Raw genomic sequence first — 807,705 nt, 5'->3', positions numbered from 1 at the left:
CCATTTTCATTGGTAATAGTGATGTTTCCGTCAATTTCTTTGGTAAGCCCCTTCAGTAGTTTCATGCCCAGAGAATTGGTTTCTTTATTGATGATTTCCGGGTCAATTTTAAAATTTACATTTGTTTTCTTCTCATTTTCATTATTCTCCCTATATTCGAGTTACCGTTAGCGGTAGTAGTTAATAAATCGATTATATGTCAAGACGAAAGTTAATCGCTTCAGGTTTTTGTAACTGGAGCGGATTTAAGTAGACTCGTGATTTTTACATAGAGTTTTTAGAATAATTAGAATATTTCAACGCCTTACAGCATAGGAAGTAAAAAGTTTGTTTAAATATGATAGCAAGAATTTTATTAAAAAGGGTCTTTTTATGTGTAATAAGTTTTCCTATGTTGACAATTTTGGCTCAGAAAAAATTCGCTTTAACAATTACTTTTCCCAATGAACTTAGGGCGGAAAATTTGGAGGTGTATGTAGATAACGGAAAGACTCTTGAAAAGATAAAGGTTCAACTACAATCAGGAAATAAAGCATTTCTAAGTGGGGATTACTATTCAATTTATGCGGCAATAAATCTCCAATATAAAAAAGATACTACCTCGGCAGCAAAGGTTTTTGGGAGTTGGTTATTTTTAAAAGAAAAGCCAGCAAAAATAAAATTTCTTCCGACTGATGCTATGGATTCTCCGATAGAAAACTATTCCCTTCGAAATGTTCAAGATTTCAAACGTGAACAACAAGAAATGGCAAATTATGATTCGGCCAATGGAAGACAAGTTCAGGAATATGAAGATAAAAACTGGGATAAAATATTTTCCGGAAATGATAATGAAGTTAAGCATTACTATTTTAATGTTCTGCGAAAAGCTCGGGCGAGAAAAAAACTTGAGTATATTACAAAGTATCCAAATTCCTACTATTCGTTTTATAGCTTCAGATCCGACATTGCCAAATCCGGGATACCTTCGGATTCATTGTTAAAGATTTTCACCGATATTTTTCCAGATAGTTTTAAATATAGTGATGAAGGGAACTTTGTTAAAGATTTTCTTTATGCAAGGATACCCAATCAAAGGGAAGAACATTTTATTGATTTTACTGCTAAAGATATAAGTGGTAATACCGTAGTACTTTCACAATTTTTAGGCAAAAAAAATGTTCTGTTACACTTCTGGGCCACATGGTGCTCACCATGTATGGAGGAACTCCCCATACTTAAGGATCTTATTACTCGATTTAATCAAGAAGATCTACAAATAATCTCCATTGCTTCCAAATCAGCAAATCAAAATGACTTTGTCAAAGCAACAAAGAAATATGACATGAATTGGATCAATATTTACAACAATATAGACTTAGTGAATAAATATGGGAGTTACCCAGTTCCGCGAATTTGTGTTATTAATAAAGAGGGCAAAACAGTTTATGACAGCTATATACTTCAGCACAATGACGCTCAGCTAACCCAGCTAGCGCAAACATTAAATAGTTTGACCAAGTAACTGCCAGTTCTGCCGCTTTCACCGGAGGGATACTTTGTGGGTTTATTTCCTAACCATTTCAGGAAATGGCGCTGAGCTCATTCAATGGATCGGCATCAAAGCCAATCGTGATCGTGGTGCCATTTTCATTGGTAATAGTGATGTTTCCGTCAATTTCTTTGGTAAGCCCCTTCAGTAGTTTCATGCCCAGAGAATTGGTTTCTTTATTGATGATTTCCGGGTCTATCCCTATGCCGTCATCTGCAATGACCAGGGTGATCCTGTCATCAGTTTGGTGCAGGTTGATATTGATATTGCCAGACCGCTCATGGGGAAAAGCATATTTGATGGCGTTCGTAACACTTTCATTGACGATCAGTGCAATGGGTATAGCCTGTGAAATTCCCAATTGAACAGGCGAAATGTTATGATAAAAAAGGATTCTTCTTTCTGTGCCAAAGCTTTCCCGGAGATGTTCAAGCAGCTCAGCAAGGAAAACACTCATACGAATGCTTTTTACATTTTCATTTCTGTACAATTGCTGGTGAATGAGCGACATGGCATAGATCCGGTTCTTACTAATCTGATTGGCTTCCAGTGCGTTATCCTGGAGGTAAAGGGCTTGCGATTGCATAAGGTTGATGATCGTGTGCAGGTTGTTTTTTACACGGTGGTGCACTTCTTTCAAAAGCCATTCTTTTTCGGTGACCAGCCGTTCAAGCAATGCGTTCTTCTGACTGATAACGGCGTTGGCTGCTTTCTTTTGCTGGTAGTTCCTGTAAAACAGCAAACTGACTATAATCATAACCAAGATCCCTGCAATGGTGAAATTTCTTTCCAGCGTGGTTTTTTCCATTTGCGCCTGCCGCGCCGCGCCCTGGCTCTGGAGGGTCATAATGGATTGTTCCTTTTGCGCAGTTTCATATTGTATGTTCAGTTCTGCCAGCTGTTTGTCTTTATCCGCGGTAAAAAGAGAATCCTGTATTTTGACCTGGTGCTCCAGGTTTTTTACTGCAGCAGCATGATCGCCGGTGGCAACATCGTATTTGTACAGATGTCCGTAATACTCCGCCAGCAGGGCCGGGTCAATGGACGTTTTTGAGGTTTTAAAGATAAAAGCAGCGTTACGAAGGTATGTTTCAGCCTTTGCCGGCTCATTTGCTTTCAAGTAAGCTTCTGCGATGCCATTGTTGCACTTGACATACCAGGTGATGTCCTCGTATTCACCATAAAAAGTGTTGTCAATAATTCCTTTTGCCTTCAGGTAATGCCGGATGGCCTTGTCCGGATTTTTTATAGCTTTATAATAAAGAGCCAGTGTCCAGTTCAGGGCCAGACTGTCTACATAGAATTGTTTACTTTGTTCAGTGCTTACATCGTTCAGTGTCAGCCTTGCTTCCTCTATCCGGTTTAAGGCCAGGAGATTTTGGGCCACCAGCAATTTCAATGTGGTGTATGATGGATTGACAATGGATGCCTTTCGCAGCCACGTAATAGCCTCATCATATTTTTTGACAGCAGTATTACATTCTGCAACAAGCATGTAATATGCGGGACCTTGTAACGAATCTCCATCCACGCTCATGTTTTTGATCGCTTCCATAAGGTAAGCCGCTGCGCGGTAATAGTTGCCTTTGTTGTTGTGCAGCTCATACAGGTATCGAAACGTTAGTTGCAACTTATTGTAACCGGATGCCTTGAATTGGTTCAATACCTGCTGCAATTCTTTTTCAGCCACATCAAACTGTTTGAAAAATATCCGCCGGTGAGCAATTTCAGCCAATTCGTTGGCTGCTTCTATCGGCTGATTAATTTGTAGGTATATTGAACGGGCTCGCTGAAAATAACTGATCGTTTCGTTTAGATATTGGCTGTCTTCATAATGGCCATATCGTTCGGCTAATTGATGCCACATCCTCGCCTCATGCGCAAATTGACGGGACTGATGATACCAGGCTATTAACTGATTGAAAGTTTGGCGGGTGCGAGCCGAATCGCGGGCACGGAAAAAGCGGTGGGCTACCTGCTCCAGTACTTTATATTCTAAGCCGGGGTGCTGCAGTTTGATGCTTAGCTGACGCGCTTGTTCGTGAAAGAAGGCGGCGCTGTCTAAAAATTGGGGTGTTGGATTTGTATTCATGTAATATCCAGCTATCCTCAATTGGATGGCTACCCTGTCGGTGTCCGCTTTGCTGTGGGCAAGCTCCTGCATCATCATCGTAATCCTCCTTATGTTTTGCGATTGGCTGGATAAACCGGCGACAACAAGCAGCAGGGAAAAAATATACTTTTTCATATCTCCCGATATTTCAAATCAGAATGTAAGTATAAAGTAGCAGAAAAACCGGATCTGTCAGCACCTTGCTGCGATGCCGGTCCCCCAAACGAAAAAAGCCTCAACTTTCGTTGAGGCTTTTTCAGCGTGCCCAGGACTGGAATCCTAAGCAAATGATTTATACGCCGTTAGGTCAAATTTGTGTCTTTTGTGTGGCACCATTATCAATAGTTTATGAAAACGTGCCACTATCGTTCACTTTTATGTGCTTTCGCACACATTAACATGTTAAAGGTAATAAAATATTTATATGCTATTGCTTGTTTATTTGAAATAGCTGGCAATTGTCATCCTCTTTCGGCCTGCAGCAGCCGCTCAGGCAGGCGTCGACACTTGATCTGAGCAGTGACTTAATGGCCTGCAGTTCCTGAATCTTGGCCTCTATGGTAGCTATCTTTTCATCTGCCGCTTTGCTCACCCTTTCGCAGGACGCCAGGTTAGCCTCGATCAGAGCAACGATCTCTGCCGATTCATTTAGGGTAAAGCCGTAGGACTTGATCTTCTTCAGCAGCATCAGCCGCCTTAACACACTATCCGGATATTCCTTATAGTTGTTGACCCGGCGTTCTCTTCGTCCCAGGGTAATCAAGCCCTGCTTCTCGTAAAACCGGATGGTGTCCCGCGTTAATCCGCTTTTCCTGGATAATTCTCCGATCAGCATACTTCAAAAGTTATGTTACAGCAAATATACACCGTGGACTATACTCCAGGGTTTACATTTGTGTCTGATTATTAACCGGGTAAATTGATGAAAATGGTGATTCTGAAGACAGTATTGGTATTTCTTCTGGCTGGCATATGTGAAATTGGTGGCGGGTACATGGTATGGCTATGGCTGCGGGAAAACAAACCCTGGTGGATTGGAGCTGTTGGCTTGATATTCCTGGCCTTGTATGGGATTATTGCCACCCTGCAGCCTGCTAATTTTGGCCGCGTCTATGCTGCGTATGGCGGTATATTCATCATTATGGCCGTGTGGTGGGGATGGAAGGTAGATAAGATAAGACCAGACACCTATGACATCATAGGCGCAGTGATTTGCCTTCTTGGGGCTTATCTGATATTTTTTGCTCCCCGGAAATAGGCTGCCGGACATCTTGCCAAAATAAAGTAGCCATTTTCCAGCCACCGTGGCCTATACTCCACGGTCTACTTTTGGATAAACAAGACTTCTTATCAATGAAAAGACTACTTTATTTGGCACTTTGCCTGACGCCTTATGTTGGCTGTTGCCAGTCACCAACCACAAAAGTCATGAATAGTACCCCTCAGAAAGACGGATGCGGTGATGCATGCAAGAAAAAAGAAATGACCTGCAAGCTCACCAGCCTGGAACTCCGGCAAAGAAAGGCCACTGTCATCGCCAGCCTCAAAAAGCAAATAGTGGAACGCAAAGAGTTGTCCAATGGCTTCTCGTACAAGTTCAAGGGTACAGACAGTGTGATCGACGAATTGACCATGTTTATTAAAACCGAAAGGCAGTGCTGTGATTTCTTCGAGTTTGGCCTGTCGGTCAAGGGGGACGGTTCTACAGCGTGGCTTACCATTACTGGTGAGCAAGGCGTCAAAGACTTCATCACAACAGAGCTGGATATGTAGCGCTGGTTCAGAAGGGTTCTTTTAAGCCGGGGGCAGCCAGTGGGTCGGTTTTAAAGTATTCTATGTTATATTTGCAGCAATGAAGGTGCTCGTTTTCCTGTTTTCCGTATACATTCTTGTCTTGTCCGGTGTGGCTTGTAGCGCCGAAGATGATTGCTGTATGGAGGAAATAGCGCAGTCGCAAAACAAACACTCCCAGGATGCAGACCATAAACCAGCCTGCCCCTGCTCCCCATTTTTTGCCTGTGGTGCCTGCCATGCGGTTGTTATGCCTTCAACAACCATCCCAATAGTAAAAGCCGTTCAGCCAATAGTCAAGTTGCAATTCTGTTATACTATACAGTCTACTGCCGACTATCCTACTTCAGTATGGCAGCCTCCCAAATCAGCCTAATACCTTAACATTCTTTCTATTACACTACACTACAGGTATCTTTAGTGTCCATTTTGTCATCATTATTCAAGGAAATGAGAAAAGTTTTAGGCTTACTGGTATTGCTATGCCTTGCAAAATTCAGCGTAGCTCAACATAGTTTGATAGCAATCATTAAAGATGCAGATTCTAAAGAGCCGCTGACGGGTGCATCTGTGCAGTTGGCAGGTTCCAAAGCAGGCGTTGCTTCTAATGTTAATGGCATTGCCATTTTAGACAATATCCCTACCGGTGAAGCAAAGATTGTATTCAGCCATACAGGTTATGAAGAGCATACTGAAACAATTAAGTTCCCCCGGCCTGTCGACACGCTGATCGTTTTATTAGAACACGAAGGGGAAGAAATGGAAGAAGTCGTGGTACAGTCTACCCGTAGCACCAGGACGATTCAGAATATTCCTACACGGGTCGAATTGATTGGAGGTGAGGAGCTTGAAGAAAAGGGCAATATGAAACCAGGTGACATCCGGATGATGCTGAATGAAAGCACCGGCATCCAGACACAGCAGGTTTCCGCGACTTCCGCCAATTCCAGTATCAGAATACAGGGATTGGACGGACGATATACGCAGATACTGAAAGACGGCTTTCCATTATATGCCGGTTTTTCTGGTGGTTTAGGGTTGCTGCAAACGCCTCCCCTTGATCTTAAACAGGTGGAGGTAATCAAGGGCTCAGGCTCTACTTTATATGGAGGTGGTGCTATCGCCGGACTGGTCAATCTGATCTCCCTGAAACCTACAGAGGATAGAGACCTGCGTTTCCTGGTGAATGGTACATCTGCCGGGGGCCTCGATGTGAATGGGTTCTATGGTCAAAAGTTCAAGAAAGTAGGTGTAACCTTGTTTGCCTCGCGTAACAGCAGCAAGCCATACGATCCATCCAATACAGGGTTTACAGCCATACCTAAGACCGAGCGTTACGTATTTAACCCAAAGCTATTTTTTTACTTTACACCCAAAACAACAATGAATATCGGCGTAAACACAGTTTGGGAAAACCGTACTGGTGGTGATATTCAATATATCAAGGGCAAAGAGGACAATGTTCACAGCTATTTTGAAAAAAACAAGAGTAACCGGGTGTCTACACAGTTCAGTCTTGACCATCAATTCAACGAAAACAGCAGTATTACGGTCAAGAACTCTGTCAATAATTTTAACCGGGTTATTACTATTCCCGGTTATGTATTTGATGGTAAACAATGGTCGACCTATTCGGAAATAGCCTACAACAAAAACGGTAATAAGATGGATTGGGTGGGTGGTATAAACTACTATTCTGATGCTTTCACCGAGTATCCAAAAGACAACTTCTCCAAGCGCAATTACACACAGAATACGATCGGTGGTTTTGTACAGAACACCTGGCAGGCTGCAAAATGGCTACAAACGGAAGCCGGTCTGCGTGGCGACTACATCGTAGACTACGGCTTTGTATTGTTGCCGAGGGTGTCTGCCCTATTTAAGATCACTCCAAAGTTCAGCTCACGTATAGGCGGTGGACTGGGTTATAAAACCCCGACTATCTTCACTGAGGAGACTGAGCGTATCCAGTTCAGGTCAGTGCTGCCAATCAATGCCGACCTGAATGAACTGGAAAAATCCTATGGCGTTAACCTTGACTTCAACTACCGCATAAAACTGTTTGACGCGGTAGGTGTAAGCGTTAACCAGCTTTTTTTCTATACTCGCATCAACAACCCGTTGTTGTTGCAGAATGCAGGCGTCAATACCTATCAGCTCGTAAATGGTGATGGACTTGTTGATACGAAAGGATGGGAGACCAACCTGAAGCTGACCTACGGTGATTTTAAGCTATTTGTGGGTTATACGTTCACAGATGCACGACTTGAACAGGGCGGCATAAAGAAAACGAATCCATTGACTGCTAAACATCGCCTGAACAATGTGCTGATGTATGAGCTGGAAGATAGCTGGAAAATTGGTCTGGAAGGGTATTACTATAGCAAACAGACGCTGAACGACAGCAAAACTGGCAAGTCATACTGGACCTGTGGCTTTATGGCAGAGAAAATATGGGAACATTTTTCCCTATTTGTGAATTTTGAAAACTTCACAGACACCAGGCAGACGAGGTTCGATACCATCTATACAGGAACAGTTACCAATCCGGTATTCCGGGATATATATGCTCCCCTGGATGGCTTTGTCGTGAATGGTGGTATAAAGCTGAAACTTTAAACAGTGCAAAGTGGCAACGCAAACAGCATTGCCACTTTGTTTACTTATGAAAACAACTGATGTATAATATCATTGCAGGCAGTATCCTGATCAGTTTATTACACGCTGTGATTCCTAATCACTGGTTACCTATTCTCGCTATCGGCAGAAAGGAAGGCTGGGATTTTGCAGAAACGAGCAGGGTCACACTGTTGGCCGGGATGGCGCATGTGATTAGCACTGTAATTATTGGGATTCTATTAGGTCTTATCGGAAAGGAACTCTCTGTACATATTGAGCACTATACTCGAATCATAGCCCCCTCGATACTGATTTTGATGGGCCTGTATTTCATAAGGCAGCACTACACCCATCATCACTTCCATTTACATACAAAAGAAATTAAAAAGAAAACGAAACCCTCCATTATTCTTGCTTTGGTAGTCGCAATGTTCTTATCTCCATGCCTGGAGATAGAAGCATACTTTTTACTGGCAGGCTCGAAAAGCTGGTGGATATTGGCAGGCGTAGCTGCTATGTATTCCGTTATTTCCATTGCAGGGATGCTTATATGGATACGAATTGCATACAAAGGGTTATTGAAATTAAACTGGCATAAATGGGAACACAATGCTGGCATCATTACAGGATTGATATTGATTTCAACTGGAATCATATCATTCTTTATTTCATAAAACTTATTATATGGCAAAAGAATGCTGTAATACTGACGAACAACAACCATTAAAGCAGACCGCAAACGATAGTATAGCTCCAGGACATGATCATCAGGAAGAAGAAGCCCATGATCATGAGCAAGGTGATTCTGATAGTTGGCAATCACACTGGCCTTTACTTTCTTCGCTGGCTATATTATTGGTCATGCTGGTGCTGGAATATGGCTTTTCCTATAAGCCAGGTTTTCCTTTTGATCTGATCATCTATGCCGCAGCCTACCTTCTGGCAGGATACAATGTATTGAATCTGGCATTTCGTAAGGCAAAAAGACTGGATTTTTTCAACGAGTTCTTTTTGATGAGTGTTGCTACTATTGGCGCTTTTTGCATTGGCTCCTATAGCGAAGGCGTTGCGGTAATGGTATTTTATTCGATTGGCGAATGGTTCCAGGATACTGCCGTTAACAAAGCGAAGCGGAGCATAAAGGCCCTTCTGGATATACGTCCTGATGAAGTGACGGTGTTGCGAAATGGGGTTGCATCCGTCATTCACCCCACCAAAATACAGAAGGATGAAATCATACAGGTAAAGGCAGGGGAAAAAGTAGCCCTGGACGGTGAATTACAATCGGACAAGGCCACCTTCAACACGGCGGCGCTGACCGGAGAAAGTAAGCCTGATACCAAACGAAAGGGCGAGCAGGTATTGGCCGGCATGATAAACCTCGACACAGTTTCAGAAATTAAGGTGAAAGCTCTTTTTAAAGACAGTAAACTGAGCAAGATATTGGAAATGGTGCAGGATGCAACTGCCCGTAAATCGCAAACTCAGTTATTCATCAGCCGATTTGCGAGGATCTATACTCCTATAGTCTTTGCTTTGGCTGTAGCCGTTTGCTTGATCCCTTATTTCTTTGTGGATGCCTACGATTTCAATGTTTGGTTTTACCGCGCATTGGTATTTCTTGTCATTAGTTGTCCCTGCGCATTGGTGGTATCTATTCCTCTCGGATATTTTGGAGGCATAGGGCTGGCTTCCAGAAATGGTATTCTGTTTAAAGGTTCTAACTTCCTGGATGTGATCACCAAAGTGAATGCCGTCGTAATGGACAAGACCGGCACACTTACCAAAGGAGTTTTTAAAGTTCAGGAAGTGGTGACAAATGGTGTTGAAAAAGATGAGCTGCTGAAGATCACAGCGGCCATTGAAAGCAATTCCACCCACCCTATTGCGAAAGCGGTAGTAGAATATGCAGGCGTCGCTGCCGGAAATACAAGAGTGGAGAATGTAGAAGAAATAGCCGGGCATGGCCTGAAGGGGATGATTGATAATAAAAATGTGCTGGCCGGGAATACAAAGCTGCTGAAAAAGTTCAATATTCCATATCCGGTTGAGCTGGATAAACTGGTAGATACGGTAGTAGTTGTAGCGGTAGAGGATACCTACAGAGGCTACATTACTATAGCTGATGAAATAAAAGAAGATGCAAAGAATACTATAGAAGAATTGCATCAGCTGGGTATTCTGACAGTGATGTTATCAGGAGACAAACAAGCTGTTGTCTCGAAAGTAGCTGACGAACTCGGCATTGACAATGCCTACGGAGATCTTTTGCCAGAAAATAAGGTGGAGCAGGTACAGTCCTTAAAAAACAAGGGAAAGCATATTGCCTTTGTAGGTGATGGTGTAAATGACGCACCAGTTGTTGCACTCGCAGATGCGGGAATTGCAATGGGTGGCCTGGGTAGTGATGCCACTATTGAAACCGCAGATATTGTTATCCAAAATGACCAGCCTTCCAAAATTGTTGCAGCCATTAAGGCGGGAAAAATAACGAGAAGTATCGTTTGGCAAAACATAACATTGGCTATGACGGTAAAGGTAATTGTGTTGATTTTAGGTGCTGGTGGTGTTGCCAGCTTATGGGAAGCGGTCATTGCAGATGTCGGCGTTGCTTTATTAGCTATCCTTAATGCAGTTAGGGTTCAGCAGATGAAACTGGCGAAATAGAATGTAATACTATGATTTATAGACTATTCAGTAGTTGGATCGTTCAAATTATGTAAATTTTATCCTGAATTATGTAACCTGCCTGCGACAATGAGTTATATCTTTGTAAAGGATGAAAAAGGTATGCCTCATATTACTGCTAACTATTTACACTGTTGCCACATTAGGTATCAGCATCAGGCAGTTCTATTGCTGTGGCAAGCTGAAATCAACGTCCCTCGTCCTATCCGACAATGCACCAAAGAAATGTGCAAAGGGTGGAGAGAAAGACGGATGTTGCAAAACCAAGTATCAAAGCATCAAGGTTAAGGACAGTCACTTTGTGTCAGATGAAATAACGACGCCAGCAAAACACTTCACTGAGGCTTCGTCTCCTGGCTTTTCAATAGACATACCACCATTGCTGATAGCGGCTGAATTTAACGCTAATACCCCGCATGCCCCACCTCCGGATCAACTTATTGCGCTTTTTATCCTGCACTGCGTTTACCGAATCTGATCCCATCTTCTAATTCAGGAATACCAGCCTGACATACTGCTTTTACATAAGCAGCAGAAACAAATCACCTATTTACTACAAAGATTATTACAATGAAAACAATAAATAAATTGTTTGCATTGCTGTGCGCTGTCATTGCAATGCAAACCGTAAGTGCTCAAAGTGGAAAAGAAAACATCAATAGCCGTGTTCAAACTCAAACCCTTAAAGTATATGGGGAGTGCGGAATGTGTAAAAGCCGTATTGAAAAAGCAGCATTGTTGGTCAAAGGAGTACAAACAGCAAGCTGGAATATAGACAGCAAAGTGTTAACGATCAAGTATGATCAATTTAAGAAGGAAACCGTAGAAAGTGTAGGAAAGAAACTCGCAGCAGTGGGACATGACACAGATAAATATAAAGCTGAGGACGTTGCCTATAGTAATTTGCCGGACTGTTGCCATTACAGTAGAAAGCAATAATATCAATCAAAAATACCATTGGGAGGCACTATGACTTCCCAATGGTGTCTTCATAATCATTTACAACATGAAGCCCAATTATATTTATTTTCTTACACTGTTATTGTTTTTTGCCGGATTGGATAGTATAGCCCAGTCGACGGAAGGAATGATGAAAGATAGCATTATTACATTCAAGGTATTGGGAGCCTGTGACCAATGCAAAAATAGAATTGAAAACGCTGCAAAAGGTAAAGGCGTGCATTCAGCAACCTGGGATATTGAATCTAAATTATTAACCTTGACATTTTTGCCGGGAAAGACCTCTGTTGAGAAAGTACAGAACCGAATTGTGGCAGTTGGCCATGATCTTGAAACAAGAAAGGCAAAAGATGTCGCGTATAATCAACTACCTAAGTGTTGCTATTACCGCGAAATGCCAAATATGGAAGGAAATTTGGCTAACGACACATTGAATCAGACCATGACAGATACATTAATAAACGGGAGTTCTTCAGTTATCAAAGGGGTCGTACTCGAAACAGATAAAACAGGCATCTTTCGGCCTTTGCCTGGGGCCACGGTCTCATGGATAGGGACTGTAGGAGGCTCAATGACTGATACTAACGGCGTATTTCGCATTGTACGTTCCAGGAGAAATTCCCGTCTCGCAGTTAGTTATTCCGGTTTTAACCCGGATACGCTCACGGTAATTGATAATAAAGAACTTAAAATTGTACTGGCTTCTTCCAGGCAATTAAAAGAAGTGGTAGTTACTTCCAAACAACGTTCTACCTACTTGTCTGCATTGAATCCTATACGCACACAAGTAATGACGGAAAAAGAACTGTTTAAGGCGGCCTGCTGTAACCTGAGCGAGAGCTTTGAAACAAACCCGTCGGTCGATGTATCTTATACTGATGCAGTTACTGGTTCTAAACAGATTCAACTGCTTGGTTTAAGTGGCAATTATACTCAGCTTACTGTTGAGAACTTACCAGGCCCCAGGGGCATTGCCACGCCTTTGGGACTAAACTCTATTGCTGGCCCGTGGATTGAATCAATACAACTTACCAAAGGCATAGGCTCAGTAGCCAATGGCTATGAAAGCATAGCGGGCCAGATCAATGTAGAGTTGAAAAAACCAGAGAATAGTGAGCAGCTTTATGCTAATGCTTATGTCAATGACTTTGGAAAAACAGACCTGAATCTAAACCTCTCAAAAAAAATTGGAAAGAAGTGGTCAACAGGATTGTTACTACACAATGATTTCTGGACTAATAAGCGAATAGATTTTAATAATGATGGATTTCGGGATCTACCGACAGGCAATCTGTTCAGCGCCATCAGTCGTTGGAAATATGATGATGGTAAAGGCTTTTTGACACAATTCGGTATAAAGGCTATGATAGATAACAAGACAGGCGGGGCAATATCTTATGATCCGTCTACAGATAAATTTACTACCAATCATTATGGGATTGGCATTAACACGCAACGATATGAGGCTTTTGCTAAGATCGGATATGTGTTTCCACAAAAGGTTTACAAAAGTATTGGCCTACAGGTATCGGCTTTCGGTCATCATCAGGATTCATATTTTGGTTTGACTGGCTACAATGCCAGTCAACAAAGTTTGTATGCAAACCTTATCTATCAGTCGATTATTAGCAGTACAATACATAAATTCAGAACGGGTATCAGCTTTCAATACGATAAGTATAAGGAAGACTTCAGGAAGGCTCCTTATGAACGCCGTGAAGTCGTTCCTGGTGCTTTTTTTGAATATACCTATACACCCTCAGAAAAGTTTAGTACTGTGGCGGGCTTTCGGGTCGATCACAACAACCTGTTCGGCCTATTTGTAACACCCAGGCTGCATGTGCGATATGAGCCTGTTACCGGTACTACCATACGGGTGAGTGCTGGAAGAGGGCAACGAACTGCGAATATTTTTGCAGAAAACAGCAGTGTTTTTGTTAGTTCGAGGCAAGTTAATATTCTTAATGGTCAACCAGGGAAAGCCTACGGCCTGAATCCAGAAATAGCATGGAATAAAGGCATCACGATTGATCAAAAACTAAGGCTTTTTGATCGGGAGGCTACCGCAAGCCTTGACTATTATCGGAACGATTTTACTGATCAGGTCGTAGTTGATCTTGAAGATGTTCGGCAGGTAAAGTTCTACAATTTGAAAGGCAAGTCTTATTCAAATAGTTTTCAGGCTGAACTAAACTTCGAGCCGATCAAAAAGGTAGATGTAAGATTGGCTTATCGGTATTATGACGTTAAGACCACATATAGCAATAAGCTGCTTCAGAGACCATTCATAGCTCCAGACAGGGCTTTTGCCAACCTGGCTTATTCGATTAATGGATGGAAGCTGGATTATACCATCAATTACAATGGCAGAAAAAGGCTACCAGTTACAGATGCTAATCCTTTCCCTTATCAGAAGCAGCAATACTCTCCGGATTATATACTCATGAATACACAAGTAAGCAAGACGGTTGGCAAAAAACACCCGATGGATTTTTACATAGGTGCGGAAAATTTGACTAATTATTTTCAAAAAGATCCGATTATAGCCGCTGACCAGCCATTCAGCCCTTACTTTGATGCATCATTAGTATGGGCTCCCATTACAGGTAGAATGTTTTATGCCGGATGGAGATTCAAATTAAAGTAACCTTTGTTATAAAGTATAAAACCTATGACAGAACTAAAAAATATTCGATATTTCAAATTAGTTAATTAGATCCTTTTTCATAACAATGGCGCTTACTGGGCAAACGTGAGAGAACTCTGATGATTTAGTTATCGGTTGAGGTACTGATTTCCGGTCAATCACTTCAAAGCCCTTTTTCTGAAAGTAACCGGATGCGGTTTCTGTAAGCAGGTATAATTCAGCGATTCCCGACTTAGCCGCTTTCTTCTCCAGTCTGGAAACCAATGTTGATGCAATATTATTACGTCTATATTCAGGATGGACAACCATTGACCGTAAAAGACCATATTGACCGTACGTTTCCATGCCAATAACGCCTACCGGCGCATCCTGGTCAATAGCCACGAAAAAGTTATCCAACACTTCTGGTAAGTCATCCACTGGAAGATGATCACCTTGCAAAAGGGACACTATCTGTTGTCGCATATCCTGAGTTGCATCAGTAATTCGCATAATATGAAATTTGCTTACTTCTAATATAGCAAAAAACACCGGTAGTTGACCGGTGCTTCATGACTATCTTGGTAGTTATTTTGATGCTTTATTTTTGGACAGATTACTGGTTTCGGTTGTTATAATCTGCCTCAAACAGCAGGTTGCCTAACTGTGCCATATCCAGCAATTCCACCTTTATTAACCAGCCATCTGAAAATGGCGCAGTATTAACAAGAGTTGGCTCATTTTTCAATACTCCATTAATCTCTACTACTTTTCCAGACACGGGCGTAAAAAGATCACTAACCGTTTTAAGAGCTTCTATACTGCCGAACACCGTATTTTGCTGGAACGTTAATCCTACCATTGGTAAGTCTATATAAACAATCTCTCCCAATTCGCTTTGAGCAAATTCCGATATGCCTATAGTTCCCATGTTGCCATTGACCTCAATCCAGGTATGTTCAGGGGAATATTTACGTTGTATCGTTTCCATAAACAGTTAATTTAGTATCCTTTCCTAAGCATGTCAGCAAACTCGTTTGATAACGGGCTATCTTCAATTGCCTTTGCGGCCTTTTCTACGTCATACTCGAAGTGGATCAGCTCGACTTGCAGGCTGTCTGCATCATTGACTGATGTATTCTCAGTTATAGTAATGACAGCAAAGCAACCATTCGGTGTGCCGTCTTTGGGCTTGCCAATAGAGCCAATATTGATAGCATGTTTGTACCTGGTCTGTCCTTCTGCCTGATCTGTCAATACTCTGTGGTAGGGTTTATGGGAATGACCAAAGCAGAGTATATTCGCATTGGATTTCCGGAAAACTTCTAAAAAGGCAGTCTCATCCTTATCCTGCAATAGATACTCATCATTGCTGTCTGGACTGCCATGCACCCCCAACAGTGTCAGCAAATCATTGTTCAATTGATACTCTACCCGGATATGAGCAGGAAGAGTGGCGAGATACTTTTTTTCATCAGTTCCAATGAGGCTGTACGCATAGTTTTTACCCGGTTCCGCCAGTTGCGCATCTGATAGCTTTTTTACCTTTGCATCATGATTGCCTGCAATAGTAGGTATACCTCTTTTACGTATTTCGTTGATCACCTCATTGGGCCAGACATGGTAACCCACCAGGTCTCCCAGGCAATAAATGGCGTCAGGCTGTAGTTGATCAATCAGGTTCAATGCCTTTTCAAAAGCAGGCAGATTGGCATGTATGTCTGAGAATAATACAATCTTCATGTTGGTGGTTTATACTCCTTTTCTTAAACTTTCAGCATACGCATTCGGTAACAGACTATCCTCTACGGCTTTAGCGGCCTTTTCAACATGATAAGTAAATCTGACAAATTCTACTTTGATCGAATCCTTTTGCAGAATAGAGCTGGTTTCGTCGATATGCAGCAAAACATATCCTCCGCGCTGATCGCCATCTTTCGGCTTACCAACTGAGCCTATATTGATAGCATGGCGGTAACGATTATGGTTGGATTCGTCAATTTCCAATACCCGGTGGTATGGCTTATGGGTATGGCCAAAACACATAATATCAGCATCTGCATCCTGCATAATACGCAGCAGGCTCTTTTCCTCGCGGTCTTCAAACAGGTATTCATTAATCTTCCGGGGGCTACCATGTACCAGCAATAGATTGAGCTTATCACTATTCAGTTGGAACTCAACTTTTATATGAGCTGGCAGGCTACGCAGGTATTTCCTTTCATCGTCCTTTACAAGTTGGTTGGTAAACGATATGGAAACAGCCCCGTTGGCTTTTTCATCGTCTGTTTTATAAGCACAACCACAATCATCACTTGTCCTGCCGATACCAAAATCGTAGTTACCAGCAATGGTAGGAATACCTCTCTGCCTGATGGCGTTTATCACTTCATTGGGCCAGATGTTATAGCCTACGAGATCACCCAGGCAGTACACTGCATCAGGCTTTTTAGTGTCGAGATCTGCAAAGAAGGCTTCCAGCGCGGGCAGGTTGGCATGAATGTCTGAGAATAGTGCAATTTTCATATTGAGTAGTTAGGCTATTTGTGTGTTGGGATAGTATTTTTTGCGTAGCCAAAATGCAACGTTGACCAATGCTATTAGGGCCGGAACTTCCACCAATGGGCCGATCACTCCGGCAAAAGCCTGCCCGCTGTTGATGCCAAAGACGCCGATGGCTACAGCGATGGCCAGTTCAAAGTTGTTGCCTGCTGCCGTAAAAGCAATGGACGCATTTTTGGAATAATCTGCACCCAATGCTTTGCCTAGGAAGAAACTAACCAGGAACATGATTGCGAAATAAATCACCAACGGTATTGCTATCCTGATAACATCCATTGGTATTTGGACAATGAGCTTTCCCTTCAGGCTAAACATAACAACAATTGTAAAAAGCAGGGCTATCAGAGTGATGGGAGAAATCAAGGGAATAAACTTCGTTTGGTACCATTGATCTCCTTTGGCCTTTATCAAAATGATCCTAGATAGCACGCCTGCAGCAAAGGGAATTCCCAGGTATATGGCAACGCTTTCGGCAATTTGCCCGATAGTGATATCTACCTCTAATCCTCGAAGACCAAAAAGCGGCGGCAAAACGGTGATAAAGACATAGGCATATACACTAAAGAAAGTTACCTGAAAAATGCTATTGATGGCAACCAACCCAGCAGCATATTCCCTATTGCCTTCGGCCAGTTCATTCCAGACAATAACCATAGCGATACACCTTGCCAGGCCAATCAAAATAAGACCGATCATATACTCGGGGGATCCTTTTAAGAACAAAATGGCCAGCAGGAACATCAGGATAGGGCCGATCACCCAATTCAACAAAAGAGAAGTACCCAGGATCTTGGTATTCTTAAATACTTCCCCAAGTTGCTCGTACCTCACTTTCGCCAACGGTGGATACATCATGAGGATCAATCCGATTGCCAGGGGAATGTTGGTGGTGCCACTGGAATAAGAATTAATTACACCAGGCACAGCGGGAACAAAATACCCCAAGCCAATCCCGACTGCCATAGCCAGAAAAATCCACAAGGTTAGATAACGATCAAGAAAATTTAACTTCTTCCTTTCTGTTGCTGGATTGCAGTTGCTTGCGCTCATTTTTGGCTCATTATTGTTAATAGATGATGTTAGTTGCAGCAGCCAGGAGCGCAGCAAGCGGTTTTTTCATTTGGTTTCTCTGCATATACGGTGATGCTATATATACCGGTTGAGCCATTCCTGAATTGGACAATTTCTTCTTTTGAAAGATAGCCTGACAGAATATCGTCCGGGATGTGGATTGCTTTCTCCTTTTGAATGGTAACATTAGTGAAGCCGTTTGTCTCGATCAGTTCCAGGTAGACCTGCTTTTGTATAGCACCTGAGACACAACCGGCATACATTTCTGCGGCCTGTTGAATAGAGGCAGGCAATTTGCCCTCCAGCACAATATCAGATATGCTGAAATGTGCGCCTGGCTTCAATACCCGGTAAATATCTTTGACAACGCCGTCTTTATTGGGAACAAGGTTAAGTACGCAATTGCTGACGATCACATCAGCCACGTTCGCTGACACAGGCATGTTCTCAATATCCCCTTGGCGAAACTCTACATTGTGGTAGCCCAGTTTCTCAGCATTCGTCCGGGCTTTCTCGATCATGGCCGGAGTAAAGTCAATACCGATCACCTTACCAGTATCACCAGTTTCTGCACGGGCAACAAATGCATCATTGCCAGCTCCTGATCCCAAGTCGATTACTACGTCCCCTTTTTTGATCTTGGCAAATTGGGTGGGAAGTCCGCAACCCAAGCCTAAATCCGCATCCGGATTGTAGCCTTCCAGGTTGGAATAATCGTCTGTCATGATATTTGCAGTCTCGATGGAGCAGCAGCTTGATCCACAGCAGGATGCGGTGTTATCTGTTTTATCCTGTAGGGCGATTTCGCTGTACTTCTGCTTTACCAAGTCTTTAAGTTGTTCATTCGTTTGCATGACTTAAATTATTATTGGTTTATTGCAATATTGCGATAGAGTGTTGCAAAAAAAAGGATCAGCAACAGCTATCCTTATTATCGAAGGACACAAAAAAAGCATCAAACGCCACTTTGTATTGGTTCCATGCTTTAGGGCTGATACAATAACAAACACTGGTTCCATCAATGGTCCCCTGTATCAAACCAGCATTCTTTAGTTCCTTCAGGTGCTGGCTTATGGTGGCCTGAGCCAGTCCTAATTCCTCTACCAGATCACCACAAATACAAGCTTGGGTCTTGACCAAATGCTGAATGATGGCAATCCGGGCCGGGTGGGCTAAAGCCTTCATCATTTGAGCCAGTTTGTTCTGCTTCTCTGTGAATATCTCTGATTTTGTAAGTCCCATCTATTATATCGCAATATTACGATAGTATGAAACTTCCGCCAAACTTTTCTTTCCATAACGAATGATTGTATCAGATAATTGAAACAAATCATGGATGAACTTTAAACTGATCAAATGATAAAAGGATCTTGAATAAAAGGTAAGCTAATCCAAATTTAGTATGATGTTTTCTTCAAAATGCTTTTTTTTGACGAAATGTATACAATTGATCTCGATCTGCATTATTGGAAACTAAAACTGAATGAAACGCCAGCTCCTGATACAAAGGGAAGGTTGGAAAAGGTATTTTGGGACACAAAGCCGAAGGATAGCATTAAATACTACCTCCGCTATCTTTTGTATCATGTTGCCGGGAGAATTTTTCCTTAAAACGTTTCCAAAATGGCAGATCATGTACGACAAGTGTAATAAATATAATAACAGCGGTCAGTATTCCCAATATATACATGCCAAATGCTATGGCCAATGCCATGGCTGCTGTACTCCATATAGTAGCAGCTGTAGTGAGCCCCGATACCCGGCTATTCTCCTTAAAAATGATACCAGCTCCCAAGAAGCCGATACCCGTCACTACCGTAGAGGCGATCCGGGTATCTACAACAGGTCCTACATGCTGGGAAATGAGCCCGAAGGTGCAAGATCCGAGTGCTACAGCAGCATAAGTTCGGATACCGGCTTCCTTTCCATGAAATTCGCGCTCGATACCGATGGCCGCTCCCAGTAAGCAGGACAGCAAAGTTCGGAAGATCAAGATCAGTTCTGTATTCCAGTCCATGTATATGTTTTAGTGGTTAGACAATACAAACTCTCCCTTTTATAATTGATAATAGGTTTGCGAAGGTGTTTTTTCAAACGGTCGTTTATCCCCTGTCATTTTCCTGATGTTCATTTCAATAGTCTCAGACAAAGCTGTCATTGGCGTATCCAGCGGTTTATTCTCAAAAGGATCCTGCATGAGGATAGATGTTCTTTCAATGGCGACAAAAACAACCGGGATGACAATTGTTAAGCCAATCTCTACGGCCAGGTTTTCGTCGCTGAGCCCAAATGGTAGCAAGGTTGCAAATACGTAGATGATGAAGTGGATTAGTAAGCTATAAGACTTAGGGAAGACGGTATTTTTTATGCGTTCGCATTTACCCATAGCATCGGTAAGTCTCGATACAGTAGTGTCCAGCTGAATCTGCTGAAAGCTATTGATATGGTCGTTCTGGTAGGCTTCGGCTATCTGCTGACTGTGGGCAGATAACAGTGCATTGGGGATATTGTCGCTATCCACTTGTTTCGCCTGCAGGTATGCCGATACTTTATCTGTGAACGGAAGTCGCCTCAAACTTTCACCCAATGCATAGCACCACACAATCTGTCGTTCGGCCATGTCTTTCACTAAATTGTCCGGTGCTGCTTTAGAAGAGAAAGATTGAACCTGCCTGATTAATGTACGTGAATCATTGACGATAGCACCCCAAATTAACCTGGCTTCCCACCACCGCTCGTAGGACTGATTTGTCCGAAAGGCCAACAGAAGTACCACAGCAGTTCCCAACGCGGAGGTAATAGGTATAGGCACATTAATTTTGGTCAAGATCGAAGCCTCATCTGCCATACCTATTACTATCGCATAGATCGTAATAATGATCAGATCAGTCTTGATCGTATTTACAAAATCCAAGATCGATATTCTCTTGTTCAGCAGCATAGTTTATTTTTTTCCATATATACCATTTTTATGGCAAAAATCCTTTGCTTTCAATGTTTTTATGGTATTCGATCTTTTTGGACGTTTTCAGGTGTCTTTTATACAACCCGATTGCTGCAGCTATGGCTGACAGGATGATGAGGCACGATAAAAATATGCCGGTTACCATTGCCATGTCCCTGGCCATGCTATAAGGTACTTCCGGTGGCAACTTCTTACGCATGGGAGGAGTTGGACCATTTTTCTTTTTAATTCTCTTTCTTGACTTCATGGTAGAAGCATACTGGTCTGTACCTAATCATTTTTCCAGCGACCAGACTTTTTCAGGTACCGGATAGATAAGTAATAAATGAGTAACAAGGGAAGTATGATTGCCAACCATAGATTCCGTTTTTCGTCATCAAAGCCGGTCAATTGCGGATATTCCAACAGCAGAAGACAGGCAATGCCGGAAAGCCAGATATACTGGGTATTGTATTCTTTGATCAGCCATCGTTTCCATTTAAACCGCATGGAAGCGAAAGTTGCTTTGATACCTGTTAAAGAGGGTAGCCATCGGTTGACGGCTTTACAATACATTACAAAAGAGTAGCCGAATTTTTTTAACAGGAAGTTTTCCTCTGCCAACACAATGGTCTGGTAAATAAAAAAGAAAACCGGCATTACGACCAGAACATATATCAAAGAATTAGAAAGTACTCCCACTCCAAAAAGCATCAGCACATTTCCTACATAGAGTGGATTGCGGCAATGCCGGAAAAGACCTGTCGTTACAAGGTCTTCAGCATATACTTTCCCATTTTTTCCACCCCGAATAATGTAGGCCAGGCCGATCGTGGCCCCACGGATGATTTGACCAGCTACCGTTATCAATAACCCCGTGATAATAGGCCAAAGATGATACTGAGGGCCAAATACCTGTTCGGGAAACAGGTCAGGGGAGGGAATGAACAATAGCAGATACAAAAAGATAAACAATACATTCCTGTACTTAAAGAAAAAATTTCCAATACTTATCATGGTGTTTTTTTTGCGATGATTCCGGAAAAATTATACCAGCGGAAGAATACTTCGACTTCACTAAAACCTGCTTCTTTGAGCATGGTGATGTTTTCACTGGTTTTGTAGGGTATCAATACATTCTCCAATGCTTCCCTTTTTTGAGAAATTTCAAGTTCGCTGTAATTGTTACGACGCTTGAAATCATAGTAATAGTCTATGTATTCCCGGTTGAATGATTTTTCCTCTGTGAGTATCTTTTCAACAATGATCAGAACACCATTTTCAGTGAGCCCGTCGTATATGCCCTTGATCAGCTTCAGGCGGTGCATTGGGCGGATGAATTGAAGAACGAGTACCATCGTAACTACCGAGGCATTTTCAACAGGCACTATTTGTGCGAGATCTGCCACTTCAAGGTCAATCTTTCGACGCAGGTTGAAGCTATTGAGTTTTTCCCGGCATTTATGGATCATACCTTCTGAATCATCCACCCCTATAAATGATACGTGCTCATCGACCAGCTTATCCATTAATATCATGGTGGTGCCTGTTGAGCATCCCAGGTCAAACAGGTTAGTTCCCGACTGGGCATGGTTGGCGGCTAATTCGGCGGTCATGCGTTGCATTTCGATGTAGAAAGGAACGGACCTGCTAACCATGTCATCAAAGACATTGGCTACCTCATTGCTGAATGTAAAATCATTTATGGCTGACAGCTCTTGCTGAAAGAAATTATCCTTTTCCATTGCATGTTTCTTACTGTTGAAAAATGTGTTACCCTGCTGCAGGTGCCTGTTTGTTCTTGTACGCCAACAGGCGGAGCGCGTTAGCCACTACGACCAGTGTTGAGCCCTCATGGGCTGCTACAGCCGGCCCGATCGTGGCAATGTCCAGTATGGTGAGCGGAATTAGTACTGCTACCACACCTAAGCTAATCACCAGATTCTGGGTGATGATCCTTTTTGATTGCCTGCTCAATCCTATGGCAAATGGCAATAGGAGCAGCTTATCGCCCATCAGTGCGATATCGGCTGTTTCGAGTGCAACATCACTGCCTGCGGCTCCCATGGCGATGCCAACTGTGCTTTTAGCCATGGCCGGTGCGTCGTTGACTCCATCGCCGACCATTGCCACCTTTCCTTCCTGCTGCGCCAGTTTTTGAATGGCCTCGACTTTCTGCTCCGGCAGCAAGCTGCCCATGGGGTCCGTGATGCCTATTTCACCAGCAATAGCTTCAGCTACTTTTTGATTGTCGCCAGTAAGCATGACCATTTTTCGGATACCAATCTGTTTGAGTTGGGCGAGTGTCTCTTTGGCTTCCTGGCGGGGAGTATCCATTACGGCAAGAATGCCGATATACTCTTTGTTCTTTCTGAAGAGCATGGTAGTGTGGCCTTCTGCTTCCGCCTTTTTCACTGCTTGTGTAATATCATCGGAAGGTTTGGCCTCATCGAGCGATTCAAAAAGGGTAAGGTTGCCTGCAAAGATCTGATTGTCACCAAGCGCTGCTTTGATTCCTTTGCCGAGCACTGCTTCCATATCATGTGCTTGCGGAATTTCCTCATTACCAAGTTTTTCCTTTCCATCCCGCACAATGGCTTTGGCTATCGGGTGATCACTCAGGCCCTCTACTGCCACGGCGATCTTCAGCAATTGTATCTCGGTAAGAGTGCCAAAGGGCTGGATCTTTGTCAACTTGGGTTTACCTTCTGTTAATGTTCCTGTTTTGTCAAATGCCAGCGCGGTAAGCGTGCCCAGGTCTTCCAATGGTCGTCCGCCTTTGATCAGCACGCCAGCCCTGGCTGCACGGGCAACCCCGCTCAGTACTGCACTGGGCGTAGAGATGGCAAGCGCACAGGGACTGGCTGCGACGAGGACAGACATGGCCCGGTAGAAACTCTTACTAAATGGCTCATCGATTACAAGGAATGAAAAACAGAGCAGTGTTACCAGGATAAGTACCGCTGGTACAAATACCCGTTCTATCTTATCGGTGAACTGTTGCGTAGGTGATTTTTGGGTTTGGGCTTCGTTGACCATTTTTACCAGTCTGGATAAGGTGGAATCCGTAGCTTCCTTGATCACCTTTATCTCCAAGAGATCATTCCCATTGATCGTGCCCGCAAAAACGCGGTGTTTGGCATCGAGTTTTGTTGCTTCTTTCGGGTCAACATCGGGATTGTCAATAGCTGTTTTGTCAACAGGTATACTTTCGCCGGTGATCGGTGCCTGGTTGACACTGCTGGAACCCTTTACAACAATACCATCAGATGATATTTTTGTATTAGGCTTGACCACTACAATGTCTCCAATTTTTAGTTGCTCGATTTTCACCTCTTTTGTTTGGCCCTCTACTTTCAGCAATGCCGTTTTAGGCGCCAGTTCCGTGAGCGCTGCTATGGACTTGCGGGCCTTTTCCATGGCATAGTGTTCCAGTGCATGGCCGAGACTGAACAGGAACAACAATAGTGCTCCTTCCTGCCAACTGCCGAGGATCGCTGCACCAATCGCTGCCACGAGCATCAGGAAGTCGATTTCAAAGCCACCCTTGGCTACCGTTTGCACAGCCTCTTTGGCTGTAAAGTAACCGCCAAAGAAATAGGCTACGATGTACAGGATCTTGGGAATGAGCGGAGGTAGGGTCTCTATAAATGAGAGACCCCAACCTATGCCGATGAGGGCGCCGCAGGCAAGACTAAATACCAGTTCTGTGTTCTTGCCAAAAATCCCACCATGGGCGTGATCATGTTCATGGTCTTCACCCTCCTTATGCTCATGCTTTTCATGGGTACTTTTTTTGGGTGGTTCCGCTATCGGAACCACCTTTGGGAGAGCAGGCTTGTGTTTGTTCAAAATCTGAAGGTCTTGCTTTTCAAGCAGGACGTATATTTTGTCAAGTGATATATTGTGTGTATCGTATTCTACCGCAATGGTGCCGGCAGCAGAAGCTGAGATCGCCAGTATGCCTTTTTCATTTTGCAAAACCGTTTCAATGAGTTTGGTCTGTCGCTGATGTCGGATACCGTTCACTTCAGCTACCCAATGCCTGTATCGTTTGGTGATCTTGGCACCAGCCTGTTGCGCTATTTCAGTTACTTTCTCCACAGAAATAATGGAGGGGTCATAGTGGAAACAGAACTGGGCTTTGGCATGAGATTGCTCAGGGACGATGTGCATGCCTTCGATCCCATGTACATCCTTCAATTCCGACATTATTCGGTTAACACAAGCGTCTTTCTCATTAGGAACATCGGGTAGCAATATGTCCAGATTGATTTTTATCTTGTTCATACAGAATTATAAATATGGGTGAATGGATGGTGATGCGATTTGTTTTGCGGCAAATTACGATGTAGCGATCAGTGACCATGTTCACCTTCGCCTGAATTGGTAATCTTTGCTAATACAAAGAATGCTCCTTTAGTGACAATCTTTGCGTTGTCAGGGGCAGGCTTGAGCAGCGTGATCTGTGTGTAACCCACTTCCGAAGTGCCTTTAGCAACAGGGATCCGCTCAAATGTTACGCCCGTCTCTGCAGGCTTTGCAGCTTCCGCGTGATCATGAGGCTCTTTCTCGTCATGAGGCTTGCTGTCCTTACCTTCCTGGTGGTGTTCTGTTTCGGCATGTTGATCAGTTACCATGAAAATATAATCCTGCCCCTGGTAATTCACGATGGCATCATTGGGAACTGCCGGGGTGGTTACCTTATCCAGGCTGATCAGGGCGGTAATGTTCATACCATCGATGAGCCCGGTTTTGTCGCCCTTTACCTGCGCGTGGACACTGACTGCTTTACTTTCATCCTCAAAGGTGGATCCAAGGGAATAGATCTGTGCGTCGTATTCCCTGCCTGGATTGTTGGTTAATGTAAAATGTATATTCTGGTTGTTTTTTAACCTGGGAAGATCTTTTTCATAGACGAATAGATCAAGGTGCAGCTGGCTATTGTCTACTACCTCAGCGACGGGTGTACTTACGTCAATGTAGCTCCCGATCTTACTGGATACGCTGCTAACGATTCCGCCGATGGGGGTGCGTAAAGAAAGTACGGAGATCAATTCACCGTTTGCCAGGTGTTGTGGATTGATACCCATCAGTTGTATCTGTTGTTCCAGTGCTGCCTTGCGGGTATTGTTGGCACGAAGGTCCGATTCGGCAGCTTGCAGGTTTTTCAGGGCACCGGCATTACCGGTGTTTAATTCCTTCTGCCTGGTCAATTCCTGTTCGGCTAAAACGATCTTAGGACCAATAGCCAGGTATTCCTCCTGCATGCGAATAAAATCGGGATTAGCGACGGTTGCAATCACCTGTCCTTTTTTGACGATATCGCCGGGCTGTATTGTCAACGTTTTGATAATACCACTATACAATGAATTGATCAATGCTTTGTTCTGGTTAGGAACCCGCAATGCGCCATTGGCACGAATAGATGCAGTGAGCTGCTTCTGTTCAATAGATCCTATTTCGATGCCAATGCTTTTAATCTGATCGTTGGTGAAAGTGGCTGTATTCTCATTCTCATGTTCATCGGAATGTTCTTCGGCTGGTGCTGCCACGGCTGTCGTTCCTTCAGCTTTTTTATCTTTGCTTTTGCAGGATACCTGTGTGATTGCCAAAGCTGCAGCGGGTATAATCCAAAATACTTTTTTCATCTCCAATATTTTTATGTGCTATTGATTGTTGTAGTAATAGTATTGTATCACCGATTTGTTGTATGCGTTCAGGTTTTCCAGGTAGTTGCGTTGGATATCGATAGCCTGTGTCAGGTACTGCGATAATTCCGTGAACCCGATTTCACCTGCTCTGTAAGCGAGTGTGGAGGCGTTGATGATCTCGGCTGCCTGTTTCAAGCCTGTGGTTTCATAGAACGACAGCATGGTGTTGTTTTTCTGAACTTCTTTTTCCGCCTGCAGTCGCTCAGTGGTCATTACCTGCTGGGCATAGTCTAATTGTTTTTGCTGCAGATCAGCTTCCGCCTGTGCTACTTTGACTTTGTTGCGGGTAGCTCCTGCGCTCAACAGCGGGAATGCAACCGTAACGGAGAAGCCGGAAAAAGGATCCTTTAGCCCGTACAACCTTTGGGTAAAGAAGCGGCCTGAGAATTCTGGTCGGTTTTCATTGCGTACTACGCCGATGCCTGCATTGGCGATACTAATCTGTTGCTGTTGTAAAGCCAGTATCGGATGCGGGGCAGTAGCCACCGGTATGGATACCGGTAATTTAGCCAGTGCGATATCTTCTGGCAAATACGCTGAATCCGTATTCAATAGTTGCATCAGTGCTTGCTGTTGAACCTGAACATCATTGGCGGCTTGTTTCACCTGGGCTTGCAATTCCCGCAGTCGGACGTTCGCAGCGATGCTGTCCAGTCCTGGACTGTCGCCAGTTTTCACCTTCAGGGTGGTTGCCTCGCTCAGGTTCCTGTAAATGCTGTCTAAGCGACGATACAATTTCATTTTGTCCTGTAAGTACCACAACTGGTAATAAACACCTCTTACATTGCGTTTCAGTTCGGCGTCAATTACAGTTTTGTTGACCTGATAGTAGTTCAGTTGTTCTCCGTATAGCTTCTTTTGCGCACTGTACAGGCCCGGCCACGAGACACTTTGAGAAAGGCCGATTTTGAGTATTCCTTTGCCGTCGCTTGGTCTCAAATCTTCATTTTCAGCAAAGACGCCTGTTTTGGGCAGCATGGTGGCAGTCTTGATCTGCGTTTTGCCTTTTATCACTTGCTGTTCATTGATCCTGTATTGGAGGTTGCCCGCTGCTGCCTCGATCGCCCTGTTAACAGTGATACGGTTGCCAATGGGATCCTGTGCTTTCACGGAACTGACCGAAAGCAACAATATCGCCACTGTTGCTACTACGGGTGCTTTAATGGTTCCTCCTTTATTTTTCTTCGAGAAAATGATGTAAAGCATGGGAAGAACAAATAATGTTAAGAATGTAGCGCTCGCCAGTCCGCCAATCACTACGGTAGCCAGTGGCTTTTGAACTTCGGCTCCGGCGCCGGTCGAAAGTGCCATCGGTATAAACCCTAGAGATGCCACTGTTGCGGTCATTAATACCGGCCTGAGCCTGGTGTATGTACCCTGGAATACGCGTTCAAGCACGTCGGTGACCCCTTCCTTTTCCAACTGATTGAACGTGCTGATCAGTACGATGCCGTTCAGCACGGCAACTCCAAACAAGGCAATAAAGCCCACCCCGGCAGAAATACTGAAAGGCATACCTCGTAGCATCAACGCAAACACCCCGCCGATGGCGCTCATTGGAATGGCAGTGTAGATCAGCAGTGATTCTTTAAAGGATCCAAACGTGAAATAGAGTAGCAGGAAGATCAACGCCAGCGCGATGGGCACTGCAATCTGCAGCCTGGCTGAAGCCTTCTGAAGGTTTTCAAAGGTGCCGCCATAGGTATAATAGTATCCAGCCGGAAGTAGTTTGGCTTGTTCGAGTTTTTGCTGAATCTCTTCAACGACACTTTGAACGTCTCTGCCGGTAACGTTGAAGCCGACAACGATACGTCGCTTACCGTCTTCCCGGCTGATCTGTGCGGGCCCCTCTTTAAATTGCACAGATGCGACCTGCGAAAGAGGAATCTGCAGACCGGTAGGTGTCGCCAGGAACAGGTTGCTAACGTCATCGATGGAAGATCTGTTGGTACTGTCCAGGCGGACTACCAGGTCAAACTTCCTTTCATTTTCATATACCACACCCGCTGCCTGTCCTGCGAAGGCCGTACTGACAGTCTGGTTGATGTCTTCAATATTCAAGCCATAGGCGGCAATCCTTGCCCTGTCATACTGAATAGTGATCTGTGGCAGCCCGGTTGTACGTTCTACCTGCGGAGCGGTAGAGCCCTGTACTGATTGCACGACTTTTGACACTTTATTGGCAAGTGACGCCAGGGTATCGATATTTTCACCGAAGATCTTAACAGCTACATCCTGACGAATGCCTGTCATGAGTTCATTGAAGCGCATTTGTATCGGCTGGTTCGCTTCAAAGAATACACCAGGTATCACCGATAACTTTTCCTTCATCATTTGAGCGAGCTCACTGTAATCTTTGGTAGTAGTCCACTCTTTCTCTGGCTTCAATACCACCATCAGGTCGGTTGCTTCAGGAGGCATAGGATCGGTAGGGACCTCAGCCGATCCTGTTTTGCCTACCACCATTTTTACCTCGGGGAAAGATTTGAGGATACGGCTGGCCTGCATCGAGGTTTCGATGCTTTGAGACAAGGAGGTTCCCTGCGGAAGTATACAATGGAATGCGTAATCACCTTCCCGTAACTGGGGAATGAATTCGCCGCCCAGCCTGCCGAAGAAAAAGATGGCGATGCCAAAGATGGCTACTGTGATCAATACGATTGCTGTACGGACCTTGATCGCTTTTTTAAGCAATGGAGAATAGATCCTGTGCAGGAAATCCATCATTCGGTCGGAGATCGTTTTTTTATTGAGCAGCTTCTTAGGCAGGATCAAAGCAGACATCATGGGGATGTAAGTCAGGGAAAGAATCAGCGCGCCCAGAATTGCAAAGCTCACCGTTTGGGCCATTGGGCGGAACATTTTGCCTTCGATGCCGACCAGTGAAAGGATCGGAATGTAGACAATGAGGATAATGATCTCCCCAAAGGCGGCGCTGCTTCGTATTTTAGAAGCTGATTCAAAGACTTCTGCATCCATCTGTGCCTGCGTAAGTTTGCCCCCTGTTCTTCTTTTGGCAAGGTGGTGCAAGGTGGCCTCCACAACAATAACGGCTCCATCCACGATCAAACCAAAATCGATGGCACCGAGGCTCATCAGGTTGGCGCTGACACCAAAAGCATTCATCATGCCAAGGGCAAACAGCATGGATAGCGGAATGGCGGAGGCTACAATAAGACCGGCACGAAGATTACCAAGAAACAATACCAATACCAGGATCACAATCAGGGCTCCTTCGATAAGGTTTGTTTTTACGGTATTGACCGCCCTGTCAACAAGAGTGGTCCTATCTAGGAAAGGTTCTACCACTATATCATCCGGCAGGGACTTTTGAATGGTTTTCATTTTCTCTTTTACCCTGGTGACCACTGCTGCACTATTAGACCCTTTGAGCATCATCACGATGCCGCCAACAACCTCTTTTTCGCCATTATAGGTGACAGATCCGTATCTGATGGCATTGCCCAACTGAACCTTTGCTACATCTTTGATGAGCACGGGAATACCACTCACCGTTTTGATAACGATATTTCTGATATCCTCCTGGGTGCCAACCAAACCGATGCCCCGGATAAAGTAGGCGTTCGGCTTCTTATCTATGTAAGCACCACCAGTATTTGCATTGTTCTTTTCCAGGGCTGTGAAGATCTCCGGCATTGTTACGTTCATGCCTTTTAGCCGGTCAGGGATCACTGATACTTCATACTGTTTTAGCAGACCGCCAAAGCTGTTTACTTCTGCTATACCGGGTGTGCCATACAATTGACGGGCAACTATCCAGTCCTGCATGGTGCGAAGATCCATGGCAGTATACTTGTCTTCGGATCCCTTCTTAGGGTGAATAACATATTGGTAGATCTCACCAAGACCAGTACTGACCGGGGCGAGTTCAGGCGTTCCGATCCCTTTGGGGATGTTTTCCTCCGCTTGTTTGAGTTTTTCGGTAATTAACTGTCTTGCAAAATAGATATCAACGTCATCGTCAAAGACAACGGTGATTACAGAAAGTCCAAACCGGGATATAGAACGCAGCTCAACGAGGTCGGGCAGGTTCGCAATGCTTTGTTCTATGGGATAGGTAACCAGTTGTTCTGTTTCCTGCGCTGCCAGGGTTGGTGTCAGGGTGATAATCTGAACCTGATTATTAGTGATGTCGGGTACTGCATCTACCGGAAGTTTGCTGGCGCTCCATACACCCCACACGATCAGTGCCAGCGTAAATATCCCGATGATGAGTTTATTCTTGATCGAGAAATCTATGATTTTATTAAGCATAGCCTATCTATGATTTGAAATAAGATGGTAGTATTTATAGACATGTCCCACAATCGCAAGTACGAGTAGAATAGATAGCACAATCATGGTTACCAGCCTAAGCACGCGCATCCATTTGGGGCGGTTAGGGGCCTTGATTTTGCTACTTACATTGCTCTTGCGGGTCATAGCCTTTTTTTTAGCCATAACCTACAGATTGAGGAATGATCCAATAAGAATTGCGGAAATGATCAATCGCATACGGTTGTGCATCTGAAAATGCACACGTAGCCATTGGATATGATTAAGCCAGTAACTGAGGGGGTTGCCAGATTGGCAAAGAAATAGAAATCAACGCGCCGCTATAAGAAGCGATGTGGCGCAATGCTATGTTTGGGAGGTGACCTGAAGCGATGATGAAAGACTGAGGGTTGGAGTGAGCCGAACAGCAGGCGCAGGTGCAGAGAGGGGAACAATCGTCGCCCTTTTCTTCGTGGTCATGCCCGGCTGCAACGGTAAGCGACGTTTGACCTTTTTTCACTTTCATGGTCAATGGCGAATCCTTGCACGGTGTGCAGCTCATGATCATGATGATGATCGCCATTACGAAAGCAAAAATTTTCATCGAAGACAAAGGTATATGATTTCCTTATTATTCAAAAATAATCCACCCTGTTGCACTTGGCCTTTCAGCCTCATTAAAGATAAGGGGATTCTTTGTAAATCAAAGTAATAGGATTTTGTCGTGGGGGCAAGGTGGTGAATGTTAATTCTTTTTAAGAATTGAATTAGAATAAATATTTTTCAGATATCCATAAATATTCGTTAGCCTTGTATAAATAATATTTTAGACAAGACTAAATTATGCGTTCACAATATTGGATGCTTTTTACGCTATGTTCCATGATCATAGCGTGCAGCAAGTTATTGCCTGCTGCTCCCGCCGAGGATCAAATCTTAGACGGGCCAGTTGAAGGACTGTCAGCCGAGCAGTCGATTATTTTTCTGCGAGGCGATGCAGCCTTTAACAATGATGTATTCACTCAGCAGACGGGCCTCGGGCCATTGTTTGTCGCTACTTCCTGCGGTAGCTGCCATGCTGGTGACGGCAAGGGGCATCCCTTCAGTACACTGGTAAGGTTTGGCCAGAGAGACACAACAGGCAATACTTTTTTGGGTGCCGGTGGCCCGCAGTTACAACATCGGGCATTACCAGGATATGTCCCCGAGTTAATTCCTTCAGGGGCCAGTTTTTCCACTTTTATGCCTCCTGCCAATACGGGGCTTGGATATCTTGATGCAGTAAGTGATGCGTTCATCCTTTCCCTGGCTGATCCGGAAGACAAAGACGGTGATGGCATATCCGGCCGGCCCAACTACATCGTGCCGGCATCCTACAGTCAACTGCGTGCAGGCAGTATAGTTGCCAACGGAAAATACATTGGGAGGTTTGGAAAAAAAGCGGCTGTGTATGATCTGCTGCAGCAAACTGCCGGTGCTTATAACCAGGATATGGGTATATCGTCTGTATTTGAAGGGGTCGATACTTATTCTGGATTGCTGGTTGATCAGGAAGTGAGCACCGCCACCATACATGATGTTGTATTTTATCTCAAAACATTAAAGGCGCCTATTGAACGCAATACCGGTGATCCAGTTGCGAAGGCTGGGAAAGTGCTGTTCAACAGCATAGGGTGTGCGAAATGCCACTTGCCGGATATGCAAACAGGCATATCGTCCATTGAATCACTGTCAAATAAAAGGTTTCACCCTTATACTGATTTGCTGTTGCATGATATGGGCAGCGGTTTGGATGATGGCTATACCGAAGGAACGGCCCTTACCGCTGAGTGGAGGACACCGCCGCTTTGGGGACTGGGCCTTGCAAAAAAATCACAAGGAGGGCGATATTTCCTGTTGCATGATGGTAGAGCAAAAAGTATCGAAGACGCGATTACCTGGCATGATGGGGAAGCCAAGAAAAGTAAAGAGCGATATGATCAATTGAATGTCGAAGACAAAAACAGGCTTTTAAAATTCTTAGAAAGTCTATAATATATGGATCGAAAAACATTTATACGCAATTGCGGGAAGACCTGTTTAGGCATGATCACTATATCCACCACTTTGCAGGGATGCAGTTGGTCGCAGCAGCTTACCATGCCCATCAACGGGAACAATGTGATGCACGTTCCGGTGAGCGCATTCCTGTATTTGGATGATAAGAAAAAAGAGGCATACAAACGATTTATAGTTGTAAGGAATGAACGGCTTAACTATCCCATAGTAATATACCGTAATAGTGTAGGTGAATTTAATGCACTCCTGCTGCGTTGCAGCCACCAGTACAATGAATTGTCAGTAAGTGGAGAACTGCTGACCTGTCCCGCACATGGCAGCGAGTTCAATAGTTCAGGCGAAGTAGTCAATGGCCCTGCAGAAGATAAACTTCGCACTTTGCTGGTTACCATTGAATCAAAGCACCTCCTTATACATTTATCATGAAAAAGATATTGCTGATAATATTTACTTTAATGGTGTGCAGTGTTACATTAGCGCAACGTGATTCCTCTTTGTTTAAGCGGATAGCTGTTGATACTGCAGGGCTACTGATGAATATGGATGCGGTGTACAGTAGGCCCGCTGTTCAGATAGGTAAGATACCGGTAAATGTAGGCGGATATGTTGAGCTAAATTCCGCCTATGTTAGTAGAGACGGTATTGCGGAAGGATTATCATTTCAGATCCCTCGATTGACCCTGTTCATTTCATCTTCGATTCGCGATCGGATAAAATTTTTGACAGAAATAGAATTTGAAGAAGGGGGCAAGGAGATTAGTATTGAATTTGCATCGGTGGATATTGAACTGCATCCACTGCTCAATATCCGAGGTGGTATTGTGATGAATCCTATTGGATCCTTCAACCAGAATCATGATGGGCCTAAATGGGAGTTTATCGATAGGCCGCTTTCGGCTACGACGATAATACCGGCTACGTGGAGCAACGTTGGTGCGGGGATCTACGGTAAACTGGCAAAGGGTGACTGGGTTTGGGCTTATGAGCTGTATGCCACCAATGGGTTTGATGATAAGATAATTAATAATAGCCAGAACAGAACCTGGATGCCAGCTTCCAAAGATAACAGAGAGCGGTTTACAGAAAGTTTTAACGGCGTTCCGCTGATCACCGGGAAGACGGCTATTCGGAATGTAGGACTTGGTGAACTTGGTATCTCCTGGATGGGGGGCGTTTACAACATGTTCCGGTCAGAAGGCATAAAGCTGGACAAAAAAAGAAGCGTGGATTTTGTTGCACTGGACTACAATACAAAAATTCCATTTATAAAAACCTATATCAACGCAGAATGGGTTTGGGCTTTTGTTGACATTCCCGATACCTATACCGAGCAGTTCGGTAACCGGCAACAGGGTGGATTTATCGACATTGTACAACCGCTTGTCAAAAAGCGCCTATTGGGTTGGAATGGTGCCAGTATCAACCTGGCAGTAAGAGCTGAATACGCTGATTACAACGTGGGTTACTTCCGCCAGGCAGGGGGCAGGATATACGATGAGGTGGTGGCTGTTGTACCCGGCATTAGCTTCAGACCTTCAGGGCAGACTGTTTTTCGGATTAATTATCGCAGGGAATGGCAAAGGGATCTGTTGGGTAATCCCCCGGCTAAACTGGCAGCGATTCAGATTGGGCTATCGACGTATTTTTGATTTCGTACGGGTAACCTATGGGAAACTCCATCCAATTGGACCCCGAATTGCTGCATTTACAGATTGTTACCACTTCGTTATAGATAGGCAAACGAACAAAAATCCGGCTCGTAAAAAAATATTTTTCAAAAAGATGCTCCAAATGTAATTTTTTGACAAACGTGCAATATTTAATTATAAAGCGGCATGGCAAACATTGCTCGCTATTTTTTAAATAAATCAACGGTAATGTCAAAAAAATCAAAAAGAATGGTATTTACAGAAGAACGGGAGACACAGGTTTTGTACATCATGGTCGATCCTGCACAATTTTCAACAGAGGAAAAAGCAAAAGAAGCATTGGAATTAGCCGTAACAAGGCACCAATTGACCACTGATCGTGCGTATAACATATGTAATGACAGAAATAACCCTTATGTGGCCGTCGTTGTGTACGCCGAAAAGATTTAGTGGCAAGGGCTGGAAGGGCGCAAGCTATACTGGTTGCGCCTTTTTCATCCTGGCTGTTGATCTGCTGCGGACATTTTTTCCACTCTTTTGCCATCCATCCAGCCAAAGACGGCATTGCATATGCAGTTGCAAATTTCAATCATGCCTGCTGTAGCCTCGATTCTGGATAAATTGGTAACATCAAAGTCCATTTTCCCTACATATGTGTAAAGGGTCATTTCATCTTTGCCAGTAGTTGTGGTGCTCGCAATGTGTTTTTGGCTGAAATGGATAAACCCGGATGTTTCATTGTAGACATCTTTGATCCATGGGTAAGTTTCTGCTGCTTGGTCACGCAGATAGCTATCGCTCATCTTTTTCTGATGGCGGTCTTTCAAAGTGTTCAGTGCCGTTCCGGACCATACTTGTGATGCTATTTCATTGGGATTATCAACAAGCCACAAAGCAGATAGCCTTAAATAGTTGTCAAGATGGGGCCGAACGAGGTGTGCAGCGGACATGAAATTCTTTGATCTTATCAAAGTTTCAAATCCGTATATTAAAGAAAGGCTTCTGCTTATGGTTCCTGATATGTAGTAGTCAATGGGATATAAGCCATTACCGGATTTAATCATAGCTGTGGCTAACACCTGGAATTTTGTTTCGTAGTAAAACAGCTTTTTAAGTAAGCTGAATAATATAACTTCCAGTTCTTCTTCTATGAAGTTACTGGGCACAATTATGTTTTTTTCGAGCAGTGGTATCCAATAAGGGCGCGCATGAATATGCAAAATGTTGCAATCATCCGTGCAAAGCCATCCAGCCATTCCATTTTCCTCAACTATTACCAGGCGCCCTACTCCAGTTAGCATAGAATTGTCTTCCCCCAGTTTGGCAACAAGTACCGGGTAGTTTGGTAGAGGTAATTCAATATCTATACGATTCCAATCCGATATTAGTTCCATGCTATTGCTTTTCAGCTTTATTAAATTGGATCAATGGATAATTTTATGTTATTGTCTTGGTTCAACTTCCTGGCGGCAATAGTCAACAATAAAAAGCCACAATACTGCTTCAATAGTAATATATCTGTCAGCTTGATCGGGTACGCTTGATAAGATGCATCATCTTCGAGTTTGGCAGCCATGGTGATAACCCTGGCAAATTCCTGCTTGTCCTTTATCATTCCGTCCAAGTGGTTGTAAGCTACATCCACGAAGTTGTCAGATGAGTTCATGGGTAGGGAGTGTATTGCGCAGGTTCTGAATGCTGTAGAAAGGTCACGTAGGATTAGTGCTTCAAAGTGCGAGTGTACGTCAGATTTTGCGATCAACGCAAGGGCTGAACCATAAAGGGAAATAGCTTGTGAAATGACCTGATCTTGGTTTTGCAGTAAATAGGTGAACATGAATTCGGTTGTATCAAGGTGGCTTTCAGTAAGGCGTATTGAAGCCTTTTCCCAATTTATATTCAGGGTTGGTGGAGGGGACACTTTAATACGGCTGTTTGTTTGCAGATCATGGAGACCTTCGTAGTAGGTTGTTTTATCTGTAATTGCATTCCAATAAAAGAATCCTCCTGCTGAAATATTTATCGCTGCTACAAATAGTTTTGATATATGCCACCCATAATGCCAAAGATCTTTTGCGGGAACGTTATCACCGAAGGTGAATTCAATCAACAAAAAATGAGTGTCTGCACCAGCATATAGTTTAAGATGAGGGTTCCGCTTATTGAATTGTTCCAGTGTACTTTGTCTTATGTCATGAGAAGGCGTAATAATTTTTATACGCATCTTCCATTTTGCAGTAATCTGATTTAAGTCTGTTTGAGCGATTCGTTTTAACTCCGCTTCTGCTAATAAGGTCAGGTGATCTTTTTCGTTCTGATAATATTCCTGCAACCAATGTATCCATTTAGAGAAATCGCCATCGAATTCCTCCAACTGATGTTGAGACGTTTCTCCAAGTATAAAGTGGCGCCGGTCTGGATCGTCAAGCTGAATGGAAAGCCAGTCTACTTCGGGATTAACAACATCTTCCTCTTTTTTTTCTCCTTCCAGTTTTGCCAATTCCAAGCGGTCTTCTGTATATGATATTAATGCTTTGATTTCATCAGCAGCAATCTTTTCTTTCCCTGGTAAGCTGTCGTCGATGGCTGTATATAAAGTTGCCAGCCTATTTTCATGCAGCTGCCTTGCCATTTGCTTATTGCTTTCCCAATCCTGGCGTGTTATTGTCTTACTACCAAAAGATGGCCCCCAAATAGCCCAAAATAATTTTTTTACGTGGTCATCAAAACCAAAGTTGACACTTGGTTTCCCCCATTTTTCTGTCCGTGTTATGATGGTGTATCCGACGAAGACTTTTCCTATCTCTTCCAATGCGAGTACCAACAGGTGGTAAGCAATATGATTTACACCCTTCCCTGCTAAATGTATGGCTGACTGAAATGCTTCCTCCGCGTTTTTAAGACAATTCGTACGAAAGCGCATGTATTGTTCGATCTTTTCCTTTTCCGTCATTTTTTTCATCAAAGAAATTGAGTGTATAGATTAAGGTACGAAAAAAGGGATGCAGTTGCATGCTATTTTTTTACGATCAAACTCTCCTTAGCCGGATCATTTAAAATATCTTCCAATACCGCATCGATGATATCCTGCGCACTTTGTTTGATGGCAAGGAAATTTTTGTAGACGATTTCCCTGGTCCCTTTTCCAACCACTGGCAGCGGCTCATAGCCTTCTTTTTCTTTTTTAATGGCTGCATGATTATTGATGATCCGTGAATGGAAGGATTTGTATCGGATGGGCTGGTCTGGATTGTCGGCCATGACCCCCACAAATTCCCCGCTCGACAGGTTGGATATCGTGCTGGGGGGTACTGATTGCTCTAGCTGTTTGGACCGGGATATGGAAGTGTCGCCGCTGTTGATGGAAATGCTTTCGCGGTCCTGGAATGTTTTGGCAAATCGTTCACTGAGCAACCTGGCTGTTTCGCCGCTAACCTGTCCGCTGATTATATTACCGGCAATATTGAAGATCGTTTCCGCTTCCTCCCGGGAATAGATGGTCTTCAGCATGCTATAATCTTGCACGGCAATAATGGTAGTAATGTTATTGCTCCTGCCGGTCTGGATTGTGCTCATTACACTGGTTGCCCTGATGCTGCCGAACTCATCTATTACTTGTCCCAGGTCATACTGGTTAGGTCGGTTGACGATCTTGTTGATCCGGTCAATGTACAGGGACATGATCGGGGCCAGCGCTTCATGGATCTGCGGGTTGTTGCCCAGGCATAGCACGGTGGGGTGATCCGGGTGGTTGAGGTGAAGGGAGAAATCATCTCCCGATAGGATATAATACAGCTCAGGCGACGATATACGGCCAAGTGGTATTTTGACGGAAGCCATCTGAGAGTTGAGGGTTTCCAGTTCACCGTCTTCGTATGCCTGGACGAAGGGATTGATCAGGGTCCTGATCTCCGTTTCTGTCTGCAGTATCGTAAAGAGCTTATCGTATGGCTGATGGATCAATTCTATGGCGTGGGGTAAGGTGCAGTAGAGGCCATCTTCAAACCGGCGCAAAAAGCCGATCACAGCAGCCAATAGATTAACTGGTGACTCGACAAAAAATTCACCCTGACGGCCTGGCCAGGTCTTGTTCATAGAGAAAAGCAACGATTTACTGGCATCTATGGCACTGGACAGGTCTGGAAGCGTTGCCGGGTTGATCGGGTTGCAGCGGTAGGAAAGTTCAAGTTGGGAAAAGTTGATGCAGCGGAAAGTAGTGCCGGGAGGGTAATCTTTTTGATGGCGGAGAAAGTGGTTATAGGTAAGCAGTGAAAGCTCCGGAAATTTCTGATCGAATACCAGCATAGCCTGCTTTTTAGCTATCAGCTGGCGTATGAGATTTTCTACGACAAAATAGCTCTTGCCACTTCCGGCCGAGCCCATACAAAGTATGCTTCTCCTGGCATTGAGAAAAGAAATGTATGAATTTCTTTCCCGGCCTTTATAGGTATAGATAGCAGGCAGGTTGAGCGAGTAGCGATCCGTTAGCAGCCTTTCTTCCTGTGGAAACCCTTCATCGGCAAAGACCTGGTTACGCAGCCGCTGTTTGATGCTGCGGGAAATCGTAGTGCCTCCGGTGATCACCAAAAGCAGTCCTGTTATGCTGATGGCGATATAGGTGATGGCAAGCCAGTCGGGCGCCATGGGGGGCCACCAGAACAGGAAGCCGGAAGCGTAATACACGACCAGCCCAGAGATCAGGTACGCGATACCCGTGCGGTGATTGGCTTTTTCATTTTTGCGACCGCGTACGCCCAGTAATGACAGCAGCAGACACAGCAGTGCCAGGGTCTTGGAATAATTGAATCCGTTGAGTAGCCCCGTGGTAGCCACCTTAGCCAGCAATTGATCTCCCAGCGGAGCAGTGAAACCCCATTGCCGGAAGGCCGTGTAGCAATAATAATAGTAATGAATAAACAGGATAGCCAGCGCAATCCAACGGGTAAGGTCTGTTACTTTTTTCAGCCCATGTTCGTTCTCTCCGGTGCGTAACATATATCATGGATTTAGTGTTTCAATTTTTTTCTTTTTCGTTTGCGTGGATCAGTGCGCAGTTCTGCTGGCAGGCTGCCCTGGTCGGTGGCAGGTTGCTTGTCGGTGGAATGGGTGTAATCGGTGGAGGTGGGTGGCTGAGTGATGTGCTGGGTGGGTAGCTGGTAAGCAGTTCGTTGTTGCGTTGGTAGCTTGGGAGTTTGAGCAGGGGGCTGTTGGAGGGTGTACTGTTCTGATTGGCGCTCCCTTACCTGGCAGCGCTGCTGGATCCGGTTGGCGCTATATTCTTTGCCAAGATCGCTGCCGTTGAATACACACTTTTTCTGGTGATCGATGTAGGTGGCGCCATAGATGACGCCCTGATCGTTCTGGCGCATCATGAGTTGGATGCCCTCTTTTTGCAAACGTTCCTGCAGCTGTTGTATGGAGGGAGTGGGTTGTTTGAGCAATGCCAGATCGATGGCGTTTTTCACGCGGCGTTTGAAGGGCTGGCGTTCCAGCTCGTTGACCGAAAATAGCTGTTGCAGATGCGCCATGGTAGGCTTGTTATAAAAATCGCTGGCAGGTATGGGTACCCCAGCCGGTTTGCCGTCTTGCCCCAATACCTGGTAGTAGAGGCCATTGCGCTGAAAGGTTCGTGAGCCTTTACCTCCCTGATGAGCAACTACATTGTAGTTTTTAAGAACAGCATTCAGTTCGGGAAGCGAAGTGAACCGGTATTGCGGTAATACCTGGTCGAGTACATTGGTAATGGCCCGTTTGGTACCTGTTTCAGGGGACTTACCATACAGCAATCTGGTGACGTTGACCGGCTTGATGTCGAAAGCCTGTTTGCGCTGGTGATCATCGGCTTTGACCAGGCCAAACTGATGCTCTACGGCACGACGCGCTTTTTCTGATTTATCGCGCCCGATATTGTGCAGCTTGATGCGCTTTCCATTGTAACGTATATTGGTGGTGACGATATGCAGGTGAGGATGGGAACTGTCATGGTGCTGGTAAACCAGGTAGGGCTGATCACCAAAGCCAAGTTTTTGCATGTAGGTTTCAGTGATGGCGCGTAGCTGGTCTTGCGGTAGATCCTTTTCCGAGGGATGGAAGTTGAGGCTTATATGTATGCTGTTTACTTTGGTCCGTTCGTTGAGCTCGGTGAGCTTTTGCAGGGTACCAAGTTTGTCAGTAAAACTGAGCCGGTCGGTGTCCTGGGCATAACCGGAAGAATGGATAAGTACCGCAGCGCGGGTTTGCTTATCAGGATCCACAACGATCTTGGTTTTATGCTCGTTGTAATTGAGAATTTTGCTCAGGGACCTGCCTGGTTTTACGATTGCAACCATGTCGTAGATATTTGAGCAATGAGTGTCTTGATGGCATCGGCTTTCAAAGCCATGATTCGGATGGCATTTTCATGCTGCGGTATCCAGTTTTTGAGATCTGGTACATTTTGCAGAACATGTAGTTTTCGCACTACCTGGTTATAATTATTGGCGATGGCGTTGAGGTCATTTTTCAGTTCAATGAGCTGGGACATCAACTCATCGAGAGACTGGTTGCGATGGAGTATTTTGATTGGCTTTTGCAGCAGCATTTTACGGGCATATTCGCTGAGGTTTCTGCAAGTGGTATTCGCTGTTCTTTCCAGTAACTTTTGGTGCTCTTCACCGGTGAAGCGGACATTGATCCGCCTGTTCATCAATACTTTGTCTGGTTTCATACGCACTATTTCATTTACACGATTCAAAATCAATTCATTAGCTGCTTTTTAAAACCGCCCCCGACTTCGGAGGGGTGGCGGCCAGATTCCGTTGGCGTCAGACAACGGTACATCTGGCCGGGCGAGGCGCAGCAGTCGGCCTCTATGTTTTGGTGATCATCCTGGCCCTGCCCCATTGGGCCCTGATCAGCAAGACTGGCAGCAGAAGCCCCGATGATCATAGCGGGGCTGGCGAAGGGAGATCATGGCTTATGCTGCATCTTGAAAGTCTTTCCCTGATGCTGGCACCAGGCATTGAGGTCATTGTACTGGGCGTATAGTTGGCGCTCATCTTTGAATTTGTGTGGATCCATCTGCAGGGCGCGTGCGGTGATCTTGTTACCGGTGTTGTCGTTGTCCAGGAAAAGATGAACCTGCTCGTATTGCTGCATGCGGGGGAATTGCTGCTCGAAAAAGGAAGCAGAATTCAGGATGAGAAAATTGGTAGTTGCGTTTTGCCCGGGATCTGTAATGGCTTTGTAGGAAAGGAAGTCAAAAAAGCCCTCGAAAACCGACAGCCGGGAAGCGCCCTGATCAATGAAGGTGCTGGCTTTGGGGGAACTGGCTGCTTTTACATATTGGTTACGCAGCTCATAACCACCCTGGTCATTGCGGAAGCCGAGGGCATAATAGTTTTTGTTGTGCAGGGAGTAATGGACCTCCTGCAAGTGTTGATGAGCCAGGGACTGGGGTATCCTGCGTTCGCGCAGGTATTTGATCAGGGGCAGCGCTTGGATAGGCTTTACCGTATTGACCTTGATGCTATCTGCACCTGTCTGCGTATTGTTGAGTGGCGCCTGGTGTTGGTGGATGGTTTTGTGGCCGGGGCCGTCCAGCGAGTGGAGGAATTCACTGACGGAGCATTTATGATAAGCTACGCCGAAATCGATCAGATTGCCCCCTTTTCCTTCTGCAAAATCATACCACCGGTTCATCGAGCGGTTCACTTTAAAAGAGGCTGTTTTTTCATCATGCAACGGAGAATGATACCACACCTGGTGGCCGGAGATCCTTTGGGGTTTGTAGCCCAGCCTGGTGAGGTAATCAACGAGGTCTAATTGTTTTGCTTCCCGGATATTCATACTACACAGTTTCAAATCAACAATTGGGTGCTGGTACGAAGCTATGAAAGCGGCCAGGGTCGGGGGCTGCCTGTCCCAATAAGGATACAGGTGAAATAACCGGCGAGTGCGGGCGACCTGTATTTTTACTGCATAATTATTTTATCACAATCAAAGAAAGTGTGTATGCTTAATCAGAAAGATGTTGCGATGGTGTATGAAATGATGCTGGCTTCTCCGGGGATGAGTGAGCATGTAAAGATTGGTTTAAACCTACCTCGAAAAGCGGTACTGGTGCTGACAAGAATTATTGAAGCTGGGATGGCTGCTAAAGGGGAAGGCGATAAAACCGGTTTGCTGGCAATGGTAGATGATCAGTTGTTGCATGATCTGGCGGAAGTCAATGGGGAACTGTTGCAGAAAGCGGGGCTAAAAGAAATGAGCGAACGGATCAATTCACTGCTTTCCAAACAGCCGTCGTGACGCCTAGTGTATTGACCTGGAAGCAGGCGAAGGAAAAAGGATACCTGCCCCGGCAGTATGACTACCTGCCGGGACAGCTTCCGGGTGGATGGCTGGTTGCCGTCCTTGATTTTAAGATGTGGGCGGACAAGGTACTGGCGATAAACGGGTATTTCACGCTTACAGTGACAGGCAAGCAGATCCAGCTGTCGGTATACCTGTCCGCAACCGGGAGTTACCGCGTTGGTAGGGGTACTGTTGATTTCTTCCGCTGCCCGGTGGGCTGCAGCTATCGTTTACTGACGGGGTTGACTGCAAGGGGCAAACTGGCCTTAAAAGACATTACGGAGATCTAGTAAGGCGGTTGTGTTTTGCCGACCAACTTCAACAGGTAGGTTTGGTACTGTTCCTTGCCGGGCGTCTCTCCCAGATAATCTGTCATCAAGCGCAGCAGCCACATGTAAATGCTATTGGTTGGCTCATCAATGTACTCGCCGATGCGATCCCTGGCAATGTTAAAGGTTTTGATCACAATCTGAAAGGCTTCCGGGAAACTGTTGGTGGCGGGCAACAGGATAAAGATGAGGGGACAGATATAACAGCCCTGCAAGTAGTTGATGGCGGTAGCATCGTGGTTGCGCAAATCAGTAATAAACTGCTGGTGGTATGCTGGTACGGGATCCTGAGACTTTTCCATGGCACATGTTTGAGTAATTAGTAGATAGCGTTGGGGATCGGATAGGCTGTTTTGATCCATCCGGTTCGATCGATCACGACCCTGATGATGGAGCTCTCCTGTCCCTGCTGGTCGCGTCCGATAATACGGCCCGTATCCAGGGTACGTTCATAGCTGGCGACCTTAACAATAGGCTGCGCGGGCTCCTGGTATGCCTGTCGGAGCAGTGCAGTAATTTCTAATAGCGGGATGGTGAATTTACTGGTCGCAACCGATCGATCAAAGGGAGCATAGTGTCGCTTCAGGATGTGTTCGAGTGCATAGGCCGTCAGGTGGTAACCGGAGGGAAAAGTCCAGGGACCTGCGGCGCTTGGTAATTGATAAATGAGGTTGCGGGAAATGTCATTGAGGCCATTACGGATCTTGGCAAAAGACATCACAGCATCGATGTACATTCTTTCGTTGAAATGCCCCGATGCAAGGGGAGGACTGATGGAGTTGTTCATGTAAAGAAGGTTTCAATTAAAAAATAAAATTGAACCCGGTTATGAACAACAGGGAAGACAGCGGATGCAGACAAAGATCATTATGATCTGCATGTAGCTAAAAGCAGGCTGGATTCCTTGTTGACAATGCCTGGCTTTCTCACGCCCAGATACTGTCAGGAATCGTCCTGCAATATAGGTTATTTCCAGCTTTGCTGTGGTTCTCGCATCCATTAACGGCCATTCGCTGATCGCAAGCTGCCGCCCCCTGAAGGGCGGCAGCTTTTTTACCCGACTTCAGAACAAAGCCAGCTGGTGGGGCTGGCCCGGTTCGGGCTGCACTTCCTCTGCGACAACTACCAATGCCTGCAGGGCAATGCGTGGCAAGTAGGTTTGCAGTGCATCGGCGGGAAATACCACATGTGTTTCGGGGATGCGTTCGGTTGGCTCCCGCAGGGGCAGCGATAACAGGGCAGCGATAAAAACAGCATCTTTCTGCAGGGCGATGTAGGCGCCTGGCTGACCGATCAGTACCAGCGCTCCGGGATAGCTGGTTTTCATCTGCTGTTGGCATCTGTGAAGAACGGCGGCGATATCATTGGTGGGCATGGTGCAAAAAAGTAGTGTGAAAGAATAAGGAGCCGGGCGGATATTCCCGGCTCAATGAATGATCAGAAAGTGTTCAGCAGGTGGGTGGCAATGCGGACCGCTTCAGGTGACAGGTGGCGTTGCCAGGCGCCTTGTGTTGGGCTCCATTTAAACGAATTTTTGCGTAACTGCTGGCGGATCTGTTCAGAAGGCTTACCGGGAAAGATCAGTTGGATACGGTTGGCGTCCTTGTTAGTCAGAAGCCGGATATCGTTGACGGTAATATCCAGTACGGGCATGGTGAACTGGTCCTGCAGGAAGGCAATTTGTCGTTGCTGGCGTTTGATCTCGGCGTTGTTATACTGAAGTTTGTAGCGGGGATAACCACAGCCATGTACCCGGTCGGGCTTGGTAAGCTCGTTCCACTGCTGTTCTGTAGCGCTGGGCAGCTGCAGGAAGGCTGTTTTATCTTTCTTGCGGATGCAACTGTTGGCATCTTTCATGAACTGCTGCCATGCCTGCAGCTCAGCCAGTTTTTGCAGCCGCTGTTCAAGGGCGGTGGGATCATCACTATAGATAGCGCTATTGTTCTGGATGGTGGTTGCTTTGTCGCTGTAATACTGTGCGGCGTCCCTTACTTTGAAAGCCTTGCCGTATTTGTTCTGTATTTTCTTTCGGTAGTTGCGGTCTCTTTGCTCCGAATGATGACCGACCATTATAGGTTGCCCCATGGGAATGTAGGACTGCATGTTGTTGGCCTGCTTGTGCAGGCTGTCGGACAACTTATTGTTTTTGTCGGCTTGGCGCTTGGCATTATCGATGCGGTGTTGTTTATGCTTTTCAAAATTGTGTCTCATAAAAAAATGTTTATTGATTGGTGAGCAGTGAATACGCCGCGATGATCTTTTTACTCATGTGCTCGGCTTCCTCGATGCGGTGCTGATTCTTGTCCGGGTGCCACTGGTTGATGAGTTCACGGAAAGCCTTTTTGATCTCGGTCTTGGTGGCAGTAGCTGCGATGCCAAGGATGGAGTAAGGGGTATCCTGCTCCTTGTTCAGTATCTGGCGGGCATCTTCGGTGCTCATGCGCTGACGGAAAGCGCTTTTCCATTTGCCGGGATGGCCGTGGCCGCCGGTGGTATCGTAGGTTTTGTAACCGTCCAAAAATCCTTTAGCCATGGTATCAGGTTTTAATCAGGTTGACTTCAAATGGTTGTTCGTTGCCCGGTAGTCCAAGGGCCTGCAGGTGTTTGCATTTCCGGTATCGTTTCCAGCCGGGGCAGCTGCAGCCCCAATGGCGGTGCTTGATGTTTTGGGATATGATGTACAGCCTGTTGGAGGTTTCGCTTTCCACGTAGAACCGGTATTGCCATTGGTTATCATCCGGCAGCGTCATGCTGCCCGAGATATAGAGTTGTAGTGTCATGATGCGGGTGTTGAATGGTTAGTAAAAAAGAAGGGTGGCCGCTTGCCGGAACTTGTTATCGGCGGGCAGTGTAGCGCTGTATTCATTGATGCAGTGCGCCGTGAACAGGGCCAGTAAGCCATCGAAAAGCTGATCGGCAAACAGGGCGCTTTTTGCAGGCATTTGCTGACGGTGTTTGCCCAGTGCTTCCTGTACCTCTTCAGCCATGGCAATCCAGTCACCGGCTCCGAGAATCGGATTGGGGTTTTGCTCAAAGGAGGCGCGCACAGCTTGGGGGTCCCTGGTGATCTGGCTGGCGTAAGTTTGAAGGGCTTCCAGAAAAGCGGGTATCTCTTCTGGGATGAGACTGCACAGCAGTTTAGCGCGCTGTACATTGTGCATGTTGCTAAGTGGTTGCATAACGTGTTTTTTAAATGGTGATGAAAAAGGGAGCGGGAGGCTTCCCGCTCCTGGGAGTTATTGAATGAATCCTTGCTGTTGGAGATTGGTAAACCAGATATCCAGGAATGCAGCCTGATCCTGTTGGAGGCTGGGGTATTCGCTTACGATGTGATGATTGTTTATAATGGCTGACTGCCGGTAGATGCCGCAATAATCCATGGCAAACAGCTGTGGAATGATGTGCAGGTTGTCTACATCATCCGGGGTGGCGCGATTGTCCACGACGATGAACGCCATGCCGGGATCGCGGAACATCATTTCACCCTGCTGGAACCAGTGGCATACATAGTAGTGTATACCGGTGCCCCATGCGGTTTGTATATCCCTTTGCGCAATGTCAATGCAAAATGGCATGACTTCAGGAGCTTCAAGGGTGAGGTGGATACCGGATCCGATCTTGTCGATCAGGTAAGCGAATACGTGTTTGGTGTTTTTCTTTATGCGTACCATAGTGGTGTTTTTTAGCGGTGCGGTAAAGTGGTGGGAAGCAGGAGTAACGGGGTTACTCCTGATCGAGCGTTTTGCGGTGGTGTGTGTGTATTGCGTGGCTGCCGTATTTGGCGCGGATCTGATCGAGCGAACCGCCTTTGCCGTAGCTTTTGAAGGCTTCGTTACGGTAGAACCATGCCTTTTTCTGGAAGGCGAACGAGTAGCCTGCTTCCTTCAGGTTATCTTTTACGGGCTTAGTCTCACCGGTTACCCATATCCAGTTGCCAACCAGTTCGATGATGATGCCGGGCAGGTGTATAATTTTATCGATCTGCTGGCGGTACTCTTCGGACAGTTTCAGTTCCTGATCAACCTGTTCATCTGTCATGCCTTTTCCTTTAGCGATAAAGGCGATGGCAAATGCGTATTCGGTGTTGATCTCCTGCATGGTGGCGGTGTCGCCTCCCCGGTCGGGGTGATGTTCTAATGCGAGTTGCTTGTAGTGTTTCTTAACTTCTTCGAGTGTGGTACATGCTGAAAAGTATTTCATAACAAAGCGCCCTGCCAACCCGGGGCGCGCGGGTGGTTTATGCGCTATGAATGAAAAAGGGAAAGTTTGCGGTTGTCGTTCTGCGGTACGGTCCGGTTAGTACCGTGCTTGCGTACGAGGTAGTGAATGGTGATATCTGCGTTGTTGATGATGGCCCACGCAGCTGTCAGGGCTTTAGACCTGTTGTTGTGCCGTTTGCGCTGGATCTCCCATGACAGGTACATGAGGCGGGATAGATGGTGTGGTTGCATAGCCAAAAAGTTTGTGGTGAGTAAATGGCGGCATCAGCGCCGCGTTCTTTCTTTTTGGCACGCAAAGCGTTTCATTGCATTACGCAGGCCGTAAGAACGGCCCGCCAGAAAAAAATACTACTGCGTCAGCGGTGGAGATTTTTTTCCAGGGATGTTCGTGGCTCGGAGTAATGCAATACGATATCTGTGAAGTTGTACAGGTGGGAGAGGTTGGAAAAGGCGTACAAGAGTGCGACGCAAGGAACGGCTAATCAGGGCCCGGACGCTGGCTACCACCATGTCTTACCCATACCGGTCTCAGGCATGAGACCATTTTTTATGAATACGGAAATCCGTAAACTTGCAGCCAGTTTTTCAGTTCGTGTACGCAGTGTTGTCAGTAACTGGGAAATATATTCCGGTGGATGGAAAAACTTTCAGCAGGAATGTGCAGGTTTTTGCTGGAAAATTCTTTAAAAGCCGCATTGCCAGCGTTTTAGCAGACATTTTAGCTATTTCCAGGCGATTGGTACGAATACTGTTATATTTTTGCATGCCAAAGCACCAGGCCATCCTGTCCAATATTGCAACTATACCATGCGATTGGAAGATAAATGATCAGTGCCGGTGCCAATAGTCCTTTAAATCTGCTGTCGTTGACCCAACCTTTGATGTCTTCAGATCCTATGTAAATCCACCCTCGGAAAGTCGTCTGTAATGCCCGACGGCCAGTAAAAACTGGTTGTGGAATAACTATGCTGTGCGCGCTGCTGATCGCATCAATGATCAGCCAGCCCGTGAGTAATATGCCTATGAAGTAAACCGGAACAGTGAAAAGGAATAGTAAAACCAAAAGGAGGTTCTGATATGAAGAAAAAGAGATTGTATGTGATCGGGAACGGTTTCGATATCCACCATGGTATCCGCTCCCGGTATGCGGATTTTGAGCAGTACCTGAAGGAAAACGATTCATGGCTGCGTCATAAGTTAGAGAAGTACCTACCAGTAGAACATCTGTGGAGTGACTTTGAAAGTGCCTTAGAGTGTTTGGACCCTGACGATGTGTTATGGGGGAACATCAACAGTTTACCCAGTTACGGTGCAGCAGACTGGAAAGATTCAGGTTACTGGGACTACCAACTGTCTGTTTCACAAGATTACGATCTGCTGACAAAAGAAATGAAAAAGCGTTTCACGGAGTGGATTCTCCAAGTAAGGCAGTTCCCAACCTGTGTACATGACCGGATGGTAAATATCGCGCGTGATGCGCAGTACCTGAATTTTAACTATACAGATACCCTGGAACGGGTATATGGTATCAAAGAAGAGAGAATAGTATACATACATGGTAAAGCCGTCGATACCAATTCCAGTCTGGTGCTGGGACATGCAAGGGATCCGAAAACCATCCCGCCCAGGAAAAAGAAAGCGCCCAAAGATGAGGATGACGATACAGGAGACTGGCGGGTTGATGAGGCCGAACGGGTCATTGATGATTATTGGAAGGAAAACTACAAACCTACCAGAAAGATCTTACAGGAACATGCGGCATTTTTTACCGGTCTAAAGGACGTAGAAGAAGTCCATGTATTGGGGCATTCCATGTCACCGGTTGATATGCCGTATTTCCGGGCTATCTCCGAATACATCAATCGGGATGTTGTACAGTGGTATGTGAGTTACTACAATTTTAATGAGCTTCAACCCAAACGGATGGCTTTCAAAGATATACGCGTAAGCCTGTCATTGGTAACCTTTGACAAGCTCCCAGCCTTATACAGCCCGCAATTGTTGCTTTTTAATGAGGTTGCTACCAGAATGGTCCTTCAGCCGGAAGAAGCCACTATTGTTTAACCCATCAACTTACAACCCATCATGAGTACAATTATCACACCCGAGCAGGTTGAGGCCCTGCTTACTACCACGCGGATGCTGATGAATCATGTTTATTACGTTCAGCAGCCATTTAACCTAATTCCTGCCAAGGATCACTACGGAGCGTGTATCAATTACAGCGATCTGATGGAATCCCGTATGGAGTTCTGCGAAGAACTGCTGAATACCATCAATGAGTGGGTCTATAGTGAACAAAGGGCCCAGGAGATCATCAATAGTTTCCTTAGTGAGGATCGATCACAACGCAATGCCTGGAACAAGTTTACGCAATATGCAATGAAGAAGTTCAGGCCGCGTGACGGCCGGGATATCACACTGCAGGGGCAGTTTGGGGAACTACTGTTGTTTAATTTCATCCAGCACTTCTTCAGAGCTGTTCCGCTACTGCGTAAAATGCCTATTGCCCTGACACCGGCAATGGAAAGATTGGGTGCGGATGCCATCCATTACAAGCAGCAAGCCGAGAAGCACCTGTTTTTCCTGGGTGAGGCGAAGACCTATACGGCCGAATACCGGTTTGCTGCAGCGTTTGAAGATGCATTGCAAAGTATCCTGAAAACATACTATAAACATCGCACTGAACTGGGTAGCTACCTGTACGATGATTTTATAGATCCGGCACTGCAGGAAGTGGCCAGGGGATACATCAATAACACTATAGCCGAAAAGGAGGTACACCTGGTATCGATCATTGTGTACCACGAGACCAAGCAGATTACTAAGAATAGTGAGGCGGAGATCAAACAGCAGATCATGCAGGTGATTGAAGAGCGCGGTCAGCGGCTGGAACGTGAACTGTTCAACAAAATCCCTGAAGGCATGCACCCGCGGTTTCATTACATCATACTGCCGGTGTGGGATTTGGACGATTTGCTAAAAACACACTTTGAACCCAAAATAGGCAGGCAATGATTGCAAATGAAATACTAGCCAGGTTATTACAATTTGAGTTGAAGATACAGGCCATCCGGTTGCAGTTCCTTGAAGGTGACGTTCAGGAAAAACTGGATGAGGACTTTCTGATGGAAATCCTGGTGGTGATAAATGAACTTTCGTTGAAGAAAGATGAGCCTTCGCAACGTCTGCTGATTGGCATTGCAGCCCTGTTGTGGAATTATAAAGATCCTGCCTGGGATGGGCTCAGGGACCATCTGTTATTACTGCTGTCGCGGGCTGGTTTTGGGCCTTCTACCATCATGCTGGACAGAGAATATAGCCGGCAAGAGAAAACTTATTCCTTTGGCACCGGCCTGATGAACAGCTATGCGGTAGGGCTGGCACAAGCAAGAAACGAGATATTCGTTGGAGGGGTGCGCTTCATGCTGACGGATTTTCAGAAGGAGTTGTGGGATTCACTGCGTGACGGACGGCTGGTGGGTATATCAGCTCCCACGTCTGCAGGTAAGTCATTCCTGATTCTACTCAAAGCTATCGAGCAGATCCTGGAAGATTATGGGACGGTAGTATACATTGTGCCAACGTTGTCCCTTGTCAATCAGGTGGTGGGAGATTTTCGTAAGATGTTGAATCAATTTGGTTTACAGGATTACTCAATAGAAACATCCTACAATCCTGCCCACCATACCTTAAAGACAATTTACGTCCTTACCCAAGAGAGAGCCATTGCGGCATTTTCACTACCGGAGGTACCATTCGGAGAAGTACGCATGCTGGTGGTTGATGAGATCCAGAATGTGGAGCGGGTGGGTAACCCCGATGAATTGCGTGCAAAGGTGCTTTATGATATGATGGTAGAATTCCGCAACCGTGTGGAAGTAGACCTGATCATCGTCTCAGGTCCGCGTATTGTTAAAATAGATGAACTCAGTACAAACATCTTCGGAAAGAATGCTGTCAAGAAGGAAACCAAGGCGTCACCAGTACTCAACCTTACTTACAGCGTTCACCGCAAGGGTGAGCAATATTACTTTAAAGTTTTCTGTGATTTACTTAAAGCACCCCTGGAAGTGAAGATTGCAGAAACTGAAAGGATTAAAGGGTACGGCCAGGTGCAATACCGGGATGGATACCTGAACTATCTTAAAGGTTTTGCTGAGAACCTGGATGATGAATGTGTATTGATCTTCTCTCCAACACCTGATACTTGTATTACGATCACCGACCACCTGAAGCAGTCTGCACCGGACCAGGATAAAGAATACCTCAATGGCCTGGCTGCGTATATAGCAGATACCGTTCACCCGGATTATGGCTTACCCGAGGTGATCAGGAAAGGGATTACCTACCATCACGCCCGATTACCGTCTCATGTCAGGCGGGTAGTTGAGCATGCAGTAAAAGAGGGCGCGATAAAGGTGGTGGTAGCGACTACCACGCTGTTGCAAGGGGTGAATCTGCCGGTACAGAACATCATCATACGTAATCCCAACCTGAACCAGAAGAAGAAAAATCAACAAAGTTCGCGGTTGTCAAATTACGAGCTGGCTAATCTTAGAGGAAGGGCTGGCAGGCTGCTGCAGGATTTCATCGGGCGTACCTTTATTATGGATGAAGAAAGTTTCCAGGAAAGCAAAGCACAGCAGTTGGATTTGTTCAAGGATACGGAAAAAGAGTTGCAGGTAGGATATGGGAAAAAGTACAACGAATTCAAAAGGGATATCACCAGTGACCTGAAAGCTGGCAGAGGTCTTACTGAAGAAAATGCCGAGTACAGCTACGTTACTACCTATATCCGTCAAACGGTGCTGAAGCACGGCCTGAGAGCCCAGGTACCTCTTAATAGTGTGGGCATTCAACTGACAGATAGAGAACTCAATGATATTATTGCCGGATTGAATAGTATAGAATTGGACCGTGATCTGTGTGCGCGTAACCGCTATTGGGATCCGCTGGACCTTGAAAGGATGCGTACTTTAAGGTTGCCAGTAACACTACCTACCAAGCCGGGCGACTTCGACAATGCGGCGAGGCTGAAAGCGTTGCTACAGTTTATGGAGCAGTATTTTCCTGCCTATTATAAGAGACATTTTAAGGTGGAACAATCCGGCGAAAGAGATATTCTGATTTCAATCTGTATCCTGGCGGATAAATGGGCAAACGAAAAGCAGATCAGGGAGATCCTGGCCACCTCATTTTATAGCGGTAACACGAAAAGGATCAATGCCGCGATCAAGCACATGGAGAAAAATATTGCACAAGGGATGGCCTTGCTGTTTAAACCGCTTTATGATGTAAAAGCAGGCGACAGCATGTATCCTCGATTTTTGGAAGTAGGTGCCTATAAGCCGCTGACCCGGCGATTGATCGACTTGAACATTCCCCGGGAAACGGCTATTTACCTGGGATCCTTGCTACGTAATATCAACAATGACACCTCTCGCAATGAGCTAATAAAAGAGATACGCCGTATCCGAAAGGAGTTGCCATATTGGTACCAGGTTCAGTTGGATAACATTTAGGCTACCGGCAATACCATCAGCCATTGAAGGGAGATTCAACAGTCAAACAAAAAAAGGTGATTTCACCCTTCATGGCTGATGCCGGTACCATTAATATTGTAGCAGCACAAGTCATTTTGCATACCATTACTGACAATAAAGCCTTATTATGAAAATCAAGCACCTGCTATTCCTTCTGCTGTTACCTGCGACTACCTTTTGCCAGGATATTTCAGTTGGCGTAACACCCAATCCCCTTGTGGGCCGTAAATATGCGGGCGAAAAATTGATCGTTCAAATTGATGTAGAATTAAAACTGACGCCTAATTCGGTGCCATCGAATGGAGGGTTGACTATTCCATTTTCTGCTTCACTTGCCTATCGGGACGTTCCAACTAATCTCCAGCTTGTTAATGATTCTGCGCGAATCGTGTTACAATGGACACCGGCAGCAGTCACGTTCGATTCTGGCGTTGCTTCAAAGTCGGCCCGTGTGAGTATCATCATTCCTGCCGGCGTGGTTATCGATGTAAATAAGGCCATGACGTTACAGATTTATTTAAGTAACAGCTTGGTAGCACAAAAGATGATAAATATAGAGCCCGCAAATGATGTGATATATTCAGCTGATCAATACGTGAACAGCCCTACTGTTGTGCTAGATGAGGTGGTCAAGGTTGAATCAACCAATAACCTGCTGACTATTTCGGGATTTCGGAACGGAGGCTTTACCAAGCGCCAGGTATTGTTGAGAAAAAATCAGGTGTTGGCTATTCATGATTGGAGTTACATGTTTGGCTCAGGGTATCTTAGTAGTAGCCCCCTGTCGCTGGTTACTGTTCCCTTTAAAATCAGGCCAAGGGCCGAGGTTACCCTTAATAAAAACAGTGCGCCCGTGGATACGACATTTTCTGCTTCTGCGATGTCTGGTATTACCAATATTGGTGTCAATATAGATATCTTTAAATGGACTTTGGATCGCTACTTTTCCAGCGGTAAAAAGTCAACCCACAAATTTGGTGGAGGCGTGATCATAACACCAGGCGTTGAAGAGCTTGGTGCAACCGTTGTAAAAGATAACTCGTTAACAGGGGATAAAAAATCAAAGCAATTTTATGTTTCCATTGGCCTTTCTGGCTTTTATTCGTATAACGGTATAACGTTCTTTATTGTCCCGGCAGCGATTGATTGGGCACCCAGTTCCATCGGCAAACAATGGATCTACAATAAGAAGTATTGGTGGGGATTCGGGATTGGCATAAACCCTACCACCATTAGCCAGCTGTTCAACAAACCGTGATGGGCTAGATCAAATACAATTCCGTATTGCTGATACCGGTTATCATCAACTACCGGGCGTGCATTTTCCGCCACGCAGGATGCGGATGGAAACAATATTACGAGCGGTAAAAACTGAAATGGTATGATAACCAGTATCATGCAGCAAGGATCGATTTCATTAATAAAAAAATATTTTGCCCGCCACCGCTTAGGTGTGTACCTTAAAGGATAGCAAGTTTAGGGCAATCCTCTCCATTCCATGAATTTACTCAGTTGTTATGTAAAATCTCAGCAAAGGGAACACCTGGTTGACCTGGTACAGCGGTATTCAGGTTGTGGTTCGGTGATCCACAATGCCGCGGTACCAGCTGCACCAGAGACTGTACTGGCTGCTGTCAACAGCCCGCCGTCCAGCTATACCATTAATCGCTATGCAGAGTGGACAGTCATCGAAGTAAATAGCTTCATGCACCTGCATGATCTGGGAAAGCTACTATCTAAGCAATTGCAAACAATATTTTTGCAAGCCTTCTATTGTGTAGTTGTGGAATATGCCTACCTCTTACTGTATGAAAATGGCACGCTGATCCGTGAGATCGAGGCGAAGGGTTGTAAGGAGATTCCGGATAGGAATTTCGGGCAATGCCTGCCCTTTGAACAAGGAGAAGGAATGGCCTTTTTTGACCTGGACATGATCGCGGACTACTGCCAGCAATTGGGCATTGATATCAGTAATCAGTTTGCTGAACGTACGTGTACGGTAGTGCAGGACACGCTACCTGCTGCTACAAGCCGGTTGGATCATGAAAAAGACATGCTGCATCTAATATACCCAGTTAGGTGATCCCTCATTGCAGCTGAGCAAGTAATACTTGGTGTTCCCCTTTTATATGAAATGTTAAAACTTGCTGGCTACCATGTCAGGATTAAAATTCCCTTAATTCAATTATGTATAACCGATTGTCTTTCTTTTAGAAAGCCCTGACCTCGTAATATGTTCCTTTGATCAGGATGATGGAAATGCAGCGATAGTTAATTAAATTCGGTTACAGAAAGACGAAACCTTGATCATACCCCCTGAAGATGATTCGACTATAGAAGGATCGAGCAATCATCCATTACAATAACCCAAGCCTATGATAAGAGTATTATCGTCTGAAGGTGTTATTCACTTCAGGGAACATGATCAGACTACTGCCCCAATAAGGCCGGATTCCTATATCCCAGGCGCCATCGCATACGATGCGGATCTGCCAGGTGGACAATATTTTTACCAAACGTATGTACATAAGCATTATACAATATTCAAGAGTACCTTGATGCCTGCGCGGGATACCACGTTGCGTGTCGAGTATCCAGCGCCATTTTTGGGTTTCCGGATAATGGTAGAAAATAATCTGCGCTACCGGCTCAATGAGAAGCAATATTACCTGATGCAAGGCCAGGTGAATTTTATAGTGGCACCCAATGTAGAGAGCGAACTGTACTTGTCGAAGGGGCAGGTATATCAGGTATTCGATTTGCAAATCGATGCACAACTATTGCAACGACTGAGCAATAATGATGAGATCAACCAGCTACTTAACAAGGTAGGTGATTCACAAACCTGGTCCTTGCAGGATGGTCCTGGTTTCGCCAGTGCCAGGGCGTTGGACTGTATGACAGATCTGGTAGATAATCCCGGCAATGAAACGTACGCCATAGATCTCATAGAACAAGTCATTGAGGCAAGGACAATGAAACGGCAGCACCGTCAGGTCACAGAACGCCAGGTTGAAAGCCTGTTCAGGGTAAGAGCGCTGATCAAGGAACAAATTGTGCTTAAACAGCACCTGCGTGACTGGGCCCGGATAGCTGGCATGAATATCACCTATTTTAAAGAAATGTTCAAAGCGGTATTTGGTATCACACCCTACCATTATCTCCTGTACGAGCGGATCCGCGAAGCCAAACGAGTAATGAAGTTTTACCCGCACCTGACACTCTCCGAGGTGGCGACGGCCTGTGGTTTTTCTAATTACAACAACATGAGGCGCGCTTTTGTGGTCATGGAAACGATGACACTTTCCAAGTGGCAACGGTTGTCTGACATTACAGGCATTGTAATGTTGTTAGAATTATTCCAGTAGCAAATAAGAAATAAAAAGCAGCAATTAAGCAATTATACCCTGGTATTGAGACATGATTGTGGGCGTTCACCTATATTTGCTTCGATGGAATTGCCATAAAGTAGAAGTATAAAGATTCCGCGAGTTCAGCGAGGCAACAATCGACATTCCAGTTTTCCTCTCAAAAGATTTTCCAAAGGAACAAAATGGGCCTGGGGCCTTTAACATCACAAAACAGGTGTTGCTATGACAGTGACTAAGCAGCTGCTGCATGATGGCATGCAGGTAATACTGGTAGGGTTCTTCGGGTATGAAGCTATGGATAAGCTGTTGAGCTATGCAGCGTTTGCGTCGTGGTGCAGGGTATTGCCTTACATCGGTCGTTGGGCGCCATTAACTGCTTTTTGCGTGGTAGTGGTGGAGATCCTGATCATCCTGCTGGTTTTGTTGGGCAGATCACGGTTGGGTATATTACTGGCGCTGTTCAGTATCCTGCTCTTTACCAGTTATCAATGTGTCGCGTTGCTGAATAACTGGTTTTACCTGCCCTTCCATCCTTACTGGGAAGGAATGACCTGGCTCAGCAAGGTGCTGCTGGTGCTCGGCTTGGGCTGGGGTTGCTGGTGGTGGATCAACATGAGCTATGCTGGCCAAAGTAAAAATCATGATAAACCGCATTAGGCCGGTGGACCTGCGACCGGTCTGATAAGCAGGCAGGGGAATGCTGATGCCCCTTCATTACAAGTAGGCATAAAAAACCAAGTGAACATGAAACGTAAATTAGGATGGTTGACGGCTGTTGCCCTCGTGGCTGCAACAACCACTGCCCTGGCCGGGCACAAAAAGTTTGTGAACAGCAATGTGTATGCTGATATCAGTGGCACTAAGGTGCTGGTTGCAAACTCCACCTCGATGCCAGGATTGAAAACCACGGGCACCAATCAGACAAGGATCGTATCGAGCATTAACGGTACGACCAACTACAACCTGTTTACCCATGATGGGTCAACTTACATCCCGGTGTATACCAACGGATTCTAAGTAACTACAGGTTTTAACATGGGACCAGCCTCTCCCAAAGGGAGGCTGGTTTTTTAGATCATGGAAACAAATGGGATCCAGGTGCATTGCTAAGGACCCGGATGATTTGCACATCGTTTCGGCAGGTATAAAGGGTGTTTAAACGGGAAGTAACAAAGCGGTAAGAGCGTATTTTGTAAAGTATCGATAAAACATCCTGGCTATGATATTTTTAAAAAGAGCGTTGATTCCAAGTGTGCTCATTTGCGTATCACTTGTGTCCTTTGCGCAAACGCCTGTAAAGTACCTTAGTTTTAATAAGTTGGACTTGATGCTATATGCTTGGCATGGTAATAAGGTGGCTATCCTGTCCAGGAAACAAGATCTCGATAAAAATACAATGGGAAAGTGGCTGAAGGTGATGGATAGTGTCTATAGTTTTTACCAACGATGCACTGGCAAAACGCCCTCGATAATTCCCCAGTATTATATCAACGGTCACTCGACCATTGCGGATGTTTCCAATACCTGCGGTGCGGGATGTGGTTATCTCGGCTTTACAGGAATCGAATTACTCAATTCTTTTTTTGACGATTATTATAATGCAATACACCACAATAACGAATATAGACAAGAACTGTTTTATGAGTTCGGCCGTAACTTTTGGTTTTACACAGATCAGATAGCGTATAAAAAGGATGATCCCGTTACAACAGGGTATGCCGTATTTATGCGTTTCCTGGCAATGGAATCTACAGGAGTTAATGGTGCTCCCTTTGGCAATTGGACATTCAAGGTGTTTCAGGAGAAAGTGGTAGGTCTTATAGACAAGTATATGAAGTCCCCTGCGCTTACGTGGCAAAATACGCTTGGAATAAATAAGGGTGTACCTGATTCTGAACTCGGAGCAACGGATCTATTTGCATCCTTCTGTTTTAGGCTACGGCGTGATTATGGCGGCAATACCTTTGTTACTAAACTATGGAAAAGTGTAAGCAAAAGGCCGGTTGCAAAGTCCACTCAGGATGCAGTTGATAATTTCTTTCTGGCTTCTTGCGAAGCAACCAATAGAAATCTGTCAAGGGTATTTCAATCCTGGAAATGGCCGCTTTCCAAAACTGCCCTCGCTGAATCCTCAAAATTCAAAGGAGCGGCCCATTGAAAAAGGTCAACTGTGGAATCCGTCTACATGAACCCTTTGGGGCCATGCCTGGTTGGTAGTACACTTCAAAAGGGCTCATTGGATGACACTTGCTTTCCTGCCAATTGCGTAGGGATTTAGAATGAACCTTGTTTCATCAGGTTAAAGAGTTGCGACGCAACCAGCATAGCTTTTCGGTATTTGCTTTTTACTTTCATCAGGAAACCTTTTCCCTTTGCCATTGCGCACAGCGGTATTGAACTCATCTTGCGGAACAACAATGCGCGCCTGCAGGCATATCGTTACCCGTAGTTTATATCCATCGGCCACCGGCAGGTGTTTCCGCAATATCGTATAGGTTTTTTCCATCCGGCCATAGTTCTCAAAGTCTTCAGTGGTAAATAGATGGCTGTTGCCGTGAAAAACGTCAATATATAAACTCATATTTAAAATTGGTTGTTGTGTAAAGCCGGTTGTGTGATAGCAGTTTTGTACTTGCCATACAGTGAGCAGCTATAGTAATGGGACCATATCTTGCGGAAAGAAACAGTCTCTGCCAATATCCACCAGGTGAAAAGCTGCCAAGAGGAAGTGGTGCTCCTTTTGGACATAACCCCGAATGTGGTGCAATCCGGAATTGGCAGCTAAACTAAGGGTCGCTGCCTGGTCTTCTGCGCTGTAGTAGTCAGTCGCTGCAATAAGTTTGCAGGTAAATTCCGTGGCATATATTTCAATTGGAATAGTGCCGAAGTGGTAACAGACAATATCAGGTTGAAGTTTGTTGTATATGTCCTGATACGGGTCAAGGCAGGAGACATAACCACATATATCAATGCCTGCATGTTGCAGGTAGCATTCATGTGTCTTAAAAATGGCCTCGGGATTGAAGGCAAAGAACATTACTTTGATGGGCATGGTAGATTGGTTGAATTGGTGGAATGCCGCTGCGGTTTATTGAATTATGCCTGGCTACTTCCTGCCACTGCTTGCAAAGCGCGAGCACATGTAGGCAGCTATTTGAAATGAATGTCCTAGTAGATATTGGAAGATGTTTTGTGAATTAACTTCAGGTGCGATTTCGTTTCGGGGATTTGGAGTGACTGTATCCCTGTCGTTCGAGTAGTTCGATGTCTGTTTTCAGTGCATGTAGTTCAGCCCGCATGGCTTGCAGTTCAGCCAGGCACTCCCGAATGAGGCAATGCAGAAACCTGTTGAAGGCAACATCACGCCCTCTAATGCGCGTTCCCCGAATGTGTAACGAATCTTTAGTTATCACCAGATTCTTGCGACGATTTTTCTGTTGGTGTGGCATCATTATTGGTTGGCAGTACGGGGTGTTTTATGGATTCATGGCGCACGAAGATCAAGTGGCATGCTGCGATCATTTTTCCAAGTAACCTTAGTAGCTTATACAGGTTAACGTCGCAGGTAGATATCTCGCCACGGTACCTGCTCATAACATGATGCAAGATCATGTTGAGTTTCTCTTTCCATTCAGACAGTGCATAGGCTTTAAATAATTTGGGGAATACCAAATACGGCTTTAGGAATTCATCGCCTGACAGGTATCGGGGAAAAAAGTCAAATGCGTAGCTGGCCTGATGTGGCAGGGCAAACAGCTTGGGATTCATCATGGCCTGCTGGTCGGTGCTCTCTATCGTAATGTTGGCCGAACTGCCTTCGTTATCCTGCTGGGCAATGATCCAGGAGATCTCAATTAATTGAGTAATATTTTCGTAGAAGAAGATCATATCACAAGCTCTATCGGGCAGGTTCTTTTCTTTACCACATTTTCCGGCCATCTTAATCATATTCTGCAAATACCAGTCTGCATCTGTATAGTGGTAGTTGTCAAAGAAAGTAGTTATCACCTCCAATGGGCGAGAGATCTTCAGCAGGTTGATCGAAAGGTTGATAATTGCTGGATCGGACGGGGATGTTTTCATAATTGATAGGTGTTAATTGGGTTCTTATAGTGGGTTGATTGGCATAGGATGCCTGTTGTGCAAGCGGCTAAACGTTTCGGAGGCCATTCCTAAATAGCAGGCTATATATTTATGAGGTACCATATTGATCAGATCGCCGTAATGCTCTGCAAAGTATTTGTACCTCCGCTTGACATGCCAGCGAAGCAGTACGCTCTGGTCAATGTATTTCGCACGCATGAGCGTGGCAAAGGATTGCACAGTTTCATTGCCTTTGTAGCTGCCGGTGAACAGATCATATATGTCGTTCAAATGAATAACATCAACGATGCTATCCGCGGCGGCTTGTAGAGTGCAGTTTGTTGGTTGACAAAAATAGAAATCCATAAAGTTCGGCGTGGTATTGGTTTCACCAATCAACATAGTGGTGTATTGTATTTTGTCAGCCGTGATGTATTCGCGCAGCGCTCCATTTCTGAGATAAAAAAAGCAATCGGTGACCTCTCCTTGTTTTATAAGTATTTCCCGCTTCTTGACGATAAGAGGATAGGATCTTTCTCGGAGAAATTTTTGGGCACGCCTGGATAGTTGTGGCAGGTGAAAGACAAATTCCGTCTTTTTGGCCGCTTCGACATTGCTGGCGTAGGATCTTAATGATCTCATGGCTGTTTTGGTGTTGGTTATTACCTGCCGGAGAGGGGAACCTTGTATACCTCCACCTTATTCGCTGGGGTCGTAGGTTCTGGCTGAAGCTCCTGGAAGAGAAAAAAGGTTCCACCAGTCTCCGGGCAGGATATGTTTAGTATCCGGTATTTTGATCGAGATTCGGATTACTCATCAGTTCATTCGCTGGGATCGGAAACAGTAATGCGTTACGTGATACAGGGGCGCTTTTATTAATCGACAATATAGTTTCTGCCACTCCCCATCTGTTCAGGTCCACCCAACGATGGCCCCATTCACAGAATAGTTCTATACGGCGTTCCTGTTGCACTGCACGGAGGGTCTCGGCTTCCTGCAGGTCCGTAGGCAATGGTTTTAGGGTGGCCCGTTGCCGGATCAGGTTGAGATCATCAATGGCTCCTGAAATGTCGTCCAGGCGAAATCGGGCTTCAGCCCGCAATAGAACGATTTCCGCCAGCCGCAACACCATATAACCTTCCTGTATCTGCCCACCGGGCTCAGCCTGTGAAGGGCCTACTTTGTATTTGGCAGGATAATGAAGCAACCTGCTATCGATTTCCCTGCTCTGTGTCCAGTCTGTGAAACGCTGGTCGCCCGATTCAAAATCAAGGAGTAGTTTTTGTGGGAGGTAGGCAAATGGCGGAAAGGGAAAGAGGCCATCGATGGGCAGCAGGAACATCCCTTCGCGGGTGGCATTGAATGAATAAGTGGTATTGTCTTGCTTCAGCTGCAGGATAGCTTCGGGGCTGTTGAGGTGGAATACACCTGCAGGCGTTGCGGCAAGGGCGTAATCGCCACTATTCATGATCTTGTCGCAGGCTGTCAGTACGCCTTGCCAGTTACCGGTAATTGCGTGGAGCCTCGCCAGTAGCGCTGTTGCCGCCCACTTATTGAAGGAAGTTTTACCACCGGTAATAAGATTATAAGAGGCAGGTAGCCTTTGCTCTGCTTCCTTCAAATCAGCTATAAGCTGGCTATATACACGCTCAACAGGTTCTCTTTTCCTTATTGTTGTAGTCCGCCAATCCGTTATAGTGATATAAGGCACTGCCCCGAACAATGTGGTTAACTGGTAATATATAAAGGCACGTCCCACCATTGCCTGAGCGGCAATCTGTTCTTGGATGGCTGGTGTCAGTGTATGGTTGGAATGCACACCTTCAAGGATAGCATTGAACTGGTAGATAAGCTGGTAAGAATTCTCCCATAGGTATGCTATAAAGGGGTTATTGGCTTGCAGGTTATTTTGATAATACTGCAGGTATGCAGTATTACTTTTGTCAAATACAACGAGTTCATCGCTGGCAAGGGCTGAATAGATTGTCATACCGCCATTGATCAGGGTTGGTGTGTTGCTATTAACCATTCTGTAGTAGGTGCCAGCCAGCGCGCTGATGGCTTCCTGATCAGTAGTAAAAACCATGGACTGGGGAATACTGGTAGCAGGTAAAGGAACCTCTACGATTTTTTCGCAACCAGCAAGTCCCCCGATCAGGCTGGTCAGCAGTCCGGCGACCAGCAGACGGTTGCGGCATTGGAACCGTACAAGTATTGGGGCACACAAGGTGAGTTTATTGGTCATAAGAATTTTTTTCATTTGTTAGCATTATAGTTTACAGGAAAGGCCGGCAGTGATAATCGCGGGGCGCGGCATGGCGCCCAATTGCTGTACTTCCGGATCGTTGCCTTTGTACCTGGTAATGAGTAGCAGGTTTTCTCCCTGCAAGAACAGCCGTAGACTACCCAGGTGTAGCTTCTGCAACGTGCGATCGGGGAAGTTCCAGTATAGCGAGAGGTTTTGCAGGCGAATGAAGGAGGCGTCTGAGATCCGCGCATCGGAATAATAGGCATAATTGGTGCCGCTGGTGGTGGGGTACACGGTGGGTTTGCCTGTCGTTGTCCGATCACCCTCTTTTTGCCAGTAATTCATGACAGCTGTGGGCTGATTGGTGCGGGCTCCTGGCTGTTCTGCGCTGACAAGCGCATTGAATCCCTTTTGCTGCCTGCAATAGAACAGCACACTGAGAGACCACTGCCTGTAAGATAGCTCGGTCGTGATACCGCCCTCCCACCTGGGAGCCAGAATCACTGGTGCCCGATCATCGACAGTATTACCGGTTAAATCGATACTAATCTGACCATCGCCGTTGCGATCAGCAAAGTTGTATTCACCGGTTGCCGGATCGATGCCAGTAAACTGCAGGTATTTCTGAATGTTGAGTGGCTTGCCGATCTCGTATCTTCCTTTATAGGGCGACTGTTCAAAATTGGGGTACGACAGTAGCTTGTTGCGATTGACGGAGAGGTTTAGCCTGGTGGTGAGTTGCCAGTTGGTTTGCCGGATGGCATGTACGGTAGCAAGGATTTCAAGACCCGTATTTTGGACATTGGCGGGAGCATTGGTGATCACGTTGGCGAAGCCACCCTGAGTAGCTACCGGCAGGCTGATCAGTTGGTTATTGCACCGGTTACGATAATAGGCTACTTCCAGGTTGATTCGATCTTTGAACAGTCCCAGTTGGAGTGCTCCTTCGAGCTTGCGGTTTTGCTCCCAATGCAGCAGTGTGTCAGCAAACCGGGTCGGGAACAGCGGCGAATGATCGCCATAGCGACCGCCTGTACCGAACACCCACAAGGACAGGTAGGCGTAGTCTCCAATTTGGTCGGAACCTGTTACGCCATAGCTTCCTCGCAGCTTGCCAAAGCTGACAAAGGGCAGTCCCTTCATGAATCTTTCAGCCGAAAAGATCCACGCTGTCCCGATTGAGCCAAAATTGCCAAAGCGCTTACCTGCACCGAAGCGGGAGGACCCATCACGGCGGCCGTTGAGGTTAATGACGTATTTATCGAATAGGTTATAGGAAAGGCGGAGGAAGCCACCTGTGTATTTATACTGCGCATCGTTTTCCACTACCACTTTGGTGGGAGCCGCATTGATCGAGCCAAGCAGTAAGTCGCTGGTATAGTTCGAGCCAGCATTAAGCAGTCCATTGGTCTTGTTGGATTGGTAGGTACCGCCACCCAATGCACTCAATTTGCCAGGACCTACAAAGCCGGTGTATTCAATTTGGGGCTCAGTGATCAGGTTATGAAAGAAGGTGCGGCCGAAGGTGAGTGATCCCCTCGGATTAAGGTCCGGGTTAAGGGAGGTAATGGGAATGGTATGCGATTGTCTGCTGAAGGAGTTGTTATAGCCCAGGTTTACACGGGCTGTCCATCCCCTGGCTAGGTTGTATGTCAGGACCAGGTTACTATTGAGCAGACTGGTGGATGCCTCGTAAGGCTGTAGTAGCGAACCGAACATAAAACTGTTAACCAATGGGGTCCATCCAGAATAGTTCAATTTACCCTGGCGATCGAAAACTGCCGGGGCATTGGGCGGCAGCAAGGCTGTAGTTCCATTATAGATCAGGTTGCTGCTGGTGATGCTATATTGAGTCGACAGGTCAATGATGAGTTTCTGCCGGGGTGTTTTATGTTGCAAAGCCAAAGACAGGGAGCCGCGCTGATTTCCGCCGCTGATCGCTGCGATGTCTCGCTGGTAGTTGTACCCTGCACCCAACCGGAAATTGGTCTGCGTGGTGCCGCCGGTAAGACTAAGTTGTGCATTGACCACCCGGCCCGATCCACCAAAAGCATAGCGCTGCCAATCGGTATAGCGGGTGGTATCCCAGGCAACCAGGTCTGGGGCCGAGAACAAGTCAAGGGGAAGGCCATCGTTCAGCAGTGCGGCTTTGCGTAACTGCACATACTGGGCAGTATTGAGCAGCGGAAAAAAACGGGTCACCTTACTGAAGCCCGTATACACATTCAGATCGGTGACCGTTTTGCCAGCCTTACCTTTTTTCATGGTTATAAGAATAACGCCATTCGCGGCCCTGGATCCATAGATAGCCGTTGCATCCGCATCTTTAAGTACTTCTATGCTTTCTACATCGGCGGCATTTATATTAAAGAAGGGGCTTTGTCCTCCTGCAGGCGATGCCATGCCTGACTGAATGGTGCCTTGTGATATGGTAGTGCCACCCACCGTAGTCTGCACTGGGGAGAGGTTGAGCGGCGTCAGGGGAACTCCATCAACGATGTACAGCGGTTCCCGGATCACGGAGGGTTCGATTCCTGTCAGGCCGCGGACCACGATGGATAGTGATGCACTGACGGCGCCGCTCACATTGGTAATAGAGGTGCCTGCTGATCGTCCCTGCAGTATCTGCATGACGTTGATCACCGGTTGTTTTTCGATCTCTTCCGCCGTCACCCTGGAAATATTGCCGGTACCGGTACGGCGGTTGGTGATTCCATATCCCTGCACTACCACTTCATCAAGATGGTTGCTGGTGGGCTGAAGAGTAATGACCAGGTTATTCCTGCTGCCGACCACAATACGTTGTTCGGCATAGCCTACAAAGGATATGTGTAATATATCGGATGGCTGAAGGTGGGCGAAGGTAAACTGGCCCTGTGCATCGGTTACGGTGCCGCTGCCGTTGCGCAGGGTAATACTTACTCGTGCCAGTGGTTCACCGCGATGATTGATAACCTTTCCGGATACCTGGTGACGGGTATTGGCAGCGGAAGTGGTCGGGGGAGGGGGCTGTTGTGCCTGAGTAAAAAGAATAGATAATATAAGCAGGATGGAAATAACGAGTTTCATAACGAAGTGGAGGTAAAGGTGAATAATGGTATAAAAATGCGGAGCAGCGGACCTTGCGACATGCCCGCTCTCCGCGGTTTTCATGGAATACTTAAACGGGCACTGGTTCTTTCAGCCAGCCGGACCATTTCACGAGGGAAACAATAAATGAACATGCAGAATGGATACACCAGTAACGGGTGGGTGTATGGATCGAATGTTGAGTAGCGGGATAAAAAAATAAGGCAGGGTTCCGATTACCAGTAACGGGGCGTGAGAAAATGCTCCTGTTAAGGCAAAAGAAATGAACCCTGCACTTAATGCAGTTATATGTTTTTTCCTTCATCAGCATACCTGGTGTTTCTCACGCACCCCGATAACTGGATAAAGGAACAATTACTATCTATACGAATGTAGATAAATTAATTTATTCGACAAATTATTACGTAGATAATATATAATGATTATTAAATGTCCAGTCAATTTGGACGGTGAAGAAATTTCATAACGAAAAGGAAACCAAAAAGGTAGGTGCTAAAATTGAACAGCTCAGAAGGGCTGCCGGATATAATATTGCCGATATATCAGACATGACTGGATTCTCATATCAAGCTCTTTCTCGGATAGAGAAAGGTGCCGAAACTACAGTTAGCTATATAATTGAGATAGCAAAGGCAATAGGTGTTGCTCCAAAAGATTTGTTTGACGTTAAATTCGACAAACAACCACGATATAAACTTAGTCCACAACGAAAGGAAAAACTAAAGCCAACCCAATTACTTGAAGAGTTATTTGAAAGTTCGGATTTTTTTATCACACCCAGATTTGTGAGAGACGTAACTGCATATTTTAAAGAAGCTAATAATATCGAATTAACTTCAGGTAGCGTTTCACTTGCTTTAAGCCGAATGGTAAAAAAAGGACTGCTAAAATATAATTTGGTAGGAAGACAAAAGCAATTTTCTAAGAGAAAAAAATAATATCATTCAAAGCTCCGCGATGCGTAATTTACATATTTTTTCAGCTATTGGTAGCATCTGTGTAACCCTATCGATTAATGTCGAAATATCTGGTTGTGAAATGATGAATTTTGGATCATAACGAGCCTCTATATATCCCTGTTTCAATAACTCGAAAAGCCGTTTGTCGTTCTTGTCTGTTTCTGCATGAAAAAGCAAAAATAACTCTTCAGAGTATGGCTTTACCTTCTTTCGCAGTCTCCACAAATTATGAATTTTGGGTTTGTAGTCAGTAAATACTAAAAGAATTGCATAATATAGTGATTCGACCGTTTGTTGCAGCATGAAGTCTGCCGTCTTATAATTACCTCTTTCAAAAAAGTGATGGCTCCCGCTTAAAAACTCTAAGGATTGAGGGAACCATAAATCGAAGTAGTCTTGCGTTTTCTTTCTTCTTTCTTCCGTGGATAGTTCCCTGGGTTCCGTAAACTTAACTGTTTTCTTATCATAAAGAATAATCCCTTCTTCAACGATATCTACCCAAAAGTAATGGCCCCACTCCAGTCCTTTATTGATAAACTCCACACCGTGGATTTCCAGGTTTACTGGTGGTTCAAATTCCTCAGCCAGTTGTAAGACTTTATGCTCTTGCTCATACGTTTCGCCAGGATTATCTTTGGTTACTACAAGGAAGTCATAATCGCTGATGTATTCGTTGAGTATCCCATCAGAATAATAGCGGTGCTCCACGAACTTATTCTTCGCGTAACTGCCAAACAGAATTACCATTTCCGGATCAATTACCTGCTTAATGAATTCCACGATCATGCGGATCTCATGCTGTTTCTTTTCAGGTAATAGATCAAAGGAAGGTTTCATGTCTGTTTGGTCTACTGGTATAATAATGAAAATTGCGACCAACAAATATACCTCAATCTATTGAATTATTCTGTCTAATCGAGTTCATATCGCGCATTTCAACTTAAGGTTTTATTGTTGATGCAGATTTATCCGTAAGAGTTTGTGTTTAGAGTTTTTGGGTGTTTTAACGGGTGCGACGGACACTGCCTTCTTTTATATTTAGGCGATCCTTACAATAAATATATTATATGAGTGTAGAACAAGAATTGGAAGAAACCAAAAAAAAATTGGAGCAATGCGAAAAAAGAAGAAAGGGGATGAGAAGCAAAGCCGTTTTAGCGGCATTGGAAATTATCATGGAGGAGATTGACTATTCGGGTAATACTGATACAGATCAGAGTACGATAACTTTTACCACTCCAGATGAATCTTTTGAAATTACTTTCAAACGCAAAAAAACAGAAGGCTAGAAAGTATGGACAAGTTTGCAACACGGTTTGAAAAAGATGCCGATTACGGCGTTGTCTTTTCAGGAGGTGGGGCTTTCGGCGCTTGGGAAGTTGGAGCGTATGCCGCAATACGAGAATGGCATGGAAAGGACCCTGTTGTGGTTTCGGGGGCATCGGCTGGAGCGCTGAATGCAGCCGCAATTTTTGCTGGCAAAGATGTTAATGCCCTTAAAAAAATTTGGATAGGTTTGAAGAATCGAGCGGTGTACAAGAAGAAGTTCGGGTTGATAATAAAGCTATATTTCTTTGTAGTGCTGTTGCCCATACTTCTTTTACTAAAAGCAATACGCATCCCCGCGCTGAAGTGGAGTATCCGATTTTTGAATAATTCGATAAGTGTTCTTAATAATGTACCCCTCCGGAAAAAGATTGAAGAGGTTCTGGCGAAAGCAGAAGATCAGTTAAAGAAACCTCCCATGAACTTAGCGGTAACCTTGTCAGATATAGCCGGTGTGGCCCCCGTGCGTGTGGCATACTACTGCGCAATGGACAGCCAATTTTCTCCTGGCAATAGTAGCACCAAAAAATGGATGCAAATTGCGGATAAAGGCAATCTGGTGGACGCCCTTATGTGTACTTCCGCTATTCCAATGGCCTTCCCTCCTCAAATTGTCGCGCCTTTCACTGAACCTATGGTGGATGGGGGTGTGCTAAGAAATGATCCGCTATACCCGATGTTAGAACCAAAATTTGGCACTTCAAATATTTATATGGTCATGGCAAGTGTAGTAGAGAATGGTAGTGCAAACGGTGTTATCGATATTCTAGAATCTATGATGAATTCATTTCTTTCCGTTAGTTTTCATTCACAGCTTGACCTACTTGACATCCTGAATATTGGCAGTGCTCCTGAGGATGGAGAGCCGATTTACAATGTCTGCATTATTCGACCAGAAAAGAATTTGGGTATTTCATTTAACACGACGATACTGTCCTTTGGTGGAAAGAAGGCAATAGCACTTATTGATGACGGATATAAGCAAGCAAAAAAAATGTTCTGACATTCATCGACGAGTTTGGTGTCGAGATCAATAGCTACTATACTACCTTTCATCAGCTTGTTAACAGATTGTAATATTTTTGTGTTGCTGAAAGAAAAAAATGCATTCGTTCGTTTTTTAGGACATGTATTGGAATAAAAATCATAGTTATGTTTACCTTATGCATGAAATAAATCCGTATTGCTTAAAAGTTGCAAATTGGTGCCACATCCGTCATCTTTACTCGGTTAGTAAAGCTAATCCCTAAAAAATGTTTTTCCCTGCACAACCTATTCGCTTGTCTCTAAAAGTTCTTACTTAGGATCCAACATAGAATGGTTACGTTTCTCCATTATTATTATCTCTTAAACCAAGATACTAGGCTATGATAAAGAAAGTCCTGACTCCCACATTAGACAAAATAAATTCGCTTTTTTCTCGCAAAGACTTAATACTGGATGTTGATCACTATCTGCTGAAAGACTACCCAATTGTAGTTGAGAAGGAGAAATCTGAGTTTTCAATCAAGCTAAACTACAAGCCTTACAAAGGGTTTAATTCGAGTCAACTTCATACTATTGAGCTTCCGCAACCTATTAGACTTTATAACGATACGGAGACCTATTTTATACCGGATAATTCTATCCGTCTTAATCAACAATATTTCGACTTCGATGAATCTCATTCCACAGTTAGGATTAGTGGTAGCTTAACAAGGCTAAGCACATCGGAGTTGAAAGCGTCCTGGGAGCAGAAATACTTACGGTTTATTATTCCCCTTACAAGAGCAGTGCCCGAGATGCGCAATATTCGTGGTTTTACCTTTGATGCTGATATGTTACTGAAAGGCAAACAATTGATAAAGCTCAAGATCAATGATTGTAATATACATTTTATTACATTCACCATTGATGGTGATTCATATATTGCAATTGACACTGTTGAACGATATAGTCAGCCTGATTTTGATAAAATTTGTCACGCTATTGTAATAGGGTTTGGCTTTTTATACGGTAACGTTTATTTAGACGAAGGGTGTATTCTTTCATCCAATGACGAAAATTTTGAGGTTGTTGAGAATATTCGGTATTCAACATATCGCGAGTCAATTGTGACTGGATATAGAATTCATACAACTAATCCATATTCTGTCATGAATTTAACCGGAGTTACAGAAGAGGAAATAGATAGGCGTCAACAAGAAGCCCAAGGTTGGACTAACGAGATTATTGAAATTGAGTCCGAATTCTTTAGCAAGCTATGCGAGTATCTTGCCAATAATGAACCTATTTCCCGCGCGGCCTTAATTACACTTCAAGGAAATATGCTATCACTTGAGTTAAAGGGTTCTGCGTATAGTACTGCACTTGAAGCCATGACAGACGTGATTATGGAGGAATTCAAAGTTAATCGACCAAAGCCGATTTCTAAAGCGGACTTCAAAAAACTTAGAGATGAATTAATTAAAATTCTAGATCAATATTTACCTGCTACCAGTGAAAACGAAACAGCAAGAAAAATCTTTACAATTAGGATTAATGATCTGAATAGTCCTACTAATACTAGTAAACTTCAGAAAGCATTTGAATTAGTTGGGTATACTTTGAATTCATACGAAATGGATTGCCTGAACGCAAGAAATAAATTCCAGCATGGGCTTCTACCAATCTCCGATTCAAGCGATGATGCGGCGTTTAAGGAAATATACTTCATTTGCATAGTTATGCATCGACTTATTTATACCCTTATTTTACATAAAATCGGATTCAAAGGGTATATAATTAACTACCCACAAATACACAATGGAATAACCAAGCGCGATTTGAATGAAAAAGAATTCTATGGAATTAATAAATGAGTAGCTATGTTATTCAATTAAGATTATTTGCAGGGTTATAATGTGAATTTGGGTATGTTAACTCAATAAAGGGGGCTGCATAGCCGCCATCATACAGTCGAATTTCTGATTGACTGTTGAATCTTTTTGAGCTATTCCTCTACAAATGGTTCCTGGCTGTAATTAGATACGCTTCAATAAGACAGGGACGAATGAAAAATTTCTTTTTTGCTGTATCCGGTTATTGACACTCAATCCACATGCTGCGGGTAGGCATGCAAGTTTTCGTGAAGGTTATTCGTAAATTTGTTTTGAATGGAATTGTGGCTGAAGAGCAGTAGTAGGTAGGCGGGCTTTGTTACCTGGACGGGATTTTTCTGATTCTGTAACAAACATACAAACCGCATATGAAACATGCTACCATCTTATCCTATGTTGCGATGATGCTGATCGCAACTTGTTCAATGCTGTCAGCCGCTACAGCCCAGGATTCTACGAGTGTAAAAGACACATCTGTCGTTGTACCTTTCAAAGACCTTCCAGTAAGAAACATTAATGCAATCGGTAATAAGAAAACCGGGTTGCTAACGATCTCTATGGAGTTTGTAAATAACTGGAAGGATATGGTTGAAGCGACAATAAGATGTACCGAGTGGGCAGATTTTGGTATTACAACAGATAAAGATCAAAAGTACAAGGTCCCTACCAGTTCGAGCACCTATGACCAGGAGAAAGAAAATAAAGGCTACAAACCGGTAATGGATATACAATATGGAACAGTTAAACTGGAAAGGGTACCTATTCTTATGCAATACCTCAAATCAGGTGTGGTAAGTCCGCTGACCATTAGAATACCCGGATATGATAAGACCAGTAAAGTAATCAAAGAGATACATATCCGTTTCAGTTATAGCCAATTTGGTGCAGGTGGTTTTTGGTCAGAAGGAGTATATCAGATCAACCAGCTTGCTATTGACTGGAAATAATTGGCGGGGCATCTGTATAGCTATTTGCCAGCCATGATTGGTAACAGTAATGCGGCCAGTTGTTCAGCTTTCGTCCAACGTTCGATTTCATCACAAATTGCTTCAAAGCGGGAATGGTTCTTCAACAACTGCAGGCTGGTGGCGCCAGGCTCTACCTGTATCGCATTCAGCTTCTGTGTGAATTTTTGGGGCAGCTGGCTTCCCGGATCCTGGTGCGCTAGCCGGAACTGGGAAAAGTTATCGTACGGGTTCAGGGGTACGTGGAATATGTTGGATAGTTGTTCGGCCAGGTGATCGCAAACGTGTTCGTACGATTGGTGGTTATCACGATGGATGATGCAATAGAAGTCTGCCATGATCAGGACGATATCGACAAAATGCACCTTGGTACAATACTCTGTCTGCGAGTTGTTTTTTTCTCCATCATCGATGTTGCACATATAGCATTGTTTGGTACAGGTAATTTATAGCAAAATTTGTGTCAGGTCTGTATTTTACCCTGTTGGTGCAAAAATATTTACCGGCTGGGTTGCCATAAATCAAATTGGCTTTTTTGCTGTTTTTATTTTCCTTTTTGCTGCAAGGAGTTGCCTTTTTTGACGTATCTCCCCGTTTACTTAGCATAAACTTTGATGTTTAATATAGTGGGTAAGATCTTGTTAAATGCCTTGCAATGAAAAGGGAAACAGTAAAGGATAAGGCAATGTTTTATGAAACCATCCTGAAGTCCATTGAAAAGCAGGAACGGCAGGCTGAATCGGCCGGCAAAGACATGTTAAGGCTGGCCGAATTGATGCTGTCTAATCTGAAAGACACCCTAAAAGAGCTCCGTAAGTTCGTTAGCGATAATAAGTTCCTGGATGAAGAGGAAGAGATCGATTTCTATAAGCGTCATTTGCCAGGCATGCTTCAGTATTTTTTTTACTATATCAAGATTTACTCATTGGAACTGCGTCTGCTTACCCTTGATGATACCGGAAGAAAAAAACTGATGAAGAGTGAAAGAAAAGAAATCGACAAGTGGACACGTAAGAATGAAGGGTTTTTCCGCTACTATAAAAGTGGTGCTATTGAGCTGGATAACGATTACTACAGGAAGGATAGCAGAAATGCCAACCTGATTACCGATCCAGGCCAGTGGTTGTTCGATGATGAGTTCATTACGGTTCCTGCCTACCTGACCGGAGAACTGTTGGCATTTGAACGATACCGTTCTTTCCTGGGTAATGAACTGAAGTTTTTTGATCAAAAGCAAAAGCTCAATAATGGTACCGAAGAGAATGATGATCTTGTGTGGACAGCCACGCGTATGGCCGCTATTGAGATACTTTACGGTCTGTATTCAGCAGGTGCTTTTAACAATGGAAATGCACAGTTGCGTCAGATCGCTAAACGGGTGGAGAAGCTGACAGGTATTGATCTTGGTAATTTCTATCGTTACAATATTGATCGGAATATTAGGAAGGTACGCAATCAATTTCTGAAGCAAATGATCGAATCCTCCGACAAACGGGCGGAGGAACAAGACGAGAAATCCCGCTATGAGTAGTTGGTACTATACTCGCCTCCGAACTTATCCGTGAATAAGGTGGTCAGGCGTCCGAAACGATGAATAAAGATGGCGCCATCTTCCGGGGATACGAAGGTGGCATAGGCTGCCGGTTCAATCAGCCCCGCTACAGGTAAATTATTGTTGGCTAGAAATTCACTATATATCTTCAGGTCTGCTACGGGTGCCCAAATAACGGGTGTCAGGTAAAACTGTTCAGTTGTAGCCTTGCTCAGGATCTTCTTACTGAATTTTGTGGTAAGAAAAGTGGCTATTTTTTCAGGGTGGTTCTCTATCTTATTGCTCTTAGGATGCATGTTGACAACCTCTACCAATAGATTTCCACCTGTCGTTTTATTACTAAATGCAAAGTCAATGGTATTGTCGCTATCGCTCAGTTTATACTCCACGGCTGTCAGGTTGTAGAGACCGGTTTTCATGATGTTGTTTAGTACTGCGATCTCCCCAAAGAAATTCAGGTACTGATGATCCATACTGATCAGTATGTCTTTTATCGTCTTACGGATTCGTTCTCGTTCCGCTTCCGGCAAATACATCGTGATTTCTTCCAGCAATCGTTGGAAGAAGTTGAGCATCCTGATTGCCTGCTGGTCTCCCAGTTGCACCTTGCGGATAATATAATACAGATTGGCTTCAACTTCAACCGTGCTGTCACCAGCTTCCTGGTATCTTTTCTCAACCTCTGCTTTAAAAAGTTTATTGGCAATTCCCCAGGTCCGGTCTGTTTCGGGCATAAACTCAAACAATATGGGCAATTCATTTTGTACCACCTCCCGCAGGTCGGGAACAACTGGTTTTGGTGTATCGTTGGAATGGTCGTTTTGCATGTTACCTAAGTTAGCATTTTTTACACTTTCGACCGGTGTGTGCGTCCCTGATATTACTTTTTCCCTAATCCGTAGTGTGTCCATGTTGTGAAAAGGGTCCATTACCTGTATTTACTGAGCGCTGCAATTAGCCTGGCCATTATTGGTTTGTTCCATGCGCGCAATGTATCCCGTATACGCCATTCATTGTAGGCGTCATAATTCTCTACCAGCCTGTTGATCATTTTGAATACGCAACGCGCTAGACCCATTCGTGGTTAGATTTCGTATGGTTGCAGCGGACCTTCCTACCTGTTTTTCTCCCGTTGTTTTTTCAGAAAAAGTTTCCCCGTAGTGTGTTGACAGTGTGAAATCAGCCTTTCATTTCACAGCACTTTTGTTGAAACGAATCGATATGGTTTCATGGTCAACATACCTCTCGGCAGTCAGTGTTTTTCTGGTAGGTTATTACGGTTTGGTGGTGCTGGTCTATTTCCGAAAGGAGATTTTCAGAAAGATCAGGACCTCCCCCGTAAATGCGCCAACGGTAGTTTCTCCCTTGCTGGCAAAAACACCGGTAGAGGATTCTTTGTCAACAGGCTTTCAACCGGTGTCGTTGCTTGATGAGATCCATGCCTATATGAATCAGGCAGCCGAGGATTTACCGACAGCACAGGATGCATTGGTGGCGGGTGTTCAATCGATCCTGCAAAAATATCCTCCCATCGAAGATTCTTTTTTCCGGCTCAGTATAAATGATCTGGTAGTATCCCTGGCTGAAAGCAAGTGCAATGTTGAGATCAGCCCGGATGTGCTACGCCGGTTATGGAGCTAAGCAGTAAGCATGACCACCTGTGCCCGAGCAGGAGAAACAAGTGCGCAGGAAGGCATGGGTGGTCTTTATAAGTTTTTTGTGCGCGTAGTTGAGGGGTTGGTTATAGCGCCGCCATGGTACAAGTGAGTGGGTTAATGTGGAAGGTGAATGTACCGGCGGCGCTTCTTTATGCTGAGGTTTTATCAATCATCAATATAAAGCAAGTGTGTTATGAAAATGTGTGGAGTGAATTGCTTTTCAAGCAAAGTGGCGCTGCTATGCGCTTTGTGTATCCTTTTCTCTTTTAGTATGTATGCGCAAGCTATACCTGGCGACGGCGCTGCAGGCATTAACGAGGCCAACACCAAGGTGAGGGGCTACTTCGGGATCGCCTGCAACCTCATGTATGCGGTGGGTGGCATTCTTGGTCTGATCGGTGCAATCAGGGTATACCAGAAATGGTCGGGCGGGCACCCTGATACTGGTTCCGTCGCAGCTGCCTGGTTCGGATCCTGTGTGTTTCTGGTAGTGGTGGCAACAGTCATCAAATCATTCTTTGCAATCGCATAAGACTAAAGCAAGATGGCTGGAAGTATCTACAAGATCAATAAGGGTGTCAATCGGAGCATTGAGTTTAAGGGGCTGAAGGCACAATATATATGGTATCTCGGCGGCGGATTGCTTGGTTGCCTGATACTGTATGTCGTGCTGTATATCGTTGGGGTAAATTCTTATATATGCCTGTCTGTTGTTGGAGTGTCTGCAACTGCTGTGTTTGTGTACGTTTTCAAGCTCAGCAAACAGTACGGTGAGCACGGCATGATGAAGAGTATGGCCCGTCGTAGTGTTCCGCGTATTGTGCGATGCAAGTCGAGACGGTGTTTTTTAAAAGTGTAACGAGCTAAAACAGTGAAGATGGAAAAGTGGCTGAGTGATATGCTTCCGATTTTGGAAGTGGAGCATGATTCAATTATCAGTAAGCAAGGCGATGTAACGATTGGATTTCGGGTGATTCTGCCGGAGATATTTACCTCTTCGTCTGAAGACCTGGAAGTCATTCACCAAGCCTTTATCAAAGCGGTCAAACTGCTCCCTAAAGATACTGTCTTTCATAAACAGGATTGGTTCACCACTGACCACTACCGGGCAGAACAAGGTGACAGCAAGGGATTTTTGCAGACGAGTGCCGACCGACACTTTGCTGGCCGCCGGTACCTTCGTCACCAGTGTAACCTGTATCTTACCCGGAAGGCTCCTGGCAGAAAAACTTCTACGTCTTTGTTCAGCAACCTGATCCGGCCCAACCTGTTTGCCGACCAGGTATTGAACAGGGGCACGATCAGGGAGTTTGAAGATATTGCCGGGCAGTTTCAGCGTGTCCTGGCAGATTGCGGTATCGAGCTGCGGAGGTTAAAACAGGCAGACCTGCTGAGTACCGGTAAGAAGATGGGGCTAATCGAACAATACCTGTTCCTGGCCGAGCAGCCAGACATCCCCCTTGTTAAGGATATTCAGTTTAGGGATGAGTTGAAAATTGGCGAGAAATATTGTCAGATCTATTCCCTTGGTAATAGTGATGACTTACCGCACCTGTGTGGTTCCCGTATCACCTATGACAAGTTTTCGACAGACCGTACCAAATTCAGTATTGGTTTCGCCACGCCGCTCGGTCTGCTGTTGGATTGCAACCATATCTACAATCAATACATCGTCGTCGGCGACGCCCAGGTTACCATGAAGAAGATGGAGGGCAAACGCCTACGCCTGCAATCGCTGGCTCAATACAGCCGGGAGAATGCGCTTTCCAAGGAGGCCACCGATGATTTTTTGAATGAAGCTATTACCCACCAGCGGTTACCTGTAAAAGCCCATTTCAATATCATTACCTGGTCCGATAACAGGGACGAGTTGCAAGATGCACGTAACCAGGTAACCGCAGCATTAGCACAGATCGATGCGACAGCCAAATTGGAAACCATTGGGGCTCCACAGATATTCTGGTCAGGTATTCCGGGTAATGCGGCAGACTTCCCCATCAATGATGCGTTTACGACATTTGCAGAGCAGGCTTGTTGTTTCCTAAATGTTGAAAGTAACTATCAGAGTGATCCCCCGGCGTCCAGTATCAGGTTCTGCGACCGCCTCACCAACCTGCCGGTGTTCATCGACCTGTTTACCCTGCCGCGTATGAAAGGTATATCCAGCAATATGGGCATGCTTATCTGCGGGACCTCGGGAGGGGGTAAGTCTATGACGGCTAACCATATTCTGCATACCCTGTACAACCAGGGTGCCCATTGTGTGATCTGTGATATCGGTGGGAGCTATCGAGGTTTGTGTGAACTCGTTGGCGGCTACTATTTCCAATATCAAGAGGACGACCCCATCAAGTTCAATCCTTTTTACCTGCCCGCTGGACAACGTTTAGATACCGAAAAGAAAGAAAGCCTGAAAGCCTTGCTGGTAGCGCTTTGGAAGCAGGAGAATGAACATTTTCAGCGATCTGAATATGTGGCATTGAGTAACGCCCTGCAGGGATATTATCGCAAACTGGAAGGCAACCGGGATCTGGCGCCCTGCTTCAACACTTTCTATGAATTCTTGCAGCATGAGTATGCTACTGAGCTGCAGGAGTACAATGTAAAGGATCGGGATTTTGATATTGACAGCTTTCTGTATGTCTTGCGTCCTTATTATCGGGGTGGCGAATATGATTACCTGCTCAATGCCGATGGGAAACAGGACTTGCTAAACCAGCCTTTTGTCGTGGTAGAATTGGACAATTTAAAAGATCACCCTATCCTCTTCGGTGTTTGTACGCTATTGGTGATGGAGCTGGTGATCTCTAAAATGCGCCAGGTCAAAGGTCGAAAGTGCTTTTTGATCGATGAGGCATGGAAGGCAATTGCCCACAGCGGGATGGCAGAGTTTGTTCGCTATGCTTTTAAAACCATGCGGAAGTTTGATGGAATACCAGCTGTTGTTACACAGGAGCTCGACGATCTTATTAGTTCGGCCATCATCAAGGATGCTATTATTAATAATTGCGATATCAAGATCCTGATGGATATGCGCAAGTTCATGAACAAGTTCGATCAACTGCAATCGGTACTGGGAATGTCGGAGAAAGGAAAAGAGATACTGCTGAGTGTCAACAGGGACAACAGAGAAATCTATATCGAGATAGGCGGTAAGATCATGAAAGTGTTCCGCAATGAATTATGCAGGCAGGAGTATTTCGCTTACACAACAGAAGGCAGGGAACGTGTGAAGGTATTGGAATATGCCGAGCGGTTCGGCAGCATGGAGAAAGGTATCGCGGCCCTGGTTGACGACGTGGCTGCCTAGTGATTTGTTCATCATGAAAATCGTGAAGTATGAAAAAGGGAATATGCGTATTCCTCTTGTGTGTGGTGGTGACGATCTATCCAACGCAAAAGAGCCACGCGATTATATGGGAGGCTGTCAGGAAAGCCCTGATTGCCGCAATCAAAGCCGCCGACCTGGCTGTACAGCGACTTCAAAACAAAACGATCTGGCTACAGAACGCTCAGAAGACATTGGAAAATACTTTGTCAAAGGTGAAGCTCGATGAAATATCTTCCTGGATAGAGAAGCACAAAGATCAGTATGCCCAGTACTATGACGAGCTAAGGAAAGTAAAGCAGGCCATATCAGGCTATACAAAAGTGAAGGCTGTCATGCAACAGCAGCTTGCCATAGTGGATGAATACAAGGCAGCACTGCGTTTATTCCGGCAGGACCAACACTTCACAAAGGAAGAGATCGACTTTATGGTTCAGGTATATTCCGGCATCCTGGATCATAGTGTGAAGAATCTGGATCAGCTATTTCTGGTTGTTAATTCCTTCAATACTGAAATGACGGACGGTAAGCGGTTGACCATTATCAACTCGGTTAGCGCTGCCATTGGACAGAACCTGGCTGATCTTAGAATGTTCAATGCGGAAAATGCACAGCTTTCCCTGCAGCGCGCCAAAGACGAAATAGAGGCCAAACGTATAAAAGAGATTTATGGCATACGGTAACCCAGTCAGCTGGAAAGGCCGTATGCTGGCGGCTGTACTTTTTTGCTGCGTAGGATCAACACACGCACAGAACAGGCAGATAAAAATGTATCTGGAACATATCGCCGCGGGAAAGGTCTATATCGAGTACTTACAAAAGGGCTACAGTATTGTACGGCAGGGTTTGGGGGTGATCAGTAACATTAAGAACGGGCACCTGACACTTGATCAGTTATTCTTTAACGGACTGGTGGCGATCAACCCGCGCATCCGGCAATATCCACATGTGGCAGATATTCTGACGATGGCGGTTAAGATTACTCGCGCGTGTGCAGCGAATAAGAAGCTGCTGATGACTGAGGGAGGGCTGTCGCCAGAAATGAAGGCTTATACTGATCGGGTTACGGTCGGCCTATCGGCTGGTTGTCTCTCGTTGCTGTCTGACCTGGCGGATCTGCTTATGGCGAATCACCTGCAGCTTTCGGATGATGAACGGATCCGACGTATTGATGAGGTTTATGACGAAATGAAGGACCGGTATAGTTTTATCGAGACCTGGTCAGCTGAAACCTCCGTGATGATCCTGCAAATGAAAAAGGAACGCATGGAGGTGGAACGAATGAAAAATGTGAATGATTTAAAGTGACTGTATGGGAAAATTCATTCTAGTGGCAGTATTCATCTTTTGTCTTCTAGCTACCATCCGCGCTACCGCGCAAGTGCAGGAGTTACAGCAGTTGGCGCTCAATATAGAAAAGCTGGCGCAATTCCGGCAGATGCTGGCGGACATGAAAAAAGGGTATGAGATCCTGACCAATGGCTACAATACGGTCCGCAACATCAGTCAGGGTAATTTCCAGTTGCATAAGGTCTTCCTCGATGGCCTGATGGCGGTTAGTCCGGCAGTACGCCAATACAGGAGGGTGGCGGATATTATTGACTACCAGGTGCAATTAGTTAGGGAGTATAAAGCTGCATTTGGGCGATTTCGGGGTTCCGCGCTATTTCAGCCGGATGAGATCAGCTACCTCGGTGGTGTATATACCCGGCTTTTCAATGCTTCGCTGGGAAACCTGGAAGACCTGCTGACGGTGATCACTGCCAATCGGCTCAGGATGTCTGATGAAGAGCGTCTACAGGAGATCGACAAGATTTTCCTGGACATGGAAGACAAACTGGTGTTTCTGCGTGATTTCAATAACACAACCGGCCTGCTGCTATTGCAGCGACAGAAAGAAAAGATAGAAGTACAGCGGATGAGAGATATAGAAGGTCTGAAGTAGTCCGCTGGGAGAGAAACCATATTGTGATCGTGAGTGTGAAAATCGTGGTGTATGAAAAAGCAAATCACTTTATTGGTGATCGTGTTACTTGTTGCGCCGGTAGTGGCGTCGGCCCAATTTACCAATACCATTTCCGGCAAGCTGGACAGCTTGCATTCGGTATTGGAGAAACTGTACGATCAATTGATGCCTCTTTGTAAAGAACTCAGTGGCATTGCTATGGGGATTGCAGGCTTTGCTACCCTGTTTTATATAGCATACCGGGTGTGGGGGCACCTGGCGAGGGCTGAGCAGATCGACTTCTATCCCTTGTTCCGGCCATTTGTGTTGGGATTTTGTATTGCCAATTTCCCTTTGGTGATCGGTGTTATCAATGGAGTAATGAAGCCGACCGTTACCGGAACCCGTAAGATTGTCAATAATTCTAATGTCGTCATTGCTACGCTGCTTCAGCAGAAAGATTCTGCAGTTAAAACCACCGATGTGTACCAAATGTATGTGGGACCGACGGGTGATGGTGACAGGGCAAAGTGGTATAAATATACCTACGACCAGGAAATGCCTGCCAGTGAGGGCTGGCTTACTTCTATCCGGACAGATCTAAAGTTCGCGTTCGCTAAAGCGGGCTATGCGTTCCGCAATGCGATCAAGGAAGTGATCGCGGAAGTTTTGCAAATGCTCTTTGCTGCTGTTTCGCTTTGCATCAATACCCTACGCACTTTCAACCTTGTGGTATTATCACTGTTGGGACCGTTGGTGTTCGGGCTCAGCACCTTCGATGGCTTCCACCATACGGTCCGTCATTGGCTGGCACGCTATATCAATGTATTTATGTGGTTGCCTGTCGCCAACATCTTCGGAATGGTGATCGCCGAAATTCAGATCAACATGTTGAAATTGGATTTGTCCCAAATCGCTCAGAACGGCGATACTTATTTCAGCAGGACGGATATGGGATACTTAGTGTTTCTGGTCATCGGTATCTACGGCTATACGACGGTACCTGCCATTGCCAATCAGATTATGCAGGTGGCAGGCGCTGATGCACTAACCGGCAAATTCGCCCACGATGCAAAAAGTGTGGCTACTACTGCGGTAACAGGCCCGGGTGGCTATGCTATCCAAAAGTTATCTGGCAGTTAGTCTATGTGATTATGGTCCGAGCATATCGGATGAATTGTGAAGAAAGAAAAATGTGTGTGATATGTTTCCAAAGGTTAAAAGTATTGAAAGGTCCTTTCAGTATATCCGGTTCTTTACGCTGGTGGTAATAGTTGCTTCCTTGTCGCTCTGCGGATTTAGTTTGTACAAGTCTTTTTCCCTTGCTGACACTACGCAAAACCGGATCTATGTGCTTGTCAATGGTAAAGCGATGGAGGCTGTTTCCTCCGATAAAAAAGATAATATTCCAGTGGAGGCGAGGGATCATGTAAAGATGTTCCATTTCTACTTCTTTACGTTGGATCCTGATGAAGAGATCATTATGACCAATATCACTAATGCACTGTACCTGGCTGATGGCAGTGCTCGACAGCAGTATGTGAATCTGAAAGAACAGGGTTACTATGGCAATATCATATCAGCCAATATCAGCCAGGAGATTCAGGTAGATAGTATAATAGTAAACACAAAGGACTATCCGTACTATTTCCGTTGTTATGGAAGTCAACGGATCATACGATCTACCTCCATTGCCACCCGTTCGCTGGTAACAGAAGGGTATCTGCGCAATACCGGCAGGAGCGATCATAACTCACACGGTTTTTTAATTGAACGTTGGGCAATTATTGAAAACCGGGACATTAATATCTCAAATCGGTAGTGCTATGTTCAGACTATTCAAAAAGAGACAACAGCCTTCTGCTGTTAGCGCGATCTGGATGAGAACCGGTCAGTGGATAGAAGTACGGATTCGCCGGTTGGCGGATAAGTTGAATAGAAGAGCCGAAACCTGGTCCCGCAGATCGATAATTATCGGTCTCATTATTTTCTGTTCGTTGTTCAGCAGCTTATTTATATACAACCTAACCCAAAGTACCCATACTGGTCCTCGCATTGATCCGATTATTATACCGGCTCATACCCCGTTGCCAGCTGACAATGCGGTGCGGGAAGATGGACCGTTTTTGGGCAAAGAGGCATTGAGGCGTTTAGTACGATTCAAACAGTTTTTGGATAGTTTACAACAGAGCCCTACAGGTGTTCAGGAGTATGACCGTATTACCAAGGAACATCCTGGTATCCGGGACAGCATAGAGTATATCATATCACTTTATATGGGTAAAGACAAAAATGTTGAGTATGGAAAAGAAAAATGAAATCAATCATTCGCAAAAATTTCTGCGGCACCGCAAGTTCATGCTGCTGCTGCCATTACTGGTCCTGCCTTTCCTCACGTTCGTGGCATATTCGGCAGGAATCATCGGTAAAAACGATGCTGCCACCAAGACCGAAGAGCGGGGCTACAATATGCGTCTGCCTGATGCAGCACCGGCCGGAGATAGCAATTGGAATAAGTTGGCGTTCTATGAGAAAGCTGACAAAGATTCTGTCCTGCGGCGCTCAATTGAGAGAGCTGACCCTTATCGGGTGGAAGGTCGGCAGCCATTCTCAGGAGGCGATACAGGCGGTAGTAGCGTATCGAGATTCAAGTATGACCCTGTTGGTGAAAAGGTGCCACCGACCAAGGGCACAGCCCCCACCGATGTAAATGAGCAACGTGTTTATAAGAAACTTGCTGAATTGGACCGGGAGTTGAACCGGCAACAGACTACGGCAGTTTCGGTAGATCCTTCACCTGGTGTTTCCGCTAATTCCGATGTGGAAAGGTTGGAAAGAATGATGGCCTCAGTTAGTGATGACAATGGCAGTGATGAGTTTTCACAGATAAATAATGTATTGGAGAAAATTCTCGATGTGCAGCATCCTGCCCGGGTAAGGGAAAAGATCAAGGAACGATCTGTGCAACAGAAAACAAGCGTTTTTCCTGTCAGTGTGTTGCCGGATGAAGCTGCGGTATCGTTAATGTCTGGTCGTATCCGGCTTGATACAGCGGGGCTACAGCAAAGGGTAGTGAATCGTTTCTATGGATTAGAGGATGCAGTTGATCAATCTTCCTTACAGCGCTCCATCCGGGCAGTGATTCCGGAACATCAAACGCTTGTCCATGGCGCCACTGTTAAGCTGATGCTTATGGATGATGTCTATATCAGGGGAGAACTGATTCCGCGTCATACAGCCATTTATGGTATTTCAAACATCGGTGGTGAACGGATCCTGATCAATGTAACTTCTTTGCGGCACAATGGCAATATTTACCCGGTTTCATTGGAAGTATATGATATGGATGGATTGGAAGGAATTTTTGTACCTGGCTCCATAAGCCGGGATGTAAGCAAACAGTCCACTGATCAAGCCATCCAAAGTTTGGGTATCGCTTCTTTGGATCCTTCTCTTGGCGCGCAGGCTGCCAGCGCTGGTCTGCAAGCTGCTAAAACCCTGATCGGTAAAAAGACCAGGCTGATCCGGGCAAATATTCCTGGTAACTACTCTGTATTACTGCGGGATGCTAATAATCAGGAGTAGTAACATAATTATAATAAAAAAAGCTAAGTGATGAAACGAATTGTGTTGTTGTTAGCAATTGCAGTGGGTGTTCGGTCGTGGGTTGTGGCGCAGGCTTCTTTGCCCGTCGATTACAAAATGAAAACGATCAGCCCAATCAAAATGGATATATCTATGGATATGACCACCAATATCATTTTTCCCTTTCAAATCAAAAGTGTAGATCGTGGCAGTGCCGATATCCTTGCTCAGAAAGCCAGGGGAGCGGATAATGTATTGCAAGTAAAAGCTGCAAAAGAGCAATTCAGACAAAGCAATTTGTCTGTGATAACTTCTGATGGTCAACTTTATTCTTTTTTATTGGACTATGCCCCTACGCCTAGCTTCCTTAACCTTTCTTTCTATAGAGATTCTTCTGCAGCTCCGGTACAACTAGCAGGAGTAGATATTACTGCGGATGTGATCGAAAAGACGGCCCAGGAGGCATGCGCGAGGGAATTCTTCATGTGGCGCAGGACCAAAGACCAGAAGATGAACCTGCGGTTGGGCACCCTCTATTATGACAAGGCATACCTGTGGTTTTGTTTTAGTATCCGTAACAGTTCAATGGTTGCCTATGAGCCTGAGTATTTGAAATTCTTCATCAAGGATCGTAAGCAGGCGCGCCGTACGGCAGTACAGCTAAAAGAACTTATTCCGGTATACTGTTTAACGCCTGGTTCTGTGACCAGTGATCAGCCTGCAAAGGTGGTGGTAGGCATCCCCGCATTTACGTTATCGAAGAAGCAGGAGTTACGGATCCTTTTGAAGGAGAAGAATGGGGGTCGTGATTTGGAATTGGTAATCAGACATGGAACATTGCTTAGGGCGAGGCTTTTGTAGTAATTAAAACAAAATGTTATGGAAGTCGTTCGCAAAGACTTAGGAGCAATTTGGGGCCAGCTTTCCAACCATTACCAGAATGGTGCCGGTAGTACCGTTTTAAATTCAAATGGGTCTGTGGTCAGTAAAGACAGCCTGGTATTTGATGATCCTTTTGCTTCCCAAAAAATAATAGCTGCCAGGACCGAGGATAGGCCCGGTGTGCAGGCTTTTGACACTTCTTCTTTGTTTCATATCCTGGACGCAGTAATCAGAATGATGCAGTCAATGTTACTCGGCGACGGGAAGAATATAAAAATTGACCCATGGGTTAATCATTGGAAAGAATTAGGTGATATACCAGGCCGTATGAAGCGGGCAGATTGGAGTTATCAATACAGTGATGATGCTGGCGTGTGGGATCGAGGTGGGAAGGAGATTAGGCAATTACTTGTCGATATGGAGAAACATAAAGATCCTGAGAGAAGAGCGATTCTGGACAGTCTTTGGCGAACCCATGTCCCGGAATACACCGTGAGAAAGCCTGATTTTTTAAGTTTTAATCCAAGTATTATGAACAGTGAAGATTTTGAATTCAATCAGCGTCAGTTCAAGGCAACTGGTATGCTGGATCATTTTACTGCCGACGTGGTTAAGCAAATGGGTGAGGGGCAGCCTCAGATTCGTAAGGATATTACTCCCGTCATTGATGGGGAACAGGTAAAAGGAACCATCCACCTGAATAAGGTTAAAGAGGGCGACCGTTACTTTCTCAATAAGTTCGACATGGAGAAAGTCCGGCCCAATGGCACGAGCGTAAAACAGACCTTTTACAATAATAACCGCCCAAAAGCCGGGGATGAAGGTAGCACACGGCGACCCCCTCAGCAGTGGACGCAAAAACGTGCTTTCAATTTTCTTTCTGGACGGCCTGTATACGACAAAAACAATGACGAGTGGAATAAAATTAACTATAACCAGAAGTTGAAAAACGGCAATTATGCAACCCAGCGATTTGATAAGAGCTATGGGTTTGACATACATAAAACTATGCAAGGATACTCCTACGCTGACGCAGGAGATCAAAGAAAGATGGATCAGATGGTAGAGAGCTATGAGCGGGGAAACATGGTTAAAGCAAAGATGGTAGACAATGAGGGTAAAAAAGAAGACTACCATACTTCTTTATCGATCCGTACATCCTCGATGCGGCTATTTGATAAGGATAAAAAGGAAGTGCCATTGGAAGAACAGGTGCAGAAAGGTTTGATTACAAAAGAACAAGCCGAAACCTTAAAGGAGATTTACGGTAAAAGGCAAAAGCAGGACGCTGAGAACAAAATTGATCCAGCCGCCCAGTCTCAGGGAAAGTCGCAAAAGGAAGAGGAGAAACAGCAGCAGGGGCAGTCTCAAAAGGAAAATGGTAAGCTTGGTAATAGCCTGGATGGAAAGGATAAGGAAGCCACCTCCAAACAACGACATAGCCCAAAGCATTGATTGATGGATGATGGTTTTTCAATATTGACATTTCTGGAATTGGCTGGGGAGGATCCACGGATGGGACCCTCCCACATCAGCTTGTTTGCAGCATTGTTGTACCTCCGCCAAAAGGAGGGTAATCCAGTTTTGGCCTACGCGGCGGAATTGCGGCGATTGTCGAAGGTCACATCAAAAAGGATGTATTTTCAGATTATGCGTGATTTGAAAGATGGCAATTATATCCGGATAAAACCTTCCTATAATCCGGCAGTAAGAAGTGAGATCTATCTGCGTCGTTTGGACAAGTAGTTTAGATAATGAGGTATATGGATATTGGTAAAAACATACTATCAGTTCTGGACGGTTTCCTACTGGCAATCCGACAAGATGCGCGTATCAGCCCCGCACATATCAGCTTATACTTGTCTATTCTGCAATATTGCAAGGGGCAGGGTAGTATGCTGGTACGGGTCAGGCGGGAGCAGCTTGCCTGGCAAGCGAAAATATCCACCACCACGTACCACAGGTGCATCAATCAGCTCCATGAGTACGGATACATCCACTACTTGCCATCTTTTGACCCGAAAAAGGCCAGTGAAGTGGATGTCCTTGTGAAATCAAAAAATGAAAAAAAATGATCATGAAGGATGAACTTCTCGTAATGAAAGCGATTGCATTGTGCTTTAAACCTTATCTGAAGCCTGAAGAGGCGCTTATATATTGCAACCTGGGTAAGACCCAGTTTTTGAAAAAGTGCGAAGAAGTCGGGGTGAAGAAGAATGAGGGTGGTTATTTCATGAAAGAGGACCTGGATCGGATTTGCACAAGGGATATGAGTAATTTTCTACATACTATCAGGAGTGGAAGATCCAGAAGTGGTCGGCGGCCATGACGGCAGGTGTATTAAATGAACTGTTCGCGGAATAGTCCAGTCATCCGTTGGTCGTGGAAGTGTATCTGTTTGCAGATATCAGCCAGTGTAAATTGACTGTTTCTTAAACTCATGTATGGCGGACTAGAGACAGAAACAATGAGTGATTTGCCAAAAAACACGATGTCGCTGCATTGTAGAGTAAATGCTCTATTCTCGCAGTCGCAAACGCTATCCATCTTAGAAAACAAGCCGTCTTTGTTAGGGAATTCAGTGATCCAGTCCAAGGGAGCTCCCAATATATGGGATATTGTTTCTTGATACCCACCAAAGAACAGTGAATCGTAAAGTATCAGTGAAACCTTGTATTGTTCTGGTTCAATAAGGATTGCTTTCATTTTATGTGCGTTGGCGAATCTAAAATATAATTATAGTTCAAGAGTGGCATTGATTAATACCTGCATTTGTATTACTTTTTTACATACTTCCGGAATGCACTAATGAACTGAAATATAAGATACGAGGCAATGAAGCGATAGATGACATCAATAAAATAAGCAAGGTTTGAAGCACTTTGATCCTTTCCCTGATCATCATAGATAGCGTTAAATTTCCTGACCGGGTTCAGCGATTCAAAGAACAGGGCTATATGCTTAAATATCTGCGTTGCATCTTTTTCGGTTTTACCAAGCACAAAATAGTTTATTGAAAAGTAGGATAACCATGTAAGAACTAATAGCCAAAGACCTGCTCTTTCCCAGGAAAGTCCATGTGCATTAGATATCCCATTGCTCCAAATGATAAATCGGTCGAAACGGTTGCCTCGATTGAATCGCATAGCAAGCAACAAAGCGTTCATTTCCTGCCTATGGTAGGCGAGTTCCTGAACCTTATCATTCTGGCGGATCATAATGTTTTTAAGCTGTCGATAATTTTCCCGCAAATGAGCTTGCGCATCTATTCCTATTAAGGCTGATCTAACATTCCTGCACCAAGTGATATTCGTAGTGATTATGTCTTGGATGTTGGTATTGTCAATTGTTATCTGCCTAAATAAAGCGAAGTTTACATCGTAAATTTCACACTTTCCCAAGTTTGATCTGTGGCATTGTATGGTGCCTGTGAAGGGATCGGGTTCAATGTTTGCAAATGATAATATGCCTGTATTTGTAAACTGGCCGATATTGACAAGTCCAACAAGAAGTTGCTGAAATGTGATTCTGCCGGAGGTGTTATGTCCATGCAGGGATAATGTTCCTAATTTAAGCCCTGCTACCAATACGCTTCCCTTAAATTGACTGTCCGCTACGTAGGTAAATCCAGTATTAGATTCGTTTCTTTTAAGTGCATTCACGTCAGCTTCATACGCGGAGAAAATGTATTCAGAATTGTCCCGGGCTTCAGATAGTATGATGTTTTTGTATTCTGGTTTTACAATTTTAAATTTGGCGTTGTCGGACTTAGCGCCATAGATACAAAGTTTTTCACCGCTGATCTCTTCAGTATCGATCCCTTTCTTAAAGGTGTTATCTTTTAAGGTGAAGTGACCTATAGTAGACTTTATAACAGTAAAAGTTGAGTTGAATGTGCAATTCACGAAATGCACCTCTTTGAATTGACAATCCTGGTATATGTTAACCAGCCCTTCAAAAGTGCAATTAACAAATCGAATGAGGTGTTTAGATTTGCAACCTTTAAATCTAATGTATTGTTTGAATGATACATTTTCAACCACGATATCGACATCAAGATCAACAGGAAAGTCAATTCCCTTTATTACAATACCATCTTTGGTAGGGCGGTTATTGCGGCTATTATTAAGTATATCACTACTTAGATAAGTGTTGTTCATTTTGTTTAGGAATAGGTCTTCTAATTTAAGCAATTACTACTGCAAAAGTGTTGATGAATGCCACAAATAAAAAAGCCCACACGTTGTGAACATGTGGGCAATATGCTATTGAATTTATGCTATTTATTCTTTTGAAAACTTTTCGGTAACCCGACCCTTTCAATGAGCTGTTTAGCTTCTTCCAATTTCTTTATAAAATAGGGATCTTTACTGTAGTCTCTCATTTTTTTAACTACAGTATATTGGTTGCCGAAAATGGTGGTTTTGATTTTTTCAGACATACAACCTCCTTTTGATAGTATTCAAATTTACAATATTTATTTCTTTTTTACCAGAAATGCCTGGTAGTTGACGTTCTTTTTATGGAGCTCCCATTTTTCATTCAATAGCCCCTCTATAACCAACAATCGGGAGATCTCGGGCCAATATTTATTAATTCCTGACTGGTAAAGTCTGGTTCTTGAAGGTGTACTACCGGTGGCGATTACCATTGCACCCTTATAGTGATCAATGAAAAGGGCAACCGTGGATGCCACGGTTGCAATTACCTTATCCCGGTCATTATTGTTTGTACGAGAAAGATCATCAAGCCTTTGTCGTGTCTCATCCCAGTCGCCGAACGCCAGGTTATAGAGATTGCCCTGGAACTGTTGGAAAAGTACCACTTTCTTAATTGTTCCTTGCGGGCCCTGGCTCAGGAACTCAAATCGTAGATAATCCTGAGAGGCAATAAATGGATAAGTCTCAAGCTGCATTTATGATCGAGTTTGAAATTGTTTAATATATATGCTCTTCAGGTGGCCAAAAAGCCGCCTTTCAGAATTAGAACATTTCCTGTAACATGGATGGTAGCCTGGTCAGCCAGTCGATTTGCTTTGATATTTGTTTTTTGATTTAGATGGAAGCAATTCCATAATTGGAACCTGCTCCGCGTAGCCAGTGACTTTCCCCGGCTGCAGGGTTTTGAGCTCAACCAGGGAAGTGTGACAGGTATTCTGGACAGGGTGCGGAAGTTTGTTGATAACCGCAGTCTGGTCTTTGGGCCGGTGACGCTTATAAACCCGATCAACATATTTAGGACTGGTAAGCCCCATTAATGCTGCTACTGTAGCATTGTCGGTATTCTTATCCTGCAGGAGGATCGAGAAACTAAGTCGGGCGCAATGCCAGGTAATATGCTTATGAATACCAGCATCATCACACCACCGTTGTAAGATTGTCCCTGCTTTGTAATGGTTTGGCAGTCGGAAAACCAGTGTGCTGCTCAGGCCGGGAGCATAGGCAGCTTTCCTTTTTTCGAGGATGGCCTTTGCTACCGGGTGAAGGGTGATCCAAACAGGCTGTTTGGTTTTTGCCTGCAACAGTCGCGTACGCAATTGATCGCCTTGTATGTCCTTGTCCCATTCCAGTGGGTTCACGTCACACCATCTTAGACCCGCATAACAACTGAGTAGGAAAGCCTCTTTGACCTCAATATTTGAGCAGCGTGTTTCCAGCAGCTTCAGGTAGTCCTCTACTTCAAGGTTGTCTTTGACCTTGATGGAAGGATTGGATTTTGCCTTTACATCTTCGGACGGATTGATACGGAAGTATCCATCTTTGGAAGCTGCGCGTATCATTTTTTTGAATTTGGAGAAGTAGTTGGCCGGTGTATCTCCCGTATACTTTTCTAAAAGATAGTTGCGGAAACCGGTGGAAAGCTCTTCCGTCATTTCTATGGGAGTTAAAAAGTCTTTGCCCAGGAAAAGTTTAAACTGAGTAAGTCCGCATTTTAAATGCCTGTTTCCCTTTCTGGTCTGCTTTTTTACATACTCTTCATAGTAATCAAGGAAGTTCTCTTTGAAACGGTGTGTAGGAATGTACCCCGTTCCGACAGCCTGCTGATCAAGAATGCTTTCAGCTTTTTTGACAGCCAGCTGTTTTAAAGTCTCTTCGTTGTGCTTTTTCTCTAATTGATTTTTGGGGTGGATGTAGGTAAAGATATTGAGGCTTGCGCGGTCGCCCTTTCCGCGTCCCCATTCTTCGTAATAGAAGATCTTCGTGTTGCTCCTGTTGGGCCGTTCCGCGATATTCATGCTGCACAGTTTCCCAGGTTCAAAAATAGGGTACCTGTCAGCTGTGGGAAAGACCTTTGCCAATTTGGAGAAGGTGTATTACCGCAGGAAAATGGCCGAAAAGCAACTGAGCGTTTACGTTGCAAATGTGAAGTTGCCAGCAGTGAGGGAAATTGAATAATGCTGGTAGAGAAAACATACTCATCAGGTGAGTATTCTGTGGGTGTGCTGGTAGCGTTCCACCGTTTTTTGTGTGTCATGATCGCGCGTCATTTGTGTGTCAGAAATGGCGTGCGAAAGCGTACAAAAGTGAATAAAATTGACACATTTAAAAAGCGAAAAAGCCTGCAAGTCAATGACTTACAGGCTTTTTTCAGTGCCCAGGACTGGATTCGAACCAGCACACCCTTGCGAGCGCTGCGACCTGAACACAGTGCGTCTACCAATTTCGCCACCTGGGCAGGTAATCCATCAGGTCTTGTTTCTTTCGATTTCAGACCGTCTGTCTTTGTGTTCGGGGGTGCAAATATAGCAATATTTCAATTCGAACAAAAAAAACAAACAATTATTTTACGGCACCTTCTCTTTTCCAGCCAATTAGCAATACACCGATCACCACCAACACCGTACCCACCACCTGTTCCATGAAGATGCCCTCACCCAAAATAAAATGTGCCTGCAGGATCGTCGACACCGGACCAATACTGGAAATGATCGCCACATTGTTCGACCCAATCTTTTTCATGCCCAGCGATATCAGGAAGGAGGGGATCACCGTGGCAAAAATGGCCAGCATCAACCCATACAGCCACAGGCCCGCACCTTGTTGCAAAGCACTGACTTTTCCTGCAAAGCCAAAATGAATAAAGATGCCGGCTGTTGCCGCCAGCATCGCATAAGCGGTGAATCGCGTAGCTCCCACTTTGGGTATGATATAACCGCTGCCGGCAATATAGATCGAGTAGGTGATGGCACACAAAAAGATCAGCAGGCTACCGTACAAGAAGTTGGGGTTGTCAGTATCCACCCGCAACTCGCCATAATAAGCGAGCCCAATGCCGAGATAGGTCAGTGCCAGCGCAATCTTCTGCATCCGGTGTATCGGTTGCCGGAATACAAAGGCATTGATCAATACGGCAAAAGTAGGGTAGAGAAAAAGGATCAGCCGCTCCAGTCCGGCAGAGATGTATTGTAGGCCTACAAAGTCAAACAGGCTGCTGAGGTAATAACCAAAGATCCCCAATACCAACACCCATCCCCATTCCTGCCTGGTCAGCGGCACCGTATCTGCCTTACGGTTCACTGCCCAGGCTGCGCCCACATAAAAGGGTAAGGAGAAGATCATCCGCAACGTCAACAAAGTCAAAGCATCCACGGCCACATCCTTGAACGCGAGTTTGACGATGATCGCCTTCGTCGAAAAGAGGACAGCACCCAGGAAGGTGATCCCAAATCCTGCCAGCGTTACCGTGTTGTTTCTGGTTGCATGCATAATCATCACTGCGACCGGCCAGGCCGGTCTTTATAAACAGGTATGTGGCAGTCTTATCGTTGAGCGGCTTTGCGACAAAGCAGGTTCACCTGGATATCGTCGCGAATGATCCTGTCGATGTCGGGTACTGTGATACCCTCCGGATCGATCTGTTGCAACTCGAAGCCGGCTTCGCGGATCAGCCGGATATAATCCATCGGATCCTGGCCTACCTGCTTCATCAGGTCGGGGGTGAATTCAGTCAACAGGTTTTCGCAGCGCAATAAGGCTTGCCGCGCCCCCTGCATAGCCATAAACTCGTACCCCTCAATATCGATCTTCAACAACTTGATCGGCCGCTCCTGCATACCCTCCCGGGCCAGCAGGTCATCGAGCCGAACAATAGGTACTTCCACCGATCGTACCGAATTGTGCTGCTTGATCAGTGAGTGGCGGCCCATATTGTACTTCTTGTATAAATACAGGGTTTGCGTACCCGTTTCGTTGCTAAGCGCCAAGCCGTGCACCTGAATGCCGGTCAGGTTATTGAGCGCTATATTCTCCTGCAATAACGAACGGTTAAAGGGGTCGGGCTCAAATGCCAGCACAGTCGGCTGGCAGGCCTTTGACAAGGTCAGGGTATGCCAGCCGATATTGGCGCCCACATCGATCAACAGGTCGTTGCGGGTAATATTAAGATGGTTGAGCAGGTAGGTCGTAATATAATCCTCACCATATACGCCGTACTTGTAGTAGATGTCTTTACCGGTACCGTCCCTGATGTGGAAACGGAAAAACAGATCGTATTTCTCGCAATAGCTGGTCAGCACCTTCTTATTGGTGAAAACCCGGTAGAGTATGTGTTTGATCTGGTTGAGCCAGAGTATTTGTTTAGTTTTGGTCAATGTTGCTTATGGGGGGTAAATCAGAAAAAAGAAAAACTAAACGCTCACGTTGAAATCACGCAGTGCGTCATTCAGGCTGGTCTTCAGATCGGTGCTGGCTTTACGCTGACCGATGATCAGGGCACAACCCACCTGGTAGTCGCCTGCCGGGAATTTCTTGGTATAAGAACCGGGTATCACCACACTACGGGCTGGTACACGACCTTTGTATTCTACCGGCTCGGGACCGCTTACGTCGATGATCTTCGTGCTCTTGGTCAGCACCACATTGGCGCCCAGTACCGCTTCTTTTTCCACGATCACTCCTTCCACCACGATACAACGGCTACCGATGAAGCAACCATCTTCGATGATCACGGGAGACGCCTGCAGGGGTTCCAGCACACCACCGATACCTACACCGCCGCTTAGGTGCACACCCTTGCCGATCTGTGCACAGCTACCTACGGTAGCCCAGGTATCCACCATAGTGCCTTCGTCCACATAAGCGCCTATGTTTACATAAGAGGGCATCAATACCACGTTGCGGGCAATGAAAGCGCCATGACGGGCAATGGCATGCGGTACCGCACGTACGCCCAGATCCTTGTAATTGCTTTTCAGCAACATCTTATCGTAAAACTCAAACGGACCTACCGTCCAGGTTTGCATTTGTTGAATACCGAAATATAGCAGGATCGCCTGTTTTACCCACTCGTTCACCGTCCAGCCATCGGGGCCGGGCTGTGCCACACGCAACAAACCTTTATCCACCTCTGCGATCACCGATCTTACGGCGTCGCTGTATTTATTTTCCTTTAAAAGCTCCCGGTTGGCCCAGGCCTCATTGATCAGTTGTTTTAATTCCATTATCCCTATTTTTTGCAAACTTAACAAATTGTTCGCCTTTAAAGTGCGGCTGTGGGAAACAGCCAGCAGGTGCCCGGCAATCGTGGCCCAACCTGCCAGGATAAAAAAGAACGCAACCGGATCGTCGATTCAGGTGGTTAGCAACTACATTTGCAGCATGGATTTTAATACCGATGTGGAAAATAGCCTGTCCGTATTACAGGCAGGCGGGTTGATCCTGTATCCCACCGATACCATCTGGGGTATTGGTTGCGATGCCACCAATCCCGAGGCAGTACGAAAGATCTATGAGCTGAAGAAGCGACCCGAAACGAAGAGTATGATCGTACTGCTGGCCGATGAGCGCGACCTGCTGCAATATGTCGCCAATCCCGATCTCGCCGTATTCGACTACCTCGATAGCGTCACCAGGCCCACCACGGTCATTTATGAACATGCCCTTGGACTGGCCGATAACCTCGTCAATGAAGATGGCTCCATCGCAATCCGAATCGTACAGGAAACTTACTGCAAACACCTGATCAAAAGGTTCCGCAAGCCCATCGTGTCCACCTCCGCCAATATCAGCGGAGAACCCTCACCCCGTACCTATGGCGAAGTACCGGCGGTGATCAAAGACCAGGTAGATTACATCGTTCACTACCGCCGCGATGACACCACCATTGCTGCGCCCTCCTCCATCGTTCGGTGGGAGCGTGGACAGGTATCAGTCATCAGGCCCTAATATAAAACAGTCCGTCAACGTGCAATTCCTCATCATACAAACCGCTTTCATAGGTGATGTCGTGCTGGCTACCGGCATCCTCGAAAAAATACACCGGCAATACCCCGATGCGCAGATCGATTTCATGCTGCGCAAAGGCAATGAAGGACTGTTGAAAGACCATCCCTTTATCCGGAAGGTATTGGTTTGGCACAAGAGCGGGGCGCAGAAATACAAGAGCCTGCTGGCCCTCCTCAAAGAAGTACGCGCACAACGCTACGACAAGATCATCAACGTACAGCGTTTCGCCGCGACGGGCTTGCTGACGGCATTTTCCGGCGCCCGCGAAACCATTGGCTTCGATAAAAATCCTTTTAGCCGTTTCTTCACGTCCCGCATCAAACACGTCATCAGCGATGGACAGCATACCCTGCATGAGATCGAACGGAATGACGAACTGATCAAGGCCTTTACCACAGGCGCCCCGGAAAAACCGCGGCTCTATCCCTCTGCATCCGATGCCGAAAAAGTAAAACCCTACCAGGATAAACCCTATATCACCATATCACCTGCCTCCGTGTGGTTTACCAAACAGTACCCCACCGAAAAGTGGATAAAATTTCTACAGGCATTCGACAAGCCTTTTGCCGTGTACCTGCTGGGTGGGCCGGGTGATGCCGCCCTGGGCGATGCCATTCAGCAGCAGGTACCGCAGCACACGATCGTCAACCTGTGCGGAAAGCTCAACTTCCTGCAGTCTACGGCACTCATGACAAAGGCAGTAATGAATTACGTCAACGATTCGGCGCCCATGCATTTCGCTTCTTCCGTCAACGCACCCGTTACTGCCATCTATTGCTCTACCTTGCCCTCCTTCGGTTTCGGACCACTGTCGGATAAACGTTTTGTGGTGGAGATAGAAGAGCCCTTGCCCTGCCGTCCCTGCGGCCTGCATGGACGAAAAGCCTGTCCCCTCGGCCATTTCAAATGCGCGCACCATATCAAAGAGGGCCAGTTGCTGGCCAGTCTGCCATAAAAAGCAGCGTTCTTCAATAGAAACTATTTTCAGCATCTTGCTTACATTTGCCGAATGGATATCCGGTGTACCGAAAAGGAATTGTTTGTGTTTAATAAGATTGCGCACGCCGCTACCGACCTGGGCATAGAGGCCTGGATCATCGGTGGTTTTGTGCGCGATAAGATCATCGGGCGTACTACCAAAGATGCAGACATCGTCTGCGTGGGCGATGGTATCGAACTGGCCCACCGGGTGGCCGATCGGTTCAACCCACGTCCGCATGTAGCCTTCTTTAAAACATACGGCACTGCACAGATCAAGCTGAAAGATTTTTATAAGAAAGATGAAGAAGCGAACGATGCAGAGAGTTCCCTGCCAGATGCGGTAGAGACGACGCAGGTGGAGGAGCCCCCTGTTGAGAACATGCCGGCCGTTAAGGAAGAAGGTGCATTTGAGATCGAGTTCGTAGGTGCCCGCAAAGAAAGTTACCGTTACCATAGCCGTAACCCCGAAGTGATGCCCGGCACCATCAAAGACGATCAGGATCGCCGCGACTTCACCATCAATGCCATGGCGATCAGTCTCAACAAAGACGATTATGGCAAGCTGATAGACCCCTTCGATGGTATGCAGGACCTGGAGAATAAACTGATCCGCACACCGCTCGATCCGCTCACTACTTTCAGCGACGATCCACTGCGCATGATGCGGGCCATCCGCTTTGCGGCGCAGTTGGGTTTTACCATACACCCGCCCGTTTTCCAGGCGATCAAAGACAATGCAGAACGCATTCGCATCATCACCCAGGAAAGGATCACCGACGAGCTGAACAAGATCATGCTCAGTCCCAAACCTTCCGTAGGGCTCGACCTGCTATACCAAAGCGGATTGCTGCACATCGTGTTACCGCAGATGGTAGACCTTGCCGGCGCGGAATATGTCGACGGAATGGGGCACAAGGACAATTTTTACCACACCCTGCAAGTCATCGATAACATCAGCCGCCATACCAATGACCTGTGGCTGCGCTGGGCAGCATTATTGCATGATATCGGCAAGCCACCCACCAAGAAGTTTGAGCCGGGACATGGCTGGACCTTCCACGGGCATGAAGTAGTCGGTGGCCGCATGGTGCCCCGTATATTTCAAAAACTCAAGCTGCCGCAGCATGAAAAGATGCGGTTTGTGCGCAAGCTGGTAGAACTGCACCTGCGCCCCATCAGCCTCACCAAAGAAGACATCACCGATTCGGCCATTCGCCGGCTGCTGTTCGATGCGGGCGACGATATCGATGCACTCATGTTGCTGTGCAGCGCCGATATCACGTCCAAGAATAAGCAAAAGGTGAAACGCTTTCTCGAAAACTTCGAATTGGTGAAAGAAAGGTTACGGGAAGTGGAGGAAAAGGACCGTATCCGCAACTGGCAGCCACCCATCACCGGCGAAATGGTCATGGAAATATTTGGCCTTTCGCCCTGTAAGCAGGTGGGCGATATCAAGAATGCGATCCGTGAAGCCATCCTCGATGGAAAGATCGACAACAATTACGATGCTGCCTACGATTTTATGATGGAAACGGCAGCAGGCATGGGGTTGAAGCCCGTCGTATAATTACCATGCCCGATTTGACTGGCTGGTATGATAGTTGTGCGAAAAAAAGAGTTTAGTGGAATTATATTATTTTTGGAGCAAATAGGAGCTGTTGGCAGTCTTCCCTTGACTGATCCGAAGCCAAAAACCAGAAACATAACTTTACTATGGCTGTACTGAAATTCAGGATATATTTTGAAGAAGACGATAGCATCTATCGGGATGTAGCAGTAAAACACACCCAAACGTTTTTACAGCTGCACCAGATTATCCTAAAAGCCTACGAGTTCGACAGTAAACACCAGGCTACCTTCTTCCGCAGCAACGACAACTGGCAGCGCGGCAGAGAGATCTCCCTGGCCAAATACGACAAGACCTACAAGGTGGCGCCACTCCTCATGGAGGAAACGACCATCGGTTCAGAGATCCGTGATCCCAACCAAAAGTTTATCTATAATTACGATTTCGTCAAAGGCTGGAGCTTCCTCGTTGAGTTGATCAACGTATCCAAAGAAGAAAATGCCAAGATTGATTACCCGGCACTCGTAAAATCGGAAGGCATTGCACCTTCGCAATACGGCACCAAGGGGCTGGTAGGCGATAAGCTCACCGAGGTAGAAGAGAAATACGACCTCAAAGCCGGCGCAGAAGGGTACGGTACCGAAGGTGATGGCGACGACGATGATGGCATGGGCCTGGGTGAAGAAGCCGAAGACGAAGGCGGCAAAGAAGAAGATATCTAAAGTAAATACCGCAGTAGTGGCAGGAGGTGATGTCCAGTAAGCGGAAATCACCTCTTTTTTTTGTCCAATTCCAATTCATGCAGCCAGTTTGTATAGTCATAGTGGGTCCTACCGCCGTCGGTAAAACAGCCCTCGCCATACGTGTGGCGCAGCAGTTCGGTACATCGATCATATCAGCCGATTCCAGGCAGTGTTTCCGCGAAATGACCATCGGCGTGGCCAAGCCATCCCCCGAAGAACTGGCAGCTGTTCCCCATTATTTCATCAACTCCCATTCTATTCATGAGGACGTGAATGCAGCCGTATTTGAACAATATGCGCTGCAGGCCGTTAAAAAAATAACCAGCACCCATCCGGTGGTGGTGATGACGGGTGGCACGGGATTATATGTAAAAGCATTTTGTGAGGGCCTGGACGATATACCCGCCGTGTTGCCCACAGTACGGGAGGAGATAGCCCAGCAGTACGAATTGGACGGAATAAGCTGGTTGCAGCAACAGGTGGCGGCAGAAGATCCGCTCTACTACAGTACCGGTGAGATCCATAACCCCCAGCGGCTCATACGGGCCCTGGAAGTGAAAAGAAGTACCGGGCAGTCGATTCGCCATTTCCAGCAGGGTAAAAAGGCCGCGCGTGACTTCCGGATTGTTAAAATTGGGCTCGAATTGCCCCGTCCCGAATTGTACCGCAACATCAACCAGCGGGTCGAAAACATGGTGCAGGCGGGGCAGGTAGAAGAAGCGCGATCGTTGTTGCCCTGGCGCTCCCTGAATGCGCTTCAAACCGTGGGATACAATGAGTTGTTTGATTATTTCGAGGGTGCCGGCACACTGGCAACAGCCGTAGAAGCGATCAAAACCAATACCCGGCATTATGCCAAACGGCAGCTGACCTGGTTCCGGAAAGACCCTGCAATCCAATGGTTTTCACCCGAAAATGCGGTAGACGTATTACAATATGCACAGGCGTCGACGCAGGAGGGTAATTGAGAAGTTGCGTCAATAGCTGGATTATTGCCCCTGGTAAGGTGTAACACCTACGAAAAGGTAAATTTTGTTAATATTATGACGTTAAGTCTATTTGGATGCTAAATTATTCTAATAAGATATCCGACTTTTGTAATGCCAAACAACCAGCCGGGTGGAGTCCCGGCTAATCCGTAGAGATCCCCTATGAGGGCTTTTAAAGTGAAGGGTTAAGGTTTTAAAAGAACCTTGAAAACAAACCCCGCCTTTTCAGGCGGGGTTTTATAATTTATACCAGTAATAGAATGTGCAGTAATAGCGAGGGGAATTACAGCTTGATACCGAAGGTCAGCATCACATTGCTGGTCTGGTCTTTAATAGAAGCGTAGGTATTCGCACGGGGCGCATCCACCCGATAGGGGAAATCGGAATCTTTGCCCAGGGCACGAACATAAGTAAGATCGATCCAGAAGCCATGGTCACGGTAGCCAAGACCACCACTCACATTCATACGGTTTGCTTTCAGCTCACTGTCTTTATACGGATTGGTGTAGTAGCTAAATCCACCGCGCGCCATGATGGTATTGAACTTGAGCTCACCACCTATCCTGAAATTGAGTGCGCCTTTGTACAGTTGTTTCACGGCATCGCTTACCTGCTTGTAATACTCGCCTTCACCATTGTCCTCCGCTTCTTTGAACTTTGAACTACCATAAGTGACATATTCAATATCAGCCGTGATAAAGCCCTTCTGACGGCTCACATCAGCCACCTCATTCAGTGCATAAGAACCACTCAGAATAAACTTCCAGGGAGATACCAGGTCGTACTTGAATTCGGGGTCGCGGTTGTTAGGCTCCAGTTGATAACTGGAGATACTGTCTACGGGCCAGTTGGGGTCGAAAGAAGTTTCCAGGTCAGTCACCATCTTACTGGTGGTCTTTTCCTTCAGCGCATACAGGCTGGGCGTATGAATGGCCAGGCCAAGGCGCAATCTTTCCACCGGTTTGAAGATCAGACCCAGTTTGGCATTGAAGCCTACCCCTTTGTTGGTATATTCTTCTTCATAGCGCGAATACGAGAAGTCATTCAGCGCAGCCGTAGGATCCGATTCGGTATAGGTAGTATGACGTACATAATTCACAATGGGAATACCGATGCCAAGGCCCAGAAACAGCTTATCGTCCATATTGGAAGCAAAGCCCAGGGCAATCTCCGTAATGCCCCCTTTTGTATTGACGGTTTTTTCCTGGTTTACGATGCCCAGGTCTTCCGCCCGCGAGAACACGGTGCCGGTCGTGGTATCGATATCGAGCAGGTAAGTATACAGGCCCATCCGCGTCTTCACCGATAAAGCAGGATCGTACACGGCGTCAGCGACGATTTGCTTGTCGGAGCGGCCAGGGTATTGATCTCTTATACGGGAATAGTAGCTGAACAATTCATTGGCCAGGGGCTCGGAGAAAGAGCTATAATCATTGGTGCCTTTGTAATAGGTGCTGCCGGCAAAATTGGCGACCCTGTTTACGCCAAAACTGAATGCCTTGCTGCTCCAGCGGCTACCAGGGTCGTTGTAGCCAAACACAAAACCCGATGCGCCCAGGTTGAAGCGGGTCAGGTTGTCCGACTTCGCATCAGTGCCCCGGAAACTGCCCTTGGCGCTCGCCAGCGTAAGGCCGGGACTCAATACCAGCTCGCTTGTTTTGTAAAAGCCAAGGCCCGCTGGGTTCACCCACAGGTTCGTGATCTCACCACCCAAAGCACCCATCGCACCACCAACGGCCATGCTGCGGGCCGTGCCGGAAGGTACATTCCAACTCATACGCAAGGCATCTTCCGGCAGCTGAGCTATAGCTTGCTGACCTGCCAGTAATGTTGCAATCAGGTAAATCTTCTTATTCATGTGTTACAATTCAAGTTGATCGGGGAAGTATAAAAAAAAGAGGAATCAAAATTCAAGACATCTTAAATCCTGTTTCCTCTCGTAGTCATTTTTTCAGGTATTAACGGCCACCACGTGCTGGTCTGCCACCGCCACCACCACCAGCGCCGCCGCTGCTGCCGCCACTGCTACCACCCGAAGAGCCACCAGAATTGGAAGGCGCAGGCGTATAGCTGCGGGTTGAGTTATTGCTTTCGCTGGGGGTATAGGTACGTACCGGGCGATCATTGCTGGAGCCTGGTTTGTAATAAGTATTGCGTTGACGGCCACCACCGCTGTTGCTTTCTCCGTTGGAGAATACTTTGCGGATGCTGTTGCCCAAGCTCTGGTTGGTAGAGCGGGTATTGCCGTTGTTGTAATTGCCGCTGCGCAGGTAATTCGCTTTGGAAGTGACACTCAGCGGACGATTACCATTGTTGTAGGCATTGTTGGTATAACGGCTGAGGTTGAATTCGCGTACTTTGTTATACACCGGTACATTCCCCTTGGGATTCACGATGATGATACCGGGGCTGTAGGGGTTGTACCAACTGTTCCAGCTATAGTAGTTGCTGAAGTAGCGATTGAAATTGTTGTAGTAAAACGGATTGTAGCCAAAACCTACACCCAGGTTACTGCCATAACCAAAGTTGTTATAACCCCAGGGCATGTAGCGGTAATCATTCCAATCGTAATCATCGAAAGCACTCCAGCGGTAGCGATCACGCACCCGCATCCGCAGCCAGTAGTCATCATAACCATACGAGTTATCGTAGTAGTCGTTGCTCCGGCTGTTGTTGCGGTAACCATCGCGTGGGCGGTCCGTCTCTACATAAGCTGCACCACCGCCGCCGCGGGCAGGCGAATAATACACATCATCCGGCGTATCCGTCCGATCGCCAGTCCGGTACACCGAACAACTGGTGAAGGCTGTTACTGCAAAGGCAGTTATAAGTAGAAGTCGGGACATGATGAAAGTGATTTTAATGATTTACGATGTGAAGTGCTACTTTTGCGTTCTTTCGGAATAAAATTACTAAAAAATGGCGGCCGGTGCCATTAAAATATACTGCGGGATTGTTAAAGTTGACCGTGAAAATCAGCGATAAAGCGGCTTTCACGACCGACCAACAGCAACTCCCGACCGACCGGGCAAAAAACCGCCAGGACCATAACATCGACAACATGAGCAAAGAGATCACCAGCAGAAGTGCCGACTATTCCCAATGGTACAATGACCTCGTCATCAAGGGCGGATTGGCCGATTATTCGGCAGTTCGCGGTTGTATGGTAATAAAACCATATGGATACACCCTGTGGGAAAATATGCGCGACGCCCTCGACAAAATGTTCAAGGACACCGGTCACGTCAATGCCTACTTCCCACTATTTGTACCGAAAAGTCTCTTTGAAGCCGAAGAAAAGAATGCGGAAGGTTTTGCCAAAGAGTGCGCTATTGTCACCCACTATCGCCTCAAAGCCGATCCCAATAAAAAAGGCGCCCTGATGGTCGATCCGGAAGCCAAACTGGAAGAAGAACTCATCGTTCGCCCTACCAGCGAAGCCATCATCTGGAATACCTATAAGAACTGGATCCAATCCTACCGCGACCTGCCTATCCTCATCAACCAGTGGGCCAATGTAGTGCGTTGGGAAATGCGTACCCGCCTGTTCCTCCGTACGGCCGAATTCCTCTGGCAGGAAGGGCATACCGCCCATGCTACGTCGCAGGAGGCCATTGCAGAAGCAGAACAAATGCTGCATGTGTATGCCGACTTCGTCGAAAACTGGATGGCTTTGCCCGTCGTAAAAGGCATCAAATCCGAAAGCGAGCGTTTTGCCGGTGCGGTGGAAACCTATTGCATCGAAGCGCTCATGCAGGATGGTAAAGCCCTGCAGGCAGGTACTTCACACTTCCTCGGACAGAACTTCGCCAAAGCCTTCGACGTAAAGTTTTCCGATAGCCAGAATAAACTGGAATATGTATGGGCGACCAGCTGGGGCGTTAGCACCCGTCTGATCGGTGCCCTCGTCATGGCGCACAGCGACGACGAAGGACTCATCCTGCCGCCTAAGATCGCCCCCTTCCAGGTAGTGATCGTGCCTATTTACAAGGGCGAAGAAAGCAAAGCCGCCATCGACGCGAAAGCGACTGCCCTGATGGCCGAACTGAAAGCCGCTGGTGTCCGCGTGAAATACGACAACAACGACCACACGCGTCCGGGTTGGAAATTCGCCGAGCACGAAATGAAAGGCGTGCCCGTTCGCGTGGCCCTCGGCGCCCGCGACCTCGAGAACAATGTGGTAGAGCTGGCCCGTCGCGATACCCGCGAAAAGAAAACCGTATCCCTCGATGGATTGGGTAACCACATCGTCAACCTGCTCACCGAGATCCAGCAGGCCATCTTCGAGAAGGCGCTCAAATTCCGTAACGACAACATCACGAAAGTGAACAGTTGGGAAGAGTTTCAGCAAGTGCTCAACGACAAGGGAGGTTTCATTTCCGCCCATTGGGATGGCACCGCCGAAACCGAAGAGAAGATCAAGGATGCTACCAAAGCGACCATACGCTGTATCCCCCTCGAAGGCGACAAGGAAGAAGGCGTGTGCGTGTTCAGCGGTAAGCCGAGCAAGCAACGTGTGTTCTTCGCACAGGCGTATTAAGAATCGTATAAGAAATAATTGACCGGTATCGGTCAATAAATGAATACACTGGTTCATGGAAACCCCGATGGGGCCCATGGACCAGTTTTAGTTTGCGGTAAACAATAAAATAGACAGTACTGGATTCCCCAACCGAACCCAAATATTCCTTACCTTGAAAGAACAAACAATGGGTATGACGATCGGAATTTTAAAAGAATCATCAGCCGAAACACGCGTATCCCTGCTGCCCGAAGCGGTAGCCACGCTCACCAAAAAAGGCATTACAGTTTGGGTAGAGCAGGGGGCAGGGGAAAAAGCCTGGAGCAACGATCACGAGTATACCAAAGCAGGGGCCGATATCAAATCGCGCCAGGAGGTATTGAATGCTTCCGATATCCTGCTCTCCATTCACCAGGTGCCCGAAACGGAAACACTCTCCAACAAGATACTACTGGGCGTTTACCAGCCACTCTTTCATCCCGGCCTCATGCAGGATTGGGCCCGGCAGCAGCTTACGACCTTCAGTCTCGATATGTTGCCGCGTACCACCCGCGCACAAAGTATGGACGTACTGAGCTCGCAGGCCAATATTGCCGGTTACAAGGCCGTATTGCTGGCTGCCAACAATTATGGGCGTTACTTCCCCATGTTCATGACAGCAGCCGGAAGTATCGCGCCCGCCAAGATACTCATACTTGGTGCCGGTGTAGCTGGCCTGCAGGCCATTGCCACTGCCCGCCGCCTCGGTGCGGTGGTAGAGGTATTCGATACCCGCCCCGCCGTGAAAGAAGAGGTCATGAGCCTTGGGGCGAAGTTTGTAGAAGTGGAGGGCGCCGCCGATGCTTCCAAAGCCGGCGGCTACGCCGTTGAACAAACAGACGAGTACAAGCAAAAACAACAACAGAAGATCGCAGAAAGTGCGGCCAAAGCAGATATCATCGTGACCACGGCACAGATACCCGGCAAAAAAGCGCCGATCCTGTTATCGGAAGAGATGATACAGGCGATGCGCAATGGTTCGGTGATCATCGACCTGGCCGCGGCCACGGGTGGCAATACGCCGTTTACAAAGAACAATGAAACGGTCACGGTGAATGGCGTACGCATCATCGGCGACAGCAACCTGCCCGCCAGCATGCCGGCAGATGCCAGTAAGCTGTATGGTAAAAACGTGCTCAATTTCCTGCAACTGATCATCAACAAAGAAGGAGGCATTCACCTGAATTGGGAAGATGACCTCGTGAAGGGATCCTGCATCACCCATGGTGGCGCGGTGGTACACGAGCGGTTGAAGGGATAGGAGAAGAACACCAGGAATCGCAATCGTTCAACATATCAAATTCTCAAAAGAAGCATATATGGAAGCAGCATTGAAGTGGCTATCCGACAACCAGCAGATCATCTATATCGTGATCCTGATGATCTTTGTAGGTATTGAAGTGATCGGCCGGGTGCCCAGTGTATTGCATACACCGCTCATGAGTGGTGCCAATGCCATACACGGCGTCGTCATCATCGGCGCGATCATCGTGATGGGCAAGGCCGAAGGCGACAATTACCCGGCCCTCATCCTGGGTTTCCTGGCCGTGGTGCTGGGCACCCTCAACGTCGTCGGCGGGTTCGTCGTCACCGACCGGATGCTGGAAATGTTCAAGTCGAAGAAAAAGTAATGTAGGCGCCGCTGGCCGGCGTGTATTCACGGGCATTAACGAATTAAGCAGCTATGGAATTCAGTATACTCACGCTCATCTACCTCATCGGATCGGTTACGTTTATCATCGGCCTCAAAATGCTGTCGAACCCGGCCAGCGCCCGCAAAGGCAACTGGCTGGCCGCCGCCGGTATGACGCTCGCCATCTTTGGCACCATCTTCCTGTACCGGGATGACGAATCCGGCGAGAAGCTTCATAACTACGGTTGGATCTTTGGTGGACTGTTGATCGGCGCGGTCGTCGGCATGCTGGCCGCCAAAAAAGTGAAGATGACCGCCATGCCCGAAATGGTGAGTCTTTTCAACGGCATGGGTGGCGCTTGTGCGGCGCTCATATCGCTCATCGAATTCAACCACTATGCCCACGAAGGCTTCAAGAATTCCATCACCGAGGCCTACGAAGCCGGAGAGCAGATCGACAATGCCGTACTGGAGCTGGGGGTGCAAACCGGTGTACTGATCACCATCTTTGCCGGGCTCATCATCGGCTCTGTGTCCTTTGCCGGCAGCATGATCGCCTGGGGCAAACTCAATGGCAAGATCAAAGACTACGCTTTCAAAGGACAACACATCGTGAACCAGATCATGCTGGCAGCCATCCTTGGTCTGTCGGTTTTTGTGATCTACAAGATCAAGATGGCCGTAGGGTCTACCGACGATGCCCCCGATCTTCCACTCGATACCGCGTACATTACCGCACTATTCTATACCGTACTCGGACTATCACTGGTCTACGGCATCATGTTCGTGATGCCCATCGGCGGTGCGGATATGCCGGTGGTGATCTCTTTGCTCAACTCGTTTACCGGGGTGGCCGCTGCCTGCGGCGGTTTCCTGTATGATAATAAAGTAATGCTCACTGGCGGTATCCTGGTAGGAGCTGCAGGTACCTTGCTCACGATCCTGATGTGTAAGGCCATGAACCGTTCGCTACTCAATGTATTGATCGGTTCCTTTGGTGGTGGCAACACTGGTGGCGGTGGAGGTGGCTCCAAAGAGCAGGGCGCGTACAAAGAAATTTCCCTCAGCGATACAGCGGTGATCATGACCTATGCGCACAAAGTGATGATCGTGCCGGGTTATGGACTGGCGGTGGCACAGGCACAGCATGCCTGCCACGAGTTGGAAAAATTATTGGAGAGCAAAGGGGTGGAAGTGAAGTATGCGATCCATCCGGTGGCGGGCCGTATGCCGGGGCATATGAACGTATTGCTGGCGGAGGCGGATGTAAGTTATGAGAAGCTGCAGGAGATGGAGCAGGCCAATGAAGAGTTCCCCACTACGGATGTCGTGCTTGTATTGGGCGCCAACGACGTAGTGAACCCAGCTGCTAAAACGGACCCGGCTTCGCCCATCTATGGCATGCCGATCCTCGATGTGGAGCTGGCCAAAAATGTGATCGTCAACAAGCGCAGTATGAAACCCGGTTATGCCGGTATTGAAAATGATCTCTTCTTCCAGCCCAAGACCTCGATGCTGTTTGGCGATGCCAAAAAAGTATTGCAGGACCTGATCGCCGAGATCAAGAATTTGTAAGCATACTATAGCTGATTATTATCCCGACTTGAAACGAAAACCTTATACTACACCCGTGTGGTGGCTGTCGATCATCTTGTTCCTGAAATCGGCCTTGACGGCCGTTGTGATAGTAGCGTTCTGGCAAATGAGTCGTACGGATAGATTGAATACCGGAGCTAGTCAGCAATTGATCAGGGCACAATGGATATCGTTAGGCGGGTACTTCATCATATTATTCTCTGAAGTGATCATTTATTGGAGGCTTCGTTATTACCAATTGAACCGAAGACTGATATGGGGGCATCTCACCGGATGGATCATTGCTATTATTGGTATGCCCCTGTTGTATGCGATCGCGACAATTTGGGTATCAAGTCAGTTTCCAGCTGAAAAAGTGCAGAGCGGTTTAGCCACATTGACATCAATACAGGTAGGAGTCATGTGGGGCGTACTCATCATCGGCCACCTCTGCTTCGTTCTGGTGCTGGTAGACGCGTACAAAAAGAAAAACCATCCCGAGCAAAACACAGATGATGATGCCGAGAACTTCCTGAACGACTACAACGCCTAAAAACGTCCCCTTGTCCAAGACGAAACAATTTACCGCCCCCATCTACCTGTTGGTGCCGTTGATATTGGTGCAGGCATTTGCCATCTATTTCTTTGTAACAATGGCTTCAACCAGTCTCGCCAGTGAGAGAGCGTATGAGCAGGAACATGCGGCCGAACTTGATCGATACCCAGGGCCACAGACCAGTCATCGTTTTGTACGGGGAGCTGTCTGGGCAGGCATTACGGTGGTGGTGCTGATTGCCGAAAGCATACTGCTTTGGCGTCTCCGAAAGAAACGATACAACCGCTTCCTGGCCGCAGGGTACATCCTTCCACTTGCTTTCGTACTCGTATTTTTACCCATCGTGGCGATACGCATGAACATATTATTTGATTGGCTCGTACCCAATCCTTTATTATATTGGACCGGCATCGGCATCGCCCATGTGTTTTTAATGGTTATGATCTGTCAGGCGCAACGAAAGAAGCGTCCTACAACAATCGATCCCGCCAACATACTGGACGAATTTGCTGAGCACAGTTAACATGAACAACCAGGTAAATTCTAAAAAATCGTTCCTCGCGCCGTTTTGGTGCATGTTGCTGATCCTGCTGTTTCAGGCAACGATCGCCGTTGATTATTTGATGACCTGGTATCGTTTCTATGCTATAGAGGTCGAAGTAGATGGTGCCGCCAGCCAATATTCCGGGGAAGCCTTGCGGGCCAATTACTGGTTCAGGTTCGACCTGATCGTACTGACAGGTTTGTTGATAGAAACAATCCTCTATTACCACTGGCGGAAACGCATACTCAACAGATCCGCCGCCTTGATTCATGTAGCTTGCCTGTTTCTGAACTTTTTTGTCTGGCCAGCCCTGGGTATGCTCACCAGCGACGTGACAATGCTCCAGGAAGAAATTCCGACCAGTGAAAGAACCATAGCCATCATGGTAGAGATCGGCTTGATCACCGTAGCGCACATCGCCTTCTTTTATTTATGGCTACGCGGATTGGACAAGCCTGCAGCCAGTGCCCACAACAGCAAATCCTCCAAAGAATCCGCCGATGGCGACGGGGTAGAGGAGTTGCACGACCTCGTCGACTAAAGACTGGTCGCCCGCCCAACTCCGCGTAAACCCAATGCGCTCGCCCCACTACCACATATCCCGTTTCAAGCGTACATTTGCCCGATTAATCGTCGACAATTGATCATACCTAAAGAACTATTGGATTCGCTGGAAGGTGTGCCGGGATACGACCGCGCCAGCTTCGAAGCTGTGCACCAGTCGGGCGAGCAGGTCACCTCTATCCGGCTCAATCCACTACGACTGGCCCACCTGGATGATGACCCGCAAAAGGCGGCACAAAAGGCGTTGCAACTCATCACGGCTGAAACAGGCATCACCGCCACCCCGATTCCCTGGACCAGCCAGGGGTATTACTTGTCGGCCAGGCCTTCCTTCACCTTCGATCCTGCTTTTCACGGCGGCCTGTATTATGTACAGGAAGCCAGCAGCATGTTTGTAGAGCAGGCCGTCAAACAAACCACCGATTGTTCCAAAGATATCCGGGTACTGGACCTCTGCGCCGCTCCGGGCGGTAAGTCGACCCTGTTGCAATCACTCATCACGCCCACCAGCCTGCTGGTCAGCAACGATGTGATCAAGACCCGCGCCGCCATCCTGGAGGAAAACCTCACCAAATGGGGCGCCGCCAATACCATCGTGACCAACAACGACCCGGCACATTTTGCACGCCTCGAAAACTTCTTCGACCTGCTGGTGATCGATGCGCCCTGCAGCGGCAGTGGCCTCTTCCGCCGCGATGAAGAAGCCATCAAAGAATGGAGCGAACACAATGTGCAGCTCTGCACCCAACGGCAGCAACGTATCCTGGCCGATAGCTTTGTTTGCCTTAAAGAAGATGGTGTATTGGTGTATTCGACCTGTTCTTATTCTACGGCAGAAGATGAAGCCATCCTCGATTGGTTGATGAATGAATTTGAGGTAGAAAGTTTGCCACTCCACATCGATCCGTCCTGGGGTATCGTATCTACTACCAGTGCGCAACACCAGGCAACAGGCTATCGCTTCTTTCCCGATAAAGTGAAAGGAGAAGGATTCTTCCTCGCCTGCTTCCGCAAAAAACAAGGTAGTGGCAATACAGTGCGTGCCCCGAAAAAGGGCAAATGGCAAAAAGTTTCCAAAGCGGAAGCGGCCACGCTGCAACCCTGGCTACAGGATGATCAGTCTATACAATGTTACAAGCAGGGTGATATGATCATTGCACTGCCGGCATCGTTGGAGGAGTCGCTGCAGATCGTATCCGAGCACCTCTACCTGCGAAAAGCCGGTATAATAATTGGTAAACTGGCCGGCAACGGACTGGTACCCGATCATCCCCTGGCATTGAGTAATATACTCGCCAGCGGCACTGTTGCGATAACGTTAAAAAAGGAAACAGCCCTGCAATATTTACGCAGGGAAGAAGTTAGCGTTACGGGCGCCAAAACCGGTTGGACGCTGGTACAGTATGAAGGCATCGCCATCGGTTGGATGAAAGTATTGCCCAATCGCATCAACAATTATTATCCCTCCGGCTGGAGGATATTGAAAAGTGGAAACAATTAAAATATGCTGCATCTTTGCACGGTTATGAAATTCAAGACTATGTTGAAAATCAATGTATTAATTGTTGTGTTGGTATTGACGGCCGGTATGGCGCGTGCGCAGCAGCTGAAAGTGCAGGGCACGGCCCCCGCGCAGTACCTGACGCATACCGTAGTGGCCAAGGAAAACTGGTATAGTATCGGAAGATTGTACAACATCAGCCCCAAAGAAATTGCCCCGTTCAACAGCCTTTCTATGGACAAGCCCTTGTCGATCGGGCAAAGCATTAAAGTTCCCCTCACCACCAATGTGTCGTACGACGGAACCAAAGCAGCCGACGAAGTATTTGTACCCCTGTACCACACCGTACAGGATAAAGAATGGCTCTACCGCATCAGCCAAAGCCATAATAAAGTGCCCGTGGCCAACCTGGAAAAATGGAACAACATCACCAACGACCAGGTAAAACCCGGCATGAACCTCATCGTGGGTTATTTGAAAGTTAAGACCGGACAAAGCGCCCTGGCCGCCAATGGTACCAACAAGATAGTGGCCGTCACCGCTGAACCACCGGTAGCGAAAACAGAGCCGGCGCCAGCAACTACCACGCCCGCCACCACAACACCACCGGCTACCACCACACCACCTGTCACGACTACGCCCAAGGAAACAACCCCTGCTGTGGTGAAGACCGAAGAGCCCAAGCCAACCACACCGGTTGAAAAGCCCGTCGAGAAGCCCGTGGAGAAACCCGTAACGACTACGCCGCCTCCACCACCGCCGCCAACTACAACACCGGCTACCACCACACCAACAACTACGGCACCCGTCAATAACAATCCGGCTCCTGGACCCATCAGCCCAACCGGTAGCAATGCCAGCTATAAAGGCGGTTATTTCCGCAGCCAGTATTCCGAGTCTGGTAAGAACAGCACCGGCAATGCCGGTATCTTCCGCAGCACCAGTGGTTGGAAGGATGGAAAGTATTACGCCCTCATGAACAACGTACCCACTGGTACCATCGTGAAGATCACATTCTCTTCCACCAATAAATCAGTCTACGCTAAAGTGCTGGGCCAACTGCCCGACATGAAAGAAAGCGTAGGCCTCGCCATCCGCCTCAGTGATGCCGCTGCTTCCGAGCTCGGCGCCGAGAATGGTAAGTTCTATGTGGATGTGAAATATTAACACTAGCAGTTAACGCAGTAAAAGATATCTGAGCTGGCTACAAGGGTAGCCAGCTTTTTTTATGTTCTTATGGCCGCCTACAGTATACTGAATGGCCCAATATAGCGGAGAAGGTCGCACTGGATAGTACTGCAGGTCGCACTCCACTGGCCTAAACAGTGCTACCTGCCCTATAGGGAGGTGGTAGCAGGCAGGCAGTTGCAGGCTGTACCTCAGCTATTTACAGGCATTTTACATACCCTGTTGTAAACATTCCAGTGCGACCTTGGCTGTTTTTAGCGCGCCTCCAGGGGGCAATATGCCCCCTTTCGCTAATGAACAGCTCCCGGAGTGTACGGCGCGTGTATGCGAATAGCTCGGCGAATCGTCTGCAATAGGTCTACGCATTGCACTGTATAGCTCTACGCATAGCACTGAAATGGGCCTCCAGTGCAATGCGCCGTATATATTGGTGGCATGCGTAGAGCTATACCAGGCTTATTGTCAAGCATATACCGTGCTATCCGCATGCAAAGGCCCCGCAGCTCAGTGCAATGCGGGGCCTTGAAATGTATGATAATTATATGACAGTGAACGGGTTGTTGCGGATAGAGAGGTTAAAAAACACCCTATATAGTAAGATAATATATAATATCAGTCTCGTTCTTGCCTAAAACCGAAAACCCCGGAGGAAGTCGTCGATCAGCATCCTTTTCTTTCCCTCCAGTTGCAGATCGAGTACATGGATGTATCCATCCGGACAGGCAAACTTCAGGTAGGTTTTGCCATTCGTATCGGCCGTACCTACGGGAATGGAAGGCGGCGTGATCTCCTTGGCCGACCGGAATATCTTGAGGGTTTTGTCTTGCAGGTATGTAAACGCACCGGGGTAAGGCGATAATCCACGGATCAAGTTATGGATCTCATACACCGATTTATTCCAATCGATCTTTGCCGTTTCTGTAAAGATCTTGGGGGCGTGTTTCAGCTCCACGGCTTGCGCTCCGGCATTGGTGGCCGTCGCTACGGCGCCACTCACGCCCGCATCGGCCGTACCGGCGATAATCGCTTCCTGCGGCTTCTCGTCGATAGTGCCTGCGGCTAACCCTTCCAGAGTTTTCACCAGCAATTTGGCGCCCACTTCCTTCATATAGTCATGCACGATACCGGCATTGTCGTCATCACCGATGGGGAAACTATCCTGCAGCAGGATATGGCCCGTATCGATCTCTTGCTGCAATTTGAACGTCGTAACACCCGTCACCTTTTCGCCATTGATCACTGCCCAGTTGATGGGGGCAGCACCACGGTATTGGGGCAACAATGAGCCATGCACATTGAGCGTACCCATCGGCGGCATATTCCACACGGCTTCCGGCAGCATCCGGAAGGCCACCACCACCTGCAAGTCGGCACGAAGGGCACGAAGTGCTTCCTGGAACTCGGCATCTTTCAATTTTACCGGCTGCAACACGGGCAGTCCATGCTCTACCGCATATTTCTTTACCGCACTTTCCGTCAGCTTCATGCCGCGACCAGCTGGTTTATCCGGTGCGGTGACTACGCCTACGACCTGTGCACCCGCTTTTACCAGGGCATCGAGCGAGGCCACGGCAAACTCAGGCGTACCCATAAAGACGATCCGTATATCGTTCAACTGTCTGCTCATAATTCAAGAATTGATCAACTGCCTGTTTGGCGGCCGGTGCTGTAATTACACTTCAGCCGGGCAATCGTTTATTGAAAATCTGTATAAATAAGATACTTCTTGCGGATCGCTTTAAACCGACCCAGGGCAGGTTCCCAACTCTTGCGTATCTCCGCTTCCGCGACGCCGCCTTTCATTTGCCGGATGAGTTCATCATTGCCCACCAGCTTATTGAAAAAGTTGCCTTTGTTCAGGAAGAAAGAGTCTTTATTGGGAAACAGGCGGTACGCTTCCAGCAGGTAGCCGATCTGTACCTGGTTGTGGACCCTGTCCAATACCTGCGCAGGTGTGCCGCTCAGGTCCCAGCCATAACACAGCTGGTCCATCAGTTTGGGTTTGGTAGCCCCTGGCATACTGCGTGGGGTAAACGACTTCAGGGAGGAAGGCAGTGTAGGATGGCCAAATAGCTGGAAGGGTTTTGTGGTGCCACGTCCCTCGCTCAATACCGTACCCTCGAAATAACACGTGGAAGCATACCAATAAATAGATTGGATATCGGGCAGGTTGGGAGAAGGTTTTACCGGCAACACGTATTTGTCGTTGTGCGTATAGTGCGCGCATGGAATGATGGTGAGCGAATAAGCTTTCGGATCAGTGGGTGCCGTGCGTTTTTGCATCGCAGCCCGCTCGGGTGACGAAGGGATATGTATAGTCGCTGTGATCTTGTGTTGCAACCATTGCTCGCCGGCCAGCATATAGGCATATTCGCCGATCGTCATACCATATACCACCGGTACGGGTTGCATCCCGACGAATGAGCGGAAAGCCGTGTCGAGCACGGGACCATCTACATAAAACCCATTGGGATTGGGACGGTCGAGGATGATCAGCGGTTTGTTGTGCTCGATCGCCGCTTCCATATACTCCTGCAACGAAGAGATATACGTATAGAAGCGGGTGCCTACGTCTTGTATATCGAACAGGAGCACATCCACATTTTTAAGGTCGTCTGCCGAAGGGCGGTGTTTGCTGCCATATAGCGATACGACCGGAATGCCCGTTTGTTTATCTACGTAATTGCCAATCTTGGCGCCGGCATCGGCCGTGCCGCGGAAACCATGTTCGGGTCCGAAGATCACCGAGATGGTTACCCCTTTTTTCTTCAGCACATCTACGATATTGTCTTTTCCGATGGTCGACGTGTGGTTGGCAAACACGGCCACCCGTTTGCCCTTGATCAGCGGCAGGTAGAGGTCGAGGCGTTCCGCACCCGGTTGAATGCGATTGGCTGATGACGGGGCATTTTCACCCCCGCGACCAACTGCCAGAGAACCTGGTTGTGCGGATTCCCATGCCGGGAATTTACCGGTGTTCAACGAGGTTGTAGTACTGCTTTCGGCGGGCTTCAACGCGGCACAAAAAGCAGCAGAAAACGATATGATAATAAGCCACAATTTATTCATAAGGCATTGATATATATGACCCAACAGGTTAATTGCCTGAAATTCAAAGATAACCTTAAAAACTACGGGTGTCTGGTTTTTTTCCCTTTACTTTGTTTCCGGTAACCGGACTTTTTTCTTGTCGACGCTGATTAGAAAACAAGGTGGTGACTGCCTTTTATAACATTTTAAATACATTTCAGATGCAACAAGCAAAAGCTGGTGATACCGTAAAAGTACACTACCATGGCCGTTTGACAGATGGTACTACTTTCGATTCCTCAGAAGGTCGCGATCCGCTCGAATTTGAAGTTGGCAGCGGTGCAGTGATTCCCGGATTCGACAACGGCATTACCGGCATGACAGTAGGAGAGAAGAAGACCATCAATATCCCGGTTGATCAGGCATACGGACCCAAAGATCCAGGTATGCTGGTAGAGTTCCCCAAAACAAATTTCCCTCCCGATATGGTGCCCGAGATCGGTATGCGTCTTAACATGACCAACGGTTCCGGACAAGTAATTCCTGTAGTTATTACCGACGTACAGCCAGAAACCGTCATTCTCGATGCCAACCATCCGCTGGCAGGTGAAGACCTGATCTTCGAGATCGAGCTGGTATCGATCGGTGGTGGTGCTTCCCGCATTATTATGCCTTAATTTCCTATGCAGGATACTGCATTTTTTCATAGTAAAAGCCCGGTATGAACATACCGGGCTTTTTTATATTTTGGCCCAAAGAATATACCCTATGAAACGAATCTACACCACTATCTTAGTATCCGTATTGGCATGCAGTGCGCTCGTTACCAAGGCGCAGGACAATGATTCTACCATGGCCGCCAACAACGCCCTGAAGAGTGCCGAAGCCCTGGTAAAGGCCTGGTTCTTCCAGGAATGGAAAACCTACGCCGACCTCACCACGCCCTCCGTGGTGAAGTATTATGGAGGCCCCCAACAGTTTAAGGAACACCTGGTCACCATCTACTTCCGTTTGGAACCCAAGCAGGAAGAAAAACCCGAGATCTTACGGTTGCTCGAATTGCGCAACGATACCGACCAATGGCAGGCGGTGATCGAGAAGGTGCGCTACACGTTTATCGATGGTAAACGTGCCATCATCACCAGCCACCTGGTGGGGCAGTCGACCGATGCCGGTGCTACCTGGAAATTTGTGGATGTGAGCCACAACTCGCTCGAAAATCTGGCCTTCATCTTCCCAACGATCTTTACCGATCTCTCGATTCCCCTGGGCAAAACCGTCATCCCCAGTGAGGTGATCGAACAGCAAACCGCCGTACAGGAGCCCGCTCCCAAGGCTACTGCTAAAAAGAAAGCCACCCCTAAAAAGTAAACGAAGACTTTAAATAGTAGTTAGTAAGTTAGATGGTCGGGACCGCCGGGAGGCGGTCCTTTTTTGTGCAGTGCTGCAGCCCGTCACCGCTTCCACCAGGACCTTTGCCATACCAACCCGATGGCCAGTGCCAGCAGCAAGGTTGCAATGATCGATCCTTCAAAGCCAAAGGCGCCACCGGTCAGCAGTACGCCGCCCTGGCGTTCCATATGCCACAGGCTTTGCAGGCCCAATCCGCTTACCTCATAACCCAGTATCGGACCCTGGAAGAAGTTCCAGCTGAGGTGAAAACAAATGGAGAACCATAGGTTGCGGGTATACACATAATTCAATCCCAGCAACAGGCCACCGGCTACCAGGTTCAGAAACGCGACGGGGTTCAGGTTGGCATTGCCAAGGTGTATCAGCGCAAACAGCAAGGTGCTGACGGCCAGGGCCACCCACTTGTTTTGCTGCTGTAGCAAATTATTGAGGATATAACCTCGAAAGGCGATCTCTTCACTGAAGGCCGTCAGGGTAAACAGCAACAGGCCGGTACCCAGGGCGCGGGCGTCAAAAACAGTATCCAGCCAGTCCAGGTGGCCGGTGGCATAGAGGATCAGCGAACCGGCACCAGGCAATATCAGTCCGAGTAAAACGCCGGCAGCGGCTTCGTGGCCATGGCCCTTCCAGGCAAAACCCATACTGACGATCGATTGCCGGTCTACCAGTTTACGGAACAGCAGGGCCACCCCGATCAATGAAATACTGCTGCACAGCAGTACCGCCATTGTTAGGGTAGGGTCATTCAGCAGTTTGTTGGCATTGGCCAACCCGTGGCGCAATGCCCAAACAATACCGACAGCCGCACCGCTGGCGAAATAAACACCGACATAAGCAATAAAAAAGAGTAGGGCACGAACCCAGGCCTGTTTGATCAACATAAAAATTTATCTTGCCAAAAATACAACGGCATGTTCGATAATTATAGCTACACCGTCCAGGAAAAATTTATGCGCTATGTGCAGATCGATACGCAGAGTGATCCGCAGTCCAATACCTTCCCGTCTACCGAGAAGCAAAAGAACCTCGGCAGGGTACTAGTACAGGAATTGCTGGCCCTGGGATTGTCGGATGCCCACCTCGACGACCACGGCTATGTATACGCTACCATCCCGTCCAACACCGATAAGCAGGTGCCGGTCATTTGTTATTGCGCCCATATGGATACAGCGTCCGATTGTTCCGGCACCGATGTAAAGCCCATCGTGCATACCAACTACGACGGCAGCGATATCGTATTGCCCGACGATCCTACCCAGGTCATCACCACCGCCGAGCATCCTTACCTGCGCAAGCGCATTGGCGACGACATCATCACGGCATCCGGCACCACCTTGCTGGGGGCCGATGACAAGGCCGGTGTAGCCATCATCATGGACCTGGCCAATTACCTGACTACCCATCCCGACGTCAAACACGGAACCATCAAAATACTGTTTACCCCCGATGAAGAGATTGGTCGTGGGGTAGACCGCATCGACCTCAAGAAGCTGGGGGCCGATTATGCCTATACACTCGATGGGGGCGAACGTGGTTCCTTCGAAGCAGAGACCTTCTCGGCCGATGCGTTGACCATCACCATTCATGGCGTGAGCGCGCATCCTGGTTATGCGAAAGACAAACTGGTGAATGCACTCAAGGTCGGTGCTTATTTCATCGACCAGTTGCCCAAAGATGGCTGGTCGCCCGAAACGACCGAAGATCGCTACGGATTTGTACACCCCGTACATTTTGAAGGTACCGTCGAGAAATGTACCATCCAGTTCATCATCCGCGATTTCTGGACCAAGAAACTGGCTCCATATGAAAACGTATTGAAAGAAGAGCTGCAACTGGCGTTGAATAAGTTTCCGGGCTCCCGCGGCGAATTCCAGGTGAAAGAGCAATACCGCAACATGAAAGAAATACTCGACCAGCACCCGCAGGTATGTGACAATGCCAAAGAGGCCATTGCCCGGGCTGGGGTAGAAGTACATGAAATGAGTGCACGCGGTGGTACCGATGGCTCCAGGCTGTCGTTTATGGGGCTGCCCTGTCCCAACCTGTTTACCGGCGAAATGGCCTTCCATGGCAAACATGAATACGTGAGTGTGCAGGATATGCAAAAAAGCGTGCAGACCATTGTACACCTGGCCATGATCTGGGAAGAAAAAGCATAAGCGCCCAACCTATCCGGTGGTGGCTTCGTCAACGATATAAGGCCTGTTCGCGGAATGAACGTACCTTCCGGGAACAGGCCTTTTTATTACGTACCGATGCGTCACCTTTTATTGATCATACTCAGCCTGCTGGCCTTCGAGGCCGGTGCACAAAACCTGCTGGTCAATGGCGGTTTTGAAGACGAGAACATTTGCACCGAATACAAGCACAATTGCGCCCCCGAGGCCTGGATCGCCAATTCTTTCTACGCCAATTATTACTACTATACCCCCGGCCAGGCCTACAAGGGCACCCATTTCGTGGGGCTTGCTTCCGGCACGGCCTATCAAAAAGGGGTACACAATTTCATCCGCACCAAATTATTGAGTGGCCTGCAACCCGGCCATCAATACGAGATTCAATTCTTCGTACGCTCCCGCCACGATATACTCGATAGTGTAGGCGTCTATTTCACCACCACCGATTTTCTGTACGAGAAGCGCCGCCACAACGAGCTATCGCCCCAGCTATGGGCGACCGATGCCCTGGATACTTTGTATGAAGACCCCAGCCTATGGCAGAAGGTAAGGCTGCATTATACGGCCACGGGCAACGAACAGTACATTACGATCGGCTGCTTCAACCGGCGTGAATACCGGTTCCGGGGCATGCCCGATTTCAACCGTGACTACTATTTCTTTCTCGATGAGGTGACGATGAAGCCACTCGATCCCGCTGAACAATTAAGTGCACAGGCCGATAGCGTAAAGGCAGAGATCTACAACGAAAATGAACGGCATGAATACCTGCGCCGCCAGATCTATGTGCGCAGCAAAACTCCGCCGCCCCCCACCATACTGCCCATAACAGTTATGCGGATAGGGCTGCCCCCTGCGCCACTTCAGCGTATCGATACGCTGGTTATTCCGGATATCTTTTTTGCGACTGCGAGTTACCAGCTCACCGATCGTAGCCATAGTACGTTGGATAGTTTTGTCAATCAATTACAGGGGTATACCATCGATTCCATCGTGGTGGAGGGGCATACAGACAGTGTGGGCAAACTGGCCTACAACGAAGCGCTGTCGCGCAACCGGGCTGGGGCGGTTAAAGACCGGCTTGCAGCAGGACTGGCACCCAAACAACTGCCCTTTGTTGCCCGGGGTTATGCCTACCTGAAACCTATTGCTTCCAATCGCACCCCGGCGGGCCGCCAGCAAAACAGAAGAGTGGAGATCTACGTGTACCGGAAAGAAGAGTGACGGGCAGGCATACCGGTCACGTCGCCGCACGCCGTAGCGGGCGACGGGAATACTGATCCGGCGAAGCTGCTTATCCCCGCTTCGCTATAATCGCCTGGATGATCTTTTCCGCGTGAATGCGGGAGTTCTCAATAAACCACAAGTGCGTGTTCATCCCACCCACCACCACGCCTGCCAGGTATACATTGGGCAGGTTGGATTCCATGGTGTCGGTATTATACGTTGGTTGCAGTACGGCGTCGTTGGAAAGCTGCACGCCGATGCGCCGCAGGAAATCGAAATTGGGTTGATAGCCCGTCAGTGCAATCACATAATCATTGGCGATGGTCTCGATACCATACGGTGTTTCGATATCTACTTCCCGCTCACGGATGTTACGTACGTGTGAGTTGAAGTATACTTTGATGCTGCCTTCTTTGATGCGGTTTTCCATATCGGGTTTTACCCAATACTTCACGCGGTCACCGATCTTGTCTTTGCGCACCACCATGGTTACATCGGCGCCTTTACGCCAGGTTTCGAGGGCTGCATCGACAGACGAGTTGCTCGCACCTACCACGATCACTTTTTGCATGGCGTAGAAATGCGCTTCTTTGTAATAATGCACCACCTTGGGCAGCTCTTCGCCGGGTACGCCCAGGTAAATCGGGATATCATAGAAGCCGGTGGCTACGATGATGTTGGTGGCGGTATAGGTATGCCGGTTGCTCCTGAGCCGGTAGTGAGCATCTTCGCGGTCTACGGTCAACACTTCTTCCTGCAGGCGAATGTTCAGTTCGTTGGATAGCGTTACCCGCCGATAGTACTCCAGTGCTTCCGGTCGGGTAGACTTTACATTGTTCGATACGAAGGGGATGCCGCCGATCTCCAACCTTTCGGAGGTAGAGAAAAACGTCATATTCATCGGATAGTTATACAATGAATTGGTAAGACAGCCTTTTTCCAGTATCAGGTAGTCGATACCGGCATGCTTCGCTGCCAGCGCACAGGCCAGGCCGATGGGGCCCCCACCAATAATGAGTAAAGAATAGTGTTGAAACATAGTAATATAAAAGATAACAGCAGCAAGTCGTGGACGAAATTACGAATACTATCGTAACAGGTTGATTACATACCGATATATAGAATACAATAATATTTATAAATAGAGGGGGAAAAAATTTTTTTTATGCAGCACGTCTGTTAGATTTGAAGTCTTGTAGTCGTTAACATTTCAATAACGAACCTGGCAACTAATGCGCACATGAGAAAAGGTACATAGGTACTGACCGGAAGTACATTTACTATTACACGCTTCTTAACCGGCAGTGATTCCCACCTTTCTCTTCTATATAATGACCAGCCCCATTAGGGCAAAATTCCTGTATAGCCAAAAAACACCGATCGTATCAGACGGCATTTCCAGCGTACGTATGCTACTGCCGTCCATGGTTTTAGTCATGATTTACAGGTATGAAGTATGCTGCCGACAGGCGGCATGAGGATGTTTTGCCTTGCCATAACGAAAGCTCAATCTCTTACCCGAACCCCGTTTACAGCGCATACTGCTGCCCCAAAGGGGCAGGTGATGGTGTCATGTCGGTCCGTTACTAACGGATGACCTTATATGATTTTGTCTATTACCAATACTAAATAAACACATCACATGAGCATGAGAAAAACACTGACATTGATCTTTGGCATGTTGCTGCTCACCGGTACGATGCTGGCCCAGACGAAGGCCATCTCCGGTAAAGTAACGGATGCCCAGGGTGCCCCCATTCCCAATGCCTCCGTGCTGGTAAAAGGTGCCAATACTGGTACCACCACCGATGCAACCGGTAGCTTTTCTTTTACCGCCCCGGCCAGTGCCAAAGCGCTGGTCATTTCTGCGGTGGGCTATGGCAGCACCGAAATTTCCGTGGGTAACAAAACGGTATTCGACATTTCACTGAAATCTTCCGACAAAGAGCTGCAGGAAGTGGTGGTGGTAGGTTATGGTACGCAGAAGAAGTCTTCTGTGACTGCCAATATTACCACCGTAAAAGGCGCTGTACTGGCCGATAAGCCCGCACCGAGCTTCGATGCCTCGCTCGGTGGCCGTGCTGCCGGTGTACAGATCACCGTTCCTAACGGGGTGGTCAACAACCCGCCTGTATTCCGCATCCGCGGTACCAACTCGATCAACCTCAGTTCCTATCCCCTCATCGTGATCGACGGTATCCCCACGTTTACCGGCGACGTGAGTGGTTCGCTGGCAGCATCGAATGCACTGGCCAGTATCAATCCTGCCGATATCGAGAGCATGGACATCCTGAAAGATGCTGCCGCCACTGCCATCTATGGTAGCCGTGGTGCCAACGGTGTGGTGCTGATCACCACGAAAAAAGGTAAAAGAGGCAAGGCTAAAGTTACCTATGATGGCTGGGCCGGCTGGACCAAGCCCACCCGCCTCTGGGATATGATGAATGCCGAAGAGTATATGACGGTAAAGAACGAAGGCCTGGCCAACCTGGCCATACCCGCTGCCCCCAGGTACCTGCCAACACCCGGTCCTGATGGACAAACCATCAATACCGACTGGTACGACTATGCATACCGTACCGGTTTCTCCCACAGTCATAATGTAGCGATCTCGGGCGGTAGCGAGGCAACGACCTTTTATTTCTCGGCCGGTTATACCGATCAGCAGGGCATGATCCTTAAAAACTCCTTCAACCGCAAGAACATTCGTTTCAATGTAGACCACAAGATCAACAAGATCCTGTCGGGCGGCATGAATGCCAATTACTCCAATGAGTTGAACAAGGCGGCAGCCAACTCAGGTTCACTGCCTGGTGCTTCTTTTGCTTCCGCGGGTCTGGCCCGTCTGGCACTCACCCTGCCACCCAACGTGTCTCCGTACAAGAACGATGGGACTTACAATACCAGTGGTAATGCCATCGGTAGAATGAACAATACCGAGAACATCAGCTTCTGGAATCCGGTACCTATCATCGACAACAACTATTCCAATGCGGAGAACGATCACATCCAGGGAAATGTGTATTTGCAATTGAAGCCTATTCCCGATGTGACGCTTCGTACCAACTATGGTATCGACTACCTCAACGTTGATAACCGTCAGTTTGCTACGCCTATCATCGGCGATGGATTCCCGACAGGTGCTTCCTTTGGCAACCTGCAAAAGAACAAACGCTGGGTGTGGACCACCACAGCGCAATACGATCATACCTTCTTCGAGAAACATGCGCTGTCGGTATTGGTCGGTACAGAGCAACAACGTACCACCAATGAAGGATACGGCCTTTCCCGCAGCCAGTTGAGCGATCCGTTTTATACCAACTTGCAGGGCGGCTGGTTGCTGAACAATACCTCCGGTCTGGCATTGGGGGAGAACTATCTCTGGAGCGGTTTCTCACGCCTTAATTATGACTTCGACCGTAAATATTTCCTGTCGGGTACTTTCCGTCGCGATGGTTACTCAGCATTTGCTGATGGTCTGGAGTACGGTAACTTCTACAGCTTCTCCGGTGGTTGGGATGTTGCGCAGGAGAAATTCTTTGCCAACAGCGCCATTGGTCGTGTAGTCAACAGTCTGCGCCTCCGCGGTAGCTATGGTACTACGGGTAATATCTCCGGCATCGGCAACTTCGCTTCCAATTCGTTCTATAGCGCAGGTACTTACAACGGACAGGCTACGCTGGCCTTCTCACAGGCGGGTAACCCCGACCTGACCTGGGAAACCAGTAAAAAAACGGATATCGGCTTTACCTTTGGTTTGTTCAATGACAAGATCACCGGTGAAATTGCCTATTATAAAAACGATGTGGATGGTCTGTTGCTGAACGTGCCGATGGCTCCTTCTACCGGTATGCCCAACAACCCGCTCACCAACATCGGTGCGATGTATAATAAAGGGATCGAAGTAACCCTTAGTGCTACACCGATCTCCAGCAAGGATTTCCGCTGGAGCACTTCCTTCAACTATACCTACAACGACAACAAGGTAACGACACTGGCGCCTGGTGTACCTTTCATTACGTCGGCCACCAGTTTGGAAACGGTCAACATCACCATGCCCAATTATCCCATCAGTTACCTCTATGTGATCCCTACGGCAGGGGTAAATCCACAAACCGGTCAGCGTATTTTCGTCAATGCCAAGGGAGAGAAAGTACAGTATAATCATGCTGCAGCAGCGGGTTCCCGGTATACCTACCTCGACGGTACACTGGCACCTGCCATCGACGCAGGTAAAGACCAGGTTCCTTTATACAACAGTATTCCCCGTTTTTATGGCGGGTTCGACAACAACTTCAGCTATAGGAATTTCGACCTCAATGTACTCCTGACCTATCAGGGCGGTTTCTATGTGTACAATGGTACGCAGGCGTCAATCCGCGACCAACGTTTCTGGAACAGCGAAAAGGCCGTATTGCGTCGCTGGCAGAAAGTGGGTGATGTAACCGATATTCCCCGGGTGGTATATGGCGACAACGTATCGAATGGTTCTGCCAATCCCATCTCCGAAAACGTGCAGAAGGGTGATTTCATCAAGTTGCGCAACGTAGCCCTGGGGTATACCCTGCCAGCCAAAGCCAGCCAGAAACTGGGTATCGCCAGTGCGCGCTTCTATGTGAGTGGTCAAAACCTGGGTATCATCACCAAGTACAAAGGACCCGATCCGGAAGTTTCTTCCAATGGAAACGGCAACGGCAACCAGGGTGTTGATCGTAATACGGTGGGTAATGCCATCACAGGTACTATCGGTTTAACAGTAGGGTTTTAATTATCCAACAACACATTAAAAAGAACACAATGAAAAAATATATGTTGAAGCTGGCCTTGTTGAGCGGAGTGACGATGGTGTTGTTTTCCTGCCAGAAAAGCACTTTGAATCCAACTTCTACCACCGCGCTGGACGATAAAACGGCTTTTGCTACACTCGATCGTATCGATGGTCAGGTAAAGGGTATTTATGCAGCCATTAAATCCGGTCAGGTGCTGGGTGGTCGTTATTTCCTCTACAACGATGCACGTGCAGAGAACCTGGTGTCGGAAGATCCCAACCGCGTTACAGTGCGTGCGCCCTGGGAGTTTTCCGTGGGTAGTAGTGATGATGAACCTCGTAATTTGTGGTCGAATGCTTACAGCACGATCAACCGGGCCAATCTCTTCCTGGATGGTATGGAGGCTGGTGGCAATGCGGTAGCAGGCGCGAAAGCCACCGAGTTTCAGGGAGAAGCACGTTTCCTGCGTGGCCTGAGTTATTATATCCTGGTCACCACCTTCGCCCGCCCATACTGGGATGGCAATGGTAGCAAGCGTGGTTTACCGTTGCGTCTCAAAGGCATCAAGGGGCCTGGATTCAACGAGCTGGCACCCGTAACGGTAGCTGAGGTGTACACGCAGATCCTGCAGGATCTCGATTTTGCAGAAACCAACCTGGCGGCCACGGTGGCAGATGCAACGGCCCGCACAACGCGCGCCCACAAGAATACTGCCATCGCACTGAAGACCAGGGTTTATCTGTCAATGAGAGATTATCCCAAGGTGATCACAGAAGCCAATAAGATCGTTTCCACCACAGCTCCCTTCAAGGCGCCATCCGGTGTGGCGAATGCTCTGGCTGCCAATATTACCAACCTGTTTACCGGCACCAGCACCGACCTGGAGAACATTTTTTCCATGCCATTTACGGTAAATGATGCGCCAGGCACACAAAACCAGTTGGGGCATTATTACCGCCCATCCAGCGCAGGTGGGCAGGGTATTTTCTCCCTCAATGCCAATGGCGTGATTGGCGATACCAAGTGGACCAAAGCCGATGATCGTCGTAAACTCATCGATACGGCCAGCAGCAAGTCTTACCTGAAGAAATTCAACAGCGGTTCACCCTGGCTCGATTTTGCGCCGGTGATCCGTTATTCCGAAGTAATGCTCAACCTGGCCGAAGCGCTGGCCCGCGGCAATGCCGGTGTCGACGCGAGGGCCGTTGAATTGCTGAATGCGGTACGCAACCGGTCCGACAAAACGACCACGTACACCACAGCCAGTTTCGCCAACCAGGCCGAACTCCTGGTGGCGATCCTGCAGGAACGCAACATCGAGTTCCTGGGTGAAGGCATCCGCAGCCTGGATATCTGGCGCCTGGGGCTCGACTTCCCGACCAAATCCAGTGGTGGATTTATCGTGACGGCCATTCCCAGCACGAGCCCGGCCTATATATTCCCGATCTCGTCTGATGAAACCAGGCTCAATCCCCTGATCTCCAACTAACAGGCATGACCCCATTAACTGTTTGAGAAAATGCACTACCCCGGGACGCGTGATCCCGGGGTATCTTTTTATATTCGGGTGCAACGGCTTTTTACACGCCTCAATCATTCATGTATGCATACACGTACACTACTCCAACTCCTGCTGCTGTCCATAGCCTGCTCCACCCAGGCACAACTGAGCGATCTGGGATCCAATCCTTTCATGGCAGATGCTACCGGCCGCCCTTTATACCTGCAAACCAATTACCGGTCGGAAGGTAGTCCGTATTACTACGATGCCTATCTGCCCGCCACGGTGACAGCATTAACCGGGAAGGTGTATACCAACATCAGGGTCAAACTCAATGTACAAACGAATGAACTGCTGTATATGGCCGACAATGGGGCCGAGATGATCGCCGCCATGCCGGTACGCCGCATCCATTTTGGGAGTGTGGCCGACAAGGAGGCTACCACAACGAAGGTGCTGGAGAGTGTCGGTACAGAACCGCTAAACGCCCCTAATGCGGCCATCTATGAAGTGGCCGATACCGGGCGGATAGCCGTATTGAAACAGATCAAGGTCACTTATACAGACGACAAGGCCTTCAACCAGGCGTCGGTCGTGCGCATCTTCAAGCGCAAGGAAACCTGGCACCTCCGCCTGGCCAATGGGCAGGTGGCCCGGCTCGAAACGAGCAAAGAGGCGGTGTTAACCCTGCTGGCCGATCAGCAAGCAGCGGTGACGGCCTATATCGACCAGGAAAAGCTCAAATGCCGTACGGTAGATGATGTCCGCAAAGTGATCCGGTACTACAATACCCTGCATTGATACCACGTGCGGGTACCCCAACCCGGCCACGCCAGTAAAAAACGCCACCGATCAATTTAAAAAATGTACTTTTCGGAATAAAATAAACTGATCGTATGGAACTCCTCTCCTCCTACTGGTGGGTCATCGTGGTTGTACTGATCCTCTTTGCAGGCCTTAAAACCATCAACCAGGGCTATGTCGGTGTGATCACCATGTTTGGTAAATACCAGCGTGTAGTGCGCCCCGGTCTTAATTTCCTCATTCCTTTTCTTGAACAGATCTATCGCAAGGTCAGCGTACAGAACCGCTCCGTCGAAATGGAGTTTCAGGCTGTTACTGCCGACCAGGCCAATGTATACTTCAAGAGTATGCTGTTGTATTCGGTGCAGAATGCCGACGAAGAAACCGTCAAGAAAGTAGCGTTCAAATTTCTGAGTGAGCGTGATTTTATGCAGGCGCTGACCCGCACCATCGAGGGTACCATCCGTTCTTTTGTGGCGACCAAGCGCCAGGCCGAGATCCTCGCCCTGCGCAAAGATCTGGTAGAATATGTGAAAGAACAGATCGATACACTGCTCGAAACCTGGGGATACCACCTGCTCGACTTGCAGATCAACGACATCACATTCGATAAGCAGATCATGGATTCCATGAGTCGTGTGGTAGCGAGTAACAACCTGAAGGCGGCTGCGGAAAATGAAGGCCAGGCCCTGCTGATCACCAAGACCAAATCGGCCGAGGCAGAGGGTAATGCCATCAAGATTGCGGCAGAGGCGGAGCGTACGGCTGCGCAGCTGCGTGGTCAGGGTGTGGCACTGTTCCGCGAAGAGGTGGCCAAAGGTATGAGCCATGCGGCCGAGCAGATGAAGCAGGCCAACCTCGATACCAATGTTATCCTGTTCTCCATGTGGACAGAAGCTGTCAAGAACTTTGCAGAAGCTGGTAAGGGCAACGTGATCTTCCTGGATGGTAGTCCCGAGGGGATGGAACATACCATGAAGCAGATACAGGCCATGATGATGAAACCAAGCGGTACCTAGAGCCGGTCAGGCCATATCAAGAATAAATTAGATGCTGCCCCGGCCCGCGCCGGGGCATGCTTTTAAAAGCGTATATAACAAACTTTTAAGAAATATAAACGGCTAAAAAACGTTTTGGGCATACATTTGATACTTTTACACCACTAAAACAACACTGGATGAATTGGTTTTTCTTGCAGGTCACCAACCCGGCAACATCGGCAGTAGATTCGTTAAAGCAGGTCGTGCAGGGAAGTGGTACTGCGCCTTCTATGAACGTAATGGAAATGCTGGCCCATGGTGGTCCACTGATGATCCCCCTGGGTATATTGCTGGTACTGGCCGTTTTCTTCTTTTTCGAGCGATTGATCGCTATCCGCAAGGCCAGCAACATCGATCCCAATTTTATGAACATCATCCGCGACAACGTGTTCAGCGGGAATGTATCTGCCGCCCGTTCGCTGGCGAAGAATACGCCCAACCCGGTTGGTCGTATGATCGATAAAGGGTTGCAGCGTATCGGCAAGCCCATCGATGCCATCGAGAAAAGCATGGAAAATGTCGGCAAACTCGAGATCTATAAGATGGAAAAGAACCTGTCGATGCTGTCGCTGGTGTATGGTATCGCACCGATGTTCGGGTTTCTCGGTACTATCTTCGGGATGTTGCAACTGTTTTACAACATCAATGCGTCGGGCGACTTTACCCCTGCACAGATTGCGGGTGGTATCTATACCAAGATGATCACGTCGGCAAGCGGTCTCATCATTGGCCTGCTGGCGTATGTAGGGTACAACTTTCTCAATGCCCAGATCGACAAGAACGTGAACCGGATGGAAGTGGCGAGCGCCGAATTCATCGACATTTTACAGGAACCCACCAGGTAATAAACAGCAAAAGCACCAGGCATGAATTTAAGAAACAGGTTAAGGTCACACCCGGAGTTGCATGCAGGAGCGCTGAACGATATCCTGTTCATCCTGCTGTTCTTCTTCCTGATCGTGTCTACCATCGCCAATCCCAATATCGTGAAGGTGAACAATCCGAGCGGTAAGAAGGATACGAAGGCGAAGCAGCACATCACGGTGTCGATCGATAACAACCAGCAATATTTTATCGGTACCAAAAAGGCCGATCCTGCTTTGTTCGATACTTTGCTGAAAGCAGAGATCTACAAGTTCAAGCAGACGATCGATACGCCTGTGGTGGTGATCAATGCGGATACCGTGGCGTATTGGGGAGAGATCTTCCGTATTATGCGCGTGTCCAAAGCCACCGGCGCCAAAGTGGTCGCCAACGTGAAGTAGTAGTCGATACAACAACAAATAGGAACGCACTGTAGCTGATAGCCGCAGTGCGTTTTTTTTATGCCTCCAGCTCCAGCCGCCTCCCAATATTCGAATTGAACTTATTCTGCGGATCGTATTTGCGTTTTACATTGAGCCAGTCTCCCACCTGCGGGTACATAGAGCGGAACATGGATGCTTCCAGGCAGGCATCCTTACCCAGGTACAGGCGGCCACCCGCTGCCAGCACCTTGGCATCCAGCTTAGGTGTAAACTCGAATAGCTGTTTAGTGACCGGGAAGTCGATCGCCAGTGTATAGCCTTTGAAAGGGAAGGAGAGTACGCCCTGGCCGTCGCCCATGCGCTTGAACACATTGAGGAACGGCGTACAACCGCTTTGCGCGATCATCTGTAAGATCTCGGCCAGGTTGGCGCGGCCATTCTCTTCGGGTATCACAAACTGGTATTGAATAAAACCGCGCTTGCCATAACCCCGGTTCCAGTTGTTGATGGCATCCAGCGGGAAGAAGAATTTCTCATAATGAATAAACTCCTTGGGTGAGTTCTGCACAAAAGCGATCACCCGGTTCAGCACCTTTACCGTCAGGTTGTTCAGCGTAAAAGAGGGGAGAAAGAACGGCACCGACAATTTACTCAGCTTGTGCGTCTTCAATGGATCGGCTTTCAGTTTGGCCGGTAAGTCTTCCAGCTTCGCCGCATTGCCCAGCGTCAACACCCCGCTACCCATCTTATCGCCCTTCGCGAGTGCATCGATCCAGGCTACCGAGTAATTGTATTCATGGTCGTATTGTTCCAGCGCCTCGAGCATATGGTCGAGGTTTTTGATCTTGATGGAGCGTTGCTTGAAATAGCAGGATTCTATCTTACGTAGTTTGATGCGGGCTGTCAGGATCACGCCAAGCAGACCCAGTCCGCCGAAATTGGCCCAGAACAGGTCGGCATTTTCTTCCCGCGAAGCGGTCAGCACACGACCGTCGGCTACCAGAATGGTAAATGACAATACGCAGTTCACAAACGACCCGTCGATATGGTGAGCCTTGCCATGAATATCGTTGGCAATAGCGCCTCCGATGGTCACGAACTTGGTGCCCGGACAGATCATCGGCAACCACCCCCGGGGCGCAAAGGTCGAGATGATCTCTTCCAGGCTGGCGCCGGCTTCACATTCCAACACACTGGCTTCCGGGTCCCAGCCCAGGAAACGGTTCAGTTTGGTGCAGTCGCCTACAAACTGGCTGTCATTGATGGCCTGGTCGCCATAGCTACGGCCGAGTCCGCGCGGCACCAGGTTACCCTGCTGCAGCGAATCCAGCACATCCTGGTTGTTGCGTACGTGAACGAGGTACGATGCTGCGACCGGGTAATTGCCCCAGCCTGCTATATTTTCCTTCCTGTTTAAAGACATGTAATAGGTTTACGGCGACTAAATATACAGCGAAAAGACAAACCCAGGTAGCGGGCAACTACGCTTTACGGGCATGCACCATCCGGTCTTTGCCCTGCAGGTCCTGGCGCAGCACGATATCGGTGAGCCCGTGTTGGGTAAACAGCTGCACCGTGGCGGGCCCCAGGTCTTCGTGGATCTCCACATAGATACGTCCGCCTGCGGCCATTTGTTCCTGCGCGAATAATGCGATATGCCTGTAAAAGAGGAGGGGATCGTCGTTTTCTACAAAGAGGGCCAGGTGGGGTTCGTATTGCAATACATTGGCCTGCATGGAAGATTTGTCGCTTACCGGTATATACGGCGGATTGCTCACCAGCACATCGATGGGGGGCAGCGAAGGCCAGCCGGCAGCCTGCAGAAAATTGTTGCGCAGCCATTGCACATCGGCGCCCAGCGACTGTCCATTGCGTTTGGCGACTTCCAGCGCTCCTTCGCTCACATCACAGCCGTACACGGTAGCCGCCGGCAGTTTTTTCTTTAAGGCGATCGGGATACAACCGCTGCCGGTACCCACATCGAGGATGGACAAAGCTTGCGGCGATACAGCCCCATTACCCCCTGCACGCTGGTCGTCGACGATCCATTCCACCAATTCTTCGGTTTCGGGGCGGGGGATCAATACATTTTCGTCGACGTAAAAGCGCAGGCCGGCAAACCAGGCTTCCCCCAGCACGTATTGCACGGGCCGGTGTTTCAATAATTGCTCCAGGTGGCGGCGCAACCATTCTTCCTGCGTAGCCGTCAGCGGTTGGTCGCGGTGAATGAGCCTGTCCGTTCGGGGCATGCCCGTCAGGTGCTCCAACACCCATTGGGCGATATTCGATGCCTCGCGGGCGTCATATACGCCCGAAAGCTGTTGGTTCAGTTGCAATTGTGCCTCCTGGATCGTCATGGCGCGAAGGTAGGCCCGAATCCGTTATCTTTGCGCCGCACCCACGATTCCCCCGACTTTGACGATGCACGAAACATACCTTCATCGCTGCCTGGAACTTGCCAGGCAGGCAGCCGGCTACACCGCCCCCAATCCTATGGTTGGCGCCGTACTGGTACATGAAGGGCGCATTATCGGCGAGGGATGGCACCGGCAATATGGCGGTCCGCATGCCGAGCCCAATTGCATCCATTCCGTGGCGGAGGTCGATCAACACCTGATTCCACAGTCCACCCTATATGTATCGCTCGAGCCTTGCGCGCATTTCGGCAAAACACCGCCCTGCGCCGATCTCCTCGTACACCACCGTATTCCACGGGTAGTGATCGGTTGCCGCGATCCCTTCGTGCAGGTCGACGGCAAAGGCATCGATAAGCTGAAAGCCGCCGGCGTCGAGGTGACCCTGGGGGTGCTGGAAACGGAATCGGAGCAACTCAACAAACGCTTTTTTACGTTTCACCGTCAGCGCCGGCCCTATATCGTGCTGAAATGGGCGCAAACGGCCAATGGATTTATCGGAAATGAAGATCATTCGAGGCTGTTGATCAGCAACGAGCTCACTAACCGGCTCGTGCACCAATGGCGCAGTGAAGAAGCGGCCATACTGGTAGGCACGAATACGGCGCTCCACGACAATCCGCAGTTGAATACGCGGCATTGGAGCGGACCGAATCCCATCCGCCTCGTGGTGGATAAGGACCTGCGCCTGCCCACTTCGCTTAAATTATTCGACGGCAGCACACGTACCATTGTCTTCAATACCCGGCAGCATTCGGAAGAAGGTGCCGTGCAATATTACCAGCTAACACAAGCTACCAACCTCAACCTGGTGCACCAGATCGCTCAAGCCTGTTACCAGCTCAACATACTGAGTGTGCTGGTGGAGGGAGGTGCCCGCCTGTTACAATCCTTTATCGATGAAAACCTTTGGGATGAAGCCCGCATCATCACCAACGAGCAACTGCGGGTAAACACCGGCGTACGCGCCCCCTTACTGGGTGCCGCTACTTTGCTGGAGACACAAACACTGGAAACGGATACGATAAGGATCTTGAAAAAAGCAGACGGATGACACCAAACCCCACTACCACTACCATGGCCGAGCAGGAAATTTATTATACAGTCGACAAACCAGGTATCGCGGAGTTCAAAGACCGGGGTAGCAAGTTTATCGCTTACGCTTTTCCGATCACCAAGGTAGAAGAGTTCAAAGCGCGGCTGGACGAAGTGAAGAAAGAACACCCCAAGGCATCGCACCATTGCTTTGCCTATCGTATCGGTACCGATAAGAATACCTTCCGGGTATCCGATGATGGCGAACCTTCCGGTACGGCCGGCAAGCCCATCCTGGGACAGATCGATAGCAAAGAGCTGACCAATATACTCATCGTGGTAGTGCGTTATTTTGGCGGCACCTTACTGGGCGTACCCGGGCTCATCAATGCCTACAAGATGTCTGCTTCGATGGTGTTGCAGATGATCCCCGCTACACAACGATTCATTGAAGTACCTTACATCGTGCACTTCGATCACTCGCAGATCAACGACATCATGATGGTGGTGAAGCAAACCAACAGCACGGTCATCGAGCAGGAGCTTGGCTTGTTTTGCCACATGAAGATCGGCATCTCTAAAGCCCGACTGCAGGAAGCGCTGTATCGCCTCAACGATATCCGCAATGTGGAAGTAAGGAAATTGTAATCAATGCCACGTCGGTTCCATAGAACCTGTAACTACTCATTGGATCAACGCTTTTGAAGTGCTGCGCCAAATTGCCTTCACGGCAAAAAGGTCAAATGGTTATTTCGTCGGGTCGATGATTTTCCAGGCGTCTGTTAGTGCGTTATCCGATTCGAAGTACCTTTGAATGAGCCCATTTGTCATCTTCTCATCATTCACCGCCGTGCCTAATGTCTTTATCAAAAAGGCATAATCTGTATAGGAAGTCTGGGACTGAAGCAACAACCGTAGCCAACGAAAGAATTTGTCTTTACCTATTTCTTTTTCGATAGCCGTCAGCAATACCGGCACGTAGTGGTACAGATAGGTTTGCCGCTGTGATAATCCTTGCGTGTTGGTCAGGCGGGCAAGTGGAGTTGCCTTGAAGCCTCGCAATTGTACCCGCTTGTCCTGAACCGTTTTGAGATAGGTACTGTCTGGCTCCAGCGCCCGTGTAGCCTCCATGGCCAGTAATTCGGCAAACGACTCATCGATAACACCGCTGAAGGTTGAGTTCGGTACGCGGTAATGACCAAAATAGTAATGGGCCAGTTCGTGTGCCAGATAAAACTTAAAAGCACCTGCCTGGGCAGGGTCAAACAAGCGGCCAAGCCCCCTGCCAGGTTCCGTAACCATTATGATAGAAGGGAACGATACAAAGAGGAAGCCATAACCCCAGGCAACCGGCATGGTGCGAATAAAGCTAAGCGGTTCCTTATAGGGGATTTTCAAAACCTGTTCATAAAAGCGCCGGTATTGGTTGACTTTTTGCCCGAATACGGCCTGCTGCCGGACGTCAATATCCGGGTTCAGGATATAAGTCCTTTCAAATTGTTGGTAAGCATAATTGCCGCAGAACATAGTTAGCTGCCGTGGGACATCACTTCGAAACTGCGCCACCGGTCCTGGTGCTGGCGCACTGCCGTTCACAAACAGGCTACTGCAATCATCACAACGTACTTCGACGTCATACAATACCTTTTCATAAACGATATCGAGCTTACGGTCGTACAAAACCGGATACCAGGCACTTTGCCGGCCATCCACCCGCAGGGTACTGCCATTTAAAGCAACATTACCCCGCCAGTCGCTCACCATGGGTTGCAAACTGTCGGTAACCGGGTACATGCCCATATAACGAAACTGGATACACTTGGGGAGTATTCGCGAGCCGCGGCTTTTTCCCGGGAAGTAGTAGGCAATACTCTCTTCAGAAGATCGGTTGTCCTCATGGTCCTGCTCGTAATTCAGCATTTGCCCGTTGCTGTTATCCCTGATGTAATGAATGTTCATGCCGGTATTGAGTCGTATTACATAATCTTCGATGTTGGGAATATTGGAAAGGACAAAGTCACAGCTAATAGTTCCTGTTTTTATGGATAGATGCACCTTGCCCTTTAAAGTGGGGACACTATCCTGGCTACAGGCAAACAGGGGAAAGCTTAGTAGCAACATGGCCTTGAGCTGGGTGAGGAATGATTTCCTGTACTGCCTGCTAAGAGTTTTCATTGCTATTGTTTATGCAGTTTGTTAATAATTTAAAGTCAGCCGGATTTTTTTTAGGATACATAACCTAACACATACACGAAAATAATGAGAAAATAAAAATTTCTGTTTTTAAACTTGAATACTTTTCTTTGATACAGTAATTATTAACGGTTAATCCGTCGTTCACATGAGAAAACCTTGTCTTATCCTGGCCCTGTTGCCATTACTGCTTACTATGCCCGTGTGAAGTGAAGGCAGGTATGACTGCCAGGCTTTCGTTGGAAAGTTTCCCCGTGCAACGTTACGGCCGGATAAAGTGGCAACTCGATAGTGTGTCGGAAAAGGCGGGTAAACAATACCTTTCGCTGCAAACAGAAAATACGGACCTGATCACCGATCAAGGGCTGGAGGTGCTCCTCGTCAAGAACATGATTGGTAATGTTGAAATTACTGTATCACATATCACCCTGTTTGGAATGATTCAACGGGCCTATTACATAAAATGATATGATAAAGGAAGGTTATGCGAACCGCCTACTCACCACGGCCTCCTTACTGCCCGGCGTATACTTGTAAAATCCTTCTCCGCTCTTGGCGCCGAGATAACCAGCCGTCACCATATTGGTCAGGAGCGGACAGGGCGCATATTTCGGATTGCCAAAGCCGTCATGCAATACGTGCAGGATCGATAGGCATACATCCAGCCCAATAAAATCTGCCAACTGTAAAGGACCCATTGGGTGCGCCATGCCCAGTTTCATGACTGTGTCGATAGACTCCACGCCTGCTACGCCTTCGTACAGGCTATAAATGGCCTCGTTGATCATGGGCATCAGAATACGGTTGGCAATAAAGCCGGGATAGTCATTCACCACACAAGGCACTTTGCCCAGTTGTGTGCTCAGCGCCACGATGGTATCCGTCACCGATTTATCGGTCGCATAGCCATTGATGATCTCCACCAGCTTCATGACCGGCACGGGATTCATGAAGTGCATGCCGATCACTTTGTCGGCCCGTTTGGTCACCGCAGCGATCTTCGTAATAGAGATAGAAGAGGTATTGGTAGCCAAGATGCAGCCGGCGGGGGCGGCCTCATCGAGCTGGCGGAATATCTTGAGTTTAAGGTCGGTATTCTCCGTCGCAGCTTCCACCACGAGCTGGGCATTTTGTACCCCTACAGCCATATCGGTATGGGTGGTGATATTGGCGAGCGCGATGCTTTTTTGTCCTTCGGTGAGCGTACCCTTGCTTACCTGGCGGTCGAGGTTTTTACCGATGGTCTGCAGGGCTTTTTCCAGTTGTCCGGCATTTACATCGACCAGGTTTACTTTGAAACCGCTTTGGGCAAATACGTGGGCGATGCCATTGCCCATGGTGCCGGCGCCGATAACTGCTATCTGTTGTAACGACATGGATAGTTGATTTTGCAGCGTCGACCCTACCTTGCAGCCGGTGCCAACGCGTTGATAAATATGAACAAGCGGGGCAAATGTAATAAAAACTTACAGTCATTAGTTAAAATGGACGGCCCGGTCACCCCTAAGTAAAATAAGCCGGTGGGCTGACGCAGATCATGCCCCTGGGCTCCATCACACCTTAATTTTGTGCTATATTATGAAGAACACACCCATCTATGTCACTGCCGAGCAGGCCGTATCCGACATACAATCCGGCCAGCGCGTTTTTATCCATGGTAGTGCCGCCACGCCGGTTACCCTGGTAAAAGCGCTCCTGAACAGGCATGCCCAATTGAACAATGTAGAGTTGGTGAGCATCACCACCCTGGGAGATATTGCGTTCAACGACCCGGCGGTTCGCGGCAGTTTCTTCTTCAATTCACTGTTTGTATCGGCCGCAGTGCGGGAAGTGGTAAACAGTGAAGATGGCGACTATGTACCTATTTTTCTCAGTCAGATACCACAGCTGTTCCGTAAAAATGTATTGCCCATCGATGTGGCGCTGGTCACCGTATCGCCGCCCGATAAACATGGTTATTGCTCGCTGGGTACATCCGTAGATATTGCCCGCGCGGCGGTTGATACGGCCCGTGTGGTGATCGCACAGATCAACCCACGTATGCCGCGTACCCACGGTGAAGGCTATGTACACATTAGCCGCTTCCGGTATGTGGTAGAGTCGGCGGTGGAACTGCCCGAACTCAACTACGCCGCTGCCGGCAATGCAGCGACCGAGAAGATCGGTCAGCTGGTAGCTTCCCTGGTAGAAGACGGCGCCACTTTGCAATTGGGCATTGGTGCTATCCCCGACCAGGTATTGAAGAACCTGGAAGGACACCGCGACCTGGGTCTGCACACCGAAATGTTTTCCGACGGCATCATACCCCTCATAGAAAAAGGCGTCATCAACAACCGGCTCAAAAAGCTGAATGCCGGCCGATCCGTAACCGGCTTCATGGCGGGCACCCGTCGCCTCTATGATTTTGTAGACGATAATCCCACGATCCGCGTGATGGACATCGCTTATGTCAATGATACGAGCATCATCCGGCAGAACCCCAAGGCTACGGCCATCAACAGCGCTATCGAGATCGATCTCACCGGACAGGTATGTGCCGATTCGATCGGTACCTATCAGTTCTCAGGTATCGGCGGACAAATGGATTTCATTCGTGGCGCCTCCCTTTCCGAAGGTGGTAAGCCGATCATCGCCTTGCCTTCTGTTACCGGCAAGGGCTATACCCGCATCGTGCCTTATCTCAAAGAAGGGGCGGGCGTGGTCACCACCCGTGGGCATGTACATTGGGTGGTGACGGAATATGGTATCGTCGACCTGTTTGGGATGAACCTGAAGCAACGGGCGAAGGCGCTCATCAGCATCGCGCATCCTGATCAACGTGAAAGTTTGGAGCGGGCCTACGCGGAGCGATTCTTGAAAAACAAGATCACCCAATAATTGATTGTCCAATTCGAACGCGGCCCTGTTACTACTGGTAACGGGGCCGTTTTCATGAGTTGATCATTATAAGGAGGCGACCTGACGCTGGTCATGCCCGGCGCAGCGTTGGCAAGGTAATTTTGTGCCATGCTGCACATCGATCCTGCATTATTGGAGCGGTACAACCGTCCCGTGCCCCGCTATACCAGTTACCCCACCGTACCGGTATGGGAACCCGAAATAGGCGTTGAACGCTGGCGCGATGCGTTTGTCGCTGCGTATCAACGGGAGAACACTACCCGGGGTATTTCCCTGTACCTGCACCTGCCATTCTGCGAATCACTCTGTACGTACTGCGGGTGCAACAAAAAGATCACCACCAACCATCGTGTAGAAGAGGAGTATATGGAGGCAATCCTCGCAGAATGGCAACTGTACCGCCAACAGATGACGGGCAGGCCATTGGTGCGCGAACTGCACCTGGGAGGTGGCACGCCGACGTTTTTTAATGCGGCCAATTTGCACAAGCTGATCACCACGCTGCTGGAGGGTTGCGATATCCATCCCGATCATGCTTTCTCCGTCGAAGGGCATCCCAACAATACTACCCGGGAGCATTTGCAAACGTTGGCGGAGCTCGGCTTTCGTCGCATCAGTTATGGCGTGCAGGACAATGACCCCACGGTGCAGCTCATCATCAACCGCGTGCAGCCGCTGGAGAATGTATACCGCGCTACACGGGAAGCGCGGGAATTGGGGTATAGCTCTGTTAATTTCGATCTCATCTATGGATTGCCTCTACAGACCCTCGCGAGCATGGAACGTACCATCCAGGAAGTGATCGCCTTGCGGCCCGACCGCATCGCGTTTTACAGTTATGCCCATGTGCCGTGGACAAGCCGCGCACAGCGCCTGTTTCATGAGGGGCATCTGCCCGATGCAGCGCTTAAATTGGCCTTGTATCAGCTGGGACGTGAATTACTTACACAGGCAGGATATGCCGATATCGGTATGGATCATTTTGCACTACCTTCCGATGAACTGTACCAGGCCTGGCAGGCAGGTACGCTACACCGCAATTTTATGGGCTATACTACACAGCATACTGGTTTGTTGGTCGGATTGGGAGTGTCGTCGATCAGTGATGCGGGGGATGCGTTTGCCCAGAATGAAAAGACCCTGCATGATTATTATACACGGGTACAGGCGGGTGAGTTGCCGGTAAGGAAAGGGTATATTTTGAATGAGGAAGAAGTGGCGGTGCGTCGTTATATACTGGATATCAGTTGTAAGGGGCAAACGCGGATCAGGGCGGTGGATGTGCCCGCGCTGGCGGAGTATTGTTTTTTCCGCCTGGAAGCGCTTGAAGCGGATGGCTTAATCGTCTCGAAGGGTAAGCATATCCGCCTCACAGAGCTAGGCCACTATTTCCTGCGCCATGTCTGCGCGGCCTTCGACGCGCACTTAACTGATGGTGTGCAGGTGTTTAGCAAGGCGATTTGAGGAAACCTGCGCTACGTCATCCCACCCTGATCAAGATCATCCCGGCAGACAACCGTAGTCAACTTTCAGGAACTGTACGCGAGCGATCTTTGAGTTGTAAAAAACGAACCGTTATGGCAACAACAATTCATCCTTCCGTTCAAACTTCTTATACCGCACAACATACTGGCCTCTGGACACGCTTCATCGATTGGGCCAAAGGCCAGGAAGAAAACAGGTTTATGTGGCTCGCCATCGCCCTCGGTGGTTTCGGCTGTGCCATTACCCCTATCACCATCTTATTCGTATCGCTTGCCGGTATGAACCTCGTCCTTTTCATGGCAGCCCTGTTTGCGATGGCTATCTCGCTCATCGTAAACCTGGCGGCTATGCCTACCAGGATCACCATACCCGTCTTCTTTTTCAGTGTGTTGATCGACCTCGTGGTAGTTGCGGCAGCACTTGCCAGTATTTGAACAATTGGTCTATCATAGTTAGCAGCCGGTCGGTACCCTGAATGCCGTCCGGCTTTTTTGTGCCCTGTAAAAGTTCATCGATGATCATGTTGCCGGTACCGGGCAAATGATCGGCGAAGACGACACCAACAAAAAAGGTGACAGGATGCCTGCATGCATACCTGCCACCTTAGGGGGAATTGCGAAACGAAATTTATGCGTGGTTCACCGCAAGCGCTTCCTCTTGCAGTGCTGCCAATTCTTTAAAGAAGTTTAGTTTATCCAGCCCACTTTTCAGTGTTTGCTTTTGCGCAGCCGTCAGCGGTGTCAGCGGCAAGCGGCAATCACCCAGCTCATAGCCCAGCAACTCCATGATCGCCCGCTGTGCAGGGATCGGCGGGAACTGCGCAAACCAGCGGATCATCTCCACGGCCAGCAGCTGCCAGCGACGTGCCTCATCCGCCTGGTTGTTGAAATAACATTCCATCACCTTGCGATACAGCGGCGTAGCAAAAGTATACGTGCTGCCAATCGCGCCACGGGCACCCACGGCCAGCGCAGGCAACAACAGCTCATCGTACCCAAACAGGATATCGTATTTTCCTTGCTTGTAGTTGAGGCAGGATTGGTATTCATGAATGGTCGCCGCAGTATACTTGATACCCGCCAGGTTGGGAATGCGTTCTTCCGCCAGCGCCAGGAAGGCGGTCATGTCGATCACGATGCCCGTCAGCACCGGAATATGGTAGTAGTAGAAGGGCAGGGAAGGGGCTGCTGCCGCAATCTCCGCCATACAAGCTACCAGGTTTTCTACGCTGGTCGGTTTGAAATAGAACGCGGCGACTGAGGAAATGGCATCGGCGCCGATGGATGCTGCATGGGCGGCCAGCTTCTTCGATTCGGCAATGGCTGTATGGCCAACATGTACAAACACGAGTACACGACCGCGCACCGCTTTGATATACGCTTCTGCAATTTGTTTACGCTCTTCGATGGTCAGGTTTGGACCTTCCCCATTCGTGCCACAAATAAAAATTCCCTTTACGCCATCGGCGATCAGTTTTTCTACGAGTACGGGAATTACCTCCAGGTTGATACTGCCATCGGCACGGAAGCCGCAAAACGTAGCGGCAATGAGTCCTTCAATCTTTTTCATAGTTACTTGTTCTTCTGTTCAATAATTTCTTGCATGCTGACTTGTTGAAATACCAGGTGTGCCTGGCTGCTTTCATACAGTAAGCCAATCGTGTTGTTGTCGACCGACGTGATGCAGCTATAACCACGGCCATTCAGCTCATCCAGCAGGATGTGGTGGGCCGCCGGCCAGGTCTTGCCATCGTCGAAACTCGCCTGCAGCGTGATCCTATTGCGCTGGGTGGTCGAGTGCGGATTGAGAAAAAGGAGTACGGATTCCTGTTTTCCAGCTCGGGTATAGTTGTGTTTGAAAATACTTGCCATACAAACCGGCTCGGGCAAAGCCTTACGCGAAGTTGGATGCTCGATCCAGGTTTTGCCCAGGTCCTTTGTCACTGATACCGTACGCCCGTTGCCTGCACCCGTCAATCCTTTATTGGCATTGGTGCGCATGTTCAGCATCACCGAGCCATCGTTTAGTTGCACGGCCATGCATTCGGTGGTTTGTCCTTCCACGGCCGGGTTGCTGGTGGCCCAGGTCTTGCCACCGTCCTTGCTATAGGTGATATTCGAGAAGGGTTTACCCGTTTCATCGCGGCCCTGTGTAGGCAACACGAGGGTGCCATCGGTGAGTACGATGCCCGATCCTGGCGCAGGTGCCCACAGCCACCACTCGGGCCGCTTGCACATCGCGGTCAGGTTCACGGGTTCACTCCAGGTTTTACCATTATCGGTACTCTTCGTCAGCAGGAACTGGGATGTTTGTTTTGGATCAAAACCTGGCTGGGATCCCTTGGAGCGCCACTGGTGGTTCCAGATCTTGCTGGTATCCGTGAGGTCATCGATCCATTTACCGGTTTCGGGGTCCAATACGCCGTACATCCACAAGCCGGCGATATAAATGGTGCCGGTCTTTTTATCGACCACGATACAGGGGTCAGATACGCCGTTGAACTTCTCGGGCAGGTTGCCCCAGGTGCCTTTGTCCAGTACCACTTGCAGCGGCTGCCAGGTGGCGCCTTTGTCGGTACTGCGGTTGAGGGCGATATCGATATCGCCTTGCAGGTCGCGACCCAGTTCATAACGCGCATCGTAGATCGCCAGCAGGTCACCATTGTTGGCCGTGGCGATGCCGGGAATGCGGGAGGTGTGCACATTGTCCTGCATCCCCTTGCGGACTGCCGTGCCCACGCGATGGGTTACAGGAGCTGCGGTAGGCAGCGAAACCCGCTGCCCGTTGATCTGCAGTCCCGACACCTGCACCGCGACTTTGTGCAGGAGTGGAATCGTGGGTTTCACCGACAGTGCCACCCACAAGTAGTTCGTGCCTTTGTTCAGCCGCAGGTTGCCCGTCAAGGTCAACGTGTTGGCTGCAGGCGTTGCCGTATAGCGGGCAAACAAGGCTGCCGTTGTAGTCTTCTCCGGTGTCAGGTAAGTGGTATCGCCGTTGGCGGAATAGACGCGTACCCCGGTTAACTGGTTCAGCTGTGTAGTACCTGTGAAGGACAGTTGCACCTGTTGTAGCCAGGCTGCTTTGCCGTCGGCCGGTATGTTCACAGCCACCCTTTCCAGGGCGGTCGCGTCGTTTTCTTTCAATACCGGTACTTCATATTGCCGGCTAACGGGCGCGATGGTTTGTGCGGCGGCGGGCAGGGCCACACCTGCCTGCAACAGCAGGCAGGTGGCCATCCACCGTGTATGTTTAAGTAGATTTCTATTTGCTTTGATCATAGTTACGTTTTCAGTCTTCAAATGTCTACATTTTCAATTTGCCTTCAGGCCTGTATTTCCTCGTTGCCTCGTTGCCTCGTTGCCTTGGTGCCTCTTTGCCTTTTAAAGCCCATACAACGCCGTAATCTCCGCTTCGGTCAGCGCTTTCCTGTAGATCATCAGGTCGTCGATCTGTCCGTTGAAGAAATTGCTGTTGCTGCTGGCGCCTTGCTGCAGGCCGATCTTAAACGGTTGGTTACCGGTTACGTTGCGTGGGGTGGCTGGTTTGCTGGCCAGTTCGCCGGCCTTCACGCCATTGATGTATACCAGCATTTCCACACCACGACGTACGGCCACGATATGTTTCCAGGTACCATCATTCACCTTACCGGGCGTGCCGATGCTGAGGATGCTCGAGCCACCGGGTTGCTCCGTATTGAAGCGCAGGAACTGCGTAGTCGCATTGTCGTTGATGCGCACCCATGATTGGTTGTCACCCGAACCATTCTTACCGCTTTCCTGCCATACCATCATCCTGGCCGTGCTGCTGGTCTTGATCCAGGCAGATACGGAGTAGTCACCGGTACCCAGGTTTAGCAGGGTAGCGCTTTCCAGCATTACACCCGAAGCGCCGTCAAAGGTTACTGCATTGCCTGTGCCATTCAGCCGGTCATCCTGTGCAAAGGCGGGAGTTCCCACGATGGTAGTTGGAATGGCCAGCGGGCCAGCATCCACCGCCCCGCCGTTGAAGGGCAGAAAGGCCAGCAATTGATCGCCGGGCACTACGAGTATGAATTTGTCGATCTCTTTGTCCGAGCTGAGGTAGGGGTTGGATACGGTCAGCTTCACTTTGTAGCGGCCCGGTGCAGCATAAGCGACCGTTGGCCTGGCTTCGGAAGAAGTTGCGGGGTTGCCACCCTCAAAGGTCCAGGTACGTGTTTCCACATTACCCAGCGAGATATCTTCAAATACCACATTGGCGCCGGTATAGGTAGCCGTGGTACTCACTTTCAGGTCGGCCGATACGAAGGTCTTGTCGATCACTTCGATCATCTTCTCCACCGTCTTGGTGCCGGTAGAACCCGGGTTGGTAGCTGTCAGTTTTACGCTGTATTTACCCGCTACCACAAAGCTGATCACGGGGTTCTTTTGTGTACTGCTGTACAGCTTGCCATTCGTTTCGTGAATGAATTCCCAGCTCCAGGTTTCGGGAATGCCTGTCGTCTGGTCGGTAAAGGTTACTGCTTCATCCTGCATCACGACCGTTTTGTCGGCGGTGAAATTCACGTTGATCGTGTTGTAGCCTACCGTTACAAACTGCTCTTTGGTAATGGTGCTCGATTGGCTGGCATTGCTCACCACCAATGTTACTTTGTACTTACCCGCTTTATCATATTTAACAGTAGGCGAAGAGAGCTCAGAGGTTTCGGGTGTGCCGCCTTCAAAGGTCCACTTCCAATGCGATGCCTGCCCTTGCGACACATCCTTGAAGTCGATGCTGTTGCCGGCGAGTATCTCGAATTGCTCGCCTTCGATGGCCGCTACCAACGGTGCACGGTCCTCGTCCTTTTTACAGGCACCCACTGCGACCATCATCAGCAGCAACAGTCCTGGAAGCCATCTTTTCATATAGTAAGTCATTGTCGGTTATTTAAATTGGTTGACGGAAACGGTTTTGAAAGAAATACCGGTATAGGGAGATGCCTTGCCAGCTTCATACAGGATACCTACCTCGGTACCGGAAACCTGGATAAGGTCCGAATAAGCGGTAGGACCGCTGTACACCAGGTTTTGTTTCGTCCAGGTCTTGCCGTCGTCTTCACTCAGCTTGATGGTCATTTTCTCGCGGCGCGTACTGGCCGGGTTGCTGAAGAACAGGGTATGCTTGCTGTTCACTTTAAAGGATAGCAGGCTGCCCTGGCATACCGGTTCTACCAACGATTGGTCGGTCTTCATATTCTTCCAGGTAAGACCGTCATCGTCGCTGGTCGCCACGTATCGGAAACCACCACTGTGTCGCATGTTCAGCATCAGCTGTCCGCTGGATAAAGTAGCCACGGTCGATTCGTTGGCCTTGTCGAGCGGAGAGATGCCACCGATCTGCCAGGTGGCGCCATGATCATCGGAATAGATGACATGCGAGTAAGAGCGACCGCCCGAACCCTTCTCAATATAATCGCAGGGAATAACGAGCCGGCCGGCCTTGGGACCTTCTGTTAGTTGAATACCGTGACAGGGTCCAGTAGCATACCAACCCCATTCAGGCCTTTTTACGCTGCTGGTGATCTCCTTCGGAGCACTCCAGCTGGCACCGTTGTCGGTCGATTTGCACACGTATACGCGGCGGGTATCCTTGCCGGTGCCTTTGTTGATATCGCTGATGTCGTCGGTGCCGATGTTCCAGGTCAGCAGCAGGTGCAGCTCGCCGGTGGTTTCATCCAATACGGGAGCGGGGTTGCCGCAGGTATTGGCGCCGTCATCCCAGATCTTTTCCAAAGGACCCCAGGTCTTGCCGTTGTCTTTGGATCGTTTCATCACCATATCGATATCGCCAATGTCGCTGCAACTGAAACGTCTGGCCTCTGCAAAAGCGATCAGGGTACCATCCTTGGCACGGATCAGTGCCGGAATGCGGTAGCAGGCATAGCCCTCATACCGCTGGCGGAAGATATAGTTGAAGGTGGAATCGCCTTCATTGAGGTCGAGCACAGGTTCTTCGTTCTTGACACTCAGGTCCCATTCCCGTTTGCCTTTGTTGCAGGCCAGTGCCAGCAATACCAGGGCAGGAAGCGCTACTGCGCACAAACCCTTTATTGAAAACTTCTTTATAAGCATATGGCTGATTGAGTCAGGTTTGAATTAGTTGTATCCTTCGGTTTGCGTGAGTTTGTCGTTGATGTCCCTTTGGGCTCGAGGGATAGGGAAAAACAGTGGAACCGTCTTGCCCACCAGGTTCGGCACTTCCTTATAGATATCGATGGTGCCGTAGTAATGCGCACGCACCAGGTCGTGCCAGCGGGTAAACTCGAAATACAGTTCACGGAAACGCTCTTTCAGGATTTCCTTCTCCACTGTAGCCGGAACATTGCTGCCAGTATAGTCGCCGATATTGGCGCGCTTGCGCACTTTGTTCAGCTCGGTAATGGCTTCCGGTGCACGGTTCAACGCTGCCAGGATCTCTGCTTTGGTCAGCAGCAAACCACCGTGGCGGTAGATGATGATGTCATTGTCGTAGTAGCGGTCTTCGAACATGGTGCCGCGAAACTTGTTGTCGAAGATGCCGATGGTACCACCGGTGGCGTTCACGGCACGGATGATGGAAGCAGCCTTACGTTTGTCTGCGGGGTTCTCGGCAAAAGCGGCTTCGATCTTCGGACTGGGTTGGTATACACTGCGTGAACCGTTGATGGAATAAGCCACATCGGCTTTGTTCACCGCGGGGTTCAGAAACAGGTCGCGAGGTTTCATACGGCTACCATAATGATCGCTTTTCTCATCGCGCATGAAACGCATGCCCAGCACGATCTCACTGTTCAGTTTATTGGTCGTGCTGAAGATCAGGGCAAAACTGTCCACGAGGGCCGTTACACCCAACGGTTGGTTCACCGCCGTAAGGGCCGCTTCCAGGTCGGCATTGGTACCTTTTTGTACTTTGAATTTCCACAGCAAGGCATCTGCTTTCAGGGCATTGGCGAAAGGCTTCGATACCCGGTTCTTATTCACGAAACCATCTTCGGGATACAGGCTGATGGCCTGGTCCAGGTCCTTGATGATCTGTGTCATCACTTCACCTGGTGTATTACGGGCAGGCATTTCGTAGTTGTCGCTTTCAATCGCGTCCAGTACAATGGGTACATTGTTCCAGGATTTGGTGAGTAGAAAGTATACATACGCCCTTACCGTCAGTGCCTCGGCCATCAGGCGGTTTTTCTTAGCTTCCTGCACGAAGGTGATACCGGGGGTATGCTTCAGCAACAGGTTACAATGGAAAGCCAGGTTGTAATAATTGACCCAGTTCGGTGCATTCTGGTCGTTCAGGTTTTGTTCCCAGGCCGTAGAAGCAGGGCCTTCAATGCCGGGAATAAACACATCGCCACGATCTTCAAAATGAAAAGAGTTGTTCATCAGTTCGCGCAGGTCATCGTAAATGCCGATCATATAGCCTTCTACATCACCTTCCGCTTTCCAGTAGCTGGACGAGTCGATGGTCGACACCGTATCGATGTCGAGCATTTTTTTACAGCTGGCCAGTAGCAATACGGCCCCCAGCAGGTAACATAATTTTTTGGGTATCCTTTTCATATGGGAATAGTTATTTAAAAGTCAGTTTAGCGCCAATATTGTACATGCGTGGACGGGCATAAGAGCCCTGGTCATTACCGGTATAGATCTCCGGCATCAGACCTTTGTAGGATGTGAGGTAACCAAGGTTAAACACACCGGCAAAGAGGTTGAGGCCCTGTACATGCGCATTCTTTAGCATGGCAGGCAGCGGCACCTGGTAGGTCACCGATACTTCACGGAAGGCGAGGAAATCACCTTTCTCGTAGTACAGCGAATTGTTGGTGGTATAACCCGAGCCAGAACCCAACCCGTTGGGGTTGCGCAGGTGGTTGCGGTAGCGATAGTCTGCATCGCTCATCACGGTGTATTTGGGGATAGAAGCGATGTCCCCCTGCTCTTTCCAGATATCATCGCCGAGCACATCGGTCAGCGTCATATTGTTGTTGCGTGCACTGGCGATGGAACGGCCGCGGAACGAGTTGTCGATCACATGCCCTACGGCAAAGTCGGTAACAAAACGTACCGAGAATTGCTTATAGCCAAAGGTGGTAGAGAAACCGCCGGTTTTGTCGGGGCGGATATAACCCATGAACACCATGTCGCGGTTGTCGATAATACCATTGCCATCCACATCTTCAAAAATGGCATCACCACCTTGTTTTACACGGGTAGGTGTTTCAGAATCGATGGGGGCGCCGGCTGCTTCTTCGTCGGTAGCATACACACCGATCAGGTGGTAAGCCCAGCGCTCGCCGTAACGTTCGCCTTCGGCAAAGCCCCCTACGCGCTCGTATTGCTTGGTTGCTTTGTTATATACTTCGTTGCCGCCGGTACGGTTCTTCAATTGCTTGTTGGCAGGCAGTTCTTTTACAATGCCGGCATTGAACGCGAAGTTGAAATTCACTTCCCAGTTGATGTTTTTGGTGCGGACAGGAGTGGCAGACAGTTCCACTTCAAAACCCTGGTTCAGCAGGCTGCCAAAGTTGCTGCGGATGGAAGAGAAACCGGACGTAGCATCGAGAGGCTTGGCAAACAGGCGGTCTGTCGTTGTTTTGCTGTAATAGTCTACGAGGAGGTTCACGCGGTTGTTGAGCAAACCGATGTCGAGACCAATGTCAAACGAAGAGGTCGTCTCCCACAGCAGGGTACGGTTGGGCAGGGTGGTGTTGAGGATACCGGCCTGACCAGCATAGTTGTTGCCGGTGGTATAAGCGCCCCGTGTGTCGCTGGCCGATAATTCGTTGTTACCTGTCTGGCCCCAGCTGGAGCGCAGTTTCAGGGTGTTTACATAGTCACCGATGCCCAGGTTGCGGAAGAAAGATTCACTGTGGATGTTCCAGCCGGCAGATACACCGGGGAAATAACCAAACAGTTTGTCTTCGGCAAATTTCGACGATCCATCACGACGCAGGCTGACGGCTACCATGTACTTGCGACGGAAATTGTAGTCGATACGGCCAAACAAACTGGTGATCTTATCAAATGCTTTCGTAGTCGATATGCGCTTGGTCGAGTCTACGGCGGCATTCAACGTAGTGATGTAGTCGGTAGGAGCGCCACGGCCACTGCCACTCATACGGTAGGCATAAGTTTCAATGAAGCTGCCACCCAGTACGGCGTTGATATGATGGTTTTTGCCAAATGATTTGTCGTAGTTGAATACGCCGTCAAACTGGCTCTGGCGGTCAAAATTGTGCTCGGCCGACATGTTGCGGTTCCTGTTCACTTCATTGTAGGCTTCGAAATAATTCTCAACGCCTTCCGTGGTGAAATAATAGAAGGCCGGCTTGAAGGTGAGGCCAGGCAGCACGTTCCATTCCAGGCCCAGGTTGACCGTGGTACGGTATACATTGATGTCGTTGTAATTCTCTTTGTAATATACTTCGTGGTTACGGTTGCGGAAGGAGGCAACGCCTTCACCAGGCGCGGGCAGACCGTCCTCATAATTCAGGCGGTAGGTGAAAGGCATCGTCACCGAACGGCTGAGTACGTTCTGGTAGTTCCAGGCGCCGCTCGAGCTGCGGTATTGGTAGCTGACGTTCGTGTTCAGGCTCAGTACCTCGCTCAGTTTGAAGTTGGTGTTGAGCAACGCGCTCAATTGTTTGTATCCCGTACCCAGTACAATTCCTTCCTGGTTCAGGCTGCCCAGGCCAGCGTAGTAAGTGATCTTATCGGTACCACCGGATATGTTGAGGTCATATTCGGTTTTGTTGGCATCGCGGAAGGTTACATCCTGGTAGTTGGTTTCTTTGAAGATGAGTTTCTTGCCGGTGACCGGATCTTCCATGGTTTCCCAGCCCTGCTTGTCGATGAGGTCCGATACATAGTCGGCACCGTAGTTGGCGATATAGGTATCGAGAAACTCGAGGGTGTTTTTGCTGTTGCGTGGATTGCCGGTGCTCATACCATACGTGCCACCGGAGAGAAAGGTCTGCGGATTGGTGGTGTTGAATTGCGCAATGTTCTTGCGACTCACAGCAATATAATCACGGGCGCTGGTGAAGTTGTACTTTTTTCCCAGCTGATCGAGTCCGCGGGTTACCTTAAAGGTTACTACCGGTTTACCCACTTTGCCCGAACGGGTCTTCACAATGATCACACCATTGGCGGCACGGGCACCGTAAATAGCGGTAGAGGCCGCATCTTTCAACACCTGTACCGATTCAATATCGTCGGGGTTGAGGTCGCTGATATTGCGCATCTGGCCTACCACGCCGTCTACGACCAATAAAGGCGCATCGCCTTCGGGTGAGGTGGAGCTACCGCCGCGAATGAAGATCTGGGGCGAAGCGCCGGGCTGGCCGTCGCTGATCTGCAGCGACAAGCCTGCTACCTTGCCTTGCAGGGCAACGAGCGGGTTGGCGCCTTGCGTATTTTCCAGCTCCTTGGTGTTGACAGAAGAAATAGAGCTGGTAACGGTGGCGCGGCTTTGTTTGCCATAACCAATGACCACTACTTCATCCATGCCCTTGCTGGAAGGGTCGAGGTTCAGTGCTACCACACGCTGACCTTTCAGGGCTAGTTCTTTTTCAGAAAACCCTGCAAAGGAGATGATCAAGGTGGCGGTGGCGGGATCTTTTACTTCGATGGAAAATTTACCAGCTGCGTCGGTAGCGGTGAAGAGTTGAGTGCCCTTTACCTGAACGGTAGCCCCTTCGATGGGGGTGGCGGTTTTGGCATCATTGACCACACCCGTGATTTTGGTGCCGGTCGTTTGGGCGAGACCTGCCCCCTGGCCTACAAGCAGACACAATAGGGTCAGCCAGGGTAGCGCGCAGCGAATCGTTAGTCGCATAAACAGTAATTTAAGATTTAGAGAAGTAGTACTTTTGTAATTATGTAGTACATAACGAAGGTAGGGGATAATTGCATTCAACAAATACCCACTATTTTTTTGAGACCGGGTGTCCGGTGGTGGACAGTGAAAGGAGGGCAGCGGTGGCGGCGACCACCTACAAGTCCAGCACTCCGGTAAAATTCAGTAAATGATTGACTCGTAGAATATTAAAGTTGAGAAATAATACAAGGGTAACCTGTGTCGGGGTAGAGGCCCGCAGCCTGCAGAGGGACCTTATTATTATTTCCTTATTTGTAGAACAATAAATTAATTTAGCATTAATATGCCAGCTATGTCGATTTTGAGCGCCACACACGACCTTGAACCTATCCTGAACAAAACGATGGCCGACATCGTAGAAGCCCGTCTGCGCGAGTTTATCCGCAACAAGAACTACAAACCTGGTGATTCCCTGCCCACTGAAATGGAGCTGGCAGAGGGGTTGGGTGTCAGCCGTAACGTAGTAAGGGAGGCGTTGAGCCGCCTGCGGATGCTGGGCATTATCGAAACCCGTAAGAAGCGGGGCATGGTGATTACGCAACCGGATATCCTGGGTTCTTTCGAGAAGGTGCTGGACCCCATCATGATCGATGAAACCACCATGCGCGATATTTTCGAGCTGCGCCTGGTGTTGGAAATGGGGCTACCCGATCTGCTGTTTCCCCGGTTGACAGACGCCCATGTGGCTGAGCTGGAGAAGATTGCCCGGGAAGAGCAGGCTACCGATAACTTCCGGATACAGAATGAAATAGCCTTCCACGGCAAGTTGTACGAGATCACTGGCAACAATACCCTCAAGCGGTTCCAGTCGCTGTTGTTGCCCATCTTCGCCTATGTGATTACGCTCGAAGAAAAGCCCACACGCGGCAAGATCTCCCACAGTGGACTGGTTGAGTTGCTCAAAACCGGCAACAAAGAAGCCTTCCGTCAGGGCATGCTGGAGCACCTGCGCCCCCATTTCGACCGGCTGGAGCATCCGGCACCGGGGGAAACCGCTTAGATTTTTTGTCGTCATCCCAAAATAAGCCTTACATTTGGCGATATGTAGTACATAAAGACAGCATATCGCATCAACCCGCCATGCCTAAACACTTAACAAACATGCGGACGACAACGTTATTTGCCATCATTATTACAATCCTGCTCATGAATCTGCACTGTACCGATGGTACCAAACCATCCTGCCCCGACAACGCTTTTACCTGGGATAGCTTGCCACCCATACCCGATAATACCGGATTTGCTGGCTCCTTTGCTGGCATCAGCAATGGTGTAATGATCGTTGCCGGTGGGGCCAATTTTCCCAATGGCGGCGCACCCTGGAAGCCCGGCTCCGTCAAAACCTGGTATAATAAAGTATTTGTATTGGAAAAATTTGGGCGCAACTGGTGCGAAGCAGGCCAACTGCCTATGCCACTGGGATATGGTGTATCAGCCTCTGTACCCGACGGACTCATCATTGCAGGTGGCAGCAACGAACACGGGCATACCGATAAAGTATACAAGCTTCGCTGGCAAGGGGGAGCGCTGCAAATCGATTCTCTTCCCTCGCTACCATTCACCCTGGCAAATACCAGTGGTGCGGTGGCCGGTCATTACCTATATATAGCAGGTGGCTTGCAGTCAGCTGATTCCACCGCTACATCATTGGCCTTCTTACAACTGGACCTGAACGCTCTCGGCGATGGCTGGCGGCAATTGCCACACTGGCCCGGCCCTTCGCGGATGCTGGCGGTAGCTGGTGCTGTGGATGATCGTTTCTATTTGTTCAGCGGTACACAACTCGTAGACGGTAAACGTCAATACCTGACGGATGCCTATGTATACAGCACGGCAGAAGGTTGGAAAATATTACCGCCATTGCCGCATTCCGTAGTAGCTGCGCCTTCACCGGCCTATACAACCCCGAATGGTCAGTTGCTGATCGTGGGTGGCGATGATGGGGTGCTGGCACCGAAGGCGGGAGAACTGAAAGAGCAGCATCCCGGTTTTAGTGATGCCGTCCTGGTCTATAATACAAAAGAGAATCGCTGGCATACAGGGGGTAAAATAATGACGCGCAAAGAAACTGATGCCGTAGAGCATCCCAACAACAGTGTGTGGGCACCCGTTACAACAACCTTGGTGCAGTGGGAGGGAAGGTTGGTATTGCCCGGTGGCGAAGTACGACCCGCTACCCGCACGCCAAGGGTGCTGGTCGGGGTGCCATGCGGGCAGTAATTTCCGGGACGTGTCCGCGGGAAAATTTCCTGTCCGCGAACCTCGTTGCCTGGTTGCCTTTATGCCTAGTTGCCTTTTATATTGCTTCACCATAAATGAAACACGTTTTGCGCCAAGAAAATAAAACCTACCCCTGGATCGTCGTTGGCTTGCTGTGGGTCGTGGCCCTGCTCAATTACATGGACCGGCAAATGCTGAGTACCATGCGACCATCCATGCAGATCGATATCAGCGAACTACAAAGTGCTACCAATTTCGGGCGGCTCATGGCCATCTTTCTCTGGATATATGCCTTCATGAGCCCGGTGGCGGGCATCATTGCCGATAAGGTCAATCGCAAATGGCTCATCGTGGCCAGCCTGTTCATCTGGTCGGGCGTTACGTTTGCGATGGGATATGCTACTACCTTCGATCAGTTGTACTGGCTGCGCGCCATCATGGGTGTCAGTGAGGCGGTGTACATACCGGCCGGATTGGCCATGATTGCCGACTACCATACCTCCCGCACGCGTTCACTGGCTATAGGTATACACATGACGGGACTGTACATGGGGCAGGCACTGGGTGGCTTTGGTGCTACCATTGCCGGTACCTTCTCCTGGCAACATGCGTTTCTTTCCTTTGGGTTAATTGGCATGGTGTATTCGGTCGTGTTGTTGTTATTCCTGCGGGATAAGCCACGGCTAACGGAGCCGGCACCCGCTTTGCAGGATGCAACGCCACGTCCCGGCCTATTTAAGGGACTGGCTACCTTACTCGGCAATCCTTCCTTCTGGATCATTCTTTTTTACTTCGCCGTGCCGAGTATACCGGGGTGGGGCGTGAAGAACTGGTTGCCTACCTTATTTGCGAACAAGCTCAACATCGATATGGCCACAGCGGGTCCGCTGGCGACCATTACCATTGCCGCCTCTTCTTTCCTGGGTGTGATTACTGGTGGGGTATTGTCAGACCGTTGGGTGCAACGGCTCCTCAAGGGGCGTATCTATACCAGTGCGATTGGCTTGGGGCTTACGATACCGGCGCTTTTGCTAGTCGGCTTCGGTGCCTCTTTGTTTAGTATCATAGCCGCCGCCTTCTGTTTTGGTTTTGGGTTTGGTATGTTCGATGCCAACAATATGCCGATCCTTTGCCAGTTTGTGGCGCCCCGTTATAGGGCAACGGCTTATGGGCTCATGAATATGATGGGGGTATGTTCCGGCGCTTTCATTACAGACTGGCTGGGCAAGTCGACCGATGCCGGCAACCTGGGGCGTGACTTTGCTATGCTGTCCGTGATCGTGCTGGCGGTATTGTTGGTGCAGCTACTCTTCCTGCGGCCGAAGCATATCGATTACGAGGGATAATCCCACGCTTCCGCCCCGCATTTACTACGCTTCCGTCAAAAAGTGGTGCTAATCCATTGGGCAACACGGTTTACCTCCTATTTTTAGTGGTCTGAAAACCCTGTAAAGTACTGATGCCCAGAATGCCATTCATCGCCTGCGTGCTCCTTTTCCTGCTCTTCCTGGGCAAGGACGCTCGTGCGCAACGGGTGGAGCGCAAGATCACCGAGTATACCGAGTCCGACGGACTCAGCAGTCGCCTCATCCAATGCCTGCTACAGGATAGCCGCGGCGTACTCTGGTTCGGCACCCCCGATGGGCTTCATTACTACGACAGCTACAATTTCAACGTCCTTCGCAAAAGCAGTACCGATACCAATTCTATTAGCTCCAACTATGTCACCAAACTCGCCGAAGATAAAACCGTCGATATCTGGATCGGCTACCTCTATGGCGGCGTAAGCCGCTATAACATCGCCACCGGTCGCTTTCGGCATTTTCCGCTCAAGCGCGATACCACCAGTGACCGCCAGGGAGAGATTACCATGCTCTTCATCGATCACCTCAATCAGGTATGGATCGGTGTACAACACGAGGGGCTCTACCTGCTCGATAAAGCCACCGGCAAATACCGCAACTACCCACTTACTGGCAGCGACGGTCAACCGTTGGCCGCCACGCTCGGCGCTGGATACAACACCGTCTATGCAGCTCGGGAAGGAAGCAATGGATTGCTCTGGCTTGCCACCCGCGCAGGTCTTTACCAGTTCAATACCGCCAATGGGCAAATGACGACGGTAAGACGCCAACCCCTTACCGCTACAGCCGGTAACGACGAATGGTTTCAAACCGTCGCGCGCGATCAGCAAACCCTGTGGCTGGGCTCCCGCTCCGGTGGCCTTCTGTCTTACAACATCGACACGCATCAGTGGGGGCAATACAATATGATACAAACCGGCGACGCCAATACGCACCGCATCGTCGACCTCAACCTGCAGGGTAACGATACTATCTGGGTGCTCACCGATAACAAAGGTCCAGCCGTATTTCAACGCTCAACCGGCAAGTTCAGTTTCCTGGAAGCAGCAGATCAACGTACCGGGCAGTACAAAGACATCATCCGCGATAAGGCCAACAATGTGTGGGTCGCCAGTGATCGTGGGTTGCTGCGCATCTGGAACCTGGCACGCCGCTTTTCCTACATCCCGGTGCCTATAGCCAGGGCCCCCGGGCGCGAGCAATATGCTGTCAGCAAGGTATTTGTAAATGCCCGCTACCAGCTCACTGGTCTGCACAATGGCGATGGCCTGCACCTGTTGGATAAACGAACGAAGCAGCGCACCACCCTACCCTTTCACAACCTGCCTGCCGAAGACAATGACCTGCAGGTGACCGATATACACGAAGACCGCCAGGGCAGAATATGGGTACTCACCCGCGACTACCTGCACCGCCTCGATCCGCAACGCAAAACACTGACCATCGTACAGCCTGGGTTGGGCGCTTTGTCCAATGGGCTCAGTACCCACCTGCAATTGCTGCGCGAAGATGCGCAGGGGCGACTCTGGATCGGCACGCGGTACAGCGGTTGTTATGTGTATGATGCCGATAATGACCAGGTATTGGCACACTACGCACCCGATGCAACGGGCGGGCGGCATCTGCCCGTGGCCGATATCCGGGCCATTCAGCCCGATGCATACGGCGGTATATGGATAGGGGGCAGTCAGGGGTACCTGGGGCGGCTGGCCCGCGGCGATCGAAGCTTTACTACCATCAATACGGGCTTGGGTATGTCCGTGCATGTCGTTACCGGTATTGTGGCCGGCAGAGACGGCAGCACCTGGGTAGGCACCGATGGCGGATTGTTGCAATACAAGACCATAGATCATAAGCCCGTCTTTCAAAAAGTGTATACCGCCGAAAATGGCATCCTCTCCGATATGGTCCAAAGTGTAGTGGCCGGTATCGACGGACAAATCTGGTGTATCACGCAAACCGCCCTCTGTCGCCTCGATCCCCGCACTGGTATCGTTGTCAATTATGGCACCGGCGAAGGGCTGGAGAATCCGTATATCGGCAGTCGCATCGATACCACCAAAACGGGCGATATGATCATTACGAGCACGGGTGGCTACTACGAGTTTTGGCCCAGCGAACTGGATATCGCCCTCTACAATACACAACTACTCATCACGTCATTTACCGTCAACGGGCAACAGCGATACTATGGCAATGACCTGGGCAGCTTTAGTCAGATCAGGCTCAAGCCATCCGAAAATCAGTTCACCTTCGAGTTTGCCAGCATCGATTTCAACCGCGTGGGCAGCCAGCGCTATGCTTATATGCTGGAAGGGGTTGATAAAAATTGGATCTACACCCGTACCCGCTATGCGGGTTATTCCAACCTGCCGGCGGGCAACTATACCTTCCGCGTAAAAGCAGTAGGCGGCTCTGGGCAGGAGGAAGGCAGTGTAGAATCGGTCTCCATCTATGTAGCAGGCTATTTCTATAAAACATGGTGGTTTGCTGCCAGCGTGTTTGCGCTGTTTTGTGCTGTGATTTATATCGTCTATCGAATCCGGCTGCGCAACCAACGGTTGTTTTACGAACTCCAAACCAAGGCCAGCCTGCTCGAGAAAGAAAAGGCTATGGTCATGTACGAGAGTCTCAAGCAGCAGTTGAACCCCCACTTCCTGTTCAATTCGCTGACTTCCCTCAGTAGCCTCATTCGTATCGACGCCAACATGGCCGGCGAATTCCTCGATGGGCTCAGCCGTACCTACCGGTACATCCTGCAAAACCGCGATAAAGAGTTGGTGCCGTTGGGCGATGAAGTGCAGTTTTCCGAAAACTACCTCCGCCTGCAGCAGATCCGTTTTGAAGAAGCCTTGCAGGTACGCATCAGGGTAGAGGAGCAATACCATCATTTGCGCATAGCACCGGTCACCCTGCAAAACCTGTTGGAAAACGCCATCAAGCACAACATCGTTACGGTCGATGAACCCCTGGTGATGGATGTTTTTGTAGAGCAGGAAACACTCATCGTAAAGAATGTGCTGAATAAAAAGAGTTTTGTGGAAACCAGCAACCGCCAGGGATTGGCGCAGCTCCAGTCCCTCTACCAGTTCCTGTCGCAGCGACCGGTGGAGATCATCGAAACGGCGGAACACTTCATGGTGAAAGTGCCGCTCCTATAATAGTAAAGCGTAAAAACAACCATATATGAAAGCAGTGATCATCGAAGACGAAAGCCTGGTAGCCCGCGAGCTGGAAACCAAGATAGCCGCCGTGGCGCCGGATGTAGAGATCGTGGCCAAACTGGCTACCTTGAAAATCGCCAAACGCTGGTTCCTGGAGAATGCAGAGCCCGATGTGCTGTTCATGGATATACAATTGGGTGATGGTGTCAGCTTCAACCTGCTGGAAGAATTTACGCTTAAATGCCCCGTCGTTTTCACGACCGCGTACAATGAGTATGCGATCAAGGCATTCAAAGTCAATGGGGTCGATTACCTGTTGAAACCGGTATCAGTAGATGAGCTCAGGCGCGCCATCGACAAGTGCCGGCAGTTGGTGGCGCGTGCTGCTGCGCAGTTACCGATCAATGTGCAGCAACTGCTGGATATATTCGCCAGTGGCGGCCAACAGAAACCCATATACAAGGAAAAATTCATCATCAATATCCGGCAACAGTGGACGCCCGTCAACACCGCCGATGTAGCCTGCCTGGTCAAAGAGGCAGTCGTTTATCTCTATACCTTCTCTGGCGAAAAGCATATCCTCGATTATACCTCGATGGAAGAGATTGAAGAGCTATTGGACCCCAACAGGTTTTACCGGGCCAACCGACAATACATTGTCAACATAGATGCCATTAAGAGCATAAAATTATTGGATAACCAGAAGCTGACCCTGAAGATGATTGCACCGCTCAATACAGAAACCGATGTGAGCCGCGAAAAGGCGCCTGCCTTTAAAAAATGGTTCGACAGGTAGCTGCTATTTCACCCTCACAAACTTCGCGAGTCGCAATGCCAGCCCACGGTGCTCGCAGGTGTCGGCGATCAGCTCAAAGCTGAGGGTATCGCTCCCTACCTGTATACGGTATTTGCCGGTATCCGTGTAGTTGCACACGGGTAGGGGAAGATCGATGGAGTCTTTTACCAGGAAAATATTGTCTTGCACGGCATACCAGCCATAATTGGTGTGTTCCTGTCCGGTCCTTTGCAGCGTGGTCTTGAAACTGTTTTTACCATCAAAATGAATTTGCAGCTTCATGTCTTCTTTCCAGAGCGATTGCCAGGTGCCGGCCAGTTGGTGGTTAGCGGCAGGGGCACCACAAGATGATGCTAAGCAAGAAATAAAGGCGATCAGTGTGAGGGTTTTGGTAATGTTCATATGCCAGTCTATAAAAGGATACGCTAAAATACAAAATAACGGCCAACGCCTGCGGCCCAAATTTCCCCGCTTCCCGGTAGCGAACGACCCCGTTCGGTAAGCAGCGTTTCCCGGCGCTGTACAGGCAGGTTAGGTTTGCATCCTCAGTAAATACATAGCCATGCAAATCAAAAGTAGCTTAATCATCCCCCGTTGGTGGATGCGGGTAAACCCAGTACGCCACCTTTGGCCACAAAGACAAGTATGGCGAGCTGGACAGTATCCATGTGATAATTGTCAAAGAGCCGGGGTCTGATGAGTGGCTGGCGCAGGCGACCTACGTGCTTACGGGCGCTTTCGGTTGTGCCATGGGCGTAGGTGGTATTGCGATGGGTGGTCCGGTCGCCGCGCTATGGGCAGGTTACAATACCTACCAGAATTGTAAGTCGACGGCCGATGCCATCGGCAACCTGATGAAGGGCGAGCCGGCCTTTGGTTGCATCAGTACGGCCGATAACCTCAATGCCATCTCTGGATTTGCCGAGACCTATTCCAATGGTATCGACTTCGAAAGTTTTGCCATGAGCATTATGCCGGCAGCCATGAACTACGGGGCACAGTCGAAGGGGGCAGGTAGTTGCAAAGACGAGCCCCAGGAAGGTGATGGAGAAGGGGGCGGACATGGAGATCCGCACTTGTTTACGCCCGATGGATATTTCTACGACTTCCAGGGATACGGCGAGTTCATCGGAGTGAAGTCGACGACAGATAATTTTGAAGTACAGGTAAGGCAGGAGGCTGTTGTTGGTTCCTTGCAGGCCACTTTTACAACAGGTGTCGCTGTGCATACGGGCACAGATATCATCAGTGTTTCGGCCGGACCGCAAAACCTGTACATCAACAATGTGCAGCGGGCCATCGATTTTCAGACCCTTGCCTTGCAGGGTGGCGCCAGCCTGTCGCTCGGTATGGAAAAGAACTTTCCGGTGCTGGTGATCAAGTCCAGCAAGGGCGATCGGGTAAAGGTGCGTCTTACTAAGGGCTACCTGGGTACGCACGTAGATTATACGGTAAAGCTCGCAACAGGCCGTGCCGGAAAAGTGATTGGACTGTTGGGCAACAATGATGGTAACCCGGCCAATGACCTGGTGATGCCGGGGGGACAGTCGGTACCGCTCACTTTTGCAGGATTGTATCCTACCTATGCCGATGGTTGGCGTATCGAGCAGGCTAAGTCATTGTTCTATTATCCCTCCGGTAAAACGACGACCAGCTATACCAAAAAGAATTTCCCCAGTACGGTGGTAGACATCAAGCCCGATCGGAAAGCATGGGCAAAAGGCGTGTGTGAAGCCGCAGGTGTAAAAGGGGAGCCTGCATTGAGTGGTTGCATATTCGATGTGGCGGCCACCAACAACGAGCAACTGGCCACCGAAGCGGCCTGGGAAATGAAGAACTGGCCGGCAGGGCAGGCGCCTTTCCCGATGGACAATATCGAGCTGCAGGGCGATGCTACATTGACCGATAACGTGATCCGGCTTACCAAGGCCAAGGTATTCCTGGCGGGCCAGGCATTCTGGACCACGCCGATGACGGCGGGTTTTGAAACGGAGTTCAGTTTTCGCATTCCCTATTCAGCCAATGGCGGTGCAGATGGTATCACGCTGTTAATCGCCAAAGCAAAACCAACGCTGGTAGACAATGCTTATCCCGGCAACAAGGGTAAGCTGGGGTATGAGGGCGTGCCCAATTCATTGGCCATCGAGTTCGATACGCAGAGTGAGGTGGGAGAGAACAGCAATCACCTGGCGATACATACCAAAGGTACAGAGCCCAACAGTACACATTATACGGCGCGGGTGGCTACGAAAGATAACCTGCCCGAGTTTCAGGATGGGGTGCCGCATGTGGTGAAGATCAGGTATACGGCGGGTAAGATCACCGTGTATTTCGATGGTGCATTGGCGCTGGAGTATGCGGTGGACCTGACGGCTACGCTCGGGCTGAGTGGTCAGTACTATATTGGACTTACGTCATCCACCAGTGGATCGTATCAGCAACATGATATTCTTAAATGGTCAGTAAAGCCGCTATAGCAACTGCGGCATTCTTCACTACGCTTCGCGGAGATAGATGCCCCGCTTCGGTCACAAGCGTTTGAAGTCGGGGAGCGTCTCGGGTAGCTTTGCACTATCAAAATAAACAAACAAAAGTATAGTCATGAAAACAAGAAACATTGCATCATTCGTTCTGGCACTGGGCCTCGCTATCGTATTTGTAAGTTGTAAGAAGGAAAAGGATGAACCGAAGACGCCTACAGGCACCTTGCTCAACTACACCAGCATGAAGACCACGGTATTTGACCGCATCGATATCCTGGTTGATGGTAAGGTGGCGGGGTCAATCACCAAGCCTTATGGTATCGTGAAGCCCAAGTGCGGTGCTGCCAATTCCGATTATGCGGCGGCGATTGTGTTGCCGGTAGGTACGCACAAGGTAAGTGCGCTGCAGTTCAAAGATGGCAAGCAGGTGGATAAATGGTCCGAGCGTACGGAGACTATCACGGCTGACCAATGTACACCTGCCAATTGGGTCGACTAACAGCGGAGACGATAACTAGGAAATAGGTAAAGCAAAATGGGTGTGCTACGATGCCCAACAAAAAGAAGACAGCAGGAGAGCCGGCAGGTTCTCCTGTTTTGTTTTATATTCATGGGTACAATGACGACGATACAGTACTGTTCAGACCTGCATTTGGAGATGCCGGAAAATGCGAAGTGGCTGCGGGCGAATCCGCTGATCCCGAAAGCGGAGCTGTTGGTGCTGGCAGGTGATATCATTCCTTTTGCAGAACTTGATTTGGCACAGGAATTTTTTAGCCTGGTAAGCGATCAGTTCAAGACGGTGTATTGGCTGCCGGGCAACCACGAGTATTTTGGCAGCGATATTACGGAGCGTATTGGGTCTTTCCGGGAGTCGATCCGGAGTAACGTCATTCTGCTCAATAACCAGGTAGAGCAGTTGGACGGTCTGGCGCTTATCTTTTCGACTTTATGGTCGCATGTGTCGCCGGCGGCCGAGTGGGAGGTTTCCCGCGCCGTGACCGACTACCGGAACATTCAATATGGTGCTGACCGCTTTCGGCCATTGCACAGCAACCAGCTGCACCGGGATTGCCGGAACTTCATTGCCCAGGCGGTGGGGGAAGCTACGGGTTCCCGTATTGTTGTTACGCACCATGTCCCTACCTTCATGCATTACCCGAAACAGTTCATGGGTTCGCCGGTCAATGAGGCCTTTGCCACAGAAATGAGCGATTTCATCGCCGCTTCTCCCATCGATGCCTGGATCTATGGGCATCACCACCAGAATTCGCCGGAATTTTTGATTGGGAATACCCGGATGTTGACCAACCAATTGGGGTATGTCAGGAGGAGGGAGTATTATGGGTTTAGAAAGGAGGGGGTGTTTACAGCGTAAGTAATCTATTATTGGGTTCACTTGTACCATATCTTCAATTGATGACTATACGTAGTAATACGTAAATGTCAAAAGGTTGATCTAAGTCATTCGCCCATTATTTCCGCGTAATTGAAAATACAATATCTTCCACTTCTATTAGAATCTTGTAACCAAAATTGGATTTAAACCTCTAGGCCGTATGGAACGTTTGAATTATTTCAATCCCTATCAATCAAAAGAAGGATACCACGAGGATCAATTGACCAGGGCGCACCTTGTTGTACTGAAACATTCTTTTCATGCTTTTTCTATCTTTGTTGACTATTGTAAAAGTAAGTTGACCCTTGATCTTTCGAAGGAAGAGAAATCTTTCGCACTTTGTGAATTAGTAGAGCATGGTTGGCAAATTGAAACGCAAAAATCTAATCCAGTTATTGAATCCGACTGGCTCGCCTCGGTTTTGATTACAGATCTTCCTATAAAGACAACTGTTAGTGGTTTAGCGGTCAGCGACCGGTATGCCCGGTATGATGGCCTTATTACTTTTGGCGATCAATTAACATTCATCATTGAAAATAAACCCAACTCAGCTAACGTCTGGTTTGGTCAGGTTGAGCCTTCCAGAGAGGGGCTTTCTTCAGAAACCAAGGTCTACCAAAATCCGATAATACTCGAATGGAAGGAGATTGTTAGGCAGTTAAGTCATTTACTTAAACTTCCTTCTGTTGCTGGATATGAGAAGATGATGATTGAGGATTTTCTTGCCTTTATTGATCACCGTTTTCCTTTTCTAAATCCTTACGACGCTTTTCACTTATGTAAGGGGAATCAGCAACTCATTTATCGCAGAATACAGAATCTGCTTAAATCAATTGTAATTAATGAGGACTCTGTAAAATACCACTATGGTTGGGGGTTTTACATTGAAACTCCATACCCCGAGATTAGGCAGATAGGATTAATCTATGGGGTAAAAGAAAACGAATGGTGGCTCGATTTGTCACTCTTTTTTGGAGATACGCAAACTCAAGCCAAAGCCTTTTATGCCGCAAGTCCTAAAGTTGACCATCTTTCGGAAGATTGGGAAGTTAGTGCAAATTTCCATGTTGCTTTTCGATCAAGCAATTTAGTGTGGTTCGAGGATGTTCCTGATCCTAAGAAGTATGTTTCGTTCTGGACGGAAAATTCACATGAAATATATCAACAGAAAAAAGAGACTGTTCGAGAATATTTCGATTGGCTAAAAGAAGAAGGTGTTATTATTGTTGGGGCCGAGGATGAAAGAAAACTCCAGGATAAGTTTTACCGAACAGCAATGCAAGCATTAAATATTTGTCCTGGATTTGGGGCTATTTACACTGTAACGGGCAAAGAAGCGGAAGAGTTTGATAGTAAGAACGAGCTGGGGAATTTGTTGCTTCGATCAATTGGTGAAGGATTAAGAATAATAGGAAAGGATGGAAGGGAATTTCTTCGTATGTCCAATTGATAAAGAAGATCTGTAGCCAATTATTCAATTTCTGGTAAATTAATAGGATTAAACAATGTATGTAGTTGATAAGGTAAATAATACAATTCTTCCCTTATTAAGGAAAACTTTCTCTCAATCAGGTTTTTCGGAACGTGCTCATCTTCAGGAATGGATAGTTAGTCATCCGGAAGTGTTTGGCGAGAAGCTGCTAATTATTCAGAAAGAGTTTAACGAATTTCAGGATACGTATGAGCGTCCGGATTTACTAGCTTTAGATAAGGCAGGGAATTTGGTCGTCATAGAAAATAAACTGGATGATTCGGGACGAGATGTTACCTGGCAGGCATTAAAGTACGCTAGCTATGGAAGTACTTTGACCAAAGAAAATATTCGAGATATTTTTCAAAAGTATCTGGATAGCAACGCTGAAGGTAAAACTGCAACAGATATATTGGAAGAATTTTTCGATGAAAAGGAATACTCTGAATTGGTTTTGAATCAAAGAATGTCTCAGCGAATTATTTTGGTGGCAGCGAATTTTAGAAAGGAAGTTACTTCCACTGCGCTGTGGTTGATGAATTTTAACATTCATTTGCAGTGTTTCAAAACTACTCCGTATGAATTGAATGGACAGTATTTTCTCACCTTCGATCAGATTATTCCAATAAAAGATGCGCAGGAATACATTATTTCGATGAACAACAAGGTGCAGGAGGAAGTTTCAACCGATGAGTCTAATAAAACAAGAAGTAAAATAAGGCTTAGGTTTTGGAGTGAATTTTTGAAGGCGATAAAAACTAAATCACCACTATACCAGAATTCTAATCCCACGAAGGATAATGCGCTTTTAGCTGGAGTGGGTGTGACACATGTAACCTACCAGGTTGTCATTAGTAGTGATAAATCATACGTTAAAGTGAACTTTGGGCGAGCATCACAGGAGGAGAATAAGGTTTTATTTGATGCCTTATATAGGTACAAAGAAGCGATCGACAAGGAGTTTGGTGATAACCTCTCCTGGGAGCGTAGTGAAGGTATAATTAGGTCCTCAGTGGCCTTCTATGCACCGGCGCAGAATTATTATAATGAAGTTGAGTGGCCAGCCATAATTTCTTTTCTTGTTGAGCACATCAACAGGCTAGAAAAAGCTATTAGGCCTTTTATAGGGGACTTGAAAACAGCCCTACGCAATATTGCTGATGAGGGACTAGAGGTTTTGGAGCCGGAGCAATAACTAATAAAATGAATGTTTAATGGTGAATGATTTTGATGACCTGATAGCGTTAGAAGCAGCAGGTTTCACAGGCTTCAAAACCTATCAAGAATTATTTTTTGATAGTAGTTGCATTTCCCGTAAAAAGGGTGTATACCTTATAGTTGGAAGGGGAAATAAGATGAGTTTTTTGCCGAAAGGAACAGGTGGATTCTTTAAAGGGAAGGATCCCAATGTAGCACTGCCTTTCCTGCACGAGAAATGGGTTGAAGGTGCCAAGGTTCTTTATATAGGCAAAGCAGGCAGTTCTACTGGGAAAGCTACGCTGCATTCCAGATTAAATCAATATTTTAAATTTGGTCAAGGAAGAAACGTTGGCCATTGGGGAGGCCGCCTGGTATGGCAAATTGAAGGCGCTCGGGAACTGGTAGTATGTTGGAAAACATTATCTGATTTGGAGCCCAGAAAAGTAGAACAAGATTTAATAAAGGCTTTTGTCAGGCAATTTGACAAAAGACCATTTGCTAACTTGGCTGACTGAATAGGTTATTTGTACACTAGTACCGTTTTAACTCAGCAGTTTTATGGTCATAGTAATAATCGCCTACTGTTCCATCTTTAATTTTTTCAACCATTTGATCTATAATAAATAATGGGACCAAAAACCATTCCTTGGATTTAACTCGCTTTCCGAAACGGTCTTTAACCTCAACCTCTAGTTTTGTTGCGCCTAGAAATTTGTGAATAACATTTTCAAGCTTTATTCGATTGATGTTTGCTAACCGGTAAGTTGCGATGATTTCTACATCAGCCATAAGAAAAGTTGGATCAAATTTAGCATTTGCCAGCCTTTTTTTTACATCGCCTCCAGTCACACCTATTTTATGGACAATGTTCCTGTTTTCTTTAACAAGTGGGTGGTCTGAATGGCTTCGAAGTACGTAGATCGTTCCTGCATCTATGTCGTTTTCGTCAGACTCACCAGAGAAAAGCGGGCCATTGTTATTTTCAGTGACAAATCTACTTGTATCGTCCTTGTACATCCCTCTGATGAGCGACCTTAGCAGAATATTGCTTTCAGTGCCGTTGGCGTAGATAACTCTTAATCTAGCATCGTCTTCGCCATTTGGGGCTTTAAAAGATTCACCTACTTCTGAAATGTAGGATAGAAGGCCGCCGACGATGATGAATTGCCCATTTTTCAAAGTTGTTTTGGTAAAGCCTGCGTCTTTTCTAAAACGAACAGTTACTCTTTGACCTGTGTCAATATCTTTTTTTACCGCCTCAAATAGGGGTTTGAATTGCTCAAAATCTTCACAACGAGTCCGGTTGGCTATTTCCTCAGCCGCTTTTCTTTCTGCGCGGGATTTGACGTGCTTAAGGTTGGTTATAGAATTGTCCTCGTCTTCGTCGAGACCAAGTTGTGCTAACAATTCATCGTCTTTCAAGTCATCCGGAATGTTAAACGGTTTAATATTGTCGATGTCTAAAAGGTTTTGAAAATCCATTGCTTTAAGAAGAGTCTTGCATTCATTCTGTTTGCGGATTTGGTCAAGCCTAACGGCGTACATCCTTTCAAATATATCTTTGTCTTCTCCGTGTTCGGGTAAACGGCCTTGCTCTTCCACGAATTTTTGAATTTCTTCAAACCCGGCTATAATCCGCTCTTCGCGTGCAGTATAAGCACCCGCTTTCTTGGCCTCTATTTCAATGCCAAGTTCTGCCAAAAGCTCATTGTCTTCTTCTGTAAGTTTCTTCTTCTTAGCCATTTCTTTCTTCTGCTTTTAGCCTTGCAAGATAAGCAATACCTTGCGCCATTCGTTGTTCCCATGGATCAGCAGAATTAATTTCTGGTAATCTGCCTCTTTCCTTTCTGAATTTTATTGCCCGTTTCGCCAGTTCCCGTGCTTCTTCTAACGAAATGTTAGGTTTCTTGGCGGATATTACCTCAGCCATCGCTTTTAGGCTATGCTCATTCATTGCCTTGGACAAAATGGCGTAAGCTTCGTTAAATGGATTAATACTATCAATCCAATCTACATCAAGATCTCGGACATCCATTGCAAATTTACGTACGCCGTCAATGAGTGCTGTGTTTCCCCGGCTGCTGAGTTCCTCATCGTTATTGAGGGTCTCTTTGGCTTTTTGTGTAAGATTTAGTGCGGCTATTGCATGTTGTCGCACTGCCTCGATATCATCTTCAGTCAATTCAGGATATCGGTCTTTGATGATTTTTCCAAACCGGATTTGCGTTAGTTCTTGTGGGATGATCTCTTTATCAAAAAGACCACGTTCAATCGTTTGCTTATCTTGGGCAAACGCTGCAATTACTTCATTGAGATCTTCTCTGCAAATACGTTGTGCATCTTCACTCTTGGGCATGGAAAGCCCCTTTATTTCAATTTGAAACTGACCAGTCTGTTCATTAAATCCAATGTTTTCTTTGTTGGGATTATAGCCTTCTTCTCCGTAGTCAAATCCGTCAACAGGACCGCTTTGAGGTCGCTTAGGTGTGAAATTAAACCTCGGAGCCAGTACCTGTTCCATCAATAAACTTGCAGAAATGGCCTTGAGTGTATCATTCACGGCATCTGTAACAGCCCCTTCTGTGGCATCAAGCTCAGCAATCAAGTTTGAAAAACGGGCATGAGTTTTATTAGGAGCATCGCGAGTAGTTCGGCCAATAATTTGTACAATTTCTGTTAAACTCGAGCGATAGCCAACGGTTAGGGCATGCTCACACCAAATCCAATCAAAGCCTTCCTTTGCCATACCAAGCGCAATAATAATGTCCACATGATCACGGTTGCTTTTAGCTTCTGGTAGTTTTAATGAAGCAGAAACCTTATTGCGTTTTGTCGGCTCGTCATCTACGAGGTCTGCGACTTTTAAAACTTTACCACCCTCTGTTTTTATCAAATGAAAGCCAGTATTTGTGTCTGCTCCCAACCATTCGCCCAACTCATGCATGATATGCTCAACCTCTTTGATTTTATCCCCCATGCTTTCCCTGGAGTTAACGTTTGGTATGTGTATGATAGTTTTTTCGTTGGGATTTAAAATGCTCAAAATCTCATCCACGTATGCATTTCCATAAAAAAAGTAACCAATATTAAGGGTTTTTAGGTACTCATATCCGTTAAGCTGTTCGTAATATGTATAAGTTACTGTATCGAATTTAGCTTCGTCCTCTGGCATTAGAACTGGGTTGGCATCCCCGCGAAAATATGAACCGGTCATTGCCACAATATGAACCTTATCGCGTGTTACCAGCTGCTTTAATTGAGAACCAAGTACGTTGCCCTCATCGACGCTCACGTGATGGAATTCATCAATGGCAATCAGACGCTCATCGAAAATTTCTACGCCAAACCGTTCTACTGCAAATCGAAAAGTTGAATGCGTACAAACGAGTACCTTATCAGTGCTTTCAAGAAATGCCTTCACGGACTTTACCTTGCTTCCTTCCTCTCCAGGTGAATTACAAAGGTTCCATCTTGGCTCTACCTGCCAGTCGTAGTAGAAGCCGAAATTTGTAAGTGGTTCATTATGAAAACTAGAGCCAATGGATTTCTCAGGTACGGTGATAATCGCTTGTTTAATGCCTTGATTGTTTAATTTGTCCAAAGCAATAAACATTAAAGCACGGCTTTTTCCAGAAGCTGGGGGGGACTTAATCAACAAATATTGTTCTCCACGTTTATTATACACACGTTCCTGCATCTGCCGCATTCCAAGCTCATTAGACTGAGTTGAACTTCCTGTGCTTTTATAATTGACAGTTATTGATGGGAAGAACTTTTTATTATCCATGTGGAAAAAATCATTTTGTGGTCATCGAACTATAAAGGTCAAATAATTTCTGAAGGCGTTCTGTGTCATTCTTAAAACGCCGGCCTATGTAGATACGTTCCAAAACTTCATCATTCCAATCATGTGCGATACGCAAATCTTTAGGCATTTTTTCAGGGTCATATAAGTCAGCGATATTGGCAGGAAAATGCTTTTCTCGAGCAAGTAGGATGTTTTCAGCGGCAGAGGTTAAATCTTTTTTATTATTTGAAGTTAAAGTTGGTAGAGGAAATGTATTCCAGCCGAGTGTATTTGAATATGAAAACCGCATCTCTAATCTACCACATACTGCCCCTATCCAAGCAATATGCATGCTAGAGGCAATTATTGACATATTCCATAAGGGAGCATCATATAAAGCGAAAGCTTTGTTGTGCACTACAGCATCGGCGTCTACCACGCCGACTGGAAGATACTGTCTACTTTCAGAACTTACTATTGGTACGACAATTAAATGATTTATTGCTTCATATTGATCACGGAATCTATAAGGGGTCGATACAAGCTTTTGTGCCTGAACATCGTTTTTAACTTGTTTTCTCGTAGCAGCTACGATATTAATTCTTGCTGAAATTTCAGATATACTTTCCGCTTCTTGCAGAGTGTCTTCTTTTATCCATAGACACATTCTTGGTGTGCCGGAAATAAGTTCTGCAGATCCGTATAGGGGTCGGACGAATTTTCGTGCCGTTGAATTCTGTCTTATTATTGATCGAGCGTCGTCTGGCTTTAGCATTAGTTCATTGGCATAGTATGGATGATTGCCAAATTGCATAGGCGTCCGATCGTCGGGCGCTTTACTTTTTTGGGATACAAAGACGTTGGATGCGGCAACCAGGTAGGCATTAATATTATCAACCTCTTTAACTATGGTTTCATTAGCATTATCGACCGTAAATATTCTTCTGAAAGGCTCTTTTTTTGATAGTCCTATAATAGAAACGGTGACGCCTGCATTGTGACTAGCAAGGTTCGACCACTTAAATGATTGGTATGCAAATGAGATGAATACACCTTGCTTGAAAATGACGGGCCACATGGCTGAAACCTGAATTCCTTGGCAAATGGAATTAGTAGTAACAAAAGCTGCTTTTGATTCTGCTTGTAGTATAAAATCAGCTGCTTTAATGAACCAACCTGATACATAGTCCAACGAGAGTGTATCTTTTGTTCTCCCGGAGAAAACGTTTTTAAGATCATTTTTTTGCTCGTCTGACTGATATTTTCGGCCTAAATACGGCGGATTGCCGCAGATATAAATTTGCCCACCTCCATTTACGAAATCAACTTGGGATTGATCTGTGGGCGTTGAGAATAGGTCATGGCCATTTAGCTTTACACCGGTTCCTCTCACATCCATCAGTGAAATCCAATCTATTCGAAGCGCATTTTCGCAAATAATCCAGTTTTCAGCATCCAATGGTAAAAACTCGGCAAGTGCTAATTTCTGCCCGCGATAAAGTGTATCACATTGATACTCGGCAATAATAAGCGCCAATCGTGCAATTTCCGCTGAGAAATCACGCAATTCTATCCCTCTAAAGTTAGTCAATGGAATTTCTGTTGGTTTGTTATTTTCCCCGCGGCGTTTGTTAATTTCAAATTCAATTTCTCGCAACTGTTTGTAGGCGATTACGAGGAAGTTACCTGATCCACATGCTGGATCAAAAACACGTATTCGTGAAATCCGTTTCCGCAGGTTTAATAATTTGCGGGCATTGTCACCGGCTTCATATAACTGTGCCCTCAAATCATCAAGAAACAGCGGATTTAGAACTTTCAGAATATTTGGTACAGATGTATAGTGCATGCCTAATAAACTGCGTTCGCCTTCGTCCGCTACAGCCTGAATCATCGAACCAAATATATCGGGATTGATTTTTTTCCAATCAAGATTGCCTACATGAAGAAGGTAAGATCTGGCAATTTTTGTAAATTTTGGTGTTTCGGTCGATCCTGAAAATAGTTCCCCATTGACATACTGGAATTTTCTTGCCCAATTCTTTACCTTCTTCTCGGCTCGCTCCTCATGTTTAATATCCATTGACCGAAATATTTCACTTATAACTTCATGAGTATCTGAAGCATCAGGTGCGCTCATTTTTTGTACGGTATCAGTGAAAAGCCGGGCCTCTACAAATATATCGGTATCCTCCGCAAAGAAACAAAAAATTAGACGCGCTAAAAAGTGATTCATATCATGGCGGCGTTCTGCCGTTGCCCATTCCGGATTGTGGCGTAGCAGTTCGATATATAGCTTATTTAGGCGGCTTGTCGCTTTAATATCAAAGGCGTTTTCCCGGATTTGTTTAACAGTGCTGATTCCTGCGAGCGGTAGAAAAAAGCCGAAATGATCGTGAAAGGATGTATATGTACAAACTATCGTTTCGCCACTGTTTAGTTCTTCGGCCTGAAATTCTTTACCATCAGTAGTAAGTATATACTTTACTTTGCCTTTACTTGTTGCAGTGCTTTCTCGTAATTTCGTTAACGTGTTTTCTGTTTCTCCCTCTTCACAAACCGCTATATGAATATTATTTTGTTGTAATACTCCTCCATCTACATCTGATTTATTATTATTCCCTGTTCTAAGACGTTTTATTGTGGTAGCTTTATTACCGAACGCCTCTAGAAAGGAATAAGGAAATTCCTGTGGGTCGAACGGTTGTTCGGCTAATAGCGAAATAGCTTCTTCTATCTCAACTGCATTCATTAATTATCTTGGTATTATTCAATTGAATGGCCATAAATTCCAATAAGGAGGCGAAATCCTAATAGATCTCAAAGTATTTTAGCTTCACTTTATGGAATTTGGACGGTTTAGGGCAACATTAGCAAATTTAGGCGAATCTGGAAAAAGGTATTTTGGTTTTTTAATTTTCTGATGGTCAAAGTTTTAAGTGGATTTTATGGCCGTGAAACTTACTTAGAGTAGCTGTAGCCATCCCTGACATTTCAACTTTATGAAGTTTAATTCAAATGCTACCACCAGAGCATATACTAGTGAGTGAATATATTTGCCTGGTTCGACAAGTGATTTAGATAATTCGCAAATCTTTTTGCAGGCTAGTGACTACATGTATGCAGGAGGGAATTGCTTCATGTATGTTGGGGAATGTGTTTTATCAACTAGCTGTCGTTATTCTATTTGGTGAGATCGATTATTACAGCTGAAGTTAAGCTGCATGAGTGACTTTAAAGATTGGATTGTGATTTTGCCGAGACTTTACCATCAATGAATATTATGCTTATACTTTTGGAATGATCTAGAGCCTTCCAAATAAAAGCTTGCTGACTGACAGTTTTCCCTTCTAATTTAGTCGATCCGTTAGTGGTCTCTTTTCCCTCTTCTCCAAGAATTTTGATCACCTCCTCATAACTCATGCCAATAATAATTTTTTTGTAACAGTCATAATTTATGCCTGCGTTTGTAGCAACTTCGTTAGTATTAGAAAACGAAACTTGCAAATAGTCGTTTAGGTTTCTCGCTAAAATTTTAAGGTAGTTATAGTATTCAATTTTTACTGATGACCATTCTTTCTTACTCATTTTTAAAAGTAATGAGTTATTATAGGCATCTTTTGGTCCTTTTTCCTCTTCGAATTTGCCATAGTGCTGCATGTCATGGCTGTATTCTAGGTTTACAAAATCATAAACTATGAGCGACCTGGTTAAGTAGTATGACAGTGAAAATTTTACAGCGCCAAATGTCACAACAGGTGTAAATGCTACTTTTTTAGTTTTGGTATAAACTAAAGTTCCGTTTGAGACAAATTTATTGTTGCCTTGCTCATGAGTCAGAATCGATCCTAGAGGGAGATTAATGGACACACTTTCTGTCTGTTTAGAATTATTTAGATTATATACCCTGCTTATATGGGCTTGATCAAGTAGTGAATGCGCCCATTTTGACATAATGCTTTTGACTTCTTGCAACGACTTTCCATTTGTTTTGATTGAATCGCCGATGTATACAAAACCGGCGGAGTTAAGCGGTAAATCTTGTGATGAAGCCACAAAACAAATTGATAGCAAGATTAAAGTTGCCGAGACCAATTTCATAAATACTTTTTTAACTTGATTAACTGTGGAGTAATTAAACGGGAAGCTATTTTAGACAAATGTATGTTCACTATAAACGGCCAAACGTTGAACGTATACGCTATGCGAAATATTATGCCGACGGCTAATTAAGGACAAATGCACATAAAAAATAGAAGAAGGCTTCGGCAAAGGGCAAAAGCCCCGCGTGAAAACGCAGGGCGTCGCTAGTCAATTTCGTTAACCATTAAACCTTATCCTTTCTATTATAACAACATAACTGCCTGATGGTACTAAGCGGCCAATAGATTTATTTTGTAAGTAGAAAAAATCTGATAAAATTCGGGATTTGAATTGATTTAAATCAAGCCTTTAAGCACATCTATGCTCGAATCAGGTCTTCTAGAGTACTATTTTACTATGCAAAAATCCCCAGCATCTGGTGCCAAGAATCTCAAACGATATGCTACGATATCGGCTACAAAGCAACCACCACCTTCCCAAAGGCCTCCCCCGACTTATAACGATACAAAGCGGCTTTTACCTGGTCAAACGGGTATACGCCATCAACCACCGGTTGCAGGTTATTGACCTCGATGGCTTTGACGAAATCTCCCAGCTCCTGGGCATTGCCTACCGAGTAGGCCTGTAGGCGTACGTAGTTGCTGATGAGCGGGATAAAGTTCATCGTCAGGTCCAGGCCGGTCAGCAGGCCGATCAGCCCTACAAAGCCATGTTCCTTCACAGATAGCGTACTTTGGGCAATGGTGTCCGTGCCAGCAATGTCGAGGGTTACATCCACGCCTATGCCGCCGTTTGCCTTCCTGACTTCCTCGCTCCAATTCGGGTATTCCTTGTAACTGATAACCGTTTCGGCACCCAGCTCCCGCAGGCGTTCAGCCTTTTCGGGGCTACTGGTGGTGGCGATCACGCGTAGTCCACAAAGCCGCGCTATCTGCAAGGCGTACAGGGATACGCCGCCGCTGCCCTGCACCAGTATCGTTTGCCCGGGGCGGATGCGTGCCTTTTCTATCAGCACGGTCCACGCCGTCAGGCCACATACGGGCAGCGAGGCAGCGGCCTCATCCGTCAGGTTAGCCGGCGTGCGCACCAGCGTATGTTCGGGTTGTACAGTGTACTCGGCCAGCAGGCCAGGGCGGGTAAACCCCGTCCGCCAGGCATTGTTATAGGGCGTATTCCTGCCCGCTTCCCACCGGCCAATAAAGGGTATCATCACCCGGTCACCTTTTTGCCAGCGCGTCACCCGGCTGCCTACCGCCTCCACAATACCCACCCCCTCGCTCACCGGTATATGCGGTAACGGGATACCAAACGGTAACCTGTTTTCGATCACCAGCAGGTCATGGTATTCCAGCGCCACCGCAGTGGTACGTACCAGCACTTCATCATCCGTAAAGGTGGGGGTGGGTAGGTCCACGGCCCGCAGGTGGTCGATGCCAAATTGCGCCAGGTGAATTGCTTTCATGCTAATGGTAGTTTGTTATCCAAAGCTACCAATCTCGCATTGCCGGGCCGGTGGGCGGTTAGACTTTCAGGTGGGGCTTTTTAGACAGCGTCATCTGCACAGCGATCACGTACGCTGCCGTTGCCAGGTCCACCAGTCTTTCATACAAGGTCATCATTCGCTTGCGCCGCTGTTTCGATAACTGGGGCCACTCGGGTCCGAAAGCCCCTTCAAACAGCATCCACAGGTCGTTGCGGGTTACGTGTGGCTCGCTCTGGCTACAGCAATATTGAATAATATCCTCCGGGGTCACCCGTTCGTGCGCCCACGCCGGGTAAAATCCCGCTTCGGGTGGACGCTCATTCACATCGATGCCTTTATCCCTCGCCATAAAGTACAGCGCTTCAATGGTAATGAGCAGTTGTTCGTAGGTACGCGTTAATCGCGCAATGACGCTTTCGGGCAAATAGGTTTGTAGATGGCTGGTAGCGGTATCATACATAACGTAAAAGTCTGTTGACATTTGGTCAACATCATACATGCTGAAGGCGTGACCAATGGCCTTCCAGGCATCGTAGTTTTCTACTACCCGGTAATGGTATAGACAGCCAGTTGTATGCTTTAGTAGATGGGTGAGCATGGTATCGGATTTTTTGGTTAGGAAATTTGGTTCTCGGTCTTAGTGCCCCAAAGCACCGCATATTTGGAGGGTACTGACTCCCGCTCGATCTCCAACTTCGTTTTCTTTCGTTTCCGCCAGATACTCGGATGTCCCTCCCACGACTGCCTGGCTTCGGGGCAGGGTGGTGGCCCTTGCGGTACCAGGATGATCATACCATCATAGGCGTATAGGAAAAAACGATCCATTTGGGTGAAACCTGCATCGTGCATCCATTTGCCGGAAAGGCGTATATCCGGCACTTCCGTTCTTTTAAGACCTTGCGGGTTCAGCATCTTACCGTACAACTTGAGGTTACGAGCGCGAAGCACAGGGGCCTGCAATAACTGTAATTGCTGAAACACGGCATCACGTAGTGGATGCGGAAGGGGATGAGGCAATTGAGCAGCAGTTGGCTGCACAATGGGTCCGTCGGTCGGTGGCGTAAAGAGGCTCATCGGGATCTCGAAGCCCTTTTGCCGCTTTACGGACGTTGTAGATTGTCTTTTCATAGTGTGGCCAATTACTTTTTATGAAGTTGATGGATGGCTTGCAGGGTGTACCACACCTGTTCGCAAAACAGGATGGCATTACCACGTTCCTGCGGTGTGTGGAATAAGGTATTGCTTTCGGTGAGGGCGCACAGCAATAACCGGTTGAGGTAATGATGTACGTCTTGCGGGTGAAAGTCACGGAAGAAGGCTTTGATGATCTTCTTTGGGTCATCCGCATAGCTCTCCTCCTGGCCGATGTACAGCCGTTCAAATGTCTTGGGCATTTGTCAATAGTTTAAAGATGAAGAATGCGGGCGGGGAGGCCCGGGAAATACTGATTGCGTAAAGAATGAAGCAGATGGCGGGAAATGCCGGTAGTGCGTGCGCGCTTACGCAAAAACGACAGTGCGGGCCTCTGCTTATCTGGTTATGAGGCCGTAGGAAGCCTATCCACAGACAAGAGAGAACCCGCACTGCTTATGGAGCGGTATTCTTCACTTCTCTTCTCGTGGATTGAAATTTCCTACGTTTCATAACCGAGAATCAAAGCGAATGCCTTCAAATATTATTGAAGTAGTTCGCAGTATGTTAGTACTGCATGGGGCCCTTGCCCGAATGCGTGAAGATATACGATTTACAGATTGGCTTTGGATTTAAAATATGCTAATTTATTTTGGCCCGAAAACCTGTCATAAACAATCGGTTATGCGCGAAAAACAGGATCAATAAATGCGCTGTTTTTAGGCGGAAAGGTCACTATTCTTGGCGGGCATATTGGTGATTGTTTTGAAGGCGTACACGACAAAGGCGACCTGTACCAATGCGAAGGCGAGGCCGATTAGGTTCGGCCCCATAAATAGCCAGAGTGCGTCTTTCATGGCGCTTTCCGGCAACCAGATCGTACTGGAAATCAGCAGTTGGGGGTACTGTACAGGAATGAGTAGGGCAATAGTGAGTAAAAGGTGTAGTATATATAGCCTCAACCGTATCACTACCCTCCTGCGATACAGAAGCCTGTAAAGAATGATCACCAGCAACAGCCAGGGACATACCAACACCACGTAGGGAGGCGGGGTGGAGAAGATGGTGGTATGCCAGCCGGGGATTACCGATACGGCCCAATCTCCGAAAAGCAAAGGGAGTAGCGAAAAGATGAATACCAGGATGAAAGGGATATGAGGAAATTTCATGACTAGGTTGGAGGGGGTTGGGTTGCTTCCAAAGATCGGGAAACCGGGGCAGTATGGCAAAAGCGTATTGCCTGAAACGGTGAATCATCTGGTCCTAATCGGGCATAAAAAACTACCCCCGCCGCAAAAGAGGCAGGGGGGCGTAGTGATAAAAAAACAGAATTATGGAATCGATTACAAGAAACGCGCATGAGGTATTCTCACCATTTTCCGGTCGCCACAGTTGGTTAGTCTTGATTAATAGAACGTTAGCCAGTAGAAAAAAGAAAACCCCGCGTGGAAACGCAGGGCGTCGCTAATCAAATTCGTTAACCATTAAACCTTATCCTTTCTTATATAACAACAAAGTGGCGATGTGGTACTAAAGGAAATCAGGATTTTTTTAGAAAATTATTGCTGTCCAGGAGTGCCTGTATCAGATCGTTCAAGCAGGTCTTATGTAGAGTTTGGCATTTTCTATCGGTGCTTATCAACTGACTGTCCGAATCCATCCGGACATTTCGGACATTTCGGACAAAACAACCACTTTCGGACAAGCCTCATTTGGAAGCCATCCAGTGGCAATAGTATCTTTGCATATCTAGCAATCAGTAACAGAGAAGCAGCAATTAATAAAATACGAAAAGGGTAGGATAGAGTATGGATATTCCATCGATAAAGCATAGATGTCCCATAGATAGTGTATCAAAACTCCGTACTGAACCAAAAACGTCGGTTTATGCGAAAATAAACCTGATAGCTGATGCCCATGCTCCAGAAGGATCACTTCTTCGCATTGCACGATACTAGTCATCTTTTCCTGACTAATTGCCCGGTATCGTCAATTCCTGCAATTTTGCACTGCGGCAAAATCCCCTACACCCCATGGAGCGAACCATCAGCATCCTCATTTACATTCACGCCTTCTTTGGCGGTATTGGCCTCATCACAGGCATCATCAGCATTGCCGTAAAAAAAGGAGGCGTCAACCACCGGCGCACCGGCATCCTGTTCTCTTATGCCATGGTCATCAGCTCACTCATATCCCTGTTCATTGCACGTATGCCCCGCCACGAAAACCTGTTCCTCTTCCTCATAGGTATCTTCACCATCTATCTGGTGCTCGCCGGCAACCGGGCACTCACCCTCAAAAGCAAGAGCAAAACAACTGCCGAATGGAAGGATAAAGCCATCTCCGGCGCCATGATGATCGTATCCGTCATCATGTTGGTGGTAGGCACCATCGGTATGGTGCACAGTGCTGGCAACAGCATCCTCTACATCTTCTTTGGCGCCTTCGGCGCTTTTATGACGGCCAAAGATTTCCAGACCTTCAAGATCTTCACCCAGCAAAAGAATGCGTGGCTCATCAGCCACCTGGGCCGCATGGTCGGCGCATTGATCGCTTCCGTTACTGCCTTCCTGGTCGCCGGGCTCAACATTGGTACCGTCATCATCTGGATGGCGCCCACCTTCATCGGCACCATCTACATCATTTACTGGAATAGAAAGCTGAAAGCCAAAGCAGGTCAGGTACCCCATTTGCGCAACCCCTTATAGTAGTTGGCGCCAAATACGATCTGCGCCACAAAGAACAACAGCAATACCACCAGGCTGAATATGCATTGCAGGCTCGTCGCGTTCAGGGGCCATTCCCCCGGCGCATAGAAAAAGTAATAGAAAAGACCGGGAAACCAGAAGGGGATCACCGTCGCCACTGTAAGCACCAGGTGCAGCAGGTAGAACCTCACCCGGAATCGTACTGGCGTGTGCGCGATACGCCAGTACCCTGCCACGACCAGCAGCAATACTACGATGACTACCAGGCTAAACGCAAAATGCACGGGTAGCACCGTCAAATGAATGCCTGGCAATACCAGTAGGTTAAAATCAACAGGCACGAAGAAGGTGGCCGTTAGGAACAGCCAGAACAATAAAAAGGGCAAAAAGCGCCATTTCATAAGCGTCAGTACTAGGGTGATTGAATGGTAAGCACAGGCCAATGGCCCCGGGGTGGGAGTATAAGTACGTGACTGGTTGGTTGGGCGTTGGGAGCACCAATAATATAACGGAACAATAGGCCCCGGCAACCATACTTTGCCGAAACAATCCTTCCTTTCAGGTACTTTAAACAAGACAATAAGTGTTTTTACTTGCGCAAGGGGGGCAGCCATTGTCCGTCAAGCTGCACCAGCCATCACTGCCATTTTTTCCGTCCATGCTGCTGGCATTTTGGTTGATAAGTTGAATAGGCACCCAAGCTGAAATTTTGACAAGCGGTTCCCCCAATCCTAATGTCAGATTTTCGCCCACGCTGACATTTTGAAAGGCTATTGAATCAGCAGCAGTCATTGGCATACCGGTTGATGACCCATTTTTAAGGCTGTAACAGCCAATCTGTTTAAACCTAATTTGATTTATAGTAACCAATTCAAAATTCATCAAGTATGGCAGACAATGTAAAGGCAACTCCATTACACGATCGTGTTATCGTTAAGCCTGCCAAAGCGGAAGAGAAAACCGCCGGCGGCATCATCATTCCCGACACCGCAAAAGAAAAACCACTCACTGGCATCGTGGTAGCGGCAGGCCCTGGAAAAAAAGACGAGCCGGTAACCGTCAAGAGCGGCGACAAAGTACTGTTTGGCAAATACGCAGGTACTGAGTTCCGTTATGAAAACCAGGAACTGTTGATCATGCGCGAAAGCGATATCCTCGCGATCCTGTAATGTAAGATCCTTTTGTAAGCTATTAACCTAATTACCTATTGAATCACTATCAAATTAAAGTGTATGGCAAAACAACTTTTTTTTGACCTCAACGCCCGCAATAAAATGAAAGCAGGCGTTGATACCCTGGCGAATGCCGTAAAAGTAACCCTTGGTCCAAAAGGCCGCAATGTTGTATTGGAAAAGAAATTTGGCGCACCAGCCATAACGAAGGACGGCGTTAGTGTTGCCAAAGAAATTGAATTGGAAGATCCCATTGAAAACATGGGCGCGCAGATGGTGAAAGAGGTGGCCTCTAAAACAGCCGACATTGCCGGCGATGGTACCACCACCGCAACCGTACTGGCTCAGTCGATCATTGGCGAAGGCCTGAAGAACGTTGCTGCAGGAGCTAATCCGATGGATCTCAAACGTGGTATTGACAAAGCCGTGCAGGCAGTGGTCGACAACCTGCAGCAACAGGCACAAACGGTAGGTACCGATGCTGCAAAGATCAGGCAGGTAGCTACCATTTCCGCCAACAATGATGAAACCATTGGCGCCCTGATTGCAGAAGCGTTTGGCAAAGTGGGCAACGACGGCGTGATTACCGTAGAAGAAGCCAAAGGAACCGATACTACCGTCGAGGTGGTGAAGGGTATGCAATTTGACCGCGGCTATATTTCGCCCTATTTTGTTACCAATACAGCCAAGATGCAGGCAGAGTTGGATAATCCTTACATCCTGCTTTGCGACCGAAAGATTTCATCGATGAAAGATATGATCGGTTTGCTGGAAAAAACAGCGCAAACCGGACGACCCCTGTTGATCATTGCCGAAGATTTGGAAGGGGAAGCACTGGCTACCCTGGTGGTCAACAAAATACGCGGTACGTTGAAAGTGGCTGCGGTTAAGGCGCCTGGCTTTGGCGACCGGCGCAAAGAGATGTTGCAGGATATGGCCATGCTCACGGGTGGTACCGTGATCAGTGAAGAGCAAGGCTATAAACTGGAGAATGCTGACCTCAGTCACCTGGGCACAGCCGAATCCATTACCATCGACAAAGACAATACCGTAATAGTCGGTGGAAAGGGCGAAAAGGAAAGCATTGCATCACGGATAGCGCAGATCCGGGCGCAGCTGGAAAATACCTCGTCCGACTATGACCGCGAGAAGCTCCAGGAGCGCCTGGCCAAATTGAGCGGTGGCGTGGCCGTCTTATATGTAGGGGCAGCCACAGAGGTGGAAATGAAGGAGAAGAAGGATCGGGTGGATGATGCACTCCACGCAACGCGTGCTGCCATCCAGGAGGGCATCGTGCCAGGAGGTGGCATCGCCTACATCAGGGCAGCTGGCGCTCTTACTGCTGTACACGCAGCCAATGAAGACGAAAATACCGGCGTAGCCATTGTACGGCGGGCCTTGGAAGAACCCTTGCGCCAGATCGTTCACAATAGTGGACAGGAAGGAAGCATCGTAGTGCAAAAAGTAAAAGAGGGGGAGAAGGACTTTGGCTACAATGCCCGGACGGACAGCTATGGGTCGCTGTTTGAGGCAGGAGTCATCGATCCCACCAAAGTGTCACGTATTGCCATCGAAAATGCGGCTTCTATTGCTGGCTTGCTGCTGACGACCGAGTGTGTTGTATGTGATAGGCCAAAAAAAGAATTGGCCCCGGCACCCGCCACCGCACCGATGGGCATGGATTATTAAGTAGTTTGTTGTGTTACCTAAAGTCAGGTCCATACGGTTTGTATGGGCCTTTTTTTATGTAGCAGACTCTTACAGCCAACCGGTATAGCAAAAAGGAGGCGCATAGACATGCGCCTCCGTGAAATCCACGTATCCTATGAAAAACCACATATGTCGACACCTTTCGGCGATATCGGCGAACCAATGGCATGAGCACATCGATAGTCAGCAGCTGCAGCACAGCGGTAGGCTGATGCGCAATGCAAACCTTGGGTGGGTCGGTCGGCCACACCTAACTAAAAAAAACACAAAAATGTATTGGAAAGTGAATGGTCTGGTTGGGCTACTTTCCGTTAGAAAGGTATAAGGAACGCGTAACGAATTGTATAAATAACAGCCATGGATACACAAGAAAATTGGATGGATAGTGGAGTTTTACAAGAAGTTGGATCTGGGTTGCTACGGTTCATTGAATCCAGGAGGCTGCGAAGGTAAAGCTATTTACCACATAGCAAAATTTATGAGCTAAAAACTGTAAACTATCACTAACGAACAGGGATAACGCAATAGGAATTATGAGGAACCGCCCACCGCAGCTTAGACAATGCTCCTATCGGGTCATTGCTTGCGGGGCTAAAGAGGGGCTGTCTCACTGGTCGCCCATCGGTTCGTAAAGCCAACAGCAATTTTAATCAGGCGTCGCGTATGGAATCCAGGGGCATCTATCACCCTACACGTGTACCGGCAATAACCAGCCAAATGATTGCCCGACAAGTGGGGGAGGGTCACCTTACAAACCTATAATCGCCCAGACGCTGGGCAGCCCTTCCGGTCCCGGCCTTAATCCACCGGGCATAAAAGCGTCCCGCACAAGGGCGCTTTTTGTCGTAGGGCACGAAAAAAGCGCCTGGAAAGGCGCTTTCACAAATATATCAATGGCACTAAAGCTAGTTCTTGTTCTTGAAGTCTCCCCGTTTCCAGGCTTTGATGAATTCGCCCCACGCAAAGGGGTTGAAGATATTCTGGGGAGGGGCCTGACCGCGGTAATAATAACTGCGGCTGGTATTGTTCAGCATCATATTGCTGTTTTCCTGGCCATCCCGCGGTAAGGTCCGCGCAATCACCCGGCGTTTCGTCTCGTCATTGTTCTTCCGGGCCGTTTCCAGGTCGTCGTCGGGTACCGGTACATTCACAAAATCCCGCTCAAACTGCTCCTTGGTAGGCCTGGGTTTAATGATAGTTACCGGCAGAAACTGGGCGTCCATCACCATCAGCTGGATCAGGCTATAGTGGTTTCCCTCCAGGTCGCGGGGAATTTCAGCGATTTTAGGCTTGTAACCGATGATGGTAAACTCTACTTTGTCGCCTTTTTGCACAACGATAGAAAACACACCCTGCTCGTTCGTCTGGGTACCACGGCCGTCACTTTTCACCACCACACTCACCGAAGGCAACGCTTTCAGGCTATCGGCGGTCATCACCACACCATATAATTGAATAACGGAATCCTTCAGCTTCTCGAATTGGGCATTGGCCAGGAACGGAAAAGCTACTGCAAATAAAACGGCAAGTAGTAAATGTCTCTTCATGCGGTTCAAATATACAGGATAACCTCAAATACGGTCAACAAAATCACCATGTTATTGGTTAATTTTGCAGCAAACAGAATCATTTTAACAAAACAATTAGATGATGACCCCCGACAAAGTTTTAGAGGCTTTGAGTAATGTGCAGGAACCAGATCTTGGAAAAGACATTGTGACACTTAACATGGTCAAAGACATAGTGATAGAAGGCAATTTCGTATCCTTTACGGTTGTCTTGACTACACCTGCCTGCCCCATGAAAGACCATATCCGCAATGCCTGCGTGAATGCCGTTAAGTTGCTGGTCAATAAAGAAGCCACGGTCGTCGTCAACTTCACGTCCAACACTACTTCCAACCGTCGCGATACCCGTGCCGTATTGCCTACTGTTAATAATATTATCGCCGTCGTTTCTGGTAAAGGCGGTGTAGGGAAAAGCACCGTTGCTGCCAACCTGGCACTCGCTTTCGCGAAAAAAGGTGCCCGCGTGGGGCTGATGGATGCCGACATTTACGGTCCCTCCGTACCCATTATGTTTGGCGTACGCGGCGAGCGGCCCATGATGAAATCTGTGGAAGGGTCTGATAAAGGCATGATCGTGCCCCTGGAGCGCTACGGCATCAAACTGATGTCGATCGGTCTGCTGGTCGATGAAAAGAATGCGGTGGTCTGGCGCGGCCCCATGGCTTCTTCCGCCATCAAACAATTTGTGACAGATGTGTACTGGGATGAGCTCGATTACCTGTTTATCGACATGCCTCCCGGTACCGGCGATATCCACCTCACCCTCATGCAAACCGCGCCCGTTACCGGGGTGGTGGTGGTTACCACGCCACAGGATGTGGCCCTGGCCGACGCCAAAAAGGCGATCGCCATGTTTGGACAGGCTCAATTGAAAGTGCCCCTGATCGGGCTGGTGGAGAACATGAGCTATTTCGTACCAGCCGAATTACCCAATAATAAATATTACATCTTCGGAAAAGAGGGCGGTAAAAAGCTGGCCGACGAGTACGAAATACCGTTCCTGGGTCAGATTCCGCTGGTACAGTCCATCCGCGAAGGTGGCGACCAGGGTATTCCCGCGATGGTCGGCGACGATGCCGTCACTAAGGCAGCATTTGAAGAGTTTGCCGATAATACCATCCGCAGCATTTCGATGCGCAATGCCAACCTCGGTAGCCGAAAAGTAGCAGAAGTGATTGAATAATAACTATATATTGCTGAGATACTAGCCGGCAGGGGAGCGATCCTTTACCGGCTTTTTTTATGCCCGGCCCGTTATTTGCTTACACTGCACCCAAATCGACAACACATGAAAACCCTGCTTAGCCTCTTCGCCGCCGTCACCATATTAGTGGCACCTGCCTGTTCCAGTAAAGGACTGATTTCCGGCAGCAGGTCAAAACCATTGCCACCCGGTCAGGCCAAAAAAGTTACTGGCTCTAAATCGGCCAAGCCCTACGCCCCAGGTCAACAGAAGAAACACTAAGTCATTGCCCTTTGTCCCAGCGTTGCCGGGACTGCTGCTGAACCCGGCTGCCTGGTGTCTTGTTGCCTTTGTAGGTGACCGCCTCGCTGCCTTTGTGCCTGGTTGCCTCGATGCCTTTTACTGCCTGTTTTCCCCATTCCCCACTTTTACGTCTAAAATTGTCTTAGATCAAGTATTTTCGCGCCCGCAACCCTTCACACATGTACCATTTGCCTTATTTCAAGGAGAACAACTTTGAGGAGGTGCTTTCATTTATGAAGGCCAATCCTTTCATCGTCCTCACAGGCGTGGATGCTGCCCATAAGCCGGTAGCCACCCAGGTACCCGTACTCATCCGCCAGCAAGATGACCAGCTTACCCTCCGCGGTCACATCATGCGCAATACCGACCACCACAAAGCGTTGCAGCAAAATCCCAATGTCCTCGCTATTTTCACCGGCCCGCATACTTATGTAAGCGCCAGTTGGTATACCAATCCGCACCAGGGCTCCACCTGGAACTACATCACCGTACAGGCCCAGGGTACCGTTCGCTTCCTCGATGAGGCCGAACTGCGAAACACCCTGCGCGATGCTACCACCCACTTTGAAGGCAGCCCACATACACCGGGTGCCTATGATGCTTTACCCGAAGAATACATTCAGAAGCTCATCAAAGCCATTGTCGCCATCGAGATCAACGTAACACAGGTCGACAATGTCTTTAAGCTTAGCCAGAATCGTGACGAAGCAAGCTTCGACAACATCACGAACGAATTGAAAGCAGGTCCTGCCGATGCCCAAACGATTGCCGAAGAAATGGAAAGAAGAAGATCACAATTATTTAAAGGCTAGTACAACATCTCCCTTCGGAAGATGCTGTAATCTTGAACAATGAAACGAATGAGAGACGTATTAGAACTGGCATTGATCGTATTATTGGTAGTCAGCTGTCACGCAACGCGTAAAAGCACAGATTCCCTGACCAAAACCTCCGACCTTCCTGCATTTGACAAAGAAGGGCACCGCGGTTGCCGTGGCCTCATGCCCGAAAATACCGTGGCTGCCATGTACAAAGCCATCGATATCGGCGTCAATACACTGGAGATGGATGCGGTGATTACCAAAGATGGAGAAGTGATCCTCTCACACGAGCCATTCTTTTCTGCTTCCATCGCTACCAAACCTGATGGCAGCCGAGTTACATCGACAGAAGAGCGCAGCTTGAATATATTTGGCATGACCTACGAAGAAACGCAGCGGTATGACGTAGGTCTCGCAGTGAATCCCGGGTTCAAAGACCAGCAGAAAATGGCTGCCACCAAACCCCGCCTGGCCGATGTGATCGATTCAGTTGAAACGTATATCAAGAAGAAAGGATTGAAGCCCGTCTTCTACAACATAGAAACAAAATGCAGCCCTAAGACGGATGGACAATATCATCCTGCACCCGATGAGTTTGTTACGAAGCTGATGGAAGTGATCAACAAAAAAGGCATTGGTGCCCGCGTGATCATACAGTCATTCGACTTCCGCACGCTGCAGGTGATCAACAGCAAATATCCGAGCATGATAACAGCTGCCCTCGTAGCTGATGCCAAAGGTATTGCAGAACACATCAAATTGCTCGGGTTCAAACCCGATATCTATAGTCCGCTGTATACTCTCGTAAAGCCGGAAATGGTGAAGGAATGCCACGACCAACAGGTGCGCATCCTGCCCTGGACGGTCAACGACAAACCCACCATTGAAAAGCTCAAAGCCATGGGCGTCGACGGCATCATTAGCGATTATCCCAACTTGTTCTAGATCGTACACTTATCAACACGCAGCGTCCGGGCCCATGTCGGACGCTTTTTTATTGCCACCCCGCCTCCCCTCGTTGCCTTTCCACTACCTTTGCCCCTGCAAATCATCCCGCTTATGAACACATCCTTACAGGGAAAAACGGCCGTCATCGGTGGTAGTACACAGGGTATCGGAAAGGCCATTGCAGAAGAGCTGGCCCAGCTCGGTGCTACCTGCATCCTGCTCGCCCGCAACGAACAAGCCCTGCAACAGGTGGTGGCTGGCCTGGCTACTCCTCACCAGCAGCCACACAGCTACAAACTGGCCGACTTCTCACAGCCCACCCAGGTGCAACAGGCGATTGACGAAATCGTCGCCCATCAGCCCGTTCATATTTTGGTTAACAATACGGGTGGTCCGCCACCAGGGCCTATCACGGAGGCTACATCCGAAGCCCTGCTCGCCGCCTTCAGCCAGCACATCATATGCAACCAGCTCTTAGTACAGGGAGTATTACCCGGCATGAAAGAAGCTGGCTATGGCCGCATCATCAATATCGTCTCCACCTCCGTACGCATTCCCATTGCTAATCTCGGCGTTAGCAATACCATCCGGGGAGCAACTGCCTCCTGGGCTAAAACGCTTGCGAATGAAGTAGGTCAGTTCGGGACCACCGTTAATAATATCTTACCAGGGCTGACAAAAACGCAACGACTCACCAGCCTCATCGAGGGAACGGCCAGGCGGCTCAACAAGAGTAGCGAGGAAGTCGAAGAAAGCATGCTCAATGAAATTCCCGCCCGTAGATTCGGTGAAGCAGAGGAGCTGGCAGCGGTCGCTGCCTTCCTCGCCAGTCCCGCCGCCGGATACGTCAACGGCGTCAGCATACCGGTAGATGGCGGCAAAACAGGATCTATCTAAACGAACATTCCTACATGACATTCAGCAATACCATCACTCAGGCCCTGGCACTCGATCAGGCAGATCCACTGGCCCATTTTCGCCGGGAGTTTATCATACCGCCACACGATGGGGGCGAGCAGATCTATTTGCTCGGCAATTCACTGGGCCTGCAGCCTTATCGTACCAAAGCAAGGTTACAGGAAGTGCTCGATTCTTGGGGCCAGTATGGCGTAGAAGGCTGGTTCATGGGCGATCAACCCTGGCTGAAATACCACGATACGCTGACTGCACCATTGGCCAAAGTAGTAGGTGCCCTGCCTCACGAGGTAGTGGTGATGAACCAGCTCACCGTCAACCTGCATTTGTTGATGGTTAGCTTCTATAGGCCCGAAGCAAAGCGACGCAAAATTCTCTGCGAAGCAAAAGCCTTCCCCAGTGATCAATACATGTTCGAAACGCACATCAGGCACCTCGGGCTCGATCCCAACGAAGTGTTGGTAGAACTCGCGCCACGAGCCGGTGAGCACACCTTTCGGCAAGAAGATATCCTGGCGGCCATCGAACAACACAAAGATGAGCTCGCCCTCGTACTCTGGGGAGGCATCAACTATTATACAGGACAGTTGTTCGATATGGCGGCCATTACCAAGGCAGCGCAGGCCGTGGGAGCCAAGGTCGGTTTCGACCTGGCGCATGTGGCCGGAAACGTCGTTATTCAATTGCACAACTGTAACGTCGATTTTGCTGCCTGGTGCAGTTACAAATACCTGAACAGTGGGCCCGGTGGCATTGGTGGGGTATACATCCACGAACGTTACCACAACGACGCATCCGTCCATCGCTTTGCAGGCTGGTGGGGATACGACAAAGAAACCCGCTTCCGGATGGAGAAAGGCTTTGTGCCGGTCGCAACCGCGGAAGGATGGAACCTCAGTACGCCCTCCATGCTGTTGTACGCTGCTCATAAGGCAGCACTTGATATAGTGGAAGAAGCAGGCTGGGAAGCCATCCAGCAAAAGCGACAGCAACTCAATAGTTGGTTGTGGTTCCTGCTCGAACAATTGGAAGCAACCATACCCGCCGGCGCTATGGAGATCATTACGCCCCGTACGGCGGAGAGTCGCGGTAGTCAGGTATCTTTGCTCATGCACCGCGACGGACGCACCTGTTTCGATGCACTGACAGCTGCCGGCATCATCGTCGACTGGCGCGAGCCCAACGTCATTCGCCTGGCACCCGTGGCCCTGTACAATACGTACGAAGAAGTATGGCGATTTGTAGAAGTACTGAGGGGCATATTGAATAAATAAAAATAATACATGACACGCGCACAATTAGTAGAGCAGATCAGAACAAAGAAGAGTTACCTCTGCGTAGGCCTCGATACCGATATCACCAAGATACCCCGGCACCTGTTGTCGTCGCCCGAGCCGGTGTTTGAATTCAACAAGCGCATCATCGATGCCACCAAAGATTACTGTGTTAGCTATAAGATCAATACCGCGTTTTATGAAGCACTGGGCCTGGTAGGCTGGGAGGCTATGGAGCGCACCGTCGATTATATACCCGATACGCATTTCAAGATTGCCGATGCCAAGCGCGGCGACATTGGCAACACTTCCTCGCAATATGCCAAGGCATTCTTCGAAACCATGAATTTCGATGCCATCACAGTAGCGCCTTACATGGGAGCCGATAGCGTGAAGCCATTCCTGGAGTACAAAGACAAGTGGACCATCCTGCTCGGACTCACGTCCAACAGTGGCGCTGCCGATTTTGAACTGCAACCCGCCGGCGACGGACAGCTCTATGAAAAAGTGTTGACCACCGCCGCGCAATGGGGTACACCCGATAACCTGATGTACGTGATCGGTGCTACACAAAGCGACTGGTTCACGAATATCCGCAAACTCACGCCCGACCATTTCTACCTCGTACCGGGTGTAGGAGCGCAGGGAGGAAGCCTGAAAGAGATCTCCGAAAAAGCGATGAACAAGGAGGTAGGGATCCTCGTGAATGCGAGCCGTGCAATTATCTATGCGTCTACCGGCGAAGACTTTGCCGTAGCCGCCACCAAAGTGGCGAAGGAATACCAGCAGGAAATGGCTGGCTACCTGCAATAACAACCAATAAAAAGCGGCCGCAGCCGCTTCAGTGATTATATTGGCCCGTCTCGCCTTACAGCTGGACGGGCTTTAATATTTTAATACCCTCTTGGCCTTGCTGCCCCTTTACCACTGTCTTTCCACCGGCAAATGCCAGGATTGCCTTGCTGCCTCGATGCCTTTTTACAACCCCAACTCCTTCCGCTTCTTCGCCGGCAGTTTGGAAGTGATCAATTGGTACGACTGCCCGATATAATACGTCCACTCCTTCTTGCTCAGCACTTTGATATCGTTTATCCGCACCCATTTGTGCTTGGCCAAAAAGGGAGAGGGCACGATACCTTCCCGGTTGATCAGCTCTTCATACTCCTCTTCAGTGGCTTTGAAGGAAGCCCTTTGTGGCACTTCATCCGGCACGGTGATCAAAAACATTTTATCACACACGCAGAAGGCCAGGCGATCCTCCCACTTGATGTCTTCCGTGGCACCGGGAAAACCCATACAGATGGCTTGAATGGCTTCAATGGTCATACGATTAATATTTCTTCTCAGGTATACCTGCTACAAAACTACCAATAGGAGCGGTGTACCAGGGCGTAACGGTAAATGCCAGGCGACCGGAAGCAACGGCCTTATCAGTTTGCAGTAGGCGCTCCACTTCTTCCCGGGTAGGGCAGTCGAAGATAAATACACCCTGCCAGCCCTGATCGTTCTTGCCAAAGGGGCCGGCCACTTTGATCTTGCCTTCGTTGTACAGCTTGTTGATATTGTCTATATGCGCCTTTTGGATGGCCATCGCGGTAGCAGAATCCTGCGTACGCGTTGGTCCCTTGGTTAGCATAACAAACCAATATTGACGGATCTGTTCTTCCGGCTTTTGGGTGGTAGTCGCAGAAGACGAGTTTTGTGCGAAAGAAGCCGTTCCCAGGGCCAGCAGGCCCGCAAGCAGTAGTTGTTTCATGGCGTTGTTTTAGGTAGTTAAAGTTAACTATATCCGCCGATCTGTACAATATCGTTACTGCCTTTCCCTACGTTGTCCCGCTGCATGGCGGGATTGCCTCAAAAAAAAACGGGACACACCCGTTTCCGGGGCGTCCCGCGTAGAAGAGTCTTTTCGACTCTGCTGACTGCTCGTTTCATCTGTTAACGTACTAAATATCTTTCGCTTTCTTCTTGTCGTCGGAGTTGACGTCGAAAGTTTGGTTATGACCGATCGATACATCTTTGAATTCGGACTTGATCTTGATATTCGCGCTGCCACTACCGGAACTACCGTTGTAGCGGTGGTCAAACTTAGGCCCGCGATCATCTTCACCTTCCTCGGGGATTGAGAACGAAGTATTGTTTTTCAACTTGCTGAAGCTGGTACGTACATCATACCGCGCAGAGAAGTTGGTAGGCACATCCACATACAGCGGAGAAAACGCATTCCGTACATCGATCGACTTCAGGTCATTGTTCAGCTTGATCTTGATACCATTGCAATGCTCGAAAGAAGCCCTGATATCGCCCGACATACCGCCGATGATGGCACGGGAAAACTTGATCGTTATATTGCCACCATTGTTGATCGACTCGATATTGGCCTTGCCAAATTCCACGTTGACCATCGGATTATTCAGTTTGCCTGCTGTGAAGCTGCCAAATCTGTTCGTGAAGTCTCCCTTGCCATTGAAGTCGCCGATCGACATGGGCCCAAATTCATTGGTAGCATCCAGGTTGGCATTGTCGGGCAGAAACACGGTATAATTGATCCTGAAACTTTGTTTCTCGCCTTTGCCGCGCTTATTGGAGCTGCTGTTATCACCCACCTTGGTTTTAAAGTAGATCCGGTTGCCGGATTTACCATCGTTGACGCTGATGGCATCCAATAATTCCTGGGCACGTTCTTCGGTGCCTGCTTCCGTAGTGATCACAATATCGACCTTCACTTCGTTTTTATTCCAGGTGCTGATCTTCATCTCGCCAAACGAGTTGCTGAGATCGATCTGGTCCGATGAGCTGACAGGATAGGTTTTAGAGATCGTTTTTGTTTTTTCTACCAGCGGGTCGTTCGCTGCCAGTACAGGTTGGCCAAGGGTTATGGCAGATACTAAAAGAAGTGCACTATGAAATTTTACTATTGCTTTCATCGCTATCCGAATTTTTAGATTGATTGATTTGTTGAATGATCTGAAGCTGTTGATTCAGTAACTCGGTCTGCAGCCGCAAATTCTGGATCATCGCTTCTAACAATTGTTCCCGGTTGGCATTGGTAGGCAGTTCGCTCTTGAGTACATTGTACGAACTGTCCAGCTTGGTGATGTCGCCGAGGAACTTTTTATAGAGATCGGGGTTGTCTTTTTCAATTTTCTTCAGCTCATTTTGCTTCAGTTCAATAAGCTGCGTGAAATGGTATACCTCTTTAGCATACGTGGGGTTGATGTCCTTCAGCAATACATCGCCTTCGTTCTTCACAATAGTCGGTTGTACAGCTCCACCGTTGCCGGCATTGAACAAATGAAACACACCCATACCAGCCAGCACGAGGATCGCTGCGGCAACGCTCCAGCGTAAAATGGTCATGGAAAACACCTTGCCTTTGTTCTTCTTCGGCATCAGTTCCTGTTCGAGCTTGCTCCACACCTGTGGTGCTGGTACTTCGCTATCGAATTCGTCCCGGTGCTCACGCATGTATTGTTCTAATCTGCTACTCATAGCTTAAACTCCTTGTTTGATAATGTTCAGTAATTTTTGTTTCGCTCTTACATACTGGGTCCGCACCGTGTTGTGCGAGATCCCTAATATGCCTGCTATCTCTTCCTGGTCGTACCCCTCCAGCAGGTAGAGGCTCACTACGGCGCGGTAACCATCTGGCAACCGTTGAATGCCCCGCTTCACTTCATCTACCCGATACTGGATCTCTGCTTCGTCGATCGGGTCTTCCTGGACAATGGCGTTGACGCCATCTTCCCGTTCTTCGTCGATCTCTACGGTATAACCGCGTCGCTTGCGCAGCGTATTGATCGACTTGTTGATGACGATCTTCTTCAACCAGGCCCCGAAGGTCGACCGGTAATGAAAATCGTGCAGCGACCGGAAGGCATCCAGGAACGCTTCCTGGAGAACATCTTCCGCGTCTGCCGTATTGTTCACAATACGCAGACTCGTGTTATACATGGCTTTGGAATAACGTTGATACAACAATTGATAACCCAGGCTATCGCCCGCCTTACATCGTTCTACCAATTCATCCCGGACGGTGTTTGCAGTCAGCTCCACAGATGAATGATTTAGTGTTTGTTCATAGAAAGAGACAGCGCCATCAAAAGGATGTTGCATATCCAATATAACTTTTTTCGCATTAGCCTTTTTAGTTGGGCCTCAACCCTTCGCAGATATTGCCCGCATTTTAGACTTTATCGCTCTTAAATACCCTAAAATGGGCTCAACTTACTACTTATCAATGTCTTGCCTTTTCCCTTCGATGCCTAGGTGCCTTGCTGCCTTTAGGCCTTTATTCGTACATTAGCACCACATTGACAAAAACGAGGAAACATGGCCGCTAAAACAGACCATTTCACCAGTCCCGATTACTTCGCCATCGATGAATTGCTAACAGAAGAACACAAGCTCATCCGCGAAACCGTCCGCAACTACGTAAAAAAAGAGATCAGCCCAATCATAGAAGATTATGCGCAACGGGCCGAATTTCCGCAGCACATCGTTAAGCAGCTCGGCGAGCTCGGCTGCTTCGGTCCCACCATACCTGCCGAATACGGTGGGGGAGGGCTGGATTATGTCAGCTATGGCCTCATGATGCAGGAGCTGGAACGCGGTGACAGTGGCGTACGCTCTACGGCCTCCGTACAGGGTTCGCTCGTCATGTTTCCTATCTATGAGTTTGGCAGCGAAGAACAACGCCGCAAATACCTGCCCAAACTGGGTAGCGGAGAATGGCTGGGTTGCTTCGGATTGACGGAGCCCGACCACGGCTCCAATCCTGCCGGCATGCTCACCAACATCAAAGACGCAGGCGATCATGTCATCCTCAACGGTACCAAGATGTGGATCAGCAACGCTCCCTTTGCACAGGTGGCGGTGGTTTGGGCTAAAGACGAAGCCGGCGATATCCGGGGCGTCATACTGGAGCGTGGGATGGAAGGATTCTCCACCCCCACCACCCACGGTAAATGGAGCCTGCGCGCATCCGCTACCGGCGAGCTGGTCTTCGACAATGTCAAAGTGCCCAAAGAAAACATACTGCCCAATGTCAAGGGGCTGAAAGGCCCCCTGAGCTGCCTCACCCGCGCCCGTTATGGCATCGCCTGGGGTAGCGTGGGCGCCGCCATGGATTGCTACGATACCGCCCTGCGCTATTCGCTCGAGCGCGTACAGTTCGACCGTCCCATTGGTGGCTTCCAGCTACAGCAAAAGAAACTGGCAGAAATGATCACCGAGATCACCAAAGCCCAATTGCTCAATTGGCGGCTGGGCGTTTTGATGGACGCGCACAAGGCCACACCCCAACAGGTGTCCATGGCCAAGCGCAACGGCTGCGAGATCGCTGCCAGTATAGCCCGCGATGCCCGGCAAATGCTGGGTGGCATGGGTATTACCGGCGAGTATTCCGTCATGCGCCATATGATGAATATTGAAAGCGTGATCACCTACGAAGGTACTCACGATATCCACCTGCTCATCACCGGCATGGATGTTACCGGGCTCAATGCTTTTAAATAATGGGATTGGCAGCAACAACGGCGTCCGCAAATTGTTATACAGGCCAGTCGATCACCAAATCCGCTGACCAGCGCCCTCAAACGAGGGCATGTAACAGCAGAAAAGAAACGAAGCGAATGCAGATCATAGAACACAGCAAGCCCTACGAAGACCAGACCATCCACCTCATCGTAGGCATACAGGCAGGCGAATTTGGCGTACCCATTACCGCCGCCGACCAGCCCGACCTGCGCTCAGTACCCACCTTTTACCAGCATGGCAACGGCAATTTCTGGCTGGCCATCGAAGAAAATACAGTCGTAGGGACGATCGCACTGATCGATATCGGCCACAACGAAGTAGCTTTGCGCAAAATGTTCGTTCACCCCGATTTCAGGGGGCGCGACAAAGGCGTGGCACAACAACTGATGGACGTCGTATTTGCCTGGTGCAAGCGGCAACACGTACAAGCCATACACCTCGGCACCATCGAGCCTTTCAAGGCGGCCCACCGGTTTTATGAACGCAATGGATTTCACCGCGTGGCAAAAGAAGAACTGCCGGCCACCTTTCCGGCCATGCCGCTTGATACGATCTTTTATACGTACACATTCGACAAACCACAACCGATGAGGATTATATTGATAGGATTCATGGGGTCCGGAAAAACACACTGGGGCAAACAGGTTGCGCACCGCCTGCAACTTCCTTTCTTCGATCTCGATGAAGAAGTCGTGAAGGCAGAAGGCAAAACTGTGACGGAGATCTTTGCCGATGCGGGCGAAGAATACTTCCGTCAGCTGGAAAAACATACGCTGGAAGCCCTTGTCGAAGGCCACGAATCGTTGGTGCTTTCTTGCGGAGGAGGCACGCCCTGCTTCTTCAACAACATCGAATACATGAAGCGGGTTGGGATCGTGGTATGGCTCAATACCCAGGTCGATGTGTTGCTGCAGCGTTTGCTGAAAGAAAAGGCCAAACGGCCACTCATTAAAGATATTACAGATGAAGACCTTCGTGCCTATATCCTGCGCAAGCTGAACGAACGCAGAATGTACTATGAGCAGGCCGATGTGATCCTCGACCAGGAAGATGCCATCTCCATGAATGAATTCATACAAACCGTTCTACATGCATAAAGGATTTTTGCAAACAGCCGCCCTGCTGGGCGCACTCTCTGTGGCGCTTGGTGCTTTTGGAGCCCATGGATTGAAGAAGATCGTGCCCCCAGAAACCGTCGGCACTTTTGAAACAGGCGTGCGGTACCAGTTTTACCATGTCTTTGCGCTCATCGCCGTAGCGATGTTGTACGATAAGCTGAATGCCGATTGGCTGCGCTATGCCGGTATCTTTTTCATCATCGGCATCGTACTGTTCTCTGGTTCCTTGTATGTGCTGACGGCCCTCAAAGCTACCAATACGGTCGGATTGAGTGGCATCGGTGCCATCACCCCTTTCGGCGGACTCTTCTTCATCGCCGGCTGGATCGCCCTCTTTGTAGCAATATTGAAAAGTAAATCGATATAAAAGAAAACAGGCAGCGACTAGATCGGCGCCTCAAACGTCAGCACACATTGCCCGTCGCACTCGATATTGAAAGCGCCACCAATACTTTCCATGCGTCGGCGCATATTACTGAGCCCGTTGCCAAAGCGGCGTAGTTGCTCGGTATCGATACCCACACCATTGTCTACGATCCGGATGATCAACAGATTCTCTTGCGTGGCGATATCGATCCAGATCTGGTTGGCCTGCGAGTGTTTCATGGCATTGTTGAGCGCTTCCTTCACACTGAGGAAAATATTCCGGCGTTTCTCGCCACTGATGTCCGCTTGTGGGATCACGGCCGGCAGCCTCACCGTAGCATCGATCGGCGTATTGTCGAAGTACTCGATGGCATGAGCGCGTATGTAGGCAATCAGGCTTTCCACCGTATCGTTGCTGCTCTTCATGGTCCAGATGATGGTATTCATCTTACCCAGCAAGTCATTGGCATTGTTAGAGATCTTTTCCAGCTCGGGTATCTCCTGGTGCTTCATCTTCGTTTTCAGGATCTCACTCATCAGGCGGATGGCCGTCACCCCCGATCCCAGTTCATCGTGCATATCCGCTGATATACGGTCTCTTTCGCCTTGCATCGCCGTTACTACCGCCATCTGCTTTTCAAATTCCTTCCGTTCGTTCTCGAGTTTCAGCCTTTCCCGTTCTTTTACCCTTTCCACGATATCGCGGCGGTTCTTCCAAGCCAATCCGCTTAGGAAGAACGACAACTCCAGCACCAGCCCGATCTCGTAGTAAAAGATCGACCGGTTGAAGATGCTCCATTGGGAATCGTTGTTGGCCGGCCAGATCCGGAACAACAACATCGCCAGCGAGATCATGGAGAATACCACCAACGCCAGGTTGCCCAGCGCCAGGTAATTCAGCAACGTATCTTTCTTCTTGATGCTATACACAATGAACGTAAAGCCAACGACGAAGAAGATCAGTTTCATCACCAGATTTTCCATCACCCCCAGTACAATGTACTTGTTGGTGAAGAAATACAGGAAGGAGAATACCAGGCTGAATACCACCATCACCAGTTTGCTCCAGCGCATGAAGCGATCCAACCGTGGATGCTGTTCTTTCGTATTCAGGAACTGACGCACAAAGTACAGGTAGGTAAATACACTGGCCGTCATCAACATGAAATCCAGGTATTCCTCATAGAAATAATGAAAATGGGTGCCGCTCAGGTTGAGGTACGATTTGAGAAACAGCAGGAATGCCGTACAAAAAGTATACAGGGCATAGAAGATGAATTCCCGGTTCTTATTTTGCAGGTATACCGCCAGCGAATAAAAGATCATCATCAGCAGGATACCGCAGGCCACATAGGTCACCACATCCAGCAGGTAATCGCGGTCGCGGATAGATGATTTCCATTGCCGGAAATAGTCCTTTTCCACCAGGCGGGGAATAATATTGTTGACGTTGGTTCGTACAAAATTGAACTTGCAGTAGTAGGTCGCGGTTTCGTGTGGGGCCAGTCTGACCAGAATAGCGCCCAACATGCGCCTCCGCTGAATAGTATCGGGCACTGCTATGAATGTACCGGCTGAATCACGGAACAATTCGATATTCCGGCAATAAAAGCCCGGCAAAAAGAGCATCGACCGGGCAGAGTCGCCGCTATTCGTGAGGGTGAACCGCTCGTATACGTCCTGTTCGATGTACCGCGGGGGCAACAGGCGTTGGAGTGGCTGATAGGGGAGATCACGAATGCCCGCTGATTTATTCCAGTCGGCCGACATGGGTAAGGTCGCCACGGCAAATCCTTCCACATCCGACCGGTTAAAGCGGATGCGGGCTATATCGATGGCCCCGGATGGGGTCAAGGTCGAAAGGGTATCAGCAGCGGGAGCAGCAGGCTCCGGAATCGGGGAAACCGTTTCACGGCCATCGGAATTGGTATGGGAAGAGTCGGACTGGCCGTAACCGGGAAGGCTGGCCACCAACAAGGCGAAGAAGAAAACCGCCGCGACCACCGTAGCCATACAGGAACGGCGGATCGGGTTATGATCCGAAGAGACAGGTAGGTGCGCCCGGAGTTTCATGTTGATAGACCTTGTAAAATACAATATTTAGTACCAACGCAACGCTTTTATTTGAATATGGGGCAGTTTTGATCAACTACTTATCTTTGTAACCATGGCCAATCGCTTAAAATCGGGGAAAAGCAAAGCTTCTGAATCTGATAAACTGAAACCTGAGAAAGAAGTACAGGTTTCGGTGAAGCAGATAGTGAAAGATGAGCGTACCCACAAGATCGCCGGCACCGTATCCTTACTGGTAAGCCTTTTTCTGTTCATTGCCTTTACGTCCTATTTATTTACCTGGGCCGAAGACCAGGATAAGGTGTTTAAGGGAGCCTCTATCCTCTGGCCCTCCGCCGGGGTAAAGACCCTTAATTTGTTGGGGAATATCGGCGCGTATATCTCGCATCAGTTTTTCTACAATGGGTTTGGACTCGCGTCCTTCCTGTTTTGCACCCTCTTTTTCGTCATGGGCGCCAATGCCCTGTTTGGAAAAAAGATCTTTTCCATCTGGCGCAATGTCCGCTACCTGATCGTCGGCGTGGTGTTCTTCAGTGTCGGCTTTGCCTTCTTTGCAGGCAAAAGCCAGTTTGCCTGGGGAGGCGCCTTCGGCACCATGATCAGCGACTGGCTCGAAAGCCTGCTCGGTAAGGTAGGGACCGCCTGCGTACTGATCGTCGGCGGACTGGCTTATTTCATCTGGCGCTTTAATCCGGTATTCAATGTACCCAGCCTGCCCAAGAAAAAGCCTGCCGAAGAATTGTTGGAAGGAGCCGTATTGCCGGTCAATGAAGAAGAACAGGAGCCACAGCCTAAACCCAAGCGCAGCAATAAACTGAAGAAAGGCGACACGGCAGCCCCGCTGCTGGCGCCCAAGCTCGAAATAGACGAGGAGCTGCTCGAAGACATGGAGCTCATCGAAAGGCCCGAAGAGGAAGAAGAAGAGGAGTTGGAAGAAGAAGACCTACCACCATTCGAGCTCACCGAAAAAGAAGAACCCCTCGAAATACCGCCCCCGGTAATACAGCAGCCTGTTGCCCTGCCGCCCCGGGTTACTAAAGCCGAGAAAGCCAAGCAGGCCGCCGCCAACCTCGAGCTCGAGATCAAGTCCATGCCCGAATATCCAGAGGTGGATGACGTGGCCGCAGAAGGAGAGGAGCCGGTAGTAGAAGAACGCAAGCCCAACCTGAACATACCGTACGAGCCCACCCTCGACCTGAAGGATTACCAATATCCTTCGCTCGAATTGCTGGAGCAGCATGGTAGTGAAAAGATCTTCCAGGACCCGGCCGAACTGGAGACCAACAAAAACCAGATCATCACTACCCTCAAGAACTACGACATCGATATCCAGAAGATCAGCGCTACCGTGGGTCCTACGGTGACGCTCTACGAGATCGTACCGGCGGCTGGTGTACGTATTTCGCGGATCAAGAACCTGGAAGACGATATCGCCCTGTCGCTCGCGGCCCTGGGTATCCGTATCATTGCGCCCATTCCGGGTAAAGGAACCATCGGTATCGAGGTGCCGAATGTAAAGAAGACCGTGGTGAGTATGAAGACCCTCCTGGCATCGGAGAAATTCCAGGCCAATACTTTCAGTTTACCGGTGGCGATTGGTAAAAAGATCGACAACGAAAACTTCATCGTCGACCTTGCCACCATGCCGCACTTGCTGATGGCCGGTGCTACCGGTCAGGGAAAATCGGTTGGTCTCAATGCCATCCTCGTGTCGCTGCTCTACAAGAAACACCCGTCACAGTTGAAGCTGGTACTGGTGGATCCCAAGAAAGTGGAATTGACGCTTTACCGCACCATCGAAAACCACTTCCTGGCCAAGTTGCCCGGCGAAGAAGAGGCCATCATTACCGATACCAAGAAAGTGATCCACACCCTCAATGCCCTCTGTATTGAGATGGACAACCGGTACGACCTGCTCAAAGAGGCCGGTACCCGCAATATCAAAGAATACAACGAGAAGTTTGTCAAGCGACGCCTCAACCCCGAGAAGGGCCACCAGTTCCTGCCCTTCATCGTGTTGGTGGTGGATGAGTTTGCCGACCTGATTATGACGGCTGGTAAAGAGGTAGAAATGCCGATTGCGCGACTGGCCCAGCTGGCCCGTGCCGTTGGTATTCACCTGATCATTGCTACGCAACGTCCTTCTGTAAATATCATCACCGGTACGATCAAGGCCAACTTCCCGGCCCGTATCGCCTTCAAAGTATCGTCCAAGATCGACTCCCGTACCATCCTCGATACGGGTGGTGCTGAGCAGCTCATCGGTAAGGGGGATATGTTGATCTCGTACAATGGTGAGCTCACGCGTTTGCAGTGTGCGTTTGTAGATACCCCCGAAGTAGAAAGCGTGTGTGATAACATTGGCGCCCAGAATGGTTATCCCCAGGCCTTCATGTTGCCTGAATACGTGGATGAGAAGGAGTTGGAAGGCAAAGATTTTGACCTCAGCGACCGCGACTCCCTGTTTGAAGATGCGGCACGTATGATCGTGACCAGTCAGATCGGTTCAACCTCACTGCTGCAGCGTCGTATGAAGCTCGGGTACAACCGGGCGGGCCGACTGATGGACCAGCTCGAAGCGGCCGGGATTGTAGGTCCCAGCCAGGGTTCCAAAGCCCGCGATGTACTCATCAAAACGGAGATGGACCTCGAGCAGCACTTGGCTAACTTTATATAAGTGAATAGGATAGGGGACTTCGGTCCCTTTTTATTGCCCTGCCCGCTTTTCCCGCCGTGGCACAAAAACTGTTAATTAATTCATAACGACTAAACGGTCGGCCACGAAACGGCGTCTAAGTTTTTGACGCAAACCAATATCTTTGCGGCTTTTACCGACACATTCAATCACAAATACCTATAAATGAAATCTGTTTTATTTGTTGTTAGCTGCATACTGGCCGGATTTACAGGGTTTTCCCAGGCGAAGGTGGGCGATCAACCCGTGACCAGCGATCCAGCAGCTAAGAAAATTCTCGACGAGGTAAGTGCAAAGTTCAAGACCTACAAAGCAGTACAGGCAGCTTTTGCCCTTAAAAATGAAGATGGTAAGGGCAAGGTACTCGACAATAAGAAAGGAACCGTTTCCATGAAAGGCTCCAAATACCGCGTCAGCCTGGCTGGTGGTACCGAGATCTTCTGCGATGGCTCCAATATCTGGACATACGACAAAAGTGCCAACGAGGTGACTATTACCAAGCTTGATGGCTCTGGCAGCATGATTACTCCCCAGAAATTGTTTACCAATTTCTACGACAAGGATTTTCTCTACAAGCTGAATGGCGAGAAGAAAGAAGCCGGCAAAACCCTGGTGGAGATCGAAATGACACCCGTGGATAAAACCAAGGCTTTTCACAAGGTATTCCTGCTGGTAGACAAAGCCTCCAAGAGCATTTACAGCACCCGTATCCTCGACAAGAGTGGCACCAAGATCAGCTACACCGTTAGCTCGCTGAATGGTAAAGCCCCCCTCACCGATGCGATGTTCGTATTCGACAAGAGCAAATACCCCGGCGTAGAAGAAGTAGATCTTCGCTGATAACTCCGGGCACAAATAACTAAAAAAGGCTGATGATCACCATCAGCCTTTTTTAATGTCTTATCGTATCCTTAACTAGGACCCCCACCGGAACGTGGAAATATCCAATCCTGCCAGGTCCAGCACCCGGTCGGCTACTGTAGCGGCCACTTCTTCGATCGTGGTAGGTTTGCTGTAGAAAGAAGGCGAGGCGGGGCAAATAATACCTCCAGCCAGGGTAACCGTTTCCATGTTCCGGATATGGATCAGGTTGTAGGGGGTATCGCGGATCATGCAGATCAGTTTGCGCCGCTCTTTGAGGACTACGTCGGCAGCCCGGGTAATCAAGTCGGAGGATACGCCCGTAGCAATACGTCCCAGCGTACCCATCGAGCAGGGGGCGATGATCACCGTGTTGAAGCGACCGGAACCAGAAGCAAAGGGGGCATTGAAGTCCATAGTGCCGTACACCTTCACTTTATCGGTATCCTGCAGCAGTTGTTTATATTCATCGTTGCCCAATTCAGTTTCCCATACCTGCCGGGCATTGGTGGTCATCACCACGCCCAACTCATTCCACTGATCCGGAATGGTCAGCAGCTTTTGCAACAACAACTTGGGGTAGATCGATCCACTGGCCCCGGTGATGGCAAGCACAATTTTATGCATGAGAATTCAGTTAACTTTAAACAACAAAATAACGTTATAGAAGAACAGCGTGCAGGGAAACCATCCTGCCGTTGCCATCCACTAACAAAAATAAGTATGCAAACCCTCAAAGTGGCGCTTTTGTTCGGCTGGATCGCCGTTTTTTCCTGTGCACAAAGGCCAGTCGCCGGCAATGATAAATTACGCTGGCTGACGCTCGCTCAGGTGGAGGACAGCCTGAAGGTCAGTAAAAAGCCAGTGCTCATCGACCTGTATACAGGCTGGTGTGGCTGGTGCAAGGTGATGGATAAAAAGACCTACGCCAACAAAAACGTAGCAGCTTACCTGCAGCAAAAATTCTATCCTTTAAAGATCGACGCTGAAACACGCGAGGTCCTCAATTGGCGGGGCAAGAGCTACGCCTATAACGCTGACTACAAGACCAACGAGCTGGCACTGGCCCTTACCCGGGGGCAGTTATCTTATCCCACCACGGTCATTATTCCCGTTAATGGAGAACCGCAGGCCATACCTGGATATCTTACCCCCCCTGAACTGGAATTACTCGTCAAATACTTCGGCGAAGGGCATGATGGAAAGAAAGACTTTGGTGAGTTTCAACGAAGCTTCAAAGCCAGTTGGTAGATAGTTGAATCCGGGAGGTAGACAGTGAAATGTTAAAATATGTTAATAGAGGGCTAATAACGGTTAATAACTGGGAGCACGATAAGAATAACGTTTTAGCTGCGACGGGTAGGCTATTAGCTGCTCTAGCCTTTACGGTTACTGCATCCAGTTGAATGCCGGTGGTATCATCCCCTATTCAGCGTTTGACCGGGATCAATTACATAAAAAAAATACTGGCGTGCAACCATTGATTTACGGCAGACATCTTATATTTGAATTTTCATAGGATAAGGTTTAATGGTTAATGGTATTTGATTAGTGCAGTCCTGCCGCAAGGCGGGACTCTTTTTTTGCACCTACCAGTATCGTACGCAGCTATGCACTTACCGCTTGTAAATGACAAATGGTAGCGGGTGTCAAGCTGTCTGCAAAAGGCATACTCCACGACGATAGATTACATTTTTTGATCGAGGATCTTCAATTTGCTGGGATCGATGGGTTCTACGGGGATCACGGCAAGGCCTGGTGTAAAGGTGCCGCTCTTCTTGACGCGGTAGCTGAAAACGTTATTATGGCGCTTGTTGACGTAGGTGAGTTCGGTAAACCGCTCGCGGTTGACGCCCATACAGGCGATTTCGATATAGTATCGGGCTGCTGGCACTTTGGGGATGACGATCACATTGTTGACCGGTCGGTAAATGCCGTAAATAATCCCGGCACCAGTTTGGTCGTAACGATCGAAAATGACCATCACCGAATCACTCACCGGCATACGGCCAGGTGGTTTGAGGCGGATGGTGACGTCGACACTGTCATTGGAATGCTTCTTCTGGGCCATACAGGATATGCCCCAGAAAAAACTAGATGCCAGTAACAGCAGGACTGCCTTCATTAAACCACGGTTTGATCAAACTGCCTTATCCGAGGCATAAACGGAGGTTTGGGGTAAAAATTACATATTAACTTCGGCTAAAGCGATCGTTCTTCCATTTAAACGACAAAATCACCAAATATTACGCTGACTAGCCCATATAAACCGCTAAACAGACCCTGGGGTTCTGTCATTTACTTGCTCTGAATCAATAATTTAATAAAAAAGCCGGCTGGTAAGCCCCTCATGCTGCAAGCCTTACCACCCTGTCGTTCCCCAGGCACGTATAAAAATAGCCGGCACAGGGCCGGCTATCGTATTAATAAGTTTTGAATAACTTATTGGGCTTCCGCCATGTCAGGAATAGCTTCTACTTTGTACTCACCTGCATCCAGCTTCTTCTTAGTCTCCTCAAAAGCGATCAGCGTCAAACGAATATCCTCATCGGTATGAGCAGCCGTGGGGATCAGGCGGTAAATGATATGACCCTTAGGAATAACGGGATACACTACAATAGAACAGAAAATACCGTAGTTCTCACGCAGGTCCATCACCATGGCCGTAGCTTCTTCTACGCCACCCTTCATGTATACGGGGGTAACCACAGAGTCGGTCTTGCCGATATCGAAACCTTTTTCCTTCAGCCCCTTCTGCAGTTTCATAGCATTCTCCCAAAGCTTTTCTTTCAGCTCGGGACGGGTGCGCAGCAGTTCCAGGCGCTTCAGGTTACCCAGTACGAGCGGCATGGGTAAGCTCTTGGCGAAGATCTGGCTACGGATATTGTAACGGATATAGTCGATGATAGACTTCGGACCGGCCACAAATGCGCCGATGGATGCCATCGATTTCGCAAAAGTAGAGAAGTACAGGTCGATGCCATCCTGAGCACCTTGTGCTTCACCAGCGCCGGCACCTTTTTCACCCAGTGTACCGAAGCCATGCGCATCATCGACCAGCAGGCGGAAATCATATTTTTCTTTCAGCTCAACGATCTCTTTCACCTTACCCTGGTCGCCGGCCATACCGAATACGCCTTCCGTGATCACCAGAATACCACCAGCTTTTTGTTTTTCGATCAGGGCAGTAGCACGTTGCAATTGTTTTTCGAAATCTTCGAGGTCATTGTGCTTGTATACATAGCGGTGACCGGGATGCAGGCGCAGACCGTCGATGATACAGGCATGGCTTTCGGCATCGTACACGATCACGTCGTGACGGCCACACAGCACGTCGATGATGCTCACCATACCCTGGTATCCAAAGTTAAGCAGGATAGCGTCTTCCTTGCTTTCAAACTCAGCCAGTTGTTGTTCCAGAAGTTCGTGGAAGTTGGTGTTACCGCTCATCATACGCGCGCCCATGGGAGAGGCGAGACCAAACTGCGCAGCGCCATCTGCATCAGCTTTACGGATTTCAGGGTGATTGGCCAGGCCGAGGTAGTTGTTGAGGCTCCAGACCACCATTTCCTTGCCCCGGAACTTCATCCGGCTACCGATTTCACCTTCAAGCTTGGGGAAGGCGAAATACCCATGCGCACGTTCACGGTGCTGCCCGATCGGGCCATAGTTTTTCAACAGTCTTTCGAAAATGTCTGCCATATAATGGATATGTTAAAGGTTTGGTTATGATAACCTAAGCGGCAAAAATAACGTATTTGGGCCAATGGCTCGTATGCGAATTGGTGACAAAACCGCTAAAAACCGGTGCCTGCGTTGATTTTAACTGCAATCGTTGAAAGAATGTTAAAATGTTGGCTCGCGGCTGACTTGCGGTTTCAAAGCCTTTCCCAGTAAGTGCTCACGATAACTATCTACCCTATTGATACTTCCCTCGTTGTTTGTGCCTCTATGCCTGTTTGCCTGGCTCCTATCCCCGACATGTTCCCCGCTGCCTTCCTGTATTTCCCTCGTTGCCTTGCTGCCTCTATGCCTCAATGCCTGTCTTCCGCCTTGCTGCCTATGCCTCGGTGCCTTTCAATCCATTGTTGATCAAATTTTAATACGCCAATTTATCCCTCCGGTTATCTTTGCCGGAAATTTATAGCTCCATGCGGAAACTACTCCTGTTCTCCGGCCTCACCGCGCTTGCCCTGAATACTGTTGCACAAGCACGCAAGCCTGTTGCTGCCGCGCCCACTACCAATGTTAACAATCCCGTTCGTCCCAAACTCGTCGTGGGTATGGTCGTAGACCAGATGCGCTGGGATTATCTCTATCGCTATTACGACCGTTATAAAGCAGACGGCGGTTTCAAACGCCTCCTGCTGCAAGGCTTTACGGCCGATAATTGCCTCATTCCCTATACGCCCACCATTACTGCCTGTGGTCACACCGCCGTGTACACCGGTAGTGTACCCGCCATCCATGGCATTACCGGTAATAACTGGTATGATAAATACGAACAACGCAGTGTTTATTGCACAGAAGATAAAACCGTCAAATCGGTAGGTACTACCGGGGCCAATGGTGAAATGAGTCCCCGCAACATGCTCGCCAATACGATCTGCGACGAGTTGCGCCTCGCCACCAATTTCCGCAGCAAGGTGATCGGCATCGCGCTCAAAGACCGCGGTGGTATTCTCCCCGCCGGCCATTCGGCCAACGCCGCTTATTGGTACGATAGTAAGACCGGTGACTGGATTACTTCTACCTATTACATGAATGACCTTCCTCAATGGGTAAAAGACTATAACGCCCAGAAGAACGTCGATAAATACTACGGGCTCGATTGGAATACCATGTATCCCAAAGAGACCTATGTACAAAGCACGGCTGACGAACAACCCTGGGAAGGAAAATCATTCGGAGCCGATCAGAAAGGATTTCCCTATGACCTGAAACGCTTCATCGGTAAGAACTATGGCGCAATCTCCAGCACCCCCTATGGCAACGCCATGACAGCCGAGATCGCCAAGGCCGCGGTCATCAATGAGCAACTCGGTGCGGATGATATCACCGACTTCCTCGCGGTAAGTTTCTCCTCTACCGATTATGTGGGCCACGCATTCGGTCCCAACTCGATCGAGCAGGAAGATGATTTCCTCCGCCTCGATACCACCTTCGGCAATTTCTTCAAGTTCCTCGATGAGAAAGTAGGAAAAGGACAATACACTGTATTCCTGACGGCCGACCACGGCGTAGCACATGTGCCCGGATTCAACAAAGCCAACAAACTGCCTGGTGGCACCATTGAAGATGATCGCTGGAACAAAGAACTGGCCGCAGGTCTCAAAGAAAAGTTCGGTGCCGATAAACTCATCGCTGGCAGCTATAACTATCAGATCCACCTCAACCAGCATAAGATTGATTCGCTCAACCTCGATAAGAAAGCCGTGAAGCAATATATTGTTGATTACCTGAGCAAACAGCCGGGCATATCACGTGCTTTTGACCTGTCCGAGATCATGAACATACCTTTCACTGCGACGCAACGTGAAATGATGTCCAATGGCTGGTACCCCAGCCGCAGCGGCGATATCCAGATCGTGACCCAGCCAGGTTGGTTCGATGGTAGCGCGACCGGTACTACCCATGGTGCCTGGAACCCCTACGATGCACATATCCCCATGGTGTTCTATGGATGGGGCATCAAACAGGGCCGCACCAACCGCGAAACCTATATGACCGATTTTGCACCGACCATCGCAGCCCTGCTGCACATCCAGATGCCCAATGGCACCGTGGGTAAAGTGGTAGAAGAAGCATTCAAATAATCAGACATAAGTGATAATCAAAGGAGTGGGTCGGTAACCGGCCCACTTTTTTTATGCCTTCCCGCTACCGTTATCATAATCAGGCCGTAAATGGGTAAATAAGCGGATTTTATCCCCTTTTATACAAAAGGCAGTATTTTGTACACCCGTACGGATAATTTTGTACGGACTAAAAAAATACATGATCATGAACAAACCCTTCGCTGCCTGTACAAAATGGCTGCTGCTCCTGGTCGTTGCGATCACGGCTGCACCGGCATTCGCACAAAATGGCACGGTAGACCTGTCCACCAAACTGCCCATCGATCCCAAAGTGAAGATTGGCAAACTCGACAACGGACTGACTTTTTACATCCGCCAAAACAAAAAGCCCGAGCAAAAAGTAGAACTGCGCCTCGTGCTCAACGCAGGCTCCATCAATGAAGACGACGATCAGCAAGGCCTTGCCCACATGGCTGAGCACATGGCCTTCAATGGTACTACGCATTTCAAGAAAAACGATATCGTATCCTTTCTCCAGGATATCGGCGTTGGATTCGGCAACGACCTCAATGCCTACACGAGTTTTGATGAAACCGTGTACATCCTGCCCATCCCTACCGATAAACCCGGCAACCTCGAAAAAGGATTCCAGGTGCTGGAAGACTGGGCCCACAACGTCACCTATCTCGATGATGACATCCAGAGCGAAAGGCCCATCATCCTCGAAGAAAGCCGCCTCGGCAAAGGTGCGCAGGACCGCATGTTCAAAAAGATCTATCCCAAACTCTTCGAAGGTTCCAAATACGCCAAACGCATCCCCATCGGTATCGACAGCATCATCCGCAACTTCAAGCCAGATGCCATCCGCCGGTTCTACAAAGACTGGTACCGTCCCAACCTGATGGCCGTGATCGTAGTAGGCGATATCGAACCCGCCAAAGCAGAGGCGCTGATCCGTAAGCACTTTGCCGGAATGACCAATCCCGCTACACCCCGCACACGCGAATATGCCGACGTGCCCGCTTACAACGACAACGAGGCCATGGTCGTAACTGATAAGGAAGCCACGAATTATACCGTCTCGATCAACTACCCCGCTTTCAAAGACAAGCCTTCCTCCACCGTGGGCGACTACCGCGACTTCCTCGTCAAGCAAATGTTCACCTCCCTCATCAACCAGCGCCTGCAGGAGTTGACGCAGAAAGAGAACGCACCGTTCCTCTATGGTTCCGTCAGCTTCGGGTCTTATGCCCGTGGTTATGACGCCTTCGGCGGATTTGCTGCTGCTGGTACCGGTGATGTGAACAAAGCACTCAACGCCCTGGTAGAAGAAATTGAACGCGTAAAACGCTTTGGCTTCACTGCCTCAGAACTGGATCGCGCGAAGAAGTCCATGCTCGCCAATTACGAGCGCATGTACAACAACCGCGACAAGACCGAGAGCGATAACTACGTAGAAGAATATGCCAACAATTTCCTGCAACAGGAGCCCATTCCTGGCATGGACAAAGAATTTGAATATGCCAAAACCCTGCTGCCCGGCATCACCCTCGAAGATGTAAACGCAGTATCGAAGAAATTCAAAGACGATAAGAACCGTTTCGTGTATGTAACCGGCCCCGAAGCCAAACCAGGTGCAGCCTTGCCCGAAGGCAAAGACCTGCTGGCTACCATCGATGCGGCAGAAAAGGCCAACATCAAACCTTACGAAGAAAAAGCAGTAGCGACCACCCTGCTGGCCACTACGCCCAAAGCAGGTAAAGTAGTATCGAAGACGAAGAATGCAGTGCTCGGCACCACCGAACTGAAATTGTCCAATGGTATTACGGTGACCCTGAAGTCGACCGATTTCAAGAACGACCAGATCATGATGGGTGCTACCCGCCCCGGAGGAAAGAACAACTACGGACTGGCCGATAAATACAATGCGGAATATGCAGTACAATTGGTCGGCACCATGGGCGTCGGCGAATTCAGTCCTACAGACCTGCGCAAAGCACTGGCAGGTAAAACTGCCAGCGTGAGCCCCAACTTCTCTGCGATCTCGGAAGGCGTAAGGGGTAACTCGTCCGTAAAAGACCTGGAAACGATGTTCCAGCTTACCCATCTCTACTTCACCGCTCCGCGGAAAGATACCGCGCTGTTCCGCGCCTGGGTGCAACGCAACAAATCGCAGTTTGCCAACATCAGCGCCAACCCGCAGGCGGTATTTGTCGACACCCTGTACAAGACCATGTACAACAACAACCCGCTGGCGCCGGTAACAGTGCCCAATTCCAGCTTCTTCGATCAGGTGAACCTCGATCGCTCACTGGCTATCTACAAAGAGCGCTTTGGTGATGCCAGCGGTATGAACTTCGTATTTGTAGGAAGCTTCAAAGAAGAAGAGATCATCCCCCACATCGAGAAATACATCGCCAGTCTGCCCGCTACCGGCAAAAAGTTCTCTTTCGTAGACAACAAAGTGCGTCCGGTAACCGGCAATAAAGAACTGGTGGTCAACAAAGGAAAAGAAGAAAAGAGCCTGATCCTCGCCTTCTATAGTGGCGATGCGCCCTATAGTGAAGACCTCGACCTCAAGGTGCAGGCGATGAGCGAAGTGCTCAATATTCGTATCATCGAAGAACTGCGGGAGAAGGTACAGGGCATCTATGGTGGCGGTACGCAGGGTGGCCTGGAGAAATACCCGTACACCAACTACTCATTCCTGTTGCAATTGCCTTGCGGCCCCGAAAAGGTAGACACGTTGCTGAAGGCAGTCAGAAAAGAGTTTGCCGATATCGTGAGCAAAGGCCCCGATACCAGCTACCTGAATAAGGTAAAGATCCAGTGGCTGGAGCAGAACAAAGTACAGATGAAAGAAAATGGTACCTGGCTCGAGGGACTGATCAGCATGAAATTCAAAGGCGACGATCCGGATCGTTTCCTGCATGCAGACAAGTACATCAACAAGCTTACGCCTAAAGATATACAGCAGGCTGCTAAGCTGATCCTCGATGGCAAGAGCTCCTTTTATGCGATCCAGATGCCGGAAAATTATACTGGTAAATCCCCTGCTGGTAGCCAGCCTAAAAAAGGTTTCTAACAGGAACAGATAATACAGACCCGTAAGAGGTCATGTGAATTACATCGATACAGGCCCTGACAATATTAAATAATTGTCAGGGTTTTTTATTGGTAGCAAGGGTGTGTAAAGGATAACCTTTGAGGCTCAATGCCACACCCGTGCTGCAATCGGTAATATGGATGATTTTGGTAATATCTCTGCAACAGGGTTGCTATAATAATATTTTAACATGTCTTTTAATGCTATAACTTTCTAGTATAGTCGTGCAATTCTCCAGGTTTCCCCTAACGTTCCTGATTTTTTGGTAGCAAAGCTCTCCCCACAACACTGTGTGTAGTAATTCTGCATACCTGTCATTCTATTTTGTTTAACCAAAAAAGCAAAAACGCATGAGAAATGTTCTAAAAGTGGCAGCATTATTTGGTCTGCTCACCGTTGTCTTTTTTTCCTGTAAGAAAGATGCCAAGGAAGAGGCCGTCCAACAGGATGTGATCGCACAAGACGTATTGGACAAGATCTATCAGTTAGGTTTTGGCAATAAGAACGTGACTGTCCATCCTGAAGGTTACCTGGTAGAAGGCGATATCGTCATCACCAATGACGACCTTAACGCTACGCCCGATCGTAAATTGATCAGGGTAGGCGATGAGGAGCAATACCGCACTACCAACACCGTTACAGGTCTTCCCCGCAACATCACGATCCGTGTCAATTCATCACTGCCGGCTCGTTATATCACTGCAGTAGATGGTGCCATCTCGCGCTACAACGCGCTGGGGCTGCGGCTGACGTTTTCACGCGTAACGTCGGGCGGCAACATCGTGATCAATCCTGCCCCATCAGGAGCAGGTTACCTGGCATCTGCCGGTTTCCCCACCTCCAGTGGTAATCCTTATGGCTCCGTGCTCGTTAACAGAAGCTATCTTGACACCTGGAACATCAACACGGTCATTTCCATCATTGCTCATGAAGTAGGACATTGCATCGGCTATCGCCACACCGACTATGCCAACCGCGCTTACAGCTGCGGCGGCTCGGCGGTCAACGAAGGTCAGGCAGGAGTTGGTGCTATTCATATTCCCGGCACACCGACTACCAACGCCGTCTCCGGCTCCTGGATGCTTGCCTGTATCGGCAATGGTGTAAACCGTCCGTTTATCAGCAGCGATGTCACTGCCCTGAATTACGTTTATTAATCGATTCCCCCGGCAGCGATTACTACACTACTACGGCCGGCGCCATGGCGCCGGCCTTTTTATGTTTCCTTATTGAGCCGCTCCCACGATTTTAGTATAGAAAAAGTTAAAGGCAAATGCCCGCCAGCGGCGTAACTGTTAAGGAAAATCGTATTAACAAATCACCAGTAAATTAAGGACCACGTTTTGGGTCTGATACTACAGAACCAAATCTTTAAAGTGTATGAAACGAATAGCGATCGCCTTGTTGCTGGTATCAGGACTTACTTCTGCCTCCCAGCTTGCCAATGCCCAGGTAAGTGTCAGTGTGAATATCGGTACACAACCCCAGTGGGGACCCGTTGGATACGATAGAGCAGACTATTATTACCTGCCCGATGTAGAAGCCTATTATTATGTACCCCAACGACAGTTTATTTACCTGGATGCAGGACGTTGGATGTTTGCCGCCAACCTGCCCGGCAGGTACCGCAATTACGATCTGTACAGTGGTTACAAAGTAGTGATCAATTCGCCCCGGCCTTACGAGCAATTCTCCTACCACCGCAGCCAGTACAACCGCTATCGTGGATGGGGTGGACGCCAGGTGTGCATCCGCGATGATCGCCGCCGCTACGACGACCGCCGTCGCTATGATGACCGTCGCGACCGCTACGATCGCCATGACCGTCACGACCACGATCGTGGAAGAGGACGTGGCCGCGGACACGACCGCGATCGCTGGTAACAACGTTTTTCAGGATCAAAGGGATATATACAGCTCAACGAGGGCCTTGCATAGCAGGGCCCTTTTTTATTTTCGTATCCGTATCAATACATTTTGACCCGGTGGATATTCATTGACGATGTCATAACGCAAGCCCAGCTTTTCAAGACACTGCAACGTTACGGCATGACCAGATACGACGTAGTCGCTTTGCCGCAGTATCCTGATCAGGGCAGTGTCCGTGACCTTCGCGCCTTCATCGGGCAGGTACACAGGAGCAGGTTGGTAGGACGCGGGTAGCTGCGAATAGTAATTAATATAAGAACCCATTAAAGAATAACCAAGCGCTGGCTGCCGCGGCTGCCGGGCATACAGATCTTGCAATGCCTGCTTCGAGTTGGCCTGTAAGGGCCATTCATAACACCATTGCCGGTTAACTTGTTTCATGAACTGACCCACGAATACAAAGGCAACCACACCCGCAATCACCGTTCCGGTCCATTGAATGGCGGCCAGCTCTGGCTTCCAATCGCTCGCTGCATAACAGATCAGCAGCATGCCTGGTACGTACCATTGCAAAGCAGTGCGGAACAACAGGAAAGGATTCTCCAGGGCTACATGAAAAAGGAGATTCAGGAGTACAAGACTGATCAACGGTACAGCCAGGAGTAAACCGGTTAATGGCTTCTTTTGTCGGATGTATAGCCACAGGTACCAACCCGAAATACCCACAATCAGCAATAAAGAAAGATAAGCGAGGTAGGTGCTCAGCGTCCCATTAACCACCCGGTAAAGGCTGCCTTTCCAGACGGAACCAAACAGCGATTGTACAAATTGCTCATTGCCACCGTACGAAAGGTCTTTTCCATAAAATTTAATAAACAGCAGGTCTGCACCTGTTAGCAGCAGTAATAAGGAATAAAGGGATAAGAGCCTGGTGAAGCCACGGTTGGCAGCACGCTGCTCGGCGAGTGTAGTGGTTGATAACCAGCCGGCAAATCCAGCCATGCCCACCACCGTATAAAAGTAGGATAAGTTGGCGGCAATGGCCAGTGTATTGAAGAGCAGTACCCACCTCCAGGATCGCCAGCTAAAAGACATACTGGCTGCCCGGATAAACCACACGATACTCCAGGCCTGAAAGGTCATCGCCAATCCATAACCGCGTGCCAGCGAAAAGAAATCAAGTACATAAGGATTGAACAGGACCAACGCATAAAAGGCAATCCTGCCCATAGCGCCGTCAATATGTTTACCCAATAAAAATACTGCCCAGGCAAAGAAAGGAAAAGCCAGCACCGAATGAAGACGCAATAGCCCTGGTGCATCCCCCAACAGGGAGTGCCAGATCAGCATAAAAAAGCTATTCAGCCAATGGGTATTGGCACTGCCCGGCATAGCCCGGAAGTAATTGGTCTTGACCAGGTAGAAAGAGTAGGCTTCATCATGGGTCATGTCCATGCCCCAGGCATGTGACCAGATAAACCCCCAGACGCCCAGCGTCGCTAGGGTAAATACGGCAGCAAATTGACGATCTGGATCGTTGAATAAACGGAGCAGTGGCATAGAGGGCGAAAATTAATTAAAAAAGCCTTTGCGAATACAAAGGCTTTGTAAAATGTATGGCTGAGGCAGCTTACGCAATCGTAACGCCCGCATCGAGGTATACATCCTGGATAGCATGCAGCATGTCGACTCCCTCATTAAATGGACGTTGAAAAGCTTTGCGTCCAAGGATCAGGCCCATACCACCTGCCCGTTTGTTGATCACGGCAGTATAGACGGCATCGCGCAGGTCGCTGTCGCCCTTGCTTTCGCCACCACTATTGATGAGGCCTACACGACCGCTGTAACAATTCAATACCTGGTAACGGCAAAGATCGATCGGGTGATCGGAGGTTAGTTTGGAATAGACCAATGGTGAGGTTTTACCATGTTTGGTAGCCAGGTAACCACCATTGTTGGTAGGCAGCTTTTGCTTGATGATGTCTGCCTGAATGGTCACGCCCAGGTGATTGGCCTGCCCGGTAAAATCAGCAGCAGTATGATAATCTACCCCATCTACTTTAAAACCGGCATTGCGGGTATAACACCATAAAATGGTGCACATACCTAACTCATGCGCCAACTCAAAAGCCTCCGCGATCTCCTTTAATTGTCGGGTGCTTTCCTCCGATCCCCAATAGATGGTGGCGCCTACGGCTACGGCCCCCATATTCCAGGCGCTGCGCACCGTGCCAAACAAAGTCTGGTCATACCGGTTTGGCAAGCTCAGAAACTCATTGTGGTTGATCTTAACGATGAAGGGGATGCGGTGCGCGTACTTACGACTCATGATACCCAACACCCCAAAGGTAGAGGCAACACCATTGCAGCCGCCTTCAATGGCCAGCTTCACGATATTCTCCGGATCGAAGTACATCGGGTTGGGGGCGAAGGCGGAACCGCCGCTGTGCTCAATGCCCTGGTCTACGGGAAAGATGCTGCAATACCCGGTGTTGGCGAGGCGGCCATGGCCGAGCAGTTGCTGCAAGCTGCGCAGGGTTTGGTTGTTGCGGTTGCTGTTGATCCAGCTTTGCTCGATATGGTCGGGGGAGGGGAGGTGCAGCGTCGATTGGTCGACGGTCTTGCTGACATGCTCCAGTAAATAAGCGGCTTTATCGCCCAACAGATCTGTGATTTTTGTAGATGCCATGACAAATATTTATAGATGGTAGTAATCGGGTGGCATACCGTTGCCGGTAAAAAACTACGGATAGGCAGCAAACTACAGGCCTGGTGTGAAGGGGGATTGATTAAACAAGTCAAAACAGGATAGGGACCACCGGCAAAGCAGGAAAATGATAAAGTCGTGTGCAATAAATATAAAGAAAAAGTCCCGTCTGCTTGATAGCGGGACGGGACTTTTCAACGATGTAACACAATGTGAACGAACAACCACACAACGTCGTTCCACAAGGTGATGTATAGATTACCGAATTGCCGGCGCGATTACGCGTTGCGGTTGATACAGTTCAGGTCTTCAAAAGCAACTTCCAGGCGCTTAATGAAAGACTCTTCACCCTTGCGCAACCATACGCGGGGATCGTAGTGCTTTTTATTGGGCTTGTCGGCACCATCGGGGTTACCGAGCTGGCCTTGCAGGAAAGCTTCGTTCTTCTTGTAGTTGCCCAGGATACCTTCCCAGAACGCCCACTGCAGATCGGTGTCGATGTTCATCTTGATCGCACCATAGCCGATAGCTTCGCGGATCTGGTGTTGAGGAGAACCGCTACCGCCGTGGAATACGAAATAAACGGGCTTGGGACCAGTCTTCAGGGTCTTTTCAATATAGTCCTGGCTGTTCTTCAGGATCTCAGGGCGCAGCTCCACGTTGCCTGGGCTGTATACACCGTGTACGTTACCAAAGGCAGCAGCCACACTGAAGAGACGTCCAACCTTGCTCAGTTCGGTATAAGAGTAAGCCACGTGTTCGGGCTGTGTGTACAATTTATCGTTTTCGATACCGCTGTTGTCAACGCCATCTTCTTCACCACCGGTTACGCCGAGTTCGATCTCGATCGCCATACCCAGGGGTTGCATGCGTTTGAAGAATTCAACAGAAGTATGGATATTCTCTTCAATGGGCTCTTCAGACAGATCGAGCATGTGCGAGCTGAACAGGGGCTGGCCCTTTTCTTTGTAGAATTGTTCACCAGCATCGATCAGGCCGCTTACCCAGGGCAACCACTTCTTGGCAGCGTGGTCTGTGTGAAGTATAACCGGTACACCGTAGTACTTAGCTACGTTGTGGATGTGCAGCGCGCCGGAGATGCCACCAGCGATATTCGCCTGCAGTTTATCATTGGGCATGCCTTTACCAGCGATGAACTGGGCGCCGCCGTTGGAGAACTGAACGATTACAGGAGAGTTTACTTTGGCAGCAGCTTCCAGGGTAGCATTGATCGTGTTGGTACCGATGGTGTTCACTGCAGGCAGGGCAAACTGATTGTCTTTCGCATCTTTGTACAGGGCTTCCAATTCTTCTCCGAAGAGGACGCCGGCTTTATATTTTCCCATGATTCTGGTGTTTTTACCGTTGTTTAATTAATAAGATGAACTGGTTGTTGACGATTATTCAAGAAAAGGGGTTAATTCCTGATAATGCGCCGCGAAGATAAGGAAAGAAGCTGGCAACTCCCACCCCCGGGGCAGGATACGGCAGGATGCGGCGAAAATTGATAAAAGATCAGCAAGCCTTGAGACAGGGAGGCGCCAGCAAAGGCCTTTAGAATTAACCGGCAACCGGGGCCAGTACTTGCCAATTACCCTCAAAATGAATAATTTGGCACCCTATGACCCTTAGATCGTTGATAATGGCAATTGCAGCCATGATGTACCTCATGGCATGTGATCCACCGGCTGCCCACCCCGCCGCTGCTCCTACCCGGGCAGATTCCCTGATGGCCTTGAAGACAAAGTTCAAGCACGAGGACCTGCGGGAATTCTCCGTCAACACATCAGAGCTCGAATATTACGAAACCGTCGATAGCAATACTTATAACCTAATCTTCCAGGAAGGAGATCGAACCTATGACCGTAACGGCAGCCGGATCGACTATTACCATTCCTGGCAAAACCGGGATACTAATTTCATCGAGTTTACGATGATCACGTTCGATGAGGGAAGCTATTGCACCATTATTCGTTATTATGTCTTCGACAAGCAGGGCAAGTTCATTAGTAAGTTTGACCTGGCAGCCAGCTGCGGCGATGGTGGCTGGTCATTTTACCAAACTGGGCGACAAATCGACAAGACCCACTTTTCCACCGAGTCGGTAGAATCGGAATCTGACCTCGGTGAAACCATAGAAAAAGTAGAAGGGGATACGACGAGGCATACCATTCAATTGCTACCCACCGGCCTTTTCTCGCAAAAGCAAATTGCCAAAAAGCATTTTGTGCGGGAAGAACGGCCGGTGGCACCAACCATTTCAGACACTACAGTCACTACTTCAACACCCACCGACACTACGCCCCATGAGCCATAGAAGAATATTACCGGGTTGGCTGATCCTCATAGCAGCAATAGCCTGCAAGGACCCTGCACCAACCACTCAGCAACAATCAACTGCCGGCCAGTCCGTGAAGACTGCCTATCCCTGCGCGCCCCTGGCCAACAAAGACACCTTGTTTGCCATCGGCAACAGGATACTCGAAACTGGCGCACAGGAACATATCTGGAACCTGACGGAGCTCGATACGAGCCACTACTTTAACGTGGCCGATTATTTCGTCAGTGCCGATCGTAAAGACCAGCTTGTCTGGATCGAAGGACAGGCAGGTGGATCAGCCGGAACTGCCAGGAACCTCCTGTTATTGTTGCGCTGTGCCGATAGTCTGCAGGTGATCGGCGCGGAGCAGGTGGGCGATGTTTCGCTGGCAGACATTAAGGACCTCAATGGGGACGGGATCAAAGAAATTATCAGTCAATCCAGTTTTAGCTGGATGGGCGAGTGTGGCAATAGCTACCAGATCATCAATTACAAAGGTGGCGTGAGAAACGAACTGTTGCACCTCCAGGGAATGTCAATACTCGATTGCGGGCTCGACAGCGTGTACAGTCACATACAGGAAGGTGACACCCTGGAAACACGACTGGACATAAAACTCTTACCCCGGGAATCTGCACGCTTTGCCGTACAGCAGGTACGTACCGTTAAGATTCACCAGGGAGGTGCAAACGATGCTGACATTAAATCCAACCTGCTGGTCCGGGTGGATACCACCATTATACCACTGAAATAACATGATCATGGAATTACGCCTCATCGTCATAAGAACTCCCAATCCGCAGCAGTTGGCAGACTTTTATACGCAGCTGGGCTTAGTATTTGACTATCACCAGCATGGCAATTCTCCCTATCATTATGGCGCTTCGATCGGCCAAACACTCATCGAAATATATCCATTAACCAAAAGCCAGACAGAGGCCGATAAAAACCTGCGCCTTGGTTTTGCAATGGAGCAATTCGATGATCGAATAGCGGTATTAAAAGAAAAGCTAGTGCCATTTGCCACGGAACCCGTGCAAACCGAATTCGGCTATATGGCCGTGGTCATCGATCCCGATGGCCGCAAAGTGGAGCTTTACAAGGACTGAATGTAATAACAAGGCATGTTGGCCCAATCAACACTCAATCAAATTATACACTCCATGGCCTACATTATGGTCGATATAGAAAGTGACGGCCCCATCCCCGGCGATTATTCCATGATCTGCTTCGGCGCCGTTATCGTGCAGGAAGGGTTGGACAAAACCTTTTATGGTCAATTGAAACCCATAGCCGACAAATTTATTCCGGAAGCACTCGCCGTCTCAGGTTTTACCCGGGAAGAGACCATGGCTTTCGATGACCCCAAAACGGTCATGGAGAATTTTGCAACCTGGCTGAAAGCCCATGTCAAAGATCGGTCGGTATTCATCAGCGACAACAACGGGTTCGACTGGATGTTCATCTGCTGGTACTTTCACCACTTTACCGGCAGCAATCCCTTTGGTTTTAGCTCCTATAATCTTGGCAGCCTGTACAAAGGATTGGTTAAAGACACCTTCCAAAACTTCAAACACCTGCGTAAAACACGGCACACACACCACCCGGTCGATGACGCCAGGGGTAATGGAGAAGCCTTATTGCACCTGAAAAAAGAGCTGGGTCTGAAGATCAAGTTGTAATTTAGTACTCCAACCCCAACCTAAACAAGTAACATGAGTCAAAGCGCCACCCTGTACAGGATTGGTGCGACTGATTTCGAGTCAGTCGTACAAGACCCGGCATATGCCCGCTTTAGGGCACTGAGCAAGGAGTTCGTTAGTTTGCAGGGAACTCACGAAGGGTTTCGGTTTCTGTTGTCAATCGGACGGTCGGCAGCGGAAAAGGAGCTTGTTACCCAGCTCTTTTATCCGGCAGAATCGCTGGAAGATGCACACGAAGGAGAAGATTTGAGTGGCGACGCCATACATTACAACAACCCAGATAAAGTATTTGCCCTGGCCTCCTTACTAGCCGGCGTTGATGATACCACCCTTACAAGGCTTTATGATGCCAATGAGTTGAATGAAAACGATGTGTATCCCGGCGCATGGAGTGTTACCACCTCGGCCGATATTGCCTTTAATGTCACACATATTTTGCAGGAGTGGCCGCTGTTGAAAGGGCTATACACCCGGGCAGCTTCCGATGGAGATGTGGTGATTAGCTTTGTTGGGTAAGCTGCTTATTTATTTCTCCGACTTATCCGGGGAAATAATACCTGATACTACAAAGTGTATTCCCTTACCGGAAAATGACACTAACATCAAATTATGAGTAATCAACTAGTTTTCTATGTCCGGTCATCCGCTTTTGATAGAGCGCGGGCTTTGACATTTGAAGACGACATGATTCGGTTCGACGACAAGGACCGGATAGGTCAAACAGAGCCCAGCATTGCATGGAAGGATTTTGATGGTGTACGGATGGGGGTGAAATGGGTCAAAGGGTATGTTTTCGTGATCGGCAGAATTTATTGTATCGACATTCGGTCATCAAAAGGAGAAAAGATAAAGATCCGGTTGAAATCTATCTACGGCATAAACAAGGACAGAATCGATGGGAAATTTAAGGATATTGTCAATGCCCTGTATGATCGGATACTCGATGAAGTCATCACTCACCAGGTACAGTTGGTAGAGAAGGATGGATGTGCTGAAATAGCAGGCGTGCAGGTGACTAGCAAAGGAGTACGCTGGAACAAGGGAATGGTAGTAAGCTGGAACGACCTCGAGATAAAAGCCTTCACTAACTATTTTGCTATTTTCCAAAAGTCGATACCCGGTAATTACAAGGCGCTGGAATATGTAGACGAATGGAATTGCCACGTGCTGTACAGCGTGATCACCCTGCTATTACAGCATAAAGCCTGTTGATTCAGGCAGATTCGTAGCCTTAATTGGCGAATCAATCCTCAAACTTCCCCAGGTTCTTTTGGATCAATGCCAGGTTTTTCTGTAGCGTTTGTTTCAACTGACGTTTGACCAGCTTTCCCATTGAGTCGCTTTTGAAGAAGGCCGGGCTGTTGAAGTATTGGCCCAGCTCGTGTTTCAGCTGCCACAACTTATCGGCTGTGGAGATGCGGTCGCGGGCCATGATGTTGAGCAATTCCATCAGCCGGAACCTGGTCGACGCCACCCTGAATGCCATCATCGTTCTTTCTTCTGCCTGGTACTGCTCGATCGATTCGCGGTTGAGGTAGCGGCTGCACAAATTCACTAACTCGAGATTCTCCTTGAAGAACTGAGGCAGGTACAGGTTCTTACGTCCCTCATACGACTGCTGGTCGAAGTCGATAGCCCGGATACGGTATTGATAGTCTTCGATATCGGGCGTTATGTCCACCACAAAATTGTACGACCGCATATCACCCAACAACCGAACAAAACAGCGCTCGTTGAATTTCACAAACTCCTTCGCCAGCCTGATCTTGTTGGTAGCGCTATCGTTCAGGTGTGTTTTGACAAATACATCGCCCGGTATACCAGGAATATGCTCTTCTACCAGCGTATTTTTATGCGTGAGATAGGTGATACGATTGGGCGATAGCAGGTGTTCCAGCTCCAGCCCATAGATGCGCGAGGCATCGTTGATCTTGATATAAAAGTGATCGTAGTTGTCGTTAAACTTATTGATGATCCGGATACGGAACGGATGGCTGTTACCAAAACTGCAATAGTCGATCCGTGCCACATCGAGATGCGCTGTAAAGGTCAGGTCGCCTTCCGTTTTCAGAAAGGCATACATCTTCACCAACCCCTCGCGGATATACTCCCAGTCGCGCATATCGTACAGTACTTTTTCCCAATGCGTGTCGATGCCGTTCTTATCCTTCAGCGGGATGGAATACGTATACCGCAGCAGGTCGTTGTACGACACCGGCAATTTCACCTCGCGGCCATGAACCTTCAGGTATTGGCGCAGTTGGTCCTGCACAGGAAACATCGGCTTCTTGCGCGACGGCTTGTTGTTCTCTTCAGGCGTAAAATCGTACGTCAATGGTATGTCCTCGGTGGTTGGTGAAAAAAGGCCAGCTATACAGGATGGCTGAAACGGGAAATTACTGAATCTGTCCGACTTGCACTTGCTGTAGTAAGGATTGGAAATACGCGGGTGCCCCCAGTAACCGGCTACCATACCAGCTGAAGTATTCGCCATCCACCAGCAGGATGCGCGTATGCGGCAGATAGGCCTGCAGCTCCGCAATATGTTGCTCTTTGAAAGGGTAGGGTTCGGAAGACAGTAGCAATAGCTGGCAATCGGCGGCCTGCAAAGCTTCTACGGAAGTAGCGGGGTACCGTGCCTGGTTGCCAAATACATTCAGGAGACCGCAATGAGTGAGCATGTCATGAACAAAAGTATCATGGCCTACCGTCATGTAAGGATCACGCCAGATGAGGTAAGCAGTCCGCAGCGGCTTTGATAAGGGAATCAGTGAAGCAAAACCGGTTTCGATCTGTAGTGCAAGGTCTACCGCCAGGGTAGCTCTGTCGGTGATCATACCAAGCGCGCGGATCATGGCCTGCGAGTCGGCCAGGGTATTGACATCACTGATCCAGACCGGGTACTGGTGAGCCAATGCTTCGACCTGCTCGCGCACGTTTTCTTCTTTATTGGCAATGATCAGGTCAGGCTGCAGGGCAGCCACCAGTTCGGGTTTTACAGTTTTGGTGCCGCCTACACGTCGTTTGTGGCGAAACCAGCTGTCGGGATGTACGCAGAATTTGGTAATACCCACCACTTCCGTTTCCAGTCCCAGGCTAAACAACAGTTCTGTTTGCGAAGGCACCAGCGAAATGATCCGCTGTGGTGACGACGGTAACGAGATGCTGCGCTGAAGCTGGTCGGTATACGTGGGCATACGACAAAGCTACTACGTGAGCAGGAATAAACAGGAAAGCAGTAAAGGAACGATCAACAAGCAATGAAGGTGAAAATCATGGCTATACCGGAAAAGTACGCGTGGCAAGTAATCTGGGAATGAAAATAACGTTGTACTGGATGAAATTGACCAGTGAAAGAAAGTTGGTCAGGTGAAGTGTTCCGCTAACTGTTGGCGGGAGACCGCTGCTGCCTCCTGCTAAATAGAATAAGGGTCAATCTAGCAGGAGGGTATTGGATTGCAGGCGGTTCTTAACACACAGGAATTGGAACTCGTTGGTTTTCCTTTCGGACGTTGGATCTTACACTTGGTTTTTCAAGGATACGATCAACTTGGTTTCTTTTCGGACAATTGGACTTCTGGACGGTTTGACTTGGACTTAGGACATTGGTTTTTTCAATAGGACTGGACAATCGTTAGTTGGACTTGGACATTGGACTTGGACTATTGGACATTTGGATTCGAGACAAAATAAAAGAAGTTGATTGATACTGGATTTCTGGATTTTCCTGGATATTGGATGCGTTACTTTGGTTTCTCCCGGATATTGGAATGATTGATAAGCTATCAATCAACTTCGAATACAAAGATATATCCACAAGGATATGTTAACAAGAGCAATACTTCTCGATTTAAAAATTCGGTATTTACTGCAGAAATCGTAAGACTTTCAGGGAAGAACTAGTAGAGTAACGAGGGAGATCTAGGAATAATACGAAAAACATCTGTCAAAGGCTTGCTTTCGTTGATTGCTGTCAAAAACTGCATAAGAAAGATACGAGTTATCCACATAGGTAGAGCTATATTAAAAACATTTAATCTGTCGGCTCCGCCCCAAATAGCTCCTCTATGAATCGGGGTCACTCGGCGTCGATTGCCACCCATTGACCGAATAAACTTTCAAACCGCCTCATTCCGGGCCATCTTTACATCGGTTTACAAGAGGAACCCTTTTTAACCCCCTAAACATTCGGGTGCTCTTAATCGAACATTCATGGAAACAGGTTTTACCGCCTGAAACGCATTGTCTCTGATTAAAAGATTTTCCCCCGTTGGGCTGATTAGCAATAATCAGCCCAATTTTTTTGCTGCTGCGCGATGATTAGTCGTTTTCTAGTTAAGCTATGGAAACAACCTGCCAGATAGTATGGAAAAATAACCCCTGGGCATCCCATTGTTAAGCCCCCGATGTTATGATAAAACCTTTTGTCATTGCCATGCTAGCTTTCACGGCGTTATCAGCCTGCCGCGAAAACAGTCTCCCCTACTACAGCATCACGGATTTCGACAAGCGTTGGCAGCCATATCTCGTTACCACCCTCAATCATGGATATGTAAAATCCGACACCGCCTATTCTTACCTGGAGAAGCACCTGCCCGATATTGAATTGAAAAAACTGCAGCGATCAGAACACCCATTACTAAGGGCGATGGCTTATAGCATCATGATGTACCGGCCCTCCATCGATCATTTTAACCTGATCATGGACAACCTCGACGATACAGCGATCATAGCCGATGATGGGGGAGAGTGGGGAATACAATTTTGCACGGTATCAGACTTTCTTTTGCTACATGGGCGATGGAAGGATAGTGTGGCAAAGGCAAAGACCATCCACCAGGTGCTGCTGCACCATAACCAATTAAAATCGGCCTACACCGTGCTTGGTCAAGTACCTCCGGTGGAAACTTACTACGAAGCCATCCGGGAAATGGCAGCGCGTTCTTTTGGTCGGAAAGATGGTCTTGGACAACCAAGCTTGTATCAGCAGGAAAACGCCTGGATGGCGCTTGCCAGGTACCGGAAAAAAGAAGACATCGAACTGATCAGTTCTCAGATAGAGACTCAAATGGGGCTGATCAGCGAAAAAGCCTTTGAGATCATACAAGCTTATCCCGATGAGGTTTACTTCAAGATCCTACAGGACTTCCAGGAATGGAAGTTTAAGCGCGTTTTTTGCCAGAAAGACCCATATGATATTGCTGACGATTATATCCAGGCGGTAGCGGTTCATAAGACAGCCGCCAGCAGTGATCTCCTTCAAGCGATTCTCAAAACCCAACTTTCCCGACGCTGCCGGGGTAGCAGCGAAGAGTTGAAAAAACTGGTATATGACGCGGTATGGGACAATCCCTGTCCTGCTTACGCGGGACTGCTGAAGCAGGCCAAGGTCTTTCGTGCCGCCCGGCCGGATTGGTATCGCCCGCAACTCCCTACCGATCCGGATTCCCCGGTGCCTGAAGATCCCCGGCTGCCCGATCCGGAGCCGGTGCGCTGGTGGTATTGAAAAATAATCCTTGTTATTCGCTGTTATTCAATTAATTACAAAGGTCTATTGCACTTGGTTATTCGTTGAGTGTATCAGGGAAGCACGCTAATAGCATGAGTACCAGTCTGCTATAGGCCTAGGGATAACACCGAAATATACTGTGTATGCGCTAAAGCGATATTTGGGTGATTAGTTACCCAAAGCCTGGATCACGTCGTACTTGGTCACGATATGCAGGCTGCCGGCCTCGTCTTTGCTCAGTACGGCACCATTGTCCTTATTAATGAGTGTACGCAGCTTCTCGAGCGGTGTATTGAATTCTACGATCGGGAAAGCAGGCTCCATCACACTTTCTACCGTGGCCGTTTTAATATCGGGATTGGAAAATACTTTCTGGAATAAACCACCTTCACTAATGGCGCCAATAGGGCCATTGCCATTTACCACAGGAATATGCTCGATATCGTGTTTGCGCATCAATTCCACCGCGTCGGATACGGTATGCTTGGGGTCGATGGTCACCAGCTTCTGGCGCGCGGGGCGGCCATTCACGATGTCGCGGAAAGTCTTCACATCGAGGAAGCCCCTTTCCATCATCCATTGGTCATTGTAGATCTTGCCCACATAGCGACTGCCATGATCGTGGAAGATAGCCACGACTACATCTTCCGGCTTCAGTTTGTCTTTCAGTTGCATCAGGCCCTGCAGACAGCTACCCGCACTATAACCACAAAACAGTCCTTCTTCTTTCGCGATGCGGCGGGCCATCACCGCACCATCCTTATCCGTTACCTGTTCGAAATGATCGATTACGCTCATATCATAGTTCTCCGGCACAAAATCTTCACCAAAGCCTTCGGAGATATAAGGATGCACTTCGCCCATATCGATCTCACCGGTATTGAAATATTTCGTGAGCAGCGAGCCATACACGTCGATGGCCCATATCTGGATATTCGGGTTCTTTTCTTTCAGGTACATGGCTGTACCGGTTACCGTACCGCCAGTGCCGGCAGTGCACACAAGGTGCGTGATCTTACCGTCAGTTTGTTCCCACAGTTCAGGGCCTGTAGTTTCGTAATGCGCCAGTCTATTGGCCAGGTTATCATATTGATTGCAATGGAAAGAATTGGGGATTTCCTTGGCAAGCCGGCGGGCGATGGAATAATAGGAGCGGGGATCATCGGGCTCCACATTCGTAGGGCATACGATCACCTCAGCGCCTACGGCCTTCAGAATATCCATTTTTTCTTTCGATTGCTTATCGGTGGTCGTGAAAATACATTTGTAGCCCTTTACACAAGCGGCGAGCGCCAGGCCCATACCCGTATTGCCACTGGTACATTCGATGATGGTGCCGCCGGGCTTCAGTTTGCCTTCCTTTTCTGCTACCTCTACCATCTTCAATGCCATACGGTCTTTGATGCTGTTGCCGGGATTGAAATAATCAACCTTCGCCAGTATCGTGCCGGGTAAATCGCGGGTAATCTTGTTCAACCTGATCAATGGCGTATTGCCAATCGTTTCCAGTATGTTGTTCTTGATGTTCATAGCCTGGTATTTGTGCCCACGAAGGTACGGAAATAGGAGGGGGTGGCAATGCTGGCTCCCAATAGCAACAAAATGTTAAAAGGCATTTTACGACTATGATGGCGGTATATTTGTCATTAATTTTCGGGACCCAACCATTTTGCAGTGAAAGCTTATTTTATCAGTGGCATGGCAGCCGATGAACGGGTGTTTAAATACATTCAGCTGCCAGGCGGTTACGAGATCGTTCATCTTACCTGGATTGCACCGTTGGCGCACGAATCCCTGCCTGCCTATGCCGCCCGCCTTGCACAAAGGATCGATACCAACGAACCATTCGCATTAGTAGGCCTCTCATTTGGGGGTATGCTGGTAACGGAAATCGCCAAAGTATTACCACCCGCCAGGGTCATACTGATTTCCAGTATTCCGCTCTCGGCACACCTGCCCCGCTATTTCAGGCTCGCGGCCGCGTTTCGGCTGCACAAGATCGTACCCATCAGTATGATCAAAACGGCTGCCCGGTGGAAACGCTATATCTCCGGCGAAAATGCAGCCGATAAAAAACTGCTCTGGGAGATAATTGATAGCAGCGACCCGGCTTTTATCCGGTGGTCGATGGAGGCGGTACTAACCTGGAAAAATGAGGTGCTGCCACAGCCCCTGATCCATATTCATGGCGGCTACGATATCGTACTGCCCCAACGGTATACCCATCCAACGCATGTGATTCCCAAAGCGGGGCACCTGATGGTCATGGCACAGCATGCTGAACTCAATGCATTGCTGCAAAAATTGCTCGCATAATCCTGAACACCTTAAAACCCCAACAAAGGCGCATTTCGCCTCTACTACAGCTTTTTGGCCATCGGAAAACCCAATTACCAGTATGGCTGGAGCGATAGCAGGATCTGCGAAAGCAATACCGGCGACTGCTTTTAATAATGCGGTCGGCGGCAGGCCAATTTGTTGATAAAAACAAAGTTTTTTCTTTGAATCCTTCGCTTACATTTGCTCCCCCGATTTAACGCCGGGCAAGGCGAAAAATGTTGCAATTTTGCAGCTGAAAACCGCTTCCGGCGCAAGATCTACGCTGAACGATTAACAGTATCAGACCATGGAATTAAAGTACACACAAAAGATCGCAGAAAAGCTCAGTCTTACCCTGAAACAGATTACCAGTGTTCACGATCTGCAGGCAGAAGGTGCTACCATCCCCTTTATGGCACGTTACCGTAAAGAGGCTACCAATAACCTCGATGAAGTCGCCATCGGTAACATCGTAGAGCAAATCGCTTATTACACCGAGCTCGACAAACGCAAAGAAACCGTGATCAAGACCATCGACGGCCTGGGCAAACTGACGCCCGAGCTGAAAGAGCGTATTGAAAACTGTTATGATGCTACCGAACTGGAAGATATTTACCTGCCTTACAAACCCAAGCGCAAGACCAGGGCAACCCAGGCCATTGAAAAAGGACTGGAGCCTTTGGCAAAATTGCTCTTCGAACAAGGCGCAGAAGATCCCGGCGCTGAAGCCAATAAATTCATTACCGACCAGGTAAAAGATACCAAAGAAGCCCTACAGGGTGCCCGCGATATCATTGCTGAATGGGTGGCAGAGCACGAACAGGCCCGTAACAAGGTACGCCAGTTGTTTACCGAAACAGCCCAGTTCTCCGCCAAAGTTCTCAGCAGCAAAAAAGACGAAGAAGAAGCGCAGAAATACCGCGATTACTTCGAGTTCAACGAGCCACTGTCCGAAAGCCCTTCGCACCGGGTATTGGCCATCCGCCGAGGCGAAAAAGAAGGTTACCTGGTGATGGACATCAACATCGATAAGCAAACAGCGGTCGATGAACTGGACCGTATCTTCATTAAGGCCTCCAACCCCAACAGCGCGGAAGTCAGGAAAGCCATCGACGACAGCTTCGATCGTTTGTTGAAGTCTTCGATCGAAAACGAATTCCGCCTCGTGAGCAAGAACAAAGCCGATGAGGATGCGATCAACGTATTCGCCGAAAACCTGCGTCAGTTGTTGCTGGCATCCCCCCTCGGGTCCAAGCGCGTTTTGGCACTCGACCCCGGCTTCCGTACCGGTTGTAAAGTGATCTGTCTCGATGCACAAGGCAACCTGGTGTACAACGGCGTGATCTATCCCCACCCGCCACAAAACGAATGGAGCAAGAGTGAAAGCGAGATCAAACACCTCGTCAATAAATATGAGATCGAAGCGATCGGTGTTGGTAACGGTACCGCCGGCCGCGAAACAGAACAACTGGTACGTGGCATCGACTTCGGTCGCCCCGTGAGTGTGTTCCAGGTCAACGAAAGCGGCGCCTCTATCTACTCTGCGTCGGAAGTAGCCCGCGAAGAATTCCCCGATCAGGATGTAACCGTACGTGGTGCGGTCAGCATCGGTCGCCGCCTCCTCGATCCGCTCAGCGAACTGGTAAAGATCGACCCCAAATCGATCGGTGTGGGTCAGTACCAGCACGACGTCAACCAGACCAAGCTAAAAGACGCGCTCGACAGAGTCGTTGAAAGTGCGGTGAACTTTGTGGGTGTTGATGTCAACACAGCCTCCAAGCACCTGTTGCTCTATGTATCTGGTCTCAGCAATACCCTCGCAAAGAACATTGTGGAATACCGTGCCAAGAACGGCGCCTTCAAGACCCGCGAAGAACTGAAGAAAGTACCGATGATGGGGCCCAAGACCTTTGAACAGTGTGCGGGCTTCTTACGTATCCCCGGTGCTGCCAACCCCCTCGATAATTCTTCGGTACACCCCGAAAGTTATTTTGTGGTAGAGCAGATGGCGAAAGACCTGCAGGCTTCCCTAGAAGACCTGATCAAAAATGCCGAACTACGCAAGAAAGTCAACAAGAAACAATACATCAGCGAAACGATCGGTGAATTCACCATCAACGATATCCTGAAGGAACTGGAAAAGCCCGGTCGTGACCCCCGTGCACAGATCGAAGAGTTCCGTTTCGATGATACGATCAAGTCGATTGAAGATGTGAAGCCCGGTATGACCGTGCCCGGTGTCGTGACTAATATCACCAACTTTGGTGCCTTTGTAGACATTGGTGTCAAGCAGGATGGCCTCGTGCACATCTCTCAGTTGAGCAACACGTATGTGTCTGACCCCAACTCCGTCGTTAAACTGAACCAGAAGGTGACCGTGACGGTGACGGAAGTAGATGTGGCCCGTAAGCGCATTGCCCTTTCCATGCGCGACCAGCAGAAAAGCAGTGTCGGTGGTGGACAACAACGCTCCCAGGGTGGCGGCAACCGGCAAGACAATCGTTCCGGTGGTGGTAACAAAGGTGGCCAGCCGGCAAAGAACGAGCCGCTGAACCCCTTCCAGGCAAAACTGGCGGAACTGAAGAAGAAGTTCAAAGACTAGTCACTCACTCGGCGGTGCGGCTGAACACTGCCGGACAAATACAACAACAAGGCCGTTTCCTCCGGGAGACGGCCTTTTGTTAGTGTAGTGGTGGATGAGCGTGCACCCGGCACGCGGGCAGCCCATCAGCAAAGAACCGCCAGGTTGAAAATGCTCCGGGCCGGGATAAAAGTTATAGAGGACTTATAGAGCACATATAGAGGGGTTATAGAGGTTTGCGCCCGGGGTTGCCCGTACCGTAAGCGGAGGGTAAGCACAGGGCAGGCAACGGGATATAATACCACTCCCAGCTGCGACACAGCTCTCTATGAATTACCTGCCCCTTCAGCAACACAGCACCGAAAAGGCTACCCGACCCACAATACAGCGCTCCAAAGGGGGACCCGCCCCCAGCAGCGACACCACTCACCATAGAGGCCCCTCGGTAGCAACACAACTCCCCCAAGCCTGTAGGCAGACATCAACAAAAAATGGGTGAACCTGCCGACAGGTCCACCCATTTTTTATGGCCAACGTGAAGGGTTATGGCTTATAACCGGATCGTATTGAGTTGTTGATCCACCAGCAATATATCTGTAGGATGCAAGTCGATCGAAACGGACCGTTTTGCTTTCAATTGGATGATGAACAATTCTTTTGTTCCTTTCAGCGGTGCTCCATCACAACGGTTGATAAAAGTAGGATACAATACTTTTTTACCATTGTTGTGCAGTCGGTCGTTGGTCAGGTTTTGCAATTGCTGAACGCCGACAGGCACGATACCGGCAAACTCAAAGTCCTGTTGATCGTACGGTAAGGCAAAGCTCAGGGCGTTCACAGATCGCAGGTCGATACCTTTCACAGTGATGGTTACAATCTCGCCGGGAGCGGCCAATGTTTTGTTGGCGGTGATGTCCAGCTTGCCGGTCAGGCTATCGGGTTGGCCGGTGGACTCACAATCATCGAGTCGGGTCGTGACATGAGCAATATCAAACGCGTCGATGAGCCCATTTTTGTTGATATCGCCCTTGCTGACATAACCCTCAAAGTCATTGTCTCCTTTGCGCAGGCCGGTATAGTTGATATACGACGTCAGGTCATTGTTGTCAACCTTGCCATCATTGTTGATGTCGCCTGGAATGATGCTGGCAGTGCCAGGTACTTTGAAGACGTACAGTTCGCGGCCCGATCCAAAGTCGCCCACCGCTTCTGTAACGGATAGCTGGAGGTACCTGGCTGTTGGGTGGTTGGGGAAGGTCACTTCTTTGGTATCCCCGTTCCTGGTCCAGGTAAAGGCAGTGGGAGCAGACCAGTTCGTTTTGTCTTCACTGTAAGCAATCGTTCCTTTCAATAAGATACCATTGCCCCGGCTGCGTGGCAGGTATTGCAGCTTTTCCAACTGATTGAACGATTGCAGGTCGATCGTAACGGTGAAAGGAACTGCTTTTTTACCCCAGGCGGTATGCCACATACTGTTCTCGTCAAAGTCAAACAGCATCGCTAATTCAGCGCCATCCTGGTCGGGCACCGTCGAAGTGGCTTTGATGTGCTTAATGGCAAATTCCAACGGGTTGACTTTCGTTTTGCCCGTGAAGGAAGTCCACGCAGAAACGCCTGTTTTATTGACTGCTCGTACCTTAAATGGATACACCGATTGCGGCGTCAACGCTTCAAACTGGAAAGCGGTATCGGAGATCGTACTGTACAGTTGACCGTCGAATTCGATCTCGTAATAGTCGGCCCTGGTGACCTTGTTCCAGGTGGGCTTCAACGTATAGGCAGTAGCATTAGAATCTATTATCTGCGGAAGCACGGGGGCAGTCAGCATACCGGTTGAGTGGCGCAAATGGTCTTTCGGCGCAAACCGGAATCCGGCGATGGTCAGCACCACTGCTTGTTGAGTGATGTCTGTTGCCGCCACCTTCACCAGCACCTGCGGGTTTTTGGTCATCGCTACTTTTTCAAAAGCACTGTTCCTGGTAGCAAACCGGTTGAGGTTGGGAGTTGCCTCATAGTAGTACATATTGCTGCCCGTTGTAAATTGTTCGAAGCTGGCTGCTTTGGTCAGCGCAATCAATTTACCACCTACTGCTACTTTAACGGCGGTGGGGGTTTGTGTTACATTGATATGGAATTCGGTGACCTTCTTTTTATCAAAACCATCAAAGCTACCTTTCGTTGGGTGTACTGTGATCGTCGCTACGCCATTTGCTTCGCTGGAAGTGATCAGTGTATGGGCACCTTGGCCGGTACGGTAGGCCTCGGTGAGGCCATCATCGTCATAGGCGAGAAAGGAACTTTTACCTGCGGGGTACACTTCATATAGGCGGAGGTTGTTGTTGATGGCGGTCACCTGGTTGTGGGGCGCCGTCATCGGGATGATCGCGCCGGCTTTTACAAATACCGGCAGCTTCCAGATCGGCACGGGAAAATGATTGATGATCCGGTTGCCTTCGTACCGTTCACCGGAAAAGTAATCGATCCACGATCCTTTGGGGAGATAAATGCCGTGGCGAATATCGTTGCCAGCAGCATCTGCTTTGGTTTCTTTGTATACGGGCGCTATGAGGAAATTAGGCCCGTACAGGTATTCGTATTGAGTCGCTTTTCCCAGCGTATAGCTGTTGGGATATTGTAAAAACAGGGCGCGGATCATCGGTAATCCATCCACCGATTCCTTGGCAATACTGTACGCATAGGGGAGAAGGGCAGATTTTAGCTTGAGGTACGTGCGATTGATCGAAGTAGCCGGCTCACCCAGCGCCTGCGGATATTTTTCATTGGATCCCCAGCCGTCCATATTCAGTTGCATGGGCGTAAAGGTCTTCCACTGAAAGTCGCGGATGTTGACGGCTGCGTTTTTCCCACCAAATATGCCGTCCATATCTGACGTGATATTGGGCTGTCCGGATAGACTGCTTCCAATATAAGTGGGAATATGAAAGCGAATGTATTCCCATACGCCGCCCGTTTGGTCGCCGGTCCAAATGGTGGCATAGCGTTGTGTACCTGCCCAACCATCCAGTGAGATGATAAAGGGGCGGGCATTGTTGCTTTCCTGCCGCATGATCTGTGCCGCGTCTGCCACGCCATTCAGGCCAAACGAATAGCCCCTGCCTACCCAGGCGACATCGGTCTTGAGCACTCGCACACCAGCAGTACCCACTTCTTTTACGATATCGCGTTGCAACAGGGCGCTGATGCCTTCTTTGGGATGCAGGTCCGATTGGGTCCACAAGCCGATCTGTACACCTTGCTGCCGGGCATAATCACCAAAGGATTTCAGGTTGAGGATATTGCTGTCCAGTGTGCCGGTCTGTCCGTATCCTGCTCCATAACCATCGTTGGGCAGTATCCAGCCAAAAGGCATGTCCTGCGCTTTGTAGCGGTCGATCACCGCCCGGGCAGAAAACTGATAGTTGTTCTTCTCTCCGTTCAGCGACTCTTTGGTGCCGCCATTGTCTTTCTGGTTTTCCTTATACCGTTGGCCATCCTCAAACACAATACCGGTGGTGTCGGCCTTCCAGTAATCGCGGTTGTAAGCATTGAGGTGACCTTCGTAGAAGCCGAATTTGGGTATCAATACAGGATGGCCGGTGAGTTGGTAAAAATCATTGAGCAGCGCTACGGGTTGGGCGTCGATCATAAAGAATACGTCGAGATAGTCCGTTTCGTGCGACAGCTGTACGATACCTTTTTCCTGGGCACCAAAATCGTACTTGCCTTTCTTAAAAGTATACCACATGAAACCATAGCCATTGGTCGACCAATAGAATGGGGTGGGAGAGGCAACACCTCCATCGGTCCAGCTGTTCTGATTTTCGATAGCAATGGACTTTCCTTTATGAGAGAAGCGGCCGTTTTGAACACCGCCCCCATAAAAATATTCCTGTGGGGATTCCTGGAGCCGGAGTATCGACTGCTTTTTGGTAAACTCGTACAGGTTGGTGACCGCTACCACCTTTTTGTGGTGGCTGTTGAACACGTCGAGCCGCAGGGCCATTTTGGGCAGCTCGATCGTTAGCTGACCTGTCCTGATGATCCAGGCGGTTCCTTTGTCATGGATAGTCAGCGCCGCCACTTTTTTACGGGGCTGCTCTACCAGGATATTGGCCGCAGGCGTCGCAGCCGGATCCCTGAAATCCCTGTCCGTGCTGTCGTACAGCAAACGGAATAGGTTGTCGCCATAAAAGTCGATCAATACATGCTTCTGGTTGGCGTACCTGATGTCGACCGTTGTGGCGTTGATCTTTGTAGCGCTGAGCATCTGGACAGTAGCTGCAGGCGTGCTACCGGTTATTTGGGTGGGTACCTGCCCTGTTGCTGGTTGATGGAAGGTTGCCAGGAGGGTAGTGGCCAATAAAGACGAAAGTGATAGCCGGAATAGTTGTGTCATGGGCGCAGTAAATTGCTTTATATCGATTACGGTAAAAATACTGACTAATCGAAAGCGGGGCGGCAACTGTGCTATCGATTGCATCAATATGTGAGCGGTAGGTTCGCTTCCCTGACTGGGTCCTTTTCTGGCCTGGAAAATGGCTGCCGATGAACATAAGGGCCGGTTGAACCGGATCGTATTGCTAACGAGGTAGGGCACTTGCTAAATCATCCTGCGTTGGATCGAGCGGGCAGAAAAGCAATCTGAGCAAACGGCGATCGATCAATTCCTGCAGCAGGTCGATAGCCGTCAGTTATAAATCCCACTATAGAACAAAGAAGCCCCTCCGAAGAATCGGCGGGGCATACCGGAACATAGTGATAACAGATCACCATGTAGCAGGGCATTTGCTGCCCGGCTGCATCGTAGTATCGTAAATAGATTTGTGAGCGTAGGTGAAGGATACTAAATGCCCAATGTTATCGTAGGAGCGGCCATCGTGTCAAAAGCTACAGTTGCTCCCGCAGTTGCTTTTTTTTCCTGCCCAAGTACATATCGAGCAATACCAGTCCGAGGATAGCATTGATCACGAGGAATACGTTGGTGGAGGTACTGTTTAGTACATTGCCCACATTGAGTTTGTTTGGATCGATGTTGAAAGGGAGTGCATTGGTGCCTCCACCAGTGGCAGCGGGTGCGGTGAGCATCTGCCCAAATACAAAGACGAGGAAACCGACGATCGTTATCAGAAAGAATGCCCCGATACCCCAGATCACACGTTTGTTGATATAATTCTTGGCAGCAGGAGCGATCTGGTATTTCGCAATGTCTTCCATTACGTTTTGTGTGAAACGCATGGAGGGTTCATCCAGCTCAAGGCTGTTGCTCATCAGCTGGTGCACTTCCAGCAATTCGTGGTATTGTCGCCGCCATTCGATATTGCTTTCGATCAACTGCTCGATGGCCGACTTTTCTTCAGGTGAAGAAAGTCCGTCGATATAATCCCACAAACGCGTTTCAATAGATGGTTGCGTGTTCATACTCCTGCTTTTTTAGATCAATTCATAATGTCTTTTACTTCCTGCACAAAATGGGTCTCCATTTTGTCCTTCAGGCGTTGCCTGGCCCGGTGTAGCCGCACTTTGACGGTATTGGGTTCCAGGCCCATGATCTGTCCGATCTCATCCAGGCTCTGTTCGCCCTGGTAAAACAAGGAGATCAGTTTAGCATCATCGGGGCTGAGCAGCTTGATGGCTTTGTTGACCATCTGGATCTTTGATTTCTGCTCGACCTGGTTGGCCCGGAAACCGGAATCTACACTGTCGGCCACCTCAAATACCTTTTCATTGTCAAGCGAATGCGTTTCCAGCTTCTTTTTTCGCAGAAAGGTGATACAGGTAGTGGTCACGATGGTATATAGCCAGGTACTGAACCGGGATTCTCCGCGGAAATCGGCCAGGCTACGATACGCCTTGACAAATACGTCCTGGGCGATCTCTTCGGCGTCTTCCCGGCTGTTGGTGTACCGTAGCGTAATGGTGAAAACGAAATTCTGGTATCGTTTCACCAGGTCGGCATACAGTGAATGCTCACCACGCAGCACTCTGCTAATGATCTCATTATCATTCGTTCCGGTATTCATTGCTGGTAGTAAGACTACAGAAGGTTGGGTTTGGTTACAGGGGCAAGGTAAGAAATTTAAGGGCGGCGTTACACCATATATAGGTGTAAGAACCAGACAAAAGAAATCGCCAACATTTTTCCGGTTGCCTGTAACCTGCACGAGCCCGGGGTGGTCCTATATTCAGTAACAAGCGCTGCAAAAAAAAACTTTCTAAAAGCTGTAACCCGGGTAGAAAAGCAGTAGTCTGATATGGAAAGAAACAAGCAAATAACTTTTAAAACAATAAAATAGTAAGTCATGGACGAAGGACATTTAGCGATACTCTGGTTGATCCTCAGTAGTTTAGCTTTTTTTGCAACGATATTCGGCATCCGCTACATGCGCACCCGCGAGAATATGGCAATGATCGAAAAGGGCCTGGATCCCAAACTCAACCGAAACCGCCCTGCGCCTTTTGTAAACCTGAAATGGGGGTTGTTGATGGTAGGTGCCGGTATCGGGCTGGCAGTAGCCTTTATCCTCGGAGAGTATGTGTTGAACGCAACCAACAAATGGGGAGAGCGCATGGATGACGGTAGGATCACCTTCCTCTACTTTGCCCTCATTGCCATCGGTGGCGGTATCGGCCTCATCTTCTCGTACAAGATTGAAAAGAAAGAGCTGCTCGACAAGCCTGAACTGTACAAATAAGGCAACAAGGCAAATATGCATTGAGGCAACAAGCAGAGCCAGGAGAACAACAAGTATAATAGAGGATCAAAGTCGCCAGAAAGACAACTAGTATAGCCAACAGCACCAAGGAAGGCAACGCAGCAACAAGCCAAGTCCTTAAAACAGACAAAGTATAGCCAAGTAACAAGCCAGGAAAGTATAGCCATCAGTTCAAATCCCCTGACCCTCGCAACCAGCAACCAGCAGTATAGCCAGCTGCAAAAACAGCAAAGCCGCACATCGTACGACGTGCGGCTTTTGTTATATAGAACTATGTCTTTGTAGCTGAATGTAGATGGCGTGCGCTTTTCTTTTTAAAAGGCTTGTGATGTTCCTTGCAACCTCGGTGCCTTTCTTCTCTCGTTGCTTATGTGCCTTGCTGCCCGGTTGCCTCGCTGTCTTTCCTAACTCGGTGCCTTTCTTCTCTCGTTGCCTATGTGCCTCGTTGCCTGTATTCCTACTTCTTCAATTCTTCGATCGCCCTTTTCACCATGGTATCATTGAGGTTGTTTACTTCAAAATAACCCGGCATCCGCCAGATCTGGCGGGCCAGCCAGGTGGAGATGCGACGTTCCACTTCTGCTTTGTCGTGGCTGGTCAGTGAGCCAAGCTGAATGGAATCCTTCGCCGCAAAATTTACCAGGTTACTCCAGGCATCGCCGGTCTTGTCAAAGCGCTGGGCAAAGTCTTTGGGATTCTTGAACTGGTCAAAGTAATTGCGGTGCTGTATGTAGTAAGCATAAATGAAGCGGCTGAAAGTTTGTTTGCTAAACAGTTGGTATACTGGTCTCGAATACCCGGTGGTATCATACGGAATGAAGATATCCGGTGTGATACCTCCACCGCCATAAACGGTGCGTCCCTTGGGTGTTTTGTAAGAAGGTCCTACATGGTTGGTGCTGGTGTCGCCCGTCATCATTTCTCCATTGTGGAAACGTTCGGCCACCTCGTCGTTATAGGCTTCGCGGCCCTTGTTGTAAGGCTTTTGGATATTGCGGCCCAGCGGCGAATAATAGCGCGCCACGGTGAGACGCAGGGCGGCGCCATTGCTCAGGTCGTATTGCTCCTGCACCAATCCTTTACCGAAGGTGCGGCGGCCGATCAGCGTCGCCCGGTCCCAATCCTGCAGGGCGCCGGCGACTACTTCGCTCGCGGATGCCGAATTCTCATCGACCAGCAAAACGACCTTTCCTTTTTCCAGTAAGCCCGGACGCTTGCAGCGAAAATCCTGCCTGGGTTGTTTGTCGCCCTGTGTATATACGATTAGTTTGTTGTCGTCGAGAAATTCATCGACAATGTCTACAGCTTCTCCGAGAATACCGCCACCGTTGTCGCGTATATCGAAGATGAGTTGTTTCATGCCCTGGCCTTGCAGCTTTTCCGTAGCCTGCATAAATTCTTCATAGGTAGTGCCGGAGAATTTATTCAGGTGAATATAGCCGGTGGTTGCATCCACCATATAGGCCGCATCGACCGAATACAAAGGAATGGTGCCGCGGGTGATGGTGGTGCTGAAGGGCTTGTTGTTGCGCAATACCATTACCGCTACCTGGCTGCCGCCCGGACCGCGCAGTAATTTTTTGATGCGTTCACCATCGATCTTGCCGGCAACGGTAGAGTCACCTACTTTCACAAACTGGTCACCTACCTTCAGACCTGCTTTATCGCTGGGACCATCGGCCAGTACATTGGTCACGTTGACCGTATCATTGATGATAAAGAATTCTACACCGATACCTTCAAAGTTACCTTGCAGATCGGCATTCACTTCATCGAGATACTTGGCCGGTATAAAAATAGAATGTGGATCGAGGTGAGTCAGCATCGCCTGGATAGCATCTTCGGCCAGCGAGTCAGAACTTACTTTGTCCACGTAACGGGCATTCACCAGGTCGATGACTTCCTGCACGGAAGATCGTTGAGCCGATTGGAAAAGGCCTCGCGAGTTAGGTATATTGTTGCGCAACCGGAAGCCGATCCACATACCTGCAATTAAGACCAATGCAAATAATAAGGGAAGCCATACCTGTAGTTTCTTCATCGGGAAATAATATTTTTTGAAGGTCGGATGTCATAATCTGTTGCATTTTCTCCAGGAAACCTGGCATTAATGCGTTTTTATGCCGCTTTTTCGTGGAATCAGCGATCAGACAGATTACTTCATGCGGGGTCGCTCAATTTTAAAATTTAGGGGCGAAGTTCATAATTAATTCTCAATTCCACGCTTTACCTTCGTTAAATGGTTGCTGCTGAGTATGAAAGCTTAAACGGATATATCTATGGCCATTTTGATTGCGGACAGCGGGGCTACCAAATGTGAATGGAGCCTGGCAGAAACAAGGAAGAAGAGTAAGACAGTTTTTACCCAGGGCATCAGTCCTTACTTTCTGAATACTCCCCAGATCGAAACTATAATCCGTAATGAGCTGCTACCGGGATTGAAGAAACCGGTCGTAGATGCAGTTTATTACTATGGTACTGGCTGCAGCAACCCTGCTAATGCCAAGATCGTCAAGAAGGCGATCGCCAACATTTTCCCCGGCGTGGAGGTAGAAGTAACGCATGACCTGTTTGGTGCCGCTCGCGCACTCTGTGGGCATGAAAAAGGCATCGCCTGTATCCTGGGCACGGGCAGCAATTCAGCCTATTACAACGGCAGCAAGATTGTTAAAAATAGCCCTGGATTGGGTTATGTACTAGGCGATGAAGGCAGCGGTGCCTATCTCGGCAAAAAAGTACTTCAATATTACCTGTACAATACCTATGACGACGAGCTGCGTTGGAAATTTGAAGCAAAGTATAAGGGAATTAATGCGGTAGAGATACTGGAAAATATATATAAGAAACCCTTCCCCAACCGCTACCTGGCCACTTTTACCCTCTTTCTGGCAGAGAATCGCGGGCATTTCATGATCGAGAATATCATCGAGGATGGCATAAATGACTTTTTCTTTAACCATCTTTGCAAATATGGCGAGAGCTGGAAGCTACCCATTCATTTTACAGGAGGCGTATCGTATGCTTTCCGGGATGTGGTAACGGACTTGTGTCATTCCTATGAGTTTGAGCTGGGACAGATCCTGAAGAACCCGATGGAGGGCCTGATCAAATACCACCTTGATAAATAAACACGCCGAACGATTGCCAGGTTCATGCAGACCGGCCAACTGGTATTAATAATCAGCAGATTGTGGTGCAGCAGGCCATTCGGCTACACCTACTAACAGAAAGAATAAGCATACATGTCATTCAACAAAGTAACAGAGCAGCAGAGCAATTACAGGCATTTGGAAAAAATGAGCGTCCGCGAGCTGCTGACCAGTATTAATGAGGAAGATAAGATCGTGCCCCTGGCGGTCGAAAAAGCAATACCCCAGATCGAAGCGCTGGTAACAGCGATCTCCGATAAAATGCTGGCCGGTGGCCGTTTGTTCTATATGGGGGCAGGTACCAGTGGCAGGCTCGGTATTCTCGATGCCTCCGAAATTCCGCCCACCTATGGTATGCCGCAAGGGCTCGTGATTGGCTTGATTGCCGGTGGAGAGATCGCGATCCAACGCCCGGTAGAGCAGGCAGAAGACAGCTGGGACCAGGGATGGCTCGATCTTGGGCAACACGATGTATCCGATAGCGATGTCGTGATCGGCATTGCCGCCAGCGGTACTACACCCTATGTGATCGGTGCCCTGAACGAAGCACGCAAACGCGGTATTATTACAGGCTGCGTTACCTGTAACCAGGGATCCCCGCTGGCAGAAGCGGCCGAGTTTCCGGTAGAAGTGGTGGTGGGCCCCGAATTTGTAACCGGCAGCACCCGTATGAAAAGTGGCACCGCACAAAAGCTGGTACTCAATATGATCTCTACTTCCGTCATGATACAGATCGGCCGGGTAGAAGACAATAAGATGGTGAATATGCAGTTGACCAACAGTAAGTTGGTAGACCGTGGCACCAAGATGGTGATGGAGAAAACCGGTATCAACGATTATGAAAAAGCCAAGGCTTTGCTGCTGCAATACGGCAGTGTGAAGAAAGCTGTCGATTCACTCGGATAGTCAAATCAGCTAATACAAAGAACTGAAGGCCGCCCTAACAGGGCGGCTTTTCTGTTGTAAGGCTTAACCGACCGGAAAACGGCAGGCAAGCGTGACCGGTAACAAGGGCATGTCTACCTATGCCAACAGTACAGTCATGCCGCGCCAGTTTACAATTCCGTGCCCCTTCCCCAAACATTAATTAGGTATATCTACGAAATGTTCGTATCTTCCTTATATCTACCATCATTAATAACCGGTCTATGAATCACAAAATTCTACTCGCTACTATTACATCGTTTTCATTGGTGGCTGCCACTGCACAGCAGACAAGCCGCCAGGCCTATGCGATCACTGCGGCCACCAAAGGTTCATTCGTATGGACAGAAGTGAAACTGATCGATCTTGGCAGTGGTGAAGTTGTTCGTTCGGTGTACGACAACAACAAGCCGACCAGTTTCCAATTGACCAATGCCCGCACCGGCAAACCCATTGCCATCAAAGATCCACAGGGCAATGTGGCCAACGTGAACCAACTTCCCTTCAATACCTTTTCAGCGGCCTGTGCCTACGATAAAGTACACAACCAGCTCTTCTATACACCTATGGGGATTAACGAACTTCGGGTGATCAAGCTGGGCGAAAAAGAAGCCACCATCGCTTATTTCGAAGGCGAAGCCTTTGGATTGGCGAAAGACCTGAAAGATGAGGCCAACCACATTACACGGATGGCTATTGCGGTCGACGGACAAGGGTATGCACTCAGCAACGATGGTCGGCATTTGCTGAAGTTTACTACAGGGCGCAAACCTGTCATCACCGATCTGGGATCATTGATCGATGATCCGGCCAATGGTGATGTATCCATACATACCAAGCCTGCCAGCTGGGGAGGAGACATGATTGCCGATGCCCTTGGTAACCTCTACGTGATCTCTTCCAGTCACTATGTATTCAAAGTGGACATCAGTACGCGGCAGGCCACCTTTGTAAAAAAGATCAATGGCATACCCGCAGCATTCACGACCAACGGAGCAGCCGTGGTAGGGGATGATAAGCTGATTGTCAGCAGCGCCAATTCGGTAGAAGGCTATTATGAAGTGGATATGAACGAATGGAATGCCAAATTGCTGCCCAATAATGGTAATGTCTACAATGCATCCGACCTGGCCAATAGCCAGCTTGCTTTCGAAAGCAAACGCAATACGACGGTACCGGCATTCATCGCCCGTCAGCGTATCGGCAATGATAAGATCGCACTGTTCCCCAATCCAGCCACCAGGAACATGTTTCGCGTCAGCTTCAATACGGAGCCTGGTCGTTACGATGTTCAGTTGGTAGACCTGCAAGGCCGGTTGATCCAGCAGAAGACCGTCAACGTAAGTTATGAAGGACAAGTGGCTGAAATGCCATTGTCTTACAAAACCACCAAAGGCATCTACCTGGTGAAGATTGTTGACAATACCAGGAAGACCGTTTACGCAGATCAGTTGCTGGTGGCGGCTGATTAACAGTACTACACTAATAGTTAATGATACTTTTGCAGGCTAGATCCCCCGTCGCTTCGACGGGGGATCGTTGTTTTAGTCTGGTCCATTCGCTGCTTGTTGGGGTCTTTAGTGATAAACACTTCTCTGAAATGCCCGTTGCCCTGCTTTCCGTTAGGCCTCGTTGACTCGTTACCTTGTCGCCCTGTCGCCTCGAAGGACTTGGTGCCTCTATGCCTCGCTGCCTTTTCCCACTTCATCCATCCTTTTGTCGATTCGTAGAGCCGATTATTCAGTTCAATGCACAACAGATTGCGCAGGAAATACCAGCGTATAGTTTTGCATCTTCATCACCCGTTACCACCAGCTGGCTGCAACCAGCCATAGCTGGTATATCATTCCACTTCCTGATAAACCTTCCCTTGTCTGCCGGCACAGGTCACGGCCGAATGGACCTGTATTTACCAAACCATAAAGTATTTATGAAACGATTTATTACTCTATTCCTGCTTACAGTATTTGTGCAACAATGGACAATGGCCGCAGCTGCGCCGACCGTGCCAACCAGCAATCTTACCTGGAAAGACCATGATGGATCACGCCTCAACGGTAGCTTTACTGCCGGAAATGGTCGGGGCCGTATCGTGGTGATGAAAGAAGGCAGCCCAGTGACAGGTCTGCCTGTCAATGGTGTCGATTATCAGTCCCATTTTAATTTTGGAACTGCCGGTACTGCTTTTACGGGGCCCGGTGAATTCGTGATCTCCAAAACATCTTTTACGACCTTCAATGCCGATAAGCTGAAGCCCGGCACCACTTACTACGTAGCTATCTTCGAATATGACGGTACAGGTGCTGGTATTACCTACCTGATGTTGCCGCTGGAAGGTAACCAGGCTACCGTAGTGGCGCCTGCCACGCCCACAACCAGTGTGGTAAAAACAACATCCACAGGTAATACGATGATACTCTCCTGGACAAAAGGAAATGGTTCGGGAAGGATCGTGTTCGCCCGCAAAGGCGCTGCTGTGAACCTGGCGCCCACTGACCTTACTAATTACGGCGCAGAAGCTGATTTCGGAGCCGGATCAAAGATCGGTGCCGATCACTACGTCGTATACAAAGGAACCGCAGCGGGTTGTACGATCAAGAACCTGGAGCCCAATACAACCTATCACTTCTCGGTGTTTGAATACAATGGTGTTTCCTTCCCGGTATACCTGAACCCTGGCACAGCTGGTAGCGGTGTCACCAACCAGGGGCCCAATACGGCTCCAACCGGCATTGGGTTCAGTTATGTGGAAGGCGATGAATACCGCGTATCGGTCAGCGTGGGCAATGGTAACCGCCGCCTGTTCATTGCTAAGAAAGAGAGTGCCGTAACAGCGGTACCGGTTAATGGTGTCGTGTATTCATCCAACAATACATTTGGCAACGGAACGGAGATCGCGCCCGGCGAATTCGTATTTGGGTCCACCAGCAATAATTACGCAGACCTGATTGGTTTGGAACCCAACACGACGTATCATATCCGGGTGTATGAGTATGATGTCGATGCAGCCGGTACCCCGTATTACCTCACCAGCAGCTCAGCTATTCGTAGCGGTAGTACGGCTACTACACCCACCAAAGTTTGCTCCAATATCAAGCTGAACAGCTTGTCGGGTGGTACAGCCTCTATTGGGTTTACCAATGGCGACGGAGCTTACCGCGTGGTGATCATGAAAGCGGGCAGTGCCGTGGATGCTGTTCCGGCTAACCTAACCCGGTACACCGGCAACGCCAACTTTGGATCCGGTGCCCAGGTGGCGCCCGGCAACTATGTGATACACGGTGGTATGAATGGTAGTTCCTTTACAGTCAATAACCTGTTACCCGGGGTTACTTATCATCTCGCTATCTACGAATTCAATGGCAACAACCATGCGGTCTATTCATCTACCGGCGCAACGTTTAATTTCGTCGTGCCTGCTCAACCAGCTAATCCTTCCACCGCACCCACGGTGTTGTGGAATGAAGGTAAGACCTTCCGTTTGGGCTGGACCAATGGTGGTGGATCACACCGGCTGGTGATTGCTAAAAAGGGAAGTGCCGTTACCGCGAAGCCGGTGGATGGTGCAGCCTATACTGCCAACAATAAATTTAGTCTGGGACAGGAGCTGGCAACTGGCGAATATGTTGTATTTAACGGTACTGCCAATTATGTGGAGCTCGATGCGCTCGAGATGGCTAGTACCTATCATTTTGCTGTATTCGATTATAACCTGGCAGCTGATGGTACACCAGACTACCTGGTATCTTCTTTCCTGACACACAACGGGTCTACTGTTACCTGGCCGACCACACCAGCTGTGATCACCAGCGTATCGGGTATACAAGCTACCACTGCCAATATCAATATCACCAAAGGCAATGGCGCTTATCGTCTGGTCGTGATGAAGAAAGGAGCAGCAGTCAATGTGTTGCCCCAGGATCTCATTAAGTATACTTACAGTACCACCTTCGGTGCTGCAGCCGCCTTGATGAGTGATGGTAACTATGCGATCTATATTCCCAGCGGCAGCGGTGTGGTGAATGTATACGGGCTCGAAGCCAATACCACCTATCATGTCGCTTGTTTTGAGATGAACGGTTATGAGTCGCCGGCTTACCTGCGCGCGTCACCCGGTACCTATAGTTTTACGACGACCGATGTGCCTGGCGCTACGGTGCCCACTGCACCCGCTTCCAATGCAGTTGTTGAATCGCGGGACGGAAACAAGTTTGGATTCAAATGGACGGCCGGTGATGGGGAAAAGCGGATCGTGGTGATGAAGCAGGGGAGTGCAGTCACCTTTGTTCCAAGCCCTGGTGTGAGCTATGCTGCCAATACCGTGTTCGGTGCAGGCACAGATCTGGGTGGTGGTCAGTACATCGTGCACAGCAGTGCGTTGAATACGGTAGAAGTGACTGGTCTGCAACCTGCGGCTACTTACCATTATACCATCTTCGAATTCAACGGAACGGGTACATTGATCCGCTACCTGACATCGTCCGTACTAAACGGTACTATAGCAACTGTTGCTGCACCGGCTACACCGCCGGCAACACCGATCACTACACCTGGAGCCACCAGTATGGCCCTGAACTGGACCAATGGCAATGGAGCAGGCCGCCTCGTGATCATGAAAGAGGGTGGGGTAGTGACCGCAACACCGGCAATGCTCAGTGTATATCCTGCCAATGCCGCTTTCAAAAGCGGTTCACAGGTGGCTGCCGGCGAATATGTGGTATATGCAGGAACTGGCAACACGGTACTGGTTACAGGATTACAGGCCAATAAGACCTATCACTACAGCATTTTTGAATACAATGGTTCAGCGGCACCTGTATACAACCCTACGGCCGTGCAGGGCTTCGCCACCCTATCGGGTACTTTGCCCGTCAGCCTGTTGTTCTTCAAAGCACAGGAAACGAATGGAGATGTACTGTTGACCTGGGCTACCGCGCAGGAATCGAACAATGCAACTTTTACAATAGAGAAGAGCACAGACGGCAATACCTTTACCACCGTAACTACCCTGGCGGGTGCCGGCAATAGCGATCACCGTATCGATTACAACTATACCGAGCAGCGTGGTGCTACCGTCAAGACCTGGTACCGGCTGAAACAAACAGACCTCGATGGTCGCATTACCTGGTCCAACCTGGTGGTGGTACAGCCATCTGTTGCCAGCCGCGGCATCAATCTTTATCCCAATCCGGTACAGGGGGCGTTGCGTGTAGAGTGGCCGGTATCAGCACAACAGGCTAGGGCAGTGGTATACAATGCTGCCGGGATGGTCGTATTGCAGGAGAAACTGGCGATAGGCCGCACCCTTTCCTGCGCGGGACTAAAACCCGGTACTTATTACCTGACACTGCAGGCGGGTGGTCAGCAATTCCGCAGCAGCTTCATCAAACAATAAGGAGCGCTGATCAATTCATAGCAAGGGCTGCCCCTTTGTGGAGGCAGCCCTTGCCATTGGAGCCAGGAAGAATGTGGATCAGGCACCAATGCCTGGAGCGGCAGAGCAGGCTGGCACATTAATTTTGGGGACAGTATTTTTAATAAAACGGGATCAGGTAGGCAAAAAATCGTGAAAGTGGTTATAAATATTTGGAAACGGCCTGCCGATACCTGTAAATTGTACCCATGCACGATATAGAACCATTTTATAATTGGCGCCATATATATACCAGTGAGCAGGATGAGCGTTCTCCCTTTTTTGGAAGGGTGTATTCGGAGTTTACCTTTACCCAGGCGATCTACAATCACCTCATCCATCCGCAGTGGGATGATTTCGGATCACGGACGTTGTACCTGAAAGTGCTGATGGCCGATTACGAAGAGAAGTATGTGATCATCGAGCTGTTTGGCGAATGGAATGATGCGATCGAAAACGATATCATGGAGTTGAAACGGGAGGTAGCCGATCCATTCTTCTCGATGGGTATCACCAAGTTTATTTTCATTGGCGAAAATGTATTGAACTTCCACAGTGGCGATAAAGACTACTACCAGGAGTGGTTTGAAGAAGTGACGGATGAGAATGGGTGGGTCGTTATATTAAATATGCCCGAACAGACACAGCACGACTTCCGCCGGGCAAAATTATACCGGTATGTAGAGCTGATGCAACTCGAGAACTGGCGTACCTACAAACCTTTTCATTTGTTCAAAAAGATTGACGGAGAGATACAAAAGCGCCTGGAATAGCGACTGGTAGTGGGTTTGGATAACAAAACAAGAGTTTGGCCGTCGTAATTGGGGCTTAAAAAAAGAATTTTGTTTTTCGCGATTACTGATTATTTTTGATTCATGTTAATGACAAGAGCATACGGTTTCTTTTACTTTTATTTTTACTTCTACTTTACAAGTAGGCCGGGTATGCTTTTGTTGAAAGTAAAATAGAAAAGATAAAATCAACATAAGGATCCCGGCCAAAAGGCCGGGATTTTTTTTGCCAATAGAGTACTGTCTATCAGTATGGTAGGCTTTAAAAACAACCGATGGAACATCAGCTACAAATGGACCCTTTGAACAGTAGTTCAGCACCCGGTAACAACGGGAAAGATATTCGAGTATCGATTCAAGGCTATGAAGGTAGTTTTCACCAGGTAGCTGCCCGCCAGTTCTTTGGTAAAGATGTAGAAGTGATTCCATGCGCCACTTTTCGCGAAGTCGTGAAAATCGCCGCCAACCGGAAGGAAAGTGAGGGAGGCGTCATGGCGATTGAGAATTCCATTGCCGGCAGCATCCTGCCTAATTACACCCTGCTGCAAAAAAGCAACCTCACCATTGTAGGAGAGATCTACCTGCCAATCAAACAACAACTGTTAGTTAACCCCGGCGTCAAGCTCGAAGATATCCGTGAAGTACACTCGCATCATATGGCGATCCTGCAATGCCAGGATTATCTGGATAAATACGACTGGAAACTGGTGGAGACTGAAGATACCGCGCTTAGCGCCAAGCACCTGCAGCAACACCGCAGCAAACATATTGCCGCGATCGCCAGCAAGCTGGCAGGCGACCTTTTTGGCCTTGAGATCGCTGCTCCCAATATCCACACCATGAAGAACAACTATACGCGCTTCCTGGTATTACAACCCGACGGCAAGGCCGTACCAGTGGAGGGAGCCAACAAGGCATCGGTCAACTTCAATACCGATCACTCGCGCGGCAGCCTGGCACGTGTGCTCGGCAAGATTGCAGACGGGGGCATCAACCTCAGCAAGCTGCAAAGCTTTCCGATACCCGGTACCGAATTTCAGTACAGCTTCCATGCGGATATGGAATTCGATACGATCGAACAGTTCAATGAAGTGATCGAAGCAATCAGGCCGATCATTGCCGAGTTGAAGATATATGGTGTATACAAAAATGGTAAATAAACGTCCGGGCCAGTAGTGCCGGCATTTGAATAAAACAGCATCCCAGCTATTATGACTATCGCTACAGCAAAAAGGTTGGAAGGTATCGGTGAATACTATTTCTCGCAAAAGCTGCGGGAGATCGATGACCTGAACAAACAGGGCAAGCAGATCATCAACCTCGGCATCGGAAGCCCCGATCTGCCGCCACATCCGGAAGTGATCAAAACCTTGCAGGAAGAAAGTGCGAAGCACAATGTGCATGCCTATCAAAACTACAAGGGATCACCAGTACTGCGCAAGGCAGTAGCCGACTGGTATGCTACCTGGTATGGCGTTACCCTCAATCCCGATACGGAGGTACTACCACTGATCGGTAGCAAGGAAGGGATCATGCACATCTGCATGACCTACCTCAATGAAGGCGACAAAGTACTGGTACCCAACCCCGGTTATCCTACTTACCGCAGTGCGGTTAAGCTGGCCGGTGGTACCTGTGTGGATTACGAACTGACAGAAGCCAATAACTGGTATCCCGATTTTGAAGCGCTGGACGCACTTGTAGCACAGGGTGGTTTCAAGCTGATGTGGGTCAACTATCCGCAGATGCCAACGGGCAAACTGCCGGAGAAGGCGGTATTCGAAAAGTTGGTGGCCTTCGGTAAAAAGCATAACATTCTTATCTGCCACGACAATCCCTATAGCTTCATCCTGAATGAGGCCCCTATGAGCCTGCTCAGCATCGTCGGAGCAAAAGAAGTGGTGATCGAACTGAACTCACTCAGCAAGTCGCAGAATATGGCTGGCTGGCGTATCGGTACGCTCAGCGGTGCCAAAGAACGCATCGATGAAGTGCTGCGCTTCAAGAGCAATATGGACAGCGGTATGTTCCTGCCGGTGCAGCTGGCGGCTGCCAAAGCCCTTGGGCTTGGTAAAGACTGGTACGATAGCGTGAACAAACAATACGCAGCCCGCCGCACCAAAGTGTTTGAGCTGCTCGATCTGCTCCACTGCGTGTATGATAAAAGCCAGGCTGGTATGTTCGTATGGGCAAAGATCCCGTCAGGCTATCAAAGTGGCTTTGCCTTGAGTGATGAGATCCTCTACAATGCGAATGTATTCATCACCCCAGGCGGTATTTTCGGTAGCGCCGGTGACGGTTATATCCGCGTGAGTCTTTGCAGCCCGGAAGAGAAGCTGACCGACAGCATCCAACGGGTAAAAGCACACCAGGCAACGCAGGTCGTACGATAAGCACAACCAATAACAGGTAAAAGACACAAGACAAATGTTCAATACGGTTACCATCGTGGGAGTCGGTTTGATCAGCGGATCTTTCAGTATTGCGCTGAAACAAAAGGGGCTGGCCAAAAAAGTAATTGGGGTAAGTCGCACGGAAGCCAGCGCACAGAAAGCCCTGGAGCTGGGCTTGATCGACGAAGCCCTTCCGCTCGAAGAAGCGGTGAAGCAAAGTGACCTGATCTATGTGGCCATCCCAGTAGATGCTACCATTCCCGTGATGCGGCAGGTGATGGACCTGGTCACCGATCAGCAGATCGTGGCCGATGCCGGTTCAACGAAGAATGCTCTTTGTGCGGCATTGAGCGACCATCCCATGCGTAGTCGCTTCGTGGCGACCCACCCGATGTGGGGTACGGAGTACAGTGGCCCGGAGGCGGCCGTGAAAGATGCCTTTATCGGCCGGGCTTGCGTGATCTGCGAAAAAGAGAAGAGTGATCCGGTTGCGGTGGAAAAGATCGAACAGGTATACCGGCTGCTCGGCATGCACATGACCTATATGGGAGCCAACGAGCATGACATGCACGCAGCCTATATTAGCCATATTTCACATATCACCTCTTTTGCCCTTGCCAATACCGTTTTGGAGAAGGAAAAGGAAGAAGATGCCATTTTCGAGCTGGCGGGTGGCGGATTCGAAAGCACGGTGCGCCTGGCCAAGAGCAATCCGGCCATGTGGGTCCCGATCTTTATGCAAAACCGTGATAATGTGTTGGATGTGTTGAATGAACACATCAGCCAGCTGCGGAAGTTCAAAAGTTGCCTGGAAAAGGAAAATTATGAATACCTGCAAGAGCTCATTGAAAACGCCAATAAGATCCGTCGGATCCTCAAATAAGGGCTGACGAAACCCGGTGGGAGTGGGCCCAAAAGACCTGTTAAGGGTAGGTTATTTGGGCATCATAATGAATGGATTAGGCTAAGGCGGGCATTATTTGTACCTTTGCGCAAATTTTAATTGTTATGATGACTTTCGCAGAGTTGGGTTTGGATGCGAAGCTGGTACAGGCTACCGACGCTCTAGGCTATGTAAACCCAACCCCCATACAGGAAAAGGCTATTCCTGTTCTTTTGAGTGGTACAAAGGACCTGGTCGGTTTGGCACAGACAGGTACTGGTAAAACAGCTGCATTCGGACTCCCTCTGCTGCACTTGGTTGATGAAGGACAGAAGTATCCCCAGGCATTGGTGGTTTGCCCCACCAGAGAATTGTGCCTGCAGATCGTGAATGAATTGGAAGGATTTAAGAAGTTCCAGACGGGCATGCATGTAGTTGCTGTGTATGGAGGTACTTCCATCGGACAGCAGATCCGTGACCTGAAAAGAGGTGTGCAGATCGTAGTAGCTACGCCCGGACGTTTGATTGATCTTATTGAACGCAAAGCGATCAATTTAGAACAAATAAAATATGTAGTTCTTGACGAGGCGGATGAAATGCTGAACATGGGATTCAAGGAGGATATCGAATTCATTCTCCAGAATACGCCCAAACGTGAGAGCACCTGGTTATTCAGTGCGACAATGCCACCGGAAATTCGCCGGATCAGCAAGAAGTACCTGAAGGAGCCAGTAGAGATCACAGTAGGTAAAACGAATACGGCCAATAAGAACATCGACCACCAATACTTTGTGACCAGTGCACAGTACAGGTACCAGGCATTGAAGCGGTTGATCGATTTTAACCCGGGTATCTATGGTATCATCTTTACCCGTACCAAAGCCGACGCCCAGGAGATCGCCGAAAAACTGACCCGCGAGGGATATGATATCGACGCACTCCATGGCGACCTCACCCAACAACAGCGGGATAAGGTAATGGGTGAATTCAGGGATAAAACCCTACAGCTCTTAATAGCAACGGATGTAGCAGCACGTGGTATCGACGTACAGGGTATTACCCACGTCATCAACTACGAACTGCCCGATGATGTGGAAGTGTACACGCACCGTAGTGGTCGTACCGGCCGCGCTGGTAACACCGGTGTTTGTATGTCGATCATTCACATGCGTGAGATGGGTAAGATGCGGCATATCCAGGGTATCGTGCAGGTGCCTTTCCACAAGATGGACATCCCTGCCGGAAAAGATGTTTGCCGCAAACAGTTCTTCCACTTCATGGACAAACTGCTGCAAACCGATATCAGCCATGGCGATTACGAAAGCTATGTACCGATGCTGGAAGAGAAGTTTGCCGATGTAAGCAAGGAAGAAGTCCTGAAACGTGTAGCGGCGATGGAATTCGACAGGTTCCTGAAGTATTATGAAAATGCCGAAGACCTGAACGTATACGACCAACGCAGAGAGCGTTTCGACCGGAACTCCGGTGACCGGAGAGGCAACGATCGCGGTGACCGTGGTGATAGCCGCGGCGAAAGAGGTGGCAGACAACAATTCAGTGGCGGTGGTGATGTAGCCCGCCTGTTTGTGAACCTCGGTACCAAAGACGGATTCTATAAAGCGAGTTTCCTGCAGTTTATCCTCGATATGAGTGATTTGCGCAAAGAAGTGTTGGGTAGGATCGACATGAAGGAAATGAACAGCTGGATCGAGATCGATAAAAGAGCGGCCAAGCAAATGATCGCTGCCATTGATGGTAAGAACTACAAGGGCAGAAGGATCAGGATGAACGACGCAGACAGCCGCCGGTAGTTGGCAAGTTGAAAAGTTGACAGGTAGTTACTATACCTCCTGCATTTTCAGCCGCCTGTCAACCGGAAGCAAAAATCAACTTGTTAACATATCAATCACTATATTATGCAAGCGATCGACACTAACAGTATGAAGGAACTTGTGCTCAGCAAGTGGAACAGCAAACGTCCCCTGATCATTTCAGGTCCTTGCTCCGCAGAAACGGAAGAGCAGGTCATTGAAACAGCACAGCGCCTCGCCAAAACCGGTAAGGTAGACCTGCTCCGCGCAGGTATCTGGAAACCTCGTACCCGCCCCGGCAGCTTTGAAGGGATCGGCACCAAAGGATTGCCCTGGATGCAACAAGCCCGGAAGATCACTGGTTTGCCCGTTACGGTAGAAGTAGCTACTGGCAAACAGGTGGAAGATGCCCTGCACTTTGGTGTGGATGTACTCTGGATTGGCGCACGGACCACCGTGAATCCATTCAGCGTGCAGGATGTAGCCGACGCCCTCCGTGGTGTGGATGTTCCCGTTTTGATCAAGAACCCCATCAACCCCGACTTGGAACTCTGGATCGGCGCTGTTGAGCGGGTAGCAAAAGCCGGTATCAAGAACATTGGCCTGATCCACCGTGGTTTCAGCGCTTATGGCAATACCGAATACCGCAATGCCCCCATGTGGCACCTCGCTATCGAAATGAAGCGTCGTAACCCCGGTATGATCATGATCAACGATCCTTCCCATATCTGTGGTCGTCGCGATATACTCCAGGATGTAGCTCAAAAGGCGATTGACCTCGATATGGACGGTCTCATCATCGAAAGCCATATCGATCCGGATAATGCCTGGAGCGATGCCAAACAACAGATCACACCCGAAAGACTCGCAGAAATGCTGGGTGACATCACCTGGCGTAAAGAAGACAGCGGATCGGAAGAATTCCACGTTGCCCTCGAGAAACTGCGCCAGCAGATCAATCACCTCGATGACGAACTGATGCAGATCCTTGGTCAGCGTATGAAGATCGCTGAAAAGATCGGTGAGTATAAGAAGAACAACGACATCACGATCCTGCAAACCAACCGTTGGAACGAGATCCTCGAACGTGCCTTCAAACAAGGTGACAAACTGGGACTTTCCAAAGAATTCATCACCAAGTATTTCGACGCGGTGCACATGGAAAGTATCAACCACCAGAACAAGATCATGAACGCATAGTGATAATATGCCCGCGGCCTGCCGCCTCCAGCGATCGCCTGCGAAGACGATGGCGGCAGGCCCGCGAAGGCATAGAGGTGCTGCACACCCCTCATTTGAAATAACCTGGCTATCCGGTGCTGCCAACCGGCCACCGGCCTTCGCTCAGCAATAACGATACGTATGACTGATAACCAGAATAGAATTTATCTGTTTGTCCATATTATCTGGAGCGTTCACAACCGTGAGCCGTTACTTTCAAAGCCCATCCGTGCACTACTGTTCCCCCACATTCAGAAACGGGCCGCCGAAAAAGGCATACAGGTCATCGCCATCAATGGCGTGGAAGACCATGTGCATACCCTGATACAACTGCATCCGGCACAAAACCTGACGCAGGTGGTCAGAAGTATCCGCACGGATGCCATGGAATGGGTCAATGAGATCCGGATGGTCAACACCCATTTTCAATGGGAGGAACATTACGCCGCGCTATCGGTCAACCCGAGTACGCTCAAGCAGGTGACCGATTACATAGGCCGGCAAGAAGAATATCACAAGACGAAGACGCTGGAGAGTGAATTGGAGGTGTTTGATAAAATACAGCAATAGGCATGCAAAAGAAAACGTATCAGTTCACTGCCAAGAAGGTAGACTATTATTTCGACGCCGACTTCACTTATCTCACCAAACTGATCGATAAGGACCATACGGTGCTCATCACCGATGACAACATTTTTCGTGCACAACCCAAAAAGTTCAAAGGCTGGAAAAGCATTGTGATTCCCGCCGGTGAGCAGCATAAGATACAAGCAACCGCCAACTCGGTGATCGAACAACTCATTGCCCTCGGTGCTGATCGCAAGACGGTACTCGTAGGCGTAGGTGGTGGAGTGATCACCGACCTGACCGGTTATGTGGCCGCAGTATACATGCGTGGTCTGAAAGTAGGTTTCGTGCCTACTACGGTGCTGGCCATGGTAGATGCCTCTATTGGTGGCAAGAACGGTATCGATGTAGGTGTTTACAAAAACCTGGTGGGTACCATCCGTCAGCCCGATTTTCTACTGTACGATTACAGCATCCTGAAAACATTGCCCGAAACCGAATGGATCAACGGCTTTGCGGAGATCATTAAGCACAGCTGCATCAAAGAGGCAGCCCTGTTCCGCGAACTGGAGAAGAATAAACTGAAGTACTACCAGAAAGATAAAGCCGCCTTGGCCAAACTGATCCGCCGCAATGCGGTGATCAAGTCTACGGTGGTGGAAAAAGATGAGTTTGAAACAGGAGAGCGGCGCCTGCTCAATTTTGGGCATACCCTCGGACATGCCATCGAGAACATGTACGCCTTGTCGCACGGACAGGCCATCTCCATCGGTATGGTGGTTGCCTGTAACATCTCTGCACAACTGGCAAAGTTCAAAGAAAGCGAAAGGGTAGTGAAGGTGCTGGCGCAATACGGATTGCCCGTACACACCGACTACGACCGCCAGAAAGCATTCGATATATTGAAAATGGATAAAAAGCGCGAACGTGCAGCCATGAACTATGTGCTGCTGGAAAAGATCGGCAAAGGCATCGTCAAGTCCATACCGATGACACAACTGGAACAAATTATTTTACAAGGTTAAGGGCAGCCAGCCGCATAGGCTGGCAGGTACCTGACAAACGATACGATAAATTATGATCGCAACAATACAGCCGTCTGCCATACAGGGCGCCATCCAGGCACCCACTTCCAAAAGCTCCATGCAAAGAGCCTGTGCAGCGGCCCTGCTAACGAATGGTGTAACTGTCATTAAGAATCCCGGCAACTCCAACGATGACCGTGCAGCCCTTGGTGTGATCCGTGGCCTGGGTGCGTATGTGGAGCAACTGACCGACGGATCGCTGAAGATCACCAGCAAGGGCGTCAATCCCGATGCCGGCGCCGTGAATTGCGGCGAAAGTGGTCTGGGTATCCGCATGTTTACCCCGCTGGTAGCCTTGAGCAACAAAAACATTACCATCAATGGCGAAGGCAGTCTGCTGACCCGTCCGATGGATTTCTTCGATACGGTATTGCCCCAGCTGGGCGTAGAGATCGTTTCCAATGGCGGTAAGTTGCCATTGCAGGTTAAAGGACCGCTGAAGCCTGCTGCGATTGAAGTAGACGGCTCGCTCAGCTCACAATTCCTCACCGGCCTGTTGTTTGCCTATGCAGCATCGGGTGCCAGTGATGTGGCCCTCACCGTAAAAGACCTCAAGAGCAAGCCCTATATCGATCTTACGCTGCAGGTAATGAAGCACTTTGGGTGGGAGGTCGAGAACAGGAACTATGAACAGTTCTATTTTGCCGAGGCGGTTACGAAACAACCGACTACGGAATCTATTCAATACACGGTAGAAGGCGACTGGAGCGGTGGTGCCTTCCTGCTGGTGGCGGGTGCCATTGCAGGGGATATCACGGTGAAAGGACTGGATGTATACTCTACCCAGGCCGACAAGGCTATTCTGCAGGCATTGATGAGCAGTGGTGCGAAAATGTCTGTACAAACAGAACAGATCGAAATAGGACCAGCTCCTTTGAAAGCATTCCATTTCAATGCCACTGAATGTCCCGATCTGTTTCCTCCGCTCGTAGCCCTGGCCTCCTATTGCGAAGGCAAGACGGTGATCGAAGGGGCCAACCGCCTTACCCACAAAGAGAGCAACCGGGCGTTGACACTGCAGGAAGAGTTTGGAAAGATGGGCATCCAGATTGATCTGCAGGATGACCTGATGATCGTACACGGAGGTACCGGCGTAAACGGTGCAGCCACCAATTCGCACCACGATCACCGAATCGCCATGGCTTGTGCGGTAGCTGGTTTGAAAGCTACCAGTGCCACGACCATTGCCGACGCCCAGGCGATCAATAAATCTTATCCCGACTTCTACCAGCACATTCAACAGCTGGGAGCATCGGTAAAGATTGCCCAGTAATGAATGCAGTGTAAGCGCTGACGAAGTTTGTAACACAACACAACCTAACAACATGAACAGTTTTGGCAGAATATTTAAGGTAACCATCTTCGGCGAATCGCATGGCGAGAGCGTTGGTATCAATATCGATGGCTGCCCGGCAGGACTTCCCCTCACCGTAGCCGATTTTATGCCAGATATAGAGCGCCGCAAGGGCGGACAGCAAAAAGGAACTACACCCCGTAAGGAAGATGATATTCCGATCTTCAAATCGGGCATATTCAATGATAAAACAACCGGTGCGCCGCTCACCATCCTCTTCGAAAACAAGAACACCCGTTCCGGCGACTATGAGAAGCAACGGTCGGTGCCGCGTCCCGGTCATGCGGACTTCGTGGCCCATCAAAAGTTTGGTGGCTTTGAAGATTTCCGTGGCGGCGGGCATTTCAGCGGTCGCCTCACCGTATGCCTGGTAGCTGCCGGAGTCATAGCAAAGAAACTGCTGGCTACGCAGCAAAGCGAAGTAGCCGCCACGATACTGGAAATTGGTGGAGAAAGCGATCTCGAAAAAGGATTGCAGAAAGCCATCGATGCAAAAGATACCATTGGTGGTGTCGTCGAGTGCCGGGTCAATGGTTTGCCGATCGGCCTGGGTGAGCCTTTCTTTGATTCTGTAGAGTCGGTATTGAGCCACGCTGTATTTGCCATCCCCGCGGTAAGAGGGGTCGAGTTTGGTACTGGCTTCGCTGCTGCACGTATGTTTGGCAGCGCGCACAACGATGCTATCGAAGACAATACCGGTAAAACACGCACGAACCATGCAGGTGGTATCGTAGGCGGTATCACCAACAACAACGAGCTGGTATTCCGTATTGCCATCAAGCCCACCTCCTCTACACCCAAAGAGCAAACGACGCTCAACTGGGAAACTGGTGAGCAGGAGATCTTCTCCGTAAAAGGCCGCCATGATCTGTGTATCGCCCTGCGTGTACCCGTTGTGCTGGAAGCGGTGACGGCCATGGTCATGGCAGATTTCTATATGCTACAGCAACACATTAAAAGGATTATATAATCTCTATGGCGATCATCTATCACGTAACCACACAGGCAGAATGGGCAACGGCCCGTTCGACCGGCACCTACGAAGCACCTTCATTCAAGGAGGAGGGCTTTATCCATTGTTCCCTGGCAACGCAGGTACCGAGTGTACTGGAGCGTTATTTTAAAGGGAAGACCGACCTGGTGAAACTCGTGATAGATACCGAAAAGCTGACTAGTCAACTAGTGTATGAATGGTCGCCTTCTACCGCCGATACCTTCCCCCACATTTATGGGACCATTAATACAGACGCAGTAACTGCTGTAGAACCGATTGCTACGGCAGATACTGCAGGCTGATGGCGCCTATCATTTACCTGCCTGCTTCAATGCGGCAAAGGGAATATCCAATACCTCATAATTCCGATCGTTGGGCCAATAATAATGCCACCATTCCGTTTCAAGAAGGGTGAAGCCATGTTTGCGCATGGTGGAGCTCAGCATTTGACGATTGGCAAGCACCTGCTGGGGCAGGGCTGCAAAGCTTTGGTGGGCAGAGTCGGAGAAATTATCGAATCCTGTGCCCATATCGAGTTCCCTGCCGGATGAAAGTTCGATGATCGTAAGGTCTACCGCCAGTCCCCGGTTGTGCCCCGATCCCTTCGCAGGATTGGCCACATAACGTTCATCTTTCACCAGTTCCCAGAAACTTACCGTAACGGAATAGGGCCGGTACGCGTCGAAGATTTTGAGCCCGTAACCGTTTTCAGCCAGTTCCTGCTGAACCAGCTGTAAGGCGCGCGCGGCAGGTGTCCGGAGAAACGTGAAGTGGGGTGGGGGCGTATACATACGCCGGTGCATGAAATTGTTGGTAGTAGCATACCGAAGGTCGTATTGCAGGGTGGGCGCCAATAACTGAAGTTCTACCATCTTTTTGAGCGAGTCGGACTGTACCTGTCGTTGGTAATCTGCCAGGTTGGCTGTAATCAGCACCCCATAAGGACTCGTGTTTATTTCCTGTGCCAGCCCCTTATGCTGGTGGAAAAAAATTAATAGGAAGCATAGTGAAATATTACGGTGAAGTGCTATTTTGTATAACATTGCAACTGATTGGTACTGAAATCCATCTCTTTTGAAAGATACAAAACTTTTGCCCCGATCAATTAACACAAACAATGAAAAAGAGCACGTATGCAGGCACGGTGGGAGGTTTACTATCATTCTGCATTATTTTTCTCGTGGCCTGCGGTGGCTCGCCTACAGTGAAGCCCCCGGAAAAAGACATCGTTGAAGTACGGGAGAAGTTTGAAGTGCGTGTAAGCGATAACCTCAAAAAGGCCATTGCATTTATCAACAGCAACAAGGGACGTCTCAACGATACCGTTGTCCTGATAAATGATTCGCTGCTCTCCGGTTTATATGAAAAAGAAAACTACCAGCCGCTCTGGAGCGCGCAGGAAAACTGGTCTCCGCTGGGCGATTCCCTCTATGCTTTCATAGAGCATTCCCGGGAATATGGTTTATTCCCCTCCGATTATCATTACCGTGCGTTGTCGGGTATCCGGCAGAAGATGGCCGGCGATTCCCTCGCCCGTAAAGATGCCGCCCTCTGGTCCAGGGCCGACCTCATGCTGACCGATGCCTTCTTTCAAACGGCCCGCCACCTCAAGCAAGGCCGCATCGGCAGAGATAGCCTGACCAACCGCAATGATTCAGCCATCAACAACGAATTCTACCTCGATATTTTTCACCTGGCACGCCATACCGGCAATATATCCGCCACCTTGCACGACCTGGAGCCCAAACATGCGGGCTACGACTCCCTGAAGCAGGGCCTCAAGTTTTTCCTGGATTCCATACAGACATTTAAACGCTACACCTTCGTAGCTTATCCCAATAAAGACTCGGTAGCCTTGCACAATGCCTTGCAGCGCCGCCTGTTCGAAGAAGACATTGTTGCTTCTCCCACAGAACTCATAGATACCGCCACCTGGCGCCAGTCGATCATGCGGTACCAGCAATCCAAAGGATTGAAAACAACCGGCAGGATCAATGAGAACACAGCGAACAGCCTCAATTTTACAAACTGGGAAAAGTTCAAACGCGTAGCCATCACCCTCGACCGGTACAAATTATTGCCCGATACCATGCCGCTTTCTTATATCTGGGTCAATCTGCCATCCTATTACATGCAGGTGATCAGCATGGATACCCTTGCGTTGGAATCACGCGTGATTATCGGACAGCCTAAGACCAGAACACCCCTACTGACGTCGAATGTATCGAACTTCATCATCTACCCGCAATGGACAGTTCCTTATAGTATCATATTTAAGGAAATGCTGCCCAAGATCCAGAAGAACGTAGATTACTTACGCAAAGAAAACCTGATGGTGGTCGATAAAAACGACAGCATCATCGATCCCCATACCATCGATTGGAGCAAGCTGAGCAAAAATCATTTCCCCTATCTACTCAAGCAGCGGCAGGGGGATGACAATTCGCTGGGTGTACTCAAGTTCAACTTTGCCAACAAATACAGCGTATACCTGCACGATACCAATGTGCGCTGGCTTTTTAGCCGTGCCAACCGGGCCCTGAGCCATGGTTGTGTACGCGTGAAGGAGTTTTTGAAGCTGGCCGATTTTTTGGTACGCGACGACACACTCAAATACCACCCTGATACGTTAAGGAGCTGGATTGCGCGGCAGGAGAAACACATCGTTTCCGGATTTCACCGGGTTCCGATTTATATTCGTTATTTTTCCTGTGAAGGAAAGAACGGTAAACTGCGGATCTACGAGGATATTTATGCAGAAGACAAGGTGCTGAGAGAACGTTACTTTGCCGACAAGCCGATCCTGTGATAATCCATTTGTTATTCTATGAAGAAATATGTTCTGTATGCTTTATTGCTTGCCGGACTACCGGTTGCGGCTGCTGCTCAGGAGCATAAGGATAGTATTGTACTTACCAAAAGCAAAAATGTTGGGCGACTGCAGTATGGTGTCGCCAGTTTCTACGACAATAAGTTTGAAGGGCGCAAAACGGCCAATGGAGAGATCTTCAGCCAGAAAAATATGACGGCGGCCAGCAATACACATCCCCTCAATTGCTGGGTACGGGTTACCAATAGCCGAAATAAGAAAAGTGTGATCGTACGCATTACCGATCGTATGCATCCCAAAAATCCCCGCTTGATCGACCTGAGCAAAACGGCGGCCGCTAAATTAGGCTACACCGGTAGAGGGCTTACCCGGGTAAAAGTCGAATACCTGGGCCGTCAGAAACCCGCTGCCACAGGCGATTCGGAAGAGAATAAATAATTTCCACAATTACTGGCTACCCGCTACATTTGCTTCATATCTGCACTAAACTGCAAGGTTTATGAAGAAAATCCCGGGCCTTGTGCTGGCCTTCATACTTTTGCGCACAAATGCTCATAGCCAGGATGATGACTACATACAAAATCCCACGTTTGGTGTTCACTTTATTTTCAATGACTTCAAATCTGCGCAGGTTATTCGGGCTACTTCACTAGGCTCAGCCATTCGCAACAAACAATTTGGCAAGATCAAGGAAATGGCGCCGGGATTGGCGCTTAATTATCTCCAGGGACTTTCACCCTACTTCGACTTCAGTTCTACCATAACCGGCTCTTTTCTGGAATATCCGAGGAAAGATGGTATTTCAACAGGCAAAGACAACCTGTTGTTGGAGATCGACGCCTCACTGCGTGGAAAGATGTTGAGTAATAAATATGTGTTGTCACCTTACCTGGAGATTGGGGTAGGGGCCTCCAAATACAAAGGGTATTATGGGGCCATCATTCCTGCCGGAATGGGCCTCCAGGTAAATATTTTCGATGAGGCCTTTCTGTTGATCAATGCCCAATACCGCATCGGTATTACCAGCACTACCAGCAATCATTTTATGTATGGGATCGGGCTTGCCGGTGTCATCGGCCGGCGCAGGACCACCCGGCCCGGTGGCCTGCCTGCATTAAACTAAGCTACATCCCTCATTGCCTTACCTCAGTGCCTTCTTGCTTTTCCTCCATTGCCTCTGTGCCTAGTTGCCTTTATACCTCATTACCTTCCTCACACCAACTGCCGCTTATACAGCTGTATCGTATTCTCATAACCGAGATACAGCGCATCGGCAATCAGCGCATGACCGATCGATACTTCCAGCAAACCCGGAACGTTCTTGGCAAAAAAAGCAAGGTTCTTCAGGTCGAGGTCGTGGCCGGCATTGATGCCCAGTCCCAGTTCATTGGCCCGGATCGCCGCCGCTTTATAAGGAGCTATTGCTTTTTCTTTGTCGATAAGGTATTCCCGGGCAAAACCTTCTGTATACAATTCTATCCGGTCTGTGCCTGTTTTGGCCGCACCCTCTACCATCTCGATCACCGGATCCACAAAGATGGATACACGTATACCCGCCGATTGAAAGGTCTTGATCATATCCCGCAGGTAATCGGCGTTGGTAATGGTATCCCAGCCGTGGTCGGAAGTTAGCTGCCCATCAGCATCCGGCACCAGTGTTACCTGGTGGGGCTTCACTTCCAGTACCAGGTCGATGAACTTCTGCTCACGGCAATTGCCTTCGATATTGAATTCGGTGGTGATGATCTGCTTGATGTCCCGGGCGTCTTGGTAGCGGATATGGCGCTCATCGGGCCGTGGATGTACCGTTACGCCATCTGCCCCAAACAACTGGGCATCGATTGCCGCCTTCACTACATCAGGATTATTACCGCCCCGGCTGTTGCGCAGGGTCGCAAACTTATTGATGTTTACACTTAACTTGGTCATACCCAAAATTAGAAAGAATTGATAATACAGCGATAACCATAAAAAAAAGGGCCATCCCCTGAAAAGAGGACGGCCGATTTATTCGGAGCGCGCAATAACCTACCGCGCTAAGTTTTCCTTGGTTACGTTCGTACTGTATAATATTTTTCCTTCGTTGTCGATCATGTCGAGGTGATACGTGCCTGCATTGAGCAGGTTCACCTCCTGGATGCTGGTAACATTCGTTCCTTTTACGAGGTACCAGCTAAACATCTTCACGATATGCCCTTCTGTGTCATACATCCGCACGATCGTGTGTCTGCTTTGCTCGCTCGCCACATCCAGGGTAATGGCGGTGAAAAATGGATTGGGGCGAACCTTTACTTGAGTGATCACAATATTAGTTTTTTCGGGTTGTGGGGTAGCCGGGTCCGATGCATTGGCGGCAGCAGGCTGAATAAGACGGCTAAGTGTTCTTTGAATGGCTGTCTGTGGCGCTGCTTTGTCGTTCTTACCGCTGTTGTTGATATTGTGGTTCACTGGAAAAGGATTTGCGCATACATTGCGAATCCAATGCCGGAATTGTTAAAGGCTGATTTATAGTTAATTATGAAATTGGCACACTTCAATACTGTCCCGCTGCGGGAATGAAAATCGTTGTTTTGGGAATTTTTAGACCCTGGGGTGGCGATGTAAGGGCTAAAACCGGGCAACCAGTTTCAGGTTCAGCAGCCGCGGCGTAAGCCGGTTGGGCATGGCGAAGGTGCTGTTGGAGAAATCTTTAATGAGGAGATAAGAGATGGTATTGTCGCGGTCGATCAAGTTAAACACCTCCAGCGTTGCCCAGATATTCTCGAAGTTTTTGAAGGGGCTATGACTACGGCGTTTGCTCCGGTCGCTGTCGAGCAGTAAGGCGCTGAAGCCAATATCGATGCGCATATACGGCTCGATGACGAGCGCATTGCGGTATTTAACGCTATTGGGGATATTATAGGGCAGGTTGCTGCCATACAGGAAATTGAGGTAAACCTTGAAGTTCTTGTTGGTCGACAGGTAGTCCTGCAGGAACATCCCAAACGTAAACAACCGGTCGGTAGGCCGGCGAAACCAGCCACCCTGCGTTTGCACACTGTCGATCGGATTGTTGAGGGAGTCGAGGGTATAACTGTAGTAAAAATCGTTCTCCAGGTTTTCCCGCGAACGCATAAAGCCCAGACTGATCCAGCTTTCCGCATCCTTCACCAGCTCACCAAACAGGCGCAGCTCCAGTCCCGTAGCATAAGCCTTGGCGCTGTTCTCTCCAAAATAACGCAGGCGCACATTGTCGATATCATACGGCACCACATCCCACATGTTTTTGTAGTAGGCCTCGGCTGTAAGGCGGAAAGGACGGTCCAGTCCCTGGAAATTGTAGTCGAACCCAGCCGTCACCTGCCAGCTTTTCTGCGCTTTCAGGTCCTTGTTGATGGTGCCATCATACCGGCGCAATTCCCGGTAAAAAGGAGGCTGGTTGTAAATACCGGCTGCCCCCCTGAATACCATATCGCTTTTCCAGTGAGCAGGCTTCCACGAAAAACCAACCCGGGGCGATAGCAGAAACTCATTGTTGAGGCTGTTGTAGTTGTATCGTACACCAGCCTGCAGGGTAAAGCCCGTAGAGTCGTTGAAACTGATATTGTCCTGGATATAACCGCTGAGCCGGGTAATTTCGAGGTTCGCCTTCGACTTGATCACCTTGCTCAGGCTAAACTGGTTGGGGTTATAAGGCAGGTTATACCCGGCCGAGTCCTGGTATTCCCATTCATGCAGTTTGTCGTCGATCGTTTGTTGCTCGACGGTCTGTCCCCATTGCAGGTAATGCCGTCCCAGGTCAATCGAGCCTTTGTGCGAGGCATTCCAAACACCGATATTGAGTTTGTTGCGGGCAAAAGTTTGTGACAGACCAGCCCCCAGCGGATTGACGATCAGGCCATACTCCGGCTTGCCCTTGTCGAAAGAGCGTTCGCCAAAAAGATAAGCACCGGTAATATCGAGCGATTCCCGTTCGTCGTTTTCGAAATGACTCACCATCCATTTCAGGCGCAGGTTTTTGCGCAACTGCTGGATCCAGGAAAGACCAAACATATTCGTACGGTACTGATCCTGTTCCCGACCATCGAAATAAATGTCCAGTCCCAGGTTGGCGCTGAAGAAAGGAGAAAAGACAGAGGTCGTCAGCTGACTGAATTCGGGCACCAGCGTAAACCGCGTTTGCGACAGGTTGCCCAGCAGCTCGAGTGAGTTGCGGTTATTGATTTGATAGGTCAGCAAGGCCTGCAGATCGGAAGAAGAAGGCACATAATTGCCCTTGGTTTCCTGGCTGCTCAGCAGGTTGCGGTTGCTGCGGTTGCGCACGCCCACCAGGAAGCTGAAGCGGTTGTTGCGGCTGGTGCCTTCCAGGTGAAGGCCTTGCTCCAGCAATCCGATATAGGCCGAACCGCCGAAAGACTTGGGCTTTTTATACTGGATATCCAGCACCGACGACATCTTATCGCCATACCGTGCCTGGAAGCCACCATTGTAAAAGTTCACATTGCGGGCCATCTCGGGATTGATGAAGCTCAATCCTTCCTGTTGGCCGCTACGCACCAGGTAGGGACGAAATACCTCAAAGTCGTTGACGTAAATGAGGTTCTCGTCATAGTTACCGCCACGTACCGAATATTGGGAAGTGAGCTCGTTGTTGGAGCCTACGAACACTTTGATCAGACTTTCTATCCCGCCCGTAGGAGAGGGGATGTTGATGGCATTTTTGGGGTTCAATACGATCAACCCTGCTTCACGCCGTTGCCGTTGGTCGGTAACGACCACCGAATCGAGTTGGCGGGCGCCCCGCTCCAGGCGGATAACGATGAATTCTTCTTCCCCTTCACTCAGGAGAAAATTACGCTGTTCCGTATTGAAGCCGGCTGAAGTAAAAACGATGGCGAAAGCTTTGTCGACCGGTGCCTGGAGCCTGAAAGTACCCGAATCGGTCGTTGCCGTACCCGTACGACGGCCCAGGATCATGACCGATGCCCGGCTCACGGGCTGCTCATTCTCGTCGACGACCCTGCCGCTTACATAAGCTGGTTTCTTCTGGGCAACAACAGGCAGCGCGATACAGGCGAGGAGGCAGCCAATAAGTAAGGGTATAAATCTCAACCGGTCAATTTTAATGCTGTCGAAATTAGTTGAATTTGTGCTCACACTAAAACAGAAAAATCCATTATTTATTATATTTTGGCGGCCACACCTGGCGCCTGACCGATACGGGTAAACCACCAGGTAATTCCCTTATGTCGACAACCCCGATCGTACGCCTGTTGCTGCTTGCCGGAATGCTTACGTTCATCCATTGTGGTGATGGCAAATCACCCACTAAACATGCTGCCCGGGATCCCTATATCCTGAAAGAGACCATTGCCCAGGGGGCCGATACCCTGATGACGCGGCTGGCGGGTATCAAACAGGTGAATGAGTGGGGCCCTCTTTGTCAGCATTGGGAGGTGGCAAAAACCGAAGGGGCTACTTCCCGCGAGCTGTTGCGCGACCCCGATGGCAACGAGTTTACGCCAGGCATCGATCTCTTTGCGGATAGTACCTACCTGTTGAATCCCAGAGGCCCCATGACAACGGGCACCTGGCGGGTGGTCAAAGCAGGCAATACCCGCACTTTGATCCTCACCGACCGTACCGGCTGGCAGCTGCCCTGGCAGATCAATGAGCTGAGCTCGCAGGCCCTCCGCCTGCAGATAACCAACGAATCCGGAAAAACGGTTTACTTCAACCTGGCCGCAGATGGGCAGGTGCATCAAAACAAACGCAACGATCCCTTTCATCCGATCAATAATTGGTGGAGGATACCACCCACAGCTCCTGAATCCGACAGTGCCATTAAAGCCAGAGCAAAGGGCATTGTAAAATTCTATGCTCTTTTTTACCGCGACAACATCCTGCGAAAGAAAGACAAGATCAACTTTGCCGGACTACCCGATATCTTCGACTGGTACAGTCGCGGCATCGGCATGCCCGACTGGGAAGACATCCGCGATTCGTATGTGGATTGCTTTTACAACAAAGAGCAGGCAGAAAAAGGCTACCAGGTATTAAGACGCCTGATCATCGACCATGAATTCAAATGGCCCAAAGGAGCGCCCGATTGGCGCATGGAAACGCACAGCGTATTGGAGCAGATGTACCACAAGATGAAGTAGACCGAGAGGAGGCCGCCAGTCCAGGCCAATTGGGTTTTTGCATGGATGGATCGCGCCAGGTAATCGGGAAGGGAGCACTACCTCCCTACAGCGGCCAGCGAATGGCCCTTCTTTCCTGCGAAGAACGATAGATGGCATTGAACAGCTCCACGGTTTTACGACCTTCCAATCCTGTTACCAACGGAGTGCGTTGGTCGATAATGGCACGAAAGAAATCCTGCTGTTGTAGTCGTATGAAATATTCTGCCGCATTGATGGAGTTGAACAAGGCGGTATCTTCCTGCTGCCACTGGGCAAGCAAGCCTTCTTCGCCGGGCACCGTCCACAGGTCGTTGATCGGTGGTTCCAGTACTGCCGAGCGGCCGGGCAGGAACATGGCACCGCCATCGGTTTGCACACCAGCGGTAGCGCCATTGGAACCATGGATATGTACCTTGCTGTAAATGCCGGGTTTTTGCGCATTGCTGACCATGATATTGGCCAGTGCCCCATTCTTAAAACGGACCACTGCCACCGCGGTATCCTCCACTTCGATATAAGGATGATTGATATTGCTCCAGGCGCCATACACATCCTCCACCTCACTGCCCATATACCATTGCAACAGGTCGAGCTGATGCGGCGCCTGGTTCACCAGTACACCGCCGCCCTCTGCGGCCCAACTGCCGCGCCAGGGATCGCTGCTGTAATAAGTCTCATCACGCCAACCATACATCACCACAAATCCCAGCATGGGCGTACCCAGCTTGCCCGCATCGATGGCCTGGCGGATACGCAGGGCCGCCGGAATAAAACGCCGCTGACTGATCATTCCCAATTGTCTGCCGGCTGCCTCACCAGCAGCGATCATCGCATCACTATCTTCGAGGGAAATGGCCAGCGGTTTCTCCACCAGAACATGGGCGCCTGCGACAAAAGCAGCCAGGGTAGCGTCTTTATGGGCAGGGTGCGGGGTACAGATCACGACCACCTCTACCTGCTCCCGGCGGATCATCTCGCCGATATCGGTATAGGCTGCTGCGCCATAGTGGGCTGCAAAGGCAGTTGCCTTGTCGAGGCTGCGGCTTTGAACGGCCACCAGTTCAGTGTCTTCGATTTGCGTCAATGCCTGCGCATGTACCTGCGCCATTTTACCACAGCCGATAATAGCCGAGCGGAGTTTTTTCATACCCGTCAAAACTATATTTTTTTGCCGAGTCATACTCCCTCCTGCCAAAATAAGCTAACACCCGGTTATTCGTACCGCAAAGCTTCGATCGGGTCGAGGCGGGAAGCATTCCTGGCCGGATAGTAACCAAAGAAGACGCCCGTAATGGCACATACGAGGAACGACAGGATGATCGAGGATTCCGATATCAGGGTAGGCCAGGAGAACACCGCCGTTACGATCTTGGCAGCCGCGATCCCCAGCAATACGCCGATGATGCCACCGGTGATGCTGATAAAGATCGCTTCCACCAGAAACTGCAGAAGGATATCGATTCCCCTGGCCCCGATCGACATACGCAAACCGATCTCCTTCGTCCGTTCTGTAACGGAAACATACATGATGTTCATGATGCCGATACCACCCACGATCAGTGAGATACCGGCAATGGCGGTCAGCAATACGGTCAATAACTCACTGGTAGAACTGATCGTACTGATCAGTTCCGCCTGTGTACGCACCGTGAAATCATCAGCTTCACCGGCTTTCAGTTTGTGTTGCTTGCGCAGGATGTCGCTGATGCTGCCCACTGCCAGGTCCGAGCTTTGCTCGTCGACGGCAGAGGCATAAATGGTTTGCACATACGTGATGGCCATCAACCTTTTTTGTACAGTGGTATAAGGCGCCAGGATGATATCGTCCTGGTCCTGCCCAAAAGCATTCTCGCCTTTTTCTTCCAGCACGCCAATCACTTTGAAGGGAATTTTTTTGAAGCGTACATACTTGCCGATCGGGTCTTCGCCATTGCTGAAAATACTCTCTACGATCGTTTGTCCGATCAGGCACACTTTATTGGCCGTGCGTACGTCCTCATCGGTAAAATTGGTCCCGTGCTGCAGTTTCCATTGCCGGATATCGAGGTAGCCCGGTGATACGCCCTGCATCTGGGTGGGCCAGTTGAGGGCTGCATTGATCACCTGCCCCGAGGTACTCACGGCCGGTGATACATTGGTGATGTATTGTGCTTTGGCTTCAATGGCTCTTACATCTTCCACGGTAAGGGTTTGCAGCGAGGAGGCACCCAGGCGCGCACCGCCGCCTACCGTTGCATTGCTGCTGGGCCGCAGGGTGATCATATTCGATCCCATCGTCGTCAGCTGGTCGCGGATACTTTGCTTGGAGCCCTGGCCAATGGCCACCATCGTGATCACAGACGCCACACCGATGATGATGCCCAGCATCGTGAGGAAGGCCCGTAGCTTGTTGCGAAGCAGCGCCCGGGCGGCAATGCTGAATATGTTGATGATATTCATGTCGATGATACTTTAATAGTCATCCTGCGCTGGCAGGGCGGCGAGCGCCGCGGCAGCAGATGCTATATTGGTGTTTTTTACATCTTTGATCACGCGGCCATCTTTCAGCGTAATGGTGCGCGAGCTGAAGGCGGCGATGTCTGGTTCATGCGTCACGAAGACGATCGTTTTACCTTGCTTGTTCAGCTCCTGCATCAGCGCCATGATCTCGTACGAGGTACGGGTATCGAGGTTGCCCGTGGCCTCATCGGCGAGTATCATGACCGGCTGGTTCACCAATGCCCGTGCAATGGCTACCCGCTGCTGCTGACCGCCCGACAACTGGTTAGGCAGATGACCCAACCGGTCGGCCAGTTTCACCGCTTCCAGTGATTGTACAGCGCGTTCATGCCGCTCACGGGCACCAATGGCTTTGTTGTACAACAAAGGTAGCTCTACATTCTCCAGCGCCGAGGTACGGGCCAGCAGGTTGTACGACTGAAAGACGAAGCCGATCTTCTGGTTGCGGATGCGGGCCAGTTCATTGCGGGAGAGGTCGCCGATGCTGACACCGTCCAGTAGGAATTTGCCTTCGCTGGGTTTGTCGAGACAGCCAAGGATATTGAGCAAGGTGGTTTTGCCCGAACCACTTTTGCCCATGATGGTCACGAATTCGCCCTGCTCCACTTCAAAGGATACCCCCTTCAGCGCCCGCACCGTTTCGCTGCCCATTGTAAACTCCCGCTTCAGTTCATATATGTCGAGGATCTTGTTTGCCATAATCGATTGTTGAGTGCCTACTAACGGAGTTGGTTAACTATTGCGGAGGACGATTGCCGCCTCCACCACCACCGCCGCCAGTACTCCGGTTGCCGCCCCGGCGTTGCGGCATGAACGGACTGGTCACTTTCGGTTTCTCTTTACCCTTCAGGGCTTCATAGCCCAGTACCACGATATCGTTGGTCGTTAAGCCGGATAATACTTCCCGCTCCGTCTCGGTATCCATACTGGTTACTACGCGTTTGCGTACCAGCGTGGTATCCTGCTTGACCCATACATGGGCCGTTATGGTTTTCTTTCGGACGCTCGAATCAGGCGATGGTGGCCCATCGCTGTCACTATCGGGCTCGCCGCCGCGAGGCCCTCCACCGCGCCCGCCCCCCGTTCGTTCTCCGCTTTCACGTCCCCCACTGGCTGAACGGTCGATCTTATAGATCTTCTTCAGCACGGTGTCGGGCTCAAACTGGAAGGCGCTCGCCGATACCAGCAAGGCATGCTGCACTTCTTCGGTGTATACAAAAATGCTGGCCGTCATACCCGGTTTCAATCTTTTGTCCTGGTTGGGGGCGTCGATGATCGTGGTATAGGATACCACATTGGCCGAGGTACTGGGTTGCAGGCGAATCTCCTTCACCCGGCCGGCAAACGTATCTTCCGGAAAAGCATCTACCGTAAACGACACGCGCTGGCCTTTTACCACACTGCCGATATCTGCTTCATCTACCGAAGCCTGCACCTGCATATTGGTCAGGTCCTTGGCAATGCTGAAGAGGGTAGGCGTATTGAAGCTCGATGCCACCGTTTGTCCTTCACTCACCGAGCGCGATAGCACCGTACCGTCGATGGGAGAGTAGATCTCGGTAAACTGAAGATTACGCCGGGCCGAAGTAAGTTGCGCCGCTACGCTGTTGACATTGTCTTTGGCAGCGTTGTATTGGTACAAGGCTGTTTCCAGTTCAGCTTTAGCAATAGCGCCTACTTTATACAGGTTATTCTGCCGGTCATAATTACTTTGCTGGTAAACCAGGTTCGACTTTGCCTGTTGCAGGTTGGCGTTGATCTGATCTACCTGTGCCTGCAACAGCGATTTATCGAGTTGTGCCAGCAGCTGCCCTTTCTTTACCGTGCTGTTGAAATCGACATATACTTTTACGATCGTGCCCGATACCTGGGCGCCCACGGCTACCGTATCTACCGGTTGCAGGGTGCCGGTGGCTGTTACTGTAGTGGCGATGGTGCCATAAGTAGGTTGCTCGGTATTGAGGTAGATGGTGATCTTGTCCTCCTTGAATTTCCAGAACCAGATGCCCACGCCCGCGGCGACCAGTACCAGTGTCCAGATGAGCCATTTCATTTTTTTCATGATACATCCATTTATATCCGGTATAACAATAGGGTTAGAAGGTGATGGGAAGGCCTGCGTAGAAGTCATAGATCTTGCCATACAGGATAGAGCTGTATTTGGCCTGAACATAATTCTGCGTGGCTTGTACAAACGTGTTCTTCTGTTGCAACAGCTCCACCATATTCACGGCTCCGTATTGCAGTTGCTCATTGGTAATGTTGTACGTTTCCTCACTGGTTTTTAGCTGCACATCGGCTGCTTTGAATTGCGACAGCGCGTTTTGCCAGTTGATGTACACTTGCTCGATCTGCTGGTTCAGGTTGTTTTTAATATCCAGCTCCGAGAGTCGTGCCTGCTCGATGAGTATCTGGTTTTTGGCGATATTGGTTTTATTGATGCGCTTATTATAGATCGGGATGGACATGCTGACACCCAACTGCTGGTAGAAGTTGCCATTGAGCTGTTTGAAGTAGGCCTCGGTATTGTTGTCGGAATAGCCGGTCGAGAGATTGCCGCCGAGGCTGATCGTCGGACGGGTACCGGCCCTTACTTTCGCCAGGTTGGCTTCGGCGATCTGTACCGATACCTGGCCGTTTTCCACTTCAGGCCGGGTTCGCTGGGCCGTCTCCTGCGTTTCTATCAGGCCCTGTCCTTCATTATCCACTTTTACTGTGTCGGGCACCGATACGGCAAAATCATAACTGGTAGGCAACAACAACAGCTGCTTCAACGCCAGGTTGTTTTGCCGGTACGTGTTTTGGGCATTGACCAGGTTGTACTGGTCGTTGGCCACCTGTGATTCGAATTGCAGGTAATCTTTGCGGGAGATGCTGCCTGCGTCGAACAGGTCTTTGCCCTGTTTCAACTGGGCTTTGGAAGTGGCCAGCAGCTCTTCCATATAGGTAATGTTCTCCCGGGCCAGCAGGATGTTGAGAAAAGCCTGTGTAATGCTGAGGGTAATATCGTTCTCCGTTTCAGCAACACTCAGGTAGGCCGACCGCAGTGTCAGTTCCTTGGCTTTGATATCGTTTTTCAGAAAGCCACCATTGTACAACACGATGGAGGTGTTGAGTGAATAGTTGCTATTGAAATTTGCCTGTGTTTGAAAACCGCCTACAATGGGGTCGGTATTGGTACTGTTCACCAGCGATTGTGAGGTAGAGCCTGACACCGAGGGAAAACGGGCCGCCCGGGCGGCCAGTACGTCCTCATTGGCCGACCGGCCCGTGAGCTTTTGGGTATTCACCGCAATACTGTTTTGCCGCGCGTATTGGATTGCATTTTCCAAAGTCCACGCTGGAGGCACGTGTTGAAGCAATGTATCCTGCGCCTGCGCGCAGACATAACTCCCTCCTGTGAGCATGAAATAGATCAAAAGTTGTTTCATATCCCGAAAAATTAGAGTAGTCAGGTTTGGGGGGTGGAAAGGTCAGGCCTGTGATATTGGGTATTCCCCCGGTGAGTGCAAAAGATATACCCGGGGTGTCGTTACTGTAAAGAGGCACTAAACCGGTACCCTAGTATGCGAAATAAACACGTATTGATACTACTTGTTTGCTACGGGGTAGCCGTTGCCTGTCAGGTGTCGACCGGTAAGGAGAATGGCTCGACGAAAATGTTGAAGATAGGAGCATGAAAAAGGCCGGCAGCATACACGGGGTATATTGCCGGCCTGAATACGGTCAAGGTACTAGGCAATATGTTTCAACTGACGGATCGTCTCCTTGGGGTCTTTTGATTTGAAAACCGTGCTGCCGGCCACCAGTACATCGGCGCCTGCACGCACTACACTGGCGGCATTCTCCAGCGTGATACCACCATCCACTTCAATCTTTGTATTGAGCGCCCGCTCATCGATCAGACGGCGCAATTGCCGGATCTTTTCAATAGTGTGCAGAATAAACGACTGCCCGCCAAAGCCGGGGTTCACACTCATGATCAGCACCATGTCAATATCATCCAGCACATCTTTCAGCAAGTCTACCGGAGTGTGTGGGTTCAACGATACACCCGCCTGCATGCCCAACGATTTGATCTGCTGAATATTCCGGTGCAGGTGAGGGCAGGCTTCATAATGCACGGTCAGGATATCGGCACCAGCCTTCTTAAAGGCTTCGGCATAACGCTCGGGTTGTACGATCATCAGATGTACATCACATATTTTTTTCGTGGCCGTGCGGATCTGTTCGATCACGGGCAGGCCGTAGCTGATATTAGGTACGAACACCCCGTCCATCACATCTAGGTGAAAGTACTCGGCTTCGCTGTCATTGAGCATCTGGCATTCCTCCTGCAGCTTCAGGAAGTTGGCCGCTAAGAGAGAAGGTGCTACGATCGGCATGTCTGTAGAAATTGATGAATGAAATAATGGGTTGGTACAAAAAGGGTTTGTGCTTCGGCTTATCCTTTCAGCCTCCGGAGACCGTCACGTGCCTCTGCAAATCCACGGTCCAGCGAGAGCGCCCGCTGGTAGTTCTCAATGGCTTTTGCCGGCTGGTGCATCGCTTCATAACAACGTCCCTGCCAGAAGTAGGCATCGGCATTGGTATTGGAGACCGTAGCAGCCATAGTGAAAGTTTTCAGCGCATTGTCGTATTGCTTCAGATCATACTGGATGATGCCCTTTTCGATATAGGCATCGGTAAACTTCCAGTTTTGTTGAATGCACAACTCGAATTGTGCGAGGGCAGCATCAAATTGTTTGGTGTCCGAATAATAAGCGCCTTTCAGAAACGTAGCCTCATTGGCGAAGGTCGAATCCCGGGCGATCAGCGCATCGCAGAGGGCGATCGTATTCGGATTGCGGGTAGACGCATACAGGTTGGCGAGAGACAGCCCCGTAAAATTCACCGGCTGCAGGCTGTACGATCTTTCCATAGCCTGCACCGCCGCATTGGTATCCTTCAGCTGCAGCAGCAGGGAACCTTTCTCATACCAGCTTTCGAAATCGAGCGAGTCTTTGGCCAGCAGGGCATTGTACTCCTCCAGCGCCGCTTCCGTTTCGCCCACCTGGGCATATACTTCGCTCAGCCTGCGACGGAAGGAAGGATTGTTGGGATATTTTTTAATACAGTCTTTCAGCAATCCAACCGCTTCTACCGGCCGGTCAACCAACATCAGGTTGGAAATAAACTGCATCGCCGTATTTTCACTGGGCGTCAGGTTCCAGGCAGTTTCATAGTCGGCGCTCGCCAGCTCGTGCAGGTTGTTCTGCGACAGCCGGGTACCCCGGATGAGGTATAGCTCCGCATCTTTGGGTGCAGCGGCGATGCTATCGGTGATGCTGGCATAGGGCGGTTTGCTCAGCAGGGCTTTCGATCGGTCTGCCTCCGTTTCCTTACAGCCGGCGATCAGCAGGCCCAGCAGGCAATATCCTATAAATCTGGATCTCATAATCATCCTTCAAAACTAACCGTTTTTGTGCATCCTGTTTATGATAAAATTCTTGTATAAAAGCAAAAACACTGAAATACCTTTGCGGCCAACTCCTAAAACAGGTACTAAAAAATACATACCATGAGAAGTTCCCTCGTCATCTTACTGGGCGGCCTTTCAGTCACTGCCCTGATCACTGCCTTCAAAACCGTTTCCAGCCCGGTAGCCCCCGTTAGGCAGACATCCGATACCCTCCATTACCCCGAGGAAACGCATTTCAGGAACCTGCAGCAGCTCACCTTTGGGGGCGACAATGCCGAAGCTTATTTCAGCTATGATGGCAAATACCTCATCTTTCAACGTACCAGCGCCAAAGATGGAATCCCCTGCGACCAGATGTTTGTAGGAAAAGTACCCGCGCCGGGCGAAAAATTCGACTACAAACGTGTCAGTACCGGCAAAGGTCGTACCACCTGTGGTTTTTTTACCAAAGATGGCAAACACATCATCTATGCCTCTACCCACCTCGGCGGTGAAGCCTGTCCGCCCGTGCCGGATCGCTCCAAATACGGCAACAAATACATCTGGCCGTTGTATGCCAGCTTCGATATCTTCATGGCCGACCTCGATGGTAAGATCGTGAAGCAACTGACCACCTCTTCCGGTTACGATGCCGAGGCCACCCTGTCGCCCGACGGTAAGAAGATGATCTACACCAGCGTGAAGGATGGCGATATCGAACTCTACATCATGGACCTCAAAACCGGCAAAGAACAACGCATCACCCATACCCTCGGCTATGATGGTGGTGCCTGGTTTAGCCCCGATGGTAAAAAGATCATCTGGCGCGCCTCACGCCCCAAAACTGATGCCGAGGTCAAAGAATACAAGGACCTGCTCGCTGAAAACCTCGTAGCGCCAACCAATATGGAAGTATGGGTGGCCAACGCCGATGGCAGCAACGCCCGCCAGGTTACCGCCTACGGACAGGCCAACTGGGCGCCGGCCTATATGCCCGATAGCAAACGCATCATCTTCGCATCGAACCACGAATACAAAAGAGGATTCCCCTTCAACCTGTATACGATCAACGAAGATGGTACCAACCTGCACAAGATCAGCCGCGATAAAGGGTTCGATGCCTTCCCCATGTTCAGCCCCAATGGTAAGAAGATCGTCTTCTGCAGCAACCGCAACAATGGCGGCACACGCGATACCAATATCTTCCTGGCCGATTGGGTCGAGTAGGGAAAATCCGGTTTTGCGTTGTAGCTTTGGCCCGGTTTCGATTCATACACTTCAAAAGCTGAAATTATTATGGAAACAGGTATGCTTCATTTACACAATTTTCTCCGGTGGGTAATTCTGATATTATTAATAGTGGCCTTGTTCCGTCACCTCAGTGGCAAGAACAACAAGAGACCGGTGAATGCCGGGGATAAGAAAATAGACCTGTTCCTGATGATCTCTGCACACCTGAATTTCGTAGTGGGATTGTACCTGTATTTCACCCGGCCCATGGGCTTCAAACTGTTCCAGACAGTAGGCAGCAGCGTCATGTCAAATTCCGTACTGCGCTTCTTTGCAGTAGAGCATATGTTGGGTATGCTGATCGCTATCGTACTCATCACCATTGGACGTGGTAAAGTAAAACGCGCCACTGATTATACCGCCCATAATAAGGCATTCTGGTTTTTCCTGATCGCGCTGATCATCATCCTGGCTTCAGTTCCCTGGCCTTTCCGCATGGAAGGTATCGCCAGACCCTGGTTCCCAGGTATGACCACTAATTAACAAACCTCCTTATAAAAACAATAGCTACCAGGCTGTCCGTCATCGAAAGACGAATTCCTGGTAGCTATTTTTGTTGGTGCCTGGTCTACTGGTAGCATGTTTACTACGCAGCGCCAACTTCTGTTCATGGCTATACTTTTGTGACGATATAAAACATTTTCCCCATCGGGATCACCCGCTTGATCACCCTGCCGGTACGCTTCTCGATCCACGCCAGCCCATCCGGTGCGTTGCCCGCATTGCCGGTTTTGGCCACATGACACTGTATCCAATGGCCGTCTGGCGTATAGATCATATCCTCTCCCACATATTCCACCTGCCAGGGATCCATACCTTGCTTTTCAAAAGTATAAGCGTTGAGTGTGGCTGTAAATCCCTTTTTATACGGCAGCAAACCATAGAGGTACTCCAGCAGGTTGGAGTCGAAATAACCGGCCTCCATCCTGTGCAGCGTATCCGTTTTCTTACCGCCTTTGTTGGCCACGGCATGCACGGCCTGTTGCTGGAAATCCAGGTCCATTTGCATAAAGGAGGGCGTAGTCACCATGCGCATCCGCACCGGGGCCAGGGTTTTTCCATCCGCAATGGTCGAGTCGAGCAGGATGCGACCGTCAGGCAGGTGAAGCTGCTGCACCAGGATCACCCAACCTTTTGCGGCATTCAGCGACACCGTTTGCCGGCAGGTAAATTCGGTCAGAACCTTGCCTGCAGAATCGGTGGTAGCGATCTTGTAGATCGATGCCCCCGGTTTGATCAGCTCATAGCGGATCGCCGGATCACCCGCTTTGATGACCTGTTGACAGCGGGCTATGTGCGTCAGTACGAGCAGCATGATGAGGAGCAGTATCTTGTCCATAATGGTTGTTTTAGATCCCAAAATTGCGGTAGCCACGGGGGGGCGGCAAACCCATTCAATTGACAGCCCACACTTTTCAATGCTTCCGGGTTCGTCTTAAACCGTTTTACCCATTGAAAAAACGGCGTCATTCGTTGAATTCGGGATGGCTATCTCCGGCCGATCCCTACATTTGGGGTATGACTAAACCGGCCGGCAAAGGCATCAACATATTATGGGCGCAGGTCTTCAGCTGGACCTTCCTGGCACTGATCATCTTCCTGCTGTTCTTTCACGAAGGGGTGACGATTGTGCAGAGTATTGTAAGGACCATCTGTTATACCTGCTTCTTTGCCATGATTGTATACATCAATACCCTTGTGCTGGTGCCCCACGTGTATCGCCGTCGTAGCAAATGGTTATATGTACTGCTTGTGGTGGTGCTGCTGGTCGCTGTTACCTGGTCTTACATCGGTGTCGACCTGTTGCTGGAGTGGTATGTCTTTCGTACGGAGGATAAACCCATGAAAGTTCCTCCCCTGCGTGTATACATGGGACTCTTCTTTCTCAATACCATCATATACCTGTTTAGTCTGCCCGTACGGCTGGCATTTGACTACGTCGTGATGCGGGGACAGCAAGAACAATTGCAGCGCCGTACGGCCGAGGCCGAGCTCAACCTGCTCAAAGCACAGGTGCAACCCCATTTCCTTTTCAATACGCTCAATAACATCTATTTCGTAGCCCAGCGCGAATCGCCCAATACAGCCATGTTGCTCGAACGCCTGTCCAATATCATGCGGTATTTTGTCGATGAAGGGCCCAAGGAGCGTATTCCCTTGACACGGGAGATCGATTTTATCAATGACTATATACACCTCGAGAAACTGCGCATGCGTCATCCTATGCAGACAGATTTTCAAATCTCCGGCGAGGTGAACCAGGTAACCATCCCGCCGATGTTGTTGATCCCCCTGGTTGAAAATGTCTTTAAGCATGGCGTCAACAAACGCAGCGAAAGCAATACCCTGGCAATGAAAATGGTACTCGATCAGGTTCAGCTCGAGCTGACGGTAGTGAACCCGCTATTCGAAGACCAGGAGCCCTTGCAACGTGACGGAAATGGACTCACCAACCTGCAGAACCGGCTGCAGCTATTATACGGACAAAACTTTACCTTGCGTACAGAGAAGAAAGACGGCCAGTTTATCGCCTACTTAAAAATTCCTTTGTCGTGAACAGCATAACCTGCCTGATCGTGGATGATGAACCCAATGCAGTACAACTGCTGGAAGATCACGTCCGTAAGCTGCCCTTCCTGGAATTGAAAGCCACCTGCTTCGATGCGTTTGAAGTGTTGGAGTTCCTGAAAAAAGACACGGTGCAGCTTATTTTCATGGATATCAATATGCCGCAGATTTCCGGGATGGACCTCGCCGCCTTATTGCCCCGTGATCAGCACATTATTTTCAGTACGGCCTATGCAGAGCATGCGCTGGAGGGATATGAATACAATGCGATCGACTACCTCCTGAAACCGGTTACCTTTAAACGGTTTTTACAGGCCGTAACCAAGGCGCAGGCGGTATTGACGCAACAAGCCACCAACACCACGCCAGTTCAGGAGAACGCTCCCTCGACCAAATACATCTTCGTGAAGTCGGGCAAGCAATTGGTAAAAGTGGAATACGATAAGATACTGTACCTCGAAGCATTGAAGGAATATGTGAATATTATCACTCCCGACAGCAAGATGCTGATCTACAAACGGATGAAGGAACTCGAAGAACAACTACCCGCCAACTTTATCCGCATCCACAATTCGCACATCGTCAACATCGATCATGTACAGCATATCGCCGACAACCAGGTTGTGATCGGCAGCGCCAAACTCGCCGTCAGCGCTTCGTACAAAGAAGCTTTTTTACGACGGATCAATCAGCGGTTATTGTAACAGGCGGCCCCGCCGAATGGATCGCTGCGGGTAATGGCCCACCGTCTTCCATCACGTCTCCAAACTTGGCCGCTACCTGCTTTGTCGTGTGGGTGGCAGGCTTTTAAAATCTGCCGGTAGTTCCGCAACCCGCCCGGCAGATCTCATCATGGCTATACCGCTATCGTTAGGATTGACGGGAGAAGATCTTGCTCACGATCTTCCACGCGCCATTGATCTTGAGCAGGTTCATGTAGTCGTTGAGGACCACGGTGCCGCTTTCAATGCGTATCTTGGCCTGTGCTGCCGTACCTTCGATATTCAGGCTTACAATGCTGATCTTTCGCTCACTTTTTTTAGTATTGGCCTTGGCACGGGCAATGAAGTCGGCAATCGGCACGTCTTTAAATTCCCCCGATTGATAGTCGATGTATTTCATGGTGGCTGTTGGATGAAAAGCCAGCTCCATCCGGTTGCCATCTCCACTCATATAGTTTTCCAGGCAGGCACGTACACCCGTTTCTTCGGGATTCGTTTGAGCGGCACCGGCAATGGGCCGGGCAAAAAGACCAATAACAAGTAGGAGAATCGATGCGATCTGTTTCATGGTGTTTGATGTTTTAAGTAGTAAAGTGTTGTTGCAGTACTTGCGTAAAGGATACCATCTCGGCCTGGGTGCCAATGGTGAGGCGGGCCCAACGCGCTTTTTCTTCCACGAACTTCCCCACACGGATCTGGTGATCCGCCAGCTTTTGCAGGAAATTACCCTGGTCGCTTTGCAGCGAGTAGTACAAGAAGTTGACGTTGGAAGGGATGAAGGGAAGACCTGCTTTTTTCAGGGCTGCCTCCGTGAAGGCCCGGGCACTGGCGTTCTGCTGGCGAGAGCTGCTGACAAAGCCGCTGTCTTCCAGCGATGCGATAGCCCCGGCTACGGAAACGGCACTGGGGCCTGCATTGATCCAGGGTTGCAGCCGACCCAGCTGCTGCGTCAGTTCGGGATGTGCCAGCGCATAACCGATGCGGGCACCTGCCAGTCCATAGATCTTGGAGAAGGTCTTCACGATGATCAGCCGTTTGTTGTTGAGTAGCAGGGGAGCCAGCGAAGGTTCATCCGTATACTCGAGATAAGCCTCGTCAACCAACACGAGCGCTTGCTGCGAAGCGGCCGTTACGAAGCGGGTGAGTGCCGCATGGTCTACGATCGTCCCCGTCGGGTTGTTGGGATTGCAGACATACACCAGGCGGGTGTTGGTGTTGACCTGCTGTACCATCGCCGGCAGATCATGTACCTTCTCAGCCGTAAGTGGTACTTCGGCGACTTGTAAACCCTGCTGTTGAGCGGCCGTCCACCAGAGGTTGAAGGTAGGAGTTGCGCATACCATATTGCCGGGCTTGAGTGCCGCAAAACTGGCGATCAGGCCCAATAACTCCGAAGAGCCGGCGCCCATCAATACCGCGTCTTGGGTAAGGCCGTAACGCGCCGCGATCTTTTCCCGCAATACCGTTGTCTGGTCCCAGGGATAGCGGTTGGAAGCTGTTATCGCAGCGGCCATGGCGGCGCGGGCCTGCGGCGAAGGACCATAAGGGTTTTCGTTGGCATGGAGCCGGATCGGCCCGGCTGGTGGTGGTGTACGACTTTCTCCGTTAAACAGCGAGGGGATAAAGCCGGTAGAAGCGGCCAGCGCCAGGGAGGTTTGCTTCAGCCAGTCACGGCGTGCAATGACTTGTTTCATACTGACAGGTTTTGGAGCCACAATATTACCACGGTGACCAGGTGGCCTGAAACGGGTTCGGCTACAGGCTGGTATTATTCGACCCTTCGGCAGGCGCGGAAAACGTCGAAAAAGGAGCCCGATCGGTCGAAGGCCGCTGTCTCCTGCTACAGGAATGCGGCAATTTGCGTACTTTGAACAGCCATGACCGTGCCACCGATCGATATCGCCTTACGCAGAAAGCTGTTGCGCATGCAGGCCGCAGTGTGGATCTTCTTTTATGTATTCATGGTGTTGTATGCCATACAGAAATGGGAGCGGCCTTCTTATGGGGTATGGTCTGTGACCATCGCGACCATTACTTACCTGGTGGCTGTGTATGGCAATACGGCCTGGTTGATACCACGGTTTTACCGCACCAACCGGCTTACCGCCTATTTCCTGCTCAGCAGTGTGTTAATTGGTATTCTGGTAGCTGGTCGCATGTATGCCGAACAGCAGGTGTTGTTGAAAAGCCATAGCACGTTCTACAATCTGGGATTGCCGCATTTCTCCTACGCGTTCATCACGATCATCCTGGCTTTTATGTTTGGCGCCTTGCTACACATCACGATCGACCACATGCACCTGCTACGCAAGCAGGAGGAAATGCGTCACCAGCAGCTGGCTGCCGAGCTGAACCTGCTCAAAGCACAAGTGCAGCCCCATTTTCTGTTCAATACCCTTAACAACATCTATTACCTGGCGTATACGAAGAATGACAAGACGGCCGAAGTAGTGGCGAAGCTTTCTGATATCATGCGCTATTTTGTCGATGAAGCTCCCCTCGAGCGGGTGCCGCTTCGCACAGAAGTAGAATTCCTCCAGAACTACATCGAGCTGGAGCAGATCCGGATGCTGCACCAGGCATCCCTGACATTCGATTACGAAGGCATCAATGATGCTCAGCTGATACCGCCCATGCTGATGATCACCCTGGTAGAGAACATCTTTAAACATGGTATCGATAAGTCGGTACCCCAAAACAAGGTAGTCATCAGCTTGCAACAGGACGGAGGATACCTGGTGTTCAGCACCCGCAACAGCCATTATAACCTGGAGCACAATGGTAAAGGAGGAGTAGGACTCACCAACCTGCGCAAACGCTTGCAACTCTTGTTTGGAAATGACTTTACGTTGACAACAGAAAAGAACGAACAGTGCTATACTGCCACGCTTAAATTTCCGGTAGCATGACGATCAATTGCCTGGTCATAGACGACGAACCATTTGCAGTCAACCTGCTGGAAGAATACATCGGCCAGGTGCCCTACCTGCATTTGCAGCACAAATGCTACAATGCGATCGAAGCCTTGAGTTACCTCAAAACAGCCCGGCCCGACCTCATCTTTCTCGACATCAACATGCCACACCTGTCGGGTATGCAACTGGTAGCGCTGTTACCACCCGATCAACCTTTCATTTTTACCACCGCCTATTCGGAATTTGCCGTAGACAGCTACGAAAAAAATGCCGTAGACTACCTGCTCAAGCCCATCACCTTCGAACGCTTTCTGCTGGCGGTCAATAAAGTAGTAAAGTTGAACCCGGCAACACCTGCTGCGGCTACCACGACGGGCGGACAAAAACTATTTCTCAAAACTGGTAAGGCCATCGTGCAACTGGAATACAATGATGTATTATTGGTAGAAGGGTTGAAAGATTATGTCGTGTTTCATACCAGTGAAACCAAACATGTGGTGTACAAACGCATGAAAGACCTCGAGGAAACCCTGCCGGCACAGTTTTCCCGGGTACACCTGTCCTACATCATAAATAGGCACCATATCCGGCGTATCGAAGACAACCATGTGCATATTGGCATCGAGCGCATTCCCATCAGCGAAAAATACCGGGAGGCATTTCACGCGCGCATCAGTAAAGGTCTTCTGTAGACGTTGTGGCCACATTCAGCCACCTATGACGGTGGCCTGGCTACATTAACAAGCCGGCTACTACGGCACGATTGTTTATTGGGGTAAATTCATGCCAAAACAACTACCATGCGCTTACCAATCACCATGCTGCTGACGCTGAGCCTGTACACCAGCTGCATGCAGCAATCGACCATTGTGACACCCGCGGCGGAAAACATTACACAGGAGGAAGTACAGGCTTTTGTGGCGCATTACGACAGTGCCTGGAACAGTAAACAGGTATCCGAAATGGATAGTCTTTATGGCCGCGCTTATGTGTATTTCACCTCCATAGGAGGCATGACCAATCGCGAGGCCAACCTCGAAGTGCTGGGGGCTGATTATTACAACGTGTTGCAGGCCAGTCGTACGGAACTTGATATCCGCATCGATGGCAACACGGCCATCGTGGGCTCTCGTTGGCAAGGCAACGGCTTGTGGAAAGGCACACCGTTCAAAGACAACCAACGTTGCGGGCTGGTCATCCAAAAGCAGCAGGGTAAATTAAAGCTCCTCACCGAACATTGTGTCGAGATCAAGGCCGATACGGCTACCGCGGCAGAGTAGGGGAGAAAACATACGCTTCACAATGCTGCACCTGTGGCTCAAACTCCAGCAGGTACTTTTTATCATCTTCATAGTAGCGGGCTTTTTCGACATCATCACCGGCAAAATCGCGGATGTGCTCAAAACTATCCCACCAGGAGATGGTCCAGATATGGGTGACGTCGCCTTCTTCCCGTTGCCAGATCTCAGCACCTCGGTTGCCGGGCGTGGCGAGGTAATCGGGAATGCCGGTATCGACAACATATTGACGGTATACGGCGGCATCTTCCGTACGCGTGCGTCCATGCCAGATGCGGGAGATCATAGGCTGTATTGTTTACCGTAAGTTCGTACATGTTGCCGGTATTGGTGGTAGAAAATAGTCGATACTTGTCGAGAGAAAGAAAAAGATTGCCTGCTAATGGTGATTGGGGCGGTACTCATCGCACGAGTGTCACGGTGCCGCGTTGTAGGTATACCGCACCCGTGTAGTCGATGGCTTTCACGGCCCATACATACAGGCCGGGCGCCTGCTCTTTGCCGCCTACCTTGCCGTCCCAGCTATTGATGGATGAAGGGCTGCTGTATACCAACTGCCCCCAGCGGTTATAGACGTTGAAATACTCCACGCGTTCCATGCCGGCAGCTATAAACCGGAACACATCATTGTTGCGATCGCCATTGGGTGAGAAAGCAGTAGGTACAAAGATGGAAGGTTTGGTCTTGAATACTTTTACCTGCACAAAGGCGGAATCTACACAATCCGCTTCGTTGTAGACGAGCACCTTGTATTTGTAACCAGTCGATTCCGTAAAATGGGTCACCACCGGGTTGGGGATATCTGTGGCCGACAAACCTTCTCCCGGCGACCAGCGGTAACGAACGCCCCCGGTAGCCTTCAATTGCAAAGGTTGGCCCACCACAGCGGCCGTATCCCTGCCGGCAGAAGCAAGTATATCCGGTAATACGGTCACCAATACCGTATCGAGTCCTGCTTTGGGGCAACCCTTCGTATCATAGGCTGCTAAAATATAGGGCGTGCTGCCCTTGGGCCTGGCCATCGGTTCCAGAATGGCGGCATTATTCAGGGTGGCGGCCGGTGTCCAGACAACCGTTTTGCCATCGGTACTGCCATGCAGCTGTACGGCTGCATCGAAGCAGATCATGACGTCGGGGCCGGCATTGGCAACCGGGTAGGGCACCGTATTGACCCGCACGTCGCCGGTAGCCGAGCAGCTGCCAATATGGGCCGTAACGCCATACAGGGTAGTGGTTGGCGTGGTTGCCAGGGGAAATGCCGCTCTGGGGTCGATGAGTTGCTGGGCAGGCGTCCAGGCATATTGCAACCCGTCGGAAGTAAGATGCAGGCGAATGGGATCACCAGCACAGATGAGTGTATCATCCATCACCTGAAGCGTTACGTGGTCCACCACGCGTACCTGCACCGAGTCGCGGTTGAGGCAACCATTGTCATCGAGGTCCACATAGTATTTGGTGGTGGTAGTGGGTGATACGGTGGGGGTAGGTGTATTGGCGTTGGTCATATGGACGGTGGGCGTCCAGCTGAACACGCCACCCCCGCCGGCATTCAGTTGTACGGCATCGGGTATGCAGATCAGGGTATCGCGGAAAGCCAGAACGATCGGCGGCTTGTCGACGATCGATACCAGTTTGGAGACCGTATCGATACATCCCTTGCTATCGCTGGCAATGAGTCGCACTGTGCGCGGGCCAAGTGAGGGAAAGGTATAGGTGGGATGTTGTTGCTGGGAACTGGCAGTTGGATCACTGCGTTCCGCAAAATCCCACGACCAGCCACTGACGCGACCATACACCGAGGTGCTGATATCACGAAACCGGGTCGGCTTGTTGACACAGATACCCACGAAGCTGAAGTCCGGTTCGAAGCCAGGATATACGAGGGCAATCGCGTTGGCCGAATCGGCACATTGACCATTGCGGTTGATCACCAGTTTGATGCGGTACGTGCCGGTGTCGGCGAAAGTATAGCCGGCAGTAGCAGTTGTAGCGGCGAACAATGGGTTGCCACTACTCGTGGAGATCTCCCAATTATAACTACTGATCAGCGGGCTCACCGATAGATTATTGAGTCCGATGGTTTGCGTATTGCCACACAACATATAGGCAGCTGGGATCGTAGCCGCGGCGATATTGCAGGAGGTGATTTTGATCTGCAGGTCTTTTCGCTGGGTAGCGATCACCTTATTGTCGCGTATCTCCTGTACGCACACGGTTACCACGTAGGTGCCTTCATCCGGTGCAATGCCGGTAATGAGACCAGTAGATGGGTTGATCTGTACAGTAGCGCCGAGGGGCACACTGCCATTGAAATTGTTACCATAGGGAACGGAGTAGTAGGGAGGTTGGTTGGGAGGCGTGGCATTGCCGCCACCACCAACGGAGCCACCGGTATAGGCTTCACAAAATGAATACGCCAGCTCGTCGGTGGCATCGGGATCGCGGGCAGCAAAGCTATAGGAGAAAGCATTGTTGGCGCATACCACTACCATATCGCTGCCGGTGAAATGAGCGCTGTTGTTGCGGGGACCATCAGTGTGAGAGGCGGTGCCGGGAATTTCGCCCACATACGTAGCGCCGATATTGCTGTAGCCCGATACCAGGTTGCTGATGCCGTTGATGCGGTAGTTGACCTGCGTGGCCAGCACATAGCCTTCTACCGAACCGGGTAAGGAGATGTCGAAATCGTAGTAGCCTACCCGGTAGCATACTGCTGGAGGGTTGGAGATGCAGGGGCCGGCATTGGTAAGGTTCAGTGTTTCCTGCATGGCGAGGGGGACCGTCACATCCTCTACGCGGGCGTAATTGCCTTTGTTGAAAATACCGATGATGCCAGGGTTACTGAATTGCCGGTTGCTGAAGCAATCCATAAAAAGCTTGACTGTAACGCGGTAATGAAATTGACCGTTGCTGCTGCCGATGAGGGTATAATAAGTTTCGCCGCCGGTGATGTGATCTGCGCGGGCGGAAAGGCACGCCATGAGGAAGAAAAGGGCAAGGCCACCTGTCCTCATGCGAAGGTATCCATTGGTATGTACAATGGCAGCAATGACTATGTGATTTGGTGGGTTAAATCGTGTCTGAAACTTCTATCCATAATTTACGAATTTTTGGAGAGAAGGTTGGCCGTGGGGGATTAATCTTTTCAGGGCTTAGGCGGTTCGGGCCAGCAGCCATACCAGCAGCAGTAAGGCTATGAGCAGTCCGTAGGTAGCGGGGCGGGCGAAGTTGAACGTGAAGCCCAGTCCGCGTTGTTGTTTGGGCACTATGATCCTGTTGTCTTCCCGGTTGAAATAGAACGTGTTCCATATGTACCGACCGTTATCGTCTACCGGATCTTGCATCAGGCAAAATTACGAAACCTACCGTTATCGCTTGCCGAGCTCGATCACGTTGCAGTCGCGCATGTTGTTGCCGTCGATGACGAAAGTGATGAGGGTGCGCACTTTATGCCATCCTTCCCGCCCTGCTGCGCCGGGATTCATATGCAGGCAGCTGAGCTTTTCATCATATATCACTTTCAGGATATGTGAGTGGCCGTCGATGAACAGTTGCGGTGGACGGGCCGTCAGCTCCCTTTTCACGATCGGGTTGTACTTGGGGGGATAGCCACCGATATGCGTCATGTACACTTCCACTTCCTCACAATGCCAGCGCAGGGTTTCGGGAAATGCCTGCCGGATATCATTGCCATCGATATTGCCGAAAACGCCTTTCAGCGGTTTGAAATCTTTCAGTTGGTTGGCGAGCTCCAGGGTGCCGAAATCGCCGGCATGCCAGATCTCATCGCACTGGTCAAAATGCTTGAAAACCGCTGGGTCGAGATAGCTATGGGTGTCTGATATCAATCCGATTCGCGTCATGCAGAAAAAATAAGGCGCAAAGATAACAAGATTGCCCACTGCCATATAGCACAAAAAGAATCAATCGTGCCCGCTCGGCCAAATGTAAGATGCCCGGAATGCTAAATCTTGGCGCAGGTACTTGCGGCACCCGCCAGATTGAGTATTTTGGCAGTCAAAATAACCCCGTCTCATGAGCGACACCGTAGACCGGCAGATGATAGAGGCTACCTATCGTCGGAAGTCGGATGAAGAATTGATCGTTTTGCTGACAAACAATGCTGCGGGCCTCACGGCAGGGGCCAGTGAGCCGACCAGCTACCTGAAAACATTTGTTAGGGAACGCTGCGGAGAAATAGAAGCCAATAAGACGGATGCAGAAGCATTGCGCGGGATATTGCTGAAGTAGTATGAAACAGCTATAACAAACTTCCCCGTACCTAAAACTGATGTTGAACCATGCGCACATTTGAAGAGCTACTCGATGAAAAGGACCCCGCCTGGCCGCAGATCCTCCAATGGAAAGAGGCAGCAGTCAACAATGTAGAACTGCTGCCGGCCGATGAAACAAAAGCCCGCGAGGCACTATATAGTATTCAGGTAACAACCCGGTCGCTCTTGGGGGCTGTTGCCTACCATTCAGGCGGCATCTTGATCGATGACGGGTGGATCAGGATATTGGGATCGGGCCATCCGCGCTTGCCCCGCAACCTGCCCGACTGGAACCTGGGTAAAACATTTCAGGAATACGGTATGCGCCCTGCCTGGTGGTTGGTCGCCGACGACGCCATAGGTGGGTTCTTTGCAGTCAATGGAGGCTATTTTGGGACCGATACATTGGGTGCCGTTTATTACTTTGGTCCCGATACGCTGGAGTGGGAGAACCTCGACATGACCTATACCAGTTTTGTGATGTTTTGTTTTCAGGGTGATGTGGCTGGCTTTTATGAAGGGTATCGCTGGGAGGGCTGGCAGGCCGATGTCGTGGCTTTGCCGGGTGATCAAACGTTTATGATGCTTCCTCCACTGTGGACAAAGGAAGGGAAGAATATACAAACGAATCAAAGGACTGCTATTCCCGTCGAAGAGATGTATGGCGTGAGTATGGATTTTAGCCGTCAAGCCACTCGCTAACACGAGGCCTTAATCGATCAACCCATCCCGTTGTAGCTGATCCAGGATCATAACAGCCCCGGGTGCCTGATTCACCTCCTGTTGATAAAGCGCCGGGGTAAACCAACCGAGCTTACCGATTTCCGCGGAAGCTACCGGCGCTACCGCTTTGTGTACCAGGAAACATTCCTGCTCCATGATCACGCCGGTCTTTTCACCATAGGCTGGCGCCGTGGTATGGGTGTAGAAGGTGAGATCGGCAGGCGTAAGATGAATGTTCAACTCTTCTTCAATTTCACGGCAAAGAGCTGCTTCCGGCGTTTCGCCGGCATCGATCTTGCCGCCCGGCAGGTAAAAGCATTGTTTGTTGTTGCTGAATGCCAGCAGCAGCTTCCGCTCGCGGATAATGAGCAGGCCGACAGTGTGCAGGGAGACCGTTCCGGGAGATTGTTCCATTATTTCTTATCTTTAGAGCAACGATTGAAATTATGCCATTCCACCGCAATTTCACTTATTGGATCGATAAACGCCGCTGGAAATATTATTTCCTGATGGTGTCCCTCGAAGCTTCGCGATAGACCGCTGCGTTCGCATGATCGTACAGCGAACCTCTACCTCTCCTGCAGGCCGGATGGCTGCTTTTCTTGTCAGGCAACTATTACTGAACATCAAACATTTATTGCTATGCCTTATTATCATAAACTGGGACAGATCCCCCATAAACGTCATACCCAATTCCGCAAGCCCGATGGCGGCCTGTATGCGGAGCAGTTGTTTTCTACGGAAGGCTTTTCCAATGATTATTCGCTGCTTTATCATTGTCATCCGCCAACGGCCATCATTCATACCGATGAACCGGTCAATGTGGCGCCGACCGTGGCGGAAGAGAAGATGCTGAAGCACCGCAGCTTTGACGGGTTTAAGATCAAGCCGCAAAAAGACTACCTGCAAAGCCGCAAGCCGGTGTTGGTGAACAATGATTGTCACGTGGTGCTGGCCGCGCCGCAAGAGAGTATGCACGATTACTTTTTCAAGAATGCCGATGCAGATGAGATGATCTTTGTGCACGAAGGCAAAGGCGTTTTGCGGACGATGTATGGCGAGTTGCCGTTTGAATACGGCGATTACCTGGTGATACCCCGTGGCACCATCTACCAGATGCATTTCGCCGATGCGCATAACCGATTGTTTATCGTTGAATCATTCAGCCCGATACGTTTTCCCAAGAGATACCTCAGCAAGTATGGACAGTTACTGGAGCATTCACCGTATTGCGAACGTGATATCCGAGCACCGGAAAACCTGCCGACGATTGATGAGAAGGGTGACTTCCTGATCAAAACGAAGAAGCGGGGTATGTTGTACGGCATTCATTATGGCCATCATCCTTTCGATGTGGTGGGGTGGGATGGATGTTGTTATCCATTTGCGTTCAGTATACACGATTTTGAACCCATCACCGGCCGCGTGCACCAGCCACCACCGGTACACCAGACTTTTGAGGGCAACAATTATGTGGTTTGTTCCTTCTGTCCGCGTTTGTTCGACTATCATCCCCAGGCGGTGCCTGCGCCGTATAACCACAGCAATATCGACAGCGACGAGTTGTTGTATTATGTGGATGGAGATTTTATGAGTCGCAAGAACGTGACCCGCGGTATGATCACTTTGCATCCGGGCGGAATTCCCCACGGGCCACATCCCGGTGCCGTCGAAAAAAGCCTGGGCGCCAAAGAGACCAAAGAGCTGGCCGTGATGGTCGATACATTCCATCCATTGCAATTGACCGTCGAAGCCCTCGATATTGAAAATGATAACTACACCATGAGTTGGGCAGAGTAGTGAAATAATATAAAAAGCCACTCTCTTTGGGAGTGGCTTTCTTATACAATGTGCAATTTAACTACACGTAGACAGGGATTACATCAGATTCAGTGATGAAGTAGCAGCCTGTATATGCTCAAATAAGTTCAAGTGGAAGTAGTCGTTGTAGCCCCTAATTTGGCGCAATCCCCTTACAAACGACACCGGAGTATCGTGCTAACTGCGCTTCCATATCCCTCCCATGGCCGTCGGGAAGCCACCGCTGGTCAACGCCAGGTTAACCCCAGGTCAACTCCATGTCAAGCCCATGTCGGAGTGGGTCAAATGCAGGCCGGAAGCGGATTGATGATGTGTTGGATCGGCATAGCCGCGCCCAGAGCGGGTTTGATCGAAATGCCGTTGATAAGATTCGTGGTCATCATGCCTTTTTAGCCAGGATAGTTTTAGCTTTATGCAATATACAAAACCGGGGTACCGGTCTCCAAATAGTTTATGCACTGCACCACCACCAAAACAAGTCTCTCAGTCATAGAGCCCCTGCGGGCGCTGTTCCTGCATGAATTCAATGGTCAGTATGTACACAACAAATGCCACCTCTATGGCTGGGCAGATGCCTGGTTGCTGCAGCTCAACGGTCAGCCAGTAGGGTATGGATCTGTCTGGGGCAAAGAACAGCGGGCCGACAGGGATTCCATCTTCGAATTCTATGTGCTGCCCGATTATCGTCGATGGGCACGCGAATGCTTTGGTGCCCTGCGGGAGGCCGCTCAGACGCCGTTTATCGAATGTCAGTCCAACGATTTCCTCCTCACCGCTATGCTCTACGAACACGCGCGTAGCATATACGCAGAAGCCATTCTTTTTGAAGATCAATATGCCACCCATTTCCCTATGGGCAACCGACAATGGCAGGCTGCCAGCAGCGATAATCCCAACGATGTCCCTTTCATACTGACCGAAGCGGGCGAAACCATCGCCAGCGGTGGCCTCATGCTCAATTACAACAAGCCTTACGCCGACCTGTATTATGAAGTGGTGGAAAGCCGTCGTCGCCAGGGTATCGGCGCCCTGATGGTCCAACAACTCAAAAAGGCTGCCTACGACCTGCACCGCATTCCCGCCGCCCGTTGCAATATTAAGAACGCCATCTCCAAAGCCACGCTGCTCAAAGGAGGCTTCGGCGTATGCGGTTACATCCTCCAGGGCGAACTGTAATAGCCCATTCATCGGGCACCTAGGTCTGATCACTGCTTCATAGTCAATAAGCCCACAGCCGCGCCGAAACACTATCCAGCACAAGCCCACTTCCCGGCTACCAACTAAATATCCTCCCGAATGCGCCATTCGGCTCACCGCGCCAGAAGACCTGCCGGCTAGCCAAGCAACGGGGATGAATAACTTTTCAATCCCCCGTTCAGCCCGCCCGGAATGTCCCGCGAAAAGGCCCTTTTGGCGAGCAAACTTACCTCCCCAAGGACTTTTCGTATACCCAAAAATGTCTCATCCTGCACCCTGGCGGGTTAAATGCGGTTTGATCTACCATATTGATAAACAGTGCTATAATAGAAAGTCGAAAAGTTTCTGCCGCTTTGCTTGGCAGTATGAACAGCTTGTTTATACCTTTGGTTTAACTATTTGGTTAAACTGTATGGTTGACGAGTTGAATAAGGATCAAAGTACCGAACAAAAGATACTGACCGCAGCTAAAGCCGTGTTCATCGAGCAGGGACTGGCCGGCGCCCGCATGCAGGACATCGCCGACAAGGCCGGCATCAACAAAGCGCTCCTGCATTACTATTTCCGCAATAAGGAAAAACTATTCGACATGGTGTTTGCCGAGGCTGCCGCCAAATTCATGCCCCGCATCAGCATGCTCTTCGAAGCCGATGTACCCCTGTTTGACAAGATCAGGTTGTTTGTCGACAACTACATGAATCTGCTGACAGAAAACCCCTTCATCCCCATCTTTGTCCTCAACGAAGTACACAAGAATCCCGAAGAAGTCATCATGAAAATATGGGGTGGTCGCATGCCCCCGATCAACGAGTTTGCCGCCCAGATACACCGGGAAGTAGCAGCCGGTACCATCAAGCCCATCAAGCCCATTCACCTCATGCTGAACATGATCTCGATGTGCATATTTCCCTTTGTAGGCCGCCCCATCATCACGACGGTCTTCAACCTGGGTGAACATGGCTTCAATGCCATGATAGAAGAAAGAAAACAACAGGTGGCAGATTTTGTCATCGATGCATTAAGACCATAAAATTTTTTTATGTACACATTAACCAATTGGTTAAAGAGAAAGATGAAACACGGCCTGGCAGTTCTTGCACTAGGAGGCGCTTTGCCAGCCTTCGCGCAAGACAGTACCCTGCTTACACTCGAACAGGCCTACGACCTGTCACGCGAAAACTATCCGCTCATCCGGCAAAAAGGATTGGTGAAGCAAACAGCCGACCTCACCATCGACAACCTCAGTAAGAGTTACCTGCCGCAAGTCACAGTGTCGGGACAGGCCAGCTACCAGTCTACCGTAACCAGCATCCCCATTCGCGTAGCGGGCCTCGATATTCCCACACTCTCCAAAGACCAATACCGCATTCAGGCCGAAGCTACGCAGTTGCTCTACGATGGTGGTGCAACAGCTGCACAGAAGAACCTGCAGGGAGTCAACGCACTGGTCGAAGACCAGCGGGCCGAAGTCGATCTCTACAAGGTCAAGGAACGCATCAACCAGTTTTACCTTGGTATCCTCCTGCTCGACGAGCAACTCAAGCAAACCGAACTCGTCAAAAAAGATATACAGCTGGGCATCAAACGCGTCACTGCACAGGTCAACAACGGCACCGCCTTCCGCTCCAACCAACTGGTACTGGAAGCCGAACTGCTCAAAGCACAACAACGTACCATCGAGCTGCGCGCCACCCGCAAAGGATGGCTGGAAGTGCTGTCGCTGTTTCTTAACAAGCAACTACCGGAAAACACCGCCCTGCAACTGCCGGTGACCCGCACCTATATCATGGACCCCGGTGTCAACCGGCCCGAGTTGAAATTATTCACCTACCAGGATAGCTTGTTCAAATCACAGAACCAGTTGATCAGCGCAAAGAACCGACCACGCACCAGTCTGTTTGTACAGGGCGGTTACGCCAGGCCGGGCCTGGACATGCTCAAAAACGAATTCGATTGGTTTTACATCGCCGGCATTCGCCTCAACTGGTCGCTGGGCAACCTGTATACCACCAAAAAAGAGCGACAACTGCTTACGGTCAATCAACGCATGGTGGAAGTACAGAAAGACCTGTTCCTGCTGAATACGAATACACAATTGCGCCAGCAACAGTCTGAACAGAGAAAACTGGAAGAACTGATGTCATCAGACGATGAGATCATTGTGCTCCGTGCGAAAGTGAAAGAAGCAGCCAATGCACAACTGGAAAATGGCGTCATCACCGCCAACGACTACCTGCGGGAAGTCAATGCCGAAGACCAGGCCAGGCAATCATTGATCACCCACAAACTGCAATGGTTGCAAGCCAAGATCAGTTATGAGACCATTGCCGGCAACCAGTAAACCATCTACCACAACAGCAACAGGATTAAAATACACCAGTATGAAAAATTTGATGACGGGCCTCTTCGCAGCAGCAGCAACCCTGCTAGCCGCCTGCAACAGCAACAAGACCACCCACGACGCAACCGGCTCCTTCGAAGTCGACGAAGTGATCGTATCGTCCGAACTTACCGGTAAACTACTCCGCTTTGAATTGTCGGAAGGCGATTCCCTGTCCAAAGGAAAAGTGATCGGCACCGTCGATGCCGAAAATATCTCCCTGCAGAAAGACCAGGTGCAGGCCAGCATCGAATCATTGAAAGAAAAGACAGCCGATCTCTCGCCTCAGGTAAAGCTGCTGCAAGACCAGTTGATCGTACAGCAATCACAACTCGATCGCCTGCTGCGTGAAAAACAACGTACCGAAAACCTGTTGAAGCAGGATGCAGCCACCGGCAAACAGCTCGATGATATGAATGCGGAGATCGACGTGGTGAAGAAACAGATGGAGGTCACCAAACAACAGATCAACGTACAGCGCAGCAATATCGGTACGCAGAATCGTGGTATCCTCAGCGAAGGCAAGCCCCTCGAAAAGCGGGTGGCCCAGCTGGACGATCAGCTGAAACGCGCCGATATCGTCAATCCGATCAATGGTACCGTCATCACCAAATACGCCGAAGCCGGCGAAATGACCGCTACCGGCAAAGCCCTGTACAAGATCGCCGACCTGTCGGTCATGACCTTACGCGCCTACGTATCGGGCAGCCAGCTGTCACAGATTAAACTCAATCAACCCGTGAAAGTATTGATCGACCAGGGGGCAAAAGACTACAAGGAATATGCCGGCACCATCACCTGGATAGCCGATAAAGCAGAGTTTACACCCAAGACCATCCAGACCAAAGAGGAGCGCGCCAACCTGGTGTATGCCATCAAGGTAAAAGTGAAGAACGACGGCTACCTCAAGATCGGTATGTACGGAGAAGTGAAGTTTTGATCCACCACAACAACATGATCATGCCAGCAGTCATCGCTGAAAATATTGTGAAACGTTACGGGAAGAAAAAAGACACCGTAGAGGCACTCAAAGGTATTTCCTTCGAAGCCGCCGAAGGGGAGTTGTTTGGGATTATCGGTCCGGATGGTGCCGGTAAAACCTCCCTCTTCCGGATTCTCACCACCTTGTTGCTACCCGATGCAGGCAAAGCCACTGTCGATGGACTCGATGTGGTCAAGGATTACAAAGAGATCCGCAACCGGGTAGGGTACATGCCGGGCCGATTCTCCCTGTACCAGGACCTCACCGTAGCAGAGAACATGGAGTTCTTCGCCACCATCTTCAACACGTCCATCGAAGAGAACTACAACCTCGTGAAGGATATCTATTCGCAAATAGAACCCTTCAAAGACAGGCGGGCAGGCAAGCTCTCTGGTGGTATGAAACAAAAGCTCGCCCTCAGCTGTGCCCTCATACACCGCCCCTCCGTACTGTTCCTCGATGAACCAACGACCGGGGTGGATGCCGTATCACGCAAAGAGTTTTGGGAGATGCTGCGCAAGCTGAAACAGCAAGGTATCACCATCCTTGTCTCCACACCTTACATGGATGAAGCCAGTCTTTGCGACCGGGTAGCCCTGGTGCAAAGCGGACAGTTGCTGTCGGTCGATACGCCCGCCGGTGTACGGGGGGCCTTTGGTAAACCCTTGCTGGCGATACGGGCTACGAAAATGTTGCCCTTGCTCGACAATCTCAAAAAGGCGGAGCCCGTGATCGATGCTTATCCTTTTGGAGAGTTTTACCACGCGGTGATGCAACCAGGGTATGATGAGGCCGCTTTACGAAACTACCTCGGGCAAAAAGGGCACGAAGACATAGAGATCCATTCGATAGAACCCGATATCGAAGATTGTTTTATGGACCTGATGAAAAACTAAACCATGGCACAACCAATAGCGATCAAGGCAACAGGATTAACCAAACGGTTTGGCGACTTTACCGCCGTCGATGGCATCTCCTTCGAAGTATACCAAGGAGAGATCTTTGGTTTTCTCGGCGCCAACGGCGCCGGCAAAACGACCGCCATGCGTATGTTGTGTGGCTTGTCGATCCCCACTGGCGGCACTGCCACTGTAGCTGGTTTCGATGTATACGAACAAACCGAACAGATCAAACGCAGCATCGGCTATATGAGTCAGAAGTTTTCCTTGTACGAAGACCTGACGGTAAAAGAAAACATCCGTTTCTATGCAGGTATCTATGGTAAGAGCGATGCGTTCATCAAAGAGAAGACAGCCTTTCTGCTCAAGGAACTGCACATGGAAGCCGAAGGCAATAAGCTGGTGCGCTCCCTGCCCCTGGGCTGGAAACAAAAGCTGGCCTTCTCGGTAGCCATCTTCCACGAGCCCGGCATTGTATTCCTCGATGAGCCAACGGGTGGGGTAGACCCCGTCACCCGCCGCGAATTCTGGAACATGATCTACCAGGCAGCAGCCAGGGGCATCACAGTATTTGTTACCACCCACTACATGGATGAGGCCGAATACTGCAACCGCGTGTCCATCATGGTCGACGGGCGTATCGATGCGCTCGATACACCCAGAGAGCTCAAGCGTTCACTACAGGCAGCCTCGATGGACGAGGTATTCCTGAAACTGGCCCGCAAGGCCACCCGCAATGCCGACTAGCAGCGCGGTGCCATCACACAAGCGTGTAACAATATGAAACAGTTTCTGTCTTTCGTCAAAAAAGAGTTTCACCACATCGCGCGCGACAAGCGAACCTTGTTTATCCTGCTGGGTATGCCCATTATGCAGATCATCATATTCGGGTTTGCCCTCACCAATGAAGTGAAGAACTCGAAGATCGCCATCCTCGACAATGCACAGGACGTGGCCTCCGCAGCAATTCGCGCCCAGCTCGACGCCAGCCGGTACTTCGATGTGGTGCGTGACCTGCACAGCTACGGGGAAATAGAAGCCGAGTTCCGCAAAGGAGCGGTCAAGCTGGTAGTAGTGATCCCCCAGCAGTTCAATACCGATCTGCAGCATTTCAATACAGCCCAGATACAGCTGATTGCCGATGCCTCCGATCCCAATGTCGCCACCACGCTGACCAACTATGCTACCGCGGTCATCATGGACTACCAGGACCGTATCACACAAGGGCGTAAACTACCGTACACCATCAAAGCGGAGTACCGTATGTTGTACAACCCCCAGCTAAAGGGCGCTTACAGCTTTGTGCCCGGCGTGATGGCGATGGTGTTGATGCTGGTGTGTACCATGATGACAGCCATCACCATCGTCAAGGAAAAAGAAACAGGGACCATGGAGATCATGCTGGTGTCGCCGGTAAGGCCGATGAAGATCGTTACCGCCAAGGCGATACCTTACTTGTTGCTCTCGATGGTCAATATAGCGAGCATCCTCCTGCTCAGCGTATTTGTGCTCGATGTGCCCATCAATGGCAGCCTGCTGTTGCTGATCGCAGAAAGTATCCTGTTCATCATCACGTCACTGGCCCTGGGACTGCTCATCTCGTCTTCCACCGGATCACAGCAAACCGCCATGTTCATTTCGCTGGTAGGTCTGTTCCTGCCCACGGTGATGTTGAGTGGGTTCATGTTTCCCATCGAAAACATGCCACTGCCATTGCGCATTATTTCGAATGCCGTGCCCTCCAAATGGTATTATGATATCGTACGCTCCGTCATGATCAAAGGACTTGGCTTTAGCGCCGTATGGAAAGAAACATTGATCCTCACCGGCATGACCCTGTTCCTGCTGACCCTCGCCATTAAGAAATTCAAAATCAGATTGGCATGAGAACCCTGAAATTTTTATTGCAGAAAGAGTTCCGGCAGATCTTCCGCGATCCCGCCATCATACGCATCCTGTTCCTGATGCCACTGATACAATTGATGATCCTACCCCGGGCGGCCGATTATGAGGTCAAGAATATCCGGTTGAGCGTGGTGGACCATGATCACTCCGATTATTCCCGGCAGCTGATTTCCAAGGTAACCGCCTCTGGTTATTTTCAATTGGACAATTACAGCAACTCCTACGCCTTGGGTATGGATGCGGTGGAGAAAGACAAGGCAGACCTGATACTGGAGATACCCGCCAATTTTGAGAAAACGCTGGTGAAAGAAGACCAGGCCACCTTGTTCATGGCGATCAATGCCATCAATGGGGTGAAGGCCAACCTGGGTGGCGCCTATTTGCGCACCATAATACAGGACTTCAACCAGGAGGTCAGGATGGAGTGGATACAATTTCCGCGGTTTAGTCCTGAGCTCAAAATAGCCATCACTTCCTCCAATTGGTACAACCCTTCCATGAACTACCGCCTGTTTATGGTGCCGGGTATCCTCGTGGTACTGGTCACCATGGTAGGTTCTTTCCTGACTTCGCTCAATATTGTCAAAGAAAAGGAGATTGGCACCATCGAGCAGATCAATGTAACACCTATTCGTAAGTATCATTTCATACTGGGTAAGCTCATTCCCTTTTGGGTACTGGGCATCGTAGTACTGACCCTTGGACTGCTGCTCGCGCGCTTTGCCTACAACGTGATCCCACAGGCAAGCCTGCTGACCATCTATGTGTTCTCTGCAGTATACCTGCTCGCCGTATTGGGACTGGGCTTATTGCTCTCCACCTACACGGCCAATCAACAGCAGGCCATGTTATTGTCCTTCTTCATCATGATGGTCTTTATCCTGTTGGGTGGTTTGTATACGTCGATCGACAGTATGCCGGCCTGGGCGCAGTGGCTGACAAAGATCAATCCCGTGGCTTATTTCGTAGAGGTGATGCGCATGGTGATCCTCAAAGGTAGTACCCTATCCGACATCAAACCGCAGCTGGCAGTCGTATCCGCCATAGCCCTGGTGCTCAATGGATGGGCTATTTTGAGCTATAAGAAGCGGGCCTGATGAGGCCCGCCCTTATTTGCGGCAAAGGTGCAGCCTGCCATACTCCCCTTTGAGACGGCGAGGCACTTTTGCTGGTCGTTAAGCTACTGGTGTATCTTGCCATACACCCTGAGCAATTGCTTTTTGTAGATATACAGAGAAGTCAGTTGCCTTTCGGCACAGTGCTTTCTCTACGCCATCAGTGATATGTTCGTTGCGACCGTCCAATACAACAGTAAACAGGTAGGTCAGCATCGAAATATAATCGACAGGTACCTGGTATTCCCGCAGCATGTCTGCATATTCATCGATGGTCACCGATTCGAAGAGGATCCGCTTGCCGTTGGCCATACCTATCTCTTCAATGACTTCCTGGAACGAGAGTAGGCGAGGGCCGGTTACATCGTATAGCTGATCATTGTGGTGCTCAGTGGTCAAAGCCTGAACGGCTATTTCCGCGATATCATCGATGTCGATAAATGGTTCGCGAATGGACCCTACCGGCAACGCTACATGACCTGCCTGTATCGAGTCCAGCAGAAAACCTTCGCTGAAGTTCTGGGCAAACCAGCTGGCACGGATGATGGTCCAGTCTACCCCCGAATTGATGATCACCTTTTCGCATTCCTGTGCTTCCGGCTCGCCACGGCCCGACAACAACACCAACTTACGGACACCGTTTTGAACCGCCAGCCGGGTAAACTCGGTAATGGCGATAAGAGCAGCGGGTATGGCGATGTCTGGTTGGTAGGAGATGTACACGGCATCGATGTGTTGCAGCACCGGCGCCCAGGTGGCGGTGTTGTCCCAGTCGAAGGGTAGGGGCGCCTTCCGCGAGCCGGCGCGTACCGGCAAGCCCAGGTTGGATAAGGTTTGGTAGATACGGCCACCGGTTTTACCGGTGCTGCCAAGTACGAGTATGCGATTAGCGGTTGTTGTTGCTTGCATGGCTGATAATTTTATCCAAAACTACCAGGTAGCCCCCGCCTGAAATAGAACAAAACCGACAGGGATGTTCATCATGATGACCTGGACAAAAGATTGTCTCCATGACTCATTTAGCAAATATTAACCTGGTCTGACGTCCCTTCGTCCTACTTTTGCTGCCATAAAACAGCACTTATGGAATACAGACAACTCGGAGAAACAGACCTGCAATTATCAGCCATCACCTTTGGTGCCTGGGCCATTGGTGGATGGATGTGGGGTGGGGCAGACAGAAAGGAAGCAGTGAAGGCGATCCAGGCATCTTATGCAGCAGGCGTCACCTCGATCGATACGGCCCCTGCTTATGGCCAGGGGTTGAGTGAGGAGATTGTCGCTGAAGCCATTCAGGGCATTCCCCGTGATAAGGTACAATTGCTGACCAAGTTTGGCCTTCGCTGGGATGTGCAGGAAGGAGAATTTTTCTTCAAGAGCAAGGACAATGCGGGCAATGATTTCGATATGTACAAGCTGGCCTCCAAAGCCGGTGTGATCAAAGAGTGCGAAGACTGTTTGCGCCGCCTGAAAACCGATTACATCGATCTGTTCCAGATTCATTGGGCGGATGGCACCACGCCCATCTCCGAAACGATGGAAGCACTGGCGCTGTTGCAACAGCAGGGAAAGATACGGGCTGCCGGCGTCTGTAACTATTCGTTGGCGCAAATGAAGGAAGCGGCACAAACGATCAGCCTCGCCTCCGACCAGGTGCCCTATAGCATGGTGCTGCGTGATGTCGAAAAGGAGCTGGTGCCTTATATGCTGGAGGAAAAGAAATCCATCATTGCTTACAGTCCGCTGCAAAGGGGTTTGCTGACCGGTAAGATCAAGCCGGGTTATCAGTTTGGCGAAGGTGATACCCGCGAGGGCAATCGTTTCTATACTGAAGAAAGCATCGTAAAAGTCAATACCTTCCTCGATACCTTGAAACCATTGGCAGCTTCCAAGCAAGCCTCCCTGTCGCAGCTCGTCATCCGCTGGACGATCGAGCAGCGAGGCATCACCGTGGCACTGGTGGGCGCCCGCAATGCTGAGCAGGCCATACAGAACGCCCAAGCAATCGATGTTAAGCTCAGCAAAGAAGAAATCGCCTTCATCAATCAGCAGATCGCGACTTTGCTGTAATTCGAACCGTGGCATCGAATAGTCGATCTTTACAGACTACCATCATGCTACCAGGCCGTTACGGGATTGACTACGCAATAAAACTCAGCTCCCGACTGCATCAGTTTTATACGGGCAAACCGTCTCCCCAACGCATAAACGCTATGCGATCGGGGAGACGGTTTGTTGTTTGTTGTAATATGAGGTACGAGTGGCGAAGTTCTCACTACTTCGTTTGCGGATACCAGTTTTTTATACTACCTTTTCTTTCCCCTTAGTCTTCCTTCCGGCAGGTTATCTAACTGCCTGCGGTACCCTCTGTGCGTCGTTATAATAAACACTAAATACTTATCTTATGTCATTGTCTCATCAACAGGGCGCTGTTACCATTGCGGGTAATCGTACATGGCCTTTTAAACGTATCAATTACTGGTTGGCTGCCATCGTGCTTGGCGCCGTCATAGGACTGGTGGTGTTGAATGCCTTCTTTAGCCTGGACAAAGATTCTTTTGGAAGGGATATTGGCGTGGCGCTGCTGCAGGTAGTGGCGGTAGGGGTAGCCGGTGGTGTGGTATCCAAGCTGCTGGAACAATACGTAACCGGCCGTCAACGATTGCTGTCCGAGCTGCAGCAGCACCAAGCGCAGTTACTGCAGAAGCAGGAGCAGGAGAAAGCGGAGCAGGCGGGGAGGGAGCAACAGCAACGCTGGCAGGTAGAGCAGGAGCGCGATGCCCAACGTATCGTGGTACGCAACAAGAATGAGCTCAAGAAAGACCTGATCCGTCGCATCAGTCATATCTACAACGAAGCCAAGGCGGCCCGGCGTATGCTACGGGCGAAAGCCCTATCCACGGCGTACAATGACAGGAATGTGGTCAATGCCAATCTATACATCAAACCTTATGCGCAATACCTGGAAGTATTGAATGACCTGCAACTGGAGCTGGAGAACATCAAAGAAGAAGTACGTTTCAACAAAACGTCTGTTACGTTTTATACCAAAGAGGCAGCCATCTATGCCGGGTTACAGGCCATGGAAGATTACCTCGGGGAGGTGATCGCCGAATACGAGAACTCCCGCACCAAATTTCTGGATAAGGCCTATGCACCGTACATGGATTTCGACAAGCTAAAGGACCTGCTCAGTACGGCGCGGGTGGGTAGCACCACCGCCTTTCGCACCCGGTTTATCGAAGCCTATAGACAAGTGATCGCCGACCTGCTGGAAGACCTCGTCAATCCGGCGCAGCCGTAGCGCCCGGAATGGTCTTTGAGAGCATGTGGGGTGGGAGTAGTATGTAAGGGGATAGGTCTGGATATGCTCTACACATTGCACTGAATAGGCCTACGCATAGCACTGAAGTGGGCCTCCAGTGCTATGCGTAGTGTATTGTCATGTTATACGGAGGGCTATAGTAGGCAGGTAGTCATACAGTTACCGTGCTTATGTGATACAAGCACCCAACTATTCAGTGCATGATCATAGCTTTAAGACACGCTTAAGTGATATAAATAAATCTATTAGATGCTGATTTTAGTTAGTATAACTTTATTTAGATTATAATATATTATATATGTGATGGCCAAAAATGCCCGGTAAATTCCTGCCTGGTTACTGGCTTGTTAATGGCCGCTGACACTCCTATAAGTAAATGAACATTCACTTATCTTCGTGCTATCAATGAGAACCAGGGATACCGATAAAGAAGCGCTCGTACGGCAGAAAGCCATAGAGATGATAGTGCATGAAGGTCTTGAGGGGTTTAGTATGCAGAAGTTGGCGCGTGCTGCTCAAATTTCTCCAGCCACCTTATATATCTACTACAATGACCGGGAAGACCTGCTCGTCAAGATCGGGCTGGAAGTAGCCGAGGACCTGCTGGCCACCAGCTTGAAAGATTTTCACCCCGAACTGCCTTTTGCCGAAGGAATGGCGATTCAGTGGCGCAACCGGATGGCCTATTTTCTGCAACATCCATTAGAGACCGAGTTTATGGAGCAGGTACGGTATTCGCCGATGTATGCCAAAGTGCAGGTAAGCATCACCAGCAAGTTTGGGAGCGTATTAGGCCCCTTCGTGCACAAAGCCATTGCCAATGGCGAATTGCAGCGGCTCCCTTTCGAGGTATACTGGTCGATCGCTTTTGCTCCTTTATACCAACTCATGAAGTTTCATCACCAGGGCCGCACCCCGGATAATAACCCTTTTACACTGACCGATGTGATGGTGCAACAGACCCTTACATTGGTGCTGAAAGCCCTGAAACCCTGATCGCTGGATCTCGTTACAATATTACCGGGTCTGGTTCGTCAACCCGGAACAACAGTCTAAAAACAACAAGTATAGCCATGAATCAAGCCCTTCCTACAACAGACAAGCCCCGGTTCACCCCGTACCAAAAGCTGGTGGTGACCGTGCTGGCCTTGCTCCAGTTTACCATTATCCTCGACTTTATGGTGCTGTCGCCTTTGGGCACCATCCTGATCAAAGAATTGAGTATCACACCTGCCCGCTTCGGGTTGGTGGTCTCCGCTTACGCCTTCAGTGCCGGTATCTCTGGCGTGCTGGCGGCGGGTTTTGCCGATAAATACGACCGCAAGAAGCTCCTGATGGTCTTTTACACCGGTTTCCTGGTGGGCACGGCGATGTGCGCCATGGCCACCGATTTTCATTCCCTGCTTATCGCCCGGATCGTGACCGGCTTGTTTGCCGGCGTGGTCGGATCGGCGAGCATGGCCATTGTGACAGACCTCTTCCCGATCCAGATGCGGGGTAGGGTTATGGGATTTATCCAGATGGCCTTCGGCGGCAGCCAGGTATTGGGTATTCCCATCGGCCTGCTGCTGGCTACCCGCTGGGGCTGGCATTCTACCTTCTGGATGATCGTGGTGTTTGGTATTTTACTGGGTGCCCTCATCCTGCTGCAAATGAAGCCGGTCACTGAGCACCTGAAATTGAAAAGTGATAAAAATCCGCTCGAGCATTTTGTACATACCATCAGTCACAAGAATTACTTGCTGGGTTTCTTGGGTACCATGTTGCTGGCTACGGGTGGTTTTATGATCATGCCTTTCGCCAGTACCTTCACCACCAATAACTTAGGTATTCACCAGGATCAGTTGCCACAACTGTACCTGATCACGGGTATCTGTTCACTGGTATTGATGCCACTGATTGGCCGCGTCAGTGACAAGGTCGATAAGTACCTGATATTCTGTATCGGTACGGCCCTCAGTATGCTGATGATCGGCATTTACACCAACCTGGTGCATACCTCCTTCCTGGTGCTGACGGTGATCAACATCATCATGTTTACGGGCATCATGTCGCGGATGATACCGGCCGGGGCTATCACCAGTGCCATACCGCAGCCGCAGGACCGGGGTGCGTTTATGAGTATCAACTCGTCGGTGCAGCAGGTGTCGGGAGGTATTGCGGCTACTATTTCGGGGATGATCATTGTGGAGAATCCGGATAAGTCACTGGGGCATTTCGATACGGTGGGGTATGTGACGATCGCAGCCATGCTGGTCGCTGCGGTGATCATGTATTTTGTGGCGCGGCAGGTGCAGCACAAATTAGGCAGGCCCTTGAGTAGCAAACCGGTAGGGGAGGCGCTGGCGACGTAAGTACCCCTTTGGGGGATTACGCCCGCTGTTTGTCGCCAGGAGGATGGGCGGGTAGCGGGACGAGTAGGTGCAGGTTGATACTGCCCTCCTTATGATTCCGGGCAGGGTTAACGAGTGGATAACCCGCTTTTATTTTTTTGATTACCAGGCTTTCGGTAAATTAGGATATCAATGTGCCGTGGAGAGTGCAAAGTCGCTGCTGACAGGAATGAATACTGATCACTGCGTTTTTGCTGCGCTCCACGGTTCTTTTTTTACCATAAAAATTGCTTGTAGTATGCTTAAATTCTCAGATCTGAAGCCCGGAGACATTGTACTGGCCAACAATGAAGGTCAACTGATTGAAGGAACGGTTACCGACCTGAACAGGGAGGATAAGGAAGTATGCGTGGAAACGACTGTGCAGGAATTCTGGTTCAAACCGGATGATCTGTACCCCATTCCGCTGACCGAAGAGCGACTGTTAAAGCTTGGTTTTGAGAAGGTTGAGAATGACGACGGGTCTGTCAAGTACAAAAAGGACTCGTTCCGGGTGCTGACCCCCACAAAAGGCAATTTTAACGACTTCGAGATCTGGTGGCGCGAAGACCGCCGGCACCTGCGGCAGCCCATCGCGGTGCATGAATTACAGAACCATTATTACCAAATGACAAAAGTTGAGCTGAATCCAGCCTGATTTTCAATTAATTTATCCTTACTTTTGCCGCCCTGGAGGCCAAATCACGGAAGACGGGAAAATTTTAGTGTATTATTTCATATTTCCGTGTGATAATCCTATCTTTGCGCCTCCTTAAACGAATATGGGAAAACAACCGCTGATTAAACAAGATGGAGTAATTCTGGAAGCCTTGTCGAATGCAATGTTCAGGGTGAAGTTGGAAAACGGTCATGAGATATTGGCCACCATCTCTGGAAAAATGCGGATGAATTATATCCGGATTTTGCCGGGTGATAAAGTGGGCGTGGAAATGAGTCCCTACGATTTGTCAAGGGGAAGAATAATTTTCAGGTACAAATAAGTAAAAAGAAATATCATGAAAGTTCGTGCATCCATTAAGAAGCGCAGCGCCGATTGCAAGATCGTGAGGAGAAAGGGCAGGCTGTATGTGATCAATAAAAAGAATCCCCGCTACAAGCAGAGACAAGGGTAAATCGTCGCAGGCAGCAGTCGCGGGTGACGGATATTTACCTCCAACTCTCTACTGTAATGCTGCGTTGAGTTACAACAAACTAAAAACAATAAACTAATAAGTAAATGGCTCGTATTGCCGGTGTAGACTTACCAAAAAATAAAAGAGGCGAGATTGGCCTTACCTATATCTTTGGTATCGGTCGTTCTACTGCCCAGTATATTTTGGGTAAAGCAGGTATCGATTTCAGTAAGAAGGTGAATACCTGGAATGATGATGAACTGAACGCTATCCGTAACATCATTACCAATGAGTTTAAGGTAGAAGGTCAGTTGCGTTCTGAAGTTCAGATGAGCATCAAACGTTTGCTCGATATCGCTTGCTACCGCGGCTTGCGTCACCGTAAAGGCCTGCCGGTTCGTGGTCAACGTACCCGTACCAACAGCCGCACACGTAAAGGTAAACGTAAGACAGTTGCTGGTAAGAAGAAAGCAGCTAAGAAATAATGTTACAGAGACACTGTTTGTCAGTGTCTCTGTTTTAATATTTTGCCTGGTACAAATTCTTGTAGCGGGCAGAAAGAGGCGCAACTTGTTGCGTCTCTACGAATTTGGGTCAATGCCGGATCGCTTTACCGCAGGAGGATTGAACCCGTCCCGGATAACTTCGGGATTATTTTTAAACGCATAGATTACCTGTTAACAACATGGCAAAAGCACAACAGAACAGCGCGAAAGCCGCTGCGAAGAAAAGAGTAGTCAAGGTTGACTCTTATGGCGACGCACACATCGTAGCCAGCTTCAACAACCTGATCATCAGCATCACCAACAAGAACGGCCAGGTTATTTCCTGGAGCAGTGCCGGTAAAATGGGCTTCAAGGGTTCTAAGAAGAACACTCCTTATGCTGCTCAGATGGCTTCTGCAGACGCCGCTAAAACTGCTTCAGATGCAGGTGTTAAGAAAGTAGACGTTTACGTGAAAGGTCCTGGTGCCGGTCGCGAAAGCTCTATCCGTGGTCTCGCACAAAACGGTATCGAAGTAGTGCAGATCAAGGACGTTACTCCGCTTCCTCACAATGGTTGCCGTCCTCCCAAGAAGAGAAGAGTATAGTTTGTGGTACGAAGCGACAAACGGTACCCACCCGTTGGATTACCACGCTTCGACGACAGCTTGAAACATATTTTAAACAGGATGCCCGATTTATTTTTACGATTTTTATTGATCAGGCATCGACACCAAAAAATCACTTAAACAATTATGGCACGTTATACAGGCCCAAAAACAAGAATCTGCCGCATTTTCGGTGAGCCTATCTTAGGCAATGGTAAATACCTGAGCAAGAACAGCAATCCTCCCGGTCAGCACGGTGGTAACAAGAAACGTAAAGCACCCGGTGAGTATGCTATTCAGTTGAAAGAAAAGCAAAAAGCTAAATACACTTACGGCGTTCTGGAAAAACAATTCCGTAAGACTTTTGAAGAAGCTAACCGTATCAAGGGTGTTACCGGTGAGAACCTGATCAAGCTGCTCGAAGCTCGTCTGGACAACACCGTATACCGTCTTGGTCTGGCTGCCAGCCGTCCCGGTGCACGTCAGTTAGTATCTCACAAGCACATCACTGTAAATGGTGAAGTGGTAAACATTCCTTCTTTCCAACTGAAGCCAGGTGATATCATCAGCGTTAAGGAGAAAGACAAGGCAAACACTTCTATCACCAGCCAATTCCGTGGCAAGAACCAAAAGTTCTCCTGGATCGACTGGAACGAGACTGAAATGCAAGGTACTTTCGTAGCTTATCCTGAGCGTGAAAGCGTGCCTGAGAACATTAAGGAGCAGTTGATTGTTGAGTTGTATTCTAAGTAATCGTGAGTATGTGGCTATTGACAGCCGCCTGATCCGTTACTCTGTACTACAGCAATCCCAAATGTTCATCGTTTAAGGCGGCCCCGGCCGGCCTTCGAACAAGTAAAAAACAGAAATCTAAAATATGGCCATTTTAAATTTCCAAAAGCCAGACAAGATCGTTTTACAGAAAGCAACGGAATTTGAAGCTCAATTCGAGTTTCGCCCGTTGGAACCCGGTTTTGGTGTAACCATTGGTAACGCCTTGCGCAGGGTGCTGCTGAGCTCACTGGAAGGGTATGCCATCGTTGGTATCCGTATTGAAGGTGTAGACCACGAGTTTGCTACCATCAAGGGTATCACGGAAGACGTACTCGAGATCATCCTGAACCTCAAGCAAGTTCGCTTCAAAAAGAAAGTGGACCATGATGTAGCCCAGGAGAAGATCACCCTCAGCATCAAGAACAAAGCTGAATTTACAGCGGGTATGATCGGCGAAGCCACACAAAGCTTCGACATCATGAACCCCGATCTGCTGATCTGTATTTTGGATACTTCAGCCAAACTGGACATCGAACTGTCTATCGCTAAAGGTCGTGGATACGTACCTGCAGAAGATAACAAGGTAAAAGATGCTCCGTTCGGTTATATTCCCACCGATGCGATCTTCACACCGATCAAGAATGTGAAGTACGCTATCGAGAACACGCGTGTGGAACAACGCACCGACTATGAGAAGCTGATCATGGACGTTACTACCGATGGTACCATCCATCCGGAAGAGGCGGTGAAACAAGCCAGCCGTATCCTGATCCAGCACCTCATGATCATCACCGACGAAAACATCACTTTCGACAACAAGGAAGACAAGAAAGAAGATGTGGTGGATGAGCAAATGCTGCAACTGCGCAAGATCCTGAAAACACCGTTGGAAGATCTCGATCTGTCCGTACGTGCTTTCAACTGCTTGAAAGCAGCCAAGATCAACTCTTTGAGCGAACTGGTTCAATACGAACAGGAAGACCTGATGAAGTTCCGCAACTTCGGTCAGAAGTCACTGGCCGAGATCGAACAGGTACTCGCAGAAAGAGGCTTGCACTTCGGTATGGACCTCAGCAAGCTGGGATTGGATAAAGAAGAGCTCTAGTAAAAATTATAACCGGTAGCAAGAGCCGGGGTATCCCCCGGCTTCTTCTTACCATATTTTCAAACGTAGACTGTAATTCCTGACACGGTACAGTCGGTAAATTGTAAACGTCATGCGTCACGGAGACAAGAACAACAATCTGGGCAGAACCGCCTCCCACAGGAAAGCGTTGCTGAGCAACCTGACCTGCGAACTGATCGCTCACAAAAGAATCGTTACTACCCTCGCCAAGGCCAAAGCGTTGCGTAAGTACATCGAGCCACTGATCACCAAGGGTAAAGACAATACCACACACCAACGTCGTGTAGTATTCAGCTACCTGCAGGATAAAGAGGCTGTAACTGAACTGTTTGGACCTATCGCTGAGAAGATCGGTGGTCGCCCCGGTGGTTACACCCGCATCATTAAGCTCGGCATCCGTCAGGGTGATAACGCCGAAATGGGGCTGATCGAACTCGTAGACTTCAACGAGATCTACGGTAAAGGTAAAACAGAGGTTAAAGAGCCTGCTAAGAAAACACGTCGTAGCAGAACCAGCAAAAAAGCCGGTGAAGCAAAGGGCGAAGAAGGCACTACCGAAGAAAAAGCCGCTGAATAAGCATGATTTGAATTCTTTTGATATCAAAAAGCCCCGCCTTTTCAGTGCGGGGCTTTTTTTAGGCCGATTTGGGAACATTATGCCACTGGCATGCAATTAGTTACCCTATATATCGGAACAACCTGTGAACAATTTTAACTTCAAATACATACAATAATTCTTTTCTTTGCAAAATTTTTCACTACACATGTCCACATCACAACAACCTGCTGTTCTGTTATTGGCGGATGGTACCGTACACTATGGTAAAGCATTTGGAAAGATCGGTACTACTGCCGGGGAAATTTGTTTCAATACCGGTATGACCGGATACCAGGAAGTGTTCACTGATCCTAGCTACTATGGCCAGATCATTATCATGAACAATGTGCATGTTGGTAATTATGGTACCAAAAACACAGATGTAGAGTCCAACAGCGTGAAGATCCGCGGCATGATTGGCCGTAACCTCGAAGAGCTGTATTCCCGCAAACTGGCCGACAACTCGCTCGACAAATACCTTCAGGACAACAACATCGTTTGTATCGAAGGCGTCGACACCCGTTCTCTGGTAACGCATGTACGCGAAAAAGGTGCCATGAACTGCATCATCTCTTCCGAGATCCTCGACGTAGAAGAACTGAAGAAGAAGCTGGCCGAAGTACCCAGCATGGACGGACTGGAGCTCGCCAGCTTCGTATCTACCGAATCCACCTATACCATGGGTGACGAGGCTACTGCGGCTGTAAAAGTGGCTGTCATGGACTATGGCACCAAGCGCAATATCCTCCAGTGTATGGTCGACAGAGGCGCTTTCGTGAAAGTGTTCCCGGCTAAGACTTCTGTAAAAGAACTGAAAGCTTTCAATCCCGATGGCTACTTCATCTCTAACGGCCCTGGCGACCCGGCTGCGATGGATTACGCCGTAGAGACAGTAAAGGAGATCCTGAACGAAAACAAGCCCACATTCGGTATCTGTTTGGGCCACCAGCTGTTGGCACTGGCCAACAACATCGACACCTATAAGCTGCACCACGGTCACCGCGGCCTCAACCACCCGGTCAAGAACCTGCTCACCGGCAAATGTGAAGTGACTACCCAAAACCACGGTTTTGGTGTAGATCCCGAATCTGTGAAGAAAGCGAAGAACGTAGAAGTGACGCACGTCAACCTCAACGACAATTCGATCGAAGGTATCCGCCTCACCGACAAACCCGCGTTCTCCGTGCAGTATCACCCGGAATCGACACCCGGACCGCACGACAGCCGCTACCTGTTTGATGACTTCATCAACCTGGTAAAGGAAAAAAAGCAGTAAATTAGTTATAGCGTATAGTTGCACAACCCCCGCGTTGTGCAACTTTCTTTTATAACCATTCAACCCAACTGCCTTGAGGAATCAATACCTGCTGCTGCTGTCCCTTGTCTTCGTCGTTGTAGCCTGTCAGAAGGAAGTCAATGACTTCGATGCGACCCCTCCTCCGGGCGATTGCCTGCTGACCCGCATTGTGCAGGGAACAGGGATCGATGATAGCGTCTTCATCATCAAATACGATGCACAAAAGCGGATAGCCGTTTTGATCGATAGTTCCTACTCGGACACCCTTACGCCAACCTACTCGGGCAATAATAAGTATCCAGATTTTTATGGCTTTTTATCGGGCGGGGGATTCGGTTTCAAATACAACCCGGTGGGCAAAGTGATCGAAGTAGAAGGGCTGGGAAACAAAACCACCATGCAATATGCGGCTGGCGACCAATTGTCGGTTGCCGCCAGTTTTTACCTCAATATCAATACCTGGGAACCCACCTGGAACTATACCTTCGCCCACGACGCGGCGGGCAACCTGACGAAGTTTGAAGAATTCAATCCCAGTAATGCCTCGCAGGGCGTATGGCAAATCACGTACACGGATATTCCCAATCCATTCGGTGACCTGGCATATTACAACTACGGTAATTTCCTGGGCATGGATGATATATTCCCGGCTTATATGTTCATACACCAATCGAAGTTGTTACCTAAAACGATCCAAAACGGTGGCCTGAGCTACGAGATCAGCTATGGGCTCAATACGCAGGGAAAGGTAGTAACGTCTATCGCCCGCCTCCGGAATATGACCAACAACAACATTGAATTCACTGCTACCCGCCACTATTATTACAGCTGCCCCTAAGCGGTAATCCCTGCATTATTGTATTTTTGGCACAACAGCACAACGCATGAAAATAGCCATCATCAACGGACCAAATCTGAACTTATTGGGCAAACGTGAACCTGGCATCTACGGCAGCCAGTCTTTCGAAGCCTTTTTCGAAGCCCTGAAAGCACAATACCCCCAGGTCGAGTTGCACTATTTTCAAAGCAACATAGAAGGGGAGCTGGTCAATGAACTGCAGCGAGTAGGATTTGATTACGATGGCATCATCATGAATCCCGCTGCCTATACCCATACCTCAGTAGCGATCGGCGACGCTATCGCTGCCATCAAAACGCGCGTAGTAGAAGTACATATCTCCAATGTACACGCGCGGGAAGAGTTCCGTAAATTATCCCATGTATCTGCCAAGGCTGCCGGAAGTATTATCGGCCTGGGGCTGAAAGGCTATGAATTGGCTTTGCAGTTTCTGCTGACCCGGCAGTAGGTTATTGCGCGGGCTGCTATTTGAATGCTCCCACGCCCTTAGCCAGGCTGTCAAGTCGTTGCAAGGCTGAGTCATTGGTGCCGGGAACTGCCTTGTTAGAAGCCTTGATGGATTCATTAACTTCTTTAAATGCTTTCATAATACTGTCGCTTTTTTGGCGCCTTTCTTCGGCATCCTTTATAAGATGTGGTACGGTGGTAGTCGCTTCCTGGCAGGAAGCCATTCCGAAACAGCCCATGATTAGCAGCTTTTTCATACTGGTTGATGGTAGCTGGGGTGATTATAAAAAAATGCGCAGCATCAGCGCAGAACCAATGTCCTGTTTGGGATCGTCGAGCTTGCGGATGATGTGAACGCCATTGGCAGTCCATACTTTGAACAGATCTCCTTTCTTCCGCCGGGCCAGTTCCTGCTCGATCTGCGGCATCATGTAACCCACGGCCACCCAACCCAGATCACCTTTGGTGATCGCTTCGCCCCCCATCGAATAGGTTTGTGCCATCGTTTCGAAACTGGCTGCTCCGCTTCGTACACGTTGTATGATATTGTCTGACAGCGAATCCGCAAACCTTTTGGAAAACACCGAGGTGTCGAGGAAGATCTGTCCCGGGTGATTAAACGTGGCATTGGCCTTGGCCAGTATCTGCACCAGCGTTTTTCCATTGTGGTACGGGCCATATACCTTGCCTACCTTGCCATGATAGGCCAGGCTGTCGGGCAGGCCAAAAAAAGACTGTGGGCTACGCACCAGGATGGTGTCGATCACAAACCGTTTTTTCAGCACCTCCTTGACATACAAGGGGCCGTTGGTCGCCTTCTCGAGCTCCGCCTTGATCTGCGCTACCGATTTTCGCTGCGCGAAGAGTACAGGAGCCAAAGCCAGTAAGAGGAGCAGCACAATGATCGGTTTCATAGGGTAAAGGTACTAAAAGACAAAGACCTGTCAGGTCCCTTCCCTGGTAGGGGAATTGCCTGACGGGTCTTCTATTACGTGGAGTACTGCGGTTACAAGGACTCCTTGATATCCTGCATCAAACGCAACGCGATGTTGTTGGCGGTCGTTTCAAAATTACTTTCTGCATAGATCCGGATGATTGGCTCCGTATTGGACGTGCGGAGGTGTACCCAATCGCTGTCGAATTCAATCTTCAAACCGTCTTCCGTGTTTACCGGCTGGTTCTTGTATTTTTTCTGTATACGTTCGAAGATGGCTTTTACGTCGATGCCATTTTCCAGCTCGATCTTGTTCTTGGAAATGAAATAATCCGGATAACGGTTCCTGAATGATTTCATGCCATTCTTGTGCGTAGCGAGCGAACTCAGGAACAATCCGATACCGATCAGGGCATCACGGCCATAATGGAAATCGGGCACAATGATACCGCCATTGCCTTCACCACCGATCACTGCGTTCACTTCTTTCATCCTCGTCACGACATTGACCTCGCCCACGGCAGAAGGGTGGTATTCTCCACCATGCTTGATCGTTACTTCTTTCAGCGCCTTGGTGCTGCTCATATTGCTGACCGTATTACCCTTCCGTTGGCTGAGTATGTAATCTGCCACAGCCACCAGTGTATATTCTTCACCAAACATGCTGCCGTCTTCACAAACGAAACACAGGCGGTCTACATCCGGGTCTACAGCAATACCGATATCGGCTTTGTGCTTACGCACGGCGTTGCTCAGTTCGGTAAGGTTTTCGGGAAGCGGTTCGGGATTGTGGGCAAACTTGCCGTTCAGTTCTCCATTCAGCAGGATCACTTCTGCTACTCCGAGCGCTTTTAACAAGGGGGGTACGAAGAGGGCGCCGGTAGAATTGATCACATCTACCACGACCTTGAAGTTCTTTTTACGGATATCTTCTACGTGTACCAGCGGATATTCCAGGATCGCGTCAATATGTTGCTGTAAAGTGGAATCACTAACAGTATAAGTACCGAGCTTGTCTACACCCACAAAGGCAAAATCTTCTTTGCTGGCCTTTTCCAGTACGATCGCGCCGTCGGCAGCACTGATGAACTCGCCCTTTTCATTCAGGAGCTTGAGGGCATTCCATTCTTTGGGATTGTGACTGGCGGTGATGATGATACCTCCCGCTGCTTTTTCCCAAACAACGGCCAATTCAACAGTAGGAGTGGTAGACAGTCCCACATCGACCACGTCGATGCCGAGGCCGATCAATGTGTTGACAACAAGTTGTTGTACCATGGATCCGCTGATACGGCCATCGCGACCAATCACTACTTTACGGTTGGTCCCTTTGCCCAATAACCAGCTGCCATAAGCTGCTGAAAACTTTACAACGTCGAGAGGAGTTAAATTATCACCAGATTTTCCGCCAATTGTACCGCGAATGCCTGATATGCTTTTGATCAATGCCACAGTGCCATGAGTTTTTATCAGTTACAAAAATAGGGTGTTTGCTACCACGCAGAAATACCACTTATGGGTATTTTAGGATGAGACAGACAAGCATCGAGCCGGGAAATTAGTCAATTATAAAGACTTCACGTGCAGTTGTGGATAAGCAAGGGCAAACGGTTGTTCATATTACGGGGCCATTAAATGCCCCCAAACAGGGGTGCTTACCGGCAATTGTCAATTGCGCGTGATATTATCTTAATGTTTCTTTTTATTATTCAACAACAGGTACTTCGCCGTTTCATGCAGGGCTTCCGTCAGTTGACCCAATTCGCGACGGGCAGCAGCTGCGGTATCCCCAACAGGAGTCTCGTTGTTGATAATGGAAAACAGTTCTCCCTGGCCGGTTTTCTGCTGACGGTAAAAGTAATTGCCCTTCACGATACCAGAGAGATTGTTATCGGGATCGAAAATAAAGGCAAAGGCCTGACTGGTCGTATCCAGAAGATTTTTACCCAGCGTTGTATTGGTATAGCCGATATTGGAAAGGCCGGCGATGGTAGGCAATACATCCAATTGCGAACATATAACACGGGAACGACGTGGCTGCACGAGCCCCGGGCTATAGAACAGCAAGGGAACGTGCATGGAGGTAAGCCTTTGTTCCGTCCACGCCTGCGGAAACATGTCACCCGCATTGCCGGGAATACCATGATCGCCGATGAATACAAAGATGGTATTGTTGAAATACTTTTCTTTTCGTGCTGCTTCGATGAATTTCCGGTAGCTGAAATCGGTGTACCGGAAGGCATTCAGCTCTTCGATATTCTCAAATCCAAAGCGGCGCAGGGAATCCGACGACACATTTACTTTGTTGAATTCCTGCCGGTCTTCTTCGGGGATCGTATAGGGCCGGTGGTTGTCTGCCGTTTGTATCACAGCGAAGAAAGGTTTATCCTGTTGGCCTAACACTTTGTTGGCTTCCAGGAAGAGATTCTTATCACTAATGCCCCACACGTCGACGCGGGGTGATTGATAATCTTCGCCTTCATACAGTTTCAGTCCATTGATATTATTGGTGAGCAGGCCACGTATATTGGCCCAACTGGCACTGCCTCCTAAGAAATAAAACTTCTCATAACCAGTAAAGTCGTTGATGATGCTATGCTGATCTACAGCGCCCGGATTGCGGCTGGCCGTTTTCGGGGTTTCTACATCCGGTGTACCGGTAATCGTTGCCCACACGCCACGTGCCGTACCATAAGTAGGCGTGAAGCAATGATCGAAAAACAAACCGGCGCGGCTCATGCTATCGAAGAAAGGGGTGGTATTAAGCGGATTGCCCCACATCGAACTTTTATAAGCACTAAAAGACTCGCAGATCACCAATACGATATTGGGCTTGGTGCTGATGCCGTTGGCATTGGGCTGCTCGGTCCGGGTATAGTTCAAAGGCGCTTCAGAAGGGGGGAGGTTGTAATATTTTGCGATCGTTGGGTACAGTGTTTTTACTTTCTTCTCATCGTACTTGTTGCGGAACTTGAATGAGTTAAAGAAAGATTCGAAAGGATTCAGTGCCAGGTTAGCTTTATAATCGCTACCCAGTGCGAACGCATCGCTCCATCGTAAAGGGTACTGATCGAAGCGGCCAAAGATGAAAAAGCCGAGGACCAGGAACAAGACTACAGCGCTGATGATCCGTGAGCGCTTCGTGGCAGCGGAAGGACGGTTGCGTACGCGACGGTAAGCCCGGCGGATAAACCACATGACCATCCAGGTCGTGATCACCAGGCCCAATACCAGTCTGATCACGGGATACGATTGCCAAACCATGTTCATCGAAATACCAGCATCTTCCAGATAATTCAGCACGCTGGCATTCAGTCTTTGTACCAGATAAGCGTAGTGTGCAAAATCCACTACAAATAAGAACAGCACCAGGAATACGATGATGTATAGGAAGATGGTCCAGAATTTCCGGCCATACTTACTTTTGAAAGGATGCAGCCAGGGCAGGCTACCGAGCAACAGCATCACCAGGAGTATGATGGAAATGGTGCGTAGGTCGAAACGCAGGCCCAGGAAGAAGCTGCTGGAAAGGTCTGCAAACGTATTTCCCTGTCTATTAAAGAATAAATAAAGCCCCCACCGCATCAGCGTGAACAGTATCAGCAACGTAAGTCCCGTCCAGCATATCCACCGAACAATCGCAGGCAGCTTCATAATTCGTTTCATTACAATGAAATAAGGCGTTAAAATTAAGGGAATCCTTGCTTTTCTTTATTTTTGTTGCCATGATAATTGATCCTGCCTCGGGACTATTAACCATCTGGCAACAGATACAACCCTTTGATACCTGGCTCATTACGCACATAAACCAGGATTGGAGCAGCTCGACGCTGGACGCTGTTTTACCTTTTATGAGGGAAACATTGTTCTGGATTCCGCTATACTTGTTCCTTATTTTATATACGATCATGAATTTTGGCATGCGGGGAGTATGGTGGGTGCTGGGCGTGGTCCTTACCGCTGCACTGGCAGATATCATCAGTAGCCAGATCATCAAACAGATCGTTATGCGCGACCGTCCCTGCCAGGATCCGGCGGTGGCGCCGTTGCTGCGCTTTTTTATCAATTACTGTCCCAGGAGCTCCAGTTTTACCTCTTCACATGCCTGTAGCCATTTTGCGCAGGCCATGTTTTTTTACCTGACCCTGCGGAGTGTTTGGGGGCGTTGGGCAGCCCTCTTTTTCGGCTGGGCTTTTGTGATCGCCTACACGCAGGTATATGTGGGGGTTCATTATCCAGTCGACGTAATCTGTGGCTCCCTGATAGGCTGTGGAATTGGATTGTTCACCGGCAAATTATTTAATAACAAGATCGGAATACTTAGATTAGCTTCGACAAATCAACAGCCCACATGACTGAGATTTTTATAATACTTGGACTTATACTTCTGAACGGATTATTCTCAATGGCCGAAATTGCGCTGGTATCCTCCCGGAGGGCCAGGCTGGAAGCGCAGGCCAACAAAGGCGATAAGCGGGCTAAAGAGGCTTTGAAGCTGGCCAATCATCCCGACCACTTCCTGTCTACTGTGCAGATCGGTATCACGCTGATCGGTATTTTGACAGGTGTGTATTCGGGCGAGCAGTTGAAGACGGACCTGGTGGAATATTTCAATGGGTTCGACTCGCTCCGGCAATACAGCAGTGGCCTGGCAACTACGGTACTGGTTATCCTGATCACCTATTTTTCGTTGGTATTGGGTGAACTGGTACCTAAACGCATTGGTCTCTCCAAACCTGAGGCTATTGCGAAAGCAGTAGCTGGCCCCATGCGAATCGTCAGCATCATCACGTATCCTTTTATCTGGTTGCTGACCAAATCGACCCAGCTTATCGTAAGCCTGTTGCGCATCAAAGCAAAAGACAACCAGGTAACGGAAGAAGAAATCAAGGCCATCATCAGCGAAGGAACCGAACAGGGTACGATCGAAGAGGCAGAGCAGGAGATCATCGAGCGGGTATTTCACCTGGGCGACCGCAACATCACCTCGCTGATGACACACCGCAGCGATATTATCTGGTTCGATGTCAACGACAACGAGCAATCCATAAAAGATAAGATCGTGCTGGAGCCCCACTCGGTATACCCAATCTGCGAGGACGACCTGGATAATATTAAAGGCATGATATCCCTCAAGGATATGTATGTCACCAATGACCTCACCTTATTTAAACAGATCATGAAGCCGGCACTTTTCGTACCGGAAAATGTCACGGCCTATAATGTACTGGAGAAATTCAAAGCTACCCGCAACCATGCCTGTTTCATTGTGGATGAATATGGTAGCGTGCAGGGCATGATCACGCTCAATGATATCCTCGAGGCCATCGTAGGTGGTATGCCGGAGATCAATGACCAGGATTATGAGATCGTGGAAAGACAGGACGGCTCTTACCTCATCGACGCACAGATCCCCTTTTACGACTTCCTCGCGCGGTTTGGTAAAACGGAATACATGCACGAAGGCGAGCAGGAATTCGATACGCTCGCAGGCTTTATTCTACACAAACTGGAGCGCATACCACATACGGGCGATACCCTGGATTGGAAAGGCTTCCGGGTGGAGATCGTCGATATGGATGCACAACGTATCGATAAGGTGCTGATCAATATATCCGATGCCATCAAGGAGGAAATGGAAGAAGATTAAGGATAATACCCCGCCGGGTACACGATATAACGGGTAATGTCACGCAAGGGCATTACCCGTTTTCTTTTGATATATCGCAAGCAGTGATCGCTTTGATGATTGTCAAAAGGCAGAGTGACCTGAAATTCAATACAGTGGCCGCTTAGCGCGGTTTTGTGGCTGGTAATGTTCCGGCTGCTCCCGTATAAATACGGTTTTAACATTTCGATCACTTCTACGCTTGACCGGCGATCAAAATGGCACCATCTTTGACTCATCCGATCCGTTACATCAATCAACGTCTAAACTTATGAAAAACGCGATCAAATTCCTGCTGATACTGTTGGTGCCCATCGTAACAGCCACCTCCTGTAAAAAAGATTCTGGTACTCCCATCGAAGAGACACCAGAGAAACCGGCCACCGGTAACCCCGGTACCAAGCCTCCGCCGGTAGAGAACAAGTATAACAATGTGGTAGAGACGAAATTGCCCAATCAGAAGGCATTATCGGAGAACGTAAACAAAAACATAGGAGGCTTTCACGCTGCTCTGCCTTACTTGTATGACAGTACCACTAAGCGTTATCCCTTACTGGTATTCGTACATGGCATAGGCGAATTGGGCAATGGTACAACTGACCTCGCCAATGCGGGCAATGTGGGCCCTGCCGGCATGATCAAACACAAAGTGTGGCCGCCCAATTTCAAGGTCAACAACCAGAATTTCTCTTTTATTGTGATCACACCGCAGATCAAGAAGTGGGACTATAGCACCACGGCCAATGATATCAATGACATGATCTCCTATGCCATCAAAAAATACCGGGTCGATACTACCCGTATGTATGTGAGTGGGATGAGCATGGGCGGTGGTTATACCTGGGATTATGGTGGTAAATATGGTGCCCGTATTGCGGCGATCGTACCTATTTGTGGTGCCTCGGGACCGAATGATGCAAAGGCCAAGGTGATGGCCAGCACAGGCCTGGCAGTATGGGCCTTTCACCGCTCCGACGATGGCACGGTGCCCGCCAGCAATTCAACCGGCTATGTCAATAAGATCAATGCGCTCAATCCTCCGATCAAGGCTAAGCTGACGCTTTGGGCTACCGGCGGTCATGATGCCTGGAGCCAGGCGTTGAATGTGAATACAAAAGAGAATAATATGAATATGTACGAGTGGATGTTGCAGTATAAACGAGGTAAGTAGTCTCCCTAACCATTTAATCAATACGAGAATTAATCATAACCTATTGGCAAACGCCCGGTGCAGCGCAAAGATAGCTGGTCAAGGCTCTGATTAGAATCGCTAAGCGCTGCACCATTTTTTTTTAGAACTCCAGGCGGGCTTCTTTATCCGGATAATTCAGCCGGGTGCTTTTCCGCACACCACCCACCGTAACGTGCATCAGGTTGAGTTGCTTGTCGTATAACTCGTATAGTATGCTATTCGTAATCTCTACTTTCTTCGGTACCAGGGGTGCCGGCGCCTGAAAATAGCTCCAGATAACATCATTGTCACGCTCAAAGCCTACAAATTCCAGGCTCACTTCCTTCCCATCCAGTTTTACCACAAACCGCTTGCGGACGTATTCAGCGATCTGCTTGTCGGTTTCAGCCTTATCCTTGGGGTTGATCAGGTCTACATTCTTTTTATACAAGGCCGTCAAGGTCTTCTCGAAATCGTCGGTAAAGATCTTACAGCCTATTTCCAGGTTTTTGTCGGTGGCATTGTGATTGACTTCCGTTACACTTACATAGAGGGGGTGAACGACCGCCGGGGTAGGGGAGGCATGGGTAGGCTCACTGGCACTCGGTAGCAGGTTGGTACACAACAATAACCACTTATAGAGAGGTATCACCATTAACATCTTAAATTTTTCTGTTACAAATCTCTTAATTATTTTGGTACCCTTTTGGTACCATGCAAGATTTTACATTTTATTTTCAACTGGGCGTAGAGCACATCCTTACCCTGGAAGCCATGGATCACATCCTGTTTGTGATGGCACTGTGCCTGCGCTACCTGTGGCAGGACTGGAAAAAAGTAGTGATCCTGGTTACGGCATTCACCATCGGGCATTCTATTACCCTGGCGCTGAGTGCCCTGAACTACGTTAACTTTTCTACCGACTGGATCGAATTCCTGATTCCGCTGACGATTGCGGCTACCTGTATCAATAATATTACGCAGCCGGCAGCACCGCAGCAGCAAAAGTTGCCCCTGATCTACTTTTTCGCCCTGTTCTTTGGATTGATCCATGGATTGGCTTTCGCCGGTCAATTCCTGAGTCTCGAGGGCAAAGAAGGGTTGGTGTCGCACCTGCTGGCCTTCAATCTCGGTATCGAGTTGGCACAGTTGCTGGTGGTCGTGCTGATCCTGTTCCTGTCGTGGATCGTGGTGCAGCTGTTGAAACTATCGAGAACCGGATGGTTACGGTTTGCTTCGGCCATTATCCTGGTATTCTCCCTGATTTGGGCATTTCAACGATTTCCTACTAATAAAAACACACATGATGAGAAAGTCTCTGTTCGTGGCAACGGCAGTCGCGGGACTGTTTAGTGTGGCGTATGGTCAAAACATACAAAACAACCCCGGCTCCAACCACGGTAACAAATTTGAACAACTGGGCATTATGCTTCCCACGCCCAATGAGTACCGCACAGCCAGTGGCGCACCAGGCCCTAAGTACTGGCAGCAGCGTGCTGATTACGACATCAAGTGCGAATTGGATGAAGCCAACCTCAAGCTGACGGGCAGTGAGAAGATCACTTATTTCAACAATTCGCCCAATACGCTGACCTACCTCTGGTTGCAACTGGACGAGAACGAGCACAGCACCGTCAACAATGCCAACTACCAGAACAGCCGTACCATGTCGTCTCAATTGAACGTGGCAGCTATCGAACAACTCGAAGCTGATCGTGCCGACAACGGCTATGGTATCAACATCGTGAAGATGACCGATGCCCTCGGCAAGCAACTGAAACACACGGTTAATAAGACGATGATGCGGGTTGAACTGCCCACCGCGCTGAAGCCCGGCCAGCAGTTTATCTTCACCATCGACTGGAATTATAAGATCTCCGATCGCATGAAGTTTGGCGGTCGCGGCGGTTACGAATTCTTCCCCGAAGATGGCAACCATCTGTTCACGATGGCTCAGTGGTATCCCCGCCTTTGCGTATACAGTGACGCTGTGGGTTGGCAAAATCACCAGTTCACAGGCCGTGGCGAGTTTGCCCTCACGTTCGGCAACTTCAAAGTACAGATGACCGTACCTGCCGACCACGTGGTAGGTGGTACCGGTGAATGTACCAACTATGCCCAGTTGCTGACACCTGCTCAATTGGGTCGCTGGACAAAAGCGCAGGCTTCCAAAGAACCGGTGGAAGTAGTAACCCTCGAAGAAGCTAAAAAGGCAGAAGGACAAAAGAGCAGTGCCAAGAAGACCTGGATTTTCAAAGCCAATGATGTTCGTGACTTCGCCTGGACCTCTTCCCGCAAATTCGTTTGGGATGCCATGCCTGCTTTTGTAGAAGGCAAGAAGGTGATGTGTATGAGCTTCTATGGTAAGGAAGCTTACGGTCTGTACCGGAAGTTCTCTACCAAGGCCGTGGCACATACCATTAAGAGCTACTCCAAGTTCACCATTCCCTATCCTTACCCCGTTGCGCAGAGTGTAGAAGCTGCCAATGGCATGGAATATCCCATGATCTGCTTCAACTATGGCCGTACCGAAAAGGATGGCAGCTATACAGAAGCCAGCAAATATGGTATGCTCGGTGTGATCATTCACGAAGTAGGTCACAACTTCTTCCCGATGATCATCAACAGCGATGAGCGTCAGTGGAGCTGGATGGATGAGGGCCTGAACTCCTTCGTCGAGTACCTGACCGAAGAGCTGTATGACGAGAAATTCCCTGTACGTGGTAAAGGACCAGCCTGGGCGATCGTAGACTATATGCGTTTGCCTAAGAACCAACTGGAGCCTATCATGTCCAACTCTGAAAACATCATCGGTTTTGGTCCGAATGCGTATACCAAACCCGCAACCGGTTTGAACATGCTGCGCGAAACCATCATGGGCCGCGATCTGTTCGACTACGCTTTCAAAGAATATGCACGCCGCTGGGCATTCAAACATCCCGAGCCTGCTGATCTCTTTCGTACGCTGGAAGATGCTTCCGGTGAAGACCTCGACTGGTTCTGGAGAGGTTGGTTCTTCGGTACCGATGCCTGCGATATCGCCCTGGATACGGTAAAATATTTCAAAGCAGATCTTTCTTACAATCCTCCTGCACAAAAAGAAGGAGCTACTGCCAACCGCAAGCTGGACAAGCCGATGGTATCTGCTTACGAAACAGATATCTCCAAACAACGCAACCTGGCAGATAAGAACATCCAATACCTGACCAACCAGGATACTGCCCTGCGTGATTTCTACTGGCGTTATGCCCGCGGTCTGGAGGCTTATGACTCTACGACCTACACGGTGCCTGTGAATTCGTTCATCGAAGGTGCTGATGAAGCCGGTAAGCAAAAAGCGGCCAGCAAACATTTCTATGAAGTAACACTGAGCAACAAGGGTGGTCTGGTAATGCCGATCATCATCGAGTGGACTTATAAAGATGGCAGCAAAGAGATCGACCGCATCCCTGCACAGATCTGGCGCCTCAACGAGCAGAAAGTGGTGAAGACCTTTATGAAAGACAAAGAGGTAGAATCCATCAAGCTCGACCCATTGCGTGAAACGGCCGACATCAACGAAGGCAACAATACCTGGGGTACTATTGCGGCACCGTCGAAATTTACGGTGTTCAAGTCAAAACAAGGTACCACGCGTGGACAGTCTACCGGCATCAATCCGATGCAGAAGGCTGAAGAGAAGAAGAAAGGGTTCTAATCAACGATTGAATGATTTTTTCAAGAGGCTGTCTCCCAGGAGCAGCCTCTTTTTTTATTCAGTTGGTTGGTGGCCGCAGGTGCTCCTAGTTTCATACGGCCAACCTGCCTAGCTGGCATGATCCCAAAGCCCTTCTTGCCACTCGTCCACTTTGGCGCATAAAAAAAGCCGGGTCTGGACCCGGCTGAGAAAATGCTTTTATGTTGTTTAGTGGCAGGCTTTGGCCAGTAATCCGACCAGGGCAACGACCACAGGTACCCAAAAGAAAAGGAAAGTTTTGTTCATGGCGTGGGTTTTATTAGTAGTTAATGGTGATGTAAAGATACGACAACAGCGACAGTTCCGGGTACCGTTGGTCAAGGATACCACTAAAAGGGTATTAACCTTCCGGTCCGTCGGCTGGTGGCTGGTTATCAACCTTTTTCTTTCGGCCGCTCTCCTTCAGCGCTTGATCGATGATCCATTCCAGCTGACCATTCACACTTCTAAACTCATCCGCGGCCCATTTCTCCAGGGTCTTGAACGTTTCTTCGTCGATCCGCAGTACAAAGTTTTTCTTACTACTACTCACTACAAGTGGATTTAATGCATTCAACCATCATTTTCTATTGACCTTTACCGGTTTCATCTGCTCGAGCGCATGTTGCAGGGCGGTTAATTTCTGCGTGCCAATATAGACCCTTTTCCCGTTTACCAGCTCAAACTGCACGCCCTTGTTACCATCGATATTATGCACTTTTCCAAATTCGCGATTGGTATGATAGCCGTACTTCAGGTTAGGGTAACGACGTACGGTGACCGCGTCGATCTCCTGCCAGTTGAGCATTGTATACTTACTGAAATAAGGTCTCCAACGGTAAAACAGCCCTTCATCGGTTACGACCGTTTCCAGTTTGGTAACCCAAAAGATGACGAAATTGATGCCCGGTACTACAATACCAATTGCCATGATGCCCATCGATTGCAGGGCAGACACTTTAGGATCGCGCCAGGCAAAGACACTAGTCAGCACCAGTGGCAACAAGGTACCCGAGATCAGTAAGGCCCAAAGCCAAAGCTGCCGAAACTGCTGGGCTTCCTGGAATAGTATTTTGCCGGTGGGTTTAGCAACTTTCATGGCCGCCATTTTATTGATACAGTGTACCGGTGTTCAGGATGGGTTGGGCTCCTTTTTCGCCACACAACACTACCATTAGGTTGCTTACCATAGCTGCTTTCTTTTCTTCATCGAGCGTTACGATCTGCTTGCGCGATAATTGCTCCAGGGCCATCTCTACCATGCCTACTGCACCTTCCACGATCTTGGTACGGGCGGCTACGATGGCAGTGGCTTGCTGGCGCTGCAACATCGCCCCGGCGATCTCTGCCGCATAGGCCAGGTGACTGATACGTGCTTCGCGTACGAGGATGCCCGCAGGAGCCAGCCGATTGTTGAGCTCCTGTTCGAGCATTTCATTTACCTTGTCGCCACCATCGCGCAGGGTAATGGCGGCATGCTCATCTTCCATATGATCGTAGGCGTAAGTGGTGGCGAGGTGACGTATGGCCGCTTCGCTTTGGATCTTCACATAGTGGTCGTAGTCTTCGACTTCAAAAGCTGCTTTATACGTATCGTCTACCTGCCACACGATCACAGCGGCGATCTCGATGGGGTTGCCCATCTTGTCGTTTACTTTCAGCTTGCTGCTTTCGAGGTTTTCCGCCCGCAGCGATATCTTTTGCTTCTTATACAAGGGGTTTACAAACAACAACCCGTTTTCCTTAACGGTACCTACATATTTACCAAAGAAGGTCAACACCCGGGAGTGGTTGGGGCTGATCACGATGATACCTCCCGAAAGGTACAGGCTGGCAATGAAGGCCAGTACGCCCAGTAACCCAAAACTGCTGGTGTTTTTCACGTTCGCAAAAAAGTAAATGGAGGCTAGAAAGAGGAGTACGGACAACAACAAGGCCAGGAAGCCCGACATGGGTTTAATGATCTTTTGCATAAGCGGTGGAGTTTATTATGATATCAATATGATATCAAATATACATCAGCCTTCCGATAAACCAAGGTCAATAGGATGAGCGGTAACGGGTAGAGGCTGCCGGATAAAAGCGAAAGAGGAGGCAACAAAAAAGCCGGCGAGTGCCGGCTTTATAATATAGTTATCTGAAAGTCAGTAGTTTAATTGCCTGTGCTGCCATCCCGGACCTTGATCTTCTTTTTCCCGGCATTCTTTCTTTCGAAGTCCTGCACTTCCTTGGGCTTCTCAATTTCCTTTTTAGCCGTGGCAGGCGCCTGCCTTTTTTCCTTTTGTAGTTCACCCAACACGTAATTCTCGGTCTTTGCGACGGCTCCGGTTTCCGGGTCATAATATTTCCAGAGGCCATGGCGGAGGGAAGCACCCTCGTTTTTCACGATCACCGTGCGGTAAGTATCGAATTTGTCGGGGTCTTCGATCTGCAGGGTATCGTACAACTTATCGGGGTTAACGGCTTTCCAGCGCTGTTCCAGCCGGATCTCTCCGTGTTTGCTGTAGTACTTGCACACGCTGTCTTTCAAGCCCCATTTGTAGAATTCTACGCCCACCAGGTCGCCCTGGAGACTGAAAAGACGCCATTCGCCGTCTTTACGGTTGTGTACATACCAGCCTTCTTCTTCATACCCAGGTTCGCCCCGTGCGGATTCGTTGCGCACCACCCAGGGGCCCTGCTTCCGGTTGATGATGTCGATCCGGTTCAGGGTATCGCCCTGCGCGTTGAGTTTGTAATCCTTCCACGGGAATTGTTGCGAGAAAGCCTCCCCCGATATCAACAACATAATGATAACCAACCAGCGCATGATGAATATTTTAACAAATATGAATGCAGTAAAGTGCGACAATAATAACGCCAAAGTTCTGCCATTCATTGTAAACAAAACGATAAAGCTGGCGTCGGTTGCCACGGCATGCAGGAACGCGCCCAATGCTCATAACCCATTGAACTACTGGACAAAAGGCTGATTGTTGTTATTCGGTTAAACAGGCGTTTTTTTGAATAATGTTCAGGATCGCCGTATAATCATTGAACATCGATCAGGAAATCTGCCCTTATGATGACGAATTTGCAAACCACCTGGGATGGCTCTTTCGATTCATTTATTTCGGAAATTTGCGGCCCATGAGCCACAATACACGTATCTATTTCGACAATGCGGCGACAACCGCCCTCGACCCCCAGGTGCTGGAAGTAATGATGCCCTACCTGACCGAAAAGTTTGGTAACCCATCTTCCATTTATTCTTATGGACGCGAGACCCGCCTGGCGATCGAGACGGCCCGCAAGTCGGTGGCTAAAATACTCAATGCACATCCTGCAGAGATCTTCTTTACTTCCGGCGGTACCGAAAGTTCCAACACGGCCATCAATGCCGCTGTACATGACCTGGGCTGCCGGCATATCATCACCTCGGCTATTGAACACCATGCTACCCTGCATACGGTGGAGAACCTTTTTCACCGTGGTGAAGTAGCGCTGAGCTATGTAAAACTGCTGCCCGATGGCCACATCGATCTCGAAGACCTCGAGCAACTGATCGCCAGCACGGAAGACAAAACGCTCGTCACCCTGATGCACGCCAACAACGAGATCGGAACGATCCTCAACATACATGCTGTAGGAGAGATCTGTAAGAAGTATGGCGCCATCTTCCATTCAGATACGGTTCAAACGGTGGGTCACTTTCCCTTCGACCTGCGCAATACCCCCGTACACTTCATCAATGGTGCCGGGCATAAGTTTCATGGCCCCAAGGGCGTGGGTATTCTCTACGTGAACGAGAACGTAAAGATCAAGCCCCATATCCATGGCGGTTCACAGGAGCGCAATATGCGCGCCGGTACCGAAAACCTGTATGGGATCGTTGGCTTTGCCAAAGCCCTCGAACTGGCTACTGCCAACTACGAACAGGATAGTGCCTACATCAAAGGCCTGAAGGTGTACATGATGGAGCAGCTGAAAAAGCAGATCCAGGGTGTTGGCTTCAACGGCGATCCGCTTGGCAAAAGCCTCTATACCGTACTCAGCGTTTCATTCCCGAAAACCGAAAAGTCGGAGATGATGCTTTTCAACCTCGACATCAACAATATCTGCGCCAGCGGCGGCAGTGCCTGCACCAGTGGTGCCGACCAGGGCTCGCACGTGATCCGCGCTATCAACAACAATCCCAATCAGATCACCGTTCGCTTCTCCTTCAGCAAGCACAACACCAAAGAAGAGATCGACCAGGTGATTAGCAAGTTGAAAGAGATTATGTAAGTATGTAAAGTGATCGCCTAAAATCACTTAACTTCCTTCCTTAAATAAGATCGAATGAAACAGGTGTCCCTGAGATGCTTGATAGGCTGCTGTCTGCTCATTCTGCTGGCAACTGCCTGCAAGCTCATGCCCAAGGAAGCAGATAAGAAGCCCGCAGATTATAAGGAAGATACGGCTGTAATCGCTGGTCCGGATTGGATCCGGCAGTCGAACATCTACGAAGTCAACATACGTCAGTATACACCCGAAGGTACTTTCCAGGCTTTTGCTGCTTCCTTACCCCGCCTAAAACAGATGGGGGTGGACATTCTCTGGTTCATGCCGGTTACGCCCATCAGCAAAACCGATCGCAAAGGCACACTGGGTAGTTATTATGCCGTGGCCGATTACAAGGCCATCAACCCCGAGTTTGGTACCCTGGCCGACTTCAAACAACTGGTGCAGCAGGCACACGACAACGGCTTCAAGGTCATTGTAGATTGGGTAGCCAACCATACGGGTGCCGATCATCCCTGGCTCACTGCTCATCCTGATTTTTACAACCGCGATAGTACCGGCAAAGCCAAATATGCTTTCGACTGGAGTGATACCCGCGACCTCAACTACGATAACCACGCAATGCGTGACAGCATGATCGCATCGATGAAATTCTGGCTCGATGAAATGGGTATCGATGGTTTCCGCTGTGATGTGGCAGGAGAGGTGCCCACCGATTTTTGGAAAGATTGTATCCGTTCACTGCGCAAAGACAAAAAAGTATTTATGCTGGCCGAAGCCGAGAAGCCGGAAATGTACGGGGCAGGCTTCGACGCTATGTATGACTGGGATATGTTTCACCGTATGAACGACGTGGCTGCGGGTACCCGTAATGCCCTCTCGCTCGATTCTGTATCGATGCGGAAGGACAGTAGTTTCCCTGCCAATGCCGCTCGCTTGTATTTTACCAGCAACCACGATGAAAACAGCTGGAACAAGGCCGATTACGGTACATTGCCAGGGCCCAAACATGCACCCTTCGCGGTACTTACGCAAACGATGAAAGCTTCGCTACCCTTGATCTACAGTGGTCAGGAAGAGCCCGTATTACGGGCCATTCCTTTTTTCGAGAAAGACAATATGGGGTTTGCCCAATATGCCCGCGCACCCATGTACAAAACCCTGCTGCAATTGCGCCATCGCAATGCTGCCCTGGCAACCGACGCCGGGTTCCGCAAAGTATCTGTGGGAGATGACAAAGCATTGTATGCTTATGTACGGGAGAAAGGGACAGATAAAGTACTGGTGATCCTGAACCTGAGTAATAAAGAACAGGTCATTACCATCAAAGATGCCAGCCTGGTAGGAGAGCCAATGAATCTTTTCCTCGGTACCAAAGAACCTTTTACGCTCAATTATTCCTTCCATATAGAACCCTGGGGATATATTGTTTGTGAGTACTAAGCAAGCCACATACCTGATCGGGGTAGACATCGGTACTACCAATACCAAGGCCATTGCTTTTGATGGTGCTGGTAATCCCCTGGCGCAAGCCAATATCACCTATTCTCCCTTGCCAACCGCAGCCGGAACGCATGAGTTGGATCCGGAAACTTTATTTGATGCTGTTGTAACGAGTATACGCGGGGTAGTGGATGCCATGACTACTGGGTCCTTGCTGGGCATCTCCTTTAGCAGTGCCATGCACAGTTTACTGGCGGTAGATAAGGCGGGCAAGCCATTGACCAACCTCATTACCTGGGCCGATCTGCGCAGCAGTGCGCAGGCTGCGGCGTTAAGAGATACGGCGGCAGGACAACATATCTACCAGCATACGGGCACCCCCATTCACCCCATGTCACCCTTATGCAAGCTGCGTTGGATGCAGGAACAGGAACCTGCTTTATTTGAACGTGCCCAAAAATTCATCGGGATCAAGGAACTTGTTTTCTTTCGTTTTTTCAACCAATACCTCATCGATTATGGGGTGGCCTCTGCCACCGGTCTTTTTGATATTTATGCGAAGACCTGGTATCCCGAAGCGCTGGCCTATGCCGGCATCGGCGTAGAGCGACTATCAACCCCTGTTAGTCCTACAGCCATCATCCGGGGAATGGATCCTGCTATGGCAAGCCAATTGGGTATCGACGCCCAAACGCCCTTGGTACCCGGCGGCAGTGATGGTTGCCTGGCACAGATCGGCAGTGGTGCTTTGCGTACTGGTGACCTGTCACTGACCATTGGCACCAGCGGTGCAGTACGGATGCTTTCGCAACAACCCCGGCACGATCCACAGGCACGGATATTCAATTATGTGCTTACCGAAGAGTGGTTTGTATCGGGTGGCCCGGTCAACAATGGGGGTGTGTTGCTCAAATGGTATGCTGCGCAGTTTTTGGAGCGCAGCTTTACACATAGCGAAGACTTCGATTGGTTCCTGCAACGGGCAGCGCAGGTGCCGGCAGGAGCGGAGGGGCTGATCTTTCTGCCTTATGTGCAGGGAGAGCGGGCACCCGTATGGGATGCGGCTGCAAAAGGCGTCTTCTTTGGTTTGCAGGCAACGCATGGGCAAGCACACGCGATGCGGGCGGTGGTGGAAGGGATCAACTTTTCGTTGTACGAGGTCGCGCAATCCATTGAAGAGACCATTGCCCCGATCGATCATGTTTATGCCAGTGGCGGTTTCACCAAAAGCACGGCCTGGTTGCAATGGCTGACCGACCTGTTTGACAAGCCGGTAACCGTTTCCTCAACGGCCGATGCTTCCGCAACAGGAGCTGCCATATTGGGTTACCAGGCGCTGGGTTTGATGGACACACTTGCCTTTGCCGGTGCGTCACCCGCAGCAGCTACGACCTATTATCCACAGGAAACAAGCCGGATCGCTTATCTGCGTAACTATGAAAAATACCGCGAACTGTACCATCGGTTGAAAGACCTTTTTCTTCCTGCTCCCTGAAAACAATAGTACCCGGTCACCAGTTTTGGTGGTGCTATGATACTGGCCTTTGACAGATCATTGCAGCTACTATGGCATCGACTATCTATAACCTTTAATACAACAGCCATGAACCAAACCCCAGGTACCCGTAGCAGGGTAGAGTCTATCGATGTATTGCGGGGCATCGTGATGATCATTATGGCCCTCGACCATGTGCGCGATTTCTTTCACATTGGGGCCTTCCAGGCCGATCCGCTCGATCCGGCTACTACGACGCCGATGTTGTATTTCACCCGCTGGATCACCCATCTTTGTGCGCCTACCTTTGTTTTTCTGGCCGGTACCTCATCATACCTCCTTGGCGGTCGTAAGACCAAGGCTGAGCTGAGTATGTTTCTGCTCAAGCGCGGTTTGTGGCTGATCCTGGCCGAGGTGCTGCTCGTTACGCTCGCACTAACCTTCAATCCTTTGTACAACCTGGTCATCTTTCAGGTCATTTGGGCTATTGGCATCACTATGGTCATTTTGGGTGTTGTGGTGCGATTGCCCTACGCGGTAATATTTGTGGTGGGACTGGCGATTGTGCTGGGGCACAACCTACTCGATCAACCCGAGGCGGCCCGTTTGGCGGCCAAACAACCCCTGGGGTTCTGGTGGGACCTGGTGCATGGATCCCGTTATGCCTTCTATCCCTGGGCACCCAATCATTTTTTATTGATCGTATATCCCTTCCTGCCCTGGACAGGCCTGATGTTGATGGGCTATTGTGCGGGCAAGTGGTTCACCGCTGGTTATCCTTCCAGGCAGCGTAAAAGAGAACTGCTGCTGACGGGTGTGGCACTTATCGCTTTGTTTGTGGTGCTACGCTTTGTCAACGTTTATGGTGATCCTGTGCCCTGGACAAAGCAGGGAAGCCTGTTAAAGAATGCCTATGCTTTTTTCAACGTCAACAAATATCCTCCCTCGCTGATGTATATGTGTATCACGATCGGGATCTCCCTGATCGCCCTGCGATGCCTGGAGGATATAAGAACGCCGGTCACGGAGTTTGCCCGGGTATTTGGCCGGGTACCCTTCTTTTACTACGTGCTGCATTTCTTTCTCATACACACGATTACGGTCATCGTTTTCTTCCTGTCGGGATTTGGGGTCAAGGACATCGTATCCAATCAAACTCCCTTCCTGTTCAGGCCGGTCAGTTTTGGATTTCCGTTATGGGCTGTCTACATTATCTGGATTGGCGTGATCCTGCTGCTGTATCCCTTGTGCAGGCGGTACAACAACTACAAAAGCAAGCATCAGCGTTGGTGGCTCAGCTACCTGTAGACCCCGGGGTCATAAGGCAGATAGCGCTTATACCACATTGATCTTCTTTTTGTAGATCACATCAGTGCCCTGCAACAGTTGCAAGAGATAGGTGCCTGGTGCCAGACCGTCTGTCTCCAACGGAAAGCTGACCATCTGCCCTGGCTGGAGGATACCCGTTTTCTGTTCATACATGGGGCGTCCCGTCAATGTTTGGAGGCGGATGCTGGTGTTGTCAAGGCGCCTGTTGGCTTGTACAAACAGCCAGTTCATTTTGTCGATAATCGTGGGATAGATCCTTATTGGCAAAATCTCATGTTTTAGCATTCACGAAAAGCAGGGGCAATAGCCATGGGTATGCCGATAAACATCAGCAGGCTGCCTTTCACAAATGGATTTGGTTTAGGAAAAAAACATGGGGTACGAAGGGGTACTTAGAACAAGGTGTTTGTGTGTTATAGGATCATTAAAACGGGTACATATTAGACATTATTGTATCGTACCCTTAGTCGACTGTTTTTCTTGATAATTGTTAAATGCCTAGATCCCGGGGTCTATTCAAGGTGACAACGTAGATGATGCAATCAGCAGGCAACCTGCAACGTGAGTAGGCCAATAGCACGATCGTCACCTGTGAAGCAGGTGACGATCGTGCTAGTTATATTTTCGAATAGCTATAAACGGTTAGCGGATCTTACTCTTGATCTCCTGCAGCTTTAGCAATGCTTCTACCGGCGTAAGACGATTGATGTCGATACCTTCCAGCGTCTTGCGGATATCGTCGAAGGTTTCGCTGTGGGCATCGAAGATCGACAGCTGAAACTTTTGGGAAGAAATGTTCTTGACAGCTTCACCAATGTTGCTGCTTTGATGCGTGCCTGCGCCATTCTCTTCTACATGCTTTTCTTCCAGTTGGTGCAGGATCTCGTTGGCACGCTGCAATAGGGCAGGTGGCATACCGGCCATTTTGGCTACGTGAATACCAAAGCTGTGGGTGCTGCCACCGGGCGCCAGCTTACGCAGGAAAATGATCTTGTTTGCTACTTCTTTATTGGTGACATGGAAGTTGCGAACACGTGCCAGTTTATTTTCCAGTTCATTCAGCTCGTGGTAGTGGGTAGCGAACAAAGTCTTGGGAGCAAAGTCGGCATTGTGCAGGTATTCAGCGATACTCCAGGCGATCGAGATACCATCGTAGGTAGAGGTACCGCGACCGATCTCATCCAGCAGGATGAGGCTACGCGTCGTGAAGTTGTTGATGATGCTGGCCGTTTCATTCATCTCCACCATAAAGGTCGATTCACCACCACTCAGGTTGTCGGAAGCGCCAACACGGGTAAAGATCTTGTCGGTCAGGGGCACTTTGGCACTGTCTGCCGGCACAAAACTGCCCATATGGGTCATCAGGGTGATCAGCGCCGCCTGTCGCAGGATGGCGCTCTTACCACTCATGTTGGGGCCCGTCAGGATGATGATCTGTTGGGTAGACTGATCCAGGAAGATATCGTTGGCGATATAGGGTTCACCTGGCGGCAGATTACGTTCGATAACGGGGTGACGGCTTTCTTTAAACTCCAGCTCGTGTCCCTCATGCAGGTGTGGCTTCTTGTAATTGTTGCGCAAGGCATTGTCTGCAAAACATACCAGGCAGTCGAGAATGGCGAGGATATGTCCATTGGCCTGCATAGGGCCGATGAACTCCTGTAACTGTACCAATAGCCGGTCGTACAGTTCCATTTCGATGGCCATGATCTTGTCTTCGGCGCCCATGATCTTCTCTTCGTATTCCTTCAGCTCGGGGGTGATGTAGCGCTCGGCATTGGCCAGCGTCTGCTTCCTGATCCAGGTGGCAGGCACTTTATTCTTGTGTACATTGGTCACTTCGAGGTAGTAACCAAATACGTTGTTGAATCCGATCTTAAGGGAAGAGATGCCGGTAGCTTCTGCTTCCTTCACCTGTAGTTCTACCAGGTATTCTTTACCACCACTGGATATCTTGCGCAGCTGGTCCAGCTCTTCATGAATGCCATCGGCAATAACGCCCCCTTTGGCAGCTACTGCCGGTGGGTTTTCGCAGATGGTTTGCACGATGGCCTGGCGGATGGTGGTGCAGGTATCCAATGCGGTGGTGAGCTGACCCAGGTATTTGTCGGTGACGGAGCTGGTCAGTTCTTTGATCGCATCCACTTCCTGCAGGCCTTTGGCGATCTGCAGTACTTCCCGTGGATTGATCTTCTTGACCGGTATCTTACTCACCAGTCGCTCTACATCGCCGCATTGCTTGATGTGGTGGCTGATCTTGTTGCGCAGTTCTACTTCTTTGATGAAATACTCCACGAGATCGAGCCGCTCGGTGATCTTTGCCGGATCTTTCAACGGCAACAGTATCCATCTTTTCAGCAGACGGGCACCCATGGGCGATACGGTATTGTCCAGCACCTTGTGTAAGGTGTTGCCCGGTTCGCCACTGCCGGTACTGATCAACTCGAGGTTGCGGATCGTAAAGCGATCCATCCAGAGATAATCTTCCCGGTCGATACGTTGTATCGAGGTGATGTGCTGCAGGTTGGGGTGCTCGGTATCTTTCAGGTAATGGAGCACGGCGCCGGCAGCTACAACTGCCTGGGGCATGTCTTCCACCCCAAACCCTTTCAGTGATTTGGTATCGAAATGCTTGAGCAGACTTTCCGTGGTATAAGCCAGATCGAAGATCCAGCTTTCCATGGTGTAGGTATAAAACTTACTGCCGTAGTTCTCCTTGAAATGTTTTTGGTAGGCCCGTTGGAAGATGACCTCCGCAGGCCGCATGGTTTGCAGCAGCTTGTCGATGTATTCCTGGTTGCCTTCGGCCACGAAGAATTCACCGGTGGAAATGTCAAGGAAAGCAATGCCGGCTTTGTCGTCGGTAAAATGAATACCGGCCAGGAAATTATTGCTGTTGTGCTCCAGCAGTTTGTCGTTGGTGGCTACACCCGGCGTCACCATTTCGGTTACCCCACGTTTCACAATACCTTTTGCTTGCTTGGGATCTTCCAGTTGGTCGCAGATTGCCACCCGGTAACCGGCTTTCACCAGCTTGTGCAGGTAGGTGTCCATGGCATGGTGTGGAAAACCCGCCAGCTCGGACGCGCCTGAGGCGGCGCCATTGTTACGCTTGGTCAGCGTAATGCCCAATACCTGGGCGGCGACGATGGCGTCGCTGCCAAAGGTTTCATAGAAATCGCCTACGCGGAACAACAGGATCGCATCAGGATATCGTTGCTTGATGGCCTTATGCTGCTGCATTAACGGAGTATCTTCACCTGATTTTGCCATGGGGGGCAAATATAAACGCTTTGGTTCCCACAATGAAAAACGACCCCTCCAATGTGGAGAAGTCGTTAATTATTTGGCACTTAGCCTGATTTTGTGGCCCTTTTAGGCTGCGGACGCGCCAAAGTGCTCTCTTGTGGGGCAACCCATCTCAGGTCGCCATTTATTCCGCGCGGGAAAAGCCTGATCAGGCCATCCGGGCATTATTTCAGCGCAAATACCACACTCACTTCAAAACGCAATTTGATCTTTTTGAAGTCGACAGTAGCACCACCGTTACTGTCCAAAGCTTCCATTGTAGCGGCGTTCGATCTCATCTGCGACAGCATATAGGGTTGCACGATCATGTCGCCGGGTTCATTGATGGTGACTGCAGCGCCTACCTGCTCATCGATGGCAGCTGCGAGGTAACCCGCTTTTTCCTTGGCTGCTTTCACAGCCTGGATCTTCAGCTGCTTGCGGAACTCAAGGATCTTGCTGTGCGACGTTCTGTCGATACGGAAATTCTGGGTCGCTTCATCATCCAGCTTGTCTACCAGTTCATCCATTTTCTTGCTGCTCGAGAACTTTACCTGGTAAGTGATGGAGGCCATCATTTGTTCGGTCTTCTTTGATTTCTTACGCACCCAGGGATTGCCGTTGCTGCCATCGTAAGAAGCAATCGTGATCACCGAATCGGGTAAGCCTATGCTTTTGCAATAGCTCAGAAAATCGCTCTTGATCTTGTCGAGTGTGATCTTGGTGCCTTTCTTTTCATACTCCTTCAGATCGACCAGCACATAGATCTCATCGGGTATTACTTCCATTTCGGCACTGCCATTGACGGTAATGGTCTTCGGATACGGATTGGCAATAGTGGTTTGTGCAAATCCTTTCCCAACTAACAACATAACTACGAGCACAGTAATAATTCTTTTCATAACATCGATTTTTAGATAGATGACTGATCAAAAGCAATTACATAACGTTGCAGCCGTTATCAATAAACATAGTTGTTTATTAACATTTCCTTAATTTCGATACACCGAAAACACAATTACCCGTCCATGAGTTCCATTCGCGAAAGACTTAAACATGTACAGATCGTGCGCAAGTTTATCTATGCCCTCGTGGGCGTGTTTTCCTATCCCGGGCTGGTACTCTTCAATAAACTCAAGATCACCGGTACAGAACACATCAAAGATCTTCCGCGCAAGAATGTACTGTTTGTCAGCAACCACCAGACCTATTTCGCAGATGTGATCACCTTTCTGCACATATTCTGCGCCGTGAAATGGCGCAAGCAAAACAGGTTGGGAATACCTTATTACCTGATCAATCCATTTACGAATGTGTATTATGTAGCGGCCGAGGAAACGATGCGCGCTACCTGGATCAGCCGGTTGTTTACCATGGCGGGTGCCATCACCGTAAAACGTACCTGGCGTCCGGAAGGCACCGAAACGCGCAAAGGGCTTGATCCGTCCGATACACGCAAGATCGCACGGGCATTGGAGAACAACTGGATCATTACTTTTCCGCAGGGTACTACCAAACCCTTTGCCCCCGGTCGCAAAGGCACAGCCCTCATCATCAAAATGGGCAAGCCTACCGTAGTACCGGTTGTCATCAACGGCTTCTGGAGAGCTTTTGATAAGAAAGGGTTGCGTTTTAAGAAGAAAGGAACTTTACTCACCGTGCGTTTTAAACCGCCCATCGATATCGACTACGAAGCCCCTACAGAAGTGATCCTCGATCAATTGATGGATGCCATCGAACAAAGCAAACCTTATATGCTGAAAGGGCCGCAGCATCGCAAACCCGCCGTATGATCGCGGAAGGTATTATTGCTTAACAACGCTGCGGCAAGATACCACTGGTAGAATTCACTCGTCCTTACGAGATGTTCAACAGTTTCGCCATTCACCTTGCAAGCTATCGACCAGTTGCCTGCTACTGTTGTATAAAACCACTGTCCCTATTCTGCTAGGCCGCTTGCTGCGCGGCCGCTTGCCGCTTTAACAGCCAGGAAGGAGGCAACAATAACAGGATGCCAGCCAGTAGCATGGTACCGATCGTAATGCCCCGGTAGCGCACCAGCAGCGATAGCAGATCAGTTCCTTCCGTAGAACGGCCCCGCACATTCAGCAACAGGATCACCAATAGCAGCAACACAGCCACCCATAAAAAGCGCGACTGTTCGCGCAGGAACTGCTTGTTGAGGTTGTAAGAAGCCAGCAGGTAATAGAAAACATAGGCGAGTGCCGGCATCAGGTACACATTCGCATATTTATTCTGGTGCGGAAAAAGCAGTACGGTTGCCAGCAACAGGTAGGCGATCTCTCTACCTTGGGAAAGCGGGTTGCGGGCATCTTTGAACATCGGTAGTTGCAGGTAGGCCAGCGTAAGGACTACGAAGAATAACCTGACCAGCGTCAGCGTAAGCTGGTAGCTTTCGAAGGAGGTGGTCAGTTCACCGGCAGCAGTAGTAAAGAAGGCTGCTACAAAGGCTGGCAGATCGAAGTAGTGCGGATGAACCTCTACCGAGTGTTTGTCACTGATGGGGTTGATCGCTGTCCACCATTCCTGTAACAAGGTATTGCCGTAGTCACTACCCAGGAACAGGTGGGGGAGGAGGGTGAACACCAGGATAAATGCCAGCGTCAAAAAGCCACCTTTCCATTTTCCCCGGTAAAAGAGATAGGGAAGGAAGAGGATGGGCATTATTTTGATATTGATGGCGAGACCCAGCAACAGAGCACCGCGGAAAGTTTTGCCGGTGGAGATGAGGTGCACAGCCTCGAGCGAAGCCCAGATCATAAAGAAAGTGACCTGCACCATGTGGAAGTTGTCGATGTAGAAGCCCGCGAGGATGGCATGGGATACAATGATCCACCACACCTTTTGTGTTGAAGTGAGGGCGGCTACGGGGTAGTAAGCCTGTACCAGCTTCCAGATGCGGTAAATGCAATAAACGGAAAATAGCAGCCAGGCCAGTTTTACCACAAAAGCTGGCAGGAAGGTAAAAGGGGCCAGCACCAAAGCAAAGAAGGAACTGTAGAAATAAGGAACCGTCAGCGTATTCGCTGCATCGTAAGGGTTGCCGCCGGCCAGCAGGGTTTTTGCCGCAGCCAGGTACACGTCGAAATCGGAGCCCTTGCGTGCGCGGTCGATACAGAATACAAGCACCAACAGGCAGAGCAGGTACTGCAACCATTGCAGGCCAGTTTTGCCGGCATAGAGTTTTTTCATAAGAGCGTTTTGTTAGGGTATCTGTCGGCAATGGCCAGCGTTGCTTACGACTTAAAGAACAAGGCTTTTAGCTCCGTAGCATCGTCTGGTTTCATCTTACCCCCGAGTATCAAACGGATCTGTCTTCTGCGCAGGGCGCTTTCAAACAGTTCCTGCTCTTCTTCGGTCTCCGGTACCAACTGGGGTACGTGACGCGAACGGCCATTGGGATCGAGCGCCACGAATGTATAATAAGCTTCATTGCTTTTGTAACGGTATTGCTGGATGGCGTCTTCGCCCCAGACTTTCATGTGTACTTCCATCGAAGAATTGAAGGCGCGGGATACCTTGGCTTCGATGTGCACGACATTCCCCAGTTTAATGGGGTTTTCGAAAGAGATATTGTCGACAGACGCCGTCACGACGGGTGCGGCACAGTGCTTCATGGCAGCCAGCGCTGCTGCAATATCCATCCAGTACATCAGTCGTCCCCCCATCAGGTTACCAAAGGTGTTGGTATCGTTAGGCAGAACCAGTTCGGTCATCACTACATACGATTCTTTCGCAGTCTTCGCTTTTGGACTCATGGCGCAAATTTGCGCAAAGATAATCGGGAAAGGCAAAAAGCAAGGCGTAAAGTAAAACTGGCCACCTTACACCGTCACCCGCTCCAGAGTCTGCAGGAAGGCCTCGTCTGCATCTGCCCCGATGCCGGGTGTTTCTGGTACTTCCACCACAAATCCGTTGTACCGGACGCCGCCCGTCACGGGATCGGCCTGGTGGCCCAGCATGCAGGTATCCATATCATAGAACTGAACATTGGGGTGAGCCTGGGCAAAATGGGCAAACGCTGTGAGGGCTATCCGGCTTTCGAGCATGCCGCCCATCATACAGGGAATGCCCTGTGCGGCACACACCTCATTGATGCGGATCGCCTCGGCAATACCGCCCGATTTGGCAAACTTGATGTTCACATAATCACAACTGCCGGCAGCAATGACCCTGGCGGCATCGTGGTGATCGTATACGCTTTCATCCGCCATCAGTTTGATGGGGGAAAGCTGGCGCAGGGCGGGCAGGTGGTGATCGTTCCAGTACCGCATGGGTTGCTCGCAGAATTCTATATCGTAAGCACCCAGGGCCACCAGCGCATATTGCGCATCCTCATAACTCCATCCCTGGTTGGCATCGATGCGGAGCGTAATATCAGGGCCTACTGCAGCCCGTATCTGCCGGATGCGCTCCACATCTTCCACCGCATGTTTGCCCAGTTTTATTTTGATGATCCGAACACCACGGGCTACAAAGTCGACGGCGGTGGCCGCCATGTTGGAAGGGTGGTCGATACCGATCGTCAGGTCCGTTTCCAATACCCGTGGCCCCTGGCCGCCCAGGTAGCGATATAGGGGTACGCCGGCCTGTTTGGCAGCCAGGTCATACAAAGCCATATCAAACGCGCTTTTAATGGTGCTGTTGAAGGCGGTAAAAGCATCCAGTTCGGCCAGGCGGTCGGCAATAGCACCTGCCTCCTTACCTTTCCACAAACCCGCAAAATCCTTCGCCATTTCGAAACAGGTGGCCTGCGTTTCACCCACGATCATGGGAAACGCCGAGCATTCGCCCACGCCATACATACCGGCGTCGGTGTGCACGCGGATAAAGGTATTCTGGGCAAAATGCATGGTACCCGTTGCAATGGTAAAAGGGTGCATGGGGATGCTGAACTTGTAGATATCGGTATGGAGGATCTTCATAAGGCCGGGAAGGTAACAACAATTTTGGAGCGGGGATACAGGCGAGGGTTGGAAATATGGCCGGGTAACTAACTAATTATAACTCGGTTGCGGGAAGTTGCAGGACCGGGGGCAAGGCGATGGCTACCTGGCACATATCCGTGCAGAACACCATGATTAGCTGTAAAGGATCAGACAATTTATGATGCGCTTAATTATCAAAACTTGGCCTAATTTTGCGCCTAACATTTGTTAGTAAACTATGGATAATCCTCACCCGGTCATTTCATTCGATAATACAGAGTACGCGTTCGCTTACAAAACAGATCAGGAACTCAAGAAAGCTAATTTTCTATTCTCCAGCATGGGCAACCAGTTGCTCGTTAACCTGGGCACCCGCTTCACCCCCTGGGCCATCAAAGCCGGCCTGCCCATCAAAGGACTTATCCGCAACACCATTTTCAAGCAATTCGTCGGTGGCGAAACCCTTGATGAAACAGTCCGCGTAGCCAATAAGCTCGAGCAGTTTGGGGTGGATGTGATCCTCGATTATGGCGTAGAAGGTAAAGAAGGAGAAGACAATTTCGATCACGCTACGGAAGAGTTCATCCGGGTGATCAACTTTGCCGGTACACAGCACAATATCCCTTTCATGAGCATCAAGGTAACCGGCTTTGCCCGTTTTGCTTTGCTCGAAAAGCTAGATGCTGCCGCTACGGATAAAAGTGGTTATGAAGGCACCGTGCACACGGAAGTGTTGACGGAGACGGAGAAGGCTGAGTGGCAGCGAGTAGTTGCGCGGATGCACAAGATCATCAGTGCTGCTGCGGCAAAAAATGTAGGGGTATTGGTAGATGCAGAGGAAACCTGGGTCCAGGACCCGGTGGATGCATTGACCATGCAAATGATGGAACTGTACAACCTCGACAAGGTAGTCGTATACAATACCATCCAGCTATACCGCCATGACCGGCTCGCTTTTCTGAAAGATAGTTACCGGCAGGCCGAAGCCAGGCGCTTTATTCTCGGTGCTAAACTCGTACGTGGCGCCTATATGGAAAAAGAACGGAGGCGGGCGGAAGAACAAAACTATCCGTCACCCATCCAGCCCAGCAAGGAAGCCAGCGACCGCGACTACAATGCCGGTGTTGAGTTCTGTATTGAACACCTCGACCGCATCGGGCTCATCGTAGCTTCGCACAACGAACAAAGCAGCCTGCAGGCGGTAGCGCTGCTGGATAAAAAGGGATTACCCCATGATCACAAGCATATCCATTTTTCACAGCTGTATGGCATGAGCGACAACATTACCTTCAACCTGGCTAAGGCAGGGTTGTCTGTCAGCAAATACCTGCCCTTTGGGCCCATTCATGACGTGATTCCTTACCTGATGCGCCGGGCGCAGGAAAACTCTTCTGTATCCGGACAAACAGGCCGCGAACTGGGGTTGATCAAGAAGGAGATGCAAAGACGCAAAATATAGTTCGACCAGAAATAATAGAAAAAGGGGCATTACGCCCCTTTTTCTATTACGTGTTGTTGTATACCGTTACTATTGCTTGCCGGAGGTGTCCGGCGTTACGACAGTAGAGTCGACATGGGTTGTGCCGGTGGTGATTTCGGCTCTGGCGGGCGCACCTTCCAGCGCCTCTTTGTACCGCTTCAATGCCGTCACGATATTCTCTACGATCTCGGCTTGTCCCTGCTCACTATTGAGGTATTTCTCTTCTTCTTCATTGGTGATGAAGCCGGTCTCCACCAGAATGCTGGGCATACCCGTAGCCTGCAGTACCCAGATCTGCTCCCAGTTACGTTGCTTCACGCCTCCGCTCAGGCGGCCGGCTTTGGCAAATTCTTCTTCCACCATATTGCCGAGCGTCAAACTCTTACCAAAGAATTTCTTCTCATAGAGCTGAGCGCGGATGCGGGCTTCGGGCGAATTGAGGTCTGGGGCTACATAGGCCGTTCCGCTGTCTTCTGTGAATTCGGCGCTTTCTTCGGGTTTGATGAAGGTGCTTTTAACACCGCTGCGGTCTGCTGCCCAGATATAGGTTTCGGTGCCATGGCGTTCGTTCTTTACCCAGTAGTTTTCGTAAATGGGCACTCTTACCGTCTTCTTCTTTTTCTTGGCGCCCTTGCCCACGGTAACCGTTTTGGTGGTATGACCCACTACGCGTTTGGCATACCAGCCACCGGCTTTTTGCGGGGTGGCATTACAGTGAATACTGAGGAACAGGTCTCCTTTTACTTCATTGGCGAGTTCGGCACGCATGCGGTTGGCAGTACGGGCGTCTACATTCACCCCGAAGACCGTGTCGGAGGTACGGGTATACACGACCCTTGTATCCGGGAATACTTCCTGGATGCGTTGACCTAGTTTCAGGGAAATAGCCAGGGCCACATCTGCTTCATACGAAATGAGGCCTTTGGCCCCTCGTGCAGGGCCGCCATGGCCTGCATCGACCACGATCGTGGCCAACACTGATTTAGGGCGACCGGGATCGCCGGGCGGCGTTTTACCTGTAAAGGATAAAAGGCCTGCCAGTCCGGCCACAAACAGTAATAGAGTTACGGGTTTTCGCATCATCACCTGGTTCAGTTTTAATCGGTTCTATAATCCTGACACCATCTCACCACAGGCATTCTGTAGCTTTCGGCTGTTCGATTTAACGGTAAAAAACAAATTACAATATGTAATGTTTCACTTTTTTTCGGCGCTAAGTGAAATCTATCAGCTGGGTACCCAGCTATTTGCATCGCTTTTTCCTTACAATAATAAGACAGATTTTCAATGCCGGAGGTTGTCCGCGACAGCGCAAACTTCCGATCGTCACCTTCCGTCGGCGTTACCTGCCAGTGGCAGGCATGCTCACGCTTGCCAGCGGGAAGCAAAGACTGCCTATTTCAGGCGTTCACCAAACAGCTTGAGGGTGCGTTCCCAGGCCAGTTTGGCGGCGGCTTCATTGTACCGGGTAGGCGCGGTGTCGTTGTTGAAGGCGTGGTTGGCACCTTCGTAAACGTACAGCTCGTAAGGTATTCCGGCGCTCTTCAGGGCGGCTTCATAGGCCGGGATGCCGGCATTGACGCGCTCATCGAGACCGCCATAATGCAGTTGTACGGCCGCTTTGATCTTAGGTACATCGGCTGCCTCGGGCTGGCGGCCATAATAGGCTACGGCGGCTTTGAGGTCAGGCACGTTCACAGCCAGTTGGTTGGCCATGGCGCCGCCCCAGCAAAAGCCTACGCAGCCGGTTTTGCCGTTGCAATCGGGACGCGCTTTGAGGTAGTCGAAAGCTTTCATGAAGTTGGTCAGGTTCTTTTTAGCATCCAGCTGGCCAAACAGCCCCCGTGCTTTTTCCTCGTCTTTGGGTGTGCCTCCAAAGGGGGAAAGCGCGTCTACGCCGAGGGCAAGGTACCCTGCGAGCGCCACCCGCCGGGTGACGTCTTCTATATGCGGGTTGAGGCCCCTGTTTTCGTGGATCACTACCACAGCGCCGAATTTGCCTTCCTTTTTGGGTTTGGCAAAATAACCTTTCATGGTTACCCCTTCATCGGAAGGGTAGGTGATGTATTCGGTGGTGATGCGGTCATCCTGGGGGGCGATGGTCACGGCATGGTCGTACTTTACTTCCAGTTGTGCCAGGGCAGCGGTAGCAGCGGCTAAGCTGCCAGTTAGCAGCACCAGGCGTTTGATAAAAACTTCCCGCTTGAGTGGTTGGTGCGTGTATTCATCAAACAGGTTGATGATCTGCTGGTTCATATCAGGAATTTGTGTGATAAAAAGGATAAGTTTTAAAGTTAACGAATCCCATCGTAGGCCGCGTGGCCTTCCCATAAATATTTATGGCCTAACTGTATCTAATTGGAAACGATCATGTAAATTGCACCCCCACGGATTGTTAGCTCAGTTGGTTAGAGCACCGTCTCGACAAGGCGGGGGTCGTCAGTTCGAGTCTGACACGATCCACTTCACGGCACTCAGGCGAGTGCCGTTTTTGTTTGGTACGCTACCTGGGCGCCATGGGATCAGGGATCTTTTCGAACGGGTGGTGGGGGATAGGCAAACATAGCTTTGCCTCTTTTCAGGTAGTCTTGCATAATCGGGTAGAAGGCACTCTTGTAATCTCCTTTCTGCAGACCATCGGCAGTAGCCTTCAGAAATTTACTTAGCATGGAAGTGTCCAATCGCTGATGAAGCCGGGTTGCGAACTTCGCTTCCCACTGGAAATACTTAATCTCCCGTTCACTGGCAGATGAATGCTTGACAGCCGCCCCCGCCACAATAAAATAAGAACTGTACAACATAAACACCTGTTCAGCGACATGGGTATCGTGCCGTGTTGTCAGGATATAATGTTTCCGTTTTTTAATCGAGCGTTTATAATAAGATTCAGCCAATAAGGAAGAGAAAAGCCCTTTCTCTTTATTGTCGTAGTATTCGCCAATTGACCAGGCTATGTCCGCAGGACTGGGAACTTCTACATCCAGGGTATCAAACAGCTTTGGGTCGATCTTATCGCCGATGCGGGACAGGTCGATCAGTTTTTCATATTTCTTTTTTTCCTTTACCTGCTCGTCGGCAACCAACTCCATGGTATTAAGCAACACGGCAATATTCCGGAGATTGTTTTGGTCGGCAATTATTTTATTCGAGTCGGCGATGATACCGGATGCATATAGGTTAAACTTCTCAGCATTGGCGAGTGGATTAGGTTCTCCAGTTAATGTTTTGGATCGGTACAGCTGCGCGTACTGATAGTTGGTGTGTAGTATTTCGTGATGGTCCCGGGGGCCAACTTCCAGCATCGATCTCCGTACATTCAGGTAGGGTAGACACTGCTCATTTTTTCCCCTTTTCAGTAAATAACCGATATAGGTCTTAAGTGCCAGTGGCTGGTTTTCCATATTGGACATTTCGACCGCTTTGGAGTAGATCTTGTCCACGGAACTCCAGTCTTCCCTGGCAGCTTTCGTTTCCGCATAGATAAGCCAATGATCAATCAATGACCGGTTATCTATACTGTTCCTGGTGGCTGCTTCAGTCAGAAAATTGTTATGTTCATAATAGTAGGCACAGGAGTCCAGCTTACCTTGCAGATAACATTGAAAGGCTTTGTAAAGTGGGTTTTCGGGATCAGAGAATTCAGTTCGGGCAAAATGCTCTGCGTATTTTTTTGTTCTGTCCAGCTGCTCATGAAAAGCTTCTGCGAGTCTTCTGCTGGAATCCCGGAAGATTTCCGATTTCGTATCAAGTGTCTCTTTAAGCCGGGCAATATGCGCCTCGTAAGGCGCTGAGATGCGCTTTCTGACAGTTTCATAATACTCCGCCGTCAATTGCTTGAGCCGGGCTTTACTACACATGAGGATATAAATACCTGGTGCATTGATGTCGGACGTTGGAACAACCTTTTTTAATGGACCGTTGTCAAGGATCTCATAGTCCTGGTAAGTAACGTTCACCTGTAGCAAGGGAAGCGCTTCCTTCATTTCCACGAAGAAGTCTCCATTGAGTTTGGAGGTAGTGCTGTACTGTACGGCCTGGCCATTGTATACTTTGATATTGGCCATCACGAGCGGCCTGCTTTGATGCAATTGTCCTGCATGTAATTCCTTGACCTCCCCTTTGATATAGTAGGTGGGCTGTGCCCACACTTCCATACCAGTCATAAAGACGAGGCCGCAAAGGACCACAGACCAGAAACGGTTACTGCTGAAAATTCGTTTCATACTCGTTGTTTCCCATATTGATTTCCAGCGGAGGAAGTATGAGCTGGTTTTTAACAACATTGAACTTCACCCGGACACGGGGTTCATCGTCAGGATAGATAAACCTGAACTTTCCAAAAGCATCGGTCGTATCGGCGTGATGGGGATGGTCACTGTCGATGATGACCGCTCCGGCAAGTGGAGCATTCCGGTAATAGAGGGCGCCCCCGATTGACAGGTAGGCGGCAGGCCGTTTAAAGTAAACGTCGATGCTTTCGTGCTCCAGTTTAATGCGCTGGCTCTTCAAACCGTTGCCAAATACCCAATCCCCCGCTGACAGGAATAACCGAATAGAATCTCCGTAATATTCATTGGGTACGTCGTTGAATTTGATGGTCTGCTCGGAGGTGACAACGCCTTCCAGAAAGCCCTGGGTAAGCTGCAACTTAAGGGTAGTGTTGCCCAGACTGATAGATTCCTCCGCAGGAGTCTTGGGGAAGATCGTCAACCCAAATTTCTTTTTCGGAGGGTCGAGGCTGAATATCAGTACAAAAACCACGATGGCGCCAGAGGCAGCAATAGCACCTTTGTATTGTAGTTTGGTAATGCCTGGAATGGTGGCCGCGATACCGGCACAGCCGAGTGCAAAGAGTATCTTAAAGTAGAATTGCTGATCGGGAGATAGGCTCTCCTTAAATAAAAGCGTGATAACGATAAACAACACGCTGATGCAGCCGAACACAAAGTAGATTTTCAGGTCTGGTCGTTTAGGGGTAGTTTGTTTACTGCTGCGCGTTTTAGGCTTAGTATTTTCTTCCATGTTGATAGGGTATAAAGGGTTCAGCTGTCGGCTGGCTTATAAAAATAAGGCATTTATGCACAGCCCAAAAAGCTTTTCGCCCTTCTACCCTGGTGGGGACCCTGTCAGGGAATATCGGTCTTCGCAAGGGTAGGCAATCCGGGTGATGGTGCCCTGGACATGTCGCTGGCTGCTGGTTGGAACAACCTGGTCCGCGCTATCCCCGCCTTCTGCAAAAAATACTGACAGCTCACCCGCAGTACGCCCAAGCCATATTTTACACTTCGTGCGAAGCTGATGGAAGAAGCTTCCGCAAAATATTTGGTGGGACAGGTGATCTCAGCGATCTCATAGCCTTTGAAAAAGATCTGTGCCAGCAGCTCATTGTCGAAAATGAAGTCATCGGAATTGTGTTCGAAAGGGACCGACAACAACACGTCTTTGTGGTAAGCCCGGTAGCCGGTATGGTATTCGGACAGCTTTTGCCGCATGAGGATATTTTGTATCAGCGTAAGCAGGCGGTTGGCTACATATTTATAGCGCGGCATGCCACCCTTCAAAGCGCCCCTCCCCAGTATGCGCGACCCCAGCACCACCGGGTATACGCCATTGGCGATCAGGTGCACCATGGGTCCGGTCAGCGCCGGCGTGTATTGATAGTCGGGATGAAGAATGACAATGATATCGCCACCTAATGCGAGGGCTTTCCGGTAGCAGGATTTTTGATTACCACCATAGCCTGTGTTGCGCTCATGGAGAATGATGTGGCGGATGCCGATGCGACGCGCTACCTCGATGGTATTGTCCTGGCTGGCGTCATCCACCAGGATCACCTCGTCGACGATCGACCGGTCGATCTCCCGATAGGTTTGCTCCAGCGTACGTGCCGCATTGTAAGCCGGAAGAACGACCACCACTTTTTGCCCTTTGACCATGACGCGTAACGTGTTAATGGAGGATGACCATTCACCATACGCAAGGTTGGGTCAGCTGGTTGCCAGCGTGACTAAAACCCTTCTTTCCACTTCTGGGCGATCTTAACGGCTGTTTCGATCATGGCCGCATCCCATTGTTCGACGTGCCAGGCCGTACCAGCCAGGGAGGAAGTCAGCAACAGGTGGCGGGCGGCGTCAAAAGAACCGGCGGATTCGAGGATATTGGCCAGTTCACGCTGTTGCTGGTAGAGCGTTTCATCTTCCAGGGGCTGGCCCAGGTACAGCTGCTCTGCAGGCAGGAAAGCATGTGTTGCCCCTGCTTCCCGCTGTTGGTTGGCGGTGTCGACGATCGATGCCATGGTTACAAAATCGGCATAGAACTGTTGTTTGCTTTTATGGCTGGTGAGCCCATTGCCGAGTTGTTCCATGACCACATATTTCAGGTGCGGGCATCGAGGGATCGTTTGCCGGAACAGGTCGAATACGGCCGCAGGTACAGCATCGTCGTGTGTATCGCGGCGGATGCGACGGCCGGTTTCGAGCAGTGAATCGTCCCAGCTACCTCCGGAGATGTGGATCTCACGGACACGGTCGAGCGGATACAGGTGGATCAGTTGCTCGTAGGGGATCGAGAAATTGTGCAACTGGCACCACAGGTTGTGCAGGTCGAGAATGATAAAGCCATTGATGGGATGTAGCAGCTCATCCAGAAAGCTGCCTTGCCGTTGTACATCATCGATACTATACGCAAAGGCCAGGTTTTCGAGACCTACCGGGCAGGCACAGGCCTCGTAGATCCTTTTGAGGCGATCCTGCCCGATGGCCAGGGTGCTGGCGGTATAGGGAATATTGAGTGGCGCCCCCTGGTGGAAATCGGTGCCTGTCATGAATCCGAAATGCTCGGTGATATGATCGAAGTGAAAAGTGGCACAGCAGGTGCGCAGGTGTTGTAGCCATACGTCCTGTTCGGGCAGCCACCTGCCCGAGAAAAGGGAGAAGAAAACCCCATGACCTATGAGTCGCTCCTCCTTGCTGAATGCAGTCAGCAGGTCATGGAACCAGGCTGGGGTTTCCGCTGTTTGGTACAGTACATCGAAAGACCATTCCAGCGCTTCCACCCGTGCTTCTTCCAATAAAGGAAGACAAGCTTCCAGCATGTGACGATCGAGGTTGCAAGCAACTGATGATAAAATTCGGGGCACTGGGTGAAATTAATCAGTACGGGAATAGGTGATAATTATTAACCCATGCCGCAGGCAGGGCAATAGTAGGGCGGTTTTTTAGAAGCCTCTTCCTTGGCTTCCTGCTTTTCCTTATCGGTGGGTTCATCCTTCTCCTTTTTACAGGAGGTAGTTGTTTGAACGGCAATGCCGATCAGGATCGCACTGAGTAGTGTACCTGGCAATTTCATGATTGTGTTTTTTTAGTGAGCAATCAGGAGTTATGACATCGGGATGTTACAAAACGTGGCATGAGGTGCCAGACAAATGCATAATGCCGTTTCTAGCACAGCTTACCCGGGAGGTCGGCTATTGTTGATGAGCCCCGTTGAGGGGCATTTTCCGCCAAAGCTTGCCAGTGGCAGGAGTGCGGTTACTTTTTACCGAATTGTTTGCTTTTCTTGAATTGATTATTGACCAGCAGGTTGATGGCGTCATACGGCACATCGATGAGCTGGCTGATGCGGTCCAGCTCGCCCAGGGTAAATTCCTGCACATTGTTGATGAGCCGCGTCATGCGGTTATTGTTGGTGCCAAGGTCTCCCGCCAGTACCGTCTTGGGAAGAAATGTGAAGATCTGCTTGAATTCAGTAATGTGTCCCGATTCAATCAGTTGTTTTACGCCCAGGTATCTTTCGTCCTTAGTCATGCCTCAAAGAAAAAAACAAATGATAAATAAATTAGCATAAAGTACAGATTGTTGTTTTATAGTTACGATCCGCTGCACTTTAGTGATAAAGGATCATTTTTTTTGTGATCCGTTCTATTGGTAACCGTTATAGAGGCTGAAAATAAGTACCAGACAGAATCCTGCGCATTGATCAGTCGATCAGTGTATACGGAAGATAGTGCGCCGCAGTGGCAACAAGGGGAGATTTTGCGTCGGTAAAAGTACTAAATATATTAGTATTTTGGACGAGTGTGAATAAAAAAGGATAACAGCGTGGGCAAATAGTGCGTTCGGAAGCATCCGGTTTGATGCCCCCTGTATCCGCTATCACACACGTTGTTGTGTTATCTTATTGACATTTTTGGTACTATTCTTGTGTCTTTTTATCCCACCCGATCCCCCCGCATCCTACTGCCGTACAGAATTGATCCGAAGTCCTATTTCACCATGAGCCAAGTAAAATGAATGAGGAGAATTGTACGTAAAATTTTTTCATGATGCCGTCAATGTTGCTTGTGTCCCTCTACGAGTTCACACAATTTCTTCAAATCGTATTGTGGATAGCTGTGCCTGCCACCGTCATTGCTATCGGATTGACCATATTCTTTCATTACCGTCGCAAAAAAAGACAAACCACCCTGGGCCTTGCTTTTCAGGAAGATAAGTCCTGGGGGGAGCCACTGGCGCACAACCCCGCCGCTGCCATTCAAATACATTCTACGGTGCATGAACAGCCCGAAGTCATGCCCGACTGGCTCGCCAGCACCAATCCGGACAATACGCCCCTGCTGAAGAAATATGAGCATGAAGTAAGACGATATCGCGAAAACTACGCGCTCCTCGAGCAGGATTTCAGGGAGCTCGAAGAAAAATATACCGACCTCCGCAACAAAGCCTATCATACTGATAAGACGACCGATACCACACTGGTGGCGCAGCTGCAACAGGATATCAAAGCGTACCAGGAAAAGGTCAGCCATCTGCAGCAGGCTGCGATACAGCAAGGTGCACCGGATGAACAAACGCAGGCTACCCTGCAGCACCTCCGGCACGACCTGCAACAGCGTGAAGCAGAAAACAATCGCCTCCAGCAATTGCTGATCGCCAACCAGGCGGCCGGCGATGAAGGCAGGCCACTCGATGATCGCCTGCAGGCATTGCAACAATTACTGGAACAAGCGGAAACGGAACGCAAGGCTTTACGCGAAAAGTTGGAGGAGCAGGACTATCTGCCCGACGTGTTGAACGAAAAGAAAACAGAGATCACCTTTCTGCAGCAACAACTGGAACAACGCATCAAAAACTATCATACCCTCGAGCACCAGGCCAACGCCTCCACGGCACAGGTCAGCGAGTTGAAGCAAACCATTACCGGTCTCGAGCAACAGGCACAAACGCTTCATAGGGAGCTGGAGGCCACGCAGGCACAGGGAACTGCCTGGCGCGAAGCGCTGGAGGAAAGCCGCCAACATACCCAGGAACAACAGCAGCGCCTGGAGGCCGGCAGCCAGCAGGTGGGCCAGCTGGAGCAGGAACTTAGTCAGCTAAAAAGCAGCCAACAAGTATTACAAGAAACATTGACCGAAAAACAGGCGCTGGTGAACGCCCTGCAGCAGGAGGTGGCCCAGGAAAAGCAGCAGGCGCAAGACCTCAGTAGCCGCCTGGATATCAGCAGTCAGCTACTGATGCGTATCTACAGCGAACTCTCGCGCTCCATCGATCCCCACCAATTGGAATTGACGGAAAAGCAGTCGGCGATTCCCGTGGCGGCCCCGGCGGAAGCCCTATTGGGATAACTTTAACACAACCACGTACGGGATGCTGCATGGCGAATCGTTATAGTTTCGTTAACTTACGGAAAATTGCTCCGTATGAGAAAGTACGCCCCAGCCAACAACTTCATCCTGACGTTGCTGCTCCTCATCGTGGTGACAGCCTTCCAACCACCCGTCAGTACACTATCGCTCAACGGCGCCTGGCACACCCAGGACAATAGCCGCGAAGAGACCCTGACCTTTGTCGACGGTTACTTCGTACACGCCGTATACGACAAAGCAGGCAAGCAATTTTATTACACCTGGGGAGGTCCCTATATTGTCAAAGACGATAAGGTGGAAGTGACCGTACAATTCAATACCAAAGACAAACAGCAAGTGGGGCAGCAGGTCGTGTTTGCCTGGTCGGATAAGAACGAGCAATTGATCGCAAACATCGACAACGGAGAGAAGACCTGGAAGCAACTGGACAAGGGAATGTCCGACCTCGCCGGTGTTTGGCGCATTGCCGGACGCAAGAACGGCAACCAGCCTACTACGATGCCGCTGGGCCCCCGACGTACGCTCAAAATACTCTCCGCTACCCGCTTTCAATGGGTGGCGATCAATATCGACACCAAAGATTTCTCCGGTACCGGCGGCGGTACCTATACCTTCAAGAACGGCAAATACACCGAAAACATTGAGTTCTTCAGCCGTGATAGCAGCCGTGTTGGCGCTTCCCTCACCTTCAATGGCAAAGTGAAAGGCCACGAATGGGACCACTCCGGCCTCAGTTCCAAAGGCGACCCCATCGATGAGATGTGGAGAAAGCTGAATACGGAATAAATTGTCCATCCACAAGTTATACACCACCCGGCAGGCAACCTGATGCCTCCGGCAGGGTTTTTCGTACCTTGCAGCCATGCAACAATACCTGGACCTGTTACAGCATATTTTTGACAAAGGGGTAACCAAGACCGACCGGACCGGTACCGGCACCACAAGCTATTTTGGTTACCAGATGCGGTTCGACCTGCAGCAGGGCTTTCCGCTGGTGACGACCAAAAAGCTGCACCTCAAAAGTATCATCTACGAATTGCTCTGGTTTCTGCAGGGCGACACGAATATCAAATACCTGAAAGATCACGGCGTCAGTATCTGGGACGAATGGGCCAATGAGCAAGGTGACCTGGGACCCGTTTACGGCAAACAGTGGCGCAGCTGGGCAGGTGCCGATGGAAAAACCATCGACCAGATTGCCGATGCCTTGAAGCAGATCAAACACAATCCCGATAGCCGCCGCATTATCGTAAGTGCCTGGAACGTTGGCGAGTTGCCTGACATGGCGCTTATGCCTTGTCACGCCCTGTTTCAGTTCTACGTGGCACCGGGTGTAGACGGCGGAAAAGGCAAACTCTCCTGCCAGCTCTATCAACGCTCTGCCGATGTATTCCTGGGCGTGCCTTTCAATATTGCTTCCTATGCACTGCTCACCATGATGATGGCGCAGGTATGCGACCTGGAGCCAGGTGATTTTGTACATACGTTTGGTGATGTGCACCTGTACAGCAACCACGTAGAACAAGCGAAACTGCAATTGACGCGGACACCCTTTGACGCGCCGGTCATGAAACTCAATCCAGCCGTAAAAGACCTTTTTGCCTTCCAATTCGAAGACTTCACGTTGGAAAATTACCAGTCGCACCCTGCCATCAAGGCGCCGGTTGCTGTATAAGAAACACATTATGCAAATAGCTTTAGTCGTTGCTGCTGCAGAGAACAATGTTATTGGTAAAGACAACCAGTTGCTGTGGCGACTGCCCAATGACATGAAGTTCTTTAAGAATACTACCTGGGGATTGCCGGTGATCATGGGGCGTAAGACCTTCGAGTCGCTGGGCAAGCCACTGGCGGGCCGTACCAATATCGTGATCACCCGTCAATCCGAGTGGCAGGCTCCCGGAGCGATCGTGGTGAACAGCCTGGAGAAAGCACTCGAAGCGGCGGCCGGCACGGATGCCAAAGAGGCCAGTGTGATCGGCGGCGGAGAGATATATGCACAGGCATTGCCCATTGCACAACGGATCTATCTTACCCGTGTACACACGTCGCTGGAAGGTGACACCTGGTTTCCGGAGTTTAGTGAAAAGGAATGGGAGTTGCTGTCTAATCTCGACTTTCCGGCCGACGAAAAACATGCCTACGCATACAGCTTCCAGGTTTGGGGCAGGCGATAAGTTATAACAGCAACCGATACACCATCCAATCAGCCATACATGTTCTCACGCTGGCAGTTAGCGAAGAAATATATCCACTATTATTGTACCGCCGAAAACGGTAAGGGGCATGGTGTGCATTCACCTTTTGTATTTGACTTTATCATTCATGTACTGAACGATCAGCAACCATACCCGGCCTACCAGCGGGTAGAAACATTGCGTCAACAACTGAAGGGTAATGAAACGTTGCTTACCGTAGAAGATTTTGGCGCGGGTTCTGCCTTGGGTAATACCCGTCAGCGTAGCATTGCCAGCATCGCACGCAATGCCGCGAAATCGAAAAAGCTCGCACAGCTACTGTACCGTATCGTACAGTACTATAAACCAGCGACAGTGTTGGAGTTGGGTACTTCCCTGGGTGTGTCGGCAGCCTATCTGGCGTTGGCGAATGCGGACGGTCAGGTCGTGACGGGGGAGGGGAGTTCAGCTGTGGCGCACCAGGCCCGGGCTAATTTCGAACAACTCGGTATATCCAACATTCAGCTGGTATCCGGAAATTTTGATGAAACCTTGCCCGTCATGTTGCAGCAATTGCCGACGCTGGGACTGGCATTCCTCGATGGCAATCACCGGCTGGAACCCACTGTCCGGTATTTCGAACAGTTGCTGCCACACCTCACCGATCAAAGCATCGTGATCCTGGATGACATACACTGGAGCGCAGAGATGGAACAGGCCTGGGAGCAGGTAAAAGAACACCCGGCAGTCACTATGACGATCGACCTGTTCTTTGTGGGGCTTGTGCTCTTCCGCAAAGACTTTAAAGTGAAGCAACATTTTACGATACGGTTTTAACCGCGTGCGCGCAGTGTCTCGATCGTAAAATAGATTATATTAGTATCCGCAATTATAAAACAAACGTAATCAAATGGATCAGCAACCTTCCGAAGAACGTCCCTTACTGGGCCTCGAAGTCGATTTCGACTCCGGTAGTAAATTCAATGAAGCTGCCAGGTGGGCTAAATTTATTGCTATTGTCATCTTCATTGGCATCGGCCTGGTACTGGTGTCGATGTTGGTAGCCGGACCTAACGGACTGGAAAGTACTTTCCGGGAAGCGATGCCGCAATATGCTGGGCAAGGCGATAAGATATACTATGCGGTGTTGATCGTGATGGCGATCTATACGTACATTACCATTTTGCTGTACCGGTTTGCTACCCTTACCCGGCAAGCGATCCAGACACAAAACCAGGGTTTGCTGACAGAAGGCATTCGCCACCTCAAACGCTATTTCCTGATACATGGCGTGTTTGCGATCCTGAGTATCGTGTACAATATTTTTGGCCTTATCACTACCTCATTCTAAAAGCTAATATCGTTTTACATGGAAAATAATAGAAACGAAGAAAGTGGCCTGTTCAACCTGGCGATTGAAGGAGAAGCCAAGCAGCTGTTGCATACTGCCGCCAGTTGGGCCCGCATCGTTGCCATTATAGGATTTATCAGCGCCGGCATCACTTTGCTCAGTACGATCTTGTCCGGTGCCAAAGCAGGTGGTTTTGCCCTGGCGGGTAGTTTGCTTTTTGTTACGTTGTTCCTGGTCATTGGGGTGGTACTGAATATTTTTCTGTATCGCTTTGCTACCAATACGCTCGCCAGCCTGGAAAATATGAGCCAGGTACAGTTCAATGAAGGGGCCAACAACCTGAAGACCTACTTCAAGCTGATGGCTATATTGATCATTATAGCGATGGCGCTGTTCTTTATTGTATTCCTCGCCTTTGCCCTGGGCGCCTCCATGATGGGTAGGTGATCCGGTTGTAACATAATACTGAACGAGGGAGTATCAGCGACGATACTCCCTCGTTTTTTGAATACTGCTGTAACAAAGAAAATGCCCGCTGTGATCGCAGCGGGCATTTTCGTATTCAAATAGGTGAAATCAATTGGTCGAGTAGTAGTTGTAATCTTTCAGCAGGGTATGCAGAAATTCGATCGAGTCCTGGTCACTTTCCATCTTCAGCTTCGATTTGATGCGGTCACCGATCTTCATGGCCAGCGCATAGTCGTTTTTACGGCGTACGCTTTCAATGATGCTTTTCAGGGTATTGATATCACGGTCGCTCAATTGCATTACCTGGGGATAGCGGGGCTTGTAGGTCGATTCTACCTCGGTAAAGACCGTGTCTTCCCAGGAGGTCTGGTTTTTCAGGTCGATCAGGATCGTACCGGCCAGCAGATCGCCGATCCGCTGCGATTTAGGGGTGAAGATCACGCTGGCCAGGCCGATGAAGATCAGGGGCATCGTCCAGGCAGGGATCACATCGTTGAGTACGGCAAACAGCAGCCACCACGGAAAGTCGACCATCCTGAACAACCAGCGGATCAGGTACTGGCCAATGGTGGGTTGTCCGCCTTCATCGGTGATCACCTTGATGCGCATGGCCATCTTACCGATGGTTTGCCCATTGAGGGGGATCTCCAGCAAGGGAAAATACAGTAGCAACGGTATCACCACCAGGATCTCCAGCCAGCTAACGTCGTAGGCCTTGATGTTCGTCAGGCTACTCATCAACTGCAGGTACAACCAACAGATGAACAGATCGATCAGCCAGGCGAATAAACGCTTGTGGAAAGGGGAGATCGGAAACTCCACTTCGATATTGAAACCCGTATCTAACTTAACCTGCAGCATATTGCAACAATAGTAGGATAAATTCGTTTTGCATACTGTAAACGCTCTTAAAATTAATTAATTATGTAAGAAATCCGGTTGTTGCCGAATTTCTGCCGCCTTGAATTAATTAAATTTACAAGGATCGCCCGCAGGCCCTTGAAAAAGACAATAACCCCTGGTTATCAGCCTTTGTTCAATGGACTTTTTCGTGTAGGTTTGAATACATAAAACATCTTTCGGTGAGAGAAGGCCTATTTCTGAAGAAAAACATAGAGAAATGGAAGCAGTACCAGTACGAGTCGGCATCCAATCCCGACGAGATGGCGAAGCAGTTTACCGAGCTCGTCAATGACCTGGGCTATGCAAAGACGTTTTACCCGCACAGTAAGGTCACTACCTACCTCAATGGCCTGGCCTCCCGGATCTACCTGGGCATTTACCGCAACAAAAGAGAAGAAAGCTCCCGGTTTGCCCGCTTCTGGAAAACCGAACTGCCACTCACGGTACGTAAATACCACCGCGAACTGCTCTATGCCTTCCTGATCTTCACCACCCTGGCTGTCATGGCCGCCTTTTCCGCCGCCCACGATGCCACCTTTGTGCGGGGTATCCTCGGTGACGGTTATGTGGAAATGACGGAAGACAATATTGCCAAAGGTGACCCTTTTGGTGTGTACAAAGACGAAAACAAGATCGTCATGTTCCTGCGCATAGCGCTCAACAATATCCGGGTATCCCTGATGGTATTCGTGGCCGGCCTGTTCCTGTCGGTAGGAACCGCCTGGTTTCTCTTCCAGAACGGCATGATGCTCGGGGCCTTTCAGTATATGTTCTTCGCCAAAGGACTCGGCTGGCCTTCGGTGTTGGTGATCTGGATACATGGCACCCTTGAGATCTCGGCCATCATCATTGCCGGTGGCGCTGGTTTCATCCTCGGCAACAGCCTCCTCTTCCCGGGTACGCGCAAGCGCATCGATTCGCTCAAGCGGGGCGCCAAGGATGGCCTCAAACTCATGATCGGCCTCGTGCCGGTATTCATTGTGGCAGCCTTCCTCGAAGGATACGTAACCCGTTATTCGTCCATGCCACAATGGCTCAGTATTTCCATTCTGGCTGCATCGTTTAGTTTTATACTTTGGTACTTTGTACTCTATCCCATCAGGCTGGGGAAAAAGCACCCGGCAACAAAATCACTGGAATAAACCCTGTAATGATCGCTCCCTTTTCAAATACGTTGATCCACCGCCTTGGTAAGCGCCTGCTGTACCTGGCCCTGATCGTATTGCCGGCTGTAACCTCGGCACAGGTCGACGATGAACCTGTGGTGGATACCACGGTCGTGACGACGGACGAACAGTGGCAGGCCGATTCTGCAGCTCCCGTTGTCGAAGCACCCGATGAAGCGCAGGAGCCACCCGCGGCCCCCGAATTACGTGCCGTGCCCGCTTCCACCGTCGATACGCTGAAAGCCGACAAGGATTTCGCCTATGCCAACGACCCGGAATTCTGGAATAAACCCGAGATCAAAGAAAAAGAGCGGCAATCCAATTATACCCAGGAGCCGGATAGCTTTTTCTCGGGCGATGGCATCCGTATCTTCATCTATGTATTGATCGCTATCGTGCTGCTTTGGATCATTTACCGGATCGTGATCGTCAACAACCTGTTTGTAACGCGGGCCTCCAAAGCCCGCCACGTCGAAGCCGAAGAGGAAGAAGAAGTGCTCGACAACAGCAGCCTCGATGCCCGCATCAAAGCCGCAATGGCGCAAGGCAATTACCGGGCCGCCGTTCGTTTTCTCTTCCTGAAAACCCTCAACGGCTTACAGAACAAGGGATGGATCCGCTACCACGCCCAGGCTACCAATCACGAGTACCTCAGCCAGGTAACCCCCTACGGTGTCGGTAAAGAGTTCAGGTTCCTGACCCATGTGTACGAATACGTGTGGTACGGAGAGTTTGCCCTCAACGAAGAGCAATTCAAACAGGTACACCAGCATTTTCAACAATTCCACAATTCTGCCAAACTGTGATCCGCTTTAGTCTATATATCATGCTTTGCAGCGTAGGGCTGGTCTTGCTCGTCACCGGATGTACGAAAGGGAAGACCGTGGATGAGCGGATGACCCTCTGGCGCAACGATAAGATCCCCTATGGTACCTGGTACGCTTACAACCAATTGGGCCAGCTATTCCCCCAGGCGAGTATCTCTACCAACCGCCATACCACCGATCCGGCTGAAACGACCGAGAAAGAAAGGTTGTTCAGTCCCTACGATTCAGAGCACCTCAATGCCGCCTTCATCACGGTGGCCTTCAGTTTCCGTCCCGATCAAAAAGAGATGGAAGGGCTGATGGGTTTCGTGGGTCGCGGCGGTCACGTCTTTATATCGGCGGCACAGGTGGCCCAGCGTTTTCTTGACACCCTGCAACTGCAATCCTCGCAGAGCAACTATTTTCTGTTTGACCACGACACCCTGCGGGTAAAGGTATACGACCCGGTATCCTGGGAAGAGAAGACCTATACTTATCCGGGCAAAGCCTTCGATAACTATTTCACCCATGTCGATTCTGCCATTACCACGGTACTCGGTAAAAACGCCAATGGGAAAGCCAATTTTGTAAAGATCGCTTACGAAAGTGGTGGGGCTATTTACCTGCACCTGGCTCCGCTGGCCTTCACCAACTTTTTCCTGCTGCACAAAGACAACAAAACATATTATGACAAGGTCTTGTCCTGGTTGCCCAAAAAGATCGACGACGTACGGTGGGACGACTATTTCCGCAACAGCCAGGACGGAGAAGGAAAAGGCCAGGAAGGGGGTAAAGGAGCCAGCGAAGCACTGACCTGGATGCGTAAGCAACCAGCGTTTGCCGCCGCACTAGGCCTGATGCTGCTCCTGTTACTTTTCATCTACGTGTTTGAGTCGAAACGCAAACAACGGGTGATACCGGCCATTGCCCCGCTGCGCAATACCTCGCTCGATTTCGTGAAGACCATCGGACGTATGTATTTTCAGCGGAAAGACAACAAAGACCTGGTACATAAAATGATCGTACATTTCATGAGCCACGTGCGTAGCCGCTACCAGATCAGGGCTACCACGCTGGATGATGACTTTGTACAACGGCTCGCCTTTAAAAGCGGGTACGATCCGCAGGCTGTCCAAACGCTGGTGTATGCCTTGCGCTATGCGCAGGACTCACCACAGGTAACCGACGACAACCTGCTGGAGCTGAACCATAAACTGGAAACCTTTTACAAGAAAGCATAACTATTCAAATTTCAATTGCCTGATACATGGAAGAAACTTTTTTTGAACTCCGTACCGACCTCAGCGCCCTGCAGGAAGCGGTAGAAACCTTAAAAGGGGAAATTGGTAAAGTGGTAGTAGGGCAGGAGCAAATGGTAGAACTGCTGCTGACGGCTGTACTCGCCGATGGCCATGTGATCATCGAGGGCGTGCCCGGTGTGGCAAAAACACTAACGGCTAAACTGCTGAGCAAAAGCATCTCTGTTGGCTTCTCGCGCCTGCAGTTTACCCCCGACCTCATGCCCAGTGATGTGATCGGTACCTCGATCTTCAACCCGCGAGAGCAGTCCTTCCAGTTCAAACAAGGACCCATCTTCAGCAATATCGTATTGATCGATGAGATCAACCGCGCCCCGGCGAAAACCCAGGCAGCCTTGTTTGAGGTCATGGAAGAGCGCCAGGTAACCGTTGATGGCATCACCTATGGACTCGACGCACCCTTCATCGTGGTGGCCACCCAAAACCCCATCGAGCAGGAAGGAACCTACCACCTGCCCGAAGCACAGCTCGATCGTTTCCTGTTCAAGATCAATGTCACGTATCCCACACTCGAACAGGAATTCAGGATCTTGTCCAATCACCACCATGCGACCTTGTCGACCATGCTGGAAGAGGTGAAGGCAGTCATCACGGCCGGACAGATCGATGCCTTGCGCAAGCAGGTTCGTGGCATTCACGTGGAAGAAAAGCTGATCAGCTATATCACGACCGTGGTAGCCAATACCCGCAACCATAAATCGATTTACCTCGGTGCTTCACCCCGTGCCTCTATCGGTATCCTCAATGGTGCCAAAGCGCTGGCTGCCATCCGGGGGCGTGATTTTGTGACGCCGGAAGATATCGTGTACATCATTCCCTCCGTACTGCGTCATCGCATCGTATTGACGCCAGAGAAGGAAATGGAAGGGGCTACCACCGATGATGTGATCACCCAGGTGATACAAAGCATCGATCTACCCCGCTAATCCCACTTACTCTATAAACCGGGCACACAACCTTGAAAGCGATCTTCAACAAATACCTGCAACCGCTGTTTTTCGGCCGCCGCTTCTATTGGGCACTGGTGGTCGTGATCGGTGTTTTCATGTTATCCTATACCTCTACCTTCCTGTACAGGATCGGTCAGCTGTTGCTGCTGTTTCTCGCCGTTATGGTGCTGATCGACTATGCTATTCTCTTTTTCAACCGGAAAAGTATTACGGCCGTACGCCACCTGGCGGAGCGGTTCAGCAATGGTGACGAGAACAAGGTAGAACTGGAGATCCAAAGCCACTATCATTTCAGGGTATGGCTCCGGATCATCGATGAAATACCGGTACAGTTTCAGCGCAGGGACTTTTTATTGAAGACCTCCCTCGCAGGCAATGCCGGGGAGCGACTGGTCTACAAACTGCGTCCGGTGGAGCGGGGTGAATATATCTTTCATGACATCAATGTATTTGTAAAAAGCCCCCTGGGCCTCGTGGTGCGTCGTATATTGACGCCCCAGGAGCAACTCATCAAAGTATATCCTTCTTTCTTTGCGCTGCGTCAGTTCGAGATCAAGGCCTGGTCCAACAACCTGTCGGAAGCCGGCAGCCGTAAGATCCGGAAGATTGGCCATAGCCTGGAGTTCGAGCAGATCAAAGAATACGTGACCGGTGATGATATCCGCAGCATCAACTGGAAGGCGACAGCCCGTAAAGGAGGCCAGATCATGGTCAATAATTTTATGGACGAGCGCAGCCAGCAGATCTATTGTGTGATCGATAAGGGGCGCGTGATGAAGATGCCCTTCGAAGGCATGTCCTTGCTCGATTATGCCATCAACGCTACCCTGATCCTTACGCGCGTGGCCCTGATCAAACAGGATAAGGCCGGACTGATCACTTTTGCCGACCAGATCGGTCAGTTCCTGCCTGCCGACCGCAAGGCCGCACAGATGGGTAATGTATTGGAAACGCTCTACAACCAGCAGACCAAATACCTCGAAACAGACTTCGAGAAATTATATGCGCTCATCCGCGGACGCATCAACCAACGCAGCCTCATCGTGTTGTTTACCAACTTCGAGTCGATGGATGGTCTGCAGCGTCAACTACCATATATCCGCAGCATTGCCCGCAATCACCTGGTGCTGGTCGTATTTTTCGAGAATACCGAATTGCGGCAGCTCACGGCCACCGATGCCAATGATGTAGAATCGATCTATGTAAAGACGATCGCCGAAAAGTTCATGCATGAAAAGAAGCAAATTGTAAAAGAACTGCAGCAGCACGGCATCATCTCCATCCTGACGGCACCCGAAGACCTCACCATCAATACGGTCAATAAATACCTGGAGCTCAAGGCACGCCAGGCGATCTGATCGGACCGTCATCTTTAATGGTACCTGGTGATCATGCCCGCCAGTCCTCCTCCCCAACGGGCAGCACCGTCCGCCCCTTTTCCTTTATCTTCGCGGCATGGACCAGGGAATCAATAATAAATTCAGTGAAGGACAGGTATTGCTCATCGACAAACCGCTGGAGTGGACCTCCTTCGATGTCGTGCGCAAGCTCCGGGCACAAATGAAGATCAAGAAAGTAGGCCATGCGGGCACCCTCGATCCGCTGGCGACCGGGTTACTCATACTCTGCACCGGTAAATTCACCAAGCGCATCAACGAATACATGGCCCAGGAGAAAGAATACACCGGCACCATTACCCTGGGCGCCATTACGCCGACATACGATCTTGAAAGCGAACCACAGGACTTCAAAGACTATACAACCGTTACCCCTGTACAGCTCGAAGGCGTAGTAAAAATGTTCACTGGCGAGATCATGCAGGTGCCTCCCATACACTCCGCTATCAAGAAAGATGGCAAACGCGTATACGAACTGGCGCGCCGTGGCGAGCATGTAGAGCTCGATGCCCGCAAGATCACCATCAAAGAATTTGAGATCACCCGCTTTGCCTTACCCGAAGTAGATTTCAGGGTCGTGTGCACCACCGGTACCTATATCCGCAGCCTGGCCAATGATGTAGGCGCAGCTCTCGGCTGTGGTGGTTACCTCAGCAAACTTTGTCGTACCAGGATCGGGGAATTTACCATCGATCAGTCGATGAGTGTGGAAGCAGCGCAGGCCATGATCAAAGAAGCATTAACTCCTCTTCAGTAAATTAGAAAGGATAACCAATACCCAGTTGTAGCTGACCATCGGTGATGTTGAATTGCTGTATCCAGCCACCTTTGATCTTGGCATTGTGGGGATCTTTGATCTTATACGCCCAGTCGAGGCGGATCATGAAGAACTCGAAGTCGAGCCGTAAGCTGGTACCAGCACCTACGGCCAGGTCTTTGTACAGGCGACTCAGCTTGAAGGATGCTTCGGGTACCGGTTCATTGTTGCGGTACTCCTTACTCCAGATATTGCCGATATCGACAAATAGGGCACTGTTGATCTTGATGCCGGCAATGGTAGTGAGGTTGAAGCGGTATTCGGCGTTGAACTCCAGCTGCATATTACCAAAGCGATCAATACGCGTGCTGTCGTAATCATCATAAATGGTAGAGGAGCCTGGACCCAACCGGCGTACCTGCCAGGCGCGCATACTGTAGGGGCCGCCGGCAAAGAAGGCTTTGAAGAAGGGGAGATTGTTCTCTTTGACGACCTGGCTTACGCCAGGGATGGCCGAGGTATCGGTTTTACCATAAATGAGGGCAAAGCCGCCAAAGGCACGGAAAGCCCAGGAAGAACGCTTACGGTTGATATAATGCTTGATCTCACCGTCGAACTTGACGAAGCGGCGCAGGTCGCCCAACTCCAGCTTTTTGATAAGCCCAAACAAACCGCCACTTTCTTCCACCCGGCCACGTATCAGGATCAGCTTCTTGTCGCCATCGTATTGACGACCGGCAGTAGCGCTGAAGATAGTACTGATGATCATCCCGTCGTTGAAAGCGAAACGGTAAGCAGGTATCTGCTGCTCCAGCTTGATCAGGCTATCGGTTTTACGCAAATTGGTAAACTCGAAGTTGGCGGGTGTCAGTACATAACTCTTGGTCCACCGGTTGGTTACATTGTCCGGGTCGGAGGCCCGTGTGCGGCGGCGTGACCATTCATAGCTCCAGGCGCTGTTGAAAGAAGGTGCCCGGAAGAAATCGCGGCGATCGGTATAAGCGCCCGTCATGCTAAACACGGTACGGCGGGCAATGGTACGTTCGTTGCCATCCGTTTTGCGTGGAAACCAGTCCAGCAAAAACTGGGGCAGAATGACCCTCGGGAAATAGATATTGTGCGATAAACTCGCCTGCACGGTTTGCACCAGTTGCGTACCGATCTCGATACCAAAGCGGGCATTGGTACTCGTTTGGATCGCTTCCCGGTAAGCATTGCGGTTCAGCAGACGGAAGTTGAGACCGAGGCCGAAAAAGGTTCCCTGCGACAGGAAGTCGCTCACGTTGCGGCTCGTTTCAAAATCTACGTTCAGGCTATGTTTCATAGCCGGGTAGAGCCGCAGCACCCCATCGAGCAGGGGTACGGTATCGTATCGTTCGCGCAGGTTGAAATCGACGTTTTGCCAGGCGCCCAGTTGATTGAAGGTGTTGATGACCCGGTAGTAGCGGCGCTGTGAATACAGCGAGCCGGGCTTGAGGCGGATATTGCTGGCGATGAAAGGTAGTTTGAACCGGTTCGATCGGGTAAAGAAAGTGTAATCCTGGATCTTTGTACTGTCGAAACGTAACTCCACCGAATCTTCCAGCAGCGACAGATCCGTATATACTTTGATGTCGCCGAAATGATATTGCAGCAGGTGTGTACTGTCTTTAACAGGCCGCTGGCGGATGGTGACATTGATCGTCGGGTTCTCTCTTTTCCGTTTCAGGGAGTCCAGTAATTGCAATTGCTCAAACGGGTCGAGGGTAGGATCGATCAACGCGGCTACCACCGTATCCCGTTCGGCATAGAGGCTTTCTTTCGAGAACTTATAATATCCACTGTCGCGGAAAAGCCCCAGCAAACGGTCCAGTTCGGCATTCACCGATTGGTCTGAGTAGGCACCTCCTTTCTTCAACAGCGATTCTTTTTTGGTCTTGAGGGCCATGGCCTGCAGCTGGGGAGAGATCAGGGAATAGTCGACGGAATCCAGGTGCATCACTTTGCCGGGTATCACCATGAAATTGGTGAATACCCGTTTTTGTTCACCAAACTTGTCATTGGGAACCGTATCCACATAAAAAGTATCCTTGATCACGGGGTTGAAATACCCCATCGAGTGCAGCAGATTGGCCAGGAAAATGCGCGAGCGCCCGATGTTGAGCGAGTCGAATACCGGCGGATTTTTCAAGGTGCGAAATAAGATCCAGGACGTGATCAGCCGGGTTTTCAGGCTATCGTCTACCTGTTCCTGCAACCGGGTCTGCAGGTCCGTGCGGTCGTAGTCGGGCGTTTTGCCCGCCAGGGTTACCGTAGTGCGATAGGGGAATGGCTTGGCCGAATTGTAGTTGCGTACCTTGTCCGTCACGGAACAGGCGGTAGCCAGCAACAGACAGAGCAGACCACAGAAAGACCACTTATAAAATGTAAAAAAAGTAACTTGCCGGCCAGACGTCATATAACTTTAAACGAGGTGCAATGTTGGTTAAATCGCAGGTCAAATATATTCAAAGTTTAAGCCAGAAAAAATCAAGAGATGAGGAAGGGGTGTTTATTGCCGAAGGGCCTAAGATTATTAACGAACTCTTAAGCACGTCCAACCTCGGCCTGGTGCAGTTGTACGCCACCGCCCAATGGACCGGCCAATCGCCCCAAACGCAGGCCGGTACAGTGATAGAGGTGAGTGAGCAGGAGCTGGAACGTATCTCTTTATTGCAGACACCCAACCAGGTGCTGGGCATCTTTCGTAAGCCTGTATTTCCCAAAATCACCAGTTACCACAGCCGGCTGACCCTCGTACTCGATACCATCCAGGACCCCGGCAACCTGGGTACCATCCTCCGCTGCGCCGATTGGTTTGGCGTGCAGACCGTGGTGTGCAGCCGCGAAAGTGCCGATGTGTTCAGTGCCAAAGTAGTTCAGTCGACCATGGGCAGCATCACCCGGGTACAGGTATTGTACGAAGACCTGGCTGCTTTCATGCAGCAACAGTCGGATATTCCGGCCTACGCGGCCACTTTACACGGCACCGATCTATACACCATGCAACCGGTAAAAGAAGGATTGTTGCTGATCGGTAATGAGTCAAAAGGCCTTCGGGACGAGTTGATCCAGCTCTGTAAGAACAGGATTACGATACCGCGCATCGGGCAGGCAGAATCACTCAATGCCGCCGTGGCGACAGGCATCATCCTTTCGCACATCGCCCGGTAGCAACCGGCCCGTTAGCTGAAGCGGATCGCCTTGACGGGTCTTACATTGCGCACGATCACCGTAGGGATCAGTAATACGAGGAAACAGATCAGGAAAGTGCATACGTCTACCAGCAGGATCTGCCACCACACTACATCGGCTACGGCCTTCGACATCCAGTAAGCATCTTCCGGTAGCGGAATGAAACCATATTTTTGCTGCAGCCAGCAGATCAGCAGGCCGATCACATTACCGGCCAGCAGGCCCATGAAGGTGATGTAGGAGCCATGGTAGAGGAAGATCTGTTGCACCGTGCTGTTGCGGGCACCCAGGGCTTTCAGCACACCGATCATACGGGTGCGCTCCAGTACCAGGATGAGCAGGCAGGTGATGAGGTTGAGTGTAGCGATCACGATCATGATGATCAGTACGATGTAGATGGTCTTGTTTTGCAGCGCCAGCCAGTCGAAGATATTGGGGTAAATATTCTTAATGGTCGTGCTCTTGACGCCGATGGGTAACTGGGTAACGATATTGTCGCTGACGGCATCCGCCTGGTTGAAATCGTGCAGGAAGATTTCATAGCCGCCCACCTCAGTACTGTCCCAATCATTCATACGCTGTATCAGCTTGAGATCGCCGAGGGCAATATGTTTGTCGTAATCTTCGATACCCGTTTTGAAAATACCCGCAACTTTCAGTTTGCGGGGGCGGGGAGGGGCCCCGCGGGGAATGAAATAGATCAGCACCTGGTCGTTCACTTTCAGGTTGAGCTGACCAGCGGTATAGGACGAGAGGTTGATCTCATTACTGTACCCGCTATCGGCAAACTGTACCCAGCGTCCTTCTACCAGGAAGTTTTGCAGGTTGCTGAAGTCGTATCCTTTTTCTACGCCCTTGAGCAGTACGGCTTCGATGGTAGCCGGTGTTTTGAGAATGGCGTTCTTGGTGGCAAAAGGCTGTACCGATTTAATGGCCGGATCGTAGGCCTTCAACCGCAGAACGGAATCATTTTTGTGTATAGGATACTCCTCTGCGATCGACACGGAAGAGGCGTCATAACTTTGGATGCGGACATGCCCCCAAAAACTGAACACCTTTTGGGCAATGGTTTTCTGAAAACCACTGGCAAAAGCGAGGGTCAGGATCATCACGGTTACGCTGATGACCGTAGCACCGATCGACAGACGGATAACAAAACGGGAAAAAGACCGTTGTTGGTTAAAGGCAATGCGGCGGGCTATGAAAGAGGCGATATTCAATCGGCATCATTTTTTCGGGGGTAAAAATAGCTGAAAGCAACCATACCCGTTCAAAAAGCTGTCTTTAGGAGGATTTGTATACCTTCAGCACAGCAAAAAGTACACAAAACGAACAGCTTGTCAATAAGAATCTATTAAAATTACGCCGGATGAGATACCTGTTGCTTACGATACTGTTACTCAATGTGGCCGCCACACAGGCTCAGATACCGGATGCAGTCTATTCTCCCCGCATACAAACAGTGATGCTGTACCGGACCGGCAACCAGCTGAGCCCGCCCATCATGCCGATAGGCGCTGCGGGTGCCCTGGAGCTCCATTTCGACGACCTCGATGCCGGCGCTAAGAATTATTCGTATACGTTCCAGCTCTGCAATGCCGACTGGACGCCCGCGATACTCAGCACCTTCGATTACATCCGCGGTTTTCCCAACCAGCGCATTACCAACTACCGGATTGCTTCGGTATCCCTTACCCGCTACACGCATTATTCCGCGCAACTGCCCGACCGCAATTGTATGCCTTCGCGCTCCGGCAACTATATCCTGAAAGTATTTGCCAACAACGATACGTCGAAAACGATCTTTACCAAACGCATGATGGTGGTGGATGAGCAATCGGCCATCACGGCGCAGGTGCAGCAGCCCTTCAACGGACAGATCTTTAAAACACACCAGAAGATACAGTTTAAGGTAGCCCTCAATGAAAAACTGAATGTGGTGAACCAGTTTCAGCAGATCAATGTGGTCATCATGCAAAACTACCGCTGGGATAATGCCGTAACGAATATCAAGCCTTCCTTCTTCGGGAGGAATGTGCTGGAGTACAATACGGAGAACGATGCCGTATTCCCAGCCGGCAAAGAGTGGCGCTGGCTCGATATGCGCAGCATCCGTTTTCAGAGCGACCGCATCGACAAGGTCAATTACCGCAATGCCAATGCTACGCCGGATGTATTCGTGAAGCCGGATGCCGACCGCAGTGTACAACGCTTCAATTTCTTCCGCGACAACAACGGGATGTTCACCATCGAGACCACCGAAAGTGTGAATCCTTTCTGGCAGGCCGATTATGCGTTTGTACACTTTAGCTATGTACCGGCCAACAATGCCCCCTTTCCTGACAAGGACCTGTTCATCGTGGGCGAACTCACCGACTACAACCTCAACGACTCCGCCAAAATGGTGTTCAATGCCGAGAAAGGGGTATACGAAAGAATGATCATGCTCAAGACGGGGTATTATGATTATTGTTACGCGACCATCGATCGCGGAGATCCCAAACGCAAAACCTCCTTCAACTTTACCGAAGGCAATTACTGGGAAACAGAAAACCTCTACACCATACTCGTGTACTATCGTCCGCTGGGTGGTCGTGCCGATGAGCTGGTAGGCATTACTACACTCAACTCGCGCACCGATCGACCCGGATTTTAACGGAGGGGGTTGGTCTTTTCTTCTCAAATCATCACACCGTCCACAATTACGCAGATGGTTTTGTCGGCTGTGTCGATGCGCTACACCAGCCGTCCGTAAAGGGTTTGGGGCAGGTGGAAGGAGACCCGGAAAATAAAATCTACATCGATAGTGATAAGAAAGACAAGAAATTATGTTCAATAATTTAAGTTGGTTGAAAGTAATTCACGGTTTTGGTGTATATTTGCACCCGGCAGGTCTTACACGACCAGCTCCTGCTGAATCCCCCCAGGGCCGGAAGGCAGCAAGGGTAGGTGGTTGAGCGGTGCGATGTAAGTAATCTGCCTTTTTTTTTTCTTATTCCTAAGAGATTGGCCAATGGCAACCTGCACACAATCTTACACTCCTGAAAAGATCGCTCCCGCTCAAAGGCCATCCGCTTATACTACATACAACATTTCAAAACTTTAGAATTATGAAATTTTTCATTGATACAGCCAACCTGGCGCAGATCAAAGAAGCTCATGAGTTGGGTATCCTCGATGGAGTAACGACCAATCCTTCCCTGATGGCCAAAGAAGGCATCAAGGGTGAAGAAGCGATCATGAAACACTACCTCACTATTTGTGAAATGGTAGATGGCGATATCAGCGCCGAAGTGATCTCTACTGAATTCAAAGCGATCGTAGAAGAAGGCAAGAAACTGGCCGCGATCCACCCCAACATCATCGTGAAAGTACCGATGATCAAGGACGGTATCAAAGCGATCAAGTATTTCACCGACAATGGTATCAAAACCAATTGTACCCTGGTATTCTCTGCTGGTCAGGCGATCCTGGCTGCTAAAGCAGGCGCTACCTACCTGTCGCCCTTCATCGGTCGTATCGATGACAGCAACTGGGATGGTATCGAACTGATCGAGCAGATCTCACACATCTACAACACACAAGGTTATAAGACAGAAATCCTCGCAGCTTCTATCCGCAGCCCGCTCCACATCGTAAAATGTGCTGAAGCCGGTGCAGACGTGGTGACCAGCCCGCTGGAACCAATCCTGGGCCTGTTGAAACACCCCCTGACCGATATCGGTCTGGCGAAGTTCCTGGAAGACGCCAAGAAAATGTCGTAATTCCCGCGTTCCATAAAATGCTGAAAACGCCTCCGTCAGGGGGCGTTTTTGCTTTCCGGACCTGCCTGCAACAGGTCGGGACAGCCGCTCCGACTTGTCCCCAATTTTATAGATGTTCCGTAGATATCCCGTAGATGTCTCGTATATATCCCGTAGATATCTCGTCTCTATATAGATACGGAACATCTACGGGATATGAGTAAGATATGATTGAGAGATGTAGGAGACATCTTAGCATACGGAGACATGCGGAAACGCACCCGTCGTGCCTGTGATGCGCCCTAATATGGGCTAAAAGAACCAGCAGTAAAATGTAGGTGATTGATTGTCAACGAAGTGCTGAAAGGACGACTGGCTGATCGACTTGACGTGTTTGCCGATGGTTATCCCCGGCGCCCGCGCCTGGGTTGACGGGCAGGTCCCTGACCGCCTTTGAGGATCTCGTCAACCGTTGGCAGTCGCTCGGCGGTGTCCACGGTCTTCAGGTAGATCGTGACTTCCCGCCAGATCTTCGGATCGGCCTTTAGCACGGCTTTTACGTCTACTTTTTCTCCTTTGAAGGCAGAGTCGAGGATCAGACTGTTGCCGTCCCAGCGGCCCGCTGTGGCGGTAAATTGGATGTCTTTGTGGGTCATAGGCATCCAACGGCCGTTGGATAGCTTGCCATCGACATTGATGTAATTGTGCACCCCTTTTTTCAGGCTGTCGGTGTACAGGTGAAAATAGATACTGTCTACCTGCTGGGCCGCAGCGGGGCGGCCGGCCAGTAATAACAAGGGTAAAATGATATAAACGAACGACTTCAAGCGTAAAGGTTTGTACAATGGGTAAAGATCGATTTTACTGCCCAACAGTTGTACCGGCAGCGTGTTAAATATAGCAAGAAACAGGTTGAGCTGCCCGGTATTTGGCGCGAAATTGCCTACATTAACAACAATTCCTTATGCTATCAGAGAAAATAATAAACTATGAACCTGTGGCAGCCAATGCCTATCAATACCAACAAATAGCCCGGGCCATCGATTATCTCTACGAGCACTTCCGTGATCAGCCCAGCCTGGAAGAAGTAGCTGCACAGGTCAATATGAGTGCTTTTCATTTTCAGCGCATGTTTACCGAATGGGCGGGTATCAGTCCCAAGCGGTTTCTGCAGTTCCTGACCACCGATTACCTGAAGCACAAGATCACCGGTTTCGATAACCTGCTGGATGCAGCCGATGCGGCGGGGCTCTCGAGCCAGTCCAGGGTGTACGACCTGTTTGTAAACCTCGAAGCAGTGACGCCGCAGGAATACAAAGAGAAGGGCAGCGGTATCCAGATCGACTATGGCTTTCACAACACGCCTTTTGGTGAATGCATCATCGGGGTAACGGGGCGTGGCATTTGTCACCTGTCATTCCTGCAGGAAGACAACCGCAGTGTGGCCATTGAAGAAATGGAGAAAGCCTGGGAGAAAGCGTCTATCCGGGAAAACAGCCGCAATACAGAAATGATGGCCAGTGCTATCTTTCACCGCAAACCCGGCGCCCAGGAAAAACTCAGCGTACTTGTGAAAGGCACCAATTTTCAGGTTAAGGTTTGGAATGCCTTGCTCGAAGTACCTTATGGGGCCGTCAGTACCTATCAATCACTCGCGCAGCACATCGATCAACCCAAAGCGTTGCAAGCCGTGGGATCGGCAGTAGGGGCCAATCCCATCGCCTACCTCATTCCCTGTCACCGGATCATCCGCAAAAACCTCATCATTGGCGAATACCATTGGGGCACCGAACGGAAAAAGGCCATGCTGGGTTGGGAGCTATCGAAGACGGCGAGTTAGCCTATTTTTTGCGGCTTCAGGACATCAGTCGCCGGCATACAAAAAATGTTTCTATACGCAGCTCAGAAAAAGGCAGACGGACCGGTCTGTTGCGTGCTATATAGCCATGAAACCGTCAATCAAAATAAGCAGCAACATCCCCGTTGACTGCTTTTTTGTATAGCAGTTCGATCTGCGAGGCAAGAATACGGTCGGTGGACAGTTCCGGCAATTGATCGAGGGGGAAGAAGGCAACATCGAGTATGTCGAAACCTTTTTGTAGTTGCAACGGTCCGGTCAATGTGCACAGCAGGGCAAACTTATATACGTAAAAAGCTTGTGGCGGATGGGGGTGACAACGCTTGTCGAAGACGGCCAGGAGGCGCGTGGCGGTAACTGACAGTCCGGTTTCTTCTTTGAATTCTTTCTCGATCACCTGTGCCGGTGAATACCCGATATCTGCCCAGCCACCGGGCAAAGTCCATTTGCCGTCGGCCATTTCACGGGCCAGCAAAATTTCTCCCTGTTCATTCAGCAGCAGTCCCCGCACATCGACTTTTGGGGTGGGGTAGTCTTTGTTGGGGACGTAGAAGTTTTTGATCGTTTCAATGGGCTTACCGATCAGCAGGCTGGTCAATGCGTGGCTGATCTCCAACAGTTCGGTATAGCGTTCACGATCGTAGTCGTTGGCGGTATAGAGCAAACCGGTATCGGCGAGTGACTTGATGCGTTTGGCGATGGTCAGGATAGGATCGGACACGGTCAATGATTTGATTCGAAGATAGTACTACAACGAAGAAGGGGCTGCTATGTTTTCAGGTGCGTATGATTTTGTTGCTGACTGCCTTGCCGGATACCGTCGAGATGAACTTGCTTGAATAACATACGTTACATTTTAATCATTCAGATTCGAGCTGTACCAGCTTTTTGCCGGTTCCTGTTGCAACTAAGGAAGACAGCATTTACTAGCAACTGCTTTTTACCTGTTCGCCATAGCAACCAAGGAACCCTACCTGTTTTTTATTCAGCTTCCAGTTGTACCAACTTTTTACCCGTTCGCCGCAACAACCAGGGGATGAACTCCTTTTCCTCGGGCCGCGGCGATAATCCCTCGCTGCGGAAATTCCAGTTGCGCTCGTCCGTAAAGAGCAGCACTGCATGCGGATCGTACACCACCGTGCCGGTAAAGCTGGTAAACGTTTCTACCTGCCTGATCTCCTCGAGCTGATCGTACGTATAGCGGTGCACACGTGGCGAGAAAGTGGACTTCACCACTATACTATCGGTGGTAAACGCGATGAAATGATCGGTGGCGGCCAGGCTCGCGGCGCCTGCGAGCAGTCCCAGTACGATCACCGATACCTTGAGCGGGGCAGGGGAGAGTCCTTTGTATCGAAGGCTTTGGTACACGAGGTACTCGGCCCATTTGTCTTTCAGCCGTCGTTTGCCCCAGTACAGGGCTACCAGGGTACCGATGTACAGTCCGAGAAAAATAGCGGCGGTACGGAAGGCGCCGGCTGCCGGCCGAAAAGTATATTCTTTTTGAGGGATGTATGACAGCCGCAGGTCGCAGATGGCCGGCAATAGCAGGTAACTGCCCAATCCCGCTACGGCGCCCGCGAGCAACCCTACCCCCACGAGCCGGTAATGTACGGACTGGTGCTGCAGGTGTAGTTCGTACAAAGGTTTGTACACCGCCTGCCCGTTGCGCGGAAGCCGAAACAACCTGAACAGCAGGACCACCGACACCGCAAAAACGGCGAAAATGACAAAAGACATGACAGCTACGGTTTGGTTGGTAAAAATTACTGCATTTACCTGGCTTTTCAACAGCCGTAAAAGCCATACACGCGTCGGGCCTGCTTTCAAACCCTTCACGACCAGTGAAATATGACCGGGTTGCGGGAGTATGGCCGCTATGACTTATTCACCATTGCCTGCTATTTTATCCACATTGGGTCGAGGATATCCACATGGTGCAGTGTTTGTGTATAATTCCATGTGCGTAATCCTGTGGGTAACTATACCCCTATGTATTTTGTACCCCTATTCTTCTATATTTGCTGTCCTTAAAAAAATAAGAACACTGTGCGATTAAAGAGTTTAGAAATTAAAGGTTTCAAAAGTTTTGCCGACAAGACCGTACTCAACTTCGATGAGGGTATTACTGGCGTTATCGGGCCCAATGGCTGCGGTAAAAGTAATATCATCGATAGTATCCGTTGGGTAATTGGCGAGCAAAAGATCAGTCACCTGCGTAGCGAGAACCTGGAAAGCCTGGTGTTTAACGGATCGAAGACCCGCTCGGCCAGTGGTCTGGCGGAGGTAAGCCTTACCTTCGAGAATACCCGCAACCTCTTGCCCACGGAGTTCAACACGGTGACCGTAACCCGTAAGTTCTACAAGAGCGGTGAGAGCGAATACCGCCTCAACGACGTACAGTGCCGCCTGAAAGATATCCAGAACCTCTTCATGGATACCGGTGTCTCTACCGACAGCTACGCCATCATCGAGCTGGGTATGGTGGATGAAATCATCAAAGACAAAGAAAACAGCCGCCGCCGCATGCTGGAACAGGCTGCCGGTATTACGATCTATAAAACGCGTAAAAAAGAAGCCAAACAAAAACTCGATGCCACCGAGCAGGATCTTGCCCGTATCGAAGACCTTTTGTTTGAGATCAACAACCAGCTCAAGAGCCTCGAAAACCAGGCCAAGAAGGCGGAGAAGTATTACGAGATCAAGAAGGAATACCGTGAACTGAGCATCGAGCTGGCCAAGGCATCGCTGGAGGGCTTCAACCTCACCTGGCGCGACCTCAACCAGCAATCCGAAACGGAAACGGACAAAAAGATCCGCCTCGAAGCCGAGATCGCCAATGAAGAAGCGGTGATCGAGCAGGAGAAGGTGGGCTTCATCGAAAAGGAACGCGCGTTGCAAAGCATGCAGCACGAGTTCAACGACCTCGTACAGAAATTACGGACCAAAGAGAATGATAAGAACCTGGCTTCGCAGCGCCTCAACTTCCTGAAGGAACGCGAGAACAGCTTGCAGGAGTTCCTCAATAAAAGCGAAGGTCAGCTGAAAGGCATCGAAGAAAGCATCGAATTCACCACCCTGCAGGTCGGTGAAGAAGAAGGCAAACTCGAAAGCCTGCAAAACCAACTGGAAGACCTGAAGGATGCCAGCGAAGAAAAACGCAAGGTGTTCGACGAAAAGCGCGTGACGGTCGACAGCCTCCGTTCGGAAAACCTCAGCATGCAGCGCAACCAGTTCGACGCGGAAAAGAAAGTGGCAATCGCCGACAACTCGATCCGCAACCTCGAGCAGGGTATTACCCGCCTCGAAGAAGAGCAGGAAGCACGTAACAGCCAGTTGAAACAACTGGAAGAAGAACGTGTAACCAAAGAAGAAGAACTGGAAGGCCGCCAACGTGATCTGCAAAACCTGCAAGAGCACCAGGAGCGTACCAAAGAGCAGATCCTGCAGGCACAGGGGCAGATGGAAAAGCTCCGCCAGGAACTGGCCGAGGAAAGCCGTAAGCTCGATGCCCGTAAAAACGAACATGACCTGCTCAAGAGCCTCATCGACTCGATGGAAGGTTACCCCGAAAGCATCAAGTTCCTGCACAAGAATCCCAACTGGAATCATACAGCGCCCATCTTATCGGATATCATTTATGTAAAGGAAGAGTTTCGTGCTGCGGTAGAAAACGTGCTGGAACCCTACCTGAACTATTATGTGGTGAACGACCTGCAGGAAGGTCTGCAAGCCGTACACCTGCTCGATGCCAACAAGAAGGGTAAAGCGAATTTCTTCCTGCTCGATAAGCTGAATGGCAGTACAGAAGCCGCGGCCCACCAGCCTGCCGGTACCATTGCCGCCATGGACGTGATCGAGGTAGACGCCAAATACCGCCAGCTGGCCGAGCACTTGTTGTCTTCCGTCTTCATCGCCGAAAACGAAGACGCCCTCACCAATAGCAACGGCGCCATCGTACTGGAAAAGACCGGTAAATATGTGAAGGGTAAGTACTCCCTCACCGGTGGTAGCGTAGGGATGTTTGAAGGTAAAAAGATCGGTCGTGCCAAGAATCTCGAAAAACTGGCCGAGCAGATCCAGACCCTCGAAACATCGGTGAAAGGATTGAAAGAAGCGATCCAGGACAAGCAAAACGAAGTGATGTCCTACAATGAGCAGTTGAAAGATACTGCCATCAAGCAGGCACAAAACGATATCAATCACCTCACCAACCTGGTATTCTCCCTGCAGAACAAGATCGAGAACCTGCATGGCATGAAGAGTACTTCTCAAAACAGGTTGGAAGAACTGCAGATCCAATTGGAGAATGTGAATTCTTCGATCTCCGGTACGCGCGAAGAGTGGCAGGTCCTGGTCGCCCAGCTCAACGAAGTACGGGAGAAACTGCAGGCAGCAGAAAGTGATTACAAATCGGCCGAAAGCCAATACCATAGTGCGCTGGCTACCTACAACGAGTTTAACCTGCAGGTAACCCGTCAGCACAGTAAGATCAATGCCCTGACCACCGAGCTGGAGTTCAAACGCAACCAGCTGACGGGCCTTCGTGGTCAGATCGAGACCAATGCTTCTCAGTTGAAACAAACGGCCGAGAACATCCTCGAAAGCGAAGAGGCCCTGGGCACTGCCGAAAACGGGTTGGTAGACCTGATGCGCAAGAAGGAAGAGTCGGAGAAGATCCTCAACGAAACCGATCAGGCTTATTACAACCAACGTAATTCACTGGGTGAAAAAGAAAGTGAATTGCGCGCGAAGAACAAAGAGCGTGAAATACTTGAGCACCTACTCACCGAAATCAAGGATAAGCTCAATGAGCTGAAGCTGCAACTGGCCGGTATGAAGGAAAGGCTGAATGTGGAATTCCGCATCAACCTCGATGATATCATCGACCAGCCCCGCATAGGGGATGTGGCCACCGAAGAGCTCCAGGAGAAATGTGACCGGATGAAGAAACGCCTGGAAAACCTCGGAGAGGTGAACCCCACGGCGATAGAAGCCTTCACGGAAATGAAGAAGCGTTATGAGTTCATCCTCGAGCAAAAGAATGACCTGGTTACAGCGAAAGACAGCCTGTTGCAAACCATTCAGGAAGTAGAGGCCACTGCCAACCAGCAATTCCTCGAAACCTTCAACCGGGTGCGGGAGAATTTCCAGCGCGTATTCAAGGCGCTCTTCACGGAAGACGATACGGCAGATATGATCCTGGAGAATCCCGAGAACCTCGCGGAAACCAGCATCGATATCATTGCGAAGCCCAAGGGTAAACGTCCTTCTTCGATCACGCAGCTGAGTGGTGGTGAGAAGACGCTGACCGCCACGGCCCTGCTGTTCGCGATCTACCTAATCAAACCCGCGCCGTTCTGTATCCTCGATGAGGTGGACGCGCCGCTGGATGATGCCAACGTAGGTAAGTTCACCAATATGATCCGTAAGTTCTCGGAAGAGAGCCAGTTCATCATCGTCACGCACAACAAGCAAACGATGAGTTCGGTAGACGTGATCTACGGGGTGACGATGCAGGAGCCAGGGGTGAGTAAACTGGTGCCGGTAGACTTTAGAAGTCTCAACTAAGACATTTCATTAGGTCAATAGGAAAAAGAAAAATCCCGCCTCGAGCGGGATTTTTTATTGTAGTTACTCCAGGCGGGAATAGACCCGGCGAAATACCGTATAAACACCTTTGCCCGGGCTGGTGTGCAGAACTACTTTTATGGAAGCTGAATGCGGGGTATTGTAATCATTCAATCTTATTGACCATGGAAAGATCAACCACGTCTAAAAAGGTGACACAGCCAGCACGTCGCGACAGAAAGCCGGTGGCAAAGAAGGATAAAAAGGCCTCGGAGAAAGAAGCGGTCGTTAGTGATAAGAAGCGCTTAAAAAAGAAAGCGGCGAAGAAGGTGCGTGCGAAAAGGGGCCGAAAGGTGGCTGCAAAGAAAGATACTGAACAAGGAAAAATTAAAAAGGCAGTCAAAAAGAGAAAGGTTGTCAAAAAGGTCGCATCAAGACCCTCGGGGAAGAAGGTGTTGAAGAAGAAAAAGGTGATAAGGCAGCCTGCAACAAAGAAGCAGGCTGTGAAGAAAGCAGCTGTCAAGAAAGTCTCTGCTACTAAGCTGCCGGCAGGGCTGAATGCTGCCAGGAAAAGAGTAGCTAAAAAGGCTGCGCCGAGGGGCCGCAAAAACGGTTCGCGGGTAAGCGCCTTCGAAACAGCGGAACTGGCTGTCGGTAATCGGCCGCCTGTCTCCATTGAGAACAGCAACTGGCGGGCAGTCATGCATTATAATCTCGATGATGAACCTGCTGTTACCTCCTTTAATTGTTCCATGGTGGTGCCCGATCCTCCTTCTAAGGTAGGCGTACAAAATATCATGATCTTTATCGGACTTCAGGATAAGGAACGGATACTACAGCCCATCCTGCAATGGGGGAGGTCTCAAATGGGTGGTGACCGTGAATGGACCATTGGCTGTTGCCTGGCGGAAGGATCCGTTAACCTGCCACTCAAATCTTCCACGCTGGTAACCGTACAATCGGGTGATCATCTGACCGCTACCATCCGGATGGTAGGGAGAAGCGGCAACAAATTCCGGTATCAATGTTTTTTTGAGGAACATGAGTCAGCAACTTTCATCGATACGGCCAGTATAGGCAATATCGAAGAGCTATACAACTGCTGCGGAACATTGGAGGTAAAACGACATAGCGAACGACTTCATTATCCCCCGGAACCTTCTGTTCTGCTAAGCGACATTTCTATTATGGGAGGAAGTCAACCCATCCATCCCAACTGGGAGAAGGATGGATTTCCCCGGCTTCACGAATCCGCACAGATTGTAAACGGTGCAGGCGGGCGGCAGGCTATTGAATTGATTTTTTAAAGCCATGCGGCCTCATTCTTACACGCTAAAAATTAAAATATGAAATGTGTTTTTTTTATTCCGGTGCTCTTTTGTTGGGCGGTAAGCTGGGGACAGAAGACCTGGACTATACAAGTTGACAAGGCTGGAAAAATAGGTCCCGTATTGCCGGAACGATTGGGACGTACTGATAACATTCAATTGAACCTAAACGACCCCGAGGAATCTTTCGACAAATACAAGAATGCTTACGTCAACCAGTTGAAAAGAGCCGAATCGCTCATTGCTGAAATGAGGAAAGATGCCGACAAGATGAAAGTACTATCCACTTTATTTGGTATTAGCAATGGGGACATCAATCTCGTCGTCAATGAAATTAAACAGGCAATCGCTAATCCTCTGTCGGGGGCTTCATTCAACTATATCCCGTCTTTCAGCGCTGCGCAACAAAAGTATTACAAAGTTGTACTAAAGAATACTGCCAGCATAATAAACGATGCGTTTGGGCCCAATCAGACCGGCAATGCGTTGTTGGTGACACCTAAAGGGTCGGAATCGCGGATTGGATTTGAAATCAGGAAAACAGATGCCTACCGGAAACTGGTATTTGAATGGTTTACCAAAACCAATGGTCTCTATGCACAATTGATCGATGCCAGTGTATTGCCGAAGTTTCAGCAGGAGATCAAATCGTTGGTGCCGCGGGTAGAGCTGTTTGCTGATTCCTGCAAAAAGATCATTGCGGATCTTTTGAAGGAGCGAAAGGCCGGCCTACACGATGATAAATTATTGATCAAATACAAAGTATTATTGGAAACGATCATCAGTAGAGGGGCTGAGTTGAATAAAGAGATTGATCAGATGCTGGCTTTGTATGTGCCGAAAGTTGTCGCAACTTCCAACAAAGACTGGGTGTTGAAATGGCTATGGTATCAGACTACGGTGATGCCGGCTACCAATCCATTCGGATTTGGCGAAGGTCTTGCAAAGCGCCCTGATACGAGCGCGCTGGGGTCGCTGCGGATCAAACTACAGACCAGGGAATCCTTTTTAAAGAGCAACCTGGATAGGCTAAAAGACAAACAATTAGATTCCTTACTGGATGTAATCGAGTCTTATAAAAAACAGCTGCAGTCCATCGAGCAGACGGTTGCAGCGTACGTGCAACAGGAAAAAGTGAGCAATACCAATAAAGAGGTATTTTGTACGACCACTTTTGCACTTAACAACGGTGTTTTGTTTGTTGATGGCACAGATAATAATTACTATTGGATGCGGCATCATGATGCGGCAACCAATTATGAAATCATAAATGACCGGTTAACTGACGAGTACCTGGAAACTGATCCTGTGATCATCCTGGCGCATAACCTTCAGCCGAACCAAAAAGCTTCCCTGAACCTGACTTTCAAAGAAATTGAAAATGATCAATCACTGTTATCGGATATACTTATCCCTCAGATAAAGGCATTGAAGGCATCACAGACAGGCACAGGCAGTGGTGCTGCTGTAAGGGTTGATCAGTTGCTGGCAGCATCGGATTCGGTTATTGACGAATTGACCAACAGATTGCAGGATATACGGATATACAACAAGGCCATCGACTATCTGATGGGGCAATCCAACCCACCCCTTCAATTGGAGGAACAAACCGACAAATCGAAGGCTTATCATTCAGAAGTTACCAACCCCGTCAAGAAGGTAAAAGGACCACGAAAGGCTACTTACTACCTCAATACCGTCGTATTGAATGCACAGGGGGGCGATTCCCTCAAGCTGGACAAAGTACCTACAGATACGTTCAGCTATCGCATCAACAAGTTATACCGCTTATTCCCCATGGCGGGCATCGCCTGGGTACCACAACGGCTTGCCTCGGTCAACCGGGACTCGGCCGGCAATTTCTCCATCGACCAGGAAGCTACCGTGAAGTTTGTGGTAGGACTTAAAGTATACCTCCGCAAAACAGATATTCGTAGCCCGCAGTTCATTACCGGAAAAGATCGGGATGGGAAACCGTTACTGCTTTCCAGAACCAGCATTACAGTAGCCTTTGATGTCAAAAAACCGATGGACAATATCTATACGGGTGTGGGGTTCGATCTGTGGCCGGGTTTCTGTTTCAATGTGGGTGGTATGTTTAATAAATACCACTACAAGTCTTATAAAGATGGTAAGGTTTTCCAGGATAAAAAGCCATACCGCGCTGCCTTTTTCATGGGGCTGTCTACCGACCTTACTTTATTTGCAGAACTCGGTAAATTCCTGAACTTTTAACCAATCCAAAACCTCCGTTATGAAATCAATACCAGTCTATATTATTATGGCCATATGTCTGCTCCTGGCAGCATGTGACAAATACGACTCATTTGGAAGTGAGGCTACCCTCACCGGTTACGCTTACCTGACAGGATCCTCTTCGGAAGTGTTGAAAACGCCACTGGCCGATCAAACCATCTATTTAAATACGGGCAATGATACCAGCTCCTACGTTTTTGCCACTAAAACCGACAAGTCGGGGTACTTCTCCTTCAACTTTGTCTGCGAAAAAAAGCCATACATCGTATTTACTCGTTACCTGAAGGACAATATAGAATACATAGGTGCCAAAAGGATCGAAAGTGGCGAGTTCAACGACAATAAAGTGGTGCGTACGACGCTCGACATTGCGCCTGCTTACCTGAATGGAATGTACGTACAGTTTACCGATACCCTGGGTGGTCTGTTGCCCAACCTGCCCATCAGGATTTACCGAAGCAAGGTGGCAGCCGTAGCCGATTCCGTAAAATATGCTGCTTACAATATCAATACCCAATCCAACGGGGTCATCGCTTTGTACAATATCAATCTGGGCAAGTATTATTTTGTAGGAAAAGATACGATCCAGGGAAAGGCTTTACGGGTGTTTGACTCCGTCGATGTAAAAGAATCGGGCATCGAAAGGCTGACTGCCAAACTGCGGTAACAGCGATTGCGATACTAAAAAGGGCCCCACGACAATCGTGAGGCCCTTTTACTATAGTAATGCTGATAGCAATTAATGCCCGTGGCCCCCTTTACTGCCACCACCGCTGCCGCCGTGTGGGTTCAATACACCCAGGTCGCGGTCAAACAGGTACATGCCGCCCTTGTCTTCACCGATCAGTTTCAGCTTGTCGAGTACCTGACGCGCCAGGCTTTCTTCTTCGATCTGCTCGGTTACGTACCACTGGAGGAAGTTATGCGTGGTATAGTCTTTCTCCTGTATACACAGTTCTACCAGGGCGTTGATCTCGTTGGATACTTTTACTTCATGCGACAATACGATCTCGAAGATCTCCTGGATATTCTTGAAGTCCTTTTGCGGTGCTGCAAACGGGGGAACGATCGCATGGCCGCCACGGTCATTGATGTAATGGAACAGCTTCAGCATGTGCAGGCGCTCTTCATCGGAATGATGATAGAGAAACTTCGCTACACCGTTGTATCCTTTAACTTCTGCCCAGGAGCCCATCGCCAGGTAGTACATGGAAGAAAAACCTTCCAGGTCGATCTGCCGGTTGAGGGCTTCGTCAATTTTGCTGGATATCATATGTTAGAGTTTTGTGGTCAAGATACGAAATTCTAATTTCGACAGTTAGATACACTTGAAAAATAACAAGCTATGCGCACCATTATTTTACTATTACTTTCTAACATATTCATGACGTTTGCCTGGTACGGCCACCTCAAGCAGGAAAATGTTCCGCTGTGGAAAGCCATTCTGGTGAGCTGGGGCATCGCCTTTTTTGAATATTGCCTGATGGTACCTGCCAACCGGCTGGGGTATGCCAACGGATTCAATGGGTTTCAACTCAAGATGACCCAGGAAGTGATCACCCTCATCGTGTTTTCCGTGTTTGCCGTGCTGTACCTCAAGGAGCCTTTTCACTGGAAGTACCTGGTGAGCTTTGGCTTCCTGCTGGGCGCCGTGTACTTCATGTTCAAGAAGTAAAGGCTACACGCCTGCACAAGCGGAGCCCCAAGTAGGTGCTATCAAGCGCGCCAATTGTGTGGCGGCTACCCAGCACTGACGGGTGTAGTTGCTCAATACACCAGCTTAGCAATACGTCCATTGCCACCGGCGAGGAATACCGCTTTCCCTTTCTTTGCCTTCTGGCAAACGTTATACGAGTCGGGTGCAATGAATTGCCAGTGTTGGCCCGCGTCGCGGGTAATATCGATGCCGGCAGTACCACAGGTAACATAGGTTTGCTGATCGATCTGCGCTACGCAGCTGCGATAGCCCCTGGGGCGCTTCACCGGTGCCTGCCAGGTCTTCATGTTATCGTGCGAATAGATGCAATTGTTGGTGGTGTCTTTGTTGTTTTCATAGTCTCCCGCTACCACAATGGCGATGTTGCCGCTGCGCACGATGGAGTTGGCGCCTGTCATCTCTCTGCCCTGAATGATGCCCGGCATGATGCTGGCACCAGCAGGGGTGAGCAACCTCGATTCTTTACCTCCCGATACGGCTGTGAAATCACCGTTTTTCTGGTACACGACATTGGTACCGCTGGCGGCAAAGAACCCATCACCGGCTGGTGCGGGGATCACCGGTTGCAACATCTTGGTCCAGCTCCTGCCGCCATCGCTGGTGGTGGCGATATAGGTGTTGCCGTCGATGGGGTCGCCCACCACGATACCTTTCTTTTGGTCGGCAAAGGCCATGGCATCGAGGAACATGCCTTTGGTCGTATCGGTGAATACGGTGGTCCAGGTTTTACCCCCATCGGTGGTGCGGAGTATATTGGCGGGTTCGGCGATGGCGATAATCACCGCTGTCTGGTCATCGAACGCTTCAATATCCCGGAAATCACGTTTCTCAAAGCCCGGCACGGTCGTCCATAGCCAGGTGGCCCCACCGTCTGTAGAGCGGCCTATTTTTCCCTTACTGCCGCTTACCCATACAATCTTGTCATTCACGACACTGAGGCCGCGGATGCTGACGTCGGTGCCGCTGGTGAGCAGCTGTACTTTCGGCGAGTCGCCGGCAACTACAGCCGGGCTAGCGGCCGGGTAGGTGGCAGCTGGTGTGTCGAGGGCAAGGGCAGTACTGAGCAGCAATAATGGGGCTATCCTATTGAGTTGGTTGATCATAGCTGTTAAGGTAAGGAAAATCAAAAAGCCACCAGGTGGTTTTGCCGGGCTTCCTGTAAAATCATTTACAAAGTGGATGGTGGCCGGCGGGGAGTGAAAATCAAAAAGCCATCCTCCTTGGGAGCGATGGCTTTTTGAATGTCTTAATCTTTTCAGTCGAATCGAAAGGTAAACTTAGAACGTCTTCACTGGAATTGGATAATACTGGTTTTGAGCTGTTCTTGTTTGGAAAGGTTTTTAGGATATCGACTGGGTTTTCAGGACCTGCTGGATCATGGAATTTCTTTCAGGAATTGGAATCTATTATGTGGTCTTTCAGGATGTGTCTAAAACCTTGTTGCTACTATCAGAACACTACGGTTTCAGTGGATTTTGATCTTTCAAGCTGATATTGGATGTGTTGGATATTGGTTCGGTCTTCGGTGCGGATATCAGATCAGCTGTTACAAAGGTAATTTTAACACTTAATCTGACATAGCGCAGAACCGCCTCATTTTTCTGCTTCGGATTCTGCCACTAATATCGTAAATAACACTGATATGACGCGTGGTATTACCGAAATATTTATAGTGTTTTTGCCAGAAACCACCTGTTTTAGGTATAAGTACGCCTGTTAATATCGTGTTTTTACTAAAATTATCTATTGCGCAAATCGCTGGTCAAACTTCGGTATTTGCGGTATTGACCTGATAAGTGTATTTCTGCCTGATGCGGGTATGTGCAGGCAGGATGGGTGTTTGACGGAAATAGAGAGTTCCATCAGGCAGGGCACAAAAAAGGCCGGCGTGTTGCCGGCCTGGTCTAAGTCAATATCGTTGCTGGAACCTATTAGAAGCCTTTCTTGCCCGATTGCAGTTTGGGGAGGGTAAACTGGTCGAGCGGACTTTTCTCTGCCACTGTCTTCTCTATATCGCTTGCCTTGCGGGGGGCTGCCCAGGACAGCAGTTCATAATCCTTCTCTTTGATCAGCAGATCGTCTTCGATGCGCACAGCAATCGTCCACCATTTTTTGTCACAAGGACTGTTCTCGGGGATATAGATGCCTGGCTCGATGGTAATGACCATCCCTTTCTTCAGGGTGCCGGAGGCGGAGCGGTCATGCACATCGAGGCCGATATGATGGCCCAATCCGTGGGGATAGTATTTGTTGACGTCTTCTTTCTTCGTGATGATACCCAGTTTGATCAGTCCATCGGCTACCACGCCACGTGATACGCGGTCCAGTTCCTGCCAGCTGGTGCCTTCCTTACACAGCTTGAAAGCTGCTTCCTGGGCTTCATACACGATCTCATAGATCGCTTTTTGTTCTGCGGTGAACTTGCCGTTGGCAGGTACCGTACGGGTTACATCGGCGGTATAGCCGTGGTACTCGGCGCCTACATCCATCAGTACCATCTTGTTTTCTACATGCAGTTTTTCATTTTCCGTATAGTGCAGTACACAACCATTGTTGCCGGCACCAACGATAGAAGGATAACCAACATATTCAGCGCCGTATTTCTTGTGTACGTATTCGTGTAATCCCTGTACTTCACGTTCCGACATATCCGGCTTGACCGCTTTCATCACTTCGGCCTGGCCATGGCAGGATATCTCTACCGCCTTGCGCAGCAATACCACTTCCTCTTCGGTCTTGATCTCCCGCAGCTGCCCGGTGTACTGGCGAAACAGTCCGGTGCCAAAGCGTTTGTCCTGCTGGTAATTGTCGGGTATCTGGGCTTTCTCTTTCAATTGCTTCAGCAGGTCATACAGGTCGGCATTGTCACCACGTGCGTCGGCCACATCGGTTGGCAGGCGGTCGATGATGATCTTATCGAACTTGGAGAAATCAACGGCGAAGTTTTTAAACTCTTCTCCATTGTATACGGTGGCAAGTCCGAGTTTTTCTTTGGCACCCTCTACGCCCATGCGTTTACCGGTCCACTGTTCGGCCTGTGCATTCCGTTTTTGAACGAAGAGTACTTCTTTGAAGGTGCTGCCATTGGCCGCGGTTTGCGGTTCTTTGAAGATCAGCATCAGTGAATGCGGCTCTTTATACCCCGAGAAATAATACAGATCGGGGTTTTGATGGTAAACATAGTCCACGTCGTTCGAAAAGTTGCGCGTAGGAAAGGCCAATACTACGGTGACGGAATTGGCGGGCATCAGCTGGCGCAGGGAATCACGGCGTCCGGCATGAAAGGCTGGCGTCAGGTAGTCGTCGGCCAGGTCATGCAGCGGTGCTGGTTGGGCAAAGACAGGGGAACTGGCCAGCAGGGCAAGTCCTATAACGAAATGGCGTAAGCGCATAGAGGGTGTTTTAATGCAGGTATAAAGTTAAATGTAGTACAAGTTCTGCAATGGCCTGTCGGGATTGCGGTGAATGGCAAAGGAGTCTGGCCGAATGGCAAGGGTGGCTGGCGTTACCGGCAGAAACTTACACGGTAAAGGCGGCAATACTACCGGGATTTTTAGCCAGACCCGGTAGGGGCAAACGGGCAGAAATGACCTGGGATCAGGGTGTTTGGGTATATGTAAAACGGCCTGCCAGTGGAATTTACGCGGGCTTGGTCCAAAGCTGCGGATACCTATCGTATTTTATGCAGGGAATTGCGGGGGTAGTAATACTGAAAAACCCTCAACAGGCAATATTTTGCTGTTTTCGAGCGATTTTAAGGGGTAATGCCAGCTTAGTGAAAAGTCAATTTTACGATGTCATATCTGTCTTAACGGTCATCCTGTCTTTCGTTCCAGCGGTGATCGTATTGCTCAAAAAACTTTGGCAGGCTGTTCCCTTTAACTTCTTTGCAGCGTACTGGGTTGTCAATGGGTTGATCAACGCGATGCTGCTGATCAAGGACCTCAACAAAAAATTCCTGGAGGTAGCGATTGTGATCTACAATGCCATCGATATTCCGATGATGGTGGGGGTGATCTATCTCGCTGCATTTTCGGACCGGTTGAAGCGCTTTATCCGCATCAGTCTGGTGCTCTTTATTGTATTTGAGATCGCCTGTCTTATTCATGGTGGTTTCGACTATGACTCCCTGAAATATGCCCTGGGTGTGGGGTTGCTTTTCATCCTGACCATCATCATCTGGCAGATCTCGCTTTTTCTGCAGCAGATAGAGCATGCCAGCCGCGAGAAAGCCCTGCTGCTCATACATGGTGCCTTGTTGTTTCAGTATGGCACCTATATCGTCGTCTATATTTTTGACTATTACCTCATCGATTTCGCCGATACGGTCGATAAATTCCTCATCTATTACATCTCTACCATTATTTCTATTGCGATCGGTAGTTCCGGCCTGCTGCTAAAAGGCTTGCGCCGGATACCGGCCACCGCGGCGATCAAAAGATCTTTCTGGGACGAATCGCGGGATAGGTCTGCCAGATAGCGATTACAAACAGTACGTTCTTCCCGATATTGCATACTGCATGTAGTATCCAGTTCTGCTCCCATTGTTTGCCCACGGCAATGAAAAAAAAGAAATGGCCGGAGAGGTACAGGAGGCACCCCAGCGTGATCCAGAAGGCAGGTTTCTTGTGGATGAGCTCCATCGGGTTATCCGTTAACCATTCGTGGTACAGCAGCAGGCTGTAGCCAATGATCAGGATCACGGTCATGCCTGCATTGAACCGGCTGTAATACACCACCCCAAATTTCTGTAATTCCAGTACGGCAATGCCGGCAAAGAGGAGGGAACCGCCCAGTACGACGCGGCGGAGACTTTTTCGTTGCAGAAAGTGGAGATAGAAAAGGGTAAATACCGTGTATTCGAAAATGGTAAACGCAAAGGAGAGAATCCGGCTAAAGGTAGGCGTAGCAAGCACCAGGCCCGGCAAACAGTCACACAAAAAAGCAATAAGGGAATAGACTAACAGCAGCTTTACCGGAAATTCCATACGGTGGGGACGTTGGATGAGTAGGGCGGCCGGTATAGCCATAAAGGAATAAGTCGATATAATGGCTGCAAGGGGTGCTACAGTCATGCGTGCATCGAATGTTGCTAAATATAGCACATATCATCGAATAGTCCATGCTGTAGACTGAATATAGGAGGTAAGAATTTTAATTGATTGTCATAAATCAATAATGGCGTAGGCCTTTTCACTGAGGTAAGGACCACCGGGATGTTTGGCGGTGTAATCGAGGTTGATCCAATATTGTCCGTTTTGTTCGTGGTAGTAGATATTGTCGATCTGGCGATCGCTGAACAGGTAGATGATCGCCTGCTGCAAACGGTCGAATGATTTCTTGTCGCCGGCGTAGAGCTCGGGATACAGGTGTCCTTCAGAAAGCACCATGCGACAGTGAGCACCGATCGATTTCAGGGTCGAAACCATGAGAATAGTATGATCGTCGCAATCTCCGCCCAAACCGTTGTCGATCGTTTCGCGGCCCGTGGCGAAGTATTCGTCACGCTCCGAGTCGGACACATATTTGAAATTGGTGTTGATGTATTTAAACAGGGAGAGGTGCCGTACGATGGGGCCATACTTGGTATGGTACTCGTCGAAGAAATCGAGTGAGTGGCGCACGGCAAAATTGCGCACGACAGAATCTTTCGAATCGACCTTCGATTGCAGCACTTTGATCGTTTTTGTCAGCGGTCCATCGAAGATGCCCGGCGTGAGGATCAGGTCGGTTTCCTTTTGCCCATTCCTGCCCCAGTTGTTCTCGACCATGGTGCGGTAATCGGTCACCATATGGCTGAAGCCGTATCCGTTGGTCAGCTGGTTGTACAGCAATACCAGTATACAAAGCCCTACGGCGGGGATCAGCAGAAAACGAAAAATGCGCAATACCAGCCAGGTAGCAAGGCTCGCCAGTACGACGGATAAAGTCAGGTCCATGTTCCAATCGCCGATCATCAAAGGCGGAATGTACCGGTTGATGAGTGGGGCCAGGGGTAATATGGTTAGTATGCTGACGATGATCAGCAATACTTTGCGAATATGATTATATTTTTCGTCGTTGAAATTCATACCTGTAGCATCCATTAGATCCTGGAAAAATTGTACCCGTTTGTACGTTTGTGCTGTGCAGGGTGATATGGCTCGGCAGATCGTTTGGGCTAAAAGGTGTCAGGGTTACAGCACAGCCTAATTTATACAATTTTATGTTAACCAGAATATAATAATAGACGACATCCGTCAAAAACAAGTGCGGAGCTCCAGGGGAAATAAGTAGAATGTAGTAGGAGATGCTATTGCACGCAGTGCCCGGCAGGAGAATTTTACGGAGCGGTGACGGACATACTATCGGCGGGGATAAACAGAAAAAACCGCTCCCGGCTGCTACAAGGGGCCGGGAGCTGGTTTATTGCATTAGTCATCATCTTCTTCGTAATAGGCATCCTGATTGTCGTTGTAAACGGACTCCCATTCTTTCACTTTGTCCTCACTCAGCAGCTCGAGAATATCGAAAATGGGATCGGACTTCTTCTTCCAGTTCAGTTCCGGTCCTTCTGCATAATTAGTGACATAAAGACAATAATCTGTTTCTACCGTTACTTTGATCAATGATACCTGGCTATCTTCTTTTTCCTGGATCAGGTAATAATTACCAGCCTCTAACAATGCATACTGATACATACAATCTCCTCCACCGTTTTAGTTAATTGTTTTAATTCAGAACCTAATCGGGTTAGTAAACAATCATCCGTTCACACAGGTCCGTCTTTTTCAAACGGCAGTGCTCGTGGTAGAATTTAATGGATGTAGCGGGGGTTGGTTTGGTAGAATTCTAATAGGTTGGTAGGGTCAAATGTAGGACAATCCTGTTATTCCGGGGACGGCTAAAAGGACCTCCCGGCAAATTTTTACAGAGGCTTAATAATCGGTCCAAAGAGGGCTTGATTATTACCGGCTTACAAATTACCTGGAATTTTATGAATGCCGGATTCAGCGATCCGGCTAACCCGTTTCGGGTGCAAAACTGCCCCTTCCGGTCGTTTTTGGCCAATCTGCCCGCCGCCGTTGCCTGCCAAAACAGGGCGGTAATCCCCAAAAAAGGCGGGTTTATCCACCGTCTGGTGGTCGGCAAGGCATCGACCGGCAGTCGGCGGCGCTATGGTACGTTCGCCAAAAACAGGCGGTGTGCCGGTGCCGGAATGCCCGGCCAGCACCTGGACTTTGTCACCAGCAACGGGGAGCCTAAAATCCCTGGATTGTTGCGATATTTGCCCTCTTTTTAAAATCAAGCACACATGCGTATAGCGATCAATGGAATGGGACGGATCGGCCGGTTGCTCTTCAGGCGGCTTGTCGGCAGGACAGACCTGGAACTGGTAGCGATCAATGATATCATGGAGCCGGCCAACCTGGCCTATCTACTCAAGTATGATTCGGTGTACGGTACTTTTCCCGGTGAGATGGCCATGCAGGGCGCAGAGACACTCGTGGTCAACGGGCAGTCCATCGCCATTCTGCAACAGGCAGATCCGAACAAGCTGCCCTGGGCTTCCCTGGGTGTCGATGTGGTACTGGAATGCTCTGGCAAATTCACCAGCCGGGCCGGGGCCTCTACGCACCTGGCGGTGGGTGCCAAGAAAGTATTGCTCTCTACCACGGGCGCTCCGGAGATCCCCCTGATGATCTACGGGTTCAACCAACATCTCCTGACGCCTGAAACGGATATCATCTCTCCCGGTGGTTGCATGACCAACTGCTCTACCCATATCCTGTATTTGCTCAACTCGATTGGCATACAGTCGGTCCATATCAATGTGCTGCATTCCTATACGTCCCGGCAGGGGATCGTTGATGGGCCGCACAAACAATTCCGCCGCGGCCGTGCTGCCGCCGAATCGATCATCCCTGTTGAGATCGATCTGGCGCATTCGCTGGAAAACCTGTTTCCTGTATTACAGGGAAGGATCGCCACGGTATCTACCCGGGTGCCGGTGGCCAATGGAGCGCTCGGCGATTTCACCCTTCAACTGAAAGAAGAAGTATCGGCCGAAACGATCAACAACCTCTTCCGTACGGCAGCCGCCAACGAGTACAAAGGCATCGTCGATTATACCGAAGAAGAACTGGTGTCGCTCGATATCAAAGGCAATACCCATTCCTGTATCGTAGATGGTACTCTTACTTCGGTCGTGGGCAACCACGTGAAGCTGATCACCTGGTTTGATAACGAGTACGGCTATACCAGCCGCATGCTCGATTGGCTGCATTACTGGAAAAAAGTATTGGGTTAATACGCCTGTCTGTTCGTAATAATATCGCCCTGCTGTAGTACTTGTACGTTACAGCAGGGCGATTTTTTATTAGTACCTATCCCATTCCGTTAGGTGGTTGAAAAATAAATGATACAGCGCCCACAATTTTTTACAATAATACCGTTAATTGGATGCGTTGATATCCTGTGGAAAACTCAACACAATAAATCCTACATCTAACCCAATGAAGAAGTTAACCAATCTGCTGTTGACCTGTATGGTCATGTCCGCAACTGCAAAGGCACAATTTGGCCATTTGAAAGATCAAAACCCTGGTTTCATCAAGGCGGTGGAAACCATTCTCAGCGACTTTCCTTACAATTACAAACACATTACCGGCCAACTGGTAGAAGCCCATGGCGACTGGCATCAGTATGCTTCGACGGTAACATTACCCGGGGCCGATTTTTGCGTGGTAGGCCTGTATCATTCCGAGCTGGATACCACGGCCAGCTGGCAGGCGCGTATGTTCCATCACGAAGACTTTAAAAAAGCCAAGGCGGCTTACAAAGAGCTGTACCGGCAGCTGAATCAATGCCGGCTGCGGATGGTTGATGGCTCGCTGTATTACCTCGATGGCGATTATGAAGAGGCCACGGAAGAACTGGATTTTGTCACCAGTGCTTTCAAGATCCAGACAGCCGATGAAAGGTTCCGGGAGTTTCATGTAGAACTCGAACTGCTGTACACCCTCGATGAATGGGTGATCAATGTCAACATGGTCAGCAAGAAAAAAGACAATGAGGTGCGTCCTGATTGGATGACCGGTAAATAAACGCTGTGTGGTTCTTTACAATGAAAAATGCCGCTCCTCCGGGAGCGGCATTACTGTTTTATGTGGATAGTCAGTTAAAGGCGATAATCTTCCCGCACGGGCGAAAAAGCATCGAGCACCCGCACGTCGGTCAGCGCGATGGCGCTGTGGGGCGTGTTGCCCGGTATTACATGCACCATGCCGGGCGTCAATACCATTTTCTCTCCGCCGATGATCATTTCCAGTTCGCCCTCCAGGATGAAGGTGACCTGCTCGTGCGGATGCTGGTGCTCGGGCAAGGGATGCCCTTGCTTGATGTCTACAAACGACAGGGTGATCTTGTCGCCATGTACAAAGCGCCCGAAATAGCCCGGCACGATCTCTTTTCCTTTGATGTCGTCGAGGTGTTGCATGCAGTAAAGTTAACGCTATTGCTCAAAAAAGGCGACGCTGCCGCCAACCCATTCTTTGTTCTTGTTGTAATCCACGCCGATCATCTTCCCTTTGCTGAGGCGCGCCAGGTTGATGGCCGGCCTGGGCCTTTGCCATCCATCCTGCCACAGGTACATGATGCGGATCTCTACCTTGGCGGGTACATCGGGGGTAGGGATCACGTCGGCGTATTTTACCTTGCGTTGCAGGATCCAGTTTTCCGGGTCTGTCAGGTTCACAATGTCTTCCTGTGTTACATCGATCTTGACGCCTTGCCCCGCAAAGGAGAACAGCGGCTTCAACACATAATTCTCCAGGTCGCCGGGTACCTGCTTCAACTCATTCACAAACCAGGTTTCCGGCACATACACATGGCGGATAAAGGGGATGGTGAACTTGCTGATGCGGTAAAACCAGTTGGGGTGGGGGATCCATTGCACATCGAGATCCTGGGTGATATCGACATGGCTGCCCAAGGTATCCTTTTTGGCTTTGAGCTCATCGAAGATCACCCGGTTGTAGATGCGCTTTACTTGCGTTTTAACGCCATCGCGCAGGTAGTATAGTTTTTTACCTTCCTGGATCAGTTCGGTAATGCAAACGATGGCAATGCCCAGGTAGTCGTGGGTGGTATAGAAGTCGATCCTTGTTTTTTGGTCATGCGGTTTGATCTCCAGCAGGATCACATTTTCTACGGGTGTATTGCCGACGATCACTTCCTTCAACTGCCTGAGGTAGCTGTCGTGGTTCAGCCCGTTGAGGTATTGGGAATAGTTGTCGGGCACCGGGAAGTATTTACGGAGCAGGTCGGGGAAGTGAACCTGGAACCCGAACAGGGTAGGGAAGCCCTGCATCTCGATGAGCTGAGGTACCAGGCCACCCTGTCCATCTTCACACACGCCAAAGTCGAAGGCGATCATATGAGCATGGTCATTTTCATTGGGTACCCTTTCTCCGGGCGGCATCGAGCGGTCGGTGAGGTCTTTGAACGAGGGGTCGGTGATCACGTCGATGATGCTTTCACAGGCCTCGAAAAGTTTTTGGGCAAATTCCTTGCTCACAAATACTGGCGTCTCCGCCAGGCGAAACTCGATGGCGCCGGGATAATGGCTGTCCAGGTCGGTCAGGAATTGTTGGAATCGCTCAACGGTAAAGACTTCGTTGTACACTTTGCGCAGGCTTGGTACCATGACGGCTTGATTTGGTGGGAAGATACGAATTTACACCAACGTATATACGTGCGGGGCGCGAAGTATTGACGGCATTGCGCAACAGGTATGCCGATGGAATCAGTGCGCCTGGCTACATATGGAAGACTTGTGGTAAAGGCAACTACACGGTTATTATGCTTCTACGGCGATGAGGTCGTTGATGGCCTGCTTCAAAAAATTGGGAATGATGTGCGAATACGTATACAGGATCTTGTCGGGATCGTTGAGCTGTTCGATCATCGACTGCCATTTTTCAAAGCCATGGTTCTCGATCACGGTTTGCTTGCGGTCTTCCCGTTGCAGGTACAGGCTCATACCAGTGGCATCGGCCTCCGGATGAAATTGGGTGCCGATCATATAGGGATTGAAGCGCATGGCCATGATCGCCCTTTCCAGCGGTACATGCGGGCGTTCTTTTTCAATGGCCAGGATGGAGGCGCCCAGCTTACGCATTTGTTTGCTATCAGGCTTGATGACCTGGTAATCGCGGCTGTCTACGGCATAAAAGGGATCTTGCAGCCCGGTAAATACTGGCTCTTCCAGTCCACATTCCAGCATGTGCACCGGAAACACGCCAAATGCCGTGGAGCGGCGCCTCGCCACCTTTGCTACCTGGAAGTAGCGACAGGCCAGCTGAAAAGAGTGGCAGATAAACAACACCTGTTTTTTGATGGTATTTTGCTCATTGGCATTGTAGGCGGCTACAGACCGGAGCCAGTCGAAGTAGCGGTTTTCCCAATCGCTGCCCTCGCTGTCGAGGGGCGAGCCGGGCCCACCACTGGAAATATACAGGTCGTAGGAAAGATCGGGTAGTTCTTGTTTGAGGCGTACATCAAACTCATCCCAGCTGATCCGGAGCTCCTGCTCCACGCCAAACTGGGTCAGCAATTCCCGGATACAGCGCATGCCCTGGTTGGCCTGCCCTTCATAGAGGTCGAGGATTGCGATACGTATGTGTTTTTGTTCACTCATATACCTGCGTGCAAACTTAAGGATTTTTAGCTTTTTGCCTGTTCGCATCACAACATGATAACAGGTTATGGCGTCAATTGGTTGCCTGAAAATATCATCTGCGCCAGCGAAAAGGTCAAATTGTCAACGACAAACTACCTGCCACTATTGTAGCGACCATATAACCAATTACTTCAGTAAAACGCAAAAAAAAGCTGCGCCATCATGGCGCAGCTGTATCAGTTGTCGGAATGATCGCAAGAGGTGCGATCGTGGCCGCTCCGTTTATTTATACAGGGCTTTCAGCATTTGCTCCGCCACCAGTTGGTTGCCTTTGTCGTTGAGGTGAACGCCATCGGTGGTGAGGATTTCCTTGGCTTTGTTCTCAGGATTGTTGGCCAGGTTGTACTCGAGGAATGCCTTGCGCAGATCGATCAGCTCCACATTGTTGTTTTTGGCGATCTGGCGAATGATGACGGCATATCGGTTGAGGTCGCCATCCAGTTCATTGGTGAAGTCGGTCTTTTCACCAATCGCCGCTGGTGTACAGATCAATACTTTGATATTCTTTGCCTGCAATTTCTTGATGAGGGCATTGTAGAATTTTTCAAACTTGTCGGCGTCTGTACCGGTGCCGGAGGTCTTTTTGTGCCAAACGTCATTGACGCCGACCCAAACTACCACCGTCGTTGGATTTTTAGCCAGCACATCGTCTTCCATACGCAGGTACAGATCGTATACTTTGTTGCCGCCGATGCCAGCGCCAATCAATTCATCCTGGATGTTTTTCTTTTTCAGCAGGTCGCCCAATACGGTGATATAACCACCTGGCTTTACACCCGCCTGGGTAATGGAGTCGCCAAAGAAAACGATACGCTGTTTTTGCGGAGCGAGGGTAAACGCCATCAGGCTGGCGATGAGTGCAGTAAGGACAAGTACTTTTTTCATATGCTTATTTGGAGTTGGGTGGTCAAAACTAATGGATTTGACCGGAAAAAGAAAGCTGCCCATTTGCCGCCCATAGACTTACTTTGTCGGTTATTGAAGAACCAATACCAGGCCTATGTTTTTCCGACACATCACAGGGTATACCCTATGCTGTCTTTTGCTGACAGTGGTGGCCGTGCAGGCACAGCCAAATGATACCGCGCAGCACATCGTGGCAGGCGGGTACAACAGCTCCGCGCAGCAGGCAAAGCCCTATGTGATCCTGATCTCCATCGATGGGTTCCGGCACGACTATGCGACGAAGTACCACGCTGACAACCTGCTGCGTCTAAGCCGCCAGGGCGTGCGGGCCTCCTCGATGACGCCCTCTTTTCCCTCCTTTACCTTTCCCAATCACTATACCATCGTCACCGGCCTATATCCGGCGCACCACGGACTGGTGGGCAATACTTTTTATGATCGTGCCCGTAAAGTAAGCTACCTGCGCTCCGATACCTCCATTGCCGGCGATCCCTATTACTATGGCGGCAAGCCCTTGTGGGTATTGGCCGAGCAGCAGCAACTGATCTCGGCTGTTTATTATTGGGTGGGTAGTGAAGTGGCGATCGATGGCGTGCACCCCACCTATTACTACGACTATAGTGAAAAAGTACCACTCGAAGCGCGGCTGGGTGTGGTGAAGCAATGGTTGCAACTACCTGCAGCAACACGTCCGCACCTGATCCATTTTTACATCTCCGAGGTCGACAGTGCCGGCCATCATTTCGGGCCAGATCATCCACTCACCATACAAGCCATCCATAAGGTGGACCGGGCCATTGGTCAACTGACGAGCATGCTCGATTCGTTGCACCTGCCCATCAACTATGTAATGGTTTCCGATCATGGCATGACTGGTGTGGATACGACCCAGGTGTTGACGCCACCTACTTCGGATATGACGAGGTGGATGATGGTGGCCAGCGATGTGATGGTGCAGTATTATGCCAAAGACAGCAACGCCATTCCTGCTTTTTACCAGCAGCTAAAGCGGGACGCCAATGGATATGATGTATACCTGCGCAACGAAACACCAGCGCATTGGCACTACGGTGAGCGGGATGACCGGTATAATCGCATCGGCGACATTTTACTGATAGCCCGCTATCCGCAGATCTTTTCCTGGACCAACCGCCGCGTGTACCCCGGCCGCCACGGGTACGATCCACGACTGGTGAAAGACATGCAGGCCAGCTTTATGGCCTGGGGACCTGCTATTAAAAAACAAAAGAAGCCATTGGCTTCTTTTGAAAACATTCACGTGTATACCTTGATCACCCAGCTGCTGGGCTTGACCGTTGATCATCCCGTCGACAGCGAGCCGGGCGTATTACGAAAGATCTTACGCTAATTATTTCCCAAATACTTTCTCTCCCTGCAGGTAAGTAGCGAGCACCTTGATCTGCAACAATTCGGCAGGGGCCGCCTTCAGCAGGTCTTTATCAGTGATGATGAAGTCGGCGAACTTGCCGGCTTCCAGACTTCCTTTCTCCAGCTCTTCAAAATTGGATTTGGCGGCCCAGATCGTCATGCCACGCAGCGCCTCTTCACGGGATAGCGCATTCTCCATTTGGTAACCTTGCGCTGGCCATCCCTTTGCATCTTTCCGTACGACGGCGGCATAGAAGGTCTTAAAGGGAGAAATATCTTCCACCGGAAAATCGGTGCCCAGGGGAATCCAGCCATTCTGCTTCAACAGGTCGTTGAAAGCATAGGCTCCTTTCACGCGGTGCTCACCCAGCCGGTCACCCGCCCAGTACATATCACTAGTGGCATGCGTCGGTTGTACAGAAGGAATCACGCTGTATTGGCCAAACAGTTTGAAATCATTTTCATTCACTACCTGGGCATGCTCGATGCGCCAGCGGCGATCGTTTTGGCCAGCGAGGTATTTGCCATAGATGTTGAGGATGGTGCGATTGCCTGAGTCGCCAATGGCATGGGTGCACATCTGGTAATCTTTGCTGTAGAGTAGGTTGGCCACCGAATCAAAATGGGCGGGATCGCTCAGCAAAAAGCCTTTCCAGTCTTTGCGGTCGCTATAAGGCTCCAGCAGGCAGGCACCGCGTGAACCCAGCGCGCCATCCGCATATACTTTGAAGGCGCGAACGTTCAGCCGGTCGGTTTTGATCTTGCCTTTGGCAAAGGCAAATTCGTAGTTCTTGCGGGCATCGCTCAGCATGGCATACAACCGCATTTTGAGCTGTCCCGTTTTTTGCAGGCTATCGATGAAGGTCACGGCTTCATGGTCGAGGCCACAATCGTCGACGGTGGTAAGGCCCATGGCAAAGCAGTTCTGCTGGGCAGCCAGCAAGCCCTTGCTCACCTGGTCGGGTGTGGGTGTTGGTATTTTCGCCGCTACCAGGTCTACGGCATTGTCGACGAGCAGACCGGTCAGCCGACCATCCTTTACCTCTACGGTACCTCCGGTCAGCGTAAAACCGGGTTTTACACCGGCCAGGTCCAGCGCGGTTTGGTTGGCCACGGCGGCATGCCCATCCACCCGGGTCAGCAATACCGGTCGGCCGGGAAACAACTCGTTCAGCTTGTCGTTGCTGGGGAATTCTTTATTGATCCAATCGTTCTGGTCCCAACCGCGGCCAATGATCCATCCTTCGGGATTGGCAGCAGCAAAGGTTTGTAATTGTTGCAGGATTTGCTCCCAGCTATCGGTGCCTACCAGGTTGGCGGTTTGCAAGCTCATACCATATTGCAGAAAATGGGCATGCGCATCGATCAGGCCGGGGTAGATGAATTTGCCCTGGGCATCGTTTTTGGTGGTGGCATCGTATTGCGCCAGCAGATCGGCGGTGGTACCGGTGGCAATGATCTTACCATCTTTTACAGCAACAGCCTCAGCAGTACTGAACGACGAGTCGATCGTATAAACGGTGGCATTGTATACCAGGAGGTCTGCTTGCTTTTTACCTGCGCAGGAGCAGAGCGCAGACAGCAGGAATAATCCGTAGAGTTTTCTCATTTTGTAGATCGGTGATTTATTGGTTGGACGTCAAATCTACCATTACCGGGTGAATTTTGCCGGATGTTTGGTATGGAAGGAAGTAGCCTCCTGGTAGGCCTTGGCCACGGCCAGTATCGTTGCTTCGTCGTACAGGTTACCCAATAAGGTGATACTCGTCGGCATACCGTTCGCGCTGAAGCCAACCGGCAATACCACCACGGGATGACCGGTGAGGTTGGTCATGGCCAGCTGGTTGCCGCCATAGGTAGGCACGATGATCACGTCGTATTGACGCGTGAAGGCATGGAGCTGTTCGATGAGGCGGGCGCGGTGGCGGTTGGCATTGATGTATTCCACCGCCGGCACAAAACGGGATACCCGGAAACTGTTGGGCCAAAAGTTTTTGTCCTGCCGGCTAATGAGGTCGTCCTGGTTGCTGCGGGTGAGCTCATCAAAGGCCGCTGCTGATTCGGAACTGATCACCACATCCATGATGTTGAAGGGATAGATCGTCGAGTCGGGGAATTCCACTTCTTTGATGATGGCGCCTCCGTTGCGCAGGGTTTCCAGTACAGCCCATTGCGGTGCATTGGCAGGCAGGTTCCTGAAGTAATTGCCGGCATAAGCGATGCGCAGTTGGGTGAGGTTTACTTTGCCGGTATAATTGAAGGCGCGCTCTACGGCACTGGCATCCTTGCCATCGGATCCTTTCAGGTAGTGAAATACAATGGCTGCATCTTCTGCACTGCGGCAAATGGGGCCTGCCTTGTCGAGGCTCCAGCTCAGCACCATCGCACCACTGCGACTCACCGAGCCAAAGGTGGGGCGCAAGCCGGTGGCGCCACAGGTATGCGAAGGAGATACGATAGAGCCCCAGGTTTCTGTGCCAATGGCGAAAGGCAGCAAGCCTGCTACCGTGGCAGCGGCCGAACCGGCGGAGGAGCCGCTGGATCCTGTGGCGAGGTTCCAGGGATTGCGGGTGCGGCCACCAAACCATCGATCGGCGTAGGCCAGTTCGCCCAGGGTCAGCTTGGCACATAAGACAGCGCCGGCAGCTTTTAACTGGGTATAGACAAAAGCATCCTGGTCGATCACCTGGTCTTTGTACGGCACCGATCCCCAGGTCGTTTTATAACCTTTTACGGCAAACAGGTCTTTCAACCCGTATGGTATACCATGCAGCAGTCCTTTGTATTGCCCTTTGCGCAGGGCTTCATCGGCGGCTGCGGCTTCTTGTAACGCCAGCTCGGGTGTAAGGGTGATCACACACTCGAGCGTGTCGCCCCATTTACGCAACCGGTCGAGGAAGAAGGTTGTGAGTGCTACGGAGCTGATCTTTCTGTACCGTATGAGGGAAGCCAATTGGATCAATGAATAGAAAGCCAGGTCTTCTTTGTTACGTGGCATCGATACATTGGAGGGGATATACCAATGTACAGCGTTTTGCTTTACCGGTATGGCAGTCCCTGGCGGGCCGGGATGAAACGCAAAAGGATAAGCCAGGTCATTGGGAATGGCCAGCTGGTGCATTTTGCGATAATGCGTGAGGTTGTCGTACAGTCCATCGGTCATGGAATCTTTTTCGGGGGCTGTCAGCGACAGGTCTATCAGGTAAGCTGCCCGGGAGATGGCCGCGGTATCGATCTTTTGCTGCGCCTGCAGCGAACCCCCTAACAAACAAAGTAAGACGGGTAAACATAACTTCATGGTGTCGACGTGTTTTGGTGTGCGCGGGCAGGGTTATTAAAGGTATCGGAAAAATGTATAGAAACGACAGTGCCGATCCGGGTGTGGATCGGCACTGTATAAAAATAATATTGTCCTTAAATGCCTGCCAGAAACTGGTCTTTGATGTAGTCCACGACGCTGGTCAGACTTTGTGTTTGCTCAAACACTTTCAGCTGGCGGTCGGCGCCGGTGCCTTCCTCCATCATGCGGGCCACATAGTTCACCGCATGGCGGCTGCCCAGTGGGTCTACCACATCATCGATGAAGTCGAGCAACTCATAGATCAGTACGCGGGCATTGACCTCTTCTTCTTTACCAAAATCGATGAGGCGGCCATCAATGCCGTACCGGCTGGCGCGCCACTTGTTCTCATTGATCAGGGCACGCGAATACTGAATGAAGTTGAGGTTCTGGTTGCGCAGCTTGTATATCTTGGCGCACACGCCCTGGAAGAGCGCTGCAATGGCGATGGTTTCCGATACGGTCATCGGTACATCGCAGATCCTGAACTCGACAGTGTTGAAGAAAGGATGTACGCGCAGGTCCCACCAGATCTTCTTCGCATTGTCGATACAGTTGGTTTTGACGAGCAGTTTGATGTAGTTGTCGTACGCCTCGATCGATTCGAAGGTTTCCGGAATACCGGTGCGGGGAAACTTGTCGAACACCTTTGTGCGGAACGACTTGTACCCGGTTTGCCGGCCTTCCCAGAAGGGCGAGTTGGTACTCAGTGCATAGATATGCGGTAGAAAATAACGGGTGCTGTTGGCAATGTGATTGGCCATCTCCCGGCTTTCCATACCCACGTGCACGTGCAAGCCGAATATGAGGTTGCTGCGGGCAGCTTCCTGTAGTTCGTTCACGATCTCATTGTACCGGACATGATCGGTGATGAGCTGGCTCTCCCAGTGGCTGAAGGGGTGGGTGCCGGCGGCGCCCATGGCAAAGCCCAGTTCACCGGCAATGCCGCCAATGGTTTTGCGCAGGGTGGCTACATCGTGGTACGCCTCGTCTACATTCTGACAGATATCTGTTCCTACCTCCACAACGGCCTGGTGCATTTCTGCCTTGACCTTGTCTTTGATCACTTTCTGCCCTTCGGAAACAATACGTTGTTCGTGACTTTTCAGTTCACGGGTGTTGGGATCCAGCACCATGTATTCTTCTTCGATGCCCAGTGTGAATTGTTTGTAATTCGTATTTCCCATTGATTAGATTGAATGTTTGGTGGGAGCGTATTATCACACAAGGGGTGTTTTGGCCGCGCTGTGTTTAATGTATTCGCCCCAGGTCAGGTTATCACGGCCGGGCTGCTGTGTCAGTGCCCTTTCGATGGCATAGTTGGCGGCCGTTTCCACCACCCAGTTGAAATTGTCTTCTCCTACACTCGGCAGGTCGGCATCCGGCGCCGGATTGCAGAAGTCGATCGCGTAGGGGATGCCGTCCCGTATGGCCAGCTCTACGGTATTGAAATCGTAGCCCAGGTACTGGTTGATGCGCAAGACGATGTCTTCCATCTGTTGCAGCCTTTCGGGCGTGGGGTGGAAATCGCTGGTGTAGCGCAGGTGATGTGGGTTGCGTGGCTCATAGGGCATGATGCGTACATGCTTGCCCCCAATGCAATAGCAACGGTAATATTCGGTGAAGATGATCTCTTCCTGCAGCAACATGACCAGCTGACCGGTTTCTGTATGCCGTTGGTAAAACTCATCCATGTTGTGCAGCTTGTACACGTTCTTCCAGCCACCTCCTGCGAAGGGTTTCATGTATGCGGGAAATCCGACGTAGTTGAAGATCGATTCCCAATCGAGCGGGTAATTCAGGTTGCTGAACGACTGGTCGGTGGTATCGGGTGGTAGTTCAAAAGAGGGGAGGATGACGGTTTTAGGAACAGGCACCCCGATCTTCACGGCGAGGCAGTTGTTGAAAAATTTCTCATCGGCACTCCACCAGAAGGGGTTGTTGATGACGGCGGTACCACAGATGGCGGCATTTTTCAGAAAAGCCCGGTAAAAAGGCACATCCTGCGAAATGCGGTCTACGATGACGGCATATTCATCGGCGGCTCCCTGGATCACTTTGTCGATGTGTACCGGTTCGGCGACGATATCGTTGATCCCCTTGCTGTTGATCCTTTCCACAAAAGCCATGGGGAAGGACCTTTCCTTACCGAAAAGAATGCCGATCTTTTTCATGCTGTCCTGAGTTTTTTATGATTAAATGAGCGATAATGACTGCTGGCGGACGCCAAATTGACCTTCAGAACGTTGTGCCCGGGCTATCATATGCGCTCGTTTTTAATGATCTAGGAGGATTGTGAGAGTTGCAACCAAATTTATCTGAATGCCGGGGAAATACCAAATTTGTGAAAATCCCTACTTTTGCGGCCATATGCACATTGAGACTAGTACCGGCATCTTGGTTGAGACCGTTGCCTTGCCATCTGATTTGCTGGGACGTACCGTAACCGTGAATTTGTATCGAACCCACCCCGCCACCCGACCTGAGGAAACCAGTTTGTTGCTCGTCAACGACGGACAGGACCTGGAGGCCATGGGATTTGATAAGATGCTTGGTTACCTGTCCGAAACCAGCCAAATAACCCCTTTGCTCGTCGCCGGCATTCATTGCGGTGAAGACCGCCTGCATGAATACGGCATGGCCATTGGTCCCGATTATATGGGCCGTGGCGCCAAAGGAGCTGCCTATCAGCGCTTTGTATTGGAAGAACTGTTGCCTTTTATTTATGGACATGTCAACGCTACCGCTTTCCGCGACAGGGCCTACGCAGGCTTTTCGCTGGGTGGACTGAGTGCCATGGATATGGTGTGGAACCATCCGGAGGTGTTTACTAAGGTAGGCGTGTTCTCCGGGTCGCTGTGGTGGCGCTCCAAAGACAAGGATGCCCGGGATTACAATGGCAATAAACACCGCATGATGCACGTGCAGGTGCGGGAAGGGGATTATCACCCTGGACAGAAATTCTTCTTTCAGTGTGGATTACTCGATGAGACGGAAGACCGCAACCGCAATGGCGTCATTGATTCTATCGACGATACCATCGACCTGATGCGCGAATTGCTGCTGAAGGGATACAAAGACCTGCGGGACATGTATTACCTGCAATTGCCCAAGGGCAAGCATGATGTACCTACCTGGGCCAAGGCTTTGCCGACTTTCCTGAAATGGGGATGGAGAGGACCGGGGGAGGAGTAAGAACAACAATATTTTCTGATAGAAGGGCTGGCCGTTGGCCGGCCCTTAGTGTTTAGCACCCTGCTATCAAAACAAAAGGCCGCCTTCGATCGAAGACGGCCTTTTGAGTTATATAGCGATTGCTATTAGTTGAAGATATAACGCAGACCCAGTTGGATACCCCATGTGCTGGCGGTAGTGTAAGCGGGCTGGTAACCTTGTGAAGGTGCAGTGTCGGGATTAAGTGTGTACACTGGATTTTCTTTTGTCCAGGTTGACCCCTTTCCGAGAATACCCATATCCTGGAATGTACCAGTGGTATATTGGTAGCGATAACCCCAATCGTTGTTGATTAGGTTCAGCGCGTTGATGATATCAACGCTGAACTGAAGGGTGTGCTTTTTGCCACCGGCGTTCAGGATGAAATCTTGCAATACGCGCACATCCAGACCATGTACCCATGGTAATACGGGGCCATATTTCTCGATGTATTCGCCTTTGTGTTTGCTCAGGTATTTGTCGTTGTTCACCAACCTGAAGAAGGCGTCACTTTGCTGTTGTGCAGTGTAAACCTTGGTTACACCACCTGAAGTAACAGAGTAACCTTCCTGGAACTTGATCTGAGTGCCATCCTTGGGAATAAACCAGGCATCGTTTGATTGACCATCACCGTTCAGGTCAAATCCATAACGGTAAGTGTAACGTTCTTGTGGTTGTGCACTGTAGAACAGGCCAACAGTGGTTGCCGTTCTGCCACCCCAATAGTTGAAGCGCTTAGACAGGTTTGCCACGATGCGATGTGGGATCGCATAGTTAGACTGACCAAGGTCAGGCCTATTGGGATTGAAAATGATGTTGTTCGTGTTGAAACCACTCGCGCTTTGGTCGCTGCTTCCAATGGCTACTTCCTTAGCTGCTGTGTAGGTATAAGCCAGACCAGCTTCCCAGTTGTTGGAGAAAGACTTCTGGATCTGGGCAGTCAGCGATAAGCTGTACCCCTTGCTGGTATTGTCCAACACGATCATCTGGTTGATGTTGTTGTTCAGGTATTGAGCATATACAGGGCGGGTATCTGCACCAGACAGGTTGCCTGTAGTGGCTCCCAGGTTGGCGTTGCGGAAGTAAGCATTGTTGATCTGCTTGGTATAGATGGCTTCTACCGTAGCTACGAAGTTGCCGGCGAAGCGTTTATCTACAGCCAGGTTGCTTCTCCATACCTGTGGCATTTTGAAATCTTTGTCAACAGCAGAGTAAGAAGGACGACCGGAAGGTATGGTTTGTCCTACTGGCGGAACAGGGTTGGGGATATAAGTTGTTCTGTCGGTATTGTAACGGATATTAGCCAGTTCAGCAGTCGTAGCGGTGTAAGCTGCACGGATCACGCCATTGTCACCCACCTGGTTAACCAACCAGATGAAAGGAATGCGACCAGTGAAGAGGCCGGTACCACCACGAACGATCAGGGATTTGTCGCCTTTCACATCGAAGGTGAAACCAACACGGGGAGAGAACAACGGACGTTGTTTGGGCCATTTGCTCACGTCGAAGTTTTCGTTGTTACCGTTTTCATCTTTAAAGGTAACGGCTTCCAGTGCGGGGTTGCGCGGAGGATCGTAGGGATAGAAAGGAAGGTCCACACGCAGACCATAGGTCAGCTTGAGTTTCTCGATAGGAGAAAAGACATCTTGTGCATAAATGCCCAACTGGTTAAATTTAGCTTCAGGAACTTTTATGCCCAGACGATTGGTAGGGTCATAAGCCACAGTAAATTGAACAGGTGCTTTATTGGTCATAAAGTCGTTCAATGAAGCGTAACGGTAGTAGCTGGGACCTGCACCGCTCGTAAAGGAGTTAGCGAAAGAAAGGGCTTCGAAGCTGGCACCAGCTGTTACAGTGTGTTTGCCGAGATTCAGTGTTACGTTGTCGGCAATGTTGAAGGCCTTATCACTAATGTTGTTCAGATATGAGAACAGATCGGTACCTAACGAAATATACACGTTGTCGGCATCACGCATGATGTCTACAAAAGCGGCAGTACTATTGGGATCGCGCTTGATTTGGTTATCAGTGTAAGAAGCGATCAATTGATTAGATACCTTAGTGCTAAAAGTAGAGTTCAGTTCCAATACACCAGACTTAACTTGGGTGTTGTTCTTGAAGTTGGAACCCGTGTAGGCCATGCCACCGGTAGCGCGGCCGCCACGGCGGCTATTGCTATTGATACGGTTGATAGGACCGCTGGAGGCATTGATCTGATCATCGTCATCTGTAGTTGACTGAGTATAGCGCAAGCTCAAGCGGTGTTTGGAGCTAATATTCCAATCGATACGACCCAGGAACTTCTTGTTCTCTGTTTCGAAATCATACCCCTGATAGCCACCTGGATCATATTTATAGGTATTGATCAGGTAAGTGCGCAGGTTGTCGAGGTCGCTTTTCAGTACACCAGTTACATTTGGGCCAGTGCTGCCGGCATCATCCTTTGCAACGAAAGTCTGGCCAGGCTGTGTTCTTTTCTCCTGCTCGTAGTTCACGAAGAAGAACAGTTTATCCTTGATGATGGGGCCGCCGATGCTGGCACCATAGATCTTGGTAGACCTATCGGGGTTGGCAAACTCAACTCCTTTTACTTTTTTACCATTAAACGACTGGTCGCGGTAGTAACCGTACACTGTACCATACCAGTTGTTGGTACCACGGCGGGTCACGGCGTTGATACCGCCACCGACGAAACCAGACTGCCGTACATCATACGGAGCGATGTTTACCTGTACCTGGTCAACCGCATCGATGGAGATGGCGGAAGAAGCGCCACCGGGGATCATACCGTCGCCACTACGGCCAAAGTTGTTGTTGAACAAAGAACCGTCGATGGTGATATTGTTGTAACGGTTGTTCATACCGGCAAAGCTGTTACCGTTCGCCTGGGGCGTGATACGCGTCAGGTTGGTTAGGCTACGGCTTACGTTGGGCAGATTCTGTACCAGCCGGTTGCTGATATTGGTAGAAGCACCAGTCTTCACCGTTGTACTTCTGCGGCCTGCGCTGATCGTAACAGATTGCAGCTCAGTACCTGTTGCACTGATGGTAGCTTCCAGGTCATAACGCTCACCCAGGGGGATGTTTATGTCACTTTTTGTAAAGTCGGAATAGCCGACATAAGAAACTTTTACGGAATAAGGACCACCGGGAGGAATATTAGCAACATCGAAGCGGCCACCGGCTCTGGTAACAACCGTGAATACAGATCCTGTCGGTTCGTGTTTGAGGGTTACAGTAGCACCTACCAGCGGTTCACCCTTGTCGGTTTTGATAACGCCGGTTATACTACTGGTGGTGACCTGGGCCACCACGTTCATACAGCTGACAATTGCCAGCAAAAGAAAGAAAATGATCTTAGTTGATCTTCTCATATATGCGTGTTTATGTTTATCGGGCGCAAAGAAACAATGAACTCGTTCGCTGACTGGTAAGGGTAATATTATCAAATAATTAATTCCCCCTTGAAACACTGCAACAGTCAGGGGTTTCTGGGTAAAAAACCTTTTATTATGTCCCTCATATGGCCATAAGGAATCGGTGGAGAGTTATCAGGGATCCAGGTTAGTCGCTCATTAAGTTGCGGCAAATGTAGCAGAAAATCGAAGGAAACGTTAAAATTGGATACACAGGTTATTCACAGCGATGATCTGTACAAGACTACCCAAACTCCATGGCGATCGACCTTTGATTCATTCGGTTGCACCTATAAGGGCAACATCATTTTCAAAAGTGCTGCTTCGTCACAATCCGATAATATTATCTCCCCGTTATTGGTCAGCAACCTTTTGTAGTTGACCGACGTTATATTACCCAGACGGACGGCAACAGGTGCACCGGACGTCAACTGTTGCAGGGAGATACGTGCCGTTTACAGCCATTTGCTGGCAGGCCAGGGTGATGATGTGATTTGTACTTGCTATGAATCAATTGTTTAGCTTTCGCTGCTCCTCAACACAGTCCTTGTATCTTGTACCTTAATTAGTAACTTTGCGTCAAATATTTGCTTCATGCTCGATTCTATTGAAAGTGCGATAGAGGATATCAAAAACGGGAAAATGGTCATTGTGGTAGACGATGAAGACCGTGAGAATGAGGGTGATTTTGTGGCTGCTGCGAGAAATGTAACCCCCGAGGTCATCAATTTCATGAGCAAACATGGTCGCGGCCTGATCTGTGCACCGCTTCCCGAAGAGCGCTGCGAAGAACTGAAACTGGGCCTCATGGTCAACAACAATACCGCCCTGCACGAAACTGCCTTCACCGTCTCCATCGATTTGCTAGGCCACGGGTGCACCACCGGTATCTCGGCCCATGACCGGGCCAAAACCATTCAGGCACTCATCGATCCCAATACAAAACCCGAAGATCTTGGCCGTCCCGGCCATATTTTCCCGCTGCGCGCCAAGTCTGGTGGCGTATTGCGCCGTGCCGGACACACCGAAGCGACCATCGACCTGGCCCAATTGGCCGGATTTGAGCCTGCTGGTGTGCTCGTCGAGATCATGAATGAAGACGGCTCCATGGCACGCCTGCCCGAACTGCAGGAGATCGCCAAGAAATTTGACCTTAAGCTTATTTCTATAAAGGACCTGATCGAATATCGCCTCAAGCAAGACAGTCTTATCGAGGAAGTGGTACGGGTTGACATGCCTACCCAGTGGGGCCATTTTAAACTGGTCGCTTTTCGCGAAAAGCTGACCGGCGTGGAACACCTGGCCCTCATCAAGGGCGAATGGAAATCCGATGAACCCATCCTGGTGCGGGTGCACTCTTCCTGCTTTACCGGTGATATACTGGGTTCCATGCGCTGCGACTGTGGCGATCAGCTACACACGGCCATGGAAATGGTAGAAAAAGAGGGCAAAGGCGCTATTATCTATATGAATCAGGAGGGAAGAGGCATTGGATTGGTAAATAAGCTCAAAGCCTACAAACTACAGGAAAATGGCTACGATACCGTAGAGGCTAACCTGCACCTCGGTTTCCCGATGGATAAAAGAGATTATGGTATCGGCGCCCAGATCATGCGTGCCCTGGACATTACCAAGCTGCGCCTGATGAGTAACAACCCACGCAAACGGGCTGGCTTACTGGGTTATGGTTTGGAGATCGTAGAAGCCGTGCCCATCGAGATCTGTCCCAACCCGCACAACGAAAAATACCTGACTACCAAACGTGATAAGCTCGGTCATGAGATCCTGAAAAGATAGAGGAGCAGCTTGCGTCAACATACCCGGAGGTTACATCGAAAGATGTAGCCTCTTTTTGTTTATTTTTTGCCCACTGAGTCTTGTTGTGTACTATCGGCCTTTGCACTGGAGTCGCGTGCCGCCCTTTCTTCGCGGGCACGCTCTTCGGCTTTTTCCCGCCGTTTTCTTTCACTGCGGAAAATATCGCCCAGCCGGTCGAAGTCGTGGCGGTAACTGATACTGGCGCCAGACCGGTTTTGTCTGGCTCCCACACCCGTTGTGTAGTTGTAAGAATCCCGGTAGAAGAACGTGAGTACTACTTTACCATCTGCCCGCACTTTCCATTCTGCGGTGATATCTGGCAGGAATTGCAGGTTTTGCGTGGCAGCCACCTGTTGCGAACTCAAACCAAAGTCAAGAGCGCTACCGAAGGTAAAGGTCAGCCGCTCGTCGAGGAAGCTTTTACCGATGTTGAGGTTCACATTGGTTCGGTCGATATTCAACCCGCTGCGTCGTACATTGTCCAGTACATTTGTACCACTGTACATCTGCGCGTTGACGTTGACCTTGATGCTCTTATCATTGAATATCTTCTGGAAGATATTGGAGAACTGTTTGCTGAGTGTATTGGACAGCACCCCCGAAATGCTGTTGATCACCACCCCTTCGAAAGCGAGGTTGGCCAACGCGCCCTGGTTGTTGGAAGTAGAGAGCGGACCAAACCCGTTGAACACGATGAGGAAGGCCACCTGCTTGTTGAGCTCATTGGGATCATTCTGGATACGCTGGATGATGGCGAGCGCATCAGCATCGTTCTTCAGGGTGCTGTTTTGCGGCATCTCGATCTGGAAACTGATATCGGGCTGCATCAGTCTGTTCTTTAGGGTAGCCACCACGATCACCTCACCCCGGTATTTGCGTACGTTGTTGTTGATGCCGGAGTTGGCATCGCTGCCGGAGGCCAGCGAAAAGGCATCGAGTCCCAGGTCACTGAAACGAACATTCTCCGCGAGGTATTCTGCATCGATCTTGATCGTAGCGCCATAAGGATCACCTTGCCATTGTATATAGTTGCCGGTATTCTGGCGCAGGGTAAATGGTTTGCGCAGGAACGACTGGAAGTTGAAATTGTAATAACCACGGTCGATATCGTAACGGCCGTTGATGGTAAATTCGCCATCGGTGCGGGCCGTCAGTTTCAGGTTGCCATGACCTGTAGCTTCAATGATGTCCCCGGTGAGCTCATCGAGGATCACAAACATCTTGAGGTAGTTGTTGGCAGCCACGTCGAAGTTTATCCGCAGGTTTGTTTCCTGGAACGATTTGTCCTGCTTCATCTCGCGACCGTAAACCTTCCACACAATATTGCTGGTTTCGCCCGCCTGGCTCGATCCGCCCGAGCGGATGTACAGTTTGGAGCTGTCGGCAGGTTCTCCCTTGATGTCCATCTTCATATCCTCCAGCCGGTCTTTCAAAGTCATGTTGACTTTGGCAAACACCGTTCCGAAGAAAGGGTCTTTGCTGGTGCCATCGGTGGCCAGTACCAGCAGTTTATTGCTGGTGAGCGCAAAATCGAAGTCGAGATCATCAAATCCACGATGTTTCAGGATGCCGCGGCTGATAGTGCCGGTATTGCCAAACTCATCTTTGATCGCAAAGGAGCCGAAATTGATATGGTCGTCTTTGAACTCGAACGTGGCATTGGGAATCTTATACAACACATTCGTATAGTTGACCCGCATCTGGGCATTGCGTACCTGCACCTTACCCAGGTATTTGAGGTCGTTGGTAGGACCCGTTACCCGCAGCTGACCAGTTGCCAGGCCATCCATGTCTTTGAATACGCCCGACAGGTATTTTTCCAGCACATGCACCTTGGTGTCTTTGAAATTACCGGTCAGGTCTAGCGGTACGATTGAGTTGGTGCTGTCAAACAACTGGTAGTATCCCTTGACGTCGAAGATATAATCCTTGTTGTCGGAGAGAGCGGCAAAATTGATGGTGCCGCTGCGCTGACTATAATTGGCATTGAGCTGTACGCGACCCAGTGAGTCGTTGTCAAGCCTGAATTGATCGGCATCGCCATTCAGTTCTACGTGCATCTTGCCAAAGGGGTCCATGATGTCGATGTTCGCATTCAGCAACCCTTCAAAGCGGGTTGTTTGCGTGATGTAAGGCGAGAAGTCATGGATATTCACCTTCTTCATCTCCACCTTGATGTCATTGGTGTTGCCGATGTCTGAGGGGTGGGTCGTAACAATGATCTCCTGGTCGGCATTGTGAATGATGACGCCATCGGCGGTTACGAGCTGCTTACTCAACACGAGTTCCCCATTCTTGTCGATCACCCAGTTCTTGCCATTGATATCGAAGTTCGATTCGTTGAATACGATGCGTACGCCTTGCGGCATGGTTTGTACACGGGCCGCCAGGTTGGCAGAATTCAACGTCTGGCTCGCGCTGGTGTTGAGCCGGATATCAGAAATGTCATTGGCCGAGCGGATACTGATCGTCGAGCCGGGGAAGTGCAGGCTATCGTTGATGTATACATCGGCAATGGAATTCTCGAGCGACAGGCTGTCGAGGTCGCCCACCCCTTTCAGTGCTACATTGTAAAAGGCGATGTTGCGGTAGCCAAACTGGGGAACCTCCACGTTGAGGTCGAGCATGTTCTCTTTCGTATTGATGCGTCCGGTTACCGTACTGTAGTTAAACCCGCTGAGGTTCTTATCGAAGAAGTCGATGTACTCATCCACTTTCTTCGTCGTGAAGACGAAGCTGAAGTTTTCATCCGATTGGATGGTCTTGGCTTCGCCGATATAGCTGGGGTAGTATTTGTGCAGGAAGGTGCTGAAGGAAGAAGGCAGATCGCGGATCGAGAACTGACCAACCAGGGCAGCATCAAACTCATTGCTGAGCACGGTGATGACCTTGTTGGTACCCATGGTCTTCGATTCTACATTGAGCGAGTCGAAGGAAATGCGCTTGCCTTTTTTAAGGATCGAGGCTTCGTACACGCGGGCGGTACCGAGGAAGTTGTCGATGTTGTTGCCGCTGAAGTTAAAGCGGAACTTACCAGTTACCTCTACACTGTCCTTCAGTAGTTTGATGTTCCGGAGGTCGGCGCGGGTGATGTTGGCGTCGAAGTTGAACTCTGGTACGGCCTTACCCAGGTCGACCAACCCATTAAGCTGGAATTGCAGGTTGGGATCGTCGGCTGTGAGCTCCCCGTTAAACAGGCGTTTGGCGACGGTTCCTTTTACTTTGATATCGCGGTAGGTATAGCCACGTACTTCCAGCGCTTTGATATCCCCGTCGATCTGGGCGTTGAGTACATTCGCCTGCATACCGATGCCGTATACACCACCGGCAAAACTGATCTTGCCGATCTGGTCTACGTCTACAAAAGTACCCAGGTGAAAGCTATCGGTACGCAGTTTGCCCGAGTAGGAAGGAGCACCCCGTTCGGGAAATTTCATATTGAGGTCACTGACGATGGTGCCCAGGTTGGTACGGATGGAACCATAGGTCACGAAGTCGTTGATGAAGCCGGTAAAGTTGCCGCGGAATTGCAGAAAAGCCAGTTTGTCAATACGCGGTTGTTGCACATCTTTCAACTGTGGTACGATGACCACCGCATCGGAATAGGTCGTGCGGAAATCATTGGCGACAAAGTCGATGAAGGTATTGTTGATCGACGGCAGTCCGCGAATGCTGATATCCCCGTTGAGGTAGGTATTCTTCCCGGCTTCGATGATCAGTTTGCGGGCGGTCAGGTTTTCGACGGGGCCTTTGATCTTACCACTCAGGCGAATCTTCTTTTTCCAATCGCGCATGGCGGGTGCAAAGAAGGCAATATCGTCGCTGTCGAGATCGGCATCGTTGAAGTCGGCTTCCATCCGCACCTTCGTCACAAAATCGCTCATATCCTCGATGGAATTGTAGCGCATGGCGAAGAAGTTGTGCAGGTGACTGCGGTTGGTTTCCAGGTCAAGCTGGTGAAATTCCATGCCCTCCGGGTGGAATTTGAGATTGGCGTTTAGCTTCTTGACCAGTAAGCCACCACGTTCCTTCGTCGAAAGGCGCATGGAGGTCTTGATCGAATCCTGCCGGAATACAATATTGCTGAAGGTGGCGTTGATGTCGGCGAACTTGATATGGTTTTCGTCGAACCAGGTGGCCAGCGGTTCATCGCTTTCCCGGTCGCTGCGGAAAATGCCTTTTACCATTTTCATTTCCTTCACAGCAATGTCCCATTTGCCGGGATTCCAGCGCAGGTTATTAGGATCGTTGATGTATACGGTATCGATATCCCTGGGCCGCAGGGAGTCGGGGCGGTTGCCCTTGTAATTGGAGATTGTGTACACCGGCTGGTCGATGTTGATCTGGTTGATGCGGATGGTGCGTTCCTGCAGGTCCAGTTTGTCGGCGTCGAGCCGCAGGCTACCCAGTTGCAGGTGCATGTCCTCACCGCGCCAGGCATCCCGTTGTAGCAGGGCGACATTGTCAAACTCCACTTTTTTCAGATCAAGATTGAGGCTGCTTTTTTTAGTCAGCGTATCGCGGGTGCCACCGCCGAAATAGTCGGCAATAAAGCGGTAGTTCCAGACGGCATCTTTCCGTTGCAGGTGAATGACGGCATCCTGCAGCCCGATGTATTTGAGTTCGATCTGGTCTTTGAAGAAGAACCAGTCGGTGATATTCACTTTTACCGCACCGGCATACAGCAGCGTATCCTTTTGCCGGTCTTCTACCAGCATCCCTTCCAGCGTCATTTTATTGAACAGGGCGAAATCGACATGCTTGATCTGTACAGTGGTATTGAGGTCTTTGGAGAGGCGTTTCGTTACCTGGTGTACGAGCCAGTTTTGTACGGGAGTAGTTTGGATAGCCATCCATGCCAGGAGGATCAGGGCGATCAGCACCAGCAGCACGGTCCGGGATATTTTCCAAAACTTTCTCAGGAAGCTATGTATTCGGGTGTAAAAGTAGGTATTCCCTGTTGCTGAGCAAATTCAGTACCAACGAATTGAAATGTTTTGATAAATAATGGGATTAAGACGTCATTAACGGCACGCGCCCAACCGAAGCAGGCCAGGCGGGCGTACAAGGGTGGTTGATGCCGTACTGATCAAGGTCGCTGGGTAGCGTCAGCGGCGATTGAAACGAGTAGCTTCCCGTCATGGGAAAATTATGGCTTACTGGGTAGGGCATTCGCCGGATCCTTGATGCCTTCGCCTGCATTGTAGGCGGCCGATTGGCCCGGTTCTATGGAGAGGCTTTGCCAGCCGTTGTCTTTGATCATCCGGCCGATGTACACGATCTGCCCTAGATGGTAAGGATAGTGTGACAGCTGGCGCTGAATGGCGTCGATGACGATCAGCGGTTCGTGGCGAATGGTGATGGTCTTGAGCAGATCGGCTTCGGTCAGCGCTTCCAGAGCGCCCAGCAAACAGGCCCAGCCTGCTTCCCATTGGTCCATCAGTTCCGCTTTGGTAAAAGGGTGAACACCAAATTCCGCGTCCCGTTGCCGCCATTCTTTTTCTCCGTCTTCGGTGAGGAAGTTGGTCCAGCGGCTCAGCATGTTGCCGTGCAGGTGTTGAATGATGATGGCAATACTGTTGGAGGCCGCATTGGGCTGTACGAGAAAGGCTGCATCATCGAGTTGGGAAAAGGTGCGGTCGCCCAGCGTTTTGTAATAACGCAGGCGCTTGATGGTGCTGGATAAGAAAACGGATCCTACGGTATCGCTCATGGTGGCAAGATTTGGTACAAAAATAAACAACAACGGCGAGTGCTGTTACCAACACCCGCCGTTGCACTAGGGAGATCCGCTCCGGGGCCCGGGAAAGCCAGGCCAGGAGCCAGGATTAAAGGTCTATTAAGGTTGCTTCACTACCTGTTGAAAGCTACCTTTTAGTAGCCCGCCGCATGGTCGTCACCACGCTTATCGCCCACGGCTTCGAAGCTGCCATCTGCTTTGATCAGGATCACTTCCGTACGGCCAATGGCATTGCGAACGGTAATCTTATACCCCATCTTCTGCAGGGATTCCCGTACATCCTGGGGGAAATCCTTCTCTACCGCCACTTCATCGGGCAGCCACTGGTGGTGGAATTTGGGCTTGTTGACGGCATCGTCGGCATTCATGCCAAATTCCAGGATATTGACCAGGGTCTGGAATACAGACGTGGTGATCGTGGTGCCCCCGGGCGTACCGGCGACGATATAGGGTTTGCCATCTTTCAGCACGATGGTCGGCGTCATGGAACTCAACATGCGTTTGCCGGGTACAATGGCGTTGGCGTCGCCGCCCACAGCGCCATACATATTGGGTACGCCGGGTTTTACGCTGAAGTCATCCATCTCATTGTTGAGCAAAAAGCCAGCGCCGCCTACCACGGTCTTGCTGCCATAACCGCCATTGAGCGTGGTGGTTACCGACACAGCGTTGCCGGCATTGTCATATACACTCAGGTGGGTGGTCTCCTCACTTTCGGGCAGCACACCAGCCTGTACATCGCGGCTGGTACCGGCTTTATTGGGGTCGTAATCTTTCATGCGTTCTTTCACATAGGCATCGCTGGTGAGCCTGGCTACCGGCACTTTGAAAAAGTCGACATCCCCCAACCATTTAGCCCGGTCGGCATAGGCCCGGCGTTCTACCTCCGTCATCAACTGAACCGACTGGGCGGTCTGAAAACCATAACTTTTGATGGGCTTGTCTTCGATCATTTTCATCATCTGTGGCAACAGAATGCCGCCACTGCTGGGCAGGGGCATGGTCACCACGGTATAGCCCTTATAGTTAAATACGGAAGGTTGCCGTTCTTTGGCGGTATAGGCTTTCAGGTCTTCATAACTGATGATGCCTTTGCCGCGCTCCATTTCTGCTACGATGAGCCTGGCCGTCTCGCCTTCGTAAAAACCAGCCTGCCCCTTGTCGCGGATGCGTTTCAGGGTATTGGCCAGGTCGGTCTGCACCAGCGTGTCGCCGGCTTTCCAGGGAGTTGCTTTCACAAAAGCAGGCGTTACTGTATTATACTTGATAAACGATTCGCGGCTGCGGTTGAGTGCCGACGCTTCGTCCTGCGTGATCACATAACCTTTTTCTGCCAGGTCGATAGCAGGCTGTATCAGTTTCTTAAAGGGCAGTTTGCCGTATTTCGCCGACGCAAACAAGCCGGCCACCGTACCGGGAATACCGGCAGCGAGATGGCCATTGAGGCTGAGCGACGTGATGGCATTACCGTCTTTGTCGAGGTACATGTCGCGGTGGGCTTTCGCCGGTGCCTTCTCCCGGTAGTCGAGGGTTACCTGCTGTCCACTGGCCAGGTGGGCTACCAGGAATCCACCGCCACCGAGGTTGCCGGCTTCCGGATACACTACGGCCAGCGCAAGTTGTGTGGTAATGGCTGCATCGATGGCATTGCCGCCCTGGCGGATGATGCCGAGACCAGCTTCACTGGCGAGGGGATGGGCCGATACGACGGCCGCTTTCGTGCCGGTTACTTTCTTCTGAACCGAATACTGATAGGGATTGAGTTGGGGACTACCGGTCACCGCACGATGCCCTGAACAGGCATAGAGTGACAGGGAGGCGATCAGCAATACGTAAGCGTTTCTTTTCATCATAAGTCTGTTTGGGTTGGGACTACTAAAAGCAACAAAGCTAAGTGAATATTTGAAGGAAGGAGGACCGTTCAACCGAATAAGACCATGGGGGCCGCGTGGATTAAAATATTTTAAGACTTGAAAAAGTTGAGTATATTCACCACGTCGACCTGGCAGCGAAGAACCCCTACACCAGTATCCTTCCACATCACCCTTGCAGGGGCTCCTGTCACCATCTATTATTACAGATCCAATACAGTATAAACTTGTTTCAGCCATAACATCGATCAGTCACATGAGGTTTGCCTCAGGGGCATCCCGCACAATTTGGGGATGCCTTTTTGTTTTTTCTTCCTTATTTTCATGGTTTATACCGACGTATGATGAAGAAAACCCTGGCCTTATGGCTCCTCGTGCTGGTTGCCTCCCTGGCCCATGCACAGATCAAATCGCCCGAACAATTCCTTGGTTACAAACTCGGCGCCCGTTACACCCCACACTTCAATGTGGTCAATTATTTCAAAGACATCGCGGCGGCGGCACCCAATATGGTGAAGCTGGAAGAATATGGCCGCACCAATGAAGGCAGGCCCCTGCTACTGGCGGCCATCGCCCTGCCTGAAAACCTGTCCAGGCTGGAGCAGATACGGCAAAACAACCTGCGGCTGGCAGGTTTCCTTAAAGACAATACAGCCGGTTCCGAACAAACGCCCGCCATCGTATGGCTCAGCTACAATGTGCACGGCAATGAAACTTCTTCCTCAGAAGCAGCCATGCTCACGATCTATGAGCTGGTGAATCCCAATAATGCAAAGACCAAAGAGTGGTTGAAAAATACGGTGGTGCTCATCGACCCTTGTATCAACCCGGACGGTCGTGATCGCTATGTAAACTGGTTCAACAGCGTAGTTGGATCGCAGCCCAACCCGCAGCCTTTTTCCCGCGAGCACAGCGAGCCCTGGCCGGGCGGACGCTCCAACCACTACTATTTTGACCTCAACCGCGACTGGGCCTGGCAAACGCAGGTAGAAACACGCCAGCGCCTGGCGAAATACAATCAGTGGCTACCACAGATCCATGTCGACTACCACGAGCAGGGATACAATAACCCGTATTATTTTGCCCCGGCCGCTGAACCTTTTCACGAAGTGATCACTCCCTGGCAACGTGAGTTTCAGGTAGCCATCGGTCGCAACAATGCCAAATACTTTGACCAGAACGGTTGGCTCTTCTTCACCAAAGAGCGTTTCGATCTTTTTTATCCCAGCTATGGCGATACCTATCCCATCTATAAAGGGGCTATTGGTATGACCTACGAGCAGGGCGGCCATAGCCGTGGCGGCGCTGCCGTGATCAACAATGATGGCGATACACTTACCCTCTGGGATCGTTTATACCATCATTTCACCACCGGCATGGCGACCATCGAGGTCAGTTCACAAAATGCCGGCAAACTGGTGCAGGAGTTTAAAAAGTATTACGATAAAGCGAAGACTACACCGCCGGGCGAATTCAAAGCCTATGTGATCAAAGCAGATGAAGGCGATCGTTTGGTGCGTCTGCGTCAACTGCTCGACCGCAACGCCATCGAATGGAGCTTTGTGAAAGCAGGTTCCCTGTCGGGCTACAACTATTTCACCGGCAAGCAGGAAAATTTCAAAACCGCGCAGGCTGATATCGTCATCAACGCCAATCAGCCCAATGGCAACCTGGTCGACGTGTTGTTTGAAAAAGCTTCCAAGCTGACCGATTCCAACACCTACGATATTACCGCCTGGTCCATGCCATTTGTATATGGCTTACAAACCTATGGCCTCAATACTTTCGTGACCAATACCACCAAAGATCAACCGGCAGCGCCTGCGGTACTGGGCGGCATCAGTCATGCCTATGCCATCCGTTGGAATGGCGTCAGCAGCGCCCACTTTCTGACCGAACTGCTGAAGCAAAAAGTGAAAGTGCGTTTTGCTGAACAGCCTTTTATGGCCAACGGACAGGAGTTTGACAAAGGAACCTTGCTCGTACTGCGTACCAGTAACCAGCAATCGGCAGATAAACTACACCAACTCGTGCGGGAAGCGGCAGATAGCGCCCATGTGCAGGCATTCGGCCTGGGATCGGGGTTTGTAGACAAAGGCTTCGATTTCGGTTCAGACAAAGTGCACATGCTGCATGCACCCAAAGTGACACTGGTGGCAGGAGAGGGTGTTTCTTCACTCGGTATGGGAGAGATCTGGCATTTCCTCGACAAAGAACTGGGGTACCCCGTCAATGTCGTATGGTCGAATGAAGTGAATGGAAATGTGCTCAAGAATTCCGATGTACTGATCCTGCCTGATGGTAACTACCGTTTCCTGAGCGACAAGAATATGAATGAGAACCTGAAAGACTGGGTCAATAACGGCGGTAAGATCATTGCGGTTGAAAACGCGGTGGCCCAGCTGGCACGGGCCGAGTGGGGCATTAAAGTAAAGGAAGACAAGAAGGATGATAAAAAAGACGATAAGAAGGATGATTATACCATGCTGAAGCGCTACGAGAACAGGGAGCGTGATTACCTGCCTGGTTTCAATCCGGGTTCCATCTTCAAGGTAGAGCTCGACAACTCGCATCCATTGGCATTTGGTTATGACAACTTCTACTATACGCTCAAACAGGATGACAACCTCTATGAGTTCTTCAAAGACGGCAGCTGGAATGTGGGCGTTGTGCGCAAAGACAACCAGGTAGCCGGATTTGTTGGTTCAAAACTGAAGGAAAAGCTGAAAGATGGCGTCCTATTTGGCGTACAGGAACAAGGCAGGGGGACTGTAGTCTACCTCGCCGACAATCCGCTGTTCAGGAACTTCTGGGAAAATGGCAAATTACTGTTCTGTAATGCGCTGTTCCTGGTAGGTCAATAAAGAGATAGCCATTTCAAATCGTTAAAATTGGACCAGCGGGGCAGTAACCTGCCCCGCTTTTACTTATTTTGCCCATGATGAGTATTTTTTACGCGAAACGTACATTGTATTCCTTATTGCTCTTGCTCCAGGTGTCGACGCTCACCGCGCAAACACCGGCTACTTATTCCTCCGCGGATATTTACCTGCAGATCAGGAAACTGAAAGTGCTGGGGTCAGTATTATATATTGCCGCGCATCCCGATGACGAAAATACCAGGCTGCTCGCCTGGCTGGCCAAAGACCGTTTGTACCGGACTGGTTACCTGTCATTGACAAGAGGCGATGGCGGGCAAAACCTGATAGGTGACGAGCAAGGCATCGACCTTGGTCTCATCCGTACACAAGAGCTGCTGGCAGCCCGCCGCATCGATGGTGCCGAACAGTTCTTCAGCCGCGCCTTCGACTTCGGTTTCAGCAAAAGCACCGACGAAGCCCTGGCCACCTGGGGTAAAGACAAGATATTGTCGGACGTCGTATGGGTGATCCGCAAGTTTCAACCCGATATCATCATTACCCGCTTTCCGCCCGATGCAAGGGCAGGGCATGGCCACCACTCCGGATCGGCCGTGCTGGCACACGAAGCCTTCAAGGCCGCTGCCGATCCCAATATGTTTCCCGAACAGTTGAAGCTGGGCGTAAAGCCCTGGAAGGCGAAACGCATTATGTGGAATACCTTCAACTTCGGAGGCAACAACACGACTTCCAATGATCAGCTTAAAATAGATGTAGGCGCCTACAACCCGGTGTTGGGTAAAGGGTATGGCGAGATTGCTGCCGAAAGCAGAAGCCAGCACAAGAGCCAGGGCTTTGGCGTACCAGCCAGCCGCGGCGTTGCTTTCGAGTTCTTTACACCGGTAGATGGAGAGGCCGCAAAAGCCGATATCATGGATGACATCAATGCCGGATGGTCGCGCGTGGACAATGCGGCTGCCATCGATGCAAAGATTGACGTTGTGCTCAACAATTTTTCACTCGCACAACCTGCCCGTTCCGTACCCGCGTTGGTAGACCTTTATAAAACCATCAGCGCACTACCCGACAGCTACTGGCGCTCACAGAAATTACAAGAGGTACAGCAACTGGTAGAGCGCTGCAGCGGATTGTTTCTCGAAGCCACAGCCGCTACCGAGTTTGTGGTACAGGGTGATTCCATGCGGGTGAATGTAGCGGTCAACAACCGCACAGGCGTCAGCACACAGTTGAACAAACTGACCCTGGAGACTTTCGATTCTACCTTCAACAAAGCGCTTGCTGTCAATACCAACCTGTCGTTCTCCAAGAACTATTATATCCTCGCCAATAAACTGGTGACACAGCCCTATTGGCTTCAGCAAAAAATGACCGAAGGATCTTTTACCGTCAACGACCAGTTACTGATCGGCCGGCCGGAAAGCATCCCTTCTTACCAGGTGAGCTTCGAGGTGACGATCGAAGGCGTTCCCTTCACATTTGTAAAACCTGTACAGTATAAGTTTACAGATCCCGTAAAAGGAGAGTTGTACAGGCCGCTGGTAGTAGTACCCCCTGCTACCGTGACGACAGACCCGGGTATTGTGATCTTCCGCAAAAATGAAAAAGCGTCACAAGCCGTCACGTTGCGGGTAATGGCCAACAAGACCTTCGATCACTATACTGCCAAAGTTTCCAAACGCCTGAAATACGACAACTCCACCATCGCCGATACGAACTTCAGCCTGGTGCGTGGACTCAATAAACCTTACTACTTTACCATCAACAATGGAATGCTGAAGGGCCTTGACCAGGACAATGTGCAAGCCTTTGTGGAGCTGAAGAATGGAAAAGAAGAGCAGCCTGCCTGGCTCAATATGACGAGTATCAGTTATGATCATATTCCCCCCATTCACTATTTCTACCAGGATGCTGTGAAGGTGCTCAACATCGATCTTAAAACCGTCGGCAAGCGTATCGGTTATATTGAAGGGGCGGGCGACAAGGTTCCCGCTGCGCTGGAAGAAATGGGGTACGAGGTGGTGATCCTGAAAGAGAAAGATATCGTACCAGGGGTGTTGAAGCAACTGGATGCGGTGATCACCGGCGTACGGGCATACAACGTGCACGATTTCCTGTTTGCCAAATACGATATACTGATGGAGTACGTGCAACAGGGCGGTAACCTGATCGTGCAGTACAACACCAATAACCTGATCAGTACGGTGAAGAGCAAGATCGGGCCCTATCCGTTCACCGTATCACGCAACCGGATCACGGACGAAAAAGCCAAGGTTAGTTTCCTGGCGCCAGCGCATCCGGTGTTGAACTATCCCAACAAGATCACCGAAAAAGATTTTGATGGTTGGATACAGGAGCGTGGTATTTATTTTCCGGAGAACCTCGACTCGGCCTACAAGCCGATCCTGGCGATGGCCGATCCGGGCGAGCAACCCTTGAACAACAGCCTCATTGTGGCGGATTTTGGCAAGGGAAAGTTTGTCTATACCGGCCTGGTTTTCTTCCGGGAGTTGCCGGCTGGTATACCCGGAGCGTACCGCCTGTTGGCCAATATCATAGCATTGAATAAAAAGAAAGGATTTTAAATGAGTGCACCGTCGAGAGCGAAGGGACAGATTGCGTTGGTGGTCGCCATCCTGGTGGGATTGATCATCGGAAAGCTGATTAAGAAAGCCACGGTAGGTATTGCCATAGGAGCCATCATCGGATTGATGGTACTCATGATACTTTCTAAGAAAAAACGTTAACGATTGCCGGATAATATGTCTGTACAAGAAGAAGAAAAGGTGCCCGTATTCGGGAAGTGGAACCGGTGGTACTGGTTCGTGGTCGTATTATTGGTCTTGCAGATCGTATTGTTCTATTTGTTTACCAAACATTTCGCATGAATTTTTCCCGGTTAGACTGGATCGTATTGGTAGCGACCCTGCTGTGCATCATCTTGTACGGCGTGTACAGAAGCCGCTCTTCGAAAACAGTAGAAGGGTACTTCTTAAGCAACCGGCAAATGCCCTGGTGGATGGTGATGCTGAGCATCATGGGAACGCAAGCCAGTGCGGTGACTTTCCTCACGGCGCCGGGCCAGGCCTATACCGACGGGATGCGGTTCGTGCAATATTATTTTGGGTTGCCGCTGGCGATGGTGGTCGTGTGTATTGCCTTCGTGCCCATTTTCCGCCGGCTTAAAGTATACACCGCGTACGAATACCTCGAACAGCGGTTTGATGTGAAGACACGCATGATCACTTCGTTGTTGTTCATGTTGTCGCGTAGCCTAAGTACCGGTATCTCCATCATTGCACCAGCCCTCGTGTTGCACAGTATGCTGGGCTGGAATATAACAGTTACCAACCTTTTCATGGGTGGCCTGCTGTTGATCTACACCACGAGTGGTGGGTCAAGGGCAGTGGCGTATACACAGCAGCTACAGTTCATTGTCATCTATGCGGCGATGTTTGCAGCCGGTTGGTGGGCGATCAGTGCATTGCCTGATGGGGTAGGTATTAGTGAAGCACTGCACATCAGTGGTAAATCGGGCAAAATGAATGTGATCACTACTGGGTTTAGCGAAAAAGGCTTTGACTGGAAGGATCGCTTCAATATCCTGAGTGGAGTGATCGGTGGCTTCTTTTTGACCCTGAGCTATTTCGGTACCGATCAAAGCCAGGTAGGGCGTTACCTTACTGCGCGTTCTGACAAGGAGAGCAAACTAGGTCTGTTGCTGAATGGGGTGGTGAAGGTGCCTTTGCAATTCGGCATACTCCTGATCGGCATATTCATTTTCTCTTATTATCAGTTCAATAAGGCGCCGGCTTATTTCAACCTGGCGGAAGTAGAGAATACACGTCACAGCGCCTACAAAAATCTATATGCGGAGGCGGAGCAACAATACCAGCAATTGCAGGAGCAGAAAACGGCGGTGATCAGCGGACTGGCAACGGCTTTGAAGGCCAACGACGAAACGGCCATCGATCGTTACCGCGAGCAGTTGGACCTGCATGAAAAAGCAGCGCAGCACCAACGTGATTCTGTGAAGTCGATCATCAAACTGGCCAATCCTGGTAGCGATGGCAACGATACCAATTATATCTTCATGCGGTTTGTAGGTGATACGTTACCCAATGGATTGGTAGGGTTGGTCATTGCGGTGTTGTTCCTGGCAGCCTGGGGGAGTATAGCTCCGGCGCTCAATGCGCTGGCTTCCTGTACCATGATGGATTTTCATAGAAAGCTGTCGCGCCAGCCGATGACGCCTTTGCTGGAGTACAAATGGTCCAAACGGTATACGGTACTATGGGGTATCGTGTGTATCATCATGGCGCAGTTTGCCTATAACCTGGGTAATAGCCTGATAGAAGCGGTGAATATCCTGGGCTCACTTTTCTATGGTCCCATTCTCGGTATCTTCCTCGTGGCTTTTTGGATGAAGCGGGTAGGGGGAAATGCGGTGTTCATAGCGGCCGCGCTGGCGGAAGTGGTAGTGTTGACGGTTCACTTCTCGAAGATCGTTTCTTTCCTCTGGCTGAATGTGATCGGTGCAGCGGCCGTCGTACTTTTTGCCTTATTGGTACAGCCATTTTGCCCGCGACGGGAAACGGCATCACCAAAATCATAAGTTTGGTTAGAACAAAAGGCATATGTTTCCTATCTTACCCGAACAAAGCCCTCTTATGCTCTTAAAAGTGCTGCGCAAAGCGCTGGCCGTAGTCCTCATGCTGGTGATATTCACCAAATACGATCAAAAAATGCTGTTGGAATACGTGACGTCCAATGCCTATTTACAAGTGATCCTGGGCGCAATCATTTTTGTGGTTGCCTGGGAGTTGGGCAAGAGCAGATCAAGCGCAGACCTTTCTCCCTACGTCTATCGCTTCCTGGTCCGTGTATTCGGTGATCCCAAACAACGAACAGGTAAGCCCCGCTAATTGAATACCTGGCGAATCACACTTTCTCCGCCACAATAAACAGTTCGCTCCCCGCCCTCGGCGGAATAGAGTTGTTGCAGGGAGCCAATACTTTCAATTGGAAGTTTTCTTTAAACAGCTGTTCATACTCAGCGCGGTGACCACCAAAGGGTGGGCCACCTTCAAAGTCCCGGTCAAACAGTACACCTGCCAGCCGCCCGCCTGGCTTTAGTAAACGGTGCACCTGGTGCACATAATCCTCGCGACGCACCGGGGGCAAGGCGCAGAAAAAAGTTTGTTCCAGTATGATATCGTATTGCCCAACCGTCGTAAAAAAGTCGCTCGTGATGATAGAAAGTGTTTTGCCGACCCATTCCCGCAATTTCTCTTCCAGCCTGGCAGTCAGCACAGGCGAAATATCGATGGCCGTTACGTTGGTAAAACCTTGTTGCAACAGGTAGGCTACTTCATAACCATTGCCGCAGCCAGGCACCAGAATGGCTGCATTTTTATCGGTCAGTTGATCGATGTAGGTTTTCAGCGGGGTGGAAGGGTAACCAATGTCCCAGGCCGTCTGCCGGCTATTGTACAGGTTGTCCCAGTATTCGTGGCTCGCAGTTTCGTCGTTCATCTACTAAATGTACGCATTGTTGCTGGTTGAAAGCGGCAATCAGCGGGAGAACGAACCCCGGGAATTTCAATAAAAAGGCCCCCGTTCCCACGGAGGCCAACCTTTAACATAAAACATCCATAATCAAACGTTGTGAACGGGCGGGCTACCTGGGTAGCCCATGGCAAACAGCCGTTCTGCCGGTATAGCACCAGTTAAACTATATTTTCAAGATATTTGTATCCCGATCCGGTATTCAGCAGCAGAATTTTCTCCTCATGGCCAATAAGCCCCTGGCTCAGCAACTCCCGTAAGGCGACCAGCAAAGCACCGCCTTCCGGCGCGATCAGCAGGCCTTCCAGCCGGGCGATCACTTTCACCGCATCGATCATGTCTGCATCGGGCACTGCAATCGGAAGACCCTGTGAATCCCGTAACACCTGTAGGATCATCCGTTCTGCAAAAGGATTGGGCACCGCCAGCCCATTGGCAATAGAGGGCCGGCCCACATAATTACGGCAATTGGGTTGAGCGCCATGCCAGGTATGAACGATGGGCTGACAGGTGGCTGCCTGCACCGCGATCATCCTGGGCCGATGGCTGCCGACCCACCCCATACGCTCCATCTCGTCAAAGGCTTTCCACATACCGATCAATCCCGTACCGCCGCCGGTGGGGTAGAGGATCACATCGGGCAGTTCCCAATTCAATTGTTCGGCAATCTCATACCCCATGGTCTTCTTGCCCTCGAGGCGCCACGGTTCTTTCAGCGTCGATATATCAAAGCAATCGATGGTTTGCTTCAGCTCAGCTACCTTCTTCGCACAATCGCTGATCAACCCGTCTACCAGCACCAGGTCGGCTCCATACAAACGGCATTCGTCTTTAAACACTTGCGGCGTATGACGTGGCATCACGACGATCGCTTTCATACCTGCTGCAGCACAGTAGGCTGCCAGGGCACCGCCGGCATTACCGGCCGTAGGTACAATACAGGTATGCGCACCAGCTTCTTTGGCTTTCGATACGGCAGCACTCAACCCGCGTGCTTTGAAGGAGCCCGTAGGATTACCGGATTCATCTTTGATCAGCAAGCCGGGCAATGCATATTTAGCCCGAAGGTGATGAGGTGTCAGGATTGGTGTCATGCCCTCACCAAGACTTACAATATTGACAGGGTCCCTCACCGGCAACACTTCGCGGTAACGCCACATCGTGGCCTCGCGGCCACGAAGCATTTGCTTGCTGAAACTGTTGGGAAGGTCGTATTGTGCAACGAGTGGTTGGTTACAACAAGGTGCAAACGTGTGCACTTCAAAGCTACTATACTGTTGGCCGCACTGTGAGCAGGCGAGGTGTGATAGTGACGTGAATTGTTGTGCTGTTTGCATTGGTACCGGGTTTAGACAGTACAAATGTATTCCACACCAGCTATGGCGGTGATACCGATTGCTTATACGCTATAACCAAAAGTTATGACCTTTCAATCGGTAGCCGGGGTTGTAGGTTGTAAGCTTGTTCAGACCTCTTGTATGATCATTTGTGTTTGTGCTCTCCGCGGCCCGCGGTTTTGTTGTAGTGGGCAGTGGCCAGTTTGATGAACTGCTGGTTGATGCGATCGGCTTCGGAGCCACGCCTTTGTACAAAGTAGAAGGGACGTTGAATGGAGATGCCGGGAATGTTAAGACGAACCAGTTCGCCATTCTTCAATTGTTTGGCTACCGATCGCAGCGGCAGAAAACCAAGACAGGTATCATCCAGTAAAAAGTTTTTCAACGCTTCTGTACCTCCCAGTACGATGCGTCGCTTGATATCGCCGATACTGAGCCGGCATTTCTGCAGCGCTTCTGTGACGGCCGACAGCGTGCCCGAACCACGTTCCCGCAAGGCTACCGGGATATTCTTCAATTCTTCGGGTTGTATCAGTTTCCTTTTGGCCAGCGTACTGCGGGCACTGCATACCGGGATCACCTCATCGGTGAGAAAGTATTGGTATTTGACCGTATTGATATTATTCTTACCCTGGGTGATGGCCAGGTCGATCTCATGATCGAGCAATGCTTTGAGTATACTCTCCGAATTCCTGTTCACCAGCGTAAGGTCGATGTTGGGGTATTGCTGGTGAAAAGCCGAAAATACCGGAGGGATCACGTACAGTGAGATGGTCGTACTGGTGCCCAGCGTCAGCGACCCTTTGGCAATATGCAGGTCCGTTTGCCGCGTGATGTCGAACTCCAGCTGGCGTTGTAACTCCCGGCCTTGCACGACGTAGGTAAACAGGATCTTCCCTTCGGCAGTCAGCGACACGGAATTGCCCTTGCGCTCGAAAAGGCTCACCTTGTATTGCTTTTCCAGTGTCTGGATATGCTTGGTGATGGCCGGCTGGCTAATGAACAATACCTCGGCGGCCTTCGAAAAGCTGAGTTGGTTGGCCACTTCGTAAAAAACCAGGTGTCCGAAGTTGAGCATGGTGCGATCGGTTGATGGCAACCAAGTTACAGCAGTTCAGGGCAAATAAAAAGCGTTCCGTGGTATGCGGAACGCCTTTACGTGTATTTTAATCTCCTTATTCGTGGATGGCGATGATGGGGACATGGCTATGATAAGCCAGCTTCTTGGTATGGCTGGTCTTGAACAGGCCACTGATAAAGCTATCCTTTTTTGGGATGATGATCACCAGGTCGATGTTCTTGTCTTGCGTATACTGGCTGATCGCATCATAGAAATCATATTGGCGGATAAAGAAGAATTCGGGTTTGTATTCTTCCAGCATGCTGCCGAGAATATCGACCTCTGCTTTGTATTCGTCGGTCACGGCTACATAATGCTCCGCATCGACATTCACCACATGCAGGGTAGGCTTGAAGATATCGAGCACGGAACGGATCGCTGCCACAGGAGTAGTTGTCGCTACATCCTTCAGGTCACTGGCCAGTACCACGTTCTTAATTTGCTTAAAGCTGGCATCGGGCGGCACGATCAGTACCGGAACGATCGCCGTATTCACCATATCGAGTGTGTTGCTGCCGATAAAGATCTGTTCCAGGCGGGTGGCACCGGTAATACCCATGATCACCATATCGATGTCGTAATGCCGTACATAGCGTTCCATGGTCTCTACCAGCGAAGAGCCATACTCCAGTACGGTTTCGATCTTCGTAGCGCCGGCAAAGGGAGCAATTTCGTCTCTCAATTGTGCCAGGGCAGCACCAAGAATGAGGGCCCGGTCACCATCGGTTTCCACGAGGGGGGTACCATCGCTGCCAGCCGCAATCTTATCAGACACATTGTAGAGAATGATCTTCGCATCCAGCACACCGGCTACAGCCTGGGCGGCATATTTGGCTGCATTTTTAGAAGTATCGGAAAAGTCAGTGGGGACGAGAAATTTTTTCATGTGTGCGCTAGTTTTTTTGAAAGATACGGCAATACGACCAATCGAACAGCCGGAATAAAAGGAAAAGTTTTATTGTGCCGCCCCTTGCCAGCGGAGCTATTTTAATCTGCGTCAATCGATTGCCCTTGCATGGAGCTGCCTCTACTATATCGTTTCTGCAATAATTGCCCTATTTTAGCCACCTAATCGAGTCGTATAAACACTGCAATATGAAAAAGGGTTCTCTGTTAATCATTAGTTCCATGATGGCATTATCCATGTATGCACAGGAGGTGGCGCCCATTGCGATCATTCCTGAGCCGGTATCGCTGGAGAAGCGGGATGGCAAATTCCTCTTCACGGCACAAACCCGTATCGAAGCGGCCGACCGCAACCCCGATGTTCAACGTGTAGCCAGTTTCTTCGCCAGCCAGGTCAGGAAAGCCACCGGCTATCAGGCTGCCATACAATCTGCTACCGCTGCTACCCGCACCAACGTCGTCAGTTTCGTATTGAATAAGGGGGTAGAAGCCGAGCTGGGTACTGAAGGCTATCGCCTGGAAGTGGCACCCACCCAGGTGGTGGTAAAAGCCAACCACCCCGCCGGATTGTTCTATGGTATGCAATCCTTGCTGCAACTGTTTCCCAAGGAAATTGAAAGCAACACCGCCATAGCCCGCAAAAGCTGGGCACTGCCCGCTGTACGCATTACCGACCAGCCACGATTTGGCTGGAGAGGATTGATGTTCGACGTATCGCGTCACTTCTTTACCAAAGACCAGGTGAAGCAATTCATCGACGATATGGTGAAGTACAAATACAACCTGCTGCACCTGCATCTCACCGATGACCAGGGATGGCGTATCGAGATCAAGAGCCTGCCCAAACTGACCGAGGTAGGGGCCTGGCGTCCGGAGAAGACCGGCACCTTCGGTACCTTCTCGGCACCCACTGCCGACGAGCCTAAAACATACGGGGGCTTCTATACCCATGAAGACATCCGTGAACTCGTGAAATATGCGGCCGACAGGTTTGTCAACATCCTGCCCGAGATCGATATTCCCGGCCATAGCATGGCAGCCGTTGCTGCTTATCCGGAACTATCACCCACCCCTGGTACCTATCGGGTGAGTGCCGGTGACAAGTTTATGCAGTGGAATGGCAATGGTACTTTCTATGCCCTCGTCGACAATACCCTGAACCCCGCCAGCGAACAGGTATACAGCTTCATGGACAAAGTATTTACCGAAGTAGCGCAACTGTTTCCCTTTGGTTATATCCACATGGGTGGCGACGAATGCGCCAAGAACTTCTGGGAGCAAAGCGATGCCATCAAACAACTGATGCAGAAAGAGAACCTGAAAGACATGCACGAAGTACAGAGCTATTTCGTGAAGCGCATCGGCAAGATCATCGAATCCAAAGGCAAAAAGATGATGGGCTGGGATGAGATACTGGAAGGTGGCCTGGCACCCGGCGCTGCCGTCATGAGCTGGCGCGGTATCAAAGGTGGCAAGGAAGCTGCTGCTGCCGGGCACGAGGTGGTAATGAGCCCCAACAGCAACGTATACATCGATCTCATGCAGGGAGATCCTGCCATCGAGCCGCCGGTATACAGTACTGTATTGCTCAAGAGCTCTTACAATTTCGAACCGGTTCCCGAGGGCGTCAATCCAAAAATGATCAAGGGCGGACAGGCAAATCTCTGGACCGAGCAGATCTACAATACCCGCCATCAACAGTACATGACCTGGCCCCGCGCTTTTGCCGTGTCAGAATCCGTTTGGTCGCCCAAAGACAAAAAGGACTGGAACAAATTCATTGCTAAAGTAGAACAGCATTTCGAGCGGTATGACGTGGCAGAAAAGAAATATGCCACCAGTATGTACGAGCCATTGATCAGTGCCTCCTGGGCCGCCGACAGTACGGTAAAAGTTACCCTGAACGCACAGATCGAAGGAGTCGATTTCCACTATAGCTTCGATAATTCCTTTCCGGATAACTTTTATCCCCAATACAAGGGCGCACTGAGCATGCCCAAAGATGCCGCTACCCTGCGGGTCGTCACCTACAAAGGCAAAATGCCAGTAGGTCGTACGGTCACCATCACTGCAACGGAATTGAAGAACCGCGCCAACAAAAACAAGAAATAGGCACTGACCTGCCAGATAAAGAAAAAGGGAAACATCTTGCGATGCTTCCCTTTTTTGTTTTTACATGGCTGATGCGGTTCGGGCGGTTAAGCCCGAACGCTTTTATGATTGATTCCGTAACGTTTTGACAGGGTTGCTGAGCGCCGCTTTGATCGATTGGAAGCTGATGGTGATCAGCGCGATCAGGATGGCCATAGTGCCGGCCAGGAGGAACACCGTCCAGCCGATATCATTTTTATAGGCAAAATCCTGCAGCCAGTTATTCATCGTGTACCAGGCAATGGGTACGGCGATCAGTATACCGATCACCACCAGCACGATGAAATCGCGTGCGAGCAACCGGATGATGCCCGGAATACTGGAGCCCAATACCTTGCGGATGGCGATCTCCCGGGTGCGCACCTGGGCCGTATAGGTAGCAAGACCAAGCAGCCCCAGGCAGCAGATGATGATTGCGATCCCGGCAAAGATGTTGAAGATGGTACCGGTACGGGTTTCCGATTGATAGAGGTTGTTGAAGACCTCATCCAGGAAGGTGTACCGGAAGGGCAATTCGGGGTTGTATTCCTTCCATATCTTTTCGGCGGCCGCGATGGCTTTGGGGGCATCCTGGCCAGTGGTCTTGATATAGATCAGCGCATTCGCATATTTCTTGGCATAAAAGATCGCAGGCTCAATCTTATTGCGCATGGAGGCAAAATGGAAATCCTTCACGACGCCTACAATGGTGCCGGTCGTTTCCCACAATTTGAAGGTCTTCCCGATGGGGTCTTTGATCCCTGCCTGTTGAATAGCCGTCTCGTTAAGGATGAAAGAGGCAGAATCAGAAGGGGTATTGGTAAAGTTCTTACCCTGGGTCAACTGCATGTTGAAGAAGGGGATAAGCTCGGCGCTGATACCCAGGGGACGCATCATCATCGTTTGATCGGCGCCTTTACCTTGCCACCAGTTACTGCCGGTTTGGTTGGTGATGTTGGCCAGGTTGCCGTCGGCACAGGCTACATCGAGAACACCGGGCTGACTGAGCAAGGTAGATCGGATCGTGGTAAAATCTTTACCACCTTTTTTGATCCACATGGACAATACATTCTCTTTATCATAACCCAGGTTGCGCGAGCGGATATACGACAATTGGTTGCCGATGATCAGCGTGCCGATGATCAGGGCCACGGAGCAGGTAAACTGTACCACGACCAGGCTCTTCCTGAAGAAGGCATCACTGATGAGGGCATTCATCTTACCCTTCAATACTTTCAATGGCTCGAAGGAAGACAGCAACAGGGCAGGGTAGATGCTGGACACGATGAGCGATCCGAAGATGGTAGCCAGCAGCAAAGACCACAGGTGCATGTCCATCAGGTCGAGCGCCAGCTGCTTGCCCGATAATTCGTTGAAGAAAGGCAGTAATACCTTGATCACGCCCAGTGCCAGTGCGGAGGCGATAATAAACAGGAAAGATGTTTCTACCATGAACTGGAGGAACAACTGCCAGCGCGCTGCACCCACGATCTTGCGCATGCTCACTTCGCGGGCGCGCAGCATAGAACGGGCCGTACTGAGGTTCACATAATTGATGCAGGCGATCACCAGGATGATCAACGCTACCCACGCAAACATACGCACGGTTTCCATGCCGGCCTCTTTGCCATCAGATTGGTAGAGGTGCATACGTGGCGCCTGGAGAAACTGGTATTTGATATCCGTATCGTCGGCTTTATTGCGCAGGTGGATATCACGGATCGCCGTAGCTAATTTATTGAGATCGGTGCCTGGTTGCAGACGCAGGTAGGTATTGATGCTGAACTGGTGAAAGTCGTTGTCGATATTCCGGCCGTCGGTGCGATTCTCGTACTGCAGTTTTGCGTAGAGGGTCATTGGCATGACCAGGTCAAATTTGATCGAAGAGTTCTTCGGTACATCTTTCACCACGCCCGTTACTTTTAAACTGGCCTTGCTATCACCAACAATGGTCTTGCCGATCGGGTCTTCGTTGCCAAAGTATTTATTGGCTACGGATTCGGTAAGTACAATGCTGTAGGGGTCGGGAAAGGGATTCACCTTGTCGCCTTTGATCAGGGGAAAATTGAGCATAGTGAACAGCGAGGGGTCGGCCATGATGGAATGGTCGACATCGAGCCGTTTGTCACCATAAGTGAGGGTCAGGAAGAATCCGCCTTCACAGGTACGCACCATATCTTTCACCGCCGGCAGTTGCTGTTGAACCATCTTACCGATCGGCGCCACGTTGGTGGTCCAGATCTGGATGCTCGCACCCGTGCCTACCTGATTTTCCAGCTTATAAATATTGTCTGCATCCTGGTGAAAGCGGTCGAAGCTGAGCTCGTCCTGCACCCACAGGAGGATGAGGATGCCAACAGCCAAACCAGCCGTGAGGCCGGCAATATTGATGGCAGAATAGAACTTGTTCTTTTTGAGGTTGCGCCAGGCAGTCTTTAGATGATTTCTGAACATGATCGGGATGGTTTTAAAGCTATCTGAGCCCGAACAAGACAGGTAAAAAGGGTGCCAGAACTGCAAGTTGTTGATAACTAGACGATTATTGCTTGATGGTGGGCGGCTGGTGTTCGGTTTTATTACAGCCGCTGTTCGCTTGTGCCGGTCAATCCCGGCAATTCGACAATGGCACTATAAAAATATTTGCCAGCTGCAACGGTTGGTACCCTTGCTGTGTCAAATATATACAGCCAGTTGATGGCTGCACTTTTAGTAAGATTAGTCAGACGGGTTTAGGGGGTTAAATCAGTCTATTCTAACAGGTCTTCCGCTCACGCGCGAAGACCTTTTTTTATGTCTCCTCTCTTTGCCCAGGTCATGACATTTTGCCTAAAACTTGGAATCGCCCTGTCCGTGACCGTACATTTGTTCCGTTTTGACCGTTTTGAGTAGGTGCCGTACCCGAGGCGTTCCCGTACCCATCCCGTACCGTTCCCGTACCGATCCCGTATAAATAGCTCAAGGTTCAAAACGAGGCCATTTTCACTAAAAATGGAAGGGGCCGATGTGCCTGGCAGTGACCAAAGCCTTTCCTCGTTGCCTTTGTGCCTCTATGCCTTCGTGCCTTGTTGCCTGGGTGCCTTCCCTCAATTCTGCTCCAACTGATCCCGGTTGGGCAACTTGGGAAAGCTCGCATGTGGCTCCAGTTGGTACCAGAACACCACCGAGCTGATATCGGATTGTTGCTGCAGGTAGCGGCCACCGCTTTTCCAGCCCAGGTCCTGCATAGTGATCTTTAAGTCTTTTTCAAAACGTATGGGGTCGGTCAGGTGCCACCGGTACATACCAAAGCGTTGCTGCGAGGTATACAACCCATCGGGCCTGATTACCTGGTGCAGGCCGGCGTAAGCCGTGCTGAACTCCGTGTACTTACCCTTCACATCGAAATTGTACGATCCGCAGAAATAATCTTCCGTACCCGTGCCATTGATCGTAGGAAACTGCGTATCGCCATCCATAAAGAATTTGATCTCCCCTTCGCCCCACCAGCCATTGTTGTGTACACCATAAGCCATATACGTGCCTACATAATGACCCTTGCCCTTGATGTTGTCGATCATGGTGTACAAACCACCCTGCGTGGGATTGTTGCGGCGAAACTGGGCATGAAAATAGGCTGCATCCTCCGGTACTTCTGTAAGCGTATAATCGATCTGGTAATAGATGCGCATGTCTTCTGCGGCAATGTTCTCGAGTGTGATGCGGCATTTCTTGCGGAAAGGCATCGGCCAGTAGCTGTTGAACGCACTTCCCGGATTGACCGTTACCGCCAGTGAATTGAGCGGGGCATAACTGCCCCATCCCATACCAAAGAAGTCACCCACCGGTACTTCCACCGAAGGCTCCTTTTCATCATCCCAGTAAAAGCGCAGGATAGAGAACCGCCAATTACCCGTCGGCGTCATCCAGATATGCTGGATAGCACCCGAACCGGTAATCTCCCCCAAGGTAAACGTAGTCCCTTTCTTGACGACCACATAAGGGCTCACTTTCCAGCCTTGCCCCAGTTCACGCGCCTCGTTTTTGGCCGAGCCATTCTCCAAAGTAGCCATGCCACCTTTGCCGGGTTCACCGGTAAAATTCTCCGGACTGATGGAACGGGACTTGGCAGCAGATACCCGGTAGATATTGCCCAGGTTTACATCGAGGCCATTGAAAGAGTTATTTTTCTGTGCGTTAGCGCTGTTGATGACAATTAATACAAGCGTCGTTAGCAGGCAAATTGATCTCATGGATGCAGGTATTTTAGGTAACAGGAAGATACTAAGATTTTTGCTTTTGCATTTCTTTAACAGGGATTGGCAAGAAAGGCACGATAAATGATTATACGTGTATAGAACAATAAATCATACAGTGATTTCCTGAATCATATTTACAACTGTGTTGATTGGTTGTTTTTGGTTGTAGAGTAGAAGGCCCTCTCAAGTCGCACAACAATTGAGAAGGCCTTCTTTTTTAGTACCCTTAAAAGCAAAAGGCGACACCGGAGTATCGCCTTTGCAAAATAGGTCAGTTGACAGCGTTAAAAACCTTTCTTGTTGGTTCCGCCGCTGGTAGTATTCTTGTTGGCATTCTTCACATACTTTTCCAGCCACGCATTTTGCTCATACAGCAGGTGCAATAAATTCTCCTTACCGCGATAACCATGCGCTTCATAAGGCAGTTGCACAAAACGTACAGTACCACCATGTCCTTTCACCGCATTGAAGAGACGTTCGCTCTGAATGGGGAAGGTGCCGGGGTTGTCGTCCATTTCACCATGTACCAGCAGCAAAGGAGTTTTGATCTTATCCGCATAGCTGAAGGGGCTCATCGCGCTGTACAGTTCAGGTGCCTGCCAGTAGGTACGATCTTCATTCTGAAAACCAAAAGGCGTCAGTGAACGATTGTAAGCGCCACTGCGGGCAATGCCTGCCTTGAACAGGTTGGTATGCGCCAGCAGGTTGGCCGTCATGAACGCGCCATAACTATGACCACCCACCGCTACGCGGTTGCGATCGCCAACACCCAGGTCGGCCAGTTTATTGATCGCTGCTTCCGCGTTCATCCGCAACTGATCTACAAAATTGTCATTGGGCTTCTTCTCGGCATTTGTAGCTACGATCGGGAACTCGGCATTGTCGAGAACCGCATAACCTTGCGTTACCCAAAATACCGGCCCACCATAGCTTACCATGGTAAAGCGGTTTTGCGAACCACGCACCTGGGCGGCATCGGCTGCCGAGTTGAACTCACGGGGATAAGCCCACATCAGTACAGGCAGGGGGCCATCTTTCTTCGGGTCGTAGTTCTTGGGCAAATAAAGATCACCTGTGAGGTCTACGCCATCTTCACGTTTGTAAGATACCTTCTGTTTGCTGATGCCTTCCAGCGAAGGATAAGGATTGCTGAAGCTGGTGATCGGTTTATCGGCCACCCGCAGCACCAGGTTTTTGATATAGTAGTTGGGCATGTCCTTCTGCGACTCACGACGGGTCAGCAGTACCAGTTTGTCCGCGTCCAGTACTTCGGTAACACTTTCGTAGGTTCCTTCGGAACAACGCCAGATGATCTCGTTTTGCTTCGTCTTCAGGTCAAACTTAGCCAGGAAAGGCAGGTCACCCTTGGGAGAGCTGCCCACCGGGTTGTTGAGCAATAGTTTGGTACCGTTATCGATTGTTTTGATCACAGTACGACCGTACTTGTTTTTGGTCGATACCGGGCTGCCGGGGTTGCCGTAAGCATCCGTCATATTGCGCTCCTGCAGGGTCTCCAGGCTGCCGGTGGATGGATTGTACAGGCTCAGGCGTACACTTTGCTTGCTTTGCAGGCGCTCGCTCACGAGGGCCAGCTTCTCATCGCCCCAGCTGATGCCGCCATAACGCCAGGTTGTTTTGATCAGTTCTTTCGGGCTGCTGGTGAAAGGAGCGCTTAAAGAATAAACGACATCATGGAAGTCGGTTTTCTTTTTGTAGATACCGCTGTCGAGAGGCTCGGCCCATACAATGGTAGCTGCTTCATCATCGCGCCAGTCGAAACCACGCGGAGCATTCAGCACATTGTCGTAGCCAGAAGGCGAGAGCTCGGATGAAGGCAGTTCGGCCAGCACCTTCACGACCTTACCAGTAGGATCGGTAATGCTGACGGTCGAGTTGAAACCGTTGGCAGCTACCAGGTACGAGAAAGGTTTTTTAATGGAGCGGGTGAGCATGTATTTTTTATCCGGCGAAATAGAAAGGGTCGTATAGATACCGGGAGCGCCGATCTTCGTTTCTACGCCATTTACGTTCTTCACGAGTTGGGCGGTAGCATAAAAGTCAAACAGTTGTTCGTCATACGGGGTCTTGATCAGATCCTGGTAAGTGCGGCTGGGGGCCACCTTGCCAAGGTTCTGTTGTACGGTAGGTCCCGAAGGCATCAGCGACTTGGCCGGTGCAGCGGTAGCGGGCTTGAGGGTAGCTTTGTACAGGAGGGCATTGTCGTCCATCCAGATAAAGTCCTGGCCCAGGATCACGTTGAGTGGTTGCTTGTTGACCTTGGTGGCTTTACGGGTAGTTACGTCGATCACATACAGGTCAACACTTTTATTGGTGGTGTTGGTAAAAGCGATCTTCTTGTCGTTGGGGCTCCAGCTTACGTTGCCAGCCAGCAAACCGGCAGGCAGTCCGGCTACGGGATATTCTTTACCGCTTTTGATGTCCTTGAGGGTAAAGTTATTGATGAAGTTCTGACGGCTGGGAGCAAAGTTGTTGGGGTTGATGCGCAGACCCGCAATCCGGAGTTCGGGTTGTGCCAGTTCTTCTACCGAGGGGTAACTGTTGCGGTCCATCAGCAGCATCCAGCTGGCATCACCGTCGATGCTGACGCCGGGCGTGGGTTTTGCGAGCAGTAGGTCGGCGATTTCTTTGGGCGGGGTTTTATACCCCTCGTCCTGCGCGTCAGCGTGGGTGGCTGCAAACAGGCAAACGAGCAATAGAAGTCTTCTCATGAATGTTTAGTTTATTGAATAGTGAGCGTTTACGTATACTATGATCCTGTAGACTTAGACGGTCGCAGACCGTAAATCCTGTGTGGCCGGGCCGGTAAGTTAGGCCCGGAAAAAGGCGCCAGCCCGGTTGATTGTGACGGAAGGCTGTATGGCTACAAGAGTTGTGGCTGGCAGTTGCTTGATAAACATGTTCTTATTAAAACCCTATGAAATAGTAGGGTTTCCCAAAAATATTTTTTGCCAACAAACTGGAAGTCCTATTTTTGCGACTCGAAAATGAACATATTTACACATATCCATCACCATCATCATACTTACCTCCAAGGGTAGGCCGGTGGTGCTTTGTGTAGTGCCATATAATTATAAAGGGCTTACCACTGGTAAGCCCTTTTTGTTTTTCGCTGGTTTGAACTTTTAAAAATATACCAAACTGTCCGGCAAGGGCAGGCAAACAACACACTATGTTACGAATAGCCATTCAGAAGTCGGGACGACTGTACGAAGATTCTGTTCAATTGCTGAAGGAATGCGGTATCGATCTGCGCAATGTAAAAGACCGGCTGCGTACGGAAGCCGATAACTTCCCCCTTGAAGTATTCTTCTTGCGCGATGACGATATTCCCCAGTACGTAGAAGACGGTGTGGCTGATATCGGTATCGTAGGGGAGAACGTATTGTTTGAAAAGAACAAGCAGGCCGAAATAGTGGAAAAGCTGGGTTTTGGTAAATGCCGCCTGGCAGTAGCCATCCCCCGTGGCCTGGAATATGGTGGCGTTACTTCCCTGCAGGGTAAACGCATTGCCACCAGCTACCCCTTCCTGGTCAATGAATTCCTAAAGAAGAACAACGTCGAAGCGGAGATCCACGAGATCAGTGGCTCGGTAGAAATTGCGCCGGGTATTGGCCTGGCCGATGTGGTAGCCGACCTCGTGAGCAGCGGATCGACACTCTTCATGAATGGCCTCAAGGAAGTAGAGACCATCCTGCAATCGCAATCGGTGCTCATCAAGAACAACCAGCTCGATGCTGCACAACAGCAACTGCTCGACAAACTCCTGTTCCGCATCCGCGCGGTGAAGAAGGCCAAACGCACCAAATATGTGTTGTTAAATGCCCCCAACGAGAAGTTGAAAGAGATCATTGCATTACTGCCCGGCATGAAGAGCCCTACGGTACTGCCGTTGGCCGAGCAGGGATGGAGCAGCGTACACAGCGTATTGAGTGAAGATACCTTCTGGGATATCATCGAACAGCTGAAAGCGGCGGGCGCCCAGGGCATACTGGTAGTGCCGATCGAAAAGATGATCATCTAAGGGAATCCGGACAAGGCATTGAACAACATTCCAGGCAAAATAATACCACGCGTTTATGAAAGTATTTGAGAACCCGGCCCGCAGCGAATGGAACAGTTTGCTGCAAAGGCCGGTGGCGGAGGCAGCGAAGTTGGAAGCCATCGTGGGTGATATCCTGCAACAGGTGAAAGCCCGCGGTGATGAAGCAGTGAAAGAACTGACCCTGCGTTTTGACAAAGCAGCCATCACGGAGTTGCAGGTATCCGAAGCAGAGATCAGGGAGGCAAGCGCTTCGCTCGACGAAGCCCTCAAAACAGCCATCCTGACGGCGAAGGCCAATATCGAGACCTTCCACCGTAAGCAGATCACCCAAACGGAAATGGTAGAGACCATGCCCGGTGTACATTGCTGGCGGCGGTCAGTAGCCATCGAAAAAGTAGGGTTGTATATCCCTGGTGGTACGGCACCTTTATTCTCTACCATCCTCATGCTGGGCGTACCGGCCAGGCTGGCAGGCTGTAAAGAGATCGTGTTGTGCTCACCGCCCGATAAAGCAGGTAAGCTGCATCCCGCCATCCTGTTTGCCGCCGAAGCGGTAGGCGTCACAAAAGTGTTCAAAGCAGGCGGTGTACAGGCCATCGGGGCCATGGCCTATGGTACGGAGTCGATACCGCAGGTATCCAAGATATTTGGCCCCGGCAATCAGTATGTGACCTGTGCCAAGCAACTGGTACAGCAGCAGGGTATCGCCATCGATATGCCGGCTGGTCCCAGCGAAGTAGCGGTGTATGCCGATGCAACCGCCCACCCGGCCTTTGTAGCCGCCGACCTGCTGAGCCAGGCCGAGCATGGCAGCGATAGCCAGGTGATCCTGGTGGTACGGGAAAAGGCATTGGTGGAGCAGGTGCAGAAAGAGCTGGAAACACAGTTGGCGGCCTTGCCCCGTAAAGACCTGGCCGCAAAAGCCCTCGACAACAGTAAGATCTTTGTCATAGATGATGAATCGACAGCCATGGAACTCCTCAACGAGTATGCAGCTGAACACCTGATCCTCGCCTGCGACAATGCCGGCGAACTGGCCCGCCAGGTGATCAATGCAGGTTCTGTATTCCTGGGTCACTATTCACCCGAAAGTGTGGGCGACTACGCCAGCGGCACCAACCATACCCTGCCGACCAACGGCTACGCCAAAGCATACAGCGGTGTGAGCGTAGATAGTTTCGTGAAGAAGATTACCTTCCAGCAACTGACCCGTCAGGGGCTGCAGATGATCGGTCGCACTGTAGAACTGATGGCAGAAGCAGAAGGCCTGGAGGCCCATGCCAACGCTGTACGGGTTCGTACGATCAAATAGGCAGGGTGGCTGCCCGACAAGGATACAGACAATGCAAACAAAAAATTAGAACCATGAGCTTCGACCTCAATAATATACTGAGAGAAAATATCAAGAAACTGGTGCCCTATTCCTCCGCCAGGGATGAGTTTAAAGGAGAGGCCAGTATCTACCTCGATGCCAACGAAAACAGCCTGGGATCGCCCCTGCGCAAATGGTACAACCGCTATCCGGATCCCCTGCAATGGAAGGTGAAGGAAAAGCTGAGTGAGATAAAAGGAGTACGGCCCGAAAACATGTTCATCGGCAACGGAAGCGACGAATGTATCGATGTATTGATGCGGGCTTTCTGCGATCCCGGAAAAGACAATATCATCATTTGCCCGCCCACCTACGGCATGTACGAGGTAAGCGCGAACATCAATGATGTGGCCATCAAGAAAGTGCCACTCACCAAGGCATATCAACTCGACCTGCCGGCGATCGAGCAGGCTGTAGATGACAACACCAAACTGATCTTCATCTGCTCGCCCAACAACCCGACAGGTAACTCGCTCGACCGGGATGATGTAGAAGTGTTGTTGAACAACTATTTCGGTTTGGTGGTGATCGATGAAGCCTATATAAATTTCTCACGCTTCCGCTCCTTCACCCAGGAACTGCAGGACTATCCCAACCTGTTTGTGATGCAAACGCTGTCCAAAGCCTGGGGCCTGGCAGCCTTACGGGTTGGGTTGGGTTTCGCTTCGGCAGAGATCATCAACGTCATGAACAAGGTAAAGCCACCCTACAACATCAACCAGGCTTCACAAGACCTCGTGCTGCAGGCGTTGGAAGAAGTAGGGCAGGTCAACGATATGATCAAAGAGATCGTGCACCAAAGAGGGGAGATGGAAAAGGTATTGCCGGGTATTCCGGTAGTACAAAAGGTTTATCCTTCCGATGCCAATTTCCTGCTGGTGCAGGTAACCGATCCCAAAGGCATCTACAATTACCTGTTGGAGAAAGGGATCGTGGTGCGCGACCGCAGCAAAGTGCTGTTGTGTGAAGGTTGCCTTCGGATTACGGTAGGCACCGAGCAGGAAAACCGGGCCCTCTATGAAGCCCTGAAAAGCTTCGGTACCAACTAGCACCAACTACTTATATTCGTAACGGTTTAGGAACCTAAAAACTAATTCATGAAGCGCGTTCTGTTTATTGACCGGGATGGTACTTTGATCAACGAAGCTCCACCTACTTATCAGTTAGACTCCTACGAAAAGCTCACCTTTTATCCGGGCATGTTCGAATACATGGGCAGGATTGCCCGTGAGTTCGATTACGAACTGGTGATCGTGACCAACCAGGATGGATTGGGTACCCCTGCTTTTCCCGAAGATACCTTCTGGCCACTGCACAACCTGGTGATGAAGAGCCTGGAAGGGGAGGGCATCCATTTCGTGGCGACCTACATCGATCGTAGTTTCCCGGCCGATAATGCACCAACCCGCAAACCAGGTACGGGTATGCTGACCCAGTACATCAACAACCCGGCTTATGATCTGGCCAATTCATTTGTGATCGGTGACCGTATCACCGACGTACAGCTGGCCAAGAACCTGGGTTGTAAAGCCATCTGGCTCAACAACGACGCCAACCTGGGGGCAGGAGAGATCAGCGATAAGGTCGCCGAACTGCGCCCCGTCATCGCCCTCGAAACTACCCAGTGGAGCGATATCTATAAGTTCCTGAAACTGGGCCTGCGCCAGGTGATCCATGAACGCAACACCAGCGAAACGCAGATCAAGATAGAACTGAACGTAGACGGTAGCGGCAAGGCACAAGTCTTCACCGGACTGGGTTTCTTCGACCATATGCTCGACCAGATCGCCCGGCATGGTAAGATGGACCTCACCATCCGTAGTAACGGCGACCTGCACATCGACGAGCACCATACCATCGAAGATACCGGCATCGCACTCGGCGAAGCATTCGCCCAGGCCCTGGCCGACAAAAGAGGCATGGAGCGCTACGGGTTTGCCCTGCCCATGGATGAAGCCGATGCCAAAGTCCTGATCGATTTCGGTGGTCGTAACTGGATCGTCTGGAATGCGGAGTTCAAACGCGAATTTGTGGGCGATATGCCTACAGAAATGTTCTTCCATTTCTTCAAGTCATTCTCCGATGCCGCCAAATGCAACCTCAATATCGAGTGCCATGGCGACAACGAGCACCACAAGATCGAAGCCATTTTCAAGGCGTTTGCCAAGGCCATCCGTATGGCGGTAAAACGCGACCCGCTCAGCAACTACCTGCCGAGTACCAAAGGGGTATTGTAGTAGATCGCTTTTGATAAAAGTCAACCCCGGTAGGATCATTTTTGGCGGGTGGTACTTTTCCTCTATATTCGTTTTACGGTTCCGGTTACCCGCCGGAACCGTTCTTGTTTAATCCCATATTCTGCGACATACCCTCTCCACTATCCGCAGCAACTTTCACCTCCTTTTAATTTTTGTATGCCTGTAAAGATCTTCTTGCACCGGGTGGCTTGTATGCTTCTCGTAACCCTATTCACTGCAACAGCTTTTGCCCAGGATGGTATTGTACGTGGACGTGACCATTCCGTCGCGGTTAGCAATGCTTTCGATGATTTGATACCCGCCAGAGATGGAGGGTATGTGGCTTACGGGGACATTGGAGACGGTAGCGGTACCAAACTGATTGCCGTACGGTATGATGCGCAGCTCAATGTCGTTTGGGAGAAGTCCGGAACAAAGTCGCTCAGGAAAATGGAAGAGACACCCGATGGAGGGCTGGTGGCAGTTACCGATGGCTACCGCTCGCTGCACCCGGTGGGGAGTGAATTACAGGTGATCAAATTTGACCGGAACCTGAACGTCGTCTGGATAAAGGACTTTGGGGGAAATGGTGCCGAAACGCCAGGTACAGTAATCGTTCGACCCAATGGACAGCTGATCATCTTCGGCAATACGGCGTCTACCGATGGGGACGTGGTCGGAAAAACCAATACACAAACAGATCTGTGGATGTTGCAGCTGGATGCCAGTGGCAACCTGCTCAGCCAGAAAGTATTTGAACATGCCTACCAAAGTTCTTCCATCACAGCAGCGAACACGACAGATGGAGGGCTGGTATTTACTATTTCAACCAGCGCTTTACCGGGTAGTATGGCCAGCAACGACGTGTGGGTCGTTAAAATGGATGCAACATTCAATATACAGTGGCAGAAGAATATTGCGGGCAGCAACAATGAAGCAGCCAGCTGCATCTTGCCGTTATCGGATGGGGGATATGCAGTGGGAGGTATTACCTGGTCCACCGATGGACAATTTGCGGGGGCCGGCGGTAGTCAATATGGCGAAGGCTTTGTTTCCCGCCTGGATGCTGGTGGCAACATACAGTGGACGAGGATAGTTGTCCGCTCCAATACATCGCAGGTAAATAATGTGATTGAATTGCCGGGAGGTGTTTTGATGGCCTCAGCCTCCGGTAACCTCATAGAGGCGCGTGACATTACCCTGGGGTTTGGCCACCAGTATGTCGAAGGGATACTCGTTAAGTACGACGTCAATGGAAATACACTACTCAAACGCGCAATAGGGGCCGAATGCAACGAAACCGTAAAAGATGTCGTACTGATGCCCAACGGAAATTTCCTGACCTGTGGAATGCGGATGTATTGCTCCGAAGGCGGAGACTATGTGAACATCAGCAAAACGCCGGTAGGAGGAGAAACCAAAGCCGTTGTTTTGGAAGTCAGGGACCTTAGTACGATTACTGGTAAGGTTTGGTTCGATACCAATAACAACAAGATACTGGATGCAGGTGAAGAGCTGCTGAAGTCGGGAAGTGTGCGAACGACCAAGGGAGCGATTGGCTTCGATGCAGATCTAACCTTTGCAGAGCAGTATATCACCTCTACTGATACCGGTACCTATGTAACTCAACTGGCTCAGTTAAATGCTTATATACCCTTTCTGTTGGACACGGTAGCATTTGCCAGAAGCCCCAAAAAGAAATATACCACCTTCACGGGGCCCGGTCAGGTCGACGCTTTCGATATAAGGATCGTAGCAGCTGACCAGGTATCAGATATGGAACTGTCACTGCGACCACTGGCCGATGTTTTTGCCAATAATTCGGTAAAGTTCCGCCTGTGGTACCGCAATGTTGGAGGTAAAACCGCTACCGGCAACACGCTCAAGCTGGCCATCGATAGCCGCTATACCCTGCAATCGTCCACCCGCCCCCTGACCCTGGTGAACGATACCCTGCAATTGCCTTTGTCGGCTTTCATTGCCCGTGCACAGGATTCCGTAGATGTCGTGTTGGTACCCAAATCTCCCGCGGTAGTAGCCGGTGATTCACTGCGTTTTGGAGCTGTTATAGCACCGCTCGAAGCAGACTTTGATCCGTTGGATAATGTGGCCAACTGGCAGGTTGCGGCAAAAAAACAGTCAGATGCAGTGAAGGGGCTCGACCTGCAGATAAGAACGAATGTAGAAGCCCGGTTGACGCGGACGGTACCCTATACCCTGACGTACAAATTCATCAGCCTGCTCGACTCTACCCGGTGCAGGGTGGTGGTTGTAAAAGACGAGAAGACCAGCTTGGCAGCTGCTACTCCCGCGCCGACACGTATCAACGGCGATTCACTGATCTGGGAGATTACCAGCCGTCGAATGAACACGGGCGACTCCATTCGATTGAATATGCAGGTAGCGGATGCACCGGTGGCCGCCATGGGCGATAGCCTGCAGTTTCAGACGAGGTTGCAGGTATTTACACAGGATTCCACGATCACGGTGACGGGCCGGTTTGCCCAACGCATCGTGGGTAACTATGTAGCGCCGGATATGACCACCACGACGCTGCACCCGCCACAGGGAGTGGTATGGAAACGTACCGTTGGTGGACCGTTAGGTGATTTTGCGAGTGATGTGGTGGCCTTACCCGATAACAATTTCATCACAGTGGGGTCAGAAGGCCTGGCTGGTGGTGGTCCCTTGCAAGCCGTTATTACACGGTATGACGATGACGGCCATGTGATTTGGACAAAAGGATTGGGTGGAGAATCAGAGGAAAGCCTTTCCACGGTCAGAAAGCTGAATGACAGTATTTTCTGGGCCTGTGGTGTTGCCCGGCGCCCCCACGCACCTGGAAACCCGGTGGAGGATGAAATACTGGTTGTAAAGTTCAATGCCCGCGGCGACGTACTGTTGAAGAAATACTATGGCGGTAGCCTGACGGATTATGCACATGGCATAGCGCCAACGGCTGACGGTGGTTTTATCATCAATGCCACCACCCGCTCCAATGATGGCGATATAGCAGGCTATGTCAAGCCCGACTTTTATTATATGAACATGTGGGTGGCTAAGATGGATGCGTCGGGTGTCATTGAATGGTCGAAGTGTTTCAATCATCCTGCCCGCGAAGCGGAATACATTGGCACCGACATAAGAACTTCTGCCGATGGAGGATATTATTTGGGGGGGTACGCCACCTACGGACCCTACTTCGATCCAAATGCTTCTAGCGGTTTGGTATTCAAAATTGACGGTGCCGGTAATAAGATTTGGGAAAGAGAATTTCACGTCAAAGATTACAAGTACGAGATCAATTCAATCGTGGTGAATCAGCAGAACGAAGTAGTATTTGCTGGCCTTGCGGGCGATGCTACCGGTGCCGATACGGCCTACCTCGGTGACCATGGCGTCACAGATGTGTGGACCGGTAAGCTGGATAAAGACGGTAACCTGCTTTGGCAAAACCACTTTGGCGGCAGTAAGAATGATTTTGCGGAAAGGATCAATAGCACCCATGACGGTGGTTACCTCATCGCGGCAGGTGTTCGTTCGGATGACGGCAACGTAACAGACTACGTAGGACCCGATGATGGTTGGGTGCTGAAGATCGACAACAATGGTAAATTGATATGGCAAAAGGTCATTGGCAGTAAGTATATCGATTATGTGAAAACCGTTACAGAGTTGCCCAATGGAAATGTGATCGTGGCGGGTTCTTTGACCGCAGGCTGGAACGTACCTGGCGAAGATATTCAAGGCCCTTCCGATGTGCTCCTCGCCAAAATAGGACAGGCTAATTACGTCATCGGTAAAGTCTACATCGATTACAACAACAACCAGGTGTTCGATGCCAATGATGTGCTGTTCAACAAAGGCGTGGTCAGCTTTACCAGGGATTCCCTCCGTACTTCCGCTACAGTTACCAATGGCGCCTACGCCGTATTGCTGGGTACCGGCAGCTACCGGGCCAAACTGAGCCTGGCCGATTCGGCCTTGTATACCATCTCTCCGGCCAACGCAATACTTACTTTCAATGAGTTGCTGATGACAGATACCCTCGATTTTGCCCTGGTACCAAAATCTACGGCGAAGGACCTGCGGGTAGACTTGCTGCCCATCGGTAGGGCGAGGGCAGGCTTCGAGACGCAATACCAGCTGCGGTATGAGAACAACAGCCCATACCCGATCAACAATGTCGAGCTGAAAATGGTGCCAGACCACCGCAGCAGTTTTGTATCCGCTTCGCTGGCATTGTCTGCCAACCGGGGCGATACCCTGGTGTGGGCATTCAGCCAGCTAGCCCCCTTCCAGTCGGGCACCATCGAAGTGAATATAAAGGTGCAGCCACCGCCGGCACTCATGCCAGGGGATAGCCTGCGCGTGCGGGCCGAGATCTATCCGATCTCCGGTGACCTTAAGCCGCTCGACAACATTACTGCCTTTAATCAGTTCGTGGGCGTTTCCTACGATCCCAACGATAAAACAGAAGTACAGCAAGGCAGCAACTTCAATACCCGCAATGTGTCGGATGGTGACTACCTGAAATACCTCATTCGTTTCCAGAATACAGGCAACGACACCGCCTTTACGGTATATGTGCACGATACCCTGAGTGATAAGGTCGATTGGAATACCCTGGAGATGATCGGGACCAGCCATACCTACTCCCTGCACATATTGGATGGCAACAAGCTGGAATGGCGCTTCAACAACATTAAGCTCGTCGACAGCTTCACCAACGAACCCGGTAGCCATGGTTTCATCGCTTACCGCATCAAACCGAAAAACAACCTCCTTGCAGGGGATACGGTGAAGAACTCGGCGTCGATCTATTTTGATTTCAATCCGCCCATTCTTACCAATGAAGCACATTCCGTGGTAATGGCCCTGACAGCCTTGCCGGCAGACCTGATGCGCCTCGATGCACAATGGGCTGCCACCGGCGCCGCGCAGATCAGTTGGACGGTAGAGCAGGAGATCGATGTGGCCTATTACCTCGTGCAGCGTTCGGCTGATGGTCAGCCATTCGAGACGATCGGTAAAGTAGCGGCATCCAATATTTGGTGGAGACATGATTATACGTATACCGACAAGGCGCCATTCGGCGATAAGATCTACTACCGGATCGTGCGCGTAGACCTCAACCTTTCCCAGGAATTCTCCAAAGCAGCCTTGCTACGCCGGGCAGCGGGTACTAACGGTCAAATGCAGCTATACCCGAACCCCGCCATCAACAGCGTTACCCTCACCATGCAGACCACTGCCGCAGGTATTGCCACGGTATCGATCGTCGATGGCAAAGGCAGTGTGGTGCAGACAAATAGTCTGGGCAACCTGCGGGCAGGATGGCATAGCAGGGCCATCAACGTAAGCACCTTACCGGCAGGCCAGTACTACCTGCAATGCCGGGTAGGAGACCAGGTCTTCAGCAGTAAGTTGATCAAACAATAACCATAAAAAAAACGGGATGTGGCTACCACATCCCGTTTTGCTTAGTAGGCTACAGTATTTTAAACCAGTACATCCTGCCACTCCTTCATGCGGTCAAGCACTGATTTGGCAAAAGGACACAGGGGGATGATCTTCCAGTGGTGCTCGCGGGCATACTCCACACCGGCATGCACCAGTTGCTTGCCCACGCCCTGACCACCCAGCGACTCATCCACTTCCGTGTGCTCGATGAGCATCTGGTCGGGGTTAGGTTTGGAATAGACCATTTCGGCAACGATCTTACCATCTTGTTCCAGGTAGAACATACTCTTCGTTTTTCCTTCCTTGTGTTGTATCAGCATATGAAAAGATTGTAGTATGCAATCTACCACAATTGTTCCAACTGCCAACCCGGGCACTGGTTACCGGCAGGATACCGCCGCAAATAGATAAAACGACTGTATTATTCTTTAAAGGTTAAGCCCATGGGGGCTTTTAGTTCAGCCGCATCGTACATATTGATGTACAGGAAATAAGGCGTGCTGTTATTCTCCCAGGTGACCTCGTAACGATCCAGCAGCCCGCCACCCATCATACCGTTGGGGGTATTGAAGGCGCAGCAACTGCCTTTCCGCACATAAGTGATCGTCTCCCCATTGGGGCCTTTCAAAGCACGCATATACCGGTGTTCATTGGCGGCGCCTTGCAGAAAGCCACCGCCCACATGAATAGGGTTTTGCTGCGTGTACCCATAGGTCGAATCGGTGGAGGCGGAGCTGAGTTTGAAGGTGTAATCGTCCAGCATCTCGTAGTCGAAACTGGCCTTAAGACCAGGGTAGGTAGCTGTACGGGACGACTGGCCGCTGCTGGCTTTGCGGTTCCTTTTTGTGGAAGTGTCGGACCTTTTTACGGGATGGCAGCCGATCGATAGTACGCCAAAGACAATGGCGAGGAGAAAGACAGGAATTTTCATATTTGAGGGTTTATAATTACCCGGATGCGGTATTCCACTGGTTTACATATGGGCAGGCGCCCTTTAACAATTCCTTTTAGTCTACGGAAATGGTATTTTTTTTGGAATAATGGAATTGCTACCCCATATTTGCAATATGTTATTAAACAAACAAAATAATCAGTGGTGGTGGCATGCAAACTCTAACCGGGGCTTGTAGCGCTGCTATTGTTGTTTATGACACTATATTCAGAGCCCCGATGTTTCATCGGGGCTTTTTCTTTTTAATCACGATCATTTAAACATTTCTTTCGAGGGACCAGGCATGAAAAAAATAGCTATTCAGACGAACTGTAAGAAGATGCTGGCCGATGTGTTCACTCCCGTAGGCATCTACCTGCGCGTAAGGGACCGTTTCCGCGATACCGTACTCCTGGAGAGTACCGACCACCATGCGGCCGACAACAGTTATTCCTTCATCTGTATCAATGCCATCGCCGGTATGGAGATCACTTCTACCCGCAGCATCGAATTCAAGTGGCCGGGCGAAAGTCCCGAGCGCATACCGGTGAAAGACGTACAACAGGTACCGCAGCTGCTCTGGGACTTTATGCAGCGCTTTGAAGTGTCCGGCACCGCCTTGAAAGAAACCCGCTTTGCACAGGGACTCTACGGCTATACCACTTTCGATGCCGTACAGTTCTTCGACACCATCCAATTGAAGTCGGGCACAGCCACACCGGATATTCCCCTGATGAGGTACCGCCTCTACCAGTATGTGATCGTTATCAACCACTACAAAGACGAGCTCTATATCTGTGAGAACGTGATCAAGGGCCTGGAAAGCGATATCTCGGTGGTAGAATCACTGATCCGCAGCAAAGATGTACCGGTATATCCTTTCAAAGCGCAAGGTGAAGAGGTCTCCAATATGACCGATGAAGCCTACCGCGACATGGTGACCAAAGGTATCCAGAGCTGTTACCGGGGCGATGTATTCCAGATCGTACTCAGCCGCCGCTTCCAGCAGTCCTTCCGGGGCGATGAGTTCAACGTATACCGGGCCCTGCGCAGCATCAACCCTTCCCCGTATCTCTTCTTCTTCGATTACGGCGATTATAAATTACTCGGCTCTTCGCCCGAATCTCAAATACTGATACAGCAAGGCAAAGCTGTGGTGCATCCCATTGCCGGCACCTTCAAGCGCACCGGCGACGATGAGACCGACAAGCAGGAAGCCGACCGCCTCCTGAAGGATGCCAAGGAAAACGCCGAGCATGTGATGCTGGTAGACCTGGCCCGCAATGATCTTAGCCGCGTAACTGATGAAGTAGTGGTAGAGCACTACCGCGAAGTACAATACTACAGCCACGTGATCCACCTGGTGAGTGAAGTGACCGGCAAAGTACGTCCCAATGCCAATCCCTTCGAGTTGATGGCAAAAACCTTCCCTGCCGGTACCCTCAGTGGTGCGCCTAAATTCAGGGCCATGGAACTGATCGATGCTTACGAGCCCACCACCCGCAGTTATTACGGCGGCGCCATCGGGTTCATGGGCTTCGACGGTACCTGTGTACACGCCATCATGATCCGCACCTTCCTGAGCCGGCAAAACACCCTCTACTACCAGGCAGGAGCAGGTGTAGTAGCGGCCAGTAAGCCCGAAAGCGAACTGCAGGAAGTCAACAACAAACTGGGCGCTTTGAAGAAAGCCATTGTATTTGCCGAGGAGATTGCCAACTAACACCTTAAAAACAGACACATTGACCCGGATATTAGTATTTGACAACTACGATTCATTTACCTACAACCTGGTGCACCTGGTTGAAAAGATCCTGCACCAGAAAGTGGAAGTATTCCGCAATGACCAGATCGCATTGGAGAAGGTAAAAGATTACGACAAGATCATCCTGTCACCTGGTCCCGGTATTCCCGAAGAAGCAGGTTTGCTGCTGCCCCTGCTCAAAGAATATGCGCCCACCAAATCCATCCTGGGTGTGTGCCTTGGTCACCAGGCCATCGGGCAATCGTTTGGTGGCAAGCTGGTCAACCTCAGCACCGTGTACCACGGGGTAGCCACGCCCTGCCAGATCATCGATGCCAAAGCGCCCCTCTTTCAGGGACTGCCGGCCGAGATCGAAGTAGGCCGCTACCATAGCTGGGTAGTCAGTGAAGAAGGGTTCCCCAAAGACCTGGAGATCACGGCCCGCGATGCCAACAATTTCATCATGGCGCTGCAACATAAAAAGTACGATGTACAGGGTGTGCAGTTTCACCCCGAAAGTGTACTGACCCCCGTAGGCGAGACGATATTACGTAACTGGTTGAAAAACTAAGTATGAAAAAGATATTACAACTATTGTTCGAACACAAGACCCTGAGCAGGGCCACTGCCAAGGAAGTGCTGGTGAATATTGGCAAAGGTGTTTACAACGAGCATGAAGTGACCTCCTTCATGACCGTATACCTGATGCGCAGCATCACCATCGAAGAGCTGCAGGGGTTCCAGGATGCCCTGCTCGAACTCTGTGTGCCCGTCGACCTCAACGGTCATGCCACCATCGATATCGTAGGCACCGGCGGCGACGGCAAGAACACCTTCAACATCTCCACCCTGGCCTGCTTCATCGTGGCCGGTACCGGCCAGAAGGTGTCCAAGCACGGTAATTACGGCGCTACATCTATCAGCGGCGCCTCCAATGTGATGGAGCAATTGGGCTATAAATTTAAGAACGACCCGGCACAACTGAAGCGCGAAGTGGAAGAAGCCAATATCTGCTTTCTCCATGCCCCGCTCTTCCACCCTGCCCTCAAGTCGGTAGGCTCCATCCGCAAGAACCTGGGCGTACGTACCTTCTTCAATATGCTGGGGCCCATGGTGAATCCCGCCAATCCTGCTTTTCAGCTGGTAGGCGTGTACAACCTGGAGATGGCGCGTGTGTACAACTACCTGTTGCAGCAAACCGACCGGGCTTTCACCATCATTCATGGCCTCGATGGCTACGATGAGATATCGCTGACCAACGATACCAAGGTCATCACCAATGCCGGCGAGCGCGTGATGACACCTGAACAACTGGGCAAACGCATGGTTTCCGCCACCGATATCCTCGGCGGCAATACCGTAGAGGAGTCGGCAAAGATCTTTGTCAGGATCCTTGATGGCAAAGGCACCTGGGCGCAGAACGCCGTAGTACTGGCCAATGCCGCCATGGCACTGCATTGTACGGGCAACTACAAAAAGTATGAAGATGCCTACGCCGCAGCTGTCGAAAGCCTCGAAAGCGGCCGGGCAAAAGCAGGACTGGAAAAACTGGTTTCCCTGCAGTAATGTTCCGACCTTTGCGGCGCTGCCCGGCAGGGCAGCCAGTCGTAAAACCGTAAGATTGACCTAAATCAGGATACAAGTACATGAACATTCTCGACAAGATCATAGCGTACAAAAGAACGGAAGTAGTAGAGCGCAAAGCGAAGACAAGCGTTGCGGAGCTGGAAAAAAGCGCTGCCTTTACCCGCCCCGTCCTGTCACTGCAACAATCCCTGCTCGATGATACGAAGACAGGCATCATTGCCGAGTTCAAACGTAAGTCGCCCTCCAAAGGCATCATCAACGACAAAGCGGATGTCGTAGCAGTGACCAGTGCCTACACCCGCTTCGGCGCCTCGGGCCTGTCGGTACTCACCGATACGGAGTCCTTTGGTGGCAGCACGGAAGATGTGCTGGCGGCCAGGGTCAACCAGATACCCATTCTGAGAAAAGAATTTATCGTAGACGAATACCAGATCGTAGAAGCAAGGGCCATGGGAGCCGATGCCATCCTGCTGATCGCAGCCTGCCTGACACCAGCTGACGTGAAGCGCCTCGCCACCTTTGCCCAAAGCCTGCAACTCGAAGTGCTGCTCGAACTGCACGACGAAGAAGAGTTGGAGCATATTTGCGACGAAACGGTACTGGTAGGCATCAACAACCGCAACCTGAAGACCTTCGCCGTCGATATCCAGCGAAGCCTCGCCATGGCAGCGCGCATACCTGCCAGCAAAGTGAAGATCGCCGAAAGCGGCATCTCATCGGTAGCCAATATCCGCCTGTTCCGCGACAACGGCTTCCGGGGATTCCTGATCGGAGAGAACTTCATGAAGGAAGCTGATCCGGCCCGCGCCTTCGAGCAGTTTGTCCAGGCGCTCAACGGATAGGTACACGGTTGTTTGCCAGTAGACACCAACACTTAAAATCGAACGACACATGAGAGTAAAAGTTTGCGGAATGACGCAACCCGAACAGGTAGATCAACTGGCTACTGCGGGGGCAACATTTGCCGGCTTTATTTTTTATCCGAAAAGCCCGAGGTATGTGTTCAAGCACATGACCATGACACAAATCCGCAAAGTCAATAACATCAATAAAGTAGGCGTATTCGTCAATGCCTCGATAGAAGAGGTATTGCATATTGTAGATGAATGCCGCCTGCACATGGTACAGCTCCACGGTGATGAGCCACCCAAATATTGCGAAAAGATCGCCGACTATGTGTCCGTGGTAAAAGCTTTCCGCCTCAGTGACAACGACAGTGTGGAATGGATGATAAAACCCTATATGGATGTCTGCGACATGTTCATGTTCGATACCATGGGGGCAGGATACGGCGGCACCGGTAAAAAGTTCGACTGGAGTGTGTTGAAAGGAAGTTCCATCGGCAAGCCATTCTTTTTGAGTGGTGGCATCGATCCCGGCGATGAAGAGGAGCTGAAGCGATTTGCACAGGAGCCCGTGGCCAAAGCACTCTTTGCGGTTGATATCAACAGCAAGTTTGAAGTAAGTCCTGGTGTAAAAGATATGGACAAGGTAATCTCATTTATAGACCACATGAAAGGATAAGGCAACCAGCTGTTGGCTGCTAGCCCTGAAAGAACGCGACCAAAAAACCGATGCAATGATTACGATACGGATAGCGGAAGAACAGGATCTTCCCCAAATGCTGGAGATATACAATGAAGTGATTGTCAATACCACGGCAGTATATGATTACAAACCTCATACGCCAGCCATGCGCAAGCAGTGGTGGGATACGAAAAAACAGCAGGGGTTTCCGGTATTCGTAGCGGTAGACGGCGAACGGGTGGTTGGCTTCAGCTCTATCGGTCCCTTCCGGGCCTGGGCGGCCTACAAATATTCGGTAGAGAATTCGATCTATGTAGCCGCCGATCAGCGTGGCAAAGGAGTAGGTAAATTACTGCTGCCCCCCTTGATCGAAGCCGCCCGCCAATTGAATATGCATACCATCCTGGCAGGGATCGATGCCAGCAATGAAGGCAGCGTGAAGTTGCACGAGCTGTTTGGGTTCAAAGAGATCGCCGTGATGAAAGAGGTCGGTTACAAATTTGGCCGATGGCTTGACCTGAAGTTCATGCAATTGATACTCGATACTCCGGCACAACCGGAAGAGTACTAAATCAACTTAGATAACGAGCGCGCGTACGGGTACAAGACACCCGCTACGCAACACCATAAACAGTCAGCACCATGATCAATCGGAAAGTCCCCCTCGGACAATACAAAGGAACCTATCAGCAACCCAATATCTTCGGTTATTACGGCGATTTTGGGGGAGCGTATATCCCCGAAATGTTGCACAGGAATGTAGAAGAGCTGAAAAGCCGCTACCTGTCTATCATGTACGAAGCATCCTTCCAACAGGAGTTTCAGCAACTGCTGCGTGATTATGTAGGAAGGCCCACACCGCTCTATTTTGCACAACGCTTAAGCGAGCAGTTCAAAACCAAGATCTACCTCAAGCGCGAAGACCTTTGCCATACCGGCGCGCATAAGATCAACAATACCATCGGACAGATCCTCCTGGCCCAGCGCCTCGGTAAGAAGCGTATCATTGCCGAGACCGGCGCCGGCCAGCACGGCGTGGCCACGGCCACCGTATGTGCCCTCAAAGGCATTCAGTGCATCGTATACATGGGCGAGAAGGACATCGAGCGTCAGGCACCCAACGTAGCCCGTATGAAGATGCTGGGCGCTACGGTCATCCCGGCTACCAGCGGTAGTAAGACCCTCAAAGATGCCACCAACGAAGCCATCCGCGACTGGATCAACAATCCGGAAGACACGCACTATATTATCGGCAGCGTGGTAGGCCCGCATCCTTACCCGGATATGGTGGCCCGCTTCCAGAGCGTGATCAGTGAAGAGATCCGCAAACAACTCAAAGAAGAGACAGGCAATGAATTGCCCGGTTATGTACTGGCCTGTGTAGGTGGTGGCAGCAACGCCGCCGGTGCCTTCTACCATTTCCTCGAAGAGTTTTCCGTGCAGCTGGTGGCCGTAGAAGCTGCTGGTCATGGGGTAAACAGCGGCTTCAGTGCAGCCACTACACAGCTCGGTAAGCCAGGGGTATTACACGGTAGCAAAAGCCTCGTGATGCAAACCGCCGACGGACAGGTCGTAGAGCCCCACAGTATTTCTGCCGGCCTCGACTATCCCGGTATCGGCCCCTTGCATGCCCACCTGTTCGAAACAGGTCGCGCCAGCTTCCTGAGTGCCACCGATGAAGAAGCCCTGGAAGCAGCCTTCAACCTGGCTAAGCTCGAAGGCATCATCCCGGCCCTCGAATCGGCCCACGCCCTCTCGGCCCTGAAACAAATGCAATTCAAGCCCAGCGATGTCGTAGTACTCTGCCTGTCGGGCAGGGGCGACAAAGACCTCGCTACCTACATGAAGGCAATGGAAGAGCGCGGAACGTTATAATCACCAACAAACAATTTGCACAAGCATATACCATGAGCCGGATACAGGAGTTATTCAACAGGAAAAAAGACCATGTGCTCAATATCTACTGCACAGCAGGATACCCTAAGCTGGACAGTACCTTACAAGTCATGCAGGCCCTGCAGGCAAACGGTGCCGACCTCATCGAGCTCGGCATGCCCTACAGTGATCCGCTGGCCGATGGCCCGGTGATCCAGGCCAGCAGTTCGATCGCCCTGGCAAATGGCATGACGATACAAGCCTTGTTTGCCCAACTCAAGGGCATGCGCACCAACGCCACCAATGGCGGTGCCGCGATCACCGTGCCCGTGATCCTGATGGGCTACATGAACCCGGTACTGCAGTATGGGTTTGAGAAGTTCTGCGCCGATGCAGCCGCAGCCGGTGTGGATGGATTGATCTTACCCGACCTGCCCGAATATGAGTTTGAGACCGAATTCGGCGCCATTATCAAAAAGCACGGCCTCGATTTCATCTTCCTCGTAACGCCCGAAACATCCGAAGAACGCATCAAGCGACTCGATGCGTTGAGCACAGGTTTCCTCTATGCCGTATCCTCTTCTTCCACCACCGGTAAAGACAAGGACATGGGCCATGTCAGCGGCTACCTGCAAAAACTGCAAAGCCTGCAGCTGAAGAACCCGGTACTGGTCGGTTTTGGTATCAAAGACAAACCCAGTTTTGAAGCGGCTTGCGCACATGCGCGGGGCGCCATCATCGGCACAGCCTTTATCAAGGCCCTCGAAGGGCAGGAAGATATCAACGGTACGGTACAGCAATTCTTGAACAAGGTTTTACAATAACAGCTATGAGCTTAGTAATCGTTAAATACAATGCGGGCAATATCCAATCGGTACTGTATGCCCTCGAGCGGATCGGAGTGGAAGCCGTCGTGACCGACGACCACGAACAGATCCGCCAGGCGAGCAAAGTGATCTTCCCGGGTGTGGGAGAGGCCAGCAGTGCCATGCGCTACCTGAAAGAGCGCGGGCTGGATGAGGTATTGAAGAACCTGCAACAACCGGTATTGGGCATCTGCCTGGGTATGCAGCTGATGTGTGCTTACAGCGAAGAGAACGATACCACCTGCCTCGGCATTTTCCCAGAGCATGTCAAGCAGTTCAAGCCGGCAGCCGGCAGCCACCTCAAGGTACCGCAGATCGGATGGAACTCCATCTATGACCTGAAGACCGATCTCACCAAAGGCGTAGCCGAAAACAGCTACTGTTATTTTGTACATGGATATTATGCCGCCCTGGGAGATGATACCATTGCAACCGCCGATTATGTACAGCCGTACAGCGCCGGTTTGCACCGCGGTAATTTCTACGGGTTGCAGTTTCACCCTGAGAAGAGTGCACAGGTAGGGGAGCAATTATTAAAGAACTTCCTCAGCCTGTAATATGCAGATCAGTACAGCAGCCCTGCCCGATGTGTGGCACCTACGCCAAACGGTCATGTATCCCGCCGAGTCGATCGACTTTGTGAAGCTCGAGCAGGATGAATGGGGATTGCATTGGGGTATCTATGAGCGGCGTGAGCTGGTGTCGGTCATTTCCGTATTCGTAGCAGGAAAAGAAGTACAGTTTCGCAAGTTCGCCACCTGTACCGACCGCCAGGGCAGGGGATATGGAACGGCCCTGTTGCAGTACGTGATGGCCTGGGCAAAGCAACATGGTATGCAAACCATCTGGTGTAATGCCCGCTTGTCGGCCACTGCCATCTATCGCAAATTTGGTATGAAGCCGGCTGGCGCCACCTGGCACAAGTATGGCTTCGAATTCATTAAAATGGAAAAACAACTACAGACCACTATGCAGATCATTCCTGCGATCGATATTATAGATGGGAAGTGTGTGCGCCTCACGCAGGGCGACTACGACCAAAAGAAAATATACAACGAACATCCGCTGGAGGTCGCCCTCGAATTTCAGGATGCCGGCCTGCAACGCCTGCACCTCGTAGACCTCGACGGTGCCAAAGCAGGTGCCGTCAGGAACTGGAAGGTATTGGAAACCCTCGCTGCAAAGACCAATATGGTCATCGACTTTGGCGGTGGTATCAAAACCGAGAAGGACGTACAGATCGTATTCGACTCAGGCGCTGCGCTCGCCACCGTCGGCAGCATCGCCGTCAAGAATGAAGAAGAGTTTGTAAAATGGCTGCTCATCTGGGGCGCGGAGAAATTCCTGCTAGGCGCCGATGTGAAAGACGAGAAGATCGCTGTAGGTGGTTGGTTGGAAACTACCGGCATCTGGATCTATGACTTCATCGAAAAATACTGGCAACATGGCGTACGCCAGTTGTTCTGTACCGACGTCAGCAAAGACGGACTGTTGCAAGGCCCCTCCACCGAACTGTATAAGAACATCATTGCCAAATTTCCGGAACTGCATTTCATCGCCAGCGGTGGCGTCAGCAATATGCAGGACGTACTGCAACTGAAAGAGATCGGTTGTGGCGGCGTCATCATTGGTAAAGCGATCTATGAAGGTCGTATCACCATCAAGGAACTGGCAGCTTTATAGACCATACAACGAATACCATGTTAACAAAACGCATTATACCCTGCCTCGATATCAAAGACGGTCGCACCGTAAAGGGAACCAATTTTGTGAACCTGCGCGATGCAGGCGATCCGGTAGAACTGGGTGCCCTGTATGCCAAACAGGGAGCCGATGAACTGGTGTTCCTCGATATCACAGCGACAAATGAGCGGCGCAAAACATTGAGTGAACTCGTGAACCGGATTGCGCACCACATCAATATCCCCTTCACCGTAGGCGGCGGTATCAGCAGTGTAGAAGACGTGCAGGTATTGTTGCAGAACGGTGCCGATAAGATATCCGTCAATACGGCTGCCTTCAAACGGCCCGGGCTCATTCGCGAACTAGCCAACGAGTTTGGCAGTCAGTGTGTGGTGCTCGCCATCGATACCCGGCTCGAGGCCGATGGAGAATGGTATGTATACCTCAACGGAGGCCGCGTGAAGACGGACACCAAATGTTTCGATTGGGCTAAGCAGGGCGTTGAACTGGGCGCTGGTGAAATATTGCTTACTTCCATGAACCATGATGGTACCAAGCAGGGCTTTGCACTCGATATCACACGCCGCCTGGCAGAATCCCTCCCCGTACCCGTGATCGCCAGTGGCGGCGGTGGCACCATGGAGCATTTTGTAGACGTGTTTGGCCAGGGCAAGGCCGATGCCGCGCTCGCCGCCAGCATCTTCCACTTCAAGGAGATCAGTATTCCGGAATTAAAGGGATATTTGCAGGAACAACAAATAGCGATCCGGCCGGTATGATCTTATTGGGACGCTTCAGAAAATAAAACCGATCATGAAAGTTGATTTTAAGAAATACGCCGACGGCCTCGTGCCCGCCATTGTGCAGGACTTCAAAACCCACAAAGTATTGATGCTGGGTTTTATGAACGAGGAAGCGGTGAAGAAGACAATGTCCGAAGGCAAAGTCACCTTCTACAGTCGTAGCAAAAAAAGGCTTTGGACAAAAGGCGAGGAGAGTGGCAACCACCTGCTGGTAAAAGAAATTCTGTCCGACTGCGACGATGATACGATCCTCATCAAAGCCCAGCCGCTGGGGCCTACCTGTCACACGGGTGCCGATACCTGCTGGAGCGAACGCAACCATTCCGACGATTTTCTCTACTATTTAGAAGACATCATCGAGCTGCGCAAAAAGAGCACCGATGGTAAGTCGTATGTTAAATCATTGTTCGACAAGGGCATCAATAAGATTGCCCAAAAGGTTGGGGAAGAAGCCATTGAAGTCGTCATCGAAGCAAAAGACAGCAACGATGACCTGTTCCTCAACGAAGCAGCCGACCTGCTTTTCCATTATTTGATTTTACTTAACGCAAAAGGTCATAATTTACAGTCCGTTGTAAATATCCTACAGCAAAGACATTCAAATAAATAGTTCTACATGAAGCAGTTATTGACATGTTTGTTACTGGTTCCGATGAGCCTGCTCGCCCAAAAAGAATTCGTGATCAAAGGTAAAGTGGCGGGCCTGCCCGAAGCTTCTGTGGTAAGCCTGACAGACGTCAATATACCAACTGATACCATCTCCCGGGCGAAAGTGGTCAAGGGTAGTTTTGAACTCAAAGGCTCCCTGCGCGAACCCAACCTGCACCAACTCAATTTCGAGGGAGCCCAGAAAAAAACGGTCCTCTTCCTGGGTTACGACAATGTAATCGTAGAAGGTAATATGGAAGCTTTTTCGGAACTGGCGGTAAAAGGGTCTCCGACACATGCCGACTTCCTGGCCTTTCAGGACACCTTTACGCCCTACTTCCGCAAGCTCACCGAGATGAACCAGCAACTGTCTGCGCGCCCGAATGTGCAGCCTGGTGATTCGATTATGGTCGCTTACATGAATCTGGTGGAGCAGACAAAAGCAGCCGTCACGAAATTCGCGACCGAGAAATCAGCCTCACCCGTAGCACCTTTCATGTTGTTGGTAACAGCCGAACTGGAGCAGGATGTCACGGTATTGGAAAAGAACTTCAACCTGGTGGCGGCCAGCGGTCAGCAAAACTTCTATGGTAAATTACTGAAGCAAAAGATAGATGATGCCAAGGTGGGTGCGATAGGTACCCAGGCCTTGGAGTTCACGCAAAACGATACTACCGGTACACCGGTTACACTGGCTTCCTTTCGCGGTAAATATGTGCTGGTCGATTTCTGGGCCAGTTGGTGCCGCCCCTGCCGCATGGAAAACCCCAATGTGGTAGCTGCCTTCCAAAAGTTCAAGGACAAGAACTTCACGGTACTGGGCGTATCGCTCGATCGCGAGAAGCAACCCTGGTTGCAGGCGATCAAGGATGACAACCTGGTGTGGACACAGGTGAGCGACCTCAAGTTCTGGAGCAACGAAGTGGCGCGTTTGTATCGCGTGGAAGGCATTCCGCAAAACTTCCTCATCGATCCCTCCGGAAAGATCATTGGCAAAAACCTGCGTGGCGAAGGTTTGCAGTCCAAGCTCTGCGAACTGCTCGGTTGCAACTGATCCCCCTCAATTCACATCCTTCCCTTCCTGCAACAATTTCAGCATCCGCTCTACATTGTCTTTGTTCACTTTATCGGGCGCTTGGGGCAGGGCTTTCTGGGCATACTCGGCTGCCTTCTTGTAATTGTTGAGTGCTGAATAGCCCCGCATCATGCCCACGTTGGTGGTAAAGGTGTTGGGCGTTTTATCGTAGTTCAGTTTGAACGCGTCAAACGCATCTTTCATTTTCTTCTGTTGTAACAATTGCCGGGCGTATGCATGGATCTGCGGAGCAGTGCCCAGGGGTAAAGCTTCTTTCATGAGTACGTCTGCTTCGGCGTCCCGGTGCAGCAAGGCCAGCAATTGCGCTTTGGTAGAAAGGGTCTGGAAGTTTTTGTTGCCAATAAATACCCCATTGATGGATTGATCGGCCCAGCCCAAAGCTTCCTGCAGGTTGGTGTTGTGAACGATGCAGTAATTGGCGGCCTGGTTCCAGCTTTGCCAGCCAGGTTGAAAGCTTTTCTCGCTGCGCAGCTCGCGACGGAAAGAGGCTAGTTGCAGGTTTACCGCATCGGTGGCAATATGAAACGGTAGGGAGAGCTTCTCCCACGATAACACGACGGTAGCAGAAGAGTCGGTCTCTTCCATGAATTCAAACTTCAGCCACTCCACACTCTTGTCGAGTGCTACCGGCTTAAGGGTAGCCCGCAGGGCATCTTCCTTGTCATCGTAAAAGAAACTGCCCCAGGAGGTGGCGTTTTTCGATAAGATCAGGGTAGGGGATACCGGATCATAGGCAATGAACAAACCATACCTGCCGGCGGGAACCGGTTTCCCTTCTACCAATACCGGTGTCGTAAATTCAATGACGGTGTTTTCGTTCGCACCTGCTCGCCAGGGAGCCGATTTGCTGGTGCCAAAACCCTGGTCGATGAATCCGGTGTGCACCAGTTGCCCCCATATCTTCCCTTCACGTCCTTTTACACCAGGGCGTCCGTATTCGATCGATACATCGGTGATGCCGATGTTTTCACGCACACTGGCTTTGCGGTTGCCGCCATCCGGGGCGGTCGTCAGTTGGGCGGTCAGGCTGCTGCACAGCAGCAGCGACAGAACAGGCAGCATATACTTCATGCAGGTTGTTTTTGGTGTCTTTAAAGCTATGACAGGAATCAACGGAAGGAAAGCAAAATGGGACCTGCCGTCGAAACAGCCGTATGAACTGACGTTATACCTGACCTGAGGTAAAGCGTGATAAGCAAGCTGTGATTAATGTATAGAACATTGAATAGCAGTGTAAATGGTGGCCTGTTGGTCGCTTGCTGTCATTCATGGGGAGCAGCCTTGCGCTCGTATACGATTCCCGCCTTCTTAGCCTTGATACCTTTCCTCCATTGCCTTCCTGCCTTTCCCACTAGGCCTCGTTGCCTTTCTTCCCCTTTCACCCTCACTTTGCTACCATTTATTCAAAATTTACGGTGCTTCGCTCAAAGCCATTACGCCGCCAGGGAAGCGCACCTTTACTTTGCTGCACATCATTAGTCAATGAAATTCAAAAAGCTGGTAACAGCCTTACTATTCATGCCTGCGTGGACCATGCGGGCGCAAACAACCTTATCTATGACAGGAGAGTATTATTTGCGGGGAATGACAGAGGTGGCCTCCGGATTCAAACTGAACAACGATTCCACCTTCCAATTCTTTTTTTCGTACGGCGCCCTCGATCGATTCGGCACCGGCAGCTGGCAGGTCAACAACGGTAAACTGGTACTCAACAGCCGGCCCCAGCCCGAAAAGGATTTTGCCATCGTCACCAGTAAAGCCGTACCCGGTAACCAAACCACCATCCGCATTATCGACAACAACACGTTTTTGCTACCCTACATCCACGTGAAGCTGACACCCGGCAGCGACCAGTCTATCATGACCGATAACAAGGGGATGATCGTAATGCCCAGACAATCATTGGATAGTATCGCACTCTTGTTTGAGTTCTGTCCCGAGCGGTATTCTACCTTTTCCATTGCGGACCCTACGCATAATTTTTTTGAATTCCGCTTCGAACCCTGGCTTATGGAGGTGTTTTTCAAGGACTTCAACCTGGGTGTGGATAATAAAAGTTTGTACGGAAAGCACCCTTTACTGCAAGGAACGGAATTTCGGTATAATAAATGATATATATAATCCGTTAAGCAGCCTCATACCTTTTAACTAACCTCATTATAACTGTTTTATGTGGCCATCTTTTATTCTATACATGATCGTCTCCATAGGTTTGATGGTATTTCTGCTAAAGCGGAATAGCGCCAAACACTAATGTAAAGCTCCCTGGAGCCTCCAAACATATAGAGCTCTTTTAGAGTCCTTATAGAGCTGTTATAGAGGTTTATCGCCAGGGAAAGCCATACCGCAGCCGAAGGCTAAAGTAGGGGCAGGCATCAGCCGATAATACACCGCCCGGATACTCGGGCGAAGACATAAAAAATGGGCTGACCAATTCAATTGGTCAGCCCATTTTGATTTATGATCATACATTAATTGTCTTTCTTCTTACCGCCGAAGATGCGACGGAGAATCCCTTTTTTTTTAGCTTCTGGCTGCACATCTTCCTTGGGCTCATCCTTTTTGGCGGGCACCTGGTTCTTGGGCTTCACAGCTTCTTCCAATACCTTCTGCTCTTCCATCGCCTGCTTGCTTTCAATCGGAATATTCTGCGTGTCGGGCTTACTCAGGTAGCCATCCACATCGCCATTGCCTACATCAGACCCTTCAGCGCCCGGATCGGGAGCACCGCCGCCAATATAGCCGTTATCATACAACGCATCGTTGCGCATATTCTCCGGTTGTACAAACCGGGCAGCTTTGTCAAGGCCCAGCGTTTTATCGGCCAGCACTTTCTGGAAGAAGTATTCCCAGATGGGCCTGGCCGCACGGCCACCTTCACCCAATCCACCATCGAGACGGATAAAGCGGTCGTCACAACCGATCCATGCACCGGCCATTAGCTGCGGCGTGAAACCAAAGAACCACGCATCCGAGTTGTCGTTGGTTGTACCCGTCTTACCACCGAGCTCCGCTACACCGATGCGGGCACGCAGCCCCGCCGCAGTACCATACTCCACGGGACCTTGCATCATCCGCGCCATGGTATAGGCTGTCGTTTGACTGATCACTTCCTTGCGCTCGGCATTGAACTGGGCCAGCACATTACCGTTCTTGTCTTCAATGCGGGTAATGTAGATAGGTTTGGTGCTGAAACCGCCGGAAGGGAACATGGTATAGCCCCACATCATTTCAAACATCGACAGGTCGCAGCTACCGAGACTGATCGACGGATAGGGATCTACCTTGGTAGGAATATTGATCTGCTTCAGGAAGTCGGCAAATCGCTTCGGCGTAGTTTGTTTGATGATATAGGCAGCTACCTCATTTACCGACCAGGCCAGGCCACTCGCCATGGTACGTGTGCCGGTACGGCCCCTGTCTTTGGCAGGTACATAACCCTGACCAGGAAAATATTGCTGCGTGTTTTCACACTGCGTTTCGGGTGTAAAACCATACTCTTCTACCGCGAGGGCATAGAGGAAAGGTTTGATCGATGAACCAACTTGCCGCTTGGTACGGAGGTTCACGTGGTCATACTTGTAGTTCTTGAAGTCGATACCACCCACCCAGGCCTTCACCTGGCCACTCAGTGGGTCCATCACCATAAAGGACGACTGCACCATCTCCCGGTTGTACTTGATGGAGTCCATCGGTGTCATCACCGTATCCTTGCTGCGCTGGGGATTCCAGGCAAATACTTTCATCGGCGTTTTCTCGTAGAAGGTCTTCTTGATCTCTGCATCGCTGAGGCCTTCCTCTTTCAGGTTCTTCCAGCGCTGGCTAGCCTTCATCTGTGCTTCCAGCACGTTTTCATGACCTTTCCACACCGCATCGTTTTTGATACCGCGCTGTGCAGAGAGGGCACGTTGCAATACGGGTAAATGTTTGGCCACCGCTTCTTCCGCATATAGCTGCATCCGTGGATTGATGGTGGTATAGATATGCAGACCATCGGCATAAATATCGTACTCATCGCCATTGGGCTTCTTGTTTTCCTTCGCCCATTTCTTCAGTTCTTCGCGGATCACATCGAGGAAATAAGGCGCGATACCATTGTTCTCATCCATCTTCTTATAGTTAAGGCGGATGGGATCCTTTTGCAGCTTGGCTGACTCTGCTTCCGAAATAACGCCATTTTTCGCCATGAGCGAGATCACCGTATTCCGTCGATCGAAAGAGGCTTTAATGTTCGTTCTGGGATTATAAGTGCCGGTTGCTTTTTGCATACCTATCAATACGGCTGCCTCCTGGATGGTCAGGCGATCGGGTTCTTTGGAAAAGAAGGTGCGTGAGGCATTGCGGATGCCGTATACGTTGTCACTGAAAGAAACGGTATTGAGGTAGAGGGCAATGATCTCCTGCTTGGTAAAATTGCGCTCCAGTTTGATGGCAATGATATTCTCCTTCAGCTTCTGGATCACCCGCTTGAAAATGTTCGTGGCACGTTCGTCAAACATGTTCAGGGCCAGCTGCTGGGTAATGGTACTCGCACCACCGTCGCGGCCCAGGGTCATGATCGCTTTCGACAACCGGATACCGTCGATACCCGAGTGGTCATAAAAACGCTTGTCTTCGGTCGATACCAGGGCGTCGATGACGTGCTTGGAAATATCGCTGTATTTAACGTAGCTGCGGTTGCCGCGTTCCCGGTAGTATTTGCCCATCGGGGTACCATCGTCCCCAAAAACCTCCGAAGCGAGGGTGATATCCGGGTTCTCCAGTTCGCCGATAGAAGGCATCTTGCCGAATACGCCCCAGTTGATGAGGAGGAGAAACAATACGACGGTGAGAAAGCCATATATAAAAATGCGCCAAAAGATCTTTACAGGACGGGTCATATGAGTTATTGTCTTATTAGTAAGGGTGCTGAACTACAGCAAAAATCGTACTTAAAGCGTTACCTGCCAATGGGTCAGCAATTCCTTAATTTATAAGTCGTTGCCAATCAGATGGCCGGTTGCTTGCACGAACTGTTAAAAACGGGGCCCCCATCAGAATTTTCCGGGCCACATCTGCTGCAGGAATAGTTTGTACGTGTCCAGATCCCTGGTACTCACAATGGTACCCAGGTTGGCATCGGTAATGATCACAAAGCTGTATTTCGCCACCGGCAACCAGGGAATCAGGTCGGCAGGCGCCGATTTCTTCGCCTTTTCCATATACTCGATCGCGGCATCGGCATTGGCAAAACTGTTGATCGTCATCAGGCGCACCTCGTCAGATACAGCCACATTGCCGATCTGGAAGGTTTGACCGGCGAATCTCTCCCGGTTATAGCGGTTGAAGGCATTGCGCGCCTCCGTGATGTATACAGGATCTACTTTGTTCATGATCACCGCCACCATATGGGTAGCGTTGGGGTCATACAGGAACGACGGTTTGCCGGGTATCACGGTGATCTCCCGCGCACGTACAGGCTCCTTCGTGGCCACAACAGGCGGAGGTGCCACGACACTATCTTTCTTCGCGATCACAGGCTGCGCAACCACGGGTGTATCCCTCCGGGCCACGATCGGCGGCGTAACAGGAGGTGTAATCGTAACGCTGTCCTTTTTCGGGACCACCGGAGCGGTCACAGGCGGAGCAACAGTCGTTACACTGTCTTTGGTAACCGGCTGTTGTGGTACAGGCGTTGTATTCACCACCAGGGCATCGCGTTTCAGCTTGTCGGTAGCAATACCGGGTTTACCGGCTTTATCGTCGACGCCTTTCTTGACAGCCGAAGATTTGGTATCGGTTTCAATGATCCGCGCTTGCTCTTCTTCTACAGGAGGCACCACGGGTGGTTTCACTACCGCCAACTGGTCGTCGATGACCGTGGCGCTGTCTTCCTTCGGACGTTCTATCTGCAGTTTGGTCAAATAATCTTCGATCTGTGCCCGGCGGCTCAATACATCGATCAGTCGGGCAGCTTTTTCCGCCATCGGTGTGCCGGGGTAGGTCGAAGTAATATTGGTCAGCGCTACCTTGGCCGAATCATCCAGGCGTTCTTTGATGAAATAAACAGATTGAATATACAGCAATTGCGGTGTCCAGTAGTTTTTGCCATACAGGCTGTCAGCAATGCGCTTCTGTACAAGTGCTTCGGCAAAACTACCCTCGATGAACAGGTTGTATACATGCTCATACTGTTTGGTCATGGCCGTTTTCTCCGCATTTTCTGCAGCACTGCCCTTGGGGTTGGTGATCTTTTTGGTAAACTCGGTATCGGCGTATTTGGCCTGCAATTCACTTTTTACTCTTTCGGCACTCGCCGTCAGTCCCATCTTCATATAGCAATAGTAAAGATGGTACAGGGCTTCCGGACGTTGGTTGCTGTAACCAAAGCGGTCGAGGAATCCTTCCAGCGCCGTAATGGCCGCAGCATATTCTTCCAGCCCTTCGATATAGGCGATCCCCAACTTCAGCTGCGCGTTCTCGATGGAGTCGTTGGAATAAGACAATTGTTTATCGGTCAGGGGCAGGTTCTTCATCAGCCCATCAAAGCTGATATCGCTGGGGTTGGTGCCAGCTGCTCCGGCCGCACCACCCTCTACACCGGGTACATTGTTGGCCAATGGATCGGTACCGGCTGTTTGAATACCGTTCTGACGAACAGCCGATATCCGGCGCCAATTGTCGACATTGGGTCGGTTGCCCCATTTATTGCGGTAGTCGGTAAAACCTTTTGATTTGAGACCGGCATTGTTGAAATACCAATCCCCTTTTGAATCGCTGGTGCCAAACAGGTCAGGTGGGGGAGCATTGAGGTTGCGGGTAAGATCGCTGTTGTCGGTAGCCGAGCCCCCCGTCAGTTCATCCTCTTTCACGTCCTTCAACCCTTGTTGTTTACGCAATTGCTTCGCCAGTTTTTTCACGAAAGCTGTGCGTTCTGCTTCAGGCATGGCGGCAATGCGTTGCAGGCTATCCTGTCTGTCCATGATCTGCATTTCCTTCACCACCCTGGCCAGTCCCGATTTACGGGAATCGAACAGTTGCTGGCTAAGCATGGCGGTGTCGAGCACGGTAACGCTGTCGTAATAGTTTTTTGAATCGGCAAACCGCTTCTCGTCGTAGGTCAGGTTACCCAACATGATAAAGGCCTTCGACTTGTTGCTCATGTCGCCGGACTGGTTAACGGAGCGGGTCGCTTTCAGCAGCAGTTCTTTGGCGCCGGCAATATTGTTGCGCTCGAGCTCCATCTGCGCCGCTGCGAAATAAATGATATCGCGGTAATTGATGTATTTGTCGCGGCGGGCCATCTTCACCAGTGCGTCGATATTAGCCTGGATGGCTTTTTCATCACCCTTGTTCTGACGAATGCTGTTGAGACGGGCATATACTTCCAGCACGGGATTGAACGTGTGTACGATGGCGCGCTCGTAAAACTCTTTGGCTTCCGTATGGTTGCGAGCGCGTTCGTACAATTGAGCGATCAGGTATTCCCAGCGGGCTTTTTCACTGCTGTTTTCGGCATTCGGCAAAGCTCTCTCCAGGTAGATGGCGGCACTGTCGTACGCCTGCTGCTTGTAGAAATACAAGGATTGCATTTCGTACAGATCGGTCTTCAACCGTTGCGGAAAATTGGGATCGTATTTGAGCGTCTCGATCAGGCCAGCTGCTTCGGGCATTTCATCATTGGCCAAAAAGGTCCTGATCTGCCAGATGAAAGATTCATTGCGGCTGGGGGGGCTGCTCCATACCTTGTGCAGCACATCCGTCTTTTCTTTCGTTGAAATAGAGAAGGCATTGCCTCCTTCGGTAGCATTACTGCCGATGGGAATATCGTAGCCGTCTTTTTCGCGGGGTGAATAGATGTAATTGATATACTGAAACGTGAGGTAGGCGGTATCCAGGATGTTTTTGTAGTAGTAGGCCTGGCCCATCAGCATGTACAGGTTATCGGTCCACGTAGTGCGCAGGTCATGGATAAGAATACCGGTATTGGCCTTATAAATGACAGAATCGAGTTCACGATCCTGGGCGGTCTGCCGTAAAGTATAGTTGTAAAAGGTGAGTAACTGCGTGTAATCGTCTTTGTGGCCAGCCTTGGCGCGGGCAACGATCTCTTCGAGACGGGCATTGGCATTGAAGTGCCAGTTGAACTTCGTAACACCATTCTGGGTGAAGGTGCGGGGGAATTTCCATTTCTTATCGCCCGTTTTTTCAGAGCGTAATTTCTTGTCTTCGTATTTCTTGGGTTTGCCCTTGAGGTCAAAGGAAAGCAAGGGCTGCTGAGCGGATGATTCCGGCAACCAAACGAAGGAAACGAAGAGTAATAAGATGAACTGTTTCAAGACCGTCATTGAACCGCAAACTAAACCCTTCATAACTGAATTTCAATCAAAATATTGTCGAATGTAGCGTTTATTTTTTTGTTTCCACAGGTGAGTGGTTTTCAGCCTATCTTGCTACCTTTAAAGGCTTGAAATCCTCTGTATGGCCAAATTCGATGCCAATTCCACGTTAAAAAGATTACAAAATCGCTACCGCCTGGTAGTGATGAATGACGATACGTACGAAGAAGTAGTTACGTTTAAACTTTCACGCCTCAGCGTTTACGTGGTTCTTAGCACCATTTTTGTGTTGTTGACTGGCCTTACCGTCGCACTGATCGTGTTCACCCCCCTCAGGATGTACATTCCGGGTTATGGTGATGTCAATGCTACCCGTGAACTCAGAGAGTTGAAGATCAGGACCGATTCATTGGAAAACGTCATGCACCAACGTGGTCAATACCTGGAAAGTGTCAAAAGTGTGTTACAGGGTAATGTAGCCGTAAAGCTCGATACCACGGCGCTGGATATACCCAAGCCTGAAACGATCGATGAATAACTTTTTTCGGGCATGTGCATAATTCCTGGTCTTTGGTGGCAATGCAGCTACTACCTTATCCGTTACAGGTAATACAGTTCGTGTCGATTTACCGATATATCCAAACTCATTTAAAACCAGCTCTATGTCAATGTTCAACCAAAAGTCCAAGTCCGAGACTTACACGGAAACACCCACGCCCAGCGGCGCCAGCATCATCGCTTCCGGCACCACCCTCAAAGGAGATATCAGCAGTAGCGGAGATATCCGGATCGACGGCGTATTGCAAGGCAATATCAACTGTACAGCCAAGGTAGTCATCGGCTCCAACGGTGTCGTCAACGGTGATATCAACGGTCAGCAAGCCGATATCATGGGCAAAGTGACCGGAACGATCAAGGTAAAGGAGTTGCTTCAACTGAAAGGTGGCAGCAATGTCAATGGCAACCTCCACGCCGGCAAACTGCAGATCGAACCAAGTGCCAACTTCAACGGACAGTGTCACATGAGTGGTGGCGATATCGACGTGAAGCCCGCCTCCAACGGACAGGCCGACAAACGTACCGAGAAAGCCATACTGGCCAACGCCTGATCCCTTATATCGACAACGGATCTTTTTACCGCTCATTTTCAATAAAATGGAGGGAATGGGATATTATTTTCCGGTTCCAATACGCTCGGCTACCTTTGCAGCCGTGTGGGCGGCATAAGAGGCTGCCCCGGCAGTCGCGCTGCCGGGCTCCCGGTCGGCCCCCGACAATCTATTTATCACAGCACATGGACACTAAGACAGCAGCAAAGGCCTTTTTACCGATTACCGTTATCTTCATTTTAACCAGCATTTTCTTCCTGGCAGGACGTTCACTGCTCACCCAATGGGGCGTCAACACCGATGTACTCATCATCGGCAATATCCTGCTCATCGTGCTCACCGCCTTTTCGTTTTACCAGCATACCCGCGCCCTGCGCAACAAGAATATTCATGCCTTTCTGCGCATGATCAAGGGCAGCATGCTGATCAAGATGGGCGTATGCGGTGTAGCAGCCCTGGTCTATATCATGGCCTCCGGCAAAAAGGTCAATTCAGGTGGCGTATTGGGCTTTATGTTCCTGTACTTCGTGTATACCCTCACGGAGGCCGCCATAGTCATGAAACTCAGCAAGCAGAACAAAAATGCCTAAACAGGAAGCCCCACTGGATTACCTGCGTCGCTTCATTCCCGAAGCGGCGGTACATAAGGTACTGGACTACCTCAACCAATACAAAGTACACCTGACCATTACCCAGGAACGAAAATCCGTGTTGGGCGACTATCGCCACGCTACCCACGACAAAACCCACCGCATCAGCGTCAACGGCACCCTCAACCCATACGCCTTCCTCATAACACTGGTACACGAACTGGCGCACCTGGTCACCTTTCTGCAACACGGCAACCGGGTGCAGTCGCATGGCAAAGAGTGGAAAGGCCTGTATGCCCTGCTGCTCGCCGAGTTCCTCAAAGAAGGCATCTTTCCCGCCGATATACAACAGGCCATTGGCCGCTCCCTGCACGACCTCCCGGCCAGCAGTTGTGCCGATGAAAACCTCATGCGGGTGTTGAAGCGATACGATAAACAAAATGGAATGATCCTCGTGGAAGATGTGCCCGAAGGCCATCTGTTCGACATCGGGGAGGGGAGGATCTTCAAAAAAGGAAAGAAGTTGCGCAAACGCTACCAGTGCCAGGAAGTCAAGACCGGTAAAATGTACCTGTTCAGCCCCATCTACGAGGTAAAGTTGAGTGCGTAGCGAAAGACTGTGGAGTTACCAGTTGCCGCTCTTCCTCATTGCATTTCCCCTTGATGCCTCGGCGCCTTGTTGCCTTCTTGCCTTTCAAAGGCTTCGCAGCATCCAGATATCGCAGCCGAAATGGCCGGTATTACCGAGTGGTCCGTCGAGATATTGAAAGCCAAACTTTTCATACACTCTCACCGCCTTCCTCAGTTCGGGCATGGTTTCAAGATATACCTGCTGGTAACCAGCCTGCCGGGCCCATTCCAGTGCCCGATCGATCAGGAGTTTACCCAACCCAAGTCCCCGTGCCTGCGGCAACAGGTACATCTTCACGAGTTCACAGGTGCCTGCGGGTAAACCGTCCGAAGGGAAAATGCCCGCGCCACCAAGCAGTTGGTCATCCTGCGTGGCTACAAAATAAATACTGCCGGGTGTTTGGAATAATTCGTACAGGGCATCAGTCGTACTGTCGTAGAAAACAGTGCCGGGATGGTTGGCGCCAAATTCCGTGAGGGTTTGGCGAATGATCACGGCAAGTGCCGCATTATCAGGTTGCTCGATGGTTCTGATCTGCAGGGAAGGCATACGGCGAAGATACATCCTCACCGCTTAACCCCACGTTGATTTAGCTGATCAGGGCCATAATGCCGTAGAGCAGCACGTAGCTGATCACCAGCACCCCAAAAAAGATCTTAACAGGGCTCTTCATGTTGTTGGTTATTGATGTGGTTAAAGTGTTATAGAAAGCCATAACGAAAATTTTGTGCCAGCTATTTTGTCCATGTTGCAATAATTGCCCAAAAAGCTGTTAAAGCGGTTTAAAGCCCCTCGCCAGCACCACGATAAGCTGGCAAAACCACTTATACAGCCTGCGTTACGGCTGGAATATATTTCTGAAAAAGATCAATTGTTTTTCTACCTTGTACGAGCATGCGTTACCTGATGATCATCTGTTGTTTGTTGACCGGCATTGGCACCAATGCACAGCTACCGCGCAACGGAGCTGATCAGTATGAATACGCCCAACAGATCTCCCTCAACGTACCCGATACGCTGCTCGCACAACGCTCCAAAGCATTTTTTCTGACGCCATTTATCGTGCATTGGGATTCAATCGCTTTTGTTGAAGGCGTGCATACCGCCCGCGGTCATATCGTCGTACGCCTGGTGCAGGGGCTCAAGGGATTCAATGTGCCCGTGTACCTGACCCTCGAAATGGCGCTCACCAATACTGGCTACCGGTATTCCATCCGCCACCTGGAAGCGGATAAAAAGGACAGCCAGTTTGTATTCCCGCTCGAACAAAGACCGGCAGCCGTCAAAGCCTCCGTCTATGAACAGCTATTGGCACGTACCCATTCTTATATGGGCTCCGTCATCAGCTTGCTCAAACGGCATATGGGAGGAGACCTGTAGGGGCAAAAAAAGGTCGCCGGTTGCCCGACGACCCTTCCATATTATTTACCGGATAAATTAAGCAACTGCTTTGTTCACCAGTGCTGCTGCTTCGCTGAGCAGGATCGCAGACTGCACTTTCAAACCGCTTTCTTCGATCAGCTTCTTGGCTTCTGCGGCGTTGGTTCCTTGCAGACGCACGATGATGGGCACTTCGATGTTGCCGATGGATTTGTACGCATCGATCACACCTTGAGCAACCCGGTCGCAACGAACGATACCACCAAAGATGTTGATGAGGATCGCTTTTACCTTGGGGTCTTTCAGGATGATGCGGAAACCAGCTTCTACCGTTGTAGCGTTGGCAGTACCACCTACGTCCAGGAAGTTGGCAGGCTCACCACCGCTCAGCTTGATCATATCCATGGTAGCCATGGCCAAACCAGCACCATTTACCATACAACCTACGTTGCCATCCAGCTTCACGAAGTTGAGGTTGAATTTACCAGCTTCTACTTCGGTAGGATCTTCTTCACTCACGTCACGCATAGCAGCCAGGTCGGGATGACGCATCAGGGCGTTGTCGTCCAGGTTCATCTTACAATCCACGGCAATGATCTTCTCGTCGGAAGTCTTGAACAGCGGGTTGATCTCCAGCATGGCACAATCCAGCCCTACGTAGGCATTGTATAAATTGGTAACGAACTTTACACAGTTCTTGAACGCTTCGCCTTTCAGACCGAGGTTGAAAGCGATCTTACGCGCCTGGAAACCTTGCAGGCCACCACCGGGGTGAACCCACTCTTTGAAGATTTTATCTGGGGTATTGTGAGCTACTTCTTCGATGTCCATACCACCTTCGGTGCTGTACATAACCACATTCTGGCCACGGCCACGATCGAGGAGGATCGACAGGTAGAATTCTTTTACTTCATTGGGGCCAGGATAATAAACGTCTTGTGCAACCAATACTTTGTTCACGAGTTTACCGGCAGGGCCCGTCTGGATGGTCACCAGCGTACCGCCCAGGATATTGGTAGCGATCTGCTTGATATCTTCTGCACTCTTACCAACAGCTACACCGCGTTGCTCGGTTCCCTGGATCTTACCTTTACCACGCCCACCGGCATGGATCTGGGCTTTCACCACAGCGAAATTATTGCCAAACTGTACCTTGAGGTTTCTATAGGCTTCTTCAGCCGCATCCGCTCTATCGACCGGGAAACCTTCCTGGACGGGAACATTGTACTTCTTCAGTAGCTCTTTTGCCTGGTATTCGTGGAGATTCATGCAGAAAAAATTTTGGCGAAATTAGGTCAGAATAGGGGAATATAAAAATCACAGCTGCCCTTAATTCCAGACGGTTCAATTCTTTCTATTGCGCTGATATTCCGATATTAGAGTGGCATTAGAACCTGCTTTCCATACATATGAACAAATTAATAATTAGTACCTGCCTTTTAATAGCCGCGTGTCGCCCTGCACAGCCCCTCGCCCTGCCGGCCAGGTCCGCACACGCCATCACCGGTAGCACTTTCTATCAACAGGTAATACCCGTCAGCCGGGAAGAAAGGGAAACCCTGGCAGTACAGGAACTGCTATCCGGCAACCTGCCCGCCTTCCTGCGCAAATTGGTTCCCATACATACCGACTGGCGTGATACGACCGGCCAGGCTCATACCGCCGTGTATTATGTCACACCCGACTACCTCGCCATCGGTAGCAACGATAATTTTGCCCGCATCCCCCTCACGCCGATGGCTGCCCAACGCATCGCCGACTCCCTGCACTGCTTTCTGCCGACCCGTAAAATGGTGGACGATATCTACCGGCATTGTGATGTGCAACTGGAACCCGTTCCGTTATTGGCCTACCGCGACAGTGCCCTCAGTTTCTGGCACCACCACCTCATCATCGAAGGACAACGGCAGGGGCGCAAAGGCCTCATCGGCGGCATCAAAAAAGACGTCGTGATCTCGGGCAAAGTAGCACGCGATCCCAGGCCGCACCGCGTAGCCATCTACGGATGGCACCAGCTCACCGGCAAGGCCATTCAACCCCTCTATACAGGCCATGTAGACTGGTATGTCGATTATAGCCACGGCATCCGCCTGGTATACCGCAAGATCCGCGTCGACGGGCACTGGATGGATTACCGCGATGTGCTGGCCAATCCCCTCCTGCAGGGGCTTCTGTGCGACGAAGCCTTTTGTGACTTTTATAGGTATGAATAGCCCGGGAATCATAGAATTCGGACTATCTTCGCGCCCATTATGGCTGATATTATCCAACATTTGCGGGAAACGACGGCATTCATTCAACAGCAATATCCACATACACCAGAAGCAGGTATTGTATTGGGCAGTGGATTGGGCAATTTTGCCAGCGAGATCAAAGTAGAGAAAGAGATCCCTTACGGCGACATACCGCATTTTCCGGTATCGACCGTAGAAGGACATTCGGGGAGGTTGATCTTTGGTGAGCTGGGCGGCCGTCGCATCGTGGCCATGGCAGGTCGTTTCCACTTTTATGAAGGATACAGCGCAGAGCAGGTGACCTATCCCATCCGCGTGATGAAAATGCTGGGCATACAAAACCTCCTGTTGTCCAACGCAGCCGGTGGCGTCAACCCCCATTTCAAAGTAGGTGACCTGATGTTGATCACCGATCACATCAGCTTTTCGATCGTCAATCCCTTATTGGGAAAGAACCAAAGTGAACTTGGTCCGCGTTTTCCCGATATGAGTGAGCCTTACAGCAAGTCCTTGCAGCTGAAAGTAAAGGACATCGCGGCAAAGCTTGGTATCACCCTGCGCCAGGGTGTGTACTATGGCGTTACCGGCCCCACTTTCGAAACCCGCGCCGAATACAAGATGATCCATGCGCTGGGAGGCGATGCAGTAGGGATGAGCACCGTACAGGAAGTGATCGTCGCTGCGCACATGAGCCTGCCGGTTACAGCGATCAGCATCATCACCGACCTCGGCATCCGGGAAGAAGAGAATGTGATCACACACGAAGAAGTGCTGGAAGCTGCCGCTGCTGCAGAGCCGAAACTGTCGGCGATATTTAAGGAATTGTTGGCGGCGTTGTAAACAGGGTTTAACGTTTTCGAAACCTATAGGCCGGTATTAATCAGTAATTTGATCCCCAAATTTTAAGGCACCAGTGTTGCGGATTTATTATATACTTTTTGGAATAGCCCTTTTATCGACAGGCATTATCAATACTGCGCACGCGCAGGGTGGCGCATTTAACCGCATCAGGGGTATGGGCGCCGGCATGTCCGGCGGCGGCGGCAAAGCCGACAGCGTGATTCACCGTACCGGTCTGGAAGATTCGCTGACGATCCATTTCAGGTTCCTCGATTCTACCCGCATGCGTGGATTCGATTCCACCATTTATGACTTTACCCGCAAAGTACCCTTACCCTGGACGGGTGTACACCTGGGCAATTTCGGCAACGCTTCCCGCAGCCTGCTGTTTACCCCCCTGATGCAATCGGGATGGGACCATGGCTTCCACGCGTACGACAACTACAATTTCACGGTGGCCGAAACACGGTTCTACAATACTACCCGCCCGTATACGGAATTGAACTATTTGCTGGGCAGTCGCGCCGAACAAATGATCAACCTGGTACACACGCAAAATATTAGTCCCACCTGGAACATAGGCGTTCAATACCGGCTGATCACCTCACCCGGGCTGTTTCAGAATCTCAACGTCAACCACAACAATTACCGGGTTACCTCCTGGTACCAATCGAAGAACAAGCGTTACCAGAATTTCTTCCTGCTCGTGGGCAACAAGCTCCAGTCCGGAGAAAATGGAGGTATCAAGCGGGACCAGGACTACCTCAATGGAACGGGGTATGAAGAGCGCTCCAATATACCCACCAAACTGGGCCGCGAATCGGTCAACAGCCGCAACTTTTTCAGTACCTCCATACCGACCGGTACATTCTTTACGAACGCTACATACCTGTTTCGCCAGCAATATGACCTGGGGCAAAAGGACTCTATCGTGACCGACAGTACGGTGATCCCGCTGTTCTACCCACGCCTGCGGTTGGAGCATACCATCAGCTACAGTACCTATAAATACCGTTTCAAGGACCAGGGCGTCAATGATACCACCTATTACAGTGGCAACTATGGTATCCATATTTCACCGGGCGATACCTTCTTCATCCAGGACTATTGGAAAGAACTGGTCAACGACTTCTCGATCTACCAGTTTCCCGATGCCAAGAACTCGCAGCAGTTCGTGAAAGTCGGTGCCTCCTTGCAAATGCTGACCGGCAACCTCGACTCGGGCAGAAATACGCCTAAGGAACAAAACCTATTCCTGCATGGTGAGTACCGTAACCGTACCCGCAATAAGAAATGGGATATCCTGGCCAGCGGCCGTTTCTATGTCAACGGTTACAATGCCGGCGACTACGACGCCATGGGAAGTCTTGAGCGTTTCCTCGGTAAATCCATCGGATACCTGCGCGTAGGGGCACAGAATACCAGTCGTACGCCTTCCTACCTATTCAATCAGTCCAGCAGCTTTTACCTCGACAGCGCCGATAAGCGGACCTTCAATAAAGAGAACATTACCCACCTGTTTGCGACACTCGATCAACCACAACACCGGTTGAGGTTCTCAGGTAGCTATTACCTGGTGACCAACCTGTCGTATTTCTCTTCCTTCTTTCAGCCCGCCCAATCGTCTTCGCTGTTCAACCTGCTGCGCATAACCGGCGAAAAGCAATTCCTGCTCGGCAAGCGCGGCTGGAACTGGCGCACCTGGGTAATCCTGCAACAACGGGCAGGAGACGGTCCGGTGAATGTTCCCCTCGTCACCATGCGCAATATGATCGGGTACGATGGCCACCTCGGCTTCAAGAACCTCAACATTGCCTTCGGATTGGAATCGAGGTATTTCACGCCATACAAAGCACCCAACTATTCACCATTGACCGGCCAGTATTTTTACCAGGATACGGCAACCGTCAAACTACGATTTCCCGAAGCCAGTATCTACATGCACTTCCGCATCAAGAGTTTCAACGCCTATGTACGGGCAGAAAACCTCCATACGTTTGATGCTGCTGCCGGTGGATTTACCAAAAACAACATTCCTACCATCGATTACCCTTACCCTGGATTACAGATCAGGGTAGGTATATTCTGGAGTTTCGTAAACTAAATTCAGCCATTGAACGTTGAAGAGGCCGGTAAGTCAGGATGGGCGGCACGCATAATCATTCCTGTTCGTGCATTAAGTATTCACTGCCTGCATAACGATGGGGTGCGGGGCAACAGGTTGCTGCCAGTACCTGTTTTCCAGCTCTTGCAAAATGCCTTTCCTGCGCGCACGTTTCGCACGGCGCAGCAACCAGGGCAGTATCCAGGCAAAGAAACCAGTGAGGCGGGTGTTGGACAAATCAAGGATGACCGCGAGGTGATCCAGCTTTTTGGGGATACCACTTTTACTCGTGAGGCCGTCACTGGCCAGACCATAAGCAATGGCAATGCTCTTTTCAAATTCGGTAGACCCGGGCGTGAGCCTGACGTGAAAGCGGATCGGGTGGGGACTGGCATTGTAAAAGCGGTGCAGCTGGTTGATGCGGGCAATCGCTTTTTCGCCGGGCTTCAGCTGCAGTTGTCTTTTTTTGAGACCAATACTCAGCACGCCATCGATCGCGGTGAATTCTTCATCAAAATGGGTGTGATAATGAAGCGAATTGCCACCACCAGGTTCCAGTTCTACCTCAACCAGCGTATAGGCACCATTCGTTTCGGCACTCGTTTGCAGAAAATGTACCCTGTCTTTGATATCCGGGTTTTCAAATACTCGTTTTTCCATGGCATATAAATTGGAGACGAATGTACCGGTTGCGCAAAGCGGGAAAAAGCCATACAGGTACAACCTGCCGTATTGACGACATGGATCGTACAAAGGCTGGGGTGGATCAGGCTCCTTTTTTCAGCCATCGACCGCCTGCTCCAGGCAATTGGAGCACTATTTGCTAATAAGACAAATACATCACTTACGAAAAATGATCAATATGAAAAACAAAGGCATTCTGGCCGTTACAGCGTTCTCTTTCATTGTTTTGTTATTCAGCGCCTGCTCTACGAGCAAGGTGGCCAATCCCGAAGGCAAGGGCAAGATCAAGATCAACGGCACCTGGACGGTACAGAACATCGACTTCGAAGGCATCTCCGGCAAAGGGTTCAAAGTCACGGTTTTCGATGACGCTCCCTATACCTGTTTCGTAGGCAGTCAGTGGAACCTGATCGCCAGCGGCAATGGTTCTTATACACTGCCTTCCGGCCAGGATTGTGTACCTGGTGAAAGACCCATCTTCTGGGGTGTTGCCACAGAAAATGGTGTTCCTACATTCTCCTTCAAGAAAATGCCTGGTGGCGTAAAACCTGCCAAGATCACCGACGGCTACAAAATGACCGTAAAATCCGTGACCGACAATTCACTGGTATTGCAGGATGATATTTACTTCGAAGGAAAGACCATTTACATCAATTATCACCTGACCAAATAGGGCCATACTTTCGCCCAATGGATAAAAGCAGGGCTGGTGCCAAGGTATCGTATTTAATATAACACCCGGAAGATGTGGTATTTATGTTAAAGCGGTATTTTAGCAGCAGCCCTGTTCGCTTTTTAAGAAATACGGGTTATTTTTGTAGCTGCATGAAAAAGGCCATCATAGCCATATTAGCAATTCTGTATGTCACTGTTGCCAGTGGGGTAGTGGTGAATGTACACTATTGCATGGGTAAGATAGCATCTGTGGACTATGGTTACGATAACCATGACAAGTGTGGAAAATGCGGTATGTCGGGCAAGAAAAAAGGCTGTTGCCATACCGAATACAAGTTGGTGAAGCTGGATGATGAGCATCGCCTGGCAGAAGCCCAAATGGCTTTCCTGGCTGCGCCTGCCCTGTTGCCGGCAACCAACAGCGAGTTTCCCGAACCACCGGCTGGCGAGCAAACCTATCTCGCCCGTCAATACCATTCACCGCCCGATACGCGGTCGAATGCCGTCTATCTCCGCAATTGCGTTTTCAGGATTTGATACCATTCCCGGTCTTACATGAGCCATCCCAGGCTCCCTGTTTTATTGTGCTGCCACTCCGGTAGCTGATCCTATTATCAAATCATCAAACTGATCAATCATGAAAACGACATCCGTTTTATTATCCTTCCTGTTTATCATACTCGCCTCCCTGTCTGCCAAGGCCCAGAAGAAAACTGGCACCGTCAAAGAAAGTTTCAAAGTATGGGGTGAATGCGGCATGTGCAAAAAGACCATCGAGAAAGCAGCCAAAGATTCCGGCGCTACCACAGCCAGCTGGAATGAAGAGACCAAGCAATTGACCGTATCGTACAAAGCCGCGAAGACCAGCAATGAAAAGATCCAGCAGGCCATCGCTGCCGCTGGTTACGATACCCGCGATCTCACGGCTAATAATGCCGCCTATGAAAAGTTGCACGAGTGCTGCCACTACGAGCGCAAAGACGCGGCTGCCAAGCCAGCCCAGCAGGAAGAGAAGAAAGAATCCGGTCACCACTAATCACCTTATAAATACTACAGTATGAAAAAGATCATCGTGTTGCTGATGGTGGTGCTGGTGGGTATCACTTCGCAGGCGCAATTCAAACAAGCCAGTTTACAGGCAGCGGGATTGACCTGTGCCATGTGTACCAAGGCCATCAACAAAGCCCTTGAGCAGGTAGCTTTTGTACAAGGCGTAAAGGTCGACATCAAGACCTCCACTTTCCTGGTCGACTTCAAAGAGGGGGTGCCCGTTGAGTTCGATGCCGTTAAAAAGGCGGTAGAAGATGCTGGGTTTTCGGTGGCCAAGCTGACCGTGACCGGCGTATTCAATAACGTCGATGTGCAGAACGATGCGCATATCAAGATCGATGGTAAGACCTTCCACTTCCTAAAAGTGAACAAGCAAACCCTGCAGGGCGAGCAGGCCATTACGCTGGTAGATAAAGATTTTGTGACCGCCAAAGAATACAAGAAATACAGCGCGGCTACCGCCATGGCTTGTGTGAAAACCGGCCGTGCGCAAAACTGCTGCACCAAAGATGGTGTGGCTGCCGACAGCCGTATCTACCATGTAACTATTTAATCAACCTTCCTGTTCCGCGTCATCCGCGGATAGTGCGTAAGATTTCTGTGCCGTAGGGCCTGGGCTGGGGGCGATCGCTGCATCGGTTGCCCCCGGCGAAAGGCCGGGCTTGGCAGGTTACGCTGTCACCGGGTGCCTGTCGATTAAGTATGCCTGATAAGGCACGCTGAATGGCCACCAGCCGGTATAAAAGATGTCTAGCTCACTGATCGTTGCGGCGAAACAGGATTAATGTATTCCTCCATGAAACAATTGGCCATCATTTGTATGTTGTTGGGCGCAGCTACTCTGGCTGTGGCACAACCGAAGATAGGGCAGGCTGCCCCCGAGATAGCCGTGCCCAATGCACAGGGTAAAACCGTCAAGCTGTCTGACTTCAAGGGCAAGCTGGTATTGATCGATTTCTGGGCCTCCTGGTGTGGGCCCTGCCGTAAGGCGATGCCGGGCCTGCGTAAAGCGTATACAGCCTACCAGGCGAAGGGATTCGAGATTTATGGCATTAGTCTCGATGAAGACAAGGCCGACTGGAAGAAGGCAGTCACTGCCGACAAAATCACCTGGACACAGGTCAACGAGCCCGGCGGTTGGGAAAGCCGTACAGCCAAAGCCTGGAACATCGAAGCGTTGCCTTCTGCCTTTTTGTTGGATAAGCAAGGTAAAGTGATCGCAATAGATCCTACTGAAGCCGAATTGAATGACTTACTGAAAAAACACCTCTAACACCCGCAGCTTATGAAGATCAAGATGATGGTACTGGCGCTGCTGGTATCGATGGTGGGCTATGCCCAGGAATTGTATGTATTCACCGATCCTGCCTCCAACGTACCGGCCAAGTCGATCAGCGCAAAATGGAGCACAAAGGTGTTGAAGAGTCTGCACACCGACCGGGTCGAGCAGCGACACATGCCTGAAGTGATGCTGGGCCTCAGCAAGCAATGGATGGTCAAGGCATCGGGCACCTTCTCCGATATGTATTCTTCCAATATCAGGTGGGAGAGTGCACGTCTGTATACCAAGTTCCGCTTTCTCTCGGTCGACGATGTACACCAGCATTTCCGGGTCGCGGTGTTTGGTGAAGTGGCCCATAGCGTGAACCCCGCTTATTTTGAAGAAGTATCCCTCGATGGTGATCAAAGCGGGGTGATGGGGGGCGTTGTGCTCACGCAGCTATGGAAGAAACTGGCAGTGTCGGGTACGGCCAGCTATACGCAGGTCACCACGAAGAAACCCAAGTTTATTGAAGATGCCTATCCCTGGCAGGCGTTGAATTATAGTTTGTCGGCGGGCCTCCTCGTTTTGCCTGTCGAATACACCAGTTATAATCAAACGAACCTGAACCTCTATGTGGAGTTGCTGGGTCAGCAAACCCTCGACCGCAAACAGCATTACCTCGACCTGGCGCCGGCTGCACAGTTAATCTTCAACAGTACTGCCAAGTTGAACCTGGGCTACCGCTTCCAGCTCAATGGCGATATGCACCGGATGGCGGAGAAGAGCTGGCTGGTTAGTTTTGAATACCTGTTTCTGAATGCCCTGAGCAAGAAGAAGTAAAAAGCTGGTAAATAAGAATATCCCTCATGGGTTGAATAGCCCTCACTTTTTCGGTGAGGGCTATTCTTTTTTACCTGCACCTCGACAACCTCCCGGCAGCCACCGCTATCAGCATCATATATTATGATTTATCACTATGGCATGTGCCTGATTTTCCTTTATTAGTTACTACATATCACTGGTAATTAAATTGTTAGAGTGTAATTTTTGAAAATAGGAAGCACTGACTGATTTGATGGATCGATCCCAAATGCGTGGTAAGTCTGTCATTACCTGTCTGTTACTGCTCCGCGCTAGGCATTTAATATTATTACGCATAGCACTGGAAGGCCATTGCAGTGCAATGCTACGTATAACGCAGTGCAAAGTTCCAAGCATATGTAGGCCATCCGTCAGCCAGTCAGGCTGCTTTTTATGTCCAGTCTGGAGCAACCCCAGGACCATCCTTTTCGCGCATTGCGCGCCAACCGGCACGCCTGCCCTGTTGTGTGTAACGGCCGAAATGCCCAGGTCGCACTGGAATTGGTGTTGTAAGTAAGCTATTGGCTATGCTAACTGCTTGACATATTGCCTATTACTGCTAGTTTGGTATCAGCGGTAGATAGGCCAGGTAGCACTGTTTAGGCCAGTGGAGTGCGACCTTCAGTTCTATCCAGTGCGACCTTTTCCCTTATTGCAGGGAGGATGCAGCGTCATCAGCTGGTGTTGACAAACTTCTATTGAACTCCAGCATTTGCCAGGAAGTTCATGGATTGCCCTTATTACGAGGGTTCTTATCCCCAAGTTTGGTTTTGTGTATTCTAATAATATTATTACATTTGACTAAACATAAATTTAGGCAAGACTAAAAATAGTTTTAGTTGAGTATAGCAATCAACAAGTATAGGCATGAAAAAATGGTTCTACACATCAGTTCTTGTATCAGTAGTTTGTCCGGCCCTGGCGCAGAGCACCAGGTTGCAGGGCGTCATTCGCGATCGCAGCAATGGGGAGCCGCTACCGGGGGCCACCATTGCGGCAGGTGTGCACAAAACCACCACAAAAGCGGATGGACGATTTTCCGTATTGGCCGATTCGCTGCCGGTGCCGGTCATCATCTCGATGATCGGCTACCGGCCAGACACGATCCTGGTACGGGATGCCAGTCAATCCCTGGCCGTGTCATTGATCGCCCAATCGGGTATGATGTCAGACGTAGTGGTGACTGGTACCATGAAGGCGGTGAGCAAGATGGCCAGCCCCGTGCCGGTGGAAGTGTATACGCCACAGTTCTTCCGGCGCAACCCAACCCCTTCCATCTTCGATGCTTTGCAGCAGGTGAATGGAGTACGACCGCAGTTGAACTGTAATATTTGTAATACGGGCGACATCCACATCAACGGCCTGGAAGGTCCTTATACCATGGTACTCATCGATGGTATGCCCATTGTGAGCAGCTTGTCGTCGGTATATGGCTTGTCGGGGATTCCCAATTCGTTGGTAGAGCGCATCGAAGTGGTGAAAGGCCCGGCTTCATCCCTGTATGGATCAGAAGCAATTGGAGGGCTCATCAATGTGATCACCAAAAATCCGCTGAAGGCGCCCCTGGTAGCCGTCGATGTTTCGGGTACCACCTGGGGAGAATACAATGTCGATGCAGCGGTAAAGTTCAAACCAGGACGGAAAGTTACCTCGCTATTAGGGGTCAATTATTTCAACTTCACCAACCGCGTCGATAAGAACGATGATGGCTTTACCGACGTGACGTTGCAAAACAGGATCTCCCTGTTTAATAAATACAGTTTTCAGCGAAAGGAGGGGCGGGCCGCCAATATTGCCGTGCGGTATGTGTATGAAGACCGCTGGGGAGGTGATATGCGCTGGACCAAATTCTTCCGCGGCGGTGACAGCCTCTATGCCGAAAGCATTTACACGTCGCGGGTGGAGGTGATCGGTAATTACCAACTGCCGGTAAAAGAGAAGCTATTATTTTCTTATTCCTTCAATAGGCATACGCAACGTTCGGTGTATGGCACTACAGCCTTCAACGCCAATCAGAAAGTAGGCTTTGGCCAGCTGACCTGGGATAAAACCCTGGGCGCGCATGATCTGCTGGCCGGCGCCGTGCTGCGATATACTTATTATGATGATAATACCGTGGCTACGGAGGATTCGCTGGCCAATCGCAATAAACCTGAACGCACGGCGCTGCCGGGTATCCTCGTACAGGATGAGATCAAACTGGACACGCGCAGTAACCTGTTGCTCGGCGCGCGGTGGGATTATCACCCGGTGCATGGACATATCTTCACCCCGCGCGCCGCGTGGAAATATTCGGCGACGCCCAATGATGTGATTCGCGTGAATGCGGGAACGGGCTTCCGGGTGGTCAACCTGTTTACCGAAGACCATGCGGCACTGACCGGTGCCCGCAAAGTAGTGGTAGATGGAGAACTGAAACCGGAGCGTAGCTACAATGTCAACGTAAACTATGTAAAGAAAATGGCGGTAGGCAGTGGCTGGGTGAATGTCGATGCTTCGGTATGGTACACGTACTTTACCAATAGAATCCTCCCCAGTTACAAACCGGATACGATCGAGTACCACAATCTTACGGGTTATTCGGTATCACAAGGGGCGAGTGTTAATGTGGAATTTGCTTTTACGAATTCATTACGTGGACATATTGGGGCAACCTGGCAGGATGTGATCATCGCTAATAAAGATTCATTGGGTGTAAAGACACGTACGCAACAAATACTTACTGAAAAATGGAGTGGCAACTGGTCATTGTCGTATACATTGCCAAGGGCTGGTTGGGTAATCGACTACACAGGTAATATCTACGGTCCCATGGGATTACCATTAACGTCCGACAAAGATCCACGACCCGATCGTTCACCGGTGTGGAGCATTCAGAACATTCAGCTCACCAAAAAGCTGGGACATGGGATGGAAATCTACGGTGGCATCAAGAACCTGCTCAACTGGACACCCGCGAAGAACGTGCCTTTCCTGATTGCGCGGGCTAATGATCCCTTCGATAAACGCCCGGATGTAGACAACCCTTATAACCTGACCTTCGATCCTAATTACGTATATGCGCCCAACCAGGGAATGCGCGGCTTCCTTGGCTTCAGGCTCACGATGAACTAAACCGGATGGCCCTCTGTTGCTGAAAACCCGCAGGGGCTTGCTTTTACCGGTAGGGCAACGGCGTCGTTTACAGCCTGCCGGTATAGTCTGTTGATAGCTTGTACGGGCCTGTTGTTAGCAGGTATAGGCGTGGTTGATAGCCGGCTTTTGCGTACCGGTAGTAGTTTGTTTGCATCGTTTCAAGTTGAACTGATAGGGTGTACCCGTTGTTGGCAGCCGTAGTAGGGGGATAAACGGTACTGGCAGGCCATATGGCCTGCATAGTGTGATAGCCAGGTTGTTTATAAAACTTCCAGGTCGGAGAACGAAATGGGCTTGATCAGCACCTCGTATGAAAAGCCGGGAATATCGGGAAAGGTAGGCGGGTAGCCGCTCATCAGGAAAAGCCGCAGGGCAGGGTTGACGTGTAAAAAGCTTTCTACCTTGCTCCAGCCAATGCCATCGGGCAGGTTATTGTCGAGAAACAATATATCCGGCTGTACCTTTTGCATCTGCTGGATCCCTTCCTGCAGGCTCGATGCGCTGTGCACTTCATAATTCTTCTTCACGAAGTAAGACGTCATCAAGAGGCAAAGATCCTGTTCGTCATCTATGATCAATATCTTCTTTTTGTTAGCCAAGACCCAAGTTATTGTTTTGTTTAGTAACGTATTGTATTGAAAAAAAGTGCCGGGAAGTTGTGTGGATTATTTTCCCCGGTCATCCGGTAGGCAACGGGCGGCATTCTTTTTACTAATATAAACATCATTCGATCATCTAAAACTATATAAAATGACTACAACAACAAAAGTATTATTGGGTATCGTAGGTGCCGCCGCTGCAGGCGTAGTAATTGGAATGCTCGTAGCTCCTGAAAAAGGTGCCGATCTGCGCAAGAAGATCAAGAGCAATTGCAACGATTGGGCAAGCAGCCTGAGTGATCTGCTCCATACCGGTAAAGAAAAAGCAGAAGACCTTGCCGCTGAAGCCAGCAACAAATATAACAGGGTAAAGGAAAATCTTGGGTAGGCCTAACCCCTGCAAGATTTTAATGAATTAAAAAAGACCAGCTATGCGTCAGAAAACGGAGGATATACAATTTGCCGAGGTAAAGAACACTGAAGCCAGCGATAACCTGGCCGACAACGTCGTGGATTTCTTAGAAACTTATTATAAGCTTACGCTGGTGAACATCACTGATAAGGCATCGGGTGTTGCTTCTTCAGTAGTTGCTTTCATGGCCATGTTTATCATCGGCATTTTTGTACTCCTCTTTATTGCCCTGGGCCTGGGCACCTGGCTGGGCGAATTGCTCAACAGCCCTATGGCCGGGTATTTCCTGGTAGCTGGTCTTTTTTTACTCTTCATGTTCATTATCTGGTTATGCCGGAAAAAGCTAACGATAGGATTCAGGAACTTTATTATCCGCAAAGTGTATGAGTAAGCCAGTGATCAAAAACTACGACGATCTTTTGAAGGAGCAGGAGCGCCTGCGCGGCCAGCTCCAGGCAAAGAAGACGGAACTCAACGGCCGGATCAGGGAGGTCAAGGAAAAGCTGGCCCCGGTAGGAACGATTATTTCGGCCATCGGCGGTATTACCGCGCTGGGAGCCAAAAATCCCGCCATTAAGACCGGTGTTGGCTTGGTGGTAGATCTGCTCCTGAAAAAGAAATTATTCAAAGGAACTGGCCTTGTAGGCGGTCTGGTGAGCAGTTTCCTACTCCGCAATGTGGTAGGAAAGGTGGCTGCCGGTGCAGCAGGTGTTGTGCTGGGCGGACTGGTCAAAAAGTTTGCTTCGAAAAAGTCAGGGAAATCGCCGGCTCCTACGCCGGGATAGAGGCGGTATTCAACCAATAGCCCCTGATCTCGCGGATTACCCGTACCAGGGCATCAAAACTGACCGGTTTTACCACATAGGTATTGGCGCCCAATTCGTAACAACGCCTGATCTCATGTTCATTTTTGGTAGTGGTAAATATAATGACAGGGATCTTTTTCAGCTCCGGGTGTTGCTTAATCTCCTTTAATACTTCACGCCCGTCCTTCTTGGGCATATTCAAATCGAGCAATATAAATCCGGGGAATTGAACGTCCAGCGTCTTTTTATGCAGTATGTTGGACAGGTATTCGATCAGTTCGATCCCATTCTCCACAAATTCCAGTGAATCGGTAAAGCCATTTTCCTCAAAGGCTGTTTGTAGTAAAAAACGATCGTCTGCATCATCTTCTGCGATGAGGATAAATAGTTTCTGCATAGCGTTGGTGATACAATTTAGGCAAATGTAGAGAACTGTGCCAGAAAGCCTCTAAAAATCAACAAATTCCTGCTCGAAATTTTATGGCTAACTGGCCCGTTTTCGGAAAATACGGCGCCCAGGCCGGCCCGTATGCCGGCAATGATGCGTGTAGAAGAGCGGCCCCGGTTTAATGTACCCCAGTGCAGGCTGGGTAACAATGGGGCTTGCTGGGGAATGTTTTCCCGGCGACCGCGGCACCGCTAACCGGTATGGTTTTTTAACCTCAAATAGGGTGAGCAAGAATCAATAATGTTTCATCATAAACAATTTTTTATGAGTACGCATCATCCAACAACAAGCAAGAAACACGATAAACACGCCGAGCAGGCAGACAAGAAAGTAAGTGTGAATGATCCTGGCGTGACCAACAATGCCAATCCAAAAACAGGTACGGCGAATAGCGGTTACGATGAGAAGAACCCTAAACATCCTGGTGGCAAGCAACAGCAGGATCCCAAGGTGACCAACCAGGAAAATGACATCACCAATACGGATAAACAGCATAAATGGGACAGTGAGGCAAATGATCATCCAGATGGTAACTCGAAAGAACGTACCGATCCGGAGATTGATTCACCGATTCCTGATACGGAGACCACAGAGAAGAAAATTCCAAGAGCCTAGTGCTCCCGATTGCTGTCATGAATATTTTTCGCGGCGGACGTTGATTTGGTTGTTTTAGACCCGGTAGCAGAGCTGCCGGGTTTTTTATTTGATTGACAGGAGCGGCAAGGCAAAAAAAAGTGCAACACCCGGCTGCACTTTTTTTGATCTTGTTAAAAATTTTTTATTTGACTCTTTCCGGCCTCTTTCCGAACATGGATAAAAAGAAGAGAACAATAAAGATAGAGTAAAGTGGCCTTGCTAGTGAAGAAGCTGCTGGCTCCAACCCGTCAAATCCCAGAAAAGCTGAGACTACTGCAACAATAAAGAAGATCACTGTCCAGCGATGCATACGCGTTGATTTTTGATGTTTTACAATGGATCAAAATCCCTTGCTTTGTACCTAGGTTCCATGAATAATGGCAACTTTCTGGTTTCTGGTCCGTCTATAGTCGCCGCAGTATTAATAGTCCCTGCAAGTTCTAACTGATCCTTTTCTTGCCTATTTTTTCTTGCGGTATTAAAATGTCTATTGACAATTTGTCCTATTGTAGGCCGTTGCCGCGCGTGAATGACACTTTTGGTTCTCATTGGTAATTAACTATAACTACCAACGGCATAAAACTAATGCCTGTTCGTTTTACCGGGTCAGGCAAGTAGTCTGTGTACGGCCATCCCCATAGCGGTTTGTAATTGGTTAACGATGTTGTACTATTAAACAGCAAAGCACGCTATTTGTTAAGATATTGCTGGATAAGTGCTGCCCCTTCTTCCAATATCCATACTGACACGGTGGCGGCATTGACGTGGAACTCTGCTTTGCCATGCTCATCGGTGGTGAGCTTTTCTGTTCTGTTACCGGTGATGTCGATAAAGTCTTTGTGTGCGAAACGATTTCCGAGCTCCATGACCTTATTTCCATCGCTACCGTTGCTTAGGATAACCGCACAACCTGAAAATTCTTGTTCATCAGTTCCTTTTCTTACCCATCCGACAGTATTCGGGTGGTCAAAATAATCGTACTCTTCACCTACAGCGAGCAATTGACGTACCAAAATCATTTTATCCAGCGCTGGGACCGGTACTATTTCTATAGGCATCTTTTGGCCCTCTCTATCAATCTCATAGGAAGCTCCGTACAAATGGGGGTAAAAGACGCAGGGAAATCCTTTAACCCTGAGTAAGATAAGGGCATAAGCAAGAGGTTGGAACCAATAATCTACATAGGATTCAAGTGATTGCCCTGGCTGGCTGTCGTGGTTATCGACAAATGTAAAGCTGCACTCGGGCAGTTCCTTGGTGATCGTGTTGTCGAAGATGCTGCGCAGGTCGAAGTCGTTCTTTTTTTGTGCCGCTTCGTAGAAGTTGAAATGAAGGGGAACATCGTACATCAGTGATTGCTTGCCCAATGCGTTGCAATAATTGATGATCGCTTCGGTCTTGTTGCTCCAGTATTCGGCTATACAGAAAAAGTCTTTCTGAAAAGTGTCTTTCAGGTAATGCAGCCATTCCTGAAAAAAGCGGTAGTTGATGTGCTTGACCGCATCCAGCCGGAAACCATCGATGTTGGTGGTCTCCACATACCATTTGCCCCATTTCTTGACCTCATCCCTGACGAATGGATTGCGGTAGTCGATGTCGGCGCCCATGAGGTAATCGAAGTTGCCCATTTCATCGTCCAGCATCTGGTCCCAGTTATCACCCATATTGTGCTGGATGAGAAAGATCTTTTCCTGGCCGTCAAACATCTCGCTCACGCCGGTAAATGATTCTTTGTCCCAGACATAGTTGGAGTACTGGCCCTTTCGACCAGGAAAGTAAAACTTGGTATGGGCTTCGATCTCGACAACCTCGTCAGACATTTCCTGCCTGTTGGCCGTGTTGACCTCACGCGCGCCCATCTTTTCGGTTTCATCGCCGCCATGTTTATGGTTCAACACGATGTCTGCTATCACCTGTATCTGCTGTTCGTGCAAGGCCTTGATGCAATCCAGGTATTGCTGCTTATCTCCATGACGGGTACGTACGGTATTTTGCTGGTCAAACTCGCCCAGGTCAAACAGGTCATACACGGCATAGCCAGGCTCCCAGGTGCCGCGGGCCGATTTGTAAGCTGGTGGCAACCAGATATGGGTGATACCTAGTTTGGCGAGCCAGGCTGCCTGCTCTTTACAATGATTCCATAAGTTGCCATCATCGGGCGTATACCAATGAAAGAACTGAAACATGATGGGGTTACTCATGGGGTAGAGTTTATTTTTTTGTCGGCCGGGTAGATAATGCCTGTTTGGTGCCGGATGGCGTCGAGTGTGGACACCAGGTCGAGGCTGAAGGAGTGGCAAAAATGCTCACTATAAAGCTGATTGGCGCGTACGCAGCGGCAGACCTCTTCTGCTTCAAATTGGAGGCCATGACCTTTCCATGCGCAGGGAAAGACCTGCTCATCGCCTTCATAATGCGTCAGCACGATGCGGGATGGTTTTTCATTCCATTGCGTATCGATCAGTATCCTGCCTTTTTCTCCATAAATACTGGCGGTGTTGGCGGTTTGAATGACCAGGGACGACTCGATGGTGGCGTAAGCTTCGTTACTATATTCGAGGATCGCTACACAGGCCTCATCGATCTGCTGGCTGGTGAGTTGTGCATATGCGCGGATGCCGGTTGGTTTGCCCAGCAGCAGGTGCGCGAGGAACACGGGATAGATGCCCAGGTCGAGCAGGGAGCCTCCTCCTTTTTCAGGATCGAAGTAGCGGCTGTCTGGTTCTTCCGGTGCCTTAAAGCTCAGATCGGCCCTCACCGACAGCACTTTTCCGATAGCGCCTTCATCGACCAGTTCCAACACCTTCCGGATGCTGGGCAGGAAACGGACCCACATACCCTCCAGCAGGAAGGTCTGGTGTCGTGCTGCTGCATCAATCATTTCCTGCACCTGCCGCTGGTTCATGCCCATCGGCTTTTCGCACAAAACGGGCAACCGGTTTTGCAGGCATTGCAGGGTGGCTTCATAGTGCAGGGGGTGCGGTGTAGCGATGTATACGGCATCTACTTTCGCATCCTGTACAAATAATTCAAGGTTGTCGAAATAGCGGGGTGCGTCTTCTTTATCTGCAAAGTCGGCCGCCTTCTCCAGGCTGTGTGATAGTACTGCACCGATGCGGTGCCTGACCGGATGTATATGTGCGAGATCGTCGGCAAACGTGCTGGCAATATTGCCTGGACCAATGACTCCCCAGGTAAACGTATTGTCGGACATGGCTGTAGTTGCTTTTCTTGCTGTGTAAGGTAAAAGGCAACACTTATACCATTGACTGGCTGGGGACAATGGTCTACAGCGACGATGGGTTAGGGTTCAACCGGAAAGTAAAGGGTGAATATGGCGGCTTCGCCGGCAATACCGGTAGCCGTTACAGTACCGCCGTGGTTGATCATGATGCGCTGCACCATCGGCAGTCCGATGCCTTTGCTTTGATACAGGCCTTGAGGAGATTCCAGTTGCTGGAAGAGGTAGAACATCTTGTCCACATATTTATTGTCAAACCCCATCCCGTTGTCGGCGATGGTAATCTTGTAATAGGTGGTGCCGCCCAGTACAGACTTGATCTTGTCACTGATCTTTTGGCCAGCCAGTATTTCGTTGGTGACGGTAATGACGGGCGCGATGTCTTTACGGGCAAATTTGATGGAGTTGTCGATGAGTTGCTCAAAGAGAATAACCAGTTGCGTAGGTATACCCCTGATCACCGGGAGGGTATTGGCCACAACCAGCTTTCCCTGCCGCAGCGTAAGCTTTTCATCCATATGCTCGGCGGCCTTCATCAGTACATAATTGAGGTCGGTCTGCATCAGGGTTTCCTGGGTATTGATGAGGCTCGAATATCGTACCATATCGCGGGTAAGGCCATGCATGTGTTTGGCCGCCAGGTCCATCTTGCCCAGTAGCATTTTTACTTCCTCCGGCAGGTCCTTATGCCGCGAAATGATCTGGTTGCCGAAGGTCTGGATCTTGCGCAGCGGCTCCTGCAGGTGATGCGATGCGATATTGGTGAGTTGCTCCAATTCGGCATTGGCCCGGTTGAGACTGCCCAGTTGTTGTTGTAACTGGTGTTGGTATTCCAGTCTTTTGGTGAGCTCCCGGATAATGAACACAAAAGAGATGACGAGCACTATGGCCGAGAAGATAAACGTGGCGTAGAGGAAATTCGGGGTATTCCGTTGCCCGGACTCTTTCTGCGAGTCCCTTTGCGTTTTGATCAATGTTTCTTTCGACAGCATTTGATCATACAGTGGCTGGTAGTCGGCCATCAGCACCCTGGCCTCCAGCAGCCGTTGGTGCAGGCTTTCCTGCGCCATGTTCCGCATGGCTTTGCCCATATTGTTTTTCACCATCGACAGGCGGGTGGTCACCAGCCGTTCGAGGCGGATGAAATTGACTTCCTGGTTGCCGGTCTGAATAATGAGCCGGTGAATGGTATCCAGCAGGGGTTTGATGCGGTGGGCGTTGGTCAGGGCCGTGGCCAGGTGGGTGCTGTCGCCAGTCAGCAACAGCTCGCTTTCGGCGTTGATGACATCCTTTAGATAGGAGTCGACCTGGCTAAGCAGGTACATCGTCTGGTAATTGTGTTCTACCTGGTTGGAAACGGTATTGGATTCCTGGAGGCGCTTGTAAAACTGGAAAGCGAGCACGGTAAGGATGCCAAACGACAAAATGAACAATCCGTAAATGTATTGAAACCTGAATTTCATGAGATGATTCTCCCCAAATTGTGTAATTTGTTCTACAGTTGGTCAGCTTGTTGAACCAATGATCGGCGTTGAAAATCAGTCAGGGTGCAGTAAAATTCAGTATTTACGGCGTTTTTGGCAAAAAAGTATTTTTTGGAAAGATGCTTGTTATACTACCCTCACAATCTTTTTGACATGATCCATCAACACCTTACACAGAAACAACAGGTACGCATCCTGCCACAGCAGATTCAGCTGTTGAATTTGTTTCATCTGAATACTTTGGAGCTGGAACATCGTATTGAACAGGAAATTGAAGAGAATCCATTGTTGGAGGAAACTAAGAATGATGAAAATGTTCTGAAGGACGAGAAGGAAGCCGTGCAGGACTTTGCCGATTGGGAAGAATTTGGCTACGATGATATTCCCGATTACAAGGTTGAATATGCCAATTATTTTTCCGGTGAAGACATTCCGGAGCGGCCCCTGGTGCAAACGGCTGATTTCCGGGCGCAATTGAAAGAGCAGTGCCGGCTATTGCTGCTCGGCGAGCAGGATTTCAGCAGGGCCTGCTATATCATCGACTCGTTGAACGAGAGTGGCATGCTGGAGCAAAGTTTATCGACGCTCGCAGAAGACATGTCGTTCAAATTTGGTGAATGGATTGAAGGTGCCGATCTGGAAGGCGTATTGAAAACGATACAAAGTCTGGATCCTCCCGGCGTAGGTGCCAGGGATATACGCGAGTGCCTGCAGTTACAACTGGAGCGCATGAACACCGCTCAACCTGATGTGGCAGCTGCGCTGAAGTTGATCCGCGATCATTATACCGATCTGAAGAACCGGCAGTTGGAAAAAGTAAGGGAGTGTCTGAAGCTGGATGAAGACGAGTTCAGGATCATCCTGGAATTGATCGCCTCGCTGCAATTGCAGCCTATCAATGTACGCCTGGAAGAGCCTGTGGCCAAGAACTATATCATCCCCGATTTTATCATTACGGTAGAAGGGGATAATATCGAAGTATCCCTGGCGCGTCAGCGTTCGGCATCCCTGCACATCAACCATTCTTGGATGGAAACCGTGAAGAACCAGTGTGCCAAAAAAGACAAGGCTGCCGAGCAATACATGAAGAGTAAACTGCAGGCGGCTGAGTGGTTCGTATCGGCTATTCAGCAGCGCGAAAGCACCATGCTGAAGATTATGAAGACCATTGTGAAATGGCAGTATGAATATTTCAAGGAGGGCGATCCATTGTTGTTGCGCCCCATGATCCTCAAGAATATTGCGCAGGAGATCGGTGTCGATATTTCGACGGTATCCCGTATTACCAGCAACAAATATGCGGCTACTCCTTTTGGCAATATCCTGTTGAAGGACCTCTTCTCCGAAGGTATGGCCAATGTAGAGGGCGAAGTGATCAGCAACCGGATCATACAATTTGCCCTGGAAGAAGCGATTGCTGCAGAAGACAAGAAAACGCCGTTTACCGATCACCAGTTGGTGGTGGTGCTGGCTCGCAAAGGATTCAAGATTGCCCGCCGTACCGTGGCCAAATACCGGGAGCTACTGCGTATCCCCACGGCTCAGATGCGTGCTTTGTGGAGGTAATTCGGGAAAAAGAACCCCTTGGCTTCAAATTTTATAGGAACTAAAATGCTAAACATTAATTAATACCAAATTAACCCACTTAATATGCCTAAAATATTAGTGATTGATGACGATCGTGACATATGCTTCTTAATGAATAAGTTCCTTACCAAGCATGGATACGAGACCCATGAATCATATACTGCTAAAAAGGCCCTGGAACTGTTGGATGAGAACACGGATTTTGACCTGGTATTGTGTGACTATCGCCTGGAAGGCGTAGATGGCAAAACGATGCTGCTGAAGATCAAAGAAAAGTATCCCGCCTTGCCGGTGATCATCATTACTGGCTACAACGACCTCAAAACGGCTGTTGATGTGATGAAGATGGGTGCGTATGATTATGTGACGAAACCATTGTTCCCGGAAGAAATATTAAATACCATTCAGTCGGCCCTCAAATCCTCCTCAGTTGCTGCCGTGCCGGCACCCAGTAATAATGGTAATATATCGATTGAAGATCATCATCCTGATAAGAAAAAAGGCTTTACCGGTAATACCGACTATATTTTTGGTACCAGTGCTGTATTTCAGCAGATCATGGACCAGATTATCCTGGTGGGGCCTACAGACTATAGCGTGATCATTTACGGCGAAAGCGGTAGTGGTAAAGAAGCCATTGCGCAAGAGATCCATAAGCGCAGCAAACGGGCTGCTTATCCATTCGTAGCCATCGATTGCGGTGCCCTGTCGAAAGAATTGGCGGGCAGTGAATTGTTTGGCCATGAAAAAGGTGCCTTTACGGGCGCCATCAACCAGAAGGCTGGCAGTTTTGAACTGGCCAACGGAGGTACCATCTTCCTCGATGAGATCGCCAACCTGTCTTACGAAATACAAGTATCCCTGCTGCGTGTGATCCAGGAGCGAAAAATGCGCCGCGTAGGGGGGACCAAAGATATTTCCCTCGATGTGCGCATCATCATTGCGAGTAACGAACGGTTGTGGGATGCCGCCCAGAAAGGCAAATTCCGGGAAGACCTTTTCCACCGCTTCAACGAATTTACCATCGACGTACCACCTTTGCGGCAGCGTAAAGAAGACATTATGGTGTTTGCCCGTCACTTCCTGCAAAAAGCGAATGAAAGTCTGGGCAAACGTATTCGCGGTTTCTCGCCCGAAGTGGAAGACATCTTCCGTAATTATGTATGGCATGGTAACCTGCGTGAACTGAAAAACGTGGTAAAGCGTGCCGCGTTGCTCTCCGACGGGGACTTCGTGGAAGACCGCAGCCTGCCTTTCGAGATTAGTAATTACCGCAAACTGTTATTCGATCATAACAATGATAGCGTGGCCGAGTCGCCCATGGTGGCAATGCCCATCCGCGATACGGTTGCTACGGCTCCCGTTCGCAACAAGCCCTTCAACGAGAATAGCTTGAAGGAAGCTTCCATCGATCTGGAATACGAAATGATCCTGAAAGCGTTGAAAGAAACGAATTTCAATAAGAGCAAAGCTGCCCGCCTCCTGAATATCGACCGTAAGACCCTGTACAATAAGATCAAGTTGTACCAGGAGTTGAATAATCGCTAAACCAATATCATGACCGTTGAAGAAACGAGCCATATTAATAAGCTGAGGGAGTTGATGAATGATACGGAGGAGTTGCTTCAATTTGGAACCTGGCAATGGGATGTGGCTTCAGATAAAATGTCCTGGTCGGAAGGGATGTACCGTATCATGGGATACGACCGCCAGTCGGCCCCGCAACTGTCTGATGAATTTTACCTCAGCCATGTGCATCCGCAGGATGCCGAAGAATTCCGTCATATCCGTAGTAATGCCATTGCTACCAGGACCCCGTTTGAGTATACTTACAGGCTTACCACCCACCAGCAGGAACAAAGGATCATCAATATCAAGATGAAGTTTGTACTGGATGGGCAGGGGGAGGTCGTGAAAGGTGTAGCCATCAACCGGGATGTTACGGAGAAGACACAGATGTTACACGACCTCATGCACTATAAACGGATTGTAGGACAGAAGGAAGAATTCCTGAACGTCGGCAACTGGGAACTTGATATGGCCACCAATCGCATGACCTGGTCGGATGGTATGTACCAGCTACTCGGCTATAGGCCTGAAGACCGTAAGGAGGAGATGGACCTCGTTGAATTTTACCGCCTGCACATGCAGCCCGACGAGCAGCGGAAAGCAAACAATGCCATTCAGGAGATCATCAATAACGGAGAGACCTATGTTCGCCAGTCCATGCTGATCACGAAAGACGGCACGGTGAAAGCCGTGGAGGTATTTGGTAAAGTGCTGAAAGACCAGCAGGGCAATGCTTCCCGGGTACTTGGCACGGTGCGCGATATTACACGTCTGAAAGAGTATGAGCAGGAATTGGAAGTCAAGGTGCAGGAGCTCAACCGCTCGAACCATGACCTGGAAGAGTTTGCCTATGTGGCTTCTCATGACCTGCAGGAGCCGTTGCGTAAGCTGACTACTTTTGGGGAGCGGCTTAAAAATAAATGTGCCGACCAACTCACAGACGAGGGCAGTCTGTACCTGAACCGTATGATGGCTTCGGCCGAGAATATGCGGATCCTGATCGAGAACCTGCTTGAGTTTTCACGCGTTACCCGTAACCAGGTGTCTTTTGAAAAGAAAGACCTGGGCGTGGTTATTCAAGAAGTGTTGAATGACCAGGACCTGGAAGTGGAGGAGGGTAAAGTGGAGGTGCAGGTGGGAGGGATGCCGACCGTCGAAGCGGTGACCACCCAGATGCGACAATTATTTGGCAACCTGCTCAACAATGCCATCAAGTTCCGTCGGAAAGGGGTGTTGCCGATGATCAGGATCAGCAGCGAGCACCTCACGCGCAAAGAAAAAGATAAACTGAAACTACGCAGCAATCAGCCTTATTACCGCATTGAATTCGCTGATAACGGTATTGGGTTCGAGGAAGCTTACTCCGAAAAGATATTCCAGTTATTCCAGCGCTTACATGGTAAAGCCGAGTACCCGGGATCGGGTATGGGGTTGGCCATCTGCCGCAAGATCACGGATAATCACAAGGGGTTGATCATGGCCTCCAGTATTCCCGGCCAGGGATCGACGTTCTCCATCATATTGCCTGAAATGCAAGTCCCTTAAACTATACCTTATGTTTATCTCTGCCGACCCGCTACGTATACTGGTTGTTGATGACGATGAAGATGATTTCTTTCTGACCAACAGTATTATCAAAGACATCAATGGCGGTAACTTCATCGTCGACTGGTGTTTCCGGTACCAGGAAGCACTGGATCATATCTGTCACAAACGGTACGATATTTACTTTATAGATTATTTCCTGGGGGCTAAAACAGGTCTCGATCTGCTGCGGGAAGCGGTAGAACGTGACTGCGAAGCGCCGATGATCCTGCTGACCGGTAAAGGCAACCAAGCGGTGGATATTGAAGCCATGCGGGTGGGGGCTGCCGATTACCTCGTTAAATCGGAACTGACCACGGAAAAGATGGAGCGCTGTATTCGCTATACCATGGAGAAAGCGCGCTCCCTGAAAGCCCTGCGTGACAACGAACTAAAATACAGAAGCATCTTCGAACGGTCGAAGGATGCGATCTTCCTGGCCGATACCAACCTGCAGTTTATTTCTGTTAATGCTGCTACGGCCTCCCTGTTGGGATATACTTCGGAACAACTATCGGATATGAGCTTTTACGATCTCATGATCGAATCGCAGGAGGCAGACAACCTGAGGCTGTTGATGCAAACGGGTGAAGTAGATGATGTGGAGATAGATCTGCTTAACAAAGATCGGGAAGAACGTAATTGTATCTTTTCCGCCACCCTGATCGAACGTCCGGATGGGTCACGTTATGTGCAGGGGATCTTGCATGATATCACTGGCCTGCGAAAAGCGGAGAAGACGGTGCTGATGGCTGAAAAGCTGGCGGCCACCGGACGATTGGCGCGAACGCTGGCGCATGAGATCAGAAACCCGCTGACCAATATTCACCTGTCGCTCGATCACCTGCGGGCCAATGAGGTGAATGAAGCGCAGGATAGTTATTTTGGCATCATTCAACGCAATGCCAAGCGCATCGGTGCCATCATCTCTGAACTGCTGGATACGGCAAGGCCTACAGAGATGATCCTGCAGCCTACTTCCCTGCAGGATATCCTCGACGAAAGTATCACCTCGGCGATGGATCGCATCGTACTGAAGAACATCAAACTTCAGATACGGTATCCGGATGATATCCTGCAGATCCCGGCCGACAAAGAGAAGCTGAAGATCGCCTTTCTCAATATCATCATCAATGCCGTAGAGGCGATGGAAGAGGAGACTGGCAAGCTGGAGGTGGCTATGACTAAATATGGCAGTGTCTGCGAAGTGCGGATCACCGACAATGGGTCGGGTATATCGGAAGATAACCTACAGCGCCTGTTTGAGCCCTATTTTACTTCCAAACGCAATGGGCTGGGCCTTGGCCTTGCTGCTACGCTGAACATTATTCAGGCGCATAATGCGGAGGTCGATGTTCAATCGGTCATCGGCAGCGGAACTACTTTTGTGGTGACCTTCCGTATGTAGATTTTTTTTTCGGCAACTATAATGCAAAAATGGCCCGACGGATATTCCATCGGGCCATTTTGTTGTGGAAACTAACTAGTTGCTTAGAATCCTATGCCAATGTAGAAAGTGAAGGCGCTGTTCTTGGAGTTCTTGGTGGCCTGGCCGGCAATGCCGCCATCGCCAATTTCGTTAAGGCCGTAATTGTATCGGGCACCGATGGTAAAGTTTTCGATGTCAAATCCTACGCCACCTACGAGGCCATAATCAAAGCGTTTGAAGTTATCAGCTTTGAGGTCTGCAATATCATCCACTTCACCGCTCTCATTATCCAATCTTTTGATGTTGGCTGAAGTAAGGTAGCTTACATAGGGGCCAGCATGAATGTTGAAGTTTTCGCCCAGGTTCACGACTGCCAGTACGGGTAGGTCAATGTAGTTGAGGTTGAACCGGTACTCGCCATCGCCGAAGATATTGTCATAAGTGATCTTAGCACCTTTGCTACTATAAGCCAACTCTGGTTGTATAGAGAACCCTTTGGTCAGTGGGAACTTGGCAAATACACCCACGTTCAGACCAACCTTCATATTCTCATCTTGTACATCGTCAACATACAGGTTGGAGAGGTTTACGCCACCCCTGATACCAAACTTAGGTTGAAGGCTATTTTCGCCGGTTGTTTGTTGTTGTTGAGCCATTGCAGCAGATAAAGACCCGGTGAAGGCTGCTAACAGTAATACTCTTTTCCATTTGCTCGTTGCGTTTCTCATTGTTTTCATTTTTCGGTGTTTTCAATTCATGGTTTCTTTTCTTGCACAGTGCAGACAACCTGAGACGTAGTGGTTTCTTCATCCCGTTTAACTTTCAGGTGGTCATGAAAGGCTAATCAATTCACATTCCTTGTACCATAGCTGGGGAATTGTGTTGATTTCATGGCTCGTCTGTGTAGTCAAATCTACAGAGCGCCATTTATTTACGAATTTTTGATGCAAAAGGATGGAGCGAGTGAGGAGGTGCGGCAGCATTTTTATATAGTAAAGATAAAATCATCCTTTATGCGTGCAATATGGAGTGGCGCCATCGGCTTTGGCCTCGTAAACATACCCATCAAACTATTCAGTGCAACCCAGGAAAGTGATCTTGACCTGGATATGTTGGATAAGAAGGATCATTCGAACATCAAGTTTCAACGGATCAATGAGAAAACCGGTAAAGTAGTTCAATGGGCGAATATTGTGAAGGGCTATAACCTGGACGGACACTATGTGGTATTGAGCGATGAAGATTTTCAGAAGGCTATGCCCGAGAAAACGAAGAATATCGATATCATGGCATTCGTGCTCGAGTCGGAAATAGATCCCCTGTTGTATGAAACGCCTTATTACATACAACCCGATAAGTCGGGAGCACGGGCTTACGCGCTTTTGTGGAGTGCGCTGCACAAAACGGGTAAGGCCGGACTGGGCAGTTTTGTGTTGCGCAACAAAGAGAGCCTGTGCGTGATACGCGCCGCTAAAGATGTATTGGTTGTGCAGAAGATCAAGTTTGACGAGGAGATTCGCGACACCAAAGAGCTCACGCTACCCAAGCTGACCAGCAAGCCGGGTGAATTGAAGATGGCCCTTAGTCTGATCGATCAGCTGTCGGAAAAATTTGATATTTCCGCGTACAAGGATACTTACCACGATAAACTCATGAAATTGATCAAGGCGAAAGCGAAAGGTAAAAAGGTGGCAGCACCGCACATGAAGGTGGTGCACTCGAGGGCGAAAGACCTGATGTCGCAATTGAAGGCGAGCCTGGATACGAAAAAGAAAAAAGCTTCGTAGAAGCTATTGTTCCCCGGCAACGGTAATGCTAAGTTGATTTACTGATAAAATGTACCATCTTATGGCTGTAAAAGAAAGTGTCGCAAAAGACACTCTTGTCACCATCAATCGTCGGTCGCTGAAGTTGACGAATTTGTCGAAGGTGTATTTCCCGGATGAAGGGATTACAAAAGGAGACGTGATCGCTTATTACAATACCATGGCCGACCATATCCTTCCTTACCTCAAAGACCGGCCAATGTCGTTGAAGCGCAATCCGAATGGCATTAAGGACAAGGGGTTTTACCATAAGGATGCAGCTGAAGAAGGCCCCACCTGGATTAAGTCTTATGACGAGTTTGCGGAATCTTCTCAAAAGGTGGTCAATTATATTGTGTGTAACGATAAGGCAACACTCCTGTACCTGGCCAACCTGGGTTGCATCGAGATGAACCCGTGGAACTCTACCACCCGAGCGCCGGAAAAGCCTACCTACCTGATGATCGATATAGATCCTTCTGACAAAAACACCTTTGACCAAGTGGTTACAGTCGCCCAGGCGGTGCAGGAAGTGCTGAACCGGGCCGGTGCTATTAGTTACTGCAAAACATCTGGTGCTACAGGGCTGCATGTGTATGTTCCCCTGAATGCCCGCTACTCGTATGAAGTAGCCAGGGAGTTTGCGCATATTGTGGCCACGCTGGTGCAGGAGCAGTTACCCGATCTCACTTCGCTCGAGCGATCGCTGAAGAAAAGAGGCAATAAGATCTATATCGATTACCTGCAGAATTCAAAAGGGCAAACACTGGCATCGACCTATAGTCTTCGGCCGGTGCCCGGCGCTTCGGTGTCTACGCCCTTGGCGTGGAAGGAAGTGAAAACCGGGTTACATCCGTCACAGTTTACGATCTTCAATATAGAGAAGCGTGTACAAAAGTTAGGAGACCTGTTTTATATGGTCCTGAAGAAAGGCAATAACCTGCGGGGCTGTTTGAAGAACCTGGGTTATTAGTTGGAGAGCGGATGGTTTGGTTGGTTAGGTGATGATCCGGTTTCTTATGCCACCCCGGCTCCCCGCCGGTCGAAGGAGAATAACTTCCCGTTAGCATTATTTTTACCTGATAATAAATCGCTAATAATCTGAGCGGCCAACAGGCTGAAGGTGATGCCATTGCCGCCAAATCCCAGGGCAAACAGGGTATTAGGACGTTCGGGTATGCTGCCGATAAAGGGTAACCCATCTTTGGTGCTGGCAAAGGTGCCTGCCCAGGCAAAGTCAGTTCGCAGCGGTATATGCGGAAACAGTTTGTGAAAGGAGTTTTCCAATTGTCGGGTTTTGCGCGCAATATTGGCATCCCTACGGGTGGGGTTGTAAAATGCATCGTCCTTTCCCCCGATGAGTATGCGATTGTCGGATGATGGGCGCATATACAGATAGGGATTCGCTGTTTCCCAAATGAGGGCGTTTTCGTGCCAGAAATCCTTGCCGAAGAAAGGTTCACTGATGAGGGCGTAGGTAGAATGGAGGCGTTCGATCTTTTTGGGGAGGTAATGGTGCGATTCGTACCCGCAGGCAATGATCAGCTTTTTGGCGGTCACCTTGTGACCCCATTCTGTTTGCAATACAACGTTGTTGTAGTCATAATCGATGTGGGTGACGGCTGTATTGTCATAGACGATGGCGCCTTTATCCTGCGCATGTTTCAGCAAGGCATGGGTAAATGGATACGCGTCTATAATGCCGCCGTCGGCAGACAGTAAGCCTCCGCCTTTTTGGAAGCCAAACAGGTTTTTGACATCGTTGGCGGTGAGCAACTGCAGGTTGATGCCAGCTCGTTTGCGTAGCAGGTATTCTTTCTCCAAGTCTTTGACGTGCGAATTGTAGGAAGCGTATTGGAAACTGGGCCTCAGTTCGAATGCGGGCTTCTCTGGCAGCTTTTTAGCGATCTCGTGCAGGTCGTAGATTGCCTGGCGGCAAAGCAGGTAACTCAATACAGCGTTCTTTTCGCCGACCTGCCTGATTAGCTTGTGCAGGGGCGTATCGATCTCGTATTGCAGCAGCGAGGTGCTGGCAGCGGTGCTGCCCATACCGGCATGGCGGCGGTCCAGGATCACCGGCTGTATACCTTTTTGTATAAGGTGCCATGCTACCAGTGCCCCGGTGATACCGGCGCCCATGATGGCAACGTCTGCTTTGATGTGCTTGCGGATGGATGGGTACACATAACCCAATCCATGCCGTAATAATGCATATGGCTTGTCTGACCGAAGGTCCATGTTGTTCAATTGGTTTACGTATCGAGGTAGGAGGGGGGTATTTCCCTGGCTTCCTGCTTCACTATAAATACGGCATTGTCCTTTGGCCGGATGCCCTTGCCGGCTTCCACTGCATGCACCTTGGTGTACTCTGCCCCCAGGTATAATATCACGGATGAATAGTATACCCACAGTAGCACAATGACGATGGTGGAAGCTGCGCCGTAGGTGACCCCCACATTCGATTTACTGATGTAAAAGCTGATCAGGAACTTTCCGATCATGAATAAGACGGCAGTAAACAGGGCTCCTTTGATCACATCCCGCCAGTGTATATTGGCATCTGGCAATACTTTAAAGATGATGGCAAATAGGATGGTGATGACGGCCAGTACGATGGCGAGGTTGACGATGTAGAATACGATGATGATGTCTTCGCTGAAGAAACGTTGCAGGAAGCCGCTCAGTGCATCGAGCAGGGTACTGACGAGCAAGGATACCAGCATGATAAAGCCCATCCCTACGACCAGGGAGAAGGATAGCAGGCGGTTGACGATAAACTTCAGCCAGCCTTTCTGAGGTTTGGCTTTAATAGACCAGATGCGGTTGACGGAATCCTGTATTTCGGTAAATACCCCGCTGGCGCCAAACAACAGTAAAACCAGCCCTATGACAAGCCCGGTTGTCTTGAATTGCGAGTACTCAATATTTTTGATGATCTCCTGCAGCTGTAACGCGGCATTGCTGCCGATAAATCCCTTTATCTGCCCGTAGACCTCTCCCTGCACGGCTTCGCGGCCCAGGAAGATGCCCACCAGGGAAATAATGATGATGATGATGGGGCCGATAGAAAAGATAGTATAATAAGAAAGCGACGCGCTGAGTTTGAAGCCATTGTCTTCTATAAACGCCAGTACTGCCTTCTTAAGAATGGTGAAAAACTTTTTGATCCGCGCCATATATCTATGCGAATAAGAAGTGTGCCGTAAAGTTCTTTAGGGGTGGAACTGGCTATTTCATCAACAAGTTGCCATGGCTGGGGAGATGCGTCTACAGATTAGTGACGGAGTGGCAAGTTGGCTGAAGGGCGTGAGATTTTTATAGTCGTTGTTAAACATTATAACATGAGAAGCATATTATATCTTATTGCCGTGATACTCGTAATAGGCTGGATCCTGGGATTCTTTGTATACAGCGCCTCGGGTCTGATCCATATTCTGATCGTTCTCGCAGTTATTTCTTTGCTGCTTGGTTTGATCAGGGCGTCGTAGCAACGTCGTCAATTGCGCTACAGGGTAACACAAACACATTGTATTAAAATGAGGTCGATATCAGACCGGTACTTTAGCCGGTAACTGATTCGACCTCATTTTTTTGATCTCTGTGAATGATCCTGGTTGGGATCCACTTTAGTGTTTGGCAATGAAATCTTTTAGTAGGATACCGTGTTGGCGTTGACAAGCGTGCCTTTAACGCCGTCATTGGTTTCGATCATGTACATGACCGCCTGTGCGCCAGGATGGGAGATGGCTTCGAATTGAAAAGTATTGATGATTTTATAGGCGCCTGGTGGGTACACTATGTTGTTGTGTATTGCCTGTAAGCCTTCCGCCACTTTATTAAAGATGACTGTATAGCCAGCCGTACGGATCTTGTTCAGGCAGTTTGCCAGGCTTTTCAAATAGGGTAACTGATCGGGTAACATGATTGCCTTTTCTATAAGTATATCAAATTTTATTGCCATCTGAATCCAGCATCCGGGAGGGGAGGAAAGTCAACAGAAAGCCGCGTAACCAGGGGATTGTTGCAGGATGTGGTGGGAGATGGGCATCCGGTGTTTTTCGAAGAGTGTATACAAAAAGGAAGGGCTGGTAGAAACCAGCCCTTGTAAAGTCCAATGTGCCTTATGAAAAACTATTTTTTTAGCGATGATTCGATCGCCTTCAGTTTGTCGTGATGGGAACGGATGGAGGGTAATACCTTGGTGATCCAGGCTTTCAGGTCTTCGTCTTTCAGGTCGTTCAGCGCTTTTTCATAATCGCTGATCGTCTTTTCATGTTTGTCTATCAATGCCTTTACCCAATTCTTGTCAAAATCTGCTGGCTTGTCATCGCTCAGGTCTGTGATCAATTCCTTGGTCTTATCGGGCTCATCCGTTGGCAGGGTGATGCCTTTTACGGAAGCGATGGATTTAAGATCACCCAGCGCTGTTGTGTGATCGGTTTCGAGCATCGTCGCAATGTCCTTCACTTCTTTGTTAGAAGATTTCTGAATGGCCAACTTGGCGAGTTTGATCTCGGCCAGGTTGCCGGATGCGGCATCTACTGCAAAAGCCGATTTTTCCTCGGATGAGTCTGCATCAAATTTCTGTTCATTTTGTTCTTTGGCTACTTCCTTGCTTTCTTCAGGTTTCGATTCATCCTGACAAGCTACCATCAAACTACCTGCCAGCATTAAGCCGACGGTCCATTTACTTAGGTGTTTTTTCATGTGTGGTTTTTTATACTAATTAATTGATCTGATGTGGGTATGTGTTTGATCTATTTATTGGCGATTTGCATATCGCGGTGTCGCTTGATGAGGTCATGCGATTCACGCAATGATGCTTTCTGTTTGGTGATCAGCTGCCGGATATCCACATCCATGGTCTCTTCTGACTCGAGTGCTTCATTATAGGCCTTTTGTGCGGCATCTTCTCCAAACTCGCAAGCTGCCAGTACCGATTTGCGGTCTTTGCCGGAGAAGGTGGCTTTCACACTCATCCAGGCGCGGTAGATCTTACCGGAATTGGTAGTGCTGTTGGTATCCGCTCCGCCACCCTTCTTACCGATCTCCTGGATCAGTTCAGCCTTGGCTTGCCTGCTTTGGTCGGCCATACGGCGGAACAGTGTGCGTAAGTCTGCGTCTATATCCTTGGTTTCGCTGATGGCTTTTTCATAACCTTCTATGCGATCGTTGTTGATACGGATCAGGTCATTCAGCACTTCTATCACTTCTTCGTTGTGTTGCATAACAATCATTTTAATGGTTTACAGATGACTACCTAAGCGAAAAAACAATACCCTTTGCTGCGACAGGTAGTTTTGTGGAAGGTCTTCCTCGAAGGGGGCGTTAGGGCTGTTCAATTGAGGGCGATAACTCACCAAATTGGTTGAACAATATGGCACAAGAATTTAGTTGACTATGTCATAGGAGGGTATTTTATGAACGCAGCAAGTTTATCGCGGATAGAAGATCACGCACTTGTCCGCACGTTTTGCGGGTGCTTTTCCGACATGGATCGTTTGCACTCCGAATTACATGGCGATAAGATCCTGGCTGGATGCCCGGCCATCAATATTGCGGAGACGGCATCAGGTTATCTCATGGAGATGGCCCTGCCCGGGTACAGGAAGCAGGACCTGTTGCTGGCGATCGAAGATGATGTATTGATCGTACAGGGTTGCTCGTCGTGCGTGCCTGCTCAATATGAGGAAGTGCAGCGTTTTTATAAAAAGGAGTTTGGTATCGAGTCTTTCTGCCGGAGCTTTTTGCTACCGGAAGATGTAGAGAATGTCAAGGCGACTTATGAGGGTGGCATCCTGGCGATCCAATTACAAAAAGGAGCAATACACAAGTGTGTAGTGGACGGCGTATGTGAGCGTGTAACGATCCCTATTCAATAAAATAGCTAGTTATGGCCAAATATTCAAAAGGCGCACAAAAATCGGTGGAAAGCGCCATGCATCGTAAGAAGAAAGGTACTCTGAAGTCGGGTAAAGGCGGAAAAGGAGGCACTGTAAAGAGCCGGGCGCAGGCTATTGCGATCGGGTTGTCGGAGGCGCGGGAAAAGGGGGCCAAAGTGCCCGTGAAAAAGAAGGGCGCCAGCAAGAAGGCCGCGAAGAAAGCTGCTCCCACCAAAAAGAAAGTGGCCAAAAAGAAAGTGGCCAAAAAGAAAGCAGCGCCCAGGAAGAAGGCCGCCAAGAAGAAAGCTGCCAGAAAGAATACGCCACGCAAGAGATAGGAGCGATGCTCAGGCACGGGTTTTTATTGATCACTATGAACATTGCTATGATATGGAACATTCCCTCGAACTTATTATTGATGGTGCTCCGCAGAGCGTACTATTAAGCGAGATGCAACATCCTATTCATTCTATGGTTCACGCTTCTTTTGAAGACGGCTACGAGAACATCTTTTTTGTAGATGTGGAGAGTGGTAATTGGGTGGAGCAGGACATCGGCTTTACCAGCCTGGCTGCCCTGGTGGGTAAGAAGGTGGAGCACCTGTATTATTTCGATTGGGGTAAAAAGGATATCACCTGGTGTGAAGAAGAAGCCAATGGTAAATACCTCCATTTTGGATTCCATGCCGATCATACCGCCGGCTATATGGTTTACGAAATATTTGCTGCCAACAGGCGATATATGTTTACCCTCGTGAGGTTGCAAAACCATGTATGGCAATTGTTCAAGATACCCGGCAGTGGCTGGGATTACGATGAGGCCTATATTCAAAAGATCCCTTTCATTCTCGATGAGATCATCACCTAACGAATAGTTATGAATCGTCTATACCTTATTATACAGTTGCTGCTGCCATTAAGCTGGTGGTCGTGTGGCGACGGATCGCCCAACGCCAGTGAGCGCCCGGTTGATTCGCAAATGGTGGCCGAGCACGTCGATCCCAGCACTAAATTTCCCCAACAGGTCATAGAAGTAGATAGCCTGCAGCGCGATCCGGACTTTGTCACCAATGCCAGGAATCGGGCCGAAGAAACGTTGGCATTGGCCCGGCTGGGTGCCGAAAAGGCATCAGATACAGCGGTCAAGGCCATTGCCCAACGCATCGCCAACGATCAGGAGACCCTGCACCAATCGTGGAAGGGGCTGTCGAAATCGGAAGGACCTGGCGATAGTACCGTCCGCTATACGGATGGAAGCCGTGAAGAACTGAAGAAGCTGACCGGTAAGGCCTTCGACCGGCAATGGGTTGAAAAAATGGTTACCTGGAATGCTGCCGACATCAGCCGTTACGCTGCTGAGTCGGAGGCTGCGAAAGACAAAACCGTCAAACGTATTGCAGGAGAAGCCCTGCCCAGGTTAAAAGCTCATCAGCAACAATTGGAATCTTGCAGAAGCAAATTTCCATAAATACTATCGAAGTTTGTGAAGACGGCCGGGAGGCCGTCTTTTTTATGCCTTCTGACTAACGAGGAGCAGGTGACATGATCCATTTTTGTTGGCGCCAATGCTCAATTTGAGGCATGTTGGTTCAAACTGGTATCCACTTTTCGGATTAGGTGGCTATCGGTGATATGGCATTAAGTTTTTGAAGGGTGATTTATAGCTATTCTTTATACCTCACTTAAAACCAACAGTTATGCAACGAGATGGGGCCTGTGTAAGTATCTGGCAAGCCTCCGCCAGTGATTATCAACCGCAGTCCAGCTTTATTCCGATGGGTGTGCAGGATGTAGTGATCGTAGGGGGCGGAATAACAGGGATCACCACCGGGCTACTGCTGCAGCAGGCCGGAAAACGATGCGTGGTGGTCGAAGCGCATTCCATTGGCTTCGGCACTACCGGAGGTACTACAGCACACCTCAACACTTTTATGGACGCTTCGTACGCGCAGCTCATCAAAAACTTTTCATTGGAAGATGCCCGCCTGATTGCAAAGGGCGCCCGACAGTCGATCGAACTGATCAGGCGGCATATCGAGCAGTTTAGCATTGCCTGTAAGTATAAAGAGTTGCCGGGGTTTCTTTTTTCTACCAACGACCAGGAAACGAAGGAGCTGGAGGAGATTGTAAATGCTTCGAAAAAAGTGGGTGTGCCGGTAGACTTCGTGAATGATGGTGTGTTGCCGATCCCCTACCAAAAGCTGGCTGTATTCGAGCAGCAGGCGCAGTTTCACCCAATGGTCTATTTACAGGGCATTGCCCGGGCTTTTGAAGCCGCCGGCGGTGTATTGTTGCAGGATTGCCGAATGCTGCATGCCGAGGACAACGAAACGGTAGAAGTCATCACGACGAAAGGCAATATCAAATGCCGGCAACTGATCTACGCTACGCATATTCCGCCCGGCGTTAATCTCTTGCATTTCCGGTGTGCGCCTTACCGCAGTTATGCGCTGGCGGTAAAGCTGAAGAACGACGCTTATCCCGATGCGTTGGCGTACGATATGCAGGATCCGTATCACTATTACCGTACCCAGGAGGTGGATGGCGAACGCTACCTGATCGTGGGTGGCGAAGATCATAAAACGGGACACGAGGAAAACACCGAAGCTTGTTTTCGCCGGCTCGAGAGCCATGTGCGTAATTACTTTGAGGTGCAGGAAATCAGCTATCGCTGGTCTTCGCAATATTTCGACCCTACGGATGGTTTGCCTTATATCGGGCACCTGCCCGGACATCCAGAGAATATCTATGTGGCTACGGGATTTGGGGGCAATGGGATGATCTACGGCACCCTGTCGGCTATCCTGTTGCGTGACCTGCTGGTGCAGGGAAAGAGCGAATTGGAGGAATTGCTGGATCCCAACCGGATCAAGCCGGTGGCGGGTTTTGCGAACTTCGTGAAGGAGGCGGCCGATGTGGTGGGGAAGCTGGTAGGTGGGTTGTTCCCGAAGGAAAAATTGCCGATGCTGGCCGATTTAGCAACTGGTGAAGCACGCATCGTTGAGTTTGACGGAAAGAAAATGGGTATCTATAAAGACGATCGCGGAGGGGTGCATGCCATCGATCCGGGCTGTACGCACATCAAATGCACGGTGCAATGGAACAATGCGGAGCGGTCCTGGGATTGCCCCTGTCATGGTTCGCGATTCTCCTTCACGGGCGAAGTATTGACGGGCCCTGCCCGGAAAAATCTGGCGGTGTATGATGTGCAGACCGGTAAGACGGTCACCAGAACGCATTAGCGCCGCTTATGTGGCATTTATAGCTGACATCCGAATGTAGGTGTATGATAAAGTAAAAGCCCCGTAATGGGGCTTTGCTGCTTTTGATGCGGCGCTTGAATTAAATGCCCTTGGCTGCCTTGCGGGTGGCCAGGAATGCTTCAAACTGCGGTAGGGTATAACTCGACAGGTTGCAGTCGGCGGTAAGACCGCCCTTTTGAGCAGCGAGTACCCCATAGCGGCAGTCGTCATATCCTTCGATGGAGTGGGCATCGGGATCGATGGATAACAATACATTTTTCTCCATGGCATAGTCGATCCAGCGCCAGTCGATATCGAGGCGGCGGGGGTGGGCATTCAGCTCTACCACGACCTGGTTATCGGCGCAGGCGTCTATGATGGCCTTGTGATCGAGCGGATAACCGGGGCGGCTCAATAGCAGACGGCCGGTCATATGCCCGAGGATGGTGGTATAAGGATTTTGTACGGCCGCCAGCACACGCGACATGGCTTTTTCCTGGGTCATCTTGAGGTTGGAGTGTACGGAGGCAATAACGAGGTCGAAGGTGCCGAGTATGTTGTTGGAGTAATCGAGTGATCCATCGTTGAGGATATCGCACTCGATGCTTTTGAATATTTTGAAGGGTGCATACTTTTTATTGAGCTCTTCGATATAGTAGTGCTGTTCTTTGATGCGTTCTTCGGAAAGCCCTTTGGCATAGAAGGCGCTTTTGCTATGGTCGCTGATGACGAGGTATTCATACCCTTTGGCGATGGCTGCCTGCGCCATTTGTTCAACCGTGTTGGCGCCATCGCTCCAATCGCTGTGGCTGTGGATGATGGCCTTGATATCGCCGGGCTGGATAAGGGTAGCCGGGATGCGGCCACTGGACAATATACTACCGGTTTCGCGCATGGCTGGTGCGATGTAGGGGATATTGGTGTGGGTGAAGATCGCCTCTTCCGAATCGAAGAAGGCATCTGTATTCCAACCGGGTAATGCCTGCCAGGCCTGGGCAAACTCATCGCTGCACGATGTAGTGAATAATGTTTTATAGTATTGAGGTTGCGGTGCGTGGTAAAATTTGAGGGGCAGGTTTTCGGATCCGCGTACCGTTAATGTGGCATCACTGGTATCTTTAGTGGTGAAGTTATTGGCTTCGAGAAAAGATTGCAGTTCGCCGATGGTGGAAGTGGTGACCCAGGCGAGCTGGTTGATAATCTCCTGCTGGCGGCGGTATTCGCCGGTGGGGGAGAAGTGCTGGGCGGGGAATTGCTCGATCAAAGTCTTCTCTATCGCCAATGCATAGCTTTCTATTTCTGCATAGAGGTGGCTGCCCTGGCTGCGCATATAGAACTCAATGGACTCCTGTACATTCTTCTGTGTTTTCTCCCCAAAGCCTTTGTACAACATGAGGCGGTTTTCGTTGCAGGCATAGAGCAGTTCACCGATGGTTTCCACATTCATCTCCTTCCAGATGGTAGCAATCTTTTTGGGGCCGATGCCTTTGATGCGCAGCATTTCGATCACACCTGGTGGTGTGTTCTGTATATATTCTTCGAGCACGGCGAGGCGGCCGCCGTTATCGATCATCTCGATGATCTTTTTGCCGACTGAGTCGCCGATACCCTTGATGGTAAAAAGTTGGGTCGCTGGCAGGGAGGCCAGGTTGTCGGTCATCTTTTCGATGTTGAAGGCCGCGGAAGAATAGGTCTTAGATTTAAAACTGTTTTCTCCGTGGATATCCATGAGTTTGGACAGCAGGTCAAATTGTGCTGCCAGGTAATCGTTGTCGATGGTCATGGGGCAAAAGTAGGGAAAAGGTACAAAGGCAACGAGGCTAGGAGGCAACGAGGGGAAGAAGGCAACTAGGCATCGAGGCAAAAAGGCGAGGGAAAAGGGGGTTAGATGTTGCAAAGAGACTGCAGGGAAGGAGGTCGTTGGCTGAAATTGGGGCGGGGGTTGATTTTGCTGCGAAGGGCTGGCAAGAACTGGTGGAGATGAGGGCAATAAAAAAGTCCCGGAGATGATCCGGGACTTGGTATTTTCGGTTGATCCGAAGAAACTACTTTGCAGCTTTCTTAGGAGCAGCTTTCTTTGCAGCTTTCTTAGCGGCTTTTTTAGGAGCAGCTTTCTTTGCGGCTTTCTTTGCAGCTTTCTTAGGAGCAGCTTTCTTTGCAGCTTTCTTAGCGGCTTTTTTCTTAGTTGCCATTGTTTCTGAATTTAAAAATGGTTAGTAAAAGAATTACAACCATAAAAATAGAAACTAATTTGAAACCGCCAAAACTTTTTTTACAATTTGTAAAAAAAAATGGTTATGCTACTGGCAGTACGCTTACAACAGTTTTATCATTCTTGGTCTTGCGGAACTCAACAACACCATCGTTTAAGGCGAACAGTGTGAAGTCTCTTCCTACTCCTACGTTCTGACCAGGATGATAAGAAGTACCACGTTGACGTACGATGATATTACCGGAAATAGCAGGTTGGCCTCCGTAGATCTTAACGCCAAGGCGTTTGCTTTGAGAGTCGCGGCCGTTCTTTACACTGCCTTCCCCTTTTTTATGTGCCATGATTACTTAGTTTGAAATTTAATAGAATTTGAGAATTCGTCTTTGAGCTTACACCCATGACAAACTAACGAATTATGCGATGTCAGTTACCTTGATCTTAGTGTAATGTGTACGGTGACCGTGTTTCTTACGGAAACCTTTCCTTCTCTTCATTTTGAAGGCAATTACTTTATCACCTTGAACCTGGCCAACGATTTCCGCTTTAACGGTTGCCTTCACTGTGCTGCCTACAGACAGATTTCCATCAGCACTTACCAGCAGAACTTCTGCAAACTCCACTTTGTCACCGGCGTTGCCGTCAACATGGGGAACATATAAAGTTTGGTCCTTCTGAACCTTGAATTGCTGACCGGCTATTTTAACTATTGCTAACATAACTTTCCAAAAATTAGGAGTGCAAAGGTAATAGGTTTATCGCAGATTCCACGGGCTTTCCAGCATTTTTTTTCAACATCTGTTGATTAATTCCGGCCGGGTTCCTGCGAGGGCTGCAAATATACATATAATATATATCCCGCCGCCGGTAAAGTAGACTGCTTTTGCATCGCCACCAGCCTGTCTGTATAGAGCTCCCATTACCACTATGTGGTATTTTAGTGTATGTGTTATGTACACAAAGTCAACTGATTAACCACAAAATGGTATTGTTGGCGGTTCGTCAGGATCGTACCTTGCCCCTGCATTTCGATTGAAACCATCTCTTAAAAACCAACATGTATGAAATTGCGTAACAATGCTTACCCCTGGCTGCTGGCTGTGGCAGCCATGCTCGCGATGTCCGGTTGCTGTAAGCCGGAGAAGATCAAGGTCCTCGGTGTACCGCTCCATCCCCAGGAAACGGGTATGTGGTGCTGGGCTGCCTCCGGGCAGATGTGTATGGACTTTCTGGGTGATAGTCCCAACCAGTGTACACAGGCCAATAACCGGCTTGGGCGCACCGATTGCTGCAATAATCCGGTCACGGGCGATTGCGTAAAGGGCGGCTGGCCCGAATTCACCAAATATGGCTTTACCAGTAAGAATACCAGTAATGCTGCCTTGGATTGGGAGACGATCCGTAAGGAACTGTCTTGCCGCAACCGGCCTATTTGTTTTACCTGGCATTGGCCGGCAGGCAGCGGGCATATGACGGTGCTGAGCGGTTACAAGACCATCGAATCGGGCAATCACCTGCTGGTGACCAACCCGGGTGGCGGCGGTGATGTATACTGGATCACCTACGATTACTATATCGATGGTGGTGGCGACCGGCCGCACTGGGACGACTTCTATGAAATTCGCAAGAACTAATTCCTCTACCACAACTCAAACTTAGTAATATGAAGCAATATTTTTTGGGGAGTGTTTCACTCCTGGTTTTGATACTCGCTGCGGTATTGATCATGGGGCAGCAACAGGACGATCAGCAGAAGAACCGGCAGGAGGCTGCCAATACAGGCCTGAAGAATTTGCTGGCATTGTATGACGATGAGACTGCCCGGACCACGGGTGTACCGGTGGATCGTATCCGCAATGCGCGCCTGGGCCGCCCGCTCACCCTGCAGTACATCAATGCAAGGGAGGTATTGAAGGCCGCGACCTTCACGGGTATCGGCGGCTTGCTGATGCCGAATACCGAGTATTATTTTCCGGTGGAAGCGGATGGCGCTGTCATCGCCTCGATAGAGGTCGTAAAAAACAAAGAAGGCCGCTGGGTGCCCGGACAGATGGGCGGCTTCAAGCTGGCCGATGGGGTGAACAATATCGTCAACAAGATCCTGAAGAACGATAGCGCCGTGGCGATCGACCGGTTGCGCATGTATCACTCCGGGCCGCATGGCGTGCTGCTGATCGGCTTCGATAAAGGCGGTGTGCAATACCTGACGCCTGTACAAAGCCGTCCGGATGTGAACCTGCGGGCTGGGCAGGTACTGACTGAAGTGGAGGCGCTGGAGCGTTTACGCGATATCTACAAACAGGTAGATATGAACCTGCCTGACTGATGGTCTTTCTGCTATAATTGGTGTTAAAATTTAATGGTACTCCAGGGCATATCTCCCCGGCGGCAATGGATTGCCGTACCGGGGAGATTTACTTTTGCGGGAACTGATATTAACCCTAATTTCGTGTGATTGCGCCATAGACTAAACTTATGCAAATCAAATCTTTACTGGCAAAACCATTTGCCAATTATGTATACAAGGGTGTGCGGAAAGGGATGGCCACGGCGGTAGCAGATCAGGAGAATATACTGAAGGAGCTATTGAAAGTGGGCAAACTGACCGAGTTTGGAAAGGAGCACCAGCTGCAGAACGTATCCGTGTATGAGGAATACCTACAGGCTGTTCCCATTCGCGATTACGAGCAGTACAAAGGATATATCGAGAAGATCAAAGAAGGCCGTCACAATATTTTGTGGAAGGGTAAACCTATTTACCTGGCCAAGACTTCCGGTACGACCAGTGGTGTAAAGTACATCCCCATCTCGAAAGAATCGATCTCCAATCATATCAACAGTGCGCGCAATGCGCTGCTTTGTTACATTGCGGAGACAGGCAATAGTCAATTTACCAATGGTAAAATGATCTTTTTATCCGGCAGTCCCGAACTGGACCGGGTAGGGGGCATCCCTACCGGCCGTTTGAGCGGTATCGTGAACCACCATATTCCCAATTACCTGCGCAGGAACCAGCTTCCTTCTTACGAAACCAATTGTATCGAGGATTGGGAGACCAAGCTGGACAGGATCGTTGCGGAGACGATTGACCAGGATATGTCACTGATCAGTGGTATTCCACCATGGATGCAGATGTACTTTGACCGGCTGCACCAAAAGACCGGTAAAAGGATCAAAGATATTTTCCCGCATTTCTCGGTATTGGTACATGGTGGTGTAAACTTCGAACCCTACCGCAACAAACTGTTTGAGACCATCGGTGCGCCCATTCATTCCATCGAAACCTTCCCGGCTTCGGAAGGCTTTATGGCTTTCCAGGATTCACAAAATGCCGAAGGGTTGTTGCTGAATACCAATAGTGGCATTTTCTTTGAGTTTATTCCTGCCGGCGAGATCTTTTCGAATTCACCTACGCGGTTGAGCCTGAAAGATGTGAAGGTGGGTGAGAACTATGCGTTGATCGTTAACAACAATGCAGGGCTGTGGGGGTACAATATCGGCGATACGGTGAAGTTTGTTTCCACGGATCCTTACCGGGTGGTAGTTACAGGGCGTATCAAGCATTTTATCTCTGCCTTTGGGGAACACGTGATCGGTGAGGAAGTGGAGTATAGTCTGATCAAGGCTGCAGAAGAAGAGGGCGTGCACATTACGGAGTTTACCGTGGCGCCGATGATCACGCAGGGCGAGGGCAAGTCGTACCACGAGTGGTTTATCGAGTTCGAGAACAAGCCGGCCGATATGCAGCGATTTGCGCACAAGGTGGACAATCATCTTCGCAACAAAAATATCTATTACGACGACCTGATAACCGGTAATATCTTGTTGCCTTTGCACATTCGTCCGGTAAAAAAGAATGGCTTCATCGACTACATGAAGTCGATCGGCAAGCTTGGCGGGCAGAATAAGGTGCCCCGTTTGAGCAATGACCGTAAGATTGCGGTGGCGCTGGAGCCATTTGTGGAGTAGTGTCGTGTAGGGGGCAACTGCGCTCCCTGGTATTATTTAGTATGTAAACAGCTTATAACAAAACCGGTTCATGTCAAATAGTTTTCCGCAGAAACGCATCGCTTTGTTTGGATCTACGGGATCGATCGGCACCCAGACCCTGGATGTGATCGCCCAGCATCCTGATAAATTTACCGCAGAAGTATTGACGGCCCACAGCAATGATGAGTTGCTGGTGGAGCAAGCCTTGCGTTTCAAGCCCAATATCGTGGTGATAGGGGATGAGCGTAAGTACCAGCATGTAAAGGCGGCGCTGGCGAAAACCGATACCAAGGTATTTGCCGGAGAGCAGGCCCTGGAGGAAGTAGCTTCGATGGATGTGTATGATGTGATGCTGGCGGCGATCGTAGGGTTTGCGGGCTTGCGGCCTACGCTGCGCGCAGTAGAGCAGGGCAAGGCGATTGCGCTGGCCAACAAGGAAACGCTGGTGGTGGCCGGCGATATCGTGATGCAGAAGGCGGTGGAGCACCGTGCTCCCATCATTCCGGTGGATTCCGAGCATTCGGCGATCTTCCAGTGCCTGGTGGGGGAAACGCGCAATAAGATTGAGAAAGTGATCCTGACGGCCTCGGGTGGTCCTTTCCTGGGCAAAAAGCCCAATTACCTGGTGAATGTGAAGCGGGATCATGCCTTGCAGCATCCCAACTGGAACATGGGCGCGAAGATCACGATCGACTCGGCTACGTTGATGAACAAGGGCCTGGAAATGATCGAGGCACGCTGGCTGTTTAACCTGCAACCCGACCAGGTGTCGGTACAGGTGCATCCACAAAGCATCATACATAGTCTGGTACAATTTGAAGACGGCAGTATCAAGGCGCAGATGGGCCTTCCGGACATGAAATTGCCGATTCAGTACGCTTTGACCTTCCCGCACAGACTACCCAACAGTTTTCCGCGTTATAACTTCCGTAAGCCTGCCATACTTACGTTTGAAGAGCCCGATACGAAGACGTTCCGCAACCTGATACTGGCTACGGATGCGCTTTTCAAAGGCGGTAACCTGCCTTGTGTGCTGAATGCGGCGAACGAGATCGCTGTATTCGCCTTTTTACGTAACCGGATCGGATTCCTGGACATGACGGACCTGATCGAACGTACGATGCACCAGGTACCCTTTATTGAAAAGCCTACCCTGGAAGAGTATTTTGAAAGCGATGCTGAGGCCCGGAATTTCGCTGCCTCTGTAATTAAGCTTTGATTTTCAAGCCCGTTTGCATCAAACGGGGTACTTATTTTTCCGTTAATAATGAGCGAATTTGGTTGAGCGGCGCGGATATCTCATTTAATATAGGATATTTGGGATTATGGATTGCGGCAACAAATACCCGGTGGGGATGTTATGTTCGTAATTCCGGTATTGCATAATTATAAAAAACTCAAAAGCAAGGGCAGGAGTGAAGATGGCTTGTAACGAGGTTTACAGCGATCTATCATGATTCACGACTGACGATTCACGATTATGATCACATTTTTAGCCATTGACTGGGCTGTTGTCGGTATCAAGGCATTGCAATTAATCCTTTCTCTCTCCATATTGGTGATCCTGCATGAGATGGGGCACTTTCTTCCTGCCAAATGGTTCAAGTGCCGGGTAGAGAAGTTTTACCTGTTCTTCGATCCCTGGTTTTCGCTGTTCAAGAAAAAGATCGGTGAAACGGTCTATGGTATTGGCTGGCTGCCCCTGGGTGGTTATGTCAAGATCAGCGGTATGATCGACGAAAGCATGGACAAGGAGCAGATGAAGCAGGCTCCCAAAGATTATGAATTCCGCAGCAAGCCAGCCTGGCAGCGCCTGATCATCATGATCGGTGGTGTTACGGTGAACCTGTTGCTGGGTTTCTTCCTGTTTGCGATGATCCTGTGGGTGTGGGGTGAAAACCGCCTGCCGATGCAGAACCTGAAAGACGGTGTGATGGTGAACCCGATCAGTGAGAAAGTGGGTTTGAAGAATGGCGACAAGATCGTGAGCGTCGACAATAGACCGGTAGATGATTATTATTCACTGACCCGCGATATCATCCTCGATGAGGGCAAAACGGTACAGGTAAACCGCAATGGCCAGGTGATCAACCTGGAATTGCCCAAGGGGACCATCCGTAGCCTGATCAAGCAGAAAGCTTCGTTTGTAAAGCCCCGTGTGGCGCCGATTGTCGATACGGTGTTTTCGGGTGTCGGTAAATTTACCCAGGATTCGTTGCTGAAGGGTGACCAGGTGATTGCGCTGAACAATACACCGATCACGTTCTATGATCAGTACCTGGCGGAGATGCCCAAATACAAGAACCAGGAGATCACGCTGACGGTATTGCGCAATGCGGATACGGTGCTGGTGAAAGCCAAGTCGGATACGGCGGGTCGTGTAGGGTTCTTCGTATGGCCCGAGAAGCTGGCTGGTACTTACAAAGAAAAATATGATTTCTTCCCTGCAATCCCTGCTGGTATCAGCAAGGGTTGGGAAAACCTGGTGATGAATATCAAGAATTTCAAATTGCTGTTTACCTCCGACGAGGTGAAGGCCAGCGAATCGCTGGGTAGCTTTTTGAGTATTGGAAATATGTTTGGCGCCGAGTGGGACTGGGAGTTGTTCTGGAGCATGACGGCGCTGCTGAGCATTGTGCTGGCGTTTATGAATATGCTGCCGATCCCGGCGCTGGATGGTGGTCACGTATTGTTTACGTTGTACGAGATCATTACCGGCCGTAAGCCTGGCGACAAGTTCATGGAGTATGCCCAGATGGTCGGTATGGTACTGTTGCTGGGTCTGATGGCGTATGCGATCGGTCTCGACTTCTGGCGTGCGTTTTTCAAGTAGCAGGTACTTCACAAAAATAATAGCTGCGGGCTGTTCGTCGATAGGCGGATAGCCCGTTGTCGTTTGGGGACGATTGGATGATCGGCGGGAAACAGCACAAAGGTGGGGAACTAAAATACTACTAAGTGGGTATTGCGTGGTATGGTCGGGGGATGCAGGCTGGGGGCGGGTTTGGCGTGGTGGGCGGGGGCGTTTCCCGTCTATCGGCGATTTACTACATTTTACTAACCTAAACAGGCATTTCGTCCAAAAGCGCTTTTCAGGCGGCGGATCGTGGCGTTACTTTGTGTCATCAACGGATCGCCTTAAAGTACTTACTAAGTTTTACATAGAGTTTTCTCATAGCAGTTAGTTTTGGTTAACCCCCTGGTAGTCTTACCGGGGGTCTTTTTTTGGGGGGTGGGGGAGTGCTGCGAGGACGATTTTCTTAGGACTGTCTTAGGATCATCTTAGGACTATTGTAACAGCATGATACGACATCTATGCCTGTTGGATGAGGCGGGCGTACCTGGTGGGTATGGAATATGTTGGTGGCGGTCCTGGAAGTAGGGGAGGGCGATGACCGGAAAAGACCGAACAAGACCGAAACTGTCAGAAATGTCCGAATTGTCCGGACAATTCGGACATTTCGGACAATACGGCCATAAACGGACAGGGGTGTTTGGGTGAGGCCTTTGTGCGTGTGTAACTTTGTGAAAATATCCGACCTATGGCAAAAGCTTTTGGTATCATCAAGGTGCGTGGAGCGATCGATGACCTGTCTTTCCGGCAAACGGAATTTGGCAATGAGGTGGGCCGGAAACCCGGACCTACGCGGGAGCGGGTACTGCACCATGAACGGTTTCACAATACGCGGCTCAACCTGGAGGAATTTAAGCGGTCTATGGAAGGCAGCAAGTTGCTGCGGAAGGCGTTGGCGCCGTTGTTGGCGGGGCGCAAGGGATCGGCACTGAATGGCAGGATGAATGGCTTGCTGTACCGGATGGCGATGGGTGATTCCTTGAATCGTTTCGGCGAACGTGGACCTGCTACCGGTGATGCGACGCTGTTGAATGGGTTTGAGTTTAATAAAGCGCTGGGGTTGGATATGGCGGTGAATGTGCCGGTGGTCCATGCTATGGATGTGGATAGCGGAGTAGGGAAGGCTGTGGTGCCGTCTTTCGTGGCCCGCAAGCGTGCTGGCTTTCCGGTGGGGGCCACCCATTTCAGGGCGGTGTCGGGTCTGGTGGCTATCGATTTTGCGAGAAAGAGCTGCCGGCAGGATTTTCAATATTCGGAGATGATGCCGTTGCGGATGAAGACGGCCGATGCGATGACGTTTGACCAGCAGGTAAAGGTATTGCCTGGTGAAGTGTTGGTGCAGGTATTGGGAATGGAGTTTTATAGGCAGGAAGGGGAGGAGTGGGTGTTATTGAAGGGAACGATATTGCGGATCGTGGAGGCGGTGAGAAAGGAAATGATGGTTGATGAGGTGGCTGTTCCGGTGGTGGCGCCGGTGTGTGAGGTTTGTGTGGTGGATGGGTTGTGGCAGCGGGTGTTGGAAATCGGGGCTGCTGCCAGGAAGGAGCGGGTAGAAAAGGATTTCGTCCGTCGCGCCATGCCGGTTGTGCTGGTGGAGTAGCCTGACAGTGAGATATTCAATAATTTTTAGTATTTTTGCAGACTACCTTTAGCTGAAAAGCTGAACGAACTGATGGGGGCGTTTTGGTTTTGACAGCATAGATCTTTGAGAGTGTAAGCATGTCGTGCGTTGGATAATTAGCACGTTAATCTGAATATTCAAACTTCAAATGGCAATACTCAGTATGCCATGGCTGCCTAATCAGTGATTAGATAGTCATTAGGGCCGCCGGGCAGGTTGATCTGTTACCAAGCCCCGCCGCCGACTCAAAACAAATACAGGTTGCTGCTATCGAAGGCTGTGCCGATGGCTTAAGACCATTCAGCTAAGGATCAGGTTGGTTTGTTGGTTTCCTGCCTGTTCCCGACAATTAATAATCAAATAAGCATGTAGAAAGCTTTTGGAGAATGTGTTTGGACAGGGGTTCGAGTCCCCTCGCTTCCACGAAATTAAAGCCTTGCAAATGGATCATTTGCGAGGCTTTTTTGTTGCAACTCATCTAACTTTCAGGGGTGCATATAGGAGGCTGTAGTATGGACGGCCTTTTGTTGCAGGCAGGTATAAACGCCTTCACTGTCGCTTTGCTAGTTGCATACTATTGTTCTTTAATTCTCATAAAGTCAATTTCACTTCCTTTTCTGTATTTTCCATTTTCTCGTTGGTAGTATTCCCACTTATAATGATCGTTATTGATAAACATAAAAAGGAAGTGATCCTGTATTGTTATGCCAGGTACGGGCGAATATTCTGAATCGAACGTGATAGTTCTCCTGGTGGAATCGTAGGTTCCTTCAGATACTATAATACCGCTATTGAGGTGGTTACCGATGGAGGTCCTAATAAATTTCATTTTGACATTGTCATATCCTTCAATGTCGACTCCCTGAAATTTTGTTTCCAGCATATTTCCATCCTGTATGGGCATTTCGAGCGTTCCGTCTGAGACTATGTTTACTACAAAGTAGCGCCCGTGCGCAAAAGACGCTCTGTTAATGGATCCGCTAAACTCCAGTGAAATGGTGCTCGAAACAGCATCCACCCAGTTAAAATGTCTTCCCTTAAACGTCCATTTGCCGACAAGATCAGCCAGTAACTGATGATATTGGCCGGGCCTGGAATAATCAAGCATTTGTTTATAGGCAACTTCACCTGCCGCATAAACGTTGGTAAGGCTGTCGCTGTTCTTTTGTGCAAAAGATGTGGCGACAACGATGATTGTTAGAATAGCGCATACAGTTTTTTTCATGGTCAATGTTTTTAAAAGTCATTAACAGACAGCGTAATTGTTTTTCACAAATGCTAAACCCGCAGGATATGGGTTTTACTGTTTGTATTGCTACATAAAATTATTCCAGGATTTATTACCCCGCCATCATCTAAATAGATGATTTATGGGTTACAGTTATAAATATTGTTTACCTTACTGTAACACCTTTCGTTACTGTATGCATCTAAAAGACACGTTTACTGTCAATTATTGTTATTGGCTGGTATTATGTATGTGTTATACCAATGATGCATTTGCGCAACCAATCTGGACTGATTCAACAAAAGACGCAGTGCATGCACAAAAGGAAGACACCAACAAAGTGTTCGCCTTACTGACGCTAAGTGAATATTATAAATTAAGCTATCCTGATTCTGCCCTTATTTACGCTCGTCAGGCACTTAACCTGGCAAATAAGTTGCGTTTTGAAAGCGGTAAATTCTGGGCAAATACTGCCTGCAGCAATATCCTGATGATATTAGGTGATTATCCACAAGAGCTTACACATGTATTTGAATCCTTTTCGCAGGCAAAAAAGTTAAATACTCCGCGGCCATTGGCTGTCGCCAATGCTATGATGAGCGGATATTATTATGCCCTCGGAGAATACGGCAGCAGTTTAAGATATTGGAATGAGGTTAGGCGCATCACTGAGCGTTGGTTTGCCGATGAAATGTGGGGCATCTGGCTTAATCTCTCCAACATTTATGCAGGCCTCCATAAACCAGATTCTGCTATGCTTTTTGCACGAAATGCTTACGCTGAAATAGTGTCCAATCAACGACTTTATAGAAAAGACTACGAAAGTCAAAAGGAAACAAGCGCTACGTTTATTTTGTTAGGAAACCGGTTCGCCGATAACCGACAATTCGATTCGGCGCTCTATTACTTTAGAAGGAGCTTCCCTGATTCAATCAATCACCAGCTTTCCATCAATACCATGTTGGGATACAATGGTCTTGCAAAAGTCTTTTACGCCACCGGTAGGGTCGACTCTGCCATTTTTTTCTCCGGAAAAGTTTTGGAATCGAGGATTGCCAGGTCTTACCCGATAAGTTTATGGGAGACCTCAATTTTACTGGCGTCTATCTACGAACAGCAAAAAAAGCCTGATAGCACCTTGAAATATGAGAGGCTGGGATATGCCTGGAAAGACAGTCTATTTAATAGGGAGCGGATGTTAAATATCCGTGATATCACTTATCGCGAGCAGGAAAAAAGGCAGCAAGATGAAACGACTAAAGTTAATGTGTATAATAGGTACAGGATTTATTTGTTAATTGGATTATCCATCGTTGCACTGCTTGCTGCAGCTATGCTGCTAAAGATCAGAAAAGACAGACAGCATCAAAACATGCGAAACAGCATTGCTGATGACCTTCATGATGATATTGGGTCAACACTCAGTAGTATTCGGATCATGACTGAACTCTCAAAAAGTAAACCATCAGAAATGCGGGCGGTGCTGGATTCAATAGAGGAGCATGCATGCCTCATGCAGGATAAATTGACGGATATAGTTTGGTCTGTGAATCCAAAAAATGATCGTTTTGAGAATATTATCCTTCGCATGAACACGTTCGCTTCTGAGTTGGCGGAAGCAAAAAGTATTGATCTCAATTTTTGTAGTAACGTTCGTACTTCAACCAGGTTGTCCATGGTGCAGCGAAAAAGCCTGTTTCTTTTCTTTAAGGAAGCAGTCAATAATTGGGCAAAACATTCATCTGCTTCATCGGTGTGCATCAAGGTATCTCAAAAGGGGAGCTACATCGAATTGGCAATCCGGGATAACGGGATTGGATTTGATCGCACGAATACAACACAGGGAAATGGCATGGATACGCTGAAGAGCCGTGCGCAGGATCTTCGGGCTGATTTTAGCATAGTATCTCAAGTAAGTAAAGGGACAGCCGTTTACCTGCGTTTTAAGATCAATTGAACAGATGATGAGTGAAAAAGCATTCTCTTATTAAATAATCTGATTACATATGGACATCAAAGTGGCCATTTTCGAGGATAATAGATCACTTCGCAACAGTCTAGTGCAACTGATCAACCATGAGGAGGGAATGATCTGTACAGGGGAATTTGCTGATGCCAATACAGTTGTTCGAAGCATGCAGCTGGCTAATCCGGATGTGGTTATTATGGATATTAAAATGCCCGGTTTGTCAGGAATAGAGGCGGTCGGACCGATCAAGAGCAGATACCCGGCAGTACACATCATTATTCAGACTGTATTTGAGGATAATGATAAAATATTTGCGGCAATTTGTGCCGGCGCCAGCGGTTACCTGATAAAAAAGACAGCTCCTAGAAATATCATTGAAGCCATCAAAGAAACACTGCTGGGTGGGGCGCCGATGACAGGTTCTGTGGCGGTCCTTGTTTTACAAATGCTCCGGCAATCATCGACTAGCGATAAACACGAGTTTATTGCCTTATCGGAAAGAGAACAGGAAATTCTTGCCTTGCTGGTAAAAGGAAAGACCTATAAGATGATAGCATCGGAATGTTTTATTTCTGTAGCAACGGTCAGCACACATGTAGCCCATATTTATGACAAACTTCAGGTACACTCGAAATCTGAAGCTGTTTCGAAAGCGATTAAACAAAAGCTAGTTTAGATAAGCTGGGCAGCTTGCATTGTTTAGAAACGGACCAACAACGCATCTATCTGTGATGAAAGCTGGTGGCGGGATGCAATAATGACAACTGCATAGATCTCGTCTTGCAACGTACGAGGTAATCGATCGCAGATTCCGTTGGCCTGTGGATGCTAATCATTTCATCAAATACGGCAGGTAAATAATCAGGGCGCATATCACCGCCACAAAGCCAATGATCAACACGGCTCCTGCAGCCAGGTCTTTTGCCTGCCTGATGAGTGGGTCCTGTTCTTTGGTAACCCGGTCGGCCAATTTTTCCAGCGCTGTATTGAAGATCTCCGCCATCCAGGCCAGGCCGATCAGAAGCAGGGTGATCAACCACTCGGTTTTGCTGATTTTCAACAAGGTATTGACCACGATCACGGCAATGGCTGCTGCCAGGTGAAAGAGCATGTTGTTTTCGTAACGGAATGCTTCATAAATACCTCGTAGCGCATACTTATAGCTGATCAGATGTGACTTAAATTTATTCATACTGAATTTAGTTTATTACCCTGTTGACATGTGCCAAATAGACGATACTATAGCTGGCCAAACAGATAAGTGTCTTTAAGCCTGGCCGGGTAAAAATCTCCTGCTTCTCCTGAAGGTCTTTCCAGCCGAAATTTCCCAATAGCCAGAAGAGGGCAGATACCAGAATGTCCATATAGTCGAACCGGCCATTGGTAATATGGGCTAGCTGCAATAACTCCAGGGAGATACAAAGTATCAATGGGAAAAATGCAACCTCGAATCGCCAGTTGTTCAGACTGATGTAATAGGGCTTTGAAGTGAGCGTGATGCAAAATATCCAAAGCCCTTCGGGTAGGGAATATATGATGAGGTTGTTCAATGGCAGCGCCTCGGTGATAGCTGCCTTTATATGGCTGTATAGGTTGGGTGAGGTGAGCCGGATGAATATTTCGTTGACGACGGTATCGCTTGTTCTGTAGAACAAGTAGATAAACAAACTTACAAGCAACGATATAGCCACTATGGTATACTTCTTTATCAATTCTTTTGGTAGGTTAATATTTTGAAATAGGAGGCCGGGCCTAGTTTGATCTCTTTTACCAGTGTTACCTGTTTAACCGCAGCAATTTCTTCGATATGGAAAAGGGATTTAAAGTGAAGTGTCCTGGCGACAGCTGCACCAGCCCGATCGATGTACTTTAGCCAGTTGTCTGGCGTGAAATGGTTAAGGATGAATATTTGTCCGTGCGGTTTTAAAACCCGGAGAGCCTCTTTCATGAGTTGTTCAGGATTGTCAACTACCGCAATAACGTGTGATAAAACGACATAGTCAAATTTTTGATCCTCAAATTGGAGCGATTCGCCGTTCATGTTAAGGAGCGTGATTCTTTCGTGGGAGTTTTTGCGGGCAACGGTCAGCATTGCCTCCGAGGTGTCGATACCAGTTACCCGGTGTTTTTGATATCCTGTTAAATGAGAACCGTTTCCCACACCTATCTCCAGCAGGTTGCCGGCGGGCATCGCGTTGACCTCGTTCAGTAAAACCTTTTTCTGCGGTTGGAGGAACACGTCAACCAGTGGATACAGGAAAGAGAACCTATTGTAAAAAAGATCGGTTTGTTTACTCATCCAAAATATATTGACTACGTTGGTAATGGCTTCGGTAAGTCGAAGGTATTAAACATTAAAAGAACGTCTTCCAGCAATGATATCGATTTTTATGGCCATTGGCAAAGTGACTGCCAGGCAAAAAAATCAGTTTTGGCGTAGTTTGTCAGTTATATGATGCCAAAACCGGGGTAAACGGAGCTTATTGGAGATTTGTGCGCTGCATTTGCCCATGGCATTGAGGTTAATTAGAGTGATTCAGGAAACAATCAGACTGATCGTGCCATTGGAGTTTACCAGGAAGCTTCTAAATCTACCAATAACCTTGGCGATCACGTTGCATTCGTATCTGCACCGTACGCGGGAAGATTTTAAAGAACTAATAAAAATGCCCGGCAGGATCCGAATCGTGAAAGGCGCTTTTGCCACAGCGGTTGGATTGAGTATGCCCAGGGGAAGAGAATTGGATGAGGTATATTTAAGCTATGTGAATGAATTGCTGCAAGCCGGTCATAAGTGCTCGATAGCGACGCATCACTACGAAATTCAGCAGGAGGCCAAGAAACTGGTGGACTTGTACAAGCCTTCACAGGCAGATTATGAGTTTGAAAGTCTTTACGGTATCCAGGAAGAGAACCTTTGGGCACTCAAAGCAGAAGGCTATATGACCAAGTTGTATTTTGTTTATGGTACGGAGTGGTACCTGTACCTCTGCAACCGGCTGGCGGAGTATCCGTTGAATTTGTTCCGGGCGCTGACGGATGTAGTAGGGGAGTGATTTACTAGTTATTGGTCACATAAATAAACAAGAGCCGTCTCGGTGGAGGCGGCCCTTGTCTGTTAGATAGATTTAAGCTTCTTCTTTGCTGGTGAGTTTGGGGAGAATGTAGTAGTCTGCGAGAATGAGAAATGCAATGAATAAGTTGTATAAGCCAAAGTTGAGCCAATATAGCAATTTGTCATTCATGCAATAGCAGAAGATGGCATGGGCGGCTATGACCAAATTATACCATCCTGTTAGTTGATAGATGAAAGCTTGTTGAATATTCCTAAAGCCCAAGCGTGCACAAAAAATGACTATGCCAAAGTATAGCAAAATAACTCGAAAATAGAACAGTTCTAATGTAACAAATGTTCTTTCAGCTGGATATGTTTCAATATTGAGGGTGAATGCTATTACCACAAGGCAGAAAGCGGCTGTATAAATGAGTGAGTAAAGACTACGTTGCCCTTCTTTCATATGGACGATTTTTTTTAGGTATAGTATAGTGTTTCATCCGTACGAGAAAAACGGCCCATCTGGAAAGATGGACCGTTGCGGGTATGGATACGAGATTCGATTATTCACGATTTATTAGCTTACCATATTCATCATCGAGCATTTCCAGCCAGGTTCCCTGATTTTCTATCGGAATGCCATAGAACTTGCGTTGCCGACCAATATAAATATAGTGACCTGCTCCGCAGGCTAAGACTTTTACCATCTTGCCCTTTTCATCTTCGTAACTTAATAGGTAGGCCGTCATCACGTAAACTATACTGTCTGTTTTGATAGGTCCTAGGCTTTTGAGTTCACGTTTAAAGTCAGAGGATAGAAGGCGTGAGGCAATAAATGGAAGACTGTCTTCATGAGTACTAAGCGCATCCCCGTCAACTGGAGTATGAATTCGCCAGTTTTTCAACGAATCGAGTTTTTGTGCATTAACTCGATTTGGCATGAAGCTTAAAAGTATTCCAAAGGCAAGGAGAATAAGCTTGTATTTCATATTATAGATTTATTGACAAAACCCTTTGTTAGGGTGCGGGGCTATTGAGTTACTCGGCTTCATGGTTGTGGTAGGTGTCATTCCCCTTATATCTTCTCCGAGATATCCAGGGTTATATCCTTGGCCGCCTGGCCATGTTCCAACCGTAGTATAGACGTTTATGCCAGCATAAGCTAAAGCGTTTAGGGCAAAATTCGTACAATTATAGTTGTTGATGTTGTACTGAGAAAATTCGTTTTGGGTAATATAATCCATAACAGTCATGAACTGATCCCCGGTCATCGTAATGTTTAGTCTTATATTGAATTTTTTGTACTGGTCATTATTCAAAACGCCGGGAGATATTGGCGACCTTGGCGTTGAAAGACTTTTCGGGTAGAAGCCAACATTTCGGACGATTGCGCCGTTTGGACCAGTTTGACTCAAAATTAGAAATGTGTGTCCTACATTAACTACACGCAAATCATCTACACTAGGTACTACGAAGGTCCAAGTTTCTCGCGTACCGGGTATAGGTTGGGCGACAGCTATAGAAACTTGGTACTGATTGGTATTTCCTGGTAGATTGCTAAAACAATTCAGATAGGCTTTGGCATTTGGAATTGGATGAGTTCCGGATAATACGACTACAGCCGACGACGCCCCAAACGTAGGTTTACCCACACCTCCTCCTCCAGGATTGAGCGGATCTACTACCTTATCATATTGTATTGGTTGACTGACATATGGATCCGGTACAAAGTAACAACCTATGAGTTCCGTATAATAATATCCCTCCGGATCATCCTCCGAATAGTTATGCCCGTAAAAGTATACGCATTCCATTCTCGTATTGGATGTCTGGTCTTTTTCGGGTGTTGATACAAGCAATTCGCCCGATGGCAGCTTTTGGTAGACTACCCGTTTCGGGCCATTCCAGTCTTCGACGACAACGAGTCCGGAATAGGCCTCACCTTTTTCTATGTAATCGTCGTCGGGCAGGTAGGTGATCTTAGCCGCCTGAAGCCCTTTCTCCTTTGTCTTATAAATGTACAGTTTCGTAATGCTGTCCAGCGGGAAATAGTACTTCGATGACCTGCTAAAGACATATGACCCCACCTTATGCCTGACGGGAACAATGATGGCCGTTCCGCTCTCAGATTGCCGGGTTTCCGCCAACGTCCAGTCTGGCGATAACAACTGTGATGATCTTGAATTGGATAATGCTGAAGGAACAGGCTCTCCATATTCCTGTTCAAAGTATTGCCGTGCTTCTGAAGTGGTAAATAGCTCCCGGGCATCTGGTTGTCTAAGTTCCTTCTTACAACCCTGGAAAACGAAACTGAATGCGAGCAACAAGGCTACGCCAGCCAAACGAAGATTTCTCATTTGTTCTTGATGTTAGTAATGGTTTATTAAGCTTTGTAATGATTCTTCGGTTAGGCGAATCATAGGGGCTCAGCGCTGTATGGTCCATGGACGGAATTAACCTACGTAGACTGTAAAAGGTTAGATTTACGATTGTGGGAATAAGTCATTGTTTTTTAAGGAAATAGCGCGCGAAAATAGCTCGCGGGAATAACAATTTGCGCAAATGGACACTAAATTGGATAAGTGCGCATATCCGCTCCTTGAGTGCCGATCGTTGTGCAGGAATGACAGACGTTGTGCTTTATCCACCCACCCACCAGGTTGCTCCATCTCACATAATCTATGGACGTGCAGTCAGTATAACTATTAATGGCTGTGCTTCTGTCCGCTGCGTTGTATCGAATCCGTACACTGGACTCGGCTCGCAGAAAGGGAAATCCGTTGATTCATAACTGCTTATTCGACTGGCACCGGCTTTGCCTTTTTATGGGTATGCTAAGAAACTATCTGAAAGTAGCCTTTCGGAATATTTTCCGAACCAAGACATTCTCCTTCATCAATATCGCAGGCCTGATGATGGGTATTGCCAGTGCCATGCTGATTTGCCTGTGGATCTACCATGAGGTAGGGTACGACCAGTTTCACAAAAACAAGGACCGCCTGTACCAGGCCTATAACCGCGGTATGAGTGACAACTCCCTGCAATGCTGGTCATCCGTTCCGCAACCTGTGTCAGCTGCCCTGAAAGACGATTACTCCAGCATCGAAAATACCTGCCGGGTGGATATGCGCTGGTTTGTCACCGCAGTCGACGATAAAAAGATGTCGACCAAGGCCCTCGTGACCGACCCTTCTTTTTTATCTATGTTCTCCTTCCCCTTGCTGCAAGGGAATGTCTCCGACGCCTTGAAAGACGTGTATTCCATCGTAATCACGGAAACCTTTGCCCGAAAGATGTTTGGTAACACAAATGTGGTGGGTAAGAATATTCGTATCGACAAGGATATATTTCAGGTGAGTGGTGTTTTACAGGATATCCCCACCAACAGCCTGTTTAGTTTTGAATACATCCTTCCCTGGGCCTACTATCAAAAAATAGGCACGGATGAATTTAACTGGTTCAATAACTCGGTGTGGGTCTTTGTACTGGCGCGCCCCGGTACCACTGAAGCCGCGATCAATGCGCAGGTCAAAAACGTTACCCGCCGGCACACCGACAACAAAGCTGAAGGGGATATCTTCCTGCATCCGTTAGACAAATGGCGCTTGTACACCGAGTTTGAAAATGGACAGGTTTCGGGTGGCCGCATTACCATGGTCACCATGTTTGGCGTCATTGCCGGATTCCTGCTGCTCATTGCCTGCATCAACTTTATGAACCTGAGTACTGCGCGGAGTGAAAAACGTGCCAAGGAAGTAGGTATCCGAAAAGTAACAGGAGCATTACGAACGTCCCTTATTATGCAGTTTCTGCTGGAATCTGTATTGCTGGCCACCTTCGCCGGATTGCTGGCGATCATCCTGGTGCTGACGGTATTGCCTGGTTTCAATCTGTTGATGGGGAAGGAGTTTGTGCTGCCCTACACGAGAATCGATTTTTGGCTGGCCTTTGCCGGCTTCATCCTGATGACAGGTATTTTGGCGGGCAGTTATCCCGCTTTCTTTTTATCATCCTTTAACCCGATCGGTGCGCTGAAAGGCCATTTCAAGAAGACCGGTACCCTGGTTACTCCCCGGAAGGTGTTGGTTGTTTTCCAATTCGGTATTGCCATCGTACTGATCATTTCCACCATTATCGTTACCCAGCAGATCCGTTTTGCACAACAACGAAATGCCGGTTATGCAGGCAACTCGTTGGGGTATCATTGGATCACTCCCGAACTCAGCAAGAATTACGAGTTGTTGAAGCGTGATCTGCTGGCATCGGGTCAGGTGGGCTCCATTACCCGAACAGCCTCTCAACTTACGTCTGAATTCAGTTCCACCACCGCCATTCAATGGAACGGTAAAGACCCCCAGGATAATACCGAGGTTCAACGCGGTGCCCAGGACGAAGGGCTGATCCAGACTGCCGGCTTAACGCTGGTGGAAGGCCGCGACCTGGATCTTGTCCAGTATCCCACCGATTCAACAGGCATACTGATCAATGAATCGGCTGCCAAACATATGGGCTTTGCCAACCCGATCGGCCAGTTGATCCGCGAGGGAGATATGGAATACCATGTGGTCGGTATTTTCAAAGACTATATTTTCGATTCTCCCTACGAAAGAACCACCCCATTGGTGATCTTTGGACCGAAGGGCATGCGCTTCAATATCATTCACATGCGCCTGCAACCCACCAATAATGTGGCAGAGCAGGTCGCGGCAATTGGTAAGATCTTCAAGCAATACGCACCTTCTTACCCCTTCGAATATCATTTTGTAGACCAGGACTATGCCCTGAAATTCGTCGACATGGAGTTGACCAGTCGGCTGACGGGCATTTTTGCCGGCCTTACCATCCTCATTTCCTGCCTCGGGCTTTTCGGCCTCGCCAGTTATATGGCCGAAACCCGCATCAAGGAGATTGGCATCCGCAAAGTGCTTGGCGCTTCCGGCTTCAGTATTACCACGCTCCTTTCCAAAGATTTTATCGTGCTCATCGGCATCGCCCTATTGATCGGATGTCCCATCGCCTGGTATGCCATGCATAGGTGGTTAAATGGATACAGTTACCGCATTTCTATCGAGTGGTGGGTGTTTGCCATCACGGCGTTCTTTGCCCTCCTGATCACCATCGGTACGGTAAGCTTTCATGCGATCAAGGCCATCCTGGCCAACCCTGTCAGGAGTTTGCGCACTGAATAAATGTTCAGCATATATAAACAACAATGGGAAACCATCGCCTGATGATTTCCCGTTGTTGTTATTGTTCAGCTTGTGCTACTTCAGTTCGGATATCCATTGGTCGGTCGTTCCCCAGCTTTTGTTGGGTTGTGCGCCGGCTACGATCACCAGGGTGCCTCCTTTGGCGATCTCTGCGTGTGTAAGCCAGTTGCGCATCAGCGGTTTTCCATTGAGTGTAACTGATTGGATATATCGGTTGGTGCGGCTGTTGTTCTTTGTCTGGATGGTGAACGGCTTGTTGTTGCTTCCCAATGTGACCTGGTCAAACAGTGGTACGTTGAGGTAATACACCGGCCAGCCCACACAGGCAGGCATGAGCCCACTGGCGGCAAATACATACCAGGCCGACATAGCGCCCGAATCGTCATCCATAGTACGTACGTAAGTATCTGGTTTGTTCTGGTAGATTACACCCACAAACGGATCGATACCGCGGCTATTGTCGTTGAAGTAGTACTGCACGACTGTGTCGGCTGCGTACTTACGTACCAGATCCTGCGATCTCCAGGGTTCACTGGTGAAGTTGTACATGATGGGCGCCTGGATATCCGTTTCATTGGCGTGATTGTAGTAGTCCTTGTTGAAAAACTCGTTCAGTTGTTGCAGGTAGGCTTCTTCACCACCGGCCTGGGCCACAAGTCCCTTCAAGTCGAAGGGGACCAGCCAGCGGTATTGCCAGATCGTACCCTGGTACATGCCACGCGCGCCTACCCGGTCGATATCGTTTTTGGTCAGGTCCTTGAAGTCCTTATCCCAGTATTGTTTCCATTGTGCTGCTTTGGCTTTGTAGCGTTCACTGCCGGTAAGGTCACCGGTAATGGCGAGTATCTGTGACAAGGCCCAGGTATCATAGCTGCTCTCGAGCGCTTTATCAGGCGTCTTCCAGTCCAGTTTATCTACTTCGGCAGTCAATGAATCCAGGATGGATTTGAAGTCTACGGTAAAGCCTTTGCGATGGGCGTCGAGCAGTACTACGATGGCGTGTTCGGTACGCACGGTGTTGGAGGGCTCTTTTTGTGTCGCATAGTCCTTTTTTCCAAACTTATACAGGCCGACGAGGGAGTTGATGATCGATTGGTAGCGATCATGGTCCATCAGCGCCAGTAAAGGAAGTTGGGTTCGGTAATTGTCCCAGATGGCCCAGCCATTGTACATAGGCGTACTGCTTTGCTGCAGGCTGCCATCAGTACCCCGGTAGCTGCCATCTTTCTCTGAAATCAGAAAAGGCGACTGCATGGTGCGGTACAGGAAGGAATATAAGATCTTTTCCTCTTCGGGATTTCCCTTTACAGTGATCTTATTTAATTCGCGGCTCCAGTCTGCCTTGCTTTTTTGAACATAGCTGATGCTGGTGCCCTCCAGTATATTGCCTTTGGCGTGCGCGATATCCACCGATGAAAAAGCGATCCTCAATTGCGCGGCATTCAACTTGTTGACAAGGGCAACGGCCAGTTTGTGGTCTCCGGCAGCAGTGATCTCCGCGGGTTGATCGAACACCATGTAGTAGTACACACGATAAGTACCGGCATTGCAGGTGGTACGGGCGTCGATCCATCCGCTGATGCTGTTGTTGCCAATCGTATGCTCCTCGGCCACAAAACGGTTGGCGAGGGTATGGCTCAGATCGATGGTAAATCCTTTCGGTTTCGCGGCAGGGAACGCGTAGTTTTCGATCCCGCCATTGCCATTCACTACAAAGGAAGCGCTGATGCCATTGGTAAAGGAAGCCCCATAGTAACCAGGAAAAGCTTTTTCCGTGGTCTTGGTGAGCACAGATGACTCGGGCGTGCCAGTAAAAGGAGTGATCAGGATATTGCCACCACTGCCCTGGCAACCCACGCCTTCTACCCGGTTATGTGTGAAACCCAGGAAGGTCCTGGCCTTGTTTTCATAGCCCATGTGCAGGTGCGGGTAAGTTTGCGGCGCGATACTCATCAGCCCAAAAGGGTAGGAGGCTGCCGGTGACAGCTGCCCATGATCTCCCGAAGAGCCGACTAATACGTTGACCTTATCGGCCGTGGTTTGGGCAAAGGCGGTTTGTGCGGCCACCACCATGGACAGCAGTAATGTATGTTTCAAGCGAAATAAGTACATGTTCAGGTATAGTTTTTGACGCGCAAAGGTCATCGGACGAGCCGATTGGGAGCATCATGAAGCATTATGTTTGTGTTATGCCCAGTTGGCCGTCTATTATTGCGATTGTTATTTGGCGGTCAGTGCCTGGCCTTCGAAGGCGATGCCTGCCCAGCCATGTTGCATAAACTGGCGGATATTCTGGTGGTCGGTGCCATCGGGTGTGTTCAATACGGCTTGATGATGTTCTGCAAACAGCAGGAGGGTATCAGCTTGTGTGAGCTTGTTGAGTTGGGCAAAGGAAAAGACCTTGGCACTGCCCTGGTTTTGGCTTGCTTCGTTGTAGGCTGCCCCATTCTTGAAGGCAGTGGGTTGGTGCTGGTAGCGGGCTTCGATGTATTCAATTACTTCCTTAAAGGAGACCGTATTGGTTTTCAGCTTGTCGAGCAGGGTAGTGAGTGTTTGTTCCATGGCCGCAAATGTAAATTTTTATCGACAAATACGCCGGATGGTCCGGGAACGGGTTTTGCACGTGTACATTGAAAAAGCAGCTATGAATGATAATACCGTTCGTGATGTAGCAAGAGTCCTGCTGGGAGCGGGATTGATATTTGCCGGGATCAGTCACCTGACCGTTGCCCGGCGTGCGTTCCAGGCACAGGTGCCCGATTGGGTGCCGCTGAAAAAGGATGATACAGTGGTGTATTCCGGCGTGGCGGAAATAGCCCTCGGCACTGCACTGGCAGTTAGCCCCCCCCAAACACCGGAACCTCGTCGGTAATATCGCGGCGGCTTTCTTTGTGGCAGTATTTCCGGGTAATATCGCCCAGTTCCGTAACCGCAGAAATGCGTTTGGGCTGGATACGGACGCCAAAAGGGGTATTCGCCTGCTGTTTCAACCTGCGTTGGTGTATTGGGCACTGAAGAGTACCCGACGGTCAACAAAGGGTATTCAGTCTTTAAAATAGCCTGTTGCCTGCTTTAGTTGGCTGATCCGTCGAACCCACAAACGGATCAATAGCAGCAGTTGCCCGGCGCACACTACGATGGCGCCTACCAGTAACCAGGTTTTGACTGGCGTAAGTTGTATGATGGTAGTAAAGAATACCAGGAGGCAGGTGGCGGTGACTGCACGGCTGGCGATGGAGCCAATGGCGTAGTTGCGCCATTTTGTTATGGCGGCGGTCAGCGATTGTTGCAGGTTGTTACCTCTGACCTGTTGCCTGGAAAACCGGTAGCCAATGATATTGTGCAGTATCGCTACCAGTAAAGCGGCCACTAGCAGTATGTTGGCAAACAACGGTTTTTCGTGACCATCGAATATGTTGTAATAAACGGCCAGCAAGCCGGTAAATGCCAGGGTTTCTATGATCAGCTGCTTCCTGATTGCCTGCTGCACGGGATGATTGTTTGCTATCATCATCTTCCTGATGTTTTCCTGGTTGGTGGGTGGGGGGGGCGTTCCTTGCCAGGCGGCCTTAAGGTCTTTGTCTTCCATCATGGTTTATTTAATAGTTGCTGAATTTTGGTTTTGATCCGTTTTAGTTTCACACCTACGTAGTTCTCTGAGATGCCGGTAATGGCCGCCATCTCTGCGTAGCTAATATCCTCGAGGTATAAAGTGATCAATGCCTTTTCTGCGTCGCTCAATTGCCGCAGGGCCCGCATCAATTGTTCCTGCTGCTCGTGTCCGTCTGCCACCGGCTCTTTCCGGTCGGGCAACTCTGCCGGGTACACCAATTGCGGCTTTTTCTTACGCAGGCTGCTGATGGCCGTCGTAAGGGCCACCCGGTACATCCAGGTACTGAATTTAGCCTCGCCCCGGAAACTTCCGATCGACCGCCATAGCTGCAAAACAATCTCCTGGAAAAGATCTTCCCGGTCTTCGCGGGAATCGCGGTACAGGCGGCTGATCTTGTGAATAATAGCCTGGTGCTCATCAATAAGGGCTACAAATTGGGCATCCGTCATGTCTTTGTTTTATTCGCTGTGCAGGTGTTTTTTATATTGCTTCCTGACACATTCTATTGGATGCGGGAAAATAGAAAAACTTACAGTGGAGGCGCATTATTTTTAGTACTGTGCTAATAGACTGGCTACCAGGGGGTGGTTATTGTGCTTCCAGCTCTTTCAATCGGTTTCTGGCTTCTTCATAGCCAGGATAAATGGCCAGCGCTTTTTTGTAGTAGCGGATGGCATCTTCTTTACGATTCAGTTTTCCATAGATGTTCCCCATGGTGACCATCACCAGGTCTTTGTCGGGAAAAGCTACCGCATTGTTCTCTGCCATGATCCTGGCTTCGTCGTAGCGTTTGAGTGTGAGTAACTGTTCTGCCAGAAAATTCATGGATATCCATTCTACGTAATAGTTGGCGGTATCAGGGCTTAACTTCTGATAGGCATCTACGGCGGCGAGTGCGCCTTTTGTTCCGATCAATGTTTCCATCACCTTGTGTACCGGATGTTTGACCTTCACTGGTTTGTTGTAGAGGGTAGCGACCAGGTTGCGGGTAATGCCAAAGAAATCGGTGGGCGAACTGTTACATAAGATCACTACCATGCTGTTGGTGGAAGGAATGCGCAGCAGGAAAGAGATAAACCCATCTGTCATACCCAGGTGGAAGTTGGCGGCCACACTGTCGGTAGCAGTATATTTAAACTGCTTGTTAAACCAACCGAATCCATAGTCGGCTGGTTTCATGCCCGGTGTGAACATGAGCCTGGTCAGTGAATCGTTGATGAGTTGATGATTGGAAAGCGCCAGGTGGAATTTAAACAGGTCTTCTACGGTCGAATAGATATCTCCTGTGCCCATGGTGTTGGATTGGTCTCTGAAGTCGGCACTAGTATATCCGCCGGGGATATAGTCGTAACCGGTAGCCCGGTTGGGGACAATCTGTGTATGGAAATAGGACCCGGAGTTTTTCATGCCGAGTTGGTCATACAGGTCTTCCTGTATCAGTTGTGCATATGATCTACCACTGACTTTTTCCAGTATATGCCCCAGGGTAAAATAGCCCCAGCTGCTGTAGTTGTATTTAGTGCCGGGCGTGAAGGCCAATGCTAAATCGGCATATATTTTCAGGTAGTCTTCCCGTTCGAAATACTGGCGGCTGATGCGTGGGAAGAAGTCTTTAACGATATCATAATTGGGTATTCCTGAGGTATGACTGAGTAATTGACGGATGGTTACCACGCCAGCCGGTTTGCCGGCAAAGTAGGGCAGGTAATCGGCGACTGTCTTGTCCAGTTCAAGCAAGCCCTTCTGTACCTGTATGAGGGTAAGGGCGGCGGTCAAGGGTTTGGACACCGAGCCGATCATGAATTTAGTCTGGGTACTGTTGGGAATGTTCCATTCGCGGTTAGCCAGCCCGAAGGCTCCCTGATAGACGATCTTACCATGTTCGGCTACCAATACTGCACCGTCAAACAAATTGTAGTCGTGGTAGGTGCGCATGATGGTCGCCAGCTTTTGTTGTTTGCTTTGGCCGGCTGCCGTCAATACTCCAAAGAACATCACCAGGGCGAGTAGCAGTTTGGGTTGCATATCGGCTGTGTTTTGGTATGTTCAAATATACCACTATAAGCGGCTGCAGCAATAACCTTATGCGGCACCTGATGCTGTCGGTCGTGCGTCTTGCCATTTGTCTCCATTGTTCTTCATTTTAAGTCAATCAACCGGTTGCGTGTTGGTCGTAGGGATTTTTGCTTTATGTTTGGCGGATGAGTCAAGTCCCCCCTGCTGCCAGCCTGCTTCGTACCAGGCAGCATTTTGAGATCCTGGATGGATTGCGCGGTATTGCCGCCATCGCTGTGGTCGTGTTCCATTTCATGGAGATCGCTATTCCCAATGTCGAGGAAAGTCTCGTTACGCATACCTACCTCGCGGTAGATTTTTTCTTTTGCCTGTCTGGTTTCGTTATTGCCTATGCTTACGATGGCCGGCTTCCACAGATCGGCGTTGGTACCTTTTTGAAATTAAGGCTGATCCGCCTGCACCCGCTGGTGATCATCGGTACGGTGCTCGGGCTACTTGTCTTCATATTGGATCCATTCAGCCAATTGTGGCTGAAATATGCGGATAAACTGTTGCTCATGTTCTTGGCGGGTTGCCTGATGATTCCCTATCCCCTGGTACAGGAGCGATTCTTCAACCTGTTTCACCTCAACGCGCCGGTCTGGTCACTTTTTTGGGAGTATATCGCCAATATCGTTTACGCGGTTGTGCTGGTACGTATGGCCAAAAAATGGCTGTGGGTATTGGCCCTGATCAGTGCGGTCGCCCTCTTTTATGAGGCCCAGCGCTCGGGTCATCTCAGTATCGGATGGGGTGGTGACAATATTCGCGGTGGTGGATTCCGGGTGGCCTGGTCCTTTCTGGCCGGTATGCTGGTATACCGGATGAACTGGATCATTCGCAACAAGATGGGCTTTGGTATGATGGCCGTTCTGCTGGCTATTGTTTTCTTCATTCCTTTCACCAAAGAAACCGCCCCTTGGGTAGATCCCGTGTTATCCGTCTTCTATTTACCCCTCCTGGTGGCCCTGGGTGCTGGTGCTTCCCTGAGCGACAAGACGGTGGCGATCTGCCGTTTCTCGGGTAATATTTCCTATCCGCTTTATATGGTCCATTATCCCTTCATCTGGGTATATTTCAGTTACCTGGAACAGGCCAAGCCCAGTCAGTCGACCATGTTCCTGATCGCAGGTATTGGCACCCTGTTGCTCATCGGATTGGCTTACCTGGTGTTGAAGTATGTCGACGCCCCTATCCGGCGTTACCTGACACAGCGGATGGTGGCGAAGACATCCAGGCCGGCAGGTGTTACCGGATAACACCTCCACCCGGTAATGCAACTGTCAGCTGCTGCGCATGCTGCAGTGCATCCATAAAGCGCCCGTACTCCCTGGCGCTTTCTGCTATCCTTTTCGGTATAGTCGGGCTTGATATTTGCAACTACCTGGTTCTGTGCGATCGGTTTGTGTGTGTTTAGGTGTATCAAAACATATCACCATGCTTACCCGTCTCCTGCTGGCTGTGCTGCTGCTGTTTTCGAATGGTCTTTTGTCAGGTCAAACTGTTGCAGCTAAACAACCGGCCACCGCTGCGCAAACGATCGCTACTTCTTTCGATGTCATACAGCGGGTGATGAGCGGAAAGATGCCTGCTGTCACGATTGTTACCATCCCTACGCACCAGGGGCTCGACACTTTCTCCGTTACTGCCAGACAGGACAGGTTAACCATTGCAGGCAGCAGTGTATCGGCCATCTGCTATGGCTTTCATCAATACCTGAAGCAATATTGCAACCTGATGTATACCTGGAGTAGCGGGCGCCTCACGGCACCGTCCTCCTGGCCGAATTGCAATGGTCTTCGTGGTGGATCGCCCTATCCCTACCGGTATTACCTGAATGTGGTCACCTTTGGATATACTACCCCCTATTGGGATTGGAAACGTTGGGAGCAGGAGCTGGACTGGATGGCTTTACATGGGGTCAACATGCCCCTGGCCACGGTTGGCAGTGAAGCGATTGCAGCGCATGTATGGCGCAAACTGGGATTGAACCAGGCTGCGCTGGATGATTTCTATACCGGCCCTGCACACCTGCCCTGGCATCGGATGGGTAACCTAAATAAATGGGATGGCCCCCTACCTGCCGGATGGCAGGAAAGCCAATTGGCCTTGCAACACAAGATCATGGACCGGATGCATGCCATGGGGTTTGCACCCATCACACCTGCCTTTGCGGGATTTGTACCGGCTGCCTTTGCCGGGCTCCATCCTGAATTGCATTTGCAACCGCTAAAATGGGGTGGGTTTCCGCCGGAATACAATGGGTATGTATTGACGCCCGGCACGGAGTGGTTTGACAAGATCGGCAAACTGTTTATTGAAGAATGGGAGCGTGAGTTTGGTAAGAATAAATTTTACCTCGCCGATTGCTTCAATGAAATGGATGTGCCTGTCGATAGTACCAATCCCCAGAAGAAATACGACTATCTCGCCAATTACGGCAAGTCTGTTTACCAGTCGATCACTGCTGCGAACCCCGGAGCAGTATGGGTTACGCAGGGTTGGACGTTTGGGTACCAGCATAAATTCTGGGACAAGCCTACTCTTCAATCATTACTATCGAAGGTGCCGGATAGCGGCATGATGATCCTCGATCTCGGCAATGATTACCCTCCGTATGTATGGCATATCGATCCGGTATGGCGAACCCATGAAGGCTTTTATGGTAAACAATGGGTATACAGTTATGTGCCGAATTTTGGCGGCAAGACGCCGTATACGGGTGTGGTACCTTTCTACGCCAACTCCGTCATAGAGGCATTACAATCACCCTATTCGAAGCGTATGGTAGGCTTTGGCTCCGCTCCCGAAGGAATAGAAAATAATGAACTGATCTATGAATTGATCGGCGATATGGGGTGGCGCCGGGAGGCGATCGATCCTGTCAGTTGGGGTAAGGCCTATTGCACTACGCGGTATGGTAGCTGTCCACCCGGGTTGTGGAAGGCTTATGAAGGCCTATTTGCCTCCTGTTATAATTCTTTTGGATCTTATCCGCGCTTTGTATGGCAAACGGTACAGTATGATACACGCCGTAAAGGGAGTATCAATAACGATCCCGCTTTCTTTAAGGCGGTGGAGGATTATCTATCCGTAGCCAGCGAACTACGTGGTAATCGTTTTTATCAATATGATGCGCTGGAGCTGGCTTCCTTCTATGTGGGGCTGAAAGCCGATGCGTTGTATCAACAGGCGTTGCGGGCCGATTCTGTCGGAAATACAACGTTGAAAGAACAACTGGGGCGGAAAGCGGTGCTGTTGTTAAAGCAGGCAGATTCTCTGCTGGAATCGCATCCCCTGCACCGCCTGCAGTCATGGGTCAACTATGCGCGCCTGCACAGTAAGTCGGTGAAGCAACAGGATTATTATGAAAACAATGCGCGGCGGTTGATTACTACCTGGGGAGGTGTACAGGACGATTATGCAGCCAGGATCTGGAGTGGATTGATCAGGGACTATTATGTGCCGCGGGTTGAGCAAACATTATTCAATAAGGACTTTGACCGGAAACGTTGGGAAGAAGAATGGGTGAAGTCTACTGGTGTCAGTAAGATCAGACCGTATGCTGATCCATTGCAGCGGGCTATTCAACTTGTGACTACTTACGCAGATTAATTTATTGTAAACAACGACCTGTGATAAAGGCGCAACTCAACGTTGCGCCTTTATTTATTTGCAGGTTTTTGCATGTGATGTTGTTTCCTGGCAGGCTTGAATAATCGTTTCATGCACGATCTCTCTAACTGCGTTTTTACGCAAACGTTTGAGTGCTGAACTGCATTTTTTCTTTCAGTATATTAAGTATGGAGATCACTGTTATCAAATTATTACCCCAACGTTGGCGATAGCTTAGCATTGTAATATTGCGCCCGGAAATTGCCTTGCCGTAGATCAATTACAGATCGAATCAATCCATCACTTAATACTTATTACATGACCAGAACATTTACCCGGCTTCTGACACTCTTGTGTTTGTTGGGCGGCTTATTGCTCAACGAAAGTATGCAGGCTCAACAAGCTGCTGCGGCGAGGGGCGTGGTGCGCGATGAGAAAAATGATCCTGTTGCCGGTGCCTCGGTAACAGTAGAAGACAAGAACGCCAATTTTACCGCTACAGCGCAAACTGATGCGGAAGGTATCTTCTCATTTGCAACACTGACGCCCGGTGGCGCTTACACCTTTATTGTTACGCACCTTGGCTTTGAGCCGAAGACACTGAAAGGTTATCGTTACGAAGGTGGTCAAACCATTTCATTATCGGTACAGTTGACCAGCACCAGTTCACAGCTGAGCGATGTGGTGGTAGTTGGTTATGGCACACAAAAGAAAGCCAATTTGACTGGTGCCGTTGCACAAGTAGATGCACGGGCTATCAAGGATCGACCTGTTGCCAATGCCTCACAGGCTTTGCAGGGTAAGGTGCCCGGATTGAATATTACGTTCAGCGACGGTCACCCGGGATCGGGTGGAAATTTGAATGTGCGCGGTTTTGCCACCGTAACCGGTGGTACCGGTTCTCCACTCGTACTGGTGGATGGTGTGCCTGGTAATATCAATATGATAAATCCCCGGGATATCGAGAATATTTCCGTGTTGAAAGATGCATCTGCTGCCGCTATTTATGGTGCCCGTGCGGCCTTTGGTGTGATCCTGGTAACTACAAAGACTGCCAAGAAAGGAAAAACGACTATTAATTACAGCAATAATTTCAGCTGGCAAACACCCACGGTCAGTACGGATTTCATGACGGATGGCTATGATGTAGCCAAGATGATGGACGAGGCGTTTCTGCGCAGCACTGGTAATACCTACACGCGCTATACTGATAAGGACTACGAGGAGTTGAAGAAAAGACAGACCGACAAGTCTTTGCCTTCCGTGGTAGTAGACAACCGTGCCGGAAAGGATATGTATATCTATTATGGCAACACGGATTGGTGGAGCACCATGTTTCGTGATGTGACGCCTGCCATGCAGCATACGCTGAGCGTATCAGGTAGCAGCGATAAAATGGATTACTACCTGTCGGGCCGCTTCCAAAAGCAAAAAGGAATGATGCAGGTCAACCAGGATGAGTACAATGCGTACAACTTCCGGGGTAAAATCAATGCCAAGGTGACCCCCTGGCTGACCCTTTATACCAATACCCAGTTGAGCATCGATAAGTACAGCTATCCAGGTTGGGGCTACAACAGCAATTTCGTGTCAATTACAGTACACGCTTTGCCTTCTTATGTACCCATCAATCCAGATGGTTCGGCCACGTATCGTACAGAGCTCAACAACTACACTATTGGTGACGGCATCTTCGCCGATCTGCTGTACGGTAAATCGAAAGGGGAGAACCGCAACTACAATGCCTCCAATACCGTGGGTGGTATCTTTAAAGTTGCCAAAGGGTTTGATATCACAGCCAACTATACCTACGAGTTGAACCCGGTGACGCCCAATGTGAATACGCATGAGATCTCCAGAAGAACCAAAGCGCCCTGGTCTATTTTCCCTGGCGTGATCAGCTATGTGGGTAATGACCGTTTTTATGAGATCCTGCGCCTCGATCAACAGCATGTGATCAACGCTTATGGTACGTATGAAAAAAGCATCCAACGTCATTCGTTCAAGGCGATGGCGGGTTACAACCAGGAAATGCGTACCTATAAAACACTTCGCGGCGAACGCTCAGACCTGTTGTCTGAAGACCTGAATGAGCTGGACCTGGGTACCGGTACCAACCTGGCAACGGGCAACTCGAGCGAATATGCCCTGATGGGTTTCTTTGGTCGTTTGAACTATGACTTCGACGGTAAATATCTGTTGGAGCTGAATGGTCGCTACGACGGTACTTCCCGCTTCCCCAAAGGTCGCCGGTTTGGTTTCTTCCCGTCCGTGTCTGCAGGATGGCGTATCAGCAACGAAGCATTCTTCGAGCCTGCCAAGGATGTGGTATCCGACCTGAAACTGAGAGGCTCTTATGGTACCTTGGGTAACCAGTTGACGAGCAGCAACTACCCCGCTACGGAAGTAATGGGAGCTGGCCAAAGCAGCTGGCTGATCGATGGCAACCGCGCGCAGGTATTGACGAATCCTACACCATTGAGCGCCGATATCACCTGGGAGAAAACCAATTCACTTAACCTCGGCCTGGATATTGGTTTGCTGCGCAACCGGCTCGTTGGTTCATTCGATATTTACCAACGCAAAACCGTGGGTATGCTCACACCCGGTCCAACTTTACCGGCTGTCTTTGGAGCGTCCTCCCCGGCACTTAATACCGGCGACTTGTTGACGAAGGGTTTTGAACTGTCGTTGACCTGGCAGCAATCGAACCGGGTGGCTGGTAAAGACCTGAACTGGAGCTTCGGTGGTGTGTTGTCTGACTATACTGCCGAGATCAAGAGTTTTAACAATCCCACAAACCGTTTGAGCGATCATTATACAGGTAAGAAAATGGGTGAGATCTGGGGGTATATCACCGATGGTTATTTTCAGACTGACGCAGAAGCAGCCAAATGGCCACAGGATAAAGTCAGCCAAAGCCTGGTGTATCGTCAGATCAGGGGTTCTGCCGGTGAATGGAACCGTCTTCGTGCCGGTGATATGAAGTTCAAGGACCTGAATGGAGACTCTATTATCAATAATGGCCTCAATACGCTGGATAATCCAGGTGATATGCGGGTGATCGGTAACTCTTTACCAAGATATTCCTTTGGTATTACCGGTAGCGCTGCCTGGAATGGCTTTGATCTGTCATTCTTCTTCCAGGGTATTGGCAAGCAGAACTGGTATCCCGGCAATAACGCCGATAAGTTCTGGGGACCTTATTCCCGCTCGTATTATTCCTTTACGCCGACCGATTTTCCGGGTAAGATCTGGAGTCCTGAGAATCCCAATGCTTACTTCCCCTTGTTGAGAAGTTATGAGGCGTTGAATGACGGTGGTACCATGCGTCAACCTACTGATAAGTATATGCAGGACCTGGCGTATATCCGCCTGAAGAACCTGAGTATTGGTTATACACTGCCTTCTTCCATCATGAAAAAGCTAGGCCTCAGCAATTGCCGTTTCTATGTAACAGGTGAAAACCTGTTCACACTTACGAAGTTCGATACGAAATACATCGATCCTGAACAAGCTAGTGCTGAAGTGAACGGACGGGTATATCCTTTCATGAAATCGTACGCTTTTGGCCTGGACCTTTCTTTCTAAGTTCTTTAAATCGTCAATTATGAACAAGCAATTCTTATCTATAACATTGTCCTTCCTGCTGCTGGTCATTGCGTCCAGTTGCAAGAAGGATTTTCTGGACCGGCAACCTTTGTCTCAAATTTCTCCTACGACGGCTTTCCGCTCGGAAACCGAGTTGAGCCTGTACGTGCGCTCTTTTTATGACAGGATGCTTCCCAATGCCGATAACGATGATCGCGGTTTTAGCCTGTACAATGAGGGCATCGACAATATCGTGAAAAACTCCCTCCCTGTAGAGCTTACAGGTAACCGCACCATTCCGGTGAGCGGCGGCGGCTGGAGCTGGGGCGAACTGCGCAACGTGAATTATTTTATTCAGAATCATACACGTGGCGGCCTCGACCCTGCTATCACCCGTAAATACCTGGCAGTGGCAAGATTTTTCCGCGCCTATTTCTATTTCAATATGGTGGCACGTTTCGGTGATGTGCCCTGGTATGGCAAGGTCATCAATCCTGATGACAGCGTAAGTTTGCAGAAGCCCCGTGATCCACGTACACTGGTGATGGATTCTGTGTTGGCTGATCTCGATTTTGCCATCGCCAATGCAGACACGAAGAAGAAGACGGCGGAAGTGACCAAGTGGACAGCACTCGCTCTAAAATCGCGTGTGTGCCTGTTTGAAGGCACCTGGAGAAAGTATCATACGGAGTTCAGCTTGCCTGATGCAGACCGTTTCCTGAACGAATGTGTGAAAGCTTCTGAAGAACTGATCGCCAATGGGGGGTATTTGCTGTACAAGGGTTCGACGCAGCCTTACCGTGACCTGTTCGCTTCTTATGCGGTAAACGATGGTGAAGTATTGCTGGCACGTCAGTATAGCAGCAGCCTGCAGATCTTCCACAATGTGAATTATTATACCATTACTTCGTCTTATGGTAAGCCAGGTTTGGAAAAGAAACTGGTGAACAGTTACCTGATGGCCGACGGTAGCCGTTTTACCGATATCGAACGGTATGATACATTACCGTTTGCCAAGGAAAGTGTAAACCGTGATGCCCGCCTGGCGCAAACCATCCGTACGCCTGGGTATATGCGGATCGGCAGCACCGTTAAACGTTTCCCTGATTTCGGTGCCACCATGACCGGCTATCACCTGACCAAATACGTGACCGGTGAAGTGGATGACAGTTTTACCAAGTCTTATAATCCCCTGATCATCCTTCGCCTTGCAGAGATACTGCTCAACCTGGCAGAAGCCAAAGCGGAACTTGGTACCTTGCTGCAAAGTGATATTGACAAAACCATCAAGCTGACCCGTGAGCGTGTGGGCATGCCTAACTTGAATATGGCTACGGCAAATGCCAATCCCGATGCTTACCTGGCTGCGCAGTATAAAAATGTGTCTGGCGCCAATAAAGGTGTTATCCTCGAGATACGCCGTGAAAGAAGGATCGAGATGGTGATGGAGAACCTGCGCTGGAATGACCTGATGCGTTGGAAGGAAGGTCACCTGATTGCACAGCCCTTCAAAGGGATGTATTTTCCCGGTCCTGGTAAATACGACCTGGATGCAGATGGTAAATTCGATATCTGGATCTATACCGGTACCAAGCCGACTGAGCCTGGTTATGCTTACCTGAAACTGGGCAGCGAGATCGAACTGGAGAATGGTGAACAAGGTGGTAATGTGGTGATCAATAAGAACATCACCAAGAAGTTTGACGAAAACAAGGATTACCTGTATCCCGTGCCTTCCGGCGAAATTCAATTGAATCCTGCTTTGAAGCAGAATCTGAACTGGAAATAATCCTGTCCCTGGCGTTATATTTAAATGAGGGAGCCGTTCATCACCGGCTCCCTCATTTTTTTTGAGTATTATTTGCTGGCCGGTGCGCTGAAATGGTAGCTGCCGGAGCCTAGCCGTACAACTACAAATCCCTTCTCCGTACCGGTTACCTGCAGGTCTTTGTTGGCCGAAAGATTATTGCCGTTTTCGGTGATTCCGTTGGCATCTGCCGCTGGAATGTATACCGTGGCTGTTGTGTTGGCCGGTATTTCCACATCGAGCGACAGCTTTCCGTTCTCCAGTTTCCAGCCGGAAGCCAGTTTGCCGTAGCGGGTGTTGTAGCTGGCGGATGCGTGCTGGAATTTATTACTGACATGCGGTTTGATGGTGATCTTCTTATAACCGGGAGCATCTTCTTCCGTATCGAGGCCCACCATTACCCGGTACATCCAATCGCCGATAGCACCATACGCATAGTGGTTGAAGGAGTTCATCGATGCTGTCTGGAAGCTGCTGTCCGGCTTCATGCCGTCCCAGCGTTCCCAGATGGTGGTAGCGCCCATTTTAACGGGGTATAACCATGATGGGTAGGTTTCCTGCAGCAGCAGTCCGTAGGCAGCCTCATCGTGCCCAAATCGGCTAAGTACATGACAAAGATAAGGCGTGCCCAGGAAGCCGGTAGACAGGTGGTTGCCATATTGCTTAATATTTTGAACCAACCTGTCAGCTGCCTGTTGCCGCATGGGTTCGGGGAGCATGTCAAATTGCAGGGCTAGTACATAAGAGGTCTGCGTATTGCTTGTGGTGCCACCATTGGGGGTGACGTATTCTTTGAAGAAGGCCTCTTTGATGTTGGCGAGTAAGGTCGTGTATTTCTTCACATCGTCCGTATTGCCCAGTAGGGTAGCGGCTTTGATCAACAGTTGGGTAGAGTGGGCATAAAAGCATTGTGCGATGTAAAACTTGCTGGTTATAGCTGAATGCCCGTCGCGATCGTCGTTGACGCTGTAAAACAACCAGTCACCGTAGTGGCGGCCTTTGTTCCATAGGTAATTGGTGCTTTGGCTGCCAATGTATTCAACCCAAGCCTTCATGGAGGGGTATTGTTGTGCAAGTATTTGTTTGTCGCCATAGGCGAGGTACATGCCCCAGGGAATAATGGTGGATACATCTGCCCAGCCCGAGCTGCCGGCATTGTTGCCGAGTACATTTGGGATCACGTGTGGTACACAACCGTTGGGCAATTGATCGGCGGCCACGTCTTTCATCCATTTGTCGAAGAAATTATTGACGTTGTAGAGGAAGGATGCAGTACGGAAGAACACTTGTGCGTCGCCGGTCCAGCCGAGTCGTTCATCACGCTGGGGGCAATCGGTGGGCACGTCGAGGAAATTACCGCGCAGTCCCCATTCGATGTTTTGCTGGAGTTTATTGACCAACGCATTGGAGCTTGTGAATTGGCCGGTGGGGCGCATATCGGAGTACAATGCTACAGCTTCTACGTTCTCCGGCTCTATGTCTCCTGGATATCCTTCAATTTTCACATACCGGAAACCGTGCCAGGTGAAATGTGGCTCGAAGGTTTCCATTGCACCACCTTTGAGGATGTAATTGTTTTGAGATTTGGCTTCCCGCAAGTTGGTGATATAGAAGTTACCTGCCTTGTCCAATGTTTCTGCATGGGATATCCTGATCTTGTGACCAGCAGGTCCGTTGACTTTGAGCACCACCCAGCCTACGAGGTTTTGTCCATAGTCGATGACCTGTTCGCCCAACGGCGTCTTGAAGATGCGAATGGGTTTAAAGGTTTCCTGTTTTTTGACGGGCTCATTGTAGGTAGCGATCAGTACGTCTTTGGAGAAATTGGCGGTGGCAGCGTTGGTCCAGCTTTTATCATCGAAGGCGGCGGTAGTCCAACCGATTTGTTCTGCACGGGCATCGATGGTTTCACCATGGTAGATTTCCGAATACCGTATAGCGCCGGTGGATGTTTTCCAGGAATTATCGGTGACGATGGTCTGGGTAGTACCATCTGTGTAAACGATCTCTAGCTGTGCCAGGAGTGCAATGTCCTTTCCAAAAATGCCGTTGTGATTGGTCCAGGCGAGGTTGCCGCGGTACCAGCCACTGCCGAGGGTGACCCCGATGGCGTTGGCGCCCGGTTTCAGCAGTTGGGTAATATCGTAAGTTTGGTATTGGAGTCGTTTGTTGTAGCTGGTCCAGCCGGGCGTGAGGTAAGCATCGCCTACACGTTGCCCATTGATCTCTGCTTCGTATAAGCCATGGGCCGTGATATAGGCGGTGGCGGTCCGGATCTTTTTAGTCGCCTGGAATGTTTTGCGAAAAAGGGGTGAAGCCCTTAGTGAGTCTTCTTTGAAACCCGGGGTGATCCAGCTGGCTTTCCAGTCGGAAGGAGTTAGCAAGGCCGATTGCCAGTAGGCGGGCGCTGTCCAGGGGGAGGCATTGCCCTGGTTGTCCCACACCCTTACCTGCCAGTAGTATCGGGTGCCGGAAGTGAGGGCCGCTCCTGCATAAGGTATGTCGAGCGATTGCGCCGTATTGACCTTCCCGGTGGTCCACTGGGTTTTGCCATTGGGTGCATTGGTCACTTTCAATTCGTAGGCGGTTTGTAAGACATTCCGTTTGGGGGAACTGAGCTGCCAGCTGAAGCGGGGGCGGGCGACATCGAGGCCAATGGGGTTTACGAGGTTCTCGGTAACAGGATGCTGTACCTGCAATTGCGCGAAAGCCATGACGGGCAGGGCCGTCAACAGGACAAGTGTTCTCTTCATATAGCGGGCGTTAATAGTTTATCAAGCACCCGAATATACATGGGTATGGGCTAATTCCATCCTGTGGTATCCTGTGTGGCGGAAATAGCAAAGCCACCGGGGTGCCGGTGGCTTTGCAGGGTTATGGTGTGCGGACCTTAGTTGGTAGCCGCTGCGATCGTCGATTCGTCGGGAGAGGTGCCTGTCAACTTGAACTGGTAAGCCCATTGTTCTTCGGGAGTGGGCTTGGGGGCTTCACCGCCATTGTTGCGGTTGCCACCGGGGCGGCCCATCGACACGGCCCAATGTTCCGTAGGAGCGCCCATCACCACCAGCCAGAGGTATTCCGTGTTTTTGGGTACTTTAAAGCTGGTGTTGCCATCGGCGGTCTTTTGCATCTTGCCGTATTCGCGGGTGCCATCTTTCTTGTAGGCTACAAAGCCGTAGCGCCAGCCTGCTTTGTCTATTTTAGTTTGGCTGTATCCTTCTGCACCCGCAATGCCTTTGAAATCCAGCTTTACTTTAGTTCCTGCTGCCGGCACTTTCAGTTTGATACCGTTGTAGCCATAATTCTGCGGACAGCGGGCGGGTGCAATCTTGTACCAGCCATCTGCTGCTGTATTGAGTGCCGTGGTGTGCTGGTTGGCATACCGGTTGGCCACTTTTTCTATGCGAGGCATGTCCCAGGTGATGAAATGACTGACGGCGTCATACATTTCGTCGTTGAACTGCTCCTGGTTTTGGTTCGTGATCCTTTTGTAAGTTGCTACGGGATCTTCTCCTTGCTGGGTAGCGCGGCACAGGTTGCCAAAGAATTCGATGCCTCTCTTGTTGGACCAATATTCAAACACATAGGGGGAGTGGTACATATTGGTGGGGTGCAGGAAGGCGAAGTGTGTTTTCTTCATGAAGTCGTTGAGGTGGTAATTCTCGAAGGTCATCCACTCGGGATATACCTGCCACAGCATGTACTGGGCCGACATTTCCATGATGGCGCCACGGGGGCCGCCGCCATTGTCGGTAGAAGCCAGGAACTGGAACGAGTGACCGAGTTCATGAGCTAGGGCTCCATAAGGAGCTTTATTCATGCGCTTGGCGGGCGTCCAAAGACCTCCTACTTTGTTTTCAATACCACCACCAAAGGCTGTGCCTTCGTTGCCGCCAATCACATAGAGCAGTACCTTGTATTTGTCAGAAATGGATTTGCCTTTTTGTACCAGCTTCAGGTCGTTGACGTAAAAGCTGTAAAAACGTTCGAGTTCTTTGATCGCATAATTGGGGTCGAAGCGCTTGGTAGAATCGGCATTGGACGTGGGATTGTCGCCAAATTCTTTGGCCCAGAAGATAGCGATGTTGTCGGATTGGATCATCCGCTTGTAGCTGTATTCGCTTTCGTTGTTGTTGTAGTCGTTGTTTTCGGGTATTCGATAGATCTTGGCAGGTACATACAGTTCTTTACCTGTGCTGTCATTGGCCGGAGCAGGTGGTGTGGGTACATAGCTGTTGCCAGACCAGGCAGCCAATGTCAGCGACAAGCCGGCTGTGGCGGCGAGGAGAATGTTAGTGCGTGTCATGGAAGGGTTGTTTGTTTTAACCGGTTCAAATTAGGAAGTTTCGCAGGAGCTTGCAGTACCGCCGGTCTGTTTTGGTAATATCGACAAAGCAATGGTCAAGAATGGGCAAAATGATCAATATATGATATCTTGGGGCCATGATACGCCCAACCTTACTAACGATCTGCTGCCTGTGTATCGCTACAGCTGCTGTTTTTGCTCAATCACCGCTTAAGTTATGGTATGATAAACCTGCCCGCGTATGGACGGAGGCATTGCCGGTGGGTAATGGCCGACTGGGCGCCATGGTTTTTGGCGGTGGACAGGAAGACCTGCTGCAATTGAATGAAGCCACCTTGTGGAATGGAGGGCCGGTACGTACCAATGTGAATCCCGGGGCCTATGGTTACCTGCAGCAGGTGCGGGAGGCGCTGTTCAAGGAAGAAAACTACCAGAAGGCCTGGGAACTGTCGAAGCAAATGCAGGGCTATTATTCTGAATCGTACCTGCCGATGGGTGATCTGCGTATCCGGCAATCTTTTCGCGATACCACCATCACCGGTTACTACCGCGACCTGAATATCAATAATGCTATGGCCACTACGCGCTTTACCGCAGATGGCATATCCTATACGCGTGAATACATCAGTTCGGCCCCGGACCAGGTGATCGTGGTCCGGTTAACTGCCAGCAAAGCCAATAGCATCAATGTAGTGCTGTCTGCCAATTCTCCCGTCAAACACCAGCTTGGGGTGGTTGGCAATGCCGAGTTGGTTGTGAAAGGTAAAGCGGCTTCCCATATCGATCCCAATTATGTACGGTCGGACAATCCGATCACGCAGGATGATCCAACTGGTTGCCGGGGTATGCGGTTCGACTATCGTATCAAAGCCGTTACTAAAGGCGGTACGGTACGGGCAGACACCAATGGCATCGTGGTGTCGAATGCCTCTGAAGTGTTGGTGTATGTATCGGCTGCTACCAGTTTCAACGGTTTCAACAAATGCCCTGATTCGGAGGGTAAAGATGAGAGGGCCCTTTCAACCGGTTATTTACAAAAAGCCGTGCAGAAGAACTGGAGCAGTTTATTGAACCGGCATCAAACCGACTACCATCACTACTTCGATCGTGTAAAACTGGATATTGCTCCGGTGGATAAGAACAATGCTGCCTTGCCGACCATCGATCGGCTGATCGGCTATGCCCAGGGCCGGCAGGATCCGGGCCTGGATGTTTTGTATTTTCACTATGCCCGTTACCTGCTGATCAGCAGTTCCCGTACACCAGGTGTGCCTGCCAACCTGCAGGGGATCTGGAACAAGGAAATGCGACCACCATGGAGCTCAAACTATACAACGAACATCAACACACAAATGAATTATTGGCCTGCCGAGGTGTTGAACCTGTCGGAGCTGCACCAGCCCCTGATCCAGTTTATCGGGAACGTTGCCGTGACCGGTGCAGTCACCGCCAAGGAGTTTTACCATGCGGGTGGTTGGACCTTGCACCACAACAGTGATATATGGGGACTCACGAATCCCGTGGGTGACCTGGGTAAGGGGGATCCGATGTGGGCCAACTGGACCATGGGGGCGCCCTGGATGTCGCAGCACCTGTGGTGGCATTACGAGTTTACCAGAAACAAAACTTATTTAAAAGATACGGCTTATCCCCTGATGAAGGGCGCAGCGCAGTTTTGCCTGGATTTCCTCGTGGAAGACAAAGACGGCTACCTGGTGACGGCTCCATCGCTGTCGCCGGAGAACCGCTTTTTCGATGATAAGGGCAAGCCCGGCAGTGTGTCGGTTGCTACCACGATGGATATGTCGATCATCTGGGACCTGTTTACCAACCTGATCGAAGCTTCGCAGGCATTGGGTATCGATGCTGACTACCGCGCCATGATCATGGCAAAACGAGATAAATTGTATCCTTTGCACATTGGCAAAAAGGGAAACCTGCAGGAGTGGTTCAAAGATTGGGAAGATCCGGAGCCACACCACCGGCATGTATCGCATTTGTTTGGTCTGCATCCCGGTCGGCAGATTGCGCCCTTGAAAAATCCCGATTTCGCGAAGGCAGCCCGTACGACTCTCGAATTGCGGGGCGACGAAGGCACCGGCTGGAGTCTGGCCTGGAAGATCAATTTCTGGGCGCGGCTGTTGGATGGGGACCGTGCGGGTAAACTGATCAAAGACCTGTTGCGGCTTACCGGGCAGGAGGGTACGGATTATGCCAAGGGTGGTGGTGCCTATGCGAACCTGTTCGATGCACATCCACCGTTTCAGATCGATGGTAATTTCGGCGGCGCTGCCGGTATGGCGGAACTGTTGTTGCAAAGCCACCTGGGCGAATTGCACCTGCTACCTGCGTTACCCAGCCGATGGGCAACCGGCACAGTCAGTGGCCTGAAGGCGCGGGGAAATTTTGAGGTGAGTATTTCCTGGCAGGAGGGAGCGCTGCAAAAAGCGACGATCTATTCTGTCGCCGGCAGTGATTGTATCGTACGGACATCGGCTGCTGCAACGGTAAAAGGTGCGAAGGCTGCCTATTCCCGTGATGGGAACTATTATATCGCAAAATTCTCTACTGTAAAGGGATGTAAATATGACATTGTTGCCACTCAACGGTAACGATCAGCCAAAAATGACAGGGAAGGTTGTCTAACGCTGATGGGCATTTTTCGGCTGTTGAAATTTATGTTAATACAGGAGCCTGTATTGGGAGTGCCATAAAAAGGGTTTACTTTACGGGTCCTGTTTATGAAAAAAGCAACCCTCTACCTAGTCCTGTGCTGCCTGTTCATGGCCTGCACCAAAGATGAAATTGTTGAAATTGTGCCTTCTCCCCGTGATGGCCTGAATTTTCGTATTGAAAGAGTCATTAATGATTCAACCATTGAGTTGAGATGGAACCCGTTTCCCGGCAAAGACTTCCGAAAATATATGCTGGTTCGACAAGCCACCTACCTGAACAAAGGGAAGATGGAAACTATCAGTACACCGGTTGATTCCAGTAAAGACGTTACGCATACCAGTTTCACGGAAACAAAAATGCCATTTGCCCGGGATATCTACTACTCTCTCTACGTATACCAGGATTCTATGCCGCGTAACCCCGTTTGGGGCAGCGTGTATTATCAACGTCTCAATACGTTTCTCCAGGCCACGCCCACCGATGTACTGATCGACCTGCAGCGAAAGTGGGTATATATTACAGAATCACAAAAGGTTCATATCGTCGATTATGCGAATAGCAAGGTCCTGTTGTCGAAATCGTTTCCTTCGGCCATTGGTTATTGCAGTTTGGGTGAGTTGAATGGTGCGAAGGAGTTCTATGTACCTACTGCTGACGGCTGGCTGCAGATACATGATGCGGCTACCCTGGAGCTGAAGGACAGGATCTATGTGGCCGGTTACGGGATCGGCTCTGTGGCGGCGAAGAAAGGGAAGCTGTTTGTGGGGTCGTCTGAGAAGAGCGCCGGTGGGTATTCCAACTGTATCAAGGTATATGACCGTGTCACGAAGGAGCTGGTGGGACGTACCGGTTACTGGGATCGTACGCGCGTTGTGCCATTGGAATCGAACGGCAATACGATCGAGATGATCGATGTAACGCTCAACATCATTCCGGTGAGCCTTGGTTATTACTCTTTCAATGCCGATGGTGTTCCCCTGGAAAAACGGGAAGATGATTTTCATGGCGATTTCAGGGTAGACCCTTCCATTGTACGGTCTTTCCCTGACGGAAGTCGGCTTATCACCTCTTCCTATGGCACGGTGCTCAATAAGTCGTTGGGATTCGACCGCTACCTGAAGGAATATGGCAGTTACTCCGATTTTGCTTTCAATGAGACCGGTTCTATTATCTATGCAGCCAGTGCGACGGCTAAGAAGATCGACGTCATTACTTACCCGGGCACTACCAATACCGGTAATTATCCGACCAGTAATTATCCCTATAAAATTTTCCGCGATGGCCAGTCGCTGGTTGCAGTCGGCAAGCTGACACTGAATTCCCAGAATACCTATTTGTTTATTGAAAAAATAGACCTCTAGTCCCTATGAAGCAAGCACCTTCCCTGACGAAGTTACTGTGTGGTATCCTGCTCATATTGGGCATGGCTGGCTGTACCAAAGAACATACGGTGTATATCGATGCACCCTATGCCTGCTTTACCGTGCAGACCTACGATCCTTATGGATCTTTCCTGATCAACAATCAATCGACCTTTGTCGACTCTTCCTTTTATTTCCGGAATTGCTCAGACAGTAGCGCTGATATTTCCTATAAATGGGATTTTGGAGACGGGACAACTTCCGAACTCAAACACCCGAAGCACCGCTATACTAAGCGTGGACAATATAAAGTGTCGCTGTTTGTTTCGAATGCCGGCAAGGCTTTCGATACGGTGTCTGTAACACTGTTTGCCCGGATGGGGCAGCAGCTCATTAACCAGGGTGAAAAGGTCAATTTGTCTCCGGTAGCCGTGGTGGAGAATCCGGATCTCGGCTTTACAGTATTGGCTTCAAAAGATTATAATACAGGCCAGTTCCTGTATCACCTGGATAGCCTGATGAAGCAGGTATCGATGAAAACATTGCCTTCCGGCTACCGCCTCAATGCCATGACCCGCTCGGCCGATGGTAACTACGTGTTTACCGGGAACACCAACGGCAGCGATCAACAAAACCAGTTGATCAAGTTAAGTCCGGATGGCACATTGCTTTGGTCAAAGCAAACAGGTGCCGCTGAAAACTATTTATCCGCCATTTCCACACTAGCCGATGGAGGCTATGGTATTGTAGGAACCAGGCCAGTGCCGGCCGGTAACGGCAATTTTAATTACCATACGCTGCTGCGGAAAACTGACGGAGATGGCAATGTGCAATGGGAGAAATTGTTGGACCGGGAAGGGATGCTGTTTTCAGGAAACGCCGTTTTTGAACAAGATGGAGCGGTGGTGGCCGGTGTGAAGCGGGCTGTGAACGGTTGCCTCGATTGTGATTCCCTGTTGATCGTGAAGGTGAACAACAGCGGTCAGGTGGTATGGCAAAATACTGTATTCTGGGGACTGAACTGGAACAACTGGTTGGATACCAAGATTACCAAAATCGCCAATGGAAACTATGCAGTGGCCAATGGCTCTTTCAGGGGCCTCTATTATTTCTCACCAGGCGGCGTCTTCCTGGATCGCCGGCTGGCGGTCAACCGTGTACATGCCATGGCAGGACTGGGGGATAGCAAGATCGTGGTCATGGAAGAGGAGCCAGGCAATGGTTTCCGCATGATCGTCAATCAATATGACCTGCAGGGTGTGCAGGGCTGGACGGTAAGGCCGGACGGCCGTTTAAAGATAGGAAATGGCTATAGCTGTTGTTCAAGTAGCTGGCCCCGTTCTTTACTACCGTTGAGAAAGGGAGGATACCTGGCAACGGCGGAAATGATACGTAACAATTATTCTACCGGAAGTTACTATTCGGAAATGCTTTTGCTGCAGGTAGATGAATCTGGCAATATCAAATAAGTCCCGGCTGTTATGAAAAAGAATACGAACGCTGTTATCCTGGTTGGTTTGCTGCTGTCTTTTGTACTTGTACGGTGCGGCAAAGACAAAGAAGATCCGGTTGTTCCGGATCCTCCTGCGCCTGGTATGGTGACAGGAAAGGTTTTAAACGAGTACGGTCAGTTGTTGCCAGGTTCGGTGGTTACGCTGCAAGGCAACACAGTAAATACGCAGCAGCCTGCGGTGGATGGAGAATACCTGTTCAAATCGCTAGCCGAGGGTTCTTACAACCTGGTCGTTAAAAAAGAAGGGTATATTGAAACCACACAAGCTATACCAGTTACCAGCGGAGATACGTTGGTGAAGGACATCGTGCTGAAAGCGGGGACGGCCTTTTTTAATTATTTATCGGATACCGTGCTGATGGCACATGGGTTTGCTGCCAGTTATACCTTGAAAGTGTCGAGTAATACAGGATGGGTAGTGACGTCTGCCAACGATTGGATCGTGCCGCTCAAGACCGGGTACCAGGGATCTGATTCTGCCATCGTGAAGATCGCGGCTTCTACCTTGGATACGGTGCGGCAAGGTTTGATTACTTTGCGGGCAGGCAGCGTGGTAAAGCAGATCGTCGTGAAGCAAGTTCCGGAGATCCGGTTATTGGGCACGCGTCCCTTACCCGGCAATCTGGCCCGGTCGATCCGGGATTCGATCGAGCTTCAGTTCAATACACCTGTTAAGATCACACGTATGTTTGCCGGGTTGACTACCTGTCAGTCCGATATGGGAATCACCTATTCGGGCAATAAGGCGGTTTTCAGCTATGCCTGTGCTGCCCTGGGTGGCGATTATTCATTTACGATCGTGACCACCAATAGTATGGGTGATCAGTATACTTTCACTACCACGACAGGTTTTTACAATAATGTTCAAAAGATTCAGGGGCATATTGTGGCTCATCAGGTCAATGATGCGGATCATTCCTATTGGATAGCCACCAGCCACCCGAATGCGCTGTATAAGATCGATATGTACAGTTTCGACATATTGAAGCGAATAGATCTGCCCAACGAAGAGAACCGCGAAACGATCCTGTTCACGATCAACCCTTACAACAACAAGCTGTATGTTGCTTTCAGTTACACCTCTAAGTTGTACATATTGAACCAGGCGGGTGCAACAGAGCAAGTGATGGATATGGTGGCTGACCCGGCCAGACCTAGCTACCTGTACAACGGGCCGTATATTTATCCGTCCAAGCTGGTGTTTACCAAAAGTGGAAAAGGCATGTTATGGCTCGGCGACATATCCTCCTATAATAGCGCGCTCCATTGGTTTATCGATGCGGCCGACAATCACCGGATCTGGTATGAATCGTTGCCTGGTGAAGCGTCTTACTCCTATAACCGGGGGCAACTCAATTTCGATCAATCGAAGATCTTACTGACCCAGGAATCCGAAAGCGCGATCAGTACTTACGACCCGTCATTGAGGTTGTTTACGGTATATAAACCATCGAATGGGCAATACAACCGGTCTATTACCCCAAGTCGTACCAATACCGATGTATTTGCCTGTCAAAATTATCAACAGCTGATCGTAAATCCTGTAACCGGCCAACAGTCCCGCATCATGAGTTTTGCGGAGATCAATACGGTGAATGCGATGGATTTTTACTATTTGCCCGGCAAGCAGCAAACGATCTTTTACGCGAATACCAATAAGCTGGATATGGTCGATTTTGCCACCGGCACCATCCCGGTGAGCTATGATGCTATGTATTACATTACAGGTACCACGGCAACATTGGATGGTCGCTTTATCATTCTATACCGCAATGACGGCAATTACAATGGCAGATTGATACAGTTGCCGATGGGCTGGTTTGTACCATAAGTTTTCCCGGACAATAATACGCTGGCATTTGACGTTGCCGGCTGTTGCTGGGTTGCATTTTGTGAATTCCGCCAAAACAGTATTTTTGGCAACTATGAAGATTGCCAAGTCCAAGCACAAGAATATATTCTGTATCGAAGGAAACTGGACCAATGACCTGCGCGACCGCCGGAGTATCAAGACGGCCCTTGAGTTCCTGGAACACAATTCTTATAGCAAAAAGCCTGTACTGCATACCCATCGTCAATGTTCTTCCAAACAGGAGTTTGAAAACCTCATCAGGGAGTCGACCTTGAAACGGTACCAGCATTACTCTATTCTTTACCTGGCCTTCCATGGCAATGCAGGCAGGCTGCATGTGGGTAAGCGGGTCACCATGCGGCTGGAAGAAATTGCCGAGATGCTGGAAGGAAAGGCCGCCAACAAGATCATCCACTTCGGTAGTTGCGAAACGATGTATGTGATGCGCCGGGAGCTCAATACCTTCATGCGGCGTACCGGTGCGCTGGCCATTTCGGGTTATGAAAACACCATCGATTTTATGCCGAGCACTTTTCTCGATCTGCTCTATTTTCAATTCTGCCAGCAATACCAGAAAATGTACCTCGTAGAGCGTGATGTGAAATTGTATTATGGTAAGATGGCGCGGGAGCTGGGTTTTAAAATGATCTACGAGAAATAAATACCCTGGCGTCTAGGCTCCGCCACTGGCATATTCGCTAGGGGTGACGCCATATATTTTCTTGAATTCCCGGCTGAAGTATTTCCGGTCATTATACCCGACAGCCTGCGACACCTCAAATACATTGTGATCTTTGCCCCGTAGCAGTTCTGCTGCTTTTTTTAGCCGGATCGATTTGATAAAGTCGTTGACCGACATATTGCTCACCGCCTTTATCTTCTTGTAAAGGATTGGGGCACTCATGGCCACTTTCCGCGAAAGCATATCAACGCCAAAGTGCTGGTTGTCGAGGTTGTCTTCTACAATACTGATCACCTGCTTCAAAAATTCCTGCTCAACAGTATTGACGATGGGTTCCTGTACTGCCGGGTCCATGGGCGGTGGGGCAGGGTCGAACCGATATTGAAAGAGACGCTGCCAGCTATCGCGGGCTTGTAGCAGGTTGCGTACATTGAGCTCCAATACTTTTGTGCTGAAGGGTTTGGTGATGTACAGGTTGGCCCCTGTTTCCAGTCCGCTGACCTGGTCCGTTTGTGTGCTGCGCGCCGTGAGCAGGATAACGGGTATATGACTGGTGCGCGGATCGGTTTTTAACCGGCGACACAGTTCAAAACCATCCATCTGCGGCATCATCACGTCACTGATGATGATGTCTGGAATTTCTGCAATGGCAGTCTCCCATCCGGCAAGACCATCAGTTGCTTCAAGTATCGTGAATTGTGCTGCAAACTTTTCGCGGATGATATGCCTTAGTTCGATATTGTCTTCCACGATCAACAGGGTGGCAGGTTGCAGCGTGGCTGGGCGGGAAAGCTGTGCATGGGGATCGTTGCTGGCTGTTGGTACCAGGGGGGCAGGTGACCCCGCGTCGTTGGCAACCACCTGGCTGCCGTAGTGTTGGTAGCCTTTCAGCAGCCTTACAATGAACGTGGTACTGCCAGGTTGATCACCCGTGGCCGGTATACTCTCTGCCGTAATGCTTCCTTTGTGCATGGAAACGATATTCTTAGCCAGTGCCAGTCCGATGCCATAGCCGGTATTTTGCAGGCCGTGGTCATCTACCTGGAAGAAATTGGTAAATACCTTGTCGAGGTGTTCTGCGGAGATGCCCCGGCCGTTATCGATCACCTGCACGATGGCTTCTGTAGGTGTTTCTATTACCTGCAGGATGATGTTGCCATTGGCGGGCGTAAACCGGACTGCGTTGGTGAGCAGGTTGAAGAATACTTTTTCCAGTTGCTCTTTATCGAACCATAAGGGCAGTTGCTGCCCGTCGAAAATGAAGGAGGTGCTGATGTTCTTCTGGATCGATATATCGCGAAAGCTATTGTAAATGTCTTCCAGGAAGCTGATGTAATCGTTTTGTGCAACCTGTAGTTTTAAATGTCCTGTTTCTGCCTTACGGAAATCCATGAGTTCACTGACGAGCTTCAGCAGCCTGTTGGCATTTTTGCGAATGGAATCCAGTTGCTGCCGTGCAAAACTCCCCGTCTCTTCCGAGTCCTGCATTTTCTCCACCGGGGCCATGATAAGCGTCAGGTGGGTTCTGATCTCATGCGATACGTTGGTGAAGAAGTTCAGTTTCACCTGGTGCAGTTCGTCTTCTTTTTTGAATAACTCGCGGAGGAAGATGTACCGACTGAACAGGAAGATGATCCCTGCCGCCAGCAATGTGTACAGGATCCAGGCCCACCAGGTGTTCCAGAAAGGTGGCAATACTTCGATGCTGAGTGTCAGCGGCTCACTCCACACGCCATCGTTGTTGGCGCCCTTGACCAGGAAGTCGTAATCGCCGGAGGGGAGGTTGACATAACTGGCCAGCGGGGTGGTGGTATACACCCAGTCTTTGTCATATCCTTTCAGTTTATACGCATAGTTGTTCTTGTTGCTTTTGATATAATTGATCAGGGCAAACTCGAGGTTGATCACGTTCTGGTTGTGCCGGAGCGTGAGCTGGCGAAGAGAGGTAATGCTTTCTTTCAGCAACCCGGTGGAGTCCAGTGGTTGTACCGGATTGTTGAAGAGTTTCAGTCCTGTCAGCACGATATTGCCTGCGGTGGGATTGACGACGATCTTATCCGGCGAAAACCAGGTGATGCCGTTGAAGCCACCGAAGTAGAAATCTCCTTTGCTGTCTTTGAAGTAGGAATTGAAGTTGAAGGCATTGCCGGCCAACCCGTCACTGACAGTAAATAGTTGTAGTTGGTTTTGCCGGGGATGGTATTTCAACAGTCCATTGTCACTGCTGAGCCAAAGGTTTTGCTGGTTGTCTTCCAGTATGCCAAATATGTTGCGGCTGCCTATCTTTTCGGGTTGGTTGTGGTATTCGAGTTGCCGGCTCTTTTCCTCATACCGGGCCAGCCCGTTTTGCTGCAACCCCAGCCACACCTGGCCGGCTTTATCCTGTAGGATGCAGTTGGTGATATTGTCGGTGACCTTCCTGACGGAGTCGTTCACGATGAGGTACAACCCTGAGTAGGTGCTGACCCACATCCGGTTCTTATCGTCTTCCAGGAAGTATTTGGCTGTTTGCTTAAACAAGGGATGTTGTGACAGGGGCGTTTGCGCCTGGACCAATCCCTGCGGTGTTTTGTCGTACAGCTTTAACCCCATAGTAGAGCCTACCCACAGATGACCCCGGCTGTCTTCATAGAGGCCGACGATCTCCGCGTTCAGGTACAACGGATTGTTGGCTTCGTATAAATAGCGGGTAAAGGTTCGTTTGATGGGATCCAGCAGGTTGAGGCCACCACCATGGGTGCCGCACCAGATCTGTCCCTGCCAGTCGCGGTATACTACTTTTATGAGATTGGATCCGATGCTGTGCGGATCGTTGGGGTTGTGCCGGTAACTGGTAAAGTATCCACTGTTGCGATCATAGTAGTTGAGCCCGCCTCCCTCGGTACCGATCCAGAGGTTTTTCTTTTCGTCTTCTGTTATGCTGCTGATGACGTTGTTGTTGAGGTGTCCCGGTTTGTCTTTTTTGTGCAGGATATTGAAACGCGTGTTGACGGCGTAGGTATAATTGATGCCACCAAACCAGGTGCCGATCCAGATATTGTCCGATTTGTCCTGGAACAGGTGGTGCACACTGTTGTGGCTGAGGCTGGCTGGGTCCATGTCGTTTTGCTGGTAGGATTGCAGGTGCCGGCCGGTTTCGTCCAGTATACTCAGCCCTTCCTGTGTGCCGATCCACAGTTGACCTTGTTTGTCGATCAGTACTTTTCGAATGGTGTTGCTGATGATGGAAGGGGTATTGGTGTGCAGGAACCGGGTGAAGGACCCCGTATTGCCATCAAAGGCGTTCAGTCCATGGCTGTGGGTACCGACCCACAATTTGCCATAGCGGTCTTCTGCGAGGGTGGTGACGAAGTCGGCGCTGATGCTGGCAGGGTTGCCGGGCTCGTGTCTGTAGTGCATGATGCCGGCGACGATGCCGGGCTGGCTCATTTGCAGCAGTCCCGTGGTGGTCCCTACCCAGAGCCTGCCTTTTCTATCCTGCAAAAGGGCCCGCACATTCCATTGCTGATCGATCTGCTGTTGACCGGGTAACAGTACAGGCTGTAAGTGCTGTGGTTGAGCAGGATCAACATAAAAGAGGCCATGATCCGTGCCGGCCCAGATCCTGCCCTGCATGTCTTCATATAAGGCATAAAATGCAACTGACTTTTGGATGGGTAATTTGACCCTGAAAAAGCGATCGAGCCGCTCATCATAGCGATTCAAGCCATCAAAGCAGCCGATCCATAGTTGCTTCCGGCTGTCGTGGAGGATCGACAGCACACTGCTCGTCGATAGGGTGGTACTGTCTGCCGGGCGTGACTGAAATTGGCGGATGCGGTATCCATCGTAGCGGTTGAGTCCATTGGGCGTACCCATCCACATAAACCCATGACTGTCCTGGCTAATGGCGATCACGGCATTTTGTGACAATCCATTTTCTACCGTAATATGGCGGAAGGCGGTTTGCTGTGCATTCGCTGTTGACGCCTGGGGCAGCAGGGCAATGAGGAGTAATAGGTACGGCAATACCGGGCAGTAAATCTTCTTCATAATGGCAACCTCTTTCCTTTAAGTCCGGAGTAAGTGGTGTTATTATAAATTTACGGCTGATAACCAGTATAATGAGTCAGTTTTAGAATAATCCCCCCATTTTTTTAAGATCGTCACCCTCAATATGACGATGAGTGTGGTACATTCGACCGAGCGGTGATTGCAATTTTATCGTCTCATTAAAGACGCCATACTGAAAATGAAACTCCGACTGAATAAAGGGATCTTACTTGCTGTCTGTCTGGCCCTGGTGATCTACCTGATCACTCAATTGGGTATGGGTGGGAAACTGAATATACCGCCGGATGTTCAGGCGGCCATGAATGTACTGCCCGATGAGCTCGACTACAATGTCCATGTAAAGAAAATATTATCCGATAAGTGTTTTAGTTGTCATGGGCCAGATGCGGCCAAGCAGAAGGGCGATTTGCGACTGGATATTGCCAACTTTGCCTATGACAAGGAGGCGGAAAGCGGCAGAACGGCCATTAAGCCGGGCAGCTTGTCCCGCAGCGAGGTGGCACACCGCATCCTCAGTGAGGACAAGGATTACCAAATGCCCACCCCGGCCTCGCACCTGACGCTTACTGTCGACGAAAAAGCGGTGTTGCTCAAATGGATCGACCAGGGCGCCCGCTATGCACCGCACTGGGCTTTTGTAGCGCCCAAGCAGGCGGACTTGCCCAAGGTCAAATCGGAGGCATGGATCAGGAATGAGATCGATCGTTTTGTATTGAGCCGGTTGGAGCAGGAAGGCATTACCCCGTCGGCGGAAGCTGATAAGGAAACGCTCATACGTCGCGTGAGCTTTGACCTCACCGGCTTGCCGCCAACGATCGGGGAGATCGATGCGTATCTCAAAGATCAACGCCCGGATGCCTACGAACGCATGGTGGATCATTTTTTACAGTCACCCCGGTATGGTGAACGTATGGCCGCCTACTGGCTCGATGTAGCCCGGTTTGCCGACAGCCATGGTTATCTCGACGACAAACACCGCGATGCATCTCCCTGGCGCGATTGGGTGATCGAGGCGTATAATAATAACCTGCCTTATGATCAGTTCATCACCTGGCAACTGGCAGGCGACCTGTTGCCGAAAGCTACCCGCGAACAGATCCTGGCTACCGGGTTCAACCGCAACCACAAACAGAATTCCGAAGCAGGGATCATTCCGGAAGAGTTTCGCGTGGAGTATGTGGTTGATCGTACCAATACGCTGGGTAGCTCGATGATGGGGTTGACGGTGAGCTGCGCCAAATGTCATGATCATAAATATGACCCCATCAGTCAGAAGGACTATTTCTCGCTTTTTGCCTTCTTCAATAGCACATTTGAATTGGGTAGCTCCAATTATGGGGCTGACAACAATATTGTTCCAGGACCTACGCTGCTCCTGCTCGACAAAGAAAAAGACCAGCAACTGGCTTCTTTACAGTCCATGATCGGCCAACTGGAAGCCAGGCAGCCGGTGGTCAACGAATCGCCCGAGCGTTCCCTACAACATAAGGTGTTGGCATCTCTTGCCTTTGACAAAACCGAAAAGCTTACAACCTATACCGGCAAACAGCAGGAACTGACCAACGCCCTGCGTAATACGGTGCAGCCTTTGTATTCAGCCAAAGTGAGTGAGGAGAAATATGTAGCTGGTGTTGCCGGGCAGGCTATGCTGCTGGAAGAGAATACACTGGCGTACCTGCCGCCTTACAAGACCGGCTATTTTGAGCGGTATGATCCTTTCTCTTTTAGTATCTGGGTGAATGTACCCAAGCGGTATGAAGAGGTGGCCATTCTGCACCACAGTGATCCGCGCCGATACGGTTTTCAGGGATATGACCTGGTATTGAAAAATAATCACCTCAATGTTCGCCTGATGCACGCCTTCCCGCATGACGCCATCAGTGTCGTGACGAGCGAAACACTCGACAGCAATCGCTGGTACCACGTGGCGGTAAGTTATGATGGCAGCAGCCGGGCCAACGGCGTAAAAGTCTATGTGAATGGCAGGTCGGCGAGCCTGCAAACGGAGTATGATCACCTGAAAAAGAATATTGCTCCCTTCCCCAACGTGCACAAGGTGGTAGCTTTTCATGGGTTGGCGTTTGGCGCCCGTGAACTGGAGCGTACGATGAAAGGAGGAATGCTGGATCAGTTCTACCTGTTTGATGGAACCCTCAGTGCACAGGAAGCGGCGTACCTGTATCAACAAAAAGTGGTGCCTTTTGTGCCACGCGACCCGGTGGTGCGTAAACCTGTTGATAGCTTGCTGGTGTTACGCAAAAGAGCAGCGATGATCTACGATTCTACGCAGGAGGTGATGGTCATGGGCGATCTGCCCACACCCCGCACCTCCCATGTATTATTGCGCGGCGTATACGATAGTTATGGAGATGAAGTAGAACCCGGCACGCCGGCCGCGATCCTGCCATTTTCCAAAGACCTGCCGAAAAACAGGTTGGGACTGGCGCGTTGGTTGTTCCTGCCCCAGCACCCGTTGACTGCCCGTATTGCGGTGAACCGCATCTGGGAAATGTATTTCGGGCGGGGATTGGTCAAGACCTCCGACGATTTTGGCAACCAGGGAGAGATGCCTACCCATCCGGCTTTGCTGGATTACCTGGCCATCCGGTTGCGTGAACATGGCTGGGATGTAAAGGCCTTGCAAAAATATATTCTACTGAGCGCCACTTACCGGCAGCAGTCTGTCGTACGACCGGAACTGTTGCAACGTGATCCTGAGAATAAACTACTGGCGCGTAGCAGCCGCTTCAAGATGCCGGCCGAAATGATCCGTGACCAGGCATTGTCCATTGGCGGCTTGTTGTCGGGTAAGATCGGCGGACCCAGTGTGTATCCGTATCAACCACCAGGTTTATGGGAAGCGTTGAGTGATAAGAGCTGGAAATATGTGTACAAGGAATCGGAGGGTGAAGACCTTTTCCGCAGAAGCATTTATACAGTCGTGAAGCGATCGAGTCCGCCGCCCTTTCAATTGATCTTCGACGCGCCGGATCGTAATTTCTGTACGGTGAAGCGAACGGTATCTAGTTCACCCTTGCAGGCTTTGGCCCTGTTGAACGACCCTACTTTTATCGAGGCCGCTAAATATATAGCCGGGCGAATGATGCAGGAAGGCGGAGCCACGGTAAGCGACCAACTTTTATATGGTTTCCGGTTGGTGACCGGCCGGCGACCGGCTCCGCAGGAGCTGACCCTGTTATCGAATATGTATACGACGGAGCTGGCATTGTTTGACAAACAACCTGACAAGGCGGTGAAGCTATTGTCGGTGGGCCATGCGCAGGTGCCGTTACATACCGGTGGGCTGACACAAACGGCCGCGTTGGTAAATGTGGTGATGGCGCTGGTCAATACAGATGAATTCATCACCCGACATTAATTATCAATCTTTCTAAATGGCTATCTATGGATGATATCCGGAAAGCATTACAGGAAAAAAGCAGGCGTGATTTTTTGCGTGGTTCTGCGTTGGGATTGGGCAGCATCGCCCTGGGTACATTGCTGGGCTGCAATGCCGATGAACAGCAGGTTAAAAAAGTGGTAGCTGCTGCTAATAAAGCAGGCGCGATCAGCGATGAGAACCAGCCCCTGGTGAATCCGCATTTCGTGCCCCGGGCCAAACGGGTGATCTATCTCTTCCAGAGTGGTGGTCCTTCGCAAATGGAGTTGTTCGATTACAAACCTGAGTTGTACAAGCTGCATGGCCAGGATATTCCGCCCAGTGTGTTGGGTACGGGGCGTGTATCGGGCATGGTATCGAATCAGAATCGCTTCCCGCTGGCCAGGCCGGCTACCGAATTCAAACAGTACGGTTCCAATGGTGCGTATTTCAGCGACCTGATCCCTTATACCGCTGGTATTGCCGACGATATCTGCGTGGTGAAAAGCATGTTTACCGAGCAGATCAACCATGAGCCTGCCGTGATCTTCACACAAACAGGCAATCAACTGAGCGGCAGACCGAGTATCGGTTCCTGGATCAGTTATGGGTTGGGCAGCCTCAACCAAAACCTGCCATCCTTTATCGTGATGGTATCGAAGGGTGGCGGTGACCAGCCGATCAGTAACCTCGCCTGGAGCAATGGTTTTCTGCCTTCGCATCACCAGGGGGTGCAGTTCATGTCGGGGAAGGATCCGGTATTGTATCTCTCCTCACCCGATGGTGTGGAGAAGATGGATCGCCGGCGTGCATTGGATTTTATCCGTTCTTTCAACGTATTGCAAAAAGATAAATGGCAGGACCCGGAGATCGACAGCCGGCTCAACCAATATGAAATGGCTTACCGCATGCAAATGGCGGTACCCGAGATCACCGACCTCAGCAATGAGCCGCAACATATTCTCGATATGTATGGCCCGGATGTAAAAATACCTGGCAGCTATGCCTACAATTGCCTGATGGCACGGCGGCTGGCCGAAAAGGATGTTCGGTTTATTCAATTGTATCACCTGGGCTGGGACCATCACGGTGCTTTGCACAAAGGTATCCGGAAGGCTACCAAACAAACAGACCAGGCTTCTGCCGCCCTGGTGAAAGACCTGAAGCAACGGGGCTTGCTGGATGATACGCTGGTGGTATGGGGCGGCGAATTTGGCCGTACCAGTTTTTGCCAGGGTACGCTCACCGAAGAGGCTTTCGGGCGCGACCACCATCCTACGGCGTACAGCATCTGGATGGCAGGTGGTGGTACAAAGCCCGGCCTGGTGTATGGGGCTACCGATGATTTTGCCCACAATATTGTCAAGGATAAAGTGCATGTACACGATTTTCAGGCTACGTTGTTACACCTGATGGGCATCGACCATGAGCAATTCGTATACAAGACCCAGGGCCGCCGCTACCGGCTGACGGATGTGGCCGGTGAAGTGGTCAAGGGCATCATTGCGTAACCAAGTCCTCACTACCTTATGAGCAGAAGAACTTTTCTGAAAGACACCCTGGCGCTGGGTGTTACAGGCGCCTTTTCTTCGCCCTTTGCGATCCTTAGATCATTATCACCCGATACCGACATCATCGGTCATGGTGATTTCAAATACCGCGTGCACCGGTCCTGGGGACAGCTGGATGCCGGCCGCTACCCCGTCAAAGATTGCCATGAAATGGTGATGGACAAGCGTAAGCGGCTTATCATGCTCACCAACGAAACAAAGAACAATATCCTGATCTACGACCGGTCGGGCAAATTACTCGATAGCTGGGGTAATCGTTTTCCCGGTGGTCATGGACTTACGCTGCACAACGAAGGCGGAGAAGAGTTTCTGTATATCACCGATTACGACCTGAAAGAAATCTACAAGACGACGCTCGATGGCCGGGTGCTGTTGACGATCAAACATCCGAAGTTTATTGGGGAGTACAATGATTGCGATCGATTCGGTCCTACTGAAACCTGCATTGGCCCCAATGGCGATATCTATGTAGCCGATGGCTACGGTTCCCAATACATATTGCAGTATACCGCCAAAGGAGAGTTCATCCGCAAGTTTGGTGGCGACAGTTTTATCAAAGACGATAAATTCAAGCAGGTGCATGGTATTGCACTCGATACGCGTGACCCTGCCCGTCCCTTGTTGATGTGCACCGAACGGATCAAGAATTGTTTCAAACGTTTTACACTGGATGGGCAATACATCGATTCCATCTACCTGCCCGGTGTATATATGAGCCGACCCGTATTTGATGGCGATATGCTGTACTCGGGCGTGTGTTATTCTGCTTTGAAGCATCATATGCTGACCCTGAATTCGGGTTTTGTGACCATATTAAATAAGGACAATAAAGTGGTGTCGAACCCCGGTGGTACGGCGCCCATCTATAAAGGAGAAGAACCTGAACCGATGGTGCAGGACAAACCGATCTTCAAACATTGTCACGACGTATGTGTAGACGATGACAAAAACCTCTATGTCTGCCAATGGATGGCGGATGGTACTTATCCTGTGAAGCTCGAAAGAATTTAGTGCTGCTTAAACCCCCAATTCCATGTTGCTGGCTTCCCTCAACGAATGGTTCAGTTATTTTGGTCATTTTCATCCGGTAGTGGTACACCTGCCCATCGGTATGCTGGTGGTAGCTTTTATCATGGAGCTGCTGGTATGGCGCAATCCGGCTTTGTCGGTATTGCATCCGGCGATCGCTGTGTGTTTACTGGCTGGTTGTATCAGTGCGGTGTTGTCTTGTGTGGTAGGTTGGTTCCTGAGCCAGGAAGGTGGTTATGCAGCAAGTACTTTGGCTTTTCACCAATGGTTGGGTATCGGTGTAGCTCTTTTGTCGGGCCTGTGCTGGTGGATGAAAAGGCGCAGCGTGCTACGGCCGGCGCTGGTAAGATGGTTTCGCAAGGCGCTGTGTGGGTTGCTGGTGGTATTGACAATTGCTGGCCACCTCGGCGGTAATATGACGCATGGAGAAGATTACCTCACGGCAGGATTGCCACAGCCCGTGGCTGGTTGGCTGGGCATTGATCTTCAAAAAGGCGATACGGCCGCTATAATCAGAAAGCCTATTGACAATATCGATCAGGCTGTGGTATACACGGACCTGGTAACACCTGTCTTCCAGGAGAAATGTTATAGCTGCCACAGCGCCCAGAAAGTAAAAGGTGGTTTGAGAATGGATGGTGTGGAGCTGCTGATGAAAGGCGGTAAGCACGGTGCCATCATCCTGCCCGGCAATACCGACGGTAGTGAATTGATCAGGCGCCTGTTGTTGCCGAAGGACAACGACAAACGTATGCCGCCCAAAGACCAGCCGCAACTATCAGAACAAGAATTGGCGATGCTGCGGTGGTGGGTGCAATCGGGTGCGGATACGAAAAAGACAGTCAGCGAAGCAAAACCCGATAGCGCAATGCTCGCGGCTTTGCGGTCATTCCAGGAGGGAGGACAGGGCAATGATACCGGAACGGTCACGGCGCTATCACCCGTATTCGCGCTCTCGGTGGGGGCTCCGGACCAGGCGGCGATCAAGGCGCTGCAGCAACTGGGTGTTTTGGTAGCGCCGGTGGCGCGTAACCAGCATTTACTGGAAGTGAGTTGTATCAATGCGCCTGGCTTTGGTGATGAGCAGGTGGCTTTGCTGACCAGGCTGGCGGACCATATCGTATGGTTAAAGCTCGATCACACACAGGTGACCGATGCTGCCCTGGCTTCGGTGGGGCAGTTAAAACACCTGGTTCGGCTCGATCTGTCGGGCACGCGCGTTGGGCCGGCCGGCATGCCTGCACTTAAAAACCTTAGCTATCTCGAATACCTGAACCTGACGGCTACCAAAATAGATGATGCCGGACTACGTGCGCTGGTATCCTTGCCGGCCTTGCAGCATATTTACTGCTGGCAGTCGTCGGTCTCGGCCAAAGGCATCGTTTCTTTTCTGCAACAAAAGCCCGCTACACGTATTGTAGGTGCGGCTGATCAGTTACAGCAGGGTAGAGGAATGTAAAATGTTTATTGAAAATCAATAGTCTACAAGACGTTTAAAATATTCCCCTGATCCATTTAAGATTCTCCCCCCGGTAAAAGCCATAGCCGGTGTTATTTGTGTCAGGTAACTAAAACATAAACGCTCAGGTGATCAGCAACGCTCCTGATCTTTTTTTCATTTTAAAAACCAACTGCTATATGACGCGATTGCAGCATGCCCATGGTAGCAAAGTATGTAAACCCCTGGCCTTACTATTGGCTTTTTTTGCTTCCACGCTGTTACTATCGGCCCAGGTGCAGACAAGATCGGGCAAAGTAACAGATGAAAATGGCCAACCCATTCCCAATGTTTCTGTAACGGTGCGAAATGCCCAGGGTGGTACCACCACCAACGATCAGGGCGCTTTCACCATCAACGCTGCTGCGGGCAGCGTGCTTATTTTCTCCAATGTCAATTTTGAGGTCAAAGAAGTGCCGGTTGGATCCGGTAGCACGATCGACGTTAGTCTGCGCGCCAAAAGTGGCGCCATGAACGAAGTCGTCGTGGTAGGTTATGGCGCGCAGAAAAAGGTAAACCTTACCGGCGCTATCGCTACGGTCGACAACAAAAAGATCGAGAACAGGCCCGTGACCAATGCGATTGCCGCCCTCCAGGGCCTCGCCGCTGGTGTTACCGTCACGCGCACCACCGGTGAACCCGGTCGCGAAGGGTACGACCTGCAGATACGTGGCGCTTCTTCCGTCAATGGTAGCGCTGCCCTCGTGTTGATCGACGGGGTGCCTGGTAGCCTCGGTGGCCTGAACCCGAACGATATCGAAAACATCAGTGTACTGAAAGATGCGGCCGCTGCTTCTATCTATGGAGCACGTGCGGCAGGTGGTGTTGTACTGGTGACCACCAAACGTGGCAAGTCGGGCAAACTGGTGGTGAGCTACAATGGTAAATATGCCAGCCAGAAACCGGCCAATGTGCCCGGTAAACTGCATTCCTGGGAAGAAGCGGAGATGCTGAATATCTCCCGCATCAATGCCGGACAATCTGCCGGATATACTGATGAGCAGATAGGCTGGATGAAAGACCCCAACGTGAACTATGTAGTGAATCCCAGCAATGTGAACGACTACCTGTATTTCTATGACCTGGACCAGCGTCCGCTGGTGCTGAGAGACAATAGTCCGCTGTGGGACCACAACGTATCGTTGCGTGGTGGTGGCCAAAAGGATAATTTCTTCCTGTCCCTGGGTTATTTCGATCAGCAGGGTGTATTCAAACTCGGTCCCGATAACACAAACCGTGTCAATGCCCGTTTTAACTATTCGACCAAGTTCTCGGAGATGTTCAGCCTCGATGCCCGGCTGGCCTATCGCCAATCGAATATCCTATCGCCCAGCGTGGGCAACGCGCGCATCTTCTCCAACCTGTATACGACACGGTCGCTGTATCCTACTTTCTTCCCGGGCACCACCGATCGTTATATCAACGATAACAGCGGCAACTTTGCCTATGCCTTGCTGAAGGAAGCCGGCGCCAATGATACACGGGTAGACGATGCCAGCGCTCAGTTTGTGCTGAAAGCGAAAGATGTGGTAAAAGGTCTGACTCTTTCTGCGGCCTATAGTCCACGTATGGTCGTAGAGGCCCAGGAGATCAACGTACGTACGATTCCCCGCTATAACCTGGTTGGTATCGGCAGTTACATGAACAATCCCAACTCGTTTACGAAGAACAATTTCAAGCAGTTCTCCAACAACGTGCAGTTGCTGGCTGATTTTACCCGCAACTGGGGTGATCACGATTTTCATGTACTCGGTGGATACGCTTACGAGGATCAGCGCAATGACAATACCACGGCCATTGCCCGTAACCTGGCTTCCAATGATTTCTTTACCCTGAACATTGGCGATCCGGTGCAGGCTTCCAATACAGAAGATATTCAACAATGGGGGCTCGAATCCTACTTTGCCCGGGTGAACTATGTCTTCAAGAACAGGTACCTGTTTGAAGTGAACCTGCGGTATGATGGTAGCTCCAAACTCGCTGCTACTAATCGCTGGCATGCGTTCCCCTCCTTGTCAGTAGGCTGGCGCCTCAACCAGGAAGACTGGTTCAGCAATGCGCTGCCTTTCTTCGACGAGTTCAAGCTGCGTGGCAGCTGGGGCCGGTTGGGCAATTCCGACGGGGTGATTGGCAACTATGATCATATTGCCTTGCTCGCAGCGGGTAGTGCTTATCCGTTCAACAACGTCAGAAGCCGTTCCTATTACCAGGCTGTACTGGCTTCGCCCAACAAGACCTGGGAGACCATCGAGACCTCCAACGTCGGCCTCGATATGGCCTTGCTGAAGAACAGGTTGACGGTAACCGCCGACTATTTTGTAAAGCGCAATGATGATATGCTGGCGCCTAAACAATTGTCGTCTATCATTGGTGTAGCCACTTCCACTTATAACCTGGCAAGCCTCAAAACCTGGGGTTGGGAACTGTCGGCCGGCTGGCGCGATAACATCGGTAAGTTCGCTTACTGGATCAATGCCAATATCGGCGACAACCAGAATAAGATCCTGAACTATAATGGCCAAACCGCCATATCGCCTGGTATCAACCAGATCATTCAAGGGTATTCCATCAATACCATCTTTGGATACGATGCCATGGGCTATTTCCAGACCGCAGACGAGGTTAGCAAGTATCCCACGTTTAGTACAGCGGTGGGTGCCGGTGATCTCAAATACCGAGATGTAAATGGCGATGGAAAGATCAATGCTGGCCTGGGCCGTGCATCGGACCATGGTGACCTGGTCAACCTCGGTAATACCAATCCCCGTTACACGTATGGATTCGACTTTGGATTCAGCTTTAAAGGCATCGATTTCTCGGCCATGTTCCAGGGTGTTGGTGAGCGTAAATTGTTTGTTGATCCTACTACTTTGTACCCTTATACTTCCAGCTGGATCATGCCCATGGACTACAACAAGGATTACTGGACGCCGCAAAATCCAAACGCCCAATTCCCGCGGTTGTTTATTGGTGGCGCGCAGAACACCGTGCGTTCTTCTCATTGGTTGATGAACGGTGCTTACCTGCGGTTGAAGAATGTACAGTTGGGATACAACCTGCCTACGGAGTGGATCGCCAAAGCAAAGCTATCGGCGGCCAAGATCTATGTGGGCGGACAGGACCTGTGGGAGATCAACAAGATGTGGATCAAGTCGGCTTTTGATCCCGAGACGCCCAACAATGCTACCTGGCAATATCCTTTCTTCCGCACCGTCATGGTGGGTGTAAACCTCACTTTCTAACGAGCAAATCCTGAAACATGAAACGCTTCATTCGTAATATACTTAGCCTTTCTGCCCTGTCGGCGGTGGCCCTGAGTGCCTGCAATAAAAAGCTGGACCTGATCCCTGAAACGCAGGTGGCAGATGCCAATTTCTGGAAGTCGACCAATGACCTGATGCTAGCCTGCAATGAACTGTATATTTCTTTACCGGTGATCACCAATAACGTCAATGCCATCTGGGCAGACGATGGGTATGCGCAGGCGCCCAACCCGATCAGCGATGGTACACGCACGATCCCCGTTACCGATAATGCTTTCTCCATTCCGTATTCTTTGATCCGCAAAAGCAACAATATCCTGGAGAAGTCTGTTCGGGTAAGCGGTGATGCGGTCGTTATTCGTCGTTACAAGGCGGAAGCCTACTTCTTCCGGGCATTCGCGTACAGCGAGCTGGTAAAGCGGTATGGCGATGTACCCCTCATCCTGCGCACTTTCGATGTAGACGATACGTTGACAGTAGCCCATCGTTCTCCGCGCGAGCGTATCCTGGATTCTTTGTACAAAGACCTCGATTCTGCCGTGGCAGGTCTGCCGACGGCGGCTGCGCTGGCTGCTGCTGAATACGGTCGTATTACCCGCAATGCTGCCCTGGCGATGAAATCAAGGGTGGGCCTGTTTGAAGGCACGCGGAATAAATACCATGCCCTGGGCGATGCCAACAAGCACCTCAATATTGCGCTGACGGCTACAGAAACCCTGATGACCATGGGTCACGATGTGTACAAACATCCTACCGTACCCGATAGCAGTTACTTTTACCAGTTCCAGTATGCCGGTAATGGCCGGGCCAACAAAGAGAACATCCTGGCACGGATATATGGTCAGAATGCCACCAATAGTATTTCGGAACACAACTATACCCGTCAGTTCCTGGATGCCGGTGGTGTGAACCCCACACGCTCCTTCATGGATGCGTATCTCTATAAGGATGGATTGCCGCTGGGCAAGTCTCCGATGGAACAGCCACAAACCACTACATTGTCCGAGTTCACCAACCGTGATCCACGCATTGGTATGACCGTCTTTTCGAAAGTGGTGCCGGGCTTTTCGTTAACACCTTATGTGCCGACGTTTGCCTTTACGCCGACTGGATATAAGGTGAGGAAATATGCCACAGTAGAAGACTGGGCATCTCAGCAGAGTTTTAATCACCACAATATTATCCGGTACGGTGAGATATTGCTCAACTATGCGGAGTTGAAATTTGAACTGGGAGGCGGCGCCATCTCCGATGCCGACCTCGACAAGTCCATCAACCTGTTGCGCGCCAGGGCTACCATGCCCAAACTGACCAATGCCTTTGTCAGCAGCAATGGACTCAATATGCAGGAGGAGCTGCGCCGTGAAAGACGTATCGAGCTGGCTTTTGAAGGGGAATTTCGTTACTGGGATCTGATTCGCTGGAAGACGGCTGAAGTAGAGTTGGTAAAAGCAGTCAAGGGGTCTAAAAAATTCCCGGCCGAGCAGGTCAACGTGATCACCGCACCGGTAGATGCCAATGGTTTTGTGATCGTACAGGATGTTTCCAAAAGAACTTTTAATACAGCCAGGGATTATTGGTGGCCTTTCCCATCCAATGAAACAGGCCTGAATCCCAATATGGGCCAGAATCCCAAATGGTAAGTTGTTTGTCAGTACCTGTACTTTGGTTACATTGTACAGGTACATCTTTTTTACTATGCGACTTTATTATGTGTTAATGATAGCGGTATTCCTGACGCCTGCCCGGATATTCGGGCAGGCTGAAAGGAATATGCTGACCGGTAGATTTGACAGTACAGCTTTGGCTACGGCGTATAGCCCTGATGCGATCAGGCAGGCATGGCCTGCTTACAGCGATAGGGCACGGTGGGCCAGCCTCGATGGGGCACAACGACTAAAGCTGATTGAAGCAGGCGAAACGGCTTTGCCATATGTCTGGAAGACGGTGCCGGCCACCACCTATCTCGAGTTTGTGAAGACGGGCAACCGGTACATCATGGAGGATATTTACAACCAGAATGTAACGGCACTGAAGCAGCTGGTATTTGCTGAGCTGGCAGAAGGAAAGGAACGGTTTCTGCCGCAGATCATTAATGGTGTGTGGGCGCTCTGTGAGGTGTCGAGCTGGTCGATCTCCGCCAGCATCGGTCTGCAACGAAAAGGGCCTGGATTGCCGGATATCAATGAACCCATTGTGGAATTGGGAGCGGGCATCACAGCCAATGTGATGGCCTGGACTTATTTTCTGTTCAGGAACAGTTTTGACAAGCAAAGTCCACTGATCGCGCAACGGATAAAGCAGGAGATCGACCGTCGGATCCTGCAGCCTTATTATACGCGCAGTGACTTCTGGTGGATGGCGCTCGACGGTAAACAACGAATGGTCAACAACTGGAATGTATGGCTCAATTACAATGTACTGACCTGTCTGTTGCTGGTCGAAGACGATCCGGCAAAGCGGCTGGCTGGGATGTACAAAACAATGCGTTCTGTTGACAAATTCATCAACTATTACAAGGAGGATGGGGCCTGTGAAGAAGGTCCTGCTTACTGGTCGCACGCGGGAGGTATGTTGTACAATTACCTCTCCCTGTTGCAGCAGGCGACCGGTGGCAAGATCGATCTCTTCCACGAACCCCTGATCAAAAATATTGGTTCGTATATCGGTAAGGCTTTTATCGATAGCAACTATTACCTGAATTATGCAGATGCCGCTGCCCGGCTAACGGTAGATGCGGGATTGGTGTATTTGTATGGCAAGGCCACCGGCGACGAACAGCTTACCGGTTTTGGATCGTACCTCGCTCATCAGCAGGGATGGCAACGGGCAGTGCCCGTGGAAACTTTGTACGGTGGTTTGCGCAACCTGTTCATGACCCGTGAGGTGTTGCAGGTAACGCCCCATGCGCCTTATATGGCTGCTGCCTGGATGCCGCAAACTGGTATCGCGCTGGCCAGGGATCATGCTGGTAGTGCGGAGGGTTTTTATTTCTCGGCGCTGGCCGGGCACAATGAGGAAAGTCACAACCACAATGATGTAGGTACCTGCGTATTGTTTTACAATGGCCGACCTGTACTGATCGATATTGGTAGCGGTACTTACACGGGGCAAACTTTTGGACCGGATCGTTATTCGATCTGGACGATGCGTTCCGCTTTCCACAATGTGCCCCTGATCAACGGGATGGAGCAAAAAGAAGGGCGCACCTACGAAGCACGGATGGTGCAGTTCAAAGACCGCGGACCCATGGTCAGCTTCAGCGTGGATATAGCTGCTGCCTATCCGGTGGCGGCAGGTGTACGCAGCTGGACGCGTGCCTATTCCCTGCAAAGAGGCAGGTCCTTTACCATCAGCGACGATTGGAAGCTGGAAGCGGATAAGGGCGGTACTGCCTTGCATTTTATGACAAGTGCGTCTGTTGAGGTGATACGGGAAGGCTTGTTGCGATTGATCACGGGCAATGACCGGCTGGAGCTGTCGTATGATCCGAAAAAGTTTAGCTATAGTATAGCATCTATTACGGTCGACGACAAAAAGTTATTGGTGAGCTGGCCACCGGTTGTGTACCGGTTGGTGTTTACTAAACGCGATGACCAGCTGCAGGGGCAGCATCGTATCGTGATCCGTAAAGCATATTAAACCTTTAAAGTATATCTGATGAAGAAATTTTTGTTTGCAGGTCTGTTGTGCGTAGGTGGTGCATTGGCTGCGTTTGCGCCGTCTGATGAAGGTCAGTTCATTAGCCGGAATCTCGATCTCGCAAAGGCCCAGGTGAAGCTGATGGTGCAGGCCATGGAGCGTAAGGAGGGATTTCCCCGGACCATCAACCCGCAGGGTGAGATGGTATCCACCAATATGTACGACTGGACGCCGGGCTTTTTTCCGGGCAGCCTTTGGTATGCTTATGAGTTTTCCAATGACACTGCGATCCGTTCGGGGGCTATCCGGTGGACGGAAAGGCTCGAGCCGCTCAAGTTCTTTACCGAGCACCATGACCTGGGTTTCATGATGTATTGCAGTTATGGCAACGCGTACCGGCTAACCGGCAATCCCAAATACAAAGATGACCTGGTGCAGGCGGCACGTTCGCTGAGTACACGCTTCGATCCCAAAGTGGGTTGCATCAAATCCTGGAACAATTTCCGTTCCTGGCATGGCAATAAAGTGTATCAATACCCGGTGATCATCGACAACCTGATGAACCTGGAGTTGCTATTCTTCGCTACCAAAATGACGGGCGATAGCTCTTTCTATCAAACAGCTATTACGCATGCCGACAATACCCTGAAGCATCAATTCAGAAAAGATTATAGCTCTTACCATGTGGTGTGCTACAACAAAGAAACGGGTGCCGTAGAAGGCAGGGAAACCGCACAGGGCCTATCGGATAATTCTACCTGGGCGCGGGGACAAGCCTGGGCTATCTATGGGTACACGATGATCTACCGCGAAACCGGCGATGTACGTTACCTGAAGGCTGCGCGAGGTATGGCCGATTTTTACCTTCAGCACAAGAACCTGCCCGCAGACAAAGTGCCTTACTGGGATTTCAATATTGGACAAACAGGTTACCAGCCTGGTGTAAATTCCTACGCGTTGAAGGATACCCGGCATTACCGCGACGCGTCTGCTGCGGCCATCACGGCTGCTGCCCTGATAGAGTTGAGTACCTACGTCGGAAAAGCAGAGAAGCGGTACCGCGAGCCAGCCATCACCATGTTGAAGTCACTGGCGAGCCCCGCCTACCGGTCGGAGCCAGGTACCAATGGTGATTTCCTGATCAAACATTGCGTGGGCAGTATCCCACACCAGACGGAGATCGATGTACCATTGGTTTATGCCGACTATTATTTTATTGAAGCATTACAACGTTATAAGACCTTGCTGAAGGGTGAGAAATTGTTTCCGGCCGAAACGAAAGGAGGGGTAGCGCATGTCAGGTAAGCCTATTCGTTCCAACTATGATAAGTTTCCGGTTACGGTTATTGAAGATGCCACCATCCAAACTGCAACAGGCTGGGAAGCGGTATGCCAGGTAATTGGTGCCGGCATCGATGCAACAGCAACTAAGCAGGTAGTCGTGTTGGATTGCTACCACGGCGTGCGGGAAGAGGAGCTGGTAGCATACCTGACCCGGTACCTGCCAGGCACTTATTATCGTACGAAAGATTGCCTGTTGACGGCCAATGCCATCCAGGCACTGATCTATCCGGATGTGACCGATGATGAGGTGTTTGGTTACCTTACCCGGTTGCAGATGATCGATCTCTTTGATCCGGTAAAGCTCGATAAATCACGTACTGCCATCAATGCCATTGCTGCAGGTAACGTATATGTGTTGGGGCCGGGCGCTGCTTTGTTGGCGCCGGAGGCTGACCTGGTCGTTTATTTTGATATGCCGCGCTGGGAGATCCAGCAACGTTTCCGTCGCAATGAGATCAGCAACCTGGGTGTGCAGAATGCCTCGCTTAAATCAGCTCTTCAATATAAACAGGCATTTTTTGTTGACTGGCGGATCTGTGATCGCCACAAGAAACAACTGATGCCCCGTTGGGACCTCGTGGTCGATACCACCATCGGCGGTAAGCCGAAGCTGGTGTCCGGCCCCGGTTTAAACAAGGCGTACCAGCAACTGACCACGCAACCGTTCAGGCTGGTACCTTTTTTTGATCCTGGTCCCTGGGGTGGTCAATGGATGAAGGAGGTGTGTGACCTCGATCGAAGTGCCGCCAACTATGCGTGGTCGTTTGATGGCGTGCCTGAAGAGAATAGCCTCCTGTTCCGGTTCAATGGGGTGGAGTTTGAAACACCGGCTATCAACCTGGTATTGGCTGCCTCCAAGGCCTTGCTGGGCGAAGCGGTACAGGCGCGCTTCGGGGATGAATTTCCCATTCGGTTTGATTTTCTCGATACCATGGGAGGCGGCAACCTGAGCTTACAGGTACACCCGACCACAGAATATATACAGGAGCATTTTGGCATGCACTATACGCAGGATGAGAGTTATTATATCCTCGATGCGGAGCCGGATGCGGTGGTGTATCTCGGCGTGAAGGAGGATATTGATCCTGCTGCGATGATCGATGACCTGCGCCTGGCGCAACAGGGAGCCACAGCTTTCGATGCGGATCAGTATGCGGCCCGATGGCCTGTCAAGAAACACGACCATTTCCTCATCCCTGCCGGTACCTTGCATTGCTCCGGCAAGAACAGTATGGTGCTCGAGATCAGTGCAACCCCTTTCATCTTCACCTTCAAATTGTGGGATTGGGGCCGTATGGGCCTCGATGGCAAACCCAGGCCTATCAATATCGAGCACGGTAAACAGGTGCTCGACTGGTCGCGTACGCCTGCCTTTACGCAAGCACAGCTCATCAATGCCGTGTCCCTGATCGGCGAAGGGGAGGGGTGGAAGGAAGAGAAGACCGGGTTGCACGAACGGGAGTTTATTGAAACCCGGCGGCATTGGTTCAGCCGGCCAGTCCTGCACCACACGGGCGCCAGTGTAAATGTGTTGAACCTGGTACAGGGCAGGGAGGCAATCGTAGAAAGTCCGACCGGTGCTTTCGAGCCTTTTGTCGTGCATTATGCCGAAACCTTTATCATTCCCCAGCAAGTGGGTGCCTATACGATAACGCCGCATGGCGAAGGTGCAGGAACCGAGTGTGCCACCATCAAGGCTTTTGTAAGGATCTAAAACGATTGTATGAGTATAAGTGGATTTCGCCAGCAGGCGGTATGCCTCATTGTGGCCCTGGGTGGTCTCTTGTTTGGATTTGATACGGCCGTTATTTCCGGCGCGCTCTCGCCTTTGAAGTTGCAGTTTGACCTCGACGCGGTGATGGAAGGCTGGCTGGTCAGCAGCGGGCTCATCGGTTGTATTGTAGGTGTATTGGTGACTGGTTTTCTCAGCGACCGGATTGGCCGTAAGAAGACAATCATCATCGCTGCCTGGATGTTCCTGTTGTCGGCTATTGGTTGTGCCTTTGCACCTTCGGTTTTTATATTGGTACTCAGCCGCATGATCGGCGGAGTGGGCGTGGGGATGGCATCGGTGATCTCTCCCATGTATATCACGGAATTTGCCCCGGCCAGCAAACGCGGCCAGATGGTGGCTTATTATCAGCTGGCTATTACGGTGGGTATCGTGCTGGCTTATGCTTCCAACGCCTGGCTGGATGGTATCGATCTGTCGTGGTTCAGCCGCGCCGAGATCTGGCGGCCCATGTTCCTGGTGATGGCGATCCCTTCTATTGTATTCCTGGTCATGCTGGCCAAGGTGCCCGAAAGTCCGCGCTGGTTGGTGAGCAATGGAAAAGCCGACCAGGCAGCGAAAGTGATGCAGGTGATCCGTGATCCCGAGGAAGTAGAAAAAGAGTTATACGATATAGCCCATGCAGCCATGAAGGCCAATGGTAAATCAGGCTCTTTATGGGCCAAAAATATCCGGTTGCCGTTGTTGATCGGTGTGGTGCTGGCCATCTTACAACAGTTCTCGGGTATCAATGCCATTATCTATTATGGTCCTTCCATCTTTGAGGCCGCTGGTTTCGATAGCAGCAATGCCTTGCTGCTGCAAGTGATCATCGGTGCAGTGAATGTGCTGGCTACTTTTATCGCCATCAGGCTGGTGGATCGTTATGGCCGGAAATCACTGTTGAAAGCCGGGTTAGCCGGCATTGTGGTATCGCTGGTGTTGTGCGGGCTGTTGTTCTATACCGGCCAAACGAAGACACCCTTGTTGCTGGTGCTGATGTTGTTTTACATTGCCTGCTTTGCCTTCTCGCTCGGGCCCATTACCTGGATCATCATCAACGAAATATTCCCGACGGAAGTGCGTGTCAAGGCGGTGGCTTTCTGTACGCTCATGTTATGGGTGGCGGTATGGGCCGTGGGGCAGTTTGTGCCCTGGATACTTGCTCATGCCGGGCCGGCGATGTTGTTCTGGATCTTTGCCGTGTGCAGTACCACCAATTTTATCTTCAGTTGGAAGGTTGTAAAAGAAACCAAGGGGCGCTCCCTCGAAGAAATGGAAGAGTTGTTTGTCGCTCCGCATTGACCCTGCAATTATATCCCCATTAATATGTCTACACGTAGAAAATTCATACAACGCTCTTTATTAGGTTCAGCCGGCATGCTCTCGCTGGGGAATGTACTGGCTGAAGGCACTCCCAATATCGATGAGGCTGCCGGCAATACAGGGGCAACGCAATCAACTACACCGCCCATTGTTGTATCCACCTGGAAGATGGGATTGGCGGCCAATCAGGCTGCCTGGGAAATATTGGGCAACGGTGGTTATGCACTGGATGCCGTGGAGGTGGGTGTACGCGTGCCCGAAGGTGATCCCAAAGGCAATAGTGTAGGGTATGGTGGCCTGCCCGACCGGGACGGCCGCGTGACACTCGATGCCTGTATCATGGATGAACGCTACAACTGTGGTTCGGTGATGTGCATCGAGCAGATCATGCATCCCATTTCGGTAGCCAGGCTCGTGATGGAGAAAACACCACATATCGTGCTGGTAGGAGAAGGTGCCCAGCGCTTTGCGTTGGCCAACGGGTTTAAAAAAGAAAACCTGCTGACGCCGGAAAGTGAGAAAGCCTGGAAGGAATGGCTGAAGACGGCTCAATACAAACCGATCATCAATATCGAGAACCAGGGCTATGGCTATCTCTACAACAAAGAAACAGATCCCATGCCAGGCGGTGTCGATAACCACGATACCATCGGCATGCTGGCCATCGACAGCCAGGCACGCATGAGTGGTGCCTGCACCACCAGCGGACTGGCGTTTAAGATGCAGGGTAGGGTGGGCGATTCGCCGATCATTGGGGCCGGGTTGTATGTAGATCCAGAAGTGGGTGCTGCCACTGCTACGGGCGTGGGGGAAGAAGTGATCCGCATGGTGGGTGCCCACCTGATCGTTGAACTGATGCGCCAGGGCCATCAACCAGAGCAGGCCTGCAAGCTGGCAATAGAAAGACTCATTAAGCGCAACCCGGTTCACGCCAAAGATATCCAGGTAGGCTTTCTTGCGTTGAACAAAGCGGGACAAGCGGGCGCTTATGCCCTGCAGCCAGGTTTTACGTATGCTGTTAAGAGCGGGCAGGAAGAAAAGTTGTATACTGCGAAAAGTATTTACTAAAACTCATCACTTAGTTACGATAAACTATGGCTACCAAAGCACGTTTCGAACTCTGTTCTTTTAATATTCAATCCAGCCTGTTGGCAGAAAAGCTGGGCGCTTATCGCGTGGAGTTATGCGACAATCCCGTGGAAGGTGGAACGACTCCCTCTTACGGCGTCATTAGGCGTACCCGTGAAAAACTGGGCATTAAATTGTACCCCATCCTGCGTCCGCGCTGCGGCAATTACTATTACGATGAAGATGAGCTCGCGATGCTGAAGGCTGATATCGCGGTATGCAAAGACCTGGGCTGCGATGGTATTTCCATCGGCGTACAGAAGATCAATGGCGAGATCGATGTCGATAAACTCAAGCAGTTTGTGGAATGGGCTTACCCCATGGGGGTGACCTGCAACCGGGCTTTCGATGCCACGCCCGACCCATTGCAGGCTTTGGAAGATATCATTGCGGCGGGTTGTGAACGAATCCTGACCTCCGGACAAAAAAGCGGCGCGCCGGAGGGCATACCGTTGCTGAAACAACTGGTGCAGCAGGCTGGTGATCGCATCAGCATCATGCCGGGTGCGGGTATTACGGCCGATAATATTCAGGCACTGCGGGAGCAAACAGGTGCCTGGGAGTTTCATGGTAGTCTGCGGAAACCAACCGTCAACCCGATGACCTTCTCCAATCCGTTGGTGCTGGACTTTGGCAATGTATACCTGCCCGATGAAGTGGCTTTGAAGGCCTTGATCGCGCAATTGCAATAGCTGCTATCGTACCAAGGTGACCGCTCCTTTCCTGTTGAATAGTTCTCCTTTGGGGCATTGCAGCTCCATGTAATAGACATACGTGCCGACCGGTTGTGGGATGCCATTCATATTGCCGTCCCACAGCCGGTTTTTGTTGTTGGTGGGTATGTCATATCCTTCGAATACTTTATTGCCCCATCGATTATAAATGATCATGTGTTTGATCACCGATACGCCCAGTACGACGAAGTGGTCGTTGTTGCCATCGTTGTTGGGGCTAAAGGCATTGGGTATCCTGACCCGCGACTCGTCACACAACAGTTTGACGACTACTTCGTCTGATGCAGAACAGTTGTATTGATTGGTAGCCGTGACTTTGTAGATCATTTCTGCCTGCGGTGTACTGATGGGGTTATTGCAATTGGTACAACTGAGGTAGTTGGCGGGTGTCCAGGCCCACTTGAGTTGATCACCCGTGGCAGTGGCAGTGAGGTAAGCTTTATCTCCCGGCTGAACGGCCGTATCCTTGCTGGCCTGTACCTGTGGCCGGGGATGCACCGTTGCGTGTACAGTCGCCGTATCCGTAAAGCAACCCACGCGATCATAACCTACAAGGGTGTAGCTGGTAGTTACTGATGGGTTAATGGTGGGTGTGGGGGATACGATATTGTCGATGCCATTGGTGCTGTTGATCCAGCTATACCGGTCGGCCCCGGTTGCCCGTAAGGTTGTTTTATCGCCTTCACACAGGGTTGCTTCCGGAGCTATCTGCAAGGTGAAGGGCTGGTGGACTGTCAGCGTGTAGGCGGTTGTATTTTTGCATCCATGCTGATCTGTTCCTTCTACGGTATACGTAGTAGTTTGAGCAGGTGTGGCGATGGGCTGCGTAGCCTGGGCATTGTCGAGACCTGAGGCAGGCAACCATTGGTAGGTTGTTGCACCACTGGCGGTTAAGGTGATCGGTTGGCCAAGGCAGGCCGTTCCCGCTACGGGTGATATCCGGATGGTGGGGTTGGGGTGTATGGTCACTTTGTCGCTGATGCTGACAGCGGTAATACACCCGTTTACATCTTTCATCAGCAGGGTGGGAGCATAACTTCCGGGTAGCGGATAGTTATGGGTGATGGATCCTGATTGTGCCGTGCTGGTATTGCCATCGCCAAAGTCCCAGGTATATCCCTGTGTATTGATCCCGGTGAGATCCCACGTTACCGTTTGTCCGGGGCAGCCTTCCCACTGGTCGGCCCGGAAGGTAGTTTGTGGCTCGAGGATGATCACGGAGTCGAGCTTCTGCAGCGTTGTATGCGGACCATACGAAGTAAGGGTAATGTAATATTTGCCGGGCTGGTTATAAATATGCGTGGGAGCGGGCGTGTTGCCTGCTCGGGTACCATCTCCAAAGTCCCAGCTAACACTATCGATGCCGACGGTATTGGACGAGAACCTGACCAGCAGGGGCAAACAATTGCTTTTTCCTACATAGACTTTATTGAAGGCAAAATCGGCCGTAGCCGGGCCTACGAGCACTGACCGGCTATCGATACTCGTACACCCTGTAACCGGATCGGTAGCCGTGAGGGTAATGGTGTAGGGGCCCGGTACCGTGTACCTGATCGTGGTGCTGGCCTCGGTCGCATAGGTGCCGTTGCCAAAGTCCCAACGGTAAGTGGCGCGGTTATAACTGAAGTCGTTGCTTTTGTTGGTCAACTGGATGGTACCATTCAGAGGTATGTTGGCAGCACTGGCATCAAATGCTGCCTGGGGACCGTTGATACGGGCCGATTGTGTGGTTTGCTGAACGGTGGTAGAGGTGCAACCGGCATTGTCGGAAACCTTCAGGGTGATATGGTAGGTGCCGGGATGAGCATACTGATGGGATACGATGCCGCCCTGTGTAGCTGCTTGGCGCTGACCATCTCCAAAGTCCCAGTCCCATCGTTGGATCTGTGTGCCCGGGCTGGAAGTAGAGACGTCTTTGATCTGCAGGGGGGCGTTGAAGCAGACGTCATTGTTGAGCAGGGTGTAATCGGCCAGTGAGCCTTTGATGTTGTAAGTAATATAATTGCTGGTGTCGAGGCATCCATTATTCGCTTCTTTCAGGATCACCCGGATCCTGCTTTGAGCGGCATCGAGCCCGGTTAATTGGGTTTTAAACGCCAGGGGATATACCTGGTTGTTGACAGCATTGTTACTGCCGGTAAAGGTGGTGCCGTCACTGTATTCCCATTTATCCATATAATAGTGGAACCACTGGGCAGGGTTAGGCGAAGCGGTCAGGTTAGTGAAGGTAACGGGCAGTGGTTGACCGGGACAAAGGTTGGCGAATTGCGCAGGGTCGACGGCGATGGTCGGGGTCGATTTTCGCCGTATATAAACCATTATCGAGTCCTTTACTTCACATTGCGCGGTAATAGCGGTGACCAACACTTTGTAGGCGCCGTCCTGGGCATAGGTATGTTCGATCTCTGGTTCGTTGGTCGTCATCGTGGCGCTTTGGCCGTCGCCGAAATTCCATACATACGTGTCTACCTCTTTCGAGGTCTGTGCAATCTTTACGGTCAGCCTGTCTTCGCAGGTCTGCGTATGTCCGGTAATCCTGACAAACCCCGGCTTTACGGTGATATACGCCGTCTTGGTGATACTGTCGACGCACCCGGTATTGCTGGAGATCATTTTGATGGTGTAGGGGCCGGATTCGGTGAAAGTATGTATGTAATAACCGTAGATGCCTATCTGGGGTTGGGGCATTACGCCATTGATGACATAAAGCTCCGAATTAAAAACATCCTTGTCTTGCGACTTACTGACAAATCTGACCGGCGTATTGCCACAAACGGTCGTTCCGCTGGCGGATTCAAAATCCGGTTTCGGTATTCTAAACATAAGTACCGATTGGTTTTCTACGAAACCCTTGCATCCCTTGTCTGTTTCATAATCGAGTCTGATGGAATGTGATCCGGGGGTGGCCAGGAAGATAGCAGGTTCCGGATCGGTTGAAACGACCTTGCCATCCAGCGACCATTGGTATTTTACCAGGTGTTGGCTGTTGGTGGCCTTGGGGTAAGCGTGGTTGGGGCCGCAGCTGACATTTCCATAATAAAGTGCCGGCTTTTCAAACCTGATGTTGATATCGATATTGGCTGGTATTACAGAGATATCTTTGATGATTTCGGCGGTGCAGCCTCCTGCATCGAATATCTTCAGTCGCACCGGCCAGGTGTTCGCATTCTGGAAGGTATACGAGGCTTCGCGTGTCGTGGCCATCGTTTTATTGGCCTCCCAATACCGATATTGGAAATCCCACTCCCATCTAACGGCACCCGGGGTATTGTCTTTGAAGGTTACAGCGCCAAATTGAAAGCAATCCGGATCGGTGGTGTAATTGATGTCCGTCAATGGTGGTAATCCGTTTACGGTATGTGATGCTGTCGCTTCCTGAATGCAGTTGCCGAAGGTGGCGATGAGCTTGATGGTGTAGGTGCCGGGAGTCAGGAAGGGAACTTTTAAACTGTCATCGTGTTTGGTTTGCGGCACGCCATCTATTTCCCAGTCGATCTTGTCGGGCAGAGGTGTGCACACAGCTTTAAAAGTCGCAGCGTCTTTTGTACAGCCGGACGGCGGCATCTGAATGGTGGCTGCGTAATTGGCTACGTTCAGGTAGTTGGAGGCTGTTTTGGTGGCGGTACATCCTTCGGAGCTATTGACCGTCAGTTTTACGGTATATGATCCGCGGGTATTGAAGGTAGGTGAGGGGTCTGGCGCGCCGGAGGTTTGACCATTGCCAAAATCCCACAGGTAGGTCAGTGTACCGGGCCCTTTGCTTTTGTTGGTAAACCGGACGGGGTCATTGACCTGGCACAGGACTTTGTTGTCCGAAACGAAATCTGCCAGCAGAAGCGGGCGTACATCGATCAGGTCTTTTTGGGTTACGGTGCTGTGGCAACCCGCATCGTTTTTTACGGTAAGGCTTACTGCAGTCGATTGCTTTACCTGGTAAATATGTTGCACGGAGGCCGCCGTTTTTTCCTCCGTAAATCCATCGCCAAAATCCCAATAATAGGAACTGATCGATCCGGTTCCGGGCTGTGTAGCCGTTGCAGTAAACTGTACGGGTAAGGGTATGCAGCCGCTGCTTTTGTCGGCCACGAAGCTGACCACCGGATTTGCCCGTACGGTAATATTGACTGAATACGTAGCTGATTGTCCGCCACTGGTAATGGTTAGCTTGACAGGATAGACGTTTGGGGTTGTGAAGATGGCTCCCGGATTGACCAGGCTAGAGGTATTCCCATTGCCAAAATCCCAGCTGTATTGCGTACTGGCACTTGTTCCGGTGCTGGTATTGGTGAAGGCAACGGACAGTGGGGAACATCCTGCGGTGACATCACTCGTAAATTGCGCACGTAGTTGCGCCTGCGTCTGGTAACAAAGCAGCAGGAACAGGCAGCAGGTCAGTTGTCTCGCCAGGAAAACAAGGACTGGGGGTGTATTTCTCATGGGTGGTCAGGGATAGGCAACAGCCGTTGCCTGACCACAAAATAGGCATTCGCCGATAAAAATCATAACTGTATAGGCTATCCCTTAGAATAAAAAAGGCACCCGACAATGGCTGCGATGGCGCTCAACAGGTTGGCGATGGTGCGGATATTGTGGTACCTGGTCCAGGCTGGCTCAAATGCCTGCCGGTGTTGCCCCAGTTCTGCCGGTGTGGAAGCCGCGATGTTGATCCTGTCCAACGCTTCATTGAGCGGTACATTGCCGGCGATCGTCACCCCAAATACTCCAATGAGGTACAGGATGGCCGCCGCCATAAACCACCAGGTGGTATCGGTAGGGTGCGGGCGCCAGGTGAAGTATACGGCAAGGGGCAATAAGATAGCGGCACCTATAAAGCTGAGGAAGAATACCGGGTTGAGGATGGCCCTGTTGATGGATTGCATGGCTTCCAGGTAAGCCGTATCGCTCAGCCGGCTCAGGCCCGGATTGACAGAACAGGTATAGGCATAAAAAAGGCCGGCTGCCAGTGAAGTAGCCAGGGTAGCGGCTACGAGCAGGATCATGGTCATACGTGTAGGTTTCATGGTGATGGTGGCGTTGTAGGGGTTATTTTCGAAGGCTTTTGGCATAGGTGGCTACGAGTACCAGCTCGGCGGTATCCAGTTTCCTGTCCCAGGCGGGCATGATCTTACGCCCTTTCGCAATAGTCGCATACAGGGCGGGATCTTCGAGTCGGCTGGTTTGCAGGTTGGCCGCGCCAAACAAACCGCGGGTACCATCTTTACCATGGCATTGTTTGCAATGTCGCTCAAATAGTTCCTGACCGGTGCGTGGGGTAGCAGTCTGTTGGGCTGCCGGGCCAGTCATCGACTGCAGCAGTAGCAGCAGGCTGCACAACAGGGACCCGGTGAATAATTTCTTCATGGCTATTATTTGAATCCAAAACTACAGCAGCGCCTGCCGGCGAAATAGAACAAAACCGACACAAAAAAAGACCGCGGCCCTAGGGCCGCGGTCTGCATCTTATATATCAGGTGACAGCTTATTCCGCTACACCGATCAGTTGGTTGAACAGCAGCTTGAAAGTGCCATGCGTTTGTGACCGGAAGGTAATCTCCGGACCAAAAGCATATAGCTTACCGCTGCCTACTTTCGCTTCAAACGCGGTAACGCCGCCTTGCAGGTAGGCTTGTCCCCAGGCCCAGCCGCTGCGCAGGGGCTTGTCGTTGGGGAACCACAACAGGGGTTTCACCGTGCCTTTGGCGATAGCGTCGGGCGCCAGGGTAAACACCGGACTGGCATCGAAGTAAATATCGCAATTGGCAGGCAGGCCGTAAGTTGCAGACTGCGTAGAATCGAGGCTCGCTTGCAGTACGCTGCCGGGTATATAATATTTCTCATTCGGCAGGCGCTGCTCTTCGCCATTCACCATTTCTACCAGGGCATTGCGCACCGGCAATTGCAGGTGATAAGCGAGGCTGGTGCTGGAACCAATGGTGACCACACGGCCACCCGCTTCGAGGAACTTCTTCAGCTCGGGAATGGATTTCTCCGGCGTGATACGGCCACGGCGTCCACGGAACTCATCCGGGATGCTGTCATTGGCGCCGCCGCCAAATCCACCGCCACCAAACCGGCCACCACCTTCTGCCGAGAAAGCGGGAATGGCGCCACCTACAAATACGATCACATCATATTTGGAACGCAGGTTACCCGAGTCGACCGTTGGAGGATAGATAACATCTGCCTCGAAATGAAACTGCTCGAAAATATACCGGAGCCAGCCGGAAGGCATGGAACCGCCATACGTATCCCACAGGGCTATCCGTAATTTGCTGACAGGCTTCAGCGAGCCGGGGCGTTTGGCCGGGAGGGCTACTACGCCTTGCTCCACCGCTGCTTTCTCGACAATGCCTTTGGCTTTGCCACCGGCAGGAACAAAGAAAGAGCCGGCTGCCATGCCATTCACGGCGTCTTTGGTACGGAATACCGGTGCGCCCGCTTTCAGCAATTCGTTCACCACGGTAAAGGAGTTGTTGGCAGCGCTGTTGAGTACATAACCAGCAGCTGCTTTGCCCGCAGGTGCCTGCGGTTGTTGCAATTCGCCATAAGGAATGCGCTGGAAAGGCCCATTGAAGTCTTCCAGCAGACGGTCGAATTGAACGCCCATCAGGTAGGCCAATGTCCATCCTGCCGCATCATACGGCGCGATGGGAGGGCCACCCGGGTAACGGAAATCGTTGGGGTGATCTTGGGGATCAAACATATCGAGCACGTGTGGACGGAAAGCCTGGTTGGTTTTGATGATAAAGGATCCAGCGGGGTATTTTTTACCATTGACGGTAAATTCTTCCGTGGCTTTGTGTACGAGTACACCGGTGCGGATAAGCGCATTGACGAATTTGGCAGCAGTCGGGAAATCTGCCTGGTCGGCGGGCAGGATAAAGCCGCGGGGATCGCGGGTAGTCTTGTCCTTCATCACCGAATCATAATACTTGACCGGCATGCCGCCCATGCGGAAACCGCCACCGGCACCTTCTGCAGCCGCAGCGGGCCTGCCGCCGCTGGTACGCTTCTGGTCATTCTGGTAAGCCGTGTTGATGGCCGCCACACGACGGGGCGCCAGTCCCCAGTAGTCCTGGCTGCCGCGCTCGATGGAGTTGCGGCCCATCTTGTAGATATTGTACAACAACTCATCGCGGTAACGGGTAGCGTAGTTCAGTACCGCATAATTGAGCGAAATGGAATAGTCGATAGACTGACGGAACAACCATTTGCGGGGTGTTACCGGATTGGGCGTAGCCCCGTTGGGCAACAAACGCTGGGGTACCAGGGGTACCTCTGCGGGGGTAGGGCTGCCGATGATCTCCGTAAGCAGGCCAATGATGTTGTGGAAATAGGTGGTGGTGCGCAGACCGCCATTGTACCAGGTAGAAAACGACGAACCATCCCGTTGTGTATAGCCAGGTTTGCCTTCTACATTGAGGCGGTTAACCATGGCTGCCCCCACCGCATCGATGCTCGTCATCAGCAAGGGGTCAAACACGTAGTTGAACGGATCGCGGTAGGGCGCGCCGGCAACGATCGAGCCGGCAGGGCCTGCCTGGTGGTGGTTGTACATGATCTGTGGCAACCATTCGATGTACAGCTGGCGGTTCATGTTCTGCGTTTCGCGCAGGTTGGCCATGAAGAAGTCGCGGTTGTTGTCGTGTCCGGCATATTTTTCATAGAGGCGGGGCAGGGAAGACAACGAGCGCTTTTCCGGCTTGGCTTCGCGCATGTACCAGTTGGTCACCAGCTCCTGTCCGTCGGGATTGGCATGCACCAGCAAGATGATGGTATTGTCGAGGATGCGCATGGTCTCGGCATCTTTACGGCTGGTAAGCTGGTAAGCGGTTTCGATCAGTTGGTGGGCACCCACGGTTTCTGTGGCGTGCAGACCGCCGTCGATCCAGACCACGGCTTTGCCTTCGGCAGCGAGGGCACGGGCCTGCTCTTCGGTCAGGTCTTCGGCATGCGCCAGTTGCTGCGATATTTTTTTGTATTGGTCGAGCTTGGCCAGGTTGGCGGGGGAAGAAACGATCAGCATCCATTGGGTGCGTCCTTCTTCCGTTTTGCCCATCTCCACCAGTTTGGTACGGTCAGAGGAGGCTGCCAGCTTTTTGAAATAGGCCTCGGTTTGTGTGTACGTGGCCAGTTGGTAGTTGTCGCCGATATTGAACCCGAAATGCTCTTTGGGCGCCGGAACAGATTGCGCCCTGGTGAGACCGGTGCTCAACAACAGCGCCAGCGAAATACTTAAGCAGTGTCTTGAACGGATCATGTAGCGATTAGAATTGATGAATAATTGGTTTTCTCATGTGCAGCCGGCCAGGCCGGTTGGTCCATCAGACGATGGGAGGGCCGGTTTCCTTTTGCGCAAGGTTCTGAAGTTATTAACACTTTTTCAATAAAAAAATCCCGGCTCGCAACAGGGCGGCCGGGACCTTTCTTTTCGTAGCTGGTTTTTTATTTATTCCTGCTGGCAGCATCACGCACTTTCTGCACCGCAGGCAGCAACAGGCCGACGGTGAAGTCGTCATTGCTCTTGAGGTCGGTGGCCTTGCAGATACACATGCCAATACTTTGGTTGTTGGGGATCGAATAGCAGGCATCGGGAATAGGCCATTTGCAGGCTGGTGTGGGCGCTACGCTGGCACCGGGTCTGGCCGGGCTCAGGCGCGTACTTTTGCCCGCCGCATCGGTATACACCACATCGGAGAATTTATCGCCGCGTTTCACCAACTGGATCGTACCGCCTTCATCGGGAATACGAATGGTGTTTTTGCCATCGCTCAGTTTTACGTCGATGTTGTGGTTGACCGTTTTGTTTTGTTGTGCCAGCACCGTAGTCGTTGTGGAGAGGGCGAGCATCGCTAAGAGGAAAGATACTTTTTTCATAAATCGGTTTGTTGTAATGAAAGATAGATTCTTGTTTATTGAATGAACAGTACAAAGTTGCAGTTCAAAAATGGCGGGGTCACCAGTCGCTTAATGAATGAGTGCTCCGGCTTAACGGATCAATAATACTGATAGGCAGGTTTCACTTTCTTCAGCATGGCTGGTTGTTGCCGGCTGCCACGCAGCAGCTGGTGGTAATCGGCCGGGTTGATGGGTTTCAGGTAAGCCTTTAATCCACGGCCTGTCTTCACGGGTAAGCCCATATCGGTCATCAGTTGATCGAGGTGCATATAATTGAACGGCGCAATACAGGTGCCACCGAATTCGGCAGCGATAGGCCTGCTTTGCGTGCGCCAGGCATCCATAAAAGCCATGTCTTCCTGCATGGCGGCCGCATCTGGCAGGTGCAGGCTTTGCTCCATATACCGCAGCAGCCAGCTGGCGGCCACTTCGGAAGTAAGGGTAGTAAAGAGACTGGAATTGAATCCTACAAAACCCAGTTGAGGCACCAGGGGATGAACGATGTTGCGGAAGAGATGGTAGCGCTTGTCATCGCCTACGATCAGGTGGCGGTATTTTTCATCGAGAAAAGGCAGCTCCTGGGTGAAGCCCGTACCGCATACCAATACATCCGTATGGATGGTTTGTCCGTTCGCCAGCACCAGTTGTTTGCCATCGATGCGGGCGATCTCGGATTGGTGCGCCTTGATCTTTTGTTGATGTACGAGCTCATAGAACCCCTCCGGCGCGACCCCCAGGCTGCAACTGATCTGGTCTTCGATGCGGTGGGTAGGTAGCATGCCACACGCCTTCAGCTTGAATTGCCATTTGAGCAAGGCTTCCAGTCCCCGCCATTGCGCCCACACCAAGGGACGTCCTACTGAATGAAGCAATCTTTGCGCAAAGGACTTGCGCGGCGCGTTGAAGAAAGCCTCCGATAAACGGGAGAAGAGCAGGAAGCGCATATTGATCTTGTTGCCGAAATAACGCGGCACCTTCCACTGTGCGGTTCGGTACAGCAGGGTAGTACTGCTGGCGAGGCCAGCCGATAAGGTGGCTATATCAGTGGCTGATTTGGCAAAGCCTACCACGGTCACGGCTTTGTTGTGCAGCAGCCGATCGCTCTTTACCTCACTGCTGTGCAGCAATTGTCCACCGGCCGCCACAAAGCTGTCGATTCCGGCAAAGGCGGGTACATGGGGCTGATGAAAAGTACCTGTACAGATCACCACGAAATCGAAAGACAGTTGGTGGGTGGTCTGCTGCCGGAGGTCGGTAATATGGGCCTCCCATTTCGATTGATCGAATAATAGCCGGTCAACACGGGTATTGAACCAGATATGTGGCCATATATGTTTGCTGACGGCATAGCTGCGGAGATAAGCCTGCACCTGCTCGCCGGAAGGCCATAGCGGGTAAGCGGCCGGCATGGGAAAATCGGAGAAGGCGTACTCGTCGCGGGTAGTTTGCGTAGCCACCCCCAGGTAAGACCGGCTTTTCTCCCATACGCCGCCCAGGTCGGCTGTCTTTTCCAGTACCGTCACCCGGTAGCCTTTTTCCAGGAATGTTTTGGCCGTGGTCAGTCCGCTGATGCCTGCGCCTATAATGCCTACATGTTTCATGTTGATGGGTTTTAATAGTGTGTACAGCGAATGTAGCTTTGCACGGCAGCCAGTAACGGGCACAGTTAACAAATGACCGGATTCACTTAACAGATAGTCCGAAACCCGTTCCGGCGATCTGGCTGGTGTATGCGCTGGCCAGGCAGTGGTTCGTGCTAGACGTTTGCGGGTATTTTGAGGCCGGTAACAGGCAGCCGACTCTCCACCTGGTTCAGGACCCCGCCATACCCACTCAAGGCAGGCCTCCATCCGTTAAGTCAAAACCGCCATTCGTTAAGTAAAGCGGCAGTTTGGTCGTTCTTTTGTGATCTTTGTTAAAAGAACCAAAACCATGAGGAGCCGGGCAACGGTAAAGCGATCAGTAGTGACGGTAGTGCTCCTTTTGACGGTGACATGGGTACAGGCGCAGCCCACACCGCGGAAGGGCGACAGCTGGCAGGAAGTATTCAGGAACAAGAAAGGCACCGTGACGGCGCTATGGGACGATATCGAACCCTTTATTTACCTGAATAAAGACGACCGGCTGGAAGGGGTGGAGTATGAGATCATGGAGTCGATGAAGTCCTGGCTGCAATTGAAATACGGCATCGAGCTCACCATCGTGTGGGAAAGGGTGGGCGCCTTCGACAGCATCTACCACAAAGTGCGCAACAGTCCGCAACCCGGTGTCTTTGGCTGGTCCTATTTCTCCATTACCCCCGCCCGCCGCAAAGAAGTACAGTTTACCTTACCCTATATGCCCGACCTGAACGTGCTGGTCACCAATAACCTGGAGCCCATGTACGCCAGTTCGCAGGAGTTCACCGGCCGCCTGCGCGAAATGCGCGCGTATACTATGGCCGGTACCACCATGACAGAAGATGTGTTGTCGCTGCGTACGAATTTTTACGCCCGGCTGCCGGTCATTTACAAAGAGGAAGACTACGAGGTGATGCGTACCATTGCCAGCGACAGCAAGGGGTTTGGATACATCCCCCTCTCCGTCTACATCGTAGCGCTGCAAAAAGGCATCAAGGTGAAAAGGCAAAATGTGCTCTCCAGCCGACGCGATGGTTTTGCGGCGATCATGCCGCAGCAGTCCGACTGGAAGCCCATCATGGATGAGTATTTTACCTCCGAACTATTTCGCATGAAAGCAGGCGCCATCATCACCCGGCACCTCGGGTCGGAAGTGAGAGACCTGGTCTTTGAAAATGTACAGGAAAGTGCACCGGCGCTCGACCTCGTGTCGCTCGAAAAAGAGATCGTGACCAAGCGGCTGATGGATACCGCCGTGGAAGTGCAACGTCACCGATCGTTTAGAAATATCGTACTGGTACTACTGGGCTCTGCCATCCTGCTGGCGCTGGCCTTGTACAACCGGTACAAGACCAAACAGAAATTACATGCCGAACTGCGGGATAAGAACGAGCAGATAGAACGCATGAATCAGCTGCTGAAACTGAAGATCCTGCAGGCGCGCATGAACCCGCATTTTCTGTTCAACTCCCTCAATGCGATCCAGTATTTCATTACCGGCGACGATAAAAAAGCATCGCTGCAGTATATCAATCGTTTTTCCCTGTTCCTGCGTAAGGTGATCAACTATGGCGATGAATTATCGATCAGTGTCAAAGATGAGGCCGAGCTGGTGGGTGAGTATCTCTGGTTGGAGCATTGCCGCTTCCACGATAAATTTGACTATGAGATCAACGTAGAGCCCGGTATGCAGGGCGCCATGATATTACCGATGTTGACCCATAGCCTGGTAGAAGAAGCCCTGTACCGGGGCGTATTGAACCTGCACAACGGGCACCGCGGTAAATTGAGCGTGGCCTTCCGGAAAGAAAACGATCAGTTGATTGTAGAAGTGAATGATAACGGGAGCTCCCGCGTACAGGCCGCTGCCATGGACCGCAAAAAGGGATTGATCAATGCCGACGAAACCATGCTGGAGCGTCGGATCGGATTGTTCAATGCCCGCGGGGGTAAGCAGATCGCCCACTCGCGGTCGGTGCAACAGGAGGGAGAAGTATCGCTGAACAACGCAACGCTCGAAATACCACAACCCTTGTTCGACAAGGCGTAAACCTTTACTACAGTAAACTTTTGCTATGAAATACAATGGGGTCATCGTCGAAGACGAATCCATGAACAGCGATTTTTTGCAACACCTGCTGAAAGAGTTTTGTCCGGATATCCAGGTCGTGGCCGTAGCGCCTACCCTGGAAACTGCCGTAGCAGCCATTGACAAACACTTGCCTGCCATCGTTTTCTTGGACATCGAATTACAAACGGCTACCGGTTTCGAAGTCCTGCAACAGGTCAGGCACCGCGACTTCGAAGTCATCTTCACCACCGCCTATGATCACTATGCTATACAGGCGATCAAGGTCAGTGCCATCGACTATCTCCTGAAGCCGATCGCGTTCGAGGACTTGCAGACCGCGGTGGCCAAGGCCATCGACCGGCTGGGCGCCAAAGAGAAAGAAAATAAACTGGAACTGCTGCTGAAGAACGTACGCCGCCCTTCGGGTGAAGATTTTTCCATCAGTCTTTCTACTTCCGAAGGGGTAGAGTTTGTTCCACTCAGTCAAATCATACGCCTGGAAGCCAAAGGACCCTATACCACGTTTTTTATGAAAAATGGCAGCCACCTCATGGTCTGCAAAAACCTGAAAGAATACGAACTGTTGCTCAGCGACCACGGTTTCTTCCGCCTGCACAATTCGTATATGGTCAATATGAAAGAAGTGAAGAAGATGGTAAAGGCCGATGGCGGGTATGCCGTCATGAACGATGAAGCCATGATTGCCATCTCTCCCAAGAAGAAAGACGAGTTCCTGGCCCTGATGGCGCAGCGACTCGTATAGCAGTACCAACGCAGGCGGCACAAACGCCGCTCATACCTTCGTTAGCGATTACAATTCCACTTCCTTCAGGTCTTTCACGGCCTGTTTACACACCGCACTTACTTTGTTGACCAGCGCACCGATCCGGTGCACTTCTTCGCCGCCAATGGCCAATTGCTCGATGGTGAGCAGCTCGTTGCCAATGGCAGGCGTCAGTCCAAAAAAGCCAATGGTATTGCGCAGGGAGTGAGCTGTTTTGTACACGGCTTTGTAATCTGCTTTTTCCAGTGAACTATGGAGCTTGGCTACTTCGCGTGGGTTTTGTTTCAGGAACACCGCGATCATCTCGCGGATAAACGCTTTGTTGTTGCGTGTTTGCTGCGTGAGGAACGAGAGGTCGATGCGCGGCAGGGTTGGTGGCTCCATAGATGCGCCCTGTTGGCTGTGTTGTTCACGGGCCCACGAAGCGATCTTGTCGAGCAGGTCCGGTTCGCGGAAAGGCTTGGCCAGGTAATCGTTCATGCCGGCCTGCAGGCATTTGTCGCGTTCGCCCGAAAGGGCATGGGCGGTCATGGCGATGATGGGGGTGGTGAGCCGAAGTTCCTGGCGGATGAGTTGCGTAGTCTTATAGCCATCCATTACAGGCATTTGTATATCCATCAGGATCAGGTCGGCGGGGTGCTCGCGCAGGTAGTCGACGGCCTTTCTGCCATTGCGCGCCACCATCACTTCAAAACCCTGGTTACGCAGGATGATGGACGTCAGTTTCTGATTCATCAGGTTGTCTTCAACGATCAGTATTTTTTTCAGCTCATAATAAGCCCTTTGTTCGCTGGTCTCCCGCACCGTGGGTTGGTGTTGTTCGTGAGCCTTGCGGTAGGGCAGGGTAAACTGGCATTCGGTTCCTACACCTATGCGGCTGGTGATGGTGATCTGCCCGCCGAGTAATTCCACCAGTTGTTTGGTGATGGAAAGGCCCAGCCCTGTGCCGCCGTATTGACGCGTAATGCGGGAGTCGACCTGGGTAAACCGGTCGAAGATATGATCGATCTTATCGGCCGGAATACCAATGCCGGTATCCCGAACAGTAAAAGACAGTTCGGCCGTTTCTTCCGTTTCACGGTGGATCAGGCAGTTGACGTACACGCCACCAGCCTCGGTAAACTTGACGGCATTGCCCATCAGGTTCACCAGTACCTGCGTGAGGCGCATGGGATCGCCCAATACCGGAAAGCTGATGCCCATGTCTACACTGCAACTGAGGCGCAGGTCCTTGCTGCCTGCTTTGGCGGCAAACATCACCTGCAGGGAATGCATCAGTTCGGGTATGCTGAAGGGAATGATCTCCGTCTGAAATTTGCCGGCATCCAGCTTGGAAAGATCCAATATATCGTTGATGATGGCCAGCAGGCTCTTACCAGAAGTGTGAATCGCGTCGATATAATCCTGTTGTTCGTTGTTCAGTGGGGTTTTGTGCAGCAGGTCGGTAAAACCCAGGATGGCGCCGAGTGGTGTGCGCAGCTCGTGGCTCATATTGGCGACGAAGTCCGATTTGGCTCTTGCCGATTCTTCGGCGAGCTGCCGGGAACGTTCCATTTCTTCTTCTACTTTCTTCCGTTCGAAGAAGGTAGGGATAGCATGGTGGGTGCTGGCCGCGAAAGGTTTTTCCTGGCTGGCATTGAAGCGGGCCAGCTGTTCGGGCATTTTATGCGGAGGCGCCATGATAAAGGTACAGCGGTCATCGCCGCGGGCAGTACAGCTTACTTCTACCGCCGTCAACTCGATGCCAAAACTTTGCTCACACCAGCCGGAAGAGTAACCGGCATTCATTACACACACCGGTTCCTTCGATAATTTACCAGCACGCTTCCACGATTCGGCTTCAAATGAATAAGGGTGATCGTAAATAAGACAGAAGTTTTCATCGGGCGTGGGTGTACTATCAGGGGAGATATCGACAAAGGCCCAGCCCGACCAGGCAAAATGAATAGGCCCGGCAGAAAGTTTAGCGATGGGGTCGGTCACGTGCATGCGTTCGTGAAAGTCGCGGGCATCATGCAGTCCGATCACATGGGCATAATCGAACAGGAAATTACGGCCGATGGCAAAGGCTTCCGTTTCTCCTTTGTCGGCATAAAGCCGTTGTATCGTTTCCAGAAAGCCTTTGGAGAAAGCGGATGCACGTACCAGCACATAACGCTGGTCGTTGATCTCGATGGTGCCCTTGGTGGGGTCCATCTTGAAGCCTTTGAAGTATTCGCGTACGGTAGCTTCGGCATGATCGAACAGTGGCTGCATGGGGGCCGGTACGGTAACCGATCGTTGTTGGTTGGTAGCCTGCAGTTTGGCCTTCAGCCGAGCGAGTTCGGCCTCGAGCTGGTCGATCTGTTGTTGCAAATCGTTAGATGCTGTTATCGTAGATGGCATACAGGTTAGTTGTGGCGCCGGCGATCAGGGATCGACGGCAGGTAGCAATAACCTACAAGGTACGTGACCGGCGTGGGATGCAAAAGAAGATTTAATGGATGGTCGGTTTTGTTTAACCGCTGACACATTCAGCAGGGTAAGTTGCAAACCGGCAACAAAACTGGTATTGCTGGCATGATCTTTAACGGGTATATGTAAAGCGATCCGGCCGGATTTAGGTAAATTGCAAGTCGTGATATAAAGTATTGCCATGCAGAAACAGATTCTTGATTATGCGGGTCCTTCCTGGACAGACCGTGGTTTATCCTGCTCCCTGTCGTTTGCCCCCTTCCTCGACTGGTTGCGGCGGCGGGTGGTGGACGAGCCTACCGTACGGAAGCTTTTTTACCAGCAGGCGCTCGATCGTTTCTCCGCGTTCTCGACGCTGCCCGATTGTATCCCTGTAGAGGATATCTACCGGTATGAGGAATTGCTGGAATGGGTGTATGCCTGCATCGCACCGGCGCAGTCGGAAAACGCGCTGTTGTGGTCCCTGTGGGTGCCCGTAAGGCCACTGCTTTTTTACGGGACGGATGCTTTTTATGAACTGATCCAATCACATAAGATCGATCTGGCCCATAGCTCTCCCGATGATTTCCGGCGTGAGCAATTGCAGATGGTCTACTCCTATGTGCTCGAGAAACTGTACCATTTTCAATCGCGGCAGAACGAATACTTTCACGCCTACCTCAATCCCAAAACCGATTTACTACAATACTATACCATTCACATCAATGCCGACCTGCTGGAGGTAGTGCCGAAAGGCGACCTGCCCGCACTTGACCTGGTAAAGCTGCAGCATTTGCTGCAGGAAGGCGCTGGTTACGATGCCCTCGAAAATCTGCTGCCGCTGGAGTTGTTTGAGTTTAGGGGCCTGTCGGTGGCAACGATCACGGATGTAACGGAAGAACATGCGCTCAATAACCTGCGACAGGTGAAGTTATCGCGCGACGCAGTCGAGCAGGAGGCGGGCTACCGGCACATCATCCGCTCCCTCAAAACCCTGGTGCGTAACAAGAACATCGAATTCGACCTGTTTCCCATGGTGATGGTGAATGGCCGATATGTATACGGCTATACGGTAGGCGGTACCGGTATGTTGTACCGCGTATGGGGCGATCAAAGTCTTTCGCCGGAAGAGTTTGCCAGGCAGGCAGCAGGTTTCGCATCAAGTCCCAAATCGTTCTTTACGCAGGATGTGCAGCAGGAAGACCTCACGGGCCGTAAATTCCTGCAGCATTTTATCGATGCGGGGGTGCGGTCGATGGCGACCATGCCGGTATTCAATAGTGGCAAAATGGTAGGCGCTTTCTGTATGTATACGGTAGGCGATGAACAGTTTGACGGCAGACCGATCGCGATGCTGGAAACGGCCCTGCCTGCCATTGGTCAGATCCTGCAGGTATTCATCGATGAGTTTAACCTCGAGATAGAAGATATCGTGCGGGAGCAGTACACGTCTATACAGCCCGCCGTACAATGGAAGTTCAAGGAGGCTGCCTGGCAGTTCCTGTACCAAAAGAAAAAACAACAGCCACCCGCCCCGCATCCGATCCTGTTCAGCGACCTGCATCCGCTATACGGAGCGGTCGATATCAGGAACTCGAGCGTGGAGCGCAACAATGCCATCCGGGCCGACCTGGGGGTACACCTGCAATTGCTGCAATCGACCTTGACAGCTTTACAAGCAGTACATGGTTCGCCCCTGATGGAACAGGTATTCTTCAAAGTAAAACAATGGCAACAGTTGCTGACGAATGAGATACTGGATACGTCGGACGAAGCGAACCTCAATCATTACCTGGGCGTAGAGGTGGAGTCCTGGCTCGATCACCTGTTGACGGAGCATCCGGGCGTAGCCCCTATCATACGGACCTACCGCAGTGCCATCACGGCGGCGGATAGTGGCGTCAACCTGCACCGGCTCAACCTGGAGCGGTCGATGCAGCAGATCAATAGCGTGGTGGGTGATTTTCTCGATGCCGAGAATACCAACCTGCAGCAACTGTATCCCTGTTTCTTCGAAAAGTTCCGGACAGATGGGGTAGAGTACGACCTGTACATCGGGCAGTCGATTGAGCCCGATAAACCTTTCGATGATTACCATTTGAAAGGCGTGCGGCTGTGGCAGCTCTCGTCGATGGCGAAGATCGCGCAGCTCACCCGTGCCTTGTTGCCGCATATGGCCGTAGCCTTGCGCACCACCCAACTCATTTTTGTACATGACCATACCATCGATATCAGCTTCCGCAACGATGAGCGACGTTTCGATGTAGAAGGGGCGTACAACATCCGGTACCAGATGATCAAGAAGCGGATCGATAAAGTGCATGTACGGCAAACCGGTGAACGGCTCACGCAGCCCGATAAATTGGCGGTGATCTATTTCAACCGCAGTGACCTCAACGATTACATTACCTATATCGAATACTTGCAGGAGATAGGTGTATTGCTGAAAGACCTGGAAGAGCTGGAGCTGGAAGAACTGCAGGGCGTCAGCGGGCTGCGGGCTTTGCGGATCGGGATTGCGTAGTAATGCCGATCATCACCCCAAAATATCCATCGGTCTGCAATATGTTTTGTGCTGGCAGCCAGGTGCGCGATACGAAGCCGTCAAGGTACAGGGCATGCGTACAACCCTGTTGTTGGAAATACTTCGCAAAATCATAGAAGTTGATGCCGCCCCGGGACATGGCGAACAACAGCTTATTGCCGGGCAACAGGCCCACGCCATTGCGGACGTTATAGTTGATGGAACCTTCCTTAAAAGCGCTATTGATCTTTCCATCAACTACCAGCATAGGCCCAGATTGTGTGGCGTAGTCAATGGTGGGGCTGCTCTTGAAATCCGCCGTTGTACAGAGGGAGGCTTTCTTATCGGTCGTGATATAGAACACCCCATTGGGCTGCATATAGAAATTTCCTTCCGCTTTCGCTTTGTTGATGCCCCGTATCGACTTTTGTCGTTGAATGAACAGGCCAACCGGCCTGCGGTCCTCCATATACATGCCGCCGTTGGTGGCAAATACCAGTTGTTGTTGTTTGCCTACCAGGTAGTGGTTGAGTCGCTCGAAATTGCCGATCAGCTGGCTGCTGTCATCCTTCCAGTATAGTTGTATGTCCTGCTTTTGCGGGTCGGCGATGTAAGCGATGATGGCTTCGTCGGGCCGTTGCGCCAACGGTACAGTGCCACCACTCACGAGCGTGCAGGCAATGAACAACAGGTATAGCAGTCGAAGGGCAGGCATGGATTATTCCTGGTTAAGGTTTTCGCATTGTATGCCCAATTGGATAGGTTGGTAGTTCAGGCACAGGTCTACGACTTCTTCCACATTGGGTTGGTAGGTAGACAGGTCATCGTCCTCCTTATAATCGGGTGGGAAATAAAACAGGCTGCTGCCACTGGGATAAGGCACGTGGTTGTCGAACAGTTCACTGATGTCGATCAGTTCTTCTTCGGTTCCCTCCAGGTTGACGATGCGCTCACCCAGGCGGATCAATTCTTCCCGCGTCAGTGGTATTTTGCCGGGCAGTTCCGATAGGGCCAGTTTGAAACGCATAGACTGGAACAAGTTGATGATATCGGTGAAGCGCGGGTCTTTTTTGTTGCGGTGAATCAGGGCCTGCGCAAGATAATGACGTGTTTCATAGTCCATGTCCTGGATCCGGCTGTCGATGTCTTCGATGATAGATACCGGTAACTTCCCTTCCAGGTACCAGCGGCACAATACTTCCAAGGCTATTGACTGTGTCCAATCATATTCACCGAAGGCTGCCTCCCGAACGAATGCTTCCGTATCCGGATAGAAATGATAGGCCAATTCGAAAACGGCATACTGACAAGCGACCTGCCACTCGGAACCGCCTGCGTCAGGCTGACTTACCCCTTCTGGAACGGGTGGTGGGTTGTGCAGCAGGTGGTACATTTCCTTGAGTTGCGGCAATGTCATATTGCCGGCTTGTTCGCGGGCAGCTGCCTCGAAAGCATCCTGGTCTTTGACGGCAATGGCCGCCAGTGTAGCAATAATATCCGGTCCGAAAAATTGATCGTTTGGCATAAATAACTGATTCGTTCCCGAAAGTACGTCGTTCCGGGGCAATTATCCAGTATCATGTGGTGGGATCCTAGCCAGGTAGGTACGAGGGTCGGTGCAGGTAGGTATGGAGCAGGCGGCTTTCATTGACAAAACAGCGGGCAGGTAGGGGCAAACCATCGGTCAACCATCGCTCAAAGACCGCTCATCCATTAGTAAACTACCGCTTTTGAGCGATGGATCACCGATGGATGAGCGATGGTTGACCGGTGGATGGGACCGGCAATAAGGTTTCGTTAAAAACAACTGTTATTTGCACTCGACGGGCGAAAGCCGGATCTGACTATCAAATTTCAGCGAAGACAGGTCTTTGAACGTTTCCTTGTCGTTTTGTACAACGCGTTCACCATAACCTTCTACCAGGCTGCCTTGGTCCAGTTTGAAAACCACCTGCCTTTCGGAGGTCATACCCTCCGACATAAACGAATAATTGGCGACGAGCAGGCTGTCGCGCATATTCCCCTGGAGGGTGCCCTTGTTGGCATCTTTGCCATCGAGGTGATAAACCAGTATGCCGGAAATGGATTCGCCCGTATGGATCAGGCGCAAGGTAACCGTATCGGCCTGGTTGATGTATTCGTAGCAATTGATGCCTTGCTCAGCCGCAGCAGGCTTGGCTGCGTCAGCGGCAGGTTCTTTTTTAGCAGCTTCATCCTGACAGGAAAATAACAGGCTGACCAACGCCAGCGTACTCAGTGTTTTATAGGACATACAGAAGTCGATTTTAGCGATAAAGATACTATAAATTGATGCCAGCCGTAGAGCCACCGCGCCAGGCGGCATTTTGTGGCAACCTTGACGTACCAATAGGTGTAAATACGCCCATTCCTGGTTAAAATGCTATTAATCGCTTTTCGCCCTTCGGCGTAAATTGGCGGCTCATAAAAACAGTTACATGCCAACCATCCGCCGCTGCCGACCAGGTAAATTAACCGTCCTGCTCGTTGCCTTACTCTGCCAAACCATGGCCGTCCTAGCCTCAGACCATGAACTGACTTCCCCCGATGGCCGTATCGTGGTGAAAATAGCAGCCGGCAGCACAATACAATGGAGCGTCAGCTTCAACGGCGAAACCCTGCTGCAGCCCTCGGCGATTGGTATTACCATCAATGGGGAGCGCTTTCCCGGTCCCAAAACTAAAGTGCAGAAACAGATCGCTACCACCCACAACGATTCTATTTTCTCTGTGGTACCAGTCAAGAACAGTTGGATACCTGATGTGTACAAAGAACTGAAGCTGACCTTTGCCGGCGGTGTGGCGCTCGTGTTTCGCGCGTACAACAATGGGGTGGCTTACCGCTTTGTGCTCGATAAAAAACTGCCTTCCCTGAAAGTGGATGCGGAAGACGTGAACTTCCAACTGAATGAAGCCAACCTGGCCTGGTGGCCGCAGGAGAACGATAAGGAATTTATCTCCCACTACGAAGCGTTGTTCGATAAAGTGCGCATCGATACACTGCCCAAACAGAAATACGCTTACCTGCCCCTCTACCAAACCACGCCCCAGGGCACCAAACTGGTAATCACCGAATCTGACCTGTACGATTACCCCAATCTCTTCCTGTTTCCGCAGGGTGGTGGCAAACTGAATGGTCAGTTCCCGCCACATGTGCTGAAAAGTCATATCGCGCCCCGTACCGACCGTCGCGAAGTGTTGGCCGAGAAGGCAAGTTATATTGCCGATACCAAAGGCAGCCGCTCCTTGCCCTGGCGCCTGATTATGATCGCGCCCGACGATGTATCATTGCTCTCCAATGAACTCGTATTCCAACTGGCTAGACCCGCTGCGAAAGCTGATTATAGCTGGCTGAAGCCGGGTAAAGTGGCCTGGGACTGGTACAATGCCAACAACCTGTTTGGTGTGCCCTTCGAATCGGGCATCAACAACACTACTTACAAATACTATATTGATTTCGCAGCACGCTTTGGCCTGGAATATGTGATCCTCGATGAAGGCTGGTCGCGTACCACCACCGACGTAAGCGCTCCCCGCAAAGAGATCGATGTAAAAGAACTGACGCAGTACGGCGCTTCGAAAGGAGTAGGTATCATCCTGTGGACGCTCTGGCGCCCCATGGATGAAAAGATGGATTCACTGCTCGACCTCTTTGTACAATGGGGGGTGAAGGGCATCAAGGTCGACTTTATCCAACGCGCCGATCAGTACACGGTTAACTTTTACGAGCGCCTGGCCAAAGCCTGCATGGACCGGAAAATGCTGGTAGACTACCATGGTGCCTACAAACCCGTTGGCCTCAACCGCCAGTATCCCAATGTCATCAACTACGAAGGGGTAAAAGGTTTGGAGAACAACAAATGGGCCGACTACATCACCCCCGAGCACAACCTCACCCTGCCCTTCACCCGCATGACAGCGGGTCCGCTCGACTATACCCCCGGCGCCATGCGCAATTCCAGCAAAAAGCTGTTTGCCGTCAACTTCACCGAGCCCATGAGCCGCGGTACCCGCGCCCACCAGGCTGCGATGTATGTGATGTACGAAGCGCCCCTGCAGATGCTGGCGGAAACGCCTTCGATGTATTTACAGGATACGGTCTTCACCCGCTTTATTGCCAGCATTCCCACTACCTGGAATAAGACCGTACCGCTCACAGGTAAGATCGGCACCTATGCAGCTATTGCCCGTCGGCACGACAAGAAATGGTATATCGGTGCCATGACCGATTGGGAGCCGCGTACGCTCGAAGCCAAACTCGATTTCCTGCCAGAAGGCAATTACCGCATCGATATATTGACCGATGGTATCAATGCGGCTAAATACCCGGTGGATTACAAGATAGAAAGCAAACAAGTGAAGAAAGGCGATGTCATCCCCATGAAGATGGCGGGTGGTGGCGGCTGGCTCGCCGTATTGACGCCCGTGCAATAAGGACCAGCAATCCCCTCTCAGATTAAAAACAGGGGCTGTTTTGGCAGTTCCCCCAAATGCACTTAATTTGCCTACCAGGCAGGTGGACTACAAGCCACCTGCCTGTTTTGCTGTTACAGACGCTTCTACGTAACTGTGCCAGACCAGGCCGATGCAATAAGGCATGATTAATTACCAGTTCATCCTTTCACGACATTATTAAAATTGCGTTCAGGTATGCAATTATTGGATACCTTAGGCTCATTTCATTTTCAGATCGCATAAAAAAATAACATGTCGAACGGGAACACGCCTGCCATGGCTAATCAGAATGTTCAAATCCTGCCGCCCGCCGAGGAAAAGAAGTCTTTTTTCGCCACCCTCACCGAAGATTGGTGGGCCGTATTGATCGGTGGCGTCATTATCCTGGCAGCCCTCACCATCGTAGCGGTGGCAGAAGGATTCAAGTTTACTGTACCAGATTATAAATGGGCCACGACCGATGACCTGTTTGCCAAAGTGCTGACGGGGCCTAACCTGACCCTTATTGCCGGCATCGGCGTATTGTTTGCCGTATTGTCATCTATTGCCATTGGGTTATCCGGGGGTAGTATCAAACGATACCTCGCGGGTTTCACCCTCGTATTTGTAGTGGGTATAGCGGCGCTCATCATTGGGGGTAACAAAACGATCAATTATTATGGTATCGAATACGTGGTGTTTGCCCTGGTCATGGGTTTGCTGATCGGCAACCTGACAACGATCCCCGACTGGCTGCGCGAAGCGGCACGGTCTGAGTTCTTCATCAAGACCGGCCTCGTGATCCTCGGCACCAGTGTATTGTTTACCGATATCGTGAAGGCAGGTTTGCCCGGTATACTGCAAGCCGTGCTCGTGGTGAGTGTCGTGTGGTTCTTTGCCTTGTGGCTGAGCCGCAAGCTGAAAGTGGATGATGAGTTTGGGGTGATCCTCGCTTCGGCCGTGGCCATCTGCGGCGTATCGGCAGCCATCGTAGCCGCCGGTGCTATCAAAGGTGATAAGAAGAAACTGTCGTATGTCACCACCCTGGTATTGTTGGTGGCCATCCCGATGATGATCCTGCAGCCCTGGCTGGTGAAAGAATTAGGTATCCCTGAAATTGTCGGTGGTGCCTGGTTGGGCGGTACACTGGATACCACTGCCTCCGTAACGGCGGCTGCCGAACTAGTAGGCCCAGCCGCACTTAAAGCGGGCGTGATCATCAAGTTCTCGCAAAATGTACTGATCGGTGTAGCCGCTTTCTTCATTGCCATCTGGTGGACCTATCGCCGGAGTGGTAATACAGCGGAACGCGCAGCAGCCGGTGCCGAGAAACCAGGCTTCGGCGTAGTCTGGGAGCGATTCCCCAAGTTTGTACTGGGTTTTATCGTTGCTTCACTCATCTTCTCTTTCTGGATACCAACTGCTACCGGCAAATCGGTTGGCGGTATCCTCAATAGCCTGCGTACGGTATGGTTTGCGCTGGCCTTTGTAGCGATCGGACTGGAAGCACGTTTCTCCGACCTGGTCAAGATACAGGGCGGACGGCCTGCGCTGGCCTTTATCGGCGCCCAGATCTTTAATATTCTCTGGACCCTGCTATGGGCCTTCCTGCTTTTTGGCGGTATCTTGCTGGCAACCCCTGATATCAAATAAGTTATGCCGTTATAGTACGTAAATGCAAACTGGCCTTGTAAGCAACTACAAGGCCAGTTTGTTTGGTAGGATACGGATAAACCCTATTGCAGTTACTGCGCTCTCTCTTTCACATCGTCGGCAGTGTTGTCATTGTAGCGGCGCTTGCGCGAGAAGCTTTCTTTACCGAAACTATAACTGAAAGAGAGACCTACGCGGCGGCTATCGTTTTTGCTGGAGCGTACAATGCTGGCTTGCTTCAGACCCTTGGTCTCTTCTTCCCAACGCAAGGTGTAGAACATGTCTTCCACATTCAGTTTCAGTGATCCCTTGCCTTTCATAATCTTCTTCTGTATGGCGACATTGGCCCAGTACCGGGCTTGCACAGTACGCTGAAAATTGATGTTGGGTGCATTGTAGGCGGCAAACAATTCACCACTCCAGTCATTTTTAAAACGGAACTGGTTCATGATCGTAGTGCGCCAGGTAAGTTGGTGCAGGTCGAGTTTGTCATCATACAATTGCCCCTTGCTGCTGAAGCGGGCTCCGGCAAGCTGGTAATTCACATTCCACCATTTGGTAAGGTTGAAGGTATAGTAGGTCAGCAGGGCGATCATCTGGCGGGAACCCAGGTTTTCTGACCGGTTGATCAGGATATTATCTTCAACGCGGGAAGCTCCGAATACGGCATCGGTTTGACGCTCGAAGTTGAAGATGAAGTTCAGCAACTGCTTGTACCGGTAGTTGACCTGCACGGAGTTGCCGTAGGTAGGGCGTAACGTCGGGTTACCCGTATTCAGCGAGTACTGATCTACAAAGAACAGGAAAGGATTCAGTTGCTGATAACCAGGCCGGTTGATGCGGCGTGAGTAGTTGCCGGCGAGGGTGTGCTTGCCCAGACTATCCAGTTTATACGAGATGAAAAGGGTAGGGAAGAGGCTCGTATAATCGTTGATAAACGTGGAGCCAGCGACCATCGCATTGCCCAACTGTTCCCCTTTGGTATGCGTTTGTTCTACGCGGAGGCCGGCTTGTATACCAATACGTTTCCAGTCCTTGCGGCCATTGATGTAAGCCGCATTGATATTCTCCCGGTAGATGAAATGGTTGGAGCGGCCATAGTCGGGCATTTCCTGGCTGCCATCGAGGGCTGCATAATCCGATAGGTTGTCGTTCTCCACCAGGCTCGATTTCCAGCCACCGGATATACTGGCTTTGTTTTTCAGCGGATGGCTATAGTCGGCCCGTGCTGTATAAATATCGATGTCGGAGGGCAGGCGATACACGAAGTCGCGGCTGTTGATCAACGAGCCGTCGGGCAGGGTAACGTCATTGGCGAGCTGCTGATTGCCTGTACTGTGGTAATTGATATAGTTGATATCGGCGGTCAGTTCACGGCCGTTTTCATTGAAGCGGTGGGTGAAATTGAGGTTGGCACCCAGCGGCCGCCAGGTACTGCGGTTGTCGGTAGTACCATGGCCTATGGAATCGGGTTCCAGTCCGGTGCTGTAATTGTAGTTGTTGTATTCAAATGCCTCTTTGCGTTTGCGGTAGCCGCTGTTGACGATCACGCCGATGACGGTTTTAGGCGATAACGTATAGTCCATGCCCAGGCGGCCCGTCCATTCGTTGGAGCCGGACGTATTATACGTGTTCATACTGATACCGCCGTTCTTCTGTGCCGAACCATTGAAAAACGAGCGGTTGGTGCTGGCATCTTCGAAATCGGCATACCGGCCTGCCCCTACATTGGCAAACAGGTTTACTTTACGGTTCACATAATTCAGGTTGAGTGAATTGTAGCTACGCGCCAGCTTGCCCTGGTTGTAATTGAGGTTTACACTGCCCACGTAACCATGGGTACGTTTGCGCTTGAGTTTGATGTTGATGATGGCGGCGCCATTGGCATCGTATTTTGCTGGGGGATTGCTCATCAATTCGATCTTGTCGAGCATGCCGCCGGGCAGGGAGCGCAGGTAGGCGGCCAGGTCACGGCCAGTCATGTAAGTGGGGCGTCCGTCGATGAGCACATTCACGCCATTGGCGCCGTTGAGGCTGATCTCGCCATTGATATCGACCGTAATGCCGGGTGTTTTTTCCAGTACTTCAAGGGTATTGCTGGTAGAGGCACTGACCATCGATTCTACATTGACGATGGTCTTGTCGATGTCTTGCTCGATCAGTGGTTTTTTGGCGGTCACGGTAACTGCCTGCAAAGTCGTTTTCTTATTGGGGGTAAGGATGATGGCCGGCAGGGCTACGGTGCTGCGTTGGTCGCTGAGGGTGAGCGGCGCACTGGTATAGGGTTTCATACCCGTCATGGTGACGGATAAGAGGTAGGCACCGTTGTTCAGGTTGGTAAACTCGAAGCGGCCATTGCTTTTGCTCATCTTGCTTTGTACCACAGAAGAGTCGGTGGCCAGGAGCAAGCGGATGCTGGCATTTGGTGCCGGTTCATTTTGTATATCTTTGACCATACCGCTGATGGTCTTGCCCGGTGCCTGGCCGTTGGCTACGGCCGATAAGAGGGTGAGGCAAAGGGTGAATAAGCGGGTAAAACTGGATTTCATGGCGTCTATGATTGTGATAAAGTAAGGAATGGAGCAAAATTGCGCCCCTTTGGCAGGCAGCAGAAATAATCATGTCGTATGCAGCAGGTTGGCGGACGGAAGGCCGGTTTTGGCTGATCAAAATTTCGTCCCGCCAGGTATGTTGTCCGGCCCCGGTGACGGGAGGTTCGTCATGACAGTTTGGGCGATCGATGCCGGCTGATCATTTTTGTACCCTACAATCAGCCGAAAAAAGAGAACATGAAGCTTAGTAACACGATCAGTAAGACAAAAAAGACAACGTATAACCTGTTGCTGCACGTAGCGATCGGCCTGCCGATCCTGATGTGTGCACACATGTATGCCGAGGCAGCACATATCCGCGAAGATGAAGCCGTAGCTTTCTTTACCACCCTGTACGTTTTTGGAGGAGCGTATATCGGAAGGTATATGTCGCAATTGTGGACGGACGGCAGACGGCCTATAATTTCCAAGACTTTTATTTTGTTAGGCGTCTTCCTCCTTGCCAGTTTGTTGGGGTTGATGCTCTTCAGCAGCATCTCCATTAATACCCGTTTTTTTATGCCTTATTTCCTGGCGGCAGTATGCTTGCTCGTTGCCTCAGTTACGGCCGGGATTATCATTACCCTGGTGAGGCACAGCGTAGCCGGGCAGATCCGTGAAGCAAGGGTGAGTGCAGAACAAAGCAATAGTGAGCTGAAATTGTTGCAAAGTCAGTTGAGTCCCCACTTTCTATTCAATACACTCAACAATATCTATGGTATTTCGCTCAACCGGTCCGAGAAAGTACCTGCCCTGCTGTTGAAGCTCTCCGACCTGTTGCGCTATTCGGTATACGAAGCACGCGAAGAATTTGTGCCCCTGCAGAGCGAAATGGAGTATGTCTACAATTACATCGATTTCGAGAAGATCCGCATTGGGGAGAAACTGGTGCTGACGACAGAGTTTGAGTACCGCGTCGATCCGGGGATTAAGATTGCGCCGTTGTTGCTGATCGTATTTATCGAGAATGCCTTCAAGCATGCGAAGAATACGACGCAGCAGGAGATCTATATAGATATCAAGTTGAAGATATGGGGCAACTCGGTGTTGTTCGCGATCAAGAACAGCAACAAACGCGACAATGGCGAGCGGGGTATCCTGAATGTACACAGCGGATTTGGTTTGGATAATGTACGCAAACGCCTGGAGTTGCTGTATCCCAACCGCTACGCGCTGGACATTGAAGAAAATGAAGAAACCTATAACGTGATGCTGCAATTGCGGCTAAAGAAATAACTAACGTGTATGACAAGATACAGGTGCGTGATTGCCGATGATGAGCCCATTGCCCGCGAGATCATAGAGGGATATTGCAAACACCTGCCACAGCTGGAGGTAGTTGCTTCCTGTGCCAATGCGCTCGAAGCCAAAGCGGTGCTGGAAAAGGAGGAGGTCGATATATTGTTTTTGGACATCAATATGCCGGTACTGGATGGTATCGCCTTTCTGAAAACGGTGAAGGAGCCACCGCAGGTGATCTTTACGACGGCGTACAAGGAGTATGCGGTCAACGCCTTCGACCTGGCGGCCTGCGATTACCTGCTGAAGCCTTTTTCGCTGGAGCGGTTTATTGTAGCTGTCGATAAAGCGATCAGCATCTTATCCCGCCCACCGGCCGTGCCGGGCTCTGCCGCTATTGCCGATATCAAAGAAGGTGATTATACGTTTGTTCGCATCGATAGTAAGATCTTCAAGGTGCAGTACGATGATATCCTGTATGCAGAAGCGAGTGGCAACTATACAAAGATCGTGATGATGCAACAAACCTTGTTGCCCGCGATGACCTTCACTGCGGTAGAACAACAGTTGCCCACCAACCGGTTCATCCGCGTGCACCGCTCCTTTATCATCAACAAAGCAGCCATCTCCCACATTGAAGGCAACCGCATCTTCATCGGCCGCACGGAGATACCCATTGGCAGCAATTACAAGGAAACGTTTTTGAAGGAGTTGGGATTGTAGCGCTCTGGCCTTTCCTTCCCTGGCACGAAGTTTTAAGCAGTTTCTCCTAAAACGACCTATGGACAAGCACGAGAAGAAAGAGCCGGAACAACCTGTTCCCCAGCAGTTGCCGCCAGAAGAACCGCCCACCAAGATGGATGCGATCAAGAAGAATCCCAATCCACGGGCCAATGAGAACCTGCCCGAGGATATACAGGAAGGGGAGAAGGATTTTGAGCGGGAAGGACCCGGTACGGAAGTGACGGATGGGGAGGATGGATAGCTACGCCTAAAGCATCGCCGGGCGCCAAACTGGCCGTAGGCATCTTTGGTGCTGCCATCCTGCTCATCATCTTACCGCTAGGTAAACCAATTACACTAAAGGGGGCTCACAGTCGGTAGTATAGCTGTCTTATAGCTGCGCCGTAGTTGCTTAGTAGTTGATCCGTATCAGCCGGTAGTCAACGCCAGGTTAACCCCAGGTCAACTCCATGTGAACCCCATGTCGGGAGCCCTCAAATGCAGGCTGGAAGCGGTTTTATATGCTGTTGGATCGGCATAGCCGCGCCCATGGCGGGTTTGATCGTTTTGGAGAATGGTAGATCGATGGGCATGAGTATATAAATTGGCATTGAACGCCAGCCATTTAACCCGCCAAAACAGTGCCGGATTTGGCAAAATGTCAGTCAATATTACCGGATCTGCCCCTTCCCCCGGATCACCCATTTTTCGGTCACCAACTTTTCCAGGGCAAAAGGTCCCCGGGCATGCAGCTTCTGGGTAGAGATGCCGATCTCCGCACCCAGACCAAATTCTTCTCCATCGGTAAACCGGGTAGAGGCATTGCTGTAGACAGCCGCCGCATCCACCTCACGAATAAAGCGCTCACAGACGGCCTTATCGGCAGATACAATCGCCTCGGAATGTTTGGTGGAATGCGCCGCAATATGCGCCAGCGCTTCCTCAATATTGTCCACCACCTTCACCGCACATTTCAGACTGAGGTATTCGCGGCCATAATCGGCCGGTGTCGCCTTGTGTAAATGCGGGTATTGTTTCAATATCGCTTGCGCCGGGGCATCGGCAAATACCTCCACGCCCTGCTTTTCAAAGGTAGGTCTGATCCGCTTTAATACATTCGCGGCAATACTTTTATCGATCAATAATGTGTCCATCGCATTGCACACCGATGGTCGCGAGGTCTTGGCATTGATCACGATCTCCGCTGCCATTTGTACATCGGCCTTTTTATGTACATACACATGGCATACGCCGGCTCCCGTTTCTATCACCGGTACCAGGCTGTTCTTGCGTACAAACTGTATCAGGCTATCGGAACCACGGGGTATCAATACATCGATATACCTGGTGGCTGTCAACAATTGTTCTACCACTTCGCGCGCCGGTGGCAACAGCGTCACCACATCCGGATCGATGCCTTGTTCTGTCAGCACTTTTTTAATGAGCTTCACACCGGCCGTATTGGTGTCGGCCGCTTCGCTGCTGCCTTTCAATACACAGGCATTGCGGCTGCGCAAACAGAGTGCTGCGATATCGAACGTAACATTGGGCCTGGATTCATAAATAGCACCCACAACGCCCAATGGCACACTCAGCTTTTGTAGTTGCAGCCCGTTGGGCAATGTTCGTTTGGCCAGCACCTGGCCGGTAGGGTCGGGTAGACCCGCCACTTTTTTGATGCTATTGGCAATATTGCGTATGCGGTCGGCCGTCAGCAGCAACCGGTCGTTGCGCGGATTACCGGCATCCTGCCGGGCTATGTCTTTTGCATTGGCTTTGAGTAGCGTATCGGTGTGGGCCACCAGCTGGTCGGCGAGGGCACGTAGAGTGGTTTGCAATTGTTTGCCGGTCAGCGACTGTAAACTGGTAGCTGCTTTGTGTGTTTTGGCAAGCAGTGGTTGTATCGATTTCATGGCGTTGCTTAATAAAAGAGAACAATATCGTCGGCATGGGCCGCGATCACATTTTTAACGGTCAGTTGGTTATTGATGGATCTTACATCGGCCCGGGTTTTCGCTACCCCGAGAATAGTGCCTTCCTCATCGACCAACTGCACCACTTCTCCCACACCAAACTTTCCTTTGGCCTGGGTGATGCCAACTGTCAGCAGGCTCTTGCGCGCTTGTAAGGCCTTGGCCGCGCCCTTGTCGACATGAATGGTGCCCAAGGTGACCGATCCGCTGGCCAGCCACTTTTGGCGGGCGCCCAACGTCGATTCCTGGGGTTCGAAATAAGAGCCGCTACGACCTTCCAGGGCGCCTGATAAGGGTTTGTCGCCCTTCAGCCCGCAAATGACCACCTGGATGCCCAGCGAGGTCGCCAGGCGGGTGAAGGTGAGCTTGGAGATCATACCACCCAATCCAAGGCCACTCTTTTCCGTGCTCACATATTTCATGACCGACGCTACTTTGTCGATACGCGGTATCACCTGTTTCTGATCGTCGAGCAGGCCGCCAGACGAGGTGCAGAGCAACAGGGCCGAAGCATCGAAGCCGATAGCGATCAGGGTAGCCAGTTCATCGTTGTCGGAGAATTTGATCTCTACATTGCTGATTAGGTCATTCTCATTCACTACAGGAATGATCCCGTTCTCCCAGAACGTGACGAAGGTTTCTTTCAGTTGCAGAAATTGCTTGCGGTTGGAGAAATGTACCCGTTCGCAGAGCGCCTGCGCCACCGGGATACCGTGTGGTTTGAAATGCTGCGCGTATAATTGGATCAGTACCGGGTTGCCGACAGCCGCCGCCGCCTTGCGTTCGGACAAGGTGCCTTTGTAGTCCCGCAGAAACTTCTTTCCGCTACCCACAGCGCCGCTGCTCACCAATACCACGCGGTATTTTTTGCTCAGGGTGGCGATCTCATCGGCCACCTTTTTGATGACACCGGTATCGATATTCCCTTCCTGGTTGGTGATCACGGCCGTTCCTAACTTGACAACCAATACTTTTCCAGACATTTCTATACTGCTTTAATAGAGTAATGGCTGTAAAAGTAATGAATAACCAGCGAATGCACCGTCCTGCACCACCCATACGGGAATATGGAGCTTACTGAAATGCCAATAGAAGGTAGCAATGGTTCAAAAACAATGATTAACTTTCCTTGAATGCTTTGTCCGCTATCTCTCCCGGACGCAGCAGCGCACCAGGTTTCTCCAAGTGATTTGCAAACGAAACGCCCGCCCGGGCGAAGCCAGGCCCGTGTACAACACGTATGGTCTTGTCTCAATTATATTTTATCCAATTAAATGAAGAAAAATGCAAATCAAAACCAGAACACACCATGTAACGGCTGCATGCCTTATTTGCCTATGCCTGTCTATTATTTCCTGTCAGAAACAAACCGCTCCCGAATTACTGGTGGAAGAGCCTGCCAAGGCTACCCCGGAAGAAGTAGAAGTGAATGCCATCAACAGTTCCTTCTCCGAAAACTGGGATAGCTATACGCATGGTACGCAGTATACCTCCGGCCAGGCGGGTGCCGACTTTGGTAATATCAGTGGCTGGAACCAGGGACGTTCTATGATCTCTAATGGTACCCTGCGTGTAACGCTGGAGCCCAACGCGCTGTCGGGTGCCGGTGGCATCGTGAGCAATATCGATGTGTCTGACGGTTCTGCCTATGAGCTCGATTATGATATCCGTTTTCACAGCGCCTTCGACTGGAGCCGTGGTGGCAAACTAGGCTTTGGTTTCTCGATCGGCGAAGGTAATGCTGGTGGCGATCCTGCCTGGGATGGCAATGGCGGCACCTTCCGTCTTATGTGGTACAACAACAACGGAAGGATCTACTTCCATCCCTACGTATACCACAGAGACCAGGCTGGTCAGTATGGCGACAACTTTGGTAAGTCGTACCCCTCTTCGGGTAGCCTCGTGAAGGGCACCACCTACCATGTGCACATGTATATCAAGAGCAATACAGGCAGTAACACCAACGGTCGTGCGCAGATCATCATCAATGGTACTACGCTGCTGGATATTCCTATCCGGTGGACCACCAATGACGCACAGCGCCTGATCAAGCAGGTCACCTTTCATACCTTCCGCGGTGGCAGCCAGGATTACTGGAAGTCATCGACCGTCGGGTATATTTATTACGACAACCTGGTCGTGAATAAGATCAGTTAACAACAACCGATCGCATCGCAGGGAAGGATAGAATAACTAATTGCTGCAAAAGGCAAGACCATAGTAAGCCCTGGCGGACCCACCTGCCGGGGCTTTTTGTATGCCCGATGCTATTCGGCCGACCGCGTTTGCAAGGACCTGTTGACGCCCAGGTGCAGAATGGCATTGAGGATAAACCGGCTTTCGATCTCGTTGGCGAACGTGTAGGAGAGGGTTTTATTCGTTTTGCCTTCGTAGTCGATATCGTTGTGCCCCATGTTCATGTACAGCATCCGGTATTTCTTGTTGGTCCAGGCTACTGGGAAATAACCGCTGTGCCAGATCTCGTGAGGCTTGGGGCCTGTGCCCAGTGGGAAACTGGAAGGGTCGATCGATAACAGGATCTTGATATCCGCATTCTCCCGCAGATCGTTTTGCCAGCAATACCATTCATTGGGGGCTGTCGTAAACGTAGCTGGCAGGCGACGGGTAAAAGGATTTCTCCGGTCCTCCACTTTCACTACGGCAGACGTGGGGCGCCAGGTATTGCTCTTGTACTGACCAGCGCCAATAAACTGGTTATGGTACCAATCCCAGTTCTGCGGAACGGCAGAGGGCGTCAGGGCAAAAGCTGCGAAGTGGAAGCCTATCCAGGCGCCACCATTTTCCATGTATTGCTGAAAGGCTTTGCGCTGGTCTTCTTTTTCCGGGCGTGTATCGAGAAAAAGCACCACCTGGTATTGTTGCAGGTAGCCGGTATGGAGGTTGCTCCAATTGGAGGTAGAGTCGTAGGTGAAATTGTTTTCTTTGGCCACCCTGTACAACCATTCATGCGCTTCCTTTACAAAACTGATATGTGCCTGGTCGGCTTTGCCGGTAAAAAAGCCAACAACGCGAAATGCAGGCTGTTGCGCTTGCACGGCGATGATCGAGGCAAAGAAAATGCTGATGAAGGTAATAAAGCGGGCAGGCAAATGGTTCATGAATGAAGGGGCTGTTTGTTCCGAAGATAAACAAATTCCTGCGCTATGCCACGGCCGTTTCCGAAAACGTTTGAGACGCAACGACCATCTGTCGATTAAATAGCAGCCTCAGGAATAAACCCATGCCCTATAAGCTCATTGGTACCCACGAGTCTCCAGTAGAGCCCCCAATGTATAAGGGTGTACCGTACCCGATACACCCTTACCCCGATATTTTTACCAAAGAGCTGGTTGGCTAATAGACTTCAAAGTTCGAGATCACCGGACAGGCTTTTGCTGAAGTGATGTTGACCCTGATCTTGCTGGCATTGATAGGGGTTACTTTCAAAATGCGCTTGTAACCAATCGTCGTGCCTTCTGTGATCTTGTTCCAGCTGCCATTGACCAACGCTTCTACGGTGAAGTGTTGTACCCGCTGACCGAGCTTGATGTATTCCTGTAATACGATGTATTGAACAGTGGGGCTGCCTTTGAGGCTTACCTCAAACTGTCCCGTGGTTTGATCATCGTCAGTAGCCCAATACGTTTCTTTGTTGCCGTCGGTCAGCTGGCGTGGTGCAAAAGCTGCCTGTTTACCGCGGTAGCTATCAGCGGTAACGGTAGCTTTGGCGGCAAGGTTGTTGGCAAAGGTCTTCTTTAACAAGGCAGAAAAGTCTTTCAGTGACTGTACATCGATCTCGTGAAAGAGGCCACGGCGGTCGGGCGGAATATTGAGCAACAGGGTCGATCCACGACCTACGGAGGTGAGGTAGATGTCGAACAACTGCTGCGGTGTCTTCACCTTGCTGTCTTCAGCAGCATGGTAAAACCAGCCTGGCCGGATGGATACGTCTACCTCGGCAGGTACCCATTGTTTGCCGTCGGGTGAGCCGGTGTTGAGCAGTGCTTCGATATTGGGCTTGCCGGCATGCAGGGTATCGGTACTGATGGTGTTCCAGTTCGTTTCACCCGCCACGCCGCGTTCATTGCCCACCCAGCGTACACCAGGTCCTGCATCGCTAAAGAAGATCACGTTAGGTTCCATTTTGCGCACCATATCGAGGGTGCCCGGCCAATCGTAATAGGTAGCTCCGTTGATGCGGCGTTTCTCACGGGCACCACCGTAATAGCCATCGCCACCATTGGCCCCATCGAACCACATCTCAAAGACTGGTCCATAACCGGTAAACAGTTCTTTCAGTTGGTTGCGATAGTATTCTACATAAGAAGGTTGTCCATAGTCGGCCCGGTTGCGATCCCAGGGCGACAGGTACACGCCAAACTGCAAGCCGTATTTTTTAGCCGCATCACGCGCATCGCGCACGATATCGCCTTTGCCGTTTTTATAGGGGCTGTTCTTGACCGAATGTTCGGTGTACTTACTGGGCCACAGGCAAAAACCATCATGGTGTTTACAGGTGAGGATCATGGTCTTGAAGCCGGTCTCTTTCAACGTTCTGGCCCATTGGCCCGCATCGACCTGGGTAGGATTGAAGACCGAAGGTTGTTCATCACCATACCCCCATTCCTTATCGGTAAAAGTATTGGTGGTGAAATGCACAAAGGCATTCATCTCCATTTCGTGCCATGTCAATTGGGCAGCAGAAGGTATGGGGAGTACAGGCGCAGGCGCCTTGCTATTGTTTTGTGCCAGCAATGCCAGTGGTAACAAGCCGGCAACCAGCAGACTGTATTTGTTCAATGATTGGTACATCGTAAGCAGGGTATGATGGTTGGTGAGTAAAGCATGATTATTCAATGCCCCTGACCAGCATGGGCAATACATATACAGCTGTAGAAGCGGTAATGAACAGTTGATCTCTTTTCTTGCCACCAAAGCAAAGGTTGGCCGTCCACTTCTCCGGAACAGGTATATGCAGGATCTTTTCTCCTTTGGGATTATACACAGTAACTCCATTGCCGGCAGCATACAGGTTGCCCTTGCTGTCGAGCGTGATGCCATCGGCGGATTGGCTGGCAAACAGCATACGGTTGCTCAGTGAGGCGTCGGCATTGACCTGGTAACGATAGATCTTCGAGGCACCGATATCTGCGACGTACAAGGTCTTGCCGTCTTTGGAACCAACGATGCCATTGGGCCGGTTGAGGCTATCGGCCACCACCACGGGTGTTGTAAGCCCTGGTGCGAGATAGTAGACGTGCATCTTTGGCAGCTCGGGCTGTTTGCGCGTCCAATAGTCCCGCTGATAGTAGGGGTCGGTAAAATAAATGCCATCCCGTTTGTCGATCCAGAGATCGTTGGGGCCATTCATCTTTTTCCCTTCATAATTATCCATAAGGGTCTTGACTGTTCGGTCGGGGTAAATAGCCCACAATTCGTTTTTGGCATCAGCGCAGGCGATGAGGTGCCCTTCCTTGTTGAAATAAAGGCCATTCGAACGGCCTGTTTTATCGAGAAATAGGCTCAGCTTCCCCTCGGTATCGTATTTCCAGATCTTATCATTGGGCTGATCGGTAAAAAACACATTGCCGGCTTTGTCGACGGCAGGTCCTTCGGTAAAGCTGAACTGTTTTGATACAAGTGTTGGTTGAGTGCCGGGCGCCACCAGGCTGTCGGAGCTACTGCTATTGTGTGTGGTGTGACAGGCCCATAGCAGCAAGGGGAGCATGGCCAGGGAAGCAAGTCGCAAAAAGGATCGGTCGATCATATGGTGCCAGTTTATGGTGCAATGCTACACAATTCGTGGCGAATATAAAGGCGTGGATGGCTATTGTCTGCAACTATTTTAGCGATCATCGTACAGGCCAGCTGTGCAGACGGTTTGCGCGGTGCTTTACAGGTTTTGCAACCTGGCGTAGTCCTCCGGCGTATCGATGTCGAAAGCGCCACGGGGGAAATCGACCGTAGCTACCGCATCCGGATGCTCCTGCAGTATCTTTTTGGCACCTTGTTGACCACTCAATGCCTGCAAGGCGGGGAAATATTGCTGGTCGAATAGTACAGGTGTACCGATCGTATCCTCGTAAGCACAGGCAATGATGCCTTTGCTGGTGTGGGCCTGCTGGTCGATCAGTTGCTGCAACAGCGCATGATCAATAAAAGGTTGGTCGCACACCGTGATGAGGATATTGCTGGGTTGTAGTTTCGTATTCAGTATGCTGGTAACACCCACCGCGATAGATGAGCCGATACCGGCTTCCCAGCCGGTATGATGAATAACGCGCACGGGATCATCGCGCAGTTCGATGGCAATCTCCCAGGCCAGGGCGCCGGCTACTACAAAACAATGGGGGCTGGTGGCCGTAGCGGCTTGTACTGCATGTTGTAGTAAACTACTTCCCTGATAAGTTAGGAACATCTTGGGCTGGCCCATGCGTGACGACGCACCGGCTGCTAACAACAATATGGCTGTACTCATACTACGGGTGGATTGTTGAATGATTCGGTAATCGCACAGGTGAGGGGGGAAGTATTGTCGTTGGGTCGGTCATGTCTCACTACCTGTTTGGTGGTGATGGGATCATGAATGGAACCCGGCTTGTCGCGCAGTGACAGCCCGTTCTTGCCCGATAGCACCATCTTGATCTCCGCAGTGACAGACAGCGCGATCTCTTCGGCCGTTTCGGCACCGATATCGACACCGGTGGGGCCGTAAATGTTTTGCCGGGCTATGGCATCGATCGTGTCGCCGGATGCGGCTTCCAGTTCTGTGATCATGCGTTCCAGCTTACGCGATGGTCCCAGCACACCGATATAACCTACAGGCAGCCGCAGCAGTCCCTGCAGGATGGCTTTGTCGTAGTTGTAGTTGTGGGTCATCAATACTACTGCTGTTTGCGCTCCCAGGGTAATTTGTGCCAGCAGGGCATCTGGTTTGGCTGTGATCACCTGCCGCACGGTAGGAAAGCGTTGACGGTTGGCATGGGAAGGGCGCCCGTCGGCGACCGTGATATGCCAGCCCAGTACCTGGGCGATCTGTACGAGGGGAAACGCATCGTTGCCGGCCCCCACGATCACCAGTGATACGGGTGGTGCCAGCCATTCTACCAGGGCGGTGATCACCTGGTGGTCGAAGGTATATTGATGCAGGTAAGAAGTATGATGATCGAGGGTCGCCTGAACATCGGGCAGGAGGGCTGCCATCAGGGCCGGATCGGTAATGCGGCTATTGATCAGGCCACTGGCTTGTGCTACGGAAGTGCCTGGTTGAATACCATCGTAGGTGGCCAGCGAAAACAAGGTCACGATAACGGCTGCCTGGCCCGACAGGGAGGCTTTCTCCAGCAGCTCAATGGGGTGATGGCTGGCCGCAGGATCGATCGGCTCAAACAGGATGTGCACAATGCCATTACAGCCCAGTTGTACACCAAATTGCAGGTCGTCTTCATCCGTCGTATCGTAGGTAACCAGTTTATTCTTTTGTTGCGAAATAGCCAGCAAAGCCTTGCGCAGCGCATCGCCTTCCAGGCAGCCGCCACTGATGGCGCCGGTCAGTTCGCCATCCTCCGTTACCAGCATACGGGCTCCGGGACGTCGGTACGAGGATCCCTCCACGTGGACCACCGTGGCCAGCGCCGTGCGTTTGCCAGCCGCAACAGCGCTTTTATAAGCGACTATGATGTCTTCAATCTCTTTCATTCCTGCTGTAAATTACAAAATCAGTCTTGTTGGGACAGTCTTTGCGCCAATTCTTCCAGTAGCGGTTGCTGCCGCTCATTTATTTTCCTGGTGGCGGTATCGATGGTAAACCAGGCTGCCCGCGCTATTTCCGGAAAAGATTGACGCTTGCCCGAGCGGGGTGGCCATTCCAGTTCGAAAGTGTTGCTGACGATCGAATCGGCATCCAGGTCACCGGCGACTGCCCAGCAATGTACAATTTTGCCACCTTTTTGTTTGATAGGGGTGAGGGAAATAAATGTTCCGGTCGGTTGATACCCTGTTTCTTCCACCATTTCCCGGATGGCGGCGTGTAAAGGAGCTTCTTCCTCCGTAAATTCACCTTTGGGGATGGTCCAGCTTCCGGCATCCTTGCCCGCGAAATAGGGCCCGCCGGGCAGCACCAGCAGTACTTCGGGTTGCTTGTGGAGTTTTCTATACAGCAATATACCGGCGCTTTGTTTGGGCATGTGACGAACTGATCCGGCCGGTTAAAAATGGTGGCCGGGATACAAAGTTAAAATTTTACCCCGCTACGCAACCCATTCTTGTTTTTCCCTATCTTTAGTATCTACAGCTCACCAAAGAAAAGGAGGTATTCATGAAATCTACAGATCATTCATGGGCACTCCAGGTTGGTCTCGTCTAACCGGGGTATGTTCCATCAAAATATCTGCTGACCGTAAGCCGGTCAGGAAGCCATCCGCAACTATTGCAGGATGGCTTTTTTTATGCGGATAGCCTACCGGCTTCTAGTTACTGGCTGGTCCCGCTCTACGATGAAAAGCCCGGCTGTCTGTCGGTGCTTCCTGCCGTTCCTGCATCCCGTAATCACGTACTACCGCAGCAATTCGGATGGAGTAATCTTCAAAGACATGACTGCGGCCTTCCTGTTGTGCTACGCGATGCTCCGCCAGGTTACGCCATTGGGCTACAGCGGCCTCATCACGCCAATAGGAAAGAGAAAGGTATTTACGGGGCTCGCTGAGGCTTTGAAAGCGCTCCACCGATATGAAGCCCTCTATCGTAGATAAAAAAGGCTTTATGCTTTCAGCAATAGCAAGGTATTGGGGCAGTTGGTCTGCTTTTGGAATGACTTCAAAAATAACGGCAATCATAATGGTAGGTTTTAAAAGAAACAAGCGTGCAATAGTAGATATCTTTATGCACGAATATTTCATGCAATAATGAACTATGGAATCTGTCGAACGGTTTACGGCCATCACGGCATTGATAGGAGAAGCAGCCCGGGCTACCATGTTGTGGAGTCTGCTCGATGGCAGGGCTTATACAGCTGGTGAACTGGCATTGTCGGCCGGCATATCCCCGCAGTCTGCCAGTAACCACCTCAACAAACTGGTGGAAGGCGGTTTACTGCGGGTGGAAAAACAGGGCAAGCACCGCTACTATTGTTTTGCCCGTCATGAAGTAGCCTACGCCATCGAAGGGCTGGCCAGCTTGGTTCCCGAAAAGCGTACAATGATGCCAGCCGCCAGGTTGCAAAACGGGGATGTTCGTTATGCCCGCACCTGTTATGATCACCTGGCAGGTAACCTGGCGGTAAATATCACACAAGGCCTGGTGCGCAAGCGGCTATTGCAGGTGAAAGACGATACATACCTTGTTTCCCAAAAAGGTATTGCGTGGTTTGCCGAGCTGAGCATCGATGTACACGCGTTGCAACAGCAGAAGCGGGCTTTTGCCCAACCCTGCCTCGACTGGTCGGAACGCAGGCACCACCTGGCCGGTGCATTGGGTGCAGCGCTGCTCGATCAACTGGTTGCGCGGCATTGGGTACGCAGAAAGATCAATGAACGTACCGTGATCCTCACCGCCAAAGGGCAGCAGGTCCTGGAGCGATTGGGGTTGATCGATTCGGCCGTTGGTAATCAATAGCGTTATAAGATTGTTTGCCAGCAATGATGCGAAGCGCATACAGGTTCCCGGGAACGATTGCGTAAATAAACCATCTACGTTTTACCCTTCAGGATAGCTTTCTGTCTAACTTAATAGGGCTTTTTAGTGTCTGCCGACTCGTCTGGTCATCAGGTGTAGGTGACCGGAACAGCCGGTAGACACGCTCGCAACTCTCCTCCGTTATAAATATAAGCCTCGTGGCGATTGCTTGTCCATGCTTCACCGGAAGCAGGATAGACCCCGCTGTTTTTTACCCTCTTCGCTATCAAGGCAAATTTTTACTGGCATTGAAATACCAAGCAGCAAAACTGTTTTGCAGAACATTTTGCCCTCGTATGCTCATGCAGACAGGCTGCCTGTTATAGGTATGTATTCTTATTTAATCATTAAAACAGCTTGTCGCATGAAAAGAAATCTATGTCTTCTGTTGAGCATGCTGTTTGCCTGTATGGGCACCTTTGCCCGGCAAACACTCTATGTTTCTCCTACCGGAAGCGCTTCCAACAGCGGAACTTCCATTGCATCCCCCACTACTTTACAAAATGCTATTGCCACCGTGGGGACCGGTGGTGCCATATACCTGCGCGGCGGTACCTACAACATCACCGCCACCATCCTCATTGCTGAATCGAACAGTGGTGCATCCGGCGCCACCAAAAAACTCTTTGCCTACAACAGCGAAGTGCCCGTGCTCAGTTTTGCCGGTATGGCAGTGTCTACTTCCAACCGAGGCATTGTACTCGATGGCAGTTACTGGCACCTGCGCGGACTGATCGTTGAAAGTGCCGGTGATAATGGTTTGTTGTTGTCCGGCGACAACAACACCATCGAAAACTGCATCTTTCGCAAGAACAACGACAGCGGTTTGCAGTTAAGCCGGTACAACACGAGCTACAATTCCATCAGTCAATGGCCTTCCAACAACCTCATCCTGAATTGCGAGGCCTACGACAACAAAGATCCTGACAATGAAGATGCCGACGGCTTTGCGGCCAAACTCACCAGTGGCAATGGTAACGTATTCCGCAATTGCGTATCGCACCACAACATCGATGACGGGTGGGATCTGTACACCAAATCCGATACGGGACCGATTGGTGCGGTCACACTGGAAAACTGTATCGCGCATTCCAATGGTCGCCTCACCGATGGTTCTACCTCGGGCAATGGCGACAAGAATGGCTTTAAGCTGGGCGGAGAAGATATCTCCGTCAACCACATCGTACGGCGTTGTGTAGCGTTCAACAACGGCAAACACGGTTTTACCTACAACCGCAACCTGGGTACTATCGAGATGACCAACAACACCGGTTATCAGAATACAGAGCGCAACTTCAATTTCGATGGTGGTACCAGTGTATTCAAAAACAACCTCTCTTACCTCAGCGGTTCCAATGACCGCATCATCGGTACGGCCACGGCACCCAATTCATTTCAGGGAGCCGCTGGTGGCTTCACCGTAAATGCAGCCGACTTTGTAAGCCTGAGTCCGGGGGCAAATGCCAATCCCACCAGCGGTGGCTTTCTGAACCTCGCCAGCGGCAGCGACCTCATCAATGCGGGCGTTGCCTCCACGGGTATCAGTTACAACGGCTCAGCGCCCGACCTGGGCGCCATCGAGTCGGGGGCTACCACCACCAACTACACGCTGACTACCAGTGCCTCGCCAACGGCGGGTGGTAGTGTAAGCCGCAGTCCCAATGCTACGACCTACGCTGCCGGAACGCTAGTTACCCTGACGGCAACTGCGGCCAGTGGTTATACCTTTACCGGTTGGAGTGGCGACGCTTCGGGTACTGCCACATCGGTCACCGTGACGATGAACAGCAACAAGACCGTAACGGCCAACTTCACCAATAGTACAGGTGGTACGTACACGCTCACCACCACGGCATCACCCACAGCAGGCGGCAGCATCACCCGTAGTCCCAATGCGACTACTTATGCTGCAGGTACAGTCGTAACTTTGACGGCTACACCTGCCAGCGGTTATGCCTTCAGTAGCTGGAGCGGTGGCGCCAGTGGCACGGGCACTACGACCACGGTGACGATGAATGCCAATACCAGTGTCACGGCCAATTTTACCACCAGCGGTGGTGGCGGCAGCACCTTGCGCATCGATGATAAATCGGGAACGGGTACGGGTTATTGCAGTGCCGATGGTTCCCGGCAAAACAGCTATACCGGTGCCGATGGGGGCTATTATGTGAACCTCAGCAATTCGAGTGGCAAGGGTATCACCTGGGCCGTGCGGGCAGGGGCTGCGGGATCTTATACCCTGCGCTGGAGGTATTCCAATGCGGGTTCGCAAAGCGCTACTACGGCGCGCGTGCTCGTAAATGGAACGCAGGCCCTGGCCAGTGTATCCTTCCCGAAAACAAGTACCTGGAGTACCTGGGCTACTACGGGCAATGTGACCGTCAACCTGGTGGCTGGTGCCAACAAGATCAGGCTGGAAACAACGGCAGCTGCTGAGTTTGCGGTGATCGACTGGATCGAGATTGTGGGTACCAATCCCACCGAAGCTTCCTGCAGTGATGCGGTAGGTACAAGGGTTGCTTCCACAGACCCTGCGCAAGCGGTCGTCGCCTTGGCTGCCGATGCCTGTGCACCGGTAGGTTGGGCCACCCAGAATGGCGGCACCACAGGAGGTGGCAGCGCTACACCGGTGACGGTTACCTCCCTGTCTGATCTTACCACGCGCGCCAACGGTTCCGGTTCCCGGGTGATCTATGTGAGCGGCAATTTGGGATCGGGCGTGGGTACCCGCGTCCGCGTGGCTGCCAATACGACCATTATTGGATTGCCGGGGGCAACCCTTTATGGAGGCTTCGATGTGCGTGGCAACAATGTGATCATCCGCAATATGATCGTGCGTGGTCCCGGTGCCGTGGATGTGGATGGAGTAGATTGTATCAGCATCGATGGATCGGGTGTCACCAATGTATGGGTCGATCATTGCGATATCTATGATGGGCAGGATGGTAATATGGATATTACGAATGGTGCCAATTACATCAGCGTAACCTGGACGAAATTCCGCTACACCAGTGCCTCCAGCAATCACCAGTTCGTGAACCTGATCGGTAACTCCGATAGCAAGACCAGCGACCGGGGTAAACTGAAAGTAACCATGATGTACAACCATTGGACGGCAGGTTGCCGCGAGCGCATGCCGCGGGTGCGGTTTGGTCAGGTGCATGTGGTCAACAACCTGTTTGATAGTCCGCAGGCCAACCATTGCGTGCGGGCAGGGGTCGAAGCCAATTTGCTGGTAGAGGGCAACTACTTTGATGGAGTAAATACACCCATCGACCTGTATGAGAATAATTTCACGGCGGTGACTTCCCGCAATAATGTGTACAATGGTACATCGGGCAATACCGCGGGCAGCGGCACGGCCTTTACACCTCCTTATTCGTTGAGCCTGTCGGCGGCGGCCGATGTGAAAGCGCTGGTCACGGCATCTTGCGGCGCCGGGGCCACCTTGCCATCACCCACCTCCTGTGGTTGTGGTACCACTCCGACTAATTACAGCCTCTCGACAAGTGCTTCACCGTCAGCAGGAGGGTCTGTTACCCGTAGCCCGAATGCTTCATCGTATGCGGCGGGCACCGTAGTGACCCTGACAGCTGTCCCAGCAAGTGGTTATACGTTCGTGAACTGGAGTGGGGGAGCCAGTGGTACCAATACCACTACCAGCGTAACGATGAATGCCAATACTTCTGTAACGGCCAACTTCACCAATAGCACAGGCGGCACGTACACGCTGACCACCTCGGCCAGCCCCGCTGGTGGAGGCACGATCACCCGCAGTCCGAATGCTACTACCTATGCAGCAGGTACAGTCGTTACCCTGACGGCTACCCCTGCCAGCGGATATACCTTCAGCAACTGGAGCGGCGGAGCCAGCGGCACGGGAACTACAACCACCGTGACAATGAATGCCAACACCAGTGTGACAGCCAACTTCACCAGCAGCGGTGGTGGCGGCAGCACCTTGCGCATCGATGATAAATCGGGTACGGGTACGGGCTATTGCAGCATCGATGGGTCGAGGCAGAATACCTATACCGGCGCCGATGGTGGTTATTATGTGAACCTCAGTAATTCCAGTGGCCGTGGCATTACCTGGGCTGTGCGGGCCGGGGCTGCGGGCAGTTATACCTTGCGCTGGCGTTATTCGAATGCAGGTTCGCAAAGCGCTACGACGGCCCGCGTACTGGTGAATGGTACGCAGGCACTGGCCAGTGTGTCGTTCCCGAAAACAAGTACCTGGAGTACCTGGACGACCACCGGCAATGTAACGGTGAACCTGGTAGCCGGTACCAACTTTATCCGGTTGGAAACAACAGTGGCAGCGGAGTTTGCGGTGATCGACTGGATCGAGATCGTGGGCAATACGCCAACGGAAGCAACGTGCAGCGGATCGGTGGGTAGCAGGGTGGCCGGAACCTCTTCAACGGTGCCTGCTGTGGAAGCAGCACCACTGATCTTCCCGAATCCCACGACGGGCCAGTCAACATTGAAGTTGACGGTGGTTACTGAACAACGGATACAGGTCAGTTTGTTTGCGGCTGATGGCCGGCTGGTGCAGCGGGTGGCGAACCGTGTGTTTGCGCCGGGTGTGCATTATGTGACGGTGTCGGTGAAGGGCTTGCAGACAGGTGTCTATTTCATCGGGGTAAACAATGGCAAGGATAAGCAAGCGATCCAGCCATTGGTGGTGCAGTAAGAGCGTCTGTCGATAAGTGATAAAAGTTGCGGGGTTAGCTGGCATTCGCCGGCTAACCCTTTTTTACTCACGGCAGCTTCGCCACCAGGCTTTCTGGTAACAGCCGCAGGATATTGTAAATGATCTTCCATTTGAAGCCAGGCACGATCACGAAACGCCGCGGCGCCTGGACAATTGCATTGGCAATATAAGCCGGCTCCAGTAGTAGTGATTCGGGCAGGTCGAGATGCGCTGTCATCTTACTGCGGATATAGCCGGCCACAATGGCATTGATGGTGATCTTGCGGGGAGCAAGGTATTGCCGCAGTCCGGCCAGGTAGGTGGTGAACGCAGCTTTGGTACTGCCATACACAAAATTGCTTTTGCGGCCACGCACACCCGATAGCGAACTCAATCCAACGATACGCTCCAGGTGCTGGTTGCTGACATCCATGGCAATGATATTGAGTATCGACACGGCACCGCTATAATGCACCTTCATCATCTGCAAGGTTCCATTCCAGTTAACGAGGGCTTCGTCATTCGTCACCTGGAAGCCAGCGGCATACACCACAATGTGTGGTTTGGCAGGCAGCTCATTATAAAATTCCTGGTGCGTGTCGAAGGCGACAGCATCGAAATAGCGCACGTCTACCTGCTCTGGTACAGGAATCTGTGTCGCTACGAATGTTGCTAATTCACCGGTGCTGCGGGAGGCCGCAATGACATGATGCCCTTGCGCCACATACAATTTGATGGCTTCTTTGGCTACATCCGAATTGGCGCCCAGGATCAATACCTGCTTGCCCGTGTTCTTATACATGGGCGCAAAGATAATATTCCAGTTTGCTGATGCCAGCGTGGGGAAAAATAATCTGTACTGGCTTCTTCTTGTTATTTTTAACGCCAATTGAATCATCTCGTATGGACAAGATCATTCGCTGGGGCATTTTGGGCTGTGGACATATTGCCAGCAAATTTGCGACCGACCTGCTGCTCATCCAGGATGCCAAACTGGTAGCCGTTGGTTCGAGAAACCAGGAGAAAGCCGATGCATTCGGCGCTGAATATGGAGCAGAGCACCGCCATGGCAGCTATGAAGCACTTGCCGCCGATCCATCGGTAGATGTGATCTACATTGCTACCCCGCACAACCTGCACCAGGAAGCCACCCTGCTTTGTTTACAGCATGGCAAGGCCGTGTTGTGCGAAAAACCTTTCGCGCTCAACGCCCGTCAGGCCAAAGCGATGATCGCTGTAGCCCGGGAGAAAAAGATCTTCCTGATGGAAGCCCTTTGGTCCAAATTCCTGCCCCAATACGATAAGTTGCAGGAATTGATCAGGGAAGGCAAACTAGGCACCATCAAAAGTGTGCTCGTTAATTTCGGATTTCGGCCCTTGCAACCCGTGAATCCACGCCTGTACGATCCGGCCCTGGGTGGCGGCACCATCATGGACATCGGCATTTACAATGCCTTCCTGGCCCTGAGCGTACTCGGCAAGCCCCAGGTGATCCAGGCCACCATGACACCCGCCGGTACCGGGGTCGACGAACAATGCGCCGTTCTTTTCCAATACCCCGATGGAGCGATGGCCCAGCTGTTTTCCAGCTTCACCACCGACCTGGCCACGGAGGCCGATATCTGCGGCACTGCCGGCCGCCTGCGGCTCACCACCCGTTTCTTCGATACCCAGGCAAGCCTGGAATGGTTTCCAGGACGCATGGATACCCGGGAACTGATAGAAGTACTGGCATCTGAAGGATTTGGTTATCACTACGAAGCCCGCCATGTCAACGATTGCCTGCGGAAAGGCCTGACAGAGAGCCCCATAATGAGTTTTGCCGACACCCTGCTGCTCATAGAGACCCTCGACGCCATCCGGAAAGCAGCCGGAATACAATACCCCGCTGACGAATAAAGGTTACCTTTGCCGCCAAATCATTCTAAAGCAAGGATAATCAATATGATCAGGGTAGGTGAATACAATACATTGAAAGTAGTTCGCACGGTAGAATTTGGCGTATACCTCGAAGACGGTGCCAGCGGCATCCTGTTGCCCAAACGCTTCGTGCCAAAAGGCGTCAAAGAAGGAGAGGAGTTGAACGTATTCATCTACCACGATTCGGATGGAAGGATCATTGCCACCACCCAAAAACCTTTTGGCGTAGTGGGTGATATCGTGATGCTGGAAGCCGTGTCTGTTACCCCACAAGGCGCCTTCCTGAACTGGGGCCTGATGAAAGACATCTTTGTACCCAAGTCGAAGCAGTTGATGGGCATGCGTCCCGGCGGTCGCTACCTCGTCAAGATCTTTATCGATGAGCAAACCGGCCGCGTAGCCGCCACCGAAAAACTGGAACCCTTCCTGAGCAACGATAACCTCACTGTAAAGGAAATGGACCTGGTAGACCTCACGGTATGGCGTCGTACCGACATCGGCTACGTCATGATCATCAACCACAAGCATACCGGTGTGCTGCATTTCAATGAGATTTACCGCCACCTCTCCGAAGGATATGTGTTCAAAGGATATATCAAGCACATCAGTCCCGACAACCTCATCGATGTGGTGCTCGGCAAACCCGGCTACCAGCGTGTGGAAGACGAAGCTGGTAAGGTGCTACGCCTGCTGCAGGAGAACAATGGTTTCCTGCCGTACAACGACAAATCCTCTCCCGATGAGATCTATAGCTTCTTTGGCATGAGTAAGAAGACTTTCAAGATGACCACAGGTGGCCTGTACAAACAGCGCAAGATCGAGTTTACCGACGGCGGTATCAAGGCCACCGAAACCTAAGGGTCAGACAACGCTCATCAATAAGAAAGCCGCACCGGCCTGTTCGCAGAACACCGGTGCGGCTTTTATCTTGGATAGATCTGTTAGGCAAACTTCTTGAATACCACGATGCCATTGTGGCCGCCGAAACCAAACGTATTGCTCATGGCTACGTCTACGTTCTTTTCGATGGTCTGTCCCTTCACGATATCGAGCGAAGCAGGGATCGCCGGGTCGATATCGGTGAGGTTGATGGTAGGTGGCACTTTCGATTCACGGATACTCAGGATGGCAGCGATGGCTTCGATCGCGCCCGCGCCACCCAGCAGGTGGCCTGTCATCGACTTGGTAGCGCTGACCGACAGATTCGGCTGTCCATTGAATAACTTGTAGATGGCGGCAGTTTCGCTCAGGTCGCCCACCGGGGTAGAGGTAGCGTGTGCATTGAGGTAGTCGACATCTTCCACATTCAGTCCGGCATCTTCCAGGGCGAATTTCATGCCCATAAAAGCACCCAACCCTTCGGGGTGGGTAGCCGTCATATGATATGCGTCGGCGGTCATCGCAGCGCCGGCGAGCTCGGCATAGATGGTAGCACCCCGTTGTTTGGCATGCTCATATTCTTCCAGCACCAAAGCACCTGCTCCTTCACCCATTACAAATCCATCGCGGTTCACATCAAACGGACGCGAAGCGGCAGTAGGATCGTCATTGCGGGTAGAGAGGGCTTTCATCGAACTGAAACCACCAATAGAAGCTTCCGTCACCGGGGCTTCCGAGCCACCAGTGATCATCACCTTGGCTTTACCCCAGCGAATATAGTTGAAGGCGTCCATGATGGCAGTATTGGAAGTAGCACACGCAGATACGGTAGCATAGTTGATGCCCATCAATCCATATTTCATGGAGATAAGACCAGCAGCAATATTCACGATGATCTTAGGGCAGAAAAAGGGGCTGAATCGGGGATTGAAGTTGCCGATAGCATACTCCTTGACCTGATCCTCAAAAGTCGCCATACCTCCATTGCCGGATCCCCAGATAACGCCGGTGGCGAAGGGGTCCATTTTACTGAAGTCGAGGCCCGAATCTTTCACAGCCTGGTCGGCAGCTACCAGCGCATATTGGGTAAAGGGATCTGTTCTGCGGATATCGCCTTTGTCCAGGTGGTCAGCGGCATTGAAGTCTTTCAGTTCACAGGCAAAGCGCGTTTTGAACAAGGTGGCATCGAAACGGGTAATCGGGCCGGCACCGCTTTTACCGGCAAAAAGGTTTTGGCCAAAGGTGGTTACATCGTTGCCCAGGGGGGATAACGCTCCCAGGCCGGTGATTACGACTCTTTTCATACAATATTTTCACCTGATTTTGCAGGCGATGCGCAAATGTAAGGAATAACTGCTTTACTTTTGCAAGTAGTTTAAAGCTGGTAGCCTATGCGGTCCGACTGTCCCCTGAATTATGGTTTGGAGATCTTTGGTGATAAATGGTCCCTGTTGATCATTCGTGACCTCATGTTCTTCGGCAAGCGCCATTACAGTGAATTCCTCGAGTCGCAGGAAGGTATCTCCACCAATATACTGGCCGACCGGCTCGCCTGGCTCGAAAAACAGCAGATCATTGTCAAAAAGAAAAGCAAGGAACATAAACAAAAGCTGATCTACAGCCTTACACCCAAAGGTATCGACCTGCTGCCCGTCATCATAGCCGTCGGCCTGTGGTCCGATCAGTATGCCGATAAACTCAATCCCAATCGCGATATCATCATCGGTGCTGCCAAAAAGAACTATACCCGGGGCATCAAAAAGGAAAAGCAACGGCTGGAAGCCGAGCACCTGGGGTAAATCAGCCAGTGCTCGACAAACAGTGCAAGTAAGTCGACCCGTGCTTTACGGCTTAGTGGTTGTGAACCACCCGCCAGTTCAAGCGTCAGTGCCAGTTTGCCATCCACCCCTGGGCATCAGCGCCAATAAACCAGCCCATACGCCCAAGATCAAAATTAATTGGCTTTCTGGCGGCGGCTGGCTAAATTAGCCTTGTAAACTTTGTTCCCGATAACCCCACCCAAATCCCGGCCATGAACGCTGCTTATCGCTTTGTAGCAATTGCCCTGTTATTGTCTGCTTCCACTACCACCCGTGCGCAACGTATCAGCGAAGATTTTACAGTAACGCTTCCCGAAGAAAAAGTTCCCAATAGCCTTTACAATACGTTACAGGTTATCGATGGCAGACGCGATACCTCCGAAATGGGTATTGTTCAACTGGGTGCCTTCAACAGAAAAGCCTGGGTGCGGCCAGAGGTCCCCATCACGACACAACTGCAATCAGTGTTCAATGCCCTGATCGATCCTGCTGCCCAAAATGGTAAACTGGTGCTGCTGCTGCGCAACCTCCGGTTTGCGGAGATCACCAAGGCGATGAGTGAAAGCGGTTACTGTTACCTGCGGGCCGACATGTTTTCCGAGGCCGATGGCATTTACAAGCCCCTGGGGAAGATCGATACCATGATACTGGTGAAGTCGATGGACGTAACCCGCGCCCTTTTCCGGCGGGGTAGCAAGACTGTCGTTGATTTTATGGCGCAACAGCTCAGCAGTCAGCCGACGACCGGTGATTCCTATACCCTGAACGATGTCTTAGCCTATAATACTGTACAGAAGCGGAAGTTGCCACTTTACAAGGCCAGTGTGCTGCAGAATGGTGTATACAGAAGCTTTACCGCATTTCTGCAACAGCAACCCGATACCGACAATGCCCAGGTAACGTTTGATAAGACAAATTCCATCAAGAAGGTCAATATTGCCGGAGCCGATGGCAAGCCCGTAAAAGTAAAGGCATCGGAGATGTATGCCCTGGTGCACGATGGCAAACCCTATATTGCCACCAAATATGGTTATTATCCCCTGGAGAAACGCGGCGACGACTTTTTCTTTACCGGCAAAGCAGAAGTTACGGCCAATACCGGTGATGTGGTAGTGGCTAGCCTGTTCTTCGGCATCATCGGCGGACTCATCGCGTCCGATGCCAGCGCCCAATTCGAAATGAAGATCGATCATATCAACGGCGGCTTTGAACGCATCAAGCAATTGCCCAGCGCTTCCCAGTAAGTCTACCATACAAACGCCCCGCGCTTTTATATAAATCATTGAGTTTTATCGCCTGATACGACGCTGGTAGTAAAATATTCCATCATTTCAGTAAGACCTGACATTGGCGGCCCCCCGGCACGCTGCTAACTTCATTGCCTGGAATAAACAGGCTTTGAAAGGGCGTCGATACCCGTCTACAGGCGCTCAGCGCAGTAAGGGTTCACTCCCTTGTATCCAGGCAGCCAGGATCGCAGCCAACATGGACGATCTTACTGCCAGCAGTCACAAAGCCCCGGGATGATACAACTAAACGATTGCGACCATGATGAAACATTGCACGTATGAGGACCCACTGTCTGAACCAACTGCCTGCCTGCACAGGCCATCGATAGCCAACTCCCACCTGGCTGGTCATTACTGATCCGGTGCATTGTAAAACAAACCTTATCGATATACCACCTATTATGTTCCTGAAGAAATATTTTGAAGCGTTTGAGATCGGCGAATTACGTACCACGATGGGCAGAACCATTACCGAAACGGATATCGTGTTGCATGCCGGCCAGTCGGGCGATTTCTTTCCGCACCACATGGATGAGGAATGGTGCAAAACACAACCATTCAAACAACGGATCGCCCATGGTACACTCATTTTTACGGTCGCCGTGGGATTGACCGCCCAGGTGATCAACGAGGTATCCATGACTTACGGCTACGAACGGCTGCGTTTTACACGACCCGTATTTATTGGCGATACCATCTCGGTACAAGTTACTATTGCCAACAAAGCCGATCATAAGAAGCCGCAATATGGCATCGTGACGGAAAAGGTGGAGGTCTTCAACCAACACCAGGAGCTGGTGATGGTCTGTGAACATTTATTACTCGTAGAAAAACAAGCAAACTAGCAGCCATGGCAACTATTACGCTTAAAGGCATTACGTGGGCGCATAGCAGGGGCATCACCCCCTTGCTGGCTGCTGCGCAACGATTCAATGAACTCTATCCCCATACCGAGATCGTATGGGAGAAAAGAAGCCTGCAGCATTTCGCTGATTATCCGCTGGAGAAACTGACAGATCACTACGATCTGCTGATCATCGATCATCCCTGGGTGGGCTGTGCGGCCGCTACCGGCTGCGTGTTACCCCTCGATCAGTACCTGCCGGCCGCTTATCTCGATGAGCAGGCTACCAGTTCCGTCGGTCAATCGCACCGCAGTTACCAATACAAAGGACACCAGTGGGCATTGGCTATCGATGCCGCGACCCCGGTGGCAAGCTACCGGCCCGATCTGCTGGCGGCCAACAATACGGCCGTGCCACAAAGCTGGCAGGAAGTGATAGCGCTCGCCGCTAAAGGAAAGGTCGCCGTGCCGGCGATACCCATCGACCTGCTGATGAATTTTTATACCTTCTGCATCGCCTGTGGACAGGAGCCTTTCCAATCGACCGAGGTGGTGATCGATACTGCTACTGGCTTGCAGGCCCTGGCCGTGATGCGCCAGCTCTATGCCAACATCGATCCCATTTTCTTTACCTATAATCCGATCGCCGTGGCAGAAAGGATGAGCCGCACCAATGATTATTGGTATTGCCCATTCGCTTACGGCTATTCCAACTACAGCCGACTGGGATATGGTCAACACCTGTTGCAATACGAAGACGTGGTGAACTTTGGCCTGGGCCAAAAGCTGCTGACCACCATCGGTGGTACCGGGCTGGCCGTATCGGCCGCCAGTGCACACAAAGAGGTTGCTATCCGCTTTGCAGAACTGGTAGTATCACCAGCCTGGCAAGCGGGCATCTATGTGCAGAATGGTGGCCAGCCAGGTCATTTGAGTGCGTGGACCAATGAGGAAGCCAACCGGATCACCCACCGCTATTTTCACCATGTACTGCCGGCGATGGAGCGGGGTTATATGCGACCAAGGTACAATGGGTACCTATACTTCCAGGACCATGCCGGCGATCCGCTGCACCAGTACCTCCGTGAGGGGGGAAGTCCCGGTGCTGTGCTGGAGGCGATGAACAAACTTTACAGGCAAAGCCTGGTTAAAAAAGAAACTGTGGCTATATGAAATTGTTACCCCTCGAGGGATTGATCGTACTGGAATTCAGCCAATATTTATCCGGTCCGTCTGCCGGCCTGCGACTCGCTGATCTGGGAGCACGGGTCATCAAAATAGAACGCCCCCAGGTAGGAGATGCAGGCCGCAAATTGTCGATCAAGAACCTGTGGGCCGATGACAGCTCCATGCTTTTTCATACGATCAATCGCAACAAAGAAAGCTTTACCGCCGACCTCCGCAACCCGGAAGAGCTGGAAGTGGTGAAGCGACTGATCGCTAAGGCAGATGTGGTAACGCATAACTTCCGCCCCGGTGTGATGAAACGGCAGGGGCTCGATTATGCTTCTGTGCAAAAGATCAACCCGCGAATCGTATATGGAGAAATATCCGGTTATGGCAGTACAGGTCCCTGGAAAGATAAACCAGGGCAAGATCTGCTGGTACAATCCATGGCCGGCCTGATGTATACAACCGGTAACGACGGGAGCGATCCCGTACCCTTTGGATTGTCCATCGCCGATAGTCTCTGCGGTGCACAGCTCGTACAGGGTATCCTGGCGGGGTTGATCAGGCGGCACAAGACGGGCCAGGGCGCTCTGATCGAGATCAGCCTGCTGGAATCCCTGCTCGATTTTCAATTCGAATTATTGACTACCTATCACAATGGCGGGTCGCTGCCCCGGCGCAGCAGCATCAACAACGGGCATCCCTTATTGAGTGCACCATACGGCCTCTACGCCACCGCCAATGGCTATATCGCCATCGCGATGTGCGACTTGTCGACCCTGGCTACCGCCCTGCATTGTACAGCGCTGGATCGGTACACCGCCGAGCATGCTTTTGTCAGCCGCGATGAGATCAAGCAGCTCATCTCTGCCCACCTGCAGCAACACAGTTCGCAGGTATGGCTGGCCAAGCTGCACGAACACCACCTGTGGGCCATGGAAGTACTGGATTGGAAAAAGCTGACGGCCCATGCCGGATACGAACACCTGCGGATGGAGCAAACCATTTATGCTGCCAACCACCAGGAGATCCGCACCACCCGTTGCCCCATCCGTATTAATGGACGAATACTCACCTCCGGCAAAGCAGCGCCCGGGCTGGGTGCCAACAATGAGGACATTACCCAACAATTACTCAACGAAAACTGAGCCATGCAATTATTGCAGGATATAATAGTACTTGATTTCAGCCAGTTCCTCTCGGGACCTTCCGCTGCATTGCGGCTGGCCGATATGGGAGCGCAAGTCATCAAGATCGAGAAGCCGGAGACCGGCGATATCTGTCGATACCTGTATGTATCGGATGTGATGATCGAAGGCGAGTCGACGATCTTTCATGCCATCAACCGCAATAAGCAGAGTTATGCAGCCGACCTGAAGCAACCGGAAGACCTGGAGAAGATCAAGCGGTTGATAGCGCGGGCCGATGTGATGATGCACAATTTCAGACCAGGGGTGATGGAAAGACTGGGGCTCGATTATAATACGGTGAAGCGCATCAATCCATCGATCGTGTATGCCGAAGTGAGTGGGTATGGTACGGAAGGACCGTGGAATCACCTGCCCGGGCAAGACCTGCTGTTGCAGGCCGTCTCCGGACTCACGTGGCTCAGCAACAACGAACAGGAGGGCCCTACACCGATGGGCGTGGCCGTGGTCGATATCTTTGCCGGTACACATGTTGCCCAGGGTATCCTGGCCTGTTTGTACCGCCGCACCATCAGTGGCGAAGGCGCCCTGGTGCAGGTAAGTATGCTGGAAAGTATATTGGACTTTCAGTTTGAAGTGCTGACGGCTTATTTCAATGACGGTGGCCAGTTGCCGGTACGCAGTGCCGTGAATGCGGCGCACGCCTACATCGCAGCTCCCTATGGGGTGTATAAAACGGCCGACGGTTACCTGTCGTTGGCCATGGGTAATATTCTTACACTAGCCAGCTTGTTGGGTTGTCGGCCGTTGGAAGCTTTCCCGCAGCCCGCCGATTGGTTCACCCGCCGCGATGAGATCAAAACGATTCTGGCGGCGCATCTCGCCGGTCAGTCTACGGCATATTGGTTGTCTATACTGGAGCCGGCGGATATCTGGTGTGCGCGGGTATTGAATTACGACGAGCTGATGCAGGAAGAAGGATACAAAATACTCAATATGGAAATGGTGGTAAAAACGAGCAATGGGTTGAATATTACCACCACCCGTTGCCCTATCCGCGTAGATGGGCACCTGCTGGTGTCCAAAACAGGGGCACCGGTATTGGGTGAGCACAATGAAGTGATCGAACGCCAGTTTGGTCTGGTGTCTGTCAACAGTGCCGTCGGTATATAATGCGCTTTCATTTCCGGCAAACGATTGTCCATCAACTGCTACTCGCTTTATTCCTTATATTGCCATATGAATGTCATCGATACACATATTCATAGTTGGAACTTTTCCAGGGCACGTTATACGTGGCTGGAAGGAAATACGTCATTGCTCAACCGCGATTATGAAATAGCGGAGTTGGAACAAGCCCGCACCGCAGCTGGTGTTACGGGAGGTGTATTGGTGCAGGCGGCAAATAACCTGGAAGATACGGACTACATGCTCGATACGGCTGCCGCTACTCCCTGGTTGAAGGGTGTAGTGGGCTGGTTACCGCTTACTGATCCGGTTCTTACCGAAAATTTATTGCGTAGTACCTATGCCGCTAATCCTTATTTCAAAGGCGTGCGCCACCTCATACACGATGAGGCCGATCCACGCTGGCTGTTACAGCCTGCGGTGATCGAAAGCCTTCGGATACTGGCGCAATATCAACTCAGTTATGATCTGGTAGGCGTACAGCCAGAGCATATTGAAACGGCAATGGCCGTGGCACAACAAGTGCCTACGCTGCAGATGATCTTCGATCATTGCAACCAGCCACCCATCGCTCAGGCCGCCTTGTATGGACGTTGGGGTGAACTGATGAAAGCCGCAGCTATGCTTCCACAACTGCACGTGAAGATATCGGGCCTGGGTGTTACCGCACAAAAAGGCGATCGATGGACGGCTATCGATATCATGCCTTATGTATCATTTTTATTGGAGCACTTTGGGGTAGACCGTGCTTGTTGTGGTGGAGATTGGCCGGTGTGTTTGCTGGCCGGCAGTTATGAACATGCCTGGCGGAATTATAAGGAGGTTTTAACCTCTTTATTGGACGCAGGCGCTTTGGAAAAAGTATTTTACACCAATGCTGTTGCCTTCTACAGGCTCTCAGTTTAGTATGTCTATAAACCCCCGATAAGAATCATGGAAGTAATTGCCGGTGTCATGTATCATGCTGTAGGAGCCTCCAGTGCAGCCTTGTGTTATACACCACAAAAAAAGGCTTTGGGCTGGTCCTGGCAAACCTATTGGTTGGCACAGGCTGCAGTCTGCTGGCTGCTGTTGCCGGTGATCGTTGCCTGGTTGACCATTCCACAATTAGGAGAGGTGCTTCGGGAAGCGCCCACCGCCGTGATGGGGAGCACCTTTCTGCTGGGCATGGCCTACGGTGTAGGGGGTACAGCCTTTGGTATGGCGATCCGGTATGTTGGCTTTTCGCTCACTTATGCTATTTCTGTCGGCATCTCCTGCGTGTTGGGTACATTGATACCACCCTTGGTAAGGGGCGAATTGGGCAGTGTGTTTGACAAGACTGGCGCTGGCTGGGTGATGACGGGCATCGCACTCGGTGCGCTTGGTATCGCGGTGTGTGGTGTCGCCGGCCGCAGCAAGGAAAAAGACCTGGAACGCAACGATGCTGTTAATAGCAGTTTCTCGCTGCGTAAAGGATTGCCGCTTTGTTTGCTGGCGGGGGTGCTGTCGGCCGTATACGGCTTTTCGCTCGATCAGGGCAAACCCATTGCCGATATTGCTGCCCGCTATGGCGCCGGCAGTTTTCAGGGCAATGTGGTGTATATTTTCTCCAATTCAGGCGCCTTCGTCACCACCTTGCTGTATTGCCTGTACCTACATAAGAAACAAGGTACTTTCGGAGAATATAGCAGGGTGCCGGCCGGAGAGAAGGCGACCGGGCTGCCCCTTAACTTTGCCATGGCAGCGCTCACAGGCTTATTATGGTACGGGCAGTTCTTCTTTTACGGACTGGGCCATGTGCGCATGGGTAATTACAAGTTCAGTAGTTGGGCCATTCATATGATCATGCTGGTATTGTTTAGCACCGTAGCAGGCATCCTGTTGCGGGAATGGAGTACCAGCAGCAAAGCCACCAAACTGAAACTGGGCCTTGCCCTGGCTGTGCTGACGATTGCCGTGATCGTATTGACCTATGGCAACTACCTGGGCGGAGAAGCGGGCACGCATTAAAAACGCAGACATGGATAAGCGAGATCCTTCTATATACATCATTGGCGCCGGTGGCATTGTAAACGATGCGCACCTGCCGGCTTATCGGCTGGCAGGTTATACGGTGGCCGGTATCTTTGATATTGATGCCGCCAAAGCGCAGGCAACTGCTGAAAAATTTGGTATCTGCGCAGTGTACGGCACACTCGCTGACCTGATTGCCACCGCACGACCACAGGATATTTTTGATATCGCCGTACCGGCCAACCACCTGCCCGCTGTATTGCGGGTGTTGCCGGAAAAGGCGTATGTGTTGATGCAAAAACCCATGGGCATGGATTATGAGCAGGCCCGGGAAATACTGACGATCACGCGCGACCAACAGCTGGTAGCAGCTGTCAATTTTCAACTGCGCTATGCACCTTTTATTGAAGCGGCCCGTCAGCTCATGGCGGCAGGGGCCATTGGCGATTTGTGCGATATAGAGATCAATGTAAACGTACATACGCCCTGGAACCTCTGGAAATTCCTGTACGAATCGCCGCGCGTAGAGATCCTGTACCACAGTATACATTATATCGACCTCATCCGGCAGCTGGCCGGCAATCCCCGGGCGGTGTTTGCCAAAACGGTGAAGCATCCGCTGATGAAAGAACTGGCCTCTGTACGCAGTAATATCGTCCTGGATTATGGAGACTGGCTACGGGCCAATATTCTCACCAATCATTGCCATATCTACGGACAGGGGCACCAGCATTCTTTCATCAAACTGGAAGGAACCCTTGGTGCCATCCGTATCCACCTGGGCGTGCTGATGGACTATCCCCATGGCCAAACCGATAAGCTGGAATATGTAACCCTGCAGGAGGGGCAGCCAGCACAGTGGCAAACCGTGCCGCTGGAAGGTACCTGGTTCCCGCATGCCTTTATCGGTAGCATGCAGCAGCTGATGGAGGTGGTAGCCGGCAAGCGCCCGCACCCGGATAATACCGTAGAAGATGCCATTCTTACCATGGCCTGCGTAGAAGCGGCATACCGGTCGGGTGGACAACAAAGTATTTCCTTTTCAGACATTCAATAATGGATCGCATGAAGAAGTGTAGTATTGCCAGCTTATTGATCAGCTGCTGCTTATTGTTGTGGGTAATGCCGGGCAGTGCACAATTGAGATCCACCATTTCTATCATCCGGGATGGTTCGGTGCCACGTATTTTTTACGGGGGCCAACAGGTGGGTAAGGCCCTGACGGAGACGGTGGGTGGTTATGGTGTTCGCACTGCTCCCCGGTCCAAACCGGTGATGCCGGAGATCATTGTCGGCACTTTTCATTATCCCTTTGTCCGTCACCTGATCGGCACCATGAAGATCGATACGGCCGGGGTGGGCAAAGAAGGCTTTGTGATCAAACGCCAGGGCAAACGGATCGTCGTTGCCGGACGTGATGCTTCCGGCGTATTGTATGGATGCCTGGAACTGGCACTGCGCATCCGGCAGGAGAAAGCCTTGCCAGCGCACATCGATTTGCGCGACCAGCCACAGATGGTGTTGCGCGGCACCTGTATCGGTATTCAGAAACCTTATTACCTGCCGGGCCGTACTGTGTACGAGTATCCCTATACACCCGAAAACTTCCCCTGGTTTTATGATAAGGACTTGTGGATCCAATACCTCGATTCTTTAGCGGCCAACCGCTACAATTCATTGTACCTCTGGAATGGCCATCCCTTTGCTTCGCTGGTGCGGCTGAAAGATTATCCTTATGCCGTAGAAGTTGACGACGATACTTTCAAAAAGAATGAGGCCATGTACGCCTGGCTGACAGAGCAGGCCGACCGGCGGGGTATCTGGGTGATACAAATGTTTTACAACATCATCGTGTCGAAACCATTTGCAGAAAAGCACGGTATCAAAACACAAGAACGTGAACGTCCCATCACCCCGTTGCTGGCTGATTACACGCGCAAGTCGATCGCCGCTTTCGTTGAGAAGTATCCAAACGTAGGGTTATTGGTTTGTTTGGGGGAGGCCATGGAAGGCGTGGGGCAGGACGACATCGATTGGTTTACGAAGACCATTATTCCCGGCGTACGTGATGGACTCAAAGCGCTCGGGCGTACCGATGAGCCGCCGATCGTATTGCGGGCACACGATACAGATGCGCCGGCCGTCATGAAAGAAGCATTACCCCTGTACAAAAACCTGTATACGGAAGCCAAGTTCAATGGGGAAGCATTGACGACCTATACGCCCCGTGGCCCATGGGCTGATCTGCACCGTACCCTTAGCCGCATTGGAACCGTACAGATCGAGAATGTACATATCCTGGCCAACCTGGAGCCGTTCCGGTATGGCTCGCCCGACTTTATACAAAAGTCTATCCAGGCCATGCACAACGTTTACGAAGCGAATGGTCTTCACTTATATCCGCAAGCCTCTTACTGGGATTGGCCCTATGCGGCCGACAGCATGGCAGGTGGTAAGAAGCTGTTGCAAATAGAACGTGACTGGATGTGGTATGCCACCTGGGCCCGCTATGCCTGGAATGGTAACCGCAATCGGCAGCAGGAAATAAACTACTGGACTGCGCAACTGGCCAGCTATTATGGCTGTAGCAGCGAAGACGGCAAAAAGATACTCGAAGCGTATGAAGAGTCCGGCGAGATTGCCCCGAAATTATTGCGCCGCTTTGGTATTACCGACGGCAACCGGCAAACCTTGACGCTGGGTATGACCATGCCGCAATTGGTAAACCCCAACCGGTTTGGCCTATTTACGTTGTTGTATAACTCCGAAGGACCGGAAGGAGAGATGCTGATCGAATATGCCGCTAAAGCCTGGGAAGGGCAACCCCATATCGGCGAAACGCCGGTACAAGTGATCGAGGAAGTGAAAGTGCATGGTGCGAAGGCCGTGGCAGCTATCGATGCTGTTATGACCGGTGTTACGCGCAATAAATCAGCGTTCATGCGCCTGCGCAATGATATGCTAAGCTACCAGGCGCTGGCCAATCACTATGCTTACAAAGCGCAGGCAGCCTTGCAGGCGCTCCGGTACAAATACAGTCATCAGTTGACCGATCTGCAGCAGGTCGCATCACCCCTGGCCACCAGTATACAATGGTACCGCACGCTGACCGATCTCACCAAAGCGACTTACCGGTATGCCAACAGTATGCAGACGTCGCAACGGAAGATCCCTTATCGCGGTGTCGATGCCACGTACAAGAACTGGTGGGAGGTGTTGCCAGCGTTTGAGAAAGAACTACAGCAATTACACAAGCGGATCGATTCATTGGGGAAGGCAGGCAATACAATGACCGCGACGAATGCGGTGTTGCCGGCAGCGACGGTGCGTCTCACCAATCCTGCTGCTACAAGCTACCGCCCCCTGGTGGGCGCCCGTCCGTTTACGGATAGCAATTACACGATCACGCGTATCATCCCCGAGTTGCAACAGCTGTCTGCTATTCCTGTCAGCTTTACGCAACAAATGCGGGAAGGAGCCGTCGTGCAATTCACCACCCAGCAACCACTAAAACTGCTGGTAGGATTTTTTGCCGGCAAACAACCTGGCCTATTACCCGCACCGGAATTGGAAACCAATGCGGCGGCCAATGATTATGGTCAGGCCGATGTGAAAGTGGCGAACGCAGTTTATCTGGAGGGATTGCCCCCAGTCAACATACATACCTACACTTTCAAAGCAGGTACCCACACGCTTCGCCTGGCAAAAGGTGCTTGCCTTTTACTCGGTTTCACGCCAGGCAATTCGCCGCTGAAGACCTATGATGCCGGTTTGCAATCAAATGGCGGAAAAAAAGAAGTTGACTGGATTTTTGAGTGAAATTGTCTTGTTAATTGATTGTTAACCATTAAGGTATTACTGGTCTAATTATCTGATTGAGCGGTTATTAGAATTTCCTAAGAATTCTGGCAGACCTGTTTTTACTTGGCAGGATTGTGATATATTTACTGAATCACATGTAATTTATATCCCTGACCTTATCTATTGAACTTCAGTCTGTGCTTGTCTCTGTAATATTATTTTATTTCTATATTCTTATTGAATTGCCTCTTTTATTAGTATAGCCAATTCGAACCAAATCATTTGCCTGCTGCTGCTTGCAGGTAATCTTAGTATATACGTACGATGAAAATTACTGACGATTGTTCTGCCAGGAAAAGTGCATCGACTTATTACTAACAATCAAAACTAACTGTCACATGCGAAAATGCTATGGGCTCACCATTGTATTGTCATTGCTATTCCTGCAGTTCTCCTTCGCCCAATCCCAAAAGGTTTCCGGAAGGGTTACCGACAACAAAACCGGCGCTCCGATTCCCGGGGCAACTGTCACCACGGAAGATGCCAAAGTAGCAACCCGCACCGATGAAAGCGGCAACTTCTCCATCGACGTTCCTTCAACTATTAAACGATTGGTCATTAGTACCATCGGTTACAAACAGAACACTGTGCCTGTGCGTGGTAATACGCTGACCGTGCAGATGGAAATAGAAAGCTCACTCATTGAAGAGGTGGTGGTAACGGGATATTCTACCGTATCGCGTAAAAAGTTTGCCGGCGCCTCCTCCGTGGTGGATCCGGTATCGGTACGTCGTCAACCCATGGCGTCCTTCGACCAGGCCCTGCAAGGGGCAGCGGCCGGCGTATCGGTCGTGGCCAATAGTGGTCAGCCAGGATCCAACGCAGTCGTTCGTATACGTGGCGTCGGCTCAGTGAATGGGGCCAACGTTCCTTTATATATTATGGATGGTGTAGAGATCACAGCCGCCGATTTTGCCTCGATCAACCAGGGTGATTTTGAAAGAGTAGAAGTGTTGAAAGATGCTGTGGCTACTTCGCTCTATGGATCGCGCGGTGCCAATGGTGTGATCGTGATCAATACCCGTCGTGGTAAAGCCGGTCAATTGCAACTAAATTATGACGGACAGGTAGGTTGGAGCAAGATGCCCAAAGACCGCCTGATCGTGATGAACAGTGCCCAGAAAATAGATTATGAATTGCAGCGTGGCAATCCGTACAGTTGGACCCCTGCCCAGGCAGATAGTTTACGTGCCGTGAACTTCAGCTGGCAAGATGCCCTGTTTCAAACCGGTATGACACAGCAGCACCAGGTCAGTGCCAGTGGTGGTAACCAGGCCAGCCGTTTTTACGGATCACTGGCTTATCTCGACCAGGAAGGTATCGTACAAACGACCGGCCTTAAGCGTTACACGGTGCGCGTGAATGTCGACAACAATGTCAAGAACTGGCGTTTTGGTATTGGTGTACAAGGCGGATATTCCAAACGCAACAATACCGGCGAGGCCAATACATCGATCTCTACACCGCTGAATGCGATACGCTGGAGTAATCCTTACGAGCGTGACATCAACCCCCGCACCGGCGAATACCAGGAAACCGGTGGTGCCAATACCGGTCAGCTTACATCCGGCCAGCCCAATGGAGCGATGGAGTTGTTCCTGAATCATAACAACAGTTTACAGTTGAAAGGGATCGGTACTACCTACCTCGAATACCATGCACCATTCCTGCCTGGTTTGTTTGCCCGTACCAACTGGGGTATCGATTATTCCCAAACAGAAGGTGAAGCCTTTACCAGCCCACGTGTATCGGCCGGTCGAGCCCGCAATGGAGCTTTGAACAGGACTTTCTCCCGTTCGCTGCGTTATACAGGAACCACGTCGCTGAACTATCGCAAAGAATTTGGCGTACATGAGATCGAAGCGGGCGCCTTCTTCGAGCTCGTGAAGAACAATGGCCGCAATTTTGGCTTTACCGGCTATGGCTTTACCAATGGATTTGAAAATGAGACCGGTATTACCGCCGGTAGTGTTACCAATCCCAACTACATCCCGGTGGTAACGGGCAATGGTGGTGAGAGTGGCCTGCAATCTTACTTCTTCATGGGTAGCTATGGTTACGACAATAAATATTATGTCAACGTAGTAGGCCGTCGTGATGGATCTTCCCGTTTCGGTTTCAACAACCGGTTTGCCAATTTTGGCTCCGTAGGGTTAACCTGGAATGCGACCAATGAAGACTTCATCAAGACCATCAGTTTCCTCGACGAGCTGAAGGTGCGCGCCAGTATTGGTACCAATGGTAACAACTCAGACAATAACTATACCTTCCCCTTGTTTGGTCGTACTTCCTATGCCGGCGTAAGCGGCTGGGCGATCTCCACCCCTGGTAACCTCGACCTGCGCTGGGAAACCAGTCGCATGATCAACCTGGGCTTCGACTTCGCGATGTTGAAACGTCGCCTGTCCGGTACGGTGGAGTTTTATGATCGCGAAACACAGGACCTGTTTTATCCCATTGGTATTGATCCTTCCTTGAATGGAAGTGGTAGTATCAGCGGTAATATGAATAAGCTGCGCAATCGTGGTGTGGAAGTCAGCCTGCGTGGCAGTGTGATCGAAACGAAGGATTTCCGCTGGGTGCTCGAGGGTAACATTACCTACAACAAGAACCAGGTGTTGGCACTGGTGGCAGATTCTGCGATCTCGGGTACAACGATCCTGGCGGTAGGTAAACCCATCAATAGCTTCTACCTGGTAGAATATGCTGGTGTAAACCCCGACAACGGCAATGCTTTGTACGCCAAACGTGACAAGAGCACCACACAAACTTTCAGCGTGAACGATAAGGTGATAAAGGGTACATCGGATGCTCCCTGGTATGGCGGGCTTTCAACAGCCATCTCTTATAAAGGATTTGAGTTGTCGGCCAACCTGGTGTTCTTCCTCAACCGGTATATGTACAACAACGATATGAACAATATCGTCAATCCAACTTATTTCTATGACAACATGCACGTGAGTATGTTGACGGAATGGAAAAATCCCGGCGATATCACCAATGTGCCGCGGCCTACTTCGACTGGTGGCAATGCTTACCAGACACAGACTACCCGTTTCCTGGAGGATGCCAGCTACTGGCGTTTGCGCAACGTAACCCTCGGTTATGTATTGCCGGCGAAATGGTTGTCGGCTGCCAAATTGCGCAGTGCCCGTATTTATGTGCAGGGACAGAACTGGTGGACGAAGACCGACTACCAGAGCTTCGATCCGGAGATGACTGGTACCTCACTTACAGGAGCACAATATCCTGCGTTGGTGCAAACGACGGTAGGATTGTCCCTTGGGTTCTAAATCGCGTCTGTAGCATTGTTCATTCGTAAAAACCGAAATCAGTATGTTTAAAAATATAAAGCATTCAATCATCTATGCAAGTCTGGCCGTGCTGGGGTTGCAGGCTTGTACAAAAAAGGAACTCATTGATCTGTACCCGGAATTCAGCCTGGACGCCATCTCTAATCCTTCTTCGATGAAGCAGGTGGAGGAAGTGTTGACGGGCGCCTACGCCAATTTCAGGAATGGTAATTATTTTGGATCAGGCAGCGGTACTGGCTCAGGATGGGCGATCATGCCCGATGTGATGAGTGACAACCTGTGGGAAACGACACAAACGCTGGCCAATAGCCGTACGATGGCCGATTGGTTGTACCAGCCTAATACCGGGCAGGTTAGTTCTTTGTATTCGGCGCCATACGGTGTAATCGCCAACGCAAATATCGTACTCCGTGATATCGATAAGTTTACTACAACCGATAACCGTAAGTTGGCCAACCGGATCAAAGGGCAGGCCTACGCCATCCGGGCGTTGGCACATTTTGACCTGATGCGCTATTTCTCTGCCACCTATGAGCGCAACAGTACGACGGTGCTGGCGCTGAATTATAGCACCCAGTTTATTGTGTCGCCGAATGTAAAGCCAGTACGCATGTCGAACAAGCAGTACTACGATTCGCTGTTCAGTGATCTGTCGAAGGCCGAAACCTTGCTGGCAGATGTAGACAAGCCGATCAATGCTGCCACCGGCCTTACCCGTCCTTTCATCGATCTGCCGGTGGTCAATGCCATCCTGGCCAGGTTGTATTTGTATGCGGGTATGTGGCCTGAGGCGATCACCGCAGCGACTAAAGTGATCGATGCACGTCCGCTGGTCAACCTGGACCAGAATGCTTACTCGGGCATGTACAACCAAACTAACCGGGGTGAGATCATCTGGAATGTGCAGTTTGAATCGGGCGAAAGCGGACCCACCTTCGTGGCTTATTTCGCCACCAATGGCCGTAGTTATTTCCGCCCTGCCCTGGAAATTGCGACGGCAGCAGGCACCAGTGGTTTGATTCAAAATACCGATATCCGATATACGGCCTTTTTTACAGCCGCGAGCGGTGAACTGGCCCTCACCAAGTTTAAAGGCAAGAATGCCCTGTCGGATGGCAATATGAACTTCCCGGTGTTCCGCACCGGCGAGATGTTCCTGATCCGGGCAGAGGCACGGGCAAGGAATTCGCAGGAAGGGCTGGCCCTGCAAGACCTGAATACCCTGCGGGCGGCCCGTATCAATGGCTATACACCGGTGAGCGGTGTTACCGGTGCGCAACTGCTGGAAGCAATAGCAAATGAACGTCGGCGCGAGCTGGTGGGCGAGGGGCATCGCTTCTTCGACCTGAAAAGGACGACACGTTTGATCGTGCGCGGCAGCACCTGTGGGAATACGGCCGTCTCGCCAACCGGCGACTGCCGGTTGGAGCCGGGTGACCGTGAGTGGACGCTCCCAATACCCGAATCCGTTCGTAATGCAAACGTGAATGCGGCACAAAATCCAGATTATTAATCGAGGTTCCCTCTTCTCTGTTAGTTTTTAAGTCGGGGCTGTCCTTTTGGGCGGCCCCTTGTTATTGTTGCGGACTGGCAAAGGATTTGATTAACAATAAGTTAGGGGTTATTTCGGCCACTGCTCGCCCGGTTCTCCGCTAAAGCATTGATAATGTTAGTTGTACAGGAGGATGCAGCGGAGATACAGCGGAGATGCAGCGGACATAGAGCGGTGATACAGCGGCATTATATAGAGGCGCTGTATCTATGGTGAAACTCTGGTGTGAATGGGGTGTTGCGAAGGAGCGGGCGACCAGTCGGTATACTTCACCGGACCTGAGTCGGTACAAAGCCGCACCAATGGCGGTCCAAATTCGGGCAAAACGAACACCAAACCCGTGCAAGTCCGCGTTTGGTGTGCGTTTGGTCCGCGTTTAGTGTGCGTTTGGTGCGCGTTTGATCTAAAGGAGCTCCCCAGCAAACATCGTCCGTGGCAGGCTTTACACCGTCCAGGCGATTTTGTGGCAGTTACAGGGGCGAGACGATCAGATATTGATGATGAACGGTAAGGATATGCGATACACTTCGGCGTATTTTCCACTCATTCGACGATATAAGCCTGTCATACCGTTAGCGTTAGGCCGTTACCGCCAGTATTTTAGCATAATTCCAATTTTACGGTCATGTAGAAATCGCTCCCCGGGTTTTTTTCGTACATAACAACATCATCAATGTCGCAACAGCATCATGAGATCGACGATCAACTAGCCAACCGGATCAATTCGGGGGCCGAGGAGGCATTTCGATTATACTATCATGAATACCGTACCCTATTTTTCCAGTTTACTAACCAGTTGGTGCGGGACGTGGAAGTGGCCAAGGACATCGTTTCAGATACCTACCTGACCTGCTGGCAATTGCGGGGCAACTTCAAGACGATGAATGATATTCATAGCTACATGTACATAACCTGCCGCAACAAGGCGTACAATTACCTGAAATACGGAAGTGGTTTCAAGAGCAAAAAGGAAGTGGCGTTGGAGGAAGTACGCGCCTTTCTGACGGAGGACACGACCAATAGCCCCATCCTACGAGATATCATCCTGCGGGAGTATACCCGCGAGCTGCGGGTGGTGCTGCAGCAGCTGCCCGAGCAACGGCGCAACGTGATTCAGCTGCTGTTTATCGAGGGCTATTCGGTAGAAGAGGCGGCTGTAAAGCTGGAGATGAGCCGGGAGCTGGTACGGACGGTGAAATCGAAGGCGCTGGCCCAGTTGCGTACCTTATTAAAGGATTCATTTTTCTTGTCTCTCCTGCTGGTTTTTCTGGCAGAAAGAGACAATATGTTATAGGCACTGGTACTATTTTACAGAAAATCGAAAAATAATTCGTTTTCGGGTATATGTTTTTGGCGGTTACTTGTTTAGTAGCAATGGGGGCAGCAAATGCCTTCAGTAGGACCTTTAATTAAACAAGAGGAACAAATGCTGGACAAGGCCAAAACGATTCGTGTGCTTGCCTACAAGCAGCTCACAGGAACCATCTCGGCGGAAGAACAAAGGGAACTGGAAGAGTTCTCACAGATCTCCGTGGCCAATGCAGCGCTGGTTGATCGACTTACTACTAATGCTGGTATTCAATCCATTTTTACTGACTATGAAGCGGCCGATAAGGTGTGGCAGGGGGAAGAATTACAACTGACCCCGGTAGTACCCATGCGCAAAGCTGTCAACTACCGCGCCTGGTACCTCACGGCGGCTGCCGTGCTGCTATTATTACTGGGTGCCAGCATCGTTTATTATTACCTGCCCAACCAAACAGTCATTCCCGACCAATCCGTCTTAGTCCAATCCAATACCACAGACCTTCCACCCGGTAGCAAACGGGCCGTACTCGTGTTGAGCGATCAGTCGCGCATCGATCTCGACGGCACCGGCACCGGTGTGATCGGTCAGCAGGGTAGTGCTACCATCGAAAAACTGTCCGATGGTTCTGTGCACTACAAGCCAGGCGGTGATTACAAAGATGCCGGTCTGCAAACCTTGCAGGTGCCCAACGGCGGCTACTATGCGTTGCAACTGGCAGATGGTAGTCGCTGCTGGGTCAATGCCGGTTCCAGTCTGCGCTTTCCGGCCGTGTTTGCCGGTACAGAACGTCGTGTAGAGCTTACGGGCGAGGCCTATTTTGAAGTGGCGAAGAACAGCCGCCAGCCGTTTATCGTCACCACGGAGCGTGGGCATGAGATACGGGTAACCGGTACCAAATTCAATGTCAATGCCTACGGCAATGAGCCTGCCGAACGCACGTCGCTGATAGAAGGTTCGGTGATCGTTACCGCTGGTAAGCAGGTAAAGCAACTGACGGCAGGTAGGCAGGCTGTCTGGGCCAGGTCGACCGGTGCCTTGTCGGTGGGTCAAGCTCCGGTGGAAGCGTCTACGCGCTGGATGCGGGGACAGTTCAGCTTCAACCGGGCAAGTCTTCCGGAGATCATGCGCCAGCTGGCTCGATGGTACGATGTAGAAGTCGTGATGCCGGATAATCCGGGCAAATCCTGGCAACTGCAAGGGGCGTTCAGCCGTGACATACCGCTCCGTGAATTGCTGACCATTCTGAAACGATACGATGAATCTGTTGAATTTATACTGGAAGGAAGGAAACTGGTGGTGAAAACTACCGGTGACCAGTGATAGATGAATGGCTCAACGAGCTTACGCCTTAACACTGATACCTGACCATTGACCTTGACTATGAAAAGATGCTTACCGATGGCCGGCCTGGTGCCGGCACTGACTAACCGATAAACAAAAGGAGGTACCGAAGTGAGGAGGGCCCCGAAGTTCCGTTTTCGTGTCTACGAGAAGGAATACTATTTTCAACCCGGGGCTTTCTTTTTTGTTCCTTTTTCCTGCACGCAACCAAAACCTACATATATGTCTACAAGCAATACACTGATCAATCCCGTCTTTTCCAATACCTTACTTCTTTTTATGCAACAACGTTGATCTACACTCCACCGCGATCAATTTGCACGCTTATCCTACCGAAATTTAAACACTTGTCCCTTGAAAAAAAAGATCGGTAACTCGATCGATCCTGTGTATGGCTGTAACAAAAAGCCGAAAGTGTTGCAACCACTTCCGGCGATACCCGTGTTGACGGGCTTGTTATGAGCTTTACTATCGCGCTGTTCGAGATAATGTCACCCAAAACTTATGTAAGGTATGAAATTAATTGTTCATGGCTTGCGGGCATGTGCTGTGTCCCGAAGGCCTGAAACCTCCTGTAGCCGCAGCGTGGCGATGGTGGGGTCGGGAAAACACTGGATAAGAATCATGAAACTGCTCACTATCTTTTTGACCATCTTTTGCCTGCAGGTAAGTGCGGGTGCAGTTGCCCAGGTAACGGTGTCGCTGAAGGATGCTACCCTCGATCGCGTGTTCAGCGAGATCGAGAAGCAAACGGGTATGACCGTCGTGTTCAATTGGGAGGATTTGAAAGGAGCCAGGAAAGTGAGCCTGAGTTTTACAAAGGCCAGCTACCAGCTGGTGCTCGACAAAGCGCTGGAGGGGCAGGGATTGGAATACGAGGTGAAGGGTGGGGGTACGATCTTTATTTTCAAGAAGCGGGAAAAGTCGAAGCCGGTGGTGACCTTGTCGATCGAGGGACGCATCGTGAAGGGCAAGGTTACTAATCAGGATGGCGAGCCGGTAGTGGGGGCCAGTATCCTGGTGAAGGCACGTCCGGCTAATTCTACTGCTACCGATAGCAAGGGGGAGTTTTCGCTAAACGATGTGGATGATGATGATCAGCTGTTGATTACGAGTGTGCAGTACGAAACGAAGGAAGTAGCTATCGGCAGCCGCGACTTTGTGGCTGTGCAACTCAGTATAAAAACGGTTGACCTGAAAGAGGTGACGGTGACGTTAAATACCGGTTACCAAAATATCTCTCCAGAGCGTGCAACGGGTTCATTTTCGCAGCCCGACCGGGAGATGATGTCCAAGCGGATCACGACCGATGTGCTGAGCCGGTTGGATGGTATAACCAGTGGCTTGGTGTTTAATGCAGGTGCGGCGGACGGCACCCGGTCAATCAGCATCCGCGGTCGAAGTACGATCATTGCGAATGAAAGTCCGCTGGTGGTGGTCGATAATTTCCCCTACGATGGTGATATTAACAACATCAACCCAAACGATGTAGAAAATTTAACCGTGTTGAAAGATGCTGCCGCTGCCAGTATCTGGGGGGCGCGGGCGGGCAATGGCGTGATCGTGATCACTACGAAAAAAGGAAAGTATAACCAGAAAGCAAAAGTACTGTTTGCGGCCAATGTGACGGTGGCGGAGAAGCCCGATATGGGGTACAACAGGAATTACCTCAGCTCGGGCGATTTGCTGGAAGTAGAAAAGTACCTGTACGATAATAGTTTTTATACCTGGTATCTCGAGAACCCCAATGACTGGCCTTATACATTTGCGCCGCCGGGGGCTTCCTTATACTACAAACAGCAGCAGGGGTTAATCACGGCTGACCAAGCCAATCGCTCCCTGGATTCGCTGCGCTCGATCGATGTGCGTGATGGCTTGTCGAAGTATTTTTACCGGAGGGCGGTCAATCAGCAATACAGTATCGGATTATCGGGCGGCAGCGATAATGCCAATTACGCGCTTTCTGTCGGGTACGACAGAAATTTGCAGCAAGAGGTGGGGAATGCCAATAATCGTTTAACGATCAATTCCGCCATGAATATAACACCCTTACGGGGGCTGGAGTTTTCCGGGGGCATCAACTATGTGCAAAGTGAAACATTCAATAACTCCGTCATTCAAAACCTCGTGGTTGGCGGGCCCAGTGGGATCGCTCTGTATCCCTATACCAGGTTTACCGACGATGCCGGTAATCCTATGCCTGTTACCAAGGATTTTATCCCTGCCTGGGCTGATACGGCTGGTGGTGGCCGCTTGTTGAATTGGCGTTTCAATCCGCTGCAGGAGCAGTCGCTATCGGATAATGTTACCAGACTGACTGACCTGCGTCTCACCGCAGGGATCAAATACAATCTTCTCCGTGGGTTGAGTGTGGATGTCAAGTATCAATACTCGAAGGGCACTACAAACGGTCGAATCTACTATAGCCCTGACACTTATTTTGCACGGGATGTTATCAACCGATTCACAGACCTAACCACCGATCCAATCACCTACAAAGTTCCGTTGGGAGGTATTCTTCGTAATAACCGGGACGAATATACTGCACACAATGGGCGGCTGGGTCTTACATATAATTATACGGCGGGCGATCACCAGGTGTCGGCGCTTGCCGGGGTGGAGGTTCGGGAAGTAGAAGGGGCCGGTAATAGTGCTGGCTATTACGGTTACAACGAGAGGAATAGCTCGTTTCAGGAAGTAGACTACAGCACGTATTTCAATACCTATCCGCAAGGGGCAGCCACCATTGTCAACTATAATAGTATCCGGGGATCGTTGCAACGGTACCGGTCGGCCTTTGCCAATGCTTCCTATACCTTTCGTGCCCGTTATATAGCTTCGGTAAGTGGTCGTATCGATCAGGGCAATTTATTCGGACTTAGTTACAACAACAAATCAACCCCGTTGTGGTCGGCTGGCGCCAAATGGATCGTGAGCAACGAAGCGTTTTTCAACATTCCCTGGTTGTCCAACCTGCTGGTAAAGGCCAGCTATGGTTTCAATGGTAATACACTGGTGAATGCCACCGCGTATACGACGGCTGTGTATTCCAACATACAAACTGCCATACAGCCAATTTTCGCTACCCTGGTTTCTCCCGGCAATCCCGAACTGAAATGGGAGAAGATCGGTATTTCCAATATTGGCGTAGAGTTTAGCGCACTGCAGGGAAAATTGTCTGGCAGCGTGGAAGCTTTTTGGAAAAAAGGCCGTGATATGATTGCTGCGCAGGTCATTCCTTCCAGTACAGGTTTTACGACTGCTACCAAGAATTACGCGGCCATCAAAGGGCATGGCGTTGATGTTGCGATCACCACCAGAAACATCGATGGAAGGTTCAAATGGACTACAGCTTTTTTATTTAGCTATGCCAGGGATCGGGTTACCCGATACGATGGCAATGAGTATGGGGCTTTATTTGTGGAAGGTAGACCCGTGCAGGGTATTTACAGTTATTATTGGGCTGGCCTCGATCCCGCCAGCGGAGCGCCTTTAGGATATTTGAGTGATACCAGTAAAACGCCTACCCAGGACTATGCAGCCCTATTAAATAGCTCCAGGAAACAGCAGGTATACAATGGCTCGGCCGTGCCTGTCTACTTTGGTGCCCTGCGCAACACGCTGGCGTATGGTTCATTGGCACTTTCATTCAATATCGCTTATAAAATGGGCTATTATTTTCGAAGATCCACCATCAGCTACTTTGGGTTATACAATTTGCTTTCGGGTAATGTGGATTTTTCGCGGCGCTGGAAAAAGCCTGGTGATGAGCAGGTAACTGATGTTCCTGCTATGCCAGCCGTAGCCAATTTCTCAGCGGATCAATTTTACGCGGGGTCTTCAGTAACGGTTGAGCGAGGCGATCATATCCGGCTGCAGGATATCTCCCTGACGTATGACTGGAGCTTTAAAAAGCAGCAGTCGAAAGTGATAGACTACCTCCAGTTCAATTTCTATGTGCAAAATGCCGGCATCTTGTGGCGGGCGAATAACTACGGTATCGACCCCGATGCGCAGGTAGTGTTCAGGCCTGTAAGAAGTTATGCCTTTGGCGTTAAAGCCGGATTTTAAGATCAACTCAAACGACCTAATTATGAATGCAAGAATACCTACAATGATTGTCGCGATGGTGCTGTTGGCCTGCACAGGTTGCAGCAAGGACTGGTTGGATGCAAAGCCTGAAGCATCGATCGCTGTACCGTCGGACCTGGAAGATTTTCAGGCATTATTGGATAACCCCAATATACACCAATATCCTGGGCTTGGTGAGGCGGGATCGGATAACTATTACGTCGATCAATCGGTGATATCTTCTCTGGGTCAATATGGACTTGATTTTTACCTATGGTCAAAAAATGGATGGTCTTATCCTACCTTGTATGAATGGGAATTTCCCTATCAGGGCATACTGGTGTCGAACCTGGTATTGGAAGGTCTTGCAAAGAAAGGGGTGAAGGAACTGAATCCTGGAAAATGGAACGAGGTGGCCGGTAATGCCTATTTTTTCCGGGCGCTGGCGTATGCTGGTTTGATCGAGCAGTTCGCCAACGTATACAATGCTGCCACCGCCGATACCGACCAGGGAGTTCCATTGCGGCTGTCTTCCAATATCAATGAGCAGCAGGGGAGGGTATCGATACAAACAGTATACAACCAGATCATCGCCGACCTGGGTCAGTCGGCCGGTTTGTTGCCTGCCACAGCGAGGTACAGGACAAGGCCAGTGCGGACAGCGGCTTATGGATTGCTGAGCCGCGTTTATTTGTCAATAGATCAATACGACAGTGCCCGGAAATACAGCCAACTGGCCCTGTCATTATATGATCAATTACTCGACTTTAATACCCTGACGTATAACGACCAATTTTCCCTTCCACAATACTACGATAACCCCGAGGTGATCTTTTATACGCCCATGCTAACAGCGCCTACTTTATACCAGTATGCCGCTACAGTAGATTCCAGTTTGTATAAAAGTTACGATGCCAATGATCTGCGTAAGTTGCACTTCTTCCGTGATAATGGAGGCCGCATAGTATGGGCCGGTAGTTATTCGGGCAATGTGTCGCAATTGTTTGGGGGTATTGCTGCGAGCGAATTATACCTGATCCTTGCCGAAGTGTACGCCCGCAAAGGGGAGACGACGCCAGCATTGGAATTGCTGAATAAATTACTGGTAAAGCGATTTTCGGCAGCGCACTTTGTTCCGGCTACGGCGGCTTCTGCTGCCGAAGCCTTGCAGGTCATTTTACAAGAGCGCAGAAAAGAAACTGCTTTCCGTGGTCTTCGATGGGCCGATCTACGGCGTTTCAGTAAGCAGCCAGCGTCCGCAGTGACAGTCAAGCGATTCGCCAATAATGAAACGGTCGTGCTGGCGCCTGGCGATAAAAAATATGCATGGATCATACCGCCGAGTGAAGTGCTGGCAAGTGGAATTCCACAAAATCCAAGATAAAGGATGTCAATCATTCAACATTAAAAAAAGCTCTATGATTACTGGTAAAAGGATAAAAGCATTGATTCCTGCACTCCTGTACTGTGGCGTGTTGTTGGCGCAGGACAATATACGTTCTTTAAATGCGGGCGATGACGTGCCCGATGTAGCGCTACAGTTGTTTAACAGCGATATGGCGATCGATAATCTCGCGGACCTGAAAGGAAAAGCGATCATTCTTGATTTTTGGGCCACCTGGTGCAAGCCTTGTGTGTCTGATCTGCCCAAAAACGATTCCATTCAAAAAGCGTACAAAGATAAACTGGAAATCATACCTGTAACAGCCGAGAGTCCGGAAAAGGTACAGTCCCTGCTGACAAGGATCAAAAAGGCGACGGGCGTGAAAGTGCGCACGGTGGTCAACGATGAGGTATTGAGCAAGCTGTTCCCGCATAAGATATTGCCACATTATGTATGGATCGGTAGGGATGGGGTGGTAAAAGGGATCACGGATAATTACGCATTAAATGAAGATAACTTGAACCGTTTTTTGGGAGGACAGCAAATCGTCGCTGCAACAAAAACGGATGTTGTAGAGTCTGTAAAGATGAGTTATGCCAAACCTATGTTTACGCAGCACAATACGCTGATCAATGAGGATAATTTGGTGGCATATAGTATGGTGACAAGGTATATGCCACAACTGTCGATGGCAGTTGGAGGTGGTCCAGGCAATGAAATCGGTAAAGGGCAGTACAAGATAATGATCACGAACGAAACGCCGGTGTTTTTGTTTGGAGTGGCCTATGCGCTGGAGTTGACCGGCTCTTTATTCCTGGAAGAATCAAGGATCATGCTGGAAACGAAAGATTCGTTGTTGTATACAGTGGGGCATGGGCCCGAATGGACAGATCAGCGCTATATAGACTGGTTGAAAAACCATGGTGTATGTTACGATCTGATGGTGCCAATGGCAGATACGGCCAGGTTGTACAAGATCATGCAAAAAGACCTGGAGAAGTGGTTTCCATTGACGGCCAATGTGGAAAAAAGAAAGAAGATCTGCTATAACCTCGTGAAACTAGGTAATTCAAGGAAATTCGTGAGCCAACAGCCAGAAGGTGAAGCGGATAGAGAGTATACGGTCTATAATCTCAAGTATGATCATGTGCCGATGGTGACTTTTATGATGGACCTGATACAATACGGGCAGGGTTGGAAGCATCATTATCCGTTTGTTAATTCATCGGGCTATGAAGGGTTTATGGACCTGGATATTACGGGTGATTTCAGGGACTACCATGCTTTCAGGAAAGAGCTGCAGAAGTATGGGCTAGACCTTGTGATCGAAGAAGCGGATGTTGAGATGCTGGTGATCAGGGATAGGAAGTAATACGGTAGTATCTTTACTGTCGGCCACCAGCTTTGTAAAAGATGCTCTCTTGCGGATCTCTGACGTTGACGCCGCTGCTGTTAAAATAGGCAGCGCATGTTTGTGAAGGATTGCTCGCGCACTGGCCGACTGCCACTGTCGGAGAGGTCAATCCAAAATAGGTCGGAAAACCGGCTGGACCGTAAGTATATCCTGGAGGATTGGCAGGTGGAGTGCCTAATGGTGTGCCACCAACAGCTAAATACCACCCTTCCGTAATTCGTAGCGTTGTAAACGCACTTGTCAAAGCGAGGATGCCTGCAAGCAATGATAGGTGGCTGTAAGATGATTTTTTCATCTAAAATGGTGATGATTGGTGATTGGATAAATTGGTTCAGCTTATAGTCATAATCAATAGCAAACGGCAGCGATTTCGCTGCCGTTTGTTGCAAAATGCTTATTGACGACCACCAGCTTTGTAGAAGATGGTTTCTTGAGGGTCCCGTACATTAACTGGCGTAGCATTGAAATATGCCGAACACAGTTGAGTAGGATTGCTCGCGCACTGACCTACTGCTACGTTGGGAGAAGTCAGGCCATGGTAGATCGGGAACGCTGTAGCAGTATAAGTGTAACCAGGAGGATTGGCAGGAGGTGTGCCAAGCGCTGTACCAGGTTGAGCCAGGTACCAGCCTTCTGTGATCGTTGGTTTAGCTGTTGTAAATGCACTGGCTACGGCAATAACGACGGCAAGCAAAGCAGCGCCGCTGATTGATACTTTTTTCATAAAATAATAATTAAAGAAATGGTCATTAAATCGCCTACTCTTTTATAGGTTTTCGGCGTTCCCCTTTTTTGCGCGCAAAGCGTTTAGTTATTTATATGCCAGTTGACGGCAGATGATTTGTATAAGGCAATGACAGATTGGTCGGTGACCCGGAAAGAAAATGGCTTTTCTCCTTGATGGTCGGGTATGTAAAAGCTGCCTTTGTACCGGCCGGATGCTATGTCGTACATGTCGATGGTCGAGTTATTGGCAAAGGTGGCTGCTGGCTGTAGCTGCGAACGGGCGTCCGATTTGATGTATAAGGTTCCATCATGCACGTTCGAGTAAGTATTCAATAATCTCTTAGGACCCACATTGGTGACCATTTTTTGGCCTTGTGCATCGGTAACACCAATGCTGTTGATCTCCTTGCTTTTGTCATTCACCGTCGTTACTTCGTATTTTTTATGAAGGTTTGTGTCCAGGCAAATGAATTGGTTGCCATAAAATGGTACGTATACGATCAGGTTTGAGGTCTTGTCGTAATCGAGTATGCCGTCGGTCGACATGCCGTAGTCGCCCACCTTTTTCGATACATTGTCTTCCCTCCCGGTAATGCCTGCTGCCGGGCTCCCTTTAAAAAATGTCTGGTCTTTTGTTTTAACGGCCGTGTCCCGTCCGCGGAAAACATAAGAGTCTGGAGCAATCATGACTACCCTGGTGAAGGATCTTTGTGGAAAATGGTACATCCGTGTAGAGGCCGAACCTTCATCAGCCGCGAATAGGGCCGGCGTATTGCTGGCGGCGATGGTCAGACCATTGTCTTTCAGGAGCAGGGTAAACATCGAAGCCGTTGTGTCATCCGAAGGTACATTCAGCGTTTTCTCTACATGGTTCTTAAAGTCAAAGTCTGTGACCAGTACCTTGTTGGGATACACCGTCTGAAAATAGAGTCTATTGTCTTTTACGCCAGCTACGGCAGTCATCATCAAAGAGCGCGGAGTAACAGAAGATAGGATAAGGTTTATGTTCGTCATCTTCCGGTCGAACTTTGTTTCTTCCTCCATCATTCCCGCACTTTTATTGGCCAGGAAGGCTACCACGCCCACGGCGATGGTGATCGTCGACAGAGATAGCACAATATGTTTACTGTAGATGCTCATGCTTTGTTTTTGAAATGTACCTGGATGAAAATGCCGGCGAGTGCAATGACCACAAACCCGATATTGAACCAGAGATGTGCTTCCCAACTCAGTGAGTTCAGTATGCCGCCACAACTACAGGGTACATAGTAGCTGAAGTTCAACATCGAATAAATATAGGCCGTGAACAGCGCCATCGTAAACAGCGATCCATACAGGCCAATCAACCGCAGTGGCTTATAGATCAGCATCAGGGCCAGCAGTATCTCTCCGATAGGGACCATGTAGGAGAGGGGGACAGCATAGTCGGTGATGAAAGGCGACTGCCCCAGCTGCAACTGAAAGGTGCTAAAGTCTCTTAATTTGGAGATCGCTGCATAGATGAATAAGAGCGTTATTAAGAAACAGCATACTTCCAGTATCGCTGCTTTACTGGTCAGCGATCGTAGGGATATCTTGGATTTTGGGCGAATAGATTCCTGCCCAACAACCGTGGATCGGTTCATGGTATAAGTATTTGTTTGGGCAAAGCTTTCTCTGGCACCTCTTTGAAGTGCTGAAGGCAAATGCCGCTTGTTGTTAAATTGGTTAGCTGGTTAGACTGCTTGTTTCATGTTTGGTTTTTCTATCGGGGCCTGCTGATAGCAAGGAATGTATGTGGGTTGTGGGTGGATGTCGTTGTATTGACGATGTAAAAGTAAAGTGCCTTTTTGTTTCGATCGGTATAACTACTATTCCAGGTGGCACTTTCATGCATTGTCAATTGTTGCTGATATCCACTTTGTATACCGGATACAACGATACCGCCTTCTGTTGTACATGCACCTGACGCCATAAACCCGGTGGTATCTTTTCATATTTCTTGAAGGCCTTGATAAAATTGGATTCGGCCTGCGCTCCCCGAAAGCCGATGGAAACAGCAATATGCCGCAGCGTGGCGCCCTCCCGTAGCATTTGTTTGGCAAACTCCATGCGCATGTGTTGAAGATACGTATACGGTCCTACGCCATATACCTGTTTGAATCCTGTCTTTAGTTTGAAACTGTTGAGGTACACTTTCTCCCCCAGCTCGGGAATCTTGAGGTGTTGCTGGAGATTGGCTTCAATAATGGCAGCAGCGTCCTGAACGCGCAGGAGATCATTGTCGGATAAGGTTCTTTTCATTTGTACGTTGTTTGTTATCTAATAGCCCGCGGTGGTTGATTATGAATCACCCGGTAAAAGTGCTTTCGCGTATTGATTATGTAATGACCAGGTCATTGCGCAACCTGTAATCTGTCAGGACAGTAGCCCTAACGGTTCTTTTTTGAGAACGGATGCCTTGAAGTTCGAATGTTGAGGAGTGATCTGCGCTGAGTAAATTCCAGTAACTAATGTAGACAAAAATCAAACCCGAAAAAGATTTTACTTCCGCTGTAACGGCTTGTTTACGATTGATCGTAGGTGGCAAAGTTTTTGAAAGGGTTCTTCGTATGACATTATTGAGTAAACGCTACCGCAGTTTGGCTGTTCACCTCAGTGTAAACATGTATAAATGAATAAGAGATATCGGGAGTATTTTCTACAGGCTACCAGGTGGAGTATTTTTTGCCAAGAACCCTTAAGATTTTATCGAAATTTTAAGGAGATGCTGTTGTTCGCAAGAATATGTAGTTGCCAGCCTGATTGTCCTAAGGGTAAACCAGTAAATGAAAGGGAGGCCAGGCCTGCCCGTAGGGTTCAATAGAAAAAGGGACCTTGCGGTCCCTCTTTCGGAGTGTTGCTATCAGTTTTTCCAAGGTTTAGGAGTAAGGAGTTTAAAGGAAAAAAGGCGATGAAGGTTTGAAGGTCGTCTAATCGCATCATACGCAAAAGCACAAACTATTATCCGTGTCGATTTGACCGATAAGTGTGCAGTTTTGGGCTGTAACTGCGTCAACCGTTTTGCTAAAACAGCGTTTTTCGACGCATCGCCCTCATTTCGGATGGCTAACAGCCGCGTGAATAGTAAGATAATCCATCATTTTAGCCATTAGTGGCATTGCCCGGGGATGGCTGTCGACTACCTTTAAGGCGAATTCACTGGATACCATGCTGTTATCCCTTGATCTGAACGATATCTATTTACTATTATTGCCATATGAAAAAGATCCTGCAAGCGGTAGCTTTCCTGACCTTATTGACCTTCTCCGGTCATCTCTTCGCTCAACAGTATTACAATGTGCTCAAGTACGGCGCGCGCAACGATAGCAGCCGCAAAGCCACCACGGCTATCGCTAAAGCCATCGCAGCGGCTTCCAAAGCAGGCGGGGGGACGGTCTATTTCCCGGCTGGTAAATACCTGACCGGTCCCATCCATCTCAAAAGCAATATCACCGTTTTGATCGATGCCGGCGCCGAGCTGCACTTTAGTGATGATTTCGACGATTACCTGCCCATGGTGAAGAGTCGTTATGAAGGGGTAGACGTCACCAGTTTTTCGCCCCTGTTCTACGCCTACGAAGCGGAGAACATCGCCATCAAGGGACGCGGCATCATCGATGGCCACGGAAAAAAATGGTGGCATTTTGTAGAGGGCTATCAGGAAGGGCAGGAGCGCAGCAAATGGCAAGTGATCTTTGACAGTCTCAATAAGAACATCCTGTTGCCCGATGATCCCCGTCAAATGAAACGCGGTTTTCTCCGTCCGCCCTTTATTCAGCCCATGTATTGCAAGAATGTACAGATCGAAGGCATTACGATCCGGAATTCACCATTCTGGACGGTCAATCCTGAGTTTTGTGAAAACGTCACCGTGAACGGGGTGACCATCAATAATCCGCCATCACCCAATACAGACGGTATCAATCCCGAGTCCTGCAAATACGTACACATCAGCAATTGTCATATCAGCGTAGGCGATGACTGTATCACCATCAAGGCGGGAAAAGATATTCCCGGCCGCACGAAGGCGGCACCGGCGCAGAATTATACCATCACCAACTGTACCATGCTCAGTGGTCATGGTGGCGTAGTGATCGGCAGCGAAATGAGTGGCGATGTGAAGAACATCACCATCAGCAATTGCATCTTCGATGGCACCGACCGGGGCATCCGCATCAAAACAGCCCGCGGCCGCGGTGGCGTCGTGGAAGATATCCGGGTAGATAATATCGTCATGAAAAATATCCGCGACCAGGCGATTGTACTGGATATGGAATATGCCAAGGGGCTTCCCCTTGAGCCGGTCAGTGAGCGCACCCCGAAATTCCGCAATATCCGACTGAGCAATATCACTGCCTATACCAAGACGGCCCTGTACATCAATGGCCTCGAAGAGATGCCTATACAGGAGATCAGCCTGAACGATGTTTATTTTGAAGCAGAGCAAGGCATCACCATCCGCAAAGCCAAGGACATCGAGTTGAATAAAGTACGCATCAATGTAAAAAAGGGCAGTCCGCTCGTGACCGAAAACGTACAACAACTGTCTGTGAACGGATTTACCAGTGGCACCAAATGAGGTTTAGCAGTTCCCGATATCAATGGATGATTTGGTTGGTCCTATTGTATGCTGGCCAGATAGCCGCCCAGCCGGCGGCCCGTACCCTCATTGCGCTCAATAAGGACTGGTATACGATGGCGCAGGATTCATTGATGCCTTCTATGGAGGGATTCGAAAAGACTGACTTCCTGCCTACGGGCTGGCAAACCGTACAGGTGCCCCACAACTGGGATGCCTACGAAGGCTACCGGCGTAAGCTGCATGGCAACCACCATGGCTATGCCTGGTACCGGAAATCATTTCCCCTCTTGCGCAAAGAACCGGGTAAGCGCTACTTTCTCTATTTTGAAGGCGTTGGCTCTTATGCCACCGTTTGGTTGAATGGTCGGCAGGCAGGGATCCATGCCGGCGGCCGTACCAGTTTTACGCTGGATGTAACTACTGTTATCAAAGCTGGCCAGGCCAACGTGCTGGCCGTGCGTGCTGATCACCCCACAGGGATCACCGACCTGCCCTGGGTATGCGGTGGCTGTTCGCCCGAAAGAGGTTTTTCGGAAGGCTCTCAGCCCATGGGCATCTTCCGGCCTGTATCGCTGGTCATTACCAACGATCTGCGGGTGCAACCTTTTGGGGTGCATGCCTGGAACGATACCACGGTAACCACTAAGCAAGCGACGATACAACTGCAGACAACGATCAAGAATTACGATAAGTACAGCCGCCAGGTGCAGGTGGTCCAGCGCCTGCTTAATGCAGCGGGTAAGCTGGTTACCCAGGTGGCAACACCCGCCCTTGTTCAGGCAGGCAGTGAACTGGTATTGCCCCAACAATTGGCTTTGCAAAACAATGTGCACCTCTGGTCGCTGGAAGATCCTTACTTGTATTCCATCGTGACCCTGATCAAAGAAAAGGGTAAGGTGATCGATAGCGTATCCATGCCTTATGGCATTCGTTGGATCCGTTGGAGTGTGGTAAATTCTGGCAGTACTAATCAGTTTTTCCTGAATGGCCAACCGGTGTTCATCAATGGCATTGCCGAATATGAACACCTGTTGGGCAACAGCCATGCTTTTTCCGAAGTGCAAGTGCGTGCAAGGGCCCTGCAAATGAAAGCCGTTGGTTTCAATGCCTTCCGCGACGCGCATCAGCCGCATAACCTGCGTTACCAGCAGTACTGGGATTCACTCGGCATCTTGTGGTGGACGCAGTTGTCGGCCCATGTATGGTTCGATACGCCACGATTCCGCGAGCAGTTCAAACAACTGTTGAAGGAATGGGTCATTGAAAGAAGAAGCTGCCCTTCTGTCGTATTGTGGGGCCTGCAGAATGAAAGCAAGCTGCCGGCAGATTTCGCGCGGGAATGTACGGAACTCGTGCGATCGCTCGATCCTACGGCTTCGCAGCAACGCCTGGTGACCACCTGCAATGGTGGTGAAGGCACTGATTGGGATGTACCCCAAAACTGGACGGGCACCTATGGGGGTAATCCCGCCACCTATCACGAAGATGTGAAACGGCAGGTACTGATTGGCGAGTACGGCGCCTGGCGCACCCTCGACCTGCATGCTGAAGGTGGCTTTGTACAAAACGCACCGTACAGCGAAGACCGGATGACGCTATTGATGGAGCAAAAGATCCGCCTGGCTGAGTCGGTCAAAGACAGCAGCAGCGGTCATTTCTTCTGGTTATATACTTCGCACGATAATCCGGGACGCGTACAAGGCGGTGAGGGCCTGCGTGAACTGGATCGTATTGGTCCGGTCAATTATAAAGGGTTATTGACTCCCTGGGAAGAGCCGCTCGATGTGTTCCATATGTTCCGTTCCAATTATGCCAGCGCGCCGATGGTTTATATCGTATCGCATACATGGCCACAACGTTTTACATCGCCCGGTAAAAAGGATGGGCTTATCGTGTACTCTAATTGCGATGAGGTAGAGTTGTTCAATGACGTCAACCATACCTCTTTGGGCAAAAGAAAACGCGCCGGTATAGGCACGCATTTTCAGTGGGATGAGGTAGATATCCACTACAATGTGTTGTACGCGGTGGGTTATAAAAATGGTAAACCCGTGGCGCAAGACCAGGTCATCTTGCATAACCTGCCCGAGGCACCACATTTTAAGGCACTCATACAAGATGATCCTGCACTGCTGCAACCACGCGCCGGCTACCAGTACCTGTATCGCGTAAATGCAGGTGGCGGCGATTATAAAGACAGCCATGGAAATACCTGGCTGGCCGATCGCAAGCTGCGTGAGCCAGGTACCTGGGGATCGGGTTCGTGGACGGATCAATTCGCCGACATGCCGGCATTCTTTGCCAGTCAGCGCCAAACCTATGATCCGATCAAAAACACCAAAGACTGGCCGCTCTTTCAAACCTTCCGCTATGGTCGCGATAAATTGAGCTATACGTTCCCGGTACCAGATGGGGAGTACCTGGTCGAATTATATTTTGCAGAGCCCTGGTGGGGTACAGGCGGCGGGATGGATTGCACGGGTTACAGGCTATTTGATGTGGCGGTGAATGACCAAACGGTGATCCATGACCTTGATATCTGGAAAGCGGTGGGGCATGATGCCGCACTCAGGAAAACAGTTGCGGTGAAGGTCACAGGAGGCGAATTGGTAATCCATTTCCCACAGGTAAAAGTGGGACAGGCCATCCTGTCGGCCATGGCTATTGGAACGAAGCAAAAAGACATTCGACCGGCACCGCCTTCCCCGGCACTGATCGGGCAATTGGAAGGCGACACCGGTTATTGGCAACCGCGTCAATGGTTGAATATAGGTGATGTCATGTATACAGACCGGTCGACTGCTTTTACCCGTTTGCCGTCTATGTTGTACGGCGCCGAATGGCTGCGTACGCGCGGTAGCCGCCAGCCGGCTGCCATATCATCTTTCAAGGTGCCGGTAACCAGCGATGTGTACATTGCGTACCCGGCTGGTGTGGCAACTCCATCCTGGATGGAAGGGTACGAGGATATGAAAACAGCCCTGGACCAACAGGTGTTATACAGAAAACGGTTTACCGCGGGTGCAACAGTTGTACTCGATAAGCCGTCCTATAGTGAGGAACTGCCCATGTATGGGGTATTTGTCAATGAAGCTTCATCGATCGAGCCGGCGTACGACCTGAAGCCTGTTGCGAGCCATAAGGCCGCAGAAGGCCTGTTAAGCGGCGCTGCGGTAAAGCAGGTAGCGGTCAATGGGAAAGAACAGGTGGTGTTCGCCACGGATGCCGAGGGCGTGGTCGATCTGAAGATGACGATCGGTGCTGCAGACGAGTATTCCGTCAACTTCAAATACAACTGGCCAGGCGCGCAGGCGATTACCGGTGAATTATCCTTACTGCAGGCAGATGGCACGCTGCTAAAAAAAGAAAAGGTAAACCTGCTGAACACCCGTGCCGGCAAATGGAATTATATTTCCACCACGACGGGTAGTATGATCAATGCAGGACATTATATCATCCGCTTTACGACGCAGGCAGCCAAGGGGCTGGCGGTAGGAGGAGCCGATGTTCAATAACGAGAACTATGTTACACAGAAAACTATTGCTTACGGTGATGGGATGCTGGATAGGCGGAGTGTTGCTGGCTCAACGGTCCGTGCCGGATACGGTTATGCAGCGTGTTTACCAGGAAGTAAAGACACCCCACAAATATGGATTGGTGGTAGTGCCGGAAAGTGCTGATAAAAAGATCGATTGCCCTACGGTGTTCCGCAAGGGTAATAAATGGTTCATGTCCTATCTCGTATTCGATGGCCGGGGGTATGAGACCTGGCTGGCGGAAAGTGACGACCTGTTGCAATGGACCACCAAAGGGAAACTGCTCTCCTTTACCGATACTACCCAGTGGGACGGCAGCCAGAAGGCTGGCTATCCCGCTTTGCAAGACCTTACCTGGGGTGGCAGCTATCAACTGCGACCTTACAAAGGCAAATACTGGATGTCTTATTTCGGTGGCAGGGAGCGGGGCTATGAGGCGGGCCTGCTGTCGATCGGGATGGCTTATTCTACTAAGTCGGCGGAGAAAGTCGTGGAATGGCAGCGGCTGCCACAGCCCGTGTTGAGTTCCAAAGATCCGGATGTTCGCTGGTGGGAGAATAAAAAGCAATTCAAGAGCTCGGTGATACGTGATGAAAAAAAACTGACCGGCTATCCCTTTGTGATGTATTACAACGCGAATGGTGATTCGGCCATCAATAATATCAAGACCCGATGGTTCGAGCGCATTGGCATGGCCGTATCGAATGATATGGTACACTGGAAGCGCTTTGAGACAGAGCCGGTCATGCACCATCCGGTGGGTATTACCGGCGATGCCGTGATACAGCAGATGGGCGAGGTGTACGTCATGTTCTACTTTGGTGCTTTTTGGACAGGCCGCAACGATGCGTTCAACCGCTTTGCCTGTTCGTACGACCTGGTACACTGGACCGATTGGACGGGCGATGACCTCATCATCAGCACCGAGCCCTACGATGAACGTTTTGCCCACAAATCATTTGTGGTGAAGCACGATGGGGTGGTCTACCATTTCTATTGCGCCGTAAGCAAGAAGGACCAGCGCGGCATTGCGGTAGCTACCTCTGTCGACAAAGGCAAGAGCCCTGTACGGTTTGTGGCGCAGTAAGATCGCGTGGCAGCTACCACGCGGGAATTGAATGACCCCGGTTTTTGTAGTTTTCACGATTCAACTTTATCTCCATGTTGCGAATGAAACAATACGGTTTGTCTTTTTTGTTAAGCGTCGGCTTAATGACGGTGATGGCGCAGTCGCGCATCGAATCCACCTTGACAAATGATTGGTATTTTCATTTGGGCGATGACAGTTCGGCCATTGACCCGGCGTTTAACCATACCGCCACCTGGCGTTTCCTGCCCAGCTTTCCCCACGATTGGAGCATTGAAGGCAGCTTCGACGAAAAGAACCCGGCCACCAACCAGGGTGGTTCCCTGCCCGGAGGTATTGGCTGGTACCGCAACGATTTCGGCTTGTACCGGGATTGGAAGGATAAACAGGTGTGTGTAGAGTTCGATGGTGTGTACCGCAACGCTGAAGTGTGGGTCAATGGTCATTACCTGGGCAAGCGCCCCAATGGTTATATTTCTTTCTCGTATGATATTACGCCCTACCTTAAGTTTGGCTTTGGTCGCAATGCGTTGGTGGTGCGGGTCGATAATAGTCAGCAGCCCAATTCGCGCTGGTATACCGGTTCTGGTATTTACCGCAACGTGCGGCTCGTATTCACCAACAAAGTATCGGTGGCACCCTGGGGTAGTTTTGTAACGACACCGGTGATCAATTCAGAAGCTGCCATGGTGATGCTGGCCCTGCAGGTAAAAAGGGCAGGGGAGGCCCCGCAAACAGTACAGGTGCAAACGCAGGTGATCGATCAGCGGGGCAAGGTAGTGTCAACAACCACGTCCGACAATACAGTCCTGGGCGATACGCTGAATGCGTTGCAACAGCGATTGGAGGTGAAGCAGCCCCAATTGTGGTCAACAGCTAGCCCCTATCTCTACAAAGCAGTGACGAGGATATTGCAGAACGGAAGGGAGATTGACAAGTATACCACCCCTTTCGGCATCCGTTCATTCCGGTTCGATGCCGATCAGGGCTTTTTCCTCAATGGACAGCCATTGAAAATATTGGGTGTTTGTATGCACCATGATCTCGGCGCCCTGGGGGCAGCTGTCAATGTACGGGCCATGGAGCGCCAATTGGAGATCATGAAAGCCATGGGGGCCAATGCCATCCGTACCGCACACAATCCACCCGCTCCGGAGTTGCTGGATCTCTGCGATAAAATGGGTTTTCTCGTCATCGACGAGGCTTTCGATATGTGGGCCAAAAAGAAGAACAAATTCGATTACTTCTCCAACTTTCCCACCTGGCACCGCCGCGACCTGGAAGACCAGGTAAAGCGCGACCGAAATCACCCTTCCGTGTTTCTGTGGAGCATCGGCAACGAGATCCGCGAGCAATTCGATAGTACGGGCATCACCCTGACCAGGGAGCTGGTCGGCCTCGTAAAAGCATTGGATACCACCCGGCCGGTGATCGCCGCCCTCAGCGAATGGGATCCGAAGAAGAATTTCATGTACAAGTCGGGCGAGTTCGAGGTGGTTGGGCTCAATTACCACCACGAAGTGTATGAAGACTTTCAAAAGCACTATCCCGGTAAGGCCTTTCTCGGGGCAGAGAACATGTCGGCCCTGGCTACCAGGGGCCATTATGACCTGCCTTCGGATACCATGAAGTTCTGGCCGCAAAAGTCACCGATGAAGTATGTGGAGGGCGGGAATGCGGACTTTACGGTCTCTGCTTACGACCAGGTAGCTGCCTATTGGGGCTCGACACACGAAACGACGTGGAAGATCATTAAAAAACATCCATTCCTGTCGGGCCTGTTCGTATGGACGGGATTCGATTACCTGGGAGAACCGGTGCCCTATCCCTGGCCGGCAAGAAGCAGTTACTACGGCATCGTCGACCTGGCAGGTTTTCCCAAGGATGTATACTACATGTATCAAAGTGAGTGGACCAATAAGCCGGTGTTACACGTGTTTCCACATTGGAACTGGCAGCCGGGACAACAAGTCGATATCTGGGCTTACTACAACCAGGCCGATGAGGTGGAGCTATTTCTCAACGGTAGATCGCTGGGCGTGAAAAAGAAAACGGGCGACGATCTTCATGTGCAATGGCGTGTACCTTTTGAAGCAGGAACATTGAAAGCGGTATCCAGAAAAGAGGGCAAAATGGTGTTGAGCCGGGAGGTGAAAACGGCCGGCGCGCCCTACCGGTTAGAATTGGTGCCAGATAGGAAAATTATCCATGCCGACGGAAAAGACCTCTGCTTTGTTACGATCCGGGTATTGGACGAAAAGGGCAGTATAGTACAGGATGCCAATCCTTCTATTCGTATAAAAGTCGGCAACCGGGGCAGGCTGGTGGCCATGGACAATGGTTATCAGGCCGATCTGGACTCTTTTAAAGCCAATCCACGTAAGGCTTACAACGGATTGTGCCTGGCGGTGATCCAGTCGGATGAGTTCGCCGGTCCGATCACCATCGAGGCCAGTTCGCCCGGTTTGCAGGGCGCGTCGGTGACCATCCGTTCTGCCGGAAAATAACTCCTTGTTTGTTACCGCGCTACAAGCAACCTTGTAGTAAAATATTCCATCATTATAGTCAAACCTTACATTGTTTCCGGTAGGGGCCACCAGTACCTTTAGCATGCTTGAGTGGTATTCTTTTTGTTGCCATTATTCGCGCCTAACGATCAAAAACGAACATTCATGAAACGGTATGTGCTTGTCATCAAAACGGCTTCCGCGAAGCCCTTCCCCATACTTCTTCCGATCGTCAAAACGGTTTTTATTAGTCTCCTGGTTATAAATGCTGGCAGTGTACAGGCTCAACAATCAAACGTTGTTGCCGAGGACACTGCTTATATCCGTGTCGTCAACGAGCGTGCGGGCAAGATCGTGGCTGTGCTGGGCATCACCGATCAAAAAAAGTATCAGGAGGTGCAGGACATTATTGCCCGCCAGTACCGTAACCTCAACCAGATCCATGAAGCCAGCAAACTGACAGCGGCAAAGCTGAAGCAGGATTCGTCGCTGAGCAAGGATGCACGTACAGCTGCCCTGCAGCAGGAGGAAACCGCCAAAGAACAAAAACTGGGTCAGCTGCACGCGGTATATGTTAAACAGTTGCAGTCATCACTGACAGCAGAGCAGGTAGAGAAAGTGAAGGATGGTATGACCTACCGCGTGTTGCCCATTACCTATGAAGCGCACCTCGACATGATCCCTTCGTTGACGGATGAGCAGAAAAAGCAGATCTATGCCTGGTTGATCGAAGCGCGCGACCACGCCATGGACGCTGAGTCTTCCGATAAAAAACATTGGTGGTTTGGCAAATACAAAGGCCGGATCAACAATTACCTGGCTGCGCAGGGGTATGACCTCAAAAAAGAACGCGAAGGCTGGGAGATCAGGAAAAAAGAGAAAGCCGATAAGTAATTTTGTTTGCTATAAGCCTGGTAGACCGCTATATGCCGGGTGTTCCTATAACTAGATATTTTAACAACTAGCTATTTCCTGGTTTGCAGGAAGCGTAATTCCATAAACTAGATGCCATATGAAGTATGTAAGAGCTGCTAAGTACTCCCTCCTTTCATTCATCCTTTGCTGCAGTTTCGTAGTGGCGCTGGCCCAGGAGCGTACATTGACCGGCACTGTGGTGAGCGACGATGGCAATCCGCTACCCGGTGTCAGCGTCACGGTAAAAGGAGCCACCAAATCAGTTACGACCGATGCGGAAGGCAAGTTTACGATCACGGTGCCCGGCAACGACGCCATATTGTCTGTTTCCTACATTGGCTACCTTGGTAAAGACATCGCTGCCGGTAGCAACGGTGCTATAAAAGTTACGCTGTTCAAAGCGGATAAGGCCATGGAAGATGTTGTCGTGGTGGGATATGGCACCCAGAAGAAAAGCAATGTACTGGGTTCTGTTGCTACGGTGCAGGCGAAAGACATTGAAGACCTGCCGGTAGCCAACCTCAGTACGGCGTTGAAAAACCGGGTGCCCGGTGTGAGTGTGGCGCAAACTTCCGGTAAGCCTGGGTCTACTACTCAGATCAATATCCGCCAGGCGACAAGCTTCGTAGGTGCCGGTGGGCAAACGGGACCTTTGTTCGTGATCGATGGATTTGTGGAAATGAACAAAGACGATCCTACCGGTAAAGTCTCTTTTGAAAACCTGGATGCCTCGCAGATCGAAAGCATCACTTTCCTGAAAGACGCGGCAGCTACTATATACGGCGCACGGGGTGCTAACGGGGTAGTGCTGGTGACCACCAAACGGGGTAAGCCCGGCAAACCCAAGATCAGCTACACCGGTTCAGCAGGTGTTTCTTCGATCTCCAAGAAGCCTGAGTTCCTGAATGCCTATGATCATGCAGTACTGCTAAACCAGGTCAACAAGAAAGTTCCCGGCAATATCAAGCCGGCCGATCTCTATAGCAACGAAGAATTGGACTACTTAAAGACACATAATTACAATTGGTTCGACGAGACCTGGCAGGATTCGTGGTTGCAGCGCCATACCCTCAACGTGAGCGGTGGTACGGATAAGATCACCTATTTCGCAGGGGCCAACTATTACGACGAAACCGGTAACCTCCGTGACCTGTATTCCAAGAAGTTTGGTTTGCGCCTGGGTGCCAATGCAAAGATCGGTGATAACCTGACGGCCGATGTGTCGATCAGTACCGATAATACGGATATGAACCGTCCGGCTCCCAAAGGAACAACTACTGCCGAGCAAACCGACCAGATGAACGCCACGGTGGGTAGCCTGTTGCGGATGCCACAATGGATACCGATGTTCATCGACGGCCGTCCGGTATTTTCCACTGTGCCCAACTGGCATCCGTTCGAATTGCAGAATTCCGGTTCTTATGCCCGCACCCAATCGCAGGGGTATTCGGTAAATGCGGCCTTGACCTATGTGGTGCCTGCTGTTAAAGGCCTATCCTTCCGTGTGCAGTACGGCCGCAATACGCGTAATAATTTCGGCAAGCAATACTACGCTACTTACAACCTGTATGATTTTGTACGTCAGGGACCTTCCGACAGGACCTCCGCGACACAAAATGTGATCTTCACCAATCAACTGGCGCCCACCCAGGGGGTACGCAGTATCAAGAACGGTAACTCGATCCAGGAAAGCTCGGACATGTCGACCAACTGGCAGCTGAACGAATCAGTTACTTATGCCCGTGATTTTGGTGATCACAGCATCAATATCCTGCTGTCGGCCGAGCAGAACCAGACAGAAGGGGACGCCTTCAACGTCAGCAAGGAAGTACAGGTGATCCCCGGGATAGACCAATTGTGGGGTTTCAGCAATGATAACAATGTCAACAATCTGACTTCGGTAGGTCAAAGCTCTTATGGTGGCCGCGTGAGTTACCTGGGTCGTTTGAGTTACAATTACAAAAGCAGGTATCTGCTGGAGTTTGCTTTCCGTAACGACGCCTCTCCCAACTTCGCACCCGAACACCAATGGGGTTTTTTCCCGTCGGGCTCTGTGGGCTGGAGACTTTCCGAAGAGAACTTCTTCCGGGATAACGTGAGCTTTATCGATGAATTGAAAGTGCGGGTGAATGTTGGCTTAACGGGCAATGATGCGGTGGGCACCTTCCGTTGGACGGAGCGCTTTACGCCCACCAATGGGGCTATCTTCGGCACCTCTCCCGGCAGAACATCCGGCCTGAATAATACCGATATCCCCAATCCCAATATCACCTGGGAAAAATCATTGTACAAATCGGTGGGCATCGATGGTGCTTTCTGGCGCAGAAAGATGAATTTCAGCCTGGACTTCTACCACCGCAATACGTACGATATGCTGGAAGCACCTACAGCGACCATGCCCAATACTTTTGGTATCAACATCGCACAGGTGAACCATGGCGAGATGAATGCCTGGGGTGTGGAAGCGATGATCGGCTACACCGGTTCTATCAACCGTGACCTTAAATTCAATCTCGGCTTGAACTTTGGCTGGGCCGATAACAAGGTGCTGAATAAATATTTCAATGCCGGTACCGATACAGGTTATAAAAATCCGATCGGCGTACGTACCGACAGGGGACTGGAAGGTTATATCGCCAAAGGCATTGCGCGTACGCAACAGGATGTCGACGACTGGTACAAAGCCTTTGGTGGTGTGAAGAAGAACTATTTCGGTGATACCCTCCGGGTGGGCTACCTGATCTTCGAAGATATCAATGGAGACGGTCTCATCGATGACAAGGACCTGGGACGAATTGCCAACCGGGCCAACCCACTGTTTGGACTAGGGTTCAACCTCGGTGTTTCCTGGAAAGGGCTCAAACTGAGCACGAACATCAGTTTAAGTGTAGGCGGCAAAACCTATTGGAGAAAGAACGACCTGACGCCGCCAACCAGAGATATTTCAGCTTTATCACTGTGGAAGGATTCGTGGACAGAACAGAATCCGAATGCCAGATACCCGGTTACTTATTCACCGCAGGTGAATACGGCTTCAACATTCTGGATGGTAAATGCCACCACGCTGCGGGTCAATAACCTGACGCTGGCTTATGTGGTACCGAAAAGCTTCTCCGACAAGTTCAGGCTGCCCGAGGTAAGGGCCTATGTTACGGGGGTGAATCTGTGGAACATCATCAACCCTACGCCGTACAAGGATGAGGCTACCAATGACATCACAGATTATCCCATCCTGCGGTCATGGACATTCGGATTAAACATTTCACTGTAACAATTGCTAAAGCATCACCCATGAAAAAGTCAATCTTTTATATATCCATCGCAGCCCTGGGCCTCGGCGCCACAGGTTGCAACAAGATACTGGAGCGTACAGACTTTAATGGTATCCCGGCCGATAAGACCTGGGAAACCGAGGGCACGGCAGGCTTGTATGTGAATACCCTGTATAACCTGATGATGCCTATCTGGCCTTCTACTGCGGGCGGTACTACCATACCTTCTTCGATCCACAATACGTCGGATGACCAGAACAATGGTGACCTGAAGATCCTGCAAGGGACATTGACAGCAGAGCAGATCACGGATTTCTATGCGACGGGTAATCCCAACAATGCGTATGGCTATATCCGTAAATGCAATATCCTGTTGACGCAGATCGATGGGGGACCGATCGAAGCATCGGCCAAGGCCCAGCTGAAAGCTCAAACTTATTTCCTCCGTACCTGGATCTACTTCAACCTGGTGAAGTTGTATGGCGGTGTGCCATATATCACGCATCCGCAAGACTGGCAGACAGAAGATGTGCTGGTGCCGAGAACTGCCTCTTCCGCACTCATCGACTCGTTGGTCAATGACCTGAATAAATGTTCGGTATTGCCCGCCAAATGGCCTGACGGAGATTATGGCCGTATTACACGGGGGGCTGCGCTGGCACTGAAGGCCCGCATCCTTTTGTACTGGGCCAGTCCGCAATTCAATCCCGACAACAATGCAGACCGGTGGGAGCGTGCCTATAAAGCCAATCGTGCTGCTTACGATACGCTGGTGCTCGATGGCTATAAGTTGCAGGCGAATTTTGCCGACATCAATTCCAAATCGGCTGATAACCGGGAGCCCATCATTGTGCGGGTGTACAATGGCGCCCTCGATCCTGCCAACTCGGCTACCAACTATGAGAACGTAACACGTCCTTATTCGGAAAGTGCCGGCTCGGGTGGTGGACAAAACCAGCCTACCTGGAACCTGGTGCAGGCTTTCCCGATGAAGAATGGATTGCCGATCACAGATCCGGCTTCGGGTTATAACGCTACCTACTATTGGAAAGGCAGGGACCCTCGTTTCGATGCCACCATCGTGTACAACGGTGCTGTGTGGGCATTAAGCGGTAAGGCAGGTCGTAAACAATGGATCTATAAAGGCATTACCGACGACAGAACGCGTCCTTCTGCTACCGGCTTCTATACCAAAAAGAATACAGTACCGGCGATGCTGGCGGCCAACACTGCCCAGGGCGCGCAGAACTGGACTGAGATGCGTTTAGCAGAAGTTATGCTGAATCTTGCTGAGAGTGCCAACAGAACCAACCGTCAATCGGAGGCCTACGATATGTTGCGCCTCATCCGTCAACGTGCAGGCATTACGGCTGGTGGTGATAACAATTATGGTGTACCGGCTACAGCTACCATCGCGCAACTGGATGACGTGATCTTCAATGAACGCCGGATCGAACTGGCCTTTGAAGGAAAAAGATACGATGACCTGCGCCGCACGCGTCGCTTCCATTTGTTGAATGGCAGCATCCGGCAGATGCTGGAAGTGTCACCAAAGGCTCCTTATACCGTGGCCATCCTGGAAACGAAAGATGCCAATGGCGTTCCCTTACGCGATAAGCTAAACATTGAGGATTCTACCACGCAAGGCGGCACAGTGGTGCCCGATTATGTGAAGTATTTTACGGCCAGTGTGAAGACGATGGGTACAGACCTGCCGATCAACTTCCCCACGAACTATTATTTCTATGCGATACCTACGACCAATATCACCAAGAACCCGAATATGTTGCAGACGGAGGGTTGGCCGGGAGGTAGTTTTAAACCTACTGAATAGCTATTAAAAAGGTATTATCAATGAAAAGGACGATTGTAAAAACCGTATCAGCTTTTGGATTGGCTACCCTTTGTTTCCAGGCAAAAGCGCAATACCCACAGATCCCGCCAGACGTTCAAAAGGCTTCCGACTCGATGTTGACGGCCGGCCGTATCCGCTCGGATGAGGCCTGGGCCAAAGCATGGCCCATTATCCAGGCAGATGCCCGTAATGGCAAGCCCTATATTCCCTGGGCTGGTAAAGCCGATGATCTGCCGCAGGCAAGCATACCCGCTTTTCCCGGCGCAGAAGGTGGCGGTAAGTTTACGTTTGGTGGCCGTGGCGGACAGGTGCTCGTAGTGACCAACCTCAACGATGATGGTCCGGGCAGTTTGCGCTGGGCTTGTGAGCAGGGTGGTGCCCGTGTGGTAGTCTTCAATGTGGCAGGTATCATCCGGCTGAAAACACCGTTGATCATTCGTGCTCCCTATATTACCATTGCCGGCCAATCAGCGCCTGGTGACGGTGTGTGCATCGCCGGCGAAACCGTGTGGATCAATACCCACGATGTGCTGATCCGTTATATGCGTTTCCGCCGTGGTGAAACCTGGGTAGGCAGAAGGGACGATGCCATCGGCGGCAACCCCATTGGTAATATCATGATCGATCACGTATCGGCCAGCTGGGGTCTCGACGAGAACATGAGTATGTACCGTCATATGTACAACGACAGTACCGGCGCAATCGAACAGAAGTTACCCACCGTCAATATCACCATCCAGAACTCCATCTTCGCCGAAGCACTGGACACCTGGAACCATTCCTTTGGTAGTACGTTAGGGGGAGAGAACTGTACGTTTGTACGTAATCTCTGGGCCAACAATACAGGCCGCAACCCGTCCATCGGTTGGTACGGTGCTTTCAACTTTGTCAACAACGTGGTGTTTAACTGGGTACACCGTTCTATGGACGGCAGCGACTATCGCGGTCAGTTCAATATCATCAACAACTATTTTCAACCCGGCCCTGCTACACCGAAGGACGGCAATGTAGGTCACCGTATCATCAAGCCCGAGAGCGGTCGCAGCAAACTCAAGTACAAAACCTATGGCCGTGCTTATGTGAACGGTAATGTTATGGAAGGGTACGATGCCATCACCAAAGACAACTGGGCCGGTGGTGTGCAGGTAGAAGATTTTAAAGATGCAGGGGAGTGGACACCGTATATGAAGTGGAACCAGCCGTTACCCATGGCGCCGGTCACCACTACGGATGCCAAACAGGCACGTGAGTTCGTGCTGGTGAATGCAGGCGCAACGCTGCCAAAGCGCGATCCGGTAGATGTGCGTATTGCCGAGCAGGTGAAGACGGGTAAGATCACGTACAAAGAAGGCGTGCCATTGCCCGAAACGCAGTTCAAGCACCGCCGCATGCCCATCGATTCTTACAAGATTGGCATCATCACCGATCCGGTACAGGTAGGTGGTTATCCCGAATACAAGGGCACGCCTTACAAGGACAGCGACAACGACGGTATTCCTGATGATTGGGAAAAGGCCCATGGCCTGAACCCCAACAATGCGGTCGATGCTGCCCAGTATGCTAAAAATAAATCTGGTTACACCAATATTGAAGAATACCTGAACAGCCTCGTGTTGGCGAAAAATGTGCAACCGGTAGTGGCTGCTACGAAGAAAGGATTCTAATAAGAGCTCGTCCTGCTGTTGCAGCAGGATGAACTGGTGGGGACTTATCGGATAAGCCCTGCTGATCAATAGATATTTGCTAAAGCTTTGCCCCTGCGATGTAGGATGGGGGCAAAGTCTTTTACAGCAACCCTGAAGACTTACTTAAATTCGGATCTAAAACAACGATTGCCTTGAGTAAGATAGTTTGGCAAATATTCCTGTCTGGTGCTTGTGTATGCTCACAATCCGCTGCCTATGCGCAGAAAGGCGTGAAACCTCCTCCGGCGCCCATCTTCACCAGCAATGGTCAGTTGCAGTATACGCCTGACTCGCTGGGTAACCGTATTCCTGATTTTTCTTATTGTGGTTATGCTGCCGGAGAGCAGGTGATACCGATGGCTGCCGTTAAGGTGGTGGTGCCGGTCAGCGATGGCGATGCTACCGGCCGTATCCAGTCGGCGATCAACTATGTAAGCCGCTTGCCCATGGGTAAGGATGGCCTGCGTGGGGCGGTGCTGCTGGAAAAAGGCACTTATTCTGTAAGTGGCTCCCTGGTGTTGAACGTTTCTGGTGTGGTATTGCGCGGACAGGGTTTCGGTGAGGAGGGTACGAAGCTGGTGGGAGCGGGCCTCGATCGTCACACCCTGATACGCATACAAGGGCAGCATGACCTGGCGATGAAGGCGGCGGTGAATGTTACCGATCGTTATGTGCCTGTGAATGCAAGAACCCTGCAGGTGGCTGCTGGACATGGTTTCAAAGCGGGCGATGAGGTGATGATCACCCGACCCAGTACAGCTGCCTGGATCGATGTGTTGGGGACCGATCATTTTGGGGGCGGTATCACTTCACTGGGCTGGAAGCCCGGCCAGCGTGACCTGCAATGGTACCGTAAGGTAGTGTCGGTGAAGGGAGATGTTTTGGAGTTCGACGCGCCATTGACCACCGCCCTGGATCAACAGTATGGAGGCGCCACCGTGGCTTCCTTTACCTGGCCCAATCGCATCACGCAATGTGGCGTGGAAGGCATACAACTCATTTCCGATTATGATAAAAACAATGTAAAGGATGAGGCGCATCGCTGGATGGCCATCACCCTCGACGATGTACAGGATGCCTGGGTACGCCAGGTAGTGTTCAAACATTTTGCCGGATCGGCCGTAGCGGTGTATGATGGTGCCTCGCGGATTACGGTGGAAGACTGCCAGTCGCTGCAACCCGTATCGGAGATCGGTGGCGAACGGCGCAATACTTTTTTTACCACTGGTCAGCAAGTGCTGTTCCAACGTTGCTATGCCGAATACGGTATGCATGACTTTGCGACGGGGTTTTGCGCTGCAGGCCCCACCGCTTTTGTGCAATGTGAATCCAAATTGCCTTATAGTTTCAGTGGTGGCATCGATAGTTGGGCAGCCGGTGTATTGTTTGATGTGGTGAATGTAGACGGACAGGCGATCAGTTACCTCAACCGTGGCCAGGATGGCCAGGGCGCCGGCTGGAATGTCGCCAATGGGGTACTGTGGAATTGCAGTGCGGCCCGGATCGATTGTTATAAACCGCCGACTGCCAATAACTGGGCGCTGGGGTCCTGGAGCCAGTTTGCCGGTGATGGCTATTGGGGCGAGTCGAACAATAGTATTCAACCCAGGAGTTTGTATTACGGACAGCTGAAGCGACGTATCGGTGCCGCCGTGGACGCCCGCGTGCAGGTGATGCCGGTAGAGTCGGAGGCTTCCAGTAGTCCAACGGTAGCAGTTGCTCAGCAATTAACGCAACAGTCAGTGGCGCCTGCCAGAACTTTGTCTGCCTTTATCAGCGAGGCAGCGGCCAGGCAACCATTGGCGGTTACCACTGCTGGTGTTATAAATGTCAATGAGCTGCGTACGGCCCATACCCCTACAATCACTTACTACGATCCGCTGGTAGTACGCCAGGGAAAGCTGGTGCGGGGAGAAAGATTGGTGGCTGGCCTTCGTAACGAACAACCCTGGTGGAATGGCAGTGCGCGCCGCTATGCACTGGGGAAAATGAAACCCGCCATCAGCCGCTATGTACCGGGTAAAACCGGATTGGGCCTTACCGATGATCTCGACCAGATGACCGATTCGATGAAGCTAGCGCATGTATTGGTCTTCGATCACAATTATGGTTTGTGGTATGAGCGTCGTCGTGATGACCATGAGCGCATTCGCCGTATGGACGGCGATGTATGGGCGCCTTACTATGAGTTGCCTTTTGCCCGCAGCGGCGGCAACGAAACGGCCTGGGACGGTCTCAGCAAATACGATCTCACCAAATACAATCCCTGGTACTGGAATCGCCTGCAGCAGTTTGCCAGGCTGGCCGATCAGAAAGGATTGGTATTGGTACAACAACATTATTTCCAGCACAACATTATCGAAGCAGGGGCTCACTATGCCGATTTCCCCTGGCGCCCTGCTAATAATATAAACAACACTGGTTTTCCCGAGCCGGTGCCTTATGCGGGCGATAAACGCATCTTTATGGCCGAGCAGTTCTACGACACCACGCACCCTGTTCGCCGCGCTTTACACAAAGCATTTATCCGACAGAGCCTGAACAATTTTGCCAATAACAGTGGCGTCATCCACCAGATCAGTGCGGAGTATACCGGCCCTTTGCATTTTGTGCAGTTCTGGCTGGATGAGATTGCTGCCTGGGAGCGGGAAACCGGTAAACATCCGTTGATCAGTTTGAGTACGACCAAAGATGTGCAGGATGCCATCCTCGCCGATCCGATCAGGGCAGCCGTGGTAGATTTGATCGATATCTGCTACTGGCATTACCAGGCAGATGGTTCGGCGTATGCACCACAGGGTGGCCAACAACTCGCCCCACGGCAACATGCCCGTTTGCTGAAGCCCAAGGCCACCTCACCCGAACAGGTTTACCGCGCAGTACTGGAGTATCGAACTAAATATCCCAACAAAGCGGTGGTCTATTCAGGCGATGCCTATGATCGTAATGCCTGGGCTGTTTTGATGGCCGGTGGCTCCATGCCTGCCCTGGTGCTGGAGGATAAAGAAGCCTTGCAGGCCATAACGACCATGCAGCCGGTGACAGCAACACAACAACCTGCCAGGCAATGGATGCTGTTCAACCAGCAAACCGGATATGTGGTGCAGGACCTGGCCAAAGACAAAGGTAGCGTGGAGCTGGTGCCCGAAGCAGGTAGCTACACCGTAAACTGGATCAACGCATTGAATGGCGAGGTAAAGCGGACAAAGGATACCGTGAAAGGTGGAAAATCAATCAGTATCACCAAACCTGACCGCGGTAACTGGGTCTTGTGGTTGAAGAAAAAATAAAGCACGCATGAAGTTTTTAGCGAGTATATGTTCTCTCCTGTTATTGGTCGTTCAATTGGAAGCGCAGGTAAAGCCTTTACCTAAACTAAAGGTCGCACCCAATGGTCGGTATTTTGTTACACAGAGCGGTCAGCCATTCTGGTGGCTGGGCGATACCGGCTGGTTGCTGTTTATCAAAACGACCCGGGAGGAAGCGGTACAGTACCTGGAACAACGCAAGCAGCAAGGATTCAATGTGGTGCAGGTAATGGTATTGCACGATGTGCGTAAAGCGGTGAATGTATATGGTGACTCTGCCATTGTGAATCGTGATGTAGCGCGTCCGGCCATCACCAAGGGCAACAATCCCAACGACCCTGCTCAATACGATTTCTGGGACCATGTGGATTATATCATCGATCAGGCAGCGCAACGGGGTATCTATATGGCCCTGGTGCCGGTATGGGGTACCAATGTAAAGAGTGGCTGGGTGACGGAATCATCGGCCAGGACCTATGCGCAATTCCTGGCGAACCGCTACAAGAACAAATCGAATATCATCTGGCTCAATGGTGGCGATATTCCCGGCAGCGATTCCTTGCCTACCTGGAATCAGATCGGCCGTACGATCCGCTCGATCGATAAAAATCATTTGATGACTTTCCATCCGCGTGGCAGAACGACTTCTTCCCGCTGGTTTCACAACGAATCCTGGCTCGACTTCAACATGTTTCAAAGTGGCCACCGTAATTATGCACAGGATACCAGTAAGGGCGAAACGCATTATGGAGAAGACAATTGGAAATACATACAGGAAGACTGGAAGTTGCAGCCTGTCAAGCCAACTATGGACGGAGAGCCATCTTATGAAGGTATTCCGGAGGGATTACACGATACTACTGAGCGATTCTGGAATGATGCCGACGTGCGACGCTATGCTTATTGGAATACTTTGTCGGGCGGTGCGGGTTATACCTATGGTCACAGTGCCGTAATGCAGTTCTATCGTGCGAAAGATGAGGATCGCGCCTACGGTGCTAAGGTATACTGGCAGCCGGCGATGCATGCGCCCGGTGCCGAACAAATGAAATATGTTTCGCAATTGGTCAGGTCCAAACCTTTTCAGGAGGGCGTGCCCGACCAGTCGATGATCATCGATAACGGACAACGGTATGAGCGGGTAGTAGCATTCCGTGGTGCAGCCTATGCCTGGTTGTATACGTATACCGGCAAACCTTTTACGGTGGCGATGGGGATGATCCCTGGTGACGTCGTCAAAGCTTCGTGGTTCAATCCCCGTAATGGTAGTACCGAAACTATCGGACTGGTGGCCAATAAAGGTTATCAGCACTTCGATGCGCCCGGAGCCACACAGCCCGGTAACGACTGGGTGTTGGTGCTGGAAAGCAGTACCACCACGCCAACCACTGCTTATTTGTTCAGCTCCTTCCATGAGCCGGCTACCGATGGTCTGCGCTTACTGTACAGTTACGATGGTTATCATTGGAATGATGTCAATAAAACCTTTCTGACACCTGCGGTGGGCAATCAGCGCGTGATGCGTGATCCCTCCATTGCCCAGGGGCCGGATGGCACCTTCCACCTGGTGTGGACCAGTAGCTGGCGGGGCGACAAAGGGTTTGGATACGCCTCTTCCAAAGACCTGATCCATTGGAGCGAGCAGCGGCTGCTGCCGGTGATGGAGCACGAAAAAGAAGTGGTGAATGTATGGGCGCCGGAAATCTTTTATGATGAGGAAACCAAACAGTTCATCATCATCTGGGCTTCTGCGATTCCCGGTCGTTTCGAGCGGGGGATAGAAGACGATAACAACAACCACCGGATGTATGTAACGACCACCGCCGACTTCAAGACCTTTACGCCGACGAAATTATTCCTTGATCCCGGTTTCAGTGTGATCGATGCTACCATCGTGCGTCGTGGCTCGCAGGATTATGTACTGGTGTTGAAAGACAATACACGTCCCAACCGGAATATCAAAGTGGCCTATGGTAAAACTGCGCTCGGTCCTTATACCGGTGTTACAGCTGCGTTCACGGATAATTTCACGGAAGGACCTTCCGTGGTGAAGACAGGTAATGACTGGTTGGTGTATTTCGATGCCTACCGGGAGAAAAAATATGGTGCAGTTAAAACAAGCAACTTCCAAACCTTCACCCGGCTGGACACGGCCATCGGCGTGCCGGAAGGCCATAAACATGGAACCATCTTTTCGGTATCGACGGATATCCTGACTGGCTTGCTGAACCAGGATACGGTACACTACACGGGTAAGACGCTGGTGAATGTGGACTACCACGATGGCCGGTTGCCCCTGGCCATGGGCGTACACAATGTACAAGTGGTACGTGCACACCGTGACTTGAAGGATGCTGCCCATAGCTTTGGCTGGACCTACAACCATGCGCCCATGCTGGCTTATTGGAACAATACGTTCTACCTCGAATACCTGAGTAACCCGGTGGGTGAACATGTGCCGCCGGGGCAAACCCTGCTGGTACAATCGAAGGATGGTTACGATTGGGGTGAGCCGGTAGTGCTCTTCCCGCCGTATAAAGTGCCTGACGGGTTTAAGAAGGCAGACCGTCCCGGTGTTGCCAGCAACCTGGTGGCCGTGATGCACCAGCGGATGGGATTTTATGCCGCCGCCAACAAAAAGCTACTGGCCCTGGCCTATTATGGAATAGCGATGGACAGCAAAGATGATCCCAATGACGGCAATGGGGTAGGGCGCGTCGTACGGGAAATCAAGGCAGATGGAAGCTTTGGTCCTATCTATTTTATCCGCTACAACCACGACTTCAACGAGAAGAATAGCAATTTCCCCTTTTACAAGAGCAGCAAGGATGTAGCTTTTGTAGCAGCCTGTGAGGAACTGTTGTCGAAACCACTGATGATGCAGCAATGGAATGAAGAAGCGGATCGCGACGATCCTTTAATCCCGGTGAAAAAAGAATACAAGGCTTTCAACTTCTACCACCTGCCTGATGGCCGTACGGTGGGCCTTTGGAAACACGCGCTGACATCCATCTCGACCGATGAGGGCAAGAGCTGGTTGTACAACCCGATGCGTGCTCCAGGTTTTGTCAACAGCAACGCGAAGATCTGGGGACAGCGTACGACCGATGGTCGTTACCTGACCGTATACAATCCTTCTGAATTCCGTTGGCCACTGGCCTTGTCGATCAGTGAGGATGGGTTGAATTACCAAAACCTGTTGCTGGTGAATGGCGAGATCACGCCGATGAGATATGGCGGCAACTACAAGTCTTATGGCCCGCAGTATGTGCGGGGCATCCAGGAAGGTGACGGCATTCCGCCCGATGGCAAGGCTTGGGTAAGCTATAGCATGAACAAAGAAGATATCTGGGTGGCTTCTATTCCGGTTCCAGTCACCAACAAGGCTGTTGGCCCCATCGAGGAGGACTTCAGTAAGTTGCCGGCCGCTACCGCGTTACAATATTGGAATACGTATAGTCCGGTGTGGGCACCGGTGAATATCATCGATGGTGCCCTGGTACTAAAAGACAAAGATGCGCATGACTATGCCAAAGCAGAACGACTGCTGCCGGCAGCCGGCAACATGCACCTGGAGTTCTCCGTAACACCGGCGCAGGCCGATCATGGCCAGCTGGATATCGAGCTGACGGATTCCGTTGGTGCAGCGGGTGTGCGTTTTACGTTTGGCCCCGACAGTCAACTGGTTTCCAAATCAGGTGCGCGCTACAAGACATTGCTGAAATACGAAGCTGGTACTACCTATCATATCAAAGTTGATATTAATACAGCGGCCAGGATGTACACGATGAACATCAATGGCAAGGCGTATGGTGCGCAGATCCTGTTTGCGCCCCTGCCCGCGGTGGAGCGGATCGTATTACGGACAGGTGGCGTTAGAACCTTTCCGACGCCCGATACGCCGGCAGATAATTTTGCCGACCTGCCCGATGCCGGCAAGCAGATCAAAGAAGCGGTGTATTCGGTTGGGTATCTGAAGGTGAAGACGCAATAAGGCATCGAGGCAACGAGGCAGCAAGGCACCCAGGAAAGGCAAGAGGCAGATAGGTCGCTTAAATGACATTTCAATGAAACGATCCGGTTTATATATTATGGTTCCCGTGCTGGCCATCCTGGCCGGCTGCGTGGCGCAGCGGTCATCGAGAGGGGATGCAGGCGGCACGGTGCTCAAGGCGAATAGCTTTAAGCACTATGTCGATTATTTCAATACGATGGAGGAGGAGAACATTGTGCAGGCCATTCCCAATGATAGTGCCTGGCAGTGGATGCAACGGAATATTCCGCTGTTTGAATGTCCGCAGGCCAATGTGCAGGAGATCTATTATTACCGTTGGTGGACGATGCGGAAGCACATCAAGCAAACGCCGGTAGGATACGCCTTTACCGAATTCCTGGTCAACCGTTCCTATGCCGACAAATACAACCTCATCGCCTGCGCCCTGGGGCACCATGTGTATGAAGGCCGTTGGTTGCACGATCAGCAATACCTCGATCAATACCTGCATGTCTGGTTCAGGGGCGATAGTGGCAAGCCGATGAAAAAGCTCCATGGTTTTAGTAGCTGGGCGGCTGATGCCGTCTACAACCGCTACCTCGTCAATGGTGATCGCCCATACGCGGTAGATATGCTGACCGACCTCGCCAATGACTACAGTGTATGGGAAACGGAAAAGCGCTTACCCAGTGGCCTGTTTTGGCAATCTGATGTGAAAGACGGTATGGAAGAAACGATCAGTGGTGGCCGTCGCGAAAAGAATGCCCGCCCTACGATCAATAGCTATATGTATGGCAATGCCAAAGCGCTGTCGGCCATCGCGACCCTGAAAGGGGATGCCGCTACGGCCAGTCTCTTTCAACGCAAAGCTGATACCATAAAACGCCTTGTACAGCAAAAGTTATGGGACAATGACCGGCACTTCTTCGAAGTACGCAAGGAAGCCGATACCCTGGCAAACGTGAAAGAGGCGATCGGGTTCATTCCCTGGTACTTCAACTTGCCGGATAAGGGCTATGAAGCAGCTTGGAAGACGATGAATGACGAAAAGACCTTTTGTGCTCCATTCGGACTGACGACGGCGGATCGTAGTCACCCGGCCTTTCGCACCCACGGCTGTTGCAAGTGTGAGTGGGATGGGGCCGTATGGCCTTTTGCTACATCGCAAACATTGACGGCCCTCGCCAATGTGCTGAACAATTATGATCAAACGGCCGTCACCAACGCAGACTGGTACAAACAACTGAATCGATATGTAGAATCACAATATTACCGGGGGCGTCCTTATATTGGCGAATACCTCGATGAGAAGACGGGTTACTGGCTCAAGGGAGATGAAGAGCGGAGCCGCTATTACAACCATTCCACGTTCAACGACCTGATCATTACCGGGCTGGTGGGTTTGCGCCCACGGGCCGATGAAAAGATCGAGGTGCATCCGTTGTTGCCCGCCGGACAGTGGGATTGGTTCTGCCTGGACAATGTGTTGTACCGCGGCAAGATCGTGACGATCATCTGGGACAAGGAGGGGAGTAAATACAACCGTGGGAAGGGATTGAGTGTATGGGTGAATGGTGTGAAGAAGGGGAGTGCAGCGCAATTGGAGCGGATCGTTGTCGATTAATGGTTAATGATGGGTGCCCCCCCCCTGGGACTCGAATCTATATTCGTCTGTTTGTCAGCAGCATCATTCGGGGCGATCATCAAATATAGCACATGTTTAAGCGATTGATATATTGTTTTCTACTGGTTATTCCTTTCGCTGTGATTGCGCAGCAAACGGAAAAGCTGTACCTGTCGGGCAAAGGCAATGACCAGACGGTGAACTGGGATTTCTTTTGCACCGAAGGCCGTAACAGTGGTCGGTGGACCTCCATTCCCGTACCCTCGTGTTGGGAACTGCAGGGTTTTGGAAAATACAATTACGGGTTTGATAAGGACAGTGTGAGGGGTAAAGAGAAGGGATTGTACCGTTATAACTTTAAAGTGCCGGCAGCCTGGAAAGATAAAGTCATTAAGATCGTTTTTGAAGGGGCGATGACCGATGCGGAAGTCAAGGTCAACGGACAGCTCGCCGGGCCGGTGCATGAAGGCGCTTTCTATGCCTTCCGGTACGATATTACCCGCTTATTGAAGCAAGGTGCTGATAATATACTCGAGGTGACAGTAGCCAAGCATTCGGCCAATGCCTCTGTGAATGAAGCGGAGCGCAAAGCAGACTTCTGGATCTTTGGTGGCATCTTCCGGCCCGTGTACCTGGAAGCGTATCCGCAACAATACATCGGGCGGGTGGCTGTAGATGCGAAAGCCAATGGTCAGTTGACCGCGCAGGTAGGGTCTACCGCTGCCCGGCCTGGGGATCAACTCATCACGCAGTTGTATACGATCGATGGTAAAAAGCTGGGAACGCCAAAGACCGTAGCGGTAGGGGCGGGCAACACGACGGCCGTGAAGGCACAGTTTGCTGCCATCAAACCTTGGTCGCCGGAGTATCCCAATCTGTACCAGGTGGGTTTCTCCCTGGTGCGCAACGGTAAGCTGTTACACACGGTACAGGAGCGTATTGGTTTTAGGACACTTGAGGTCAAGCAGCGCGATGGCATCTATGTGAATGGGGTGAAGGTGAAGATGAAAGGAGTAAATCGCCATTCATTCTGGCCCAGCTCGGGCCGTACGACCAGCAAAGCCATCAGTATCCAGGATGTGCAGCTGATGAAGGATATGAACATGAATGCGGTGCGCATGAGCCATTATCCACCCGACGATCATTTCCTCGATGTCTGCGATTCGCTGGGCTTGTTTGTCATGGACGAACTCGCCGGCTGGCACGGACATTATGATACACCCACGGGTTCGTTGCGGGTGGCCGAGATGATCGCGCATGATGTCAATCATCCCTCGATCGTGATCTGGGCCAATGGCAACGAAGGGGGACACAACTTCGATCTTGATGCTTTGTTTACACAACACGATATTCAACAACGTCCTGTTGTGCATCCCTGGCAATTGTTTGGTGGCATTGAAACGCAACACTACCGGGAGTTTAATTATGGCATTGGCAATTACAACAATGGTCGAGAGATCGTGATGCCCACTGAGTTCCTCCATGGTTGGTTTGATGGGGGCCATGGCGCCGGCCTACAGGATTACTGGGAAACCATGTGGCACGATCCCTTGTCGGCCGGTGGTTTTCTCTGGGATTTTGCCGACCAGGGTGTTGTACGTACAGACAAGAACGGTATACTGGATACGGATAAGAACCGCGGTGCCGATGGCATCGTTGGGCCTTACCATGAAAAGGAGGGTAGTTACTTTACCATCAAAGAAGTATGGAGTCCGGTCTATTTCGAGCACCGGGAGATTGCTCCTGATTTTGATGGTATACTCAAACTGGAAAACCGGTACCACTATACAAATATCAATGAATGTACTTTCAGCTGGAACTTGTCCAAATGGGTACAGGAAAAACGGCAAAACCTGAAAGGGGCAGCCAAAGCACCTTCGGTGGCGCCTGGGGCAAAAGGGGAATTAGCGTTGAACCTGCCGGCAAACTGGTTATCGTATGAAGCACTGTATGTGACCGCGAAAGACCGGTATGGCCGCGAGCTCTTTACCTGGAGTTTTCCCATCATACGGCCTGCAACGGTGGCAGCGCGGTTGGTAGATACAACGGGAGCAGGTGCCGTTACCATGTTCCTTGGTGATTCTCTCTATCAGATCAAGGCTAACGGTGTAGAAGTGGCCATTCATCAGCGTACCGGACTGTTGACCAATGTACGGAATACCAAAGGCGAGTTGCCTTTCAACAATGGTCCGGTATTGCAGGAAGGGGTCAATAACTTCAGTGGTTTTTCGCACCAGATGGAGGGGAAGAACCTGGTGATTCGTTCGGCCTTTGACCGCAAGAGCAGCTTCAATGTGATGGAGTGGACGATCTATCCTTCCGGCTGGGTCAAGCTGCACGTGAGTTATTTTCCCGAAGCGTACTTTACCAACTTTGTGGGTGTGAACTTTTCATTTCCTGAAAGTCGTATCAAAGCCGTGGAGTACATGGGGGCCGGTCCTTACCGGGTTTGGAAGAACCGGCTGAAGGGAAACCAGTTTGGTGTCTGGCACAAAGACTACAATGCGACGGAGACGGGGGAGAACTGGGTATATCCGGAGTTCAAGGGTTATCATGCCAACCTGTATTGGTGTCGTTTCATTACCGATAGTCAGCCTTTTACCGTAGTCGCAGTCAATGAAGATACTTTCCTGCGCTTGTTTACACCTGCTTGGAAAGAAGATCAATGGAAAAACTATATGCTGTATTTCCCTACGGGTGATATTTCCTTTATGCAAGGTATTGCCAGTATTGGTTCAAAAACGCAACGCAACGAAACAACCGGCCCCATGGGCTTTAAGAATATCTTTTACGATTACGAGAAGGACAGGTCCCGTGCGAAGGAATTGGTATTGTACTTCAATTTCAATGTTGCTCAATAATGATTATGACCCCACGATATCTTGTCCTGTTACTGATCTTGTTTCAAACGATCAGTACCACCTTATCCGCGCAAATGATCCGGGTGGCGGCGCTGCAGACAGAGCAGCGTACTGAACCCCGGGGTATCGATGCCGCTCAACCCCGCCTGAGCTGGCAGATCCAGGCCACACAACGCCAGGTAGTACAAACAGGTTATGAATTGCTGGTGGCTTCCACCCCACAACTGCTGGCGGCCAATAAAGGCGATGTGTGGAGCAGTGGCAAAATAACCACTGCACAATCCCTGCTGGTGCCTTTCGGTGGTAAGACCCTGACCAGTGGCGGTCATTATTACTGGAAAGTAAAAGTATATACCAACAAAGGGGCAAGTACCTGGAGTGCGCCCGCCAGTTGGTCGATGTCGTTGTTGCAGGCCAACGGCTGGACAGGCAAATGGATCGGATACGATACCCCCTCTGCCTGGGACAGTGTAACGCAGTTCTCACGGCTTTCTGCGCGTTACCTCCGCAAAGGCTTTCTGGCAAAAAGCGCCATCAAAAAAGCAACGGTGCATATCGTGGGGCTGGGGTTATATGAGTTGTACATCAACGGTAAAAAGATAGGCGATCAGGTGCTGGCACCCAACCCGACCGATTACCGGAAAACGGTGTTTTCCAATAGTTTTGAAGTGACAAAAGACCTGCAGCAAGGTGAAAATGTGGTGGCCGCCGTATTGGGCAATGGTCGCTTTTTTACCATGCGGCAAAACTTCAAACCGGCCAAGATAAACACCTTTGGGTTTCCTAAAATGTTGCTGCAGCTGGATATCGAATATGCCAATGGGGCAAAGCAATCGATTGTCAGTGATGAGAGCTGGAAGCTGAACCTCGACGGACCTATACGGACCAACAATGAATACGATGGGGAGGAATACAATGCCACCAAAGAGTGGCCAGGCTGGAACAAGGTTGGGTTCAATGATGCTGGTTGGATATCACCACAGTTGGTGGTGGCGCCCGAAGGAAGGATCGTGGCGCAGTCGAATGAACCCATGCAGGTGATGGATCGCTTTAAACCAGTGTCGGTGAAAAAGGGGGCGGGCGGACGCTATATACTGGATATGGGGGTGAACTTTGCCGGCTGGCTGCAAATGACGGTAAAAGGACAGCGCGGGCAGCAGGTCCAACTGCGCTTCGCGGAAAGTTTGCAGCCGAACGGGGAACTGTATATCGCCAACCTGCGTGATGCTAAAGTAACTGATATCTATACCTTGAAAGGTGGAACGGCCGAAACCTGGCATCCCAGTTTTGTGTATCACGGTTTCCGGTATGTGGAGGTGACAGGATTTCCGGGAGTGCCAACGGTAAATGATTTTGAAGGGCAGCTGATCTACGATAATGTGGCTACCATCGGTAGCTTCAAATCTTCCAACGAAACGATCAACCGCATTTATGCCAATGCCTGGAGAGGGATCGCTTCCAATTACAAAGGAATGCCGGTCGATTGTCCGCAACGCAACGAGCGCCAGCCCTGGTTGGGTGATCGGGCTGCTGGTGCGTTGGGCGAAAGTTTTCTCTTCGACAATGCGGCACTCTATGCCAAGTGGCTGGATGATATTCAACAGTCACAAACGGCGGAGGGAGCTATCCCGGATGTGGCACCCGCTTTTTGGAACTATTATAGCGACAATGTAACCTGGCCCGGGGTGTACATCCTGGTGGCAGATATGTTGTATCGCCAATACGGCGACCAGCAATCGATCGTAAAGCACTATCCTTCCATGAAGAAATGGCTGGGTTATATGCAGGGCAAGTACCTGAAGAACGATATTCTCACCAAAGACAAATATGGCGACTGGTGTGTGCCGCCCGAGTCGCTGGAACTGATCAAGTCGCAGGATAGTACCCGCACTACCCGCGGTGACCTGATCGCTACCGCTTATTACTACCGCCTGTTGCAGCTGATGAAAAACTTTGCCAGCCTGCAGGGAAAAACAGGTGATGTGCAGGAATATGAGGCATTGGCTGGCAGGATCGCTGCTGCCTTTCAGCAGAAATTCTACAATGCCAAAACAAAGTGGTACGACAACAATACGGTGACGGCCAACCTGCTTCCCCTGCATTTTGGTATCACGCCCGATAGTGCGCGAGAAGCGGTGTTCAACAATATTTACAATAAGATCAAGATCGATAACCATATGCACATCAGTACCGGCGTGATCGGTACGCAGTACCTGATGCGCGGACTGGCGGCATTTGACCGGGCTGATATTGCGTATACCTTGGCTTCCAACAACACCTATCCTAGTTGGGGCTATATGGCAGCCAATGGTGCTACCACCATCTGGGAGTTATGGAATGGCAATACGGCCAACCCGCAGATGAATTCCCAGAACCATGTGATGTTGCTGGGCGATCTGCTGACCTGGTTCTACCAAGACCTGGCTGGCATTCGCAGCGATGACTCGGCGGTAGCGTTTAAAAAGATCATCATGAAGCCCGCGCGCATCGATGGACTGGATTCAGTTCGGGCGACGTATCGTACGCCTTATGGAGCGGTGTCGAGCCATTGGGTGGTGGGCGCTGCCCGGGCTGGTTTCCGCTGGCGCCTGACTATTCCGGCCAATACAACCGCCGAAGTGTATATGCCTGCTGATGCGCAGGAGGAGGTGCTGGAAGGTGGGAAGGCAATCGCAAAACTGGAGGACGTAAAATACCTGCGTACAGAAGGACGCTACCAGGTATTGTCCATTGGGTCCGGCAGTTATGATTTCACCACACAATACCGCTTCCGGAAGGGCATTGTTGTAGATGAATTCATCTTTGATCGTTCCCCTTTTCCGGAAAGTCATGCCTCTACAATAGCGTTGACACCGAAAGGGTTGATCGCCTCCTGGTTTGGGGGTACGAAAGAAGGCAACAAAGATGTTTGTATCTATACCAGCCGGCAGGTGAATGGGCAATGGACCAAACCCGAGATGGTGGCAGATGGCATACTGGATGATACAACCCGCTGGCCCTGCTACAACCCCGTTTTGTACCAGGTGCCCAATGGCGATTTGCTACTGTTTTACAAGATCGGTTCGCGTGTCGCCACCTGGAAAGGATACATGAAGCGGTCGAAGGATAATGGTCTTACCTGGGGGCCGAGAGAAAACCTGCCCGACGGTTTCCTGGGGCCGGTTAAGAATAAACCATTGCTGCTTGGTAACGAACTCTATTGTGCGTCGAGTACGGAAGGCAGTGGCTGGAAGGTTCATTTTGAGATCACCACCGACTGGGGCAAAAACTGGAGAAAGATCGGTCCTATCAATGATGGCAAAACCATTAATGCCATTCAGCCCAGTATCCTCACCTATGCCGATGGACGCCTGCAGGTGTTGTGCCGCAGTCGCAATCGCGCCGTGGTAGAAAGCTGGTCAACAGATGGAGGCAAGACCTGGTCGCCCGTGGTGCCTACCAGCCTGCCCAATAACAACTCCGGTACGGATGCCGTGACGTTGAAAGATGGCCGTCAGCTATTGGTCTACAACCATGTGCTGCCGCCGGGCAAAGAGGCAAAAGGCGCGCGAACACCGTTGAATGTGGCCATCTCCCAAGATGGTAAGAACTGGTCGGCTGCCCTGGTGCTCGAAGATTCTCCGGTAAGTCAGTATTCTTATCCCTCCGTGATACAAACGCCCGACGGCATGGTACATATTATGTACACCTGGCGCCGGGAACGCATGAAATACGTGAAGGTAGATCCTTCGAAACTCGAACTGAAACCTATTGTAAACGGCAGCTGGCCCGGGGCTAGTGCTGCACAACTGAAACCCAGTGATGACTAGAAAGCCGTTCTATATCGCCAGCCTGTTATTGATGCTGGTAGCTGCTCCGCTCCTGTTATCAGCCCAGCGATACAAGATTGCCCTGATCGACCTGATGTTGCTGAAGCGCCAGAAATTGGGCGCCTTGCAATTGACCAAAGACCTGGGCGCCGATGGAGTAGAGGTGGATATGGGTGGATTGGGCAAGCGCCCAACTTTCGACAACCAATTGTTGAATGACACCGTTCGACAGCAATATTTGAATAAGATCAGAGACCTGCATATCGAGATCCCTTCGCTGGCGATGACGGGTTATTATGCGCAGTCATTCTGCGAGCGGGAAGAGTACCAGCAAAGCATAGCAGATTGCATCAAGACAATGCAGTTGATGGATGTAAAGATCGCCTTCTTACCGATGGGTGTACAGTGTGACCTCGTTAAGCACCCGGAGCTACGCGCCAAAGTGGTAGAGCGGCTGCGTGAAGCGGGTAAGATGGCAGAAGCAGCGAAGGTGGTGATCGGTATCGAGACGCCCTTGTCGGCTGCTGAGCAGTTGAAGTTGCTCAGGGAGATCGGGTCACCCGCTATCAGGATCTATTTCAATGTGGCAGATGCGATCGGTGCAGGTCGTGACGTGACGAGTGAGCTGAAAACGCTTGGGAGAAAAAATATCTGCCAGATACACATCACCAACAAGGACGGCGTATGGCTCGAAAACGATCCGCAGGTTGATATGCCAGCCATCAAAAAGACGCTTGATAAAATGAAGTGGAAAGGCTGGCTGGTCGTAGAGCGTAGTCGCGACGCGAAGCAGCCAACCAATGTGAAAGTGAACTACGGGGCGAATACGAAGTATTTGAAGTCGGTGTTTCAGTGAGGAAAGGGATTGAGGCAACGAGGCAATCCCGACTTGCGTCGGGACATCGAGGCAACGAGTGTCAAGCATGGATGTCCGAAAAGACAATAACATGAAAGGCGTTAAGCATTTAGCATATTGCGTTTGTATGGTGTTGCTGCCAATGCTGGCAGCGGCGCAGCAAATTATTGTTGCGCCGAATGGCTCTGATAAGAACCCGGGCACGGCAGCGCAGCCGAAAGCTACCTTACACGCAGCGCTACGCCAGGCGCGGGAACTTCGCCGGCTTAATGATCCAGCTGTTGCGCAAGGAATTCATATCACCTTAAAGGGGGGAGTATACCCATTGAAGGAACCAGTTTTCATCCGTCCGGAAGATGCCGGTACGACGGCCAGTCCCTTGTATATCGAAGCAGCAGCCGGTGAACAACCGGTATTGAGTGGCGGGATTCCAGTGACAGGATGGAAGAAGTTGACCACTTCACTGACTGGGTTGCCGGCTGTTGCTAAAGGGAAACTGTGGGTGACCGATGCGCCAGTAGTGGGTGACGCAGTGATCGATTTCCGCCAGTTGTATGTGAATGGGTCGAAAGCGGTACGGGCACGTGACCGCAATGGCGATAGCATGAACCGCATCCTTTTCTGGGATAAGGTCAACGAACAATGCTGGATACCAACGCCCAAGAGTCCTTCGTTGCTTAATGCTGCAGGACTTGAAATGCTTATTCACCAATGGTGGGCTATTGCGGTACTCCGTATCAAGCGGGTGGAAGTACAAGGCGATAGTACCCGCCTGAGTTTTTACCAACCCGAAGGCCGGGTACAAAGCGAACATCCCTGGCCCGCTCCCTGGATATCGAAAGAGTCTGGCAATTCCTCCTTTTACCTCACCAATGCGATTCAATTGCTCGATGCACCGGGTGAATGGTTCCTCGATAAGCAACAACGCAAATTATACTACTGGCCGCTGCCGGGAGAAGAGATGGCGACCGCCGCTGTGACGGTTCCCTATCTCGAAAACCTGTTACGCATACAAGGCACCGCAGAAAACCCGGTCGCTCATGTGTACGTCAAAGACCTCGCCTTTCAGCACAGCACCTGGCTGCGTCCTTCGCAGCAAGGCCACGTGCCCTTGCAGGCGGGCATGTTTATATTGGATGCCTATAAGCTGAAGGTGCCCGGAACGTCCGATAAACGCGGATTGGAAAACCAGGCGTGGATTGGAAGACAACCGGCAGCGGTACAGTTGGGTTTTGTGAACCATACCAGTTTTACGGGTTGCCGGTTTGAACAGCTCGGCGCTACCGGTATCGATTATGTACAAGGCACCTACACTGATTCTATCACAGGTTGTGTGTTTACCAATATCAGCGGTACGGCTATTCAGGCAGGTATGTTCTCTGAAGAAGCTTTTGAAACGCACCTGCCGTACAATCCCGCCGATGAACGGGTATTGTGCCGTAATCTGACGATTGGCAATAACCTCGTGCAGGATGTGGCCAATGAAGATTGGGGTTGCCTGGGTATCAGTGCGGGTTATGTGCAGGGCATCAGGATCCATCACAATGAGCTGCGCGAATTGCCATATTCAGGTATATCAGTAGGGTGGGGTTGGACGAAGACCATCAACGCCCTGCGCAACAACCGGATCGAGCAGAACTATATCCATCACTATGCGAAGCATATGTACGATGTGTCGGGGGTGTACACTTTGTCGGCCCAGCCAGGCTCATCCATTACGGGCAACCGCATCGATAGCATCTATAAAGCACCTTATGCGCATATCCCCACGCATTGGTTTTACCTGTATACCGATGAGGGCACGGCTTACTACATGGTAAAAGACAACTGGTGTCCGGCAGAGAAATTCCTGCAGAATGCCAATGGCCCCAATAATGTGTGGATGAATAACGGACCGCAGGTGGCAGATAGCATTAAGCAGGCGGCAGGACTTCAAGCTGCCTGGCAGCACTTGGTCCATCGCGTAAAGCCGGTGCGCAGTCAGCAGCCGATCAATGTGGCCGCGATGCGCAAGCCGTATGCCGGTGTAGAGATCGTGTCGCCGGCGGGGACAGCTTTATCCACAAGTTCCTTGCAGAAATTGCTAAAAGATCATCAATTATCAGAAGCATCGTACTATCAGTGGAAAGACCATACGGTTATCTTTGGCGCCATCCAGGATCCCAAGGAATTGTCGAAGGCGGTGGGGGCTATTTTCCCGGGCGCAACGGTGAAAGTGTACGACGAGCCTTTTTATGTATATGACCGTAGTAAGTGCGCCGATGTTACAACGGCTACCCAGTGGGATCATGTGTTGCTGACGGCCAATCTGGTGGCCGATGAACAGCTTCAGCAGGAATACCTGCAATACCATGCGACACAGTTTGCAAAATGGCCTGAGGTGGCAAAAGGATTCTGTAATGCGCAATTTCAGCAATTGCTGCTGTTCAGGAAAGAACAGCAATTGTTGTTGGTGATCAGTATACCTAAGGGCGCAAGTCTGGATCAGCTGAATCCTAAGACGACCGAAAACAATCCTCGCGTAGACCAATGGAATGCGCTGATGAAAAAATACCAGGAAGGAATTCCGGGTACCGCACCGGGTGAGGTATGGGTGTTTTTGCAGAATGGCAACTAGGCATCGAGGCGCAAAGGCAACGAGGGCGAGCCATGCAGGTGCATAACAGTGGTACACCTTCCTGTGTGTTTATTTGTAGTCATTAATCATATAATAGATCATGTTGAACCTCGGTATTCTCGGTTTGGGTGAAGGGCGCAGTACCATGTCGGCTGCCCTGCAAAGCAGTAAGTGGAACCTGAAGACGATCTGCGACGTAAAGGAGGAGTTATGCCTGCAGCGTGGTAAGGAATTTGATTTTCATCACTACACGCTGCACTATGAAGACATGCTCAACGATCCGGACATTGACGTGATCGCCATCTATACGCCTGATAAATTCCATGCCGACCATATCAAACTGGCCTTGCAGCACAATAAACATGTAGTGTGTACCAAACCCCTGATCGACGACCTGTCTAGGGCGGAGGAGTTGCTGGCCTTGCAACGGCAAACCGGTAAAAAAGTGTTTGTGGGGCAAAGCTCCCGTTTCTTCGAGCCCATGAAGCGGCAACGGACCGATTACGAGGCGGGCCTGATAGGGGAGCTGGTAACGGTAGAATCTTACTACCATGCCGACCACCGCTGGTTTCTCGGTAAGGGCTGGTCGCTGGAGAAAGCCTTTAAATGGTTATACGGCGGACTGAGTCATCCGGTTGATTTCATCCGCTGGTACCTGCCAGAGATAGAAGAAGTGATGGGGTATGGTATGCTGAGTCCTAATGGAAAAGCGGGTGGCCTGCAAAATGAAGACACCATGCATTTCATCTTCAAGGCAAAGGACGGACGTATCGCCCGTGTGAGTGGGGTGTACAGCGGACCGGTACAGCCGGTGGATCGTGACAGTGAAATGAGTTGTATTCTGCGGGGTACGGAAGGGTGCAGTCAGGGCGATTACATGGACCTGCGCTACGCGATCACCGATAGAACGGGCGAAGAACGTATCGTAACCTGGGAACATAAACTAAAACATTACTTCCGCTTTGAAGGCAAAAGCCATCATGCGGGTGAATACCAGAATTACCTCGAGTACTTTGCCGACTCGATCGAACAGGGCTTTACGGCCTATCCCGATCTGTCTGAAGGCATAGGTACGATCGCTGTATTGAAAGCGATGGAGCGATCGCTGGAAACCGGCCGCCCGGTAAAGATCGCAGAGGTCTGGCCATAACGAAAGAGCGGCCATCGCCGCAGCTGGTCCCGAAAGCCCCAACCTACTAACGCATTGACCATATGAATACCATCCTGGATAAATTGCAGCCCATCGACTTCGTGATCGTGGGCGCTTACTTGCTCATCCTGCTTGTCATCGGTTACAAAGCCAGCTTTGGAAAACGTAAAGAAGATGAGACGCTGTTCCTGGCCGGTAATTCGCTGGGATGGGCCAGTATCGGATTCAATATGTGGGGCACCAATGTAGGCCCTTCCATGCTGCTGGCCTTTGCCAGTATCGGATACAGTACCGGTATCGTAGCAGGCAATTTCGAGTGGTATGCATTCGTTTTTCTCTTCTTGCTTTGTATGGTCTTTGCGCCGCGTTACCTCGCTGCCAAAGTGACCACGATGCCTGAGTTCATGGGCAACCGCTATGGCGATTCCACGCGCACCATGCTGGCCTGGTACGCCCTCATCAAAATACTCATCTCCTGGTTGTCGCTCGGCCTGTTTGCCGGTGGCTTCCTCGTACGGCAGATATTGAATATCCCCATGTGGCAATCGGTGATCGTGCTGGTGTCCTTTGCCGGCTTGTTTGCTTTTGCAGGTGGTCTCAAAGCTATTGCCAAGGTGAATGTGTTTCAGATGATCCTGCTGATCATCGTTTCCCTGTTGCTGACCATCATTGGTATTCACAAAGTGGGTGGTATATCGGCGCTGTTTCACAAGGCACCTCCTGAATACTGGAACCTCATTCACCCGGCGAGCGATAAAGGATATCCCTGGCCGGCCATCCTGTTGGGTTATCCGGTAGCAGCCGTTGCTTTCTTTTGTACCGACCAGGCCATGGTGCAATCGGTATTGGGGGCGCGCAACCTCGAGCAGGGGCAGTTGGGGGTGAACTTCATAGGCTGGTTGAAGATCTTGTCGTTGCCCTTGTTCATCGTGCCCGGTATCCTCTGTTTTGAATTGTTTCCTAACCTCAGCAATCCCAATGAAGCCTATATGACCATGGTGACCAATCTCTTTCCCCCGGGGCTGAATGGATTGGTGATTGTGGTGTTGATCGCCGTGCTGGTGGGCACCATCGGGTCATCGCTCAATTCGCTGAGTACGGTGTTTACGATGGATATCTATCGTAAGAAGATCAATCCGGCCGCCACCAACAAACAATTGATCCGGGTGGGTAGGATGACGGTAGCCGGCGGCTGTTTGTTTGCCATCGTGATGGCGCTGGCCATCGACAATATCCGCGGCCTCAATCTCTTTGATGTATTCCAGTCGGTACTGGGGTTCATCGCGCCGCCGTTGTCGGTGGTGTTCCTGCTATCGGTTTTCTGGAAACGAACCACGCGACTGGCGGTGAATGTGATCCTCTCGGCAGGATCGGCTTTCAGTTTGGGCATTGGTGTCATATACCTGTGGGTACTGACGCCCGATAAATACGATTTCTGGCCGCATTACCTTTTATTGTCTTTCTACATTTTTGCGGTGCTGTTGGTAGTAGCGGTATTGTTGTCGTTGTTTGATCCCAAACCTACCCGTTTTGTACAGCAATCCGGGACCTTACCCAAACCTACCAGGCGGGTCTGGATACTGTGGATTTCGCTGATCATCATCATGCTCAGTCTCTATCTATTCTTTAATGGACATCACTAATCTTCGCTGATATGAAACATAAACTGCTTGCTATTCTTCTTGTATTGGTTGCACAGGGTGCATGGGCCCAGCAGGCTACCTGGATATGGTATCCTGGTGACTACGAGATCTGGCTGGCCAACAAAATGCAAAACCGTCGTACCGAGAAGGGGGCTTTCTTTCCACCCTTCTGGCGCATGGATGCGCATTATGTACTGATGGATTTTCACAAGGTATTTGAGCTGGCGGCGCCGGAAGAGATTACCATTCATGCAGAGGGGCCGTACAATATTAAGATCGACTCGCGCATGCTGCCCGGCATGCCGGCCAAACTGACCATTCCTGCGGGTAAACACCGGATCAACATTAAAGTGTATAACCAGGCGGCTGTTCCTGCACTGTATGTACAGGGTCGCACCATCTTCACAGACAGCAGCTGGCTGGTGACGAATGAAGACAAAGAGTGGATCGATGAGTCGGGCAAGGTAAGTGACCAGAGCGGCACCACCTGGTTGAAAGCCGGTAGCTGGAATTTCAACGAGCCGGGCAGCCTGCCCTCTGCTTTTGAATTGAAGCGCCAGTTGCTGCAACCTGTGTCGGCAGAGCGCAAAGGCAATAGCCTTCTGCTGGATTTTGGCAAAGAAACCTTTGGTTACCTGCAACTGAATGGCGTAACGGGTAAAGGGCCGGTGACGATCTACTACGGGGAATCGAAGGAAGAGGCATTATCCCCCGAAGGGGCCGAAACCTTGGATAAGCTGGCCATCAATAACAACAGTAAAGGGGTGGTAATGACGCCGAGTACCAAGGCCTTCCGCTATGTAAACGTGCAATACGATCCTGCTGTGCAGATCGATTCTGTATCGATGTGGTACGAATACCTGCCAGTGGAAGACAAGGGTTCTTTCCGGTCGTCGGACGAGGAGTTGAATAAGATCTATGACGTGGCCAAATATACCCTGCACCTCAATACCCGGGAGTTTTTCATCGATGGTATCAAGCGGGACCGCTGGATCTGGAGTGGTGATGCCAACCAGAGCTACCTGATGAACTATTACCTGTTGTTTGACAATGCATCCGTCCGTCGAACCATCCTGGCGTTGCGCGGCAAAGATCCGGTGAGCAGTCATATCAATACCATCATGGATTATACCTTCTATTGGTTCCTGGGTATTTATGATTATTATACCTATTCCGGCGATAAGGCATTCTTGCAACAATTGTATCCACGTATGCAAAGCCTCATGGAGTATTGTCTGGGCAGAAGGAATAAGGACGGTTTGATGGAAGGGCAATCGGGCGACTGGGTGTTCATCGATTGGGCCGATGGCCTGAGCAAGCAAGGCGAAGTAAGTTTTGAGCAAATGCTGTTGTGTCGTAGCCTGGAAACGATGGCGCTATGCGCGGAGATCGCTGGTGATGCACCTGGTGTCAAAAAGTACGAAGCGCTTGGTGCTGAGCTGCGCAAGAAGCTGTTCTCGATCTACTGGAATGAATCGAAGCAGGCGTTGGTGCATAGCCGGGTAAATGGAGCGCCGACGGACAATGTAACCCGCTATACCAATATGTTCGGCATCTTCTTTAATTATTTCAACGACCAGCAAAAGCAGGGCGTGAAGCAACAGGTGTTGCTCAATAACCAGGTGCCGAAGATCACGACACCTTATATGCGTTTTTATGAGTTGGAAGCGCTTTGCGCACTGGGTGAGCAGGCATACGTATTAAAAGAAATGAAAGACTACTGGGGTGGCATGCTGAAGCTAGGCGCTACCTCTTTCTGGGAAGAATACAATCCGTCTAAAACTGGAGCAGAACATTACGCGATGTATGGCAGGCCTTTTGGTAAAAGCCTTTGTCACGCCTGGGGCGCGAGTCCGCTCTACCTGTTGGGGCGTTACTACCTGGGTGTGCAGCCTACATCGCCCGGCTATCAAACTTATTCAATAACGCCGGTGCTTGGCGGTTTACAGTGGATGGAAGGCAAGGTGCCGGTACCTGGGGGAGAGGTGTCTTTGTACTGCAGCACCTCGCAGATCAAAGTGAAGGGAGCTGCGGGCGTAGGCACGTTGCGTTTCACCAGCACGGGCAAGCCGGTGTGTAAAACGGCGACGATTCGTAGCACGGGTACCAGTCAATACGAAATGGATGTAGAGGCTGGTGTAGAATACCTGGTGACGTATAAAGCTGTACCAGGAATTAAGAAATAGGCAATGGCCTCAAAATACATGATCATGGTAAAGAAGATGGTAATGGCCGCCTGTGTGGTAGGCCTGGTGTCGCCCGTGCAAGCGCAAAACAAAGCCTTAACGAATACGACACACAGCAAGCATGCTGTTTTGTATGCCCCGGGACTGGGCGAGGTTCGCTGGACTACAGGGTTTTGGGCCGAGCGGTTTACGGTGTGTAAAGAGTCCATGGTGCCGCGGCTGTGGAGCATCTATATGGATGCAGACAGGAGTCATGCGTTTAAGAACTTTGAGATCGCTGCCGGGTTGGATACCGGCAAACACAAAGGACCTTCTTTTCATGATGGTGATTTCTACAAAACACTGGAAGCCGTAGCTGCCATTTATGCCGTATCGCGTGACCCCAAGTTGGATGCGATGATGGACAAGGCTATTGCGGTGATCGCCAAAGGACAGCGGGCCGATGGGTATATCTATACGAAGTCGGTGATCGAACAAAAGCGTACAGGTACACAGAAACAGTTTGATGACCGCCTGAGTTTTGAAGCGTACAATATCGGGCACCTGATGACGGCAGCCTGTGTGCACTTCCGGGCAACGGGTAAAACAACCTTGCTGGAGGTGGCTAAGAAAGCGGGTGATTTCCTGATCGGGTTTTATACCCGGGCAACGCCTGAACAGGCGCGCAACGCGATCTGTCCGTCGCATTATATGGGCATTATTGAGTTGTACAGGGCAACCAGCGAGAAGAAATATTTATCCTTAGCGCAGAAGCTGATCGATATCCGGGGCCTCACGGAAGGGACGGACGATAATTCCGACCGTACCCGCTTCCGGGAAATGCAGAAAGTGGTGGGGCATGCCGTGCGGGCCAATTATTTGTTTGCCGGCGTGGCAGATGTGTATACAGAAACAGGCGACACCACCTTGCTGCCAGCGCTGAACCGGATGTGGGACAATGTCGTGAACCACAAGATGTATGTTACCGGAGGCTGCGGTGCCTTGTACGATGGTGTATCGGTTGATGGAGCGTCTTACAATCCCGATACGGTCCAGAAAGTGCATCAGTCGTATGGCAAGGATTATCAGTTGCCGAACCTCAGTGCCCACAATGAAACCTGCGCCAATATTGGTAATGTATTGTGGAACTGGCGCATGCTGCAGATGACGGGTGAAAGTCGTTATGCCGATGTGGTAGAGCTGGCGTTGTACAACAGTGTGTTGTCGGGTGTGAGCATGGACGGCAGCAAATATTTTTATACCAATCCATTGGCTGCTTCCAGGGACTATCCTTACCAATTGCGTTGGATGGGCGGCCGGCAGGAATATATTGGTTTGTCGAATTGTTGTCCGCCCAATACCGTGCGTACGTTGGCGGAGGTGAGTAATTATGTATATAGTCTTTCCGATGCGGCTGTGCAGGTTAACCTGTATGGTGGAAATGCCTTGAATACGGTATTGAAGAATGGGCGTGCCATCAGCGTACAGCAGGAAACCGACTATCCCTGGCAGGGCAAGGTGACTATCCAGTTGGATGGCCTGCCTGCGGGTGGCTTTGCGGTGAAGCTGCGCATCCCCGGCTGGTGCAAGCAATTCAAGCTGACCGCCAATGGTGTTGCAGTACATACGGTAGAGAATGGTTATGCCGTGATTACCCGTACCTGGAAGGGGAAAGGAGATGTAGTGGTGTTGGATATGGATATGCCAGCCACCCTGCTCGAAACGCACCATTTGGTGGAGGAGACGCGCAACCAGGTGGCGGTAAAGCGGGGTCCGTTGGTGTATTGCCTGGAGTCGGCCGACCTGGCTGGAGCTAATGTATTTGATGTGACCCTGCCGGTGAACATCGCGCTCAAGCCGGTAGCTAAAGAGGTGGCAGGGGGCAAGCTGATGGCCCTGCAAGGACAGGCACAATTGCTGATGCGCAATAATGCCAACAGCCTCTACCAGGAAGTGTCTACCCGCACTAAACCGGTGGCAGTGACCCTGATCCCGTATTATGCCTGGGCCAACCGCGGTCAGACGGATATGACGGTCTGGATGCCGTTGATGCGGTAGGTGAATCAATCCTCCTCGATCACCAGCGGTTTGAAGTTTTTAACTTTGACGGGGCAGAGCAAGCTTGATTTTTTCTCCAGCGTGGTTTTCATCTGTCCATCTTTATCCAATTCTTGTACGGTTATTTGTCTGCCATCAACGTCTACAGAAGCAAATTCAACCACACTATCGCCACTAATCCGTAAAAAGCTGGTAGTGCAACTGCCGGTTAGTGCCAATGATTCCAAGCAGTTTAATGTTTTGTTGTAGTTGATATTGGGGTAGTCATCTGCGCCCTTCAATATCTTTAGCTGATCGCCTGCCTGATCGTATAGGAACATTTCGTAGAATGAATTCCCACCCCTGGCCCCGGTCCCTATAAAGTATCTTAGGTCGTTGAAGCGGTCGTTGTTATAGTCAAGTACCGTCGGGTCACTCACACCGGCATATACGCCATCCTGATTGAATTCATTCTTCAACAACCAACCAGTATCGCGGCGGCTGTAAAATTTGATCGTGACCCAGGCCGTATCGCCCTGTCGGTAATTAACCAGTTCTACCTTGTTGTGCTTTTTGCTGCCAATGCGCAGGCTGTCTGTGAATGTTTCTGCTATTGTCACAGTGTCCTGAATTTTTACAAGCTCTGCTGTCGGCAGCGAGTCCCAGCGAGGAGCGGGCGTAGTTTTTGGTGGTTCCTGTCCGCAGGCAATGAATAACAGCAGCAGGAAGTAGGGAAGGTGCTTCATCATGGAGGGGCTTGCTACTGTAATGTACAATATGTAAATCTCAATAAAAAATGAAAAGCCGACTTGCCGCCACCCACTGTTAACCCGCCTGCGACACGTTTACCTGCCTTCTTTTCCAAAACGCACTCTCCGGCCAACGCTGTTCCAGGTTGTATTGGTTTTGCAGCATGCCGAGACATTGGTTGAAGGTCGTTTGCTGTACATAACGATAAGCGTCCATGGCTTCGGGATTGCCCATGAGCTGATCTTTGATGGCCATCGCGGCATAGAGGCTGCTGCCCAGCGCGGCCGTGATGCCGTAGGAGGTGAGTGGGTCATAGGTACAGGCCGCATCGCCTACCGCCAACCAGAGGCGGCCCGCCAGTTGATCGAGGTGAGAGGTAGAAGCCGGTTTCGCGTGTACGGTGGCAAAAGGTTGTCCATGAGAAGTCGCCAGGTGTGTACGCAGGTAAACGGTTTCCTGCAGTTTGTCGGTGAGCCATTGCGGTAGTTGAGTTGCATTGATCTCCTGCAGGTCTGCATCCGTCATAAAATTGAGGGCAAGGTGCTGGTTCGATACCGAAGCGGCATACCACCAGCCATCTTGCGTGGCCTCGATGAAGGTCATATTGGCCAGCGTTTTGGGCAGTGGTGCCCATTTGGTAAAATAACCTGTCAGACGGTCCAGGCTCTTGCGCTGGCTGCCAACTTTACGCGCCAGTATGGCCGAGCGTCCACTGGCGTCGACGACAAAGGCGGCAGTTATCACCATACGTGCTCCGTCGGCATCGGTACAGGTAATGGATACATGATCGGGCTCCTCCTGGCAATCGATAAACGTCCAGCCGGCGAGCCATTGGGTGCCGATGCGCTCCGCCGACCAGCGCAGTTGCTTTTCGAAATAAGGCCGGTTGATATGAAACCCATCACCATGCGGCTCAGCCAGGAAAGCCCGGTCCTGTACCTGATCCTGCCCCCAGATCACCGTGTTGCCCACGCTCCGGATATGCCGGTGGTCCTGGAGAATATATTCTATGCCCAGCTGCCTAAAGACGGGATAGGCATTGGGCGGGATGGTTTCACCCGGTTTATAGGCTGTCGTCTGTGTTTCCAATACCACACAGGGTATGCCGAGTCGGCACAAGGCAATAGCGGTGGCAGCCCCTGCCGGGCCGCCACCTACTATTACTACTGGAAGATGTACGTGCTTTTTTATAACTCGTGTCGTTTTACAGGATGACTTTCTCGTTTGGTGGTCACGCGTGGTGCGCCCTCGGTCAGGAATACCGCTTCTTCGCCTGGTACTTCCGTTGCTACCAGGTCTTGCTCGGCACGTATTACCTGTATATAGGTAGGGTCATCGCCGCCAGGTCCACTGCGTTCGGTCTCTACCCACCACTCAACAGGCAGGAAAGGATCGCCAGTTTTGTTGGTGTGTTTGGCGATCACGCCCAATTGGTGCCAGCGGGCGATCATGTTGTTGATGCGCCCTACATAAGAAGGCGAGAAGTCGCGAAGCCAGTCCACGCGGTAGGCAAAATGCTTGAGCCGCTGTCCGCTGTTGAGACCGCTTTTGGTGGCCCGCATAAAACTATCCATGCTGAAGATATGGTTCGGTACCCGCGCCGCCCAGAAGGAGGGGATAGGCAGGTACAAAGTAGTATCATATCCCGAAAGGCAGGAGGCTTCGTCCGTTTGCCAGGGCACGCCCAGCCACCGGGTGATGGAGCCCGGTCCGCTGCCATCCAGGGGGCCATTTGGGCCCAGGGCGATGGCGGGTGTCAGCAAAGGACCATAGTCGTCGCTGACTGGTTTGTTTTCGGGCAACACTTTCAGTCGGAAGGGCTCCATCCACATACTCAGGTGTCGGAAAGGCCAGGTGATCTCGATACCGGGGTGGAAAGGACCGCCCAGGCATTCCTCCAGCGGCGCTTTCAACAAGGCTGCTACTTGCTGAGCGGGCGTCTTTGCTTCGAAGGGTGTATCTACCGGTGGCGTACCCGTGGTGAAATCTCCATCGGCCCAACGGTTGAGCCAACTGTATTGCGTGGCCGTAACAGAGAGGTCTACATGCGGCATCTTTTCATAGTCGCCAAACAGGTCGCCATAATAGGGCGGTATCAGGTCGGGTTGATAGGTGTCGGAAGCTGTATTCCGGAACCACTTGAATACATGCTTGCGTTGCGCCTCGTTGATAGCCGAAGGATCGCTCAGGATCTTGAGGAATTCAGGATTGTTGAAGTCACTGGGCGAGTTGGTACCAAACAACATAAAGAACCCTTCATTTACCCATTGTGCACTTGTCATGCGTTGCAGGATGGGATAGATATGTTCCCAGAAGTTGAGCTTCGAGGGGCCTTCCAGCCATCCCTCCCGTACATACAGATCATAGACTACATCGTACATGGTAACCAGCGAAAACAAACCGGGACCGAAATTGGGCGGCGTGCACACCACAAAAGCGGGTGTGGCTTCCATTGTAGCGCCATTGATGGTGACTGTGGCCCTTACAGTACCATCCGATACATCATCGTGCCAGCCATCGTTGTTGGCAAAAGTGATGGCCGGCCGGCCATCGCGCGAAGCGCTGTTGCCATCGCCGCCAAACACCAGCAAACGACCCTGATCGTCGGTGCGCAGTTCGCCCAGCGGCACGGTCTTGTCGAAGAATTTACCACTATCGAATTTGTAGTTGTCGCCCGACTGGTTGATGCCGGCAATGGTGCGCGTGCCCGGATCGATCACCAGTTGGTGCCTGTCTACGCCATTGAGGCCGCCATTGCGGTGTGTAGAGTTGATGGACTGTTCGCCCAGGTCAAGTGCATTGTTGAACTGGTACCAGCCTGCTTTGCGGTTGGCGATGTGTACGGTCCAGGAGATCTCCACCTGCAAGCCATCGGTACCTGCATGGAGCTCTCCGATGGGTTGGTTGTTGGCATCCAGGGCGTAGATGCGGAAGCGGGGCACCTGTTTCTTGAACAGGTTGTCGCCGTCTTTATACCCTCCTTCAGGTGCAGGCGCTTTACCGGGTTCATCGGAGGCCAAAAAGTATTCGGGTGAATTGCCGATACGGGCAATGCCGATGGCCGGGTAAATGGCCACTTTCTTAATATCGTTGCGGTTCATAAGTAGTCGTTTTAGTTCGGTTATGGTTGCTTCAGCTCACGGGCAGCTTGTGGTTCTACGGCCGGTACACCATTTTTGAAGCGGCGCAAGGCAGCACCTGCCTGGTACACCACTTTGCGTACATCACTGATGCTACCCTGGGGTTCGTGTTCTTTCAGGGTGCGCCACGGATTGAAAGATAGATTTTCGCCATACTCCGCCTGTCCCTGCACGCTTACATCCTGCTGACGAAGCACCAGCGTCGCCAACTGAACAGGTGGTGAGGTTTCTTCCGACCATTGTACCGTTGCCTTGTCCAGCGGCATAGTAGCCAAATCGGTCTGGAATTGTACCATGAACCGGAATTGTGCTTCGCCCATATTCAGCCGGGCCTGCAGGTCGGCGGCCAGGTAATCGGCATTGTTCTGACTGGGCGGCGCACTGAAAGGCGGACCAATTGGCTCCAGCTTGTATTTAACGAAGCGATCGCCGAAAGCGTAAGGTAGTCCGCTCCAATAAGGCGAAGTGAGACAACTGGGTACTACTTTGGCCATCTCGTCGAGGATCTTCGCCGTGATGGGATGGCTGTCGAGGTATTTGTTGTAATCATGTTCTACCGCACCGGCATAGGTGAATTCGCACATGTCCATGGCTGTGTCGACGAAAAACACATCCATGTTTTGGAGGATAAAGTCTGCCGTAGTGGCGTTCTCATCGCCAGGCAACAGTTTAGTACCGGGCACACCGAATAATTTAATACCGACACCGACGGTCGATTTCAGGTCGCCAAGACCCGGCAGGGTGTCGCTGGAGAACCGTACCCAGGCATCGAGCCGGTCGTGGGCAAAGATGCCTACCCGGTACTCTTGTGGTAATCCTGGTGTAATGATAAAGTCGGCTTTGGCTACGCCATGTGGCTTGAGGAAAACCGCTCTGCGTACCGGGCATTGTCCCGCCAGAATGCGGTTGCCCATGGTCATGTCGACAAACATTTGCTTAAGTGCTGCTACCGGATCGCGACCGCAATCGGGTGTAGAAGAGCTGGCTTTTTGCTGGATCTTCATGTTTCATGGATTTTTTGGAGAATGGTAATGACGCCGTGAATGTACCGTGTATACTACCTGCGCAGATACCGTGTTTTCACCCTAAGCGTGCGAATAAATTACGGTATTTCCGGTGTGGCAGATTGGTTCGCCAGGAAACTGAACCAACGTACCTGTATCCGTCCCAGTTTTAGCACTATTCGTAACATTTGCTACGTGTGCCTGTTGCGATGCTGTAATCTTGCTGAAAAGAAATAAAGATGCAGAACCCTCAACCAATACAACCCCATACCACACCGTCTGCAGCTACGCTGCGGTGGAAACAGCATGAGACGGTCCTCGCCTCGGTATTTTTCATAGCCTGGATACTGCACGCTGTGTTGCTCATGATCTCGCTTAAGGCGCAGGGCGTGCAGGAGCTTTTCATGGACGTTTATCGAAGCCACGGTATACACTTCAAGTATTATAAAAACGTATTGTTCCCGCAGATCGCTATAGGCCTGTTGGCTTACCTCGCGTACCTGCTGATCGCCTGGTTGATCATTCCGCTGTTCACTGCCATAGATTGGAAGGGGAGCACAGCCGCTATTCTTCGCAAGGTGTTCTCGGGGATCGCGGTGTTGTTGCTGATCAGTTGGCTGCTGGCATTGGGCGTTAATCTCATCACCTGGTATGCACATCCCTGGTGGTTCAATTATGGCCATTTTCAGGCATTGGCATTGTTCGGCTACAATGATCATCCAATGGACAACCTGTCCTTTGGCTGGTGGAATGCGGTGAAACTCGTTGCCAACTATACCGCTTTCTTTCTGCTGATACGATTGCTCATCCGTTACCTGGACAGGCCGGGGCCCAAACGGGCCTACCGCGTGCTCATCGTAAACCAGTGTACGATGTTTGCGCTGATCTATTTTTCAGTGATGGTACTGGTGGGTATATTGACCGGTTGGACGAATAGTCTGCGATTTATAGGCAATTGGTTTGTGCCGGCCATTTTCGCACTCTTTATGGTCAATACGTACAGAGTCTTTCCACGCAACCAGTCGGGTTCCTTCTGGGAGAAAAAGATGTTGGTCCACCTGTTGTTGTATTCAGTCGTCTGCACCTTTCCTTTGTTTATGATCGCGGGTTTTGGGGTGTCGTCAATGGCTAACGTTGGTTTCTTCGTATGCCTGGGTGTGCAATGGATGATCACCATTCCTGTATCCTGGTACCTCTTCAATCAGCGAAAAGACCGTATCCTGCAGTTACGTGGCGTAGAGAAAGCCCTTGTGCAAACGAAGGCCGATCTGCAGTTGCTGCGGTCGCAGATCAATCCGCATTTCCTGTTCAATGCGCTAAATACGTTGTATGGAACGGCATTGCGCGAAAACGCATCCGATGCGGCTGCGGGCATCCAAAAGCTGGGAGACATGATGCGCTTCATGTTGCACGACAATCACCTCGATGCCATTCCGCTGGAGCGGGAGGTAGAGTACCTGCAGAATTACATCGATCTCCAAAAGTTACGCATACAAACGCAGCCGGATATTCAAATAACACATGATATACAAACGGAGCGTTGCCCCCTGTCGATTGCGCCGATGCTGCTGATCCCTTTTGTAGAGAATGCCTTTAAGCATGGCATCAGCCTGCGCAACCCGTCCTGGATACGGATAGCACTCGCTTGTGAGGAAGGGGTTATTCGTTTCACCGTCAGCAACAGCGTGCATCCTCATCAACCAGGTGATCCCGAACAGCAGCATTCCGGCATTGGTCTGCAAAACGTACGCGAACGATTGGCACTGGTGTATCCCGGAAAACATTCCTTACAAATCACAGACGATGGACAAGAGTTTGCCATTGCCTTAACCATTCAAGCCTAGCTACTAATCTCTAAAAAACAATTCCATGCGTTATATTTTCACCCTGGCCATTTTATTGGCCCTGACTGTTATTGCCTTTTCTCAAGACAGTGTTTACGCCAAGCTCGATGCGCTGATGAAGGCGTATACGGTGCAGGATAAATTCAGCGGTACTGTGCTGGTCGCCCGTGAGGGAAAAATACTGCTCTCCAAAGGGTATGGATACAAAAACCAGCAAGCCCGTTCCCTCAACGACACCAATACCCTCTTCCAGATTGCTTCGATCACGAAACAATTTACTTCGACGCTGATCCTGCAACTGGTAGAGCAGGGGAGGCTGCAGTTGTCTGATAAGCTCAGTCGCTTCTTTCCCGATTTTCCCCGAGGCGATAGCATTACCATCGAACACCTGTTGACACACACCTCCGGCATCGATCACCTGACCACCGATGTGTCACATTTGCGCCTTCCGTACCGGGGGGCTGCCGCTCCCGACTCCATACGGAACCGGTTCAAAGAACAGCCACTCGACTTTCTGCCGGGCACCAAATGGAGCTACAGCAATGCGGGGTATGTGCTGCTGGGACTGATCATCGAGCAGCGTACCGGCCTTACCTGGTTTGAAGCCGTGCGAAAGAATATCCTGGTGCCGCTGCGGATGAAGCACAGCGGTCTCGATTTTAAAAGGCTGGTCAGTGCTGACAAAGCCACCGGCTATTATGCCGATTCATCGGAGGCGCCCACAAAAATACCACCCATACTCGACTCGCTGGAACCCTATGCAGCGGGCGCCATCTACGGAACCGCAACCGATCTTTACAAATGGCACCGGGCATTGCAGCGGTATGCACTGGTACGACAGCCTTTGATGGAGCGTGCCTATACGCCGTTGCTGAATCACTATGGATATGGCTGGATTATTGATTCGGTGTATGGTAAGCGGGGAGTGTCGCACAGCGGTGGTATATTTGGGTTCAGGAGCAACCTGTACAGGGTGCCTGCCGACGATGTCTGCGTGATCCTGCTGGCCAATATGGAAACGGAGAGCCGCGACCAGATCACCCGCAACCTGCTGGCCATCGTGTACGGACAGCCCTATCAGTTGCCGGTGAAGCGAACTGCAGTGATCTTACCGGAATCGGTGCTGGCAGGCTATGTAGGCACCTATCAGCTGGAAGTGAACGGACTCCTGATAGACATGGTGTTGGAAAACGGCCGTTTAAAAGGAAAGCCGCAGCGTGGGCCGGTATCTGAGTTGATGGCTCTCGATGAAATGAATTTCTACCTGAGCGATAACCACGAGTTCCTGATCCGGTTTGAGAAGGATGCCACAGGTAAAGTAATAAAACTATGGATCAACAACGGCGACAAGCAAAGCGCTGCGCCGAAGATTAAATAACGGTATGTTGAAAGCATTTGTCATAGATGATGAGCCGATTGCCATCGAGGTGGTGAAAGCATTGGCGGCCAAAGTACCCTTTGTGGAACTGACGCACAGTTTTACCAATGCCTTCGATGCCGTTGAACCTTTGCGCCAGCAGCGGCCCGACCTGTTGTTTCTCGATATCAAGATGCCGGATATCTCCGGCATTGATTTTCTCCGGTCGTTGCCCGATCCGCCCATGGTGATCATGACGACTGCCTACAGCGAGCATGCCGTACAAAGCTTTGACCTGGATGTGATCGATTTTCTGCTGAAACCTTTCTCGCAGGTGCGGTTCCTGAAGGCCTGCAGCAAGGCGATGGAACAACATGAATTGCGCAGCAGGGCTGGGCATAAAGGGGCGCCGGCCCACCTGTTTGTGAAGAGTGGGTATGAACAGGTAAAGATCCTGCTCGATGAGTTGCTGTATGTAGAGAGCAATGCCAACTACGTCCGGTTTGTGTTGACTGACCGTGTATTGTTGTCGCGCCTTACCATGGCAGATGCAACGGAGTTGTTGCCTGCTTTTGTACGTATTCATCGCTCTTTCCTGGTAGCACCTGCCCACATCACCAAAATAGATAAGAACAATGTGTGGATCGGCAACACGGAATTGCCGGTGGGGCCGGGCTATAGCCAGGCTGTTGAAAAGATCCTGGGGAAGCGGTAGCGCTGCCGGTTGCCAAAATAGTCAAATATTCCATCATCTTGCATCGATATGCCATTTGCGGCGGCCCGCAATCCCTGTATTTTTATGACCTCAATTGATCATCATCTTCTCCCGGTAGCCAACCGGTAGAGTCAAGAGTTTCATATAGCAAAAAGCAAGCAAGTTGGGGTAACGGTTCTCCGTTGGCCCCGTTTTTTTTAGGGGATATCGATCATTACCCTAACTTCACACGCGATAAGGCTTTCATATGATGCACAAGAGTTTTTTACTGATTGCTGGCCTGTTGTCCGTGCTGCCCGGAATCTGGTGGTTACAGGAAAAAAATACAGCGCCTGCTCCGTCCCCCACGCAACCGGTTGCGATCCCATCGACGGTGCCCCCCTTGCAGGAAAATCTTACTAATAAATCGTTTCATCCATTCAAATCGGATACCCTGGGCTGGCCCAGCGAATCGCTGTTTCTGCGGCCCCCCGTCAGTGCCAAGCCCTGGGTATTCTGGTACTGGATGCAAGCCAGCGTATCGAAGGAAGGCATTACGGCCGACCTGGAAGCCATGCAGCAGGCAGGCATTGCCGGTGCCTACCTCGTCAGTATCAAGGATACTGCCAATCCGCCATTGTACAATCCGCCTGTAAGGCAGCTGAGCAAGGAGTGGTGGGAGATGGTGCGCCATGCCATGCTGGAAGCCAAAAGGCTCAACCTGCAACTCGCCTTTCACGTCAGCGACGGCTTTGCGCTGGCCGGTGGCCCCTGGATCACCCCCGAACTGTCGATGCAGAAACTGGTGTGGACCCGCGAATATGTCAAAGGCGGCGATTCAATGGATATCTCCCTGCCGCAACCGGACGCCAAAGAAGATTATTATAAAGATGTGGCTGTACTGGCATATCCCGCCAACAGTGTGCAGGCCTTCAGCGATACCGTATTGATTCCCCGGGTTACGACCAGTATACCCGGCTCCAAAGCCCAGTTCCTGGCTTTCGACAATGGTGGCAAGGAAAACTTCCGGAGTGATTCTGTTTGTTGGATACAGTATAAATATCCCCAGCCCTTCACCTGCCGTTCGGTGCGTATACATGTCACAGGCAGGGATTACCAGGCCCAGCGTTTATTGCTGCAGGCCAGCGATGATGGTGAGCATTTCCGCGATGTGGTGCGGTTGGAGCCTCCCCGCGCCGGCTGGCAGGATACAGAAGAAGATGTCACCCATTCCATTCCCACCGTATCGGCGCTTTATTACCGCTTTGTTTATGATAAAAAGGGGACCGAGCCTGGTGCCGAAGACCTCGATGCCGCCAAATGGAAACCGGTATTGAAAGTATCCGGTATCTATATGAGCGACGAACCGGTGCTGAACCAGTTTGAAAGCATAAATGGCTCCATGTGGCGCGTCAGTAAGCGTACTACTGTACAGCAGGTCCCTGACTCCCTGGCGGTACCGTTGAAAGACGTCGTTAACCTGACTGGTAAGATGGACAGTACCGGCAAGCTCACCTGGAAAGCCCCCGCGGGCAATTGGGTGATCGTGCGTATCGGTCATACCTCTACGGGACAACGTAATGCGACCGGTGGTGCCGGCAAAGGATTGGAATGTGATAAATTCAATCCGGCTGCTGTCAAGCTACAATTCGACAACTGGTTTGGTGAGGCGGTTCGCGTAGCGGGTCCGCAGTTGGCCAAAGATGTGCTGAAGATCTTTCACATGGATAGCTGGGAGTGTGGCAGCCAGAACTGGAGTGCCGGTTTTGCAGCGGAGTTCAAAAAGCGCCGCAAGTATGACCTGACCACCTACCTGCTGGCGATGACCGGTACCCCGGTGGAGAATGCGTCCGTATCGGAAGGGTTCCTGTACGATGTACGGCAAACCATTGCCGAACTGGTGGTCGATAATTTCTATGCACCCCTGGCCAAACTCGCGCATGGCGCCGGCGCTCAATTCAATGGAGAAACCATCGCCCCCACCATGCTGAGTGATGGCATGGCCCATTACCGCTACGTCGATCTGCCGATGGGCGAGTTTTGGCTCAACAGCCCCACGCATGACAAACCGAATGATGTATACGATGCCGTGTCGGGCGCCCATATATATGGAAAGCCGATCGTACAGGCGGAAAGTTTCACCACGCTGCGTATGGATTTCAGTGAACATCCCGGCATGCTCAAAACCCTGGGCGACCGCAATTTTGCCCTCGGCATCAACCGCCTGGCCCTCCATGTGTTTGTGCACAATCCCTGGATCGACCGCAAGCCGGGCATGACCCTTGACGGCATCGGCATGTTCTTCCAGCGCGACCAAACCTGGTGGAAGCCGGGCAAGGCCTGGATCGATTACTTGTCACGTTGCCAGGCCTTGTTGCAACTGGGCAGGCCCGTCAATGATATAGCTGTCTTTACAGGCGAAGAACTGCCGCGCCGGGCCGTGTTGCCCCACAAACTCGTCAATACCTTGCCGGGCATTATTGGTGACGAAAGGGTAGCGGCTGAGAAGCGCCGGCTAGAGAATGCCGGTACACCATTGCGTACTTTGCCGGCCGGTGTGTCCCACTCCGCGAATTTGGCCGATCCGGAAAAATGGATCGATCCATTGCGTGGTTATGCCTATGATGCCATCAATCCCGATGCATTGTTACGTCTCGCCACTGTTAAGAATAACCGGATCGTGTTACCGGGTGGCGCCAGCTATGGCGTGCTGGTGATACCCGCATCCCATAGCCTCAATCCGCAGGGGAACCTGATGACAGCCGCTGTTGAACAGAAGGTCGCCCAATTTGTAAAGGCTGGGGCCACCGTCGTGTTGGGTGAGCAACCCACGCAATCCCCTTCCTTGCAAGACAAGCTGGAGAACAAGACCCCGCAAGGGCTGAATGCTATAAAAGGCCGGGGTAAGCTGTTGAACGGTCCTTATACAGCCGATGACTTTTCTGCGCTGGGCATCGAGCGTGATTGTATAGCGGAGGAAGCGAACGGTGCTCCCGCGATCGATATCGCCTGGACGCATCGATCGGGAGGCAAGGATTTTGATATCTATTTTATCGCCAACCAGCAGGAGCGTATACGCGAACTCGTAGTGAGTTTGCGGCTAAGCGGCCGGCAGCCCGAGATCTGGGACCCGGTAGAGGGCTCAATCAGGAACGCTGAGTCGTGGGGCGTGGAGAACGGCCGCACCAAGGTGGGCTTGCGCCTGGAAGCCAATGGTTCGATCTTCCTTGTGCTGCGTAAGAAAGCGGGTGTACAACCTTTTCTGACACCCTTGCCTTACTCCTCGATCGGTGTAGAGCTGCCCGATAACTGGCAGGTGACCTTCGATCCCAAACTGGGTGGACCGTCGCAGCCCGTCGTATTCCCGACCCTGACCAGTTGGTCCAACCACAGCGACACAGCCATCAGCTATTACTCCGGTACGGCTATCTATAAAAATACCTTCGAGTGGACCTTCCCCGGAACCAGGGGCATTGGCTGGTTGCAGATCGACAGTGTATACAATTTGGCTTCGGTGAAAGTAAATGGTGTTGATTGTGGTACCGTGTGGACTTATCCTTATGGTTTGGATATTTCGCGGGCATTGAAGAAAGGTACCAATACCGTCGAGATCGCAGTGACCAATACCTGGGCCAACCGGTTGATCGGCGACGAAAGATTGCCGGCCGATAAACGCATCACCTGGACCAATTCACCGTATCGCTTACAAAATAAACCCCTGCCGCCTGCGGGCCTCGCCGGTAGGGTGCAGATCATTGTCAAATAATGAAGAAAGCCACCTTCCTGTTGTTATGGGTATGCTTGGGAGTTGTTGCACAAGCGCAGCAACCAGCGCTGGATGCTTACAACATCGTATGGACGAGCCCCTCGTCGAACGCCGGCGAGTCGATGCCATGCGGAGGTGGTGATATCGGATTGAATGTATGGGTAGAAGGAGGCGACCTCCTGATCTATGCCGCCCGCAGTGGCAGCTTCGATGAGAACAATAGTTTGCTGAAGGCCGGTCGTATCCGACTGCAATTGCAGCCTGCTGTTTTTACAGGCAGTGATTTTAAACAGGAACTTCATTTGCAAGAGGGTTATGTGACCGTGTCGGGTCGTAGTGGCGCTCAGACGGCGTCGGTCCGCATCTGGGTCGATGTATTCAGTCCGTTAGTGCATGTGGAAGTCAGCAGCAACCAGAAGATATCGGCACAGGCAACCTATGAAAGCTGGCGTTACCGCGACCGTGAGCTTACCGGCCGGGAGAACTATGGCAATTCCTGGAAATGGGGTGCTCCCAAGGGGAATAGGGCCCGGCGCGACAGCATCGATGTAAGCGGCAACGGTGTACTGTTTTTTCACCGCAATGAAAGCCCTACCATATTCGAGGCGACCATTACGCAGCAAGGCATGGACCCCGTGAAGGAGCAGTTGTACAATCCGTTGAGCAACCTCATTTCCGGCGGCAGCCTTACCGGAGAAAACTTTGTGACTGGCGCCCATACCAGCGGCATCTACGCCAATACGGATTTTCAAGGCTGGATGCTGCGCAGTGCACGGCCCGCAAAAAAGCACCACCTGCAACTCACCTTGCATACCGCACAAACCAGTTCCGTGCAACAGTGGCAACAGTCGCTCGACTCCCTGGTTGCTGCTGGTCGTACCAACAAAGCCATTGCCTATAAAGCCACCCAGACCTGGTGGCAGCAATTCTGGCAAAGGAGTTTTGTAAAGATCGGTGGCAGTGATACCAGCAGCGTAGCCTGGCAGGTAGGACGTAATTACCAGTTGTTTCGTTATATGCTGGCTTTGAATGCAAAGGGTGATTGGCCCACGAAGTTCAATGGCGGATTGTTGACCGTGGATCCTGTGTACACCGATACCGCACAAAAGTTCAACCCCGATTTCCGCAACTGGGGTGGGGGATTGCATACGGCGCAGAACCAGCGACTGGTTTATTTTCCCCTGATCAAAAGTGGCGACTGGGATATGATGCGGGCGCAGTTTGATTTTTATTTACGTATCCTGCAGAACGCCGAGCTACGTAGCAAGATATACTGGAACCATTCCGGCGCCTCCTTTACCGAGCAGATGGAGAACTATGGATTGCCCGACTATGCCGAGTATGGCACCAAACGGCCCGCCGGGTTCGACAAAGGCGTAGAGTACAATCCCTGGCTCGAATACGAGTGGGACACCGTGTTGGAGTTTTGCCTGATGATGCTGGAAGAACAGCGGTATACCGGCAAAGACATCCGTGGCTACCTGCCCTTTATCGAAAGTTGCCTGCGTTTCTTCGATGAGCATTACCAATACCGTGCAAAGCAACGGGGGGCTAAGGCGCTGGATGGTGCGGGCAAGTTGATCTTGTATCCTGGCTCGGCGGCCGAGACCTTCAAGATGGCGTACAATGCGAGTTCCACCATTGCCGGGTTATCGGTGTTGACCGATCGCTTGTTGCAGTTACCGGCTACCTACGGTACGGCGGAGCAGCGCAACTGGTGGCAGGCTTTCCGCAACCGCATCCCACCGATCCCCTACCAGCGGTTCAATGGACATACCACCATCGCGCCGGCGAAGTTGTGGGAGCGTGTCAATAATACTGAATCGCCGCAACTGTACCCGGTATTCCCCTGGGGCATCTTTGGTGTCGGCAAACCAGGTTTGGATACCGCCCTCAATACCTGGCGTTATGATACGTTTGCCCTGAAGTTTCGCAGTCATATTGGCTGGAAGCAGGACAATATTTTCGCGGCCCGCCTGGGTTTGCGCAATGAGGCCTGGCAAATGAACCAGTTGAAACTGCAGAACAGCGGACGCCGCTTTCCTGCGTTTTGGGGACCGGGATTCGATTGGGTGCCCGACCACAACTGGGGCGGTAGCGGCATGATCGGTGTACAGGAGATGCTATTGCAAACCGATGACCGGAAGATCTTGCTGTTCCCCGCCTGGCCTGCTTCCCAGGATGTGCATTTTAAATTGCATGCGCCGTATAATACGACGGTCGAAGCGAAAGTTGCCGGCGGCAAACTCGTCCAATTGACGGTGCTGCCCGAAAGCCGGCGGAAAGACGTTGTCAACCTGCTGGCTCCTTAGTGTTGATAAAGATGACCGCCTTACAGGTTTAATCCATTAATCAAGCAAGTTCTATTAAATTAGCAGCATCATCATCGGCGATAACTTGTCATATTATGAGTGTTGCGAATAAAATAGGCTCTCACAAGAACATCTGGCATGGGCTGGGCCGGCAACGGATCGAGATCCCCAAAACCGTGATCAAGTCCCGGGTACAGAACAATCCCCTGTTGTCGAAACTGTACCTATGCAGCCTGGGTTATTATCCCAAGGCGGAGAAGCACTATACCTATCGCAAAAAAGGATTACCCGAAAACTTCCTGTTCTTCTGTGTCGATGGTAAAGGCTGGTACCAGTTGGAAGACAAGCGCTATGAAGTAGGGGCCAATGAATTCTTCATCCTGCCTCAAAATACCGAGCATGCCTACGGCAGCAGTGAAGATGATCCCTGGACGATCTACTGGATCCATTTCGGTGGCGACGGACTGCCCGATTTCAACGGCATGCAGGTGGTGCAGAAACATTTCAAGCCCAGCTATGTGAAGATCAATGAAGAGGTGACGGGGCTGTTCATGAAGATGTACAAGTCGCTGGAGCTGGGGTATAGCATGGATAACCTCGTTTTTACCAGTATGTGCCTCACGCATTTTATCTCGCTCTTTATTTATAATCCACGGCATTTTCCGCAGCAGTCGACGGACAAGCTGGATGCGATCGATAGTGCGATCCTGTACATGCACCAGCACATCAGCGAAAATATTACGTTGACGGACTTGTGCAAGCATTACAACTATTCAGCCTCGCGGTTTTCCAGTCTGTTCAAACAGAAAACGGGCTACGCACCGATCGATTACTTCATACAGCTCAAAATGCAGAAAGCCACACAGCAGCTGGACTTCACCGATAAGTCGGTCAAGTCCATTGCTATGAGCATGGGCTTCGATGACCCGTATTATTTTTCCAAAAGGTTCCGGAAGATCATCGGTATGAGCCCCAAAAAATACCGGATGACACGGAAGGACTAGATATTATATCCTCCATCTATCGTAATCGCTGTACCGGTGATGAAACTGCTTTCGTCACTGGCGAGGTAAGCAACCAATCCGGCGATATGGGCGGGCGTGCCGTAATGGGCAATGGCCATGCGTTGGGTAAGACCAGCCGCATGGGGTGCATTGGCCGGATTCATATCCGTGTCGATAGGGCCAGGCTGCACCAGGTTGACGGTAATGCCCTGGGCGCCCAGGTCGCGCGCAATACCTTTGTTCAGGCCGATCAGGGCCGACTTGCTCATGGCATACAGCGCACCGCCCGCATCAGTGACCCGGTCGGCCATATTGCTGCCGATGGTGATGATGCGCCCACCGTTGGTCATATGTTGCGCGGCAGCCTGCGAAGCGACGAATACGGCGCGAACATTCACGGCCATGCTGCTTTCATACTCTTCCAGGGTAAAATGCTCGATGTGATTGGCGTTGTACACGCCGGCATTGTTGACGAGGATGTCGATACCGTGAAAAGTTTCGACAGTTAGTGCTACGGCCTTGTGGATGTCTTCGGGAGAATGGCTGTCGGCCTGGATAGCCAGGGCGTGGCCGCCAGCCTGTATTACTTCCGCTACCAAGGTTTTGGCAGCACCGGCAGATTGTGCATAGGTGAAGGCCACTTTGGCTCCTTCTGCAGCGAGGCGTTTAACGATACCGGCGCCGATACCACGGCTGCCACCGGTTACTAATGCGATCTTGTTTTCAAGGCGATTCATGCGTGTGCGTTTTTTGTTCTTTGCAAAACTACCGGCGTCGTCTTACATTTGCCAGTACCGCTAAAATTGTTAAGTACTAACAAAAATGTAAGTATGAGGAAGCAGAGCTCCACCAACACGAGGAATAAGACGGCCATCGACGCGCATTGCGGCATGGCGCATACGTTGTCGCTGATTGGTGGTCGTTGGAAACCAGGGATCCTGATGCGCCTGCTGGGCGGACGGCTGCGCTACAATGAATTACGGAAGGCCTTGGTAGGCATTTCTGAAAGAATGCTGGTGCTGCAATTGCGTGAGCTGGAGAAGGATGGATTGATCACCAGGATCGTGTATGCAGAGGTGCCACCGCGGGTGGAGTATGAACTGACAAAGGATGGTCACTCGATGCAAAAACTGCTCGAAAGTCTTTCTGACTGGGGCGTGAAACGTCTTAACCGCGCATCCAACGCATAGGCAGGCTCATGCTGTTGGTTGCTTCGCTGGTAGCAGCAAGGTAAAGACCGATCCTTCACCAGGTTCGCTGCTGGCTTCAATGATACCACCATGGGTCAGCACGATGCGCTTGCACAAGGCCAATCCGATCCCCGTTCCTTCATATTTGTTTCTCGGATGCAGTCGTTGGAAGATGGTAAAGATGAGCTTGGACATGCCGGGCTCGAACCCGATGCCATTGTCGGCGATCGTGATCACCCAGTAGTTGCTGCCCGTAAGGCCGGGTGTGGCGGCTATAAGTTCGGGCGTAGCAGGCCAGGCTTGTATGCGTAAGGTGGGTATACGGTCCGGGTGGGTGAACTTAAGCGCATTACCCATCAAGTTATACAGTAGCTGGTTCATCTGCAAAGGAATGGCTTCGATGACCGGTAGCCGTTCGATGTGGAGGATCGCCTGTTTTTGACGGATCAACAATTCAAAGTCTTCATGTACATTTTGTATCACCGTATTCAGATCGACCTGCTGGAACAAAGCTTCCTTCTTCGAGATATGGGAGTAATTGAGCAGGTCCATGATCAGCTGACTCATGCGTCCGGCGCTGGAGATCACTTTTTCCAGTAGTTGGGTGTGTTGCTCCTGTCCATGTTGCAACTGCAGGTGGTTCATGAGCATGCCTGAAAAGATCCTGATCTTCCGCAAGGGCTCCTGCAGGTCATGGGACGCTACATAGGCAAATTGCTCCAGTTCTTCATTTGATTGCTGCAGGTGCTGGTTGGCCCGGCTCAATTCTTCGGTGCGTTGCTGTACCAGTTGCTCCAGCTTGAACTCCATTTGCTTTTGGTCGGTGATGTCCTGGGCAACACCGATGAGTTCGTATGCGATCCCTTTTTCGTTGCGGTGGATCTTGCTGGTAACCCTGATATAGTATTCAGTATCGTTGAGCTGGTTGATGACGCGGTATTCGTCGGTGTACCCTGCAGCGTCGCCTTCGATGGCTTGTTGCAGGTGTTGGAGTACGCGTTGGCGGTCGGCGGGATGAATGGCTTCGAAGCCGGCAGGAAGGTTGATCTGCTCTGTTTCAAAGCCAAACCAATGGCGCAGCCGCGAAGAGAAATAGGCGAATTGCTGTTGCAGGTCTATACGCCACGTAGCCATTTGGGCCGATTCGATGGCGCTGGTCAACTGGGCTTGTGTTTGCAGCAGTTCCTGCCGGGCGAGTACCAGTTTGGTGACATCGGCAGCGGTATTGATCACTCCGTATATCTTGTCTTCGCCATCATACAATGGCTTGTAGGTAAAATTGAAATAGAAGGTTTCCAATTGCCCTTCGTTCAACAGGTCTACGCGTTCTTCATACGCATAGAAGGCGTTGCCGGTATCGTAGACCTGCTCCAGCTTGCCGGGCCAGGGCGTATCTTTTAGTTCGGGTAAGGCTTCTCTAAATGTTTTACCGATCACGGAAGCGTCGCGGTTCCACGTATGCAGTACAGCTTCGTTGGCGATCTGGATGCGCATTTCGCGGCCTGTGTACAGGGCTATCGGTACGGGGGCGCTGTGGATGAAATTGCGGAACCGCGCTTCGCTGGCTTCCAATGCTTTTTTCGTGTGTACCTGGGCGGTTACCTCGCTGGCTACCACCTGTACACCAGTAATGTGGTCACCTTCGCGGAAAGGAGCATACACGAAATTAAAATAGCCGTCTTCGATACGGCCATTGCGGTTAAGGCGGGCCAGTGTTTCGGAACCGTAGTGAGCCTTGCCAGTGCGCATCACTTCACGCATCAGGGCGGGAAAAGCCTGGTCCCTGATCTCGGGCAGTGCCTCCACAAAGGGAAGGCCGATCACCGATGCTTTTTTATCCCATAAGTTCAACAGTTTTGCGTTGGCTACTTCTACGATGAGGTCATCGCCTTTGAATACGCCCATAGCGATAGGCGCGTGCTCGATCATGCGGCGGAAGCGCTGTTCGCTTTCCTGCAGGGCTTTGCGGGATGCCAGTTCGGGCCGCAGATCGCGCATAGTGACACCCCTGCCCAGGTATTCGCCGGTCGAGGGGTCGGTGATGGAGGTATATTCAGCATGACAGGGAATGATCTCACCTGTTATGAAATGTTGCATGTCGATGATACCCGACCAGGTGCCATATTGGGCGACTGCCGGATGGACCTGCCTGCGTACCCGTTCAAATTCTTCGGCGGTCGTGAAATCGTGACTCTTGATGGTGGCAGCCTCCCGGTCAGGTTCGATGCCCATTAACTGGCGTCCGGCTTTATTGAGGTACACGAGGGTGTTGGTGGTATCGGCTACCGCCATATAATCGGCACTGTTCTCGATCAGGGCCAGCAAGCGCTGTTGTTGCTCGCGGGCTTTTACCTCGGGAGTAATGTCGAGTACCATGCCGGCAAAATTGGCTTTGGATCCGGTGGAATCGGTGAGGTAAGTTCCCAGGGCTTTCACCCAGTGGATAGATCCATCGCGCCAGATGAACCTTGCTTCATATTCCAGGTGGCCGGTGGTTGCCGCGAGCTGGTACGCGGCGTCCCGGATCGGCACATCTTCGGGATGGATATTATCCACCAGTTGCTTGCGCGTCATGCCGGTCAGGTATTCGCCGGTCAGTATTTTCGACAGCAGGGGAGAGTATTTGATATAGTTATCGGTCAGGTTGACGTTAAAGGTGCCGGCACCGGCGCCCTCTACGGCGAACTGGGCCAGCAGATCGGCTTTGTTTACCTCTTCGCGGGCCATCTTTTCACGCTCAATCAGTTGGTGGTTGATGCTGAGTTGTTGCGCCTGGGCCAACGTAAGCAGGATCATATTGACAGCCAGTGCGATCACCTGCCGGTCGTAAGGCGTGAGTGGGGCAGGGGTGGCCTGCAGCACTTCCAATACGGCGGCAGTATGTTTGTCGGCGTTGATGAGGGGGAATGAGGTGGCGGCAACAATTCCTGCCTGATCTAGTACTTTCGCGGCGGGCAGCCACCAGGGGTGGCTGTACAGTGTGGCGGGTGGGACGGCCGTTTCTCGCGCCTGCGTATCCAGGTTGCTGAGGTCACGGCACCTGAGTGCTTCCTGTAATTCGGTTGCTGGTGCAGCGGTAACGACTTCCGCGAGGTGGCGGCCAAAGGTATCGGTGAGGCAAATGGCGGCTTGAACCGGGGTCGGGCAATTCGTTTCCAGCCAGGCAGCAATGGTTTGTAAAAGATGATTGGTGGGTGTATTCTGTAATAGAAGCTGCAGTATATGCGTTTGACCTTCCAGTATTTTCCCTTCCAGTGCTGTGGGGATGGAAAGGCCTGTTTCGTCCTGGCGATGGTGGAGGCTCATGGTGCTAAAAGGGTAGGTAGCGGGTTTTTTCGAAGATAAGAAATTGTATTTAAGTATAATGTATACTTTTTTTATTTTGTTGCGTGGTTCAAATCAACACATTTCCCTATGCTTATAGAAGTGCTCGGCTGGGTCGGATCGGTCTGTATTATAGTAGCCTATATGCTCAACCTCAATAAAAAGCTGGCCGTTGACTCGGCAGCGTATTACGGGTTGAATATTGTAGGCAGTGCGCTGCTCATCGTGAATACGGCCTGGCACCATGCTTACCCTTCGATGGCGATCAACATCGTGTGGGTGATCATTCCGGTGGTGACGATTGTGCGGAGTAAAATGCAGGCGGGTAGAAAGGCAAGGTAAGTGCGAGAGCTACCGGAAATAATAATGTAACAAGGGGCCATATGCGAAGGCGTTCCATTTCAGATTGAAATAGATTCTTTGAATCCTACAAATAATCGCCTGTTGTGGCCTGATTGAGTAGATAGTTTATTACAAAAAGAAATTTGTCTTGCCGTTAGTTAATTTTCTTGAATAATTTGATTATACGGCTGGTTGTTATACATTGGATCTTGCCATCCCAGTCTTGTTGGCGGAATTGAGATAGTCACGTTTCGGATGCGAGTAATACTCCAGGAAATGCATTGCAATATGCATGGGACAACCTAAACGCAGGCAATAGGTGGCAAGTTTTTAAATCTAATGGATAATGTTTTATAAATTTTATGAGTCTTCGGAATTAGACCAGATTGGAGAATATCCTCAGTATGACTATCGTGTTGTGGTGACGAGAAATCCACAGTTGTGGCATAATCGGTTTGTCGAAGTCGCTGATCCAATTCCAATTTATGAACTGGTCAAAAGGGCGAAAGGGACGGATGTCCTTACTACGAATAGCTGGTTCAAGGATCGGGGGATGATTATAAATGGAAAGGTTGTATCACTGATTCAGACAATGAAGTTGCCTGAGTTTAAGCTAATACCATTATTTGTTTATAAATATAAGAGTGAGGAGTTGGCAGGTAGCTACTATTACTTAAACATGGTTGTCCCAGAAACACTAATAGATTTTGAGAGAACCGTATTTGCGATCATGGATATTTTCAATACAAGGCTCGAGGAAATAAAGTTTGTGGATGAGCATGAACTATTGGCATTTGGAAATAGCAACCTGAAACTTAAGGTTCGTCCTTCTAAATTAGTGCTAAACGAGCGATATGCTGATTATGATTTATTCTTCGTTTACTACGGATTCATTGAGTTCATCATTAGCGAGAAAATGAAGCTGGCGCTCGAAGAGGCAGGTATCACTGGCCTCGACATTACTGAATGTCCAGAAATACAGACTAAATAATTTATTGGTTTTCAAAGTAGATCCTGGAACCGTCTCTACACTTTCACTACCTGAAAGAAGAGGCGGTTCTGGTTTTTGGTAACTGTCCCACCCAAATCATAAATTTTACAACCAGATTACCCGTGTTCATTGCTTTTGGATCGCCAATTTAACGAACCAGTTCCTTCAACCGTTTTCGTGTCTCCGATACACATCCAGGTGCTTTTTTCAGAGATTGGTCGGAGAGTTGCGCTCTTTTTCTGGCCGGTTTCGGGTATTAATCATAAAAGCCATTAGGAGGCTCAGGAAGGCGCGTGAAATCATGGGTGGTCGTTTGGGTTGTACTTAAAATAAAGTCGTAAATTCGAGTTTCTAAACGCATTTAGCGAAGGAGGTCGATCGCTGGGTACAATCTAACCGTACAATTGCCCGCTGTTTGCCTGCAGTATGTCTACCGATTGCCTACACATTGCCTGGCTTGTCAATGACAGGAGGCAATATTTCCTTAGTGTGTAGGCAATATGCAGGCAATCTCCCGGCCCTCAGTCTACAACCCGTCAAACCACGCTCCCGAAGTAGGGGCCTTGCCGGGATTATGCACGCTTAATGGGTGCGTACTGTAGGGAGACTACTCCGGGAAAGCTCCCGAATAGCTGCGGTACTATACCAGGAATATACAGGGTTTAGTGCTCTCTCAGTGCATTCGCAGTGCTCTCCCCGTGCACTCCCAGTACATACCCCGCCCATCCGGTGTACTGTTGTCTCGTCCTGGAATAGCTATACCCGTGAATAAATCATCCTGATATAGCTTTACAGTAATCGCAATCCGGGCTCCGTTACCTGTATCCGCCTCCTGGCATGGTTTTCTTCGGGAATTGTTCGGGTTTTCATTGGTAATCCCCCGGTATTTCCCGAAGAAGTCTCGAACGAGAGACGAAAATGCCTCGAACAAAAACCGAGTAATTTCGAATAAAACCCATTGTGGGTGGTATCTGACCTCGGTACTACTCCTATGCTACTGGTATGCCACTGGTACTGGACTGGTATGGAACTGCTATGAAAGGGATACCAGTTCCCGCCCTATCCCATACCATTGTTCGACAAGTCAATGGCCATTGGGGATACAGTCGGATGGGGGAGGGGATATACCCGGTTGCGGGCAGGCAGGCCCTTGGATGATACAAAAGCTCCCTGTTCTAAGAGTCCTGTTGTGGCTGTTTCCATAAACGCGAACGCCAGTTTTTGTGGCGGAAGGGAATGTGCCGGAGCGGGAAAACGAGTAGGCTCGGCCAAAAGCCGCAGGTTTTGGCGCTGAAATCTGGAGTTGTAGGCCCCAAAAAAGGAGCTAAAACTGGAAGCACTGAGCCTTTACGGCTGCCCCACCGCGTAGTCGTAGATCATTTTCGAGACGTCGGCCAGGGCGTCGATGCCCGCCTGTTCGTTGGTAAGATCTTTGGACAGCAATACGATCGCATAAAAACGTCCATCCGGCAGGAACACGATGCCCGAATCATGCTGCACGCCGGAGATATTACCGGTCTTGTGGGCCACTTTCACGTCACCGGGCAACCGGGCCGGTATGATCTCGTTGAACTGCTGGTCGAGCAGGATGCCGATCATGGCAGCAGAAGAAGCCGAATCGACGACTTTATGTGCGGCCAGGTGGTCGTAGATGGCCAACAGGTCATTGGCGGTCGTGGTATTGTTGAGCCCCTGCTGGTAGGCCTTACTATCTTCCACTCCGCGTAACACCTGGATGGAATGGGCCGACAGGTTACGCATCGTATTGGTGACGTTTTTAGCGCCCACCAGCTCGATCATCATATTGGTGGCCAGGTTACTGCTTTTGATGATCATATCGTACACCAGTTGGTAGATGCTGCGTTTGGTGCCGATCAGGCTGTACAGCTGTTGCTCGCTATCGTCCGCGGCGTTGAGGCTATAAACGCTGCTGTCGACAATACTGTAAAACTCATTTTTAATGGTCAGCGAATCGTTCAGTGAGAAGCGCCCGGCTTTGGCCTGGTTGTATACCTCGATCATAACGGGCGTTTTCATCGTGCTGGCTGCATGAAAGACACTGTCGGCATGCACCAACACCGGACCGGTCCAGGAGGCGTAATACGCTACCCCAAAATGGCCGGGAACCTTGTCCAGCCTGGCTTTGATGTTGTCTGCCAGTTGCTGGGGCGATAGTCGGGAATTGGTTGAATGGCAAGAGGTCACTATAAGATAAATGATGGTGAATATGCAGGCTGTTTTAGTATTGCGCATACGGTGAATGTTAGCACTTCAAGGCCAATTTAGCGCAAAATCGAGCATGACCATCATATAAATACTTTGCCAGTATTTAAACTTTACTATTTTTATCGATATTTCGACCGTAATGAAACGCTACTCTCAACAAACCCGATTGCTCGTTGCCGTAGATTGCATCATCTTTGGATTCGACGGACAGGAACTAAAACTTTTATTGATCCAGCGTGGTTTTGAGCCCGAACGTGGGAAGTGGAGTTTGATGGGAGGCTTTGTAAAGCCTACTGAAAGTTTTGAAGCCTCTGCCGCCCGTGTACTGAAAGAATTGACCGGTCTCAGCGGCGTTTATATGGAACAACTGCATGCCTTCGGCGACACCCACCGTGATCCGCTCGAACGCACCGCTTCCATCGTTTATTTCAGCCTCATCGATATTCGTAAATACCAGCAGCAGCTGAATGATGACTACCATGCCGAGTGGTTCCCCATCAGCAAGCATCCCCGCCTGATCTTCGACCATGAAGCCATGATCGAAATGGCCCGGGCACGCCTCCAATACAAAGCAGCCCTGCATCCTATCCTGTTCGAACTATTGCCCGATAAATTCACCCTGCCGCAACTGCAAACGCTCTATGAAGGAATCTACGACGCGGAGATCGATAAGCGCAACTTCAGCAGGAAGGTGCTGTCGACGGGACTGTTGGTGAAGCAAAAAGAAAAGGAAAAAGAAAGTTCCAAACGCGGGGCCTTCTACTACAAACTGGACAAACGTAAGTACAACAGCAAATTCCATAACTTCCTCAACATCATTCCCAACGCCCATAATTTGATTTAACCTCCCCCCTTACTGCACCCTGGTCCACACCTCGGTACGGCCGAGCAGACTGATGCCGATATAGCCGCGGATTTTGAGGGTATTGCGGTCGGTGAGGGTCATGTTGCAGCTATAGGTCTTACCACTCTTGGGATCGTAGATGGTGCCGTCGGTCCATTTGCCGTCGCCATCATACGCAAAATCTTTCAGCAATACCAGTCCGATCAGCGAGTCCTTGCGCCGGGCCGGCTCTGGATTGTGTACATCGAAATGCTCCTTGCTACTGCCACTTTGGATCTTACCCGAATATTTGGTGCCGGTTTTGTAGATGGCAATCTTGCCTTCTTTGCTACTGGTAAGCCAGGTGCCCAATACATCATCAGCTTTATAAGACTGAGCCATGCCGCAAACACTGGCGCAGACAAGTACTAATGTCATCAACTGCTTCATATCGGGAAATTGGTTTCAAAATAAATAAGCGTCCCGGTTTATTATGCCGGTCTTCCAATGTAAGCAAAAGCAGGGCCATGGCCAAGGGAGGTAGGCCAGGGGAGCGGGGTTTAACAGAAGCTTGGGAGGCTGCCTACTTCGCCACCTCCGGCCAGCCGTCTTTCCAGGCGAGTGTTTCAATGCGCAACTTCGACCGGCCACGGTCATTGGCATCGTAGCCATGAAAAATGAGGTAATCGGTACCATCGAAGGTGCACACGGCATTGTGGCCAACACCGTTCCAATCCTTATCGCCTTCCAGCAACAAGGTACCGCCGCTTTTGAGCAGTGGCACGCCGGCTTTGTCGACATAAGGTCCGGTCACGGAGGCCGAGCGGCCTACGATCATCTTATAAGTACTTTGTGCGCCTTTACAGCAGTAATCGGTAGAGGCGAACAAATAATAGAAAGCCCCCTTCTTAAACACGAAGGGGGCCTCTATAGCGCCGTCGCCGGCACTGGAATCCGGTGTATAATAGCTCAGCTTGCGGCTGGCGATCGAATGCCATTGTTGGGGCATGTCGACAGCCGTCAGCGAAGCATTGAGTTTTACCATTTTCAGTCCATTCCAAAACGAGCCAAAAGCCAGCCAGGGCTGGTCCTTGTCGTCCCAGATCACATTGGGGTCGATCGCATTCCACATATCCCTGCCCGGTACCGATTCGATCACCTTGCCATGGTCTACCCATTTAAAAGCAGGATCACCCGGATGCAGGGTTTTATTGGTCGCCAACCCGATGCAGGACGTATTCTTGCCAAAAGCAGATACCGAATAGAACAAGTAATACGTGCCATTGTGGTACGAGATATCCGGCGCCCAGATATGGTTGCGGAACCCCTTCACCGCCTGTACGCCCCAGGGTAAGGTATCGAAGACCTGTTTCTCCCGTTGCCATTGCTTCCGGTCTTTCGACGACCATACACTGATACCACGACCCGTACAAAACAGGTAATAGGTATCGTCCTGTTTGATCATGACCGGGTCATGTACCTGTATATTGTTGCTGCCTGCTGCCGCAGGCTGTTGGGCTTGTACGGCAGGCGTAGCCAGCAACAGGGCAACGGCGAGGAGGCAGAAGGGTAAGGGTATACGCATGGGGCAATCGGTTATGGCGTTTCGGTTAAAGCATTTTTACGCGGAACACCTGGAACGAATAGGGCGCCAGGGTTACCGGTAGTTTCTTTCCTTTCAATTTGATCGTTTCCTGGCTGGGGCTCAGGGCTGCCGGTTGGGCAAAACTGTTGGCCAGTTGCAGGTTGTCATTTTTCAGCACTTCTGCCGTAGCGGCAGGCGCCAGTTTTTTCACGCCTTCCAGGGCTACTTCACTGGTCACGGCCTTGTCGCTGGTATTGACGATCTTGATGATCACCTCTTTGCTCACGCTGTCGATCACCGCATTGCCATACAGGCCCTGCTGACCGGCCACGGTTTCCTTGTTCAGCGTCATCGATACTACATGGGTTCCTTTATTGGTACCATACATTTTTTGTACATAGTAGTTGGGCGTACCATAGCTCTGCAGGTTGTTGAACCAAATGAGGTCGGGCGTCCATTGCCAGCCTTCCGCATGGGCAAACAACGGTGCGTAAGAAGCCATGTGCACCACATCGGCATTGCGCTCCAGGCCAGTCATGAACGCGGCTTCCGACATCGCACACTGCCAGTTGTTGCTGTTGTCGGCACTGGCAACTGCCTTGCTTTGCGCGGCATACTCGCCCGCGAAGATCTTGGGGCCGTTGCGGTCGTAATTGTCATAACGATTGGCCTGCTTCAGGAACCATTCCGGCGCGCGGTAGTAATGTTCGTCCAGAATATCTGCCTTCAAACTGCGGAAGATAGGGTTGAGGTAGTCGAACAACTCGCCATCGGGGTTGGGTCCCAGCGCCGAGATCAGCCTCACCTCGGGATATTTTGCCTTGATCGCTTTCGCAAACACTTTGTAACGATCTACATATTGCTCGCCCCACTGTTCATTGCCGATACCCAGCAATTTCAGGTTGAACGGAGCGGGGTGACCCATCTGTGCTCTCAACTTACCCCATTTGCTATCGGTGCTTCCGTTGGCAAATTCGATGAGGTCGAGGGCGTCCTGTACATATTCGTCCAGTGCATCCAGTGGCGCTACTTCGCTGCTGTTGAACTGGCAGGCCATACCACAGTTGATGATGGGCAGGGGCGAAGCGCCAATGTCTTCCGACAAGAGAAAGTATTCATAAAAGCCCAGTCCGAAAGACTGGTAATAGTCGGGCGTCAGCTTGTGGCGGAACTCGGTATTCCAGCGGTTCACGATCAGCTCCCGGTCTTCCACCGGTCCCACCGTTTTCTTCCACTGGTACCTCGTATCGAGCTCTCGGCCCTCTACGATACAGCCACCGGGAAAACGCAGGAAGCCGGGCTTCATATCGGCCAGCAATTGCACCAGGTCGGGGCGCAGGCCGCCGGGGCGGTTCTTCCAGGTCTTTTGCGGGAAGAGCGAGATCATGTCTACCTCGATGATGCCGGTGCCTTCAAACCAAACATTCATTTTGGCTTTGGCCTCCGTGGCGCTGGCGGTGAAGGTTCCGGTATATTTTTTCCAGGTGTTGCCATCGAGGGGCACACTCGTGCGGCCAATGGCGCCGTTTGTACCATCTACCAGGTCTACCCGTAGTTTGACGTTGCCTTCTACCACGCGTGCCAGGATGGAAAAATCATACTGCTCGTTGCCCTTGATGCCCATACCGCGAAAACCTTCGTTGGTAAGGCCATAGCCATTGGGTGTGCGAACAGTTATGCGGGCATAACGGGGATTATTGGATTGATCACCCCGGTTGATGATCAGGATATTGCTGGGGTCGTTCTTAGGTTTCTGTTCTTTCCAGCCCATGAGTGGTGCGGCGAACTCAAAAGAGCGGTTCTTCACGAGTTCGGCATAGATACCGCCATCGGCGCCGAAGTTGATGTCTTCAAAGAAAATGCCCCACATGGTCTGTTGTATCGGGGTGTTGATCTGACTGGCATTGACCGTAAAAACCGGCGTTGTCTGTGCAAGCAGCTGCGAGGCACTGAGGCAACCGGCAGCAAGCAAAGTGGCAAATGTTCTCATTGATTGTATTCGTTCTTGATATGTTATACGGTGTAATACCGCCAACCCGTTGGTGGCGGCGGAAGAGGCTTATTTCAGTTCCAGTACCACGACCGAGCAAGCCGGCAGTTTTACCGTCAGTGCTTCCCCTTTCAGGATGGCGCCGTTGAAGGTGGCCGGTTTAATCTTCTCGGGTGCTTCAAACGTGTTGAAGTCCTGCACTTTTCCGGAGGTCAGCACACGGCCTGTCACGGTCTTGTACTTACCGCCTTTCAGGTTCACGGTAATGGTTTGCTCTTTACCGGCATCGATGTTGACCAGCGAAATATGGGTATTGCCCAGGGAGTCGCGGGAGGCTGAGGCCGATACGGCCGGCAGACTGCGATTGCCTACTTTATAAGCATTCGACTTCAACTTGAGAGGCATCAGCTTCGCATCCTGGTGCACATTGTACATCTCCATCACATGGTAGGTAGGCGTGAGGATCATCTTCTCTTCATTGGTCAGCAATACAGCCTGCAATACATTGATGGTTTGCGCGAGGTTGGCCATCCGTACACGATCGGCATGGTTGTGAAAGATATTGAGGGTAACACCAGCGATCATCGCATCGCGCATCGTGTTTTGCTGGTACAGGAAGCCGGGGTTGGTGCCAGGCTCCACATCATACCAACCGCCCCATTCGTCTACCACGAGGGCAATGCGTTTGTTGGGATCGTATTTGTCCATGATGGCCGAATGCTTTATCACCAGTGAGTCCATGAACAGCGCCCGTTGCATCGTGGTGAAGTATTGTTCCTCGGTAAATCCGGTAGCAGGTCCTTTTTTGTTCCAGTCGATCACGGAGTAGTGGTGCAGTGCTACGCCCTGTACCATATTACGCGGGATCTGCTTCATCAGCACTTCGGTCCAGTTGTAGTCGGCCGAATTGGCGCCGGAGGCGATGCGGAAGATATTGCCTTCGCTCCAGCCGCTCATGAAAGTCGCATATTTGCGGTAGAGGTCGCTATAGTATTCGGGGCGCATATTGCCGCCGCAACCCCAGGCTTCGTTGCCTACGCCCCAGAATTTTACGTTCCAGGGTTTGTCGCGCCCATTCTCGCGGCGCCATTTGCTCATGGGGCTTTCGCCTTCAAAATTCACGTATTGTACCCAGTCGATGAGTTCCTGTACGGTGCCGCTACCGATATTACCAGCTAGGTAAGGGTCGGTACCGATCAGTTCGCACATATTGAGAAAGTCATGGGTGCCGAAACTGTTGTTTTCGGTCACACCGCCCCACCAGGTATTGACGATGGTCGGGCGTTTGTCTTTGGGACCTACACCATCTTTCCAGTGATAAGTGTCGGCAAAGCAACCGCCGGGCCAGCGCAGGTTGGCGATCTTGAGTTTTTTAAGGGCCGCTACCACATCATTGCGCACACCCGCGGTATTGGGGATCTTACTGTTTTCTCCCACATAAAAACCGCCGTATACACAGCGGCCTAGGTGCTCGGCAAAATGGCCGTAGATCTGTTTACTGATTAACGTCTTGGCTGAATCGGTCTGCACGATGATCTCATTTTGTGCAACACTGGCAAGGCAACCGGACAGCGCCAGAGAAAGGATAAACCATTGCTTCATAAATCGATGTTTAGTTCAGTTTGGTCTGGTTCTGCAATTAAGTGTATAAGTTACGCTTAATCAAAGATAAAACAAAGCCTGCTGTAGAAACAGCAGGCCTGTTGAATAAAAACAAAAACAACTGCTGATGATTAACTGTACGCGCTCTTTTAAAACTTCATGTCCACCTTGACGACGGTGGTATAGATACTTTCTCCCACACCATTGGTCTTCACACCGATGCGGAGAAATCCATATTGCTTGTTCAGCATCTCTGCCAGTCTTTTGCGGATGTTTTCCTGTCCGCTACCGTTGTACCTGTTGGGGTTTACGGTGATCGTGATGGTCTTGGCCGCACCCGGTGTGGCACCTTCGCTGCGTTGTACGATGTTGTTGATGACATCGGTAAACTGGGTAGCGCCCACGCAAATGGCGGCGTTTTCAAGCGTACGCCCGGCGGTAACCTGTGTAGGGGTAAAAGTACCGGTTACGGTGGTGTCTGCTTTGTTGAATGTGAAAGCAGGCGCATTCACTGTGAAATAAGGCACTACCGGCACGTCGATCGATTGAGAACCACGAACCTGCACGTCGATGGAGTCCGTGTTGTTTTGCCAGGGCGCGCCACCGAGGCGTACCAGTTTATAATCGCCATCGAAGAGGGTGGCGGAGAAAGTGCCATCCTGGTTTACATACACCGGTATCTTGGTAAACAACTGGTATCCCCGCTGCCACAGTTCCAGTTGCACGCCGCCGGTAGTAGTGCTGCCGCTACCGTTGACCGTTGGCGTGCGTACCTGCAGGGTTTGTCCCTGGTATACGATCCGGCCACTCAGTACTGACCCCGGTGCTTTGTAGTTGTCCTTGGTGCAGGCGGTGAACAGTAAAGCTACTGCCAACGCTGTATAAATAATTGATGTCGTTTTCATGATCGTCGTTTGTTAATGGAATGGATTTCTTACAATTTTCGGATTGTTGTTGAGGATGCCCTGGTCGATGGCCGAATAGTAATTACCCAGCTGGAAGAAACGCGGTGCGCGGAAACGAGGAGCTACCATCTTCACAAATACGTATTTGCCATCGCGGGCAGCATCGCCGGGGCGTATGATGCGGTAAGGATATAGGGCATATACCGTCGCATCGGGGTTATTGCTTTGGCCGTTCCAGACGATATGGGCCGTGCGCCAGCGCTTGAGGTCCCATACGCGGTGGTCTTCGAAAGCCAGCTCTACCCGGCGTTCATGGCGGATCTTTTCGAGGGTGATGGTTCCGGCCGTGACCGAGTTGGCGCCAAAACCTGCACGCTCCCGCAGGGCGCTGATCCAGGTGGCGGCATCTACTTTTTGGTTCAGCTCAAACGCCGCTTCGGCTGCATTGAGGTACACCTCACCCATCCGCATCCATACCCACCACACATCGCTGAGGATACCCCGGGTACTGGTGCCGGCACCGGCATCGAGGTATTTGCGCAGGTAAAAACCACTGTTGGTTACTTCCTGGATGGAGCGGTGGGGACCAGAACTGCCTACCAGTAATTTGCCATCGCCGGCAGGGTAATCGGGGGGCGAATAGTTGGTGCCCACCCCGCTGCCTTCTACGGTCTGGTAATTACTGCCGTCCCAGCGCATCACACCAGCCTGTATCTGCAGGGGGCGTCCTTTGAAACTGGTGCCGGGGTAAATGACGGTACCATACAAGCGGGCATCTTTGTTGGCAAAGATCTCGTCAAGACTGTTGTAATAGATGTAGTCGGTATTGCCAGCATTGCGTGTTTTCAAGGCGCCTGGTGTACCATCGAGGTACTCAAATTCTTCTACGAGGTTGAGTGACGGGGTGACGCAGGAAGAAGACAGGTTGTCTTCACGGATACCCAGCGGAATATTGTCGTAGGAGAAACCGTGCCTCTTGCTTTTGGCAGAGAGGAAGTCTCGGACAAAGATGGCTTCTTTGTTGGCGGTCTTTTTGACGACTGCCTCATAGAAATTTTCGCCCAGGCTGGATGGGTTGCCTTTGTACAGTGCATAAGGGCTACTGGTGATGACCTCTTTGGCTGCTTCGAGGGATTTGGTAAAATAGTCATTGGCTTTCTCGGCCGGGATGCCTACTTCGCCGCCGGGCAGCGTGATGGGGGTGCCCATCTGATTGTTGTATTTGGCAATGGTGGCGGCATACAACAGGGCACGGCTCTTGAGGGCCATGGCGATGTATTTGTTGGCGCGCGTGTTGCTGTTGGGGTTGCCCAGGTCGTTTTTGATGGCATCGAGCTCGGCAGCTACGAAGTCATATACTTCAAACTCTTTCGCCCGGGGCTGTTGCAGGGAACTGGGATCGCCACTGAAATCATAGATTAGCTGTTTGGTCACGATGGGTACGCCACCCATTCTTTTGACCAGCTCGAAATAGATGAAGGCGCGGATAAAGCGCAGCTCACCCGCAAACTGTTTCTTTTCACCATCCGTCAGCTTGACACTGTATTTATCGATACTCTCCAGGGCGAGGTTGATATCGCGGATCAGGGTGTAATCCCAGTAGGCCCAGCGGCCATACGCGTAAGAGGTGATGTTGTTGCGACCATCTTCGCCGGTATAGCCACTCCACATGGCATCATCGTAATCGGCCATATTGCGCCAGTTGCCATCTAGCCCCAGATCGGTGGGCAGGCGATCGTAGTAGTTGGCGAGCAGACCGAGGATCATCTTGGGGTCATTCCACACCTGGTCTTCGAGAATGATGGTTTGTGGTGTACGCTCGAGCCATTCTTTGCGGCAACCTGCCAGGGTGGTCAGCAGGGCTAAGAGCAGGATACTTTGATATATCGGTTTCATAGCTGATTAGTTGAAGGTTACGTTAAAGCCAAAATTGATCAACTTCTGTTGGGGGTAGACCAGGCCATTGGGCGAACTGATCTCGGGGTCGATCTCAAACTCGGCGGTATTGTCGAACGAGAACAGGTTGCTGCCATTGACATAAAAGCGCAGGTTGGATACGCCATAGCGCTTGGTCAGTTTGGCAGGTATGGTATAGCCCAGCTCCAGGTCGCGCAGACGGATGTATTTCACGTTGGTGATCCAGTAATCGTTGCGGCGTGCAAAGTTGACGTGGCCGTAATCTTTGCGCAAGGCAGGATAAGTACCACCTACCCATTCGCTGTAAGGGTTGTAGGGATCTACACGGTGCCAGCGGTCGGTGAGCATGTACTCCGGCGAGTTACCATTGTTCTGGAAGGGGTTACGCAGTTCCCAGTCGCGGATATAGCTTTGCAGGGTGGAACCGGCAAAACCAAAAGCGAGACTGAATCCTTTGTACGATAAACGGCCGTTGATACCAAAGCTCATGTAGGGCTGCTGGCCTTCGGCATATCCGATGGGGCGCTCGTCCATGGCATTGATGATGCCGTCGTTGTTCACGTCTTTGAAGATGAGGTCGCCGGGCAGCATAGAGCGGTTGCCCTGGCCATCGTTGTTGACGGTATAGTTGTCGATCTCTGCGTGGTTCTGGAAGCGGCCTACTACCTGGTATCCCCAGTTGATATTACCCCAGCGGTCTTCGAACGAGTTGCGGTATTCATTCCACGAGTTGCCGAAGCGGGGTTTGTAGAAATGCAGGTCGCGGCGGCGGGCCAGGGTTCCGTTGATGCCGATGCTGTAATCGAAGTCGCCTGTTTTACTGCTGTAGGTGATCATTCCTTCCACGCCACGGTTGGCCTCGGAAGTCAGGTTTTCGTTGGGCAGTGTGTAGCCTACTTCGCTCGGCAGCAGTACGTCGTACCGTCCTGCAGGCAGGCCGGTGCGTTTACGCTGGAACACTTCGAAATTACCGGTAATGGCTCCTTGCAGGAACTGGAAATCGACACCGATATTGGTGGTCTGGTTGTTGACCCACGACAGGGTGGTCACGGGCAGGCCTCTTGGGCGCAAACCGATCACGTAATTGCCATCCAGCACGGCAGATCCCTGCGAGAAGTTGTAACCGCCGAGGTAGCCAAAGGCGGTGATGCCGACCTCACTACCTGTTTCTCCATAGGAGAAGCGGAGTTTCAGTTCATCGAGCCAGGATATTTTGTCTTTCAGGAATTTTTCTTCCGTCAGGCGCCAACCGAGTGATACGCCCGGGAACAGGCCCCAGCGTTTATCCTTGGCATACAGGTAAGACCCTTCGTAACGCAGGAAGGCGTCCACAATGTATTTCTGCTGGTAGTTGTAACTGACCTTACCGGTGTAGCCGGCACGTGCTTCCGTACTCCATTCATCGCCCAGGTAATCCTGGTTGGCGAAGAACATGATGGGGATATAGTTATTCGGCGGAATGGAGTGAAGAGCCAGGTATTCGTTTTCCAGGTCCGACCGTTCGTAGGCAGCCAGCAGGTTGACGCTGTGGTCGCCAAACTGCTTGTTGTAGTTCAGCTGGCCCTGGGCAAATCGTTGGGCGATATTGCGTTTGTGCCGTTCGCGCCAGGGGTTCTGGTTACCGCTTTTTTGTTCATAGGTGTCGGTGGCGGCGTTGTAGGTGTAGGCATTGTAAGTAAACTCGAAGCCATCAAAATCTTCGTTGTTGTAACCATACGACAACAACACTTTTGCCTGCAGTCCGAATTTAAAATCATACTGGGCCGACAGGTTGAGGTCAATGGCGCGGTTCACGTTATCGATATAGCCCGTTACATTGTTCTTATAGGTGGCAGGGTTCACGTTTACGCTGTGGCCCTGGTTGATGTAGTTGGGGTTGTCGTTGGCGTAGGGTGGTTCGATGGGCCACATACTGCTGATACTGAGCAGGGGGTTGAAGTAGTCATCGAGGCCCGGTACACCCACATTGTGGCGGCTTTCATAGCGGCCACGGATCTGGGTGCCCACCTGCAGTCCTTTGGCCAGGCTGGCATTCAGGCTGGCCTGCACGTTGGTACGCTGAAAATTGAAATCACGGATGATAGCATCCTGGTTCACGTGGCTCATCGAAAAATAGTAGTTCGATTTGGCCGACCCGCCGGAGGCGCTGGCGTTCAGGTAATACTGGGGTACATTGGGCCGGGTGACGATATCGTAGTAGTCATAGCTTTTATATCCCTTGTCGGTGCCTTTTTCCCATTTGGCCAGTTCTTCGGGCGAATAGAGGCTGGAAGGGTTACCATAAGCATTCTGTTCGGCTTCGAGTAAGCCACGCACATACTGGCCGGCGTTGCCCGGACGTGGAAACCGGGTAAAGTTTTGCAGGCCATAATAGCCGTGAATATTGATGCTGGTGTTTTCGTTCTTCTTACCTTTTTTGGTGGTTACCAGTACCACGCCGTTGGCTGCGCGTAATCCATAGATGGCCGCGGCACCGTCTTTCAGGATGGAGATGCTTTCGATGTCTTCCATGCCGATCTGGTTGAAGATATTGGTACCCGATACGCCGGTATTGTACCCGAAGGCGGAGGTGCCGTCGCTGGTGCTATAGGGAACGCCATCGATGATGTACAAGGGGTTGCCGAGGTTGCGGATCTGGATGCTGGTACCGTTACCCGGGCGGGCATCGGTGGCCCGGAAAGTGACCCCTGGCACTTTGCCCACGAGGGCAGAAGTGGCTGCCACGGCGGGGGTACGCATGATCTCTTCCGATTTGATCTCACTCACGGCGCCGGTCAGTACTCTTTTCTTTTGGGAGCCATAGCCGACCACCACGACATCTTCGAGCGAGTTGGAGTTTTGCGCCAGAATGATGCGGATGGCCTGGTTGGCCTGGATGGTATATTCTTGTGTTTTGAAGCCGATGTTGGAGATTTCCAATACCTCACCGGCGGCCGCTTCGATGCTGAAATTGCCCAGCTGGTCGGAGGTGGTACTGATCTTTTTGCCTTTGACGGTAATGGTGGCCGAGGGGATCGGCTGTCCGTTCTTATCGAGGATAACGCCTTTCACCGGGTCCCACGCAAAGCAGGTTACCTGGAAGCTGAGCAGTAATAAAACCAGGAGGGAAAGCATGGCGCCCCGCTCCCGCAATCGTACTTGTTTAACTCTCATAAAGCAATGGTTTTTTTATGGGTGCATGATAGGTTGCATAGGTGATACCAATGCGGTAGCCTGACTGCCTTCACGGGGGCAGTATTGAAACGGCATGCGCGTACAGATGCGTGGCATCATTGGCTTTGTCGGGTATGATGGTGGGTGTTATTCCGTATAGGCAGGCGTTTTGGTGAGGAAATGGGAGTTGCCGGGGGTAGGAGGGGGCATGACGAAGGTGCGCAGGGTCAGGTCATGTCCCGTTGTCTTGTCTTGTGTAGAATAGCTGAAACAGTAGAAAATGGAACCAGATTGCGGTAATGAAGGAACCTGCCGGAACAGGCGATAGTGGAGGTGGAGAGCTGGCCTGGTAATCAGCCCGAGCAAAAAGGAGGTTCTTTTCATACAGCAGTTGCAAGTCAGTTTCAATTTATGAATTATTTTTTCAATAACTGTCATAAATACATTTATTTTTTTTAATCTTGCTGCCTGCCATCCGTTAGGAGGTCGTGGTGGAGGAGCTAAACTGGTCACTTTCCGTATAGCTTCAATCACATTTTGAACTTCGCTAATTAGTTTACTTTGTTAGATTTGCGAGGGCTGGAGGTTAGGGCGACCAGGCAGATGGTCGATTGAAAGCGCTACCTTCCGGCAAATGATTCGTCCAATCAGGCATTTACTCGATCCTACAGCGGACGGTTCCCGATAAAGTCCCGGGCACCAGTTCGGGCAGCTCCTGCGGCCGGCAAAGGCCAGTTTGGAAAAGTCGATTTTTGTTAATTCTTTTGCACCTAAATAATTAAGTGTTACCTTGACACGAATTGCCGAATGAAAAAGGATCAATATGTTATAGGAGTCGATTACGGAACAGATTCTGTACGCTCCATTATAGTTGACAGCTCCAATGGAAAAGAGATCGCTGCTGCCGTTTTCAACTATCCCCGCTGGAAAGATGGTCTTTATTGCAATGCTGCACTTAACCAGTTTCGCCAGCACCCGCTGGATTACCTGGAAGGCCTGGAGCAAAGCATCAAAACTTGTTTGCAGCAGGCCGGACCGGCTGTAGCCGCCAACATCAAGGCTATATCCGTCGATACGACCGGTTCAACCCCGATTGCGGTCGATGAGACCGGTACGCCCCTGGCTTTCCTGCCGGGTTTTGAGCAGAATCCCAACGCCATGTTCGTGCTGTGGAAAGACCATACCTCGGTAAAGGAAGCGGCTGAAATCAATGCCCATGCCGAGCGTTTCGATGTGAACTACCTGCAGTATGTGGGTGGTATCTATTCTTCCGAGTGGTTCTGGGCCAAATTGCTGCATATCCTCCGGGTAGACGAGCAGGTGCGCAAAGCTACCTACTCCTGGGTAGAGCATTGCGACTGGATTCCTTTCGTGCTGACCGGTGGACAACATGCCCGCGATATTCGCCGCGGTGTTTGTTCGGCCGGCCACAAATCGCTCTGGGCTGCCGAATTCGGCGGATTGCCCCCCGATGAGTTCTTTACTTCCCTCGATCCCTTGCTGAAAGGGTTTACAACCCGTTTATTTAAAGATACCTATACTTCTGCCCAGGCGGCAGGCACCATCACCGGTTCCTGGTCCGAAAGGCTGGGGCTGCCCAAAGACGTGGTGATCGGTGTAGGCGCTTTCGACTGTCATATGGGGGCCGTAGGCGGTCAGATCGAACCCTACTACCTGAGTAAGGTCATGGGTACCTCTACCTGCGACATGCTGGTAGCGCCTAAAGCCGATATGGAAGGTAAACTGGTAAAAGGCATCTGTGGCCAGGTGGATGGGTCCATCATCCCCGGCATGATCGGCCTGGAAGCCGGTCAGTCTGCCTTTGGCGACGCCTATGCCTGGTTCCGCAACCTGCTGGCCTGGCCTTTACAACATACCCTGTCTCAATCTTCCCTGATCGATAAGGAAACAGCTTCGAAACTGGTCGAGGAATCCCTGGGCAAGATCATCCCTGCCTTGAGCCAGCAGGCGGCCCAACTGCCTTTCGACGAGAAAAGCGAACTGGCGGTAGATTGGTTCAATGGCCGCCGTACGCCCGATGCCAACCAGCTCCTGAAAGGGGCGATCAGCAACCTGGGCCTCGGCAGCGATGCACCCCGAGTATTTCGTGCCGTGGTAGAAGCTACCTGCTTTGGCGCCAAGAACATCGTCGACCGCTTCAACAGCGAAGGCGTTACGGTAAAAGGCCTGATCGGTATGGGCGGCGTAGCCCGCAAATCACCCTTCATCATGCAGATGATGGCGGATGTGATGAACATGCCTATCCGTATTCACCGCTCCGAACAGACCTGTGCGGCCGGTGCTGCCATGTTTGCCGCTACTGCTGCGGGCATCTATCCCAAGGTAGAAGAAGCGATGGCCGCGATGGGACAGGGATTCGACGCTGAATACACGCCCGACCAACAAAAAGTGGGTCTGTACGCCAAACGTTTCCGCCAGTACCAAACACTGGGTGATTTTATCGAAGAACAAATTTGATCCGCCTCCAACCAGTCAATCCATGAGTCGTTACCAACATATTCGTGAGGAAGCATACGAAGCCAATATGCAATTGCCTGCCCTGGGCCTGGTGCTGTTCACCTTCGGCAACGTAAGTGCCGTCGACAGAGCAGCCGGTGTATTCGCCATCAAGCCCAGCGGTGTTCCTTATAAAGACCTGTCACCCGATAATATGGTGATCGTCGATTTCGATGCCAAAACCGTAGAAGGGACCATGCGTCCTTCTTCCGATACCAAGACCCACGCCGTGTTGTACAAGCATTGGGAAAAGATCGGCGGCATTGTGCACACGCACAGCACCTATGCTACCGCCTGGGCACAATCGCAACGGGATATTCCGATTTTCGGCACTACCCATGCCGACCACAATACGGTCGATATTCCCTGCGCGCCACCCATGGACGATGCCATGATCAAAGGTGACTACGAGCACGAGACCGGATTCCAGATCATCAACTGCTTTCAGCAAAAAGGTTTTTCGTATGAAGAGCTGGAGATGGTACTGGTGGGTAACCATGCGCCCTTTACCTGGGGTAAAACCGCCGCCAAAGCGGTATACAACAGTGCGGTACTGGAGAATGTTGCCCAGATGGCCCTGCTGACCGAGCAGATCAATCCGCAGGCGCCCCGCCTCAAAGAGGCATTGATCAGAAAGCATTTCGAGCGCAAGCACGGCCCCGATTCTTATTATGGCCAGGCCTGAGCCTTTCCGGATATCCATGTAATAACAATAAAGCACACTCAAAAAACACGATAGATGATCAACCTCAAGAAATTGGAAGTTTGGTTTGTAACAGGTAGCCAGCATCTGTATGGACCCGAGACGTTGAAGCAGGTCGCCGCCAATGCCCAAACGATTGCCAAAGCCCTGAATGCCTCCTCCAAGATTCCTGTCACTGTACAATGGAAAGACACGGTAAAATCTCCTGAAGAGATCTATAAAATATGCCAGGAAGCCAATCACGACAACAATTGTATTGGTATCATTGCCTGGATGCACACCTTCTCTCCGGCCAAAATGTGGATCAATGGCCTGAAGATATTGAACAAGCCCTTACTGCACCTGCATACCCAGTTCAATCGCGACATTCCCTGGAACGAGATCGACATGGACTTCATGAACCTCAACCAGAGCGCGCATGGTGACCGTGAGTTTGGTTTCATCGTCAGCCGCCTGCGTAAGAACCGCAAAGTGGTAGTAGGTCACTGGCAGGATGAAGAAGTACATGAGCGCATAAACGTATGGGCCCGTGTAGCAGCTGCCTGGGCCGATTGGCAGGGTGCCCGTTTCGTACGTTTCGGTGACAACATGCGTTATGTAGCCGTTACCGATGGCGACAAGGTTGAAGCTGAATACAAATTCGGATTCGCTGTCAATACCCATGGTATCGGTGATCTCGTAGCCGTGATCAACGAAATAAGCGATGCTTCGGTCGACAAACTGATCCAGGAATACAATGACTTATATAAGGTAGCCGACGCTTTGAAAAAAGGCGGCGCCAGCTTCGAATCCCTGCGCGATGCAGCCCGCATCGAATTGGGCATGCGCCAGTTCCTCGAAGCCGGTAACTACAAAGGTTTCTCCGATACCTTCGAAGACCTGCATGGCATGAAGCAATTGCCCGGTATCGCTTCCCAGCGTTTGATGGGCAGTGGCTATGGCTTTGCCGGTGAAGGTGACTGGAAAACATCGGCCCTGGTACGGGCCATGAAAGTAATGGCTGCCGGCCTGCCGGGCGGTAACTCCTTCATGGAAGATTATACCTACCATTTTGATCCGGCCAACCCGGCCGTACTGGGTTCGCACATGCTGGAGATCTGCGAGTCGATCGCCGATGGTAAGGCCTCCTGTGAAATTCATCCGCTGGGTATTGGCGGCAAGGCCGATCCGGTTCGCCTGGTGTTCAATGTAGGGGCCGGTGCAGCGCTCAACGCGTCGATCGTCGATATGGGCAACCGTTTCCGGATGCTGGTCAACGAAGTAGAGGCGGTAAAGCCCGAGCATGACCTGCCCAACCTGCCGGTAGCCCGCGTATTGTGGAAGCCATTACCGGATATGAAGACCGCCCTGGCAGCCTGGATACTGGCTGGCGGCGCCCACCATACCGGTTACAGTCAGAACCTTACGTCCGAATACCTGCAAGACTTTGCCGAGCTGGCGGATGTGGAATTCGTGTTGATCAACAAAGACACCAACCTCTACCAGTTCAAGAACGAGCTGCGCTGGAATGAAGTGTATTACAGATAGGGTGGTCCTGTTATGTTAACGCATTTTAATACATAATCGCTCCCTCAAAGGCATCTTACTTTCCGGTAAGATGCCTTTGTTATGTTATCCTGTCGGGATGAATGATACGATTCGTCGATTAAAATGATACAACATGACCAATCATTGACCATTTAAGCATGATAATTAAAAAAATAATACCTATTTTTCACGTTTGAAAAGTGCTTTGCATATGAAAATATCTCCGGTCAGTATTGGTCATACTAACAGTTGTTATTATCTGTCACGTCCAAGCATTTCAACAACATTACATAACCAACTTTTCTAACCAACCTCTAATCGGTTACTGCGTATGAATAACCAACTGGCGTATTACGATTATCTCATTATTGTCTTTTACTTCATCCTGGTAGGCTCTTATGGCTACTGGATCTATCGCCGGAAGAAAAAGGCGGCGATGGACACCAAAGACTTCTTCCTCGCCGAAGGATCGCTCACCTGGTGGGCTATTGGTGCCTCTCTGATCGCCTCGAACATTTCTGCCGAGCAGTTCATTGGTATGAGTGGTGAAGGTTTCTTCGTGGGTACTGCAGTGGCAGCCTATGAGTGGATCGCAGCGCTGGCGCTGATCATCATCGCCATCTGGTTCATTCCCATTTATCTCAAGAACAAGATCTATACCATGCCGCAGTTCCTGACACGGCGGTACAATGATACCGTGGCGTTGATCATGGCGGTGTTTTGGTTGTTCCTGTATGTATTTGTGAACCTCACCTCTATCTTATACCTGGGTGCCGTAGCCATCAATGGTTTGTTGGGTGGCGGTTACCTGCATGCGATCATGATCGCGTTGGCCATTTGTGCCCTGATCATTACCCTGGGTGGTATGAAGGTAATTGGTTATACCGACGTTATCCAGGTAGCTGTGCTGATCGTGGGTGGTCTGGCGACTACTTACCTCGCCCTCACCGTAGTGGCAGAAAAGATGGGTGTAGGACATGGTGCCCTCGACGGTTTCAAAGCCCTGATGGCCGATTCGCCCGAGCACTTCAAAATGATCCTCGATAAACCGACCCAAACGACAACGACGATCAATGACCCGATGAACCTGCAGGTGCAGAAATACGTGGTGTTGCCTGGTATCGCGATGTACTTCGCTGGTCAGTGGATCGTGAACCTGAACTACTGGGGTTGTAACCAATATATCACACAACGTGCGTTGGGTGCTGACCTCACTACTGCGCGTACTGGTATCCTGTTTGCCGGCTTCCTGAAGCTGATGATGCCCGTAATCGTGATGTTGCCTGGTATCGCCGCCTGGGTATTGTATAAGAATGGTCACCTGCCTGGTTTGGAAAACAAGGACGGCGCTTACTCGGCGATCCTCGGCTTCCTGCCCAATGGTCTGAAAGGTCTGTCGATTGCGGCCCTCACGGCAGCGATCATCGCTTCGCTGGCGGGTAAGCTCAACAGTATCTCGACTATTTATACGCTCGATATTCACAAGAAATACATCAGCAAGAACCTGGATGAAACCAGGATGGTGTGGATCGGCCGTGTGACGGTAGTAGCCGCTATCATCATCTCGCTGATCTTTACCTGGAAAGATACCCTGGGTATCGGTGGTGAAGGTGGTTTCACCTTTATCCAGAAGTACACAGGCTTTATCAGCCCCGGTGTATTCGCAATGTTCATCCTCGGTATGTTCTGGAAGCGTACGACAGGTACCGCTGCACTGGTGGGTGTGATCCTTGGTTTCGTACTGGCGATCTTCTTCAACAGCTATGCAGTAGATATCTTCGGTAAAGAAACCCTGTTGTATACCGCCTTCACGTATGAGAAGATGGGTAAGAATGGTGTAGAAGTGATCACGGAGATTCCGTTCCTCATCAACATGGGATGGTCCTTCTTCTTCACAGTACTCACCATGATCGGTATCAGCCTGGCTGGTCCGAAGGTAAACCCCAAGGCATTCGAGATCGACGGTTCGATGTTCAAGATCAAGCCGGCTACCCTGGTACTCATTGTAGCCACCTTGCTCATCCTGTCGGCACTCTACGTGCGGTTCTGGTAAACGATAGCGCGCGTAACGCGTTCCAATAATTTGAACAACAGCAGGCCCGGTAAGCCTGCTGTTGTTATTGGGGGACTGCAGTTATCAGGGCGCAAATAGCAAACGGGGCATGTCCTGGTAAGGAATGCCCCGTTTGTTATTGTACTGCGCGCTTGCGCTGCTTATCCAAGCAGTTGTTTGCTCAGCCAGGGTTCTGTATAGTCTTTGATAAAGCCAATGATGTTGTCATAGGCAGCAAACTCCTCTTTTGTATGCATGCTGGTGATGACCACGGCCTGCATACCAGCATTCTTAGCAGCTTCCACGCCTTTGGGGGCATCTTCAAACACGATACAATTGGCCGGTGCAACATTCAATTCTGCGGCATTTTTCAGGTAGGTCTCGGGGTTGGGTTTGCTGCTCGTGACGTTGTCGGCACTGACGATGCTATTGAAGTAGTGACGGATGTGCAATCCATCCAGTACGAAGTCGATATTGAACGTGATGGCGGCAGAGCCGATGGCCATGGGTATCTTTTGGTGATAAGCCTTTTCCAGGAATTCGCCCAATCCGGCGATCAGTTGCAGCCGGGGACGAAATGCCTGCTGGTACTGTTCTTCCTTTTGGTAGCTCATGCTGTCCTTCTCGGCATCCGTAAAACGGCCGGGGAAGATCCGTTCAAGCAATTCATGGTTCTTGCCATAACACTCGGCTTTGGCGCGCTCCATCGAAATATTCGCACCAAGATTGTTCAGGATCGTATGCCAGGCTTTGATGTGATAATCCATGTCGTCGATCATCGTGCCGTTCAGGTCGAATAAGAATGCTTTCATAGGCCGCAAAGATAGGCCGAAGCGTGCAATGGAACGGGTGCTGTTGAAGCGGCTGGTATTAAAGGATCATGAAAAACGGTAAGCGAAGGAACGGGTCGTGGAGGATCATGAAAAAGGCCGGCGTGTCGGCCGGCCCCTGGTTTTGTCTTCGTTGTATTTCAATGTTCAGTCTACAGAGTTGTTGCCTGGCTGTATTCCTCGTTGTCCCGACGTATGTCGGGATTGCCTTTCCTCATTTTCCCGTTGCCAGAGTGCTGCTTAATTGTTAAATTGACAATTGAAACCGTAAGTTACCACCATTCCTCTGTCGAAACCAGCCCATGTTAATGTTGGATAAGAGGTGGTTAATGCGAGATCAGCTTTAAACTAACGAACGATGAAATACCTTGCCTTCGTTGCCTGCGTCGCGGCTGCTCATTGGCTGACGACCCCAGCCACTGCTCAATCTACTCCTGTACATATCCAGGTTTCGCTCGACCAACCCATTGCTGATATGAAACCCGTATGGGCCTGGTTTGGCTACGACGAACCCAATTACACGTATATGAAGGACGGCAAAAAGCTGCTGAGTGAACTGGCAGCGCTGAGTCCGGTGCCCGTCTATGTGCGCGCCCACAACCTGCTCACATCGGGCGATGGTACGGCGGCCCTCAAATGGGGCTCTACCAACGCGTATACCGAAGATGCGCAGGGCAACCCGGTGTACAACTGGCGTATCATCGACAGCATCTTCGATACCTACGTACAACGGGGTATGAAACCCATGGCGCAAATTGGTTTTATGCCGGAAGCACTGTCAGTAAAACCACAACCTTATCGTCATTACTGGAAGCCAGGGCAGCCCTACCAGGAGGTGTTTACCGGTTGGGCACATCCTCCCAAAGATTATGTGAAATGGGGTAACCTGGTGTATGAGTGGGTAAAGCACAGCGTGCAGCGTTATGGCGCCAAAGAAGTAGACAGCTGGTATTGGGAATTGTGGAATGAACCCAATGGCAAAGGCTACTGGCAAAGCACGGTAGAAGAGTATTGCAAATTGTACGATTATACGGCTGCTGCGGTGAAGCGTGCCTTGCCAACGGCCCGCGTGGGTGGACCGCATGTTACCGGGCCAGCCTGGAATGTGTCGGAGAAATTCCTGCGCAGCTTCCTCGACCATGTTACCAATGGCACCAATCATGTCACCGGAAAAAAAGGTACGCCCATCGATTTCATTGCCTTCCACGCCAAGGGCTCACCCCGGGTGGTGGATGGACATGTACGCATGGGTATTTCCAACCAACTGAAAGATATCAGCAAGGGCTTTGAGATCGTAGCAGGTACCCCGGCATTGAAAGACCTGCCGATCGTGATTGGCGAGTCGGACCCCGAAGGTTGTGCCGCCTGTGGTATGGCGACCAACCCGGAGAATGCTTACCGCAATGGTACGATGTACTCTTCTTACACGGCAGCTTCCTTTGCCCGCAAATACGCCCTGGCCGATCTGTTTAAGGTGAACTTCCTCGGCGCGGTATCCTGGTCATTCGAATTTGAAAACCAGCCCTGGTTCTACGGCTTCCGTGACCTCGCCACCAACGGTGTCGATAAACCGGTACTCAATATCTTTCGCATGTTTGGTATGATGAAAGGCAAGCGGGTAGCGGTAGCCAGCGACCGGATGTATCCTTTGCTGACCATTCGTGATTCGGGCGTGCGCAAGGCAACGACCGACATCGGAGCTCTGGCTGCTACCGACAAGAAGACGGCTACGGTCATGATCTGGAACTACCACGACGATGACCTACCTGGTCAGGCCGAAAGCGTAGCCGCTATCGTGAAAGGCATCAAAGGAAAGAACGTCCAATTAACACAGTATACGGTTGATCGATCCAACAGCAACTCGTATGAGGTATGGAAGGCCATGGGCTCTCCGCAGCAGCCTTCTGCCGAACAAGTGGCGCAACTGGAAAAGGCCGGACAACTGGCACAAACAGGCAGCCAATCGATACCTGTTGTCGACGGACAGGCATCCATTCCGCTACGGCTCGAACGACAGGGCGTGGTGTTGCTGAAACTGGAATGGTAAATAAATGGTCAATATAGGGCTAAAAGTATTGCGCTGGCGCCGTAGGAGGCCCAGGAGGGAAATCGTCTTATTACTGATAATAAGTCCCCTCATCAACAGAACTTTCACTTGTCATGATCCTACTAACTTATTCACGCATGGTGCTGGTGGTAATACTATCTGTCGCCGGTCCAATCACCAGTTATGCGCAAACCATCAGGGCAGGCGGCCAGCCTGCACAACTTGATATTCGTGCAGCTGGTGCACATAGTATTCGCGTTACGCTAAAGCCCCTGAGCTATACTGCCAACTTTCCGGTATCACCGGCGTTGGCCGAACGGAATTATCCAACTGCTGCCATCAGCTTGCGGGAGGTTAAAGGGCCTGTCCGTAAGAGGATCGGCAACTTACAGGTAGAGGTACATGCTCCATTGACAGTTGTCGTTAAAAGCGCCCAAGGGCAACTGATCCAACAGTTGACTTTCGGGGACGATGGCAAGCTGGCGTTCGAGATCGACGATCAACCCATACTGGGTATGGGAGAGGGCGGACCGAAACCCGAACGGGGTGTCAATTGGCGTTCACTGCCTATTGAGTATGACCGCCGGGGCAGGATGCACCAGATGGAACCCCGCTGGCAAAGCGATGCCTATGGGTCCCGCAATCCGGTTGCCTTGCTGGCAGGTACCAAAGGTTGGGGATTGTTTGTGGTAACCCCTTGGGTACAGGTAGACCTGCAGCAACGCGATAAAGGGTATTTCATCCCCTGGCAAGCACCTGCTGGTGCCGAAGGTCCGCAAACAGAAAAGAACCAGGGCCTCAGTCAGGGCAAAGGCAAACCGCCGATCAAAGAGATCGTACCCGGATTGTATGATGTGGTGGTATTCGATGCACATGATCCTGCTGCGTTCATGAAAGATCTATCCGTACTGACCGGCCAGGCAGCTATGCCACCGCGTTGGGCGCTTGGTTATATGCAATCGCATCGTACGCTGGATACCGACAAAGAGATGATGGGTGTGATCGACAGCTTCCGTGCCAAGAAGATACCGGTTGATGCGGTGATCTATCTGGGTACCGGCTTTACCCCCAAAGGTTGGAACACGATGCAGCCTTCGTTCGACTTTAACCCGGAGGTTTTCAAGCGTGATCCGCAGGCGGTATTGTCCGACATGCACCAACGCCACGTGAAAGTGGTGATGCACATGGTACCCTGGGACCGTGACAAACTGCCTACGCTGCAGGGCACTATTCCTGCACGACCTGGTGAACCCATGGATGCTTCTCATATAGAACAATACTGGGCACAACATGTGGGATTGGTCAATAAAGGCGTCGATGCCTTCTGGCCTGATGAAGGTGACTGGTTCAACCTGCATGAGCGCATCAAGCGCCACCAATTGTATTACCAGGGACATTTGTCAACCCAGCCCAATAAAAGACCCTGGAGCCTGCAACGCAACGGATACCCCGGTATCGCTCAATGGGGTGGCTGGGTATGGAGTGGTGATACAGAATCATCCTGGAAAACACTGGAAGGCCAGATCGCAGTAGGGCTTAATTATTCCCTCAGTATTGGCCCCTATTGGGGCTCCGATATCGGTGGCTTTTATCCCAATGCCGAGAAGACGGGTGAGCTCTTTGCCCGCTGGTTTCAGTTTGGTGCTTTCTGCGGTTCCTTCCGTGCGCATGGAAGAACCTGGTTTACCGCCTTGCCCTGGGGATATGGGCTGAGTGACATGGGACCACGCGAAAACAACAACCGCAATACACCGGTTAATCCCGATGATCCGCGCAACATCAAACAGTCGGAGATGAGCAATCCGGCGATCGAGCCCATTACGAAAAAGTACACAGAGCTGCATTACCAGCTACTACCCTATACGTATACACTGGCCTGGGAGGCGCGTCATACCGGTATGCCACTCATGCGTGCCCTGTGGCTGCATTATCCCGATGACCCGCGCGCAGTTAATACGGGCAGCGAATACCTGTGGGGGCGCGATCTGCTGATTGCTCCGGTATTTGAAAAAGGGGCCACCACCCGGAAGGTATACCTGCCCAAAGGAGATTGGTACGATTGGTGGAGTGGGGAGCAACAGTCGGGAGGTCAAACGGTAACCCGTGCGGTCGACCTGGCTACCATGCCGATTTATGTACGTGCGGGTGGTATCATTCCCTTCGACCCTGTTCGCCAGTATGCCGATGAACCGGTCAAGGAGCCCACTACCTTACGGGTGTATACAGGAGCCGATGGTGACTTTACTTTGTATGAGGATGATGGCATTTCACAAGAGTACACCAAAGGAAAGGGCAGTTGGATCCATATAGCCTGGCAGGACAAAGCGAAAAAGCTGACACTGACGCCGCAGGCGCCGAAAGGGGCTGTGAATGAGATAAAGCCTCGTACATTCAACGTGCTCTTATTGCCGCAAGGCATTACTAAAACGATTGCCTACAACGGCAAACCAGTAACACTGAGTTTCTAACTATCCGGTATAAAAAACGCCGCCAGCTGACCTTCAGCTGGCGGCGTTTTATTGGAGGATGATGCCAAAAAAACGCCGCCGCTCTTTGACGGGAGCGGCGGCGTTGTATAAGATCCATTTACTGGTTTGCACTTGTATTACCTTGTTGCCTTACTCCCCGAGCCACGACTTCAGGATCTGCTGCTGCAAGGCATCAGGATTGGCCATGCGTGAGATGGTGTAGGTTGGCTTTTCTCCAGCGAGGTCGATCGACAGGCCGGCATACGCCAGGTATTTGTTATAATCCACTTCTTTCGTCGTGTAGATATAATCAAACAACTCATCGAGTGGGGCGCCCGCTGTCTGGATGATCACCTCCTGCAGTTCGGCTTCCGTAAAACCTCTTTTCAATCCCTGGTAGTATTTGCGGTACAAGGTACGCATCACATCGTCCAGCGATTTCTTGTTCTGGGTTTGGTGACGAATGGCAAAGTCGAACAACATACCGATGGCCGGACCTTTATCGTAGTACGAAATGGTTTTGTTGACCTTGTCGTCTTTGCGGCCAAAGGGCCCGTCGGACCAGGTATTGAAGCTGGCCTGTTGCAGGGACTGGTATTGTTTGCCCACGCCTTTTTCATAGGCGCTGATATTGCCCTTGAAATAATTGAGCAGGTCAGCTTCAGAACTGAGACCGGCACGCTTTACCAGGAAGTATTCATAATACACCGTCAGGCCTTCCGATACCCACAGCAGGTTGGTGTGGTTGCCATTGTCGTAATCGAAGGGGCCCAGCTCCACGGGACGAATACGCTTCACATTGTAGTGGTGAAAGTATTCATGCGCCAGGAAATTGAGTACGCGCCTGCGCGACTCGGGTTTTTCGATACTCTGCCCGCTGAACGATACCGAGGTAGAGTTCAGTTGTTCGATACCACCCATGCCATTGGGGCTGATGCTCATGAACGTATAATGCTTGTAGGGAATATCGCCGATGATGTCGGTACCTACGGTGATCAGCTTCTTGAGGTCATCCATAAAGCCCTGCTTGTCGAAGTCGCCCATCTTGTAACCAATGAAGCGGTGCGGAATGCCCTTGATCGTAAAGGCGGGCAATTCTTCCAGGTTGCCTACAAGGATCGGACTGTCGAACAAGACATCGAAATTGGAGGCGGTATACGTAAATGGTTTGCCCCTTACGGAATCCAATCCGGTTGCTACATTACGCCAGCCATTGGAGGGTTTGACCACCACGGTGGCCGGCAGATCGAGCTTGCCTGCCGGATACACAAATACGCCGGTGGGGCGGATGAAGGCCCGTTCCTCATCGACATAAGGGTTGGCTACAAAAAGACGGGTCGTTTTTACGTTATAGCTGACGGTAAAGCTGCTTTGTTTGCCGTGCCTGATCTGCCAGCCATTGTGGCCGCTTTTCTCCCAGACAAGGGTATCTCCCTTGGCATTCTTAACGGTGAAGCCTTCCACGTTCTTTGCAAAGTCGAGCCGTTGATAATAGCCAGGTGTCCACACCGGCATTTTGAATTCAGTCGTCTCTCCTTTTATGTCGCTGCATTGCAAATCAACGTGAAAATAATGCGTAGCTGGTTGCGGCATCGATACCGTAAACTGAAACTTTTGAGCCAGCCCGGTCAGTTGCAGGGATACCAGTCCGCCCGCCAGGGCCATCGATCGAAGCACCTGCATATGGTTACGATTGCTTGTTGTCATGGATAAGTTTAATTGATCTCTCCGGTGTTGCGGTCCGGTGCGTCCACGCCCAGCAGGGATTTTACAAAAAAGTCTCTTTTCTTTTTACGGCCGTAAGGACCGCCATCGCTATGTCCCATGCCGGGAACCGTGAGCAGGTCAAACATCTTGTTCGACTTGATCAGCGCATCGGCCAGGCGATAGGTAGACTCGGGTGGTACGTTGGTATCGGCTTCACCAACGATCAGCAACAGTTTGCCTTGCAGTTTGGCCGCATTGGTGATGTTGGATTGGTCCTCATAATGTTTACCGATCGGGAAGCCCATCCACTGTTCATTCCACCATTGTTTGTCAACGCGGTTATCGTGACAGCCACAGGCCGACACTGCTGCTTTGTAAAATTCAGGGTGGAAGAGTAGGGCGCCGGTAGAATTCTGGCCACCAGCGGAGGTGCCGTAAACGCCTACCCGGGTGTCGTCTACATAAGGGTATTTAGCGGCCAGGGCCTTGATCCATAAGATGCGGTCGGGCAGACCGCATCAGCCAGGTTTTGCCAGCATACATCGTGGAAGGCTTTGGAGCGGTTAGCGGTACCCATGCCATCGCATTGTACTACGATAAAGCCCAGCTCGGCCATGCTTTGCATTTCACCATAGCTCATAAAACTTTTGGGTACAAAGGCGTCCTGCGGACCGGCGTAGATATTTTCAATAACGGGATAACGTTTGTTGGGATCAAAGTTGCGCGGACGGCATACGACACCCCAGATATCCGTTTTGCCATCACGGGCTTTTGCTACGAAAACTTCAGGCAAGGGAACCCCCAATGCCAGGTAGCCGGAGATATCGGCTTTCTCCAGCTCCATGACGGGTTTACCATCTGCTGTGCGGTTGAGTGTGGTGACGGGGGCCACTGCTGGTGAAGAATACGTGTCGACAAAATACTTTCTGTCGGGCGACCAGCTTACGTTGTGGTTGCCTACGGCTGGTGTGAGTGATGCCAGTTTCTTTCCATCGAAGCCAATGCGGTAATAGTGCAGATTGTACGGGTCTTCGCCGGCCTGCATGCCACTGGCGCGGAACCATATTTCACGTTTCTTTTCGTCGATGCTGTCGATCTCACGTACCACCCAATCGCCGGTAGTGATCGCATTCTTGACAGTGCCTTTGGCCATGTCGACCAGGTACAGGTGACGATAGCCATCCTTCTCCGAGCTCCAGATGATCTCTTCTGTTTCGGGCAGGTAATGGGTGAAGATGCGTTGTTCGTAGATAAAGGTGTTGGTCTTTTCATCGATCACGTTGCGGGTATTGCCCGTTTCGCTGTCTACCTCGATGATGCGGAAGCGTTGGTGACCACGGTCGGCCTTCTCGTACGTGAAGTAGCGGTTGTCTTTGCGCCAGCGGATAGACGGAGAGCCGAGAAAATCATACTTCTCGGTGTTGACTTTCACTGCCTTCTTGCTGGCCATGTTGAATGTATACATCTCAAAGCTGGTGAACTCGTCGCCGGGTTGTGCATAGCGCTGTGATTTCAGCTGTCCACGCATGGTATTGGGCTGGGAGGTGAGGATGTAGTACACTTCTTTGGCCTCCCGCGGATCGATCTTGTAGCCGATGGCATATTTGCTGTCGGGGCTCCAGGTCAGTTGCCCATAGGGCTTTTCTTTGGTGCCGTCGCTGGTGTATTGGAAAGCTTCCTGGCTGCCTGCAGGGCGGATGTATACGTTGTAGTCTTTGATAAAAGAGACCCATTGTTTGTCGGGCGAGGTGCTGTCGCGGCGTCCGTCTCGTTCCCAGCGATTGCGCCTGCGCATGGCGGCGGAATTTCCTGCGAGGGTATCTGGCGAAGCGATGCTCGTACAGCTTTGCTGGGCGGGATCAAAGCGATACCATTGGTTCTGCAGGCGGAAACTGACCTGTTTGGTCTTGTTGTCGATCACCAGTGAGCTGATGCCCAGTTTGGCCGGGTCGATCGTTTTGCCGGCTGCTTTGCTGAGGGCGGCAGCGAGTTGGGCATGATCGAAGGCTGGTCCTTTTTTACCGGCGGCAGCATCTACATAGATGTATTCCGAGGTATTGTCCTTGAGGTTGTTGCGGTACCAGAATGTTTTCTGATCGGCTTGCCATACCGGCATCACAAATGATTTAAGGACGGTGTTGCGGGCCTGGGTATCGAGCTGTGCTACGCTGCGGTAGCGTTGCAGAATCTCTTCCTGCGTAGGGCGATAGGGCGTAGCAGGTTGCGGTTGTGCCTGGGCGGCCAGGGCACCTGCCAATAGCAGGCTGGTGAGCGACATTGATTGGGTGGACATAGTGAATGGTTGGGTCTCAAAAAAAGTGAAGCAGTTCGATCTGGTGATCTCCCTGCTTCAGCCATGTATAAATTATTTATTGTAAAAACGCCAGTTGGTCTTGAAGTCCTTGCTCAGGTTCTGGTTGGTGAGGATAGCTCTTACCATTTCTACCGGCATGGCGTTTTCGGCCAGTACAGCATCATGGTATTGCTGGAAGCTCATCTTGCCACTGTCTACCAGGTCTTTCTTCAGTTGGTAGAATTGAAGACCGCCGATCATATAGGCGAGTTGGTACAGCGGACCATAACCACCGGTGAAAGAGCGGCGTACTTCCCCTTCTGCATTCGCACGTTCGTGGGCTACGCGGTCAACCAGGAAGTCGATACATTGCTGTGGTGTCCACTTGCCGAGGTGGTAGTTGAGCGAGAAGATAATGCGTGCGCAACGGTGCATGCGCCAGAACAACATACCGATACGGTCTTCAGGACCACGGGGGAACTTCAGATCCCAGAGAATGAATTCCCAGTACAGTGCCCATCCTTCGGTCCAGAAGGGAGTGCCGAAATGACGGTAGGCTTTATTGCGGTTGTTGCTGAAGCCTTGCAGGTGGTGACCGGCGATCAGTTCATGGTGTACGGTAGCGCGCGAGAAATGCGGGTTGTTGCCACGCATACTCATCAGCTTGTCTTCTTCACCCATGGTATGGGTAGGGTAGGAGATGATCAGTTGTTCGCCACCGAGGAAGAAGGGACTTACCAGCTGACGCTGGGGGCTCATCATGCTCATGCGCCAGGTTTCTTCGGCGATCGGGGGAATGGTAACTAGTTTATGCTTTTTCAGGAAGTCAATGCTTTGATCGTAGAGCTGCATGATCGCATCGGGCTGCTGGCCCGGTGGCACGTATGAGTTCTTTACTTTCTCGATCGCTTTCTTCCAGTCGTCGCCAAAGCCCATTTCGCGGGAAGCTTTCAGCATTTCTGCATCGCACCAGGCAAATTCCTTATTGGCAATGTCGACGAGTTCTTCGGGGGTATAGGGAATCATTTCAGCCTGCAGCTGGCGTACCAGCTCTTTTTGGCCGATGGGGAAACCAATGATGCCGCTACCATCGTCTTTGCCTGCGGGGGCAGACTTCTCTTTCTGCGACCAGGATTTGGCATAGTCGTTCAGTGAGCTTTCCAGTTTCTTGATGGGCTCTGGTGTCCACCAGGTAAAGGCAGGATCATATCCGGTATAGAATTCGTTTACGCTCCTGACGGCATTTTGCAAGCCACGCACGATACTGCCGGCACGGCGGCTGAGGCTGATGTCAAAACCACCTTCTTTGTCCAGTTTTTTGCTGGTGGCGGTGATCTCCGAAGCCAGGGAATTAAAGGTCAAAGCCAGTTTCTGAGCGTCCTGCTGGTAGCCCCGGCGACGGATCTTTTCGATCGCATAGATCTTGTCGGCAAAAGTGAACCAGGGCGCCAGTTGTTTTACTTCAGCCTCTTCTTCGCGCAGCAGATCGAGCTGCGCATCCATGTTGCGCTTGAAGAGGAGGTAATCCACTTTGGAGCCAACCGGCAGGGATTCGAACTTGAGTTGTTGTAATTTTTTGCTGTAATCATTCTGCAGATCCTGCAGGCGTTGACGACGGTCGGGCGAACCTTCGATGGCGTAGAAGCGGCTCAGGCTACCACGATCCGCATCGTAAAGAACCATCAGGTTGTTGACCTCGCTGCTTTGCTGGTAAAGCGTGGCATTTTGCGCCACACCCTGAAAAGCACAGGCCGTACTGAATGCAATAACAAAAGAACTTGATCGCAGGGCTTTGTTCATAGCAGGTGATGTGTTGATTTGGTTGATGTGTAGATAATCCGCAAAGGATACCTTAACGGTTGAAAGTTCAGTAAAAAAATGATTCGATCATTGCCATTTGTAAAAGGGTTAAGATTCGATAAGGATCAGGCAGAATTGGTTGTGCCCCGCCATAGGAGGAAAATACGTGGCAGAATGACACGTATTACGACTTGTTTATCAATATTAACATGGTGCTGATGTGAAAGGGTGTCGCTTTTTTGTCTTTTGCTATCTGTTTATTATCAGTGTGTTGTGAAGGTATTTTCCATCGGTGATGCACAACTTCACAACCACGATTTAATCACTTATTTACCAATATTAACCCGCGATGTTTTGTTTTCAAAAAAAGTTGGTAATATTGGTTAAGTATGAAAGTTGTACAGTTTACCATCCCCGTCGCGACCGAATATTCGATCATCGTGCAGGAAGATATCCTGCCCTACTTCTATAACCATCTGCATCGGCACAATGAGATACAGATTACCTGGGTTATTAAAGGAGAAGGCACGCTGATAGCAGGCAATTCCATGCAGCGCTTCAAGCCCGGTGATATCTATATAATCGGCGCCAACCAACCACACCTGTTTAAGAGTGATCCTTCTTATTTTGAGAAGCGTAGCAAGAAAGAGACACATGCATTGACCATGTTTGTGGATCCTGCCGGCCTCTTCGGCAATATCTTGCACCTGCCCGAAATGAAGGGTGTTAAGAAATTCTTCGAAGCCACTGCTGCTGGTATGCAGATTCCCAGTGCTTATAAACAACAGGTGATGGACCGCATGCTGCAGGCCAAGGAAGCACGCAACGGTATGCGCCTGGCTACCTTCATCCAGTTGCTGCAATTGATGACGACCATCAAGAAGTACAAGACCCTGGCCAATTCAGGTGCCGAGTATTCTATCAGTGAGTCGGAAGGATTGCGCATGAATGATGTGTACCAGTACACGATGACGCATTATACCGAAAACATCAGTCTGCACCAGATTGCTTCGGTAGCGCATCTTACGCCACAGGCTTTCTGCCGGTACTTTAAAAAGCATACCCGCAAAACCTATATTACCTTCCTCAACGAAGTACGGGTGAATGAAGCCTGTAAGAAGATCGTAGCGCAAGACTTTGATAGTATTGCTACGGTGGCTTACCAAACTGGCTTTACCAATGCGGTTACCTTTAACCGGGTATTCAAAAAAATTACCGGCCAACCGCCCAAGAAGTTCCTGAACGAGTACCTGCACAAGATCGATTAAGACTACTGCTTTATAACATTATTTACCGCAGCCTGCTACGACATCGTAGCAGGCTGCTTGTTTTTACGATCATCGGTGTCAAAGGAGACGGCCTGATTTCAAGGCACCAGGCCGTTGTGCAGCATAAATACCGGTTTGTCCGCTGAAGTAGTAAGCTGTAAAACAGGCGATGGCAAAATAAAGCACATTGTTGCTGCCGAAAAGTTCCACACCCATCAGGGTGCAGGCGATCGGTGTATTGGTAGCCGCAGCAAATACTGCGATGAACCCCAACCCAGCAAACAAGTCGACCGGGGCACCCAGCGCGAGCGCCAGGGTATTGCCCAGGGTGGCACCGATGAAGAACAGCGGCGTTACTTCGCCCCCTTTGAAACCCATGCCCAGGGTTATGGCGGTGAACAACAGTTTCCACCACCAACTCCAGGTATCCGCACCACCTGCCTTAAAAGCATTGATGATGGATACGCCCGTGCCGTCTGGTGTTGCCACCCCCAGACCGAGGTAGTCGTAGGTGCCGAGTAGCCCTGTAAGGCCAATGACGAGCACACCGCCGATCACCGGGATCAGCCATTGTTGCGTGGGGAGCAATTTGTTCGATTGTGCTTTAATGACGTGCAGCAATTGGATGAATAGCCAGGCAGCCAGTCCAAAGGCTACGCCGGCTACAATGACCTTGAGTAAGGTGGGTATATGAAAAGAGAGGGACAACAACTCATTGATCACGGATGGCTGCAGGCTGATGTGGTAACTGGTATGGTGAATACCCCAGGCACTGCATACGATATCGCCGAGTACCGCTGCCATGAGGCAGGGCAGTAATGCTTTGTATTGTATCACCCCGATCGCTAACACTTCCAGCGCAAAGATGGCACCGGTGAGTGGTGTACCGAATACCGCACCAAAACCAGCAGCAATACCGGTCATCAGTATAATGCTGATATCTTCCGGTGATAACCTGAACCATTTGCCCAGCAACGACGCCATGCTTCCGCCCATTTGCACCGCGGTGCCTTCGCGGCCGGCAGAGCCGCCAAAAAGATGGGTAAGAAGGGTGGCAATCAATACCAGGGGCGTCATGCGTGCGGGAACGCCGCCGCCCGGCATATGGATCTCGTCGATGATGAGGTTATTGCCTTTTTCGGCTTCACGCCCCCCTGCTTTATACAGCCAGTAAATGGCAATACCAGCGATGGGTAGCAAATACAGCAACCAGCGGTGCTGCCATTGCCAGTGCGTCACGATATCGAGCGACCAGAGAAAGAAGGCGACCAGCGATCCGGTGACCAGTGCTACCGGCAGGCAGATCACCGTCCAGCGCAGTAAATGGCGCACGATCGATAGTTGCTCCGCAGCGGGTAGTCCTTTTTTCATTGGGTACAAATGTAGGGGTAAATGCAAAAGGACAGGGCAGTACGCCATGTCCTTTTGCTGTACACGTTGCTCAGCCTGTAGCCAGCACGGCTGGCGTTAAGGCCTTGCCCAGTCGACGGTGGGTTTCAAGGCACCCGATACTGCACTGTATACAGGTCCGCCAGGCAGACCGGCGGGGATACCATCGGTATACAGCGGAGGTAGCGCGATGGGATCGTAGTTGCCGGTGATGAAGCGGTTTACGCAAATAGAATCATGGTGCAGACCCATCTCCGGAATGTTGACGCCCGGAGAAGGTGTAATGGCGCCGGGGTAGGAGTACGTGGCAGTGACGAGGCCACTCACCTTGTTCACGTCCAGCAGGCGACCGCTGGTGCCATTGACCGCCATGACATAGAGCTTACCGTTCACATGTACGGTGAGTCCACGCACGAACAACGAAGGCGACAAAGGATTGGGCAAACAAATTACGTTGGCGCCCGGTATGCCGATCCGTACTACGCGGTTGTTGGGACTAGCTGTACCCCGGTTCAGCGCATAATACAAGCCGCTGGTAGGGTCACGCTCGATATCGCTCAGGTCGAGCAGGAGACCGCAGGTATTCAAAGCAGGTATCGCCGTGATACAGTTGGGATCGGTAAACTTGAGGATATGGTTGGCTGGTGTGCCGGCAGCGCCGGTTGTGCCCCACCAGGTATTGGAAGCCGGATCGAAGGACAAACCAGAAGCAAACTTGACCGGCGTGCCGCCACACAGACGAAGCTGGTTGGTTGCCATGCTCCCGTTGATGGGTGTTACTGATATGGGGCCGGCACTCGGAGAACCTACTACTTTGTACAGGTAGCTGAAGCCGGTAGCCGGATCTACTGCCAGGTTGAAGATAACAGGCGCGCAAGCAGGAGCTGCAGCAGCTGTAGCATTGGTCGGAATGGGAAGCGGACCTCCCTCCGGGTTGTCGGTTGCTTGTTTTTTGCAGGCGGCCACCGCATACAGTGCCGCCACGAAGATGGTCAGTTGGATTCTTTTCATATACAAGGTTTAAAAAAAGGGTGCCTTCTTTTTCGCATTCCGGCATCGCGCCCTACTCTGTTGTGGATTTTTGGGAGTACTCCATATGGCTGAGGCAATAGAAGCCCGGGCACTGACGAAAGTGCCTATACAAGGATCTATTTAAGTGGAGAGTGTTGCTGTGGTCTACAGGCTGTGTAAGAAAATGTGTACGATCGAATATAGATAAATGTTACCACACGAGCTTGCGTAGAAGCCGCAAACTGTTAAAATACTCCCGGTTGAAATACTGTTATAAACGACAAGGCCACCAGCAGCAGGTGGCCTTGTCAATACGGTGTTGGATACCTAATCGAGCTTACCCCAGAACAACAATGTTTCGTATTCAATGGCTACCTGTCCCTGCTGGTTGTAGGCAACGAAAAGCTTGATCAGGTCGGTGATCATATCGTCGTACGTATCATGACCAGGAAGGGGACTATAAGATTTCGATAATAGCTGGCCTTTCAGCGCCTCAAAATCGAGCAGTTGTTTGTTGGATACTATTTTCGTGGCTACCGGGGCCGGCGCAAAGAATTCATTGATGAGCACCGGATCAATTTGGATGGGACCAGGTGCGCCCATGCGGTAGCGGTTGCGCAGCTCGGTGTACTGTTTTTCGAAAGTAGACTCATTCCTTTGACGGTTCCAGGCGAGTACTACCTGCCCGTGGGGTTTCAATACCCGTTTGCATTCCAGCCTGGCCGCGATCGGATCGATCCAGTGAAAGGTTTGGGCTACGGTGATCAGGTCTACGCTGTTTTCGGTGAGGCCCGTATGTTCCGCCGTCGATTGCATACTTTCAAAGGCGGGGTATTTGCGCAGCCGTTCTTCGCCCGCCTTGCGCATTTCTTCATTGGGTTCTATACATACCACATGCAAGCCATGTTTCAGCAGGGGTTCGGCAAACAGTCCTGTACCAGAACCTACATCGACGATGACATCGGAAGCCTTCAGCTGCATTTCTTTCTCCAGGAAGTCGAAGATTTCATCGGGGTAACCAGGCCTGAACCGGGCATAGTTTTCTGCCCTGTTGGAGAACCGGCTGGTAGCGGATATGTTGCTGGTAGATATACCCATGTTGCTTTCAGTTATCATAAAAACTACAAAAGTAGGTAAACTGGCTTGCTAAAGCGGCGATAACCTGATTAGGATATGATTAGTACGGGAAATGGGTAGTATATCCCACCAGCAAACCGGGCCGCCGCAAGGAATGCGACGGCCCGGTTGAAATATAATATAGCCTTTAAGCTTATTTTAAGGTTACATCCACATATACGGAGTGACGGCCATACGATTCATAGAAGGGTTTGAATACCACGTCGTCGATCGTGAATTGCAACTGCTGGGGATCGCCTTTGATCGAGCTGCCCAGGTTCTGGGCATCCAGGGTTACTTTACGCCAGTCTTTTCTGGCTTCCGGTTCCTGGGCTGCCAGCAGGATCGGACCATAAAACAGGCTCGCGATGTTCTGCTGATCCATCACCGGATCCAGGTGGAACTGGAATGGCATTTTCAGCTCTACCACATCGCCGTCTTTCCAGCTACGGCTGATCTTCAGGTAGCTACCTGGCTTGGCAGATACCTTTTGGTCTTTACCATTGATCTTGACAAAGAAGCCTTTGGTAGCCCAACCTGGTACGCGTACGTGCAGGTCGAATTTACCATTGCCCTTGATCGTCAGACGGGTTTGGTCTTCTTTCGGGAAGTCGGTGGATTGTTCTACGGAAATCTTACGCTCTGTCCATTCCAGGGTAGAAGGGATGAAGAGGTTTACATACAGTGCCTTGTCGTCCTTGCTCTTGAAATAGATGGAGTTTTGCAACTTGGTGCTGCTTTCGATGGCAGTGCCATTACAGCAGGTAAAGCCGGTCATATTGGGATTGCCAAACTGCTTGGTAGAAGCTGGGCGCAGGGGAACATGGTACGTATTGGCCGGACTATTCTCTGCTACAGAAGCCAGTATATGGTTGTACAGCGAACGCTCGTAGTAGTCCATGTACTCCGCTTTCTGGTCAAACATGAACAGATCGCTGGTCAGCTTCAGCATATTGTAGGTGGCGCAGGTTTCATTTTGTCCACCGGCAGAAAAGCCGTTTTCATACAGCGTGCCGGGTTCTGCGATGAAACACTCGGCATTGTTGGGGTTACGGGCACCAGCTACGCCGCCAATGCTGTACATATAGTCATTGACCATCTTGTACCAGAAATTATCGGCGATCTTGTAGTATTCGGGGTTATTGGTAGCGCGGTACGTTTCGATACTGCCTACTACTTGTGGAATATGTTGGTTGGCGTGCAGGCCGCGGAAAAGATCCACGTTCTTGGCCAGGCCATGCGAGTGCTGGGTATCGCCGTAGAATACGCGGATATTGTCAAACAGTTGCGCCGTTTTCAGGTGCTCAGGTTTACCGGTTATGCGGTACATGCGGGCCATGGCTTCGTTCATGCCACCAAATTCACCAGCGATATAGGTGTTCCACATTTTGATCAGCGTATCGGTGGGTACCTTGCTCAGGCGGGCATAGACCCAATCGCCCATGCCGGAGGCTACCGCAAGGGCTTTTTTGTTGCCGCTTACTTCGTATACATCCATCAGGCCTGCGAGGATCTTGTGCAGGGTATAATAAGGAGCCCAGATCTGGTTTTTCTGGCCGCCATATTTGGCGCCATTTTCCAGCATGATGAATTGGTCGGGCGGATAGGCGCTGATGAATCCGGTACCCCAGTTCGAATAATCGGTACGGATACCTTCATCGGTGAGGTCGGAGTCGTAGGCTGTTTTGCCGGGACCGTAAGGCACTTTCGCAGGGTCGGTTACTTGTGCGCCACCTGCTTGCTTTGCTTTGCCGGATAATTGAGACAGGTCGTACAGGGTGTTGACCATGGCGTCCATCTTTTCGGAGAAGTTCGCCTGCAGGACCTTGTCGTAACCAGTGCTGGCATAGGCTTGTGCAATAGCGGTCAAATAGTGACCGGTAGCATGGCCTCTCAATTTGGTATCGCGGCTATCCCATACGCCCAATGGTTTGGCGCCTTCCGGTTGTGGTTGGCCAAATGCATGGCGGAACATATACAGGAAGGAGTTGGGGTCGGTTTTAGCCAGCGTCAATACAAACTTATCGCGGTTCTGGATGAATTTGGATTCATGTCCATGTGCATCGTTTTTCAGGGTGACCTGGTGCAACGGAAACGCCTGCAGCTTTAATGTGGGTGCGGTTGCTTTTGGGTTCTCCTTGATGGTGACTGTGGCTTTCGGTTGAAAGCTGGTGCCAGCAACCCGACCGGTAACGGTGTAGGTGCCGGGTTTCAATACCAGGGTATTGTCGATGGCGGCAGGCCATATCACGCGTACTGCCGGGCCTTTACCTTGCATAGCGTCCTTGTAGGTGCCGGCTACGTAGCTGGGCAGACGGGGCAGCTCGCCCACCGCTGTTTCTACTTTCACGTCAGCTACCTGTACCAGGTAAGTATTGTACAGTTTTGCTTCGGTAGGAGAGAAGCGGGGAAGGGTGTCTTCCGGGCGTCTGCCACCTGTGTTGACAGAACCCTGGTTAATGCCCCGACGGGTATTGTTGAATATGCCCGCCACCTGGTTGGTGGTCAGGGGAACGCGGTAGATGCGGAAATCGCGGAGCAGGGCATTCAGATTGGGGTCGCCTGCCAGCAAGGATTTGCCGATATAGAGATTTTTATCTCCTGCCTGCTGACCGAATACTTCTGTCAGTTCCTTCGGTATGTCAGCTGCCTGGCCAGCAGGTTTGCTGTCTACATAGGTCGTAATGGTCTTGGAAGGAATATCGATCACAATAGCAAGGTGAACCCATTTGTTGGCTTCGATCACCGGGGCTACGGCACCCTTGCGATCGCCTTTTTCGGTGATGGAGGCCTGGTAGCCTTCCTGTGTTTTTGTGCCGGCGGGTGCTGCAAAGAAGTGTTTGCTGGCATCCTTGCCAAAATCAAAGAAACGCTGGCCTGGCTGGGTGGAGCGCAGGAATATCCAACCGGTGATACTGAGCGACTCCAGGTCGGTCAATGTTTCGGTAGGAAGGGTGATAAAAGCATTGTTATCGCCGGTCAGGGATAATACCCTGCCAAATCTTTCATCCCGTACAAAGGGGGCTTCGCCACCCTGGAATTTTCCATGCAGGGTATTGCGCGACCAGTCTTTCAGGTCTCCATTAAACAGGTAGCGGGCGATCATACTCGTTTCGCCGATGCCGTCCAGGATCTGGTCGCCGCTTTGTGCCTGGGCCTTGTTGATACCCTGGAACAAGACAGTGGCAAACAGGATGAGCTGCAAGGACACTTTATGTATTTTCATATTTTGATAATTCCGGATAAAACTATGAAGAACGTAGTTGTCTGTATAAGTGTATTTTAACAAATATTGACATGATATTGACTGGTATCTGTTTACTCAATCCTCCGGCATCCCTACCCTTTAATCGTCTTAACAGATCGGGCAACTTACTGACTTGCCATACCGTTCTGGTGTTGCACCTGTCGCAGTGCAGTCGCATAAGCTTCATGAAGTATGCGTGTAGTCGCATTGTTTGAACCTGGCGCTGTATCCCAAAGGCCGGAATGGTGCCAATGGTGCAGATTGTCCCAGTCGGGCCGGTCAATGATAGGATAAAGGCATACACCCCATATTGGCATTCCTTGTTGTTGCACGATTTGAACCTGTTCTCCGATATGGTGGATCCACGCGGGGCGGTCGATACCCGGATGGCTGGTTTCGCTCAATACCATGGGAAGGTGGTATCGTTGCCACACACTGTTAAACAGCGTACTCAACGGGCGCCATCTTTCATCAGGAGGATCATTGGTCCAGGGCAGCACCGTACCAGCGTCGGCGATCCATTGGTTAGCCGCATAGTAGTTGAAACCCAGTATATCTGCCAGCTGCGGTGATCCCCCCAATTCAGGACATAAGCTGCCTCGCAACATATCGATCGACTGAAACTGTTGTTCATGCAGTTGAGCTGCGTGAATCAATTGATCATAGGTCGACTGCGCAGCGGGCACAATGTTAACCAATGGCTCGGTGGTCATGATGCGCAGGTGACGATCTATCTCCTGCATGGCATAAACACCTTCGATGTAGGCGCGCATCAGCGCATATTTTACTTCCCAGCCTTGCCTTACACAAAAAGGCACTGTGCCTCGCACATCGCCGCCCAGCCAGGATAAAAAGCTTACTTCATTGATGGGGGTGACGATCAGGCATGCATCCGGCTCCAGGGAGCGGTAATGGAGCACGAAGGCACGACAGAACCGCGCAAAGCGCCTGGCAAACATCGGATGCAAGGGGGTGAGGTCGTCGGGGAAACCAAAATGACAGAGGTCCCATACCTGCTGGATTCCCAATCTTCTGCCCTGGCGAATCATATGGGTCACCACCCCCCAGTCGTAGTGGAAGGGAATTCGCTCCACCTGGCTCCATCTAACGCCTTCCCGTACGGTGCGGATATCGAAATGGCCGAGGTCGCGGTAGTCGGTTTCCAATGCAGCCAGGTGGCCGGTTTCAGATAACAGGTCTACGCGGTTGCCAAATGCGTTGATGTGGTCTGCGCATTCGTAGCCAGCCATCCAGAAACTGTGAAAAGGATTTTCGATCATAGGTATCTATTAATTGATTGCGGCCTGGCACGGGATTGTTGAGATTTACCCTAAACGATCAGTATGGCACCAGAGAGCATAGAATACAGTAGCATTGAGCAGCAACGGGAGCATGTTGCGGAGGCGTTACCCCATCCTCCTGTACCCCTTGCATTGCCGGAAAAAGATAAGCGTATTACCGCACACGATCTTTTTACCTTTTTTACGGCTACCATTATTGTGCAAAAAGAAACTTTTGTGCGGTAGGCTTGCTTACCAATTATGAAACACCAATCCATAACTTTCTTCTGCGATGATATCTTTCCAGCTTTTGATCAGTTGTTGATAGGCAGCTCCCACCGGCATTTGCTGTCGCTCGAGGTCGTAGAGTCCTAACTCATTTACCCTTCCATCATCGTTGCGCAGTGCCGAATCCCAGTCTACCTGGTGCAGCAGGCTATACCAGGTAAAGCCTATAATGGGTATTCCATCATGTTTCAACCGGTGTACGTTTGCCCATTGCTTAAGCAACCATTCCTTGCTCGCCGGCATCCGGATATTTGTTTCGGTGTGCATGATGGGGAGCTTATAACGTTTATAATATTGGCGCGTTATAACATAATATCCAAAGATCTCTCCGGAAGCCTGGGTGGAGCCATCCGGATGTACGAGGTGCTCGTTCGTGACATAGTAGTCATTACCCATTACACAACGTGCTTTCACCTGGTTTTGGGCAAACCACTGGTATTCTGCTTTCGTCATCCCGTTTTGCAACAGGTATTCATACATAGTAACATTGAGTGGGTACCCGTAGGTAAGGTCGAGCGATAAAAAGCGTTTCTGATTGAGAAAACGAGCCTGGGGCACGGCGGCAGGATCGGTTGCGTGAAAATATTCGGCCGATTCACTCTGTATAAAAGTAGCCTGTGGTTGTATTTTCAATATCGCCTGCATGGCCATTACATTAGCCTTGCTGATCAGTTTCAAAGCATTGACAAAGGCGGCATCCGATTGCAGTCGCTCGTTCCACCAACCATATTGTGCCGAGAACAAGGCCGTGATAAAGATCTCGTTGATGGGGGTATATAATTTGAGCGATGGAAACCGGTGTGCAAAAGCGCCTGCATATTCAGCAAACCAATAGGGGAATTCAGGATTCTGGAAATTGCCCATCCAGTCGGGCACTCCAAAGTGACAAAGGTCGATGATAGGCGTTATGTGGAGCTCCTTTAATCGTTGAAAGGTTGTATCTGTAAATGACCAATTATAATGGCCCGGGCCGGTATGGGTACTGTAATAAGGAGGTCCGTACCGTAGGAACTCGATGCCCATCTCTTTTACCAATTGAAAATCCAGCGACCATAAGGTATAGTGATTCGTTTTCTCCATTTCATCTACCCTTTTGGTGCTGCCATCCGGCAGTGAAATAGTGGGGTAGCTGTTCTCAATGCCCGTAGTGAACATAAATTGATTACCTGCCATAACTGTTGCTTTGTAGTGGTATCAGCTATCTTTTCCATTGACCGAAGGCGGATACGCGGAAGCAATGCCCTGTGTTAGGGGGACTTCCTCCTGCGACATGATCTTTTTAAACAAGGAAAGCGACTGCGCTACTACCTGGTCCATGTTATAATACTTGTAGGTAGCCAATCTGCCGGTAAAGTAGACGTCGGGCAACTCTCTGGTCAATAATTGATATTTGCGGTATAATTCGGCATTTTCGGGTCTTGGTACGGGATAATAAGGATCTCCTTCCGCTTTGGGGAATTCATACACGACGGAGGTCTTTGGATGGATCTGCCCGCTCAGGTATTTAAATTCGGTAACCCGTGTATAGGGATGTTCGTTGGGATAATTGATGGTGCCTGTTTGCTGAAAGACCGCCGTATCGAAAGTGCGGAATTGAAACTCGATAGAGCGGTAGGGCAGTTTGCCGTAGCAGTTGTCGAAGTAGTAATCAACGGGACCGGTGTAGATCATTTTCTTGAAAGCAATGCTATCTTCGATTTCTTTATAATCCGTATTCGTCATTACCTTGATATTGGGATGGCTCAGCATTTGTTCAAAAAGCCTGGTATAACCCAATGCTGGCATGGCCTGGTACGTATCGGTGAAATAACGGTTATCGCGGTTGAAGCGAACGGGTATCCGGGCCGTAACAGAAGCATCGAGTTCCGACGGGTCCAGGTCCCATTGTTTCTTCGTGTAGCCCCGGAAAAACTTTTGGTAAAGGTCTTTGCCTACCTTACTCAATACGACATCTTCCGACGTTTTGATGATGGCTTTTTCTTCAGATTTTAGCTGCAGGTAAGCTTCCACTTCACTGGCTTCCAGGTGCAGGCCATACAATTCGTTTAGTGTATTGAGGTTGATAGGAATGGGTACGAGCATGCCATCCACACTGGCCAGCACACGATGTTCGTAGGGATGCCAGCTGGTGAATTTTCCCAGGTAATCATACACGTCCTTGCTGTTGGTATGAAAAATATGCGGACCGTATTTATGAACCAGAATGCCGGCCGCATCATGGTAATCATAGGTATTGCCACCTATATGGTTACGCTTGTCAACTACCAATACTTTCTTGCCTGCCACGGAGGCCAGACGTTCGGCAATCACTGCCCCGGCAAAGCCGGCACCCACAATTAAATAATCAAACATTCACGGGTAATTTTTCTTGATTAATATTTTGATGTTGTAGCAGCGGTGCTATCAATGCTACCATTGCCTGCCAGGTCTTATCCCACGAAGTGGTGATAAGGTAGGCGTCTACCGTCTCGAGCCAGGTGGTTTTGTCTGATTCCGACAGCATTTTTTCGGCACAGGTGATAAATGCTTCGGGCGTGTCTGCGATCTCTACCAAATTCAGCGCTCCATACGGATGAATAACGTCCTGAATACTGGTAGAAATAACTGGCTTGCCTCCTGCGAGGTATTCAGGTGTTTTCGTAGGACTGATGTAACGTGTCGCCTGGTTGCGGGCAAACGGCATCATCGCGACGTCCCACCCGCCAAGATAAGCCGGCAACTCATCGTATTGTTTACCACCCAGGTAGTGCAGGTTCGATGCTTGTGGCAACGAAACCGGATCGATCTTCACAACCGGCCCGATCAATACAAAGTGCCAATGCGGCCGGCTCGAGACAAGGCCGGCGAGTAGCAGAATGTCAAGGCGTTCGTCGATCACACCATAAAAACCTATTCGGGGATGGGATGCCCGATTGGTCGTCAGGTTCCGGCATAGTCGATCTGGCGCTGTTGAAATGCTGGTGATCGATACTGCTGGGAAAGGGGTATATAGAATCATGCAAGTGCTTTTTCGCTTGATATAGGCTGTGCCCACCCGTAAATACCAGATCAGCGCGTTGTAGCAGCATTTTTTCAAGCTCCTTCAATGACGGAGGCGCAAACAAAAAAGCCGATAGCTCATCCATACAATCATAGACAGTTACGACAGGTTGCAGATGATCGCTGAACTGCAAAGCCATGGGCGAGTAATACCAGGCAATAAATTGGTTGATCTGGTGGTCACGCATCAGTTGATCCAGCAGCTTGCGCTGCAGGGCGACCAGGTCCTCGGCTGCCATTCCCTGTTCCACATGCGGTTGAATGATCCACAGCTGTAGTTGTGGGTCTTTCGTGATGTCATAATAGCTGTCACCCGCTGCAGCGTCAAAAAAAGCGTCTTCGATAAAAAAGACCCTTCCGTGATTTGCAAATCGACTGAGCAAATGTTGGGGTCTTTGAAATACGAAATTCCACCGAAGGTGGCTGAAACAAATTAAGTCAGGGTACATAACCGTGAAAGTATTAATTGAAAATATTATAGGGAAGGATATTGAATCATGCAGCAAAATTGTGCCAGCGCTGTTTTGGCTGAATTCAGCGCATGTGAGGATAATCAGGATCGTTATATTACGGGGAATAATTACCTCGTACTGATAATAGGACTTATAGACATGCAAAAGGCCGGGAGAACCCGGCCCTGCGATTGGTGCACATCTCCCCGTATCGGGAACTATTCGTTTTTACCCGCTTCCTGCTCGGCTTCCCAGTTAATGTTGTTTTCCGCAATATCCGTCAGACCCTCGTCCGTTTCTTTTTCTTCTTCGAGGGTAGTTTCCAGGATGTCTGCGATCTCTTCTTGTCCCATCGTGTAGGCCAACCTGGCAAGGCTGCCATAGGTAGCGATCTCGTAATGCTCCACTTTTTGAGAGGCAACGATGATCGCCGCATCTCTGGTCATGCTGCCCTCTTCGGTATTTTCCAATACAGCTTCTCCCTCCTTAATCAAGCCTTCCATGGCATCGCATTTCTTAGCCTGTGCTTTTTTGCCCAGGAGTTGAAAAACCTGCTCCAGTCGATTGACATGTTCCTGGGTTTGCCCCATATGTATATCGATAGCTGACCGTAGCTCTTCGGTGGTGGCGGCCTTTTTAAGTTTGGGGAGCGCTTTCGTCAGGGCTTTTTCAGCCCAGTAGATGTCCTTAACAGCGTCTTCAAAGAAGGTGGCCAGCTGTGTGTTTCCTTTCCCGCTACCCATCGAACCGGGTTGGTCTTCTCCGTCTAAAACAGGTTTAACGGATTCGGCCAGGTTGGGTGATTTTTTTGAACCATTGGATGCTGGTAGTTTTTGATCAGCACCGGTTTTAGATTTTGTATTTGCCATAATTGATTGATTATATAAAAATGTATTCCGCGTTCTTCCTTCCAGTTGCTGGTGAACCGTAATTCTTTGATATGATAAAACATGAATTTGTTATTGTTGTATGGTAGACGTCACAATTCCCGAGCCTGCTTAGTAGCTTCCGGTTATAGGGTACCTTACGCCCCGCGAGCCAGTATAACTATTGGGAGATGATAGGTTGTCTACTATGTATATACGTAAAATAGCTGCCGGTTGCCTGGCACGAAGGCTTTAGCCGGAATCTGTTTTATGGGGAGCTATCTGTCCATGGGTTGTCAGGTAGCATGATTACCTTCTGCCCCGAAACAGATGGGATTAGCCGGTCGGGCCTCCCTTTTGCGTAAGGTAATTCTGTCAAGGACAATCGGATTAATTAACTTTACGGTCAGCCAGTGTGCTGGTTTAGAGGGAGCTGCCGGGCGATCAGTTCCATCAATATCGACTGGCATACCTTCACAAATAGGGAAGCTTTTGAAACTTTTCATCAAAAATATGGTATGTATCCGCTGCAAAATGGTTGTGACGGATGAACTATCCAAGCTGGGGTTTCATTGCATCATCGTAGAACTGGGCGAAGTACAGATTGAGGAAGAAATTACCCCGGAACAACGGGTACTTATCCAGGTAGCTTTATTACGTTCAGGTTTAGAGCTCATGGATGATAAGAAAAGCATTTTAATACAGAAGATCAAACAGGTGATCATCGAGTTGGTCCATTATTCCGAAGAGCCACTGAGGGTGAGGTTTTCTGATTTTCTGAGTAAGAAGCTGAACTACGATTATACCTACCTGGCCAACATTTTTTCAGAGGTGCAAGGGGTAACGATCGAGCAATTCATTATTTCTCATAAGATCGAGCGGGTCAAGGAGCTGCTGGTTTACGATGAATTAACCCTGTCGGAAATAGCTTTTAAGATGCATTACAGCAGTGTTTCCCACCTATCGGCCCAGTTTAAAAAAGTAACGGGTCTTACCCCCTCCCACTTTAAACAGATCAAGAACAATCGGCGTACAATGCTTGATGATCTGTAGGTTTTCCCCGTCAAAGTGTGAATTTTGTGATATAATCCCGGAATGTTATAAGCCTGGCATCGGCAAGATTTGCCAACTTTAGGTTGAATCATTTTATGTATTGTTCAATCGAAAGGTTTATGGCCAGAGTTACATTTAATAATAGCAATCGTCAATTCTTTCAGGCAGTTAAAAAGTCGGTGGATGACTATTTTGAGCGTAACCAACTACGAAAGACTGGCAACTGGAAGTTATATATGAAGGCGATCATCCTGGTGCCGGTTGCCCTGGCATTGTATAGCTTCCTGCTGTGGGGCGCTTATCCATGGTGGGCCGGTATCCTGTCGTCGGCCTTGCTGGGAATGTCGCTGGTGTGTATAGCGTTCAATGTAATGCACGATGCCTGTCATGGCAGCTATTCCCGCAAAAGATGGGTGAATGACATCATGGGGCTCAGCATGAACGTTTTAGGTAGCAATGCCTTTATCTGGAAGATCAAGCACAACATTATACACCACACATATACCAATATAGATGGTGTGGATGATGACCTGGCCAATAGTTTTTTACTGAGGGTGTGCAAAAGCCAGCAGTGGAAGCCCGTTCACCGGTTCCAATTTATCTATATGTACTTGCTGTACGCCATTAGTACACTTGCCTGGATGTGGGGCAACGACTTTATCAAGTATTTCACCAGGAAGATACATCGCACACCAATCAATAGCATCAATACCCGTGAGCATATCGTATTTTGGACCAGCAAATTGTTGTACCTCTTCTTTTATGTAGGTGTGCCTGTTTATTTTATCGGGTGGCAATCATGGTTGGTTGGTTTCCTGATCATACATGTAGTCATGGGACTAGCCTTGTCCATCGTTTTTCAATTGGCGCATGTAGTAGAAAAAACGAGTTTTGAATTCATGGCGGAGGATAATAAACTGATCGCCTCTGAGTGGGCCATTCATGAAGTGAATACGACAGCCGACTTTGCTCCGAGGAACAAGGTGATAAGCTGGCTGGTGGGGGGACTGAATTTCCAGGTTGAGCATCACCTTTTTCCCCAGATCAGCCATATACATTATCCTGCACTCAGTAAGATCGTACGGCAACAATGCGAGTTGTTTGGCATCCCCTATCATTATTATCCTACCATGCGGCAGGCTATTTATTCTCATATTCGCCTGATGAAGCGGTTGGGTAAGCCGGGTGCGTCCTGATCGAATGGGGCATTGTTACGGAAGTGATGGTTGCGGTACAATAAACGCCAGTTCTTCGCCCTGTATGCTGAAGAAAAGGTTTTGTAAGTCGTGCAGATGTTTCATATGTTGTACAATAGGTTGATGGGCAAAATCCAGGGGGAAATAGTCATTGTCCAATTCGATCGAATAGGTACGATCGGGTCGCTTATGCTGCCATAGCTTGAAATGAGGGTGAAAAGTGAAGCCGAGACTTATTAGCAGTTGGTCATTTATCTTTACATTGTCCAATCTGCCCGATGATGGATGCTCAAATTCGACATCATTGTCTATTTCAAATCCAATTAATTTTTCCTCGCCGTTAGCATAGTGATTGAGACTGCAGATCTTACGCAGCTTATCATCTACCATCACATAATTGCCGATTCGGAATTGTTCTATATTTATCACGGTCGTGTTATTTAGGTATTAAAAAGAATAACAACTGCGCTGTTTTTCGCAGCAGCAGTTGTTCAATGGTCATAGCAGATAGTAATGGCGGTTGTTTGAAGTGATGTGATCGTTTGGCTTTATTCGTAGCCGCTTTTTATAGTGGTCAGTATCATTTTGAACCGCTCATTGGGTGTAATATAATGCGATGCGTGTGCAGGAATGATGATCCCCTGGCCGGTACTTAAGTTATTCGGTTGTTTTTCGATCACGATCACCGCTCGCCCCTCCACGATCTGAACGAAGGTGTCGAAGGGAGTCGATTTCTCCACCAACCCCTCGCCATTGTCAAAAGACATTATGCTGACATTGCCGGTTGTTTTTTTGATGATGGTTTTTATAACCACCGAATGGGGCACGTATTCGAGGATCTCAACGATAATATGCACTTTTGATCGTTCCAGCTCATCGTTCCCAGGCGTCTTGTCTCCTCTTGTATTATCCATAGTATAACAATTAGGCCAACTCTTGTAAAGATAGATCTGAAAGAAAGGAAAGGGCCCGGATAAAGATCCAGCCCTGTTTTTTAATCCAATATCCTATGAAAAACCGAACTAAAGGTACCAGTCATGTTATTGGTAGTTGTTATGGAACCCTGATTTGCTTTTATATAATTCTCACTTACATCCAATAGGTCGGCAAGATGGGGCGGCTGGGTGCTTATTGGTGGATCAGTAGGGTGGTATAATGTGGAAGTCGATGTTGGTCGACGGGATATGTGAATGTTACAATTTATTAGGTTCATTGTATAACAGTTATCTGGTTAAATGGGTGGATCTTTACTGGTAGAAAAATTGTAAGTATGAAAAAGATAATTGGTATTGCTGCATTTTTGATAGTTGCGGTAGTTTGCTCGGCAAATGCACAAACTAAATCAAAAGCAGATACGACGGATCGTAAGAATATTGTTGAAAAGGCCGGCGATAAAACCGCTGAGGTGGCTGTAAAAGGGAAAGCTGCTGTTGTCGATAAGGTCTATAAGGACAAGGTAGGACCCGATGGTCAGAAGATCTATATAGATCGGCATTCAAAATATTATTGGGTCGATAAACAAGGACACAACGTTTATGTTACCAAAGACAAACTCAAGCCTAAACAAAATTAAACTGGTTGCGTAATCACCAAATTCTACAATGAAACAAATACAAATAGCACTGCTATTAGCAGTTGCCGGTTTTTCGGCCCTGTCGGGCAAAGCACAGACCACCGAAACGTCCGTAATGATTGATAAAGAAAACAGGCATGCAGTCATGATGCCTGTTGATCAGCCCGAGAAAGAAACAAGAGAAGCATTGCGGTTACGACTGAAACAGTCGGGCCTGCAGGAAAGGATGTCTGGAAATGTCGCACGATATAAAGGAGTGGTGCTATCGGAGATTAGTCAGGAAAAGGTGGATATCTACACCAAGGTGGTACCAGGTCCCAATAACACCAGTGTGGTATACATGGCTGTTTCCAGGGGGTACAACAACTTTACAAATAGTCAGTCAGACAGCGGTCTCAATGGTCATGTTAAGGCATTCTTACAATCCTTCATAGGCGATGCTAACAAGCACTCGGGTAGTATTGACATTACCAAACAGGTGGACGATATTCGTAAAGAAGAAGACAGTTACCAGCAATTGGTCAATGAACAGGCTGATCTGCAAAAGAAAAGGTCTGCTATCGATACGAGGCTGTTGGATATTCAAAATGCCCTGGTTTTGAAAAAGGATTTGATTGATGGAAAGAAACTTGCCCTGGACAACGCCAAGACCAAACAAACAAAACTGTAGTTAGTCGAATGAACGGTTAGGTTCAGTCCTTCCTGATAGTGTAATGATTTTACTTGTTTTCATGTAAGTCCAAATAAAAGGCCTTGCCGCAACCGTGGCGAGGCTTTTTTTGTGAGCAGGACTCAGGGGTTTTATTAGCACGCAGTACCGGCAATGGGGAAGTGATGTGGGCAGGGCGAAGGCCTGTCAATGGTATACCTGCCTGTATAGCTTATTTATTACGTCACATGGCTACCTGCCCGATCGGGAAGTGTCTTCCTGTATGAACGCATATGCTGCCTGGCACTACCGTGCATGAACCGTGGTCAATCGCTGCCGGTCATCGTCGTTATTATATCATAAATCAACATTAATTACCATGAATCGCCTTAAGCAATTATTGCTGGTGCTGAGCCTGTTAGCAGGAATGCGGCAGGCGTACAGCCAGCAAACCAGTAACAGCGACAGCGCGCTCTTCAACGACAGCCATTTTCACCTTACCAACTATATCCAGGAAGGAATAAGCCTCCAGCAGTTTTTGAAGATCATGGGAAATGAAGTAGGACGGTCCACCTTGTTTGGTATTCCCCTGCAGCAGCAATGGTCTTTCCAGAACTCGGGGCGGTTGGCACCGACGTATTACCTCGAAACAGATGCGCCCTTGTATTAGTATTCATTTACCGATGCGTACATTGCCATGCAATACAAAGCGCTCGACGAAGCCCAGCAGCAGCGTTTTGATCCCATGATCAGCGGTTTCAATCCAACAGATATGTATGCGGTTCGGCACATAGAACGGGTGCTGCGCACGTTCCCGGGTGTCTTTACAGGGGTGGGAGAGTTTTCGGTGCACCGCGAGTTTGTTTCGTCTAAAGTGTCTGGCGAAGTGGCCAGTCTCTCCAATCCTGCTTTGGATAGTATACTGGACTTTGCCGGTAAGGTGGGCCTCATTGTGATATTGCACAATGATATGGATATGCCGATGGCCAGCGGTAAACAGCAGCCCGTATATCTTGCCGAAATGAAATCATTGCTCAAGCGACATCCTGAAACCACCATTATCTGGGCCCATATCGGCCTGGGCCGCGTCGTTCGTCCGGTTGGCAACAGGCAGTATCCCAATCAACCTGCCAGCTCTCATATTGAAGTCGTTCATGATATGCTCAAAGATCCGGCATTCGCACATGTATACTTTGATATTTCCTGGGATGAAGTGGCCAAGTACATCGTGGCGTCTCCTTCGAGCCTGGTGGCCAGCGCCGATCTGATGAAAAAATTTCCTGACAGGTTTCTCTTTGGCACGGACGCGGTATCGCCACCTGACCAGGTATTTTATCGGGCACTATATGAGACCTATCATGAGCTTTGGAAGGAGCTGGATGCAGTATCAAGCGAAAAGATTAGGAAAGGCAATTACCTCCGCCTGTTTGATCGCGCCCGTCAAAAAGGATCAAGTCAAAAAGTTGGGGTCTCAGGCGTAGATTTTGGCTAGCCTGAACATAAAAAACTTGATATCCCTGACGCCTCTGGCGGAAGCTCTGAAGGCTTTTATTTTGGCGTTAAATGACTCCGCCGATGCGTTTGTACTCCTGTTATTAAAGTAATCCAGTATTGCGATATAGTGTGTTTCGATTGATTTTGAGACAGTTCTGAATGAGTCAATTCCTGCATCCTCGACCTGGTTGTACCACAGCGCGAGTCGTTTAAAAGCCTGCTCTTTGCAGGTGCAATGGCGGAAGATATCACCTAGTTTCATAGATAAGTCATAGGCTTTTTTAAGTAACGGGTATCTGTCGAACATCAGTTGTGCCCTTTGTTTTTGTGAGTCAGTCCATGTCGAAGGATTCTTAAACAGCAGGTATCTGCTACGGGCTAACAGTTGCTTGGGAGAGTCTCCATTTGATAGAGGTTGAGGTTCGAAGGGTTGTTCTTGTTTTTTTGCCAGGGCTATTTGTGCGTTTTCCCTGTCTAACTCCTCCCAACGATATTTGATGCGGATTTCCTGTACGGCTTCACTAGCCAGTTGCTGAACATGGAAGCGATCTATAACGCGTCTGGCATTCGGGAAACAACGTTTTACGATCAGGTTCATGCTGGCCGCCATATCAAGAGTTACTTCCTGTACCTGATTTCTGAGGCGCTTTGGCAGCCTGAGTAATGCTTTGATGACTGTTTCGGCCTGCGTACCCTTGACAATAGCTACAATAGCTCCCTTGAGCCCTTTGGCGGCTTTATTCGTAATGATGGTATAGAGTTCGTCTTTGGAAAGTGCGGTTTCATCAATGCTTAGATGAGTTCCCACATTCTTCTTGAAAAGCATCCACTGGTCGGCATGCTCACGTTGGTCCCAGTCTTTATAATCGCTGATGTGGTGCTTATACTGTTGTTGAAATTGTTTGCCATCCAGGTGAAAGAAACGTCCGAGTTGATGGCAGCTGATGGGATGATTATCCAAGTGCTCCTTTTAAAAAATGCGCGAACTCTTTGGTGAGTCGTGCTCCTTGCATTACAAGGTCCCAGTTGCGTGATACGATTTCTCCGGTAGGCTGCACCTCCCAGCGACGACGCCTGATGCTCAATTCAACCTTGTGTTGTCGGATAGGAAAATCTTGAATTCTTACTTCAGGGAAAAAACCTTTGGAGTGAAGCGTTTGCTTGGAATACTCAGTGGGAGGAAGATTCTTCTCTTCTAAAAAAAGCACTAACCCTACTTTGTCTTTTACTATATGAATCAGATCAAAATAATCTAATGTACCCTCGGGCAACAAATAGCCCATCAATTCCTTAATCGTGTCCTGTCCTTGTTCCTTTTTCATCAGCCCGCAAAACAACACCTAAATCACAAATCCCCCAACTTTTCAACCTGATCCGTCAAAAAGTTAGGGCCTGGGAGAAAGCCAATCTGCCAGCCGATCGCTAAGTTCGGCGAACTCGCGTCGCCGGATTGGCTGCGCTGGTTTAGTAAGATTGATCTTATTCAAATAGCCATGCAGTGATGGGCGTTGCCGGCTTTTTACATAAGCAAGTTCGCGATGCCCAAAACGAAAAAAGCCCCAACATTCGTCGGAGCTTTTTTTGTGCCCAGGACTGGATTCGAACCAGCACGCCGGTGAAAGCACCACCACCTCAAAGTGGCTTGTCTACCAATTTCAACACCTGGGCGACCTTGTGAATTTTCAGACCGTGGCCTTAAATTCGGGAGGCAAATGTAGCATGTTTCTGTTATAAAAGTGCAAATCGGTCAAAAACTTCTTTATTTTTTTAGAACGATCCTGAAAGTCGTGCCCTTATTCAGTTCTGATTGCTTTACAAACAGTTGCCCCTTGTGGTACTGGGCTATGATGCGCTTGCTGAGGCTCAACCCAAGGCCCCATCCACGCTTCTTGGTCGTGAAGCCCGGCTTGAACACTTTACTGATATTTTGGCGCGAAATACCCTTGCCCGAATCGGTCACATCGATGATCACCTCCGCCTCCTGCTCCTTTACCTGCACCGCTATGCTGCCCTTCCCTTCCATCGCATCCAGCGCATTCTTCAGCAGGTTTTCGATTACCCAGTCAAACAAGGGTGGCGATATATGCGCCAGGATGCTCGATGCGCCACCGGTATCCAACGAAAAAATCACCCTTCCCGGAGCGCGCTTGCGGATGTACTCGATCATGGAAGCTACTTGTGCCACCACATCATGTTCTTCCAGGTGCGGCGTGCTACCGATCTTTCCAAAGCGATCAGACACGAGTTTCAGGCGCCCTACGTCTTTATCCATCTCCACCACAATCTTTTCATTATCGGGATTGTCCTTCAGCATTTCAACCCAGCCTTGCAGCGAGGAGAGGGGCGTGCCCAACTGGTGTGCCGTTTCTTTGGCCATACCGGCCCATACCTGGTTTTGCGATGATTTGAAACTGGTCGTCAACGCTGCAATGGTAATGATGATAAACAGGCTCACGATGAGAAGCTGCACCACCGGGTAATTACGCACCTGGTTCAATAAACTGGTATGGCCGTAATAATAATGGTTGGTACGGGTACTATCTCGTGGATCGACCCATACAATGGGATCATTCTGTTTGCTGAATTCCTTCAGTTTACCCTGGGTGTAGTTGCTGTCCTGGGCAACACTCGCGGAATCCAGGTTGATGAACTGCGTGATATGGCCCTTTTCATCCGTCTCGATGATGGGCACGGTTCTGTTTTCCGAGATGATAATGCTCACCAGCTTATCGCTGATACCGGTCGTATCATTGACGAGCAGCTTGCCGGCTTCCACCCATTGCGCTACTTTCTGCCGCTCTTCCAGGGCAATCTTTCGGGCAAGGAACTGCGAATAGAAAACGGTGCCGATCACGATGGCGATGGCGATAATGGATAAGCCGGTCCTCCAGTTAAACAGTGGTCGAATCATGTACAGGGCTGGTTTTGTATTGTTGAGATGGGAAGAAGAACGCCCAAATCCCACTTGCAATGTACTGTAAAAGGTAAAACCGGAAAATACTAAGAATTGATAAAATGCGTTCCTTTGCATCCCGTATAACGGAAATAGCGCCCACTACCATTATGACGCAACCTTTGGTTTCTATAGTGATCCTCAACTGGAACGGACGAAAGTTCCTGGAGCAATTCATGCCTTCGGTGCAGGCTTCTACCTATGCCAACAAGCATATTGCGGTGATCGACAATGCCTCTTCCGACGATTCTGTTGCCTTCCTGCAGGCGCATTATCCCAACGTGCAGATCGTTCACAACAGCGGTAACCATGGTTTTGCCAAAGGATACAACGAAGGACTGCGGTTTGTAAAGGGCGATTATTTCATCTTGCTGAATTCCGATGTAGAAGTTACGCCCGGCTGGATCGAGCCGGTCATTGCGCTCATGGAAAGTGATCCGACCATTGGCGCCTGTCAGCCGAAGTTCAGACAATATCACCAACGCGAGTTGTTTGAATATGCCGGGGCAGCTGGCGGTATGCTCGACTACCTCGGCTATCCATTGGCCCGCGGCAGGATCTTCGATCTCTGCGAAGTAGACCAGGGGCAATATGATGATGCCATACCCATCTTCTGGGCAGGCGGTGCAGCCTTATTTATTCGCGCAGCCGTGTATTTTGAATTAGAGGGCTTTGATGAATACTTTTTTGCGCACCAGGAAGAGATAGACCTTTGCTGGCGTTTGCAGTTGGCAGGATACCAGGTATATGTATGCCCGCAATCGGTCGTGTACCATGTAGGTGGTGGCACCTTGCCGAAGGGCAATGCGCGCAAGGTGTTTTTGAATTTCAGAAATAACCTGATCATGATGGCGAAGAACATGCCGGTAGGGGAGGCGCTGTGGAAGATCCCGTATCGTTTTTTATTGGATACCGTATCGGCTTTTAAGTCTTTATTAGAGGGGCAGGGGAGATACTTTACCGCCGTGTTCAAAGCGCATGTCGCGTTCCTGAACTGGTGGCTTTTTAAGCAAAAACAGAGCGTATTTCCCGTGTCACGCAAAAAAAAATTGCAAGGTTATATCCTCAAAAGCGTGGTGTGGCGCCACTTTGTGAACGGTAAGAAAACCTTTGCAGAAATTATTGGCGATAAGTGATGATATTTTGAACTGAATTATTATTTTTGCCTCCCAATCACAATTGATTATGGATCAACACCAAGAGATAGAAGAAGTAAAGAGCAAAGACTTCAAGGCCAGCTGGGTAGACTCCTCCGTATTCCTGTTCTACCTGCAAGTATTCTGTTTGGTTGCTTTTGTAACCGGCGGTTGCTATAGCCTGTACAAGCATAGCTACAAGGGTAAGCCTGAGGTAAATGTACCTTCCAATACCCTGTATACACCGGATTACAAGTAGAGAAAAAATAATCCGGAAAAAATCAGAAAAGATTTTGCGGATTCGAAAAACTCTCTATCTTTGCACTCCCAACAACGAAACAAGCTCTTTAAAAAGATAAGAAATTGACTCACTGAAAGTTACGACGAAAAGTGAGTGTAACGCGGAAGTAGCTCATTTGGTAGAGCACGACCTTGCCAAGGTCGGGGTGGCCGGTTCGAGCCCGGTCTTCCGCTCCAAAAAAAAGCAGATAATATCCTTATCTGCTTTTTTTTTCTACTTTCGATACTACTAGCTACCCCGGTGGCGGAATCGGTAGACGCGCTGGACTTAAAATCCAGTCTGCAGTAATGCGGGTACGGGTTCAACTCCCGTCTGGGGTACAAATACAAAAGCCGCTCAATCGAGCGGCTTTTGTATTGTCTTTATCGAACCTTCTTTATCCGGCTTGCCATCAGCCAACCTACCCCGGCAAGAAAATATGAAACGTGGCCCCCTTGTTCGGACTGGCATCCGCCGTGATAAACCCATTGTGGTTCTCTACAATCTTCTTGCAGATCGCTAAACCAATACCCGTTCCTTCATACGACTCCTTCCCATGCAGGCGCTGAAACACCAGGAAGATCTTGTCGCGGAACTGCGGGTCAAAGCCAATGCCATTATCGGCAACACTGATATGATAATACATGCTTGAACGGTCTGCCTCCGGTATACCCGTAGCCTCACCGCCCATTAGTTGCATATTGATCCGAATTTCCGGTTTTCTGCCAGCCACCGTAAACTTCAGTGCATTCACCAGCAAATTGGTGAACAACTGCTCTGCCTGAAACGGGATTACGGGCAATACCGGTAATGGCGCCACCTGCACCGTGGCATGCTTCTCTTCGATATTCTCCTGCAGGTGCCCGATCACCTTAGCCACGAGGTCGGCAAGATTGGTAGACACAAAATGATGGTCCGTCGCATTGGCACGTGAGTAGGCCAGCAGGTCCTTGATGAGTTGCTGGGTGCGATGGGATGCGTTCTCGATGCGCTGCAGGTAATCTTTACCCTTGGCCGTCAGCAGTTCTGATTCACTATAACTGATACGGCTTACGAAAGTCTGTATCTTCCGCAAAGGTTCCTGCAGGTCATGGCTGGCCACATAAGCAAATTGCAACAACTCGCTGTTGGAGCGCAATAACCGTTCATTGATCAACTTCAGGTCCTTATTGCGTTCAATGATCTGCGAAGTCAGGTCGTCCGACAACAACTTGCTGTCGTGAATATCGGTAGCTGTGCCCACCCACTGGCGGATCTTGCCCTGCTCGTCAAACTGCGGCGTAGTCTTGGTCGAAAACCAACGGTACTCTCCATCAAACCGGCGAAAGCGCTGCTCAGCCTGAAAGATCTTCCCCGATCGTTTGGAGATTTCCCAGGCATCCAGGCTCGGTTGCCGGTCTTCCGGATGCAGCAACTCCAGCCAGATCAAGGTGGTTACTTCGTGTTCTCGTATACGTGTATAGTCGAAGAAGGATTGACTGAAATAGTTCATATTGCCTTCCGCATTGGCTGTCCAGATAAACTGCGGCAATAGGTTGGTCAAGCTGATGAATTGTTGCTCGCTGGCTTTTAACGCACTTTCCGCTTTCTTCCGCTCGGTAATATCGATCAACACGTTCAGGGCGCCAATCGTTGCACCAGCTTCATCATGTATTGGCTGTGGGTTCGAGATCACGAAACGCAAAGAACCATCGGGCCGTTGAATAAAACCTTCCATATGCACAGCCCGGTTTTCCCGAAGCGCTATAGCGGTGGGAAATTCCTCCCGGGGAATGGGTTGACCGGTCAGCGATAACATACCAATGGAGCCACCCCAACGATCTGTACCGATGGAAGGCGTACGTCGCCACAGGTCAACGGCTGCCTGGTTATAGATATTGACATAACCGGCTGCATCAGTCGTGTAAACTGCCACCGGCAGTGTATTGATCAACTCCCGGTATTGCTTCTCGGCTTTCTCGATACGCCGACGGGCTTCTACTTTTTCCGTTACATCATTCACCGTTACCATGATACCCGATACCCTTCCATCGGCTTCGATCAGGGGCGCATATTCAAAGTCGAGGTAATAGCCTTTGGAACCATCGAAGGAATTCACGATGGCCAGCGCTTCTTTTTCGCGGTGCGCGATGCCCGTGCTCGTTACTTTTCGCAACAGTTCAGGAAACTGCTGGTCCAGCAACTCCGGAAATACGTCCAGCAGCTTTTTACCCAGTACTTCTTCCGGCTTCTTACGCCAGATCTTTTCCAGCAGAAAGTTGTTCGCCATCTCGATAATGAAATCGGGACCACGGAAAATAGTCATCGCAATAGGAGAGTGGGTAACGATATTGCGGAACTTTTGCTCCTTCTCCTGCAAGTCAAATTTGCTCATGACCAGGTCGGTCACCTCGGTAGCTACAACGATCACTCCATCCACGGCCTGGTGACTATTGAAGAGGGGATAATATACAAAGTTAAAAAAAGACGTCTCGGGTTTACCTAAACGGTGTAGCGTTACCTCGAACTCATTGCCATAATAGGGATTGCCTGTTTTGAAGATATCTTCAAACAGGGGCGCAACGAATGCCCTCACTTCAGGCAACGATTCGTACAGCGACTTGCCGACAAAGCGCTCCCGCGTTTTGTCAACAATAGATAAATAGGTATCGTTCACCAGTTCGACGATCAGATCCTCGCCACGAAGGATCAGCAAGCCGATCGGTGCCCCCATCACCGCCGCCTGCAGCGCAGCAGCATTGTCGGGCAAATGCGGTGGGGTACCCACACGTAGTTCAGCCAGTTGTACGAGGTCCAGTAAATGTTCCGATCGCTCTGTCAGCAAAGCCAGTCCGGAATCATTCCGCACGGCAAGCCGATCGTTACCAGCCATCGTCAGAGCCCGCGCCTGTTGCACGATAGCTGCATGTTTCGTCAGTAAACGTGGCAATTCGGGCAGTCCGGCACTGGTGGCAAACAGACGGTCAAGCATGGACCGCACTGCGCCATCATATGCATCGATATGGTGCCGTACAGCTGGCGAATTACTTTCAGCAAGGAGGGGGAAATCCTGGAGAAAGGCAATATTCGTGCGCCTCAATGTAGCGAAGATGGTTGCGTCCATGGTTGGCATTAATTGGCCGGCAATACCGGTGTTCAGCACTGGAGCACAAACTTGTCCCGCGTGGTGGGGGGGCGGTGTTCACTCCAGTTGATGGAAAGTACCTGCGCGATGGCATTCTTCAGTTTAGGGAAACTCGAGGGTTTACAAAGGTAGTAATTGGCGCCCTGTTGAAACACCCGGTCGATGAACTCCTTCTCGGAAGTGGTCGAGAAGATGACCACAGGAATGTCCTTGAGTTTATTCGTTTCCCGGATCTCCGACAGGCATTCAAAGCCACTTTTAAATGGCATGTTCAGGTCCAGGAAAATAACTTCTGGTGGTGGGGGAACCGTCAGGTCCAATATCTCCATCAACTCTTTGCCGTCATTGGCCATCACCAGGTCTGTTTCCTGGGCCACTTCGTGAAAGGCATCCTCAAAAAGGTACCTGTCGTCCGGATCATCGTCTGCTAAAAATACCGAGGGTTTTGTGTTGCTGATGCTCATATAGTCTATATTGGCAAATCTACTTGAAATAGGGCCTGTAAGGTTATTGGCGAATTAATATATCATTTAATATGGCCGCCATGGCTACAAACTCAGAAACTCATTTTTGTATTCCACCGGCTTTTTCAACATGAATTCCTTGAACTGTTTGTTGAAATTGGACAACGTGTTGAAACCGCACTCGTAGCCGATCTGCGCCACGCTGTCGTTGGTCTCGGTCAGCAACTTGCAGGCATGTTTGATGCGGATCTCCGATACAAACCGGGTAAAGGGCTTGTTGTTCCGGGCCGTAAAGAAACGACTGAAGGAAGTAGGCGTCATGTGCAGCAACGCTGCCATCTCTTCCAGCGATATCTTACGCCGGAAATGCTTCAATACATATTCATACACCAGGTTCAGCCGGTCCGTTTCGTGTTGGTTGTACGATTCTTCATACGGCACGGATGAGATATATTGATAACTTTTGGTGCCAGCCATCACCTCCAGGATCTGCAACAAACAGATCACGCTTTTAATACCCTGTGCCGTCAGCAGATCCTGCATCAGCGTAATGATCTGCTCCCGTGGAGCCCCATAAAATTCGAGTCCGCGTACCGCCCGCACGAACAACTTCTTCAGGTTGGCCATCTCCTCCTTGTCCATGATCTGATCGCCCAGTAATTGTTCGTTGAAATAGATCACCACCCCCTCTGTCATCAACACACTCTTTTTCGCAAAATACGATTCGTCACTGCGCCACAAATGGGGTAGATGTGGCCCGGTAAAGACCAGTTCGCCCGGCTTAAACGACTTGATGCTGTCGCCTATAAAACGCGTGCCCGTACCCTCCAGTACCACAAATAACTGGTATTCCGAATGCGCATGCCACACCGGGTCAAAGTGCTTCTCCCGCAGGTGGCGTATGATAAAAATTTGTGATAGAGGAATCTCCGATTTGTGTAAAGCCGCTTTCAATACAGTGTGTTTTGTCGCTGAAAATCTAAAATAAGCAAAAAGCAGGATAAAATACAGTCAGTATTGGATATAATCGGAGCGTGATTTCCCCACAAAATCCGGGAGATTTGTAGAGATCGCTAAACGAACCCAAATGATTGCCATGCTAAGGAATTCTAACCTCGCCAGTTTGGCCCTGCTCCTTTTTGCTATCCTGTTGCTCAGTGCCGATACCAGGAAAACGGCCCCCGTACCACGCCGCCTGGAGCTCCTCTTCCTCGGTCACAAAAGCAAACACCACGATTCGGAGAAGTTGGCCGACATCCTCACCAAAGAATACTTTAAAGATGGTATTAATATTTCCTATACCGTCAATCCGAATGACCTCAATGACAACGTGCTGAAGGGGTACGATGGCCTCATCGTGTACGCCAACCACGATACCATCAGCAAGGCACAGGAAGCGGCCCTGCTGAAATTTGTACGCAGCGGCAAAGGCTTTATTCCCCTGCACTCTGCCTCCTTCTGTTTCCGTAATTCCCCCGAGGTCGTGGAAATGATCGGCGGCCAGTTCAAAAGCCACAAGTTCGAGTCCTTCCCCTTAGTAGCCATCAAACCCGAACATGAGGTCATGAAGAATGTACCCTTGTTCGAAACGCGCGATGAGACCTATGTGCACGACAAGATCAGCAAGAATATAGAAGTGATCACAGAGCGGGTAGAAGGTAGCCACCACGAACCTTATACCTGGGTACGTCCCTATGGGCAAGGCAGGGTTTTCTATACCGCTTATGGCCACGACGATGCTACTTTCAACAATCCCGGCTTCCTCACCTTGGTGCGCAACGGTATCCTATGGGCAGTAGGCGACGACGCCCGCGCCAACCTCAACGCATTTAAAGTAGCACAACCTACTTACTACGACGGCCCCGTGCCCAATTACGAGAAACGCGATCCTGCTCCCAAAGTGCAATCCTCCCTCTCACCCCAGGAGTCCATGTCATTGATACAGGTGCCCGTCGGTTTTGGTCTGCAACTGTTCGCCGCCGAACCCGATGTGGTCAACCCCATCTATATGAACTGGGACGAGCGTGGCCGCCTCTGGGTAATCGAGACCGTCGACTATCCCAACGAGATCAAAGACGAAGACAAAGGCGATGACCGCATCAAAATACTGGAAGACACCGACGGTGATGGTAAGGCTGATAAGATCACCATCTTCGCCGAAAAACTCAATATCCCCACCAGCTTTGTATTTGTCAATGGAGGCATCCTCGTGAGCCAGGCGCCCGCCTTCCTCTTCCTGAAAGACACCGATGGCGATGACAAAGCCGATGTACGCCAGGAAATGCTTAAAGGCTGGGGCAAAGAAGATACGCACGCCCAGGCCTCCAACCTGCGTTATGGCCTCGACAACAAGATATGGGGCGTAGTAGGTTACTCCGGTTATTACAATGGTAAGAAAGGAAAAGACTCCCTGCGTTTTGGCCAGGGTGTGTACCGCTTCAACCCCAACGGCAGCGGCCTCGAATACCTGTCCAATACCAGCAACAATACCTGGGGACTGGGCTTCTCCGAAGAGTTTGATGTCTTCATCTCCACCGCCAACAATACGCACAGCGCTTTCCTGGGTATGCCAAAGCGTTATTTCGATAAAGCAAAGATCCGGGAGACGGGCGTAGAGAAGATCGAATCGCATTACCCCATGCACGTGGCCACCAAAAACCTTCGGCAGGTCGATGTACACGGTGGCTTCACCGCAGCAGCAGGTCATAGCCTCTATACCGCCCGCAACTTCCCCGCAGCATACTGGAACCGTATCGCCTTCGTGACCGAGCCTACCGGCCGCCTCATACATCGCAACATATTGCAGCAGTCAGGCTCTGGCTTCAAGGAAGACTTTGATGGTTGGAATATGCTGGTAAGCGCCGACGAGTGGGCAGCACCCATCCAGGCTGAGGTAGGGCCCGATGGCGCGCTGTGGGTCACCGACTGGTACGACTTCATCATCCAGCACAACCCAACCCCTTCGGTGGATCGCGGTGGCTACAAAGCAGAGAACGGTAAAGGAAATGCTTATGTAAACCCGCTGCGCGATCACGAGCGTGGCCGCATCTACCGCATCTACAACAAAGACAACGATCAGAAGAATACGACTAAGCTCGACAAGAAAGATCCTGCCGGGTTGATACAGGCCCTCGCCAGCGACAATATGTTCTGGCGTACGACCGGCCAGCGCCTGCTCGTAGAGAATGGCAGCACCACGGTACTGCCCCAGCTCTACAAACTGGTGCAGAACGAACAACTGGATGGCGCTGGTATCAACCCACCAGCCCTCCACGCCCTGTGGACGATGAAGGGCCTCAAGGCGCTGGAAGGTACCAACAAAGAAGCACTGGCCGTTGCCACCAAAGCCCTCAGTCATCCTGCTGCCGGCGTACGCAAAGCGGCCATCGAGGTTTTACCCAAAAACAACACGACCTTCCTGGCGATGCAGAAAGCAGGATTGTTTGAAGATAAGGACATGCGCGTCCGCCTCGCAGCGGTACTGGCTACCACCGATATGACTACTTCGGCCAGCATCGGCAACGTACTGGTCAGCATGGCAGAGCAGGAAGAGAACACGGCCGATACCTGGCTGCGCTATGCGCTCACCATCGCCAGCAAGATCAACGAGGCCACCTTCAAAGAAGCTTTCCGCAAACGGGGCCTCAACGACAACCCGGCTTTGATCGAAGCCTCCATCGCCCAGCGCCTGGCCTTCGGCTCACGTCTCAATACCCTGCCATTGCGCAGGATGTTTGGCCGCAACCAGGCCAGCGATGCCCCCGATCATGACGTAGCCAATAAAGAGATCCTGGTGACCGGTGAGATCGAGCGCATGGCACCCCGTCCCGGTGGCCCGCAAATGCCAGGAACGCCTGGCGTATATACCGGCATGGTAGCTGCCCAGGGCGACCGCAACAATGGTTATGGCCTCTACTTCCTCGAGAATAAAATGTACTTCCAGATCAACCAGGAGGGTAAAGCCTATACGGCGGTTACCCCTACTGAACTCCCCGCGAAGTTTACATTCAAAGCCGGCTTGCTGAAAACAGGCGCCATGCGCCTGCTCATCAACGATAAAGAAGTGGCTACCGCCAAAGCACCTGGCTTGTTTAAAAAAGAGTTGATCGTACCCTTACGCATGAGTTTCGACAACCGAAAGGGCGACGAACGCATCACCAACTATCCCGATACCCTGTTCTTCCTGCGGGCCAACCTCACCAACGGTAAGCTGGAAACCCTCGGGGCTACTGCGGCAGCAACGGCTGCCGCTACCACGGCCACCAAGGTCGATCGTACCATCGTGATCAAAGTATTGAAAGACGTGATGAAGTACGATCAGCAACTGATCACCGTGAAAGCGGGTATCACCGTGCAGTTCGTGTTGCAGAACCCCGACTTCATGCAGCACAACTTCCTCCTGGTAAAACCCAATACAACCGAGAAGGTAGGCCTCGCAGCCGATAAGCTGGCCATGGACGGCACCGGCGCCAAGATTCACTATGTACCCAAAATGCCCGAAGTTTTGCTGGCCACACCGCTGGTCAATCCCGGTGGCAAATATTCCGTCACCTTCAAAATACCCAATGAGCCTGGCGACTATCCCTATATCTGTACCTTCCCTGGTCACTGGCGTATCATGAACGGTATTTTGCGTGTAGTTAAATAACCTTGTCAACCTAAAATAAAACTGCATGACTGCTAACGATTCTGCCAACACAGCGGGCGCCACCGCCACCGCGCGGCCCGATATGAAATTGTTCTATGCCTGTTTCGTGGCATTGGTCACCACCTCCTTTGGGTTCATCCTCCGGGCTGTTACCCTACCCGAATGGGGAACCGCCTTCAACCTCACCCAAACACAATTGGGAGAGATTGCCGGTGTAGGCCTGTGGCCATTCGCGATCAGCATCGTCTTGTTCAGCCTCATCATCGATAAGATCGGGTATAAAACGGCCATGATCTTTGCGCTGATCTGTCACATCAGTTCAGCCATACTCACCATTTTCGCTACCGGCTACTGGATGTTGTACATCGGTACCTTCATCGTAGCCCTGGGCAATGGAACCGTGGAAGCGGTGGTGAACCCCGTCGTGGCGACCATGTTTCCGCGGGAGAAGACCAAATGGCTCAACATCCTGCACGCTGCCTGGCCGGGCGGTTTGGTGCTCGGTGGCATCATGGCCCTGCTGATGGGACCGGGCACCGCCTGGGAGTACAAGATTGCCCTCATTCTATTGCCTACCGTAGCTTATGGCATCATGATGATTGCCCGTAAGTTCCCCCTCAACGAGCGGGTGCAAGCTGGCGTATCGTACAAAGAAATGCTGCAGGAAGTGGGAGCCATCGGCGCCCTCATCATCGTATCGCTGATCGTATTCCAGCTGGGCGCCGTGTTCTCCTGGTCGCTCACCCTCAATATTTCCATCATTGCCCTCGTCACCATCCTCTTTGGTATCTATACCCGCAGTCTCGGGCAACCGCTGTTTATCATCCTGCTGTTGATCATGATACCACTCGCTACTACCGAGCTGGGTACCGATAGCTGGATCACCGACCTCATGACGCCTGCCATGAGCGAGCTTGGCCTGCAGGCAGGATGGATACTGGTATACACTTCGGCCATCATGTTTGTGCTACGCTTCTTTGCAGGGCCTATCGTACATAAAATATCACCGCTGGGTCTGCTGGCCATCTGTTCCATCATCGCCGCCCTGGGCCTCTATATGCTTTCTTTCTCCAGTGGCGTGATGATCCTGCTGGCGGCTACGATCTATGGCCTGGGCAAAACTTTCTTCTGGCCCACCATGCTGGGACTGGTAGCAGAGCGGTTCCCCAAAGGGGGCGCGCTGACGCTCAACATCACCGGCGGTCTCGGTATGATCGCAGCAGGCGTCATTGGCGCTGGTATCCTCGGATTCATCCAGGATAAATCGGTCGATGCGAACATTCTCGCCTACGATAAAGCCAACAGCACCAGTATACACAGTACGTATGTAACCGAAAACAAGACCAGCGTATTTGGTGATTACCAGGCGCTCGATCAAAGCAAACTGGCACAGGCCAGCGCCGCCGAGCAGCAAACCGTTACAGAGATCCGCGACGACGCCAAAAAAGAAGCCCTGCGCTACATCGTTGGGTTCCCCCTCTTCATGCTGTTTTGTTATGTCGCCCTCATCCTGTATTTCAGGTCACGCGGCGGATACAAGGCAGTCACTTTACAAACACAATAAAAGATAGTATGGCTTTGAATATACAGTACGGCGTTAGTACCTGGCTTTGGACTTCCCCGTTCACGACCGCATCGATCGATGAACTATTTCCTAAAATAGCCCGCATGGGCTTCGAGGTGGTAGAGATAGCGGTGGAAGATCCGGCCCTGATCGATGTACAAGCCATCAACCGGGGATTGGAGCAATACGGCCTCAAGGCCAATATCTGTGGCGCCTTTGGCCCTTCCCGTGATTTGACCAACGACGATCCTACCGTACACCAAAACTGCTTCGACTACATTACTGCCTGCCTCGATATTTGTGTAGGTGTAGGTACGGCCTTCTTCGGCGGACCCATGTACTCGGCAGTCGGCAAGGCGCGTATGGTGCCGCCCGACCAACGCAAGCGCGAATGGGACCTGGCCGTCACCAACCTGCGCAAGGTGAGTGAACTCGCAGCGGCCCGCGGATTGCAGATCGCCCTCGAGCCGCTCAACCGCTTCGAGTCCGACCTGGTCAATACCGCAGCAGATGTGCTGCGCATGGTCAACGACATCAACCATCCGGCCGCGAAGATCATGCTCGACGGCTTTCACATGAGCATCGAAGAAAAGAACATCGAACAAGCTATTCGTACAGCAGGTAACCAGCTCATACACCTGCAGGTATCCGAAAACTACCGCGGTACCCCCGGCACCGGACAAACGCCCTGGCAGGATTACCGGAAAGGGTTGGAAGCGATCAACTATAGGGGCACCGTCACCATCGAAAGCTTTACGCCCGATAACAAGGAGCTCGCCGGAGCCGTCTGCTTCTGGCATCCCATGGCCGATAACCAGGACGACTTCGCCACCGAGGGGCTGCGCTTCCTGAAGGACTGGGCCCGGTAAATGACAACACTGATAACTAATAAATTGGCTAATATGAGTAACAAGAAGATCAATGTGGCCATCGTTGGCCTCGGGTTTGGCGCCGAATTCATCCCGATCTACCAGCGTCACCCCAATGCAAATATGTATGCGATCTGCCAGCGCAATCCTGAAAAGCTCAAAGAAATAGGGGATGCCTGGGGCATAGAGAAAAGGTATACCGATTATGATGAGCTGCTGAAAGATCCCAACGTCGATGCCGTACACATCAATACCCCCATACCCGATCACGCGGCTCAGTCCATCAAAGCCCTGAAGGCCGGCAAGCATGTGGCCTGCACAGTGCCCATGGCTACTTCGGTAGACGACTGCCGTCAGATTGTGGAACTGGTGCAGCAAACGGGCCTTACCTATATGATGATGGAAACCGTGGTCTATGCCCGCGAATTCCTGTTCATGAAGGAACTGTATGAAAAAGGCGAACTGGGCAAGGTACAGTTCCTCAAAGCCAGTCACCAGCAGGATATGGACGGATGGCCCAATTACTGGCCTGGCTTACCACCCATGCACTATGCCACCCATTGTGTAGGCCCCGTATTAGCCCTCACCAGGGGAGAGGCGGAGTATGTTTCCTGCTTTGGTTCCGGCACCATCCGCGAAGAATTGCAGGCACATTACAATTCCCCCTTTGCGGTGGAGAGCACACACATCAAATTTCGCAATGCCGACCTGAGCGCTCATATCTATCGGTCGTTGTTTGATACCGCCCGCCAATACCGCGAGAGCTTTGAAGTATATGGAGAAAAGAAATCGGTAGAGTGGCCCCTGATAGAAGGTAAACCCCTGGTAGTACATACGGCAAAGAAACCCGAGCCCGAAATTCCGGAAGAAGTGGTGTCGCCCGACTATGCGCACCTGTTACCAGAGCCCATCCAGCGCTTTACCACCAAAGGTGTGTACGATGAAGACGATCACCAGCACCTGTCGTTCACGCAAGGCGCCGGCCATGGTGGATCGCACCCGCACCTGGTGCACGAATTCGTATCGGCGCTGGTGCAAAACAGGTCACCTTATCCCAATGCCGTACAGTCGGCCAATATTACCTGCGTAGGTATCCTGGCACACGAGTCGGCCCTGCAGGGTGGCGCATCGATCAAACTGCCCGATTTTACGTTCGAAAAATAAGTGACGACAGCGTGTGAATCCATCACGCAAGGAGAGCTGTCCGATCGCATCCCCCGCTACAAGCAACTGAAGGAGCTTGCAGCGGGGGATGTTTTTTGGCAGTATTTATTTAGAAGAAAGTAGGGATTTCAACACCGGCTTTGCTTTGTCGATACCCAGGTAGCGGCCCACCACTTTACCTGCAGGGTCTATAAGAATGATCGTAGGGAATACATGCACTTCGTAAAGGGTATGGATGGGTTTAGTACCCGAAGCATCGCCTGCGGCAGCATTCGATATCACCTGGGGCCAGGGCAATTTGTCTTTCTGAACGGCCTGCCGCCATTTGTCGTCTTCATGGTCTACCGATACGCCAATAAACTCGATCGGCTTATTTTTATACTTATTATACAGCCCGATCATTTCCGGGTGTTCCTTCCGGCAGGGTACACACCAACTGGCCCAGAAATCGAGCAGCACATATTTGCCACGGTATGGCGACAGCGACATATTTTTACCGCTTAGGATATCTACCCGGGTAAAATCAACGGCGGGGTCTGCATCCACGGACCGCAGTTTATCGATCCTGGTTTTGATCAGCACGCCATTGCCACTGTTTTGTATACGAGGGCTCAGCCCGGCATAGAACTGCTCTATCGTGTCTACAGGCATTCTTGCCATTTGTATAGATAGATTTATCCCGGTAACATAAGAATCACCATGTGCCCGGAAAAAAGACGTTTCAGCGGCATACAACTCCTCGAAATAGGGCGCCAGGCGTTCCCGGATCATCTTGATCGTATCCTGGTTGCGGGTGCGAGAAAGGCTATCCAGCGTTGTTTTGTATTTTAGGTTCACGGGCGCCAGCCATTGCTTGTAGGCTTGTTGTTCGTCATTCGTACGGCCACCGGAAATAACCGTTTGCTTCAACATACTGTCGCAAACCATGGTTAGCTTGCCAGCCTCCACCCAGAAATCGATCGACCGGTCTTTGGCTCGCCCTTCCTGTTTTAATGTCAGCGTGGCATACCCTGGCTCACTGATGCTTCCCTTGAAGGAGAAAGTAGTACCGGTCACCATGGCACTATCACGCGTATAAACTCCGCTATTGACATAGCCCAGGTAAAGCTTGCCGGTAGTGGGCGGTAGCGTGCCATTTATTTCGAAGGGTTCCTGCGCCCGCATGGTTACCGTGATAAACATAAGTAGCAGCAAAATATACAGGGGAAGATGTTGAACGCGCATAAGAGAGATGTTTAGAAGGTTGAAAATAAAACACCCATCTTAAACATAAAAACTACAATAAATTCCAACCTTTTCACCTTTAACTACTCCCTGGTATTCGACGCTGGTGATCCAGGCCCTGGTTGATCACCCCACTTATCAATTAATTGTTAGGCCTTACCCGCTGACTAAGTAGCATTTACCCACCTTGCACACCTTAATCATTTGGTAACATACCAGCGTATACACCACCCGCAGGAATACTGTCTATTTGCATTTTACTTCATATAGCTTTGGTGCACCATGCGTGCACCAAAGCCGTCTAAACCAAGGTGCAACCATGATCATCCGTTTCGCAACTGTACTCAGCCTGCTCACCGTATCGATGAGCACACAGGCGCAACAGCCAACGCCGGCACAGCCAACCGCTGCTGCGCAACCGGCTACGCCGCCCCGGCCCGCCTTTGCCCAGCGCAAAGTAGAGCTTACCCAGTATCCGGCCACCCCCGTACCCGATCGTATCATCCTCTCCATCGGCGCTAATCCCGCTACTACTATGGGCGTAAATTGGCGTACCGATACCACGGTCACGGCGGGGTACGCCGAAATAAAAATAGCCACCGCAGCCCCCGAGGCCAGCGATGCAGTACGTATTCCATCGGTGGTAACGCCGCTGCTGTTGGAAGACAGCCGGGCCCATTACCACGAGCTCACCTTCACCAACCTGCAGCCCGAAACGCTGTATATGTATCGCGTAGGCGACTCGGTCAACCGCAGCGAGTGGGTACAGTTCCGCACCGCCGCTACCACCTTCAAGCCCTTTGCGTTCCTGTATTTCGGCGATGCGCAAAACGACCACAAAACCTGGTGGTCACGCACCATCCGCGCCGCCGGCCAGCGCCAGCCAGATGCTGCCTTTATGTTGCATGCCGGTGACCTCATCAACCGCACCAATGTCGACACCGAATGGGGCGAATGGTTCTATGCAGGCGGTTGGTTACACAGCATGATCCCGGCATTGCCCACACCCGGCAACCACGAGTATTACCGCGACGACAACCGCAAGCTTACGCTGACAAAGCACTGGCGCCCCCTGTTCAACATGCCGCTGAATGGTCCTGCCGGACTGGAAGAGGTAGCCTATTATGTCGACTACCAGCAGGTGCGTATCATCTCACTGAGCTCGCAGGCGTTATTGCTCAATCCCACCGATAGCATCAGCCAGGTGAAATGGTTGGAGGAAGTATTGCAAAACAACCCGCAACAGTGGACGATCCTCACCATGCACCACCCGGTATTCTCCACCGGCGAAGGACGCGATAACGAAAGCCTGCGCAATGCCTTCCAGCCCTTGTTCGAAAAATACCATGTAGACCTCGTACTGACGGGGCACGATCATACCTATGGTCGTGGTATCGACGAAACCTCGCCGCATACCAAAAAGACAGCCCTGAAAGGCCCCGTATATGTAGTGTCCGTGAGTGGTCCCAAAATGTATGTGCACTCGCTGAAGCCCTGGCTGCAGCGGGCGGCAGTCAACACACAGTTGTACCAACGGGTGATTGTCGAAGAGAAGAAACTGCGCATGGAGTCGTACACCGTAGCAGGCGAGCTCTACGATGCCTTCGATATCGTGAAGAAGGGCAATGGCAAAAAAGAGCTGATCGACTGGGCGCCCGGCCTTACCAAAGAAAAGCTGGAGCTGCCGGAAACCTACCGCAACCGCTTTACCCAGCAGGAGAAAGCAGCCTATGAAAAGCGTAAGAAGGACTACCTCGACAGAAAACAATAAACCAACCTCCCAACAGATGATGTCGCAGGCCTCCCGCAAGGGGAGGCCTGTTGCGGTTTGTACCCAACCAGCCTGCTAAAATACCGTGTTTACACCCTTGACTCAGATGGTAACCCAGCCGTACATTCAGGGATGCAGTTCGTCTCCACACTCATGAGCACCATCCTCTGTATGGTCCTCATCTACGCCTTGCTGAGCTTGCTGGTGAGCACCCTCACAGAAGCCCTCAATAGTTATTTCCAGGAAAGATCACAGCTGCTGTACCGCACGCTGAGTAAGCTGTTCGAAGATGGCATCAACGTCAATTTCGGGCAAATGCTGTACAGCCATCCCATGGTCGATAACCTCAAGAAGGATGTGCAGTCGCTGCCCCAGTACATCAGCGACAGTACTTTTGTAGCATCACTCATCGATGTGGTCGCCAACTATGGGCGTACCTACAAATTCGACCAGGATACCAAGAAGATGTTGCCGCAGGCCCCCGTCGAAGCGGTGCCCAAGCCCCAGCCTGTCGCCAAGGCCGATGGTGGGGTAGCGGCAGGCGTACCGACTACTGACCAGCCTGTTCAGCCTCAGGTAATCACCCTGCCGGCCAATATGGGGGGCAATGTTACTTTCCAGCGTTTTATACAGGGGGTATTGAAGATGGAGCATACACCGCTGAAGCTGCTGCTCATGAATATGATCGAGCGGGCAGCCGCCAACAACGAGCAGAATCCATTGCCGCAACTGCAAAAAGAACTGCAGGTGTGGTACAACAACCAGATGGAGCGCATCTCCGGTTGGTACAAGAACTGGATCAGGACCCGCCTGTTTTACATCGGCCTGTTACTCGCACTCGTACTCAACATCGACAGCATACACCTGTTTCAAACGCTGTACCGTAGTCCCGACCTGCGGGCGAAACTGGAACCCATCGCCGAACAGCTGGCCGACAACTATGCGAAGCTGAAAGCGGATACTACCCTCACCAACGAGCAACGCACCATGCAGGCGGCCGTACTCACCAACTTCATCAAAGACAGCTCCGCGTATAAGAACGATACGGCTTTGCAAAAGGTACGCAGTTTCATCCTGCAACTCGATTCGGCCCAGGCACGGCGCGATACCGCGACCGCCAGGAACCGGCTCACCGCCACGGAGCAGTTGGATAACCTGGTGTCCCTGGGCATACCCATTGGTTGACGCAAAGACCGCGCGCCCTATAGCTGGACCTTGAATTACGACAGCCTCGCCAACCTGCCCAGCACGGTGCCCGGCTATTTTACCACGCACCTCAAGTTCAATGGCTGGAACTTTTTCTATTACGTAGCAGGCATATTGATCACCGCCTTTTCGCTCAGCGCAGGGGCACCCTTCTGGTTCGATATGCTGATGAAAGTTGTCAATCTCCGTCGGGCAGGCGCCAGGCCCGCCGAAACTAAAACCAATGCATCATGAGTGCTCCATTTACCAACGCACACGCACATATATTCACGTCCAACCACGCGCCCGATTATTTCCTGGAAACAGTGATCAAAAACGACACGCTGGCGCGCTGGGCCAAAAAGCTCCTGCAGAAAGATGGTACCCGCTGGGCCATCAAAGGGATCTTGAAGGCGGTTGGTTTTTTCAGTGCCAAAAACAGGCAGATCATCAACCGTTACCTTGAGTTTGTGAAGATCGGCACCTCGGTCAACCAGGCAAAGATATTCGAGAACATCAGCCGGGCCTATGCACAGTTCCCCGGTCACCGCATCATTGTATTGACGCAGGTGCTGGATTACCTCGATCTGCAGGATACGAAGTCCCACCACCTCCGCATTCGCTCGCAGGTGGAAGAAGTGGCCAACATCAAAAAGAATGCACTGTACCAAAACCATATCAATCCCTTTCTCGGCGTCGATCCCCGGCAAACCGGCTTCGATCTGCTGAAAGACTGGGTGCAGAAATACCTCAGTCCCGATGAAGGTTTTTGTGGTATCAAGCTCTATCCCGCAGCCGGTTTCTTTCCCTTCGATAAGCGGCTCTATCCCATGTACAAATGGGCAGAAGAAAACGACATACCCATCATGACCCATGCCACCCGCAGTGGCTCCTTTTACCTGGGTAGTTTCGATTCCATCCTCAACACCGGCATCCTGGCACTCACCGACCTCGATCCCAACGATCCCCTGCACGCGAAGATCCTGGACCGGGTACAAAAGCTTGTCGCTGGTAAAAGCTGGCACAAGAAGAATGAAGTGTGGTGTAACATCTTTGGACACCCAGAGAATTATGAAGTAGTATTGAAAGACTTTCCGAAACTCAAGATATGCCTGGCCCACCTGGGTGGGGGCGATGAGGTCACGCGCAGTGTAAAGAATGAGGTGAATAAGAAATTCCCCGACTTCCTGCAGGACAATTGGTACACGCTGATCCTGCAACTCATGCAAAAGCATCCCAACGTGTATTCGGATATCTCGTACACATTGGCCGATGATAAAGCAATGGAAGTGATCGTCAAGTATTTCGCCACCAATCCCATCGATAAGTTTCAGGTGCCCCTGATCCAAAAGCTACTGTATGGTACAGACTTCTACCTTACCCAGGTAGAGCTAAAGGGCGATGAGATCAACCTGCAGCAAAGTTTCCTGAAATGCTTCACCGATCCTAAGATGGCGCGTACGGTGGCTTATGATAGTCCCGACAGGTACCTGACGTCAAAGATCAATCCGCCCGATCCGCCGCCACCACCCGTAGTAGAGGCCGCGCCGCTGGCTATTCCTGGCGGCGCCACGAATCCGACAACCAATCCATAGGTTTCGCCGGCGTACATTGTTGAAAGCGGATACTGTCGGTCAGGTCGCCGGCCTGTTTCATGCGTAGTCTGCCTGAAGTCTTGAATATGACGGAGTCAAAAAGGATCTGTCGTCCATCCAGTACGGAGATGACAGAGTCATCAGTGATCACAATGGTATTGCGCACCGTAAACCTTTTCACATCCCGGGCCGCGATCAACTTCTTACTGGTCTTTACCAACGCATTTTCAATCAGCAGGTTTTCTACCGGCGATTCCGGAATGCCGGATATATCTACGAACATACTGGCTTTCTCGATCACCAGATCTTTCGCAGTAATATCCCGAAAGCGCGGTGTATAAGCGTTGATGGCACGGGCAGGCAACCGCTCGGCCAGTTCGCCTACATGCGTTTTGCTGCCCAGCATATCGAATTTGAAAGCCTCACCCCGCAGTATCATGCGGATGCGTTCATAGTAAATATTTTCACCACCGCCACCACGGGGCCGGCGTGTTTTGAAGCGGATGCCCACACCTGTTTCGCTGAACACGCAATCCTGCACCGATACGTTACGGATCATGCCCGCCGTTTCACTGCCCAGCGTAATACCACCATGGCCTTCCAGGGCCAGGCAATGGCGGATCACGATGTTCTCCGAAGGCCTGTTCACACGCATGCCATCTTCACCGCGGCCGGCTTTGATGGTGAAGCAGTCGTCACCGCTGCTGAGGGTACAATATTCAATAAGCACATTGCGCGAAGATTCAATGTCGATACCATCACCACGTGGTATGCCTACCGAGTACACCGATACACCACGGATGATCACACCATCGCAGTACACGGGTACAATATTCCAGAAAGGCGTTTGACGCAGCGTCACCCCTTCGATGTATACATTGCGGCAGTTGATGGGGGAGATGAACATCGGCGGAAAGATCACTTCCTTATTATAACCTTCATACACGCGTTCGGATACAGGCTTGTCGAGGGGAACTACGTTTTCGATCACATCGGTCGTCATGATCTGGTCTTTGAGCGATCCGCTGGCGGGTCCTATCAGCGTACCCTTTCCCGTCACGGCAATATTTTCCTGCCCGTTAGCATAGATCAGTGCACCGAGAGACATAAGCTCAATGCCTTCATTGCGCGTAAATACGGCGGGGCGATAATCTTCCACCGCACCACTGAAATGCAGTTCGGCGCCTTCCGCGATATGGAGGTTTACGTTGCTTTTAAGGTGGATGCGTCCGGTAAGCCATTTGCCCGCAGGCACAGTTACCGTACCGCCACCACGATGGCTCACCACATCGATGGCCGACTGAATAGCTTTTGTAGCCAGGCCTTGTTGCGTGGCACCTTGCTCGATGATGGAAATGGTCAGTGCGGGGAATACCGGTTTATTGAAAGCGGGCAGGGGAAAGGGTGCCGTTACGGGTGCAATAGCCTCTGGCAGGCGGGGAGCGCCTACCTGGTCGATCGTAGGGATCACAGCAAGCCTTGCAGTTGGTTGGTCAGCTTTACGCGAAGAAGTACAGCTCATACAACACAGCAACCACAACAGGCAAAGACTACAATATTTCATACGGCCACGATTGATAAGTCGCTAAAATACAGTGACATCGCTTGTGGCGTATCCTGTACCGTCCTGCGGCCTACTGGTCGTTGCCTTCCACGTGTGTGGTCACGTCACGGCTGTTGATCGCCCGGTTATTTTGAATAAAGATCACCACCTCGTCATCGGGTAGGGGCGAGGCTAGCCGCTCTTTGAAATCCTGCACCCAATTGTTCACGGCTTCGCGTACCGTCATGCCATTGCCAAAGATGCCGAGTTCGGGATCGGGCCCCAGCAGGCAACAGTACTCTTCCCCGTTCCGGTATACGGTCGGGCGAAACTCCTGCACTTCAGCAGGAAGATCTACACTGTCATAGTCGATCTTTATAAGGAGCTCTTCAGGAACTGACAATTGTTGCATATGCTATACTTTGATGATGCAAAAGGTTAATGGGTCTTCAACCAGGCAATGATGTTAACCCGGATAGGTCCAGCCATCTTGATGGCGTTTTTGATTTGCTCATGGGTCTTGTCGGGATACTGCTGGTGCAGGTATTCCACTTCAGAAGGGTCATTGATGTCTACGCGGATATCATCTTGCTTTCCAGTGTTTTGCTTGTTGTCACTCATGGCTGTAGGTTTTACCAATGCTTTTGCAATCATTGTACCACCCAGGCCTGCAGACAGCGCTGTGTAAACGTTGCCACAGGTGCGCTATCACATTGATCTATGATAAATTAGATAGGGTATACCCACCTACAAAACAAAAACCCCGGCCAACTGCCGGGGATGCTGTGGTTCGTCGCCTTTCCCCTTTTCCAGGGAAATTATTTGCGCCGGTGTCGCTTCACCAGCGTCTTTACGTCATCTTCAGAGGTAAGCCTGATAGATTCATGACCATTGTCGGCTATAAACGTGTCGAAGGGTTGCAGGTCGTCGAAGTTGAGTTTGGTTTCCCGGGCCAGCGAAGCTATGCTCACCTGGTATTCGGCAAACTCCTCGTTTTGGTCGATGTCGATCGCTTCAAAGTCGATATCCTCCACCAGGTCTTCCTGCGATAATTTGAAAGCCGTCGCTTTCAGGTCGCCATCGTCATTGATCCACAATACGATCTTGTAAAAGGCCATCGGCACCTGGATGCCGCGAAACACGGGATCACTGTCTTTAAAGATAGGGCCGTTGAAGACGGAGATCTTTGCCGTACGGCCGCGTTCCAGTACAGCGCCATCTTCCAGTACTACTTTTTCCAGTTTACCCCACAGGCCCTTCCGACTGCTCTGGTTGAGCAAATTAATCTGCGGACAGGCATTGGGATACATGCAAGTCATATCGGCAAACAGTTTGGCGTCGGCGGCGGTGGTTCCCCAGTTGGCATCTTCACGACGGCTCATATGCCCCCGGTCAAATCCGCTGCCTTTATAGAAGCTGTCGCCCAGTTGAATATCCAGGGGGATGCGGTTGTCGCGTAACCACACGTCTTCCCGTTTGCTATCGTCCTTGCGTTTGTTGGGGTCGCCGTCTACATTGATGGCACTGATGATGGGCATCATGCGCACCGAATGAAAGATGAGGCTGTAGTGATGGTATTTTAAGACAACGCCATCAGAGCCGCTTACTTTGGCGATGAACTTGCTGATGCTCTTTTGAGGTTGCGGTATCGGTATGTCGAATTTGGGGCCGAGAAAGCGCGATTGGTAGCCTTTGCAGGCGGAGAAGTCCATTTGCTTTTCTACATCGGCTTTTTTGATCTCCTGCAGTAGCTCGTCGGAGAGGGCAGGGGTACCGATGGCGGCAGTGCTTACTGTTGCTGTGGCATTCCCGTTGGCAGCAGGCGCGGCGCCATTCGAAATACTGATCTGTATATGGCCGCGGCTCTCGATGAGCGAGGCGGGAAAACTGATGTGTACGTTTTCGGAGTTTGACATAATTGGATGATTGGAACTTACGGAATCGCTTGTTTCCTGTATTGCCCGGTCGGCGGTAGTGGTGTTGGTCGCTTCCTGGCTATTGACCTTGCCGTTACCGATTTTCTCGCCATCGGTGGTAATGATGGCGCCCCCTGCCGCTACGGCCCCGGTGCTGACGCCGATGCTGAGTTGGCGAATGAGGGGATGCTCGGGAAAGGCGGCGTGAATGTCTTTGAGGATCACGCTGGTGCGGATGCCTTCGTTGGCGATCCAGTGAATGCGGGCTACGTCGATCTTGCCGTCGATGAGGGGAAGTACCTTGCCGTCTTTGTCGAGGTAGTCACCGGCCGCGTTGCGCGAAGCGATGCCCATATGGTGCAGCGCTACTACCTGCCATTGGTCATTGAAGACGGGGCTGCCACTGCTCCCCTGTGCCGTATCTGATTCATACCAGATGGTCGTGGGCATGATGCGGGTAAACAGGTTTTCGCGGATGGAAAGCTGTTTGTAGTCGCCGTCGGGATGGTGGATGATGTTGAGACTTTCTTCGCCTTCGTTGCCCACCTTGCCCAGGGCGGGGTCGAGGAAAATATAGCCTATAGATTGCAGCGAAACCTGGCCACTGATATCTGTTGGTTTGACAGCCACGAAGCAGTAGTCCAGTTCTTTCACCGTGTGGAAGAAGGTAGCGCTGTCGAGTTCGAAGGTGATAGGTTCTTTGCCGCGGCCGTGCGCGTCGAGTTCATAGTTGAATTGCACTTCGCTGTTGGCTACGGCGTCCTGGGTTTTGAAGACGTGCCAGTTGGTAAGTAGCAGGGTGTCGGTGACCATGAAGCCGGTGGCAAAGCCGAGGTTTTTGTTGCCCTGGCGAACCACGATGCGACCTACTTTTTTCTTGGCGTCGACGATCAGTTCGATGAAGTTACTGTAAACGGAATCGTTTTTGCCGATGGCGCGTTCGAAGGCAAATTCGGCAGGCTCCTGCGAGATGGCTTCGAGCATCTCTTTGCGTTTTTCCATATTCTCACCGGTGGACAGAATGCTCCCTTTGGCGGCAGGGAGTACAGAGGGAGCCACTACTTCCAGGCTTTCTTCGGGCGCCAGGGCAGCGATGGTACGGCCCGATTGATTGGCCCAGGCATCATAACGACTGGCCGCCTTGTCGAGTTCTTCTACAGGCACTAACATGTGGAGGGTGTTTTAAGTCCCTCAAATCTACCCGCATCGGTAAACTGCCCATACCGTGTTTTCACGGAATTTATAGCTGTTTTGTGCGAACAATTACGGTAACGGGTCCTGTCGGGCTTAAGCTAGGGTTTGATGACCTGCCCCGTATGAGCTCCAAACAAGCTCTTGCGGAACGCATATTCCAAAGCCTGCATAGTGGTGGGTACTTCGCCGGGGAAGTAAGGAAAATATTGGGGCGAACTTTCCAGCACGGAGGGGCTCACGGCATTGATGCGCAGACCAGGTGCCAGTTCAATGGCAGCGGCGCGTACAAAGCCTTCTACGGCCGCATTGGCAGCGGAGGCATTGGCAAAATGCTTTTGCGGCTCGTAGGTCAGTACGCCGGTGATCAGCGTAAACGATCCGGGGGTATTGATAAAGTGCTGGCCGATCAGTACGAGGTTGATCTGTCCCATCATCTTGCCTTCGATGCCGGTGCGGAAGGTTTCGTTGTTGAGGTTCTTCCAGGGGCCTACATACGTGGGGCCGGCGGTGCTGACGAGCGCGTCGAAGGGCCCCACCTGCTGGTACATGCTTTCGATGGAGGCGGGGTTCGTAATGTCTACTTGTATATCGGCACCCTTCCGGCCGGCGCGAATGATATCATGTTCCCTGCCAAATGCGTTGGTTAAATAACTGCCCATCGTGCCGGAGGCACCTACAAGAATGATCTTCATGAACTATATTTTATGGTGAAAGTTGATACCACAAAATTACCAGGTGGTGACGCCAGCGCAGTAGCACAATGCTGCAGTTGAATAGCACGTATCGAAAGTACTTGCGGAAAGCGTCGGGTGAAGAACCGGGGTAAGTGACTTTGCACCTATTTACAAAATTAAGCGCATTATTCTTTTTTTGGGTTGGCGGCTTATTAGAGGCTTAAGTGTCTTTAGATAAAAAAAACATTTTTCCACATAAAAAGTGAATACTATGGCGACTCGTATCAAAGGAATGGCAATGATCACAAGCTTATTCCTGCTTTTTATTGCCAACGCCACACTGGCACAAAAGAAGCCTAACATCCTGGTAATCTTTGGAGATGATGTTGGGCAAACGAATATTAGCGCCTATTCGTTTGGCGTAACAGGTTATATGACGCCAAATCTCGACAAGCTAGCCAAAGGAGGACTGATGTTTACAGACTACTATGCCGAAAACAGTTGCACGGCTGGTCGCTCCACCTTTATAACAGGCCAGAGTGCCAAAAGAACGGGTTTGTCAAAAGTAGGGGTACCAGGCGCTCCTGTTGGGTTGCAAAGTCGCGATATCACGATTGCGCAAGCCCTTAAACCGTTGGGGTATGCCACTGGTCAATTTGGGAAAAATCACCTTGGTGACCGAGATGAGTATCTTCCTACAAATCATGGCTTTGATGAATTTTTCGGCAATCTTTATCATCTAAACGCCGAAGAAGAACCTGAACATCCGGCATGGCCCAAAGACGATCCTGCATTTAAAAAATCATATCAGCCCCGCGGTGTTATTCACTCCACCGCCGATGGGAAAATTGAGGATACTGGTCCCTTGACGATTAAAAGAATGGAAACTGTAGATGATGAAACAACCGGTGCTTGCATGGAATGGATTAAACGCCAGGCTCAGGCAGGAAAGCCTTTTTTTACGTGGATGAATTTTACGCGTATGCACCTTCATACACACATTCGCCCTTCGATGCTGAATCGAGCCGGCATGCCAGGAAACCAGTATGCAGATGGTATGCTGGAAATGGACGACAATGTTGGCAAACTGCTTAATCTTCTTGATGAGCTGAAAATTGCAGACAATACGATAGTTATTTTCACTACCGACAATGGCCCCAACCAATTTAGCTGGCCTGATGCGGCAACTACGCCTTTTAGAAGCGAAAAAAACACCAACTGGGAAGGAGCTTTTCGGGTACCGGCATTTATTCGCTGGCCTGGTCATATTAAAGCAGGCGGTGTAACCAATCAAATGTTCTCAGGGCTCGACTGGTTTCCGACATTGCTCGCTGCAGCAGGTAATACTACTATAGTGAATGACCTGCTAAAAGGTTCAAATGTTGGAGGGAAAACGTTTAAAGTGCACCTGGATGGGTATAATCAGCTTGACTTTCTGACCGGCAAAACCAATAAGAGTTTCCGCAACGAGTTTATTTATTTTAATGACGATGCACAGTTGGTAGCCATTAGATATGGTGATTATAAAACGGTTTTTCGCCAGCAATCTGCACCCGCGGGATTTGATGTTTGGAAAGATCCTTTTATCGTGTATCGGGTTCCTAAATTGTTCAACCTGCGTATGGATCCGTATGAAAGAGCAGATCTCACCTCTTACGAATACTACAAATGGGTAGTAGATAACGATTTTCTGGTTTTTCAGGGTGGGCTGCATGCCATCGAATTTTTACAGACTTTTATAAAATATCCACCTTCTCAACTACCAGCGAGTTTTTCGCCGGATGGTGTAGAGGCTGAAATTAATGAGATCAATGACAAAATACTGAAGGTGCAAAGTCCTGTTGGTAAATAGCATATTAGACGGTAATGGTATTTGCACGACTATTAGCGTAGCAGGGATCAGTTGATAAATAATAAGACGGAGGTGCGCCACGAAAGTGGTGCACCTTTTACTTTTATCTGCTTGCAATATGGCGTTAAGCCTTGATCTCTATTGTCACCAATGACAATAACCGTCATATACTAATAGCACCTATCGAAAGTTCTTGCGGAAAGCGTCTGGTGAGGTGCCGGTGTGTTTTTTGAAGAAGCGGATGAAATAGGAAATATCTTCATAGCCCAGGTGGTCGGCAATTTCTTTCACCTGGTGGTGGGTGGCCAGCAAATGTCTTTTGGCTTCCAGGATGATTTGGTCGTTGATGAGTTCGCTCACGGTTTTGCCGACGGCGCTTTTGGTGATGGCGTTCAGCTGGTAGGGCGAGAGGCGCATAAGCTCGGCGTACTGGGAGGTACTTTTGAGGCGGGTGATCTGGGCGTCGAGTAATTGCTGTAATTCTTCGAACCGGTCCTGGCTATAGCCATTGTCTGCCCGGGGGATGGTGCCCGGGTTGCGACTTTGCCGGATATAGTGCAGGAAGAACAGGTCGAGGTAGGCCTGGATAGCCTCCAGGTAGCCGGTAGGCTGGGTGGTGAATTCCAGGTGCATGTTGGCGAGCAGCGATTGCAGCTGGTGGAAGGCAGGGGTGGTAACGGCACAGAATTGTTTGTGGGAGGCTTTCAACCAGCGTTGTTGATGGGTAGGGGTACGGGGTTGGTAAAAGGCGTTGTCAAATTCTACAATGAAACCTGTGCTGTTGGCGGCCAGTTCCAGGCGGTGGGCCTGTCCCGGGCGGAGGATAAAGATGGAGTGATCCTGGATGTTGTATTGGGTGAAGTCGATTTCGTGCGTGCCCGATCCTTGTTGTACGGCGAGGACGAAGAAAAAGTCATGCTTGTGGAGCTCGTGAACCAGCTTGCTCCCGTTGAGCAGGTCTTCTATGGTGCGGATGCTGAACCGTCCGGTAGGGCTGGGGTCTTTGGGGGCGGAGGTGATATGGCGTACCGGTATCGGTTTCATGGGGGCAAAGGTAGTAAAAGGTGTTTTCGCCTTGCAAAACACCATTTCAATATTGTAGGGTAATAGCGCTCAATATCAAGTTACAATTCAACGGCCAGGAGTTCACTTCCAAGTTTGTGTAGTGCCTCTTGAATTTTTTTCGCTTGTAATCGTCGCGGTTTCTTTAAGCCAGTAGCATAATGTTGAAATTGCTTCTGGTTAATGCCCGTAATACGTTCCAGGCCAGAATTGGTAAATATTCCTTTGTAATGCTTTAGGAAACTTTGCGCGTCGTATTTATAAGTAATAGTGTATTTCCCTTCAAGGATAGCGGGAATGTGCTTTGGGTCATTATGTTCCTTCAGCAGCCTGATTGCATCCAGGGTAGACTTAATTGCTTCTTCAACGGTGTCGCCGCCTCCATATATGCCTGGAACGTTATCAGCATATGACGAATACATGTCTTTCGTCTTTTCGATATTGATTTTTACGACTTTCATTTTAATTGTATTTGGTTGTAGGGAAAGGAGCTTATTTAAGGTCCTGGTCCGGCCCTTTTGTTAATTAGGTGCAAGATGTATCAGTTGCCGCATGGATGCCAGAAAGAGTAGCGGCCATAACGACGTATCATTTTTTCAGGTGCGCCTACATATGATGCCAGGTGCTTGGAGGATACACGTTTGGTCAGCTCAGGATGTTTTTTTGCGAGCCAGGTACATTTTTGGAATGCAGATTTTTCTAACATGATAGACACCGCTTCCCTTAGCTGAGAGTTATGCTGGCAACCCAGGCGGATTAAAAAATTATATACCGCTAGGTATTTCTCAATCGTCGAATGTAAGTCAATATAAGACATCGCATAAACAGTAGTGTCTTCCAGTGCATGGAGGTATTCGTTGCCAGGCAGCGTTTGTTTTACGTTCTGAGGTAGCAGAAAGAATTCCCCCTCTTTTGTAAATGTCCTGGTTGCCTCTTTGCCAGTTGTTTCGCAATTGGCATAGCAGCGCAATAAACCTTGGGAAACAAAATAGAAGTCATGGCTCACGTCGCCGGCTCGTAGAAGGTATTCTCCTTTTTTAAAGGTTTGGCAACGGATAAGCCGTGCTAAATGAGTATTAATTTCATCAGACAGAGGGCGCATGGCATTGATACACGCAATCATTTCATTCATAACAGTGGTTTGTTTTTGATAGGTATGCTCTGGTAAGAGCATATTACATATACGAAACCAACCCGACTGTAGATTTAGGCAACGCGTTCTATAATCAACGCCCCGGTCTGGCTACTCATTCGGCTCTGTCTCTATCAGCTGCTTATACGGCTGTTCATAACCGCGCACCGCAGGAATGATCCTGATGGGTTTATTTTTCTCAAAATCCGCCTGGCTGGGGAATTGTATGACATGGGCAGGTGATAGGTCACGGTTGAAAAGCGCTATGAGGTCAGACGTGTTTTGATATTGCAAGTTGCGAAAGTTCTGCTCATGTATGTTCATGAGCTCATCTGTCCATTCATTAGGAAGCTCTTTTTCTCGCCTGTATTGCTTGTAATACAACA

At 50.1% G+C, this 807,705-nt stretch carries 667 protein-coding genes, 5 tRNA genes and 2 other RNA genes (1 of these 674 only partly in view); 386 read left to right on the top strand and 288 right to left on the bottom strand.

Annotation, left to right across the window (positions count from 1 at the left end; genetic code table 11):
• Positions 1-337 precede the first annotated feature (337 nt).
• Entirely contained in the window at positions 338-1,504 is a 1,167-nt protein-coding gene (locus tag P2W70_RS27695) for a TlpA disulfide reductase family protein (protein WP_276484813.1), read from the top strand.
• A gap of 58 nt (positions 1,505-1,562) precedes the next feature.
• Here P2W70_RS27695 and P2W70_RS27690 read toward each other — a convergent pair whose 3' ends face one another.
• Together P2W70_RS27690 and P2W70_RS27685 are read right to left on the bottom strand one after the other, a co-directional pair.
• Positions 1,563-3,779, bottom strand: a complete 2,217-nt coding sequence (locus P2W70_RS27690) for a histidine kinase dimerization/phosphoacceptor domain -containing protein (protein WP_276484812.1) — start codon at positions 3,777-3,779, stop codon at positions 1,563-1,565.
• Positions 3,780-4,071: 292 nt separating this feature from the next.
• The gene (locus P2W70_RS27685; RefSeq protein WP_276484811.1) at positions 4,072-4,479 is read right to left on the bottom strand and encodes a MerR family transcriptional regulator; all 408 of its coding nucleotides are present in this window, start codon (positions 4,477-4,479) and stop codon (positions 4,072-4,074) included.
• Positions 4,480-4,566: 87 nt separating this feature from the next.
• On the opposite strand from P2W70_RS27685, the gene P2W70_RS27680 reads away from it, so the two are divergent.
• The 9 genes from P2W70_RS27680 (at position 4,567) to P2W70_RS27650 (ending at position 14,349) form a co-directional block, all read left to right on the top strand.
• On the top strand, positions 4,567-4,902 hold the full coding sequence (locus P2W70_RS27680) for a YnfA family protein (RefSeq protein WP_276484810.1): 336 nt from the start codon (positions 4,567-4,569) through the stop codon (positions 4,900-4,902).
• Between the two features lie 170 nt (positions 4,903-5,072).
• Positions 5,073-5,417, top strand: coding sequence for a hypothetical protein (locus P2W70_RS27675; RefSeq protein ID WP_276484809.1), 345 nt, complete (start codon positions 5,073-5,075; stop codon positions 5,415-5,417).
• Between the two features lie 79 nt (positions 5,418-5,496).
• A complete protein-coding gene (locus tag P2W70_RS34495; RefSeq protein WP_420832403.1) occupies positions 5,497-5,811 on the top strand; it encodes a DUF6660 family protein in 315 nt (104 codons plus the stop codon).
• A gap of 74 nt (positions 5,812-5,885) precedes the next feature.
• Complete coding sequence (locus P2W70_RS27670) at positions 5,886-8,054, top strand: TonB-dependent receptor (RefSeq protein ID WP_276484808.1); 2,169 nt, start codon at positions 5,886-5,888, stop codon at positions 8,052-8,054.
• Positions 8,055-8,113: 59 nt separating this feature from the next.
• Positions 8,114-8,728, top strand: a complete 615-nt coding sequence (locus P2W70_RS27665; protein ID WP_276484807.1) for a hypothetical protein — start codon at positions 8,114-8,116, stop codon at positions 8,726-8,728.
• Positions 8,729-8,738: 10 nt separating this feature from the next.
• Positions 8,739-10,721 carry a heavy metal translocating P-type ATPase gene (locus P2W70_RS27660; protein WP_276484806.1) on the top strand — a complete coding sequence of 661 codons (1,983 nt, stop codon included), beginning with the start codon at positions 8,739-8,741 and terminating at the stop codon, positions 10,719-10,721.
• 112 nt (positions 10,722-10,833) lie between these two features.
• Positions 10,834-11,220 carry an HYC_CC_PP family protein gene (locus tag P2W70_RS34490; protein WP_420832402.1) on the top strand — a complete coding sequence of 129 codons (387 nt, stop codon included), beginning with the start codon at positions 10,834-10,836 and terminating at the stop codon, positions 11,218-11,220.
• 92 nt (positions 11,221-11,312) lie between these two features.
• The gene (locus P2W70_RS27655) at positions 11,313-11,681 is read left to right on the top strand and encodes a heavy-metal-associated domain-containing protein (RefSeq protein WP_276484805.1); all 369 of its coding nucleotides are present in this window, start codon (positions 11,313-11,315) and stop codon (positions 11,679-11,681) included.
• A gap of 67 nt (positions 11,682-11,748) precedes the next feature.
• Positions 11,749-14,349, top strand: coding sequence for a TonB-dependent receptor domain-containing protein (locus P2W70_RS27650; protein ID WP_276484804.1), 2,601 nt, complete (start codon positions 11,749-11,751; stop codon positions 14,347-14,349).
• 57 nt (positions 14,350-14,406) lie between these two features.
• Here the strand turns inward: P2W70_RS27650 and arsN2 are convergent, their stop codons facing one another.
• From arsN2 to P2W70_RS27570, 16 genes are all read right to left on the bottom strand, one after another.
• Positions 14,407-14,841: an arsenic resistance N-acetyltransferase ArsN2 gene (gene arsN2, locus P2W70_RS27645; protein WP_276484803.1), complete on the bottom strand. Its 435-nt coding sequence runs from the start codon at positions 14,839-14,841 to the stop codon at positions 14,407-14,409.
• A 103-nt stretch (positions 14,842-14,944) separates the two neighbouring features.
• Positions 14,945-15,319 (bottom strand): glycine cleavage system protein GcvH, encoded by a 375-nt coding sequence (gcvH, locus tag P2W70_RS27640; protein ID WP_276484802.1) that lies wholly within the window; start codon positions 15,317-15,319, stop codon positions 14,945-14,947.
• Between the two features lie 11 nt (positions 15,320-15,330).
• Complete coding sequence (locus P2W70_RS27635; RefSeq protein ID WP_276484801.1) at positions 15,331-16,071, bottom strand: metallophosphoesterase family protein; 741 nt, start codon at positions 16,069-16,071, stop codon at positions 15,331-15,333.
• A 9-nt stretch (positions 16,072-16,080) separates the two neighbouring features.
• On the bottom strand, positions 16,081-16,854 hold the full coding sequence (locus P2W70_RS27630) for a metallophosphoesterase family protein (protein WP_276484800.1): 774 nt from the start codon (positions 16,852-16,854) through the stop codon (positions 16,081-16,083).
• Between the two features lie 9 nt (positions 16,855-16,863).
• Positions 16,864-17,997: an ACR3 family arsenite efflux transporter gene (gene arsB / locus P2W70_RS27625; RefSeq protein WP_276484799.1), complete on the bottom strand. Its 1,134-nt coding sequence runs from the start codon at positions 17,995-17,997 to the stop codon at positions 16,864-16,866.
• Complete coding sequence (locus P2W70_RS27620) at positions 17,970-18,815, bottom strand: arsenite methyltransferase (protein WP_276484798.1); 846 nt, start codon at positions 18,813-18,815, stop codon at positions 17,970-17,972. Before P2W70_RS27620 ends, arsB begins: the two co-directional genes overlap by 28 nt.
• A 58-nt stretch (positions 18,816-18,873) precedes the next feature.
• Positions 18,874-19,149: an ArsR/SmtB family transcription factor gene (locus tag P2W70_RS27615; protein WP_476704113.1), complete on the bottom strand. Its 276-nt coding sequence runs from the start codon at positions 19,147-19,149 to the stop codon at positions 18,874-18,876.
• A 367-nt stretch (positions 19,150-19,516) separates the two neighbouring features.
• Positions 19,517-19,978, bottom strand: coding sequence for an MgtC/SapB family protein (locus P2W70_RS27610; RefSeq protein ID WP_276484796.1), 462 nt, complete (start codon positions 19,976-19,978; stop codon positions 19,517-19,519).
• Positions 19,979-20,017: 39 nt separating this feature from the next.
• Entirely contained in the window at positions 20,018-20,902 is an 885-nt protein-coding gene (locus P2W70_RS27605) for a bestrophin family protein (protein WP_276484795.1), read from the bottom strand.
• Positions 20,903-20,930: 28 nt separating this feature from the next.
• Entirely contained in the window at positions 20,931-21,125 is a 195-nt protein-coding gene (locus tag P2W70_RS27600) for a hypothetical protein (protein WP_276484794.1), read from the bottom strand.
• Between the two features lie 71 nt (positions 21,126-21,196).
• Positions 21,197-21,880: a methyltransferase family protein gene (locus tag P2W70_RS27595; protein WP_276484793.1), complete on the bottom strand. Its 684-nt coding sequence runs from the start codon at positions 21,878-21,880 to the stop codon at positions 21,197-21,199.
• 38 nt (positions 21,881-21,918) lie between these two features.
• The gene (gene cmoA, locus P2W70_RS27590; RefSeq protein WP_276484792.1) at positions 21,919-22,650 is read right to left on the bottom strand and encodes a carboxy-S-adenosyl-L-methionine synthase CmoA; all 732 of its coding nucleotides are present in this window, start codon (positions 22,648-22,650) and stop codon (positions 21,919-21,921) included.
• Positions 22,651-22,678: 28 nt separating this feature from the next.
• The gene (locus tag P2W70_RS27585; protein ID WP_276484791.1) at positions 22,679-25,195 is read right to left on the bottom strand and encodes a heavy metal translocating P-type ATPase; all 2,517 of its coding nucleotides are present in this window, start codon (positions 25,193-25,195) and stop codon (positions 22,679-22,681) included.
• A gap of 68 nt (positions 25,196-25,263) precedes the next feature.
• Complete coding sequence (locus P2W70_RS27580; RefSeq protein ID WP_276484790.1) at positions 25,264-26,556, bottom strand: efflux RND transporter periplasmic adaptor subunit; 1,293 nt, start codon at positions 26,554-26,556, stop codon at positions 25,264-25,266.
• A gap of 18 nt (positions 26,557-26,574) precedes the next feature.
• Positions 26,575-30,894: a CusA/CzcA family heavy metal efflux RND transporter gene (locus tag P2W70_RS27575; protein ID WP_276484789.1), complete on the bottom strand. Its 4,320-nt coding sequence runs from the start codon at positions 30,892-30,894 to the stop codon at positions 26,575-26,577.
• Between the two features lie 283 nt (positions 30,895-31,177).
• A complete protein-coding gene (locus tag P2W70_RS27570; RefSeq protein ID WP_276484788.1) occupies positions 31,178-31,498 on the bottom strand; it encodes a DUF6660 family protein in 321 nt (106 codons plus the stop codon).
• Between the two features lie 239 nt (positions 31,499-31,737).
• Between P2W70_RS27570 and P2W70_RS27565 the strand changes: the two genes are divergently transcribed.
• The 4 genes from P2W70_RS27565 (at position 31,738) to P2W70_RS27550 (ending at position 35,051) form a co-directional block, all read left to right on the top strand.
• A complete protein-coding gene (locus P2W70_RS27565) occupies positions 31,738-32,928 on the top strand; it encodes a di-heme oxidoredictase family protein (RefSeq protein WP_276484787.1) in 1,191 nt (396 codons plus the stop codon).
• Positions 32,929-32,931: 3 nt separating this feature from the next.
• Positions 32,932-33,378: a Rieske (2Fe-2S) protein gene (locus P2W70_RS27560; protein ID WP_276484786.1), complete on the top strand. Its 447-nt coding sequence runs from the start codon at positions 32,932-32,934 to the stop codon at positions 33,376-33,378.
• Positions 33,375-34,601, top strand: coding sequence for a hypothetical protein (locus P2W70_RS27555; protein WP_276484785.1), 1,227 nt, complete (start codon positions 33,375-33,377; stop codon positions 34,599-34,601). Before P2W70_RS27560 ends, P2W70_RS27555 begins: the two co-directional genes overlap by 4 nt.
• Before the next feature lie 186 nt (positions 34,602-34,787).
• Positions 34,788-35,051: a hypothetical protein gene (locus tag P2W70_RS27550; RefSeq protein WP_276484784.1), complete on the top strand. Its 264-nt coding sequence runs from the start codon at positions 34,788-34,790 to the stop codon at positions 35,049-35,051.
• Positions 35,052-35,095: 44 nt separating this feature from the next.
• On the opposite strand, the gene P2W70_RS27545 is transcribed toward P2W70_RS27550, so the two are convergent.
• The 6 genes from P2W70_RS27545 to P2W70_RS27520 form a co-directional block, all read right to left on the bottom strand.
• Positions 35,096-35,995, bottom strand: coding sequence for a hypothetical protein (locus P2W70_RS27545; protein ID WP_276484783.1), 900 nt, complete (start codon positions 35,993-35,995; stop codon positions 35,096-35,098).
• 20 nt (positions 35,996-36,015) lie between these two features.
• Positions 36,016-37,563, bottom strand: coding sequence for an AbiV family abortive infection protein (locus P2W70_RS27540; RefSeq protein ID WP_276484782.1), 1,548 nt, complete (start codon positions 37,561-37,563; stop codon positions 36,016-36,018).
• 53 nt (positions 37,564-37,616) lie between these two features.
• Positions 37,617-39,596 (bottom strand): YWFCY domain-containing protein, encoded by a 1,980-nt coding sequence (locus tag P2W70_RS27535; RefSeq protein ID WP_276484781.1) that lies wholly within the window; start codon positions 39,594-39,596, stop codon positions 37,617-37,619.
• Positions 39,597-39,607: 11 nt separating this feature from the next.
• Positions 39,608-40,930 (bottom strand): relaxase/mobilization nuclease domain-containing protein, encoded by a 1,323-nt coding sequence (locus P2W70_RS27530; protein ID WP_276484780.1) that lies wholly within the window; start codon positions 40,928-40,930, stop codon positions 39,608-39,610.
• Positions 40,915-41,307: a plasmid mobilization protein gene (locus tag P2W70_RS27525; RefSeq protein WP_276484779.1), complete on the bottom strand. Its 393-nt coding sequence runs from the start codon at positions 41,305-41,307 to the stop codon at positions 40,915-40,917. The genes P2W70_RS27530 and P2W70_RS27525 overlap by 16 nt, the downstream gene beginning before the upstream one ends.
• 242 nt (positions 41,308-41,549) lie before the next feature.
• Complete coding sequence (locus P2W70_RS27520; RefSeq protein ID WP_276484777.1) at positions 41,550-42,428, bottom strand: toprim domain-containing protein; 879 nt, start codon at positions 42,426-42,428, stop codon at positions 41,550-41,552.
• Positions 42,429-42,593: 165 nt separating this feature from the next.
• Between P2W70_RS27520 and P2W70_RS27515 the strand changes: the two genes are divergently transcribed.
• Complete coding sequence (locus tag P2W70_RS27515; protein WP_276484776.1) at positions 42,594-42,890, top strand: hypothetical protein; 297 nt, start codon at positions 42,594-42,596, stop codon at positions 42,888-42,890.
• Complete coding sequence (locus P2W70_RS27510) at positions 42,887-43,225, top strand: hypothetical protein (protein ID WP_276484775.1); 339 nt, start codon at positions 42,887-42,889, stop codon at positions 43,223-43,225. Before P2W70_RS27515 ends, P2W70_RS27510 begins: the two co-directional genes overlap by 4 nt.
• Here P2W70_RS27510 and P2W70_RS27505 read toward each other — a convergent pair.
• The 10 genes from P2W70_RS27505 to P2W70_RS27460 form a co-directional block, all read right to left on the bottom strand.
• Entirely contained in the window at positions 43,222-43,566 is a 345-nt protein-coding gene (locus P2W70_RS27505; protein WP_276484774.1) for a hypothetical protein, read from the bottom strand. The two genes, P2W70_RS27510 and P2W70_RS27505, sit on opposite strands and share 4 nt — an antisense overlap.
• Positions 43,567-43,583: 17 nt before the next feature.
• Positions 43,584-44,051: a hypothetical protein gene (locus P2W70_RS27500; protein ID WP_276484773.1), complete on the bottom strand. Its 468-nt coding sequence runs from the start codon at positions 44,049-44,051 to the stop codon at positions 43,584-43,586.
• Positions 44,052-44,327: 276 nt separating this feature from the next.
• Positions 44,328-44,591, bottom strand: a complete 264-nt coding sequence (locus P2W70_RS27495) for a hypothetical protein (RefSeq protein ID WP_276484772.1) — start codon at positions 44,589-44,591, stop codon at positions 44,328-44,330.
• 110 nt (positions 44,592-44,701) lie between these two features.
• Positions 44,702-45,475: a DUF3560 domain-containing protein gene (locus P2W70_RS27490; RefSeq protein ID WP_276484771.1), complete on the bottom strand. Its 774-nt coding sequence runs from the start codon at positions 45,473-45,475 to the stop codon at positions 44,702-44,704.
• A gap of 10 nt (positions 45,476-45,485) precedes the next feature.
• A complete protein-coding gene (locus P2W70_RS27485; RefSeq protein ID WP_276484770.1) occupies positions 45,486-45,797 on the bottom strand; it encodes a J domain-containing protein in 312 nt (103 codons plus the stop codon).
• A gap of 4 nt (positions 45,798-45,801) precedes the next feature.
• The gene (locus tag P2W70_RS27480; RefSeq protein WP_276484769.1) at positions 45,802-46,044 is read right to left on the bottom strand and encodes a hypothetical protein; all 243 of its coding nucleotides are present in this window, start codon (positions 46,042-46,044) and stop codon (positions 45,802-45,804) included.
• Between the two features lie 18 nt (positions 46,045-46,062).
• Complete coding sequence (locus P2W70_RS27475) at positions 46,063-46,443, bottom strand: hypothetical protein (protein WP_276484768.1); 381 nt, start codon at positions 46,441-46,443, stop codon at positions 46,063-46,065.
• Positions 46,444-46,500: 57 nt separating this feature from the next.
• On the bottom strand, positions 46,501-46,935 hold the full coding sequence (locus tag P2W70_RS27470; RefSeq protein WP_276484767.1) for a DUF6908 domain-containing protein: 435 nt from the start codon (positions 46,933-46,935) through the stop codon (positions 46,501-46,503).
• A 52-nt stretch (positions 46,936-46,987) separates the two neighbouring features.
• On the bottom strand, positions 46,988-47,464 hold the full coding sequence (locus P2W70_RS27465) for a hypothetical protein (RefSeq protein ID WP_276484766.1): 477 nt from the start codon (positions 47,462-47,464) through the stop codon (positions 46,988-46,990).
• 44 nt (positions 47,465-47,508) lie between these two features.
• Positions 47,509-47,715, bottom strand: a complete 207-nt coding sequence (locus tag P2W70_RS27460) for a hypothetical protein (RefSeq protein WP_276484765.1) — start codon at positions 47,713-47,715, stop codon at positions 47,509-47,511.
• A gap of 846 nt (positions 47,716-48,561) precedes the next feature.
• Between P2W70_RS27460 and P2W70_RS27455 the strand changes: the two genes are divergently transcribed.
• The 9 genes from P2W70_RS27455 to P2W70_RS27415 all read left to right on the top strand — a co-directional run bounded on the left by P2W70_RS27455 (position 48,562) and on the right by P2W70_RS27415 (position 58,559).
• A complete protein-coding gene (locus tag P2W70_RS27455) occupies positions 48,562-49,548 on the top strand; it encodes a bacteriophage abortive infection AbiH family protein (protein ID WP_276484764.1) in 987 nt (328 codons plus the stop codon).
• A gap of 21 nt (positions 49,549-49,569) precedes the next feature.
• The gene (locus P2W70_RS27450; protein ID WP_276484763.1) at positions 49,570-50,502 is read left to right on the top strand and encodes a HamA C-terminal domain-containing protein; all 933 of its coding nucleotides are present in this window, start codon (positions 49,570-49,572) and stop codon (positions 50,500-50,502) included.
• Positions 50,499-53,009 (top strand): DEAD/DEAH box helicase, encoded by a 2,511-nt coding sequence (locus P2W70_RS27445; protein ID WP_276484762.1) that lies wholly within the window; start codon positions 50,499-50,501, stop codon positions 53,007-53,009. Before P2W70_RS27450 ends, P2W70_RS27445 begins: the two co-directional genes overlap by 4 nt.
• 148 nt (positions 53,010-53,157) lie before the next feature.
• Positions 53,158-54,288: a hypothetical protein gene (locus tag P2W70_RS27440; protein ID WP_276484761.1), complete on the top strand. Its 1,131-nt coding sequence runs from the start codon at positions 53,158-53,160 to the stop codon at positions 54,286-54,288.
• A gap of 240 nt (positions 54,289-54,528) precedes the next feature.
• Positions 54,529-55,113, top strand: coding sequence for a hypothetical protein (locus P2W70_RS27435; RefSeq protein ID WP_276484760.1), 585 nt, complete (start codon positions 54,529-54,531; stop codon positions 55,111-55,113).
• Between the two features lie 292 nt (positions 55,114-55,405).
• Complete coding sequence (locus P2W70_RS27430) at positions 55,406-56,398, top strand: helix-turn-helix transcriptional regulator (protein ID WP_276484759.1); 993 nt, start codon at positions 55,406-55,408, stop codon at positions 56,396-56,398.
• Between the two features lie 225 nt (positions 56,399-56,623).
• Positions 56,624-57,058, top strand: a complete 435-nt coding sequence (locus tag P2W70_RS27425; RefSeq protein WP_276484758.1) for a MauE/DoxX family redox-associated membrane protein — start codon at positions 56,624-56,626, stop codon at positions 57,056-57,058.
• Between the two features lie 87 nt (positions 57,059-57,145).
• Positions 57,146-57,418: a hypothetical protein gene (locus tag P2W70_RS27420; RefSeq protein ID WP_276484757.1), complete on the top strand. Its 273-nt coding sequence runs from the start codon at positions 57,146-57,148 to the stop codon at positions 57,416-57,418.
• 202 nt (positions 57,419-57,620) lie between these two features.
• Entirely contained in the window at positions 57,621-58,559 is a 939-nt protein-coding gene (locus P2W70_RS27415) for a hypothetical protein (RefSeq protein ID WP_276484756.1), read from the top strand.
• Positions 58,560-58,700: 141 nt separating this feature from the next.
• On the opposite strand, the gene P2W70_RS27410 is transcribed toward P2W70_RS27415, so the two are convergent.
• The 6 genes from P2W70_RS27410 to P2W70_RS27385 all read right to left on the bottom strand — a co-directional run bounded on the left by P2W70_RS27410 (position 58,701) and on the right by P2W70_RS27385 (position 65,801).
• Entirely contained in the window at positions 58,701-58,982 is a 282-nt protein-coding gene (locus P2W70_RS27410; protein ID WP_276484755.1) for a hypothetical protein, read from the bottom strand.
• Positions 58,983-59,051: 69 nt separating this feature from the next.
• Positions 59,052-59,453, bottom strand: coding sequence for a hypothetical protein (locus tag P2W70_RS27405; RefSeq protein WP_276484754.1), 402 nt, complete (start codon positions 59,451-59,453; stop codon positions 59,052-59,054).
• A gap of 350 nt (positions 59,454-59,803) precedes the next feature.
• Complete coding sequence (locus P2W70_RS27400) at positions 59,804-60,484, bottom strand: hypothetical protein (RefSeq protein ID WP_276484753.1); 681 nt, start codon at positions 60,482-60,484, stop codon at positions 59,804-59,806.
• Between the two features lie 24 nt (positions 60,485-60,508).
• Complete coding sequence (locus P2W70_RS27395) at positions 60,509-61,126, bottom strand: Crp/Fnr family transcriptional regulator (RefSeq protein WP_276484752.1); 618 nt, start codon at positions 61,124-61,126, stop codon at positions 60,509-60,511.
• Between the two features lie 136 nt (positions 61,127-61,262).
• The gene (locus P2W70_RS27390) at positions 61,263-62,744 is read right to left on the bottom strand and encodes a RagB/SusD family nutrient uptake outer membrane protein (RefSeq protein ID WP_276484751.1); all 1,482 of its coding nucleotides are present in this window, start codon (positions 62,742-62,744) and stop codon (positions 61,263-61,265) included.
• Positions 62,745-62,753: 9 nt separating this feature from the next.
• On the bottom strand, positions 62,754-65,801 hold the full coding sequence (locus P2W70_RS27385) for a SusC/RagA family TonB-linked outer membrane protein (RefSeq protein ID WP_276484750.1): 3,048 nt from the start codon (positions 65,799-65,801) through the stop codon (positions 62,754-62,756).
• A 470-nt stretch (positions 65,802-66,271) separates the two neighbouring features.
• Here P2W70_RS27385 and P2W70_RS27380 point away from each other — a divergent pair, with 470 nt between their 5' ends.
• Positions 66,272-66,760 (top strand): helix-turn-helix domain-containing protein, encoded by a 489-nt coding sequence (locus P2W70_RS27380; RefSeq protein WP_276484749.1) that lies wholly within the window; start codon positions 66,272-66,274, stop codon positions 66,758-66,760.
• Positions 66,761-66,766: 6 nt separating this feature from the next.
• On the opposite strand, the gene P2W70_RS27375 is transcribed toward P2W70_RS27380, so the two are convergent.
• Entirely contained in the window at positions 66,767-67,618 is an 852-nt protein-coding gene (locus P2W70_RS27375; RefSeq protein ID WP_276484748.1) for a HEPN domain-containing protein, read from the bottom strand.
• 230 nt (positions 67,619-67,848) lie between these two features.
• Between P2W70_RS27375 and P2W70_RS27370 the strand changes: the two genes are divergently transcribed.
• The 4 genes from P2W70_RS27370 to P2W70_RS27355 all read left to right on the top strand — a co-directional run bounded on the left by P2W70_RS27370 (position 67,849) and on the right by P2W70_RS27355 (position 71,912).
• A complete protein-coding gene (locus P2W70_RS27370) occupies positions 67,849-68,070 on the top strand; it encodes a hypothetical protein (protein ID WP_276484747.1) in 222 nt (73 codons plus the stop codon).
• Between the two features lie 5 nt (positions 68,071-68,075).
• Positions 68,076-69,110: a patatin-like phospholipase family protein gene (locus P2W70_RS27365; protein WP_276484746.1), complete on the top strand. Its 1,035-nt coding sequence runs from the start codon at positions 68,076-68,078 to the stop codon at positions 69,108-69,110.
• Positions 69,111-69,474: 364 nt separating this feature from the next.
• Positions 69,475-70,947, top strand: coding sequence for a hypothetical protein (locus P2W70_RS27360; RefSeq protein ID WP_276484745.1), 1,473 nt, complete (start codon positions 69,475-69,477; stop codon positions 70,945-70,947).
• Between the two features lie 386 nt (positions 70,948-71,333).
• A complete protein-coding gene (locus tag P2W70_RS27355) occupies positions 71,334-71,912 on the top strand; it encodes a hypothetical protein (RefSeq protein WP_276484744.1) in 579 nt (192 codons plus the stop codon).
• A 20-nt stretch (positions 71,913-71,932) separates the two neighbouring features.
• Here P2W70_RS27355 and P2W70_RS27350 read toward each other — a convergent pair whose 3' ends face one another.
• Positions 71,933-72,352, bottom strand: a complete 420-nt coding sequence (locus tag P2W70_RS27350; RefSeq protein ID WP_276484743.1) for a hypothetical protein — start codon at positions 72,350-72,352, stop codon at positions 71,933-71,935.
• Between the two features lie 233 nt (positions 72,353-72,585).
• Between P2W70_RS27350 and P2W70_RS27345 the strand changes: the two genes are divergently transcribed.
• On the top strand, positions 72,586-73,461 hold the full coding sequence (locus tag P2W70_RS27345) for an RteC domain-containing protein (protein ID WP_276484742.1): 876 nt from the start codon (positions 72,586-72,588) through the stop codon (positions 73,459-73,461).
• On the opposite strand, the gene P2W70_RS27340 is transcribed toward P2W70_RS27345, so the two are convergent.
• Complete coding sequence (locus tag P2W70_RS27340) at positions 73,452-74,309, bottom strand: hypothetical protein (protein ID WP_276484741.1); 858 nt, start codon at positions 74,307-74,309, stop codon at positions 73,452-73,454. The genes P2W70_RS27345 and P2W70_RS27340 overlap by 10 nt on opposite strands.
• 394 nt (positions 74,310-74,703) lie before the next feature.
• On the opposite strand from P2W70_RS27340, the gene P2W70_RS27335 reads away from it, so the two are divergent.
• The 14 genes from P2W70_RS27335 to P2W70_RS27270 all read left to right on the top strand — a co-directional run bounded on the left by P2W70_RS27335 (position 74,704) and on the right by P2W70_RS27270 (position 86,955).
• Positions 74,704-75,123 (top strand): hypothetical protein, encoded by a 420-nt coding sequence (locus P2W70_RS27335; RefSeq protein WP_276484740.1) that lies wholly within the window; start codon positions 74,704-74,706, stop codon positions 75,121-75,123.
• Positions 75,124-75,339: 216 nt separating this feature from the next.
• Positions 75,340-75,672 (top strand): DUF4134 domain-containing protein, encoded by a 333-nt coding sequence (locus tag P2W70_RS27330; RefSeq protein ID WP_276485391.1) that lies wholly within the window; start codon positions 75,340-75,342, stop codon positions 75,670-75,672.
• Between the two features lie 12 nt (positions 75,673-75,684).
• Entirely contained in the window at positions 75,685-75,999 is a 315-nt protein-coding gene (locus tag P2W70_RS27325; RefSeq protein WP_276484739.1) for a DUF4133 domain-containing protein, read from the top strand.
• Positions 76,000-76,017: 18 nt separating this feature from the next.
• Positions 76,018-78,450 carry a TraG family conjugative transposon ATPase gene (locus P2W70_RS27320; RefSeq protein ID WP_276484738.1) on the top strand — a complete coding sequence of 811 codons (2,433 nt, stop codon included), beginning with the start codon at positions 76,018-76,020 and terminating at the stop codon, positions 78,448-78,450.
• A 29-nt stretch (positions 78,451-78,479) separates the two neighbouring features.
• Positions 78,480-79,151: a conjugal transfer protein TraI gene (locus tag P2W70_RS27315; RefSeq protein ID WP_276484737.1), complete on the top strand. Its 672-nt coding sequence runs from the start codon at positions 78,480-78,482 to the stop codon at positions 79,149-79,151.
• Positions 79,138-79,776: a hypothetical protein gene (locus tag P2W70_RS27310; RefSeq protein ID WP_276484736.1), complete on the top strand. Its 639-nt coding sequence runs from the start codon at positions 79,138-79,140 to the stop codon at positions 79,774-79,776. Before P2W70_RS27315 ends, P2W70_RS27310 begins: the two co-directional genes overlap by 14 nt.
• A gap of 4 nt (positions 79,777-79,780) precedes the next feature.
• The gene (locus P2W70_RS27305; RefSeq protein WP_276484735.1) at positions 79,781-80,413 is read left to right on the top strand and encodes a TerB family tellurite resistance protein; all 633 of its coding nucleotides are present in this window, start codon (positions 79,781-79,783) and stop codon (positions 80,411-80,413) included.
• A 51-nt stretch (positions 80,414-80,464) separates the two neighbouring features.
• Positions 80,465-81,556 (top strand): conjugative transposon protein TraJ, encoded by a 1,092-nt coding sequence (traJ, locus tag P2W70_RS27300; protein WP_276484734.1) that lies wholly within the window; start codon positions 80,465-80,467, stop codon positions 81,554-81,556.
• Positions 81,557-81,617: 61 nt separating this feature from the next.
• On the top strand, positions 81,618-82,235 hold the full coding sequence (gene traK, locus P2W70_RS27295) for a conjugative transposon protein TraK (protein ID WP_276484733.1): 618 nt from the start codon (positions 81,618-81,620) through the stop codon (positions 82,233-82,235).
• Between the two features lie 4 nt (positions 82,236-82,239).
• Positions 82,240-82,731, top strand: coding sequence for a hypothetical protein (locus tag P2W70_RS27290; protein WP_276484732.1), 492 nt, complete (start codon positions 82,240-82,242; stop codon positions 82,729-82,731).
• Entirely contained in the window at positions 82,715-83,998 is a 1,284-nt protein-coding gene (traM, locus tag P2W70_RS27285) for a conjugative transposon protein TraM (RefSeq protein WP_276484731.1), read from the top strand. The genes P2W70_RS27290 and traM overlap by 17 nt, the downstream gene beginning before the upstream one ends.
• A gap of 30 nt (positions 83,999-84,028) precedes the next feature.
• On the top strand, positions 84,029-84,859 hold the full coding sequence (traN, locus tag P2W70_RS27280) for a conjugative transposon protein TraN (RefSeq protein ID WP_276484730.1): 831 nt from the start codon (positions 84,029-84,031) through the stop codon (positions 84,857-84,859).
• 18 nt (positions 84,860-84,877) lie between these two features.
• The gene (locus tag P2W70_RS27275) at positions 84,878-86,335 is read left to right on the top strand and encodes a hypothetical protein (protein ID WP_276484729.1); all 1,458 of its coding nucleotides are present in this window, start codon (positions 84,878-84,880) and stop codon (positions 86,333-86,335) included.
• Positions 86,336-86,643: 308 nt separating this feature from the next.
• The gene (locus tag P2W70_RS27270; protein WP_276484728.1) at positions 86,644-86,955 is read left to right on the top strand and encodes a hypothetical protein; all 312 of its coding nucleotides are present in this window, start codon (positions 86,644-86,646) and stop codon (positions 86,953-86,955) included.
• Between the two features lie 702 nt (positions 86,956-87,657).
• Here the strand turns inward: P2W70_RS27270 and P2W70_RS27265 are convergent.
• The 8 genes from P2W70_RS27265 to P2W70_RS27230 form a co-directional block, all read right to left on the bottom strand.
• The gene (locus P2W70_RS27265; protein ID WP_276484727.1) at positions 87,658-89,040 is read right to left on the bottom strand and encodes a hypothetical protein; all 1,383 of its coding nucleotides are present in this window, start codon (positions 89,038-89,040) and stop codon (positions 87,658-87,660) included.
• A gap of 119 nt (positions 89,041-89,159) precedes the next feature.
• Complete coding sequence (locus tag P2W70_RS27260) at positions 89,160-89,321, bottom strand: hypothetical protein (RefSeq protein WP_276484726.1); 162 nt, start codon at positions 89,319-89,321, stop codon at positions 89,160-89,162.
• A 36-nt stretch (positions 89,322-89,357) separates the two neighbouring features.
• Positions 89,358-89,795: a DUF6934 family protein gene (locus P2W70_RS27255; protein WP_276484725.1), complete on the bottom strand. Its 438-nt coding sequence runs from the start codon at positions 89,793-89,795 to the stop codon at positions 89,358-89,360.
• A gap of 102 nt (positions 89,796-89,897) precedes the next feature.
• Entirely contained in the window at positions 89,898-91,115 is a 1,218-nt protein-coding gene (locus P2W70_RS27250) for a site-specific integrase (protein ID WP_276484724.1), read from the bottom strand.
• Positions 91,116-91,471: 356 nt separating this feature from the next.
• A tRNA-Leu gene (locus P2W70_RS27245) sits at positions 91,472-91,555 on the bottom strand.
• Between the two features lie 104 nt (positions 91,556-91,659).
• Positions 91,660-92,586: a DMT family transporter gene (locus tag P2W70_RS27240; RefSeq protein WP_276484723.1), complete on the bottom strand. Its 927-nt coding sequence runs from the start codon at positions 92,584-92,586 to the stop codon at positions 91,660-91,662.
• Positions 92,587-92,639: 53 nt separating this feature from the next.
• Positions 92,640-93,470, bottom strand: coding sequence for an FkbM family methyltransferase (locus P2W70_RS27235; RefSeq protein ID WP_276484722.1), 831 nt, complete (start codon positions 93,468-93,470; stop codon positions 92,640-92,642).
• Positions 93,471-93,506: 36 nt separating this feature from the next.
• A complete protein-coding gene (locus P2W70_RS27230) occupies positions 93,507-94,319 on the bottom strand; it encodes a 2,3,4,5-tetrahydropyridine-2,6-dicarboxylate N-succinyltransferase (RefSeq protein WP_276484721.1) in 813 nt (270 codons plus the stop codon).
• 157 nt (positions 94,320-94,476) lie between these two features.
• On the opposite strand from P2W70_RS27230, the gene P2W70_RS27225 reads away from it, so the two are divergent.
• The 5 genes from P2W70_RS27225 (at position 94,477) to miaA (ending at position 99,362) form a co-directional block, all read left to right on the top strand.
• On the top strand, positions 94,477-95,043 hold the full coding sequence (locus P2W70_RS27225) for an L-threonylcarbamoyladenylate synthase (RefSeq protein ID WP_276484720.1): 567 nt from the start codon (positions 94,477-94,479) through the stop codon (positions 95,041-95,043).
• Positions 95,044-95,062: 19 nt separating this feature from the next.
• Positions 95,063-96,058, top strand: a complete 996-nt coding sequence (locus P2W70_RS27220) for a glycosyltransferase family 9 protein (RefSeq protein WP_276484719.1) — start codon at positions 95,063-95,065, stop codon at positions 96,056-96,058.
• A 54-nt stretch (positions 96,059-96,112) separates the two neighbouring features.
• A complete protein-coding gene (locus tag P2W70_RS27215) occupies positions 96,113-97,651 on the top strand; it encodes a CCA tRNA nucleotidyltransferase (RefSeq protein WP_276484718.1) in 1,539 nt (512 codons plus the stop codon).
• Between the two features lie 146 nt (positions 97,652-97,797).
• Positions 97,798-98,373 (top strand): IS1096 element passenger TnpR family protein, encoded by a 576-nt coding sequence (locus P2W70_RS27210; protein WP_276484717.1) that lies wholly within the window; start codon positions 97,798-97,800, stop codon positions 98,371-98,373.
• Positions 98,374-98,450: 77 nt separating this feature from the next.
• Complete coding sequence (miaA, locus tag P2W70_RS27205) at positions 98,451-99,362, top strand: tRNA (adenosine(37)-N6)-dimethylallyltransferase MiaA (RefSeq protein ID WP_276484716.1); 912 nt, start codon at positions 98,451-98,453, stop codon at positions 99,360-99,362.
• 304 nt (positions 99,363-99,666) lie between these two features.
• Here the strand turns inward: miaA and P2W70_RS27200 are convergent, their stop codons facing one another.
• Both P2W70_RS27200 and P2W70_RS27195 read right to left on the bottom strand, forming a co-directional pair.
• Positions 99,667-101,241 carry an OmpP1/FadL family transporter gene (locus tag P2W70_RS27200; RefSeq protein ID WP_276484715.1) on the bottom strand — a complete coding sequence of 525 codons (1,575 nt, stop codon included), beginning with the start codon at positions 101,239-101,241 and terminating at the stop codon, positions 99,667-99,669.
• Between the two features lie 100 nt (positions 101,242-101,341).
• Complete coding sequence (locus P2W70_RS27195) at positions 101,342-102,229, bottom strand: hypothetical protein (RefSeq protein WP_276484714.1); 888 nt, start codon at positions 102,227-102,229, stop codon at positions 101,342-101,344.
• Positions 102,230-102,444: 215 nt separating this feature from the next.
• Between P2W70_RS27195 and proS the strand changes: the two genes are divergently transcribed.
• From proS to P2W70_RS27150, 9 genes are all read left to right on the top strand, one after another.
• Positions 102,445-103,923 carry a proline--tRNA ligase gene (proS, locus tag P2W70_RS27190; protein ID WP_276485390.1) on the top strand — a complete coding sequence of 493 codons (1,479 nt, stop codon included), beginning with the start codon at positions 102,445-102,447 and terminating at the stop codon, positions 103,921-103,923.
• A gap of 175 nt (positions 103,924-104,098) precedes the next feature.
• Positions 104,099-105,205 (top strand): Re/Si-specific NAD(P)(+) transhydrogenase subunit alpha, encoded by a 1,107-nt coding sequence (locus tag P2W70_RS27185; RefSeq protein WP_276484713.1) that lies wholly within the window; start codon positions 104,099-104,101, stop codon positions 105,203-105,205.
• Positions 105,206-105,263: 58 nt separating this feature from the next.
• A complete protein-coding gene (locus tag P2W70_RS27180; protein WP_276484712.1) occupies positions 105,264-105,575 on the top strand; it encodes an NAD(P) transhydrogenase subunit alpha part 2 in 312 nt (103 codons plus the stop codon).
• Between the two features lie 53 nt (positions 105,576-105,628).
• Positions 105,629-107,152 carry an NAD(P)(+) transhydrogenase (Re/Si-specific) subunit beta gene (locus tag P2W70_RS27175; protein ID WP_276484711.1) on the top strand — a complete coding sequence of 508 codons (1,524 nt, stop codon included), beginning with the start codon at positions 105,629-105,631 and terminating at the stop codon, positions 107,150-107,152.
• A 28-nt stretch (positions 107,153-107,180) separates the two neighbouring features.
• Positions 107,181-107,705, top strand: a complete 525-nt coding sequence (locus P2W70_RS27170; protein ID WP_276484710.1) for a hypothetical protein — start codon at positions 107,181-107,183, stop codon at positions 107,703-107,705.
• Positions 107,706-107,715: 10 nt separating this feature from the next.
• Positions 107,716-108,231: a hypothetical protein gene (locus P2W70_RS27165; protein ID WP_276484709.1), complete on the top strand. Its 516-nt coding sequence runs from the start codon at positions 107,716-107,718 to the stop codon at positions 108,229-108,231.
• 1 nt (position 108,232) lies between these two features.
• Entirely contained in the window at positions 108,233-108,793 is a 561-nt protein-coding gene (locus tag P2W70_RS27160) for a hypothetical protein (protein ID WP_276484708.1), read from the top strand.
• A 99-nt stretch (positions 108,794-108,892) separates the two neighbouring features.
• Positions 108,893-110,317, top strand: a complete 1,425-nt coding sequence (locus P2W70_RS27155; protein WP_276484707.1) for a methyltransferase RsmF C-terminal domain-like protein — start codon at positions 108,893-108,895, stop codon at positions 110,315-110,317.
• A gap of 39 nt (positions 110,318-110,356) precedes the next feature.
• A complete protein-coding gene (locus tag P2W70_RS27150) occupies positions 110,357-111,484 on the top strand; it encodes a LysM peptidoglycan-binding domain-containing protein (protein ID WP_276484706.1) in 1,128 nt (375 codons plus the stop codon).
• A gap of 649 nt (positions 111,485-112,133) precedes the next feature.
• Here P2W70_RS27150 and fmt read toward each other — a convergent pair.
• The gene (gene fmt / locus P2W70_RS27145) at positions 112,134-113,132 is read right to left on the bottom strand and encodes a methionyl-tRNA formyltransferase (protein ID WP_276484705.1); all 999 of its coding nucleotides are present in this window, start codon (positions 113,130-113,132) and stop codon (positions 112,134-112,136) included.
• A 68-nt stretch (positions 113,133-113,200) separates the two neighbouring features.
• Positions 113,201-114,574 carry an exo-beta-N-acetylmuramidase NamZ family protein gene (locus P2W70_RS27140; protein ID WP_276484704.1) on the bottom strand — a complete coding sequence of 458 codons (1,374 nt, stop codon included), beginning with the start codon at positions 114,572-114,574 and terminating at the stop codon, positions 113,201-113,203.
• Between the two features lie 182 nt (positions 114,575-114,756).
• Between P2W70_RS27140 and P2W70_RS27135 the strand changes: the two genes are divergently transcribed.
• Both P2W70_RS27135 and P2W70_RS27130 read left to right on the top strand, forming a co-directional pair.
• The gene (locus P2W70_RS27135) at positions 114,757-115,212 is read left to right on the top strand and encodes an FKBP-type peptidyl-prolyl cis-trans isomerase (RefSeq protein WP_276484703.1); all 456 of its coding nucleotides are present in this window, start codon (positions 114,757-114,759) and stop codon (positions 115,210-115,212) included.
• Between the two features lie 91 nt (positions 115,213-115,303).
• Complete coding sequence (locus P2W70_RS27130) at positions 115,304-115,906, top strand: hypothetical protein (protein ID WP_276484702.1); 603 nt, start codon at positions 115,304-115,306, stop codon at positions 115,904-115,906.
• A gap of 83 nt (positions 115,907-115,989) precedes the next feature.
• On the opposite strand, the gene P2W70_RS27125 is transcribed toward P2W70_RS27130, so the two are convergent.
• The gene (locus P2W70_RS27125; protein WP_276484701.1) at positions 115,990-116,829 is read right to left on the bottom strand and encodes a CPBP family intramembrane glutamic endopeptidase; all 840 of its coding nucleotides are present in this window, start codon (positions 116,827-116,829) and stop codon (positions 115,990-115,992) included.
• A 30-nt stretch (positions 116,830-116,859) separates the two neighbouring features.
• Between P2W70_RS27125 and pepT the strand changes: the two genes are divergently transcribed.
• Both pepT and P2W70_RS27115 read left to right on the top strand, forming a co-directional pair.
• Positions 116,860-118,107, top strand: coding sequence for a peptidase T (gene pepT, locus P2W70_RS27120; RefSeq protein ID WP_276484700.1), 1,248 nt, complete (start codon positions 116,860-116,862; stop codon positions 118,105-118,107).
• A 96-nt stretch (positions 118,108-118,203) separates the two neighbouring features.
• Positions 118,204-119,349 carry an OmpA family protein gene (locus P2W70_RS27115; RefSeq protein ID WP_276484699.1) on the top strand — a complete coding sequence of 382 codons (1,146 nt, stop codon included), beginning with the start codon at positions 118,204-118,206 and terminating at the stop codon, positions 119,347-119,349.
• Positions 119,350-119,419: 70 nt separating this feature from the next.
• On the opposite strand, the gene P2W70_RS27110 is transcribed toward P2W70_RS27115, so the two are convergent.
• Positions 119,420-120,391 (bottom strand): YpdA family putative bacillithiol disulfide reductase, encoded by a 972-nt coding sequence (locus P2W70_RS27110; RefSeq protein WP_276484698.1) that lies wholly within the window; start codon positions 120,389-120,391, stop codon positions 119,420-119,422.
• A gap of 603 nt (positions 120,392-120,994) precedes the next feature.
• Here P2W70_RS27110 and P2W70_RS27105 point away from each other — a divergent pair.
• From P2W70_RS27105 to P2W70_RS27080, 6 genes are all read left to right on the top strand, one after another.
• On the top strand, positions 120,995-124,120 hold the full coding sequence (locus P2W70_RS27105) for a SusC/RagA family TonB-linked outer membrane protein (RefSeq protein WP_276484697.1): 3,126 nt from the start codon (positions 120,995-120,997) through the stop codon (positions 124,118-124,120).
• Between the two features lie 29 nt (positions 124,121-124,149).
• Positions 124,150-125,610: a RagB/SusD family nutrient uptake outer membrane protein gene (locus tag P2W70_RS27100; protein WP_276484696.1), complete on the top strand. Its 1,461-nt coding sequence runs from the start codon at positions 124,150-124,152 to the stop codon at positions 125,608-125,610.
• 114 nt (positions 125,611-125,724) lie between these two features.
• Positions 125,725-126,423, top strand: coding sequence for a hypothetical protein (locus P2W70_RS27095; protein ID WP_276484695.1), 699 nt, complete (start codon positions 125,725-125,727; stop codon positions 126,421-126,423).
• Positions 126,424-126,518: 95 nt separating this feature from the next.
• Positions 126,519-127,445 carry an SPFH domain-containing protein gene (locus P2W70_RS27090; RefSeq protein WP_276484694.1) on the top strand — a complete coding sequence of 309 codons (927 nt, stop codon included), beginning with the start codon at positions 126,519-126,521 and terminating at the stop codon, positions 127,443-127,445.
• Positions 127,446-127,603: 158 nt separating this feature from the next.
• The gene (locus tag P2W70_RS27085; RefSeq protein ID WP_276484693.1) at positions 127,604-128,311 is read left to right on the top strand and encodes a MotA/TolQ/ExbB proton channel family protein; all 708 of its coding nucleotides are present in this window, start codon (positions 127,604-127,606) and stop codon (positions 128,309-128,311) included.
• A 21-nt stretch (positions 128,312-128,332) separates the two neighbouring features.
• Positions 128,333-128,731 carry a biopolymer transporter ExbD gene (locus P2W70_RS27080; RefSeq protein ID WP_276484692.1) on the top strand — a complete coding sequence of 133 codons (399 nt, stop codon included), beginning with the start codon at positions 128,333-128,335 and terminating at the stop codon, positions 128,729-128,731.
• A gap of 58 nt (positions 128,732-128,789) precedes the next feature.
• Here P2W70_RS27080 and P2W70_RS27075 read toward each other — a convergent pair whose 3' ends face one another.
• Together P2W70_RS27075 and prmC are read right to left on the bottom strand one after the other, a co-directional pair.
• Positions 128,790-130,136: an FAD-binding oxidoreductase gene (locus P2W70_RS27075; protein ID WP_276484691.1), complete on the bottom strand. Its 1,347-nt coding sequence runs from the start codon at positions 130,134-130,136 to the stop codon at positions 128,790-128,792.
• A gap of 58 nt (positions 130,137-130,194) precedes the next feature.
• Positions 130,195-131,070: a peptide chain release factor N(5)-glutamine methyltransferase gene (gene prmC, locus P2W70_RS27070; protein WP_276484690.1), complete on the bottom strand. Its 876-nt coding sequence runs from the start codon at positions 131,068-131,070 to the stop codon at positions 130,195-130,197.
• A 64-nt stretch (positions 131,071-131,134) separates the two neighbouring features.
• On the opposite strand from prmC, the gene ribD reads away from it, so the two are divergent.
• Both ribD and P2W70_RS27060 read left to right on the top strand, forming a co-directional pair.
• Complete coding sequence (gene ribD / locus P2W70_RS27065; protein WP_276484689.1) at positions 131,135-132,181, top strand: bifunctional diaminohydroxyphosphoribosylaminopyrimidine deaminase/5-amino-6-(5-phosphoribosylamino)uracil reductase RibD; 1,047 nt, start codon at positions 131,135-131,137, stop codon at positions 132,179-132,181.
• Positions 132,178-132,810 (top strand): IMPACT family protein, encoded by a 633-nt coding sequence (locus tag P2W70_RS27060; protein ID WP_276484688.1) that lies wholly within the window; start codon positions 132,178-132,180, stop codon positions 132,808-132,810. The genes ribD and P2W70_RS27060 overlap by 4 nt, the downstream gene beginning before the upstream one ends.
• 99 nt (positions 132,811-132,909) lie before the next feature.
• On the opposite strand, the gene P2W70_RS27055 is transcribed toward P2W70_RS27060, so the two are convergent.
• Complete coding sequence (locus P2W70_RS27055; protein WP_276484687.1) at positions 132,910-134,337, bottom strand: M1 aminopeptidase family protein; 1,428 nt, start codon at positions 134,335-134,337, stop codon at positions 132,910-132,912.
• A gap of 239 nt (positions 134,338-134,576) precedes the next feature.
• On the opposite strand from P2W70_RS27055, the gene P2W70_RS27050 reads away from it, so the two are divergent.
• Positions 134,577-134,822 carry a hypothetical protein gene (locus P2W70_RS27050; protein ID WP_276484686.1) on the top strand — a complete coding sequence of 82 codons (246 nt, stop codon included), beginning with the start codon at positions 134,577-134,579 and terminating at the stop codon, positions 134,820-134,822.
• Positions 134,823-134,837: 15 nt separating this feature from the next.
• Here the strand turns inward: P2W70_RS27050 and P2W70_RS27045 are convergent, their stop codons facing one another.
• Positions 134,838-135,731, bottom strand: a complete 894-nt coding sequence (locus tag P2W70_RS27045) for a 3-hydroxybutyryl-CoA dehydrogenase (RefSeq protein WP_276484685.1) — start codon at positions 135,729-135,731, stop codon at positions 134,838-134,840.
• A 202-nt stretch (positions 135,732-135,933) separates the two neighbouring features.
• Here P2W70_RS27045 and P2W70_RS27040 point away from each other — a divergent pair, with 202 nt between their 5' ends.
• From P2W70_RS27040 to P2W70_RS27030, 3 genes are all read left to right on the top strand, one after another.
• Positions 135,934-137,232 carry an acetyl-CoA hydrolase/transferase family protein gene (locus P2W70_RS27040; RefSeq protein WP_276484684.1) on the top strand — a complete coding sequence of 433 codons (1,299 nt, stop codon included), beginning with the start codon at positions 135,934-135,936 and terminating at the stop codon, positions 137,230-137,232.
• Positions 137,233-137,361: 129 nt separating this feature from the next.
• Positions 137,362-138,717: an oxygen-independent coproporphyrinogen III oxidase gene (gene hemN, locus P2W70_RS27035; protein WP_276484683.1), complete on the top strand. Its 1,356-nt coding sequence runs from the start codon at positions 137,362-137,364 to the stop codon at positions 138,715-138,717.
• A gap of 113 nt (positions 138,718-138,830) precedes the next feature.
• Positions 138,831-139,172, top strand: a complete 342-nt coding sequence (locus P2W70_RS27030; protein WP_276484682.1) for a hypothetical protein — start codon at positions 138,831-138,833, stop codon at positions 139,170-139,172.
• Positions 139,173-139,365: 193 nt separating this feature from the next.
• Here P2W70_RS27030 and P2W70_RS27025 read toward each other — a convergent pair whose 3' ends face one another.
• From P2W70_RS27025 to P2W70_RS27000, 6 genes are all read right to left on the bottom strand, one after another.
• Positions 139,366-140,307 carry a dihydrodipicolinate synthase family protein gene (locus P2W70_RS27025; RefSeq protein ID WP_276484681.1) on the bottom strand — a complete coding sequence of 314 codons (942 nt, stop codon included), beginning with the start codon at positions 140,305-140,307 and terminating at the stop codon, positions 139,366-139,368.
• A gap of 2 nt (positions 140,308-140,309) precedes the next feature.
• The gene (locus P2W70_RS27020) at positions 140,310-142,016 is read right to left on the bottom strand and encodes a sialidase family protein (RefSeq protein ID WP_276484680.1); all 1,707 of its coding nucleotides are present in this window, start codon (positions 142,014-142,016) and stop codon (positions 140,310-140,312) included.
• A gap of 102 nt (positions 142,017-142,118) precedes the next feature.
• Positions 142,119-143,624 carry a LamG-like jellyroll fold domain-containing protein gene (locus P2W70_RS27015; RefSeq protein WP_276484679.1) on the bottom strand — a complete coding sequence of 502 codons (1,506 nt, stop codon included), beginning with the start codon at positions 143,622-143,624 and terminating at the stop codon, positions 142,119-142,121.
• A gap of 18 nt (positions 143,625-143,642) precedes the next feature.
• A complete protein-coding gene (locus P2W70_RS27010) occupies positions 143,643-144,830 on the bottom strand; it encodes a sialidase family protein (protein ID WP_276484678.1) in 1,188 nt (395 codons plus the stop codon).
• 24 nt (positions 144,831-144,854) lie between these two features.
• Positions 144,855-146,297 (bottom strand): RagB/SusD family nutrient uptake outer membrane protein, encoded by a 1,443-nt coding sequence (locus tag P2W70_RS27005; RefSeq protein ID WP_276484677.1) that lies wholly within the window; start codon positions 146,295-146,297, stop codon positions 144,855-144,857.
• Positions 146,298-146,307: 10 nt separating this feature from the next.
• Positions 146,308-149,574, bottom strand: a complete 3,267-nt coding sequence (locus tag P2W70_RS27000; protein ID WP_276484676.1) for a SusC/RagA family TonB-linked outer membrane protein — start codon at positions 149,572-149,574, stop codon at positions 146,308-146,310.
• Between the two features lie 334 nt (positions 149,575-149,908).
• On the opposite strand from P2W70_RS27000, the gene P2W70_RS26995 reads away from it, so the two are divergent.
• From P2W70_RS26995 to P2W70_RS26975, 5 genes are all read left to right on the top strand, one after another.
• Entirely contained in the window at positions 149,909-150,616 is a 708-nt protein-coding gene (locus tag P2W70_RS26995; RefSeq protein WP_276484675.1) for a FadR/GntR family transcriptional regulator, read from the top strand.
• Positions 150,617-150,717: 101 nt separating this feature from the next.
• The gene (locus P2W70_RS26990; RefSeq protein ID WP_276484674.1) at positions 150,718-151,836 is read left to right on the top strand and encodes a galactose oxidase; all 1,119 of its coding nucleotides are present in this window, start codon (positions 150,718-150,720) and stop codon (positions 151,834-151,836) included.
• A gap of 107 nt (positions 151,837-151,943) precedes the next feature.
• Positions 151,944-153,182: an MFS transporter gene (locus tag P2W70_RS26985; protein WP_276484673.1), complete on the top strand. Its 1,239-nt coding sequence runs from the start codon at positions 151,944-151,946 to the stop codon at positions 153,180-153,182.
• Positions 153,183-153,295: 113 nt separating this feature from the next.
• Positions 153,296-156,361: a sensor histidine kinase gene (locus P2W70_RS26980; protein WP_276484672.1), complete on the top strand. Its 3,066-nt coding sequence runs from the start codon at positions 153,296-153,298 to the stop codon at positions 156,359-156,361.
• A 25-nt stretch (positions 156,362-156,386) separates the two neighbouring features.
• A complete protein-coding gene (locus P2W70_RS26975; protein WP_276484671.1) occupies positions 156,387-157,160 on the top strand; it encodes a LytR/AlgR family response regulator transcription factor in 774 nt (257 codons plus the stop codon).
• A gap of 3 nt (positions 157,161-157,163) precedes the next feature.
• Here P2W70_RS26975 and P2W70_RS26970 read toward each other — a convergent pair whose 3' ends face one another.
• Positions 157,164-157,562 carry a hypothetical protein gene (locus tag P2W70_RS26970; RefSeq protein WP_276484670.1) on the bottom strand — a complete coding sequence of 133 codons (399 nt, stop codon included), beginning with the start codon at positions 157,560-157,562 and terminating at the stop codon, positions 157,164-157,166.
• 266 nt (positions 157,563-157,828) lie between these two features.
• Here P2W70_RS26970 and P2W70_RS26965 point away from each other — a divergent pair, with 266 nt between their 5' ends.
• The 6 genes from P2W70_RS26965 to P2W70_RS26940 all read left to right on the top strand — a co-directional run bounded on the left by P2W70_RS26965 (position 157,829) and on the right by P2W70_RS26940 (position 164,228).
• Positions 157,829-159,637, top strand: a complete 1,809-nt coding sequence (locus tag P2W70_RS26965) for a VWD domain-containing protein (protein ID WP_276484669.1) — start codon at positions 157,829-157,831, stop codon at positions 159,635-159,637.
• A 124-nt stretch (positions 159,638-159,761) separates the two neighbouring features.
• On the top strand, positions 159,762-160,142 hold the full coding sequence (locus tag P2W70_RS26960) for a hypothetical protein (RefSeq protein ID WP_276484668.1): 381 nt from the start codon (positions 159,762-159,764) through the stop codon (positions 160,140-160,142).
• Positions 160,143-160,262: 120 nt separating this feature from the next.
• Positions 160,263-161,021: a metallophosphoesterase gene (locus P2W70_RS26955; RefSeq protein ID WP_276484667.1), complete on the top strand. Its 759-nt coding sequence runs from the start codon at positions 160,263-160,265 to the stop codon at positions 161,019-161,021.
• 181 nt (positions 161,022-161,202) lie between these two features.
• Positions 161,203-162,492 carry a hypothetical protein gene (locus P2W70_RS26950; protein ID WP_276484666.1) on the top strand — a complete coding sequence of 430 codons (1,290 nt, stop codon included), beginning with the start codon at positions 161,203-161,205 and terminating at the stop codon, positions 162,490-162,492.
• 55 nt (positions 162,493-162,547) lie between these two features.
• A complete protein-coding gene (locus P2W70_RS26945) occupies positions 162,548-163,708 on the top strand; it encodes a DUF4268 domain-containing protein (protein WP_276484665.1) in 1,161 nt (386 codons plus the stop codon).
• 19 nt (positions 163,709-163,727) lie between these two features.
• Entirely contained in the window at positions 163,728-164,228 is a 501-nt protein-coding gene (locus P2W70_RS26940) for a GIY-YIG nuclease family protein (protein WP_276484664.1), read from the top strand.
• 16 nt (positions 164,229-164,244) lie between these two features.
• Here P2W70_RS26940 and P2W70_RS26935 read toward each other — a convergent pair whose 3' ends face one another.
• The 9 genes from P2W70_RS26935 to P2W70_RS26895 form a co-directional block, all read right to left on the bottom strand.
• Positions 164,245-165,456, bottom strand: coding sequence for a GIY-YIG nuclease family protein (locus tag P2W70_RS26935; RefSeq protein WP_276484663.1), 1,212 nt, complete (start codon positions 165,454-165,456; stop codon positions 164,245-164,247).
• Positions 165,449-167,500, bottom strand: a complete 2,052-nt coding sequence (locus tag P2W70_RS26930; RefSeq protein ID WP_276484662.1) for a DEAD/DEAH box helicase — start codon at positions 167,498-167,500, stop codon at positions 165,449-165,451. The genes P2W70_RS26935 and P2W70_RS26930 overlap by 8 nt, the downstream gene beginning before the upstream one ends.
• A gap of 10 nt (positions 167,501-167,510) precedes the next feature.
• Positions 167,511-170,252 carry a class I SAM-dependent DNA methyltransferase gene (locus tag P2W70_RS26925; RefSeq protein ID WP_276484661.1) on the bottom strand — a complete coding sequence of 914 codons (2,742 nt, stop codon included), beginning with the start codon at positions 170,250-170,252 and terminating at the stop codon, positions 167,511-167,513.
• 482 nt (positions 170,253-170,734) lie between these two features.
• Complete coding sequence (locus P2W70_RS26920; RefSeq protein ID WP_276484660.1) at positions 170,735-171,601, bottom strand: hypothetical protein; 867 nt, start codon at positions 171,599-171,601, stop codon at positions 170,735-170,737.
• A 457-nt stretch (positions 171,602-172,058) separates the two neighbouring features.
• Positions 172,059-173,066 (bottom strand): zinc-dependent alcohol dehydrogenase family protein, encoded by a 1,008-nt coding sequence (locus P2W70_RS26915; protein ID WP_276484659.1) that lies wholly within the window; start codon positions 173,064-173,066, stop codon positions 172,059-172,061.
• Positions 173,067-173,124: 58 nt separating this feature from the next.
• Positions 173,125-173,685 (bottom strand): hypothetical protein, encoded by a 561-nt coding sequence (locus P2W70_RS26910; RefSeq protein WP_276484658.1) that lies wholly within the window; start codon positions 173,683-173,685, stop codon positions 173,125-173,127.
• A gap of 17 nt (positions 173,686-173,702) precedes the next feature.
• Positions 173,703-174,215 (bottom strand): hypothetical protein, encoded by a 513-nt coding sequence (locus P2W70_RS26905; protein ID WP_276484657.1) that lies wholly within the window; start codon positions 174,213-174,215, stop codon positions 173,703-173,705.
• Positions 174,216-174,226: 11 nt separating this feature from the next.
• Complete coding sequence (locus P2W70_RS26900; RefSeq protein WP_276484656.1) at positions 174,227-174,481, bottom strand: hypothetical protein; 255 nt, start codon at positions 174,479-174,481, stop codon at positions 174,227-174,229.
• Between the two features lie 456 nt (positions 174,482-174,937).
• Positions 174,938-175,387: a hypothetical protein gene (locus P2W70_RS26895; protein ID WP_276484655.1), complete on the bottom strand. Its 450-nt coding sequence runs from the start codon at positions 175,385-175,387 to the stop codon at positions 174,938-174,940.
• 864 nt (positions 175,388-176,251) lie between these two features.
• Here P2W70_RS26895 and P2W70_RS26890 point away from each other — a divergent pair.
• Positions 176,252-176,926 (top strand): hypothetical protein, encoded by a 675-nt coding sequence (locus P2W70_RS26890; protein WP_276484654.1) that lies wholly within the window; start codon positions 176,252-176,254, stop codon positions 176,924-176,926.
• Here the strand turns inward: P2W70_RS26890 and P2W70_RS26885 are convergent.
• Positions 176,896-177,327 (bottom strand): hypothetical protein, encoded by a 432-nt coding sequence (locus tag P2W70_RS26885; RefSeq protein ID WP_276484653.1) that lies wholly within the window; start codon positions 177,325-177,327, stop codon positions 176,896-176,898. The genes P2W70_RS26890 and P2W70_RS26885 overlap by 31 nt on opposite strands.
• Positions 177,328-177,493: 166 nt before the next feature.
• Positions 177,494-177,808, bottom strand: a complete 315-nt coding sequence (locus tag P2W70_RS26880; RefSeq protein WP_276484652.1) for a hypothetical protein — start codon at positions 177,806-177,808, stop codon at positions 177,494-177,496.
• A 5-nt stretch (positions 177,809-177,813) separates the two neighbouring features.
• On the opposite strand from P2W70_RS26880, the gene P2W70_RS26875 reads away from it, so the two are divergent.
• The gene (locus tag P2W70_RS26875) at positions 177,814-178,095 is read left to right on the top strand and encodes a co-chaperone GroES (RefSeq protein WP_276484651.1); all 282 of its coding nucleotides are present in this window, start codon (positions 177,814-177,816) and stop codon (positions 178,093-178,095) included.
• Positions 178,096-178,158: 63 nt separating this feature from the next.
• Positions 178,159-179,787 (top strand): chaperonin GroEL, encoded by a 1,629-nt coding sequence (groL, locus tag P2W70_RS26870; protein ID WP_276484650.1) that lies wholly within the window; start codon positions 178,159-178,161, stop codon positions 179,785-179,787.
• Between the two features lie 926 nt (positions 179,788-180,713).
• Here groL and P2W70_RS26865 read toward each other — a convergent pair.
• Positions 180,714-181,355 (bottom strand): carboxypeptidase-like regulatory domain-containing protein, encoded by a 642-nt coding sequence (locus P2W70_RS26865; RefSeq protein WP_276484649.1) that lies wholly within the window; start codon positions 181,353-181,355, stop codon positions 180,714-180,716.
• Between the two features lie 100 nt (positions 181,356-181,455).
• Here P2W70_RS26865 and P2W70_RS26860 point away from each other — a divergent pair, with 100 nt between their 5' ends.
• The 7 genes from P2W70_RS26860 (at position 181,456) to pyrF (ending at position 187,633) form a co-directional block, all read left to right on the top strand.
• Positions 181,456-182,559, top strand: coding sequence for an Mrp/NBP35 family ATP-binding protein (locus P2W70_RS26860; protein ID WP_276484648.1), 1,104 nt, complete (start codon positions 181,456-181,458; stop codon positions 182,557-182,559).
• Positions 182,560-182,664: 105 nt separating this feature from the next.
• The gene (locus P2W70_RS26855; protein WP_276484647.1) at positions 182,665-182,841 is read left to right on the top strand and encodes a hypothetical protein; all 177 of its coding nucleotides are present in this window, start codon (positions 182,665-182,667) and stop codon (positions 182,839-182,841) included.
• Between the two features lie 200 nt (positions 182,842-183,041).
• Complete coding sequence (locus P2W70_RS26850; RefSeq protein ID WP_276484646.1) at positions 183,042-183,674, top strand: FMN-binding negative transcriptional regulator; 633 nt, start codon at positions 183,042-183,044, stop codon at positions 183,672-183,674.
• A 39-nt stretch (positions 183,675-183,713) separates the two neighbouring features.
• The gene (locus P2W70_RS26845; RefSeq protein ID WP_276484645.1) at positions 183,714-184,628 is read left to right on the top strand and encodes a glycerophosphodiester phosphodiesterase family protein; all 915 of its coding nucleotides are present in this window, start codon (positions 183,714-183,716) and stop codon (positions 184,626-184,628) included.
• A 114-nt stretch (positions 184,629-184,742) separates the two neighbouring features.
• Positions 184,743-185,528 carry an SDR family oxidoreductase gene (locus tag P2W70_RS26840; protein WP_276484644.1) on the top strand — a complete coding sequence of 262 codons (786 nt, stop codon included), beginning with the start codon at positions 184,743-184,745 and terminating at the stop codon, positions 185,526-185,528.
• Positions 185,529-185,542: 14 nt separating this feature from the next.
• Positions 185,543-186,820: a kynureninase gene (gene kynU / locus P2W70_RS26835; protein WP_276484643.1), complete on the top strand. Its 1,278-nt coding sequence runs from the start codon at positions 185,543-185,545 to the stop codon at positions 186,818-186,820.
• 9 nt (positions 186,821-186,829) lie between these two features.
• A complete protein-coding gene (pyrF, locus tag P2W70_RS26830; RefSeq protein WP_276484642.1) occupies positions 186,830-187,633 on the top strand; it encodes an orotidine-5'-phosphate decarboxylase in 804 nt (267 codons plus the stop codon).
• Positions 187,634-187,798: 165 nt separating this feature from the next.
• Here the strand turns inward: pyrF and P2W70_RS26825 are convergent, their stop codons facing one another.
• The 5 genes from P2W70_RS26825 to P2W70_RS26805 all read right to left on the bottom strand — a co-directional run bounded on the left by P2W70_RS26825 (position 187,799) and on the right by P2W70_RS26805 (position 190,936).
• Entirely contained in the window at positions 187,799-188,146 is a 348-nt protein-coding gene (locus P2W70_RS26825; RefSeq protein WP_276484641.1) for an MmcQ/YjbR family DNA-binding protein, read from the bottom strand.
• Between the two features lie 4 nt (positions 188,147-188,150).
• Positions 188,151-188,576, bottom strand: coding sequence for a YciI family protein (locus tag P2W70_RS26820; RefSeq protein ID WP_276484640.1), 426 nt, complete (start codon positions 188,574-188,576; stop codon positions 188,151-188,153).
• A gap of 190 nt (positions 188,577-188,766) precedes the next feature.
• Entirely contained in the window at positions 188,767-189,747 is a 981-nt protein-coding gene (locus P2W70_RS26815; RefSeq protein WP_276484639.1) for a DUF4097 family beta strand repeat-containing protein, read from the bottom strand.
• Positions 189,722-190,312, bottom strand: coding sequence for a hypothetical protein (locus tag P2W70_RS26810; protein ID WP_276484638.1), 591 nt, complete (start codon positions 190,310-190,312; stop codon positions 189,722-189,724). Before P2W70_RS26810 ends, P2W70_RS26815 begins: the two co-directional genes overlap by 26 nt.
• A gap of 3 nt (positions 190,313-190,315) precedes the next feature.
• Positions 190,316-190,936 carry an RNA polymerase sigma factor gene (locus P2W70_RS26805; protein WP_276484637.1) on the bottom strand — a complete coding sequence of 207 codons (621 nt, stop codon included), beginning with the start codon at positions 190,934-190,936 and terminating at the stop codon, positions 190,316-190,318.
• Between the two features lie 216 nt (positions 190,937-191,152).
• Here P2W70_RS26805 and P2W70_RS26800 point away from each other — a divergent pair, with 216 nt between their 5' ends.
• From P2W70_RS26800 to P2W70_RS26790, 3 genes are all read left to right on the top strand, one after another.
• Positions 191,153-192,337 carry an acyl-CoA dehydrogenase family protein gene (locus tag P2W70_RS26800; RefSeq protein WP_276484636.1) on the top strand — a complete coding sequence of 395 codons (1,185 nt, stop codon included), beginning with the start codon at positions 191,153-191,155 and terminating at the stop codon, positions 192,335-192,337.
• 116 nt (positions 192,338-192,453) lie between these two features.
• Positions 192,454-193,455: a GNAT family N-acetyltransferase gene (locus tag P2W70_RS26795; RefSeq protein WP_276484635.1), complete on the top strand. Its 1,002-nt coding sequence runs from the start codon at positions 192,454-192,456 to the stop codon at positions 193,453-193,455.
• The gene (locus P2W70_RS26790; RefSeq protein ID WP_276484634.1) at positions 193,448-193,843 is read left to right on the top strand and encodes a DUF423 domain-containing protein; all 396 of its coding nucleotides are present in this window, start codon (positions 193,448-193,450) and stop codon (positions 193,841-193,843) included. The genes P2W70_RS26795 and P2W70_RS26790 overlap by 8 nt, the downstream gene beginning before the upstream one ends.
• A gap of 17 nt (positions 193,844-193,860) precedes the next feature.
• On the opposite strand, the gene P2W70_RS26785 is transcribed toward P2W70_RS26790, so the two are convergent.
• Positions 193,861-195,915, bottom strand: coding sequence for a sensor histidine kinase (locus tag P2W70_RS26785; RefSeq protein WP_276484633.1), 2,055 nt, complete (start codon positions 195,913-195,915; stop codon positions 193,861-193,863).
• A gap of 94 nt (positions 195,916-196,009) precedes the next feature.
• Between P2W70_RS26785 and P2W70_RS26780 the strand changes: the two genes are divergently transcribed.
• Entirely contained in the window at positions 196,010-198,592 is a 2,583-nt protein-coding gene (locus tag P2W70_RS26780; RefSeq protein WP_276484632.1) for an FtsK/SpoIIIE family DNA translocase, read from the top strand.
• Positions 198,593-198,775: 183 nt separating this feature from the next.
• On the top strand, positions 198,776-199,450 hold the full coding sequence (gene lolA1, locus P2W70_RS26775; protein ID WP_276484631.1) for an outer membrane lipoprotein periplasmic chaperone LolA1: 675 nt from the start codon (positions 198,776-198,778) through the stop codon (positions 199,448-199,450).
• A 75-nt stretch (positions 199,451-199,525) separates the two neighbouring features.
• Here lolA1 and P2W70_RS26770 read toward each other — a convergent pair whose 3' ends face one another.
• The gene (locus P2W70_RS26770; RefSeq protein ID WP_276484630.1) at positions 199,526-200,098 is read right to left on the bottom strand and encodes a UbiX family flavin prenyltransferase; all 573 of its coding nucleotides are present in this window, start codon (positions 200,096-200,098) and stop codon (positions 199,526-199,528) included.
• A gap of 96 nt (positions 200,099-200,194) precedes the next feature.
• Between P2W70_RS26770 and P2W70_RS26765 the strand changes: the two genes are divergently transcribed.
• On the top strand, positions 200,195-200,722 hold the full coding sequence (locus P2W70_RS26765) for a thioredoxin family protein (protein WP_276484629.1): 528 nt from the start codon (positions 200,195-200,197) through the stop codon (positions 200,720-200,722).
• Between the two features lie 436 nt (positions 200,723-201,158).
• On the opposite strand, the gene P2W70_RS26760 is transcribed toward P2W70_RS26765, so the two are convergent.
• Positions 201,159-201,596 carry a hypothetical protein gene (locus P2W70_RS26760; protein WP_276484628.1) on the bottom strand — a complete coding sequence of 146 codons (438 nt, stop codon included), beginning with the start codon at positions 201,594-201,596 and terminating at the stop codon, positions 201,159-201,161.
• Positions 201,597-201,913: 317 nt separating this feature from the next.
• Positions 201,914-203,173, bottom strand: coding sequence for an aminotransferase class I/II-fold pyridoxal phosphate-dependent enzyme (locus P2W70_RS26755; protein ID WP_276484627.1), 1,260 nt, complete (start codon positions 203,171-203,173; stop codon positions 201,914-201,916).
• Between the two features lie 449 nt (positions 203,174-203,622).
• Between P2W70_RS26755 and pafA the strand changes: the two genes are divergently transcribed.
• From pafA to P2W70_RS26735, 4 genes are all read left to right on the top strand, one after another.
• The gene (gene pafA, locus P2W70_RS26750; protein WP_276484626.1) at positions 203,623-205,287 is read left to right on the top strand and encodes an alkaline phosphatase PafA; all 1,665 of its coding nucleotides are present in this window, start codon (positions 203,623-203,625) and stop codon (positions 205,285-205,287) included.
• 187 nt (positions 205,288-205,474) lie between these two features.
• Positions 205,475-208,354 (top strand): M16 family metallopeptidase, encoded by a 2,880-nt coding sequence (locus P2W70_RS26745; protein WP_276484625.1) that lies wholly within the window; start codon positions 205,475-205,477, stop codon positions 208,352-208,354.
• A gap of 371 nt (positions 208,355-208,725) precedes the next feature.
• Positions 208,726-209,532, top strand: a complete 807-nt coding sequence (locus P2W70_RS26740) for a M57 family metalloprotease (protein WP_276484623.1) — start codon at positions 208,726-208,728, stop codon at positions 209,530-209,532.
• A gap of 223 nt (positions 209,533-209,755) precedes the next feature.
• Positions 209,756-210,259: a hypothetical protein gene (locus P2W70_RS26735; protein WP_276484622.1), complete on the top strand. Its 504-nt coding sequence runs from the start codon at positions 209,756-209,758 to the stop codon at positions 210,257-210,259.
• Between the two features lie 66 nt (positions 210,260-210,325).
• On the opposite strand, the gene P2W70_RS26730 is transcribed toward P2W70_RS26735, so the two are convergent.
• The 3 genes from P2W70_RS26730 to fbaA all read right to left on the bottom strand — a co-directional run bounded on the left by P2W70_RS26730 (position 210,326) and on the right by fbaA (position 214,297).
• Entirely contained in the window at positions 210,326-211,804 is a 1,479-nt protein-coding gene (locus P2W70_RS26730) for a hypothetical protein (protein WP_276484621.1), read from the bottom strand.
• Between the two features lie 70 nt (positions 211,805-211,874).
• Positions 211,875-212,933, bottom strand: coding sequence for a class I fructose-bisphosphate aldolase (locus tag P2W70_RS26725; protein WP_276484620.1), 1,059 nt, complete (start codon positions 212,931-212,933; stop codon positions 211,875-211,877).
• Between the two features lie 296 nt (positions 212,934-213,229).
• A complete protein-coding gene (gene fbaA / locus P2W70_RS26720) occupies positions 213,230-214,297 on the bottom strand; it encodes a class II fructose-bisphosphate aldolase (RefSeq protein WP_276484619.1) in 1,068 nt (355 codons plus the stop codon).
• A gap of 311 nt (positions 214,298-214,608) precedes the next feature.
• On the opposite strand from fbaA, the gene P2W70_RS26715 reads away from it, so the two are divergent.
• The 6 genes from P2W70_RS26715 to P2W70_RS26690 all read left to right on the top strand — a co-directional run bounded on the left by P2W70_RS26715 (position 214,609) and on the right by P2W70_RS26690 (position 218,186).
• A complete protein-coding gene (locus P2W70_RS26715; protein ID WP_276484618.1) occupies positions 214,609-215,268 on the top strand; it encodes a hypothetical protein in 660 nt (219 codons plus the stop codon).
• Positions 215,258-216,025, top strand: a complete 768-nt coding sequence (locus P2W70_RS26710) for a hypothetical protein (RefSeq protein ID WP_276484617.1) — start codon at positions 215,258-215,260, stop codon at positions 216,023-216,025. Before P2W70_RS26715 ends, P2W70_RS26710 begins: the two co-directional genes overlap by 11 nt.
• Positions 216,026-216,032: 7 nt before the next feature.
• Entirely contained in the window at positions 216,033-216,380 is a 348-nt protein-coding gene (locus P2W70_RS26705) for a VOC family protein (protein WP_276484616.1), read from the top strand.
• 54 nt (positions 216,381-216,434) lie between these two features.
• Complete coding sequence (locus tag P2W70_RS26700) at positions 216,435-216,953, top strand: exonuclease (RefSeq protein ID WP_276484615.1); 519 nt, start codon at positions 216,435-216,437, stop codon at positions 216,951-216,953.
• Between the two features lie 33 nt (positions 216,954-216,986).
• Positions 216,987-217,490: a DUF1877 family protein gene (locus P2W70_RS26695; RefSeq protein WP_276484614.1), complete on the top strand. Its 504-nt coding sequence runs from the start codon at positions 216,987-216,989 to the stop codon at positions 217,488-217,490.
• Between the two features lie 93 nt (positions 217,491-217,583).
• Positions 217,584-218,186 carry a hypothetical protein gene (locus P2W70_RS26690; protein WP_276484613.1) on the top strand — a complete coding sequence of 201 codons (603 nt, stop codon included), beginning with the start codon at positions 217,584-217,586 and terminating at the stop codon, positions 218,184-218,186.
• A 31-nt stretch (positions 218,187-218,217) separates the two neighbouring features.
• Here the strand turns inward: P2W70_RS26690 and P2W70_RS26685 are convergent, their stop codons facing one another.
• Together P2W70_RS26685 and P2W70_RS26680 are read right to left on the bottom strand one after the other, a co-directional pair.
• Positions 218,218-219,309: a hypothetical protein gene (locus P2W70_RS26685; RefSeq protein ID WP_276484612.1), complete on the bottom strand. Its 1,092-nt coding sequence runs from the start codon at positions 219,307-219,309 to the stop codon at positions 218,218-218,220.
• Positions 219,310-219,370: 61 nt separating this feature from the next.
• A complete protein-coding gene (locus P2W70_RS26680) occupies positions 219,371-220,171 on the bottom strand; it encodes a helical backbone metal receptor (RefSeq protein WP_276484611.1) in 801 nt (266 codons plus the stop codon).
• A gap of 1,238 nt (positions 220,172-221,409) precedes the next feature.
• On the opposite strand from P2W70_RS26680, the gene P2W70_RS26675 reads away from it, so the two are divergent.
• On the top strand, positions 221,410-222,480 hold the full coding sequence (locus P2W70_RS26675) for a hypothetical protein (protein WP_276484610.1): 1,071 nt from the start codon (positions 221,410-221,412) through the stop codon (positions 222,478-222,480).
• Positions 222,481-222,651: 171 nt separating this feature from the next.
• Here P2W70_RS26675 and P2W70_RS26670 read toward each other — a convergent pair whose 3' ends face one another.
• The gene (locus tag P2W70_RS26670) at positions 222,652-224,013 is read right to left on the bottom strand and encodes a pyridoxal-phosphate dependent enzyme (RefSeq protein ID WP_276484609.1); all 1,362 of its coding nucleotides are present in this window, start codon (positions 224,011-224,013) and stop codon (positions 222,652-222,654) included.
• A 144-nt stretch (positions 224,014-224,157) separates the two neighbouring features.
• Here P2W70_RS26670 and P2W70_RS26665 point away from each other — a divergent pair, with 144 nt between their 5' ends.
• Together P2W70_RS26665 and P2W70_RS26660 are read left to right on the top strand one after the other, a co-directional pair.
• Complete coding sequence (locus tag P2W70_RS26665) at positions 224,158-224,799, top strand: alpha/beta fold hydrolase (RefSeq protein ID WP_276484608.1); 642 nt, start codon at positions 224,158-224,160, stop codon at positions 224,797-224,799.
• Between the two features lie 310 nt (positions 224,800-225,109).
• On the top strand, positions 225,110-227,404 hold the full coding sequence (locus P2W70_RS26660; RefSeq protein WP_276484607.1) for a Tex family protein: 2,295 nt from the start codon (positions 225,110-225,112) through the stop codon (positions 227,402-227,404).
• Between the two features lie 529 nt (positions 227,405-227,933).
• Here the strand turns inward: P2W70_RS26660 and P2W70_RS26655 are convergent.
• The 3 genes from P2W70_RS26655 to P2W70_RS26645 all read right to left on the bottom strand — a co-directional run bounded on the left by P2W70_RS26655 (position 227,934) and on the right by P2W70_RS26645 (position 233,403).
• Positions 227,934-231,779, bottom strand: a complete 3,846-nt coding sequence (locus P2W70_RS26655; protein WP_276484606.1) for a TIM-barrel domain-containing protein — start codon at positions 231,777-231,779, stop codon at positions 227,934-227,936.
• A 491-nt stretch (positions 231,780-232,270) separates the two neighbouring features.
• Positions 232,271-232,801: an anti-sigma factor family protein gene (locus P2W70_RS26650; RefSeq protein ID WP_276484605.1), complete on the bottom strand. Its 531-nt coding sequence runs from the start codon at positions 232,799-232,801 to the stop codon at positions 232,271-232,273.
• 17 nt (positions 232,802-232,818) lie between these two features.
• Positions 232,819-233,403 carry an RNA polymerase sigma factor gene (locus P2W70_RS26645; protein WP_276484604.1) on the bottom strand — a complete coding sequence of 195 codons (585 nt, stop codon included), beginning with the start codon at positions 233,401-233,403 and terminating at the stop codon, positions 232,819-232,821.
• 279 nt (positions 233,404-233,682) lie between these two features.
• On the opposite strand from P2W70_RS26645, the gene P2W70_RS26640 reads away from it, so the two are divergent.
• On the top strand, positions 233,683-234,075 hold the full coding sequence (locus P2W70_RS26640) for a DUF6249 domain-containing protein (protein WP_276484603.1): 393 nt from the start codon (positions 233,683-233,685) through the stop codon (positions 234,073-234,075).
• A 478-nt stretch (positions 234,076-234,553) separates the two neighbouring features.
• On the opposite strand, the gene P2W70_RS26635 is transcribed toward P2W70_RS26640, so the two are convergent.
• Entirely contained in the window at positions 234,554-236,137 is a 1,584-nt protein-coding gene (locus P2W70_RS26635; protein ID WP_276484602.1) for a S41 family peptidase, read from the bottom strand.
• A gap of 238 nt (positions 236,138-236,375) precedes the next feature.
• On the opposite strand from P2W70_RS26635, the gene P2W70_RS26630 reads away from it, so the two are divergent.
• From P2W70_RS26630 to P2W70_RS26560, 15 genes are all read left to right on the top strand, one after another.
• Positions 236,376-237,224: an N-acetylglucosamine kinase gene (locus P2W70_RS26630; protein WP_276484601.1), complete on the top strand. Its 849-nt coding sequence runs from the start codon at positions 236,376-236,378 to the stop codon at positions 237,222-237,224.
• Positions 237,225-237,338: 114 nt separating this feature from the next.
• Positions 237,339-238,151: an N-acetylmuramic acid 6-phosphate etherase gene (gene murQ, locus P2W70_RS26625; RefSeq protein ID WP_276484600.1), complete on the top strand. Its 813-nt coding sequence runs from the start codon at positions 237,339-237,341 to the stop codon at positions 238,149-238,151.
• A gap of 242 nt (positions 238,152-238,393) precedes the next feature.
• Entirely contained in the window at positions 238,394-239,641 is a 1,248-nt protein-coding gene (locus P2W70_RS26620) for a T9SS type A sorting domain-containing protein (protein WP_276484599.1), read from the top strand.
• Positions 239,642-240,099: 458 nt separating this feature from the next.
• Complete coding sequence (locus tag P2W70_RS26615; RefSeq protein ID WP_276484598.1) at positions 240,100-243,564, top strand: T9SS type A sorting domain-containing protein; 3,465 nt, start codon at positions 240,100-240,102, stop codon at positions 243,562-243,564.
• 227 nt (positions 243,565-243,791) lie between these two features.
• The gene (locus P2W70_RS26610; RefSeq protein WP_276484597.1) at positions 243,792-244,355 is read left to right on the top strand and encodes a hypothetical protein; all 564 of its coding nucleotides are present in this window, start codon (positions 243,792-243,794) and stop codon (positions 244,353-244,355) included.
• 293 nt (positions 244,356-244,648) lie between these two features.
• A complete protein-coding gene (locus tag P2W70_RS26605; protein WP_276484596.1) occupies positions 244,649-245,533 on the top strand; it encodes a prephenate dehydratase in 885 nt (294 codons plus the stop codon).
• Between the two features lie 51 nt (positions 245,534-245,584).
• Positions 245,585-246,766 (top strand): pyridoxal phosphate-dependent aminotransferase, encoded by a 1,182-nt coding sequence (locus P2W70_RS26600; protein WP_276484595.1) that lies wholly within the window; start codon positions 245,585-245,587, stop codon positions 246,764-246,766.
• A 34-nt stretch (positions 246,767-246,800) separates the two neighbouring features.
• Positions 246,801-247,649, top strand: coding sequence for a prephenate dehydrogenase (locus P2W70_RS26595; RefSeq protein WP_276484594.1), 849 nt, complete (start codon positions 246,801-246,803; stop codon positions 247,647-247,649).
• 125 nt (positions 247,650-247,774) lie between these two features.
• The gene (locus P2W70_RS26590) at positions 247,775-249,460 is read left to right on the top strand and encodes a DEAD/DEAH box helicase (RefSeq protein ID WP_276484593.1); all 1,686 of its coding nucleotides are present in this window, start codon (positions 247,775-247,777) and stop codon (positions 249,458-249,460) included.
• 105 nt (positions 249,461-249,565) lie between these two features.
• Positions 249,566-250,660: a chorismate mutase gene (locus tag P2W70_RS26585; protein ID WP_276484592.1), complete on the top strand. Its 1,095-nt coding sequence runs from the start codon at positions 249,566-249,568 to the stop codon at positions 250,658-250,660.
• A gap of 162 nt (positions 250,661-250,822) precedes the next feature.
• Positions 250,823-251,251, top strand: a complete 429-nt coding sequence (locus tag P2W70_RS26580; protein WP_276484591.1) for a transposase — start codon at positions 250,823-250,825, stop codon at positions 251,249-251,251.
• 2 nt (positions 251,252-251,253) lie between these two features.
• On the top strand, positions 251,254-252,273 hold the full coding sequence (aroB, locus tag P2W70_RS26575) for a 3-dehydroquinate synthase (RefSeq protein ID WP_276484590.1): 1,020 nt from the start codon (positions 251,254-251,256) through the stop codon (positions 252,271-252,273).
• A 52-nt stretch (positions 252,274-252,325) separates the two neighbouring features.
• Positions 252,326-253,606, top strand: a complete 1,281-nt coding sequence (gene aroA, locus P2W70_RS26570; RefSeq protein WP_276484589.1) for a 3-phosphoshikimate 1-carboxyvinyltransferase — start codon at positions 252,326-252,328, stop codon at positions 253,604-253,606.
• 52 nt (positions 253,607-253,658) lie between these two features.
• Positions 253,659-254,657, top strand: coding sequence for a chorismate synthase (locus tag P2W70_RS26565; RefSeq protein ID WP_276484588.1), 999 nt, complete (start codon positions 253,659-253,661; stop codon positions 254,655-254,657).
• Positions 254,658-254,662: 5 nt separating this feature from the next.
• Complete coding sequence (locus P2W70_RS26560) at positions 254,663-254,983, top strand: DUF952 domain-containing protein (protein ID WP_276484587.1); 321 nt, start codon at positions 254,663-254,665, stop codon at positions 254,981-254,983.
• 9 nt (positions 254,984-254,992) lie between these two features.
• Here the strand turns inward: P2W70_RS26560 and P2W70_RS26555 are convergent, their stop codons facing one another.
• A complete protein-coding gene (locus P2W70_RS26555) occupies positions 254,993-255,616 on the bottom strand; it encodes a M15 family metallopeptidase (RefSeq protein ID WP_276484586.1) in 624 nt (207 codons plus the stop codon).
• A 182-nt stretch (positions 255,617-255,798) separates the two neighbouring features.
• Between P2W70_RS26555 and P2W70_RS26550 the strand changes: the two genes are divergently transcribed.
• The 3 genes from P2W70_RS26550 to P2W70_RS26540 all read left to right on the top strand — a co-directional run bounded on the left by P2W70_RS26550 (position 255,799) and on the right by P2W70_RS26540 (position 258,634).
• Positions 255,799-257,490: a L,D-transpeptidase family protein gene (locus P2W70_RS26550; protein ID WP_276484585.1), complete on the top strand. Its 1,692-nt coding sequence runs from the start codon at positions 255,799-255,801 to the stop codon at positions 257,488-257,490.
• Between the two features lie 18 nt (positions 257,491-257,508).
• Positions 257,509-257,949 carry a septal ring lytic transglycosylase RlpA family protein gene (locus P2W70_RS26545; protein ID WP_276484584.1) on the top strand — a complete coding sequence of 147 codons (441 nt, stop codon included), beginning with the start codon at positions 257,509-257,511 and terminating at the stop codon, positions 257,947-257,949.
• Positions 257,950-258,010: 61 nt separating this feature from the next.
• On the top strand, positions 258,011-258,634 hold the full coding sequence (locus tag P2W70_RS26540) for a hypothetical protein (RefSeq protein ID WP_276484583.1): 624 nt from the start codon (positions 258,011-258,013) through the stop codon (positions 258,632-258,634).
• Positions 258,635-258,723: 89 nt separating this feature from the next.
• On the opposite strand, the gene P2W70_RS26535 is transcribed toward P2W70_RS26540, so the two are convergent.
• From P2W70_RS26535 to P2W70_RS26525, 3 genes are all read right to left on the bottom strand, one after another.
• Positions 258,724-259,440 (bottom strand): pyridoxine 5'-phosphate synthase, encoded by a 717-nt coding sequence (locus P2W70_RS26535; RefSeq protein ID WP_276484582.1) that lies wholly within the window; start codon positions 259,438-259,440, stop codon positions 258,724-258,726.
• Positions 259,441-259,539: 99 nt separating this feature from the next.
• The gene (locus P2W70_RS26530) at positions 259,540-259,959 is read right to left on the bottom strand and encodes a hypothetical protein (protein ID WP_276484581.1); all 420 of its coding nucleotides are present in this window, start codon (positions 259,957-259,959) and stop codon (positions 259,540-259,542) included.
• 159 nt (positions 259,960-260,118) lie between these two features.
• Entirely contained in the window at positions 260,119-262,602 is a 2,484-nt protein-coding gene (locus P2W70_RS26525; RefSeq protein ID WP_276484580.1) for a TonB-dependent receptor, read from the bottom strand.
• A 134-nt stretch (positions 262,603-262,736) separates the two neighbouring features.
• Here P2W70_RS26525 and P2W70_RS26520 point away from each other — a divergent pair, with 134 nt between their 5' ends.
• Positions 262,737-263,654, top strand: coding sequence for a hypothetical protein (locus tag P2W70_RS26520; protein ID WP_276484579.1), 918 nt, complete (start codon positions 262,737-262,739; stop codon positions 263,652-263,654).
• 85 nt (positions 263,655-263,739) lie between these two features.
• Here the strand turns inward: P2W70_RS26520 and P2W70_RS26515 are convergent, their stop codons facing one another.
• The 7 genes from P2W70_RS26515 to P2W70_RS26485 form a co-directional block, all read right to left on the bottom strand.
• On the bottom strand, positions 263,740-264,822 hold the full coding sequence (locus P2W70_RS26515) for a Gfo/Idh/MocA family protein (protein ID WP_276484578.1): 1,083 nt from the start codon (positions 264,820-264,822) through the stop codon (positions 263,740-263,742).
• 65 nt (positions 264,823-264,887) lie between these two features.
• A complete protein-coding gene (locus P2W70_RS26510; protein ID WP_276484577.1) occupies positions 264,888-266,114 on the bottom strand; it encodes an ABC transporter permease in 1,227 nt (408 codons plus the stop codon).
• A 12-nt stretch (positions 266,115-266,126) separates the two neighbouring features.
• Positions 266,127-266,873, bottom strand: coding sequence for an ABC transporter ATP-binding protein (locus P2W70_RS26505; protein WP_276484576.1), 747 nt, complete (start codon positions 266,871-266,873; stop codon positions 266,127-266,129).
• A 37-nt stretch (positions 266,874-266,910) separates the two neighbouring features.
• Positions 266,911-268,236 (bottom strand): efflux RND transporter periplasmic adaptor subunit, encoded by a 1,326-nt coding sequence (locus P2W70_RS26500; protein WP_276484575.1) that lies wholly within the window; start codon positions 268,234-268,236, stop codon positions 266,911-266,913.
• 34 nt (positions 268,237-268,270) lie between these two features.
• Positions 268,271-269,605 carry a TolC family protein gene (locus tag P2W70_RS26495; protein ID WP_276484574.1) on the bottom strand — a complete coding sequence of 445 codons (1,335 nt, stop codon included), beginning with the start codon at positions 269,603-269,605 and terminating at the stop codon, positions 268,271-268,273.
• A 303-nt stretch (positions 269,606-269,908) separates the two neighbouring features.
• Complete coding sequence (rpe, locus tag P2W70_RS26490; protein WP_276484573.1) at positions 269,909-270,559, bottom strand: ribulose-phosphate 3-epimerase; 651 nt, start codon at positions 270,557-270,559, stop codon at positions 269,909-269,911.
• A 59-nt stretch (positions 270,560-270,618) separates the two neighbouring features.
• Positions 270,619-271,611: a tetratricopeptide repeat protein gene (locus P2W70_RS26485; RefSeq protein ID WP_276484572.1), complete on the bottom strand. Its 993-nt coding sequence runs from the start codon at positions 271,609-271,611 to the stop codon at positions 270,619-270,621.
• A gap of 123 nt (positions 271,612-271,734) precedes the next feature.
• On the opposite strand from P2W70_RS26485, the gene P2W70_RS26480 reads away from it, so the two are divergent.
• Both P2W70_RS26480 and P2W70_RS26475 read left to right on the top strand, forming a co-directional pair.
• Positions 271,735-272,841, top strand: coding sequence for a TolB family protein (locus P2W70_RS26480; protein ID WP_276484571.1), 1,107 nt, complete (start codon positions 271,735-271,737; stop codon positions 272,839-272,841).
• An 81-nt stretch (positions 272,842-272,922) separates the two neighbouring features.
• The gene (locus P2W70_RS26475) at positions 272,923-273,387 is read left to right on the top strand and encodes a hypothetical protein (protein ID WP_276484570.1); all 465 of its coding nucleotides are present in this window, start codon (positions 272,923-272,925) and stop codon (positions 273,385-273,387) included.
• A 130-nt stretch (positions 273,388-273,517) separates the two neighbouring features.
• On the opposite strand, the gene P2W70_RS26470 is transcribed toward P2W70_RS26475, so the two are convergent.
• Positions 273,518-274,243: a DUF3108 domain-containing protein gene (locus P2W70_RS26470; protein WP_276484569.1), complete on the bottom strand. Its 726-nt coding sequence runs from the start codon at positions 274,241-274,243 to the stop codon at positions 273,518-273,520.
• Positions 274,244-274,422: 179 nt separating this feature from the next.
• Between P2W70_RS26470 and P2W70_RS26465 the strand changes: the two genes are divergently transcribed.
• Both P2W70_RS26465 and P2W70_RS26460 read left to right on the top strand, forming a co-directional pair.
• Positions 274,423-275,460 (top strand): sensor histidine kinase, encoded by a 1,038-nt coding sequence (locus tag P2W70_RS26465; protein WP_276484568.1) that lies wholly within the window; start codon positions 274,423-274,425, stop codon positions 275,458-275,460.
• On the top strand, positions 275,457-276,176 hold the full coding sequence (locus P2W70_RS26460; RefSeq protein WP_276484567.1) for a LytR/AlgR family response regulator transcription factor: 720 nt from the start codon (positions 275,457-275,459) through the stop codon (positions 276,174-276,176). The genes P2W70_RS26465 and P2W70_RS26460 overlap by 4 nt, the downstream gene beginning before the upstream one ends.
• Before the next feature lie 166 nt (positions 276,177-276,342).
• Here P2W70_RS26460 and P2W70_RS26455 read toward each other — a convergent pair whose 3' ends face one another.
• The gene (locus P2W70_RS26455; RefSeq protein WP_276484566.1) at positions 276,343-276,762 is read right to left on the bottom strand and encodes a nuclear transport factor 2 family protein; all 420 of its coding nucleotides are present in this window, start codon (positions 276,760-276,762) and stop codon (positions 276,343-276,345) included.
• A gap of 13 nt (positions 276,763-276,775) precedes the next feature.
• Complete coding sequence (locus P2W70_RS26450; protein WP_276484565.1) at positions 276,776-277,888, bottom strand: pyridoxal phosphate-dependent aminotransferase; 1,113 nt, start codon at positions 277,886-277,888, stop codon at positions 276,776-276,778.
• A gap of 183 nt (positions 277,889-278,071) precedes the next feature.
• Here P2W70_RS26450 and P2W70_RS26445 point away from each other — a divergent pair, with 183 nt between their 5' ends.
• From P2W70_RS26445 to P2W70_RS26435, 3 genes are all read left to right on the top strand, one after another.
• Positions 278,072-279,103 carry a sensor histidine kinase gene (locus P2W70_RS26445; protein ID WP_276484564.1) on the top strand — a complete coding sequence of 344 codons (1,032 nt, stop codon included), beginning with the start codon at positions 278,072-278,074 and terminating at the stop codon, positions 279,101-279,103.
• Positions 279,100-279,801 (top strand): LytR/AlgR family response regulator transcription factor, encoded by a 702-nt coding sequence (locus tag P2W70_RS26440; protein ID WP_276484563.1) that lies wholly within the window; start codon positions 279,100-279,102, stop codon positions 279,799-279,801. Before P2W70_RS26445 ends, P2W70_RS26440 begins: the two co-directional genes overlap by 4 nt.
• Positions 279,802-279,909: 108 nt before the next feature.
• Complete coding sequence (locus tag P2W70_RS26435) at positions 279,910-280,389, top strand: nuclear transport factor 2 family protein (RefSeq protein ID WP_276484562.1); 480 nt, start codon at positions 279,910-279,912, stop codon at positions 280,387-280,389.
• Here P2W70_RS26435 and P2W70_RS26430 read toward each other — a convergent pair.
• The 4 genes from P2W70_RS26430 to P2W70_RS26415 form a co-directional block, all read right to left on the bottom strand.
• Complete coding sequence (locus P2W70_RS26430) at positions 280,373-280,693, bottom strand: antibiotic biosynthesis monooxygenase (RefSeq protein ID WP_276484561.1); 321 nt, start codon at positions 280,691-280,693, stop codon at positions 280,373-280,375. The two genes, P2W70_RS26435 and P2W70_RS26430, sit on opposite strands and share 17 nt — an antisense overlap.
• A gap of 115 nt (positions 280,694-280,808) precedes the next feature.
• Complete coding sequence (locus P2W70_RS26425; protein ID WP_276484560.1) at positions 280,809-283,388, bottom strand: T9SS type B sorting domain-containing protein; 2,580 nt, start codon at positions 283,386-283,388, stop codon at positions 280,809-280,811.
• A gap of 171 nt (positions 283,389-283,559) precedes the next feature.
• Entirely contained in the window at positions 283,560-283,751 is a 192-nt protein-coding gene (locus tag P2W70_RS26420) for a DUF5808 domain-containing protein (protein ID WP_276484559.1), read from the bottom strand.
• Positions 283,752-283,775: 24 nt separating this feature from the next.
• Positions 283,776-284,270: a metallophosphoesterase family protein gene (locus tag P2W70_RS26415; RefSeq protein ID WP_276484558.1), complete on the bottom strand. Its 495-nt coding sequence runs from the start codon at positions 284,268-284,270 to the stop codon at positions 283,776-283,778.
• Positions 284,271-284,442: 172 nt separating this feature from the next.
• Between P2W70_RS26415 and P2W70_RS26410 the strand changes: the two genes are divergently transcribed.
• Positions 284,443-284,658, top strand: coding sequence for a hypothetical protein (locus P2W70_RS26410; protein WP_276484557.1), 216 nt, complete (start codon positions 284,443-284,445; stop codon positions 284,656-284,658).
• 50 nt (positions 284,659-284,708) lie between these two features.
• Entirely contained in the window at positions 284,709-285,383 is a 675-nt protein-coding gene (locus tag P2W70_RS26405) for a DUF2625 domain-containing protein (RefSeq protein ID WP_276484556.1), read from the top strand.
• A 9-nt stretch (positions 285,384-285,392) separates the two neighbouring features.
• Here P2W70_RS26405 and P2W70_RS26400 read toward each other — a convergent pair whose 3' ends face one another.
• A complete protein-coding gene (locus P2W70_RS26400; RefSeq protein ID WP_276484555.1) occupies positions 285,393-285,818 on the bottom strand; it encodes an NUDIX hydrolase in 426 nt (141 codons plus the stop codon).
• 228 nt (positions 285,819-286,046) lie between these two features.
• Here P2W70_RS26400 and P2W70_RS26395 point away from each other — a divergent pair, with 228 nt between their 5' ends.
• The 9 genes from P2W70_RS26395 (at position 286,047) to P2W70_RS26355 (ending at position 295,685) form a co-directional block, all read left to right on the top strand.
• Positions 286,047-287,204: a homogentisate 1,2-dioxygenase gene (locus tag P2W70_RS26395; protein ID WP_276484554.1), complete on the top strand. Its 1,158-nt coding sequence runs from the start codon at positions 286,047-286,049 to the stop codon at positions 287,202-287,204.
• Between the two features lie 474 nt (positions 287,205-287,678).
• Positions 287,679-288,401 carry a GNAT family N-acetyltransferase gene (locus P2W70_RS26390; RefSeq protein WP_276484553.1) on the top strand — a complete coding sequence of 241 codons (723 nt, stop codon included), beginning with the start codon at positions 287,679-287,681 and terminating at the stop codon, positions 288,399-288,401.
• Positions 288,402-288,834: 433 nt separating this feature from the next.
• Positions 288,835-289,452 (top strand): TetR/AcrR family transcriptional regulator, encoded by a 618-nt coding sequence (locus P2W70_RS26385; protein ID WP_276484552.1) that lies wholly within the window; start codon positions 288,835-288,837, stop codon positions 289,450-289,452.
• A 9-nt stretch (positions 289,453-289,461) separates the two neighbouring features.
• Positions 289,462-290,763 carry a TolC family protein gene (locus tag P2W70_RS26380; protein ID WP_276484551.1) on the top strand — a complete coding sequence of 434 codons (1,302 nt, stop codon included), beginning with the start codon at positions 289,462-289,464 and terminating at the stop codon, positions 290,761-290,763.
• Between the two features lie 40 nt (positions 290,764-290,803).
• The gene (locus tag P2W70_RS26375; RefSeq protein ID WP_276484550.1) at positions 290,804-291,742 is read left to right on the top strand and encodes an HlyD family secretion protein; all 939 of its coding nucleotides are present in this window, start codon (positions 290,804-290,806) and stop codon (positions 291,740-291,742) included.
• Between the two features lie 20 nt (positions 291,743-291,762).
• The gene (locus tag P2W70_RS26370) at positions 291,763-292,680 is read left to right on the top strand and encodes an ABC transporter ATP-binding protein (RefSeq protein ID WP_276484549.1); all 918 of its coding nucleotides are present in this window, start codon (positions 291,763-291,765) and stop codon (positions 292,678-292,680) included.
• Positions 292,681-292,683: 3 nt separating this feature from the next.
• Positions 292,684-293,430: an ABC transporter ATP-binding protein gene (locus P2W70_RS26365; protein WP_276484548.1), complete on the top strand. Its 747-nt coding sequence runs from the start codon at positions 292,684-292,686 to the stop codon at positions 293,428-293,430.
• A gap of 33 nt (positions 293,431-293,463) precedes the next feature.
• On the top strand, positions 293,464-294,570 hold the full coding sequence (locus tag P2W70_RS26360; RefSeq protein ID WP_276484547.1) for an ABC transporter permease: 1,107 nt from the start codon (positions 293,464-293,466) through the stop codon (positions 294,568-294,570).
• Positions 294,567-295,685 (top strand): ABC transporter permease, encoded by a 1,119-nt coding sequence (locus P2W70_RS26355; RefSeq protein WP_276484546.1) that lies wholly within the window; start codon positions 294,567-294,569, stop codon positions 295,683-295,685. Before P2W70_RS26360 ends, P2W70_RS26355 begins: the two co-directional genes overlap by 4 nt.
• Before the next feature lie 78 nt (positions 295,686-295,763).
• On the opposite strand, the gene P2W70_RS26350 is transcribed toward P2W70_RS26355, so the two are convergent.
• Positions 295,764-296,612, bottom strand: coding sequence for a Rossmann-fold NAD(P)-binding domain-containing protein (locus P2W70_RS26350; RefSeq protein ID WP_276484545.1), 849 nt, complete (start codon positions 296,610-296,612; stop codon positions 295,764-295,766).
• A gap of 174 nt (positions 296,613-296,786) precedes the next feature.
• Here P2W70_RS26350 and P2W70_RS26345 point away from each other — a divergent pair, with 174 nt between their 5' ends.
• From P2W70_RS26345 to aroQ, 15 genes are all read left to right on the top strand, one after another.
• Complete coding sequence (locus P2W70_RS26345; RefSeq protein WP_276484544.1) at positions 296,787-297,773, top strand: aldo/keto reductase; 987 nt, start codon at positions 296,787-296,789, stop codon at positions 297,771-297,773.
• Between the two features lie 334 nt (positions 297,774-298,107).
• Positions 298,108-299,007: a hypothetical protein gene (locus tag P2W70_RS26340; protein ID WP_276484543.1), complete on the top strand. Its 900-nt coding sequence runs from the start codon at positions 298,108-298,110 to the stop codon at positions 299,005-299,007.
• Between the two features lie 426 nt (positions 299,008-299,433).
• Positions 299,434-300,024 carry a TetR/AcrR family transcriptional regulator gene (locus tag P2W70_RS26335; RefSeq protein WP_276484542.1) on the top strand — a complete coding sequence of 197 codons (591 nt, stop codon included), beginning with the start codon at positions 299,434-299,436 and terminating at the stop codon, positions 300,022-300,024.
• Positions 300,025-300,101: 77 nt separating this feature from the next.
• Positions 300,102-301,382, top strand: a complete 1,281-nt coding sequence (locus P2W70_RS26330; protein WP_276484541.1) for an MFS transporter — start codon at positions 300,102-300,104, stop codon at positions 301,380-301,382.
• A gap of 277 nt (positions 301,383-301,659) precedes the next feature.
• A complete protein-coding gene (locus P2W70_RS26325; protein WP_276484540.1) occupies positions 301,660-302,058 on the top strand; it encodes a hypothetical protein in 399 nt (132 codons plus the stop codon).
• A 124-nt stretch (positions 302,059-302,182) separates the two neighbouring features.
• Positions 302,183-302,401 (top strand): translation initiation factor IF-1, encoded by a 219-nt coding sequence (gene infA, locus P2W70_RS26320; protein WP_119054088.1) that lies wholly within the window; start codon positions 302,183-302,185, stop codon positions 302,399-302,401.
• Between the two features lie 15 nt (positions 302,402-302,416).
• Complete coding sequence (gene ykgO / locus P2W70_RS26315) at positions 302,417-302,533, top strand: type B 50S ribosomal protein L36 (RefSeq protein WP_014220631.1); 117 nt, start codon at positions 302,417-302,419, stop codon at positions 302,531-302,533.
• Positions 302,534-302,637: 104 nt separating this feature from the next.
• Positions 302,638-303,018: a 30S ribosomal protein S13 gene (rpsM, locus tag P2W70_RS26310; RefSeq protein WP_276484539.1), complete on the top strand. Its 381-nt coding sequence runs from the start codon at positions 302,638-302,640 to the stop codon at positions 303,016-303,018.
• Positions 303,019-303,218: 200 nt separating this feature from the next.
• Positions 303,219-303,623 carry a 30S ribosomal protein S11 gene (rpsK, locus tag P2W70_RS26305; RefSeq protein WP_276484538.1) on the top strand — a complete coding sequence of 135 codons (405 nt, stop codon included), beginning with the start codon at positions 303,219-303,221 and terminating at the stop codon, positions 303,621-303,623.
• Between the two features lie 147 nt (positions 303,624-303,770).
• Positions 303,771-304,376, top strand: a complete 606-nt coding sequence (gene rpsD, locus P2W70_RS26300) for a 30S ribosomal protein S4 (RefSeq protein ID WP_276484537.1) — start codon at positions 303,771-303,773, stop codon at positions 304,374-304,376.
• Between the two features lie 124 nt (positions 304,377-304,500).
• Complete coding sequence (locus P2W70_RS26295; protein ID WP_276484536.1) at positions 304,501-305,502, top strand: DNA-directed RNA polymerase subunit alpha; 1,002 nt, start codon at positions 304,501-304,503, stop codon at positions 305,500-305,502.
• A 112-nt stretch (positions 305,503-305,614) separates the two neighbouring features.
• Entirely contained in the window at positions 305,615-306,100 is a 486-nt protein-coding gene (gene rplQ, locus P2W70_RS26290) for a 50S ribosomal protein L17 (RefSeq protein WP_276484535.1), read from the top strand.
• A 187-nt stretch (positions 306,101-306,287) separates the two neighbouring features.
• The gene (gene carA, locus P2W70_RS26285; protein WP_276484534.1) at positions 306,288-307,397 is read left to right on the top strand and encodes a glutamine-hydrolyzing carbamoyl-phosphate synthase small subunit; all 1,110 of its coding nucleotides are present in this window, start codon (positions 306,288-306,290) and stop codon (positions 307,395-307,397) included.
• Positions 307,398-307,470: 73 nt separating this feature from the next.
• Positions 307,471-308,256: a hypothetical protein gene (locus tag P2W70_RS26280; RefSeq protein WP_276484533.1), complete on the top strand. Its 786-nt coding sequence runs from the start codon at positions 307,471-307,473 to the stop codon at positions 308,254-308,256.
• 46 nt (positions 308,257-308,302) lie between these two features.
• Positions 308,303-308,725 carry a type II 3-dehydroquinate dehydratase gene (gene aroQ / locus P2W70_RS26275; RefSeq protein WP_276484532.1) on the top strand — a complete coding sequence of 141 codons (423 nt, stop codon included), beginning with the start codon at positions 308,303-308,305 and terminating at the stop codon, positions 308,723-308,725.
• A 16-nt stretch (positions 308,726-308,741) separates the two neighbouring features.
• Here aroQ and P2W70_RS26270 read toward each other — a convergent pair whose 3' ends face one another.
• From P2W70_RS26270 to P2W70_RS26255, 4 genes are all read right to left on the bottom strand, one after another.
• Positions 308,742-308,981 (bottom strand): hypothetical protein, encoded by a 240-nt coding sequence (locus P2W70_RS26270; RefSeq protein WP_276484531.1) that lies wholly within the window; start codon positions 308,979-308,981, stop codon positions 308,742-308,744.
• Between the two features lie 24 nt (positions 308,982-309,005).
• Positions 309,006-309,638: a peptidylprolyl isomerase gene (locus P2W70_RS26265; RefSeq protein WP_276484530.1), complete on the bottom strand. Its 633-nt coding sequence runs from the start codon at positions 309,636-309,638 to the stop codon at positions 309,006-309,008.
• 92 nt (positions 309,639-309,730) lie between these two features.
• Positions 309,731-311,110: a phosphoglucosamine mutase gene (gene glmM, locus P2W70_RS26260; protein WP_276484529.1), complete on the bottom strand. Its 1,380-nt coding sequence runs from the start codon at positions 311,108-311,110 to the stop codon at positions 309,731-309,733.
• Positions 311,111-311,347: 237 nt separating this feature from the next.
• On the bottom strand, positions 311,348-313,324 hold the full coding sequence (locus tag P2W70_RS26255; protein WP_276484528.1) for an LTA synthase family protein: 1,977 nt from the start codon (positions 313,322-313,324) through the stop codon (positions 311,348-311,350).
• 242 nt (positions 313,325-313,566) lie between these two features.
• On the opposite strand from P2W70_RS26255, the gene P2W70_RS26250 reads away from it, so the two are divergent.
• The 3 genes from P2W70_RS26250 (at position 313,567) to P2W70_RS26240 (ending at position 316,497) form a co-directional block, all read left to right on the top strand.
• The gene (locus P2W70_RS26250; RefSeq protein ID WP_276484527.1) at positions 313,567-314,013 is read left to right on the top strand and encodes a phosphatase PAP2 family protein; all 447 of its coding nucleotides are present in this window, start codon (positions 313,567-313,569) and stop codon (positions 314,011-314,013) included.
• Positions 314,010-315,308: a hemolysin family protein gene (locus tag P2W70_RS26245; protein ID WP_276484526.1), complete on the top strand. Its 1,299-nt coding sequence runs from the start codon at positions 314,010-314,012 to the stop codon at positions 315,306-315,308. Before P2W70_RS26250 ends, P2W70_RS26245 begins: the two co-directional genes overlap by 4 nt.
• A gap of 289 nt (positions 315,309-315,597) precedes the next feature.
• The gene (locus tag P2W70_RS26240) at positions 315,598-316,497 is read left to right on the top strand and encodes a carboxylesterase family protein (protein WP_276484525.1); all 900 of its coding nucleotides are present in this window, start codon (positions 315,598-315,600) and stop codon (positions 316,495-316,497) included.
• Positions 316,498-316,618: 121 nt separating this feature from the next.
• On the opposite strand, the gene P2W70_RS26235 is transcribed toward P2W70_RS26240, so the two are convergent.
• Complete coding sequence (locus tag P2W70_RS26235) at positions 316,619-317,152, bottom strand: DUF6702 family protein (protein WP_276484524.1); 534 nt, start codon at positions 317,150-317,152, stop codon at positions 316,619-316,621.
• A gap of 59 nt (positions 317,153-317,211) precedes the next feature.
• Here P2W70_RS26235 and P2W70_RS26230 point away from each other — a divergent pair, with 59 nt between their 5' ends.
• Entirely contained in the window at positions 317,212-317,850 is a 639-nt protein-coding gene (locus P2W70_RS26230; RefSeq protein WP_276484523.1) for a HupE/UreJ family protein, read from the top strand.
• Positions 317,804-320,194, top strand: a complete 2,391-nt coding sequence (locus P2W70_RS26225) for a M1 family metallopeptidase (protein ID WP_276484522.1) — start codon at positions 317,804-317,806, stop codon at positions 320,192-320,194. Before P2W70_RS26230 ends, P2W70_RS26225 begins: the two co-directional genes overlap by 47 nt.
• Positions 320,195-320,573: 379 nt before the next feature.
• Here P2W70_RS26225 and P2W70_RS26220 read toward each other — a convergent pair whose 3' ends face one another.
• The 4 genes from P2W70_RS26220 to P2W70_RS26205 all read right to left on the bottom strand — a co-directional run bounded on the left by P2W70_RS26220 (position 320,574) and on the right by P2W70_RS26205 (position 323,021).
• Positions 320,574-320,765 carry a type II toxin-antitoxin system antitoxin gene (locus P2W70_RS26220; RefSeq protein WP_276484521.1) on the bottom strand — a complete coding sequence of 64 codons (192 nt, stop codon included), beginning with the start codon at positions 320,763-320,765 and terminating at the stop codon, positions 320,574-320,576.
• A 27-nt stretch (positions 320,766-320,792) separates the two neighbouring features.
• Positions 320,793-321,311, bottom strand: coding sequence for a hypothetical protein (locus P2W70_RS26215; RefSeq protein WP_276484520.1), 519 nt, complete (start codon positions 321,309-321,311; stop codon positions 320,793-320,795).
• A gap of 10 nt (positions 321,312-321,321) precedes the next feature.
• Positions 321,322-322,185, bottom strand: coding sequence for an SPFH domain-containing protein (locus P2W70_RS26210; protein WP_276484519.1), 864 nt, complete (start codon positions 322,183-322,185; stop codon positions 321,322-321,324).
• 179 nt (positions 322,186-322,364) lie between these two features.
• Positions 322,365-323,021: a toxin-antitoxin system YwqK family antitoxin gene (locus P2W70_RS26205; RefSeq protein WP_276484518.1), complete on the bottom strand. Its 657-nt coding sequence runs from the start codon at positions 323,019-323,021 to the stop codon at positions 322,365-322,367.
• Positions 323,022-323,341: 320 nt separating this feature from the next.
• Between P2W70_RS26205 and P2W70_RS26200 the strand changes: the two genes are divergently transcribed.
• The 4 genes from P2W70_RS26200 to P2W70_RS26185 all read left to right on the top strand — a co-directional run bounded on the left by P2W70_RS26200 (position 323,342) and on the right by P2W70_RS26185 (position 328,721).
• The gene (locus P2W70_RS26200) at positions 323,342-324,478 is read left to right on the top strand and encodes a cysteine desulfurase family protein (RefSeq protein ID WP_276484517.1); all 1,137 of its coding nucleotides are present in this window, start codon (positions 323,342-323,344) and stop codon (positions 324,476-324,478) included.
• Between the two features lie 126 nt (positions 324,479-324,604).
• Positions 324,605-325,918 (top strand): alpha-amylase family glycosyl hydrolase, encoded by a 1,314-nt coding sequence (locus tag P2W70_RS26195; RefSeq protein WP_276484516.1) that lies wholly within the window; start codon positions 324,605-324,607, stop codon positions 325,916-325,918.
• A complete protein-coding gene (locus tag P2W70_RS26190) occupies positions 325,908-327,413 on the top strand; it encodes a gluconokinase (RefSeq protein ID WP_276484515.1) in 1,506 nt (501 codons plus the stop codon). The genes P2W70_RS26195 and P2W70_RS26190 overlap by 11 nt, the downstream gene beginning before the upstream one ends.
• Positions 327,414-327,521: 108 nt before the next feature.
• Positions 327,522-328,721 (top strand): acetyltransferase domain-containing protein, encoded by a 1,200-nt coding sequence (locus P2W70_RS26185; protein ID WP_276484514.1) that lies wholly within the window; start codon positions 327,522-327,524, stop codon positions 328,719-328,721.
• A gap of 27 nt (positions 328,722-328,748) precedes the next feature.
• Here P2W70_RS26185 and P2W70_RS26180 read toward each other — a convergent pair whose 3' ends face one another.
• The 3 genes from P2W70_RS26180 to P2W70_RS26170 all read right to left on the bottom strand — a co-directional run bounded on the left by P2W70_RS26180 (position 328,749) and on the right by P2W70_RS26170 (position 332,932).
• The gene (locus tag P2W70_RS26180) at positions 328,749-329,009 is read right to left on the bottom strand and encodes a hypothetical protein (RefSeq protein ID WP_276484513.1); all 261 of its coding nucleotides are present in this window, start codon (positions 329,007-329,009) and stop codon (positions 328,749-328,751) included.
• 375 nt (positions 329,010-329,384) lie between these two features.
• A complete protein-coding gene (gene mutS, locus P2W70_RS26175) occupies positions 329,385-332,015 on the bottom strand; it encodes a DNA mismatch repair protein MutS (RefSeq protein ID WP_276484512.1) in 2,631 nt (876 codons plus the stop codon).
• Between the two features lie 200 nt (positions 332,016-332,215).
• The gene (locus tag P2W70_RS26170) at positions 332,216-332,932 is read right to left on the bottom strand and encodes an SIMPL domain-containing protein (protein WP_276484511.1); all 717 of its coding nucleotides are present in this window, start codon (positions 332,930-332,932) and stop codon (positions 332,216-332,218) included.
• 126 nt (positions 332,933-333,058) lie between these two features.
• Between P2W70_RS26170 and P2W70_RS26165 the strand changes: the two genes are divergently transcribed.
• A complete protein-coding gene (locus P2W70_RS26165; protein ID WP_276484510.1) occupies positions 333,059-333,823 on the top strand; it encodes a lysophospholipid acyltransferase family protein in 765 nt (254 codons plus the stop codon).
• 154 nt (positions 333,824-333,977) lie between these two features.
• Here the strand turns inward: P2W70_RS26165 and P2W70_RS26160 are convergent, their stop codons facing one another.
• From P2W70_RS26160 to P2W70_RS26150, 3 genes are all read right to left on the bottom strand, one after another.
• Positions 333,978-335,243 (bottom strand): glycosyltransferase family 87 protein, encoded by a 1,266-nt coding sequence (locus P2W70_RS26160; protein ID WP_276484509.1) that lies wholly within the window; start codon positions 335,241-335,243, stop codon positions 333,978-333,980.
• 44 nt (positions 335,244-335,287) lie between these two features.
• Positions 335,288-335,809 (bottom strand): acyl-CoA thioesterase, encoded by a 522-nt coding sequence (locus P2W70_RS26155; RefSeq protein ID WP_276484508.1) that lies wholly within the window; start codon positions 335,807-335,809, stop codon positions 335,288-335,290.
• Between the two features lie 66 nt (positions 335,810-335,875).
• A complete protein-coding gene (locus P2W70_RS26150; protein WP_276484507.1) occupies positions 335,876-336,976 on the bottom strand; it encodes a mandelate racemase/muconate lactonizing enzyme family protein in 1,101 nt (366 codons plus the stop codon).
• Between the two features lie 241 nt (positions 336,977-337,217).
• Here P2W70_RS26150 and P2W70_RS26145 point away from each other — a divergent pair, with 241 nt between their 5' ends.
• Positions 337,218-338,438, top strand: coding sequence for a proline dehydrogenase family protein (locus P2W70_RS26145; RefSeq protein WP_276484506.1), 1,221 nt, complete (start codon positions 337,218-337,220; stop codon positions 338,436-338,438).
• A gap of 69 nt (positions 338,439-338,507) precedes the next feature.
• On the opposite strand, the gene P2W70_RS26140 is transcribed toward P2W70_RS26145, so the two are convergent.
• Positions 338,508-339,542, bottom strand: coding sequence for an N-acetylmuramoyl-L-alanine amidase family protein (locus P2W70_RS26140; protein ID WP_276484505.1), 1,035 nt, complete (start codon positions 339,540-339,542; stop codon positions 338,508-338,510).
• Between the two features lie 312 nt (positions 339,543-339,854).
• On the bottom strand, positions 339,855-340,715 hold the full coding sequence (locus P2W70_RS26135; protein ID WP_276484504.1) for a dienelactone hydrolase family protein: 861 nt from the start codon (positions 340,713-340,715) through the stop codon (positions 339,855-339,857).
• Positions 340,716-340,848: 133 nt separating this feature from the next.
• Between P2W70_RS26135 and P2W70_RS26130 the strand changes: the two genes are divergently transcribed.
• Positions 340,849-340,922: transfer RNA gene (locus P2W70_RS26130), tRNA-Val, on the top strand.
• 59 nt (positions 340,923-340,981) lie between these two features.
• On the opposite strand, the gene P2W70_RS26125 is transcribed toward P2W70_RS26130, so the two are convergent.
• From P2W70_RS26125 to P2W70_RS26100, 6 genes are all read right to left on the bottom strand, one after another.
• Positions 340,982-342,682 (bottom strand): hypothetical protein, encoded by a 1,701-nt coding sequence (locus tag P2W70_RS26125; RefSeq protein WP_276484503.1) that lies wholly within the window; start codon positions 342,680-342,682, stop codon positions 340,982-340,984.
• Complete coding sequence (locus P2W70_RS26120) at positions 342,660-343,481, bottom strand: hypothetical protein (protein WP_276484502.1); 822 nt, start codon at positions 343,479-343,481, stop codon at positions 342,660-342,662. The genes P2W70_RS26125 and P2W70_RS26120 overlap by 23 nt, the downstream gene beginning before the upstream one ends.
• Before the next feature lie 104 nt (positions 343,482-343,585).
• Positions 343,586-344,395, bottom strand: a complete 810-nt coding sequence (locus P2W70_RS26115; RefSeq protein WP_276484501.1) for a glycosyltransferase family 2 protein — start codon at positions 344,393-344,395, stop codon at positions 343,586-343,588.
• Between the two features lie 71 nt (positions 344,396-344,466).
• A complete protein-coding gene (locus P2W70_RS26110; protein ID WP_276484500.1) occupies positions 344,467-345,552 on the bottom strand; it encodes a multinuclear nonheme iron-dependent oxidase in 1,086 nt (361 codons plus the stop codon).
• Between the two features lie 83 nt (positions 345,553-345,635).
• Positions 345,636-345,806, bottom strand: a complete 171-nt coding sequence (locus P2W70_RS26105) for a chryseobasin-related MNIO class RiPP peptide (RefSeq protein ID WP_276484499.1) — start codon at positions 345,804-345,806, stop codon at positions 345,636-345,638.
• A gap of 182 nt (positions 345,807-345,988) precedes the next feature.
• Positions 345,989-346,264: a hypothetical protein gene (locus P2W70_RS26100; protein ID WP_276484498.1), complete on the bottom strand. Its 276-nt coding sequence runs from the start codon at positions 346,262-346,264 to the stop codon at positions 345,989-345,991.
• Positions 346,265-346,779: 515 nt separating this feature from the next.
• Here P2W70_RS26100 and P2W70_RS26095 point away from each other — a divergent pair.
• The 7 genes from P2W70_RS26095 to P2W70_RS26065 all read left to right on the top strand — a co-directional run bounded on the left by P2W70_RS26095 (position 346,780) and on the right by P2W70_RS26065 (position 352,077).
• Positions 346,780-348,081, top strand: a complete 1,302-nt coding sequence (locus P2W70_RS26095; protein WP_276484497.1) for a coiled-coil domain-containing protein — start codon at positions 346,780-346,782, stop codon at positions 348,079-348,081.
• A gap of 75 nt (positions 348,082-348,156) precedes the next feature.
• Positions 348,157-348,888, top strand: a complete 732-nt coding sequence (locus P2W70_RS26090; RefSeq protein WP_276484496.1) for a hypothetical protein — start codon at positions 348,157-348,159, stop codon at positions 348,886-348,888.
• 76 nt (positions 348,889-348,964) lie between these two features.
• Complete coding sequence (locus tag P2W70_RS26085) at positions 348,965-349,777, top strand: thymidylate synthase (RefSeq protein WP_276484495.1); 813 nt, start codon at positions 348,965-348,967, stop codon at positions 349,775-349,777.
• Between the two features lie 10 nt (positions 349,778-349,787).
• Entirely contained in the window at positions 349,788-350,279 is a 492-nt protein-coding gene (locus tag P2W70_RS26080; RefSeq protein WP_276484494.1) for a dihydrofolate reductase, read from the top strand.
• Positions 350,280-350,318: 39 nt separating this feature from the next.
• The gene (locus P2W70_RS26075; protein ID WP_276484493.1) at positions 350,319-351,116 is read left to right on the top strand and encodes an O-methyltransferase; all 798 of its coding nucleotides are present in this window, start codon (positions 350,319-350,321) and stop codon (positions 351,114-351,116) included.
• 73 nt (positions 351,117-351,189) lie between these two features.
• The gene (locus tag P2W70_RS26070) at positions 351,190-351,630 is read left to right on the top strand and encodes a hypothetical protein (RefSeq protein ID WP_276484492.1); all 441 of its coding nucleotides are present in this window, start codon (positions 351,190-351,192) and stop codon (positions 351,628-351,630) included.
• Between the two features lie 18 nt (positions 351,631-351,648).
• Complete coding sequence (locus P2W70_RS26065) at positions 351,649-352,077, top strand: hypothetical protein (protein WP_276484490.1); 429 nt, start codon at positions 351,649-351,651, stop codon at positions 352,075-352,077.
• Between the two features lie 129 nt (positions 352,078-352,206).
• Here the strand turns inward: P2W70_RS26065 and P2W70_RS26060 are convergent, their stop codons facing one another.
• Positions 352,207-352,959 carry an RDD family protein gene (locus P2W70_RS26060; protein WP_276484489.1) on the bottom strand — a complete coding sequence of 251 codons (753 nt, stop codon included), beginning with the start codon at positions 352,957-352,959 and terminating at the stop codon, positions 352,207-352,209.
• A gap of 221 nt (positions 352,960-353,180) precedes the next feature.
• Here P2W70_RS26060 and P2W70_RS26055 point away from each other — a divergent pair, with 221 nt between their 5' ends.
• From P2W70_RS26055 to truB, 6 genes are all read left to right on the top strand, one after another.
• Positions 353,181-354,143 (top strand): stage II sporulation protein M, encoded by a 963-nt coding sequence (locus tag P2W70_RS26055; RefSeq protein WP_276484488.1) that lies wholly within the window; start codon positions 353,181-353,183, stop codon positions 354,141-354,143.
• Between the two features lie 8 nt (positions 354,144-354,151).
• A complete protein-coding gene (locus tag P2W70_RS26050; RefSeq protein ID WP_276484487.1) occupies positions 354,152-354,973 on the top strand; it encodes a DUF4129 domain-containing protein in 822 nt (273 codons plus the stop codon).
• Positions 354,974-354,993: 20 nt separating this feature from the next.
• A complete protein-coding gene (locus P2W70_RS26045) occupies positions 354,994-356,214 on the top strand; it encodes a DUF4350 domain-containing protein (protein WP_276484486.1) in 1,221 nt (406 codons plus the stop codon).
• Positions 356,215-356,240: 26 nt separating this feature from the next.
• Positions 356,241-357,218 carry an AAA family ATPase gene (locus tag P2W70_RS26040; RefSeq protein WP_276484485.1) on the top strand — a complete coding sequence of 326 codons (978 nt, stop codon included), beginning with the start codon at positions 356,241-356,243 and terminating at the stop codon, positions 357,216-357,218.
• 32 nt (positions 357,219-357,250) lie between these two features.
• Positions 357,251-358,600 (top strand): DUF58 domain-containing protein, encoded by a 1,350-nt coding sequence (locus P2W70_RS26035; RefSeq protein ID WP_276484484.1) that lies wholly within the window; start codon positions 357,251-357,253, stop codon positions 358,598-358,600.
• A gap of 97 nt (positions 358,601-358,697) precedes the next feature.
• Positions 358,698-359,396 (top strand): tRNA pseudouridine(55) synthase TruB, encoded by a 699-nt coding sequence (gene truB / locus P2W70_RS26030; RefSeq protein ID WP_276484483.1) that lies wholly within the window; start codon positions 358,698-358,700, stop codon positions 359,394-359,396.
• A gap of 1 nt (position 359,397) precedes the next feature.
• On the opposite strand, the gene P2W70_RS26025 is transcribed toward truB, so the two are convergent.
• Positions 359,398-361,743 (bottom strand): BamA/TamA family outer membrane protein, encoded by a 2,346-nt coding sequence (locus P2W70_RS26025; RefSeq protein ID WP_276484482.1) that lies wholly within the window; start codon positions 361,741-361,743, stop codon positions 359,398-359,400.
• Positions 361,744-361,853: 110 nt separating this feature from the next.
• On the opposite strand from P2W70_RS26025, the gene P2W70_RS26020 reads away from it, so the two are divergent.
• Positions 361,854-362,588 (top strand): TrmH family RNA methyltransferase, encoded by a 735-nt coding sequence (locus P2W70_RS26020; protein ID WP_276484481.1) that lies wholly within the window; start codon positions 361,854-361,856, stop codon positions 362,586-362,588.
• A gap of 11 nt (positions 362,589-362,599) precedes the next feature.
• Here the strand turns inward: P2W70_RS26020 and P2W70_RS26015 are convergent, their stop codons facing one another.
• Complete coding sequence (locus tag P2W70_RS26015) at positions 362,600-363,829, bottom strand: ABC transporter permease (protein WP_276484480.1); 1,230 nt, start codon at positions 363,827-363,829, stop codon at positions 362,600-362,602.
• A 149-nt stretch (positions 363,830-363,978) separates the two neighbouring features.
• Between P2W70_RS26015 and P2W70_RS26010 the strand changes: the two genes are divergently transcribed.
• From P2W70_RS26010 to fsa, 3 genes are all read left to right on the top strand, one after another.
• Positions 363,979-365,265 carry a type IX secretion system plug protein gene (locus P2W70_RS26010; protein WP_276484479.1) on the top strand — a complete coding sequence of 429 codons (1,287 nt, stop codon included), beginning with the start codon at positions 363,979-363,981 and terminating at the stop codon, positions 365,263-365,265.
• Between the two features lie 230 nt (positions 365,266-365,495).
• An RNA gene (gene ffs / locus P2W70_RS26005) (signal recognition particle sRNA small type) lies at positions 365,496-365,594 on the top strand.
• A gap of 125 nt (positions 365,595-365,719) precedes the next feature.
• The gene (fsa, locus tag P2W70_RS26000) at positions 365,720-366,373 is read left to right on the top strand and encodes a fructose-6-phosphate aldolase (RefSeq protein WP_276484478.1); all 654 of its coding nucleotides are present in this window, start codon (positions 365,720-365,722) and stop codon (positions 366,371-366,373) included.
• Between the two features lie 383 nt (positions 366,374-366,756).
• Here fsa and P2W70_RS25995 read toward each other — a convergent pair whose 3' ends face one another.
• Positions 366,757-367,179, bottom strand: coding sequence for a hypothetical protein (locus P2W70_RS25995; protein ID WP_276484477.1), 423 nt, complete (start codon positions 367,177-367,179; stop codon positions 366,757-366,759).
• A gap of 137 nt (positions 367,180-367,316) precedes the next feature.
• Here P2W70_RS25995 and P2W70_RS25990 point away from each other — a divergent pair, with 137 nt between their 5' ends.
• Positions 367,317-368,192 carry a methylated-DNA--[protein]-cysteine S-methyltransferase gene (locus tag P2W70_RS25990; protein ID WP_276484476.1) on the top strand — a complete coding sequence of 292 codons (876 nt, stop codon included), beginning with the start codon at positions 367,317-367,319 and terminating at the stop codon, positions 368,190-368,192.
• Positions 368,193-368,307: 115 nt separating this feature from the next.
• On the opposite strand, the gene P2W70_RS25985 is transcribed toward P2W70_RS25990, so the two are convergent.
• Both P2W70_RS25985 and P2W70_RS25980 read right to left on the bottom strand, forming a co-directional pair.
• A complete protein-coding gene (locus tag P2W70_RS25985) occupies positions 368,308-368,931 on the bottom strand; it encodes an NUDIX hydrolase (protein WP_276484475.1) in 624 nt (207 codons plus the stop codon).
• Positions 368,932-369,191: 260 nt separating this feature from the next.
• Positions 369,192-369,950 carry a hypothetical protein gene (locus P2W70_RS25980; protein ID WP_276484474.1) on the bottom strand — a complete coding sequence of 253 codons (759 nt, stop codon included), beginning with the start codon at positions 369,948-369,950 and terminating at the stop codon, positions 369,192-369,194.
• 309 nt (positions 369,951-370,259) lie between these two features.
• On the opposite strand from P2W70_RS25980, the gene smc reads away from it, so the two are divergent.
• The 4 genes from smc to P2W70_RS25960 all read left to right on the top strand — a co-directional run bounded on the left by smc (position 370,260) and on the right by P2W70_RS25960 (position 378,032).
• Positions 370,260-373,781, top strand: coding sequence for a chromosome segregation protein SMC (gene smc, locus P2W70_RS25975; protein WP_276484473.1), 3,522 nt, complete (start codon positions 370,260-370,262; stop codon positions 373,779-373,781).
• 185 nt (positions 373,782-373,966) lie between these two features.
• The gene (locus tag P2W70_RS25970; protein WP_276484472.1) at positions 373,967-375,088 is read left to right on the top strand and encodes a hypothetical protein; all 1,122 of its coding nucleotides are present in this window, start codon (positions 373,967-373,969) and stop codon (positions 375,086-375,088) included.
• Between the two features lie 39 nt (positions 375,089-375,127).
• A complete protein-coding gene (locus tag P2W70_RS25965; protein ID WP_276484471.1) occupies positions 375,128-377,344 on the top strand; it encodes a hypothetical protein in 2,217 nt (738 codons plus the stop codon).
• Positions 377,345-377,363: 19 nt separating this feature from the next.
• Entirely contained in the window at positions 377,364-378,032 is a 669-nt protein-coding gene (locus tag P2W70_RS25960) for a hypothetical protein (protein WP_276484470.1), read from the top strand.
• A gap of 72 nt (positions 378,033-378,104) precedes the next feature.
• Here P2W70_RS25960 and P2W70_RS25955 read toward each other — a convergent pair whose 3' ends face one another.
• Positions 378,105-378,638, bottom strand: coding sequence for a ferritin (locus P2W70_RS25955; RefSeq protein ID WP_276484469.1), 534 nt, complete (start codon positions 378,636-378,638; stop codon positions 378,105-378,107).
• A gap of 72 nt (positions 378,639-378,710) precedes the next feature.
• On the opposite strand from P2W70_RS25955, the gene P2W70_RS25950 reads away from it, so the two are divergent.
• Complete coding sequence (locus P2W70_RS25950) at positions 378,711-379,040, top strand: DMT family protein (RefSeq protein WP_276484468.1); 330 nt, start codon at positions 378,711-378,713, stop codon at positions 379,038-379,040.
• A gap of 92 nt (positions 379,041-379,132) precedes the next feature.
• Here P2W70_RS25950 and P2W70_RS25945 read toward each other — a convergent pair whose 3' ends face one another.
• On the bottom strand, positions 379,133-380,185 hold the full coding sequence (locus P2W70_RS25945) for a WD40/YVTN/BNR-like repeat-containing protein (RefSeq protein ID WP_276484467.1): 1,053 nt from the start codon (positions 380,183-380,185) through the stop codon (positions 379,133-379,135).
• A gap of 828 nt (positions 380,186-381,013) precedes the next feature.
• Positions 381,014-382,474 (bottom strand): aminopeptidase P family protein, encoded by a 1,461-nt coding sequence (locus P2W70_RS25940; RefSeq protein WP_276484466.1) that lies wholly within the window; start codon positions 382,472-382,474, stop codon positions 381,014-381,016.
• Between the two features lie 383 nt (positions 382,475-382,857).
• Here P2W70_RS25940 and P2W70_RS25935 point away from each other — a divergent pair, with 383 nt between their 5' ends.
• Positions 382,858-383,562, top strand: coding sequence for a hypothetical protein (locus P2W70_RS25935; RefSeq protein WP_276484465.1), 705 nt, complete (start codon positions 382,858-382,860; stop codon positions 383,560-383,562).
• Here P2W70_RS25935 and P2W70_RS25930 read toward each other — a convergent pair.
• The 3 genes from P2W70_RS25930 to P2W70_RS25920 form a co-directional block, all read right to left on the bottom strand.
• Complete coding sequence (locus P2W70_RS25930; RefSeq protein WP_276484464.1) at positions 383,516-384,157, bottom strand: hypothetical protein; 642 nt, start codon at positions 384,155-384,157, stop codon at positions 383,516-383,518. The genes P2W70_RS25935 and P2W70_RS25930 overlap by 47 nt on opposite strands.
• Positions 384,158-384,247: 90 nt before the next feature.
• The gene (locus tag P2W70_RS25925) at positions 384,248-385,153 is read right to left on the bottom strand and encodes a transglutaminase domain-containing protein (RefSeq protein WP_276484463.1); all 906 of its coding nucleotides are present in this window, start codon (positions 385,151-385,153) and stop codon (positions 384,248-384,250) included.
• 342 nt (positions 385,154-385,495) lie between these two features.
• On the bottom strand, positions 385,496-385,762 hold the full coding sequence (locus P2W70_RS25920) for a hypothetical protein (protein WP_276484462.1): 267 nt from the start codon (positions 385,760-385,762) through the stop codon (positions 385,496-385,498).
• Between the two features lie 296 nt (positions 385,763-386,058).
• Here P2W70_RS25920 and P2W70_RS25915 point away from each other — a divergent pair, with 296 nt between their 5' ends.
• The 3 genes from P2W70_RS25915 (at position 386,059) to P2W70_RS25905 (ending at position 388,168) form a co-directional block, all read left to right on the top strand.
• Positions 386,059-386,364, top strand: a complete 306-nt coding sequence (locus P2W70_RS25915; protein WP_276484461.1) for a hypothetical protein — start codon at positions 386,059-386,061, stop codon at positions 386,362-386,364.
• Positions 386,365-386,376: 12 nt separating this feature from the next.
• On the top strand, positions 386,377-387,372 hold the full coding sequence (locus P2W70_RS25910; RefSeq protein ID WP_276484460.1) for a type I glyceraldehyde-3-phosphate dehydrogenase: 996 nt from the start codon (positions 386,377-386,379) through the stop codon (positions 387,370-387,372).
• A gap of 205 nt (positions 387,373-387,577) precedes the next feature.
• On the top strand, positions 387,578-388,168 hold the full coding sequence (locus P2W70_RS25905; protein WP_276484459.1) for a hypothetical protein: 591 nt from the start codon (positions 387,578-387,580) through the stop codon (positions 388,166-388,168).
• 74 nt (positions 388,169-388,242) lie between these two features.
• Here P2W70_RS25905 and P2W70_RS25900 read toward each other — a convergent pair whose 3' ends face one another.
• The 4 genes from P2W70_RS25900 to P2W70_RS25885 all read right to left on the bottom strand — a co-directional run bounded on the left by P2W70_RS25900 (position 388,243) and on the right by P2W70_RS25885 (position 391,689).
• On the bottom strand, positions 388,243-388,560 hold the full coding sequence (locus P2W70_RS25900) for a cupin domain-containing protein (RefSeq protein ID WP_276484458.1): 318 nt from the start codon (positions 388,558-388,560) through the stop codon (positions 388,243-388,245).
• Between the two features lie 15 nt (positions 388,561-388,575).
• Positions 388,576-389,769 carry a hypothetical protein gene (locus P2W70_RS25895; protein ID WP_276484457.1) on the bottom strand — a complete coding sequence of 398 codons (1,194 nt, stop codon included), beginning with the start codon at positions 389,767-389,769 and terminating at the stop codon, positions 388,576-388,578.
• Positions 389,770-389,922: 153 nt separating this feature from the next.
• Positions 389,923-390,762: a type 1 glutamine amidotransferase gene (locus tag P2W70_RS25890; protein WP_276484456.1), complete on the bottom strand. Its 840-nt coding sequence runs from the start codon at positions 390,760-390,762 to the stop codon at positions 389,923-389,925.
• A 264-nt stretch (positions 390,763-391,026) separates the two neighbouring features.
• Positions 391,027-391,689, bottom strand: coding sequence for an SGNH/GDSL hydrolase family protein (locus tag P2W70_RS25885; protein ID WP_276484455.1), 663 nt, complete (start codon positions 391,687-391,689; stop codon positions 391,027-391,029).
• A gap of 115 nt (positions 391,690-391,804) precedes the next feature.
• Between P2W70_RS25885 and P2W70_RS25880 the strand changes: the two genes are divergently transcribed.
• A complete protein-coding gene (locus P2W70_RS25880; RefSeq protein ID WP_276484454.1) occupies positions 391,805-393,079 on the top strand; it encodes an alkaline phosphatase family protein in 1,275 nt (424 codons plus the stop codon).
• On the opposite strand, the gene P2W70_RS25875 is transcribed toward P2W70_RS25880, so the two are convergent.
• The 4 genes from P2W70_RS25875 to P2W70_RS25860 all read right to left on the bottom strand — a co-directional run bounded on the left by P2W70_RS25875 (position 393,080) and on the right by P2W70_RS25860 (position 398,613).
• Positions 393,080-394,708 carry an amidohydrolase gene (locus P2W70_RS25875; protein WP_276484453.1) on the bottom strand — a complete coding sequence of 543 codons (1,629 nt, stop codon included), beginning with the start codon at positions 394,706-394,708 and terminating at the stop codon, positions 393,080-393,082. It lies immediately after the preceding gene.
• A 42-nt stretch (positions 394,709-394,750) separates the two neighbouring features.
• Positions 394,751-396,397 carry an amidase gene (locus tag P2W70_RS25870; RefSeq protein ID WP_276484452.1) on the bottom strand — a complete coding sequence of 549 codons (1,647 nt, stop codon included), beginning with the start codon at positions 396,395-396,397 and terminating at the stop codon, positions 394,751-394,753.
• A 116-nt stretch (positions 396,398-396,513) separates the two neighbouring features.
• Positions 396,514-397,626, bottom strand: a complete 1,113-nt coding sequence (locus P2W70_RS25865) for a carboxylate-amine ligase (RefSeq protein ID WP_276484451.1) — start codon at positions 397,624-397,626, stop codon at positions 396,514-396,516.
• 33 nt (positions 397,627-397,659) lie between these two features.
• Positions 397,660-398,613, bottom strand: a complete 954-nt coding sequence (locus tag P2W70_RS25860) for an ATP-grasp domain-containing protein (protein ID WP_276484450.1) — start codon at positions 398,611-398,613, stop codon at positions 397,660-397,662.
• A gap of 148 nt (positions 398,614-398,761) precedes the next feature.
• Between P2W70_RS25860 and P2W70_RS25855 the strand changes: the two genes are divergently transcribed.
• Entirely contained in the window at positions 398,762-399,634 is an 873-nt protein-coding gene (locus P2W70_RS25855) for an alpha/beta hydrolase (RefSeq protein ID WP_338119860.1), read from the top strand.
• Between the two features lie 125 nt (positions 399,635-399,759).
• On the opposite strand, the gene P2W70_RS25850 is transcribed toward P2W70_RS25855, so the two are convergent.
• Positions 399,760-403,026: a TonB-dependent receptor gene (locus P2W70_RS25850; RefSeq protein ID WP_276484448.1), complete on the bottom strand. Its 3,267-nt coding sequence runs from the start codon at positions 403,024-403,026 to the stop codon at positions 399,760-399,762.
• A gap of 636 nt (positions 403,027-403,662) precedes the next feature.
• On the opposite strand from P2W70_RS25850, the gene P2W70_RS25845 reads away from it, so the two are divergent.
• Positions 403,663-404,865: a bifunctional 3,4-dihydroxy-2-butanone-4-phosphate synthase/GTP cyclohydrolase II gene (locus P2W70_RS25845; RefSeq protein WP_276484447.1), complete on the top strand. Its 1,203-nt coding sequence runs from the start codon at positions 403,663-403,665 to the stop codon at positions 404,863-404,865.
• 59 nt (positions 404,866-404,924) lie between these two features.
• Here P2W70_RS25845 and P2W70_RS25840 read toward each other — a convergent pair whose 3' ends face one another.
• The 3 genes from P2W70_RS25840 to ggt all read right to left on the bottom strand — a co-directional run bounded on the left by P2W70_RS25840 (position 404,925) and on the right by ggt (position 412,479).
• The gene (locus P2W70_RS25840) at positions 404,925-409,778 is read right to left on the bottom strand and encodes a translocation/assembly module TamB domain-containing protein (protein WP_276484446.1); all 4,854 of its coding nucleotides are present in this window, start codon (positions 409,776-409,778) and stop codon (positions 404,925-404,927) included.
• 257 nt (positions 409,779-410,035) lie between these two features.
• Positions 410,036-410,599 (bottom strand): DUF1572 family protein, encoded by a 564-nt coding sequence (locus P2W70_RS25835; protein WP_276484445.1) that lies wholly within the window; start codon positions 410,597-410,599, stop codon positions 410,036-410,038.
• A 161-nt stretch (positions 410,600-410,760) separates the two neighbouring features.
• The gene (gene ggt / locus P2W70_RS25830; RefSeq protein ID WP_276484444.1) at positions 410,761-412,479 is read right to left on the bottom strand and encodes a gamma-glutamyltransferase; all 1,719 of its coding nucleotides are present in this window, start codon (positions 412,477-412,479) and stop codon (positions 410,761-410,763) included.
• A gap of 359 nt (positions 412,480-412,838) precedes the next feature.
• Between ggt and P2W70_RS25825 the strand changes: the two genes are divergently transcribed.
• From P2W70_RS25825 to P2W70_RS25800, 6 genes are all read left to right on the top strand, one after another.
• Positions 412,839-415,361: a M14 metallopeptidase family protein gene (locus P2W70_RS25825; protein ID WP_276484443.1), complete on the top strand. Its 2,523-nt coding sequence runs from the start codon at positions 412,839-412,841 to the stop codon at positions 415,359-415,361.
• A gap of 74 nt (positions 415,362-415,435) precedes the next feature.
• Positions 415,436-417,958, top strand: coding sequence for a PIG-L family deacetylase (locus P2W70_RS25820; RefSeq protein ID WP_276484442.1), 2,523 nt, complete (start codon positions 415,436-415,438; stop codon positions 417,956-417,958).
• Entirely contained in the window at positions 417,959-418,120 is a 162-nt protein-coding gene (locus P2W70_RS25815; protein WP_276484441.1) for a hypothetical protein, read from the top strand. It begins immediately after the preceding gene.
• Positions 418,121-418,135: 15 nt separating this feature from the next.
• Positions 418,136-418,261, top strand: coding sequence for a hypothetical protein (locus P2W70_RS25810; protein WP_276484440.1), 126 nt, complete (start codon positions 418,136-418,138; stop codon positions 418,259-418,261).
• On the top strand, positions 418,258-419,988 hold the full coding sequence (locus tag P2W70_RS25805; protein WP_276484439.1) for a sodium:solute symporter family protein: 1,731 nt from the start codon (positions 418,258-418,260) through the stop codon (positions 419,986-419,988). Before P2W70_RS25810 ends, P2W70_RS25805 begins: the two co-directional genes overlap by 4 nt.
• Before the next feature lie 55 nt (positions 419,989-420,043).
• A complete protein-coding gene (locus P2W70_RS25800; protein ID WP_276484438.1) occupies positions 420,044-420,298 on the top strand; it encodes a hypothetical protein in 255 nt (84 codons plus the stop codon).
• A 16-nt stretch (positions 420,299-420,314) separates the two neighbouring features.
• On the opposite strand, the gene P2W70_RS25795 is transcribed toward P2W70_RS25800, so the two are convergent.
• The 4 genes from P2W70_RS25795 to P2W70_RS25780 all read right to left on the bottom strand — a co-directional run bounded on the left by P2W70_RS25795 (position 420,315) and on the right by P2W70_RS25780 (position 424,284).
• The gene (locus tag P2W70_RS25795; RefSeq protein ID WP_276484437.1) at positions 420,315-420,908 is read right to left on the bottom strand and encodes a methyltransferase; all 594 of its coding nucleotides are present in this window, start codon (positions 420,906-420,908) and stop codon (positions 420,315-420,317) included.
• 194 nt (positions 420,909-421,102) lie between these two features.
• Positions 421,103-422,278 (bottom strand): threonine synthase, encoded by a 1,176-nt coding sequence (locus tag P2W70_RS25790; protein ID WP_276484436.1) that lies wholly within the window; start codon positions 422,276-422,278, stop codon positions 421,103-421,105.
• Between the two features lie 145 nt (positions 422,279-422,423).
• A complete protein-coding gene (locus P2W70_RS25785; protein ID WP_276484435.1) occupies positions 422,424-423,356 on the bottom strand; it encodes a LysR substrate-binding domain-containing protein in 933 nt (310 codons plus the stop codon).
• Between the two features lie 97 nt (positions 423,357-423,453).
• Positions 423,454-424,284 (bottom strand): universal stress protein, encoded by an 831-nt coding sequence (locus P2W70_RS25780; RefSeq protein ID WP_276484434.1) that lies wholly within the window; start codon positions 424,282-424,284, stop codon positions 423,454-423,456.
• Between the two features lie 242 nt (positions 424,285-424,526).
• Here P2W70_RS25780 and P2W70_RS25775 point away from each other — a divergent pair, with 242 nt between their 5' ends.
• Positions 424,527-426,416, top strand: a complete 1,890-nt coding sequence (locus P2W70_RS25775; protein ID WP_276484433.1) for a beta-N-acetylhexosaminidase — start codon at positions 424,527-424,529, stop codon at positions 426,414-426,416.
• A 102-nt stretch (positions 426,417-426,518) separates the two neighbouring features.
• Here the strand turns inward: P2W70_RS25775 and P2W70_RS25770 are convergent, their stop codons facing one another.
• The 3 genes from P2W70_RS25770 to P2W70_RS25760 all read right to left on the bottom strand — a co-directional run bounded on the left by P2W70_RS25770 (position 426,519) and on the right by P2W70_RS25760 (position 433,398).
• Positions 426,519-428,888: an ABC transporter permease gene (locus P2W70_RS25770; RefSeq protein ID WP_276484432.1), complete on the bottom strand. Its 2,370-nt coding sequence runs from the start codon at positions 428,886-428,888 to the stop codon at positions 426,519-426,521.
• Between the two features lie 629 nt (positions 428,889-429,517).
• The gene (locus tag P2W70_RS25765) at positions 429,518-430,663 is read right to left on the bottom strand and encodes a glycoside hydrolase family 172 protein (RefSeq protein WP_276484431.1); all 1,146 of its coding nucleotides are present in this window, start codon (positions 430,661-430,663) and stop codon (positions 429,518-429,520) included.
• A gap of 290 nt (positions 430,664-430,953) precedes the next feature.
• Positions 430,954-433,398, bottom strand: coding sequence for an alpha/beta hydrolase family protein (locus P2W70_RS25760; protein ID WP_276484430.1), 2,445 nt, complete (start codon positions 433,396-433,398; stop codon positions 430,954-430,956).
• Positions 433,399-433,859: 461 nt separating this feature from the next.
• Here P2W70_RS25760 and hisG point away from each other — a divergent pair, with 461 nt between their 5' ends.
• From hisG to P2W70_RS25735, 5 genes are all read left to right on the top strand, one after another.
• The gene (hisG, locus tag P2W70_RS25755) at positions 433,860-434,711 is read left to right on the top strand and encodes an ATP phosphoribosyltransferase (RefSeq protein WP_276484429.1); all 852 of its coding nucleotides are present in this window, start codon (positions 433,860-433,862) and stop codon (positions 434,709-434,711) included.
• Positions 434,712-434,766: 55 nt separating this feature from the next.
• Positions 434,767-436,044, top strand: coding sequence for a histidinol dehydrogenase (gene hisD, locus P2W70_RS25750; RefSeq protein WP_276484428.1), 1,278 nt, complete (start codon positions 434,767-434,769; stop codon positions 436,042-436,044).
• A 53-nt stretch (positions 436,045-436,097) separates the two neighbouring features.
• Positions 436,098-437,153: a histidinol-phosphate transaminase gene (hisC, locus tag P2W70_RS25745; protein ID WP_276484427.1), complete on the top strand. Its 1,056-nt coding sequence runs from the start codon at positions 436,098-436,100 to the stop codon at positions 437,151-437,153.
• Positions 437,154-437,201: 48 nt separating this feature from the next.
• Positions 437,202-438,341 carry a bifunctional histidinol-phosphatase/imidazoleglycerol-phosphate dehydratase HisB gene (hisB, locus tag P2W70_RS25740; RefSeq protein WP_276484426.1) on the top strand — a complete coding sequence of 380 codons (1,140 nt, stop codon included), beginning with the start codon at positions 437,202-437,204 and terminating at the stop codon, positions 438,339-438,341.
• 177 nt (positions 438,342-438,518) lie between these two features.
• Positions 438,519-443,783 carry a T9SS type A sorting domain-containing protein gene (locus P2W70_RS25735; protein ID WP_276484425.1) on the top strand — a complete coding sequence of 1,755 codons (5,265 nt, stop codon included), beginning with the start codon at positions 438,519-438,521 and terminating at the stop codon, positions 443,781-443,783.
• 59 nt (positions 443,784-443,842) lie between these two features.
• Here P2W70_RS25735 and P2W70_RS25730 read toward each other — a convergent pair whose 3' ends face one another.
• Both P2W70_RS25730 and P2W70_RS25725 read right to left on the bottom strand, forming a co-directional pair.
• On the bottom strand, positions 443,843-444,124 hold the full coding sequence (locus P2W70_RS25730; protein ID WP_276484424.1) for a GNAT family N-acetyltransferase: 282 nt from the start codon (positions 444,122-444,124) through the stop codon (positions 443,843-443,845).
• Between the two features lie 101 nt (positions 444,125-444,225).
• Positions 444,226-444,735: a hypothetical protein gene (locus P2W70_RS25725; RefSeq protein WP_276484423.1), complete on the bottom strand. Its 510-nt coding sequence runs from the start codon at positions 444,733-444,735 to the stop codon at positions 444,226-444,228.
• A 304-nt stretch (positions 444,736-445,039) separates the two neighbouring features.
• On the opposite strand from P2W70_RS25725, the gene P2W70_RS25720 reads away from it, so the two are divergent.
• The 13 genes from P2W70_RS25720 (at position 445,040) to P2W70_RS25660 (ending at position 456,522) form a co-directional block, all read left to right on the top strand.
• Positions 445,040-446,458 (top strand): anthranilate synthase component I family protein, encoded by a 1,419-nt coding sequence (locus P2W70_RS25720; RefSeq protein ID WP_276484422.1) that lies wholly within the window; start codon positions 445,040-445,042, stop codon positions 446,456-446,458.
• 19 nt (positions 446,459-446,477) lie between these two features.
• Positions 446,478-447,050: an anthranilate synthase component II gene (locus P2W70_RS25715; RefSeq protein ID WP_276484421.1), complete on the top strand. Its 573-nt coding sequence runs from the start codon at positions 446,478-446,480 to the stop codon at positions 447,048-447,050.
• Between the two features lie 2 nt (positions 447,051-447,052).
• The gene (gene trpD / locus P2W70_RS25710; RefSeq protein ID WP_276484420.1) at positions 447,053-448,045 is read left to right on the top strand and encodes an anthranilate phosphoribosyltransferase; all 993 of its coding nucleotides are present in this window, start codon (positions 447,053-447,055) and stop codon (positions 448,043-448,045) included.
• A gap of 80 nt (positions 448,046-448,125) precedes the next feature.
• The gene (gene trpC / locus P2W70_RS25705; RefSeq protein WP_276484419.1) at positions 448,126-448,908 is read left to right on the top strand and encodes an indole-3-glycerol phosphate synthase TrpC; all 783 of its coding nucleotides are present in this window, start codon (positions 448,126-448,128) and stop codon (positions 448,906-448,908) included.
• A gap of 49 nt (positions 448,909-448,957) precedes the next feature.
• The gene (locus tag P2W70_RS25700) at positions 448,958-449,590 is read left to right on the top strand and encodes a phosphoribosylanthranilate isomerase (protein ID WP_276484418.1); all 633 of its coding nucleotides are present in this window, start codon (positions 448,958-448,960) and stop codon (positions 449,588-449,590) included.
• 55 nt (positions 449,591-449,645) lie between these two features.
• A complete protein-coding gene (locus P2W70_RS25695) occupies positions 449,646-450,164 on the top strand; it encodes a GNAT family N-acetyltransferase (protein ID WP_276484417.1) in 519 nt (172 codons plus the stop codon).
• A 71-nt stretch (positions 450,165-450,235) separates the two neighbouring features.
• Positions 450,236-451,468 carry a tryptophan synthase subunit beta gene (gene trpB / locus P2W70_RS25690; protein ID WP_276484416.1) on the top strand — a complete coding sequence of 411 codons (1,233 nt, stop codon included), beginning with the start codon at positions 450,236-450,238 and terminating at the stop codon, positions 451,466-451,468.
• A gap of 32 nt (positions 451,469-451,500) precedes the next feature.
• Entirely contained in the window at positions 451,501-452,292 is a 792-nt protein-coding gene (gene trpA / locus P2W70_RS25685) for a tryptophan synthase subunit alpha (protein ID WP_276484415.1), read from the top strand.
• A 5-nt stretch (positions 452,293-452,297) separates the two neighbouring features.
• The gene (hisH, locus tag P2W70_RS25680; RefSeq protein ID WP_276484414.1) at positions 452,298-452,891 is read left to right on the top strand and encodes an imidazole glycerol phosphate synthase subunit HisH; all 594 of its coding nucleotides are present in this window, start codon (positions 452,298-452,300) and stop codon (positions 452,889-452,891) included.
• Between the two features lies 1 nt (position 452,892).
• Entirely contained in the window at positions 452,893-454,017 is a 1,125-nt protein-coding gene (gene hisA, locus P2W70_RS25675) for a 1-(5-phosphoribosyl)-5-[(5-phosphoribosylamino)methylideneamino]imidazole-4-carboxamide isomerase (RefSeq protein WP_276484413.1), read from the top strand.
• A 17-nt stretch (positions 454,018-454,034) separates the two neighbouring features.
• Positions 454,035-454,796: an imidazole glycerol phosphate synthase subunit HisF gene (hisF, locus tag P2W70_RS25670; protein WP_276484412.1), complete on the top strand. Its 762-nt coding sequence runs from the start codon at positions 454,035-454,037 to the stop codon at positions 454,794-454,796.
• A 34-nt stretch (positions 454,797-454,830) separates the two neighbouring features.
• Positions 454,831-455,430: a bifunctional phosphoribosyl-AMP cyclohydrolase/phosphoribosyl-ATP diphosphatase HisIE gene (gene hisIE / locus P2W70_RS25665; RefSeq protein ID WP_276484411.1), complete on the top strand. Its 600-nt coding sequence runs from the start codon at positions 454,831-454,833 to the stop codon at positions 455,428-455,430.
• A 6-nt stretch (positions 455,431-455,436) separates the two neighbouring features.
• Positions 455,437-456,522: a TlpA disulfide reductase family protein gene (locus P2W70_RS25660; protein ID WP_276484410.1), complete on the top strand. Its 1,086-nt coding sequence runs from the start codon at positions 455,437-455,439 to the stop codon at positions 456,520-456,522.
• Between the two features lie 6 nt (positions 456,523-456,528).
• Here P2W70_RS25660 and P2W70_RS25655 read toward each other — a convergent pair whose 3' ends face one another.
• On the bottom strand, positions 456,529-457,635 hold the full coding sequence (locus P2W70_RS25655) for a DUF2911 domain-containing protein (protein ID WP_276484409.1): 1,107 nt from the start codon (positions 457,633-457,635) through the stop codon (positions 456,529-456,531).
• Positions 457,636-458,046: 411 nt separating this feature from the next.
• Between P2W70_RS25655 and P2W70_RS25650 the strand changes: the two genes are divergently transcribed.
• Positions 458,047-458,676: a hypothetical protein gene (locus P2W70_RS25650; protein ID WP_276484408.1), complete on the top strand. Its 630-nt coding sequence runs from the start codon at positions 458,047-458,049 to the stop codon at positions 458,674-458,676.
• Positions 458,677-459,035: 359 nt separating this feature from the next.
• Here the strand turns inward: P2W70_RS25650 and P2W70_RS25645 are convergent, their stop codons facing one another.
• Together P2W70_RS25645 and porW are read right to left on the bottom strand one after the other, a co-directional pair.
• Entirely contained in the window at positions 459,036-461,444 is a 2,409-nt protein-coding gene (locus P2W70_RS25645; protein WP_276484407.1) for a transglycosylase domain-containing protein, read from the bottom strand.
• A 153-nt stretch (positions 461,445-461,597) separates the two neighbouring features.
• Positions 461,598-464,882 (bottom strand): type IX secretion system periplasmic lipoprotein PorW/SprE, encoded by a 3,285-nt coding sequence (gene porW, locus P2W70_RS25640; protein WP_276484406.1) that lies wholly within the window; start codon positions 464,880-464,882, stop codon positions 461,598-461,600.
• 142 nt (positions 464,883-465,024) lie between these two features.
• Between porW and P2W70_RS25635 the strand changes: the two genes are divergently transcribed.
• The 4 genes from P2W70_RS25635 to P2W70_RS25620 all read left to right on the top strand — a co-directional run bounded on the left by P2W70_RS25635 (position 465,025) and on the right by P2W70_RS25620 (position 467,191).
• Complete coding sequence (locus P2W70_RS25635) at positions 465,025-465,420, top strand: hypothetical protein (protein WP_276484405.1); 396 nt, start codon at positions 465,025-465,027, stop codon at positions 465,418-465,420.
• 124 nt (positions 465,421-465,544) lie between these two features.
• Positions 465,545-465,991: a bactofilin family protein gene (locus P2W70_RS25630; RefSeq protein ID WP_276484404.1), complete on the top strand. Its 447-nt coding sequence runs from the start codon at positions 465,545-465,547 to the stop codon at positions 465,989-465,991.
• A 185-nt stretch (positions 465,992-466,176) separates the two neighbouring features.
• Positions 466,177-466,581, top strand: coding sequence for a hypothetical protein (locus P2W70_RS25625; protein ID WP_276484403.1), 405 nt, complete (start codon positions 466,177-466,179; stop codon positions 466,579-466,581).
• Entirely contained in the window at positions 466,574-467,191 is a 618-nt protein-coding gene (locus P2W70_RS25620) for a SprT-like domain-containing protein (protein ID WP_276484402.1), read from the top strand. Before P2W70_RS25625 ends, P2W70_RS25620 begins: the two co-directional genes overlap by 8 nt.
• Before the next feature lie 84 nt (positions 467,192-467,275).
• Here P2W70_RS25620 and P2W70_RS25615 read toward each other — a convergent pair whose 3' ends face one another.
• Positions 467,276-467,761, bottom strand: a complete 486-nt coding sequence (locus P2W70_RS25615; protein ID WP_276484401.1) for a GNAT family N-acetyltransferase — start codon at positions 467,759-467,761, stop codon at positions 467,276-467,278.
• A 40-nt stretch (positions 467,762-467,801) separates the two neighbouring features.
• Positions 467,802-467,927, bottom strand: a complete 126-nt coding sequence (locus tag P2W70_RS25610) for a hypothetical protein (protein WP_276484400.1) — start codon at positions 467,925-467,927, stop codon at positions 467,802-467,804.
• 179 nt (positions 467,928-468,106) lie between these two features.
• Between P2W70_RS25610 and P2W70_RS25605 the strand changes: the two genes are divergently transcribed.
• Complete coding sequence (locus P2W70_RS25605; protein WP_276484399.1) at positions 468,107-468,592, top strand: hypothetical protein; 486 nt, start codon at positions 468,107-468,109, stop codon at positions 468,590-468,592.
• Between the two features lie 57 nt (positions 468,593-468,649).
• On the opposite strand, the gene sucC is transcribed toward P2W70_RS25605, so the two are convergent.
• A complete protein-coding gene (sucC, locus tag P2W70_RS25600; protein WP_276484398.1) occupies positions 468,650-469,861 on the bottom strand; it encodes an ADP-forming succinate--CoA ligase subunit beta in 1,212 nt (403 codons plus the stop codon).
• 140 nt (positions 469,862-470,001) lie between these two features.
• On the opposite strand from sucC, the gene P2W70_RS25595 reads away from it, so the two are divergent.
• The 3 genes from P2W70_RS25595 (at position 470,002) to P2W70_RS25585 (ending at position 473,770) form a co-directional block, all read left to right on the top strand.
• Positions 470,002-470,805 carry a hypothetical protein gene (locus tag P2W70_RS25595; protein ID WP_276484397.1) on the top strand — a complete coding sequence of 268 codons (804 nt, stop codon included), beginning with the start codon at positions 470,002-470,004 and terminating at the stop codon, positions 470,803-470,805.
• 39 nt (positions 470,806-470,844) lie between these two features.
• Complete coding sequence (locus tag P2W70_RS25590; RefSeq protein ID WP_276484396.1) at positions 470,845-471,666, top strand: purine-nucleoside phosphorylase; 822 nt, start codon at positions 470,845-470,847, stop codon at positions 471,664-471,666.
• A 175-nt stretch (positions 471,667-471,841) separates the two neighbouring features.
• Positions 471,842-473,770 carry a putative porin gene (locus P2W70_RS25585; RefSeq protein ID WP_276484395.1) on the top strand — a complete coding sequence of 643 codons (1,929 nt, stop codon included), beginning with the start codon at positions 471,842-471,844 and terminating at the stop codon, positions 473,768-473,770.
• A 72-nt stretch (positions 473,771-473,842) separates the two neighbouring features.
• Here P2W70_RS25585 and P2W70_RS25580 read toward each other — a convergent pair whose 3' ends face one another.
• Complete coding sequence (locus tag P2W70_RS25580; protein WP_276484394.1) at positions 473,843-474,430, bottom strand: cupin domain-containing protein; 588 nt, start codon at positions 474,428-474,430, stop codon at positions 473,843-473,845.
• Between the two features lie 202 nt (positions 474,431-474,632).
• Here P2W70_RS25580 and P2W70_RS25575 point away from each other — a divergent pair, with 202 nt between their 5' ends.
• The 7 genes from P2W70_RS25575 to P2W70_RS25545 all read left to right on the top strand — a co-directional run bounded on the left by P2W70_RS25575 (position 474,633) and on the right by P2W70_RS25545 (position 481,418).
• A complete protein-coding gene (locus P2W70_RS25575) occupies positions 474,633-475,127 on the top strand; it encodes a lipocalin family protein (protein WP_276484393.1) in 495 nt (164 codons plus the stop codon).
• A gap of 152 nt (positions 475,128-475,279) precedes the next feature.
• Complete coding sequence (locus P2W70_RS25570; protein WP_276484392.1) at positions 475,280-475,666, top strand: HYC_CC_PP family protein; 387 nt, start codon at positions 475,280-475,282, stop codon at positions 475,664-475,666.
• Between the two features lie 100 nt (positions 475,667-475,766).
• The gene (locus tag P2W70_RS25565; protein WP_276484391.1) at positions 475,767-476,165 is read left to right on the top strand and encodes a heavy-metal-associated domain-containing protein; all 399 of its coding nucleotides are present in this window, start codon (positions 475,767-475,769) and stop codon (positions 476,163-476,165) included.
• Between the two features lie 21 nt (positions 476,166-476,186).
• A complete protein-coding gene (locus P2W70_RS25560; protein WP_276484390.1) occupies positions 476,187-476,732 on the top strand; it encodes a heavy-metal-associated domain-containing protein in 546 nt (181 codons plus the stop codon).
• Between the two features lie 243 nt (positions 476,733-476,975).
• Entirely contained in the window at positions 476,976-477,452 is a 477-nt protein-coding gene (locus P2W70_RS25555) for a TlpA family protein disulfide reductase (RefSeq protein ID WP_276484389.1), read from the top strand.
• Between the two features lie 12 nt (positions 477,453-477,464).
• On the top strand, positions 477,465-478,283 hold the full coding sequence (locus P2W70_RS25550; protein ID WP_276484388.1) for a hypothetical protein: 819 nt from the start codon (positions 477,465-477,467) through the stop codon (positions 478,281-478,283).
• 888 nt (positions 478,284-479,171) lie between these two features.
• Entirely contained in the window at positions 479,172-481,418 is a 2,247-nt protein-coding gene (locus P2W70_RS25545; protein WP_276484387.1) for a TonB-dependent receptor, read from the top strand.
• Positions 481,419-481,699: 281 nt separating this feature from the next.
• On the opposite strand, the gene P2W70_RS25540 is transcribed toward P2W70_RS25545, so the two are convergent.
• Positions 481,700-482,038 (bottom strand): response regulator, encoded by a 339-nt coding sequence (locus P2W70_RS25540; RefSeq protein ID WP_276484386.1) that lies wholly within the window; start codon positions 482,036-482,038, stop codon positions 481,700-481,702.
• A gap of 151 nt (positions 482,039-482,189) precedes the next feature.
• Here P2W70_RS25540 and P2W70_RS25535 point away from each other — a divergent pair, with 151 nt between their 5' ends.
• The 3 genes from P2W70_RS25535 to P2W70_RS25525 are packed head-to-tail and all read left to right on the top strand — an operon-like array spanning position 482,190 to position 483,235.
• The gene (locus tag P2W70_RS25535) at positions 482,190-482,426 is read left to right on the top strand and encodes a YtxH domain-containing protein (RefSeq protein ID WP_276484385.1); all 237 of its coding nucleotides are present in this window, start codon (positions 482,190-482,192) and stop codon (positions 482,424-482,426) included.
• Between the two features lie 43 nt (positions 482,427-482,469).
• The gene (locus P2W70_RS25530; RefSeq protein ID WP_276484384.1) at positions 482,470-482,841 is read left to right on the top strand and encodes a hypothetical protein; all 372 of its coding nucleotides are present in this window, start codon (positions 482,470-482,472) and stop codon (positions 482,839-482,841) included.
• Positions 482,834-483,235: a hypothetical protein gene (locus P2W70_RS25525; protein WP_276484383.1), complete on the top strand. Its 402-nt coding sequence runs from the start codon at positions 482,834-482,836 to the stop codon at positions 483,233-483,235. The genes P2W70_RS25530 and P2W70_RS25525 overlap by 8 nt, the downstream gene beginning before the upstream one ends.
• Here the strand turns inward: P2W70_RS25525 and P2W70_RS25520 are convergent.
• Complete coding sequence (locus P2W70_RS25520; protein ID WP_276484382.1) at positions 483,222-483,653, bottom strand: response regulator; 432 nt, start codon at positions 483,651-483,653, stop codon at positions 483,222-483,224. The genes P2W70_RS25525 and P2W70_RS25520 overlap by 14 nt on opposite strands.
• A gap of 315 nt (positions 483,654-483,968) precedes the next feature.
• Between P2W70_RS25520 and P2W70_RS25515 the strand changes: the two genes are divergently transcribed.
• A complete protein-coding gene (locus tag P2W70_RS25515) occupies positions 483,969-484,319 on the top strand; it encodes a hypothetical protein (protein ID WP_276484381.1) in 351 nt (116 codons plus the stop codon).
• A gap of 163 nt (positions 484,320-484,482) precedes the next feature.
• On the opposite strand, the gene P2W70_RS25510 is transcribed toward P2W70_RS25515, so the two are convergent.
• The 4 genes from P2W70_RS25510 to P2W70_RS25495 all read right to left on the bottom strand — a co-directional run bounded on the left by P2W70_RS25510 (position 484,483) and on the right by P2W70_RS25495 (position 489,044).
• On the bottom strand, positions 484,483-484,650 hold the full coding sequence (locus P2W70_RS25510) for a DUF1328 domain-containing protein (RefSeq protein WP_276484380.1): 168 nt from the start codon (positions 484,648-484,650) through the stop codon (positions 484,483-484,485).
• Positions 484,651-485,029: 379 nt separating this feature from the next.
• Complete coding sequence (locus tag P2W70_RS25505; RefSeq protein ID WP_276484379.1) at positions 485,030-486,541, bottom strand: alpha-amylase; 1,512 nt, start codon at positions 486,539-486,541, stop codon at positions 485,030-485,032.
• Positions 486,538-487,554 (bottom strand): Gfo/Idh/MocA family protein, encoded by a 1,017-nt coding sequence (locus P2W70_RS25500; protein WP_276484378.1) that lies wholly within the window; start codon positions 487,552-487,554, stop codon positions 486,538-486,540. The genes P2W70_RS25505 and P2W70_RS25500 overlap by 4 nt, the downstream gene beginning before the upstream one ends.
• An 89-nt stretch (positions 487,555-487,643) precedes the next feature.
• Complete coding sequence (locus P2W70_RS25495; protein ID WP_276484377.1) at positions 487,644-489,044, bottom strand: ATP-binding protein; 1,401 nt, start codon at positions 489,042-489,044, stop codon at positions 487,644-487,646.
• Positions 489,045-489,218: 174 nt separating this feature from the next.
• Between P2W70_RS25495 and rpoN the strand changes: the two genes are divergently transcribed.
• The 4 genes from rpoN to P2W70_RS25475 all read left to right on the top strand — a co-directional run bounded on the left by rpoN (position 489,219) and on the right by P2W70_RS25475 (position 495,213).
• Positions 489,219-490,631: an RNA polymerase factor sigma-54 gene (gene rpoN, locus P2W70_RS25490; protein ID WP_276484376.1), complete on the top strand. Its 1,413-nt coding sequence runs from the start codon at positions 489,219-489,221 to the stop codon at positions 490,629-490,631.
• Positions 490,632-490,763: 132 nt separating this feature from the next.
• The gene (locus tag P2W70_RS25485; protein WP_420832401.1) at positions 490,764-492,200 is read left to right on the top strand and encodes a sigma-54-dependent transcriptional regulator; all 1,437 of its coding nucleotides are present in this window, start codon (positions 490,764-490,766) and stop codon (positions 492,198-492,200) included.
• A gap of 9 nt (positions 492,201-492,209) precedes the next feature.
• Complete coding sequence (locus P2W70_RS25480; RefSeq protein WP_276484374.1) at positions 492,210-493,766, top strand: sensor histidine kinase; 1,557 nt, start codon at positions 492,210-492,212, stop codon at positions 493,764-493,766.
• A gap of 10 nt (positions 493,767-493,776) precedes the next feature.
• Positions 493,777-495,213 carry a hybrid sensor histidine kinase/response regulator gene (locus P2W70_RS25475; RefSeq protein WP_276484373.1) on the top strand — a complete coding sequence of 479 codons (1,437 nt, stop codon included), beginning with the start codon at positions 493,777-493,779 and terminating at the stop codon, positions 495,211-495,213.
• An 83-nt stretch (positions 495,214-495,296) separates the two neighbouring features.
• On the opposite strand, the gene P2W70_RS25470 is transcribed toward P2W70_RS25475, so the two are convergent.
• Positions 495,297-495,962 carry a porin family protein gene (locus P2W70_RS25470; protein ID WP_276484372.1) on the bottom strand — a complete coding sequence of 222 codons (666 nt, stop codon included), beginning with the start codon at positions 495,960-495,962 and terminating at the stop codon, positions 495,297-495,299.
• Positions 495,963-496,247: 285 nt separating this feature from the next.
• Between P2W70_RS25470 and ku the strand changes: the two genes are divergently transcribed.
• Entirely contained in the window at positions 496,248-497,021 is a 774-nt protein-coding gene (gene ku, locus P2W70_RS25465; protein WP_276484371.1) for a non-homologous end joining protein Ku, read from the top strand.
• Between the two features lie 61 nt (positions 497,022-497,082).
• Positions 497,083-498,012 (top strand): non-homologous end-joining DNA ligase, encoded by a 930-nt coding sequence (gene ligD / locus P2W70_RS25460; protein ID WP_276484370.1) that lies wholly within the window; start codon positions 497,083-497,085, stop codon positions 498,010-498,012.
• Between the two features lie 44 nt (positions 498,013-498,056).
• Here the strand turns inward: ligD and P2W70_RS25455 are convergent, their stop codons facing one another.
• Positions 498,057-499,277, bottom strand: a complete 1,221-nt coding sequence (locus P2W70_RS25455) for an NAD(P)/FAD-dependent oxidoreductase (RefSeq protein WP_276484369.1) — start codon at positions 499,275-499,277, stop codon at positions 498,057-498,059.
• A gap of 14 nt (positions 499,278-499,291) precedes the next feature.
• Positions 499,292-500,215, bottom strand: a complete 924-nt coding sequence (locus P2W70_RS25450; protein WP_276484368.1) for a YihY/virulence factor BrkB family protein — start codon at positions 500,213-500,215, stop codon at positions 499,292-499,294.
• Between the two features lie 165 nt (positions 500,216-500,380).
• Between P2W70_RS25450 and P2W70_RS25445 the strand changes: the two genes are divergently transcribed.
• Positions 500,381-500,527, top strand: a complete 147-nt coding sequence (locus P2W70_RS25445; RefSeq protein ID WP_276484367.1) for a lmo0937 family membrane protein — start codon at positions 500,381-500,383, stop codon at positions 500,525-500,527.
• Between the two features lie 161 nt (positions 500,528-500,688).
• Here the strand turns inward: P2W70_RS25445 and P2W70_RS25440 are convergent, their stop codons facing one another.
• From P2W70_RS25440 to P2W70_RS25430, 3 genes are all read right to left on the bottom strand, one after another.
• Complete coding sequence (locus P2W70_RS25440; protein ID WP_276484366.1) at positions 500,689-500,961, bottom strand: hypothetical protein; 273 nt, start codon at positions 500,959-500,961, stop codon at positions 500,689-500,691.
• A 209-nt stretch (positions 500,962-501,170) separates the two neighbouring features.
• Positions 501,171-501,746 (bottom strand): DUF4142 domain-containing protein, encoded by a 576-nt coding sequence (locus P2W70_RS25435; protein WP_276484365.1) that lies wholly within the window; start codon positions 501,744-501,746, stop codon positions 501,171-501,173.
• Between the two features lie 50 nt (positions 501,747-501,796).
• Positions 501,797-502,267, bottom strand: coding sequence for a ferritin-like domain-containing protein (locus P2W70_RS25430; RefSeq protein WP_276484364.1), 471 nt, complete (start codon positions 502,265-502,267; stop codon positions 501,797-501,799).
• 264 nt (positions 502,268-502,531) lie between these two features.
• Here P2W70_RS25430 and P2W70_RS25425 point away from each other — a divergent pair, with 264 nt between their 5' ends.
• The 5 genes from P2W70_RS25425 to P2W70_RS25405 all read left to right on the top strand — a co-directional run bounded on the left by P2W70_RS25425 (position 502,532) and on the right by P2W70_RS25405 (position 506,162).
• The gene (locus tag P2W70_RS25425; RefSeq protein ID WP_276484363.1) at positions 502,532-502,921 is read left to right on the top strand and encodes an Hsp20/alpha crystallin family protein; all 390 of its coding nucleotides are present in this window, start codon (positions 502,532-502,534) and stop codon (positions 502,919-502,921) included.
• Positions 502,922-502,932: 11 nt separating this feature from the next.
• A complete protein-coding gene (locus P2W70_RS25420) occupies positions 502,933-503,259 on the top strand; it encodes a DUF6496 domain-containing protein (protein ID WP_276484362.1) in 327 nt (108 codons plus the stop codon).
• A gap of 52 nt (positions 503,260-503,311) precedes the next feature.
• Positions 503,312-503,788 carry a hypothetical protein gene (locus tag P2W70_RS25415; protein WP_276484361.1) on the top strand — a complete coding sequence of 159 codons (477 nt, stop codon included), beginning with the start codon at positions 503,312-503,314 and terminating at the stop codon, positions 503,786-503,788.
• 9 nt (positions 503,789-503,797) lie between these two features.
• Positions 503,798-504,388 carry a DUF4142 domain-containing protein gene (locus P2W70_RS25410; protein WP_276484360.1) on the top strand — a complete coding sequence of 197 codons (591 nt, stop codon included), beginning with the start codon at positions 503,798-503,800 and terminating at the stop codon, positions 504,386-504,388.
• 229 nt (positions 504,389-504,617) lie between these two features.
• Positions 504,618-506,162: an FAD-dependent oxidoreductase gene (locus tag P2W70_RS25405; protein WP_276484359.1), complete on the top strand. Its 1,545-nt coding sequence runs from the start codon at positions 504,618-504,620 to the stop codon at positions 506,160-506,162.
• 100 nt (positions 506,163-506,262) lie between these two features.
• Here P2W70_RS25405 and P2W70_RS25400 read toward each other — a convergent pair whose 3' ends face one another.
• The 4 genes from P2W70_RS25400 to rplU form a co-directional block, all read right to left on the bottom strand.
• Positions 506,263-507,945 (bottom strand): DNA polymerase/3'-5' exonuclease PolX, encoded by a 1,683-nt coding sequence (locus tag P2W70_RS25400; protein WP_276484358.1) that lies wholly within the window; start codon positions 507,943-507,945, stop codon positions 506,263-506,265.
• Between the two features lie 262 nt (positions 507,946-508,207).
• On the bottom strand, positions 508,208-508,354 hold the full coding sequence (locus P2W70_RS25395) for a hypothetical protein (protein ID WP_276484357.1): 147 nt from the start codon (positions 508,352-508,354) through the stop codon (positions 508,208-508,210).
• Between the two features lie 103 nt (positions 508,355-508,457).
• Complete coding sequence (gene rpmA, locus P2W70_RS25390; RefSeq protein WP_276484356.1) at positions 508,458-508,715, bottom strand: 50S ribosomal protein L27; 258 nt, start codon at positions 508,713-508,715, stop codon at positions 508,458-508,460.
• A 72-nt stretch (positions 508,716-508,787) separates the two neighbouring features.
• The gene (gene rplU / locus P2W70_RS25385) at positions 508,788-509,090 is read right to left on the bottom strand and encodes a 50S ribosomal protein L21 (protein WP_276484355.1); all 303 of its coding nucleotides are present in this window, start codon (positions 509,088-509,090) and stop codon (positions 508,788-508,790) included.
• Positions 509,091-509,432: 342 nt separating this feature from the next.
• Here rplU and P2W70_RS25380 point away from each other — a divergent pair, with 342 nt between their 5' ends.
• The 7 genes from P2W70_RS25380 (at position 509,433) to ssrA (ending at position 517,262) form a co-directional block, all read left to right on the top strand.
• Positions 509,433-510,005, top strand: coding sequence for a papain-like cysteine protease family protein (locus P2W70_RS25380; protein WP_276484354.1), 573 nt, complete (start codon positions 509,433-509,435; stop codon positions 510,003-510,005).
• A gap of 29 nt (positions 510,006-510,034) precedes the next feature.
• Positions 510,035-510,697 carry a hypothetical protein gene (locus P2W70_RS25375; protein ID WP_276484353.1) on the top strand — a complete coding sequence of 221 codons (663 nt, stop codon included), beginning with the start codon at positions 510,035-510,037 and terminating at the stop codon, positions 510,695-510,697.
• Positions 510,698-510,846: 149 nt separating this feature from the next.
• Positions 510,847-512,340, top strand: a complete 1,494-nt coding sequence (locus P2W70_RS25370; protein ID WP_276484352.1) for a GH3 auxin-responsive promoter family protein — start codon at positions 510,847-510,849, stop codon at positions 512,338-512,340.
• 70 nt (positions 512,341-512,410) lie between these two features.
• Complete coding sequence (locus P2W70_RS25365) at positions 512,411-513,580, top strand: 1-deoxy-D-xylulose-5-phosphate reductoisomerase (protein ID WP_276484351.1); 1,170 nt, start codon at positions 512,411-512,413, stop codon at positions 513,578-513,580.
• A 261-nt stretch (positions 513,581-513,841) separates the two neighbouring features.
• A complete protein-coding gene (rseP, locus tag P2W70_RS25360) occupies positions 513,842-515,194 on the top strand; it encodes an RIP metalloprotease RseP (protein WP_276484350.1) in 1,353 nt (450 codons plus the stop codon).
• Positions 515,195-515,903: 709 nt separating this feature from the next.
• Positions 515,904-516,815, top strand: a complete 912-nt coding sequence (locus P2W70_RS25355; protein ID WP_276484349.1) for a hypothetical protein — start codon at positions 515,904-515,906, stop codon at positions 516,813-516,815.
• A 74-nt stretch (positions 516,816-516,889) separates the two neighbouring features.
• Positions 516,890-517,262: a transfer-messenger RNA gene (gene ssrA / locus P2W70_RS25350) on the top strand.
• Positions 517,263-517,410: 148 nt separating this feature from the next.
• On the opposite strand, the gene P2W70_RS25345 is transcribed toward ssrA, so the two are convergent.
• Positions 517,411-518,061, bottom strand: a complete 651-nt coding sequence (locus P2W70_RS25345) for a DUF1579 family protein (RefSeq protein WP_276484348.1) — start codon at positions 518,059-518,061, stop codon at positions 517,411-517,413.
• 199 nt (positions 518,062-518,260) lie between these two features.
• On the opposite strand from P2W70_RS25345, the gene P2W70_RS25340 reads away from it, so the two are divergent.
• On the top strand, positions 518,261-520,021 hold the full coding sequence (locus P2W70_RS25340) for a tetratricopeptide repeat-containing sensor histidine kinase (RefSeq protein ID WP_276484347.1): 1,761 nt from the start codon (positions 518,261-518,263) through the stop codon (positions 520,019-520,021).
• A gap of 49 nt (positions 520,022-520,070) precedes the next feature.
• Positions 520,071-520,709, top strand: coding sequence for a response regulator (locus tag P2W70_RS25335; RefSeq protein ID WP_276484346.1), 639 nt, complete (start codon positions 520,071-520,073; stop codon positions 520,707-520,709).
• 156 nt (positions 520,710-520,865) lie between these two features.
• On the opposite strand, the gene P2W70_RS25330 is transcribed toward P2W70_RS25335, so the two are convergent.
• Genes P2W70_RS25330 through P2W70_RS25320 form a run of 3 tightly spaced genes read right to left on the bottom strand, consistent with a single transcriptional unit; the run spans position 520,866 to position 522,332 of the window.
• Positions 520,866-521,225 (bottom strand): diacylglycerol kinase family protein, encoded by a 360-nt coding sequence (locus P2W70_RS25330; protein WP_276484345.1) that lies wholly within the window; start codon positions 521,223-521,225, stop codon positions 520,866-520,868.
• 7 nt (positions 521,226-521,232) lie between these two features.
• Positions 521,233-521,688 (bottom strand): hypothetical protein, encoded by a 456-nt coding sequence (locus tag P2W70_RS25325; protein WP_276484343.1) that lies wholly within the window; start codon positions 521,686-521,688, stop codon positions 521,233-521,235.
• Between the two features lie 53 nt (positions 521,689-521,741).
• Positions 521,742-522,332, bottom strand: a complete 591-nt coding sequence (locus tag P2W70_RS25320; protein ID WP_276484342.1) for a class I SAM-dependent methyltransferase — start codon at positions 522,330-522,332, stop codon at positions 521,742-521,744.
• A gap of 304 nt (positions 522,333-522,636) precedes the next feature.
• Here P2W70_RS25320 and P2W70_RS25315 point away from each other — a divergent pair, with 304 nt between their 5' ends.
• Positions 522,637-523,089 carry a proline dehydrogenase family protein gene (locus P2W70_RS25315; protein WP_276484341.1) on the top strand — a complete coding sequence of 151 codons (453 nt, stop codon included), beginning with the start codon at positions 522,637-522,639 and terminating at the stop codon, positions 523,087-523,089.
• 72 nt (positions 523,090-523,161) lie between these two features.
• Here the strand turns inward: P2W70_RS25315 and P2W70_RS25310 are convergent, their stop codons facing one another.
• The 3 genes from P2W70_RS25310 to P2W70_RS25300 all read right to left on the bottom strand — a co-directional run bounded on the left by P2W70_RS25310 (position 523,162) and on the right by P2W70_RS25300 (position 525,445).
• Positions 523,162-523,551 carry a hypothetical protein gene (locus tag P2W70_RS25310; RefSeq protein ID WP_276484340.1) on the bottom strand — a complete coding sequence of 130 codons (390 nt, stop codon included), beginning with the start codon at positions 523,549-523,551 and terminating at the stop codon, positions 523,162-523,164.
• 100 nt (positions 523,552-523,651) lie between these two features.
• Positions 523,652-524,077 carry a hypothetical protein gene (locus P2W70_RS25305; protein ID WP_276484338.1) on the bottom strand — a complete coding sequence of 142 codons (426 nt, stop codon included), beginning with the start codon at positions 524,075-524,077 and terminating at the stop codon, positions 523,652-523,654.
• 9 nt (positions 524,078-524,086) lie between these two features.
• Entirely contained in the window at positions 524,087-525,445 is a 1,359-nt protein-coding gene (locus tag P2W70_RS25300) for a hypothetical protein (RefSeq protein WP_276484337.1), read from the bottom strand.
• Between the two features lie 474 nt (positions 525,446-525,919).
• On the opposite strand from P2W70_RS25300, the gene P2W70_RS25295 reads away from it, so the two are divergent.
• A complete protein-coding gene (locus tag P2W70_RS25295) occupies positions 525,920-528,277 on the top strand; it encodes an ABC transporter permease (protein ID WP_276484336.1) in 2,358 nt (785 codons plus the stop codon).
• Positions 528,278-528,352: 75 nt separating this feature from the next.
• On the opposite strand, the gene P2W70_RS25290 is transcribed toward P2W70_RS25295, so the two are convergent.
• Complete coding sequence (locus P2W70_RS25290) at positions 528,353-530,395, bottom strand: glycoside hydrolase domain-containing protein (protein ID WP_276484335.1); 2,043 nt, start codon at positions 530,393-530,395, stop codon at positions 528,353-528,355.
• 123 nt (positions 530,396-530,518) lie between these two features.
• Positions 530,519-530,860 carry a HopJ type III effector protein gene (locus P2W70_RS25285; protein WP_276484334.1) on the bottom strand — a complete coding sequence of 114 codons (342 nt, stop codon included), beginning with the start codon at positions 530,858-530,860 and terminating at the stop codon, positions 530,519-530,521.
• A gap of 82 nt (positions 530,861-530,942) precedes the next feature.
• Between P2W70_RS25285 and P2W70_RS25280 the strand changes: the two genes are divergently transcribed.
• A complete protein-coding gene (locus P2W70_RS25280) occupies positions 530,943-531,170 on the top strand; it encodes a DoxX family protein (protein ID WP_276484333.1) in 228 nt (75 codons plus the stop codon).
• 171 nt (positions 531,171-531,341) lie between these two features.
• Here P2W70_RS25280 and P2W70_RS25275 read toward each other — a convergent pair whose 3' ends face one another.
• The 3 genes from P2W70_RS25275 to P2W70_RS25265 all read right to left on the bottom strand — a co-directional run bounded on the left by P2W70_RS25275 (position 531,342) and on the right by P2W70_RS25265 (position 533,936).
• Positions 531,342-531,890, bottom strand: a complete 549-nt coding sequence (locus P2W70_RS25275; protein ID WP_276484332.1) for a hypothetical protein — start codon at positions 531,888-531,890, stop codon at positions 531,342-531,344.
• Positions 531,887-532,360, bottom strand: coding sequence for an RNA polymerase sigma factor (locus P2W70_RS25270; protein ID WP_276484331.1), 474 nt, complete (start codon positions 532,358-532,360; stop codon positions 531,887-531,889). The genes P2W70_RS25275 and P2W70_RS25270 overlap by 4 nt, the downstream gene beginning before the upstream one ends.
• Before the next feature lie 139 nt (positions 532,361-532,499).
• Complete coding sequence (locus P2W70_RS25265; RefSeq protein WP_276484330.1) at positions 532,500-533,936, bottom strand: beta-lactamase family protein; 1,437 nt, start codon at positions 533,934-533,936, stop codon at positions 532,500-532,502.
• 176 nt (positions 533,937-534,112) lie between these two features.
• Here P2W70_RS25265 and P2W70_RS25260 point away from each other — a divergent pair, with 176 nt between their 5' ends.
• From P2W70_RS25260 to P2W70_RS25245, 4 genes are all read left to right on the top strand, one after another.
• On the top strand, positions 534,113-535,225 hold the full coding sequence (locus P2W70_RS25260; RefSeq protein WP_276484329.1) for an acyltransferase family protein: 1,113 nt from the start codon (positions 534,113-534,115) through the stop codon (positions 535,223-535,225).
• A gap of 178 nt (positions 535,226-535,403) precedes the next feature.
• The gene (locus tag P2W70_RS25255) at positions 535,404-537,581 is read left to right on the top strand and encodes an alpha-N-acetylglucosaminidase (RefSeq protein ID WP_276484328.1); all 2,178 of its coding nucleotides are present in this window, start codon (positions 535,404-535,406) and stop codon (positions 537,579-537,581) included.
• A 318-nt stretch (positions 537,582-537,899) separates the two neighbouring features.
• Positions 537,900-541,172 carry a SusC/RagA family TonB-linked outer membrane protein gene (locus P2W70_RS25250; protein WP_276484327.1) on the top strand — a complete coding sequence of 1,091 codons (3,273 nt, stop codon included), beginning with the start codon at positions 537,900-537,902 and terminating at the stop codon, positions 541,170-541,172.
• 19 nt (positions 541,173-541,191) lie between these two features.
• Positions 541,192-542,961: a RagB/SusD family nutrient uptake outer membrane protein gene (locus P2W70_RS25245; protein WP_276484326.1), complete on the top strand. Its 1,770-nt coding sequence runs from the start codon at positions 541,192-541,194 to the stop codon at positions 542,959-542,961.
• A 68-nt stretch (positions 542,962-543,029) separates the two neighbouring features.
• On the opposite strand, the gene P2W70_RS25240 is transcribed toward P2W70_RS25245, so the two are convergent.
• Entirely contained in the window at positions 543,030-545,732 is a 2,703-nt protein-coding gene (locus tag P2W70_RS25240) for an alpha-L-rhamnosidase (RefSeq protein ID WP_276484325.1), read from the bottom strand.
• Between the two features lie 137 nt (positions 545,733-545,869).
• The gene (locus P2W70_RS25235; protein WP_276484324.1) at positions 545,870-547,285 is read right to left on the bottom strand and encodes a DUF6055 domain-containing protein; all 1,416 of its coding nucleotides are present in this window, start codon (positions 547,283-547,285) and stop codon (positions 545,870-545,872) included.
• Between the two features lie 137 nt (positions 547,286-547,422).
• Here P2W70_RS25235 and P2W70_RS25230 point away from each other — a divergent pair, with 137 nt between their 5' ends.
• The 5 genes from P2W70_RS25230 (at position 547,423) to P2W70_RS25210 (ending at position 555,348) form a co-directional block, all read left to right on the top strand.
• Entirely contained in the window at positions 547,423-549,897 is a 2,475-nt protein-coding gene (locus P2W70_RS25230) for a glycoside hydrolase family 95 protein (RefSeq protein ID WP_276484323.1), read from the top strand.
• A gap of 129 nt (positions 549,898-550,026) precedes the next feature.
• Positions 550,027-551,322 carry a hypothetical protein gene (locus P2W70_RS25225; protein ID WP_276484322.1) on the top strand — a complete coding sequence of 432 codons (1,296 nt, stop codon included), beginning with the start codon at positions 550,027-550,029 and terminating at the stop codon, positions 551,320-551,322.
• Positions 551,323-551,327: 5 nt separating this feature from the next.
• The gene (locus tag P2W70_RS25220) at positions 551,328-552,791 is read left to right on the top strand and encodes a PKD domain-containing protein (protein WP_276484321.1); all 1,464 of its coding nucleotides are present in this window, start codon (positions 551,328-551,330) and stop codon (positions 552,789-552,791) included.
• A gap of 12 nt (positions 552,792-552,803) precedes the next feature.
• Entirely contained in the window at positions 552,804-554,666 is a 1,863-nt protein-coding gene (locus P2W70_RS25215; RefSeq protein WP_276484320.1) for a carboxypeptidase regulatory-like domain-containing protein, read from the top strand.
• 94 nt (positions 554,667-554,760) lie between these two features.
• Entirely contained in the window at positions 554,761-555,348 is a 588-nt protein-coding gene (locus P2W70_RS25210; protein WP_276484319.1) for a DUF6642 family protein, read from the top strand.
• 12 nt (positions 555,349-555,360) lie between these two features.
• On the opposite strand, the gene P2W70_RS25205 is transcribed toward P2W70_RS25210, so the two are convergent.
• Positions 555,361-559,401 carry a hybrid sensor histidine kinase/response regulator transcription factor gene (locus P2W70_RS25205; protein ID WP_276484318.1) on the bottom strand — a complete coding sequence of 1,347 codons (4,041 nt, stop codon included), beginning with the start codon at positions 559,399-559,401 and terminating at the stop codon, positions 555,361-555,363.
• A gap of 199 nt (positions 559,402-559,600) precedes the next feature.
• On the opposite strand from P2W70_RS25205, the gene P2W70_RS25200 reads away from it, so the two are divergent.
• From P2W70_RS25200 to P2W70_RS25145, 12 genes are all read left to right on the top strand, one after another.
• Entirely contained in the window at positions 559,601-562,801 is a 3,201-nt protein-coding gene (locus P2W70_RS25200; protein ID WP_276484317.1) for a DUF1553 domain-containing protein, read from the top strand.
• Positions 562,802-562,827: 26 nt separating this feature from the next.
• The gene (locus tag P2W70_RS25195) at positions 562,828-564,312 is read left to right on the top strand and encodes a DUF1501 domain-containing protein (protein ID WP_276484316.1); all 1,485 of its coding nucleotides are present in this window, start codon (positions 562,828-562,830) and stop codon (positions 564,310-564,312) included.
• An 18-nt stretch (positions 564,313-564,330) separates the two neighbouring features.
• Positions 564,331-565,383, top strand: a complete 1,053-nt coding sequence (locus tag P2W70_RS25190; RefSeq protein ID WP_276484315.1) for a twin-arginine translocation signal domain-containing protein — start codon at positions 564,331-564,333, stop codon at positions 565,381-565,383.
• A 22-nt stretch (positions 565,384-565,405) separates the two neighbouring features.
• Positions 565,406-566,860, top strand: coding sequence for a c-type cytochrome domain-containing protein (locus P2W70_RS25185; protein WP_276484314.1), 1,455 nt, complete (start codon positions 565,406-565,408; stop codon positions 566,858-566,860).
• 179 nt (positions 566,861-567,039) lie between these two features.
• Positions 567,040-570,141 carry a SusC/RagA family TonB-linked outer membrane protein gene (locus P2W70_RS25180; RefSeq protein ID WP_276484313.1) on the top strand — a complete coding sequence of 1,034 codons (3,102 nt, stop codon included), beginning with the start codon at positions 567,040-567,042 and terminating at the stop codon, positions 570,139-570,141.
• A gap of 17 nt (positions 570,142-570,158) precedes the next feature.
• Entirely contained in the window at positions 570,159-571,805 is a 1,647-nt protein-coding gene (locus tag P2W70_RS25175) for a RagB/SusD family nutrient uptake outer membrane protein (RefSeq protein WP_276484312.1), read from the top strand.
• 55 nt (positions 571,806-571,860) lie between these two features.
• Positions 571,861-573,804: a heparinase II/III domain-containing protein gene (locus P2W70_RS25170; RefSeq protein WP_276484311.1), complete on the top strand. Its 1,944-nt coding sequence runs from the start codon at positions 571,861-571,863 to the stop codon at positions 573,802-573,804.
• Between the two features lie 18 nt (positions 573,805-573,822).
• Positions 573,823-575,109, top strand: a complete 1,287-nt coding sequence (locus P2W70_RS25165) for a glycoside hydrolase family 88 protein (RefSeq protein ID WP_276484310.1) — start codon at positions 573,823-573,825, stop codon at positions 575,107-575,109.
• Positions 575,099-576,862, top strand: coding sequence for a class I mannose-6-phosphate isomerase (locus P2W70_RS25160; RefSeq protein WP_276484309.1), 1,764 nt, complete (start codon positions 575,099-575,101; stop codon positions 576,860-576,862). The genes P2W70_RS25165 and P2W70_RS25160 overlap by 11 nt, the downstream gene beginning before the upstream one ends.
• A 9-nt stretch (positions 576,863-576,871) precedes the next feature.
• Complete coding sequence (locus P2W70_RS25155; protein ID WP_276484308.1) at positions 576,872-578,224, top strand: sugar porter family MFS transporter; 1,353 nt, start codon at positions 576,872-576,874, stop codon at positions 578,222-578,224.
• 24 nt (positions 578,225-578,248) lie between these two features.
• Complete coding sequence (locus tag P2W70_RS25150) at positions 578,249-579,313, top strand: glycosylasparaginase (RefSeq protein ID WP_276484307.1); 1,065 nt, start codon at positions 578,249-578,251, stop codon at positions 579,311-579,313.
• Positions 579,314-579,339: 26 nt separating this feature from the next.
• Positions 579,340-580,065, top strand: a complete 726-nt coding sequence (locus tag P2W70_RS25145) for a copper homeostasis protein CutC (protein ID WP_276484306.1) — start codon at positions 579,340-579,342, stop codon at positions 580,063-580,065.
• A 3-nt stretch (positions 580,066-580,068) separates the two neighbouring features.
• On the opposite strand, the gene P2W70_RS25140 is transcribed toward P2W70_RS25145, so the two are convergent.
• From P2W70_RS25140 to P2W70_RS25115, 6 genes are all read right to left on the bottom strand, one after another.
• Complete coding sequence (locus tag P2W70_RS25140) at positions 580,069-584,544, bottom strand: PKD domain-containing protein (RefSeq protein WP_276484305.1); 4,476 nt, start codon at positions 584,542-584,544, stop codon at positions 580,069-580,071.
• A gap of 77 nt (positions 584,545-584,621) precedes the next feature.
• Positions 584,622-585,173 carry an anthrone oxygenase family protein gene (locus P2W70_RS25135; RefSeq protein ID WP_276484304.1) on the bottom strand — a complete coding sequence of 184 codons (552 nt, stop codon included), beginning with the start codon at positions 585,171-585,173 and terminating at the stop codon, positions 584,622-584,624.
• Positions 585,151-585,468, bottom strand: coding sequence for a c-type cytochrome (locus P2W70_RS25130; protein WP_276484303.1), 318 nt, complete (start codon positions 585,466-585,468; stop codon positions 585,151-585,153). Before P2W70_RS25130 ends, P2W70_RS25135 begins: the two co-directional genes overlap by 23 nt.
• A 118-nt stretch (positions 585,469-585,586) precedes the next feature.
• Complete coding sequence (locus tag P2W70_RS25125) at positions 585,587-588,367, bottom strand: M14 family metallopeptidase (RefSeq protein ID WP_276484302.1); 2,781 nt, start codon at positions 588,365-588,367, stop codon at positions 585,587-585,589.
• Positions 588,368-588,552: 185 nt separating this feature from the next.
• Positions 588,553-588,984 carry a hypothetical protein gene (locus P2W70_RS25120; RefSeq protein WP_276484301.1) on the bottom strand — a complete coding sequence of 144 codons (432 nt, stop codon included), beginning with the start codon at positions 588,982-588,984 and terminating at the stop codon, positions 588,553-588,555.
• 119 nt (positions 588,985-589,103) lie between these two features.
• The gene (locus P2W70_RS25115; RefSeq protein ID WP_276484300.1) at positions 589,104-590,606 is read right to left on the bottom strand and encodes a flavin-containing monooxygenase; all 1,503 of its coding nucleotides are present in this window, start codon (positions 590,604-590,606) and stop codon (positions 589,104-589,106) included.
• Positions 590,607-590,937: 331 nt separating this feature from the next.
• Here P2W70_RS25115 and P2W70_RS25110 point away from each other — a divergent pair, with 331 nt between their 5' ends.
• Both P2W70_RS25110 and P2W70_RS25105 read left to right on the top strand, forming a co-directional pair.
• A complete protein-coding gene (locus P2W70_RS25110; protein WP_276484299.1) occupies positions 590,938-592,674 on the top strand; it encodes a histidine kinase in 1,737 nt (578 codons plus the stop codon).
• A 25-nt stretch (positions 592,675-592,699) separates the two neighbouring features.
• On the top strand, positions 592,700-593,458 hold the full coding sequence (locus P2W70_RS25105; protein ID WP_276484298.1) for a LytR/AlgR family response regulator transcription factor: 759 nt from the start codon (positions 592,700-592,702) through the stop codon (positions 593,456-593,458).
• A 48-nt stretch (positions 593,459-593,506) separates the two neighbouring features.
• Here P2W70_RS25105 and P2W70_RS25100 read toward each other — a convergent pair whose 3' ends face one another.
• Positions 593,507-595,864: a response regulator gene (locus P2W70_RS25100; protein WP_276484297.1), complete on the bottom strand. Its 2,358-nt coding sequence runs from the start codon at positions 595,862-595,864 to the stop codon at positions 593,507-593,509.
• A 250-nt stretch (positions 595,865-596,114) separates the two neighbouring features.
• On the opposite strand from P2W70_RS25100, the gene P2W70_RS25095 reads away from it, so the two are divergent.
• Positions 596,115-598,436 carry a GAF domain-containing protein gene (locus P2W70_RS25095; protein WP_276484296.1) on the top strand — a complete coding sequence of 774 codons (2,322 nt, stop codon included), beginning with the start codon at positions 596,115-596,117 and terminating at the stop codon, positions 598,434-598,436.
• Here the strand turns inward: P2W70_RS25095 and P2W70_RS25090 are convergent.
• From P2W70_RS25090 to P2W70_RS25080, 3 genes are all read right to left on the bottom strand, one after another.
• Positions 598,399-599,151 (bottom strand): phosphodiester glycosidase family protein, encoded by a 753-nt coding sequence (locus tag P2W70_RS25090; RefSeq protein WP_276484295.1) that lies wholly within the window; start codon positions 599,149-599,151, stop codon positions 598,399-598,401. The two genes, P2W70_RS25095 and P2W70_RS25090, sit on opposite strands and share 38 nt — an antisense overlap.
• 3 nt (positions 599,152-599,154) lie before the next feature.
• Positions 599,155-599,961, bottom strand: a complete 807-nt coding sequence (locus tag P2W70_RS25085; protein WP_276484294.1) for a hypothetical protein — start codon at positions 599,959-599,961, stop codon at positions 599,155-599,157.
• 285 nt (positions 599,962-600,246) lie between these two features.
• Positions 600,247-600,708, bottom strand: a complete 462-nt coding sequence (locus P2W70_RS25080; RefSeq protein WP_276484293.1) for a hypothetical protein — start codon at positions 600,706-600,708, stop codon at positions 600,247-600,249.
• Between the two features lie 253 nt (positions 600,709-600,961).
• Between P2W70_RS25080 and P2W70_RS25075 the strand changes: the two genes are divergently transcribed.
• Positions 600,962-602,887, top strand: coding sequence for a glycoside hydrolase family 97 protein (locus P2W70_RS25075; RefSeq protein WP_276484292.1), 1,926 nt, complete (start codon positions 600,962-600,964; stop codon positions 602,885-602,887).
• Between the two features lie 273 nt (positions 602,888-603,160).
• Entirely contained in the window at positions 603,161-604,540 is a 1,380-nt protein-coding gene (locus P2W70_RS25070) for a YeiH family protein (RefSeq protein WP_276484291.1), read from the top strand.
• Positions 604,541-604,632: 92 nt separating this feature from the next.
• Here P2W70_RS25070 and P2W70_RS25065 read toward each other — a convergent pair whose 3' ends face one another.
• Positions 604,633-607,089, bottom strand: coding sequence for an outer membrane beta-barrel protein (locus P2W70_RS25065; protein WP_276484290.1), 2,457 nt, complete (start codon positions 607,087-607,089; stop codon positions 604,633-604,635).
• A gap of 240 nt (positions 607,090-607,329) precedes the next feature.
• On the opposite strand from P2W70_RS25065, the gene P2W70_RS25060 reads away from it, so the two are divergent.
• The 3 genes from P2W70_RS25060 to P2W70_RS25050 are packed head-to-tail and all read left to right on the top strand — an operon-like array spanning position 607,330 to position 609,355.
• A complete protein-coding gene (locus tag P2W70_RS25060) occupies positions 607,330-608,367 on the top strand; it encodes a sensor histidine kinase (protein WP_276484289.1) in 1,038 nt (345 codons plus the stop codon).
• Between the two features lie 9 nt (positions 608,368-608,376).
• Positions 608,377-609,093: a LytR/AlgR family response regulator transcription factor gene (locus P2W70_RS25055; RefSeq protein ID WP_276484288.1), complete on the top strand. Its 717-nt coding sequence runs from the start codon at positions 608,377-608,379 to the stop codon at positions 609,091-609,093.
• A gap of 58 nt (positions 609,094-609,151) precedes the next feature.
• Positions 609,152-609,355, top strand: a complete 204-nt coding sequence (locus tag P2W70_RS25050; protein ID WP_276484287.1) for a hypothetical protein — start codon at positions 609,152-609,154, stop codon at positions 609,353-609,355.
• A gap of 409 nt (positions 609,356-609,764) precedes the next feature.
• On the opposite strand, the gene P2W70_RS25045 is transcribed toward P2W70_RS25050, so the two are convergent.
• Positions 609,765-611,006 carry a glutamate-5-semialdehyde dehydrogenase gene (locus P2W70_RS25045; protein ID WP_276484286.1) on the bottom strand — a complete coding sequence of 414 codons (1,242 nt, stop codon included), beginning with the start codon at positions 611,004-611,006 and terminating at the stop codon, positions 609,765-609,767.
• An 8-nt stretch (positions 611,007-611,014) separates the two neighbouring features.
• Positions 611,015-612,049, bottom strand: a complete 1,035-nt coding sequence (proB, locus tag P2W70_RS25040) for a glutamate 5-kinase (protein ID WP_276484285.1) — start codon at positions 612,047-612,049, stop codon at positions 611,015-611,017.
• A gap of 301 nt (positions 612,050-612,350) precedes the next feature.
• Here proB and P2W70_RS25035 point away from each other — a divergent pair, with 301 nt between their 5' ends.
• Positions 612,351-613,223 carry a polysaccharide lyase gene (locus tag P2W70_RS25035; RefSeq protein WP_276484284.1) on the top strand — a complete coding sequence of 291 codons (873 nt, stop codon included), beginning with the start codon at positions 612,351-612,353 and terminating at the stop codon, positions 613,221-613,223.
• Between the two features lie 110 nt (positions 613,224-613,333).
• Here P2W70_RS25035 and P2W70_RS25030 read toward each other — a convergent pair whose 3' ends face one another.
• The 7 genes from P2W70_RS25030 to P2W70_RS25000 form a co-directional block, all read right to left on the bottom strand.
• Positions 613,334-614,185: a ThuA domain-containing protein gene (locus P2W70_RS25030; RefSeq protein WP_276484283.1), complete on the bottom strand. Its 852-nt coding sequence runs from the start codon at positions 614,183-614,185 to the stop codon at positions 613,334-613,336.
• Positions 614,186-614,420: 235 nt separating this feature from the next.
• Entirely contained in the window at positions 614,421-615,878 is a 1,458-nt protein-coding gene (locus P2W70_RS25025; protein WP_276484282.1) for an alpha-L-fucosidase, read from the bottom strand.
• Between the two features lie 37 nt (positions 615,879-615,915).
• A complete protein-coding gene (locus P2W70_RS25020) occupies positions 615,916-616,833 on the bottom strand; it encodes an SMP-30/gluconolactonase/LRE family protein (RefSeq protein WP_276484281.1) in 918 nt (305 codons plus the stop codon).
• 126 nt (positions 616,834-616,959) lie between these two features.
• On the bottom strand, positions 616,960-617,544 hold the full coding sequence (locus tag P2W70_RS25015; RefSeq protein WP_276484280.1) for a nucleotidyltransferase family protein: 585 nt from the start codon (positions 617,542-617,544) through the stop codon (positions 616,960-616,962).
• Complete coding sequence (locus tag P2W70_RS25010; RefSeq protein WP_276484279.1) at positions 617,541-618,764, bottom strand: XdhC family protein; 1,224 nt, start codon at positions 618,762-618,764, stop codon at positions 617,541-617,543. Before P2W70_RS25010 ends, P2W70_RS25015 begins: the two co-directional genes overlap by 4 nt.
• 20 nt (positions 618,765-618,784) lie before the next feature.
• Positions 618,785-619,252 (bottom strand): NUDIX hydrolase, encoded by a 468-nt coding sequence (locus tag P2W70_RS25005; RefSeq protein WP_276484278.1) that lies wholly within the window; start codon positions 619,250-619,252, stop codon positions 618,785-618,787.
• Between the two features lie 282 nt (positions 619,253-619,534).
• Positions 619,535-619,900 carry an antibiotic biosynthesis monooxygenase family protein gene (locus P2W70_RS25000; protein WP_276484277.1) on the bottom strand — a complete coding sequence of 122 codons (366 nt, stop codon included), beginning with the start codon at positions 619,898-619,900 and terminating at the stop codon, positions 619,535-619,537.
• Positions 619,901-619,976: 76 nt separating this feature from the next.
• Between P2W70_RS25000 and P2W70_RS24995 the strand changes: the two genes are divergently transcribed.
• Together P2W70_RS24995 and P2W70_RS24990 are read left to right on the top strand one after the other, a co-directional pair.
• Positions 619,977-620,678, top strand: coding sequence for an ArsR/SmtB family transcription factor (locus tag P2W70_RS24995; RefSeq protein ID WP_276484276.1), 702 nt, complete (start codon positions 619,977-619,979; stop codon positions 620,676-620,678).
• Between the two features lie 424 nt (positions 620,679-621,102).
• On the top strand, positions 621,103-625,434 hold the full coding sequence (locus P2W70_RS24990) for an InlB B-repeat-containing protein (protein WP_276484275.1): 4,332 nt from the start codon (positions 621,103-621,105) through the stop codon (positions 625,432-625,434).
• A 67-nt stretch (positions 625,435-625,501) separates the two neighbouring features.
• On the opposite strand, the gene P2W70_RS24985 is transcribed toward P2W70_RS24990, so the two are convergent.
• Positions 625,502-626,236: an SDR family NAD(P)-dependent oxidoreductase gene (locus tag P2W70_RS24985; RefSeq protein WP_276484274.1), complete on the bottom strand. Its 735-nt coding sequence runs from the start codon at positions 626,234-626,236 to the stop codon at positions 625,502-625,504.
• A 101-nt stretch (positions 626,237-626,337) separates the two neighbouring features.
• On the opposite strand from P2W70_RS24985, the gene P2W70_RS24980 reads away from it, so the two are divergent.
• Entirely contained in the window at positions 626,338-627,333 is a 996-nt protein-coding gene (locus P2W70_RS24980; protein WP_276484273.1) for a Gfo/Idh/MocA family protein, read from the top strand.
• Between the two features lie 45 nt (positions 627,334-627,378).
• On the top strand, positions 627,379-628,212 hold the full coding sequence (locus P2W70_RS24975) for a CvfB family protein (RefSeq protein WP_276484272.1): 834 nt from the start codon (positions 627,379-627,381) through the stop codon (positions 628,210-628,212).
• Between the two features lie 83 nt (positions 628,213-628,295).
• Here P2W70_RS24975 and fabF read toward each other — a convergent pair whose 3' ends face one another.
• Complete coding sequence (fabF, locus tag P2W70_RS24970) at positions 628,296-629,537, bottom strand: beta-ketoacyl-ACP synthase II (RefSeq protein WP_276484271.1); 1,242 nt, start codon at positions 629,535-629,537, stop codon at positions 628,296-628,298.
• Between the two features lie 87 nt (positions 629,538-629,624).
• On the opposite strand from fabF, the gene P2W70_RS24965 reads away from it, so the two are divergent.
• The 17 genes from P2W70_RS24965 (at position 629,625) to P2W70_RS24885 (ending at position 655,891) form a co-directional block, all read left to right on the top strand.
• Positions 629,625-630,032 (top strand): winged helix-turn-helix transcriptional regulator, encoded by a 408-nt coding sequence (locus P2W70_RS24965; protein ID WP_276484270.1) that lies wholly within the window; start codon positions 629,625-629,627, stop codon positions 630,030-630,032.
• Positions 630,033-630,265: 233 nt separating this feature from the next.
• Positions 630,266-631,297 (top strand): hypothetical protein, encoded by a 1,032-nt coding sequence (locus tag P2W70_RS24960; protein WP_276484269.1) that lies wholly within the window; start codon positions 630,266-630,268, stop codon positions 631,295-631,297.
• Positions 631,298-631,743: 446 nt separating this feature from the next.
• Positions 631,744-632,187 carry a MaoC family dehydratase gene (locus tag P2W70_RS24955; protein ID WP_276484268.1) on the top strand — a complete coding sequence of 148 codons (444 nt, stop codon included), beginning with the start codon at positions 631,744-631,746 and terminating at the stop codon, positions 632,185-632,187.
• Between the two features lie 5 nt (positions 632,188-632,192).
• Positions 632,193-633,359 (top strand): ABC transporter substrate-binding protein, encoded by a 1,167-nt coding sequence (locus tag P2W70_RS24950; RefSeq protein ID WP_276484267.1) that lies wholly within the window; start codon positions 632,193-632,195, stop codon positions 633,357-633,359.
• Positions 633,356-634,504 (top strand): CaiB/BaiF CoA transferase family protein, encoded by a 1,149-nt coding sequence (locus P2W70_RS24945; RefSeq protein ID WP_276484266.1) that lies wholly within the window; start codon positions 633,356-633,358, stop codon positions 634,502-634,504. The genes P2W70_RS24950 and P2W70_RS24945 overlap by 4 nt, the downstream gene beginning before the upstream one ends.
• Positions 634,505-634,507: 3 nt before the next feature.
• Positions 634,508-635,677, top strand: a complete 1,170-nt coding sequence (locus P2W70_RS24940; protein WP_276484265.1) for a CaiB/BaiF CoA transferase family protein — start codon at positions 634,508-634,510, stop codon at positions 635,675-635,677.
• A gap of 66 nt (positions 635,678-635,743) precedes the next feature.
• Complete coding sequence (locus tag P2W70_RS24935) at positions 635,744-636,598, top strand: amidohydrolase family protein (protein WP_276484264.1); 855 nt, start codon at positions 635,744-635,746, stop codon at positions 636,596-636,598.
• 27 nt (positions 636,599-636,625) lie between these two features.
• A complete protein-coding gene (locus P2W70_RS24930) occupies positions 636,626-637,684 on the top strand; it encodes an L-rhamnose/proton symporter RhaT (RefSeq protein ID WP_276484263.1) in 1,059 nt (352 codons plus the stop codon).
• 10 nt (positions 637,685-637,694) lie between these two features.
• The gene (locus tag P2W70_RS24925) at positions 637,695-638,744 is read left to right on the top strand and encodes a Gfo/Idh/MocA family protein (protein ID WP_276484262.1); all 1,050 of its coding nucleotides are present in this window, start codon (positions 637,695-637,697) and stop codon (positions 638,742-638,744) included.
• Positions 638,745-638,752: 8 nt separating this feature from the next.
• Positions 638,753-641,506, top strand: a complete 2,754-nt coding sequence (locus P2W70_RS24920) for an alpha-d-galacturonidase (RefSeq protein WP_276484261.1) — start codon at positions 638,753-638,755, stop codon at positions 641,504-641,506.
• A gap of 380 nt (positions 641,507-641,886) precedes the next feature.
• Positions 641,887-644,841 carry a SusC/RagA family TonB-linked outer membrane protein gene (locus tag P2W70_RS24915; RefSeq protein ID WP_276484260.1) on the top strand — a complete coding sequence of 985 codons (2,955 nt, stop codon included), beginning with the start codon at positions 641,887-641,889 and terminating at the stop codon, positions 644,839-644,841.
• 43 nt (positions 644,842-644,884) lie between these two features.
• Entirely contained in the window at positions 644,885-646,375 is a 1,491-nt protein-coding gene (locus P2W70_RS24910; protein ID WP_276484259.1) for a RagB/SusD family nutrient uptake outer membrane protein, read from the top strand.
• 712 nt (positions 646,376-647,087) lie between these two features.
• A complete protein-coding gene (locus P2W70_RS24905) occupies positions 647,088-647,708 on the top strand; it encodes an RNA polymerase sigma factor (protein WP_276484258.1) in 621 nt (206 codons plus the stop codon).
• Positions 647,709-647,840: 132 nt separating this feature from the next.
• Complete coding sequence (locus tag P2W70_RS24900; protein WP_276484257.1) at positions 647,841-649,043, top strand: FecR family protein; 1,203 nt, start codon at positions 647,841-647,843, stop codon at positions 649,041-649,043.
• 645 nt (positions 649,044-649,688) lie between these two features.
• Positions 649,689-653,135: a SusC/RagA family TonB-linked outer membrane protein gene (locus P2W70_RS24895; protein WP_276484256.1), complete on the top strand. Its 3,447-nt coding sequence runs from the start codon at positions 649,689-649,691 to the stop codon at positions 653,133-653,135.
• A gap of 22 nt (positions 653,136-653,157) precedes the next feature.
• On the top strand, positions 653,158-654,519 hold the full coding sequence (locus P2W70_RS24890) for a RagB/SusD family nutrient uptake outer membrane protein (RefSeq protein WP_276484255.1): 1,362 nt from the start codon (positions 653,158-653,160) through the stop codon (positions 654,517-654,519).
• A 34-nt stretch (positions 654,520-654,553) separates the two neighbouring features.
• A complete protein-coding gene (locus P2W70_RS24885; protein WP_276484254.1) occupies positions 654,554-655,891 on the top strand; it encodes a TlpA family protein disulfide reductase in 1,338 nt (445 codons plus the stop codon).
• A 436-nt stretch (positions 655,892-656,327) separates the two neighbouring features.
• On the opposite strand, the gene P2W70_RS24880 is transcribed toward P2W70_RS24885, so the two are convergent.
• The 4 genes from P2W70_RS24880 to P2W70_RS24865 form a co-directional block, all read right to left on the bottom strand.
• The gene (locus tag P2W70_RS24880; protein ID WP_276484253.1) at positions 656,328-656,657 is read right to left on the bottom strand and encodes a hypothetical protein; all 330 of its coding nucleotides are present in this window, start codon (positions 656,655-656,657) and stop codon (positions 656,328-656,330) included.
• Positions 656,658-656,740: 83 nt separating this feature from the next.
• On the bottom strand, positions 656,741-657,799 hold the full coding sequence (locus tag P2W70_RS24875) for a hypothetical protein (RefSeq protein ID WP_276484252.1): 1,059 nt from the start codon (positions 657,797-657,799) through the stop codon (positions 656,741-656,743).
• Positions 657,796-658,284 (bottom strand): MauE/DoxX family redox-associated membrane protein, encoded by a 489-nt coding sequence (locus tag P2W70_RS24870; protein WP_276484250.1) that lies wholly within the window; start codon positions 658,282-658,284, stop codon positions 657,796-657,798. The genes P2W70_RS24875 and P2W70_RS24870 overlap by 4 nt, the downstream gene beginning before the upstream one ends.
• A 253-nt stretch (positions 658,285-658,537) precedes the next feature.
• Entirely contained in the window at positions 658,538-658,942 is a 405-nt protein-coding gene (locus tag P2W70_RS24865) for a helix-turn-helix domain-containing protein (protein WP_276484249.1), read from the bottom strand.
• A 955-nt stretch (positions 658,943-659,897) separates the two neighbouring features.
• On the opposite strand from P2W70_RS24865, the gene P2W70_RS24860 reads away from it, so the two are divergent.
• The 19 genes from P2W70_RS24860 (at position 659,898) to P2W70_RS24770 (ending at position 702,205) form a co-directional block, all read left to right on the top strand.
• Positions 659,898-661,259, top strand: coding sequence for a glycoside hydrolase family 28 protein (locus P2W70_RS24860; protein WP_276484248.1), 1,362 nt, complete (start codon positions 659,898-659,900; stop codon positions 661,257-661,259).
• A gap of 26 nt (positions 661,260-661,285) precedes the next feature.
• The gene (locus P2W70_RS24855) at positions 661,286-664,777 is read left to right on the top strand and encodes a malectin domain-containing carbohydrate-binding protein (RefSeq protein ID WP_276484247.1); all 3,492 of its coding nucleotides are present in this window, start codon (positions 661,286-661,288) and stop codon (positions 664,775-664,777) included.
• Positions 664,778-664,785: 8 nt separating this feature from the next.
• Positions 664,786-665,886, top strand: a complete 1,101-nt coding sequence (locus P2W70_RS24850) for a glycoside hydrolase family protein (protein ID WP_276484246.1) — start codon at positions 664,786-664,788, stop codon at positions 665,884-665,886.
• A gap of 98 nt (positions 665,887-665,984) precedes the next feature.
• Entirely contained in the window at positions 665,985-668,393 is a 2,409-nt protein-coding gene (locus P2W70_RS24845; protein ID WP_276484245.1) for a glycoside hydrolase family 2 TIM barrel-domain containing protein, read from the top strand.
• A gap of 165 nt (positions 668,394-668,558) precedes the next feature.
• Positions 668,559-669,287, top strand: a complete 729-nt coding sequence (locus tag P2W70_RS24840) for a DUF3826 domain-containing protein (RefSeq protein WP_276484244.1) — start codon at positions 668,559-668,561, stop codon at positions 669,285-669,287.
• Between the two features lie 118 nt (positions 669,288-669,405).
• Positions 669,406-672,579: a SusC/RagA family TonB-linked outer membrane protein gene (locus P2W70_RS24835; protein ID WP_276484243.1), complete on the top strand. Its 3,174-nt coding sequence runs from the start codon at positions 669,406-669,408 to the stop codon at positions 672,577-672,579.
• 20 nt (positions 672,580-672,599) lie between these two features.
• On the top strand, positions 672,600-674,414 hold the full coding sequence (locus P2W70_RS24830; protein WP_276484242.1) for a RagB/SusD family nutrient uptake outer membrane protein: 1,815 nt from the start codon (positions 672,600-672,602) through the stop codon (positions 674,412-674,414).
• 20 nt (positions 674,415-674,434) lie between these two features.
• Positions 674,435-676,099: a polysaccharide lyase gene (locus P2W70_RS24825; protein ID WP_276484241.1), complete on the top strand. Its 1,665-nt coding sequence runs from the start codon at positions 674,435-674,437 to the stop codon at positions 676,097-676,099.
• Positions 676,100-676,272: 173 nt separating this feature from the next.
• Positions 676,273-679,410 (top strand): DUF6298 domain-containing protein, encoded by a 3,138-nt coding sequence (locus P2W70_RS24820; protein ID WP_276484240.1) that lies wholly within the window; start codon positions 676,273-676,275, stop codon positions 679,408-679,410.
• 7 nt (positions 679,411-679,417) lie between these two features.
• On the top strand, positions 679,418-683,422 hold the full coding sequence (locus tag P2W70_RS24815; protein WP_276484239.1) for an apiosidase-like domain-containing protein: 4,005 nt from the start codon (positions 679,418-679,420) through the stop codon (positions 683,420-683,422).
• Positions 683,423-683,495: 73 nt separating this feature from the next.
• The gene (locus P2W70_RS24810; protein WP_276484238.1) at positions 683,496-685,046 is read left to right on the top strand and encodes an MGH1-like glycoside hydrolase domain-containing protein; all 1,551 of its coding nucleotides are present in this window, start codon (positions 683,496-683,498) and stop codon (positions 685,044-685,046) included.
• A 92-nt stretch (positions 685,047-685,138) separates the two neighbouring features.
• Positions 685,139-687,907 (top strand): glycoside hydrolase family 2 protein, encoded by a 2,769-nt coding sequence (locus P2W70_RS24805; protein ID WP_276484237.1) that lies wholly within the window; start codon positions 685,139-685,141, stop codon positions 687,905-687,907.
• Positions 687,908-687,912: 5 nt separating this feature from the next.
• Positions 687,913-691,716 (top strand): family 78 glycoside hydrolase catalytic domain, encoded by a 3,804-nt coding sequence (locus P2W70_RS24800; RefSeq protein ID WP_276484236.1) that lies wholly within the window; start codon positions 687,913-687,915, stop codon positions 691,714-691,716.
• Positions 691,709-692,572, top strand: a complete 864-nt coding sequence (locus P2W70_RS24795; RefSeq protein ID WP_276485389.1) for a sugar phosphate isomerase/epimerase family protein — start codon at positions 691,709-691,711, stop codon at positions 692,570-692,572. The genes P2W70_RS24800 and P2W70_RS24795 overlap by 8 nt, the downstream gene beginning before the upstream one ends.
• Before the next feature lie 127 nt (positions 692,573-692,699).
• Entirely contained in the window at positions 692,700-695,189 is a 2,490-nt protein-coding gene (locus tag P2W70_RS24790) for an L-rhamnose mutarotase (protein ID WP_276484235.1), read from the top strand.
• A gap of 100 nt (positions 695,190-695,289) precedes the next feature.
• Positions 695,290-696,339, top strand: coding sequence for a Gfo/Idh/MocA family protein (locus P2W70_RS24785; protein WP_276484234.1), 1,050 nt, complete (start codon positions 695,290-695,292; stop codon positions 696,337-696,339).
• A 62-nt stretch (positions 696,340-696,401) separates the two neighbouring features.
• Positions 696,402-697,982, top strand: a complete 1,581-nt coding sequence (locus P2W70_RS24780; protein ID WP_276484233.1) for a sodium:solute symporter family transporter — start codon at positions 696,402-696,404, stop codon at positions 697,980-697,982.
• A gap of 11 nt (positions 697,983-697,993) precedes the next feature.
• Positions 697,994-700,168 (top strand): alpha-L-rhamnosidase-related protein, encoded by a 2,175-nt coding sequence (locus tag P2W70_RS24775; protein ID WP_276484232.1) that lies wholly within the window; start codon positions 697,994-697,996, stop codon positions 700,166-700,168.
• A gap of 24 nt (positions 700,169-700,192) precedes the next feature.
• The gene (locus P2W70_RS24770; protein ID WP_276484231.1) at positions 700,193-702,205 is read left to right on the top strand and encodes an aceric acid hydrolase; all 2,013 of its coding nucleotides are present in this window, start codon (positions 700,193-700,195) and stop codon (positions 702,203-702,205) included.
• A gap of 5 nt (positions 702,206-702,210) precedes the next feature.
• Here P2W70_RS24770 and P2W70_RS24765 read toward each other — a convergent pair whose 3' ends face one another.
• The 4 genes from P2W70_RS24765 to P2W70_RS24750 all read right to left on the bottom strand — a co-directional run bounded on the left by P2W70_RS24765 (position 702,211) and on the right by P2W70_RS24750 (position 707,078).
• Positions 702,211-702,933 (bottom strand): XAC2610-related protein, encoded by a 723-nt coding sequence (locus P2W70_RS24765; protein WP_276484230.1) that lies wholly within the window; start codon positions 702,931-702,933, stop codon positions 702,211-702,213.
• 76 nt (positions 702,934-703,009) lie between these two features.
• Positions 703,010-704,095 carry an FAD-dependent monooxygenase gene (locus P2W70_RS24760; protein WP_276485388.1) on the bottom strand — a complete coding sequence of 362 codons (1,086 nt, stop codon included), beginning with the start codon at positions 704,093-704,095 and terminating at the stop codon, positions 703,010-703,012.
• Positions 704,096-704,121: 26 nt separating this feature from the next.
• Entirely contained in the window at positions 704,122-706,035 is a 1,914-nt protein-coding gene (locus P2W70_RS24755) for a LodA/GoxA family CTQ-dependent oxidase (protein ID WP_276484229.1), read from the bottom strand.
• Positions 706,036-706,055: 20 nt separating this feature from the next.
• Positions 706,056-707,078 (bottom strand): catalase family protein, encoded by a 1,023-nt coding sequence (locus P2W70_RS24750; RefSeq protein WP_276484228.1) that lies wholly within the window; start codon positions 707,076-707,078, stop codon positions 706,056-706,058.
• A 239-nt stretch (positions 707,079-707,317) separates the two neighbouring features.
• Between P2W70_RS24750 and P2W70_RS24745 the strand changes: the two genes are divergently transcribed.
• The 6 genes from P2W70_RS24745 to P2W70_RS24720 all read left to right on the top strand — a co-directional run bounded on the left by P2W70_RS24745 (position 707,318) and on the right by P2W70_RS24720 (position 718,055).
• Positions 707,318-708,922 (top strand): sensor histidine kinase, encoded by a 1,605-nt coding sequence (locus P2W70_RS24745; protein ID WP_276484227.1) that lies wholly within the window; start codon positions 707,318-707,320, stop codon positions 708,920-708,922.
• 25 nt (positions 708,923-708,947) lie between these two features.
• A complete protein-coding gene (locus P2W70_RS24740; protein WP_276484226.1) occupies positions 708,948-710,300 on the top strand; it encodes a serine hydrolase in 1,353 nt (450 codons plus the stop codon).
• Positions 710,301-710,304: 4 nt separating this feature from the next.
• Positions 710,305-710,994 carry a LytR/AlgR family response regulator transcription factor gene (locus P2W70_RS24735; protein WP_276484225.1) on the top strand — a complete coding sequence of 230 codons (690 nt, stop codon included), beginning with the start codon at positions 710,305-710,307 and terminating at the stop codon, positions 710,992-710,994.
• A gap of 247 nt (positions 710,995-711,241) precedes the next feature.
• Positions 711,242-714,739 (top strand): glycosyl hydrolase, encoded by a 3,498-nt coding sequence (locus tag P2W70_RS24730; protein ID WP_276484224.1) that lies wholly within the window; start codon positions 711,242-711,244, stop codon positions 714,737-714,739.
• Positions 714,739-717,051, top strand: coding sequence for a DUF5703 domain-containing protein (locus P2W70_RS24725; RefSeq protein ID WP_276484223.1), 2,313 nt, complete (start codon positions 714,739-714,741; stop codon positions 717,049-717,051). Before P2W70_RS24730 ends, P2W70_RS24725 begins: the two co-directional genes overlap by 1 nt.
• Before the next feature lie 95 nt (positions 717,052-717,146).
• The gene (locus tag P2W70_RS24720; protein ID WP_276484222.1) at positions 717,147-718,055 is read left to right on the top strand and encodes an AraC family transcriptional regulator; all 909 of its coding nucleotides are present in this window, start codon (positions 717,147-717,149) and stop codon (positions 718,053-718,055) included.
• Here the strand turns inward: P2W70_RS24720 and P2W70_RS24715 are convergent.
• Positions 718,052-718,792 carry a 3-oxoacyl-ACP reductase family protein gene (locus P2W70_RS24715; RefSeq protein ID WP_276484221.1) on the bottom strand — a complete coding sequence of 247 codons (741 nt, stop codon included), beginning with the start codon at positions 718,790-718,792 and terminating at the stop codon, positions 718,052-718,054. The two genes, P2W70_RS24720 and P2W70_RS24715, sit on opposite strands and share 4 nt — an antisense overlap.
• Positions 718,793-718,885: 93 nt before the next feature.
• On the opposite strand from P2W70_RS24715, the gene P2W70_RS24710 reads away from it, so the two are divergent.
• Complete coding sequence (locus P2W70_RS24710; protein ID WP_276484220.1) at positions 718,886-719,245, top strand: winged helix-turn-helix transcriptional regulator; 360 nt, start codon at positions 718,886-718,888, stop codon at positions 719,243-719,245.
• A 6-nt stretch (positions 719,246-719,251) separates the two neighbouring features.
• Here the strand turns inward: P2W70_RS24710 and P2W70_RS24705 are convergent, their stop codons facing one another.
• A complete protein-coding gene (locus P2W70_RS24705; protein ID WP_276484219.1) occupies positions 719,252-722,551 on the bottom strand; it encodes a PAS domain-containing sensor histidine kinase in 3,300 nt (1,099 codons plus the stop codon).
• A gap of 108 nt (positions 722,552-722,659) precedes the next feature.
• Between P2W70_RS24705 and P2W70_RS24700 the strand changes: the two genes are divergently transcribed.
• A complete protein-coding gene (locus P2W70_RS24700; RefSeq protein ID WP_276484218.1) occupies positions 722,660-722,911 on the top strand; it encodes a CBU_0592 family membrane protein in 252 nt (83 codons plus the stop codon).
• A 346-nt stretch (positions 722,912-723,257) separates the two neighbouring features.
• Entirely contained in the window at positions 723,258-723,902 is a 645-nt protein-coding gene (locus P2W70_RS24695; RefSeq protein WP_276484217.1) for a hypothetical protein, read from the top strand.
• A gap of 1,347 nt (positions 723,903-725,249) precedes the next feature.
• Here the strand turns inward: P2W70_RS24695 and P2W70_RS24690 are convergent.
• Entirely contained in the window at positions 725,250-726,155 is a 906-nt protein-coding gene (locus P2W70_RS24690) for a serine hydrolase (protein ID WP_276484216.1), read from the bottom strand.
• Positions 726,156-726,267: 112 nt separating this feature from the next.
• On the opposite strand from P2W70_RS24690, the gene P2W70_RS24685 reads away from it, so the two are divergent.
• Positions 726,268-726,972, top strand: a complete 705-nt coding sequence (locus P2W70_RS24685) for an NUDIX hydrolase (protein ID WP_276484215.1) — start codon at positions 726,268-726,270, stop codon at positions 726,970-726,972.
• A gap of 9 nt (positions 726,973-726,981) precedes the next feature.
• Here P2W70_RS24685 and P2W70_RS24680 read toward each other — a convergent pair whose 3' ends face one another.
• The 8 genes from P2W70_RS24680 to P2W70_RS24645 form a co-directional block, all read right to left on the bottom strand.
• Positions 726,982-727,401: a DUF2147 domain-containing protein gene (locus P2W70_RS24680; protein WP_276484214.1), complete on the bottom strand. Its 420-nt coding sequence runs from the start codon at positions 727,399-727,401 to the stop codon at positions 726,982-726,984.
• A 133-nt stretch (positions 727,402-727,534) separates the two neighbouring features.
• Positions 727,535-728,536 carry an arabinan endo-1,5-alpha-L-arabinosidase gene (locus P2W70_RS24675; RefSeq protein ID WP_276484213.1) on the bottom strand — a complete coding sequence of 334 codons (1,002 nt, stop codon included), beginning with the start codon at positions 728,534-728,536 and terminating at the stop codon, positions 727,535-727,537.
• Positions 728,537-728,561: 25 nt separating this feature from the next.
• Entirely contained in the window at positions 728,562-730,526 is a 1,965-nt protein-coding gene (locus P2W70_RS24670; RefSeq protein WP_276484212.1) for an alpha-L-arabinofuranosidase C-terminal domain-containing protein, read from the bottom strand.
• A gap of 69 nt (positions 730,527-730,595) precedes the next feature.
• On the bottom strand, positions 730,596-732,128 hold the full coding sequence (locus P2W70_RS24665; protein WP_276484211.1) for an alpha-N-arabinofuranosidase: 1,533 nt from the start codon (positions 732,126-732,128) through the stop codon (positions 730,596-730,598).
• A gap of 149 nt (positions 732,129-732,277) precedes the next feature.
• Positions 732,278-733,033: a DUF3823 domain-containing protein gene (locus P2W70_RS24660; RefSeq protein ID WP_276484210.1), complete on the bottom strand. Its 756-nt coding sequence runs from the start codon at positions 733,031-733,033 to the stop codon at positions 732,278-732,280.
• A 12-nt stretch (positions 733,034-733,045) separates the two neighbouring features.
• Entirely contained in the window at positions 733,046-734,929 is a 1,884-nt protein-coding gene (locus P2W70_RS24655) for a RagB/SusD family nutrient uptake outer membrane protein (protein WP_276484209.1), read from the bottom strand.
• 6 nt (positions 734,930-734,935) lie between these two features.
• Entirely contained in the window at positions 734,936-738,103 is a 3,168-nt protein-coding gene (locus P2W70_RS24650) for a SusC/RagA family TonB-linked outer membrane protein (RefSeq protein ID WP_276484208.1), read from the bottom strand.
• A 147-nt stretch (positions 738,104-738,250) separates the two neighbouring features.
• Entirely contained in the window at positions 738,251-738,487 is a 237-nt protein-coding gene (locus P2W70_RS24645) for a hypothetical protein (RefSeq protein ID WP_276484207.1), read from the bottom strand.
• A gap of 423 nt (positions 738,488-738,910) precedes the next feature.
• Between P2W70_RS24645 and P2W70_RS24640 the strand changes: the two genes are divergently transcribed.
• The 4 genes from P2W70_RS24640 (at position 738,911) to P2W70_RS24625 (ending at position 744,903) form a co-directional block, all read left to right on the top strand.
• A complete protein-coding gene (locus P2W70_RS24640; RefSeq protein ID WP_276484206.1) occupies positions 738,911-740,581 on the top strand; it encodes a ribulokinase in 1,671 nt (556 codons plus the stop codon).
• A 22-nt stretch (positions 740,582-740,603) separates the two neighbouring features.
• Positions 740,604-741,305: an L-ribulose-5-phosphate 4-epimerase gene (locus P2W70_RS24635; RefSeq protein WP_276484205.1), complete on the top strand. Its 702-nt coding sequence runs from the start codon at positions 740,604-740,606 to the stop codon at positions 741,303-741,305.
• Between the two features lie 54 nt (positions 741,306-741,359).
• Positions 741,360-742,850 carry an L-arabinose isomerase gene (araA, locus tag P2W70_RS24630; RefSeq protein ID WP_276484204.1) on the top strand — a complete coding sequence of 497 codons (1,491 nt, stop codon included), beginning with the start codon at positions 741,360-741,362 and terminating at the stop codon, positions 742,848-742,850.
• 331 nt (positions 742,851-743,181) lie between these two features.
• Positions 743,182-744,903: a sodium:solute symporter family transporter gene (locus P2W70_RS24625; protein ID WP_276484203.1), complete on the top strand. Its 1,722-nt coding sequence runs from the start codon at positions 743,182-743,184 to the stop codon at positions 744,901-744,903.
• Between the two features lie 161 nt (positions 744,904-745,064).
• Here P2W70_RS24625 and P2W70_RS24620 read toward each other — a convergent pair whose 3' ends face one another.
• Positions 745,065-745,715: an HAD family hydrolase gene (locus P2W70_RS24620; protein WP_276484202.1), complete on the bottom strand. Its 651-nt coding sequence runs from the start codon at positions 745,713-745,715 to the stop codon at positions 745,065-745,067.
• A 376-nt stretch (positions 745,716-746,091) separates the two neighbouring features.
• Between P2W70_RS24620 and P2W70_RS24615 the strand changes: the two genes are divergently transcribed.
• Together P2W70_RS24615 and P2W70_RS24610 are read left to right on the top strand one after the other, a co-directional pair.
• A complete protein-coding gene (locus P2W70_RS24615; protein ID WP_276484201.1) occupies positions 746,092-747,780 on the top strand; it encodes a GH39 family glycosyl hydrolase in 1,689 nt (562 codons plus the stop codon).
• 113 nt (positions 747,781-747,893) lie between these two features.
• Positions 747,894-750,248: a glycoside hydrolase family 31 protein gene (locus P2W70_RS24610; RefSeq protein ID WP_276484200.1), complete on the top strand. Its 2,355-nt coding sequence runs from the start codon at positions 747,894-747,896 to the stop codon at positions 750,246-750,248.
• A 150-nt stretch (positions 750,249-750,398) separates the two neighbouring features.
• Here the strand turns inward: P2W70_RS24610 and P2W70_RS24605 are convergent, their stop codons facing one another.
• From P2W70_RS24605 to P2W70_RS24590, 4 genes are all read right to left on the bottom strand, one after another.
• A complete protein-coding gene (locus P2W70_RS24605; protein ID WP_276484199.1) occupies positions 750,399-751,955 on the bottom strand; it encodes a M61 family metallopeptidase in 1,557 nt (518 codons plus the stop codon).
• Positions 751,956-751,963: 8 nt separating this feature from the next.
• Positions 751,964-752,437 (bottom strand): alpha/beta hydrolase family protein, encoded by a 474-nt coding sequence (locus tag P2W70_RS24600; protein WP_276485387.1) that lies wholly within the window; start codon positions 752,435-752,437, stop codon positions 751,964-751,966.
• A complete protein-coding gene (locus P2W70_RS24595) occupies positions 752,413-754,248 on the bottom strand; it encodes a S9 family peptidase (RefSeq protein ID WP_276484198.1) in 1,836 nt (611 codons plus the stop codon). Before P2W70_RS24595 ends, P2W70_RS24600 begins: the two co-directional genes overlap by 25 nt.
• 72 nt (positions 754,249-754,320) lie before the next feature.
• The gene (locus tag P2W70_RS24590; protein ID WP_276484197.1) at positions 754,321-756,048 is read right to left on the bottom strand and encodes a DUF885 family protein; all 1,728 of its coding nucleotides are present in this window, start codon (positions 756,046-756,048) and stop codon (positions 754,321-754,323) included.
• A gap of 389 nt (positions 756,049-756,437) precedes the next feature.
• Here P2W70_RS24590 and P2W70_RS24585 point away from each other — a divergent pair, with 389 nt between their 5' ends.
• The gene (locus P2W70_RS24585) at positions 756,438-757,316 is read left to right on the top strand and encodes an AraC family transcriptional regulator (RefSeq protein WP_276484196.1); all 879 of its coding nucleotides are present in this window, start codon (positions 756,438-756,440) and stop codon (positions 757,314-757,316) included.
• A 78-nt stretch (positions 757,317-757,394) separates the two neighbouring features.
• On the opposite strand, the gene P2W70_RS24580 is transcribed toward P2W70_RS24585, so the two are convergent.
• From P2W70_RS24580 to P2W70_RS24560, 5 genes are all read right to left on the bottom strand, one after another.
• Positions 757,395-758,687 carry a voltage-gated chloride channel family protein gene (locus tag P2W70_RS24580; protein WP_276484195.1) on the bottom strand — a complete coding sequence of 431 codons (1,293 nt, stop codon included), beginning with the start codon at positions 758,685-758,687 and terminating at the stop codon, positions 757,395-757,397.
• A gap of 96 nt (positions 758,688-758,783) precedes the next feature.
• A complete protein-coding gene (locus tag P2W70_RS24575) occupies positions 758,784-759,716 on the bottom strand; it encodes a hypothetical protein (protein ID WP_276484194.1) in 933 nt (310 codons plus the stop codon).
• A 327-nt stretch (positions 759,717-760,043) separates the two neighbouring features.
• Positions 760,044-760,814: a class I SAM-dependent methyltransferase gene (locus P2W70_RS24570; RefSeq protein WP_276484193.1), complete on the bottom strand. Its 771-nt coding sequence runs from the start codon at positions 760,812-760,814 to the stop codon at positions 760,044-760,046.
• Between the two features lie 172 nt (positions 760,815-760,986).
• Entirely contained in the window at positions 760,987-764,058 is a 3,072-nt protein-coding gene (locus P2W70_RS24565; RefSeq protein ID WP_276484192.1) for a beta-L-arabinofuranosidase domain-containing protein, read from the bottom strand.
• Between the two features lie 146 nt (positions 764,059-764,204).
• A complete protein-coding gene (locus P2W70_RS24560; protein ID WP_276484191.1) occupies positions 764,205-765,359 on the bottom strand; it encodes an amine oxidase in 1,155 nt (384 codons plus the stop codon).
• 63 nt (positions 765,360-765,422) lie between these two features.
• Here P2W70_RS24560 and P2W70_RS24555 point away from each other — a divergent pair, with 63 nt between their 5' ends.
• Positions 765,423-765,605 (top strand): hypothetical protein, encoded by a 183-nt coding sequence (locus P2W70_RS24555; RefSeq protein WP_276484189.1) that lies wholly within the window; start codon positions 765,423-765,425, stop codon positions 765,603-765,605.
• Positions 765,606-765,611: 6 nt separating this feature from the next.
• On the opposite strand, the gene P2W70_RS24550 is transcribed toward P2W70_RS24555, so the two are convergent.
• From P2W70_RS24550 to P2W70_RS24530, 5 genes are all read right to left on the bottom strand, one after another.
• The gene (locus tag P2W70_RS24550) at positions 765,612-766,820 is read right to left on the bottom strand and encodes a family 1 glycosylhydrolase (protein ID WP_276484188.1); all 1,209 of its coding nucleotides are present in this window, start codon (positions 766,818-766,820) and stop codon (positions 765,612-765,614) included.
• Positions 766,821-766,841: 21 nt separating this feature from the next.
• Positions 766,842-767,999: a UDP-galactopyranose mutase gene (gene glf / locus P2W70_RS24545; protein ID WP_276484187.1), complete on the bottom strand. Its 1,158-nt coding sequence runs from the start codon at positions 767,997-767,999 to the stop codon at positions 766,842-766,844.
• Positions 767,992-768,525, bottom strand: a complete 534-nt coding sequence (locus P2W70_RS24540; RefSeq protein ID WP_276484186.1) for a glycosyltransferase — start codon at positions 768,523-768,525, stop codon at positions 767,992-767,994. The genes glf and P2W70_RS24540 overlap by 8 nt, the downstream gene beginning before the upstream one ends.
• Complete coding sequence (locus P2W70_RS24535; protein WP_276484185.1) at positions 768,506-769,192, bottom strand: glycosyltransferase family protein; 687 nt, start codon at positions 769,190-769,192, stop codon at positions 768,506-768,508. The genes P2W70_RS24540 and P2W70_RS24535 overlap by 20 nt, the downstream gene beginning before the upstream one ends.
• 164 nt (positions 769,193-769,356) lie before the next feature.
• The gene (locus P2W70_RS24530) at positions 769,357-770,007 is read right to left on the bottom strand and encodes a YciE/YciF ferroxidase family protein (protein WP_276484184.1); all 651 of its coding nucleotides are present in this window, start codon (positions 770,005-770,007) and stop codon (positions 769,357-769,359) included.
• A 489-nt stretch (positions 770,008-770,496) separates the two neighbouring features.
• On the opposite strand from P2W70_RS24530, the gene P2W70_RS24525 reads away from it, so the two are divergent.
• Together P2W70_RS24525 and P2W70_RS24520 are read left to right on the top strand one after the other, a co-directional pair.
• Positions 770,497-771,057 carry a helix-turn-helix domain-containing protein gene (locus tag P2W70_RS24525; RefSeq protein ID WP_276484183.1) on the top strand — a complete coding sequence of 187 codons (561 nt, stop codon included), beginning with the start codon at positions 770,497-770,499 and terminating at the stop codon, positions 771,055-771,057.
• A 119-nt stretch (positions 771,058-771,176) separates the two neighbouring features.
• Positions 771,177-772,253: a fatty acid desaturase family protein gene (locus P2W70_RS24520; RefSeq protein ID WP_276484182.1), complete on the top strand. Its 1,077-nt coding sequence runs from the start codon at positions 771,177-771,179 to the stop codon at positions 772,251-772,253.
• A 15-nt stretch (positions 772,254-772,268) separates the two neighbouring features.
• Here P2W70_RS24520 and P2W70_RS24515 read toward each other — a convergent pair whose 3' ends face one another.
• The gene (locus tag P2W70_RS24515) at positions 772,269-772,682 is read right to left on the bottom strand and encodes a hypothetical protein (protein WP_276484181.1); all 414 of its coding nucleotides are present in this window, start codon (positions 772,680-772,682) and stop codon (positions 772,269-772,271) included.
• Positions 772,683-772,801: 119 nt separating this feature from the next.
• Positions 772,802-773,167 carry a cupin domain-containing protein gene (locus P2W70_RS24510; protein WP_276484180.1) on the bottom strand — a complete coding sequence of 122 codons (366 nt, stop codon included), beginning with the start codon at positions 773,165-773,167 and terminating at the stop codon, positions 772,802-772,804.
• A 356-nt stretch (positions 773,168-773,523) separates the two neighbouring features.
• On the opposite strand from P2W70_RS24510, the gene P2W70_RS24505 reads away from it, so the two are divergent.
• From P2W70_RS24505 to P2W70_RS24490, 4 genes are all read left to right on the top strand, one after another.
• Complete coding sequence (locus P2W70_RS24505; RefSeq protein WP_276484179.1) at positions 773,524-773,826, top strand: hypothetical protein; 303 nt, start codon at positions 773,524-773,526, stop codon at positions 773,824-773,826.
• Between the two features lie 28 nt (positions 773,827-773,854).
• Positions 773,855-774,496 (top strand): hypothetical protein, encoded by a 642-nt coding sequence (locus P2W70_RS24500; protein WP_276484178.1) that lies wholly within the window; start codon positions 773,855-773,857, stop codon positions 774,494-774,496.
• 358 nt (positions 774,497-774,854) lie between these two features.
• The gene (locus P2W70_RS24495; RefSeq protein WP_276484177.1) at positions 774,855-775,145 is read left to right on the top strand and encodes a hypothetical protein; all 291 of its coding nucleotides are present in this window, start codon (positions 774,855-774,857) and stop codon (positions 775,143-775,145) included.
• 27 nt (positions 775,146-775,172) lie between these two features.
• Complete coding sequence (locus tag P2W70_RS24490) at positions 775,173-775,967, top strand: amidohydrolase family protein (protein WP_276484176.1); 795 nt, start codon at positions 775,173-775,175, stop codon at positions 775,965-775,967.
• Here the strand turns inward: P2W70_RS24490 and P2W70_RS24485 are convergent.
• From P2W70_RS24485 to P2W70_RS24470, 4 genes are all read right to left on the bottom strand, one after another.
• A complete protein-coding gene (locus P2W70_RS24485; protein ID WP_420832400.1) occupies positions 775,947-776,930 on the bottom strand; it encodes an ISAon1 family transposase in 984 nt (327 codons plus the stop codon). The genes P2W70_RS24490 and P2W70_RS24485 overlap by 21 nt on opposite strands.
• Entirely contained in the window at positions 776,923-777,291 is a 369-nt protein-coding gene (locus P2W70_RS24480; protein WP_276484175.1) for an ISAon1 family transposase N-terminal region protein, read from the bottom strand. The genes P2W70_RS24485 and P2W70_RS24480 overlap by 8 nt, the downstream gene beginning before the upstream one ends.
• A gap of 262 nt (positions 777,292-777,553) precedes the next feature.
• Positions 777,554-777,637, bottom strand: a tRNA-Leu gene (locus tag P2W70_RS24475).
• A 91-nt stretch (positions 777,638-777,728) separates the two neighbouring features.
• A complete protein-coding gene (locus P2W70_RS24470; RefSeq protein ID WP_276484174.1) occupies positions 777,729-778,880 on the bottom strand; it encodes a sensor histidine kinase in 1,152 nt (383 codons plus the stop codon).
• A 152-nt stretch (positions 778,881-779,032) separates the two neighbouring features.
• Between P2W70_RS24470 and P2W70_RS24465 the strand changes: the two genes are divergently transcribed.
• The 4 genes from P2W70_RS24465 to P2W70_RS24450 all read left to right on the top strand — a co-directional run bounded on the left by P2W70_RS24465 (position 779,033) and on the right by P2W70_RS24450 (position 780,679).
• Positions 779,033-780,058 carry a glycosyltransferase family 2 protein gene (locus P2W70_RS24465; protein ID WP_276484173.1) on the top strand — a complete coding sequence of 342 codons (1,026 nt, stop codon included), beginning with the start codon at positions 779,033-779,035 and terminating at the stop codon, positions 780,056-780,058.
• Positions 780,059-780,107: 49 nt separating this feature from the next.
• Entirely contained in the window at positions 780,108-780,317 is a 210-nt protein-coding gene (locus tag P2W70_RS24460; protein WP_276484172.1) for a hypothetical protein, read from the top strand.
• A gap of 142 nt (positions 780,318-780,459) precedes the next feature.
• Positions 780,460-780,535: transfer RNA gene (locus tag P2W70_RS24455), tRNA-Gly, on the top strand.
• Between the two features lie 58 nt (positions 780,536-780,593).
• A tRNA-Leu gene (locus P2W70_RS24450) sits at positions 780,594-780,679 on the top strand.
• Between the two features lie 80 nt (positions 780,680-780,759).
• Here P2W70_RS24450 and P2W70_RS24445 read toward each other — a convergent pair.
• The 3 genes from P2W70_RS24445 to P2W70_RS24435 all read right to left on the bottom strand — a co-directional run bounded on the left by P2W70_RS24445 (position 780,760) and on the right by P2W70_RS24435 (position 784,880).
• Positions 780,760-783,441 carry a PAS domain-containing protein gene (locus P2W70_RS24445; RefSeq protein ID WP_276484171.1) on the bottom strand — a complete coding sequence of 894 codons (2,682 nt, stop codon included), beginning with the start codon at positions 783,439-783,441 and terminating at the stop codon, positions 780,760-780,762.
• Positions 783,442-783,473: 32 nt separating this feature from the next.
• Complete coding sequence (locus P2W70_RS24440; RefSeq protein ID WP_276484170.1) at positions 783,474-783,926, bottom strand: response regulator; 453 nt, start codon at positions 783,924-783,926, stop codon at positions 783,474-783,476.
• Between the two features lie 84 nt (positions 783,927-784,010).
• Positions 784,011-784,880: an AraC family transcriptional regulator gene (locus P2W70_RS24435; protein WP_276484169.1), complete on the bottom strand. Its 870-nt coding sequence runs from the start codon at positions 784,878-784,880 to the stop codon at positions 784,011-784,013.
• A 142-nt stretch (positions 784,881-785,022) separates the two neighbouring features.
• On the opposite strand from P2W70_RS24435, the gene P2W70_RS24430 reads away from it, so the two are divergent.
• Genes P2W70_RS24430 through P2W70_RS24415 form a run of 4 tightly spaced genes read left to right on the top strand, consistent with a single transcriptional unit; the run spans position 785,023 to position 792,171 of the window.
• Positions 785,023-788,574, top strand: a complete 3,552-nt coding sequence (locus tag P2W70_RS24430; RefSeq protein WP_276484168.1) for a PVC-type heme-binding CxxCH protein — start codon at positions 785,023-785,025, stop codon at positions 788,572-788,574.
• A gap of 25 nt (positions 788,575-788,599) precedes the next feature.
• Positions 788,600-790,138 carry an MFS transporter gene (locus P2W70_RS24425; RefSeq protein WP_276484167.1) on the top strand — a complete coding sequence of 513 codons (1,539 nt, stop codon included), beginning with the start codon at positions 788,600-788,602 and terminating at the stop codon, positions 790,136-790,138.
• 8 nt (positions 790,139-790,146) lie between these two features.
• Complete coding sequence (locus P2W70_RS24420; protein WP_276484166.1) at positions 790,147-791,007, top strand: sugar phosphate isomerase/epimerase family protein; 861 nt, start codon at positions 790,147-790,149, stop codon at positions 791,005-791,007.
• A 33-nt stretch (positions 791,008-791,040) separates the two neighbouring features.
• A complete protein-coding gene (locus P2W70_RS24415; RefSeq protein WP_276484165.1) occupies positions 791,041-792,171 on the top strand; it encodes a Gfo/Idh/MocA family oxidoreductase in 1,131 nt (376 codons plus the stop codon).
• A 105-nt stretch (positions 792,172-792,276) separates the two neighbouring features.
• Here the strand turns inward: P2W70_RS24415 and P2W70_RS24410 are convergent, their stop codons facing one another.
• Positions 792,277-793,395 (bottom strand): TlpA disulfide reductase family protein, encoded by a 1,119-nt coding sequence (locus tag P2W70_RS24410; protein WP_276484164.1) that lies wholly within the window; start codon positions 793,393-793,395, stop codon positions 792,277-792,279.
• A gap of 319 nt (positions 793,396-793,714) precedes the next feature.
• Between P2W70_RS24410 and P2W70_RS24405 the strand changes: the two genes are divergently transcribed.
• The 4 genes from P2W70_RS24405 to P2W70_RS24390 all read left to right on the top strand — a co-directional run bounded on the left by P2W70_RS24405 (position 793,715) and on the right by P2W70_RS24390 (position 797,946).
• Positions 793,715-795,166 carry a purple acid phosphatase family protein gene (locus P2W70_RS24405; protein ID WP_276484163.1) on the top strand — a complete coding sequence of 484 codons (1,452 nt, stop codon included), beginning with the start codon at positions 793,715-793,717 and terminating at the stop codon, positions 795,164-795,166.
• Positions 795,167-795,298: 132 nt separating this feature from the next.
• Positions 795,299-796,351 (top strand): hypothetical protein, encoded by a 1,053-nt coding sequence (locus tag P2W70_RS24400; protein ID WP_276484162.1) that lies wholly within the window; start codon positions 795,299-795,301, stop codon positions 796,349-796,351.
• A gap of 30 nt (positions 796,352-796,381) precedes the next feature.
• A complete protein-coding gene (locus P2W70_RS24395) occupies positions 796,382-796,606 on the top strand; it encodes a hypothetical protein (RefSeq protein WP_276484161.1) in 225 nt (74 codons plus the stop codon).
• Positions 796,603-797,946 (top strand): amidohydrolase family protein, encoded by a 1,344-nt coding sequence (locus P2W70_RS24390; RefSeq protein WP_276484160.1) that lies wholly within the window; start codon positions 796,603-796,605, stop codon positions 797,944-797,946. Before P2W70_RS24395 ends, P2W70_RS24390 begins: the two co-directional genes overlap by 4 nt.
• Here P2W70_RS24390 and P2W70_RS24385 read toward each other — a convergent pair.
• The 5 genes from P2W70_RS24385 to P2W70_RS24365 form a co-directional block, all read right to left on the bottom strand.
• Positions 797,906-799,510: a glycoside hydrolase family 28 protein gene (locus P2W70_RS24385; RefSeq protein WP_276484159.1), complete on the bottom strand. Its 1,605-nt coding sequence runs from the start codon at positions 799,508-799,510 to the stop codon at positions 797,906-797,908. The two genes, P2W70_RS24390 and P2W70_RS24385, sit on opposite strands and share 41 nt — an antisense overlap.
• A 70-nt stretch (positions 799,511-799,580) precedes the next feature.
• The gene (locus P2W70_RS24380) at positions 799,581-799,901 is read right to left on the bottom strand and encodes a hypothetical protein (RefSeq protein ID WP_276484158.1); all 321 of its coding nucleotides are present in this window, start codon (positions 799,899-799,901) and stop codon (positions 799,581-799,583) included.
• 26 nt (positions 799,902-799,927) lie between these two features.
• Complete coding sequence (locus P2W70_RS24375; protein ID WP_276484157.1) at positions 799,928-800,110, bottom strand: hypothetical protein; 183 nt, start codon at positions 800,108-800,110, stop codon at positions 799,928-799,930.
• Between the two features lie 197 nt (positions 800,111-800,307).
• Positions 800,308-802,575, bottom strand: coding sequence for a DNA/RNA non-specific endonuclease (locus tag P2W70_RS24370; protein WP_276484156.1), 2,268 nt, complete (start codon positions 802,573-802,575; stop codon positions 800,308-800,310).
• A 122-nt stretch (positions 802,576-802,697) separates the two neighbouring features.
• Positions 802,698-803,291 (bottom strand): short chain dehydrogenase, encoded by a 594-nt coding sequence (locus tag P2W70_RS24365; RefSeq protein WP_276484155.1) that lies wholly within the window; start codon positions 803,289-803,291, stop codon positions 802,698-802,700.
• Positions 803,292-803,544: 253 nt separating this feature from the next.
• On the opposite strand from P2W70_RS24365, the gene P2W70_RS24360 reads away from it, so the two are divergent.
• Positions 803,545-805,125 carry an arylsulfatase gene (locus P2W70_RS24360; RefSeq protein WP_276484154.1) on the top strand — a complete coding sequence of 527 codons (1,581 nt, stop codon included), beginning with the start codon at positions 803,545-803,547 and terminating at the stop codon, positions 805,123-805,125.
• A 180-nt stretch (positions 805,126-805,305) separates the two neighbouring features.
• Here the strand turns inward: P2W70_RS24360 and P2W70_RS24355 are convergent, their stop codons facing one another.
• From P2W70_RS24355 to P2W70_RS24340, 4 genes are all read right to left on the bottom strand, one after another.
• Entirely contained in the window at positions 805,306-806,169 is an 864-nt protein-coding gene (locus tag P2W70_RS24355) for a helix-turn-helix domain-containing protein (protein ID WP_276484153.1), read from the bottom strand.
• 80 nt (positions 806,170-806,249) lie between these two features.
• Positions 806,250-806,648, bottom strand: a complete 399-nt coding sequence (locus tag P2W70_RS24350) for a type II toxin-antitoxin system HicB family antitoxin (RefSeq protein ID WP_276484152.1) — start codon at positions 806,646-806,648, stop codon at positions 806,250-806,252.
• A gap of 80 nt (positions 806,649-806,728) precedes the next feature.
• On the bottom strand, positions 806,729-807,319 hold the full coding sequence (locus P2W70_RS24345) for a Crp/Fnr family transcriptional regulator (RefSeq protein WP_276484151.1): 591 nt from the start codon (positions 807,317-807,319) through the stop codon (positions 806,729-806,731).
• Positions 807,320-807,430: 111 nt separating this feature from the next.
• Positions 807,431-807,705: the 3' end of a hypothetical protein gene (locus P2W70_RS24340; protein WP_276484150.1), read on the bottom strand. Its footprint extends 460 nt past the window's final position; only the last 275 of its 735 coding nucleotides appear in the window; its start codon lies off the right edge, out of view; it ends in the stop codon at positions 807,431-807,433.

The sequence above is a fragment of the Paraflavitalea pollutisoli genome (genome assembly GCF_029360705.1).
Lineage (GTDB): Bacteria > Bacteroidota > Bacteroidia > Chitinophagales > Chitinophagaceae > Paraflavitalea > Paraflavitalea pollutisoli.
The sequence above is the reverse complement of the archived record's forward strand: the minus strand, read 5'-3'. Positions and strand labels throughout refer to the sequence as shown.

Bases quoted from the DNA above. Each gene is read 5' to 3' on its own strand.
- P2W70_RS24645 (WP_276484207.1), bottom strand. From the start codon at position 738,487: ATGAAAAGAACCTCCTTTTTGCTCGGGCTGATTACCAGGCCAGCTCTC.
- P2W70_RS25865 (WP_276484451.1), bottom strand. From the start codon at position 397,626: ATGGGAAATACGAATTACAAACAATTCACACTGGGCATCGAAGAAGAA.
- P2W70_RS24755 (WP_276484229.1), bottom strand. From the start codon at position 706,035: ATGAACCGCAACGATATTAAGAAAGTGGCCATTTACCCGGCCATCGGC.
- P2W70_RS26710 (WP_276484617.1), top strand. From the start codon at position 215,258: ATGAGCCATAGAAGAATATTACCGGGTTGGCTGATCCTCATAGCAGCA.
- trpC (WP_276484419.1), top strand. From the start codon at position 448,126: ATGAACATTCTCGACAAGATCATAGCGTACAAAAGAACGGAAGTAGTA.
- P2W70_RS25395 (WP_276484357.1), bottom strand. From the start codon at position 508,354: ATGGCAACTAAGAAAAAAGCCGCTAAGAAAGCTGCAAAGAAAGCTGCT.
- P2W70_RS26545 (WP_276484584.1), top strand. From the start codon at position 257,509: ATGAAGAAATATGTTCTGTATGCTTTATTGCTTGCCGGACTACCGGTT.
- P2W70_RS25805 (WP_276484439.1), top strand. From the start codon at position 418,258: ATGAATTTTTCCCGGTTAGACTGGATCGTATTGGTAGCGACCCTGCTG.
- P2W70_RS25835 (WP_276484445.1), bottom strand. From the start codon at position 410,599: ATGAGCGATACCGTAGGATCCGTTTTCTTATCCAGCACCATCAAGCGC.
- hemN (WP_276484683.1), top strand. From the start codon at position 137,362: ATGCTGCACATCGATCCTGCATTATTGGAGCGGTACAACCGTCCCGTG.
- P2W70_RS27450 (WP_276484763.1), top strand. From the start codon at position 49,570: ATGAGTACAATTATCACACCCGAGCAGGTTGAGGCCCTGCTTACTACC.
- P2W70_RS26485 (WP_276484572.1), bottom strand. From the start codon at position 271,611: ATGAGATCCAGATTTATAGGATATTGCCTGCTGGGCCTGCTGATCGCC.
- P2W70_RS25305 (WP_276484338.1), bottom strand. From the start codon at position 524,077: ATGAAATACAAGCTTATTCTCCTTGCCTTTGGAATACTTTTAAGCTTC.
- P2W70_RS27650 (WP_276484804.1), top strand. From the start codon at position 11,749: ATGAAGCCCAATTATATTTATTTTCTTACACTGTTATTGTTTTTTGCC.
- P2W70_RS24590 (WP_276484197.1), bottom strand. From the start codon at position 756,048: ATGAACAAAGCCCTGCGATCAAGTTCTTTTGTTATTGCATTCAGTACG.
- P2W70_RS27020 (WP_276484680.1), bottom strand. From the start codon at position 142,016: ATGATCAAAGCAAATAGAAATCTACTTAAACATACACGGTGGATGGCC.
- P2W70_RS27445 (WP_276484762.1), top strand. From the start codon at position 50,499: ATGATTGCAAATGAAATACTAGCCAGGTTATTACAATTTGAGTTGAAG.
- P2W70_RS26505 (WP_276484576.1), bottom strand. From the start codon at position 266,873: ATGGCAAACAAGATCCTCGACATATATGAACTGAAGCGGGAGTTTACA.
- P2W70_RS27390 (WP_276484751.1), bottom strand. From the start codon at position 62,744: ATGAAAAAAATTCTTATGACCAATAAACTCACCTTGTGTGCCCCAATA.
- P2W70_RS27125 (WP_276484701.1), bottom strand. From the start codon at position 116,829: ATGTTGATCAAACAGGCCTGGGTTCGTGCCCTACTCTTTTTTATTGCT.
- P2W70_RS25275 (WP_276484332.1), bottom strand. From the start codon at position 531,890: ATGATGGAAGACAAAGACCTTAAGGCCGCCTGGCAAGGAACGCCCCCC.
- P2W70_RS26600 (WP_276484595.1), top strand. From the start codon at position 245,585: ATGACTATCGCTACAGCAAAAAGGTTGGAAGGTATCGGTGAATACTAT.
- P2W70_RS25795 (WP_276484437.1), bottom strand. From the start codon at position 420,908: ATGAACGACGAAACTGCGAGCCACGAATACTGGGACAACCTGTACAAT.
- P2W70_RS24985 (WP_276484274.1), bottom strand. From the start codon at position 626,236: ATGTATAAGAACACGGGCAAGCAGGTATTGATCCTGGGCGCCAATTCG.
- P2W70_RS25880 (WP_276484454.1), top strand. From the start codon at position 391,805: ATGTTTTTCCGACACATCACAGGGTATACCCTATGCTGTCTTTTGCTG.
- P2W70_RS25860 (WP_276484450.1), bottom strand. From the start codon at position 398,613: ATGAAAAAGATCGGCATTCTTTTCGGTAAGGAAAGGTCCTTCCCCATG.
- P2W70_RS24530 (WP_276484184.1), bottom strand. From the start codon at position 770,007: ATGGCAAATACAAAATCTAAAACCGGTGCTGATCAAAAACTACCAGCA.
- P2W70_RS24370 (WP_276484156.1), bottom strand. From the start codon at position 802,575: ATGTTAGTGCCTGTAGAAGAACTCGACAAGGCGGCCAGTCGTTATGAT.
- P2W70_RS26940 (WP_276484664.1), top strand. From the start codon at position 163,728: ATGGTGAATGATTTTGATGACCTGATAGCGTTAGAAGCAGCAGGTTTC.
- P2W70_RS27600 (WP_276484794.1), bottom strand. From the start codon at position 21,125: ATGCGTAAGAAGTTGCCACCGGAAGTACCTTATAGCATGGCCAGGGAC.
- P2W70_RS25635 (WP_276484405.1), top strand. From the start codon at position 465,025: ATGGCCAAATTCGATGCCAATTCCACGTTAAAAAGATTACAAAATCGC.
- P2W70_RS27540 (WP_276484782.1), bottom strand. From the start codon at position 37,563: ATGAAAAAAATGACGGAAAAGGAAAAGATCGAACAATACATGCGCTTT.
- P2W70_RS27560 (WP_276484786.1), top strand. From the start codon at position 32,932: ATGGATCGAAAAACATTTATACGCAATTGCGGGAAGACCTGTTTAGGC.
- truB (WP_276484483.1), top strand. From the start codon at position 358,698: ATGGACCAGGGAATCAATAATAAATTCAGTGAAGGACAGGTATTGCTC.
- P2W70_RS25850 (WP_276484448.1), bottom strand. From the start codon at position 403,026: ATGAGAAGATCAACTAAGATCATTTTCTTTCTTTTGCTGGCAATTGTC.
- P2W70_RS25345 (WP_276484348.1), bottom strand. From the start codon at position 518,061: ATGAAAAAAACTGTATGCGCTATTCTAACAATCATCGTTGTCGCCACA.
- P2W70_RS25120 (WP_276484301.1), bottom strand. From the start codon at position 588,984: ATGAAAAAAGTATCTTTCCTCTTAGCGATGCTCGCCCTCTCCACAACG.
- P2W70_RS27400 (WP_276484753.1), bottom strand. From the start codon at position 60,484: ATGAAAACATCCCCGTCCGATCCAGCAATTATCAACCTTTCGATCAAC.
- P2W70_RS26350 (WP_276484545.1), bottom strand. From the start codon at position 296,612: ATGCAAGCAACAACAACCGCTAATCGCATACTCGTACTTGGCAGCACC.
- P2W70_RS26375 (WP_276484550.1), top strand. From the start codon at position 290,804: ATGAAAAATTTGATGACGGGCCTCTTCGCAGCAGCAGCAACCCTGCTA.
- trpD (WP_276484420.1), top strand. From the start codon at position 447,053: ATGAAAAAGATATTACAACTATTGTTCGAACACAAGACCCTGAGCAGG.
- P2W70_RS27495 (WP_276484772.1), bottom strand. From the start codon at position 44,591: ATGAAAACCAGCTATCCCGGAGCGCTGGTACTGATCGGTCAGCCAGGC.
- P2W70_RS26915 (WP_276484659.1), bottom strand. From the start codon at position 173,066: ATGAAAGCAATTCACCTGGCGCAATTTGGCATCGACCACCTGCGGGCC.
- P2W70_RS25440 (WP_276484366.1), bottom strand. From the start codon at position 500,961: ATGTTACCCGATCAGTTACCCTATTTGAAAAGCCTGGCAAACTGCCTG.
- P2W70_RS25550 (WP_276484388.1), top strand. From the start codon at position 477,465: ATGAAGATCAAGATGATGGTACTGGCGCTGCTGGTATCGATGGTGGGC.
- P2W70_RS24360 (WP_276484154.1), top strand. From the start codon at position 803,545: ATGGCGACTCGTATCAAAGGAATGGCAATGATCACAAGCTTATTCCTG.
- P2W70_RS25240 (WP_276484325.1), bottom strand. From the start codon at position 545,732: ATGAAGAGAACACTTGTCCTGTTGACGGCCCTGCCCGTCATGGCTTTC.
- P2W70_RS26780 (WP_276484632.1), top strand. From the start codon at position 196,010: ATGGCCAATCGCTTAAAATCGGGGAAAAGCAAAGCTTCTGAATCTGAT.
- P2W70_RS27410 (WP_276484755.1), bottom strand. From the start codon at position 58,982: ATGAGTTTATATATTGACGTTTTTCACGGCAACAGCCATCTATTTACC.
- P2W70_RS25875 (WP_276484453.1), bottom strand. From the start codon at position 394,708: ATGAGAAAACTCTACGGATTATTCCTGCTGTCTGCGCTCTGCTCCTGC.
- P2W70_RS26695 (WP_276484614.1), top strand. From the start codon at position 216,987: ATGAGTCAAAGCGCCACCCTGTACAGGATTGGTGCGACTGATTTCGAG.
- P2W70_RS24990 (WP_276484275.1), top strand. From the start codon at position 621,103: ATGAAAAGAAATCTATGTCTTCTGTTGAGCATGCTGTTTGCCTGTATG.
- P2W70_RS25810 (WP_276484440.1), top strand. From the start codon at position 418,136: ATGTCTGTACAAGAAGAAGAAAAGGTGCCCGTATTCGGGAAGTGGAAC.
- proS (WP_276485390.1), top strand. From the start codon at position 102,445: ATGAGCAAAGAGATCACCAGCAGAAGTGCCGACTATTCCCAATGGTAC.
- P2W70_RS27255 (WP_276484725.1), bottom strand. From the start codon at position 89,795: ATGCAGCTTGAGACTTATCCATTTATTGCCTCTCAGGATTATCTACGA.
- P2W70_RS25655 (WP_276484409.1), bottom strand. From the start codon at position 457,635: ATGAAGTATATGCTGCCTGTTCTGTCGCTGCTGCTGTGCAGCAGCCTG.
- P2W70_RS27290 (WP_276484732.1), top strand. From the start codon at position 82,240: ATGTTCAGACTATTCAAAAAGAGACAACAGCCTTCTGCTGTTAGCGCG.
- P2W70_RS25010 (WP_276484279.1), bottom strand. From the start codon at position 618,764: ATGAAAGAGATTGAAGACATCATAGTCGCTTATAAAAGCGCTGTTGCG.
- P2W70_RS24390 (WP_276484160.1), top strand. From the start codon at position 796,603: ATGAGTGCTCCATTTACCAACGCACACGCACATATATTCACGTCCAAC.
- rplQ (WP_276484535.1), top strand. From the start codon at position 305,615: ATGCGTCACGGAGACAAGAACAACAATCTGGGCAGAACCGCCTCCCAC.
- P2W70_RS25825 (WP_276484443.1), top strand. From the start codon at position 412,839: ATGATGAAGAAAACCCTGGCCTTATGGCTCCTCGTGCTGGTTGCCTCC.
- P2W70_RS24635 (WP_276484205.1), top strand. From the start codon at position 740,604: ATGAGTCGTTACCAACATATTCGTGAGGAAGCATACGAAGCCAATATG.
- hisF (WP_276484412.1), top strand. From the start codon at position 454,035: ATGTTAACAAAACGCATTATACCCTGCCTCGATATCAAAGACGGTCGC.
- P2W70_RS26715 (WP_276484618.1), top strand. From the start codon at position 214,609: ATGATGTACCTCATGGCATGTGATCCACCGGCTGCCCACCCCGCCGCT.
- P2W70_RS27365 (WP_276484746.1), top strand. From the start codon at position 68,076: ATGGACAAGTTTGCAACACGGTTTGAAAAAGATGCCGATTACGGCGTT.
- P2W70_RS27360 (WP_276484745.1), top strand. From the start codon at position 69,475: ATGATAAAGAAAGTCCTGACTCCCACATTAGACAAAATAAATTCGCTT.
- P2W70_RS26085 (WP_276484495.1), top strand. From the start codon at position 348,965: ATGCAACAATACCTGGACCTGTTACAGCATATTTTTGACAAAGGGGTA.
- rseP (WP_276484350.1), top strand. From the start codon at position 513,842: ATGATCACATTTTTAGCCATTGACTGGGCTGTTGTCGGTATCAAGGCA.
- P2W70_RS26580 (WP_276484591.1), top strand. From the start codon at position 250,823: ATGACTGATAACCAGAATAGAATTTATCTGTTTGTCCATATTATCTGG.
- P2W70_RS24825 (WP_276484241.1), top strand. From the start codon at position 674,435: ATGAAAAGGACGATTGTAAAAACCGTATCAGCTTTTGGATTGGCTACC.
- miaA (WP_276484716.1), top strand. From the start codon at position 98,451: ATGCAGCCAGTTTGTATAGTCATAGTGGGTCCTACCGCCGTCGGTAAA.
- P2W70_RS25695 (WP_276484417.1), top strand. From the start codon at position 449,646: ATGATTACGATACGGATAGCGGAAGAACAGGATCTTCCCCAAATGCTG.
- P2W70_RS25320 (WP_276484342.1), bottom strand. From the start codon at position 522,332: ATGAGTAAACAAACCGATCTTTTTTACAATAGGTTCTCTTTCCTGTAT.
- P2W70_RS26820 (WP_276484640.1), bottom strand. From the start codon at position 188,576: ATGAAACAACTACTGCTTGCGGGCCTGCTGGCCCTGGGAACGGCTTCT.
- P2W70_RS24815 (WP_276484239.1), top strand. From the start codon at position 679,418: ATGAAGTTTTTAGCGAGTATATGTTCTCTCCTGTTATTGGTCGTTCAA.
- P2W70_RS25335 (WP_276484346.1), top strand. From the start codon at position 520,071: ATGGACATCAAAGTGGCCATTTTCGAGGATAATAGATCACTTCGCAAC.
- P2W70_RS26400 (WP_276484555.1), bottom strand. From the start codon at position 285,818: ATGGAACAATCTCCCGGAACGGTCTCCCTGCACACTGTCGGCCTGCTC.
- P2W70_RS26245 (WP_276484526.1), top strand. From the start codon at position 314,010: ATGACTGAGATTTTTATAATACTTGGACTTATACTTCTGAACGGATTA.
- P2W70_RS27455 (WP_276484764.1), top strand. From the start codon at position 48,562: ATGAAGAAAAAGAGATTGTATGTGATCGGGAACGGTTTCGATATCCAC.
- P2W70_RS27150 (WP_276484706.1), top strand. From the start codon at position 110,357: ATGTTGAAAATCAATGTATTAATTGTTGTGTTGGTATTGACGGCCGGT.
- P2W70_RS26370 (WP_276484549.1), top strand. From the start codon at position 291,763: ATGCCAGCAGTCATCGCTGAAAATATTGTGAAACGTTACGGGAAGAAA.
- P2W70_RS26825 (WP_276484641.1), bottom strand. From the start codon at position 188,146: ATGACCATTGAAGCCATTCAAGCCATCTGTATGGGTTTTCCCGGTGCC.
- P2W70_RS24605 (WP_276484199.1), bottom strand. From the start codon at position 751,955: ATGACAACAAGCAATCGTAACCATATGCAGGTGCTTCGATCGATGGCC.
- P2W70_RS34495 (WP_420832403.1), top strand. From the start codon at position 5,497: ATGAAGGTGCTCGTTTTCCTGTTTTCCGTATACATTCTTGTCTTGTCC.
- P2W70_RS24660 (WP_276484210.1), bottom strand. From the start codon at position 733,033: ATGAAAACGACATCAATTATTTATACAGCGTTGGCAGTAGCTTTACTG.
- P2W70_RS25295 (WP_276484336.1), top strand. From the start codon at position 525,920: ATGCTAAGAAACTATCTGAAAGTAGCCTTTCGGAATATTTTCCGAACC.
- P2W70_RS25015 (WP_276484280.1), bottom strand. From the start codon at position 617,544: ATGAGTACAGCCATATTGTTGTTAGCAGCCGGTGCGTCGTCACGCATG.
- P2W70_RS24490 (WP_276484176.1), top strand. From the start codon at position 775,173: ATGCAATACAAAGCGCTCGACGAAGCCCAGCAGCAGCGTTTTGATCCC.
- P2W70_RS25135 (WP_276484304.1), bottom strand. From the start codon at position 585,173: ATGCCAAAAGCCTTCGAAAATAACCCCTACAACGCCACCATCACCATG.
- P2W70_RS25255 (WP_276484328.1), top strand. From the start codon at position 535,404: ATGCTTACCCGTCTCCTGCTGGCTGTGCTGCTGCTGTTTTCGAATGGT.
- P2W70_RS25610 (WP_276484400.1), bottom strand. From the start codon at position 467,927: ATGGCTTTCTATAACACTTTAACCACATCAATAACCAACAACATGAAG.
- P2W70_RS26660 (WP_276484607.1), top strand. From the start codon at position 225,110: ATGGAATTAAAGTACACACAAAAGATCGCAGAAAAGCTCAGTCTTACC.
- P2W70_RS27565 (WP_276484787.1), top strand. From the start codon at position 31,738: ATGCGTTCACAATATTGGATGCTTTTTACGCTATGTTCCATGATCATA.
- P2W70_RS25130 (WP_276484303.1), bottom strand. From the start codon at position 585,468: ATGAAGAAATTATTCACCGGGTCCCTGTTGTGCAGCCTGCTGCTACTG.
- P2W70_RS26295 (WP_276484536.1), top strand. From the start codon at position 304,501: ATGGCCATTTTAAATTTCCAAAAGCCAGACAAGATCGTTTTACAGAAA.
- P2W70_RS27115 (WP_276484699.1), top strand. From the start codon at position 118,204: ATGCGTCACCTTTTATTGATCATACTCAGCCTGCTGGCCTTCGAGGCC.
- P2W70_RS25450 (WP_276484368.1), bottom strand. From the start codon at position 500,215: ATGGCGCGGATCAAAAAGTTTTTCACCATTCTTAAGAAGGCAGTACTG.
- P2W70_RS27460 (WP_276484765.1), bottom strand. From the start codon at position 47,715: ATGCAACCACACCATCTATCCCGCCTCATGTACCTGTCATGGGAGATC.
- P2W70_RS27385 (WP_276484750.1), bottom strand. From the start codon at position 65,801: ATGAAACTCGTTATTTCCATCCTGCTTATATTATCTATTCTTTTTACT.
- P2W70_RS25055 (WP_276484288.1), top strand. From the start codon at position 608,377: ATGACAAGATACAGGTGCGTGATTGCCGATGATGAGCCCATTGCCCGC.
- P2W70_RS27050 (WP_276484686.1), top strand. From the start codon at position 134,577: ATGACTGCCAGGCTTTCGTTGGAAAGTTTCCCCGTGCAACGTTACGGC.
- P2W70_RS25615 (WP_276484401.1), bottom strand. From the start codon at position 467,761: ATGCCTTCCCTGCAGATCAGAACCATCGAGCAACCTGATAATGCGGCA.
- P2W70_RS26335 (WP_276484542.1), top strand. From the start codon at position 299,434: ATGAGAACCAGGGATACCGATAAAGAAGCGCTCGTACGGCAGAAAGCC.
- prmC (WP_276484690.1), bottom strand. From the start codon at position 131,070: ATGACGATCCAGGAGGCACAATTGCAACTGAACCAACAGCTTTCGGGC.
- P2W70_RS25730 (WP_276484424.1), bottom strand. From the start codon at position 444,124: ATGCTGATACAACACAAGGAAGGAAAAACGAAGAGTATGTTCTACCTG.
- P2W70_RS25660 (WP_276484410.1), top strand. From the start codon at position 455,437: ATGAAGCAGTTATTGACATGTTTGTTACTGGTTCCGATGAGCCTGCTC.
- P2W70_RS26790 (WP_276484634.1), top strand. From the start codon at position 193,448: ATGCATAAAGGATTTTTGCAAACAGCCGCCCTGCTGGGCGCACTCTCT.
- P2W70_RS24860 (WP_276484248.1), top strand. From the start codon at position 659,898: ATGAAAAAGATCCTGCAAGCGGTAGCTTTCCTGACCTTATTGACCTTC.
- P2W70_RS26140 (WP_276484505.1), bottom strand. From the start codon at position 339,542: ATGATGCGAAAACCCGTAACTCTATTACTGTTTGTGGCCGGACTGGCA.
- P2W70_RS27315 (WP_276484737.1), top strand. From the start codon at position 78,480: ATGAAAAAGGGAATATGCGTATTCCTCTTGTGTGTGGTGGTGACGATC.
- P2W70_RS26435 (WP_276484562.1), top strand. From the start codon at position 279,910: ATGCGCTTACCAATCACCATGCTGCTGACGCTGAGCCTGTACACCAGC.
- P2W70_RS26565 (WP_276484588.1), top strand. From the start codon at position 253,659: ATGAACAGTTTTGGCAGAATATTTAAGGTAACCATCTTCGGCGAATCG.
- P2W70_RS25930 (WP_276484464.1), bottom strand. From the start codon at position 384,157: ATGACTGTAGCACCCCTTGCAGCCATTATATCGACTTATTCCTTTATG.
- trpA (WP_276484415.1), top strand. From the start codon at position 451,501: ATGAGCCGGATACAGGAGTTATTCAACAGGAAAAAAGACCATGTGCTC.
- araA (WP_276484204.1), top strand. From the start codon at position 741,360: ATGATCAACCTCAAGAAATTGGAAGTTTGGTTTGTAACAGGTAGCCAG.
- P2W70_RS26890 (WP_276484654.1), top strand. From the start codon at position 176,252: ATGGAGCGAACCATCAGCATCCTCATTTACATTCACGCCTTCTTTGGC.
- P2W70_RS25095 (WP_276484296.1), top strand. From the start codon at position 596,115: ATGCAGAAACAGATTCTTGATTATGCGGGTCCTTCCTGGACAGACCGT.
- P2W70_RS25625 (WP_276484403.1), top strand. From the start codon at position 466,177: ATGGACACTAAGACAGCAGCAAAGGCCTTTTTACCGATTACCGTTATC.
- P2W70_RS24570 (WP_276484193.1), bottom strand. From the start codon at position 760,814: ATGGGTATATCTACCAGCAACATATCCGCTACCAGCCGGTTCTCCAAC.
- P2W70_RS26515 (WP_276484578.1), bottom strand. From the start codon at position 264,822: ATGAAAAAACTCCGCTCGGCTATTATCGGCTGTGGTAAAATGGCGCAG.
- P2W70_RS25060 (WP_276484289.1), top strand. From the start codon at position 607,330: ATGAAGCTTAGTAACACGATCAGTAAGACAAAAAAGACAACGTATAAC.
- P2W70_RS27620 (WP_276484798.1), bottom strand. From the start codon at position 18,815: ATGCAAACGAATGAACAACTTAAAGACTTGGTAAAGCAGAAGTACAGC.
- P2W70_RS24565 (WP_276484192.1), bottom strand. From the start codon at position 764,058: ATGAAAATACATAAAGTGTCCTTGCAGCTCATCCTGTTTGCCACTGTC.
- traJ (WP_276484734.1), top strand. From the start codon at position 80,465: ATGAAAAAGCAAATCACTTTATTGGTGATCGTGTTACTTGTTGCGCCG.
- P2W70_RS27375 (WP_276484748.1), bottom strand. From the start codon at position 67,618: ATGAAACCTTCCTTTGATCTATTACCTGAAAAGAAACAGCATGAGATC.
- P2W70_RS24595 (WP_276484198.1), bottom strand. From the start codon at position 754,248: ATGTCCACCCAATCAATGTCGCTCACCAGCCTGCTATTGGCAGGTGCC.
- P2W70_RS24680 (WP_276484214.1), bottom strand. From the start codon at position 727,401: ATGAAGCAGTTGATGACATTAGTACTTGTCTGCGCCAGTGTTTGCGGC.
- P2W70_RS25785 (WP_276484435.1), bottom strand. From the start codon at position 423,356: ATGCTCAACTTCGGACACCTGGTTTTTTACGAAGTGGCCAACCAACTC.
- P2W70_RS26480 (WP_276484571.1), top strand. From the start codon at position 271,735: ATGAGAAGTTCCCTCGTCATCTTACTGGGCGGCCTTTCAGTCACTGCC.
- P2W70_RS24995 (WP_276484276.1), top strand. From the start codon at position 619,977: ATGGAATCTGTCGAACGGTTTACGGCCATCACGGCATTGATAGGAGAA.
- P2W70_RS25890 (WP_276484456.1), bottom strand. From the start codon at position 390,762: ATGAGTGAACAAAAACACATACGTATCGCAATCCTCGACCTCTATGAA.
- P2W70_RS25770 (WP_276484432.1), bottom strand. From the start codon at position 428,888: ATGTTCAGAAATCATCTAAAGACTGCCTGGCGCAACCTCAAAAAGAAC.
- P2W70_RS26805 (WP_276484637.1), bottom strand. From the start codon at position 190,936: ATGCAACATCCTTTTGATGGCGCTGTCTCTTTCTATGAACAAACACTA.
- P2W70_RS26910 (WP_276484658.1), bottom strand. From the start codon at position 173,685: ATGCTCACCCATCTACTAAAGCATACAACTGGCTGTCTATACCATTAC.
- P2W70_RS25375 (WP_276484353.1), top strand. From the start codon at position 510,035: ATGAAGCAATATTTTTTGGGGAGTGTTTCACTCCTGGTTTTGATACTC.
- P2W70_RS25525 (WP_276484383.1), top strand. From the start codon at position 482,834: ATGAGTAAGCCAGTGATCAAAAACTACGACGATCTTTTGAAGGAGCAG.
- P2W70_RS25565 (WP_276484391.1), top strand. From the start codon at position 475,767: ATGAAAACGACATCCGTTTTATTATCCTTCCTGTTTATCATACTCGCC.
- P2W70_RS27225 (WP_276484720.1), top strand. From the start codon at position 94,477: ATGGATTTTAATACCGATGTGGAAAATAGCCTGTCCGTATTACAGGCA.
- P2W70_RS26355 (WP_276484546.1), top strand. From the start codon at position 294,567: ATGAGAACCCTGAAATTTTTATTGCAGAAAGAGTTCCGGCAGATCTTC.
- P2W70_RS25000 (WP_276484277.1), bottom strand. From the start codon at position 619,900: ATGATTGCCGTTATTTTTGAAGTCATTCCAAAAGCAGACCAACTGCCC.
- P2W70_RS25430 (WP_276484364.1), bottom strand. From the start codon at position 502,267: ATGCAACACAACGAAGAAGTGATAGAAGTGCTGAATGACCTGATCCGT.
- P2W70_RS27525 (WP_276484779.1), bottom strand. From the start codon at position 41,307: ATGAAACCAGACAAAGTATTGATGAACAGGCGGATCAATGTCCGCTTC.
- P2W70_RS26510 (WP_276484577.1), bottom strand. From the start codon at position 266,114: ATGAATATCATCAACATATTCAGCATTGCCGCCCGGGCGCTGCTTCGC.
- P2W70_RS27470 (WP_276484767.1), bottom strand. From the start codon at position 46,935: ATGGTACGCATAAAGAAAAACACCAAACACGTATTCGCTTACCTGATC.
- P2W70_RS24445 (WP_276484171.1), bottom strand. From the start codon at position 783,441: ATGGACGCAACCATCTTCGCTACATTGAGGCGCACGAATATTGCCTTT.
- P2W70_RS24400 (WP_276484162.1), top strand. From the start codon at position 795,299: ATGCAGTTCGTCTCCACACTCATGAGCACCATCCTCTGTATGGTCCTC.
- P2W70_RS25870 (WP_276484452.1), bottom strand. From the start codon at position 396,397: ATGAAGTTATGTTTACCCGTCTTACTTTGTTTGTTAGGGGGTTCGCTG.
- traM (WP_276484731.1), top strand. From the start codon at position 82,715: ATGGAAAAGAAAAATGAAATCAATCATTCGCAAAAATTTCTGCGGCAC.
- P2W70_RS24900 (WP_276484257.1), top strand. From the start codon at position 647,841: ATGCTGGACAAGGCCAAAACGATTCGTGTGCTTGCCTACAAGCAGCTC.
- P2W70_RS24505 (WP_276484179.1), top strand. From the start codon at position 773,524: ATGAAAAAGATAATTGGTATTGCTGCATTTTTGATAGTTGCGGTAGTT.
- P2W70_RS24575 (WP_276484194.1), bottom strand. From the start codon at position 759,716: ATGAAAAGAATCCAACTGACCATCTTCGTGGCGGCACTGTATGCGGTG.
- P2W70_RS25845 (WP_276484447.1), top strand. From the start codon at position 403,663: ATGCTCGATTCTATTGAAAGTGCGATAGAGGATATCAAAAACGGGAAA.
- P2W70_RS26020 (WP_276484481.1), top strand. From the start codon at position 361,854: ATGTTGGTTAAATCGCAGGTCAAATATATTCAAAGTTTAAGCCAGAAA.
- P2W70_RS25485 (WP_420832401.1), top strand. From the start codon at position 490,764: ATGAATAAGTTCCTTACCAAGCATGGATACGAGACCCATGAATCATAT.
- P2W70_RS24580 (WP_276484195.1), bottom strand. From the start codon at position 758,687: ATGAAAAAAGGACTACCCGCTGCGGAGCAACTATCGATCGTGCGCCAT.
- P2W70_RS25800 (WP_276484438.1), top strand. From the start codon at position 420,044: ATGCTCTTAAAAGTGCTGCGCAAAGCGCTGGCCGTAGTCCTCATGCTG.
- P2W70_RS25505 (WP_276484379.1), bottom strand. From the start codon at position 486,541: ATGAGTAACCCCATCATGTTTCAGTTCTTTCATTGGTATACGCCCGAT.
- P2W70_RS26615 (WP_276484598.1), top strand. From the start codon at position 240,100: ATGAAACGATTTATTACTCTATTCCTGCTTACAGTATTTGTGCAACAA.
- P2W70_RS27270 (WP_276484728.1), top strand. From the start codon at position 86,644: ATGGATATTGGTAAAAACATACTATCAGTTCTGGACGGTTTCCTACTG.
- P2W70_RS26500 (WP_276484575.1), bottom strand. From the start codon at position 268,236: ATGAAAAAAATGAAATGGCTCATCTGGACACTGGTACTGGTCGCCGCG.
- P2W70_RS26255 (WP_276484528.1), bottom strand. From the start codon at position 313,324: ATGAAACGAATTATGAAGCTGCCTGCGATTGTTCGGTGGATATGCTGG.
- pafA (WP_276484626.1), top strand. From the start codon at position 203,623: ATGCGGAAACTACTCCTGTTCTCCGGCCTCACCGCGCTTGCCCTGAAT.
- P2W70_RS26155 (WP_276484508.1), bottom strand. From the start codon at position 335,809: ATGAGTCCAAAAGCGAAGACTGCGAAAGAATCGTATGTAGTGATGACC.
- P2W70_RS24805 (WP_276484237.1), top strand. From the start codon at position 685,139: ATGTTTAAGCGATTGATATATTGTTTTCTACTGGTTATTCCTTTCGCT.
- P2W70_RS24615 (WP_276484201.1), top strand. From the start codon at position 746,092: ATGAAATACCTTGCCTTCGTTGCCTGCGTCGCGGCTGCTCATTGGCTG.
- P2W70_RS27100 (WP_276484696.1), top strand. From the start codon at position 124,150: ATGAAAAAATATATGTTGAAGCTGGCCTTGTTGAGCGGAGTGACGATG.
- P2W70_RS25145 (WP_276484306.1), top strand. From the start codon at position 579,340: ATGGCTACCAAAGCACGTTTCGAACTCTGTTCTTTTAATATTCAATCC.
- P2W70_RS24850 (WP_276484246.1), top strand. From the start codon at position 664,786: ATGTTACACAGAAAACTATTGCTTACGGTGATGGGATGCTGGATAGGC.
- P2W70_RS27110 (WP_276484698.1), bottom strand. From the start codon at position 120,391: ATGTTTCAACACTATTCTTTACTCATTATTGGTGGGGGCCCCATCGGC.
- P2W70_RS25820 (WP_276484442.1), top strand. From the start codon at position 415,436: ATGATGAGTATTTTTTACGCGAAACGTACATTGTATTCCTTATTGCTC.
- P2W70_RS26365 (WP_276484548.1), top strand. From the start codon at position 292,684: ATGGCACAACCAATAGCGATCAAGGCAACAGGATTAACCAAACGGTTT.
- P2W70_RS27025 (WP_276484681.1), bottom strand. From the start codon at position 140,307: ATGAAAAAGATTGAAGGACTCATTGCCGCTACGTTTTGCGGCTTCCGT.
- trpB (WP_276484416.1), top strand. From the start codon at position 450,236: ATGATCAATCGGAAAGTCCCCCTCGGACAATACAAAGGAACCTATCAG.
- P2W70_RS24765 (WP_276484230.1), bottom strand. From the start codon at position 702,933: ATGATGAAGCACCTTCCCTACTTCCTGCTGCTGTTATTCATTGCCTGC.
- P2W70_RS27005 (WP_276484677.1), bottom strand. From the start codon at position 146,297: ATGAAAAGGATACCCAAAAAATTATGTTACCTGCTGGGGGCCGTATTG.
- P2W70_RS24950 (WP_276484267.1), top strand. From the start codon at position 632,193: ATGGCAACTATTACGCTTAAAGGCATTACGTGGGCGCATAGCAGGGGC.
- P2W70_RS26935 (WP_276484663.1), bottom strand. From the start codon at position 165,456: ATGGCTAAGAAGAAGAAACTTACAGAAGAAGACAATGAGCTTTTGGCA.
- P2W70_RS24430 (WP_276484168.1), top strand. From the start codon at position 785,023: ATGCTAAGGAATTCTAACCTCGCCAGTTTGGCCCTGCTCCTTTTTGCT.
- P2W70_RS24735 (WP_276484225.1), top strand. From the start codon at position 710,305: ATGTTGAAAGCATTTGTCATAGATGATGAGCCGATTGCCATCGAGGTG.
- P2W70_RS25910 (WP_276484460.1), top strand. From the start codon at position 386,377: ATGCGTATAGCGATCAATGGAATGGGACGGATCGGCCGGTTGCTCTTC.
- P2W70_RS24700 (WP_276484218.1), top strand. From the start codon at position 722,660: ATGCTTATAGAAGTGCTCGGCTGGGTCGGATCGGTCTGTATTATAGTA.
- P2W70_RS27345 (WP_276484742.1), top strand. From the start codon at position 72,586: ATGAAAAGGGAAACAGTAAAGGATAAGGCAATGTTTTATGAAACCATC.
- P2W70_RS24935 (WP_276484264.1), top strand. From the start codon at position 635,744: ATGAATGTCATCGATACACATATTCATAGTTGGAACTTTTCCAGGGCA.
- glf (WP_276484187.1), bottom strand. From the start codon at position 767,999: ATGTTTGATTATTTAATTGTGGGTGCCGGCTTTGCCGGGGCAGTGATT.
- P2W70_RS25210 (WP_276484319.1), top strand. From the start codon at position 554,761: ATGAAGATTGCCAAGTCCAAGCACAAGAATATATTCTGTATCGAAGGA.
- P2W70_RS25965 (WP_276484471.1), top strand. From the start codon at position 375,128: ATGAAATGTGTTTTTTTTATTCCGGTGCTCTTTTGTTGGGCGGTAAGC.
- P2W70_RS25380 (WP_276484354.1), top strand. From the start codon at position 509,433: ATGAAATTGCGTAACAATGCTTACCCCTGGCTGCTGGCTGTGGCAGCC.
- aroB (WP_276484590.1), top strand. From the start codon at position 251,254: ATGCAAAAGAAAACGTATCAGTTCACTGCCAAGAAGGTAGACTATTAT.
- P2W70_RS27265 (WP_276484727.1), bottom strand. From the start codon at position 89,040: ATGAACAACACTTATCTAAGTAGTGATATACTTAATAATAGCCGCAAT.
- P2W70_RS24495 (WP_276484177.1), top strand. From the start codon at position 774,855: ATGAATCGCCTTAAGCAATTATTGCTGGTGCTGAGCCTGTTAGCAGGA.
- P2W70_RS25545 (WP_276484387.1), top strand. From the start codon at position 479,172: ATGAAAAAATGGTTCTACACATCAGTTCTTGTATCAGTAGTTTGTCCG.
- fabF (WP_276484271.1), bottom strand. From the start codon at position 629,537: ATGAAAAGAGTCGTAATCACCGGCCTGGGAGCGTTATCCCCCCTGGGC.
- P2W70_RS24745 (WP_276484227.1), top strand. From the start codon at position 707,318: ATGCAGAACCCTCAACCAATACAACCCCATACCACACCGTCTGCAGCT.
- P2W70_RS26855 (WP_276484647.1), top strand. From the start codon at position 182,665: ATGAAAACCCTGCTTAGCCTCTTCGCCGCCGTCACCATATTAGTGGCA.
- P2W70_RS27310 (WP_276484736.1), top strand. From the start codon at position 79,138: ATGGCATACGGTAACCCAGTCAGCTGGAAAGGCCGTATGCTGGCGGCT.
- P2W70_RS27690 (WP_276484812.1), bottom strand. From the start codon at position 3,779: ATGAAAAAGTATATTTTTTCCCTGCTGCTTGTTGTCGCCGGTTTATCC.
- P2W70_RS26115 (WP_276484501.1), bottom strand. From the start codon at position 344,395: ATGGTCAAAGGGCAAAAAGTGGTGGTCGTTCTTCCGGCTTACAATGCG.
- P2W70_RS24675 (WP_276484213.1), bottom strand. From the start codon at position 728,536: ATGCGTATACCCTTACCCTTCTGCCTCCTCGCCGTTGCCCTGTTGCTG.
- P2W70_RS27545 (WP_276484783.1), bottom strand. From the start codon at position 35,995: ATGGAACTAATATCGGATTGGAATCGTATAGATATTGAATTACCTCTA.
- P2W70_RS27185 (WP_276484713.1), top strand. From the start codon at position 104,099: ATGACGATCGGAATTTTAAAAGAATCATCAGCCGAAACACGCGTATCC.
- P2W70_RS26925 (WP_276484661.1), bottom strand. From the start codon at position 170,252: ATGAATGCAGTTGAGATAGAAGAAGCTATTTCGCTATTAGCCGAACAA.
- P2W70_RS26840 (WP_276484644.1), top strand. From the start codon at position 184,743: ATGAACACATCCTTACAGGGAAAAACGGCCGTCATCGGTGGTAGTACA.
- P2W70_RS26215 (WP_276484520.1), bottom strand. From the start codon at position 321,311: ATGAAAGTTGCTAAACCCACCGGCAAAATACTATTCCAGGAAGCCCAG.
- pyrF (WP_276484642.1), top strand. From the start codon at position 186,830: ATGACACGCGCACAATTAGTAGAGCAGATCAGAACAAAGAAGAGTTAC.
- P2W70_RS27275 (WP_276484729.1), top strand. From the start codon at position 84,878: ATGGAAGTCGTTCGCAAAGACTTAGGAGCAATTTGGGGCCAGCTTTCC.
- P2W70_RS25650 (WP_276484408.1), top strand. From the start codon at position 458,047: ATGAAATTCAAAAAGCTGGTAACAGCCTTACTATTCATGCCTGCGTGG.
- P2W70_RS25760 (WP_276484430.1), bottom strand. From the start codon at position 433,398: ATGAGAAGACTTCTATTGCTCGTTTGCCTGTTTGCAGCCACCCACGCT.
- groL (WP_276484650.1), top strand. From the start codon at position 178,159: ATGGCAAAACAACTTTTTTTTGACCTCAACGCCCGCAATAAAATGAAA.
- P2W70_RS27580 (WP_276484790.1), bottom strand. From the start codon at position 26,556: ATGAAAAAAGTATTTTGGATTATACCCGCTGCAGCTTTGGCAATCACA.
- traK (WP_276484733.1), top strand. From the start codon at position 81,618: ATGTTTCCAAAGGTTAAAAGTATTGAAAGGTCCTTTCAGTATATCCGG.
- P2W70_RS26160 (WP_276484509.1), bottom strand. From the start codon at position 335,243: ATGAAAAAACTCTATGCCGGCAAAACTGGCCTGCAATGGTTGCAGTAC.
- P2W70_RS26240 (WP_276484525.1), top strand. From the start codon at position 315,598: ATGAAAAACGCGATCAAATTCCTGCTGATACTGTTGGTGCCCATCGTA.
- P2W70_RS26560 (WP_276484587.1), top strand. From the start codon at position 254,663: ATGGCGATCATCTATCACGTAACCACACAGGCAGAATGGGCAACGGCC.
- P2W70_RS26135 (WP_276484504.1), bottom strand. From the start codon at position 340,715: ATGAACCAGCAGATCATCAACCTGTTTGATGAATACACGCACCAACCA.
- P2W70_RS27330 (WP_276485391.1), top strand. From the start codon at position 75,340: ATGTGTGGAGTGAATTGCTTTTCAAGCAAAGTGGCGCTGCTATGCGCT.
- P2W70_RS27085 (WP_276484693.1), top strand. From the start codon at position 127,604: ATGAATTGGTTTTTCTTGCAGGTCACCAACCCGGCAACATCGGCAGTA.
- ggt (WP_276484444.1), bottom strand. From the start codon at position 412,479: ATGATGAAAAGAAACGCTTACGTATTGCTGATCGCCTCCCTGTCACTC.
- P2W70_RS27215 (WP_276484718.1), top strand. From the start codon at position 96,113: ATGGATATCCGGTGTACCGAAAAGGAATTGTTTGTGTTTAATAAGATT.
- P2W70_RS27605 (WP_276484795.1), bottom strand. From the start codon at position 20,902: ATGCTGCTGAACAAGAGAATATCGATCTTGGATTTTGTAAATACGATC.
- P2W70_RS25585 (WP_276484395.1), top strand. From the start codon at position 471,842: ATGGGCGCCGGCATGTCCGGCGGCGGCGGCAAAGCCGACAGCGTGATT.
- P2W70_RS24550 (WP_276484188.1), bottom strand. From the start codon at position 766,820: ATGGCAGGTAATCAATTTATGTTCACTACGGGCATTGAGAACAGCTAC.
- P2W70_RS27040 (WP_276484684.1), top strand. From the start codon at position 135,934: ATGAAGAACACACCCATCTATGTCACTGCCGAGCAGGCCGTATCCGAC.
- ribD (WP_276484689.1), top strand. From the start codon at position 131,135: ATGCACGAAACATACCTTCATCGCTGCCTGGAACTTGCCAGGCAGGCA.
- P2W70_RS25630 (WP_276484404.1), top strand. From the start codon at position 465,545: ATGTCAATGTTCAACCAAAAGTCCAAGTCCGAGACTTACACGGAAACA.
- P2W70_RS26740 (WP_276484623.1), top strand. From the start codon at position 208,726: ATGAGAAATGTTCTAAAAGTGGCAGCATTATTTGGTCTGCTCACCGTT.
- P2W70_RS27465 (WP_276484766.1), bottom strand. From the start codon at position 47,464: ATGAAATACTTTTCAGCATGTACCACACTCGAAGAAGTTAAGAAACAC.
- P2W70_RS24665 (WP_276484211.1), bottom strand. From the start codon at position 732,128: ATGAAGCAATGGTTTATCCTTTCTCTGGCGCTGTCCGGTTGCCTTGCC.
- P2W70_RS25405 (WP_276484359.1), top strand. From the start codon at position 504,618: ATGCAACGAGATGGGGCCTGTGTAAGTATCTGGCAAGCCTCCGCCAGT.
- P2W70_RS27135 (WP_276484703.1), top strand. From the start codon at position 114,757: ATGCAACAAGCAAAAGCTGGTGATACCGTAAAAGTACACTACCATGGC.
- P2W70_RS26875 (WP_276484651.1), top strand. From the start codon at position 177,814: ATGGCAGACAATGTAAAGGCAACTCCATTACACGATCGTGTTATCGTT.
- P2W70_RS25285 (WP_276484334.1), bottom strand. From the start codon at position 530,860: ATGGAACAAACACTCACTACCCTGCTCGACAAGCTGAAAACCAATACG.
- P2W70_RS26765 (WP_276484629.1), top strand. From the start codon at position 200,195: ATGCAAACCCTCAAAGTGGCGCTTTTGTTCGGCTGGATCGCCGTTTTT.
- P2W70_RS26065 (WP_276484490.1), top strand. From the start codon at position 351,649: ATGGAAAATAATAGAAACGAAGAAAGTGGCCTGTTCAACCTGGCGATT.
- P2W70_RS24640 (WP_276484206.1), top strand. From the start codon at position 738,911: ATGAAAAAGGATCAATATGTTATAGGAGTCGATTACGGAACAGATTCT.
- P2W70_RS26360 (WP_276484547.1), top strand. From the start codon at position 293,464: ATGAAACAGTTTCTGTCTTTCGTCAAAAAAGAGTTTCACCACATCGCG.
- P2W70_RS25150 (WP_276484307.1), top strand. From the start codon at position 578,249: ATGTCTACACGTAGAAAATTCATACAACGCTCTTTATTAGGTTCAGCC.
- P2W70_RS25480 (WP_276484374.1), top strand. From the start codon at position 492,210: ATGACCGTTGAAGAAACGAGCCATATTAATAAGCTGAGGGAGTTGATG.
- P2W70_RS24945 (WP_276484266.1), top strand. From the start codon at position 633,356: ATGAAATTGTTACCCCTCGAGGGATTGATCGTACTGGAATTCAGCCAA.
- P2W70_RS27695 (WP_276484813.1), top strand. From the start codon at position 338: ATGATAGCAAGAATTTTATTAAAAAGGGTCTTTTTATGTGTAATAAGT.
- P2W70_RS27475 (WP_276484768.1), bottom strand. From the start codon at position 46,443: ATGCAACCACTTAGCAACATGCACAATGTACAGCGCGCTAAACTGCTG.
- P2W70_RS27305 (WP_276484735.1), top strand. From the start codon at position 79,781: ATGGGAAAATTCATTCTAGTGGCAGTATTCATCTTTTGTCTTCTAGCT.
- P2W70_RS24585 (WP_276484196.1), top strand. From the start codon at position 756,438: ATGAAAGTTGTACAGTTTACCATCCCCGTCGCGACCGAATATTCGATC.
- P2W70_RS25725 (WP_276484423.1), bottom strand. From the start codon at position 444,735: ATGAAAATTCCTGTCTTTCTCCTCGCCATTGTCTTTGGCGTACTATCG.
- P2W70_RS26430 (WP_276484561.1), bottom strand. From the start codon at position 280,693: ATGATCTCCCGCATCTGGCATGGACGCACGCGTACGGAAGATGCCGCC.
- P2W70_RS25590 (WP_276484396.1), top strand. From the start codon at position 470,845: ATGGCTGATATTATCCAACATTTGCGGGAAACGACGGCATTCATTCAA.
- P2W70_RS25085 (WP_276484294.1), bottom strand. From the start codon at position 599,961: ATGCCAAACGATCAATTTTTCGGACCGGATATTATTGCTACACTGGCG.
- P2W70_RS24520 (WP_276484182.1), top strand. From the start codon at position 771,177: ATGGCCAGAGTTACATTTAATAATAGCAATCGTCAATTCTTTCAGGCA.
- P2W70_RS26785 (WP_276484633.1), bottom strand. From the start codon at position 195,915: ATGAAACTCCGGGCGCACCTACCTGTCTCTTCGGATCATAACCCGATC.
- P2W70_RS25905 (WP_276484459.1), top strand. From the start codon at position 387,578: ATGAAGAAGTTAACCAATCTGCTGTTGACCTGTATGGTCATGTCCGCA.
- P2W70_RS25220 (WP_276484321.1), top strand. From the start codon at position 551,328: ATGAAGCAAGCACCTTCCCTGACGAAGTTACTGTGTGGTATCCTGCTC.
- P2W70_RS26595 (WP_276484594.1), top strand. From the start codon at position 246,801: ATGTTCAATACGGTTACCATCGTGGGAGTCGGTTTGATCAGCGGATCT.
- P2W70_RS26010 (WP_276484479.1), top strand. From the start codon at position 363,979: ATGAGATACCTGTTGCTTACGATACTGTTACTCAATGTGGCCGCCACA.
- P2W70_RS26795 (WP_276484635.1), top strand. From the start codon at position 192,454: ATGCAGATCATAGAACACAGCAAGCCCTACGAAGACCAGACCATCCAC.
- P2W70_RS26475 (WP_276484570.1), top strand. From the start codon at position 272,923: ATGCTTCATTTACACAATTTTCTCCGGTGGGTAATTCTGATATTATTA.
- P2W70_RS26250 (WP_276484527.1), top strand. From the start codon at position 313,567: ATGAATTTTGGCATGCGGGGAGTATGGTGGGTGCTGGGCGTGGTCCTT.
- P2W70_RS26880 (WP_276484652.1), bottom strand. From the start codon at position 177,808: ATGAATTTTGAATTGGTTACTATAAATCAAATTAGGTTTAAACAGATT.
- P2W70_RS26980 (WP_276484672.1), top strand. From the start codon at position 153,296: ATGCCCAGAATGCCATTCATCGCCTGCGTGCTCCTTTTCCTGCTCTTC.
- P2W70_RS25605 (WP_276484399.1), top strand. From the start codon at position 468,107: ATGCGTTACCTGATGATCATCTGTTGTTTGTTGACCGGCATTGGCACC.
- P2W70_RS27160 (WP_276484708.1), top strand. From the start codon at position 108,233: ATGAACAACCAGGTAAATTCTAAAAAATCGTTCCTCGCGCCGTTTTGG.
- P2W70_RS26405 (WP_276484556.1), top strand. From the start codon at position 284,709: ATGCGCACATTTGAAGAGCTACTCGATGAAAAGGACCCCGCCTGGCCG.
- lolA1 (WP_276484631.1), top strand. From the start codon at position 198,776: ATGAAATCTGTTTTATTTGTTGTTAGCTGCATACTGGCCGGATTTACA.
- P2W70_RS24910 (WP_276484259.1), top strand. From the start codon at position 644,885: ATGTTTAAAAATATAAAGCATTCAATCATCTATGCAAGTCTGGCCGTG.
- rplU (WP_276484355.1), bottom strand. From the start codon at position 509,090: ATGTTAGCAATAGTTAAAATAGCCGGTCAGCAATTCAAGGTTCAGAAG.
- P2W70_RS24730 (WP_276484224.1), top strand. From the start codon at position 711,242: ATGATGCACAAGAGTTTTTTACTGATTGCTGGCCTGTTGTCCGTGCTG.
- hisH (WP_276484414.1), top strand. From the start codon at position 452,298: ATGAGCTTAGTAATCGTTAAATACAATGCGGGCAATATCCAATCGGTA.
- P2W70_RS24425 (WP_276484167.1), top strand. From the start codon at position 788,600: ATGACTGCTAACGATTCTGCCAACACAGCGGGCGCCACCGCCACCGCG.
- P2W70_RS24555 (WP_276484189.1), top strand. From the start codon at position 765,423: ATGGCACCAGAGAGCATAGAATACAGTAGCATTGAGCAGCAACGGGAG.
- gcvH (WP_276484802.1), bottom strand. From the start codon at position 15,319: ATGGAAACGATACAACGTAAATATTCCCCTGAACATACCTGGATTGAG.
- P2W70_RS25560 (WP_276484390.1), top strand. From the start codon at position 476,187: ATGAAAAAGATCATCGTGTTGCTGATGGTGGTGCTGGTGGGTATCACT.
- P2W70_RS24930 (WP_276484263.1), top strand. From the start codon at position 636,626: ATGGAAGTAATTGCCGGTGTCATGTATCATGCTGTAGGAGCCTCCAGT.
- P2W70_RS25080 (WP_276484293.1), bottom strand. From the start codon at position 600,708: ATGTCCTATAAAACACTGAGTACGCTGGCGTTGGTCAGCCTGTTATTT.
- P2W70_RS25245 (WP_276484326.1), top strand. From the start codon at position 541,192: ATGAACAAGCAATTCTTATCTATAACATTGTCCTTCCTGCTGCTGGTC.
- P2W70_RS25235 (WP_276484324.1), bottom strand. From the start codon at position 547,285: ATGACACGCACTAACATTCTCCTCGCCGCCACAGCCGGCTTGTCGCTG.
- P2W70_RS24855 (WP_276484247.1), top strand. From the start codon at position 661,286: ATGATTTGGTTGGTCCTATTGTATGCTGGCCAGATAGCCGCCCAGCCG.
- P2W70_RS24955 (WP_276484268.1), top strand. From the start codon at position 631,744: ATGTTCCTGAAGAAATATTTTGAAGCGTTTGAGATCGGCGAATTACGT.
- fmt (WP_276484705.1), bottom strand. From the start codon at position 113,132: ATGAGCAGACAGTTGAACGATATACGGATCGTCTTTATGGGTACGCCT.
- P2W70_RS26045 (WP_276484486.1), top strand. From the start codon at position 354,994: ATGCTTTGCAGCGTAGGGCTGGTCTTGCTCGTCACCGGATGTACGAAA.
- P2W70_RS25520 (WP_276484382.1), bottom strand. From the start codon at position 483,653: ATGCAGAAACTATTTATCCTCATCGCAGAAGATGATGCAGACGATCGT.
- P2W70_RS24380 (WP_276484158.1), bottom strand. From the start codon at position 799,901: ATGCAACAATTGTCAGTTCCTGAAGAGCTCCTTATAAAGATCGACTAT.
- P2W70_RS27480 (WP_276484769.1), bottom strand. From the start codon at position 46,044: ATGACACTACAACTCTATATCTCGGGCAGCATGACGCTGCCGGATGAT.
- P2W70_RS25170 (WP_276484311.1), top strand. From the start codon at position 571,861: ATGCGACTTTATTATGTGTTAATGATAGCGGTATTCCTGACGCCTGCC.
- P2W70_RS25005 (WP_276484278.1), bottom strand. From the start codon at position 619,252: ATGCCCAAACAAAGCGCCGGTATATTGCTGTATAGAAAACTCCACAAG.
- P2W70_RS24410 (WP_276484164.1), bottom strand. From the start codon at position 793,395: ATGCGCGTTCAACATCTTCCCCTGTATATTTTGCTGCTACTTATGTTT.
- P2W70_RS26810 (WP_276484638.1), bottom strand. From the start codon at position 190,312: ATGAGTAGCAGATTAGAACAATACATGCGTGAGCACCGGGACGAATTC.
- P2W70_RS27630 (WP_276484800.1), bottom strand. From the start codon at position 16,854: ATGAAAATTGCACTATTCTCAGACATTCATGCCAACCTGCCCGCGCTG.
- P2W70_RS27075 (WP_276484691.1), bottom strand. From the start codon at position 130,136: ATGTCTTTAAACAGGAAGGAAAATATAGCAGGCTGGGGCAATTACCCG.
- P2W70_RS24780 (WP_276484233.1), top strand. From the start codon at position 696,402: ATGAATACCATCCTGGATAAATTGCAGCCCATCGACTTCGTGATCGTG.
- P2W70_RS25155 (WP_276484308.1), top strand. From the start codon at position 576,872: ATGAGTATAAGTGGATTTCGCCAGCAGGCGGTATGCCTCATTGTGGCC.
- P2W70_RS26690 (WP_276484613.1), top strand. From the start codon at position 217,584: ATGAGTAATCAACTAGTTTTCTATGTCCGGTCATCCGCTTTTGATAGA.
- P2W70_RS24415 (WP_276484165.1), top strand. From the start codon at position 791,041: ATGAGTAACAAGAAGATCAATGTGGCCATCGTTGGCCTCGGGTTTGGC.
- P2W70_RS26265 (WP_276484530.1), bottom strand. From the start codon at position 309,638: ATGAAACCGATCATTGTGCTGCTCCTCTTACTGGCTTTGGCTCCTGTA.
- P2W70_RS27320 (WP_276484738.1), top strand. From the start codon at position 76,018: ATGGAAAAGTGGCTGAGTGATATGCTTCCGATTTTGGAAGTGGAGCAT.
- hisC (WP_276484427.1), top strand. From the start codon at position 436,098: ATGAGCTTCGACCTCAATAATATACTGAGAGAAAATATCAAGAAACTG.
- P2W70_RS25025 (WP_276484282.1), bottom strand. From the start codon at position 615,878: ATGTACCAATCATTGAACAAATACAGTCTGCTGGTTGCCGGCTTGTTA.
- P2W70_RS27415 (WP_276484756.1), top strand. From the start codon at position 57,621: ATGATATTTTTAAAAAGAGCGTTGATTCCAAGTGTGCTCATTTGCGTA.
- P2W70_RS27230 (WP_276484721.1), bottom strand. From the start codon at position 94,319: ATGGAATTAAAACAACTGATCAATGAGGCCTGGGCCAACCGGGAGCTT.
- P2W70_RS26610 (WP_276484597.1), top strand. From the start codon at position 243,792: ATGCACGATATAGAACCATTTTATAATTGGCGCCATATATATACCAGT.
- P2W70_RS27505 (WP_276484774.1), bottom strand. From the start codon at position 43,566: ATGGAAAAGTCTCAGGATCCCGTACCAGCATACCACCAGCAGTTTATT.
- P2W70_RS27010 (WP_276484678.1), bottom strand. From the start codon at position 144,830: ATGCTTATAAAGAAGTTTTCAATAAAGGGTTTGTGCGCAGTAGCGCTT.
- P2W70_RS25765 (WP_276484431.1), bottom strand. From the start codon at position 430,663: ATGAGATCAATTTGCCTGCTAACGACGCTTGTATTAATTGTCATCAAC.
- P2W70_RS26725 (WP_276484620.1), bottom strand. From the start codon at position 212,933: ATGGCATCTACAAAAATCACAGATCTGTTGGGCGATAAAGCCGCTTAT.
- P2W70_RS25920 (WP_276484462.1), bottom strand. From the start codon at position 385,762: ATGTATCAGTATGCATTGTTAGAGGCTGGTAATTATTACCTGATCCAG.
- P2W70_RS25115 (WP_276484300.1), bottom strand. From the start codon at position 590,606: ATGAAACATGTAGGCATTATAGGCGCAGGCATCAGCGGACTGACCACG.
- P2W70_RS25065 (WP_276484290.1), bottom strand. From the start codon at position 607,089: ATGAAATCCAGTTTTACCCGCTTATTCACCCTTTGCCTCACCCTCTTA.
- P2W70_RS25160 (WP_276484309.1), top strand. From the start codon at position 575,099: ATGTCAGGTAAGCCTATTCGTTCCAACTATGATAAGTTTCCGGTTACG.
- P2W70_RS25940 (WP_276484466.1), bottom strand. From the start codon at position 382,474: ATGCGCTTACGCCATTTCGTTATAGGACTTGCCCTGCTGGCCAGTTCC.
- murQ (WP_276484600.1), top strand. From the start codon at position 237,339: ATGTCATTCAACAAAGTAACAGAGCAGCAGAGCAATTACAGGCATTTG.
- P2W70_RS25855 (WP_338119860.1), top strand. From the start codon at position 398,762: ATGCCGGGGAAATACCAAATTTGTGAAAATCCCTACTTTTGCGGCCAT.
- P2W70_RS26385 (WP_276484552.1), top strand. From the start codon at position 288,835: ATGGTTGACGAGTTGAATAAGGATCAAAGTACCGAACAAAAGATACTG.
- rpsK (WP_276484538.1), top strand. From the start codon at position 303,219: ATGGCAAAAGCACAACAGAACAGCGCGAAAGCCGCTGCGAAGAAAAGA.
- P2W70_RS25925 (WP_276484463.1), bottom strand. From the start codon at position 385,153: ATGAATTTCAACGACGAAAAATATAATCATATTCGCAAAGTATTGCTG.
- P2W70_RS24975 (WP_276484272.1), top strand. From the start codon at position 627,379: ATGATCAGGGTAGGTGAATACAATACATTGAAAGTAGTTCGCACGGTA.
- P2W70_RS24385 (WP_276484159.1), bottom strand. From the start codon at position 799,510: ATGAAATATTGTAGTCTTTGCCTGTTGTGGTTGCTGTGTTGTATGAGC.
- P2W70_RS24835 (WP_276484243.1), top strand. From the start codon at position 669,406: ATGAAGTATGTAAGAGCTGCTAAGTACTCCCTCCTTTCATTCATCCTT.
- P2W70_RS27080 (WP_276484692.1), top strand. From the start codon at position 128,333: ATGAATTTAAGAAACAGGTTAAGGTCACACCCGGAGTTGCATGCAGGA.
- P2W70_RS25510 (WP_276484380.1), bottom strand. From the start codon at position 484,650: ATGCATCGCTGGACAGTGATCTTCTTTATTGTTGCAGTAGTCTCAGCT.
- P2W70_RS27395 (WP_276484752.1), bottom strand. From the start codon at position 61,126: ATGAGATCATTAAGATCCTACGCCAGCAATGTCGAAGCGGCCAAAAAG.
- P2W70_RS25815 (WP_276484441.1), top strand. From the start codon at position 417,959: ATGAGTGCACCGTCGAGAGCGAAGGGACAGATTGCGTTGGTGGTCGCC.
- P2W70_RS26705 (WP_276484616.1), top strand. From the start codon at position 216,033: ATGGAATTACGCCTCATCGTCATAAGAACTCCCAATCCGCAGCAGTTG.
- P2W70_RS25700 (WP_276484418.1), top strand. From the start codon at position 448,958: ATGAGAGTAAAAGTTTGCGGAATGACGCAACCCGAACAGGTAGATCAA.
- P2W70_RS27670 (WP_276484808.1), top strand. From the start codon at position 5,886: ATGAGAAAAGTTTTAGGCTTACTGGTATTGCTATGCCTTGCAAAATTC.
- P2W70_RS24920 (WP_276484261.1), top strand. From the start codon at position 638,753: ATGAAGAAGTGTAGTATTGCCAGCTTATTGATCAGCTGCTGCTTATTG.
- P2W70_RS24470 (WP_276484174.1), bottom strand. From the start codon at position 778,880: ATGATTCGACCACTGTTTAACTGGAGGACCGGCTTATCCATTATCGCC.
- P2W70_RS25260 (WP_276484329.1), top strand. From the start codon at position 534,113: ATGAGTCAAGTCCCCCCTGCTGCCAGCCTGCTTCGTACCAGGCAGCAT.
- P2W70_RS25110 (WP_276484299.1), top strand. From the start codon at position 590,938: ATGAGGAGCCGGGCAACGGTAAAGCGATCAGTAGTGACGGTAGTGCTC.
- P2W70_RS27000 (WP_276484676.1), bottom strand. From the start codon at position 149,574: ATGCGACTAACGATTCGCTGCGCGCTACCCTGGCTGACCCTATTGTGT.
- P2W70_RS27030 (WP_276484682.1), top strand. From the start codon at position 138,831: ATGGCAACAACAATTCATCCTTCCGTTCAAACTTCTTATACCGCACAA.
- P2W70_RS26195 (WP_276484516.1), top strand. From the start codon at position 324,605: ATGCCCAAGGAAGCAGATAAGAAGCCCGCAGATTATAAGGAAGATACG.
- P2W70_RS25955 (WP_276484469.1), bottom strand. From the start codon at position 378,638: ATGATATCCAGCAAAATTGACGAAGCCCTCAACCGGCAGATCGACCTG.
- P2W70_RS27105 (WP_276484697.1), top strand. From the start codon at position 120,995: ATGAGCATGAGAAAAACACTGACATTGATCTTTGGCATGTTGCTGCTC.
- P2W70_RS26675 (WP_276484610.1), top strand. From the start codon at position 221,410: ATGCTAGCTTTCACGGCGTTATCAGCCTGCCGCGAAAACAGTCTCCCC.
- P2W70_RS27435 (WP_276484760.1), top strand. From the start codon at position 54,529: ATGAATTTACTCAGTTGTTATGTAAAATCTCAGCAAAGGGAACACCTG.
- P2W70_RS26210 (WP_276484519.1), bottom strand. From the start codon at position 322,185: ATGCAAAAGATCATTAAACCCATGTCGGGCTTCCTGGCCTTGTTGTTG.
- P2W70_RS24710 (WP_276484220.1), top strand. From the start codon at position 718,886: ATGAGGAAGCAGAGCTCCACCAACACGAGGAATAAGACGGCCATCGAC.
- rpoN (WP_276484376.1), top strand. From the start codon at position 489,219: ATGATCCATCAACACCTTACACAGAAACAACAGGTACGCATCCTGCCA.
- P2W70_RS24865 (WP_276484249.1), bottom strand. From the start codon at position 658,942: ATGAAAAGAACCTTATCCGACAATGATCTCCTGCGCGTTCAGGACGCT.
- P2W70_RS26230 (WP_276484523.1), top strand. From the start codon at position 317,212: ATGCAAGATTTTACATTTTATTTTCAACTGGGCGTAGAGCACATCCTT.
- P2W70_RS25330 (WP_276484345.1), bottom strand. From the start codon at position 521,225: ATGAATAAATTTAAGTCACATCTGATCAGCTATAAGTATGCGCTACGA.
- P2W70_RS25230 (WP_276484323.1), top strand. From the start codon at position 547,423: ATGATACGCCCAACCTTACTAACGATCTGCTGCCTGTGTATCGCTACA.
- P2W70_RS24690 (WP_276484216.1), bottom strand. From the start codon at position 726,155: ATGCGCAATACTAAAACAGCCTGCATATTCACCATCATTTATCTTATA.
- P2W70_RS25020 (WP_276484281.1), bottom strand. From the start codon at position 616,833: ATGATCGACCGATCCTTTTTGCGACTTGCTTCCCTGGCCATGCTCCCC.
- P2W70_RS27140 (WP_276484704.1), bottom strand. From the start codon at position 114,574: ATGAATAAATTGTGGCTTATTATCATATCGTTTTCTGCTGCTTTTTGT.
- P2W70_RS25720 (WP_276484422.1), top strand. From the start codon at position 445,040: ATGAAAAAAATAGCTATTCAGACGAACTGTAAGAAGATGCTGGCCGAT.
- ykgO (WP_014220631.1), top strand. From the start codon at position 302,417: ATGAAAGTTCGTGCATCCATTAAGAAGCGCAGCGCCGATTGCAAGATC.
- P2W70_RS24655 (WP_276484209.1), bottom strand. From the start codon at position 734,929: ATGAAACCGATATATCAAAGTATCCTGCTCTTAGCCCTGCTGACCACC.
- P2W70_RS25570 (WP_276484392.1), top strand. From the start codon at position 475,280: ATGAAAAAGGCCATCATAGCCATATTAGCAATTCTGTATGTCACTGTT.
- P2W70_RS26755 (WP_276484627.1), bottom strand. From the start codon at position 203,173: ATGGCAGACATTTTCGAAAGACTGTTGAAAAACTATGGCCCGATCGGG.
- rpsD (WP_276484537.1), top strand. From the start codon at position 303,771: ATGGCACGTTATACAGGCCCAAAAACAAGAATCTGCCGCATTTTCGGT.
- P2W70_RS25165 (WP_276484310.1), top strand. From the start codon at position 573,823: ATGAAGAAATTTTTGTTTGCAGGTCTGTTGTGCGTAGGTGGTGCATTG.
- P2W70_RS25045 (WP_276484286.1), bottom strand. From the start codon at position 611,006: ATGAAATCGATACAACCACTGCTTGCCAAAACACACAAAGCAGCTACC.
- P2W70_RS26395 (WP_276484554.1), top strand. From the start codon at position 286,047: ATGCCTTATTATCATAAACTGGGACAGATCCCCCATAAACGTCATACC.
- P2W70_RS25195 (WP_276484316.1), top strand. From the start codon at position 562,828: ATGGATGATATCCGGAAAGCATTACAGGAAAAAAGCAGGCGTGATTTT.
- P2W70_RS25530 (WP_276484384.1), top strand. From the start codon at position 482,470: ATGCGTCAGAAAACGGAGGATATACAATTTGCCGAGGTAAAGAACACT.
- P2W70_RS25400 (WP_276484358.1), bottom strand. From the start codon at position 507,945: ATGACCATCGACAACGATTACCTGGCAGCACAATTTGACCTGCTGTCC.
- P2W70_RS26105 (WP_276484499.1), bottom strand. From the start codon at position 345,806: ATGAAATTGCCAGGTACACTACTCAGTGCGATCCTGATCGGCATTGCC.
- P2W70_RS27250 (WP_276484724.1), bottom strand. From the start codon at position 91,115: ATGAATATCGCGGAACGGCCCAACAGGAGCAACACGAAGATCTTCTAT.
- P2W70_RS27430 (WP_276484759.1), top strand. From the start codon at position 55,406: ATGATAAGAGTATTATCGTCTGAAGGTGTTATTCACTTCAGGGAACAT.
- P2W70_RS26095 (WP_276484497.1), top strand. From the start codon at position 346,780: ATGATGCCGTCAATGTTGCTTGTGTCCCTCTACGAGTTCACACAATTT.
- P2W70_RS25355 (WP_276484349.1), top strand. From the start codon at position 515,904: ATGGCAAAAGCTTTTGGTATCATCAAGGTGCGTGGAGCGATCGATGAC.
- P2W70_RS24905 (WP_276484258.1), top strand. From the start codon at position 647,088: ATGTCGCAACAGCATCATGAGATCGACGATCAACTAGCCAACCGGATC.
- P2W70_RS24775 (WP_276484232.1), top strand. From the start codon at position 697,994: ATGAAACATAAACTGCTTGCTATTCTTCTTGTATTGGTTGCACAGGGT.
- P2W70_RS26070 (WP_276484492.1), top strand. From the start codon at position 351,190: ATGGATCAGCAACCTTCCGAAGAACGTCCCTTACTGGGCCTCGAAGTC.
- P2W70_RS27180 (WP_276484712.1), top strand. From the start codon at position 105,264: ATGGAAGCAGCATTGAAGTGGCTATCCGACAACCAGCAGATCATCTAT.
- P2W70_RS24720 (WP_276484222.1), top strand. From the start codon at position 717,147: ATGAGTGTTGCGAATAAAATAGGCTCTCACAAGAACATCTGGCATGGG.
- P2W70_RS27425 (WP_276484758.1), top strand. From the start codon at position 56,624: ATGACAGTGACTAAGCAGCTGCTGCATGATGGCATGCAGGTAATACTG.
- P2W70_RS24465 (WP_276484173.1), top strand. From the start codon at position 779,033: ATGACGCAACCTTTGGTTTCTATAGTGATCCTCAACTGGAACGGACGA.
- P2W70_RS26200 (WP_276484517.1), top strand. From the start codon at position 323,342: ATGAGCCACAATACACGTATCTATTTCGACAATGCGGCGACAACCGCC.
- P2W70_RS27500 (WP_276484773.1), bottom strand. From the start codon at position 44,051: ATGAACAACTCCATCAGTCCTCCCCTTGCATCGGGGCATTTCAACGAA.
- P2W70_RS24705 (WP_276484219.1), bottom strand. From the start codon at position 722,551: ATGAGCCTCCACCATCGCCAGGACGAAACAGGCCTTTCCATCCCCACA.
- kynU (WP_276484643.1), top strand. From the start codon at position 185,543: ATGACATTCAGCAATACCATCACTCAGGCCCTGGCACTCGATCAGGCA.
- P2W70_RS24510 (WP_276484180.1), bottom strand. From the start codon at position 773,167: ATGGATAATACAAGAGGAGACAAGACGCCTGGGAACGATGAGCTGGAA.
- P2W70_RS25215 (WP_276484320.1), top strand. From the start codon at position 552,804: ATGAAAAAGAATACGAACGCTGTTATCCTGGTTGGTTTGCTGCTGTCT.
- P2W70_RS26340 (WP_276484543.1), top strand. From the start codon at position 298,108: ATGTCATTGTCTCATCAACAGGGCGCTGTTACCATTGCGGGTAATCGT.
- P2W70_RS26040 (WP_276484485.1), top strand. From the start codon at position 356,241: ATGGAAGAAACTTTTTTTGAACTCCGTACCGACCTCAGCGCCCTGCAG.
- P2W70_RS26730 (WP_276484621.1), bottom strand. From the start codon at position 211,804: ATGCCACTGCTCCGTTTATTCAACGATCCAGATCGTCAATTTGCTGCC.
- P2W70_RS25175 (WP_276484312.1), top strand. From the start codon at position 570,159: ATGAAACGCTTCATTCGTAATATACTTAGCCTTTCTGCCCTGTCGGCG.
- P2W70_RS25180 (WP_276484313.1), top strand. From the start codon at position 567,040: ATGACGCGATTGCAGCATGCCCATGGTAGCAAAGTATGTAAACCCCTG.
- P2W70_RS26235 (WP_276484524.1), bottom strand. From the start codon at position 317,152: ATGGTGATACCTCTCTATAAGTGGTTATTGTTGTGTACCAACCTGCTA.
- P2W70_RS26955 (WP_276484667.1), top strand. From the start codon at position 160,263: ATGACGACGATACAGTACTGTTCAGACCTGCATTTGGAGATGCCGGAA.
- P2W70_RS25950 (WP_276484468.1), top strand. From the start codon at position 378,711: ATGCGCACCATTATTTTACTATTACTTTCTAACATATTCATGACGTTT.
- P2W70_RS27130 (WP_276484702.1), top strand. From the start codon at position 115,304: ATGAAACGAATCTACACCACTATCTTAGTATCCGTATTGGCATGCAGT.
- P2W70_RS26075 (WP_276484493.1), top strand. From the start codon at position 350,319: ATGTTCTCACGCTGGCAGTTAGCGAAGAAATATATCCACTATTATTGT.
- P2W70_RS26205 (WP_276484518.1), bottom strand. From the start codon at position 323,021: ATGCGCTGGTTGGTTATCATTATGTTGTTGATATCGGGGGAGGCTTTC.
- P2W70_RS24560 (WP_276484191.1), bottom strand. From the start codon at position 765,359: ATGATCGAAAATCCTTTTCACAGTTTCTGGATGGCTGGCTACGAATGC.
- ligD (WP_276484370.1), top strand. From the start codon at position 497,083: ATGGCTGTAAAAGAAAGTGTCGCAAAAGACACTCTTGTCACCATCAAT.
- P2W70_RS26995 (WP_276484675.1), top strand. From the start codon at position 149,909: ATGTCGATTTTGAGCGCCACACACGACCTTGAACCTATCCTGAACAAA.
- P2W70_RS24915 (WP_276484260.1), top strand. From the start codon at position 641,887: ATGCGAAAATGCTATGGGCTCACCATTGTATTGTCATTGCTATTCCTG.
- P2W70_RS26225 (WP_276484522.1), top strand. From the start codon at position 317,804: ATGAGAAAGTCTCTGTTCGTGGCAACGGCAGTCGCGGGACTGTTTAGT.
- P2W70_RS26680 (WP_276484611.1), bottom strand. From the start codon at position 220,171: ATGCCCACGTATACCGACCAGCTTCAGCGCAGCATCTCGTTACCGTCG.
- P2W70_RS25535 (WP_276484385.1), top strand. From the start codon at position 482,190: ATGACTACAACAACAAAAGTATTATTGGGTATCGTAGGTGCCGCCGCT.
- aroQ (WP_276484532.1), top strand. From the start codon at position 308,303: ATGAAAATAGCCATCATCAACGGACCAAATCTGAACTTATTGGGCAAA.
- P2W70_RS26540 (WP_276484583.1), top strand. From the start codon at position 258,011: ATGAAGAAAATCCCGGGCCTTGTGCTGGCCTTCATACTTTTGCGCACA.
- P2W70_RS26635 (WP_276484602.1), bottom strand. From the start codon at position 236,137: ATGAAGAAACTACAGGTATGGCTTCCCTTATTATTTGCATTGGTCTTA.
- P2W70_RS27575 (WP_276484789.1), bottom strand. From the start codon at position 30,894: ATGCTTAATAAAATCATAGATTTCTCGATCAAGAATAAACTCATCATC.
- P2W70_RS24670 (WP_276484212.1), bottom strand. From the start codon at position 730,526: ATGAGAACATTTGCCACTTTGCTTGCTGCCGGTTGCCTCAGTGCCTCG.
- P2W70_RS25575 (WP_276484393.1), top strand. From the start codon at position 474,633: ATGAAAAACAAAGGCATTCTGGCCGTTACAGCGTTCTCTTTCATTGTT.
- P2W70_RS26845 (WP_276484645.1), top strand. From the start codon at position 183,714: ATGAAACGAATGAGAGACGTATTAGAACTGGCATTGATCGTATTATTG.
- P2W70_RS25185 (WP_276484314.1), top strand. From the start codon at position 565,406: ATGTTGCTGGCTTCCCTCAACGAATGGTTCAGTTATTTTGGTCATTTT.
- P2W70_RS25250 (WP_276484327.1), top strand. From the start codon at position 537,900: ATGACCAGAACATTTACCCGGCTTCTGACACTCTTGTGTTTGTTGGGC.
- rpsM (WP_276484539.1), top strand. From the start codon at position 302,638: ATGGCTCGTATTGCCGGTGTAGACTTACCAAAAAATAAAAGAGGCGAG.
- P2W70_RS27355 (WP_276484744.1), top strand. From the start codon at position 71,334: ATGAAACATGCTACCATCTTATCCTATGTTGCGATGATGCTGATCGCA.
- P2W70_RS24715 (WP_276484221.1), bottom strand. From the start codon at position 718,792: ATGAATCGCCTTGAAAACAAGATCGCATTAGTAACCGGTGGCAGCCGT.
- P2W70_RS24770 (WP_276484231.1), top strand. From the start codon at position 700,193: ATGGTAAAGAAGATGGTAATGGCCGCCTGTGTGGTAGGCCTGGTGTCG.
- P2W70_RS26380 (WP_276484551.1), top strand. From the start codon at position 289,462: ATGTACACATTAACCAATTGGTTAAAGAGAAAGATGAAACACGGCCTG.
- P2W70_RS26470 (WP_276484569.1), bottom strand. From the start codon at position 274,243: ATGGACAAGATACTGCTCCTCATCATGCTGCTCGTACTGACGCACATA.
- P2W70_RS26390 (WP_276484553.1), top strand. From the start codon at position 287,679: ATGCACTGCACCACCACCAAAACAAGTCTCTCAGTCATAGAGCCCCTG.
- P2W70_RS27570 (WP_276484788.1), bottom strand. From the start codon at position 31,498: ATGAAAATTTTTGCTTTCGTAATGGCGATCATCATCATGATCATGAGC.
- P2W70_RS27685 (WP_276484811.1), bottom strand. From the start codon at position 4,479: ATGCTGATCGGAGAATTATCCAGGAAAAGCGGATTAACGCGGGACACC.
- P2W70_RS26185 (WP_276484514.1), top strand. From the start codon at position 327,522: ATGAACCAAACCCCAGGTACCCGTAGCAGGGTAGAGTCTATCGATGTA.
- P2W70_RS26165 (WP_276484510.1), top strand. From the start codon at position 333,059: ATGAGTTCCATTCGCGAAAGACTTAAACATGTACAGATCGTGCGCAAG.
- P2W70_RS27440 (WP_276484761.1), top strand. From the start codon at position 53,158: ATGAAAATCAAGCACCTGCTATTCCTTCTGCTGTTACCTGCGACTACC.
- P2W70_RS26590 (WP_276484593.1), top strand. From the start codon at position 247,775: ATGATGACTTTCGCAGAGTTGGGTTTGGATGCGAAGCTGGTACAGGCT.
- P2W70_RS25090 (WP_276484295.1), bottom strand. From the start codon at position 599,151: ATGCCTGCCCTTCGACTGCTATACCTGTTGTTCATTGCCTGCACGCTC.
- P2W70_RS26410 (WP_276484557.1), top strand. From the start codon at position 284,443: ATGAGCGACACCGTAGACCGGCAGATGATAGAGGCTACCTATCGTCGG.
- P2W70_RS24375 (WP_276484157.1), bottom strand. From the start codon at position 800,110: ATGAGTGACAACAAGCAAAACACTGGAAAGCAAGATGATATCCGCGTA.
- P2W70_RS26930 (WP_276484662.1), bottom strand. From the start codon at position 167,500: ATGGATAATAAAAAGTTCTTCCCATCAATAACTGTCAATTATAAAAGC.
- P2W70_RS27555 (WP_276484785.1), top strand. From the start codon at position 33,375: ATGAAAAAGATATTGCTGATAATATTTACTTTAATGGTGTGCAGTGTT.
- P2W70_RS27420 (WP_276484757.1), top strand. From the start codon at position 57,146: ATGAAACGTAAATTAGGATGGTTGACGGCTGTTGCCCTCGTGGCTGCA.
- P2W70_RS27260 (WP_276484726.1), bottom strand. From the start codon at position 89,321: ATGTCTGAAAAAATCAAAACCACCATTTTCGGCAACCAATATACTGTA.
- P2W70_RS27535 (WP_276484781.1), bottom strand. From the start codon at position 39,596: ATGTTACGCACCGGAGAGAACGAACATGGGCTGAAAAAAGTAACAGAC.
- P2W70_RS27665 (WP_276484807.1), top strand. From the start codon at position 8,114: ATGTATAATATCATTGCAGGCAGTATCCTGATCAGTTTATTACACGCT.
- P2W70_RS24620 (WP_276484202.1), bottom strand. From the start codon at position 745,715: ATGAAAGCATTCTTATTCGACCTGAACGGCACGATGATCGACGACATG.
- P2W70_RS27175 (WP_276484711.1), top strand. From the start codon at position 105,629: ATGGAATTCAGTATACTCACGCTCATCTACCTCATCGGATCGGTTACG.
- P2W70_RS26960 (WP_276484668.1), top strand. From the start codon at position 159,762: ATGAAAACAAGAAACATTGCATCATTCGTTCTGGCACTGGGCCTCGCT.
- P2W70_RS24895 (WP_276484256.1), top strand. From the start codon at position 649,689: ATGAAACTGCTCACTATCTTTTTGACCATCTTTTGCCTGCAGGTAAGT.
- rpmA (WP_276484356.1), bottom strand. From the start codon at position 508,715: ATGGCACATAAAAAAGGGGAAGGCAGTGTAAAGAACGGCCGCGACTCT.
- P2W70_RS26450 (WP_276484565.1), bottom strand. From the start codon at position 277,888: ATGAAACAAGTCATTGCACGCCGTGACTGGCTGAAGCAAACCTCCCTG.
- P2W70_RS24940 (WP_276484265.1), top strand. From the start codon at position 634,508: ATGCAATTATTGCAGGATATAATAGTACTTGATTTCAGCCAGTTCCTC.
- P2W70_RS25100 (WP_276484297.1), bottom strand. From the start codon at position 595,864: ATGCCATCTACGATAACAGCATCTAACGATTTGCAACAACAGATCGAC.
- P2W70_RS27675 (WP_276484809.1), top strand. From the start codon at position 5,073: ATGAATAGTACCCCTCAGAAAGACGGATGCGGTGATGCATGCAAGAAA.
- P2W70_RS25420 (WP_276484362.1), top strand. From the start codon at position 502,933: ATGGCCAAATATTCAAAAGGCGCACAAAAATCGGTGGAAAGCGCCATG.
- P2W70_RS25205 (WP_276484318.1), bottom strand. From the start codon at position 559,401: ATGAAGAAGATTTACTGCCCGGTATTGCCGTACCTATTACTCCTCATT.
- P2W70_RS27610 (WP_276484796.1), bottom strand. From the start codon at position 19,978: ATGGACTGGAATACAGAACTGATCTTGATCTTCCGAACTTTGCTGTCC.
- P2W70_RS25900 (WP_276484458.1), bottom strand. From the start codon at position 388,560: ATGCAACACCTCGACGACATCAAAGGAAAAGAGATCGTGCCGGGCTAT.
- P2W70_RS25415 (WP_276484361.1), top strand. From the start codon at position 503,312: ATGGAACATTCCCTCGAACTTATTATTGATGGTGCTCCGCAGAGCGTA.
- fbaA (WP_276484619.1), bottom strand. From the start codon at position 214,297: ATGGGAAAATATAAAGCCGGCGTCCTCTTCGGAGAAGAATTGGAAGCC.
- sucC (WP_276484398.1), bottom strand. From the start codon at position 469,861: ATGAATCTCCACGAATACCAGGCAAAAGAGCTACTGAAGAAGTACAAT.
- P2W70_RS27340 (WP_276484741.1), bottom strand. From the start codon at position 74,309: ATGCAAAACGACCATTCCAACGATACACCAAAACCAGTTGTTCCCGAC.
- arsN2 (WP_276484803.1), bottom strand. From the start codon at position 14,841: ATGCGAATTACTGATGCAACTCAGGATATGCGACAACAGATAGTGTCC.
- P2W70_RS25960 (WP_276484470.1), top strand. From the start codon at position 377,364: ATGAAATCAATACCAGTCTATATTATTATGGCCATATGTCTGCTCCTG.
- P2W70_RS26920 (WP_276484660.1), bottom strand. From the start codon at position 171,601: ATGAAATTGGTCTCGGCAACTTTAATCTTGCTATCAATTTGTTTTGTG.
- P2W70_RS25280 (WP_276484333.1), top strand. From the start codon at position 530,943: ATGAATGATAATACCGTTCGTGATGTAGCAAGAGTCCTGCTGGGAGCG.
- P2W70_RS26770 (WP_276484630.1), bottom strand. From the start codon at position 200,098: ATGCATAAAATTGTGCTTGCCATCACCGGGGCCAGTGGATCGATCTAC.
- P2W70_RS27055 (WP_276484687.1), bottom strand. From the start codon at position 134,337: ATGAAAACTCTTAGCAGGCAGTACAGGAAATCATTCCTCACCCAGCTC.
- P2W70_RS26865 (WP_276484649.1), bottom strand. From the start codon at position 181,355: ATGAAGAGACATTTACTACTTGCCGTTTTATTTGCAGTAGCTTTTCCG.
- hisD (WP_276484428.1), top strand. From the start codon at position 434,767: ATGAAAGTATTTGAGAACCCGGCCCGCAGCGAATGGAACAGTTTGCTG.
- P2W70_RS24420 (WP_276484166.1), top strand. From the start codon at position 790,147: ATGGCTTTGAATATACAGTACGGCGTTAGTACCTGGCTTTGGACTTCC.
- P2W70_RS25030 (WP_276484283.1), bottom strand. From the start codon at position 614,185: ATGAACCATTTGCCTGCCCGCTTTATTACCTTCATCAGCATTTTCTTT.
- P2W70_RS27515 (WP_276484776.1), top strand. From the start codon at position 42,594: ATGCTTAATCAGAAAGATGTTGCGATGGTGTATGAAATGATGCTGGCT.
- P2W70_RS26550 (WP_276484585.1), top strand. From the start codon at position 255,799: ATGAAAAAGAGCACGTATGCAGGCACGGTGGGAGGTTTACTATCATTC.
- P2W70_RS25970 (WP_276484472.1), top strand. From the start codon at position 373,967: ATGGAAAGATCAACCACGTCTAAAAAGGTGACACAGCCAGCACGTCGC.
- P2W70_RS27325 (WP_276484739.1), top strand. From the start codon at position 75,685: ATGGCTGGAAGTATCTACAAGATCAATAAGGGTGTCAATCGGAGCATT.
- P2W70_RS27350 (WP_276484743.1), bottom strand. From the start codon at position 72,352: ATGTGCAACATCGATGATGGAGAAAAAAACAACTCGCAGACAGAGTAT.
- P2W70_RS26760 (WP_276484628.1), bottom strand. From the start codon at position 201,596: ATGAAGGCAGTCCTGCTGTTACTGGCATCTAGTTTTTTCTGGGGCATA.
- P2W70_RS26120 (WP_276484502.1), bottom strand. From the start codon at position 343,481: ATGGAAGAAAATACTAAGCCTAAAACGCGCAGCAGTAAACAAACTACC.
- P2W70_RS25735 (WP_276484425.1), top strand. From the start codon at position 438,519: ATGCCTGTAAAGATCTTCTTGCACCGGGTGGCTTGTATGCTTCTCGTA.
- P2W70_RS27045 (WP_276484685.1), bottom strand. From the start codon at position 135,731: ATGTCGTTACAACAGATAGCAGTTATCGGCGCCGGCACCATGGGCAAT.
- P2W70_RS27660 (WP_276484806.1), top strand. From the start codon at position 8,739: ATGGCAAAAGAATGCTGTAATACTGACGAACAACAACCATTAAAGCAG.
- P2W70_RS25445 (WP_276484367.1), top strand. From the start codon at position 500,381: ATGAGAAGCATATTATATCTTATTGCCGTGATACTCGTAATAGGCTGG.
- P2W70_RS26145 (WP_276484506.1), top strand. From the start codon at position 337,218: ATGGATAATCCTCACCCGGTCATTTCATTCGATAATACAGAGTACGCG.
- P2W70_RS24740 (WP_276484226.1), top strand. From the start codon at position 708,948: ATGCGTTATATTTTCACCCTGGCCATTTTATTGGCCCTGACTGTTATT.
- P2W70_RS26535 (WP_276484582.1), bottom strand. From the start codon at position 259,440: ATGACCAAGTTAAGTGTAAACATCAATAAGTTTGCGACCCTGCGCAAC.
- P2W70_RS24695 (WP_276484217.1), top strand. From the start codon at position 723,258: ATGTTTTATAAATTTTATGAGTCTTCGGAATTAGACCAGATTGGAGAA.
- P2W70_RS24365 (WP_276484155.1), bottom strand. From the start codon at position 803,291: ATGAAGATCATTCTTGTAGGTGCCTCCGGCACGATGGGCAGTTATTTA.
- P2W70_RS26900 (WP_276484656.1), bottom strand. From the start codon at position 174,481: ATGCCCAAGACATTTGAACGGCTGTACATCGGCCAGGAGGAGAGCTAT.
- P2W70_RS26150 (WP_276484507.1), bottom strand. From the start codon at position 336,976: ATGAAGATCCTCCATACCGATATCTACAAGTTCAGCATCCCCATGCAC.
- P2W70_RS26090 (WP_276484496.1), top strand. From the start codon at position 348,157: ATGAGAAAGTACGCCCCAGCCAACAACTTCATCCTGACGTTGCTGCTC.
- P2W70_RS26170 (WP_276484511.1), bottom strand. From the start codon at position 332,932: ATGAAAAGAATTATTACTGTGCTCGTAGTTATGTTGTTAGTTGGGAAA.
- P2W70_RS26125 (WP_276484503.1), bottom strand. From the start codon at position 342,682: ATGAAACGAATTTTCAGCAGTAACCGTTTCTGGTCTGTGGTCCTTTGC.
- P2W70_RS26445 (WP_276484564.1), top strand. From the start codon at position 278,072: ATGACCGTGCCACCGATCGATATCGCCTTACGCAGAAAGCTGTTGCGC.
- P2W70_RS25340 (WP_276484347.1), top strand. From the start codon at position 518,261: ATGCATCTAAAAGACACGTTTACTGTCAATTATTGTTATTGGCTGGTA.
- P2W70_RS24500 (WP_276484178.1), top strand. From the start codon at position 773,855: ATGAAACAAATACAAATAGCACTGCTATTAGCAGTTGCCGGTTTTTCG.
- P2W70_RS24875 (WP_276484252.1), bottom strand. From the start codon at position 657,799: ATGAGCATCTACAGTAAACATATTGTGCTATCTCTGTCGACGATCACC.
- carA (WP_276484534.1), top strand. From the start codon at position 306,288: ATGTCCACATCACAACAACCTGCTGTTCTGTTATTGGCGGATGGTACC.
- proB (WP_276484285.1), bottom strand. From the start codon at position 612,049: ATGTCTGGAAAAGTATTGGTTGTCAAGTTAGGAACGGCCGTGATCACC.
- P2W70_RS25885 (WP_276484455.1), bottom strand. From the start codon at position 391,689: ATGAAAAAAGTACTTGTCCTTACTGCACTCATCGCCAGCCTGATGGCG.
- P2W70_RS27195 (WP_276484714.1), bottom strand. From the start codon at position 102,229: ATGTCCCGACTTCTACTTATAACTGCCTTTGCAGTAACAGCCTTCACC.
- P2W70_RS26050 (WP_276484487.1), top strand. From the start codon at position 354,152: ATGATCGCTCCCTTTTCAAATACGTTGATCCACCGCCTTGGTAAGCGC.
- hisIE (WP_276484411.1), top strand. From the start codon at position 454,831: ATGAAAGTTGATTTTAAGAAATACGCCGACGGCCTCGTGCCCGCCATT.
- P2W70_RS26885 (WP_276484653.1), bottom strand. From the start codon at position 177,327: ATGAAATGGCGCTTTTTGCCCTTTTTATTGTTCTGGCTGTTCCTAACG.
- P2W70_RS27060 (WP_276484688.1), top strand. From the start codon at position 132,178: ATGACACCAAACCCCACTACCACTACCATGGCCGAGCAGGAAATTTAT.
- P2W70_RS26800 (WP_276484636.1), top strand. From the start codon at position 191,153: ATGGCCGCTAAAACAGACCATTTCACCAGTCCCGATTACTTCGCCATC.
- infA (WP_119054088.1), top strand. From the start codon at position 302,183: ATGGGAAAACAACCGCTGATTAAACAAGATGGAGTAATTCTGGAAGCC.
- P2W70_RS24890 (WP_276484255.1), top strand. From the start codon at position 653,158: ATGAATGCAAGAATACCTACAATGATTGTCGCGATGGTGCTGTTGGCC.
- P2W70_RS25555 (WP_276484389.1), top strand. From the start codon at position 476,976: ATGAAACAATTGGCCATCATTTGTATGTTGTTGGGCGCAGCTACTCTG.
- P2W70_RS25595 (WP_276484397.1), top strand. From the start codon at position 470,002: ATGAACAAATTAATAATTAGTACCTGCCTTTTAATAGCCGCGTGTCGC.
- P2W70_RS25050 (WP_276484287.1), top strand. From the start codon at position 609,152: ATGGACAAGCACGAGAAGAAAGAGCCGGAACAACCTGTTCCCCAGCAG.
- P2W70_RS27635 (WP_276484801.1), bottom strand. From the start codon at position 16,071: ATGAAGATTGTATTATTCTCAGACATACATGCCAATCTGCCTGCTTTT.
- P2W70_RS24790 (WP_276484235.1), top strand. From the start codon at position 692,700: ATGGTGTTGCTGCCAATGCTGGCAGCGGCGCAGCAAATTATTGTTGCG.
- P2W70_RS24840 (WP_276484244.1), top strand. From the start codon at position 668,559: ATGAAACGGTATGTGCTTGTCATCAAAACGGCTTCCGCGAAGCCCTTC.
- P2W70_RS25190 (WP_276484315.1), top strand. From the start codon at position 564,331: ATGAGCAGAAGAACTTTTCTGAAAGACACCCTGGCGCTGGGTGTTACA.
- P2W70_RS25105 (WP_276484298.1), top strand. From the start codon at position 592,700: ATGAAATACAATGGGGTCATCGTCGAAGACGAATCCATGAACAGCGAT.
- P2W70_RS25370 (WP_276484352.1), top strand. From the start codon at position 510,847: ATGCAAATCAAATCTTTACTGGCAAAACCATTTGCCAATTATGTATAC.
- P2W70_RS26630 (WP_276484601.1), top strand. From the start codon at position 236,376: ATGGCCATTTTGATTGCGGACAGCGGGGCTACCAAATGTGAATGGAGC.
- P2W70_RS25775 (WP_276484433.1), top strand. From the start codon at position 424,527: ATGATGGCATTATCCATGTATGCACAGGAGGTGGCGCCCATTGCGATC.
- P2W70_RS24830 (WP_276484242.1), top strand. From the start codon at position 672,600: ATGAAAAAGTCAATCTTTTATATATCCATCGCAGCCCTGGGCCTCGGC.
- P2W70_RS26645 (WP_276484604.1), bottom strand. From the start codon at position 233,403: ATGAATACCGGAACGAATGATAATGAGATCATTAGCAGAGTGCTGCGT.
- P2W70_RS24925 (WP_276484262.1), top strand. From the start codon at position 637,695: ATGGATAAGCGAGATCCTTCTATATACATCATTGGCGCCGGTGGCATT.
- P2W70_RS25470 (WP_276484372.1), bottom strand. From the start codon at position 495,962: ATGAGAAACGCAACGAGCAAATGGAAAAGAGTATTACTGTTAGCAGCC.
- P2W70_RS24980 (WP_276484273.1), top strand. From the start codon at position 626,338: ATGGACAAGATCATTCGCTGGGGCATTTTGGGCTGTGGACATATTGCC.
- P2W70_RS27240 (WP_276484723.1), bottom strand. From the start codon at position 92,586: ATGCATGCAACCAGAAACAACACGGTAACGCTGGCAGGATTTGGGATC.
- P2W70_RS25125 (WP_276484302.1), bottom strand. From the start codon at position 588,367: ATGATCCGTTCAAGACACTGCTTAAGTATTTCGCTGGCGCTGTTGTTG.
- traN (WP_276484730.1), top strand. From the start codon at position 84,029: ATGAAACGAATTGTGTTGTTGTTAGCAATTGCAGTGGGTGTTCGGTCG.
- hisG (WP_276484429.1), top strand. From the start codon at position 433,860: ATGTTACGAATAGCCATTCAGAAGTCGGGACGACTGTACGAAGATTCT.
- P2W70_RS24350 (WP_276484152.1), bottom strand. From the start codon at position 806,648: ATGAAAGTCGTAAAAATCAATATCGAAAAGACGAAAGACATGTATTCG.
- P2W70_RS25070 (WP_276484291.1), top strand. From the start codon at position 603,161: ATGTCGAACGGGAACACGCCTGCCATGGCTAATCAGAATGTTCAAATC.
- P2W70_RS24965 (WP_276484270.1), top strand. From the start codon at position 629,625: ATGCGGTCCGACTGTCCCCTGAATTATGGTTTGGAGATCTTTGGTGAT.
- P2W70_RS25915 (WP_276484461.1), top strand. From the start codon at position 386,059: ATGAATGCCGGATTCAGCGATCCGGCTAACCCGTTTCGGGTGCAAAAC.
- P2W70_RS25075 (WP_276484292.1), top strand. From the start codon at position 600,962: ATGGCCGTCCTAGCCTCAGACCATGAACTGACTTCCCCCGATGGCCGT.
- P2W70_RS25140 (WP_276484305.1), bottom strand. From the start codon at position 584,544: ATGAGAAATACACCCCCAGTCCTTGTTTTCCTGGCGAGACAACTGACC.
- P2W70_RS24870 (WP_276484250.1), bottom strand. From the start codon at position 658,284: ATGAACCGATCCACGGTTGTTGGGCAGGAATCTATTCGCCCAAAATCC.
- P2W70_RS26425 (WP_276484560.1), bottom strand. From the start codon at position 283,388: ATGGCGTGCCTTTCCGCCCGCGCAGATCACATCACCGGCGGCGAAACT.
- P2W70_RS27655 (WP_276484805.1), top strand. From the start codon at position 11,313: ATGAAAACAATAAATAAATTGTTTGCATTGCTGTGCGCTGTCATTGCA.
- P2W70_RS25270 (WP_276484331.1), bottom strand. From the start codon at position 532,360: ATGACGGATGCCCAATTTGTAGCCCTTATTGATGAGCACCAGGCTATT.
- P2W70_RS25365 (WP_276484351.1), top strand. From the start codon at position 512,411: ATGTCAAATAGTTTTCCGCAGAAACGCATCGCTTTGTTTGGATCTACG.
- P2W70_RS26440 (WP_276484563.1), top strand. From the start codon at position 279,100: ATGACGATCAATTGCCTGGTCATAGACGACGAACCATTTGCAGTCAAC.
- P2W70_RS25945 (WP_276484467.1), bottom strand. From the start codon at position 380,185: ATGATCAACCAACTCAATAGGATAGCCCCATTATTGCTGCTCAGTACT.
- P2W70_RS26860 (WP_276484648.1), top strand. From the start codon at position 181,456: ATGATGACCCCCGACAAAGTTTTAGAGGCTTTGAGTAATGTGCAGGAA.
- P2W70_RS26650 (WP_276484605.1), bottom strand. From the start codon at position 232,801: ATGAACACGCAACCATCTATTGAAACGCGTTTGTGGGATTATATCGAC.
- P2W70_RS24685 (WP_276484215.1), top strand. From the start codon at position 726,268: ATGAAACGCTACTCTCAACAAACCCGATTGCTCGTTGCCGTAGATTGC.
- P2W70_RS24460 (WP_276484172.1), top strand. From the start codon at position 780,108: ATGGATCAACACCAAGAGATAGAAGAAGTAAAGAGCAAAGACTTCAAG.
- P2W70_RS26620 (WP_276484599.1), top strand. From the start codon at position 238,394: ATGAATCACAAAATTCTACTCGCTACTATTACATCGTTTTCATTGGTG.
- P2W70_RS26895 (WP_276484655.1), bottom strand. From the start codon at position 175,387: ATGAAATTTCCTCATATCCCTTTCATCCTGGTATTCATCTTTTCGCTA.
- P2W70_RS25455 (WP_276484369.1), bottom strand. From the start codon at position 499,277: ATGGACCTTCGGTCAGACAAGCCATATGCATTATTACGGCATGGATTG.
- P2W70_RS26495 (WP_276484574.1), bottom strand. From the start codon at position 269,605: ATGAAACAACTTTTGATCTATTTCATGCTCACAGGAGGGAGTTATGTC.
- P2W70_RS25425 (WP_276484363.1), top strand. From the start codon at position 502,532: ATGGATCGTTTGCACTCCGAATTACATGGCGATAAGATCCTGGCTGGA.
- P2W70_RS27200 (WP_276484715.1), bottom strand. From the start codon at position 101,241: ATGAATAAGAAGATTTACCTGATTGCAACATTACTGGCAGGTCAGCAA.
- P2W70_RS26455 (WP_276484566.1), bottom strand. From the start codon at position 276,762: ATGAAACAGATCGCATCGATTCTCCTACTTGTTATTGGTCTTTTTGCC.
- P2W70_RS27015 (WP_276484679.1), bottom strand. From the start codon at position 143,624: ATGAAAAGATGGCTTCCAGGACTGTTGCTGCTGATGATGGTCGCAGTG.
- P2W70_RS27550 (WP_276484784.1), top strand. From the start codon at position 34,788: ATGGCAAACATTGCTCGCTATTTTTTAAATAAATCAACGGTAATGTCA.
- P2W70_RS26345 (WP_276484544.1), top strand. From the start codon at position 296,787: ATGGAATACAGACAACTCGGAGAAACAGACCTGCAATTATCAGCCATC.
- P2W70_RS27520 (WP_276484777.1), bottom strand. From the start codon at position 42,428: ATGAATATCCGGGAAGCAAAACAATTAGACCTCGTTGATTACCTCACC.
- P2W70_RS27335 (WP_276484740.1), top strand. From the start codon at position 74,704: ATGGTTTCATGGTCAACATACCTCTCGGCAGTCAGTGTTTTTCTGGTA.
- P2W70_RS26520 (WP_276484579.1), top strand. From the start codon at position 262,737: ATGTCGACAACCCCGATCGTACGCCTGTTGCTGCTTGCCGGAATGCTT.
- P2W70_RS27615 (WP_476704113.1), bottom strand. From the start codon at position 19,149: ATGATGAAGGCTTTAGCCCACCCGGCCCGGATTGCCATCATTCAGCAT.
- P2W70_RS24480 (WP_276484175.1), bottom strand. From the start codon at position 777,291: ATGAAAAAGGAACAAGGACAGGACACGATTAAGGAATTGATGGGCTAT.
- P2W70_RS26080 (WP_276484494.1), top strand. From the start codon at position 349,788: ATGCAAATAGCTTTAGTCGTTGCTGCTGCAGAGAACAATGTTATTGGT.
- hisA (WP_276484413.1), top strand. From the start codon at position 452,893: ATGCAGATCAGTACAGCAGCCCTGCCCGATGTGTGGCACCTACGCCAA.
- P2W70_RS25580 (WP_276484394.1), bottom strand. From the start codon at position 474,430: ATGGAAAAACGAGTATTTGAAAACCCGGATATCAAAGACAGGGTACAT.
- hisB (WP_276484426.1), top strand. From the start codon at position 437,202: ATGAAGCGCGTTCTGTTTATTGACCGGGATGGTACTTTGATCAACGAA.
- P2W70_RS27405 (WP_276484754.1), bottom strand. From the start codon at position 59,453: ATGCCCATCAAAGTAATGTTCTTTGCCTTCAATCCCGAGGCCATTTTT.
- P2W70_RS26655 (WP_276484606.1), bottom strand. From the start codon at position 231,779: ATGACACAACTATTCCGGCTATCACTTTCGTCTTTATTGGCCACTACC.
- P2W70_RS26735 (WP_276484622.1), top strand. From the start codon at position 209,756: ATGAAACGAATAGCGATCGCCTTGTTGCTGGTATCAGGACTTACTTCT.
- P2W70_RS25495 (WP_276484377.1), bottom strand. From the start codon at position 489,044: ATGAAATTCAGGTTTCAATACATTTACGGATTGTTCATTTTGTCGTTT.
- P2W70_RS27090 (WP_276484694.1), top strand. From the start codon at position 126,519: ATGGAACTCCTCTCCTCCTACTGGTGGGTCATCGTGGTTGTACTGATC.
- P2W70_RS24750 (WP_276484228.1), bottom strand. From the start codon at position 707,078: ATGAAGATCCAGCAAAAAGCCAGCTCTTCTACACCCGATTGCGGTCGC.
- P2W70_RS26815 (WP_276484639.1), bottom strand. From the start codon at position 189,747: ATGAAAGCAATAGTAAAATTTCATAGTGCACTTCTTTTAGTATCTGCC.
- P2W70_RS26975 (WP_276484671.1), top strand. From the start codon at position 156,387: ATGAAAGCAGTGATCATCGAAGACGAAAGCCTGGTAGCCCGCGAGCTG.
- P2W70_RS24405 (WP_276484163.1), top strand. From the start codon at position 793,715: ATGATCATCCGTTTCGCAACTGTACTCAGCCTGCTCACCGTATCGATG.
- P2W70_RS24725 (WP_276484223.1), top strand. From the start codon at position 714,739: ATGAAGAAAGCCACCTTCCTGTTGTTATGGGTATGCTTGGGAGTTGTT.
- P2W70_RS25310 (WP_276484340.1), bottom strand. From the start codon at position 523,551: ATGAAAGAAGGGCAACGTAGTCTTTACTCACTCATTTATACAGCCGCT.
- P2W70_RS24885 (WP_276484254.1), top strand. From the start codon at position 654,554: ATGATTACTGGTAAAAGGATAAAAGCATTGATTCCTGCACTCCTGTAC.
- P2W70_RS27485 (WP_276484770.1), bottom strand. From the start codon at position 45,797: ATGGCTAAAGGATTTTTGGACGGTTACAAAACCTACGATACCACCGGC.
- P2W70_RS26110 (WP_276484500.1), bottom strand. From the start codon at position 345,552: ATGCTGGAAGCTTGTCTTCCTTTATTGGAAGAAGCACGGGTGGAAGCG.
- P2W70_RS26585 (WP_276484592.1), top strand. From the start codon at position 249,566: ATGCAAGCGATCGACACTAACAGTATGAAGGAACTTGTGCTCAGCAAG.
- P2W70_RS24810 (WP_276484238.1), top strand. From the start codon at position 683,496: ATGAAACGATCCGGTTTATATATTATGGTTCCCGTGCTGGCCATCCTG.
- P2W70_RS26990 (WP_276484674.1), top strand. From the start codon at position 150,718: ATGCGGACGACAACGTTATTTGCCATCATTATTACAATCCTGCTCATG.
- P2W70_RS24785 (WP_276484234.1), top strand. From the start codon at position 695,290: ATGTTGAACCTCGGTATTCTCGGTTTGGGTGAAGGGCGCAGTACCATG.
- pepT (WP_276484700.1), top strand. From the start codon at position 116,860: ATGTTCGATAATTATAGCTACACCGTCCAGGAAAAATTTATGCGCTAT.
- P2W70_RS27490 (WP_276484771.1), bottom strand. From the start codon at position 45,475: ATGAGACACAATTTTGAAAAGCATAAACAACACCGCATCGATAATGCC.
- P2W70_RS25620 (WP_276484402.1), top strand. From the start codon at position 466,574: ATGCCTAAACAGGAAGCCCCACTGGATTACCTGCGTCGCTTCATTCCC.
- P2W70_RS26745 (WP_276484625.1), top strand. From the start codon at position 205,475: ATGAACAAACCCTTCGCTGCCTGTACAAAATGGCTGCTGCTCCTGGTC.
- P2W70_RS25435 (WP_276484365.1), bottom strand. From the start codon at position 501,746: ATGAAAAAACACCTAAGTAAATGGACCGTCGGCTTAATGCTGGCAGGT.
- P2W70_RS26700 (WP_276484615.1), top strand. From the start codon at position 216,435: ATGGCCTACATTATGGTCGATATAGAAAGTGACGGCCCCATCCCCGGC.
- P2W70_RS26060 (WP_276484489.1), bottom strand. From the start codon at position 352,959: ATGCTGCAGGTTAAGTTAGATACGGGTTTCAATATCGAAGTGGAGTTT.
- P2W70_RS24440 (WP_276484170.1), bottom strand. From the start codon at position 783,926: ATGAGCATCAGCAACACAAAACCCTCGGTATTTTTAGCAGACGATGAT.
- P2W70_RS24625 (WP_276484203.1), top strand. From the start codon at position 743,182: ATGAATAACCAACTGGCGTATTACGATTATCTCATTATTGTCTTTTAC.
- P2W70_RS25990 (WP_276484476.1), top strand. From the start codon at position 367,317: ATGCTATCAGAGAAAATAATAAACTATGAACCTGTGGCAGCCAATGCC.
- P2W70_RS26100 (WP_276484498.1), bottom strand. From the start codon at position 346,264: ATGACTAAGGACGAAAGATACCTGGGCGTAAAACAACTGATTGAATCG.
- P2W70_RS26945 (WP_276484665.1), top strand. From the start codon at position 162,548: ATGTATGTAGTTGATAAGGTAAATAATACAATTCTTCCCTTATTAAGG.
- P2W70_RS24880 (WP_276484253.1), bottom strand. From the start codon at position 656,657: ATGAAAAAAGTATCAATCAGCGGCGCTGCTTTGCTTGCCGTCGTTATT.
- P2W70_RS25225 (WP_276484322.1), top strand. From the start codon at position 550,027: ATGAAAAAAGCAACCCTCTACCTAGTCCTGTGCTGCCTGTTCATGGCC.
- P2W70_RS26905 (WP_276484657.1), bottom strand. From the start codon at position 174,215: ATGAAAAGACAATCTACAACGTCCGTAAAGCGGCAAAAGGGCTTCGAG.
- P2W70_RS26970 (WP_276484670.1), bottom strand. From the start codon at position 157,562: ATGAACATTACCAAAACCCTCACACTGATCGCCTTTATTTCTTGCTTA.
- P2W70_RS26950 (WP_276484666.1), top strand. From the start codon at position 161,203: ATGGAACGTTTGAATTATTTCAATCCCTATCAATCAAAAGAAGGATAC.
- P2W70_RS24795 (WP_276485389.1), top strand. From the start codon at position 691,709: ATGACTAGAAAGCCGTTCTATATCGCCAGCCTGTTATTGATGCTGGTA.
- P2W70_RS25980 (WP_276484474.1), bottom strand. From the start codon at position 369,950: ATGTCTTTTGTCATTTTCGCCGTTTTTGCGGTGTCGGTGGTCCTGCTG.
- P2W70_RS25500 (WP_276484378.1), bottom strand. From the start codon at position 487,554: ATGTCCGACAATACGTTTACCTGGGGAGTCATTGGTCCAGGCAATATT.
- P2W70_RS24650 (WP_276484208.1), bottom strand. From the start codon at position 738,103: ATGAGAGTTAAACAAGTACGATTGCGGGAGCGGGGCGCCATGCTTTCC.
- P2W70_RS25790 (WP_276484436.1), bottom strand. From the start codon at position 422,278: ATGCAAACAGCACAACAATTCACGTCACTATCACACCTCGCCTGCTCA.
- P2W70_RS24610 (WP_276484200.1), top strand. From the start codon at position 747,894: ATGATCCTACTAACTTATTCACGCATGGTGCTGGTGGTAATACTATCT.
- P2W70_RS26605 (WP_276484596.1), top strand. From the start codon at position 244,649: ATGGAACATCAGCTACAAATGGACCCTTTGAACAGTAGTTCAGCACCC.
- P2W70_RS24800 (WP_276484236.1), top strand. From the start codon at position 687,913: ATGACCCCACGATATCTTGTCCTGTTACTGATCTTGTTTCAAACGATC.
- P2W70_RS24345 (WP_276484151.1), bottom strand. From the start codon at position 807,319: ATGAATGAAATGATTGCGTGTATCAATGCCATGCGCCCTCTGTCTGAT.
- P2W70_RS26415 (WP_276484558.1), bottom strand. From the start codon at position 284,270: ATGACGCGAATCGGATTGATATCAGACACCCATAGCTATCTCGACCCA.
- P2W70_RS26270 (WP_276484531.1), bottom strand. From the start codon at position 308,981: ATGAAAAAGCTGCTAATCATGGGCTGTTTCGGAATGGCTTCCTGCCAG.
- P2W70_RS27210 (WP_276484717.1), top strand. From the start codon at position 97,798: ATGGCTGTACTGAAATTCAGGATATATTTTGAAGAAGACGATAGCATC.
- P2W70_RS24960 (WP_276484269.1), top strand. From the start codon at position 630,266: ATGAACGCTGCTTATCGCTTTGTAGCAATTGCCCTGTTATTGTCTGCT.
- P2W70_RS25780 (WP_276484434.1), bottom strand. From the start codon at position 424,284: ATGAAAAAATTTCTCGTCCCCACTGACTTTTCCGATACTTCTAAAAAT.
- P2W70_RS24355 (WP_276484153.1), bottom strand. From the start codon at position 806,169: ATGAAACCGATACCGGTACGCCATATCACCTCCGCCCCCAAAGACCCC.
- P2W70_RS25645 (WP_276484407.1), bottom strand. From the start codon at position 461,444: ATGACCCGTCCTGTAAAGATCTTTTGGCGCATTTTTATATATGGCTTT.
- P2W70_RS27370 (WP_276484747.1), top strand. From the start codon at position 67,849: ATGAGTGTAGAACAAGAATTGGAAGAAACCAAAAAAAAATTGGAGCAA.
- cmoA (WP_276484792.1), bottom strand. From the start codon at position 22,650: ATGGAAAAGGATAATTTCTTTCAGCAAGAGCTGTCAGCCATAAATGAT.
- P2W70_RS26420 (WP_276484559.1), bottom strand. From the start codon at position 283,751: ATGCAAGATCCGGTAGACGATAACGGTCGGTACATATGGAACACGTTC.
- P2W70_RS27680 (WP_276484810.1), top strand. From the start codon at position 4,567: ATGAAAATGGTGATTCTGAAGACAGTATTGGTATTTCTTCTGGCTGGC.
- P2W70_RS25035 (WP_276484284.1), top strand. From the start codon at position 612,351: ATGCAAATCAAAACCAGAACACACCATGTAACGGCTGCATGCCTTATT.
- P2W70_RS26325 (WP_276484540.1), top strand. From the start codon at position 301,660: ATGCTTAAATTCTCAGATCTGAAGCCCGGAGACATTGTACTGGCCAAC.
- rpe (WP_276484573.1), bottom strand. From the start codon at position 270,559: ATGCCGATCGTAGCACCTTCTCTCTTAGCGGCCAACTTCCTGAAGCTG.
- P2W70_RS25475 (WP_276484373.1), top strand. From the start codon at position 493,777: ATGTTTATCTCTGCCGACCCGCTACGTATACTGGTTGTTGATGACGAT.
- P2W70_RS26330 (WP_276484541.1), top strand. From the start codon at position 300,102: ATGAATCAAGCCCTTCCTACAACAGACAAGCCCCGGTTCACCCCGTAC.
- P2W70_RS26640 (WP_276484603.1), top strand. From the start codon at position 233,683: ATGGACGAAGGACATTTAGCGATACTCTGGTTGATCCTCAGTAGTTTA.
- P2W70_RS26670 (WP_276484609.1), bottom strand. From the start codon at position 224,013: ATGAACATCAAGAACAACATACTGGAAACGATTGGCAATACGCCATTG.
- aroA (WP_276484589.1), top strand. From the start codon at position 252,326: ATGATCGCAACAATACAGCCGTCTGCCATACAGGGCGCCATCCAGGCA.
- P2W70_RS25895 (WP_276484457.1), bottom strand. From the start codon at position 389,769: ATGGTACCAAGCCTGCGCAAAGTGTACAACGAAGTCTTTACCGTTGAG.
- P2W70_RS34490 (WP_420832402.1), top strand. From the start codon at position 10,834: ATGAAAAAGGTATGCCTCATATTACTGCTAACTATTTACACTGTTGCC.
- P2W70_RS25300 (WP_276484337.1), bottom strand. From the start codon at position 525,445: ATGAGAAATCTTCGTTTGGCTGGCGTAGCCTTGTTGCTCGCATTCAGT.
- P2W70_RS25265 (WP_276484330.1), bottom strand. From the start codon at position 533,936: ATGCAACCCAAACTGCTACTCGCCCTGGTGATGTTCTTTGGAGTATTG.
- mutS (WP_276484512.1), bottom strand. From the start codon at position 332,015: ATGGCAAAATCAGGTGAAGATACTCCGTTAATGCAGCAGCATAAGGCC.
- P2W70_RS25515 (WP_276484381.1), top strand. From the start codon at position 483,969: ATGAGTACGCATCATCCAACAACAAGCAAGAAACACGATAAACACGCC.
- P2W70_RS27095 (WP_276484695.1), top strand. From the start codon at position 125,725: ATGCATACACGTACACTACTCCAACTCCTGCTGCTGTCCATAGCCTGC.
- P2W70_RS26465 (WP_276484568.1), top strand. From the start codon at position 274,423: ATGACTAAACCGGCCGGCAAAGGCATCAACATATTATGGGCGCAGGTC.
- P2W70_RS26850 (WP_276484646.1), top strand. From the start codon at position 183,042: ATGTACCATTTGCCTTATTTCAAGGAGAACAACTTTGAGGAGGTGCTT.
- ku (WP_276484371.1), top strand. From the start codon at position 496,248: ATGCGTGCAATATGGAGTGGCGCCATCGGCTTTGGCCTCGTAAACATA.
- P2W70_RS27530 (WP_276484780.1), bottom strand. From the start codon at position 40,930: ATGGTTGCAATCGTAAAACCAGGCAGGTCCCTGAGCAAAATTCTCAAT.
- P2W70_RS25410 (WP_276484360.1), top strand. From the start codon at position 503,798: ATGAATCGTCTATACCTTATTATACAGTTGCTGCTGCCATTAAGCTGG.
- P2W70_RS27585 (WP_276484791.1), bottom strand. From the start codon at position 25,195: ATGAACAAGATAAAAATCAATCTGGACATATTGCTACCCGATGTTCCT.
- fsa (WP_276484478.1), top strand. From the start codon at position 365,720: ATGAAATTTTTCATTGATACAGCCAACCTGGCGCAGATCAAAGAAGCT.
- P2W70_RS25200 (WP_276484317.1), top strand. From the start codon at position 559,601: ATGAAACTCCGACTGAATAAAGGGATCTTACTTGCTGTCTGTCTGGCC.